Origin of the sequence: Nocardia asteroides (assembly GCF_900637185.1) — a bacterium.
GTDB classification, from domain to species: domain Bacteria; phylum Actinomycetota; class Actinomycetes; order Mycobacteriales; family Mycobacteriaceae; genus Nocardia; species Nocardia asteroides.
Genome location: NZ_LR134352.1, coordinates 111,622 through 1,031,865, shown reverse-complemented (window position 1 = coordinate 1,031,865; position 920,244 = coordinate 111,622). Strand labels below are relative to the sequence as shown.

Genomic DNA, 920,244 nt, shown 5'->3' with positions numbered 1-920,244 from the left:
GATCTCCCGTGACCGCGACGCCGCAGGTCGTGCCCGCAACGACCGCCCCAGGGACCGACTCGGCAGGCCGCTGCCGCCCGGCAGTGCCGGAGTCGCCCGAATTCCGGACGACCTCGAGCTGGGCCCCCAGCAAACTCTCACCTTCGCTCAGCAACTGCTGGACGATGGTTTGGCATTCAACGCCCACGAGGTTTTGGAGGCGGCGTGGAAGAACGGGCCGGTAGCCGAACGGATGCTCTGGCAGGGACTGGCGCAGTACGCGGTCGGCATCACCCACATCCAGCGGGGCAACGCCAAGGGCGCGGGTACTCTCCTGCGCCGCGCGAGCGAGCGGCTCGACACCTATCCGGCGAATGCCCAGCAGCACGGGGTGGACCGCGCCGGGCTCGTGGCGCACGCGCGCACCCTGCTGGCCGCGCTCGACGCGGGTGCCGACATCGCCGAGGACCAGCTGCGGCCCCGGCTGTGTGTCGCGCCCGCCTAGAATGGGCGCGGTGCCAACGAGCCCCTCCCCCGGCGCAGGCCGGTACGCCCCGAGCCCGTCGGGCGAACTGCACGTGGGCAATCTGCGGACCGCGATCCTGGCCTGGCTCTTCGCCCGTACCACCGGACGCCGCTTCGTCCTGCGCGTCGACGATCTCGACCGGGTCCGCCCCGGCGCCGCCGAACGCCAGCTCGACGACCTCGCCGCCATCGGCATCGACTGGGACGGCCCGGTAGTCTGTCAGTCCGAGCGGCTGCCGACCTACGCGGCGGCTGTCGCCGAACTCACCGCGGCCGGGCGCACCTATGAATGCTTCTGCACCAGACGCGAAATCCAGCAGGCCGCCACGGCACCGCACGGCCCGATGGGCGCCTACCCCGGCACCTGCCGCCACCTCACCGCGCGGCAGCGCGCCGCCAGACGGGCCGAAGGACGGCCCGCGGCAGTGCGATTGCGCGCCGACGTGGCCGACTACACCGTCACCGACCTGCTGCACGGCGAGTATCGCGGCGCCGTCGACGATCTGGTGCTGCGCCGCGGCGACGGCATCCCCGCCTACAACCTCACCGTCGTCGTGGACGACCACGCGCAGGGCGTCGACCAGGTGGTCCGCGGCGACGACCTGCTCCCGTCCACGCCCCGACAGGCCTACCTCGCCGATCTGCTCGGGCTGCCGGCGCCGATCTACGCCCATGTCCCGCTCGTCCTCAATCAGGAGGGCAAGCGCCTGGCCAAACGCGACGGGGCCGTGAGCCTTTCGGATCAGCGCGCGCTGGGCAACACGCCCGAGGACGTGGTGGCCGCGATCGCCGCCTCCCTCGGCTACACCGCGCGCACGACAGCCGAGCTCCGCGAAGTTTTCGACGCCACACATGTACCGGGAAAACCATGGATACTCGAGCCCATCGGGTTGTTCCGCACAGAGGGATGTCCGTAACGTACGCATTCGACCGATCTATCGATCACGACGAGGACGAATTATGACCAGCGGTGGTTACGACCCCAACCAGTACCCGCAGGGCGGTCAGCCCGGCGGCTACGGCCAGGACCCCTACGGCCAGCAGCAGCCGGGTTACGGGCAGCAGCAGCCGGGTTACGGCCAGCAGCCGGGATACGGGCAGCAGCAGCCGGGCTACGGCCAGCAGCCCGCCTACGGCCAGGACCCCTACGGCCAGCAGCAGCCGGCCTATGGCCAGGACCCGTACGGTCAGCAGCCGGGTGGGTACGGCCAGGACCCGTACGGTCAGCAGCAGCAGGGCTACGGCGGCGTGCAGCCGGCCGACCTGGGTGTCCGCATCGGTGCCCGCGTCATCGACAACCTGATCGTCAGCCTGCCGCTCGCGATCGTGCTGGCGCTGGTGTTCAGCGGCAACACCTACCAGATCATCAGCGGCGCCATCGTCTCGCTGGCGGTCTACGGCTACTTCATCGCCATGGAAGTCACCCAGGGCACCTCGCTCGGCAAGAAGATGCTGGGCCTGCGGGTCGTCGCCCCCGGCGGCGCGCCGAACCTGACCCCGGAGCAGTCGGCCAAGCGCAACGTGTTCCAGATCGTCGGCCTGATCCCGTGCGTGGGTGGCCTGATCAGCCTGGGTCTGGCGATCTACATCATGATCACCATCTCCCAGGACCCGAACAAGCAGGGCTGGCACGACAAGTTCGCCGGCGGCACGCAGGTCGTCAAGGGCTGACACCCGGCTGACCAAAACATCAGGGGCGCTTCCGGCTACGGAAGCGCCCCTGGTTCGTTTCGGCGGATGTCAGTACGACGAGGACGAATCCAATCCGCCCGCCACCCCGAGCACGATCACGAACACCACGTACAGCAGGCCGAGCACCAGGGTGATCGCACCGATCCAGATGCCTGCCAGCGCCATTCCGCGACCCTCACCACCGCGCTCCTTGAGCTGGTTGAGCGCCATCACGCCCAGCACGATGCCCACGATCGAGCCGACGCAGGTGCACAGGCCGACCAGCGACGCGACCAGCGAGCCGATCGCCAGGCCGTTGGTGCCCTGCGGCTGCGGGTACGCGCCGTACGGCTGATACCCACCGGCAGCCGGGTACGCGCCGTACGGCTGCGGCTGCGCGGGCGGCTGCTGGGGATACTGCGGCGCCGAGGGCTGCTGGTAGTTCGGGTACTGCGGCTGCGACGGCGGGGGCGCGGGCTGCTGCGGGTACTGCGGCGTCGACGGGTAGTTGGAGGGCTGCGACGGCTGCGCGGACGGGTACTGCGGCACCGAACCCGGCGCGCCGGACTCCGGCGACACGCCGGAGCCGCCGTACTGCTTCCACCATTCGTCGGAATCGCCGGGATTCGTCATTGGTACAGCGTATTCCACAACCGGCGCCCGTGAGGTACCCCGAGCTTGGTTGGATGGAACCCGTGACTGACGCAAACACTCTCGACCAACCTGCCGAATCTGGGCGCCCCGCGCCGGACCACGCGGCGTTCGCCCAGGTTGCGCGGGGGTTCTACCCGGTAATCGTCGCCATTTTCACGGCGACACTGATCATCTCCAACATCTGCGCCACCAAGGGCGTCGAGTTCTTCGCCGACAAATCGGTGATGCTGGGCCCGGTCCAGATCCTGCCGATCGCCACCGACGGCGCCTTCTTCCTCTTCCCCCTCGCCTACATCCTGGGTGACGTGCTCAGCGAGGTGTACGGCTTCCGCGCCACCCGCCACGCCATCTACACCGGTTTCGCCGCGCTGCTGCTGACCGTCGCCTGCTTCGCGATCGCGATCCGGCTGCCCGCCGCGGGCTTCTACGAGAACCAGGAAGCCTTCCGCACGGTCCTGGGCACCACGCCGCAGCTGGTGCTGGCCGGACTGGCCGGGTATTTCGTCGGTCAGCTGCTGAACTCGGCCACCCTGGTGCTGATCAAGGAGCGCACCAAGGAGAAGCACCTGTGGGCCCGCCTGCTCGGCTCCACCGTGGTCGGCGAGTTCGCCGACACCCTGATCTTCTGCTCGATCGCGGCCACCGCCATCGGCATCGACAGCTGGCAGTCGTTCGTGAACTACGTGATCGTCGGCTTCCTCTGGAAGACGCTGGTCGAGATCCTCGTCATGCCGATCACCTACCGCGTGATCGCGCTGCTCAAGAAGACCGAACCCTCCTACGCCCCGGCACAGCGCGACGCGCTGCACGACTGACGCCGCCGCGGCGGATCGCTCGGGCGGTCCGCCGCTAGGCGCCGGGCGCCTTCAGCCTGCCCTTCCAGTTGCCGAGGAACTCGGCCTTGAAATCGTCGAAGTAGCCGCCGTCGATGCTCGCGCGGATGCGGTCCACGAGCCGGACGGTGAACCGCTCGTTGTGGATCGTGCAGAGCGTGGCCGAGAGCATCTCCTTGGCCTTGAACAGGTGATGCAGGTACGCGCGGGTGTAGTGGGCGCAGGTGTAGCAGTCGCAGTTCTCGTCGATCGGGGTGAAATCGCGGCGGAAGCGGCTGGTGTTGATGTTGAACCGGCCCTCGTCGACGTAGATCGCCGCGTTGCGCGCCACCCGGGAGGGGTTCACGCAGTCGAAGGTGTCGGCGCCGTTCTCGATCGCGACGAACATGTCCTCGGGCTCGCTGATCCCCAGCATGTGCCGCGGCTTGTGCTCGGGCAGCTCGTCGCAGCACCAGCCGACGATGGTGCCCAGGTTGTGCTTCTCCAGCGCCCCGCCGATGCCGTAGCCGTCGAACTCGGTGCCGCCCGCGCCGCGCACCGCCTCGAGATCGCGGCAGGCCTTGCGGCGCAGGTCCTCGTACTGCGCGCCCTGGATCACCGCAAACAGCGCCTGATACGGCCGGTGGCCGCGTTCGCCGGTGAGCTTCTCGTGCTCGTCGATGCAGCGCTGCGCCCAGTCCTGCGTGCGCTGCAGCGATTTCTCCTGGTAGCCACGGGTGTTCAGCAGCGTGGTGAGCTCGTCGAAGGCGAACACGATGTCGGCGCCGAGCTGGTGCTGGATGCCCATCGACACCTCGGGCGTGAAGCGATGCTTGGAGCCGTCCAGATGGGAGCGGAAGGTGACGCCGTCGTCGTCGACGGTGGCCAGGCGCTCCTTGCCCTCGGCGATCACCTCGTCGGAGCGGATGTCGACGGCCTCCATCGCCAGCACCTTCTTGAACCCGACGCCCAGCGACATCACCTGGAAGCCGCCACTGTCGGTGAAGGTGGGACCGGACCAGTTCATGAACCTGCCGAGCCCGCCCGCCTCGTCGACGATGTCCGCGCCGGGCTGCAGGTAGAGGTGGTAGGCGTTGGCCAGCAGCGCCTGCGCGCCGAGTTCCTTCATGGTCTCCGGCAGCACCGCCTTCACCGAGGCCTTGGTGCCCACCGGGATGAAGGCGGGCGTGGCGATCTCGCCGTGCGGGGTACCGATCACGCCGGTACGGCCGTGCCGCCCGCCGTCGAGACGGGTGCCTACGGTGAAGGAGAACTCGCTGGGATCGGCCACCCGCCCATCGTGCCGCACCCCGCACCCGGCGGTTTCGCCGGGTGAGGGGCCGGTCCTACAGTTCCGCCGCCGCGAACTGGGCGTTGTAGAGGCGGAAGTACGCGCCGCGTTCCTCCAGCAGTCGCTCGTGCGTGCCGTGCTCGACGATGCGGCCCTTCTCCATCACCACGATCAGGTCGGCGTCGCGAATGGTCGAGAGCCGGTGCGCGATCACGAAGCTGGTGCGGTCGCGGCGCAGGGCCGCGGTGGCCTGCTGCACCAGCAGCTCGGTGCGGGTGTCGACCGAGCTGGTGGCCTCGTCCAGGATGAGGATCGACGGCTTGGCCAGGAACGCGCGCGCGATGGTGATGAGCTGTTTCTCGCCCGCGCTGACGCCGCCACCTTCCTCGTCGATCACGGTGTCGTAGCCGTTCGGCAGGGCGTGCACGAACCGGTCGACGTAGGCGGCCCTGGCCGCGGCGAGGATGTCGTGCTCGGAGGCGCTCGGGTTGCCGTAGGCGATGTTCTCCCGGATCGTGCCCTTGAACAGCCACGTGTCCTGCAGCACCATGCCGATCCGCGAGCGCAGATGGTCGCGGCTGATGGTGGTGATGTCGACGTCGTCGATGGCGATGGTGCCCGCGTCCAGCTCGTAGAACCGCATCAGCAGGTTGACCAGCGTGGTCTTGCCCGCGCCGGTGGGCCCGACGATCGCGACCACATGGCCCGGATCGGCGACCAGGGACAGCCGCTCGATGATCGGCACCTCCGGGTCGTACCCGAACGACACCGCCTCGAACTCGACCCGGCCGCGGTCGACCGGACGCGGGTTCTCCACCGCCGGATCCGGGCTCTGCTCCTCGGCGTCGAGGATCTCGAAGATCCGCTCGGCCGAGGCGACGCCGGACTGCAGCAGGTTGGCCATCGCACCGATCTGGGTGAGCGGCTGACTGAACTGGCGCGAGTACTGGATGAAGGCCTGCACGTCACCGAGCGAGAGATTGCCGGTGGCCACCCGCAGGCCGCCGACCAGCGCGATGAACACGAAGTTCACGTTCCCGAGGAACATGATCGCCGGCATGATCAGGCCGGAGATGAACTGCGCCTTGAAGCTGGCGTCGTAGAGCTTCTGATTGCGCTCGTCGAACTCCTTGCCGACCTCGCGGCTGCGGCCGAACGCGGTGATGATCTCGTGGCCGGTGTAGGCCTCCTCCACCGAGGCGTTCACCGCGCCGGTGTACTTCCACTGGTCCACGAAGTGCGGCTTGGACCGCTTGGCGATCTGCGCGGTGACCACGATCGCGGCCGGAACGGTGAGCAGCGCGATCAGCGCCAGCAGCGGCGAGATCCAGAACATCATGATCAGGATGCCGATCACGGTGAACAGCGAGGTCAGCAGCTGGCTCATGGTCTGCTGCAGGCTCTGCGAGACATTGTCGACGTCGTTGGTGACGCGGCTGAGCACGTCACCACGCGGGGCGGAGTCGAAGTAGCGCAGCGGCAGCTGGTGCAGTTTGGCCTCCACCTCGTCGCGCAGCCGCTTGACCGTCCGGTTGATGACGATGTTGAGCAGATAGCCCTGCAACCAGCCGAACAGCGCGGCCGCGACATAGAGCGCGAGCACGATCACCAACACCCGGGCGACGGCGTCGAAATCGATGCCGGTGCCCGGGATGACGTTCATCGCCGAGAGCATGTCCGCACGGGTGTTCTCGCCCCGGTCGCGCAGCAGCTGAATGGTCTCCTCTTTGGTGAACCGGGGATCGAGCTGCTTGCCGACGAAGCCGTCGAAGACCAGGTTGGTGGCCTGGCCGAGCAGGTAGGGACCCAGCGTGTTGAGCACCACCGAGGTGATCACCAGCGCCACGATCACGCCGACCGCGACCCGTTCCGGAACGAGCCTGCGCAGCAGCCGCTTCAGCGAGGGGCCGAACGATTTGGCCTTCGTCCCGGGCGCGCCGGGGACGGGAGCTCCTGGCCTCATCGAGCCTCCTCCACGCTCAGCTGGGACTCGACGATCTCGCGGTACTCGGGGCACCGCTGCATGAGCTGGTCGTGGGTGCCGATGCCTGCCATCGCGCCGTCCTCCAGGACGACGATCTGGTCGGCGTCGCGAATGGTCGCGATCCGCTGGGCGACGATGATCACCGCCGCGTCGGCGGTCTCCGGCTTCAGCGCCGCGCGCAGCCGGGCGTCGGTGGCGACGTCGAGCGCCGAGAAGGAGTCGTCGAACAGGTACACCCGCGGCTTGCGGACCAGCGCCCTGGCGATACACAGCCGCTGGCGCTGTCCGCCGGAGACCGTGGTGCCGCCCTGGGCCACCGGGGTCTCCAGTCCCTGCGGCATCTCGCGCACGAAGTCGGCCGCCTGGGCCACCTCGAGCGCCCGCCACAGCTCCTCGTCGGTGGCCTCGGGACGGCCGTAGCGCAGGTTGCTCGCGACGGTGCCGGAGAACAGGTACGCCTTCTGCGGCACCAGCCCGATCCCGCCGCGCAACTGTTCCAGGTCCAAGTGGCGCACGTCGGTGCCGCCGACGTAGACCGCGCCGTCGGTGACGTCGATCAGCCGCGGGATCAGGTTGATCAGGGTGGTCTTGCCCGAACCGGTGGAGCCGACGATCGCGGTGGTGGTGCCGGGCGCCACCTGGAAGCGGATGCCGCGCAGCACCGGCTTCTCCGCGCCGGGGAAGGCGAATTCGGCGAACCGCAGGTCGACCTCCGCCGGGTCGCCGGCGAAGGGCTGCGGCAGCTTCGGCGGGCGCACCGAGGACTCGGTGTCGAGCACCCCGCCGATCCGGTCGGCCGAGACGGCGGCGCGCGGCGCCATCATCGCCAGGAACGAGGCCATCATGACCGCCATCAGGATCTGCATGATGTAGGACAGCATCGCGGTGAGCGAGCCGATCTGCATGGTGCCGTTGTCCACGTGGTGACCGCCGAACCAGATCACCGCGACGGCGGTGAGGTTGCTGATCAGCATGACCGTCGGGAACATCAGCGCCATCAGCTTGCCCACGCGCAGCGAGGCGTCGGTGAGCGCGGTGTTCGCCATCCCGAAGCGCCAGATCTCCTGCCGCTCACGGACGAACGCGCGCACCACCCTGATGCCGGTGATCTGTTCGCGCAGCACCCGGTTGACGCTGTCGATACGCTCCTGCATCTGCCGGAAGCCGGGCACCATGCGGGCCACGATCGTGCCCATGGCCAGCGCCAGCGCCGGGACGGCGATGAGCAGCAGCCACGACAGGCCCAGATCTTCGCGCAGCGCCATGATGATGCCGCCGACGCACATGATGGGCGCCATCACCAGAATCGTCACCGACATGACGATGAGCAGCTGCACCTGCTGGATGTCGTTGGTCGAGCGGGTGATCAGCGACGGCGCGCCGAACATGCCGACCTCCCTGGCCGAGAACGTCTCGACCCGGTGCAGCACCCCGCCGCGCATGTCCCGGCCCGCGCCCATGGCCGCCTGCGCGCCCAGGTACACCGAGGCCGACGAGGCCACGATCTGCACACAGCTGACCGCGAGCATGAACAGGCCGGTGGACCAGATGTAGCCGATATCGCCCTTGGTCACGCCGTTGTCGATGAGGTCGGCGTTGAGGCTGGGCAGGTAGAGCATCGCGATGACCGAGATCAGCTGGAGTACGAGGACCCCCGCCAGCTGGGCGCGGTACGGGGCCAGGTAGGTCCGCAGCAGGGTGATCAACATGATGGTCGCAGGCTACCGCGTGCGGATGGCCCGCGCCCCGGACTTTTCCCACCCCTGTGGACAGCTTCCCAGCCTGTGGATGAATCAGGTTCCGGCCGGGGTCCGCGGCTCGCGGCGCGCCCAGGCGCCCGGGTCGGCGACGAGCTCGCCGATGAAGCCCGGCAGCTGGTCGGCGGCGATATCGGCGATCGAGACGTTCTCCAGCACCGCGCGGATATTGACCCGCAGCGCGATCCACACCTGCTGCAACGGCTCGGCCGCCCCCGGGTAGCGCACGTCCTCCGGCCGCTGCCCGCGCACGGAGGCCAGCGGCGACTCCACGGCCCGGATGACATCGGCGACGGAGATCTCCGGCGCGGGCCGGGCCAGCCGGTAGCCGCCGTCGGGCCCGCGTCTGCTGAGCACGAGCTCGGCCCGGCGTAGCTCGGACAGCACGGTCTCGAGCACCTTCGGTGGGATCTGCGCTGCGGCGGCGATGGCCTCGGCCTTGACGACTCCGTCGGCCGCGGCGAGCTCGAGCAACGTTCGCACCGCGTAATCGACCCTGGCGGTGATATGCACGATTCGAACTTACGCGGTCCCGCACGCGGTCAGAACGCAGGTGGCCGCGTCCAGCAGGGTCTTCTCGACCAGCGCGTCGGTCGCGCCCGGCGCGACTTCGGTGGACAGCAGCGCCACGCCGAGCACCTCGATGGCCGCCGACGCCCGCAACATCGCCTCCGGGTCCGGATCGGGGCCGGCCAGCCAGACCCGCAGGTCCATGGTCGGTTCCATCAGATCGGGGTAGCGATCGGTGATGGCGTTGACGACCGCGGCGGCGTCGCGCACGAACACCGCGCCCGCGTCGCGGTGCCGGATCATCCCGCGCAGGTAAGCCCGCAGGACCGCGCGGATGCCCTCGGCGTCGTACGGGACGGCGTCGATATCGGTGACGATCCCGCGCACGTGCCCGATGATCGGATCGACGATGGCGAGCAGCAGATCCAGCTTCGAGGCGTAGTGGTAGTACAGCGACGCCTTTGTGATCCCCACCATATCGGCGACCTCACGCAGGCTCGTCTGCTCGAAACCCTTGGTCGCGAAGAGCTGGACCGCGGCGTCACGAATGGCCTGCTTGGTGCCGCCACCTGCGATTACGGCGTCGACAGCGTCCCGGGGAGCCATGCGCTCAATCCTTCCATCCTTCGGTGCGATGTGATGTGCGCCCCCGAAATTGAGGTTGCCTCTCCACTTATCGAATCGGTAGTCTACCTACCGCACGGTAGGCAGAAAACGACGATGTGGAGGCGGGGTGCCGGGGAGACCCCGCGTGTGCTGTCTACGAGCCTGATCCCACCGAGTTCTTCGCGCTAGGAGCACCCTCGTGTCCGTATACCTGTACAGATGGGGAAAGTTCGCTTTCCGCCGCAAATGGATCGTGTTGCCGGTCTGGCTTCTGCTGTTCCTGCTGCTCGGCGGCGTCGGCGCCGCCCTCAGCAAGCCGATGACCAACGATTTCAGCATGCCCTCGCTGCCGTCGGCGCGGGCCAACGAGATTCTCGACAAGCACTTCCCCGGCATGTCCGAGCAGTTCAAGTTCGACGCCGTGTCGGGCACCTACGTGATCGGCGCGCCGGAGGGCCAGAAGCTCACCGACCCGGCCAATCGCGCCGCGATCGACGCGCTGATCACCAAGCTCGGTGAGCTGTCGATCGTCGATCACGAGAAGCCGCTGATGAGCCCGATCGAGCTCACCGACAAGATGGGCTGCCTCGCCAACCCGGACCCGTCGCAGTGCTCGGGCGCGCCGCTCAACGTCCTCAGCTCGACCGCGCCGCAGACCGTCGCCGTGCTGAACGTGCCGTTCAACATCGCCGGCGTCACCGACGTGACCGACAAGGAACGCGACGCCGCCTACGAGGTGGCCGCCGAAGCCCGCAACGCGGGTCTGACGGTCGAGCTCAGCGGTTCGATCGCGGTCAAGCAGGAGCAGCCGAGCGGCAAGTCCGAGCTGATCGGCATGGGCGTCGCGTTGATCGTGATGGTCGTGGCCTTCGGCGCGATCGTCGCCGCCGTCGTCCCGATCGTCACCGCGATCGTCGGCCTGGGCGCCGCGACCTCGCTGATCATGCTCGGTACCTCGGTGATCGAGGTGCCCAGCTTCACCACCTTCCTCGCCTCGATGATCGGCATCGCGCTGTCCATCGACTACGCGCTGTTCATCGTCTCGCGCTACAAGCACGAACTGGCCGTGCGTGATTCGGCCGAGGAAGCCGCGGGTACCGCGCTCGGCACCGCCGGTTCGGCCGTGGTGTTCGCGGGTCTGACCGTCATCATCGCGCTGGGCGCGCTGAGCATCGTCGGCGTGCAGTTCCTGACCTTCATGGGTCTGGGTGGCGCCATCGCCGCCGGCTTCGCGGTGCTCACCGCGATCACCCTGATGCCCGCGCTGATGGGCGCCTTCGGCAAGTACCTGTTCAAGCCGAAGCTGCCGCTGGTCGCCCAGAACGACCCCGAGGACGAGTCCACCGTCACCAACGGCCAGCGCTTCGCCCGCCTGATCGGCAAGGCCCCGTGGGTCGCGCTGATCCTGTCGGTGGTCGTGCTCGGCGCGCTCGCCGCCCCCGCCGCCGGCCTGAACCTGGGTCTGCCCGGCGAGGACTCGATGCCGAAGACCTCCACCGTCCGCAAGGCCTACGAGCTGCGCACCGAGGGCTTCGGTGAGGGCAGCAACGGCGTGCTGATGGTCGTCACCGACCTGAGCGCGGTCCCCGAGGACCAGCGGGAGGCCGCGGTCGGCGCACTGCGCGCCAAGCTCGACTCCTACGAGGGCATGGACTACGTCACCGAGCCGCAGTGGAGCGAGAACAAGCAGGGCGCCATGCTCAACGGCGTGCCGAAGTCTGGCCCGAACAACCAGGCCACCAAGGACCTGGTCGCCGAGGCGCGCGGCGCCGAAGCGGATCTGAAGGCCCAGTACGGCATGGAGTACGGCATCACCGGCACCACCGCCATCTACGCCGATGTCGACCACGTGCTGCTCAGCAAGATCGTGCCCTACCTGGCGATCGTCGCCGGTGCCGCGTTCATCCTGCTGATCCTGGTGTTCCGCTCGATCCTGGTTCCGCTGACCGCCGCGCTGGGCTTCCTGCTCTCGATGGCGGCCACCTTCGGCGCGACCGTGCTGATCTTCCAGGAGGGCAAGCTGGGCCTCATCGAGGACCCACAGCCGCTGGTCAGCTTCCTGCCGATCATGTTGATCGGCTTGGTGTTCGGCCTGGCGATGGACTACCAGGTGTTCCTGGTGACCCGCATGCGCGAGGAATTCGTGCACGGCAAGTCGCCCAAGGACGCGATGGTCTCCGGCTACCACCACGGCGCCCGCGTCGTCACCTCGGCGGCGATCATCATGATCTCGGTGTTCGGTTCGTTCATCCTCGAATCGGATGTCACCGCGAAGTCGTTCGGTTTCGCGCTGGCTGCCGGTGTGGCGATCGACGCCTTCATCGTCCGCATGATCGTCGTGCCCGCACTGCTGGTGATCATGGGCAAGTGGTCGTGGTGGATCCCGAAGTGGCTCGACCGCATCCTGCCCGACATCGACGTCGAGGGTTCGAAGCTCGAGCAGCTGCGTAACCAGAACGCCGAAACGGTGAAACAGCCGGTCACGGTCTCCTGACCGACCCCGCCACGCGGCCCCGCACTTCCTCCGGAGTGCGGGGCCGTCGGTGTTTCCGGCGGACCTTGCTTGATATCGCGGTGGCCTGGCAGCAGACTCAGGTCTGGTTAGACCCGGCGTTACCTCCCGATCCGCGCACCGCACCGATCACCGCGAGGAGAGAACCGTGTCCGTCTATCTGTACCGGTGGGGCAAGCTGGCCTTTCGCCGCAAATGGATCGTGCTGCCCGTCTGGTTGCTGTGTTTCATGGTGCTGGGCGGCCTCGGCGCCCAGCTGCAGAAACCGATGACCGACGACTTCAGCATGCCCAACCTGCCGTCGGAGCGGGCGACCGAGATCCTCGACAAACACTTCCCCGGCATGTCGGAGGCCTTCGCCTTCGACGCCGTCACCGGCACCTACGTCGTCGGCGCGCCGGCCGGGCAGAAGCTCACCGATCCGGCCAACCGGCAGGCGCTGGACGCGATGATCGGGCAGCTCGAACAGCTCGGCATCGTCGACCACAGCAAGCCGATCCCCGATCCGATCGCGCAGACCGAGGAGATGGGCTGCCTCGGCGACCGACGCGACCCCTCGACCTGTAGCGGCGCCCCGCTGAACGTCCTGAACAAGACCGACCCCGACACCGTCGCGTACTTCGCGGTGCCGTTCACCATCAAGGAATTCGCCGACATCACCGCCGAGGACCGCGACGCCGCGTACGCCGTGGGCGACGCCGCCCGCGCGGCCGGGCTGACCGTCGAGATCAGCGGCACCATCGCGATGGAACAGGAGATGCCGAGCGGCAAGTCCGAGATGATCGGTATGGCGGTGGCCCTGGTGGTCATGGTCGTCGCGTTCGGCGCGATCGTCGCCGCGTTCGTGCCGATCATCACCGCGATCGTGGGCCTCGGCGCGGCCACCTCGCTGATCTTCCTGTCCACCTCGGTGGTCTCGATCCCCAGCTTCACCACCTTCCTGGCCTCGATGATCGGCATCGCGCTCTCGATCGACTACGCGCTGTTCATCGTGTCCAGGTACAAACACGAACTGGCAGTGCAGGATTCGGCCGAGGAAGCGGCTGGCACAGCGCTGGGCACCGCGGGGTCGGCGGTGGTGTTCGCCGGTCTCACCGTCATCATCGCGCTGGTCGGGCTGAGCATCGTCGGCGTGCGGTTCCTGACCTTCATGGGTCTGGGTGGCGCGATCGCCGCGGCCTTCGCCGTGCTCACCGCGATCACCCTGATGCCCGCGCTGCTCGGCGCGTTCGGCAAGGCCCTGTTCAAACCGAAGCTGCCGCTGATCGCCCAGCACGATCCCGAGGACGACAGCATCGTCACCAACGGCACCCGGGTGGCCAGGGTCATCGCCAAGTGGCCCGCGATCACGATGGGCCTGGCCATCGTCGTGCTCGGCCTGCTGGCCGCGCCGGCGATCAACCTGAACCTGGGCCTGCCGGGCGAGGACAGCCTGCCCAAGTCGACCACCGTGCGCAAGGCCTACGACCTGCGCACCGAGGGCTTCGGCGAGGGCAGCAACGGTGTCCTGCAGATCGCGGTCGACCTCAGCGACACCCCGCCCGACCAGCGCGAAGCCGCGCTCCTGGCGCTGCGCGAGAAACTCCAGTCCTATCCCGACATGGAGCTGGTCACCGAGCCGCAGCTGAGCCAGGACGGCGCGGGCGCGCTGATCAACGGCATCCCCAACGCGGGGCCCAACGCCCAGTCGACCAAGGATCTGGTGCAGTCGGCCCGCGACGCCGAACCGGCGCTGCACGACCAGTACCAGATGTCCTACGGCATCACCGGTTCGACGGCCATCTACGCCGACATCGACCACGTGCTGCTCAGCAAGATCGTGCCGTACATGGCGATCGTGGCCGGCGCGGCGTTCATCCTGCTGATCCTGGTGTTCCGCTCGATCCTGGTCCCGCTGACCGCCGCGCTGGGCTTCCTGCTGTCCATGGCGGCCACCTTCGGCGCGACCGTGCTGATCTTCCAGGAGGGCGAGCTCGGCCTGATCAAGGATCCGCATCCGCTGGTCAGCTTCCTGCCGATCATGCTGATCGGCCTGGTCTTCGGCCTGGCCATGGACTACCAGGTGTTCCTGGTGACCCGCATGCGCGAGGAGTACGTGCACGGCGCCGATCCCACCGAGGCCGTGGTGAAGGGCTATCACCACGGCGCCCGCGTGGTCACCTCGGCGGCGATCATCATGATCTCGGTGTTCGGCTCGTTCCTGCTCGAATCCGACGTGACCGCCAAGTCCATGGGCTTCGCGCTCGCGGCCGGCGTCGCCCTCGACGCCTTCGTCGTCCGGATGATCCTCATCCCCGCGCTGCTGGTACTGCTCGGCAAGTGGGCGTGGTGGATGCCGGCCTGGCTGGACAAGATCGTCCCCGACATCGACGTCGAGGGCGCGCGCCTGCGCGAACTACAGGAACGGGAGAAGACCCCGGTGCCCGCTCGTACCTGAGCGGGCTACTGGCTCGGCTGTGGTACCTCGCACTCGCTGACCCGCGGGTTCAGGCCGACATAGTTGGCCGGACCCGCGGCAGCGGTGACCGCGATCGTCGCCCAGTCCGAACACTCCTTGGGCAGGTGGGCGAAGTAGTGTCGCTGGCCCGCGGCGAGCAGCCCGACGGCTACCCAGCCCAGCACGACCAGAACCATGAGCTTCCCCCCGAGCCCCATTCCGGACTTCGCGGGTGGCGGCTGTCGCCCGCGCATAAGACATCGTTCCTTCCCGGATTTCGGTACTACCAGTCTATTACGTCCAGCCCCCGCGAGCGGGGCGGTCTCGCATGAACAGCCGACGAAAAAGAGCCCCTCACCTGGCATATCAGGTGAGGGGCTCCGTGGCGGTGGCGGAGGGATTTGAACCCTCGGACGGGGGTTACCCGTCACACGCTTTCGAGGCGTGCTCCTTAGGCCGCTCGGACACGCCACCGCCGACTACGATACCGGAGGGGGTGCCGGATCGTTAAATCGGCTGGTCAGCGCTGAGTTCGGAAGAATTCGTCCAGCAGCGCGACGCACTCGGCCTCGAGCACTCCGCCGCGCACCTCGGGCCGATGGTTGAGCCTGCGGTCGCGCACCACGTCCCAGAGCGAGCCGACCGCGCCGGTCTTGGGCTCCCAGGCGCCGAACACCACCTTGCCCACCCGGGACAGCACCAGCGCGCCCGCGCACATCGTGCAGGGCTCCAGGGTGACGGCCAGCGTCGCGCCCTCGAGCCGCCACCCGTCGCCGTGCACGGCCGCGGCGGCGCGCAGCGCGATCACCTCCGCGTGCGCGGTGGGGTCGCCGAGCGCCTCCCTGGCATTCGCCGCGCGCGCGAGTTCACGCCCGTCGGCGTCGAAGACGACCGCGCCGACCGGCACATCGCGCGGGTCGGCAGCGGCGGCGGCCGCGATCGCGGCGCGCACCAGGTCCTCGTCGGAAGGGATCACCGAGGCAGTTTGTCCAGGACCGCCGCGAATTCGGAGGCGAAGCCGAGCCGCTGGGCGATCATGCCGAGCTGCTCGTCGGGGTAGAGGTCGGTCTCGGCGAGGATCACGCTGAACACCGGCTCGGGCAGGCCGAGGTCGGCGAGCACGCCGAGGTCGCCCTCTTCCCAGGGGTCCACGTCGTCGAGTTCGTCGGGGTCGATGTCGGGGATCTCGACGTTGAGCGCGTCGAGGACGTCGGCGGCGATGTCGTAGTCGATCGCGGCGGTCGCGTCCGAGAGGAGCAGCCGGGTGCCGCTCGGCGCCGGCCGCAATACGACGAAGAACTCGTCGTCGACGTCGAGCAGCCCGAACACCGCGCCGGAGCTGCGCAAAGCCTTCAATTCGGTCTCGGCGACGGACAGGTCCAGGAGTGCGTCGTGGCTGAGCGGGCTGCATCGCCACGTGCCTTCTTCACGGACCACCGCCACGGCGAACCCTTCGACGTCGTAGTCGTCGTCCGACGTCGCCCTGTTCGTGCCCGAGCGCTGTGCTGCCATGGACCAAACGGTAGTCTGTCCCGCCGGTAATGATGAACTCGTGTGCCAATCTGTTCCGATGACCCTCGACCAGCGTGCCGCTGTCTGCGTCCTCGGAACCGGTTTGATCGGCGGCTCACTGCTGCGCGCCGCGGTCGCGGCGGGGTACCCGGCGTTCGGATACAACCGTTCGGACTCGGGTGCCGAGGCGGCGCGTCGCGACGGGTTCGACGTGTCCACCGACCTGCCCGCGGTGCTGCGCCGGGCTGCCGCCGCGGACGCGCTGCTGGTGCTCGCGGTGCCCATGCCCGCGGTCGGGCGGATCCTGGCCGAGATCGCGGCGCTCGCGCCCACCTGCCCCATCACCGACGTGGTGAGCATCAAGCGCCCCGTCGCCGACGCGGTGCGCGAACACGGACTCGAGGCGAACTTCGTGGGCGGGCACCCGATGACCGGCACCGCCGAATCCGGCTGGACGGCAACCGATCCGGAGCTGTTCCGGGACGCCGTGTGGGCGGTCGGCGTCGACGAGGGCACGCGGGTCGAGCCGTGGACGCGGGTGACCCGGCTGGCCCTGGACTGCGGGTCGGTGGTGGTACCGGTGCGCGCCGACGAACACGACCGCGCGGTCGCGCGGATCTCGCACCTGCCGCATGTACTGGCCGAAGCGCTGGCCGCCGCGGGCGCCGAGGGCGGCGCGCTGGCGCTCGGTCTGGCCGCCGGTTCGTTCCGCGACGGCACCCGGGTAGCGGGGACGGCCCCCGACCTGGTCCGGGCCATCTGCGAGCCGAACGCGGCCGCGCTCGGCCAGGTGCTCGACGAGACCATCGCCGCGTTGCGCGCCGCGCGCGAGACCCTGCGCACCGACGGCAGCCTCGGCGAACTTGTCGAAGCGGGTTACCGCGGGCGCACCGCCTACGAGGAGCGCGTCCGCTGGGACATCACCGGCATCGAGCCCGGCGTCGGCGACTGGCTCGGCGAACTGCACCGGGCCGGGCAGCGCGGCGGGGTGCTGCGCGCGCTGTGAGCCACCGGGCGAATCGCGTTGCGCCCCCTGATCTCCGGCGTCAGACCCGTTCGGCCAGTCCCGGATAGTCGAGGACGAAACCCTCCGGATCGACCGTCAGCGTGGCACTGGAGACCGGCGACAGCACGTTGATGCCGTCGGCGGCGCTCGAGTAGGTGAGTTCGGCCTCCTGCACGAGCAGATCGGGCAGGCGCACGTACACCACGGGGACCTGCACGTCGCCGACCGCGTTCTGCAGCCCGAACCGGCGGATCGGCAGGGTGTTGAAGAACGGGCTCAGCACCACGTCCACATCCAGCGCGCCGGCGAACGTCGAGCGCACGTGACTGCCGCCCGCGTCGACCAGCCAGTAGTTCTCCTCGTCGCGCGAGATCGACGCGTGCCGCTCGCCCGCGGCGGTGGTGGTGCGCAGCGACAGCCGCCGGGTCGCGCCCGCCTCGTCGGTGACCAGGTCGTAGGACGCGCTGAAGGCCGGGTGTTCCCCGCAGGCGCCGCCGATCATCCGGCCCGCCGCCCTGATCCGATTGCCGTTGAGGGTCACCCGGACCGATTCCATCCGCGAGTTGTCGTGGGCCCGCCAGGTGAGTACCGCAGGCCACCGGGAAGCCGGTCTGTTCTCGATGGGTCCATCGGCCGGGCCCGGGGCTGGGGTCGTCACCTCTCTACGGTAAGCGACACCAGCCCCGCTGCTGTACAACACGGTGGCATCAGACCAGCGAATCCCGCCACGCGGCGTGCAGCCCCGCGAAGCGGCCCTGTCCGGCGATCAACTCGGCCGGTGCGCCGTCCTCGACGATCCGGCCCGCGTCGAGCACCAGCACCCGGTCGGCAATGGCCACGGTGGAGAGCCGGTGCGCGATGATCACCGCCGTGCGCTCGCGCAGCAGGGTCTCCAGCGCGTGCTGCACCAGCCGCTCGCCCGGGATGTCCAGGCTGGAGGTGGCCTCGTCCAGCACGATCACCGCCGGGTCGGCCAGGAACACCCTGGCGAACGCCACCAGCTGCCGCTGCCCCGCCGAGAGCCTGCCGCCGCGGGTGCGCACATCGGTCGCGTACCCGTCCGGCAGCGAGCGGACGAAGGCGTCCAGGCCCACCGCGCGCGCCGCCGCGGTGACCTCGTCGTCGGTCGCGTCGGGCCTGCCGAGCCGGATGTTGTCGGCGATGGTCCCGGAGAACAGGTACGCCTCCTGGGTGACCATCACGACGTGCCTGCGCAGTTCGGCGTCGGCCAGCTCGCGCAGGTCGACCCCGTCGAGGGTGATGGTGCCGCCGCTCGGGTCGTAGAACCGGGTGAGCAGCTTGGCCAGCGTCGACTTGCCCGCGCCGGTGGCGCCGACCAGCGCGACCACCTGACCGGCCGGGATGGTCAGGTCGAACTCCGGCAGCACCGCCGACTCGGCGTGGTAGCCGAACCACACCCCGTCCATCCGCACCGCGCCGCTCGCCCGGTCGAGGGCGACCGGATCCGCGGGTTCGGCGACCGCGGGCTCCTCCTCGAGCACGCCCGAGATCTTCTCCAGCGCCGCCGCGGCCGACTGGTAGGAGTTGAACACCTGGGCGAGTTCGTCGAGCGGGCCGTAGAACTGGTCGAGGTAGAGCAGGTACGCGGCGAGCACGCCGATCGCGAGGTTGCCCTCCATCACCTGCCACGCGCCGACCAGCAGCACGATCACCGTGGTGACCTTGCCGATGAAGTTCGACAGGCCCACGTAGTCGCCCATGCCGCGGATCGCCGTGGTGGTCGCCTGCTGGTACTCGCTGTCCTCGCCGCCGAGGACCTCCTGATTGCGGTCCTCGCGCCGGAACGCCTGCACCGCGCGCATGCCGCTCATCGACTCGACGAACTGCACCACCACCCGCGCGATCGCGCCGCGGGTGCGGCGGTACCCCGCGCGCTGCCGTCGCTGGGCCCAGCGGGTCACCAGCACCAGCGGCACGAATCCGAGCAGCACGATCGAAGCCAGCATCGGGTCCAGCCACACCAGCAGCACCGCGATGGTGACCACCGACAGGATCGCGCTGAACGCCTGGTTGAGCGCGCCTTCCAGCAGTTCCTGCAGGGTCTCGATATCGCTGGTGAGCCGGGTGACGACCTTGCCCGAGGTGTACTTCTCGTGGAACGACACGCTCAGCCGCTGGGTGTGCCGGAACGCGCGCACCCGCAGGTCGAACAGCACCCGCTGACTCAGCGAACCCGACATCCGCAGGAAGAAGTACGTGGTCAGGCCGGCCAGCAGGGTCACCGCGACGAACCCGGCGACCGTCGCGAGCAGCGGCGTCCAATTGCCCTGCCTACCTTGGCCGATGCCGTGGTCGAGGCCGTAGGCGATGAACAGCGGCAGCGAGATCTTGGCCGCGTTGTCGAGCAGGATCAGCGCGAAGGTGAGCGCCGCCTGCTTGCGGTAGGGCCGCACCAGGTCGAGCAGCAGGCGGCGGGATCGCCCGGCCAGCACCAGGTTTCCGGTGCCGGTGACGTCGTCGTCCTCCTTGGCGATGCCACGCCAGTCCCCCGCCCGGTCGGATTGTTCGGGTGGTGCCTGGATCTCGGTGTCGGTGCTCATGCCTCACCTCCCATCAGCTCGCGGTAGCGGCCGTTGGTCCGCAGCAGTTTCTCGTGGGTGCCCTCGGCGACGATGCGGCCCTCGGCCAGCAGCGCGACGCGGTCGGCCAGTGCCGCCGTGGACGGCCGGTGCGCGACCAGCAGCGTGGTGGCGCCGGCCAGCACGGTCCGCAGCCGATCCTGCACGCGCTCTTCGGTTTCCACGTCCAGCGCGGAGAGCGGATCGTCGAGCACCATGATCCGCCCGTGCTCGGCGGCGGTCTCGCCGATGAGCACGGCCCTGGCCAGGGCGAGCCGCTGCCGCTGTCCGCCCGACAGACTCATGCCCTGCTCACCGATCCTGGTGTCCAGACCCCACGGCAGCGCGTCGACGAACTCGCTCGCCTGCGCGATGTCGAGCGCCTGCCGCACATCGGCGTCGGTGGCGCGCGGATCGCCCAGCGCCACGTTCTCGCGCACGCTGGCCGAGAACAGCACCGGCTCCTCGAAGGCCACGGTCACCACCCGGCGCAGGTCGGCCAGGCGCAGGGTGGCGATGTCGACGCCGTCGATGGTGATGCTGCCGTCGTCCACGTCGTAGAGCCGCGGGATCAGTTCCAGCAGCGCCGTCTTGCCGCTCCCGGTGGCGCCGACCAGCGCGACCGTCTCCCCCGGCCGCACGCGCAGCGAGATGTCCTCCAGCACCGGCTTTTCCGTGCCGTCGTCACCGGTGGGGTAGGCGAAGCGGACATGGTCGACGACCAGTTCGCCGCGCAGTCCGGCGGGCAGCGACACCGGACGCTCCGGATCGGTGATGTCGAGCGGGGTGTCGATGATCTCCCAGAACCGGTCGGCGGCGGTGCGCGCCTCGAACAGTTCCGACAGCAGGAAACCCATCCAGATGATCGGCCACTGCAGGAAGGTCGCCAGCGCGATGCTCGCGACCAGGGTGCCCATCGTCATCGACCCCTGCACCACCGCGTAGCCGCCCACGCCGAGCGAGACCGCGATCGCCACCGTCGGCAGGGTCACCAGCGCGGCCCACAGGGTCGCGTCGAGACGGACCTTCTCCAGTTCGGTGCGCTGCAGTTCACGCGAGAGCGCGGTGAAGCGCGCACCGAAGAACCGGCCACGGCCGAGCGCCTTGAGTACCCGGACGCCCTGCGCGGATTCCTGCGCGATGGTCGCCAGGTCGCCGGACTGGTCCTGCGAGCGCCGCGAGGCCACCTCGAACCGGCGTACGAAACGCACGCACAGCAGCGTGAGCGGCAGCGACGTGATCGTGAAGATCAGTCCCACTTGCCAGTTCATCACGAACAGGGAGACCAGCCCGATCGGCAGGATCACCCCGTTGACGATCAGGAACGGCCCGGCGAACGCCACGAAGCGCCGCAGCACCGACAGGTCGTCGATGGCGCGCGAGAGCAGCTGGCCCGACTGCCAGCCGTCGTGTCGGCCGATCGACAGTGCCTGCAACTGCGCGAAGAGCTTGGCCCGCATCCGGATCTCGAACAGCGTCGACGGTTTGGACACCAGCCAGCGGCGACCCCACATGCCGACCGACTCGAGCGTGCCGAGGACGAAGATCACCGCCACCGGCAGCAACAACGCGGAGAAATCCCGGTGCGCGATCGGGCCGTCGATCACCCGCGCGATCACCAGGGGAATCACCACCGCGGAACTGGCCGAGAGGATCGCGAGCAGATTGGCCGCGATCAGCGGCACCCGGTAGGGCCGGAGGTAGGGCAGAAACCGCCGTAGCGAGCGCAATCTTCCGCTCGGCCGCGGCGTTGTCGACCCCGATCTGTCGGCCTCCGAATCGGTGGCCGCCAGCTCCAAAGTGACAGACAAGACTCCCCCTTGTGTCCGGTGGATGGATGGTTTCCGGAACGGACTCCCGGTGATGTTCGCACCGGGGTCCGACAAAGTCGGCCCATCAAGAGTGGCACCGTCGCACTGTGGTCGGCCACTGATTTTCCGGCGACGGACGTAGCCGGACCCAGCCGTACGGGTGCGCGGCTCCGAACCGAACCCGAAGCCGCACCCATACCGCCCGACCTGTTCGCGGCCGAACTCCCTGGACAGCGGACCGATAGAATGCCGCAGGCGGCGAACACGAGCGCGCCTGCGCTCCACGGACACAGGAGGGTCGTTGACACGGATGGTCGGGCTGTTCGCCGGAATCGGCGGACTCGAACTCGGCCTCGGCGCCAACGGCTGGTCGTCCGAACTGCTCTGCGAGATCGACCCGGGCGCCCAGGGCGTGCTCGCGGCCCGCTTCCCCGATGTTCCGCTGCACGGCGACATCACCCGGCTGCGGTCGCTGCCCGCGGGCACCGAACTCGTCGCCGCGGGCTTCCCCTGCCAGGACCTGTCCCAGGCCGGCCGCACCGCCGGGATCACCGGCCGCAGATCCGGGCTGGTCGACGAGGTGTTCCGGCTGGTCCGGCGCAGGCGCGGACCGCGCTGGCTGCTGATCGAGAACGTCCCGTTCATGCTGCAACTGGGTCGCGGGGCCGCTATGCGGCACATCACCGGCGCACTCGAGGAACTCGGGTACACCTGGGCCTATCGGGTCGTCGACGGCCGCGCCTTCGGGCTGCCGCAGCGGCGTCAGCGCGTGTTGATGCTGGCCTCACGCACCGAGGACCCGCGCGAAGTGCTGTTCGGCGACGACGCGGGCCCGCGCGAGTACGGCGATCCCGACCGCGATCCCTGCGGTTTCTACTGGACCGAAGGTGTGCGCGGACTGGGCTGGGCGGTGAACGCGGTGCCGACGCTCAAGGGTGGTTCCGGGCTCGGGATCGCCAGCCCACCCGCCGTCCGGCTGCCCGCGGGCGAGATCGTCACCCCCGGCATCGTCGACGGCGAGCGGCTGCAGGGCTTCGATGCCGAGTGGACGGCGCCCGCCCTCGACGTGCCCGGTGTCCGGCAGGGGCATCGCTGGAAGCTGGTCGGCAACGCGGTCAGTGTGCGGATGGCCAACTGGGTCGGCGAGCGGCTGGCCGCGCCGTCGGAGCCGCTGACCGTCGGTGAGCCGCTACGTCCGGGTTCCCCCTGGCCGACGGCGGCCTGGGGCCGGGCCGGTGTGGTGCATCGGGTGCCGCTGTCGACCTGGCCGGTGCACGAGCCGTACGAGGACCTGAAGAACTTCCTCACCGAGCCCCGGCTGCTCTCGCCCCGCGCCACCGCCGGGTTCCTGCGCCGCACCGAGATGGGCAATCTGCGATTCCCGCCCGGATTCCTCGACGACGTGCGCGACCACCTCGACCGCATGGGTGGCTGGGCGGCATGACCTCGCGGCGGGCGAAACCGGTCACCGATGCCGCGACCAGTGCCCGCATGTCCCGGCAGCGCCGCGTCGATACCACTCCTGAGCTGGCATTACGTCGCGAATTGCATCGGGCGGGACTGCGCTACTTCGTCGACCGGCCGCCGATCAAGGGCCTGCGGAGGCGGGCGGATGTGGTCTTTCCCCGGTTGCACATCGCCGTCTACGTGGACGGCTGCTTCTGGCATCGGTGCCCGGAGCACGCGACGGATCCGAAGAACAATGCCCAGTGGTGGGCGGAGAAGCTGGCAGGCAATGTCGCGCGGGACCGCGCTACCGATGCCGCCCTGGTCGAAGCGGGGTGGCAGGTGGTCCGGGTATGGGAACACGAGGACCCGCGGGTCGCGGCGGAACACATCCGCGCCCTGGTCCGTGGGCCACTACCCGAACAGCCGGGCTGACCCGGACGTCGTCAGCGGCGGTACGGCCGGTTGTGCACGCGCACCCGCACCAGCGATCGCGGTGCCGAAGCCGCGGCGAAGCCGGAGACCGCCATCGCCAGGACCATGGCAAAGCCTGCCAGCGCGATCACGTAGCTCATCCAAAACCTCCCGATCGGTTACATCCACCACCCTGCCCGGTGAACCTGACAACAACCTGTGGGTGCTGTGATGAAACCACGTTCCCGGGGTGCGACGCGCCACATCTCGCCGGTCGACCGTCCGATCTGCCCGGCCCAGCACAATGGTGAGGTGCCCGCACCAGGCCGGATACCCCGTGTCGTTCCGCTGCTGATCGCGCTGTCGATCGCCGTGGCGGCCCTCTGCTACTCGTCCTGGGTGCTGGAGTTCGTGCTGCCGATCGACTCCGATCCGGTCGACACCTTCCTCAGCGAACTCGACGCCGAGGGCAAGCCCTACCGTGCCGTGTTCGCCACCGCCGACAAACTGGTCGGCGTCCTGCTGATCCCGGCCGCACTGGGCGGACTGCTCGTCTTCCCCCGGCGCGCGCTGACCACTGTGGGCTGGGTAGCGCTGCTGTGCTTCGGCGCGGCCACGATCGCCGATGCGATGCTCCCGCTGCGCGACTGCGATCCGGCCCGCGAGGAATGCCCGGGCCGGGGCGCGCTGTTCCCGCAGCTCTATCAACCGCACGCGCTGACCAGCACCCTCGCGGTCACCTCGATCGCGGTGGCGGCGTTCGCGTTCAGCGTCGCCGCCTACCGCTATCACCACTGGCGGATCCTGCGCGAGTTCGGGGTCGCCGTGCTCGTGCTCGGGTCGGCGGCGACCGTCTGGATGCTGGTCGCCGACAACCTGTCCGGTTCCTATGCCCTCGGCATCGCCCAGCGCATCCAGGTCGGCTCGATGTCGGTGTGGCTGCTGGCGCTGGCGGCCGCGGTGGCGCTCGAGACCCGGGAGTGGACTACCCGACCGTGATCCGCACCGTGTAGCCGTCGAGCTTCGCCGGCAGCTTGGTGGTGTCGACCGCCAGCACCTCGCCGGTGTCCTGCAGGCCGTTGGGCAGGGTCTTCGGCTTCAGACCGAACGGCGGCTGCTCACCCTGGCTCGCGGCCAGACCGAAGTCGCTGTCGTTGGCGATATAGACCGTCTTGCCACCGTCGGTGGTGGCGATGCCCTCGATCTTGTCGTGCCCGAAGAACTGCCCTTTGTCGTCCAGCGCTACGACCAGCGCCGACAGATCGAGATTGCTCTTCTTGGCGACCGGGGTGACGCCCACCTTCGTCAGCGCGGCGACCGCGTCCGCGGTCGGGGTGACGCCGACGAACGTCTCCAGCGGCTTGCCGTCGACCAGCAAGCCGCCCTTCTCGGCGTCGTAGACCGCGCCCGGCACCGTGGACTGCGGGCCGACATCGGTGGCGCCCGCGATGTCGATGGTCCAGATCTTCTTGTCGGACTTGGGCGCCAGGTTCCCGTCGCGCTCGTCGACCAGGAAGGTGGTCGCGCTCAGCGCGGTGATCTCCGAGACCGCTACCTTGCTCTGCTTCGGGTTCTCCAGCGGGTACAGGAATTCCTTCTGCGCCTTGGTCTTCAGGTCGACGGTGACGATCCGCGCGAACGGCACCTCCTTGGCCGAACCGCTCAGACCCGGCGTGTTGAGCGCGCTCTGCACCACCCCGACCAGGGTGTTGCCGTCGGGCGTGACCGTCAGGCCTTCCATACCCTGGTTCGGCGTGCGCAGCGCGATCTCCTTCGGCAGGCCGTTGCCGGGCGAGAGCCGCTCGATCTCGGTGCCGTCGGCGGCGATATGCACCAGGAACGGGCCGTATTCGTCGGACACCCAGAAGGTGCCGTCGGCGAGCGCGACGAGGCCTTCCGGATCGAGACCGTGATCGGTGGGCGGCAGCACGGTGCCCTGCAGGTCCTTGATGGTCTCGCCGGTGCTCGCCGCGATGTCGACCTGGCCGTTGAACGGCACGCCCGACTTGGCGCGTAGCTCGATGCTCGACTGCAGCACCGCCCGGTTGCCGACCAGCTTGAACCGGCCGATTTTCGGCACGAATGCCGGGACGGGCGTGAGCTTTTCGTTCTTGGCCGGACCGTCGACATTGGGGCCGCGGTCGGTGAGGCCGTAGAACTCGTCGGCGCTGCCCGGCACCGGCGTCCACGCCGAACCGAAGCCGCTGCCCTGCACCGTGGTGCCGCCGTATTCACCGAGCACCGGGATATCGGTGGTGTAGAGGCGCACCGCGTCGGTGGTGGTGATCTTGAACTGATCGAGGCCGCGGTAGCCGGCCACCGGGGTGTACTCGTAGGAGCCGTCGCCGCGCCGGACGATATTGCCGTGTTCGGGTTCCAGGCTTACGCCGAGGACCGCGCTCTTGCCGGACTTGGCCACCAGCTCGTCGAGCGAGATCACCAGCGTCCGGTCCGTGCCGACGCTGAAGTCGGCGTTCGAGCCGGGCGTCGAGCAGCCCGCGGTGACGGCGGCGGCGCACAGCGCGGCGGTGAGCGGGAGGAGACGTAAACCTGGACGTGCGTTCATCTGCCATGCGTACCGCGCCGAGCCGACCGGCAGCCGACGGGCAAATGAATTGTCACGCACCACTCGATGCATCATTCTGGCTGCCATGACCACAACTCGGGTGAACATCTCTTCTGCCTCCGATTTCGAGGATGTCGTCGGATACTCGCGGGCGGTACGGGTGGGGAACCATGTCGTCGTCAGCGGGACCACCGCCGCGATTCCCGGCGGCGGCGCGGTGGGCGGTGACGACATCGGCGCGCAGACCACCGAGGTGCTCGCGCGCATCGCCGCCGCGTTGGAGCAGGCGGGGGCGAGCCTGCGGGATGTGGTGCGTACCCGCCTGTTCGTCACCGACATCACCCGGTGGCCCGAAGTCGCCGCCGCGCACTCCGCGGTGTTCGACGCCGTTCGGCCCGCCGCCTCGATGTACGAGGTGACGGGGTTGATCGCGCCCGAGCTGCTGATCGAGATCGAAGCCGACGCGATCGTCGTGGACTGAATCGTCACACATCGGCCCGAGCGGCGGACGCCGGAAATCCCCAGTTGTCCACAGGTTCAGGGTTATCCACAGACCCGGCGTGAACAGCGGTGCAGCGGGCTCGCGGCCACTAGGCTCGCTCCCGTGACCAGCGACACGGCTACCCCCACCGACCTGCTCGCCCAGGTCGCCGCCTCCACGGCACGCTTCGACGCGGCGATCGGCAAGCTCACCGACGCCGAGCTGGGCGAGCCTTCCCAGCTGCCCGGCTGGACGCGCGGACATGTCGTCGCGCACATGTCGCGCAATGCCGACAGCCTGCTGAACCTGCTGCTGTGGGCAAGCATCGGCATCGAGATCCCGCAGTACGCCAGCGTCGCGCTGCGCGATGCCGATATCGAGGCAGGCGCGCCCCGCCACCTCGACGTCCAGCACGCCGACTTCACCGGCTCCGCGCACCGCTGGCAGGCCGTGGCGTCGACGATGCCCGCCGACCGCTGGCAGGCCGTGGTCCGCAACCGCCAGGGCGGTGAGCTCACCGCGGACCAGATCCCGTGGATGCGGCTGCGCGAGACCGAGATCCATCACGTCGACCTCGGCGTCGGCTACACCCCCGCCGACTGGCCCGCCGCCTTCGTCACCCGCCTGCTCCCCGAGGCCGTCGCCGACCTGTCCGCCAAACTGGTCCCGGCAGCCACCCCCACCTTCGACATCCAGGCCTCCGACTCCGAGTTCATCGCCACCGTAGGCCCCGGCCGCCCCCACCACACCGTCCTCGGCCCCGCCGCCTCCCTCCTGGCCTGGCTCCTCGGCCGCTCCCCCGGCCAAGACCTCACCGGCCCCCTCCCACCCCTCCCCGCCTGGAAGTAGCCCAAGCGCGAAACACTTTGCCGCACTGAGGCTTCCGGCAAACGAAGAAAGACTCCCAGCGGATGCTGGGAGTCTTTCTGTTGTGCGCCCGAAGGGATTCGAACCCCTAACCTCTTGATCCGTAGTCAAGTGCTCTATCCGTTGAGCTACGGGCGCATGGTTCTTCAGTTGTCACCCAGCGAGCTGGGTGTGGCGGAGGCGAGAGGATTTGAACCTCCGGTCCCCGTGAAGGGACAACTCATTAGCAGTGAGTCCCATTCGGCCGCTCTGGCACGCCTCCTGGAGCCTTCTCTTTCGAGGGCACCGGTCCTTGTCGAACCGCCGGGAATGAAGATTACACGAGCAGTTCATGTAGTCCAAAACGCCTGGTCAACTACCGTAAATTGCTGTCGAACCAGTCGAAGATGCGGGTCTGGGAATCGATCCGGATGGCGTCGACCGCGTCGTCGTCGGAATCGGGGCGGTCGGCGCGGTGGCTGAGGCCGGGATAGGTGACCGTGAGACTGGCCACATTCGCTCGGGAGGTGGCGTCGCGCAGGCGGTCGACGTCCTCGGGCGGGGTGGCCGGGTCGTCGGCGCCGAAGAGTCCGAGCCAGGGCGCCTGCAGGCTGGGTCCCACCTCGACCAGGGCGACGCACTGATCCGCGAGCGGTTCGGCGATCCCGGGGGCCGCCACGCTCACCGCGGCGCCGATCGGGCGGTTGGTGGCGACGAGGAAGGCGGCGGTGCCCGCGGTGTCGAAGCCGAGGACGCCGATGGTGTCGGCGAAGACGCCGCGGCGGGTGAGCCAGTCGAAGCCGGCGTCGAAGTCGTCGAACAGATCGTCGCCGAACACCTCGTGCACCTGGTCGTCGGCGATCCGGTCGAACAGATGCGGGGCGACGACGATCCAGCCCTCGACGGCCAGCGACCGCATCAGGTCCAGCAGCTGAGGCGAGAACTCGCGGGATTCGTGCAGCACCACGATGCCGCCGCGGGCCACCCGCTCCGGCTCGACGACGGTGATGGGCACCGACGTGCGCGTCACCGTGGCGGCGCCACCGTTGTCGGCGGCAGGCTCGAGCTGCCGCAGGGGAGCGACATCGTCATAGATCCCCGACATAGACCAAGAGTAGGCCGAACGCGCCCGGTTGGGTAGGTTCCGGCCGGGGGCCGACGCGGGAAAATCCCCGGTCACCGTAGGGTGGAGGCGTGAGTGCGCACATCCGGCCCGACCTCTCCACCATCCCGGCCTACGTTCCCGGTCGTAACCACCCCGACGCGGTGAAGCTCGCGTCGAACGAGACGACCTTCGGCCCGCTGCCGAGCGCCGCCAAGGCGATCGCCGAGGCGGCCGAGCAGGCCAACCGGTACCCGGACAACCAGGTCACCGAGCTGCGCGCGGCACTCGCGAAGTTCCTCGACGTCACCGTCGCCAATGTCGCCGTTGGCTGCGGCAGCGTGGCGCTGTGCCAGGAGCTGGTGCAGATCACCTGCGACGCGCCCACCGACGAGGTGGTCTTCGCGTGGCGCTCGTTCGAGGCGTACCCGATCGTCACCCAGGTGGGCAACGCCACCGCGGTGCCGATCCCGCTCGCCGAGGGCCACCTGCACGATCTGGACGCGATGGCCGACGCGGTCACCGAGCGCACCAAGCTGATCTTCGTCTGCAACCCGAACAACCCCACCGGCACCGCGCACGGCCGCGCGGAGCTGGAACGGTTCCTGGACCGGGTGCCCGCGCACGTGCTGGTGGTGCTCGACGAGGCCTACTACGAGTACCTGCGACTCACCCCCGAATCCCGGCCCGACGGCGTCGAGATCGGCCGCACCCGGCCGAACGTGGTGGTGCTGCGCACCTTCTCGAAGGCCTACGGGCTGGCCGGGCTGCGCGTCGGCTACGCCGTCGGCGCCCCGGAGGTGATCACCGCGCTGCTGAAGGTGCACATCCCGTTCAGCGTGAACCGGGTGGCGCAGGCGGCGGCGATCGCGTCGCTGGAGGCGCGCGGCGAACTGCTCGACCGCACCGACGTGGTGGTCGAGCACCGTCGCCAGGTGAGCGCGGCGCTGGTGGCGGCCGGGTACGAGGTGCCGTCGAGCGAGGCCAACTTCGTCTGGCTGCCGCTGGGCGAGCGCAGCACCGAGTTCGCCGAGGCGAGCGCCGCCGCCGGCGTGCTGGTGCGGCCGTTCGCCGGGGACGGTGTCCGGGTGACGATCGGCGCGCCGCACGAGAACGAGCAATTTCTCGCCTTCGCCACGGACCCGGAGACCGCCGCCCGATTCCGTTAGGCCGACACACCGTCACCCTGTCTTGACGCCAGTCACGGTGGGATTACGGCGATTTCGAGCACACCGCCAGCACACCGGCCGTAGGCTGACGCACAGCGAATCTCGGCAACCGGCCAGTTTTCGAGGTCGGTGCGCGCCACCGGTCGAGCGCGGCGTTCTCGGCGGGCGAACTGCGAAGCATCCCGGGTACGCCTGCTCGGCCCTGCTCCCAGCCGCCCGACCGGAGATGTACCGTGAATCAACGCTCTCGCCCCGCTGTCCGCGAAAAGGCCTACACCACAGTCTCTTCGGCTACCGACCTGGACCGGCGGCTGCGGGAGTGCGACGAGTTCTTCCGCAGTCCGGAACTGGGGCACCTACCCGTCCAGCGGCGCCTCGGCGCACTCGCCGAACTGCGTGACACCGGCACCTACCGGCAGACCGCCGAGGAGATCCTGATCGGCGCCAAACTGGCCTGGCGCAATCACGCGCGCTGCGTCGGGCGCAAGCACTGGCGCTCACTCAAACTGCTCGACGCGCGCCGAGTTACTTCCGCGCGGGAGCTTTCCGAGGCGTGCTGGCAGCATCTGCGCCTGGCCACCAACGGCGGCGCGATCCAGTCGATGATCACCGTCGGCCCGCAGCGCGAGCCCGGCGGCGAGTACCGGATCGTGAGTTCCCAGCTGATCCGCTACGCCGGTTACCCCAACGGAGACGGCACCGTCACCGGCGATCCGGCCAATATCGCCGCCACCGAACAGGCCACCGCGCTGGGCTGGCGCGGCGCGCGCACCCCGTTCGACGTGCTGCCGGTGCTGATCAGCACGCCGCACGAGGGCCTGCGGTACTTCGACGTCCCGCGCGAACTGGTCCGCGAGGTGGACCTGATCCACCCTGACTACCCCTGGTTCGCCACACTCGGCCTGAAATGGCACGCGCTCCCCGCGGTGTCGAACATGGATCTGGAGATCGGCGGCATCGCGTACCCGTTCGCGCCGTTCAACGGCTGGTACGTCGGCACCGAGATCGGCGCCCGCAATCTCAGCGACACCGACCGCTACAACATGCTCCCGCTGATCGCCGACATGATGGGCCTGGACACCTCCTCGGTGCGCACACTCTGGCGCGACAAGGCCCTGATCGAACTGAATCACGCTGTGCTGCACAGCTTTCGAGCATCTGGTGTGCACCTGGTGGATCATCACACCGTCGCCAAACAGTTCTGCGATCACGTACAGCGCGAGGAAGCGGCGGGGCGGCGCTGCCCCACCGACTGGAGCTGGGTGAACCCGCCGATCTCGTCGGGCCTCACGCCCACCTTCCACCGGTACTACGACGCCCCCGACCTGGACATCCGCCCGAATTTCGTCAAACGCGCCGACACCTGACCGCCGGCGGCGGGCTGTGCCGCGACTTGGGCGCCCTGACCGGGCGGTGTTTGTCTCTCGCGGCCTCGGGTATTTGCTTCGAGGTAGCTGATTCGGGCTCGTCCCGGACACTGCGCACGACCGATCATCACAACCCCAGCGGAGCCGTCACCCGGACCCGATGCGGCCGGATCGGCGTCCTCCGCGCCAGGTAGGAGGATCATCATGAGCAGAGCGACACTGGACTCGTTGATCGGAGCCACCGCGTACGACGAGCGGGGCCAGAAGATCGGCAAGGTCAAGCAGATCTACCTCGAGAACAGCACCGGGTCACCGACGTGGGCCGCGGTCTCCACCGGCCTGTTCAGCAGCGACTCGCTGGTGCCGCTGGCCGGCGCCGAGCACCGCGCCGACGACGACACCCTGAGCCTGCACGTCGACAAGGAGCAGGTGAAGTCGGCGCCGCACCTCGACGACGGCGGCCGCATCAGCGCCGAGTCCGAGCAGGAGCTGTTCCGGCACTATCACGTCGACCCGCGCGCGGCGGGCTGGGACACCTACGGCCGTCAGCAGATTCGCCCCGGAGCGGACGAGCCGATGACCCACGGCAGCCCCACGGCCAGGGACGACTCGATGATCCGCTCGGAGGAACAGCTGCGGATCGACACCGAGAGCGAAGCGGTCGGCACGGCTCGGCTGCGCAAGTACGTCGTCACCGAGGAACAGAACGTCCGGGTGCCGGTCAGCCATGAGGAGGTGCGGGTCGAGCGCGAGCCGGTCACCGGCACCGACACCGGCCGCAGGCCCGAGATCGGCGAGGACGAACGCGAGGTGACCCTGCACGCCGATCGGGTGCATGTGGACAAGGAAGCCGTGCCGGTGGAACGGGTGCGCCTCGAGGTCGACGAGGTCGCCGACGAACAGACGGTCTCCGACACCGTGCGCAAGGAACGCGTGGACACGGAAGGAATCGACGAGGATCGGCGCCGCAACAGGCCCTGATCGCGTCCGCGGACAGCGCCCCAGCCGCCCGCTCCGGCGGGCGGCTGCCGGGCCGTTCCCCCGCACGTCCCGCGGGCGTAGTCTCCTGGATACGGGCCGAATCGCCCTGGTCCGGCTCGTTGGGCGACGAGCGAGGAGACTTCCGATGAGCACCGCTTCCAGTTCGGGATTCGATGCCGAAGCACTGCGCCGCGGTATCGAGGGCCGCGACGCGACAACACTGCTGGCACTGTACGGCGACGACGCCGAGATCCGCATGGTCGACCACAACGACCAGCCCAGCCATCCCCGTGTGCTGCACGGCCGCTCGGCGATCGGCGAGATGTTCGACGACGTCTGCGCGCGGGAGATGACCCACAAACTCGAGTCGATCCTGATGGACGGCGACCACATCGCCTTCGTCGAATCCTGCCGCTACCCGGACGGCACCCGGGTCCTGGTCCACTCGATGGCCGACGTCCGCGACGGCCGCATCGTCGACCAGTCCTCCATCCAAGCCTGGGACGAGGGGTAACCGACTGCCGAATCCTCAGACCACGGGCTGGGTGCGACGCCGGTGGGGGTCGGCGGCGTGCGCGGGATAGGTGACGATGCGCCGGGCGACCCGCGCGGCGCATGAGAGTCGAGACGCCTCACGCGTGCGAACGATCTGACCTGGCGCGTACGAGGCGAGGTCTTCCGGATCGTCGTACCGAACCTCCAGCGTCATTGCCACGAAGTGCCGAGAGCCTCCCGGTGCCTGGAACAAGGACATCGCCTGACACGGTGCGCAGTCTTCGGCACGATCCCAGGGGTGCATGCCGCCGTTAGTGCGTGTGCACAACCGGATCGCGCAGGCTTCAGCCCGCCCCGAGCGAGGTTGCCGGGCCGATGCTCAAACCGAGCACGCCGGCGGTTCGAACGCCGTTGAGACACAGCGTGACAGGACAGGGAACGGTCGGTCGGTTCCCTGCGAGCTGTCCGCAGTCCAACGTCGTCGCATGCCGATGTGCATGCAGTCGCAGCTGGTTGTGATCGAGTCTGTCGGGGTTCGGTAATACATTGCGACCGTGGCAGATATCTATGAGTTCGTGACCTCAATAGACCTTCGCTCCGACCTGTCCGGCGAGGACATCGCGGAGTTGCGATGGCAGGTGGGGCAGGGTGAAGCACCCACTGATGAGCGGCGGCTCTCGAGGGGGTACGTCGGTGTCGTAGAAAGTGAAGGTGAGGAACCTTTCGTCACCGACCCGCAACCGTCCCTGAGCCAGGTCGGGCCTGCGTGGAAGATCGGTGGAACTCTCAGCTCGAGTTTCCACAAGACCTCGACCGGCTGGCATCTCGAAGCCCGACAAGAGGTTCACCCCGAGGATTTCGAAACGTTGGAGCCACTGTTGATCTGGCTCTATCGGCACGTTGATTTCCGGGCGATCGCAGCAGATGGTTCGGTCGAACTCGGCCGACTACGCTGGCACGAAGACACAGATTCTCGACCTCTCGTCATCCGCGATAACCAAGTCGTCTGGCCGGTGGATGAACCCTGATGGACGGGCGCGGGCACTGTCCTCGTTGCGTGGTTTGGCGGTAGGGGATGCGTTCGGGGCATGTTTCGACGACGCGATCAATCATGGCGCGTTGCGGTCGCGAACCCTGTTGCCCGGGCCGTGGTTGTGGACCGACGATACGCAGATGGCGTGTTCGGTTTTCGCTGTACTCAGTGCCCACGGTCGAATCGATCAGGAGGTGCTGGCCCGTTCCTTCGCTGAGCATTACGACATCTATCGCCGGTACGGGCCAGGGACGAGCCGGATTCTGCGGCTCATGCGCCAAAAGGGCTATCACTGGCGTGAACTCGCTCAACAGGCACGTGAGGGACGGGGGTCCTGGGGTAATGGTGCCGCTATGCGGGTGGCGCCGCTGGGTGCGTGGTTCGCTGACGACCTGGACCGGGTCGTCGACGAGGCGACAGCTTCGGCGGTGGTCACCCATGCCCACCCCGATGCTGTAGCCGGCGCGGTCGCGGTGGCTGTCGCTGCTGCCTTGTTCTCGGCGCAACCGAAGCTTCGCAGTAGTCAGTTTCTCGGTACGGTGGCCGCCCGGACGCCGGCTGGCCCGGTCCGAGACAAGATCAGAGATGCCCAGGAAATCGGTGATCCTGTCACTGCAGCTGTGGAATTGGGAGTCGGACACGACACCTCCGCGCTCGATACCGTCCCGTTCTGCCTCTGGGTCGCGGCTCACCTGGGCCATGATTTCGCCGACTCGTGCTGGACAGCCGCCTCGGCAGGTGGTGATAGTGACACCACGTGCGCGATCATCGGCGGAATTATCGGTGCCAGCCACGTCCTCGAGGGCGTGCCGCCCGAATGGTTCGCGAGCTGCGAGCTGCTCCCTGAATGGGCAACTGCGGCTATACCTGGGTAGGGCGCCGCTACGTGCCGGTCGGGGCTGGGGTCGACGTCGTTGGCGGCTTGCCGCCCAGCGCCGTTGTTGGGTACCCGGAGAAGGGACCGAAGCCCGCCGGCTGGGTCAGAAGCCTCGGCGCTCAATGTCGTCGAGCTTGGCCAGGAACTCGGGCGCCGACGCTCCTGCAAATGTTCGATCGATCCGAACCAGGCCCCACCGCAAGTCGGCTGGCTGACCTGCGGTTTGTGGCGGAGACGGAGGGATTTGAACCCCCGGTCGCTCTCGCGACGCTCGCTTTCAAGGCGAGTGCATTCGGCCGCTCTGCCACGTCTCCCTGGGGTCAGATCGTAGCCGATCCGGCGGGGCGGGCCGTGCCCTGTGACTTTTCCAGGGGTGGAAGATGCAGGATTCGTCTATGCGAGCAATCGAGTTGAACGGGTTCGGCGGTCCCGAGGTGATGGAGTGGACCGTGACGGTCGATCCGGAGCCGGGGCCGGGTGAGGTGCTGGTCGAGGTGATCGCGGCGGGGGTGAACCGGGCCGATGTGATGCAGCGGCGCGGGTTCTATCCGCCACCCGCGGACGCGAGTTCGGTGCCGGGACTGGAGTGTTCGGGGACCGTCGTCGCGCTGGGCGACGGGGTGACCGAATGGGCGGTCGGGGACCGGGTGTGCGCGCTGCTCGCCGGCGGCGGGTACGCCGAGCTGGTGGCGGTGCCCGCGACCCAGTTGCTGCCGATCCCGGACGGGCTGGATCCGGTGGCTGCGGCCGGGCTGCCGGAGGTGGCGGCGACGGTGTGGTCGAACCTGGTGACCACCGCGGGGCTGCGGTCCGGGCAGCTGGTGCTGATCCACGGTGGCGGCGGCGGGATCGGTACCCACGCGATCCAGGTGGCGCGACAGCTGGGCGCGCGGGTGGCGGTGACCGCCGGTTCGGACGAGAAGCTGGCCAGGTGCGCCGAACTGGGCGCCGAACTGCTGATCAACTACAAGACGCAGGACTTCGTCGAAGTGCTCGCGGCCGAACCGTCGCAGGCGGGCGGCGCGGGCGCCGACGTGATCCTCGACAACATGGGCGCCAAGTACCTGGAACGCAATGTGGAAGCGCTGGCCTCGCACGGTCAGCTGGTGGTGATCGGCATGCAGGGCGGCGTCGCGGGCACCCTGAATCTGGGCACCCTGCTGGGCAAATGGGGCACGGTGCACGCCACCAACCTGCGCAGCAGGCCGCGCACCGGACCGGGCGGCAAGGCCGAGGTGATCGCCGCGGTGCGAGCGCAGCTGTGGCCGCTGGTCGCCGCGGGCGAGGTGGTGCCGGTGATCTCCGCCGAGCTGCCGATCACCGAGGCCGGGCGCGCGCACGAACTGCTCGACTCGCCGGAGACCTTCGGCAAGGTCGTGCTGCGCGTGCGCTGACTACTCGAGCGCGCTGAGGGCGCGGCCGAGCTGATCGATCTCGTAGCGGGTCGTGTACGGCGCCAGGCCGATGGTGACGGCGCCGCCCTCGTCGTTGACCCCGAGCGCGTCGAGCAGCCTGCTGCCGCCGTGCACCCCGCTGACCGTGCCGATCCGGTTGTCGGCCAGCTTGGCCGCCACCTTCTCCGCCTGCATGCCCGCCATCGTGAAGCTGACGGTGGGGATGCGGGTGGAGGCGCGGCCGATCACGGTGAGGTTGTCGACCTTCTCCAGCACCTGCATGAGGTGATCGAAGAGCTGGTCGTGGTAGTCCTGCAGCGAGGTGATCGACATCTCCAGCCGCTCGCGGCGCGTGCCCCTGGCCCGCTCGTCGAGCCCGGCCAGGAAGTCGATCGACTCGGTGAGCCCGGCCAGCAGCGCGTACTGGTGACCGCCGACTTCGAGGCGTTCAGCACCCTTGGCATAGGGGTTCAGCGACATCGACGGAATGCGGTCGAGGAACGCCGGATCGCGGAACACCAGGGCGCCGACCTGCGGGCCGCCCCACGACGGCGCGCTCAGCGCGACCACGTCGGCGTTGAGTTCGTCGATGTCGATCAGCGCGTACGGCGCGGCGCCGAAGGCGTCGGCGACCAGTAATCCGCCCACATCGTGGACCCGGTCGGCGGCGACCCGCACCGCGGGCGCGGAGCCGACGATCGGGGAGGCCGCGGTGAGCGCGACCAGGCGGGCGGTGGGGCCGATCAGCTCCTCGAACTGCCACGACGGCATCTCACAGGTCTCGATCTCGACCTCGGCCCAGCGCACGTGCGCGCCGTAGCGGTTGGCGATGCGCAGCCACGGGGCGACATTGGCTTCGTCGTCGAGCCGCGACAGCACGATGCCGGTCCCGAGACCGAGCCGGGAACTCAGCGATTCCGCCAGCCAGGCCAGCAGCACCGCGCGATCGGGTCCGAGCACGACGCCGGCCGGATCTCCACCGACCAGGTCGGCGACCGCCTCGCGCGCGGCGTCGAGGATCGCGCCACTGCGGGTCGCCGCACCGTGGCGGCCGATGTGGGAAAACGAGGAGGTGCGGAAACCCGTTGAGACGGCACGTGATACCGAATCGGGAACGAGCATCCCAGCCTGCGGGTCCAGATGAATCCAGCCGTCGCCCAGGGACGGTATCAGGCCCCGAACCCTCGCGACGTCATAAGTCATGCCCGCCACTTTAAGGGCAGCGGGCGTCCCGGTGTAACCGCGTCGGGGTTTTAGCGCGAACCCGGCGCACACGCAATGATGGGGATATGACGCACTCGGAGGATGTACCGGAATCCATCGTCGTGATCGGTCCCGACGGCCGTCCGCTCACCGTGCCCGCCGACCAGAACGGCGCTTCGGCGTTCACCGGACAGGTCGTCTCCGACGACGAGGACAAGCCCGGCGACGCCGACGCGGGCGAGTCGCTGGCCGACATGGTCGAGCAGCCCGCCAAGGTGATGCGCATCGGCACCATGATCAAGCAGCTGCTCGAGGAGGTGCGGGCGGCTCCGCTCGACGACGCCAGCCGGTCGCGGCTCAAGGAGATCCACAAGTCCTCGGTCCGTGAGCTCGAGCAGGGCCTGGCCCCGGAGCTGCGCGAGGAGCTGGAGCGGCTGACCCTGCCGTTCACCGACGAGTCGGTGCCGTCGGACGCCGAACTGCGCATCGCCCAGGCCCAGCTGGTCGGCTGGCTCGAGGGCCTGTTCCACGGCATCCAGACCGCGCTGTTCGCCCAGCAGATGGCCGCGCGCGCCCAGCTGGAACAGATGCGTCAGGGCGCCTTGCCGCCGGGCATGCACGCGGCCGAGCAGAAGCCGGGTGGCCACGTCGGCGGCGGGCAGTACCTGTAGCCGCGGTGGTCCGCACACGCCGTACCGGCCACCGATCCACCCTGTAAGGTCGGGGACCGTGCCCGCAGCTGCCGCTCGCCCCGAATCGGTCTCCGACCGCGGTGACGTGCGTACCGAAGAGAGCCCCGTGCATTCCGACGACACTCCCCCGGTGACCGAGGCCGAGACGACCCAGGTCGCCGAGCCGATGGTGTCGGATTCGCAGACGTTCAAGCGCGCGTTCAAGGACATGCGCGACGGCCTCGGCCAGCGCGAGCTATGGCTGTCGCTGGGCTGGCAGGACATCAAGCAGCGGTACCGCCGCTCGGTGCTCGGCCCGTTCTGGATCACCATCGCGACCGGTTTGCAGGCGCTGGCGATGGGTCTGCTGTATTCGACCCTGCTCGCTCAGCCGATCAGCGAGTACCTGCCGTACGTCACGATCGGCCTGATCGTCTGGAACGTCATCAGCGCCTCGATCCTCGAGGGCTCCGATGTGTTCATCGCCAACGAGGGCCTGATCAAACAGCTGCCCTCGGCGTTGAGCGTGCACGTCTATCGCCTGGTCTGGCGGCAGTTCCTGTTCTTCATCCACAACGCGGCGATCTACGCGGTGCTGCTGGTGGCGTTCGCGCTCTGGCGTGATCTGAACTGGTCGGTGCTGCTGGCCGTCCCGGCGATCGTGCTGCTGTTCCTGAACGCGATGTGGGTCTCGATCGTGTTCGGCATCTTCTCCACCCGCTACCGCGACATCGCCCCCATCCTGGGCTCGATGACGCTGATGCTGTTCGTGCTGACCCCCGTCATGTGGTCGACGAAGGCGCTGGAGAACTCGGTCGGCGGGATGAGCGACCGGGCCAAGCTGATCGAGATCGTGCCCACCTTCCACTACCTGGAGATCGTGCGCGCGCCGCTGCTCGGCGAGCCGTCGGAGTGGCATCACTGGGCGATCGTCGGTGCGATCACGGTGGTCGGCTGGATCGTCGCGATCCTGGCGCTCAAGCAGTACCGTGCCCGCGTCCCGTACTGGGTTTAGGAGCAGTCCCCGATGAGCCGTGTGAGTATCGAAACCCATCAGGCCTGGGTCGAGTTCCCCATCTTCGACGCCAAGTCGCGGTCGCTGAAGAAGGCCTTCCTCGGCAAGGCGGGCGGCGCGATCGGGCGCAACAGCTCCGACGTGGTCGTGGTCGAGGCGCTGCGCGACATCAATCTCTCGCTCAAGGAAGGCGACCGGGTGGGCCTGGTCGGCCACAACGGCGCGGGCAAGTCGACGCTGCTGCGGCTGCTGTCGGGCATCTACGAACCCTCGCGCGGCAGCGCGCGCATCCGAGGCCGGGTGGCCCCGGTGTTCGACCTCGGCGTGGGCATGGACCCGGAGATCTCCGGCTACGAGAACATCATCATCCGCGGCCTGTTCCTCGGGCAGACCCGCAAGCAGATGCTGGCCAAGATCGACGAGATCGCCGATTTCACCGAGCTCGGCGAATACCTGTCGATGCCGCTGCGCACCTACTCCACCGGTATGCGGGTGCGGTTGGCGATGGGTGTGGTCACCTCCATCGACCCCGAGATCCTGCTGCTGGACGAGGGCATCGGCGCCGTCGACGCCGAGTTCATGAAGAAGGCGCGCACCCGGCTGCAGTCACTGGTCGCGCGCTCGGGCATCCTCGTCTTCGCCAGCCACTCCAACGAGTTCCTCGCCCAGCTGTGCGACACCGCGATGTGGGTCGACCACGGCCAGATCCGCCTGCAGGGCGGTATCGAGGAGGTCGTCACGGCGTACGAGGGTCCCGACGCGGGTAATCACGTGGCACAGGTGCTGCGGGAGCTGGAAACCGAGAGCGTGGACGGCGACAAGGAACTGGAGCAGAACCAGGCATGAGCGGTCAACGGCCGGAGGCGGCAGCGAAGCATAACCACGGAGGCCGTCCGAGCATGCCAGGAGTAGCAGCATGAGTGCGGACGACGACGGTAAGCCGGCGGTGCCCGGCGGGTTCAGCATGACCGATCGGCTGGAGGCCGACGCCACCGTGCTGCCCGACGACGCCGAGCTGCCGCCGGGGGCCGAACCGGCCGACCTGCACACCGAGACCGGCCCGCAGGCGCGGATCATCGGTGTGGTCGTCACGCACAAGCGCCGCGAGCTGCTCGCCGAGTCGCTGAAGGTGCTGGCCTCGCAGTCGCGTCCGCTCGATCACCTGATCGTGGTCGACAACGCCAACGAGGACGAGGTGGCCGAGCTGGTCGCCCAGCAGCCGATCGAGGCGACCTACCTGGGCTCGCGCCACAACCTCGGCGGCGCGGGCGGTTTCGCGCTCGGCATGCTGCACGCGCTCACCATGGGCGCGGACTGGGTGTGGCTGGCCGACGACGACGGCCGCCCCGACGGTCCCGAGGTGCTGGCCACGCTGCTCGACTGCGCGCGCAGGCACAACCTCGTCGAGGTGTCGCCGGTGGTGTGCGACATCGACGAACCCGACCGGCTCGCCTTCCCGCTGCGCCGCGGCGTGGTGTGGCGGCGGCTGCGCTCCGAACTCGGCGACGAGGACTTCCTGCCGGGCATCGCGTCGCTGTTCAACGGCGCGCTGATCTCGGCCAAGGCCGTCGACCTGATCGGCGTGCCCGACCTGCGCCTGTTCGTGCGCGGCGACGAGGTGGAGGTGCACCGCCGCCTGGTCCGCTCCGGGCTGCCGTTCGGCACCTGTCTGCAGACCGCGTACCTGCACCCCAACGGCGCCGAGGAGTTCAAGCCGATCCTCGGCGGCCGGATGCACACCCAGTACCCCGACGACCCGGTCAAGCGGTACTTCACCTACCGCAACCGCGGTTATCTGATGGCGCAGCCGGGCATGCGCAAGCTGCTGCCGCAGGAGTGGATCCGGTTCTCCTGGTTCTTCCTCGTGACCCGGCGCGACCCCGCCGGCCTGCGCGAATGGTTCCGGCTGCGCTCGCTCGGGCGCAACGAGCAGTTCGGCAAGCCCGAGCCGAAATAAATCGGTTGCCGCGGGTCGCGGTGATGTGACAGGGTCGAGGGACCAGCGAGAAGCAAGGAGGAGGTGGATGTCCGTGGTGAGGATTGCCGTGCCCAGGCGCGCCGTGCGCGCCGACGTGGACTCCCCCTCGAACACTTCTCGCTGAGCCCTGCTGTCGGGCTCGGCCCCGACGAAGGACTTCCTCCAATGGTCGATTACGACCGTCTCGTCCCTTACGGCTGGACCGAAGCCGTAGCTTCCGAATATCTTCCCGTGCTCGCCGAAGGGCTCTCGCCCGCGCGCATCGTCCGGATGGACCGCAGCGAATGCGACGTGGTGACCGCGCACGGGCCGACCCGCGCCGCCTGCCCGCGCGACATCACCGGGCTGTGCACCGGTGACTGGGTCGGCATCGACGCCGAACGCACGGTGCGGCAACTGCTGCCGCGGCGCTCGGTGATCATGCGGTCGTCGGTGTCCGGGCGTTCGGTCGCCCAGGTGCTGGCGACCAATGTCGACACCGTGCTGATCTGCACGGCCGCCGACGGCGACGTCGACCTGGGGCGCATCGAGCGGATGCTGGCACTGGCCTGGGAGAGCAACGCCCAGCCGGTGGTGGTGCTCACCAAAGCCGATGCGGCGGTGGATATCCCGCTCGACGAGGTGCGCGCCATCGCACCGGGAGCGACGGTGCTCGCGGTGAGCGCCGCCGCCGATGTCGGCCTGGATGTGCTGCGGGCCGTGCTCACCGGCACGGTCGCGCTGCTCGGGCCTTCCGGCGCGGGCAAGTCGACCCTGGCCAACGCGCTGCTCGGCGCGGACGTGTTCGCCACCAACGCCGTTCGCGCGGTGGACGGCAAGGGCCGGCACACCACGGTGCACCGGGAACTGCGGCCACTGCCCGGCGGTGGAACGCTGATCGACACCCCGGGTCTGCGCGGCATCGGGCTGTACGACGCCGCCGAGGGTATCGGCAAGACCTTCAGCGACATCGAATCCCTCGCCGCCGATTGCCGATTCGACGACTGCGCGCACGAGACCGAACCCGGCTGCGCGGTCCTGGCCGCCCTCGCCGACGGCACCCTCCCCGACCGCCGCCTCGCGAGCTATCGCAAGCTGGCCAAGGAGAACGAGTGGATGGCCGCCCGCACCGACAAGCGCCTCGCCGCCGAGCGCGCCCAGGTGTGGAAGACCATCCGCAAGGAGCAGCGCCGGCAGTACCGCGAACGCGGACGTCGCTGAGCTGGTCGGATCGATCACCACGCTCCGGGATCGTCGTCGCTCAGCGGCGGCGGACCGGGCGTGGTGATCGCCGTTCGCTCGCCCGGACGTCACCGCCGCACCGGGGTAGGGTTCGGGCGCACGGTTCGCTATCCGGGAGGAATCAATGAGCAGCCCCGGCGATTTCCCGCCACCACACCCTGTCGCGCCCGGCAGCCCCGTACCCGGCTTCAGCCCGCCCGCCCCGGGCGGTCCCGCACCAGGTTTCGGGCAGCCCGGCCCTGGCATCCCTCCGCCTGGACCAGCCGGATCTGGCGCGCACGGCCTCGGCCAGGCGCAGGATGGTTCGAGCGCGTTCGAGCGGTTGCCGGTCGAGCGTCTACCGCAGGGCTTTCCGACTCGGCAGCCGCCTCCGGTGGGCGAGAACACCTTCGACGGGTTTGCGAGCCCGGCGGTCGAGGCTGATGCGAATCCACTCGCGCCGCATGGCGCACCGGGGCGGCTCGGCGGGCCGCCGCACCATGATCCGAACGCCCTGAGCGGACCCCACTCGACGCCTGGGCATCCCATCCCACCGGGACCTGGCATGCCGGGTCAGTTCGCTGGGACAGGCGGCGCGCCCGGACAGTTCGGCGGCCTGCCGAGCCGGCCCGGCCAGTTCGGCGGACCACCAAGCGCGGCTGCACCATTCGGCGGACCACCAAGCGCGCCCGGGCTGTTCAGCGAACCGGCAAGCGCGCCTGCACCATTCGATGGACCGTCTAGCGCGCCCGGGCAGTTCGGTGGACCCCAGAGTGCACCCGGCCAGTTCGGTGGACCGCAGGGCGCGCCTGGGCAGTTCGGTGGACCGCCGAACGTACCCGGCCAGTTCGGCGGACCGCAGGGCGCGCCTGGGCAGTTCGGTCATCCGCAGGGTGGGGCGGGGCAGTTCGGGGTGCCGCAGGGTGGGGCAGGGCCGCAGGGGGCGGCGCCGGGTGTGCCGAATCCGCCTGGGCTGGTGGTGGATGCGTCCTATTTGTGGACCGCGTTCATGTTGGCGCTGGTGAAGCCGAAGATCTTCGTCAACGGGCAGCGGGTGCCGGATACGCGGTGGGGGCGCAATCATGTGCCGGTGGGGCCGGGGCAGTATCACGTACGCGTGGTGACGCCATGGCTGTTCGATATGGGGCCTGCGCAGACGGTGGTGCCGGTCGGGGCCGGGCCGGGGAGCACGGTGTACTACCGGTCGCCCGCGGTGTTCTTCCTCAACGGTGCGATCGGTGACGGGCCGCAGAAGACGCCCGGACTGGTCCTGGCATTGCTGCCCGGCGCGGTGGCCTTGGTCCTGTTCCTGTTGACGTTCCTGGCGATCCTGTTCGGCTGACCGACGAGAAACGACCTCAGCTGGGGTCGATGCCGTACAGCCTGGCCCAGTTCTCCCGGCTGGTGAGCTCGGGGACCGCGGCGCGGTACTGCGCCTGCAGCGCGGGCAGTTCCTTGCGGAGCTTGCGCAGCGTGCGGTAGGTGCGGATGAGCAGCGCGCGGGCGCGGGCCTTGTCGCGGCGGCGCACGCGGACACCGGACTGCGAGGCGTCGGTGACGACCACGTGGTCGAACAGGCCGACGTGCCACCAGTGCGCGTCCTCACGGGTGACGCCGATCAGGCCGTGCTGGGTGCGCCCGGTCCACTGGGCGATGGCGCGCTTGATCAGCACCAGGGTGACCCGGCTCGGCTCACCGCCGGCCCGGCGCACCTGGATGTCGGCGGAGTTCACCGGCGGGGTGGCGGCGGGGTGCTTGATGGTCTCGGGGTAGTCGCCCCTGGTGCCGCGGGCCGCGGCCAGCGCGTCGATGCCGCCGTCGCGCAGCACCTGCGGGCCCTTCATGAAGTCCTCGATGCCCTGCAGGGTGGTGTGCACCAGGCCGTACTGCATGCCGACCAGGTGCTCGGCGATGTAGCGGAAGAAGTCCCTGGTGATGGCCTTGCCGTCGAGATCGGTGTGCAGGGCGCCGACGATGAGCGAGTTGCGCGTGGAGAAGTAGCGCGCCCAGTCGTCGTAGTCCTTCCAGTAGAAGTCGGCGTGCCAGACGGCGGCGTTGGGCAGCGTGACGGTGACGAACCCGTGCTCGCGCGCGCGGATGCCGTACTCGACGTCGTCCCACTGGAAGAAGATCGGCACCGGCAGGCCGATCTTGGCGACCACCTCGGCCGGGATCAGGCAGGTCCACCAGGCGTTGTAGCCCGCGTCGACGCGGCGCTCCTGGTTCTTCTTCAGCATGGAGGTGTTGCGCAGCGCCTTGGGCACCTTCTGCCCGTGCTTGAGCTCGTGCAGGTGCACCTCCTCCGCACCGACATTGAGGTAGTCGGGGTTGAGCAGGAACAGCATCTGCGCGCCGACCAGGGTCGGTTCGACGGTGAGGTTGGCGAAGGCCTGCAACCGCAGCACGGTCTCGGGCTCGCAGAGGATGTCGTCGTCCATCAGGATGACGTCGGCGTGCTCGTTGGCCGCCGACACCTCGTAGAGGCCGCGGGTGAAGCCGCCTGCGCCGCCGAGGTTGGGCTGACGGAGGTAGCGCAGCTTGTCGCCGAAGTCGGGGCGCACCTGCTGGAACAGCGGGCGGTTCTCGACCAGGTCGGTGCCCTGGTCGACGACGTAGACGGCGTCGATGGCCGCCAGCACGGTGGCGTCGGAGGCCAGCGCGGCCACGGTGTGGGCGCAGTCCTCGGCGCGATTGAAGGTGCAGATCGCGATCGCGACCGGGCGGACCTTCTCCGGCGCCTGCGCGGTCCAGGCGAGCTCGGTGATGTCGACGGCGCCGCCGATGGCGTCGAACTCGAGCCACAGCGCGCCACCGTCGACGTACTGGTCCAGCGGAGCGCTCAGGCTGACGTACCCGCTGCTGGTGGCCACGAGCGAGGCGATGATGCGGCGGTGGCCCGCGATGTCGGAGGCCACCAGGCGCACATTGGCCTTGTCCCCGACCTCGAGGGTCGCGCTCACGGTCACCTCGGTGACGGTGGTCCAGCGCTGCCAGTAGCTGGCGGCGAAGCGGCCGAAGTAGGTGTTGGTGTGCGCGGTGGCGCCCTTGGGCAGGTGCAGCGAGTGGCGCTCACGGACCGCGGCGCCACCCTTGACGACGGCGTAGAGCTCGTCGCTCACCCGGGCGGACGGACCGGTGAAGATGCCCCTGGCCAGCACCAGCCGCTCCGGCGCCGCGTGTTCACCGCGCAGCGAGTCCGGCGCGGCCTCGCGCCGATCGTTCGATTCGGTCACGGCTCCCGTAGCCGACTGTTCCATGAAGTCCTCGAAATTCTCGGTATCGACTGCGCCGACGCAAGCAGTCACGTAAAGAAGGGGCGGCGCGGCAGGCGGGGGTGAGGATATCAATCGCCCGGCGTCGTCGCGCCGTCAGTGAGGGGTCGCCGCACCCCGCGCGTGTTGCTCCACAGTTGCCGTGGAGCCGGTGAAGACGAATTTGTCGTAGGCCCAGTAGCGGAATACGACGGCGACGATCTGGCCGATCAGCGTGCCGGAAATGTTGTCCGACAGCGGCGAGGACAGATCGAGGACATAGCGGGAAAAGCCGAGGCAGCCGAGTTGCAGCCCGATCGCGACGACATTGAAGACCGCGTACAAAAGGTATTCGCGACCCGGGTTGTCGGTCTTCTTGTGGGAGAAGGTCCACCACTTGTTGCCGAAGTAGGTGACCACCGTCGCCACCGCGATCGCGATGATCTTGGCGAGCAGCGGCGAGTGATACAGCACACCCTCGGTGAAGCTGACTCCGCCGCCCCAGAAGACCAGCAGGTTGTAGGTGCCCGCGTCGACGAGGAACCCGATCGCGCCGACGACGAGGAAGGCCGCGCCCTGCCGCAGCGCCGTCACCACCTTCGACATCAGCGACGCGGGGACCGGCTCGGACAACTCGGGGTGGGACACGGGCCGACCGTACACCGATGGCCCGTTCGGTCCCGCGTTAAGCTCGCTGAACCGGGTGAGCGGATCGGACGTGCGCTGTGTACCCTCCCGGTGTCCCACTGCTGCCTACATCGAGGATTGACCCGGGTGGACTCCACCGAGCTTCGCATTGCCGCCGTGGTCCCCTGCCACAACGAAGAGGCCGCGGTCGCCAAGGTCGTCGCCGACCTGAAGGCCGCCGTGCCGGGGATCGTCGTCTACGTCTACGACAACCTGAGCACCGACCGCACCGCCGAATGCGCCCGCGAGGCCGGGGCGATCGTGCGCTACGAGAACACCAAGGGCAAGGGCAACGTGGTCCGCCGCGCCTTCGCCGACATCGAAGCCGACGTCTACGTGATGATCGACGGCGACGACACCTACGAGGCGTCGGCGGCGCCGCTGATGATCAAGACGCTGCTCGACGGCCCCTACGACCACGTACTCGGCGTGCGCAAGCAGGACGACAGCGACACCAGCGCGTACCGCTCCGGCCACGAGACCGGCAACAAGGTGCTCAACGGCGTGGTCGGCAAGGTCTTCGGCGAGAACGTCGAGGACATGCTGAGCGGTTTCCGGGTGTTCTCGCGCCGGTTCGTCAAGAGCTTCCCCGCCGTCTCGCGCGAGTTCGAGATCGAGACCGAGCTGACCGTTCATTCGCTGCACCTGCGGGTGCCGCAGACCGCGGTGCACGTCGGGTTCCGGGACCGGCCCGCGGGCAGTGAGTCCAAGCTGCGCACCTACCGCGACGGCACCAAGATCCTCGCCCTGATCTTGGGCCTGGCCAGGCACGAGCGCCCGGTGGCGTTCTACGGCCTGTTCGGCACGCTGGCGTGGCTGGTCTCGATCGTGCTGACCATCCCGATCGTGGTGGAGTTCTACAACAGCCACACGGTGCCGCGTTTCCCGACGCTGTTCCTCGCGTTCACGCTGCTGCTGCTCGGCAGCCTGGCCTGGACCGCCGGCCTGATCCTCGACGGCATCCGCCGGTCCCGCCACGAGGCGGCGCGGCTGATCTACCTGCGCTATTCGGCTGTCGGGGCGCACGACGACGTGGCCGCCGGAGACCGTCGGTGACGACTTCGACCGAGCCGGACACCGTCGTCGAGCTCAGCAAGACCGAGTCGCCCGCACCGAGCACCAAGGACCGGATCCTGGCCCCGGTGCGCGCGCTGACCCACCGGCTGGGCGCGGCGACGGTGGCGTTCGCGGTGCTGACCACCGTGTTCGGCGCGCTGTTCGCCGTGCTGACCCCGCCGTTCTGGGGTCATGACGAGCTGACCCAGTTCGGCCGCGCCTACCAGGTGGCGCACGGCGGGGTGTTCCCGCAGCGCATCGTCGACGACCGCGGCGTCGCCTACGGCGGCCAGATCCCGGTCAGCGTCGACGCGCTGATGGGCTACGCCTTCCGCGACTACAACGACAACCCCGACGAGCCCGACGCGATGGTGGCCGATCCCGGCGCCTACGACCGGCTCGGCGCCGCCGAGATCAGCGCGGCCACCAAGCAGATGTGGTTCACCAACACCGCCGCCTACTCGCCGGTGCCGTACGTGCCCGCCGCCGTCGGCATCCGGCTCGGTGAGGCGCTGGGCCTCAACGTCGGCGGGATGTACCTGCTGACCAGGCTGGCCGGGCTGGTGGCCTACCTCGCGGTGGTCGGTTTCGCGCTGTACGCGCTGCGCGAGCGACGCAGTCAGTGGCTGGTGTTCACCGTCGCGGTGCTGCCGATCGCGCTGTTCCAGGCGGGCACCGTCACCGCGGACACGCTCACCAACGCGCTCGCGATCATGGTCTCGGCGCTGTTGCTGAAGGCGCTGTTCCTGGGCGACCCGCTGCGCCGGGTGGAGACCGGGGCGCTGCTGGCCGCGACCATCGCGCTGCCGCTGAGCAAACCGACCTATGTGCTGCTGGCGATGCTGGTGGTGGTCGTGCCCGCCGACCGGCTCGGATTCTCCGGCAAGGGCAAGTTCGTGCCGTGGGCGTTCGCCGCCACCGGCGCCGCGCTTTTCCTGGCCTGGACCAAGGTGGCCGCGCCGACCGGTGAGGGAATGGGCCTGATGCGCCCGCAGCACCAGTGGTACGAGGTGCGTCCCGGCGACCAGCTGAAGGGAATCCTCACCGACCCGGTGCAATTCGTGCACACCTTCGGCGAGAGCATCGCATTGCGCGATCACCGGTGGTTCAACCAGTTCTTCGGTGAACTCGGTTTCGCCTATGTCGACGTGCCCGCCGTGTCGATGCTGGCGTGCCTGATCGCGTTCGCGGTGAGTTTCGGTATCGCCGAGCGGATGAGCACCGTCACGGCCACGTTCCGGCGCACCCTGATCCTGGCGCTCACCGTGCTCGCCAGCGTGGCGATGATCTACGTGACGCTGTACATGTCGTTCACGCCGGTGGATTTCTACATCATCGACGGTGTGCAGGGCCGCTATTTCGTGCCGCTGGCCATCCTCGGCCTCGCGGTGCTGGCGCGCTGGGTTCCGTTGCGGCTCAGCGATTCCGATGGTTCGATTCCCACCAGGGGCACCGCGATCACGATCACCTGCGCTTCGGCTTTCGCGCTGATCGGCGCCGCGGCGACGTATTACACCGTCGTCTGGGGATAACTCCCCGGACGACGGTGGGGCTCACAGCGTCTTTTCGCCCGCGGCCGCGTAGGCGTTTTCGGTGGCGGCCTTCTTGGGCCGCCACCAGTCCTCGTTGTCCCGATACCAGGTGATGGTGTCGGCCAGGCCGGCCGCGAAGTCCGCGTAGCGCGGTGACCAGCCCAGTTCCGCGCGCAGCAGGCTCGCGTCGATGGCGTAGCGCTGGTCGTGGCCGGGGCGGTCGGTGACGTGGTCGAAATCGGTGGGCTCGCGGTCGAAGGCACGCAGGATGAGCTGGACGACACTGAGATTGTCGAGCTCGCCCTCGGCGCCGATGAGATAGGTCTGCCCGATGCGGCCGCGGTCGAGAATGTCCCAGACCGCGCGATTGTGGTCGTCGACGTGGATCCAGTCACGCACCTGGTGCCCGGCGCCGTAGAGACGCGGGCGAACCCCGTCGATCAGATTGGTGATCTGGCGCGGGATGAATTTCTCGACGTGCTGATACGGACCGTAATTGTTGGAGCAGTTCGACAGGGTCGCGCGGACACCGAAGGAACGGGTCCAGGCGCGCACGAGGAGATCGCTGCCCGCTTTGGTCGCCGAATACGGGCTGGACGGGTTGTAGGCCGTGGTTTCGGTGAAGGCCGGGTCGTCGGGGGTGAGGTCGCCGTACACCTCGTCGGTGGAGACGTGGTGATAGCGCACGTCGTGGCGGCGCACGGCCTGGAGCAGCGAGTAGGTGCCGACGATATTGGTCTGCACGAACGGCCACGGCTCGGCCAGCGAGTTGTCGTTGTGCGATTCGGCCGCGAAATGCACCACCGCGTCGACGCCGCTGACCAGATTGTCGACCAGATCGAGGTCGGCGATGTCGCCGTGCACGAATTCGATCCGGTCGGCGACCGAATCCAGCGAGGCGCGGTTTCCGGCGTAGGTGAGCGCGTCGAGGACGGTCACGTGCACATCCGGGCGCGTGGCCACGGTCTGCTGGACGAAATTCGCACCGATGAACCCGGCCCCGCCGGTTACGAGCACTCGCACCCGGCCAACGATACGGGGTTCGCCGATATCGTTCGGGACCGGAGGGCGACGGTAATCGCGTGCCGCAGCGGTTGCGCAGTTCGGCACTCCAGAGATTTACTCTGTGACGTCCGTCACGCTACACGCCGGTAGGTTACGACTCGGGGTTTGGTTTCCTGAGAAAAACCCCGGTCAACGCTCAGGTTTCCGGGACCGCACTGGTACTGGGGTATCAGCGGTGAACGGAATTTGAATAGACGGTCACGGGGGGTTCACCGCTCGTTAGCTGCGAGGGATTTTGATCAGTCAGTCCCCTCCGAACGCTCCAACATCGAGGTTCTACGAAATGCTGATGAGGAAATTCGCCGCCACCTCGGCGCTGCTGATCGCCGCCCTGGGCGTCACCGCCGGTGCCGTCAACGCCGCCCCGGCCGAGGCCCAGGCCCCGATCAACTTCTCCGCGCAGGAAGTGAACGGCACGTCCGTCATCACCACCGACGCGGGCTCGCTGGTCACCGAGGACGGTGCCTTCAAGGTCAAGGCCGCCGACGGCACCACCGTCGCCGCCACCCCGCTGTCGTTCCGCCTGGACGACTTCGAGTTCCCGATCGCCGCCGAGATCTCCGGCAACAAGGCCGTCCTGACCCCGGAGCTCGACCCGGCCAAGGCTGTCTACAAGCCCGTCGCCCTGCCGTTCGAGAACCAGGCGCCGTGGAAGACCGAGTACGACCGTGAGCTCGCGGCGTTCAACCGCATGAAGGACACCATCTCGGTGGGTGCCGCTGTCGGCGCGCTCGTCGGTGGCATCGGCGGCGCGGCCGTCGGTTGTGTCCTCGGCGGCATCGTCGGCGCGACCGTCGCCTCGGCGACCATCGTCGGCCTGTTCGGCCCGTTCCTGCCCGCCGCCGCCATCGGCTGCATCGGTGGCATCCTGGCCGTCGGTTCGCTCGGCGCGCTGGCCGGTCAGATCTTCATCACCGCCCCCGTGGCGATCGGTGCGGCGATCCAGTACTTCGCCACCACCACCGCTCCGTTCACCCCGCCGGCCAAGTAATCCCGGTTCCGAACGCGCAGAAAGCCCCGTCCGGCTCGTGCCGGGCGGGGCTTCTGGCATGTGCCGGCGGCTCGTCCGGCCGATCGTGATCAGGCCGTCCGAGCCGGATCGGCGGCTTACGCGGTCCTGGCCCGCTGGGCGGGTTCCAGGGCGACGCGGACGAACTTGGCCACCCGGCCGAGGACCGAACGGCTCTCCGGCATGCCGGGCAGGATGCTCATGAAGGCGTGCACCTGACCGCGCCACAGCTCCAGCGTGACCGGGACACCCGCCGCGGTGAGCCGGTGCGCCATCAGTTCACAGTCGTAGCGCAGCAGTTCGTCCTCGGCGGCGATGAGCAGGACCGGCGGCAGACCGGCGAGCTCGGCGTTGACCGGGGACATGGCCGGGTCGAGCGGTCCGTCGACCTCGGCGCCGAGCCGCACCACGGCCTCCAGCCCGGCCAGCGGGATGTAGGCGTCGCGGGCGACGTTGACGTAGTCCTTCTTGGCCCCGTAGTCGAGGTCGAGCAGTGGGCTCAGCCCCACCAGCGCCGCGGGCAGCGGCAGGCCGATCTCCCGGGAGCGCAGCGCGGTGGCGAAGGTGAGGTAGCCGCCCGCCGAGTCGCCGGCGAAGACGATGCGGGCCGGGTCGGCGCCGTGGCGCAGCAGCCAGCGGTAGGCCAGCACGCAGTCGTCGATCGCCAGGGTGATCGAGCGGCCGGGCAGCTGCCGGTATTCGACATTGAGCACGGGCAGTCCGGTCCGCCGGGCGATCCCGGCGACGACGGCGCGGTGCGACTGCAGCCCGCCGACGGCGAACCCGCCGCCGTGCATATACAGCACGGCACCGTGGCGCACGGCGCGCGAACCGCCCGCGGGCCGCACCATCTCCATCTTGAACCCGTCCATCTGGATCTGCTCGCGCTCGACGCCGTGCGGTTCCGGCCGCAGCCGCGAGAGCAGGTCCACGGCGACGGCGCCGACGGGGATGGTGGCCCGGTTGATCGGCACGGTCCGCAGCAGCGGGCCGATGATGCCGACGCAGGCGCCCATCAGCACGCGCGAGGAGGTACTCGTTCGCCCGGAGTTGACGATGATGCCCGCCGCGGGAGCGGCTGCTACCTTCTTCCCACCCACCGCGGGGCCGATGGCACCCACCACACCGGGTCCAGGGATCTTCGTCGCACCCATCGCGCACCTACCTCACAGCTGGCGCGTCGACGCCGGACCGGCACCCACTCCGGCTCCGATGTCGTCGCTGACATCTAACACAGTGATGTTTCACACATCCACGGCTCACCCAACCAGATGAACGCCATGTCTGTACCGGTTATCGCCCGACACACCCGGACGCCAAACGTTCGTGACCAATTCGTCGACGTGTCGGAACCTCCCCGACTCCGCGGGAGCGGGAGCTGGCAGACTTCCCCCATGCGCGGAATCATTCTGGCGGGCGGCACCGGTTCGCGGCTGCACCCCATCACGCGCGGGGTGAGCAAGCAGCTCGTCCCGGTCTACGACAAGCCCATGGTCTACTACCCGTTGTCCACCCTCATGTTGGCAGGGATCGACGACATTCTGGTGATCACCACGCCGGAGGACGCCGACGCGTTCACCCGGCTGCTCGGTGACGGCAGCCAGTTCGGCGTCTCGATCAGCTACGTGGTGCAGCCCGAGCCCGACGGCCTGGCCCGCGCGTTCGTGCTGGGTGCCGACCACATCGGCACCGAGCCCGCCGCCCTGGTGCTGGGTGACAACATCTTCCACGGCCCCGGCCTCGGCGCCAGCCTGGAACGCTTCCACGACGTCGACGGCGGCGCGGTGTTCGCCTACTGGGTCAAGGACCCGACCGCCTACGGCGTGGTGGAGTTCGAGCAGGGCCGCGCGGTCTCCATCGAGGAGAAGCCGAAGCGGCCGCGCTCCAACTACGCCATCCCCGGCCTCTACTTCTACGACAACGACGTGGTGCAGATCGCCCGCGAGCTGAAGCCGTCGGCGCGCGGGGAGTACGAGATCACCGACATCAACCGCGCGTATCTGGAGCAGGGCAAGCTCAGCGTCGACGTGCTGGCACGCGGCACCGCCTGGCTCGACACCGGCACCTTCGACTCGCTGCTCGACGCCGCCAACTACGTGCGCACCGTCGAGGAGCGCCAGGGCCTCAAGATCGGCGTGCCCGAGGAGGTGGCCTGGCGACGCGGCCTGATCGACGACGAACAGCTGTGCGAGCTGGCCGAACCGATGGTGCGCTCGGGCTACGGCCGGTACCTGCTGGATCTGATCGACCGCGGAAGAGACTGGTAGCGCATGCAGATCCGTGAACTGGCCATCCCCGGCGCGTGGGAGGTGACCCCGCGCCTGCTCGGCGACGACCGCGGCATGTTCTGCGAGTCGTTCAAGGCCTCGGAGTTCGAGAAGGCCACCGGCCGCCCGTTCGAGCTGCACCAGGTGAACACCTCGGTCTCGGCGGCGGGCGTGCTGCGCGGCATCCACTACACCGAGGACCCGCCGGGGCAGGCCAAGTACGTCACCTGCGTACGCGGCGCGTTCCTGGACGTGGTGGTGGACCTGCGGCCCGGCTCGCCGACCTACGGCCGCTGGGACAGCGTGCTGCTCGACGACGTACACCGCCGCTCGGTGTTCCTGTCCGAGGGCCTCGGCCACGCCATCCTCTCGCTGGAGGACGGCTCGACGGTCACCTACCTGTGCTCGCTCGAGTACACCCCCGAGTTCGACCGCGACATGGACGCCTTCGATTCCCGCCTCGGCATCGACTGGCCCGCCGCGGGCCGCGACGGCAGCCCGCTCACCTACATCCGCTCCGCCAAAGACGAAGCGGCCCCGCCTTTTTCCTGATTCACGTGAAACGACGCCCCGGGAGCAGTGCTCCCGGGGCGCCGATTGCGAACCGCCACGGTTTCGGCCGCCGATTACACAGCTTCGAGCACCTTCGCCTCGGTGGCGGGCACCTCGACAGCCTGCGACCGGCCGCGGCGCGGCAGGAAGACCGTCAGGGCGACCAGCGCGCCGACGATGGTGACGGCGGCGGCGAACTCCAGGCCGGGCCGGTAGGTGTCGAGCATCTGCTGCGGCGTCGCACTGGCGACGTGGCTGCCGGAGGTGACGATCGCGGTGGTCACCGCGAGCACGATGGCCGCGCCGACCTGCATGGAGGTCTGCAGCACGCCGGCGGCCAGACCCTGCTCCTCGTCGTCGATACCGCTGGTGGCCTGCACGTTGATCGCCGGGAAGCCGACCCAGCCGATGCCGATCAGCAGGATGGCGGGCAGCAGCACGGTCAGGTAGTCCGGCGCGGTGTCGATCCGCAGGAACAGCAGGTAGCCGACGGCCATCACGGACATGGTGACGGCGATGACCGGCCCGGTGCCGAAGCGGTCGATGAGCTTCTCGGAGAAGAACGCCGACCCCACCACCAGGATGCCGACCGGCAGCAGCGCCATGGCGAGCTTCAGCGCCGACCACTGCAGCGAGTCCTGCAGGTACAGGGTGACGATGAACTGCCAGCTGAAGTACGAACCGGCGACCGCGATGATGGCCAGGCTGGCCCGCACCAGCGACACCTTGCGCAGGATGCCCAGCCGCACCAGCGGGTGCTTCACCCGCTGCTCGGTGATCACGAACGCGGCGAACAGGGCGATCACGGCGAGGAACGAGCCCAGGGTGCGGACGGTGGCCCAGCCCACCTCCGGCGCGGTGACGACGGTGTAGACCAGCAGCAACATGCCCGCGGTCGACAGCAGCGCGCCGAGCAGATCGTGCCCGCCCTCCTCGGCCTTACCGTCCTTGGGCACCAGCACGAAGGCGGCGACCAGGGCGGCCAGCGCGATCGGGACCGGCAGCAGGAAGGTCCAGCGCCAGCCGACGCCGGTCATCAGGCCACCGAACAGCAGGCCCATGGAGTAACCGCCCGCGCCGAACACGGTGTAGATGGACAGCGCCTTGTTGCGCGCCTTTCCTTCGGCGAAGGTCGTGGTGATGATCGACAGGCCGGTGGGCGCGGTGAACGCGGCGGCCAGGCCCTTGATGAAGCGGGTGACGATCAGCAGCGTGGGGTCACTGACCAGGCCGCCGACCAGGGAGGCGATCGCGAAGACCGCCAGGGCGATGAGGAAGACCTTGCGGCGCCCGAGCAGGTCGGCCGTGCGGCCGCCGAGCAGCAGCAGACCGCCGTAACCGAGGACGTAGCCGCTGACGAGCCACTGCAGGGTGGAGGTGGACAGATCGAGCTCGGCGCCGATGGACGGCAGCGCCACGCCGATCATCGAAACGTCGAGACCGTCGAGGAACAGAACGATGCACAGGGTGATCAGCATGCCCCAGAGCCGGGCAGACCATTTGGTCGGATCGGTCGCCTGATCGGCGGCCGAAAGCGTTGCTGGCGAAGTCATGCGGGGAACATTACATGCGCATGCATTAAATGCCAACACATTTAATGCGGTTGCATGGGTGTGCCCCGACCACTAAGATGGGGCCATGTCGAACCCGGCCAGCACGACAGCTCGGCGCAACGAGGCGCCCACCGAGCTCGTCGGCCAGTGGCGCGAACTGCTCGATCGGCACGCCGCCGTGAGCTGCGCACTGGAGAAGGCGCTCCAGCACGACCATCAGATCGGTCTCAGCGAATTCGAGACCCTGGATCGACTGGTCGACGCGGATTGTCAGAAGTACCGGATGACCGAACTGGCGGGCGATATCTACCTGAGCCAGAGCGCGCTCTCGCGCGCCGTGGCCCGGCTGGAACGCGACGGCCTGGTCGAGCGCACCATGTGCGTCGAGGACCGCCGCGCCATCTTCGTCCAGCTCACCGACAAGGGCAGGGCGGTCTACGACCAGGCCCTGCCCACACACCGCTCGGTGCTCGCCGGCTCCTGGGACCGGCCTACAGCGTGTCCATAGCGGCCGCGGCGATATCGGTGAACGCGCGCCGGTAGCGGTCGAAATCGGCCGGCTTGTCCAGGTAGGCCGAGCCGGCGAAGGTCTCGGCGAAGACCACCGGCGGTTCCGGCCGGTCCAGCGAGCCGTCGACGCCGAAGTCCAGGATCACGAACCGGCCCGACTCCAGCCCCGCGTGGTAGCCGGTGTCGCCGGCGACCACCTGGATCCGGACCGTGTCCAGTTCGGCCAGCTCGCGCAGCCGCGCGCGCTGCCCCTTCGCCACCCGGTCGTCGCCGATGCGCCGGTTCAGCACCGCCTCGGCCAGCACCACGTGCAGGCGCAGCGGCGAGTCCGCGCGGGTGAGCAGCGCCTGCCTGGCCGCGTGGACCCGCAGCCTGCGCTCCAGCTCGGCCTCGGTCAGCCCGGGAACGGTCTGCTCGAGCAATGCCGTGGTGTAGTCCTCGGTCCGCAGCAGGGCCGGGACCAGGCCGTCCTCGTAGATCGACAGTCCGGTCGCGGCCTCCTCCAGGCCGATGTAGACCTCGAATCCCTCCGGGATGACGTCGCCGTAGCTGGTCCACCACCCCCTGGCCTTGGTCTCGCGCGCGAGCGCGGCCAGCGGCTCGATCAGCTCGGCCGGTGCGCCGTAGACCTTGCACATGGCCTCGACATCGAGGCTGCGCAGTGATGTCTGCCCCGTCTCGATCCGCCAGATCTTCGCTTCCGACCACTCGAGTTGCGCCGCCGCGGTCCGTGTCGTCATCCGCGCCTGATTGCGCAGATCACGTAAGTGTCTGCCCAGTTGCCTGCGCGGCATCGTCGAACCCGTGACGCCCTGTGGTGAAGCCATCCTGCCCCCCTGTATCCAAATCCGGTCTCCCCCATCTCTTTCGGAGACCGCCCTACGCGACCGGCTGCTCGCCGGATCAGCGTACGGATTGTTTCACAATGAATCGGACAACGCGCACCACGTAGTTCCGGGGGCAAGCCGCGAGCTACTTCTTCTTGCGGAACCGCCAGAACTGCACAGCGCGAACGTCTTCGGAGAGCTGGTTCACCGGCTCGGCCACATCCGACAGCGCCTGGAACAAGCCGTCGGCCAGATCGCTGATGTGCTCGACGCGGCCCGCGAGGCGGGCGGCGTTGTCGGCGAACTCCAGCATCAGGCGCACCGAGGCGGCGATCGTGAGCCCCAGTGGCACCGCGACCAGCGCGGCCAGGATGCCGAGCAGCACCGAGGCCTTCCACATCAGGACCGTGAGCGCGACCGGAACGCCGATGCCGAAGGAGACGACGCCGAGTATGTAGGCCAGCGGCAGCAAAGTCCTGGTTGCGGGCCTGCGGAACTGCACATCGAGCAGGGTGCGCAGCACCTCGGCGGCCCACTGCTTGGCCGATCCGGTGCTGCGGAAGGGATCGTCGAACCCCGCATCGCGAGGAATGTCCGTTTCATCCGGATTCGCGTCGTCGCGGCGCTGCGCGCGGGCGGCGGAGCGCTTCGCATCGGTCTCTTTCCAAGAGAGCCAGCGCGATTCGGCTTCGTACTCCTCGGGGTCCTCGTCGGGCGACGAGGAGGTGCCCGGCACGTCGGTCATGACCCGAATCCTGCCCGGTTTCAGCCCCTACGCCAACCCACGCCCGCTACCGATCGGCGATAGCGAAGGTGATCGAACTGAGACGAACCGAACAGTCCTGAATATTTTTCCGGAACGGCGTAACGAGATCGCCACCTCCGGGCGATACGCCCCATGAACGCAGGAACGAAGCATTCGGGGAATGGAGAACACAGTGCGCACGACGTTTCCGACCACCACAACGGCCGCCGACAAGGGTGCCGCCGCGCAGGAGTACGCCGCGCGTGGATGGACGGTCGCCGAAACGGCCAACGGCCTGTGCCTGATCACCGACGAGGACGTCTCGGCCATCGAGATCACCGGTGACATGGCCGGCGAGGTCCGCCGCTTCCTGCGCGCCAACAACCTGTCCGGCCCCGTGATCGAGATCCCGGGCCAGGAGCGTCGCGAGATCCACCTGGTCACCGGTGTCCGCAAGGCCGCCATGGCGATCGAGGCCATGCGCGAGGCCGGCGTCGTCGTCTACACCGACGGTGCCAGCATCCCGCTGCCCCCGACCCAGCTCGCCGCGGGTTCCGCGTCCTGGGGCGTCGCCCCGTCCGAGGCCCGCTGGGTTCCCCCGGTCGTCGCCCTCGGTGCCGCGGTGCGCGCCGCCGTCCGCAAGCGTGCCGCCGGCCGCAAGCCCGCCGCGCTGACCCTGGCCAGCTAGGCACAACAGCTCCGAACCCGCGACCGCGACGCCTCCCCGACGTCGCGGTCGCGGGTTTCGGCGTTTCCGGATCAGGGCGGGCCGGACCGCGCAAGGATGGGGTCATGGCTCCGCGAACACTGCTGCGCACCTGTCCGCTGTGTGAGGCCGTCTGCGGCCTGACGATCACCCTCGACGACGCCGACCGGGTGCTCTCGGTGCGCGGCGACCGCGACGATCCGTTCAGCAAGGGCTTCCTGTGCCCGAAGGGCGCCAGCTTCGGCAAGCTCGACGAGGACCCCGACCTGGTCACCACCCCGCTCATCCGCGAGGGCACCGAGTTCCGCGCCGCCAGCTGGGACGAGGCCTTCGACCTCATCGCCACCAGATTCGCCGAGGTCACCGCGACGCACGGCAGCGGCGCCACCGGCATCTACCTCGGCAATCCCAACGCGCACACCGTGGCGGGGGCGCTGTATCTGCCCGCGCTCATCCGCGCGCTGAGCACCCGGCACATCTATACCGCCAGCACCGCCGACCAGATGCCCAAGCAGGTCGCGGCCGGGCTCATGTTCGGCGATCCGCTGACCGTCCCGGTCCCCGACCTCGACCGCACCGACTTCCTGCTGATGCTCGGCGCGAACCCGCTCGAATCCAACGGCTCGCTGTGCACCGCGCCGGACTTCCCCGGCCGGTTGAAGGCGCTGCGGGCGCGCGGCGGCACCCTGGTGGTGGTCGACCCGCGCGAGACCAGGACCGCCGCGGTGGCCGACCGGCACCTCTACATCCGGCCCGGCGCCGACGCCTACCTGCTGTTCGCGATCATCCACACCCTGTTCGCCGAGAACCTGACCGAGGTCCGGCTCGACGTCGACGGCATCGACACCCTGCGCGCCACCGCCGCGGAGTTCACCCCGGACGCGGTGGCCGAGCGCACCGGGATCCCCGCCGACACCATCCGCGGCCTGGCCCGCGACCTGGCCGCCGCTCCCACCGCCGCGGTCTACGCCAGGATCGGCACCTGCACCGCGGAATTCGGCACGATCACCCAGTGGCTGGTCGACGCGATCAACGCACTCACCGGCAACCTCGACGCACCCGGCGGCGCCATGTTCGCCACCGCGGCGGCCGGCGGCATCCCCCGGTCCCGGCCGTTCCGGCCGGGCCGCTGGACCAGCCGGGTCCGCGGCCTGCCCGAGGCGATGGGCGAACTGCCCGTCGCCACCCTCGCCGACGAGATCGAAACCCCGGGCGACGGCCAGATCCGGGCACTGGTGACGGTCGCGGGCAACCCGGTGCTGTCGGCGCCGAGCGGCGCCCGGCTCGACCGCGGCCTGGCCGAGCTGGACTTCATGGTCAGCGTGGACCGGTATGTCAACGAGACCACCCGGCACGCCTCGGTCATCCTGCCGCCGCCGCGCTCGGTGCAGTCGCCGCACTACGACTTCGCGCTGTTGCAGTTCGCCGTGCGCAACTACGCGCGCTACTCGCCGCCGCTGGTGCCGCTCGACGGGCGCCCGTCGGAGTCGGCGGTGCTCGCCCGCCTCGCCGCCGCCGTCAGCGGGCAGCCGCACGACGGCGAGGGCGCGGCGAGCCCGATCGCGGTGGTCGACGAGCTGGTCATCGCCGGCATGCTGCACAAGGCCGGGATGAGCGAGCGCCGCGACGAGCTGGAGGGCGCCGACACCACCGAACAGCGCATCGACCTGATGCTCAAGCTCGGCCCGTACGGCGCGTGGAACGGCGGCGAACTCAGCCTGCGCACCCTGCTCGACAATCCGCACGGCCTGGATCTGGGCCCGTTGCGGCCGCGTCTGCCCGGTGCCCTGCGCACCGCGTCCGGCAAGGTCGACCTGGCGCCCGCGCAGCTGGTCGACGATGTGGCCAGGCTGCGCGCCGGGCTCACCGCGAGCGCGCCGGAGATGGTGCTGATCGGGCGCAGGCAGTTGCGCTCCAACAACAGCTGGATGCACAACATCGCCGGACTGGTCGGCGGGTCCAACCGCTGCACCCTGCAGATCCATCCCGACGACGCGACCCGGCTCGGGCTCGGCGAGCAGGCGAAGATCAGTTCGGCGGCCGGATCGCTGACCGTGCAGGTGGAGCAGACGCCGACGATCATGCCGGGCGTGGTGAGCCTGCCGCACGGCTGGGGCCACAGCGCGAGTACCAGCCAGTCGGTTGCCAGCGCGACGCCCGGCGTGAATGCCAATGTGCTGACCGATGATTCGGTGGTCGACGCGATCTCGGGCACCGCGGTCTTCAACGGCGTGCCGGTGACGGTAGGTCCGGCCTGATCGGTCTACCTGGGAAACCCTTGCGCAAACCGCACTTTCGTACCGTTCGCAACAATGGACACGCCCCACGAGTTGTGATGCTCCCCTACACTGGATGAGATTGCGGTCACAAGCGGGGGTTTCAGCGCGAAACCCGCATCACCCGGTTCGGCTAGCAGAGGGGGCCCCGATGCCCGGAAAACACGTCGGCAGCGACGGAGAGCACGAGCTTCAGGACACGTTGGGCACCACCGACCGGGCCGAACGTTTCTACGACGACCAGGTCATCGACTATCTCAATCCATCGATGGTCGAATTCGTCGGCCGGATGGACATGGCCTTCATCTCCACCGCCGACGCGCACGGCGAATGTGACGCCAGCTTCCGCGCGGGGACACCGGGGTTCCTGCACGTCATCGACGAACGCACGATTGCGTACCCCGAGTACCGGGGTAACGGGGTGATGGCCAGCCTCGGCAACATCCTCGAGAACCCGCACGTCGGGATTCTGATGATCGATTTCGTGCGCGACCTGATCGGCCTGCACATCAACGGCAAGGCGCGCATGGTTGCCGACAGTGAGCTACGCGAGACCGTCGACGATCTGCCCGCCGCGGAGCGAGGACGTGCCTCGCAGGTGTGGGTCGTCGTCGACGTGGAAGAGGCCTACATCCACTGCCGCAAGCACATTCCGCAGATGGTGCCCGTCGCACGGGACCGGCGCGAATGGGGCACCGACAACGTCCGGGCCAAGGGCGGCGACTACTTCGGCGTCAAGGCGGGCAAACAGCCCGCGCCCGCCGCCGCCAAGGCCAGCTGACTACTTGATCTTGAAGATCACCGCACGCTGCACGACGAAGTTGATGACGGTGGCGGTGCCCTGCGCGACGACGAACGCCAGCGGCTGCCGCCACCACTCTCCGGGCAGCGCGAAGTACAGCGCCGCGTTGATGCCGATCTGCACGGCGAAGGTCACCGCGTAGAGCACGACGACGGCGATGAACCTGGCCCGGCTCGGCTCGGCCTTGAACGTCCAGCGCCGGTTGATCAGGTACGCGGTGGTGGTGCCGCAGACGAACCCGACCGCCTTGGCCAGGCTCACCGGCAGGCCGATCAGGTTCAGCAGCAGGCTGTAGATGCCGTAGTCGACGATCGCCGAGAGGCCGCCGGTGAGCGTGAACCGCACGATCTGCGTCTTCAGGTCTACGTCGGTTCCACCGGGCTCGTCGACCAGCGGAATTTCGGCGGGAAGCGGCAGATGCGGTTGGGCTTGCACGTGAGGAAGACTACGAGACCGGTCGCGTGTCCCGCCATGCATGTAGCCTCTTAGCCGATGTCCGAGAACATTACGACCCCCGCTGAGCAGGGCGCGTTCGCTACGCGGACCCGCACGCTCACCGGATGGGGTCGCACCGCACCCACCTCCGCCGAAGTGCTCTCGACCAGCGATCCCGAGTTGATCGTCCAGGCCGTGCGCATGGTCGCCGAGGACAACGACAGCAAGCCGGCGCACCTGCGACGCGGCGTGATCCCGCGTGGGCTCGGCCGCTCCTACGGCGACAACTCGCAGAACGCGGGTGGCCTGGTCATCGACATGCCCGCGCTGAACAAGATCCACCGGATCGACTCGGCCAGCCGGCTCGTCGACGTCGACGGTGGCGTGAATCTCGACCAGCTGATGAAGGCCGCCCTGCCGTTCGGCCTATGGGTGCCGGTGCTGCCCGGCACCCGGCAGGTCACCGTCGGTGGCGCCATCGGCTCCGACATCCACGGCAAGAACCACCACAGCGCGGGCAGCTTCGGCAACCACGTGCGCTCGATGGACCTGCTGACCGCCGACGGTGAGGTGCGTCACATCACCGCCGGGTCGGACCCCGAGCTGTTCTGGGCGACCATCGGCGGCTGCGGCCTCACCGGCATCATCCTGCGGGCCACCATCGAGATGACCCCCACCGAGACGGCGTACTTCATCGCCGACGGTGACGTCACCACGACGCTGGACGAGACCATCGCCTTCCACAGCGACGGCTCCGAGGGCAAGTACGAGTACAGCTCGGCCTGGTTCGACGCCATCGCCCCGCTGCCCAAGCTGGGCCGCGCCGCCATCTCGCGCGGCAACCTGGCCAAGCTCGACCAGCTGCCCAAGAAGCTGCAGAAGGACCCGCTGCGGTTCAACGGCAAGACCTTCTTCACGCTGCCGGACGTGTTCCCCAACGGCCTGGCCAACAAGTACACCTTCGGGCCGATCGGCGAGGTCTGGTACCGCAAGTCGGGCACCTACCGCGGCAAGGTCCAGAACCTGACGCAGTTCTATCACCCGCTCGACATGCTGGGTGAGTGGAACCGCGGCTACGGTTCCAACGGCTTCCTGCAGTACCAGTTCGTGGTGCCGCCGGAGTCGGTGGAGGAGTTCAAGCGGATCATCATCGACATCCAGAGCTCGGGCTTCTACTCGTTCCTGAATGTGTTCAAGCTGTTCGGACCGGGTAATCAGGCACCGTTGAGCTTCCCGATGGAGGGCTGGAACATCTGCGTCGACTTCCCGATCTCGCGCGGACTCAACGAGTTCGTCACCGATCTGGACCGGCGTGTGCTCGAATTCGGCGGACGGCTCTACACCGCGAAGGACTCGCGCACCACCGCCGAGACCTTCCACAAGATGTACCCGCGGATCGACGAGTGGATCAAGGTCCGCCGCAGCGTCGACCCGACCGGCGTTTTCATGTCCGATATGGCCAGGAGGCTGGAGCTCCAGTGATCAACGCAGTTGGCAACCCGCAGACCATCCTGCTGTTCGGCGGCACCTCCGAGATCGGTCTGGCGATCTGCGCCGAGTACCTGAGCAAGAGCCCGGCCCGGATCGTGCTGGCCAACCTGCCCGGCGACCCGCTGCTCGAGGGCGCGGTGACCACGCTGAAGGCTGCGGGCGCGACCGAGGTCGACGTCATCGACTTCGACGCGCTCGACACCGAGTCGCACGCGAAGGTCGTCGACCAGGCGTTCGCCGCGGGCGACGTCGACGTGGCGATCGTGGCGTTCGGTGTGCTCGGCGACGCCGAGGAGCTGTGGCAGAACCAGCGCAAGGCGGTCATGACCGTCGGCATCAACTACACCGCGGGTGTGTCGGTGGGCGTGCTGGTCGGCGAGAAGTTCAAGGCGCAGGGCCACGGCCGGTTCATCGTGATGTCCTCGGTGGCCGGTGAGCGCGTGCGCCGCTCCAACTTCGTCTACGGCTCCACCAAGGCCGGTCTCGACGGTTTCTACCTGGGCCTGGGCGAGGCGCTGCGGCCGCACGGTCCGCGGGTCACCGTCGTGCGCCCGATGCAGGTGCGCACCTCGGCGACGAAGGCGCACTGGGAGGCCACCGGCTCAAAGGAGGCCCCGCTCACCGTCGACCCCGAGGACGTGGCCCGGCTCGCCGTCGCCGCCTCGGAGAAGGGCACCGAGATCGTCTGGGCACCCGGCGAGGCTCGCTTCCTGATGTCGGCCCTGCGCCACGTCCCCCGCCCCATCTTCCGCAAACTCCCCATCTGATCCCACGCTTCCCGCGAACTGCCGCACCGTCCCCGGACGCTGCGGCAGTTCGCGTTTTGCCGCCCGGCGCCGGTCCGGGGTGGCTCCACTAGGCTGGCCCGGACCGTGAAGGCCGACACCGATCCGGAGGGCAGCGCACCGATGACGACGAACGACGAGGTGCGTCCGGTCCGCCGGATCGGGGCCGGGATCGCCGAGGCGGCCGCGGCCGCGGTGGTGGCGCTGATCGTGGCGGTGGTCGGGCTCTACGCCTTTTCGGCGGTGCAGTGGCCCGCGTTCAACTCCTCCAATGTGACTCGTGCGCTGACCACCGTCGGGCAGGTCGTCGCGGTGGCGCTGCTGGTGGCCGCGGTGCTGCTGATCCGGCTGCGCAAGTGGCCGGTGGTGGCGAAACTGGCTTCCTGGGTGGGTATTTCGGGGTTCGTCACCGTCACCCTGGGGATGCCGCTGGCCGCGACGAAGCTGTATCTGTTCGGTGTCTCGGTCGATCAGGAGTTCCGGACCGAGTACCTCACCCGGCTCACCGACAGCGCGGCACTGCGTGACATGACCTATGTCGACATCCCGCCGTTCTATCCGGCCGGCTGGTTCTGGATCGGCGGCCGGGTCGGCAATGTGCTCGGCATGGACGGCTGGGAAGTGTTCAAGCCGTACGCGATCGGGTTCCTCGCGGTGGCCGCGGTGGTCGCGCTGGTGCTGTGGACGCAGCTGGTGCGGGCCGATCTGGCGGTCGGCGCGGCCGCCGCGGTGACCGCCATGACGCTGGCCTACGCCTCCCCCGAGGCCTACGGCGCGGTGCTGGTCGTATTCATCCCGCCGGTGCTGATCCTGGCCTGGGGTGCGCTGCACCGGAGTTCGGGCGGGTGGGGCGCGGTGCTCGGCACCGGGCTGTTCCTCGGCGTCGCCGCGTGCTTCTACACGCTGTACCTGGCGATCGCGGCGTTCACCGTTGTCCTGATGGCGCTGGTGGCGGCGGGGATCGCGGTGTACGCGCGGCGCGGCGAACAGCGGCCGCGGGTCGGCGGCAAGCGCGCCGACGACGCGGGTCCGGCGCCTTGGCGGGCCGCGCTGCCGCCGCTGGTCAAGCTGGTGGTGATCGGTGCGATCGCCGGGGTGCTCGCGCTGGTGGTGTGGGCGCCGTATCTGCTGAAGATGCTGTCCGGGGCCACGCTGCCGTCCGGTAGCGCGTTCCACTATCTGCCCGAGTCGGGGGCCGAGCTGGCGTTCCCGATGCTGGAGTTCTCGCTGCGCGGCGCGCTGTGCCTGCTCGGGGTGCTGTGGCTGGTGCTGCGGGCGGGGTCGTCGCGGCGGGCGCAGGCGCTGGGGATCGGGGTCGTCGCGATCTATCTGTGGACGCTGCTGTCGATGACGGCGACCGCCGCCGGGACCACGCTGCTGTCGTTCCGGCTGGAGCCGGTGTTGCTCGCGGTGCTCGCCGCGGCGGGCGTCTTCGGATTCGTGGAGGGCGCGGGCGCGCTGTACCGGATCCTGAACGAGCCGGCGCCGCTGCGGATCGCCGCGGCGGTGGTGGCGGTGCTCGGCGCGCTGGCCTTCGCCCAGCACATCCCCACCGTGCTCACCCACGAGATCGACACCGCCTACACCGACACCGTCCCTACCGAGACACCCAATGCGGACGGCACCTTCGGCGAGCGGGCGGACAAGCGCAAGCCGTCGGCCGTGGCGTACTACCACGCGGTGGACGAAGCCCTGCTGGCCCAGACCGGCCGTCCCCGAGACGAATCCGTCGTCCTCACCGCCGACACCAGCTTCCTGGCCTTTTACCCGTACTTCGGATTCCAGGCGCTCACTTCGCATTACGCGAACCCGCTGGCCGACTTCAAGGGCCGCGCCGCCACCATCGCCGCCTGGAGCAAACTGGATTCCTCGCGCGCGCTCCTGGACGCGATGTCCACCGCCCCCTGGCGCGCCCCCGACGCCTTCCTCTTCCGCCGCGACGGCGACACCTACACCCTGCGCCTGGCCGAGGACGTCTACCCCAACGACCCGAATGTCAAGCGCTACACCGTCGCCTTCCCCGAATCCCTCTTCACCGACCCCGCCTTCACCGCCACCGACATCGGCCCCTTCACCCTCATCACCGTCCGCCGCTGAATCAGGAGGTCGGGCGGCCGAGGTGGTGGAGGAGGGCCTGGGTGGGGGTGGGGGCGGGGGCCTCGATGGCGGGGGCGTAGGCGCCCCACTGGCGGAGGGGCTCGAGGAGTTCGGCTTCGGTGCCGGAACCGGGGGCGGGGTGGATGTGGCGGGCCGCCGTGAGGAGGTGGGTGGCGAGGTCGTCGGTGAGGGGGGACGGCTGGCCGGTGGCGACGGCGATGTCCCAGGCGTGGACGGCGGCGTCGAGGGCGGCCATGGTGGCGGCGACCGCGGTGGGGAGCTCGCCGTGCGGCAGCGGGGTCGGGACGGTGGGGGTGGTGTCGGCGACGGTGGACCAGGCGGCGGCGGACTGTTCGACGGCGTCGCGGACCAGGGCCGACGGCTCGCCGTCGATGGCACCGGACGGGGCGAAGGGGTTCTCGGTGGGACCGGGACCGACGCCGAGCGCGGCGGCGTAGGCGAGCTGATCACCCGCGGCGTGCTGCACGACCTGGGTGACCGTCCACTCCGCGCACGGCGTCGGGAGATCCCACTGGTCGGCGCGCACGCCGGCGACCACGTCGGCCAGCGCCGCGTAGGAAGTGGCGACCACGTCGCGCCAGACGGTCTCGAGAGCTGCGGTGTTGTTCATGATGAAGCCTTCCTTCTCGGTGATGACTCCAGCCTAGAAACCCATTAGGCTCGTTTCGTTCCTAATTTCCGACCGAATTCCGGCGAGGTGGAATTGGCCGCGACCACACCCCGCGTCCTGCGGCTGCTGGCCCTGCTCCAGGACCGCGGCTACACCGGACGCGAGCTCGCCGAGCGCCTGGCGATCACCGAACGCACCGTCCGCAACGACATCGCGCGCCTGCGCGAACTCGGCTATCCGGTGCACGCCGACCGCGGCGCCGTGGGCGGCTACCGGCTCGGCCGCGGCGCCACCATGCCTCCACTGCTGCTCGACGACGACGAGGCGGTGGCCGTGGCGCTGTCGCTCGCGGTGGCCCACGACGGCTCCCTCGCCGTCTCCGACCTGGGCGAACAGCTGGTCAGGGCGCAACGCAAGATCGAGCAGATCCTCCCGAAACGCTTGCAGCGCAAGGTCTCCGCCCTGCGCGACGCCACCGAGATCGGCCCGGCGACCACGGGCTCGCGCGAGCCCGACGCCCCGGTCGCCGCGGGCATCCTCACCACCCTGGCCGACGCCGTGCGCCGCACCACCGCGGTGCTCGTGGACGACGACGTGGAGCTGGAACCGTACCGCCTGATCAACTGGCAGCGCCGCTGGTACCTGGTGGCCTACAACATGAATTCCCATGCCTGGGAAGCGATCCCGGCCGCCCGCCTTACCAGGGCCGCCACCACCCCGCGGGTGTTCGCGCCGCGCTCGCTGCCCGATGACGACCTGGTCGCCTTCGTCATGCGCCATATCGCGACCACCGGCTGGCGGGTGCAGGCCAGGGTCACGGTGCTGGCGCCCGCGGAGACCGTGATCGCCCGGATCAATCCCGCGGTCGGCGTTGTCGAACCCGTCGACGCGCGCACCTGCCTGCTGCACACCGGCGCCGACGCGATGGAGACGATCGCGATCTACCTGAGCATGCTGATGATGGATTTCCGGGTCGACGGCCCGCCGGAACTGGTCGCGCATCTGCGCACCCTGGCTCGCCGCTACACCGAGTCGGTCGCGCCGTGATCCCCGCGAAGACGGGTGTCCACACCGCTTGACGGCACTACACTGACTGGTGCGGCATGGTCGCCGCCGGCGGGCGAGGCCCCCGGCGGATGGCGTTGGAATCTTCGATCCTGCACGTCACGGGTCCCCGGCGGCCCGCTATCGGAGGAGGACTCATGTCCGATCCGTTGCACACGCGGGTGTGCCTCACCGGCATGAACCGCACCTGCCCCAGCATCAGCTTCTTCCTGGTGCCCGAGCCGCTGGTCCGCGGCGGGCAGGTACTGCACCTGCTCGAACAGGCACCGGTCGCGGGCCGGACACCGCGACCGAAACCCGATACCGACATGGTCGACCTGATCGAGGCCGCCCGTATGCCGCTGAACACCCGCGGCCTGGCCCGCGTCGAACGCGTGGCCTTCGCGGGCCGCAGGCACGATCCGCCCACCGCGCGCACGGTCCTGCACGATCACCTCATCGAGGAACCGATGCCATGGGGGCTGGACGTGGACGACCCGGCGGAGCTGATGCGCCTGGAGTTGCTGCCCGAGCATCCCATCGGCCCGCGTCGCATCGACGATTTCCAGTCGCATTCGGTCCGCCAGGCGATGGCGGCGGTCTATCGTTATTTCGCGATCGACCAGCGCATACCGCTGGTCTATCACGGCTTCGCCGACCCCGCCGACGGCTGGTTCGCGCTCCGCGCCTCGGCCGCCTGACCGGCCGCGCACCGAGTGTTGTGTCGATCGACACCCGGTAGCTACTGGTATGCGGAGACGCGATAGACCACAATATGTCCGGTCAGTGTCAACAAACCGCACGGTTCGTGTCGCGGGGCGGGTACGCTGCGAATTGTTGAATGTTCGGCCGACCGAAATCAGTTTTGGTAGTGCTGATCGGTACGGATGCAGAGGTATAGCTATGACGCTCAGCCGACCCGAGCGGATCGATCTCCTGCTGACCCGACCGCACCGGCAGGATCGTGAGCCGGCCCCGAGGCAGCAGCTGGAGTCGCTCGGCGCGATCGAACAGACCGTCGTCGACGCCGCGATCGCCATGCTCGCCCCGGGCCAGAAGTTCGCGCTGCTGTGGTCGCTGCAGGTCGGCTCGCACACCGTGGCCGGCGTGCAGGTCAAGGAGCGCGACGGATCGGTGACCAACATGGTGCCGCCGGACGAGGTCCTCGCCTACCTGACCGATCACAAGCGCATGTCCTACGACGCCGACACCGGCGCCTGGCTCAGCGCCGAGATCTTCATCGCCGGTCCCACCCGCTACAAGGCGACCTACTCCACCAGCGCGGTGGCGGAATGGATGCCCGAGGTGACGGTCGAGGATCTGCGCGCCGAATTCGACACCTTCCCCCGCCCCGAGGCCGAGATCCCCGACTGGGCCCGCACCCAGCTCGACTGGAGCAACCGCCGCACCGGCTAGACCCGGTTCTGCCGCGGCGCCGAGTCGCGCACAGGTTCGATGGCTAGCATCACCCCCGTGCTGCGATCCGAACGAGCGTTCACCCGATACCGATTGATCGCCTTGGTCTCCGGGCTCCTGGCTGTCGTCCTCGCGTTGCTGACGCCGCTGTTGCCGGTCCGCCAGGACCGCGCGAGCCTGGACTGGCCGCAGGCGGGCGCGACCAGTGTGGAAGCGCCGCTGGTGTCGTATGTGCCGCAGCAGTTGTCCGCGCAGCTGCCCTGCACCATGCTGCGGGATCTGCCCGAGACCGGCACGACCGTCCTGGCGGGCACCGTGCCCGCGGCCTCCGGGCAGACCTCGCGCGGCCTCACCGTCGCCGTGCGCGACGGCGTGCTCGGCGTGCAGGCGCGCGATGTGCCGATGCTGTCGGCTCCGGTCGCCGAGATCGCGAACTGCGACCGCATCACCATCGAGTCCACCATCGCGGCGACCACCGTCGAGTTCGCCGGCGCCAAGCGCCAGGACGGCAGCCCGTTCCGCAACACGGTCACCGTCGACAAGCGCCCGCAGATCGTGGGCGTCTACACCGACCTGGACGAAGCCGCGCTCGCCGGCGCCCGGCTGCACGCCGACATCGACTCGCGCTTCACCTCCACGCCGACGACGCTGAAGCTGGTGGCGATGATCGTCGCCGCGATCGCCACCCTCGTCGCGCTGATCGCGCTGCACCTGCTCGACACCTCCGACGGCCGCCGCGCGCGCCGCTTCCTGCCCCGGCACTGGTGGCGGATCACCCCCACCGACGTGGTCGTCGTGGCGACGCTGCTGGGCTGGCACCTCATCGGCGCCAACACCTCCGACGACGGTTACATTCTCAATATGGCCCGCGCGTCGGGGCCATCGGGCTACATGGCCAACTACTACCGCTGGTTCGGCGTCCCCGAGGCGCCCTTCGGCTGGTCCTACGAGCTGCTGGCCTGGATGACGAAGATCTCCGACGCCAGCCCGTGGATGCGCCTGCCCGCCCTCGCCGCGGGCCTGGTCTGCTGGGCGGTGATCAGCCGGGAGGTGCTGCCCCGCCTCGGTGCGCGCGTGCGCCGCGACAAGGTGGCGCTGTGGACCGCGGGCCTGGTGTTCCTGGCGTTCTGGCTGCCCTACGACAACGGTCTGCGCCCCGAACCGCTGATCGCCGCGGGCGCGCTGCTCACCTGGTGCCTGATCGAGCGCGCCATCGCCACCGCCCGGCTGCTGCCCGCGGCGCTGGCCATCCTGGTCGCCGCCTTCTCACTGGCCGCCGGACCGACCGGGCTGATCTGCATCGCCGCGCTGATCGCGGGCACCAGGCCGGTCATGCAGATCATCATCAAGCGGGCCCAAGGCGTGCTGCCGCGCCGGATCGCCGCCGATCGGCTTGCGACAGCGGACACGTCGGCCGACAACGCCCCCACGGAGCGACTGTCGCTGGGCGCCAAGATCTTCCGCTACGCCGCGCTGCTGGCCCCCGGCCTGGCCGCGGGCACGGTGGTGCTGATCGTCGTCTTCGCCGACCAGACCCTGGCCACCGTCATGGAGGCGACCCGGGTGCGCACCCTGGTGGGTCCGAATGTCGCGTGGTTCGACGAGCGCACCCGCTGGGATTCGCTGTTCATGCTCTCCCCCGACGGCTCGCTCGCGCGCCGCTTCGGCGTGCTGGTGATGCTGCTGTGCCTGCTCGTGTGCATCCTGCAGGTGCTGCGCAAGGGCCGCATTCCGGGCACCTCACGCGGACCGTCGGTGCGCATTCTGGGCATCGTCTTCGGCGCGCTGCTGCTGATGATGTGGACGCCGACCAAGTGGACCCATCACTTCGGCGTCTACGCGGGCCTGGCCGGGTCGCTGGCCGCGCTGGCGGCGGTCGCGGTGGGCACCAACGGCATCAAGGCCCCGCGTAATCGCGCGCTGTTCGCCGCGGCGGTGCTGTTCCTGCTGGCGTTGACCTTCACCGGGTCCAACGGGTGGTGGTATGTCTCCAGTTACGGCGTGCCGTTCTGGGACAAGGCGCCGCTGGTGGCGGGCAAGGGCATCTCCACCCTGTTCCTCGGCCTGGCCGTGCTGGCGCTGCTGGTGGCGCTCTACTTCCACCTGCGCGACCCGTACCGCGTCGCGCGGGAGTCGAACCGCTTCGACCGCTTCGCCACCATGCCGCTGACCATCGCGGCCGCGCTGCTTGTCCTGTTCGAGGTGGCGTCGATGGCCAAGGGCGCGATCACCCAGTACCCCGCGTACTCGATCGCCAAGTCGAACATCGAGTCCCTGCGCGGCAACACCTGCGGCATGGCCCAGGACGTGCTGGTGGAGACGAACACCGCCGATTCGCTGCTCACCCCCTACACCGGCGCACCGGCCGACGGGCTGAGCGCCGAATCCACCGGCTTCTCCCCCAACGGGGTGGCCGCCGACCTCACCGCCGACGCCGACGAGACCGTGGTGGGCGGCGCCAACTCGGTCGACAAGGACTCCGCCAACAAGACCACCAACACCACCGGCGCAGGCACCGGCGGCGGTACCAGCGCCGAGTCCGGCGTCAACGGCAGCACGGTGGCCCTGCCCTTCGGCCTCGACCCGGCCCGCACGCCGGTGCTCGGCTCCTACCAGGACGGCGTGCAGCAGCAGGCCAAGCTGACCTCGCAGTGGTACCGCCTCGACCTCGACAGCGTCCGCGACAACCCGGACTACCAGGCCCTGGTGGTCACCGCGGCCGGGCGCATCCGCTACGTCGACACCGACGGCGTCGTGCACTACGGCCAGGACCTGCGGCTCGAGTACGGCAGGCACACCGGCGACGGCGCCGTCGAGATGACCGGCTCGATCGCCCCGATGGACATCGGGCCCGCGCCGTCGTGGCGCAACCTGCGGGTGCCGCTGGATCAGCTGCCCGCCGATGTGAACGCGGTGCGCCTGGTCGCCGCCGACAACGACATCACCCAGAAGCAGTGGCTGGCGGTGACCCCGCCGCGCCTGCCCAAGCTGGCCACGCTGCAGTCGGTCGTCGGCGAGACCGATCCGGTGCTGCTGGACTGGCACGTCGGCCTGGCGTTCCCCTGCCAGCGCCCGTTCGACCACCACGACGGGGTCGCCGAGGCGCCCAAGTGGCGGATCCTGCCGGACCGGGTCGGCTCCGACGCCTCCAACGCCTGGCAGGACGACATCGGCGGCGGCCCGCTCGGGTGGACAGGACTGCTGCTGAAGGCCGAGACTGTGCCCACCTACCTCGATCACGATCTGGGCCGGGACTGGGGCGCGCTGGAGCGGTTCACGCCGTATCAGCCCGCGCCGCCCGCCGAGATCACGGTGACGGTGGTGGAGCAGTCGGGCCGGGCGAAGGAGCCCGCGATCCGGGCGCAGTAGGGACTCTGCCAGCGGAAGGGCAGTGACCGGGCGTATACGCACGCTCGGCGCGAAAATCCTAGCGGCCGTTAGCGTTTCGTGTACGTGAAACGACTGTAAATGCCTGCCGAATGCCCTTCACACGCGAGTTTGAGCACGTACGCTGTTGGGTATGACAGGAGCCTTCGATGACATGGATCTGGGAGATCTCGTCGAGCTGCTCAGCGACGACGAGAAAAAAGAACTACGACCGGCCGTGATGCGGGTGCTGGAAAGACTGCCTTCGCAAGAGGTGTTACGCCGCGACCTCAACCGTCGCATGCTCAACGTCTGACTCCTGCTACCCCCGTATACGACCGAAGGCGCGGACCACCGAAGTGGTCCGCGCCTTCTTACTGTCGCGGTGGGGTCAGAACACCCGCAGCGGGCCGGGGGTCCACAGCCCGGTCCTGGTCTCGGTGCCGGTGCTCAGCTGGGCGGGCTCGCCCTTGAGGTACTGGTTGTAGCGTTCCAGCGAACCCCAGTCCCTGGCCCAGTCGTCCTTCAGGTAGGTCGGGATGGTGACCCGGCTCGCCAGCATCTGCGAGAAGCCGAGCGGGCCGCCGAACTCCTCGGCCTGCCAGGTGTCGGTGGACGAGATGGCCAGCGGACGGTCCGGCAGGATGCGGTAGTTCGGCACCTCGGCGACGCCGTTCTTGTGCGCGAACGGCCGTTGGCAGGGGAACTGCAGGCCCACGGCCCAGTCCAGCAGCACCGGCTGGGTGCGGCCGATGTAGGCGTCCAGCGTCTGCAGCTTGGGCACCCGCGGCGGGGTGAACGCCAGCCACTGGTCACCGATCAGGATCGGGTCGTTGGCCATCAGCCGGACCGCGTTCGCCTCGGCGGGCAGGTCAGCCAGCGGGACGCGCAGGTTGCGCCAGGACGGGAACGGGCCGATGTCGCGGGGCAGGTAGGTGCCCAGCGGGGTGACGCTGCCGTCCGGGTTGCGGGTGCCGTACTCGACCAGCAGCGACTGGCCGTACTTGTCGGCGCCGGTGTCGTCCTTGGAGGCGATGCGCCCCGCCGCGGAGATCACCACCAGCGGCGCGTCCTCGGAGCGGGCGGGCAGCCCGTACCAGGCCGACTCCAGGTGCGCGGGCTGCTGCACGCCCTCCTGGTAGGAGCCCAGGATCGGGGTCTGCGCCGGATCCAGGCCGAACGGCAGCGCCACGGTCGACCCGTTGACGCCGCGCGCGCCCTCACCGCCGCCGGTGCCCGCGCTCTCGCCCTCGGCGAAGGCGGCGCCGACCGACTGGTTGCTGGTGTTGCCGGTACCCGGCTTCACCTCCACCGCGTCGGCGGACAGATCGCTGGGGACCCCGTTGGGCGTGAAGCCCACGGCGTCGGTGCCCGCGAGCGGGTCGTTCGGGTCGGTGAACGGGCGGGCCGGGTCGACGATCGGGTCGAGCCTGCCGCCGTTCGGGTCGGTCTCCACGAGCACGTCGTTGGCCAGGCCGCAGGCGTTGCCGCCGATCGCGTCGAAGTTGGAGCGCGCCAGCGAGTACGCCGGGTACTGCTGGGTGGCGCCCTTGACCAGCGACAACACCTCGAAGGCCACCATCAGCCCGACCACGACGGTGAGCGGGATGGCGGCGAACTTGCGAATCCGCCTGCCCCGCTTCGTCTTCGCCGACGGCTGCGGTTTCACGTAGTCCTCGCGCAGCGCGTACCAGCCCACCAGGGCCAGCGCCAGGCCGAACAGGATGAGCATCACCGTGTTGGAGTTGACCCCGCGCAGCGAGATGGTCTTGTCGAACCACGGCACGCCGTAGCTGGAGACGTACCAGTAGCCGTTGATGCCCGAGAACGACAGCGCGAGCACGAACAGCAGACCCGCCAGGAAGATGGCCCGGTTCTTGCGTGAGCGCAGCGCGCTCTGCGAGACGGCCACCGCCGTCACCGCGGCCAGCGAACCGGCGATGCCCGCGTACGCGCCGAAGTGGTGGGTCCACTTGGTCGGGTTGAACATCATGAAGAAGATCGTGCCGAAGACGATCCCCATCAGCCGCCAGGTCGGACCCGAGGCGATGCCGGGCACCTGGCGGCGGCGCAGCAGCACCAGCAGCGTGGTGAACAGGCACAGCAGCATCACCAGGAAGGCGAAGCGCCGGGCCAGCGAGCCGTCGACGGTCTCGACGAACATGTAGTAGTAGCGCAGGTAGTCCTCGTACCAGGCCAGGTTCGGGCCGGTGGCCTGGCGCACCCGGTTGGCCTCCTGGATACCGGCGAAGGTCTGGTCGCCGTAGACCACCACCAGCACCAGCAGCCCGGCCGAGGCGATCGGGGCCAGCAGCGCGGCGGTGCCGAACTGGCGGTGCCTGCGCACCACGATCCGCACCAGCGGCCGGATACCGGCCAGCAGCGCGGCCACGCACATCAGCCCGGTCGGGGCGGCGGCCAGGGTGAACGCGGCGATCAGCACCGCGATGCCTGCGGGCAGCAGCCGGCCGGTGGCGATGGCGCGCTCGATGGAGACCCAGGTGAGCAGCGCGCCGAGGGCGACGATCGGCTCGGACCGCAGGCCGTTGTCGAAGGGCAGCCAGAAGGCCAGGAACACCAGGCCGCCGGTCCACAGCGCCACCTGCGAACGCTTCACCGCGTTGCCGAGACGGGGCACCACCTCGCGGCTGATGACCATCCAGCACAGGATGCCGCACAGCAGCGCGGGCAGGCGCACCCACGGGCTGGCCGTGGAGATCTCGGCGAAGACCTGGATGACGTAGTAGTACCAGCCGAACGGCGCCTCGGGCACGCCGTACCAGCGGAAGTAGTTGGCCATGTAGCCCGCGTCGGGCGCCACCCGCACCATCGAGAGGATGTAGCCGTCGTCGGAGGTGTTGGCGCCGACGAAATGCCAGACCAGCAGCGTGCCGATGACGGCACCGTCGGCCCAGGTGGGCCGCAGCCAGTTGCGCGGCAGGAACCGGCGGTGCCCGCGCCCGTCGCTGCCGTCGAGCTGGGCCAGCGCGCCCAGCGCCAGCAGCGTGCACAGCACCGCGGCGACGATCGCGACCAGCTTGATCAGCGAGGGGCTGGAGGAGAACCGCGAGTCGATCGTGGAGGTCAGCGACAGCCCCTGCGGGACACCGCCCTTCAGATCGGAGAAGACACCGACGATCTGCGGGCGCAGGTCACCGGCGAGCTGACCCTGCACCGGCACCTGCACGGTCTCGACCGCGCCGGGCTGACCGGCGATCGGCCGCTCGATCTCCTTGGTCATGCCGCGGAACTCGGCCGTGGTGCGGTTCCGGTCCGAGCTGATGACGATGGCCGAGCACTGGTCCATCGCCGCGCGGTCGGCCGAGGCCACCACCGCGTTGCGATCGACCACGTCGACCGAGGTGTCGGAGACACGCACGAACAGCGCTTCCAGCGCGGCCCGGTCGCCCTGCGGCGGCGCGGTGGCCAGCAGCATGCCGCCCTGCTCGGGCAGGGTCGCGACGGCCGAGCAGGGGATGGTGGCGTTCAGGTCGATCGGCACCTGTGACATCAGCGGCGCCTGGATATTGCCGAGCTTGCCGTTCTGCGGCCAGTTCAGCTGCGCGGTCGTCTGGGTGACCGGCAGGAACGGCGTCGCCAGCGCGAACAGGGCGCCGAGGAGTCCGGCGACGAGTGCGATCCATTTGGCGGTCCGGAAATCCTTCGCGGACGCCACCGGCTCGGCGGGCGGCTTGGTGAGAACAGCTGTTGCGGCGTCTGGCACGGTTCGCCATGGTATCCGCACCCCGGTACTTGTGAGGGGTCGCACGCCACGCCGCCGGACATGCATCAGGCTATGGTGTGAAGTTCAAGCGTTTCATTAAGGGTGCCACGTGCGCCGACCGTGTCGCGCGGGGCGTCGGAGTGATCCGCTCCGCCGTTTCCGCTTCATGCTTCCCGGCTATCGATAGAGGTCCGGCCGGGAGTACGGGCGAATCGCCGGGCGCGGCACAGGAGTTTTTCGATGTTACCAGTGTGCACGGTGCATATAGATAAAAAGCGTAGTAACTGTTACGCGCGGTAACAGTCCGGCATTTTAATCAATTTCCGAGACCGCGTGGTCCGAACCGCGAAAGTTCCCGAATGAAATGGTAGGCGCGAATAACAGGGTGCGAAAACGAGCCTTTCGTACTCTTGAACACGACAACTTCACATTCGGTGAAGTTGTCGAATTCTCCAAAGGAGTACGCAATGTTCGACAGCAAACTCTTCGCACGAGCAGCAGTCGCGACCGCCGGGTGTGCCGTCGCCGCGGCGACGTTCGGGATCGGTCCCGCCGCGGCGCAGACCTCCACCACCGTCAGCCCGGCGGGCGCGGCGGTGCAGGCCACCAACCAGGGCGTGGTCAAGGCCGTGGCCGGCGGTGTCACCATCACCTGCAACACCTCGACCGCGACCGGCACCGTCCCGGCCGCGCCGAACAACACCAACCCCAGCGGGCCGGTCACCGTGCCGATCAGCGCGCCCACCTTCACCGGCTGCTCGACCAGCATGTGGGGCGTGAGCGCGACGGTGACCACCAGCGGCAGCTGGTCGATCACCGGCCAGAACGGCTCGCCGATCTCGGGTTCGATCAACGTCCCGACCGGCGGCATGGTCATCCAGACCAGCGGGCTGGCCTCCTGCAAGGTGGTGGTGGCACCCACCGCGCCCGCCTCGCTGGCAGGCACCTGGACCAACGGCAACCCCTCGACGGTCCAGGCGACCAACTCGCCCGCGCCCATCAAGGTGACCGGCGGCTTCGGCTGCCCGACCAGCGCCACCACCGGAACGGTGACCGGCGTGTACAAGGTCACCAACACCACCACCCCGTCGGTGCCGATCACGGTCGGCCCCTGACAATTACCGGGTGATCAATTCGGCTGACCACCTACCCGGCCGGTCGGTTCGAATTCGGTGAATTGCCTGCCCCGCGATAAAAGAACCCGCGTGCGTCTCGCACTCGCACGCGGGTTCCATCCACATAGTAGGCAATATTCGCGACGGGTGCCGCACACCCGATACCCGGCCGCGATTTCACCACCGGACCGGGGTCCGCGCGCGGCGCGCGCGGACCCCGGTCTCTTCCTGACCCCTCCCCTCCCTAGACTCGATCCCATGACCAAGGTGAATCTCGATACCAACCACGGACAGATCGTGCTCGAGTTGGACGACCAGGCCGCGCCGAACACGGTCGCCAACTTCGTCGATTACGTGAAGGCGGGCCACTACAACGGGACCGTGTTCCACCGCGTCATCCCCAACTTCATGATCCAGGGCGGCGGCTTCGAGCCCGGCCTGAAGCAGAAGCCCACCCAGGCCGCGATCCAGAACGAGGCCGCCAACGGCCTGAAGAACGACAAGTACACCGTCGCGATGGCCCGCACCAACGACCCGCACTCGGCCACCGCCCAGTTCTTCATCAACGTCTCCGACAACGCCTTCCTCAACCACACCGCCCCCCAGGGCCAGGGTTGGGGCTACGCCGTCTTCGGCAAGGTCGTCGAGGGCACCGAGGTCGTCGACAAGATCGCCGCCGTCCCCACCGGCAACGCGGGCCCCCACCAGGACGTCCCCAAAGCCGACGTCGTCATCGAATCCGCTTCGATCGCCTGATCTTTCGCCGCCACCGAGCCGCCACCGGCACCATCGGTGGCGGCTCGATGCGTCACCTGACCCATCACCACAGCCCCCGGCTCGGGCAAACTGACTTCGAGTGGGAACCGACCTGGACGTCGCCGCGTCCAAGTCTTGTAGAAGCGAGTGGTACCGGGCGAGAAACTGGGAGAGCTGTGCGAAGCGCTGGAATGATGAGGTTGGCGGTCGGCGCTGTTGCGGTATCGGCAGTGGTCGCCGGATGTGACGGGGGCGGGGAGACCGCGGCTCCACAGACGACTGTTCGCGATCCGGACAAGATCGTCGTTTTCAACGTGTGCAGTCAGTTGAGTGATGAGGTGCTGCGCGGAGCTGGGTTGGATCCGGCGACGAAGAATGTGGTGACCGATCCACCAAGCGGTCCGTCGACTTGGCGAGTCTGCAACTGGAAACCTCTCGACGACCGCTTCGGCAGTGGTAGCCGCCGTGTCGGCGTGTTTTCAACCAGCCACACACTGGCGGAAACCCGAGTCAAGGACAGTGTGAGCGATGTCCGCCCGACGACAGTTGGCGGCCGAGAGGGCATCACGTTCAAAGAGAGCGCCGATCCGGACAGCTGCTACGTTGCATTCGAGGCAGGTCAGGGCATGTTCGAAGTGCATGCAGGCTGGTTGAGCAGCACAGGCACGCGGACCGGGGATCTGTGCGACATGGCTGTTGGTTACGCGGCGAACCTCGAGCCGCATCTTCCGAAGTAGGGGGATTTCATGACGGATCAAGCCGCATACTGGCGCAATCTGAAGCAGCAAGCAGTCGCCGGAAGCTTCCGCATGGAGGAGGGGCTGGGTGAGGCCTTGCGCGCTGCCTGCGAGCAGTATGTGACCGCGTTGCAGGACCTGAAGTTCGGCACGAAAGAAGTCGCCCATCTCTCCGGTTGGGGCGGCCTCGAGACCGCGCTCATATTGAAGGCGAAGTACGAGGCGAAAGCCATCACCGGCAGCGGGGACGACCCGAACGACTCGGCCGACAAACGACTCGCAACGCACATCGAAATCGCTGAACTCATGCGCGACACCTTCGCCGCCGCGATCGGCAAACTCCAGTCCGTCGACGGACAGAACGCCGGCGACCTCACCGCGACCGGACAGGCGATCTGATGCCGCTTCCACTGATCGCGCTGGCCGTCGTCGCGGTCGCCGCTGTCGCCGCCGAGGGCGAGGCAATCTACGACAACTACAGCACCTCGCACGACGAAGCGAAGGCGCGCGGCGACCTCGGGACCGCCGCGAACGACGCGGTCAGCGGGGACCGCACGATCATCGAGTCCGAGCGGGCACGGCTCGAGTCGGGATTCGACGGCACCTACGCCAAAGCCGAGCTGACCGGCAAGCTCGAGAGCTTCTCGACGCTGTCGCATCAGGAGATCTGGGACGCGCTGAACGGCAGCGGCGACAAGCCGGGCGTCTCGGCGGGCGAGATCAACGCGGGCGCCGATGGCTGGCGGCGCCTGGTGACCGGGATGTCCACGGCGGTGACCGATTTCCGCACCAAGATCGACACCGCGATCAATCAGGGCTGGTCCGGCAACACCGCGAACGCGGCGATCGACGGTGTGCGCGCCTACGCGAGCGAAGCGGAGAAGCTGCCGACCACCTTCCAGATGGTCGCCAACGGCATCGACCTGATGGAAGGCGCGCTGCTGCAGGCGAAGATGGCGATCGACAAGCCCAAAGAGCTGTCCTGGGACGGGAAACTGACCGCCTGGATTCCGGACGGCGGACTCCTCAAGGACGAGCAGTACCGCATCGACGAGGCCGAACGCGCCGCGCAGGAGATCCTGGAGCGCGTGTACAAGCCGCAGGCGGTGGTCGCCGACGAGAAGACACCGGTGCTCGCGGTGCCCAAGAACACGATCGGCGAGATCGGGCAGCCCGCCGACGACGGCAACGGCGGCGCCACGAACAACAACAACGGCAACGGCGACAACGGGACGACGTCGAACGACGACCAGGCCGTGCCGCAGTCGACGCTTCCGCAGTCCACCGACGAGGAAACCACGTCGCCGTCGACCGAGGACACCGGCGACGACGCCGGTGACGACAGCTCCGGCGAGGACGACACCACCGCGTCGTCGACCACCCCCGGCACCGAGACCACTCCCACCGGAACCACACCGGGCACCACCACACCGGGGACCACGCCCGGCGGACCGGGCTCCGGCGGCGGACCCGGGGGCGGCGGCTCGCCCGGCCTCGGCACCACGTCGCAGAACCCGACCGCGGGCCGTCCCGTGGCCGGTACGCCCGCGGGGAACCAGGCCGCCGCGGCCGCGGCGGGCAGAGGTGGCGCCGCCGGTGGTCGCGGCATGTCCGGTATGCCGGGCATGATGGGCGGCGGCGGGCGTGGCGCCGGGAACAACAACGACGACGACGAGCACACCTCGCCCGACTACCTGATCCAGGATCGCGAATCCGAACTCATCGGCGAGCTGCCGCCCACGCTGCCCCCGGGCGGGGTGATCGGCGGGTGAGCGGCCCGCGCTGGCGCCTGGACGGGCTCGCCGTCACCATCGCGCTGGAGGCGAACGGGCGCGACCGCCTCCCCTACCCGCTGCGGTACAAGCCCGAAATCCGGGAGACCGCCCAGGAATTCGCCGCTCGCCGGGCGCGCAGTGCCCAGCGGCTCCAGCGGGTCTACGACGAATCGTTCCACCGCGCGCTGGAGATCCTGCTGGAACCGCGCACGCGGGTCGAGGTGCACGGTTTCCACGGGCCCGAGCAGAAGCAGAGCGTCGGCATCCACGCGGGCATCGTCGGGTCCGAAGCTGTTGTGGCGGTGCAGTTCTCGGAGCGCGACCGGCGCGACGGCGGCGACATCGAACTGAGTTGCCATCCCGCGCACCAGGTCGCGGCGGAGATCGTCGCCCTCCTGCCGCGGTGCGCGGGCGGCACCCACCCGCGGTTCGAGGGCAGGCGCGGCGATCTCGAAGCGCCGGTCTACTCCCGGCATCCGACGCAACTCTCCGACACCGAACGCCTGCAGAAGTTCCTGAAACGCCACCGCTGCGGCACCGGCGAGATCGCCGTATACCCCGGCTTCGAGATCGACGCCCGCCCCACCACCGACGGCAGCGCCTTCCTCTGGCTGGACTACCCCGGCGACGGCCGCTACCTCATGCAGCACCACGACGCCGAGAACTTCACCGTCATCCCGGGCCCACCCGACGAGATCACCCGCCGCCTCCAAACCCGCATCACCACGGTGAGCGGACGCCTTTCGCACCGGTGACCGGGCACGGGCCACGCAGGCCCGTGCCGGTCACAGCGGCAGGACGTGGTGCTTACGCGGGTTGCGCTGGATCTTCTTGTCCTGGAGGAGTTTCAGGGCGCGGCGGATCTCGAGGCGGGTGGTCGAGGGTTCGATCACCGCGTCGATGAAGCCGCGTTCGGCGGCGACCCACGGGGTGGCGATATTGGCGTTGTAGAAGTCGATCAGGTTCTGGCGGATGGCGGCGCGCTGGTCCTCCGGCGCCGCGGCGATCTGGGCGGCGCCCAGCAGACTGACCGCGCCCTCGGCACCCATCACCGCGAGGCGGGCGGTGGGCCAGGCCAGGTTGATGTCGGCGCCGAGCTGCTTGGAACCCATCACCGCGTAGCCGCCGCCGTAGGACTTGCGGACCACCAGGGTGATCTTGGGGACCGAGGCCTCCACGTAGGAGAACAGGAAGCGGCCACCGCGCTTGATCACGCCGACCTTCTCCTGCTCCACACCGGGCAGGAAGCCCGGGGTGTCGACGACGAAGATCAGCGGGATCTCGAACGCGTCGCACAGGCGCACGAAGTGCGAGGCCTTGTCCGAGGCACGGGCATCGAGCGCGCCGGCCGAGGCCAGCGGCTGATTGGCGACCACGCCGACGGTCTGCCCATCGACCCGGGAGAACCCGGTGATGATGTTCGGGCCGGTCTCGGCGCTGATCTCCTTGAACTCACCGTCGTCGAAGATGCGCAGCAGCACCTCGTGCATGTCGTAGCCCGCGTTGTCCGAGTCCGGCATGAGCGTGTTCAGCTCGCGGTCGGAATCGGTGATCTCGGGCTCCATGCCGGGGTTCACCACCGGTGGCAGTTCCTGGCAGCTGCTCGGCATGTACCCCAGGTACTCGCGCACCCACTGGAACGCGGCCGCCTCGTCCTTGGCGACGTGGTGGATGTTGCCGTACTCGGCCTGCGTGCGCGCGCCGCCGAGCTCCTCGAGGCTCACGTCCTCGCCGGTGACCTCTTTGATGATCTTCGGGCCGGTGACGAACATGTGCGCCGACTCGGTCGCCACCACCACATCGGTGCAGATGGGCTCGTACACCGCGCCGCCGGCGCAGTTGCCCAGGATCAGCGAGACCAGCGGGACCATGCCCGACAGCGGTTCCAGATTGGTCGCCATCCAGGCGTACCAGGCCAGCGAACTGATCGCCTCCTGCACGCGCGCGCCACCGGAATCGTTGATACCGACCAGCGGGATGCCGACCTTGGACGCGTACTGCATGATGCCGCACAGCTTGCGGCCGAACGCCTCACCGACCGAACCGCCGTAGACGGTCTGGTCGTGCGAGAACACCGCCACCGGCCTGCCCTCGACCAGCCCGTGCCCCACGACGACGCCGTCACCGTAGAGCGCGGTCGGGTCGCCGGGCTTGCGGACCAGGGCACCGATCTCGACGAAGGTGCCCGGGTCCATCAGCATGTCGATGCGATCCCGTGCGCTGGGAATGCCCTTCCGCGCCCGCTTTTCGATCCCCTTCGCACCTGCGGGCTCCTTGGCGAGCTCGAGACGCTGATTCAGATCGGCCAGCTTTTCAGCGGTAGTGCTCACTTCTCTCCCTCGGCGATCGCCGCGAGCTTGGCGGCGAGGTCGGCACCGATCTGGCCGATTCGCGGTTCGTCGACGATCTGCAGGTGGTCGCCCGGGATGTGGACGATCTCCAGGTTCTTCACGTACTCGTCCCAGCCGCCGTTGGGCTTGCGGTCGGCGAAGCGGGGCTCCAGCTCGATCGCGCCGTCGTGGTAGCGGTCGGCCAGGTAGAGCACCACGTCGCCGTCGTAGCGGCGGGGACGCACCTGCTGCAGCGCGCGGTTCTCGATCCAGGAGGTGCGCTGGTGTTCGAGCACACCGCCCGGGATCTTCGCGCCCGACAGCTTGATCAGGTCGCTGATCATCGAGAACTGCTCGGCGTCGGAGGCGGCGGCCAGCTCTTCGATCTGCTCGCGGTCGAGTTCGGCGGGGACGTTGTAGGTCTTCTTGGCGAAGGCCTGGTAGCGCTCGAGGCGGCGCACGCGCTCCTCGGGGCTGTTGTCCTCGTCCTCGACGGTCATCGCGAGGTCGATCAGACCGACGTAGCGGACGTCGGCGCCCTCCTCGCGCAGCAGCTGGCCGACCTGCATGGCCAGCACGGCGCCCAGCGACCAGCCGTACAGCACGTACGGGCCGTCGGCCTGGATCTTGCGCAGCTCGGGCAGGTACTGCTTGGCCCGTTCCTCGATGGAGCCGTCGACGCGCTCGATGCCGTACATCGGGGTGTCTTCCGGCAGCCGCTTGAGCAGCGGCTCGTAGACGAGGGTGTTGCCGCCGGCCGGGTGGAACACGAACACCGGTGTGGCGGTGGAACCTTCGGTCCTGGCGCGCAGCGGACGGACGAAGCCGTCCACGTCGGCACCGCTGTCCTGCAGGTTGCGCACGACCTCGGAGAGCTGCTCGATGGTCTCGCAGTCGAGCACGTCGTCGACGGTCACCTCGGCGCCCACCCGCTCGGTGAGGCGGGCCGCCATCTTCTCGGCAACCTCCTCTTCCAGGATCGGCAGGGTGTTGAAGATGCCGCCCGGCGAGGTGCCGGTGACGACAGCCCAGGTGGCGTACGCGAGCCGCTCGGCCGCATCACGCGGCGGCACGTTGTCCTCGTCCCCGGCGGGCGCCGAGTAATCCACATCGGGAACCACAGCCGCGGCGACCTCGGCGACAGCGGCGGTAGCGACCTCGACCGGCTCCGAAACCGGTTCGGCGGCAGCGGCTTCCGACGGCAGTTCGGCACCGGCGGCCTTCGCGGCGGCCAGCGGATCGTCGCCGGCGGCGATCGCCGCGCGCGCCGCTTCGACGAAGTTGGCGTCGACGCCGATCTCCACGTCTTCACCGGCGGCCTTGGCGGCGGCCTGCTTCTCGGCCATCGCGGCGACCTCGTCACGGTGCTCGATGGCGTAGCGCAGCACCTTGGCGACCTCGTTGAGGCTGGCGTCGCGCACGGCCGAGACCTGCAGCTGCGGGATGTCGAACTCGTACTCGACGCGGTTCTTGATGCGCATCGCCATCAGCGAGTCCAGGCCCAGCTCCATCAGCGGGATCTCCATCGGGAGGTCCTCGACGGCGTAGCCCATGGACTCGGCGACGATCACGCACAGCCGCTGCTCGACGGACTCGCCGCTGTCGGGGCTCCAGCGGTCGCTGGTGGCCACTGCCACCTCGGCGGCGGTGGGCTCGGCGACGGCGGCCGGAACCACCTCGGCGACAACGGGTTCGGGCAGCGGGGCGCCGGAGGTGACGACCGCGTCGAACAGCAGGGTGAAGCCCGTCGCGCCCTTGGCGTGCACCTGCACCGACGCGCCACCGAGGTGCGGGGTGAGGGTGGTGGTCAGCGTGCCCGAGGCGGGCAGCGCGGCGTGCGGATGCGACACCGTCACCGCGACATCGGAGAGCACCTGCGCGGCGGCGGCGCGCACCAGCGCGGTCAGATCGGTGACCGAGGCGGCCTGCACCTCCCAGGCGTGGCGGCCGTCGGGCATCGCGACGTGCGCGCCGGGCACCCGGGTGTTGCCGGTGCCCGAGGACATCGCGACCGCGGGCCAGTACTCCTTGCGCACGAACGCGGTACGCGGCACGTCGGCGTAATCGCCTTCGGGCAGCAGCGAACTCAGGTTCACCGCGTGCCCGTGCACGTACAGCTGGGCGAGCGCGCCGATGACACCGGCGGACTCGTCCTCCTTGCGCTTGAGCGTGGGGATGAGCTGCGCGTCGTGCACGCCCGCGGCGAAGGTGGTGCCCAGGACCTGCATCAGCGCCACCGAGTTGGGCGCCAGCTCCAGGAACGTGGTGTGCCCGGAGTCGACGGCGGCCTTGATCGCGTTGGTGAAGTACACCGAATGGCGCATGTTCTTCACCCAGTAGGGCTCGTCGTGGATCGGCTCGGAACCGGGCTTGAAGTACAGGCCCTCGTGCACGGTCGAGAACAGGCCGGTCTTCAGCGCGGTCGGCTCGATGCCGGCCAGTTCGGCGGCCAGCTCGCCAAGCAGCGGGTCCATCTGCGAGGTGTGGCCGGCGCCGCGGGTGGGCAGGATGCGGGCGAACTTGCCCATGCCCTCCACCTCGGCGACGATCTGCTCCACCTGCTCGCGCGGTCCGCCGATGACGGTGTTGGTGGGCGCGGCGTACACCGCGCACTCCACGTCGGGGAAGCGCGGCAGCAGCTCGGCCACGTCGTGGGCGCTGAGTTCGACCAGCGCCATGTTGCGCACGTCGTCCTCGGTGATCATCTGCTCGCCCTCGCCCATCAGGCGCGAACGGGCGCAGATCACGCGCACCGCGTCTTCCAGGCTCAGTCCGCCCGCGATGTAGGCGCCCGCGACCTCACCCATCGAATGACCCACCACGGCAGCGGGTTCGGCGCCGTGTGCGCGCAGCACCGCGGCCAGGCCCAGCTGGGTGGTGAAGATGCCGACCTGGCAGGTGCCGACGTCGTAGTCCTGCTCGTCGTCGAGGAACATCTCGCGGATCGAGTAACCCGCCTCGTCCTGGACCAGCTCGTCGACCTCGTCGACCGCCTTGCGGAAGATCGAGTTCTCGTTGTAGAGCTGCTTGGACATCTTGCGGTGCTGCGCGCCGAAGCCGCACATCACCCAGACCGGCGGGGCCGCGGCCGGGGAGTCGGCGGTGAACACACCGGCACCGGGCTTGCCCTCGGCGATGGCGCGCAGGCCGGCGACGGCCTCGTCGTGCGTCTTGGCCAGCACCACACCGCGCGAACGCTGGTGGCTGCGCTTGGCCAGCGCGCGGGCCACGTCGACCAGCGGCACGTCCTTGCCCGCGCCCTCCAGCCAGTCGGCCAGCTCGGCGGCGGCGCGCTTGCGGCGCGAGGGCAGGTAGGCCGACACGGCCAGGATCACCGGCAGCGGCTCGGCGCGCTCGCCGTCCCACTCCAGTTCCACCGGCTGCTCCGGCTCGGCGGCGGCCTCGGTGATGGCGGTGGCCTCGGCGAGCACGTCGGTGCTCTCCTCGCCCTCGATCTCCTCGGCGGCGACCTGCGCCGGCGTCACGTCCTCGACGACGGGCTTCGACGGCACGTATTCCTGCAGCACCACGTGCGCGTTGGTGCCACCGAAACCGAAGCCGGAGATGCCGACGGTCGCGACGCCGCTGTAGCGCGGGTACTCGGTGGGCTCGTCGACCACCTTGAGGTTGGCCTGCTCGAACGGGATGTACGGGCTCGGGCCCGCGTAGTTGATGTTCGGCGGAATCACGTTGTGCCGGAACGACATCAGCACCTTGGCGAGGCTGGCCGCGCCCGCGCCGGATTCCAGGTGGCCGAAGTTGGTCTTGGCCGAGCCCAGCAAGGCGGGCTTGTCGGCGTCGCGGCCGCGACCCACGATGCGGGCCAGCGCCTCGGCCTCGATCGGGTCACCGATCGGGGTGCCGGTGCCGTGCGCCTCGATGTAGTCGACCGAGGAGGGGGCGATGCCCGCGTCGCGGTAGGCGGCGCGCAGGACGTCGGCCTGGGCCTCCGGGTTCGGGGCGAACAGGCCGTTGGAGCGGCCGTCGGAGTTCACCGCGGAACCCTTGATCACGCCGAGGATGGAGTCGCCGTCACGCTCGGCGTCGACCAGGCGCTTGAGCACCACCAGGCCCGCGCCCTCGGAGCGGACCATGCCGTCGGCGTCGTTGGAGAAGGCCTTGATGTGGCCGTCCTTGGCGACGGCGCCGTTCTTCTCGAAGCCCAGGGTGATGACCGGGGCCAGGATCATGTTCACGCCACCGGCCAGCGCCACGTCGGCCTCGCCGTCGCGCAGCGCGCGCACGGCCTGGTGGACCGCGACGATGGTCGAGGAGCAGGCGGTGTCGACGGTGACCGACGGGCCACGGAAGTCGAAGAAGTAGGAGACGCGGTTGGCGATGATGCCGGTCGACGCGCCGAGCAGGGCGTACGCCTCCGCCGAGATCGGCAGGTTCGGGTCGCGATCACCCAGGCCGAGCGAGGCGATGAGCTGGAAATCGCTGCTGGACGAGCCGACGAACACGCCGACCTTGCCGCCCTTGAGCTCACTGGCCGGGATGCGCGCGTGCTCGAGCGCCTCCCAGGTGAGCTCCATCATCAGGCGCTGCTGCGGGTCGACCCGCTCGACCTCCACCGGCGACATGGCGAAGAACTCCGCGTCGAAGCCCTTGACCACGTCCTGGTCCAGGTAACCACCGAGGGTGTTGGACTCCGCGACGGTCTGCGCGACACCGGGATCGCCGAGGAACTCCGACCAGCGGCCCTCCGGCAGCTCCCGGATCGCGTCGCCGCGGCCGATGATGAAATCCCAGGTCGACTCCGGGGTGCTGCCCGCGCCGGGCAGGCGGGTCGACAGGCCGACCACCGCGATGTCGTGCGCCTCGCCGGGCCGGTAGGCCGCGGCGTAGTCCTCGAGCTCCTCGGCGGGCAGTTCCGGCTCGCCGTTGACGATGACCTCGGCCAGCGAGGCGATCGTCGGATGCTGGTAGACCACCGTGGGGGTGAGGGTGACACCGGTCAGGTCCTCGATGTCGCCACCGAGGGCGAGGGCATCACGTGATGCCAGCCCGAACTCCTCCATCGGCCGGTCGACGGTGATCGCGTCGATCGACTGCCCGGTCGCGTCGGCCACCCATTTGCGCAGCCATTCGCGCAGCTCGGCGACCGAGAGATCACCCTCGGGGGTGGTCGTCGCGGGAACATCGGGGTTCTGGGTGGGCGTGCCCTCGTTGTCAGCCATCAATTCCTCAAGCTACCTGTCTGCGTACAGGGCGCGCCGTGGAATGACGCCCGACGTGCGCTCACGCCGGGCGTCGATCCGATCCGGTCGGCCGATTACTCTTCCGGTGCATCGGGGAAAGCCTGCTGGGTGTAACCACCGCGCAGCGTTCCCTCGAGGTAGGCGGCCTTGCAGGCCCGCCGGGCGATCTTTCCGCTGGAGGTACGCGGGATGGAACCCGCGGGGACGAGCAGGATGTCCCGGGCGGTCACACCGTGGCGCAGCGAGACCGCCGCGCGCACCGCGTCGGCGATCGGAGCCGGGTCGGCCTTGCCCGCGCCGGGCCCACGCTCGGCCACGATGACCAGCTGCTCGGACGCGTCGTCGGCGTCGAACTTCAGGCCGGAGTGGCTGTCGGCCGTGAAGACCTCGGCGGGCAGCTGGTTGGCGGGCACCGCGAACGCGGCGACGAAACCGGGGCGCAGCGCCTTGGACGCCTCCTGCGCGGAGAACTCCAGGTCCTGCGGGTAGTGGTTGCGGCCGTCGACGATCACCAGGTCCTTGACGCGGCCGGTGATGTAGAGCTCGCCGTCGAAGTACACGCCGAAGTCGCCGGTCCGCATCCAGTCCGCGTCGGCGGCGGTGCCCTCGGTGTGCCCGCCCGGCTGACGGTCGGTGACCCGGTTGCGGAAGGTCTTGGTGGACTCGTCGGGGCGACCCCAGTAGCCGATGCCCATGTTGTTGCCGTGCAGCCAGATCTCGCCGACCTGGCCGTCGGGCAGCTCGCGGCCGCCGTCGGGGCCCTCCACCGACTCGGGGTCGATGATCGCGGCCCACTGCGACAGGCCCACGTAACCGCAGGAGACCTGCGCGATGGCGTTCTCGGCGGACTGCTCCACGCGGACCATCCGGCCCTTGTTGAGCTCGTCGCGGTCGACGTAGATGTACTTGGCCTCGTCCTCGGCCTTGGTCGCCGAGACGAACAGCGTCGCCTCCGCCATGCCGTAGCAGGGCTTGATCGCGGTCTTGGGCAGGCCGAACGGGGCGAACGCCTCGTTGAACTTCTTCATCGACGACACGGTCACCGGCTCGGAGCCGTTGATCAGGCCGATGACGTTGGACAGGTCGAGCGACTCGCCCGCCTTCGGCACACCACGCGCGGCGGCGTGCTCGAACGCGAAGTTCGGCGCCGCGGCGAAGGTGCCCGCGCCGTCGGACACCGCGGCCAGCTCGTTGATCCAGCGCGACGGACGGCGCACGAACGCGCTCGGCGACATGATGGTGATGAACTTGCCGCCGACCGCGGGCAGGATCACCGTCAGCAGGCCCATGTCGTGGAACAGCGGGAGCCAGGTGACACCGCGCGAGTTCTCGTTCATGTTCAGCGAGTTGATCATCTGCAGCAGGTTTGTGCCGACCGCGCGGTGCGTGATCTCCACACCGGCGGGCACCCGGGTCGAGCCCGAGGTGTACTGCAGGTAGGCGATGTCGTCGATCGCGGTGTCGGGGCGGACCCAGGAATCACCGAGGGTGTCCGGGATCGCGTCGACGGCGATGATGCGCGGGCGCTGCGCGGCGGGCAGCGAGCGGAAGAACTGACGGACACCGGCGGCCGAGGAGGTCGCGGTGAGGATCGCCGAGGGCTCACAGTCGCCGAGCACGGCGTGCAGCCGGTCGGTGTGGCCCGGCTCGTCCGGATCGAACAGCGGCACCGAGATGGTGCCTGCGTAGATCGCGGCGAAGAAGGAGATCACGTAGTCCAGGCCCTGCGGGGCGAGGATCGCGACCCGGTCGCCCGGGTTGGTCACCTGCTGCAGGCGAGCGGCCACCGCGCGCAGCCGAACTCCGAACTCCTGCCAGGTCAGCTCGTGCACCTCGCCATCGCGTTCCCGCGAGTAGTCGATGTAGCGGTACGCGAGCGTGTTCGCGTCGTTACGGGTGTGCTTCTCGACGTGATCGACCAGGGTCCGACCCTCGGGAATCACAATGTTCCCGGTCGCGTCCAGGTAGTCGTCGAAAGTCTCTTCCATTCCTTCTTCTCCTCCGAAGCCCGGACACCGGTGAATTCGTCCAGCGCATTACGGCGCTGGCACCTGTGAGGCCCCGACTCGCTATCGCCACCGGTCGCTCGGACGACGCAGTGCGTACGTCCTGTGCAACCTGCGGATTTTCGAGCGGTCTGCGCGGTGACCGCTATCGGCTAGATGTTCTCAAACCAGAGTCATGTTACAGAGAACCCCCGCTCAGTCCTCCCGCAGCAGCGGAATGACTGGCGCGAATGCGTCCATCTGGGTGGGGAAGATGCCGACATACGACATCGACGTGAGTTCGCGCACACGCTTGATCTGTTCGGCGATCTCCTCGAAGGTGCCGATCGCGACGTACGGCGAATTCAGGATGTCTTCCACCGACAGTTCCACGTCGACCTCGAGATCGGGGTGCAGGCCGCGTTCGATCGCGCGCAGCGCCATCTCCGCGGTCTTCTCCCGGTCGTCGGTGATGACGATGGCGGTGATGGCCCAGTTCAGCTCGATGTCGGCGAAACGGTCACCGGCAGCGGCCTTGACGATGTTGACCTTCTCGATGGTCTTCTCGAGCGTGATGCCCGACAGCAGACCCTTGCCGTTCTTGGTGGTCTGCGGCACCACCGAGACGATGTCGGCGTGCTTGGCGGCCAGCGCCAGCATCTTCGGGCCGCCGCCACCGGTGCACAGCGGCGGACGCGGACCCTGCCGCGGCCGCGGCGTGCCCTTGATGCCGCGCACCTGGTAGTGCTTGCCCTCGAAGTTGCACTCCTGGCCACGCAGCAGCGTGTCCAGGATGGTCAGCGACTCGTCGAGCTTCTCCAGCCGGACACCGGGGCGCTCGTACGGCAGACCCGCGTTCTCGAACTCTTCCTTGATCCAGCCCGCGCCGACGCCGACCTCGAGCCTGCCCTTGGACAGCACGTCGATCGTGGCCAGGTCCTTGGCCAGCACCACCGGGTGCCGGAAGCCGTTGGCCAGCACCGACGTGCCGAGCCGGATCTTCTCGGTGGCCTGGGTCAGGGCGCCCAGCGCGGCGATCGGCCCGATCTGGTCACCCAGGTGATCGGGCACGAAGAAGGTGTCGTACCCGTATTCCTCGGCCTGCTGCGCGGTCTGGACGAACTTGCGAGCCCCGCCCTCCTGCTTGTTGCCCTCGCCCGCCGCGCCGAAGCGGAACGGACGCGGCGGCGTACCCAGCGCGGTCAACTCACCGACGGGTGCGGCAGCTTCGGTCATGAACTCTTCGCTCCTGGCTGTTGCACGCCTGCGCGTGCTAGGCGGTGTACTCGGGCCCACCGGCTACCCCGCGGTAGCGAGGCAGACGGCGCGATCATCAGCGCACTTTACAGCGTGCGGGCGAATGGGAGTGCGGATGTCACAGCGAGGCATGATCCATGGCAATCACACACCCGCTGTGACTGTGACAACTCCGCCCGTATGACCTCAGGAATGCGGTGGATGCGGTGCGTTCTCGATGAGCCCGGCGGCCCAGTTCACCGTCCACTGGGTGGCGGTGGTGCCCTGCCCGTCCACGGTGTTCGTCGCGTAGAGCGCGTGTACCGGGTTGCCCGCGGAACGGATCAGCGCGCCCAGGCTGCCCAGCGCGTTGGCCGGGTTGAGCGCCTCGCGCGGCGCGTCGCAGATCATGTCGCCGGGGGCGCAGATGGAGTTCACCTTCGGCGCGAGCGAGCCGAAGCCGCCGGGACGCGGACCGGTCATGCTGATCCCCGGCACGTTGATCCCCTTGAGCGCCACCTCGGCGCCCTGCCCGGTCGGCGGCGGATCGCCGATCTCGGTGGGCTGACCCGGGCCGGTGTCGGCGGTGCGGCGGCCGTCGGCGATCACCGTGACGCCGAGGACCTTGTCGGCCGGGACCGGCCCGTTGCCCTTGCCGATCTGCGCGGCCACGTCACCGGCGATGACGGCGCCCTGCGAGAAGCCGGCGATGACGTAGGTGGTCAGCGGGCATTCCTTGTGCCGCTGGGCCAGGATGTCGGTGGCCCGCGCCGTGCCCTCGGTGCGGCTGTTGTTGTAGGAGGCCTGGCCGTCGGGCGGGAAGGCGATCGGGTTCGAGAACTGGGCCACGTAGGGCACCGTGTACACCTCGAGCCGGTCCTCCGGGAACTGCGCCCGCAGCGGCCCCGACACGCTCAGCATCAGCGAGATCGGGTTGGCGGTGGGGTTGTACGGATCGTCGTTGCTCGCCGACTCCCAGGTGCCGGGGATCGAGAGCAGCATCACATCGGGACACTCCGCCGACTGCGACGTCGGTGGCGGTTCGCCGGGCGGGGTGGGCCCCGGCTCACGCAACCGGCCTGCGAGCAGGTACCAGAGCAGCACGATGACGATGATCGCCAGGACGATCAGCGCCAGCACGGTCAGGCACCCCGCAGGCCAGAGCCTGCGGGTACGTCGCGTCGGTCGGGGGTTCACTAGCAGTAGGTGGTGGTCGCGGCGGCGATGTAGATCTGAGCTGCCTTGTTGACGTCCATCTTGGACTGGTCGAACGCGGTGTCGGTGCCCGCGATCGCCGCCACGTAGGGGGCGATGTCGGCATCGGAGGCACCGGTGGCGCGGCTGGAGCAGATGTAGCCCGCCGCGGTCAGCGCGATGTCAGGGCTGGCCGGGGTGATGCCGTTCTTGCTCAGCTCGGCCAGGAACGCCTTGTCCTTGTCGGAGGCGGGCGCGGACTGCGGAGTGGTCTCCGGCGCGGCCTGCGGCTGCTCGGGCGCCGTCGCGGAGGTCTCCGGCGCTTCGCTGGGCGTCGAGGTGTGGTCGCCGTGGCCCTCGGGCGCGGGCGCCTGGGTGGTGGCCGATGCGGCGGCGCTCGCGCTCGACGAGAGGGTGGGCGTCTGCGACGCGGTCGAGTCGTTGCCACCACAGGCGGACAACAGGGCGACGGCAGCCAGGGCCGCGACCGATCCGGCAACCTTGCCAGGGATCCGATGCATGAAGATGTCTTTCCTCGATCGTTCGTCAGGGAAGCGGTCGCAGACCAGGCTAGCCGGACATGGGCCGCCGCCGGGTACCGCGCGGCGATGTTCAGAGAGTTCTCAGCCCGGGCTCACACCCCGTGGACTTCGGATTTGCCGTCTCGCACCACGATGAACCCGGTCTGGAAGTTCTGCTGGGTCCCGCCGGGGACGGTGAACTCGTCGCTGACCGGATAGCCGAGCCTGCCGTTCTCGTACCCCTGCGCGCCCCAGGCCTCGGCGAGCGGGCCGTTGCGCACCGACCACGCGCCCGAGAGCGGACTCCAGTAGATGTTGCCGCCCTCGAACCGGCTGTACCGGCCGAGATCCTTCAGCGGCGCCTCCTCGGCCACCGGGAACCCCAGCGGGCTGTTCTCGAACCCGAGCGCGGCGTACTTGTCCAGGACGAAGCCCTGCACCCGGTGCGCGCCGGTGGCCGGGCTGTAGAACATCGGGCCGTGCTCGAAGGCCTGCACCGAGCCGTCGCGGCTGGGCGTGCGCGCCTCGGCCGCGATCGGATAGCCGGCCGGGCCGCGCTCGAAGCCCTGCCTGCCCCACTCCTCCAGGAACGCGCCGCGCATCACCTGCGCGCCGGTCTGCGGGGTCCAGTAGATCGAGCCGCCCTCGAAGGTCTGCATGCGGCCACGGCCGTCGGGCAGGCCCTGTTCCGCGCCGGTGGGCAGGCCCAGCGGCGAATTCGGCCCGCCGACACCGGCATACGTGCCACCGATCCGCCCGCCGACGGCGTGCGCGCCGGTCGCGGCGGAGTGGAAGACCTTCCCGTTCTGGAAGTCCTGCACCACGCCCGCGGCCACCGGATATTCGGCGGTGAGACAGTTGCCCAGCCACCCGGCGGCCTGCGCGGCCGGGCCGATCGCGCCGCCGAGCCCGCACGAGGTGCCACCCTGATCGGTGCCCAGCGCCGACGCGGCCTGCGACCACGACTGCCGCATCTCGAAATCCCAGTACGGCCACGTATGCGTGCCCGCCGGACGGTAGTTCGCCTGCACCGGGATGGCCAGCTTCTCCAGCTTGGTGACGAAGTTCTCGGTCGACAACCGCGACAGGATCTCCAGGCCGGTGCCCGCCCAGTTCTCGCTCAGCAGCGGCACCTCGCCGAGCTGATCGTGGTTGCCCGCCAGGCCGCTGCCGCTGGAGACGTACATGCTCACGCCTTTGAGCTTGTCGGCCAGCAGATACGGATCGTGGGCGGCCCACTCCGGCCCGCCGGGCGGCCCCCACATCGCGCCCGCGTCGAAGCCGCCCGCGTCCTTGTTGGCGAAGGTGATCGCCTGCGGCATACCGAGCGTCGTCGTGGTCAGCAGGCCCGAATACGAGGCCACGTACTTCATCAGGCCGGGATTGCGACCGGCCAGGTTCATCGCGGCCGTGCCGCCCATCGAAAGGCCCTGGACGCCACGCACATCCGTGGTGCGCCAGTCGCGTTCCAGGATCGGCGGGAGCTCCTTGGTCAGGAAGGTCTCCCACTTGTAGGTGTGGCCGTTGTCGGGGGCGAGCCAGTCGGAGTACCAGCTGGACTGGCCGCCCACCGGCAGCACCACGTTGACGTTCTTGTCCGCGTAGAAGCCCTCGGCGTCGGCGTCCTTGGTCCAGCCGTTCTCGTCGTCCTGGGCGCGCAGCCCGTCGAGCATCAGCAGCATCGGGAACTTCGCGTCGGGCTTGATGTTCCAGTCCCGCGCCAGCAGCATCTGCACCTGGATCGGGGTGTTCATCGCGGGCGAGTACACCCACAGCGCCACCCGGCGATCCGAGAGCCACTCCACCCGCTGCACGCCGGCCACGCCGGTCTGGGCCTGCGCCTGGGCGGGCACGGCCACCGCGGGCGCGAGCAGGGCGGCGGTCAGGACCGCCATTCCGAGGATCCGCCGCATCGGCGCTCGGACACGATGTTTCAACACACGCGACCCTCCTCATCCCCGCCCTGGGACTGCCTCATCGTTCGTTGTACCGCAGTACCGACCGATAACCGGGGAGGACACGCGAGAGCCGCGCACAGCAAAAAGACCGGCTCACCCTGCGGGTGAACCGGTCTTCTCAGCGTTGCTGGGCGGAAACTGTCAGGCGCCCAGCGCGCCCAGGATCTGCGGACGCGCCTTCCACAGCTGGTCCTCCCAGTACTTCCAGGAGTGGGTGCCGTTGGCCGGGAAGTCGAAGGTCGCGGCGATGCCGAGCGACTTCAGGCGGCTCTGGAACGCCAGGGTGCTGACGAACGAGATGGCCTCGATGCCCATCGCGTTGGCGGTGTTGTACATGCCGCCCAGGCCGGCCGGACGGTCGTGCTGACCGGGCAGGCCGTTGGCCGAGGAGATGAACATCGGCAGGCCGCGCAGCTCGGGCGCGAAGACCATCGGGTCCATCCGCAGCCACGCCGGGCTCCACGGAGCGGCCATGGAGTCGACGTTGAAGCGGCCCGCGTCGAGCATCATCACGCGGATGGCCTCACGCATGCCGGGGGCGCCCCAGTTCAGCGGGCCCGAGAGCGAGGAGGCGTGCTTGAACTGGTTGCGGTGCAGCGCGGCCAGACGCAGGGCGGCCGGGCCACTCATCGACAGGCCGAGCACCGCGTTGTTGGTGCGGGAGACGCCGTAGCCCTCGAGGAAGGCGGGCAGCTCCTCGGTCAGGAAGGACTCCCACTTGTAGGTGGTCTTCTGTCCGTTGGTGTTGGACGCCGAGGTCCAGTCCGCGTACCAGCTGGACTGACCGCCGACCGGCATCACCAGGGTGACGTTGTCGTTGGAGAACTGCTGCATCGCGTTGGTCTCGAAGGACCAGGCGTTGCGGTCGTCGCGGGCGCGCAGGCCGTCGAGCAGGTAGAGCGCGGCGTTGCCACCGTTGCGCGCCCACTGCACCTGCACCTTGACCGGGCCCATCTTCGACGGGACCATCAGCTCTTCGTAGCCGCCGGCCGGGGCGCGCAGCACCGGCGCCGGGGCGGGGGCGGCGAACGCCATCGGGGCCGCCCCTGCGGCGATCGGCAGCACCAGGGCCGCGGCGCCGACAGCTAGAATTCGATTACGCCAACCACGAGGTGCAACGCCCCGGGACGTGCCCGGCTGCTCACCCTTCGGCGCGGTGGCCTTGCCGAAACGCATGTGAATTCCGCTCTCTTTCTGCTGTTGTGGCATGCCAGAACCGTCTCCGACATCGACGCGGATCCCGACAGTCCGGCCGATCAGACAGGTGAAACAACGATCTGGTCACACTTTCGCTCGCTGGAGGATATTCGACCCGCGAATTACTTGCAAGGGCAACAGAACTCGAAACGCCCGGCGCACGAATGCACCGGGCGTTTCTTGTCATCGGGGCTAGCCGATGTTGTTCGACATATCCGGGATCATGCGCAGCGCCTCGTCGTTCCAGTTGTTCCAGGCGTGGATGCCGAAGGCCGGGTACGAATAGGTGACGTTGCGTGCGCCCAGGGTCGCCATCCTGACCTCGAAGGCGCGGGTGTTGGCCAGGGCGAGCGCCTCCAGCGCCATGCCGTTGACGGTGTTCATGTTCGGGCCGTCGGTGCCCGTCGGCAGGCCCGACGCGGCGGCCACCCACAGCCGGGTGTTGTTGCCGACCAGGTTGGGCGCGAACACGAACGGGTCCATCCGCAGCCACTGCGGGCCCCACGGCGGCGCCATCGAGTCGACGTTGTAGCCGCCCGCGTCCAGCATGGCCAGGCGGATCGCCTCGCGCATGCCCGGCGCGGAGATGTTGAGGTAGCCGGAGAACGCGCCCGCGAAGGAGAACTGGTCGGGGTGGTAGGCGGCCAGGGTCAGCGCGGCCGAGCCACCCATCGACAGGCCGAACACGCCGTTGCGGTAGCGGTTGAAGCCGAGGCGGTCGGCCAGCGCGTTGCGCAGGTCGTTGGTGAGGAAGGATTCCCACTGGTAGCGGTAGCTCTTGCCGGGGCCGCCGGAGAGCGCGTTGCCCGCGCCGGAGCCGGAGGCGGGCGCGCCGCTACCGGGAATGCCGAAGAATTCGCTGGGCGAGTTCCAGTCGGCATAGAAGCTCGACATACCGCCGACCGGCATCACCACGTTGATATTCGCGGCGGCGAGCGCGTTCGGGATATCCGTTTCGATCTCCCAGCCGTTGAGATGCTCCGGCGCGCGCATGCCGTCGAGGACATAGGCCACTCGATTGGTGTTGCCGTCGGCCGCGCGCAGCACCCTGGACTTGATGGGGCCCATACCGGAATCGACCCAGAAGTCGAATGCGGCGGCGTTGAATCCGGCGGATGCCGGGGCCGTACCGCCCACGATGACAGTGGAGATCGGGACGAGCAGGGCCATGGATACGCCGGCGGCCCAGCGCCGTGCCCACGATCCCGGGGCAGCGGTCTTCACGGGCCTACGCTTCCAGCGCAGTGTTCGCATTCGACTAGACCTTTCTCGGCTGACCCGACGGCGCAAACCCCGAGCTACACGGTCGGATCCCTCATCGGGCGACGAAAGCGATCAATCCAGGGCAAAACGGACGAATCAACCTCGACGCATGCTCACTGTGTATCAATCAATGACGAATGCTTACATGTTGCTGGAAAGTGACCCGGAGCACAACTCGCGGTGACCTGTCGCACGTGATTCGTCACCGGCTATCAGTCGGATCGTGACCGAAATGCGAAACCGCCCGGTGCGAATACGCACCGGGCGGCTTTCGTCTAGCGGGCTGACACTCAGCCGATATTGGCCGACAGATCCGGGATCATCCGATTGACCTCGGTCTCCCAGTTACGCCAGTTGTGCACACCGGTGATCGGGAAATCGAAGTGCGCGTTGCCGCCACCGAGCGTCGCCATCCGGACCTGGAAGGCCCGGCTGTTGACCATCGCGAGCAGCTCCAGCGGCACGCCCTGGACGATTTCCATCGGGTTGGACACATCGCCCGGGCCCGGGATACCGCTGGCCGCCGAGACCCACACGCGGGTGCCGTTGCCGACCAGGCGCGGCGCGAACACGAACGGGTCCATCCGCAGCCACTGCGGGCCCCACGGCGGCGCCATCGCGTCGATGTTGAAGCCACCGGCCGAGACCATCGCGACACGCATGGCCTCACGCATACCCGGCGCCGAGATGTTCAGGTAGCCGGAGAACGAACCGGCGAAGCTGAACTGGTCCGGGTGGTAGGCGGCCAGCGTCAGCGCGGCCGAGCCACCCATCGACAGACCGAAGACACCGTTGTTGTTCGGGTTGAAGCCCAGTCGGCTCGACAGCGCGTTGCGCAGGTTGCCGGTGAGGAAGCTCTCCCACTTGTAGGTGTTCTTCTTGCCCGCCACCTGGGCCGGGGCGATCGACGAACCGGTCATCGCGGAGCCGGTGGCGGCCGAACCGGTCGAGCTGCCGCCCGAGCCGGTGTCGAGGCCGAAGAAGTTGCTCGGCGCGTTCCAGTCGGCGTAGAAGCTGGACTGGCCACCGACCGGCATGACGACGTTGATGTTGGCCGCGGTCAGGGCACGGGCGACGTTGGTGTCGATCTCCCAGCCGCTCAGGTCGTCACGCGCGCGCATACCGTCGAGCGCGTACACCACGCGGCCGGTGTTGCCGTCGGCGGCACGGAAGATCCTGGACTTGATCGGGCCCATCTCGGAGTCGACCCAGAAGTCGAAGCCACTGGGGTCGAAGGCAGCCGTCGCCGTGCCGGCGGGACCGGCCACCGAGGCGCCGAGCGGCAGCACGACAGCCAACGAAACCAGCACCGACCGCTTGAGCCAGCCGGCTCCCCTGGTTCTCAGACGTCCGACACGCATTCTGTTTTGGGCCTTTCCTCATGCGGCTCGCGCGGAACCGCGGTTGCAAATGACCGCCGACTTGATACCGGCACACCAGTTGGCGCCGACGGGCCGTTCCTCTCGATGACCATATCGTGACATCGATAGCCTGGCGTTACCGAAAAGTGATTTAGCGGCGAATGCCACTGGATAGTGCCTGGCCAGGGTGTTACCACTGGGCCCACGGGTGGCCGTGGGCCCAGTGTGACGCAGGAGAGATCAGCGCGGCGGTTCGGGGTACGGGTCGACCAATCCGCACCGCTGGATCTCGTACTTCGGCACCCGATCGATCCGGTATTTCGCGAAGGTCAGCGCATTGCGCAGATTGTGCTTGAACCGGTCGAAGGTGAGCGGGTCACGCGTGGAGATGAGCAGCGCCTGCGTTTCCGGGCACGACATCGCGGTCCGCGCCTGGGTGACCCACTTCTCGTCCATGTACCAGGGCATCCACGGATGCAGATCGACCATGCCCGAGTCCACGACCACCCAGTCCGGGTACAGGCTCTTGTCGTGCCCGATGCGGCCGTCGGCGAGCCGGTCCGAATGCGCGGCCAGCGGGTAGGACAGGCCCATCGGGTCGATCACGCGCACGCTCAGCGGCACGTTCATGCTCGTCATGCCCAGGTTCAGGAAGTACACCGTGTGCCCGGCGCCGCCCTCGGGGATCGGCTGCGGCGGCGGGTCGAGGTACCAGAACGTGAACGACGGCGAGTTCAGCAGCAGGCCGCCGTTGGGGTTGGCTGCGATGTCGTTGACCATCGCCCGCATGCGCGGGTAGTCCAGGTAGTCCTCGGCCAGGATCGGATGGTCCTTGCCGGTGTTGAGCACGTAGTACACCCGCTCGTCGACGATGCCCGACGAGCTGATCTTGGTGCCGGTCTTGATCGCGGTGGTGCTCGCCGCGAACAGCGACCAGCCCGCGGTGCCGAGCAGCGCGGCCAGCACGACCGCGGTCGACCAGTCCCGCGGCGTGAACGCCCGCAGCCGGATCGGCACGACCGCCACCGGCAACAGCAGCAGGAACAGCTGGGTGAGCAGCATGCGACCGTGCATGAAGTCGCCGCCGACGCGGACCGCGTACACCGTGAGCAGCAGACCGCTGCCGAGCGCGAGCACGACGACCGCGCTGGGCGAGCGCAGCCAGGACCGGATCGCGGCGATCGACCACCGCGGCCGCACCGAGATCCCGCGCGTCACCGCGGTCACCACACCGGCGATCAGCAGCACGAGCAGCGGGATCCACAGGTAGTACGGGCCGACCAGGTCCCAGAGGTACTTCATGCCCTGGCCCCACTTGGCGCCGCCCGCGTCCTTGGCGACGGCGGTGTTCGGGTAGGGCAGGCCGTAGTAGCCCATCCGCCAGATCTGGTAGACCACCGGCACGATGCCGGCGACGAACACGATCAGCGCGCGCAGCGCGGTCGGGCCGAACCGGAACTCCGGCATCGGAGCCAGGAAGATCATGCCGAGGGCGAGCACCCCGATCAGCGTGGCCTCGGGCCGGATCAGCGGCGCCAGCCCGGCCAGGAACACCAGCCCGAGCAGGCTCGGCACCCGGACCACGGCCGCCTGGCTCCAGCGGATCAGCAGCCACCACAGCAGCCCGACCCAGCAGATGACCAGACCGCTCTCCAGCCCGGAGGTGGCGTAGTCACGCGCGGGCGGCAGCGCGACGTAGACGAGCACGCCCGCCGGGATCAGCAGCTGACCCGAGGTGCCGCCCCACAGCCGGGCGGTGCCGAGCATGGCGAACACGATCGCCAGCAGCGAGACCGTCAGCGAGACCCCGAGCACCACGTACTCGAGCCGCGCCTGGGTGAGCCAGCTGAAGAACCAGACCAGATAGGTCCACGCGGTACTGGTGTTGGCTTCGACCCGCTCGTCCATGTTGAACACCGGGCCGTTGCCCGCGAGCAGGTTGCGCACCGTCCGCAACACGATGAGGCCGTCGTCGGCGATCCAGCGCCGCTGCCAGGCGCCCACCGCGAACACGACGACGGTGAACACCACCCCACCGACGAAGGTGGCGCGGGACAGGTTCGCGAAACGGGCGGCCGGACGCGCCGACTGCTCGTCGTCGCGTAGCCGCTCGTATTCGGTTGTCTCCTGCTCCGCTACCACGATCTCGTCAGGTGAGATAGACAGCGACACCTACCGCTCCGATCCAGGCAATAGCGAGGAACTGCAGGATGCGGTCCCCCAGCGCGATCTCTTCGGGTTCACCGGCCTCGCCACCGTCGACGTCGACCGCGTAACGCAGGATTGCGATGGTAAACGGGATCATCGAGATCGAGTACCACTGGGTGTCCCGAGCCGAGTCCTGCTGGAACGCCCAGAGGCCGTAGAACACCACGACGGCGGTGGCCGCCAGCGTCCAGATGAAGCGCAGGTAGGTCGGCGTGTAGTACTGCAGCGACTTGCGGATCTTGGCGCCGGTCTCCAGCGCGATCTGCAGTTCCGCGTAGCGCTTGCCCGCCGCCATGAACAGCGAACCGAACGCCATGATCAGCAGGAACCACTGCGACAGCGCGATGCCCGCAGCCGCGCCACCGGCGACGGCACGCAGCAGGAAGCCCGAGGACACGATGCAGATGTCGAGCACGGCCTGGTGCTTGAGGCCGAGGCAGTAGGCGAGCTGGATGGCGATGTAGATCGCCATCACCACGGCCAGATGCCAGGACGCCAGGAACGAACCGGCGATCGAGCCCACCAGCAGCACCGCGGCCAGCGCGTAAGCCAGGTTGACCGGGACGACGCCCGCGGCGATCGGGCGGAACCGCTTGGTCGGGTGCGCCCGGTCGGCCTCGACGTCGAGCGAGTCGTTGACCAGGTAGATGCCCGAGGCCGCCATGCAGAACACCACGAAGGCGATCGCCACGTGCACGAGCACGCCCGCGTCGCTGATCGCCTCGGGCCCGACGGCCAGTGGCGCGGCGAGCACGAGCACGTTCTTCACCCACTGACGCGGGCGAACGGCCTTGACGACACCGCCGATCAGAGTCTTCGGCGGGCCCTTCACAACAGCCTCGTCCAGGACGGCGGCGGACGGTTCTTCGCTCATCTCAGCCAAGGTTCTTTCGGTTGCGGTCACTGTCGGAGTCTCTTTTCGGCGGCTAGCACTGCGGCTGCCGACGCGGCCCCCAATGCGGAACCGGCGAGCACGTCGGAAGGGTAATGCACGCCGAGCACGACCCGCGAAAGGAGCATCGGCGGCACGAGCACCGCAGGCAAGGGTAGCCCGGTCAACCTGCCGAGCAACACTGCCGCCGCCGTGGTGGACGTGGCGTGTGACGACGGGAAGCTCAATTTGCTCGGCGTCGACACGTTGACCTGCACCGCGGGGCTGTTCGGGCGCGGGCGCCGCACGATCCGCTTGATCACGATCGACGCGGCGTGCGCGCCGACCGCGCCGACCGCGACACCGGCCCACTGCCTGCGGCGCGGCTTGTCGACCAGCCAGCCCGCCGCGGCGATACCGACCCAGCCCAGCGCGTGCTCACCGAAGTGCGACATGCCGCGCGCGGCCGACACGACGGCCGGGTTGGTGCCGATGGTCGACTGCACGGTGTTGATGATGCCGACCTCGAGCGGCACCTCGATGTATTCGCCCTCGCCGCACGCGCAGGCGCACTCGCCGCCGCAGCCTTCCTCGGCCAGTTCCAGCTCGGGCAGTTCCGGGTTGATCGCGTTCACTTCTCGGTTCCTGTCTGGCTGAAGACCTTCTCCCACGCGGCCGGGCTGGTGAGCTCGGCGTGCGCGGCACGGTAGCGCTGCTGCATCTCCGGGAAGCGCGCGGTGAGCTCCTTGCGCAGGCGCATCGCCTCCTTGAGCAGCTCGGCCGCCTTGCGCGGGTCGCGCTTGCGGTAGACCACGCCGCGGCCGTCGGCGGTCGTCACGGTGACGCCGTCGACCTGGGACAGCAGGAACCACCGCGCGTCCAGCGTCGGCACGTTCAGCTGCGGTGTCTCGTGCGCGGCCGGATCGGCCTTGCGGAAGTTGTGCACCACGCCCTTGGCCAGGCGCGCGACCTTGGCGATCGGGTTGCCCGGCTCGCCGACCGCGCCGACGCCGTGCCGGTTGGCCAGCGGCAGCTCGGTCGAGGACGGCAGCACCACCGCGTCCGGGAACTGCTTGCGCATCCCGTGGATCTTGCCCAGCGCGCTCGGCAGCAGGTCGAACAGGCCCTCCGGCCCGGCCAGGAAGTCGCGGATCGCCTCGTTCTGGATGGCGACGGTCGAGTACTCCAGGCACAGCAGGTGCTTGAGGGTGGCCTTGACCGTGTTCACGATCATCGGCTTGCCGTCACCCGGCAGGTGCAGCGAGGCCACCACCAGGCGGTTGCGCAGGTGGAAGTAGGCCTGCCAGTCGATCGCGTCGTCCTTGTCCGACCACGCCATGTGCCACACCGCCGCACCCGGCAGGGTGACGGTCGGGTAGCCGGCGTCGCGGGCGCGCAGGCCGTACTCGACGTCGTCCCACTTCAGGAACAGCGGCAGCGGCTGACCGAGCTGCTCGGCCACCTGCCGCGGGATCACGCAGGTCCACCAGCCGTTGAAGTCGACGTCGATGCGCCGGTGCAGCAGCTTGGAGTTGTCGCGGTCCTTGAGCGGGTACTTCGAGAAGTCGTGGTCGTACTCGACGTTGGGCGCCGAGGACCACATGAAGATCCCGCGGTCGACGACCTCGCCCATGCTGTGCAGGTGCGAGCGCTCCTGCAGGTTCAGCATCTGCCCGCCCACCAGCAGCGGCGACTTGGCGAAGCGGGAGAACGCGAGCGCGCGCAGGATCGAGTCGGGCTCGATCTCGATGTCGTCGTCCATGTAGACGATGTACTCGGCGTCGGTCTTCAGCGCCTCGAACATGACCCGGCTGTAGCCGCCCGACCCGCCCAGGTTGGGCTGGTCGCAGATGGTGAGCCGCTCGCCCAGGGTGGCCGCGGCCTCGGTGAAGCCCGGCTCGTCGACGACCTTGCGGTTGCCCTGGTCGGCCACGATCACCGCGGCGACATTGCCGAGCACCAGCGGGTCCGAGCCGAGCGCGGCCAGCGTCTTGACCAGGTCGGTGGGCCGGTTGAAGGTGGGCATGCCGACCGCGATGCTGCCGGTGCCCGGCGCCTCCTGCGGGGCGTACCAGCCGCCGGCCAGCAGCGTCACCGCCGTGTCGGTGGTGATGTCGAACCAGAGCCAGCCGCCGTCTTCGAACGGGCCGAGGTCGGCCTCGAACTCCACGAACACCGAATCGGCACCGGTGTCCACGGCGAATTCCTTGCCCTGCACGTGGATTCGCGAACCGTCGGCCTTGGAGCGGTAGACGTCGACGCGGCCGTGCCCGGCCAGTTCCAGCCGCAGCACCACCGAGTTCAGCACGCTCCAGCGCCGCCAGTAGCTGGCCGGGAGCGCGTTGAAGTAGGTGCAGAACGACACCTCGGACTCGGCGCCGATGGAGAGCGCGGTCCGGCTGGTGGCGTGCGCACGGCGCGCGTTGGTGGTGGATTCCTCCAGGTAGAGGGTCCGCACATCGAGCGGTTCACCCGGTCGCGGCAGGATGATCCGCTGCAGCAGCGCCTTGGCTCGCGTCTCGGTCTTCACCTCGTCCAGCACCGGCTGCGCGCTCACGCTGCGTCCTTTCTGGCGTGCTCGGGCGCCCTGCGTGGTCCGCCCGCTTCCTCCGGCCGCCTTCACCGGGCGCTTCTCGGCCGGCTGAGCCGGTCCGGGAGCGGCCTCCTCCGGGCGCTGATCGGTCACGCCTGGTCCACCAGTGCCGCGCCGGACTCCAGGTGCGGGCGCAGCACGTTCTCGAACATGCTCAGCGCCGAACCGATCGCCATGTGCATGTCCAGGTACTGGTAGGTGCCGAGACGACCGCCGAAGAGCACCTTCTTCTCGGCGGTCTCCTTCTTGGCGAGCTCGCGGTAGGCCAGCAGCTTGGCCCGGTCCTCGGGGGTGTTGATCGGGTAGTACGGCTCGTCGCCGGTCTGCGCGAAGCGGGAGAACTCGCGCATGATGACCGTCTTGTCGGTCGGGTAGTCGCGCTCCGGGTGGAAGTGGCGCGGCTCGATGATGCGGGTGTACGGCGCGTCGGCGTCGTTGTAGTTCATCACCGAGGTGCCCTGGAAGTCGCCGATCTCGAGGACCTCGGTCTCGAAATCGATGGTGCGCCAGCCCAGCTCGCCCTCGGCGTAGTCGAAGTAGTGGTCCAGCGGGCCGGTGTAGACGACCGGCGCGTCCGGGCTGGCCGCGACGATCTCGTCACGCACGTCGAACCAGTCGGTGTTCAGGCGCACGTCGATGAGCTCGGAGGCGGCCATGTTCTCCAGCCACTTCGTGTACCCCTCCTTGGGCAGGCCCTCGTAGGTGTCGTTGAAGTAGCGGTTGTCGAAGGTGTAGCGCACCGGCAGGCGGGTGATGTTGCCCGCGGGCAGTTCCTTCGGGTCGGTCTGCCACTGCTTGGCGGTGTAGTCGCGCACGAACGCCTCGTAGAGCGGGCGGCCGATCAGCGAGATCGCCTTCTCCTCGAGGTTCTGCGCGTCGGCGGTGTCGACCTCGGCGGCCTGCTCGGCGATCAGCGCCTTGGCCTCCTCCGGGGTGAAGTAGCGGCCGAAGAACTGCGAGATCAGCCCCAGACCCATCGGGAACTGGTACGCCTGGCCCTTGTGCAGGGCGAAGACCCGGTGCTGGTAGCCGGTGAACTCGGTGAACTGGGTGACGTAGTCCCACACCTTCTTGTTCGAGGTGTGGAACAGATGCGCGCCGTACTTGTGGATCTCGATGCCGGTTTCCGGTTCCGGCTCGGAGTAGGCGTTGCCACCGAGGTGGTAGCGGCGATCGATCACCAGCACCCGCTTGCCCAGCAGGTTCGCGGCGCGTTCCGCGACGGTCAGGCCGAAGAAGCCGGAGCCGACCACGATCAGGTCGTAAGCAGAATTATCGGAGTTACCCGGGGACGATGCGACGGTCACGGGTGCCCAGCGTATCGGAAGACGCCGAATTGTCCCGGCGGAGTCACCAACCAGCCCCTGAGCAGGGCCGATACGTTCGACTCAGCGCTACTGCTATCCCGGCCCGTGTCCGAGCCCCGGCTGCCCACCGGATCGGGGCCCACTGTGACCGGCACCACCCGCACGCCGCGTCGCGACCGCGGACGCACAGAGCAACACGAGCATGAGGAACGCGAGCAAAGCTCCTGCCCCCACCAATCGCAGCCCTGCATCAGTCCCGTCGGGCGGGCAGATCGCCCAGCCCGTATCGGCGCAGACGTAATCCACCATCCCGGTGTATACCGACAACGTCCAATCCGAATCCCGCAACCTGCTGCCCACTGCGACCGTGTTCATCCCGAGATACCCGACCGTGAGGATGCCCACCAGCAGTCGGCCCCGCCGCACCCGCCGCCCCAGCATCACCACGGCGGCTATCCACAACACCGCCGCGACCGAATGCAGCGCTGTCGCGGTGAGAATCCGCTGGCTCATCCACTCGTTGCCGGGAAACCGAGTGTTCGCCTTCAAGCCGACCACCACGGCCATGACCGCATACCCGGCCAGCAGGATGGCGAATGCGACGGTAATCCGATCCAGCAGAATGCCCAGCTGAGTCGCCTGGCTCCCCGGAGGCCGGACATCCGTCTGGTCGCCATCCAGATCTGGTTGGCCGTGTCCACTCGCCGACGGTGCGTGCATACGGCCCGTACCCGGCGTGTTCCACCACTCCCCGTTCGCCTGGCCCTGCCCGCCGTGCGACGGCACGGGGGTGTAACCGAGGGGCTGGCCGGTCGGCGCACTGGTGTCGTAGTGGGCGGTCGCCGGAGCCGGGGCACCCGGGGCCCGCACGGAAGCGGGGTGGTGTGGATCGGGGCTGAGGGGTTGGCTCATCGACGTCGCCCATCCGGCAACGCGCGACCCGGGCGCATCCAGCTCGTCGCCACCGAAGTGAGCAGAAGGGCGAGCACGAGCAGCCCGAGCGCCAACCCGGTGCGGGCGAGCCATGCTCCCGCCAGGCTCGAACCGGCGGCCAGCGTGTCGATCGCCTCCATGTTCAGCGATGTGGATGCCACCGCCAAGACGGCGACGAGCGCGCGGCTGTATCCGACTTGCTGGGCAACCAGCAGTCCACCGGCTCCCCAGAACATCACGAACAGCACGTAGCTACCGGCGATTCCCGACATCTGTTCGTTCGTCTCCGACCCACTGTCGGCTTCCGAGAACACGAACCCGTTGATGGCGGCGATCGCCGAGACGCCGGCCAGAATCAGCGAGAGCAATCCGGCCGCCCGATGCAGAGGCACCACTGAACCGACGGTCGCCGGAGGACGACGTGGGCTCACCTTCCGCTGGTTCGACGGCCGGGGTGGCCGGTTACTCGGCGCCGCCCGCGGTGGCCGGGTGGCAGATGGTCGGCGGGTGGCCGACGGCGGCTCGGGCCGGGTGGCCGACGGCGGCTCGGGCGACTGGTAGTCGGCGCGGGGCGTGAGCCACCACTCCCCGTTTCCGGCGCCCGCCGGTTCCGGAGCTGGGTCGTAGCGCACGGTCGGTGGTGCCGGTGGCATGGAAACCGGTTGGCCCGCAGCGGCATCCGGAGTGTTGCTGCTCATGCGACGATCCCCCCTGCGAACTGTCAGTAGTACGGGTAGGGAGCGTACGCGGGCTGACGACCTGCGCGGATCCAGCGGCCGGTGGAGGGGGCGGCGGCGAGGGTCAGGATGAGGAGGGGGATGGCGGCGGCCACCAAGCCGGCGATCAGGGCAGGGCCACCACCGGAGTCCGCGGCGACGGCGACCGAGATCGCGCCGACCAGCAGGCCCAGCGAGGACAGGATGATCAGCAGGACGCGGCCCGCGGTCTTGCGGCGGAACAGCAGGATCGAGCCGAGCAACCACAGCAGGCACGGAACGCTCGCGATCGCGAAGCCGGCGATGGTGCCGGAGCGGGCGCTACCGTCCCGATAACCTGCGGTGTCCATCTCGCTCGCGATGGCGATTCCCATGCCGCCCAGCGCGATCAACGACAACAGCAGCGACAGCACGGCGGCCGTGATCGCGGTGCCGCCGCCGGCACGGGGCTGGGGGTAGCCGTATCCGGGGGCGTAAGCCGGTGCGGCGTAACCGTATTCGGGACCGTATGGCTGGGGCGCGTAGCCCTGCTGGGCGTACGGGTCGATGCCGTACGCGGGTTGCTGCGGGTAACCCTGTGCCGCGTACGGGTCGTGGCCCTGCTGTGGGCCATACGGATATCCCATTCCAGTCCCCCCTCGTGGAGCCGTGTCGATCGCCGACTATACGGTCGATCCGGCGCCGGGCTCGGTGGCGGCGAGCGTGTAGTCCGCCGTCGGGCGCACCGCGGCGGCGGCCAGGGCCAGCCCGCTGAGCAGCACGACGATCAGCGCCGCCTGCCAGTTGTGGATGACGATCGCCGTCACCGCACCGGGTACCCCGCCGAGCCCGATCGGAAGCCACTCGCTCACCGGCTTGTCGGCGAACCAGTGGATCCCGTACTCCGGGTCGTAGTTCACAGCGGTGGCGAGCAGCCCGAGCAGGCCGAGCGCGACCTGCGTGCCCGCGGCGACGATCACGATCCACCGGCCGGTCTCGTCGCGGCGCGCGAGGAGCACCCCGCCGTAGCCGAACGCGGCCGCGGCGAGCAGCGCGCCGAGTGTGGTGAACAGGGTGAGCGAATCGTCGAGCCGGTCGGGATCGTCGAAGAAGGCCCGCACCAGCAGCACCGCCCCCAGCAGATTCGTCACGGCGAGCACTCCGGCGACGCAGACGGCGGCGATCGCCGTCACGTCACCGATCTTCGTCTTCGTATCCTGCACGACCATTGGTCGAATTTATCCCGTGTCGGGTCGGCGTGTGGTGGTCCAGCGGCGCGTCGGTTCGATCACGCTGAGCGCCAAGATGACCGCGTTGAGCGCCAGCCACCAGTCCAGCGGTCCGAGCCGCCACCCGTGGCCTGCCCCGTTGAGCACTACCACCAGCAGCGTCGCCCCGGCCATCACCGCCGACATGGTGACCAGGATCCGCCTGCCTAGCAACCGCCGCCGCAACAGCAGCACCGCCCCGAGCAGGTACACGACGCCGAGCCCGCCGACGATCCCCGCCGCCGCGTAGTCCAGCTCGATCACCCGCCCGAACGCCCGCGCCACCGCCGTCCCGGTCGCCACCACGATCCCGGCCACCCCGACCAGTACGCCGAGCCACCCCGCCACCAGCGCGGTCACCCGAGATGGCCGTACCTCATCCACCGCATTCCCCGCTACCACTCGTCATCGCCGTCAGTTATACGGCGGAACGCGTCCGGCATCCATCCACCGCCTGGTACCCGGCAGCAACGCCGCCACGAGCACGCCGCCCGCGCCGAGCGCGAGCCCGACCTCCACGAGCACCAGACCCATGCTTCCCCCTCGCGACCGCGCGCTCGTGCGCCGGTGTCGGGCAGCCTACCTTCGCCGACAGCCGCGCCGGACGACGTTGTCCGGACGCGGCTGTTCTCTATTTCCCGGTCGCACGCGGGGTAAACCGGGGTCAGGCGGGGTGAGCGGCGACGTAGGCGCGGAAGGCTTCGAGGATGTACTCGGCGGTGCGGTCGCCGTGCACGTCGTAGTTCTTCCGGAAGCGCGGGTCGGCGACGTACATCTCGCCCAGGTTGAGCAGGTACTCGTTGGTCACCGGGCGTCCCTGGGTGCCGTCGCCGAGCCAGGCGCGGTGCCTGGCGACGATCGCCTGGACGGTCTCGCCCTCGACAGGCAGCCCGGCGGCATGCGCCTTGCCGAAGTCGGCGGCGATGTCGAGCTGGGTCTGCAGGAACTCCTGCTTGTCGGCGTCGGAGAGCGAACGCCACCAGCGGTCGCCGCTCTCGTAGGCCTGCTTGCCCCAGCGTTCGGTGACCTCGTCCTTGTACTGAGTGTGGTCGAAGCCGTCGAAAACCTCTGCGGCCATGAGTGGTTCACCTCTTTCGGTCTTGTGCAACGTGGTCGACACCGATTCGATCTGCCGTGCGATCCGGTCCTGTTGCTGCCGCAGCAGATCCAGGTGGGTGCGCAGGGCGTCGGCGGTGTCCTGTTCACCGGCGAGTACCTCGGCGATCACGGGGAGGCCGAGGCCGAGTTCGCGCAGCAGCAGGATGCGCTGCAGGCGAACGAGGGAGTGCTGGTCGTAGTAGCGGTAGCCGTTGGCGCCGATCCGGCTCGGCGCCAGCAGCCCCAGCTGCCCGTAGTGGCGCAGCGTGCGGCTGGTGGTGCCCGCGGCCTTCGCGAGCTCCTGGATGGCCCATTCACCCGCCATGACCAGCTCCTTTCGTCGGTGATACCAGTCTGCAAGTTGACGCTACGTCAAGGTCAACCCCGATATTCAGAACCCGATCTCGACCTCGACGATGTCGCGTTCGGTGTACATCCGCCAGTACTCGGCACCGAGTTCGGCATTGCCGATCCGGGGCAGCACCAGCCCGTCCGGAATCAGCTCCGGCTGGGCGTCGATCTGCGCCTGCACGGCGCTGTCCTGGATGAGCGCGCCGATCGCGAGCAGCCCCGCGTAGACCCCGGTGCCGTCGAGTTCGGCGGCCAGCTGCCGCACATAGGCGCGCTGGGCGCCGAGGGCGACACCCATATTCGCCAGGTAGGGCTGCAGATTCGTCTCCGAGGCGCCGGAGGAGAACAGCAGCGTGCCGTGTCCGCGCGCGAGCATGCCGGGCAGCAGCGCCCGGGTGAGCTCGATCGACGAGTACACCTTGAGGGCGAACGGGAGTTCCAGCGAGGCGGCGTCGACGGCGCGGGTCGACTCGGCCCGGATCGACATCCCCGCGGCGGCTGCGTGCACGGCCACCTCGATCGGCCCGAGCTTGCCCTCCACCCTGGTGACGACCTCGCTCAGCTGCGCCGGATCGGTGATGTCGGCCGCGAACGGCTCGGCCTCGATGCCGTCGGCCCGCAGGGCGGCCACTCGTTCGGCCGCCCGTTCGAGGTCGCGCCCGATCGCGGCGATCCGAAAACCGTTGCGGCCGAACTCCCGTGCCGTGCCGGCGCCGAGGCCGGGTCCGTATCCGAAGATCGCGAGCGTGCTCATTCGATGACCTCACTAAGTTGAGGGACGGTTCAAGTTTCCCGCAACCTAGCACTAAGTTGAACCATGGCTCAAGATATCCGCGCAGGCCGGATTTGTAGGATCGGCGAATGCCAGAGGACAAGCCGTTGCGCAGCGACGCCCAGCGCAACCGCGACGCGCTGGTCACCGCGGCCAGGGAACTGTTCACCGAACGCGGCCTCGACGCGCCGCTCAAGGACATCGCCGCCAGGGCGGGCGTCGCGATCGGCACCCTCTACAACCGCTTCCCCACCCGCGACGAACTCATCGCCGCCGCCGTCGCCGACCGCGTCGAGGCGGGCACCCGCATCGCCGAACAGGCGCTCGAGCTCACCGACCCGTGGGAATCATTCGTCCACCTGGTCGAAAAGATCTGCGAACTCCAAGCGAGCGACCGCATCCTCGGCGAACTCGCCCTGCGCAACGCCCCGAGCGCCGCACTCGAACGAGCCCGCGAGCACGGGCACGGCCTGATGCGCCGCATCATCACGCGCGCACAGGAATCCGGTGCGCTACGCGACGACTGGACGCTCGAGGACATCGCCTTCATCACCTGGTCCCACACCAGCGTCGTCACCGCCACCGCGTCCGTCGCCCCCGACCTCTGGCGCCGCAACCTCGCCCTCATCCTGGACGGCCTCCGCGCGAAAGCCGCCCACCCCCTCCCGGTCCCAGCCCTCACCGAGGACCAGCTGATGCGCGCGATGCGCGGCCGAGACGCATAACCGGCGCGTCCGTTCTCGGAGACGAGATCCACGGTCCTTCGCGTCAGGTGTTTTCAGACGCATCGGCGAGGGCGCGAGCAACGGCCGGCGTTTGCATCATCTCGCGAATCGCGTCGGCGAACTTCGGGGCCTGCGCGGCTTCGAGACGCGCGGCGAGGTTGAACGGCTTGCTCAGTCGACGGTAGTACGCGATCTGGGCGAGTAGCGCTTCGCGAACCGTGGCGATCGAGTCCCGGTGGACGAGCATCAGAAAGTCGTCCGAGGTGAACGCCTCATAGCCGAGGTGATCGTCGTTGGCGACGGCGAAGTCGTGAAATCCGCGATCATCGGTGACGACATACTCGACCCCGCCGCGCTCGGCGGCGGCGTGCAGGTGCGCGTCGCACTCGTCGGTGTATTCGAGGTCGGGGTCGATCTCATATCCACGAATCCGGCCGTGTTCGGCAACTGCGATGATGCGGTCCCGCACTCCTCCGATCTGAGGATCGGAGAAGTGCGGGTGCTTCTTGCGCAGGTGGTAGACGAGCTCCGCCAGGATGTCCTCGGTCCAGCGCAGATGGAACAGCGGTGGACCGGGCCTGGTGGCCAGCAGGCAGATCCAGTCTCTCAGCGTTCGCGAATACAGCACGTTCGCGTCCGGCAGCACGTGGGGAGCTCGTGAACTCACCTGAGCGACAATAGGTGCCGGTGCCGACCGCTGGTCTCGGACTGTCAGTAGTCGAGACCCTCCGCCTCTTCGAAGTCACGAAGTTCCTGCAATGCCGCGCGTTGACGCTGGCGCAACCGATCCCGGTAGGCGAGAACGTCAGCCGTGTCGAGTCGGGTGTGGGTTCCGACCTTGTGCGCGGCGATCCGACCTTCCCGGACCAGTTTCATCAGCGTCGGCCGGGAGATCCCGAGCAGACCCGCTGCCGAGGATGTGGTCAGCTCGTCGGGCATCGACCCGACCGTCACCGTCCCGCCCGCGGCGACGATTCGCACCACCTTGGCGAGAATCTCCGCCAGTTCATCTGGCACCACCGACCGCAGGGCCTTCGTGTCGAAAGCACCGGCCTGCGACACCTGGTCGGGTGTCACCGTCAGCGTCGTCCTCCCGACACCGCTATCGACCACCGCGTTCATCGTCTCGGACCTCCTGCTTGTATTGCACCAACCGTAACCCCCTTTCACTTACAAGTGCAACACCAATCGAAGTGCGGTTGATCAGGTCGACCCCACAGGCCGCTCACGGCCGGGAGGTGAACTCCCGGCCCTGACCTCTACTGTCGACGCGGACTCAGCGGGGTGCGGGTTCCGGAACCTGGTGGGGGGCGGGGAGGATCGCCATCTTGGTGAGGGCGGTGGGGGTTGGGTCGGGGGTGGTGGCGGTGGGTTCTTTCGGGGGGATCTGGCCGAGTACGGTGCCGGCGAGGGCGATGAGCAGGCCGAGGATCTGCCAGGTTGTGAGGGCCTGGTTCAGGGCGATCCAGCCGATGACGGCTGCCGAGACGGGGCTCAGCAGGCCGAGGAAGGCTACCGAGGTGGCGGGGACTCGGGAGATGCCGCGGAACCAGAGCCAGTAGGCCAGGGCCGTGCCGATGACGCCGAGGTAGAGGTAGCCGCCGACCGCCTGCGCGTCCATGGCGGGTGGGGCGCCCTCGATCAGCAGGGCCAGGGGCAGGATGAGCAGGCCGCCGGCGGTGAGCTGCCAGCCGGTCATCGCCAGCGGGCCGACGCCGTCGGGGCGGCCCCACTTCTTGGTCAGCACGGTGCCCGCCGCCATCGACGCGGCGCCGGCGAGTCCCGCGACCACGCCGATGAGGTCCAGCTCGGCGCTACCGCGCAGCACCACCAGGGATACGCCGAACACGCCGATCACGCCGGCCAGCACCTTGCGCCGGGTCGGCGCCTCCGACAGCAGGACCGCCGCGAAGCCGAGGGCGAACATGGGCGCGACCGCGCCGAGTACGCCCGCGACGCCGCCGGGCAGCCGGTAGGCGGCGAGGAACAGCAGGGGGAAGAACGCGCCGATGTTGAGCACGCCGAGCACCGCGGCCCGGCCGAGCCAGGCGCCGTGCGGGAGCACCCGGGTGAGCGCGAGCAGCGCCAGACCGGCGGGCAGGGCGCGCAGGAGGGCGGTGAACAGCGGGCGGTCCGGCGGGAGGAACTCGGTGGTGACGGCGTAGGTGGAGCCCCACACGATGGGGGTGAGTGCGGTGAGCGCGAGGGTGCCCGCGTAGCCGGACGGGCGGGTTGCGGTCGTCATGTTCACTCCTGATTGATAATCTCAACATTGAAATATCTACCCGCCGGGATGCCTCAGCGTCAAGTAGATGAATGTTGAGATTTTTAACCGAGAGGAATGCGCATGCGGGACGCCGTGGACCTGATCACCGAGCACTGGGGAATCCAGCGGCCCGATGTCGACGTCTCACCGATGGAGATCGTCGGCCGCATCACCCGGCTCTCGCGCATCCTGGAACAGGACCTCAAGCGCTTCTTCGCAGGTCACGGCATGGAATTCTGGGAGTTCGACGTCCTCGCCACGCTGCGCCGCTCCGGCGGCGACACCGGCCTCACGGCGGGCGCGCTGAACCGGGCGGCCATGGTCACCTCCGGCGCGATCACCAACCGGATCGACCGGCTCGAAGCCAAGAACCTGGTCCGCCGGGTGCCGTCGCCCGACGACCGCCGATCGGTCTTCGTCCAGCTCACCGCCGAGGGCAGAGAGCTGGTGGACCATGTCCTGCCGCTGCACGTGGAGAACGAACAGCGCCTGCTCGCCTCCCTCGGCGCGGACGACCGCGCACAGCTCGCGAACCTGCTGCGCACCCTCGCCGTCGGCTTGGACGACGTCACCCTCGACTGAGCGGGACGCCGGAGCCCGATGGCGCAGGCGAATCCACGACCCTCGACCACCGCAGCACGCTGCCACTTTCGGGCACTGCGCGTGATCGGCACCGGGTCGTCGCCGGCTGGCGTCGTCGAGCCCGACTCGGTCGCCCCGGCCTAGCACCATCGGCGCGCCCACAGCACGAGGGTGCCTGGCGCGGCAGTGGCCGCGAGACGCGTCGGGACAGCCCGGCCGCTACTCGCCGCCGTAGAAGCCGGGCGCGGCGGGATCCGCCTGACCCTGCGACGCGACAGCCGGATTCTGCGGCACTGCAACGGGATTCGCCGGTCCCTGCGGCACGGCCGGGCCGTGGACCGGGCCGGGCGCGAGGCCCACCGGCGCGTTGCCCACGGCGGCCTGCGACGGTGCGCCAGGCTGTGCGGGCGCGCCCGGAGCGACGCCGACGGGCGCCGAGCCCTCCGGCGCGGTCACCTTCGGCTGACCCGAGGCCGAGGGCGGCAGCTGGTCGCCCGCGTCCGGGACCAGCTGCAACAGGGTCGAGAAGTCGACCACCTGGGCGCCGAGCGTCTTCGTCGCGACGATGACGCCGTTGGTGTACAGCCGGTACGTGCCCGCCCGCTGCGGCAGCAGCATCTCCGGTCCGATCGGGGCGCCGATGGCGCTGTCGGGACCGCCGATCCGCCGGTACTCGGTGTCGATCGCGCTCTCCCCGGCCAGCGCCTCGATGGTGAGGTCGGGTTCGGCGGGCGCGGCGGGGGCGGGCGCGGTGACGATGACGTCGTCGGGCGCGGGCCCCACCTCGAAGGTCTGGATGTCGGCCGGGCGGCCGCCGTCGGGCGCCGCCGAGTACTCCGAGCGCAGGATCAGCCCGTCCCGCAGCAGCACGGTGCCCGCGGTGGCGGCGACGGCCTCGGTGGTGCGCGCGTCCTCCTTCACCGTGCCGGGATACACCTGGCAGTCGGTGGTGTCGCAGGTCTGCGCGTAGTCGTAGCGGTTCTCCGCGAGGGCGTAGGAGCGGGCGGCGATGGCCTGGGCGCGTAGCGCCTCGAACGCGCCCTGATCGGCCCAGTTCGCCTGCATCTCGGCGGGCAGCAGGCCGGCCAGGTAGTCGTCGAGGTCGACCTGGTTGACGGTCCGGTACCGGTCGCCCTCCAGCGCGACGCCGAGCGCGCCGCGATAGGCGGTGCCGCCGCAGAGCGTGAGGTGTTCGTCGGCAGGCCTGCCGGGCCCGGCGTCGACCGGGTAGACGAACGGATCGTCGGTGGCGGCCTGCCACAGGACCTCGCCGTCGCAGCCGGTGGTCACCACGACATTGGCGCCGCCGTCGGGCAGCGGGGTGAGGTGGGCGGCTTCGCCGGGACCGATCATCCGGCCCGCGACCAGCGCGCCCGCGGCGGCGAAGGTGTCGAGGGTGGCGTCGTCCTGGGCCTGCAGCCGGACCCCGATGGTGGTGGGCCCGACCTGGCCCAGCTCGGCCCCCGGGTAGTAGTGGCCGAGGATCTCCTCAGCGGTCCAGCCTTCGCGCGCGTTGTCGAACGCGCCGACCTGGCTCATCCCGCGTCCGTGACCCGCGCCCACGGTCGGGGTGATCTGGCCCGGCAGGATCTGCCAGAGGCCGAACGCGCCGGTCAGCGCCAGTGCGGTACCACCGACGAGCACCGGCAGCGGTGCGGTCCTGAGCAGCGGCACGACGCGGCGCCTGGTGCCCCTGCGGGTCCTGCGGTTGATCTTGGTGTCCGCTCTCATACTGCGCTCCCACGGTGTCGCGGTTCGACCGGCGGAGCTCGCGTCGGCATGTCGTCGCGGCCGAGCGGGTTCCGAAGGCTACATTCGAGCAATCACATAATCCTCAAGTTGAGGTTTAGATGTGTGACGTATGTTAACTAGTGTGGTGTGTGAGGCAAGAGGAAGCAAGCATCACTTGCCGGTGAAGCCACCAAGGTCTACGAGCTCGACCCTGATTGGAGAAGGCACGTGCGATATCGAAAGCCGAAACGTTCCTACGTGCTCCCGGTGGTCACCACGCTCGCCGTCGCGGCTCCCGTCGGCGCCTTCGCGCTGAGCGACTCGACCGATTACCGCAGCACCAACGAATCCCAGCTCGCGGCGGTGCCGACCCAGCTGGCCGAGGTCGCGCTGACCTCCGTCCCCGACATCACGGTCCCGCTGCGCGAGCTGACCGGTCTGGACCTGCCCGATCTACGGCTGTCGGACCTGCAGATGCTGCCGCTACCCGACTCGATCCCGGTGCCGCCGGGATTGCCCGTTCCGCCGGGCGTGGCGCTACCCACCGAGATCCCCCTGCCGCCGCTGCCGACCAAGGCGCAGCCGACGACGACCACGCCCGCACCCGCACCGCAGGGCAACGCGCCGGCCGCCCGGCCCCCGGTCCCGAGCACCTCGGTCCAGACCGCGCCGCCCGCCGCGCCGACCACGACGACTTCAGCCGCGCCGGCGCCCATCGCTCCGGCACCGGCAGCTCCCGCGGCTCCGGCACCGGACGCCCCGGCACCCGCCGCACCCACGACGACAGCGGCCCCCGCCGCACCGGCGACCACCCAGCCGCCCGGTGCCCCGGTCGCCCAGCACCGCCCGACCGGCATCAAGTTCGTCGCCGATCCGGCCAACCTGGAACCGGGCACCACCCCGGACACGCCCGCCCTCGCCCCCGGCGCGGTCGGCTCCGACCTGGTCGACCAGGTGGGCGCGCAGGTCAAGGAACTCACCCAGGACACCCCGTTCAGCATGGTCGCCGTCACCGCGCGCGACCTGGTGAACACCACGACCAAGCTGCGGGCCCGCCAGCAGGACGGCAACTGGGGCCCCTGGTACGACGCCGATCCGGTCGACACCAGGGCCACCGACCACACCCCCGCCGACGCGCCGACCGGCACCGAGCCGATCTACGTCGGCGAGACCACCGCGGTGCAGATGCTGGTGACCCGCAAACCCACCGCGGGCCCCGACCACAGCGACCCGGCGCACCTCACCGAGGCCGCCCTCAAGGCCGTGCTGATCAACCCCGGCCGCGCCGCCATCGACGCGGGCCTCGCCGATGTCGCGGCCGCGCTGCCCGGCGGCGGACCCAAGGTCATCACCCGCGCGCAGTGGGGTGCCGACGAGTCGATCCGCTGCGAGGAACCCACCTACGACGACGGCGTCGGCGGCATCACCGTGCACCACACCGCTGGCCGCAACGACTACAGCCGGGCCGAGTCGGCAGGCATCGTCCGCGCGATCTACGCCTACCACGCCGAAACTCTCGGCTGGTGCGACATCGGCTACAACGCCCTGGTCGACCAGTACGGCCAGATCTTCGAGGGCCGCTACGGCGGGCTGGATCGCGCCGTGCAGGGCGCGCACGCGGGTGGTTTCAACGAGAACACCGCCGGTGTCGCGCTGATGGGCAACTACGAGAACGAGGACCCGAGCGCCGAGTCGATCAACGCGATCGGCCGCTTCATCGGCTGGCGGTCCAAGATCGCGGGGATCGATCCCGAGGGGCACACCACGATGTACTCCGAGGGCACCGAGTTCACCCCGTACGCCCTGGACGAGGCGGTCGACCTGCCGGTGGTGTTCGCCCACCGCGACGTCGGCAACACCGACTGCCCCGGCGACGCCGCCTACGCGCTGATGGACCGCATCCGCAGCATCGCCGCGGGCAACGGCAACTACAGCTCCCCCGCGACGCCGAACAACCGGCCGCCGAGCCAGCAGCAGGCCCGCGCCCCGCAGGGCAACATGGCCGAACTGGGCGCCCTGGTCGACAAGCTGCTCGGCCTGTCCGGCTCCAACGACATCGCCCGGCACTGGGTGAGTCGCGGCGGCGTGGACGGTCCGCTCGGCGCGCCGCAGTCGGATCTGCTGGCCGGCGCGCAGGGCCGCCAGTACGCGAAGTTCGCCAACGGCTACGTGTTCTCGGGCGAGAACGGCGCGGTCTTCGAGGTGGTGGGGGCGATCCTGGATCGCTACCTGAGCCTGGGCGCCGACACCGGAGTCCTCGGCCTGCCGACCGGCAGCGCGTACCTGGTGCCCGACGGTCTGCGCACGGACTTCCAGCACGGATCGCTGGTGCTCAACGAGCTCACCGGCATCGTCACCACGTTCTGGAAGACCTACAACGAGACCTACAAGGCCGAGATGGAAGGCATGAACGGCACCAAGACCCCGCAGGCGCCGGCCACCACCGCCCCCACCTCGTCGGCGCCCGCCGCCCCGGCGGCCCCGGCACCGGCCGAGCCGGTGACCCCCGCGCAACCGCAGGAGGTTCCCGCCGAACCGGCACCGGCCCCGCCGGTCGCCGTCGAGCCCGCCCCGGCCGGCTGATCCCCGGTCACGGCGAAGAACAGCCGGTGCGCCTCCTCGCGAGGGCACCGGCTGTTCACGTTTCGGGTCAGCTCCACCAGCGCTCGAGCACCATGGCGACACCGTGGTCGATATTGCTGCCGGTGACCTCGTCGGCCGCGGCCCGCGCCTCCGGATGCGCGTTGCCCATGGCCACCCCGTGCCCGGCCATGCTCAGCATCGGCACGTCGTTGGGCATGTCGCCGAACGCGACGATCGAGCCCTCGTCGATGCCGACCCGCCGCGCGACCTCCACCAGCCCCGACGCCTTGGTCACCCGCGGCACCGCGATCTCGATCAGCCCGTGCTCGGTGGAGTAGGTGATCTCGGCGCGGTCCCCGACCAGCGGCGCCAGCGCGGCGCGCATCTCGGAACTGCGGGCCGAGCTGAGCCGGATCAGCATCTTGATCGCGGGTGAGTCGATCACCTCGGCGTGCGAGACGACGGTGTCGTCGGGGTTGAGCCAGGCGTGCTCGTAGGTCGGCGAGCTGACGAACTGCGGCGTCGCCGCGTCGTGCGCGCTCGCGCCGACCCGCTCGGTGGCCAGCCCGCAGCCGGGTAGCGCGTGTTCGGCGAGCTCGGCCAGCCAGGCGAGAGTGTCGACGTCGAGGGTGTGGCTCGACAGCACCCGATCGGTGGCGCTGTCATAGATGACCGCGCCGTTGCCGCACACCGCGAGCGGCGCGTAACCGAGTTCGGTGACCACCGGTTCGATCCAGCGCGGAGGACGCCCGGTGGCCAGCACGAAGTGGGCGCCGTCGGCGACGACCGCCGCGACGGCGTCCTTGGTACGGGCCGAGACCTTGTCCGCGTCGTCGATCAGGGTGCCGTCGACATCGGTGGCGACCAGCTTCGGTTTCGGGTGCACGGGCCTCATCCGTTCCATCCTGCCGCACGTCGCCACGCGGCGACGGCGCAGTGTCCTTATGATCAGGGCCTGAATACCCGATCCAGAGGGGACTGATGACCGGCTTCTTGTTGCGGCGCACGCTCAACTACATCGTGCTCCTGTTGCTGGCATCGTTCATGACGTTCAGCCTGGCCTCGCTCACGTTCAACCCGCTCGACAGTCTCGAGCAGCGCAATCCGCGCCCGCCGCAGTCGGTGATCGACGCCAAGGCGGAGCAACTGCACCTCGACGAACCGATCCCCCAGCGCTATCTCACCTGGCTCGGAGGTGCGGTGCAAGGGGATTTCGGGACCACGCTGTCCGGCCAGCCGGTAAGCGAGGAGCTGGGCAGGCGGGTCGCGGTGAGTCTGCGGCTGCTGATCCTGGGATCGGTCATCGGCACCGTGCTCGGTGTGCTGATCGGCGCGGCGGGGGCGATCCGGCAATACAAGTTCAGCGACTATTTCACGACGATCCTCTCGCTGCTGATCATCTCGACGCCGGTCTTCCTGCTCGCGACTCTGCTGAAATACGGTGCGCTGCAGATCAATACGGCAACCGGAACGCAGATCTTCCTCTACACCGGCGAGACCTCGGCCAATCAGGTCGTCGGCGTGTGGAACCAGATCGTCGACCGCGCACAGCATCTGGTGCTGCCGACGCTGGTGCTGGTGCTCGGCGCCGCCGCCGGTTACAGCCGCTACCAGCGCAACGCGATGCTCGACGTGCTGCAATCCGACTTCATCCGCACCGCCCGCTCGAAGGGCCTGAGCCACCGCCGCGCGCTGTACAAGCACGGCCTGCGCACCGCCCTGATCCCGATGGCGACGATGTTCGCCTACAGCCTCGGCGCGCTGATCACCGGCGCCACCTTCGTCGAGAAGATCTTCGGCTGGCACGGCGTCGGCGAGTGGTTCGTCGACGCGATCAACGCCCAGGACCTCTACATCGTGGTCACCGTCGCCACCTTCTCGGGCCTGGTGGTGCTGGTCTCCGGCCTGCTCTCCGACATCGTCCTGGCGTTTCTCGATCCGAGGGTGCGTGTGTCATGACCGAAACCGAACTCATCGCCGTCGGCGCGCCCGAGTCGGCCGCGGCGGGCCGCAGCAAGCTGGTCTGGCGCCGGTTCCTGCGCAACAAGCCCGCCGTCGTCGGCGCGGTGGTGTTGCTCCTGCTGCTGATCGCGAGTTTCGCGCTGCCGCCGCTGCTGCCGTGGGACTACCAGCAGATGGACTACAAGGCGCTGCTGAAACCGCCGAGCCTCGAGCATCCGTTCGGCACCACCCAGATCGGTCAGGACGTGCTCGCCCAGACCATGCGCGGCCTGCAGAAATCGCTGATCATCGGGTTCTGCGTCGCGTTGTTCTCCAGCGTCATCGCCTCCACGGCGGGCGCGCTGGCCGGCCTGCTCGGCGGCTGGACCGACCGGGCCATCATGTGGCTGGTCGACCTGCTGCTGGTGGTGCCCGCGTTCATCATCATCGCGCTGTTCGCGCCGCGCACCAAGGGCTCTGGCTCGATCGTCATCCTGATCGTCCTGCTCAGCGTGTTCGGCTGGATGATCGCCGCGCGCATCATCCGCGGTCTCACACTGAGCCTGCGTGATCGCGAATTCGTCCGCGCCGCACGGTATATGGGCGCGCCGACGCACAAGGTGATCATCAGTCACATCATCCCGAACATCGCCTCCATCCTGATCATCGACACCACGCTGGCCGTCGGCGCCGCGATCAGCGCCGAAACCGGGCTGAGCTTCCTCGGTTTCGGTGTGCAGCCGCCCGACGTGTCGCTGGGTTCGCTGATCGCGGCGGGCACCAAGTCGGCGCTGACCTACCCGTGGCTGTTCCTGTTCGCCGGTGGCCTGCTGATCACGATCGTGTTGTGCGCCAACCTCGTCGGCGACGGCCTGCGCGACGCCTTCGACCCGAGCGCGCGCGGTGCGCGGGTGGCGCGCAAGGAGATCGCCGAGCGCAAGGACCAGGCGCAGGTGAAGCTGAAGAAAGCCGAGAAGCGATGACCGCGACCACGTCCACCGCACCGCTGCTCGAAGTGAGCGACCTGCGGGTCTCGTTCCCCGGCGAGGAGGGCCGCGTCGACGCGGTGCGCGGGGTGAACTACACCGTCGCCGACGGCGAGGTGCTCGCCATCGTCGGCGAGTCGGGCTCCGGCAAGTCCGTGTCGTCGCTGGCGGTGATCGGTCTGCTGCCCGAGCAGGCGCGGGTGCAGGGTTCGATCCGGCTGCGCGGGCGCGAGCTGCTCGGCCTGGGCGACAAGCCGATGTCGCAACTGCGCGGCTCCTCGATCAGCATGGTCTTCCAGGACCCGCTCTCGGCGCTGACGCCGGTCTACCGGGTGGGTGACCAGGTGGCCGAGGCACTGCTCGCGCACGGCTCGATGGGCCGCAAGGAAGCGGGCGAGCGCGCGATCGAGCTGCTCGAACTGGTCGGCATCCCCGATGCCAGGACGCGCGCGAAGGCCTTCCCGCACGAGTTCTCCGGCGGCATGCGCCAGCGCGTGGTGATCGCGATGGCCATCGCCAACGATCCCGCCCTGATCATCTGCGACGAGCCGACCACCGCGCTCGACGTGACCGTGCAGAAACAGATCCTCGACCTGCTGCGCAAGGCCCGCGACATCACCGGCGCCGGCGTCATCATGATCACCCACGACATGGGCATCGCGGCGACGATCGCCGACCGGGTCGCGGTCATGTACGCGGGCAAGGTCGTGGAGACCGCGCCGGTCGCCGAGCTGTTCACCGCGCCGCGGATGCCGTACACGGTGGGCCTGCTCGGCTCCATCCCGCGCATGGACGGCCCGCCGCGCTCCCCGCTGATCCCCATCGTCGGCACGCCGCCCGCCATGCACGCGCTGCCGCAGGGGTGTTCGTTCGCGCCGCGCTGCCCGGTCGCGATCGACGACTGCACCGCCGCCGAACCGCCGCTGGAGAAGGTCGCGCCCCGGCATTCGGTGGCCTGCATCCGCACCGCGGAAATCGGTTCGGCCCAGCTGTTCGAGGCCTACCGCAAGGAGATCCCGGCGCCGCCGACGCCGGAGTCCGTCGACTCCGACGTGGTCCTGCGCGTCACCGACCTGGTGAAGACCTTCCCGCTCACCTCCGGTGTGGTGTTGCGCCGCAAGACCGGCGAGGTGCGCGCGGTCGACGGCATCAGCTTCGACGTGCGCGCGGGCCGGACGCTGGCGCTGGTCGGCGAGTCCGGGTCGGGCAAGTCGACGACCCTGTCGCAGATCATGGATCTGGTGCGGCCGCAGTCGGGCAGCATCGAGGTGCTCGGCAACGATGTCGCGACGCTCACCAAGGCCCGCACCCGCGAGATCCGCCGCAAGATGCAGATCGTGTTCCAGGATCCCAGCGCCTCGCTCGACCCGCGCCTGCCGATCTTCGACGCGCTGGCCGAGCCGCTGCGCATCGACGGCCGCTCGCGCGAGGAGGTCAACCGCCGGGTGCCCGAGCTGCTGCGCCAGGTGGGCCTGCGGCCCGAGCACGCCGAGCGCTACCCCGCCGACTTCTCCGGGGGCCAGAAGCAGCGCGTCAGCATCGCCCGCGCGCTGGCGCTGGATCCGCAGCTGCTGGTGCTGGACGAACCGGTGTCGTCGCTGGATGTGTCGATCCAGGCCGGCGTGCTGAATCTACTGCGTGACCTGCAGGCCGAGCGCGGGCTGTCGTACCTGTTCGTCTCGCACGACCTGTCGGTGGTGCGCAATCTCGCCCACGACATCGCGGTGATGCTGCGCGGCAAGATCGTCGAATCCGGCCCGGCGGAACAGATCTTCGCCGATCCTCGGCACGAGTACACCCGCGCGCTGATCGCGGCGGTCCCGGAACCCGTCGTCAGCGGCTGATCGCCAGGAGGCACGCCATGAGATCCCGAGCAATGCAGGCCCGCCGTGGCGCGCGGCTGCGGTGCGCCGCCGTGGTGGTGGCCGCGGGGATGATCGTGGCGGGCTGTGGGTCCGGCGACGAATCGGCCGCCGGGCTCACCGACGCGCTCGGCACCACCAGCGACATCAACCCGGTGGAGCGCTCGCAGCTGCGCGAAGGCGGGAATCTGCGACTCGCCACCACCAGCTATCCGGCGAACTGGAACACGCTGTCCAACGACGGCAACGACGGCGAGATCGCCGACATCCTGCGCCCGATGATGCCGCGCTCGTTCGAGATCGACGCCGCGGGCAAGCTCAGCGTCGACACCGACTACTTCACCGACGTGGCCCTCACCGGCACCGATCCCATGAAGGTGACGTACACGATCAACCCGAAAGCGGTGTGGTCGGACGGTTCCCCCATCACCTGGGAGGACATCGCCGCCCAGGCCAACGCGCTCAGCGGCCGCGACAAGCGCTACCTGATCGCCATCACCAACGGCTTCGAGTTCGTCGAGAAGGTCGAACGCGGCGTCGACGACCGCCAGGCCGTGCTCACCTTCCACACCCCGTTCGCCGACTGGCGCGGCCAGTTCGCCGGCAACAGCTCGCTGTACCCGAAGTCGGTGACCAGCACGCCCGAAGCGTTCAACACCAGCCTCGTCGACGCCATCGCGCTCACCGCGGGCCCGTTCCTGGTCACCGGCACCGACCGCGGCCAAGGCCGGATCACGTTGGGCCACAACCCGAAATGGTGGGGCGAGAAGCCGGTCCTCGACACCATCACCTACAGCGTCCTCGACCACTCCGCCTGGGTGCAGGCCCTGCAGAACAACGAGCTCGACCTGGTCCGCCTGACCACCATCGACGACGTGAAGACCGTGCGCGGCACCGAGGGCCTCGTGGTGCGCCGCGCCCCCGGCAACCGCTGGCGCCACATCACCTTCAACGGCGCCCCCGGTTCGATCCTGGCCGACCCGGCGGTGCGCGTCGCCATCTCGAAGGCCATCGACCGGCAGGGCATCGTCACCGCGATCCAGAACGGCCTGGTCGAGAACCCGGCGCCGCTGAACAACCACGTCTTCCTGCAGGGCCAGCAGGGCTACCAGGACAACAGCCTCGGCTTCGACCCCGAGGCCGCCGCCCGCGAACTCGACGCGCTGGGCTGGGTCCGCACCGGCGACGTGCGCGAGAAGGACGGCCGCAAGCTGGTGATCCGCGACGTCATGTACAACGACCCCACCTGGGTCCAGATCGCGCAGATCGTCCAGCAGAACCTGGCCGCCATCGGCGTGGGCCTGACCATCGACACGAAACCGTCGGCGGGCTATTTCACCGACGTCATCCAGCCCGGAGATTTCGACGCCGCCCAGTTCATCTTCCAGGGCGACCCGTTCCCGCTGTCCAGCATCCGCCAGATCTACTACTACGACCCCGCCGACCTACAGGGCAATTTCGGCCGCATCGGCTCCCCCGAACTCAACGCCCTCATCGAACGCACCCTCACCGAACTCGACCCCCAGAAGTCCGTCGACCTGGCCAACCAGGTGGACCGCATGGTGTTCGAGGAAGGCCATTCCCTGCCGCTCATGCAGTCCGACGGCAGTTTCGGCGCCCGCGCCACCCTCGCCAATATCGGTTCGCCGGGATTGGCGTCGTACGACTACACGAAGATCGGATTCACGAAATGACCACTGCTACCTATGTCTCCCGGCTACGCCGGGTCGGCTTCCGCGTCGCGGCGCCCGCCGTCGCGTTGAGTTTGGTGTTGGGTGGTTGTGGATCCAACTCCACGGTGGAGTCGCAATCGAGCGCGATCGGCGCGATCAACGACATCAATCCGCAGGAGCGGGACGCGCTGCGGGAGGGCGGGAATCTGCGCCTGTCGCTGACCAGCTTCCCCGAGACCTTCAACAGCCTGCACGTCGACTCCGACGGTGAGGTCAGTGATGTCACCGGCTGGACGCTGCCCGGCTCGATCAACTCCGACGCCGCGGGCAATCTCACGATCGACCACAACTACTACACCGACGTCCAGCTGACGAACACCAACCCGCAGCAGATCGTCTACACGATCAACCCGAAGGCCGTGTGGTCCGACGGCTCCCCCATCACCTGGGAGGACCTGCGCGCGCAGGCCGCCGTGATGAGCGGTCGCGACCCGGCGTTCAAGATCAGCCACGACCAGGGTTACAGCAGTGTCGAGAAGGTCGAGCGCGGCGTCGACGACCGGCAGGCGATCGTGACGTTCGCCGAGCACTACGCGGAGTGGAAGGGCCTGTTCAATCCGCTGTATCCGCGTCAGCTGTCCGCGTCGACCCAGTCGTTCGACGACCTGTACCGCAGCGAGATGCCGCTGTCGTCGGGCCCGTTCATCATCACCTCGATCGACCGCGCCCAGCAGCGCATCGTGCTCAGCCGCAACCCGAAGTGGTGGGGTGACGCCACGAAGCTGGACACGGTCACCTACAGCGTCCTGGCCGACGAGGCCCGCCTGACCGCCCTGCAGAACAACGAACTCGACGCGGCAGGACTCAGCGGAATCGACGAGGTCACGACCGCGACCGGGACGCCGGGAATCAAGGTTCGCCGCGCTCCGGCGAACAGGTTCTCGCACTTCACCTTCAACGGCGCACCCGGCTCGCTCCTGTCCGATCCGAAGCTGCGCATCGCCATCTCCAAGGGCATCGACCGCCAGGCCATCGCCACCGCGACCCAGCAGGGCATCGTCACCGATCCCAAACCGCTGAACAACCATCTGTTCCTCGTCGGCCAGAAGGGTTACCAGGACAACGCCGAGTCGGTGTCCTACGACCCGGCCGAGGCCGCCCGCATGCTCGACGAGCTCGGCTGGAAGCTCAACGGTGACGTCCGGGAGAAGGACGGCCGCAAGCTCGAGATCCGCGACGTGATGTACCAGGCCGACACCTGGACCCAGATGGCCCAGATCGCCCAGCAGAATCTGGCGGCCATCGGCGTGAAGCTGAAAATCGAGACCTACCCGGGCAGTGGCCTTTTCACCGACGTGATCGACCCGGGCAATTTCGATATCGCCCAATTCGTCTGGTCCAAGAGCATTTTCCCGCTCGGCGCGCTGCCCCAGATCTACGCCTACGATCCGGCGAATCCGCTGAGCAACAAGGGCCGGATCGGTTCGCCGGAATTGAACGCCCTGATCGAAGAGGTGATCGCCGAGCTCGATCCGGAGAAGGCGATCGAATTGGCGAACAAGGCCGACCGGATGATCTTCGAGGAAGGTTTCTCCCTGCCCATCGTCCAGTCCGCGGGTACGGTCGCGGTGCGGGACACCCTGGCCAACTACGGTGCGCCTGGTTTGGCGTCGTACGACTACACGAAGGTGGGTTTCGTCAAGTAGCCGAACCCTGCCGCACCCGTGTAGCGAACCTCCCGAAAGGAGCGGACATTGCGAATGCGTTCGATGACCACACGGCTGGCGATACCACTGGTAATCGTCGGACTGATCGCTACCGGGTGCGGCTCGGGCGGGGACACCTCGTCGACCGGTGAGGCGGCCTTGGGCACGACCAACGACATCAATCCGAAGGATGTCAGCGAGCTCAGGGACGGCGGAAACCTGCGCCTGGCCATCCCGTCACTGCCGGAGAACTGGAACGCCCTGCACACCGACGGGAACGACGCGCAGATCGCGGCGGTCCTGCGGCCCACCATGCCGCGCGCGTTCACCACCGACGCGGCGGCCGAGCTGACGGTCAATTCCGATTACTTCACGAGTATCGAGATGACCTCGACGGAGCCGCAGCAGATCACCTACACGATCAATCCGAAGGCGGTGTGGTCGGACGGTTCGCCCATCACCTGGGAGGACATCAGTTCGCAGGCCAACGCGCTCAGCGGCAAGGACAAGAACTACCTGATCGCCATTTCCAACGGTTTCGATCGGGTGGCGAAGGTCGAGCGCGGCGTGGACGACCGCCAGGCGATCATCACCTTCGACAAGCACTATGCCGATTGGCGCGGCCAGTTCGCCGGAAACAGTTTCCTGTACCCGAAGTCGATCACCAGCAGCCCCGAGGCGTTCAGCAGCTTGGCCGACGGGCCCGGTCTGTCGGCCGGACCCTTCAAGGTGCAGTCCATCGATCGCGGACAGGGCCGTATCGTCCTGGACCGTAATCCGCTGTGGTGGGGCGAGACGCCCAAGCTCGACACCATCACCTACAGCGTGCTCGACGACGCGGCGACGCTGCCCGCTCTGCAGAACAACGAGATCGACGCGGTCGGGCTCGCCGATATCAACGACATGCAGACCGCCCGCAGCACGCCGGGCATCGTCATCCGCCGCGCGCCCGGTAATCAATGGTCCCATCTGACTTTCAACGGGGCGCCGGGTTCCATTCTGGCGGAGCCGGGTGTGCGCGTCGCGATCTCGAAGGCGATCGACCGGCAGGGGATCGCCAACGCGATTCAGAACGGCCTGGTCCAGGATCCGAAACCGCTCAACAATCACATTTTCCTCGCCGGGCAGAAGGGCTACCAGGACAACAGTCTCGGTTTCGATCCCACCGCGGCGGCCGCCGAGCTCGACGCGCTGGGCTGGAAACTCAACGGCGAAGTGCGAGAGAAGGACGGGCGCAAACTCGAGATCCGCGACGTGATGTACAACGCCGACACCTGGGTCAGCATCGCGCAGATCATTCAGCAGAATCTCGCGCAGATCGGCGTCAAGCTGAACATCGAGACCAAACCGGGTGCGGGTTTCTTCACCGAGAACATCCATCCGGGCAATTTCGATGTGGGGCAGTGGAGTTGGGTCGGCGATCCGTTCCCGCTGGGCAGCCTTCCGCAGATCTACGGCCTCTACCCCGGCGACGTCCAGGGCAATTACGGCCGGATCGGTTCGCCCGAACTCAACGACCTCATCGAACAGACCATTTCCGAACTCGATCCGGCCAAGGCCGTCGAGCTGGCCAACCAGGTCGACCGGAAGGTCTTCGAAGAGGGGCATTCGCTGCCGCTGATGCAGTCGCCCGGCAACGTGGCGGTGCGCGACAACCTCGCCAATTACGGCGCCGCCGGACTGGCCTCCTACGACTACACCAAGATCGGTTTCGTGAAGTAGCACCGTGACGAATTCCCCGGCGCGCGCACTCACCTATCCGTTGGTCGTCACGTCCGGCGCTCTCGCGGTCATCGCCGTGTTGGTGCCGTTCGCCGATCTGGATCAGGTGAGCGCGCTCGCCGTGGTGACGGTGGCGATTCTGGGTGGGACGGCCTATCAGCTCGGGCTGGCGTTCGGGTTGCTGCCGAGTGGGCTGGTGGCTACCGGGGTGGTGGGTGGCAGGCGGGTCAGGCAGCAGCATCGGCTGGTGAGCCGGTCGTGGCTGGAGATCACGAGCGGGGACCGGATGGTGTGGCAGCCGGTGTTCTTCGATCCGAGCCTGTCGGGGCTGCCGCCCACCGAGCTGGAGCTGACCGGCCGCTCGATACGCGCGGGCGAGCTGCGATTCTTCCCGTCCGGCCGGGTCCGCACCACCGAGCCCGCGGGCAAACTGATCGACAACCCGTCCCGCCCCACCGAGCCGCGCGCGTTCGGCACGGCCCGCCGCCTGGTCCTGGACGCCCAGCCCGCCGTCGGCGCCCCACTGCTCGGCCTGCTCTGGGTCTACGTCATGAACGGCGGCATCCCCGCCTTCGCCGGCGCCACCCTCGTCGCCGCCACCACCTTCACCTGGCTCTCCGCCATCCGCGGCTCCGACCCCAGCTGATCCGACTCCGTTCGTCTCTGGAGCCTTTGCTGGAAACACAACTGGTCTGACCACTTGACCTCTTGACCTGTGGGGTGGAGGATCGAGGCATGGCATGGACTCCCGTGGTGAAGCGCTCGGTTTCCGGTGATGTGTTCGAACAGATCGCCAACGAGGTGCTGGGCGGGGAGCTGGCCGCCGGGAGCACGTTGCCGAGTGAGCGGCAGCTGGCGGAGGCACTGGGGGTTTCGCGGCCCGCGGTGCGCGAGGCTCTGCAGCGGCTGGCCGCGGCGGGGCTGGTGTCGGTGCGGCAGGGCGAGGCCACCACGGTCCTCGACTATCGCCGCAGCGCCGGGCTCGAGGTGCTGCCCCGGCTACTGCTGCGCGGGGACACCATCGATCCGGCTGTCGCCCGGAGCATCCTCGAGGCGCGGCTGCACAACGGGCCGAAGATCGCCGAACTGGCGGCGGCCCGGGTGCGCCGGAGCTCGACGGAGGTCGACGACGTACTGCACCTCCTGCACGAATCCGTGGATTCCCTTGTCGCCGAGTCCGACCCGCTCACCCAGCAGCGGATCGCGCTCGAATTCTGGGACCACGTGCTCGATCTCGCCGATTCCATCGCGTTCCGGCTGATGTTTTCCATGCTTCGCGCCGCCTACGAACCAGCGCTGGCGGCGCTCGCGCCGATCATGTCCGCCGAGGTGGGCAATGGTGACGCGTATCGAGACCTGGCCGCCGCGATCGCCGCGGGCGAGCCGGACCGGGCCGCCGAGTCCGCGCGAGCACTGCTCGGGCCGGCGACCACCGCTCTCATCCACGCCCTCGACGGGGCGTGATCCACCCGAGGAATCGCCATGCAGAAAGACCGTCCGACAACGACGTCGCACGACACCACCGCGGCCCGCCCGCAGTCTCGCGCCCTCCGCCGTGCCGCGACACTCCCCGACATGGCGCGCGAGTTCGTCCGGCATCCCTCGCCGTGGATGATCGCCACCGTGTTCGTCGCCGCCCTGGCGGGACGGATCGCGGTCGGCGACTGGCAGCTCACCGACGCCCTGATCCCGCTGATCGTGATCGCGACCTTCCCGCTGACCGAGTGGATCATCCACGTCACGGTGCTGCACTGGCGCCCACGCCACCTCGGCCCGCTCACCATCGACAGCGAACTGGCACGCAAACACCGTGCGCACCACACGGATCCGCGCGCCACCCCCCTCGTGTTCATCCCCCCGAAGTCGCTCACGCTCACCATCGTCGCCCTGGTCGCCATCGCCCTGCTGGCCTTCCCCCGCCTGAGCCTCGGCCTCACCTTCCTGCTGACGATCACCACCCTCGGCCTCCTGTACGAGTGGACCCACTACCTCATCCACACCGACTACAAGCCCAAGCACGCCCCGTACCGCGCGGTCTGGCGCAACCACCGCCACCACCACTACAAGAACGAGCACTACTGGTTCACCGTCACCACCTCCGGCACCGCCGACCGCCTCCTCGGCACCGCCCCCGACCCGGCAACCACCCCCACCTCCCCCACCGCCCGCCACCTCCACGCGGGGTGACACCGCGACAATGAGAATGGGACCCCGCAAGCGAGGTCCCATTCTCATTTCGTCTGTCCGCGGGGGGAGGCCGAAGCCCGCGAGTCCCGCGACTAATGCGTTCGAGTGTGCCATGGAGGAGGTCAGTGCGGTCTTGCCCCAGCGTCCCTGACCGGACGGAGCCCGGCTCAGGTCAATAGGCGGGTGGCGATGGTGGCGGCTCGGGTGGCTGCGGCTGGGGAGTTTTCGCGGACGGCGGTGACTATGGCGCCGTCGATGAGGAGGGCCAGGTCGGGGGCGAGGAGTTCGGGGGTGGGGTGGTTCGCGGCGGTGAGGAGTTCGGTGAGGTAGGTGATGACGCGGCGTTTGTGGCGGTCGGCCACCTGGTGGGCCGGTGAGGTGGGGTCGGCTACCTCGATCATGGTGTTGATGAAGGCGCAGCCGCGGAAGTCGTTGCGGGCGAAGCGTTCCGCCAGGGCGGTGAAGACGGCCAGGGGGCGATCGGCGGGGTCTTCGACGGATTCGACGCACGTGCGCAGCCAGTCGAGCCAGCGGCGGTCGCGGTCTTCGAGGACCGCGACGACGAGGTCGTCCTTGCTCGCGAAATGCCGGTAGAAGGAGGCGCGGCCGACGCCGGACTCCTGGAGTAACCGGTCTACGCCGACCGCGCGGACGCCCTCGGCGTAGAACAGCGCTTCCGCGGTGGTGAGCAACCGTTGCTTGGCCTGTGTCGCCATGCCGTCACCGTACCAGAACGGAAACGGTCGGTACCGAGTTGCTTGACCACAACGGAACCGATCAGTACCGTTCGGGTTCGGTACCGATCGGTGCCGTTGTCGAAAAACCCTGGAGCGCACGATGTCCCGACTCCCCCTCATCGCCGCCGACACCGCCGATGGTGAGCAGGCCGAGCTGCTCACCGAGGTCGAGCGCCAGCTCGGCCGGGTACCGAATCTGTACGCCGCCATGGCCAACAGTCCGGCCACCCTACGGGGGTATCTGCGCCTGCGGGACTCACTCTCGCGGGGCAAGCTCGGCGCGCGCACCCGCGAGCAACTGGCCCTGCTGATCGCCGCCGACAACGGCTGCGAATACTGCGTATCGGCGCACACGACGCGCGCCACGAAAATGGGCTTCACCCCCGAGGCGATCGCCGCGACCAAGGCGGCGCGGGCCGAGGATCCACACGCGGCGGCGGTGCTGCGCTTCGCCCGTGCCGTCCTGCGCACCGGCGGCCGGGTGGGCGACGAGCAGCTGGCCGAGGCGAGGGCGAGCGGTGTCGGCGACACCGAACTGACCGAGGCCGTCGGCCATGTGGCGCTGAACGTGCTGTCGAACTATTTCAACCATGTCGCCCGCCCTGAGCTGGACTTTCCGCTCGCTCCGAGCACACACCACGAGGCATCGATGACGCCGAGATGGCGGGCCGCCGACAGCGTCACCCTGGTCGAGGGGTACCTGCTCACCGGCGCCGACGGACAGCGGGTCTCGACCGTGCGCGACGTGCGCGTCGCCTTCGAGGGCGGGTTCGCGCACATCCGCGTCGACGGAACCGACCAGGTGCAGGTGGTGTCGGCGCCGGCGGTCGCGCTGATCACCTATCGCTCGGCGGCCTGATTCCGCGCAGCACCGAATGCCCGGCTCACCCTTCGCGTGAGCCGGGCTTTCGTGTGTGCGCCGCGGGAAATTCGATCCCGCCGAACGCTTGACACGTTTATACCGTAGGGGGGTATGGTACCGACCACGAGACGCACTCCGCTCGAAAGGACGAAAGTCGTGACTACGCAATCGCAATCCACCAGGAAGTGGTGGGCGCTGGCGGTGATCGCCGCCGCGCAATTCATGGTCATCATGGACACCTCGATCATCGGGATCGCCCTGCCCAAGATGCAGGCCGAGCTCGGCTTCACGCCCGGCAACCTGACCTGGGTGTTCAACGCCTACGTCGTCGCCTTCGGCGGCTTGCTGCTGCTCGGCGGCCGGCTCTCCGACCTGCTCGGCGCGCGCCGGGTGTTCGGCGCGGGCTGGCTGGTTCTGGCCGTGGGCTCGGTGTCCGCCGGCGCCGCGGGCACCGTCGGTATCGAACTGGCGGGCCGGGCGATCCAGGGCGCGGGCGCGGCGCTGATCGCACCCTCGGCACTGACCCTGCTGATGATGCTGTTCGGCGGCTCGCCCCAGGAACTCACCAAGGCGCTGGCCGTCTACGGCGCCGCGGCGCCCGCGGGCGGCACCGCGGGCGTGTTCCTCGGCGGTGTGATAACCGAATACATCAGCTGGCCTTGGGTTTTCTACATAAACATCCCGATCGCCGTCCTCGCGCTGATCGCCATCCCGCTGCTGATGCCCGCCGCCCCGGCACGCAAGGGTTCCATCGATATCGCCGGATCCGTCACGGTGACAGCCGGTTTGGCGGCGGCGGTCTACGCGATCGTGCAGGCGCCCGAAGTGGGCTGGGCCTCGGGTCAGACCTGGGGCGTGCTGGCGGTGGCCGCCGCGCTGCTGGCCGGTTTCGTCGCCATCCAGTCCCGGCGCAGCGAACCACTGATGCGGCTGAGCATCTTCCGCGCGCCGAACCTGGCCGCCGCCAACTTCGCCCAGTTCGCACTGGCCGCCGCCTGGGTGCCGATGTGGTTCTTCCTGAACCTCTACCTGCAGCAGGTGCTCGGCTACAGCGCGTTCCCGTCGGGCGCGGCGCTGCTGCCGATGACCACGCTGATCATGCTCGGCATGGTGGTGCTGGCCCCGAAGGCGATGGCCCGCTTCGGCGCCAAGCCGATGATCGTCACCGGCCTGATCGTGCTGGGCCTCGGCCTGGGCATCATGTCGCTGGTGCGGCCGACCGGCAATTTCTGGGTCGACGTGCTGCCGGCCTCGCTGGTGGCGGCGGGCGGTATGTCGCTGGCCTTCATCCCCTCACTCGGCACCGCCATCTCGGCGGCGCGACCGGAGGAGGGCGGACTGGCCTCGGGCATCGTCAACGTCAGCTACCAGGTGGGTTCCGCGCTGGGCCTGGCCGCGATGACCGCCGTGGCCGCCGCGTTCGGCGCGGGCGAGCTGGGCGACGCGCAGGCACTCACCGACGGCTACTCGGCCGCCTTCCTGGGCGCGGGCCTGCTGGCCCTGGCCGGTGCGGGCATCACCGCGGCGGTCATGCGCTCCCCGGCCCCGGCCACGGCCGACGCGACCGTTTGACAAAGTACCCTAGGGGGGTATGGTAATGATCACGATGTAGAACGAGGAGACCACCATGAGCACCACCACCGTCACCGTGACCGGTATGACCTGCGGCTGCTGCACCAACAAGGTGCGCGACAAGGTCGGCGCCCTGCCGGGCGTGACCGGCGTCGAGGTCGACCTGGCCACCGGCACGGTGGCGATCGACGGCACCACCCCCGACCGCACCGCTCTCGCCGACGCCGTCACCGCGGCCGGCTTCCAGCTCGCCGACTGACACCCGAAACGGAGCATCCCGATGAACGCAACAGGCAAGTTCGCCGGATTCACCCTCGGCCTCGCGGCGGTCTTCGGGATCGCTCTGGCCGCAGGCGCCCTGGTCGGTCCGGAGCCTTCCGAACCGGCCGGGCACGGCGAGCACGAGACCGCGGCGGCGCCGTCCGCCGACCTCCCCGGTGGCCTGCTGGTCACCGACCAGGGCTACACGCTGGCCCTGGACAAGCCGAACACCACGACCGCCGCGTCGGCGCCGGTGAGCTTCCGCATCCTCGGCGCCGACGGCGAGCCGGTCACGAAGTACACCACCAGCCACGACAAGGACCTGCACCTGATCGTGGTCCGCCGGGACATGGCCGGTTTCCAGCACGTCCATCCGGTGCTCGATCCGGCCGGGACCTGGTCGGTGCCGCTCGACCTGAGCAGGGCGGGCGACTACCGGGTCTTCGCCGACTTCACCCCGGCGGGCGGGTCGAACCTGACCCTCGGCGCCGATCTGCGGGTCGCGGGCAACTACGACGCGCAGGCGCTGCCCGCCCCGGCGGCGACCGCACGGGTCGGCGAGTACACGGTCGCGCTGAACGGCACGGTCGCCCCCGGCGTCGCGTCGAAGGTGACGCTGTCGGTGAGCCGCGACGGCACGCCGGTCACCGACCTGCAGCCCTACCTGGGCGCCTACGGCCACCTGGTGGCGCTGCGGGCCGCCGACCTCGCCTACCTGCACGTCCACCCCGAGGGCGCGCCGGGCGACGGGGTCACCCCCGCCGGACCCGGTATCGACTTCGTGGTGAACGCGCCGAGCGCCGGCGACTACCGGCTGTTCCTGGACTTCCAGCACCAGGGCGTCGTCCGGACCGCCGAGTTCACCGTGCACGTCGCCCAGTCCGCGGTCGCCCCGACCAGCGCCCCCGCCGAGGGTGCGCCGGGTCACGGGCACTGACCTACCCCCGCAGCAACCCCTCAGCAAGAATCGATCCAAGGAACGAAACGGAGCACCCCATGACCACCGTGACACAACCACCGGGCACCGGCCAGGTAGAACTGGTGATCGGTGGCATGACCTGCGCGTCCTGCGCGAACCGGATCGAGAAGAAGCTCAACAAGCTCGACGGGGTCACCGCCACGGTCAACTACGCGACCGAGAAGGCCAGGGTCGACTTCACCGGCGACGTCTCCCCCGAGGAACTGATCGCCACCGTCGAGCAGGCCGGCTACACCGCGGCACTGCCCGCCCCGAAGCAGACCGAGCCCACCGAGGACGCGGCCGAGCCGGACCCCACCGCCTCGCTGCGCACCCGGCTGCTGGTCTCGCTGGTGCTCACCGTCCCGGTCATCGCGATGGCGATGATCCCGGCGCTGCAGTTCACCAACTGGCAGTGGCTCTCGCTCACGCTGGCCGCGCCGGTCGTCGTGTGGGGCGCGCTGCCCTTCCACCAGGCGGCGTGGACCAACCTGAAGCACGGCACGGCCACCATGGACACGCTGGTGTCGATGGGCACGCTGGCCGCCTTCGGCTGGTCGCTGTACGCGCTGTTCTGGGGTACCGCGGGCACGCCCGGCATGACCCACCCGTTCGAGTTCACCATCGCGCGGATGGACGGCACCGGTTCCATCTACCTGGAGGCCGCGGCGGGCGTCACCACGTTCATCCTGGCCGGACGCTACTTCGAGGCCCGCTCCAAGCGGCGGGCGGGCGCGGCGCTCAAGGCGCTGCTGGAGCTGGGCGCCAAGGATGTCGCGGTGCTGCGCGACGGCGTGGAGACCCGCATTCCGGTGGAGCAGCTGGCCGTCGGTGACGTGTTCATCGTGCGGCCCGGCGAGAAGATCGCCACCGACGGCGTGGTGACCGAGGGCAGCTCGGCGGTCGACGCGTCCATGCTGACCGGCGAATCGGTCCCGGTGGAGGTCGGCGCGGGCGACACCGTCACCGGCGCGACCGTGAACGTGGGCGGCCGGCTCCTGGTGCGCGCCACCAGGATCGGCGCCGACACCCAGCTGGCCCAGATGGCACAGCTGGTGGAGGACGCGCAGACCGGCAAGGCCCAGGCCCAGCGCCTGGCCGACAAGATCTCCGGCATCTTCGTCCCGATCGTCATCGCGCTGGCCGTGGCCACGCTCGGCTTCTGGCTCGGCACCGGCGGCGCCGTCGCGGCGGCCTTCACCGCGGGCGTGGCGGTGCTGATCATCGCCTGCCCGTGCGCCCTCGGCCTGGCCACCCCGACCGCGCTGATGGTCGGTACCGGGCGCGGCGCCCAGCTGGGCATCCTGATCAAGGGCCCCGAAGTGCTGGAGTCGACCCGCAAGGTCGACACCATCGTGCTGGACAAGACCGGCACCGTCACCACCGGCAAGATGACCCTGCTCGACGTGCTGCCCGCCGAGGGTGAGATCGGCAGCCGGGTACTGGAACTGGCGGGCGCGCTGGAGGATTCGTCGGAGCACCCGATCGCGCAGGCGATCGCCAAGGGCGCCCGCGACGAGTTGGGCACACTGCTGCCGGTCGAAGGGTTCGCCAATGTCGAGGGCCTCGGCGTGCAGGGTGTCGTCGACGGGCACGCGGTGATCGTCGGCCGGGCCCGGCTGCTGGCCGACTGGTCGCAGCCGCTGCCCGAGGCGCTGGAAACCGCCATGGCGGAAGCGGAGTCGGCCGGGCAGACCGCGGTGGCGGTCGGCTGGGACGGCAAGGCGCGCGGCGTGCTCGTGGTCGCCGACGCGGTGAAGCCCACCTCGGCACAGGCCATCGCGCAGTTCCGCGAGCTGGGACTGACCCCGATCCTGCTCACCGGCGACAATGCCCGCGCGGCCCGCACCATCGGCGACGAGGTCGGCATCGATGAGGTGATCGCCGAAGTGCTGCCGCAGGACAAGGTCGACACGGTCAAGCGGTTGCAGGCCGAGGGCAAGGTCGTCGCCATGGTCGGTGACGGCGTCAACGACGCGGCCGCCCTGGCCCAGGCCGATCTGGGCCTGTCGATGGGCACCGGCACCGATGTCGCCATCGAGGCAAGCGACCTGACCCTGGTCCGCGGCGACCTGCGCGCCGCCGCCGACGCCATCCGCCTGTCGCGCCGCACCCTGGCCACGATCAAGGGCAACCTGTTCTGGGCCTTCGCCTACAACGTGGCCGCGATCCCGCTGGCCATGGCGGGCCTGCTCAACCCGATGCTGGCCGGCGCCGCGATGGCGTTCAGCTCGGTGTTCGTGGTGAGCAACAGCCTGCGGCTGCGCCGGTTCAAGTCCACGGCGCGGTAGCTCGACAGCAGCGGGCGGGGCGGCAGATTCCACTGCCGCCCCGCCCTTTTCGTTGTCAGAAGATCGTCTGGCTGTCGGCCGAGATGGTGAAGCCGCGGCCCGCCGCGTCGCAGCGGATGCCCTGTTCGGTGGAGGTGCAGGCGACGCCGCGCACGACCAGGGTGTCGCCATAGTTCAGGGTGGCGCCGCCGCCCTTGTTGGTGCCGTCGACCGGCGAACCGACGAAGATGCCCTGACTGGTGCACAGGAACTCCGACTTGCCGCCGACGGTGTGTACGGCGACCTTGCGGTTGGGGGCGTCGCTGCAGTTGGGCAGTTGCGGCGGAATGACATTCGCGTGCGCGAGCTGACAGCCCACGCCGAACGGGGCGTCGGCGAGGATGCCGCACATGATGTTGCCGGTGGGCGACTGGAAGTAGTAGTTGTCGCGCTGCTGGTAGTCGCGGGCGTCGACGGTGGCGTCGTCGCGCGAGGGCAGTGCGGAAGGCACCGGGACCGAATCGCCCGAGCCGGATGCCTTCGGCGGCACTGTCGGAGTTGTCCCGTTCGGCAAGATGACCGGAGGCTCACCCGGCTGGGTGCCAGTGGGCCGGGGAACGGACGTCTCCGACGCGCTCGGCCCGCTGACAGTGGTCTGCGCGGAATCCCCGTCACCGCAGGCGGCCAGACCCCCGGCCAGTACCACCAGCGCGGCCATCACGATGGCTGATCTCATGAATCTCTCCCCTCGATGTCCTCCCGACCCGTCGCAGGAAGAATCGACGGTAGGAACCGATTCGTTTCCTTCGCTCAGGGAACCGTGACCCACTCGAGGTGAGCCCGTGACGACCGACCGCCGCGTCTGGTACGCCGCCTACGGCTCCAACATGCTCGCCGCCCGCTTCGCCTACTACCGCCACGGCGGCACCCCGCCGGACACCACCCACACCTATCCGGGTTTCGGCGATCGGGCGGAGCCGGCGGCCGTCGCCCCGCTGACGTTGCCCGGCAGCCTGTATTTCGCCTGGCAGAGCCAGGTGTGGACCGGTGGGGTCGCGTTCTATGCCGAGCGTCCGGCGCCGGGCTGGGTGACCGGGGTGGCGGCGCGTGGCTACCTGCTGACCGTCGACCAGTTCGGTGACCTGCTCGCGCAGGAGATGTATCGCACGCCCGGCGGTGGCTTCGACCTGGACCGGGTGCTCGCCGAGGGCACGGTGCGGCTCGGGCCCGGTCGCTACGAGACCGTCCTGTGGGCGGGGACCGAGGCGGGCGTACCGGTCCTCACCTTCACCGCGCCCTGGCTGCCCGAGTCCGTGGAACTGCGACGGCCGGCGACCCGCTATCTGGCCATGATCGGCGCCGGGCTGCGCGAGGCGCACGGCTGGGACACCGAGCGGATCGTGCACTATCTGCGGGTGCGGCCGGGGATCGCGGGACACTGGGACCTGGCCGGGCTGCGGCGCGCTGTCACCGGCGAAACCGGTCTCGACCGGCATCGATAGCGCTCGGGTGTTCCGCGAGCGGATCGGCGGGTACACAATCGAGACGAGACGCCGAGTCCAGGAGCGGGTGCATGGAGTGGTTCCCGGCACCGGAGTACTGGCAGGGCAGGCTGGTCTTCCAGCGTGGCCTGGCGGTGATCTACGCGCTCGCGTTCCTGACCGCGGCGCTGCAGTTCCGCGCGCTGCTGGGCGAACGCGGCATGCTGCCGATCCCGCGGTTCCTGGACCGGGTTCCGTTCCGCCGGTCGCCGAGCCTGTTCTACCTGCGCTACTCGGATCGGGTGTACGCCGTCGTCGCCTGGTCGGGGGCGGCGCTGGCGGTGGCCGTCGCGCTCGGGGCGGCCGATCTGGTGCCGCTGTGGGGGTCGATGGCGCTGTGGTTCGCGCTGTGGGTGCTGTATCTGTCGATCGTCAACGTGGGGCAGACCTGGTACTCGTTCGGCTGGGAATCACTGCTGCTCGAGGCCGGTTTCCTGGCGATCTTCCTCGGCAACGACACGGTGGCGCCGCCGCTGCTCGTGCTGCTGGCCGCGCGCTGGCTGCTGTTCCGGGTGGAGTTCGGCGCCGGACTGATCAAGATGCGCGGCGACCGCTGCTGGCGCGACCTGACCTGCCTGTACTACCACCACGAGACCCAGCCGATGCCGGGCCCGCTGAGCTGGTTCTTCCACCATCTGCCTCGCCCACTGCACCGGGTGGAGGTGGCGGCCAATCATGTCGCGCAGCTGGTCGTGCCGTTCGCCCTGTTCACTCCGCAGCCGGTGGCGAGCGTGGCCGCGGGCATCGTGGTGGTCACCCAGTTGTGGCTGGTGATCTCCGGCAATTTCGCCTGGCTGAACTGGGTGACCCTGCTGCTGGCGACCACCGCCGTCGACGGCCGGTTCCTGCCGATGCTGCCCGACGCCGCACCGGTCGGGCCGACCCCGCTCTGGTTCGAGATCGCGGTATTCGCGTTCGTGGCGCTGGTAGCGGTGCTCAGCTTCTGGCCGGTCCGCAATCTGCTCTCCTCGGGCCAGGCCATGAACGCCTCGTTCGAGCCGTTGCACCTGGTCAACACCTACGGCGCGTTCGGCAGCATCACCCGGGTGCGTCAGGAGATCGTGTTGGAGGGGACCGACGCGACCGAGCTCACCGACGACACCGTGTGGCGGGAGTACGAGTTCAAGGGCAAACCGGGTGATCCGCGGCATCGCCCCGGACAGTGGGCGCCCTATCACCTGCGCCTGGACTGGCTGATGTGGTTCGCGGCGCTGTCACCGTCCTACGCCAGGGAATGGGCGCTACCGCTGGCCGCGCGCCTGCTGCGCAACGACCCCGACACCCTGCGGCTGCTGCGCCGCTGCCCGTTCCCGGACGCGCCGCCGCGCTACCTGCGCGCTCGGCTCTACGAGTACCACTTCAGCACGCCGCGCGAACTGTTCCGGGAGCGGATCTGGTGGCGCCGCACGTTGATCGGCGAGTTCCTGCCACCGCTGACCCACGAGCGCCTGAATCGGCGCTGACAACGCGAAAAGCCCGGCCGAAGCCGGGCTTTTCGCGGAGCGGATGACGAGATTCGAACTCGCGACCCTCACCTTGGCAAGGTGATGCGCTACCAGCTGCGCTACATCCGCACGCACGTCTCGGCCCGTTCCGGGATCGCCGGGGGCTTCGTCGTGCGAGAAGGAACATTAGCGCGTGTCGTCGGAAAAACGAAATCCGTGCGCACAGCCGGCGAACGCCCGCGGTGAGGACAGCCCGGACCTGGACGTCGTTAAGCGGGCGGCAAGGAAATGGAATCCCTTGCGCGGAAAGCTCTTTCCCAGCCCGGCGGCCACCGCCGGCACTACGGGAGGGATGAGATGAGGACTCTGGGGCTGATCGCGGCCTGCGTGGCCGTGACCACAGCGAGCCTGGTGGGCGCGGGCCCGGCACGCGCCGACTTCACCGACCCGGTGGAGTACACCGACAGCGGCGAGAACACCGAGGAGGGCGAGTTCGGCGAGTACGCCGTCGAACGCAATGCCCCCGGGTCCTGCCTGGTGGTGCAGAACCACACCGGCGGCCGGGTGACCCTGCGGTTGAACTACCCCACCAGCAAGGGCAAGTGGACCTTCGGCCACGACGAGGTGGGCGTGCTGGTGCGCGACGGCCGGGTGGTGACCTCGCCGTCGGGCCGCTGGAGCGTGCGGACCAACCCGCCGATCCGATTCCACTGGGTCTACGACAACGCCTTGAACAACCGAAAGGGGTGCAACGGGTCGTGGGTGCTGACCATGAACTGAGTGGTCAGGCGAACGCGGCGCGATGGTCGGCCGCCCAGTCGGCGTAGCCGCGCGGCGGACGGCCGAGCACCGCGGCCACATCGCCGGAGAGCTGGGCGTTGTGGCCGTCGCGGATGAAGCGCTGGCCGATCAGGGCGCCTTCGACGAAGGCGGGCGACAGTCCGGCGGCGGTCAGGAAGGCGCGGGCGTCGGGCTCGGCGATATCGATGACCTCGATCGGGCGATCGAGGACGACGGCGAGGTCGGCGGCCTGCTCACGGCCGGTCTGGAGGGTGGGGCCGGTGAGGGTGTAGGTCCGGCCGTGGTGGGCGGGGTCGCGCAGCGCGGCCACGGCCACCGCGGCGACGTCGCGCGGGTCGACCACGGCCTGCCTGCCGTCGCCGGTGAGGTTGGGCACCGGTGCGCCGTCGGCGAGCGGCTGGATCCAGCTGAACGTGTTGGAGGCGAAGGTGTTCGGGCGCAGGATGGTCCATTCCAGGCCGGACGCGCGCACGGCGTCCTCGCCAGGGACGTGCCAGGAACCGGGGATACCGAGTCGGGGGTCCCCGGTTCCGACGGCGGACAGCTTCACCACCCGGCGGGCACCGGCGGCACGGGCCGCCGCGACCAGGGCGGCGTCGGCGCCGGTGTCGCCGGGACCGGGCAGGCCGTTGAGGAAGGCCGCCTCGATGCCCGTCAGCGCGGCCGTGATGGTCCCGGGTTCGCGGTAGTCCACCCGGACGACCTCGACGCCCGCCGGGAACGCGGCGTTCTCCGGGTCGCGGGTGGCCGCCCGGACGGGAACGCCGTCGGCCACGAGCTGGGTGACGATACTGCTGCCGATGGTGCCCGTGGCACCGGTGATCAGGATCATGCGACGAGCATCGCAACCCGCCTGCCTGCGCCGATAGGAAAAATCGGCACGGACAACGGGGCCCGGGTCGCCTACTGTCGACCTGGTGCGCACGCAGTACCTGACCTCGGCACAGCTCGAGACCGCCCTGCCGACGCCGCAAGCGCTGCGGCCCTGGCTCACCGAACTCACCAGCACGGCGGCCCCCGCGGACCCGTCCCGGCCGTTCGCCCATCCGCCCGTGACCTCGACGACGGTGGTGCTGCGCACCGAACAATCCGGCAGGCGAACAGCTTTCGTGGTGGGCGCGCAGTCGCGGGCCGCCTATTCGCGCGCCGAGGCGCCCGCGGGTTGCGTGCGGCTGCGCCTGGCGCCGGGAGTGACGCGGCCGCTGCTCGGTGTCGCCGCGAGTGAGCTCACCGACCGGGTGGTGCGGCTCGACGAACTACCCGGACCGCTGAGCGCCTTCGCGCGCGAACTCACCGGCGTACCCGCCGAGGAGGCGTCACCCAGCTGGCCGACCTGCTGCCGGAACGGGTCGCCGAGAGCGCGACCGAGCGCGCGCACCGGATCGTGCTGCGCGAGGCCATCACGGCGCTCAGCGCCGACAGCGCGCCCGCCATTCCCGACCTGGCCGCTCGCCTCGCCGTCAGCGAACGGCAGCTGCGCAGCGTGTTCGCCGGTGGAATCGGGCTCTCGCCCAAGCATTTCGCCCGCATCGATCGGGTGCGGCGGGTGCTCGCCTACGCGGGCGACACCCCGTGGTCACATCTCGCCGCCGACACCGGCTATTACGACCAGTCCCACCTCACCGCGGACTTCCGCGCGCTCATGGGGGTGCCGCCCGCCGCGTATCTGCACGGGAGGTTGCCCGCGCCGACCTCGTGCCGCGTCCCGCGCTGAGCGCGTCACCGGCGACACGCGGCACGGCGGTCTCCCGAACCGCCGCGCCGCGTATCGCGGGAACGGGTCAGGCGTCGGGGTTGTCCTGCTTGGCGGCCTTGCGGGCGACGCGTTCGGCGGCCTCGGCGTCGTCGAGGGCCGTCGCCTCCTCGAGGGTGGGGGCGCTGCCGCCGAGGCGGCGCGGGACCCAGTAGGCGCCGGGTTCGTGCTCGTAGGACTCCTGGAGTCCGGCCAGCAGGCTCTGCATGGTGGAGCGCAGTTCGGCGGTCAGGTCGGCGGCGGGCTCGTACGGTTGGATCGGCTTGCCGACGGCGATCGAGATGGGGGTGTTGGTGCGGCCCAGGCGCTTGGGGAAGCCCTTGGTCCAGACCCGCTGGGCGCCCCAGATGACGATCGGGATGATCGGGACCTCGGCCTCGAGCGCCATCCGGGCGGCGCCGGACTTGAATTCCTTGATCTCGAAGCTGCGGCTGATGGTGGCCTCGGGGTAGACGCCGACCAGCTCGCCTGCCCGCAGGTATTTCACCGCCGACTTGTAGGAGTCGGCGCCCGCGGTGCGGTCCACCGGGATGTGCTTGAGGGCGCGCATGATCGGGCCGGAGATGTTGTTGTCGAACACCTCCTGCTTGGCCATGAACCTGATGTAGCGACCAGGGGTGCGCGCGGGCAGTCCTGCGTAGGTGAAGTCCATGTAGCCGGTGTGGTTGATCGCCACCACGGCACCGCCGGACGCGGGGATGTTCTCCGCGCCCGTGACGGTGAACTTCAGGCCTTCGAGGAAGAAGACGGTTCGGGCCAGGCCGATGATCGACCGGTAGACGGGTTCCACAAGTCAGCTAGCGTAGTCGCAGATCTCCGCTCGCGGCAGGGTCGGCGCCACCGCGCACCGCACCGCGGGCTCGCGGCGGGTATCTTCGCGGGCGAATTCGGTTCGCGCGCAGTGGTCTGTCCCGGCGAGTCCGCTCGGCGGGAACCGACACCGCCCGCGCCGAACCCGCGGGTGCCAGGCCGAGGAATGAGGAACGTCGTAGTGGAACGCGCGCAACCGACCCCGCTTGCCCTGCCCCGCCCCCGCCCGTCTCGCGCCGTCGCGCTGGCCGTGGGACTCACCGTCACCGCCGCGCTGATCACCGGCTGCGACTCCGTGGCAGGTATTCCCGGCGACGACCCGGTGGGCGCGGACACCACCGCCGCGACCACCTCGGCAGCGCCGCCGACCACCGCCACCCAGGCGATCGCGCCCGGCGAACCGGCGCCGACCGGGGCGACCACCCCGCTGCCCGCCGACGCGCCGCAGGTCGGTGCGGTGCCGGGCGCGGCCGACGCCGTCACCGCGGTCCGCCGCTGGGCCGCCGATCTGCAGACCGCCACCATCGCCGACCTGCAGGACCGGTGCTGGACCATCCCGCCGCGCACGGTGGCCGACATGTACGCCGATCCGCAGGCGATCCTCGCCGCGCTCGGCCAGCCGGGCACCGCCACCGCCGACACCATCACCTGGCGCAACCGCGCCACCACCGTCACGGTGGAGCGCGAGGCGGTGGCCGACGGCTACGCCTGCGGGCGGGTGTTCGCGGCCGGCGTCGAGCCCGGTTACGACGAGGCCGACGCCCGTCACACCGTGCGCCGCTACCTCGCGCGCGCCACCGGCAAACCGCTGGATCCGGCCGACGTCGAAGCCACCCACCCGCTGACCTGCAAGGCGACCCTCACCACCTGGGATCCACAGGGCACCGGCAATCCCACAGCACCCCCGCTCAGCGGCGACTCGGGCAAAGTAGGCAATGTCACCTCCTTCACCGAGGAGGAGCTACGATCCGACCAGGTTCGCGGCGACTACCTGGCAGTTCAGGTCCCGGTGACCACCTCGCCGGGGGGCACGCGAACCCGCACTTTCACGGTGGCCCCCACCGCCGAGGGCTATTGCATCGGTGATGTAACCGCCTAACCACTACCCTGGTTGGCTGGTACTGGTCAGGAGGACAAGCTCGTGCAGATCACCAGCGTCGGACACGCCGGCTTCCATATCCGAACCGAAGCCGGGACGATCCTGTGCGATCCCTGGGTCAACCCCGCCTATTTCGCGTCGTGGTTCCCGTTCCCGGACAACTCCCAGCTGGACTGGGAGTCGCTCGGCGATGTCGACTACCTGTACGTCTCGCACCTGCACCGCGACCACTTCGACGCCGCGCACCTGCGCAAGTACGTCAACAAGGACGCGACCATCCTGCTGCCCGACTACCCGGTGCCGGATCTGCGCCGCGAACTCGAGGCGCTGGGCTTCACCAAGTTCTTCGAGACCGAGGACTCGGTCAAGCACACCGTCACCGGGCCCAAGGGCTCGCTCGACATCATGATCGTGGCACTGCGCGCGCCCGCCGACGGTCCGATCGGTGACTCGGGCATTCTCATCTCCGACGGTGAGACCACCTGTTTCAACATGAACGACGCGCGCCCGGTGGACATGGACGTCATCCACGACGCGTTCGGCGACATCGACATCCACCTGCTCCAGTACTCCGGCGCCATCTGGTACCCGGCCGTCTACGACATCCCCGCCCGGACCAAGGCCAACTTCGGCAAGCAGAAGCGCCAGCGCGGCATGGACCGGGCGCGCTCCTACATCGAGCAGGTCGGCGCGACCTGGGTGGTGCCCTCGGCGGGCCCGCCGGTGTTCCTCGACGAGGAACTGCGCTACCTCAACGACGACCGCGGCGAGGAAGGCAACATCTTCCCCGACCAGATCGTCTTCCTCGAGCAGATGGAGATCCACGGCAACGCCGGCGGCATCCTGATGATCCCGGGTTCGGTCGCCGACGTGCGCGGCAAGGAACTCGACCTGGCGCACCCGTTCGATCCGGACCGGATCTACGGCGACAAGGCCGCCTATATCGAGGAGATGGCCCAGCGGTTCGCGCCGGTGCTGGCCGCCGAGAAGGCGTCCTGGGAGACCGGCGAGGGTTCGCTGCTGGAGCCGCTGCGCGAGCTGTTCGAGCCGATCATGAAGCAGTCGGCGCTGATCAGCGACGGTATCGGGTACCCGGTGGGCCTGGTCATCGGTGACGAGACCGTGGTGCTGGACTTCCCGCAGCGCACCGTGCGCGAGCCCATCGAGGGCGAGGGCCGCTACCGCTACGGCTTCCGCATCGCTCCCGAGCTGGTCCGCACCGTGCTGCGTGACGACGAGCCGGACTGGGTGAACACGATCTTCCTGTCGACCCGCTTCCAGGCGTGGCGGATCGGCGGCTACAACGAGTTCCTCTACACCTTCTTCAAGTGCCTGACCGACGAGCGCATCGCCTACGCCGACGGCTGGTTCTCCGAGGCGCACGACGACTCCGCCGTCACCGAGCTCGACGGCTGGGAAGTGCAGCGCCGCTGCCCCCACCTCAAGGCCGACCTCTCCAAATTCGGTGTGGTGGAGGGCAACAACCTCACCTGCAACCTCCATGGCTGGCAGTGGGACCTGGAGTCGGGCCGCTGCAAGACCTCCAAGGGCCACGAACTGCGCGCGCGCAAGCTCTGAGTTTCGGATTTTGAACGGGCGGGACGGCTTTCGTCCCGCCCGTTTCGTCTGTTCATGCGCGTGTCCACTGTTTGCATAACTTGCAAACTGCCAATCTTCGGACAATTCCGGGTCGATTCGGCCGACGGAACGGCGTCGAGCGCCTAGCGTCACCATCGACGATCAACCGATCCGATTCGGAAGGAAATCCCTTGGCGGACATGGACATCGCACTCAAGGAAATGATGCTGCTCGACGGCGCGCTCGGCGCCTGCATCGTCGACTACACCAGCGGCATGACCCTCGGCGCGATCGGCGGATCCAAGACCCTGGACCTACAGGTCGCCGCCGCGGGCAACACCGAGGTGCTGCGCGCCAAGGTCCGCACCATGGAGCAGCTCGGCATCGACGAGGGCATCGAGGACGTGCTCATCACCCTCAGCGGGCAGTACCACCTGATCCGGCCGTCCAAGGCGCGCCGGGCCAAGGGCCTGTTCCTCTACCTCGCCATGGACCGCACCCGCGGCAATCTCGCGCTCGCTCGCCGTCGCCTCGCCGACATCGACGCCGAGCTCGAGATCTAGCCGTTCGTGCCGGGGACACAGCGGCCGCTCTATCAGATGAAGGCCGACTTCTTCAAAACCCTCGGGCACCCCGTGCGGATCCGCGTGCTGGAGCTGCTGAGCATCCGGCCGCACGTCGTCGCGGAGCTCCTGCCCGAGGTCGGCGTCGAGGCGGCGACCCTGTCCCAGCAGCTGTCGGTGCTGCGGCGGGCCGGGTTGGTCACCGCGCGCCGGGACGGGCAGTCGGTCACCTACGCGCTCACCTCACCGGAGGTCGCCGAGCTGCTCGCGGTGGCCCGCGGCATTCTCACCGGGGTGGTCGCGGTGCAGGTGGAAGCGCTCGCCCCTGCCGTCCGGTGACCGCCGCGTCCTGAGCGGGCCCGGATCGCGCCCGCTCAGGGCTCGGCCGGGCCCGCCACGTGGCGGGCGTACTCCAGGATGCGCAGGGTCTCCACGGCGTCGCGAGGGTCGACGGGGACCGGGGCGTCGTCCAGGAGGGCGGCGGCCATGCCGGCGTAGAAGGCCGGGTAGTCGCCGGGGGCGGTGGGGACGGCGCGCAGGTCGTCGCCCGCGCCGAAGGTGCCCCAGTTGTCGGGTGGGACAGTGCCCCAGTGCGGTTCGCCGTCGCCGGGGCGGCGGCCCGCGCGCAGGGCGTCTTCCTGGGGGTCCAGGCCGTGCACGGTGTAGCCGTTGGTGGAGCCGAGCACGCGCAGCCGGGGGCCCAATTGTGGTGCGACGGCGCTCATCCAGAGCTGGGAGCGGGTGCCGGAGGCGTGGGTGAGGGCGATGAACGCGTCGTCGTCGGCCTGGACGCCGGGGCGGCGCCGGTCGAGTTCGGCGTAGACCTCGGTGACCGGGCCGAACAGGGTCAGCGCCTGGTCCACGAGGTGACTGCCCAGGTCGAACAGGATGCCCGCGCCGTCCTCGGCGGTCCCCAGCTCACGCCAGCCGCCCTTGGTGACCGGACGCCAGCGTTCGAACCGGGACTCGAAGCGCCGCACCTCGCCGAATTCCCCCGCGTCCAGCAGCGCGCGCACGGTCAGGAAGTCGTTGTCCCAGCGACGATTCTGGAACACGCTCAATGGCAGACCCGCCCGCTCGGCGGCCGCGACGACCTCCTCGGCCTCGGCCGACGTCACCGCGAACGGTTTGTCCACCACCACCGGCAGCCCGGCCGCCAGCGCCCGTAGCGCCAAGGGCGCGTGCGTGCGGTTCGGCGTGGCGATCACCGCCAGGTCGACGTCGTCGGCCGCGGCGAACACCTCGTCGGCGCTGTCCCACACGCGAACTCCGGGATGTTCTGCCCGCGCCCGCTCGGCCCGCTCCGCCGACGAGGTGACCACCGCGGCCACCCGCAAGCGCGGATCGGCGGCGATCAGCGGCGCGTGGAACACCGCCCCGGCCAGGCCGTACCCGATCACCGCTACCCCGAGCTGGTCCATCGCTGTCCCTTTCGTGGTGGGTCCCCGGGATCGAGTATGCCCCGGGGCCGACGGGGGACGGGGACCTCAGCGGTGCGGCAGCTTCGCCGCGACGGAGCGCAGGACCTCGGCGGCGATCGCGCAGTAGTCCTCGCGCATGCCCTCGGCGCCGTGCACCGAGACCTCGACCGTCTCCTTCTCGGACTGGGGGACGAGGTAGGCCCTGGTGCACTGCGCCTTCGAACTGGTGGCCTGGTCGACGTAGAGCCGGAACCCGTCGACGGAGACCGTCACCTGCTCGCTGCCCGAGGTGTACCTGCTGCTGCTGACGAGTTTCAGGCTGAGCTGCGTGCCGCCGTTCAGCTGGCAGGTGTGCGCGTCGGCGACCGTCGGCGCGGGCGGCAGCTCGCCGATCTTGGCGGCGACGAGGTCACGGTCGAGCAGGGCACACGGCTCGACCAGCGCCAAGGACGACTCCTGGTGCTCGGCGCGCGGCGCGGACGTCAGCGACCGGGCGATATTGGCCGCGACGTAGTCGATGCCGTCGCACCCTTTGACTCCACTCGGTTGATAGAGGGTGATGACGATGCCCGACGGACCCTCCGCGCCGGGACTGGCGATGGCCCTGGTGCAGCCGGCCGCACTGCCGTCGATGACCGGCACACCGTCGACCATGGTCTGGTTCGGTGTCAGGAACATGTCCTCGGTGCCCAGTTCCAGGCTCAGCGAGGTCTTGTTCGAGGTGGCATAGCAGCCCCAGGTCGTGGACAGGTCCAGCTTCCAGGTGTCGGCGGCGAGCGGGGCGGGCGCGACCGGGACGGCGTCGCCGATGGCCGTGCGGAGCCAGGCGCACGCGTCGGTCTGGCGCAGCTGGGCGAGGGTCAAGCCGGTCACCGGCGCCGGTTCGCTCGCCGGTCTGGTGGCCCAATAGGCGAGACCGCCGACTACGAGCAGCAGCGCCGCCAGCCCGCCTGCCAGCGCGCTCCGGATCCGCGGGGTGGCCGCGTGCCAGCGCCGCAGGCCGGATCGCATCGCCCGTTCGCCGGTGTCGAGGGCGCTCTGCCCGAAACCGGCGAGGACTTCGGGCAACGGCCGGGCCGGTGGCTCCACCGGCGCGACGACCGGCGGCAACGCGGCGAGCAGGGCGGACACCTGGTCCTGCTGACGGCCGATGTCGTCGAGCACCGGCGCAGGCCACGGCGGCGGCGCGGCGGGCGGGCCACCGAGGTACTCCAGCATCTGGCCCGGTGTCGGCCGGGCCGCCGGATCCTTGCGCAGGCACGCGGCGATCAGCTCGTGCAGCGGTTCGGGCACCCGGCTCAGATCGGGCTCGCGCTGGGCGATGTTGAACAGGATGTAGGGCACCGACGGCGCGGTGAACGGCGCGCTGCCGGAGGCCGCGAAGGCGAGCACCGAGCCGAGGGCGAACATGTCGGCGGCCGGGGTGATCGCCAGGCCGAGCGCCTGCTCGGGGGCGAGGAAGTCCGGGGTGCCGAGGGCGGTCATGCTGCCGGTCGTCGGCGGGCCCGAGATCGGCGTGATGCCGATCTCGCCGAGCCGTCCGCTGTCACGCGCCAGCAACACCGAGTCGGCCCGGAGCCGTTGATGCACCAGGCCGGCGGCGTGCACGGTCCGCAGTGCCGAGGCCAGCGCCGCGGCGAGCGCGCGGACGGCGGGCACCGGCAGCGGGCCGTGCTCGGCGACCGCGCGGTCGAGCCGCACGCCCGGCACGAATACCGAGGCGAGCCAGGGCTTGTCGGCGTCGGCGTCGACATCGATCACCGTGGTGTTGGTGGCGCCCGAGACCCGCATCGCCGCGACCGCGCTGTGCCGCATCCTGATCCGGAACTCGGGCTCGTCGAGCAGTTCGGCCTCGGCCTGCCGCACGACGACGAGGGAATCGTCGGGGCCCGCCGCGAGCAGCGAACGGAATCCCGCTTCGGAGTCGAGGGCGCCGATGACGCGATAGCGGCCGATGGTGTCCGGTTCGCCGGGACCGCGGGGATGAATCGTCATGAGGTGGGCAACTTCGTGAGAACGGGTGCGAACAGGGTGGCCGCGGCATCGCACGGGCTCAACGGTCCCGGCTTGTACGCCGAGTACATGATGCGCACTTGCTCCGCCTGGTCGTCCCGGCTGGGCCTGACCAGGTAGGCCAGCTCGCAGTAGTTGACGGTCTCCGTCTGGACGCTCACCGTGCGCCCCGCGATCGTCCTGGTGGGCTTGACCTTGCCGCCGACCACGTGGTCGGGCCGCAGGCGATCGTCGAGGTCGAGCGCGACATACCCGTCCCGCCCGTCCGCCACGCAGCCGTGCACCGTCCGGCTGCGGGCCGGGTCACCGGTCACCGAGCCGATGTCGGCGGAATCCAGCAGCACGCAGGGATCGAGCCGCAGCACCGAGTCCTCGGGAAGCTCACGCAGCGGCGGGTTGACCGTGAGCCGGCGCACCACCGCGACGAGTCCGCGTTCGACCGCCGGACAGGTGTCACCGCTCTCCAAGCTCGACGAGCTGAAGGTCAGCGCCATCGGCAGCCCACTCTGCGCCACGACCGAGCGGTCACAACTGCGGGCTTCCTTGTTCCGGCCCAGCACCGGCATCCAGCTGATGGTGCTGCCCATCGGGGTCCTGCCCTTGATCTGGTCGACCGGAGAGCCGTTCTCGAGGGTGAACTGAATCTTGCGCCCGGACTGATCGCGGTAGGTGAGGCTGCACGAGTGCACGCCGTTGGGCACGATTTCGCCTGTCGCCGTGCCGAGTTCACCGAGCACCGCGGGCTTCATCAGCTCGCAGAGATCGAGCCTGCGGCTCTCGTCGACGGTCAGCGCGAGCGGCGGGTCGTCCATCGCCACCGCGTTGCCCTCCACGCCGATGCCCCAGAGGGCGGTGGCGCCGAGCACCAGCGCCGAGACCACGGCGGCTGCCGCGGCGATGCGCGACCAGGCTCGCTTCGGCTGTTCGACGGGCGCCGGCTCGACCCTGGCCGTGCCGTCGGCCCAGCTCGCCGCCTCGGCCTGGTACTCCCCGATCCGTCTGCGGATCCGGACCGGCCAGACGGGCTCGGCCTCGATCCGGCTCGCCGCGTCGAGCAGCTGCTCCGGCGTGGGGCGCTGCGCCGGGTCCTTCGACAGACACGCGTCGACCAGCGCGCGCACCGGCTGCGGAATGGCGGCGGTGTCCGGCGAGGTGTAGAGCACGTTGTAGAGCACCTGCGGCGTCGACGCGGCGTCGAACGGGCTGGCGCCGGTGGCGGCCATCGCCAGCACGGCACCCACGGCGAACACATCGGAAGCCGCGGTGAGCGTGCGGCATTCGGCCTGCTCCGGCGACATGTAGGCGGGCGAGCCGAGCACCGCGCCGGTGGCGGTGAGGGTGACGTCGTCCTCGAGTGCCCTGGCGATGCCGAAGTCGATCACCCGGGGGCCGTCGTTGGTCAGCAGGATGTTGCTCGGCTTGAGGTCGCGGTGCACCAGGCCGGTGCGGTGGATCTCGAGCAGCGCCATCGCCAGCCCGGTCGCCAGCAGCTTCAGCCCGCTCACCGTCAGGCGGCCGTATTCGCCGACCATCTCCTGCAACGAGGGACCCGGGATGTATTCCGAGGCCAACCAGGGTGTTTCGGCCTCGGCGTCGTGGTCGACGACCCCGGCCGTGTAGGCGCCGGTGACCTGCTGGGAAGCGAGCACCTCCCGGCGGAACCTCGCCCGGAACTCGGGACTACCGGTGAACTGCCTGCCGATCTGCTTCACGGCGACCAGCCGGCCGTCGGGGCCCTGCCCCAGCAGCACCTGGCCCATGCCGCCGTTGCCGATCACCGCCAGCAGCCGGTTGCGGCCCAGTTGGCCGGGATCGTGTGGACCCAGCGGTTTCATCGCCTCGCCTCCCGTCTCACCGGGATCCGCTCAGCAACGCGTACTGCGCGACCGCGAGTTGCCGGACATCGGTTTCCTGATTGCTGTACACGCGCACCACGAACTGGTCGTGCCGCACCAGACACGCGAACCGGCGCGCCGCGCTCACCTCGGTATTCGGCCGCGACGCGCGATAACACGACACACCGGCGGGCTCCGACACCGCGGTCATCGGCGTGAAATCCTGCGACAGCAGCAGCCTTTCCTCGGCCTCGGCGTAGGTCCGCCCGGCCTGCTCGTCGCCCGCGCGGTGCAGGAACTTGTTGTACGACACCGCGACCGCGTCGACCTTGCTCTGTTCGAATTCCCGCAGCCGAGCCGACGGCTTGTCCAGCAGCAACGCGTAGGTGCGCGGACCGTAGACGAGGAAATCCCAGCGGTCCGGCCAGTATTCACCGGTCTTCACGACCCGGGTGAGCAGGTGCTCGCTGTCGAGTTTCAGCGACGCCAGCTCGGCGGCCGGGGTGGGGACGAAGGTGTCGAGCTCGGCCAGCTGGGCCCGGTAGGTGCGGGTGAGCAGATCGGCCAGCACTTCCGGACGCGGGTCGACAACCTTCGCGTACAGGCGGATCACCAGGTTCTTCCACACCAGCCAGCTACCAGCCGTCGGCACACCGGGACGCCAATGACTGAGCGCGGCGGGGTAGTCGGGCAGTGGCAGCGGCGCGTTCTCGGTGTTGGCGCCGAAGTCGGCGGCCGCCATCGCCTGCGCCGCCGCACCGGCCTGCTCGGCGTCGGGCAGCGACAGGATCGTGATCGAGAGCAGCTTGTGCTGCTGTTCGTCGTCGGGTCGGCCGTTGCTGCCGATCGCCCCGAAACCGGCCAGGACGTCGAAGGGCTGCAGTGCCGTCTTCTGCACGCCCGAGAGCAGCTCGTCGACGCCGCGGGCTCCGACGACCACACCGCCGCCGTCACCCTCCACCAGGTCCGGATCGATCTTGTCGGCGAACACCAGCCGCTCCCCGATGCGCACCGATTCCACCAGCGACCCGCGCACGCGGCTCGGCGCGTCGTCGAAGTCGCCGGGGACCGGTTCCAGGGCATAGCCACCGTGATCGAGCTCGGACGGTTCGTCACCGCACGCCGCGGTGAGCAGCGTGAGCGACAGCAACGCCGCGAGACAACGCGACCGGTAACGCACGAATATTCCCCTCCGACCGGCGAACTACCCGCCGGCCCCTCCCGAACTCTGCCGTGAAACTATCACCCGGGTAATCGCGCCGCTACAGCGCGGGCAACCGGCTGACCGCCTGCTTCACCAGCGGGTCGGCGATCTCACACAGTTGCGCGGTGCGCTGGCGCTGGTCACCGACCACTACCTCGACGACCTCGACGAAGGTCTGCCCCACCTTGCGGTAGCGGTAGGTGCGGCGGCATTCGGACGCGGTGGTGGAGAACTCGTCGGTCTTGTCGACCTGGACGCCGTCGCCGATGTCGACGGTCTCCTGCACGGCCGAGGTCTGGCGCTGCCGCTGCTGGGACAGGGTGATCCGCACGCTGGTCGCGCCGGGCCATTCGCAGGTGTGCGCCGATTTCGCGACACCGGTGCCGAGGCTCGCGAACGCCGAACTGTCCACCAGCGCACAGGGATCGACCGAGGTCAGCGAGGTCTGGGCGGCGGGGTCGGCGGGTCGTTCGGCCAGTGTGGTGGTCAGTCGGTCGACGACGTGGTCGGCGAGGCCGCAGTCGTCCCGGGTGAAGGCGTCGACCGTGATTCCCCAGCGCTGCCCCTGCGCGCCGCCTTCGACCGCGTACGCGCAGTCCTCGCCGCGGCGGGCCAGCGCGTAACCGTTCACCACGCGCGCGCCAGGCTCGAATCCGTCTGTCGCGGCGCCGATCTCCACCGCGACGCGGGCCGCTCCGGACGTACCGTCGCAGCCCCAGCTCGGCGTCGCCTGCCAGCGCCAGGACGACACCTCCGTCGACGCCTTGACGGCGGCCGCAGCCGGCAGAGTCGGACCGAGGGCTTGCCGCAGCCACGCGCAGGTGTCGACGCCGCGGAGCTGGTCGATGCTCGGCAGCGTCGCCGTCGGCGCGGCGGCCGGAGCGGGCGATCCGCCGTCGCGCAGCGCGACCGCGGTGAGCCCGGCGACGAGCACCGCCGCGCCCGCCGCGGCGAGGCCCAGTCGTAGCGCGGTCCGGCGCTTCCGTGGCGGCGGCGCGGGGGCGGGCGCCTGCGGGATCGCCAGGTGCGCCGGAAGCATCTGTGTCGCTTCGGGATCGGAAGTCAGGGCGACCAGATCGCGAGTCTGTTCGGCGATCTCGGTGTGGATCGGCGCGGGCCACGGTCGCGCCTGCACCGGCAGGGCCCCGAGGTAGTCCAGGATCTGCGCGGGGGTCGGCCTGGCGTGCGGGTCCTTGCGCAGGCAACCGGCGATCAGTTCGCGCAGCGGCGCGGGGACCTGGTCGAGCTGGGGCTCGCTGTGGACGATGTTGAACAGGGTGTACGGGGCGGAGGTCGCGGCGAAGGGGCTCTGGCCGGTGGCGGCCATGCACAGCAGCGAACCGAGCGAGAACACGTCGCTGGCCGAGGTGATCGGCTCGCTCATGGCCTGCTCCGGCGACATGTACGCGGGCGAGCCGACCACAGCGCCGACCTCGGTGAGCTGGCCGGCCCCCACCGCCTGGGCGATGCCGAAGTCGATCACCCGTGGCCCGTCGGCGGCGAGGATCACGTTGGCGGGCTTGAGATCACGGTGGACGAGGCCGGTGGCGTGGATGGAGTGCAGGGCCGAGGCCAGGCCGGAGGCGAGGGTGCGCAACGCCGGGACGGGCAGCGGGCCGTTGTCGCGGACCGCGCGGTCCAGCGGGACTCCGGCGATGAAGACCGAGGCCAGCCACGGGGATTCGGCGCTGATGTCGAAGTCGACGACCGCCGCGGTGAAGGCGCCGGAGACGCGAGCGGAGATGGCGACCTCGCGTTCGAAGCGAGCGCGGAACTCACGGTCGTCGAGCAGGTGGGCGTGAATCTGCTTGACCGCCAGGAATCGACCGTCCGGGCCCGTGGCCAGCAGTACCCGCCCCATGCCGCCCGCTCCGAGCACAGCGCGGATCCGGTACCGGCCGATCATCGACTGTTCGCTCGGCGCCAACGGCTCGATCACTTCGGCACTCCCCCACTTCGCTCCCGCCGCGGCGGGCGGGCCCCCACCTCGATCAGGCGGCCCGGTTCGTTCGCGAGCAACCTAACACCCGGGCCGCTCGGGACGGCGGGCCCGCGGGCGTCAGCGGTCGGCGGGGGCCGAGGCGCGGCCTGCCACGACTACGGCGACGAGGACGACGACGCAGCTGAGAACGGCCGCGGTGGAGAGTCTTCCGTCGATGGCGTCGAGGATCAGCGAGGCGACGAGCTGGCCCGCGACGGAGGTCAGGCCGAGCAGGAGGACGCCGATCAGGCCGACGGTGTAGGCGGCCAGGGCGATGAAGGCCACCCCGATCAGGCCGCCGAGATACAGCCAGGGCGCGGTGGGGAACCGCTCCGGCAGACCGGATGTGAGCAGGGTGACCAGATCGAACAGGCACAGCGCCGCCAGGCCGACGGCGAAGTTCACCAGGGTCGCCGAGAACGGGCCGCCCACCTCGCCGACCCGGCCGTTCACGGCCTGCTGCCAGGCCAGTCCGATGCCCGCGAGCGCGGGTATGGCGATGAGCAGCAACGGGATGTCGGGGACGCCGGTCACCGCGGTCGCTGGGGCGGAATGGCCGCCCGCCCCGAGCAGGACACCGCCGATGCCGAGGATCGCGCCGACCACCCGCCACGGGGTGATCGGGGTGCGCCCGGCGGGGGCGAGGCCGAGCCGGTCGACGACCAGACTGCTGAGCAGCTGGCCCGCGACCACCGCGACGGTGAACGCGGTGACACCGATGGCGGCGATCGTGAGTCCCTGACTCGCGACGAAGAACGCACCGCACAGGCCGCCGAGCAGCTGCCACGGCCGTAACTCCCCGGCGGACACGGCGGTCCGCACCTGCGCCAGACCCGCGCGCAGGCCGGGACTGAGCACCACGGCGATCAGCAGGGCGAGCAGACCGGTCCCGAAGCTGATGGTGGCGGCCGCGACGCCGTCGCCCAGCTCGGCGCCCAGTGCGCCGTTGATCCGGCCCTGCACGGCGACACCAGCGCCGATGCAGAATCCGAAGAACAATCCGAGTCCGTTGCGCCCGACCACCGTGCCCTTTCGTCAGCTCCGCCGTAGCCTTCGACAGTAGACCCGGCCCGGTGCCGTCGTCCGGAATCGTCAGGGGGTGGCAACGATGACAGCGGTCGCGGTGACGTCGCATCCGGTGATCGAAGTGGTGCTGAGCAGGCATCGTGCGGCGCTCGGCGCGGACGAGACGACCTATCGCCATCACGTCTACCGGTGCGCCAACTATCAATCCGCGTTGCTCGGTGCCGATCTGCCCGACGCGGCGGCCCTCGCCTGGGCGGTGCACGATCTCGGGATCTGGACGGCGGGCACGTTCGACTACCTCGCGCCGTCGGCCGCGCTCGTCGACGGTTTCGCGGCCGAGCTCGGGATCGCCGAGCCGGATCTGGCGCGCACCATGGTGTTCGACCATCACGGGGTGCGGCCGCGGGCCGACCGGCTGGTGGAGACGTTCCGGATCGCCGATCGGGTCGATGTCAGCCACGGGTTGCTCCGGAGCGGGCTCGACGCGGCCTTCGTCCGCGCGGTGGTCGAGCGGTTCCCCTATCGCGGGTTCCATCGGTTCCTGGTGCGCAGCGCGGTGCGGCACGGCGTGCGGCATCCGGTCCGGCCGCTGCCCATGCTGCGGTGGTGACTAGTCCTCGACGCGCGGCGGCAGCCAGCTCGGCGTGAGCAGGGCGGTCACCAGCAGCACCGTGCCGAGCAGCGCGATCGTCGCCGACATCGTCAGCCACTGGGTGGCCGCGGCGACGAAGCCGAACACCAGCAGCGCCACGATCTCGGAGAGCAGCCCGGAGAACGACAGCACCGTGGCGCGCGCCGGGCCCGCGATGGCCGCCTGCAACCGCGCCCCGGCCACCACCTCGATGGCGAAATCCACACCGTAGGCGATACCGATCCCGATGAACCCCGCCCACAGCAGCACCGGCCCCACCGTGAGCGCGGCGCCCACCGCCAGCGACCCCGTGATGAAGAGCAGCCCGGCGGCGAACAGCGCGACGGCCAGCCGGCGCGCGGACACCATCTCGGTGCGGCCGGCCAGCAATGAACCGGCGAGCGACCCCACCACCGTCACCCCGACCAGCAGCGCGGACATGCTGGTCGACGAGCCGCCGGAGACGGCGAGCAGACCGAAGTACTCGTCGAACGCGGTCACGCCGTACAGCAGAGCACCGAGCAGCACGCCGCGCCGCACCTGCCGGACGCGGAACGCCTCGGCGGTACCGGTACGCAGCATCGCGAGATAGCGCGCCGGACCGGTGGGCGCCGCCGACCGGACCCCGGTCTTCGGGACGGAGCTGACCGACGCGACCCCGTTGTCGACGAGTCCGCCCGCCTGGGCGCTATCCGCGCTGGTCACCACGCCATCCGGACGCGGATCCGCGCCATCGGGCCGGTCCGGCTCGGTGGGAACCGGCGGGCGGGGGTAACCGGGCGTAGCAGCGGGAACGCGGTGCGGGCCCGGCGGTGGGGGTTCGTCGTCGAGGTCGTCGACGGCGGTGGCGGAGATGGCGACCGGCGGGCTCGGGAGCGCCACCGCGGTCAGGGTGTGCAGCAGGGCGATGGCCACGCTGACCCAGCCGACGAGGGGATAGCCGCCGAGGGCGAAGAGGGGCGCGGCCACCAGAATCGCCACCAGCACCGTGGTTTCGGCGGCGCCGCGCGCCCAGCCCATGATCGAGGCATAGGCCGAGGGTTCGCCGCGGGCCACCAGGTCGTCGTAGATCAGCGCCTCGAAGGTGCCCGATTCCAGCGACGACGCGACACCCCAGATCACGAATCCCAGCGCGAACCCGAGAAACGAGGGGACCAGCATCCACAGCGCGAAGCAGGTCGCCTGCAGCAGGCAGCTCAGCACCAGCAGCGCGCGGCGCGACACCGTGTCGGCCCAGGCGCCCGACGGCACCTCGAGGACGAACGCGGTCACCGACCACAGGGCGAGCAGCAGCGAGATCTGCGCGGTGCTCAGGCCGTAGTCGGCGAAGAGCACGCCGTAGAGGGCGTAGATCGGCAGCAGGTCACGCGTGCCCCGGAACAGGACCGCGCGAATCGCGACACCGCGCACCCCGACCGGCTCACGGGTCAAGAAGGCCACCACCGTGGCGAGGAGTCGACGGAGCTCGGAAGATCAACAACCGTAGACGAGCAGGCGCATGCTCCTCATGGTTCGCCGGCGCCCGGCCTCACGTCAAGCGATTATCCGAGCGGAATCCAGCCGCTCTCGGACAGCGAATCGTCGTCGGACGTGCCGATCTTGGGCTGACCGTCGTTGAGGTCGTTGATCAGCTCCGAGACCGGGTGCGAGTCGCTGTAGTGGTAGCCCTGGGCCAGCGCGAAACCGAGCTCGGTGAGCACCGCGGCCTGGTATTCGGTCTCCACGCCCTCGGCGATGACCTGCAGATCCAGCGACTTGCTCAGCGCCGCGATCACGCCGAGCAGCGGCGGAGCGGGGGAATCGGAACGGATCGCGGCGACGAAGGACTGGTCGACCTTGAGGATGTCGCTGGGGATGGTGGCCAGGCGACTCAGCGAGGAGTAGCCGGTGCCGAAGTCGTCGATGGCGATGCGGACGCCACGGTCGCGCAGGGTGTGCAGGTTGGTGATCGCGGTCTGCGACTCGGCGGCCAGCTCGCTCTCGGTGACCTCGAGGACCAGCTGCTCGGCGGGCCAGCCGGTGTCGGACAGGATGGTCGCGACCCGCTCGGCGTAGTCGGGCTCGGCCAGTTCCAGACCGGAGACGTTCACGTTGAGAGTCAGGTCCAGCGAGGCGAAGCTCTCCTGGAGGCGGGCCGCGTCGGCACAGGCGCGCCGCAGCACCAGCTCGTCCAGGTCGGAGATGAGGTCGTATTCCTCGGCGACCCGGATCAGGCCCTCGGTGGTGACCTCGGGCTGGGCGTTCGACGACCAGCGCAGCAGCGCCTCCACCCCGACCGCCTGGCCGCCGTCCTCGGTGAGGCTGACGATCGGCTGGTAGTGCACGTCGAGGGCGCCGCGGTCGATCGCCTCGCGCAGTTCCACCGCCAGCGGCAGCTGCCGCGACGACTCGAGCACGGTGCGGTTGCGGCCCGCCTGCTTGGCCCGGTACAGCCCCACGTCGGCACGGCTGATCAGCAGCGAGCCGGATTCCCCCGGCTGCCACGAGGTGACACCGGCCGAGCAGCCCATGGTCACCGCCGCGCGCAGCTTCTCGGTGAGCAGGATCGCGGCCTGCTCGGTGGTGCCGGGCAGCAGCAGGGCGAAGACGTCGCCGCCGAAGCGGGCCAGCATCTGATCGGGGGCGAGCAGGTCGAGCCAGGTGTCGGCGACCCGCTGCAGCACCGCGTCGCCGGCCCGGTGGCCGAGATGGTCGTTGATCTTCTGGAAGCGGTCCAGGTCGACCAGCACCAGCGCCAGGCCCTGACCGCCGCGCCCGGCCGCGTCGATCGCCGGGTTGAGCTGCTTCTCGAAGCCGCGCCGGTTCAGCAGGCCGGTGAGCACGTCGATGTCGGCGTCGGAGGCCATCCGGGTGAGGATGCCGACGACCACGCCCGCGCCGAAGGTGACGCCGGCCGGGATCATGCCCGACCACCAGGGCAGGCCACGATCGGGCAGCACCCACAGACACAGCGCCATGGCGAAGCCGATATGGGCCGCGGCCTGCGGCCAGGCGAAGAACAGCGCCGCGTCGCAGGCGACGAAGACATAGAACGAGGCCAGCGTGATGCCGCCGACCAGGTTGGGGAAGTCGTGCACCGCGATCGTCACCAGGACGGTGGCGGTGGCCAGGTAGAGGTGGTGCAGGGCATGCGGCATGCGCGGGCCCCAGGCCAGCAGCGTGAGCCCGAGCACCAGCGCGACCGCCGCCGCGGTGCCCACCAGCAGCCGATTCCCGTCGTCGCCCGGTGCGATGGCAGTGATGGTCAGGCCGAGGACCCCGCCGAGGACGTAGAACGCCCCCGTTGTCCTGGCCATGACCTTTGCCGTCGCCAACGCCGATGCCGCCCGCACCCGGGTTCGGGTATCGCCGCGCGCCCCGATTCCTCGCACGAGCACCAGCCTAGATGTTGTTCGGTCAGGGCGTTTGCCACATCCACAATTCGGATTCCGGCAAACAGTGAAGAGCTCTACGGTTTGAGTACCTCGGTGCCGACGAACGGCACCAGAGCGGCCGGTACGCGCACCGAACCGTCGGCCTGCTGATGGTTCTCCAGAATCGCCACGATCCAGCGCGTGGTTGCCAGCGTCCCGTTCAGGGTCGCCGCGATCTGCGCCTTGCCGTTCTCGTCGCGGTAGCGGACCGCGAGCCTGCGCGCCTGGAAGGTGGTGCAGTTCGAGGTGGAGGTGAGCTCGCGGTAGGTCTGCTGGGTGGGCACCCAGGCCTCGCAGTCGAACTTGCGCGCCGCCGAGCTGCCGAGATCGCCCGCGGCCACGTCGATGACCCGGTAGGGCACCTCGATCGCGGCCAGCATCTCGCGCTCCCACGCCAGCAGCCGCTGATGCTCGGCATCGGCCTGCTCAGGGGTGGTGTAGACGAACATCTCCACCTTGTCGAACTGGTGCACCCGGATGATGCCGCGGGTGTCCTTGCCGTAGCTGCCCGCCTCGCGCCGGAAACACGACGACCAGCCCGCGTAGCGCTTGGCGCCCTCGCTCAGGTCGAGGATCTCCTCGGCGTGGTAGCCGGCCAGCGGCACCTCCGAGGTGCCGACGAGGTACAGATCGTCGTCGGCCAGGTGGTAGACCTCGGCCGAGTGCTGGCCGAGGAAGCCGGTGCCCGCCATGATCTCCGGGCGCACCAGCACCGGCGGGATCATCATGGTGAAGCCGTTGGCCACCGCCTTCTGCGCGGCCAGCTGCAGCAGGCCCAGCTGCAGCAGCGCGCCGTGGCCGGTGAGGAAGTAGAACCGCGAGCCCGACACCTTGGCGCCGCGCTCCATGTCGATCAGCCCGAGCGATTCGCCCAGCTCGAGGTGGTCCTTGGGCTCGAAGTCGAATTCCGGCGGGGTGCCGACGGTTTCGAGCACGATGTAGTCGTCCTCGCCGCCCGCGGGCGCGCCCTCCTGCACCACGTTCGAGATGGCGCGGTGGGCGGCGTCGAGATCGGCGTCGGCCGCGTTCTGGGCGACCTCGGCCTCCTTGACCTTGGCCGACATGTCGGTCGCCGCGGCCAGCAGGGCCGGGCGCTCCTCCTTGCTCGCCTTGCCGATGACCTTGCCCATCGCCTTGTGCTCGGCACGCAGGGTGTCGGCGGTGGCGACGGCGGCCCGGCGCGCGGCATCGGCTTCGAGCAGCGCGTCGACGAGTGCGGGGTCCTCACCGCGGGCCCGCTGCGAGGCTCGGACGGCTTCCGGGTTCTCGCGCAGGAATCGGAGGTCGATCATGAGAAAACAGCCTAGTAGTTTACGCAACTCTTAATTCGGCGGCCTATGCCTTCCGGGCCGAACAGGAGCATAGTTGCGGTGTGAGTACTACTTTCGACACCGCCGTCATCGACACCGCGCTCGCTGATCTCACACAGGGGGAAAAGACCTGGGCCGCGACCGACCTGCGCCGTCGCCGCGAACTGCTCGAGGAACTCCATACGCGCACCGCCGCGAACGCCGAGGCCTGGGTGGCCGCGGCCCGCACGATCAAGAAACTCGACGCCGACAGCCCGCTGCTCGGTGAGGAGTGGATGTCGGGCCCGATGACGATGCTGGCCGGCGCGCAGGCGCTGGCCGAGTCGCTGGGCGCGCTCGAACGCGGCGTCAGCCCGCTCGACGGCGTCGAACTGGGGACCGCGCCGGGTGGGCGGGTGTCGGTGCCCGCGCTGCCGCACGGTGTCTACGACAAGCTGCTGCTCAGCGGCTTCAGCGCCGACGTCTGGCTACGTCCGGGCGTCGACGCGGCGACCGCGCGTCGCAAGGCCGGGCTGGCCCAGCTCGAACCCGCCGCGACCGGCGGCGTCGGCGCGGTGCTCGGCGCGGGCAACATCATGTCGATCGCGCCGCTGGACACCCTCTACGAGCTCTACGCCAACAACCGGGTCGTCGCGCTCAAGCTCAACCCCATCACCGACCCGCTGCTGCCGGTGTTCCAGGCGATCTTCGCGCCGTTCATCGAGCTCGGCGTGGTGCGCATCCTCACCGGCGGCGCCGCCGAGGGCGGCTACCTGGTGAACCACGATCTGGTCGCGCACGTGCACATGACCGGCGGCGCGCCCACCCACGACGCCATCGTCTGGGGTTCCGGCGCGGAGGGCGCCGAGCGCAAGCAGACCGGCGAACCCAAGCTGGCCAAGCCGATCACCAGCGAACTGGGCGGCGTCGCACCGTGCATCGTGATCCCGGGTGACTGGTCGGCGGCCGACCTGAAGTTCCAGGCCGAGCACGTGGCCACCCAGCGCCTGCACAACGGCGGCTACAACTGCGTGGCCGCGCAGACCGTGGTGCTCAGCGCGGACTGGCCGCTCAAGGAGCAGTTCCTCACCGAGCTGCGCGCCGCGATCGACAACGCGCCCGCCCGCACCGCCTACTACCCCGGCAGCGACGGCCGGGTCGCGGGCGCGGTGGCGGCCTACCCCGGATCCGAGCGCGCCAACGGCCGGGTCCTGGTCGAGCACCTGCCCACCGCCGACACCCCGCTGCTGCGCACGGAGTACTTCTCCCCCGTGCTCGGCGTCGTCGAGCTGCCGGGCACCGGCGCGAGCTTCCTCAGCGGCGCCGTCGATTTCGCCAACGACGAGCTGATGGGCACGCTCGGCGCCAACATCATCGCCGACCCCGCGACCATCAAGGAGCTCGGTGGCGCGCTGGACACCGCGATCGAGAACCTGCGCTACGGCACCGTCGCGCTCAACGCCTGGACCGGCCTGGCCTTCCTGACCCCGCGGGCCAGCTGGGGCGCCTTCCCCGGCCACACCCTCGACGACATCCAGAGCGGCATCGGCGTCGTCCACAACGCCTTCCTGCTCGACGACGTGGAGCGCACCGTGGTCCGCGGCCCGTTCCGGCCCGCTCCGCGCGCGCTGCTGAAGGGTGAGTTCACGCTGAGCCCGAAGCCGCCGTGGTTCGTCTCCAACAAGACCGGCACCGCCACCGGCCGCAAGCTCACCGATTTCTACGGCGACGGCAAGCCGACCCGGCTGCCCGGCATCTTCGCCTCCGCCCTGCGCGGCTGACCCGACCCGGCCCCGGGCCGCCCGTCATGGGCGTTCCGGGGCGGAGTTCGTGGCACAGCCGCGACCACGCTGCCATGATGGACCGCGATGTCTGAACAGCAGAGCGAACCAGCCAAGGGATCCGCGCCGGGCGACGGCGGCGGCCCGCTGCACCTGTCGGCGAAGAAACTGCGGTGGGGGCTGCTGATCGGCGCCCTGGGCGCGGTGATCGCGGCCACGGTGACCATGACGATCACCGGCTTCGAGAACGAGAAGGGACTGGAGGCGCATCAGCCCGGTTCCGAGCCCGTGGTCCGCGACAAGGAGTTCAGCAGCGCGGGCGTCGGCGACTGCCTGAGCTGGACCAGGTCCGACCGTAGCGACCTGGTGAAGGTGAGCTGCGAGGACAAGCACCTGTTCGAGGTCGCCGGGGTGATCGACCTGTCGGCCTACCCGGGTCGCGAGTTCAGCGGCGGCACCAGGCATCCCGATTCGCTGCGGATGACCGAGCTCAGGGACGAGCACTGCGTCCCGGCCGTGCAGCAGTACCTGGGCGGCCGCTTCGATCCGCGCGGCCGGTACATGGTGAACGTGATGTCGCCGAGCCCGGCGGGCTGGCAGCACGGCGACCGGACGCTGCGCTGCGGCCTCCAGGTGGCGGCGACCGCGACCAGCCCGGCCGCGACCGGCAGCGTCACCAAGGTGGACCAGTCCAAGGTGCACGCCGTCGGCACCTGCCTCGGCATCAACCAGAACCTGCCCACCGATCCGGTCGACTGCGCCCAGCCGCACGCGGTGGAGATCGTCGGCACCGTGGACCTGGCCGCCAACTTCACCGGCGGACCGCCCTCGGAGGCCGACCAGGACAAGTACGTGGAGTCCGAATGCAACCGGCTCTCCTCCGACTATCTGGGCAGCCCCGACGCCATTCGGAACAAGACGCTGACGCTGTTCTTCGACTATCTGGAACCGACCAGTTGGCTCGCCGGCAGCAAGAAATTGGATTGCTGGCTCGGAAAGGGCGCCGACCGTGAGGGTTTCGCCGCGATCGTCGGCTCGGCGCGCGGTGACATCCTGATCGACGGCCAGGCCCCGGTGCCGCCGCCGAACACCGGCCGGTCCACCCCGGCACCGCTGCCCGGCGCGGCTCCGCTGCCCCCGCAGCCGCAACCGCGGTGACCGTGCCCGCGCGGATGTCCGAGGAGCGGTTCGAGGAGCTGGTCGGCGACGCGCTCGACCTGATCCCACCGGAGCTGACCGAAGCCATCGACAACGTGGTCGTGCTGGTAGAGGCCCGAAACGACGAGGAGCCCTCGCTGCTCGGGCTCTATCACGGGATCGCGCTGACCGAGCGCGACAGCTACTACGCGGGTTCGCTGCCCGATACCGTAACCATCTATCGAGAGGCTATTCTCGATATCTGCGACACGGACGACGAGGTGGTCGAGGAAGTAGCGATCACCGTGATCCATGAAATAGCACACTATTTCGGGATTGACGACGACCGGTTGCATGAGCTGGGATGGGGCTAGCGAAACTGGGTGGGGAATCGATGGAACCGAACGACCCGCTCTCGCGTCCTATCACTCGTAGGGGGAATTCTCGTGGTTCCCGATAGTCGCCACCAGAAGGAGTCGGGTCATGGTCGGACACGTTCTCATCACGCCTGAAATCGTCCTCGCCGCAGCCGCGGAGCTGGACCTGCTCGCCGAGCGGCTCGCCGTCGCCGCCGGTCTGGCCGGGCCGACAACCCACGTGCTCCCCTCGGGAGCCGAAGAGGTGTCGCTGCTCGCCGCAGGCCATTTCAACAAGGCCGCGTCCACGCACGACAGCTCGGTCGCCCAGGGCATCCTCGAGCTGCACCACGCGGCGGCCACACTGCGCACGCAGCTGGCGACCAACATCGTCGAAGACGTGGCTCAGGGGGCGGCCATCACCGCCATCCAGGTGTAGTCGTACCCGATCCGTCGACGATCATTCATTCAGGGGAGAAACAAGCATGACCGCAGGGATCACCGGGGTCTTCTGGCTGCCGCGCATGGCCGAAGTCAACTCGACCACACTGAACACGGGCGCGCACGCCGTCCCGATCTCCGCCGCCGCCACGTCGTGGGGCACGCTGGCCGCCGCGTGGGGTGACGCCGCGTTCACCGTCACGCGCGTGATCGCCGAGGTCGGCGTCGGCCTCCAGGGCGTCAACGGTATGGCCGTGCTCGCCAAGCTGGCGCCGTTCGGCGCCTGGGCGGGTCAGCAGGGCATCATGGCCGCGGCCATGAGCGCCAAGGCCACCGCCAACGCCACCGCCTACACCGTGGCCTCCATCGCGATGCCGAGCCTGCCCGAGATCGCCGCCACCAACACCGCGGTCGCCGCCTCGGCCAACCCGCCCGGCGTCGTGTCCGGCGCGTTCGAGGCGGCCGAGGTCGCCCGGCACGCCATGGACATCCGCGCCGCGCTGGTGATGGAGACCTACGAGGCCGCCACCACGGCCACCGTCACCACGCCCGGCGAGTTCTCGATGCCGCCGACGATCGCCAGCGGCGCGGGCACCGCGCAGCAGGGCGATTTCGGCAGCGACCCGCTGGCCACCGCGGCCGCCGCCGCGCAGGCCTTCGTCACCAACCCGGGTGTCGTCAGCGCCGCCACCCAGGCGGCGAACGTCGCCGGTGGCGTCCTGACCAGCGGTGTCAGCACGGTGGGCAACATCGGCGCCTCCGCGATCTCGGCCGCCACCGCGGCGACCGTGCCCGCGACCACCGCCGCCGCGCCCGCGATGGCGAGCCTCGGCGCGGCCGGTGCCGCCGCCGGTGGCATGGCCACCATGTCGGCCGGCCTCGGCAACGTCACCCTCAACGCCGGTCAGCTCAAGCTGCCCGAGGGTTGGGGCGCGCCCGCCGCCAACGCGGCCGCCGCCGCACCGGTGTCGGTCGTCTCGCGCGTCGACAACGCCCCGGTCCGCAACGCGAACACCGCGGGCAACCCGCTGCTCGGCAGCCGCGCCAACGACGAAGAAGACGACGAGCACAAGGCCAACGACTACGGCCGCTCCGACGAGGCCTTCACCGACGGCCGCTTCACCGCCGACGGCGTGATCGGCTCCGACCTCGCCGGCACGGCCAAGTGACGATTCTCGGCGGGGGCGGCGGGGGGTCGCTGCTCGAGGCCGTCGTGCTCTCGCTCGACGACATGCAGTTCCTCCTGGAGAAGCTGCAGTTCGACGAGATGCCCGTGGTGCTCGACGCCATGGGCCGCTATGACAACGTCACAGCGCACGACGCCGCCATGAAGGTGGCCGAGGCCGCGCTCACCGAACGCGAACTGCTGTTCGGTGACGTGGTGCAGCCGGAGCTGGCCGAGCGCCTGCGGGTGCTCTACCGGCCGCAATGGATCATCGCGCTGCGGTGGGTGGTCCAGGGCCACGTGAACCGATTCTGTCTGGCGCAGGGCGACGACCGCGCGGTCGTCGCCCTGCGCGGGCCGGAGTCGTTCGTCATCGACGACGCCGGGCTCGATCTGCCCGGCGCGGTACTGCACGCGCTCGGTCAGTCCGAGGCGCTCGAGCTGTACGGCATGAACGCGCCCACCGAGGCGCTCGCGCCGATCTTCGGCGACACGGGCGACGTCGCCACCACCGTGGAGCGGCTGAGCAAGATCGGCAAGCCCGCCACCGACGCCCAGGCGCTGGCCTCGGCACTGGTGGAGATCCACTCCTACGCCGAGATCGTCGGCGTCGCCTACGGTGACGGCACCCGCGAGATCCAGGACAACCACATCGCCGTGTTCAACACGCGCGCAGGCCGTTTCATCATCACGGCCAGCGTCGCCGACGACGGGGTGAAGTGGTCGTCCATCGCCACCGGCACCAACGCGCGCCTGCGCACGGCGGTGGCCGACCTCATCGAGTCGCTGCCGATCCGCACCGAGTTCCCGGCCGCGAAGGCCGAGAACCTGGGGTAGTCACCCCATCGGATCGTCGGCCGACGGCGCGGCCTTGACCGTGAACGGCGGCAGGAACCTGCCCCAGCGCAGGCACTCCCAGCCGCCGTTCTCGGTGGGCACCAGTTCGATCGTCTCGGTGTTGTCGAGGTGGTTGTTCGTCGTGAACGGCGGCGCCACCCCGGCCAGTGTCATCGCGACCAGGCGCATGGCGGCGCCGTGGTTGACGACCACCACGTCGCCGTCGGCGTCGCCGGTGAGGAATTCCTCGCGCAGTCCGTCGAGCACCGGCACGATCCGTTCGAGCACCTCATGGCCGGACTCGCCGCCGGGCGCCCTGGTGTCGAGCTCGCCGTGATGCCAACCCCGGTAGATCTTCTGGAAGAACTCGTGTGCTTCCCGGTCCGAGCGGCCGTGCAGTTCGCCGACCTGGACTTCGTACAGGCCGTCGAGGACGTGTGCCTGGGTGCCGGTGGCGGCTTCGATGTAGCTCGCGGTCTGCCTGGCGCGCAAGGCTTCCGACGAGACGAGGACCTGCGGGGCGCGTACGAGCGCGGCGCCGAACGCCTTCGCCTGTGCCACACCACGTTCGGTCAGCGGCAGGCCGGGAACCTGGGTGTCGAGGATCTTGGCGATGTTGCCCTCGGTCTCCCCGTGGCGGACCAGGACCAGCTTGGCGGGTGTTCTCATAGGTCGGCGACCCCCTTTCGCAACTGCGTCAACCATTCTGCGGCAGGCTCGTCCGACGGGGGCGGCGTGCCGACTGCCGCGGACGCGGGCCAGGATCCGAGGTAGCGGACCCGCGCCGTGCGGTGCAATGCCTTCAGTGTCTCCGCGACCGCCGGATCGTCGAGGTGGCCGACGCAGTCCAGGTAGAAGCGGTAGGTGCCCATCGCGGTCCGGGTGGGCCTGGACTCGATGCGGGTCAGATCCACACCGCGCGTGGCGAATTCGGCGAACGCGCGCATCAGCGAGCCCGGCTCGTTCGGCAGTTCGAGCACCACGGAGGTGCGGTCGGCGCCGGTGGCGGCGGGCGCGACGCCGGGCTTGGTGACCAGGACGAACCGGGTGATCGCCTGCTCGTGGTCGGCCACGCCGGAGGCCAGCGCCACCAGCCCGAGCCGCTCGCCGGCCAGCGCGGTCGACACCGCGGCGTCGGCGGTGCCCGCGGCCACGTCCTCGGCGGCCGCGGCGTTGGACGCCGAGGTGAACGGCTGCGCCTGCGGCATCGTGCGCGCGACCCACTGCCGGACCTGGGCAGCGGCCACCGGGTAGGCGGCCAGCGTGCGCACCTGGTCGAGGGCGGTGCCGGGCCGCGCGACGATCGTGAAAGTCACCTCGAGCTCGGTCTCGGCCATGATCTGCAAGCGGGGGCCGATGGCGAGGGAGTCCAGGGTCGCGGGGATGGATCCTTCGACGGAACTCTCGATCGGCACCACGGCGCCGTCGACGTCGCCGGAGCGGATCAGGTCCAGTGCCGCGCCCTGGCTCGGCGCGGCGACACGTTCGACCGGGGCGTCGAAGACTCCCGAGGTCTCGAACTTCGCCAGAGCCATCTCGGTGAACGTTCCGGACGGTCCGAAATACGCAATACGCGGCACACAGAAAGATTAGCTGGAACGTTGTCCGAAGTCGGCCCAGCTCATGAATCGAGCACTCGGAGAGCGGCGGTGACGGCCTGCTCATCGTCGGTTTCGACCGCCAGCAGCACAGTTCTGGTCGCCTCGATCGCAGGTGGCTTGAGCGCGCGCAGGAAATCGAGGTCGGGAGCGGTGAGGGCGGTCGGGATGTCCTCGCCGCACAGGGCGGCGACGGTAGCCGCGACGACGGCGACGGCACGCGGGCCGTGCGCGGTGCGGGCGACGAAGCCGTGGTCGGCGTGGGCGAGGCGGACCAGGTGCGCGGCGAGCTCGGCGTCGGGAATGTCGACGTCGACGACTTCCGCGCCGGCGGTGGCGCCGGGGGCGCGCACCAGCCCGGCCACCAGGCTGCGGCGGGCGGGGGCCGACAGGCTCACCAGCACCGGTTCGGCGGTGGGCGGGTGGTCGTCGCCGTGGTCGTCGTGCGTCATCAGACCACCGTAGATCCGCCGGATTCGCCGATTCACCGGGGCGTCCTCTTGCGCGAACCGGCGTCGTAACTTAGCTTAGGTTTACCTAATCATCAGTTCGCGGAGGTTGTCATGTCGAGCCCAACCACGATCCTCGCGCCGACGACCGCGGAGCGGGTTCGCAGCGCGTGCGCCCACGCGGAGACGGCGATGCTCGCGCTGCCCGGCATCGATCCGGTACCGACCACGCTGCATCACCTGCGCCGCTGCGGCGACGCGGTGATCGCGGTACCCGCCGACTCGATCGCGGCGGCGCTGGCCGCCACGGCGAACGAGACCTCGGCGGTGCTCGAGCTCACCGACCACGCCCCGCTGCCGCTGCGCGAGCCGGTCCGGGCCCTGGTGTGGCTGCGCGGCTGGGTGCGCCAGGTGCCGGTGCAGGCCCAGCGCGCGCTCGCGATCGAAATCGCCAAGGAGTTCCCGCATCCGGGGCTGCTGGACGTGGGCCACGGAGTCACCCTGATGCGCGTGATGGTGAACTCGGCGGTGCTGGCCGACGCTTCCGGCGCCGAATCGGTCGACCACAGCGACCTGCGCGCCGCCGCCCTCGACCCGTTCTGCGAGATGGAAAGCGCCTGGCTGCAGCACATGGCCGAGGACCACGCCGACATCGTGGCCCAGCTGTCGCGGCATCTGCCCGCTCGCCTGCGCGGCGGCCTGGTGCATCCGCTGGCCATCGACCGCTACGGCCTGACCCTGCGGGTCGAGAGCGCCGAGGGCGACCACGACGTGCGGCTGGCCTTCGGCGCGCCCGCCGACGACGTCGCCGCGCTGAGCAAGGCGGTGCGCATCCTGGCTGGGTGCCCCTTTCTGAACGGCCTGCGCCGCATCTGAATCCGGTGCCCGCCGGAGCGGGCCCCTACACTGCGCGACATGCGCGTCGAGCCCCCTGACACCCCGCTGAGCGAGCGCGAGCGCTTCGGTCTCCGCGTCGAGATCGTCATCGTCCTGCTCGTCACCTTCGGGTTGAGCGGGATCAGCGCCGCGCTGTCGCTGCTGGATTCGGCGTTGTCGCCGGGCGGCGTCGGCGGGCGCACGGTGGCGCTGAACGCCTCGCGCTCGGACAATTCGTTGCTCGACATGCTGTTCCAGCTGGTCGGCATCACCCGGCTGCTGGCCTGGGCCGCGCTGGGCCTGTACCTGCTGTGGCGCAGCGGGATCGGGCCGCGGCTGATCGGCCTGGCCCGGATCGGGCGCACCGACGTGCTGGCCGGGCTGGTGCTGGCCGCGGTGATCGGGCTGCCCGGCCTGGCGCTGTATCTGGCCGCGCACGCGTTCGGGGTGAGCGTCACCATCGTGCCCAGTTCGCTGACCGAGCACTGGTGGCGGCTGCCGGTGCTGATCCTGTCGGCGTGTGCCAACTCGGTGGCCGAGGAAGTGCTGGTGGTGGGCTATCTGATCACCCGGCTGCGCAGGCTCGGCTGGTCGGAGAACGGTTCGCTGGCCGCCTCGGCGCTGCTGCGCGGCAGCTACCACCTGTATCAGGGGCTCGGCGGTGGCCTGGGCAACATCGTGATGGGTGTGATCTTCGCCCGGTACTGGCAGCGCACGAATCGGCTGTGGCCGCTGATCCTGGCCCACGCCACCATCGACGCGGTCGCCTACCTGGGCTACACAGTGTTGCGCGGACGCGTCGGCTGGCTGCCGTGAGCGGGGTTTTCCCGGCGAGTCTCGCCACATCCGCGCGTTTCGCGCTAACGGAGACCGCCGCGCGGGGTATCCAGTAGAGACCGTGCGCGCAGACCCTGCCCGCGCACCCGACGATCAGTAGAGTTCGACAGTGATGAACGGCGACGATCCGCGCGACGACCCGCGCAGGCGCCGGGTGCCGCCGCACGCAGGCCGCCCCGGCGGTCCGGCCATGCCACCGCCCGGCCGGGGTGTCCCGCCACGCAGGCCGGTGCCGCCCGGCGAGGACCCGACGGTCCGCCACGGCAACCGCGGTCCGGCCCCCGACGAGGGCCCCACGGTGCGCTACAACCCGGCACCGCGCCGGGAACGACCCGCCTCGCATATCGAGCCCACCCAGGTCATGCACCGCGACGGGCGCGGTGATCAGCCGCTCGCGTACTCGCAGATGCCGCGCGAGCAGGAGAAGCCGCGCCAGCACGCGCCCACCCAGCGCCCGATGCCGCACCGCGAGCCGCCGCGGCACGCGCCGACCCAGCGCCCGGTCCCGCACCACGATCCGATCCCGCCCCGGCGCACCCCGCCGCCGCCCGACGCGGGCAGGCAGGCGCAGCCGCCGCGCCGGCGGCGCAAGCGTCATCCGTTCCGGTGGATGACGGTGCTCATCGTGCTGCTGATCGCCGGTCTGATCGCGGCGGTCGTCCACCTGGACAACTCGCTCACCCGCATCCCGGCCTTGACCTCCTACAGCGGCCGGGTGGCGGACACACCGGGGACGAACTGGTTGCTGGTCGGCTCCGACGGCCGCGGTGACCTCTCCACCGATCAGGAGCAGGAACTCTCGACCGGCGGCGACACCGGTCCCGAGCGCACCGACACGATCATGCTGGTGCACATCCCGGCGTCCGGGCCGACCACGATGGTCAGCCTGCCGCGCGACTCCTACGTCAGCATTCCCGGCTACGGCAAGGACAAGCTGAACGCGTCGTTCGCCTTCGGTGGCGCGCCGCTGCTGGTGCAGACGGTCGAGGAGGCCACCGGGGTGCGCATCGACCACTACGCGCAGATCGGTTTCGGCGGTTTCGCCGGCGTCGTCGACGCGCTCGGCGGCATCGATGTGTGCCTGGACGAGCCGATCGTCGACCCGCTGGCCGGGCTCGACCTGCCCGCGGGCTGCCAGCGGCTGACCGGTCCGGAGGCGCTCGGTTTCGTGCGCACCAGGGCCACGCCGCGCGCCGACGTGGACCGGATGAACCACCAGCGGATGTTCATGTCGGCGCTGCTGAAGAAGGCGACCAGCACCGGCACCCTGCTCAATCCGTTCTCGCTGTGGCCGATGGCCACCGGCGTCGCGGGTTCGCTGAAAGTCGACGACAGCGACCACATCTGGAACCTGGCCGCGCTCGGCTGGGCCATGCGCGGCGACACCGTCACCACCAGCGTGCCGATCGGCGGATTCGACGACACCGACGTGGGCAACGTGCTGCTCTGGGACAAGGCCAAGGCGAGCGGATTCTTCGAGGCGCTGGCCAACGATCAACAGATTCCCGAGGACCTGCTGACGCGGTAACGTCGATGGCATGTCCGAGGACCGATCGTTCATCGAGCTGCTGCGCGAGCAGATCCGGCACGGACTCACCGCGTCGCAGCAGTACCTGGCCGCCGCCGTGTATTTCGACGCGCAGCGCCTGCCACAGCTGGCCGGGCAGACCTATGCCCGCTCGGCGGAGAATCGGGGCCATGCCATGCGGATGGTCCAGTATCTGCTCGATCGCGATGTCGCGGTGACGATCGGCGGGCTCGACGAGGTGCGCGAGGAGTTCGACTCGCCGCGCGCCGCGATCGCGTATCTGCTCGATCGGGAGCGCGTCACCACCGGCCAGATCAGCGCGCTGGCCGCCGCGGCCAGATCCGCCGAGGATTACCTGGGCGAACAATTCATGCAGTGGTTCCTCCAGGAACAGGTGGCCGACGTCGCCGAGATCAGCACGCTGCTCACCGTGCTCGACCGGCAGGAGAATCTCTTCGACGTGGAGGAATTCATCCGGCGCGAGCTGGCGGGCGCGGTCGCGGTGGACAACACGGGACCGAAAATGGCTGGCACAGGGCACCTTCAGTAAGGGAATACTTGGTTAGGAAATACTTCCCTCAATAAGGTTGCACTTGGATGACAACCCCCTTTTACCAGGTCTAATGTGGCGGCCATGTCGATTCATCCGGAACCCCCGCGCAGCAAATTCCACAGCCTGCTTCAAGACCAGATCCGGCATGAGTTCAACGCCGAACATCAGTACATCGCCATTGCGGTGTGGTTCGACAACAACGACCTGCCGCAGCTGGCCAAGCGCTTCTACGCCCAGTCTGTCGAAGAGCGCAATCACGCGCTGATGATCGTGCAGTACTTCCTCGATCGCGACATCAGCATCGAGATCGCCGGCATCGATGCGGCGAAGTCGAACTTCGAGTCCGCCCGCGAGCCGATCGAGCTGGCCCTGGCCCAGGAGAAGACGGTCACCGACCAGATCATCCGGCTGGCGAGCACCGCCCGCGAAGAGGGCGACTACCTCGGCGAGCAGTTCATGCAGTGGTTCCTGAAGGAACAGGTCGAGGAAGTCGCGCACATGACCACACTGCTCAACATCGCCGATCGCGCCGGGTCGAACCTGTTCGATCTGGAGGCGTTCATGTGGCGCGAGCTCAGCACCCCGAAGGACGCGTCGGGCGCACCGTCCGTCGCCGGTGGCAGCGTCTGATATTTCGGCCCGATCGGATTCGGCTCGCGCGTACGCGAGCCGAATCCGTCTGTTTCACCGGCCGGAGCCTTTACCAGCCCGAGCCGGAACCACCCGAGCCGGTATTGGCGAGAATGGTGCCGATCACCATCTGGGCGATACCGGCGACAGAACCGAGAAATTCCATGATGCCTCTTTCCTCTTCGCCGATCGGTCGGCGTAGGCGTGAACCTAGCCGACCCGGCGTCTGAAAGAGGCTTATTTCATTTATTTCAGGACGGAAAGATTCAGCGCAGGGTGACCTGACGCGACCGCAGCCCGTCGCGCGAACGCCGCTCCTCGCCCGTCATCGGCGCGTCCGAAGAAAGCGCCTCGGCCAGCCGAGCCCCGAATTCCCGTGCGGGAGTTTCCCATTCGGTGGGGTGCCGCTCGGGATCGAGGTCGAACACCGGCACCAGCAGGCCGTGCGTGCGGAACGAACCGGCGAAGCGCGAGCCCTCGCCCATGTGCAGTCCGCCGCTCGCGTGCACGCGCGCCAGCGCGAGCATCAGCTTGTCCTCGTCCTCGGGACGCACCCAGCGCACGTGCGCCTTCTCGCCCGCGTCGACCCACCAGGCCGCACCGATGCCGTCGGCACCGAGATCGATCCGCGCCGACGGCATGATCGCCTGCTTGGCCTGCTCGATCGTGGCCGCCACCTGCGGATCTGGGGTCACGCCCGCGGGCACCCACCAGTCGAAGTCCTGATGCACGGTGAGCTCGAGGTCGGCGCCGGGATCGATCACGTCGGCCAGGCGCGGGCCGCCCTCGACCGCGTCGGCCGAGTTCAGCGACTCGCCCGGCTCGGCGGACTGGGTCCACAGGATCGCCGCCGCGATGTCGGCGTTCGGGTCGGTGCCCTGGTACTGCATCTGCGTGCCGACGAAGCCCACCGGCTCGTCGCCCGCGCGCACCAGCGCGGCCACCGCGCCGGGCAGCACGGTCGCCAGCGTCACCTCGCGCTGCGCCGCGACACCGGGCGCCAGCTTCAAGGTCGCGGTCGCCGACGGCACGAACTCCCGCAGCGCCACCAGATCACATTCGGCAGCAAGCCCCTCGAACGGCCGCGTCGGGGCCGCCGATGCCTGCTCCTGCGCCGCACGCCGCTCGGCGAGACGCTGAGCCCGATTACTGTCGGGCTTCGGACTGTTCCGCTTGCTTTTACCCACGCCAGGAGTTTATGGCCGGGCGGCCCGGTCGCCACACGCGACCCTGCGGAAGTTCAGACCCCGGCGAGCAGGGCTTTGGTGCGGCCGGGGTGGTTGGTGGCGACCCAGCTGACGCCCAGGTCGGCGCACAATTTCACGTCGTCGGGATCGTCGACGGTCCAGCAGTAGGTGGCCCGGCCCGCCGCGGCCGCCTTGTCGACCAGTTCGGGATGCTCGCGCAGCGTCTTCACCGACGGGCCGACCGCGGTGGCGCCCACCGTGGTCGCGGCCCCGCCGCCGAGGAATCGCGAGGACTCGCCGAGCAGCACGGTGGGCAGCAGCGGCGCCGCGCGGCGGATCCGCCACACCGCGGTGGCGGCGAACGACATCACCACGGCCCGCGAGTGGTCGGCGGACGCCGGGGTGGCGATGCCGAAGCGCTGGAGTTCGGCGAGCACCTTGTTCTCCACCAGGGCGCCGTAGCGCACCGGGTGCTTGGTCTCGATGAACAGCTTGGTCGGCCTGCTGCGCCAGTCCAGGACCAGGCCGATCAGGTCGCTGAGTGCCAGCACGCCCGACGGCGCGTCCTCGGTGCCGAAGTTCATGTCGCGCAGCTCGGCCAGGGTCAGCTCGCTGACCAGGCCGGTGGCGTCGGCGGTGCGGTCGACGGTGCGGTCGTGCACGCAGACCAGGTGCCCGTCGCGGGTCAGCCGGACGTCGCACTCGACGCCGTCGGCGCCTTCCTCGAGCGCCAGCTCGTAGGCGGCGAGGGTGTGCTCGGGACGCGCCGCGGACGCGCCGCGGTGCGCGACGACGAACGGCGCGCGATTGCCCTGGCTCACTTGGCGACAACCTCCTCCTGCTGCCGCGTATTCTCGCCGGTCTCGGCGGAATCCGCGCGTTCGGACTCATCGTGCCCGGTCACGGGCACACCGGGCTGGACCGGCGCGATGACGATCTGCGCCGGATCGGCGGCCATCACCCAGCGATGCGCCGTGCGCGGCAGACCACGCAGGTCGCGTCCCTCGAGCAGGCGCACCGTCCACAGGGTGAGCACCGCGAAACCGGCCGCGCACAGGTCGCTGAACGCGGTGAACGAGACACCGTCGGCCTCGGCCTGCAGCGTCGAGGCGTCGCGCCAGAGCGTGGCGCCGATCAGGATCAGGCCGCTGACCACCCAGGCGGCCCACCAGATCCGCACGGCCTTGAGCGCGCGCGGATCGGGCCGCGCGCCGAGCAGTTCGGTGAGGAAGACGCCGGGCCAGATCAGATTCACTCCCGGCACCAGGCAGCCGAGGATCAGCGTCCAGCGCCTGCGCGGATCGCGGCGGCCGACGGCGGCGAAGGCCGCCTTGCGCGCCTCGATCAGCCAGGCGACCAGCGCCAGCGCGGCGCCGAGCGCGCACAGCGGCGCCATGATGCCGAACACCCACACCGACAGATCCGAGATCGACAGCAGCCAGCCGGGAATGAGCGTGGTGCGGTTGCGCAGCAGGATCAGGTATCGGCCGTATTCGGCGCAGGCGGCGGCCAGGAAGGCCAGCGCGGTGAGCACCAGGGCGACGTCCCGGGAGGCGGCCATTCCGCGCAGCGGCCGCTCCGGCGTGCGCGCGGGGGCCTGCGGCGGGTCGAGCAGACCCCAGCGCGGGATCTCGGTGTAGCGCGGGGTGGGGCCGGGCGGCGCGATCGTGGTGGCGGCCGCGGCCTTGCGGGCGCGGTGATCGGGCCTGCGGGCGACCCAGCGGTAGTTGCGCTGCGACGCGGGCGCGTCGACCTTGCCGGGCGACAGCAGCACGCCCCGGCAGCGCGGGCACCAGTGCATCGGCGCGCCCTGCACGGCCCACCGCGCGCCACAGCGCGCACATGGTTGCACCACCGAACTCACCCGCGCACCCCGTTCCGGACTAGTAGATCTTCGCTTCGTGCTCGCCGTCGGCGACCACCGGGCGGCCCGTCTGCTGCCAGGCCACCATGCCGCCCGCGACGTTCACCGCCTCGTACCCGATGTGGGCCAGGTACCGCACGACCTCGATGGAACGCCCGCCCTGCCTGCACACGACGTACACCTCGGCGTCGATATCGATCTCGTCGATCCTGGCCGGTACGTCGACCATCGGAATGTGGATCGCGCCCGGCGCGTGGCCGAGCTCCCATTCGTCGGGTTCGCGCACGTCGAGCAGCTGGATGCCGGCCACCGGTTCGACGCCGTCGAACGCGGCCGGTACCGCACCCACCGGCACCGTGGGGACATCGGAGCTCGTCACGCCTCGATCCTGCCATGTCGACAGCGACGCCGGGCGAGCCTGGGCGCGGTCTGTGGATGGATCACGGTTATCCACAGAATCCACAACTTGATCCACAGGTCTCAGCTATCGGTCAGCACACAATCGTGAGGTGGTTGCTATCAACCGAGGTGGAACCCGGGAAGTCAGCGGGGAGGACGACCGATCCGGGACTCCCCTCCTTGTCATCCCGGAGCGGCCGTCCGCCGCTGACGTCGGGATTCGATGGCTGCACCGATCCCGACATCTACTTGGACGCGAGCCGGGCCGTTTCGGTTCCATAAAAACGACATAACTAGAGAAAATCCTAAATCCTGGGATCTGGGCGGGCTGATCGGTAGCCTGAGCGCATGAACGTGAGCAGGGGGCTACTCGACAGTTTCGACATCAACGGCCTGAATACCGCTTTGTCCGAATCCACCTGTCTCGGAGTGGAGGTGGACGCCGCGGCGGGGCGGCTGCAGCTCGCTCTCGAGGTGCTGACGCTACCGGCCGACGGACCCGCACCGACCGACACGAAAGTCCTGCTCACCTTCACCGGCGTCACCCGCGTCGCCGCGTCGCTGCGCATCCAGCGCTGGGACGACATCGACGCGAAGGTACTGCCGCTGTCGCTCGACCAGCTCGACGAGGCGATCGAGAGCTTCGGCGGCGGCGGCCTGCACGGGTGGGAATTCATCGACCTCGACGACAGCGGCTGGGCGCTGTGGAGCGAACTGCTCAGCTTCGACACCGTGCTCGACCAGCGGATCGCCGCGCACGTCATCGAGTTCTCCCAGGAGGAGGGCATCGACCCGCGGGAGCTCGACGTCCGCGTCTGGTTCGACCGGATCACCGTCACCGACCTGAGCGGCCGGGAGATCCCGATGGCCGAGTTCGTCGCCGGTGGGCGGCGCTGGTGGGCCGCGCACGACGCCGGTGACGCCAGGGCCAGCAAGGCCGACGTCGCCCCTCCGCTGTAGCCGGAACCGGAATTCGGCACCGCCCGCTCGCTCGCGGGAATGTGGGACCGCACGACTGAGGTTGCAGCGAGCGGGTGTACGAATGATGGTTGGTGTGCTCGACCGAATGGGCGCACACAGCCCGACACACGGAAAGGGACATCGTGGCCGTCTACACACTGCCTGAACTCGATTGGGACTTCAGCGCGCTGGAGCCGCACATCTCCGGACAGATCAACGAGATCCACTTCACCAAGCACCACGCCGCCTACGTGGCCGGCGCGAACGCCGCGCTGGAGAAGCTGGAAGCCGCCCGCGAGGCCGGTGACCACGCCGCCATCTTCCTGAACGAGAAGAACCTGGCGTTCCACCTCGGTGGCCACACCAACCACTCCATCTGGTGGAAGAACCTCTCCCCCAACGGTGGCGACAAGCCGGTCGGCGACCTCGCCGCCGCGATCGACGACCAGTTCGGTTCGTTCGACAAGTTCCGCGCGCAGTTCACCGCGGCCGCCAACGGCCTGCAGGGCTCCGGCTGGGCCGTCCTGGGTTACGACACCCTGGGCCAGAAGCTGCTGACCTTCCAGCTGTACGACCAGCAGGCCAACGTGCCGATCGGCATCATCCCGCTGCTGCAGGTCGACATGTGGGAGCACGCCTTCTACCTGCAGTACAAGAACGTCAAGGCCGACTACGTGACCGCGTTCTGGAACGTCGTCAACTGGGCCGACGTGCAGGACCGCTTCGCCCGCGCGGTGACGCAGGGCAAGGGCCTCATCTTCGGCTGATCCGCCTCTCCGCGTATTTTGCCGGTCGTGAGTAGGGCCGCGAGTCCCTGACCGGGCTCGCGGGCCGGCGGGTGTCGCCTTCTGGGCGTGCCCGGCGAGTTACCCATGTTCGCGCGAGATCACGTGTTTCGTGAAGGACCTCCCCGCTTTGCCGTGGGGAGGTCTTTGCGTGTTATGCCGCGTTCCTAGCACTCAGTGGTACTTGTGTGCCAGATGGGTTTCGGGCTATTCCTGAGGTATACGGGCACCAGCCCCCGGGCGCATCGGGAGGCCATCATGACGACGCAGGGTCCGATCGGGATCACGCCGTTCCAGGCGCGCGGTCATCTGCAGGGATTCGTGGTGTCGGGCCGGTGGCCGGATACCACCAAGGAGTGGGCGCAGGTGCTGGTGCTGGCCGTGCGGGTGGCTTCCATGCCCGGCCTGCTGACCACCTCGACCGTGTTCGGGGTGCGCGAGGAACTGCCCGACGACCCGGAACCGGGCACTGTCGGACTGGTGCTCGCCGAGGGGCCGGTGCTGGGTGCGGAAGCGATCGAGCCCGGCCGGTTCGCCGCGCACGTGCCGCCCGCGCTGCTGATGCTGCATCCGCCGTCGGAGACCCGGCCCTCGCTGCCGGAGTGTGTCGGCGCCGCGTCGGGCTGCGTGCTGCTGCCCGGCGTGCCGCATCTGGGGCTCGAGCATCGCGCGGCGTGGGCCGAGGCCGAGCTCGACGGCACGGTGACCTCGCTGGTGAGCCGGGTCGGCATGGATCTGATCAGCGATCCCGACACCGCCGTGCTGGCGATGTTGCTGGCGGCCTGAGACTTTCGGCGAACCCGGTCCGGCGAACGCGTGGCAACGGGCTTCCGTGACGCCGGAATCAGGTTCACCGAACTATCTCGGCCGCTCAGCCAAACTTATTGCGCCCTTTGCGATTTCGCTTACACAGAGTTGGCATCCCGGCAGCTATCGGGCTAGGGTGGACAGCAGCGAAGGGGAGTAGCCCGCAATCGCCCAGTCGACATACTGATCGGCGCCGCATTCGGCGCGGTCCGGCTGCGCGAACCGGTCACCACCGGTGGGCGAGACCTTCGGCCACGAACCGATCCGTCGACCGGTGTGGCTGAGGGCGCACCCGACTCTTCAGCCGCAGGCCGGAGTTACATCCTGGGAGCTGAATTCATGATCGCGACGATCTTGCTGAGCTTCGGCGTGCTCTTCCTCGCCGAACTGGGCGACAAATCGCAGCTGATGGCGCTGACGTTCTCGCTGCGCTACCGCTGGTGGGTGGTGCTGGCCGGGATCAGCGTCGCGAGTGTCGCCGTCAACCTGATCGCCGCAGGCGTCGGCCATTTCCTCGGTACCGCGCTGCCCGCGAACGCCATCGCCGTCGTCACCGCGCTGACACTGCTGGCCGTCGGCCTGTGGACGCTGCGCGACGCGCTCGGCTCGGCCGACGACGCCGCGGACACGCCACCGCCGAGCACCCGCAACGCCTTCTTCGTGGTGATCTCGGCCTTCATGCTCGCCGAACTCGGTGACCGCACCATGTTCGCCGCCGCCGCGCTGGCCTCGAAGAACGGCTGGCTGGCCGTCTGGATCGGCTCCACGGCGGGCATGGTCGCCGCGGGCGGCCTGGCGATCCTGGTCGGCAAGCTCGCGGGCAAGCACCTGCCCGAGCGCGGCATCGCGTTCGCCTCCGGCCTGCTGTTCCTGTTCTTCGCGACCAAGACGGTGCTGGACGCGTTCGTGCCCGGCCTCGGCGGCTGGGGCGCGACGGGCCTGGCGTTGCTCGTCCCGCTGGTCACCGGCCTCGGTATCGGCGCATGGCGGTTCACCCGCCGGGATACCGCGGACACGGCACCCGTTGACGATCAGCCGGCGAAGGCGTTGCCGTAGACGACTCCCGAGCGCCGCGCCAGATCGATCAGTGGTTCCTTGAGCGCGCGCAGGCCCTCCAGATCGTCACCGGCGATCTTGCCGGTCACCATGGCGCCGATCGCGGCGGCCAGGGTCGCGCAGGCGAACTGCTGCTCGTCGGTCTGGGCGCCGAGCATGGCGGCCACCACCGCCACGAAGCGGCTCTGCAGCTCCATCCGGGCCTGCACCGCCGACGGGCCGACGGCGTACACCTCCATCAGGAACAGCCGGGCGGAGGCGGGGTCGTCGATCATGTGGTCGAAGTAGGCGGTGAGGATGCGGTCCATCCTGGTGAACGCGTCGGCGTCGGCGGTCTCGGCGATCACGCCCTGTAGTCGGTCGGCCAGCAGCTCGGACACCCGGTCGAAGGCCGCGGCGAAGCAGTCCTCCTTGGAGCGGAACAGCTCGTAGAACGTCTCGCGCGAGACCCCGGCCCGTTTGAGCACGGCGGCGACCGGCGTACCCACGTAGCCGCCCTCGGTCATCGCCTCGCCCATCGCGACGAGGATCCGTTCCCGCTGCGAGGCGACCACTTCCTCCCGGGAGAGGTGATGCCGTCCGCGCGGGAGCTGGCGCAGGGTGGATGCCGAATCGCTCATCGTCGAACTCCGTGCTCGAGGTCAGGCTTGCCGTTCCATTCTCCGTGGTCGGGCAGGCTGGTCGGTGGTGAAGGGGGCCTCCTCGGTGCGCGCGATCTCGATCGCGCGGGCCACCTGGTTGCCGAGCAACCGCTGCACCAGTAGCTGTGCCAAGGGTCGCACCGGCAGTACGAGAGATACCCACCAGGGTGAGACCACACTCTTGCGCCTGCGCGCGATGGCCCGGACCAGCGCGTCGACGGCGGGACCGATCGGCGAGGTACCGGTCAGGCTGATCTCGCGCAGCCCGGTGTGCGCGGCGTCGGTGCCGAAGCCGCGCCTGGTCATGTCGGTGTCGATCTCGGCGAAGTAGCTCACGCCCACCTTGGCGCCGGTCTGGCGCAGTTCGCAGCGCAGGGTGCCCGCCAGCGATTCGACCGCCGCGGCCGAGGCGCTGTAAGCCCCCGCCAGCGGCAGCTGCACCGCGGTGGAGATCGACGACATCATCAGCACGTACCCGCCCGGCCTGGCCAGGTGCGGTCCGGCGGCCTGCACCGCGTAGGCCACGCCGAGCACGTTGACCGCGAGCGTCTCCTCCAGCACGCTCGGGTCGCCGCCGATCATCGGCATCTGCTTGGCGATGCCCGCGTTGGCGACTAGGACGTCGAGCCCGCCCAGCTCGGTGACCAGGGCCGCGACCACCCGGTCGACCTGGGCGCGGTCGGCGACGTCGCAGTAGCGCCATGGCGCGTCGCCGCATTCGGCGGCGACCTCGGCCAGCAGTTCGGGTTCCAGCCCGAGCAGCGCCACCTGGGCGCCGCGCGCGGCCAGTTTCCGGGCCAGCGCGGCCCCGATGCCACGCGCCGCGCCGGTGATCAGGACCTTCTGCCCGGCCACCGACGGCGCGGTGAACGTTCTCATGAAGGCACGCTACCACCGGAAAACAGGGCTGTTCGCTGGTATTTTCGCAGGGAATCGGGTGCCCGCGAGAGGGGTGATGCGCGCCTCACCGCCGAACCGCTAGGGTGCCAATTGACAGCGTGCCAACTGGCCGTCACGAACGAGAGGACCATCGTGGAGATTTCGGGTTCCGCCGCCATCGTCACCGGAGGCGCATCCGGCCTCGGTGCCGCCACCGCCAAGCGTCTGGCCGACGCGGGCGCCACCGTCTTCGGCCTTGACGTCCCGGCGTCCATCGAGCGCGCGGGCGACAACGTCCCCGCCGGCGTCACCCTGATCGCGGCCGACGTGACCAGCGGCGACGAGGTCGCCGCCGCGATCGCGCAGATCACCGAGGGCCCCGCCCCGATGCGCATCGTGGTCAACTGCGCCGGTGTCGGCTGGGCCGGGCGCATCCTGTCCAAGAACGGCCCGCACGACCTGGAGCTGTTCCGCACCGTCATCACCGTGAACCTGCTCGGCACGTTCAACGTGATGCGCCTGGCCGCCGACGCCATCGCCAAGACCGAGGCGGTCGACGAGTACGGCCAGCGCGGCGTGGTCATCAACACCGCGTCGGTGGCCGCGTTCGAGGGCCAGATCGGCCAGATCGCCTACTCCGCCTCCAAGGGCGGCGTGCACGGCATGACCGTTCCGGCCGCGCGTGACCTGGCCCAGTTCGGCATCCGCGTGAACACCATCGCCCCCGGCATCATCGACACCCCGATGCTCGCCGGCGTCACCGAGGAGTACCGCAAGGGCCTCGAGGCCGGCGTGCCGTTCCCGTCGCGTCTGGGCCGTCCGGACGAGTACGCCGAGCTGGTCGACTACATCGTGAGCCACGACTACCTCAACGGCGAGACCATCCGCATGGACGGCGCGCTGCGCATGGCCCCGCGCTAGCGAGAGCATCCTTCGACGGCGCCCGTGTCCACCAGGACCGGGCGCCGTCGTCGTCTCAGGGCGCCGTTCCCGTCCCGACGAGCGCCGTCGTGCGCAGCGGGGTGTCGGCCCGGTAGGTGGCGGTGAGCCGCTCGACGGCCGCGTCGGTGCGCCGCTGCCACTCCGCCTCCCCCACCTCGTGCCGGAGCACGGTCAGCGGGGCGCTGCTGCGGGTCATGGTGTCCCACAGGGCCGCGGCGCTGGGAAAGCAGATCTCGACGGTGTGCGGACGGATCGTCACCGCCTCGAACCCGGCCTCGCTCATCTCCGACCGGAACAGCGCCGGGTTCTCCAGGCTGCTCGCGTTCGGTTGCGGGAGCGAGGAATTCGGGTCGCCCGCGGTGAGCGCGCCGAACAGCGCGCGCATGAGCGAGGAGTCGACCGCGGGCGCCCACGAGGTGACCACCGCGGTGGCGCCGGGGCGCAGCACGCGCCGCAGCTCGGCGAAACCGCGTGGGCGGTCGGGGAAGAACATGAGGCCGAACAGCGAGAATCCGGCGTCGAACGCGTCGTCCGGGTAGGGCAGCCGCTGCCCGTCGCCCACCTGTGCGGTGATCGAGGTGTGGCCCGCGCGTTCGGCGGCGGCGGTGAGCTGGTCGATCATCGCCGGTGACAGGTCCAGCGCCTGCACCCGCGCGCCCCGCTCGGCGGCGGCGAGGCTGAGCAGCCCGCTGCCCGCGGCGACGTCGACGATCTCGGAATCCGCTGCCAGTTCCACGTATTCGAGGGCGTGCGCCGCGAACGGACCGAGCACCGCCGCCCCCGCTTCGGCGTAGCCCTCGGCCACCAGATCCCATGGCCCTACCGCGACCGACGTGTCCTCCGACATTCCCGACGTTCCTCTCGCAACCCGCTATCTCGTTGCCCAGACTACGTTTTCGGGTCGCGAGCCGTCACAGCGTTCGGGCGAAAGTGATGAGGGAACGGCCGGGGCCGTTGTAGTCGGGGACCGGTCCCTCGACCGTGAAGCCCAGGCTGCGATGGAAATCGATCGAGGTGAAATTGGCCGGTGAGGTGATGGCGGTGACCACCTTCCGGCCGTCGCACCTGGCGATCTCGAAGAACTGGTCGTACAGGGTGCGGCCCAGTCCCACCTTGCGGGCGTCGGGCCGCACCGCGACGAAGTGGATATAGGCCACGTCGGGATCCGAGGGCGAGCCGAAACCCACCAGGAAACCCGAGATTCCGTCCTCGTCGGTGGCGATCAGGCTGGTGCGATGGAAGTGATCGAGGAACAGCCGCGGCAGGTTGTGCACCACCGTGCGCCCCCACCAGTTGTCGACCACGCCGATCAGCTCGTCGTAGTCCCCGGGCCGTGCTCGCCGTATCTCGTGCCCCGCCATACCTCCATGGTGAACCGGATCGGCCCGGTCAGCACCACATTCGCGCGAGAAGTATCCGCGGCGGTGGCGCCCGGCGAACCAGGCGCCACCGCGCGGATCAGACCGTGCGGGTCAGTCGCTCGGTGAGCAGCTGGGCGAAGCGGGCGGGATCCTTCAGCTCGCCGCCCTCGGCGAGAACCGCGGTGCCGTAGAGCAGTTCGGCGGTCTCGGCGAGCTCGGGGACCTTGCCCTCGTCGGCATCGGACTTGCGCGCGTCGTAGGCGTCGCGCAGGCCGGTGACCAGCGGATGGGTGGGGTTGAGCTCGAGGATGCGCTTGGACTCCGGCAGCGCCTGGCCCGAGGCGCGGTACATGCGCTCGAGCATCGGGGTGAAGTCGTAGACGTCACCCACCAGGCAGGCCGGGGAGGTGGTGAGCCGGTTGGTGAGGCGCACCTCCTTGGCGACCTCGTCGAGGGTCTTGCCGAGCCAGCCGAGCAGGTCCGCGAAGTCCTTGTCCTGCTGCTCGCGCAGGGCCTCGGTCTCCTTCTTCTCGTCCTCGGTCTCCAGGTCCACCTCGCCCTTGGCGATGGACTGGAACGGCTTGCCGTCGAACTCCGGCACCGAACCGACCCACATCTCGTCGACCGGGTCGGTCAGCACCAGCACCTCGCGGCCCTTGGCCTTGAACGCCTCCAGGTGCGGCGAGTTCTCCACCTGCGCACGGCTTTCGCCGGTCATGTAGTAGATCGCGTCCTGGCCCTCGGGCATCCGCTCGACGTACTGCTTCAGCGTGGTCAGCTCCGACTCCGAGGCGGTGGAGGCGAAAGACGAGACGGTGAGCAGGGTTTCGCGGTTGTCGGTGTCGGAGAGCAGACCCTCCTTGAGCACCCGGCCGAACTGCGACCAGAAGGTCTGGTACCTGCTCTGGTCCTCGGCGCCCTGCATGTCCTTGACCGTCGAGAGCACCTTCTTCACCAGGCGCTTGCGGATCATCTGGATCTGGCGGTCCTGCTGCAGGATCTCGCGGGACACATTGAGCGAGAGGTCCTGCGCGTCCACCACACCCTTGACGAAGCGCAGGTACTCCGGCATCAGCTCTTCGCAGTTGTCCATGATGAACACCCGGCGCACGTAGAGCTGCACACCCCGCTTGTGCTCGCGGGTGAACAGGTCGAACGGCGCGGTCGAGGGCAGGAACAGCAGCGCCTGGTACTCGAAGGTGCCCTCGGCCTTCATCGGGATGATCTCGAGCGGCTCGTCCCAGGCGTGCGAGACGTGGTGGTAGAACTCCTTGTACTCCTCGTCGGAGACCTCGGAGCGCGGGCGCGTCCACAGCGCCTTCTGCGAATTGAGGGTCTGGTCCTCGACGATGGTCTTCTCGACCTTGTCCTCGCCCTCGCCCTCCATCACGGTCCGCTCGACCTGCATGCGGATCGGCCAGGCGATGAAGTCGGAGTACTTGCGGACGATCTCCCGCAGCTTCCATTCCTGCGTGTAGTCGAAGAGGTGGTCGTCCTCGTCGGCCGGCTTGAGCTCGAGGGTGACCGCGGTGCCCTGCGGTGCGTCGGCGACGGTGTCGATCTCGTAGGTCGAGCTGCCCGCGGCGGCGCTCCAGCGGGTGCCCTCGGTCTCGCCCGCCTTGCGGGTGGTGAGGGTGACCCGGTCGGCGACCATGAAGGTCGAGTAGAAGCCGATGCCGAACTGGCCGATCAGCTCCTCGGCGGCGGCGTCGGACTTGGCCTCGGTGAGCTTGCGGCGAAGTTCGGCGGTGCCGGATTTGGCCAGGGTGCCGATCAGGTCGACCACCTCGGCGCGGGACATGCCGATGCCGTTGTCGCGAACGGTCAGGACTCGCGCGTCCCCGTCGACCTCCAGCTCGATGTGCAGGTCGGAGGTGTCGGCGACGAGGTCCTTGTCCTGGAACGCGGCCAGCTTGAGCTTGTCCAGTGCGTCGGAAGCGTTCGAGATCAGCTCCCGCAGGAACGTGTCTTTGTTGGAGTAGACCGAGTGGATCATCAGCTCCAGGAGCTGGTGGGTCTCGGCCTGGAACTCGAGGGTTTCGACGTGCTCTGTCACGCCCCCGATGTTATTACCGGCCGAAGTCGGTGAGTGAGGGAACCTCGTCCACGGCCCGTTCGGTCATCCACTCGCGCAGCACCTGGGTGGCGCGCACGTCGTCCTCGTTGTAGACGAACAGCCGGGTGCGCTGGGACAGGTCCGGTTCGGCGTCGTAACCGACCGCCCTGCGGTACCAGCCCATCGACGCCTCGCCCCCGGCCTCCGGATCACGCCAGCCGAAGCCGGCCACCGGGGCGATCTTCTTCAGACCCTTGCCGTTGGGGCAGATGAACTGGTCGGTGACGGCCTGGAACATGTCGACCCACTCGGGCGAGTCGACGAAGGCGCGGACCTGCTCGTGCGTGGGGACGCCCGGCTTGCCGGCGAACCGGCGCGCCGACTCGTAGAGCCACTTGTCCTCGGCGGTGCGCGAGTAGCAGTAGGCGGCAAAGGTTTTTCCCGCCGCGTGCGCCTCGGCGCGCCGCTCCATCAGCCAGGTCCAGAATTCGCCGAACGAGCGGCCCTCGTCCTCGGTGGGCAGCGGATCCCAGGTGACGAACGGGCGGTAGACGCCGTCGAGCAGGGTGCCCCACAGGTAGGCGCCGTCCTCCTGGTAGCTCTCCAGGTCGACGTCGATCTCCACGTCGGCGCGGCGCACGCTCACCGTGTCGTAGCGGCGCACCAGCGGAGCGCCCGCGATCCAGGCGCGGGCGGTGACCACGGTCTCGGAGAACGGTCCGTGCTGCCAGTCGTCGGGGTCGTCGCCGGACCAGGCGGCCAGCTCGTCGACGGTCTGCACGCCGTGCGTGCGCAGCACGTCGGCGCGCGAGCCCGGGGCGACCAGGCTGACATCGCGCATGATCGCCAACTGCCCCTCACAGCTGGCCGAGCCGTCGGCCCCCCGCACCCACCACGGGCACTGCCTGCACTCGGGCACCTTGGACGGCTGGGTCGGCAGTTCGCCGCGGACCACCGCGATGCGGTCGGCGTAGCGCTGGTCGTAGTCGGCCAGGACATTGGTCAGGTCGTGGATGAGGATGCGGTCGAAGGCCAGGCCGATCGCGCCGCCGACCAGGGCCGGGCTGGCCATGCCGTGGCGTTGCAGCATCCGGTACAGGTGGGCAAGGCGCTGCTGGTCGCGCGGCTGCGGGCGCAGCTTCACGTGCTTGTCGCGGCGCGGCTGCCAGCGGAACAGGTCCGAGGTGAGCGGGTGGAAATCGGCCGGGTCGGGCCTGCGCGGATCGGTGACCTTGTGGTTGACGACGATGATCGGGATGTAGCCGCCGCGGTCGTCGTCGCGCAGCAGGAACTCGGCGCCGCCGCGGCGGCCGGTATCGGCCTCCTGCGGCAGCAGGCCACCCCAGATGCGGGACGCGCCCGCCTCGACGGCGGCCATCGTGGCGGCGGCCTTCTCGCCGGCGCGCAGCCGCGAGTCGATCACCACCCAGTCGGCGGGCGCGGCCGCGACCAGTTCGTCGCGCACCTTGGCGCGGTGCGCCGAGGCGGCCTCCCTGCGCTGCTGGACGCCCGGGTCCTCCCTGATCTCGGCGATGACACCGGGATGCTCGGCATCGAGCCGCAGGCGGTGCCTGCAGCCGATCAGCGAGCGCGCGTCCAGGAAGGCGATCCGTGACTCGGCGAGCCCGGCGTCGGTACCTCGATCGAGCGCAGCGGAAGCGGGGGCCGGGCGATGCACCGGCCCGCCGTCGAAGTCGTCCTCGGCTGCACGCACGCAAGCAGTATGGTCCCTCCCCCCGACACAATGCCCAATCGCTACCCTGATCCCACTACGCTACGAAGTACGGCAGGCCGCTATCGACGGCACTGCCTCATGACTTGGCGAGCACGACGGAGGGCCTGGATCTCATGGGGTTGTTCAAGCGTAAGCGTCGGCCCAGCCGACGCGCTGAGGCGAAGGCGCTCAAGCACAAAGCCGCGATGGAGGCCAAGCTGAGCGCCAAGAACGAGCGCAAGGCAGCCAAGGCGGGCGAGCGCACCACCCGGCGCGCGGCCAAGGCTCAGGCCAAGACCGAGGCGAAGGTGGCCAAGGCCCAGATCGCGACCCTGCACGCCGAGGAGAAGGCCGCCGAGAAGCTCGCGGCCAAGGCCGATCGCGAACTGTTCAGCGCGAGCCAGGTCCGCAAGTACATCGGCGTCGCCCGGGTCCTCGTCCCGGTCCTCACTCCCCTGGCCTACCGCGGCGCCACCTACGTGCGCGGCCAGCTCGACGCGCGCAAGGCGCAGCAGCTGGGCATCGGGCTCGATCAGCTCGGCGAGTTCAGCGGCCACGGCGCGCGGCTGCAGGCCCGCATCACCAACACCCAGACCGCGGTGGACAAGGTCGTCGCCGACGCCCCCGGCGACGCCGACACCAAGAAGTTCGCCGAGGCCGCCCGGTCCCGGCTGGCCGACCTGACCGTCGCCGTCAACACCGCCGAGCAGATGCCCGGCGCGCGCCGCAAGGCCGTGCACGCCTCCATCTCGGCCGAGCTGTCGGTCCTGGAGAACGACGTGCTCGCCCGCCTCGGCGTGCGCTGATCCCACCGTGACCACGCCGCAGCTCACCGCCCGCCTGCGCGGTGGTGGCTGCGGCGTCCTCGTCGGTGCGCTGGCCGTCGCCGCGCACGGACTCGGTGGTGGCGCGGTACCCAGGTCCGCGGAAGTCGCGCTGCTGCTGCTCGTTTCGCTGGTCGCCGGGCTGTTCGCCGGTGGTTCCACCCGGGCGCTGCCCACCCCGGCCCGATCGGCGGCCGCGCTGCTGGCCGGCCAGTGGGCCGGTCATTTCGCGCTGACCGGCACCCTCGATCACCACGGCGGTGGCCTCGCCGTCCTGCATCTGCCGAGCGCGCCGATGGTCACGGCCCATCTGCTCGCCGCCTTCGCCTGCGCCGCACTGATTCTCGGCGCCGAGCGGCTCTATCTCGTCGCCTCGGGCACGCTGCGTGCCCTGCTCCGTCGCGGCTCCGCCCAGGTCCGCCGCACGGTGCGTGCGCGCACCGAGGTCGCCGGCCACGGTGGCCGTCGTCCGAAGGGTGTGCGCCGTCCGCGCGCGCCGCCGCTGTTCGCCTGAGCCAGACGACAACAGAACTCTTCGGACAGAAGGCATTCCATGCACAACCTCATCACCCGTGGTGCGGGCACCGCCGCCGTCGCGGTCGGCCTGGTGCTCGCCACCTGCGGCACGGCCGCCGCGCACGTGACCGTCGACGCGCCCGGCGCCGCCCAAGGCAAGTACACCGTCGCCACCTTCAAGGTGCCGACCGAATCCGACACCGCCGCCACCACGGCGCTGCGGATCACCGTGCCGAACCTGAAAAGCGTTCGGACCGAGCCCATGCCAGGCTGGACCTCGAAGGTCGAGCGCAACGACAAGGGCGAGACCGTCGCGGTCAGCTGGACCGCCGACCCGGGCAACCCGGGGGTGGGCCCCGGCCAGTTCCAGCGCTTCGTGCTCTCGCTGGGCCCGCTGCCCGCGCAGGACACGGTGAACTTCCCCGCGCAGCAGACCTACAGCGACGGCAAGGTCGTCGCCTGGGACCAGCCGAGCACCGACGGGGCCGAGCCCGAACACCCGGCCCCCTCGATCTCGCTCGCCGCGAGCGGCGGCGCCGAGGGCGGTGACCACCAGGTCGCCGCCGGCGCGACCGCCGAGGCCGGACAGGACGACACGGCCCGCTGGCTGGGCGGAATCGGCCTGGCGCTGGGCCTGTTCGCCGCGGCGCTCGGGCTGGGGCTGGTCGTCCGATCGCGGCGGTCGTGATGCGCGCGCAGCGGCGCCGCGCGGCGTCGTCGGGCAAGCTGCTCGTCGGCCTGCTGGCCGTGCTGTTCGCCTGCGCGTTCGCCGCGGCGGGCAGCGCGGGCGCGCACTCCGGCGCGGTGAGCAGCGTGCCCGAGGACGGCTCGACCGTTGAGGTCGGACCGGCCAGGGCCAGCATCACCTTCAACGAGGAACTGCAGCAGAACTTCCCGTCGCTGACCGTGGTCGGCCCGGACGGGCGGCTGTGGTCCAAGGGCAAGGCCGTCGTCGACGGTCGCTCGGTGAGCGTGGAACTGGGCGAGCTGGGGCCGGTCGGCGAGTACACCCTGGCCTTCCGGGTCACCTCGGCCGACGGTCATCCCGTGAGCGGGACCAGGCACTTCACCCTGAGCAAGGCGGGCAACGGCACGCCGGGCGCCAAGCCGGGCGAGGACAAGGCCGACGCCGACGGCGAGTCCGGCGGCATGCCGGTGTGGGTGTTCATCGCCGGTGGTGTGGTGCTGTTCGGCGCCGGTCTGGCGGTCGCGCTGCTGGCCGGCCGGTCCGGTCGCAAGAAGTAGCCGTCGATGGTGACCGGTCGCCGGGCGCCCGGTACGACGCCACGGCAGTGGCGGGTCCTGGTGCCGGTCGTCGTCGCGGCGGTGGCGGGCGTGGCGCTGGCCTGGGCGCTGCGCGGCGACGGCGGATTTCCCGGCGCGGCGTGCGCCAGGGTGATCGCCGACGCGGCGGGCGCCACCGTGCTCGGGCTGGCCGCGCTGCCCCGGCTCAACGACCGGCTGACGGTCGCCTGGCGGCCGGTGACGGTGCTGGCCGGAGTCTGGTTCGCGGCCGAGTTCACCGTGCTGGTCTGCGACGCGGCGAGCATCGTCGGCGTGCCGGTGACCGAGCTCGGCGCCGGTGCGTTCGCCACCTTCCTCGGCAAGCTCAGCGGCGGGCAGATCGGCATCGCCATCCTGTTCTGCACCGGCGCCGTCGCCTGCTACGCGGCCTTCGCCTTCCGCCGGGGCGAGGCCGCCTCGGCCGATCTGGTGGTGGTGTTCGCGGCGGTGGCGCTGGCCCTGCGCCCGATCACCGGGCACATGTCCCAGCAGATGCTCGGTTCGGTGCTGGCTGCGGTGCACGCGCTGGCCGCGGCGGGCTGGTTCGGCCTGCTGCTCGCGATGGCCGTCGCGCTGCGGACCCGCGGCGAGTGGGCGGCGACGCTGCCGCGCTATTCGGCGTTCGCGGCGCCGCTGGTGCTCGCGGTCGCGCTCACCGGCCTGATCGACGGGCTGGTCCGGCTCGGCGGGCTCACGCCGCTGTGGTCCACCGGGTACGGGCGGATCCTGCTGGCCAAGTTCACGGTGCTGTGCGTGCTGGTCGGGCTGGGCTGGTGGTGGCGGCGGTCCTGGGTCGGGCGCGCCGCCGATCACCGGGTCACCGCCGAGGTGTCGCTGCGCAACGCAGTGGTCGACGTGTCGGTGATGGCGGTGGCGCTGGGCCTGGCGGCCACCCTCGCCGGCACCGCGTAGTGGCGTCGCTCACCGTCGCGTCCGTCCTCGTTGGACGATGTACGAACCCACTACAGTGACAGCCATGACCGAAGTGAGGATCGTCGAAGACTGCGCCGCGTCCGCCGAGACGGCGTTCGAGTACGTCAACGACTACCGCAACCTGCCGAATTTCCTGTACGGCATCGAATCCTTCGTCCCGGTCACCGAGCAGACCGACGGGCTCGGCGCGACCTTCGACGGCCACATGAAGCTCGGCCCCGCCTCGCTCAAGTCGCGGGTCGAGGTCGTGAAATGGGAGAAGGGCCGCGTGATCGGCATCAAGTCGATCAAGGGCTTCGAGATCATCTCGACGTTCCACTTCTATCCCAAGGGCGAGGCGCTGTGCACCGTCGACGCGACCATCGAGTACTTCGTGCCCGGCGGCATCGCGGGCAAGATGCTCGGTAAGACGATCGAACCGTTCGTCAAGATCGCCGTGAAGCACACCACCGACAGCCTGGTCGCCGAGATAGCCAAGGCGCATCAGGCCGGTGCCTGAAACCCCGATCCGGCCGTTCGCCTGACAGAATGCAGGCCATGACCGAATCAGCGAATGTTGTGGCCACCGCCGATCTGGCCGATGAGATCGGCCCCGAGATCCGCAGCTGCGACACCCAGTTCATCCAGTTCGGTGGCCGGGCCGCGTTCGCGGGGCGGATCACCACCATCCGGTGCTTCCAGGACAACCTGCTGGTCAAGCAGACCCTGGGCGAGCCGGGCGAGGGCAAGGTGCTCGTCGTCGACGGCGGCGCCAGCGTGCACACCGCGCTCGTCGGCGACATCATCGCCGGCCGCGGCGTCGACAACGGCTGGGCCGGCGTCATCGTCAACGGCGCCGTGCGCGACTCCGCGATCCTGCGCACCCTCGACATCGGGGTCAAGGCGCTGGGCACCAACCCGCGCAAGAGCACGCAGACCGGCAGCGGCGAGAAGGACGTCACCGTGGAGTTCGGTGGCATCACCTTCGTCCCCGGCGAGATGCTCTACAGCGACCACGACGGCGTCGTGGTCCGCGCCGAGGACTGAGTTTTCGGAGCGCTGGCGCGCTCGAGGTCACGGCCCCTCGAGTCCCGTCGGTCAGGCACCGTTGCTTGCTCCTACGTCGCCTACGCAACGGCACCTGACCGACGGGACGGCCGTGACGGCCGCTACGCGGCCTGCCCTCCTCGGGGTCGGGCGTGCGGGGCTGGGTTGGTCAGTTCCCCGACACCCGCACCTTGTGCCCGGCCAGCACGACGACGTCGCCCACCTGCAGTTGCCTGCCGCGGCGCAGCTCCACCTCGTCGTTGACGCGCACCAGACCCTGGGCGATCACCGTCTTGGCCTCGGAGCCCGAATCGATCAGGTTGGCCAGTTTCAGGAATTGCCCGAGTTTGATGACATCGTCATCGATCGGCACATCGACTGGTTCCGACATGCGCTAATACTTACTCCCCCACGAAAACCCGCGCGCACCCGCCCCCACCGGCCGCCGGGGTGACGAACACGCCGCGGCGAGCGCGATACCCAACCGGTCGGGATGCGCGCACACTGGATCGGTGACCCTCACGCAGGCCGAGCAGCAACCCACCGTCGTGGCCCCGCCGGACCGCGCTGCCGTTCCGCATCGCGGGCGGGGCAGGTTGGCCGAGGTACCGCACATCACCGGGTCGGTGCTCGGTGTCTTCGCGGTCCTGTGCGTCCTGTGGAGCCTCTCACCAGCGCTGCGGCATCTCACCCAGACCCCGCGCCACTATGTGGACACCTATTACTTCGACGCACCCGACACCAGCCTGGTGTGGGCGCTGGTCGTCGGGCTGCTGGCCGGGGCGATCGCCGCCCGCAAACGCGTGGCGTGGTGGCTGCTCCTCGTCTACCTGGTGCTCTGGACGGTGACCAACATCGTCGACTTCTTCACCGAGGACGATGTGGACGCGCTCGTCGCCTGCGTCGTGCACCTGGTCGTCATCGGGATCCTGATCGCGGCGCGGTCGGAGTTCTACACCAGGGTCAGGCCGGGCGCGCTGTGGAAGGCGCTGGGCGTGCTGATCGCGGGGCTCACGCTGGGCTGCCTGATCGGCTGGGGGCTGGTCGAGCTCGCGCCGGGCACGCTGCCCGCGGGCCCGCAACGCCCGCTGTGGGCGGTGTACCGGGTGACCGCGGCCGTGCTGGTCGACAACGAGCATTTCGACGGCCATCCGCGGCCGTGGGTGAATTTCCTGCTCGGTCTGTTCGGCGCGCTCGCGCTGCTGGCCGCGGTGGTGGTGCTGCTGCGTTCCCAGCGCGCCGCCAACGCGATGACCGGGCTGGACGAGTCGGCGCTGCGCGGCCTGCTCGCCGACAGCGACGTGGCCGACTCGCTCGGCTACTTCGCCACCCGCAGGGACAAGGCGGTGGTGTTCGCCCCCAACGGCAAGGCCGCGGTCACCTATCGGGTGGAGGTGGGCGTCTGCCTGGCCAGCGGTGACCCGATCGGGCCGAGACAGGGCTGGCCGCAAGCGATCCAGGCCTGGCTGGAGCTGGCCGACCGGTTCGGCTGGGCGCCGGCGGTGATGGGCGCCAGCGAGATCGGGGCGACCGCCTACCGCAACGCCGGGCTCTCGGCCCTGCGCCTCGGCGACGAGGCGATCCTCGACACCCGCACCTTCTCACTGGCCGGACCCGAGATGAAGCAGGTGCGCCAAGCCGCCAACCGGCTGCGCAAGAACGGCTTCAGCGTCCGGGTGCGCAGGCACCGCGACATCCCCGCCGCCGAATTCGCCGACATCGTCGCCCGCGCCGACGCCTGGCGCGACACCGAGACCGAACGCGGCTTCTCGATGGCGCTGGGCCGGCTCGGCGACCCGCTCGACGGCGACTGCCTGCTGGTCGAGGCCGTCGACCACGACGAGCGGGTGCACGCCATGCTGTCGCTCGTGCCGTGGGGCCGCACCGGCGTCTCGCTGGAACTCATGCGCCGCGACCCGCACAGCCCCAACGGCGTGATGGAACTGATGATCTCGCAGCTGGCGCTCAACTCCGACCAGTACGGCATCACCAAGGTGTCGCTGAACTTCGCGGTGTTCCGCTCGGTGTTCGAGGAGGGCGGCCGCATCGGCGCCGGCCCGATCCTGCGGGCCTGGCGCGGTGTGCTGCTGTTCTTCTCGCGCTGGTGGCAGCTCGAGGCGCTGTACCGGTCGAACGTGAAGTACCACCCGCGCTGGGTGCCGCGCTTCATCCTGTTCGAGGAGCGCAGGCAGTTGCCGCGGGTGGCGACCGCCAGCGGGCTGGCCGAGGGCTTCCTGCCGCGGCTCGGCCCGGAACCCGACGCCGCCGTGCACACCGGCACCACCCCGGCCGTCCCCGCGGGCCTGGCCGGGCTGCACGCCGACGGTTCCCCGCCCGACACCGCCGACGGCGACGAAGCCGAGCAGGGTCCGCGCAGGCCCGAGCAGGTCCGGGTGCGCATGACCAAACTCGACCGGCTCACCGCCACCGGCGTCGACGCCTACCCGGTGGCCTACCCGCCCACGCACACCATCGCCGCGGCCCGGAAGTGCCCGAAGGGCACCACCGTCCGGGTGGCGGGCAGGCTGCTGCGCATCCGCGACTACGGCGGGGTGATCTTCGCGGTGGTGCGCGACTGGACCGACGAGATCCAGCTGCTCATCGACGCCGAACGCGTCGGCGCCGACCGCAGCGCCGAATTCACCGAGCAGTTCGACCTGGGCGACCTGATCGAGGTCAGCGGCCAGCTCGGCACCAGTCGCAGCGGCGAACTGTCGCTGCTGGCCCAGGACTGGCGGATGAACGGCAAGTGCCTGCACCCGCTGCCCGACAAGTGGCGCGGCCTGGCCGATTCCGAGGCCAAGGTCCGGCAGCGCTACGTCGACATGGCGATCAACCCGGAGACCCGCGAGGTGATGGCCAAGCGCAGCGCGGTGCTGCATTCGCTGCGGAACTCCCTGTTCAGCTGGGGCTTCCTCGAGGTCGAGACGCCGATCCTGCAGCAGGTGCACGGCGGCGCCAACGCCACCCCGTTCCGCACCCACATCAACGCCTACGACCTCGATCTCTACCTGCGCATCGCCCCCGAGCTGTACCTCAAGCGGCTGTGCGTCGGCGGGATGGAGAAGGTGTTCGAACTCGGCCGGACCTTCCGCAACGAAGGCGTGGACTTCAGCCACAATCCCGAGTTCACGATCCTGGAAGCCTATGAGGCACACAGCGACTACCTGCGAATGATGCAGCTGTGCCGCCGGCTCATCCAGGACGCGGCCGTGGCGGCCAACGGGGCCGAGGTGGCGTTGCGCCCCAACGGGGAGGGCGGTTTCGACGAGATCGACATCTCCGGCGAATGGCGGGTCAAGACCGTGCACGGCGCCGTCTCCGAGGCGATCGGCACCGAGATCACCACCCGCACCGACCTGGACCGCCTGCGCGAACTGTGCGACGAGGCCGACATCGCCTACCAGCACGGCTGGGACGCGGGCCAGGTGGTGCTCGAGATGTACGAGCACCTGGTGGAGTCCCAGACCACCGAACCCACCTTCTACCTGGACTTCCCCACCTCGGTCTCGCCGCTGACCCGCTCGCACCGCAGCATCGACGGGGTGACCGAACGCTGGGACCTGGTGGCCTGGGGCGTCGAACTCGGCACCGCCTACAGCGAACTCACCGACCCGGTCGAGCAGCGGCGCAGGCTCACCGAACAGTCCATGCTGGCCGCGGGCGGCGACCCCGAGGCCATGGAGCTCGACGAGGATTTCCTGCAGGCGCTCGAGCACGCGATGCCGCCCACCGGCGGCCTCGGCATGGGGGTGGACCGGGTGGTCATGCTGATCACCGGCCGCAGCATCAGGGAGACTCTGCCGTTCCCGTTGGTTAAACCGCGCTGAATGGGTACCCGGACCCTGGTGTAAACGAAAAGCGGCTTCGCCGCGATCAACAACCACTGGCGCGCTCTCGCGAGGCTTTCTTCCCGAAAGTCACACCGGCACCGCTAGTCTCGAAGGTTCCGGCACCGGGAGGATGCCGGACCATACAACACACGGGATGGGATTACATGTATCTGGACCTGCTGACCACAGCCGCACTGGTCGACCCGCACATGCTGTCGAGCAGCTTCGACACCCTGGCAAGTTCGGACACGGTGAACACCGCGATGGAACTCGCGGCGAAGAAGAAAAAGAAGGGCGGCTCCGGCTTCCTGATCATCGGCGGCATCTGCTGCCTGGTGGTGGTCGTCCTCATCGTCGGCGGCATCCTGCTGATGAAGAAAAAGAAGAACGACGGCGGCGGCCAGCCCCCGGCCCAGCCGCCCTACGGCGGCCCGCAGGGTGGTCAGCCGCCTTACGGTCAGCAGCCGCCCTACGGCCAGCAGCCGCCGTACGGCCAGCCCTGACCTGATCGAGGGACTCGCGGCGATATCCTCGCGCGATGACGAGGCACCCCCGCGAGTCCTCGAACGACCACCTGGTCGCCAAGGGCCTGTCCGCGACCGGCCTGGCCGCGCTGTTCCTGCTCCTGCGGCTGTTCGCGATCACCGACTACGACTGGAACGCCGCGTTCTCCGTGGTCGGCACGATCGGCATCGACGACGTGGCGGCGATGGTCATCGGCACACTGATGGCCGCGCCGGACGTCGGCGGATTCGCCCTGGCCGTCCTGCTGCCGACCGCCCTGGTCCATCAGATCCGGCTGGGCAGGCCCAGCTGGGACAACGCGGGCAATCTGGCCTGGCTGATCACCCTCACCCTGTTCACCGCGGCCCTGCTGTGGACCTACCGGATGTGGTGGGTACCGGTGGTGGCCGGCGTGCTCGCCCTGGTCCTGGTGCTGCTCTACCGCAAAGGCCGGAAGGGTCGGGAAGGCTACCGGGTGGTGCACTGGGTGCTGCGCAGTTCCGTGCTGATCGTGACGCTGGCGGCCTTGATCCTGGCCGCCGTGGTGCAGAACCCGTGGGTCTCGCTCGAACGGATCACCACCAGGGACGGGGTGATCGAGGGCTATGTGATGGAGAATCCGCCCGGTTTCCTGAAGGTCCTGCTGGACGAGGGCCGCGAGATGATCATCGTCGACACCGCCGACGTCACCCATCGGGAGGAGATCGACCCGGCGCCGTGAGGTGCCCGGGCGGCACATACGGCAGAGTGGGCGGCGTGCAGTTGATTCTCGTGCGTCACGCCCAGCCCGAACGCGTCGTCGGGGACACCACCGCCGCCGACCCCGGTCTCACCGGGATCGGCGGGCAGCAGGCCGAGCGGGTACCCGCCGCCCTGGCCGCCCACGACATCGCCCGCATCGTCAGCAGCCCGCAGCGGCGGGCCAGGGAAACCGCCGCCCCCACCGCCGCCGCGCGGGGCCTGCCGGTCGAGGTGTTCGACGATCTCGCCGAATACGACCGCGACCTGCCCGCCTACATCCCCATCGAAGACGCCAAGACCGACTTCGCCGAGGCCTACGCCCGGATCAAGGCCGGTTTCCTGCCCGAGCAGATCGACGGCGCCGCCTTCACCGCGCGCGTGCTCACCGCGATCGACGGCCTGGTCGCCGCGGCCGCCCCGACCGACACGGTGGTGGCCTTCGCGCACGGCGGCGTCGTCAACGTGCTGCTGGCCGACATCCTCGGCCTGACCCGCCCGCTGACCTTCCCGATCGACTACTGCTCGGTGACCCGGATCCTGTACTCACGCACCGGCTCCCGCACGGCCGCCACCATCAACGAGAACGGCCACGTGTGGGACCTGCTGCCGCGCAACATGTCCCGCGCCACCCCGTGACGCGGCAGGGCCCGGTGCCGATCGACGACACCGGGCCCTGACCGAGGGGAACTCAGGCCTGCTGGGCGATCCAGTTGTGCATCCAGCTGATGGCGGTCTGGCCGCCGCCCACCGGGTAGCTGCCGTACAGCGTGTGCGCCTGCGAGCGGTAGAAGCGCTCCAGGTCCTTGGCGCGCTGCTGGTTGGCCGCCTCCGAGAGCTGGGCCTGCAGCGTGGGGACACCGCCGTGGGCCATCAGGTCGTTGACGATGGCGCCTGCCTCGATCTGGTAGCGCCACATGTTGGCCGGGTTGGCGTCCGAGCTCTGCGCCAGGAAGCCGGCGAAGCGGGTGACGAAGTCGTCGGTGGCCGTCGCGCAGTACAGGTCGTCGACCGCGCAGATGGTGCGCACCCGGTCGCTGATCCAGCCGAAGCCGCCGGGACGGGCACCGCCGGCGCCCGCGCCGGCGGCGATCGGGCCGACCTGAATGTCGGTGGGCGAGCGGCGCGGATCGGAGATGAGGCCGACGGCCTTGACCTTGGTGGGCGAGATCGGGCTCACGGCGGTGCCGATCTCGGCGGCGAGATCGCCCGCCGCGTCGGCACCCTGGCTGTAGCCGACCAGCGCGATGTCGGTGTCGCCGCAGGCGGCGAGCTTGGCGGTGATCAGTCCGCGCGCGGTGTCGACCGCCTGCTTCTTGGACTGGCCGTACACGTCGCCTTCCCACGGGAACGCGGTGGCGGCGTAGGTGACGTAGTCGACCTCGGTGTTGCGGGGTAGGCCGTTGGTGACCCCGGCCAGCATGCCGGGTCCAGGTGCCTTGTCGTGGCCGGTCTCCCAGGTGCCGGGGATCGCCACCACGTACAGACTCGGGCAGCCGGGCGCCGCGGTGGCGCTCGTGCTGCCGATCATGATTCCGGTAGTCATCGCCGCGGCAGCACCCAGCGCCGCGACAGCTTTCCTCAACTGCATGCCGCTCCAGTCCAACCTTGCTCGTGATCGCAGAGCAAACCCCGATAAGCCCGACGTGACCTGCAGCTCCGCCGCCAGACCTCGCCGCGAATCACAATAGAGGTACGAGCGTCGCACCGCCACATGACCACTCGTCCATGTCCGATTTCCGACAGTCGCGTGACGGTGGGATGTCGGCGGCCACGCGGAGTCGCCGACATTCTCATCCGAGGTGCCGTGCGGCGCTCACACCTCCAGGTCTTCCTCGATGCCCTTGAGGCGATGCCGGGCCAGTGCCAGGTTGGAGCGGCCACGATCGAGCGCGAGGTAGAGGAACAGGCCCTTGGACTTGCGGCCGGTCATCGGGCGGATCACGTGGTACTGCGTGCCGAGGGTGATGAGGATGTCCTCGATCTCCTCGTTGAGGCCCAGCTGCTCCATGGTGCGCAGCTTGGACCGCACCACCTCGGTGTTGCCCGCCGCGGCGACCTGCAGATCCAGGGCCTTGCTGCTGCTGAGCATGCCCAGCGCCATTCCGCTGCTGTAGTCGACGACCGCGGCGCCTATCGCACCGTCGATCACCATCATGTCCTTCAGTGCCAGATCCATGTTCGACATGTATTGCCTTTCAATCGGTTTCTTCCTTCGGGAGCGCCGCCGCGAGATGTTCGGCGATGGCGCGCGCCACCGGTCGCGACTCCAGATGGAGCCGGCCGACGTTCACTTCCGGGCCCGCGAGCACCGTGAGCGAGGTGTAGCCCGCGGCGTAGATCACCACCTGCCCCTCGGTCCCGAGCACGACGACCTCGTTGAACCCGCCGCCGTGCGCGGTGGTCGCCAGCCGGTACGACAGCGACAGCTGCGCGGCCGCCATCGCGGCCATGCCCGCGGGTTCGATGTGCGGGGGTAGGTCGTGTTCGATGAGCAGTCCGTCGCTGGAGGCCACCACCGAACCGGTGAGGCGGGGGACGCGCTCCCGCAACGACTTCAGTTCGGCCAGCACGGCCGTGTTCCGTTCGGGCACAGGCATCGCCACCTTCGTCAACCTTCCCCTCCAATCACCGAGCAGTTTCTTCCGCACGGTCACGCAAGCTCCTCCAACGCCGCCCTGAGCCGGATGAGTACTTCACGGTCGACCTGTCGCCAGCGCTCCGGTTCGTACGGTGCGGCGCCGGGCTGGTTGCCGCGTCGCCGGGCGGGTGCGGTCGCTTCCTCGTCGACCGCGTGCCGCCCGGCTCGCTCGCCCGTCCCCGACTGCGACGGACGAGCCGTCGTCGCGCCGCCGAGCGCGGACGGAATCCGCCTCGGTAACGCGGGCACGCCGGTGGCAGGCGCGATCGGCTGCCGGTGGCGACCGGTGTCCTCGGCCGGTGCCGGTGCGAGCGAGAGGTGGCGGCCGGGCGGGCGCACGTCGTCGGGGGCGGGTTGCGCTGCCGCCCGGTCGGGTTCGGTGATCAGGCCCGCGCTGGTGAGTTCGCGCACCGCGACCAGGCAGCCGTAGGTGGTGCGGCCCAGGTCGCGGGCGATGTCGGCGACGCTGCGGCGTTCGTCGGCGGCGGCGAGCACCTCGGCCTGTCCGCCGGTGAGCACCACGCGATTACGGCGCACCCGGCGGGCCGGGACCACCGGCACCGCCGCGACGAGGTCGGCGGGCCACGGCCCCCACTCCGGGTCGCCGCGCCGGGCGCATTCCTGGAGCAGCGTGTGCGGCGCCACCCGGCAGACCGGGGCGAGCCAATGTTCGGGCGCGGGCCGGAATTCGGTTTCCCCCGGCGAGGCCAGCAGGAAGTAGGCGGCGTCGAAGACCGACAGCAGCGCGAAGCTCTCCAGGCGCGGACGGTCGAGCAACGGGCCGGGATCGCCCGCGCCCGCGCGCCGCCAGTCCTCGGCGGTCGCGACACCGGCCTCGACGACGAGCCGGTCGAGCCCGATCGTGCGCCGGCAGCCCGCCGAGGCGATCGCGCCGCGCGCCAGATGGAATTCCCCGTCGCCGGCCCGCAGGATGCCGGTCGAGCCCTCTTCCTCGAGCCGGTGCAGTTCCTCGGCCAGCGCCAGGCTCATCGACCGCCGCCCGTCAGTTCGTCGAGGGCGCCGCGCAGCTGGTAGCGGGCCATGCCGAGATTGGCGGTGTCGCCGTCGAAGACGACGTGCACGAACAGCCTGCCGTCGAAATCACCGTCGACCAGGTGCAACAGGTGGAATCCCCCGGTCCGGCAGACGACCATCTCGGTGATGTCGTCGCCGTCGCGGCCGTTCGCCAGCGCCGAACAGCCGAGCACCGCGCGCACCACGTCGGTGGTCCCCGCCGCGTCCTCGTGTTCGTCGACGATCTCGTGCACCCCCGCGGCGGCGATCGCCAACCCACTGGCCCCGTCCACCAGTGTCACGCTGCACGCACCCGGGATATCCATGATCCGCTTGAGGCAACCGTCGAGAGAATTCACACGCCCCGGCCTGTCGTCGAGAGGTTTATCGAACCGAGACGTTATACCGCCCCGCAAATTCCCGCACCTCGAACGCCGGAAAATTGCTGCGCCCCAAAATATTTGCTGAGGTTTGCTGGAAAACCGCTCGGTATCAATACTTTTGAGTAACCAGAACCCGATTCGCTACAAGACGGCATAATCCGTGCTCAGCAACCATTTTCATGATCGGCGACCATCTCGCGAACATTACGAACCGGCAACCCGTCTTCGCGCCGCCGCCAGACCCATGGCATCGACCCCACCAACCCCTCTAGACTAATAGTATCGTCGGCGATACTATTGACCGATGGGGAAGGCCGAGAAGATTCTCGCCAAGATGCGCGAGGCACCAACCAACGTGCGGTACGCCGATCTCGAGTTGGTGTGCCGCGAGCACTTCGGCCGACCCCGGCGGCACGGGACAAGTCATGCGGTGTTCAAGACACCGTGGCCCGGCGATCCCCGTGTCAATATTCAGGAAGGCAGCAACGGAGCTGCCAAGATCTACCAGGTGAGACAAGTGCTCGATGCGATCGACAGACTGGTCGAGTGGCAAGGAAGGGAGGAGGACGTCTCGTGACCGAGCGCTACGATCCGCGGCACTACGCCTACCGCGTCCTCTGGTCGCCGGAAGACGACGAATTCGTTGGCCTGTGTGCGGAGTTTCCGTCCCTCTCGTGGCTCGCGACCGATCAGACGGAGGCCTTGGTCGGCATCCGGGCGCTGGTCACCGACACGATCGACGACCTGGCAGCCAACGAGGAACCGGTACCGCCACCGTTGGCGGAACGCAGCTACAGCGGTAAGTTCCTCGTCCGCACCTCGGCTGAACTGCACGCCAGGCTTGTTCGCGAGGCAGCAGAGATGAACGTCTCGCTCAATCAGCTCGCCAACCAGCGCCTGGCGGCGAGCTGACGTCACCGGTCAGCCGGCGGCGCGGCGGTACCAGGATTCGGCTTCGCGGTGGGCGCCCTGGGAGTCGAGGAGGGCGGCGAGGTTGGCCATGGCTCGGGGGTGGCCGTGGTCGGCGGCGCGGCGGAAGCAGCGGCGGGCCTCGGTGAGGGCGCCGCGGCGGCGCAGCAGCATGCCGAGGTTGTTGATGGCGTCGATGTCGCCGTTGTCGGCGGCGTCGCGGTACCAGGACTCGGCCTCGTCGAGCTGGTCGTGATCCTCGTAGAGGCGGGCCAGGTTGTACATCGCGTCGACATTGCCCGCGAAAGCGGCGTGGTGGTACCAGGTTTCGGCGTCGCGCCGGTCACCGCACTGGTAGAGCAGGGTGGCCAGGTTGTACATGGCGTTGGCGTTGCCCGCCGCGGCGGCGCGCCGGTACCAGGACTCGGCCTCGTCGAACTCACCAAGCTTGTCCAGCAGCACCGCGAGATTGTTCATCGCCCTGGTGTGACCCGCGGCGGCCGCCCGGCGGAACCAGTGCTCGGCGGCGTCGAAATCGCTGTGATCGAAGTAGATGTTGGCGAGGTTGTGCATGGCGGTGCCATCTCCGCGCTCGGCGGCGCGATGCAGACTCGCCATCGTTCCCGGCGGTAACGGCACTTCTCCCCCTCGGGTCATCACCGGTTACACATCGATAACGGAAAGTCTATGTGCTGCACCGGAGATCAGCCACGTCGTTTGCTTCGGCACCGAAAACACTGTGCGCGTGCCGTGTTCAGACCCCTACGCACGCCTCTCGACGGCCCCGCCCCGGGCCGGTGCAGAACCGGAAGACGCTACCAGAGCCACCTCGAAACCGAAACAGACTGTGACGCAACGACAAAGCGCCCGTGGACCGGTGAGTCCACGGGCGCTTCGAAGAGCGGATCAGCGCTGGGCGACAGCCGTCGGCGGGATCGGCGCGGGCAGCGCGGTCTCGCCTTCCAGGAACTTGTCGACCGAGGCGGCCGCGGCGCGGCCCTCGGCGATGGCCCACACGATCAGCGACTGACCACGGCCCATGTCGCCGGCGACGAAGACGCCGGGGATGTTGGTGGCCCAGTTCTTGTCGCGCTGCACGTTGCCGCGTCCGTCGTAACCGACACCCAGGTCGGTCAGCAGGCCGGGCTTCTGCGGGCCGACGAAGCCCATGGCCAGCAGCACCAGGTCGGCCTCGAGGGTGAAGTCGGTGCCTTCGACCTTCTCGAACCGGCCGTTGGCCATCTTGACCTCGTGCGCCTCGAGCCCGGTGACCTTGCCGTCCTTGCCGACGAAACGCTCGGTGTTCACGGAGAACACCCGCTCGCCACCCTCCTCGTGCGCCGAGGACACCCGGTACATCAGCGGGTAGGTCGGCCACGGGGTGGAACCGGCGCGCTCCTCCGGCGGACGCGGCATGATCTCGAACTGGTGGACGCTCTCGGCACCGTGGCGGTGCGAGGTGCCCAGGCAGTCGGCGCCGGTGTCGCCACCACCGATGATGACGACCTTCTTGCCCTTCGCGTGGATGGGCGGCAGGCCGTTCTCGTCGGTGATGTCGTCGCCGAGCTGCACGCGGTTGGCCAGCGGCAGGAACTCCATCGCCTGGTGGATGCCGTCGAGCTCGCGGCCCGGGATCGGCAGGTCACGGGCGATGGTGGCGCCACCGGCCAGCACGACCGCGTCGAAACGCTCGCGCAGTTGCTCGGCGGTGATGTCGACACCCACGTTGACGCCCGTCTTGAAGATGGTGCCCTCGGCCTCCATCTGCGCGAGGCGACGGTCGATGACCGACTTCTCCATCTTGAATTCCGGGATGCCGTAGCGCATCAGGCCGCCGATGCGGTCGTCGCGCTCGAACACGGTCACGGTGTGACCGGCCCGGGTCAGCTGCTGGGCGGCGGCCAGACCGGCCGGGCCGGAGCCCACGACGGCGACCTTCTTGCCGGTGAGGCGGGTCGGGTACACCGGGGTGACCCAGCCCTCGTCGAAGGCGTTCTCGATGAGCTCGACCTCGACCTGCTTGATGGTGACCGGCTGCTGGTTGATGCCGAGCACGCAGGACGCCTCACACGGAGCCGGGCACAGGCGGCCGGTGAACTCCGGGAAGTTGTTGGTGGCGTGCAGGCGGTCGATGCCCTCGCGCCAGGCACCCTTGTACACCAGGTCGTTCCACTCGGGGATCAGGTTCCCCAGCGGACAGCCGTTGTGACAGAAGGGGATACCGCAGTCCATGCAGCGGCTGGCCTGCTTCTGCAGGGTGTCGTGCGAGAACTTGTCCTCGTAGACCTCTTTCCAGTCGAGCAGTCGCAGCTCGACCGGTCGGCGGGTCGGGAGTTCCCGAGAGGTGTGCTTCAAAAATCCCTGAGGATCAGCCACGAGCGGCCTCCATGATCGCTTCGTCCACGTCCTTGCCGCTCTTCTCAGCTTCGGAGATGGCGAGCAAAACCTTCTTGTATTCGCGGGGCATGACCTTCACGAAGTGGTTCACCTGCTGGGACCAGTCGCTCAGGATGCGTTCGGCCACAGCCGAACCCGTTTCGTCGCGGTGGGTGGTGATGATGTCGCGCAGCCAGGTGAAGTCGTCACCCGAGAGCTGCTCGATCGCCTCCGCCTGATCCGGGCTCACGCGCGCGGGCAGCGTGCCCTCCGGGTCGTAGACGAACGCGACACCACCGGACATACCGGCGCCGAGGTTGCGGCCGGTGCCACCGAGGATGACCACGCGGCCACCGGTCATGTACTCGAGCGCGTGGTCGCCCACGCCCTCGACGACCGCGGTCGCACCGGAGTTACGGACGGCGAACCGCTCACCGGCGACACCGTTGATCAGGATCCGGCCGCTGGTGGCGCCGAACATGATCACGTTGCCCGCGATGATGTTGTCCTCGGCGACGAAGCCCTCCGGCGCGGTGAGCGACGGGCGGACCACGATGTGGCCACCGGACAGGCCCTTGCCGACGTAGTCGTTGGCGTCACCCTGCACGCGCAGCGTGATGCCAGCCGGGACGAACGCGCCGAAGCTGTTGCCTGCCGAACCGTTGAAGGTGATGTCGATGGTGTTGTCGGGCAGGCCCGCGCCACCGTAGAGCTTGGTCACCTCGTGGCCGAGCATGGTGCCGACCGTGCGGTTCACGTTGGTGATCTTGGTTTCGATCTTGACCGCCTGGCCCCGCTCGAGCGCGTCGGCGCTCTGCGCGATCAGCTCGTTGTCCAGCGCCTTGTCCAGACCGTGGTCCTGGGTGCCGGTGCAGCGGGTGTCCTGGTTCATGAACGCCGTCTCCGGCATGTCCAGGATCGGCGACAGGTCCAGCTTGGCGGCCTTGAAGTGCTGCTTGGCCTTGCTGGTGTCGAGCAGGTCGACCCGGCCGATGGCCTCGTCGAGCGTGCGGAAGCCCAGCTCGGCGAGCAGCTCACGCACCTCCTCGGCGATGAACAGCATGAAGTTCTCGACGAACTCCGGCTTGCCGGAGAAACGCTCGCGCAGCACCGGGTTCTGGGTGGCGATACCCACCGGGCAGGTGTCGAGGTGGCACACGCGCATCATGATGCAGCCCGAGACGACCAGCGGAGCGGTCGCGAAACCGAACTCCTCGGCGCCGAGCAGGGCGGCGATCATCACGTCGCGGCCGGTCTTCATCTGACCGTCGACCTGGACCACGATGCGGTCGCGCAGGCCGTTGAGCAGCAGGGTCTGCTGGGTCTCGGCCAGGCCGAGCTCCCAGGGGCCGCCCGCGTGCTTGAGCGAGGTCAGCGGCGAGGCGCCGGTGCCGCCGTCGTGGCCCGAGATGAGCACGACGTCGGCGTGCGCCTTGGACACACCGGTGGCGACGGTGCCGACACCCGGCTCCGCGACCAGTTTCACGTGAATCCGCGCCTGCGGGTTCGCGTTCTTGAGGTCGTGGATCAGCTGCGCCAGGTCCTCGATCGAGTAGATGTCGTGGTGCGGCGGCGGGGAGATCAGGCCGACGCCCGGCGTGGAGTGCCGCACCTCGGCGACCCACGGGTACACCTTGTGCGCGGGCAGCTGGCCGCCCTCGCCCGGCTTGGCGCCCTGGGCCATCTTGATCTGGATGTCGGTGGCGTTGGTCAGGTAGTGCGCGGTGACGCCGAAGCGACCCGACGCGACCTGCTTGATCGCCGAACGACGCCAGTCGCCGTTCTCCTCGACCTCGAAGCGGGCCGGGCTCTCGCCGCCCTCGCCGGAGTTCGAGCGCGCGCCCAGACGGTTCATCGCGATCGCCAGGGTCTCGTGCGACTCGGCCGAGATGGAGCCGTAGCTCATCGCGCCGGTCGAGAACCGCTTGACGATCTCGGCGGCCGACTCGACCTCGTCGATCGAGATGGACTCGCGCTGACCGGTCTTGAACTTGAACAGGCCACGCAGGGCGGCCAGCCGCTCGGACTGGTCGTCGACGGCCTTGGTGTACTCCTTGAAGATCGAGTACTGGCCGGTGCGGGTGGCGTGCTGGAGCTTGAACACCGTGTCCGGGTTGAACAGGTGGTACTCGCCCTCACGACGCCACTGGTACTCGCCGCCGACCTCGAGCTCGCGGTGCGCGCGCTCGTTGCGGTTCTCCAGGAACGCGGTGCGGTGGCGGATGGCCACCTCTTCGGCGATCTCGTCGAGGCCGATGCCGCCCAGCGGCGAGCGCAGGCCGGTGAAGTACTCGTCGACCAGGTCCTGCGCCAGGCCGATGACCTGGTACAGCTGGGCGCCGTTGTAGGAGGCGAGGGTGGAGATGCCCATCTTGGACATCACCTTGAGCACGCCGTTGCTGGCCGCGGTGCAGTAGTTCGCGACGGCCTTGCGGTAGTCGGCGGCCAGGTCACCGGTCGAGCCGGGGATCGCCAGCGAGCCGCGCTCGAGCATGTCCTCGATGGTCTCGAAGGCCATGTACGGGTTGATCGCGGCCGCGCCGAAGCCGACCAGCATCGCCATGTGGTGCACCTCGCGGGCGTCACCGGCCTCGACGACCAGGCCGACCATGGTGCGGGTGCGCTCGCGCACCAGGTGGTGGTGCACCGAGGAGGTGAGCAGCAGCGACGGGATCGGCGCCAGCTTCTCGTTGGACTCGCGGTCGGACAGCACGATGATCCGCGCGCCACCGTCGATGGCCGCCGACACCTGGGTGTTGATCGCGACCAGCGCCTTGCGCAGGCCTTCGCCGCCCTCGGCGACCGGGTACAGACCGCGCACGACCACCGAGCGCAGGCCGGGGTGGCTGCCGTCGTCGTTGATGTGGACGAGCTTGGACAGCTCGTCGTTGTCCAGGATCGGCTGCTCCAGCGCGATCTGCTTGCACGACTCCGGACCGGGGTGCAGCAGGTCGGCCTCGGGGCCGATGTTGCGCTTGAGGCTGGTGACGACCTTCTCCCGGATGGCGTCCAGCGGCGGGTTGGTGACCTGCGCGAACAGCTGGGAGAAGTAGTCGAACAGCAGGCGCGACCGGTTCGACAGCACCGCGATCGGGGTGTCGGTGCCCATCGAGCCCAGCGCCTCGCCGCCGGTCTTGGCCATCGGCGTGATCAGCAGGTTCAGGTCCTCGGTGGTGTATCCGAAGATCTGCTGACGGATCAGCACGCGGTCGTGCGACATGTGCACGTGCGGGCGGTCGGGCAGGTCGGCCAGGCGGCTCACGCCGGCGTCCAGCCACTCCTGGTACGGCTGCGCCGCGGCCAGTTCGCCCTTGATCTCGGCGTCGGTGAGGATGCGGCCCTGCTCGGTGTCGACCAGGAACATCTTGCCCGGCTGCAGGCGGATCTTCTGGATCACCGTCGACGGGTCGATGTCGAGCACGCCGACCTCGGAGGCGAGCACGACCAGGCCGTCCTCGGTCACCCAGATGCGACCGGGGCGCAGGCCGTTGCGGTCGAGCACGGCGCCGATCTTCTTGCCGTCGGAGAAGCAGACGGCGGCGGGGCCGTCCCACGGCTCCATCAGCATCGAGTGGTACTCGTAGAACGCCCGCAGCTGCGGGTCCATGTTCTCGTTGCGTTCCCAGGCCTCGGGAATCATCATCATCACGGCGTGGTGCAAGTCGCGGCCGCCGAGGTGCAGCAGTTCCAGCACCTCGTCGAAGCGCGCGGTGTCACTCGCACCCGGCGTACAGACGGGGAAGATCTTCTGTAGTCGGTTCTTGCCGGCCTCGTCCTTGCCGAACACGTCCGAACGCAGCAGCGCCTCACGCGCGCGCATCCAGTTCTCGTTACCGGTGACGGTGTTGATCTCACCGTTGTGGGCGACCCGGCGGAACGGGTGCGCCAGCGGCCACGAGGGGAAGGTGTTGGTGGAGAAGCGCGAGTGCACGATGCCGATGGCCGACTCGACACGCTCGTCCTGCAGGTCCAGGTAGAACGCGCGCAGTTGCGGCGTGGTGAACATGCCCTTGTAGATGAAGGTCTCGCCGGACAGGCTCGGGAAGTACACCGACTCCTTGCCGACCGAGCCCTCGCCCGAGCCGGACTTGCCCAGCTCGTGCTCGATCCGCTTGCGGATCACGTAGGCACGACGCTCCAGGTCCAGGCCGGAGAGCTGCTCGGCGGAGTTCTTGGGCGAGCCGATGAACAGCTGCCGGAAGGTGGGCATCGCGTCGCGGGCCAGCGCGCCCAGCGAGGACTCCTCGATCGGCACCTCACGCCAGCCGAGCACGGCCAGGCCCTCTTCGACGACGATCTTCTCGACACCGTAGGCGGCCCGCGAGGCCTCGCGGCGGGACTGCGGCAGGAAGGCGATACCGGAGGCGTAGGAGCCGACCGGGGGCAGCTCGAAGTCGACCACAGCGCGGAAGAACTTGTCCGGAAGCTGGATCAGGATGCCCGCGCCGTCGCCGGAGTTCGGCTCGGCACCCGCGGCACCACGGTGCTCCAGGTTCAGAAGGGCGGTGATGGCCTTGTCGACGATGTCTCGACTGCGTCGTCCGTGCATGTCTGCGACGAACGCGACGCCGCAGGCGTCGTGCTCGAATGCCGGATCGTAGAGCCCGGTGGCACCGGGTGACCTGTGGCCAGGAAGTTGCGTCATGCCTCTGCCTTCAAGAAAGTCGGCTGTCGATGAGATCGGCCGCCCAGCTAGCTGAGCGTGTGGCCCTTCGTCGTTTCGCCTCCGTCAAGACTGCGTCCGTACGATCCGAAACCAGCGGCGGTGATGGTTTGCGGCGTGCAGTCACGTCTCCAGTTGTCCACCCGCTTCGTTGACGTAGTGGGTGCTCAGAGGTAACGGAACGCTTACACATCCCTTACCTCCGCGCGGGGTTTCACCCGCTGGTCTTGGTCCGGTTTCACGGACCCCGAAACAGGTGGTTGTGCCGAACATGGGTGCGTTCGGCGTAAGAGCAAACGATAAGTCAGACCGCAGACCCAACCAACTAAGGTCGTGCTAAGAAACCTGTCTAGCTGGGGTTTGTAACGGCGGCATGCTTCGTCGCGCGCGTCGTCCAGTGTAAAGCAGACCGGGCACGGGATCGATCCCGGACAACCCGCGCCGACCTGCGGGAACACTGCTGTGCGGCAGGCCGGGAACAGCCGCCGGGACGGGCCCGAAAGCTGAACTCACCTGCACCGCAGCAGAATTCCCAGACAATGCGCAGGTCAAACCTGTGTGCTCCGCTAACCGGGACGGAACCGGTGAGATATTTCCGACAGCGGCTCCGACGTGGCCTCGCAGTGATCCGACCGTACGGTCTGTATCAACTTCCTGTGGCGCAGCACACTGCTGGCTAATTCTGGAACAGTGGCGTTCGCCACAACCGGGCCTCTACCAACCGGTAGGTACGGATCGCCGGGGTCGACACGCCGAGGTCCGCCGGTGCGCGAGGTTCGCCGGCCGATGTCCCGGTGATCGGACTGTGAGGCTGACCACATGGGGGTCACGGTGTCTCGGTGTGTCGGCGCAACGCCTGTCACGCTGACACAACGAATCCATGTCAGTTTCGCCATGCCCAGTGGAGCGCAGAACCCGGGGAGAACCTATGACCGGCACACTCACCTGGCTCGGCGGAGGCCTCGCCGGGCCTCGGCGCCGGGACCCCGAAACGGGCGCCGACCTGGCCTATCACCACGAGCAGGGCGGCTATGCCGTCACCGGCGCCGCCGTGCTGCTGTTCGCCGCGGTCGCCGGGATCGTCACCACCACCGCGCTCGCCGCCGCCGACGGGATCGGGCCGGTGGCCGTCGTCGGGCTCGGCCTGGTGGCCGCGGTGGCCGCGGGCGCGCTCGGCCGGGCGCTGGCCACCACCCGGCCCGGCGGCGCCGCGGACGACCGGTTCGGCATCGCCGCGCGCGTCGGCATCGGCGTGCTGGCCGGTGTCCTCGTCGCCGAGCTCGCCTCGACCGTGCTGCTCGGCGGCACCGTCGACCGGGAGCTGGACGTCCGGGCGCAGGCGAGCGCCGAGAACGCGCCCGCCGTGGTCGCCGCACGCGCCGAGTACGACCGGGCCGTCGCCGACCGGGCCGCCCTCGACGTGAGCATCGCCAAGGCGCAGGCCGACATCGACCGCGCGCTGGTCACCGCCCGTTGCGAGTACAACCCCACCCCCGAGTGCCCGCAGACCAGGATCACCGGCGTCCCCGGCCACGGTCCCGAATCGCGGACCGCCAACGACATGCTCGACGACGCGCGCAAGCAGCTCGCCGCCGCGCAGTCGCGCACCGACGGCCTCGATCAGCGGGTCGCCGCCGAGACCACCGAACTCACCGCCGCGCGCGACACCGCGTTCGCCGCGGCCGACCGCGGACTCGGCGCGCGCTGGCTGGCCATGAACGGCTACACCGCCGACCACGCGGGCGCCGCCGCGCTGCGCCTGCTCATCCTGCTGGCCGGCGTGCTGCTCGCGCTGCTGCCGCTGCTGCTGCGCTGGTGGCGCGGCGAGACCTCGCTCGACCGCAGGGTCGACGCCGCGGAGGTCGCCGACCGGGCCCACCGCGAGGCCGACGCGGCCATCGCGGTGAAGCGCGCCGAGGTGCGCACCGAGGCGGCCGCCCTGCGGGCCGAACACGAACTCGCCACCGCGCGCCTGGCGATCGAGGCCGACACCGTCATCGATCGAGAACGTCAGCGCACCAGGATCATCGCCGCGATCGGCGGTTTCGAGCTCGGGATCACCGAGCCGCATCGAAAGGACGACTCCGTGGCTCTGGAGCCGAACGTCTCCCAGCAGCAGCTGCCCGCCGGGTACTTCCCGAACGCGCTGCCCGCCGCGACGCCGCAGGGCGGCGCGCTGGTGCCCGCGCAGCCGGTGACCGCCGCCGCGCCCGCGCAGGCGCCCACCGGGGGCGGCGGGCTGGAACTGCCGATCATCGGCACGGTGCCGTTCACCGACACCGCCGCCCGCTGGATCCGGCCGCTGGTCCCCTCCTTCGTCGCCAACGCGATCGACTCGGCCACGCACCCGCTGCGGACCGCGCGCCAGGCCTTCGAGGAGGTGGAGGAGGTCACCTTCACGCTGCGCCGCAGCCGCAAGGTCACCGTCGACAGCCAGGATTCGCAGGCGCCGCAGCAGCAGATGATGGCGCAGGCCGGGTATCTGCCGGGGCAGCCGGTGCAGGGATATCTGCCCGCCGGGTACCCGCAGCAGCAGGGTGCGCCGCAGTATCACCAGCCCTACGCGCAGCAGATCGCCTCGACGGTCGTCGACGCGCCGGGCGCCAGGTACCACCCGGACCCGCGGCAGTACCCGGCCGCACCGAGCTACACCGCGCTGCCCGCGGGCCAGGGCACCGGGCTGCCCGCGGCGGACGGTTACGGCGAGCTGTCCGGCAACGATGTCACCGAGTTGCCCGGCGGATCGCAGCGTCAACTGCCACCGGGCCGCTAATTCAGTGAACAGTTGTGCACCGGAACCGGCCGGAGCTCAATTTTCGGGATCCGGCCGGTAGCGCGTCACAAATACGGCCGCTACCAGTTTCTATAGCGGAACAAACACCGCAGTGACCTGCGCAACACAGTGGTCGATGCGGCGGAACCGGGTTTACAGTGCGTGAGTGAACCACCGCGACGCACACCCGGGTGCGACCAGCTCGGCACCATGGGGCTCGCCGCTGCTCGGTCCGGTCGACGAGAAGTCGACCATCCGCCGGGTGCGCGTGCAGTTGCTGCTGACAGTGCCGCTGCTCATCGCCAATCTGATCGGCATCGCGATGGTCGTGGTGCTCGCCGGCTTCGTCCTGCCCGGCCCCACCGTGTTCACCCGCGACCTGCTGCTGATCAACGCCGTCTTCACGCCGCTGTGCGCGGTGATCGCGCTCGCGGTCGGCACGGTGTGGGGCACGGTCGCCGGACTGCGGACGATGCGCTGGGCCACCGACCCCGAGCATGTGCCGGACGCGGCCGAGCAGCGGGTCACCGTGTCGGCGCCGCGCTGGATGGTGCTGCAACAGGCCGCGCTGTGGACGTTGGCGCTGGTCGTGCTCACCATCGTCTACGGCGTGGTCGAGCCGGCGCTGATCCCCAAGGTCTTCCTGGCGATCGGCGCCGCCGCGATCGTGGTGTGCACCAACAGCTACCTGATCATCGAATTCGCGCTGCGGCCGGTGACCGCGCGCGTGCTGCAGGCGGCGCCACACCACCGGCGCGGCATCGGCGTGTTCGGGCGCACCATGCTGTCCTGGCTGGTCGGCGTCGGCGTCCCGGTGGCGCTGGCGATGACGGTGGCGGTGTGGGCGCTGGCCGATCCGGCGGTGAGCAAGGCCAGGCTGGCGGTCTGCATGCTCAGCCTCGGCGGCTCGGCGCTGCTGTTCGGGATGCTGTTGATGGCGCAGGTCAGCGCCGCGACGGTGGCGCCCATCAAGGGGGTGCGCCAAGCGCTGCGCCGGGTCGAGCAGGGCGACCTGTCCGCGGAGATCACCCTCTACGACGGCACCGAACTCGGCGAACTGCAGAGCGGGTTCAACGGGATGGTGCACGGGCTGCGTGAGCGCGCCATGATCGAGGACCTGTTCGGCAAGCACGTCGGCCACGATGTGGCGATGGCGGCCATCGCCTCCCAGCCGGTGCTCGGCGGCACCGAGACCGAGGCGGCGGCGCTGTTCATCGACATCATCGGTTCCACCACGATGGCCGCCACGCTGCCCGCTCCCGAGATCGTCGGCATTCTCAACCGCTTCTTCGACATCGTGGTCGACGAGGTGGAACGGCACGGCGGCCTGCTCAACAAGTTCGAGGGCGACGCCGCCCTCGCCGTCTTCGGCACCCCGGCCCCGCTGCCCGACCTGGCCGGCTCGGCCCTGTCCTGCGGGCGCGCCATCCAGCGGCGCCTGCGCGCGGCCTCCGACCTCGACGCGGGCATCGGCGTCGCCGCGGGCCGGGTCGTCGCGGGCAATGTCGGCACCCACAACCGCTATGAGTTCACCGTCATCGGCGACGCCGTCAACGAAGCCGCCCGCCTGTGCGAGCTGTCCAAGTCCTACGACGAACGCCTGCTCAGCTCCGCCACCACCCTCGCCGCCGCGGCCGACTCCGAAGCCGCCCACTGGAACCTCGCCGACACGGTCACCTTGCGCGGCCGCCTGAAGCCGACCCAGCTCGCCCTGCCGAAACTGTCGACCCCGAGTACCCCACTCACCCCGCAACCCGAAACCTCGGACGCCCACTGACAACCCGCCGTCACCCTGGAACTCCCGAACTCGCCCCGCACCGTCACCCAGCCACGAACTCCCGAGCTCGCCCACACCCGCGACCCCGAGGAGCGGCGGCCACGCAGTGGCCGGTTCGCGGCCGTCCCGCCGGTCAGGTGCCGGTGCGCACGCGACGCAGGAGCAAGCACCGGCGCCTGACCGGCGGGACACAAGGGGCCGCGAACAACGCGGCGCCCGCGCCGCCATAAGCACAGCTAAACTCGGCCGCGTGCGTCCCGTCGAAGCGGTCGGCGCCGTCGGGGCGGGAACCGAACCGGCACGAGCGCCTGCGCCGACGCCGCACCCGCCGCCGACGGTTCCGATCCGGCCCCTGCGTTTCCGCGAACTGCTCGATGAGCCGTTCGCCCTGATCCAGGCCCATATCCGGGCGCTCGCGGCGCTCGGCGGCGGCGCGCTCGCGCTGGCGCTGCTCGGGGTCCTCGGCGTGACGGGACTGGTGTCGCACCTGACCGACGGCTCCGACGCGGGCACCGCGTGGGCGGCCGTACTCGGGACCGCCGCGGGCATCTGGCTGCTGCGGCTGGCATTGCGCGGTCCCACGGTCGCCATCGCGCTGGCCGACTTCGGCGGGGTGCGGCACGGCGCGGCCGACGGGTTGCGAACCGCGGCGCGGCACGCGGGCCCCCTGGTGCTCGCGCAGGTCATGTTCTCGCTCATCGGAATCGGCGTGCTGACGATCGGCAGCCTCCTGATCGTCACCTATCCCCTCGCTCTGCTGTGGTTGTCGAATCTGCGGGCGCGCCGGTTCGCGATCGAGCCCGTGATCCTCGCCGAGCGCACGAAATTCGGTGTCGCCGTGGCCCGGTCGAAGGAGCTCGTGCAGGGGGCCGACTGGACGGTCGCGGGGTTGTGGCTCACCCAGCGGGTGATCTTCGCGGTACTCGCGGTGCCCGCCTTCGGTATTCCGTTCTTCCTGTCGGATTTCTCCGGCACCCACCGCTGGGCCTTCCTCGCGCTGCTGATCGGCGGTGTTCTCCTGGTGGTGACGATCGGCGAGATCGTCGAGGCCACCAGCCGGGTCCTGGTCTACGTCGACCGCCGCTGCCAACGCGAGGGCATGGACATCCGGATCCCGGGTGACACCCGATGAGCGACAACCGATTCCCGCCACCCCGCGACGGCGCGCCACCGGAACCCCGGCTCGGCGCCGCCGCCGACCATCGCGCCGCCGCCGAGCAGGCCGCGAACCGCCGCGAATACGACCTGGCCCTGCGCGAACGCTTCCGCGCCGTGCTGCGCGCGCTCGAACAGGGCGGCACCCTGCCGGTCCGCCGTTCGCGCACCGCGCAGGAGACCGCCGACGACGCCACCACCGCGCTGCCGCTGGAACAGTCCACCGAACTGCACCCGGCGGCACGCAGTTTCGACGAGGTCGTCTACGGCGGGCGCGCCGCGACCGAGGACGAGTACCGCAGACTCGAATACGCCGACCGGTATTCGCAGTCGGCCCCGCCGCCGGCGCTGGAGCCGGTCGAGCTGGAGATCGTCGAGCAGCAGCCCCGGCAGCGCCGGAAACTCCCGCCGCTGCCCGACCTGCTCCGCAATCCGCGATTCTGGGCCACCGTGGCCGCCGTACTCGCCATCGCCCTGCTGCTCTACGCCACCATGCAGTCGTGCGGTGCGCCCGACGCGCCGGATCCGCCGCCACCGCCGCCGGACTTTCCCGACCTGCCCGACCGGGACGACGACTTCGACCCCGATTTCGGCGCGGGCGAAGATTCGATCTTCACCCGGCTGCCCGGCTGGCTGGCCTTCGGCGGCCTGCAGTTCCTCATCGCCTTCGTGGTGCTGATGTGGTGGCGGGGGCGCAGGCGCGGCGCGCTGGTCGGTGAGCCGCGACCGGTGGAGGTCGCCGCGAACGAACTGCTCGCCGGGCAGGCGGGGCTGTACCGTCGCTCCGGCGACGTCGCCCATGTGGCGCGGACCCTGCGGGCGGCGACGCTGCGCCGGATCCGCCCGCGCCTGGGCGCGCGCGACCTCACCGACGACCAGCTCGTCGAGACGGCCGCGGCCAGGCTCGGCGTGCCCGTCCAGCAGATCGCCACCGTCCTGTTCGGCCCTGTCCCGGACGAGAACACCCTGTACTACGTTGCCGCACACCTCGAATGGATCGAGACGGAGCTCGGATGACCGACAACACTGTCCTGCAGAAGACGCCGAGCGCGGCGGAAGCCGGTGCGGCGCTGGCCGCCCTGCGCACCGAGATCGGCAAGGCCGTGGTCGGCAACGACCAGGCCGTGCTGTACCTGGTGCTGGCGCTGCTGTGCCGCGGCCATGTGCTGCTGGAAGGCGTGCCCGGCGTGGCGAAGACGCTGCTGGTGCGGGCCCTGGCCACCTCGCTGGCGCTCGATCACGCCAGGGTGCAGTTCACCCCCGATCTGATGCCGGGCGATGTCACCGGTTCCCAGATCTACGACCCGCATTCGGCCGAGTTCACCTTCCGGCAGGGTCCGGTGTTCACCAATCTGCTGCTGGCCGACGAGATCAACCGCACCCCGCCCAAGACCCAGTCCTCGCTGCTGGAGTCGATGGAGGAGCGGCAGGTCTCGGTCGACGGCAGGCCGCGGCCGCTGCCCGACCCGTTCGTGGTGGTGGCCACCCAGAACCCGATCGAGCAGGAGGGCACCTACCCGCTGCCCGAGGCCCAGCTCGACCGGTTCCTGTTCAAGGTCGACATCCGGCTGCCCGACCGCGACGACGAGTTCCGCATCCTGCAACGGCACGCGAGCGGATTCGATCCGCGCGATCTGGGCGCGGCCGGGCTGCGTCCGGTGGCCGGGCCCGCGCACATCGCCGCGGCCCGCACCGCGATCGCGCAGGTGACGGTGAGTCCGGAGGTGCTGGCCTACATCGTCGACCTGTGCCGCGCGACCCGCAGTTCACCCGCCGTCGCGCACGGCGCGTCCACCCGTGGCGCGACCGCGCTGCTGGCGGCGGCGCGGGCCTTCGCCTGGCTGAACGGGCGCGGCTACGTCACCCCCGACGACGTGAAGACCGTGGCCGTCGCCGTGCTGCGGCACCGGCTGATGCTGCGGCCCGAGGCCGAGCTGGACGGGGTGAGCACCGAGGGCGTGCTCTCGTCGTTGCTGGTCTCGGTGCCGGTTCCGGTGTAGCGGCGTGGTCGTCACAGGCCGGTTCGCGCTGCTCGCCACGATCGCGGGCGCGCTGGTGATGGTCCTCGTGCCGTCGTGGATCGGGGTGGTCGGCGCGAGCGCCGCGCTGCTCGCGCTCGGGGTGTTCGACGTGGCGCTCACCGCGCGCGCCGACACGCTCACCCTCACCCGTGATCCGCTGACCATCGTGCGGCTGGGCCGCTCGACCGTGGTGGAGCTGGCGGTGACCAATTCCGGCACGGCCACCGTGCGCGGCGTGCTGTGGGACGCCTGGCCCGACAGTGCCCGCGCCGACCGCCGCGCGCACCGGCTGGAGCTGGCGCCGCGCACCCGGATGCGGGTGCGTACCGAACTCACCCCGACCTATCGCGGTGACCGGGTGGCCGGCGCGGTGACGCTGCGGCTGCTCGGTCCGCTCGGCCTGGCCGGGCGCCAGTCCCGCGTCGAGGTGCCCGCCCGGGTGCGCGCGCTGCCCCCGTTCCGCAGCGAGCGGCTGCTGCGGTCGAAGGTGAAGCGGCTGCACCACCTCGAGGGCCGCAATGTCGCCGATATTCGCGGTCAGGGCACCGAATTCGACTCGTTCCGCGAGTACGTGGCCGGCGACGACGTCCGCAGCATCGACTGGCGCGCCACCGCCCGCGCGGCCGACGTGCTGGTGCGCACCTGGCGGCCCGAACGCAACCGGCACGTGCTGATGGTGCTCGACACGGGCCGGGCGAGCGCGGGCCGCGTGGGCGAGGGCACCCGGCTGGACACCTCGATCGAGGCGGCGCTGCTGCTCGGTGGGCTCGCGGCGGCCGCGGGCGACACCGTGGACCTGCTGGCCTACGACCGCGAAGTGCGGGCCGAGGTCACCGGCGTCGGCGGCAATCAGCTGCCGTTGAAACTCATGCACACCCTCGCCGGGGTGACGCCGCGGCTGGTGGACACCGACGCCGACGGCCTGGTGCGCACGGTGGTGTCCCGGGTGCGCAGGCGGGCGCTGGTCGTCTGGTTCACCAGTCTGGACGGACCCACCGTCTCCGAACATCTGCTGCCCGCCCTGCCGACGCTGCTGCGCAGGCACCGGGTGCTCATCGTGTCGGTGACCGATCCGGAGATCGCCGCGGCGGCGCGGGACCGGTCGTCCGCGGCGGCCGTCTACACCGCGGCCGCGGCCGAGACGGTGCTCGCCGAACGGGCGCTCGTGCGGGAGACCCTGCGCAGGCGCGGGGTCGACGTGGTGACCGCCGCGCCGGATCAGCTGCCCGAGGCGCTGGCCGACGAATATCTGGAGCTGAAGCAGTCCGGCTCGCTGTGAGTTGTGGACAACCGAGTTGTCCACCGGTACTCACAGCTCATCCACTGCCCGCCAACAGGTTTGTGCACAGGGCGGCGTATTCCACAGGAGTCAGCCGCGCGCCAGCTGCTGTCGCCGTGCCAGCACCGCGCCGAGGACGTGGTACGGCGGATATCCCGTCGGCGCCTGCCGCTGCACCGCGACGCAGACGGCCTCGACGAGCTGGGTGCCGAGGTGATGCTGCGCGGCCGGGGTGAGGGTGCGCAACCTGGTCAAATACTGGCGGATCGCGGCTGCCAGCTCGTCGGACACCGAGCCCGGATCGAGCTGGGCGGCCCAGCCGGTCAGCCACGGCGGCGCGACGGCCAGCGCGGGCCGCGGCAGGTTCTGCCGGGTGTGCACAACAACCGTGCCGGCGAGTACGTCGCCGACGCGGCGCCCGTCGCGCGAGCACACCGAGCTGATCACCGCGACCGCACCGAACGCGCCGAGCAGCCAGAAATCCACAATCGCGCCGGCCAGTCCGCGGGTGAGCGCGTGCCGGAAATCGATCGGGCCCGCGTCGGCCCGCACCACCCGCAGCCCGAAGGCCAGCTTGCCCAGTGAGCGCCCGCGCGAGAAGGTCTCGACGCACACCGGATAGCCGATCAGCACGGTGACCAGCGCGACCACGCCGACCACGTCGTACCAGGCCGAATCGGCGTCGGCCGCGAGCAGCAGCATCATCCCGACATAGAAGAACACGGCCGCGAGCGCGAGCTGGATGCACAGATCGAGCAGGAAGGCGCCGGCCCGGCTGGGGATACGCGCGATCGGGAGTTCGAGCGCCACCGCTTCGCCGGTGGTGAATTCGGCCATGTGGCTAGCATTCCCGATATGGACACCGATGCCTACAGCTGGGCGCGTCAACGGTCGTGGTATCGGCTGGATCAGCTGGTCCGCCAGCGGAAACTGTCGGGCGCCGAGGCCGACGAGCTCGTCGGCCTGTACCGGTCGGCGTCGCAGCAGCTGGCCCGGATCCAGGGTCATCAGGCCGATCCGGATGTCGTCGCCGGTCTCAGCGCGCTGCTCGCGCGGGCGCGCGGGCGGGTGCTGGCGGCCCGGACCCAGCCGTGGCGCGAGGTGGGCCGATTCTTCACCCGGCACTTTCCCGCAGCTGTGTATCGCGCGTGGCCGTGGTGGGTGGGGACAACCGCGTTGTTCCTCACCGTCGCCGCGGTGATCGCGGTGCTTGTGGATACTTCGGCCGCGGCCAGGAGGGCCCTGGGGATACCCGAGGGCGACACCTCGATCATCACCGGACCTGGGGGAAAGTTCGAGACCTACTACTCCGAGCACCCGAACGACGCCTTCGCCGCCCAGGTGTGGACACACAATTCGCTGGTCTCGGCGGTCGCGTTGTTCACCGGTGTGCTGATCCTGCCCGCTGTGTACGCACTGTTCATGAATGCGCTGAATCTGGGGATAACCGGTGGATTGATGGCCGACGCCGGGCGGCTGGAATCGTTCTTCGGTTTCATCCTGCCGCACGGCACCTTGGAGTTGACCGCGCTGTTCGTCGCGGGCGGGGTGGGACTGAAGCTGGGCTGGACGCTGGTCGACCCCGGCCACCGCAGCCGGGCCGCGGCGATGGCGCGGCAGGGCCGGATCACCGCGACGGTGGCGCTGGGCCTGGTGGTGGTGCTGCTGGTGTGTGGTCTGCTGGAGGGCTTCGTGACGCCGAGCCCGCTGCCCGCGCCGGTGCGGATCGCGTTCGGTTTCGCGGCCGAGGCGGCCTTCCTGTTCTACGTCTTCGGAATCGGCCGCCGGGTGGCCGAGGAACAGGACGCGGCGGCGGCCCTGCCCGCGGCGCTGCCCGATCCCGTGGACCGGTGGCTGACACCCGCGGCGAAACCGCTGGACCGGGTCTGAACTCGCAGATGCACGTGCATTTGAACAGCAGGCAACTCTGAGCACACCTCGCCGGAACGGCGCCGGACAATCGGCAGCTACGCGAGGTAACGAGAAGGTTTCGAACTCCCCCATTTGAGTTCCGCTGGCCGCAGCGAGTCGGGCTCGAGCTGCGGCCAGCGTTACCGTCAACTGTACACAATCGTTATGCCCACGCAACCCCCAACGCGCTGGTCCGGCGTACAAACTGCGAACCAGCAAACATCGGACGTCGCACCGATTTCGACCGCCGCAGCTAACTTCCGGCGGCGCGGGCAACCACCCCTCGGCGGCACCGAAAATTCACCTGCGGCAAACCTTCGAAATCCTGCGGGCAGCTTCCACGCGGTCGCGGGCGCGAATGTTCTCCCCGGTTGCCGACTCCCCCGCCGGACCCTTCGCATAGCCCATCACCTGCGGATTCGGCAACGGAATTTCGGTTTGCCGGACCCGAGACGCGATAAAAGAGACCTCAAGTTTGTTTACAGGGCTGCAAACAAGATCAGCACCTAGCAATCAGGTGACAGCACCTGACATGAGCCCTTGAATCTGTCATGCGACCGGTTGCGAACCGTCCGCCGAACCGGACGAAATCGGCAGCAGAACACCCCGAATACGCCCCAGCAGAGGCGATGTGATCTTCGCCTCACCAGGGTTTGATCGCGACCTTCGCGCGGCCGGTTCAGCCGATCCGGACGACCCCGGTGACCGTCCCCTGTAGCAGCGCGCCACCGTGCGTGATGAGCGCCGCCATCTGCAACGGATCCTGCGCGACGGTCCCCGGCAGCGGTCGCGCGGCGCGGACGGCGCCGGTCGCCGGGTCGATCACCACGTACTCGTAGCCGTCCAGCGGGGTGGTCGCGTCGGGACCCACCCGGCGCAGGGTGTGGATGCCGCCGTCGGCGAGCGAGAGCCGGGGTACCGCGGCGCTGCGCACCGGGCTGTCCCACACCACGGCACAGCCGTCGCCGGTGAGGTCGACCCTGGTCAGCCCGCCGGCGAAGGGCGCGCTCGCGGGCACGGCCGGACCGGCGCCCTCGGGCACCGCGGGATAGGGATAGCCGTAGGTGCTCGCCACGAAGATCGAACCGCCCACCGCGATCGGGGAATTCTCGCTGCCCGCTCCCGCCGTGGAGAGCACCGGCACCGAGCAGACCAGCTCGCCCGACCCGGATCGCAGCACCAGCAGGTTCACCCGGCCGTCGGCGTTGTCGACGATGGTCACGTATTCGTCGCCGGTCACCGGGCCGAAGTAGGTGGGCGTCGACCCCGTCCCCCAGCTGAGCTGGCCCGGCTTGCGCGCGGCGCCCCGATCGTAGGGCGCCCGCCAGCGCAGTTCGGCCTCGCCGTCCCGGGCCGCCAGCTCGTAGAGCGCGTGCGTACTCGCCACGGCCACACCGCCGTTCGGCGCCGAGGAGATGCTGTTGGCGACCTGCTCGCCCGCGGGCAGCGCGCGCGTCGACGGCACACCGGCCGCGTCGACGAACCCGACCGTGCCGTTGCCCGTCGCGAACCACACGTTGCCCGACCAGTCCGGGACGAGCCCGGTCACGTTGTCGCCCTGCGGAATCGACGCCGACAGATCGGCCTGCTCCGTGGCTGTCAGCGTCCACCGGCCGTCGGCGTCGCGGTGGTGCCCGACGCGCAGCAGGCGGCGATCGCCGTCGACGACCACCAGCTGGTCCGCGTTGTCGAGATAGGCGTACACGCCGCCGAGCAGGCTGCCCTTGGCCAGCGGCAGCGAGGCCAGCGCGCCGGTCAGCGGGCCCGGCGCGGCCGGATCGAGCAGGTAGACGGTCGGCGTCCGCCCGGCGATGGCGGTGCACAGCCCCACCACCAGCCCGTCGGAGCCCTCGAGCAGGGTCGGGCAGGCGGCGCCGAGCGGATAGACGGTCACCGCGGCGTTCGCGGCCGGTCCGGCGAGCGGGGTGACGTCGGAGGAGCCCGCGTCGCCGTGCATGGTCGCCGTCCCGAGCGGGCCCAGATGCGGATTGGCCGCGAGCGGTCCGGTCACCGGCGCCGCGGCCGCCGGACCTGTGCCGCAGGCGATCGCGAGGGCGACGGCGGCGAAGTGGGTGGCGGTGCGACGGTGGATAGGGCTCACGGGCTGTATCGAACCGCACCCGGCGCCGGTGCGGAAGATTTCGGCGCAGTGTCACCGCCGACCCCTACGATGACGACCATGCCCGGGGTCAAGGATCGACTGCTCACGACCATCGCCACTCAGCTCGGCAATCCGCACGGAACGCTCGGCAAGGGTGTGGCCTTCTTTCTCAATCGGGGCAACAGGCGCGCCATCGCCGCCGCGGTCGACGCCACCGGGGTCGCCGCAGGTGCCACGGTGGCCGATATCGGGTTCGGCGGCGGCGTCGGGCTCGGCCTGTTCCTCGACCGCGTCGGCGCCGACGGCGTGGTGCACGGCGTCGAACCGTCGCCGGACATGCTGGCGCGGGCGCGGTCCGGTTTCGCGGGCCAGGTGGCGGCGGGCAGGCTCGTCCTCGACGCGGGCTCGCTCACCGCGCTGCCGTCGGCCGACGCGAGCCTGGACGCGGCGATCACCGTCAACACCATCTACTTCCTGGACGATCTGCCCGCCGCCTGCGCCGAACTCGCGCGGGTACTGCGGCCGGGCGGCACCGCCGTGGTCGGGATCGGCGATCCCGACGCGATGGCCAAGATGCCCTTCACCCCTTATGGATTCACGCTGCGCCCGGTGGCCGAGGTGATCGCGGCGCTGGCCTCCGCCGGGTTCACGGTCGAGCAGCGGACGCTGCCGAATCCGCCGCTTCCGCATCACCTGCTGATCGCCCGCAAGTCCTGATCCCCGTCACCGGTTCCCTCCTTGACCGACCGGTCGGTCATGGCTACCGTCGATACATGGAGACACTGCGCGTTTCGACCAGGTACGGCGAGATCGCCGTCCATCTCGGCGGCCGCTCACCGCAGGACGCGCCGGGACTGCTCCTGCTGCACGCGAATCCGGGCGACCACCGCGACTACGACGAGATCGTGCCCGCGCTGGCGGGCGACTGGGCGATCGCCGCAGTCGACTGGCCCGGATACGGCGCGTCGACCGTCGCCGATCCGGAGCTCATCACGATCGACGCGCTCGCCGACGTGGCGGTACTGGTCGCGCAGGAGTTGTCGCACCGGGGTTTCGGCGCGCTGACCGTGCTCGGCAACAGCGCGGGCGGCTATGCCGCGGTGCGGCTGGCACAGCGGGCACCGGACCTGGTGCACGGTCTGGTGCTGGTGCAGCCGGCGGGCTTCGCGCCCCGAAACCCGTTCACCAGGGCTTACTTTCGCTTCGTCGCGAGTGCGGCGGTCGCACGGCGCTCTGTGGTGCCGAACGCGCGGCTGTATCTGGGACCACTGCACCGCGGCGGGGTGCGCGCCATCTTCGAGCGGACGCGGGCGGTGCCCGGCGATCCGGTGCGCCTCGCCGTCTACCGGAGCCTGTGGCGCAGCTTCGACAGTCCCCGCTTCGACCTCACCGCCGACGGGAAGCTGATTCCCGGTGTCCCGGTTCAGGTGGTGTGGGGGCGCCGCGATCCGACCAACCCGTGGTTCGCCAACCGCGCGGCCGTCGCCCGGTCGCTGCCGCAGGCCGAGGTGGCCGTGCTGTCCACCCGGCACGAACCGTTCGCCGAGGCACCCGAACTGTTCCTCGACGCGGTGCGCGAATTCCTCGGCGCCTGTGCTGGAATGCGACCATGAGATCCGCCGAGCCAGGTCGGCGTGCCCTGCTGGCGGCGGGCCGCGCGCTGCTGTCCACCGAGGACCTGACCAAACTGTCGGTCAACGCCATCGCCGCCGAGGCGAAGATGGCCAAAGGCAGTTTCTATCAGCACTGGCCGAGCCGCGAGGCCTACTTCGTCGCCCTGCATCGCGCCTTCCACGACGACCTCGACGCCAAGGTCACCGCCGCGATCGCCGGCCTCGACCCGGGCCCCGACCGCCTCGCCGCCGGCATCACCGCCTACCTCGACGGCTGCCTCGCCGACCCCGCCACCAAGGGCCTGCTCGTCCAGGCCCGCACCGACGCGGGCCTCGGCCCCGAGGTCGCCGCCCGCAACGCCACCGCCGCCGCCCTCATCACCGCCGACCTCACCGCCATCGGCTGGCAGGACCCCACCCCCATCGCCACCCTCCTGGTGGCCGCCATCGCCGAAACAGCCCTCCACGAACTCACCACCACGAGCCCCCACCCACCCCTCCGCGAAGCCCTCCTGCGCCTCGCCACCCGCTGACCAGCCCCATGCGTTCCCTGAGCGGAGGAAGGGGCGGACAACCCCGAAAACGACTAGAGGCCCGATCCCGGGGGATCGAGCCTCTAGTCTTGGTGGGCGAAGGGGGACTTGAACCCCCACGTCCTTACGGACACTGGCACCTGAAGCCAGCGCGTCTGCCATTCCGCCACTCGCCCGAGCGACGGGAAAAATCTAACATGCTCGGGCAGCGAAAATAAAATCGGCCCTCTGACCTGCGGCGATGGGAGGGGATTCGGCTCGGGAACCGAGGCGGTTCGCCGGGAGTTACAGGGTTGGAGGATCGTGGATATCATGCAAGGAACGTGGTCGGGTCCGGACACGCCGTGAGCAACGTGTCGGCCTACGAGGACACGCGCACCGAAGGGAGGGCTGTGATGGGCATCGTGTCGAGATTCGAGCGACGCTTACAGGGCGCTGTCGGTGACGTGTTCGCGCGAGTGTTCGGCGGCAGTGTCGTCCCCCAGGAGGTCGAGGCCGCTCTGCAGCGCGAAGCCGCTGATCAGGTGCAAGATCTGGGTAGTGGGCACAAGCTCGCGCCGAACAGTTACGTGATCACGATCAACGAATCCGATCACGGAAAACTCGACGCCGATCACGACCTCACGACCAAGGCGTTCGCCAAACATCTGCAGGATTACATCCGCGAGCAGGGCTGGCAGACCTACGGCGAAGTACACGTGGCGTTCGAGGCATCACCTACGCTGCACACCGGAATGTTCAGAGCGAGCGGCCGCGTCGACCCCGACGCCGGTCGCGGGACCGCCCCACCTCGCCCAGGACCGCCACAACGACCCGCACACCCGCAACCAGGAGCTGGCCCCATGACGCACAACTCAGGCTACGAGCCGAGCCGAGAGCCCGCGGAGTCCGATCCACGCAACCGCGGGTACGCTCCGCCGCCCGCCGGCCGTGGTGCGGCCCCCGGCGGTGCCTACCCGGACGAGTACGGCCAGCAGGGTGGCTACGGCCAGCAAGGCTATGGCGACCAGGCGTACGGCCAGCAGGGCGGCGAGTACCAGAACGGGTACGACCAGCAGGGCGGATACGGCCAGCAGGGTGGTTACGGCCAGCAGGGCTACGCCGATCAGGCCGGTTACGACCAGCAGGGTGGCTACGGTCAGCAGGCGTACAGCCAGCAGGGCGGCGGCTACGGCGGTCAGCAGGGCTACGCCGACCCCGGTTACGACCAGCAGGGCGGTTACGGCCAGCAGGGTGGCTACGGCGACCAGCAGGGCTACGGCCAGCAGGGTGGCTACGGCCAGCAGGGCTACGCCGAACCCGGCTATGACCAGCAGGGCGGTTACGGCCAGCAGGGTGGCTACGGCGACCAGCAGGGCTACGGCCAGCAGGGCGGTGGCTACGGCCAGCAGGGCTACGCCGATCCGGGCTACGGCCAGGAGGAGCAGGGCGGCTACGGCCAGCAGGGCGGCTACGGCGCTCAGCAGCCGGGTTACGGCCAGCCCGCGGGCGGCGGTTACGGCGCGGCGCAGCAGTCGAGCTACTCGGCCACGCTGCAGCTCGACGACGGCAGCGGCCGCACCTACCAGCTCCGCGAGGGCAGCAACATCATCGGCCGCGGCCAGGACGCGCACTTCCGGCTGCCCGACACCGGTGTGTCGCGCCGCCACATCGAGGTGCGCTGGGACGGCCAGACCGCGATGCTCTCCGACCTGGGCTCCACCAACGGAACCCTGGTCAACGGCTCGCCGGTGCAGGATTGGCAGCTCGCCGACGGCGACGTCATCCGGGCCGGACATTCCGAGATCCTGATCCGGATCGTCTGATCCCGTAAGCTGCGCGGTGCAGGTCACGAGTCGACGCTGTCGGCCCTATGATGCTGCCATCACACGCACGGCCCCGACCTCGGGGCCCGCAAGCCAGCACGCTGGTGGGGGTAGTTCGCCCCGCACCTGCCGTACCGACGTACCCGGGCGAACAGGAGGTGGAACGCCGTGCAGGGATTGATCCTGCAATTGACCCGCGCGGGGTTCCTGCTGCTGCTCTGGTTGTTCGTCTGGGCCGTTCTGCGGACCTTGCGCAGCGATATCTACGCGGCATCCGGCATCCGGATACAGCCGAGGGCCACCCGCGGATCGCGCGGCTCCCTCGGTCTGCCTTCCTTCAGCCGAGGCCAGAAGGGCGCCAAGTATCTAGTGGTGACTCATGGTTCACTCGCCGGCACTCGAATCACCCTCGGCACGCAGCCGGTCCTCATCGGCCGCGCCGACGATTCGACGCTGGTACTCACCGACGACTACGCCTCGACCAGGCACGCGCGACTGTCTCAGCGTGGTGACGACTGGTACGTGGAAGACCTCGGTTCCACCAACGGCACATATCTCGACCGCGCGAAAGTCACCACCGCTGTCCGTGTTCCGCTCGGCACTCCGGTCCGGGTCGGCAAAACTGTGATCGAGCTGCGATCGTGACACTTGTTCTGCGCTATACGGCGCGAAGCGACCGCGGACTCGTCCGGGGCAACAACGAGGATTCGGTCTACGCGGGCGCACGCCTGCTGGCCCTCGCCGACGGTATGGGCGGCCACGCCGCCGGAGAAGTCGCCTCCCAGTTGATGATCGCCGCGCTGGCGCATCTGGACGACGACGAGCCGGGCCAGGACATCCTCGGCAAGCTCGACCGGGCGACCCGCTCCGGCAACGCCGCGATCGCCGATCACGTCGAGGCCGAACCCGAACTCGACGGCATGGGCACCACTCTCACCGCCATCCTGTTCGCCGGCGGCAAGCTCGGCATGGTGCACATCGGCGACTCTCGCGCCTATCTGCTGCGCGACGGCGAGCTCGCCCAGATCACCCGCGACGACACGTTCGTGCAGTCGCTGGTCGACGAGGGCCGGATCACGCCGGAGCAGGCGCACACCCATCCGCAGCGTTCGCTGATCATGCGTGCCCTCACCGGCAACGAGATCGAGCCGACGCTGATCATGCGCGAGGCCCGCGCCGGTGACCGCTATCTGCTGTGCTCCGACGGTCTTTCGGACGTGGTGAGCGACGAGACCATCGGCAACACCATGCGCGAGGGCAACACCGACGAGTGCGCCGACCGGCTCATCGAGCTGGCGCTGCGCAGCGGTGGACCCGACAACGTCACCGTGGTCGTCGCCGACGTCATCGATCTCGACTACGGCCAGAGCCATCCCATCGTCGCCGGCGCCGCCTCCACCGAGGAGGAGGAAGACACCCCGCCGCCGAACACCGCGGCGGGCCGCGCCGCCGCGATGCGCCCGCCGCGCGCGCAGCCGCGTCGGGCCGCCGCCGCGCCGCCGCCGCCGGAACCCAAGTCGCACCGGCTGCGCTGGCTGCTGCTCTCGGTGGCGCTGATCGCGGCCGTCGCGGTGGGACTCGTGGTCGGCTACAAGATGATTCGCAGCAACTACTACGTGGGCGCCGACAACGATCAGGTGGTCGTGATGCGCGGCCTGCCCGGGTCGATCCTCGGCTACTCCATCCACGATGTGGAGCTCACCGGCTGCGTCAACAGCAAGGGCGAGCTGACCCTCGTCGAGGCGGGCAAGTCCGCGCCGAGCGGCTGCAAGAAGCTGATGGTCAGCGATCTCAAGCAGACCGGCCGTGATCAGGTCCAGAAGGGCCTGCCGCCGGACTCGCTGGACAAGGCGCGCGACAGCATGAAGGTGCTGGCGCAGAAGGAACTGCTGCCGCCCTGCCCGAAGAAGGAATCGGTGCCGCAGCCCGGCGTGCTGCCCACCGAGCAGCCGCCGGTCATCCCCGGTGGCGCGCCGACGCCCGGTCCGGATCAGCCCGCCACGCCGACCACCACCCCGACACCCGCTCCGCCGACCACGACCACGACGACAACTCCGCAGATCTCAGGGGAGAACTGCCGGGTGACGGACTGATGTCCGCACCGGCACCGCCGTCGGCTGGGGCTTTCCCCAGCCCCCCTGGCGGATTCGCGCCAGCACCACCCCCGTCGACACGGCGCAACCAGGAGTTGCTGCTGCTGGCGGGGGCGGCGGGAATCACGACGGTGTCGTTGTTCATCGTCGAGGCGAGCCAGGAACAGTCGATCACCTGGGACATCGCCAAGTACGGTCTGGCCTTTCTCGCGCTGTTCGGGATCGCGCATCTGGCGGTGCGCCGGTTCGCGCCGTTCGCCGATCCGCTGCTGCTGCCGATCATCGCGCTGCTCAACGGGCTCGGCCTGGTGTTGATCCACCGCCTCGACCTGGCCGACGCGCAGAAGGCGGCCTACGACTCGAGCCCGATCCCCTCCCCCGACGCCAACCAGCAGATCATGTGGACCGGCCTGGGGATCGTCGTGTTCATCACCCTGCTCATCGTGCTGCGCGACTACCGCACGCTCGCGCGCTACACCTACACCCTCGGCCTGGTCGGCCTGGTCGCGCTGGCGATCCCCGCGCTGCTGCCGAGCCGGTTCTCCGAGGTCAACGGCGCCAAGATCTGGATCAAGCTGCCCGGATTCAGTGTGCAGCCGGGCGAATTCGCGAAGATCCTGCTGATCGTCTTCTTCGCCGGAGTGCTGGTGGCCAAGCGTGATCTGTTCACCGCGGCGGGCAAGCACTTCCTCGGCATGGAGTTCCCGCGCCCGCGCGACATGGGCCCGGTGCTGATCGTCTGGATCGTCTGCATCGGCGTGCTGGTGCTGGAGAAGGACCTCGGCACCTCGCTGCTGATCTTCGGCACGGTGCTGGTGATGATCTATATCGCCACCGAGCGGGTGGGCTGGCTGATCATCGGCGGCGGCCTGCTCGCACTGGGCTTCGTGTTCGCCTACCAGCTGTTCGGGCACGTGCGGGTGCGCGTGGACACCTGGCTGCACCCGTTCGACGACTACCACAACACCGGCTACCAGATCTCGCAGTCGCTGTTCGGTTTCGCGACCGGCGGGCTGGCGGGCACCGGTCTCGGCAGCGGCCGCCCCAACCAGGTGCCCTTCGCCAAGACCGACTTCGTCGTCACCACCATCGGCGAGGAGCTCGGCCTGATCGGGCTCACCGCGGTGCTGATGCTGTTCCTGATCTTCATCGTGCGTGGGCTGCGGACCGCGCTGGCCGTGCGCGACAGCTTCGGCAAGCTGCTCGCGGCCGGGCTGTCGTTCACCATCGCCATCCAGGTGTTCGTGGTCGTCGGCGGCGTCACCAAGCTGATCCCGCTCACCGGTCTGACCACGCCGTTCATCTCCTACGGCGGTTCGTCGCTGCTGGCGAACTACGCGCTGCTCGGACTGCTGATCAAGATCTCCGATGCCGCCCGCGCGCCCGCTCCGGTGCGCAAGCGCGGCCCGGCGCCCATCGCCGAGGCGCCGACCGAGATGTTCCGCAGGTCGGAAGGCAGGGCGAGCGAATGAACACTCCACTACGTCGCGTCGCCGTCGCCGTCATGGTGATGGTGGTCGCGCTGCTGGTGAACGCGACCTACCTGCAGGTGGTCAAGGCCGACGATCTGCGCAGCGACCCGCGCAACTCCCGGGTGCTGCTCGACGAGTACTCGCGCCAGCGCGGCCAGATCTCCGCGGGCGGCACCGTGCTCGCGAGCTCGGTCGCCACCGACGACCGGTACAAGTACCTGCGCCAGTACCCGAGCACCCCGCCCGCGTTCGCGCCGGTCACCGGTTTCTACTCGATGCAGTACGGCAAGACCGGCCTCGAGCTGGCCGAGGACCCGCTGCTGTCGGGCAACGACTCGAGCCTGTTCGGCCGTCGGCTCATCGACATGTTCTCCGGCCGCGACCCGCGCGGTGCCAACGTGCTGACCACGCTGAACCCGATGATGCAGCAGGTCGCCTACGAGCAGATGACCTCCAAGGGCTACACCGGCGCCGTGGTCGCGATCGAGCCGAGCACCGGCAAGATCCTGACGATGGTCTCGACGCCCAGCTACGACCCGAACGAGCTGTCGGGCCACGACGGCGCGGCGGGCCGGGCGGCCTGGGAGCGGCTCAGCACCGATCCCGCCCAGCCGATGCTCAATCGCGCCGTCTCGCAGACCTATCCGCCCGGCTCCACGTTCAAGACGATCGTCACCGCCGCCGCGCTCTCCAACGGCGTCGCCGGTCCCGACGACCAGTTCACCGCCGCGCCCAACATCACCCTGCCCGGAACCAGCACCACGCTGGAGAACTACAACGGCAGCACCTGCGGCGACGGGCCGACGGCCAGCCTGTACGAGGCGTTCCGCCGCTCCTGCAACACCGCGTTCGTCGAGCTCGGGGTGAAGGTGGGCGCGAGCGCGCTCAAGGACGAGGCCGCCGCGTTCGGCATCGGTCCGCACCGCGGTGTGCCGATCCCGGTCGCCGAGTCGACCGTGGGTCCGATCTCCGACAACGCCGCGCTCGGCCAGTCGAGCATCGGTCAGCGCGATGTGGCGGTCACCCCGCTCGACATCGCGGTGGTCGCGGCGACCATCGCCAACGGCGGTACCCGGATGCAGCCGTACCTGGTGGACCAGACCCAGGCGCCCGACCTGTCCGAGTTGAGCAAGACCAAGCCGGTCTCGGTCGGACAAGCCGTGAGCCCCCAGGTAGCGTCGACCCTGACGAATCTGATGGTCGCCTCGGAGAGCAACACCGCGGGTGGCGGGCGGACGCCGTACCAGATCGCGTCCAAGACCGGCACGGCCGAACACGGCAGCAATCCCCGTAACACCCCGCCGCATGCGTGGTATATGGCGTTCGCGCCCGCGCAGAAGCCGGAGATCGCCATCGCGGTGATCGTGGAGAACGGTGGAGACCGGGCATTGGCGGCAACCGGTGGGTCGGTGGCCGCTCCGATCGCCAGGTCGGTATTGGACGCCGGCCTGGCAGGGGGCTGAACGAAATGAGTGTGCGAGTGACAACACGGGGGCCCCGATGCTGAACAACGGCGCCATGATCGCCGACCGCTATCGCCTACAGCGGCTCATCGCCACCGGCGGTATGGGTCAGGTGTGGGAAGCGATGGACACCCGGCTCGACCGCCGGGTCGCGGTCAAGGTCCTCAAGACCGAGTTCTCCGCCGACCCGACCTTCCGTCAGCGGTTCCGGACCGAGGCGCGCACCACCGCGCAGCTCAACCACTCCGGGATCGCGGGCATCTACGACTACGGCGAGACCACCGACCCGCAGGGCGGCGAGACCGCCTACCTGGTGATGGAGCTCGTCCAAGGCGAGCCGCTCAACGCCGTGCTGAACCGGATGGGCAGGCTCTCGGTCGTCCAGGGTCTGGACATGCTCGAGCAGACCGGCCGCGCACTCGAGGTCGCCCATGCCGCCGGCGTGGTGCACCGCGACGTGAAGCCGGGAAACATCCTGGTCACGCCTACCGGCCAGGTGAAGATCACCGACTTCGGCATCGCCAAGGCGGTCGACGCCTCGCCGGTGACCAAGACCGGCATGGTGATGGGCACCGCCCAGTACATCGCGCCCGAACAGGCCGTCGGCGAGGACGCCACCGCGGCCAGCGACGTGTACTCGCTCGGCATCGTCGGCTACGAGGCGCTGGCAGGCGTGCGCCCGTTCACCGGCGACGGCGCCATCACCGTCGCGATGAAGCACGTCCGCGACGCACCGCCGCCGATGCCCGCCGATCTGCCGCCGAACGTGCACGAGCTGATCGCGATCACGATGGCCAAGGACCCGTCGCAGCGCTACAGCAGCGGCGGCGAGTTCGCCGACGCGGTCGCCGCGGTGCGCGCCGGGCACATGCCGCCCCCGCCCGCGGGCGCGGCGCCCTCGCTCACCGGCGCGACCCGGGTGCTGCCGCCCGGCCCGACGATGGTCATCCCGGCCGCCGCCGGCGCCGACTACGACGGCGCGACCATGCGTTTCGGCAACCAGGCACCGCAGCCGATCACCCCCGGCGGCGGCTATTCCGGTCCGGCCACCCAGGCCGCCGCCCCCGCGGCCGTCGCGGCGGGCAGCAATGCCAGGAACAACCAGAAGTGGCTGATCGCCCTGGGTATCGGCGCGCTGCTGCTCGGCGGCGGCGTGCTGTGGCTGCTGTTCGGCGGTGAGCCCAATCGTGGTTCCACCACCACGACCACCACGGTGCAGACCACCAATCCGCTGCCCCCGCCGGTGACGAGCAAGACGTTCCCGCCGCCGATCGTGCCGCCCACCGAGGAACCGACGACGACCCCGCCGCCGCGTCCGACGACGACCACCGAGGCGCCGACGACCACGACGGAACCGCCGACCACGACGACCGTCCCGCCGACGACCACCACGAAGCCGCCGTCGACGACCAAGACCACCAAGCCGCCGGCCTCCACCACGGCGGGCGGCACCACCACGGTCAACGGACGTCCCCGGCTGCCCACGCTCGACCTGCCGTTCCCGGACGCCCCGAACGCGCTCGGCCCGAACATCACCGTCGACGACACCGCGCCACAAGGACAACCATGACGACCCCGAAGAATCTCTCCTCTCGGTACGAGCTGGGCGAGATCATCGGGTTCGGCGGCATGTCGGAGGTGCACAAGGCCCGCGACGTGCGCCTCTCACGCGACGTCGCGATCAAGGTGCTGCGGGCCGACCTGGCTCGCGATCCCACGTTCTACCTGCGGTTCAAGCGTGAGGCGCAGAACGCGGCCGCGCTGAACCACCCGGCCATCGTCGCCGTGTACGACACCGGCGAGGCCACCGTCGACGGCGGCCCGCTGCCCTACATCGTCATGGAGTACGTCGAGGGCGACACCCTGCGCGACATCGTGCGCGGCAAGGGCCCGCTGGCGCCGCGCAAGGCGATGGAAGTCGTGGCCGACGTGTGCGCCGCGCTCGATTTCAGCCACAAGGCCGGCATCGTGCACCGCGACATGAAGCCGGCCAACATCATGATCAACCGCGCCGGTGCGGTGAAGGTGATGGACTTCGGTATCGCCCGCGCGATCGCCGACAGCTCCAACCCGATGACCCAGACCGCCGCGGTGATCGGCACCGCCCAGTACCTCTCGCCGGAGCAGGCGCGCGGCGAGACCGTCGACGCCCGCTCCGATGTGTACTCGGTGGGCTGTGTGCTGTTCGAGATCCTCACCGGTCAGCCGCCGTTCACCGGCGACTCGCCGGTCGCGGTCGCGTACCAGCACGTCAAAGAGGATCCGCCGCTGCCGTCGTCGATCAATCCCGGCGTGCCGCGCGAACTCGACTCGGTGATCCTCAAGGCGATGGCCAAGAACCCGGCCAACCGGTACCAGACGGCCGCGGAGATGCGCGCCGACCTGATCCGGGTACTGGGCGGGCAGAAGCCGAGCGCGCCGATGGTGATGAGCGACGAAGACCGCACCACCATCATGGATTACGACGACGAGCCCGCCCCGCGCACGTTCCGTGACCGCCGCGACGACACCTCCGAGCAGGCCGCCATCGCGCCACCCGACGAGGGCCGCAACCGCACCGGACTCATCGCCCTCGGCGTGGCCGCCGCGCTGGCAGTCGCCTTCGGCCTGTTCTGGGTGCTGGTCGGCCCGGGCAGCCAGCCCGACCAGGTCGCCGTGCCGGACGTCTCCGGCCAGCCCTCCCAGCAGGCCCAGACCGCCTTGCAGCAGGCCGGTTTCAGCGTGGCCGTGCAGCAGAAACCCGACGGCAAGGTGACCCCCGGCAACGTCATCGCGACCCAGCCGCTCGGCGGTTCGCGCATCGACGAGGGCAGCACCGTCACGCTTCAGGTGTCGACCGGTCCGTCGCAGGTGCAGCTGCCACGCCTGGTCGGATTGACCCAGAGCGAGGCCGAGCAGAAGCTGAACTCGATGGGACTACGGCTCGACCCGAACGTCCAGCGCAAGGAGTCGAGTACCGCCGAGGTCGACAAAGTGATCGGGCAAGAGCCATCGGCCGGTTCGCGGGTCGATGTGGATCAGACCGTGGTCGTCACCATCGGCAAGGGCCCCGAGCAGGTTCCGGTGCCCTTCGTCGTCGGCCAGGACATCTCCGTCGCGCAGCCCAATCTCGCGGCGAGCGCGGGGTTCAACGTGGTCGTCCAGGAGGTCAAGTCCAGCAAGCCCAAGGGCGAAGTGCTGTCCACGAGCCCGGCCGGTGGCAGTACCGCGGACAAGGGGTCGATCGTCACTGTGCAGGTCTCCGCGGGTGACAAGATCAACGTCCCCGATCTGTCCGGACTCACCCCGGTGCAGGCTCAGGAACAGTTGCGCGCGGCAGGGTGGACCGGTCAGCTCAGCCAGACGACAGTCATCACCCTGGACGGCAGCGCCTCGGGCAAGATCCTCGGACAAAGTCCCAGCGCCGGCGCCAGCGTCACGATGAACTCCAACATCCTGGTCCAGGTCGGAGCGTCCCCCTTGCCACGCTGATGCAGTGCCCCCCGAAATCAGTCACGGAAAATCCTTGTTGCTCAACGCTATTGGAGACAGTAGGCTGGCACTGTTCGATTTTCCGAACTGAATTCTGGGGGGAATGAATGATCAAGAAATTTGTCGTGGGCACCGTACTCACAGCGGCCACCGTTCTCGGTGGCGCCGGGATGGCGCTCGCTGAAACGACGCCCTACGACAGCCTCGCGGGTCCCTGGCCGTCGTCGTCCGCATGTCAGCGCGCCGCCGAGCAGTTGAACTCCAATGGCAAGAACCCGACGACGAGCTGCTTCCAGATGGAAGGCCGCGACGGCTGGTGGTTCTATTACGCGGTTGTGATCGACTGAGTCGATATCTCTACGCGAACGGCGGCGGCGACCATCTCGAATGGTCGCCGCCGCTGTTCGCGTTGTCGGTATGCGGGGGTGCGGAGGTCTCGATCGGATGGAGAAAACTCGTATCGCGGCGCGGCGGGCGCAGAATGGGGCTGCTCCATCCCACCCAGCACCGCTGAACGAGGAGGTAGCCCCTATGACCACGGCCAGGGACATCATGAAGCCCGGCGCGCAGTGGATCACCCGCGGTGACACCGTGGCGACCGCCGCGACCGCGATGGCCGATCTCGGTGTCGGATCGCTGGTCGTCGCCGACGACGACGAGCGCATGTGCGGCATCATCACCGACCGCGACATCGTGGTGAAGTGCATCGCGCTCGGTCTGTCCCCGGAGACCACGACCGCGGCCGAACTGTGCGAAGCCACCCCGCGCTGGGTCGACGCCGACGCCGACGTGGAGGACGTGCTCGACCAGATGGAAGGTCACCGGGTCAAGCGGATGCCGGTGATCGAGAACAAGCGGCTGGTCGGCATGATCAGCGAGGCCGATCTGGCCCGGCACCTCGACGACAATCAGCTCGGCGAGTTCGTGACCGCCATCTACGGGCGGCCCTGACCCTCAGCTCAGATCGAGGTGGGTGTTCATCGACATGGCCTCGGCGGCCAGGTCGGTCAGCTCCACCACCCGCACGCCGTGCCTGCGCAGTTTGTCCACACCCTCGCAGGCGGCGACGAACAGGCTCGGCTCACGCCAGGCGATGACGACGGTCGGGATACCGGCGGCCAGGATGCGGTCGGTACACGGCAGCCGGCTCGCGGTGGCGCGGGTCGAGCACGGTTCGAGCGTGCTGTAGATCGTCGCCCTGGTCAGCCGCGGGTCGTCGGGGTCGAGCTTGTTCAGCGCCGACTCCTCGGCGTGCACCTTCTCGTCGGTCTCCCTGGACCAGCCCGTCGAGATCTCCACACCGTCGGCGACGATGACCGCCCCCACCGAATAGGCCGTCGCGCTGGGCGGGCAATTGCGCGCGAGCTCGATCGCCCTGTGCATGAATCGATGGTCGGTGTTCTCGGCATTGCCTGCGCTCATCGCGTTCCCCTGCTGGTCGGGAGTTATCCACAACTGTCGCACGATGTGGATTCGGTCATGTTCAGGTGTGCAGCGTTTCGCCGGACAAGCTGTGGACAGTGACATTTTCCCAGGTCGGCGCCATGATTTCGACCACAGGACCGGTTAGCGAACGGGGTCGTCACCTGCGCCGACCAGGTACTTCAGCACAGCGACATCCCCAAGTTGTTCCACACCCGCCAGCCGCATCCGGCGTTGCGCGCCGCCGGGGAACCGGGCCGGGCCGACGAAACGCGGCGCGCCCGGGTCGCCGACCAGGATCGGGGCGATCGCCAGCCGGATCTCGTCGACCAGATCGGCGGCGAGGAACCCGGTATGGATCCCCATGCCGCCTTCGACCATGAGCCGGTGGATTCCGCGCGCGCCGAGATCGTCGAGCAGGGCGGGCAGCGCGAGTTCGGCGCCCAGCGCCACCACGTCGGCCAGGCCGGCCAGGCGCTCACCCAGCCGGGTGGCGCCCGCGTGGGTCGTGTAGACCACCTTGTCCCCACCGGTGTGCCAGAACCGCAGCTCCGGATCGAGGTCGCCGGATCCGCTGACGGCGACCTTGAGCGGATACTCCGGTTTGCCCGCGGTCACCCGGTCGGCCCGACGCATCGCGCTGTTGACCAGCAACCGCGGATTGTCGGCCCGCAGGGTCCGCGCGCCGATCAGGATCGCGTCGGATTCGGCGCGGACCTGGTCGACCCGGTCGAAGTCGGCGCTGTTGGACAGCAGCAGGCGCTCGGCGCTCGCGTCGTCGATGTAGCCGTCCAGGCTCGTCGCCACCGACAGCAGGACATACGGCCTCACTGGGTCACCAGCGCGGCGACCTCCGCTTCGAGCGCGGACACCAGGGCCTCGGCCGGGCGTTGTCCACAGACCTCGAGCCAGTTGGCCAGCATCCGGTGCCCACCCTGGGTGAGGACCGACTCGGGATGGAACTGCACGCCGTGGATCGGCAGGGTGCGGTGGCGCATCGCCATCACGATGCCGCTCTCGGTGTGGCCGACGACCTCCAGCTCCGCGGGCATGGTCTCGGGGAGCACCGTGAGCGAGTGATACCGCGTCGCGGTGAAGGGGTCGGGCAGGCCGGCCAGCACGCCCGCGCCGATGTGGTAGACCTCGCTGGTCTTGCCGTGCAGCAGCTCCGGCGCGCGGTCGACGGTGCCGCCGAACGCCTCGCCGATGGCCTGGTGGCCGAGGCACACGCCGAGCAGCGGTGTCGCGTGCCGCGCGGCCGCGTGCACCAGCGGGATACTCGCGCCCGCGCGGTCGGGGCTGCCGGGGCCGGGACTCACCAGCACGCCGTCGAAGGTCCCGCCCGCGTCGCCGCGGGTGAGCAGGGTGTCCAGGTCGGTCAGGCGCTGGTCGTCGTTGCGCCACACCACGGCCTCGGCACCAAGCTGGCCGAGGTACTGCACCAGGTTGAACACGAAGCTGTCGTAGTTGTCGACGACCAATACACGCATGCGTCGAGAGTACGTGCCGACCCTGTAGGTCGTCGCATTCATTACCTGGTGGGATAGCCTAGGGACTACCAGTACTGTCGAATTCGAGGACGTCATGCCCAAGTCCAAGGTCCGTAAGAAGGCCGACTACACCCCGAGCCCTGCCAGCCGCACCCCGGTGAAGGTGAAGGCGGGCCCGTCGCCGGCTTGGTACGTCGCGATCATGCTGGGTTTCATGCTGGCAGGCCTGGTCTGGCTGCTGGTCTACTACCTGGCCGCCGAGCACATCGGCTGGATGAACGATCTCAACGCCTGGAACTTCCTGATCGGATTCGGCCTGATGGTCGTGGGTCTGATCATGACCATGCGATGGCGCTGAGCAGGCATCGCGCACCGGATTACACCGGTGTTATTCATGCACACCTGTGGATGAAGCTGTGGACAACTCGAGGAGCAATGGGGGACGACGCCGCGTGAACGCTGTGGAATCCGCCGACGGCACCTCGTGGACAACTCCCACGTCGGGACTGCTCGCCGTCTCGGGCGGCGGCCTGATCCTCGTCGTGGCCGCCATCCTGGCCCAGGACGGGCCGAGCAGGCTGCTCGTCGGCCTGGCCGCGCTCGCGGTCATCGGCATGGCCGTCCTCGGATTCCGCCAGCGCCCCCGGCTGACGATGGTCCCCGGCCCGGCGCCGCGTCTGGTGGTGGGCACACTGACCGGCCCGAAGACCTACCCGCTCGACCGCATCGACCGCATCCGGATGGTCGACTACCGCCGCCTCGGGCGGAAGTCGGCGATGCTCGAGATCGACGTCCGGCACGGCGACGCCGAGCGCCTGCTGATCTTCGGCCGCTGGGATCTGGGCACCAATCCCCACGACGTGTACGACGCGCTGGTCGTCAACGGCTTCGCCGCGGTGGCCGACTGAGGCGCACGGTTTCACGTGAAGCAGAGAACTCCCCGTCGCGCATCGGCGCGGCGGGGAGTTCTGCTGTGTACCGCTCGATCAGCCGATGCTCACCGACGTGATCACGACCGGCTCGTCCGGGCGATCGTTGCGATCGGTCTTCACCGAGGCGATCGCGTCGACCACCTTGCGCGAGTCCGGATCGACCACCTCACCGAAGATCGTGTGCTTGCGGTTCAGGTGCGGCTGCGGGCCGACGGTGATGAAGAACTGCGAGCCGTTGGTGCCCGGCCCGGCGTTGGCCATCGCGAGCAGGTAGCCGCGATCGAAGCGCAGTTCCGGGTGGAACTCGTCACCGAACTCGAAACCGGGCCCGCCGCGGCCGGTCCCGGTCGGGTCGCCGCCCTGGATCATGAAGCCAGGGATCACCCGGTGGAAGACGGCGCCGTCGTAGAACGGACCGGCTTCCGTGCCACCGGCGTTCACGGTGGTGTAGGGCGCGCTGCCGTCGGCGAGACCGACGAAGTTGCGCACCGTCTTCGGCGCGTGATTACCGAAAAGCGCGATCTTGATGTCGCCGTGATTGGTGTGCAGTGTCGCCACGGCGGTCTGGTGGGGTGAGGTCACGCGATCATGGTGCCACGGGGGCGGCGGGAACCCGGGCAGCTGTGCCACAGTGGTCGCATGAAGCTTCGTAACCCGCTCATCGCGTCCCTCGCGATCGCCGGGGCAGGCGCCCTGGCATTCCTGGCCCGCAGCAAGCGTCCGCAACTCCCCGAGCCCGCGGCCGAACCGCCGCGCCTGGGCTACTCGCGCAACGGTTCGGCGCCGACCTCCTGACCGGAGGCCGGCGCGAACCGAGCCGTCAGCGGCTCACCGACTTCTTGTATTGCACCTGAGCCAGCGGCACGAACACGACCAGGATCACCACGATCCAGATCAGTGTCGTGGCCACCGGGTACTGCATCGGCAGCGCGTCGGAGGGCGGAGCCAGCGGGTTCGTATTGCCGAACAGGTTGCGCACGGCCTGGGTGAGCGCCGAGACCGGATTCCACTCGGCGAACACTTGCAGCGGACCCGGCATACCCTCCAGCGGCACGAACGCGTTCGACAGGAACGTCAGCGGGAAGATCACCATGAAGCTGGCGTTGTTGAACACCTCCGGCGCGCGCACGAGCAGCCCCACCACCGCCATCATCCAGGACAGCGCGTAGGCGAACAGCAGCATCAGCGCGTAGGCCAGCACCGCGTCCAGGAACGACCCGCGAATCCGCCAGCCGACGACCAGACCGGTCAGCGACATGACGACCAGACTCACGACATTGATCACCACGTCGCTGATCGTGCGGCCGACCAGCACCGCCGACGGTGCCATCGGCAGCGAGCGGAACCGGTCGATGATGCCCTTCTGCATGTCCTCGGCCAGGCCCGCGCCGGTGAACGTGGCGCCGAAGACCACGGTCTGCGCGAAGATGCCGGCGATCAGGAATTCGCGATAGCCGCCCGTCACGCCCTCGACCGTGATCGCCGAACCGAACACGTAGGCGAACAGCAGCACGAACATGATCGGCGACAGCGTCGTGAAGATCAGCACGTCGGGGACGCGCTTGATCTTGATGACATTGCGCTTGGCGATGGTGATGCTGTCGGTGACCACCATCGACAGCCGTTCGCCGAGGCTGGGAGCCTGCACTTTGACCAGCGTGCTCATCGGTTCTGCCCTTCCTTGGCGACCTGGGCGTCGCCCGCGACCAGTTCCTCGGCCTCGTGCCCGGTGAGTGTCAGGAACACGTCGTCGAGCGAGGGCCTGCGTAGCGCGACGTCGTTGATCTGCACCTTGTGCTCGGTGAGCCGGCCGATCGCGGTGACCAGGTCCTGGGAGCCGTCTGCCACGGGGACGGTGATCCGGCGCAGCCCCGGCTCGAGGTGGATCTCGCCGTCGGCCAGTCCGGTCAGCACCTGCTGGGCGGGGGCGAGCTGATCGGGGGTGGCGACGGTGAGTTCGATGCGGTCGCCACCGACCATGGCCTTGAGTTCGTCGGCGGTGCCGCGGGCGATCACCTTGCCGTGGTCGATCACGGCGATCGCGTCGGCGAGCCGGTCGGCCTCGTCCATGTACTGGGTGGTGAGCAGCAGGGTGGTGCCACCCGCGACGAGTTCCTCGATGACGTCCCACAGGTCGAGCCGGGCGCGCGGGTCCAGGCCCGTGGTCGGCTCGTCGAGGAACAGCACCGGCGGATTGGCGACCAGCGCGCCTGCCAGGTCGAGGCGCCTGCGCATACCGCCGGAGTAGCCCTTCACCGGCCGGTCGGCGGCGTCGGTGAGCCGGAAGCGCTCGAGCAGCTCGCGCGCGCGTTCCTTACTGCGCTGCACGCCGAGGTGGTAGAGCCTGCCGACCATCTCCAGGTTCTCGAACCCGGTGAGGTACTCGTCGACGGCCGCGTACTGCCCGGACGTGCCGATCCGGGAACGCAGCGCCTGGGGATTGTTCAGTACGTCGATCCCGGCGACGGTGGCCCGCCCCTCGTCGGGGATCAACAGAGTGGTGAGAACGCGGACAGTCGTGGTCTTTCCCGCGCCATTGGGGCCGAGAAGTGCGGTGACGGTGCCTTCGGGCACGGACAGGTCGAGCCCGTCCAGAGCGGTGAGCTGCCCATACCGTTTGACCAGACCCTCGGCGACGATTGCGTCGGGCATGATGCTCCTGATGTCGAAGTTCGAACGCTTCCTTCGGCCCAGTATTGCGGGACCCACCGACAAGTCGCATCCCCTTTTGCCACGTTTCGCGTCCCGATGTACACGTTTGTTCGACATGCCGATTTCCTGCGACACGCGGCGAATCGGACCGATTTTCCGGTGACCGGTCCGGCCACAAGCCCGCAATCTCCGGGGCAACACCCGGCGACCGGTCACCACACGATCGTCACAACTTCTTCGTAAATCGTTGCGTACCAGTGATTTACGCTCGAATTTCCGCGTCGATCACGCGTGCGACCTGCGGATCTGCGATCTTCGGAACCCACGCTGACAACCGGTTCCGGGCAGGCTCGCCGAAAAATCTTGGAAACTGGGTCGTTGCGCGTACACGAATCCGGCTCGTATCGCGTAGGATCGTTCACGTCGGCCCCTCCCCCCCCGGGCCGACCCTACGCGGGCCTCGGCTAACTCCCCCCCTTCGCCGAGGCCCGCTCCCCATTTTCCGGCAAGGTCGCTGTTCGCGCCGCCGGGTGCGTATGCCCCGGCGGTCCGTCCGTCACAGTCCAGCCACGTTCCCGCGATCGGCCCGCAACCGGGACTATCGTCTGCCCATGGTGCATCGCAAAGGCGCGATCGCGGCGCTGGTCGTCTCCATGGCAGTTGTCGTCGGCTGTGGCGGATCCGCCGACGACGACGAGAATTCCGCCGCGACCAGCACCCCCGCGCTCCCCCCGAATCAGGTAGCCGCGATCCCCATCGCCGACGACGCCGTCGACAAGGCCGTGGGCAAGCTCGACGAGCTGGCGCAGTCGCTGATGGACAGCACACACATCCCCGGCATGGCCGTGGCCGTGGTGCACGGGGGAAAGACCGTCTACGCGAAGGGCTTCGGTGTCCGGCAGGCGGGCGGCCAGGACAAGATCGACGCCGATACCGTCTTCCAGCTGGCCTCGGTCTCGAAGTCGGTGGCGGCGACGGTGGTCGCGAGCCAGGTCGGCAAGGGCACCGTCGACTGGGAGACACCGGTCGTCTCGAAGCTCCCCTCGTTCGCCCTCGCGGATCCGGCCACCACGGCCCAGCTGACCGTCGGCGACCTGTTCGCGCACCGCAGCGGCCTGCCCGACCACGCGGGCGACCGGCTCGAAGACCTCGGCTACAACCGGGAGGAGATTCTCGGCAAACTCCGCCTCGAGCCCCTCGATCCGTTCCGGATCACCTACGCCTACACCAACTTCGGCCTGACCGCGGGCGCGGAGGCGGTGGCGGCCGCGGCGGGCACCCCGTGGGACCGGCTCAGCGCCGACAGCCTGTACGGCCCGCTGGGGATGACGTCGACCAGCTCGCGCTTCGCCGATTTCGAGGCCAGGCCGAACCGGGCGCTCGGGCACGTGAACGTCGACGGCAACTGGGTCGCGCGGTACGTTCGCGACCCCGATCCGCAGTCCCCCGCGGGCGGGGTGAGCTCGTCGGTGAACGACATGGCGCGCTGGCTGGCGATGGTGCTCGGCGGCGGTACCGCCTACGGAACGACCATCGCACCGCCCGAGGCGCTGCTGCCCGCGATCACCCCGCAGGTGATCTCCGGGCCCGCTTCCACCCCCGAGTCACGAGCGGGCTTCTACGGCTTCGGCTTCAACTCGTCGACCTCGTCCACCGGCCGCACCTCGTTCAGTCATTCGGGCGCGTTCGCACTCGGCGCCGCCACGAACTTCCTGGCCATCCCGTCGGCCGACGTCGCCATCGTCGCGCTCACCAACGCCTCCCCCATCGGCGCGCCGGAAGCGCTGACCGCCGAGTTCGCCGATCTGGTCCAGTACGGCGAGATCAAGGAGGACTGGCGCAGCCTGTACGAGGCCGTCATCGCCCCGATCATGGACCCGGAGGGCGATCTCGCGGGCAAGCAGCCGCCGGCGAATCCCGCACCCGCCAAGCCCCTGCGGGACTACACCGGCAGCTACGCCAACGAGTACTGGGGCGCCGCCGACATCTCCGAGGCGGAGGGCGGCCTGGTGCTCACCCTCGGACCCGCACAGCGCCGATACCCGCTGCGGCACTGGGACGGCGACACCTTCGCCTTCGACCTCAGCGGCGAGAACGCCCCGCCGGGCACCGTGTCCTCGGCGATCTTCGACAACGGGACGCTCACCCTCGACTATTTCAACGAGAACGGGCTGGGCAAGTTCACCCGGTGACGTCCTCGGCCACCGCGCGCCAGGCCGTCGCCAGCCGCAGTGCCCTGACCTTGCCCGCCACACCGAGCAGCGGTTCGTCGCGCTCCCACCGCTGTCTGGTCCCGGGTTCGACGCTCGCCCACAGCGGGGCGAGTTCGGCGCGCAGGCGGGTGAGCCGCTCGAAGACGCCGCCCAGCGCGATGTGCACGCCCGGCGAGCCCGGATCCTCCGCGCCGAGTCCACGCACGCCCGCAAACAGGGCCAGCAGCTGTTCTACGGCCTCCGCGGGCCAGGAAGCTTGGCGGGCCACCCGCAGGAGCTGTCCGAGCACAGCGGCGACCACGTGCAGATCCTCGACGGTGCGGAACGGCTTGAGGTAGTCGGCGTAGCCGTCGCCGGGCAGCAGGTCACCGGGCGCCGCGTCGAAGGTGACGGTGGCGTGCGGTACTTCGGGGGCGAACGGCAGCGACGGCAGCGGCGTCACCACGGTGCCCGCGCCGGCGGGCACCAGGACCGCGCGCAGGTCGGCGCGACCATCGGCCTGTTCGCCCGCGCGCGCGATCACCAGGAAACGGGTCGCGAATTCGCCGAGCGTCGCGAAAGACTTGGTGCCGCTGACGAAACCCTCGGCTGAGACGGTGGTGGTCATCGCCGAGGGGCGTGCGCCGTTCGCCTCGGTCGCGCACATGGAGGTGAGTTCGGTGTCGCCGAGCGTCGGCAGCAGCGCGCGCAATGCCTCTTGATATCCACCGAGAAACGCCGGACCTGTTCCGGCACTGTCGAATCCGGCGACGGCGGCGCGATCGACCGAATTCGGGAAAGTGGCGCTGCGGGCGCGCTGTACTGCCGCGAGCGCGGCGATATCGGTCGAGTCCGACTCGACGGGAGCTGCGGTGAGCAGAAAATCGAATACCGAGGAATTCACAGAAGTGGAGCCTAGGGGAATCGAACCCCTAACCCCTGCCTTGCAAAGGCAGTGCTCTGCCAATTGAGCTAAGGCCCCTTGCTGGCTCGCGGAACCAGTTGGCAACCCGAATCAGCGGGTGGTGACCTCACGCCAGAGGTCAGCGTCGTCGCGCTTGCGGAATTTGGTGATACCGATGAGAACCGCGATCACAACACCGACCGTGAGGACAATCTTCATGATTCCCACCCTACTGTGATGTTCGGGAGTGGGCCTAGGAGGACTTGAACCTCCGACCTCTTCGTTATCAGCGAAGCGCTCTAACCGCCTGAGCTATAGGCCCGTACTCGTTCCGATCGCCCCGCTTCAGCAGTGCACCGCAACGAAAAAAGAGGTTACCCTACCGGCCTGCCGATAACCAAAACGGCCGGTCAAGCCCCTTTTCCCGGGGCTGACCGGCCGTCGTGGCAGAACCGATTCCTAGTCCGGATCGGCCAGGGTCACCTGGATGCCACCGACCAGATCGCAGCACTGGTTGTAGATGAACACGCCGACCGTGGCCAGCGCGGTGAACAGCACCACATTGATGAGACCGATCACACCGGCATAGCCGAAGACCGTGCCCGCATCGATCAGGCTCGACGAGCTGCCCTCCTGGTTCAGCATCTCGCCCAGCGAGTTGTCCAGGTTGTCCCACACGCCCATACCGGCCAGCACGATGTAGAGCAGGCCGACCGCCAGCATCCACACGAAGAACAGCGCGACGCTGATCACCAGGGTGATCTTGAGGGTCGACCACGGATCGATCCGGCGGATCTGCACCGTCGCGCGTAGCGGCTCGCCCGACGCGGCGGCCGCGATGGCCACCGGCACCGCGGGCGAGACCGCCCCGGTGGACGCGGCGGCGGCCCGAGCGCTCGGCCCCGGCTGCGGCGGGATGTGCGCCATCGGCAGACCGGGCGGCGCCACCGGCGCGGCCTGGCCGTCCGGTGTCGGGTGCCGCACCTCGGACAGGTCCGGCATGTCCTTGACCAGCTCGGGGCGGGCGATGCTGCGGGTCGGGCCGTCGATACCGACGGACTTCACCATCGCCGCTTCCTTGCGGGCCGCCTTGGCCGCCAGGTCGGCGGTGGTGCGGGCGTTGGACGCGCCGCTGCCCTTCAGCCCGCCGGACGAGGCCGGCGCGGCGGGCGCGGCACCCGAGGACGGACGACCCTGGCTCGGCGACTCACCGGGCCGGTACAGGTTCGACTGCGGCTCGCGCTGCGGCAGCTGCGCCCAACCGTCCTGGTAGGGCGACTTGCCCTTCCCGTTGCCTGCGGGCGGGGTGGGCTCGTTGCTCATCCGCACGGTCGACTGGTCGAACGACTCGCCGCCGGCGGCACCGGATTCCGGCGCTGCCGCACCTTCGGCCGGACCGCCCTGACGTGGGATGGGCCGCGGCTGGATCGGAGACGAGGCAATCCGCTCGGTGACGCCGTTGGTCTGGTTCCGATCGTCGTTCGACTGATTCGGTGTGGTCAATGGAATCCTCAGATCCGTTCGTTGCCGCCGCTGTTTGGGTTATTGCTCCGAAGCCGCGTCGCCGGTGAGCTGATCGGGATCGGGCTCGTCGGCGTTGCGCGCGATCGCTAGCAAGGTATCGCCATCCGCGAGGTTCATCAATCGCACGCCCTTGGTCTGGCGTCCAGCTTTCCGAACTTGCTTTGCTGCGGTGCGGATGACGCCACCACTGGAAGTGATCGCGTACAACTCGTCCTCGTCGTCGACGATGAGCGCACCGACCAGGCTGCCACGTTTCGGGTCGTACTGAATTGTCAATACGCCTTTTCCGCCACGACCCTGCGCGGTGTACTCCTCGATCGCCGTACGTTTGGCGTACCCACCGGCGGTCGCCACCAAAAGGTAGGTCTCCTCGCGGACCACATTGAGCGAGAGCAATTCGTCGTCGGCGTTGAAACGCATGCCCTGCACACCGGAGGTGGCGCGGCCCATCGGACGCAGCGCCTCGTCGGTGGCGGAGAACCGGATCGACTGGCCGTGCGCCGAGACCAGCAGCAGATCGTCGTCGGCCGAGCAGAGCACCGCGCCGACCAGCTCGTCGTCGTCACGCAGATTCACCGCGACGATGCCGCCGGAGCGGTTGGAGTCGAAATCGGTGAGCTTGGACTTCTTCACCAGGCCCGCGCGGGTCGCCAGCACCAGGTACGGCGCGTCCTCGTAGGTCTTGAGCTGGATGATCTGGGCGATCTTCTCGTCCGGCTGGAACGCCAGCAGGTTCGCCACGTGCTGACCGCGCGCGGTCCGGTTGGCCTCGGGCAGCTCGTAGGCCTTGGCCCGGTAGACGCGGCCCTTGTTGGTGAAGAACAGCAGCCAGTCGTGGGTGGAGGACACGAAGAAGTGCTTGACGATGTCGTCCTGCTTGAGGCCCGCGCCCTGCACACCCTTGCCGCCGCGCTTCTGCGAGCGGTACAGGTCGGTCTTGGTGCGCTTGGCGTAGCCGGTCTCGGTGATCGTGACGACCACGTCCTCGCGGGCGATCAGATCCTCGTCGGCGACGTCACCGTCGTTGGCGATGATCCTGGTCCTGCGGTCGTCGCCGTACTTCTCGACGATCTCGGCCAGCTCGTCGCGCACGATCGCGCGCTGGCGCTCCGGCTTCTCCAGGATGTCCTTGTAGTCGGCGATCTCGAGCTCGATCTTGGCCAGATCGTCGATGATGCGCTGGCGCTCCAGGGCCGACAGGCGGCGCAGCTGCATGTCCAGGATCGCGGTGGCCTGGATGTCGTCGATCTCGAGCAGCTGCATCAGGCCGGTGCGCGCGGTGTCGGTGTTGGCCGAGCGGCGGATCAGCGCGATGACCTCGTCGAGCAGGTCGAGCGCCTTGACCAGGCCGCGCAGGATGTGGGCCCGTTCCTCGGCCTTGCGCAGCAGGTAGCGGGTGCGCCGGACGATGACTTCCAACTGGTGGTCGACGTAGAGCCGGATCATCTGATCCAGGCGCAGCGTGCGCGGCACACCGTCGACGATCGAGAGCATGTTCGCGCCGAAGCTGGTCTGCAGCTGGGTGTGCTTGTACAGGTTGTTCAGCACGACCTTGGCGACCGCGTCGCGCTTGACCGTCACCACGATGCGCATGCCGACACGGTCGGAGGACTCGTCGTGGATATCGGAGATACCCGCGATCTTGCCGTCCTTGACCTGCTCGGCGATCGAGTTGATGAAGTTGTCGGTGTTGACCTGGTAGGGCAGCTCGGTGATGACGATCTGCGTCTGACCGCGGTTGCCCTCTTCGATCTCCACCACACCGCGCATGCGGATCGAGCCGCGGCCGGTGGTGTAGGCGTCCTGGATGCCCTGGCCGCCGACGATCAGGCCGGAGGTCGGGAAGTCCGGGCCCTTGACCCGTTCCATGCACGCGGCGAGGGTGGTCTCCTCGTCGGCGTCGTAGTTCTCCAGCGCCCAGTAGATGGCCTCGGCCAGCTCGTTGAGGTTGTGCGGCGGGATGTTGGTCGCCATGCCGACCGCGATGCCGTTGCTGCCGTTCATCAGCAGCGCGGGCACGCGCGCGGGCAGCACGGTGGGCTCCTGCGAGCGGCCGTCGTAGTTCGGCACGAAATCGACGGTCTCGCTGTCGATGTCGCGCAGCATCTCCATCGCCAGCGGCGTGAGACGGCACTCGGTGTATCGCATGGCGGCCGCGCCGTCGTTGCCGCGGGAACCGAAGTTGCCCTGGCCGTCGACCAGCGGGTAGCGCAGCGACCAGGGCTGCGCCATGCGCACGAGGGTGTCGTAGATCGAGGCGTCGCCGTGCGGGTGGTAGTTACCCATGGTCTCGGCGACCGGGCGGGCAGACTTCACGTAACCGCGGTCGGGGCGGTAGCCGTTGTCGTACATCGCGTAGAGCACGCGGCGGTGCACCGGCTTGAGGCCGTCGCGCACATCGGGCAGCGCGCGGCCCACGATCACGCTCATCGCGTAATCGATGTAGCTGCTCTGCATCTCGTTCTGGATGTCGACCGGTTCGATCCGGTCGCCCGCACCACCGGAGGGCGGCAGCGTGGTCTCAGTCATCAAATCTCCTTCGAGGGCATGACATGGTGCGCGGGCGCGCTCGGCAGAGCGCAGCGCCGGCTACACGTCGAGGAAGCGGACGTCCTTGGCATTGCGGGTGATGAAGCTGCGACGTGCCTCCACGTCTTCGCCCATGAGCACGGAGAACAGCTCGTCCGCCGCGGCGGCGTCGTCGAGCGTCACCTGACGAAGCACCCGCACCGACGGATCCATGGTGGTTTCCCACAGCTCCTTGGCGTTCATCTCGCCCAGACCCTTGTAGCGCTGGACGCCGTCGTCCTTGTTGATCTTCTTGCCCGCGGCCAGACCGGCCTCGAGCAGCGCGTCGCGCTCCCGGTCGGAGTAGGCGAACTCCGGATCCGACCGCATCCACTTGAGCTTGTACAGCGGCGGCTGGGCCAGGAACACGTGACCGTGCTCGACCAGCGGTCGCATGAACCGGAACAGCAGCGTGAGCAGCAGCGTCGCGATGTGCTGGCCGTCGACGTCGGCGTCGGCCATCAGGATGATCTTGTTGTAGCGCAGCTTCGCGATGTCGAACTCGTCGTGGATGCCGGTGCCGAACGCGGTGATGATCGACTGGACCTCGTTGTTCTTGAGGACGCGGTCGATGCGGGCCTTCTCGACGTTGATGATCTTGCCGCGCAGCGGCAGGATCGCCTGGTACATCGAGTCGCGGCCGGACTTGGCCGAGCCGCCGGCGGAGTCACCCTCGACGATGTAGATCTCGCACTTGCTCGGATCCTTGGACCGGCAGTCGGCCAGCTTGCCGGGCAGGCCGCCCAGGTCGGTGGCGGACTTGCGGCGCACCAGCTCCCGCGCCTTGCGCGCGGCCACGCGGGCCTGCGCCGAGGACACCGCCTTCTGCACGATGGTCTTCGCGTCGGCCGGGTTGGCCTCGAACCAGTGCGTCAGGTGCTCGTTGCAGGCACGCTGCACGAACGACTTGACCTCGGTGTTGCCCAGCTTGGTCTTGGTCTGGCCCTCGAACTGCGGCTCGCCGACCTTGACGCTCACGATGGCGGCCAGGCCCTCGCGGATATCGTCACCGGTGAGGTTGCCGTCCTTCTCCTTGAGGAGCTTCTTCTCCTTGGCGTACTTGTTGACCACCGTGGTCAGCGCCGCGCGGAAGCCCTCTTCGTGGGTGCCGCCCTCGTGGGTGTTGATCGTGTTGGCGAAGGTGTGGACCGACTCGGAGTAGCCCGAGTTCCACTGCATCGCGACCTCGAGCTCGTGGCCGGTGCCCTTGCCGGTGAAGCCGACGACCGAGTTGTGGATCGCCTGCTTGGTGCGGTTGATGTGGCGGACGAAGTCCACCAGACCGCCCGGGTAGTGGTAGGTCCTGGTCTTGACCTTGTGCTCGACCGGCTTCTCGACGCCTTCCTCGGCGTGCTTGGGCGCCTCGGCGGTATCGCTGACCACCTCGTCGATGACGTCGGACTCGCTGACCCGCTGGTCGGTCAGGGTGATGGTCAGTCCCTTGTTCAGGAACGCCATCTCCTGCAGGCGGCGCGAGACCGTCTCGAAGTTGTAGGTGGTGGTCTCGAAGATCTCCGGGTCGGCCCAGAACCGGATCGTGGTGCCGGTGCGCTGGGTCGCCTCGCCCTGGACCAGCTTGCCCGGCTTCGCGTCCTTGTAGACCTGGGTCCAGTGGTAGCCGTCGTTGTCGATCTCGGCTTCCAGCTTGCTCGACAGCGCGTTGACCACCGAGATACCGACGCCGTGCAGACCACCGGAGACGGCGTACGCGTCGGAGTCGAACTTGCCACCCGCGTGCAGCTGCGTCATGACGACCTCGACGGTCGGGATGCCCTGCGCGTGCATGGCGGTGGGGATACCGCGGCCGTCGTCGACGACCTCGACGCCACCGTCGGCCAGCAGGGTCACGTCGACCCGGGTCGCGTGGCCGGCCATCGCCTCGTCGACCGAGTTGTCCACAACCTCCCAGATGAGGTGGTGGAGGCCGCGTTCACCGGTGGAACCGATGTACATGCCAGGGCGCTTGCGCACCGCTTCGAGGCCTTCGAGGACCGTGATGGAGGAGGCACCGTAGCCCTGCTTGTTGCCCGATGCGTTGGAGTCGTTGGCAGCCACTTCTCGGTAGCTCTCCTTACTTGCTGATCCCTGTCGCAGCGATCGGGCAGCACGCGGACTGCACAGCACGCGTCGAGGGTTCGCCGCTGGTTACGTCACCATCCTACTGGTAAGCCCAACTTACAGTGCACCTACGACACCCCTGACGCCGCCGTGAATGCGAGAAATCGATCCACTGCGATAAGCGTCGGCCTCCCGGAGATTTCCGCCCGGCAGAACTGGCGTGAGACTTGCGTTCGGCGGTTCCACGTGAAACGGGATCGAGCACCGCGGGCACCGCGACCGAGTTATCCACAGGTTTTGTCCACATGTACAAAACTCCGGGGCCGGGAGCGACGTCGCCCCAAGGCAACTCGGCCCGGTCACCGCCCGGCTATCCGTAGGTGTCGCGCGGCCCACGGCCCTTGATGTGCCGTTCGCCCTTGCGCCAGCTCGGCGCGGCCGGGCCGGTGATCCGCAGCGAGGTGACCACGCCCTGACCGACCGCGGCGTTGATCTTGGCCAGGATCTGCGGCTGCAGCATGCGCAGCTGGGTGGCCCACGCGGTGGACTCGGCGGCGATCTTGAGGACTCCGCCCTCCAGCGTCACCGGAGTGGCGTGCGCCGCGATGTCCTCGCCGACCACCCCGGACCAGCGGCCGAACACCATGCCCTCGGCCACCTTGCCCGACCAGCCACGACTCTTCGCGATCGAGCCGGTGAGCGCGGACAACAGCTGGGGATCGCGCGGATCGGGACCGGCGCCGGACCAGCCGGTGCGCCTGCGTCCGCCCGCGCGCAGCTTGCGCACCGGCGACGCCCGGCCCTGGCCGACCGACTTGCCGCTGGCCTTGGCCGCGGCCCTCGCCTCCTCCAGCGCGCGGCGGGCCAGGTCGATCCCGCGCAGCTCCGGTTCCGGCTGTTCGCTCACCTCGGTTCCGCCTTCCGGTGTCGATGCTGGCCGAGTGCGCAGTGAGTCTACGCCGGGTGCCCGACAACGCCGAGCGAGCCGATCCGGCATATGTCCAGCATGTTGCCGGTTTTCCACAGGTTGCTGTTGATAACTATCGCTATCTGTGCATATCTTCGGATTGTTCGGCGACGATCCGCGAGGTACGCCGGTCGGCCTCCCCGGTGGTCTGCACCCGCAGCGGCTCGGCGGCCAGCTCGGCGGGCACGTCCTCGGCAACCGCCGCCGTGATGAGCACCTGCTCCGCGCCCGCGGCGACCTCCGCCAGCGCGGTCCGCCTGCGCCGGTCCAGCTCGGCGAACACGTCGTCGAGCAACAGCACCGGCTCGGTGCCCGCACTGCGCAGCAGCTCGAACGAGGCCAGCCGCAGCGCCAGCGCGAACGACCAGGACTCACCGTGACTGGCGAACCCCTTCGCGGGCGCGCTGCCGAGCAGCAGCTCGAGATCGTCGCGGTGCGGGCCGACCAGGCACACGCCCCGTTCCAGTTCCCTCGGTCTGGCTGTGGACAACTCGCGCAGCACGATCTCGTGCAGCAGCGCCACATCGTCGGCGCCGGGCTCCCTGGCCGGGTCGAGCAACTCGGGCGGCAGATAGCTCGACCGGTAAGCGATTGCGGCGGGACGTGATTCGGGCGCGATCGATCGATACGCCTGCGCCAGATACGGATACAGGTCGTGGACCAGGCGCAATCGCTGCGCCAGCAGCACCGACGCGTGCTCGGCCAGATGCCCGTCCCACACGTCCAGGGTGCTCAGATCGGCACGGGAACGCACATGGCGCCCAGCGGTTTTCAACAGTGCCGAACGCTGCCGCAGTACCTTGTCGTAATCGGCGCGGACGCCGGCCAGCCTGGGCAGCCGGGCTGTGCACAACTCGTCGAGGAAGCGGCGCCGCTCCCCCGGATCGCCGCGCACCAGCGACAGATCCTCCGGCGCGAACAGCACCGTCTGCAGGATCCCGAGGATCTCCCTGGACCGGCGCACCGGCGACCGGTTGATCTGGGCCCGGTTGGCACTGCCCTGCTTGAGTTCCACGTCGACGCGCAGTTCGCGGCCCGTGTTGACCACGGTCGCCCCGATCCTGGCCTGCGTCGCGCCCATCCGGATCAGCGGAGCGTCGGCGGAGACGCGGTGTGAACCGAGCGTCGCCAGATACCCGATCGCCTCGAGCAGGTTGGTCTTGCCGTTGCCGTTCGCCCCCAACAGCACCGTGCGCCCTGGGGACAACTCCAGTTCGGCATGTTCCCACGACCGGAAATCACGGACCGACAGCGCACGAATGAACATGCCGGGTTACGCGGGCCGGCTCAGCCGGGCAGCCGGACCGGCATCAGCAGGTAGATGTACTGGCTCTCCAGCGCGGCGAACGCACCGGACTCCAGCACCTTGGGCTCCTCGTCGGAGGCGGGCAGCAGCACGGCCGGACGGCTGGGGGTGGTGAACCCGAAGGTCACCCGGTCCGCGTGCAGCGCCGACAGGCCCTCGGTGAGGTAGCCGGGGTTGAACGCGATGGTCAGCGGCTCACCGCGGAAATCGGCTTCCAGCCATTCCTCGGCGCGGCCCGCGTCGTCCCCACCCGCCGACAGCAGCACACCGTCTGTGGAGAACTCGAGCCGCACCTGTGCGCCGCGCTCGGCCACCAGGGCGACACGCTTGATCGCCTCGGACAGCGCCGCGACGGGCAGCGTGGCGATGGAGGTGTGCTCCTTGGGGAGCAACTGGCGGAACTTGGGGAATTCGGCGTCGAGCAGGCGCGTGGTGGTGCGGCGACCGGCGTTGACGATGCCGAGCAGGCCGTCGGCGCCGCCACCGGTGCCCAGCGACAGCTGCACGGGCGCGTCGGTGGCGCCGAGGGTCTTGGCGGCCTCGGACAGCGTGCGCGCCGGGATGAGCACGGCGGTCTCGATGTCGGGGCGGGTGGGCTGCCACTGCAGATGACGCACGGCGAGCCGGAAGCGGTCGGTGGCGGCCAGCACCACGTCGTTGCCCTCGATCTCCACCCGGATACCGGTGAGCATCGGGAGCGTGTCGTCGCGGCCCGCGGCGACGGCGACCTGGCCCACGGCCTCACCGAACACGTCGACACCGAGCTCGCCGGTCTGCTGCGGCACCTCGGGCAGCTGGGGATAGTCCTCGACCGGCATGGTCGGCAGGGAGAACTTGGCGCTGCCACAGGCGATGAGTACGCGGGTGCCGTCGACGGAGACATCGACCGGCTTGTTCGACAGCGCCTTGGTGATGTCGGCGAGCAGCCGGCCCGAGACCAGCACCTGGCCGGGACCGGCGACCTCGGCGGCCACCCGCATCTGCGCGGAGACCTCGTAGTCGAAGCCGGAGACCGTCAGGCCGTTCTCGTCGGCCACCAGCAGCACACCGCCCAGAACAGGCACAGGAGGACGGGAGGGCAGGCTGCGCGCCACCCAGGCCACCGACTCGGCGAAATCCTCTCGGGCGACCCGAAACTTCATGCTCGCAAGCTCCATCGCCCGATTGTCCTCTCCGAGTTTCGAATCCGTGTGCGGGGTGTTCAGCGGAGTCAGATGCTGCGTCGGCCGCGCACTGAGTCTCGCACAACCAGCCGACAACCAAACGGTACCCGGGCATCGCGGGAAGTCCGCATCGACCCTCCCGGCCGAGCGAAGGCTCTCTGCCCTGTCCCCTCTCCTCCTTGCCGCTTGTGAGTGGAGCACCGACCGAGCCGAGCCTGTCCGACCGACTTTCCACACACCCTGTTTTGAAGAGATCTCTCTAGAAGAAAGAACTGAAGTAGTAGTAGGCACTGTGGAATCTGTGGACTTCGCCCGAATCCGCAGGTCAGCGGGCACGTCGGCATGGGGATGGCCGTGGGGTGTCTCGAGGATGAACCGGGCGCGACTGTGGACGCGCGAAGTTGTCCCATTTTCATCCTCGAGTAGTCCTCGAGTTGTTCCACCGGATTCACCCGGTTGTTCACACGTCGGGGCAGGGTGGTGGCAACCAGGTGGATTCCTCGAGGACTCCACACGGATTCCTCGAGGAATCCACAGGACGGATCCAGCGTCGCCGCAGGTCCGCCCGGCCGTGGAGGTGTGCATGGATCGAGCTGTGGACGATGTGGACAACTCCCTGTGAGTGAACACTCCCAGATCGGTCCCCAGGCCCTGTGCGCCAACCGGTGCACAAGCGGTGGATTCCTCGAGGACTCCACAGGGATTCCTCGAGGAATCCACAGGGCAAAAAAGAACACCGCCCCAGGTCAGGGCGGTGTTCGGGGTTGGGGATGAAATCAGCGGGAGCGTTGTTTGATCCGGGCTGTGAGTTCTTGCACCTGGTCGTAGACGCGGCGCCGCTCGGTCATCTCCTTGCGCACTTTCTTCTCCGCGTACATCACCGTGGTGTGGTCGCGACCGAACGCCTGGCCGATCTTGGGCAGCGAGAGATCGGTGAGCTCCCGGCACAGATACATGGCGATCTGGCGGGCCTGGGCGAGCGGGCGCGCCTTGCCCGGCCCGGTCAGTTCCTCCAGCGTGGTGTTGAAGTACTCGGCGGTGACGGCCATGATCGTCGCCGCGTTGATCTCCAGCGCCGCGGTGTCGGGCATGAGATCGCGCAGCACCACCTCGGCCAGCGACAGGTCCAGCGGCTGGCCGTTGAGCGAAGCGAAGGCCGTCACCCGGATCAGCGCGCCCTCCAGCTCGCGGATATTGCGCTCCACCCGGCTGGCGATGAGCTCGAGCACGTCGTGCGGCACATCGAGCCGGTCCATCCGCGCCTTCTTGCGCAGGATCGCGATGCGGGTCTCCAGCTCGGGCGGCTGCACGTCGGTGATCAGGCCCCACTCGAAGCGGGTCCGCAGCCGCTCCTCCAGGGTGGCCAGCTGCTTGGGCGGGCGATCCGAGGAGACCACGATCTGCTTGTTCGCGTTGTGCAGGGTGTTGAAGGTGTGGAAGAACTCCTCCTGGATGCCTTCCTTGCCCTCGATGAACTGGATGTCGTCGACCAGCAGGATGTCGGTCTCGCGGTAGCGCCGCTTGAACGCGACCTTGCGGTCGTCGCGCAGGCTGTTGATGAAGTCGTTGGTGAACTCCTCGGTGGAGACGTACTTCACCCGCATGCCGGGGAACAGCCGCTGCGCGTAGTGGCCTGCCGCGTGCAGCAGGTGCGTCTTGCCCAAACCCGAAGCGCCCCAGACGAACAGCGGGTTGTAGGCCCGGGCGGGCGCTTCCGCGATGGCGACCGCGGCCGCGTGCGCGAACCGGTTCGACGCGCCGATGACGAACGTCTCGAAGGTGTACTTCGCGTTCAGGCTCGCCGAGGACGAAGCCTGCGGCGGCGCCTCCGGCGACTTGTTGAAGTAGGTCGGCCAGTTGTTGCGGGCGTCGACCACCGGCTCGTCCTCGGCCGGCTCGGCACCGGGCGTGCCCGGCCGCAGCGGCTCGGGCGCCGCCTCGACGACGGGTTCTTCGACGCGCGCGGCGAGCGGCTCCTCCGGCTGCGGAGCCCGGCCGCGGCTCGGCGCGCGCTGCGGCGGCGGGTCGGGAGTGAACAGCGATTCCTGGCCGGGCGGGATGTGCTCGCGGCGCGGCGAACCGCTCGGCTCGCGCCGGGCCTGCTGGGCGGGCTCGGCCGGGCGCGGCTCGGGGCGGCCGCCACGGAACTCGCCGCGGCCGCCGAACTCACCGCCGGCGTAGTCAGGCACCGGGTACACCGCGGTCGGTTCGAAATCGGTACCGGGGAACTCGGGGCGTTCGGCACCGAACTCCGGGTTCTGCGAATAGTCCGGAGTCTGCGCGTACTCGGCCTGCTGCGGGAAGTCTGGCTGCTGCTGATACTCGGGCTCGGGCTGGCGGTACTCCGGCTCGGGCTGACGGTAGTCGGTGTCGGGCTGGCGGTACTCGGTGTCGGCCGGGTACTCGCGGTGGCTCTGATAGTCGGGGCGCTCGCCGTACTCGCCCGGCTGCCCGGGGTAGTCGCGGCCGCCGTAACCCGAGCCGTAGTCGCCGGTGGCGGGGTACTCCGCGCCGGCCGGGTAGTCGTTGCCGTACTCGCCGGCACCGCCGGGGTACTCGCCCGCGCCGTAGCGCGGCCTGCCGTACTCACCGCGCGCGGCGTAGTCGGGGACGCCGAAATCGGGGCCGGGGTAGCCCGAGGGCGGACGCGCCTGCTCCCGCGGCCGCTCCGGCCTGCTGGTCATCCTGGCGTGCCGGGGCGAACTACCCGCCCGCTCCCCCGCGGCCGGGCTCGGCGCGGCGATGCGAACACCGAGTCCTTCCACCTGCGGCCCGAGCCTGCGGCCCAGCGAACGCAGGATGGGCTCACGCAGATCGCGCTCGATCGCCTCCTGTGCCAGCGACGAAGGAACCGACAGCAACGCGAAGCCCTGGGCGACGGTGAGCGGTTTGACCAGCTTCAGCCAGGCCTGCTGGGCGCGGCTGACCGCGGGAATGGCGCCGTCGGCGGAGCCGGTGGTGAGCTCGGCAACCACCTCCGGCCAAACAGTGGCCAGCACATTCTGCTCGTCGTCCATGCAGCGTCCTCCCCGGAACCGGTTCGTTGGGGCCCACGGCCGGGAGCACGCCGGCAACCACCTGTGAACAGGTGGAATCCAGTAATCCTGCGTACAACCGAAGCCGGTTCGAACGCCGTGCGGTCCCAGAATCTCCGAGTGCGGCGCGGGCACCGTCGGCCCTACGAATATGCCACTCGGGCCGTCTTTCCACACAATTATCCACAGATGTGGACAAACCTGGGGATAAGGGGAATCTGCCAGCGTGTGGCAGTGAATGGGGCTGGACCTGCGGTTCTTCAGCAATCCCCCGGCTACAGAGGTTAGCCGTCGCCGCCGCAGAAGGCCAGAGGTGTGGACGAACTCACGAAAACTCCCCCGCTGCGTCAGTGCGTCCCGGGCGTGTCGTCCCAGGTCGGCCCAGCTCGGGGCCGTCCGATGGCGTCCGGTAACCTGGAGATCGTGCCCGGCACCCGTGTCCGGGGGCCGAGTTTGACCCTGCCTGGCGGTATCAGTACCCTCGTACAGTCACCCCTTGGCGCGGTGGCGGCTCTGTGCTGCACGTCGATCGCCAAGGCTTTCTGCGTGTAGACCGCGGTCCGCTGCGCAGACATCCGAATCATTGAACAGACTTCGGGCGCCGTACGGTGCCCACCAACTCGAGGAGTGTTGACCGTGGCCAAGGGCAAGCGGACGTTCCAGCCGAACAACCGTCGTCGGGCGCGCGTGCACGGCTTCCGCCTCCGGATGCGCACCCGTGCGGGTCGCGCCATCGTTTCGGCGCGTCGCCGTAAGGGCCGTGCCGAACTGACTGCCTGATAGCGCCAGTCGGACGCTCGGGGTGTTGCCTGAGCCGTATCGGTTGCACCACCGTGCCGAATTCTCCCGCACGGTGCGCCGCGGTCAGCGAATCGGGAGGCGAGATCTCGTCGTACATGCGTTCACGCATACGTACGACGATGTCGCCGACGTCGATTCCCTGATCCGGATCGGTGGGCCGCGGTTCGGGTTGATTGTGAGCAAGGCGGTGGGTAACGCGGTGGTTCGCCACCGGGTGGCCCGCCGCCTGCGTCATATGTGCGCCCAGGTCGTCGACGAACTGCCCGCGGGTACCGATGTGGTGATCCGGGCGCTGCCCGGGGCGGCCACCGCCGACTCCGCCGAGTTGCTGCGCCAGCTGCGCACCGGACTACGCAAGCTCGGCTTGCGCAGTGCACCGGAGCCCGCGCTCGGTCGCACCCCGGTCGGTGAGCGGCGATGAGGACGCTGCTCCGGCTCCCCGCGAACACGCTGATCTTCCTGATCGAGCTGTACCGGACCTATGTCTCCCCCACCCGGATGCCGATCTGCCGGTTCACCCCCACCTGCAGTGAGTACGCGGTGACCGCCCTGCGCACCCGCGGCCTGCTCGTCGGGTCGGTGCTGACGGTCGTGCGCCTCGCGAAATGCGCGCCCTGGCACCCTGGAGGGTGGGATCCCGTGCCAGAGCGCGGGTCGAATGCCTGCACAAAGTCATCGCCCGCGCTGATCGGCGATACGAACGACGGGAGTACCTAGAGCCGTGCTCGACATCATCTATTGGCCGGTATCCGCGATTCTGTGGTTCTGGCACAAAGCCTTCGGCTTCGTGTTCGGCGCCGACAGCGGGCTCGCCTGGAGCCTTGCCATCGTCTTCCTGGTCTTCACGTTGCGGCTCGTGCTCTACAAGCCGTTCGTCAAGCAGGTACGTACCACCAAGCAGATGCAGGAGCTGCAGCCCCAGATCAAGGAGCTGCAGAAGAAGTACAAGAACGACCGCGAGACCATGGCGCGGGAGATGCAGAAGCTGCAGAAGGAACACGGCTTCAACCCGCTGATGGGCTGTCTGCCGGTCCTCGTGCAGGTGCCGGTGTTCCTCGGTCTCTTCCACGTGCTGCGCTCGTTCAACCGCACCGGCCACGGCTTCGGCCAGCTCGGTATGTCCGCGTACGACAACGCGCACACCCCGAACTACATCTTCTCCGCGACCGACGTCCAGTCGTTCCTGAGCGCCCGCATCTTCGGTGCGCCGATCGCGTCGTTCATCACGATGCCGCAGAGCGAACTGGAAGCCTTCGCCGAGTGGGGCGGCACCCCGACCAAGCTCACCATCGCGCTCGTCGCGATCCCGCTGATGGTGATCGCCGGTCTGGCGACGCACTTCAACGCTCGCGCCTCCGTCGACCGGCAGACGCCGGAAGCCGCCGCGAACCCGCAGGCCGCCATCATGAACAAGCTGTCGCTGTGGGTCTTCCCGCTCGGCGTGCTCGTCGGTGGCCCCTTCCTGATGATCGGCATCCTGATCTACTGGGTGGCCAACAACATCTGGACCTACGGTCAGCAGCACCTGGTGTTCGGCCGCATGGAGAAGGAAGAGGAAGAGAAGAAGGCGAAGAAGCTGGAGCAGCGGGCGCAGAACGCGCCGAAGCCCGGCGCCAAACCGGTCGACGTCCGCAAGCGTCCACAGGACGCCGCGACCGACGACTCGTCGACCAACGGCACCGCCGCGACCAACGGCACCGCCAAGCAGACCGCCAAGCAGGGTGGCGGTCAGCGCAGGCCGGGAGGCCAGAAGCGGCCGGGTAACCGCGGCCGTGCGAACCAGAAGCGTAAGCGCTGAGTGGCGATCGGATAGAGGAATCCAATGACTGTTGAGACCGAGACCGACGGAGGGGACGCCACTGTGGCGACGACTGTTGACGTCGTGAACGACGCTGAGGAAGCGCTGATCGAAGAGGGCGAGATCGCCGGCGACTACCTCGAGCAGCTGCTGGACGTGCTCGACTTCGACGGCGACATCGACCTCGATGTCGAGGGCGACCGTGCCGTCGTGAGCATCGACGGCGGTCGTGATCTGACCAAGCTCGTCGGACGCAACGGTGAAGTTCTCGACGCACTGCAGGAGCTCACCCGGCTCGCGGTGCAGCAGGCGACCGGCGTGCGCAGCCGCTTGATGCTGGATGTGGCCGGCTGGCGCGCGCAGCGGCGCAGCGATCTGAGCGAGCTCGGCGTCGCCGCGGCCAAGCGGGTGCTGGAGTCGGGCAAGCCCGAGGCGCTGTCCGCGATGACCCCGTTCGAGCGCAAGATCGTGCACGACGCCGTCGCCGACATCGATGGCGTGGCCAGCGAGAGCGAAGGTGTCGAGCCGAATCGTCATGTGGTGGTCGTGCCCGAGTAGGCTGACACCGCCCACGAAGAGTGTGAGTAGGGCCTCCGGTCTCGGACCGGGGGCCTTATTCATGCCCTGCTGAGAATCGATCACCACTCGGAAGGATGTTTCACGTGGAACGAGAACTGGGTGCGCAGACCGCCGACCTGGAACCCCCGGCCGTTGCCGCGCGGGTATTCGGCGACCGCCTGGACCTCGCCCGCCGCTACTGTGCGGCGCTGGCCACCGCCGGCGTGGAACGCGGACTCATCGGCCCCCGCGAGGTCCCCCGCCTCTGGGAGCGGCACATCCTCAACTGCGCGGTGGTCGGCGAACTGATCGAAGAGGGCGCGTCCGTCGTCGACGTCGGCAGCGGCGCGGGCCTCCCGGGAATCCCGCTGGCGATCGCGCGGCCGGACCTCCGCATCACCCTCGTGGAACCGCTGCTGCGCCGGACCATCTTCCTGAGCGAGTTCGTCGACGAGGTCGGGCTGAAGAACGTCACCGTGGTGCGCGGCCGGGCCGAGCAGTCCGGCGTCATCAAGGAAGCAGGCGGCGCCGACGTGGTCACCTCCCGCGCTGTCGCCCCCCTCGCCAAACTCGCCCACTGGTCCCTCCCCCTCCTCCGCGACCACGGACGGATGCTCGCCCTCAAGGGCACGAGCGCCGCCGAGGAACTCGAACGCGACGGCGCCGAACTGATCCGCGACGGAGCGACCGACCTCCGCGTCGTCGGTTGCGGCGCGGGCATCGTCGAGGTGCCGACACTCGTCATCAATGCCGAACTCCTCCCCCGCGCCGAGCGACCGACCCGTCGGGGTGCGCGAAAGATTGCGGGTGCGGAGAAGAAGGCGCGAAAGCGGTAATTCACGTTTCGTAACGTGACAAAACTGGTTGGGTGTAGCTGCCTACCGCCAGATCGGCTGAAATTTCGATGTTCCCGATGGGTCGCCGCAACCTTGCGCTGCAGACGTGTTTCACGTGGAACATGACCGTGTGCGGCCGACGCCACCACCGAAAGTTCGACAAGCGGAACGGCTCACTGTCACGCGAGCTGGGCGACCGGGCCAGCCGAGGGTGTCGCGGCGTGCCCACTGACCCGCCTCCTGGCCCGGTCGTCCAGCCTGTCCCGCCCCGGTCCTGCGCTATCCCGCTCGGCCCGGTCCAGCGGCCCGGCCCAGCTTGGCACTCCGCCAGCCTGATGCGGTCCCGCTTGGCCCCGCCCTGTCCCGCCTGGCCCGCCTAGCCTGGCCTGCCCAACTCAGCCTGACCCGGTATAACGCTACCCAGGCCGCCCAGCTCGGCTCGGCCTGGCGTAGCGCCACCAGGCCGCCCAGCTCGGTTCGACCTGGCATAGCGCCACCAGGCTGCCCAGCTCGGTTCGACCTGGCATAGCGCCACCAGGCCGCCCAGCTCGGTTCGACCTGGCGTAGCGCCACCAGGCCGCCCAGTTCGGCTCGACCTGGCACGGCGTCACCCAGCGCGGCCTCGGTTGGCTCAACCCGGCCCCTCCCGACTAGGTCCGGTATGACCCGGTCCGGTATGGCACAGCCCGGCCTTGCTTGGCTCAGCCCGGCCTCTCCTAGCCGGGTCCGGCGGTCCGGTCTGGCATGGCCCGGACGCCACCGATGCCGAGCTCGCCCGGTCCTGCATGGCCCGGCATGGCATGGCGCCGCCCAGTCCAATCCCGCTAGGCCCGGATCGGCATGTCCCGACCTGCATGTCCCGACCCGGCTGGGCGTGGACCGATCCGGCCTGACCCGGTTCAAACCTGCTGGGCCTGGCTGAGCATGGCCCGACCCAGGTATTTGCCCGGCGCTGCACCGCCGGTTCTGTGCGACCCGTCGAGGCCCGGTACTGCTCCCGCCCAGCCCTGCCAGTCCGGTCCGGCTCGGCTCGGCCTGGCCCTGCGTGCGGCCGAAGCTGCGCGCCCAGCCCAGCGGGACACAACCCCCGGCCGCCCGGTCCTGACCCGCCCAGCCTGTGCGGCCTAGCCGAGTGCGCACAGGCGGCATCCGGTCCGCGGCGTGGCGCCGTGCGGTGTGGTTCAGTCCGATGTGTCCATGTCCTGCCGACCCAGCCCGGCGCGGCTGGTCGGCCAAGCCCGGCGGTCCACCCCGGCACGGCTGGGTCCAGCGGACCTGCCCTGGTGGATCGGCCCGGCACGGCCTGATGCACTGCCGTGCGGCCAGAAGCGGTTCCGTCCGGGCGGCTTGGGCCAATGCGGCGCTCGGCCTGCCCGGTGCGGCCTGCCCGGCTCGGTACGCCCCTGCTCGGCTCGGCTCGGTACGCCCCCCTGCTCCGCTCGTCACGGCACGTGCGGTCGAGTGCGGTTCTGACTTGCTCGGCTCGGCGCGGTCGGGCGCGGTTCTGACCGGCTCGGCTCGGCGCGGTCGGGCGCGGTGGGGTTCTGACCGGCTCGGCGCAGCGCGGGCACAGCCAGCCCGACCCAGCGAAGCCCGGTCTCGATCCGGACCTGGTTCTGCCCGCCGGGCGCCACGCCACCCGGCGTCGCCCGGCTGCTTGGCGCGGTGGCTGGACCAGGCGGAGCAGGACCAGGCAGAGCCGGGGCAGGCAGAGCCGGGCCGGACCGGTGGGCAAAGCTGAATCGAGCCGGGCCGAACTGAGTCGGGCTGAACTGTGCAGCGCCGGACCGCGCCGTGCTGTCCGGCTTGGCGCGGTGCTGTTGGCGCGGTGGTGTCCGGCGCCGCCTGGCCTGGCGCGGTGCTGTCCGGCTTGGCGCGGTGCTGCCTGCCTTGACGCGGTGCTGCCCGGCGGAGCCTGGCTAAGCGCAGCCCGGACCTGCCTGCCTTCGTCAAACCAACCCGACCTGTCCGCCGCTGCTTGTCCAGACTTGCTGCGGCCCAGCCTGCCGCAGCGCGGCCCGGCGCCAACACCATTCGGTCCGGTCCGGCCCACTCCCCTGCCCTGTTCGGTCAGGCCCAGGAGTCCTGGGCCTGACCGTTCCGCTAAACCTGATCCAGCCACCTTTAGATCGGCACTACTCCGTTCTGCTCAGCTCGGCAGAACGTAACCCCGCCGGGCTGGCGCGACTCCGCCAAGCCCGGCCCAGGCCCAACAACCCAAGCCCGGCCCGTCCCGTCCAATTCGGCCAAACCGGCCCGGCGCTGATGTTCGGCTCACCCCGACCCGGTCTGGACGCGGTGCTACCCGACCTCGCGGGTGCTGCGCGGTGCGGTGCCGCACGCGTCCCGGATGAACGCAGTCCAGACCTGCCCTGGCATGCCGCCGCACCGCCCGGTGCTGCACCGGGCTGTTGGGTCCTTCTGACCGGCTCGGCCCAGGCCGGTTCGGTTCGGCTCAGCCCGGCTGACTCGGCCTGCTCGGCCCTCGGCCAGCTCGGCCTGGCTGGCCCGGATCTGTGCAGTGCGTAACGGGGACTGGTGGTCCGGACTTACCCCACCCCGGTCTGCCGCGGCGCGGTCCGGCGCTGCGCCGTTCGGCCCGGCTCAGCTCGGCCCCGCTCGATTCAGTTCTGCTCACCCGGTCCGGCTCTGCGGCGCTCAGCGCGGTGGGGTCGTTTCGACCCATCCCGGCGCGTGCAGTGCAGTCCAGTTGGTACGGCCCAGCACGGTTTGGTCCGCCGTGGCCTGGCCTGGCTCGGCTTGGCTCTGCTCGGTCCGGACCGGCGGCGTTCGGCCGAATGCATGTTGGTTCGGTGCGGCTCGGTCCGCTCTCGCCGGAGGTATAAGCGAGGCAGCCCCCGGTCGGCGGCAGACAGTCGACTCACCCGCGTCGGCCTCAGCATCGGCGCCGTGCTTGTACGGTCTAGCCCGGCTCTGCTCGCGGCCCGCCCGGCTCGGCGCTATTCGGCCTGGCGCGGTTCGGCGCGGCCCGGCGCGGTAGGTGTTGTCCTGTGATGTGGCCCGTCGCGGTGCGCGGCCCAGCACGGCCCGGTGCGCGCGGCCCGGTGCGCGCGGCCCCGTCCGGCCCGAGCCTGCTCCGAATACGTCCTGCCGGGCAGAGCGCGGCGCTGCCGGCGAGTCTTGTCCAGCTCGGTTCTGGCTCGGCCTCTGCGGTTGGGCGCTTCGATGTGATGCCGTGCCGTGGGGTGGGGCGCGGTGCGGGCCTCGCCCTGCCCTACATGGTGCGACTGCCCATCGGTGTGGTTCGACGCGGCCAGGCTCGGTGCGGCCCCAGCGGTCGGCCAGATGCGGCGTGGCTCAGGGCAGCTCGGTGTGGGTGCGGCATGACTCGCCCGGCCCAGCGCGTGCGCGTGTGAACCGGCCCGGGCACGGTGCGGTGCGTGACTCGGCCCCGGCGCGGTGCGGTGCGGCCCAGAGCGGTGCGGCGCGGACCAGAGCGGTGCGGCGCGGACCAGCTCGGCCCAGAGCGCTGTGGCGCCGCCCGCACCAGAGCGGCCCGGACCGGACTAGAGCGGCCCGGCCAAGCGGCTCGGCCCTGAGCGCCCCGGCTTCAGCCCAGGCGGCCCACCCGGTCCGGTGGCCCGGCCCAGCGTGGCGTGGCTCAGTGCGGTGAGGTGTGGAGTAGTGCGGCGCGGCCCAACCCATCGTGCTCCGTCCAGCACGGCGAACTCGTAGTGGGTCGGCTCCGGATACGGTTCAGCCGGTCGGCCGGTCGCGGCGTCGTTGACCCCCGCCCCGGCCCAGCTCAGCTCAGCCTGGCTCGATGCTGCTCAGCTCAGCTCAGCTCAGCCTGACCCGGCCCGGCCCAGCTTGGCTTGACGTGGTGCGGCCCGGCCCAGCTCGGCCTGACTCGATGCGACCTAGCCCAGCTCGGCCCAGCTCAGTCTGTCCCTAGTCTCGTCGAGTTCAGCTGTGCATGTGATCCCATGACGTCTCGTTGCTGAGTTGTCCTTGGGCGGTGATCGCGTGTGGGCTGCTCGGATGGGGCCGGGCCGGTTGAGTGGGGCGCGGAAAGGTCTATCGGCCGCTGGGATTTGGGGGTCGTTTTGTTCGTGTTTCCCGTGAAACATTGATCCGGCAAGTGCATTGGGTGAACTTGGGTGTGTCCTGCTCGGCGTGCCGCGATTCAGCTTTCTTATCCGTCGTAGTGCTGGCAAGCTATTCACAGTCGGGCGTGCGCGCCGGGAGCCACCGTCAGAATGGCCGGACGCCGCCGATCTTGTTTGTGACGACACGGCGCCGACGCTCGGTCGGGAGTACGTGATCTGAAGTTTCTCGGGTTAGGAGCTGTCTATGTCGAGCGGTCCGGCGAATGTTTCACGGGAAACAGCGTCGCGGGTCCCGGGGATGCTGGACTCCAGCAGCTTCGACCAGGAGACGTTCGGGAACACTCCTTTCGGGCACATCTCCCCGGCCGAGACCCCGATCGCGGCGGAAGCGCAACGCGCCAGCCAGATTCTGCATCCAGGAAAGGTCACTGTGCCGAAACCCCGCGAGCAACGGATCATCACCATCGCGAACCAGAAGGGCGGCGTCGGAAAGACGACGACCACGGTCAATCTCGCTGCGGCGCTAGCGCACCAGGGCATGACGGTTCTCGTTGTCGATCTCGACCCGCAGGGCAACGCGAGTACGGCGTTGGGCGTCGCGCATCACTCCGGGGTTCCGTCGAGCTACGAACTGCTCATCGGTGAGGTCGCCGTCAAGGACGCGATTCAGCAGAGTCCGCACGGCGAACGGCTGCTGTGCATTCCGGCCACCATCGACCTCGCCGGTGCCGAGATCGAACTGGTCTCGATGGTCGCGCGCGAAGGCCGGCTGAAGACGGCCATCCACGAGGCGGCGCTCGCCGGGTACGACATCGACTATGTCCTGATCGACTGCCCGCCCTCCCTCGGCCTGCTCACCGTCAACGCGCTCGTGGCGGCCAAGGAGGTGTTGATCCCGATCCAGTGTGAGTACTACGCGTTGGAGGGCGTGGGTCAGCTGCTCCGCAATATCGGGCTGGTGCAGGCGCACCTCAACCCCGAACTCCACGTCTCGACCGTGCTGCTGACGATGTACGACGGCCGCACCAAACTGGCCGACCAGGTCGCCGAGGAAGTGCGCAACCACTTCGGCGATGTCGTCCTCAAGTCGATGATCCCGCGCAGCGTGAAGGTCTCGGAGGCACCGGGCTACGGCATGACCGTGCTCGATTATGATCCAGGCTCCCGCGGTGCGATGAGCTACCTGGACGCGGGGCGCGAGCTCGCCGCCCGCGCTCAGCTGCGCCAGGACGCGTCGTAGTGGTGTGTTGGAACGAGGAAGGGATCGGTAGCCGATGAGTCAGGCGAAAAAGGGCGGTCTCGGGCGCGGCTTGGCCGCACTGATCCCGACGGGTCCGGCGGCGACGGCGCCGGGTCTCAGCAGTGCCGCGGCGAGCGTGATCGGGATCAACCCGATCGGCCCGCAGCCGGCCGAGGCATTCCTGCACCGCGTTCCGGACGCCGAGCCGGAGCCTGAGGAGGAACTCGTCTCCCCCGGCGACGCGGTCTACCGCGAGGTGCCCGCCGACCAGATCGTCCCGAACCCGAAGCAGCCACGACAGGTCTTCGAGGAAGAGGCGCTGTCGGAACTGGTGCACTCGATCCGCGAGTTCGGCCTCATGCAGCCGATCGTGGTGCGCCGGGTGGAGCCGGGGGTCGACAAGTTCCAGTTGGTCATGGGCGAGCGCCGGTGGCGCGCGTGCCAGGAGGCCGGGCTCGCGACGATCCCCGCGATCATTCGCGACACCGCCGACGGCTCGATGCTGCGCGACGCCCTGCTGGAGAACATCCACCGCGTGCAGCTGAACCCGCTCGAAGAGGCGGCCGCGTATCAGCAGCTGCTCGAGGAATTCGACGTCACCCACGAGGAATTGGCCACGCGAATCGGTCGATCCCGCCCGGTGGTGACGAACATGATCCGGTTGCTGAAGCTGCCGATCCCCGTGCAGCGTCGGGTGGCCGCCGGCGTGCTCTCGGCCGGGCACGCCAGGGCGCTGCTCGGACTGGATGCCGGAGCCGACGCGCAGGAAGTGCTGGCGGCGCGGATCGTCGCCGAAGGACTGTCGGTCCGGGCCACCGAGGAAGCGGTGACGCTGGCCAACCGCAATCCGACGGAGGTCGCTCCCCCGGCGCCGAAGCGCAAGCCGATCCACATGCCGGGTCTGCAGGAAGTGGCCGAGCGGCTGTCGGGTTCCTACGACACCCGGGTCACGGTGAGTCTCGGTAAGCGTAAGGGCAAGATCGTTGTCGAGTTCGGTTCCGTCGAAGACCTCGAGCGCATTGTGGCGCTGATGGAGCAATCCGGCCCCGAAACGTCACTGTGACGGGGCACTCCCATTCTTTCTACATAATTGAAAGAGGCGGCATTACTGTGGATAGTGATGTGGCGTGAGCGTGGATGAATCGGACAGCTGGAGGCTGAGCAGAGCAGTGTCGACCAGCGTCACGGCATTGACCCTCGACAGACTCGATCAGCTCCCGGCGCACACCCGGCGGTGTGTGTTCTGGGAGCTCGATCCAGCCGTCGCTGCCGACTCCCACGCCTTCAGCGATCCGGTCTTCGAGAAGGAAGCCTGGCTCTCGACCGTGATGCTCGAATGGGGCTCGTGCGGTCAGCTGGCCCAGGTCGACAACAACATCGCCGGCTGCGCGCTCTACTCGCCGCCTAGTGCGGTGCCGCGGTCGACCCTGTTCCCCACCTCCCCCGTGAGCCCGGATGCGGTCCTGCTGACCACGCTGCAGGCCGAATTCCCCTACGAGGAGGCCGATGTAGCCGATCGGCTGATCCAGGGCGTGGTGGCCGATCTGGTGCGTCGCGGTGTGCGGGCGATCGAGGCCTTCGGCATTCGCAACAACCCGGCGTCGAGCTCGGTGGCCGATCGTGGCCTCGGCTCGTCGATGCGGTTGATGGAACGGATCGCGGCGCCATTGCGCGACCCCGCCGCCGCGACCCAGTGCACACCCGAAACGTGCATGATCGACGCCGATTTCCTCAGCGACGTCGGGTTCGAAGTGGTGGCCCAGCATCACCGCTTCCCCCGGCTGCGGCTGGAACTGAACTCCGACCACGGCTGGAAGGAAGACGTGGAGCGCGCGCTCGACCAGCTGCTCGCGGCCGCGTCGATGGCACCGCCCGCGCGCGTCGGCGTGTTCTGAACCGGACAGACGGCAACGGCCCTGCGGAGAACCGCAGGGCCGTTGGTCGTTTCGGGGGCTAGACGCGCGGGGCCGGGACGTTGCCCGCGTCGGCGGCGGCCAGCTCTTCGGCGAGCAGCTCGGCGAAGGTGTAGGTGCCGGTGGGCTGGTCGTCCTGGCCGAGCAGGTACAGCCGCTTCACCGAGATGAGGATGGCTTCGGCGATCACATCGCGCATGCGCGGGTTGGTGAGCACCGAGGCGTCGTACTCGTTGGTGAGGTAGCCGAGGTCCACCTGCACGGTCGGCATCTTGGTGAGCCGCAGCAGGTCCCAGGTGCGCTGATGGGTCCGGCAGTCCTGCACCGAGGTGCGGGCGACGACCTCGCGCTGGATGAAGCCGGCCAGCACCTGGCCGATCATCGACACCGAGCCGTGCGAGTTGCCGAAGTAGAAACCGGCCACACCCTGCGCGGACGGGTTGTCGCTGGTGGCGCAGCGCAGCGAGATCATCAGGTCTGCGTCGAAGGCGTTGGAGGTCTCCGCGCGTTCGACATCGGTGGGGTTGGCGCCCCACGGCCGGGACAGGAAGGTCTCCATGCCGGTGGCGGCCATCCGGCCCTCGAGCCGCGAGGCCAGATCCCAGAGGATCTCCGACTCGTAGACGTCACCGAACTCGGTGGGCACGGCGAAACCCTTGTCGGCGCCGCCGAATCCGGGATCGATGACGATCCGCTTGCCGGTGAGCTGCGGGCCCGCGCGGTGCACCACCTCTTCCTCGGCGATGCGGTGCGGATTGCCACCGGTGACCCGCGCGCCGAGCAGATCCAGCGACCGCAACGTGTCCGGGCCGCAGATGCCGTCGGCGGACAGGCCGATCTCGCGCTGGAACGCGCTGAGCCCGTCGTGGGTGTGCGGGCCGAAGTGGCCGTCCACCCGGTGGACGTAGAAGCCCAGGTCCTGCAGCTTGCGCTGCAGGGTGGCCACGTCGTCACCGTAGAGCGGTGCGGACAGCTGGTAGATCAGCGTGCGGGCACCCAGGCGGTAGGAGGCTTCCTTCAGCGCGCGGTAGGTGGCCGGACCGACCACACCGTCGACGAGCAGTCCGCGCTGCTGCTGGAACGCGCGCACCGCCGAGTCCAGCGAGCGGTCGAATTCCGCGTCGGTGTCTTTCCAGTAGTCGCCGTGCTGGGGATGCAGGAAGCCGAGGCTTGCGAGGGTGCTCCGAACCTCTGCTACGGCTGGTCCTGAATCGCCGTGACGAAGTCGGTGCATGCGGGATAGCCCTTTCCTTCGGCCGGAGCGTCGCCTCGATTGTCTCAGACCCGGGCCGTATTGGCGGAATCCCGGGTCCAGGCATCCTACGGCGCGTCGGCCGGTAGGAGGTGCTTTATCAGACTGCGGTCAGATGAGACCGTCGAGTTCGCGGAGCAGCGCGGCCTTGCCCTTGGCGCCGACGATCTGCTTCACGGGCTTGCCGCCCTGGAACAGGATCATCGTCGGCAGGGACAGGATCTGGTAGTCCCGGGCGGCACCCGGGTTGGCCTCGGTGTCGAGCTTGGCGATCGTCAGCTTGTCGGCGTGGGTACCGGCGATCTCCTCCAGCACGGGCGCGACCATCTTGCACGGACCGCACCAGTCGGCCCAGAAGTCGACCAGCACCGGCTTTTCGCTGAGCAGGACGTCGTCGGCGAAGGACTGGTCGGTGACGGTGATGGTGTTGGCGCTCTCGGCCATGGGTCTCTCCTTGCTGGGGGTGGAACTCGACGAGCTCGAAATCAGTTGGCGGGCACCGCGGCCGAGCCGTCGGCGTTCTCGAGCGTGTTGGCGGTGATGTCGCCCTGCTCGGCGAGCCAGCGCTCGGCGTCGATCGCGGCGCGGCAGCCGGTGCCCGCGGCCGTGATCGCCTGCCGGTAGGTGTGGTCGACCAGGTCGCCCGCGGCGAACACGCCGGCCACATCGGTGGCGGTGCCCGGATCGGTCACCTGCACATAGCCTTCGCCGTCGAGCGCGACCTGGCCCTTGACCAGTTCGCTGCGCGGGTCGTGGCCGATGGCGACGAACAGGCCGGTCGCGGCGAGCTCGGACTCCTCGCCGGTGCGGGTGTCGCGCAGGGTGAGGCTGGTGACGCTCGTCTCGCCGTTGACCTTCACCACTTCGGCGTTGAGCCGGAACTTGATCTTCTCGTTGGCCTTGGCGCGCTCGAGCATGATGCGCGAGGCGCGGAACTCCTCGCGGCGGTGCACCACGGTGACGCTGGCCGCGAACTTGGTGAGGAAGGTCGCTTCCTCCATGGCCGAGTCGCCGCCGCCGACGACCACGATGTCCTGGCCCTTGAAGAAGAAGCCGTCGCAGGTGGCGCAGGCGCTCACGCCGCGGCCGAGCAGTTCCTGCTCGCCCGGCACGTTCAGGTAGCGGGCGGCCGAGCCCATGGCGAGGATCACGGCGTAGGCCTCGAAGGTCTCGTCGCCGACGGTGACCTTCTTGATGGTGCCGGACAGGTCGATCGCGTCGACGTCCTCGGTGCGCAGGTCGGCGCCGAAACGCTTGGCCTGCTCGCGCATCTGCTCCATGAGATCGGGGCCCATGATGCCCTCGCGGAAGCCGGGGAAGTTCTCCACCTCGGTGGTGGTCATCAGGGCGCCGCCGAACTGGGTGCCCTCGAAGACCAGCGGCTGCAGCTCGGCGCGGGCGGCGTAGACGGCTGCCGTGTAGCCGGCGGGTCCTGAGCCGACGATGATCAGGTCGCGAACTGGCGTGCTCATGGGGCCCTTCCGAAAAGACAAGCTGGGGACGTGTCGGTCAACAACAGCCTAAACGGTGTTGTTCCCGGGGTTACGGCGCTTCCCTGGAAGCGCGGGGTCAGCCGATGTCGCGTAGCGCGAGTTGCTCGGGCGCGCCGGTGGTGCAGCCCGCGCCCACGACCAGCGCGGTGATGGTGGGCGGCTTCGGTCCGATGACGAGCACGAGGACCGCGTCGGCGCCACGGTAGGTGATGTTCGACGCACCGAGGACGGCGCGGTCCACGCCGTTGGCCTGGACGCAGCGGGCGAGCGCTCCCTCGTCGCCCAGCGGGCCGCTCACTTCGCGTTTGCCCAGTGCGCTGAGCGCGGCGGCGGTGGTGAGTTCGTCGCCCCCGGGGTCGGGCTCGATGATCGGGGCGGCGGTGGGGGTGCCGTCGGTGGTGTCGAGGGTGGAGACCACGGCGCCCGCGCTGGCGAGGACGGCGACGGTGGCGGCCGCCGCGGCGAGCCAGCCCATCCGGCGGCGAGATCGGTACTGCGCCAGCGAGACCGGTGCGGCGACAGGTGGCTGCGCCGGGACGGACGACGCGGTGAGCCGCTCGGTGGGGCCGTCCTCCTGGGCCGGGAGCAGGGTGCCGAGGCGGTCTGTCGGGCCGTCCTCGGTAGCCGCGAGCGGCGTGCTCAGGCGTTCGGTAGGACCGTCCTCCTGGGCGGCGAGCAACGTGGACAGACGTTCGGTGGGGCCGTCCTCCGGGGAAGAAGGCACGTCGGTCGTTTCATCGCCGGTGTCGAGGTCGAGATCGGCGATGAAGCGGAACATCCGGTCGGCGACGTCGTCGGGCATGGGGTGCATGACCGGGTCGTCGGTGGCCAGGGCGCGTAGGTGCAGGTTCACCTCGTCGAGCTGGCTCAGGTAGTGCAGCGCGTCTGGGTCGGTGCTGACCTTCGGCCACAGTTGCTCGCGCAGTTCGGGCGCGAGGTTGTCGGCATGCAGATCGGCCAGCAGTTCCGACGGGAACGGAGGCTGCGGCACGGATCGAGCCACCTCGCACCTCCCCTGTTCTGTCGATATCGGATCGCAGGATTTACATCGCTGACTTGTTCGTCACTGTTATTGACGCATCCGGCCTAGGTCCGGTTCCCCGGATCCCGGAAAAATTCCAAACGTTCTTGCAAACGTACGCGCGCTCGGGAGCATCTGCTCTTGATAGTGCCCTCCGCCACGCCGAGCGCGGCGGCCGTTTCGGCCACGCTGCGCCCCTCCATCTCGACCATGACCAGCGCGAGCCGCTGATCCTCCGGCAGCGTGAACAGTGCCTCGCCGACGACGGTCGACAACTCGTACTCGGCGAACTCGTCGCGCGGCTCGACCGCCTCCGGCATGGTGTCCGGTGTGATCGATATCGCGCGGCGGGTCTTGTTGCGGCGGATCCGGTCCAGGCAGGCGTTCACCACGATCGCGTGCAGCCAGCTGCGGACTTCGGCCTCGGCCCGGAACGAGCCCGCGGTGCGATGGGCGGACAGCAGCGCGTCCTGCAGCGAGTCGGCGGCGTCCTCCCGGCTGTAAGAGGTGCGCAGCGCGGTCTGCCACAGATGATCCTTGTGCCTGCGCAACAGCTCGGCGAAGGCGTGCGGTTCGCCGCGGACGTGGGCGGCCAGCAACTCCTTGTCACTGCCGTTCTCCAGGACGAACGAGCGGTCGCGGTATGCGGCGACCTGCCGCGTTCTCCCCCCGCGGACTTGCTCGTTCACTTCCGGCGACAACACCTGACCCCTTGGACAGCGCTCATTACGGCGACTTCACGTCGGCGAGCGAGGCCGATCCATCACCTGACTACAACGCAGCGTCCAGGATCGACGTGGACAGACCCTGGGTAGCTCCCTGCCGGAAGCGCGGGTGCGATCATATCGTCGATAACAATTGCGCACCAACCGGACCGCAGTTCGGCGAATATCCGATTTCGGGGCGGAATCAGGCGGCGACCTGCGCAGATGGGCGCGTGGGAAAGGTCGGCGCGGGGGTTTACGGCGCGGCGTCGAAGCGGACGTCGGCGATCGCGGTCTGGAACTGACCGCCGGAATTCGCCAGTCCGGTGATCCAGACGAGCACGAAACGAGCGGCCTGATCGGTCTGCACGGCGATGTCGGTGACCCCGTCACCGAGCTTGGCCGAGCCGATCAGCTGGGTCTGGTCGAGCGTGGGCGCCTCGGTCGGCGAGGTGCGGATCTCCACCGTGCTGCCCGCACTGGGCGAGGTGATCGAGACATTGGTCAGCTTGGCCGGGGTCGGCAGCGTGGCCAGCAGCCCCACGCCCTTCTTGAGGGCGGGGAACTGCTGGAAGTACTGATCGGTGCGCCACAGCGTGGCCGGGTTCTGGTCGAGCACGGCGCCCGAGGTGGCCGCGCCGTCCGGGGTGCCCTCAGGGGAGAACACCGCGGCACCGGTGACCGGCACGGGCACGCTGGTCGGCGGTGCCGCAGGCGTCTGCCCGGCCGGGGTCTCCGCGGCCGCGCTCGGCGGCGCGACACTCGAGGTGAGCCCGATGTTGATCTGCTCGTCCAGCGGCTTGTCCGAGGCGCCGGGCGCGAAGATGCTGACCATCCACCAGATGAGAATGCCCACGACCAGCGCGGCGAGCACGCCCAGGCCGACCATGATCCACATCATCCGCTTGCCGCGTTCCCGCTCGGCGGCGAGCAGTTCCGGATCGGCGAGCGAGTCGGGACCGCTGGCGACGGCACGCTGACCGAGCCGCAGCACCGGGATGAAATCGGTCTTCTGGTCGACCACCGACGCCTGTTCCAGCACGTGCTGGACGGTGGCGGCGGTGCGTACGCCCTTGTTCGACTCCAGCGAACGGACCGCGACGGCCGAGATCTCGAACGGCACCTCGGGCCGGATCTGCCGCGGCTCCACCGGCGTGCCGTCCGGGCCGAAGTCGGCCAGGCGCAGGCCACCGATGGTGGCGGCGGTACCGGTGACGCCACCGACCCGGATCGGCCAGCGCGCGGTGATCAGGGCGTAGAGCATCGCGCCGAGGCCGCGCACGTCGGCCTGGGCGTCGGAGTCGCCGAGGGTGCCGGGGAACGCCAGCACGGCGTCGCCGGAGGCGCTGATGCGGATGCGGTCGGGATGATCGATCGACAGCGAACCGCCGCCGCGATGCGCGAGCTCGGCCGCCGAGGCCAGCGCGCGGATGGCCCTGGCCGCGCCGATCGGCGACGGCACGGTCTCGGCCATCTCCCGCAGCGATCGTCCGGGGGTCCATTCGGCGACGACGATGCCGCCGGAGCTACCGCGAACCACGTCCAGGACCCTTGCCAGGCCGGGCGAATTGATCCGGCCGAGGCGCAGTGTGCGCGACAGGATGGCCTGCGGGCCGTCGTGCCCTGAGTTCTCCCCCGACTTCTGATCGGCGTCGACGAAGGTGAGCGCGACCTCGCGGTCGAGCTTGATGTCGAGCGCCTGCCAGAACTTCAGCCCGCGCGCGCCACCGTGACTGGCCAGCAGGCGGTACCTGCCGCCCGCCACGGACGCGCCGGGGATCAGCTTCGGGCCACGCTGGGCGCGGCTCGCCGCCGCGGGCGGGACCTGCGGCGGGATCGGCAGCATGCCGGTGTCGTGGGTCGGATCGTGCGGCGGCATGGCCTGGCGCGCGTCGTCGTGCTGGTCCGCCGCCGAGCTGTTATGCGGCGATTCGGCCTCGTCGGGCGTGTCGGCCTGCTCTGATCCTGTCGCATCGGACGCGGCAGGATCGACATCGGTGGACATTCCTCCTGCTGCGCGCGCCGCCGAATCAGCGGCCGGGACGCCGCCCACCGCGTCATCGCTCACCCTCGGTCCTCCTTCGGCCTGATCTCGCGGATTCATCCGCGTGCTGGCGCCATCGCCACCCATGTCGGTCTGCCGAACAGCGTACGGGAACTGTGCCTGACCGGTGATGTCAACAGCACCGGGCCGGATGACCGGCAGCACCATGGTCTGGGTGTCCATCGACGGCCCATATGACGGGAAAGCGTAGGTGTCGGGCCGGCGCAGCACCGTGGTCGCGTAGATGTCGTCCGCGGGGGCGTCCTCGTCGAGACCGAGGTCCGGTGCGGGCGGGGTGATCCCCAGCTTGCGGGAGATCGCGACGGTGATCGCCACGACCTCGGGGATGCCCGCCAGGCGCATCAGGCCGAACGCCACCGAGAACATCACCAGCGCGCCGACGGTGACCCGCAGCAGCGACGCGGGACCGCCGGAGAGCTGGTCCATCCGGGTGACCGTGTCGACGATGAGCATCACCGCGCCACCGGCCACCGAGGCCAGCAGCACCCGGGTGACCGTGCGGCCCACATTGGCCATCCGCAGATCACCGAGACTGCGGTGCAGCAGCATGCCGCCGATCACCGCGCCCGCGGTGAAACCGAGGCCGGTCGCGACGCCGAGGATGATCACCACGTCGTCGCTGTCGCGCGCCAGCACCGGGGCCAGCGCCGAGAACACGATCTTGACCGCGGTGATGCCGAGGATGATCCAGGTGGGCGTCCAGGCCTGTTCCCTGGCGTAGAAGACGCGCAGATGGATCAGCACCAGCGAATACGGGATCAGCGAGAACGCCGACCAGCTCACCGCGTGGCCCAGGCGCTCGGCGTCGCCGGCGAACCGGGCGTAGCCGTAGAGCGCCTCGCCGACCTGCGGTCCGGCCAGGGTCAGGAAGATGACCACCGGGATCAGCGCGATCATGGTGAGCCGGGTCGCCACCGACAGGTCGTCGACCACGGCGGGGGTGTCGTCGGCGGCGGCGTTGCGGCTCAGGCGCGGCATGATCGCGGTCAGCAGGGTCACGCCGAGCACGCCGTAGGGCAGCTGCAGCAGCAGCCAGGCGTTCTGGAAGATGGCCGGGCCCGCCTCGTCGGCGGCGGAGGCGATGTGGTTGGCGACCACCAGGCCGACCTGGCTGATCAGCACGTACAGGATGATCGCCGCGCCCATCCGGCCGAACTGCTTGAGGCGCGTGTCCACACCCCACAGCGGCCGCAGGTCGATGCCGTGGCGGCGGATGGCGGGCAGCAGGCTCAGCGCCTGCGTCGCCACACCGGCCGTGATGCCGATGCCGAGGACCAGCAGTTTCGGGTCGCCCATGCGTACCGGGTCGAGACTGATCTCGCCCGGCGTGAGCGCGTACACGGCCAGCACCACCAGCACCACGATGTTGTTCAGCACCGGCGCCCAGGCACCCGGTTTGAACGCCTGCCTGGTGTTCAGGATGGCCGTGAACAGCGCGGACATGCCGTAGAACAGGATCGCGGGCACCAGCAGGTAGGTGAGCGCCGTGGTGAGCGCGGTGTTCACCTTGCCGTCGGCGGCGACGAAGACATGGGTGGCCAGGATCGGGGTCGCGGCCATGGTGAGGACGGTGGCGGCGAACAACACGGTGAACGCGGCCGTCACCAGTCTGCGCACGAACGCGGCGCCGTTGTCGGCGTCCTCCTGTTCGGCGCGGATCAGCGTGGGCACCACGATCGCGGTGAGCACGGCGCCCAGCACCAGCTCGGCGATCATGTTCGGGATCAGGTTCGCCGAGGTGAATGCACTGGCGATCGCCGGACCCAGCACGGTCAGCAGCAGCAGCTGCTTGGCGAAGCCGGTGATGCGGCTGATCAGCGTCGCGATGGCGATGGAGCCGGAGTCCTTCAGCAGTTTCGCGTTGGCGCTCTGCGGCGTGTCCTTCTCAGCGACCTTCGCTGGCCGCGCGATCTTCTGGGTCTTCGCGGCGGCATTGTCGTCGACGGCGACGGGGCGACGTCGCGCCTCGGCGTCGACCGGCGTCCCCGGCATCCCGGGATACCGCTGCGGCGCGCTGCGCCGCTCCGGCTGCCGTCCCGGCGCGTCGTAGCCGCCGGGCTGCGCACCGGTCCGCTGCCGAGGGATGGCACCGGACTGCGGTCCCTGCGGCGGCCTCGCGCGCCCCGACGCCGCGTCGTCCCGGCGAACACCGTCGGCCGGTGCCTGACGCGGAATCGCGCCCGACTGCGGCCCGCGCTGCTCCGAGCCCGGTGCTTGGCCGGGGCGTTGCGTGCGGAAGTCCGCGTCACCGGCGGGCGGATGGCTGGGCCGCGGCGTGCGGAAGTCCGCGTCACCGGCGGGCGGATGGCTGGGCCGCGGCGTGCGGAAGTCCGCGTCACCGGCGGGCGGTTGGCTGGGGCGCGGCGTGCGGAAGTCCGCGTCACCGGCGGGCGGTTGGCTGGGGCGCGGCGTGCGGAAGTCCGCGTCACCGGCGGGCGGTTGGCTGGGGCGCGGCGTGCGGAAGTCCGCGTCGCTGGCGGGCGGTTGGCCGGGGCGTTGCGTGCGGAAGTCCGCGTCGCCGGCTGGCGGTTGGCTGGGGCGCTGTGTGCGGAAGTCCGCGTCGCTGGCGGGCGGATGGCCGGGGCGCTGTGTACGGAAGTCCGCTTCGGCGCCTCGTGTCTGTGCCGAGTGCGGACGAAGGCCCGGGTCGGCGTCCGAGGGCAGCATTGGCCGTTGTGGTCTGGCGTCGGCGCCCGGTGCGTGGCTGGGCGGCCGGAATTCGCCCTGGCCGGGTGCGATCGGCTGACCGGGGCGCTGCTGCGGGAACTCACCGGAGCGCGCGTCGAAGCCGGAAGCGGGCCGCGGGGGCTGCCCGGGACGCTGCGGGAACTCGCCGCCGCGTGGGCCGGACCCCTGGGCGGGTGCGCCCGGGCGTTGCTGCCGGGGGAACTCACCCGACTGCGCGCCGGGTCCGGGCAGCGGCTGACCAGGACGTCGTTGCAGCGGGAACTCGCCGGACTGCGCGGCGGAACCCGGCTCATGCAGCGGCCGTTGCAGCGGGAACTCACCCGACCGCGCCGAACCGGGCTGATCCGAGCGCTGCTGCGGGAACTCACCTGAGCGTGGACCCGCGGATGCGGGACGAGGCTGTTGGCCGGGGCGATGCGGCGGCAACTCGCCCGGCAACGGGCGTGGGGCCTGGCCGGGATGCTGGTCCGGCGGGAATCCGCTGGGACGCGCACCGGCCTGGCCTGGATGCTGCGGTGGAGCACCGGGACCGCCCGGAGCGCTCGAACCATGGGGACCGCCGAGGCCACCGGCGACACCGGGTCCACCATGCGGGCCGGGTCCACCCTGCGGGCCGGGGCGACCGAGCCCACCGGGAGCATTCATCCCGCCGCGGCCATTCGGTCCGCCGAGACCACTGGCGACGCCAGGCCCGCCGGGACCACCGGCCGCGCCGGGCCCGCCGGAACCACTAGCTGCGCCGGGCCCGCCGGAGCCACTAGCTGCGCCGGGCCCGCCGGAACCACTAGCTGCGCCGGGCCCGCCGGGACCACCAGCTGCGCCCGGACCGCCCGGCCCAGGACGCGGAGCGAACTCGCCGGGCAGCTGGACGCGCGGCAGCTCTCCCGAGCGGCCGGGCGGTGGCTGCGGACGACCGTCGGGACGTTCGCCGTACGGAGGACGGGCCTGTTCGGGGAACCCCCCGGCACCGCGCGGATCCACACCCCGCTGACCCGCCGGTCCCCCGGCACGCGGATCGCCCCCCGGACGACGCGGCGGCAGCGGCCGCCCCTCGGGCAGGCCGGAGCCCGGTGCGGCGACGTGTCCTTCGTGTTCCCCGCCCGTCATCCCACGCTCCCACGGTGCGGCCGGCGCCGGACGCTGTGGCGGTCCGTCGCGACGGTCGTCGTGGTCGTGCCGATGAGCGGAATCATCGTCGCCCATCATGCCTCCTGTACCCGGCGCAACCCGCGAATCCCGCCGGTCCGATGAGCGTTTCGCTCACCGTGCCACTCTCGTCCTCGTCTGCCATGTTCCCCCGCCCGCGTCCGTGGCGCGGGTGTTCACTGCCGTTCGAATTCCTCGTCCGCCGGATCGGGTTGACCGCGGAACCGGCGCAGCAATCGGCGCCCGGCCAACAGGAACAGCAATATTCCGGCACATGCCGTAATTATGGCCAAGGCCTGTCCGTAGGCGTTCGAGCGCACCGAGACCGAGGTCGGCTCGCCTAGCGCCACGCCGTCCGGCGTGGTAAGGGAGATCGGAATCACCAGCTTACGGCTGTCGCTCACCTCGGTCGGAATCTGGAACGACCTGGTGCCCGACGGCGGAAGCAGCTGTTCGCCGATATCGGTGATGTTCGTCTCGGCGGGCGCCTCGATCCGGAACTGCACCCGAATGGCGACCGGCAGCTCGTTGCGCGCCACCAGCAGCAACGGGCTCTCCTCCGAGGCCAGCGTGTACACCCCGCCCGGCGGCAGCACCGACACCGAGTTGAACAGGGTGTCGAGCTCCCGGGTGACCTGATCGATGCGGCGCTGCGCGTGCAGATCGGCGAGCGTGTCGTCGTCGGCCCTGCGGTCGGACAGGCTCAGCGCGCGCAGCAGGTCCTCACGGGCGGGCGTGAGGAAGGCGAGCGGGGTGAGCTCGGATTCGGGCAGCTCCACCAGCGCGCGCATCAGTTCGGTGATCCGGGCGCCCTGCTCGCGCACCGGTGGCACGAACCGTTCCGGCGCCGCGTCCTGGGCGGCGCGCGGCAGGTATTCGAGGGCGAACGGGCGCGGATCGGGCCCCTGGGCGACCAGGTCGGTGAAGCTGCGCGGGCTGGCCAGGTTGTTGCGAGTCAGCAGTTCGACCTGCTTGAGCAGCGCGATCCCCTCTTCGCGGTTGGCGCCCCACTGCTGCGGCGGCATGAGCAGCTGTGAGCGCGGCCGGTCCGGCGCCGGGTTGAGCGCGGTCCAGGCGATCGCGCCGAGCGCGTCCTGCAGCCGGGCCGCGCGCGAGTCGTTGGTGACGTCGAACCGCACCTTCGACGGGGTGAACGACGGGGTCGGCGGGTTGGAGCCGACCGCGGCCAGCGCGGTCGCCGACCAGATGTCGAAGGTGGTGACATGCAGCGCCGGATCGGCCGACGGCGGCGCCCCGGCGGCCGGTTCGACGCTCACGTTCGGCACCCGCACGACGTCGGGCGCCGCCTGCTCGCCCCCGACGACGACGCCGGGTTCCAGCGTCACCGGCGCCGAGGTGAGCGCGTTCTCCGGCTCGGCGACCGCGCCGTCGGCCGTCACCGCCGTGCTGGCCAGCACCGCCGTCCCGTACCCGTGACCGCGCAGCAACTGCCCGGCCGGATCGTCGATGCTGCCGGAATCGGGCAGGCTCACTCCGCGCAGCGACCTGGTGCCCAGGATCGCGTCGACCACGTCGGCGGGTGCCAGCAGCGCCCGTGCCGACAGGCCCTGATCGTTCACCGCGGCCAGCGCCGACACGTCGACCTGCGCGAACGGCAGCGCCACCGTGCACATCGAGCTCGCCAGCGCGCGCAAGCGGTCGAGCCAGGCCTGCGCGCTCGCGGCCCCGGTCCCCTCCCTGGTGGCGCCCTCGGGGTCGGACGGGCTGGCCAGCACCCGGTAGCCCCTGGTCATGGTCTGCACGGTGGAGACCAGGTCGGGGTCGATGGCGATGCAGACCGAACTCGCCACGCTGCGCTCGCGCCCCGGCCCCGGGACCACCGACTCGAGCGCGGCGACCAGCTGTTCGAGCCGCCCGCCCTTGCCCACCGAGACGGCCAGCTCGTCGTCGATCAGTTCCGGCTGCGCGTTCACCGAGCCCGGGTTCCCCGCGACCATGCGCGGCCGGTCGGCCAGCGGCCAGACCAGCGTGGTCGCCACCGGCGAGGCCTCCGGCGGCGCGGGTACCGGCTGGGAGGCCGGGTCGCCGCCGACCGGCGGCAGGCCGAGGACCGGCAGCAGGAAGCGGGCGTCGTCGAGCCTGGCCTGGGTGCCGTAGGCCGGCTCCCCGTTGACATTGAGCAGCAGCGGATACACGCCGGGATCGGTGAGCCCGAGCGAGGCGCCGTCACCGCCGGCCCGCAGCGCGATGCGCACCGAGAACTGTTTGCGCTGACCGGGACTCAACCGCTCGGCGATGTCCTGGAACGGGCCGGTGACCTCGTAGTTCACCTGATCGAGCCGCAGCGAGCTGCGCAGTCCGCTCGGCGAGTCCACCGCGGCGGCGCGCTGGATCCGCACGCTCACGTCGTCGACCACCCGGTCGCCGATATTGGTGACGGTGCCCGAGACGGTCAGCATGGAATCGCTGCTCGTGGTCACCGTCCCCGGTGCGACGGCGTCCAGGGTCAGCTTGAGGAACTTGGGCGTCGTCGGTCCCGACCCGTTCGGCTGCGCGTGCGCGATCGCGGGAAGCAGCGACACCGAACCCAAGATGGTCAGGACCGCCGTGATCAGCCGGAACAGTCCACCCGTCATCGCTTGCCGGTCTCCATCCGGTCGATCATCCGATTCGCCACTTCGGCCAGCCGGCGTTCGTCGGCGTAGGCCAATCGGGAATCCAACTCGCTCAACGGAACCCACGCAACCTGGGTGACTTCCACGTCGGCGTCGGACAGTTCACCGCCGAGCGAGCGCAGCAGGAAATGGTGCACAGTCTTGTGTACCCGTCTGCCCTCGGTCACGAACCAGTAATCGATACTGCCCAGTTCGGCGACCACCTCGCCGTTGATTCCGGTCTCCTCGGCGACCTCCCGGATGGCGGTCTGCTCGGAGGTCTCACCAGCCTCGATGTGCCCTTTGGGCAGCGACCACAGCAGCCTGCCGCGGCGATCGGTGCGGCCGATGAGCGCAGCCGAACGCTGCTCGGCCGGGCCGTCGAGCCCGTCGACGACGAGTCCGCCCGCCGAGGTCTCGCGCACGGTCCGCATCCGCGGTTTGCCGGCAGTGCTCGCCGAACCGCGCCGCCGCGGCTGGCGGCGTCGACTGTTCGCGCGATCGGCCGGAGGAGACACCCAGCCAGCTTAGCTGGCCCGCCTCCCCGCGAATCCTGCGTCTCTTCCGGTAGCTCGGCTACTGGTAGTCGGTCTCGCGTTGGGGCGCCCGATGGCTTGGAGTTGGTTGGGGAGTTACCCATGTTCTTGCTTCGGTCCGGCGATACCTGCTGGATAGCGGCTGCTGTCGACCAGTAGGGTGGCTGGTCGTGGTGTCTCCGAACGTTGTCCCTGAAGCTGTGGCGGATCGTCGGGCTCGGCTGCTGGCCGGGGCGGCGGTGACGCTGGGGCAGCTGTCGGATGTGCTGACGCCGCTGGGTGAGATGTTCGCCGAGCGTGGGCATTCCCTCTATCTCGTCGGCGGCAGTGTGCGTGACGCCGTGCTCGGGCGGCTCGGCAACGATCTGGACTTCACCACCGACGCCCGGCCCGAGGTCGTGCAGGAGCTGATGCGTGGCTGGGCCGACAACCTGTGGGACACCGGCGGCCTGGCCTTCGGCACGGTGAGCGCGGCCAAGTCGGGCCAGCAGCTCGAGATCACCACCTTCCGCGCCGACACCTACGACCGGGTCTCGCGCAATCCCGAGGTCACCTTCGGCGACAGCCTCGACGGCGACCTGGTCCGCCGCGACTTCACGGTCAACGCGATGGCGGTGAAGATCGCCGCGGACGGTTCGCTCGAATTCGTCGATCCGCTCGGCGGTCTGGACGCCCTGCTGGACGGTGTCCTCGATACCCCTGCCGCGCCGCAGGATTCGTTCGACGACGACCCGCTGCGGATGCTGCGCGCCGTGCGCTTCGTGTCCCAGCTCGGTTTCGACGTGGCGCCGCGGGTGCGGACCGCGATCGTGGAGATGGCCGAGCAGATCGACCGGATCACCGCCGAGCGGGTGCGCACCGAGCTGGACAAGCTCATCGGCGCGGCGCATCCGATCGACGGCATCAATCTCATGTGCGACACCGGTCTGGCCCAGCGCGTGCTGCCCGAAGTGCCCGCGATGAAGCTCGAGATCGACGAGCACCACCAGCACAAGGACGTCTACCAGCACTCGCTGACCGTGCTGTCGCAGGCGATCGACCAGGAGGAGGGCGACCCCGACCTGGTGCTGCGCTGGGCCGCGCTGCTGCACGACATCGGCAAGCCCGACACCAAGCGCAACGAGCCGGGCGGCGGCGTGAGCTTCCACCACCACGAGGTGGTCGGCGCGAAGATGGTGCGCAAGCGCATGCGGGCGCTGAAGTATCCGAAGGCCTTCACCGAGGAGGTCGCGCGCCTGGTGTTCCTGCACCTGCGCTTCCACGGCTACGGCAAGGGCCAGTGGACCGATTCGGCGGTGCGCCGCTATGTCACCGACGCCGACGACCTGCTCGAGCGCCTGCACAAGCTGGTCCGCGCCGACTGCACCACCCGCAACAAGCGCCGCGCCGCCGCCCTGCGCTCCACCTACGACGAGCTCGAGCAGCGCATCGCCGCGTTGCGCGCGCAGGAGGACCTGGCGCGGGTGCGCCCGGACCTGGACGGCAACTCGATCATGGAGCTGCTCGACCTGCCGCCGGGCCCGCAGGTCGGCAAGGCCTGGAAGTACCTCAAGGACCTGCGCCTGGACCGCGGCCCGATGACGCGCGAGGAGGCCGAAGCCGCGCTGCTCGCCTGGTGGGCCGCCGAGAACGCCTGATCAGAACACGATCAGCGTGGTACCGGCCACGATGGCCGAGCGGATCTGGGCCAGGTCGAACGAGCCGGTGGTCTCGGGCAGCTCGATCCGGAAGCGGACCTTGTCGCCGCGCCGGTGCGCGTAGGTGATGCTCGCCCGGTTGGGCAGGTCGTCGAGCAGCAGCGCGGGCGCCTGCACCGCGCGCCGTGGCAGCCGGATGCCGTGCCAGCTGGCCTTGCGGATGTCGATGGTGAGCAGGTTGTCGTAGACCTGCGCGTCGACCAGGGCACGCATCCTGCGGGTGCGGTGGGTGGCGACGATGCGGTGGCGCTCGTCCAGGTGCACCCGCCAGTCCAGGTTCTGGGCGTCGACCCAGTCGACCAGCGCGCCGATGCCGATGGTGCCCTCGATGTCGAGCTGCTGGACCCGGATCTTGGTCGGCACGCCGGGGATCAGGCGCACGCCGTGCGCGATGACGGTCACCGTGTCGAACGGATGCGAGTCCCAGACCAGGTCCGACAGCACGGTCTTGCTCTGGAAGTGGGCGCCGCGCCTGCGCACCTTGAACACGTCGAGGGTGGCGGTGAGGTCGTGCCCGAGCAGGGTGGCGCTGACTTCCTGGCCGCCGAAGCGGCTGAGGATGCCCTCGCTGAGCACGGTCATCAGCACGTCGGGCATGAGCGCGGTGACGGTGCCGGAGCCCAGGTCGGCGACGGGGTCGGCCCAGGACGTGGTGAAGCCGAGCCACTGGTCGATCCATGACGGGTCGAGCAGGCGTCTGCCCAGATCGACAGCGCCCGACAGTGACCAGGACTTCGGATCGAAATACGTGGCCATGATGGACATGAGCGTACTTGGCCGCGACGTCGGCGGCCATGGTCCGCGGCGTGTTGGCACGGCATCACGGCCGGATCGTTCCGCATGTGCGGAGATGTTTTCTTGTTCTGCCCGAATCTGCGGAACTATCCTGAGTCGGTGGCGACACTGCGAATCAGGGAAGCGGCCGATCTGCTCGGCGTCAGCGACGACACCGTGCGGCGCTGGATCGACGCGGGCACCCTGGCCGCGGCCAAGGACTCGGCCGGACGGCTGGTGATCGAGGGCCGCGAGCTCGCGGCACTGGCCGTCGAGCAGGCGCGTCCGCCACACACCCAGGTGGGTAGTGCCAGTTCGGCACGGAATCGGTTTCCCGGTCTGGTCACCCGCGTGGTGGCCGACACGGTGATGGCACAGGTGGAGATGCAATGCGGTCCGTTCACGGTGGTCTCGCTGATGAGCAGCGAATCGGTGCGCGAGCTGGGGCTCGAGCCGGGCAGCGTGGCGCTGGCCAGTGTCAAGGCGACGACGGTCGTGGTCGAGAAGGCGGCCGAATGATCGGCCGGGTCGCGGTGGGCGCCGCGCTGGTACTGCTCGCGGTGAGCGGATGCGCCGGCGCGGACGAGTCGTCGGAGCAGACGCTGACGGTGTTCGCCGCCGCCTCGTTGAAGTCGGTCTTCACCGGGTTGGAGCAGGAGTTCGAGTCCGCCAATCCCGGTGTGGACGTGCAGTTCTCGTTCGCCGGCTCGTCCGACCTGGCCGCGCAGCTGCTGGCGGGCGCCCCGGCCGACGTGTTCGCCGCGGCCGATCAGCCGACCATGGACAAGGTGGTGCAGGGCGGCCGGATCACGGCGCGGCCCACCACCTTCGCCACCAATGTCCTCACCCTGGTGACCGCACCGGGAAACCCCAAGGGCATCACCGGGATCGACGATCTCGGCGACGCGTCGCTGGTGGTGTGCGCGCCGCAGGTGCCGTGCGGGCGGGCGACGAAGAAGGTCGCCGACGCGGCGGGTGCCGCGTTGCGGCCGGTGAGCGAGGAATCCTCGGTGGCCGACGTGCTCACCAAGGTCACCTCGGGTCAGGCCGACGCCGGGCTGGTCTACGTCACCGACGCGGCGAGCGCGGGCGCGAAGGTGACCGCGGTGCCGGTGCCGCAGGCCACGGCCGCGGTGAACACGTATCCGATTGCGGTGGTCGCTGATTCGAAGCAGGCCGCGGCGGCGGCGAAGTTCGCCGAACTGGTGACCGGGCCGACCGGCCGGGCGGCGCTGACGGCGGCGGGGTTCGGCGCACCGTGACCCTGCCGGGCGACAGCCGGACCGTCCCGGCCGGGGGCGTGCCGTGGTGAGCGCGGGGCTGCCACGGTGGCTGGCCGTGCCGGCGGCGATCGGCTTCGCGCTGGTCGTCCTGCCGTTGGCGGCACTGGCCCTCGGTGTGGAGTGGAGCCGGTTCGCCGAACTCATCGGCACCGAGGCCTCCCGCGACGCCCTGTGGTTGAGCCTGCGCACGGCCACGGCGAGCACGGTGCTGTGCCTGATCTTCGGTGTCCCGATGGCCGTGGTGCTGGCCAGGATGCGCTGGCGCGGGCTGCCGGTGCTGCGGGCACTGGTCCTGCTGCCCCTGGTCCTACCGCCGGTGGTCGGCGGTATCGCCCTGCTGTACACCTTCGGCAGGCGCGGCCTGCTCGGCGAGCAGCTGGCGGCGGCGGGCATCCACATCGCGTTCAGCACGACCGCGGTGGTGCTGGCACAAACCTTTGTGGCCCTGCCGTTTCTGGTCCTCACCCTGGAGGGGGCCTTGCGCACGGCGGGCAGCCGCTACGAGCAGATCGCGGCGACGCTCGGCGCGGGGCCGAGCACGGTCTGGTGGCGGATCACGCTGCCGCTGCTACGGCCCGCGCTGATCTCGGGCGCGGTGCTCGCCTTCGCCCGCGCGCTCGGCGAATTCGGCGCCACCCTCACCTTCGCGGGCAGCCTGCAGGGCCGCACCCGCACGCTGCCCCTGGAGATCTACCTGCAACGGGAGGCCGATCCGGATGCCGCCGTCGCACTCTCGGTGGTGCTGATCATCGTCGCGGTGCTGATCGTCCTGCTCGCCTACCGGCGCACGAGCCCGATCCCGGGCACCCAGCTCCGCGGTGTGAGCGGTCCGCCGCGAAACGGTGCCGAGCGTCCGGCGATCGGTGACCGACGGCGAAGGGCCGCGGTTGCCGGCGCACCGGGCGATTCGCGCGCGCGTGGCGCCGACGCGGTCGGCGGATCCGCCTCGGGCGGAACGAAACCCGACGGCGAGTGGCCGCGGTCCGACGGTACGCGGGAGCCACGATGAGCGCGTCGCGGACGTCGGGGGTATCCGTCGCCGCCCGGATCGCCGAGCGTGACCTGGACCTGCGAATCGAGGTCGCGCCGGGCGAGGTACTCGCGGTGCTGGGACCGAACGGTGCGGGAAAATCGAGTCTGCTGGACGTGATCGCGGGGCTGATCGAGCCGGACGAGGGCTGGGTGCGGCTCGGCGGCCGGACGCTGACCGACTCGGCGAAAGGCGTTGCCGTACCGCCGTATCGGCGAGGAATCTCGCTGCTCGCGCAGGACCCGCTGCTGTTCCCGCACCTCGATGTGCGAGACAACGTGGCCTTCGGCCCGCGCAGCCGGGGCGCGAGAAATCGTGCGGCCCAGCGGATCGCGATGGACTGGCTGGCCGCCGTCGACGCCACCGAACTCGCCGCCCGGCCCCCCGGCGCCCTCTCGGGCGGCCAGGCGCAGCGGGTCGCGCTGGCCAGGGCGCTGGCCGTCGACCCCGACCTGCTGCTGCTCGACGAACCGATGTCAGCCCTCGACGTGGACGCCGCCCCGGCCATGCGCACCCTGCTGCGCCGCGTCCTGCGCGACGAGCCCAGCCGAGCCCATCCGCGCTGCGCGGTCCTGGTGACGCACGACATCATCGACGCCATCACCCTCGCCGATCGCATCGTCGTCCTGGAAGCGGGCCGGATCGTCGAATCGGGCCCGGTCACCGATGTCATGTCGCACCCCCGGAGTACCTTCGCGGCCCGCATCGCCGGCCTGAACCTCGTGCACGGCCAGGCGATCGTTGCGGACCACCGGCCACCTTCGGAAGGCGGGGCGGTCGACACTCCGGCTCTGGGGGCCGTGCAAGTCGGCGAGTCGCGCATCGACGGGTGCGTCGTCGGTGACTTCGTCCCTGGCTCGGCCACGGCGGCGGTCTTCTCCCCCGCCGCGGTGGCAGTATTCGCCGAGCGACCCGGCGGGAGCCCGCGCAATGTATTCGCCGTCGAGGTCGTCGAGATCGCCGATCACGGCGGCATCGTCCGGATCAGGGGCGACGCGCCGCAGGTCAGAGGCCTGAGCGCCGACCTGACCCCGGCGGCCGTCGCCCAGCTCGGGCTCACCGTCGGCGCCCGGGTCCACTTCGCGGTCAAAGCCACCGAGGTGCGGGTCTACGCCTGTTGAAACCTGCCCCGGTGGCGCGCGGCGGAACTGGGTCGTTCATGCTCGAATCAACCGGGGTACCCACCTGGGAGTGTCGCGCGAAGACCGGAGGGCATCGCATGCCGCTGGACCTGAACAGTGATCTGGGCGAGGGCTTCGGGCCGTGGCGCATGGGTGACGACGCCGCGATGCTCGACATCGTGACCAGCGCCAACATCGCTTGCGGCTTCCACGCGGGCGACCCCTCGATCATGCGGCGGACCTGTGAACTCGCCGTCGCCAAGGGGGTGCGGATCGGCGCCCACGTGGGCTATCGCGATCTGGTCGGCTTCGGCAGGCGCGATATCGCCATCGCCCCGGCCGACCTGCGCGACGAGGTGCTGTACCAGATCGGCGCGCTGGCGGCCTTCGCCCGCGCGGCGGGTGACCGGGTGCGCTACGTCAAGCCGCATGGCGCGCTCTATCACGCGGCGGCCCGCGATCAGTTGCTCGCCGACGCCGTGCTGGCCGCGGTGGCCGAGTCCGACACCGGTCTGGCCCTGCTCGGTCCGGCGGGCACCGAACTCGAGCGGGCCGCGGGCCGGGTCGGCGTGCGGTTCGTCGGGGAGGGCTTCGCCGATCGCGCCTACACCGCGACGGGCTCGCTGGCGCCGCGCGGGGTTGCCGGCGCGGTGCTGCCGCCCGACGACGCCGTGGCGCAGGCGGTTTCTCTTGCGCTGTCGGGGACCGCGCGTACCGTAGACGGTCCCGGTACGGTCGCCGTGACCGTGGCGAGTGTGTGCGTGCACGGCGATTCCCCTGCTGCCGTGGAGATGGCCCGCCGGATTCGGCAGGCGCTCGACGACGCCGGAATACCGGTGGAGCCGTTCGGCTGAGGGTGGGAGGGCAGAATGGACGAGGTAACGAGGGACGCGGCGATCGACTGGAACTCCCGGATCCGTCCGGCGGGTGACCGCGCGATGCTGATCACCCTCGACGATCCGCGGCCGGTCCAGCGGCTGGCCTCGGCGCTGCGCGTGCACGCCATCGCGGGGGTACAGGATGTGCTGCCCGCCGCGGAAACCGTACTGGTGACCATGCATTCGGTGAGCTACGCCGTACAGGTCCGGCGCGAGCTGGTCGCCCTGCTGGACCGGCTGGATCACGAGCCGCCGCAACCCGATTCGCCCGATGTTTCCCGTGGAACAGTGCCCGACAGCGAGATTCCCGAGGACGTGGTGGAGATTCCGGTCCGCTACGACGGCGCCGATCTGCCCGAGGTGGCCCGGCTGCTGGAGCTGTCCGTCCCCGAGGTGATCGCGGCGCACACCGGCACCCTCTGGCGCTGCGCCTTCGTCGGCTTCGCACCCGGTTTCGGGTACCTGACCTCGCCCGACGGCCGGTTGTCCGTGCCGCGCCGGGCCCAGGCCCGCACCGCCATCCCACCGGGCGCGGTGGCGCTGGCGGGCGGATACTCGGCCGTGTATCCGCGGGGCACGCCGGGCGGCTGGCAGCTGATCGGGCGTACCGATCTGCGGATGTGGGTGGTCGACCGCGATCCCCCCGCGCTGGTCAGGGCGGGGACGGCGGTCCGGTTCGTCGACACGGCGACCGGTCCGGCACAGGTATAACACCAGGGCTGCTCAACGATGCGCCGCCTCGACAGCGAATCGGGGAGTGCACACATGCAGATCTTCATCGAGCGGGTGGGGCCGCTCGCGACGATCCAGGACCTGGGCCGGCCGGGGTGGTTCGATTCCGGGGTGGGCCAGGCGGGCGCGGCCGACCGCGCGTCGCTGCGGCTGGCCAACCGGCTGGTCGGCAATCCGGAGGAACTGGCCGCCGTCGAGGTGCTGCTCGGCGGGCTGACCCTGCGCGCCGACGCCCATCTCACGGTCGCGGTGACCGGTGCCGCCGCGCCGGCCACCGTCGACGGCACCCCCGTCGGCCACGCCAGCGTGCTCGAGCTCGCCGAGGGGCAGGTGCTGCGGCTGGGCTTCGCGCAATCGGGGCTACGCAGCTACGTGGCCGTGCGCGGCGGCATCGACGTGCCCAAGGTGCTCGGTTCGCGCAGTCGCGACACCATGTCCGGGATCGGTCCCGAGCCGCTGCGCGCGGGCACCCAGCTGCCGGTCGGGCCGCCGCCGCGCACCCTGCCCACCGTCGAGTTCGCCCCGCTGCCCGTACCGCCGGAGCTGCTGGCGGTACGCGCGGTGCCGGGTCCGCGCGCCGACTGGTTCACCGACCCCGACGAGCTGTTCCACGGTTCCTGGCTGGTCTCCACCGACACCGACCGCATCGGCGCCAGGCTGGACCGGGCCGAGGGCGCGCCGCTGGTGCGCTCGATTACCAGGGAGCTGCCCGCCGAGGGCGTCGCGCTGGGCTCGGTGCAGGTGCCGCCGAGCGGGCAGCCGGTGGTGTTCCTCGCCGATCACCCGATCACCGGCGGCTATCCGGTGATCGCGGTGGTGCTCGACGCCGATGTCGACCGGGTGGCGCAGGCCAGACCCGGTGAGCGATTACGGTTCGTGCCCGCGCGCTGAGTCAGCCGGGCGGCGTCAGCCGGGCGTGCATCAGGTACACGTTGTAGCTGTCCCACGCCGACATCGTGAAATACAGGTCACGCGCGGTCGACCAGGGATGGATGAAGCCGCCGTAGGCCTTCGGATAGTCCGTGGTCGACACCAGCGGCACCGACCCGGTCCAGCTCCCCTGCGGCTGCGAAGCGGTGCGCAGCACGATCTGGCCGGCCGCCGCGTCGAGGTAGACCATCTGCCACTGCTCGCTCTCCGCGTCGAAGCGCACCGACAGCTCGCTGGCCGTGCCGAGCACCAGCGGCGTCGCCGAATTCTCCGCCGCGGGCGCCCAATTGCCGTCCACCCAGTACTGGTACGCGGACTTGTTGAGGACGTCGTCCTTGCGCACCCGGGCCAGGCCGATCACGCCGACCCGTCCGTTGGGCGTACCGAACATGTAGACGTGGTCGCCCTGCGGCACCATCGCCGCCACCTGGAACCGGCCGAGGCCGAACATGTTCTCCCAGCGGGCGTGCTGATCCTTGGTCCAGGTCTGCCCGCCGTCGTCGGAGTAGGCCAGTCCGCCGTAGTTGGTCAGCCACATGCCCGGCACCCGGGACCAGTGGTTGACCGACATGTAGCTCAGGAACTGCCTGTTCCCCAGGGCGAATCCCGAGGTGGGGATGGTGGTGGTCTCCCAGTTCTTGATCTTGCGGCTGCCGAGCAGTTCGGCGGCGTGGCACGGGCTGTCCTGCACCATCGAGTCGATGACCAGGCCGTCGTCCAGATTCCGGTCGGTGCTGTAGGCGAGCACATTCGACCGCCAGTCGGCGGAATCGACGCCCGCGCCGCCGTAGGTCCACCCGTCGCCGAAGGTATCCCCGAAGACCATGGCGACCTTGCCCGGTTCGGTCTCCCAGAACAGGCCGAGGTCGGTGCCGTCGACCTGCCAGCGCATGTCGGTGCGATTGCTCGAGCCGCGCCCGGTCAGCTGTTCGACCAGGCGCACCGACTCCACCCGTGGCGTCGCGACGACCGGCCTGCGCGGCCCCGGTTCGGCCGGTCGCACAACGGGTTCGGGCGCGGGCTGCGCGGGTTCGGTCGCGACCCCGGGCACCGGGACGGGGATGGGTTCGATCTCGGGCTTGATCCGCACGCGGGGCAGCGCGACGGCCGAACCGGCTGACACATCGCCGGATTCGGCGGCGCCGTCGTCGGGTTCGGGAGTGTCGCGTACCTCGGGGCAGGGATTGCGGCAGGGGTCCGACGGCAGCGGTATCTGGGCCACCCGGGTGGTGTCCTGCGGCGGATCGGGCACCGGCACCGGGGTCAGTTGCGGTACCGGGACGGGGATGTCGATGGTCGACGGCAGCACCGGCGCCGCGGGGGCGGCCGGGTCGGGCTGCCGGTTGAGCGGGTCGAAACCCGTCTCCCCGCAGATGTTCACGGGCGGCGGCGCCCAGGGGAAGGGGGTGGCCGAGGCGGGCGCGGCCAGCGTCATCGCCAGCAGGGCGCCCAGTGCGGTCGATCCGTGCGGTACCAGCCGTGCGCGCATGAGCTCCCTCGAATGACCAACCGAACGAACAAACAAATACCACCCGGCCGCACCGAATTCACCGGAACCGAATGTGCTCGCCGCGCGTCCAACCAGGATGTGAACGAATTCGAGTACGTTCTCGGCACCGGTGACCCGCTCGCGCACCCCTGGTCCGGGGACGCCGAATCCGCGCTGGCCGACACCGGTTCCGCCGCGCTGTGGCTCGACGTCACCCTCGACGCGGGCATCGACGACGCCCTGTGGGACGCCGAACGCGCGGCCGCCGCCGATCTGGCCGCGCTGCCCGACATTCCGCTGGTCGCGGTCGATCACCGCGCGGTGCTCGCCCAGGACCCGCCGGGCGCGGTCAGCCGGCCACCCTGGCTCGACGGGCATTGAGCGCGATCGCCACGATGCCCAGCGCGTAGATCGCGGCGCCTGCCAGCACCACGCCGATCGAGCGTCCGTCGGCCGGGATCACCAGCGCGGTGGCCGCGATGGCCAGTACGAAGGTCATGTTGAAGACGGTGTCCTGCAGCGCGAAGACCTGTCCGCGCTGATCGTCGTCGATGTCGATCTGCATGCTCGCGTCGCCGGTGAGCTTGATCGTCTGGCCCGCCAGTCCGAGGCCGAAGGCGCCCGCCAGCAGCAGCCGGTGCGCGTTGTCGACGGCGGCGCCGGTCGCCAGTGCGATCGGGGTGACCAGCGTCAGCTGCACGACCACGGCGGTGCTCAGGCCGAGCAGCACGGTGCGCGGCCTGCCCAGCCGCGGGATCAGCACCGGCGCGAGGATGGCGGCCAGCAGCATGCCCGCCGCCGCGAAGCCGATGGCGACGCCGAAGCCCACCAGGCCGCCGCTGAGCTGGTCGGCATCGCTGGGCTGGCGCAGCACCAGCACCATGATCAGGGTGTTCATGCCGAACACGACGCGGTGCGCGCCGATGCCGATCATCGCCGTCGTCACCTGCGCGGAGCGCCACACCGCCGCCGCGCCGGTGCGCAGCCCGGTGGCGATGGCGTGCACCGTGCTCTCCGACGTGGCCGAACCGCTTTCGGGCCCGAGCACACCGTGCCGGAAGCCGGCGGCGAGGACCACGCCGACCAGTGAGCCGATGCCGCTGAGCCCCACCGCCACCGCCGACGCGGCGTCACCGGCGCCGATCAGCGCGATCACCGCCACCGACGCGGCCGCGCCGACGCCGGCGCACACCGAGGCGATGGTCGCCAGCACCGAGTTCATCGGCACCAGCCAGCGTTGTTCGAGCACCCGCGGCAGCGCCGCCGACACCCCGGCCAGCACGAACCTGCTGATCCCGACGGTGGCCAGCGCCAGCAGCAACAGCGGCGTCTCGCCGATCCCCGCGTACAACCCGAGCGCGGCCAGCGCGATCAACGCGGCCCGCGCCACGCTGGCGATCAGCAGGACATTGCGCCGATCCCACCGGTCCAGCAGGGCCCCGGCGTACGGGCCGAGGATCGAATAGGGCAGCAGCAGGACCGCGAAGCCCGCGGCGATGGCCAGCGGATCGGTCTCGCGTTCGGGGTTGAACAGGATGGCGCCCGACAGCGCCGCCTGGAACATGCCGTCACCGAACTGGGCGGCCAGCCGCAGCAGCGCCAGCCGCGGCATCTGCGGATTCCGCCGGATCACCCCGCGGCTCTCGCCGAGCAGACCGCGCATCGAGTTCGGCCGCTCATCGGCCGGATTCGAGCCGTCAGGGCGATGAGTCGACACCCGGTGAGAATAGTGGTGCCAGAATTGAGGCGGCGGTACGGGTGCGAGCAGGAGGAACGTCATGTCCACATCGACGACACCGCGGATCGAACTGCACCGCGGTGGTGACCGGATGAAGACCCGGATCTCCTGGCTGGATTCCAAACATTCGTTCTCCTTCGGCGAGCACTACGACCCCGACAACACCCACCACGGCCTGCTGCTGGTGAACAACGAGGACGTGGTGCTGCCCGGCGAGGGCTTCGACACCCACCCGCACCGGGACATGGAGATCGTCACCTGGGTGCTCGGCGGCAGCCTGGTGCACCAGGACTCACTGGGTCACAACGGGATCATCTACCCGGGTCTGGCGCAGCGGATGAGCGCGGGCACCGGCATCCTGCACTCGGAGAAGAACGACTCGTGGCGGCTCGACGGCACCGCGCCCGAGCACGACGAACCGGTGCACTTCGTGCAGATGTGGGTGGTGCCCGACGAGCCCGGCGTGGACCCCGGCTATCAGCAGCTCGAGATCGACGACGAGCTGGCCGGCGGCGGACTGGTGACGGTGGCGTCGGGCTTACCGCGCTATCGCGACCGCACGGCCATCGCGATCAACTCCTCGCACGCGGCGATGCATGTCGCCCGGATGCCCGCCGACAGTCCCGGCGTCACCCTGCCCGACGCGCCCTACCTGCATGTCTTCGTGGCGCGCGGCGAGGTCGACATCGAGGGCATCGGCACCCTGGCCCAGGGCGACGCGGTCCGGCTGACCCGTTCCGGCGGCCAGCTGGTCCGTCCACACGGCGATGCCGAGGTGCTCGTGTGGGAGATGCACGCGCGCCTCGGCGGTCAGTTGTAGCTGGTCAGGCGGTACCGGGTTCGCGCAGCAGCACCGCCGACCTGGCGTTGGTGCGGGTGGCGGCCACGATCTGGGCGAAGTCGGGCCGGTAGTCGCCGTCGGGCTCGTGCATCCAGGTGCGGTAGCCGCTGCGTTCGTCGGCGGGCGAGGGCAGCACGATCTCGCTGCCGGGTAAGGCCACCGAGGCGCACACCCGGAACAGGTCGGCGAACAGCACCGTATCCAGGTAGGAGTTGTCGGTGGGGCCGGTGAGGAAGGTCCAGCGGCCGGAGCGGGGGTGGGCGATGATCGGCCCGCAGCGCTGGCCGCGGCTGCCGAGCAGCCCGCGTACCCGCTCCCCCAGTGTCGACGGCATCACCACGGCGCCCACCGCGCCGATCTCGAGCATGATCCGGCCCAGCGCGGAGTCGACGACACCGTAGAGGCCGTTGTGCTTGCGGTAGTGACGGCAGCGCGCCAGCGCGTCCTGGGTGGCCGAGTATTCCTCGGCCGCGGTATACCCGCCTTTGTCATCAGTGCGCGACGTGCTCATCACGACCTCGTCTCTGTCGACGCTGACTCGATGTAGCTGTGCATTCGCTCGATCGGGAAGGAGCGTTTCATCACGAACGGGTGGAGCGGGAAACTTTTTGATAACGGCAGGACACAAGGGAAATTTGCCGTTCTACACAGCGTAATACCGCACAACCGAGCTGACAATAGTCAGTAGCTGGCGTGTCGATCGGCGTAATATCGGCACCTATGCCCCCCGTCTCGCCGACCGCAGCGCGCTGGGAACTGGTGCTGCGCCTGCGTGAACTGCGTGAGCAGCGCGGGTACGACTCGGCCGGTTTCGCCCGTCGCGTCGGCTTCACCCCGGCCAACTGGTCGCACGTGGAGAAGGGCAGGCGGGTGCTCACCCGCACCACCATCGAACCGGTGCTCGACGTGCTCGATGTCAACGCCGAGGAGCGCGCGGAACTGCTCGCCCTGCTCGAGGCCAGTAAACAGCGTGGCTGGTGGTCCACGGCGGCGGCGCTGATCGGCCCCGAACTGCAACGGCTGTACGGCATGGAGGCCGGCGCGCAGAGCATCCGCAGTTACGACAGCCTGATCGTGCCGGGCCTGCTCCAGACCGAGTCCTACGCGCGCGCCCTGATCAGCGCCGACGTGATGATCCGGCCGGTACAGGTCGACCAGCTCGTCGCGATCCGGCTGCGCCGCCAGCAGCGCCTGCGCGGACCGGAACCGCTCGAACTCACCGCGGTACTCGGCGAGGCCACCCTGCGCCAGCAGACCGGCGGCCCCGACGTCCTGCGCGAACAGTTACGGCACCTGGCCGAATTGATGCGCGAACTCGACACCGTCGATGTCCGGGTGATTCCGTTCAGTGCGCCCGAGGGTGCGGTGCTCGGCGGGTCCAGCTTCCACCTGCTCGACTTCGCAAGCTCCCAGCTACCTACTTTCGCGTGGGCCGAGAGCGCGGTCTTCGGTGGTCCCGTCGACGACGCCGAGCAGGTCCGCGATCTCGGCTTCGCCTACCTGCGCGCACGGGAGCAATCCCTTTCTCGCTCCGATTCTCTCGCCCTGATCAGGGACTATTCCAGCGTGTAAGATTCGTGGTATGTCCACCACCGCTCGTCGCCGCCCGGCCGATCACGGCTGGTTCACCTCGTCGCGCTCCAACAACGGCAACCAGTGTGTCGAGGTCCGGTTCGCCGGCGACGTGGTTCAGATACGCGACAGCAAATTTCGGCGCAACCCGCTCAACGCCGGACTCGACGAGCCCGTCATCACCGTCGGTGCCGACCTGTGGACCGCTTTCCTGCACTGCCTGCTGAGCGCGCGCCGCCATCCCGACCTGGTCGCCCACGTCGCCGTCGACGGCTCGGCCACCCTGCGCCACGACGACGTCGTGCTCCGTTTCACCGCGGGCGAGTGGGAGGCGTTCGTCGCCGGTGTTCGCGACGACGAGTTCGTCTGCGTCTAGTTCGGCATACTGGAACGCGTGACTTCCGATCTGAGCAGTCCCTCCGGTATCGACCTGTCCTTCCGTGATCAGGATGTGCGCGTGCAGGACGACCTGTTCGCCCACGTCAACGGTCAGTGGCTGGCGGAATACGAGATTCCGGCCGACCGCGCGGTGGACGGCGCCTTCCGCACCCTGTACGACCAGGCCGAACTCGATGTGCAGGCCATCATCCAGGACAGCGCGGCCGGCGCCTCCGACGACGCGGACGCGCGCAAGATCGGTGACCTGTACTCCAGTTTCATGAACACCGAGGCCGTCGCCGCGGCCGGCTTGAGCCCCGTCGCCGCCGAACTGCGTGAGATCGCCGAGGTCGCCGACCCGAGCGCGTTCGCCGCGCTGCTCGGCCGGTTGCAGCGCACCGGCGTGCGCGGCGCGCTCGGCTACTACGTCGACACCGACGACAAGGACTCCACCCGCTACCTGGTGCACGCCACCCAATCCGGCCTCGGCCTGCCCGACGAGTCGTACTACCGCAACGCGGAGTTCGCCGATATCCGTACCGCCTACCAGGCGCACATCGCGAAGATGTTCACCCTCGCCGCGTCCGATCCGGCGCTGGCGGGCCTGGCCCCCGCGGATCCGGCCGACGCCGCCCGCCGGGTCGTCGAGCTGGAACGCACCCTCGCCGCGGGACATTGGGACGTGGTGCGCAGGCGCGACGCCGAGAAGAGCTACAACCTCACCACTTTCACCGAGCTGACCGCCGCCAACCCCGAATTCGACTGGGCCGCCTGGGTGGACGCTATCGCCGGTGGTCTGGACCGCGCGGGCACCGATCTGTTCGCCGAGCTCGTGGTGCGTCAGCCGGAGTACGTGCGCGCCTTCGCGCAGGCGTGGGCCGCTGTGCCGCAGGCCGATTGGCGGGACTGGGCGGTCTGGCAGGTGTTGCACGCCAGGGCGCCGTACCTCACCGACGAGATCGTCGCCGCGAACTTCGACTTCTACGGCCGCACCCTCACCGGCGCCCAGGAGAACCGCGAACGCTGGAAGCGCGGTGTGTCCCTGGTGCAGGAACTGCTCGGCGAGGCCGTCGGCAAACTGTATGTGGCCCGGCACTTCCCGCCGCAGGCCAAGGCACGGATGGTCGAGCTGGTGGCGAACCTGCAGGAGGCCTACCGCCGCAATATCGCCGAGCTCGACTGGATGGGGCCCGACACCCGCGCGGCCGCGCTGGCCAAGCTGGAGAAGTTCACCCCCAAGATCGGCTACCCCGACACCTGGCGCGACTACTCCGCCGTCGAGGTCGACCCGGCCGACCTGGTGGGCAACTACCGCAGCGGGTACGCCGCCGACCATGACCGCGACCTGGGCAAACTCGGTGGCGAGGTGGACCGCGGCGAATGGTTCATGACCCCGCAGACGGTGAACGCCTACTACAACCCGGGCATGAACGAGATCGTCTTCCCCGCCGCGATCCTGCAGCCGCCGTTCTTCGACATGAACGCCGACGACGCCGCCAACTACGGCGGCATCGGCGCGGTGATCGGTCACGAGATCGGCCACGGCTTCGACGACCAGGGCGCCAAGTACGACGGCGACGGCAACATGAAGGACTGGTGGACCGACGCCGACCGCGCCGAATTCGGCAAGCGCACCAAGGCCCTGATCGACCAGTACGACGTGCTCTCCCCCGCCGATCTCGACGACGAGCACACCGTCAACGGCGAGTTCACCATCGGCGAGAACATCGGCGACCTGGGCGGCCTGTCGATCGCCCTGGCCGCCTACAAGATCTCCCTCGACGGTGCCGAGCCGCCGGTGATCGACGGCCTCACCGGCCTGCAGCGCGTCTTCTACGGCTGGGCCCAGGTGTGGCGCACCAAGGCCCGCCAGGAGGAGGCGATCCGCCGCCTCGCCGTCGACCCGCACTCCCCGCCGGAATTCCGCTGCAACGCGGTCGTCCGCAATATCGACAGCTTCTACGAAGCCTTCGACGTCACTCCCGACGACCGCCTGTTCCTCGCCCCCGAGGAGCGTGTCACCATCTGGTGAGCCGATCGGCCCTACCGGTCGCCGAGGCTGCCGGTAGGGTCGAAAGCCGCTGCTCCCGGGAGGATTTCACGCCATGCGTGCACAGCAAGTCGCCGACGACGTCTTCATGATCCGTGGTACCGACGTCAACATGTTTCTGCTCCGGGACGGGACCGATCTCACCCTGATCGACGCGGGCTGGCACGGCGACGCGCGCGTCATCGAACAGGCCCTGCGCGAACTCGGTCACCGCCCACCGGACATCGTCGCCATCCTGCTGACCCATGCGCACCTCGACCACGTCGGCGCGCTCAATCACCTGCACCGGCAGTACGAGATCCCCGTCTACACCAGCGCCGTAGAAGTGAGGCACGCGCGCGGGGAGTGCCACGAGTCGGCGACGCCGCTGGATGTGATCAAGCGGCTCACCGATCGCCGCACGATCGCGTGGGCCGCGCGGATCACCGCCGCCGGCGGCTTACGCAAGAACACCGTCGCCCACATCCAGCCCTTTCCCACCGAGGGCGCCCTGGACTTCCCCGGCCACCCCGTCCCGATCGCCTGCCCCGGCCACACTTCGGGCCACTCGGCCTTCCACCTCCCCGCAGCGGGCGCCGTCGCCACCGGCGACGCCCTCGTCACGGCCCACCCGACCTCGAAACTGGAAGGACCCCAGCTACTTCCGGGCTTCTTCCATCACTCCGTCCCCGCGGCGCTGGCCGCGCTCACCGCTCTCGAGACCGTCCCGGCCGACCTGGTCCTCCCGGGCCACGGCCTCCCCTACCGCGGCGACATCGCCGAAGCTGTGGCCCGCGCCCGCGCGACGCCGGTCCAACCCTGAGATGCCAACAGCGAGTAGCCGCCTCACTGGTGACGTTTGTTCCGAAAAACGCGAATAGTCGCAGACATACTCGCGTTTTCGATAGTGAAAGTACAGTAAGAGCTGATGAATTGGCCTGCTCATCAGGGCGAGCAGCGTTCCTGGACGGCGCGCGCCGGATCGCGCGCCGGGTCGGTGCCCGAGTGGGTGGCGGTGTCGATCCCGCCGCGGATCGCCGATCTCGACTTCGATTCCAGGCGAACGACATCGGCCAGCGAGGCCGCGCTGATCGCGGTGACTCACCTGGAAGCCGGACAGGGCCAATACTCGGCGTCACTGCGCGAGTTCCTGCTGCGTGGTGAGGCGGTCGCGTCGTCGCGCATCGAGCACGTCGACGCCGGCTGGCGAGCGTTCGGCAAAGCCTTCGGCGGCGCGACGACGCGGGCCGAGGCGGCGGCGCAGGTGAGCGCGGTACGCAGCCTGGCCGGCCTGGTCGACGCGGCGGCGACCGGACGGATCACCGAGGCGAACCTGCTCGACGCGCACCGGGTGCTGATCGCCCCGGAGTGGGAGAAGGCGGGCCGCTTCCGCACGGTGCAGACGTGGATCGGTGGCAGCGACTACTCCCCGCTCAACGCGCTGTATGTTCCGCCGCCACCGGAACTCGTTCCCGAACTGGTGGCCGACCTGCTGGCCTTCGTCGCGCGGGGCGACCTCCCGATCCTCGTGCAGGCCGCGATCGCGCACGCGCAGTTCGTCTCGATCCACCCGTTCGTCAGCGGCAACGGCCGGATCGGCCGCGCCTTGGTGAGCGCGATCCTGCGCAGACGGGGGCTCACCGACCGGGTCACGGTTCCCCTCTCCTCGGTCATGCTCGCCGACACGTCGCGCTACTTCGCGCAGTTGGACGCCTACCGGGGTGGTGCCGCCGACGAGTTCGTCGTCTACCTCGCGCTCGCGGCGGTCTACGCCAGCGAGGCCGCCATCGACTCCGCGCGCGCCCTGGCGGCGCTCCCCCAGCGCTGGCGCGACCACGCCCGCCCACGCGGCGGCTCCGCCGACGAGGCCCTGCTCGCGAACCTGCTCGAGCACCCGATCCTCACGATCGCGGTGGCGAACCGCCTCACGGCGACGACGGACTCGGCCACCTACCGTGCCATCGAAAGACTCGTCGACGCCGGCATTCTCGAGGTCGTCTCCGACTCCAAAAGAAACCGAATCTGGGCCGCCACCGACGTTTTCGCCGAACTCGGCGCGCTCGACGCGGCGATCGGCCGCCGCACGATGGCGGGTCTGTCCTAGCCCGGCCCGGTGGCGCGGCCGACCGGAGCGAGGTCAGCGGACGCGGGTTTCGGTGTCCGCGTCGAAGAAGAAGATCTCGTCGAGTTTCGGCCGCAGGTGCAGGGTTTCGCCGAGGGTGGTGTGGAAGCGGCGGTCCACGCGGACGACGATCTTGCCGGAGCGGGTGGACCAGTCGGTGCCCGCGCCGTGGGTGTAGACGAAGGATTCGGCCCCGAGTTCCTCCAGGAGTTCGGCGACCACGGTGATGCCGGCGGGGTCGGCGGTGACCTCCCAGGACTCGGGCCGGATGCCGAGGATCGCGCGGGTACCGGACACACCGCGCGGCACCGGGATTCGCAGACCGTCCACCACGGCTTCCCCGTCTACGATGGGCGCCTCGAGCAGGTTCATCCCGGGTGAGCCGATGAACCCGGCGACGAAGGTGTTCACCGGGTCGTCGTACAGCTCACGCGGCGAGGCGATCTGCTGGAGCGTGCCTTCGCGCAGCACCGCGACCCGATGGCCCATGGTCATGGCCTCCACCTGGTCGTGGGTGACGTAGACGGTGGTGGTGCCGAGTCGCTGTTGCAGCGCGGCGATCTGGGAGCGGGTGCTCACGCGGAGTTTGGCGTCGAGGTTGGACAGCGGCTCGTCCATGCAGAACACCTGTGGGCGCCGCACGATGGCCCGGCCCATGGCGACACGCTGGCGCTGGCCGCCCGACAGCTTGGCCGGCTTGCGGTCGAGCAGCGCTTCCAGTTCGAGCATGGCGGCGGCCTCCCGCACCCGAACCAGGGTGTCGGCCTTGCTCATTCCCGCGTTGCGCAGGGCGAAGCCCATGTTCTCGGCGACCGTCATGTTCGGGTACAGCGCGTAGCTCTGGAACACCATCGCCACGTCGCGGGCGCGCGGCGGCAGCCCGGTGACATCGCGCTCGCCGATCCGGATCGTGCCCGCCGCGACCGATTCCAGTCCGGCCAGCATCCGCAGGCTGGTCGACTTGCCGCAGCCCGACGGTCCGACCAGCACCAGGAACTCGCCGTCGGCGATATCGAGATCGAGCGCGTCGACAGCGGGGGTGTCGGCGCCGGGATAGCGGTGCGTGACACCGTCGAACTGCACTGTCGCCATGGCGAATTCTCCTGCGAACGGGGCGGGCCGGTGATCAGCTCGACCACCGGCCCACGGGGTGACTACTTCGGCAGCTTGGGCGTGATCTGCCGGTCGATGATCGCCTGCACATCGGCGGCGACCTTGGCGAGCACCGTGGCCGGATCGGCGTTCTGCAGCCCGATCTGCTCGTAGCCGGTGCCGATGATCTGGTCGGCGCCGGGCACGAACACCCGCGCGTAGTCCTGCGACTTCGTCACCGCCAGCTGGTCGATGGCCACCTTCGAGTTCGGGTTCTTCGCCAGGAAGTCCACCTCGGAGGGATCGGTGACCGCCGACTTGCGCACCGGCATGTACCCGGTGTTCTGCGAGAAGTACGCGGTGTTGGCCGCGTTGGTGACGAACTCGATGAACTTGAGCGCGTTGTCCTTGCGCGCGTCGGAGATCCGCGACGGCACCGCCAGACCCGCGCCGCCGGTGGTGACGCCGGGTCCGTTCGGGTGCGGCAGGAACGCGGTGCCCACCTCGAACTTGCCGTCGGCGTTCTTCTTGATGCCTTTGAGATCACCGGTGGAGGCGATCGTGGAGGCCGCGACGCCGGTGCCGAAGTCGACCGCGATCTGCGGCCGGATCGCCGCGTACTTCTTCACATTGATCGACTCACGCAGGTAGGTGGCGGCCGCGAGGGAACCGGGATCGGTGAACCGCAGCTTCCACTGGTCGGAGTACGCGCCACCGAAGGTCCAGTTCGGGCCCTGGAAGGTCCAGCCCAGGTAGTTCTTGGCATCGCCCCAGGCGTGCGCGAACTTGTCGCCGCCGAGCACCGACTGCAGTTTCGGGCCCCACTCGTCGAATTCCTGCCAGGAGTTCGGGCCGCGATCGGGCAGACCGGCTTTCGCCCACACGTCCTTGTTGTAGTAGAACAGCGGCGTCGAGCGGGCGTAGGGCAGCGCGTAGTGCTTGCCGTCGAACAGGTAGTCGGCGGCCAGCGAGTCGACGTAGTCGCTCAGTTGCACCCCCGCGGCGGCGAAGCGGTCGTCGAGCGGTTCGATCGCCTTGGTGAGCGCGTAGTTGAACCACCAGACATCCGACAGCACCACCACGTCGGGCAGGTCACCGCCGGTGAGCGCGGCGTTGAACTTCTGCGCCACCTCCTCGTAGTTCTTGCCCGCGTCGACCAGGTTCACCTTCAGTTCCGGGTATTTCGCCTGGAACCGGTTGATCAGTTCCAGCTCCAGGTCCTTGGAGGTGCCGGGGTGGTTGGACCAGAAGGTGATGGTGTTCGCGTCGCCGCCGTCACCGGATCCGCCGCCGGTGCCCGCGCAGGCGGTCAGCGCCAGGCCCGCGGCGGCGGCGCCGGTGAGGCCGAGGAATCCGCGCCGGCTCAGCTCGGGGAATCGTGGAGTGGACACGTGGATCTCCTGTTCGGGAATCAGCCCTTGACCGCACCGGAGGTGAGGCCCTTGATCATGTGGCGTTGCAGGGCGAGGAACACGACGAGGATCGGCAGCATCGTCAGCACGGTGCCCGCCATCACCGGCCCCCAGTTGGTGACCGAGGGATTCTCGGTGTTCTGCAGCAGGGTCAGGCCCACCGGCAGCGTGGCGACCTCGGCGGAGTCGGCCATCAGGAACGGCCACAGGTATTCGTTCCACTCGTTGACCAGCGTGACCACCGCGAACGCCACCATCGTCGGACCCGACATCGGCAGCACCACCCTGGTCAGCAGCCGCCACCAGTTGGCGCCGTCCATCCGGGCCGCCTCGATGACCTCACCGGGCAGCGACAGGAAGTGGTTGCGCATCAGGAAGGTGCCGAAGGCCACCCCGCACAGCGGGATGATGATGCCCTGGAAGGTGTTGCGCCAGCCCAGCTGCGCGACGAGCGCGTAGTTGGAGATGACGGTGATCTGGTTGGGCACCATCAGCGCGGCGATGATCACCAGGAACACGATGTTCTTGCCGGGGAACCGCAGGAACACCAGCCCGTAGGCGCTGAACACACCGAGCGCGAACTTCACCGCCGACACCACCCCGGTGACGATCAGCGAGTTGCGCAGGAAGGTCCAGAACGGCACCGTGGTGGTGGCCTGGCCGTAGTTCTCCGGATGCCAGCTGCGCGGCCAGTACACCGCGGGCTGGGTGTAGATGTCGGGGCGGTCCTTGACCGAGGTGATCAGGATCCAGAACAGCGGGACGCCGATCAGGATCAGCACGCACACCATCGCGGCGTAGCCGAGGGCGGTGACCGCGCGTTCCCGGCGCCGGTACGAGAGCGTGGCCGGGCCTATGTGTCTCATCGTTCGCCCCGATCCATCACGCGGACCTGGATCAGGGTCACCACCAGCAGCACCGCGAACATGATGGTGGCGACGGTGGCGCCGTAGCCCGCCCGGAAATTGCGGAACGACTCCTCGTACACCTGGAAGACCATGGTGGTCGTGCCGTTGCCGAGCGGCCCGCCGCGGGTCATCACATTGATGATGTCGAAGACTTGCAGCGAGTTGAGCAGTACCGTGATCGAGAGAAAGAATGTCGTCGGGCGCAATTGCGGCAGAAGCACTTTCGTGAAAGTGGTCCAGCGGCTCGCGCCGTCCATTTCGGCGGCTTCCATCAACTCGGCGTGTACGCCCTGCAGCGCGGCCAGATAGATGACGAAGGTATATCCGAGGTTCTTCCAGATGTAAGTGATCGTCACCATGAACAGCGCCCAGTGCGGGTCCTGGTAGAAATCCGGAACGCGCTCGACGCCGACGCGGTGCAGTACATCCTGGACCAAGCCGAAACTCGGATCGAAGATGAATTGGAACGCCACGCCGATCGCCGCGCCGGAGATCACGAACGGCGCGAATATGGCGGACCGAACCACATTGCGCCCGAAGAGTTTTCGGTCGAGCAGCAGGGCCAGCGCGAGGCCGAGCGCCATGCTCACCACCACGGCCGCGACGGTGAAGATCACCGTGTTGCCGACGACCTTCCAGGAATCGTCGCGCTGCCACCACTCGACGTAGTTGTCGAAACCGATTCCGGTGGCGACGGGATCGGCGATGTTCCAGTCGGTGAACGACAGCCGGATGTTGTCGGCCAGCGGCCGGTAGACGAACAGCGCCAGCAGCGCCAGATTCGGCACGACCAGGACGAGGAACAGCGCATAGTCCTGCCACGGGCGGTTTTTCAGCCCGCGGCCGCGTGGTGCGGGGAGGACCCGCTCTGGACTGCTTCGCACCGCGGCAGCTTTACGGCGCACGGCGAACTGTCGGTTAACCTCGGCCGCCGATCTTCTGAACATCGGGCGCACAAGGCCGAGTACAGCAAAAAGCCGAACAACACGACCGCGATTGATCGTATTGTTCGGCTTTTGTTCAGTGGATCAGTTCCAGTCGCCCAGTCCGTCACCGGCACTCAGGGTGCCGCCCTGGGTGTTGGAGATGATCACGGCGTCGCCGCGGCGCGAGTTCTCCAGGAACCACTTGGCGTTCTCGGTGCTCACGTTCAGGCAGCCGTGGCTGGCGTTGGAGTAGCCCTGCTGGCCCACCGACCACGGCGCGGCGTGCACGAAGATGCCGCTGTTGGAGATGCGGGTCGCGTACTCGACCTCGAGCTTGTAGCCCTCGGGGTCGGTGACCGGCACGCCGTAGGTGGAGGAGTCCATGGTCATCTTCTCGAACCGCTCGCCCACGATGTAGGTGCCGTTCGGGGTCTCGTGGCCCGGCTTGCCCAGCGAGGTGGGCATCTCCTTGACGACCTCACCGTTGACGGTGACGGTGATCATCTTGGTGTTGTCGTCGACGGTGGCGACGAAGGCGTCGCCGATGCGGAACGCGCTGGTGGTGCCGCCTGCCACGACGGTCACGTCGGTGTTGGCGGGCCAGAACTCGTTCGGCTTCCAGCGCACCTGCTTCTCGCCGGTCCAGTAGAAGTGGCCGGGCGCGGCCTGGCTCGAGGTGACCTTGATGGCCTTCTCGGCGGCGGCGCGGTCGGCGACCGGCTCCTTGAACGTGATGATGATCGGCTGCGCGACGCCGACGGTCTCGCCGTCGGCGATGTTGATGTTCGGCGGCGCGAAGGGAGCCTGCGGGGCGGGCTCGTTCACCGCGGGCTGGCTGGAACCGGAGCCCGGGAGGGCCGGCTGGGCCTGCGCGGGCACGACGACCAGTGCGCCTGCCGCCGCGAACGCTGCCGACAGCAGCAGGCCCCGGCGAAGCCAGCGCGATTGCTGCATATTTGCCTCGTAGTGCATAGGTTTCTCGTCCATTCCATCTCTCGTTCCGCGTGCGCGGCCCGAGATCTTCGTGATTGACGCGGAGTCCGCAACGGGTCTCCACGGGGTAACGACGCCCCGACCCTGACCGTCCATTCCTACCCGCCCGAGGTGACACCGTGCCAGCCGCGCCGAACGCTGATAACGGCCCGGCAACTCTGTGCGCTGGGTCACATAACGCGCTGTTATACACGGGCTTTCGTCAAACGCCGCGCTCACAGCGGCGAGTCGCCGACGGTGACATCGCACGCGGTCGAAACACCACGGTGTAAGCCTCAAACCTGGGGTGACCGAAATCACGCCGTCCGTGTGAAGTGGATCGCCCGATCCGGGGCCGTGGCCAGGTTGCTCGGGACGCTGCGAGGGCGGGCGCCCAGGGCGAGCGCGGGATCCAAAGACAGGCGGACCTCGGTCAATACGGTTGCCAGCACGATGCGGAGTTCGTACTCGGCCAGGGTCGCTCCGATGCAGCGGCGGTGCCCGCCGCCGAACGGGGCGTAGTCGAACGGGGAGACCTTGCGGTCCAGGAAGCGGTCGGGGTGGAACAGCTGGGGCGCGGGCCAGGTCTCGGGGCGGCTGTGCAGCACGCCGACGGCGAGGCCGATCGTCTGGCCCGCGGTCAGGTCGAGCCCGCGCCAGTGCCACGGGCCGGTGAGGGTGCGCAGCACGATCGGGACGGCGGGGTGCAGCCGCAGGGTCTCCTGGCAGACCGCGCCGAGCAGGGGCAGCGCGGCCTGGTCGGCGGGGTCGGCGCGCGCGGCCGACAGTTCGGTGGTGAGCCGGTCGAGCAGGCCGGGTTCGCGGTGCACGTGATACAGCGCCCAGGTGAGGGTGGTCGCGGTGGTCTCGTGGCCTGCCACGAGCAGGGTGCGCAGCTGTTCGCAGAGTTCGGTGTCGGTGAGGGCGGTGCCGTCGTCGTAGCGGAGGTCGAGCAGCAGATCGAGCAGGTCGGCGGACGCCGTGCGCGGCTCGGCGCGTCTGCGGGCGACCTCGGTCAGCAGCATCCGGTCCAGCCGGTTTCTGGCCGCGGCGAATCGTGCCCACGGACCGAAACCGCCCATGTTCCTGCGTAAGACGGGCGCAGCGAGAAGCGGGGTGGTGAAGGTGGCGAGGAAATCGGTGACGGCCCCGGCGTATTCGGGCGCGCGATCGGTGTCGGCGCCGAACATCGCGGCCAGGATGACGCGCAGGGTGATGGCGTGCGCCGCCGCGAGCGCATCGAACGGGCGCCCGAGCTGCCAGGAAGACGTTGGGCCGCTGCCGTTTTCGATCTCGCGCAGAGTGGCGTTGCGGATCACCGGTGCCAGTGCGCGCACCCGCTGCGCGTGCAGGGCGGGGGCGAGCACCGCGCGGTCGGTGCGATGGCGCGTACCAGCGGAGAGGATGAGCGAGGCCGCGCCGACCATCGGCTCGATCGGGTTCGGCCGCGGTGGCTCGACCAGGGGCACCGGCGCGCGGAACAGTTCCCGCGCGCCCTCGGGCGTCCCGGTGAACAGCACGGGCGGGAAGCCGGGGAAGCCCACCGCGAACGGATCACCACCACCGGCGCGTCGACGCAGGTAGCCGTCGAAATCGCGGGCCGCGGCCAGGCCGTGCAGCAGCGACAGGCGGGGCGGGTTGGGCGCTGTCATGTCCGTTGGTACGGCGCGCGCCGGTGGCCGGTTCGAATCGGCTAGCTCTGCTCGGCCGCCCGTAGCCGGCGCACCGTGCCCTGCGCGATGGCCGAGAGTTTGGCCAGTCGCGCGTCGCCGAGCGCGGTCACCGCGTTGCCGAGCCGGTTGGTGACGAACGCGATCGACATCCGCAGGCCCGGGTCGGCGTAGGCGCCGGAACCACCGATGCCGTAGTGGCCGAACGCGTGCCGGGGCTGCTGCTTGGTCATCAGCACCGGCCGGTGATAGCCGAGGGTGAAACGCAGGGGCAGGCCGAGGACGTAGTCGCGGCTGTCGCTCTGCTGGGTCCGGTTGGCGGCCTCGATCGTCTCCGGCCGCAGGAACCGCACGGTGGGATCACCCTGCGCGGGGCGATGTTCGGCATCGGCGGCGTAGACGACGCCGTCGTTGGCCAGCGCGCCGTACATCCTGGCCAGGGCGCGCGCGGAGAAGACGCCGTTCCAGCCGGGCATCACCGCGTCGTGCACGCGCGGGTCGCGGACGAGTTCGTCGAAGCTCTCCGGCATGCCCGCCTCGGCCAGCCCGCGCGCCGGCCGCACCCACGACAGCACCGAGGACGCGGTGTTCCACCGGATCCCCGGCGGCGCCAGATGCGGGAAGATCTTCGCGATCCGGTGTCGTTGCGCGGCGGGCACCTGGAACCAGAACTCGTCGGTGCCCAAGGGCTCGGCCACTTCTCGCCGCAACACCGTGGTGAACGGTTCGCCGGTGACCCGCTGCACGATCTCGGCGACCAGCCACCCGAAGGTGATCGCGTGATAGCCCGAGGACCGGATGCGGCGCGGGTCGGCGGGGCTCTCGGCCAGCGCGGTCACCACCGCGCCGTAGTCGAGGATGCCCTCGCGGCCCGGCACCAGCCCGCGGACCCGGTGCAACCCGGCCCGATGCGAGAGCACGTCGCGGACGGTGATGTCGTGCTTGCCGTGCGCGGCGAACTCCGGCCAGTACCGCGCCACCGGCGCCTCGTAATCGATCAGCCCGCGCTCGGCCAGCCGGTGCACGACCGTGGCCGCGACACCCTTGCCGGTGGAGAAGGTGAGGGCGACGTTCTCGCCGTTCCAGCGCTGATCCTTGGCGGCCCAGCCGGCCCAGATGTCGACGACCGGCCTGCCGTCCAGATAGATGGCCAGCGCGCCGCCGCCCCGGCTCGGCTGCGGGAACAGACCGAAGAAATGGTCGGCGAGCCGGATGAATCGGGGGTCGACCAGCATTTGGCGCGGCGCCGCGAGCGGCGTGCCGCCGGGACGGGTCAGGGGGCCGAAATCTCCCGCCGTTGCTGCCACCATCGGGTTCACCTCCTGATGCAGGTTCGGCCGGGGGGCCGGAATCCCAAGGGTAACCCAGCTACCCGGCTACCGGGATCGAGTCGACGCCGGTGGCTCCGGTGGTGTATTCACAGTAGGTGTTTGCAGACCTGTCCATCGGCCGGCTCGTCGGCGCGGCCGCCATCGCCGTGACGGCATTCGTCGCGTCCGGATGCGGTGGCACCATCGATGGCCACGCTCAGCCCGCGATCGAGGTCGTCCCGGCGACCGGTAACCCCGGGCCCACCACCAAGCCGGGCAAACCGACCTCGGGCAAGCCGACGCCGAGCAAACCGGCGCAGACCTCGACCCGCGGCGGCAACACCGACTTCCAGGCCAACGTCGGCGACTGCGTCGCGCTGGGCGGCACCGTCAACGACGCCACCATCGACAAGGCGTCCTGCGGCAGCCGCTCGTCGAACTACAAGGTCATCGGCAAGGCCAAGAACAGCTCCGGCTGCGTCAGCGACCGCGACAACTTCTACGCCGAGACCCTCAACGGCATCGAGACCGGCGCGCTCTGCCTGGACATCGACTGGGTGGTCGGCGGCTGCATGGACGTCGGCGGCGACGAGCCCAAACGCATCGAATGCGGTGAGGGCGGCTCGGAGCCGGTCAAGGTCGTCACGATCAAGAACGGCACCGACAGCGTCGACGACTGCCCCGACGCGGCCGACTCCGGGTTCAAGTATCCCGAGCGCAAGGTCGTCGTCTGCGTGCAGAGCCTGTAGTTCCGCGAACCGGCGCCGCGGGGCGCTAGTTTGGGGAGGTGCCCCCGAATCGGACGGTCCGGCTCCACTCGGCCACTGGCCGGTGGATTCTGCTGGCCACCATTCTCGGCTCGTCGATGGCGTCGCTGGACGCCACCGTCGTCTCGGTCGCGTTGCCGCGCATCGGCGAGTCGCTGCACACCGACGTCGCCGGGCTGCAGTGGACCGTCAACGGCTACACGCTGACCCTGGCCTCGTTCATCCTGCTCGGCGGCTCGCTCGGTGACCGGCTGGGCCGCAGGCGCGTGTTCGTCTGGGGGATCGTCGGATTCGCGATCACCTCGCTGCTGTGCGCGGTCGCGGTGAACATCGAGATGCTGGTCGTGGCGCGGCTGCTGCAGGGGGTGGCGGGCGCGCTGCTCACCCCGGGCAGCCTGGCGCTGATCTCGGCGTCCATCGACGAGCGCGACCAGGGCAGCGCGATCGGCCTGTGGTCGGGTCTGGGCGGGGTGGCGGGCGCGTTCGGGCCGCTGCTCGGCGGCGGCCTGATCGACCTGGTCGGCTGGCGGGCGATCTTCCTGCTCAACGTGCCGCTGGCGCTGCTCGTCGCGGTGGTGGCGACGAAGTGGGTGCCGGAGAGCCGCGATCCCGACGCGCCGTCGCGTATCGATGTGCCGGGTGCGGTGATCGTCGCCGTCGCGCTCGGCGCGCTCACGCTGGGGCTGATCGAGGGGCAGGTGGCCCTGATCGGCGTCGGTCTGGTGGCGCTGGCGGTGTTCGTCGTGGTGGAACTGCGCAGCGCGAATCCGCTGGTGCCGCCCACGCTGTTCGGCTCGCGCGTGTTCACCGCCGCGAACCTGGTGACCTTCTTCGTCTACGCCGCGCTGGGCGGCGTGTTCTTCCTGCTGGTGCTGCAGTTGCAGCTGGTCTCGGGGTATTCGCCGATGGCCTCGGGCGCGGCGAGTCTGCCGGTGACGCTGCTGATGCTGGTGCTGTCCGCGCCGGCCGGGCGCTGGGCGCAGCGGCACGGACCGCGGATCCCGATGACCGTGGGCCCGCTGCTCGCCGCGGGCGGCGTCTTCGCGCTGCACCGGATCGGGCCCGACGCGAACTACCTCACCGAGGTGCTGCCGGGCGTGCTGATCTTCGGGCTCGGATTGTCGGTGATGGTGGCTCCGCTGACCGGCGCGGTGCTGGCGGCGGTGCCGGTGGCCGACGCGGGCATCGCGTCCGGGGTGAACAACGCCGTCGCCAGGACGGCCCAGCTGCTGGCCGTCGCGGCACTGCCCGGACTGGCCGGCCTGTCCGGCGCCTTCGACGACCCGGTCGCCTTCGCCGCAGGCTTCGACACCGCGATGCGCTGGTGTGCGGGATTGCTGCTGGTCGGCGCGGTGATCGCGGGTGTGCTGCTGCGGGTGCCGCGCCGGAAGCCGGAACCCGAGCGGGTCGACTGCCTGCCGCATTGCGCCGGCTCCGACGGTCCCGCGCTCGCCCCGGTCGTATCGAAATGAACGGGCCGGGTGGCTGCCCACCCGGCCCGTTCGGTATCCGGTGTCCTACACCGGGTGGAAGCCCGCGCCCACGCCGCCGCGGCCGTTGACGTCGTTCATGATCGCGCTCATGTTGGTGCCGACCTCGGGGCCGAAGCAGGCGACGGCCAGGTAGGCGTTCACCATGCCGACCAGGGTCGAGCCGACGACGACCGGTGCGCCGGAATCGCCTTCGACCACGCACATCTGCGACCAGGTCTCGGTATTGGTCTGGAAGACGTCGCCCCAGGTGATGCCGCAGGTGTTGCCGGTGGTCCGGCCTTCCTTGCAGACGATCGTCGGGAACTGGGCGGGCCCGCCGACGCCGGTGATGGTGACGTTGCCGATCCGGTTGACCGGGGTGATCCGGCCCGGGGTGAATTCGATGACCGCGTAGTCGAGTTCGTTGTTGCTGTAGGCGAACCGGCCGATCTCGCCGTAGCCGCGGTCCACCTCGGCGGTGACCGAGGCGCCCGCGTCGCCGCAGTGGCCCGCGGTCAGGCCGACGAGTCTGCCCGCGCCGTCGTGGCCGACCGTGGTGACGGTGCACTCGAACATGTTGTCGATGACGATCCCGGAGCCGCCGCCGATCACCGGCGGCCCTGGCTGTGCCTGCGAAGCGCCGGCGCCGGTGCCGAGAAGAGCTGCACCGAACGCGACGGCGAAGGCAGCGTTGGCCACCTTGGCGAGTGTGGTGAACATGTCCCTCCAGACGGTCGGAAGTCCGCACGATATCAATTCGGTCTGCCTATCGTCCCTGTATTCCGTCCCGGGCGCGCCTCGCCCGCGCCGCCTGGACTCGTGATAGCGGTTATCTATCAATGGAGTGATCAATTGTCCAGTTACGAGTTCGGTCTGTGATCTGATCGGATATTCGGAAGGGGGGTTCGTTATGAATGACAGTTTTCCGCAATATTTATTCGCCGCGACCGCCGGTACTGGGAATCCCTGTCGAAAACGACATCCCGCGCAATCGTCGATGCCGCCACAATTACGGGCTGTATGGTCCGTCGTGGCAGGACTCATTGCAGTTTCCGACCGTGACCTCTGTCTATGACGCCGCTCACATGTCGGTGGTGTGTTCTGCGCTACTCCGTAGTAAGGTGCGTCAAGCAAACAAGTCGTCGGGGTGTTGATGACCTGGCGTCGAGAGGGGTATTAGCAGTGCAGTCGACCGAGAGTCCGCCCGCCCGTTCACGCGTCAGTGAAGCTGTCGACCGGACCAAGGGCCTTTGGGACGACCATCCGAAGAAGTCCCTCGAGACGTTCGGCCGACAGATCACGATGGGTGTCGAGGCGATCACGGAGCTGATCGTCGCGATCTTCCGCAGGCGCTTCCCCTTCGACGAGTTCGTCCGCCAGTGCGCGTTCATGGCCAATGTCGCCGCCGCGCCCACCCTGCTCGTCGCCATCCCGATCGCGGTGATCGTGTCCATCCAGGTCGGCGCCGTCGCCGGTCAGGTCGGCGCGACCTCGTTCATCGGCGCGGCCAACGGCCTGGGCATCATCCAGCAGGGCGCGCCCCTGGTCACCTCGATCATGATCGCCGGCGCGGTCGGTTCGGCCGTGTGCGCCGACCTCGGCTCCCGCACGATCCGCGAGGAGATCGACGCGATGAAGGTGATGGGCGTCGATCCGTTGCGCAGGCTGGTCGCCCCCCGGCTCGGCGCCGCGATGATCGTCAGCTTCCTGCTGTGCGGCTTCGTCGTCTTCGTCGGTTTCATCACCGGCTACATGTTCAACATCTTCGCCCAGGCGGGCACGCCCGGTTCGTACATGAGCACCTTCGCCTCGTTCGCGGTCACCCGCGACCTCGCGGTGGCGCTGCTCAAGTCGGTGATCTTCGGCATCATCGCGGCGGTCATCGCCTGCGACTCGGGCCTGAACGCCCGCGGCGGCCCCGGCGGCGTCGCGAACGCGGTGAACTCGGCGGTGGTGAGCTCCATGGTCATGTTGCTCGGCGTCAACGTCGCGATCACCCAGATCTACGCCGCGGTCTTCCCCCCACAGGTGGTCTGAGCCAATGTCATCAACGTACGTACCTCCGCTGCTGCGGCCGCTGCGCCAGCTCCAGGCGGTGGGCAGGGCGCCCATCGACATGCTCGCCCGGCTCGGCCACCAGGTCTTCTTCTTCCTGCGCTCCGTCGGCTCGATCCCGCTGGCGTTCAAGCAGTACCCCAAGGAGATCTGGCGCCTGCTCTCCGACGTCACGTGGGGTAACGGCAACATCGTCGTCGGTGGCGGCACCATCGGCGTCATCCTGATCATCAGCGCCTTCGGCGGCATGACGGTGGCCATCCAGGGCCACACCTCGCTGAACCTGCTCGGCCTCAGCCCGATCACCGGCGCCATCTCGGCCTTCGCCACCACCCGTGAGCTCGGCCCGCTGCTGGCGGCACTGGCCTTCGCGGCACAGGCGGGCTGTCGATTCACCGCCCAGCTCGGCGCCATGCGCATCTCCGAGGAGATCGACGCGCTCGACTCGATCGCCATCCGCCCGCTGCCGTACCTGGTCAGCACCCGGATGATGGCCGCGGTCATCGCGATCGTGCCGCTGTACTGCATCGGCCTGGTGATGGCCTACATCTCCTGCTCGGTCACGGTGCAATTGATCGGCGGTACCGCGGCGGGTACCTACTCGCACTACTTCTATCAATTCCTGGTGCCGACCGACGTGCTGTACTCGCTGCTCAAAGCGGTCGTGTTCGTCATGATCACCACGTTCATCCAGTGCTACTACGGCTTCTTCGCCTCGGGTGGTCCCGAAGGCGTCGGCGTCGCGGCCGGCCGGGCGATCAAGATGTGCATCATCCTGGTCGTATTCGCCGACCTGTTCATGACATTGGCGATCTGGGGCGTCGACCCCGGTATCCGGATCTCGGGGTAGACGCGATGATCATCGATCCCAGTGGGCGCGGACCCACGATGAAGCAGCTGTACGTCGCCGGCGCCTGTGGCCTGGTGGTGTTCGCGCTGATCCTCGGCTTCCTGATGGCCAGGTACCAGGGCTACTTCGTGCCCAAGGTCAATGTGGCCGCGAACCTGTCGACCACCGGTGACGGTCTGCCCTCGGACGCCGACGTGAAGTTCCGCGGCGTGCTCGTCGGCGTCGTCAAGGACGTCGAGATCGTCGACAAGGGCACCGTCCAGAAGGTGAACATCGAGCTCAAGCCCGAGTTCGCCGGCGACATCCCGGCCAATGTCACCGCCCGCGTCGTGCCGAGCAACCTGTTCGCCGTCACCTCGGTGGAGCTGGTCTTCAACGGCGCGTCCAACCAGTACCTGCACGAGGGTTCGCAGATCCCGGAGGACACCAGCCAGGGCACGGTCGCGCTGCAGGACACGCTCACCACGGTGCGCGACATCCTCAACGAGGTCGACCCGGTGCAGCTGGGCCGCGTGCTCGGCACCCTCACCCAGGCGCTCGACGGTTCCGGCCGGGTGCCCGGTTCCACCATCCAGCGCCTGGACCACTGGCTGACCACGGTCGCCGACGCCGGTCCCAACCTGGGCGGCATGCTCGACAACTTCTCGGCCTCGGCCCGCGCGCTCAACGAGTCCGCGCCGGAGCTGCTCGACGTGCTCGGCTCCTCGGTGCAGACCGCGAACACCATCGCCACCAAGCGCGATCAGCTGATCGCGCTGCTGGCCGGTGCGAGCGCCACCACCGACCGGGTCAACGACCTGTTCGCGGCCAACCCGGACGTCGGCAAGGAGGTCACCGTCGGGATGAACGCGACCCTGGGCGCGCTGGCCGCCGACCCGGGCTCGATCACCAAGACCTTCGACGTGTTCGGCCCGTCGCTGGCGGCGCTGAACAGCACCATGCACGGTGGTCCGGCCAAGCAGATGGTCTGGAACGCGGGTCTGACCTTCACCCCGTACAAGCCCAACACCGTCGCGGACTGCCCGCGCTACGGCGACCTGCTCGGCCCGAGCTGCTTCACCGCGCCGTCCGAGGTGAGCCTGCCGCCGATGCCGGAGAGCGTGCGCCCGAAGGCACTCGCCTCGGCCGCCGGTCTGCCGCCGCTGGTCGCCATCCCGGGCATGCCCGCCATCCCGGGCCTGACCACGCCGGGCATCGCGCCGATGCAGACCGCCAACGGCACCGAGGTGAAGCCGTTCGCCGGCACGCCGCTCGAGGGCCTGGTCCCGCCGATCCAGCTGCCGGGCCTGCCCGGTCTGCTCGGTGGCGGCGCGCCCGCGCCCGCCGCGGGCCCCGCCGCCGCTCCGGCCGACGCGCCGCAGCCCGCGGTGGCACCGGCCGCCAAGCCGATCTCCTACCAGGGCGAAGCGGCGATGACTCAACTGCTGGGGCGTAAGCCGACGGCATCCGAATTCCTGCTGCTCGGTCCGATCATGAAGGGCGGAACCCTGCAAGTGTCCGAAAACGGGGGTGGCGCATGAGCATCCGCAAGCCACTGATCGGGTTCAGTATCTTCGCACTCGTTTCATTGCTGGTCATCGTGGTCGTCTGGAACACGCTGGCTCGCACGGTCGACGGAGACACCCGCAAGTACACCGCGATCTTCACCGATGTCCTGGGCCTGCGGCCCGGTGACGACGTCCGCATGGCCGGCGTGCGCGTCGGCAAGGTCGAGAAGATCGAGCTCGACGGCAAGAACGACGCCAAGGTCTCGTTCATCGTGCAGAGCGACCAGACGGTCTTCGACGACACCAAAGCCCTTGTCCGGTACCAGAACCTGATCGGTCAGCGCTATGTCGCGCTGACCCCGGGCGACGCGGCGAGCCCGCAGGCGCTGAAGAGCGGTTCGGTCATCCCGATCGACCGCACCGAGCCCTCGTTCGACATCTCCGCGCTGCTCAACGGTTTCCAGCCGCTGTTCCAGGCGCTGGAGCCGGCCGAGGTCAACGCCATGTCGGAGACGCTGATCCAGGCGCTGCAGGGTGACGGAGTCTCCCTCTCGTCCTTCATCGTCCAGGCCGCGCAGCTGGCCTCGGACTTCCAGCGTCGCGACGCGATCCTGTCCGACGTGATCACCAACCTGTCCGGCGTGATGGCCGGGTTGGCCAAGCGAGGGGACGAATTGGAGACCCTGATTACCCAGACCAGGGCGCTGATCGGCGGGCTCTACGACCAGGGACAGTCGCTGCAGGCATCAACGGCCACCCTGGCCGACGCCACGACCTCGCTGGTCAGCATGGTCGGCAAGATCCAGCCGCAGCTCTCGGCGGCGCAGAATTCCACCACCGCCGCGCTGAACCTGTTGCTCGCCAACGGCGCCAAGCTCGACCAGGCCGCCATCGACATGCCGTCGATGCTCGCCGACCTGGGCCGGATGACCTCCGAGGGCACCCACGCCAACGCCTACCTGTGTGGCCTGGACATCTCGCTCTACGGTGTGCTCTTCCCGCGCGGCCTGTTCAGCCAGATCGGTGGCACTTCGCACTCGGAGGTCTGCCGATGAGCAAGCTCAAGCGGACCTTCCTCGGCAACCGCAACTTCTGGCTCGGTGTGATCGGCTCGCTGGTCATCGTGCTGCTGCTGGTCGGGTCGACGGTCTATCAGTTCATCGGGATCGGCAGGCAGTCGATCGACGCGGAGTTCGTGCAGGCCGCGGGCATCAAGACCGGCGACAAGGTCGCGGTCTCGGGCGTGCAGGTCGGCACGGTGACCGGCGCCAAGATCGAGGGCGATCACGTGGTGGTCACCCTGGACGTGGACAAGTCGCTGAAGTTCGGCCCCGACGCGCACGCCGCGATCAAGATGGCCACGCTGCTCGGCGCGCGCTACGTGGACCTGCAGCCCGGCGACGGTTCGGGTCTGAAGGACAAGACCATCCCGCGCAGCAACACCGACGTGCCCTACAACATCGCCGACGTGGTGCAGGTGGGTACGCCGAAGTTCGAGGAACTCGACACCAAGAAGCTGGCCGCCTCGCTCAACACGATCAACAGCCAGCTCGGCGATTCGCCGGAGCTCGTCGCGCAGGCGCTCGACAGCGTCGGCGCGCTGGCCAAGGTCGTCGACCGGCGCAAGACCGAGGTCGACACCCTGCTCAAGGACCTCAACCGGGTCACCCAGCTGCTGGCCGACAACCGCAACAGCATCCTGCTGGTCATCACCCAGGGCGAGGCCATCGCCAACCGGGTGATGGAACGGCAGAACCTGCTGCGGCAGCTGCTCGACAACATCGCCACGCTGACCCGTCAGCTGGAGGAGATCGGCGCCGAGAACGGCAACCAGTTCGGCGGCACCATCGGCCAGCTGAACACGATGGCCGAGGGTCTGCAGAAGAACAAGGAGAACCTCGACCGGCTGCTGCAGATCGGTCAGCCCACCGCGCGCTACTTCAACAACGCGCTGGGCAACGGCAACTACGGTGACGTCTCGCTGCCATGGCTGTTCCCCGACAACTGGCTGTGCTTCGTTCAGGTGATTCAGGGGTGCGCAGGATGAAACTGACCTTCCGCCACGGAAAGACGCTGGCCCGATCGCTGATGATCGGCGCCACCGCGCTGACGCTGGGCAGCTGCTCGCTGCTGCCCGGTCAGGTCAACGACGCGCTCGGCATGTCGACCAAGATCACCGCGGATTTCGAGAACATCGCGGGCATGTACGAGGGCAACGACGTCATGGTCCTGGGCCTGGCCGTCGGCAAGGTCGACAAGATCGTGCCCAAGGGCACCTACGTCGAGGTCCACATGAGCATCGACGGCGGGGTCAAGATCCCCAAAGAAGCCATCGCCGCGATCATCTCGCCCTCGATCGTGACCGACCGCCACATCGAGATCACCCCGCCGTTCACCGGTGGGGAGTCGATGAAGTCCGGTGAGCACCTGCCCAAGGCGCGCACCCGCACCCCGGTCGAGCTGGACACGATGATCAAGACCATCGACCAGTTCTCCGCCTCGCTCAAGCCCGAAGACGGCTCCGAAGGCCTCGGCCCGCTCTCGGGTCGGGTGCTCTACCCGGTGCTCAACGGCAACGGCCAGAAGATCCGCGAAACCCTCGACGCCCTGTCGAGCGCCTTGAAGGTCGGTATCGACAACAAGGACGCGATCTCCAACATCATCATCAAGCTCAACGAGCTGACGACGATGCTGGCCGACAACGACCAGTCGGTGCGTGATTTCAGCAACCGGGTCACCGCGATGTCGGGTCTGCTCGCCGAGCAGGCGCCGGGTCTGCAGGCCACGCTGGATCAGCTCAACGCGTTCCTGGCCAACACCTCCACGATGTTCGGTGAGCACGCCGACGAGCTGTCGACCTCGCTGACCGGTCTGACCAATGTCACCAACCAGCTGCGCGCCAACTCCGGCGCGATGGTCGAGATCGTCGACATCGTGCCGCTGCTGATGCAGAACATCGACGGCGCCATGGACAAGGAACGCCGCTTCGTCCGCCTGCACGCCCTGATCGGCACCGCCCTCTCGGGCGAGATCGTCAGCGTGTTCTGTGAGCGGATCCAGATGCAGTCCGACGGTTGCCGCTCCGGGAACATGCAGGACTTCGGCCCCGACTACGGGCTCACCGCCGCACTCCTCGGACTCACGAAATGACGCGACGAATGACCAAGAAAGCCCGCCGCGCGCTGGTCGCCGCGGCCGCGACAGCCACGGTGGTGATCACCTCCGGGTGTGGATTCACCGTGGAGGATCTGCCGCTGCCCAAGCCGGGCGCCGAAGGCGACACCTACACGATCCACGCGCAGTTCGACAACGCGCTGAACCTGCCCGACCAGGCGAAGGTGAAGATCGGTGGCTCGGATGTGGGAGTGGTCTCCGACATCTCCACCAAGAACTTCCAGGCCGAGGTCGAGATGCAGATCGGCACCGACATCGTGCTGCCGCAGGGCAGCACCGCCGAACTGCGTCAGGCCACCCCGCTCGGTGACGTGTTCATCGCGCTGTCGCCGCCCAAGCCGGGCAGCCCCTCCGGGCCGCCGCTGCAGGACGGCGCCACCCTGACCCAGGAGTTCACCTCGGCGGGCGCCACCGTCGAGGAGCTGCTGATCTCGGTGTCCATGCTGTTCAACGGTGGCGGTGTGGCCAGCCTCAGCCGGCTCGGCACCGAGCTCGGCTCGATCCTGAACGGGCAGGGCGGCAACCTGTCGCACCTGATCTACGAGATGACCGGCGTCATCGGCGAACTGAACAACAACAGCGCCAAGGTCGATACGGTGCTCACCGAGTTCAACACGCTGGCCAACACCATCGAGAACAACAAGAACGAGCTGGGTCAGGTGGCCGACACGCTGCCGCAGGCCATCGGCGCGATCGCCGAGAACAACCGGGCGATCGGTGACCTGCTCACCAAGGTGGCCACGGCCAGCGCCGCGCTCGGCGACTACTCCAACACCACCGGTGACCAGCTCTCCGAGCTGCTGACCAACCTGAACAACCTGATGAACGCGCTGGCCGCGACCGGCGACGATTTCGGCTACGTGCTCGATCAGCTGCACGCGATCCGGCCCGGCGCCAACGCCACTTTCCAGGGCAAGTCGCTGGCGCCGTACGCGACGCTGACCAACCTCGACATCGGGTTGCTCACCGATCCGGCGAACAGCAAGTTCCCCGATCTGAAGGACGTGAACGACTTCGTCGGCACGTTCATCCAGGTGCTGCAGATCGTGCAGGGCCGAGTGGGAGGTCACCGATGAGCAAGGCGAAGAAGTTCTTCGGTAACAAGATCCTGCTGGCGAACACCGCCCTGGTCCTGGTGCTGATCGTCGGCGCGACGTACCTGCTGGTCAACGTGATGCGGGTGAACCCGCTGCGGTCCGAGTACGAGGTGACGGTGAACCTGGACCGCTCGGGCGGTCTGCAGCCGGGCAACGACGTGACCCTGCGCGGCCACCGGATCGGCAAGGTCACCTCGGTCGAGCTGATCGACCAGGGTCAGGCGATCGCGGCCAAGGCCTCGATCGACAAGAGCTACAAGATCCCGGTGGACACCACCATCCAGGTCGCGGCGCTCTCGGCCGCGGGCGAGCAGTACATCGACTTCCGTCCGAAGAGCGATGTGGGCCCGTTCCTCGGCGACGGCGCGGTGATCGACTACAACCCGGAGCAGATCAAGACCCCCGTTCCGGTGTGGGCCGTCCTCGACGACACCAGCGCGCTGATCTCGCAGGTGAACCCGCAGCAGTTCAAGACCATCCTGAACGAGCTCGACATCGCGCTCGGCGGCGGTCCGGATCAGCTGCGTGGCCTGGTCAACGGTGTCAGCCTGGCCGTGGCCGGACTGGACAACCTGCTGCCGCAGACGGTCAACCTGATCGCGAACCTGCGGGTGATCGCCGAGACCACCTCGCACGCGCAGCCGGATCTGCAGACCCTGACCAACAACTCGGGCATGCTGCTGACCCAGTTCAACAACGCCAACGCCGAACTGGTCAGCGTGCTGGACGACGCCCCCGCGCAGTTCGAGGCGCTGGGCGCGGTGCTGGACAAGACGGCTGATCCGATCAGCAGCCTGGCGGCCAACTTCGTCGCCATCACCAGGGCGGCGCAGCTGCGCACGCCGGCGCTGCGGCTGCTGTTCCCGTCGCTGGCGCTGGGTCTGGAGTCCATCGCGATTCCCGCCCACGACGGCGAGTTCCACACCGTCATCGACATCTGGCCCCGGCCGACCTGCTACTACGCGACCGAGTACCGACGCAATGAGGAAGTCCAGGACGGGTCCATCCCGAAGTGGAACTACTGCGTCAACCCGCCCGCCGACCAGCAGATCCGTGGTTCGGCCAACGCGCCGCGCCCGAACGTGCCGAACAACGGCGCGCTGATGCCGCCGGGCGTCGATCCGAACGAGCGGACACCCATCCCGGTGAACTGAGTAGCTGCCCGGCCCGGTGCTCGCGCATCGGACCGGGCATACTCGCTGGAGTAGAGCGTGTGGTCCGGCTCACGGACCCACGGACGAAATCGGTGCGATATGTGCGCCGGGAAAGAGCAGGATTGATTCGATGACCAGCGACGACGCCGAGAGCAAGAAGGACGCCGCGGCGGAAAAGCCCGATCTGGCCAAGGCTGACGCGACCGTGCAGGGCGCGGCGGCCACCCCCGAGCTGGATGCGCCGACCGTGAAGGCCGAGACCGTGACCGAGGCCGCCCCCGCGGCGCCCGCCTCGACCGGCAAATCGAGCTCGACGGGCTGGATCGCTGCTGGTGTGGCCGGTGTGGTCGCCCTGGGCGCGGCCACCGCGGCCGTGGTGTTCTTCCTGCAGAACAGTGACAAGTCGGACAAGCTCGACGCCATCGCCGATTCGACGAAGGCGGCCTGCGAGTACGGCAACATCCTCGCCAACTACGACTACTCCAAGGACCTGGACGGCTACATCGCCTCGATGAAGGCGGGCGCCACCGGCGACTACCTGAAGGAATTCAGCGACGCCAGCGACGCCCTCAAGGGCGCGATGGTCCAGGCCCAGGTGAAGTCGCGGGGCGAGGACGTGCAGTGCGCCTACGTCTCGGGCAGCACCGAGGACGTCAAGGCCATGGTCACCATGACCCAGTACCGGACCAACTTCACCCAGACCGAACCGGACCGGATGATGTTCGCCATCGAGATGACCCTCGAGAAGTCCGACGACGGCAAGTGGCTGGTCAGCAAGCTGGATTCGCCGCTGCTCAAGAACAGCAGCCAGGTGCCCGGCGGCGCTGCCCCCGGTCAGACGGTGCCGACGCCGCAGGCTCCGGCCCCCGCGCCGACGCCCGGCAACTGATCGACCGCGCTATCCGAACGCCGCCGGCGGCAGAGTGACTCTGCCGCCGGCGGCGTTTTCGTGCGGACCAACTCCGGTCGTGTCGACGCCTCAGAACAGGGTGAGTGTTCCGGAGGGCGCGGCCGGCTCGACCGGCTTCCCCGTGGTCCGCGGTCTGGTGGGTTCGGCGACCTGCGCCGGACGGGCGGCGACTTCGCGGGCGGCCGCGCCCGCCAATGTGTCGGCCTGTTCGTTGAAATAGTTACCGACGTGTCCGCGGACCCAGCGGAATCGCACCGGGCCTTCCCTGGACGCGATGGCCCGATCGATCTGCTTGATGATCTCGACGTTCTTCACCGCACCCCCGGTGGAGGTGCGCCAGCCGTTGCGCCGCCAGCCGGTGATCCACTCGGAGGCGCATTTGATGGCGTAGAGCGAGTCGCTCTCGATGAGCATCGGCTCGGCGCCGGGGTGGGCGAGGATGGCTTCCAGTACTGCGCGGAGCTCGGCGATCTGGTTGGTTCCGGTGGCCGCTCCCCCGCTGGCCGCCGGGCCCTGGTGGTTCACCCAGGCCCAGCCGATGGCACCACCGGGATTACGCAGGCAGGACCCGTCGGTGCTCACGATGATCATGACCGCCACCCTAGGCGATGCGGCCGACAAGATCGGTACCGTGGAATGCCTCTATCTCCCTTCGCAACCGCGACTCCGTGCGGCGCAGTGCCGATCGCGCGGCCGCGTCTACGAGGCCGTGGCACAGGCGGCCGAACACACCGCGTGGTGGTGGATAGTCGGCTTCGGAGGTCAGGACCGACCGTTCGTAGCCGAGTGGGTCGAACCGCAGTGTCACGGTTCCGTATACCCGCCCACGCAGGGTATACCCGATCACCGCGTTGCGCCGGTATTCGGTGATCTCGCAGGTGGTGCGCAACGGAATCACCCCGAACAAACGGACTTTCAGCGCGAAGGCGGCGCCGAGACCCCGGTCTGGGTCGCCGGTGGCCTCGATGCCGGAGACGCCGGTCATCCAGTGCGGAACGAAGCGGAAGTTCTCCGCGTAGGCGAAGGCGGCGTCGACGGGGGCGCCGACGTCACACGCATACCTGATGTGGCCCATCGGCCCTCCCTGATCACGGATGGGCTCAAAATTACTACAAATGTCCTCTTTATTTGCCGGAATGACGCTCAGAGCTGGTCGACCAGGTACTCCGCGATCGGCATCGCCGACGTCGCCGCTGGTGAGGGCGCGTTGAGCACGTGGATCGAGCGCGGTGTGCGCTCGATCAGGAAGTCGTGCACCAGCGTCCCGTCGCGCAGCACCGCCTGCGCGCGGATGCCCGCGCGGTGCGGCAGCAGGTCGGCCGTGGTCAGTTCCGGGCAGTACCGGCGGCATTCGGCCAGATAGCCGCGCTTGAACAGGGAATTGCGCAGCTCGCGGGCCCCGGTCCGGACATGGTCGCGGGCGACGCGGTGGAAGCCGGGGAAACCCAGTACGTCCAGCGCGTCCCGCGCGGTGACGCTGCCCTTGCGATAGCCCTCGCGCGACAGCCCGAGCACCGCGTTCGGCCCGACGGTCAGCTCGCCGTCGATGGTCGGGCTCAGGTGCACGCCGAGGAACGGCAGTGCCGGATCCGGCACCGGGTAGATGAGCGTGCGCACCAGGTCGGCGCGGGTCGCGGGCAGCCGGTAGTACTCGCCGCGGAACGGCACGATGCGGAAGTCGGTGTGGATTCCGGCCATTCGGGCCATCCGGTCGGCCTGCAAACCGGCGCAGACCACCAGCGTGTTCGCCGTGAACGAGCCCGCCGGGCCGGAAACGGTGACCGCCGAATCGGATTCGGCGATGGCCTCGATCCGGGTGCCGAGCGCGATCCGCCCGCCCATGGCCCGCACCTGCTCGGCGAGCGCGGCGGTGACCTTCGCGTAGTCGATGATCCCGGTCGCGGGTACGAACAGTGCGCCGACGCCGGTGATCCGGGGCTCGCGCCGGACCAGTTCGGCCGCGTCGATCGCCTCCACCTCGACACCGTTGGCGATGGACCGCTCGTAGAGGTCCAGCATCCGCGCGTGCTCGGCGGAATCCGTGGCGACCAGCAGTTTTCCGCACACCTCGAACGGAATGTCGTTGGCGGCGGCGAACTCCTTGGTCCAGCGCGCGCCGGCCCGGCACAGCCGGGCCTTCAAACTGTCGGGCGGATAGTAGATCCCGGAGTGGATGACCCCGCTGTTGTGGCCGGTCTGGTGGGCGCCGAGGCCGGCCTCCTTGTCCACCAGCACCAGGCTCGCGCCGGGGAACTTCGTCAACAGCCGATGGGCCGTCGCCACGCCGACGATGCCGCCGCCGAGCACGCAGAAGTCGTACGCACCGCGCCCGGTGCCGCCAGAACTCACACGCCGACGGTAGTCGGCGCTTCTTCGGCGGGCTCGGCGACCTGCTCGCCGGGGAGTTCGGTGTCCGCGGGCGCGGTCTCGTCCGGTGCGGTGGTGCCCGGCTTCTGCACCCGTTCGACCCGCAGCGTGTGGCTGCCGAGGCCGGGATCGGAGAGCACGAAGACCAGTTCGCCGCGGCGGGTGTCGAGTTCGGTGCGCAGCGCGGTCACGCCGGCCGGATCCACGGTGATACCGAGGTATTTCGACGCCATGGTCACCAGATTGGTGTCCACGGTGAGCGCGATCGTGTCGGTGCGCGCGGGCGCGACCTGGGCGCCGACGTAGGTGGTGCCGATCCGCACCCGGCCCGCCAGTGTCGAATCGTCCGGCGTCGCACCGACCCCGGACTGCTGGGTGGCCGCGGCCTGGGCCGTGCGCGGCTGCTCGGTCGCGAACGCCACGGTGACGATATCGGTGGTGAGCCGGGGTGTGCCCGGGTCGGCGAGCGCGGGCCGACGGAATCCGGGGACGGGTTCGGCGCCGGGCGCGGAAGCGCCGGAGCCCGATGGCGCGGTGGGTTCGGGCATGTGGTTGACGATGTAGGCGCCCGCGGCGAAGGTGAGGCAGAGACTGGCGGCGCCGGCGACGACGGTCGTGGCCAGGCGAGCGGTCTGAGCGGGTCGGCGTGCGGTCACGATGCGGTCCTTCCTGTGCCTGTGGGTGTACCCGAGGAGACGGGGCCCGCATCGTTGAAAGCCACGCGCTGATTCCACGGTACGGGGTGCTAGCTGTAGTTAGCACCGTCCGACCGGCGTGATCAGGACCACACTTGGACAAATGACCTATCGAAACAGGTCAGTACGGGAAACCGGGCACCGGTTGTTTCTCACACCCGGTGAGCGGGTATTCCCGGAAGGCAGGCGAGCGTCGTTCACGACTGCCACGGAGGTCAGCCCCCGGCCAATGAAGTCCGGGGCAGTCGGCACGGATGGCGCTCAGAGACTGGCGCTCGCCTGTGTTCCAAGAATCAGGCGAACTGTCCTGCTTCCCGGCCCGCTCCCGGTGGGCCGGCGAAGGCCTGGGCGATGGTGAGCCAGTGCTCGGCGTCGGGGCCCTCGGTGACCAGCGCGGCGTCGTCGCGATGCCTGCGCTGGGTGGTGAGCAGGCAGAAGTCCACCGCCGGGCCGCTCACGCGCTGTTTCGCGTCTTCCGGGCCCCAGGTCCACAGGCTGCCGTCGGGTGCGGTCAACTCCACCCGGAATTCCTCGGTGGGCCCCGACTGCCCGTGCACGGTGTAGGCGAAGTTGCGGGTGCGCACGCTGATGTGGGCGACGGTGCGCAGCCGGGCGGTCGGCGTGCGCTCCACACCCAGCGCGTCGGCGACGTCCTGACCGTGCGCCCAGGTCTCCATGATCCGGGCCGAGATCATCGACGCGGGGCTCATCGGCGGGCCGAACCAGGGCAGCTTGGTGCCCGCGGGCACGGCCGCCAGCGCGGCGATCAGCTCGGCACGGCCGGCGCGCCAGCGTTCCAGCAGTTCGGCCGGTGGGGTCCGCGCCACTTCCTCGGCGGCCTCGTCGACGAAGGTGAACATCTTCGGCGCGGCCTCGGCGAGCAGTTTCGCGAAGGTGTCGCCGTCGGTGGCGGCGAGCACGGAGACCTCGTCGGTCCAGGTCAGGTGGGCGATCTGGGTGGTGATGTCCCACCCGGGCGACGGGGTCGCGGTCTGCCACTGCGCGGGGGTCAGCGGTGCGACCAGACTTTCCAGATCCGCGCATTCGGCGGCGAAGTCGTCGAGGAGTGCTGCGAGGTCAGCCATCTGTTCCCTTGCCGATCGTGGCGCGACCCGGTACGGGTGCGCCTCGTCACCAAGAATCTCAGCGGGCCGAGAAAAATGCAAGCATGCGTGCTTGTTATTGGGGAAGGGCTACCAGCCGAAGGTCAGCAGGTGCATCGCGCCCACCGCGACACCGAGTACGCCACCGTGCAGGTACAGCAGCCAGGCGTCCTGCTCCACCGCGGCATAGAACATCTCCATGAACTCGCCCGGCGTCAGTTTCTGCAGCTTGCGGTCGGCGAAGGCGTCGATCTTTTTGGCCTGTTCCAGCACGAACTTCTCGTCGTCGACCATGCCCGGCGCCAGGCTCAGACCAGCGCCCGCGCCCGCGGTGGCCAGGTTGTCGAAGCCCTTGCGGCCGATCGCCGCGCGCACCATGAACGCGGTCGGGCCGAGCTGCTGATGGATCTCCTCGGCCACCACCCGCTCGATCAGCTGCCTGGTCTTGTCCCCGTTCGGGCCCTCGAGCAGCTCGTTGGACAGGTTCTCCACCGTCAGCACCTGGTAGGCCAGGATGTGGGCGAGGTCGGTCGCCGCCTGCGGCTGCCGCTTGGCCAGCAGCGCCTGGCGCCACAGGTACTTGTAGCGCGGCTGCGGGTCGCCCGGCTCGAAGACCATCTTGATCGCGATGACGTTCACGATCACGCCGATCGCGGCCGAGGCCAGCAGCACGATCACCCACGACGGCACCGCACCCCAGTACGGGATCCGCGAGTGCACGTGCAGGTACAGGGCCAGTACCAGGCCGAACGGCGCGCCGAGCAGACCGATCCTGGCCATGAACTTCAGTTCCGGCGCCGCGATGGTGGTGGTGAGGTCCTTGAGGATGTAGGGGTTCTTCTCCAGGTACCTGATCACGAAGTTCTTCACGTCGAGCAGCTGGTCGATGTTGTCGCCCAGGCTCGCGAAGGCGCGTCGGCACAGCGCGGGCAGATTCTTGTCGACGCGCTGGTAGACCGCCTGCTTCACCGGCCGCGGCAGCGAGCGCCACAGGTCCGGGTTCTCCCGGTACATGATCTCGTCCACGATCGGCTGCACCTGGTCGCGGGCCCGTTCGGCGAGGTAGTCACCGATGCCGTCGAGGTCGAGCTCGTGGATGAAGTCGCGCGGGCTGCCGATGCGCATCAGCGCCTTGTCGACGCAGATACTGGCCATCTTCTCCGACCGGGCCGGGATGAAGCCCTGGAAGCCGAGCCTGCGCCCGTCGCCGGAGAAGGTCGGCAGCACCTGCACCCGCCGCGGCAGGTACGGGTACAGCACGTGCAGCATCGGGACCCGGAAGCCCTTGAACTGGACCGGCCAGAACAGCATGAGCACGCCGGTCCAGTTGGTGAGCCAGCCGGCCAGCGCGCTGAAGATCGGAAAACTCACCAGGTCGACCACGAACTTCGTCTGCCCCGTCAGCTCTTCCCAATCGATGAAGAGTCCGGAGGCCAGTGTGGTCATGGATGAGCCCCCTAGTGCTGACGTGCGAAGAACGTGAAGAAGGTGAAGAACGTGAGGATAAGACAATCACATTCTGACCGCTAGGCTCGAAGCGCTGAGCCACCGAGGTCCGCGCCACCCGAGTTCGTCCCGTCACCGGATGCAGAGGGAGTCGTCGTGAGCAGTGTTCCGCAGAATCATCTGGATCGCCCGGTCGCCGTCGTAGGGGCGGGGACGCTGGGCAGACGTATCGCGCTGATGTTCGCCACCCGGGGCGGACTCGTGCGTATCACCGATCCCGGCGCCGAGGCGGGCGCGGCCGCGGTCGCCTTCGTCGAGGAGCAGCTGCCCGACGTGGCCGCCCAGGTGCCCGGTGGTTCGCCGGGCACCGTCGAGTACGTGCCGGAGCAGGCCGACGCGGTCGCGGGCGCCTGGCTGGTGGTCGAGGCGGTGCCGGAGAATCTGGAGCTCAAGAAGAAGATCTTCGCCCAGCTCGAGGCCGACGCCGACGCCGACGCGATCCTGGCCTCGAACTCCTCGTCCTACGCCAGCAGGCTGTTCACCTCGGGCCTGGCGACGGCCGACCGCATGCTCAACACACATTTCTATATGCCGCCGCAGTCGACGGTGCTCGATGTCATGTCCGACGGCGAAACTTCCCAGGACGTCCTGGAATTCGTGCTGAAGACGTTCCCGGAATATGGCCTGCACCCATTCCAGGTGCACAAGGAGAGCACCGGCTTCATCTTCAATCGCATCTGGGCCGCCATCAAACGCGAGGCGCTGCTGCATCGCTATGTCGACGCGGGCAAGCTCGGCGTGAAGACCGGCGAGGGCTTCTACGACGACTACCCGAAGCCGAACCGATGACCGAGCTGCTCGCGCTGGACCTGAAAGCCAATGTCATGCACGCCGTCTCGCTCGACGGCCGCTCGGTGCGCACGGTGGTCGACGGACTCGACCGATTCCCCGACGGCGTGGTGGTGGATCAGCTGCGCGGCCATATCTATTGGACGAACATGGGCGAGCCCGATCCCGGCGCGGACCCGGACACCGAACCGGAGTTCTTCACGCCCAACGGTTCCATCGAGCGGGTCGACCTCGACGGCGGCAACCGCACCACCATCGTGGCGCCCGGCGCCTTCACCACCGGCAAGCAGCTCACCGCCGATTTCGAAGCGGGCAGGCTGTATTGGTGCGACCGCGAGGGCATGGCGGTGCTCACCTGCGACCTGCACGGCAACGACCTGCATCCGATCGTGGTGACCGGGCGCGACCCGCGCGAGGTCCGCGACTGGTGCGTCGGCATCTGCGTGGACATGGATCGTCGCCTCGTCTACTGGTCGCAGAAGGGCGCGGCCAAGGCGGGCGACGGCCGCATCTTCCGCGCCCCGATCGAGCTGCCGCCCGGGGCCGACCCGGCCGATCGCCCCGATATCGAGCTGCTGTGGCAGGACCTGCCCGAGCCGATCGACCTGGAACTGTCCGGCCCGAGCCACCTGGTGTGGACCGACCGTGGCCGCAAACCGGAGGGCAATGCCCTCTACGCGGCCACGGTGCAGCCCGAGGTCGGCGCGCCGAAGGTGCTGTCGACCGGCTATCGGGAGGCGATCGGCCTGGCCGGTCTCGGCTGCTCCTTCTATGTGAGCGATCTCGGCGGCGGCATCAGGCTGGTGGACGTGGCCTCGGGCACCGATACCGAGCTGGCCCGGCTCGGCAGCCCGCTGACCGGGCTGGCGCTGGCCGACCTGTAGGGCCGCAGCACCACCTGCACCGCGATCCGCACGCAGCGCCCGATCACGAACTCGGGCACCCGCAGTCCGAGCAGCCTGCGATCCAGCACGGCTTCGGCGCTCACCGTCACCGTCTCGTCCCCGAGGGTGAACCGGGTGACGGTGAAGACCAGCGGTACGTCGCGGCCGCGCACCGTGGCCACGCCGGAGACCCGCCACTCCCCGTCGGTGCCGGTGATGTCGTCGGCGGCGAAGTACATGCGCGGGTGCCGGTCGAGGTCCAGCAGGCGAGGTTTGCGCAGGTCACGGTCGCGCCTGGCGTTGCCGGTGGTGATGGCGGCGAGGTCGGCGACGCCGGTGACGGCGGTCGGCTGCCCGTCGGGACCGACCGTCAGCCTGCCCGCCAGCACCGGCACCGTGCCCGTGACGGCACCACCGAAGTGGCCGACGCGGAACTGCGCGGTGCAGTCGCGCGGGGTGGCGTCCCAGTCCACCGAGCGGCGCTCCCCCAGCATGATCCAGTTCATGACCGCGCCTCCTCGGCGTAGATGGCGGCCGTGTCGTTGTGCCGCAGTACGGGATAGATCTCCACCCGATCCGGGCCGGGCAGCAGGGCCGGGTCCTCACCGGGCAGCAGTTCGGTGGCGAGGATGGCCGCGCGGACCGCGTCCAGCGCCGCCTCGGACTCGCCGAAACCGATCACCACGCCGGAACCGTCGGGTCGGCGCAGTTCGTAGTAGTCGAGCAGGCCCGGCACCGTGGCCAGTGCGGGTGCGATGCGGTTCGCGCTGGCGAAGTCGGCGGCGGCCAGTTCCGCCGCCGTGCGCGGCCGGTCGAACCAGACGAGGTGTGCGTACATGATTTTCAGCTCCTGACCTGGGGAATTCGGTGATTTCAGCATCGCCGCCACCGCGCCGGCGCGGATCAGTGCTAGTACGTAATCGCGGTACTGAACTTCGCGGGCGCGCGATACTGGTGCGATGCGGACTCCGGCGGTCGGACGGCACGAGGAGGTCGCGCGGTTGCGCGCGGCGGTGCTGGCCGCTGCCTCGGGCGGCGGGCGGTTCGTGCTGGTCAGCGGGCCGGCCGGGATCGGCAAGTCGTGGCTGGCCGAACGCGCGGTCGAGCTGGCGGGCGCGGCGGGCCTGCGGGTGGCCCGCGGCAACGCGCTCGACGACGCCGGGATGCCGCCACTGTGGCCGTGGCGCCGCGCGGCCCGCGAGCTGCCCGAGCTGGCGGCCGCGCTGGATACCGTCACCGAGCCGGGTGGCGGCGCGGCGGCGCGGCGGTTCCGGATGTTCACCGAGGTCGCCGACGTCCTCACCGCCGCCTCGGCGGACACCGGGTTGCTGCTGGTCCTCGACGACCTGCACTGGGCCGACCCGACCTCGCTGGCGCTGCTCACCCACGTCGTCACCGAGACGGCCCGCGCCAAACTGCTCGTCGTTGGCACCGCCCGCGAACCCGCGGGCCCGACTCTGCTCACCCACCAACCGGACTGGCTGCGTCTGGCGAACGCGCAGGCCCTCCCGATATCCGGGCTCTCCGAGCCGGAAGTCCGCTACTGGCTCGACCAGCGCGGACTGTCCCCCGACCTCGCCACCCGTGTCCACGACCGCACGGACGGCAACCCCCTGCTCGTCCGGCTGATCCTGGAATCCGGTGTGAACGAACAGGATTGCGGAACCGACGCCGTCCTCTCCCAGCCCGGCGTACGCAGACTCGTGCTGGCCCAACTCGACCGGCTCGCGCCCGCGGACATAGCGGTACTTGGCGCCGCCAGCGTGCTCGGCGAACGCATCGACTTCACGCTGCTCGAACAGCTCTGCGCCACCGCTGAATCCGAACACCGCGCCACAGCTGCCGATCTCGCAGTGCATCGGCGAGCGATCGATGGGGCGGACGAACCGAGCCATCGCGCAGCCGCCATCGTCGATACGGCATCGGATCCTCGTATGGCCGAGGCCAACCGGGCGGCCGCGCAAGTGAACCACCGCGTGCTGGACGCCGTCGACGCCGCGACCGCGGCGGGCATCGTGCGCCGATTCGAGGACGGCACAACCGGGTTCACCCACGCGCTGGTGCGCGACGCCGTCTACGCCGATCTGCGCCCGTCCCGCCGGACGACCTGGCACCGCGCCGCCGCGACGGCGCTGGCCGCGCGGGACGCCCCCGATTCCGCCATCGCCGGGGCGATCGCCACGCACTGGCGCCATGCCGCCGACTCCGCCGAAACGCGGCACTGGTCGCGCCGGGCGGCGCGGTCGGCGCGCGCCGCGGCGGCCCACGAGGACGCGATTCGCTTCGGGGAGTGGGCCGTCGAGGCGGCGGCCGGCGCGGCCGAGGCCGAACGCGCCGAGCTGCTGGTCGAACTGGCCAGGGACGAGTTCGCGGCGGGCCGCATCGCCGACAGTCTCGCCCACTGTGTCGCGGCCGCTGACCTGGCCGAGCGGGCCGCCCGGCCAGACCTGCTGGCCGAGGCCGCGCTGGTGGTTCACGGCGTCACCACCCCCACCGTGATGACCCGCCTCGACCAGCTCTGCGCCACCGCGCTGCGACGGCTCGAACCCGGAACGCACGACGACCTGATCGCCCGCATCCTGGCCAGGCACGCGCTCTCGGCCGCCGATCGCGGCGCGGGAGCCGAGGCCAGAGCGCTGTCGGAGCGGGCGATGCGGGCCGCCGAGCGGTCCACCGATCCCGATGTCGCCCTGGACGTCATCCACGCCAGGCACCTGTCGCTGGCCGCACCCGAATACCTGGCAGAACGAACCACGCTGGCGGCCAAAGCGATCGAGATCGCCGTCTACGCCGAACAGCCGCTGGCCCAGCTCTGGGGACATGTGTGGACAGCCGACGCGAGCCTGCAACGCGGCGATCTCGCGGCCTTCGACACCGCACTGGATCGCATCGAACTCCTGGCCGAGCAGCGACGTCTGCCGATCGCTCGCTGGCACCTGCTGCGCCTGCGCGCCACCCGCGCCGTACTCGTCGGCGAACTCGCCGCCGCGCTCGAATTCGACACCGCCGCCTACGAGTTGGCCCTCGGCATCGGCGACTTCTCGCTGGCCGGACTGCACCACGCCTTCCGCGGCATGTACGCGGTGATCGTCGGCCAGGTCGACCGCGACGAGCTGAACGCGGCCGTCGAGGCGCTGTCGTTCGCGCCGAAAATCCCCATCGCCCAGCTCTTCGCGCCGATGATGCACGCGCTGGCCGGTGACATCGAGGAAGCCACCGCGCTTTTCGCGCCCTTCCGCACCCTGCCCGACACCCTCGAACGCGGCCCACGCTGGGCGGGCACGGTATACAGCGTCGGTATCATCGCCGAACTGCTCGACGACGCCGACACCGCCGACCGGGTCTTCCACGCGCTGGCGGGCCAGGAGCAGCACTATTCCGCCGACGGCACGGGCGCGCTGATCTGCGTCAGCTCACTGGCCCGGGTCCGCGCCGACAACGCGCGCGTCGCCGGGCATCTGGACGCCGCCGTGGAGCTGTACCGGCGCGGCCTGGCGATGGACACCGGAATCGGCGCGCGACCTTTCGTCGCGCTCGGTCACCTCGGCCTGGCCCGTACCCTGCTCGCCCGCGCCGAGTTCACCGCCGCGCGCACCGAGGCCGAGCGGGCGGCGGCCGGCTTCCGCAGGCTCGGCATGGCGGGCAGGCTGGCCGCCGCCGACGTCCTGCTCACCCGGATCGACGCCGCCACCCGCACCGCCGATCCGCTCACGCCCCGGGAGCGCGAGGTCCGGGATCTCGCGGCATCGGGCCTGACGAATCGCGAAATCGCGACCCGCCTCGTGCTTTCCGAACGCACCGTCGAAACCCACATTCGCAACATCCTCGCCAAGCTGGGCGTCACCAATCGCACCGAGCTCGCCCGCGACCCGCGCTGAGGCTGGTCAGCCCCCGGGCATCGGGGCCGGTACGCGGCGCGAACTGCGGTTACAGTGGCCGGGCAAGTAGTGCTCGTGCTCGGAGGGGACCGGTGGTGGAACAGGTATTCCAGGTCGATTTGCGTGGTGTGGTCGACCTGCTCAGTCACCACCTGTACGGCAGTCCGCGGGTGTATGTGCGCGAGCTGATGCAGAACGCCGTCGACGCGAGCACCGCGCGCCCCGTGCTCGACCCGTCGGCCCAGCTCAGCGTGCGGATCGAGACCGCCGACCGCACCGGTGACGGCAGCATCCGGATCCACGACACCGGCATCGGGCTCACCGAGGCCGAGGTGCACACCTTCCTGGCCACCATCGGCCGCAGCGGCAAGCGCGACGATCTCGGCTTCGCCAGGCACGAGTTCCTGGGCCAGTTCGGCATCGGCCTGCTCTCGTGCTTCCTGGTGGCCGACGAGGTCACCGTGCTCACCCGCTCGGCGCGCGGTGGGCCGACGGTCCGCTGGACCGGCTTCGCCGACGGCCGCTACCGCGTCGAGCCCGCCGCGCAGAGCCGCGAGGAACCGGGCACCACCGTGATCCTGACGCCACGGCGCGGTGCCGAACAGTGGCTCACCGGCGCCACCGTCACCGAACTGGCCGCCCTGTTCGGGAGTCTGCTGCCGTTCGAGGTCACCGTCGACGGGCGCTCGATCACCGAACCCGAGGTGCCGTGGCGGGCCAACCACCCCACCCCCGACGACCGTAAGGCCGCGCTGGCCGCCTACGCCGAGGACACCTTCGGCTTCACCCCGTTCGCCACCTTCGATCTCAGCTGCGCCGAATCCGGCGTCACGGGTGTGGCTTTCGTGCTTCCGCAGCCGGTGAACCCGGCGGCCAAGGCCGGGCACCGGGTGTATCTCAAGCGGATGCTGCTCGCGGAGAGCGTCGCCGGGCTGTTGCCCGACTGGGCGTTCTTCGTGCGCTGTGTCGTCGACACCACCGAGCTGCGGCCCACCGCCAGCCGGGAGGCACTCTACGAGGATGACCTGCTCGAGGCCACCAGGGAGGCGCTCGGCGGGCAGATCCGGGACTGGCTGGTGGAGCTGTCCACCGCCGACCCTGCCGCGCTGGCCCGTTTCCTGCGCGTGCACGACCTTGGGGTGAAGGCGCTCGCCCTGCACGACGACGACATGCTCCGGCTGGTCGACCGATGGTTGCCGGTGGAGACCAACGCCGGCCAGATCCCGCTCGCCGAATTCCGGCGCCGCTTCGGCGGGGTCGGCTACACGCCGTCGGTGGAGGAGTTCCGCCAGCTCGGCGCGGTGGCGGCCGCGCAGGGCCTGGGCCTGGTGAACGGCGGCTACACCTACATCACCGAGATCCTCGAGCGACTGCCCGCGCTCGACCCCGGCATCCAGGTGACGCGCCTGGACACCGCCGCCCTGGCGACCCACTTCGACCTGGTCGACCCGTCGACCGAACTGGCGCTGCGCCCGTTCCTGTCGACCGCGCAGCGGGTACTCGACCGGCTCGACTGCGAGATCGTGCTGCGCACCTTCGATCCGCCCTCGCTCTCGGCGCTGTACCTGCTCGACCGCGACACCCAGCACCGCGCCGAACTGCGCGCCACCAGGGAGATCGCCGACGAGCTGTGGGCCGACGTCCTCGGCGCCTTCGATTCCGGCCGCGACGGTGACCGGCCGCAACTGGTGCTCAACCACCGGAATCCGCTGGTGCGCCGCATCGCCGGGCTCACCGACGCCCGCCTGGTGACGATGGCGGTGGAGGCGCTCTACAGCCAGGCGCTGCTGCTCGGCCAGCATCCGATGCGGCCGGTCGATACCGCGCTGCTGAACAAGTCGTTCGTCGGCCTGCTCGACTGGGCCGTGCATGATCCGCAGGGAGAACTCTGATGTCCGAGACAGCCGACGACCTCTGGCGGCTGCTCGCCCAGGCGGGGCAGATGCCCTACGGCGACGCCAAAGACGCCCTGCTGGAACAGGTCCTGCGACACGCCGAAGCCGGCGGCCACACCGACATCGCGTTCGGCACCCGCATGCGGTTGATCGCCGCCTACGCGCAGGGCATGAGCCCGGCCAAGCTGTTCGTCCCGTTCGCCCGCTGCCTGGCCGACTACGACCGCGACCCGGGCGCCTACGAGGAGTGGGTGCCGTCCTCGCTGCGCTGGGACTTCAAATTCGCGGTGCGGGCGATGACGACCTTCCCCGAGGTACCCAAGGACCGGGCGCTGGCCGCGCTCGACCAGATGGAGCGGCGGTACCGGGTGGAGGGCCAGAGCCTGCAGGCCGTCTACGCCTACCGGCACTACGTCGCCGAACACCTGGGTGACCGGGCCGCGGCCGAACACTGGTACGAAAGATGGTGCACCACACCGCGCGACGAGAATTCCGACTGCGCGGGCTGCGACCCGACCGGCCAGGTCGCCTGGCTGGCGCGACGGGGCCGTGACGCCGAGGCCGTCGAGCTGGCCGAGCCGGTCCTGCGCGGCGAACTGCACTGCGCCGAACAACCGCAGATGATCTTGACCGGCTTGCTGCTGCCCTATCTGCGCACCGGCCAGCTCGACGCGGCCCGCGACGCGCACCGCCGGTCCTACCGGGTGCTGCGCGGCAAACCCCAGGACCTGTCCGCCATCGCCACGCATCTCGAATTCTGCGCGCTGTCGGGCAATCAGGCCCGCGGCCTGGAACTGCTCGACCGGCACCTCGGCTGGCTGGACCGGGCGCCGCACCCGGCCGCGGCCCAGGATTTCGCCGCCGCGGCCGCGCTGCTGCTGCGCACTGTCGTCGACGCCGGTCACGGCGACACCGTCGTCCGGCGGCCCGCCCATCTCGACCGCCCCGCCGCCGAATCGACCGCGCGGGCACTGGGGCAGGAGCTCGCCGCCGAGGCGCTGGCGATCGCGGCGCGGTTCGATCAGCGCAACGGGACCGCGCACCAGACCGAGCTGGTCGACACGCTGCTGGCGAGCACCCCGATCGTGGACCGGCTGCCGCTGTCGGCCGCCGCCCTGCACCGGGCGCCCATCGAGCCCGCCCCCGCCCCGCTCGACCTGCCCGAGCTGACCACGGCCGAGCTGATCGAGCGGGCCGAGCTGGGCCAGGAACGCGACGCCATGACCGAGGTGGCGGTGCTGACCCGGCGGCTCGCCGCCGACGCCGAGCCCGCCGATCCGCTGCTGGCGGGCAGACGTGCCGCCGTGCTGGCGCGGGAGTCCACGCGCGGTGGCGACTGCCACGAGACCGAATCCCTGCTGCGCCAGGCGATCGAGCACTTCACCGTCGCGGGTGACGAGGACCGCCGCCAGATCGCGCTCGGTCGGCTCGGCGTGCATCTGTGCAGGCACGGTGATCCCGCCGAGGCCACCGCACTGCTGCGCGCGTCGCGCGCGCAGTTGGGCGCGTCCACCGATCCGGCGGTCCGGGTCGGCGCCGACCTGCGGCTCTCGGGTGGCCTGCTCGATCTGTACGACCGCGGACTGCTGACCGACGACGACGCCGCCGAACTGCCCGAACTGCTCGACCACGCCACGGCCGAGGCCGCCGCGTCGGGTGACGACTCGCTGATCGGCGATGTCGCCAAGCAGCGGATGTATCTGTCCGAGAACAACTCCCGTATCGAGGACGCCGAGACCGCGGCGCGGGCGGCGTGTTCGGCGTACCGCCGGGCGAGGCTGCCTTTCCGGGCCGCGACCACGCTCTACTATCTGGCCGGAATCCGCCGGGCCGCTGCGGAATTCGACGCCGCGCTCACCCTGCTCGACGAGGTCGTACCGCTGCTGGACGCCGACACCGCCGAGGGTTTCCGGCTGGCGGTGTACCGCCGCCGTGGTGAACTGCTGCTGCGCCTGGATCGTCCCGCCGAGGCCGTCGGCGAGCTGCTCACCGCCCTCGCGATCGCGAAATCCGCCGACCCGCACGAGGTGCCCTACACACAGTGGGACCTGGCCGCCGCCTACCGGGCCACCGGGCAGCTGCTCGACGCCGCCGAACTGGCCGAAGCGGCGATCGCCGCGCTGGACGCCGCCGAGGCGGGCGCGCCGGCGCGCAACTGCCGCTACCTGCTGGCCGGTCTGCACCGCTCGCTGCACGAACACGACCAGGCACTCGCGGTGTACGAAGCGATCATCGAATTCGACCGGTCCGTCGAGGATCTCGGTGACGAGGCCTACGTCCTCGCCGAAACCGCCGACCTGCTCGACACGCTGGACCGCGACGCCGAGGCCGCCGAACGCTACCGCCTCGCCGCCGAGGTGGCCGCACGTGTGGACGACCCGATCCGGGTCGTCTACTGCCGCTACAGCGCCGCCATGTCCCTGCACTGGTCCGGTGATTCGGCAGGCGCCGTCGCGGCCATCGATCCCGCCGACACCGCACTGGCCGAGCTCGCCGCCACCGGCCCGGATGCCGAACTGCTCAGCTGGCACCGCGCCCGCCTGGACCAGAACGCGGCCCGAATCCTGCACGCGGCCGGTCGGTTACCGGACGCGTTGCCGCGCGCCGAGGCGGCCGCCGCCGGCTTCCGCGCGATCGACGCCCTCGACCGGGCCGTGCGCGCCGACTACGACCACGCCCGGATCCTGCTCGGCCTCGACCGTGCCGCCGAAGCCGAGAAGGTCCTCGCGGCCGCGATCACCGACGTCGACGACACCCACCCCGCCTACGGCGCGCTCACCGGCCTGCTGGCCGAAACCCGCTCCACCCTCAGCTGATTCGAAGGATCCACGCGATGCAACCGCTCGGCACGAACGATCCACGCCAGATCGGCGCCTATCGGCTGCTCGGTGTGCTCGGCGCGGGCGGGATGGGCAAGGTCTACCTGGGCCGCAACGCGGGCGGTCGCACGGTGGCGGTGAAGGTGATTCGGCCGGATCTGCTGGGCGACCCCGAGTTCCGGGTGCGGTTCCGGCGTGAGGTCGCGGCGGCGCGGCGGGTCGGCGGGGCGTGCACCGCGCCGGTGCTCGACGCCGATGTGGAGGCCGACCCGCCGTGGCTGGCGACCGGTTTCGTGGCCGGGCTCGCGCTGTCGGACGCGGTCGCCAGGTTCGGACCGTTCAGCGAGCCCGCGCTGATCGCGCTCGGCCGTGGCCTGGCCGAAGCGCTCGTCGCGATCCACGGCGCGGGCGTGGTGCACCGGGACCTGAAGCCGTCCAATGTGCTGCTGGCGGTGGACGGGCCCAAGGTGGTCGACTTCGGGATCGCCCGCGCCGTCGAGGACACCGCGCTCACCACCACCGGCAAGGTGATCGGGTCCCCGGGGTTCATGTGCCCGGAGCAGGTCACGGGCGAACCGCTCGGTCCGGCCTGCGATGTGTTCGCCCTCGGCGGTGTCCTCACCTTCGCCGCCTCGGGACACGGTCCGTTCGGCAGCGCCGAACTCGTGCAGCTGCTGTGGCGGATCGTCTACGAGGAGCCGCGCCTGGACGGGCTGCCGCCGAGCCTGCGCCCGCTGGTCGGCGCGTGCGTGCGCAAGGACCCCGCCGCCCGGCCGACACCGCAACAGGTGCTGACCGAGCTGTCCGCGCTGAGTGGACCGGACCGGTCGGGCTGGCTGCCGCCCGCGGTGCTCGAAGAGGTGAGCATGCGCGCGGTGCGGCTGCTGGATCTCGACACCGGCCCGGAACCGCACCCCATCGGCGGCGCTCCGTCGACCACCGGCACACCCGCCCCGCCCCACCCCACCGGCAGCACACCGACTTGGACCGGCGCCGGCATGTACAGGCCGCCGTCGACCGGCAGCGAGTCGTGGACCGGCACCGGTGCGCACGGGCCGTCGTATCCGGCCGCCGGCACCGGTGGGCACACGCCACCACCCGGCCACCTCGCCCACCCGACGGTCGTTCGTCCGGCCGACGGTCCGACTCCGGCGCCGTGGTACGGGCCGGTAACCCCCATAGACACCGGTTCCGGGCCGTATCCGGTCGGTCGGCCGCCGGGGAAGTCTCATCGGACCCGCAATCTCCTGGCAGCTGCGGCCATCACCGTCGCGGTGGCCGTGGCGGTGGGCGCCTATCTGGTCGGTACCCAGTTGCGCGCGCCCGCGGACAGTGGGATCGCGAGCTCTACGGTCGTCGCGGGCAGCACCGGCGTGCCCAGCGGCACCCCGTCCGCCACGGTTCCGGCCGCCTTCCTCGGTACGTGGCGTGGGTCCGCCTCGGACGGTCCGGTGCGCTTCGAGATCGAGCTGACGATCAAGGAGGGCAAGGTGGGCCAGAAGGTCGCGACCTCGTCGAACACCGGCGCGATCTCCGGTGAGCGGTGCGAGCGGTCGGAGACGCTGACCGAGGCGACCACCCAGCGCCTGGTCTTCCGCGCGAAGCTGGCCGGTAAGAGCGCGGCGACCTGCACCGACGACGGCGCCGCGTCGGTCGTCACGCTGCAGCCCGACGGTGGCCTCGCCTACAGCACGCCGGGGGTTTTCGGCGGCACCATCGGCGGCATCCTGCGCAAGTCCTGACCACGGGTCATATGGTTTGCCGAAAGGTTGCCAACCGATCGGTAACCGGACCGAAACGGCGAACCGGGCACCCCGCGGGCCGGGTGGTGGTTCACTACGGACACGAGTTCGTTTGGACCACCGACCAGCACATCCGCCCAGGTGATACCGGTCTCAGGGATTCAGCCATTGCGATCTGGGTCACTGCTATGCCAGACTCTCGTGCCACACTGTGAAGCCGTCCGGTCTCACAATGTCCGGAAAGGGAGTGGGTTGAGCAAGCGGCACATGCGCGAAGTTGCCACCCTCCCGGCGGTTGCGCGGAATTCAGCCCTGATCGACGAGCGCGAGCGCCGCGGCGGTCAACAGGTCGACCAGTTCGCCGACCGGCGGACGCGACTCGCGCAGCAGCCACTCGTGCGCCACGCCGTTCACCGCGCCGGTCAGCAGGCCGGTGGTGAGCTGCGCGTCGCCCCGCAGCCGCACGCCCTTCGCGGCCAGCGCCGACTCGATCAGCGCCGACCAGGAATGCCGCCGCTCCCGGCGATGGTCCTCCATCCGGTCGCTCACCCCGACGACCTCGATCAGCGCGACCTGCGCGCGGTACGGGTCCGAGCCGAGCGATTCCAGGTACGCCGCGAAGCCCCCACGCAGCGCGGATTCCCAGTCGGCGTGCAGCACCACCTCGGCGGCGACCGCCGCGGCGGCGTCGTCCTGGATGCGGTCGTAGGCCGCGATGAGCACGTCCTCGCGGGTCTCGAACTCCTCGTAGAACTGCCGCTTGGACAGTCCTGCCGCCGCGCACACCTCGGCGAGCGAGCACGTCGTGTACCCGCGTTCGGCGAAGATCCGCGTTGCCGCCTCCAGGAACCGCTGGCGCCGTTCGGCTTTACGCGCGACGACTGTACGACCCCCATACCGTCTGTCCGCTGTAGTCACCTCTCCAATGTATCTGAAACCCGGGATCACACTTATATTTCCGGGCTGCTCCAACCAATCCCCACAAAGAAGGACGGCTGACCAGTGCTGCGCACCCGAGGCTCGCGGACCGCATTGTCCGCTCTCGTACTAGCGGTGAGTGCCTCACTCGCCGCACCGGCATCGACCCTGGCTGCCCCGCGGCCCGCGGCTCAGCCGAGCGTTCCGTCGATCGCGGAGAACGTTCCCTCCGAGACGCTGGTCGCGCTGGCACCGTCGATCGTAAGCGCCGTGTCCGCCCCCGGCCCCATCGCCGACGGCGCGCAGGCCGCGATCCTGGCCCAGGCGCGCGTGCTGCTCGCCACCCCGGGCATCCCCGCCCAGGTCAAGACCACGCTGGAGAAGGTCATCACCTTCCTCGACGGCAGTGGCGGCGGCGGCCCCGAGCTCCCGCCCTCCGACGGCCCGCGCATCGCGCAGTTCGTCAACCCGACCATCGGCAAGGGCTGCATCGGCCCGACCTCCGATTCCGTCGGCACCGCGCTGGCCGTACCCGGCCCGGCCGAACTGCCGCCGCCCGGCCCGGCCGCGGGCCAGACCGGTTTCGTGTTCACCGCGCTGGGTACCAAAGCTCCCACCGCCGTGCAGAATCCGCCGATGACCGTGCAGTGGGTCAACCTCGACAACCGGCGCTCGGGTAACCAGCAGCTCACCGCCGAGGCCGGGATCAACCCGGGCGGGCCCGCCACCCTCTCGGCCATCGCCGACACGGGCAACGGCCGGATCGCGGCGGTCATCACCGGCGGGCTCACCACGACGACCGCCGACGGCGACGTCCGCACCTGCACCTTCGCCCCGACCATCGGGTTCTTCACCGTCGGTTGAGCCGACGAAACGTATTGGAGTTTCCAGTTATGAAGTTTGCCGTCCCCGGCCTGGTCAGCGGGCTGGCCGGCGCGATTCTCGGGGTGATCGCCGTACTCGGCATCACCGCGGGCGCGCAACAGAATTCGATCCCGGCACCCGAGACGACCGCTGATCCCGGTTCCTCGGTGCTCGGCAACGTGACCTACGGCAGCCGATGAGCAACGGGCGCAGGACTATCGCCTGCATCCTCGTCGGCCTCGGCGCGCTGCTGCTCGCCGCCGCGGTCATGATCCCCACCTACACCGTGGACAAGGTCGCCAAGACCCCGCTCGACCTGCGCATCACCACCGTGGCCAAGAGCGTGCCCGGTGAGGACAGCATGGTGCTCGACTCGAAGTCGCTGGTCTCGCCCGAGGGCTCGGCCAAGGTGGACAAGGTCGCGGTCTCCTCGCAGCGCTTCCTCACGGTCGAGGAGCCGTCCGACGCCGACCAGATGACGGTCCAGGCCGGCCAGACCCTGCGCCGCGACGACCGCGACGGTGACGCGGGCGTGCTCGACGCGAAGGTCGACCGGGTCACCATCGACCGGTTCACCGGCGCGCCGGTGCCGACCTCGCCCAACGGTTCCATCGCGGTCAACGTCGACAAGTCCGGTGCCTCGGTGGCCGATGCCACGAGCCGCGAGGGACTGCAGTACCGGTTCCCGATCGGCACCGAGAAGAAGTCGTACCCGTACTTCGACGTGAACGCCCGCGCGACCTTCCCGATCGACTTCGTCGAGGAGACGCAGATCGACGGGATGCCGGTGTACTACTTCAAGCAGAGCATCCCGGTCACCAACCTCAACGATGTCGCGCCCACCGCGACCAGCAAGCTGTCGCTGCCCGCGGCCAAGTGGGGCCTCGAGGGTGACGGCGAGGTGACCATGTACCGCTTCTACACCAACGTCCGTGAGGTGTGGGTGGAGCCGCGGACCGGCGCGGTCATCAAGGGTGGCGAGCACCTGCACCTGTTCTACGGCCGCAGCGCCAACCAGGTCGACCTCACGGCCCTCAAGTCGCACCTCGTGTTCGACCAGGAGACCATCGACGCCCAGATGGCCGTCACCCAGGACAGCCTGGACAAGCTCGACCTGTTCGGCAAGACCCTGCCGATCATCCTGGGCATCCTCGGCGCGATCCTGCTGCTGGCCGGCGCCGCCCTCGGCGTCCTGAGCAGCGGCGGCGGCTCCCCCACCCGCCGCACCTACGACCCGCCCACCGAGCAGATCCGCACCACCAATCTCTAGGTTCCCCTGCACGACGAAGCCTCTCCGGACCACCCCGGAGAGGCTTCGCTCGTTTCCGATGTGCTCGGCTCCACCGGCGGCACCTATGACGCCAACCGGCCCGACTCCCAGCTGTGGATCCATGTCACCGCCTGGCACTCCATCCTCTACTGCTACGAGAAGTTCGGTCCCGGGCGGCTGAGCGAGGCCGAGGAGAACCAGTTCTGGGCCGACTGCGCCACCGCCGCCGAGTTCCAGACCATCGACCCCGCCACCGTGCCGCGCTCGCGCGCCGAGGTGCTGGAGTTCTTCGAGCGGTGGCGTCCGCACCTGGCCGTCTCCGAGGACGCGCAGGGCATGGTCGACTTCATCCTCGGCCTCGACATCGCGCTCCCGCCGGAACTGCCCCAGCGCACCCGGGTGGCGCTGGCCCCGGCCATCTGGCTGCTGCGCAAGGGCGTCATCGCGACCTACCCGAAGTACATGCGCAAGATGTTCGGCCTGAACCAAGGGCCGCTCACCGACCTCGCGGTGCGAACCCCGCTGCGGATGCTGCACACCGTCCTGGATCGGGTCCCGGCGCTGAAGTTCTGGTTCGTCGGCCTGATGGCGCCGACCGCGACCGCGGTGCTCGCCCCCGTCGCCCTCGGGATCCCGGCCGTCGAACAGATCACCATGACCCCGCGCGAGGCCCAGGCCCGCTACGGCTACGACATTCCGTCCGAGGCGCACCCGGACCTGCGCGCCAAGCAGTTCGAGCGGGTCTTCGAGGCGGGCGACAAGCCGTCCGACGAGGGGCTGGTCGAGTCCGAGGAACACATCGGCGGCATGATCCCCGCCCAGCGGGGCTGATCTCGTTCGCCGTGAGTGAACCGCGGCACCGGCAGGAACAAACGATCACCGACCTGGGTTGAGTCAGCAAAGCTCAACTTTGGAAGGGTCGTCATGACTACAGCTCAGAACCTGCCGGTGCTGTTCCTCACCGATCCGATCGTGCTGCCGGGCATGGTCGTGCCCATCGAACTGGACGAGTCCGCGCAGGCCGCCATCGACGCCGCGCAGGCCGGGAAGACCGGCGCCGTGCTCATCGCCCCCCGGCTCGACGAGGGCTACGCCTCCTACGGCGTCGTCGCCTCGATCGAGCAGGTCGGGCGGATGCGCGGCGGTGCGCCGGCCGCCGTCCTGAAGGCCGAGCGCAGGGCCCGCATCGGGCACGGCGTCACCGGCCCCGGCGCCGCCCTGTGGGTGGAGGCCGAACCGGTCGACGAGGTCGCGCCCGACGAGCGCACCGTCGAACTGGCCGCCGAATACAAGAAACTGGTCGTCGCCGTGCTGCAGCGCCGCGAGGCCTGGCAGATCATCGACATCGTCAACCAGCTCGACAAGCCCGACGCCATCGCCGACACGGCCGGTTACGCGCCGTACCTGTCCGACGACCAGAAGCGCGAACTGCTGGAGACCCCGGACGTCGCCGCCCGGCTGACCAAGCAGATCGAGTGGATCAAGGACCACATCGCCGAGGTCGAGGTCACCGAGAAGATCTCCGAGGATGTCCGCGAGGGCATGGAGAAGAGTCAGCGCGAGTTCCTGCTGCGCCAGCAGCTCAACGCCATCCGCAAGGAACTCGGCGAGGACGAACCCGACGGCGCCGACGACTACCGCACCCGCGTGGAGACCGCCGACCTGCCCGAGAACGTGCGCGCCGAGGCGCTGCGCGAGGTGGGCAGGCTGGAGCGGGCCAGCGATCAGAGCCCGGAATCGGGCTGGATCCGCACCTGGCTCGACACCGTGCTCGACCTGCCGTGGACGGTGAAAACCGAGGACAACAGCGATGTCTCGGCCGCCCGCGCTGTGCTCGACGCCGACCACCACGGCCTGGACGAGGTCAAGGACCGCATGGTCGAGTACCTGGCGGTGCGCTCCCGGCGCGCCGCGCGGGGACTCGAGGTCGTCGGCGGGCGTGGCTCCGGCGCCGTGATGGTGCTGGTGGGTCCGCCCGGTGTCGGCAAGACCTCGCTGGGTGAGTCGGTCGCGAAGGCCCTGGGCCGCAAGTTCGTTCGCGTCGCCCTCGGCGGCGTGCGCGACGAGGCCGAGATCCGTGGCCACCGGCGCACCTATGTCGGCGCGCTGCCCGGCCGGATCGTGCGCGCGGTGAAGGAGGCCGGTTCGATGAACCCGGTCGTGCTGCTGGACGAGATCGACAAGGTGGGCTCCGACTTCCGCGGTGACCCCGCGGCGGCGCTGCTCGAGGTCCTCGATCCCGCGCAGAACCACACCTTCCGCGATCACTACCTGGACCTGGATCTCGACCTGTCGAACGTGCTGTTCATCGCGACCGCCAACGTCATGGACACCATCCCCGGCCCGCTGCTGGACCGGATGGAGCTCATCACCGTCGACGGTTACACCGAGGCCGACAAGGTGGCCATCGCCCGCGACTTCCTGGTGCCCCGGCAGCTGGAACGCAACGCGCTGACCGCCGAGGAGGTCACCGTCACCGACGCGGCCCTGCGCGAGATCGCGGCGAACTACACCCGGGAGGCGGGTGTGCGCCAGATGGAGCGGCTGGTGGCCAAGGCGCTGCGCAAGGCGGCGACGAAGCTGTCCGGCGCGGTCGACGGCGCGAAGGTCGTCGACATCGGCCTCGGCTACGACCCGGCGCTCGGCTACGACAACGGGGACGCGAACCTGACCGTCGACGTCGGCAACCTGACCGACTACCTCGGCCGTCCCCGCTTCACGCCGGACTCGGTGGAACGCACCTCGGTCCCCGGCGTGGCGACGGGCTTGGCGGTCACCGGTGCCGGTGGCGATGTCCTCTACATCGAGGCCAATGCCGCCGAGGGCGAGCGGTCGCTGACCCTGACCGGTCAGCTGGGTGACGTCATGAAGGAGTCGGCGCAGATCGCGCTCACCTACGTGCGCTCGCACCTGGAGGAGATCGGCATCGAGCCGAAGGTCCTGGACCGCAACATCCACATCCACTTCCCGGCGGGTGCGGTGCCCAAGGACGGACCGTCGGCGGGCGTCACCATGGTGACCGCTCTGGTGTCGCTGGCACTGGGCCGTCAGGTGCGCGGTGATGTCGGCATGACCGGCGAGGTCACGCTGAACGGCCGCGTCCTGCCGATCGGCGGCGTGAAGCAGAAGCTGCTCGCCGCCCAGCGCGCCGGCCTGAAGACCGTCTTCATCCCGGCCCGCAACGAACCGGACCTCGACGAGGTCCCCGCCGAGGTGCTGGCCGCCCTGGATGTCCGCCCCGTCGCCGACGTCGCCGACATCCTGGCCTACGCCATCGAACCCATCGCCGAACCAGCCGCCGACACCCCCTTCGCCGTCAGCGCCTGATCCACCGAGAACCAGGGCGGTGCACACGAGTTGTGCACCGCCCTTTCGGCGCTCAGAACAGGCCGAGTTTCAGCATCAGGGCCCGATCGAGGTCGGCGAGCTCGGTGCCGCCGAGCGAGCCTTTGAATTCGCCCAGTCGCTCCGGGGCGATGGTGAAGATCTGGTCGGTGAGGATTCTGGTTTTCGTCCCGTCGAATTCGATCTCCGGGCGATAGATCGCGGCGCCCGCGCCGGTCGAGGTCATCGCGACGATGACCGTGCTGGCCGGGAACCGGTCGGATTGGATGATGACGCAGTACCGATGTCCGCGCTGTTCGTGGCCGCGGCTACCTGGGATCGCTTTGATCTCGTATATCGCGCCACGGAAGATCACTCGGCGACGCCCATGAACCGCTGGATCGCCAGCATCTCCGCGCGATCGTCCGCGTCCTTCTCCAGCCGCTCCGCATCGGCGGTCGCCTGTTCGAGCAGCAGCTCCTTGTAGGCGCGCAGCAGTGCGTAGCGGACGGCCTCGGATCGGGAACGGCCGTCGCTGGTCAGGATGTTCAGCGCCTTTTCCATCGCCTCGTCGGTTCGAACATTGAGTGCACCCATACCTCCGAGTGTATCGCAATTTGTAATACACGAGGTATGGGGCACTTTTCCGCCGCTATCGGCTGACGGTTGGGGGCAGGGCGGCGGCTTTGAGGTGGTCGGGGGTGATGACGGTGAGTTCGTCGGTGGCGTAGTCGTCCTGGTCGTCGTCGTCGAATTCGTCGTCGGTGTCCTCGTCCGCGGCTTCGGCGACCTTCTCCAGGTCCTTCTCGACGCGGCGGGTGGTGCCCTGGGCGACGGCGCACAGGACGGGTTCCTCGCCCTCGATCTCGGCGTAGACGTCGCAGTGGGTGACGGCCTGGCGGCGGGTGGCGCCCAGGACGGTGGCGTGCACGCGCAGGCGCTCGCCCTGAGCGGGCCGCAGGTAGGTGATGGTGAAGCCGCCGGTGAGGACATTGGGGCCGAGCACGGTGCCCGCGGCGAAGGTGAGCGCGTTGTCGGCGGCGTAGGCCAGCACGCCACCGTGCACGAAGCCGAACTGCTGCCCGTGTTCGGGCTGGATCTCGATCACCAGGGTCGCCGCGCCGTCGCCGAACTCGGTGAGTTCGGTGCCGACGAGGCGCGCGAACGGTTGCGCGGCGAGTACCTGGCGGGCCAGGTCGAGGTCGAGGGTGGTGGCTTCGGTCGGCATCGGGTGTTCCGTTCTTCGAGCTCGGTCGTGACATCGGTTGGCGCGCTACGGATATTGCCATCCGGTCGAAGCGGACAGCACTCGGAGTGCCACGCGGCCGACGCTGGGTTGCGGCGGTTTGTCGGTACCTGCGGCGATACTGCAACCGTGCCCCAGTGGCTGCTGCACGTCGATCTCGACCAGTTTCAGGCGGCGGTGGAATTCCGGCGCCGCCCTGAGCTGCGCGGACAGCCGGTGATCGTCGGCGGGGAGGGCGATCCGGCGCAGCCGCGCAAGGTCGTCACCTGCGCGTCCTATCCGGCCAGGGCCTTCGGCGTGCGCGCCGGCATGCCGCTCAAGCAAGCCCAGCGCAAATGCCCCGACGGCGTCTTCCTGCCGGTCGACATGGCCGCCTACGAAGTCGCCTCCGACGAGATCATGGCGACGCTGGGCCGGGTCGCCGGCCCGGTCGAGGTGTGGGGGATGGACGAGGCGTTCGTCGCCACCGACGGCGATCCGTGGCGGCTCGCGGGCGAAATCCGCGCCGCTGTGCGCGAACTCGGGCTCACCTGCTCGGTCGGCATCGGCGACAACAAGCTCACCGCCAAGCTGGCCACCGGCTTCGCCAAGTCGACCGGCAAGACCTCCGCCGAACCCGAGCACGACCCGGGCGCCGCCGCGGGCGTCTTCGAGCTCACCGCCTCGAATTGGACCGAGCTCATGGGCCACCGCCCCACCGACGCGCTGTGGGGTGTCGGCGCCCGGATCGCCAAGCGCCTGGCCGAACTCGGCATCGGCACCGTCGCCGACCTGATGGCCGCCGACCCCCGCCGCCTGGCCGCGGAATTCGGGCCCAACACCGGTCCTTACCTGCGCGTCCTCGGTCACGGCAAAGGCGACACCGAGCTCTCCACCACTCCGCGGATCCCGGTGGGCCGCAGCAAGTCCGAGACCTTCCCGCACGATCTCACCGACCCCGCCGAGATCCGCCGCGAGGTCGCGCGGCTGGCCACCGAGGTCGCCGAGGAGATGCTCGCGCACCGGCGGATCAGCACCCGCGTAGCGGTCACCGTCCGCACCAAGACCTTTTACACCCGCAGCAAGCAGCAGAAACTCCCCCGCCCGACCACCGACATCGCCACCATCGTCGAGACCGCGCTGGCCATCGTCGACCGCTTCGAACTGGACCGGCCCATCCGCCTGCTCGGCGTCCGCCTGGAACTGCTCCCGCCCGATCAGGACGGTTGATCAGGAACGATTGGTCCACGCGCGGACACGGTTCGCCTCGTATGCTCGGGCGATGGATTACTCCGCGATGGTTGCCCGGGAAGACGACGGTGGGATCGTGCTCGCTCGCGAGCAGGTCGGGGAGGATTTCCTCGGCACCGGCGAGGTGACGATCAAAGTCCACTATTCGAGCGCCAACTACAAGGATCTGCTGGCGATCACCCCGCGTGGCGGCGTGGTGCGGAACTACCCGATCGTGCCCGGTATCGACCTCACCGGTGAGGTGGTCGCGTCCGAGGTCGACGATTTCGCCCCCGGCGACCAGGTGATCGCGCACGGCTACGAGCTGGGTGTGTCCCGCAACGGCGGCTTCGCCGAATACGCCAGGGTGCCCGCCGAATGGGTGGTGCGCCTGGACGGCCTCGACACTCGCGACGCCGCCACCATCGGCACCGCGGGCTTCACCGCCGCCATGAGCGTGCAGGCCCTGCTCGACCGCGGCCTCACCCCCGACGACGGCGCGGTGCTGGTCACCGGCGCGACCGGCGGCGTCGGCACCGTCGCCATCGACATCCTGTCCGGCCTGGGCTTCGAGGTGATCGCCTCGACCGGCAAGACCGGCTCGAACGACCTGCTCGCCGAACTCGGCGCCAACGAGGTCATCGGCAGGCTCCCGCTCGATCCCGACGCCAAACCGCGCCCGCTCAACAAGGCGATCTGGGCCGCGGCGGTCGACAGCGTCGGCGGCGCCTCGCTGGCCCACGTCCTGAGCTCCATCGGCTACGGCGGCGCCGTCGCGGCCAGCGGACTGACCGGCGGCGCGGAGCTGCCCGCCACCGTGCTGCCGTTCATCCTGCGCGGGGTGAGCCTGATCGGCATCGACTCGGTGTTCCTGCCGATCGAGAAGCGCCGCGCGCTGTGGACCGCGCTGGGCAAAGAGCTGCGTCCCCAGCATCTTTCGACGATCGAGTCGTTCACCCCGATCGCCGAGGTGGGCACGGTGCTGCAGTCGATCAAGGACGGCACCCACTCCGGTCGCACCGTGGTCGGGGTCGCGGGCGAGTTCTGAACACCGGTCCGCCGCAGCGGTATTCGTAGACTGGCCGGGTGGCCCGAGACCAACATCGGCAGGTCGACCTCGTCGACGACACCTCCCAGACCCGGCGGATCTACGACGAGCTGCGGCGCGCCATCATCACCGGCCGCTACCGCGAGGGGGAGAAGTTACCCGAGGCGCGGGTGGCCGCCGAGCTCGGCAGCTCGCGGCTGCCGGTGCGCGAGGCGCTGGCGCTGCTGGAATTCGACGGCATCGTCAGCGCGCTGCCCCGGCGCAGCGCGGTGGTGCGGTCGTGGGATCGCACGGCGGTCGACGAGTTGTTCGACGTGCGAATCGGCTTGGAGCCGCTGGCCGCCCGGCTGGCCGCCGCCCGCATCCGGCAGGGCCACGACAGCGCTCCCCTGCTCGCCGCCCTGCGCGACGCGCAGCGGGCCACCGACTCGCGGGACCCGCTGCACCTGGCCGAGACCAATGCCCGGCTGCACGGCGCGATCGTGGAACTGTCCGGCAACAGCCTGCTCACCCAGCTGATGCGGACCATCCTGGCGCGGATGGCCTGGCTGTTCTTCCTGACCACCGAGCGCGGCGCCGAACAGCAGCGCGACGAACACCGCCACCTCATCGACGCCATCTGCTCCGGCGACGAGCGGCTGGCCGAGTACGCGATGCTCGGCCACACCGAGGCGGGCCGCGCCCCGACCCTGGCCATCGTCACCGCGTTGCGGCCGGTGGGCTCGGCGCTGTAGCCCACCGGCCGTCCGCTCAGACCACGCTGGTGACCGGCACCGGTTCGTCGGCGAACTGGGTGCGGTACAGCTCGGCGTAGCGGCCGTCGGCGTTGAGCAGGTCGGCGTGGGTGCCACGCTCGACGATGCGGCCCTGCTCGAGCACCACGATCTGGTCGGCCGAGCGGATCGTGGAGAGCCGGTGCGCGATCACCAGCGCGGTCCGGCCCTGCAGTGCCTCGGTGAGGGCTTCCTGCACCGCGGCCTCGGAGGTGGAGTCCAGCGAGGCGGTGGCCTCGTCGAGGATCACCACGCGCGGCTGCTTGAGCAGCAGGCGGGCGATGGTGAGGCGTTGCCGTTCACCGCCGGAGAGCCGGTAGCCGCGTTCGCCGACGACGGTGTCCAGACCGTCGGACAGCGAGTCGACCAGTTCGCCGAGCCGGGCCCGGCGCAGCGCGTCCCACAGCTGCTCCTCGGTCGCTTCCGGCTGGGCCAGCAGCAGATTCGCGCGGATCGTGTCGTGGAACAGGTGCCCGTCCTGGGTGACCAGGCCCACCGTGCGCTGGATGGACTCGGTGGTGAGCTCGCGCACGTCGGCGCCGTTGAGCCGGACCGCGCCCGAGTCGACGTCGTAGAGCCGCGACACCAGCTGCGCGATGGTGGATTTACCGGCGCCCGAGGAGCCGACCAGCGCGATCAGCTGGCCCGGCTCGGCCCGCAGCGACACCTCGTGCAGCACCTCGACCCCGCCCCTGGTGTCCAGGGTGGCGACGTCCTCGAGCGAGGCCAGCGACACCTTGTCGGCCGAGGGGTACCCGAAGTTCACCGCGTCCAGCTCCACCGCGACCGGCCCGTCGGCGACCGGGACCGCGCCGGGCGCGTCCTCGATCAGCGGCTTCAGGTCCAGCACCTCGAACACGCGCTCGAAGCTCACCAGCGCGGACATGATCTCCAGCCGCGCACTGGCCAGGGCGGTGAGCGGGGTGTAGAGGCGGGTCAGCAACAGCGACAGCGCGACGACCGAGCCGGCGTCCAGGCTGCCCTGCAGGGCGTACCAGCCGCCCAGGCCGTAGACCAGGGCCAGGGCCAGCGCGGAGACCAGGGTGAGCGAGGTGACGAAGGTGGTCTGCAGCATCGCGGTGCGGACGCCGATGTCACGGACCCGGGTGGCGCGCACCGCGAACTCCGAGGACTCCTGCTGCGGCCTGCCGAACAGCTTCACCAGGGTGGCGCCGGGGGCGGAGAAGCGCTCGGTCATCTGGGTGCTCATGGCGGCGTTGAGCTGGGCGGCCTCGCGCTGCATGGCGGCCAGCCGGTTGCCGGCCCGGCGGGCCGGGATGACGAAGACGGGCAGCAGCACCAGCGCCAGCAGGGTGATCTGCCAGGAGATGCTGAGCATCACCGCGAGCGTCAGCACCAGCGTGACGATATTGGTGACCACGCCGGACAGGGTGTCGCTGAAGGCGCGCTGCGCGCCGATGACATCGCTGTTGAGCCTGCTCACCAGGGCGCCGGTCCTGGTCCTGGTGAAGAACGCCACCGGCATCTTCTGCACGTGGTCGAACACCGCGGTGCGCAGGTCCAGGATCAGGCCCTCGCCGATCCGGGCCGAGAGCCAGCGGATGACGATGCCGAGCCCCGCGTCCAGGATCGCCAGGCCGGCGATGGCGAGCGCGAGCAGGACCACCGTGCGCGGCGCGGAACCGCCGACGATGTCGTTGACGACCCGGCCCGCCAGCACCGGCGTGGCCACGCCCAGTACCGCCGCCAGCACGCTGAGCACGAGGAATCCCGAGATCCGCCGCCAGTGTGGTTCCGCGAAACGCAGGATGCGGCGCGCGGTGGCGAGGCGGAACGGCCGCTGTTCCTCCGGCGCGTTCATCCGCCGGTACATCTGGCTGTAGGCCACCGATTCGATACTCACTGGCTTGCTCCTCTTCGCTCCCCACCCATCGAACTCCTGCCCACCGACACTAAAACCTCAACAAAGGTTGATCGCAAATACTTTCCGCCCGCCCACGGTTCCGCCGACGGCGAACACGGGGAAATAAGCTGGTCGGGTGGATGCCGACCGGAATGCGGAGCTGCTCGCCGACGCCCTGCGGGCCCGGATCGCCTGTCCGGTGGACGCGTCGGTCCGCCGCCGCGCCGAGTACGCCTCCGACGCCTCCAACTACCGGGTGCGGCCCACCCTCGTGGTGTTCCCGCGCCGTGACGACGACGTGATCGCGACGGTCCTGTTCGCGCGCGAGCACGGCCTGGCGGTGACCGCGCGCGGTGCGGGCACCTCGGTGGCGGGCAATGCCGTCGGCCCCGGCATCGTGGTCGATTTCAGCAGGCACCTGCGCGGGGTGCAGGTCGATCCGGTGGCGCGCACGGCCCGGGTGCGGCCCGGTGTCGTGCTGTCCGAGCTGCAACGACGGCTGCGGCCCGACGGGTTGCGGTTCGGTCCCGACCCGTCCACCCAGGATCGCTGCACCCTCGGCGGGATGATCGGCAACAACGCCTGCGGGCCGCACGCGCTGGCCTGGGGCCGCACTTCCGACACGGTGCGGGAACTGCGCGTCGTCGACGGCACCGGCACGCTGCGGGTGCTCGGCGCCGACCCGGCCGCGGTGCCCGGCCTGGCCGCGTTCACCACCGCGAATCTCGCGGTGCTGCGCACCGAACTCGGCCGATTCGAGCGCCAGGCCTCCGGCTACGGGCTGGAACATCTGCTCCCGGAACGGGGTTCGTCGATCGCCAAGGCCTTCGTCGGCACCGAGGGCACCTGCGGGCTGCTGCTCGAGGCCGAAGTGGACCTCACGCCGCTGCCGGGCGCGACCGTGCTGACGGTGCTCGGCTATCGCGATATCGCGACGGCGGCAGACGATGTCGCGGCCGTGACGAGCTGCGCGCCGATCGCGGTGGAGGGCATCGACGCGGGCCTGGTCGACCGGGTACGGGCCCACCGTGGCACCGTGCCCGAACTGCCGCGCGGGCGAGGCTGGTTGTTCGTCGAGACCGCGGGGGCCACCCCGGCCGAGGCACTGGCCGCGGCCGAGCGGCTGTGCCGGGAAGCGCACGCCGACGATCACCGCATCGTCACCGATCCCGGTGCCACCGCGGCACTCTGGCGAATCCGGGCCGACGGCGCGGGACTGGCCGGCCGGACACCGGAGGGCGCACCGGCCTGGCCCGGCTGGGAGGACGCCGCCGTCCCGCCCGAGCGGCTGGGCGCCTACCTGCGCGAATTCGCCCAGCTCACCGGCCGATACGAGGTCGACGGCCTGCTGTACGGCCACATCGGAGACGGCTGCATCCACGTGCGGCTCGATCTTCCGATCACCGACGCGCCGCAGCGATTCCGGGAGTTCCTGTTCGACGCCGCCGAACTCGTCGTCCGGCACGGTGGCTCGCTGTCCGGCGAACACGGTGACGGCCGCGCCAGATCCGAACTGCTGGCGGTGATGTACTCCCCCGCCGCCCGTGCCGCCTTCGCGGACTTCAAGGCGCTGTTCGATCCCGACGGCCTGCTCAATCCGGGCGTGCTGATCGCGCCGAATCCGGTGGACGCCGATCTCCGCGTGGCCGGGTTGCGACCCCTGCCGTCGGCGGGCGGTTTCGCGCTGCCCCACGATGGGGGCGATCTGTCCACAGCTGTGCACAGATGTGTAGGAATCGGCAAGTGCCGGGCCGACACTCGCGCCGCGGGCGGATTCATGTGCCCGTCGTACCTGGCGACCGCCGACGAGAAGGACACCACCAGGGGCCGCGCCCGCGTGCTCCAGGAAGTCGTGCGCGGCGAACTCGACTGGCGCGCACCGGCCGTCGAGGAATCACTGGACCTGTGCCTGTCCTGCAAGGCGTGTGGATCCGACTGCCCGGCGGGCGTCGACATGGCCACCTACAAATCCGAGGCCCTGTACCGGCGCTACCTCGGCCGCCGCCGCCCCCTCGACCACTACGTCCTGGGGCAGCTCCCCCGCTGGCTCGCTGTCGCCCAGCGCTTTCCACGCCTGGCCAACACCCTCGCGGCCCAGCCTTTCCTGCGCCGCACCGGCATGCGCGCCGTCGGTATCGACCCGCGACGCGACGCCCCACCCCTCGCCGCCACGCCCTTCCGGCGGATCTGGGCAGAACTCGGCGGCAACCAGCGCACCGAACCGCTGACCCTCGCCCTGCGGCGAACCACCCACCGAAACCTGATCCCACCCCAGCACACCGAGCGGAACCCGACCGCCCTCGGCGACGGCCCGGCGCGGGTCGAAACTGTCGAGGTGATGCTCTGGGTCGACTCGTTCACCGACACCTTCGACCCGGGCAATGCCCTCGCGGCGACGGCGATCCTCGAACAACTCGGCTGCCGGGTCCTGATCCCGACCGCCCGCGTCTGCTGCGGCCTGACCTGGATCACCACCGGCCAGCTCGACGGGGCGCGCGCTCGCCTGCGTGCCACCCTCGACGCGGTCGCCGAGCACGTGACGCGGGGCGGGGTGATCATCGGCCTCGAGCCGTCCTGCACCGCCACGCTCCGGGCGGACCTGCCCGACCTGCTGCCCGACGACCCCCGCGCACGTCGGGTCGCGGCGTCGGTGCGGACCCTGGCCGAATTCCTGCTCGACCAGCCCGGCTGGCGGCCACCACGGCGCACCGGGGAGTCGGTCGTCGTGCAGCCGCACTGTCATCAGCACGCGGTCGGCGGCTTCGCGGCCGAGCGTGAACTGCTCGCCGCGATGGGCGTCACCGTCGCGGAACTCGCCGGCTGCTGCGGGCTGGCCGGGAACTTCGGCATGCAGAAAGGCCACTACGATGTCTCGGTCGCCGTCGCGGAGAACTCCCTGCTCCCGGCCCTGCGCGCGGCCGACCCCGGCACCGTCTTCCTGGCCGACGGGTTCTCCTGCCGTACCCAGGCCGCGCAGCTCGCCGCCGTCGAAGGCATCCCACTCGCGTCCTACCTGCTCGATCCAACCCCCGGACCACCGCGCGGTGCGGGAGCCGAGACCGCGAGCGGCCGAAGCGGGCCAGCGCCGAGGCGGGACACACCGTCCTGACCGGCCGAACCACGGCGCGCCGGGTGTCGACCTGGTTCAGATGTCGCGGAAGGACCCGCTCAGCTCCCGTGGGGCAGCGTTCCCGGCGGGATGTGGTAACCCGAGCTGCCCGCGGACCCGCTTCCCCAAGCCGCCAGCAGCCAGTTGAGCGCGTTCGTGATCATCGGTTACCTCCTGCGTCGACGGGATGCCGACTGTTTGCCGGTCGGGGAGATATCGCCCGTGACGTGGCGAATATTACGAATCGACGTCGTTGCCGGGGCGGGCGCGCACAATGGTCGGGTGCGCGATCAGATCCTCGACCCCGAGCCGACGACGGCCGGGCTGTCCAGGACGGTCCGGTCGAGCAGGCCGTTCGACGTGGGCCTCACGGTCGTCCCGCTGCGGCGCGGCGGCGGCGATCCCTGCCATCACGTCGACGCCACGGGCGCGCACTGGCACGCCTCCCGGATGCCGACCGGCGTCGTCACCTTCCGGCTCGCCCAGGACGGGCGCGACGGCGCGCGGGCCAGCGCCTGGGGTCCCGGCGCGGCGGAGTTCATCGACGGTCTCGAGCGCATGCTGTGCCTCGACGAGGACCTCGCCGATTTCGCCCCCGAGCATCCCAAGCTGGTCGAAGCCCATCGCGTGGTGCCGGGACTGCGGATGCTGCGGACCGGGCTGGTATTCGAATCGCTGGTGCCCGCGATCCTGGAACAGAAGGTGCACACCAAGTCCTCGTTCGCCGCCTGGCGCAGCCTGGTGCGCGAATTCGGCACCGCGGCGCCCGGTCCGGCGCCGGCCGGACTGATGGTCGCGCCCGACGCGCGCACCTGGCAGCACATCCCGTCCTGGAAGTACCACCGGGCCAATGTCGGACCGCAGCGCGCGCAGACCATCGTGCGCGCGGCCAGGGTCGCCGACTCGATCGAGCGCACGGCCACGCTGCCCCCAGAGGAGGCCGCGCGCCGGTTGCGCAGCCTGCCCGGCATCGGTGTCTGGACGGTTGCCGAGACCGCGCAACGCGCCTTCGGCGACGCGGACGCGCTTTCGGTCGGCGACTATCACCTGGCCGCGACGGTCGGCTGGAGCCTGCTCGGTCATCCGATCGACGACGACGCGATGGTGGAGTATCTGGAACCGCTACGGCCACACCGCTATCGCGCGGTGCGCCTGCTCGCCCTGAGCGGCCAGGCGATCAAACCGAAGTTCGGCCCGCGCACCCCGATCACCGACCATCGGCACCGCTAGCGGATCGCCCGCTGCTCGAGCACGCAGTGTCCGGCCTCGACCAGGGTGGTGCGGGCGCGCCTGCGCACCCGGCACTCGTCGACGGTGCAGTCGAGATGCAATTGCATTGCGGCATGCGCCTGTTCGGCGTCCATCGGGCCCGGATCGGTGCCGCAACCCAGCAGTGCAGCGGCAATATGCATGTTCACATCGCTCAATTGCATGGATCAAGGACAGCACGCAACCGCTCGGCTACCGGTGTGTACACGCCGATCCCGAGATTTCCCCGCGAATTCCCAGCACAGGATCCAAGCGGGAGTGCAGGATTCCCCATAGTGGACGAAATCCGCCGTCACGCCGGGGCTGTGGGTCGTGACGGGTTGCGAACACAGGAGGGAGCGGGGCTGTGGCAACGAGCGCATCGATCGGAACGGGTGGTGCCCCGGCGGGGGTGTCCTCGACGCTGCCGCGTCGCCAGCTCGGCCGCTATCTGCGCGACTGGCGCACGCAGGCCGGGCTCACCATCGCCGAGGCGGCCCGGTTGATGGAATGGGGCGCCAGCACCCTGCAGCGGCTGGAAAAGGGTCAGGCCGACCGAATCCGGACGATCGACATCAACGAGTTGTGCCGGATATACGGTATTCCCGACGATCTCGCCGAAGGGCTGGCCGGACTGGCGCAACAGGCGGCGGTGAAGAGCTGGTGGCACGCCTACGGTGACCTCATTCCCGAAAACTTCGATATCTATGTGGGTTTGGAGGCATCCGCACGTCGGTTACGTGCTTATCAGTCCGAATTGGTCCTGGGCCTGTTGCAGACCGCCGACTACGCGCGTGCGCTGAATCAACTGGGCTATCCCCAGGATTCGGTCGACGAACTGGATCGACGCGTCGCATTACGGTTGCAGCGACAAGCGCTGATCACCCGTAAGCATTCACCCGCCGAGATCGATGTGGTTTTGCACGAATCGGTATTGCATCGCATCGTCGGTGATGCAAAGGTGATGGCTGCGCAGTTGCGACACCTTGCCGACATCAGTACGCGAAGCAACGTGACACTGCGTATCCTGCCGTTTGCCGCCGGTGTTCCACTCGGAGTCTCCACCGGACCTTTCACGGTTCTCGAGTTCGGCACCGACAGCAAGGGGCAACCGGTCGAACCACCGGTGGTGTACGCCGAAGGCTTCACCGGCGATCTCTACCTGGAACGACGCGCGGATGTCAGAAGGTACGACCGGGCGCACGAGTGCCTCCAGCGTCATGCGCTGGACTGTCAACCCAGTAGACACCTGCTGCGGCAGGTCGCGAAGGAGTATGTGGCATGAGTTTCGATCTCGTCGACGCACACTGGTTCAAGAGCACGCGCAGCGGCGCGGGCAAGGACTGCGTCGAAGTGGCGTTCCTCTACGGCGGACGCGTCGGCGTACGCGACAGCAAGAACCCGGCCGGCCCCGCCCTGGTCTTCGACGGCCCGAGCTGGGACGCCTTCACCGACAGCATCGACAGCGGCGCCTTCGCCTGCGCGCTGGGCGCACGGTGAACAGCAAGCGCGATATCGACACCTCCGGCGCCACCTGGCTGCGCGCCGGTGCCGCGGGGGAGGGCAGCAGTGTCGAGGTGGCCATGCTGCCGGACGGTTACGTGGCGCTGCGGGACGGCAAGAATGCGGGCGGACCGGTGCTGATCTTCACGCCCAGCGAATGGTCCGCCTTCACCGCGGGCGTGCACGACGGCGAGTTCGATCGTCCTTGATCACGTTTGGATCAAGACACGGCCGGGTATCCCTGGGTTATGGACCGAGGGTTGAAGAAGATGCCACCCCGGTACCGGAGGCTGGCGCCTGAGGACGGGGTGGAGCGCCTGATCGTCGTATTGCTCTTCGGAGTATCCGCGATCGGAATCTACGTGCTCACCGGCTCTTTTCTCGGCGCGCTGTTCATCGGATTACTGGTCGGACTAGTCGCAGTAGGGACGGTTGCCGTGTTGTAAGTGGTGGTCGCTGTGTGGTCTCGCCCGCGGGACCACACAGCGCCGCACGTCACCGCCGGAACAGTTTGTTGCCCAGCCAGACGATCGGATCGTATTTACGGTCCACCACCCGCTCTTTCAGCGGGATCAGCGCGTTGTCGGTGATCTTGATATGTTCCGGGCAGACCTCGGTACAGCATTTGGTGATATTGCAGTAGCTCAGGCCCGCCTCCTCCTGAGCCAGCTCCCGCCGGTCACCGGTGTCGAGCGGATGCATCTCCAATTCGGTGATCCGCATCAGATAGCGCGGCCCGGCGAATGCCTGCTTGTTGTCCTCGTGGTCGCGGACCACGTGGCAGGTGTTCTGGCACAGGAAACACTCGATGCACTTGCGGAACTCCTGCGAGCGCTCCACGTCGACCTGTTTCATCCGGTACTCGCCCGGCGCCAGGTCCGGCGGCGGCGCGAACGACGGAATCTCCCTTGCCTTCTGGTAATTGAACGAGACGTCGGTGACGAGGTCCTTGATGATCGGGAAGGTGCGCATCGGCGTCACCGTGATCACCTCGTCCTGGGTGAACGTCGACATGCGCGTCATGCACAGCAACCGCGGTCTGCCGTTCACCTCCGCCGAGCACGAACCGCATTTGCCCGCTTTGCAATTCCAGCGCACCGCCAGATCGGGCGCCTGGGTGGCCTGCAGGCGGTGGATGATGTCGAGCACCACCTCGCCCTCGTTGACCAGCACGGTGAAGTCCTCCAGACCGCCACCGTCGAGATCACCGCGCCAGACCCGGAACCGGGCGTCGTACCCCATCGTTACGCCTTTCCCTCGGTCGAGCCCGCCGCCGGATGCGCGGCCAATTCCTGCTCGGTGTAGTACTTCTCGAGTTCGGTCAGCTCGAACAGGGCGAGCAGGTCGTCCCGCATCGGCAGCTGATCGGCCGGGGTGACGGTCACCGCGGGCACCTGCCGCCGCGCGGTGGCCGGGTCGATCGCGCACACCAGCAGCTTGTTGCGCCAGTCCGGGTTCATGCCCGGATGGTCGTCGCGGGTGTGGCCGCCGCGGCTCTCGGTGCGCAGCAGCGCGGCCTGCGCCACGCATTCGCTGACCAGCAGCATGTTGGCCAGGTCCAGGGCCAGGTGCCAGCCGGGATTGAACTGGCGCGCGCCGGTCACCGCGACCGCGGCGTACCTGGCGCGCAGCTGTTCCAGCTTCTCGATGGCCTCGCGGACCTCGTGCTCCTTGCGGATGATGCCGACCAGGTCGTTCATCGTCTGCTGGAGTTCGGCGTGCAGGGTGTAGGGGTTCTCCCCCTCGCCCGACGCGGGTGGATCGAACGGCGCCAGTGCGGTTTTCGTTGCTGCCGCGATATCGGCGTCGGCCGGGACCGGCCGGTCGGGGAGCTGTTTGACGTAGGCCGCGGCGCCGAGTCCGGCCCGCCTGCCGAACACCAGCAGATCCGACAGCGAGTTGCCGCCGAGCCGGTTCGAGCCGTGCATGCCGCCGGAACACTCACCGGCGGCGAACAATCCGGCCACCACCGCCGCGCCGGAATCGGGGTCGACCTCGATGCCGCCCATCACGTAGTGGCAGGTGGGACCGACTTCCATCGGCTCGGCCGTGATGTCGACGTCGGCCAGTTCCTTGAACTGGTGGTGCATCGACGGCAGCCTGCGCACGATCTCGTCGGCGGGCATGCGCGAGGCGATGTCGAGGTACACGCCGCCGTGCTCGGTGCCGCGCCCCGCCTTCACCTCCTCGTTGATCGCCCTGGCGACCTCGTCGCGGGGGAGCAGGTCGGGGGTGCGGCGCGCGGAGTCGTTGTCGCGCAACCACTGATCGGCCTCGGCCTCGGACTCGGCGTACTGGCCCTTGAACACCGGCGGGATGTAGTCGAACATGAACCGCTTGCCCTCGGAGTTCTTGAGCACGCCGCCGTCGCCGCGCACGCCCTCGGTGACGAGGATGCCCTTCACACTCGGCGGCCAGACCATCCCGGTGGGATGGAACTGCAGGAACTCCATGTTGATCAGCGTGGCGCCCGAACGCAGCGCCAGCGCGTGCCCGTCGCCGGTGTACTCCCAGGAATTGGAGGTCACCTTGTAGGACTTGCCGATTCCACCGGTGGCCAGCACCACGGCGGGCGTCTTGAACAGCACGAACCCGCCCGACTCGCGCCAGTAGCCGAAGGCGCCTGCGATGCGGCCGCCGTCGGTGAGCAGCTCGGTGATGGTGCACTCGGCGAAGACCTTGATCCTGGCCTCGTAGTCGCCGGTGGCGGCGTAGTCCTCCTGCTGCAGTGACACGATCTTCTGCTGCATGGTGCGGATGAGTTCCAGACCGGTGCGGTCGCCGACGTGCGCCAGCCGCGGATAGGTGTGGCCGCCGAAGTTGCGCTGGCTGATCCGGCCGTCCGGGGTCCGATCGAACAGCGCGCCATAGGTTTCCAGCTCCCACACCCGGTCGGGGGCTTCGCGGGCGTGCAGCTCGGCCATCCGCCAGTTGTTGAGGAACTTGCCACCGCGCATGGTGTCGCGGAAATGGGTCTGCCAGTTGTCCTTCTCGTTGGCATTGCCCATCGACGCCGCGCAGCCGCCCTCGGCCATCACGGTGTGCGCCTTGCCGAACAGCGACTTGCACACCACCGCCACCGACAGACCCTGCTCGCGGGCCTCGATCACCGCGCGCAGACCCGCGCCGCCCGCCCCGATCACCACGACGTCGTAGTCGTGCTGTTCCACTTCTGACATTCGAACTAGCTCCTGGAGTCGACGCGATTCAGTTGACGAACCGCAGGTCCGAAATGGTCTGGCTGGCAACCAACATCACGTAGAAGTCGGTGAGCACGAGGGTGCCCAGCGTGGTCCAGGCCAGCGCCATGTGGCGGGTGTTGAGCTTGGAGACCTGGGTCCAGTACCAGTAGCGCACCGGGTGGGCGGAGAAGTGCTTAAGCCTGCCGCCTGCGATGTGCCTGCACGAGTGGCACGACAGCGTGTAGGCCCACAGCAGGATCACGTTGACCGTGAGCACGATGTTGCCGAGGCCGAAGCCGAATCCGCCGGTCTCGCCGTGGAATGCGGTGATCGCGTCCCAGGTGTTGATCAGCGAGACCAGCAGCGCGACGTAGAAGAAGTAACGGTGCGAGTTCTGGATGATCAGCGGCAGCCGCGATTCCCCGGTGTAGCGCGCGTGCGGTTCGGCCACGGCGCAGGCGGGCGGGGAGAACCACACCGACCGGTAGTAGGCCTTGCGGTAGTAGTAGCAGGTCAGGCGGAAGCCCAGCAGGAACGGCAGGACCACGAAGCCCAGCGGGATCCACATCGGCAGCTCGCCGAACGGGGTGCCGAAGTGGCTCGAGCCCGGCACGCAGGAATCGCTCAGACAGGGGGAGTAGAACGGCGTCAGATAGTGGTACTGCGGCACCCAATAGGCCGTGCGCACAAAGGATCTGATCGTCGCGTACACGACGAAGGCGCCCAGCCCGAGCGCGGTGAGCAAGGGTGGCAGCCACCATCGATCGGTACGCAGGGTCCGTGCGGCGATACGGGCCCGCGTCTTGCTGAAGACGCCGGTCCCGGACGACGGGGTGGCGGTCGGTGCGGCACTCACGTGGATGCCTCGCTGATCTAGGCCGTGCGGCGGTTGATCATTCCCCACCGCGATGAATTGTGATGTGGAGCACCATACGCCTGTGTTCTCGCCGCTCGAGCCGGGTCTCACCCAACGCCCTCCGGAACACGGTGGTGATCTCGGTCACATGATCATTCCCGTGACAACCGGTCATCCCGGTGCAACAAAGCTGTGGTGCCCTGTCACCCATGAGAAGAGCCGCGATCGTGGCGCCCGTCCGAACGCCGAGCGGCGTGGAGGGCGGCGCGCTGTCCGGGATGCCCGCCGAGTGGCTGGCGACCACGGTGCTATCGGCCGTGCTCGAGCGTTCCGGGATCGACCCGCTGCGGATCGAGGACGTCGCGATGGCCTGTGTCGACGGCGGGCTCGCCGACGTTCCCGCCATCGGCGCGCTGGCCGCGCGCGGGGCCGGGCTGCCGTTCGCGGTGCCCGGATTCCTCACCGACCGGCACGGCGGCAGCGGGCTGCAGGCGGTGATCACGGCCGCGATGATGGTGCAGACCGGAGCCGCCGACGTGGTCGTCGCCGGCGGGGTCGAGTGCGCGGCCACCCCGTCGACCCTGCCGGGCGGGACGGCGGGCCTGCGCAATGCCGAACGGCTCGCGCACTACTACGGCATCGACCGCACGACGGCCGACGAGTTCGCGGTGGCCAGTCATCGCAAGGCGGCGCGGGCCTGGCGGCAGGGCGCCTTCGCGGCCGAGGTGGTGCCGGTGGGGGTGGCCGCGGGCGTGGCCGAGCACGGGATCACGCGCGACGAGGGCGTGCGCGACGACCTGTCGACGCACACGCTGGCCGGGTTGCGGCCGCTGCTCGCCGAGGGCGTGGTGACGGTGGGGAACATGAGCGCGCACCGGCTCGGCGCCTCGGCCTGCCTGGTCGTGGCGGAGGACCGGCTCGACGAACTCGGCCTGACCCCGATGGCCTTCCTCGCGGGCTGGGCGGCGGCCGGTTGCGACAGCGTCGGCCCCGCGCTCGGCGCCGCGCCCGCGGTGGCGAAACTGCTGGCCCGCACCGGCTGCTCGCTCGACGAGATCGACCTGCTCGAGATCAACGAGGGGTACGCGGTGGAGGTGCTGGCGCTGGCCACCGAGTGGGAGCTGGATCCGCTGGGCAGGCTCAATGTGAACGGCTCCGACATCGCCCTCGGTCATCCGGTCGGCGCCACCGGCCTGCGGATCATGACGACGATGCTGCACGAACTCGGCCGCACCGGCGGCCGCTACGGGCTGGAGGCCATCGCGCTGGGGCACGACCACGGCATCGCCGCGCTGTTCGAATCGGCGGACGCGCCGGAACCGGCCGAGACCCCGCGCGGAGCCAGGTTCCACGGCGTCCGGAGTGGGCGGCGGCCGGGCAGACACCGGGCCTGAACAGGGGTCGGCGCGACGACCCTGGGTGGCAGAGCCGTCGCGCCGGTGAACAGGTCTTCGGTTGTTACTTGGTCCGCGGGCGGGAGTGGAAGCCCAGGCCCTCGTCCTGCGCGCCCATCCAGGCGGCCTCGTCGGACTTGCTGTCCGGGACGTAGATCGGTTCCGCCCTGCGGGGGACGGCGAGCTCCGGCGGCGGTGCCTGCTCGAACTCCTCGGCGTCGATGACGAGCCGCTCGAGGTCGTTCTCCAGCCTGCGCACGGTGGCCGCGTCGCCGTAGTTGGAGCGCAGTGCGCCGATCGATTGCCGGAGTTGACCGACCGCGTAGCGCAGTTCCGCGATATCGCTGCGTGTCATCGTTACCTCCTGTGTATATGGCGGGCATACCGACTCGTCCGGATCACGGGTACGCCCGAAAACTCCCGGGCCGCACTGCACCGAGCCGTGTGACTCACCACACAACGTGATCTCCACCACAATAACCGAGCTTTTCCGTTTGCGCCCGTAGTTGGCCCGGATCGGCGGTTGCCGTCCGGTAACTCCGGGGTCAGCCCGCCACGGCGTAGTTCTTGCCGATGCCCGCCGCGGCGCGCTCGACCAGGCCGGCGATCGAGTGCGCGACCTCTTCGGCGCGCTCGAGGATGACGCCGTGTCCCGCCCCCTCCAGCCGGACCAGCTCGGCGCCCGCCAGTTGCGAGGCGAGTACCACCGAATGCGCGAACGGAACCATCAGATCGGCCGAGCCCGCCAGCACCAGGGCGGGCAGATCGCCCAGCCGGTGCAGGGTGCGCGCCTCGTCGAAGTCGCGCAGTGAGCTCAGGAAACCCGACATGGTCAGCAGCGGGGTGTCGTTGAGGATCGCGGTCGCGATCGCCCAGACCCGCGGGTTCACCCGCCGGGTCCCGGTGCTCGCCTCGCGGATCAGCGGCCCGAAGATCCAGCGCGAGAAGCGCTTCGAGGCCTGCAGCACGCCGGGCGCGTGCAGCACCACCCGCTGCAGCGACGCCACGGCGTGCCGGTTGAGCAGCCTGCCGAGGCCCACCTCGGTGAGCCCGGCGGCGGCGCCGGAGATGAGCCCGATCCCCGCGATGCGCTCGCCGATTGCCGCGGGGAACAGCCGGGCGTAGGCCAGCAGGACCATCGCGCCCATCGAATGGCCGACCAGGACGACCGGGCCGGTGGGCGCGACCGCGCGCAGGACCGCGTCGAGGTCGGCCGCCAACTGGTCGATCGTGTAGGTCTCGTGGCCGGCGTGACCGGATTCGCCGTGCCCGCGGTGGTCGTAGAAGACCATCCTGGTGTCGGCGTCCCAGTGCCGGAGCAGATGCTCGCGCAGGAAGGACCAGGATTCGGTGTGCAGGCAGTGTCCGTGCACGAAGACGACGGTGACCGCGGCGTCGGCGCTGCCGAAGAGGCGGACCGCGATCGGCACGCCGTCGTCGGCGACGACGGTGGCCCGACGGCCCGCCGGTGCGGCGATGGCGATGTTCTCCGACATGACGCCTCCTGTGCTGCTGGAGCGCTGTACCCCGTGTTTCGAAACAGATTTCCGGGGCGTTAGCGCGCCAATCCTGGCGTTATGCAGCCGATGCGCAACCGAATCCGGGCGGGGGCCCGCCGTTATGCAGGAGAATCTACGGAACTCTAGCGCCGAACCAAGAAATCGATAGATGGGGCTGGTCGGCGAGTTCGCCGGGAGAATCTTCTGCTGTCTAGCGCATTCGCTAGAGCTTTGAAGATGGTCATACGCTCCGGAGGTAGCGGCCGAAGTGCGGGACCGTGAAGCCGATCGTGCCGCGCTCGGCCGAATAGATGAGCCCCTTCTTGATCAGGCCGTCCCGCGCGGGGGAGACCGAGGCGGGCTTGCGGCCCAGCTCGGCGGCCACCGCGGCGGTGGCGACCGGGCCGTCGTCGCCCGCCAGGTCGGCCATGGCGCGCATGTACTCGCGTTCGGCCGGGGTGGCCCGCTCGTACCGGGAGCCGAAGAAGCCGACCGCCAGTTCCTCCTCGGCGGCGGGCGCCGCCACGTCGACGTCCTCGGCGGTGATCGGGCTGTCCGGCGCCTGATCCCAGGCGGCCTTGCCGTAGGCCTGCACGAAATACGGGTAGCCGTCGGCCTTCTGGTATAGCGAGTCGAGCGCGTCCTCGGTGAACTTCACCTCCTCGCGTTCGGCCGGAGCGATCAGCGCCAGGTCGGCCGACTGCCGGTCGAGCCGGTCGATGCGGTGATAGCTGAACAGCCGCTCCGAATAGCTCTTCGACGCCGAGAGCACCGCGGGCAGATGCGGCAGCCCAGCGCCGACGACGATCAGCGGCGCCCCGTCCTGGCTCAGCTCGTGGCACGCGCCGCAGATGGCCGACACGTCGGCCGGGCCCAGGTCCTGCATCTCGTCGATGAAGATGCCGATCCCCACGCCGATGTCGGCGGCCAGCGCCGCGGCCTCCTTGAACAGCTCGATCAGGTCGATCTCGATGTCGCCGGAATCGGCCCGGCCGGTCACCGCGGGCACGTCGATGCCGGGCTGCCAGCGTTCGCGCATGCCCTTGTCGGCGGTGGCGCGCAGGGCGAAGGCCTTGAGGATGCCGAGGAAGTCGTCGACGTGCTCGGGATTGCGGTGCGCCATCGCGATCGCGCGCACCGCCATGTGCAGCGCCGAGGACAGCGGACGGCGCAGGTCCTGGTCCGGTCGGGCCTCGATCTTGCCGGTGCCCCAGCCGCGCGAGATGGCGGCCGAGCGAAGCTGGTTGAGCAGCACGGTCTTTCCGACGCCGCGCAGTCCGGTGAGCATCACGCTGCGCTCGGGCCTGCCGCGGGCGACCCGCTCGAGCACGATGTCGAAGGCGGCCAGTTGCTTGTCCCGTCCGGCCAATTCGGGTGGACGCTGGCCGGCGCCGGGTGCGTAGGGATTGCGCACGGGGTCCATGCCGGACAACCGTAGCGCGGATCGCCAGGCGAATCTCGGTAACTCTGCGCTGTGTCCTAGATACTGCTATCGACAGGAAGACGAGTGCGTCGACGGAACGGAGTGGCATGTCCGAGGAACCGCAGTGGGACTCCAGCGGCGAGCGTCAGGCGACCTCGTCGCTGGAATTCCTCGACCTCGTCGAGCTGCCGCCGGACGCGCACCTGACCGAGTCGATCCGGGTCTTCCTGCGCGCCGCGGCCACCGAGCCCGGCGGCGACGACCCGCAGGTGCTGCCCGCGCTCGCGCTCGCGCCGCTGCTGATCGCCCTCGGCAGGCTGGAGATCGACCTGGCCGACGCGCGCGCCCGGATCGGCGAGCTCGAGCGAACGCTGGCGCGGCGCGCCGGACGCGGTTGATAACGCTTCCGCCGCGCGGCGCGATAGATTCGTGACGCGTGGCGACACGCCGGGGGCGAAGCCTGTGTTCTGGGCTTTCACGGCTGCGGGAAAACAACTTGCGTGCTTCGCTGGACAGGCCGCATCACAGGCCGTAATCTTCTCGTGACTTAGTGGAGTCTGTCGCTTCGTCAGAGAAGCGGCGCCATTGAGTCTCCGTCGAATAGTCGTCATCGCCAAGCGATTTCGGCGCAGCGGCGGGAGAGCAGCAAGATCGGAGACTCGTCTCGGTGGGTAAACACAGCTTGCAGCGGGATTCTCGACTGCCGAATTCCGTCAAGGGTGCGCTCGTCATGGGTGCAGTGGCCGCCACTACCGGTGCGATGCCCGCGATTTCGCAGGCCGCCACGATCAACATTCCCGGTCTCGGCAATTTCGACCTGCCGCCCGAGCTCGAGCAGCCCGCGCAGCAGCTGGAGAAGCAGCTGCAGTCGATGGTGGCGCCGCAGGGCCAGGCAGCTCCGCAACTGCCGTCGGTCAACTTCGACAACCCCTTCCAGCAGCAGCAGAGCGCGGGCAACGTCGCTCTCGACGCCGCCCGCACCAAGCTGGGCGCCGTGTACTCCTGGGGTGCCGCCGGCCCGTCGAGCTTCGACTGCTCCGGCCTCGTGCAGTGGGCGTACCGCCAGGCCGGTATCGAACTGCCGCGCACCAGCTTCGAGCAGTCGCACGTCGGCGCGCCGGTCTCGTTCGACAACCTGCAGGCCGGTGACATCGTCATCACCAACGGTGGCGGCCACGTCGGCATCTACGCGGGCAACGGCCAGCTGCTGAACGCGGTGCAGTCGGGCACCCCGGTGTCCTACACCCACCTCAGCGCCGACGACGTCGTGACGGCTCGCCGTATCGTCTAAGGGGTGAGCCCCGCAGAACAACGTTCCACCACCCAGGCCCGTGTGGACTCCTGGACCTGGGCGGTTCGATTGTTCAAGACCCGGTCGGCCGCGGCGGAAGCCTGCCGAGCCGGACACGTGCGGATCAACGGCGTCACCGTGAAGCCCGCTCAGCAGGTGAAGCTCGGTGACGAGGTGAAGATCCGGCACGGCGGGATAGAGCGGATCGTCATCGTCGAACGGATCATCCACAAGCGCGTCGGACCACCGATCGCCGCGCAGTGCATGATCGACCGCAGCCCGCCGCCCCCGTCGAAGGAACTGCTCGCCTCCATTCCGCAGCGTGAACGCGGAGCGGGCAGGCCGACCAAGCGGGAACGCCGCGAAACCGATCGACTGATGGGTCGCGCCGACTAGACCGGCGCCTTCGCCGCCAGCCGGCTCGCCGCCACGGTCGCGCCCGCGATCGTGCACAGGGTGGCCAGCATGATCGCCGACCCCTCGCCGGGCACGAGCACACCCAGCTGACTACCCACCGTCACCGCCGCGACCGGCACCCCGATCTGGGCCGCCGCCAGCGTGCCGTAGGCCAACGGCTGGCCGATCAGCCGCGTCGACCAGTGCACCACGACCGCGCCGAGTCCGAGCGTGACGCCGAGCAGGATGAACTGCGGGTGCTCCCCGAATTCGCGCAGATTCAGCTTCGCGCCGAGCCAGACGAAGAACAGCGGCGCCAGTAGTCCGTCGCTGATCGCGAACACCTGCTTGGCGACCCGGCGGGGTTCGCCGATGCCTGCCACCGCCAGTCCAGCCACGAAGCCGCCGAGCATGATCGAGACATGCATCGCGCTGGCCACGCCGCACAGCGCGAACACCAGCACCAGGCTCACCCGCAGCTCCAAGGTGAACTTCCGTTCCTCCGAGACTTCATGCACCTGCCGTTGCGCGCCGGTCTTCTGCACGTAGCGCAGGATCAGGAACATCACGCCGCCGCACGCCGCGATCACCACCGCACCGAGCGCGGCTCGCGCCGCGTTGCCCGGGTCGATCACCAGCGGCAGGGCGACGATGCACGCGGTGTCGGCGATGGCGACCTGGGCCGTCAGCGCCAGCACCGGCGGACCGCTCAACCGCAGCGAGTCGATGATCGGCAGGGCCATGGCCGCCGAGGACGACGCCATCAGCACCGCGTAGATCGCGGCATGCCCGATGTCGAAGACCGCCGCCACCGCCCACCCCGCGACCGCCGCCACCACGCCGACCAGCGCCGCCCGCACGATGCCGGCGCCGAGCGCGCCGCGTACGGCGGGATCGCGCACCGGCACGTGTGTGCCCGCCGCGAACATCACCAGCGCGAAACCCATGTCGGCCAGGAAGACGAAGATCGGATCGGTGGGGTCGAGGATCTGCAGGCCGGTCGTCCCGAAGACGATCCCGGCCAGCAGTTCGCCGAGCAGTACGGGCAGATGCAGTCGTTTCGGCAGGGCGAGCAGCGGTCCGATCACCCCGAGCGCGACGACCAGCGCCAGGGTCGCGAAGGTCACGGCATCGCGGCGATCTTGGCCGGGATCTCGGCGTTCTCGTCGGCGAAGTAGAGTGCGCACACCCGGTGGTAGCCGTCGGCGATCAGCATCGGCACATTCTTGCGGCAGTCGCCACGGACCAGCAGGATCGGCGAGAGCTTCCGGCCCTCGTTGATCTTGAGCAGGTCCTTGCGGACGTGCGGATTGTCGGGGGTGAGCGCGTCGAGCCGGGACGCGCGCAGAATGTCTTTCGCCTTCTTCACGACCACCGGTGCGCTGCGGAGATCGGCGATGATCGCCGCGACCACCGGCTTGTCGGCCACCAGGTCGAGGTAGTCGGCCGCGGCCGGATAGTCGTGATCTTCCGGGGCGTTCTTCCACTGCACCTGGACGAGTTGCTCTGCCATCGCCTCATCATCCGCCGATCTCGCCGGGGTTAGCGGAACGGTCGCTGGATGTTGTCGTTTGTTTGCGCGATCGGTATCGGGCTACCGGCCGGGGAAAGAGACCGGTGGTCGGGGTCTGGGGGATCGCCTACGGTGACAGTTATGGGTGAGCGCAGTCCGATGTTATCGACGCTTCTCGCCTGCTGCGTCGCCGCTGCCGCGACGGTGCCCCGGCTGGTGTGTCCGCGTGGGCGCGACGCGGCCTTCCTCGCCGACCTGGTGCCGGCGCCGATTCCCCCGGCGCGCACCACCGTCGGCCTCACCGCGCTGGTGCAGGCCGACCTGTCCGCCCCGACCACCATCGTGGCCGAAGGCGTGCGCACGGTGGCTTCGACGCCGCTGACCATGTCGACCTTCCTGGTGCGTCACCCCGCCGCCACCTTCCTGGTGGACCCGGCGATCTGCGCGGGCGTGCACCAGCGGGTACTGCCCGAGCTGCCGTTCCCCGTCCCGCTGCTGGTCGCCCCCGACCGGCCGGTGCGGGGCCTCAGCGAAGCGCTCGCCGCGCACGAATTGGACGGCGCCGACATCGATTTCGTCCTCCCGACGCACCTGCACTGGGACCACGTCGCGGGCCTGTACGAACTGCCCGGCTGGGTACCGATCCGGGTGCCTGCCGCCGAATACCACTGGGCCATGGGCGGATCGCACGCTCCGATCGGGGTCGCGCGCGGCCCGCTGCGCGGCCGGGTCTTCGACCTCTACGAACTCGACGGACCGCCCGTGCTCACCTTCGCGCGCAGCCATGACCTGTTCGGTGACGGCTCGGTGCTGCTGGTCGACCTGGCCGGGCACACGCCGGGCAGCGTCGGCGTGCTGCTCGCGGTGGACGACGGCACGCGGGTACTGCTGGCGGGCGACGCGGTGTGGAGCACCCTGCAGGTGCGGCTCATCCGGGAGAAGGCGCCGCTGCTCGGCGAACTGCTCGACGCCGACCGCGACGCCGCCTTCGAGACCGTGCACCGCCTGCACGCCCTGCCCGGCGACATCGAACTGATCCCCGCCCACGACCGCGCCGCCGTCGCCGCGCGGGCCCGGCACTGAGCGCTCAGCGCGCGGCCAGCCCCTGCGCCACACTCGCGTAGCGCGGCCGCCACCCCAGCTCCTCGTGCGCCAGCGCGCTCGAGATCCGCATCGAGGTGTCCACCATGAGCGCACCGATATAGGGCACCGCCAGCTTGATCATCCACGCGGGCAGCCGGATCGGGCGGGGCGTGCCCTGGCTGCGGGCGACCTCGGCGAAGAACTCGCGCCAGGTGATCGGAGTGTCGTCGGCGAGGTTGTAGGCGCGGCCCGCCACGCCGCGTTCGAGCGCGGCCACCGTCGCCGCGGCGGCGTCCTCGACGTGCAGCCAGCTGTTCACGCCGCCCGCGCCGAGCGGGCCGACCGGGCTGTGCTTGCGCATCATGTCGGCGAACAGGTCGCTGAACGCGCCGGGGCCGTAGAACAGGCCGTACCGCAGCGCGATCCCGTCGACCGGCGCGTCGAAGACCTGCTGCTCCCCGGCGACGGTCGCGCGCACCACCTCGTCGGCCACGCCGCCGGTGTAGACCCCGAACGGGTCGCGTTCGGTCAGCGGCCGGTCGCCGTGATCCCGGTAGCCGTAGCCCAGGATCAGCGACTGGGTGACGAAGCGGCCGGCGCCCACCAGCTCGGCGGCGGCCAGCAGATTGGCGGTGCCGACGGTGCGCAGCAGGCCGGTCGGGTCGTCGGCCGGAATCCGGCGCTGCACCTTGGCATCGCGCAGCGCGGTGGCCTCGTGGACGACGGCGTCGGCGGCGGTGCCGTCGAGGGCGCGCAGCAGCCCGTCACGGTCGAGTACGTCGCCGGTGACCGGCTCGGCGCCGAGCTCGCGCACCAGCGGGTGCGCGTCGGGATTGCGCACGATGGCGCGCACCTGGTGACCGCTGGCGGTGAGCGCGCGGATCAGCGGACGGCCGATGGCGCCGGTGGCGCCTGCGAGCAGAACCTGCATGGGAGTTCCTTCCGGCGGAGTGAGTGTTTCCCTGCTTCCTGGACGCGGTGGCGCCGCCCGATGTGACGGCCTGTGACGGTCTTCACCCAGCCGACGATGACCTGCGGATTGTGCGATGTCACGGCGGGTCGGCGGCGTGTCGGTGTGTATCGTGCGGCTCATGCGAGTCGACGGTCGGGAGATCCCGGTCACGGGAAGTCTCCTGCAGCCGCTGATCCGGCGGACCAGCGACATCATCCGGGTCGTGCTGGCGGCGATCGCGGTCGGTATGGTGGTTGCGGGCTCGTTGATCACCCGGCCGGAATGGCTCGCGCTGGAACGTTCGGTGTCCAAGATCGTCGATTTCCTCAGCCCCGATCAGTCGACGCTGGTCTATCTCGTCTACGGCATGCTCATCCTGGCCCTGCCGTTCGCGATCCTGATCGAACTGGTGCTGCGCAGGCAGTGGAAGCTGCTGGCCGGCTACGCCGCGGCGGGCCTGCTCGCGTTGCTGGCGCTGTCCACCACCGGCACCGGTATCTCGACGCCGAAATGGCATCTGCCGGTACCGGACCGCTTCGACACCTTCCTGGCCCAGTTCCTCGACGATCCGCGCTGGATCGCCATGCTCGCGGCCATGCTCACCGTGTCCAGCCCCTGGCTGCCGGTGCGCCCGCGGCGCTGGATGTGGTTCCTGCTGTTGATGTTCGCGCCGATCCACCTGGTGGTCAGCTCGGTGGTGCCGGCCAGGGCGATGTTCGGGCTGGTGGTCGGCTGGCTGGTGGGCGCGGTGATCGTCTGGCTGGTCGGCACGCCCGCGCTCGAGGTACCGCTGGAGGCGGCGGTGCGGGTACTGGCCCGGCGCGGCTATACCGTGCGCGCCTTCCGGGTCGACCGGCCCGCCGGGCGGGGGCCGCTGCTGCTCGGCACCACGGTCGACGGGCCCGAGCGCGAGATCGTCGTCGAGATGTACGGCAAGAACCAGCGCAGCTTCGGCGCGGTGAAACAGCTGTGGCGCTGGATCACCTTCCGCTCCGGCGAGACCGCGCCGCTGCACGGTTCGATGCACCGGGCGGTGGAGCACCGCGCGCTGATGGGCATCGCGATCGGCGATCTCGGAATGGCCGACTGCCATCAGGTCGCGGTGGCCGGACTGGACCGTGGCTGGATGCTGTACGCGCACACCGTTCCCCACGGAACGCCGATCCGGAAACTGTCGGCGCAGGTGCTGCCAGGGGTGTGGCGGTCGCTGGCGAAACTGCACGAGAACCAGATCAGCATGGGCGATCTGCCGCCCGACTACGTGCGGGTCAGCCAGGGCGACACCCTGTTCGGCGGTTTCGCCGCCGCCGAGTTCGGCGCCTCCGAGGCCCAGCGCCAGACCGACATCGCCCAGCTGCTGGTGAGCACGACCTCGCTGTACGGCAAGCACGAGGCGGTGTCGGCGGCGATCGACGTGCTCGGTGAGCGCGCCGTCGTCACCGCGGCCCGGCGGCTGACCAAATCGGCCATGCCGAACGGGATCCGCAAGTCGGTGCCGCAGTGGACCAAGGTGATGGCCACCGCCCGCGAGGAGGTGCGCGAGCGAACCGGGCACGACCGCATCCAGTCCGAACAGCTCACCCGGTTCAGCCGCAATCAGCTGATCCAGCTGGTGCTGCTGTTCGCGCTGGTCTACGTGGCCTATCCGTTCTTCAGCCAGGTGCCGACCTTCTTCAGCCAGCTGCGCACGCTGAACTGGTGGTGGGCGCTGCTCGGTCTGGTGATCTCGGCGATCACCTATGTCGCCGCGGCGGCCGCGCTCGGCGCCTGCGCGGGCTGGGTGGCGCGGTTCCGCGATCTGTTCCTGGAACAGCTGGCCAACACCTTCGTCGCCACCACGACGCCCGCCGGTGTCGGCGGTCTCGCGCTGAGCGTGCGCTTCCTGCAGAAGGCGGGCATGACGACGATGCGGGCCACCGCCGCGGTGGCGCTGCAACAGTCGGTGCAGGTGATCACCCACCTGGTGCTGCTGGTGGTCTTCAGCATCGTGGCGGGCACCTCCACCAATCTCGCGCACATCGTGCCCGACGCGACGGTGCTGTACCTGGCCGCCGGTGTGGGTGTCGGCCTGATCGGCGCGTTCATGTTCGTGCCGACACTGCGGCGCTGGGTGAATCATTCGGTGCGCCCGCAGCTCAAGGAAGTGCTCGGCGAACTGGCCGATCTGGCGCGCGACCCGATCCGGTTCTCGATGATCGTGGGCGGCTGCGGGGCGATCACGCTCGGGCAGGCGCTGGCGCTGTGGGTCAGTGTCGAGGCCTTCGGCGGCGGGACCGACTTCGTCGCCGTCACCATCGTCACCATGATCGGCGGCACGCTGGCCTCGGCCGCGCCCACACCCGGCGGCGTCGGCGCGGTGGAGGCGGCGCTGATCGGTGGTCTGGCCGCCTTCGGCGTCCCCGCCGAGATCGCGGTCCCCGCCGTCCTGCTCTACCGCGTGCTGACCTGCTGGATTCCCGTCCTGCTGGGCTGGCCGATCATGCGCTGGATGGGTGAGAAGGACATGATCTGAGGATCGGCCGTTTTGCCGTCAGGTTGCGGGGGTAACCGAACATGATGTCGCGCAACGCTGTCTGATCCACATAGTCGCGTTGTCTTGCGAGTTTCCACCGGTTGTCCGGTACTCCGCGTGCCGTTCGGGAACGTTGCCTGCTGCTTGCCGAACAGGCCGCTCGGTCGGTTCGGGTGGATGATCGGCGCGTCGGCGTGAACCGCCCCACAGCGGTCGCGGGTGCGTGCGGGCCGGAGTGCGAGCGCATAAACTGTCTGGGACGTAGCCGGATGATGACCGAGAGGTGTTGTTTCGATGGGAGCCCGGACGGTGGTCGCCGACGTCGCCGACGAACTGGCGCGCCGGGTGGCCACCGGCGAGTACCGGCCCGGTGACCTGATGCCCTCGGTCCGCCAGGTCGCCGACGAATTCGGGATGAACCGGGCCACCGCGCAACTCACCCTCGGCAGGCTCGAGTCCTACGGTTTCGTCGAGGCTCGCCGCGGCAAGGGCTTCACCATCCGCGATGTGCGCGAAGAGGGCGGCATGGATGTCTATCGGCATCTGTTCCGCTTCTCGGTGACCGCGCCGGTCGTGGCCGCGGAGATGTTCACCGACATCGTCGAGGTGGAGCGCGGCATCGTGCTCGAGGCGCTGCTCGGTTACACCGAGGCCGAGAAGGAACTCGATCCCGCCGAGCTCGCCGCCGCCGTCGACGAGCTGGAGGCGCTGGCCCGCCAGCCGGTGCCCGACCACGTGCGGATCATCACCGCCGAGATCGCCCTGGTGCGCAAGCTGCTCGGCGTGCTCGGGATGAGCATGCAACGCGCCGTGCTGAATTCGGTGGCCGACATGGTCGTCGAGGTGCCCGAGGCGATCGCCGCCTACTTCGCGGTGGCGCCCGATCTGCACGTGCTGGTCTGGCGGGCGCTGCTCGCGGTGTGGGACGCCGAGTCGGCGCCGACCGAGGCGCAGCTGGCCCTGTTCGAGGATCTGTTCGCGCTGTACCACGAGAAGGTGATCGCCCGCTTCGACGAACTCGTCGGCGCCACCCCGGTCGAGACCACCGCCGCCACCGCCTGACCAGGCGGTTCAGCTGTCTGGGTCGGACTTTTCCGGCGGCTCGGTCCGGTGCTGCCACGGCAGGTGGGTCTGCGGCAGCATCGTCTCGATGAACGGTCCCATGTGTGGGGTGCGCGTCGCCATCAGGCCGGAGCCGACCATCACGCCCAGCGCGATCGACATCACCGACAGCAGCGCCGACACCACCACCTCCAGCCCCGTGGCCGACGTCGAGCCGGTGGAGTGCAGCACCACCTCGGAGACGCCGGTGAGGCTGATGCCGCCGGGCACCAGCATCCAGAACGCGGGCAGGAACGCCACCTGCCGCGGCGGCGCGTGCGTGCGGCCCTGGATCAGATAGGCGGCGGGCACCGCGACGAGCCCGCCCAGGAAGGTGCCGGTGAGCGGCCCCGAGATGGTCTTGCCGAGGAACTGCGCCAGATAGGTCAGATACAGCACGAGCAGCAGCCAGCCCACCGAGTTCTGCGGCGCGCTCGACCGCCAGGAGTGCCCGTAGCCGATCAGCAGCACCCCCACCAGCGGCGCCCACCAGCCCAGCTGCGCCTGGCTCACCGGCGCGCTCGACAGTTCACCGAGCAGGCTGATGCCCACGTACAGGCCCAAGGCCAGCAGGAACAGCATGTTGATGCCGTAGACCACCCGGCTCGCGCCTGCCACCATCGACCCGGTCGCCAGCTCGATGGTGCCGTTGGTCAGCATGGCGCCGGGCAGCAGCGTGGCGATCGCGGGCACCACCAGCTGGGTCGGCTGCCCACCCGACAGCGTGCCGGGGAAACCGAAGGCCAGCATCGCCACCAGCGCCGCCGCGAGCACCGGCAGCGCCAGCGACAGCAGCCGCACCTTGTCGGCGAACTGGGTCAGCAGCCCGACGACCAGACCTAGCACCACGTAGCCGACCAGCGCCCTGGCCGCCGGATTGAGCATCATCCCGAGCCCCACGGTCAGCACCACCTGGCCGAGCAGGATCAGCCAGGGCGGGCTGCCCGGCTTCGCCGACAGGATCGCGTCGAGTTCCTTCGACGCCTCCAGCGGCGGCGGCGCGTCGGCTTCGATCTTGTCGATGAGCCGGTAGAGCCCGGCGATCTGGTCCAGCGGCAACGTGCCGACCGACGCGTCGAGCATGTCGACCGCGGAGCCTTCCGGAGTGCGGACCCGCACGAACACGGCGGTGGGCAGCACCATGAAGTGGATGTTGTCGGTGCCGTAGCGTCGCGACAGCCGGTCCAGGATCTCCTGCACCCGCGCCGAGGTCTCACTCGCCCCGACCAGCGCGACGCCGATGCGGCACAGCAGGTTCAGCAGATCGGCGGGTACCGGCGGGTCGACGGGTCGCGGTGTCTCGGCCGCGTAGTCGGCGCGAGCCAGGGCGATCGCGCGGGCGACGCGACGCCGGGTCGCCGCCCAGGCGCCGATCTTGCGATCCAAGCCAGCTCACCGCCGTCCGCAACCGTGGGGCAATGGTGCGTGACGACGCCCGTTCGCGCGCGCCGCCCCGCATCGCGGGGGAATACCGCGAGTCTAGGGGAGGCGGGCGGTGGTTCCGGGCTTCTGTCGCCCGGTGTCGGCCCGGCCGGTGGCTACCGGCCGGCACCCCGCGTGACTCAGCCGTTGAGCTTGGTGAGCCGGTCGTAGGCGGTGACGTACTCCTCGACCAGGCGGTTCACCACATCGGCGCTGCGCTCGATCTTGTTCATCATGCCGACGACCTGACCGACCGGGTTGAAGTTCACGTCCTTGGCGGCCTCGGGGTAGCGGTGGCCACGCTTGACGCCGTCGAGGGCGACCATCATCTGCAGCGGCATCGGCAGCGGATCCGGGTTGTCGGCCGACTCCCAGGCGTCGGTCCAGTCGTTGCGCAGCATGCGGCAGGGCTTGCCGGTCCACGACCGCGAGCGGATGGTGTCGTGGCTGGTGGCCTCGAGGTAGGTGTCCATCTGCGCGGGCGGCACGTTGGCCTCCTCGACGGTCAGCCACAGCGAACCGGTCCACGCGCCCGCCGCGCCCATCGCCAGCGCCGCCGCGACCTGCGCGCCGTTGCCGATACCGCCGGCGGCCAGCACCGGGGTGTCGCCGATCGCGTCGATCACCTGCGGCCACAGCACCAGCGAGGACACCTCGCCGCAGTGCCCGCCACCCTCGGTGCCCTGGCAGACCACGAAGTCCAGGCCGGCCGCCTTGTGGTTCATGGCGTGCTTGACCGAGCCGCAGAGCGCGCCGATCACGCGACCGGAGTCCTGGATGCGCTTGACGACGTCCTCGGGCGGGGTGCCGAGCGCGTTCGCGACCAGCTTGGCCTTCGGGTGGTTGAGGATCACGTCGACCTGCGGGCCCGCGGTGGTCGCGGTCCAGCCCAGCAGCTCGTTGTGGTGCTCACCGTCGGGCAGCGCGGGCACGTCGTGGTCGGCCAGGATCTTCTGGGCGAAGTCGCGATGGCCCTGCGGAACCATCTGCGCCAGCTGCTTTTCCAGCTGTTCGGGGGTCAGGCCTTCGACGCCCTTGCCCTCGTACTTCGACGGGATCACCAGGTCCACGCCGTAGATGCCGTTGACGTGCTCGTCGAGCCAGGCCAGCTCCACTTCGAGCTGTTCGGCGGTGAAGCCGACGGCGCCGAGCACGCCGAGTCCGCCCGCGTTGCTCACCGCTGCGACCACGTCGCGGCAATGAGTGAAGGCGAAGATGGGGAACTCGATGCCGAGTTGTTCGCAGAATTCGGTACGCATACCGAACTGTAACACGTTCTAGTTATCTCGGAAGGGGTCGATTTTCAGGCGGCGGCGTCCTCCAGCGCGGCCAGCGAGTCCTCCAGGTGATCGAGCAGTCGATGCAGGTCGGGCAGGGTGCGGCGGCAGCCGACCAGGCCGAAATCGAGGTTGTCGCCGTTGGAGGTGAGCGTGATGTTCACGGCCTGACCGTCCAGGGGGATCGACAACGGGTAGCTCGCGTCCAGCCGCGCGCCGTTCCAGTACAGCGGGTCCCGCGAACCCGGCACGTTCGAGATGACGATGTTGAACGGCGGCGTGCCCACCGAGGCGAACCCCGGCAGCAGCATCGCCGCCAGCGGGCTCAGCATCAGCCCGGCCACGGCGAGGGTCTGCGTCGGCGTGAGCGAGCGGTACACCTCCTTGTTGCGCCGGGTCGACTCGCTCACCACGCGCAGCCGCTCCAGCGGATCGGCGACGTCGGTGCCCAGATTGCACAGCAGCGCGGCGATCTTCACGCCCTGGGTGTCGGTGTCCTCGGCGTCGCGCAGCGACATCGGCACCAGCGCGATCATCGGCTTGTCCGGCAGCGCGTCGCGTTCGAGCAGGTAGGACCGCAGCGCACCGGCCGACATCGCCAGCACCACGTCGTTGACGGTGGTGCCGGTCGCCTTCTTCACCTGCTTTATCCGGTCCATCGACCAGGTGCGCACCACGCATTTGCGGGCGCCGCCGATCGGCACGTTGAACAGCGTGCGTGGCGCCTCGAACGGCAGGGTCAGCTGCTGTTCCACCAGTCCGGTGCGGGCCGCGCGGAGCAGCGCCGCGCCCGACGAACCGGCCGAGGAGAGATTGCCGAGCAGCCCGCCCAGCCGGGAGCGCTGCGGCCGCGGCCGGTCGGGGCGCTGGGCGCGCGGCAGGTTCCACGGCTTCTTGAGCTCGGGATCGAACTGGTCGGTGGTGAGGGTGCGGCGCAGCAGGCGCTGCGCGGACACGCCGTCGATCAGCGAGTGGTGCATCTTCGAGTAGAGCGCGAACCGGCCGTCGGCCAGGCCCTCCACGAAATGCAGCTCCCACATCGGGCGGTGCCGGTCGAGCAGGGCGCTGTGCAGCTTCGAGGCGTGGTCGAGCAGCTGACCCATCCGGCCCGGCGCGGGCAGCGCGCTGCGCTGGACGTGGTAATCCAGGTCGACCTCGCCGTCCTGGGTCCAGGCCAGCTGCGGTGCGCCGAGCAAGGTGGCGGGCCGCTTGCGGAAGGTTGGTCGCAGGGTCTGCTCGGCGAGCAGGGCATCGCGGAACTCGCGCAGATAGTCCGGGCCCGCGCCCTCCGGTGGTTCGAAAAGATGCAGTGATCCCACGTGCATCGGGTGCTCGCGTGACTCCGCGAGCAGGAACAGCGCATCCAACGGCGCGATGAACTCCATGACAGAACGCCCCCTGACGAGAGTGGTTCGGTACAAGTCTGCTGACGATCGACCACGCTGTCGGGCCGGCACGGTGACGCTGCACGTGCCGTATTCCAAGTTACCCGCCCGTCCGCCATCTCGTCATGCGAAACGGCGATCGCGCCGGTCTCCGGTTGTTCACCGGATGTTCAATCAGCAGAACCGAACTGGACGGTCGAGCTGATCTGTCGGGAGTTCCGCTCAGACCTGGGCGGGCTCGGCCTTGCGCATCTCGACCACGTCCGCCTCGACGACCTCGACCACGCGCAGTTCCGCGGTCTGCTCCTCGACCTGCGGTTCGGCGGCCGCCTCCGCGGCAACGGGTTCCTCGGCGATGGGTTCCTCGACTGCGGGCTCCTCGACGACGGGCTCGGGCACCGCCGCCGGAACCGGCGCCACCGCAGGGCCTTTCGTGGCGATGTCGATCCCCAGCTCGATCCGGGTCGTCTCCACCAGGGCGCGCTCCTGCTCGGCCGCGTGCCGCATCGCCTTCTGCCACAGCGAGGCCATCTCCTCGAGTTCCTCGACCGTGGCCTCCACATCGATGTGCAGCTTCAGCCGCTGCATCGTGATGTGCTGGGCGGCGGTGAGGGTGCGCAGCAGGTCCTCGCACTTGTTCGGGATCCGGCGATGCGCCACCACCCGCAGGCGGGTCAGCATGCTGCTCGGGCGATCCCAGATCACCTTGTGGATCTGCGCGCCCACATTGTCGATCTCCTCGGTGGTGACCAGATCCCAATCCCCGCAATTGGTCAGGTCGGCGCGCACCGAGGCCGAGGTCTCCAGGATGGAGGCCACGGCCGCGAGCACGGCCTCCCGGCGCCACGCCTCGTGATCGCGCTGGTCACCCACCATGTTCGACAGCTCGACATTGCGCTGGGCGGCGTCGAGCGCCTGCCTGCCGCGCTCGTCGGCGGCCGCGATGCCTTCGCGGTGGGTGCGGTTGTTGGCGATGACGCCGACCAGAACTGCGGCGGCGACGATGAGCGAGCCGAGGAGGGGGAGCCACTGAGTCACACCGCCGATCATTGCACCGAGGCACCGCACAGTCACCATGATCGGCGCGTTGCCTGGCGATGTCGTACGGAGTGTCGCGGTCAGCGAGGTGCGGGAACGTGGTGCAGGAAGCCGACGAGGGCGGCCAGTTCGGGGACCCGCTCGGCATCCGAAAGTGCTTGTTCCAGTACGCGATCATGCGTCGGCCGCGCCTGTTCGTAGGCGGCCCTTCCGGTTTCGGTGAGCTCGGTGTAGATGCCGCGCCGATCGTCGGCGCACAGCACCCGCACCAGGAAGCCGCGATCCTCGAGCCGGTTCACCAACCGGGTGGTGGCGCTGGCCGACAGCGCCGCTGCGCGGAGTTCGTCATCGCCGGACTGCTCTCCGCGGTGGCGGGCGACATGGGTGTCTCCGTGCCGACCGCCGGCTACCTCATCTCCGGCTACGCGCTGGCCGTTGTCGTCGGCGCGCTGGCTCTGACGCCGGTGGTCAACCGGTGGCAGCCCAAACGAGCATTGCAGCTGCTCATGGTGCTGTTCACGGTGGGCAACGCCGCCTCGGCGCTCGCGCCCGGCTACGCGGCGCTGCTGGGCTGGCGGGCCACCTTCGCGGTGATCACCGTCGTCGGCCTGGTCGCGCTCGCCGGCATCACCGCCCTCGTGCCCGACGCGCCCGCCGCGAGCGCGCGCCCGGATCTGCGCGCGGGCGCTGGGCCGACCGCGCCCTCACCCGCACCCTGCTCGCGCTCACCCTGGCCCTCGGCCTGTCGCTGGTGGCCTTCGCGCTACTGGCCGAGTACAAGCTCGCCGCGCTGCTGTTGCTGCCCGCCATGGGCTTCTTCGGCTTCGGCGCGACGCCGGGTCTGCAGATGCGCGTCCTCGACCACGCCGCCGACGCGCCGACCCTGGCGTCCTCGGCCAATATCGCGGCCTTCAATGTGGGCAATTTCCTCGGCGTCTGGCTCTCGGGCCTGGCGATCGGCGCGGGACTGGGCTGGGTCTCGCCGCTGTGGGTCGGCGCGGGCATCGCCGCGACGGGCCTGGTGGTGCTGCTGGCCGCGACTCGGGCCGGGCGGACCACGCCGGCTGCCGAGCCCGTCGCGGTCTGAGCTCCCACCCGAGAGCGGGTGGCCGGATATTGACGGAATATGTCACTCCGGCCACTCGCGCCGCTCGTGCCGAATCATAGGATGAAATTCGCGGGGCGGGCTCGCGCGACGTGATCGGAACGGTGGTGGCGGGTGAGTAGGCGCGGGTGGGTGCTGTTCCTGGCGCTCGGGGTGATCTGGGGCGTGCCCTACGCGATGATCCGCATCGCGGTCGAGAGTCTCGACCCGGTGGTCGTCGCCTTCGGGCGCACCGCCATCGGCGGGCTGCTGCTGTTGCCGATCGCTTTGTACACCAACGCCTTCCGCGGGGTGCTCGCCCGCTGGCGGGTGCTGCTGGCCTACACCGCGGTCGAGATCATCGGCCCGTGGGTGCTGCTCGGCTACGCGGAGCAGACGCTGCACAGTTCCACCGTGGGCCTGCTGGTGGCCGCCGTTCCGCTGATCGCTGTCGTCATCGTGACGTTGCTCGGCCACGACCGCTTCGACGGACGACGCACCGTCGGCCTGCTCATCGGATTCGCCGGTGTCGCGGCGCTTGTCGGCCTCGACCTCGACCTCACCGACCCGGCCGCGCTGGCCGCCGTCGCGGTGACGACCATCGGTTACGCCGTTGGCCCGATCATCTACGACCGCACCCTGGCCGACCTGCCCGCGCTCGGCGTGGTCACCGCGTCGCTGCTGCTGGCGGCCCTCGTCTACACGCCGTTCAGCGCGGCCTCCTGGCCCACGCACATCCCCGCCGACGCCGCCTGGTCGGTGCTCGGCCTGGCCGTGATCTGCACGGCCACCGCGTTTCTCGTGTTCTTCGCGCTCATCGCCGAGGTCGGTCCCGCGCGGGCCACCGTCATCACCTATGTCAACCCGGCGGTCGCGATCGTGCTCGGGGTCGCCGCGCTCGGCGAACCGCTGACCATCGGGATGGCTCTCGGTTTCCCACTGGTCGTCATCGGCTCGATCATCGGAACCCGGAGCGCCGTCCGGGTCCAGGACACACTGCCCGCGCCCGCCGACCGCTAGACGCGAAATCCCCGGCAGGCGTTGCCTGCCGGGGATTCTCGGGTTTCGTGCTAATTCGTCGGAGCCGTGGTGGTGGTGCTGGTCGGGGCGACGGTCGTGGTCGGCGCCACCGTGGTGGTGGTCGGCGCCGGCGCCTCGGTGGTGGTCGTCGGCGCGGGCGCCGCGGCCTGGTTGGTCGCCGGTTCCTGCACCGGCGCCTGGGTGGTCGACGGGGTCGTGGTCGACGGCGTGGTGGTGGACGGGGCGACCGTCGTCGTCGACTGGGTGGTCGAGGTCGTGGACTTGGCGGTGGTGCTCGCCTTGGCCGAGGTGGTGGTGCTCGGCGCGGCCGCGGTGGTGGTCGTGGCCGGCTGGGTCGGGGCGGCCAGGGCGGCCGTCACGTCGGCATCGGTCGGCGCCGACTTGGTGTTCACCGTCTCGCCCGCCTGCGCCTGCTTGGCCAGGTGGGTCAGCCACGCCGCCGCGTACTCGGCCGAGGTCAGCGGCTTGCCGTTGGCGGCGTCGGAGTCACGCCAGTAGTCGAAGTGGTGACCGGTCCCGTTCGGGCCCAGCGTGAGCTGGTACGGGTCGCTCATCGCCACCGGAATGGTGTTCTGGTTCGTCACGATGAGGCCGACGATCTCGTTGAACACCTTCTGCGGCAGGTACGCCAGCGGCGAGATCTGCTCGCCCGCGATGGTGTCGGCCTTGGCGGGCGCCTTGGTCTGGCCCGGCTTGTAGTCCGGATCCGACACCTTCAGCAACACGTCGAGGAAGGTCTCGTCACTGGCCATCCAGTTCGGGTTCGCGGCGATGTCGGAGAAGGCCGCCATCGCGATCCGGCCCAGCGTGAAGGCCATGTCCTGGCCGGTGGCCGGGGTGAGACCGTCGCGCTGCAGGTCGTCGACATTGATCTGCCGGCCGACATTGGCGGCCAGCTGCAGCAGCGAGATGTTCTCCGGCGCCGCGCAGGTGAGGTCGCCCTCGGAGCAGAAGGAGGCGATCTTGCCGTTCAGCGCGCCGAAGCCGCCGCCGGTGGTCACGCCCTGGCCGGAGATCGGCTTGGTGCCGTTCTGGTACTTCTGGTCGAAGCCGTCCGGGTTGGCGAAGGGGTCCTCCGCGCCGATGAACGGTCCGTCGCCCGCCTGGCGGCCGGCGTCGGCGAACATCACCACACCGAGCACGTCGTCCGGGTCGACGACCGCGTAACCGTCGGCGGGGTCGTCGTTGCCGATGCCCTCCGCGACGCGGCGCACCACGTCGGCGCCCTCGCTGTAGCCGACGATGGAGAACTTGGTGTCCGGGCAGGCCGCCGAGATCTCCCGCATCACCTGCTGGGTGTTGGCCACGCCCTGGTTGACCGCGTCCTCGTAGGTCCGCATGTCGGCCGGGTAGGCGATGTAGATGGCCGCGTACTCGCCCTCGGCGAGGTCGTCGCGCGGGGCGTTGACCACCGGGTCGACCCACACGCTGCTGTGATCACCCGACAGCGCCGCGGGCAGCGGGTTGCCGTTGGCGTCGAGCAGCATCGCCGTGGTGCCCTCGACCGGGGTGTCGTTGCGACCGGCCACCGAGATGGTCACCATCTCGCGGCACTCGGTCACCGAGGTGGTGAGCTGGTAGGAGGGGGATTCCGGCTGCGACGTCACCGCGAACGACGCGGCGACGATGGCCGCGACACCCAGCGCCGCCGGTGCGGCGACAGCCGAAGCGATGCGATGTTTCGCAACGAACTCGCGCAGATTCATATGCTGTTCCCGTTCGAATGACCTACAGGTGGGCAGGCCCCCCGACGGGCCGTTTGTCACAGCCTTTGTCGTGCCACCCGGAAAGATCGTTACTGGCGCGAACAGCACTCCGGTGCCCCCGATTCCGGGGGCACGCGGCCGAACAGCCGGAATCGGCGCTGGTAGCGAGGTCGCTCAGCGGGGTCCGTTGGTGTTCAAGAACACGACCGGACCGTCTCCCAACATGCCGTCCGCGTCGAGTGCGCGCACCGCCGCCATGGCCTTCGCGGTGTACACGGGCTCGAGCGTCAGCCCCGCCGACGCGGCCAGTTCGGCCGCCCGCGCGCCCTGCTCGGTCGGGTGCCCGTAGCCCGCGCCGAGCTGGTCGGTGACCAGCAGCAGCCGATCCGCGGCGAGCCCCACCCGCGGCAACGCCGCCCCGCGCGCACGCAACAGCGCTTCGGTGCGCCGCGCCGACCGCAGCAGGCTCGGCGCGTCCAGCCGCAGCTGATCGTTGACGACCACCCCCACCACCCTGGTGGACAAGCCGGCCAGCTCGAGCCCGAGCAGCAGCCCCGCGACGGTCCCGCCCGACCCGACCGCGGTCACGATATGCGTCGGTTCCGGAATCTCCCCCGCGGCGACCTGGTCGGCCAGTTCCAGCGCGGCCTCGACGTACCCGAGCACACCCACCGTCGACGAACCACCCGCGGGCAGCAGATACGGCGGCTTCCCGCCTGCGGAGTGACGCACCAGCAGATACGGCACCGCGGCGATGGTGCGCGCCTTCGTGTGCGTGAAATACAGGGTGGCCCCGCTGTGTTCGAGCCGCGTCAGCTGCGCGCGCACATGCTCGTCCACCGGCTGATCCACCAGCGTCAGCACCGTCGCCAGACCCGACTCTCGCGCGTACAGGGCGGTGGCCAGTCCCCAATTCGTGCCGAGGCCACCGACGCTCAGGATGGTTCGTCGTCCGCGCCGGATCGCGTCGGGGATCAGCCATTCGAGCTTCCTGACCTTGTTCCCGCCCCAGCCGCCGTCGCCGTAGGCGCCGTCGTCCTTGAGCCACAAGTGCGCGCTGCCCCCGGAAACCCCGGTGATCCGGCGGACCGGAGTCGGCCCCGAGCCCAGCCGGATATGCGGCAGCGTCTCCCGCAACGCCTCGAACCGTTCGTGCAGCAGCGCCGTCATTCCGCCAGCCTTTCCCGGCGCCCGCGACCGGCACCCGGATCGAGGATATCGATCGCGCCCGCCCGCTCGCCGGTTTTGCGGTGCGTCAGCTCTTTCCCGCAGGTATCGCGAGTCATAGAATTCGTTCGATCCCATTTTCCGAAAGACGCCAGGACGGTCGAATTTCCCGTATTTCGCACAGGTTGACCAGGAAGGTGACCGATGTCCGTTTCCCGGAATGTTCTGGCGATCGTCTGCACGCTGGGTCTGCTGGCGGCGGCGTGCTCCTCGAACGAGAACGCGAAGGATTCCCCGTCGACCTCGGGCGCACCACCGAGCTACTCGACCGAGGACCCCGCGCAGGCCGAGGCCATCCTCCGGATCGTCGACGACTACATGCGCGAAGCGCACCTGAAATCGGTGATCGTGCGGGTGACCGTCGACGGGAAGGAGCTGGTCACCGCGGCCAGGGGCGAGTCCATGACCGGCGTGCCCGCCACCACCGCCATGCATTTCCGCAACGGCGCCGTCGCCCTCTCCTATATATCGACGCTGCTGTTGATCCTGGCCGACGAGGGGAAACTGAGCCTCGACGACAAACTCTCGAAATACCTGCCCGACATTCCCGATGCCGACCGGGTGAATCTGCGTCAACTCGCCCAGATGACTTCGGGTTACCACGATTTCGTGCTCGGCAACGAGAAATTCGCGGAGATCGCCTACGCGGATCCGTACAAGGCCTGGACCACCGAGGACCAATTGTCCCTCGCCATCAACGATCCGCTGTGGTTCGAACCGGGCACCAACTGGGCCTACGCGCACACCAACTACGTGCTCCTCGGACTGGTCCTGGCGAAGGTCACCGGCACCACGCTCGCCGAGGCGCTCCAGGCGAAGGTGCTCGACCCGCTCGGGCTGAAGAACACCGTCCCGAACCTCACGCCCTACATCCCCGAACCGGTGCTGCACTCGTTCACCTCCGAACGCCGCGACTATTTCGACCTGGCGCCCGACGTGCCGTTCTACGAGGAATCCACCTACTGGAACCCGTCGTGGACCCTGAGCCACGGCGCCATCCAGACCAGCGACATCCGCGATCTCGAGCGCACCGCCGTGGCGATCGGCACCGGCGAGCTGCTGTCCGACGAGTCGTACCGGGCCATGACCACGACCGACCTGCGCGGCAAGACCACCGCGGTCCCCGGCTGCGTCAACTGCCGCCCGCTCGACGAATTCCAGACCTACGGCCTCGGCCTGTGGCTCACCGGCGACTGGTCCTACCAGAATCCGCTGTTCTACGGCGCCGCCGCCGTCAACGCCTACCTGCCGTCGAAGAAGATCGCCATCGCGGTGGCCGTCACCTACCTGCCCGAGGCGTTCAGTTCCTCCGGCGGCTACTCCAACGGCGGCGACGCGCTGTTCCGCAAGATCGGCGCTCACCTCGCCCCCGAGGACGCGCCGCCGGTCAAACAGGACACGCCGCCGCAGGGCGGTTCGTAGTGGCCGATTGGGACGGCGCCGGGTACGCCCACATCAGCGCGCTGCAGCGGGCGATGGCGACGGCCGCGATCGAGTCCGTCCAGGTCACCGGCGGCGAGAACGTGCTCGACGTGGGCTGCGGCGACGGCTACATCACCCGCCTGATCGCGGCCAGGGTGCCCGGCGGCTCGGTGCTCGGCCTCGACCCCTCGCCCCGGATGATCGCGACCGCCCGCGCCGCCGACGACCAGCTCACCAATGTCGATTTCCAGGTCGGCGATGTCACGACCATGACCTTCGCCGGTGACTTCGACCTGGTCGTCTCGTTCAACGCCTTGCACTGGGTCACCGACCAGGAGACCGCCTACCGCCGCATCGCCGCCGCGCTCACACCCGCCGGCCGCGTGCTCGTGCAGTACGTCTGCGACGGCGAGCGCCCCAGCATCGAGGACATCGCGATGACGGTCACCGGCGAACCCCGCTGGTCGGCGGCCTTCACCGGCTTCGCGCGCCCCTTCGTCCACATCGATCCCGAGGCGCTCCCCGCCATCGCGGCTGCCGCGGACCTCCGGGTCACCGAACGATCCGTCACCGACCGGGAATGGGACTTCGGCTCCCGCGAAGCCTTCACCCGCTGGTGCACAGTCGGTTTCGCCGACTGGACCGCCCACCTGCCCGCCGCCGACATCCCCGCCTTCGTCGACGAGGTCGTCGACCGCTACGAAGCCGTCACCGGCCACCCCGGCCTGTTCCGCTTCCTACAGCTGCGCGCCGAACTGACGCGCCGTTAGTCCTCGTCGAAGCGTTCTCGAGCCGACTCGACATCGGGCAGCGTCGCGGTGGCCCAGTGCAAGAGCGCGTCGATGAGGTCCTGCAGCGACCGGCCGATCCGCGTGATCCGGTACTCGACGGCGACCGGCCGTGTCCCCGTGACGACCCGCTCGACCATCCCGTTGCGCTCCAGCCGCCGCAGCGCGGTGGTGAGCGATTTCTGCGTCACGACCGGAATCGCCCGGCGAAGTTCGTTGAACCGCCCGTCCAGCTCCTGACCCCCGACAACATGTTCGCTCCCGTTCCCTACCACCATGTTTCGATCAGCACCGGCACGCGCCAGGTGCGGGTGGCCGGACAGATCGCTCGCGATGCCGACGGCAACCCGGTCGCCCCCGGTGACCTCACCGGCCAACTCGCCTGTGCCCTGCGCAACACCGCGCGCGGCCTGGCCGGTGTCGGCGCGACCTTCGCCGACGTGGTCCGGCTGCGGTTCTATGTCACCGACTGGCATCCCGACAAGTACCCGGCCTTCCTCGCCGGCATCGAACAGGTCGTCGCCGAACTCGGCATTCCCGACCCGCTGCCGCCGGTGTCCGCGATCGGCGTCGACTACCTCTTCGAACCCGATGTGCTGGTGGAAGTGGAGGCCGACGCCGTCCTCGACTGACCTCACCGGTCGAGCGTGGCGACCTCGCGCACCGAATCGGCGATGGCACGGAAGTCCTTGCGCAGCAGGGCACCGTGATTGCTCGGCACCTTGGCGCCGATGCGGATGTTCGGATTGCGGGTGGTCGCCGCGTCCAGGCCGCTGCGGATCTTCTCCTGCTCGTCGCGCTTGCTGCCGAACGAGGTACCCGAGGCCACCACGTACCGCACCGGCACCGTGATCGCGTCCAGCACCGGACCCAGTTCGTTCGTGCGGGACAGCTTGCCGAGCTCGATATTGCTCTCGGCCTGCTGCGCGGCGGTCATCCGCGGGGCCAGACCGGTCGGCCGCAGCAGCGGCATCACCCAGCTCAGCCGCTTGAACAGGGTGCGGATCCGCTGCTCCATGGCGTCGTCGAGCCAGTCGTACGGGAAGGCGCCGTCGACCAGCACCGCGCCGATGGTGCGCTCCGGATTCCGTTCGGCCCAGTGCGCGCCGACGACCGCGCCGTAGGACCAGCCCACCAGCAGCGCCCGCTCCACGCCGCGGGCCGCCAGCACCGCGTCCACGTCGCGCACGGCCGCCTCGAACGAGTAATCGGCCGACAGCTTGGACTTGCGGCCACGGGCCCGCTCGTCGAAGGTGATGTGCCGGAACCCCGGACCCAGCTCGGCGATGGTCTTGCGCCAGTACCCCTGGGTCGCGAACTGCCCGTTGAGGTAGAGCACCGGCATACCGTCGCCCCCGCTGTCGGTGACAGCCAGTTCGGTGTCGTCGACGGCGACCATCCCGGCCCACGCGGTGTCGTTCGAATGCTGCGCGGTCATGTGGACCACCCCTTTCGGCTCGTTTCTGATGCGACTACTGTCGCGAGCCGACCTGACACCGCCCTGACATCACCCTGACGCGCCCACTGACACCGTCACCACAGATCCACCCACTGCGGCCGCTGCGGCACATCGAAACCCCCGACCCGCCCCCGCACCAGCATCGGCAGCTGCGCCCCGGCCTCGAACCGCCGCACCATCGCCTTCGCGGTAGCCCGCCGAAACTCGTTCATCGCGAACTCCTTCCGCATCCGCCGCTCTTCCCCCGACTCCGGATGGACGAACGTCACCTCGATCCGCACCCGATGCGTGGCGAATGGATTGTTCGACGTCCGCGTCACCCGATGCCCGGACTCCACCACCGTCGCCTGCACCGGTGTAGCGCGGATTGGCCCACGTCTTCATCCCCACCCCTGACTCCAGCCTTTCGCCCCAACTATCTGGTCTAGTCGACGCCTAATGGTGGACTAGGCGTCCTCTCCATCAAGGTCGTCTAAGACAGGACATCTCGCGCCGGGACCGGTAGCCGCAGGTCAAGTAGCATAGTTGCGTGTCCCCAACCACAGGCCTTCGCACACCGGCTATAGTTCAGGGACACGACGGCAGTTGAAGATTGGTCACGTATGCTGAATAATCTGTCGACCTTGGACGCAGCAGCATGATGAGTGGTGTGCTGGACCGGATCGCTCTTGGAGCGACAAAACGTGAGTGGATCATCGCCACATCGATAGTCAACGTCCTTTCGGTAGTCCTTACCACAGTGTTAGTTGCGCTGGTAAAAAACGCAGACACAACTGCTGTGAAAATCTCATTTTCGCTAGTAGCGGTAGCTCTGATTGTTGGAATTGCAACCCTGAATGCGTCTGCTACGACTATTCGCGAAGCGCAGTTTCCCAAGCATAGCGCGGCGGTTTTGGAGATGATTAGGTCCGTGAACAAAGCCTTAGGCGATGAGAACGAAATTCGCTCACGGCTTGGTGTCACAGCCACCGATGCGGAGTGGCAAGAAAGCTATCTCCGTCGAGTCAAATTATATCTGACGTTCTTTCAGCACGTCCTGGCGGACCAGTGGTCGCAGCGACGATTCGGAGAGAATACTTCAGTCGAGGTGGTCCTGATGAAGAGGGCGGGTGACGGTAAACTAACGGTAGCGTGTTGGGCTACAAAACGACCTCTAAGTCTCCAACAGCGTGCATCGAACAGAACTTTCTATGAGAATACCGAGGCTGCTAAACTGTATCGAAACTATGTTGATCTGGGCAAACGAGCGCCGATACTTCTAATTCCCGATATCTCTAAGTATCCAGACTACGACCATTTCGGTCGTGATGCCACATATCGCACCAATTCGACGGCCTTGTTTCCGATCTATGACTTGAATTCAGAGTTCTATGGATTCGTTGCTGTGACGGCCCGTAATCGTATCAATATGTTTGCTGAAGTTGATAGAGATTTCTGGAACGAGGCCTGGAGCGTTTGGGAGCCGCATTTTGTTCGAACGATTGGTGATTATCAAATGAGAGGCAGCTTGATCGATGAGGCTGCAATCGGTATCCGGACCGAGCAGGAGTAGTCGTGATTTTTGTCGACAACAACCACAATTCGATCGAACGTCCAATCGGTTTACGCGATTCGGCCGCGCCTGGCTTCCCTGATTTATACACCAACCGACGAAGCGAGCGGAGCCGGCACGTGAGCGACATGGAACCTGCAGCTGTTGCCAGAGGCGAATGCTGCATTCGGGGAATTTCGTCGACGCTATTAGTATCTCTGCAGAAAGAGGTGGCAGAGCTCGAATCGGAACGCGGTACTGCTGGCGAATCCCTTGGTCAAAAGTGCCTCCTTCTGACCGAAGAAGTATTTGAAGTAATGAAATTCTTTAGAGTCCGTTCTGGAATCGCGACGGAGCCGAGTTGCAATGTCTCGATCGGCGATGAGCTCGCAGATGTTCTTTTTGTTTCGGCTGCCATCGCGAATCGACTTCCTGTTGACCTATCTGATGTGTGGACATCGAAGAATGTTAAGGTCGAGGGTATCGATTCGGATGACGAGTATTCAGCTAACCTTGCCCTGAACGCAGGTCTGACACTGGCAGAGCGTGTTCTGTCTGTGGTTGCTCATATCCCCCGCGGAACGCGGAGCTTGCACCAAAAAAATGCGAGCTCCTTTGCAGAGGATCTTGGCGCGGTCCTCGATTCGGTTGACGAAATAGCCAGAGTGATCGAGATAGATCTGAATATCGCTGTCAATGAAAAGTTGGAGAAAGATCAGCTACGACTCTGGCGATAATTGATCATCGTCCTTATTGGTTCTAAAGCTTCTCGAGGCCGCCTTTCGCAGGCTTGTATTGCAAACCGAGTATCTCTGTTCGCCTACTGCGTGCGTCATTTAGGGCGAATCCATTGGAATCAATGTTCCTTTCGATAAGCTCAAGAAATGTAGTTGAAATCCCGGTCGCCTCCCAATTTTGTGTGAGTGTGAATTGAATCAGCTCTCGCGGCGTCTGCGTTGACGGACTTAGTGAGTGTGCACAACCGGATGGTTCAGTTGGTACAGAGTTGGCGTTTTTGGATGCCATTATTTCTGATTCCCAAATCGCCGATAGTGGTCTGACTATAAGAGGTGATTCCATATTTGAAACCAGCCTCTGCACTGGAGGCTCGTCTGTAGTGGCAACTCCAGCGTCGGCCAATTGGCTAAGTCGATCTAGGATCGCCGCGGGATGCTCATGAAGCTGACCATGAACTACTTTGACAAGCCGATGGAATCTATCGCGATCGTATCTTTCGTTTCCTTGGTCCCATCGGTCCATGTACATAAGCGCGGATTTCAGAAATGATGAGACTGAATCTGTCGCGTGGTGGGCAAACACCACCCTCGAAATTCTGAGCTCATCTAGATACTGCTTCAGTGCCAGTATTTTGGAGTTGTAGCAGTTGGTGCACGGTGTCGCTGTCTGTACATCGTCCGGTCCAATAGAATCAAGGGCATCGAGATTCTGTCGAAGTGACAATAGTCCAATTGGGTCAAAAAAAGTCTTTGTACTGTGGGATCGAGGCTCAAGAATAGTTGCCGAAAAGTGGAGCGCTTGCAAACGATCGCGAATTTTACCTCCCCAATTCTTTGTGAAGTCCATATCAATTATAATCGGATGCACTTCGTATCCAAGCTGGCGGAGAACAAGGCACGCAAACATCGAATCTTTGCCGCCGGAGCAAGCAACCGCTATTTGTGTAGACGGCAGGAGACTGTACCGTTCGATTGTTCCCGCAACCCTATCCGCCAGTTCACTTCGTATCACTATGTCCACAGCGTGATTTTACACCGGGCCTGTGGTCAGGTTGCATTTTCCGATGAAACGCGGACTAGTGGCGAGATGTTGGTCGATGCCTTCAAGCCAGGTGATGTCCCGGACGTCCAGCATGTAGAACGACGGCGTCTAGCCGACCGGGATCACCCGCCGTGGGAGCGTTGGTTCGGGTGGCCATCGCGAGGGCTACCCAATCGCCACGTAGGTCGCGGTGCTTGAAGTATCCTTGCTACAGGTGACAGGCCTTCTGCACGTTGTCTTGGCGAAGGTATATGCCGCAGTCCGGCTGCCACGGGGAATGGGATTTGTTTGTGCCATCTGTATGGGTTTGTTCAAGTACCCCAAGTCACTTAGCCGTAGCGTTGCGTTGGTAGCATTGGCTACCTTTCACTTCGCGAGCATGCCGTGCCCGCAGAGCGTCAAATTCCAAATCTGGTCCGAGACCTCATGAGAGGCGGATTCTAGCTACGCCGGCATGACGGACCATGTGTACCGAGTCCCGTAGCTCTATCAGGCTGCGAGGCGGGAACGGGTGATTCTGGCGGCGGGGTGAATGGGAGTTTAAGCTTGATGGACTATTGGCCGATTAGCGGTTGCATAAATCGCCTGGAATCGCTTTTCTCGACACCGGTCCGCCGGGGAGTATTTTAGGCGACTCTATCAACGGGACTTCAATAATCGGTATCGATGGCGGTCTCGCAGTCCAACATGCTGGTGGATAACTATTCGAAGACGTGATTATAGGAGTAATGGGCCCGCTCAATTGTGATTATTGTAGAATTCGACCCGCTTTGGCTGTGATATCTATAGCTGCTAGTGTATCTCGGAGATGTGAAAGATTGCAACAGGAATAATTGACACAGGGGCGTCCCACATCGGCGATGGACGTGATCGCGGCGATGTCGGTTTGGTTGCCGGTGACACAGCAGCATGTCGGCTCGCAATCCCTGCGATCCGGCCACGGGTCGGTCAGGCCGAATCGGTCGGCGGGTCCACTGGTCCCGGACGTTAGGGCAGCGCCGTCGGCACGCCCGCTTCGATGCGCATCGCCAGTTCGCGATGAAACCCGCTACCGTGCCGCGGCGCATATGGATTAGCGTCGGTGCCGGCCAGGGGGCGGTGCGCCGGTGAGGTGCAGTGCGCGTGTCACCCGCAGGGCATCCTCGAACGAGCCTGTCTGGGCACAGTCGGTGGTGGTGGCGTCTTGGTTTATGACCGCTTCGAAGTAGGCGAGAGTCGTGATCACGAAGATGTCCGCTCTCGCGATCTGCTCGACCAGTTTGGCGGTCCGCTCGGTACGGCCCTCCGCACATGGGTGAGTCCCTCCATGCCCGCCGCAAGGGCGATCCCACCTCGGCTTCGGTGGCGGCATGGGCGATTACGGCCAGCTCGCCCGCGTGCGCGGCGTCGGCCACGGCGGTCGCGGTGGGCAGGGTGCGAGCGGGCAGTTCGGTGCCGCGCAGTGCGCCGTCGTCTATGACGGTCTTCAGATGGTCGGCCCCTCGGCAAGTCTGGCGGGATGTTCGATGGTGTCGAACGAGCTCAGCCCCAATTCCGCGAGCCCGGGTGCCGACAGCAGCTGGCGGGGATGGCCGTCAGGCGTGGTGGTCAGCGTGCCCGCACTGCGAAAGTCTACGACATCGTCGCGGGTCGCGCCGCGGCGCGGAATTCAGCCGGCTGCGCTGGCAGGCATAAGATGTTCGCTCACCGCGCACCGAGATGGTCGCCCGGTCGCCAACCCGTGGTCCGTCAGCCCCGCCCACTGTGCCCGCGCCCATGCGCCCGCACACCGTGCCCGCGTTCTCAGGCATGCGCCAAATCGACCCCTGAACGTGCTGCGCCGCCGCCGAACGATTCGTCGCCGCGATGGGCGATGATGGGATTGAACTGCTCGTCGTCGTGTCTCCGGAATCAGCCTGTGGACTGACGGTGGCGGCACCGGCATCGCCACCAGCCTCGACCCCGTGCACAGTCACCGCAGACTTCGCCGGCATCGCGCGGCGGTCCTCGCCGACTACCGGGTGAGTCGACGCATCGTCGGCGGGGGCCCGTGCGCGGTCATCTTCGACGGCACCGCGCCCCTGGCCGTCGTCCTCGATATCGCCATCGACGGCACCGTCACCGGCATCTACTCCGTGACCAACCCGACCAAACTCACGACTGCGCCCGCCTGAACCCGATTCACTGCCCCGGCCGGGCAGGAAATGCCGGTTATAGCCGGTCGACGGAACTTCTCGGCTCGGAAGCCCCGTAGAGATGTCCGAATCCGCCGTCGAGAGCGAGCTCGTGGCGATTCTTGGACAGCATCTGGCCGGATTGCGCGTGGCCAAGGGCCTCACCCAGGAGCAGGTTGCGCTTGCCGCGGGCGTCAGCAGGTAGTACTACCAGCTACTCGAAGCGGGCCTGCGCACCCGCGAGCCGAGGACACCGCCCAACCCCACCGTGTCCAACCTGATCTCGGTGAGCACGGTCCTCGGCACGCCACTGCCCGCTCTCCTCGACGAGGTGTTCGTCTGCACCACGAGCTGGGCCACACGATCCCCGCGCCTCGCGAGTAACCCCGTCGACTCGTCGGCATGCCTGCCGCACTGAGCGCCCGTCGTCTGCATCCAGCACCTGCAGCCAGAACCCGTCGGGCAACGAGCGGCAGCCGATCAGCCCCGGGCCATGTCCACGAAGCGGCTCAGGTGCAGCTGGTGGGCGACGGTGATGGTGGCGGTGGGGCCGTTACGGTGCTTGCCGACGATGAGGTCGGCCTCGCCACCGCGGGGGTCGTCGCGTTCGAAGGCGTCGGGGCGGTGCAGCAGGATGACCATGTCGGCGTCCTGCTCGAGTGAATTGTGAGCCGAAATGCCCTGCGCCACGAAGTTGTGGGTGCCTGGCACGGTTCCGTCGTAGACGTCTTGTTCGCCGAGACTGGTGATTTCGACGATCTTGTCCCAGAACACGTCGTTCGTGGCGAGCATATCGATGTCCGCGTCGTCGAGGACGGCGGCGACGCGTGCCAGCCTCGATCGGCTGGGAGACCGCTTCCACATGGTGGAGCCACAGAAGCGGGAGCCCATCGCAGCGGAGAATTCGCGGTGCGTCATCTCCTTGTCGGCCAACAGGGTTCGGACACGGTTCCAGACTTCGGCGGGAACGGTGTCGACATTCGGGTTGCGGGTCATCGGGGCCAGCTCGGTGAGGACGGCTTCGGCGGACTTGCCGCGGGCGCCGTGCACGCCGACATCACGCAGGAATGTCGACTGGTTCTCGCCACCGTCGATCACCAGGTGGTAGCAGGGACGGTAGTCGCCCTTACGGACGGTCTTGATCCGGCCGTGCACGCCGAGACGCAGCAGCAACTGGTTGACGTCGTCGATCAGGCGACGGCTGGTCGAGGCGTAGTAGACGCGCGCCTGGCGGGCCTTCGCGTCCCAGCGCACCGATCCATCCGTGGCCCACAGGTGGCGCAGGAACAATGCGACCTGATCATTGGGCAGCGCGAAAATCGGTTCGGGAACGAACTTTTCGTAGCTGCGCAGGCCGAACAAGCCGAGCGAATCGAGCCAGGCGGCGATCGGATTCCGCTTGCCGTGCGTGAGCTGATATGGCGCGGGTAGGCGCAGTGTGGTGACGCGGGCCGCGGCGTACTCGTCACGAACCGCACTGACACCGAAGTGCTGTGCGGCTGCGGTGACAGCGGTGAGGTTCTCCTCGTCGACGCTGGCGTAGCGGATGGGCTGGCGCTTCACACAGGAGCCGTCGCCGATCATGTGCGCGAGCAGAACGATCTCGTCCTCGGGCAGTCGGGTGGTGTGCACCGGCTCGGGGACGTTGCGCGGCGTGGCGAGTCGGTCGCCGACGGTGAGCTTGTCGAGCGCGATCCAGCCGTCGACTGTCAGGAACGGGTGGTTGCCGGTGGCTTCGACCTCGCGCCCGGAGGCCAGGCGCAGCCGGAACACCTCCTTGCGACCGCTCGGGAACACCTTCACCATCGGCCGAGCGACCATTCGCATGCGCTCGTCGAGCGACCATACGAGCGGCTGTTCGCCACTGGCGAGTAGCTCGCCCAGGGATACCTCGGCGCCGGTGTCGGCGCGCAGGATTCGCGTCGAGGCGGGCATGCAGCCCGATTCGCGAAGGTCGGAGACCATGGGCCGCTTGTCGGTTCGCTGTTCCGGACCACGGTTCAGCTGCGAGATCGCGATCACCGGAACTTCGAGTTCCTTGGCCAGCAGCTTGAGGTTTCGCGAGAAGTCCGAGACTTCCTGCTGACGCGATTCGACCTTCTTACCCGAGGTCATCAGCTGGAGGTAGTCGACCACGACGAGCTTCAGGTCGTGGCGTTGCTTGAGCCGTCGCGCCTTGGCCCGGATCTCCATCATCGTCAGGTTCGGTGAGTCGTCGACGAAGAGCGGCGCTTCGCTGATCTCGCTCATACGGCGTGCGAGCTTGGTCCAGTCGTCGTCGCTCATGCGGCCCGAACGCATGTCGCCGAGCTTGATCTTGGCTTCGGCGGAGAGCAGACGCATGACGATCTCGGTGCGGCTCATCTCGAGCGAGAAGATGACGCTGGCCAGGCCGTGCTTGATCGAGCAGCTGCGCATGAAGTCCATGCCGAGCGTCGAGTTGTGCGTGGGCACCAGGGAGCGGCCCGCGAGGTACATGTGGTCGGTGTTGTCGACCTGGACGCAGCGAACCGGCAGCGGATCGATCTTGCGGACGTCGACGATCTGGCGCGCCTCGGACCGGGCAGTGCGCGGCACCGCGTGCGCGAAGTGGTCGCGCGGGGTGCGCAGGCTGTGCGCGATGTCGCCGGTGGTGCGGACGACCGGGTGCGGCGCCAAGGTCGGCGCCAGGGTGGTCCACTGGTGTTCCTCGTCGGCGATGATCACCGTGCCGTCGGAGAACTCGACCTCGTAGCAGGGGCGATCAGACATGACCTCGGTGGTCGCGACAACGCGGGTCGGTCGGCCGTCGGGCCCGACCAGCTCGTCACCGACGCGGACCTCGCCCATGGTGGTCCACCCGTTCGGCGTCGGTAGCGGGGTGTCCAGCGCCAGTGCCTTACCGACACCGGGGCGGGCCGCGACGATGATCATCTGGCCCGGGTGGAGGCCGTTGGTGAGTTCGTCGAGTTCGGTGAAGCCGGTGGGGACGCCGAGGGAGATGCCGCCGCGGGAGGCGATGGAGTCGATTTCGTCCATGGTGGGCTGGAGGAGTTCTTCCAGCGGCATGAAGTCTTCGGTGGTGCGGCGTTCGGTGACCTCGTAGACCTCGGCCTGGGCGCGGTCGACGACCTCGGCGATGTCCTGGCCGTCGGCGCCGGCGTAGCCGAACTGGACGATGCGGGTGCCTGCTTCGACGAGGCGGCGCAGGATGGCCTTCTCGGCGACGATCTCGGCGTAGAAGCCGGCGTTGGCGGCGGTGGGGACGGTCTGGGTGAGCGTCACCAGGTAGGGGGGACCGCCGATGCGCTTGAGCTCGCCGCGCCGGTCGAGACCGGCGGCGACGGTGACGGGGTCGGCGGGCTCGCCGCGGCCGTACAGGTCGAGGATGGTGTCGTAGACGGCCTGGTGCGCGGGACGGTAGAAGTCGCCGGGGCGCAGCACCTCGACCACGTCGGCGATGGCGTCCTTGCTGAGCAGCATGCCGCCGAGGACGGACTGCTCGGCCGCCATGTCGTGCGGTGGCTGGCGGCCGAAATCCTCACCGGGGGGTTCGGGCGGAAAGTCTGTCTGTGCGCGGTCACCGGTGGTAGTCACCAGAATCGACCGTCCTCTCTGCCCGCAGAACCGGGGATTTCACATCGATGAACTCGTTGTACTCCCGGGCACCGACACGGATGTCAGCAATCGGTTGCCTGCGTGATTCCCGGGGCCGCGCGCAGGGCGATGCGACGAACCTAGGCGACGTTTTCGGGCGGCGCCAACCCGATATGTGCACACAACTGTGGATAACTTGGGGGTAGTTCACCCAGTGTTGTGCAGCTCCTGTGGAAAACGTGGGGAAAACCCAGGTCAGTGCGGTGGAACGCCCTGCTAGGCCCCGTTTTACCCAACTATCCGCCTGTGGATGAAAGAAGTTTCGGCGTGTCGGTTCAGGTGAACAGCCGGGCGTGTTGGGTAAACAGCGATGGTGCACGCTATGACCGGAGTCACAATTCTGCCGGTCGGTTTCCGCAATCATCCACAGGGTGAATAACGGGAGGTCAGCGAGTTGCCGACCGTCGGCCGCCATGGGCGACCTGGACCGGAGCAATCATCGGCTATCGACCAGTTATCGAATGGCCGGTCACAAAAGGCAACGAGAAACCACCCCCGTGTCGAACACGGGGGTGGTTCTCAGCGAACTCAGTTCGCGGCAACCTCGAGGTTGAACTTGGCAGCCACGTCGGGGTGCAGGTGCACCACGATGCCGTGCTTGCCGGTCGCCTTGATGTGCGACTTCGGCAGCTCGATGCTGCGCTTGTCCACCACGGGGCCACCGGCGGCCTTGATGGCGCCGGCCACATCGGCGGTGGTGACCGAGCCGAACAGCTTGCCGCTGTCGGCGGTCTTCACGGCCAGCGAGACCGACTCCAGGCCCTCGATGGCCTGCTTCAGCTCGTTGGCGTGATCGAGGTCGCGCACCTTGCGGGCGTCCTGCGCCCGGCGGATGCCCTCGACCTGCTTCTGAGCGCCACGGGTGGCCACGATGGCCAGGCCGCGGGGCAGCAGGTAGTTGCGGCCGTAGCCGTCCTTGACCTCGACGAGATCGCCCGGGGCACCGAGGTTGTCGACATCAGCGGTGAGGATGAGCTTCATCTGTCTGACTCCCTTTCTCAGCGAGCGGTCGACACGTAAGGCAGCAGGGCCACCTCACGCGAGTTCTTGACGGCGACGGCGATATCACGCTGGTGCTGGACGCAGTTGCCGGTGACGCGGCGAGCGCGGATCTTGCCGCGATCGCTGACGTACTTACGCAGCAGCGTGGTGTCCTTGTAATCGATATTGACGATTCCGGACTTGCTCTCCTTGCAGAAAGTGCAAGCCTTCTTCTTCAGCACCTTTTCGCGCGCGGGCGCTTTAGGCATGGTCTTCTCTCCGTACTATGAGTGCCGTTCCTCAGAACGGCGGTTCGTCATCCATGCGGCCGCCGCCCCCGAAGGAGCCGGCCGCGGGCGCGCTACCCCACGGATCGTCGTTGCCGGCGTTACCGCCGCCCGACTGTCCGCCGCCACTGTTGGCGTTGTAGCCGCCTGCGCTTGCACCACCGCCGGCATTGCCGGAACCACCACCGAAGCCACCGCCTCCGCCGCCGCGACCGGCCTTGGAGACCTTGGCCGTCGCGTACCGGAGGGAGGGGCCGACCTCGTCGACCTCGAGCTCGACGACCGTGCGCTTCTCACCCTCGCGGGTTTCGTAGGAGCGCTGCTTGAGCCGTCCGCTCACGATCACGCGAGCGCCTCGGGTCAGGCTCTCGGCGACGTTCTCCGCTGCTTCACGCCAGATGTTGCAGCGCAGGAACAGGGCCTCGCCGTCTTTCCATTCGTTCGAATTGCGGTCGAACACGCGGGGAGTCGAAGCGACGGTGAAATTCGCCACCGCTGCGCCCGCGGGCGTGAAACGAAGCTCCGGGTCTGCCGTCAAGTTTCCGATGACGGTGATGACCGTGTCGCCTGCCATGGGGGTTCCTCCTGCTCGGGGTGCAGTCCGCGTCTCGCTGTCGCGCTAGAGCCTAAAGACAGGCACCGACGAAAACGAGAGTTTGCTCTGCGGACTACTTGTCGTTGCGCAGAACCTTGGTGCGCAGCACCGTCTCGTTCAGGCCCAGCTGGCGGTCGAGCTCGCTCACGGTGGCCGGGGTCGCGGTCAGTTCGACGACCGCGTAGATGCCCTCGGCCTGCTTGGCGATCTCGTAGGCGAGACGACGACGGCCCCAGATGTCGACCTTGTCGACCTTGCCGCCCTCGGTCTTGACGACGTTGAGCAGGTTATCCAGGGACTGCCCGACGATGCGCTCGTCCAGGCTCGGGTCGAGGATGACCATCACTTCATAATGACGCACGGACCAATCACCTCCTGTGGACTAGGAAACGGCCATGGACTTTCCATGGCAGGAGGGTTCGTTGCGTCAGCAACCCGGTAAGGCTACATGAGCGGGTCGTGAGCAGCGAAATCGATCTCGGCCGCGGGTGCGCACGGGTGATCGCGGCGACGTTGCATAGTGTGGTCGCCATGACCACTTCCGTCGACTCGCGGCAGCGCGCGCATCGCGCCGCCGCCCGGGCGACGGCACTGACCTTCCTGATCGTGCTGCTGTGCGCGCTCACCCTCGCGCTGGCCTACGCGAACAAGGCGCGCTGCGCGGGCGGCGCGATCGACGAAAGCGGTCGCAGCCAGATATTCGATGTCCGCAAGGATTCGGATGCCTGCTATTCCGATATCCAGTTCCTGTGGCTCGGCCGCGACATCGACAATCACGTCTTCCCCTATGTGGACGGCGGGATCACCGAGGAGGGCGCGCTCACCGGCGGCGCGGTGGAGTATCCGGTGCTCAGCGGCGTGTTGATGTGGGCGGGCGCGATCGGGGTGGACAACGACGCCGACTACCTGTGGCACTCGGCCCTGCTGCTCACCCCGTTCGCGCTGCTCACGGCATGGATGCTGGCACGGCTGGCCGGTCCGGCGGCGCTGCTGTGGGCGATCGGCCCGCCGCTGGTGCTCTACGCGTTCCACAACTGGGAACTGCCGGTGGTGTGCGCCGCGGTGGCCGCGGTCTATGTGATGGCCGCGCTGACCGGGCTGTCCGTGCGCACCCGCGGCATCATCGCCGCGGTCCTGCTCGGGCTCGGCTTCTGCCTCAAGCTCTATCCGGGGATCTTCGTGCTGCCACTGGCGCTGTACGTGCTCACCGGGGGCGTCCCGCGTGACGGCAGGCCGCTGCGCGAGCTGGACATCGCGGGCGCCGCGCAGACCCTGCTGGCCGCGATGGGCACGGTGGCCGCGGTGAATCTGCCGTTCGTGGTGGCGGGCGTGGACGGCTGGCGCGCCTCGATCACCTTCCAGCAACTGCGCCAGGCCGACATCACCACCAATTCGATCTGGTACTGGGGACACCAGGCGATCTTCGGTCGCGACGCGGAGACCACGACCACCTGGCACGACATGGTCGCCATCGCCTCACCGGCGCTGATCGTGGCGTCGTTCGCGCTTGCGCTGTGGCTGGGGGTGCGGCGCTGGACCCGGACCTCGGCGTTCCCGTGGGTGGGCGTGAGCGGGGCGATGCTGTGCGGATTCCTGCTTTTCCACAAGGTGCATTCGCCCCAGTACACCCTGTGGATAATTCCGTTCCTGGTATTGCTCGAGGTGCCGTGGTCGCTGGTCGCGGCCTATCTGGTGGCCGACGTGGCGGTCGGCGTCGGCGTCTTCCGCTACTTCGCCGCGCTGGGTGCGGGCGAGGGAGTCGACCTGATGGAGGGCGTCGTCCAGTTCGGTGTCTGGCTGCGCACCGCGCTGCTCGTCGCGCTGTTCTTCCTGTTCCTGCGCGCGGCCGCGAGGGGCCGCCGGACTCCCGCGTCCTCGGAAACCCGCACCGCCGCACGCGAACTGCAACCGGTCGCCTGAGTACACGACAGCGGCGGCGGTTCCCGGTCCGGGATCCGCCGCCGCTGTGCGTCTTCGGTACTGCCGTCGCGCCGATCAGCTGACCGGTGCGGTTTCCTTCGACTCGTCGATCGCGTCGGGCTCGGCCTTGCGGTTGCGCAGGATGGACGAGATGAGCGCGGCGCCGATGAAGGCGACACCGATCAGGCCGGTGATGAGCTCGTCGACGTGCACGCCGATGGAGACGAGCAGGATCGCCGCCAGCGCGCCGATCGCCCAGTGCGCGCCGTGCTCGAGGTACACGTACTCCGACAGGGTGCCCTGGCGGACCAGGTACACCGTGATCGACCGGACGAACATGGCGCCGATGAAGCCCAGGCCCAGCGCGATGATGATCGGGTCGGAGGTGATCGCGAACGCGCCGATCACGCCGTCGAAGGAGAACGACGCGTCGAGGACCTCGAGGTAGAGGAACATGAAGAACGCGGCCTTGCCCGTGGCCTTGACCAGGGTGGACGGGCCGGAGCTCTCCAGGTCCTCGGTGTGGAACATCGAGCCGAGGCCGTCGACGGCGATGTAGACGATCATGCCGAGCAGGCCGGCGACCAGCACGGTGGAGCGGTCGTCGTCCTTGGCCAGGAACTCCGCGGTCAGGATCAGGCCGGTGCCCGCGACGACCACCGACAGCATGTCCAGCTTGCCCGCCTTGGCCAGCGGCTTCTCCAGCCAGCTCAGCCAGGTGATCTCACGCTCTTCGAAGATGAAGTTCAGGAACAGCAGCGCGAGGAACATGCCACCGAACGCCGCGATCTGCGGGTGCGCGTCGGTCAGCAGGGTCTCGTAGCTGGGACTGCCGTCGGGGAAGTACGCCGCGTCGTCCGGCGGCGGGTTGAGGGCGAGGTCGAACGCCTCGATCGGGCCGAGTCCGGCGGTGATCCACACGATGGCCAGCGGGAACACCAGTCGCATGCCGAACACGGCGATGACGACGCCGACGGTCAGGAAGATCCGCTGCCAGAACTCGCTCATCCGTTCCAGGACGGTGGCGTTGATGACGGCGTTGTCGAACGACAGCGAGACCTCGAGAATACCGAGGATCGCGCACAGTGCCAGCGCGGTGGCGCCACCGTAGAGGTAGGCGACGACCAGCGAGATCACCGTGATGACGACCGACATACCGAAGATGCGCGTAATCACGCGGAGGGACCTTTCTGTGTCACACGGACAGGGGGCCCATCAGACGAGCCCCCTGTTCGCGACGATGACTAGACGTTGACGCCGTAGTCGCGGGCGATACCGGCCAGGCCGGAGGCGTAGCCCTGTCCGATGGCGCGGAACTTCCACTCGGCGCCGTTGCGGTACAGCTCGCCGAAGACCATAGCGGTCTCGGTGGAGGCGTCCTCGGACAGGTCGTAGCGGGCCAGCTCGGTGCCGTTGGCACGGTCGACCACGCGGATGTAGGCGTTGCGGACCTGGCCGAACGACTGCGAGCGGGTCTCCGCGTCGTAGATCGAGACCGGGAAGAAGATGCTCTCGATGGTGGGCGGGGTGTTCGCCAGGTCGACGTTGATGACCTCGTCGTCGCCCTCGCCCTCACCGGTGGTGTTGTCACCGGCGTGCTCGATGGCGCCTTCGGGGGACTTCAGGTTGTTGAAGAACACGAAGTGCTTGTCGGAGACGACCTTCTTGTCGGCGCCGGTCGCGATCGCGCTGGCGTCGAGGTCGAAGTCGGTGCCGGTGGTGGTGCGCACGTCCCAGCCGAGGCCGACCGCGACCGCGGTCAGGTTCGGGGCCTCTTTGGTCAGCGAGACATTGCCGCCCTTGGACAGACTGACACCCATGCGGGAATCCCTTCGGTTAGTCCGGTGTGTCGTTTCCCAGCATGTCCGAATCGCCGGGTACGGCTACGACAGTAATAGGTTTCGCGGATCTTGCGTAGGAACGAGCTGGAGCCCAGGTGAACACGGGGAATCTCCTACCATCGGGGCAGTGCGTGGTCGGGTCGCCGCGCGGTTCGGAAAGGGGACGTGACGGTGACACCTCGCAGACGCGGTTGGTTCAGGTCGGGGCCCGATCATGAGTGGATCAGCGGGGCGCGGGCGGCGACGTCGTCGGCCTTCCTCGACATGGATCGCAGACAGACGGCGGCGGAGGCGGGTGTGGTGGCTAGCGAGCAGGTCTTCCCGGATCGCCGCGTCGGCGCGATCTGGGAGCCGGTGCGGGCGCGCTGCTACGCGGCGTCGGGCGAGTACCTGAGTTTCACCGACGAACTCGACGCCGCCGAGGCCGCGGGCACGCCGATCGCCGACGGGCCCGCCAAGGCCGATGCCCTGGTCCGCAGGCTCAACGAGGCCGCGCGCGGGGTCGACGAGTTCTATCACGCGCAGCGCGCCGGCCTGGAGGAGGCGGCGCGGGTGCGCGCCGCCGTGCCGCAGCTGCTGGCCCAGGTGCGGGCCGAGGCCGAGCGCGTGCTCGCGGCGGCCGCGTCGTCGGGCTACGCCGGATACCCCTCGATCGAGGCCGGTGTAAGGCGGCTGAATGAGGATCTGATCACAGCCTCGGCGACGGATCCGCACGGTGGGGTCGCGGCCGCGCGCACCGCGGCGGCGGCGGTCGAGCAGGCCACCGCGGAACTGTCGGAAGCGTTGGCGCAGGCCCCATCTCGCGCCGCGGCGGCGACCAACGCCATCGCCTCGGTGACGACCAGACTGGCCGCGGTCCGCAACCGCGCGGGCGCGCTCGGCCCCGCGTACTCGGCACTGCTGCGGGAGTTCAACGCTGCGAGTTCGGCAGACTTGACCAACAATGAGCGGGAAAGCCGACGCGGCATCGATGCCGCGGACGCCGCGCTGGTGGGCGCGCGTGTCGCGGCTGCCGATCACGACCCGGAGACAGCCCTTGATTTGACCGCCACCGCGCGCCAGCACCTCGCCGAGGCCGAGCAGTTGGTCGACGCCGTCACCCGGCGCCTCGAATTGTTGCGCGGGGTACGTGCCGACCCCGACGCGCACGCCCGCACCGTACGATTCCGGCTGCGGGACGCGCAGATGCTCGCGGTGGACCGGGGTCTGGTCGGCGAGTGGGGTTCGGTACTCGATGCGCAGGCCGAACGACTCGACCGCATCGCTTCCGGACTGACGGGTCGTCATCCAGACTATTGGGCGTATGTGTCCGAACTGGATACCGTCGCGGCGTTCATCGCCGGAGTAGTCGATCGCATGAGAAAACACACCAGAACCGACAGCACGTAGGACGACAGAAATATGGGATGGCCCGGAAAATGAGGTGGGGGGTATGACCGCGGGATACGCCGTAGCGCCGGAGATCTGCCTGCGTAAACAGGTCCCGCTTCGACATTTCCGCCAACTGTGCGGGCCGCGGTCGCGCGAACTGTTCCTGGTCGAACCGGAGCCGATCCTCGGCACCGGCGACCGCGAGCTGCTGGCGACCGCGCTCGGCGCCACGCTGTACGTGCCGGCCACCCGGCCCGATCTGGCCGCGACGATCCGCCGCCGCGCCGCCCGCGGCGTGTGCTCGATGGTGATCGACCTCGAGGACGCCGTGGCCGACCACCAGGTGGAGGCCGCCAAGGAACACGCGGTGGCCACCCTGGACCTGCTCGCCCGCAGCGAGGACTCCAACCCGATGCTGTTCGTGCGGGTGCGGGATCCGCAGACCGTCACCGAGCTGGTGGCCGGGCTCGGACCGGGCGCCGAGGTACTCACCGGCTTCGTCTTCCCCAAGTTCGACGCCGAGACCGGACCCGCCTACCTGGCCGCGCTCGACGCCGCGCGCCGCACGCTCGGGCGCCCGATCTACGGCATGCCCGTGCTCGAATCGGCCACCCTGGTGCACCGCCAGACCCGCGACGAGCAGCTCTCCCGCATCGCCGAACTGCTGCGCGACCACCGCGACCACCTGCTCGCGGTGCGGATCGGCGCCACCGACATGTGCTCCACGTTCGGCATCCGCCGCGACCGCGACCTGACCATCTACGACGTGCGCGTGGTGGCCGACGTGATCGCCGACATCGTCAACTACCTCGGCCGCGCCGACGGCACCGGCTTCATCATCACCGGTCCGGTGTGGGAGTACTTCGCCGATCACGAGCGGATGTTCCGGCCGCTGCTGCGCACCGCGCCGTTCGAGGAGTCCGACGCGGTCCCGTTCCGGCAGTACCTGGTGAGCCGCGACCTCGACGGCCTGCTGCGCGAGATCACCCTCGACCGCGCCAACGGCATCCAGGGCAAGACGGTGATCCACCCCTCGCACGTGGCCGCCGTACACGCCCTGTCGGTGGTGACGCACGAGGAGTACGCCGACGCGCTGCACATCATGGAGGCCGACGTCGGCGGCGTCGCGGCCTCGGAGTACCGCAACAAGATGAACGAGATGCGCCCGCACCGCAGTTGGGCCCGCCAGACGCTGGTCCGGGCTCGCGCGTTCGGTGTCGCGAACAAAGGAGTGTCCTTCGTGGATCTGCTGACAGCGATGATCGCCGAATGAGCGTGTTCGGACTCGATCTCGAAAGGCCTTGGGCCACCGCCCAGCTGGGGATCGAACTGCGCCACGGTGAATCGTTCGCCGCGTCGGCCGCCGAGGACGCGCTGCCGGGCGAACTCTCGATCGACACGCTGGTCCAGCCCGGTCTGCGGCGCAATCCGCGCCGGGCGCACCTGCTGGTGTCGACGGTGCTCGGCAAGCACCTGCCCACCGACCCGCGCGTGGTGATCGGCGCGGGCAACCGGCTGGGTGACCTGGTGCGCGAGGTCCTCGGCGCGCGCGAATGCGTGGTGCTCGGATTCGCCGAGACCGCGACGGGTCTCGGCCACTGCGTGGCCGCGCGGCTCGACGCGGGCTGCTACCTGCACTCCACCCGCCGGGAGGTCGCGCGGGCGGACACGCTGGCCGGGTTCGAGGAGGGGCATTCGCACGCCACCTCGCATCTGCTGCAGCCCATGCCGGCCGGCATCTTCGCCGACGACCTGCCGCTGGTGCTGGTCGACGACGAGATCTCCACCGGCGACACCGCCATCGACGCGGTCCGCGCCCTGCACGCCTTCGCGCCGCGCACGCACTATGTGCTCGCCTCGCTGGTCGATCTGCGCACCGCCGCCGACCGCGCCAAGTTCGAGGCGTTCGCCGCCGAACTCGGCGCCCGCATCGACACGGTGTGCCTGGCCACCGGTGGCGTCGAGCTGCCCGCCGGGCTGATCGACGCGGTCACCGCGCTGCCGGAACCCGAGCTGAATCCGGTTGCCGCGCAGCCCGGTTCGTTCCGCCGGATCTCCCTGCCCTGGCCCGTCGACGTGCCCGAAGGCGGTCGGCACGGTGTGCTGAACTCCGATGTCGCCGCGTTCGACGTGGCGCTGAAGGCGGCGACGGGCGAGGTCCAGGCCCGGCTGGCCACCGAGTTCGCGGGTCGCCCGGTGATCGTGCTCGGCCACGAGGAACTCATGTACCTGCCGCTGCGACTGGCCGCCGAGCTGGCCGAGTCGGGCACGCCCACCCGCTTCCAGACCACCACGCGCTCACCGGCGTACGTGCTCGACGAGCCCGGCTACCCGCTGCGTCGCGGCTTCCGTTTCACCGCCCCCGAGCCGGACCCGACCGCGCACCGCTACCTCTACAACGCGCAGTGGACCGACAGTGCTGCCGATCCGGTGCTGCTCGTCGTCCTCGACCCGCCCGCCGACACCCCGGAACTCGTCGCGCCCGGCGGCCTGGTGGACGTCCTGACCGCCGCCGGCGCCGACGTCGTCGTGGCCGTCCTCCCCAGCGCCGACCCCCAGGCCCTGCATGCCGCGCGAACCGCGCCTGCCGACGCGTCGGCCGGTGGTCCGCAGGCGGCGGAGCGAACTACGCCGAATGGTGTGTCGCCCGACAGTTCGCAGGCCGCGGGCTCGGGCACCGATCTGCCGCGGCCGCTACACGGCCCCGATTTCGGTTCCTATGCGGCCGACGAGGTTTCGTGGCTCTTGAAGGATCTCTCGCACGTGAACCTCGAGGCCGACGTCGCCGAGCGTGAACGCCGGATCCAGGCGGGCGTCGCGCACTACGCCGAGTCGCTGCCGGTGGAGTACCAGCCCGACGCCGAGTACCGGGAACTGTTCGAGCGGGTGCTCGCCGACAGCGCCGAACGGCTGGCGCTGGCGGTGGCGACGGTGGCCGAGCTGGTCGTCGCCGAGCGCGGCGAGAACGTGGTGCTGGTGTCGCTGGCCAGGGCCGGGACGCCGGTCGGCGTGCTGATGCGCCGGTGGCTGGACAGCGGGATCGGCAGGCCCCGCCTGACCGTGCCGCACTACGCGGTGTCGATCGTGCGTGATCGCGGCATCGACGCCGTGGCGCTGGACTATCTTGCCCGGCACCATGATCCGGCGTCGATCGTGTTCGTCGACGGCTGGACCGGCAAGGGCGCGATCACCCACGAGCTCACCGCGGCGCTGGACGCGTATCACGCGGCGGGTGGCGCGCGGTTCGACGACGAGCTGGTGGTGCTGGCCGATCCGGGCAACTGTGTGCGCACCTACGGCACCCGCGACGACTTCCTGATCGCCTCGGCCTGCCTGAATTCCACGGTCTCCGGCCTGGTTTCGCGCACGGTCCTCAACGACACACTGATCGGGCCGGGTGACTTCCACGGCGCCAAGTTCTATCGCGAACTCGCCGGGGCCGACGTCTCCAACCGGCTGCTCGACGCCGTCACCGCGGCCTTCCCGGCGATCCGGGACCAGGTGCCGGACGCGGTGGCCGCGATCCAGGCGTCGGACCGCACGCCGGACTGGTCCGGGTGGGCCTCGGTGGAGCGGGTACGCGCCGAATATGGCGTCGCCACAGTGAATTTCGTGAAGCCCGGCGTCGGTGAGACCACCCGCGTCCTGCTGCGCCGGGTACCGTGGCGGGTGCTGGTTCGCGAAGCGGATGCTCCCGAGCACGCCCACATCCGCCTGCTCGCGGCCGCGCGCAATGTCCCGGTGGAAGTGGTCCCCGACCTGGCCTACAGCTGTATGGGCCTGATCAAGGAGCTGGACCAGTGACCGCCGACGCGTTGTTCGCCACCGACCTCGACCGCACGATGATCTTCTCGCGCAACGGGTTCGGCGGCGCCGACGCGGTCGAGAAGCTGTGCGTGGAGTACTACGCGGGCGAGCCGCTGTCGTACATGATCACCACCGCCGTGGCCCGGCTCGCCGAGCTGGCCGCGGCGGCGCCGGTGATCCCCACGACCACCCGCACCATCGAGCAGTTCCAGCGCATCGACCTGCCCGGTGCGCCGTGGCCCTACGCCATCACCAGCAACGGCGGCAACATCCTCGTCGACGGTGTGCCGGACCGGATCTGGCGTACGGAGATCGACGAGAAGGTGCGCGCGTCCGGCGCCACCCTCATCGAGGTCGGCGCCGAATGGCGGTCCCGCATCGATGATTCCTGGGTCACCAAGTACCGCGAGGCCGACGGGCTGTTCTGCTACCTGGTCGTGCGCCCCGAGGCGGTGCCGGACGGTTTCCTCGCCGAATGGGACGCGTGGTGCCGGGCGCGTGGCTGGTCGGCCTCGCAGCAGGGTCGCAAGATCTACACGATGCCGGACGCGGTCTGCAAGAGCCTGGCCGTCGCCGAAGTCCGCCGCAGGCTGGTGGATTCCGGACAGCTGGCCGAGAGCGCCGGGCTGTTCACCGCGGGTGACGGTGCGCTGGACGCGCCGATGCTGGTGGCGGCCGACGAGGCGATCCGGCCCCGGCACGGCGAGCTCGAGGACCTGGCGTTCACGGCACCGAACCTGACCGTGACCGAGACGGCGGGGATTCTCGCCGGGGTGGAGATCCTGGAGTGGTTCCACGCCGCGCTCGAGCGGTCCGCGCTGGCGGTCGACCCGGTCTGATCCGCGAAATCCCGGGCGCCGCAGCGGTACCCGGGATCCTTCGGTGCTACGACTCCGGGAACAGCCCCTTCGCCAGCACCGGCCACGAGGTCTTGAGGTCGTCCTGCCAGTAGCCCCAGGAGTGGGTGCCGGTGTCGCGGAAGACGAAGGTGCCGGGGATGCCGAGCTGGTCGAGCCGGGCCCGCAGGTTGTGCGAGGACACGAAGATCGCGCCCTCGATCAGCGCTCCCAGGGCCACGGTCTTGGGGGTGTCGGCGGGCTTCTCCATCCGGAACGGCCCGCCGGGCTGATCGTGGATACCGGGGATGCCGGTGCCGGTGGACACGAAAAGATTTGTGCCGCGCAGTTTCTCGGCGTTCACCAGCGGGTCGTTGGCCGTCCACAGCGGTCCGCCGACCGGCCCCCACATGTTCTCGGCGTCGCCGCCGCCGTACATCTCCACGGTCGCCTTCACCGCCTGCTGACCCGCCGGATCGCTCACCTGGGTGAGTCCGCTGTACACCGCCGCGCTGCGGAACAGGCCGGGTTTGGCGATGGCCAGGTTCAGCACCGGAATGCCCGACATGGACAGGCCCGCGATGGCGTTCACGCCGTTGGTGCCCAACGCGGCGTCGATCAGGGGCGGCAGCTCCTCGGAAATGTAGGTCTGCCACTTGTTCACGCCGAGAACCGGATCGGGTTTGATCCAGTCGGTGTAGAAGGTCCAGGCGCCGCCGATGATCTGGACGACGTTGACGTCCTTGTCGGCCAGGAAGCTCAGCGCGTCGGTGCGCAGCTGCCAGGACGCGCGGTCGACCCCGCCGCCCGCGCCGTTGAGCAGGTACAGCGCGGGTTTCGGGCTGCTGGTGTCGGCGGGGCGCTGGATGTCGACGGGGAAGGTCTTGTCCATCGCGGCCGAGTGCACGTACAGGCGCAGGTGGCGGGAGTCGGTGACCTCCATCTTCTCGATGAAGGACCCGTCGGGCGAGGTCATCGGGCTCAGGGTGACGCCGGGGGCGGTGGCGGGCGCCGCGGAGGCGGGCATGCCGGTGATGATCGAGGCGGTGGCGGCGCACAGTGCTGCCGCCACGATCCGCCGGATGCTGCGACGCCGCACTGCGCCCACTCCTCTGGTCGAGCTCGCGCCGAATCGTTGTCTCGGCGTGCCCCACCGTAGCGGTCGGGCGGCACCCGCCGTCCGGTTTTGGCGCGTTCTCGTTTCAGATTTGCTGGGAGATGCTCAGTAGTGGTGCTGCTGGCCCTGCAACTGCTGGGCGATCACGCCCTGGATGCGCTGCAACCCGCCCACGGTGATGCCGCTCTGGAGCTGGCCCTCGATGGTCCGGACGAGCGCCTGGTCGCTCATCACCTTCTCCGAGGACTGGATCAGCACGGTGCCCGCCCCGGTGAAGTCGAACTGGCGCTCCTCGCCGGAGTTGGCGCCCATCCTGGCCGCGCCCGCCGCCAGGAAGCTGCCGATCCAGCCCTGGTCGAAGTGATGGCTGGGCGACGGGCAGTCGGCCCAGCCGACCAGCGCCTCGGGGTCCACCCGCAGCGGCGGCTCGGCGAACATCACGGGGCCGTTGGAGGAGGCCAGGAACTTGCCGGTGCCGATCAGGGTGAGGAACCCGGGCACGATCGACTGCTTGAGCGCCAGACCCGGCTCGAACGCCAGCAGGTTGGCGCCCCGGATGGTGAGGTTGCCGTCCTCGAGGTCGTAGGAGTTGATGTCGTAGCCGCGGTCGCCGATGATCAGCTTGCCGTGGCCCTCGGCCACCACGTAGTCGCCGGCGAACAGCGGCGCCGAGAACTGGCTGCTCACCATGTGCATGAGGTTGCCCTGCAAGCCGTGGGTGAGCATCTGGAACTGGATCTGCCCGTAGTAGGCGATCATCGCGCCCTTGCGCATGAACCAGGGCGCGGTCAGATCGATGCAGTAGGCGTAGCTGTTGCCCGGGATGTTGTCGCTGGCACCGAGATTCATCGGGGAGAAAATCTGGCTCATCGGTTCACAACTTCTCTTCGGAGGCCTGCACGTACACCACACCCTGTCCGTGGCAATGCAGCTGCATCGCCTCGCCCGCGCCGCGGCCGACCGCGTCGCGCCAGCTCATGGCGGCCTTCAGTTCGGTCTGCACGTTGCCGTACGCGGCGACGAAGGCCTGCGGATCCACGACCACCGGATTCGGGCCGCCCACCTGCAGTTCCAGGAAGCCGCCGTGGGCCAGCAGCACGGCCGAGCCCTGACCGCTGAGCTGGGTGGTGAACATGCCCTGACCGGTCGCGACACCGGCGGCCGCGCCGCGCAGCGCGCCCATCAGGCCACCGCCGCCACCACCGCCGCCGGAACTGGCCACCGAGACCACCGAGGCCTGCAGGCCTGCGGTGTTGGCCAGCAGCCGCGAGGCCTCCACGCGCAGCACCGCGCCCGGCTGCATCTGCACCACGTGCACCTCGAGGCCGGCGAATCCGTAATGGACCGAGCCGTTTCCGCGCGCCAGCATGGTGCGCTCGTGCTCGCCGGCCATCATGGCGCCCGCCATCCGCATCAGGCCGCCGCCGCCCATGCCGGGCCCGGCGCCCGGGATCTGGTGCGGCGCGAACGCGACCTGGCCCTGGTAGAACAGCATCGCGCCGGTCCGGGCGACGACGCCGCCCGCCTGCCCGACGTCGACCTTGACGACCTTGCCGTTGACCTTCTCGAACATCGCCGTTCCCTACCGTTCCGCCGGCTGGATCAGCACGACACCCTGGCCGTCCCACCGCAGCGAGAAGGCCTCACCCGCGTCCTGGCCGACCATCGTGCGCCAGGAGACATCGGTGACGAAGGACTGGTTGAGGTTGCCGCGGGCCGCGACGAACGCGTCCGGATCCACGATCAGCGGATACTGCGGCGAGACCTCCAGATGGATCAGCGGGCCACCCGCCGACAGCAGTGCCACCTGGCCCTGCCCGGTGACGGTGGTGGTGAACAGACCGCTGCCGCCGGACATGCCGCCGACCCCGGCGAACCGCACGTCGGTGCGCAGATTGCCCGCGAAGGCCAGCAGCTGCTGCGACTCGACCTGCAATGTCTCGTTGTTCAGGTCGACCACGGTGACGTTCTGGCCGTTCACCGCGAAGAAGACCCGGCCGTTGCCGGTGCATTCCATCAGCGACAGCTTCTCGCCGGTGGCGCGGCGCTTGAGCCCGGCCAGCACGCCCTCACCGCCGCCGAAGCCCGCCGACTTGAACTGCACATTGCCTTCGTAGGCGACCATCGAGCCGGCGATCGCGCGGATACTCGTCCCCGCGAGGTGGGCCTCGATCACCTTCTTCGATTGTTCGAACAGCTGCGCCATGATCCGGCCCTGGAGTCCCCTCTGAACTTCGCGGGCGGATGCCCGATACGTACTGCGTGGTCACCCTAACCGATCGATCGGGCGCGCGCGGAGGCTGCGGAGCGCGGACGCTCGCGCCCGCTTTCTCGTAGAGTGGCAGACGACCGCACCGACAAGCGAAGGGTCGAACTTGTCTGCAACACTCGCCAAGGGCCAGAACGGTCCACTGGCCGTCAGTGACGTGGTGATCTCGCTTCAGCTCACGGCACCCGCGGACCTGTCCGCATTGCTGGTGACCGAGCAGGGCAAGGTCCGCACCGATGCCGACTTCGTCTTCTACAACCAGCCGAGCGGGCCGGGTGTCGACCTGCGCCCCGGCCCCGCGGGACAGCCCGCCTCCCTTGCGGTTTCGCTGCCCGCGGTACCGGCCGACATCGACCAGATCCGGGCGGTCATCACCCTCGACGACGCGACCAGCAATTTCGGCCGCTTCGCCCCGCCCACCGCGATCGTCTCCGACGCCGCGGGCAACCAGCTGTTCGAGTACCGGATCGAGGGGCTGAACTCCGAGTCGATCGTGATCGCGCTCGAGCTCTACCGCCGCCAGGGCAGCTGGAAGGTCCGCGCGGTCGGCCAGGGTTACTCGGGTGGGTTCGCCGCGCTGGTCACCGATCACGGTGTGCAGGTGGACGATTCGCCCGCGCCCGCCGCGGCCGCGCCGCAGCAGGCCCCGCCGCCGCCTCCGCAGGCGCCGCCCGCCTACCCGCAGCAGGCCGCCCCCAGCTACCCGCAGCAGGCCGCGCCCGCGTACGCGCCGCCCGGTGGCGGCTACCCGCCGCCGCCCGGCCCGGCGCAGCAGCCGCCCGCCGCCGGTTACCCGCCGCCGCCCGCGCAGGGCTACCCGGCGCAGCCCGGACCCGGTGGCAGCTACCCGCCGCCCGCGCCGCCGCAGCCGACGGGCGAGGTGAGCCTGAGCAAGGATCGCCCGGTCAGCCTGCAGAAGGGCCAGCGGGTCACGCTGCGCAAGGACGGCGGCACCGCGCTGACCTTCGTGAAGATGGGCCTCGGCTGGGACCCGGTGCGCACCCGTGGCATGTTCGGCAACCGCACCGTCGACATCGACCTCGATGCCTCGGTCTGCATGTTCGCCGACGGCAACCTCGTGGATGTGGCCTACTATGGCCAGCTGTCGTCCAAGGACGGTTCGGTGCGCCACCAGGGCGACAACCTGACCGGCGAGGGCGAGGGCGACGACGAGATGATCCTGGTCGACCTCACCCGGATCCCCGCGCACATCTCCACGCTGCTGTTCATCGTCACCTCCTACAAGGGTCACACCTTCGAGCAGGTGCAGAACGCGTTCTGCCGCCTGATCGACGGCGGCAACAACGCCGAACTGGCCCGCTACACCCTCGCGGGCGGCATGCCGTTCACCGCCATGGCGATGGCCAAGGTGTACCGGGTCGGCGGCGACTGGAAGATGCAGGCGCTGGGCGAGGGCTTCCAGGCCAAGCACCCCGGCGAGGCAGTACCCCAGCTGGGTCGGTTCCTCGGCAAGGACTAGGCACTACATCGTGATTCACCTGAAGGCAGGCCAGAACACCGCGCTGACCGCCGACACCGTGCGCTTCACCGCGCAGACCGCCGGCACCGTCGAACTCGGTGCGCTGGTGGTGGGTACCGACCTGCGGGCCCGCGACGAGCACGATCACGTGTGCGCGTCGCGGCCCGCCACGGCGGGCGTATCCCACACAGGCGGCGCGGTGGACGTCGCGCTGTCCCAGGTGCGCGCCGACGCGCATGCCGTGCTGCTGTTCGTCACCGCCGGGCAGGTGCTCGGCACCGTCACCGCGACGCTGTCCCAGCACGGCACGCCGACAGCGGAATTCGTGATCACCCCGGCTGCCGGGGAGAGCGCGCTGATCTGCTTCGAGGTGTACCGGCGTGACGGCGGCTGGAAGCTGCGCGCGCTGGGCCAGGGCTACGCGGGCGGCGCCGCGCAGCTGCTGCTCGCGCACGGGGTGCCCGCTCCGGCGCCCGCGCAGTCGACCGCGCCGACCGAGACGCTGGAACGGCCGGCCTCGGCACCGGGTGTCCCGCTCGAGGTCGAACACGGGCTGCAGCGCATGTGGATGATCTTCGAGGACGCGGCCCGGTCGGCGGCCGCGTTGGTCTCCGCGCGGGAATACGCCACCACGCGGCTGGATCAGGAACTGTCCGAAGCGGTCTCGAACCCCGCGACCCGCAACACCCCCGCCGCCGACGCCGCCCGAGCCGCCGCCCAGCGCAGGCACGACGAGCTGGTGGCCCTGGCCGACGCCGATCACCGGCGCGACAGCGACCAGCTCGGTCGCGAGATCGCCGAGGCCGATTCGGTGATGCCCGCATCGCTGGCGTCGTGGCTGGCGCCGGCCTGGACGACGAAAGCCGTTCGCAGCGACGGCATCCGGCTCGGCGAGCTCTACGCCCTCGACCGCGGTGCGCTGCGGGTGCCGTATTGCGTTCCGGTGCCGCTGAATCGGCCGCTGTGGGTGGACACCGAGTCCAGCGCCGCGGCGGCCCTGGTGGTGGGCGCGCTGGTGGCCCGGCTCGTCGCGGCCCTGCCGGACAAGCCGACCCGGGTCGACCTGATCGACCTCACCGGTGGTCTGCGCGGGCTCGCCGCGCCGCTCGCGCCGCTGCTGGCGGGCCCGGTGATCGCCGACCACGCCGAGATCGGCGCACGGCTGGGAGAACTCGCGCACGCGGCCGAGCTGGCCGAAATCGCCTACAACAGTGGACAAGCCGTGCCGCCGTCCGAGCACCGGATCCTGGTGGCCGCCGACTTCCCGCACGGCTACCAGCCCGCCGACGTGGTGCGCCTGGGTCAGCTGATGGTGCGCGGCGACCTGATCGGGCTGTCGCTGGTGATCGTCGGCAGCGGGAGCACCGACGCCGGTGACGGGCCGGTCGCGCTGCTGTCGCAGTCGTGCAGGCACCTGCCCACGCTGCCCGGCACCCCGCTGTTCGATCCCTGGACCGGCAACGCCTGGGAGCTCGACCTCGACATGCTGCCCGCCGAACCCGAACTCCAGGCCCGCTACCTGCGGATCTAGCCGGTCACTCCACCATCGCGGCGGGCCGCGAACTGGTGCACGCCGGTCGCGGCCGCAGGAACTGCGGCAGCCACGGCAGCAGCGGGTCGGGGGCGCGGTCGAGGATGCCGCCCGCCGGGTCGTCGACGAAATCGCGGCGGACCAGGTCGTCCTGCGGGCGCACGATCTCGTGCACGATCAGCGCGCACAGCCCGAGGACGGCGAGGTCGCGCAGCACCACCGTGCCGGTGAACCACTGTTCGGGCAGGCCCTTGGCGTCCTCGCCGAGGTAGTAGTACATCCGCGGCACCCATACCAGCGCGTCGATCGTCATCCAGGCCAGCAGGATGCGCCGGTGCGGCAGCGCCAGCACCGCGAGCGGGACCAGCCACAGCGAATACTGCGGGCTCCACACCTTGTTGGTCAGCAGGAAGGCGGCGACGACGAGGAAGCACAGCTGGGCCAGCCGGGGCCGACGGGCGGCGGTGAGCGCGAGATAGGCGATGCCCGCGCAGGCGGCGAGGAACAGCAGCAGCGAGACCGTGTTGAGCACCGTCGGCGGCTGGCCGTGCGCGAGTTCGCCGTCGAATCCGCCCCAGCCGGTGAACGAGGTGATCACGTTGTAGATCGAGTCGGGGTCGGCGTGCCGGGTGGTGTTGAGCCGGAAGAACTCTCGCCAGCCCTCCGGGTACAGCACCGCGATCGGCAGGTTCACCGCGATCCAGGTGCCCGCGGCCGCGACGATGGCCAGGGTGGCGGCGCCGAGCGGGCGCAGCGCGAAAAGGTGTGTCCTGGCCGGGGTTTCCTTGATCCAGGTGCGCACGCCGTCGATGCCGTCGATATCGCGCAGCCGCAGACCGGCGCGCGCGGCGGGGGTGCGCCGCATCGGGTCCGCGCGCAGGCACAGCACCAGGATCGGGCCGAGCAGCAGCAGCGGATACAGTTTGGCCGCGCCGCCGAGGCCGAGCAGGATACCGGCCAGCACCGGCTTGCGACGGGCCCAGGCGAGCAGGCCGGTGGCGGCGAAAGCCGTTGCCAGCGCGTCGAAATTGGTGAACGCGTGCACGATGACCAGCGGGGAGATCGCGATCAGCGCGGCGTCCCAGACCCGCCGCCCGGCTAGTCGCGAGGACGCCCACACGGTGACCAGCCAGCCCATCGCCAGGCCGAGCGCCACGACGTTGAAATACACCACCACCGACAGCGCGCCCGGCACCGGCAGGTGATCCCAGACATTGCCGAGTTGCATCGCCACGTACTGGTACAGGCCCGAGAGCACCGGATACTCCATGTATCTGGTCTCGGTGCCGCCGTCGGGGGTGGACTCGGTCCAGGACTTCTTGTACGGGAACGCGCCCTCGTTGAGCCGCTCCGCGCCGTAGAGCGGGACCGTGTCCGAGTAACACATGGCCACGTACTGGCGGCCGTTGTTCCAGTCGAGCATCAGCCCGCCCGCGCCGTCGCTCGTCTGCTGGATACAGCCGGCCTTGGTCGCCCAGCCGAGCGCCAGGAACACCACGGTGAAGGCGAACAGCACCCGCAGCGGCGTCCAGAACCGGACCCGGCCGATCAGCGCGTGCTCGCCGACCGGACCGCCGATCACCGTCGACAGCTGCGCGGTGAGCGAATCGTTGCGGCTCGGCCGGTCTCGCGCGTCGATCGAACGCAGATCCGGGGCCAGCTGGGCGGGCGCGACGTACTGCATTTCGCGGCCCGGCCGGGTACCACTCGACGCCGGCTGGTCCGCGAGTTGCTGATCCGTCACGACATCCGAGGCTACCGGTGGCTACCGGGATCTGGTCGGTGTGGTTCCCCCACCGCTCTCGCCGTCGGTGTCACCACCGCCGCCACCGGGCCGGGTGGTCCCGCCGTTGCCGTTGCTGTTGCCGTTGCCGGGCGGGGTGCCGTCGGCGGGCGCGGTCGGCTGACCCGGCAGCGGCCCGGCGGGGGTCTCCTGCGTCTGCTGCGAGGGCTGCTGACCCTGCGGCTGCTGCACACCGGGCACCGGAATCCGGATGCCGGGCAGGATCTCGACCTGCGAGGGCACGATCACCGGCGGCGCGATCGTCGGCGCGGTGGTGGAGGGAGCCGTGTACGGCGCCGACCACTCCGGCACGCCCGCCTGGCCCTTGATCGGCGCGGGCTTGGGGAACGACTCGTTCGGCGTGCCCGACAGCGCGCCGTCCATCGTCGCCTTCCAGATGTCGGAGGGCAGCCCGGAACCGTAGATGCTGCCGCCGCCGTAGTTGCGCAGCGGGTCGCCCTGCTCGGTGCCGACCCAGACCGCGGTCGACAGCGACGGGGTGTAGCCGACCATCCAGGCGTCGCGGTTGTTGCCGGTGTCGCCGAGCTGGTGGGTACCGGTCTTGGCCGCCGACTCGCGTCCGCCGGCCAGGTTGTGGTTGCGCGAGTAGGCCGCGATCGGCTTCATGGCGGCGGTGACGTTGTCGGCCACGGCCGCGCTCACCCGCTGCTCACCGGCGGGCTCGCCGCGGTCGAGCAGGACCTGGCCGTCGGCGGTGACGACCCGCTGCACGAAGTGCGGCGCGTGGTACATGCCGGAGGCGGCCAGCGTGGCGTAGGCCGAGGCCATGTCCAGCGGACGCGACTGGTACTGGCCCAGGATCACGCCGTTGTTCGGGCCCGCGCCGTTGGGCTCGGTGAGGGTCTTGCCGATGCCGGGCAGTTCCTCGGGGATACCGAGCTTGTGGCCCATGTCGGCGACCTTCTGCGGGCCGTTCTGCATGTCCAGCTGCATGCGGTAGAAGCTGGTGTTCAGCGAGCGCTTGAGCGCCTCGGCGATGGTGCACATGCCGCAGGACTCGCCCTCGACGTTGCCGATCTTGATGCCGTTGACGGTGATCGGCGAGCTGTCGTACAGCTGCGAGAGCGGGATGCCCAGCTCGAGGTTGGCGGCCAGACCGATCACCTTGAACGAGGAGCCCGTGGGCAGCCCGGCGTTGGCGAAGTCGAAGCCCTGGCCGTCCTCGCCGCCGTAGTAGGCGCGCACCGCGCCGCTGCGCGGGTCGATCGAGACGACCGCGGTGCGCAGGTTCTCCGGCTCGCCCTGCAGCTTGGACTGGGCGGCGTTGACCGCGGCGTCCTGCGCCTTCGGGTCGATCGTGGTGGTGATCTGCAGACCGGCCGTGTTCAGCTGCTGCTCGCTGATGCCCGCGGTGGACAGCTCCTTGAGCACCTGGTTCTTGATCAGGCCCTCGGGGCCGGCGTCCAGGCTCTTGTCGCCCAGCGAGGCGACCGGGACGACCTGCGGGTACTGCATCGACTGACGTTCGGTGGCGGGCAGGTTGTTGCCGCTGACCATGCCGTCGAGCACGTAGTTCCAGCGGGTCTTGGCGCCCTCGGGGTTCTTCTCCGGGTCCAGCATCGAGGGCAGCTGGATCGTCGCGGCGAGGACGGCGCCCTCGGCGACGGTCAGCTCCTGTACCGGCTTGCCGAAGTACGCCTTGGCCGCGGCGTCGATGCCGTAGGCGCCACGACCGAAGTAGATCGTGTTCAGGTACGCGGCGAGGATGTCCTCCTTGCTCCACTGGCGGGCCATCTTGGCCGAGATCACCAGCTCGTGCATCTTGCGCTGCATCGAGCGCTCGTCACCGACCAGCGCGTTCTTCACGTACTGCTGGGTGATGGTGGAGCCACCACCGGCGCTTTCCTTGCCGAGCACGTTGTCGCGCGCGGCCCGGGCGAAGCCGGACACCGAGAAGCCGGGGTTGGTGTAGAAGTCACGGTCCTCGGCGGCGATCACGGCGTTGCGCACGTGCGGCGGGATCTGGTCGATCGAGACCTCGGTGCGGTTGCCCTCCGGCGGGACCACCTTGCTCAGCACGGTGGAACCGTCGTTGGCGTAGATCATCGCGACCTGGTTGGTCTGCAGATCGCCCGGCTTGGGCACCGAGACCGCCGTGTAGGCGACCAGGAACACCGCGCTGGGTACGACGATGGCCAATGCCATCAGCACGTACATGGTCCGGCGAATCGCCCGCCACGGCATCTTCCTCACCGAACCACCCTTACCGGAGCCGTCGTCACCGCCGCCACCGTCGCGGCGGTTGCGCGGCCCGGTGGGCGGGGGAGTACCGCCTGCGCCGGTGGCCCTGCGCTCGCCGGTGGTGGGGCCGCCGGGACGGCGGCCCGCGCCGGGGCGGGCGACCGCGGCCGCACCGCCGGTCCTGGGCCGGTTCGGGTCGTCCTGGCCGCCACGGACGGGCCGGGCGGCGTCGGGGTGCGCGGCCCGCACGGTCGAATCCTGACCGGGGCGCGGCAGTTTCTGGGTGGCGTTGGCGCCGGCGGGAGCGGGCGCGGGCCGGTTCGGCTGACCCGGCCTGCCCTGCGGCGGCCTGCCCTGGCCGGGCGCACCGGGTCCGCCCTGCGGGCCACCGGGGCGCTGCTGCGGCGGCGGGCCCTGCCTGCGCGGCGGCATGCCGCCGCCCGGCGGCGGACCCTGCCGGTTCGGCGGCGGGCCGCCCTGCGGACCACGGCCACCCGGCACCGGCCCACGTCCGCCCTGCGGGCCGGGACCGCCGGGCGGCATCGGCCGACGCGGGGGCTGACCCGGCCGGTCACCGGACTGCGGGGGGAGACCCGATTGTGCGCCCCGCGCGGGGCGGCCGCCGTTGCGATCATCACCGTAGGGGGAGGGCTCGTAGGGCGAACTCACTGACCAGATCTCCATAACTCGTAAGGTTCAACCGGCACACGACATCCGCGCCGGAGAACCGGCGCGGATTCCATGCACCCCGAACAGCGGGGCATCACGCGGGGGCCACCTCCGCCCGGCGGCCCGTCACCCGGCCGCCCCATCACTCGGCGGCAGAGCGCCGCCCCGCTCGCGAACTCGTCCGGCGCCGGGTCGGCGCGGGCGCCGAGCCGAGCACATACGACTGGACCAGGTGGTTCCAGCTGCACGAGCGGCAGACCTCGACGACATGCACCGAGAATTCCTCGCTCGACTCCGCCATCCGGATCAGCTCCTCGGGCGTCCGCGCCGACCCGGCCGCCTGGCCGAGTCCGTCGCCGTACACCCAAGACACCAAGGTCAGCTGCTCTTTCCGGCAGATCGGGCAGGTCACCTCGCTGCCCCGGCCATGGAACTTGGCGGCCCGGAGCAGGTACGGATTCGCGTCGCACACCTCGGCGACGCCGACCCGGCCCGCGTAGACGTCAGCCAGCAGCGACCTGCGCCGGAGCGCATAGTCGACCACCTGCCGCTGAATTCGCACGATCACCAGAGTAGCCGGGATTGATTTGCGGTGCCGGTGGCACCGCGTCTTCGGTGCTCTCGCCGTAAACTCCCGATACCGGGGTCGGCCCGGGTATTTCCGCAGGTGAGGCGTGCCAGAACGATGGCTGATTCCGGGCAGGCTCGCAGAGCCGCCGATTCCGTGACGAGGGCGCGTGATATCGATCGCGCACAGGTGTCGACCGTGCTTGACGCGGCCTACGCCGAGGGCCAGCTCGGGGCGGACGAGTACCACGACAGAGCCGCGGCGGCGGACACCGCGCGAACACTGGGTGAGCTGGAACGCCTGACCGCGGACCTGCAATCACCAGCGGTTTTCGGGGAACCGGCGCCTGCAGAGCGAAAGCGTCTCGGCCGCAGGCACGCCGGTGCGTACCCACCCCGGACCCGGGCTCGCGACGCCGATCGCGCCCGCACCGTGGCGGCCCTCGACGCCGCCCGCGCCGACGGCCAGCTCGACGCCGAGGAACACACGGCCTACGCCGAACTGGCCGAGCAGGCACGCACTCTCGGAGACTTGTCCACCCTGGTTGCCGAGTTGCAGCAGCGGCCGACGCCGCCGACGAAACCGAAGGCCCGCAACACCTTCCGCATCGCCACCGTCGCGGCGGCGGTCGTGGTGGCGATCGGTGGCTTCGTGTGGACGGTCCGCGACGACAAACCGTCGCCGGCGGCGCGCCGAGCCGCCGCGGTCAACTACAACGCGGCCGCGCCCCTGGTGATCCAGACACCGAAACTGACCACCCAGGTCGGCTTCGTCCAGTTCCGCGACGACTTCCGCACCAAGTTCGGCGACACCCGCGTCGACGAGGCGGTCCTGCACGACGAGCACGCCTCGGCGGTGCGCCGCGCGGCCCCCGATGCCGACTGGACCGCCGACTGGACCTACCGCGGCGGCTTCGACCGCTCCGCGCAGGTCAGCACCCGCAAACGCGAGACCGTCGAGATCGACCTCGCGCAGATAAACGCCGACGCGCTCGGCGCCGCCCTGACGACCGCGGCGGCCACGCTGCTGGTGCGCGACGGCGTGGTCACCCACTTCCGGATCGCGAACGACAGCTGGGTCGGCAGGCCCGCCATCACGATCTTCGTGCGCAACGAGGTCGCCCAGTCGGGGCACATGACCCTGGCGCTCACGGGCGAAGTGCTGCAGACCTACCCGTACAAAGGATGACCCGGCGATGAAGACCCCGTCCCCCGCGAAGAACCTGCGGGCTCGCGACGCCGACCGCGCCGACGTGTGCGCGCTGCTCGACGCGGCCCTGGCCGACGGCCAGCTCACCGAACGCGAGCACGGCAAACGAACCGCGACAGCCATGCGGGCCGAGACCTTCGGCGCGCTCGACCGCCTCGTCGACGACCTGCAGATCCCCGGCGATCTCGCCGCCACCCCGGTCGCCCGCGGCATCCCGCGGATGCCACGCCGCTGGTGGATCCCGGCCGGCGCGATCGTGCTCGCGGGTCTGCTCGGCGCGGGCGCGGGCCTGCTCGGCCGCACCGTCGGCGACGCGGTGCTCGGCGATCCGCTGCCCGACCTCACCACCGGCAACGGTTTCGCGTACTTCCTCGAGGACTACCGCGCGAAATACGGTTCGACCGAGGTCGACGAGGTGACCCTCTACCCGGACTACGTCGTCGTCGAACGCAAGTCCGACAAGCCCGGCAAGCAGGACGACCAGATCTATCGCGGATCGTTCAAGGCGTGGGGTTCGCAGGGCTCGCGCACCCCGGACACCAAGTCCTTCGACCTCGCCGCCGTCGACATCGCCCGCTACGCCCGCCTGATGTCCGGCGCCCCGGTGACCACGAAGGTGCCCGGCGGCTGGGTCTCGCACGTGATTATGCGCTTCCCGCCGGGCGGCAACAAGGACGCGCAGCCCGAGATCAGCATCTACGTGAAGAACGAGGCCGAACTCAGCGGATATCTGAAGATCCGGCTCGACGGAGAACCCGTCGCGGTCTACCCCGCCTGACCCCTGACCTGGCCGTCTCACCAGCCATGACGCAGTGATGTGCGTCATTCGGCTATGCCTTGTTATATCGCTCCGATATACTTTGAAGTCGCATCCATCGGTTAGGTCCGTTCGGCCTGTCGGGTCGACATAGTCAGGGAGTGAGGTCGGCAGTGCTCGAATTGGCGATCCTCGGCCTGCTCCTGGACACGCCCATGCACGGTTACGAGCTGCGTAAGCGGCTGACGGGCCTGCTCGGGGCGTTCCGGGCCTTCTCCTACGGTTCGCTCTACCCGACGCTGCGCCGGATGCAGACCGACGGGTTGATCGCCGAGGAGATTCCGGAGGGCGCGACCGCGCGCCGAGCGCGCCGCGTCTACCGGCTGACACCGGTCGGCCGGGAACGGTTCAACGAACTCCTCGCCGACACCGGTCCGCAGAACTACACCGATGACGGCTTCGGTGTTCACCTGGCCTTCTTCGGCCGCACCCCCGCCGAGGCGAGGATGCGCATCCTGGAGGGCAGGCGACGCCAGGTCGAGGAGCGCCGAGAGGGGCTGCGGGAAGCGATCAAGAAGGCCAGCGGCTCGCTGGATCGCTACACCCGCCAGCTCCACCAGCTCGGATTGGAATCAAGCGAGCGCGAAGTGCGCTGGCTCAACGAGTTGATTGCGGCGGAGCAATCGACGAAGGCGGCACCACAGAAAGAGGGAAAGAGCGGCCATGAGTGATGTCAACAAGGTTGGGTCCGGCGAAGTTCGCGTCGCGATCGTCGGTGTGGGCAACTGCGCATCGTCGCTGGTGCAGGGCGTGCAGTACTACAAGGATGCCGACGAGAACGCTTCGGTTCCCGGCCTCATGCACGTCAAGTTCGGTCCCTACCACGTCAAGGACGTGAAGTTCGTGGCCGCGTTCGACGTCGACGCCAAGAAGGTCGGCTTCGACCTGGCCGAGGCGATCTTCGCCAGCGAGAACAACACCATCAAGATCTCCGACGTGCCGCCCAGCGACGTGACGGTCCAGCGTGGCCCGACCCTCGACGGCATCGGCAAGTACTACGCGCTGACCATCGAGGAGTCCGAGGCTCCCGCGGTCGACGTCGTGAAGGCCCTGAAGGACGCGAAGGTCGACGTCCTGGTGTCCTACCTGCCCGTCGGCTCGGAAGAGGCCGACAAGTTCTACGCGCAGTGCGCCATCGACGCCGGCGTGGCCTTTGTCAACGCGCTGCCGGTCTTCATCGCCTCCGACCCGGTCTGGGCGCAGAAGTTCGTCGACGCGGGCGTCCCGATCGTCGGTGACGACATCAAGTCCCAGGTCGGCGCGACCATCACCCACCGCGTGATGGCCAAGCTGTTCGAGGACCGCGGCGTGGTGCTCGACCGCACCTACCAGCTCAACGTCGGCGGCAACATGGACTTCAAGAACATGCTCGAGCGCGAGCGCCTGGAGTCCAAGAAGGTCTCCAAGACCCAGGCCGTCACCTCCAACCTCAACGGTCCGCTCTCGGGCAAGGTGCACGACCGCAACGTGCACATCGGCCCCTCGGACTACGTCGAGTGGCTCGACGACCGCAAGTGGGCCTACGTCCGCCTCGAGGGTCGCGCCTTCGGTGACGTGCCGCTGAACCTGGAGTACAAGCTCGAGGTGTGGGACTCGCCGAACTCGGCGGGCATCATCATCGACGCCGTGCGCGCCGCCAAGATCGCCAAGGACCGCGGCATCGGCGGACCCGTCATCCCGGCATCTGCCTACCTGATGAAGTCCCCGCCGGAGCAGATCGCCGACGACGTCGCGCGTTCGCAGCTGGAAGCCTTCATCATCGGCGCGGAGTAGTTGGAGCGCTGGCGCGCTCGAGTCGCGGCCCCTCCTGTCCCGCCGATCAGGCACCGTGGCTTGCTCCTTCGTCGCCTGCGCCACGGCACCTGATCGGCGGGACGGCCGCGACGCCGCTGCGCGGCGGACCCTCCTCGAGGTCGGGTCGTGGCTGGTTGCGCTAGGAAGAAGGCCGGGCTGCACGGTGTTTCCGTGTGGCCCGGCCTTCGTCGTCAGATCTCAATCGAGCGAGACGTAGACCTCCACGCTGGTCGGGCCCGTGTAGCGCTCCAGTTCGGCGGTGTGCGAACGGGTGATGGTGCCCGCGTTCTCGGCCTTGATCACCTGGGCCCAGGCCGTGCGTAGCAGGTCGTAGGGTTTGTCCGAAACGACGAACTTGGCGTAGCGGCCGGCCGGGATGCGGGTGAGCACATCGCCGTCGTCCACGTCGTCGAGGCCGTCGACCTCGTAGCCGAGCACCGCGACGGCGTGGTCGTTCTGGCCGATGTAGGCGGCGGCGCGCGGCACCGTCTTCTCGCGGGACAGGTAGCGGTCCCAGGTGAAGTTCACCAGGTCCAGATCGCGCGCGGTCACCTCGCGACCGGCCAGCGGCACGGTGAGACCGGCGATCAGCCCGTCGTCGAGCGTGACGATCTCGAAATCGACAGCCATGGCTACTCGCCCCCCTGCTCGTCGGCCAGCGACACGAAGATCTCCACCGTGCGCTCGTCCGGATACTGCTCGTAGTCGCCCGCGTAGGCGCGCTCGAACTCGCCCGCGGCCTCGGCGTCCCAGATCCGGCGCCACGTCGCGACGATGGTGTCGCCGCGGTTCTCGCCGGTGGCGGTGAAGCGGGCGTAGCGGCCCGCCGGGATGCGGGCCAGCACGTCGCCCACCTGCAGATCGGCGACGGTCTTGCACTCGTAGCCGACGATATGGGTCAGGTAGGAGTTGATCTCGGTCGCGAAATCCACGTACCCCGTCGCGATCGGCCCCGGTAACTGCGGTCTCGCCAGCAGGTGCTGCCACGCCTCCACCACCTTGGCGCGGCGTGGCCCCTCCACGGCGAGCGCCGGACTGCGGAGCACCGTGCCCGCGATCAGCGTCTCGGGACGGTCAACGACATTGAAATCCACCTGCGTAGCCCCTATGTCTAGTCTCGTCGTCGCTCGAGCGCATATCTTCCCGCATCGATATGACAGGTTTGGCGCCGGGATCGTTCGACGCGCTGTGGCGTCGCGGCAAACCGGCGGTGCCGACTGGTCGGGCTGGTTCGCGCTCTGGTCCACGATGTTGCCATGTCCGCGGGGGTGTGTGGTCCGGGTGGCCAATCCGTGATCTACCGCCCACCGTCACCGCCGAGGCCGGGGAACAATTCCCCGGGCGTGGCCGGGCGCGGCGCGGGCGGGATGATGATCACCGGCGCTGGATTGCGCGGCGGTGTGGTCGGCGTCGGCGGGGTGATGAGCTCCGGCGCCGGACCGCGCGGCGCGTTCGTCGGCGGGTTGAGGATGTCGTAGGGGCTGTTGCCGCCCCCGCCCGGCGCCGCCGGTTTCGGCGCGGGCACCGGTGCGGGGCCGCCGAGCGCCGGCGTGGGGAACTGCTCGATCGGCGTGCCCGCCAGCGCGGTGTCCATCACCTGCTTCCAGATGTCCGACGGCAGGCCCGAGCCCCAGATCGCGCCGCCGCGGCCGCTGCGCAATGGCTGCGGCTGCTCGGTGCCCACCCACACCGCTGTCGACAGCGACGGGGTGTAGCCGATCATCCAGGCGTCCTTGTTGTCCTTGGTCTCGCCCAGCTGCGTGGTGCCGGTCTTGGCGGCCGATGGCCTGCCCTCGGCCAGGCCGTGCCCGTTGGAGTAGTTGGCGATCGGCGTCATCGCCTGCGTGGTGGCGTCGGCTATGCCGGCGGTGATCCGCTGCTCGGGTTCCGGAAGTTGTCTGCCCACCCGGGTTTCCGGTGGGCCGCGGTCGATCAGCACCCGGCCGTCGCCGGTGGTCACCCGCTGCACGAAGTAGGGCTGGTGATAGACGCCCGAGGCGGCCAGGGTGGCGTAGGCCGAAGCCATGTCCAGCGGACGTACCAGGTACTGCCCGAGCACGATCCCGTTGAGCGGGGGTTCGCCCGCCTCGGTGAGGGTTTCGGCGTCGAGACCCGGAATCCGTTCGGGGATACCGGCCAGGTGCGCGGCCTCGGCGATCGAGCGAGGACCGTCGGCCATGGTCATGGTCAGGCGGTAGAAGCTGGTGTTGAGCGAGCGTTTCAGCGCCTCGGTGAGCGCGCAGCGACCGCAGGAGTCGCCGTCGGCGTTGGTGATCGTGGTGCCGCGGTCGACGATGGGCGAACTGTCGATCGCCCGCGTCGTCGGAATGCCCTGCTGCTGTGCGGCGACGAGCGCGAACACCTTGAAGGCCGACCCGGTCTGCAACGGCGCCTGGGCGAAATCGAAACCGGTGCCGTCCTCGCCGCCGTAGTAGGCGCGCACCGCCCCGCTGCGCGGATCGATCGACACCACCGCCGCGCGGAGCTCGGGTGGCTGCCATTCCAGTCGCTTGCGCACGGTGTCGACCGCGCCCGCCTGGGCGACGGGGTCGATGGTCGTGGTGATCTGCAGTGCGCCGGTGTTGATGTCGGCGTCGGTCAGGCCCGCGGCGCGCAGTTCGCGCATCACCTGGGTGCGGATGTGGCCCTCCGGGCCGAGCGCGACCGGTTCGGTCGGGATGTCGGGCAGCGGGATGATCTCCGGGAACACCGTCGCGTCGCGGTCGCCGGGGGCGAGGACCCGCATCTCGATCATGCCGTCGAGCACGTACTGCCAGCGCGCTTTCAGCTGATCCAGATGGTCTTCCGGGGTGAGCACCGAGGGCGAGCGGATCACCGCGGCGAGCACGGCGCCCTCGGCCAGGGTCAGTTCCGGCACCGGCTTGTCGAAGTAGGCCTTGGCCGCCGCCGCGATGCCGTACGCCCCGCGCCCGTAGTAGATGGTGTTGAGGTAGGCGGCCAGGATCTCGTCCTTGCTCCACTGCCGCGCCATCTTCGCCGCGATGATCAGTTCGCGCATCTTGCGGGTGACGGTGCGCTCGGAGCTGAGGAAGGCGTTCTTCACGTACTGCTGGGTGATCGTCGAGCCGCCACCCGCGTTGTCGTTGCCGAGGACGTTGTCGCGGGCGGCCCGCAGAAACCCGCTCGTCGAGTACCCGGGGTTGGTGTAGAAGTTGCGGTCCTCGGCGGCGAGCACGGCGTCGCGCACCGGCAGCGGCACCTCCGAGAGCGGTATCGGGATCCGATTGCCCTGCGGCGGAATGAATTTCGTGAGCACCGTGGTGCCGTCGGCGGCCAGGACGGTCGCGGGCTGTTCCACCGCGACCTCGGCGGGTTCGGGAATCTCCGAACTCCAGTAGATGGCGAAGAACAGCAGTGCGGGCACACACACGAAGATCACGAACAGCGCCAGGATCAGCCTGCGGATCTTCTGCGCCCTGGTGCGCGGCCGCCGGGGTTCGTCACCGTCGCCTGCCAGCCGCGCGGCCTGCGCCCGCCGTGCGGCGCCCTTACGCGGTGGCTCATCGCGGCCGAGCGGATCCTTGAATCCGGCGATCGAGGAATACGGCGCCTTCGCATCGGAACGCCTGCGCCCGCCCTCGGAGGCCACGACCATCTCCTTCCGGAACGACGGAAGAACTCACCTGCACCGACGTGCACATCGATACGGTGACTCTACCCGGCGCGGCCCGCCGAACCCGGGAGGAGCGCGTGGGGGCGGCGAACGCGCCGCCCCGCGACGCGATCAGCTCTTCACGCCACCGGCGGTCAGACCGGAGATGATGCGGCGCTGGAACACCAGCACCATGATGACCAGCGGCACCGTCACGATCACACCGGCCGCCATGATCGCCGCGTACGGCTGCACCAGCGGGTCGTTGCCGGAGAACTGGGCGATGGCCACGGTCACCGGCCGGGTCTTCTCGCCCGACAGCAGCCGGGCCAGCAGGTACTCGTTGATCGAGGCGATGAACGCCAGGATCGCGGTGGTGAACACCGCGGGCGCCGCCAGCGGCAGCATGATCAGCCGGAACGCCTGGAACTTGGTCGCGCCGTCGATCCGCGCGGCTTCCTCCAGCTCCCAGGGCAGTTCGGCGAAGAACGACGCCAGGATGTACACCGTCATCGGCAGCACGAAGGAGATGTTCGGGATGATCATCGCCTGGTATTCGCCGATCCAGCCCAGGTCGGTGAACAGCTGGAACAGCGGGGTCACCAGCACGACCGCGGGGAACATCGAGGCCGACAGGATCAGCCCCGACACCAGGTACTTGCCCGCGAACGCCATCCGGGCCAGCGCGTACGCGGCCAGCACGCCGAGCGCTAGCGCGATCGCGGTGGTGGCCGAGCCGATGATGACGCTGTTGAGCAGCGCCTGGCCGAAGTTGTTGCCCCGGCTGGTGTCGAAGGCGTTGCGGAAGTTGTCCAGCGTCACGTGGGTGGGCCACGGGGTGCTGTCGAAGGTGTAGGCCTGGTCGCGGAACGCCACGACGGTCATCCAGTAGAACGGCCCGAGGCCCCACACCAGCACGATCAGCACGCCGAGGTACATCCGCGCGGTGCCGAGCCGCTTGCGCAGCGACACCGGCTGCACGGGCGCCTCCGGACGCTGCGCCGGTGCCTCTTTCGTCATCGAGATGCTCATCAGTTCGCCTTCCGCTGTTCTTCCTGCGTGCGAACGGCGTTGGCGCCCAGCACCTTCACCAGGACGAACGCGATCGCGAAGACGAGCAGGAAGGTGATCGTCGAGAGCGCGGCAGCACTGTTGGGGCCCTGGCGCACCTGCTCGACCACCAGGATCGACAGGGTGCTGGTGGCCGGGTTGGCGCCGGTCATGATGGCGGGCAGGTCGTACATGCGCAGCGCGTCCATGGTGCGGAACAGCACCGCGACCAGCAGCGCCGGCTTGAGCAGCGGCAGCGTGATGTGCACGAACCGCTGCCAGGCCGAGGCGCCGTCGACCTTGGCGGCCTCGTACACGTCGGCCGGGATCACCTGCAGGCCGGCCAGGATGAGCAACGCCATGAACGGCGTGGTCTTCCAGACGTCGGCGATGATCACCGCGAACCGCGAGGCCCACACCTCGGAGGTCCACAGGATGTGGGTGCCGAGCACCCGGTTCACCACGCCGTCGTACTGGAACATGAACTCCCACAGCCGCGCGGTGACCGCGGTGGGGATGGCCCACGGGATCAGCACGGCGGCGCGCAGCAGGGCGCGACCACGGAAGGTCTTGCCCATCACCATCGCCATGCCGAGGCCGAGGACCGCTTCCAGCGTCACCGTCACGACGGTGAAGAACAGCGTGACCCCGACCGCGGCCCAGAACTGGGAGCCGAGCGTGCCGGTGGGGCACGAGACCGTGCCCATCAGCGAATTGCACTGCTGCAGCAGCCAGTGCGTGTAGTTGCTCAGCCCGGCGCTGCCGCCCTCGACGAACATGCCGGTGGCCGGGTCGATCCCGGAGTCCTTCTGGAAGGACATGACGATCGCCTGGACCACCGGATATCCGATGACCACGGCCAGCGCGACGAGCACGGGCGTGACGAACAGCCACGCCTTGCCGGATCGTCGCAGTTCCAGCGCTAGCCCGCGCTGCTTGGCTCCCGAAGGATCCGACACCGTTACTACTCTCCTACGGTCTGGTCGGGTCCGCTGCGCGCTCCGCTACGAACCGGCGGTCTCGATGCCCTTTTGCATGCCGGCGACAGCGTCGTCGACGGACTTCGTGCCGTTCAGGGCAGCATAGGCGTTGTCCTGGATGGCCTTCGACACCGCGGGATAGAACGGGGTCACCGGACGCGGCACGGCGCTGGCGATGGACTCCTTCAGCGCGGGCAGGTACGGCATCTTCGCGATCAGGGCCGGGTCGTCGTAGAGCGACGCGCGCACCGGCGGCAGCGCGCCCGCGGCGATGATCTGCTGGGCCTCTTCGCTGATCAGGAAGCGCACGAAGTCGGCCGCGGTGGCCTTGTTCTTGGAGAACGCGCTGATGGCGGCGTTGTAGCCACCCAGGGTCGAGGCGCCGATGCCGGTGTTGCCGGGCAGCGGGGCCACGCCGAACTTGTCCTTCACCGTGGAGGCGTCGGCGTTGGCCTGGGCGTACAGGTACGGCCAGTTGCGCAGGAACAGCAGCTTGCCGGACTCGAACGCGCTGGCGCTCTCACCTTCCTTGAAGGTGATGGCTTCCTTGGGGATGTCGCCGTTCTTGTAGGCGTCGACGAGGACCTTCAGGCCCGCCTTGGACTCCGGGCTGTTCACGGTGGGGGTCTTGCCGTCGGCGCCGACGAAGCTGCCGCCGAAGGCGTTGATGACCTCGGAGGTGTTCACGGTCAGGCCCTCGTAGGGGAACAGCTGACCGGCGTAGCAGCCGATGTTGTTGTCGCGGGCCACCTGGCACTGGCCGGTCATCTCCGACCAGGTCCGCGGCGGGTTGGGCACCAGGTCCTTGCGGTAGTACAGCAGGCCGCCGTTGGTGTTGCGCGGGGCCGCGTACAGGGTGCCGTTGTAGGTGGCGCTGGCCACGGTCGGCGCGAGCAGCGGCGCGGTGTCGATGGCGAAGGTGTCGCGTAGCGGCTGGATCCAGCCCTTGGCGGCGAACTCCGCGGTGTAGGGCACGTCGAGGGCGACCACGTCGTAGCCGTCCTGCTTGGCGCGGAAGTGCTCGGCGAGGTCGTCGTGCTGCTGGTTGGCGTCGGCCGACTGCTCCTTGAACGTCACCTGCTCGTTCGGGTGCGCGGCGTTCCAGCGGTCGATGAGCTGCTTGACGACACCGGTCTCGGTGGTGTCCTTACCCTCGACGTAGGTGATGGGGCCGCGGCCGGTGAGGTTCTGGTCGAGCGCGTTGCCTCCGTTGTCACTCGAGCAGGCACTGGCGAACGATGCGGTCAGCAACGCAATCGAGGCAGCAGCCATCGTCGCTCTGGGGACAAACTTCAAGGCCATCGCAGACACTCCAGGGTCGAGACGTGAGCAGCAGCACACCCGTGCGGTGCACGGGTCAACATACATGGTGGTGGGTGATCACGTCCGATCGTCCTGGCCAATCACATACTTTCCGGTCAGTTCGCGAACCGGTCACAGTCGGCCGGGTGCCCTACCCTCGACGGGGTGACCAGTCCTTCGCCGCCGACGCCCGACCGGATGCTCTCGCGCATCGGGGGTTTGCTGCGCAAGGCCGAGGCCACCGACAACGAGCACGAGGCCGAGGCGTTCCTCGCCGCCGCCCAGCGACTGGCCACGAAATCCTCGATCGACCTCGCGGTCGCCCGCTCGCATGTCGCCGACCGTGAGCGCAGGTCCGCGCCGGTACAGCGGATCATCGCGATCGGCGAACCCGGCCGAAAGGGTTTGCGCACCTATGTCCAGCTCTTCGTCGCCATCGCCACGGCCAACGATGTGCGCTGCGATGTCGCCCGCAGTTCCGCCCAGGTCTACGCCTACGGCTTCGCCGCCGATATCGACACCTGCGAGGCGCTCTACGCGAGCCTGCTGATCCAGATGGTGCGCGCGTCGGATCACTACATCAAGTCCGGCGCGTACCGCGAGGCCACGGTGACCAAGATCGTCGCCGAGAAGCGCTTCGGGCGCACTGTCCGCCGCAAGGTCGAAGCGCCGGTCGCGGGTGTGACGGCGCGATTGAATTTCCAGATGGCCTTCGCGGCGCGGGTCGGCGCCCGGCTGGCCGAGGTGAAGGCGGAGGTCATCGCCGAGGCGAGCCCGGCGGAGTCGACGGGCACCGCGCTGGCCCTGCGCGACAAAGAGGTCGCCCTCACCGACTTCTACACCGCCACCTCCGAAGCCCGCGGCACCTGGCGCGGGCCGCAGGCCTCGACGGGACATTCGGCGGCCGCTCGTCGCGCGGGCGATCGCGCGGGTCGCGATGCCCGTCTCGGTACCGCGCCCGAATTACCCGCCGCGCGCCGGAAGCTCACCGGCGCGTGAGCGCGCGACGGGTCGTGCCGGAATCTGTCAGCGGGGGCAAAGGCGCTGCTGCGGTACAGGAGCGTGCTCACCAGCCCGGAGTGGAGTGATCTGTGGCGCAAGATGATTCGCGGCGCAGACGGGATTCCCAGCGGGCCAGGGTCTACGACGGCGAGCAGCTCGTGCGCGGTGTCTTCGATCGCGCGCAGGAGTTCGGGCACCGAACCGTCGAGGTCTACGGTTCGCACCTCACGCTGCCGGTCGAGCGGCGGTTCGCTTCAGTGGAATCAGTCCAGACGTATGTGGATCGGGTGCTGGCGCTGAACTGGGTGCGCGCGCAGTGGGGCCGGTCCGCTACTCCGGTCCGGGTCCGCGCGCGGGCCGGTGCCTCGGCCGCCCACTACGAACCAGTCGACGCGGTGCTGGCCGTGCCGCTGCACACCGGTGCCACGGCATGGGCGTTGCGCGAACTGGTGGTGCTGCACGAACTCGCCCACCATCTCGCCCCGAAACCGGACGAGGCCGCGCACGGCCCCGAATTCTGCTCGCGCTATGCCGAATTGGTGGACGGCGTGATCGGCCCGGAGGCGGCGCTGCTGATTCGCGCGACGTTCGCGGGCTGTGGTGTCCGCTTCGGCTGACCTCGATCGAGGCCGCGTTTTGCGCCGTGGGTCGTGGCGCATGATCGGTCGGCGACGGTGGCCGGGCATCTGGTCGAGCGTGCCGCCGGTCCGGTTCGGCATGGTGTTGTGAGACCACGAATCCCGCCGGTGCCCGTGGCACCGACGGGATTCGCCGAAAGCCGCTCAGTCGTCGGCGACCTGCACGTCGACGGCGATGTTGCCCCGCGTCGCGTTGGAGTACGGGCACACCTGGTGGGCCTGCTCGGCCAGCGCCTGCGCGTCCTCGCGCGACAGGTGCGGCAGCGTCACTTCGAGGGTGACGGCCAGCTCGAAACCACCATTGTCGTTCGGGCCGATCGAAACCTGCGCGCCGACAGCCGAATCCGCGATGTTCGCGCCTGCCTTCTTGCCGACCAGCCGCAGCGCGGAGTGGAAGCAGGCGGCGTAACCGGCCGCGAACAGCTGCTCGGGGTTGGTGCCAGCGCCGTCGCCGCCCATCTCCTTCGGCGGGGCGAGCACGACGTCGAGCTTGCCGTCGGTGGTGCGCGCGGTGCCGGTGCGGCCTTCGCCGCTGGCGAGGGCTTCGGCGGTGTAGAGGACCTGCATGGGGGCTCTCATTTCTCTGTGAGGGTGTCGGTGAGTTTGCGCAGCAGTCCGCGCAGGGCGATGGCTTCGGCCGCGGTCAGGCCGGCCACTTCGGCCATCTCGGCCGGGATCCGGCACGCCTCGGCGCGCACGGACCGGCCGTGTTCGGTGAGCACGATGTCGACGCGACGTTCGTCGTCGGCGGCCCGCCTGCGCTCGACGTATCCGGTCGCCTCCAGCCGCTTGAGCAGCGGCGACAGGGTTCCGGAGTCCAGATCGAGCGTCTTGCCGAGTTCGCCGACGCTGCGGCCGTCGCGCTCCCACAGCGCGAGCATCACCAGATATTGCGGATAGGTGAGCCCGAGGCGTTCCAGCTTCGGGCGGTAGACCGCCGTCATCGCCCGCGAAGCCGCGTACAGCGGGAAGCACAGCTGCTCGTCGAGGGTGAGTCCGTCGGTCATGACAACAATGTAGCCTACAATTAAGTTGTGCACAACCAATCAGTGGAACACGATCGCCAGGAACCCCGAGACATACGCGACACCGAACAGCACCGGCACCCACTGCTCGATGTGCGACAGCGGCCAGTACCGTGCCCGATCCCGTCCCTCCCCGAGCGCCCACCACTCCGCCCGCCAGAACGGCGAGGCGGGCAACCGCTCCTCCAGCGCCCCCACCACCTGATACTTCGCACAGTTCAGCAACCGGTAGCTGCGCACCAGGTAGAACCAGGCGAAACACTGGCCGAGCACCGCGATCAGCGGAATCACCAACCACCCCGCCGTCTCGGTCGGCGGCGACTTCCCGAACACGGTGACCAGCGTGAAGATGCCGGTGTTCAACGTCAGGAAGAACGAGTTCGCCAACCCTCGCCGCGCACTCACCCGATCCGCCATCTCGACACAGAGCCGGTACTGCTCGAGCACGGCGCTGTCATAGGCGGAGGTCCGGTCCACGTCGGGAGGGTCGCGCCACAGTCGGGTGCTGAGCTCGGAGCGTTGTTCGTCGGGGTGCACCGCCTGCCTCCTCACCGCGGGCGACCGCCGCCCCTCGTCGGCGGCGGCCTGCGCGGACCTGGCTCATCGCCACGAAAACGGGCTATGAACTGGACATTTTCAGCCTGCCCGGTCCGCGAGGGAAGGTCGCGGGTAGTCGACTACTCGGCTTCGTGTCAGCCCGCCGCGAGTAGTGCGCTGACTCGCTCGTACCGGCGCAGCCACCAGTCCGTGCGGTCGGGATCGGGGTGGCGATACTTCGCGAGCAGGTCGGGGTCGGGCTCCGGTGGGGAGGTGGGGACGGGCAGCCAGCCGTCGACGGGACGCAGCGAGTCGCCGACGAGGTCGCCTTCGAACAGGGACAGCGTCCCGAGGCCGCAGGCGAACTCGAGGTGTGGCAGGGCGCCGGCCAGGGCGAGCTGGGCGGCGAGGCCGACGCTGGTCTCCAGCGCCGACGACACCACGGTCGGCAGTCCGGCCGCGTCGGCGACGGCCAGGGCTCGCCGCACCCCGCCCAGCGGCGTGCACTTCAGCACCGCCACATCGGCCGCGCCCGCGACCGCCACCCGCAGCGGATCCTCCGCGCGCCGGATCGATTCGTCCGCCGCGATCGGCACCGCCACCCGCCGCCGCACCTCGGCCAGCTCCTCGACCGTCCGGCACGGTTGCTCGACGTATTCCAATCCCCCTGCGGCCCGGTCTATCTCGCCGATATGCCGCACGGCGGTCGCCACATCCCAGACCGCGTTGGCGTCCACCCGAACGGCCCCACCCGGCCCGAGCGCTTCCCGCACCGCCGCCACCCGCGCCATATCCTCCCGCAACGACCCGGGATGATCGGCCACCTTCACTTTCGCTGTCGCGCAACCGGACTCACGCACGATCCGCCCGGCGCGCTCGGCATCCACCGCGGGCACCGTGCAATTCACCGGCACCCGATCCCGCACCGGCGCGGGCCACCCCATCTCCGCCTGCTCGATCGCGGTCCCCAACCACCCCACCGCCTCCCGATCCCCATACTCCGGAAACGGACAGAACTCCCCCCACCCCAACGCCCCCCGAACCAACATCCCTTCCCGCACGGTGATCCCCCGAAACCGCGTACGCAACGGAATCGCATAAACGAACGTCTCGGCACCCACCCCCTGATCGTAGAACCCAGGTGATCCCACCCCGGGAGATGAGTAGTTTCACGGCGGCGGGGCGCCCTGGTGTCGCGGGAAGCTCGGACCATGACCGTTTCCGGCCGCCGCATACTCGACCAGCTGATCGCCCTGGCCCTGCTGGTGGCGCTCGTGCCATGCGCGGGAATCGCCGCGATGGGGGCGGCCTACTTCGAGGTGTCGAACCACACCTGCGGCTACTACGGCGGCTGCCACACCCCGTGGGTCACCCGAGGCGTCTACCTCGCCTGGGCCGGTGCTGTCATCGCGGTCCTCGGCTCCACGATCTGGATCGCGATCGGCATCGCCAAAGGCCGCCGCGTCGGCTACGTCCCCCTGGTCGGCGCCCTGCTCCTGGTCGTCACCTTCGTCCTCGGCGGCGTAATCTCCGGCTGGGCCTGAGAGGTATGGCCGGGTACCGGCGGTCGGGCCGGTACCCGGCGGGGGTTCACAACCTTTCGATGATGGTGGCGTTGGCGAGGCCGCCTGCTTCGCACATGGTTTGCAGGCCGTAGCGGGCGCCGCGCTGGTGGAGGGCGTGGACGAGGGTGGTGGTGAGGCGGGCGCCGGAGGCGCCGAGGGGGTGGCCGAGGGCGATGGCGCCGCCGTTGACGTTCACCTTGCTCAGGTCGGCGCCGGTTTCCTGGGCCCAGGACAGGACCACGGGGGAAAAGGCCTCGTTGATCTCGATCAGGTCGATGTCGGCGAGGGACAGGCCGGAGCGGCGCAGGACCTTCTCGGTGGCGGGGATGACGGCGGTGAGCATGAGCAGCGGGTCGTCACCGGCGACGGCGAAGCTGTGCAGCCGGGCCAGCGGGCGCAGCCCGAGTTCGGCGGCGCGTTCACCGGACATGATGAGCACCGCGGCGCTGCCGTCGCTGACCTGGCTGGCCGAGGCGGCGGTGATCTCCCAGCCGATCTGCGGGAAGCGGGCCGCCATGGCCGGGTCGTAGTAGGCGGGCTTCAGCTTGGCGAGGGTCTCCAGGGTGGAACCGGTCCGGATGCCCTCGTCGGTGGCCAGCCCGTGCAGCGGGGCGAGTTCGGCGGTGAACAGGCCGTCTTTGGTTGCGCGGGCGGCCTTTTCGTGGCTGGCCAACGCGAATTCGTCGAGCTGGGTGCGGGTGAGACCCCACTTGGCCGCGATGAGTTCGGCGCTGATGCCCTGCGGCACCAGTTCGTCGGGGTAGCGCTCGGCGAAGGCCACGCCGGAGAAGTCGGTGGCGCCGATCATGTTGGCGCCCATGGGAACCCGGCCCATCGACTCCACGCCTGCCGCGACGACGATGTCGTACGCGCCCGCGATCACGCCCTGCGCGGCGAAGTGGATGGCCTGCTGGCTGCTGCCGCACTGCCGGTCGACGGTGGTGGCGGGCACCGATTCGGGATATCCGGCCGCGAGCGCGGCCCGGCGGGTCATATTCGAACCCTGTTCGCCGACCTGGGTGACGATGCCGCCGATCACGTCGTCGATCAGGGCCGGATCGATGCCGCTGCGTTCGACGACGGCGCGCAGGCTGTGCGCGAGCAGGTCGACGGGGTGGACGTCGTGGAGTGCGCCGTTCGGTTTGCCCCGGCCGATGGGGGTGCGTACCGCTTCGACGATGACCGCGTCTCGCATGGGAGTCCTCTTTCGAACGCTGACTCTATCTGACAATAGCCAGCGTAAGCGCTAACTATCATCTCCTCAAGTCAGGGGTGGGTATGATGTCGGTCATGGCAGCCGTGATGGAAGGACCGTTGGCCGATCTGAGCAAGTGGAATACGGCCGGGTGTTCCATCGCGCGCGCCATGGACCTGATCGGCACCCGTTCGGCCATGCTCATCCTGCGCGAGGCGTACTACGGCACCACCCGCTTCGACGGCTTCGCCCGCCGGGTGAACATCACCGACGCGGCGGCGGCCGGTCAGCTCCGCAAGCTCACCGCGGCGGGGCTGCTCGAAAAGCGCCCGTACCAGGAGGAAGGCAAGCGCACCCGGCACGAGTACGTGCTCACCCAGATGGGTCGCGACCTGCTCCCCGCCGTCGTCGCACTGTGGCAGTGGGGCGACGCCTACCTCCAGCCGGGCCCCGCCCCCCTGCAACGCGTCGACGTCGAGACGGGCGAACCGGTGCGCGCCGAACTGCGCAGCGCCGACGGCACCGAGGTGCCCCTCGAACAGCTCGCCGTCCGGGTCAATCCGGACTACCTCCGCTACCGCGCCGCCGAGCGCGCCAAGGGGGCGGACGCCTGATCGCGGTCAGGCGGTGAAGACGCCGAGGGTCACGTCCTCGGTGCCGAGCGCCTGGTAGAGGCTCACCCAGAGCAGGACCGTGGGCTCGGTGCTGCGGGCGGTGTGCAGGGGACCCAGATCGATGAGTTGATCGGCGGCCCAGCCGAAACTGGTCAGCAGCTCGGTGACCTGCTTCTTGGCGTCGGCGTCGTCGCCGCTGAGGAAAATGCTGTGCTTGCCGGGAATCCGCGCCGGATCGACCATCACCTGGTTGTTGGTGGTGTTGAGGGTCTTCACCACGAACGTGTCGGGGAAAGCGGCCTGCAACGACTCCGCGACGCTGCCCTCTTCGGGCACAACGAGTTTCGGCGGGAACCCCTGGGAGAAGTCGAGCGGGTTGGACACGTCGACGATCACCTTGCCGCGCAGGTTGTCCGCGCCCGCCGCGGTGAGCGCGGCCAGCGAGATGGTGCCCGAGGTCGCGTTCACGATGAGCGCCGAGGCCGCCGCGGCCTCGGCGAAAGTGCCATGGGCGCCGCCGGTTTCGACGGCCCAGGCGGCGGCGTCGGCATTGTCGGCCGTGCGCGAGCCCATCGTCACCGTGTGGCCCACCTCGACCAGCTTGCTCGCCAGCCTGCGGCCGACCTGCCCCGTGCCGAGTACCGCTACACGCATCCTGCCACCCCGAATCCGAGAAGATCGCTCCGGCGATCACCGGACCGAGCACAGCATAAGCGCAGGTGACAGGCATGGCGCGCCACTATGCGGAGAGCTGAATCGCCGAATGTTCCCGGCGGGCGGCATCAGCACCCGCCGGGAGCGAGCTCAGCGCAGGCGGCGGCCGTCCTCGGCGCTGAAGAAGTACAGGTGCTCGGGATCGGCGGTCAGCGACAGCAGCTCGCCCTTGGCCGGCGGCTTGCGCCAATCCACCCGCGCCACAATCGATTCCCCGGACCGGCCGGAGGCGTCGTCGGACAGCGCGCGGCCGTAGACGTAGGCGTCGGAGCCCAGCTCCTCGACCACGTCGACCTCCATCCGCAGCCCGCCGTCGCCCACCTCGAGGTGTTCGGGACGGACGCCGAGCACCACCGTGCCCGCGCCCTCGTCGGCCACCGAGCGCGGCACCCGCACCGGCAGGCCGCCGATGGTGACGGTGCCGTCGGCCACGGGCAGGGTGAACAGGTTCATCGCGGGCGAGCCCATGAACCCGGCGACGAACATGTTCGCCGGATCGCGGTACAGATCGCGCGGCGAGGCGCACTGCTGCAGCAGCCCGTCCTTGAGCACGGCGACGCGGTCACCCATCGTCATCGCCTCGACCTGGTCGTGGGTGACGTAGACGGTGGTGGTGCCGAGCCTGCGCTGCAGCTGGGCGATCTGGGTGCGGGTCTGCACGCGCAGCTTGGCGTCGAGGTTCGACAGCGGCTCGTCCATCAGGAACACCTGCGGCTGGCGCACGATCGCGCGGCCCATCGCGACGCGCTGACGCTGACCACCGGACAGGGCCTTGGGCTTGCGGTCCAGGTACTGCTCGAGGTCGAGCAGCTTGGCGGCCTCGAGCACGCGCTTCTCCCGCTCGTCCTTGGCGACCTTGGCCAGCTTGAGCGCGAAGCCCATGTTCTCCGCCACGGACATGTGCGGGTACAGGGCGTAGTTCTGGAACACCATCGCGATGTCGCGATCCTTGGGCTCGGCGTTGGTGACGTCGTCGTCGCCGATCAGGATGCGGCCGCCGTTGACCTCCTCGAGGCCGGCCAGCATGCGCAGCGAGGTGGACTTGCCACAGCCGGAGGGGCCGACCAGGACCAGGAATTCGCCGTCGGCGATCTCCAGGTCGAGCGCGTCGACGGCGGGTTTGGTGGCACCGGCGTAGAGCCTGGTGGCACGGTCGAAGGTCACGGTAGCCATGCGTAGATCAGTCATCCCATCCCGGCAGGAACGTGCCGGACGATCCGAGAACAGGGTCGCAGGGATCGTAGCGGCCCGCCCGGACCGGATCACCTTTTCCGGGTAGCCTCGGGCGCGGAGCCCACCCGAGTGCCGAGGAGCGCGGTATGAGTCGTCCAGTTCGTATCGGAGTCCAGCTTCAGCCCCAGCACGCGCCGGACTACGCGCTGATCCGCGACGCGGTGTTGCGCGCGGAGGACGCGGGCGTCGACATCGTCTTCAACTGGGATCACTTCTTCCCGCTGACCGGCGACCCGGCCGGCGCCCATTTCGAATGCTGGACCATGCTCGGCGCCTGGGCCGAGCAGACCGAGCGGGTCGAGCTCGGCGCGCTGGTCACCGGCGGCGGCTACCGCAACCCCGACCTGCTGGCCGACATGGCGCGCACCGTCGACCACATCAGCGGGGGCAGGCTCATCCTCGGCATCGGCGCGGGCTGGTTCCAGCGTGACTACGACGAGTACGGATACGACTTCGGCACACCGGGCACCCGCCTGAACCTGTTGAAGGACAACCTCGCCCGCCTCACGGCCCGGCTGGGCAAGCTGAATCCGGCGCCGGTCCGCGACATCCCGATCCTGATCGGCGGTGGCGGCGAGCGCAAGACGCTGCGGCTGGTCGCCGAGTACGCCGACATCTGGCACTCGTTCGCCGATATCGACGTGCTGGCGCACAAGAACAAGGTGCTGGCCGAGCACGCCGCCGAGGTGGGCACCGATGCGACGCGGATCGAACGCTCGGTGCAGTGGCAGGGCCGGGCGCAGGCCGACGCGTTGCACGCGGCCGGTGTCACGCTGTTCACCGTGGGCGTCTCGGGCCCCGACTACGACCTCACCGCGGTGCGCAAGGCCGTCGAATGGCGTGACGAAGTGAACCCGGAACTGCTCGAAGGGCTGGCCTGAGCTGCTGATTCCCGCCGACGCGTGGCACGTGTGACCCTCGCGGTGCGAGGTTGCGGCTAGGGTTTATCGCCATGGCTGGTGTGCGTGCTGTGCGAACCCGGGCGCGGATAGCCGCGTTGTTGCTCCTGGTCGGCGTGGCCGTCACCGGGTGCGGCGGTGGCGACGACACGGCCACCCGCGACCTGTGTTCGCCGCCGGGCGAGAGCGCCGCCACCGCGGCGCCGACCAATCTCGCCTCCTCGGCGACCGCGGGCACCGACCGCTACACCACAGCGACCACGGCCCCGGTGGAGTCGATCGACACCGGCAAGCTCGGCCTGTTGCAGCCGGGCGTGCTCAGCGTGGGCACGCTCTCGGACGCGCCGCCGAGCATCTGCGTCGACAGCACGGGCACCTTCACCGGCTTCGACAACGAACTGCTCGAGGCGATCGCCGCGAAACTGGGCCTGCGGGTCGAGTTCTCGGGCACCGAGTTCGCGGGCCTGCTGGCCCAGGTGTCGGGTAAGCGCTTCGATGTCGGCTCGTCCAACATCACCACCACCGATGCCCGGCGTGAGCTGGTCGGCTTCACCAACGGCTACGACTTCGGCTACTTCTCGCTGGTGGTGCCGCAGGGCAGTCCCATCAAGGGCTTCGGCGACCTGACCGGCAGCACCAGGATCGCGGTCGTGCAGGGCACCGTGCAGGACGAGTTCGTGGTGAACCAGCTGCACCTGGATCCGGTGAAGTTTCCCGACTACAACACCGCCTACGCGAACCTGAAGTCCGGCCAGGTCGACGCCTGGGTCGCGCCGTCGGCGCAGGCCGAGGGCGCCATCAAGCCGGGCGACGGAATCGTGGTGTCGGAGAACACCTTCAGCCTGGACAACTTCGTCGGCTACGCCGTGGCCAAGAACAACCAGCCGCTCATCGACGCGCTGAACTCCGGCCTGGACGCGGTGATCGCCGACGGCACCTACGCGCGGCTCTACACCGACTGGGTCCCGCGCGAACTGCCGCCCGGCTGGAAGCCCGGCTCCAAGGCCGCGCCGGCGCCGCAACTTCCGGACTTCGCCGCGAGCCAGGAACCCGGACAGACCGAGCAGGCGGTGCAGAAGTCGACCCTGCAACAGCTGAAGGACACGTTCTTCGACTGGTCGCTGTACCGCAAGGCCTTTCCCGACCTGATCAAGACCGGTCTGCCGAATACGCTGATCCTGGCGGTGGTCTCGGGCGTGCTCGGCACCGTGCTCGGCATGATCCTGGCGGTGATGGGCATCTCCCGCACCCGCTGGCTGCGCTGGCCCGCCCGCGTCTACACCGACATCTTCCGCGGGCTGCCCGCCGTGGTGATCATCCTGCTGATCGGCCTGGGCATCGGCCCGGTGGTGCGCGGTATCACCGGCGGCAATCCGTACTGGCTCGGCGCGGTCGCGCTGGCGTTGCTCGCGGCCGCCTACATCGGCGAGATCTTCCGCTCCGGCATCCAGTCGGTGGAGGCGGGTCAGCTCGAGGCGGCCCGCGCCATCGGTTTCGGCTACCGGCAGGCGATGACGCTGGTGGTGATCCCGCAGGGCGTGCGGCGGGTGCTGCCCGCGCTGATGAACCAGTTCATCGCGCTGATCAAGGACTCCTCGCTGATCTACTTCCTCGGCCTGCTGGCCTCCCAGCGTGAGCTGTTCGCCGTCGGCCGCGACCTCAACGCCCAGACCGGCAACCTGTCGCCGCTGGTCGCGGCCGGCCTGATGTACCTGGTGCTGACCATCCCGCTCACCCACCTGGTGAACTACTTCGACCGGCGGATGCGCGAGGGCAAACCGACACCGGCCGACCCGGTCGAACAGGCCGTCATCACGGAAGGACGCGGAGCATGAGTGCCTCTTTGACCGGGTCCGGTCTGAACCTGACCTTGGGCAACAACCACATCCTGCGCGGGGTCGACATCCACGTCGAGGCCGGTCACGCGACCACCGTCATCGGCCCGTCGGGCTCGGGCAAGTCGACCCTGCTGCGGGTGCTCAACCGCCTGTACGAACCCGATTCCGGCGACGTGCTGCTCGACGGTGAATCGGTGCTGCGCGAGGACCCCGACAAGCTGCGTCAGCGCATCGGCATGGTGTTCCAGCACTTCAACCTGTTCCCGCACAAGACCGTCGCCGAGAACATCGCGCTCGGCCCGCGCAAGCTGCGCGGCCTGTCGGCGGAGCAGGCGCGGGCGCTGGCCGTCGAACAGCTCGAGATCGTCGGGCTCGCCGACAAGGCCGATGCGCGGCCGTCCGCGCTGTCGGGTGGTCAGCAGCAGCGGGTGGCGATCGCCCGCGCGCTGGCGATGAAACCGGAGCTGATGTTCTTCGACGAGGCGACCTCGGCGCTGGATCCGGAACTGGTCAAGGGCGTGCTGGCGCTGATGGCCGACCTCGCCTCCGGTGGCATGTCGATGATCGTGGTGACCCACGAGATGGGCTTCGCGCGCAGCGTCTCCGACAACGTCGTGTTCATGGATCAGGGCGTGGTGGTGGAGACCGGGACGCCCGATGCCGTGTTCGACGCCGCGCAGACGCCGCGCCTGCGCCGCTTCCTCGATCAGGTCCTCTGACCAGCTACGACGGGTTCGTAGCAATTCATGCGCAACTGTTAATGTCTAGGGTGCTCCATCTGCAATCGACCGGTACGAGTACTAGGGAGAGCCGATGACAACGGCACACGTAGAGCATCCGGAACACACCCACGTCCACGGCCCCAGCTGTGGGCATGTCTCGGTTCCGCACGGCGACCACGTGGACTACGTCCACGACGGGCACCTGCATCGCGAACACGACGGCCACTTCGACGAGTGCGAGCCCTCGGCGCACGTCGAGTGCTCCGCGCACGAGCACGCGCACGGCCCGGGCTGCGGCCATGTCGCGGTACCGCACGGCGACCACGTCGACTACATCCACGACGGCCATCGGCACGCGGCCCACGACGGTCACTACGACGACCACTGATCGCCTGATTCCACCCGGGCGCGCGCTCGGGTGGATCCGCACTCCCCGGCCCACAGTACTTCCGGCTCGACGATCGATCCGCCCGCCGGATACTGTTCGGTGTCGCGGCGGCGAGCCCGACGTCCGCCGATGCACGAAGCAGGGGAGTTCTACCGCCGATGGGCTCAATGATCAGGCGCGCCAAGGTGTTCGGTCTAGTCGGGAGTGTGCTGGCCGCCTGCGCGGTCGGCTTCGGCGCGGGAAACGGTCTGGCCGACGGCGGTGATCCGATCCTGGCGTCGAAGCAACTGCTCGCGATGCCGACCACGGCCGACGGATCGCACATCGTGGCCAGCCGGATCGGCGAGCACGACCTGAGCATGCTGGTCTTCTCGGCGGCGATGAACAAGGCCGTCACGGTCAAGGTGCAGCGTCCGCGCGACGCGTCCCAGCCCCGCCCGGTGCTCTACCTGCTCAACGGCGCCGGCGGCGGTGAGGACCGCGCGACCTGGTGGCAGAACACCGATATCGGCGACTTCCTGGCCACCAAGGACGTCAATGTGGTGATGCCGATCGGCGGCGCCTGGGCGTACTACACCGACTGGCAGCGCGACGACCCCACCCTCGGGCGCAACATGTGGCGCACCTTCCTGCTCGACGAGCTGCCCCCGCTGGTGGACCAGGCGCTGGGCACCAACGGCGTCAACGCCATCGCGGCCAACTCGATGACCGCCACCGCCGTGTTGCAACTCGCCGAGGCCAGGCCGGGCTTCTACCAGGCCGTGGCCGGGTACAGCGGGTGCGCGCAGATCGCCGACCCGATCGGCAAGCAGTTCACCAAGCTGGTGGTGGAAACCTACGGCGGCGGCGACGTGCGCAATATGTACGGCGCCGACGACGACCCGGCCTGGGCCGCGAACGACCCCGTGCTGCACGCCGAGAAACTGCGCGGGACGAAGCTGTTCGTCTCCGACGCGTCCGGCCTGCCCGGCCCGCACGACCGGATCGACGACCCGTACATGATGAACCCGTCGCAGGCCGGTCTGGCGAACCAGATCGTGCTCGGCGGGATCATCGAGGCCGCGGTCAGCTGGTGCACCAGCAACCTCGAGGCGAAGCTGAACGAGCTGCGGATCCCGGCGACCTTCGACCGGCAGGCCACCGGCACCCACTCGTGGGGCTACTGGCGCGACGCGTTCCACCGGTCCTGGCCCGTGCTGGCCGACGGGCTCGGGCTGCCCGAATAGCTCAGTCGGTCACGGTCGCGAACGCCGACCACAGCAGCGGGGCGTTCGCCGGTGACGGCGCCGCTCGCCAGGCGGCGAGTTGTTCGCGTTGCCAGGTCAGCAGGGTGGGGACGGGTGTGGACGAATCGTGCGCGGCGTCCACCGCGCAGACGGCCGCCTGCAACGGGTGTCCCGTGCTGCCGGTGAGGGTGTGGAAGGCGTGGTCGGTGGGCAGCGGCCAGCGCGTCGCCGTCACGAGTTCCGCGCCCGCCGACAGCGCGGCGGTGGTGAGCCCGAGCGCCTCGGTGAAGCGCAGGTCACCGCCGCTCTCGCAGGCGATGAGCGCGACCCGGCTCGGCATCGGCCACAGCTCCCGGCCCGCGGTGGGCGCCGGGTCGATGGTGTGCGTGCCCAGCAGCAGGTCCTTGGCCGAGAGCGGGCGATGGGCGCGAGTCGGCGCGGCCAATCCGCGCGCGTCCGCCGTGCAGCTCAGGTGGAGTTCGGCGTGCTCGCTCTCGCCGGATTCCGGCGGCGGCGCGGTGACGTGCCCGACGTAGACGAGCCGGCTCGCGCCCGCCCGCAGCACGGTCGAGAGCCAGTCGCGGTCGGTGTCGGTGCGCCGGAACAGGTCGACGGGGTCGTCCACGTGCGGGACGAGCCTGCCGTCGTACCGCCGGAAGTGCTGGGCGACCAGGGTTTCCGCGCTGGGCCTGCCGAGCACCGAGCCCAGTTCGGAGTCCGCGCGATAGCCGGGCACCCGGGGATCGAGCACCGCGACGACCGGCAGGTCGGCGGTGTCGGCCCAGCGCCGCACCGCCCGCTCCGGCGCGTTCACCACCGACGCGGGCGCCAGCAGGCTGACGTCGGCGATGTCGAGCAGCCGCAGGTCCGGATCGGGCGCGATGATCTCCCACGGCACCTGGGCCAGTCGCGGTGACGGCTGGATCCGCAGGTGCGGGCGGATGCCGCGCTGGGACAGCTCGTAGAGCTGCACGGCCAGTCCGTACGGCAGCAGAGCCCGCGACAGCGCCTGTGCCAGTTGCCGTTCCGCCTCCGGCGCGGCCAGCGCACCCTCGGTCATGACCCGCTTCAGTTCGGCGGGCCGGGTCGGGTCGGGCACCGCGTCGGCCAGCAGCCGCAGTACCTCGCGAACCTCGTCCCTCGGCAGAACCCCGACGCCGCGGGCGGCCGCGTCGTCGAGCCAGCGCCAGGACACGTACACATCGCCCGCGTCGGCCATCCGGATGACCGCGGTGGGTGTCATAGCGCGATCACCCGCTCGTCGCGGACCGGCCGGGCATAGCGCTGCTCGGCGTAGGAGATGAAGTCCGACAGCACGATTCGACCGTGGTCGGCGAGCCGGGGCGGGGGTGCCACGGGCAGGCCGACCGCCGCCACCACGTCGGCGAGCGCGGCACCGAGTTGCAATGTGGGCGTGGCGACGGGGTTGTCCTCGGGCGCCTCGAACGGCTGGAAGCCGAGGGCAGGCGGCGGCGCCTCCTCGAATGCGCCTGGATCGAGACTCGTTCCGGCGCACTGGGTATCGATCAGGTCGCTCACCAGCTGTCCGTCACCGGCGAGGACGGCGAAGCGGAAGGCCAGGCGCATGGCGGGCTCGGCGACGGCCCGATGCCAGTGCGCCCGCTGATTGCCGTTGGGCAGGGTGTGGCGCACCGCGTCGATGGCGAGGGCCGCCGGGACGGCAAGTCCGACACCGTGCGCGACCAGCTCCGGATCCGGTTGCCCGCCTTCCTCGATGGCGGCGTGCAGTAGTTCCGCGTGCCAGTAGTCCAGCTGGGCGCAGTGCAGGCCCAGCCCGTGCGCCGAGTACACGGCGAAGGCCTCGTCGAGCAGCCGCTCGCTCTCGGCCGCGTCACCGACCGCGAAAGCGACCGTGGCGAGCCGTAATCGGACGTCGGCGGCGTCGAGCACCACGCCGGTGCTGTCGAACCGTTCCAGTGCGCGCAGGTAGTGCTCCCGTGCCTCGGCATGCGCGCCGCGGCCCTCCGCGAGGAAACCCCGGGTCTTGTAGCCGACGCCGGACCAGTGGCCCAGTTCGGCGCCCTCGAAGAACTCCTGGCTCGACCGCAGCGGTTCCTCGGCGTCGTCGTAGCGGCCCGCCCGCACCAGCATGATCGCCAGATTCTGTTGCGCCTCCGCGACGGCGGCTCGATCGCCGGTGGCGGCGAAGGCGGTCATGGCCTGGCGGGCGAAGTCGAAGGCCACGTCGTGGCGGCCGGTCTCGAACGAACTGGCCGCCATGTTCATCAGCGGATGACCGGCCAGCTCCGGGGCGAAACGTTCGGTGACGCCGAAGGATTCGTGCGCGAGCTCGGCCGCGTGCGCCCACTGCTGGCGGTGCAGCGCCACCGCGGTCAGCGACAGCAGGCACGCCACGCGCACCATGCCCTGCTCGGTGGTGTCGACGAGCAGGTCACGGGCCTCCTCCAGGGCCTGCTGGGCGGCGTCGAGCTCACCCAGATGCTGGAGTGCCTGCGACAGGTTGACCAGCGCGGCGGGACGCTGATGGGCCGCGTCGTCGGGCATGACGGCGAGCGCGGTCCGGAACAGGTCCACCGAGCGCCGGTGCTCGCCGAGCTCGTCGGCCATGCTCGCGGCATTGATCAGCGCCGCGCTGCGCAGCCGGGGCGCGGCATCGGCCGCGGCCCGCTCGAAGATGGCCAGCGCGCCCGCGATGTCGCCGCGCTGGTAGGCGGCATATCCGGCGGTGAGCTGGGTGTCGTCCTGATCGGAGGTCTTACCTACCGCCGCCATTCCGGTCTCCTCTCCACAGGTGTCCGACACAGTGCGTTCCGGCGCGGGGCGTTCGCATCAGAAGTCCGAATCGTTCTCGGCGGCCGCTGCTTCGGCGCGCAGCAGTTCCGCGCCCGGAGCCAGCAGTCGGGCACGCGCGAAAGCTCGGATGCGGTGCCGGGATTCGGCCTCGTCGCGCGGATCGGCCGGGCCGACGCCGGGGACGAAGACGTCCACCGAGAGAGCGCCGTCGACGACCTCGGTGAGCTGTGCCGCACCGAGCCACGCGTCACCTCGGTGCCTGAGCGCTACTTCGGTGGCGCTGGATCCGGTGGTCAACCGGGCGTGGGGGCGTAGGTGCGCGTCGACGTCGCGCGGGCTGTCGGGCGCGGCGACCACGCTGATCCGAACTGTCGACACCCCATCCGCCCGCGTCACTTGCCAGGACACCGCCTGATCTCCGGCATCGAGCAGCCCCGGCGGGCACCGCCGCCAATCCCACCCGGTGCTCCCGCGCCCGAGAACGAGCCCACCGGCACCAGCGCCGCCCCCGGCAGCCAAGGCGTAATCGTCCGCACGCCCGCGATTTTCGCGAGTTCCCGACGCCACCGCATCGTCGTCCACAGCACCCGTGCCCGCCTCGACGTTCGTGCCCGAGTCGTCACCGCTGATCGCGCTCGTGCCGGAGCTCGCCTCTGGGTCTGCCCCGAAGTTCGCTGTGCCTGTGTGCGATGCCGCCGAGCGGAGGTCGTATTCCGTACTCGCCATGGAGTTCTCGGACGAGGCGAGGTCGTCGGATGGGTCGGCGATGGCGATCTCGCAGGTTTCGGCGAGCTCGGCGATATCGGTCGCCAGCAGCGCCGGGTCGAGAGCGGGGATGTCGTCGATGGTCGACGCGGGCCACCAGCGGGCGGCCCAGTGCGCGTAGGCGAGACGGCGCAGGGACTCGACGAGTTCCGCGCGCGCGGGCTCGGCGTCGAGTGCGCGCTGTTGCCCGTCGGCGACGGCGAGGGCGACCGACTCCCCGTAGACCGCCCACAGCCAGTCCTGCGCAGCATCGGGATCGTCGAGGACGGCGGCCGGAAGTGTCTGTCCGGCAAGCAGACTCCACGACAGATGCCCGCCGAGTACGTCCAGAACCAGGACGTCGAGGGCGGGGGCGGCGTCGAGCACCGTGGGGGCATCGGGCGGAACCAAGGTGACCAGCCCGGCCGCGCGTTCGAGGCGGATCGTCGTCATCAGCTCGCCCTCGCTTCCGTGTCCGGGTGCTCGGCCATGGCGGTGAGTGCCTGTTTCACCCTGGTCCGGTGGTCCAGGATCACCGAGCGGGCCACCCCGTCGAGGAGATCCCACAGCTCACCGGGCTCGTACACCGGCATCTCCCGCACGTCCCGCCCGTGCAGCCGCACCCACAACCTGCGCAAATACGGCCGCCACGGGGTGCGCAATTCGGCGGCGACGGCGGCCAGCGGACCGGTCGCGCTGTCGGCGACATGCACCGCGTAGCGCCGGGCCTGCAAGACGTACGCCTCGCGCCGCCAGCGGCTGTTCACCACTTCGTGCGCGCGGGAAACGCCGCCTTCCGCGCCGGGGTCACCGGCTCGCGTCTCCTGCCGCTCTGTCGGTGAGAGACCCAGTGCCAGTTCACAACCCGCGGCGGCGGTGACCCGCAGCGACTCGTCGAGCAGGCCCCACGGCGAGCAACTGCGCGAGATCTCCGTGGTGACCAGCTCGGGGATCTCCGGCAGGTCGGACCGGTCGATACTGCCCTGGAGCACGGTGAAGACCCGCTCGTGGACGGTCCGGTCGAACGGCAGCCCGAGGTTGGCGGTCGACGCGGTGGCGCCCAGGCCGGGGCGCTGGGGATGGTTGTGCACAGTCAACCCCAGGTCGTCCGCGCCGCAGGCCGGATGCGTCCGCCACAGCGCGACGCCGCGATGTGTCCCCGCCTTGTCCCCGATCAGCTCGTCGAGCAGCGGACCGGCGTCGGCCGGGTCGCCGTCGCGGGCCAGGGTGCTCGCCTCGAGCAGTTCGATCAGCGCCGCCGCGTGATCGCGCGCGCCGAAGCCGGCGACCGGGCGGCGGTTCCAGGCCAGGTCGAGCAGGGCGGTGAGCTCGGCCGACCGTCCCGGATCGGTTACATGCGCCTTGAGCGCCGAGGTGGTGCGGCCACCGGTGCTGTCGTGGACCTCCCGCAACACCGTCTCCGCGTGCGAGCGCGCGTCCGGGCCGGGCGCGCCGTGCAGCGTCGCCAGCTCGTAGCAGCGCTGGAAGTACAGGTCCTGGGCATTGCCCTCGGTGATGCGCAGTGCCCGGCGCACCTGCTTGAGCACGGTGAACCACTCCGCGCAGGCGCGCAGCACGTCGGAGCGGGCCAGCACCAGCGAGGTCAGCAGGGTGACGCCGTCGGGGGACAGCACGGTGCCCGCGCACAGCGGATGCTGCACCGGCCGGATGACGAGCGGATCCAGGATCAGCTTCACGGTGCGCCGCAACGGGCCGCCCTGTGGGCCGCTGAGGGCGTCGACACCGTCGAGCCCGCGCCACACCTCGTCGAGCACCATGGCGCGGGGTCTTCGCATTCGACCAGGTTAACGGCATATCCGGCGCACAGCGCAGCGAAAAGTTGGGATCGGTAGGGCGCGCGGAATTTCTACCTTTCTCTCAACGGGTCACCGAGAACCGGCCCGCTCAACCGAGAGAACGGAAACACCATGAACACCAAGCTGATCGCCGGCCTCGCCGCTTCCGCCGCCGCCACCGCGCTGTTCGTCACCGGGTGCAGCGACACCGGCAGCAGCTCGACCCCGAGCAGCACCGGCTCCGCCGCCCCGGCCCCGGCCGCGGGCAAGTCCACCGCCAGCGTGGACGGCAAGGAGCTGGCCGCCAAGTTCGACACCACCTGTGCCAAGCAGGGCGGCACCCTCGCCCTGGCACTGACCGACCTGGCCAACGCCACCTACGGCAACTTCTCGGTGAGCGCCTCGGTCGAGGGCGACACCGTCGCGGCGGTGGCCATCGGTGGCAGCCAGGGCGGCGCCAACGGCATGCCCTACGCGGTCGGCTACGGCAACGGCCAGCCCGGCGGCTCGGCCACGCTCGCCAAGGACGGCAACACCTACCGCATCACCGGCGAGGGCGTCGGCGCCCCGGACATGACCAACCCGCTGGCCGGCCCGACCGCGGTGAAGTTCGACATCACCTTCGCCTGCTCCACGATCGTCGGCGCCTGACCCATCGCGACCCGGTCGCATCCATTCGAGGAGGAATTATGAAATCCAAGCTGCGTGCGGCCGCGGTCGCCTTCGGAATCCTGGCCGTCGGTTACTACCTGTACTACGGCATCACCTACACCCCCGACGAGTTCACCGGCTCCATGCTGGGCTGGGTCGGGCCGCAGATGGCGCTGCCGATCATCGCCCTGACCATCGTCCCGATGGTGTTCGCCTTCACCGGCGACGGCATCTTCGAGGCCTTCACCGGCACCAACAGCGGCGCGTTCCGGCAGGGCGAGATCGGCATCGGCACCATCACCTCGTTCCGCCAGACCGGGGTGTCGGTCAACGATCAGCCGCAGGTGCGGATCGAATTCCGGGTCGAGGGCGCGGACGGGAAGGTCTTCGATTCGCACGCCAAGATGATCGTGCCGCTCACCGAGCTGGCACTGCTGCAGCCCGGCGTGGTGCTGCCGGTCCGGTACCTGCCGGGCCGCACCGACAAGGTGGAGGTGGACCGCTCCGGCGACGCCGGCGCCGCGCAGCGGGCGATGAACGAGTCGCTCATCCGCAAGGGCATCACCACCCGCGGCAAGCTCGACATCGCCGAGCGCGGCCTGGCCGCCCAGGCGGTGGTCCGCCGCCTCGACGTCCCCGGCCGCATCCGCGGTGGCTACACCGAGATCGTGCTCGGCCTGGTGGTGACCCGCCCGGACGGCACCACCTTCGAGACCAGCGTGGAGAAGTACCTGCCGCCGTCGGCGATCGGCGCGGTGCAGGTGGGGCGCATCTTGCAGGTGCACTACCTGCCCGGCAACGAGCAGGAGGTGGTGATCTCCCTCCCGGTCAACGCCTGATGACGAACACCGACACTTGAACTCGGCGAGTACACCACTCGCCGAGTTTTGGTCGTGTGTTCATCTTCGCGTTCCCGACGGCTCGTCTGCGCTGCCTACCGTGCGGCGAAGTCCGACCTACTCAGGAGTCACCGTGAGTCCGAAACCGCTCGCCCTGTTCGTCAAGCACGACGGTCAGTCGGCACGCGCCGCCCTGACCTGTGAATACAAGTGCGGCAACGCCTGTTTCCACGAGCCGCCGAACACGTCCGAGGGCGCCTACTTCGGTGACATCGTCAGCGGCCTCAACCGCCGCGGCCTGATCAAGGGCGGCGCCGCCGCCGTCCTCGCCCTCGGTGCGGCGGGCGCGCTGGCCGCCTGCGGCGACGACACCTCGGAGGTCACCTCCAGCCCCGCGCCCACTCCGGCCGGCACCCCCGGCACCGGCACGAACTTCGCCGCCGTCGCGCCGAACAAGGAAGACGCGCTGGTGATCCCGGAGGGTTACGAGCAGCAGGTGGTGCTGCGCTGGGGTGACCCGCTGTTCGCCGACGCGCCCGCCTTCGACTTCGACAAGCAGACCGCGGCCGCGCAGCTGAAGCAGTTCGGCTACAACAACGACTTCGCCGCCCTGCTGCCCATCGAGGGCCAGGCCAACAGCTACCTGCTCGTGGTCAACCACGAGTACACCACCGGCCCGATGATGTTCCGCGGGTACGACAAGGACAAGCCCACCGACGAGCAGATCGCCGTCACCAAGGCGGCGCACGGCATGACCGTGGTGGAGGTGAAGGGCGAGGCGGGCAGCGGCAAGCTCACCCCCGTGTTCGGCAAGTACAACCGCCGCATCACCGCCGACACCGAGTTCACCCTCACCGGCCCGGCCGCGGGCAGCGCGTTCACCGTGACCGGCGCCGACTCATCGGGCACCAAGGTGCTGGGCACCTTCGCCAACTGCGCGGGCGGCGTGACCCCGTGGGGCACAGTGCTGTCCGGCGAGGAGAACTTCAACGGCTATTTCGCCAACGGCGACAAGGCCTCCGACCCACAGGGCCGGGTCAAGCGCTACGGCTTCCCCAAGGGCGGCACCCCCAACCAGTGGGAACGCACCGACAAGCGGTTCGACCTGAGCCAGGAACCCAACGAGGCCAACCGTTTCGGGTATGTCGTCGAGGTGAACCCGTGGGACGCGTCGTCCACGCCGGTCAAGCACTCGGCGATGGGCCGGCTCAAGCACGAGGGCGCGAGCATCTACGTCACCGACAAGGGCGACGTCGTCTCCTACACCGGTGACGACGAGAAGTTCGACTACATGTACAAATTCGTCTCCGCGCGCAAGATGCAGTCGGGCACCGGCGCGTCCGCGATGCGGCACAACATGACCATCCTGGACGCGGGCACCCTCTACGTCGCCAAGCTCACCGGCGACCACGCCGACAAGATCGACGGCAGCGGCACCGTGCCCTCCGACAAGGGTTTCACCGGCAAGGGCCAGTGGATCCCGCTGCTGGAGACCGGCACCGACGGCAAGGGCAAGTCGCTGGTCGAGGGCATGTCGGCCGCCGAGGTCGCGGTGTTCACCCGGCTGGCCGCCGACAAGGTCGGCGCCACCAAGATGGACCGCCCGGAGGACTTCGAGGCCAACCCGTTCACCGGCAAGGTGTACGTGGCGCTGACCAACAACGACAACCGCGCCAAGGACGACAAGCCCGGCGTCGACGAGGCCAACCCGCGCAAGCTGAACAAGAACGGCCAGGTCCTCGAGCTCACCGACAACCACACCGGCACCGACTTCACCTGGTCGCTGCTGCTGGTCTGCGGTGACCCGGCCGCCGCCGACACCTACTTCGCTGGCTTCGACAAGACCAAGGTCAGCCCGATCTCCTGCCCGGACAATCTGGCCTTCGACCCGTATGGCAACCTGTGGATCTCCACCGACGGCAACGCCCTCAAGACCAACGACGGCCTGTTCTCGGTGATCCTCGACGGCGCGAATCGCGGTGAGACCAAGCAGTTCCTCACCGTCCCCAAGGGCGCCGAGACCTGCGGCCCGATCGTCACCGAGCAGCGCGTCATCGTCTCGGTCCAGCACCCCGGCGAGGCCGACGACGCCACCCCCGACAACCCGCAGTCCCACTGGCCCGACGGCGGCACCGCCCAGCCCCGCCCCGCCGTCGCGGTCGTGTGGAAGAAGAACGGCGGCCGCATCGGCGTCTAGCCGACACCCGACCCGCTGATGAAACCGCTACTCGACTGGGCGAGTAGCGGTTTCGTCATCTCCGGCCGTCGGTCAGGCCGGTTCGATCTTCGGCACCTGCCAGTGCGCCAGCTCGTCCAGGCGAGGTCGATACAGGCGGATCAACAGGTTCCAGCCGTCGGGCAGCGGAATGCCGTTGGTGACGCCAGGGCCGGTGGCGCCGAGTTCCACGGTGGTCGATCCGTCGTCGTCGCGCTCGGCGAAGACCGAGTTCACATTGGTGATCCCGCTCGGTCCCGGCTCGAAGTAGCCCGCGCGGTTGTAGACGCTCAACGACCAGAAGGCGTCGGCGGGGACATCGCGAAAGACCATGCGGTACTTGCCCACCGGCAGATCGGGCTGGACGTTGAGGTAGGCGGCCTCGGCGTCGGGCAGGCCGCCCCAGCCCGCGGCGGTGCCGATCAGATGGTGCACCGGGTCCACCTGATCGATGCTGCCGAAGGACCCGGTGAAATCGGCGCTGGTCCTGTTCAGCTCCAGCAGCGCGTTCCTGACCTGTTCGTGGGTGGTGGCGTCGTAGTCGGCGTACTCGAACGGCCGTTGGTTTCCGGCCGTCACGGTCAGCCCGTCCTGGATCCGGTGGACTTCGGCGAGATCGGCGGGGTCGCTCGGATCGAACAGGGTCCGCGCGGCGACGACCACGTAGTCGGTGCCGAACTCGTCGCGGTCGAGGCGGTAGCTGCCGGGCCGGTGGAACACCCGGTTGATGTAGTGGTCCTGGTTGATCACCATCACCGACAGGTAGCGCGCGCCGGCCTCCGGGATGGTCAGGGTGGCCGGTCCGTCGGCGATCGAGGTGACCGCCAGCGAATACAGAGTGTCGCGGTTCTGGCGGATCACCGGCTGCTGGTCCAGGGGCGCGAGTTCCCGGTCGTGGTGGAAGGCGCCGAGTCCGCCGATGATCGGCAACATCCGTTCGATCATCGTGTCGGTCTCGACCCTGGCGAAGTTGTCCACATTCACCGGGATGCTCATTGCCGCTCTCCTTCGGTCGCCGGTCCGTGCTCGCAGACTTCCAGGCCGGGGACCGGGCGGCTTCACCCGAAGCGAATGAAACCGGCTAGCCGCTGCCGGAGCTGGGCATGTTGGCGTAGCGGGCGAAGTCGCCCTGGGCGCCGCTGTAGATGTTGACGTCGGTGCCGCCGCGGATGCCGGGGACGGCGCCACGGTCGGTGGTCTGCCAGAAGGTCCAGGTGGCCCAGTTGCCGGGGACTTCCGGTTCGTCACCACCGCTGTAGTCGGCGATCCACAGGGGGTGGCGGGTGAAGATGCTGGTGTCGGCCATGGCCGTCTTCCAGAAGTGGGGATAGGTGTAGATGATCGGGGTGCGGCCGGTGAGGGTCTGCACCGTGTTCAGGTAGCGCTGGGTCCAGTCGATCAGCGCGTCGGGGGCCAGGCCGCCGGTGGTCTCCAGGTCGAGCACCGGGGGCAGGTCGAGCGGGCCGTTCTGGCCGAGCACCGTCGCCGCGTACAGGGCCGCCTGCGGTTCCGGCGGGATCTCCGGCCGCGCGAAATGGTAGGTGCCGCGCGCCACGCCCGCGGTGCGCATCAGGATGCTGTCGGGGATGAAGTACGGATTGACGTAGTGGATGCCCTCGGTGGCCTTCACCATCGCGAATTGATGCCCGGCCGCGCGGACCGCGTGCCAGTCGATCATCCGGCCGTCCACATGCTGCCAGGACGACACATCGGGCCCGGTCGGCCCGGCCTGCGCGGTGACGGGCACCAGCCCGGCCAACGCCACCAGCGACAGCGCGGTGCAACCTCGGCGAACGGCGGAACTCCAGCGCTCGGTGTCCATGACCCTCGACCGTAGACCCTTGTTACCGCTGTGACCAGTGTTGTTGCTGGGATGTCCGCCGAATGGGCTCCCGACCGGGACCGGTCGGTGGGTGACCGTATGTTGGTCCCGACGACGGCGGACGGGAGTGAGCGACGATGGCGCGCAAGAGTGCGGTGCGGTTCGAACCAGCGGTGGCGAAGGTGGCCCCGGCCCGGTCCGCCGGTCCGGACGACGACCCCGCCGACGACCGCACCGTCGCCGACATCGAATACCGCGGCGCCGACTTCGCCGAACTCCACGCCTACGGCTTCAGCGCCGAGGGCTGCCTGTTCGACAGCGTGCGTTTCCCGAGCACCCTGCGTCAGGCCACCGTCGCCGAATGCGCGCTGCGCGTCTGCGATCTCGCCAATGTCCAGGCCGACGACTCCTCGATGTTCGGGACCGAGATCGCGCACGGCAGGCTCACCGGCCTGTCCTGGACCGCGGGCGTCCTGCGCGACGTGCTCGTCGACTCGACCCGCGCGGACCTGGCCTCCTTCGCCGAATCCCGGCTGCGCACCGTCGTATTCCGCGACTGCGACCTGCGTCAGGCCGATTTCCAGCGCACCGAGTTCCGCAATGTCCGCTTCGAGCGCTGCAACCTCACCGGCGCCCGGTTCAGCGACGCCAGACCGCAGCAGAACCTGCGCTTCGAGGACTGCGACCTCACCGCCGCCGCCGGCCTGACCGCGCTGCGCGGCGCCACCATCCAGGGCGGCGACCTGGAATCGCTGGCCGCCACCCTGGCCCGCGAACTCGGCATCACCGTCGAACCGGCACTCGCCGGCGAGTACTGACTCAGCCCAGCCAGTCGAGAACCGAAGCGGCCGTCCAGGATTGCTGCATGCTGCCCAGCGGCGCGCCGGTGAACGGCTCGTAGTATTCGGCGAAGCTGCCGTCGGCGGCCTGACGCAACCCTTCCGCGCGCAGCATGTACGCGCGCTCGGCCCAGCCCCTGCGGGCGAAGGCCCAGGAGAACAGCCAGCTCATCACCGGCCAGACCGGGCCGCGCCAGTATTCGCGCGGCCGGAAGTCCTTGGACACCGGCGAGGTCGAGGGCGGCAGCGCGTAGCGCAGATCGGGGTGCCCGCAGAAACGCGGCCCCTCGAAGGTGTTCACCAGCGCTCGTTCGGCCGGGCGCGGCAGGCCGCCGGAGAGCAGCGGCGCGAACATGGCCAGCGTCTCGGTGCTGATCCAGCGTTGCAGCCGCACGTCGTAGTCGCGGGCGGCGCCGGTGCGTTCGTCGGCGGTGGCCACCACGCCCTTGCGGAAACGCTCGGCCCAGCCGTGCAGTTCGCGCACATCGGCGTGCGGCTGCTTGTACTCCTCGCCGATGTCGGCCAGCACCTCGCAGGCCAGCGCGAAGATCGCCGAGACGAACACGTCCTCCACGGCGAAACTCATCACCGAGGTGAGCTGGTAGTCGTCGTAGTTGGCGCGACGCATCTGCTCCACCAGCCACAGGTAGCGGTCGTATTCGCGGTCACTGGGCCGCTGCGTGGGATCGGAGATGATCGCGGTGTCGGCGCGCCGGTACGGCGGCAGGTCGGCGCCGGGAATCACATTGGCGTAGGCGCGATCCCAGCGCGGTGAGTTGTCCATCCCGGATTCCCAGCCGTGATACAGCGTGACCCGCCCGGTCTCCTTGGGGTCGCGGGCGTGCGCCAGCCAGCGATGCCAGCGCACCAGATCCGGCCAGCGCCGATTCAGGAATTCCTCGGCGACGGCGCGCGTGGAGCGACCGTGCCTGCGGGAATGGTCGAGGATGCGCTGTACGGCGATGGCGTGCACCGGCGGCTGGGTGATCCCGGAGGTGTCGGGTCCGTCGGGCGCGTTGGCGGCCAGCCTGCGACACTCCCACCGCGCGGGCCCGGGGAAGTATCCGTCGACGCCGTTGGCGAAGACGATGTGCGGGATCATCCCGTTCTTCCACTGCGCCGACAGCAGCGTGTCGAGTTCGACCACCGCGCGCTCCACACTCAGCGGCGCCAGCCCGACCGCGACGAACGCCGCGTCCCAGCTCCACATGTGCGGATAGAGCCGGGGCGCGGCGCTGGTCATGGTGCCCAGGTCGTTGCCGCGCAGAAGGTAGGCGGCGCGGGCCGCGAGCTGCGTGGGGGTGAACCCGGGGTCGGTCATCGTTCTATTCTGCGACCGACCAGGCCGAATGGCATCCCGGCACGGCTGTGACGATCAGTACCCGCCTTGACGCGCGTCGTTCTGTGCCGCCGAACCGACCGAGCTGAGCATGGTGGTGATGCACAGGCCGACGAGCAGGTTGATCACCGCGGTCGCGATCTTGGCGTCCATGTCGGCGACCAGGGTGAACGGCAGGATCACCGCGACGGCGGTGACGAGCAGGCAGATCCAGGTGAAGAAGGTCAGCGGGCTCGGCATGGCCAGCAGCAGCACCATGAGCAGCGCCGTGGCCAGCAGCGCGGCACCGGCGGCGGCCAGCGCGTACGAGGTGGTGGACACCGTGCCGTAGGTGCCTGCGCCCTCGGGCGCGAGGATCGCGATGCCGAGCACCCCGCGCACGAGCATGATCGCCACCACCACGAGCAGCGCCGCGACCACGGCGGTGCCGATCCCGCCTGCCCACAGCTTGCCGATATTGACCTTCGGTGGGGGTTGCTGCTCCTGCCCCTGCGGATACTGCGGGTTCGCTGGTCCGTAGTTGTACCGGGGATCGGTCATGACCCGACGGTACTAGCGTCGACCGCTGATCTGCGCCGAAACGGCGGTGGTGTCGGAATCGTGCCCGCCTGCGGGTGGATTGCCAGATTCGCTCGAGCAGCGCGCGCTCATCGTCGGCCGGTCGAGTTGCCCGCCGAACGCCAGGTGGAAGATCTGGTGAATGGGAGGATTAGCTTGTCTAACGACCGCGCACAGTGCAAGGTCGCCGCATCGCTCGGGGGGGTTGTGAGAGATTGGCAGCGTGGCGCCGGAGTGCCGATCCATGTTCTCGGATCAGGCCTCGGCCAGTCTCGGGAACTGGCCGCCCGCCTTCTGTGGCTGGGAATAGTGGTGCGGAATCGTGTTGAGTCCGAATAAGTCAGGGGCGATCGCGTCGCCGGAATCCGGGGGTCTCGCGAAGACCGGGTTCTTCCGGCTGTGGATCGGCGAGGCCTCGTCGCTGGCCGGTAGTCAGATATCGGCGCTCGCGCTACCGCTGATCGCACTCACGCTGCTGGATGCGAGCCGCAGCGAGATGACCTTGATCGCGCTTTCCGAGTCGATCGCGGTGGTTGCTTTCAGTCTCGGGGCCGGTGCGATCGCGGACAAGAGGGAAAGCATCGCGGTGATGCTGTGGTCGAACTGGGCCAGGCTCGGGTTGGTGGCCGCGGTACCGATCCTCTATGTCCTCGACCTCCTGAAACTGTGGATGTTGATCGTCGTCATGATCGCGGCAGCAGGATTCACCTTGCTGTTCGACAGCGCGATGTCGCGCTACATACCCGAGCTGGTGCCCAAGGAACTGCTTATTCGGGGGAACTCCTGGATGCAGTCCACGCAAGCGACCGGCGAGGTCGGCGGGCCCACCTTGTCCGGCGCCATTGTCGGGGTGATCGGTGCTCCGGCTGCGATGATCGCGGACGCGATCTCCTATCTGGTGAGCTGTGTAACGCTGCGGAGCCTGCCAAGGCACCGACCGGTGGCGAATGCCGACGAGACGGGAAATTCTGTCACCAGGGGTTTCGTCAACGTGTGGCGGTCGCGGCCCTTGCGCATGACGACTTTCGCAGCAGCGCACTTCAACTTCTTCTCGAGTCTGTTCTTCGCCCTCTATCTTCTTTTTCTGGTTCGCGATCTCGGCTACTCGCCGCTTGTAGTCGGACTGGTGTACACCACCGGCGGAGTCGGTGGGCTGGTGGGCGCCGCGATCTCGGAACACGCTGTGCGAGTGTTCGGCAAGGGGACCACCTTGGCCGCCACTTTCACTCTTCCCGGTGTGGTGGCCTTTATGTTGCCGATGTCGACGAACGCGTCGACATCGACGGTCGCATCGGTGGTGTTCGCCGGTGCTTTCGTGTGGTCCGCGTCGGTGGTCGTCAACGTGACGATCTGCGAGACGCTGAAGCAGACTCTGGTGCCATCCCATGAAATCGGCCGCACCACTTCGGCGGTCCGCTTCATGAGTTGGGGCATCGAGATCCTAGGTACCGGGCTTGCGGCGCTACTCGTCGCGGCCGACGCAGCGATCAGCACATTGATGAAGGTCGGGGCCTTCGGTGTGGCGCTCTCCGGAGCGTGGATCATCGTGACCAGATCCGCCTTCCTCGATGACATGGCGGCCCCGAGCGGGGAATCGGGTGCCGCAGTTCCTATAGCCGGATTGGATGACAACGATGAAAGAAGCACTCACAAACCCTGATCTGACCCGGGCCGACGCGCTCGATCTGCGCCGGCGGATCATCGACCAGGTTGTTTCACCGCCCGTACCGAGCGGGCCACTATCTGCGTCGGCACTCGGACACCTATGAGGATCGCGTATTCGGATTGGTCTTCTTCATCTCCGATTCCTGGCAACACCGCGACGGTGGCCAGTTGGTTGTCGAATACCCGGATGGGCGTGTGGATGTGCTCGATCCTGAGCCTGCAACGGTAGTGGCCCTGCCTATCGCGCCGGGCTATTGGCACATGGTGGCCGAAGTGAGCGACACCGACTGGGTGAGGCATTCGGTGGCAGCCCATTTCGGGGTGGAACCACGGTAGTACCTCCCCGCATGCGGGCATGCCTATGGTGGGACGTATGACGGTGACCAGTACTCCCGCCCCGACCGCCCTCGTCACCGGTGCGAGCCGTGGCCTCGGCGCGGCGATCGCCCGTGATCTCGCGCCGACGCATGAGCTGCTGCTCGGTGCCAGCTCGGGCGACTCGCTCGGTCCGATCCTGGCCGAACTGCCCACCGCCACCGGCTGGCCGGTGCCGCTCACCGACTATCCGGCTGTCGCCGCGGCGGCCGCGCGGATCGAGCGGCTCGACGTGCTGGTGCACAACGCGGGTGTCGCCGACCTCGGCACCGTCGCGGAGTCCTCGTTGCAGCAGTGGCGTTCCACGCTCGAGGTGAATCTGATCGCGGTCGCCGAGCTGACCCGCCTGCTGCTGCCCGCCCTGCGCGCGGCGAACGGGCATGTGGTGCTGATCAATTCGGGGGCGGGCCTGCGGGCCAATCCCGGCTGGGGTTCGTACGCGGCGAGCAAGTTCGGGCTGCGCGCCTTCGCCGACGCGTTGCGGCTGGAGGAGCCCGCGCTGCGGGTGACCTCGATCTTCCCGGGCCGGATCGACACCGATATGCAGCGCGCGATCGTCGCCGACGAGGGTCGCGAGTACCGGCCCGAGGAATTCCTCACCGCCGAGACGGTGGCGCGCGCGGTCCGCACCGCGATCGACACCCCGGTCGACGGGCATCCCACCGAGATCGTGCTGCGCCCACGCTGAACAGGACCGATGTCGGCGGTGCGTGATGTGGATCAGGGTGCGGCCGACCCCACGCGGAAGCGCTCTGTTCGGTAGCCTCCCTACTCGGTGAACAGCGCGGCCGGGGGTCGCCGCCGGAGTTCGCCCGACTGTGCCCGCCGGTTCAGCTCCGCGCCGGATGCGGTGGGTACGGTCTCGCTGATCGAGTCGTGCCCGGCCCTGGGTGCACCTGTTCCGAGTAGGGGTTGTCGCAAAGTGGATAGACGTCGAATGCTGGCGTTGCTGGCCGCGGGTACCGCCGTGGCGCTGACCGGCTGCGCGACCGCCGAGGGTGAGGCGGTCGGGTCCGGCTCCGGCGGGGAGATTCCCACGCCGCCCGCGCCCGCCCCGGTGACACCGCGGCTGCCGCCCCCGCCCGGCGGGCCGAAGACGCTCATCCCCACCAAGACCATCACCGCCCTGCCCGGCCCCGGCTCGAGCATGGCCCTCACGGTCGACGACGGCGCCAGCCCCGAGGTGGTCGGCGCCTACGTGAAGTGGGCCAAGGACACCGGCGCCCGCTTCACCTTCTTCGTCACCGGCTACTACGAGTCCTGGACGATCCACCGGGACGCGATGCGTCCGCTGGTGGAGTCCGGCCAGATCCAGCTCGGCAACCACACCTGGGACCACGCCGCGCTCACCAAGATCAGCGAGAGTGCCGTCGCCGACCAGCTCGGCCGCACGAAGACCTTCCTGCGCGACAACTTCGGCGTCGACGGCACCCCGTACTACCGTCCGCCGTTCGGTTATCACAACGCCACGGTCGACAAGATCGCCGCCGACCTCGGTTACACGGTGCCCACCATGTGGTACGGCTCGCTGTCGGACTCGGGCCTGATCACCGAGGACTACCTGCTCGAGTGCGCCCGCAAGTACTTCGCGGCCCAGACCATCGTCATCGGCCACGCGAACTTCCCGCCGGTCACTCACTGCTACGGACAGCTGGTCGACATCATCCGGGAACGCAACCTGTCCCTGGTCACGCTCGACGACGTGCTGCAGGTGGCGGTTTGACACCCATGTGCAGGCGAGAACTGGTCTCGCCTGCACATGGGTAACTCCTCGGCCACGTCCCGCCGGCCACGCACTCGACGCAGGACCTGTACGAGAACGTCGCGCTACCGGACTGGTATGGCCTGAGGCGCGGAGAGGCGGTCAAGGCACGATGTTCACCATCTTGCCCGGGACGACGATCACCTTGCGCGGAGCCGCACCCTCGAGCAGCGCGACGATCTTCTCGTCGGCCAGCGCCGCCGCCTCGATCGCGGCCGGATCGGCGTCGGCGGGCACCTGGATCCGGCTGCGCACCTTGCCCTTCACCTGGATCGGGTACTCCACCGAGTCGGCCACCAGCAGCGCCGGATCGGCGATCGGGAACGGCCCGTGCGCCAGGGAAGTGGTGTGCCCCAGGCGTTCCCACAGTTCCTCGGCGATGTGCGGTGCCAGCGGCGCCAGCATCAGCACCAGGGGCTCCACGGCGGCACGCGGGGCGCCGTCGGGGTAGTTCTTGGTGAGGTGATTGGTCAGCTCGATCAGCTTGGCGCCCGCGGTGTTGTCGCGCAGCGCGGCCAGATCCTCGTCGACGCCGGCGATGGTGCGGTGCACCAGGCGCAGCGTCTCGTCCGAGGGCGCCGCGTCGGACGCCTTCACCGCGCCGGTCTCCTCGTCGATCGCCAGGCGCCACACCCGCTGCAGGAAGCGGTGCGCGCCGACGACGTCCTTGGTCGCCCACGGACGCGAGGTGTCCAGCGGACCCATCGACATCTCGTAGAACCGGAAGGTGTCGGCGCCGTACAGATCGCACATCTCGTCGGGCGAGATGGCGTTCTTCAGCGACTTGCCGATCTTGCCGTACTCCTGGTTCACCGCGATCTCGACGCCGTCGGCGCCGGTCCAGAAGAACTGCCCGTCGCGCTCGACGACCTCGGCGGCGGGCACGTACGCGCCGCGCTCGTCGGTGTAGGCGTAACCCTGCACGTAGCCCTGGTTGTAGAGGCGGCGGTAGGGCTCGCTGCCGGACACGTCACCCAGGTCGAACAGCACCTTCTGCCAGAACCGCGCGTACAGCAGGTGCAGCACGGCGTGCTCGACACCGCCGACGTAGAGGTCCACGCCGCCCGGATCGTTCGGCCCGTGCTCGGCCGTGCGCGGGCCCAGCCAGTACTTCTCGTTCTCCTCGGCGCAGAACGTCTCGGTATTGGTCGGGTCGGCGTAGCGCAGCTGGTACCAGGAGCTGCCCGCCCAGTTGGGCATGACATTGGTGTCGCGGCGGTACTTCTTGGGCCCGTCGCCCAGGTCCAGTTCCACGTTCACCCAGTCGGTGGCCTTGGCCAGCGGCGGGGACGGCTCGGAGTTCGCGTCGTCGGGGTCGAAGGTGACCGGTGCGAAGTCTTCCATCTCCGGCAGCTCGACCGGCAGCATCGACTCCGGCAGCGCGTGCGCCACACCCTGCTCGTCGTAGACGATGGGGAACGGCTCGCCCCAGTAGCGCTGGCGGGCGAACAGCCAGTCGCGCAGCTTGTACTGGACGGTGCCGGTGCCGTGGCCCTCGGCCTCCAGGTGACCGATCATGGTGGCCTTGGCCTCGTCGACCGGCAGGCCGTTCAGGAAGCCGGAATTCACCAGCTCGCCGTCGCCGGAGTAGGCGGCCTCGGTGACGTCGCCACCGGAGATCACCTCGACGATCGGCAGGCCCAGCGCGGTCGCGAAGTCCCAGTCGCGCGCGTCGTGCCCGGGCACCGCCATGATCGCGCCGGTGCCGTAGCCGCTCAGCACGTAGTCGGCGATGAACACCGGCACCTGCGCGCCGTCGGCCGGGTTGGTGGCGTAGGAGCCGAGGAAGACGCCGGTCTTCTCCTTGTTCTCCTGGCGCTCCAGATCGGTCTTGGCGGCGATCGACTTGCGGTAGGCGGCGACGGCCTCGGCCGGGGTCGCCGCGCCGCCGTTGGTCCAGCCGTCCAACGTCTCGGCGGGCCAGGCCGCGGCGGTCAGCTTGTCGACCAGTTCGTGCTCGGGGGCCAGCACCACGTAGGTGGCGCCGAACAGGGTGTCGGGGCGGGTGGTGAAGACTTCCAGCGTCTCGCCGTCGGCCTGGAACCGCACCTGCGCGCCGCGCGAACGGCCGATCCAGTTGCGCTGCATGGATTTCACGTTGTCCGGCCAGTCCAGCGTGTCCAGGTCGTCGACCAGGCGGTCGGCGTAGGCGGTGATCCGCATCATCCACTGCCACATCCGCTTACGGAACACCGGGAAGTTCCCGCGCTCGCTGCGGCCGTCGGCGGTGACCTCTTCGTTGGACAGCACCGTGCCCAGGCCGGGGCACCAGTTCACGATCGAATCCGACTGGTACACCAGACGATACGAGTCGATCAGCGCGCCGCGCTCGGTCGCCGACAGCGCGTTCCAGTCGCCGCCGTCCGGCACGGGACGCGCGCCGGTGGCGAACTGCTCTTCCAGCTCGGCGATCGGGCGGGCCCGGCCCGCCTCCTGGTCGTACCAGGCGTTGTAGATGCGCAGGAAGATCCACTGCGTCCACCGGTAGTACTCCGGGTCGGTGGTGGCGAAGGAGCGCCGCGGGTCGTGGCCCAGACCCAGCCGGTCCAGCTGACGCTGCATCGTGGCGATGTTCGACTCGGTGGTCACCCGCGGGTGCGCGCCGGTCTGCACCGCGTACTGCTCGGCGGGCAGGCCGAAGGCGTCGTAGCCCAGCGCGTGCAGCACGTTGCGACCGTGCATGCGGTGGTAGCGGCCGAAGACGTCGGTCGCGATGTAGCCCAGCGGGTGGCCGACGTGCAGGCCCGCGCCCGAGGGGAACGGGAACATGTCCTGGATGAACAGCTTGTCGGCAGGTGTCTCACCCGCGAGCGGGCCGACCGGGTTGGGCGCGTGGAAGGTGCCGCGCTCGGTCCAGTTCTGCTGCCAGCGCCGCTCGATCCGCCCAGCCAGCTCGGCGTTGTACCGGTGCTGAGGTACGTCACTCTCGGTTGCACGAGTGTCCTGCACGGTCCTGCCTTCTTGTTCTCGCCGATCCCCGGTAAACATCGTCTAACAGGGTAGAACGTCGACGCCACGCGATTTCGGACGGGCACTGCGGTGTGTGGGCGGTCACCTCGGCGGGGAGCGCTCGACCTGGCCCGGACGGCGGTGCGCTAGCCTGCAGGAATGGTCGTCGTCGCTTCCCTGCTGTTCGCGCTGGCCGCGGTCGCCATCGTGACCGGTGTGCTCGGGCTGATCGGCAAACTGCCCCGCAACCGCTTCCTCGGTGTCACCACCGAGGCCGCCCTGCACAGCGACGACAACTTCCGCATCGCCAACCGCATCGCCGCCCCCACCTCGGTCGGCGCGGGCGCCCTGCTGTTCGCCGGTGGCCTCGTCGTCCTGGTCGCGGGCGGCCTGCCCGCCCTCGGCGTCGCCGTCGCGGTGGCCCTCATCGCCATCTTCACCCTCGGCGCCGGCGCCAACGCCGCGGCCCGCGCCGTCGAACCCCTCCTCCCGCCCGCCCCCGTCGGCGGCTGCGGTTCCTCCTGCGGCGGCTGCTCCCTCCGCGACACCTGCGCCCCCGCCAACTGACCTTCGCCCGTTCTCACCCCCGAGGTGGACATTTCAGGCATCACGCCTATCCGCGGACGCACACGCTCACCGGGCTGGTGCAGAAGCCTGGCGACATGACCTACTACGTCACCGGAAAGCCGGCGAAGTAACCATGATCGGTATAGCGCGGGTGGTGGGTGTGACGGTCCTGGTGGGTGTGGCGGTAGGCGGCTGCGGGAAAGATACAGCACCGCCGCCGGATACCACCTCTACGCAATATATGTTCGACAATGTCTTCAATCCCTGTCGGCAGATGCCGGAGAGTCTCCTGGCCGCACACGAGCTGGCCAAGGATCCGGAAGGGTTGACGTCTCCGGTCGAGAGCTACGCGGCAATCGGGTGCTCGTACTCAGGTCCGGCTGTCGATCTCACGGTGCAGGTGAGCAACGCGCCCTTGCCTGAGCTCGGGCGGGAGTCCCCGCATTCTTTCACTCCCACCCAGGTCGGCGAGCGTCGCGCGAGAATCCTCTCCCTCCCGCTGGAACGGCGTTTCTGTCGCCTCGACGTCGAGATCACCGGCGGCATACTGGCACTCGGTGCGAGCGGCGATCCCACCGGCGAGCCATGTAAACCGTTGCGGGCCTTGGCGGAGGAACTGGTGCCACTGCTGCCAACCGGGGTCTAGTGCGGCAGGACGGCGTGGTTCTTCGATGGTGGGGTGGGGATAGGTTCTGGGGGCAGGCTGATGTCGGTGGGGGCTGGTACAACAGTGCGAGAGGTTCGATTCTGGGGGACTCATGAAGAGTGTTGTCGCGGCGTTCTTTCTCGCGTTTGTCGGGCTTATCGCTACTGATTTCTCTGTGCCGGTGGGGCTTTCGCTGATTGGTGCGGCGGTGGTGGTGCTTGTCGTGATCGGGGTGCGGAATCGTCCTCGCAGGGTTGTGCGGCGGGGGCAGGCGGCTCGGTGGGAGTGGGGGGCGGCGGCCGGTGGGCTGGGCGGTGCGTCGGCGACGTTGCGGAAGCTTCGGCATGACAGTGGTGGGGACAGTGACGGGGATGGGGACGGTGGGGGTGGTTGCGGTGGGGGTGGCGGCTGCGGCGGAGGTGGTGGTGGGGAGTGACGGCCGCAGGGCGATGACAAGGTCTTCGTAAGGGGCTGTGGATAACGTCGGAATCGACACAGACGCTCGAAAAGGAGCATGCCATGGTCGATTTCATTGTGACGTTGCTGGCGATCGTCGTCGGACTCGTCGTGGTGGTGGGGTTCGTCTTGGTTCCGGTGTTGATCGTGTTGGCGATCGTCCGGGCCGTGTCCGGGAACGGGGGGAGCCGGTCCGGGCAGCGGCGTCGGCGGTCGGGGGCGTGGAGTTCGGCGGGGGCCTACGGTTCCACCGGCTACAGCGGGTCGAGCAGTTGCGATTCCGGGTGGAGCAGCGGTTGCGGTGGGGGAAGCAGCAGCAGTTGCGGCGGGGGTGGCAGCAGCGGTTGCGGTGGCGGGGGCTGCTGATTCGGATCGGGAACGTGGGGAGGAATCATCGTGGAAACGTTCGTATTGCTTATCGCTCCGGTGGCACTGCTCGGGGTCATCCTGATGTTGCTGGGCGGGGCGTCGCAGCCGAACCAACGGCAGCGGCGCGGGTCGGGAAGCGACAGCTCGTGGGACAGCGGCAGCGCCTGGTCGGGCGGAAGTGACTCCGGGTCGAGCAGTTGGAGCAGTTGCGGCAGCGGCAGCTCCAGTAGTTGTGGTGGGGGCAGTTCCAGCAGCTGCGGCGGGGGGAGCTCGAGCAGTTGTGGTGGGGGCGGCAGCTGAGTTCAGCTGGGGGTGACGTGGTGGGAGAGGGGACTGCCCGCCGGGTTGACGTACAGGACCAGGATGCGGACCTCGGTGGAACCGAGGTTGCGGGCGACGTGGGCGTTGCGGGGGCCGCTCGGTTCGCGGAACAGGTGCCAGCGGGGGTAGCGGGCGGGGCCGCGTTCCAGGTAGGGGTGGTCCAGGGTGCCGCGGGTGACCAGGACGAACAGGGTTCCGTCGTGGTAGTGCCAGCCGCTGGTTCCGCCGGGGGCGATGCGGGTCCGGCGGACCACGATGTCGTGGTCCGCCAGCCGCAGGCGCAGCAGGGTCCGGCTGGCGGTGCCGACCGCCGGCGCGGGGTTGGGCTGGAAGGGACGGGCTCGCCACCAGGTCATCCGGTCATCGAACCACCCCTCCCGCCGATGTCACCGCAGACCGGCCCGGACCGTCCATGCCAGCGCAGGCTGGCCCTGCCTCCCCGACCAGCGCTGATCGCCCGGGCTGCCGGATCAGCGCAAAGCCGCCCGGTCCGCCGGACCAGCGCAGACCGCCCTGGTCAGCGCAGATCGGCCAAGGCCGCGTGCACGGCGTGGCCCGCCAGCGGGTCTCCGACGGCGATCCTGGCGCTGCCGTCGGGATAGGCCTTGGCCTTGATCCCCGCCCGACGTAGCGCCGTAGCCACTCCCGGACCAGGTAGATACAGGAAGTTGGCCTGGCTGCGTGGCACGTCGATTCCGCAGGCGCGCAACAGCATCCGCAGGTTCTCGCGTTCGACTTTGATCTGGTCGACCCGGGCGCGCAGCTCGGCACCGGCGGCATAGGCCGCGCGCACGGCGGCGACCGCCGCACTCGCCACTCCGAAGGGCAGCTGCTGTCCGCGTACGCGCTCGATCAGCGGCCCGCGTCCCACGCAGTACCCGATCCGCAATCCGGCCAGCCCGTACGCTTTCGAGAAGGTGCGCAGGACGAGCAGATTCGAGTGCCTTTGCAGCATGGCGTGCAGGTCGAGCTGGTCGACGGGGTCGAGGAACTCCACGTAGGCCTCGTCGAGCAGCACCGGCACCCGATGCGGGACCGAGGCCAGGAACGACCGCACAGCCCCCGCGTCGAGCACCGTTCCGGTCGGATTGTGTGGCCTGCACAGCACGACCAACCCGGTGCGCCGGGTGACCGCGCGGCGCAGGGCGGCCAGGTCCTGGTTGCCCGCGGTGTCCAGCGGAACGGGGATCAGCGACAGGCCGGCCATGTCGGCCAGCAGCGGATAGCCGTCGAAAGTCGGTGTGCTGGTGACCAGTTCACCACCACCGAGGGCGCGCATCACCTGCATCGCGACGCCGGTGGCGCCCGCGCCGACCACCACCTCGGCGGTCGGCAGCCCGAGGTGTTCGGCGATGATCCGCGGTAGCTGTTCGGGCAGGAACTCCGGGTAGCGGTTCGCCTCGGCGAGGGTGTCGTTCACGGCGGTGATGATGGACGGCAGTGGGGGAAAGGGATTCTCGCTGAGCGAGAGGTCGAACAGGGTGGGGCGCGCCCCGGTGCGGAACCGACGGGAGGGGGTCGTCGGTTCCGCCAGCCAGGTGGTCATCGGGCCGCGCCCCACCGCACGGCGGCGGCGCCGGCGAAGTCGCCCGCGTGCGCGAACGCCGACATCAGCACCACCGAGCCGTTGCGCAACCGGCCCGCGCGGTTCTCGACGTCGAGGGTCACCGGAATGCCAGCGGCGAACAGGTTTCCGCAGCTGTCGAAGGTGTCGGGATGCCGTTCGGCGGGCAGTTCCAGCGCGTCGTGCCAGTTGCGCAGGAACAGCCGGTTGGGCTGATTGGTGACGAAGGTGTCGATGTCGCGGCCCTTCACGCCGATGTGATCGCACACCGCCAGCGCCACCTCGGGGACGAGCCGATTGCCGCGCGCGAACACCTTGGTGATCTTGGATTCGGTGAAGCTCACGCAGCCCTGGCCCTCGCCGGGTTCCCAGTACTTGCGCGGGCCGTTGGTGGAGAAGTCCATGTCACCGGCGAATTCGGGGTAGGTGCGGCATTCGATGTCGAGGATCGGCGCCGAATCGTCGCGACGCAGCAGGCCGATGCCGCAGCCGTCGCCCGGCACCGGCGCCTGCGCGAGCTTGCGGATCTCGGGCTGGGTGAACACCGGGCCCGCGCAGTTCTGGGCGGCGACGATCAGGGCGGTCCTGGCGTCGCTGGTGGCCATGATCATCCGGGCCAGCGCCATCATGTGCACGAAGGCCGCGCAGCCGCCGTTGTGCACATCGAGCACGTGCGCCGGTTTCGCGCCGAGCCGCCGCGCCAGCTCGGGGCCCGCGCCCAGCACCGGATTGTCGGGGAGCTGGGTGTGGGTGATGATGATGTCGATCTCGGCGGCCAGGCCGTCGCCGTGCCGTTCGCGCAGCGGCGCGAAGGCCCGTTCGGCCATGTCGACGGCGGTTTCGTCGCGGGTGACGTGATGGCGGCCCGCGGGGGACCGGAACATCACGTTCTTGGCCATCCGCTCGGACCGGGAGTACTGGGTGAAGTATTCGGTCGGGACCGGGTCGCCGGGCAGGTAGCTCGCGACGTCGATCAGACTCACCTGGGGCATGTTCACTGCATCCACTCCGGCTTGATCGGCAGCCCGTTGGCCGCGCGGTATTCACAGATGGCCTTGAGGTTGTCCAGCTCGAGCTGGTGGCCGGCGGAGAACATCTCCCAGAAGTCGCCGACCCACACCGGCCGCTTGGGCGGCGCCGTCTCGGGATAGCCGTTCTCGTCGTAGAAGGGATGGCGGCAGTTGACCCACAGCACCACCGAGCCGGGCTTGTCGAACACCACCTGCGCGTCCACGACCCGCATCAGGTAGATCATCCACAGGTGCGCGGACTGGTCCCAGGCGCAGTGGTAGTCGACGGTCATCGCGTCGGGATGCGCGACGGTCCTGGTGTAGCACTTGGTGGTGTCGCCGAGGCGGTCGTGCGAGAGCCACAGGCCCGGCTCGTCGGTCTCGGTGAAGCCGCGCAGGCTGTAGGTCCATTCCTCCAGCGAGCGGGTGTCGGCCAGGTACTCGTAGACCTCGCGCGGCGGTGCGGCGATGTAGGTCTGCACGGGGCAGTAGTCGCCGTAGATCTGATCGTGCGGATACACCGACCGGAGCATGTCCATGATGATCGGCGTCGTCGCCTCCTTGTCGGAGTTCTCGATGCGCAGTACGCCGGGGATCACCCCCTCGGGGATGTCGCTGAGTGCGGGCAGGGCGCTGGTTGTCACTGGTTACTCCTCGCGGCGTCGATGGTCGACAGGAAAGGCTGGAAGGGCGGGATCTCGTCGGGGTCGCACAGGATTTCGACGAAGGCGGGACCGGCGGCGGCGAAGCTGTCGCGCAGCGCGCCGGGCAGGTCGCCGGGGTCCTCGACGGTGCGGGCGGGCAGGCCGGGGAACATGGCGCCGATGCCTGCTCCCAGCTGTGCGGGCTGGAATCGGTTGAAGCTGTAGCGGTCTCGGTAGTAGAGCTGTTCACGGGTGACGCACATGGCGTGCGCGTTGTTGTTGAACACCACGAAGGTGACGGGCAGGTCGTGTTCGACGGCGGTGTGCAGTTCCATGCCGTGCATGTAGAACGAGCCGTCGCCGGCGATCACGATCGTGCGATGCGGACCGTCGGCGGCGTCGCGCCGGGCGAAGGCGGAACCGATGCCCGCGCCGAACGCGTAGCCCATTCCGCCCATCCCGAGGGCGACGACGAATCGTCCGTCTTCGGGCACCCGCAGGTAATGCACCACGGCGGCCCCGGTGTTACCCGCATCGGCGAAAATGTCGGAACCCGAGGGCAATTCGCGCTGAATCGCCTCGACGACGGTGCGGTAGCGCAGGCCGGGCCCGGTGGCGTCGGGCACCGTCATCGCGGTGAGGCCGGGGGTGGAGCCGCTGTGCGCGGCGCCGCCGATGCGGGTGCGCAGGGCGGTGAGGGACTGGGCGAGGTCGGCGCTGGTGACGTGTCGCGCGGCCGGATACGGCGGCAGCGCGCCGATGCTCAGCAGCGGGATGTCGGCCAGGGCCGCGTCGAGTCCGGCGCGCGCGGTGACCGGCAGCCGGGTGCCGATCAGCAGGCAGGCGCTCGCCGAGGTCAGCGCCGCGAGGAGTTCGGGATGACCCATGCTGCCCGCGACGCCGCAGTAGCCGGGACCGGTGTTGGGGTAGACGTCCTTGGCGTCGGGTGCGAGGCCGATCACGGCGTCGAGCGCGGCCACGAGGTCGCCGAGTTCGGCGCGGGCGTCGTCCCTGGCGATCTGATCGCCCGCGATGATCACGACCTTGCCGGTGCGCCGGGCGGCCACCAGCTCGGCGGCGATGGGATCGATCGACGTCGCGGGTTCCGCCGCGCGGTTCCGGCGTGATGATGGGGGCGCGGGCGGCATCGGTTGCTGCTGAACATCTTTGGGGATCAGCAGGACGGCGGGCCCGCCTTCATAGGCCGCCGCGACGGCTGCCGCGAGCTGGGCGGGGAGCTCGGCCGGATCGGTGACCCGGGCGCAGTATCTGCTGACAGCGCCGAACAGTGCTGTCGCGTCGAGGGATTCGGCGAGTCCGCTCGAATCCTGGAAGGCGCCGTTGCCCTCCAGTGCGGTCGGCGGCTGGCCGACCAGTGCCAGCACCGGCACGCGGGAGGCGTAGGACTCGGCGAGTCCGGCGACCAGATTCATCGCACCCCCGCCGGATGTCGCGGCGACGACGCCGAGACCGCCGGTGCTGCGCGCGTAACCGTCAGCCATGGTGGCCGCCGAGAACTCGTGCTTGGCGACGATGCCCGCCGGCAAACCGCCCGCGTCGAAGACGGCGTCGTACAGGTCCTCGATATTGGCGCCGTCGACGCCGAAGATATGGGTGACCCCCAGCCCGGATACCGTGTCCACCAGATAGTCGACCACTCTGTCCGGCATCGGCCCTCCTTCATCGCGTTCCGCGTGTACTGGTCGGGTACCCGTCCTGACCAGCGGGTATCGACGGACGGATCGTCGCGTACACGAGGAATACGGCGTGGCCGTGACGGCGGTTCAGAGGGTGGGCGGAATCCACCCCTTGTGTGTACGTATACATCTACGTATAGTGGGTTCATGCCCAACAAGACGATCTACGTGGCCGACGACGACCTGCCTCTGTTCCAGCGGGCGCAGGAGCTCGTCGGTGGCAACATCTCCGGCGCGGTCGTCGCCGCGCTCCGGCGGTTCATCGAACTGGAGGAGGGTCGCGAGGCCGGCTTCGAGGAGATCGTGCTCCAGGTGGGCCGCGACGGCGTGCGCCAGGTGCGCTTCCAGGGCTCGCTGCTGGGCGAATGGCGCGATGTCGGCGACGAGCGGGTGCTGCACCAGCAGGTCTACCGCAGTCGCAAGGGCAAGCTGGTGCTGCACACGCACACCGCGGCGTGGAAGGACTACCCCACCGGCGAGGCCGCCGGTGACATGAAGGACTGGAAGTACTGGCGCCGGATGTTCGGCATCGGTGACCGCGCCTGGGACTGGGGCGACTACGAGTACGAGATCCTCGACGACGTGGCAGCCCTGAAGGGGCGCGTGCCCGACAAGCTCTACCGCAAGGTCGAGGACATCCAGTCGCATCCGCAGATCGAGGAGCTCGACATCTAGCCCCCGGTCCACAACCGCACAGCACACCGACTACCGCAGCCCCTGGGGGCTGTGTCGATAACTCATGCATTTATTCGCAGTAATGAATGCGAATTCTGGAAAGGAACGACCATGGTCAACTCGGCCATCACGGCACGGGGCCTGCGCAAGGCCTACGGCGAGCACACGGTCCTCGACGGCATCGACCTCGCCGTCACCGAGGGCACGATCTTCTCCCTGCTCGGCCCCAACGGCGCGGGCAAGACCACCACGGTGCAGATCCTCACTACGCTCATCGCGGCCGACGGTGGCGAGATCACCGTCGGCGGCCGCGACGTGGTGTCGGACCGGGACGGGGTGCGCGAGCTGATCGGCGTCACCGGGCAGTTCGCCGCCGTCGACGAATTGCTGACCGGCCGCGAGAACCTGCAGATGATGGGCGATCTGCACCACCTGCCCCGCCGCGAGACCCGCGCGCTGGTTACCGCGCTGCTGGAACGCTTCGACCTGGTCGAGGCCGCCGACAAGCCGGCGAGCACCTACTCCGGCGGCATGACCCGCAGGCTCGACCTGGCCATGACCCTGGTCGGCGACCCGGCGGTGATCTTCCTCGACGAGCCGACCACCGGCCTCGACCCGCGCAGCCGCCGCGCCATCTGGGACATCATCCGCGGGCTGGTCGACGAACGCGGCGTCACCGTCTTCCTCACCACCCAGTATCTGGAGGAGGCCGACCAGCTGGCCGACCGCATCGCGGTGCTCGACCACGGCCGCATCGTCGCCGAAGGCACAGCGGCGGAACTGAAGCGGCTGATCCCGGGCGGGCACATCCGCATCGATTTCGCCGACCAGCACGCGCTGGCCGCCGCGCGGTACGCGCTCGGCGAGTCCGCTCGCGTGCTCGACGGCGGCGACGGTCTCACCCTGGCCGTGCCCAGCGACGGCGGCGTGCGTTCCCTGCGCGCCGTCCTCGACCGGCTCGACGCCGAGAACATCGAAGCGGGCGGCATTTCCGTGCACACCCCGAATCTGGACGACGTCTTCCTCACCCTCACCGGCCGCGCCACCATCACCGAGCAGGAGACCCTGGCATGAGCACCACCACCGTGGCGAACAGGTACGCCTTCGCCGACACCATGACCATGTTGCGGCGCAACATCATCCACGCCAAGCGCTACCCGAGCATGGTCTTCGGCATCCTGATCATGCCGACCGTGCTGCTGCTGGTGTTCAACTACGTCTTCGGCGGGGCGCTGGAGAAGTCCTCCGGCGGTGAGTACATCGACTACCTGGCACCGGGCATGCTGTTGCTGCTGCCCGCGTACATGACGGTGTCGGTGGCCGTCTCCATCGCCACCGACAAGAGCAAGGGCATCGTCAATCGCTTTCGGGTGATGGCGATCTCGCAGTCCTCGATGCTCACCGGGCATGTGCTCGGCGCGCTCGTCCAGGCGCTGGGCGGCATGGCCGTGATGACCGGTGTCGCGCTGCTGATCGGTTTCCGGCCGAACGCGAGCCCGGTCGAATGGGTGGCCGCCTTCGGGCTGCTCAGCCTGGTGACCTTCGCCTTCACCTGGCTGGCGATTGCCCTCGGCCTGCTCTCGCCCAACCCCGAGAGTGCCAGCAACGCACCGTTTCCCATCGTGATGATGCCGTTCCTGGGCAGCGGCCTGGTCGCCACCGACACGATGCCGGTCGGCCTGCGCCAGTTCGCCGAATACCAGCCCTTCACCCCCATCACCGAAACCCTGCGCGGGCTGCTGATGGGCACCGAGATCGGCGTGAACGGCTGGGTCTCGCTCGGCTGGTGCGCGGTGATCGCCGGTGGCGGCTACTTCTGGTCCAAGAGCATCTTCGCCAAGCAGAGCTGACCCGCCCGACCCGAACAGCCCCGGCTTCGTCCGGGGCTGTTCGGCGTGGTCAGAGCTGGGCCTCCAGGATGGTGCGGCCCGAGTCGATCGAGGTGATCTCGACCTTGTCGATCGAGTCCGGCGGGGCGTCGATGGTGCGGTCGACGGTGAGTTCGGTGCCGGGGCCCGCGGGCCACTGGTCCAGTTCCCAGCGCTGGTCGCCCGCCGTGACGACCAGGCCGTAGGTCCGGGTGTAGCTGGAGCCGTAGGCGCTGGGGGCGTAGCGGCAGGTCATCACCAGGCGGGTGCGGTCGCCGTCGCGGACCAGCTTGACCTCGGCGCTGACCGGGGTCTGCTCGACCGCGGTCAGCTGCTGGGCGGCCACGATCTGTGCGGTGGGGGTGTCCGAGCGGGCGACGGCGACGGTCACCGGAATGGCGATGGCCACCGCGGCCGCGGCCGCCGCCACCGCGCTGCCGATGCCGATCCAGCGACCGCGCCTGCGCCGCTTGGCGGCCGCCGCGGCCAGCGACGGGATCAGGTCGGGCGCCTGGGGCGCCACCGGCTCCGGCGCCTCGATCAGCGACAGCGCGGTGTCGCGGTCGACCAGCGCCAGCAGGCCGGGCATACCGGCCAGGTCGGCGACGGCCTCGGTGCAGTGCGGGCAGTCGAGCAGGTGCGTCTCGTATTCGTGGCGCTCGGCCGCGCCCAGCGAACCGAGGACGTAGGCGGCGTCCCAGGTGCTGTACTCGTCGGCGAGGTCGGTCATCGGTTCGTCACCCCCATCTCCTGTAGTGCCAGGCGCATGGCGCGCATGCCGTAGTGCAGGCGCGACTTCACCGTCCCCGGCGGGATGCCGAGCTCGTCGGCGATCTGCTGCATCCCGAGTCCGCGATAGTAGGCCCGCACGATCACCTCGCGGTGATCCGGGCTCAGGGTGGCCAGCGCGTCGGCCACCAGCCAGCCGTCCAGCGCCCGGTCGGACTGGTCGGGACTGACCTGCTCGGGCGGGGTGTCGGTGCCGAACTCGCGGCGGTGCCGGGCGCTGCGATGCTCGTCGACGGCGAGATTACGGGCCACGGTGAACAACCACGCGCGCGGTGAGGTCTCGGTCTGCTCCAGCACCGCGGGCCGCTGCCAGGCGCGTAACAACGTCTCCTGCACGATGTCCTCGGCGCGGCCCGGGTCGTGGACCAGGCCGAGGGTGAAGCGCCACAGCGCGGGCGCGTGCTCGGCGTAGAGCGCGCGCATCAGTTCGTCGCGACCGTCGTCCATCGGCGGTCCGGGTCACTGCTCGTCGATATTCATGGTGTCACTCCTGCTCTGTCGAAGGAGTAACGGGATCAGTTGCGTTCGAGTTCAATCGGATGGGTCGCCAGCAGGGCCAGCGGCAGCGGCTGGCGACGCAGCACCGTCGCCCACAGATCGTGCCGGTCGGTGGCGATCGGGTCCGACGGCAGCGCCGACACCACGATCCAGTCCTCGTTGTCGAGCTCTCCGTCGAGCTGGCCCATCGACCAGCCCGCGTAACCCGCGAACACGCGGATGCCCTCGACCAGCGGGCCGATCTCGGCGGGATCGGCGTCCAGGTCCACCAGCACCACCCGGCCGTCGACCCGGCGCAGGCCGCGCACGTCGGAGATGTCGGCGCCGGTGCGCAGCGTGCCCAGGCACAGCGCGGCGTCGCGTTTGACCGGGCCGCCGATGTAGAGGTCCGTCGGCAGGGCGGCCAGACCCGCCCAGTTGGGCAGCACGTCGCGGACCGGGGTCTCGCTCGGGCGGTTCAGCACGACGCCGAGACTGCCCGCGTCGTTGTGCTCGATGACGTACACCACGGTCCGGCGGAAGGTGGGTTCCACCAGGTCGATCGCCGACACCAGCAGGTTGCCGGCGCGCACGCCCACCGCGGGATACCCGCGCCGCCGGTCGTCACCGTGCTCGTCGCGAGTCCGGCGCTCGTCCGGGTCGTCTCCGCGTGCCACCGAGCCATCATCGCATTGGACCGCCGTCGCGCGCTCCCCGCGGATGGCTCCGGACCGGAAAATTTCTGGTCCGACCGGCTGTGGACCCGCCCGGTAGGGTCACGTCATGCACTCGCCCGAGGTCCTTCTCGAAAACAGCGACGCCGTGTACGACTACTACCTGGAACATCAGCAGAACAGGTGGAAGGCGCTGGCGTCCTATGCGGTCCTGGCCCGCCGGTTCCGGCCTCGGGTGGCCTTCGCCGAGGGTGCCAAGCGGCAGCTACAGGCGCTGGTCCGGGGCGGCAGGCCGGTGATCTTCGCGATCAATCACCTCTCGACCAGCGATCCGTACACCGTGGCCGCCGCCGCGTGGCGCTCGCCGCTGCGCCGCCGGATCGGCCGGATGCGGGTGCTGGCCAAGGACGAGCTGTTCGTGGATCCCGAGCAGCGCCGCAAGGTCGACATGATGGGCGGCATCCCGGTGTTCCGCGGCAAGGACCACGGCATCAGGGCGGTCAACGCCGCCGGTCAGCGCATGATGGACGTCTGCGCGCAGCGGCTGGCCGCCGGTGACCACCTGGCGATCTTCCCCGAGGGCACCTGCAACGACGTCGACCCGGCGAAGGTGCAGGCGGTCGGCAGCGGCATCGGCCACATCGCCTTCCGCGCGGCCAAGCTGAACGCGCCGCCCGCGCTGGTGGCGCTGGCGATGAGTTACGGCCCGCGCGCCGATCCCACGGTGGAACCGACCGCGGCGGAGGTCGTCTCGTCCCGGTTCTACTTCCGGGAGCCGGTGCTGGAACTGCCGCAGCGGCCCGCCGACATCGCCCGGCTCGTCAAGGACGAACTGCAGCTGGCCGTCGACGGGGCCGTCGCGGCCTACTGAGGCAGCCCGAACAGCGCGCGCGCCCGCTGCGGGACCAGCGAGATGTATTCGGGGTGGGTCTTGACGAAATGCAGGACCATCGGGCACAGCGGCAACACGCTGAACCCTTCGGCGCGGCTCGCGTCGAGCGCCGCCTGCGCGAGCGTGTTCGCCAGCCCGCGGCCCTCGAACCGGGGATAGACCTCGGTGTGCACGAGGGCGCGTTCGGCCCCGGTGTCCTGGTACTCGATGTAGCCGGCGGGGGTACCGTCGGCGGTGAGTTCGAACCGCTCGAGCGCGGCGTTGTTGCGGACCTCGGTCGCCATGCGTCGAAACTACCCGGCCGGGACGTCGGGGTCTGTACATGGCGGGTTCCGGCCGGAGCCCGGACAATGGCGGGATGATCGGTCAGCGCCCGCGCACGCCTGGAGGACACAGCATGACCGATGGACCACGAGTGGTGCTCGCCCCGGACAAGTTCAAGGGGTCCCTCACCGCGCCGGAGGTGGCCGCGGCGCTGGCCGCGGGCATCCATCGCGGCGATCCGGCGGCCGACGTGCGGTGCGTGCCGGTCGCCGACGGCGGCGACGGCATGGTCGACGCGTTCGTCGCGGCGGGCTGGGACCGGGTCGAGATCGCGGCGCCCGGCCCGACCGGGGAACCGTCGCGCGCGGTCTACGCCCTGCACGGCGACACCGCGGTGGTGGAACTCGCGGCCGCCGTCGGGGTGGCCAAGCTGCCCGCGGGCAGGCTCGATCCGCTCGGCGCCAACACCGTGGGCCTGGGGCGGGCGGTCGTCCACGCGCTCGACAACGGCGCGCGCGAGATCGTGCTCGGTCTCGGTGGCAGCGCGTCCAGCGACGGCGGCGTCGGTCTGCTGTCCGCGCTCGGGCTGCGCCTGCTCGACCAGGACGGGCGCGAATTGCCCGTCGACGCGGCCGGTTTCGATACCGTCGCGCTGCTGAGCCGGGTCGTCGCGGTGGATCGCGCCGGTCTGCATCCCGCGATCGCGCAGGCCCGCTTCACCCTCGCCTGCGATGTGGACAACCCGCTGCTCGGCCCGGCGGGCGCGGTCGCGGTGTACGCGCCGCAGAAGGGCGCCGACCCGCGTCAGATGGCGAATCTGGAAGCGGCCTTGACGAATTGGGCCGCCGTCCTCGGCACCGGGTACGCCGAGATCGGCGGCGCCGGCGCGGCGGGCGGGACCGGTTTCGGCGCGCTGGCCGTCCTCGGCGCCCAGGTCCGCAGCGGCATCGACGTGCTGCTCGAGCTGCTGGAATTCCGGGCGCTGCTAGCCGGTGCGCAGCTGGTGGTGACGGGCGAGGGGTCGCTGGATCACCAGAGCATGCGCGGGAAGGCGCCGGTGGGGGTGGCCGCGGCGGCCAAGGCGGCGGGCGTGCCGGTGGTGGCCGCGGTGGGTCGGACGATGTTGTCGCCCGGGGAGATTCGCGCGGCGGGCTTCACCGAGTGCTACACCCTCGCCGATCTCGAACCCGATCCCGCGCGGTCGATCGCGAACGCCGCCGCGCTGCTCGAACGCGTCGGTGAGCGCATCGCGGGCAAGCGCTGGTGAGTGCCTAGCCCGCCACCGAACTGACCGCCGCCGTCCTGGCGGGCGCGACGGTGCCCGCGTTCGCGGCCAGTTCGGCGCGGTGGTCGTCGCCCCAGGTCTCCAGCGGCTCCAGCGCCTGCCGGAGGGTCTCGCCGAGGGCGGTCAGCGAGTACTCCACCCGGGGCGGGATCTCGGGGAAGATCTCGCGGTGCACCACCCCCGCGCTCTCCAGCTGGCGCAGGTTCTCGGTGAGTACCTTCTCGCTGACGCCGGTCAGCAGCCGGCGGATGGTGCCGAACCGCTGCGGGCCCGCGCCGAGCGCCCACATCAGGTGCAACTTCCACTTGCCGCCGACGACGTCGATGGCCAAGCTCATGCCGCACACGTCGTGATCTGCGTCACTGCTCATCGTTGGTGCACCCCTTCCGACGGTATTTCGAACCTCGAGGTAAGCAACCGCACTCCGACGTTCGGTCTTCCCGACGATACCGGCCCGGACCACGATGGATTCCGGCGCCGAACCATCGACCATCGAGAACCGAAGGGGCATCTGATGTCCGAACAGTCCACCCGCTCCGTCTCCGTCCTCGGCCTCGGCCCGATGGGCCAGGCCATGGTCCGCGCCCTGCTGGCGGCGGGCGTCGAGGTCACCGTGTGGAATCGCAGTACCGAGAAGGTCGACGCCATGGTGGCGCTGGGCGCCAAGCGCGCCGACAGCGTCGCCGAGGCATTGGCCGCCAACACCGTCTCGGTGCTGAGCCTGACCCACTACGCCGCCATGTACGACGTACTCGGCCAGGCTCCGGAAGCCCTGGCGGGCAAGGTGATCGCCAACCTGTCCTCGGATTCGCCGGAGAAGGCGCGCGCCGGCGCGGCCTGGGTCCGCGAACGCGGGGCCGAGTTCCTCTCCGGCGGGGTGATGTCGGCCGGGGACAATATCGAGCACCCGGCCTCGTACATCTTCTACAGCGGCCCGAAGGAAGTGTTCGACGCGCACGCGGAGCTGCTGCGCCCGCTGAGCCCGCAGGAGTACCTGGGCACCGACGACGGCCTGGCCCAGGTGTTCTACCAGGCGCTGCTGACAACCTTCCATCCCTGGCTGCTCTCCTTCGACCAGGCCACCGCGATGATCGCGCAGTCCGGTCACGACATCGCCCAGTTCGTGCCGTTCGCCATCCGCTCCAGCCAGGCGTACCCGTACTTCATGGAGCAGTTCTCCGAGGCCAACCAGAACGGTGGCTGGGCCGATCTGGCCTCGCTGAAGATGATGGTGGCCGGCGCGCAGCACATCATCGACGCCAGTGAGGAGGTCGGCGTCGACGCGGCGTTCTCGCACCTGTCGCAGTCGTACTGGCGCAAGGCGGTCGCCGCGAGCGAGGCGGCGGGCAAGCCGGTGTCGACCTACGAATTGCTGCGCGGCACAGACTGATCCGCGCACGGCGAAGCCGCCCGGACCCCGAAGGTCGGGCGGCTCGCCGGGTCAGGCCGTCTCGGCGCCGAGCCGGGGGAACGGCTCGGTGGAGAACACCACCTCCACCGCGACCTCGAAGTAGGCCGCGATCCGCAAGGCCAGATGCAGGCTGGGGCTGTACTCGCCCCGTTCCAGGTAGCCGACGGTCTGGTAGTGCACACAGAGTGCCTCGGCCAGGTCCCGCCGCGAGATGCCGCGCTCGGCGCGCAGCATCGCGATGCGGTTGTAGATGACCTCAGAAGGCACGCTGCATCGCCTTGTCCCTGCGGGCTGCCATGGCGGCGCCGGATTCACGACCGGCCATGCGCCGCAACACGATCGGCGCGAGCAGCGAACCGGCGACGGCCCAGACGCCGAGCACCGCGGCGGTCTCCAGGTGCCGCCACGACTGGTCGATCTCGATCGCGGCGGCATCGCCGGGCAGCAGGGCCGAACGCATGCCGAGGCCGAGCCAGTACATCGGGAACAGCTGGCCCACCGCCTGCAGCCAGCCGGGCAGCGCGGTGATGGGGTAGAAGATGCCGGAGATGGCGATCAGGCCCATCAGCGGCATGGTGAGCAGGAACGCGGTGCGTGTGTCGAGGACGCTGCCGAGTATCGCGCCGAACGGCAGCACCGCCAGCAGCCCGAGCAGTACGACCCACGCGAAGGTCGCCGCCGCGCCGAGTCCGCTCAGCGAGGAGCCGCCGATGATCACCATGCCCACACCGAGCACGATAACGACCTGCGCGATCACCGAGCCCGTCGAGGACACGATCTTGCCGGTGAAGTAGCCGGTCATGCCCTTCGGGATCGCCTTGGCACGCAGCAGCGTGCCGTCCTCGCGGTCCAGGACCAGCACATTGAGCAGGGCGTACATGCCGTTGAAGGCGATGATGGCGCCGAGCAGACCCGGTAGGGCCAGCTCGGCGACCGACAGGCCCGAGTCGCCGTAGGTCTTGTTCCGCAGCAGGAACAGCACGCCCAGTGTGATCGCTGAGGTGAGGAACTGGCCGATCAGGTCGGGCGCGTTGGTGAAGGCCTGTCGCAGTTCGATCAGGCCGCGGGTGACGCCGATCCGGACGGTGCTCATCGGGTGACCTCCGCGAGAGTGTGGACGGCGGGGTGGTCGGCGCCGGATTCCGCGCGCCGGACCAGTGCCATGTAGGTGTCCTCGAGCGAGGCCCGCCGGACCTCGAGATCGGCGATCGCCTCGCCGTGCTGTTTGAACAGCTCGTGCACGTACTTGGTGGACTCGGTGGTGGTGTGGACGAATCGTTGCCCGTCGACGCTCCAGCTCACCTGCGCCTCACCGGCGATCGAGCGGGACAGCTCGTCCGGTGACCCGTCGGCGATCAGCCTGCCACCGGCCAGGATCAGCAGCCGGTCGGCCAGCTTCTCCGCCTCGTCCAGGTCGTGGGTGGTGAGCAGGACGGTGGTCTCCTCGAGATCCGCCAGCCGGTGCACCAGATCGTGGAAGTCGCGCCGCGCCGCCGGATCGAAACCCGCGGTGGGTTCGTCCATGAACAGCAGGTCGGGCTTGCCTACGATGCCGATGGCCACGTCGAGCCTGCGGCGCTGGCCGCCGGAGAGCGTGGCGATCTTGGCGTTCGCCTGTTCGGTGAGGCCGACCAGCTCGATCAGTTCGTCGGTGTCCCAGGGGCGGTGCGTCGTGCTCGTGGCGTAGGGGGCGTAGAACGAGCCGAGGTGCCCCAGCAGTTCGCGTACCCGCCATTTGGCGTGGTCGCGCCAGGATTGCAGGACCACGCCGACGCGGGCGCGCCACTGTTCGTCACCGTGTTCGGGATCGGCCCCCAGCACGTCGACCTGTCCGGCCGACCGTCTGCGGAACCCCTCGAGGATCTCGATGGTGGTGGTCTTGCCCGCGCCGTTGGGGCCGAGCATGACGAGCACTTCGCCCCGCCTGGCCTGGAACGTCACGTCGTGCAGCACGTCGGTGTCGTCATACCGCATGCGCAATTGCCGAACGTCGAGAACGACGCTGTTGCTCGAAGTCATGATTCCTCCCAGTCATCGACCTTCGATGAGATGTATCATACGTACTACATTCCATCGCGGCAATGCTTCGGCGGAAACGGACATTTCGAAAACAGAGAGCACTGCTCTTGACAGCCTGGACCGACGGGCGCATGCTTGTACTCAACAGAGAGCAGTGCTCACAGTTCAGGAGTGATCAGCATGGACAACGCCACCCGCTACCTCGGCCCCACCGGCATCGACCCGATCATGAACAAGATCGCCAACCTGCTGCCCAGGCTCGGGATCAGCATCATGGGTTCGCGGCTGCTGGCCGTGCGTGGCCGCAAGAGCGGGGAATGGCGCACCACCATGGTCAACGTGATGACCGCCGCCGACGGCGCGCGCTACCTGGTCGCCCCGCGCGGGCACACCCAGTGGGTGCGCAACCTGCGCGTCGCGGGCGACGGCGAACTGCGCCTCGGCCGCAAGACCGAGACCTTCACCGCCACCGAGATCGCCGACGCCGACAAGGTCCCGCTGCTGCGGCTCTACCTGGAGAAGTGGGGCTGGGAGGTCGGCAAGTTCTTCGAGGGCGTCGACAAGAACGCGACCGACGCCGAACTCGCCGCCATCGCACCAGGATTCCCGGTCTTCCGGATCGCCTGACCACGGACGTACATGGGTAACTCACCGGGCACGGGCAAGCTCGACGATCACCGAACCGTCGGCCGCCGACGCGTCGGTACTCCCGCCTGAGCCTGGCCTAAATACGCGGAGAGGCGGAACGGCTCAAAAACTCGATGGCCGCGGCGTAGCCCTGGATGCCGAGGCCGGCGATGACCGCGGTCGCGATCGGGGAGACGAACGAATGGTGCCGAAACTCCTCGCGCGCGTGCACATTGCTGATGTGCACCTCCACGATCGGCACCTCCGGGATCACCAGGGCGTCGCGCAACGCGACGGAGGTGTGGGTGAGACCGCCGGGATTGATCACGATCGCCGACACCACACCGCGCGCCTGCTGGATCAGATCGATCAGCGCGCCTTCGTGATTGGACTGGAAGGTCTGCACGGTGCGGCCGAACCGCGCGGCCGTCCGCTCGCACAGCGCCACCACGTCGTCGAGGGTGTCGGCGCCGTAGATCTCCGGCTGACGGGTGCCGAGCATGTTCAGATTCGGCCCGTTCACGACGAGGATCGGGCCGGTGGCCTGCACGGTGTCTGCCATGCAGGCCACCTTAATTCACTGGCCGGTCGGGCCTTCGGCGCGCAGGTCGTCGACCTTGCGCATGGCCTCGCGGAGTTCGGCGAGCCAGGACTCGGCGTGCTTGCCCGCCAGTTTCACCGTCCAGGCCAGCGCGTCGGCGCGGGAGCGGGCCACGCCCGCGTCGATCAGGGTGTCGAGGACCTTGCGTTCGGGCTGGCGTAGCCGGGTCATCACCGGGACGGCCAGGTGGGTGAACAGGATCCGCTGCCCGTCGACCTTGACGCCCCAGGCCACACTGCGGCCGTAGCGGCGCTGGGCCTCGTCGGCGATCTGCATCCGGGCCGGCCGGGTGGCCTCGCGGAAGCGGGCCAGCGCGCCCTCCCGCGTCGCCGCCGACACGGGGGTGTCGGCGTCACCGGAGGTGGGCTTGGGTTCGGGGAGCTCGCCGACGACGACGATCTCGTCGCGATCGATCTCGATCTCGGGTGGGCCGGTGAACCAGTCGGCGGGCAATCGTCCGGCGAACCAGTCGGGCGCGTCGGCCGGGTCGGGGAGATCGGCTTGCTGCCAGCCCCCGGGACGGCCGAATCCACGTTCGCGATGGGCGTTCCGCATGGAAATCACCTGCTATCTCTGTTGCGCTCGTTGCGATGATTACAAGATTACGCCCATATATGCGTAGTGGTTTATGCTCTGCGTGAACGGCGCTGTTCCCGATCGCGGGCGGGGGTTGGCGCCGACGGCACCTGGGTATCCCCGTCATTGAATCGCCGGACAATGCGAGATCCGCACAACTCGGCGCGCCTGTCGGTACGGTAAGCGCGCCAGATGTTGCCACTGGCTGGGCGAGGTTCGAAATCAGCCCCTCATCGAGGGGAGATTTCGGGCACAATCGAGGTGCTGAGGTCGGGTAGCGTCCCGTGTTACCGGGGCATCGGAGACGGGTCAACTTCCGGTACGGTGGATTTGTTACCGGAGTGGCAAGAGTGAAGAGTGGGCGATATGGATGTGTGGGGATCCCGCCGCTTTCGCGTCCGGGGCGCAATGGCGATCGCGGGGGTTGCGACCCTCGCCATCGCGCTGTGCTCGTGCGGAGTGGGTGGGAAGCCGAGTGAGGCGGAATCGGTTGTCCAGCGATTCACCGACCTGCTCGACACGCAGGACTACACCAAAGCCGCCGATCTCACCTCCTATCCCGCCGCCGCTTCGGCAACCATGAAGCAAATGTTCGAGGGCCTGGCGACCGGGAAGGTCGACTACGAGACCTCGCAGGTCATCGATCTCGATCCGCAGTCGGCGATCTTCAGCATGGACGTCGCCTGGAATTTCGGCGAGCACAAGGACTGGACCTACACGATCCAGGGCACCGTCCGGAAGCTCGCGATCGGCTGGCGGATCTCCTGGGATCCGGCCGTCGTGATGCCGCAGCTGGCCGACAAGCGCACCGTCAAGCTCGTGCGCACCACCGCCAAGCCGCCGCCGCGGGTGGTCGACCTGTCCGGCGACGCGCTGATGACCGAGCAGACGATCAACGTCATCAAGATCGACCCGAGCCGCACCGGCGACCTCGTCGGCTCCACCAACGCGCTGGCCGACGCCATCGAACCGGTCGCGCCGCTGATCACCGGCCCGTCGCTGATGCAGCAGCTGGCCGCGTCGCAGGGCCAGCCGGTGATCGCGGTGAACCTGCGCGAGGGCGACTTCGAGATCCTGGAACCGCGCATGGCCAGGGTGCCCGGCGTGGTGATGGAGAAGCAGCCCAAGCTGATCTCGGCCGACCGCCGCACCTGGTCGCCCATGCTCGACGCGCTGCGCGAGGTGTGGAAGGACAGCCAGGAGACCACCGCGGGCTGGGGTGTGCAGATCTTCGAAGCCGACGGCCGCTTCGTCAGCCAGGTCGCGGGGTACCAGGGTCCGGCCGGGCCCGACATCTCCGCCACCATGGACCAGCGCCTGCAGCGCGCCGCCGAGGACGCGGTGGTCAGCGTCGGCACGCCGGCCTCGGTGGTGGCCATCCAGCCCTCCACCGGCGCGGTCGTCGCCGTCGCGCAGAACAGCTACGCCACCGAGAAGGGGCCCATCGCGTTCACCGGGCTGTTCCCGGCGGGCGGCACCATGGAGCTGTTCCGCACCGTCGCCGCCGCCGCGAAGAACAAAGCGCCGCAGGATGTCTCGGTCCAGGAGGCCGCGGAGGCGGCCACCGCGCTCGGCGTCGGGGTGGACTTCAAGGTGCACGGGCTCGACGAGGTGACCGGGCGGATCAGCGCGCCGGGGCGCAGCACCGAGCAAGTCCGCCAAGGCGCGGGCGCCGACGCGGTGCTGGCCAGCCCGTTCGGGATGGCGATCGCCGCGGCCGCGATCTCGCGCGGCTCGGTGGTGCCGCCGATGATCGAGAACGGCAAGCCGAGCACCACCGACACTCCGGTGCCCGGCCTCACCCCGCCCGCGGTCGACCGGCTGCGCGGGCTCATGCACGAGGGCATCGGCAAGCCGGAAACGGCTGCGCTGCGCGGCTTCCGGGATGTCACCGCCTTCGCGGCGACCGGCGGCACCGACGGCTGGCTGCTGGCCACCATGGGCGACCTGGTCTTCGCGGTGCACATCGCCGATGTCGACAGTGGCGACGCCACCTCGCGCCTGGCCGCCGTACTGCTGAAATCACTCGCTTCTCCGGAGCCGTAAACAGGCTGCAAGTACAGAGTGTGCACTGGTCAGTGGCGGTCGGTCCGGACTTGAAGTTGATCATGAACGGTTAGGCTGCTCGCGTGAAGAAGTTCGCGCCGTTCGCCGCTGATGCCCTGTTGGTGATCGTCTTCTGCGCGATCGGGAGGCGCAGTCACGACGAAGCTGTCCTGGCCGGTCTGCTGAAGACCGTGTGGCCCTTCGGAATCGGCTTACTGATCGGCTGGGCGCTGGCGGTGCTCGTCGCGCGCAACGCCCGCTTCGACGCGACGGCGCTGTGGCCCAGCGGCATCCTGATCTGGCTGGGCACCCTCGTCGGCGGCATGGTGCTGCGGGCCGTCAGCGGTCAGGGCGTCGCCGTGAGCTTCGTCATCGTCGCCGCGAGCGTGCTCGCGCTGTTCCTGCTGGGCTGGCGCGCCGCCATCCGCGCGCTGCGCTAGATCCGGCGCTGCTGCTTGAACTCTTGCTCGTATTCCTCGTCGTCGGCCTGCGGGGTGCGGAACAGGAACGCGAAGACGATCCAGCCGACGATCGCCACCAGGATGAAACTCACCAGCCGGTACACGAACGCCGCCGCCACCGCCTGCGAGGCGGCCAGGCCCGCGGCCGCGGTGAGACCGTAGATCAGGGTGGCGTCCACGTAGACGATGCCGCCCGGCGCGAACGGGATCGAACCGACGGCCTTGCCCGCGGTGAACGCGATGAGCAGGCCGGACAGCTTCGGATCGGCGCCGATCGCGTAGCAGGCGGCGCCGAGACAGGCCACGTCGGCGAACCGGTGCACCAGCGCCCACACACCGACCAGCGCGCCGTCCTTCTTGCCCAGGTCCACCGATTCCAGCTGGTCCCTGATCTCGGCCAGCTTGGCGATGCCGTTGTTGGCCGGCTTCTTGCGGATCCGGTTCACCAGCGCCAGCACCCGCCGCAGCACCGCCTCCAGCGTGCCGGGATGACGGGCCAGATAGTTGCTCGCGAACAGCACCACGCCCAGCACCACCAGCGACGCGATGAGCTTGCCGCCGATCTGGTTGCCCACCAGCAGCGCGCCGCCGATCCCGAGCAGCGCCAGCCCGGCCGCCGCGACGACACCGGAGAACACCAGCTGCCAGGACGCCACGATCGGGCTGGCGCCCCAGCGCCGGGTCTGGCGGTAGGTGAAGGCGGTGGAGAAGACCTGACCCGCGGGCAACGTCAGCGACATCGCGGTCGCGCCGTACACCACCGACACCGACTTGCGCTGGCTGACATCCACGCCGCCCGCGTGCAGCAGCTGCTTCTGCACACGTCCGAAACCGCTCATCGACATGGCTTGCAGCACGATGCACAGCACCAGCCAGCCCCAGTGGATCTCGGTGAGCGTGCGCCAGGACTCGTGCAGCCGCGGCCACAGATACATGCCCTCGCCGACGAACAGGGCGAGCAGCACCACGCCGAGCACCCATTTCACCCACCAGAAGCGGCGGCGGCGCTCGGCCGGGGGCGAGGCGGAATCGCCTGCTAGGTCGCCGTCGGCCGTCACCGTCTCAGCCTAACGAACGCAGCTGTTCTCCCTCGGCCTCGCCGGGCGCGGCGGTCACCGGTTTCGGCCAGGCCAGGCGGGTTTTCCTGCGTCTGCCACGCAGTTGCACCTCGTCGCCGGTTTCCCAATGGTCTTGCTCGCTTTCGTCGGCGAAGTAGAGCGCGCTGCCCGAAGCGAGAACGCGGCCGGGTTGATCTTTGGCCAATTCGGTGAGCCGCGACGCCTCGTTGACGGGGTCGCCGATCACGGTGTATTCGAAACGATTCGCGGCGCCGATGTTGCCCGCGACCGCGAGCCCGGCGGAGACGCCGATGCCGACGTCGAGGCTGGTCACCTCGCGCAGTGCCTCGCGCAGATCACGCGCCGCGGCCAGCGCGGCGCTCGGCGCGTCGGGCCGGTCCAGTGGGGCGCCGAAGATCGCCAGCGCGGCATCGCCGACGAACTTGTTGACGAAACCGTGGTGGCGGTCGATCACGTCGACCACCACTCGGAAGAACTCGTTGAGCAGGCTGACGACCTCGGTCGGCGGACGCTCGGCCGCCGCCGCGGTGGAGCCGACCATGTCCACGAACAGCACCGCGACGAACCTGGTCTCGCCGCCGAGCTCGGTGCCGTAGTCCAGCGCGCGCTGCGCGACCTCCTCGCCGACGTGCTGACCGAACAGTTCCTGCAGCTTGCGCCGCTTGGCCGCCTCTTCCATCATCCGGTTGAAGCCCACCTGGAGCAGCCCGATCTCACTGCCGTCGTACACCTCCACCTGCACATCGCGCGCGCCGCCCTGCACCCTGTTGATGGCTTGGGACAGCTGGCGGACCGGGTCGGAGATGGAGGATCCGGTGAGCATCGACAGCGCCAGCGCCTGCAGGATCACCACGCCGCACAGCAGCAGGATCGAGATGGCCAGCGACTTCGCCGAGAACTTCACATCGGAGGAGATCTGGGTGACGCACAGCAGCACGATGGCGATGGTCGGGGCGAAGGTGCCCATGCCCCAGGTCATGGCCATCCGGGTGCCGACCCCGGGGGTGAGGGTGTGGTCGAAGGTGCCCTCGGTCAGCGCCTCGGCGGCGACCGGGCGCAGGATGCGTTCCCCCAGCATGTAGGTGAAGCCGAACACGATGGTGGCGGCCATACATTCGGTGACGATCACCGCGCCGGCCAGCTCGGGCGACTCGACGATGATCAGGGCCGCGAGAATGCCGCCGCCGATGATCCACAGCACCAGGTGCAGGATCGACTGACGCAGCGGCACGTGCAGGGCGGCCATCTGTTCCTGGCGGCTGGGCGGGCCGCCACGCATCTGCCAGCGCATCACCGGGCGCAACATCACCGCGGCGCCCAGGATGCTCAGTACAGCGGCGGCACCGAAGACCAGCACCGGCGCGAGGAAGCCGGTCTGGCGCACGCCACCCGGGTCGCCCTCGGGCACCGGCAGGCCGTACTGGATGAAGGCCCACACCAGGACAGCGCCGAAGGCGTTGGCCAGCAGTACCGAGGTCAGATACAGCGGCCAGCGCGTTCGCATGGTCTGTTTGACCGCTTCCAGGGGCGCCGACACGACCACCAATCTAGCGTTCGGACCGATAGGCTCTCTCGAGTGACCGACCAGAAGGTAGATTCCGGGCCCGCCACCGCGCTGTGGCAGGCGGATGCCGAGGCGGTGCATCCGCTGGTCCGCAAGGCGGCCGCCTGGAGCTGGCGGCTGCTGATCATCTTCGCCGCGCTGCTCGCGGTGGGCATGCTGGTGCAGAAGTTCGCCACGGTGGTCATTCCGCTGGCGATCGCGTTGCTCGCGGCGGCGCTGCTGGCCCCGCTGGTCGACTGGTTGCAGCGAGTGGGGATTCCGCGCTCGCTCGGTGTGTTCGTGGCGCTGGTCGGTTCGATCGGGCTGCTGGCCGGGATCCTGACCTTCGTCGTCGAGCAGTTCGTCGACGGTGTGCCCGCGCTGTCCAACGAGGTCACCAACAGCGTGCACAAGGTGCAGGACTGGCTGATCAACGGCCCGCCGCACCTGAGCGATCAGCAGATCCGCAGCGCGGGCGACACCATCGTGCGCACCGTCCAGGACAACCGGGAGAGCCTGACCAACGGCGCGCTCACCACCGCCACCACCATCGGGCACATCCTCACCGGCGCCTTCCTGATCCTGTTCATCCTCATCTTCTTCCTCTACGGCGGCGACCAGATCTGGCACTTCGTCACCCGGATCGTCCCGACCGCGCATCGGGAGAAGGTGCGCACCGCCGGTGAGCTGGGCTTCGGCACCCTGGTCGGGTTCGTGCGCGCCACCGTGGTGGTGGCTGCGGTCGACGCGATCGGCATCGGCGCCGGGCTGGCGATCCTGCACGTGCCGCTGGCGCTGCCGCTGGCCTCGCTGGTGTTCATCAGCGCGTTCATCCCGATCATCGGCGCGTTCTTCGCCGGGTTCGTCGCGGTGTTCATCGCGCTGGTCACCAAGGGGCCGGTGACCGCGCTGATCGTGCTCGGCATCATCGTCGCGGTGATGCAGCTGGAAGGCCATGTGCTGCAGCCGTTGCTGCTGGGCCGGGCCGTGAGCATCCACCCGCTGGCCGTGGTGCTGGCGATCACCGCGGGCCTGGTGGTCGGCGGGATCGCGGGCGCGCTGCTGGCGGTGCCGCTGATCGCGGTGGGCAATACCGCGATCCGCTATCTGCTGGCGGACAGCCCGGAGGAGGTCTACGGCGAACTCGCCGGCGGCGAGGACCGGCGCTTGTTCTCCGCCGAACCCGACAAACCCGAGCCAGGCCGCTTCGACATCACCCGCACCCTGCGCAAGGCCGAGGCGGAGTCCGGCGATGCGGACCCACACAGCTGAGCTGAGCTCGGCCGACGCGGCGACCGCGCCCCTGTGGCGGGCCGCCCAGGCGTTCCGGCTGGTCACCCTGCTCTACGCGATCGGCCAGCAGATCGCCTCGGTGCCCTACTACCAGCATCCGCGGCTGAGCTGGGTGCTGATCGCGCTGATGGCGATCTGGTCTGGCACGTCCGCGCTGCTGCTCTCGCAGTGGTACTTCCCGGCCGCCACCGGCCGGATCCGGGGCTGGGTGGTGCTGGGCGATCAGATCGTGACGGTGGCGCTGATCGCCTCGACCCGGCTGGTCGCCGACTACGACTGGTACCACGGTCACCAGACGCTGCCCACCACGCTGTGGATCGCGAATTCGGTGATCTCGATGGCGATCCTGCGCGGTCCGGTCGCCGGGGTGCTGGCCGGGCTCGGCATGTCGGCCGTCGTGGTCACGGTGCGTGAGCAGTGGGGACAGGACGTGTGGGGCGACGCCACCGCGCCGGTACTGGTCTCGGTCGGTCTCGCGCTCGGCTTGGCAGCCAACACCGCGCGCCGCGCCCAGGGGCAGCTCGAACGCGCGCTACGGCTCACCGCCGCCGCCCAGGAACGCGACCGGCTCGCCCGCGAGGTGCACGACGGCGTGCTCCAGGTGCTCGCCTACATCAAGCGGCGCGGCACCGAGATCGGTGGCCCGGCGGCCGATCTCGCCCGTCGGGCGGGGGAGCAGGAGGTGGCGCTGCGGGTGCTGCTGTCCGAACAGGCCGAACGGCCGGATTCCGGTGCGGCCGAAGTGGATCTGCGCCCGTTGCTCACCGCGCGGGCGACGCCGACGGTGTCGGTGGCCACGCCGGGCGACCCGGTGCTCGTCGCGCGGACCACCGCCCAGGAGATCGCCGCCGCGGTGACCACCGCGCTGTCGAACGTCGACCTGCACGCCGGGCCGGACGCGAAAGCCTATGTGCTGCTGGAGGACACCGGTGACATGCTGGTGGTGAGCGTGCGCGACGACGGCGTCGGAATCGCGGCCGGCCGCCTCGCCGCCGCCGAAGCCGAAGGGCGGATGGGGGTTTCCCGATCCATCGTCGGCCGCATCGCCGCGCTCGACGGCACCGCCGAACTGCTGAGCGAGGGCGACGACCTCGGCACCGAATGGGAATTCCGGATTCCGCGCCACCCGGCGCGCTGAGCGAAGGAGCAGGCGATGGCGGACGAGGTCATCACGGTGATGGTGGTCGACGACCACCCGATGTGGCGCGAAGGCGTCTCCCGCGACCTCACCGAGGCCGGTTTCGCCGTGCCCGCCACCGCCGACGGCGTCGGCACCGCCACCCGCCGCGCCGCCGCGGTCCAGCCGCACGTGGTGCTGATGGACATGCAGCTCACCGACGGCAACGGCGCCGCCGCCACCGCCGAGGTGCTGCGGGTGTCACCGCACAGCCGGGTGCTGGTCCTGTCGGCCTCGGCCGAACGCGACGACGTGCTCGACGCGATCAAGGCCGGGGCCAGCGGTTATCTGGTGAAGAGCGCGTCGGCCGCCGAACTCGTCGACGCCGTGCGCGCCACCGCCGCCGGTCAGCCGGTGTTCACCCCCGGCCTGGCCGGACTCGTCCTCGGCGAGTACCGGCGGATGGCGACCGCGCCCGTCGCCGCCGATCAACCGCACCGCCCTTCGCTGACCGAGCGGGAGACCGAGGTGCTGCGGATGGTGGCCAAGGGACTGTCGGCCAAGCAGATCGCGTCCCGGCTCAACCTCTCACACCGCACCGTCGAGAACCACGTGCAGGCCACGCTGCGAAAATTGCAGCTCGCCAACCGTGTGGAGCTCACCCGCTACGCCATCGAACAGGGACTCGAATAGGGGTTTGCCCTGATGCGCGGGGCCGGATTCCCTGGCACTCTCGATGACATGGGCGGTCCCGAATCCCTCTACGTACCCGGCGCACCGACGGCCGGTCCGGTCGGCGATCGTGACCTGCGGGTCTCCGACGCCGAACGCGAACACGTCGGCCAGTTGCTGCAGCGCGCGGTCGGGCTCGGCATGCTCTCGCTCGGCGAGTTCACCGAACGCATGGACACCGCGCTGGCCGCCAAGACCCGCGGCGAACTCAATGCCGTGCTCGTGGACCTGCCCGGCATGCGGGTGGCCGGCGCGCCCCAACCCGCCGCGATGCCGCGTCCGCGCCCGGTCCCGCCCGGCGGTTCGACGCCCGGCGTCGTCCGCAGCAGGCTGGCCAGCGTGCATCGGCGCGGCCCGTGGCAGGTGCCGCCGGTGCTGCACCTGAACAATTTGCTGTCCGGGGTCACCCTCGACTTCACCGAGGCCGTCATGCAGACCCAGATCGTGGAGATCAAGGTCGACGACTACTGCACCGGCATCACCCTGCTGGTCCCCGCCGCCGCCACCGTCGACCTCAACGGCCTGGACCTCATCGGTTCCAGCGTCAACAACAAGGTCCGCACCGGCCCGCCCATCGGCCCACTGCACCTCGTCGTCCACGGCCGCGTCCGCTTCGGCTCGGTCACCGCCAAGTACCCGCTGATGGTCCAATGGCGCCGCTTCCTCGGCTCCTGACCCTTTTCGGGTAGGAACCGGGACCCCCACAGGGGTTTCTACTCATGTCCCGCGCGCGTCGCGAGCCGACCATGAGGACATGACTACATCGATCGATCCCGCGCTCGTCGCGCGACTCTCGGGTGAGTTCACCACGCTGGGTGCCCGGATGGGGCGACTCGGCGGTGATCTGGATGTGCTGCGCGCGCAGTTGCAGGGGGAGGTCGAGAGGGGTGCGCAGGTCGGCCGGGGTGTGCCGCTGCCGGAGTCGGGCGGATCGGCTGTCACCCTGCGGCCTGCCGGGGAGCCGTCGGCGCCGGTCGAGCCGGGTGGGTCTTCGGTCGCGGCGGCCGCCGGTGTCGACAGCGAGGGCGCACGGGCGGCGTCGGAGCAGTCGACAGCTGGCCGTGGGGCTGCCGTGGAAGGGGCGCGGCCGCCTTCCGGTCAGCCGAGCATCGATCCGGGCGGGCTGAACGGGGCGGAGGGACTGCCGCGGGAGGGGTGGGCCGCCGGTGATCCGGGTGCACGGCCGGCGGGGGCGACCAGGGCGGACGGTCCGTTGGCGGAGGGACAGAACGTCGGGGATCCGGGTACGCGTCTGCCGGGGCCGGTCGAGGTGACTGCGGGGCCGCCGTCGGCGGGGCGCGGCGTGCCACCGGTGGGGACGGCTGCCAGTGTCGTGGGTCAGCCGACTGCGGGGTGGGCTGGTGTGCCCGGTCAGCCCGCAGCGGGGTGGGGCGGAGGGGCGCCGGGTCAGTCTTCTGCGGAGTGGGCTGGGAAAGCTTCGGGCCGGCAGTCTGCGGGGTGGGGCGGAGGAGCGCCGGGTCAGTCCTCTATGGGGTGGGCGGGAGGGGCTTCGGGTCAGCCGTGGGCCGGGATTGGTCCAGGTCAGCCGTCTTCTCGATGGGTTGGTGGTGTGCCGGGGCAGTCGCCCGCGCGGTGGGCGCCCGGTGGGCCGGGGCAGCCTCCTGCCGGGTGGGCCGGTGCGGCGCGGCCGGGTGGGTGGCAGGCCGGGGTGTCGCCGGAGCCCAAGACGCCGTGGTGGCAGCGGGAAGGGGTGATTTCGCGGGCGCTGGCGGTGGCCGGGGTCGGGGTGACGCTTATCGGGGTGCTTATGCTGTTGGTGTTGGCCGCGCAGGCGGGCTTCTTCGGGCCGGTGGCGAGAGTTGTTGCCGGTGGGGTGTTTTCGCTGGGACTGGTCGGCGCCGGGTGGCGGGTGTTCGGGCGGCCGGGTGGGCGCGTGGGCGGAATCGCCTTGGTGGCCACCGGTATTGCCGGGGTCTATCTGGATGTGGTCGCGGTGACCGGGTACTACCACTGGGTGGCGCCGGGGATCGGGCTGGCGGTGGCGCTGCTGGTCGCGCTGGCCGGGGTGGGGATCGCGATGCGGTGGCAGTCGCAGCCGCTGGCCGTGGGCGTGGTGCTCGGGGCTGCGGTGCTGTCGCCGGTGCTGACGACCGAACTGATGCTGCTCGGGTTCCTGGTGGTGTTGCAGGCGGCCGGTGTGCCGGTGCAGATGCGGCGCGAGTGGCCGGTACTGCACGTGGCGCGCACCCTGCCGGTGGTGCTGGCGACGCTGAGCATGATCGCGTTGAGCGCGCTGTCCTCCGCCCTCGAGGGTGACGAGGTCGCCACGCGCGGCGGACTGCTGGCCGCCGCGCTGGCGTGCGCGGTCGTCGGGCTGGTCGGCGCGTTGCTGGTGGTCCGGCAGCACCAGGGCGACATCACCGCGAGCGTGACCATCGCGCTCACCGCGCTGCCGGTCTTCGCCGCCGCCCTGCTGTTCGACCACGCGGTGACCGCCGCGATCACCGGCGCGCAGGCCGCGGTGCTGCTCGGCATCGCCGCGACGGCACTGCTGCCCGGTGCGACGGATCGCGCGTCCATGACCGCCGCGCGTCCGGTTCCCGCTCTCGCCGATCGGCTCCGCATCCCGCGGCACACCGCCTTGGTCGCCGCCCTCACCGGCGCCGTCGCCCTCCTGCTGACCTGCGCGAGCGCGACCGGTGGTGAACCGCACCTGCTGCCGAGCGCGCTCTTCGCGGTGGCGCTGGCCTTCCTCGCGGTCGCCGCCACCACCCGCACGACCGCCGCCGCCTTCTTCGGCGTCGCCTTCGCCCTGCTCGGCGGCCTGGTCACCTTGGCCATCGCCTCGCCGGAAACCCTCGCGCAGCACGAGCTCGCGGACCGCAGGCTGGATCTGGCGACGGCGCTGGCCGCCGTCCTGGGCCTCGGCGTCGCGGCAATGGTCGCGTGGACAGTGCCCTGGCTCCCGCGCCGGACCGATCAGGCCCTCGTCACCGGTGTGTGGATCGCGGTGAGCGTGGCCGGCCTGTACTACGTGCTCGTCCTGTCGGTGTCCCTGGGCGTAACCCTCGGCGGCGCGGACGGTTTCATCATCGGACACAGCGTCGCGACCATCGTGTGGATGGTCGCCGCCACCGCCACGCTGTTCTACGGCCTGCGCAGACTCTCCCAGGCACCCGCCGTCGCCAAGGTGTGCCTCGTGTCGGGCCTGCTGGTCGCGGCCGCCGCCCTCGCCAAACTGTTCCTGTTCGACCTGTCCACCCTCTCCGGCCTGATCCGCGTCGCCGCCTTCCTGGCCGTCGGCCTCCTCCTACTCCTCACCGGAACCCGCTACGCCCGCGCCTTCGCCGACGCGGCGCAACCGGCCGCCGATCGCGAAAACGCCTCGGGCGAGACAACTCTCCGGTGAGCGCGTCGCGAGTGCTGCCCGCCTGAGCTGCGCCAGGGTCCGCGGACGAGCGGAGACGGCAGGCCTGATCCGGTGCCGAGCGTTGCACGCGGCTGTTCGCCGGACCGAGAACGACGAAGCCCACGGCGGGATGACGCCGTGGGCTTCGTCTTGTCCGGGTTGAGGACTGTCAGTCGGTGTCGTCCTCGCGGCGGCGGAGCAGTTCGTTCACGCTGACCGTGCGGCCCTCGTTGCCGTGATGGCGGCCCTCGTCGTCGGCGGGCGTGGTGGTGCCGCGTCGGGATGAGCGCAGCTGTGCCATCCAGTTCTCGATCTCGTTGCGGCTCTCCGCCTGCGCGTCGTCGGATTCCGGTGCGGTGGAGGCACTGTCGTCCGGTGCGGGCGCGGGCGTGGGAACCGCGGTGAAGCCGTCGGGCGCTTGCCAGCCGTTGGCCGGGTCGGCCTGCGGCTGTTCGGCCGAGGGTGTCCGCCCGCGGCCCGTCGAGGTCGCCTGTGGGTCCGCGGAATCGGTTGCCTGCCAGCGGCTCGCCGAACCCGTCGAGGGCTCCTCGGTGGCGGGCGTGTGCCAGCGGTCCGCCGCCGCGGTTTGCGACTCTTCACCGGCGGGCGCCTGCCAGGGGTTCGACAGGGTCGCCTGCGGGTCCTCAGCTGCTGGCGCCTGCCAGCGGTCGGCTGGGTTTGCCTGCGGGCCCTCGGTGGTCGGGGCGGGGCTGGTGTCGCCGGTGGGGACGGCGGTGAAGCCGGGTGGGGCTACCTGGGGGCGGACCGTGTCGGAACGCGGAGAATCCTGTTCCGGGGTGACCGGGGAGAACCGGGGGCCGTCGTTCACGTCGGGCACACGGAAGCCGCTGGGTGCGGTGGGTGTGCCTACGTAGGACGAGGTCGGTTGCTGCGGTTCCACCGGGACCGGGGTGCCGAAGACATCGCGGGGCGACTGTTCGTCTGCCAGTGCGGTGGCGTCGGCGCGGTGTGCGCCGGGAGTCGCCGAGAAGTCGGTCGAGGCGCTTGCGCTCGATTCCGGTTCCGGAGCGTCGGTTTCGGCCGCATCAGTGTGTGCCGGTTCGTAATTCAGCGGTGTGAAACCGCTGAAGGTGCCGCCGGCGGGCGGATCGACCGGGCGGGGCGACGGCGTCACGATGCTCGGCGGCTGGGGGCTGACAGTGCCCGCAGGAGGAACCGCGCCGGGCGGCGGGGTGTTCACGATGCTCGGCGGCGGTGGCGGTACGAAGCCGGCCGGGGGAGTGCCCAGCGGACGCAACGGGGTGACGATGCTCGGCCGCTGTGCCGAATCGTCTACGGGCGCACCGAATCCGGACTGGTCCGCGGACGGTTCGCCGGTGGGCGGTTGCACCCGGCCGGTGCCCTCACCCGATGCGGGCGGCTGCACGCGCGGGGTGGGCCTGCTGTCGCCCAAAGTGGGCGGTGTGGACGGACCGCTGCCCGGCGTGCGCGGCTCCGACAGGTTGTCGGCCCAGGCGGGCGGGTGCACGCGCGGTGTCGGCTGGCTGTCACCGGCCGTGCGGGAAGCGTCCGAATGGTCACCGGTAGTGGATGATTCGGAACGTCGCGTCGGCAGGGGGGTGCTCGGCGAGAACGGCAGCACCCGGGCATCCGGGCCGTCGTCCGGAGCGGGAGATTCGCCGCGTCGCGTCGACGCGGTGTCACCCGGGATCCGTGACGTAGCCGGGTTCTCGCCGGGCGATACCGTGCCGCGGGTCGGCGGTGGATTGCCCGGGATCGACGGCTGCACTCGCGGCTCAGTGGCGCCACCGAGTGTCGGCCTTCCGGCGGACAGGTCACCGGCCGGCTGCGTGCGCGGAGTCGGCGGGGTGGAGCCGAATCCACGCGGGCCGGCTGCGTCGTCGCCGAAACCGCGCGGGTCAGCCGCGTTGTCGCCGAACGCGCGCGGGCCGGGTGCGCTATCGCCGAACCCTTGCGATCCGGGCGCGTTGTCGCCGGACCCGCGCGAGCCGGGCGCGTTGTCGCCGAATCCACGCGGGCCGGTTTCGTTGTCGCCGAATCCACGCGGGCCGGTTTCGTTGTCGCCCTGCGCCCTTGGCGACGAGTTGTCACCCGGCTGCCTGCGCGACGCGGACGGGCCATCGTCGTGCTGCGGACTCGAAACGGGGGTGTAGCCGGCGGGCGGCTGCACGCGCGCGGAACCACGCGGGGCGGAGCCGGTAGCGGGTCCACCCAGAATGCTGGGTGCGGGGCCGCCGATGACCCCATTCGCGTCGGGGGCGGCGCCGCCGATCACGCCGGAATCCGTGCTGTGGCCGAGGAAGCCGGAGCCGGGCGCACCCGGGGTGCGGAAGTCCGCGCCGGTGCCGGGGGTGTCCTGGGCGCCGGAGAGCGGCGAGAATCCTTGCGGGCCGGGGACGTTCGGGCTATGCGCGGCCGGGTCGGCCCCGAGCGCGTCGGTCGGCGCCGAGCCACGCCCATTGCGCGCTGCACCGGGGCCGGCCTGCGAACCGGATGTTCCGCGCGGATCGGCGGGTCGAGTGTCGGAACCGGAAGCTCCGCGCGGATCGGGGCCGGCGGTTCCGCGCGAGCCCGCGGAACCGACATCGGGACCGGCCGAATCACCGCCACCCTGAGCGGGTTTCGGCGGTTCCGCGCCCGGCTTCACGACCGGGAGGATCTGGGTCGGCTCGCCGGTGGTGAACATCGACGGGCCGGGGGTGGGCGGAGCGTCCGAGGGGCCCTGGTCCGGCTTGGGCTGCTCGGGAGCCGGCTTCGGGGCGGGCTGGACCCGCGGTTCGCCCGAGAGCATGGGTGCGCGGGGGCGGGTGGGGTCCGGCGACATCGGCGGGCGCGGGCGGGCCGGCTCGGCGGGGTCGGTGTGCTCGGTGATCTTGTCCAGGTGCGCGGTCGGCGCCTCGGCCTCGATCTCGGCGACCGTGCGCGGACGACGCGGGGTCTTGGCCAGCTTGCTGTCCGGGACCACCGTCATCTGCATGGTCGGCGGGTCGGTGATCGGCGTGGTCTTCACCAGGTCGACGACCGGGCCGTTCTGCGGACGCTCGTCGTCCAGGATGGGCTCGCCGAGGCCGATCCGCTCCTGGATCCGCTTCATCCACTTGGGCGCCCACCAGCAGTCGTCGCCGAGCAGCTTCATGATCGCGGGCACCAGCAGCATGCGCAGCACGGTGGCGTCGATGAACAGCGCGGCGATCATGCCGTAGGCGATGTACTGCATCATCACCATGTCGGAGAACGCGAACGCGCCGGTGACCACCAGCAGGATCAGCGCGGCCGCGGTGATGATGCGGCCGGTCTGGGCGGTGCCGATCCGGACGGCCTCGGTGGTCGACGCGCCCTGGGCGCGTGCCTCCACCATGCGGGAGAGCAGGAAGACCTCGTAGTCGGTCGACAGGCCGTAGATGATCGCGATGATCAGCATCAGCACCGGGGCGCTGATCGGCTGTGGGGTGAAGTTGAGGATCCCGGCACCGTTGCCGTCGATGAAGATCCAGGTCAGGATGCCCAGCGTCGAGCCGAGTCCGAGCGCGCTCATCAAGGCGGCCTTGATCGGCAGCACCAGCGAGCCGAAGGTCAAGAACATCAGCACGAAGGTGCTGAACAGGACGATCAAGATCATCCATGGCATCAGCGACAGCAAGGTGTCGATACTGTCGGCCATCAGTGTGGGCTGACCGGTGACATACATCGTCACGTTGTCGGGGACCTCGATCGCCCGCAGGTAGTCGATGGTCGGTTCGGCATTGCCGGTCGGATCGATGAGGGTGGCCGAGGTGCGGTAGACCGTCCGATTGTCCGGCGGGTTCGTCGGCGGTCCGAAGGGCTCGACCAAGCCGGGGGCCAGCTTGGCCTGCTTCAACACCTGGCCGATGGCGTTGGTGTCGGCCCTGTCGCCGTTCTCGACGACGAAGACCAGCTGGATCGGATCGGTCTTCTTCTGCGGGAAGACCTCGTAGAAGTGCTCGAGCGCGACGCGGGTCTCGTTGTCCGGCGGCAGGTACTTCTCGTTGATACCGCCGAAGGCCAGGTTCTTGACCGGGATGATCAGCAACAACAGGATGACCGTGACCGGGATCGCGATCTTGAGCGGGTGTTTCATCACCCAGCGGGTGAGGTTGCCCCAGAAGCCGTTCTCGATCTGCTCGGCGGTCTTGTTCTTGCGGAACCACTTGAGGCCCAGCATGTCGACGCGCGGACCGAGCACCGCCAGCATGGCGGGCAGGATCGTGACCGCGGTGAGCGCGGCGAGGGAGACGGTGGCGATGGTGCCGTACGCCACCGAACGCAGGAAGCCCTGCGGGAACAGCAGCACGCCGCCGAGGCTGGCGATGATCATCGTCGCGGAGAAGACGACCGTGCGCCCGGACGTCACCACGGATCGCCGGACCGCGGCCTTGGTGTCGTAGCCCTCGGCCAGCTCTTCGCGGAAGCGGCTGACTATGAACAGGCCGTAGTCGATCGCCAGGCCCAGGCCGATCATCGAGACGACACCGGTGACGAACGAGTTCACCTCGGTGAAGTTGGTGAGCACCATGACCAGGCCGGTGGCGCCGACGATCGTCAGACCACCGATGATCAGCGGCAAGCCGGCCGCGACGATGCCACCGAAGATGAAGAACAGCAGGATGGCCACCGCGGGCAGGGCCAGCACTTCCATCCGCTTGGTGTCGTGCGCGATGGTGTCGTTGAGCGTGACGCCGAGCGGCTGCAGGCCCGAGACCTCCACGTCGACGCCGGGGATGTAGAACGCGTCGGCCACGACCCGGTAGTTGGCCATGCTGGTCGAGTCGTTGTCACCGACGATGGCGATGGAGGCGAACGCGTGCTTCTTGTCCTTCGACCCGAACGCCGACGGCACGGCGGGCGACTCGCCCACCTTCCAATAGGTGCCGTTGATCTTGCTGATCTGGTCGGGATATTTGGCGGTGACAGCGGTCAGGCTGTCGACCACCTTGCGCTGGAACTCCGGGTCGTCGATCGTCTTGCCCTCGGGGGCGTTGTACATGACGATCACATCGGCCATGTGGTCGCGTCCGAAGGCGCCGTCGGCGATCTGCGCACCCTGCACAGACTCCGAGTTCGGATCGAACCAGCCGCTCTGCGTCAACCGGTCGCCGAGTCCTGTGCCGTAGGCGCCCAGCGCCAACAACGCAGCACCGACCACCGCGATGACGGCGAAGCGGAACCGATAGACCAGATCGCCCCAGCGGGTGAACACTTAAGCGACTCCTTGACCAGGGCGAGAAGTGAGTAGTGCCGACAGCGGCCGGAACGGCTGCAGCCAGGCACCCTCGTCGGGCAGCGAATCGAGGCTCACCCGCGGTAGCGGCTCCCGGAATACTCCCGGGATGTCCTCGAGGTCGACGAACTCGAGAGTATCGGAAGTCACCGCCCAACTCGCGTGCTCACGGAAACCGAGGACCTGAGCTGGGATTCCCTTGTCGGCGATGGCTTCCAGCGGTTCGCGGAAGGCTTGACCGTCGGCCGAGGCCACCATGATGCCCGCCAGACCGCCGTCGCGCCTGCGCATCTCGATGTGGGCCAGCATGTCGGCGTCGACGTCGGAGTCCTCGTCGATCTTCGGTTTGGCGAAGACCGCGAAGCCCACGTTGCGTAAGGCCTCGACCCAGGGGCGGACCACGTCGGCGGTGCCGGGGGCGATGTTGGTGAAGACGGTCGCCTCGGGCTCGACGCGGCCCTTCGCGCCGACCGACAGTTCGGCCGTGCGCGCCAGCAGCCAGCGGCCGAGCGCGTCGAAGCGGGGGCGATAGGCGGCGGTGGGACGTCCACCGAGGATGGCGCCCAGTCCCATGTCGAGGTTCGGCGCGTCCCAGACGAGCAGGACGCGCCGGACATCGGCGCCGGAACCGGTCAACGCCTCGCTGCCGGTGGCTCCCTGTGCGATATCCGGCATCTCGGTGGCGATCTCACTCACGCTCATCTGTCGATCTTCCCCCATATGAACTCGTTGATGGCGCTACCGGCGCGCAGGCCTTTGCCCTCGAACTTGGTGACGGGCCGTTCGAAACCGATCGGCGCGGTGACGCGGTTGGCCGCGCTGTCGCCGCCGGTGGTGTCGTTGAGGCCGATGAGCAGCGGTTCCGCCGAGCCTACTTCCAGAATGTGCTCGGCGTAATCGGCGTGGTCGGTGGCGACGTGCAACACACCGCCCGGCTTCAGCCTGCTGGCGATCAGCGCGAAGGTCGGCGCCTGCAGCAGCCTGCGCTTGTGGTGGCGGGCCTTGGGCCACGGATCCGGGAAGAACACCCGGACGCCGGTCAGCGACTCCGGGGCAACCATGTTCTCCAGCACATCGACGGCGTCGCCGCGCAGCAGCCGGATGTTACCGATCTCCTCGCGCTCGATCTGGCAGACCAGCTGGGCCAGGCCCGGCTGGTACACCTCGATGCCGATCAGGTTCAGGTGCGGCTCGGCCTGCGCCATGGCGGCCGTCGCGGTGCCGGTGCCGCAGCCGATCTCGATGACCAGCGGCGCGCTGCGACCGAACCAGGCGTCGGCGTTGATGGGCTCGTTGGCGACATCGCGGCCGATCACGGGCCAGGTACGCGCCCAGGAGACCTGCTGGTTCGGCGTCAGCGCGCCGCGCCGCGAGCGGAAGCTCGTGACGCGCGGGTACAGGCGGGAACCGGTGGTCGAGCGGCGGCCTGCCTCGTGCGGGATCTCGGAGAGCTTGGGGTGGGCCGAGGCGGTGGACGGCTGCCCCGGAACCGACTCGACAGGGTGGTTGGCGGCGTCGTTCACGACGTCCATTGTCCAGCATGCGCGGAGCAACGTCGCAGCCGAGTGCGCCCGGCCGGACACCGTGCGGTCGGCCGGTCTCGCGTTGCGGTGGTGTTGCCCCAGGTCGGCAGTCGGTTCTACCACGCCCGCCGTCGGATGGATCTGGAAGAATGCCCACGGAAAAGGGGGTGCAGTATGTCGACAGTCACCGAATCCGCACAGACCAGGGCGTCCGACCAGCTCGATCAGCTGATCGCCGCCCTCGCCCACGGCACCGGCGCCGATCCGGCGATCGCCGAGCAGCTGGCCGCGGCGGTGGCCCGGCGGCGGCGTCCACTGCACATCCAGGTGGCGGGGCGGGCGCTGAGCGGCCGGTCGACGGTGCTGCGCGCGCTGGCCCTGCTCTCGGCGCAGGAGACCGAGCCGGTCGACCAGCCCGAACTGCCCGATCCCGTGCTCGACGGCGACCTGGTCATCTACGTGCTGGCCGGCGCGCCGCAGGCCGCCGACCAGCGGGTGCTGGCCACGCTGCCGCCCGGTCGCGGTGTCGTCGTGCTCAACAAGGCCGACGCGGTGGGCGCGCGCTGGGGCGACGCGGTCGCGGCCGCCGACCGGCACGCGCGCGAGATCGGGCTGCCGATCGTGCCCGTCGTCGCGTCGCTGGCGGCCCGCACCAGGGCGGGCGCGGTCGACGCGGCCGACCTCGCCGATCTGCGCAGGCTCGCGGTGGGCCCGGATGTGCCGTCGGTGCTGTCGGCCGACCTGTTCATCGGCTCCGGCTCCGACCAGGACGCGCGCAGGCGCCTGCTGGAGAACTGGGACCTCTACGGCGTCGACTGCGCGCTCACCGCGCTGCGCGCCGACCCCGACCTGCCCGCGGGCGCGCTGATCCAGATCCTGCATTCGGCGAGCGGCATCGACCCGCTGCACCGGCTCGTGCATCGACGCTACGAGCAGGTCGAGGCCGTGCGCGGCGGCGAACTGCTCGACGAGCTGACCCGCCTCGCGGCCCGCGCCGTCCCCACCGACGGCAGCCGCGCCCGCGCGCTGATCGAGCAGTACCTGGCCGGGGACAACGCGCTGTGGATCGGGCTCTGCGCCGGACTCGCCTGCCCGCAGGTCGCGCACCTGGCCGCCGGCTACCGCTCGCCCGCCCCCGCCGACGCCGACGAGGCGCTGGCCAGGGCGACCCGCTGGCGGGCCGTCGTCTCCAGCGACATGCCGCCCGCCGCGCGCCGCGCCGCGCTGCGGGTCCACAACGGGTACGTGCGGGCCTGGGAACGGATGAGCAGTGCCGGACTCTGACAGACCCGAGGCGCCGCCGCCCGACGAGCTCGACGCCGTCATCGCGCGGTGGAACCCGCAGGGCGTCGCGCTGCTGCGCGCGATGGAACAGGCGGGCACCGGGTCCGGTGTGGTGCTGCACGCGATCGACGACGCCAACACCACGCTGCTGCGCACCGAACTGGCCCGCTTCGAACCGCGCATCGACCTCGCCGACCCGGCCGTGGCGGACGACACGGCCGTCGCCCTGGTGGTCTTCGACGCGGGCAGCGTGCTCGGCGCCGACATGCTCGCCCTGATCGAGCGCCTGCGCGCCGCCGACCGGCGGGTGGTGCTCGCGATGAACGGCTTCCACGCCTATCAGGACTGGCAGGCCACCAGGGAACGCAGCCTGGCCCTGCTCGCGGCCAGGGGCTGCGCCGAGGTGGACGTGCTCCCGGTCTCGGCCCGCCTGGCCACCGCCGCCCGCGCCGCCGACGACTCCGCCCTGCTCGACCGCTCCGGCCTGGCGGGTCTGCACGCCGCGCTCGCCGCCGCCACCGCGCAACGCCCGGCCGACGGCGCGCTGCGCCGCACCGCGGTGGTCACCCGGGTGCTCACCGACACCAGGGCGCGCATCACCGAGCAGGTCACCGCGCTGCGGGCCGACGCGGAGACCCGGCGGCTACGCGAGGAGCGGATCGCCCTGCTCGGCGAGCGCGACGGCGGCCGCCAGACCGGCCTGGCCGCGGTGCGCAGCCAGGTGCAGCTGGCCAGGGTCGACCTGACCACCGAGGTCGGCGCCCTGGTCCGGGCTCTGCACACCCGCTCGCGCGCCGAACTCGACCGCTGCGGCCGCGCCGAACTGCGCGCCTACCCGCAGCGCTTGCAGCAGGCCACGGTGGAACTGTCGACCGCGGTCGACGTCGCCATCGACGACCGCGTGATCGAGACGGCCCGCCGGATCGGCACCGCGCCGCCGACCCTCCGACGGCGTGATCCGGCGCCCGGTCTGGGTCCGGATCCCGAACCCAGACACCGTGGTGTCGAAGATCACCTCATGATCGCGCTCGGCGCGTCGGCCGGTGTCGGCCTCGGCAGGCTGGTCGTGGCGCCCCTGTCGCTGGTGCCCGCGCTGGACGCCGCGACCGTGCCGGTGACGCTGCTGCTCGGCGCGGGCGCGGCCTACTGGGTGGTGCGCGCGCGAGGTCAGCTGGCCGAGCGCAATCACCTCGCGCAGTGGGTCGCCGAGGCGTTGGTGAATGTGAAAGCCCTGCTAGAGCAGCGAGTGGCCGCGGTGCTCGTGGATGTGGAGGGCGAACTCGCCGAGCATGTGATCAGCGAATCGACCGCCCGGGCGGTCGCTGTGGACCGCAGGATCACCGAGCTCGACACTCTGGCGCGCAGGCTGGTCGCCGAGCGTCCGGCGCAGCTGGCGGCGTGTGAGCGCGACCTGGCCGCGCTGGATCGCCGTGAGGCCGCGATTGGGTGATCCACCTGTGGGTAGTTATTAGGGAGCCCGATTCCGTATAGATCGTCATACCGCGTTAACCTTTAACCAGGAACCTGGGCGTCCGCTCCGTGCCAGTCGATGCGCGGCCTCCGTCCATGGACGTCGCTGTACGCCGTCCATTTGGGGTTGTGCGGTGGTTGGTTCGCTGCGGACGCCTTCCCGCCCGGTGGCGATCGATGGACCTCGCATCGAAGAACCGCCCATCTCAGGAGAGTTTTCATGACCTCAGCGACCATTCCTGGTCTTCGTGGATCCGACGGCACGGCGCCGACCGAGCACAGTGAACTGCTCGCCTGGGTACAGGAAGTCGCAGAGCTCACTCAGCCGGATCGGGTGGTCTGGGCCGACGGCTCCGACGCGGAATGGGATCGCCTGACCACTCAGCTGGTCGAGGCGGGCACCTTCAAGAAGCTCGACGAGAAGAAGAAGCCGAACTCGTTCCTGGCGCTGTCGGACCCCTCCGACGTCGCCCGCGTCGAGTCGCGCACCTACATCTGCTCCAAGACCGAGGCCGACGCCGGTCCGACCAACAACTGGGTCGACCCCACCGAGATGCGCGCCACCATGACCGAGCTGTACCGCGGCTCGATGAAGGGCCGCACCATGTACGTGGTGCCGTTCTGCATGGGCCCGCTAGGCGCCGACGACCCGAAGCTGGGCGTGGAGATCACCGACTCCGAGTACGTGGTGGTCTCGATGCGCGTGATGACCCGCATGGGCCAGGCCGCGCTCGACAAGCTGGGCACCGACAAGCCGTTCGTGAAGGCGCTGCACTCGGTGGGCGCCCCGCTCGCCGAGGGCCAGGCCGACGTGCCGTGGCCGTGCAGCGACACCAAGTACATCACCCACTTCCCCGAGGACCGCGAGATCTGGTCCTTCGGTTCCGGCTACGGCGGCAACGCCCTGCTCGGCAAGAAGTGCTACTCGCTGCGCATCGCCTCGGCGATGGCCCACGACGAGGGCTGGCTGGCCGAGCACATGCTGATCCTCAAGCTGATCTCGCCGGAGAACAAGAACTACTACGTCGCCGCCGCGTTCCCGAGCGCCTGTGGCAAGACCAACCTCGCGATGATCCAGCCGACCATCCCGGGCTGGCGCGCGGAGACCCTGGGCGACGACATCGCCTGGATGCGGTTCGGCGAGGACGGCCGCCTCTACGCGGTGAACCCGGAGTTCGGCTTCTTCGGCGTGGCGCCGGGCACCAACCGCAGCTCCAACCCCAACGCGATGGCCACCATCGAGGCGGGCAACACCGTCTACACCAACGTCGCCCTGACCGACGACAACGATGTGTGGTGGGAGGGTCTCGAGGGCGAGCCCGATCACCTGATCGACTGGAAGGGCAACGACTGGAACCTCCGCGAGTCGGAGACCCTGGCCGCGCACCCGAACTCGCGCTACTGCACCCCGATGTCGCAGTGCCCGATCCTGGCTCCCGAGTGGGACGACCCGCAGGGTGTGCCGATCTCGGCGATCCTGTTCGGCGGCCGCCGCAAGACCACCGTGCCGCTGGTGTCCGAGTCGTTCGGCTGGGAGCACGGCGTGTTCATGGGCGCCACCATGGGCTCGGAGCAGACCGCCGCCGCCGAGGGCAAGGTCGGCACCGTCCGCCGCGACCCGATGGCGATGCTGCCGTTCCTCGGCTACCACGTGGGCGACTACCTCGACCACTGGATCAACCTCGGCAAGAACGCCGACGCGAACAAGCTGCCGAAGATCTTCTACGTCAACTGGTTCCGTCGTGGCGAGGACGGCCGCTTCCTGTGGCCCGGCTTCGGTGAGAACTCCCGCGTGCTGGAGTGGATCGTCGGCCGCATCGAGGGCCGCTCGGGCGCCCAGGCGACCGCGGTCGGCAACGTCCCCTCGGCCGCCGACCTCGACCTGGAAGGCCTCGACGTGGTCGTGGCCGACGTCGACGAGGCCCTCGCGGTGAACGTCGAGGAGTGGCGCAAGGAGATCCCGTCGATCGAGGAGTGGTTCGAGTTCGTCGGCGACAGGCTGCCTTCCGGCGTGCGCGACGAGTTCGAGGCCCTCAAGGAGCGCCTGGGCTGATCCGCCCCTGAACAGCGAACCGCCCGTACCGAATCCGGTACGGGCGGTTTCGTCTATTCGGCGAACGGCGCCAGCTTGATCAGCTGCCGGAAGCCGGTGCCGTTGAGCCAGTGGATGCGGCCCTCGGGGACCGCGGCGGCCTCGGCGGTGAAACAACCGACGATGTGCCGTTTGAAATCGTGGCGCGGATGCCGCGTCAGCAGCTCCTCGACCCAGCTCGGGTCGAGATCGTCGAGGCGCCTGCCGAGGACGTCCACCGAGGCGCCCGCGGAGACGAAACCGCCGGGGTCGCTCAGGTTCCCGGCCGCGTCGGGGTTGAGGTGGGCGGCGATGGCCGCGCCGATCGCGGTCGCGCGTTCGGCCGGTGCGCCGTGCCGCAGCGCGAACCCGTGCGCCGATTCGCCGCCGACCACCGCGAAACACCGTCCCGGCGTCGGTGATTCGAGCGCCATGTCGTGCAGCAGGCTGGCCACGTAGCCGACCTCGTCGTCGTAGTCGACCCGGTCGAGTTCGGCCAGCGCGCGGGCGAAGAAGTAGGTGCGGTAGGAGTGCGCCAGCATCGCGTCCGACAACGTGCCGCGCGCTTCGTCTTCGGCGGCCCTGGCCAGCGCGGTGTCGGGCAGCCGCAGGCCGGCCAGGTCGACCCGGCCCGCGCCGCGCCTGCCGAGCGCTTGCCGGATCCGGCCGGGCACGAGGGCAGGCGCGGTGCGCAGCACCAGCTCGGCGGTCAGCGCGCGGCGCTGGGCCGCGGTGAGATTGCCGCCGGTGCTGGTGGCCCACTCCCAGTCGAGGGTTGGCATGGTCGATCTCCTCCGTGTTTCGCCGGTAGAAGTCGAGTGTCGGCCACGCGCGGGGCGTGGTGAAGTGGCGGAAATGCCAGTGATGCGTGGTTACGTGCCAAACTGGGGTCATGATCGAGGTCGCGGCGCTGGCCCTGGACGGGGTGATGACCTTCGACCTGGCCTGCGCGGTGCAGGCGTTCCGGCACGGACCCGGCGTGACCGGTGAGCCCGCCGGCTTCCAGATGCGCACGTGCGGGGTCAGGCCGGGCCCGGTGTGGACGCCGAACGGCTTCGACCTGCGGGTCGACCACGGTCTCGAGCTGCTGGCGGAGGCCGATCTCATCGTGGTCCCCGGCATCGGCCTGCCGACCCTGCCCACCCCGGAACCCGTCCTCGACGCGCTGCGCGCCGCGGCTGACCGGGGCACGACCATCGCCAGCATCTGCATCGGTGCCTTCGTGCTGGCCCAGGCGGGCCTGCTCGACGACCGGCCGGCCACCACGCACTGGGGCTACTGCGACCAGTTCGCCGCGCTCTATCCCGCCGTGAAGCTCGACCCCACCGCCCTCTACATCGACGACGGCGACATCCTGACCTCGGCGGGCCTGTCGGCGGGACTCGATCTGTGCCTGCACATCGCCCGCCGCGAGCTGGGCGCGGCGGCGGCCGCCGACCTGGCCCGCTGGAATGTCGTGCCGCCGCACCGGGAGGGCGGTCAGGCGCAGTACATTCCGCAGCCGATGGGCGGCGGCGATCCACACGGTGGCCTGGCCGCCACCCTGTCCTGGGCGATCGCGAATCCCGCCGACGCCGTTGACGTCTCCGCGCTCGCGGCGCACGCGCTGATGAGCGAGCGCACCTTCATCCGCCGGTTCAAGGCGGAGGTCGGCGCCACGCCCGGCGCCTGGCTGGACGCGCAACGACTCGGCCGGGCGCGCGAATTGCTCGAACGCACCGACCTGCCGGTGGAGACGGTCGCGCAGCGCGCCGGCTTCGGCAGCGTGACAGCCCTGCGTGATCACCTACGCTCTGTGACGGGCCTCACACCGTCGGCGTATCGGCGCTCCCTGCGTCGCTGACCAGAGTTCCTGTGCGGTGCCGAATTTCGACGCCGGAATCGGGCCGCGGGGCGGTGGGTAGGCGGCCAAGCGAACTCGGGGTTTCCGCAGGCCGGAGACATCGGACGATTTCCCCGGCTCGCTTCGGGGTATATCTGTCGATGTCAGAGGGTCGCTGGCGATGGACGGGCGTTGTCACCTATATTCCTGCTCAGGCTCCTCTGTACGTCGCACCATCCGAGCTAACTCCCCTTCGAGACTCCACGCCGCCACAAGCGGTCCCGATGAGATCGACGCTGAGAGGTGGTTGACGCATGACAGATCTGGTGACCAGGTCCGAGTCGGACGCGTTCTCGAGCACGCCCTTGCAGCGGGTGGCAGGCCGCCTGCAGAGCGCACTGCCGCCGGGGTGGCGGGTCGACGTGGTCGACCTGCCACCCCGCGGTCAGGTGGCCGGACAGCCGGTCCTGCGGGTGCAGATGCCGGAGAACTAGGCGGCGTCCGCTTCGCATGATCGGGCGCCCTGCGTGGTTACGCGGGCTGCCTCCTCCGGGCGCTGACCGATCATGCCGGGGTCCAGCCCATCGGCATCAGCACCGACTTCTGCTCGCAGAACGCGTCGAGGCCTTCGGGCCCGTTCTCGCGGCCGATGCCCGAGTTCTTGTACCCACCGAAGGGCGCGGTGGGGTCGAAGGCGTACCAGTTGATCGCGTAGGTGCCGGTCCGCACCTTCGCGGCAACCTCGACGCCGTGCTCGATGTCGGTGGTCCACACCGACCCGGCCAGACCGTAGTCGGAGTCGTTCGCGATGGCGATCGCCTCCTCCTCGGTCTCGTACGGGATCACCGAGAGCACCGGGCCGAAGATCTCCTCCTGCGCGATGGTGCTGGAGTTGTCCACGTCGGCGAAGATCGTCGGCTCGACGAACCAGCCGCGCTCGACGCCCGCCGGCCTGCCGCCGCCGAGGACCAGGCGCGCGCCCTCTTCCTTGCCCTTGGCGATGTAGCTCTCCACCCGGTCGCGCTGCTTCTCGCTGATCAGCGGGCCGAGCTGGGTGGCGGGGTCGGTCGGATCGCCGGTCTGCATGGTCTGAACGTGGGCTACCAGCGCGTCGACGATCTCGTCGTAGCGGCTGCGCGGCGCCAGGATGCGGGTCTGCGCCACGCAGCCCTGGCCGCTGTTCATCAATCCGGAGAACGCAAGAACGGGAATGCTCGCGGCCAGGTCCACATCGGGCAGCACGATGGCGGCCGACTTGCCACCCAGCTCCAGCGACACGGTCTTGAGCTGCTCGCCCGCGATCGCGGCCAGCTTCCGGCCCACGGCGGTGCTGCCGGTGAAGGTCACCTTGTCGACGCCGGGATGACCGGCCAGGTACTCGCTCTCCGCCGCGTCGGCGGGCAGCACCGAGAGCACACCGTCGGGCAGGCCCGCCTCGGTGAAGATGTCGGCCAGCAGGTTGGCGGTGAGCGGGGTCAGCGGCGAGGGCTTGAGCACCACGGTGCAGCCCGCGAGCAGAGCGGGTCCGAGCTTGTTCGCGGCCAGGAACATCGGGACATTCCAGGCGGTGATGGCGGCGACGACGCCGCGCGGTTCCCGTGAGACGCGCGAGGTTCCGAACAGGCCGGTCCGAGTCTCGTTCCACGCGAAGGTCTTCGCCAGGGCGGCCCAGGCGTCCAGCGCCGCGACGGCCGGAATCTGGTTGAGTGTCAAGGCGGCTAACGAGGGCGCGCCCATCTCCGCGGTGAGCGCGGCGAGCAATTCGGGCGAACGCTGCTCGATGAGCCTGGCCGCCTTGGAGAGCACCTCGGCTCGTTCCAGTGGCGGCGTCGATGGCCACGGTCCGCTGTCGAAGGCGTCGCGGGCCGCGGCGACCGCCGCGTCCACATCGGCCTTGGTTACCGCGGGCACGCTGCCGACGGTCTCCTCCGTTGCGGGCGAGACCACGGAAATGCGGTCACTACCGGCAGGGGTGGTCCACTTCCCGCCGATGAACAGACTGTCGTAGTGCATAAGAACACGTTACAGTTTTGTCGCCGTGTTGTCTGCAACACGTTCTAATTCGCTGTCCCGCAACGACTGTGAACAGGGCGAATTCCAACCTGTCGGTTCGCTTTTCGGGTAAACGCACTATTGCGTTCTGTTGTTGAAAAGGGGATGCTTTAGCTACTGATCAGCTCGCTCGATTCATCAGACCTTTACAGCGAATTGGGGAGACCGACTCATGGCTGTGCAAGTGATCGGCCGATCGTTGATGACCAGCGACCAGACCGACCATCAAGCGAAGAGTGTGGGCAGCGGGGGATGGGTTGTGTCATTCCTGCCGGGCCGCACGCTCACCATCGAGCAGGCAACTGCCGCCATTCAGGCCGCTGAGGCGGTCGCGATGGTGGGGGCGCTCGCCGATCAGGTCGGCTTGACCACGCTGGAAACGGTGGGCCTGGCGATTCAGGAGTCGCCGTGGGCCAGCGCGCTGCCCGCACCGGTACGCAGGTCGCGCCGGCTGAGCTGGCTGGCCTGATCGTGCTTCGTCGCCACCACCACCAGGTTGCTCACCAGTAGCTCGCGGATCACCGGAATGCGAACCAGCCACCACGCCCAGCTCGGGTGATAGCGGGGGAAGATCGTCCGCACATCGGCTGAAGTCGTTGCCGCCCAGCGCAACCCGTCGGCGGCGGTGACGGCGAACAGGGACCTGCCGAACCTGTTCTTGGGTTCCCGTCCGTGCTTGCGCCGGTACCGGCGAGCAGCGTATTCGCCGCCGAGGTAGTGCCAGAGACCGGTCTCGTGACCACCGAACGGCCCGTGCCACACCGTGTAGGAGAACACGATGAGGCCGCCGGGCTTGGTGACCCGGACCATCTCCTCGGCCATCACCCACGGCTGCGGGACGTGCTCGGCGACATTGGACGAGAAGCAGACGTCGAAGGCGTCGTCGCGGAACGGCAGCGCCATCCCCGAGCCGCGCACCGAACCGGCGACCCGCAGGCCCGCGGCGTGCATCTCCGACGGGTCGGGCTCGACCGAGACGTAGCGTGCCCCGGCCGCCGCGAACTCGTCGGCGAAGTACCCCGGCCCGCCGCCGACGTCGAGCACGACGGTGCCGGTGAGGTCGCGACCCGCGATATCGGCGTAGAAGTCGCCGATCAGGTCGGCGCTGTCGGTGGCGATGCCGCCGTAGAACCGGCCGGGGTCGGACTGCTCGAACCGGAAGCTGGTGAGCAGCCGCAGCGAGCGGCGCAGCGTGGCACGGCGCGCGAACCTGGACTGGTCGCGGCGCTGGGCTGGCTGCTCGGTTCTCGGCAGGGATGCGGTCGGCACGGGCAGAGTTTATTGGCAGCCGTACCGGGGCCGATCGTGCGGTCCGGCACAACACGGCAGGGTGGGCACGGGCGATACCGATGTGTCGCGCAGACCACACCCGCTAGGGTGGGTGCCGACCTTTGTCCTGTACCGACCCGATTGCGAGCCCCGACCGTGCGTGAAGTCCTCCTGCTGTGCTGGCGTGACACGGGGCACCCGCAGGGTGGCGGCAGCGAGCGGTACCTCGAGCAGGTCGGCGCGCAGCTGGCGGCGCGCGGTATCAAGGTCACGCTGCGCACGGCCGGGTACCCGGGCGCGCCGCGTCGTGAGCATGTCGACGGCATCGACATCAGCCGCGCGGGCGGCCGCTTCACCGTGTACCCGCGGGCGCTGGCCGCCATTCTGGCCGGTCGGCTCGGTGTCGGCCCGCTGCGCGGCGTGCGGCCCGATGTCGTCATCGACACCCAGAACGGCATTCCCTTCTTCGCCGCGGCCACCGGTGTCCCGTCGGTGGTGCTGGTGCATCACGGCCATCGCGAGCAGTGGCCGGTGGCGGGCAAGCTGGTCGGGCGGATCGGGTGGTGGATCGAGTCGCGGCTCTCGCCCCGCGTGCACCGGGAAAACCAGTACCTGACCGTCTCGCTGCCCTCGGCCGAGGAATTGGCCGTACTCGGTGTCGACCGCGAACGCATCGCGGTCGTCCGCAACGGCGCCGAGCCGGTCCCGGCCGAGGTCGTTCCCGGCGCCGCGGAGACCCGCGCCGACCACCCGCGCATCGCGGTGCTGTCGCGCCTGGTCCCGCACAAGCAGATCGAGGACGCGCTGACCGCCGTCGCCGCGCTGCGCGACCGGTTCCCCGACGTGCACCTCGACGTCATCGGCGACGGCTGGTGGGCGCCCAACCTGCGCGCCTGCGCCGACGAACTCGGCATCGCCGACGCGGTCACCTTCCACGGCCACGTCGACGAACGCCGCAAGCACGAGATCCTGTCGACCGCGTGGGTGCACGTGATGCCCTCCCGCAAGGAAGGCTGGGGCCTGGCCGTCATCGAGGCCGCCCAGCACGGCGTCCCCACCATCGGCTACCGCAGCTCCCGCGGCCTCACCGACTCCATCGTCGACGGCGTCACCGGCCTGCTGGTCGACGACGCCCCCGCCCTCGCCGCAGCCGCCGCCGAACTCCTCGCGGACCCGGAGACCCGGCTGATGATGGGCGAGAAGGCCCGCTCACGCGCCCGCGAATTCTCCTGGGAACAGACCGGTTCCGGTGTGCACGAGGTGCTCGCAGCCGCGGCCCGAGGCGACTTCCTCAGCGGCCTCGTGGCCCCGCAGGCGGCCGACCGAGTCAGTCCGTGAACATCTCGTCGACGGAACGAACGGTGATCGACCGATCGAGCCAGTCGACGAGCTGCGCGCGATCGTGACACGAGGTGATCTTGGCTTCGGCCGAATCGGGAACCTCCACACCACGACGCCGCAGAATCCGCAGAATACTGTCCGCGACCCCCTGCTCGCGACCTTCTTCCCTGCCTTCCTCGCGGCCCTCTTCACGAAGCCGCTGAGAGGTCTCCGAGCGGAAGAACGACAGATCGATGGACATCAGATTCCTCCATATCGTGGCGCCCCGGGTTCGCCCGAGGCCCAGTTCGACCAGTTCGGTGTAGATCTGCGCGTCGTCCCGATCGCCGGCGAGGTGCAGCGCCGCGGAAAGCGCCTCCAGTATGGCACCGATCTCCGGGCGTGTGGCATGTGTAATCGCAGATAGAGCGGCCAGCGGCAGATCGGTCAAGGCGGTCTCGACATCGGTCACGGCAGGCACATTGTGCGGTCCGAGGACCAGCGGACGGAGCATCAGGCAGGGCCACGTCTCGTGGCCGAGGGGCAGCGGCCCCTGCGCCCATAGTGCGGTCGCATGGCTGCGGCAGACGACGACCAGGACGGCCGGGATCGAGTACTTGGCGTGCAGGTATGCCAGGTAATACGCCCAGGCGCTCGGACGGCTCGGCTCCCTCTTGCCCTGAGCTTCGACGACCAGCAGAAAGCTGGACTCCGCGGTCGTGATCCGCAGCACCGTGTCCGCACGTCGTTCGATCGGTTCGATCTCGGTCAGATCGACGGAGAGATGTTCCACCTCCAATGGGTCGGGGAAAGGCAGGTCGAGTGCGTGGAAGACACGGGCGAAGGTCCCTGGGTCGTGCCGGAAGATCCGGTGCATCGCCTCATGTTGTGAGCTGACCATAGCGAGTGAACATAGGTCTTCTATCGCACTGGTGTTCTATTCGGTGGGCGTGTTCGGTGACATGCTTGCGCCGCGCCGGGTGACACTCCGCTGGTGGGGGCGGAGGATGGCGGCGGTGGTGAGGCTTGTGAGGAGGAGAAGGGCCCAGAGGAGGTGGGCTGCGAAGGAGATCGCGCGTTGGGTGGGGGTTGCGACGTCGCGAGGGGTGGGGGCGGTGATTCGGTAGAGGGCGAGGTCGGTGTCCTGGTAGGTGAGTTCGGCTGTGGCGAGAGTTTTTTCGGATTCGCCGAGGGGGCCGGGGGTGGTGCGTTCGACGAGGATCCAGCCGACGCCGAGGGCGGCGAGTTCGGTCGAGGGCGCGCCTCGGAGTAGTGCGTCCTCGACGGTGCGGGCGCGGTTGCCCTCGCCGGTGACGGCATGGCCGCGGACGTGGAGTTCGCCGGTTTGCAGGACGTCGTTGGGGAGGATTCGGGGTGCGGGGTCGAGGACGGGAGCTGTTCCGCTGTAAGGGAATTTGCGGAACATGCCGGTCGGGAGTACCGCCACGTCGCCGGGGGCGTCCATGCGCTCGACGGCTTGTTTCCAGCCGGCCGGGTAGTGCACCGGGCGCAGCTCGCCGCCGACGCCCCATGCCAGGTCGGCGAGTGGGAGGATGAGTAGCGCGATGAAAAGGGCTGCGACAGTGGATGTTCCAGTTCGAGCAGGTGAGGAGCCGGCGGCGTCGTCTCGTCGGTCGGCACTACCATCGGCTGTCGAGTGGCGGCGCAGCCAGGTGCTCATCGCCTGACAGCCCGCTGCCGCGCACAACGCGTAGGCGGGCAGGGCGAGGGCCACGTATTTCTGGGTGTCGCGCAGGAGTCCGGCGCCGGGGACGTGGACGACCAGCCATTCACCGGTCGCGAGGCCGACGCTGGTCGCGCCCAGGGCGGGCAGCACGATCGCCGCAGCCGCGATCACCAGCAGGGTCCGGCCGGTACGTCCGAGCGCCCACACCGTCCGCACGCCGAGCGCGACGATCCCGAGCAGCAGTACCGTGCCGACCAGCGCCAACGGTGTCGTGCGGCTGGCGGGTACGGCTTCGCTGTTCCAGATGCCGCCCAGCCCGGCCAGACTGCCCAGCGTCCCGAGCCACGGTTCGGCCCGCGCCGCGAATGCCGCCACCCCCGCCGGGTCCGAGGGGTCGGCCCCCGCGCCCAGTGCCGTCGCGGTCAGCCACGGCGCGCAGGTCGCGAGCCACCATGCCGCGGCCGGTAGGAACGCTCGCCGCCCGACCAGCGCCAACCCGATGATCGCGACCAGCAGTGATCCGGTCGGCGTCAACCCCGCGGCGGCGAAACTCGCGACCAACGCCGCCCACGCCCCAACCGAACCCCGCTCAGCCGCGAATGGGGGCGAAGTCGGGAACCGGCCGCCACGGAAAAGGCCGATGCCGCTTCTACTCTCGCCAACGGCCGCACGTCCCCTGCGGCTTCCGGTGGCGTCGCCGGAAGTACTGCCTGTGCCCGCTTGCGAACGTCCGCTGCTCGACCCGGAAGGTCCTGCGGTCGGCCCGGAGGTTGCGCCCGCGTCCGGCCCGGAAGTTGCACCCGCGTCCGGACCCGAAGGGTTCGCATCCGAGGCAATGTTCCGGCGTTGACCCGCGGTGTGGGATCGAGGCTGGGTGTGGCGAACGCGGACGGCGGCCGCGGCGGCCCAGGGGAGGGCGGCGTAGCCGGCGAGGAGGCTCCAGTGGCCCTGGAGGAGGCGTTCGGCGACGTAGGGGTTCCAGAGGGCGAGGGTGGCGGCGACGAGCTGGGCGGGGGTCGAGGCGGCGAGGAAGTCGCGGGCGAGGACGGCGGCGCCGTAGCCGGCCGACCAGAGGGCGACGAGCAGGATCGCCTTCACCAGGAGGCCACCGTCGATCATCGGGGACAGGACCGCGAGGAGGGTGTCCTGGGGGACGGCGCGGGGAGCCGCGGCGCCGAGGCCGAGGGCGGAGTCGGTGAGGTAGGAGCGCGGCGTGCTGACGGCATCGCGCAGCAGGAGGTATCCGGAGCCGGCCAGCGGGCCGACGATCAGCAGGGCGAGCAGGGCGCAGTATCCGGCCACCACGGCTCTGGCGCGTCCACTTCCCGTCACGTCAGTGCACCTTACGTTCCGGGGCGCGCGGGCGGGGAGGTCCCTCCCGCGGCGAAGGTGAGTCCGCTCGGACTCACATTTTCGGGGTACCGGTGATGCGCGGGGCGCCGAGGTGCGACGATGAGGCGTGTCCACGGTCCGTCGCCCCCCTGTCGTTGCCGACCTGACCTGGGTGACGGCAGGCGCGATGACCGCCAACGTCGCCGGGTACCTGCTGCAACTGCTGGCAGGCCGCTGGCTCGGCGTCGCCGGGTACAGCGAGTTCGCCAGCCTGCTCGCGGTGCAGCTGCTGTGCGCGGTGCCCGCGCTGGCCATGCAGAACGTGGTCGCGCGCGAGGTGGTGCACGGCGCGGATCTGCGCGCGGTGCGGTCGATGCAGTGGCGGTGCGCCGCCCTGGTCGCCGCGGTCGCCGTGGTGCTGGTGCCCGTGGTCGCCGGGCTGTTGCACGTCGGCGTGTGGGCGGCCGCCGCTGCCCTCGGTGCCGCGCCCGCGCTGGTGGTGCTCTCGGGTGAGCAGGGAATTCTGCAGGGCGGCAATCACTTCCGCGCACTGGCCGCGGTACTGGCGATGGCGGGTACGGCCCGCGTCGCGCCCGCGCTGCTCGCGCTCGCCCTCGGCGGTGGTGCGGCGGGCGCGCTGTGGGCGGGCGCGGCGGGCATCGTCTGCGCGGCTGTCGTCGCGGGCCGGATCGCGTCGAAGACGGCCGCCCGCACCGGCCCCGGCGCGGCCGGACCGGACTCGCCGGACCGGGCCCGGACCATCGGCGTCCTGCCGGTATTGCGTGCGGTGCAGGTGCAGGCCGCGTTGATGGCCCTGTCCTCGGCCGACTTGATCGTGGTCCGCATGGTGCTCGACGACGTCGACGCCAGCCGCTACTCGCTCGGCACCATCGCGACGAAGATCGCCTTCTGGCTGCCGCAGGCGGTCGGCGTGGTGCTGTATCCGCGGATGGCCCAGCCCACGCATTCGGCGCGCGCGATCCGCGACGCGCTCTCGGTGCTGTCGATCATCGGCGTGGTCGCGGTGCTCGGCGCCGCCCTCGCCGCTCCGCTCGCCCCGCTGTTCGCGGGTCAGGACTACGCGCCCATCCAGGGCCTGCTGTGGCTGTTCGCCCTGCACGGCGCGATTCTCGCGGTGTTGCAGGGCGCCCTGCTGTCGGCCATCGCGGTGGAGCGCACCGCGCTCGCCGCGGTCACCTGGGTCGGCCTCGTCGTCGAGGTGACGCTGATGCTCGCCTTCGCCCGCTCGATCGGCTCCCTGATCACCACCGCCGTCTCGGTCGCCGCCGTGACCACCACGATCGTCGCGGTCGTCGTCCTGCGCACGGCCGCGCGGGGCGCGCCCCAGGGCCCGGCGCCGGCGATGGCGGGCGGCGTCGCCACCTAGCGCCCGGAAGCTCCGCCGACGACAGCGGCCCCGGTCGCATTGACCGGGGCCGCTGTCGGAGCTGGCGAGCGTCAGGGACGCTTCTCGATGTCGATCTGTTCGGTGGGCCCGTCGTAGTCACCACGCGGGAACTGCGTGGTCGGCGCGTCGTCGGCGTCCCAGCTGGTGGCGCCCGAGTTGTCGGGGGCCGCGGTGGGCGCCGGCGTCGGACGACCGCCGCCGCGCGGGGACGCGTGAGCCGGTGCGCTGCCGCCGCGCAGGCCGAGGAACAGGCCGGCCAGCAGGGCGATGACGCCGAGGACACCGAGCACGATCGGGACGACGCGACCGAACAGCGACAGCTTGTCGGTGTTCTCCTTGGCGATCGCGATCTGCGACTCCACGGTGGCCTCGTCGAAGACGATGTGCGACTTGAGCGCGGTCACCTCGGGCTTGTCCGCGGCGCGGCCGTAGAACAGGTGGATCGACTCGCCGCCCTTGATGACGGTGCCGGTCTCCGGCTCCACCCACAGGTCACGCACGTTGGTGTAGAAGCGGGTCATCGTGACGGGCTGGTCGGCGGGCACGTCGGTGACGCCCCACTTCGCCGCGGGCAGGGTCAGCCGGTTGGTCGGCGACTGCACGACGTCCCAGGTGCTGGTGACCGGCGCGGTCATCTGGAAGTGGTAGACCTTGGTGTTGTTGATCTCGGTCTCTTCGATGAAGTTCGCGTCGAAGGACTTGCGCACGTTGATGTCGAAGTAGGGGTACGTCTTCTTCTCGGTGCCGATCGGGAAGCGGTAGCCGAGGCCGGTGTGCTGCACCGGCTCCATGACGCTGCCGTCCTTGTTGACGGTGACCGCGATCGAGCCGTTGGGCTCGGTGTCCACCGGCATGCCGTCGACGCGGTCGATGGTGACCCGGTCGATGGTGGCGGTGAGCAGGCCGGTGTCGCCCTGCACGTCGGTGCGGCGCAGGGTCTGGCCCGCCTGCAGCGTCATCTCGTCGGCGTCGGAGGGCTCCTCGACGGTGACGAAGCGCTGCGAGATCAGCGGCACGTCCTTGTTGACGACGGCCGGGCCGTCGCCCTGGGTCAGGGACTTGGAGTCGAGGACGAGGCTGTCCTCCCCCTTCTGACTCTCGGCGATCGTCGTGATCTCGAGGTCGAGCGGAGTCTTGGCCACCTTGCTCACGGTGTAGGTGGGGATCATCAGCGCGGCGACGAGTAATGCCGCGCCCAGACCCACGAGCACGCAGGCGACCGTCCTTCTGGTACCGGCACTCAGTGCCATGCAAACTCTCCTCGTCGTTCGAACACGGATCCTCCGGTGGTCTGGTAAAGCACCCTAGGCCCTCGTGAGCCCCGACACTAACAGCCCGACCACTTCGAGTGCCGTGGTGCGCCCGGGAAATCGCCGACGGGGCACACTGGAACCCGATGACGACCGCCAGTGCCCCCGTTCCGACACCCCGCGCCTTCAATCCAGCCCTCGAGGGCATGCGTGGGATGGCGGCACTCGGCGTGCTGTTGACCCACGTCGCCTTCCAGACCGGAGCGGGCGGGATCACGGTGCTCGGCCCGATCCTGGAACGCTTCGACATGGCGGTCGCGGTGTTCTTCGCGCTGTCGGGTTATCTGCTGTGGCGTCCGCACGCGGCGGCCGCCCGCGGGCTCGGCAGCGTGCCGTCGACCACCCGCTACCTGCTGCATCGCCTGATGCGCATCATCCCCGCCTACTGGGTGGTGGTGGTGTTCGTGCTGCTGTTGCTGCCCGGCGCGGCGCAGTCGGCCAACCTGCGGGTGTGGGTGTCGAACCTGTTCCTGCTGCAGGTGTTCGTCCCGCTGACGCTCACCGAGGGCCTCACCCAGATGTGGAGCCTGTCGGTGGAGGTGGCGTTCTACCTGGTGCTGCCGCTGCTGGCCTGGGCGGTCGTGCGGCTGCGCGGTCCGGCGGCGCGGTGGCGGGTGCCGGCGATCTGCGCGCTGATCGCTGTGACCCTCACCTGGAATCTGTGGCCGGTGCCGACACCGGATGCCATCCACGCCGACAACTGGCTCCCCGGTTATCTGCCGTGGTTCGCGGCGGGCATGCTGCTCGCCGAGCTGATCTATCAGGTGCGCGACACCCGGTTCTACCGCGCGCTGGCCAGTCAGCCGCTGATGTGGGCGATCGCGCTGGCGGCGTTCCTGGTCTCGGCCACCGAGTTCGGCGGGCCCGCCGGGCTGGAGCGCGCCCAGCCGTGGCAGTACGCGATGAAGATGCTGCTCGGCATGGTCATCGGGTTCGGCCTGCTCGCGCCGCTGGTGTTCCGGCACGCCGACGCCCCACCGCATCGCTGGCTGGAGTCGGCGACCGCGGCCACCATCGGCCGCTGGTCCTACGGCATCTTCCTGTGGCATCTGGTGCTGCTCACCACGGTGTTCCCGGTGTTCGGCGTGTTGCCGTTCAGCGGGCACTTCCTCTACGTCCTCGTGCTCACCACCGCGCTGACGATGCCGCTGGCCGCCGCGAGCTTCGCCCTGGTGGAGGATCCCGCTCGGCGCCTGGCCCGGCGCTGGGACCAGGCCGCCGCCGCCCGCAAGGCCGAGCGGACCGAGTCAGTTTCCGCGCCGGCGCGGTAGCGCCGCGATCCCGACCGCGACCACCGCGATGACGGCGGGCGCCTGCGCCCACAGCGAGCCACCCATGTAGGTGGTGCCCGAGCGCCACGTCCCGGTCGACAGCACCGCCGCCGAGGTCACCGTCCCGAGCCCGGCCGCCCACGGCAGGATCCTGGCGGTCAGCGCGGGCCGCCACCAGCTGCCCGCCAGGCCGAGGACCGTGCACACCACACCGAACGGCCCGGACACGACGAAGATCGCACCGGTCAGCCCCGCCGCGGCGACCACGCGCCCGTTCCACGGCACCGGCGCGGGCCCGTGCTCGGGCGCCGGACGTCGACGCGGGAAAGCCAGCACGAGCAGCGGGATGAGCAGCAGCAGGCCGCCGAAGATGGCGAGCCGGTACCAGCGGTCGGCCGGGAACGAGACGGTGATCTGCCCGGTGGTGCCCGCCGGGACCACCCACGCCTGCTGCCAGCCGTCGACCACCACCGGGTCCAGTTCGGTGCCGTCGGCGGTGTGCGCCTGCCACCCGACGTTCGTGCTCAGCGGGAGCACGAGCAGCTGGGTGCCAGGGGCGGCCGGTCCCGGCGCGATCGGGTCGGTGCGCACCAGCCGCAGCCGGTCGACGGTGAACAGCTCGGTGGGCGCGACGGTGAGATCGGGGTGCCCGGGCAGCAGTTCCACGTCGGCCGCGTCCTCCGGACAGGCGGTGGCGGAAACCGGTGCGCCGGAGCGGAGTTCGTCGGCGGTGGCGGTGATCGTGGTGTGCACGGTGCGGCCACCGATCGCGATGACCGGTCCGTCCGCGCACCCGATGGTGACCGGCCGGTCGCCCGGGGCGTGCTCGGGATACTCGGGGCCGAGCACCTCCACCTCGGCCAGTCCGGTGGGCTGGGTGAGCACGAACCCGAGCGCGGTGCGGTCGAGCACCTCGTTCCAGCTCTGGATGCTGATCTCGACGCGATCGGTGACGGTGGGGTACAGCGAGATTCGCGCCGGTTCGCCGTGGTCGCGCTCGGGCAGCTCGCGCACCTGGGGGCCGTTGCCGAGATTCACCGCGACGGCGGTGGCGGTCGCGGGCAGGCCACCGAGCGCGGTGGTGAGGTCGAGGCCGGTCACCTCGACCGGTTCCGGGAGTTCCAGTACCAGCGTCGGTTTGCCGCCCGCCGGGCTGCGGACGGTGTCCTCCGGGGCGGTCCAGGTGGTCTTCGGGTCGCCGTCGGTGGCCGCGAAGGCGGCGCCGCGCAGGTCTCCGACGTCGGCCTTGCCGCGCGCCACCGGCCGGGTGTGGTCGGTGAGCAGGGCCTCCAGCGCCGGGCCGGGCCGGGTGCGCACGGTCAGGTCGGTGCCCACCGTGAGCGGCTCGGGGACGGCGAGGGTGCGGCCGAAGACGCCGGGTTCCTCGGCGGGCAGGCCGAGTCCCTTGCTGCAGTGCACCCGGTCGGGGCCGTCGAAACAGGCACTGCGCCCGGGGAATTCCTGGCCGAGGTCCCAGCCGGTGACGGTGGTGCCCGTGGGCACGTCGGGGAGGACCACGCGGTGCCTGATGTCGACCCGCACCGGCGCGTCACGCACGGTGTAGTCGTCGAGGGTGAGTTCGCTGATCCCGAACTGTCCACCGGCGGTTCCGGTTTCGGTGCGCGCGGCGGTGATCATCACCCAGTCGGTCTTGCCCGCGGGCAACGCGACCGTCGCGGGCGCACCGGGTTCGGTGATCCGGGTCGAGACCGTGCCGCGGGCGGTGCGGACCTCCACCCACTTCACCGGATCGCCCAGCGCGGCCGCCGTGGTGGTGAAGCGCAGCGAGCCGGTGGTGATCGACTGGTCGAGGTCGAGCCGGATCCACTGGCCGAGTGCGGATTCGGCACCGTTGCTGATCCACGCGGTGCTCGGGTCGCCGTCGACCGCGGCGGCGGTGGAACTGCCGGGCGCGGCGCCGCCGATCTGGGTGGCGTCGGCCGCCGAACTCGACGCGGTGACTTTCGCGCCGGACCATTCGCCCTGGACCAGTGGGGTGCCGTCGACCGGATAGTCGGGGACCAGGTTGTGCGTGCGCCGCGCGTCGTCGGCGGCGCGGATCGCGGAGTTGTGGTTGTCCACCCGGCCGAAATCGGACTCGCGATCCATCGGCGTGTCGGTGATCAGCGTCGGCTGCGGGGGCAGGCCTGCCCGGGCGGCATCGGCCGTGAGCAGCACCGGGGCCGTGGGGTTTCCGGTGCCGCGCCGGACCCGCTCCAGCACTTCGGGGCCGCCCTGGACCACCGGCACCGCGTCGAGCGGGACCGTGTACGCGCCGGGGAATCCGGGCGGGGCACCGGTGCCGCCGCGCACCTCGGTGGGGGTCCCGGGGCCGGGCACGTCCACCCGGTAGATCTCGATCGCGGGGTAGGCGGGTTGCAGATCGTTGTCGACGACCAGGCCGGCGTCGGCCGCGCGCGGCCCGATCAGCGCACCGAATTCGGCGACTTTGCGCAGGCCGGGCGAGCCCTCGATGGCGCGGTGCGCCAGCATCGGGCGGGTAGAGCGCGAGGTCTCCGGGTCGAGGTCGTTGCGCAGCACCAGGACGCCGATGCCCTGGTCGGCGAGGGTGGCGGCCAGGCCGGTCGACGGCCTGCCGTCGGCGATCAGCCGCTGCACCGAGTCCATCGCGCGGATGGTGCCCGGCGGGTTCAGGGGCACCGAGTCGCGCACAGCCCACGGCGTGCTCGCCAGCGCCTGGAGCGGTTCGTCGCGAGTGAGTCCCCAGATCTGGCTGCCGAAAGGCGCGCCAGGCACGACGAGCGCGCGGGTGTCGGCGGCGTTGTCGGCCAGCCATTCGGCGGTGTCGGTCCAGTACGCGGGCACCCGGTCGTAGGCGCCGCGCGGCGCGAGCCTGCCGGTCCAGGCCAGTGAGGTGGCCAGGGTGAGCGCGGCCAGGATCAGCGCGGCCACCGCGACGAGCCGGTCGCGCTCGGGGTGGGCGAAGCTGTCGCGCCACTCGCGCAGCGGCACCGAGGCGGGCAGGGCGACCCGGCCGAGCAGGTGGGCCAGCCCGATCACCAGCGGCAGCCGGATCAGCGGCTCCAGCTTGTGCACGTTGCGCAGCGGCGCGCCGCCCGAGTCGAGGAACACCCGCACCGACTCGGCGAACGGTCCACCCAGCTCACCGACATAGCCCGCGCAGATCCCGGCCAGCCCGACGCACAGGATCAGCGCGAACCGGCCGCGATACGGCATGGACGAGCGCGCCAGCCCGGCCATGCCCGCCGCGGCCAGCAGCCCGGTGGCGAGGACGGCGGCGGGCTGGGTCACCAGGACCGCGCCCGCGATGCGCTCGGGCGAGACGAACGGCGTCCAGCTGTCGGTGCCGCGCAGCACCTCGCTCAGCGAGGCCCACTGCGTGGTCACCCCGGACGACTCGATGTAGTCCAGGAACGGCGGGCTCACCTTGCCGAGCAGCAGCAGCGGCACGACCCACCAGAACGTCGCCAGCACCAGCAGCGGAATCCACGCGGCGGTGAACCGCCACCAGCGTCGATTGGGCCGGTAGGAGGCCCACCACAGGGCCGCGGGCAGGAACGCGGCCACCGTCGCGACGGCGTTCACCGAGCCCATCAGCGCCAGTGCCAGCGCACTGCCCGCCGGTGACAGCGGGCCGCCGCGCCTGCGCCGCACGGCCGTGCCGAGCGCGGCGGGCGCCAGCAGTACCCACGGCGCCAGCATCATCGGCAGCGTCTCCGAGGAGATCGAACCGAGGGTGGTGAGCACGCGCGGGGACAGCGCGAAGGCGATACCCGCGATGACTCGCGACCCGCGCGCGCCGATCCCCAGGGTCTCGCAGAGCTTGACCACGCCCCAGAACCCGGCCAGCAGCAGCAGCGCCCACCAGATCCGCTGGGTCACCCAGGCGGGCAGCTGCAGCAGATGACCGATCGAGAAGAACGTGCCGTGCGGGAAGAAGTAGCCGTAGGCCTGGTTCTGCACCTGGCCCATCGGAGCCTGACTGCTCCACAGATGCGATGCCCGCGCGAGGAATCCGAGCGGATTCTGCGCGAGGTCGTACTTGGTGTCCGCGACGGTGAGCCCTGGCGCCTGCGCGAACGTCAGGACGAAGGCGGCTACGACCGTGCCGACGAACCAGCGCCAACCCAGTGGAGCCGTGTCCGGGTGCCCCGCTCGGGGGCGTGACGCGCGGGCGTCGGACTCAGCGGCTGCCGTATTCAGGAGCGTTGAGCAGCGAGGAATCCTTGTCACCGCTGCGGTCGATCGAGGGCGCCGTGTTCTGCTGTACCGCGGCCGTGATCGCGAAGACGGCGATTGCGCTCAACAGGGCGCCGCCGACCGCGCTGGCAACAGCCGGAACAGCAAACTTCATCGCGCACTCCAATACGCTCGACGTCGGGGTGGTTCTCCGGTCAACCTAGCAGGTGCGCGGCCCCGGGTCAGTGTTCGGGCACTTCGCAACGCAGCGCGCCGAGCAGCGTGCGGAACTTCGCGGTGGTCTCGGCCAGCTCGGCGCGGGGATCGGAGGCCGCGACGATGCCGCCGCCCGCGCTCGCCCGCAGGGTGCGGCCGTCGGCCGAGAGTTCGGCGCCGCGGATGGCGACGACCCACTCGCCGTCGCCGTCGTCGGCGCACCAGCCGACCGCGCCGCCGTAGAAACCGCGCCGCGGTTCGGCCGCGGTGATCGCGGTGAGCGCGGCGTCGAACGGCGTCCCGTTGACGGCGGGTGTGGGGTGCAGCAGCAGCGCCAGTTCCAGCGCGGTGGTCGCCGGGTCGCGCAGGACGCCGTGGATCGGCGTGGCCAGATGCCAGACCTGTTCGGTACTCAGCAGTTCGGGCGCGTCGGGGATGCTCAGTTCGGCGCAGACGGGGCTCAGCCGTTCGCGGATCCAGTCCACCACGAAGCGGTGTTCGTCGTGGTTCTTCGTGCTGGACAACAGTTCCCCGGCCTGTGCGGCGTCGGCGTCGGGGTCGGTGAGCCGGGGCAGCGTGCCCGCCAGCGGGTGCAGGCTCACGTGTCGGCCGTGCCGCGCGACGAGGACCTCCGGCGTTGCCCCGAGCAGGGTTTCGCCCGGGCGGCCCGCGGCGGTGAGGTCGACGCCGTAGACATTGGCGCCGGGATGACGGGTCAGTAGCTGAGCGGCCACCACTTCCGGATCGAGCGGTTCGTCGGCCTCGACCACCAGCGTGCGCGCGGCCACCACCTTGCGCAGTTCGCCCGCCGGATCGCCGAGCTGCTCGACCAGCTTCGCCACCCGGGCGACATGCTCGGCCGCCGAGGGCTCCTCGGCCACCACGCGGACGGCGGGCAGCGGCGGCAGCGCGGCGGGTCGCCACGGACCGGCCGTGTGCAGCGCGGATTCGGGCTGCCACAGGGCGGCCGGTTCGCGCGGGTCGAACGGCAGCGCGCCGACGATCAGCCGCGGCCCGGCTCCGCCGCCCGACGCCTCGCGCCACCGGCGCAGCGCGTCGACCGCCTGGCGCGGGTCGGGGTAGCCGGCGCGCACGCCCGCCGCGCGCAGCACGCCGTCGGGGCGGGCCAGCAGGAATCGGTTCATGGTGTCTCGACCATAGCGGCGCGCCCGACGCGCCGGGAACACCGAGCGATCGAACTCTCAGTGCTCGGGTGGCACCAGCAGCACCGGCCGGTGCCCGTGCTTGAGCACGGCCTCGGCGACGCTGCTGTGCAGCAGGGCGCGCAGGCCGGTGGCGCCGCGCGTGCCCGCGACGATGATGTCGACGTCGAGTTCGTCGGCGCAGTCCACGATCGCGTTCCAGATCGTGGTGGTGCATTCGGTGGTGCGCGGTTCGGCGTCGATGCCGGCCAGTTTGGCCAGGTGCACGCCCTCGGCGTTGATCTTGCGGGCATCGGTGTAGGCGATGTCCTCGAGCTCCTCGTCGGGCACCCAGTCGGGCTGCATCACCCCGGCCAGCCCGGAGATGCGGGCGGCCTGGCGCACCATCGGCTCCCAGGCGGTGAGCAGGATCGCGCGTTCGGCGGTGAGGAAGCGGCCCGCGTACTGGATGGCCCGCTTGGCATGTTCGGAACCGTCGTAGGCGATGAGCATCCGATCGCAAGCCATGACGACCTCCTGCGCTGGTCGGGCGAGGTGTGAATTCAGGTTACCCCGCAGGTCGGGGGTTCAATCCGGATCCGGCGCGGTGGGTCGGCGCGCGACAGGGCTACCGTGGAGCCCATGCGGAAATCGCCTGTGGTCGTGTTCGCAGTCCTGGCCGCCGTCGCCACCGCCTGTTCGGGAGGTTCGTCGACCGAGACGACCCCCGCGGCGAGCGGCAGCGGCACCCCCACCTCGGCGCAGAGCGGCGACACCGGCACGCCGGCCACCGCCACCGCGCCCCAGACCCGGTGTGGCACCGACTATCTCGCGAAATTCACCCAGCGCGAGAAGCTCGCCCAGCTGCTCACCGTCGGCATCACCGGCGCGGCCGACGCCACCAACGTGGTGAGCGGCGAGCAGGTGGGCGGGATCTTCATCGGCAGCTGGACCGATCCCGGCCTGATGAACAAGGCCCAGCTCGACACGGTGCAGGCGGTGGCGAAGGTGCCGCTCATGGTCACCATCGACGAGGAGGGCGGGCGGGTCTCGCGCGCCAAGAACGTGATCGGGCCCGCGCCGTCGGCCCGGGTCGTGGCCCAGACGCAGACGCCGCAGCAGTACTTCGAGAACTCGGTCACCAGGTCGCAGGCGCTGAAGGATCTCGGCATCACCGTCGACTTCGCCCCGGACGTCGACGTGAGCAGCCAGCCCGACGACAGCGTCATCGGCGACCGGTCCTACAGCGACGACCCGCAGGTGGTGACCGAGTACGCGGGCGCCTACATCCGCGCCGCCAACCAGGTCGGCCTCGGTTCGGTCATCAAGCACTTCCCCGGCCACGGCTCGGGTTCGGGCGACTCGCACACCGGCGCGGTGCGCACCCCGCCGCTGGACCAGTTGCAGAACCACGACCTGGTGCCCTTCCGCAACCTGGTCACCTCCGGCGCGGCCGTGATGGTCGGCCATCTCGACGTGCCCGGCCTCACCGAACCCGACGTGCCCGCCAGCATCAGCCCGGCCGCCATGACGCTGCTGCGGGAGGGCACCGGCTACGGCGCCCCGCCGTTCGACGGCCCGATCTTCACCGACGATCTGGGTGGCATGGCCGCCATCACCGCCCGCATGTCGATCGCCGACGCGGTGGAGGCGGCCCTGGTCGCCGGCGCCGACAACGCCCTGTGGATCAGCACCGACGCGGTGCCCCAGGTGCTCGACCGTTTGGAACAGTCGGTGGCTAGTGGCAAACTGCCCGCCGACCGGGTCGATGCCTCCGTGTTGCGGATGGCGCGGTACAAGGGTGTGCCGCTGGGCTGCTGAGCCGGTCCCGGCGACTGTGCGGCAAATGGGCACGGGTGAACTTACCTTGGAGTAATATAGGGGTTCACCCTGCGGTAGGAGAGTGGATGGCAGGCGGAACGAAGCGACTTCCCCGTGCGGTTCGTGAGCAGCAGATGCTCGACGCCGCGGTCGAGGTATTCGCGCGCAAGGGCTTCCACGACACCTCGATGGACGCGATCGCGGCCGAGGCCAAGATCTCCAAGCCCATGCTCTACCTGTACTACGGCTCCAAGGACGAGTTGTTCCGGGCCTGCATCCAGCGCGAGGGGCTGCGGTTCATCGAGGCCGTCGCGCCCGCGGGCAACCCCCAACTCACTCCACACGAACAGGTGCGCACAGCGCTGGAGGGTTTCCTCGACTTCGTCGACCGCAACCGGCAGTCCTGGCAGGTGCTGTACCGGCAGGCAATCGGTCAGCAAGCCTTCGCGAGCGAGATCGACAACGCGCGCGAGCGGGTCATCGAACTCACCGCGAAACTGCTCGAATCCAGCGCCAAGCACGCCGATCCCGGCACCAATTTCGAAGTCGTCGCCGCCGCGGTGATCGGCGCGGGCGAGGCCATCGCCGACCGGGTGGCCGGCGGCCGGATCGAGGTGGCCGAGGCGGTCGACCTGCTCGACGATCTGGCCTGGCGCGGCCTGGCCGGTCGCAAGAAGCCGGAGTAGCGCCCAGCGGTTGCCCGCACCGCGCCGACCTGCGATCGTGCTCGGCGAGAGTTTTCACGGCAGACGGGGTGGCAGTGTTCGGTGTGTTGAAGCCGTGTGCGCACGGCGCGGCGAAGTACGGCATCGATCCGGGGCAGTGGCAGGCGCACATGTGCGGCCTGTGCCTGGGTCTGCGCGACGGCTCCGGCCAGCTGGCCAGGGCGGCGACCAATACCGACGCCATCGTGCTCAGCGTGCTCACCGAGGCCCAGGCCGCGGCGCCGGGCGAGCGCCGCACCGCCGGACCCTGCCCGCTGCGCGGCATGCGTCGCGCCTCGGTGGTCGCGGCGGACGCGCCGGGCGTGCGGCTGGCCGCCACCGCGTCACTGCTGCTGGGCGCGGCCAAGATTCGCGATCACGTCGACGACGGCGACGCGGGCCGTCTCGCGCGCCCGCCGATGCGCCGCGTCTCCGGCACCTGGTCCGCGGCCGCCCGCGCCCAAGCGGACCTCATCGGCCTCGACATCGGCCCGCTGATCACCGCCATCGACAGCCAGACCGCCTTGGAAGCGCGGGCCGATGGCACGTCGTGGGCGCATGCGGACGCCACACGCCGAGTCCTCTCGCCGATCACCCTCGACGAGCTCACCGCCCCCACCCAGCTCTGTGCCGCCACCCTGTTCGGCCACACCGCCACCCTCGCCGGCCGCCCGGAAAACGTTGCGGCACTGCGGGAGATCGGTCGCCACGTCGGCCGCATCGCCCACCTCGCCGACGCCGTCGAAGACCTCGAACGCGACCGTCTGCGCGGCCGCTTCAACCCGCTCGCGGCCACCGGCACCGACATGCCGCGCGCCTATGAACTGTTGCGCGAGAGCGAATCCCGCATCCGCGCGGCGGCCGCCGAGGCGCACCTCGACCAGCTGCCCACCGTCCGCTGGGCACTGCTCGACCCGCTGGCGACGATGCTGCGCCGGCTGGGGCAGGGCCTCGGACTCGCGGTGGGGCACGTGTGCCGCACTTCGCCTGTCGCGCAACAGCATGCGCCGTACCAGTTCCCGTCGCCGCCGGGCCGCCGCCCGCCGACCAGGCCCGGCCCGCTGAAGGCGGGCGGGCTGATCCTGGGCGTCTACTGCACCGGGGTGGCCTGCTGCGTCGACCACACCAGCCCGTGCACCGGCGAGCGCAAGGACGCCTGGGCCAAGAACTGCGACTGCGAGAGCTGTTGCGACTGCGGCGATTGCTGCGGCAACTGCTGTGGCGAGGACTGCGGCTGCGGCGACTGCTGCAGCTGCGATTGCAACTGCTAGGAAACCCTCACTCGCACTTCACGATCGGGATCGGGTCGTACTTCACGGTGCGGGTGTGCCGCGACACCTGGGCGCCGGTCTTGCGATCGGTGATCACCCTGGTGTCGGAGATGGTGAAGCCGGGCGCGCCTTCGGAGGCGATGCAGTCCTTGCCCTTGGGCAGGGTGATCTCCTGCGGCTCGGTCGGTTTCGACTTCTCGCCGGTGATCGACTCCACGTCCACGGTCTTGGTGCCCCACAGCCGCACGGTGATGTCGGAACCCGTCGCCACCGTCTGGATGTAGATGCCCGAGGTCGAGTTGTTGCGGAACGCCAGGTCGATCGCGCCGTCGAACACGGTGGCCTCGCGCGCCGCCGGGTACCGCGAGATGTAGTAGCTGTGCTCGGTGTGGCCCGCGTCCTCCATGCCGGCGAAGTAGGCCGCGTTGTAGAGCGTGGTGGCGAACTGGCTGATGCCGCCGCCGACCGCGGTGCTCGGCCTGCCCTTGTCGATGATGCCCGACTCCACATAGCCCTCGGCCGCGGTGCGCGGACCGGTGAACTCGTTGAGCGAGAAGGTATCTCCCGGCTTCACCACGGCGCCGTCGACCTTCGCGGCGACGGTGCGGATGTTCACTCCGGACGGGCCGCTGAAGCCACCGGTGGTGAACTGGCCGACCATCTCGGTGATGCCGAGCCCGTTGGCCGCCTCGGTGGTGAGCTTGGGCTCGACCTTCTGGTACACCACCGCGGTGTCGCGGCCGGTGGTACGGGTGAGCAGGGCGGGCAGCTGCTCCAGTGTCTTGGGCCAGTCGACCTTGTTGCCCACCACGGCGGGCACCACGGTCGGCTTGCCCGCGCCGACGGTGAAGGTGGCGTCCTTGGGCTCCACCTCCGAGGGCGCCAATTGCGGTGCCAGCGCGGCGATCGCGGCGTCGTTGTCGATCTTGGGGGCCAGCCCGCCGTTGCCGTCGGGCACGAAACTGAGCACACTCGCGATCTGCTCGGGGCTCAGGGTGGCGCGAACATCCTTGCCGCTCAGCGTGATCGGTGCCGACACCGCGGGCGTCGCGATATCGCGCAGCGCGGCCTGCACCGCCTCGGTGCGGACCGCGACGGGCGCGGCGACCACCGGCAGGTCCAGCTCGGAGCTCGCGGCCCAGCGCTCGACGATGGTGGTGCGGGCGGCCGTGGTGTCGAGCACCCGGCCCGGCACCGGCGCCACCGCGACCGGCTTGCCGCCGACGAAACGGACCGTGCCCTCGACGGTGGGGTTGTCGTGGGCCTGGAATCCGGTCAGCTGCTGGTCGAGGGCGGCCGCGTCGATGGTGCTGGCCACCTGCACGTCGCGGGTGCCGAACAGCGAGACCAGCCGGCTGACGGGGTTGAGGGGCTGGTCGCCGACGGCGTCCCAGGTGCCGTTCCAGTCCACCTGCAGACCGGCCGTCGCGGGCACCATGCTGGCCTGGACGTCGCCGATGCGGACCGGGAGCGGTCGTTCGGCCTTGGGGCCGAGTTCGGTGTGCAGGAGGGCGTCGGCCTCGGCCCTGTCCATGCCGCCGATGTCGACCCCGGCGACGACGGTGCCGCGCGGCACCTCACCGGAGCTGAGCGCCAGGTCTGCGAGGTAGGCGAGGGCTCCCACGGCGAACACGGCGCCGACGGCGATACCGATGCGCTTGACCAGCGCAGGTGTGCCGGGGCCGGTCGGGGGCTGCGGGGCCGCGGGCGCGGGTGACCAGCGATCGGGGGTCACGGTGCGCAGAGGCATGGTGGGCAGGGCGGTGGTGTCGGCATCGAAAGTGCGATTTGCTTCGAGCAGCTTGCGTAGTCCGACCTCGCCCTGTCGGCCGGGGGGTGTTCCGGCGTTCGACTCGCTGGGCACGGAGGTCCTTCCGTTGGGATCTATGGCGTGTCCTGAATCAGGTGCGCCCGGCCCCGGGATTGTTTGCGGGGCCCCGGCCAAGGGTAGTGGTCTTCGCCGCCCTTGGCAGCCTGGCAACAGTGGATGGACAGCAGGAAGGCTCCGCGTAGTTGCCGGGTCGGGGGTCTGGCAACTACACGGAGCCGATCTGTTTATCGCGGCCCGTAGCGGGGCGTTACAGCCGGTTTCCGAGGAATTTCGGCGGGGCCCGCGGCGCCGCTCCTGAGCTCGCGGTGCGCGCGCGGGACAATCTCACGTGAGACTCGACACCAGGGACCGGACAACGAGGGAGAACTGATGCAGCTGGGAATGATCGGCCTCGGCCGGATGGGTGCCAACATCGTGCGCCGGATCGTCCGCGACGGGAACACCGCTGTCGGTCACGAGCGCCACCAGGGCCACATCGACGAGCTGTCCGCCGAGCTGGGTGATAGTTTCCAGGGCAGCACCGACCTGAAGGAATTCGTCGCCATGCTCGACGCTCCGCGCGTCGTGTGGGTGATGATCCCGGCGGGCGCGACCGGCGGCGCGATCGACCAGCTGGCCGAGCTGCTCGAGCCCGGCGACATCATCATCGACGGTGGCAACAGCCGCTACCACGAGGACATCAAGCGCGCGAAGGCCTTGGCGCCCAAGGGCATCCACTATCTGGATGTCGGCACCTCGGGCGGGGTGTTCGGACTGAAACGCGGCTTCTGCCTGATGATCGGCGGGGAGGCCGAGCAGGTGAAGTACCTGGAGCCGCTGTTCCGGTCGATCGCGCCCGGCGTGGAGGCCGCGCCGCGCACCCCCGGCCGCACCGGCGAGCCGACCCCGGCCGAGCAGGGTTGGCTGCACTGCGGCCCGGCCGGCGCGGGTCACTTCGTGAAGATGGTGCACAACGGCATCGAGTACGGAGCGATGGCCGCCTACGCCGAGGGCCTGAACATCCTCCAGCACGCCAATGTGGGCGCCGACCACGGCGACGGTGAGCACTCGGCCGAGGAGACCCCGCTGGAGCACCCCGAGTACTACCAGTACGACCTGGACATCCCGGACATCACCGAGGTGTGGCGGCGCGGTTCGGTCGTGGCGTCCTGGCTGCTCGACCTCACCGCGAGCGCCCTCTACGCCGATCCGAACCTGGACGGCTTCAGCGGCCGGGTCTCGGACTCCGGCGAGGGTCGCTGGACGGTCGACGCCGCGATCGACACCGCCGTGCCGGTCCCGGTGCTGTCGGCGGCCCTGTTCCAGCGCTTCTCCTCGCGCGGGGAGGCCCTGTACGCCGACAAGATGCTCTCGGCCATGCGCAAGGCGTTCGGCGGCCACAACGAGCTGCCCGAGAGCTGACCGTCTAGGGGTATTTACGTCCGAAACCGGCCTCCCGTCGCTCCGGCGGGCGGCCGGTTTGCCGTTTTCGGGACTTTCCGGCGCTGCCGAAAAATCTCGGATGCTACCCCGGGCGACCCTCGCCAGAGAGTGAAACGGTAATCTTCCACAAAGATGAGAACACGTTCTTATTTTCCAGGACAACTGTCCAGTCCGGCCGATACCTTGTGGTCAGAGGGGGATAGACCACTCGATGAGGAATTCGTCCCGGCCGACTTCGCCGGGGCTTGGAGGAAACAATCATGTTCCGGACTTCGCGTATCGCCGCGGGCGTCGCCACCACCGCTCTGGTCGTCGCCGGTGTCGGCGTCGGTCTTGGTTCGGGCGTCGCCGCCGCCGAGGGTAGCTGTGCGGTCAGTAGCCACGCCGAGAAGCGTGATGCCAGCACCGTCGGCATCACGCACGTCTACGACAAGACCGCCAGCGCCGAGCAGGTCGGTGTCGGCACCTCGGTCACCTACAAGGTCGTGGTCGGCACCACCGGCATCGGCAACCCCTACGTCAACACCATCACCGACTTCCCGCCGGTGGGCTTCGGCGCGCCGACCAAGACCACCATCACCGCGTACCACGCGATCGGCGGCCAGGTCACCGAGGACGTCACCCCCGAGCCCAACGCGGGCGGCTGGAAGGTCACCAGCACCGGCTGGTTCGTCAACTCCGGCAACCCGGTCACCCTCACCATCACCTACCCGGTGCCGGACAGCGTCAAGGCGGGCCAGCAGGTCACCAGCGGCGGCGTGGGTGTCGCGGGCACCGTGGGCGTGAGCAACGAGATGCCCGGCCTCACCGCCTGCTTCACCGCGCGTGGCGCCAACGCGGGCGAGACCGTGATCGGCAGCCTCGGCGACAACGGCCTGGGTTCCTCCGACGGTCAGCTCAGCTCCACCGGTTCGCTGAGCGACATCATCTCCGACGTGCTGCGCAATCTGATCGGTAGCTGATCGCGTAGCACCTGGTCGCCGGGACGGTCTCGCGCTGCCGTCCCGGCGCTCTGGGTTTCGTCACCCGCCGCTTCATCCGTAGTGAGGACTGATGTTCGTGTTCCGCCGTACGCGATCGCTGGCGGTCGCCGCCATGGCGCTGGCCCTGCTGACCGCCGCGACCGGCACCGCGGGCGCCGAGGGTTCCCGGCTCGACCGGATCGACCGGCCCGGGCAGCGCCAGCAGACGTTGCACGTGTACTCGGCGGCGATGGATCGGGTGATCCCGCTGCAGGTCATCACCGCGGCCGACACCAGCGTGCCACGCCCGACGCTGTACCTGCTCAACGGCGCGGGCGGCGGCGAGGACCGCGCCAACTGGTACAACCAGACCGACATCGTGCAGTTCTTCGCCGACAAGAACGTCAATGTGATCACCCCGGCCGCGGGGAAGTTCTCGTACTACACCGACTGGCAGCGCGACGATCCCAAGCTCGGCCGCAACAAGTGGCAGACCTTCCTCACCGAGGAACTCCCGCCGATCGTCGACGAGACCCTCGGCGCCAGCGGCGTCAACGCCATCGCCGGGCTGTCGATGTCGGCCACCGCCGTGCTCAATCTGGCCATCGCCGCGCCCGACCGCTACCGCGCCGTCGGCGCCTACAGTGGCTGCGCCTCGGTCGCTGACCCGATGGGCCGCGCCTACGTCGACCTGGTCTTCGCCCGCGCCGGCGCCGACCCCGCCAACATGTGGGGCGCCCCCGACGACCCCGCCTGGCGCGCCAACGACCCCTACCTCAACGCGGAACGCCTGCGCGGCAAGACCATCTACCTCTCCAGCGCCACCGGCCTGCCCGGCGTCGCCGAGGCACTCCCCGCCGGCGCGAGCCTCGGCAAGGTCATCGGCCTGACCGACCAGATCATCCTCGGCGGCGCCATCGAAGCGGCCGCCAACGCCTGCACCCAGGCCCTGGCCACCCGCCTAGCCGACCTGAACATCCCCGCCCACACAGTCTTCCGCGCCGCGGGCACCCACACCTGGAAGTACTGGGAACAGGACCTGCACACCTCGTGGCCGCTGATCGCCGAAGCCATCGGCGCCACGTAATCGCCTATAGCGCAAGTTGATTCGAGCGGTCAAGCCCAGGAAAGTGCCGGGAAATGAGCTGGACGAGCGACCCGATGTGATTGTCAGTTCTGCTGTGTTCTTCGCGAAAGGCTTGTCATGCAACACCGTATGGTCCGGATCCTGGTCGCCACCGCCGCCGTCGCGGGCATCGCCGCGGGGGCGTCCCCGGCTGCGGCCGCCCCCGCTCCGGCGGTCGTCGCCGAATCCGGTTCGGCCGGGACCGGGTCCGCCCTCGTCGACATCCCCCTCGGCTTCCTGGAGCTCATCGCCTGCGGCCCCTGGGCCTCCACCGAGCCGCATCCCAACCCGATGTGCCGCTGAGCAACCGGGTCAGCCCCGGGCGAAGGTCTCCACCAGCCGGGAGTAGCTGTCGGCGCCGTGACCCGCCCGGCACCCACCCGGTTTCTCCACTCCTCGTGATCGGCAATCACTCCGGACCGTAAGAGCCCAACCCTTGTCGAGGTCAACCCCTGCCCGTGGAACGGCGAAGGGCGGCGCCCGAATCCGGGAGCCGCCCTTGGTGGGCCGAGAGGACTAGCGCTCGATGATGGCGACCACGCCCTGGCCGCCCGCGGCGCAGATGGAGATCAGCGCGCGGCCGGATCCCTTCTCCGCCAGCATCTTCGCGGTGGAGGCCACGATCCGGCCGCCGGTGGCGGCGAACGGGTGACCCGCGGCCAGCGAGGAGCCGTTGACGTTGAGCTTGCTGCGGTCGATCGAACCCAGCGCGCCGTCCAGGCCCAGACGCTCCTTGCAGTAGGCGTCGGACTCCCACGCGGCCAGCGTGCACAGCACCACGGAGGCGAAGGCCTCGTGGATCTCGTAGTAGTCGAAGTCCTGCAGGGTCAGGCCGTTGCGGGCCAGCAGGCGCGGCACCGCGTAGGTGGGCGCCATCAGCAGGCCGTCGGGGCCGTGGATGTAGTCGACCGAGGCGACCTCGGAGTCCACCAGGTGCGCCAGCACCGGCAGGTTGCGCTCGGCGGCCCACTCGTCGCTGGACAGCAGCACCGCCGACGCGCCGTCGGTGAGCGGGGTGGAGTTGCCCGCGGTCATGGTGGCGTCGCCCAGCTTGGTGCCGAACACCGGCTTGAGGGTGGCCAGCTTCTCCACGGTCGAGCCGGGACGCAGGTTGTCGTCGCGGGTCAGGCCGAGGAACGGGGTGATCAGGTCGTCGAAGAAGCCACGGTCGTAGGCGGCGGCCATGTTCTTGTGCGACAGGTAGGCCAGCTCGTCCTGCGCCTCGCGGGCGATGCCGAACTCCTTGGCGGTGATGGCGGCGTGCTCACCCATCGACAGCCCGGTGCGCGGCTCGGCGTTGCGCGGGATCTCGATGCCCAGCATCGAGGGGCGCAGCTGGCCGACCAGCTTGAGCCGGTCCTTGTTGGTCTTGGCCCGGTTGGCGGTGAGCATCCACTCGCGCATGTCCTCGCTGACGCCGATCGGCGCGTCGGAGGTGGTGTCGGCGCCGCCGCCGATGCCCGACTCGATGCGCCCCATGGCGATCGCGTCACCGACGGTGACCACCGACTGCAGGCCGGTGCCACAGGCGAGCTGCAGGTCGTGGGCCGGGGTGTAGGGCGAGAGCTTGGAGCCGAGCACGCTCTCGCGGATCAGGCTGTGCTCGCCGACGCGCTTGAGCACCGCGCCGCCGACGACCATGCCGAGCCGCTCGCCCTGCAGGCCGAAGCGGCTGACCAGCCCGTCCAGGGTGGCGGTGAACATGTCCTGGTTGGACGCGTGCGCGTAGGCCTTGTCGGAGCGAGCGAACGGAATACGGTTACCGCCAACGATCGCGACCGGGCGCTGGGTCTTCGCGGTCTTTGCCGGGGTCTTCGCCGAGCGGGCTTTGCTTGTCACTCGAGTTCTCCATGGTCTCGTCGGGTGATCGGTTGTCATCCAACTTACTCTGGAGTAAGTTCGTTGTCGACACCGTACCCGCAAATGTGAGCTCACACGGGGGACACTGGGCGAGCACGGTCATCCACACGTCGAGCACAGAGAAGGTAGGAACAGTGGCAGCCAAGAGCAAGGGTGCACCCAACCTCTACGGATCCTTCATCCACTCCGCCCCGGCGCGTTCCTGGCGAGCAAGCTGGGCCTGCCCCAGCCGGCGGAGCTGCGCCGCTACAAGGCAGGCGAGCCCGCGCTGCCCGGCCCGGTGCTGCTCGGTGGCAAGGGCCGCCTCGCCGAGCCGATCCGGGCCCTGCTCGGCACGGACTACGCCATCGCGGACTCGCTCGACTCGGGCACCAAGTACGGCGCCCTGGTGTTCGACGCCACCGGCATCGACTCCATCGACAAGCTCTCGCAGCTGTTCGAATTCTTCCAGCCCGCCATGCGCAACCTCGCACCTTCGGGGCGTGTCGTGGTCCTGGGCACCACTCCCGAGCTGGCCGCCTCGGTCGACGAGCAGATCGCCCAGCGCGCGCTCGAGGGCTTCAGCCGCTCGGTCGCCAAGGAACTGCTGCGCGGCGCCACCGGCCAGCTGGTCTACGTGCACCCCGAGGCGGGCGCCGCCGCGACCGGCCTCGAGTCCACCCTGCGCTTCCTGCTCTCGGGTAAGTCGGCCTTCGTCGACGGCCAGGTCATCCGGGTCGGCAAGGCCGACTCCGTGGCCCCGGCCAGCTGGGACAAGCCGCTCGCGGGCAAGGTCGCCGTGGTCACCGGCGCCGCCCGCGGCATCGGCGCCACCATCGCCGAGGTGTTCGCCCGTGACGGCGCCACCGTGATCGTCGCCGACATCCCCGCCGCCGGTGAGGCGCTGTCGGAGACCGCCAACAAGGTCGGCGCCACCGCCCTGGCCCTCGACGTCACCGCGCCCGACGCCGCCGAGCGCCTGGCCGACTTCGCCGTGGAGCGCTTCGGCGGCATCGACATCGTCGTGCACAACGCCGGCATCACCCGCGACAAGCTGCTCGCCAACATGGACGAGGGCCGCTGGAACTCGGTCATCAACGTCAACCTGGCCGCGCCGCACCGCATCACCTCCGGCCTGGTGGCCAAGGGCGTGCTCAAGGACGGCGGTCGCGTGATCGACGTGTCCTCCATCGCCGGCATCGCGGGTAACCGCGGCCAGACCAACTACGGCGCGTCCAAGGCGGGCGTCATCGGCATGGTCGACGCCGAGGCCCCGCTGCTGGCGGAGAAGGGCATCACCATCAACGCGGTGGCCCCCGGCTTCATCGAGACCGCGATGACCGCCGCCATCCCGCTGGGCACCCGCGAGGCCGGCCGCCTGATGAGCTCGCTGCTGCAGGGCGGCCAGACCGTCGACGTCGCCGAGACCATCGCCTTCTTCGCCAGCCCGGCGTCGAACGCGGTGAGCGGCAACGTGGTTCGCGTCTGCGGTCAGAGCCTGATCGGCGCCTGATGACCCAGACGATCACCCTCACCGAGGTTCCGAAGAACGGCGGGCTGTACGCGAAGGCGGCGCTGGGCGCCGTCCCGCTGCCCGCTCCGCTCTCGGGCCGCAAAGCCACACTGCCCGACCGCCGCGTAGTGCTGGACGGCTTCCAGGTCGACCCGGACCACCTGGCCGCGTACTGCCACGCGACCGGGCTGCGGTTCAGCGACACCCTGCCGCTGACCTACCCGTTCATCCTGGCGTTCCCGCTGGCGATGCAGCTCGTCGTGGCGCGGGACTTCCCGTTCAGCGCGGTCGGCGCGGTGCATTTCGAGAACGTCATCGAGCGCACCAGGGAGATCTCGGTCGCCGAGCCCCTCGACTTCGCCGCGCACATCGAGAACCTGCGTGAGCACCCGAAGGGCCTGCTGGTCGACGCGATCACCGAGATCCGCGTGGGCCGGGAGCTGGTCTGGCGGCAGGTGACCACCTTCCTGCACCAGCAGCGCACCTCCCTGTCGGGTGGCCCGAAGTCGGCGCCGCCCGCCGACGAGGTCCCCCCGCCGCCGCTGCGCGTGCAGCGCGTCGATCAGAAGATGATCAACCGCTACGCCGCGGCCTCGGGTGACCACAACCCGATTCACGTCTCGGGGATCGGTGCCAAGGCCATGGGCTTCCCGAAGACCATCGCCCACGGCATGTGGTCGGCCGCGAACATCCTCGCCACCATCGAGGGTCGCGTTCCCGAAAAGACCACCTACTCGGTCAAATTCGGTAAGCCGGTCTTCCTGCCCGCCGCGGTCAACATCTACGCCGACCAGGTGGGCACCGGCTGGGACCTGTCGATGCTGCACCCCAAGAAGGGTTTCCCTCACCTCACCGCGACTCTGCGCTGAGGCCTCCGGGATTTCGAACGGGCCGTACATCCGCACGGATGTACGGCCCGTTCGCGCACGCGGATCGGCATCGCCGAATCCGTCGTTACGCGCATTCGCTGTGAGATTACTCATCGCCACTGATTGCGTTCGCTGAATCATTGCCACGCAATAGGATTCGACGCATTCTGGTCTACCGACCGGTGCTTTCTTCCGCGAGCTAAGGAATTGCCCGATGCCGTCTAGGCGGGCGATCCGATGTTGCCCAATCGCCAATACTCCACGCTGGAAAACCCGGCTACCGACCGGCATCCGAACAGTCGCCTGCCCCGAATTCCGGCCGCTCCGCGCCTGCCCGGCCGCGTGCTAGAACTTGCGGTGCCCAATCGGGCCGGGGCGGCGAAACTGCGGCCGCCCAACGCGTTTCACCTGATGATCCGTTCGGCGAGAAGTGGTGTGGAGGTAGCGTTGTGAAAAAGACAATGGCGATCGTGATGACGGCGGCGGCTTGGTCGCTGGCCGTACCCGGTCTGGCCGGCGCCGACACCGGCAGCGGCACCACCGGAAGCGGTGTGATCGACACCGGCAGTGGCATTCTCGGCGACCTACTCGACACCGGCAGCGGCATCCTGGGTGGCAGCTCCGGCGGCTCCTCGGAGAGCGTGCAGCCGTGCAACACCTCCACCAAGTCCGGTGGCGAGGGCGTCACCACCACCTCCCACCAGCTCGGCGTCGCCGGCCCCACCTCTTTCGTGCTGTCCTACGAGACGCTGAACATCCCCGACCGCATCCAGGTCTTCTACGAGGGCGGTCAGGTCCTGGACACCGGCTACATCGGCGACAACATCAACCAGGGCACCGGCTCCGCCGTCGTCTCCCTCCCCGCGGGCACCGCGACAACAGTGACCGTCCGCGTCAGCGGCATGGACGACACTCAGTGGGAGTACACGGTCAACTGCCCGTCCTGACAACGCGATTACCGGCCTGAGGCATCGGCCCGCACTTCCCCCGTGCGGGCTGATGCCTCAATTGCCGTGCACCACAGCACGTCACTGTGACGCTCGTTCGCCAACCGCGGCCACGAACCTCGGCCCGAAGGCGGGATCTTGCCGGACGCATTCGCGGTGGTCGGCGACGAGGCCTACGAACTCCAGCAGCTCGGCCAGGATCTCATTCTGTATGGCCCGCCGACCGCCGCTCTCGATCTGGTGAACCCGGCCTATCGAGCCTGGGTGGAACGATCCGAAGCGGACGCCGACGAGTACCCCGAACCTTTCGACGAGTAGCCCCGCGGAATCGAACGGCAATCTTCCAGAAATCGATCGGAAAACTCCCAGATCCGAACAGGTATCGAGGCGGCAATCCACTGGCGTCCACCAATGATCCTGGGCTAGCATCGATTCGAGACCTCACAACGTTACGCACTTTGCCTGTGAGATCTATCATGGCATGAGCCGGTGATTAACTGGGTAATCGAAGCTGTTCAGCGCCGTGTCGGCGTCGCGTCCTCGAATTCACCACGCGTTGTCAGCACATTCATCGACCGCTCACCCGCTTGCCCTGCGAAAACCGCACACCGGCACCCGCGAACCGTGGCTCGACCGCAACACCTGTCGAGCGATCGGAATGAAGTCCTCGATCCGAGCGAAACATCCTGACAGGTGCTGGCAAACTTCTGGCATTGCCTCAGCGAATGCCGTGACAACTAGGGGCTGGGACCCGGAAAACTCTCATGTTAGAAACTTCCTGTCGGTACCAATGCCGACGGATATGTTGCATACCAAGGGGTTTCATTCAATGAACAAGCTTCGCACGCTCGGTATCGGTCTCGCGGTCGCCGCGGGCATCGCCCTGTTCGGCGCCGGTACGGCCACCGCTGAGGAGACCGGCTCGGCCGAGTCGGTCACCACGATCCTGGAGGCCCTGACCTCCGGTTCGGCCGGCGCGACCGATCCGACCGATCCGGGTACCGGCGGCGGCACCACCGACCCGGGCGCCGGCGGCGGCACCACGCCCACCTCCAAGAAGTCGGCCATCGCCGACGAGGCCGAGACCGGCTCGTCCGACACCCTCGCCGCCATCCTCGAGGCCCTGAGCTCCGGCTCCGGCGGCGGCGCGACCGACCCGACCGATCCCGGCACCGGTGGCGGCACCACCGATCCGGGCACCGGCACCGGCACCGGCGGCGGCGAGTAACTCGCACCCAGGGCCGTGCACCGTCGGTGTGCGGCCCGAACCGGTTTGCAGCCCCTCGCGAATCGGCGACATACGACGAAAGCCCCACCACCGGTGGGGCTTTCGCTGTTCAGGCCAGAGGTTCAGCTCCGGCGCGCCGCCCTGATCCCGTTGACGTAGGCGGCCACGATCCGCAGATCGCCCTCGGACAGCCCGGACAGATCGACGATGCCGCTGGGCGGCTGTGCCGCCACCGGCTCCGTCTCCACCGGGTCGAGCCCGGCCTGCTGCAGCAGCGGCTCGGCGTCGAGGCCGACGGCGGCGGCCATCGCCTGCAGGGTCTCGGCGGTGGTGCTGGCGGGCACCTTCTGGCCGCGTTTGTACTGTGTACCGTTCTCCACCTGCGTCCACAGGCTGGTACTGATTCGTGCTGCCTTCGCGGCGCGGTCCATCGACATCGCGCGCTCCTTGCGAGCAAGCCGCAGGGTGACGCTGACCTCGGGCGGGACCACCGCGCTCCGTTGTCTCACCATGACGCGATGATAGCAGATTGTTTGCACTGATGCATGAAGTGCATGTAGTGCTCTAGGGTGCGCCCGCACCGGCCGATACTCGCGCGGCATCGTACATCCTCCTTACCTCGCCGCCCCTAGGGTGTGATGAACACCAACCGATCCGTGCAGTTCGATCGCTCGGCTTGACATGTGCTTTGTAACAACGTTGCATACAACGAGTGTTGATTGGGGGGGCCTTCGCAGAGGGCATCCACTCGGCACCGTCCCGCCGCGCGGGCACCGCAGTACGGTGCCGCGGCCGCGGGGCACTGGGCCTGCTTATCGACTGAAGGAGCAAGTACATGGGTACGAGCGATGCCGTTCTGGCGTCGAACCGCATGCGTGAGGATTCCTGTGGTGTGACCCCGTTGGACAGGTGGCTCGATGACACGCACCTGTACCTGGATCGAAGTGCCGCGCGAGATCTGGCGCGCCTGCTGGGCGACATCCCCGATCTGGCCGAAGACCTGGAGGACGCGCGGACGCGCCAGACCAGGTTCGGCGCCGTCGACTACCGCACCCGCAACGGCGCGCGCGAACAGCGCCTGCCGTTCAACGCCGCCGCCGCCCGGGTCGAGGACGAGCTGCGCGCCGTCCTGGTGTCCTGGGTCCGGCTGATCTGCGAGCAGCGTGCCTTCGCCTACGACGGCGCGGCGAGCATCGCCGGCATGGCGGAATGGTTGCAGCGCAATATCGTCGCTTTCGCGATGACCGAAGGCGTGGAGACGGCGCCCGCCGAGATCGGTGCCGTGGTCGAGGCCGCGGTCGCGATCGTGTGCCCGCCGGTCGACGTGTCCGCCGCCGACACAGAACTCGTGCTGCGGGCGCGCGCCGTCCGGCTCAACGCCGCCGGCATCGGCAAGCTCGCCGAGCAGCTGGGCGAGGACTACCGCAATCTCACCGCCCGCCGGGTCCGCACCCTGCGCGAGGCGGGCCGGATCGGTCCGGTGCCCGGTCCGTGGCTGCCCGACTGGCCCGAACTGTTCGTGGTCGGCGAGGTACTCGACGCCCATCGCGCCTTCCCGGCGCGTCGGCGAACCAAAGATGCATAGCGAATTCAGTTGTCCCGGTGGGGCGTCGGCCGAACAAGGCCGGCGCCCCACCGGCGTTTTCGGCACCGAAAGGCTTACGCCGAGCCCCTTTTCGCGCCTCCGCGCCGTCGATTCAGGCGCCAGGCGGTGCTTCTACCTGCATGTTCGCCTGTTCTCGGCACAAGTGTTGACACAACGCGAACCATGTTGCAAGATAGTCCCAGCGGGATTTCGCATGCCCAAAATCGGGCGCACACTTCAGATTTCACTTCCATCGGGTATCGATGCCGAAGATCCTGACCGGGGCTCACGTTTAACTCCTCGGTAGAGTGGGTAGGTGCTCTCGACCGAGGGACTGTCCATTTCGGCTGCTGGGTGAGGTTTTCTGTGTCAGGTGCTTTCGATGCGTTCATCCCGGATGACTCAGGCAAGCCGACCGGCGAGTCGACTCGCGAAGGCGATCGCGCCTACCGGAACGCCGACGATCCGGTTCCGGTCAGAAGCAACCGCGCCGGTCACGTCGACATGTCCGACATCTGCCTGGAGGACCTGCAAGTCGTCGCGGGCGCCGTCGATCGCTGGCGCTCACTGCGCGCGCCGTTCGTGGTGAAACACCACGCTTCGCGGTGACCGGCGGTCTGCATCCGGCAACTGTCGGGGTGAGGATGCGGCAGCGGTTGTCAGTGGCGAATCGTGAGAGTTGTGTGTCCCCATGGGTGTTGACGAGTCGGATGCGGTGATGCCTGACCGACAGGGTATCGCCGTGCAGCGCAATGGTTTCAATGCGCAGGAAGTGGCGTTCAATCACGGTATCCGGATCGATTCCGTGGTCGTGTTCGACTTCGTGTCGTACTGGTCGGTGGTGGATCGGGCGGTGCTCATCCAGGCCGATCTGTCCGGTCATGTCCGCAACGAGGTGATCGCGCACTCGATCGCCCATATCGAGATGGCGGAGTCGCTGGAACTGGCGGCCGCGCTCGACGGCGAACTGTGGCGCGGCCGGGTGGAGATGAAGGTCCACCACATCGTCTCCCGGCGGCTCATCCCGCTGGCCGACCTGCGCGACGCGCTCGAGATCGGCAACAACATGCCCGATGTCGCCGCCATCCTGGGCGTCACCGAGTTCCTGCTCGGCTGGCGCCTGCAACACCTCGACGACGAGGAACTGGCCCTGATCCCCGTCCACCTGCTCAACCGGCTCGGCTGGCTACCCGGCATGACCGCCGACTACCCGTACCTGTGCCTCTGGCCGACCTCGAGCTCCGGTGAGATGCTCCGCCAGCTTGCGCCCGGCAGACACCACAAATAGCAAGCACAACAGCACTTTTCAGCCCTCGTTCCGCATCAACGGAACGGGGGCTGCGTCGTTGCGGCCCCCGAACTCATGCGGCAGGCCCCCGAAAACACTCGAACGCCCGCGGGTTCAGAGCCCGCCGCATGCCCGCCCCGGGCGCGCCCGTCTCCCACGGCACCGCCGCGGTCGCAGACGACGCCGCCGCGCCGGGGCGAATTGGTCCCGCTCCGGACGATCACGCGTCCGGAGCGGGACCCATCCACGTCCTTCCCGAAAGAGGTACTCCCATGTCGTTGTGGTCGCCGAAAGACCGGCCGCGCCCCAGCCGCGACCCGCGCCCCATCGACGTCCTGGTGGTCGGCGGCACCTGGAACCCTGGCGGCGACGGCGTCACCGGCGCGTTCGTCGACGCGCTGAACAAGTCGATCTTCACCGCCCGCATGGTCCCGTACCCCGCCGACTACGGCACCACCATGAGCTACGCCCGCAGCGTCGCCGAGGGCAAGCGAGCGCTGCTGGCCGCCGTCGATCGCTCGCCGAACCCGGTGGTGCTGGCAGGATATTCGCAGGGTGCTGCCGTCGCGGGCGACCTCGCCGCCGAGATCGGCCGCGGCGAACATCCCGGCCGGGAGGTCATCGCGTGCGCCCTGATCGCCGACCCTCGCCGACCCGCGGGCCACTACCTCGGCGACACCGATCCCGGCGGCTACGGCGTCGTCGGCGAACGCCCGATCGACGGCATCCCCGCCTACTGGGCCGCCGCCCCCGGCGACCCCATCACCGCCCTGCCCGCGGGCAACCCGCTGCGCACCATCGCCGACCTGAGCGCCTTCTTCAGCTTCGCGAACGCCAATGCCGCCGTCACCTGGGGCAAGGAAATGCTCAACGCCGCGGCCCGGAACCAATTGCAGCGCTGGTGGTCTCCCGCGAACTGGCGCAGCTGGGCGGGCGCTGTCGCCTATGCCCGCGGCTACCTGTTCGACGGCCGCCACACCGACGACTACGTCCGCTGCGGTCACGCCCGCGCACTGGCACAGGCCCTGAACCGCGATGTCGCCGAAGGGCGCATCTGACATCGGGTGTTGCACCCGGGGAAAGGAATTCGCATGCGCATCACCACGATGCCGGAGCCCGCGCTGGTCCGGTCGGTCCTGGTCGCCGCGACCGGCGTGCTCGCCTACCTGCTCGGCAGGCAAATCGACACCGCCTGGATCGAAACCCTGCTCACCCTCTACGGATTGGCGACGCCCCTGATCGCCGGGGCGGTGATCAGACCCGCGGTGACCCCGGTGTCGGGAACGGCGGGTGAAGCGCGTGGCCACGTGGTTGAGCCCTGAGTTCGTGCAGGCGACCGGCGTCGCCGTCGCCACCGTGATCGGCGCGGTCACCGCCTGGCAGGCCAGAGAGGTCGCCAAACTCCGCGAACGTGTCGTCGCCCTGGAGGAACAGGCCGCCGACGACAAACTGCGCTTCCGCGACGCCATCCGCCTGATCCGCGCCCTGCAGCGGCACATCGACGAACTGCTCGGCTTCCTGCGCCTGCACGTCCCGGGCCAGGAACCACCGGCCGCGCAGTACAAGGTCCCCGCCACCCTGCAGGAAGAAATCTGACGGCACCCCGCGTGCCCCACCGAACCGCATGCGGCAAGCCCCCGGAGAACACTCGACACGGTGCGGGATTCGAGCCCGCCGCATGCCGCGCCCCCGATGCGCCCGTCTCCCGTAGGTGGTCTGCGGTCGAGACGCCGCCGCCGCGTCCGGGGCGCCCGTCCCGCCCTCGCGCTTCCCCTCATCCGCGAGGGCGGGACACCGACTTCCCCCTATCGAAGGAGAACAGCCGATGAGCTGGACAGGAGATCCGGTCTGGCTGGCCGACGTGCTGCGCGCGGCCGGCCTGAACGTGATCGAACACGACGGCTGGCGCGACCGCGGCCACGGCGATTTCCGTGACCTGCGCGGCGTGCTCTGCCACCACACCGCCGGCGGCGGCGCCAACGACTGGCGCATCGTCCAGAACGGCCGCGCCGACCTCCCCGGCCCGCTAGCCCAGCTGGTCCTCGAGCGCGACGGCACCTACCGCGTCGTCGCCGCGGGCGTCTGCTGGCACGCCGGCCGCGGCTCCTGGCCGGGCTGGCCCACCGACAACGCCAACTACCACGTGATCGGCATCGAAGCCGTCTCCCGCGGCGACGGCACCGACTGGACCCCCGAACAGATCGACGCCTACCAACGCGGCTGCGCCGCCATCCTGGCCCGCATCGGCCGCTCCGCCGAGGACTGCGTGGCACACCGCGAGTACTCGCACGAAGGAAAAATCGACCCCGCCGGTATCGACATGGACGAATTCCGCCGTGCCGTACAGGCCTTCATCGACGGAGAGGACGCTCCGATGAGCGCATCCGAAGTAACCCAGATCCAGGACTTCATCACCGCCTTCTGCGGCCCGATCGGCAGTGACGTCAAAGACATCCGCGAGCAGCTGTGCGGTAGCCGGCAGCGCGACGCGGGCATGTACGGCGGCTGGGACCAGCTCGACGGCATGACCGTCGTAGACGCCTTGGCCGACATCCTGGACCGCCTGAAGGCTCTCGAAACACCCCCCGCCTGACGCGCCAGCCCATCACGTCGATGGGAGGAGGTGATTTCCATGCTTCCTGTCGTACTCGAACTGCTCGAGCTCGCACTGCTGCTCGCCCCGGTAGTCCTGCCGCTGCTCGGCCTCTAACTGAACACCATCTCATCCCCCAAGCCCGGCCCGTCGGCCTGGGCTTTTCTCATGCCCAAGCTCGGGAGGCACACCCTATGTCCGGCAAGGAAATCATCGGCTCGGTCGACTTCAGCACCACTGCTATGTCGTCCACCGAATACGTACAAACCGAATCCGGTCAGCTGGTCACTCCCGAGTTCTTGGCGCTGCTGCAGCAAACCCTGTCCGGCAAGCTCGCCGAGCCGGACCACACCGACGAACTCGACCCGCAGGTCCGCCTGCTGGCCGAAGAACTCTCGGTCATCCACCTCCCGGAATGGAAGAGCGCGGTCGGCCGCAAACTTGCCGAACCCACGGTCACCTCGATCAAACAAGCCACCCGTGTCGCCGAATACCTGGTCAAGCGCGGCGTGCGAGTCCACCCCGAATTCGAGGAGATCAGGTGGGTCCCCACTCCCGCCGGCGTCCCCGGCGCCTTCGACACCGGCACCCACATCACGCCCGATGCCGAAGGCAACTGGCCGACTCCTGACGTCGAGGAGTTCTACGACTTCGACCAGATCTCGGTGAAGCAGATCGAGGGAAGCGCTTGGCATGCAACGCATCCCCGGGGCATCGCGGTCGAGGGGAAGACCAAGTCGGAGGCGTATGCGGCGATGGTGGCCGAGCTACGTCGGCGAATCGACGATGCGTCGGCGGCTTCACGGTGAGCGTCGCCGCCGATTGGGTGAATGCTGGTGCGGCTTGGCGTGCATCACTGACACCGATCGGAGTCAAATCAACAAGCGTCCGGTCTGATCAACCCCGGGTGATCAACGTCGAGGGCCTGACCCCCGCCGCGGCCGCGCGAGCGTACAACCGGGTCCTCGCGCAACGGGACCTGAACAACCAAGCGGTCGACATCGCAGGGCCGGCGACGCGTTTCGTCAACGACCAAGGCCCATCCGTTGGCACTCCCGGTGCTCCGGTGCAGGTCGCGGATCCGATCGCCGACGAGCCCAAAATCGACTACGGCGGGCACAACTACGCCGGTGGTATGCCACCGCCGAAACCACAGCCGGAGGTTCCAGCCCAAACCACTCCGCCTCCTGCGGTCATGCAACCACAACAGCCGGCGACTCCCGCTCTGAACACCGATACGCCCGGACCGCAGGCCACGACTCGACCGCCTGTGCCGGGTTTGTTGGGGGCTCTGACAGGAACAGATCCGGAGACGGCTGCAGTGCTGGCTGGGGCTTCGAATCCTGGCGAATTGCCGGCGCCTTTGGTTCCCGTGCAGATGGCGCAATTGAAACCTGGTGAGTCGACCCAATTTGCTGGCGCGACGATTACTGCGACGCCGGATGGTGGTCACACGACGAGTACGGTCGACCCCACGACCGGCACGGTCAATACGACGGTGTGGAACATGCACAGTTCGGTGGTGCTGAGGAGTCGGTCGGCACCGGTACCGAACACGGATGGAAATTCGTGGGAAACGACCATTACCCACGCAGACGGCAAGGTGTCCGAAGTATTTTCCGTCGCGAGCCCCGACGGAACTACCACATGGACTGCGAACCCAGATGGTTCACATTCCGTGCAATACCCGGGCGGGATGATCGTCAATGAGCCCCCACCAGGATCTTCATTACCGGTGATCGTGACACAGCTGGGGCCGGATGGACGTAGCGGTTACACCGTGGCCTACTACCCGGACGGCCGGGTCGTGGAATCGGGATTCACGCCGAGTGAGGTGTTCGGCACTCCGGTGACAGATGTATTCGGGTCAGATGGTGAAAACGTGAATGTGTTGACTGTTCCCGGTCGGGACAGCGGTGCACCGTTCAGCATTATCACCGATGACGGCGGGAATCGGACCGTCGTGGGTCCCGACAATTCGGCGACTTCGATCGATCGCTACAACAACGTGATCGGGGCATCAAATAGCGGGACTCACTTCGATCCTTTCGCGGGAGCGTGGACCGAGGACAAGATTTCCCACCGCGGGCCGATGAGCTATGCCCCGGATGGTACCGCCACCCAGCCGTGGTACTACGTTGGACCAGGTGGCGAATTGCTAACAGCTATCGCGCACTTCGACAAAAACAACCAGCTGACGATGCTTACCGACTCCGACTACCAGGGAATGAAGTGGTCGTCGTTTGAAACTATCGACGGTATTTCGGTACCGATGCAGTCCGGGGCCCTGGATGCCGGAAATGTTGAAGACAATGCCATCCTGGTATTCGAACTGGCGACTCTGGTCGATCTACCATTCGCTGCCGCGGGGTGGGGGGCTCGTATCGGTGCGCGTTGGTACGGCAGCAAAATGGCCGGTTACGGATCGACTCTGGCGGCCAGGGGACTGGCCGTTTCACAACTCAGAACGCGGGCCCTGACGGGGGTCACGACCGGGGCGTCCGTCGCAGTGCTCGATCGGTTGCGCACAGCCATCGCACTCCGAAAAACGAAGCCTGAAGCTACTACACCAGGATCTCGCGCGGTACTTCCAGCCAAAGCTGAACCCACCCTCGCACAAACAATCACAATGCCATCGGCATCTTCCGCGTCCATCCTGGCAAGATCTGCTACCGACAAAGGATTTTCCGCGTCGCAAACTGGCATCCTTGGGGCGGCCCACCAGCGTCTCGGCGCGGGCCGACCCCTAAACGAAGTACTCACCAGCGAGACCGCCACCGCGCGCGCTGCACACAACCTCGTCGCCGAGATCGAGCACTTCGCCCACCTTCAAACTGAAACAGCGGCACTGACATCGGTTGGTGCCCGAACGTCAGCAGTGCGCCAGGCCCTGCAAAACAGCGCTACCAACGTTGGTACGAAAGTCGGTGGCAGCGCCAAGGGTCCCGCGCAAGCTGCCCCCAAAAACCTGCCTCGAGCTGGAGGTGGCAGAGGAGGTGCGAAGACTGGGTCGATTGGGACGGGAGGCTCCCTACCTCCGAACTTGGCCGATGTTCCTCCGTTCTGGTCTGATAACCAGACGTGGATACACATCTTCAAGGGCGAGCTCAAGAAGGGCATGCATGCGAAGGGTTACCACCACCGACCGGGTGGACGGGATCGGTACGGGGTCAAGGTCACCCACCGCACCGCACCGAACCGGGACGGTGTATACCAAGGTAATGTTCATTTGAGCCGATGGGTCGGAGGAGAATGGGTTACGAAGGTCGGCCGGTCTACGTTCTTCCCCGATACTTGGAGCTCCGCCCAAGTTCGCCGAGCAGTCGAATCGGCAATGAGGAACGGCACACATGAAGAGGGTAATCTCTGGATTGGTGTCTATCGAGGAATAAAGATCGGCGGATTCATCGATCTCGATACCGGTCGTATTATTACCGCATTTCCAATTCTAAAAAAGAGCACATAAACTAGCCTTTGGGGAAGGGAATACCTTGGTACATTTGCATATATTCAATAAATCGGACGGGTCTGTCCGCGCTGTCGAATCACTGCATCATGATGAGGCGATGATTGCGCTCTGGATGTATTTGGATATCCAGGCAGAAGGTACCCTCCTGGTGGAGATCGTCGACCAAGTGGCTAGATCGATGAGCGATCCTGGTTTGAGCTTTGAGTGGAGTGGTAACGCGTGGTTTGCCTCGATCGGCTCCGGCGGTGTCTCTGTTGAATGTCACTACAATGACAACTGGGTGGCCGGGCCAATATGCCATGAAGATGTCCTGAGTATCGCCGAGCAATACTGGACAGCAATCGGTGCTAGCCATGAAGGTGATATAGGACGGGCATCCGAGCGATTCGCTGCCATAGTGAATTCCTTCAAGGATTCTTACGGCAAGGTTCCAGAGATTCCCTGGCTGCGATGAGTCAGCCAATGTGATAGCGGCCCGATGGGGTTGAAACCGGAACGTGGAAGCCGTTAACATTCTAGATACGCCACAGCGAAAATCAGTCAACCAATCTCCAGGCGCATATTGCCGAATAGAGGAGAAGATCTCGCTATTACTGGCTTCTAGCCCACCCGGAACCGGCAGAGGTCTCTGTATATATCGAGTACGGCGCGCCACCGACGGGCATGCCACGCCTTGGATGGCGGCCGCAAGGTGACGAACGAGTTTCGTGGATCTATCATACGAGATATCGCCTCAGTGGTTCACCGACCTGGAGCGACAATCAACTCGATTATCAACAGGCAGTGACGGTGTAGCGGCATGGACGTTGTGAAGCAGCAGGAACTCATACGAATCATTTCCGAAGGTCTGGTCGAGGCCATAGGGGCAACTCGTGCCGAGGTTGTCGGAGTATTCACCTTGCTAGGCGATCTGGCCTTTCATACGATATCATATCAAGTCGACGGCCAATGGTGCTCCGGTAGCAAACTACCTGAAGCAATCTGTGAGGCAATTGCGGAACTCAAGCGGGAGATGTATACCGCGGATTCTGGAACGTGGCTGTCGATGCAGATATCAGTTTTGGATGGTGATGTTTCAACCATATTCGAGTATGACGAAATACCGCAGTTCGTTGAGTCGATCACGTCCCATCTAGGCATAGAGCTTCGTCGGTATCCGCGGGCGCGCGTTCCGCAATGGATGCTGGAGGAGTTGGATGAATCCTGGTCACCAGGTCGGAACGTGGACGTGCGTGACGAACCGGGGGATCCGCAGAGTTATTCATTTCTGTCACGCATCCAGGGGCCCAGTAGCGGCTACCTTCCAAAGATGCCACGTGAGGAAGCAGTAGCTTCTGCGCGAGGATACCGTCCGGAAGAGGACGGTTACATCTATTTGAGGATCAGTCACGAATACGTCTCAGAGAGAGATGGGTTGCAGTCCTTCTTGGAAATCGATGGCGAGGGTTATGAGGTCCGAAAAGTATGCTACTTTCCGAACGGTCGCGCAGATTGGGCTTCCCTCGCTTCAGATGGCGCATACGTGCAACTTTCGGAAGAGCCAGTTGTAAATGAATCGCAGTCTGTCGAATCCGGGCCTCAGTGCATTGAGATCCTTCCCGAAGAGTTTCAGGCCGAATGGCTCCACGTAACTGGTTTGCACTGACATGGGTCAACGGCTATTTGCGGCAATTGTTGGCTGATTCTATATGTGAGGATGATGCAGCGGCGGGGCCTGGAATGACGTAGTGAAGCCATGCCGGCAGATGAACTTCGCCAAGCGCTGAAGATGGCAGAGTTTGGTATGGTTTTGTCTACGGAAGGCCGGGCGTCGGTGTAGTGCACGTGGGATAGTAAGATGCGCCGGTTCAATATTTGGGAGGGTGGATCGTCTTCGTGTTGATCGAACGTCCATACACTGACCATGCATATGTCCACGATAGAATCATGGCTATAGATGCGCAGGTAAGTGCATTTGTGCAGGACGGCGCTGAAGACCCGAGGACGGCTAGTATCCTCCCTGACCTGTTACTGAATCGTCTCCTTCACCTTCTTGCTCTTGAGGAGCCTGATTGGTTTGCCGCCAAAAGTACGGCTGCTGCTGTCTTGGATGCCTATGAGGCTTTGGTGGATCTGGTTGACGCTACTCGGCGCGAGGGCTCGTCGGCAAACGGCTCCCTGTTTACCGATTATAATGGTCAACGGAAATCGGAACGCTCATCTTATCAGGTATCTCTTACGCCCGTAGACTTCTTTAACGCGTTCTGGATTGCTGTGATACTCGGCGACGCGAGGCGCCTAGATCTGCTAGCCGCAATGCCCATAGATGCTTTCTCCTCGCAGAATGTGCAAGCGGATAGATCGTGGACTTCCGAAAGTTGGGTCTCGCTACCTTTGACGGCTATCGCATGTATGGCGCTCAGTAAAGGGTACAGGGTCGAGTCTACATCTGCGTATCTTCCGTTGCCGCTGCGCCTGCGGATGGTATAGATACGCCCTGGGCTATGCCTGAAATCGGATGCACCCGAGTGGCAGATGATTTGGAGATGTTGTTTGCCGTCTACGGGCTATTTCGTCCTTTGTCGTATAGATTAAAGTTCCCGGCTGGCCGCTGGGTATTTCTGATGATTCAGTCACGGAGTATGATTTACTAAGGATTCAACAATGAATGAAAGAGTCTTGTTTGCTGATATCGAGCAAATTTTGGTCGAATATCTTGCAGGAGAAATCGACGCAGTCTCCGACACCGCAACGGTAGTCGTGAGGACACCCGATCCTCGGCCCGGCCGCATGGTCCGCGTAGCCAGAAATGACCGAAAGGCTCGAGTCGACGTCGAGGATCGGGAGGGCCGCAGAAGCGCCCACCTGATCCTGGATCGTCCTCGCGTCGTTCTCGAATGCACCGACGACGCGGGCGGAGCGGCAACCCTTGCCGCCCTTGTGCGTTCGATCCTGAGTGCGGCCGCTCCCGGCTATCTGGGCACCGTCTGGTGCGACCAGGTCGAGGACGCCGGCATGGAGAACGACACCGATCCGGCGACCGCCGCTCCGCGGTACACACTGGTCGCCGACCTGATTGTGCGAGGCACCGTCCTCGCCTGACTCCCTACGGAGTCGAACAACTGAAGTACCAATCCCGAGGGCCTGCGCAACAATCCCAAGGGAGTAAACACAATGGCTCTGCCTTCCAGCAACTACATCGGCGCCGGTACCCCGAACCTGGCCGTTTCCGGCGGTGTCCTGGTGGCGCCGCTCAACTCCACTCTGCCGACTACCGCGGCGGGCGTCATCGACCCCGCGTTCAAGGCCCTCGGCTACGTTTCCGAGGACGGCATCGAGTCGCTCGGTGAGCGCAAGGTGGAGACGGTCAAGGACTGGAACGCCGACATCATCGCCCAGCTGCAGACCGAGCACTCGGTGCGCTTCGGCCTCACCCTGTACGCGGTGTGGGACCAGGACGTGCTCAGCGAGATCTTCGGTGAGAACAACGTGACCGCGACCGCGGCCACCGCCACCTCCGGCAAGCTGATCAATGTCAAGGAAACCGGCCTGGTGCTGCCGCGTCGCTCGTGGGTCTTCGACATGAAGACCGAGGACAAGAAGCTGCGCATCGTGCTGCCGAACGCCAAGATCTCCTCGATCACCGAGAAGAAGTTCGTGTCCAACGAGCTGGCCGGTTTCACCATCAATGTCGAGGCCTTCAAGGACGACACCGGCGTCAAGGCCTACCGCTACCTCGACGACGGCATCAAGACTGCCTGATCCTCTCTAGTCCCCCAGTGGCGGCGGGTTACACACCTATGCGCAGGCCCGCCCGCCGCCGCTGGGCCCTCCTGTTCACCAATCGAATCTCTCTCGCAACGAAAGGGTCTGCTACCCATGACTTCTCCTGCTGCCGGCAAGTTCGCCCAGCCCGCACCGGTGAAGGACGACTTCACCTACACCGTCGACGGCACCGACATCGTGCTTCCCTCGCTGTCCTACCTCAAGCCCGGTCTGGTGCGCCGTATCCGGCGCCTCGGCGATGTCGATGCGATGTATACCCTGCTCGAACTGAGCCTCACGGTCGACGCGCTGGCCGCGCTCGACGAGATGGAACCCGACGCCTACCACGAGTTCCTCGAGGCATGGCGCGCGCACTCGGGGCTGAGCCTGGGGGAATCCTAAGCCTCGATGCTCTCCTCGAAGAGTATGGCGAGGCAATCGAATTCGATCTGATCGTCCTGGGTCTGCGCAGGCGGATGCTCGGCACCGCGGGGCTCGGCTGGGCTGAGCTGCGGGTGATCGTGAAGCACCTGCCGCCGGACTCGGCGCTACACCGGGCCATGTATCCCGAAGCCAGCCGATGGCAGGTGGCCGAGCATCTCCTGGCCGAAGTCGCCGACAGCCTCCGCTGGCTGATGTGGGCGCGGACCGACGACGGCCGGCGCGGGCGTAATCGCCCGGAGCCGATCGCACGACCCGGAATTCGATCGGATCGGGAGCGTGTCGGTACTGCAACGGAACTCGCTCAGATGAACGACTTCCTCGGTTGGTCCGGCTAGGGAGCTGCAGTCCCGGAGCGGTCGAACGCAGAAAGTGGATACCAATTGTGAAGAAGAAACGCCCAACGGCGATGACCTTGCCGGACGTTCTCGCGATGACCACGAGCGGTCAGCCTGCTCCGGGAAAGCGGGTCAGGTTGCCCAGTGGAGCTGTCTGGGAGGGCGGTTCCGGCACCGCGACAATCACCCTCCCCGACGAGGACCCGATCATGCTCGGCGCGGATGGCCGCATCCCGCCCAACAGACTGATCGGTTCCGGAATCTTCGGGCTGATGGACAGTGTGCTCGCCGATGTACTCGGTACACAGCCCGGCGCGATTGCCGAACGCGTGGCCGGGCAAGCTTTGGATCTGCTCCGTCCGGACGGCGATGCCGCCGACAGCAAGACCAGGCTGATCAAGTTCACCTCGAAGACAACTCTGTTCAACCCCGCGAAGCCCCCTTCCGACAATGCTGCGGTGGAGGCCGATGTGCCGGGCTATGCGCACGGCGGCACCGTCATTGGTCCCGGCACCGGGACCAGTGACTCGATCCTGGCACGGTTGTCCAAGGGCGAGTTCGTCGTGAACGCTGCCTCGACCGCCAACGCGCTGCCGCTGCTGGAAGCGATCAACGCGGGATGGGTGCCGTCGCCGGGCTATCTGGCCGGTATGTTGCCCGGGTTCGCCGCCGGTGGACTGGTGGGCGACTCCGCGGTGAACGACCCGGAGCGTTGGCGTTCACTGCTCGGCACGGGTTTGGCCGCCGACGTGATCGGTGGCGTGGCAGGCGCGGCGCTCGATGCGGCAGGCGCCGCAGGTGCCGCGCTGGGTGGCGCCCTCGCGCCGGTCTTCCGCGGCGGTGGTGCCTACAGCCGCCGAACGAACGATCCGATGAAAGTCGATCTCGGACAGCAGGGCGCGGCGTTCGCGGAGAACGGTCCCGCGCTCTCGGCGCAGCTACAGGTAGAGCCGCAGGGCGTGATGAATGTGGCGCCGGCCTTCGCCGATCCGTCCACCGCGTCCGCCGACGGGTCCGTCGCGCCGCTGATGGCGTTGTCGGAGGCGCTGACCGCGGGCATCATGTCCTCGGCGACCGAGGCCGGCGGCCGCGTCGGTTTGGCATTGGGGAACGCCATCGCCCCAGCTCTCGGCCCTGCCGGTGACATGGCACCGGTGATCGGTGAGTCGCTCGGCCAGGCGCTCGGGTCGCGCTTCGGCGGCGGTCTCACGGCCGCCATGTCGCTGAAGACCGAGATCGGTCCGACCGGAACCCCGACGTTCACCGAGGGCGGGGCCGGTGGTGCTGTAGCGCCCGGCGGCGCTTCACCCGCGGGAGCCACGACCTGGGACGGTGTGGGTGGCGGTACCACTATCACCGGCGGTGGCAGTACGACTACCACCGGTGGCGGCGGCAGCAGCGTCATCGTCAGCGGTGGTGACTCCGCCGGCGGCGGTGCGTGGGTGTGGTATCCCGAAGCGACCAAGACCGAGACCGGTCCCGCGACCACGCCGCGCACACCAGCCCTCAACGGCAAGTCACTCGTCGACGAGAAGTACTGGACCACCTACAGCGGTGCCGACAGTATCGATCGAGGTGCCGTGGTCGGCAGTTCGATGGCGAACAAGCTGGCCGAATCCTTCGGTCTCAGCGGCAATCCGGCTGTCAGTGACTTCGGTGCCGACCTCGGCGCGCTGGCGGGTGCGCTGAACATCCCGCAGATCACCTCGGCGCTGGGTGTCGACAGTCCGCTGCTGGCTCAGCTGGGTATCGATCCCGAGGGCTCGTATTTCGTTCCTGGTGAGCAGCAGAAGCAATTTAAGATGAACGAGGCTGACAACCTGACCGCGGGTATCCAGGGATTCCTCTCCGGCACTTCCTCCGGTGGGTTGGTCAAGGGCATCACCGGCGCGGCGAAGGGCGTGGCGGAAACCGCTGCCGGTCAGCTCGGCAGCTTCATCGGCGCGGGGATCGGCACCGCGATCGCCGGTCCCGCCGGCGCGGCTGTCGGCGGTGTGCTCGGTTCGCTGGTCGGTTCGATCGGCGCGGGCAAGGCGGTCGATCTGGTGGCCAAGCCCATCGAATGGGTGGCGAGCACGGCCAAGGAACTCGTCGGCACCGGCTTCGGCCTGACCGACCTTGCCGAAGGAGTCGGCGGGCACACCGCCCGCGGCGACATCTTCAACTTCAACGGTATGGATCCCAAGAGCGTTGCGATGTCGATCGCCCGCGTCCAGCGCCGTCAATCGTTTGCTCAGCAACGCGGAGGAGGGCTCGGGCGATGACCCACCAACTGCTCACTACCCAGGACACCAAGATCGTGGTCTGGGATATCAACGGCCGGGTCTGGCACCTGGCAGGCCCCAACGCAGGGCGCGAGGGCGTAAGGCTCTCGGCACAAACAGGTTTCATGTTCGCGCCGGTCCAGCTGCTGACAACCGAGGGTGCCCGGCAGGACGGTGCCACCTTCGCGCGGTCTGTCCGCTGGAAGAAGGAATGGGACTTCTTGGCCATCGTCTCCAGCGCGGACGGTGCAAGCGAATCCAACCCGGTGCGTGAGTTCCTCGCCGTGCACGACGCGTGGTTCCGTGGCTGGTCCACCGACAAGCCGGTCACGGTCGGCTACTTCACCCGGCATCAGGGCTGGCGGTTCCAGCAGTTCCAGCTCGACGGCGCACCCGAACCCGCGGGCGATATCGATCCGGCCCGCAACGGATTCGCTATGTACAAGATTTCGGCGACCGCCATGGATCCGCTCGCGCATCACTTCGACGAGACGCAGGTCTGGACCAACGCGGCCGGCGCCAGCGAAGGCGTCCTGCGCCTGCGCAACGCAGCCGACCAGCCGGCGTGGCCCCGCTACACCATGAACGGTCCAGGACGCTGGTCGATCCTCGACCCGATGCCCAGCGACACCGGCCAGCCGCGCATGGTGCAGACCCCGCGACTGACGGCGGGCCAGACCCTGCGTATCGATACGCATCCGCGTCATCGCACGGCCCGGCTCTACACCACGGACAGTTCGGCGGTGGTGAATGTGTGGGGTCAGCTGGCCGGCCGTCGCTGGTTGGCATCGCTTGACCCGTGGGCCAGCACCGACATCGTGGTTCGGGTCGACGAAGGTACGACCGACTCGAGCATCATCGGGGCCGTGACCCCGAGGTCGTCCCGGCCGTTCTGACCGGTTCCGCCAACTGAACAGCTAGCGCGAGAGAGCCCAATCCCTTGGCAGGGGTTGGGCTCTCGCATAGTCGAAGGAGGTATCGCGATGGCGGTACCAAGGGATCAGGCGGCGTATGACCCTTCTGGGTATCGGCGATGGACGAACTCGCTGACGCCGTCGGGCACTGACTCCGGAGCAGGCAGCCCCCCGGCGCCTCGGGTACACGACGTCAACGGTATGACCGCCGCGTCAGCGGCTCGGGCATACGAACGCCTTCTCGGCGTACGCAATATGACCGGGCGCGCGAACGACGATGTGCAATCCGCTCAGCCGATCAATGGTCTGGGCCCTATGAAGGTCGACTTCATAGACGGACCGCTGCCGAGCCAGCCGCCTCCCACGGGTGCCAACGATCACCAGTCCAAGCTGGCAGCCGAGCAGGAAAAACGGCAGCAGGCGCAGGAGCGCGAACAGCAAAAGCCGTCGGCGCCCGCGGTCGACCAGCCTCCTGCTGAAGTACCAGGTAACCAGACGCCACCTCCGGTTGCGACCCAACCGCAGGGTTCGCCCGCCCCCGCGGTCCCCGTCGAGGAGCATGATCCGCTGCTCGATGCGAAAGGCCCGAACCAGGACGCGCTACCGATGCCGTCGACCGACGGCCAGGAGGTGGGAAAGACCTGGACGGAAGTGCGCCCGAACGGGCAAGTCGTCGAGTACACGATCCCAGAGGGCAACGGCAAGAACACAGTAGACGCGGTGGTCAAGGACGCTGCCGGAAATGTGCTGTCGACGGCGCGGATCGTTTCGATCGAAGGCACGGCGAACTACATCCGGTGGCAGGACGACGTCGGTGGCGGATCGTCCTACTTCGAGTCGGGTGGGCCGAACGGCCTGGGCTACGGCCAGCACTTCGCGCCCGGCACCTCCACCTCGGGTATCCCCACCCACGCGTTCGAGACCTCACCCGATGCGTCGAAGTCGCGAACGCTGTCGCTCGACTCGGCCGGCCGCGTAGTCGGAGTCGACATCGGAGTCCGGAACTCGCAGGGCCTTTACGACAACATCCACGTAGACAATTTCGGCAATGCCACGATGTCGTCTACGAAGCTCGGTCCCGGTGGTGAACTCCAGTCCAAATTTACCGGGCAGATGTTCGCGAATCGTTCCGGGTGGATGATCGATGAATTCGATAACCATTGGGAGGGAGAGCCCGACAAGGACGGAAACCAGTCGTGGTTCCGGGTTCAGAACGGTCATACATACCGGATGAACCACCTCGGTGTGATCACCGATTTCTCGCTCGACAAAGACGGCCGGCCGCGTCTGGACACGATCTTTCCCGATGGTTCACAGACAGTGCAATCGGGCCGGACCACCGTTCACTTCGATGCAAGTGGGAAAGAAGCCTGGAGGAACGAAATTCCCGCTCCCGTGCAGCCTTGGGATGTACGTGCGTGGGAGGGGACGAAGCGCGGACTGACCGGTCTTGCGTCTGTTGTTTCCGATACCGTTGGCGCTCCATTTCACATGATGCAGGACGGCGTCCGAGGTATGTCGTCGATCCGTGTCGACCAGTACGGGACATTCCACGTCACCTACGACGCCCCGAACAGGTTCGCAAACGCGGGAACGGCAGTGGTCGGCCTGGCCAAGGGCGCTGCCATGTTCTACCTCGCGCTCCCCAAATACGCGGTGATGACGGGTTACGACGCGCTACGCGGCTCGGACTTCGTCCGCGGATCCACAACCTACCAACCGCCCGACCGCGAAGGCGAGCTGGTCAAGGACCTCACCGGAATTCCGCTCGAGCAGTGGAAGGACAACACGGTCGGTACGACTTTCGAATTCGGTGCAACGGCAGTCGGCGGGTTGATTCTATTCAGAAGTGTGGGAATCCGACCCCGTTCAGGGTTCGGCGCAACTGGACTGCTCGAAATTTCCTCCGGCTTCCGTAGGCGGTCGAACAGCTATATAAGCGGCAGCGCGAAGTCAGCACTGGAGATGGCGAGTGGGTTAGGGTCCAGGGCAGCCAAATACGCACGTGAGCAGGTAGATCGAATACGCGACTGGGGCGATCAACCGGTCAGAACTCTCGACGTATTGAGCGAGGTTATGAGCAGTTGGATCGATCGACTTTCACCCCAGGCTGTACCCGCAGAGGGGTTTCGCGGCGTCCCCGCCACCGAACCGAGGCGACCGGATATATTCGCATCAGAAAAACAATCGGCGGAAGGTTCGAGTTCCAAGGGAGATTCTGCCCCGAATGCCGGTGCGCGACGGGCTGCGGCTGAATCAGTTCTCGGCCGACATCTCGGGAAGGTTGTTGATCTGGACCGTTGGCTCCGTATGCACTCACAAAAGGCTGACCCGGAATTTGCGCAAGCACTGACCGAACTCAGGGAGGTTGTAAGGATCCTGGACAAGGATCCGAAGATGGGAATTAAAACGGCCCTTGAACTCGGACCGGATGGTGAACCTCCGAAAAGGTCCGTTCCCGAATTTGACCTGCTACTTCTCCCTGCGTCTGGTGCGCGACCTATTCGGGTCGAAGTCACTACGATTCAAAAAGAACTACGGGACGCTGCAGACCTGACAGATGGGATCCGGCACGGATCCGATAAGGTGGAAGCGCGCGACGGCCTTGCTAAACCGATGAGTCGCCCTCGTGAGGTGGTAATATATGCTCGCGTCGGTCAAGTCACCTGGAACAGAAAGGGGCAGATAACGGAGTTCAGCCCTGACGGGAACATTGTTTTCAAGCGTCCGACGGGCGAGGTGATCAGGACCAAGAACATATTCTCAGACCTGCTTGGCAATCTGAATGGTACGCCGCCGAAGCCTAAAAACGCCGGAAACCTTGATCGAATTACGGTTGTTGACTCCCATACGGGACTTGTGCTGACGGAGCTTGTCAACGTTAATTCTAGGTGGACCAGGGTGGCCGATGTCGATTAGTTCGAATGAGCGTATGTTCGATCTCGTGGAATATCCCGGACGTGAAATCATCATGTCCAGGGTGCTTGAAGAAGGGGTGGAGGAATCGAACTCGGCTGCTCGCGGGATCGCCCTCGACGCTCTCTACGACACTCTCGGAGAGTATAGTCGGCCTCTTTCATTTGAGATTCTTTATTCCTACTGGGATGAGTTGGAATACCCGCTATCCCTAGAAAATGCCCACCCGCCGGCGGGGATGTTCGCTACCTCCGATTCTCTGTCCGGACTAATCAGAAGCCCGTCGTACTCGCCGAAAATAGCCTTTGTAGATGGTGACTTGCGGCGCGAAGTAGTAGACGCGTGCATCGACTCGGTTGATTCAGCGTGTGTGGATGTCGATGGCTACTCGCTGGGCTGGTATTTGATGGAAGTTCGGTCATCTATGGCGGTTATCCCAGGTATGACCGCGGGACCTTCGGAGGTGACTGTGAGTCGGAATGCTGCGCAGGTTTCGTTGAATGTTACTTCTGTCGGAGAGGAGCTCTGGGGGTACGGTCCCCAGGATGTATTCCTGGAACCACCCATCGGTGTTCGAATCTCGCGTATGAACGGCACGCTTACTTTGCAGCTGGGGCTATACTGGTCGGTGTGGTTTGAAGGTGGATCTGGGGAGAGCTATATCCGGAAAGGAATCTCGAAGCTGGAGCGCAACGGTTGGGTTCGGTCGTTGTAGCAATCCGGATGGATCAGTCGCGCTAGAATTGGGATGGTATTCGCCGTCGATTCACGGAGGTTATTGTTATAGCCCGCGACGGATGGTCGGTGATGGAGTCGCTGACGCAGCCTGATCCCGATCGGGAGTGGCAGCAATGTTTCACGCCTGTCGATGATTCCGTTTTCGACGGTACGCTTGATGGTTCTGTGGACTGCGTGATCGTCTGATCACGGGTGGTGTGCTGATCAGGCCGGAGAAGTACGCCGAGTCTTCGGAGAGCGAGTCGGACTGACCCTCGCGAGCTGCTCCTGGCCTGGTGGCTGAAGGGTCTGTTCGGCATCTGGCGGAGCTTCGGATTCAAACCTCAACTCGAATGAGTTGAGGTTTTTTTTATGCCCAAATCAAGGAAAGGTGGTGGAGGATGGGTGTTTGGGACCCGCATGCGGAATCGCGGCGGATGGATGAGATGTTCCGGGTCGAGCAGGACAATGCTCGGGATCAAGAGGTTCTGGTCCGGTACTGGGACAAGGACATGCAGGAGGTGGGGGAGGAGCGGAGCTACCTGTCGTTGCAGGTGAGCTTTCCGCGGAACTCGGCCGGCGGGTTGAAGATGATCTGCCCGCGCGACATGGTGCACTTCGACCACCTGTTCGGCAATCACGCCGACGCGACCCTGCCGATCACCGTGAACACCAGGGGTTTTCGGTGGGACGGTTACATCACCAAGGCGTCGATCGTCCGGGACGACAACGGGGTCGAGACGGTGGACATCGAGGCGATCCACGCCTGGAACCACATCTCCACCATCTGCTGCTGGGCCAGCCCGTTCGCGCCGGTGCTGGCCCAGTTCCCGCGCCACCACATCCTGTTCGGTCCGGTCCGGACACTGGTGACGACCTATCTCACGATGAATCTGATGCGATTGCAGGGGAATACGACGTTCCCGATCGCGGTCGTCCCGGTCGACCCGCGAACCGATACGAGCCGGTGGAGCGCCGCCTCGGCCCGATTCGACATGGCCGACAAGCTGTTCCAGCCGATGCTGGAGGATTCCGGCGTCATGCTGACGGCACGGTTCTTCCTGCCCGGTGAAGACGAACAGCCTGCGCCCGAGTGGTACTACCTGGACAAACCGACCGTCGTCCTCGAGACCGTGGACAAATCGGGTGTCACCGGGCCGACCGGTACTTTGCTGGACGGAATCGTCTCGTGGTTCGAGGAATTCGCCGACGACGGCACTACGCCCATGCGGTATCCGAAGTTCGACTCCACCACGGAGTACGAAGCGGTCTACGGGACGCCGGGCAAGTTCGGCACCATGCGGAATCTGCCCTGGGTGTGGTACTTCGAAGGCGAGTACTCCGGGATCGGCGCCTCCGAGGTGGCGCTGCACAAGCCCACCGCGACCGACATCATCGTGGGTGGTCGGTCGCCGGGATGGGTCAACGCCGGCATCGAGATGGCGATCAAGGCGCTGCTGTCCTTGATCGGCATGGACTGGCTCTACCGCGGCCAGCTCGACGACGTGTTCCTGGCCTGGATGGTCTACCGGGATATGGAGCGCGTCCGCAAGGCCGGACCGTATGCCTTCCGCGAGTTGTACATCACCGGCAGTGACAAGGCCTTCACGCTCGACGGTTTCGTCGCCGCGCGCCAGGGCCTGCACCTGACCCGCGGCTATACCAGCCACAAGGTGACGATCCAGGACAACGCTCCCTATTTGATCGGCCGCGATTTCGGCCTCGGCGACCAGATCGGCTTCGCCATGGGGCAGACGGTCTTCACGGATTTCGTCACCGAACTGACCTTTACCGATGACCGCGAAACGCCGGCGACCTGGCAGATCACCGTCGGCGACGGCTCCGACGAAGAGGACTCGGTCGTGAAGGCGTGGCAGCGGCTGGGCCGCGTGGCTTCGGCGATCAAGGACCTGTCGACGGACGTGGGCGCGGACTTGGACCTGCTCATCTTCTGAGGCAGTCCGAAACCGAAAGGAGAATTCAATGGGAGACATCAGTTTTCCCGCGCGGCTGCGTGCCCGTCGCCAGCTGGATATCGACGGGCTGCCACTGCTGAACGCGGAAGTCGAGCTGGCCCCCGAGGTGGCGGATCTGCCACTGCCCGGCGGCCCGGCCGGGGTGGCCGGCGACCGAGGACGGCCACGGACGGCGTTCCGCAAGATGGGCGTGTTGGCGAACAGCGCAGCCCGACCTGCCGGCCTGGGCCCTGAAGACAGGGGCAACTGGTGGCACCGCCTCGACGACAACGGCATGGACGTGTGGGTCGGCGATGGCTGGGTGCACTCGGTGGACGCGGTGGGGCCGGTCGGCCCCGCGGCTCCGGCCAACGTTCTGACCGTAGTCGGAACCAGCAACGAGCCGACGTTGACCGAGCCCGCGCTGGAGTTCCTCGGCAGTTCGGCCGACCAGCAGATTCGGGCCACGGTCCCGGCAGGTCTGCGCGGGCTGGTCGGTCCACCCGGTGATTCGGGAACGATCACCCAAGCCGATGACTACGAGGAAACCAACGGCCCCAGTCACGGTGGCGTCTTCGCCTACGACCGCGCGTCCCGGCGGTTCCGTTCCATGCCGGCGCCATTGGGTGCGGGTCCGTGGGGTTGGTACCAGGAAGACTTCCCCGCGGAACAGATCGTCGCGGCCAGCCGCGTCGACGGCGGCACTTTCACCATCCCGGCGCAGCCGTTCCGGTGGCGCCCGCTGGTCTACGGCCATATTCCCGTGCATTCGAACACGACGAGTCAGGCCGCCGAACTCACGGTTCGCCTCGGCAGTTCACAGGGCCCGATCGTCGCGACCGGCACCGCGTTCGCGGTCGGATCGCCCGGTGCGTGGATGTACCTTCCGGTGTTCCCGTGCCTGCGGGACGGCACCACCGCCCGTGTTCTTTCGCCGTCCTCGGACTTCGCCACCGTTCCAGCCGGTCAGCCGGGCAGCCTGGTCGTGTCCGTCGAGCGGATCGGCACCGGGCCCAGCTCCGACAAGATCGGATTCACCCCGACTCGCGCCTCGCTCATCGCGTTTGCCGAGCCCACGGAATGAGATGAAATGACCTCGGTAGGAAACTATTTCGACGCCACCGTGATTCGGGGACTGGACGAGGGGATCGGTGCGGCCGGCCTCGTGCAGGCGCTCCATGGAACTCCGCGAGACGGCAGCCTCGAATTGACGACCGGCGCCGTCGGACCGCAGGGCCCGCAAGGCGAGGCCGCGCGTCCCTTCCGTTGGGAAGGCGATATCGCCGACCAGGCGGCGCTGACAGCCCTTGTCGAAAAGCTGGGCAGACCCCATGCCGGCAAGGCTTGGCGGGTCTTGTCGACCGGTGCTCTCGCGTACTGGAACGGGACGGGGCTGGATACGTTCCCCGATGCGTTCGGTGCCCTCGGGTCGGATGGTGCATCGTGTTCGGTGACCATCGGCAGCGTGACGACGGGTCCGGTGGGTTCGGACCTGCAGGTGACCGTGAGCGGCACGGCACCCGATCTGGTGCTGGAGATCGTCGTGCCGCGCGGCGTCGAAGGACTCAAAGGTCCCGACGGTGGGCCAGGGCCGATCCGCCAGGCCGCGGACTATGCCGACGGTGCGCATCCGGACAAGGCGGTGCCCGTCTGGAGCGCTGTGACGAACAAGTGGTCGGGGCAGCCCTACCCGGGCCTGCGGGGTCCGTGGACCATCGTCGAGGACCGGGCATGGGACGACGGCCCGGGATTCGCGCCCTCGCAGTCGGGGGTATCGGCCGCCTCGATCGTAGTGGCTCAGCTGCAGGTCCCCGCGCAGGACAGCGCGTGGCGTCCGATGATCACCGGCGGTGTGGTCGTTCGGCCGCACGAAAACTCCAATGAGTTCTCCACCCGGATCGACGCCGAAGTCCGGATCGGATCGGCCTCGGGGCAGATCGTCGCTCTCGGTACCGGATTCGTCACCGGTGCACACACCCGGGCACGGTTCCAGCCGCATCTGGCGACTCGCAATGTGACCCCGTCCAGCACGGTGGGCGTCATCCCGGCGGGCCAGGCAACCACCCTGTATGTGGTGGTGCGGCGCGGCGCCGGGTCGGCGAACTACGACTACCAGATGGCCGACGCGCAGATCGTGTGCACGGCCCGACCCGTGGGGGTGCTGTGAGCAACGAGGAAGTGACAACCGCGTTCGATCAGGACGTCATGATCACCATGCGTGGCGTGGCGGACTCGGTCGGCCTGCCCTACACGGTGAATCCGGTCGAAATCGTCGACCGTGAGGTTCTGATCGAACTGCGCGAAGGTCCCGCCGGCGCACCCGGTCCCGAGGGCGCCGCGGCATGGCCGTGGGCGTGGCAGGGTGATGTCGCCGATGCCGCGGCGCTGTCCGCGCTCGGGTTGACCACCGCCGATGCGCGCAAGGCTTGGCGCGTGGTGGAAGACAACGCGATCTACTACTGGACCGGTACGGAGTTCATCACCTTCGCCGACGCGTTCCGGCGCCCGGGACGCCGGGGTCCGGTGAATGTCCTGACCGGTGTCGGGATCGCGGGTCCGACCGGCTCCACGGCATCGGCTCGGATTCTGGGCACGGCGCCGAACCAGCAGCTGGAGATCACCTTTCCCCGTGGCGCCCAGGGCCAGCAGGGCGATCCCGGAGAAGCAGGCCGCATCGCGGATGCCTCCGACGTCTCGGTCACCGAGGAGAATCCGCTCGGCCAGGGATATGTGCTCGGTTTCGATGCCGCTACCGAGAAGTTCCGGCCGATCCCGTCGCCCCGCCTGCGGGGTCCCTGGACCATCGGCAACAACCAGTTCCTCACCGCGCAGAATCTCAAAGAGGATTCCAAGGTGCTGGCGGCCATCACGATTCCGGCGCAGCCGACCGAGTGGCGACCCTGGATCGAGGGCGCGGTCGGCGTCTCGTCGAATTCACCGACGCGCTGCGATGTGACCGTACGCATCGGCGCGCCGGACGGCGAGGTGGTCGCCCAGGGCTGGGGCCACTGGGAGTCGCGGATGGCACACGTCCTGATCTCGCCGGGTTTCGCCTATCCCGTCGAGCCCGGGGCCCAATTCGGAATCGTCCCGGCCAACCAAACCGTCACCCTGTACGTCGTGGTGTCCCGCGTGGCGGGTAGCGGCAGCTACACGGTGAACGGCAACTATTCCCATCTGCAGGTTCGTGCGCTGCCGGCGTGACACGGCCCGCCACAATCATCTCGAAAGGTATAGAGCCATGGCTGATCTGCCTCCGCTCGAGTACGGCAAGGTCGTCGGTCGATTCCTCGCCAACGTGATCGACGGGCCCGACCTCGGGGACTTGCCCGAGTTTCCGCCGCTCAGCGGCACCATCACCTTCATCGCCGACGCGCCCAAGATCCTGGTACGCGACGCACAGCCGGCACCGGCCACCTATGTTCAACTGCCCCAGCACTACGAATGCCAGCTCGACGAGTTCGGCTATCTGACGTGGCGTGGCAAGCGAGGTGTGCGCCTGGTCGCGCCTGGTCCCGCCACCAACCCGGCGGAGTGGACCTGGCGAGTGTCCTTCGACCTGTCGTACGACGGCGAACGAATCCCGCTGGACCCGTTCAGTTTCCAGGTCCCTAAGTACATGCCGGGTCCGGATCCGGAAAACCCCGACACCGGTTCCACCGGCCTGGTCGACCTGACACTCGCGGCACCGGTGCCGATGTCGGCGGGCAACGCCGTCGTCGTCGGGCCGGCCGGCCATGGGATTCAGATCGACGGACAGGCCGAGTCCTATGCGCAGCTGCCGTCGTCGCCGCCGGATGGCAGCCAGTACATCGTCAAATCCGATGGGCTGCTCTACATCTACCGGGCGGTCGGCGGCTGGACTCCGAACGGTCAGGGCATCGTCGTGCGCGGCCCCGCGGGCACCACGCTCTGGAGCGGCATTTCGGGCAAGCCCGCGACGTTCCCCCCGGCCATCGGCGATACGGCGACGACTGCCGTCGCCGGTGACGACCCACGGCTCACCAACGCGCGTACGCCGATCTCGCATACTCACCCGATCGGCCAGCTGACCGGTACCAGCGCGACCGTCGGTGCCCTGTTGGCCGCCGCGGACGAGGCCGCCGTTCGCGCCGTGGTCCATGCGGTGGCCGACACCGATTCTCGGTTGACGAATGCGCGCACACCGACCGCGGCGGGCCAGGCCTATGACATCGCGTTCAAGTCGCACATCGGTGTTCGGACCGCAGGAGCGGGGAACACTCTGCCCGAAGGCCTTCGGATCGAGCGCCCGCTGACGGTCTCGAAAATCACCTACCGTGGTGAGACGGCGGGCACCGGCAACCTCGTCGTCGAACTGCGGAAGAACGGCGTCGCCGTCCCCGGCACCGCGGCCACAATCGCCGCAGCCGGTCATGCGATCGACACCAGTATCACCGGGACCTGGAATTTCGTCGCCGGCGATCGGATCGTCGTGCAGATCACCACCGCGGACAGCCCGGCCGGTCGTGGTCTGCAGGCGAGTCTGGCGGGGGTGACCGCGTAATGCCCACGATGTTCCTCGGCGGCCCCATCCTGGTGTGGGAGCCGCTCGAAACTCAGCCGGAACCGGAGAGCCCCGACGGCACGCCCTACTGGAAGAGCGCGGCAGCCGGCTACCCCGGAGCGGCTGACGAACCTGCGCCTGATCCGGAGCCGGTTCCCGAGACGCCTGTCGAGCCGGAGGCTCCGGCCGAGCCGGAAACGGTGGACACCGCCGGCTCGGCCGGGGAGGGCTAGGTCATGCCCCATATCTTCGCGGGGGCCAATGCTGTACTGCCCTCAGGAATGACCAAGAACGGCAACAGCCCGATGGGTGCGGCCAATACCTGGGCGACCGTCGCGGCCTGGACGGCGGACACCACCGCCTACCCGGGATCGGTGGTCTCCGGCGACGGGTTGCGCCCGCAATCGAGCGACGGCGGTGCGCAGCTGTCCGCCGCGGTGGTGTTCGCAGGCGGGTCGATGTCGGGAAACTATCAAGCGAGGTTGGTCGTCACCGGCACCGTAGTGGCCATTGGTGCCGTGGTGACGGGGACCAGCGGCACGATGACCGTGACCGGAACCGCATCGGTGAGTCCTGCCGACACGGTGACGCTCGAGGTGTTCAGCACCGTTCAGAGCGCTTGGCAAGCAACGGTTTCCGGCGGCGCGAGCACCTATGTGCGGATCGCCTGACGCCATCTCCAGCAGTTGAAAGGTAGACGAAAATGTCGAAGTTGATTCGCCTCCGGGTGAACTCGAATACCGCGTGGACCACGATCCGTGTGCCGCGGCAGGCCAAGCCCGTGCTGTCCCGCCCGTTCCTGGGCGGAATCGTGGGTGTTCCGGGCGGGGGTTCTTCCGAGACCCCACTCGCGTGGGACACCTACTGGGAGGTTCCGAGCAACGCGGTAGCCGGCGAAGAGACGTACCTCATCAGGCGCGGCGTTCTTCCCGATCCGGGTGTTCCGGGCCCCGGCGAGCCCCCGCAGGACACGCTGAGCGAGTCGGGCCTGAATGGTGCGACAACCTTCATCGCCGAGGACGGCGCGGTGTTCTGGATCTACCGCGACCTGTTCGGCACCGGCGGTAGCTACCCGCCCAACTAGCCACCAAAGCTTGCGCTGAGCCGAAACGGCCCACACTCCACACCGGGGTGTGGGCCGTTTTCGCGTTGGTGGGCTACTGCGTGAGATCGGCTGCGGTGGGGACGACGACGGCGTAGAGGTCGGCGATGGTGGCGAGGGCGCTGTCGTGGAGTTGTGCCGCGGTGACATTGCCGAGGGCGCGCGTGGCGCAGGCGTCGGCGACGACGGTGGGGGTGTTGCCGCGGAGGAAGGCGCCTTCGGTGGTGAAGGTGACGCACATGTGGGTCATGAAGCCGGCGATGACTACGGATTTGTGGCCGGCGGCGTCGATCGCGGCGCCGAGGTCGGTGTCGACGAAGGCGTTGGGGACTGTTTTGACGATGACTTTCTCGTCGGGGGTGGGTGCTACGGCGGGGTGGATCCGGCCGATGTCGGCGGTGATGTCGTAGGGGGTGCCGACGCCGCCGTCGTTGATGACGTGGATGACCGTGGCTCCGGATTCTCTTGCCTTGGTGAGCAATTCGGTGGCCGCGTCGAGGGCGGGTTGCCAGCCGGGGAGTTCCATGATGCCCTGGGTGTAGGTGTTCTGGTAGTCGACCAGGATCAGGGTGGAGTCGGCCAGGCTGGCGGGTGTCTCGTCGAAGCCGTTGAGCTGGCGCAGGGTGGGCGAAGCCATCGGTGAAGCCTTTCCGTCGGGGAGTGATTTCCACGCTAGGGAGCGGGGTGGGATGTCGGCAATGTCATGTAACCTGCAGATTCAGACATGGAGGGCGGAGGTGCGGTGGCGGATCGGCTGGTGGTGATCGTGCTGTTCGATCGGGTCGACCTGCTCGATGTGACCGGGCCGCCCGAGGTGTTCTCGCTGTTGGCGCGGGAGATGGGGGAGCCGACCGGGTACCAGGTGGTGCTGGCGGCGGAGACGATGGCGCCGGTGGTGACCTCCGCGGGGGTGCGGGTGTTGCCGGACGTGACGTTCGCCGAGGTCGCGGCACGGCGGATCGATACCGTGGTGGTGCCGGGGGCGGTGGAGAGCGACGGCGGGCGGGTGCGCGCGCTGGTGGATCCGGCGGCGGTGGCCGCGGTGACACTGATGGCGAAGGATGCCCGGCGCGTGGCCTCGGTGTGCGTCGGGGCGCACATTCTGGCCGCGGCGGGGCTGCTCGACGGGCGGCGGGCGACCACGCACTGGTCCACCGCGCAGCAGCTCGCGGCCGAGCATCCGTCGATCGAAGTGGACGCGGATCCGATCTATATTCGCGACGGCGATATCTGGACGGGCGCGGGGCTCACCGCGTGCCTGGATCTGACGCTGGCGCTGGTGGCCGACGATTTCGGCGACGAGGCCGCGCTGCGGGTGGCGCGTCAGCTGGTGATGTATCTCAAAAGACCAAGCGGGCAAAGCCAATTCAGTGTTTCGCTGGAGCCGGTGTCGACCACGCGGCGCATCGACGATCTGCGGCATTTCATCACCGGGAATATCGCGAAGCACCTCACCGTCACCGAACTCGCGGCACAGGCGCATGTGAGCGAACGGCAACTCACGCGGATCTTCCGCACCGAACTCGGTATGACGCCCGCGGCGTATATCGAGTCGGCGCGGGTGGAGGTGGCCCGGCATCGGTTGGAGACGACCGACGACACGCTCCAACGGGTCGCCGCCACTTGTGGTTTCAATACCGTCGACACGCTGACGCGGGCCTTTCGGCGGCGGCTGGATACGACGCCGACCGAGTATCGGAACCGTTTCCGCATCGGCGCCTGACCACCCTGCTCGAGCGGCGGACCGGCGGTTCGTCGGGGGCGTCGCGGAGTGGTGGCTCACTGGAAGTGACACCGGACGGCGCGCAGAGTGTCACTCCGAGTTTCCGTCACGTTCACCGTGGTGGTGGTGGCTGTAATTCTCCTGTGATAGGAATTCGTTATACATCCGAAGGAGAGAATGTGAACAACGCCATCATCGCCGATTCCGGTTCCGCCGAGCTGCTCGGTTTCGCGGACTTGCTGAGCACGCTGATTTCCGCGGCCACCCAGCTGTTCTCGATCTGAGCCGCTGCGCGCCGATGCCCGCCGGAAATCCGGTGGGCATCGCGCGTTTCGGTACCGCGCTGGGATGGTCCCGGCCAGGGTTTCTTTCGCGGCGAATGTAATTCACTCGGGGTGTCGATGTGAGACAGGTCAAATCGACTGTCGGTATCTGCTGTTCAGCTGCCCTTGCCGGCATTCACTGGTAGCCGTTTGTTCAATATGTGTTCACGGACACGTATGTACCTGAACATCTGACCTGCTAAACATATTCGCGCCGACCTGTTCCGGTTCGGCGACAGAAAACTCAGGAGAGAATCATGCGCAAGATGCGTACCCTCGGCCTTGTCGCCATCGCGGCCGGCATCGTTCTCGGCGGCACCGGTGTCGCATCTGCCGACGAGCCGGTCACCGGTTCCTCGAACTTCGTGACCGGTCTGTCGAGGCTGATCGAGAGCGGTTCGGGCGATGTGAAGCCGCTGCCGACCGCCGTCGCCGACGAGCCGGTCACCGGTTCCTCGAACTTCGTCACCGGTCTGTCGAACCTGCTGAACTCCGGTTCGGGCGATGTGAAGCCGCTGCCGACCACCTAGTCCACACGCGTGCCGGACCGCCGCGGTGCTCGTCGCCGCGGCGGTCTTTCGGCGTTTCAGCGGGTGGGGATCAGGCGGTAGAGCCACCACGGTCGCGTGGGGAAGGCCGGGTCGTAGATCCGCAGCAGCATCCGGCGTTCGAGACCGGTGCTGCGTTCGCGCACCCGCAGGTGGCGGCGGGCGATGTCCTGTGGGCGGACCTCGCTGGTCCAGATCGGGTCCCAGTCCGGCGATTTGTCGCACGCCTCGATGATCGCGGTGACGCGCTGCTTGGGCGCCAGCGGCGCCAGCATGCGGAAGGCGTGCACCAGCAGCTGCGCTTCGGTGGTCCAGTCGATGAACACCTTCTTGGCCACCGGATCGAGGAACATCCACTCCAGTGCGTTGGCGCCGGCACCGAGACCGGGGAACAGGCGCTGATATTCGGCGTTCGCGGCGAGCAGATCCATCGTGGGGAAACGCTGGAAACAGGCCGGGTGGGTGAGGCTGGCCAGGTCGGCCAGGTCCTCGGCCGACGGGGTCAGCGGCGGCGCGCCGTTGTCGACGGCGGGCAGGCCGAGCACGAGGATGTGCTTGCGATACCAGATCGGTACATCGAGGGAGTCGAAGAGCCGTTGCAGCATGGTCGTATTCGGCACCAGAGCGCCCGACTCGATCTGGCTGATCAACAGCGGCGCCATCTGCGCACGCGCGGCGAGCTCGGTGCGGGCCAGGCCCGCGGCCATCCGGCGCTCCCGCAAATACACACTGAGCGCGGTACTTTCACCCATCGCAAACCCCCGAGCCTCACCCCGCACCGACGGTAAGCCCAGGATACGCCCGGTGATGTCGTGCGAACCCCTCGTTCGCGCGACATCACCGGCAGGTCTCAGCGTCCGCCGACCGCGTGCGCGGCGACCCAGACCCGCGCCGGGTCGTAGATGTCGCGAAGCTGTTGCAGGCGTTGCCATTCGGCGGGAGTGAAGGCGGTGGCCGTGTCGATCGGGCGGTCGGCGAAGTTGGGGAACGACGCACCGCCCGCCCACGGGCGCAGCGCCGCGACGATGCCCGAGGTGACGGTGTCGCCGAGGGCGAACAGCTCCGGTGTCGGCGCGGGCGACACCGCGAACAGGGCGTATTCGCCGGCGAGACGCGACAGCGCCGCGTCGTGGTGCCGGGCGAGCGCACCGCCGAGGTGGCGCAGTTCGGCGAACATGAGCGGGGTCTGCACGCCGGGCCCGGCCACCGCGAGCAGGGCGGCGACGGCCGCCTGCGGGAGTTCGGTGAGCAGCGCGTGGTCGCTGATCGCGGGGGTGGGGCCGGGCGGGTCCATGTGCACGTCGAGCAGCGCGGCGGCGGGGATACGGCCGAAGGTGTCGAGTTCGGGGGACAGGGCCCGCAGCGGGGCGAGGAGTTCGGCGGCGCGCTCGTCGGATTCGAGGACGGCGCTGTCGATCACCACCAGACTGCGGCCCGCCAGGAACGGCGGGAGTTCCGGCAGCGGCGGGAACCGCATGAGCCGCACCGCGGTGGTGACCGACTCCGGGACCGACCGCGTCCAATCCGCCCAGGTGGCAAGCACTTCGGGGGCGTGCTCGATATCCCACAGCAGCATGCCCGCGAACACGTCGGCCAGCTCGAGCAACGCGATCTCGATCGCGACGACGATGCCGAAATTGCCGCCGCCGCCACGCAGCGCCCAGAACAGGTCGGGGTTGTCCTCGGCGGTCGCCCGCACGAGGACGCCGTCGGCGGTCACCAGCTCGATCGCGCGCACGGCCGACGCGGCCAGCCCGTATTCGCGGCCGTAGAACGACAGACCGCCACCGAGCAGGTAGCCGACCGCCGCCACATCACCGGCACTGCCGTGCAGGGCGGTGAGTCCGTGCGGCGCGGTCGCCGCGATCACCTCGCGCCAGAGCGTGCCGCCGGTGACGCGCGCGACGCGGGCTGCGGGGTCGACGGTGACGCCGGTGAGTTCGTGCAGGCGCACCAGCACCACATCGTCGAAGGTCACGTCGGTGAGCGCGGCGGCCGCGTGCCCGGTGCTCTGCGGGGCGATGCGCAGGCCGAGGGCGGTCGCGGCGCGCACGAGCGCGACGACGTCGTCGGCCGAGCGCGGCACCGCGACGGCGGCGGGGCGCTGGGTGATCGCGACATTCCACGGCACGCAGCTCGCCGGGTAGCCGGGGTCGTCCGGGAACAGGACGGTGTCCAGGTCGCGCAGCGCGGACAGGTCGGTGGTGGTGGGGTTCATGGTCGGTCCTTCGGATCGGGATCGGAGTGGGTGAACGGCACCTGTGCGCTGAGTTCGACGAGCATGCCCGGCAGCGCGAGGTGCGCGACGCCGACCAGGTCGACGGGCACCGGGGCGCCGTCGAGCCATTCCTCGACGAGATCGGCGAGATCGGACGGGTCGGCGGGGGTGCAGGTGCGCACCAGCAGGCCGGTGATCGCCGACGCACCGAGCCCGCGCGCGGCGAGTGCCGACTCGAGCCGCGCGAAGGCCAGGCACAGCTGTGCGGTGGCGTCTTCGGCGTGCACGAGGCGGCCGGTCTCGTCGACGGGTGTCGTCTCGATGGTGATGGTCACGGCTTCAGCGTCGCCGGGTCACCGGGGCGGCGACCATCCCAACCGGTGGGGGAATCCGATATCCCAGGATTCTGGGATATCGGGCCCTACGGTGCGCGGCGCATACTGGATCGCATGCGCAGCCGGCTTCTTCCCGAGCGTGTGCGGAGCGACATCGACGTTCTCTCGCGCGCCGGGCTCGACCTCGACGAATTCCTGGTCGAGGCCACCGACGCGGTGCGCCGCGCGGTGCCCGCCGTCGCGGCCTGCGTCGGCACGCACGACCCGGCCACCATGATGCTCACCAGTGCCCGCAAGTACGGGTCGCTCATGTCGGACAACGAGCACGACATGCTGTTCGGCGTCATCGAGTACGGCACCGAGGACGCGACCTCGTTCCGGTCGCTGGCGCTGTCGGAGCGGAACGCGGTGGGCTTGTACGAGCTGTTGGGCGACGACATCGAGAGCTGCGAGCGGATGGCCCGGCTGATGCGCCCGCACTACGGTTTCGGCGACGAGTCGCGGCTGGTGTTCCGTGACGGTTCGGGAGCCTGGGGTTGCCTGGCGCTGTTCCGTGGCAGTGACGATCCGAAGTTCGGCGCGGACGAGGTCGACTACCTGGCCACCCTGTCCGGATCGTTCGCGCGTGGGGTGCGGGCCGGTGTGCTGACCCGGCTCGCCGATGTCGCCGACCTCGGCGCCGAGACCGCGGGCCCGGCGGTGGTGATCGTCGACGCGAACGACGAGGTGGTGCAGGTGAGCCTCGGCGCCGAGGAACGCTTCGCGCAGCTGCGGTCGACGGTGCACAGCGGTGACCCGCGCAGCCTGGTGATCTCGCTGGTCAGCGCCGCGCGGCGAATGCTCGGCACGCCCGGCGCGCAGATGCCGAGGGCACGGGTGCGTACCCCGTCAGGGGTGTGGCTGGTGCTGCACGCCTCGCCGCTGGCCGGGCCGGACGGCGCCCGCGGCGACGTGGTGGTGACCATCGAGGAGGCCCGCCCGCCGGAGATCGTCACCCTGGTCGTCGCCGCCTTCGGCCTCACCCCGCGCGAACACGACGTCACCCGCTTCGTCCTGCAGGGCGTCGAGACCAAGGAGATCGCCACCGCCCTGCACGTCTCGGCCTACACGGTCCAGGACCACCTGAAATCGATCTTCGAAAAAGCAGGCGTCCGCAGCCGCCGCGAACTCATCGCCCGCGTCTACTTCGACCAATACGTCCCCCGCATGGGCAAAGAAGTAGCCCCCACCGGCTGGTTCGCCCACTGACCGGCACCCGTCACCAAGACGCCAGGAACTGACGGACGTTGGGAGTCAAGTCACGCAGATGGGTCCATGGGAGGATTCGCTGGTATTGGAGTCTGCCCACGATCAATCCGGGATGCACCTCCAATGCTGTCGCGCGCTGTAGGACGGCACGCTTCGATATCGGAGCTGAAAGAGCGATCTTCTCCGGAAGCGCCCACCGCGTGGCCAGTCGATCCGCAGCACGCTCAGTTTCATCCTCGGTCGCCGAGCAGACATCGGAGTCCACCCGAATTCCATTGTCCAGGTGACCCAGTGCTACGTGCGCGAGCTCATGCAGGAGCGTGAACACCACGCTGTCAATTCGCTGGATCCGCCCCGACAGCCCGATCACCGGTAAACCCGCTTTGTCCAGGTAGGCGCCGCCGTCGATCTTCCCCGAATTGAAGGCTTTCACGTAGAGAAGGCGGATTCCATTCTGCGCGAACATATCCGGAAGGACCGCGATCTTCGATGGTTCTCGTGTCAGCCGAACGGTCGCGGCCGCGAGCGCCGAAAGGTCTCCCAGTGGGGGAAGATCGGGCTCGCTCCGGCCAGCTTCTCGCTGGACACAGGCGATCCAGGCGAGCTGTGCGGGTGAGATCGGTGCGCTTTCGTCGGATCGGCGTGCGGCGAATTCGAACGCCGGCGGCTCGGTGATGTCGGAGATCTGCAAGAGATCGCACACCGCTGCCTCTTCGTCGTCGAGACTGGCTCCCGCCGGGATGATTCCACGCTGCCGAAGTTCCGGCATCGGGACGAGTTGGGCGAGGCGTGCGCGCCGGGATACCGCAGTCGTTCGTGTCGGGTCGGCGGTTCGGGCGAGTTTCCAGAGCCGATAGGTGTTCTGGAGTCGCAGCCAGGTAGCGGCCTCGGTCCCCGTCGCGGCCGCAATCTCGAGCGCGGTCTCCGGAGTTATCTCCTTGTGGCCGTTCAGGATTTCGGAAACCGCCTGTGGTGGTCTGCCGAGAATCTGGGCGAATTCGGAGATCGTCCAGCCACGTGCTTCGATCTCATCCCGCAGGTACTCGCCTGCCGGGAATGCCTGCGCAGGCAGCCCAGTGCTCTCGATCATCATTCCAGGCCTCCCCTCACGGCGATCAGTGGTAGTCGCACAGTTCGAGGATCAGTACTGTGCGCCCTTCGTCATCGGTTTTGAACTGTAGGATCAGCCGCCATTTCCTGGTCAGTCTGATCGAGTATTGGCCTTGTCGGTCGCCCTTCAGCTTCTCCAGGTTCAACGACCGGAAGTTTCGAAGCTCTATCTCGCTGGAGGCTGCCTGGAGTAGTTGGACCTTTTTGCGAAAGGCGGCCACTGCTTCTGGGTCTAGTCCGTTCGGCTTGTACTTCTCGTCCTCCCACAGGGACCGAAGTGAGTCCTTCGCGAACACCAGCCGCACCTCGTCCCCCTTCCATCACCCTACAGGTGATGGGCAGTGTACAGAAGGGCTCGGCGGACACGAAACCGAATCTTGACCTGGGGTGCGGCGGCCGATCCGTAAACAGCGAACGACCCCGGAGCAAGTGCTCCGGGGTCGTTCGGGAATCGGTCAGACCGTCAACCTCAGAAGGCGGCCTCGTCCAGTTCCATGATGTCGTTGTCCAGGTTGGCCAGGATCGCGCGGGTGGCGGTCAGCTCCGGCAGGATGTTGCGGGCGAAGAACTGCGCCGAGGCGACCTTGCCGGTGTAGAAGGCGACGTCGGAGCCGGTGGCGCCGTTGTCCAGGGCCGCCAGCGCGATCTCGGCCTGCTGCAGCAGCTGCCAGCCGATGAACAGGTCGCCGACCGCCATCAGGAAGCGGACCGAACCCAGGCCGACCTTGTACAGCTCGGTCGGCTGCTCCTGGGCGCCCATCAGGTGGCCGGTCAGGGTGGCGGCCATGGTCTGCACGTCCTCGAGCGCGGTGGCGAGCAGCTTGCGCTCACCCTTGATGCGCTCGTTGGCCGAGTCGGCGTCGATGAACTTCTGGATCTGGCCGGCCACGTGGGCCAGGGCCACACCGCGATCGCGGGCGATCTTGCGGAAGAAGAAGTCCTGGGCCTGGATGGCGGTGGTGCCCTCGTACAGCGAGTCGATCTTCGCGTCGCGGATGTACTGCTCGATCGGGTAGTCCTGCAGGAAGCCGGAGCCACCGAAGGTCTGCAGCGAGTCGGTCAGGTACTGGTAGGCGCGCTCGGAGCCGACACCCTTGACGATCGGGAGCAGCAGGTCGTTCACGCGGAACGCGACGTCCTTGTCCGCTCCCGAGACAGCCTCGGCGATCTCCGGGTTCTGGTGCGCGGCGGTGTACAGGTAGATCGCGCGCAGGCCCTCGGCGTACGCCTTCTGGGTGGCCAGCGAACGACGCACGTCCGGGTGGTGGGTGATGGTCACGCGCGGCGCGGACTTGTCGGTCATCTGGGTGAGGTCGGCACCCTGGACGCGGGTCTTGGCGTACTCCAGCGCGTTCAGGTAACCGGTCGACAGGGTCGCGATGGCCTTGGTGCCGACCATCATGCGGGCGTTCTCGATGACGTCGAACATCTGCGCGATGCCGTTGTGCACCTCGCCGACCAGCCAGCCCTTGGCGGGCACGCCGTGGCCGCCGAAGGTGACCTCACAGGTGGCCGAGGCCTTGATGCCCATCTTGTGCTCGACGTTGGTGACGAACACGCCGTTGCGGTCACCGTAGGTCTCGGTCTCGAAGTCGAAGTGGATCTTCGGGACGTAGAACAGCGACAGGCCCTTGGTGCCCGGACCGGCGCCCTCGGGGCGGGCCAGCACCAGGTGCATGATGTTCTCGAACAGGTCGTCGGAGTCACCCGAGGTGATGAAGCGCTTGACGCCCTCGATGTGCCACGAGCCGTCTTCCTGCTTGATCGCCTTGGTGCGGCCGGCGCCGACGTCGGAGCCGGCGTCCGGCTCGGTCAGCACCATGGTGGCGCCCCAGTTGCGGTCGGCGATCTTGGCGGCCCACTGCTTCTGCTCGTCGGTGCCGTTGTTGAAGAACACCTGGGCGAAGCCGGCGCCCGCGGCGTACATCTGGATGGGCGGGTTGGCGCCGAGCACCATCTCCGACAGGGCCCAGGTGATGGCGGACGGGGCGTTCAGGCCGCCGAGCTCCTCGACGACGCCGACCTTGGCCCACTCGCCCTCTTCGAGCGCCTTGTAGGACTTCTTGAAGGACTCGGGCAGGGTGACGGTGTGGGTGTTCGGGTCGAACGTGGGCGGGTTGCGGTCGGCGTCGGCGAACGACTCGGCCAGCGGGCCCTCGGCCAGGCGGCGGACCTCGGACAGCATCTCCTTGACGGTGTCGGTGTCCAGGTCGCCGAAGGCGCCCGCGTCGAGGAGCTTGTCGATGCCGAGAACCTCGAAGAGGTTGAACTCGAGGTCGCGAACGTTTGCCTTGTAGTGGCCCATGTGAGTACTCACTCTCCGTTGAGTTCTGGTGCGGTCGGTTGTGCGCCGTTCCCGCCCGTGTGACGTCCACCGGGTAGCGTGCCGGTTTTCCGCATGCTACTCGCGGGTAACTTATGGACCATATTACCGGCGGGTAATGCCTTCGGCAAAGGGCCTGACCACAATGTGATGTGAAGAACACGCACGCGCGCGGAAACGTTGCTCGCCGCGACGGCGGGGCTACCGTGAGGTGTGCGCATCGAGACGAGTGCCGGGCCCGCCGAGATCGAGCTCGACGAGGTCGACGACCCGGCTTTTCTGCTGGTGATCACGCACGGCGCGGGCGGCGGCGTCGATGCGAAAGACATTCTGGCCGTGCGTGATTCGGCGATAGAGGCCGGTGGTGCGGTAGCCAGGGTGACTCAGCCGTACCGGGTGGCGGGTCGGCGCGCGCCGGGGGCCGCGGACAAGCAGGACGAGGCCTGGCGCGAGATCGTGGCGGCCCTGCGGACCAGGTTTGCCGGGCTGCCGCTTGTCCAGGGGGGTCGCAGCAACGGCGCGCGGGTGGCGTGTCGCACCGCCGTCGACGTGGGCGCGCGCGGGGTGATCGCGCTGTCGTTCCCGTTGCATCCGCCGGGCAAGCCGGACAAGAGCAGGCGGGCGGAACTGCTCGCGCCCGGCGACATCGAGGTGGTGGTGATCAACGGCGGCAGCGATCCCTTCGGCGTGCCCGATCCGGCCGACGCCGCCGAGGTGAAAGTCATTCCCAAGCAGGCGCATTCGTTCCGCACCGGGTTCGATGTCATCGCCGCGACGGTCGAGCCGTGGTTGCGCCGCTGGCGGTAGGCTGCGGCGGACAGTGTCGGTCGAGATGGGAGGGGTCATCGTGAAGGCGCTCATCGTGTGTACGTCCAAGTCGCACGGCAACACCAGGAAGGTCGCCGAGGAGATCGGCGCCGTACTCGACGCGAAGGTGGTGGAGCCGGCCGAGGTCGGCGCGGCCGACCTCGCGGACTACGACCTCGTCGGCTTCGGTTCCGGCGTGTATTGGATGTCGCTGGACGCGCGGCTGCGCGAGTTCGTCGAGGCGCTGCCCGCCGGCCAGGGGCGCGAGGCGTTCGTCTTCGCCACCAGTGGCCTGCCCGAGCCGGGATTCCGTCCCTACCTGCGCAATCTCGGTGACCAGCTCACCGCGAAGGGGTTCGAGGTGGTGGGTGGGTTCGCCTGCCGCGGACTCGACACCATGGGGCCGCTCGCGCTGGTCGGCGGGCTGAACAAGGGCCGCCCCAGCGCGGAGGATCTGGCTTCGGCGCGCGGGTTCGCCGAGCAGCTACGCGCTCGCTTCGCCTGATTCCGGTCGGTTCCGTTCCGCGACGACCAGCGCGTCGATCGCGTCGGGGCCCTCGGTGGGACGCAGGACGGCGTCGGCGACCCGGATCGTGAGGTCCGCGTCGCCCAGTTCGGCGCGCACGTCCTCGGGGGTGAACAGGATCGCCGGGTCCTGCGGGCCGCCGTAGCCGTCGGTCAGGTTCCTGGAGTCGTGGCCGAGCACCAGCAGCAGGCCGCCGGGGGAGAGCATGCCCGCCAGCTCGCGCAGCAGGGCGCCGCGCTGGGCGGCGGGCAGGTGTACGAAGACCATCAGGATCAGTTCGTACGGGCCGGTGAGCCCGGCGGTGGCGAGATCGGTGATGTCGGCGCACCGCCAGTCCACCCGGGAACGCACCGACCGGGACAGCCGGGCCGCGACCGTGCGGCCCTTGTCGATGCCCACCTGGGAGAAGTCGACCGCGTCGACGTGCCAGCCGTGGGTCGCCAGCCAGAGGGCGTGGCGACCCTCGCCGCAGGCCAGGTCGAGGGCGCGGGGCAGCTCGGGCGGAGCGCCGCCGGGCTCGTCGGGCAGCAGCGGCACGCGGCGGTCGAGGCCGTAGACGTACTCGACCACCGTGCTGTTCGGTGGTGCGCCCCAGACCAGTTCACTCTGGGCATACCGGGCGTCCCAATCGGCCGGTCCGCCTCCCCGCGACTCCTGGCCGGACCGAGGTGCGTGACCGGATGCCGATGCGGCCTGCGGTTGATCGGAGGTCATGTCAGCCCGTCCCCGGTGAGTTACCCATGTGCTTACCAGACCTATGGTGCCAGGCGGGCGAGCGATCAGAGCCGGGTACGCATCAGGACGACGTTGTACTGGGTGTGGATGGTCGTCATGAAGTAGAGGTCGCGGCCGGTCTGGTAGGGGAAGATCGACGGGGCGTAGGCGGTGGGGAGTTCGCGGGCGTCGATCAGGACCTCGGGGGCGCTCCACGGGCCCTGCGGGGACGGCGCCTTGCGGAGCACGACCGAGTTGAACGGGTCGGTGGTCAGCGAGACGAACTGGCCCAGGTACTCGTTGTACATCACCGACAGCTCGCCGACGCCGCCCATGATCGGGGCCGCCGCGTTGACGTCGTTGAGCTTCCACTCGCCGCCGTCCCAGTACTCGTAGGCGCCGAGATTCTCGATCTCGGCCTCCGGCACGCGCGCGATGAAGGCGTCGTTGTTGCGGCCGGACCTGGTGCCGTACTCGTAGACGAAGCCGCCGTCCTTGACGAACGAGTTCATCTGGAAGTTGCTGTTGCCACCCTCGTCGGGGCGACGGGTATGACCGAGATCGGCCCAGGTCTCGCCGTTGTCGGCCGAGGCGGCCAGGCCCGAGAAGCTGGTGGTCCACTCGCCGGGCGCGTCCCAGGTCTTCACCGACATCAGCGACAGGTACTGCACGCCGTTGGCGGAGATGCCCGCGGTGGGGATGCGGCTGATCTCCAGGAACGGGATCTTCGGGCTGGGGATCAGGTCGCGGGCCTGGCCCACCACGTCGCGCACGACGCTGTCGAAGAAGATCCCGTTCGACGGGTCCTTGGTCTGGCTGCGGACCAGGATGTTGGACCGCCACGCCCAGGTGCTGCCCGCGAGCAGGTTCGGGAAGCCGATGCCCGCGGTGTCGCCGAAGGCCGTCAGCATCTGGCCGCGGCCGTTGTCCCACATGATGCCCAGGTCGGTGCCCAGCACGTTGTAGTTCTGGGTGTTGTTCGGGCTGGCCATGCCGGTGACCTGGAAGACGGCTTGCGTGCGCCCGTGCAGGGCGGGCAGGCCGTGGGTTCCGTTGAGCACCGGGATGGGGTTGATCGCGTTCGGATTTGCCATGGCGGGGGTCGCGCCGCTCACCAGCAAGGCCGTGGCACCTGCCAGCGCTGCCAGCAGGAGGGGGCCGGTCTTGTTCACGGTCGTCGGAGCCTCCGGGTCGTGCCGAACTGTAAGCACGCTCCAGGTTCACCTGTGTCGCGTACCACATTTCGACTGATGGGCGAATCGCAGCGATGCTAACAGCAGATCGCCGTGATGTGTGGCTCATCGTCCCGTGAGTTGTTATGAACAGATGACGGATAGCTTGTCGCTAGCTACGATTCAGGGCTTTACGCAGCAGCAATGGCACCTGGGCCGCGCGCTCGGCGGCGAAGGTCGAGCGGGAATTCCGCTGCCAGGACCGGTCGAACAGCCGCTTGGCGGCGGCGACCGCGCGGGGATCGCGGGCGGCGACGCGGTCGGCGAGGGTTTCGGCGGCGGCCAGCGGGTCCTCGGCGAGGTCGGTGACGAGGCCGATCCGCCTGGCTTCGGCGGCGTCGACGGGGTCGGCGGTCATGGTCAGCAGCAGGGCCTGGTCGATGCCGATGAGCTGGGACAACGAGACGGCGCCCGACATGTCCGGAATCAGGCCGTGCGCGGCTTCCATGACCGAGAACTCCGCCGTCGGCGCGGCGATCCGGAAGTCGGCGGCGAGCGCCAGCTGCAGGCCGCCGCCGAAGCAGCGGCCGTGCACGGCGGCGATCACCGGGACGTCCAGGCGGCGCCACGCCCAGCACGCCTCCTGGAAGGTATTGGTACCGCGCCACGGTCGCGGCAGGAATTCGCGCACGATAGCCAGCGGGTCGCGGGTGGCCGCCGCGATATCGAGTCCGCTACTGAAACTGGGCCCGTTGCCGCTGACGATGACGACCCGGGTTTCTTTGCGCTCGGCCACTTTTCGGGCCGCGGCGACCAGATCGCGCAGCATTTCCAAGGTGAGTCCGTTGTGTTTGCCGGGCCGATTCAGGGTGATATATGCGCGGTCGCTGTCGAACCTGGTGGTGATGTGGTCTCCCATGGCGCTATCTTACTCGTGAGTCAGTTAGCGGGCGGGACGACGGTGTGGCCTCGCGGGCGCCGGTGCGGCATGATCCACACGGCTGGCGCATCGGCCGATGCGCGCCGATCGAGAGGACTCGAGAGTGCGGATCTGTCTCATCGCCGCGGCATTGCTCGCCGCGCCGGTACTTTCTGCGTGCGGCAGTGACGAGCCCGCGGCCGTCACCCAAGCGGAGCTGTCGAAGTCGTTGCAGGACAAGGGGTTGTCCAACCCGGCCCTGGCCGACTGCGCGGCGCAGGTCTTCCTCGATTCGGGGATGTCGCAGGACGGGTTGCGGGTGATGGTGTCGAACTCGCAGACCGGTGATCCGGCCGAACTGCTCGGCGAGCAGGACGCCGCCAAGGTGAGCGCCGCCCAGTCCAAGATCGCCCAGGACTGCGTGCGCCTGGGCGGCTGACGCGTATCGATCGCCGCGATTCAAACCCTCGTCGGGCTCCGGCGCCGGTGTTGCACTGGAACGTGCCGCCGACGACAGGAGCCTTCATGACCACGGAGAGAATCGCCGATCAGGTCTCGTTCGCGTACTGGGTCCCCAATGTCAGTGGTGGACTCGTCACGAGCGATATCGAGCAGCGGACCAGCTGGGATTTCGACTACAACCGCAAGCTGGCCCAGACCGCCGAGCGCAACGGTTTCGAATACGCGCTGTCCCAGGTCCGCTACACCGCGTCCTACGGCGCCGAGTTCCAGCACGAGTCGACCTCGTTCAGTCTCGCGCTGCTCGGCGCCACCGAACGCCTCAAGGTGATCGCGGCCGTGCATCCCGGGCTGTGGCATCCCGCCGTGCTCGCGAAATTCGGCGCGACCGCGGATCACCTGTCCGGCGGCCGGTTCGCCATCAACGTGGTGTCCGGGTGGTTCGCCGGGGAGTTCCAGGCGCTGGGTGAGCCGTGGCTCGAGCACGACGAGCGCTACCGGCGCAGCGCCGAATTCCTCGAGGTGATCCGCAAGATCTGGACCGAGGACGCGGTGAACTACGGCGGCGACTTCTACCGCATCCGCGACTTCACCCTCAAGCCCAAGCCGCTCAACACCCCCGAACGGCCGAATCCCGAACTTTTCCAAGGCGGTAACTCCACCGCCGCGCGCCGCAACGGCGGCCGCTACGCCGACTGGTACTTCTCCAACGGCAAGGACTTCGACGGCGTCACCGAACAGCTCGACGACCTGCGCGAGGTGGCCAGGGCCAACGATCGCGAGGTGAAGTTCGGGCTCAACGGGTTCATCATCGCCCGCGACACCGAGAAGGAAGCCCGCGACACCCTGCGCGAGATCGTCGAGAAGGCGAACAAGCCCGCGGTGCAAGGCTTCCGGGATGCCGTGCAGCAGGCGGGCGCGTCCACCGCCGATCGCAAGGGCATGTGGGCCGACTCGACCTTCGAGGACCTGGTCCAGTACAACGACGGCTTCCGCACCGGCCTGATCGGCACGCCCGAGCAGATCGCCGAGCGGATCGTGGCCTACCGGGCGCTGGGCGTGGACCTGATCCTGGCCGGGTTCCTGCACTTCCAGGAGGAGATCGAGTACTTCGGCGCGAAGGTGCTGCCGCTGGTGCGTGAGCTGGAGGCCGCCGCAACCCCGGTCGCGGCGGGACGCTGATGACGGTGGTGACCGCGCAGCGGGTCACCACCGCCGCCCAGGCGCTGGCTCTCGCCGCCGAGCTCGCCGCCGGATTCGCCGCGGGTGCGGCCGAACGCGACCACACGCGCAGGCTGCCGCACGAGGAACTCGACCAGCTCTCGGCGAGCGGACTGCTGGCGATCACGGTGCCCGCGGCGTTCGGCGGCGGTGACCTGCCGCCCAGCGTGGTCGCCGAGGTGGTGCGGATTCTCGCGACGGCGGACCCGAACATCGCGCAGATCCCGCACAGTCACTTCGTGTACCTGAACCTGGTGCGGCTGGCGGGCGCGCCCGCGCAGCAGGGGGAGATCTTCGGGCGGGTGCTCGCCGGGGCCCGGATCGCGAACGCGCAATCCGAACGCGGGGGCGCGACCGTCGCCGAGATCGGCACGGTGCTGCGGCCCGAGGGGGAGCGGTTCGTCGTCGAGGGGACCAAGTACTACTGCACCGGGTCGCTGTTCGCGGACCTGCTGGCCGTGCTCACGAGACTCGATGATCCCGAGGATGTTTCAGGGCTGGCGCCCGGTGAATACGTGGCGTTCGTACCCGCGTCGGCCGACGGTGTGCGCATCGTCGACGACTGGGATGCGCTGGGACAGCGCACGACCGGCAGTGGGACCGTCGAGTTCGACGCGGTTCCGGTCGAGATCGATCAGCTCGTCGCCCGTGCCGCGGCGGTGCACGCGCCCACCGGGTACGGCGCGTACGCGCAGTTGCTGCATGCCGCGATCGACGCGGGAATCGCTCGGGGAGCGCTGGAAGCGGCCGCCGAATTCGTGCGGACGCGCAGTAGACCGTGGTTCGAGGCCGAGGTGACGCGGGCCGCGGACGATCCGCTGCTGGTGCAGCGGTTCGGTGAGCTGGGGGTCGCTGTGGGGGCGGCGGAGGCGGCGCTGGTCGTGGCCGGTGCCGCGGTGGACGCGGCGGTCCGGGTCTCCGATGCGGTGGTTCGGGCAGACGCGCCTGCCCGCGGCGGCGGGGAGGGATCAGCCCCGGCCGAGACGGACGGGCGTGATCATGACGCCGCTCGCGCCTCGATCGCCGTCGCGACCGCGAAGATCCTCGCCGATCGTGCTGCGAACGAGGTGTCGGCGGCGATATTCGAGGTGGGTGGCACGCGCAGTGCCGCGGCCGCGCATCGGCTCGACCATTTCTGGCGCAACGCGCGCACCCACACCCTGCACGACCCGGTGCGGTGGAAGTACCAGCACATCGGGCGGGCCATCCTGCACGACCGGCCGCCGCCGCTGCACGGCGTCATCTGAGCACCGACGAACGAAGTGAGGACCATCCCGTGACCGTGACCGTCGTCGTCGGCAATCCGAAGCCGGCCTCCCGCACCCTCGACGCGGCGGTGCGCGTCGCCCGCGCGCTGCGGCCCGACGCCGAACCCGCCGTGATCGACCTGGTGACGCTCGGCCCCGGCCTACTCGGCTGGGGCGACCCCGCCGTCGCCGAGGCCGCGCGCACCGTGGCGGCCTCGGAACTGGTGGTGTTCGCCAGCCCCACCTTCAAAGCCACCTACACCGGCCTGCTGAAACTGTTCCTCGAACAGTTCGACGGCGGCACCGGGCTGGCCGGGGTGATCACCGTTCCGGTGATGCTCGGCGCGGGCCCGGCCCACGCGCTGGCGCCGGACCTGCTGCTCAAGCCGGTGCTGGTGGAGATCGGCGGGACCGCGGCGCTGCCCGGGCTCTACCTCGCCGACCGCAGTTTCGCCGAGGACGGCGTCATCGAGGCCTACGCGCAGCGCTGGGCACCGGTCGTCGCGGCGCTGACCGATCTACCCGTGGAAGCGACGAATCATGCGTGAGCTCTTGGACTTTCCCGCCGACGGCACCGGCCTGCGCCGCGCCTTCGCCAACTTCCCCAGCGGCGTCGTCGCGGTGTGCGCCGAAATAGACGGCACGCCACACGGTTTGGCGGTGAGCACCTTCGTTCCGGTCTCGCTGGACCCGCCGCTGGTGTCCTTCTGCGTGCAGAAATCGTCGTCGACCTGGCCGAAACTCGCGGGCGCCGGCCACCTCGGGCTGAGCCTGCTCGGCACCGACCAGCAAGCGGCCGCCAAGGCACTGGGCGCCCGCAACGGCGACCGTTTCCGCGAGACCGCCTTGCACCGCGGCACCGGCGAAGCCGTGTTCATCGACGGCGCCACCGCCTGGATCGAAGGTGTGCCGGAAACCCACGTCCCCGCGGGTGACCATCTCGTCGTCCTGCTGCGCGTCAACCGCATAGCCGCTCGCGAAGACCTCGACCCACTCGTGTTCCACGGCAGCAAATTCCGCACTCTGCATACCGGCTGAACCGGGGCCTGCCGGACGGGGTCTCCTTGAATAGCATGCCCTCATGTTGTTGTCATCGAGCGTCTGGACGCGCGTCCTGTCCGGGCTCGGCGCCTGTGTCGCTGCGGTTCTGGTGTTGGTCTACACGTTCGTGCTGCTCTTCGAGGGGATGCCGGACGAGGAGGTCTCGGCGGGCAGGCACGCCCTGGCCGTCGCCAAGCTGATCGTCGCGGGGGCGGCGGGCCTGGCGTTGATCGTGGGCACCGCCAGTGCGTGGAGGTGGGTCATCCTCGGTGGTTGCGCGCTGTTCTTCGCCGATCTCGCGCTCTGGCTCGTCTGGTACTCAGGGGTTTTCCATACCCCGACATACGAGCATCCCGAGCCCGGCCCCATCGCCCAACCACTGTTGTTCTGGCTGTTGATGCTCACCGTCTGGGGCGCGTTCCCCGGTCTGCTCGCGATACTGGCGTGGCGCCGTCGCCCCGAACGCCCACACCCGCCGACGAACGTCGCCGCGCCTTCAAGCTAGGAAGATCAGGGGCCCGAAGAGGTTGACTCCGACGCAAAGAAGCACCAGCAGCGCGACAGCGCCGAGCACCGAGCAGCCGAGAAGCATCAGGACGGGCCGAGCCGTCCGACGCAGCAATGCTCGACGCTCGAGCTTCACGCACGGTATAGCGCCCACTGTAATGCCACCACCACGCACTGCGGGTCCCTGGAAACGATGAAACTTCGCGGATGAACTGGGCGTTTCGGGTTTGAGCCTATGACGAAAATCGAACCCGCGCTGTCTGCTTGGGAAGTTGGCGGATGTGCAGGAGCGCAGGTCTAACCTGGCAGGCGGTTGCTCCTGGGGTACCTGGATTCACCCCTGATGCCCCGCGTTCATTGCACGTCTGTGGCACGACGGACGGGGACGACTCCGAGATACCCGAAGTGTGATGATGAAGACTGACGAGGCTGTAGCTTCGATCCATGACAGCTACCGGCGCGGGAGCGTTTTCTGCCACCGTCCAGGTCTGGCAGCCACTTGCGACACAGCATCTCTGGACTGCTTTGCATATGGCTCGACTTTGCGACGAGCGGGAAAACGAGCTACTGGGGCTCGGGTACACGGGCGCCGACGTCGAACACCAAGCGTTGGCGATGAGTGCCGTCATCTCGGCGGCTTGCTTCCTCGAGACGTACATCAACGAGATCTACGCCGTCGCAGCCGACGACAACAAGACGTTGCGAGCGCCAATCGCAGGCGTCGACGGCCGCGCGGTTGAACTTCTCGGTTTCGTCTGGAAAGGCGCAGACGTCGCTGCGGAGAAGTGGACGGTCATGGATAAGTACCAGTTCGGGCTGGCGGTGGCAGGAAAGCCGAAGATGGACGCCGGAAGAAACCCGACGCAGAACGCAAAGCACCTGATCAAACTCCGCAACACGCTGGTCCACTTCAAGCCTGAGTGGCAGGCACACGACGTCGCACACCGGGTAGAGAAGGACCTCAAGACCGTCTTCCCCGGCAATCGCCTCTACTCAGGCGCCCCCTGGTTTCCTGCGGTCTGTCTCGCGTCTGGCTGCGCCAACTGGGCGTGTGACACCAGCATGGACTTCGTAGATACCTGGTGCGAAGAGATGGGCATAGCAGCTAGGCCGAGAGATGCCGTTAAGGATATGGCGCAGCCATAGGGTGCTTTGTGTGGTCCTGGTCTGGGTTGGCATGTGCTTGAAGAGAACTGGCTACTCATCTGCCGTTCCACAAGGCTCCCGAACCCTGGGGAGGTTCCGGGCGTGCGGACCCCCGGTTTGGTCTGCTGTGCGACGTAGTCAGACCGCGTGTAGCTGGTGACGGCCGACCAACGAACTACGGTCTGTCTTGCTGGTCACCTCGGTTTCCTGGGCGGTCCGAAGTTCGGTGCCGAAAGTTAGTGCGTGGACGTCTCCCAGTGGGAGACTCAGGTCATCGGCAATGACGCGGGCGGTGACCACCCGCGTAGCGCTCGACCGCTTCAGCACCTGTGGGAAAACTCGTGACATCTCGTAATTCGACATCCCGCCGGGTTCGGCGGTGCGGAATCCGCGAGTTGACAGCTCGATGCATGTTTGGCGGTAGATCCAATCGCTGATGCGCCCAGACTTGTGAGCAGCGAAGACCAGCGCCATCGCCGAGACCTTGAACTGTTCACGGACAACCAGCACGTCATCGACTGTGGGCGTTGGTGATAGGTACTCGGTCAAGCTGGCCGATGGTATGAGGAATTCCGATGCGAATGCGTCGGCCTCCTTCTCGTCGGCGGCGGTGTGGCACGGCTCGTTGTCGTGGAGGACCAGATGCCCGATCTCATGGGCGAGGTCGAACCGTATGCGCTCGGGGGTCTTCCTCCGGGCGAGAAAGATGTACGGGGTGTTGGATCGCCACATCGAATACGCGTCAACCGAATCTGCGACAGGCGGCAAGGTGTACACCCGGATCCCACGAGACTCGCAGAGCTGTACCAGGTTCGGCAGCGGTTTCGTCCCGAGCCCCCAGTCGCCTCGCAACAACCGCGCAGCGGTTCTGGGGTCATCGCCGGCCATCGACGGTAAGGATGTCTTGGGGAGGGCGTAACGTGAGGAGATCCAGTGATCTATCTCGACACCCGATACGCCGGCTGCGACTGCAGCGTCACGCTCGCGGGCAGTCGCCCGCCTTGCCGCTCGGAAGCGAACCTCGGCGGGATCAAAAACCGGTGCGTCGACACGATCGAAGTAGTCGGGCGGAAAGTCCAGCACATCACCAAGAGCGTGAGAGAGGCCGCTGGGAGCCTCTCCTGCCTCGTACCTGGCGATAGTTCCAGGAGTGACTGCGAGCTTGCGCGCCAACTCGACCTTGGTCAATCCCCGACGCATCCGTGCGATCCGGATTCTGTCCGGGTCGAGATACGGCTCAGCTCGCTTCGACAACCTCGAAGTCGACGTCGCCGCCTCCGATGTCGTTCGGCCGTGCTGTGACATCTTCCGGCCTCCATTCATCGAGGATGACCCGCACCTTCCAACCCGTAAACTGTCCGTCATCGAACCCTAGCGGCAGAGAAACCTCCAACCTGATGGACTCGCTGTCGCGGTAGTACAGGAGGAACCACGCACCTTGCGGGGGCCGACTCCGCCAGTCTTCGACATGCTCGATCGCGCCGGCCCGGAGCGCTTCCACCGTGATGAGCGGCAGTGTGCTGTGCACCGCCTCTGCAGTCGCCTTCCCCTTTCGATTGGCAGCCATTGGGCCAGTTGGATGGTCGGCGATCCCGGTCGCTTCGTTCCCGCCAACGGTCGACAACGTGTACGAATGGTCCGGCCACACGGAAAACGGTCGATTGCGGTGATTCCGGCCTTCCCACCGATTGGTGTCGGCCAACAGGTATCGCAACCTGCCGACGACATGGATCCATCGTGTGAGTCCCGCCCCGGTAGGGGGATGGTGCTCAGTGAGGTTCGCTGCTTGGATTTCACCGGTCTGGATCGCCTCGACGATGTGCGCGACATCGATGTCCATCTGACGCAGATAGGCAGCGGCGTCTGCGGGATCGATGACTGTCGGCTGTTGAGAGGGCAGTGGCTGACTCATTGCGATACCTCCGGTGCCTCATTTTTTTGTTCAAAACCATTCAATCACCAGGTCAGTGGCAGGCTATCACATGCTCAGAGTATGGGCTGGTTCGTTGTTGGCCAACGGATGACGTGCGCAGGCGATGCGTTCACCGCATGAGCTGAGGTACCGATCCGCGAGCTACTGGATGGCGAGGTCCGGGTTGTGCGGGGCGACTGGTAGAGACAACGAAAGCCCCCAGATGATCTGGAGGCTTTGGGGTTTGAGCCGATGACGGGAATCGAACCCGCGCTGTCTGCTTGGGAAGCAGAAGTTCTACCATTGAACTACATCGGCGTGCGTTCATCGAACGCGTTCGCGACTCTATCAGACCGGCGGCTGTGCCGGTCAACTCTTCGATCGGCTCCCGTGCGTGGTCAGGCGTAGCGGTAGAGGACTGTGGCGGTGAGGGTGGCGGCGGCCAGGAGGAGGAAGACGGTGGGCTGGGTGAGGGCGTAGTCGCGGACGCGGAGGTGGGCGATGATCGCGAGGACGAAATAGAGGACCAGGCCCGCGGCGGCGGCGGTGCCGAGGGCGGGTAGGGCCAGGCCGGCGAGGAGGCCGAGGCACGCGGCGCCGAGGACGGTGGCGATCGGCGGCATCCAGGAACTCGGGACGCCGACCTTGGCCGCGGCGGCGACCGGGACGGGGTGGCGGGTGTAGCCCATCCAGGAGCCGACGCCCATCATCGCGGCGGTGAGCAGGGTCAGGGTGAGGTAGAGCGCGAACATGGGTGGTCCTTTCGAGGTGATCAGGCGCCGGTGGTCGCCACCAGGGCGGCCCAGACGACGTAGATCGCGTTGACGGCGACGGCCGCGGCGGCCCGGTTCGTGTGGGCCGAGAGCAGCCGGGCCAGCCACAGCACGAGGTACGCGCACAGCAGCGTCAGCGCGGCCCAGGCGCCGAACGCCCTGGTGACAGGCATCGCGAGGCACCCACCGACGACGATCTCCGCGCCGCCGCTCGCCGCGACCAGCAGGTCGGGCCGAGGGAGCGCCGCTGGTACCAGTGCGCGGTAGTAGGCGGGTGCCAGGAAGTGCGAGACCCCGACCGCGACGAGGAACCCGCCGAGGATCAGGGCTGCGATAGCGTGCATGGGGTGAGCATGGCGCCGGCGCACCTGTGGCGGCTTGAACGAAACGATCGCCGCGCGGTTTTCGCGTGCGGCGAGTCGACGGTGCTGTTCGCCGGGACCGGGCCCGGTTCGGCCGGAGCGCACGAACATCCGGCGTGGAAGCTGATCCTGCCGCTCGGCGCGAGTCCCGTGGTGGTTTCCGGGGAGTGGGGGTGGGTGGAGGCGCCCGCGGTGGTGGTGCCGCCGCAGTGGCCGCACGCGTGCACGGTGGCGGCGGGCTTCGTGCGGGTCTCGATCGACGCGCACCTGCTGGTCGGGCACCATGGACCGATCGCGCTGCCGGCGCGCAACGCGCGGCGGCTGCTCGACGCGCTCGGGATGGGGACCGACCTCGCGGGCGATCCCGACCTTGCGGCACTGCTGGCCGAGACCGTGGCGCTGTGCGGCGCCGGAACCGGTCTCGATCCCCGCGTCGCGCTCGCCCTCGATCGGGTGGACGACGTGGCGTCGCTGGCCGCGGTGGCCCACTCGGTCGGGCTCTCGGCACCGCGGCTGCGCAGCCTGGTGCGCGCGCAGCTCGGGGTACCGCTGGCCCGGTTGCGGCGGTGGCACCGGTTGCGGGACGCGGTCGTCGCGCTGCCCGGTGGGTCGGTGGCAGCGGCGGCCGCGGCCGCCGACTTCGCCGATCAGGCGCATCTGACCAGGACGGCGCGGGAGCTGGCGGGGCGGACGCCCTCGTCCATGCTGCTCTGATCGCGGTCTGTCCAGGGGTGCGAACATCGGGGCGATTACGGGTCGGAGCGCGGTTCGCGCGCTCTACAGTTCGATCGTCGGGTGCCGCGCAGTTGGTCAGCGTTGTCGTGTGGTGACCCGTCGAGGCCGTGACGTGCGGCGTAACTGGTTCTCCGGCTCGAACTCTCGGCTCGGTGTCCGCCGGGTCCTGGGCCGGGACGACGAAAGGCTGACTGAATGAAGCGGGTTCTGTTCGTTTCGGCGCTGGCGGCGCTGGCCGTTCTCGGCGCCGGGTGCTCCGACGATTCCGGGTCCGACACCGGAACCACCACCAGCAAGGCGACCACCACCACCGCGACGACCACCACGTCGGCGGAGCACGACCCCGGTCACGGCGACCCGGGTCATCAGCATTCGACCGGACCCAGCATGATGCCCAACCCGAACGGCGACGGCACCTGGGTGCCGTGCGAGGGCACCATCTGCACCAACCCGAACCACGGGGCCGGGCCGGAGGGCGACCAGACCACGCCGCCGGTCGACACGACCACCCCGGCGCCGCCGCCCACCGGCCCCGGCGACATCGTGAACCCGACCACCCAGGCGCCGCCGCCGAGCGGCCCCGGCGGCATCGTCAACCCGACGACCCAGGCGCCGCCCAACGGGCCCGGCGGGATCGTGCAGCCGACGCAGTAGTACCGCGACGGCGCGCCCCGGCGGTGTCGTCGCGCCGCCGGGGTGGCCGGGGTAGCTGGGCGGATGGCTGCCTACACTGGGCCGGTGCTGCTCTCCGATCGTGACATCCGGGCCGAGATCGCCGCTGGGCGTCTCGGTGTCGAACCGATGCTGGAATCGATGGTGCAGCCGTCGAGCATCGACGTCCGCCTCGACGGGTTGTTCCGGGTGTTCGATAACAGTCGCTACACCCACATCGACCCCGCGCTGCAGCAGGACGAGCTGACCAGCCTGGTCGAACCGAAGCCGGGCGAGCCGTTCGTGCTGCACCCGGGTGAGTTCGTGCTCGGGTCCACCCTCGAGGTGTGCTCGCTGCCGGACGACCTGGCCGGGCGGCTCGAAGGCAAGTCCAGCCTGGGCAGGCTCGGGCTGCTCACCCACTCGACGGCCGGGTTCATCGACCCCGGGTTCAGCGGGCACATCACCCTGGAGCTGTCGAACGTGGCGAACCTGCCCATCACGCTGTGGCCGGGGATGAAGATCGGGCAGCTGTGCCTGATCCGGCTGACCAGCCCCGCCGAGCACCCGTACGGCAGTGCCGCGGCGGGTTCGAAGTATCAGGGGCAGCGCGGCCCGACCCCGTCGCGGTCGTACCTCAACTTCCCCTTGCCGCCGGACTCGCTCAGCGCCGTCGAGACCCGCTGAGGAGTCACCGACAGCGCCAGGTGCAGCACCAGCGACAGCGGCGGCAGCACATCGTCGCGGGTCGGTGGCCGCACCCAGTGACAGCCCTCGCGGCTCCACCGGCCGAGGCTGGTCGGCAGCATCACCGCGCTGCCGATATTGGGGATGTCGATATCGATGCCCGCGAGCTCGGTCGCCACCTCGGCCGGCGGCCTGGCGTCCGGTTCGGCGAGCACACTCCAGCGGATCTGCCTGGCCAGCACGGGGCCGGCCCGGCGTTGCTCCCGTAAGGTCGCGAGGACCGACTCGGCCCGTGTGGTCGGCAGATGCACCACACAGATCCGATCGGTGATCGGCAGCATCACGAAGCCACCACGCTCGCGAACGGGTAGCCCGAATTCGCGCTGGTAGCAAGACACCCAGTCGTCGACAGTTCTGGCTTCCACCCTTCCAGGATCGCCCTCGCGTGTGTGCGATACCACTGCCCCGCACCGCCCTTTCACTGCCTCAGGCAACCGATTCCGCGAACATGTGGTGTGTCTCACTGTCTCGCTCGTACTCTGGAGACAACAGCTCGTCGCGAAAGGTGACGCCGTGGTCGGGGAGTGGACAGGCAGAGAGGCCAGAGCCCTTCGCGATGCCAAACGAATGAGCATCCGGGAGTTCGCGGCTCATCTCGGCGTGCACGAACGACTGGTGTCGAAATGGGAGGCCGGTGGGGCGCGGGTGCGCCCGCGGCCGGTGAACCAAGCCGCGCTGGACACGTCGCTGGCACGCTCGGACGACGTGGTCCGCGCACGTTTCTCTACTCTTTTGGCGCCCACCGGCGCCGACGCCGACCTGCTCGCCTTCGTCGACGCCGGTGCGAGCAAAGGCGCTGTACCCGAGGTGATGTCGGAGAGGGAGTTGATCATGGCGGCTGCGCACGAGGCGAGCGAACACGCTGCCGCGGCGGAGAGCACCAATGTCGGCGCGACCACGCTGGCCCAGCTCGACGCCGATGTCCGGCGCATCGCGAACGAATACGTGCACGCCGCACCGGCGCCCATGATGGTGGAGATGCTGCGCGTGCGGCGCCGGGTGTACCGGCTCCTGGACGGGCAGCAGAAACCGGGCGACACCAGCCACCTGTACCTGCTCGCGGGCACGCTGTCGGGTCTGATGGCCAACGCCAGCACCGACCTGGGCTACCTCGACGCCGCGGGTGAACAGATCAGGGCCGCTTGGGCTTACGCCGAACTCAGCGGGCACAACGGATTACGCGCGTGGACCCGCGGCATGCACGCGCTCATCGAGAACTGGTCCGACCGCCCGCGCAACGCGGTCCAATTGGCCCGCAGCGGACAGGAATTCACCGGGCCCGGGCTGGCACGGATCCGGCTGTTCAACATCGAGGCCAGAGTGTGGGCCCGACTAGGCAGCGACACCGAGACCGACCGATGCCTCCGCGCGGCCGAGACCGCGGGCGGCGACCGCCGCGACGAGCTGCACGACGAGATCGGCGGGGTGTTCGGATTCCCCGAGCCCAAGGCGGCCTACTACGCCGGCGCCACCTGCATTCAGCTCGGCCGGGCCGAGCAGGCGCTGGCCGCCACCGAACGGGCCATCGCGCTGTACTCGAACGGACCGGCATTGCAGCGGTCCTACGGCGCGGAGTCGCTGGCCCGGGTCGACAACGCCGCGGCCCACCTGATCAACGGCAGCATCGACGGCGCCGCCGACGCCCTGCGCCCCGTCCTCGGCATGCCGGAGGACCGCCGCATCGCCCAGCTCGGCGAACGCCTGGTCGGCCTGCGCCGCCGCATCGCCGCCCCCGCCTACCGCGACGCCTTCGAAGCGCGTCAGCTCGACGAGCGGATCGAGGAATTCTGCGGCGCCACGGCCGCCGCGGGCCTGCCACCAGGCCGATGAGGGCGGCCCGGGCAAACGGGTTCGCGCCGGATGGCACCATTGGTGAGGTGAGTCCGAATCAGTCGCCGCATGTGCCGCCGCGCGTTCTCGAGCAGTCGAAGAAGCTGCAGGACGTGGTCTACGAGATCCGTGGGCCGGTACACGCACAGGCGGCGCGGCTGGAGGCCGAGGGTCATCGCATCCTCAAGCTGAACATCGGCAACCCCGCGCCGTTCGGGTTCGAGGCGCCGGACGTGATCATGCGCGACATGATCGCGGCGCTGCCGTACGCGCAGGGGTACTCGGAGTCGAAGGGCATCCTGTCGGCGCGGCGCGCGATCGTCACCCGCTACGAGCTGGTGCCCGGATTCCCCGAGCTCGACGTGGACGACGTCTACCTGGGCAACGGGGTGTCCGAGCTCATCACCGTCACCATGCAGGCGCTGCTGGACAACGGCGACGAGGTGCTGATCCCGGCGCCGGACTACCCGCTGTGGACGGCCATGACCAGCCTCGCCGGCGGCACCCCGGTGCACTACCTGTGCGACGAGAACAACGGCTGGCAGCCCGACATCGCCGATATCGAAGCCAAGATCACCGACAAGACCAAGGCTCTGCTGGTGATCAACCCGAACAACCCGACGGGCGCGGTGTACTCGGCGGAGGTGCTGCAGCAGATCGTCGACCTGGCCCGCAAGCATCGCCTGCTGCTGCTGGCCGATGAGATCTACGACAAGATCCTCTACGACGACGCCAAGCACGTCTCGCTGGCCTCGCTCGCGCCCGACCTGCTGTGCCTGACCTTCAACGGCCTGTCCAAGGCGTACCGGGTGGCCGGATACCGGTCGGGCTGGCTGGCGATCACCGGGCCCAAGGAGCACGCCGCCGGTTTCCTCGAGGGCATCGACCTGCTGGCCTCGTCGCGGTTGTGCCCGAACGTGCCGGCCCAGCACGCCATCCAGGTGGCGCTCGGCGGGCACCAGAGCATCGAGGATCTGATCCTGCCCGGCGGGCGGCTGCTCGAGCAGCGGGACGTGGCGTGGGAGCGGCTGAACATGATCCCGGGTGTGTCGTGCGTGAAGCCGCGTGGCGCGCTGTACGCCTTCCCGCGCCTGGATCCGAATGTGCACGAGATCCACGACGACGGGAAGCTGGTCCTGGATCTGCTGTTGCAGGAGAAGATCCTGATGGTCCAGGGCACCGGGTTCAACTGGCCTGCGACCGACCATCTGCGCATCGTGACGCTGCCGTGGGCCCGGGATCTGGCGGTCGCGATCGAGCGATTCGGCAACTTCCTGGCCAGCTATCGACAGTGAGAAATGCTCACCTACCTGGGCTTTCGGCTGTGAGTTCGGGGGATTTCGGCAAGTTGGTCATCTGGATAGGGTGACTAAAACAGACTCGGGGTTCGGAATCTTTGAGTTTTTGAAGACTCACTAGTGCAAAAGTCCAACTTTTGTGTACAGTAGTCCTCGGCGCTTCGGCGCCCGGCCCGGTTGTCTACCCCCCCTGGACAACCGAGAGCCTCAGGTACGCGCGCCTACCCCCCTGGGCGCCTGCCTGCGGGCGGCGGAGACATCCCCCTGCTCTCCGCCGCCCCCACAGCACCAGCTCCCCGCGACTTCGGGTCAGACCTAGTCGCGGGGAGTTTTGCGTCGGCGTCGGGTCGTTCTTGAAAACGAAATCCTTTAAGGTTCTGGCGTGAGCGATCATCATCACCATCACCACCACGATCATTCGGGGCCCATCGCGATCGGGGCCACGGCGGCGCGGGTCGTCGTCGGGCTGCTCGGGGTTATCGGGGTGGTGGTGTTGCTGGCGACCGTGATCCTGTGGCCCAGCGCGCAGCACGTCGAGATTCCGTTGCCGATGCAGACGGCCACCGGCGGGGCCGTGCAGACCGAGGCCGGGACCGTGGTGCTGCAGGACATCGGGCCGTGCGGGAGCCCGTCGCAGGGGAAGGTGTTCAGCGACAAGCCCGAGCCGCCGCGCACGGGCGCCTACGAATGCCAGCGCAGCGTCATCGCGATCGAGTCGGGGCCCGACAAGGGCGACAAGACGCTGTTCGAGATCGCGCCGGGACCCGGACAGCCCGACCTGCGGGCCGGTGACAAGATCCGGATCGTGCGAGCCGCCGACCCCAGCGGCATCACCATGTACGCGTTCGAGGACTACTCGCGCGGGCTGCCGCTGCTGCTCATCGTGATCGCGTTCGTCGTCGTCATCTGCGTCGTCGCGCGGTGGCGCGGGTTCAGGGCGCTGCTCGGACTCGTGTTCGCCTTCGCCGTGGTGGTGATGTTCCTGCTGCCCGCGCTGCTCGACGGCAAACCGGCCATTCCGGTCGCCCTGGTCTCCGGCGCGCTGATCCTCTACGTGGTGCTCTATCTCGCGCACGGGGTGAATCTGCGGACCAGTTCCGCGCTGCTCGGCACGCTCGCCTCGATGCTGGTCGCGGCGTTCCTGTCCTGGGTGACGCTCGAGATCACCAACCTCACCGGGCTGTCCGAGGAACAGAACACCAACGTCGCCACCTATATCCAGCACGTCAGCATCACCGGTCTGCTGCTCGCCGGGTTCATCATCGGCTCGCTCGGTGTGCTCAACGACGTCACCATCACCCAGGCCTCGGCGGCCTTCGAACTCGCCGCGCTCGACGAAGGCGCGTCCAGGGGCGAGATCTTCACCGCGGCGATGCGGGTCGGGCGCGACCACATCGCCAGTACCGTCTACACCCTCGTGCTCGCCTACGCCGGTGGCGCGCTGCCGCTGCTGCTGCTGTTCAGTGTGGCCGGGCGGTCGATCACCGACGTGCTCACCGGTGACGCCGTCGCCATCGAGATCGCGCGCTCCGCGGTCGGCGGTATCGCCCTGGCCCTGTCGGTGCCGTTGACCACCCTCATCGCCGTGCTGCTCGCGCGGCCGTTCGGCGCCAAGCGGGTCGCCGCGCCGCCGCAGCGGGCCCGGCACGCCAGGAACTGAGCTCCTACCGGCCGCCGGGCGGCGGGAAGCCGGGCAACACCACCGGCGGCAGGGTGGGAACCACCACCGGCGGCAGGCCGGGGACCACGGTGAAGGTGTTGGGGCCCTGGGTCGGCGGCGCCTCGGTGGTCGGCTCGCTGTTCTGCTGACGCTGCGGCGGGGCGGCCACCGTCGCGTGCACCGCGTCGGTCGTCGGCGTCGCGGCCGAGGGCGGATCGGCCAGTGTGGGGCGCGGCGGTGTCGACGCGGGCACCGCGTGCGAACCGTCGCTGGAGTTGCCGCGTTCGAGCACCTCGGGTCCGTACCCGAGGCCGAGGCCGATGGCGGCGACCACCACCAGCGAGCTCACGGTCAGCACGGCGGCGTTCAGTTCACGTCGGTTGTTGCCGCCGCGACCGGTGAGCGCGGCCAGCGGACGGCGGCGCCGGGCCGGGGCGGTCAGCCAGGCGGGGGTGGTGTCGTCGAAGTCCTCGGGTTGCGGCATGGGCATGGCAGGGCTCGCGGGCGCCTGCTGCACCTGGGCGGGACGAGCGAGCAGCGCGGCACCGCGGGCCAGCGCCGTCTCCGGCTCGGCGGGCACGATCACCGGCACGCCGATGGTGCGCTCGAGCACCCGCGAGATCAGCGGAATCCGGGCGCCGCCGCCGATCACCAGCACCGCCTGCACCGGATGCTGCGCCCGGATGATCACATCGCGGGTCATCCGGGCCGACGACTCGATCGCCAGCATCATCAGTGCTTCGAAGTTCTCCCTGGTGAGCAGCACCAGACCCTGCTCGCTGGGCAGCGCCACCGCGTTGGTGTCGGACAGCTGCTCCTTGGCGGCCCGGCACAACCCGTCCAGCTCGGCCAGGCCCACCGGATCGGCCGGATGCGCGATCCGGCCCGAGGCGATCTGCTGTTCCCGGATCAGCGAATCCAGGTAGTCGCCGCTGATGTCGCTGATCCGCTCGCACTGATACACATCACTGGTACGCGCGTTCACCACGCTCACGGTGAGCCCGGAACTGCCCAGGTCGTAGACGGCCAGGGTGGACACCTCGCGCATGTCCGTGGTCGCGTGTGCGAAATGCACGGCGGCCACGGCCTCGGGCACCAGCTGATAGTTGGTGAGCTGGCGACGGGCCATCGCGGCCCTGATGGCCCTGGCCTGCGGTTCGCTGCGAAAGGTGACGGTGGTGGCCGCGACCTCGGGGGCCGCGGCCAGGGCCGCGGCGATCGCGTCGGCCGCCGACTCCTCGGCCTGGCGCTCCGGCATCGAAATAGCCTGGAGCTCGAACGAATACGGGGGAACGAAACCGTGCGGGCCGCCGTGCTGGGGACGCGCGAGGCGCACCGTGCCGGCGCCCACCGATACTCCCAATACCGCACTCATCAGCTGCCCATCTCGTTACCTACCGCACGACACGCGGAGCCTGCGTACTCGGATCATTGCCCGGCAGCCCCCGCTTGGATCGCCACTCTACGGGGTGCCGAGTCCCGCGTACACCCACCCGGCGTCCCGCCAGGTAGCGCGGTTCAGGCAATTGCGGCCGTCGATGATCGAACGGGACCGGACCACCGGATCCAGATCGGCCGGAGTCAACGCCGTGAATTCGTTCCATTCGGTGAGAACCAGAACCACGTCGGCGCGATCGCACGCCTCGGCGACGGAGGTGGCGTAGTTCAGGGTGGGGAACACCCGGCGCGAATTCTCCACGGCCTTGGGGTCGTACACGGTGACGACCGCGCCGTGCAGCTGGATCATGCCCGCCACGTTCAGCGCGGGCGAATCCCGCACGTCGTCGGACTCCGGCTTGAACGCGGCACCGAGCACCGCCACATTCGCGCCGAGCAGCGAACCGCCGCAGGCGCGGGCCGCCATGTCGACCACCTTGGTGCGGCGGCGCATGTTGATGTTGTCGACCTCACGCAGGAACGCCACCGCGTGGTCGGCACCGAGCTCGCCGGAGCGGGCCATGAACGCGCGGATGTCCTTGGGCAGGCAGCCGCCGCCGAAACCCAGTCCGGCATTGAGGAACCGGCGGCCGATGCGGGCGTCGTAGCCGAGCGCGTCGGCCAGCATGGTGACGTCGGCGCCGGTCGCCTCGCACACTTCCGAGACCGCGTTGATGAACGAGATCTTGGTCGCCAGGAAGGCGTTGGCCGAGACCTTGACCAGCTCGGCGGTGGCCAGATCGGTCAGCAGGAAGGGGATCTCGGCGGCGATCAGGTCGGCGTAGATCTCGCGGATCTGCTGTTCCACCCAGCCCGCGCGCTCGCGGGCGCCGTCGATGCCGAGAACCAGGCGGTCCGGGCGCAGGGTGTCCTGCACGGCGAAGCCCTCGCGCAGGAACTCCGGATTCCAGGCCACCTCCACGTCGACCTTCGCCGCCGCGCGGGCCCGCTCACCCAGCGCCGCCGCGGTGCCGACCGGCACGGTGGACTTGCCGACGATCATCGCCGGACGTTCCAGCAGCGGCGCGAGCGTATCGACCACGGCGTGCACGTATTTCAGGTCGGCGCCGTACTCGCCCTTCTTCTGCGGTGTGCCGACGCCGAGGAAATGCACGTCGGCGTGGTCGGCCGCGTCCTCGTAGTCGGTGGTGAACCGCAGCCTGCCCGCGGCGAGGTTGCGTTGCAGCACCTCGTCCAGGCCGGGTTCGTAGAACGGCACCACACCGTCGGCCAGCTTGGCCACCTTGCCGGGATCCACGTCCACCCCGACCACTTCGTGCCCCAGCTCGGCCATACACGCGGCATGCGTGGCCCCCAGGTACCCCGTTCCGAAGACTGTGCATCGCATAGTTCTGTTGGTAAGCCGCGCGCGTGGCTACGCCGCGTCAGCGAGGCAAGAGGGGGCGCAACATCAGGTGTACAGGGGGCGACACCGACTGGTCGTCCTGTTTTCCGATGCCTCTACCTGCGATGATGCGGCCGGTAGGGGTGCGAGGTTCGGATCGAGAGTGTGCGGAGTGTCCGTGGGTGTGGACGTGTCGGCGGGTCGGGCCGGCGGGGGATGGCTAGCATCGGGCGGATGCGCCGGTTGCTCGTCGTCTCGGGTGCGCTGCTGCTCGCGGTGCTCGTCGCGACGGTCGCGCTGTGGCCGGTGTACGTGTCGCCCCGCACCGACGAGCCCGTCCGCGCGGACGCGATCCTGATCCTCGGCGGCGCCCACGACGGCCGCGAAGAACTCGGCCTGCGCCTGGCCGCCGAGGGCTACGCGCCCCGCGTGCTCGTCTCCGATCCCTACGAACGCAGCCCGATGATCAACCGGATCTGCCACGGCGGCTACAGCTTCGAGGTGATCTGCTTCGACCCGAGCCCCCGCACCACCCTCGGTGAAGGCCGCGAACTCGCCCGCCTCGGCGCCGGCTGGACCCGCGTCATCGTGGTCACCTTCACCCCGCACATCTCCCGCGCCCGCTACATCCTCGGCGCCTGCTGGCCCGGCGAACTCCTGTTCGTCGACCCCGAACCCCATCTGTCGCCCGCCCGCTGGGCCTGGGACTACGTCTACCAATCGGCGGGTTACGTGAAGGCCTGGTTCGCCGACTGCTGAAGCACCCGGGGCCTGGTTCCGGATCGGGGACGGTGACGACTTCAGGCGCGGAGCCGGGAGTGCGGTACCGGGTTCACCGGTCGGGTTCCGTGCTCGGCGGACATGAACCGCTGGCCTGGCCGGCCGGCGAGGTTCACCCGCCACCTTCACGCGGGACGGGCGCGCGGGCAGGCGTAGGGGCGGCGCGACCGCGCACGCCGCCGACGCGGCTCCGGCGCGCGGCCGCGCAGCTGCACGGGTTACAGCCGATAGACAGCGAGAGAGGCGCGGATTACGGGAATCCGCGCCTCTCTCGCTTGTTCAGTTGTCAGTTCTTGCGGCCGGGGGCCTTCGCGCCGGACTTGAAGCCGAGGCCGCCGGGCTTGGCGGTCGGCGGGGCGACGGACGGTGCGGCTTCGCCGTTGCCGTTGCCGTTGGCGGGCTCGGCCGGAGTGGCCGGTTCCGCCGGGGCTTCGGGCTCGGCCGGGGCCGCGGGGGCCTCGGGCTCGGCCGGAGCTGCCGGGGCAGGGGCCGCGGCGCCGGGGGCCTTGGGGCCGGGACGCTTGAAGCCGGACTTCATGGCCAGGCCCTTGGCGGCGACCGTCGGCTTGGTCTCGGTGGGAGCCGAAGCCGGGGTCTCGGCGGCAGGTGCCTCGGCGGCGGGGGCCTCAGCAGCCGGAGCTGCTTCGGCGGCCGGAGCGGCGGGTGCCTTCGCGCCGGGTGCCTTCGCACCCGGAGCCTTGGCGCCGCCCTTCATGCCGAGGCCCTTGACCGGCGGGGCCGCCGGTGCGGGCGCGGCTTCGGCGGCAGGCGCCGCTTCCGCGGCGGGAGCGGCCGGAGCCTTGGCGCCGGGAGCCTTCGCCCCGCCCTTCATGCCGAGTCCGCCACCGGGCGCCTTGGCGGCACCCTTCATGCCCAGACCCTTGACCGGGGGAGCCGTGGTCTCGGCGGCCGGAGCGGCTTCGGCGGCGGGAGCCTTCGCGCCCGGAGCCTTGGCGGCGCCCTTCATGCCGAGTCCGCCACCGGGCGCCTTCGCGGCACCCTTCATGCCCAGGCCCTTGGCCGGAGCGGCGGCGGGAGCGGCTTCGGCGGCGGGAGCCTTCGCACCGGGCGCCTTGGCGGCGCCCTTCATGCCCAGACCGCCACCGGGCGCCTTGGCGGCACCCTTCATCCCCAGACCGCCGCCGGTCGGCGCGGCCTTCGGGGCGGCCTCGGCCACCTCGGCGACCGGCGCGGGTTCCGGCTCGGGCTCGGGTTCCGGCTCGGCCTTCGGCTCCTGGACGACGAGCAGGTTCGCCGACAGTTCGGCGGCCTCCACGCGGGTGATCGAGTCGAGCATCAGCTGCGCGACGTCGACGACCTCGACGCCCTCGCCCTGGCCCTGCTCCTGGCGCGCGGTGACACCGTCGGTGAGCATGACTCGGCAGAACGGGCAGCCGGTCGCGATCTTGGTCGGGTTGGTGGACAGTGCCTCGTCCACACGGTCGACGTTGATGCGCTTGCCGAGCTGCTCTTCCATCCACATCCGGGCGCCACCGGCACCACAGCACATGGACCGCTCGCCGTGCCGCGGCATCTCGACCAGGGTCGAACCCGAGGCCTCCATGAGCTCACGCGGCGCGTTGTAGATCTTGTTGTGCCGACCCAGGTAGCAGGGGTCGTGGTAGGTGATGTTCTGCGACACCGAGGCCACCGGCACCAGCTTCTTCTGCCGCACCAGGCGGTTCAGCAGCTGGGTGTGGTGCACGACCTCGTAGGTGCCACCGACCTGCGGGTACTCGTTGTTGAGCGCGTTGAAGCAGTGCGCGCAGGTGACCACGATCTTCTTCTTCGACTGCTCGACACCCTCGAACACCGAGTTGATGACCTCGATGTTCTGCATGGCCAGCTGCTGGAAGAGGAACTCGTTGCCCGCGCGGCGAGCCGAGTCGCCGGTGCAGGTCTCCTCGGCGCCGAGCACCATGAACTTGGTGCCCGCGGTGGCGAGCAGCTCGGCCACGGCCTTGGTGGTCTTCTTGGCGCGGTCCTCGTAGGCGCCGGCGCAGCCGACCCAGAACAGGTACTCGTAGCCGTCGAAGCTGTCGGCGTCCTTACCGAAGACCGGGATGTCGAAGTCGACTTCGTTGATCCAGTTGAGGCGGTCCTTGGAGTTCTGGCCCCACGGGTTGCCCTTGTTCTCCAGGTTCTTGAACAGGCCGGCCAGCTCGGTGGGGAATTCCGACTCGATCAGCACCTGGTAGCGGCGCATGTCGATGATGTGGTCGACGTGCTCGATGTCGACCGGGCACTGCTCGACGCAGGCACCACAGGTGGTGCAGCTCCACAGCACCTCGGGGTCGATGATGCCGTGCACGTCCTCGCCGCCGACCAGCGGTCGTTCGGCCTCGGCGCGCGCGGCCTCGGGGATCTTCGCCAGCGCGGCCTCGTCGACCTTGCCGTCGGCGTCCACCAGACCGATCTCGTCGCCACCGGGATCCTTGCGGCCACCGGCCAGCAGGTAGGGCGCCGCGGCGTAGCCGTGGTCACGCAGCGACATGATCAGCAGCTTGGGCGAGAGCGGCTTGCCGGTGTTCCAGGCGGGGCACTGCGACTGGCAGCGACCACACTCGGTGCAGGTGGTGAAGTCCAGCCAGCCCTTCCAGGAGAAGTCCTCCACGCGGCCGACACCGAGCTTGTCGACATCGGGGTCGACGTTCTCCATGTCCAGGACCTTGCCGTTGGAGATCATCGGCTTGACCGCGCCGAGGGCGACGCTGCCGTCGGCCTCACGCTTGAAGTAGATGTTGAAGAAGGCCGAGAACCGGTGCCACGCGACACCCCAGTTGATGTTGCGGCTGACCACGACGACCCAGACCAGCGCCGCCATCAGCTTGAAGAAGGCGAACACGGACACGAGCGTGGCGCTGGCGGGCAGCAGCTTGGCGACGTGCATGCTGACGAAGTCGCTGCTGGCGTGGGATTCGCCGGTGTAGGCGAGCACCAGGGCCTTCGCGCCGAGCATGCTGATGCCCTCGACGAGCACGATGGTCTCGACGAAGTAGGCGGCGCCGAAGTTGGAGCCGGAGAACCGGGACAGCCGCGCCGGGACGCGGGGGTGGTTCAGCTGGCGGATGGTGATCAGCACCAGCGCACCGATGATGGTGCCCAGGGCCAGGAACTCGTCCAGCAGGTGGTAGACGAACGTGTTACCGACCAGCGGCCAGGTGAAAGTGGGGCTGAAGATCTGCCCCTGCGCCTGGAAGACGGTGACGAAGCCGATCATGAAGCCGACCATCACGAGCCAGTGCGCCCAGCCGACGGTCCGGAACTTCACCATGCGGGTGTGCGCGGCGAATTCCTTGACCATGGTGGTGAATCGCGGCACGAACGGCGTGAAGCGGTCCGGGGCGGCCTGCCCGAGCATGATGGTTCGCACCATCCGCCGGATCGCCAGCCCGAACAGAATCCACGCGGGTACACCGATCAGTATGGAGATGATGCCCAATGTCATCGATACAGGGCTCATGCCAGGGCCTTTCGTTCACGTAGCGACGCGGTGCCGCTCGTCCCGGAACGCATCATAGTAGGTTCTAAGTTACTCGCCAGTAGTGGTGGGCTGTCCATGTTACTGGCGAGTAGCAATGCTGCGCTACCGGATTGTGTGAACATCCTAACGGTGCTGATCAGCGCCAGGATTCGGGGGCGTCCGGCGCGTCGGACCGGCGAAGTCGCGATCGGGGATCGTGTGTCGTTGACCAGGGCTGCCGTTCCTGGCGCGCTGTGCTCATCGACCCGCGCCGGCTGGGATTCGCGACCGCCGGGCGTAGTCGGCGGGGTCGACGCCGCGTAGCCGGCAGACCTCGGCCAGCCGGCCGGTCAGCAGGACATCCGTGTGCGCCAGGTCGGCCACGGTGGCGGCGCCGAGCAGCATCATCAGGTGCCGGATCCGTGCGATCCACGTGGTGATGGTCGCGATCAGCGCGTCCACACCGCCGGTTTCCAGAATGGCGAGGAAGTGGCCGGAAACCCCGGCCGCGCCCGCTCCGAGGGCGAGACTGCGGACCACGTCGAGGGGATTGCGAATTCCGCCCGAGGCCAGCAGAGTGACGCCGCGCAGGCGCGCTGGTTCGCTCGCCTCGACCAGGCAGGCCGGCGTCGACAGGCCCCATTCGCCCAGCAGATCGAAGTCGTCGCCGTGGCGCCGGGCGTTCTCGATCCGCGCGAAGTTGGTGCCGCCGGTCCCGGACACGTCGATGTGTCGAACGCCGAGATCGGCCAGCTGGGTCACGGTGTCGGCGCTGATGCCGAACCCCACCTCCTTGACGATCACCGGGATGCCGAGCGCCTCGGTCATCCGGGCGATGTTGCCGGGCCATGCCGTGAAGTCGCGGTCGCCCTCGGGCATGACGGTTTCCTGGACCGCGTTGACGTGCACCTGCAGCGCATCGGCCGCCAGTAGTTCCACCGCGCGCGCCGCCATGTCCGGCGTGGCGTTGGCGTTCACATTGGCGATGACGTACCCGTCGGGGTTCTCGCTGCGCAGCACGCGGTAGGTCTCGGCCACCGCCGGATCGGCCAGGTAGGCGCTCATCGAGCCCGACGCGATCGCCAGGCCGGTCTCCCCGGCGGCGATTGCCAGGGCGCGGTTGATCTCGCCGGTTCGCGCGCTGCCACCTGTCATAGCGTTGACATATAGTGGCGTGCGCCAAGTCATGCCCGCAATATTGGTGTTAAGCGACACAACGCGTTCCGCGGTGCCGCGCAGCGCATGGTGCACGAACTCGATGTCGTCGAACTGGCAGGCGTGCCGGGTGTCCGTGAATTCGCGCTGCTGGGCGACTGCCAGGCGGACGTGATCGTCCTTGCGGGCGGCATAGGCCATCGGTTGTTTCCATTCTTTTCAGCGGATGGACAAAATGAACAATTCGCGATACCCGGGCGTGTCTCGGAACCGGCCGAATCGGTAGCAGATGAATTGCTGTCGGCGGCCGCACGAGTTTCGGGAAGATGCCCCTCTTTTTCGGGGGTGTGGGGCCAATTATGCAACGCCGTCGGGGGGCTTGGAATTGGTCGTCTGTCCAATCGTGTGGCGACCGCTCGGTGTGCGGTTCCGGCGGGAGGCCGAGGTGGGGCGGCCAGAGTGGCAATCCTCACTCCAGTGCGGGTCCAGAAGTGAGCTTTTGGCGTCCGCTTCGCCCGAATCATCCTGTTCGACTGTGACTTTCGTCAGTTGCACACCCCGCGGTCTGTGACGGGAGAGCAGCTGTGGCCATACTCCAGTCGAGGGGATCGTCGGCCGGTGCCGACGTTCGTGGGTGGTCGCGGGTGGCAGATCGAACACTTGCTCGTGAGGGCTCGCTGCGATAGTTTTTTTACGCATCTCTTGATCTTGAATTTGCAGGCTTGGCTCGAAGGACCGGGGGACTGAGTACGTGAATAATTCATCGAAATCGGCGCGTGTGAAGAAATCGGTGGAAATCGCATCGCTGGTAATTGCTGGGTCGCCGCGGTCTGGGGGGGAAGACCAAGCGCATATCGAGCGGCTGATGGAGGCGGAATGGCCGTTGCCGCCGATTCTCGTGCATCGGCCGACCAATCGCGTCATCGACGGATTTCATCGGACGAATGCCGCGATGCGGAAGGGCCTCACCCATATCGACGCGTATCTGGTCGACGGGTCCGACGAACTGGCCTACATTCTCGGCGTCCAGGAGAACGTGACGCACGGCCTGCCCCTGTCCCTCGCGGACCGGCGTGCCGCCGCGGAGCGGATCATCGGCACGCATCCGCACTGGTCGAACCGGTCGATCGCCGCCGCGGCGGGCCTGTCCGCGAAGACGGTGGCCACGATTCGCAGCGGCACCGGGGACAGTTCGCAGTCCAGCCACCGCCTGGGCAGTGACGGCAGACTCCGTCCCGTCGACACCAACTCCGCCCGGCGCACCGCCGCGGAACTCATCCTCGCGCGCCCCGATGCCTCCCTGCGCAGCATCGCCAAGGAGGTCGGGCTGTCGCCGTCGACCGTGCGTGATGTGCGCGCCCGCCTGGACAGTGGGGTGGACCCGCTCGTCCATGCGGAGGACGACAAGAACTCCTGTACGAAGCCGGCATCGGGGGGCGCCGAGCCGGCGGCGACCACCTCGCTCGTCGAGTCCGCACCGCCCAAGAAGCAGGTGGATATCGACGCGCTGCTGGCTGTGCTCTCCCGGGATCCGGCGCTACGGATGAGTGTCGGCGGCCGCGAGCTACTTCGCTGGCTGCACCAGCACGCCGTCAGCGGCAGCGATGCCGCGAAGATCGCCGAAGTCGTGCGGCCGCATTCCTATTACCACGTGATCGAATTCGCCAATCAATGCGCAGCCAACTGGGCCACTATCGCCCAGGCGTTGAATGCCGCCTATATAGATGCGTTCGACAGCTCGCCGGATGCCCGCTCGGCTTGAGCCCGCGCACATTCTTCTTTTCCCCACATTCGATGCCCGGAGGATTTGTCATGTCCAAAACAGCGGTTCTGACCAGTGGCCTGCAATACGATATCGTCGGAAAGAATCCGGAGCGTGAAGCGGCCATCTCCGCCGCCACTCCGCGGGTGACGGAATTCCTGTCCGAGATGCGGAAGCGGGGCTGCCCGGTCTTCCACCTGCAGCTCATCAACCAGCCCGACGACCCGCTGGCCGAGCGCTACGACGGCCGGGTGCCTGCCCTGCGTGGCACCCCCGGCGCCGACGTTGTCCAGGAGTTTCTCGGCTCGGGTGACGTCATCCAGGAGCGGAGCAAGGACAGCGGGTTCTACGAGACCGATCTGCACGAGCGGCTCCAGGCCGCGGGCATCGAGACCCTCGTCCTGATCGGTCTGCAAACCCAGATCTGTATTCAGACCACGGCCGCCGACGCGTTCTTCCGTGGATATATCGTCGCGGTGCCGAGTGATTGTGTCTTCTCCGCTATGGAGGCCGACCGCCTGCGTGCGCTGGAATGGCTCGAGAGCTACTGCGCCACCGTCGCCGATTCCGCGGAAATCCTTCGCGAGATCGACGAGAACGGCAGCATCGCGCGCAAGGAGACCAAGACGCCATGACGCTGACAATTCAGCAGGTTCAGCTCGACCACGGCACCGGCGCGGCGCTCTCGAACGAACTCGTCGGCTTCATCGCGGAGACCCTCGGCGATGTCTACGTGGGTGAGATGGAGGACAGCGCGGTCCTCCCGGTCGAGGGTGGCCGCATCGCGATGACCACCGACAGCTTCGTGGTCGACCCGCCGTTCTTCGGCAACGGCGACATCGGCAAGATCGCGGTCTGCGGCACCGTCAACGATCTGGCCGTCTCCGGGGCCGTGCCCCGCTACCTCACGCTCGGGATGATTCTCGAAGCCGGGCTGCCGCTGGATCGGCTGGCCCGCGTCCTCACCTCCATCCGGGACACCGCGCGCGAAGCCGGTGTGCAGATCGTCTGCGGCGACACGAAAGTCGTCCGGGCCGGTGAGGCGGATCAGCTGTACCTCAATACGAGCGGTGTCGGGTTCTTCGTCCGGGATCCGCTGCGGATGGACTCGGTGCGCCCCGGCGACGCGGTCATCGTGTCCGGCCCCCTCGGCAATCACACGGTCCACCTGCTGTCGATCCGCGAGGGCCTCGGCTTCGAGAGCCGCGTCCTCAGCGATTGCGCGCCGCTCAACGGCGTGATCGACCATGTGTTCGCGGCGGTGCCGGCGGGATCGATCCGGTCGATGCGCGACGTCACCCGGGGTGGCCTCGCCGCCGTGCTGCACGAGTACGCGGGCCGCGTGGACAAGGCCATCACGCTCGACGAGTCCGCGCTGCCCATCCAGCACGAAACCGCGATGGCGGCGGACATGCTGGGAATCAACCCGCTGCACTGCGCCAACGAAGGCTGTTTGGCGATCTTCGCCGATCCCGCTGCGGTAGAAGACATTCTGGCCGCGCTGCACGGGCACGAATACGGCAGGCACGCGGCAGTGGTGGGTCAGGTCACCGGCCGCGAGGGCGCTGCGGTCCTGCTCAGGGACGCCGACGGCCGTGAGTCGACACTGCAACCGCTCCGGGGCGCAGAGCTGCCCCGGCTGTGCTGACGAGCTGACATGACCGGACACGCCACGTGGCAGATCAGGGTGACCGGGGTCGTGCAGGGGGTGGGGTATCGCCCGTTCGTCTACAAGCTCGCGCGTGAACGGCGATTGGCCGGCTGGGTCCGCAACGATCCCGCGGGTGTACTCATCGAGGCGAGCGGCGACAGTTCCGCGCTGGACCTGTTCACGGCGGAACTGTCGGACCGGGCGCCCGAGCTGGCCCGGGTCGATCGGGTAGCCGTCCTCGACAGATCGGCGGAGAGTTCGCCGGCGACGAGTTTCGAAATCGTGCACAGCGAGCACACCGGTGCGAAGGTGGCGCTGGTACCCGCCGACACGCACGTGTGCGCCGACTGTCTGGCCGAACTGCGCGACCCCGCCGACCGGCGATTCCGCTATCCCTTCATCAACTGCACGAACTGCGGCCCGCGTTACTCGATCATCGGCGCGCTGCCGTACGACCGGACGCACACCACCATGCGGTCCTTCGTCATGTGCGCGGAATGCGAAGCGGAATACCGCAATCCGATGAGCAGGCGGTTCCATGCCCAGCCCAATGCCTGCGCGGACTGTGGCCCCCGCCTGTTCCTCGCCGACCGGCAGGGAACGGTGCACGAGGACCTGGAAGCGCTGCGGCACTGCGTCCGGGAACTGGCGGCGGGGCGCATCGTGGCGATCAAGAGTGTGGGCGGCTTCCACCTCGCCGTCGACGCCACCGACGCCGAGGCGGTGGCCTTGCTCCGGCGGCGGAAGCGACGGGACTCCAAGCCCTTCGCCGTCATGGTCCGCGATCTGGACACGGCCCATCGCGTGGTGGAACTGTCGGCCGCGGAGGAAGCGGTGCTGCGGTCACCGGCGCGGCCGATCCTGTTGGCGCGCAAGCGGCCCGGGACGGTCGCCGACGGTGTGGCGCCGCGGAATCCGAATCTCGGCGTGATGCTGCCGTCGGCACCGCATCATCACCTGCTCCTCGACGAAGCGGGCTCCGGAATTCTGGTCATGACGAGCGGCAATGTGTCCGGGTATCCGATCGTGCACCGCAACGAGGACGCGTTGCGCGACCTGTTCGGCATCGCGGACGCGATTCTGTACCACGACCGTGACATCGAATCCAGGGTGGACGATTCCGTGGTCCGGCTCTCGGTACACCCGGATCTGGATGGTCCACTGCTCACCTTTCTGCGCAGGGCGCGCGGGTACGCGCCGTATCCGGTGGAGATCGGCAGCCCGTTGCGTCCGCTGGTCGCCTACGGCGCCGAACTCAAGACGACGGTGGCGCTGTCGGCCGGCTCCCGGGTGTATCTCAGCCAGCACATCGGCGATCTGAAGAACGACGAGACCTTCGCCGCGCACCGCCAGACCGCCGCGCACCTGGCGGCGCTCTACGACCTGCGGCCCGAATCCGGCGTGTACGACATGCATCCGGATTTCCGCAGCAGCCAGGCACAGCAGGGGATCGGGGAGGTGGGCGCTCCGATCTTCGTGCAGCATCATCACGCGCACATGGCGGCGTGCATGGCGGAGAACCAGCTGACCGGCCCCACGATCGGTGTGGTCTTCGACGGCGCCGGGTACGGCGCCGACGGCACCATCTGGGGCGGCGAGTTCCTGGTCGGGGACTTCGACGGCTTCGAACGCGCCGCGCATCTGCGCCGACTCGCGCTGATCGGTGGTGACCAGGCCGTCCGGGAGCCGATCCGGACCGGGGTCGCGATCGCGCTGGACTCCTTCGGCGACATCGACGCGGCGGTGCGGGCGTTCCCGGCACTCGGCTCGCTCGACCGCGAACGCAGGCAGGTCTACGCGACGATGCACGCGCGCGCCATCAACTCGCCCGAGGTGTCGAGCATGGGCCGCCTCTTCGACGGGGTGGCCGCGCTGCTCGGCGTCTGCGGTCGGGCCGAGTACGAGGCGCAGGGGCCGATCGAGTTGGAAGGCTTGCTCGACCGCGAGCTCGAGCTCGCCCCCGGCTACGAATTCGCCCGCGACGGTGCGGAAGTGGACTTCCGACCCGCCATCCGCGCGATGGCCGAGGATCTGGCTGCGGGGGTGACGCTCGCCGACATCAGCCGCCGGTTCCACTCCGGTGTGGTCGAGATGGTGCGGCGGCAATGCCGGGAACTCGCCCGCACCACCGGTATTCGGCAGGTCGTGCTGTCCGGCGGGGTGTTCCTCAATGAGTACCTGCTGGTCAACTGCCTCGTACTGCTCGAACGCGACGGGCTGGAGGTCTACAGCCACCGTCAGGTCCCACCCAACGACGGGGGTATCGCTCTCGGTCAGTTGCTGGTGGCGGACCGGACACAACGGGAGTGAATGATGGGTTCGTCGAATTTCGCGGTCGTGCTGCCGCTGGCGCTGGTCCTGGTGATGTTCGGGCTGGGCCTGACGCTCACCCCGCGGGACTTTCAGCGGGTGATCCGTCATCCCAAGGCGGCGGCGATCGCCCTGGTCTGCCAGCTGGTACTGCTGCCCGCTGTCTGCCTGCTGCTCGTCGTCCTGTTCGGGCTGACGGGGGTGCTGGCCGTGGGCATGATGCTGCTGGTCGCCTCGCCCGGCGGCACCTCGGCGAATCTGTTCAGTCATCTCGCCGGCGGTGATGTGGCGCTGAATATCGTGCTCACCGCGATCAATTCGGTGATCGCGGCCTTTACGATGCCGATCGTGATCGCGCTGTCGGTGACCGCGTTCCTGGACGACGACGCGAGTGTCGGCCTGCAGACGGCCAAGCTGGTGCAGGTCACCGTGGTCGTGCTGGTGCCGGTGGCGGTCGGGATGTGGACCAGGCACCGTTTTCCCGGCTTCGCCGAACGCATGGGCAAGCCGGTGAAGATCGGGTCCATGGCGGTACTGGTGATGGCGGTGGCCGTGGCGGTCGGCTCCGAATTCGACACGCTGCGAGCCAACTTCGGCCGCCTCGGGCTGATCACCCTGCTGCTCTCGGTGCTGAGCCTGGCGATCGGGTATTTCGTGCCGCGCTGGTTCGGCATCGACATCCGCCAGGCCATCGCCTCGGCCATGGAGATCGGCATCCACAACGCGACGCTCGCCATCGCGGTCGCCGTGTCCGCACTCGGCAGCGAGGCCATGGCCGTGCCCGCCGCCACCTACGGCATCGTCATGGGCATCCCCGCCGCGATCGCGGCCTACCTGCTCGCCCGCCGAGCGAAGCCGACCACCGAACCGACGGATACCCGCACCCGCACAGAGCTTCTCGGCTGAACGGCCGTCGGACCGCGCATGCCGCGGGCGCGAACACCACCGACGTGCTGCGGCTGGCGTTCGCGGTCACCTTCGCCGACGCCGAGACGGCCACCTACCAGCCGCTACCCGGTCATGACTGCCTTCCGATGCGGGTCGGTGAGCCGATCGATCCCGAACGCTATCCGCGCGTGGGGTCGTGAGCTAGTCCTGGTCGGCGTCGGTGAAGAACTCCGGGGGCGCCTGGAGGTCGTGGGCGCGGAAGAGGACGGCGTGGGCGACGCCCATGGCCTTACCGCTCATCGCGGTGAATTTGGGGATGAAGTCGGCGGGGGCGGGGTGGCCGGGCAGGGCGGCGAGGTATGCCGCGTGTGCTTCGAGGGAGGTGATGCCGCGGCGCAGCGATTCGCCCGTGATGTCGACGCCGTGGGTGACGGTGGCGCCGGCGAAACCCGGGACCAGGTACCAGCGTGGGGAATGCGGTTCCAGGCCTTCGTCGTCGATCTGTTCCGGGAAGACCCAGCGGTTGCCCGCGTCGCGCATCGCGTCGAGGGTGGCGAGCCCGGCCGCCCGGTGGTCGGCCTGGTCGAAGCCGAAGGGCGTCTCGATGTCGTAGCCCATGCCGAGCACGACGTCGGGCTGGAACCGGCGGATCTCGCGGCAGATGTCACGGCGCAGGTCGAGGCCGTAGACGAGCACGCCGTCCGGATGCTCGAGCACGGTCAGCTGGTTGACGCCGACGGCGGCGCAGGCGGCCCGCTGCTCGGCGAGGCGCAACCGCGCGGTCTCGGCGGGCGGGTTCGGCATGCCGGCCTCGCCGCGGGTGAGCAGCAGATAGCCGACGTCGATGCCACTCGCGGTCCAGCGCGCGACAGCCGCGGACGTGCCGTACTCCATGTCGTCCGGGTGCGCGACGACACAGAGCACCCGGCGGAAGGATTCCTCGGGAAGGGCGGGCAATGTCATGCCCGCCATCCTCGACGATTCCGGCCGGGCGGAACAGGCCGACGCGGCGCGATCACGGAAATCGTTTCGCGATCGCCTCCGCGATCTCGTCCGGTGCGTGCTCCTGGATGAACTGCTGCGCCCGCGGCAGCTCGACCACCTCGACATCGGTGAAGACCGAGCGCATCCGCGGGATGTGCGCCTTCGGGCGGTACACCATGTCCCGCATGCCCCACACCAGCAGCGCCGGCTTGTCGGCGAGGATGGCGGGCACGTCGCGGGACAGCTTGTCCAGCAGGGGACTGGCGTCGCGGATCTCGCGGGCGATCACACCGAGCCCACGGCGGGACTCCGTGGTCGGCTGCACCTTGCGGTAGTGGTCGATCTCGGCCGGGCTGAGCGTGCGACCGAGCTCGGAGAGCAGGACCCGCTCGACGAGGAAGTTCTTCTCCAGCACCCGGCGCTGCATCGGCGGGGTGCGCATCACCCGGCTGAAGATCCGGTTCGCGCGCGCTTCGAGGGGCCAGAACAGGGTGTTGCCCAATACGATTCCGCGCACCCGGTCGGCCCGGGTGGTGATCGCGCCGAGGCCGATGGGGCCGCCCCAGTCGTGTCCCATCATGACGAAGCCGTCGAGTTCGAGGTGATCGATGAGCTCGCCCAGGATCACGGTGTGTTCGGCGACCGTGTAGCCGTAATCCGCCGGCCGTTCCGACAATCCGAACCCGAGGTAGTCGATGGCGATGCACCGGTACCGGTGGCGCAGCTCCTTGATGACGTGACGGTAGAGGAAGCTCCACGTCGGGACGCCGTGGCAGAACAGGATGGTCGGCCCGGTCCCCTCGTCGATGTAGTGGACGCGGCCGGCAGACGAGTCGAACCAGCGGGACTCGAAGGGGTACAGATCCGGGTCGGGAACGAAGTCGATCAGCATGGGATGAAACCTCTCTGCGAGACAAGACCGCACCTGATATACCCCGCCCTCGGAGAATAGCGCGAATCGCCGCTGTTCGAGATCGGCGAAGTGTGTTCAACCGGCGAAAGGCGCAGTTGGACAGATATCCGCACACCGCAGATCTCGGGTATGGTCGCACCAGCCGCCACTTCCGCGGCGTGGCCGCAAACGGGGGATGCAAGCTCGGTGTTTGTGGGGTCCGGGCGTGCACTATTGGAACTGCGCATGACGAGTGGGCTGTGATCGTGACTGGAACAATTTCTAAACCGACGCTCGAAGAATTTCTGGACGAATCGGCAGACAAGAGAATTGATTGGGTGAACTCGTCCGACGGGTTCGCCACCAGCCTTTCCGAACGTATCGGGCTGTTTCTGTCGTTCGCCCGCCCGCGTACCTGCCTTCCTGGGATGCTGGCGTTCTATCTCGGCTGCACCCTGCTGGGTCTGCCGCTCGATCTCGACGTCCTCATCGGCCTCCTGATCACCTTTCTGTACAGTGCGGTCGCCAATCTGTTCAATGCCTACTCCGACATCGCCGAGGACAACCAGAACATCCCGGCCCGGCTGTACCTGCTCGGGCTGTACGGGCGCAAGCGCCTGCTGCGCAGCGCGTACGCGGTGTGCGTGCTCATGCTGGCGGCGGCGGCCCTCGTCGGGCCGGTATTCGTGCTGCTCACGGCGGTGTGTGTCGTCATCGCCCACCAGTACTCGCTGCCGCCGTTCCGGGTGAAGGCGCGGCCGATGCTGTCGCTCGGCCTCTTCGCCCTCGACGTCGCCTTTCCGTTCCTCATGGCGCCGGCGATCTCCGCCGACGGTCCGGCCGTCGCGGGCAACTGGCCGTTCCTGCTCATGGCTGGATATTTGTTCCTGTGGTTCGTGGCCAAGGGGCTGGTAAAGAACCTGCCCGATTTCGAGGGGGATCGGGAAGCGGGTCTGTCGACTTCCGCGACGATCAGTGGAACGCGGCAGCGGGCGGCGATCGCGGCGGCGGCCGGAACGGCGCTGGTATATCTGGCGCCGCTTTTCCTGGTGGCCTGCGGGCAGTATTCGGAGAGATACCTGATCACCCTGGTGTGGTTCCCGGTGGTCTGTTTCCAATGTGCGCGCATGATCATGCGGGACGACAATCAGTCGGCGAACAATATGCTGCGTTTCGACATGATCGTCTCGACCGGTTATCTCTCGACGTGGGTATTGCTCGCGGATACCTCGCTGGCATCGCTGTGCGTGGTCGCCGGGTCGCTGGCGGTCATCTTTCTCATGGATGCGCTGAAACTCGATACGCGGAAAAAAGAAGACATCGGGTGACGGGCCGATGGAAAGGGTGGCGGAAATGCGTGACGCAGTCTCGTTGAACGAATATCGCTCGGGCGAGGAAGCCGATACCTCGGCGGTCGCGATCGATCTGTCGAACAATGCGCTGCCGTTCGCGCCGTTGCCGAGTGTGCGCACGGCGATCGCGAACGAGGTCCAGCACGCGGCGGCCTATCCCGCCGCCGCGTACGGCACGCTGCGTTCCGCGATCGCGCGCTTCGCCTGCTGCGGAACCGATCAGGTGGTCGTGGGCCCCGGCAGTGTGGGTGTACTCGGTTACCTGCTGCGCTGGGTGGCCGGGCACGGAGGCCGCGTCGTCTTCGCGGTCCCGGCCTTCGATGCCTATGAGCGGGTCGTCATCGGTGCCGGCGGGGTGCCGGTGCCTGTGGCCGGAACGCCGAGCCGGTGGCAGCCGCTGGAGTCGATGGTGACCGCGGCGGGCGACGACGCGGCCGCGATCCTGATCTGCGCGCCGCACAATCCGACGGGGGAGCACGTCAGCCCCGACGAAGTCGAGATGGTGCTGGCCCGCGTTCCCCGGCACACAGTCGTCATCGTGGACGAGGCCTATATCGAATTCGATCGCAACAACGATCCGGCGGCCATTCTGCGGATGACCCAGCGATACGCGAATCTGGTTGTGCTGCGGACTTTCTCGAAGGCCTATGGCCTCGCGGGTCTGCGCGTCGGATACGCGGTGGGACACGCGGACCTGATCGGCGCCTGCCGGAGCCTGGCGATGCCATTCGGGGTCAATCGGCTGGCCGTGGCAGCCGCGGTCGCATCCCTGGATGTGGTCGACGAACTCGGCGGTCAGGTGGATTCGGTGGTTCGCGCGCGATCGGAATTCCTCACCGCGATTCGCGGCCGCGGCATCGACCTGGCCGATTCGTACGGAAATTTCGTGTGGGTGCCGATGGAATCCCCGGCGCCGCTCGTCGAGCATCTCCGCGCGTCGGGGATCGCGGTCCGGTCCTATCCGGACGCCGGAGTCCGGATCACCGTTCCCGCCGTCACGCATATCGCCGAGGTCGTCGACGTACTCGCGGATGGATACAGCCGAGTGGAGGCACTGTCATGCAGATGAACACCAACCTGGGCGCCGACCTGCTGGGGCGCCCACGGTTCGCGGACGCCCTCGTGGACCGCCTGATCGGCAACGATGTGCGCTACCTCTTCGGTATGCCGGCCGAATCGGTGAACTGCCTGGTCGACGCCGTCGGGCGCCGTTCGGAGATCGAGCTGATCGCGGTCCGCCACGAGAGCGCGGCGTCCTGGATGGCCGTGGGCTACGCGCAGGGCTCGGGCACGGTCGGCGTCTGTTTCGGAACGGCGGGACCGGGGGCGACACATCTGCTGCCCGGTGTCTACAGCGGGCTGTACGACCGGCTCCCGGTGCTGGCGATCTCCGGCCAGGTCGCGCGGGCCGAGATCGGGACGCGCTCGTTCCAGGAGATCGACTCGGCGCGGCTGTTCCGCGACGGGACCTGGCGTTCGTCCGACATCGTCTCGCCCGACCAGATCGCCGTCTTCGACCAGCTGGTGCTGTCGGTGCGGCTCGAGCAGACCTCCGCGCACGTCGCGGTGCCGTCGGATGTGCTGAACTCGCCGGTCGAGCGGATCGACCAGGTCAGCCCGTACCGGGTGGGTTCCACGACCGCGCCCGAGGTGGACAAGAAGCGCATCGAGGACCTCGCCGACTACCTCTGCGCGACACCGACGGCCATCGTGCTCGGCGCGGGCAGCCGCGAGGTCGCCGACTGCGCCCACCTGCTCGCCGACGCGCTGGGCACCTCGCTGACGGCACTGCCGGAGTCGGGCATCCCGGAGTGGTCCGTGGAGGGTGTGACGGCGCCGTCGGACGCGCACAGCATTGTGCTGATCGGCAGGCCGACCGCCGGTGTGGGACGGTTCTTTCCGTCGGCGGATCTCGTACTGGAGATCACCGATCTCGCCACCTCGGGATTCGACGAGGGCCGCAGGCGGATCGGTGTCGCGGGCGAGATTCCGCTGGTGGTGCAGGCGCTGGCCGCGGCCGTGTGGAGCCGACGGTCGGGTGCGCCCGCCGCGAACACCGCCGAGGCGCCGCGGGATTCGGTCGTGCCGGACGGCTGGGCGGTGCTGGCCCAGCAGATCGCGGGTGAGCCGGTCGCCGTCGACCCGGGGACGACCCGGCGGCTCGCGCGGAAGTACCTGGGCGAGCACACGGATATTCGCACCTCGTGGAATCTCGAGGCCGAGGGGTCGGCGCTGCCGATGGCGATCGGTCTCGCCCTGGCGACGGATCGACGCGGTTACGCCGTCACCGATCTCGCCGCGCTGGACCAGTACATCTCGGAGCTGTCCACCGCCGCGCGCTACGCGGTGCCGGTCACGGTGGTCTGCCGGGCCGAGTCGGAGGACACCGTGCGTGATCTGGCGCGCGCCTTCAACGTCGCCGGGTATTGGGCGGGCGACGCGGTCGAGCTGCGGGCGCGGCTGGCGGAGGCGGCAGGCGGGCACGGGCCGGCGCTGATCCTGACGTCGGCGCTGGCACCGGACGCCGACGACCGGACCGCCCCGTGCGCCGATGTCGTCGAGTACGTCCGCGACCTGTTCACGGCGGCCGCGACCAAGGGGATCGGCTCGGCGTACCTGTCCAGGAACAGCCATGCCGCGCTCGGTATGTCGGCCGGCTCGGATCACGGTGTCGACCTACACGTCGTCGCCGATATTCAGGCAGCCGCGATGCGGGCCACCGCGGCCTTCAAGGCCGACGGCACCACGGCCTGCGTGCTGGTCACCTCTCCGGCGGAGCTGCTCGCCCAGCTGAACGGGCTCTACGACGCGTCGTTCGACAGCGCCTCGGTCCTGTTGATCTCCGTGGAGACCGATCGCTGGCTAATGGACGCGGCCGACGTGCTGGCCGAAGTCGCCGCGATCTCGGTGGTCCTGGACGGCACCGGCAAGGATCCGGCGCGGGTACGCGACGCCTTGGCGACCGTCACGGGCGGCGGCAAGGGCGTGACGCACATTCACGTGTCCCAGGCCGCGCTGGCTGCGGGCGACAGTGCCGCTCTCGTGGAGATCGCCCGTATGCCCGGGGTGCCCGCGTCGCTGCTCGGTCTGCCCGGAGCGACGACGGCCGCGCCGGAAGAGATCGTGCGTGCGGCGAAGCTGATCGCGGGCGCCGGGGAGGTGTCGATCATCGTCGGGCGTGGGGCGGCGGGGGCGCGACGCGAACTCGTGGAGCTGGCGGCCCGCCTCGGCAGCCCGCTGTACTGCACGATGGGCGCGCTGGCGGCGAATGTCGTCGGGGAGCACTGCGCCGGCCTGGTGGGTACCTCCGGCAATGACGATGCGATGCAACGGATTCGCACCAGCGAGCTCGTCATCGTCGTCGGGGTGTCCTGGCGCGGTTCGGCATTCGAGATGGTCGGGCACAACCCGGTGATCTCGGTGAACAGTGATCCGCTGACCTTCCTGCGCCTGCCGCCGGACTCGGTCGGCCTGCTCGGTGATGCCCGCGAGACGCTGGAGGCGCTGGTCGGGCTCGTCAGCGAGGACCGCGCCGTCGAGGCCGCCGCCGCACCGCCCCGCGCGCGGCGCAGGGGGCCGCGCGAGAGTTCCCGGCGCCTGCGGGCGGCCACGGTCGCGCGGGTCATCGACAAGGAGCTGGCCCGGACCGAGCGGGCCGCCACCCTGAGCGTGGACGTCGGCATCAACACCCTGTGGGCGTACCGCCATGTGCGGTCGGCCCGGCGCTACCTGTGGACCGCGTCGTTCGCGACGATGGGCTTCGCGGTACCCGCCGCGGTCGATGTCGCACAGCGCAATCCGGCCGAGGTGTCGGTGGCCATCGTGGGTGACGGCGGGATCGGCATCACCCTGGCCGAACTCCGCAACGCCGCGGCGGTGGACTCGACGCTGGTGATCGTGGTCTTCAACAACAGCGCGCTCGCGGCCATCAAGTTCGAGAGCTGGATCATGGGCTGGCCGGACCGGTCCTCGGCCTTCGAAGAGGTCGACTTCGCGAGTTTCGCCCGGCATTGCGGTCTGCCCGCGGTGACGGCGAGGACCTCCAAGGAATTCGGCGCCGCCTTCCGCGCGGCGCTGGGCGCCGACGGCCCGATGCTCATCGACGCGCGAGTGCCCGCCGAGGAAGCGCCCGTACTGGCCGGGCGCGCGCACATCCGCCAGTTCGCCGGCCTGCTGGCCGGATGGATGCGCGACGGCAAGAGCGCCCGCGGCGGCGCCTGGTCCACCCTGCTGGCCTTCGGCGCCGAGAAGGCCGTCCGGCTCGTCCGCGGCCCGGAGCAGGGCCGATGAACAGCACTCAGACGCGAGGAGAGATCGCCATGGCCGGGACACGCCCCGCGACACCGCAGGCAATGTTCACCAAGATCGCGCCGCGCTACGACCTGGTGAATTCACTGCTCACCCTGGGCGGTGACAAGCGGCTGCGCCGCCGGGCGGTGCGGACACTGCGGCTCGGGTTCGGCGCCGAGGTGCTCGACATCGCCGCGGGCACCGCCGAAATCGGGTCCGCCATCGCGGCGGTGTACGAGGATCCGGTCTCCTACCGCGCCGTCGACCTCAACGAGCAGATGCTCGCGGTCGCCGAACGCAAGTTCGCGCGACTGCGGCGCAAGCGGCCACGCAACGACTACCGCTCATCCCTCGGCAGCGCGGAATCGCTGGACTTCGCGTCGTCGAGTTTCGACGCCGTGGTCATGTGTTTCGCGCTCGACGACATGGACGACCCGGCGGCCGCGCTCGCCGAGACGGCCCGGGTGCTGCGCGCGGACGGCAAGTTCCTGCTGATCGAACTCGCGATGCCGGACAGCCCGCTCCTGCGCGGCATCCTGAAGTTCCGGCTACGGGTGATCCGCGCGGTCGCGGCGGTGGCCCGCATGGATTCCGTCGCCCACATGACCCGGGAAGTGGAGCTGGATCGCGGTGCCGAGCACACGGTGGTCCGCTGCGAACACGCCGGCTTCGCGGTGGATTCGGCGCAGCGGCACCTCGGCGGCCTGGTCCGCGCCTATGTGTTCCGGAAGGCGGCCTAGTGCTGCCCGCGGCGACCACGACGAATCTCTGACAGTCCACCCGTAAGGGAAAGGTTTGTGATGTCCGAACAATGCCCGCACGCCACGGCGCAGAAGGTGAAGGCTCCCTCCGTCACCGGAATTACCAGCCGCAGGCTCTCGAATACCCATCTGCCCGGACCGCCCGGCCACCGGGTGATGGGGTCGTACCCCGAATACGCGAAGGACCGCAACAAGTTCCTGCGCGATGCCGTGCGCCAGTACGGCGACGTCGTCCGGATCAAGCTGCCGCTGCGCGACCTGGTCGTGCTGGGCAACCCCGACGACGCGCACCAGGCCATGGGCGACACCTCCGGCGAATACAGCAAATTCGGCAATTACCACCCGGCGCTGGCCAAGCGGCAGAACGGGCTGTCGTTCATCGAGGGCGACCTGTTCCGTGAGCGCCGCCGGATCCTCAGCCCGCTGGTCACCCGCGGCGGGCTGAAGAGCACCTTCCACGCCAACGCGGAGGCCTATCTCGAGAGCCTGGACGCGAACATCGCCGCGGCGACGAACGCCGACGGCATCACCGACCTGCAGGAGGCGATCTTCCAGACGCTGCTGCGCGGCGTGCTGAGGCAGACCTTCACCGAGCCGTTCACCGCCGAGGAGATCCACGATCTGCACGACGGGCTCTCGACCTTCACGAAGTTCCTCGGATCGACGCTGAAGATCGCCGATCCGCCGAACCTGGTGCGCCCGTGGGGCCGGTACAAGATCCGTCCGTGGGCCGTGTACTCGGCGGGCAAGATCGTCAAGGACCGCGTGGTCGAGCGGCAGAACTCGCCGTCGCTGGGCACCTACGGCGACGTCTTGGACGGCATGCTGGTGGGCTACAAGAAGCTCAAGAACCCGATCAGCTTCTGGGACTTGTGCTTCGACGTGGCGACGATGACCAGCGCGTCGTACGGCACGACCGCGGGCGCCATCACCCAGACCGTCGTACGCACCTGCCTCGCCGAGGAGGCGAAGGTGCGGCTGGTGGAGGAGAGCGACACCGTCGACCTGTCCCAGCCCACCGTCGATTCGATCCGCACCATGCGCTGGGTGAAGGCGTGCTTCGAGGAATCGATGCGCATGCAGGGACTCCCGCTGCTGCTGCGGTTCACCGCGGAGGGCGCCAGCTTCCAGGGCTACGACATCGCGCCGAACACCATGCTCGGCGTGCCCATTTCGACGATCCACCGGGACGAGCGCTGGTGGAACGATCCCGACACGTTCGACCCGGAGCGCTTCTACGACCACAGCAAGCGGGTGGACGCTCCCCGGCTGCTGCACTACCTGGCCTGGGGCGCGGGCCCGCACCGCTGCACCGGCGCCCAGCTGGGATATCTGATCGCGCCGTACCTGGTGGCCTTGATCTTCAACCGGTACAAGATCGAACTTCCGCCGAACTGGAAGCTGACCGAGGATCCCGGCCTCGCGCCGATGATCAAGGGCGGATTCAACGTCCGAATGACTCCCCGATAATTTGCCCGACCGACGAGAAACCTGAGAGATTCGAATGAAATTCGCAGAGCGGTACGATATTGCGGCCCCGATCTACGACCGGACGGCGTGGGTTCTTTCCCTGGGCGGCATCGACAAACTGCATCCGGGTCTGGTCGAGGGTCTGGACCTGACCGGTAAGAAGGTCGCCGACCTCGGATGTGGTACCGGCCTTGCCTTTCCGGCGCTGCTGTCGGCGGTCGGCCCGACCGGACATGTCATCGGTGTGGACAACAACGCCGCCATCCTCGCCAAAGCCCAGAAGCGGGTGGACGAGAACCACTGGCCCAATGTCACGCTGGTGACCGAGGATATCGCCGAACTGCCGGTGAACCGCGATGTCGATGTGGTGTTCAGCTGCATCGCCATGAGCTGTGTGCCGCATCCGTCGGAGAAATTGGCCGAACTGCTCGCCAATCTCGAATCCGGCACCCTGGTGCGGATCATCGACGCGCTGCCGCGCACCACCGGGCTCAGCAAGTACCCGATCAACGGATACAACTTCGTGAAATCCGGCATCGTCGGATCGCATTTCCGGGAACTGCACCCGTTCGCGCAGGTGTTCCGCGATCAGCTGAGCGATGTCGTCATCGACAGTCTGCACGGCGGGATCTACACCCGGCTGACCGGCGTCAAGGCCTAGACAGCGACAGGCACATCGCGCGCACCGACGCTCCGGGGTCGGTGCGCGCGGCCGTCGGTGCGGAACAAATGTGGTGGAGGTGCCGAAATGACCATCTGTGAATTGCGGGTCGAAGGCGGAAGTAAGACGTTCGGCGACAACACCGTGCTGGACGACGTGGACATCGCGGTCGACCGCGGCGAGTTCCTCACGGTGCTGGGGCCGAGCGGCAGCGGCAAGTCGACGCTGTTGCGGGTGCTGGCCGGCCTGGAGCAGCTGACGGCGGGCACGATCACCTGGAGCACGGACGGCGCCCGGCCGCGCACCGGTGTGGTGTTCCAGCAGGCGCTGCTGCTGCCGTGGCTCACCGTCATCGAGAACATCGCGCTGGCGAGCCGCTTCGCCGCGCACCGCCGGGAATTCGACCGGGAGTATCCGGAAACCCTGCTGGCGCGGTTCGGGATGGGCGAGCTGGCCCAGCGGTACCCGGGCGAACTGTCCGGCGGTCAGGCGCAGCGGGTCGCGGTCCTGCGCGCCGCCGCGACCCGGCCGCGACTGCTGCTGCTCGACGAGCCGTTCAGCGCGCTGGATCCCGCCACCCGCGTCGACCTGCAGCGATGGCTGGCCGAGCTGGTCGCCGAACTCGCGGCGACGGTCGTGCTCATCACCCACGATGTGGACGAGGCGATCGGGCTCTCGGACCGGATCGTGCTGCTCGACCGGGGCCGGATTCGTCGCGAGTGGCGCGAGGTGCGCGACGGCGGCGACGCGACGCTGCTGCGCGGGGAGATCCTCGGGCAGTATCACCCGGACGAGGTCGTGGTGCCGTGAGCGGTGTTTCGAGACGGCACCTGATGACCGGTGCGGCCGGTTTCACTGTCGCGGCCGGGCTCTACGGCTCGGCCGAGCTGGTCCGCAGCGCGGCGAGCGCCGGGCAGCGGCGCGAGAGCGCCCTGCGGGTCGGCTATCTGCCGATCACCGACGCGGCGCCGCTGCTGATCGCGCACTCGGCGCACCTGTATCCGCCGGGGTCGGTGAGCAGCGCCAAGCCCGTCATGTTCCGGAGCTGGTCGGGGCTGGCGGAGGCGTTCGTCTCGCGTCAGATCGACGTGGCGCACCTGCTGATGCCGATGGCGATGCAGCTCCAGCACGCGCTGGGCTCGGGCGTGCGGGTGCTGGGCTGGAACCACACCAACGGCTCGGCGCTCACCGTCGCGCCGGACATCACCGACCTGGACCAGCTGGTCGGTACCCAGGTCGCCATTCCGTTCTGGTGGTCGATCCACAACATCGTGCTTCAGCAGCTGTTGCGCGCCAGGAGGATCACGCCGGTGGTCCGCCGCACCGCGTCGCGGTCGCAGCGCACGGTCGAACTCGTGGTGATGAGTCCGTCGGACATGGTGCCCGCGCTGGCCAACCGGTCGATCTCGGGATATGTGGTGGCCGATCCGTTCAACGCCATCGCGCAGATCAAGAAGATCGGCCGGATCCACGTGTTCCTGGGCGATGTGTGGCGCGAGCACGCCTGCTGTGTGCTGGTCACCCGGGACGACGTGATCGCCGGGCGCCCGCAGGCGGTCCAGGAACTCACCGACGCGGTGGTGTCGGCGCAGGCGCGGATCAACAGTGATCGCGGCCGGGCCGCCGAAGCGCTCACCTCCGGCAGTTATCTGCCGCAGCCGCTGCCCGCCGTGCGTACCGCGCTCGCCTATCCGAATCCGCCCTATGCGTTGCAGCGTCCGGAATGGTCGCCCCAGCTGGTGGGATTCCAGCCGTATCCCTATCCGAGTTTCACCCGGCGCCTCGTCGAAGCGATGCACGACACCGTGGTCGACGGTGATCGCGGTTTCCTGGACAAGCTCGATCCGGACCGGGCGCACGCCGAGCTGGTGGACGACACCTTCGTGCTGAATTCCCTGGCCGCGCACGGCGGCGCGCGAGCTTTCGGGCTGCCCGCCGGCCTCGACCGAACTGAACAGGTGCACCTGCTGTGACTATTGCTTCCTCCGCCCGTTCGACAACGGATGTCCGGACCGCGTCCCGATCGCTGGTGGCCAGGCTCTGGCCGCCGGTGCTGGCCGTGGCGATCACCGTCGGCCTGTGGTGGACCGCCACGACCGTGCTCTCGCCCGAGCATTCGCTGCTGCGCAAGACCGCGCCACAATACGTCTTCCCCGCGATAGCCGAACTGTATGAGCGCGGTGTGCTCGTCTCCGACGCGGGAATCAGCCTGTGGCGGTTGCTGGTCGGGCTGGCCGTGGCGACGGTGATCGGCGTGCCGGTGGGGCTGCTGATCGGCCTGAGTACGCGGCTGGAACAGGCGAGCTCACCCGTGGTGCAGTTCCTGCGGATGATCTCGCCGCTGTCCTGGACCCCCATCGCCATCGCCGTCTTCGGGATCGGGAATCAGCCGGTGTACTTCCTGGTCGCCGCCGCCGCGGTATGGCCGATCATGCTGAACACGGTGGCCGGGGTCCACGCCATCGATCGCGGCTTCCTCGACGTCGCGCGGTCGTTCCACGCGACCCGCGCGGAGCAGCTGCGGGTGGTGATCGTGCCCGCGGTCCGCGACCACATCCGGACCGGGCTTCGGCTGGGCCTCGGTACCGCCTGGATCGTGCTGGTGCCCGCCGAGATGCTCGGTGTGCGCTCGGGGCTCGGGTATCAGATTCTCAATGCGCGCGACCAGCTCGCCTACGACCAGGTCGTCGCCGTGATTCTGGTGATCGGCGTGCTGGGTTTCGCGGTGGATCTCCTGGCGAGCAGGTTGCCCGGGCGGGCGCTCAACGGTCGTGCTGCTTCATAGCGGCCGTGCCCCGGGAAAACAACTGTGATGTATATCACCACAATGTTTGGACGCAGACCGCTGTTGTTCGCAGGTGGACACCGTAAATCGCAGGTGAAATGGGTTGAAGCCGAAAATTGGCCGACAAAGTCGACTGAGATTCCTTCTGGCCTCCCAGGTTTCGGTCCATTAAGCTCCAGCTGTTCTGTCTGCTGTGCCGGTCTTCACACTGCTCGGGGAGAAGTAAGGGACACCTCACGGTGTGTTCCTGCTTGACGAGTCTCGCGTGTCGCGGATCGCACGCCGCACCACACCTGATGGATTGGAACCCTGAATGAACTTCCGTAGGACCACTGCGGCTGCCGCGCTGGTTATCGGTGCAATGACCGTGTCCATGGGGACTTCGCACGCCGAGGAAGCCCCGCAGGACATCAAGTACTCCGTCAAGCTGGTCGACAAGACCGTCGTCGCGACCCTGCAGAACGGCACGTTCTCGCTGGTGGAGCAGGACGGCGAGACGCCGGAGGCGCCCAAGACCAAGGTCGCCGAGATCAAGGACAGTCGGGGGGCTGTCGTGATCTCGCTGCCCATCGACTACACCATCGGTGGCACCGACATCCCGATCAAGTCCGAGGTCGACAAGAACGCCTCGACCCTGTCGCTGACTCCGGAGAAGCCCGCCGGTGTCGAGATCAGCCGCGACCAGCTGGCGCCCTCGCCGGTGCTGAAGGCCGCCCCGATCGCGTCGGTTCAGGAGAACCAGCGCGCGATCAACGACTTCTCCGGCAAGTTCAGCATCGGTACCGCCATCGGCACCTTCGTCGGTACCGCGATCGGCGCGCTCGTCGGCTGCGTCATCGGCGGCATCATCATCCCGGCCATCGGCTGCATCCCGGGCTTCGGCACCGGTGCCGCGGTCGGTGGCATCCTCGGCATGGTCGCCATCGGTGGCCCGACGATGGCCGTGGCCGGCTTCGAGCTGCTGCAGGTCATCCAGGCGCCGGACGGCACCACCGCGTGGGCCGACAAGCCGCAGGCGGCCGCCGCCGCTCCGGCGAAGTAAACCCGCTTTCATTACCGCGAAGGCCCCGCTCCGATCCGGAGCGGGGCCTTCCGCGTGTCAGGGCACGGCGACCACACCAGACAGTGTTTCCGTGCCCTCGACGGCCCCGTGCCGCCCGAAGGTGTGCTCGGCCATGGTGAAGTGACCGTCCTCGCGGACGAGCAGGACTGTGCTCGCCCTGGTGCCGTGCAGGTCGTGGGCGACGAAGCGGGCCGAGACGGCGCGTTCGAACTCTAGCGGGATGCCGGTGCGCGGCAGCAGGTCGTCGGTGGCCTCGGTGCGGTCGGCGAGCAGGGCGAAATAGTCGTCGACCGAATCGGGTGCGGTGGCGACGATGTCGCGCAGGCCGGCCAGGCCGGTGTCGATCTTCGGCCAGGACGGTGGCGCGCCCGCACCGACGACGGTCGCGGCCTGGGGATCGCTGTGGATGGATCCGGGCAGCGACGCCAGGTGCGCGGCATTGGACAGCGCGTGCAGCCCGGGCGACAGTTCGAGCGGGCCCGCGCCGCTGCGGTTGGACTGCCACCACAGGCTTCGCAGATCGCTGACCAGCAGGTTGTAGCCCACGTACGCGTCGGGTGCCGCGGCGATCCCGGCGAGATAGGCGGCGGGGGTGGCGGCGCCGCGCAGGTAGTCCATCAGCAGTGCGCCCCGGGAACGCGGCCGGGCCGGGGTGTCCTGGGGATTACGGACATTGGTGACCGCGGCGAAGCGCGCCGCGTCGGTGCGCAGACCCAGCCAGGTGCCCGGCGTCGGCGCGCCGAGATCACGACCGGCCAGCAGCCCGGGCTCGCCGGGCCAGCGCCGCAGCGACTCGGTGGGGCGGGTGTAGAACTCGTCCCGATTGGCGGCCACGATCAGCCGGTACTCCGGGTGCGCCCGCCACGCGAGCAGAACCAAACACATGCCTCCAGCATGCGCGACAGCGCGGCGGGGCGGTACCGAACCACCCCCGGACGCGGAAAAGGCCGGTAGCGCAACGCTACCGGCCTTTTCCAGGCTGCTCAGTGCCGAGGGGAAACCGCGATCAGTTGGTACGGACCGCCAGACCCGGGTTGTCCGACAGGACCACGCTCAGCGGCTGCGCGAACAGCTGCGGGACGTCGCCGGTGATGGCACCGATGATGTTCGGGATCTCGCAGATCGGGTAGTCGGCGACCGACGACGCGCTGGAGATGCCGAGCGCCAGGCGACCGGTCACGATCGCGCCGCCCGAGTCACCGGGCAGGGCGCAGATGTTGGCCGAGAAGCTCTGGGTGAGCTGACGGTCGCCGACCTGCACGGTCTGGTCGACGCCGTTGATGATGCCGCAGCTGAAACCGGTGCGCGAGCCGGACTTGCAGACCGGAGCGCCGACCACCGGGGTGGCCACACCGTCGACCGCGATCGGGGCGTTGCCCGGGACGCGGACCAGGTTGTTCTCGAACCGGGCACGCGCGTTGTCGTTGACCCGGATGATCGAGTAGTCCTGCTCGCCGAGCACCGACTTCTGGAAGGTGCCCAGCTGGGCGCCCGCCTTGTCGCCGTTGAGCTCGTAGACGGCCGCGGCGCTGCCGGTGCCGGCCGAGCCGATGTCGGGGTTGCAGTGGCCCGCGGTGATGTTGATGACGTTGCCGCCGCGGTCGGTGCCGTTGAAGCCCAGCGAGCAGCGCAGCGAGCTGCGGCCGACCACCGAGGCGTAGCCGTCGCCGCCGGCCAGCGCGCCGTTGCCGTCACCGGCCACGGGGGTGGCGGTCAGGTCGACCCGCTCGCCCGCCACCGGCGGCGCGGTGACCACGACGCGGGACGGGTCGATGAAGCTGGGCAGCGGCAGACCGGCCTGGTCCACGCGCACCGCGATCGCGTTGTTCACCGGATCGATGACGACGCCACGCACCAGGGCGGCGACCTCCGGCGGCGCGGCGGCCAGCCAGTTCTCGAACGCGGTCTTCTCGCCGCGCAGCGCGGACTCGCTCTTGGCGACGTTGCGGACCTCGAAACCGGCCGAGGACGCGGCCTCGCGGGCCTGGTCGGCGCCGGGGCCCTGGGCCAGCGCGACGACGGCGTTGCCCGCGTCGTTGAGCCAGGCGCCGGCGAAGGCCTGCGGGAACTGGCGCTGGGCGGTGGTGGAGAACGCGGCGACCTGCTGCGCGACATCGGCGCGGCGCAGGTACTCCTCCGGCGAGATCTTCAGATCGCGGGTGACGGCCTGCACCAGCTGGGCGGGCAGATCGGCGGCGGGTTCGGGCTGCGCGTCGGCAACCGCCATCGTGGGGCCGAACAGCAGAATCGCCGCAGACGCGGCGATCACGGACTTCCGAGCTCTTCTCGAGCTTCGCGCGGACGGGGTGCGACCCATACGTGGCAGGAGCATGATCGAACTATATGGGCTCACGGGGGTTATGCCTACTCGGACCGGGCAAGAGATTTCGCTCACCCGGTCCGGTTCGGCTTCTCGGGGCTGATTCAGCCCGCGTTCGGCTTGGTGCGCACCGCGATTCCGCTGCCCAGACCCCCGCCGGAGGTGGCCTCGATGTCGGCCAGGATCGGCCGGATCGGCACGCCGAGCGAGGCGGTGCCGCCGTACGGGGCGAGTTGGGTGTTGGCCTCGGTGCAGTTGGGCGCCTCGGCGGCGTTGGAGCCGCTGGTGATGCCCAGCGCGAGGGTGCCGGTGACGATCGCGCCGCCGCTGTCGCCGCCCAGGGTGCAGGCGGTGCTGGCGAAGCCGCGGATGGTCTTGCTGACGCCCTCCGCCGTGAACAGCTGCGTCTCCACCCGGTCCGCCGAGACGAAACCACAGGTGAACGTGGACGATTGACCAGTTTTGCAGACCGGGGCGCCGGTGACCGGGTCGGCCGTGCCGGTGATGGCCAGCGTGGTGCCGTTGGCGCCACGCACGCGCGGCTGGTCCATGCCCGCGTTGACCGCGCGCTCGTTCAGCGAGATGACCGAGTAGTCCAGCGCCGCGGGCCCGCCGAGCACCGACTTGGCGAAGGCCCCGACCTCGGGGCTGTTCGGGATGTCGCGCACGTTCGGCACGTAGACCGGTGCGGTGCCGCCGTTGTCGATGTTCGGGTTGCAGTGGCCCGCCGAGATGTTGAGCGCGTTGCCCGCGGCGTCGGTGCTGTTGAAACCGAACGAGCACACGTCGACGCCGCGCAGGGTCGCGTCGTGCAGGTCCTTGGTGGCGGTGATGTAGGTGTCGCCGCCCATCGGCTTGCGCTCGACCGGACCGCCGCCGCCGGGGGAGAGCACCACCTTGATGGTGGCGATCAGGGTGGGCAGGTTCAGCAGATGGCCGGTGCCGGTGTTGGCGATGTTGAGCACCAGCTGGCTGTTGAGCGCGTCGATGGCGACCGAGCTGATCGGCTCGGAGATCTCGCGCGGCAGGCTCGCGATCCACTGACTCAGTTGCAGCAGCGCGCCTTCCAGGCCGCCGGCCGAGATCGGGGCGAGGTGGGTCTGGTACCCGTCGGCCGCGGCGATCTTGCCGGTGTCGGCGTCGGTGACCGCGACGACGGCCTTGCCCTCCGGCGTCATCCAGGCACCGGCGAAGGTGTCGGGGTGCTCGGAGCGGAAGGTGGTCGCGTAGTCGCGCAGCTGCTGGGCGCGGGCGGCACGGTCGAGATATTCGGTCGGGGTCATCCCCAGATCCCGCGAGATCGCCGTCACCAGTTCGGCGGGCAGCGCGTCGACGGAGAGCTGCGCCGGCGCGGCGGGCTCGGCCGAGGCGATACCGGAACCGAGTAGGGGTGCCAGGAGAACGGTCGCGGCGAAACCGGCGGAGGCTGCCTTGACCGCGGCGCGACGCGCCACCAACTTGCGCATGAAATCCCTTCGTCGCACGAGTGACCGAGGCCACCGCCGGCGGCAGTGATGTCGGTCAGCGCATCACTCTAGGGCACGGGCGCGCAGCGGGCGCGGTTACCGTACCCCCGCATCGGATCAGCCCCAGCCCGGAATCGTCGGGGGCGACGGGAGATAGCCCGGCGGGTAGGTCTGGAACGGCAGCAACGGGCGGGTCGTGCTGCGGCCGGGGGTGGTGGACGGCGCGGTGGTGGTCGGCTCCGGTGTCGTCGTCGGGGGTGCTTCGGTGCTGGTCGACGGCGTGGGTTCGGGGCTCGGCTCGTCGGTCGTGGTCGGTGCGGGCCGGGTGGTCGTCTCCGTCGCGGGCGGTGGCGGCGGGGCGACGGGCGTCGGGCTCGGTTGGCCGGTGGGCGATTCCGGGCGCGCGTCGGAGATCGACGGCGCCGGGGTCGTCTCGTTACCGCTCAGCACCACCGACACCGCGACACCGCCGAGCAGCAGTCCGATGAGCGCGGCGGCGGCGATCAGCAGCGGGGTCCTGCTGCGCTCCGGCGTCGGCTCGGCGGTCGCTTCGGCGACCGGCGGCACCGGGAGCGCCATCGCCTTCGTCGGCTGCGCCGTCGCCGGGATCGCGGCCGAATACGCCTGCGCGGTCGCGGCCGGCCGGGACAGCGCGGGCATCACATCGGTGGCGACCATGGCGTTCTCGGTGACGATCGGATCCGGCGGGGTCGCGCCCGCCGGTGTCGCCAGCACCGCGACCAGCGCGGCCTGGGCCGCCGCCGTCGCGTAGGAGAGGCCGGGGTCGGCGCCCGCGGCGGGCTGGGGCAGCTCGTCCTCGCCGAGCAGCGCCACCGACTTCAGGCCCAGATAGTCCAGGGCCTCGCGGACACCGCGCACGATCTCCGGCGTCCAGGCGGCCGGGTGGGTGGCGTAGAACTCGGCGGGGCCGCTGAGGTGTTCGGTGGTGAGGTCGATGAGGCAGAACATCGCCGTCGCGAGCAGGTCCTCGGCGCGGTAGGCCTCGCCGCCGTCGACGTCGATACCCGCGGGATCACCGATCGCGCGGACGAAACCGGAGATCGAGTGCACGTGTCCGCTCGGGGCCGGGCCGCCGAGCGCGGCGTCGCCGTCGTCGGACATGTGCAGCAGCGACTCGCGGGCGATGCTGCGCACCGCGCCGTCCTCGGTGACCACCGCGGCGATGCACTCGTCATCGGCCATGCGCAGGCCGACCCCAGTGGCCATCCGGTTTACCTCGCTTCGGGCGACGACGACGGTCCGCGCCCGAGCTTCACCAGCGGCGAACCATGTCCTCCGGCGCGGAGCACTGACAATAGTTCCGATCGTGCGCGCGCGCCGATCCGCGTCGGATCCGCGCGACGTGATGCTCTCCGTTTTCGGCCGAAATGTACAGCCCGTCGACTCATACCAGCAGCGAACCGTGGCCCATCGCACGCAACATCGACAGCAGCTCCGAGCGCGAACGTGCGCCGAGGCGACGTCGGATCCGGGCGACGTGATGCTCCACGGTCTTGGCCGAGATGTAGAGCCGGGCGCCGATCTCGCGGTAGGTCAGCCCGAGCAGCACCAGCTCGGCCACCTCCCGTTCGCGATCGCTGAGCGTGGCGGGCTCGGCCGCGTGCGGCGCCGGTGCGGCCGGTGTGTGCGCGGCGGGCGCGGGGACCGGACGCGGTTCGACGGGCTGGGCCTGGGCACGCACCGAGCGGGCGAGTTTGAGCAGCACCGTCGCGGTGGTGGAATCGCCCGCCGCGAGGGCGGCCTCGCTGGCCAGCCGGGCCGCGTCCCAGGTGAGGCCGAGTTCGGCCAGGGCCGACACCGCGGCCTGCACCTCGGCCGCGGCCACCTGCCCGCGCAGGACCAGCACCCAGGTGCGGCCCGCGTCGGCCAGGGCGGCGGCCTGCTGGTCGCCCGCCTCGGCGGCCACCTTCAGCGCGTTGGCGTGCGGCAGGAGATCGCGCGGCGATTCGTCGGCCAGCGCCGCCTGCACGCCGTACCAGTGGAACGAGTTGGCCCAGGCCGGCGCCCGGCCGAGCTTGCGCAGCAGCGCCCGCGCCGCGTCGACGAGCGGTTCGATCCGGCGCGCGTCGCGCAGGCGGAGCCCGGCCAGCCACAGCTCGCCGATCGGCAGCAGGCTCAGCAGGTCGGCTTCGAGCGCGTCGAACAGCGGGCAGGCGTCCTGCCAGGCGCGTGCCAGGGCCGCGTGATCGCCGCCGCGACGCGCCAGGCCCACCGCGAGGGCGTGCGCCAGGAGCTGATCGCGCGGTTCGAGCGCGGCGATGTCGAGCTCGTCGAGCAGGGCGGTGGCGCGACGCTCGTCGCCGCCGAGCAGCGCGGTCCAGGCCGTCAGCACGCGGAGCTGGCCGCTCTCGCCGGTGGTGTGGCGCAGCGCGTCGCCCGCGCGGCGCGGGTCGCCGGTGCCCAGGCACAGCAGGGTGGCGATCGAGACGGCCGAGCAGGGCAGGTAGCGGTCCTCGCCGGTGCCCGCGTTGCCCGCCTGGATCAGCGCGGAGATCGCCGCCGAGGTGCCCGTGCCGTGCGGATCGAGCGACTCGTACAGGGCGTTGGCGATGAGCCGCGCGCCCGCGTCGGCCTCGGTCGGCGGCCAGTGCTGCGCGGTCTCGGACATGCGGGCCGCGCCCGCGACATCGCCCGCCAGGGTCAGCACCGTCGCGGCGGGCGCCCAGTCGGCGCCGACACGGTCGGGTCCGAGCCACATGTACAGCCCGGCCGCGCGGCTCACCAGGCCACGCCGGGTGAGCACGCCCGCGCAGATCCGCACCGCCGAGACCAGCTCGGCATGCGCGGCGGTGTTCGCGGTCAGCAGGGGTTCGGCCAGCCGCAGGGCGGTGTCGGAGTCGCCCGCGACGGCGGCGGCCTCGGCCCACCGGACCGCGATCGAGTCGACGGGCGCGCCCGCGGCCGCCGCGGCGGCGTAATAGCGCGCGGCCTGCCCGGACTTGCCGGCGGACTGGCAGAGGAACTCGGCGAGCCGGTCGTCGACGACGCCCGACTCGGCCAGCAGCAGCGCGGTGCGGTCCCGCAGCAGACCCGCGTCCAGGCGGGTCGCGAGCAGCCGGCGCTGCACCGCGACGTAGCGCCGGTCGCCGAGCAGCCGCCGCAGCGGGCCGACGGCGGGCGCGAGGAGCAGGTCCGCGTCGGTGACCAGCGCGCCCGCCCTGACCCGATCGATCAGCTCCTGGGCGGTGCTGTTGTCGACGCCGAGGATCTCGGTGAGCTCGGTCGCGTCCAAGCCGGTGCCGGTGGCGGCGACGACGAGAGTTTCGAGCAGTTCGGGTTCGACGGTGTCGAGCAGTGCGCGCGTCCACGCCACGACCGCCTGTTCCACCGCGGTCGCGCCCAGGTCGAGGCTGGTCGAGCAGGCCGCGGTCAGCGCCGCGACGACGCCGCCGGGAACTCCGGCGGTGAGCTGGTGGATCTGCAGCGCGATCGGCGGGGCCACCGCCATCCCGAGCTCCCTGGCGAAGGTGGAGATGTCGCCGCTGCCCAGCGCGCGCAGTTCCACCGTGCGGCCGCGCCGGGCCAGCGCGTCGGTGAGGGCGCGTAGTCGGGCGTCGTGCGGGCGTGGCTGACCGGCCAGCACCACCGAGCGCCCGGATTCGACGGCCGTGGCCAGCGCGCGCAGTTCGGCGTCGCCCGCACCGTGGACGTTGTCGAGGACGAGCACGCCGTCGCCGTCGTCGGCCGACTCGGCGACCGCGATCCCGCGTCCACGCAGATGCGCGCGCACCGCGTTGAGCAGGACCGATTTGCCGGTCGCCGCTCGCCCGCGGATCAGGATCTGGACCGGCTGGTGGTCGACGGCGTCGAGCTCGCGGAAGACGGTCCGGGCGTTCGGGAAGGTATCGAGGGCGATGTCAGCCACCGATACCTCCCAGCACCTGGCCGGGCAGCTGCGTTCCCGACTCGAGCGTCTCGTCGACCGCGCCGCCGACGCCGTCGAGCAAGCCGCCGGGGTCGACGGTCACATTGGGGAGCTGCGGGCGCGGGGCGGGGGAAGGCGCGGGTGCGGGTGCCGGAGCGGGCGCGGGCGCCGGAGCCGGTGCGGGAGCAGGGGCGGGCGCGGGCTCTTGCGGAGCGGGTGACTGGCCACCCTGCGGAGCGGCCGGGGCGGGTTGTCCGCCTGCGGGTGCCTGGGTGCCGGCGGGTGCCTGCGTGCCCGGCGTGCCCGCCGGAGCCTGCCCGTTCTGCGTCGGCGCGCTGCCGGGGGTGCCGGGAGCCGGTGTGCCGGCGGGGGCGGCGCCCGAGGGCGCGACGGTACCGGGGGCGCCGGGCTGGGACGGATCGGCGACCGTCGAATCGGTGCCGCCCGGCGTTCCGGACGCACCGCCGGTCGAGGCGACGGCGCCGGGCACCACGCTCGTCGGGGTGGCCGGGTCCGGGGTGGAGGAGGGCTGGGTGATGCCGCCGATCGCGAGGGTGCCGGTGGTCACCGCGGCCATGGCCACGGCGGCCGCCGCGACGATCGCGGCACGCTTGGCGGTGAACATCCGGGTCCGCGCGGGCTCGGCCTGCGGCAGCGCCGGCTCGGTGACCAGCGGCGCGGGCGGCGGCGTCCGCGGGTCGGCGACCGGGGTACGCGGCGCCAGGACCGGAATGGCCTCGGTGGGTACCGAGACCGCGGCCACGTCCAGGGCGATCTCGGCCGCGCCGTGCGCCGCGCACGTCGACGGGTCGGCGCAGGCGGTGACCGGCAGCCCGAACTCGCTGGAGATCAGCTCGGCGACCAGGGGGATCGCGCCGCCGCCACCGGCCAGCAGCACCCGGCTGACGTCGGCGGTGGTGAGCCCCGCGCGCCGCACCGCGTCGCTGAGCAGGCTCATCGAGTCGAGCAGCAGCGGACGCAGCAGGTCTTCGAGTTCGCCGCGGGTGAGCCGCACCTGTTCGGTGCGGACGCCGGGCAGCGCGCCCACCGAAACGACGGTCGCGGTAATTCTGGAAAGTTCTTCTTTCGCAATTCCGCAGCGCGTGCGCAATGCCGCCAATTCCCGTTCCACAACCGGGTCGAAGGGATCCAGATCATTTCCGTCGAGCGCGTTTGCCAGGACGTAGCGCATCGTCAGCAGGTCGAATTCCGAGCCCGCCACGGCGGTGCTGTGCAGTGGGGTGCCGAGCAGTCCGGCCTGCTCGCCGGTGCGTAGCAGCGTCACGGTCAGCCCGCTCGCGCCGAGGTCGTAGACGGCCAGGGCGCCGTCGTCGAGCAGGCCGTTCTCCATCTCGTAGCGGCGCAGCGCGGCCAGCGGCTCCGGCACCAGCGTCACCTCGGGCAGGCCCGCGCGCGCGAGCGCGTCGCGCAGGGTCTCGACGGTCTGCTCCGGCCACCACGCCGGGCAGCAGGCGACGATGCCGGTCTGATCCGTGGACTCCGCTGCGGCACCGGCCAACTCGGTGGCCAGGGCGCGGGTCGCGGTGGCGACGAGGTCGGCCGCGTCGTGCTCGGAACCGTCCGCTGCCAGCAGTTCCACCGGGTCGCCCACGCGTGACAGATAGTCGTCGACCAGCACGCCGCGCGCGTGCCTGGTCGCGTCGGCGAAGCCCACCGAGCCGTCGGCGCCGAGTAGCAGGGCGCTGCGATGCGAGGCGAAGGTGGTCTCGACGCCGTCGGACGTCGTGGCCGCGGCTGTCGAATTCGCCGCGCCGACAGTGATGCCGAGCGCCAAACGCTCTGTCATGGGACAACCTCGTTCGCAGGACTCTGGGGGACGTATACGTGTGGTGGAGCGAGGCCGCCGGGGTGTACCCGACATCCCACCCGGTCTGTCGGTTGCCAGGGGGGCGCTGTTACCCGCGCCGGGGCAAGTACGGGGAAATTCCCCTAATCGGTGTGAAGCCCCTAATGGGGGCGCCCCGGATGAACTAGGTATTTGCCCCGTTTTCTGTAACGACCGGCGGACCTAGCGTGAAAGACATTCCGACGACAACGGATCGGGCATTCCCGCCCACGATCTGGATGGAGCTGATCTCGATGACACCCAACGCGATTCTGGAGTTCATCCTCAACCTGCTGCGCGACCGCGAGGCCGCCGCGACCTACTGCGCCAACCCGTGCGGCGCGCTGGCCGCGGCAGGGCTGGAGGTGACCCCGGAGGATATTTCCGCCGTCGCCCCCATGGTGGCGGAATCCGCGCTGGTCCAGGGCGGCTCCCAGCTCCAGGCGATCGTGGCGGCGGGCGCCGCGGCGGGCACGAGCGCCGCCCTCGCCTCCACGGCGACCGCGGCCGCCGCCGTCACCGCGGCGACCGCCGCCGACGCCCAGCTCGGCGTCGGCCTCGATGTCGGCCTGGGCGCCGCGGCCTCCGTCATCGCCGACGCCGCCGCCGACATCGGCGCGAGCATCGGCGGCGCAGTCTCCGCCGTCACCGGCGCGAACGTCGACCTGAACGCCGACATCACCGCAGGCATAGACGCCGCGGCTGACATCGCCGCCGGCCTCAACGGCACCATCGGCGCAGGCCTCGGCGGCGCTCTGACCGGCGCGGTAGGCGCCGGTGCCGACTTGGCCGCCGGCCTGGGCGGCGCCCTGAACGGTGCGGTCGGCGCGGGCGCTGATGTAGCTGCCGGTCTCGGTGGTGCTTTGAATGGTGCGGTTGGTGCGGGCGCTGATGTCGCCGCCGGCCTCGGTGGTGCTTTGAATGGTGCGGTTGGTGCGGGCGCCGATGTCGCCGCCGGCCTCGGTGGCGCCCTGAACGGCACGGTTGGCGCGGGCGCTGACCTCGCCGCTGGTCTGGGCGGTGCCCTGAACGGCGCAATCGACGCGGGTACCGACCTCACCGCCGGTCTCGGCGGCGCCTTGGACGGTGCCGCGAATATCGGAACTGGTCTGGAAGGTGCGCTGAACGGCGCGGTTGGTGCGGGTGCCGGCCTCGGTGCTGGTCTGGGTGGTGCCTTGGACGGTGCCGCGAATATCGGAACGGGTCTGGAAGGTGCGCTGAACGGCGCGGTTGGTGCGGGTGCCGGCCTCGGTGCTGGTCTGGGTGGTGCCTTGGACGGTGCCGCGAATATCGGAACGGGTCTGGAAGGTGCGCTGAACGGCGCGGTTGGTGCGGGTGCCGGCCTCGGTGCTGGTCTGGGTGGTGCCTTGGACGGTGCGGCCAATATCGGAACCGGCCTGGAAGGCGCGATCGGCGGAGCCGGCGACCTGACGGCAGGCGTGGGCGGCGCCCTCGATGGCGCCGCTGACCTGGGCGCAGGTCTCGACGGTGCGCTCTCCGGCGCGGTTGGCGCAGGCGGCGATCTCACAGCGGGCCTCGGCGGCGTCGTGGACGGTGCGGTAGGCGCAGGCACCGAGGTCGGCGCCGGTCTCGAGGGTGCCCTCTCGGGCGCCGTCGGCGGAGCGGGTGACCTGACGGCTGGCTTGGGCGGCGCCCTCGATGGCGCCGCTGACCTGGGCGCAGGTCTCGACGGTGCGCTCTCCGGCGCGGTTGGCGCAGGCACCGAGGTCGGCGCCGGTCTCGAGGGTGCCCTCTCGGGCGCCGTCGGCGGAGCCGGCGACCTGACGGCAGGCTTGGGCGGCGCACTCGACGGCGCCGCCGATCTCGGCGCCGGTCTCGACGGTGCCCTCTCGGGTGCGATCGGCGGAGCCGGCGACCTGACCGCGGGCGTGGGTGGCGCCCTCGACGGTGCGGCCGACCTCGGCGCCGGCCTCGATGGTGCGCTGTCGGGTGCCGTGGGCGCCGGTGGCGACCTCGCGACGGGCCTGGACGGCGCCCTGACCGGTGCCGTCGGAGCGGGTGGTGATCTCACCGCCGGTGTCGGTGGCGCGCTGGATGGTGCGGTTGGCGCTGGTACCGAGCTTGGCGCGGGTCTCGATGGCGCCTTGACGGGTGCGATCGGTGGAGCCGGCGACCTGGGCGGCGCGCTGGACGGCGCGGCCGGCATCGGCGCCGGGCTCGATGGCGCGCTGTCGGGTGCGCTCGATGGCGCCGCTGATATCGGAGCGGGCCTCGATGGTGCGCTGGGCGTCGGCGGCGACCTGGCAGCGGGTCTCGACGGTGCACTCACCGGCGCGGTGGGCGCCGACGGTGGCCTCGCGACCGGTCTGGACGGTGCGGTCGGTGCGGGCTTGGAAAGTGGCCTCAACGGTGCCGTCGGTGCCGGCGGTGGTCTCGCGACCGGCCTGGACGGCGCGATCGGTGGCGCGGGTGATCTGACCGCTGGTCTGGGTGGTGCGTTGGACGGTGCGGTCGGTGCCGGTGGCGACCTCGCGGCAGGCCTGGATGGCGCGATCGGTGGCGCCGGTGATCTGACCGCCGGACTGGGTGGTGCGTTGGACGGTGCGGCTGAGGCCGGTGCCGGTCTCGACGGTGCGCTCTCCGGCGCGGCAGGCGTCGGTGGTGATCTTTCGGCCGGGCTGGACGGTGCGCTGACCGGTGCGGTCGGTGCCGGTGCTGATCTGACGACCGGTTTGGAAGGTGCGGTGGGCGCGGGTCTCGAGACCGGGCTCGGTGAGGCTGCCGGTGTCGGCGGTGATCTGGCGGGTGGTCTGGACGCCGTTGCCGGCGCGGGCATCGGGCTCGGTGGCACCTTGGCCGGAGCCGCCGGAGCTTCCGGTGACCTCGCCGCTGGAGTTGACGGCGCGCTGACCGGCGCTGCCGAGGCAGGAGCCGGTCTGGGCGGCGCGGTGGCGGGTGCCGCTGACGCGACCGCCGGCCTCGGTGGAGCGCTGACCGGTGCTGCCGAGGCGGGTGCCGGTCTGGGCGGTGCTGTGAGTGGTACCGCTGACGCGACCGCAGGCCTTGGTGGCGCGCTGACCGGCGCGGCCGACGCAACTGCTGGCCTTGGTGGCGCGCTGACCGGCGCGGCCGACACTGCTGCCGGGCTTGGTGGCGCGCTGACCGGTGCCGCTGACGCGACCGCCGGACTGACAGGTGCCGTTGACGCGACCGCCGGTCTCGGCGGCGCACTCACCGGTGCGGCCGACACCGCCGCAGGCCTGGACGGCGCCGTATCGGCCGCGACTGGCGCGACCGCGCAGGTCGGCACCGGCCTCGACGCCGCGATCGGCGCGAGTTCCGACATCGCAGGCAGCGTCGACGGGGCCGCGGGGCTCGCCACGGATCTCACCACCGGTGTGGGTGGACAACTCGGTGGCGGACTGGCCGCGGGGGTGAGCGGCGCGACCACGGCGGCGGCCGGGCTCGGTGCGGCGGCCACCACGGGTGCGCAGCTCGCCGGTGGGCTCGGTGCGGCGGCGACGACCACGGCGATCACCGGGCTCGACGGTGTGGCGGGCGCGGGTGCCGAGCTCGGGACCGGTCTGGAGACCGGGTTCGGCGGTGCCGCATCGGCGGGTACCGGCCTGATCGGTGGGCTGACCGGCGGCGGCGATCTCGGCGGGACGCTCACCGGCGGCGGCAGCGCCGAGGTGTCGACCGGACTGGAGACGGCACTGTCGTCCACGACGGGCATCGGACTGGACGCCGCGGGCGCCCTCGGCACGGATCTGTCCGGCACGGTCACCTCGGGTGCCCAGGCCGGGTTGGGTGCGGCGGCCGAGGCGGGCGCGGGTCTGACCGGTGGCCTGCAGACCGGCCTGAACGGCTTCGCCGACGCGGACACCACTGCCTCCGGCGGCGCGCAAGCAGCGGTGAGCGGACTCGCGGAAACCGGTGCGGGCCTGGCCGGTTCGGCCGCGGGCAGCGCGCAGGCGGGCCTGTCCGGCGCCGTCGACGCGGGCACCGGCCTGGAGACCGGCCTCGGCGGCTTCGGCGACGCCGCCCTCACCGGCGCGGCCTCCGGCGGCACCGAGCTCGCGGGCACCCTCGGCACGACGGTCGACGGCGCCGCCTCGGGCGCCTTCGGCACGACGGTCGACGGCGCCACCTCGGGCACCTTCGGCTCGGCAGTCGACGGCTCCGGCACCCTCGGCACGACGGTCGACGGCACCACTTCGAGCACCATCGGCGCGGCAGGCACCACCTCCAGCACCCTCGGCACAACAGTCGACGCCACCACCTCGAGCACCATCGGCGGCGCCGCTTCGACAACCGCCACCGGCGACATCGCGGGCACCACCCAGGGCACCGTCTCCACCGCGGCCGACACCTGGTCCTCGGTCGACGTGTCGAGCGCGTTCGGCTCCGGCCTGCACGGCTCGAGCCTGGGCGGAGGCGAGGCGTCGCTGTTCGGCGAGTCGAGTACTGTCGCCGAGACCGGTGCGGACACGCACACCGACGGACTGTTCCACTAGCGAAACGGGCTCTGCGATGGGGACTCTCGCACCGAACGCGGTGCCGCTGACGACGGTGTTGTCCGACACCGTCGCGGCGGCCCGCGCCGCGGGCCGTGACGATCTGGTCGGCCGGCTGGAGACGGTCGCCGAACGGGTGCGCGATCCGCGGCATCGCATCGTCGTGACCGGCCAGCTCGGTCAGGGCAAGAGCCGGTTCGTGAACGCGCTGCTGGGCCTGGACGTGTGCCCGGTCGGCGACGACCTGACCACGGTGCTCCCGCTGCAACTGTCCTACGGCGCCCGGCAGCGGGCGTATCTGGTGCTCGCCGTCCCCGGCGCCGACGAGGCGCGGGTGGAGATCCCCTTCGACGAGCTCGGCGCGATCGAGCCGCGCAGCCCGCTGGCCCAGGGCAGGCAGATCGTGCGGATCGAGGCCGAACTGCCGAATCAGCTGCTGGCCGACGGTGTGGTCCTCATCGACAGTCCGGGCGTCGGTGGTCACGGAAGTGCCAGCGCCGCCGGGGTTCTCGGCCTGGCCGCGGCGGCCGACGCGGTGCTGGTGCTCACCGACGCCTCGACCGAACTCACCGATCCGGAGCTCACGTTCGTCCGCCAGATTCGCGAACTGTGCCCCACCGTGGCGGTGCTGCTCTCCAAGACGGATCTGTATCCGCACTGGCAGCGGGTGCTCGAGGCGGACCGGGAGCACCTGGCCCGCGCGGACATCGATGTCACGCTGATCCCGGTGTCGGCCCTGTTGCGCGCGCACGCCCTGCGCCTGCAGGACGCGCAGCTGGGCCTGGAATCGGGTTTCGGCGTGCTGTTCGGCTTCCTGCGTGACCGGGTCGTCGCCCGCGACCAGGTCGCGACCCGGCTGGCCGTGGGCCGCGAGTTGGCTTCGGCGGCCGAACATCTCGCGCTCGCGCTGGGCAGCGAGCTCGTCGCGCTGCGCGATCCGGCGGCGGGTTCGGCGGCGGTCACCGAACTCCAGGTGGCCCGCGCGGCCGCCGAGGACTTGCAGCGCCGCACCGCGAGCTGGCAGCAGACGCTGGCCGACGGCATCACCGACCTGGTCAGCGATGTCGACCACGACCTGCGTGACCGGCTGCGCGCCGTCGCCCGCACCGGTCAGGAATGGATCGACGAGCACGATCCGGGTCGGCACTGGGGCGCCATCGCCGAGTGGCTGTCCGGCTCGGTCGACACCGCCCTCGGCGACAACCTGCTGCTCACCCATCGCCGCGCCGAACTGCTCGCCGAACGCATCGCGACCCATTTCGCCGAGGTCGGCGCCGTCGAGCTGCCCGAGGTGCACGCCGGGATGGACGACGAGCGCACCCTCACCGGCTCGGGTTCCCTGGCCGACCTCGAACCGGACATCGGTTTCACCAGCAAGGTGCTGGTCGGCATGCGCGGTTCCTACGGTGGCGTGCTGATGATCGGCCTGGCCACCACCTTCGCCGGACTGGCGATGCTGAACCCGATCTCGCTCGGCGCCGGCCTCATCGTCGGCGGCAAGGCCTACCGCGACGACAAGACCGCCCGCCTGGCCCGACGCCGGATCGAGGCCAACGCCGAGGTCCGCCGCTTCCTCGACGACCTGGCCTTCCAGGCCGCCAAGGACACCAAGGACCGCCTGCACCGCATCCACCGCGCGCTGCGGGATCACTTCGCCGGGGTGGCCGAACGCAGCCTGCGCTCGATCGACGCGTCGCTGCGGGCGGCGCAGGAGGCGGCGACGATGGCCGCGACGCATCGGGCCGAGCGCACGGCGGTTCTCGAACGCCAGCTGAACGCGGTCGCCGAGCTGCGCCGCTACGCGGATTCCATGCAGGTCGAACCGGGACGGGCCGACGGTACGGTATCTGGGTGACCCACCGTTTCGACACCGCCGCGCCCGGCGGCCAGACCGCTCCCAGGATCCTGGCCGAGGCGCATGAACTGGTCGGCGCGGCGGCGCGGATGTCCGGCCGCGACGAGTACGTCCGGCACCTGCTGGCCGAATGTGAGTACCGCTTGCGGGAGCCGCTGCGCGTCGCGCTGGCGGGCTCGATCAAGGCGGGCAAGTCGACGTTGCTGAACGCCCTGGTCGGCCAGGCTGTCGCCCCGACCGACGCGACGGAATGCACCCGGGTGGTCACCTGGTATCGCGACGCCGCGACCCCCGCCGTCACCGCCTACGCGGCCGACGGCTCGCGCGCCAATGTCGTCGTGCGACGCGGCGGCGGAGCGCACGGCCTCACGTTCGACCTGAGCACCCTGGCCTGGGATTCCTACGGCCCGCGCGAGGTGGATCACCTGGAGGTGGGCTGGCCGTCGGAGGCGCTGGCCCAGACCACGATCATCGATACGCCCGGCACGTCGTCGCTGTCGCGCGAGGTGTCGCTGCGCACCGCGCGCCTGCTCACCCCGGCCGACGCCGAGGGCGACGCGCCGCCGTCGGGTGTCTCGGTGCCCGGCGCCGACGCGGTGGTCTACCTGCTGCGCCGCCTCGACGCCACCGACGTGCGTTTCCTGGAGCAGATCGGCGCCGCCGCCGGTGGCGCCGGGCCACTGGGGGTGATCGCCGTGGTGTCGCGCGCCGACGAGATCGGCGCGGGCCGGATCGACGCCCTGCACTCGGCGCGCGATGTCGCGACCAGGTTCACCACCGAGCTGGAGCGAACCGGCCTGTGCCAGGCGGTGATTCCGGTGGCGGGCCTGCTGGCCTTCGCGGCGTCGACGCTGCGGCAGCCGGAGTTCGCGGCGTTCGAGGCGCTGTCCACCGTGCCTGCGGAGGATCTCGGCGTCGCGCTGCTGTCGGCGGACCGGTTCGCCCGCGCTGACATCGCGCTCCCGGTCGACCCCGAACTGCGCGCGCAGCTCGCGGACCGGTTCGGCCTGTTCGGAATTCGCATGGCCACCATGCTGATCCGGCTCGGCGTCCGCGACTCCGCCTCGCTGGCCGCCGAACTCGCGGCGCGCAGCGGCATCGAGGAACTGCGCTCGGTGCTCGAGGTGCAATTCGGCCAGCGCGCCGAGGAATTGAAGGCGCATTCGGCGCTGAGCACCCTGGCCCGGATCCTCACCGCGTATCCGGGGACCGCGGCCGATCAGCTGCTGCCCCGGGTGCGGGCCCGGCTCGCCGACGTGCACGGGTTCACCGAGTTGCGCATTCTCGGCAAGCTGCGGACCGACGAATTGGCGCTGCCCGCACCGGTACTCGCCGATCTGCACCGCATCCTCGGCGGCGCGGGCGTCGCGGCGCATCTGCGGCTCGGCCTGCCCGCCGACGTCGACCTGGGCGCCGTGCGGGCGACGGCGGTCGCGGCCGTGCGCACCTGGCGCACGCGCGCCGCGCATCCGCTGGCCGACCAGGCCACCGCCACCGCCTGCCGCGCCGCCGCCCGCAGCGCCGAGGGCATCCTGGCCGAGCTGCCGCGCTGACCGGCTAGGTCCGCAGCACCGGCACGACCTCCTCGGCGAGGTACTGCTCGATATCGCGGCCGCGCCGTTCCGCCTGGATCACCGTGGTGCCCTGGGCGGTCGCCCAGGTGGTCAGCGCGGTCCGCGAATCGGGTTCGACGCCACCGCCGAGTACCAGCAGCCGGACCGTTTCCCGTTCGAGAATGGCCCGTGCCTGGTCGTCGGTGGTGGTGCCGAGCACCCGGTAGCCGAGGTGGTCGACGTAGTTCACGGCCGCGTCGACGACGTGCTGTCCCCGGCCGACGGCGAGCAGATCAACGGTGTACATGGCTTCCTCCTGACGAGAAGCGGATGGGCGCACGGTCTTCCGCGCGCCCACCCGGGGTTCATACTGTGACGATTTCCGGTTCGGCGATCGGCCGCGGTTCCAGCTTGGCCTCCTTCGGTAGCGCGAAGAATCCGAGGCACACCAGGAACAGGACTCCCATCCCGTAGAACAGCGTGTACCGGAAGGTTTCGGCGAAGTTCACGGCGTTCGCCTCGGCTCCCGCGTCCGCGAGCAGTCGCGAGACCTCCTCGCCGCCCGGCTGGTCTGCGGGCATCCGGCAGCTCGCGGGCAGCGCGGTCGGATCGTCCTGGGCCGACCGGTCCCGCACGCACGCCCCGAACCCGGCGATGATCTGGTCCTGCACCGAGACCGGAACTCCCGCGACGGCCAGTTCGGCGCGCAGCTGCGGCGTCACCGCCTCGACTCCCCGGCCCGAGCCGTGGTCGAGCGCGGCGAAGAACAGCACCCCGACCAGCGCGACGCCGAGCGCGGTGCCCAGCTGCTGGCCGGTGTTGAGCAGCCCGGACGCCGAACCGGCCTCGCGCAGCGGCACCTGTCCGAGCAGCAGGTCGATGGTCGGCGCCACCACCATGCCGAAGCCCGCCCCGGTGACCAGCAGCGGCAACACCATCTGCCAGGAGGTGAACTCGCTGCCGTAGCGCACCGCCATGGCGCCGTAGAGCGCGAACCCGGCGGCGTTGACCAGCGCGCCTGCGATCAGCACCCGGCGACCGAAGCGCGCCGCCAGCACGCCCACCGAAACACCGGCGCCCACACCGGCTCCCACCGCGAAGAACACCGCGGTGAGCCCGGCCCGCATCGGCGTCCAGCCGAGTCCGGCCTGCATGAACAGCGTCCACACCAGGAAGAACCCGCCCATGCCGAGCCAGAACAGCAGCCACGACCCGAGGCCGACGGCGAACGGCCGGGACCGGAACAGGTCCAGATCGACCAGCGGCGACTTCCCGGCCCGCGCCAGCCCGCGCTCGTAGACGAGGAACACGGCGAACACCGCGGCGGCGGCCGCCATCATCGCGAAGATCCAGGCGGGCCAGCCGAGCCGGCGGCCCTCGGCCAGCGGGAACACCAGCAGCAGCACCGCGGCGACGGCGAGCACCATGCCGACCGGGTCGAGTCTCGGCGCGGCCGGCGACTTCGAATCCGACATCACGAAGTACGCGGCGACGAAGGCGACGATGCCGACGGGGATGTTCACCAGGAAGATCGGCCGCCAACCCAGTCCGAACAGATCGGCCTGCACCAGGATCCCGCCGAGGGCGAGCCCGACCGCCGACGCCGAGCCGCCGACCCCGCTGTACACGGCGATCGCCTTGGCGCGCTCCTCCTTGGGGAAGGTGGTCTGGATGATGGCCAGGATCTGCGGCACCATCAGCCCGCCCATCGCGCCCTGCGCGAAGCGGGCCGCGATCAGCATGTTCGGGTCGGTGGCCAGGCCGCATGCCGCCGAGGCGAGGGTGAAGCCGGCCATGCCGACGAGGAAGACGCGTTTGCGTCCGTAGATGTCGCCGAGCCGTCCGCCGGTGATGAGGACGGCGGCGAAGGCGAGGACATAGGCGGCGATGATCCATTCGATCTGCGAGTACTCGGCCCGCAGGTCGTTCTGGATGCTCGGTACCGCCACGTTCACGATGGTCACGTCGAGCAGGTCCATGAACCCGGCGGCGAGGATCACCGCGAAGGCGATCCAGCGGCGCGGGTCCGCGGAGTTGGTGGTTGGAGTCACCTCTCAAACTATGCACCTCAAGTGATAATCACACAAGAGTGCAATCACCGGTCGTGCGTGAGTGGGTATCCTCGACCCGTGACCGATGACGCCGCCCCGCTGTCCGCCCACCCCGCCTTCCTCCTCGGCCAGCTGGGCTTCCACACCGCGTACCGGTTCGCCGACCTGCTCGCGCCGCTGGGCATCAAGCCCCGGCATTTCGGCATGCTCAAGCTGTTGAGCCAGCACGACGGCCGCACGCAGCAGGAGCTGGGCGAGGCCCTCGACATCCACCGCAACGTGATGGTCTCCCTGGTCGACGATCTCGAGTCCCGCGGCCTGGTGGAACGCCGCCGCCACCCCACCGACCGCCGCGCCCACGCCCTCTACCTGCTCCCCGCCGCCCACGCCCTGCTGACCCAGGCCGAATCCGCGGTCGAGACCCTCGACGCCGACCTCCTCGCGGCCCTCACCCCCGAGGACCGCGCCACCTTCCTCGACCTCCTCCAGCGCACCGCCGCCGCCAACGGCCTGCGCCCCGGCATCCACCCCGGCCTCACCCGCTGACCCGGCGCCGCCGCGCGGTCTCGGCGCGGTCACGAAGTGGCATCAGCCGGTGCGGTTGAGCGTGGGGGTGGCAAGAATGGCGGCCGGGTCGGGAAAGTTTTTTCCGCGGTGGGGAATGAATCGCCGCAGGTGCTGGTTGTGTGGATCAACGATGTTGAGCGTGTGTGACTCAAGTCTGGGTTGACTCCCGGGAGAGCTCGAGGGCAGGATTGAGCCCACCGCGCTCAGCGTTGCTGAGACTGTTGCCCCAAGTACTGTCAAACAGGAGGAACCACTATGGCTCGTGCGGTCGGAATCGACCTCGGGACCACGAACTCGGTCGTCAGCGTTCTCGAAGGTGGCGAGCCGGTCGTCGTCGCCAACTCGGAAGGCTCGCGCACCACCCCTTCGATCGTCGCGTTCGCGAAGAACGGTGAGGTCCTCGTCGGCCAGCCGGCGAAGAACCAGGCCGTCACCAACGTCGACCGCACCATCCGCTCGGTCAAGCGCCACATCGGCACCGACTGGAACGTCGAGATCGACGACAAGAAGTACACCCCGCAGGAAATCTCCGCGCGCACGCTGATGAAGCTGAAGCGCGACGCCGAGGCCTACCTCGGTGAGGAGATCACCGACGCGGTCATCACCGTCCCCGCCTACTTCGAGGACGCCCAGCGCCAGGCCACCAAGGAAGCCGGCCAGATCGCCGGCCTGAACGTGCTGCGCATCGTCAACGAGCCCACCGCCGCCGCGCTGGCGTACGGCTTGGACAAGGGCGACAAAGAGCAGACCATCCTGGTCTTCGACCTCGGTGGCGGTACCTTCGACGTCTCGCTGCTGGAGATCGGTGAGGGCGTCGTCGAGGTCCGCGCGACCTCCGGTGACAACCACCTCGGTGGCGACGACTGGGACGAGCGCGTCGTCGCGTGGCTGGTCGACAAGTTCAAGGCGTCCTCGGGCATCGACCTGACCAAGGACAAGATGGCCATGCAGCGTCTGCGCGAGGCCGCCGAGAAGGCGAAGATCGAGCTGTCGTCGAGCCAGTCGACCTCCATCAACCTGCCCTACATCACCGTCGACGCGGACAAGAACCCGCTGTTCCTCGACGAGCAGCTGACCCGCGCCGAGTTCCAGAAGATCACCTCCGATCTGCTGGACCGCACCCGCGCGCCGTTCCAGTCCGTCATCAAGGACGCCGGCATCAACGTGGCCGACATCGACCACGTCGTGCTCGTCGGTGGCTCCACCCGTATGCCCGCCGTCTCCGAGCTGGTCAAGGAGCTGACCGGCGGCCGTGAGCCGAACAAGGGCGTGAACCCGGACGAGGTCGTCGCCGTCGGCGCCGCCCTGCAGGCCGGTGTGCTCAAGGGTGAGGTCAAGGACGTCCTGCTGCTCGATGTCACCCCGCTGTCGCTGGGCATCGAGACCAAGGGTGGCGTGATGACCAAGCTCATCGAGCGCAACACCACCATCCCGACCAAGCGCTCGGAGACCTTCACCACGGCCGACGACAACCAGCCGTCGGTGCAGATCCAGGTGTTCCAGGGTGAGCGCGAGATCGCCTCGCACAACAAGCTGCTCGGCTCCTTCGAGCTGACCGGCCTGCCCCCGGCCCCGCGCGGCGTGCCGCAGATCGAGGTCACCTTCGACATCGACGCCAACGGCATCGTCCACGTCACCGCGAAGGACAAGGGCACCGGCAAGGAGAACAAGATCAAGATCCAGGACGGCTCCGGCCTGTCCAAGGAAGAGATCGACCGCATGGTCAAGGACGCCGAGGCGCACGCCGCCGAGGACAAGGCCCGCCGCGAGGAGGCCGAGACCCGCAACCAGGCCGAGTCGCTCGTGCACCAGACCGAGAAGTTCATCAAGGACAACGAGGACAAGGTGCCCGCGGACGTGAAGTCCAAGGTGGAGGAGGCCATCGCCGAGGCCAACACCGCGCTGGCAGGCACCGACATCGCGGCCGTGAAGACCGCGGTGGAGAAGCTGGCCACCGAGTCGCAGGCCCTGGGTCAGGCGCTCTACGAGTCGCAGGCCGCCGACGCCGCCGCGAGCGGCAACGGCACCGCGCCCGCGGACGACGACGGTGTCGTCGATGCCGAGGTCGTCGACGAGCCGGTCGACACGGAGAAGAAGTGACCGAGGCCAACTCCGAACAGGAGCTGATCGAAGACATCGTCGAGGACACCGATTCCGCCGCCGCGGCGGCGGAATCGCCCGACGGCGAGGCCGAGGCGCCGGTCAGCGACGAGCTGGCCGAGCGCACCGCCGACCTGCAGCGGTTGACCGCGGAATACGCGAACTACCGCCGCCGGGTGGAGCGGGATCGTCAGGCGAACATCGACGCGGCCAAGGCCGCGGTGGTGACCGAGCTGCTCGGTGTGCTCGACGATCTGGACCGGGCCAGGGCGCACGGCGACCTGGAGACCGGCCCGCTCAAGTCCGTCGCCGACAAGCTCGAGACCGCGCTCACCAAGCAGGGTCTCGTCGAGTTCGGCGCGGTCGGCGAGGCGTTCGACCCGACGCTGCACGAGGCCGTGCAGCACGAGGGCTCGGGTGCCGATCCGGTCATCGGTCTGGTGATGCGCAAGGGCTATCGGTTCGGCGACCGGGTGCTTCGGCACGCGCTGGTCGGGGTAACCGATGCCGAGGCCGTGGGGGCATCGGATTCGGATGCCGACGGCGACAACCAATAAGAACGCGAGAGGAGGAGATGCCCGGTGAGCCAACGGGAGTGGATCGAGAAGGACTTCTACAAGGAGCTGGGTGTCTCCTCCGGCGCCTCGCAGGACGAGATCAAGAAGGCCTACCGCAAGCTCGCTCGTGACCTGCACCCGGATTCCAATCCGGGTGACACCAAGGCCGAGGAGCGGTTCAAGGCGGTCAGCGAGGCCAACGCCGTGCTGTCGGATCCGGCCAAGCGCAAGGAGTACGACGAGACGCGCCGCCTGTTCGCGGGCGGTGGCGGGCGCGGCTACGGCGGTGGCGGGTTCAATCCCGGTGCCGCGGGCGGGTTCTCGCAGGACTTCAACATCGGTGACATCTTCGGCCAGGCCGGCGGCGCCGGCGCGGGTGACGGCGGGCTCGGCGATCTGCTGGGCGGGCTGTTCAACCGGGGCGGCGCGCGCGGCGCGAGCCGTCCGCGCCGGGGCGCCGATGTGGAGACCGAGACCACGCTGGGCTTCCGCGAGGCGGCCCAGGGTGTCACCGTTCCGCTGCGGATGACCAGTCCGTCGCCGTGTACGACCTGTCACGGCAGCGGCGCCAAGCCGGGCACCAGCCCGCGGGTGTGTCCGCACTGCAACGGTTCCGGCGTGGTCAGCCGCAATCAGGGCGCGTTCGGTTTCAGCGAGCCCTGTGACGACTGCCGCGGCACCGGGTCGATCATCGACGACCCGTGCACCGACTGCTCGGGCACCGGCATCCAGAACCGGACCCGCACCATCACGGTGCGGATCCCGCCGGGTGTCAGTGACGGACAGAAGATCCGGCTGGCCGGGCAGGGCGAAGCGGGCCTGCGCGGGGCGCCTTCGGGCGACCTGTACGTGACCGTGCACGTCAGCCAGGACAAGGTGTTCGGCCGTCAGGGCGACGACCTCACCCTGGTGCTCCCGGTGAGCTACAGCGAATTGGTGCTGGGGACAACTGTTTCCGTGCCGACGCTGGACGGCCGGGTCGGCGTGAAGGTGCCGCCGGGCACCGCCGACGGGCGTATCCTGCGGGTACGCGGTCGTGGTGTGCCCAAGCGCGGCGCGGCGGGCGGCGCCGGTGACCTGCTGGTCACGGTGAAGGTCGCGGTACCGCAGAACCTGGACTCCGATGCCACCGACGCGCTCAAGCGCTACCAGGAGGCGGAGAAGGCGGGTGGCTTCGATCCGCGTGCGGGATGGGCGGGTGCTTGACGATGTCCCGCGCATCGAGCTCAGCGCCCGGAGGAGGTAGCGCAGCGTGACCACGGAGGGCGTCGGGAGAGGCGCAAATCCGAATCCGGACCCGAAGTCCGCGTCGGGTGGGACCTCGCGTGCCGAGTTCTTCATGATCTCGGTGGCGGCTCAGCTGGCGGGTATGCACGCGCAGACGCTGCGCACGTACGACCGGCTGGGTTTGGTCACGCCCCAACGCACTTCGGGTGGCGGACGCCGATACTCGGCCCGCGACGTCGAACTGCTGCGCGAGGTGCAGCGGCTGTCGCAGGACGAGGGGGTCAACCTCGCCGGCATCAAACGCATCATCGAACTCACCAATCAGGTGGAGGCGCTGCAACAGCGCGTCGAGGAGATGAGCGCGGAGCTGGAGCGGTTGCGGGCGGGCTACCGGCCCGACCTGTCGCCGCCCCAGCGCAGTACCGCGCTGGTGGTGTGGCAGCCACGCCATCGGCGCTGAGTCCCACGATGCATCGGGCCCCCGGGTCCGTGTCCCGCTGCGGCGGACGCGGTCCGGGGGCCCGTTCGTCGGCCGGTCAACTGCCGGCGATCGGCTGGTGATTCTCCAGCAACCCATTTATTCGTGATCTTGTGTCCGGGTTGTCCGGCGGCAGGGCTGTGAGGTGGGGGTTTATCTCGGGACCATCACGGAAGTTTGCTGTCCGGACGCTGAATTCGGATCAAACGGAAGCTGTTTCCGCAGCGCGGACCCGGCGCTCCGACACACCCTCCCCGCGTGTCGCGGCACGGCGCGTCGGATTGTCGGGTGTCCGATCCGTAGCGGAAGGGTCGCTCTACCAGGCATGTTCGTGGATATTTGCCGTTTTTGCCGGGAAGAACAGTCAAGGGTCAGGTCATGTTTACCGGCCCTTAACGGTCTTAGGGTATGTTTCTAACTGATACTGATGAGTACCAGCTGGTTTTTCGAGAATTACATGCGTGATGTTTAAGAGTACGATTCCGAAGCTGGCAAACCTCGCCTAGACTTCTCGCATCGGCTGCTGACGAGTGTCCTCCCAGCCCGTCACTCGCCGGCGCGGCTAGCGTTCGATGGCGAAACGAGGTTGTGACACATATGGATTCGCGGACTGTCGCTTTGATCCGAACTACGTTCAAGGCGGTTGCTGCGGAAGACGGTGGGCCCGAGAAGCTAGCCAGGTCGTTCTACTCGATCCTGTTCACGGACTATCCCGGTATCCGTGACTACTTCCCGGCCGCCATGGACTCCCAGCGTGACCGGCTCGTCAAGGCGATCTCCTACGCGCTCGACCGGCTGGAAGAGCCCGACAAGCTGCTGCCCTTCCTGGCCCAGCTCGGCCGCGACCATCGCAAGTACGGCGTGCAGCCCGCGCACTATGTGGCCGTCGCCAACTCGCTGAAGTCGGCCATGCGCCAGTTCGCCGGCACCGAGATGTGGACCGACGAGGTCGCCAGCGCCTGGGACGAGGGCCTGGCCACCATCAGCGGTGCCATGATCAGCGCCGCCGACAAGGAGACCACCCCCGCGGCTTGGTCGGCCACCGTCGTCGAACGTCGTGAGGTACTGCGCAATCTCGCGGTCATCCGGGTCCAGCTGGAACAGCCCATGCAGTACGCGGCGGGCCAGTACCTCAGCGTGCAGGTGCCCGCGCGGCCCCGGATGTGGCGCTACCTGTCCCCGGCCAACCCGGCCAACGCCAACGGCGAGATCGAGTTCCACGTCCGCAGTGTGCTCGGCGGCTGGGTCAGCCCGGCGATGGTGTCGCACACCGCCGTCGGCGACCAGTGGCTGCTCGGCTCCCCGCTGGGCGGGCTCGGCGTGCCGCGCAACACCAAGCGCAAGATGCTGATGGTGGGCTGCGGCACCGGTATCGCGCCGCTGCGCGCGCAGATCATGTCGATGGCGCAGCGCCGGGTGAACCCGAAGGTCCACCTGTTCGTCGGCGGCCACCACCCGTGCGACCTCTACGACCTGCAGGTGCTGAGCCAGCTCGCCATGGCCAACAAGTGGCTCACCGTCACCCCGGTCAGCGAGAGCGACGAGAACCCCTGGTGGTACTACGATTCCGGCGAACCCCAGGCCGAGCTACCCGGTCTGGAACCGCGGATGACCGGCCAGATCGGCAAGGTCGTCGCCAGCTACGGCCCGTGGGCCGACCGTGACGTGCAGATCGTCGGCTCACCCTCGATGGTGCAGACCACCAAGTTCCGCCTGATGGCCGCCGGCACCCAGGCCAAGTCGATCCGGCACGACCCGCTGTTCTAAGCGCCCTCGGCGATGATGTTCGCCGGGGGAGTGCCGCCCGCGATCAGGCGATCCACCGTGGTGCGGACCATCGCCGGTGAACCGCAGACCAGCACCTGATGCTGATCGAACGGACCGTGCGCGGCCGCCACGTCGGCGAGGGTGCCGTGCAGCATCTCGGCCTCCGCGAAGCCGATGTCGACGCGGGAGTGCTCGTGCCACTCGTCGCGGATCGACGGGTCGTCGGGGCTCTCCACCACCGGAATCACCGTCAGCCACGGCAATTCGCCCGCCAGCAGGAACAGCATGTCCGAGGCGTAGAGGTCGCGCGGGGAGCGGCCGCCGTAGAACAGGTAGGTGCGGGGCGGGTTCTCCTGCCGGGCCAGGTCGAGGATCTGCGCGCGCATGGGCGCCAGGCCGGTGCCGCCCGCGATCATCACCACCTCGGCCGCTTCGGGATCGATGTGGAAGACGCCGTGCGGCGCGTTGATTCGCCACTGGTCGCCGGGCTTGGTGTCGGCGACGATCGAACTCGAGCACCAGCCGCCGGGCACCGTGCGCACGTGGAACTCCAGCTTGCCGTCCAGCGAGGGCGGCAGCGCCGGGGAGTACCTGCGCCGCACGCCGGGATGCTGCGGCACTTCCACCTCCACCGAACCGCCGGCGGCGAACGGCACGAAATCACCGATCAACCGGATCACGGCGAGGTCGTTGCGCAGGCGGTGGTGGCCGACGACGGTCGCCGTCCAGGCGGGATCGGGAATCTCGCTCATCAGTCTCTTTCGCGAAACGGGCGGTGCGGGAAGTGGTCTCAGCCGACCGGGTCGGCGGCGATGATCTGTGGTGGGGTGCCTGCCCGGATGAGGGCGCGGCGGGTGTCGGCGATCATCCGGGGCGAGCCGGCGATCTGGATCTGGCGGTCGGACCACGCGCCGAAGCTGGTGACCACCGCACCCAGGTTACCGACGAGCCGCCGGTGCATGCCGGTCGGTGAGTTGGCCGGTGCCTGCGGATACCACCACGGGTCGTCGCGTTCCTCGCACACCGGCACCACGGTCAGCCACGGGTTGGACTGAGACAGCTGCCACATGTTGTCGACGTCGTAGAGGTCGCCGGGGAAGCGGCCGCCGATGAAGAAGTGCACGCGCGGGTTGATCCCGCGCTGACTCATCTCGATGAGCTGGGCGCGCAGCGGCGCGATGCCGGTGCCCGAACCGATGAACAGCACGTCGCGGCCGGATTCCCGGTCCACGTGCAGGCCGCCGAGCGGGCCCGCGATCTTCCATCGATCGCCGACCTTGGTGTCGTTGACGATCGCCGGGCTCACCCAGCCGCCGCTGATCCGGCGCACGTGGAACTCGATCTCGCCGTACGGATTCGCGGGGATCGCGGGGGAGAAGTAGCGCCACATGTTCGGCCGCTGCGGCACCTGCACCGGCACGTACTGGCCGGCCTTGAACGGGATCGGCCCGTCGGCCTGCAGCCGCACGATGGCCAGATCGTCGAGCACCTTGCGGTGGCCCACCACGGTCGCGCCCCAGAACGGCTGCGACTTGTCCTCGTTCGCGCCGATCGCCATGGAGGCCGAGACCAGGATGGTGATGTCGCTCCAGCCCTCGTGCAGTTCCCTGGTCCACCGGTTGCCGTGGAAGGTGCGCAGCGCCGCGAGCAGCGCCCGGCCCGCCATGTCGTAGTGGTCCGCCTCGACCCCGTATTTGCGGTGGTCGCGGGCGAGTTGCTCGAGGAACTTCTGCGCGCGCTCGAAGTCCTCCAGGTTGTCCAGGACATACTGCAGCGCCGTGACCAGACGCTTGGGCATCATGTCCATGGCGGGCGGGAACAGCTCCCGTAACGCCGGGTTCTGCGCGAACAGGTGACCGTAGAAAGCGCTGATCAGCCGCTCAGGACCACCGGGCGTCTCGGACACCCCGCGGAAATCGGCGCGGACCAGCGCAAGCGAACGCGCATCCACGTCGTCAAGCTCCCTTTCCCTGGAATTGCTGCAATGTGGCCCCGCCTCGCGGCGGGCCCCGACTCCAGTATCCCTAAAAACGCCTCGTCGGGTGCAGGGATGCTCGTCACGGTCCCGGTCGCCGGACGGATCGTATGCCGCCGATCGCGGCTTGGCGCGCTGTCGCCGTCATCGATACCCGTCGGTGATCTTGTTCGCGTGCTCGTCGCCGCGGCCTACACTGCCACGACGAGGTGTGCGCAGTATCGATGCGGGAGCCTCGCGCTCGCCTGTAGCCACAGATTGTGCTTCGACAAGAGAACCGACCGCCCCTCCCTGGGGCGGGAGTGGACGATCGGCCATGTAGTTGCATATTAGCAGGGGGGGTTGAGTCATCAGTACGCGCTCGCTCGTCACCACCTACGGAAAACCGTTCAAGACACTTCCTGAGCAGGTTGGCCTGCTTCGGTCACGCGGCCTGGCAATCGCGGACGAGTCGGCCGCGAGGGCGCGGCTGTTGGCCATCGGGTACTACCGATTGAGTGGCTATTGGTACATCTTCCGCGAGCATGCCGCAGACTACGGCCCTATCCGGGAACATGACGCGCTGCGTGGCGACTTCTTTGTCGACGGAACCACCTTTGATCAGGTGGTCGATCTCTACGAGTTCGATCGGCGGTTGCGCCTGATCGTTCTCGACGGGATCGAACGAGTCGAGGTCGCTTTGCGGATGCGACTCGGTTACGTACTCGGCGAGACGGGAGCCTTCGCCCATCTCGATCCAGCGGCACTCGAACCGTCATTCACCGGATTCGACGAGCATCGGCCGATCGAGAGTCGATCACATTGGCTCGGTAGCGAGCACGTCAAGTGGTTGTCGAGGGTTCGCGCTGAAGAAGACCGGTCAAGGGAGGATTTCGTCGCTCATTTCAAGGCCAGATATGGTCTCCCGCTACCTATCTGGGTGGTAACCGAGCTGCTCACCTTCGGGAGCTTGGTGACGCTGGTCCGGGGGACGAAGCGGCTCCAGAAGAACTCGATCGCCGAGTTGTTCGGAGTGTTCGATGCGGACTGTGATGGTGACGGCGCCGCGCTGGTCAGCTGGATCGCAAATCTGGCGTATGTGCGCAACATCTGCGCACACCATGGTCGGCTGTGGAACAGGAACATGGTCGAGCAACTCGGCCGATTGGACGGTGTTCCCGACCTGGCTCATGCGGCAGGTCCGGCGCCGAAGTCGCGGATATATTCCTCGTTGGCAGTGCTGGCCTTCCTTACTGCTCAACTCGACCCCGCATCGACCTGGCGCAGGCAAGCCTTCGAGCTCGTCACAGTCGACTTCCGCAAACTCGGACTCCCCGATTCCCACCTGGGGTGCCCGAAGGGATGGGCGGCTGAAGCGCTCTGGTCACCGTCGTACGTTCCACCGGCTGACCCGCTCTCGAAGGAGCAGCGCGATACCTTACGTCACTTCGAGTGTATGTCCACTGCTGAGGTGGGTCTGGTGGTCGATACCAGCGACGTGCCGAAAAGAAGGGCTAGCGCGGTGCGGTACCTCCGATCTCGGGACGAGCTCATCGGCTTGCGGGTCGGTGGAACTTACCGATTCCCCAGCTTCCAGCTCGACGTCGACGGTGGGCAGGTGCACCCAGTTGTCCGACGCATCAATGTTGTGCTGAAAGCAAACGCGCGGCCATGGGAGGCGGCCGGGTGGTGGATCACGGCGAATCCGGGAATCGGCGGTGCGATGCCGGTAGCGCTGGTGCGATCGCCCGACGCGTCGCTGATAGCCGCCGCGGAGATTGTGGATTCGACTGGCATGCGCACAACAGCAGGAGCATTTCTGTCTTGAATCGCTGCGTTTGGCGGTTACTCGTACGGGTCGGTGATCGCACGTAACGACGTGAGGGCGGTGCGCAGGTCGGCGGCGGTGCGCGGGCCGAGATGCGCGATCCACTCCGATTCGACCAGTGCGGCAGCCTGGTTCGCGGTCTCGGCCGCGCCGGCGCCGCGCTCTGCGAGCCGGAGCAGGCGGGCGCGGCCGTCGGTCGGGTCGGGTTCGCGGCTGAGGTAGCCGGCGCGGACGAGTTGGTCGACGAGTACCTTCGCGGTCTGCTTGGTGACCTGGGCCTGGGTGGCGAGGTCGGTGAGGCGCGATCCTTCCGGCGCGATGCGGGCGACCAGCCGGGCCTGGGCCTGGGTGAGGTCGTCGAAGCCCGCCTCGGCCAGGGCGACGAGCACGCGGCGCTCCATCTCCCGGTACGGCACGAAGAGCAGGACTCCGAGGTTGAGCGCGTCGTCCGGCATGTCCACTCCTTGATCCGGTCAGCTTCACTGACTATATTAGTCAGAAAGGCTGACTAGTTGGAGGCCGGTCATGGACATCGATCAGCACTGGCGGATCATCGCCGAACAGCGGTACGCCATCGCGCGTCTGCTCGACACCCTCACCCCGGCCGAACTGGACCGCCCCTCGCTGTGCGACGGCTGGCGGGTCCGCGACGTCGCCGCCCATGTGGCGCTGGCCGCGCAGCCACCCGGCCCGGTCGGCATGCTCCGCGAAGCCGCCCGCGCCCGCGGCAGCTTCCACCGCCTCAACCACGACATCGCCGTCCGCCACGCCGACGCCGTCGCCGACCCGGTCGCCGACCTGACGGTCGTGGCCGAGTCGCGTCGCCTGCCCGCGGTCACCAACTACCGCAACATCCACTACGACGTGATCGTCCACGCCCAGGACATCGCCCGCCCCCTCGGCCACACCATCACCGTCGACCCCGCCGCCGCGGCCGTCGGCGCCGAGCGGGTGTGGACCATGGGCTGGCCGTTCTGGGCGAAACGGAAGCTGTCCGGTGTCCGCCTCGTCGCCGAGGACTCGTCCTGGACCGTCGGCTCCGGACCCGAGATCCGCGGCACCACACTCGATCTCCTGCTGCTGCTCACCGGACGCCGATCCGCCCTGCCCGCCCTCACCGGCCCCGGCGTCGCACAGTGCCGCGGGTGATTTCCCCGCGCCGTCGACGCGCGGGCTCGGGGTTGCCCAGACCGCCGATCCGATGAGTCAGGGGACCGCCGGCCGTTCCGGAAGTTCACCGGAGCATCCGAGCCCGTCGACCGAAGACGCCGGTGTGCACGCGGGACGCGCCCGAAACCGTCGGCGTGTGCGTCAGGGTGACGATTCCCCGCTCGTCGACAGCCCCCATTCACCACCGGTTTGCCATGATCCCCCGCCCCCATCCGCTCATGGTCGACCGACCTGCGCGCCCCCTTTCCGGGCCCCTCACCGTGATAACGTCCCTGGTCAAAGCAGTGACCGGCAGGAAGGGGCGGGGATGAATCGCGCGGTGACGGCGCTGGTGATCGCAGGTGTGGCGGTGGTGGGGGTGGCCGGGTGCGAGTCGGGGGAGACCTCGTCCCGGGGGGTGACCACTACGGCGAAGCCGGTGCTGTGGAATCCGTGCGCGGAGATTCCCGACGAGGTGTTGAAGGCGGCGGGGGTGGATCCGGGAACCGAGGAAGCGGGGTTGGGTGGCGTTCCGCAGCCAGGGTGGGAAATTTGTGGATGGTCGGGTCGCGAGTACTCGCTGACCGTGTACTCGACGAGCAAGTCGGTGCGGGACTTCGAGCAGAAGCCCGGAAACATCGACTTCACCGACGTCACGATCGCCGGTCGGCAAGGTAGGCAGTTCAAGGAGCAGGGTGATACCAGAAACCTCGACTGCGACGCCGTTTTCCCCGCTGCCCAAGGAGTCGTTCAGCTCCAGGTACTGAACTCGCCGCTGATCAAGGGCCTGGCCGACCCGTGCGACTACCTCCAGCGCACCGGTGCCGTTCTCGTGCCGACTTTTCCGAAGTAGCCGAGGGAGACGCGCGGTGGCGGAACCGAACCCGTACGGCCAGTTGCTCGGACAGGCGCAGGCCGGTGAGGTGTACCTCAATGACGATGCGGCGGCCTATCACATGTTCAAAGCCTGCGATCAGCGGCTGACCGATTTGCGCGACATCCTCGATCTCGCGCGCCGCACCCAGAACGTCAGCGGTTTCGGCGATTTCCAGATGGCGAAGGATCTGGAAACGAAGTTCCGGGCGCAGGCCCAGGGCGAGCCGAACTCGCTGTACGAGGTGGTGCTCGCCGATATCGAAGCGGTGCAACAACTTCAGGAGGTATTCAAGATCTCCTTCAAACACCTCACCGGCACCGATATCGAAAACGCCAACGCCCTCGACTACGCGGCGGGGCAGGTGTAGCGATGGTCAACCCCACCTCGCACCTGGCGAGCCTGGACTTCCTCTCGGTCTGGCGGCGCAATGTCAGCGACCTGGTCACCGGTAACGGCGAGGCCGAGGCGCCCGACGCGGCCGATGTCCAGAACAAGTACAACGACCAGCGCAGCACGATCCGCCGCGACGCCGACGGCATCGGGTTCGACGGCGAGTATCGCGGCAAGGCGGTCACCGGCGAAGACGAATTCGACAAGCCGAGCCTGTCGGAGCTGCGGACCAAGGTCGACGCGATCAATCTCGATACCGTCAACGGCCTGGTGGACGCCTGGAAGCAGGTGTCGACCCGCAACTCCACCTCGCTCGACGAATTCCGCAAGCAGATCGCGCGCGGTACGTCGCCGGATGTCTGGTCCGGTGCGGCCGCGGCCGCGGCGGCGGCGACCGTGGCGGGATACGACACCATCGGCAAGCGGGTGACGGCGGCGGCCGCGCTCACCAGCAGCAAGCTGGACGAACTGCGCACCGGTCTGGAGCCGACGAAGAACCTCGTGCCGTATCCGCCGGAGCATCGCAGTGGCGGCGCCAATCTGCACAGCTGGTTCGCCGGGCGTGGCTGGCGCAACGACGATGTCGCCGAACGGAACGCGAAGGCCGAGGCGGTCCGGGTACTGCGCACGGTCTACGCGCCGGTGATCCACGAATCCGATACGGGCGTGCCGGTGATCCCGGTGCCGAAGGCGGTGAACGCGACCGATCCCGGCACCGGCGGCGGCGCGACGCGACCCGACTCGGGTGGGCCCGCCTCGACCGTCGCGGGCGCCACCCAGCCCGAGACGACGGACCCGGCGACCACGAACCCGGCCGCTGTCGACGACGGCACGACCGACGACTCCGCCACCGACGACACGTCGACCGAGGACTCGACCACGGACGACTCGACGACCGACGACGCGACCACCCCCCAGTCGACCGTCCCGGCGTCGACCACCCCGTCGGGCACCACGCCCGGTTCGGGTGGCCCGGCCGGTTCCGGCGGCGGCGCTCCCGGCATGGGCGGCTCCGGCGGCGGTACACCGGGCGGCGGCACACCCGGTGGCGCGGTGCCCGGCTCGCCGTCGACCGGCGGCGCCGCGTCCGCCGCGGTCCGCGCGGGTGGTTCCGGCGCGGCGGGGCGGTCCGGGATGCCGGGCATGATGTCGCCCGGCGCCCGGGGCGGCGGCAAGGACGACGAGTCCACCAAGGGCATTCCCGACTACCTCGTCACCCAGGAGCACGGCGACGAACTCACCGGCCTGGGCGACCTGCCCCCGAATGTCCCGCCGGTCATCGGCTCGGATTAGGCGTTGATTGGCGATGCAGCAGAGTAGATCTCCCGTGTACACCTGGCACCTGACCGCCCTGGAGTTCCGCACCCTCTGGGAGGCGACGGGCCGCGACGTCCTGCCCTACCCCCTCCATCACTGCCATACCAGCGACTTCCGTGCCGATACCGATCGACTGGTCCGCAAGGCCGCCGAATCGCTGCAAGCCCAGTTCGACACCAACCTCGATTACGCGGTGGCCGCGCTGCTGGCCCCGCACGCCCGCGTCGAGGTGGCGGGGATGGCCCGCGGTACCAGGACGATCCGCGCGCACGGCGGCACCCGCGACGGGTACGCCGCCCTCGCCGTCCAGGCCCCGGGCGAGGAGGCCAACGCCGGCGACATCACCCTGCATCTGCTGACGCCGGACACGCTGGCCGCCGCCGTCCTGTCGACGTTACCCAAGGTCGCGCCCGGCAACGGCCGCGAAATCAAGGTCACCGCAGCCGAACTCGCGGCACCCCGCCCGCACGTCCGCGACGCCTGGAACCCCACCCCGCGCGAGCAACTCGAGACCTTCCTCGCCAAACCCACCGACACCCTCACCCACATCGGCGTCTACGCCCACGGCAGCGTCGACAACCGCCACACCGAGGGCCGCGACGATTTCCAGCTGCACGACCTCACCGGCGACGGCCGCTACGTCTTCTACGGCGAGGCCACCTTCATCGCCAAACCCACCACCCCCACCCGCCTCCACGCCACCCTCACCACCATGCTCACCACCACCGCCACCAAGGCCAGAGAAGGCACCTACCGCAACCACTGACCGGTCAGATGGCGAGGACGGTTTTGCCGCGGGCGCTGCCGGCGCCGAGGACGGCGGGGGCGGCTTCGAGGGGGACGGTGGCTTCGACGGGGACCACGACGTCGCCCGCGGCGACGCGGGACAGCAGGCGGGTGAGTTCGGGGCCGCGGCCCTTGGATTCGAAGTTGCCGCCGGTGATGTCGCGGGCGCGCAGGGCGGGTTCGTCGGCGGCCCAGGTGGTGGAGTAGGCGCGGCCGCCGTCGCGGACCAGGGTGGCGTGGCGGGCGAAATCGGCTGGGCCGCTGATCAGGTCGAAGAGGATGTCGATGCCGTCGGGGTGGGTGAAGTGGACCGCGTCGGTGATGCTGGAGTCGCGGTAGGCGGCGGGATCGGGGTCGACGACGTTCGGGTCGGCGGGCCGGGGCCGGGTGTAGTCGATGGTCTCGGCGGCGCCGAGGCGGGCCACCTGGTCGGTGGCGTCGCCGCGCGCGGTCGCGATCACGTGCCCGCCCGCGATATTGGCCAGCTGCACCAGGAACGAGCCGACGCCGCCGGTCGCGCCGACGATCAGCACGGTCTGGCCGGGCTGGATCTGCGCGGTCTCGACGAGGTCCTGCGCGGTCACCCCGGCGACTGGCAGCGCGGCGGCCGCCACCGAGGTGACGCCCTCGGGGATCGGTACCAGCGTGGCGTCCTCGGGCAGGGTCGCGTACTGCGCCCAGCTGCCGTGCCCGGCCGGCGCGGTGAGGAACTTGCCGACCACCCGGTCGCCCACGTTGAACGAGCGCACGCCCGGTCCGACGGCCGAGATCGTGCCGGCGCCGTCCACGCCGAGGATCATCGGGAAGTCGGTGGGCATCTTGCCCTCGAGGATGCCGTCGGCCATCTTGAGGTCGAAGGGGTTCACGCCCGCCGCGTCCAGGGCGACCTGCACTTCGCCCGCGCCCGGCTGGGGCACCGGCATATCGGCGAGTTCCGGAGTGGCACCGAACTTCTCAACCACGATCGCGCGCATCGGTCGGCTCCTCTTGTCGGGATGGTCCGGGCACGGCAATCCTAGGCGTCCACCCCTGCGACGTGCGGCGATTGATCGTCTTCGGTGGTGTCGCGGCGTAGCGTGAACAGCGATTCCGTGTCCGCGGGGAAAATTGTAGAGTTGAGCGGAACAGACTCAACTTTGTGAGCGTTGAACCAGTCGATACCGTCAGACACACCCGGAGGAGATCTGTGGACTCGTTCAATCCCACCACCAAGACCCAGGCGGCGCTGACCGCCGCCCTGCAGGCCGCGTCGGCGGCGGGCAATCCGGAGATCCGTCCGGCGCACTTGCTGGTGGCGTTGCTGGATCAGACCGATGGCATCGCCGCCCCGCTGCTGAAGGCCATCGGCGTCGACCCGGCGACGGTCGAGCGCGAAGCGGGCGACATCGTCGACCGGCTGCCGCGCGCGACCGGAGCGACCACCACCCCGCAGCTCGGCCGCGAATCGCTGGCCGCGATCAGCGCCGCCCAGCGGCTGGCCACCGAACTCGGCGACGAGTACGTCTCCACCGAGCATCTGCTGGTCGGTCTGGCCGACGGCGACTCCGAGATCGCCAAGCTGCTGCACCGGCACGGCGCCAGCCCCGAGGCGCTGCGCGAGGCCTTCACCAAGGTGCGCGGCAGCGCCCGCGTCACCAACCCCGACCCCGAGGCCAGCTACCAGGCGCTGGAGAAGTACTCCACCGACCTCACCGAGGCCGCCCGCGCGGGCAAGCTCGACCCGGTGATCGGGCGCGACACCGAGATCCGCCGCGTGGTGCAGGTGCTGTCGCGGCGTACCAAGAACAACCCGGTGCTGATCGGTGAGCCCGGCGTCGGCAAGACCGCCATCGTGGAGGGTCTGGCGCGCCGCATCATCGAGGGCGACGTGCCGGAATCGTTGCGGGACAAGAAGGTCGTCTCGCTCGACCTGGGCGCGATGGTCGCGGGCGCGAAGTACCGCGGTGAGTTCGAGGAGCGGCTCAAGGCCGTGCTCGACGACATCAAGAACAGCGCGGGCGAGATCATCACCTTCATCGACGAGCTGCACACCATCGTCGGCGCCGGTGGCACCGGCGACTCCGCGATGGACGCGGGCAACATGATCAAGCCGCTGCTGGCCCGCGGCGAGCTGCGCCTGGTCGGCGCGACCACCCTCGACGAGTACCGCAAGTACATCGAGAAGGACGCCGCGCTGGAACGGCGCTTCCAGCAGGTCATGGTGGGTGAGCCGTCGGTGGCCGACACCATCGGCATTCTGCGCGGCATCAAGGAACGCTACGAGGTGCACCACGGCGTGCGGATCACCGATTCCGCGCTGGTGGCGGCCGCGACGCTGTCGGACCGCTACATCACCTCGCGCTTCCTGCCCGACAAGGCGATCGACCTGATCGACGAGTCGGCCTCGCGGCTGCGCATGGAGATCGACTCGCGCCCGGTCGAGATCGACGAGGTCGAGCGCGCGGTGCGCCGGCTCGAGATCGAGGAGGTCGCGCTGGCGAAGGAGACCGACGAGGGCTCCAAGCAGCGGCTGGAGAAGCTGCGTTCCGAACTCGCCGACGACCGCGAGAAGCTCAACCAGCTCACCACCCGCTGGCAGAACGAGAAGAACGCCATCGATTCGGTGCGCGGGCTCAAGGAGCAGCTCGAGGCGCTGCGCGGGGAGTCCGAGCGGGCCGAACGCGACGGCGACCTCGGCAAGGCCGCCGAGCTGCGCTACGGCCGGATCCCGGCGCTGGAGAAGGAGCTGGCCCAGGCCGAGCAGACCAGCGGCGCGGCCGCCGACGGCGACGTGATGCTGAACGAGGAGGTCACCCCCGACGACATCGCCGACGTCGTCTCGTCGTGGACCGGCGTGCCGGTCGGCCGGATGATGGAGGGCGAGACCGCCAAGCTGCTGCGGATGGAGACCGAGGTCGCCGGACGTGTCGTCGGCCAGGAGGAAGCCGTGCAGGCGGTGTCGGACGCGGTGCGCCGGGCGCGCGCCGGGGTGGCCGACCCGAACCGGCCGACGGGCTCGTTCATGTTCGTCGGACCGACCGGCGTCGGCAAGACGGAGCTGGCGAAGTCGCTGGCGGACTTCCTGTTCGCCGACGAGCGCGCCATCGTCCGCATCGACATGAGCGAGTACAGCGAGAAGCACTCGGTGGCCCGGCTGGTGGGCGCGCCGCCCGGATATGTCGGCTACGACCAGGGCGGTCAGCTCACCGAGGCGGTGCGCAGGCGGCCGTACTCGGTGGTGCTGTTCGACGAGATCGAGAAGGCGCACCCCGACGTCTTCGACATCCTGTTGCAGGTGCTCGACGAGGGCAGGCTGACCGACAGCCAGGGCCGCACGGTCGACTTCCGCAACACCATCCTCATCCTGACCTCCAACCTGGGCGCCGGTGGCGACCGGGAGCAGGTGATGGAGGCGGTGCGGCGCGCGTTCAAGCCGGAGTTCCTGAACCGGCTCGACGACGTGGTGATGTTCCACGCGCTCGACGCGAAGCAGTTGGAGTCGATCGTCGACATCAACCTGCGGCAGCTGCAACAGCGGCTGGCCCAGCGGCGGCTGACCCTGGACGTCACCGAGGAGGCCAAGCAGTGGCTGGCGGTGCGCGGCTACGACCCGGCCTACGGCGCGCGGCCGTTGCGCAGGCTGATCCAGCAGGCCATCGGCGACAGCCTGGCCAAGGAACTGCTCGCGGGCGCGGTCACCGACGGCGACACGGTGCGGGTGGACGTAGACGACGCCACCGACAAACTGGTCGTCGGACGCGAGGCTGCGCACAGCTCGTGAAATATCCACAGCGCGGTGCGTAGGGACCTCCCAACGCACCGCGCTGTCCTACGCTGGAGCTCATGACGAACCCGAACGATCCGTGGGGGCAACGCCCGGAGGATTCGCCGACCGAACGGTTGGGTTCGCCGGGCATGGACTCGACCAAGCCGTACGGCGGTGGCGGGTTCGACGAATGGGGGCCACCGTCGAACCCGACCCAGGCGTTGCCGCCGCACGACGCGCAATGGGGTGCCTACGAAAGTGGTTATCCCGCAGCGCAACCACCTCCCCAGCAGCAGCCACCCGGCTACGGCCAGGGGTATCCGGCCGGGCCGCCGCCCGGCTACCCACCCCGCCCGCAGGACGGTGACCAGGGCGAACCGCCCAAACGACACACCGGCCTGTGGATCGCGCTCGGGCTCGGTGTCCTGGCGTTGATCGCCATCGGCGGCGTTTTCGTCGGGCTGGTGCTCAGCGGTGACAAGTCCGAGGACGACACCGCGTCGGCGCCGACGACCAGTCAGCTGGTGGTCCCGCCGACCAACCGGCAGACCACTCCGGTCGTGCCGCCGAGCGCCAGCGGCCTGCCCGGGCTGCCCGGCCTCGGCGGCGGCGACGATCTCGGCGCCACCATGGGCAGCATCACCGCCAACACCGGCACCGAGATCACGATGAGCACCCTCGGCGGGTCGACTGTCCGGGTGCTGATCGACGATGCCACCCAGGTGATCTCGCTGACCAGCACGAAGGCGGCCGAGCTGCCCGTCGGCGACATGGTTATGGTGCAGGGCGACAAGAACCCCGACGGGTCGATCCACGCCAAGATCATCATCAGTACGGCGTTGCCGGGCGGCCCCCGATGAGCGACCCGCGCGTCGATAGCCCGGCACTGCCGGGCAATCACGGCGACGGCTGGATAGGCTAGGCGACGATGACGGCTATGTGGTTCGGGTTAGCGGCGATCGCACTCGTGGGTGCGGTCGTACTGCTCTATTTCGATCGGGTCCAGCGACAGCGGACCGGGCACGCCCGCCAGGTCTGGGCGAAGTCCCAGGGCTACACCTACGTTTCGGTCGAGCCCGCGCTCGCCTCGACGTGGCGTCGTGGCGCGCTGGCCAAGCTCGGTTACCTCTCCGCGGTCGACGTGGTGTCCGGAATTCGCAAGGGCGAGAAGTTCGTCCTGTTCGATCTGGAGGACGCGGCGACCCTGGTGGCCGTGCGTCGCCAGATCGGGTCCGAGATCGATGTCGACATGCGGCTCAAGACCGCGTCGCCGCCGAAGGACCACGATCTGGAACTGCTCGGCGCCATCGGCGACCGGGTGGTGTTCGCGACCGATCCCGAGATCGCCAGGCACGCGGTCGATCAGCGCATGGTCGGCTTCATCGAGTCGCTCAGCGACACCGTGCAGATGCTGTGGAGCGAGGGCAACTGGACCCTCGGCATGCTGCCCGTCGGCAGCGGTGCCAAGGAGTGGGAGACCGCGATCGACGCGGTGCTGCGCCTGTCCGGTCTGCTGCACGTGCTGCCGCCGGTGGCCGAGCCGAGCGAGTACACCCGCACCCGCTCGAACGCCGATGTGCCCCTCGGGGAGGGCCTGCGCCCCGACTACGACGAGGACGACCTCGACGACGAGCGCGCCGCCGACTTCGAGGAGCGCGGCCGCGCCCGCTTCCCCGGCCCCGACGACGAGCCGGAGTTCGACTCCTACCGCGCCGAGCCCGGCGCCCCCGGTTCCGCGGGCGGCCGCATCGAGCCCGAGCACTTCGACAGTCGCGGGACCAGCGGCAGGCGCTCGGTGCCCGCCGACTACGACCCCGATCTCGACGACCCCGATTTCGAGGACCAGCCGGCTCCCGGCCGTCGCCCGCTCGGCGAACCGCCGAAGCGCCCGTCGCTGGCCGTCGTCCCGGAACCGCGTCCCCGGGTCGAGCCGCCGCGCTCGCCGGTGGAGTCCGACGAGGAATCGGAGTCGGGTCGGCCCGGCGGCCCGTTCCATCCCGGTTTCCGCCCGTACCAGGGGCCGGTGCCGAAGTAGTCCCGTGCCGCGGCGGTCGCCGCGGCATCACCCGCCGAGCGGAATAGACCTGCGATGACCGATAGTCCCCTGCGCCTGCCCGGCGTGCACCGTCCCGTCGCCATGATCACCGGACCCACGTCCGGCATCGGGCAGGGTTTCGCCCACCGCCTCGCCGCGCTCGGCTACGACCTGGTGCTCGTGGCCAGGAACGAGGAGCGGCTGCGCGCCCTCGCCGACGAACTCGGCCGCCGCTACGCCACCTCCGCCGAGGTGCTGGTGGCCGACCTGGCCGACGACGACGATCGCGCCCGCGTCGCCGAGCGTGCGGCGGCCGGCCTCGAATTCCTGGTCAACAATGCCGGTTTCGCGCATTCGGGGGAGTTCTGGACGCTCGAGCCCGCCGAACTGCAGGCGCAGCTCGACGTGAACGTCACCGCGGTGCTGCAGCTGACCAGGGCCGCGCTGCCCGCGATGATCGCGGCGGCGACGGGGTCGATCGTGAACGTGGCGAGCGTGGCCGGGCTGATTCCCGGACGGGGGTCGACCTACTCGGCCTCCAAGGCCTACGTCGTATCCTTCTCGGAGGGGTTGGCGGGTGGATTGGCGGGCACCGGTGTCCGCATCCAGGCGCTGTGCCCCGGGTTCGTGCGCACCGAGTTCCACGAGCGCGCGGGCATCGAGATGAGTTCGACTCCCCAGCGGATGTGGCTCGACGTCGACCAGGTGGTCGACGGCTGTCTGCACGATCTGGACGCAGGCCGGGTGATCAGCGTGCCCGGCGTGCAATACAAGGTGCTCACCGCGGTGGCGGGATTCGTCCCGCGGACCCTGGTGGCCCGCCTGAATCGCGGACTCTTCAACGCGCGTGGCCGGACCTAGGGCGTGAGCTGGGCCTCGGACGCGGCGCGTAGCGTTAGCACCGGCCCGCTCATGACCGAAAGGACACGCAAACGATGATCGACCAGGCACGTCAGGCGCTCACCGAGGCGGATCGCGACCAGCTGGCCGCGCTCGTGCGCGAGCTCGCGGTCGTGCACGGCAAGGTGACGCTGTCCTCGGGCAAGGAGGCCGACTACTACGTCGACCTGCGCCGCGCGACGCTGCACCACCAGGCCGCCCCGCTGATCGGTTCGCTGCTGCGCGAGCTGGTCGCCGACTGGGACTTCGACGCCGTCGGTGGACTCACCATGGGCGCCGATCCGGTCGCGATGGCGGTCATGCACGCGCCGGGCCGCCCGATCGACGCGTTCGTCGTCCGCAAGGCCGCCAAGGCGCACGGCATGCAGCGCCAGATCGAGGGCCCCGACATCGTGGGCAAGCGGGTGCTGGTCGTCGAGGACACCACCACCACGGGCAACTCCCCGCTCACCGCGGTGCGCGCGCTGCGCGACGCCGGCGCCATCGTGGTCGGCGTCGCGACGGTCGTCGACCGGGAAACCGGCGCTGACCAGGTCATCGCCGCCGAGGGGCTCGAGTATCGGTCCATCCTCGGTCTCGACGACCTTGCTCTGGGTTAGCCTGAACAACGCCAAACCTGGACGACGATGTGGTGGTCCGGTAAGTCTGAAGGACGTGTGAGTCACCTGTGGTGAGCATTGCAGTTAACAAGAGTCGTGACAACGTTGCGATGCTCGGGATCGGCGCGTACCGACCGCAGCGCATCGTCAGCAATGCCGAGGTGTGCGAAGTACTCGACTCGACGCCCGAATGGATCTTCGAGCGCACCGGTATCCACAACCGGCGCTGGATCAGCGGTGACGAGACCATCCGTTCCATCGCCGCCGCCGCCGGTGAGCGCGCGCTGAACAACACCCCGATCGACCGCGCGAAGATCGGCGCGGTCATCCTGTGCACCTCCAGCTGGCTCAAGCTCACCCCGCACGGCGCGCCGTCGGTGGCCTCCGATCTCGGCCTCAACGGCGTGGCCGCGTTCGACCTCACCTCCGGCTGCGGCGGTTTCGGCTACGGGCTCGGCGTCGCCGCCGACCTGATCCGCGCCGGTTCGGCCGACTACATCCTGGTGATCGGCGCCGAGACGATGACCGTGGGCCTCGACCCGACCGACCGCGGCACCGCGATGATCTTCGGTGACGGCGCGGGCGCCGTGGTGGTCGGTCCGGCCGAGGAGAACGGCATCTCGCCCACGGTGTGGGGCAGTGACGGCGAGAACGCCGAGGCCATCGCCCAGGACGTCGACTTCCTCGCGTACATGAACAAGGCCCAGGCCATGCAGGGCACCGACCCCGAGGTCGAGCCGATCGGCCGGATGTCGCTGCACATGGAGGGCCCGAAGGTCTTCCGCTGGGCCGCGGTCACCCTGCCGCGCGCGCTGTCGGCGGCGCTGGACGCCTCCGGCGTGGCCAAGGAGGACATCGAGGTGTTCATCCCGCACCAGGCCAACGCCAGGATCAACGAACTGATGAAGAAGAACCTCGGCCTGGCCGAGGGCATCCCGATGGCCAACGACATCGAGAACACCGGCAACACCTCGGCCGCCTCGATCCCGCTGGCGATGGAGGAGATGCTGGTGACCGGCAAGGCCAAGGGTGGCCAGCTGGCGCTGCTGCTCGGGTTCGGCGCCGGGCTGAGCTACGCGGGCCAGGTCGTGGTCCTGCCGCCCGCGCCCAAGGAAACGAGCTTCTGACGTGCGACCGCTGCGCGCGGGCTATCTCGCGGCGGCGGCGGTCACCGTCTTCGGTGCCGTCACCGGCCGCGAGCGGCTGCAATGGCTGAGCAAGCCGCTGCTGATGCCGCTGCTGGCGGCCGACACCGTCACCAGCGGGGTCGAGCTGGACCCGGTCGAGCGCCGGATCCTGCTCGGCTCGCTGGCCGCGGCCACCGTCGGTGACGTACTGCTGATCGACCCCGACGACGATCGCCGGCTGATCGCGGGCGCGTCCTCGTTCGCCGTCATGCAGACCGGCTACTCGCTGCTGTGGTGGCGGCGCGGCGCCCGGCCGAAAGCCGCGATCGCCGCGCCGCGCGTGCTGGCGTGGGCCGGTGCGGCGGGTTTGCTGCGGGCCAAGGCGCCGGTCCTGGCCGTCCCGCTGACGGCCTACGGCGCCACCCTCGGCACCGCGGCCACCCTGGCCTCGGACCCCGATCTCGCGCCGGGGACCAAGAACATCGCGGGCCTGAACATCCCCGGCGGCGACCCGCGCAGCCGGCTCGGTGTGGGTGCGCTGCTGTTCACGGTCTCCGACGGGCTGATCGTGCTGCGCAGGCTGTTCGCGACGAGCGAGCGGTCCCGCCGCGTCAGCGAGGGCGTCATCCTGGCGACCTACGCCGCAGCGCAGTACCTCCTCTCCGCGCCTTTTGGCCAGGCTCAGGCGCAGAAGCCGTAGCGCCGGCCGCGTCGCGGTGACATAGGGCTTACCTGGACGTAGTTCCGGCGCAACACCCGCCGCGCACGCTTCGAGGATGACCGGGCAGGTGCAGTTCATCGAGGTGCACGGCTATCGTCGTGCGTTCCGGATGGCCGGGTCGGGGCCGCCGTTGCTGCTCATCCACGGCATCTCCGACAGTTCGGGGACCTGGTCGGCGGTGTTCGACGGGCTCGCCGAGCATTTCACCGTGCTCGCGCCGGATCTGCTCGGGCACGGCGATTCGGCCAAGCCGCGCGCCGACTACGCGGTCGCCGCGTACGCCAACGGGATGCGTGATCTGCTGAGCGTGCTGGGGATCGAGCGGGTCACCGTGGTGGGGCATTCGCTGGGCGGCGGGATCGCGATGCAGTTCGCCTACCAGTTCCCGGAGAAGGTGCAGCGGCTCGCGCTGGTGTGCCCGGCGGGGATGGGCGCCGGGGTGCATCCGGCGTTCCGCCTGGCCACCCTGCCCGGCGCGGGCCCCGGTCTGCTGGCGCTGACCAGCTGGCCGGTGCGCACGGCGGTGCGCGCCGCGATCCCGGTGGTCGATGTGCTGGGCGGGCTCGGCCTCGGCCCGGACGCGGACTACGTGCTGCGCCTCTACGGGCACCTGTCCGACGACGGCGCCCGCAACGCCTTCCTGCGCACGATCCGTGCCGCCGCCGACCGGCGCGGCCAGTCCATCACCATGCTCGACCGCGGCTACCTGGCCGCTCACCTGCCGACCCTGATCATCGGTGGCACCCGCGACACCGTCATCCCCTCGGCCCACGCGGCCAGAGCGCACCGCGCCTTTCCCGGCTCGCTGCTCGAAATCTTCGACGGTGCTGGGCATTTCCCCCATCACCACGACCCCGACCGCTTCGTGAAAGTCATGCGCGCCTTCGTGGACTCCACCGACCCCGCCGTCTTCGACCCGATCCGGTGGCAACGCACCCTCCGCCGCGGCCGCCCGATAGTCGGCCTACCCTCATCCAACGCGGCCCCGGGCTGACCCCGCCTATGTCCGGCCTGGATCGCGGGGAGGCGCACCCTGCGGCAGGATCATGATGCGGTCGCGGTTCATCGGGTCGACGCGGATCGGGATGACCTGCCCGATGATCATCCGCGGCTTGTCGACCGGCATCACGTCCACCACGATCTTCCCGTGATAGGTGTCGGCCCCCGGCACCGTCAGCTCGACATCGAATTCGGTGAGCTCGCTGGAGTGATCGGTCCTCGACAGCGGGCGCACGCCGTCGATGCGGGCCCAGCCTTCCAGCCCGTGCCTGCGCAGCCGCCGTTCGGCCCTGGTCGGCATGGACGCGACGGCCATGGCGATACCCGCGGCCGAACCGAACAGCCCCACCATGATCAGCACCTGATACGGCATCGTCCCCGGCGGCGTGTGCGGAGCCAGCCAGCCGAGCCACACCGCGAGGGCGACCAGATACATCGCGACGACGCAGGCCAGCGCTTGCAGAATGCGCGTGTGCTCCATACCGACTACCACCCGTGAGCCCTACGCCTCCAGGATAGGTCGCGCCACCGCGCCGCCCCGGCCACTCGGGATTACGATTCGCGCATGAGTACACCGCCGCCCGGCTACCCCGGTTTCCGGCCGCCGCCGGATCATCCGCAGACGACCACCGTGCTGGTCCTCGGCATCCTCGGGCTCGCGTTCTGTGGCGTGCTCGCCCCGTTCGCGTGGCTGAAAGGCCGCACGGTGCTGGCCGAGATCGACGCCTCGCAGGGGCGCACCGGCGGCCGATCGCAGGTCTACGCCGGCTACATCATGGGGATCATCGGCACCGCGATGCTGGCGTTGTCGCTGCTCGTCGGGCTCGGCGGGCTGGTGGTGTTCCTGATCGTGGGGGCGGCCGAGTCGTCGGCCTGACCGGCGCCCACCTAGCATTCTCCGGGTGAACGAGTCTGTGCCATCGCCCGAGATCGAGGTCGCCGGTCCGACCGAATGGGGCGAGCATCCGCACGGGCTCGGACCGTGGGAACAGGAATACGGCACCCCGGCGCCTGCCGACGAACGCTACGACCCGGTGCTGCTGGCCGAGGGCGACCGGCGCAACGTCGTCGACGCCTACCGGTATTGGACCCGCGAGGCGATCGTCGCCGATATCGACGCGCGCCGTTTCCCCTTCCACGTCGCCATCGAGAACTTCGGCCACGACGCCAATATCGGCACCGTGGTGCGCACCGCCAACGCCTTCGCGGCCGCCGCGGTGCACATCGTCGGCCGTCGGCGCTGGAACCGGCGCGGCGCCATGGTCACCGACCGCTATCAGCACCTCGTGCACCACAGCGATCTGGCCGAACTGCGCGAGTTCGCGGCAACCGCGGGGCTGACCGTCGTCGCGGTCGACAATGTGCCCGGCGCGGTCCCGCTGGAGACCGCGCGGCTGCCCCGCGAGTGCCTGCTGCTGTTCGGCCAGGAAGGCCCCGGCGTCAGTGACGACGCGAAAGACGCGGCGGCGCTGACGGTTTCGATCGCGCAGTTCGGTTCGACGCGCAGTATCAACGCCGGCGTCGCCGCCGGGATCGCCATGCACGCCTGGATCCGTCAGCACGCCGACCTCTCGCTGGCCTGGTAGCGGTCCGTTTCCTCGCCGGTTGATGTGTGATCCGGCCCGGTTGTGATCGAATCAGCCTCGAATCGGTAACGGAACGGGCGCGGAAACCGGGCAGCAACTGGCACCATAGTGCTATGACCTCGCGCAGCGGCCGGCGCCCACAGCCCACTGATCGCGCCGGATCCGTGCCCACGCCGGCGCTGTGGTCCGAGCGTGCCGACATGGCCGAGTCCGCGATCGTCTCGCGCCACCTGCGCATGCTGTGGGGTTGTCCCGGAACGGAATTGGGTGTCGTCGGCTGGCCCGCCACCCGGCGCGAGCGCGCGTTCGTCGGCTGGCACTACTGGTGGCAGGCGCACCTGCTCGACATCGCGGTCGACGCCGCCAACCGCGTGCCGACGCCCGCCCGGCGCCGTCGGATCGGCGCGCTGGCCCGCGCCATCCGCGTCCGCAACATCACCGGGTGGACCAACCGCTACTACGACGACATGGCCTGGCTGGCGATCGCGCTCGAACGCGCCGAACGCACCCAGGAGCTCACCCAGGCCCGCCGCGGCCTGGTCGCCCTCGAACAGCAGCTCTACAACGCCTGGGAACCGGAGACCGGCGGCGGCATCCCGTGGCGGGTCCGCTCGGACTTCTTCAACGCGCCGGCCAACGGACCGGCAGGCATCGCGCTGCTGCGGCTGGGCCGGGTGGAACGGGCACAGCAGATGGCCGACTGGCTCGACGCCACCCTGCGCGATCCCGAATCCGGCCTGATCCTCGACGGCATCCACCTGCCCTCCGGCGAGATCGAACGCCCGATGTTCAGCTACTGCCAGGGCGTTGTGCTCGGGCTGGAGACCGAACTGGCCGTGCACACCGACGACGACCGCCACGTCGAGCGGGTCAGCCGCCTGCTCGCCGCGGTCGAGGAGAACATGACCACCCGGCTGGTCATCACCGGGGGCGGCGGTGGCGACGGCGGCCTGTTCAACGGCATCCTCGCCCGCTACCTGGCGGTGGTCGCGCTGATGCTGCCCGGCGAGGGCAAGCAGCAGGAGGCCGATCGGCGGGTCGCGGCCGCCATCGTGAAGGCTTCGGCCACCGCGGCCTGGGCCAACCGGCTCGAGGTCGAGGGCGAACCGCTGTTCGGCCACGACTGGAGCAAGCCGGCCCGACTACCCGGCGGCACCGCGGGCGCGGGCAAGTTCACCGCGGGCGGCTCGGTGACGGCCTCGGCGGTGCCGGAACGCGACCTGTCGGTGCAGCTGTCCGGCTGGATGCTGATGGAGGCCGCCTACCAGGTGACCGCCGCGGGGCTGTGAGTCAGCGTTCGGCGTCGGCGGCGACGCTCGGCGCCCGCTCCACGTCGAAGTCCTCGGCCGGCTTGGCCATCTCCTGCCGGTAGTGCCGCAGCCCCAGGATGGTGCCGATCACCAGGCAGACGATCATCACGACGATCACCGCGGGCATCAGCCACGGCACCTGCTCGAGGAACTCGCCGGCGTAATAGCCGATCAGCAGCAGCACCGGCGCCCAGATGATCGCGCCGATGGTGCTGGCGATGGTGTAGCGGCGGTGGTCCATCCCGGCTGCGCCCGCCACCATCGGGCACAGCGTGCGCACCCAGGGAATCCAGCGTGCCACCAGCACCGCGAGGAACCCGTGTTTCTCCAGCAGCGCGGTGACCTTGGCCAGATTCCTGGTGTTGAAATAGCGGCCGTTCTTGCGCGCGACCAGGCGATGCCCGGTGCGCGCGCCGATCACGTACCCCACCTGGTTGCCCACGATGGCGGCCACCATCGTGCCCACCGACAATGCCCAGATCTGGGCCTCGCCGTTGGCGTGCGAGGCCATCACGATGCCGGCGGTGATCAGCATGGAGTCACCGGGCAGGAACAGCCCGATGATGAACGCGCACTCGAGGAAGACGAAGACGAGCACCACCGACCAGACCACGGCGGGGCCTGCCGAGATCAGTGGATCGAAGCTGCCCACGGCCAGGGTCGACGGTACTGCGGTCACGTGCTCAGCGGATCTCGTTCGCCGAAGCGGCCAGCTCGGTGGTCGGCGCGTCGTCAGCGGGCACGGCGTCGCCGCGGCGCTTGTCCAGGATCTTCTTACCGACGGTGATGATCGCGGGCAGGATCGAGACGAACACGATCAGCAGGAAGATGCCCTCGATGTGGTCGCGGATGAAGGGCACGTTGCCGAGGAAGTAGCCGAGCACGGTCACGCCGCCACCCCACAGGATGGCGCCGACGATGTCGAAGGCCACGTACTTGCGGTAGCTCATCTTCGACACACCGGCCAGCACCGGCATGAACGTGCGCACGATCGGCACGAACCGGGCCAGGATGATGGTCTTGGGACCGTGCTTCTCGAAGAATTCGTGCGTCTCGGTGACGTACTGCTTCTTGAAGAAGCGGCTGTCCTCCTTGCGGAAGATCGCCGGGCCGATCCGGCGGCCGATCCAGTAGGCGCACTGGTCACCGGCGAAGGCGACGAGGATCACCAGCGGGACGAGCACCCAGATGGAGACCGGCGGGTTCGGCTGCGCGGCCAGCATGCCGCCGGTGAACAGCAGCGAGTCACCGGGCAGCAACGGGAACAGCAGGCCGGTCTCGATGAAGACGATCGCCAGGATGGCCGGTAGCACGGCGTTCTTCAGCCATGTCTCCTGGAGCAGATACATCGGGTCCAGCAACTGGGTCAACGCAAGGTTGCTCGTCACCGCATCGGATACCGCCAGCAAAGTCACGGGCCCCACAGTACCGGGCGAATCTGTGTGATGAGTGGCCCACAGTAGGCTGACGCCTGACAGAATTGGTTTTTCGCTCCCCCACACACGGAGGTCACTGCTGTGCCTATCGCGACTCCGGAGGTCTACGCCGAGATGCTCGGCCGGGCCAAGGCGCACTCGTTCGCATTCCCGGCTATCAACTGCACCTCGTCGGAGACGATCAACGCCGCCATCAAGGGCTTCGCGGACGCAGGCAGCGACGGCATCATCCAGTTCTCGACCGGTGGCGCCGAGTTCGGCTCCGGCCTGGGCGTGAAGGACATGGTCACCGGTGCGGTGGCGCTGGCCGAGTTCGCGCACGTGGTCGCCGCCCGCTACGACGTGACGATCGCGCTGCACACCGATCACTGCCCCAAGGACAAGCTGGACACCTACGTCCGCCCGCTGCTCGCCATCTCCCAGGAGCGCGTGAACAACGGTCAGAACCCGCTGTTCCAGTCGCACATGTGGGACGGCTCGGCCATCCCGATCGACGAGAACCTCGAGATCGCCAAGGAGCTGCTGAAGCTCTCGAAGTCCGCCAACATCATCCTCGAGGTCGAGATCGGCGTCGTCGGCGGTGAAGAGGACGGCGTCGAGGCCGAGATCAACGACAAGCTCTACACCTCGCCCGAGGACTTCGAGAAGACCATCGACGCGCTCGGCGCGGGCGAGAACGGCAAGTACCTGCTGGCCGCCACCTTCGGCAACGTGCACGGTGTGTACAAGCCGGGCAACGTGGTGCTCAAGCCCGAGGTGCTGGCCGAGGGCCAGCGCGTCGCGGCCGCCAAGCTGGCGCTGCCCGAGGGCTCGCAGCCGTTCGACTTCGTGTTCCACGGTGGTTCGGGCTCGCTGAAGTCCGAGATCGAAGACTCCCTGCGCTTCGGTGTGGTGAAGATGAACGTCGACACCGACACCCAGTACGCGTTCACCCGCCCGGTCGCCGGCCACATGTTCGCCAACTACGACGGCGTGCTGAAGATCGACGGCGAGGTCGGCAACAAGAAGGTCTACGACCCGCGCAGCTACCTGAAGAAGGCCGAGACCTCGATGGCCGCGCGTGTCGTCGAGGCGTGCAACGACCTGAAGTCCGCGGGTCGCTCGGTCTCGGGTTCCTGACCGGTCCCTTCGCGACAATCAAACGGGGCCCGAGCTCATGAGTCTTGATGTCCGTGTGCTCGGGCCCGTTCGACTGCTGGTCGGCGGCGAGCCGGTGGCGGTCGGCGGGCCCAAGCCGCGCGCTCTGCTTGCCGCGCTCACCGTCAACCGGCGGCGCGCGGTGTCCTCTGCCGTGCTGGCCGAGATGGTGTGGAACGAGGATCCGCCCGACTCCTATGCCGCCAGCCTGCAGGTGTTCGTCTCGAATATCCGCAAGGCCCTGCGCAACGCGGGCATCGACTCGGCCCAGGTGCTGCGCACCGAGGGCGCGGGGTACCGGCTGGAGATCCCGGACACCGCCTGCGATCTCGGCCGGTTCGAGAACGCGCGCGAGGCCGGTTCACGCTGCCTCGAGGTGGGCGACCATCCCGGCGCGGCCAACCTGTTCGGCGTCGCGCTGCGCGAATGGTCCGGGCGCGCGCTGTCCGACCTGGCCGGTCTGCAGTTCGCCGACGGTTTCGCGACCGCGATGGACGAGGAGCGGCTGCTCGCCGTCTCCGCCCGGGTCGACGCCGAGATCGCCTGCGGGCGCGCGTCGGCGGTGATCGGCGAGCTGGTCTCGATGACCAACGAGCATCCGCTGCGGGAACCGCTGTGGGGTCAGCTGATCACCGCGCTGTACCTGTCCGGCAGGCAGGCCGACGCGCTGGAGGCGTGCCGCCGGGTGCGCGCGGTGCTGGCCGAGGAGCTCGGCATCGACCCCGGTGTCGCGCTGATCGAACTGGAACAGCGGGTGCTGCGTCAGGAACCGCTGAACGTGGCGGAGGTCAAGCGCACCGAGCAGCTGGCCGCGGCCATGACCGAGACGGTCACCGAGGTGCCGCGCTCGATCCGCAACGGCAACCTGCGCTTCGCCGACGGCCGCACCATCCCGATTCCGCACGGCGGCTTGCGGATCGGCCGGATGACCGACAACGAGCTGGTCCTCGACGACCCGAAGGCCAGCCGCTACCACGCGCACATCATGCCGAGCCGCGCCGGTCTGCTGATCAAGGACCTGCATTCGGCCAACGGCGTCTACATCAACGAACAGCCCATCGACAGCGGCGCGCTGCTCGCCGACGGCGACATCATCCGGGTCGGCGCCACGGTGTTGACGTTCATCGCAGTGGGGTAGGCCGCGTGGTGATACCCATGTCTCGTCAGCACATGGGTAACTCACCGGGAACGGGCTGACCACGGCGGCCTTGGACCGCCGGTCGCCGACCCGAGGCGAGGCGCGCCTGAGTCAGGCCAGAATTCGCGGGGAGGCGGTTATGTGAGCCGGACCTCGGCGACCGCGCGGCCGAACAGCTTGCGGCCCTCGGAGATTCCGCTCAGCAGGATGGTGGCCGCGCGCCGCTCGGGGTCGACGGACTTGACCTTGCCGGAGAACTCGATGACGCCGGCCGAGGTCGGCGGCACCGGGACGAAACCGGAGAACCGCACGGCCAGCTTCTCGATCGCGGTGGGGTCGCCCAGCCAGTCGCTCAGGTACTCGGCGGCCAGGCCCATGGTGAGCAGGCCGTGCGCGACGACGGTCGGCAGGCCGGCCAGCTCGGCGGCGCGGTCGCTGAAGTGGATCGGGTTCGGGTCGCCGGAGACGCCGGCGTAGTTGGCCAGGTCGCCGCGGGTCACCCGGGCGGTGGCCGCGGGCAGTTCGTCGCCCTTGGCGACCGAGCCGAACTCGGGCCCGGTGTTGACCGCGGCGAGCTCGCGCGGCGGGGTGGCGGCGCCCGGGCCGGTGTGCCGGATCAGGATGTCGTCGGTGTCGCCGACGGACTCCGGCCGCATGTGCATGCTGATGTTCTCGACGGCCTCGACGATGTTCGGATCCACCTCGACGCCGCGGCGGGCCACGATGGTGGTGGTGCCCTGCACGGCGATGTCGTCGTTCTGGTTGATCAGCTTGAAGCCGACGTTGACGAAGTCGTTGTCGCCGAACTGGCGGATCGACTCGATCTCGATCTCGGTGCGGATCCGGTCGCCCGCCAGCATCGGCCGGTAGATCTCGAAGACCTGGTCGGTCTGCAGCACCTGGGACAGGTCGTACTCGGTGAGCACGCTGTCGAGCAGCGCCCTGGTGGCGCTCATGCCGATCACCGAGGCGAAGGTCGGCGGCGCGATGATGCCGTCGTAACCGAGCTTGCGCGCGTCGACTTCCTGGTGGTGGGCGGGGTGCGTGTTCTGCACCGCCCTGGCGAATTCCCTGATCTTCTCGCGGCCGACCTCGTAGTGGTCGCGGAATCCGAAGCGCTGGCCGACCAGCGCCGCATCCGGGACCACAGCTTCGATGTCCGGCTGCGACACTGTCTGTTCCCTGCTCATGATCCGGGAAATGCTACCGAGTGCCCAACCTGAGAGCCAGTTATGTGTGACCCGTCATAGCAGGCAGGAACTGCCGCTACGACGGGTCGACCGGGGTGTCACGGGGTGCCGGAGGGGTCGCAGACCTTCCAGGTTCCGTCGGTTTGCTGCAGGTCGAAGGTCCGCGCGGTGCGCTTGGACGGGTCGGCCGAGGTGTACACGGTCGCCTCGGCGAGCGCGGTGTCGCCTGTGATGCGGACCGCATCCACGCTCTCGACGATCGGGATGGAACCGCGCTCGGCCGAGAGCTGGTGCACGCCGGTGAACTGCTCCGGGGTGATGCCCTGATAGAAGTCGTGCAGCTGGCCGCACGTGCTCGACCGCAGGTCCGCCAGATCGCCGCTGCGCAGCGCGTCGGCGTAGGTGCCGATGGCGGTGCGGACCTGACCCTCCGGCGAATTGTCGCCACCGGTCATCAGGACGACCACGGCCGCGATCAGCGCCACCACCAGCACCGCGGCGCCCGCCGCGGCCAGCAGCCAGCGCTTCGGCTTTCCCTGCTGCTGCGCCGGCTCCTGTGGAGCCTCGATGCGCTGCGGCGGCGCGACCGGACGCGGCATGTCCGGCGGCGCGACCTGCCGCTTACCCTCGGCCAGCTGCTGCGCGGGCCGGGTCGGCTGGATGTCGGCGGGCGACGGCGCCGAAGCGGGTCGCGGCGGCGCGACGGGGCCGCGCGGCGGCGACGGCTGGGTCTCCTCCACCCCGGGCCCGTGCGGTCCCTGCTGTCCCGCCTGCCGCGGGCCCGCGGGTCCACGCGGCGTATTCGGTGGGGGCGTCATCGGCCTGCCACCCTGGGGCGGCACCACCCGATCCGTGCCCTGCGGCCGCTGCACCGGCATGGCGGTGGTCGGCGCGTCGGCCGGATTCACCACCCGCATGGCGATGGTCTGATCCTCGGACGCGGGAATCTCGCCCTTCCGCAGCGAGGCCGCCCCGGCAGCCGCGGCCGCCGCCCCGGCCGCACCGGGAACCGCGCCCTTTCCTGCCCCCGGCTCCTTACGCAGCCCGGGCCCGCCGTCGGCTGTCCCGAACTTCTCGGTCGCGTCGACATCGCGGGATCGCGAAACACCGCCACCGACAACAGCTCCGGAGACGGTCGGCGCGTTCGGATCGTCGTCGGCCGGACGATCGCCCGCAGCCGAACCGGTGTCGGCGTTTCGGCCGCCGGTCGTGCGGGTGTCGGTGTTTCGGCCGCCGAACTTCGTCGTGCTCGCGTTCGCATCCGAGCCCGCGTCGGCAGCTACGGCGTCGCCCGACGCACTGTCGGCAGCGGCGCCGGCGGCGGCTCCGGTGCGTGCGGCGGATCCTGAAACCGTCGCGTCGGAAACCGGGGCTTCCGTACCGATGACATGATCGGTCGCTTCGGCGCCTGCGCCCGCGACGTCGGCGCCAGGGGCGATCGCGCCTGCTCCGGCGCCGGAGGAAACGCCGCCGGTAGGCGCGGTGCCCCCAGCGGATCCGGTGCCCGCCTCGGCGGCTCCACCGTCGGCCGCGTCGCCGCGCGCCCCGGCCGCGTCTGCCCGCTGCGAATCAGCTGCCTGGCTCTGAGTATCCGCGGACTCGTCCGCAGCGTCGCCGGCAACTGCCGTCGCGGCATCCGCCCGGGCCGTGTCCGGCTGATTCGAATCGACGGCCTGGTCGCGAGCATCCGCAGCGGCAGCCGCGGACTCGGCGTCGCCGGTAGGTGTCGTCGCGGACTTCGCCGGACCACGGCCGGCGTCCGACACGGCATCGCGCGCGGCGCCGGCGACACCTGCTCCGGTGACAGCCGCACCAGCCGCCGCGCCGGCCGCGATCACCGTCGCGTTGCCCGACACGGCCGCGGACGGCGAGGGCCCGTCCGACTTCGCCGTGGTCGGCGTCGCCTGGTCGGCCTTCGCCGTGGTGGGAGCCTGCTGGTCGGCCTTCGCTGTGGTGGGAGCCTGCTGGTCGGACTTCGCTGTGGTCGGCGTCGGCTGGTTGGACTTCGCCGTGGTGGGAGCCTGCTGGTTGGACTTCGCCGTGGGCGGAGCCTGCTGGTCGGCCTTCGCCATGGACGGAGCCTGCTGGTTGGACTTCGCTGCGGACGGCGTCGGCCGGTCGGCCTGCGCCATCTCGGCAGTCGAGATGTCGGCTTGACGGGCCTTCGACTGCGCGCCGCCGATCTTCACGGTGCGGTCGGCCGCGGAATCACCTTGGGCGGCGGCCGGTTTCCCGCCGGGCGTCGACATCGAGGTCGTCGGCGCATCCGGCCCGGTGACATCGCCGACAGGCGAGTTTCCGCGCTCGGACGCGTCTCGTCCGGCGCGGTCGCCACCCGGGAGCCCCTGGGAAAGCCCGGCCAACGGCGAGGCTGCCGCGCCTGGGCCCCGCTGCGAAGCAGGCGTTCCTAGGCCGCCCGGCCGCCCTGATTCGGCGCCGGCATCGCCGGGCCGCCCACCGCCCTGCGGCGAACCGCCCTGCGGCGCAGGGCCCTGCTGCGAAGCAGGCGTTCCTAGGCCGCCCGGCCGCCCTGATTCGGCGCCGGCATCGCCGGGCCGCCCACCGCCCTGCGGCGAACCGCCCTGCGGCGCAGGGCCCTGCTGCGAAGCAGGCGTTCCTAGGCCGCCCGGCCGCCCTGATTCGGCGCCGACATCGCCGGGCCGCCCACCGCCCTGCGGCGTACCGCCCTGCGGCGAACCGCCCTGCGGCGCAGGACCCTGCTGCGGGCGCGGACCACCGACGAACGGCGCGCCGGGCCTGCCTCCGTGGGGTGCGCCGGGCCCACCCAGCGGACGCTGACCGCCGGGAGCACCCGAGTTCTGCGGGTTGCCGTGCGAGCCCGCGGGACCCTGGGAGTAGCCGCCGCCGGGCGCACCCGGGTTCCGCTGTGCGTCGCCGGGTCCACCCGGACGGCCGGGGGGAGGTGTGCCCGGGCCACCCGGGTCTCGCGGTCCTTCAGACCCCGAGACCGGTTGCCCACCAGGCGCATCGCCGGGCCGGTCGACGCCGGGAGTGCCGGGTCCGCCGTGAGGACGCGGATCGCGGGACGCGTCGCCCTGCGCCGAGGGGCGTCCGGGCGCGTGGCCTGGTCCGGAGGCCGGGGCGCCGGGGGCTTGGCCTGGTCCGGCATGGGGGAAGCCAGGTGCATTGCCCTGGCCGGGAGGCGGGAAGTTCATAGGGGCGTTGCCCGGTCCAGGGCGTCCGCCGGGGTGCGGTCCGTCGCCCGGGCGGCCCGAGAATCCGCCGGGTCCTTGCGGCCGCTGAGCGTCGGGGCCGGAACGGGACTGGCCCGCAGGCGAGTTCCCACCCCGGCCGACGGGCTGCGCCCGGCGAGGCGGTACCCCGCCGCCGGGGCCGAGGGGCTGGTCGCCGGCGTATCCACCGCCCTGCTGCGCACCGCCGGACTGCCCGCCCTGCCGACCCGGAGCCTGCTGCCCGGCCTGCCGACCGAAGGCCTGCTGCCCGCCGGGATGGCCCGGAGCCTGTCGTCTGGTCGCGTCGCCGGGGCGACCCGACGATGCCTGTCCGGCCGGTCGATCAGAGCCCCGCTGTCCGGCGTCCCCCGGCTGACCTGGAGCTTGCTGGCCGGGCTGGCGACCCTGCGATGCCTGTCCGGCCGGACTGTCGGAGTCCCGCTGCCCGGCGTCGCCCGGCTGACCCGCAGCCTGCTGCCCGGCAACATCCGGCCGACCGGCATCCTGCCGACCCGCCGCAGCATCCGCCCCCGGCAGATCCCCGCGCCGGATGACCACCGTCTCCGAAGTGCTGGGCGGGACGGTGGGCCGTCCGGGTTCGGTGACCGCGTTCGGGGTCGACTTGGGTGCGCCGGGTGTCGGCGCGGTGCTCGACGAATCGGCGCCGCCCTCGGCGGGCGCGCCGGGGTCGGCAGGCTGGGCTGCCGGATTGTTCTCGTCGGTCGGGTCGGACACCTAACACCCCTCGCTCAGGCTTGAACGTTCCACTCGGGCATCAGCCTAATGCGCGCCGGGCCGGGTGGTTCGCCGATCGCCCCCGCGGCGGGCCGGGCGACGCCGTCCCCGGCCGCGGTGCACAATGAAACGCATGACCTCCTTCGGTGACCTGCTCGGACCGCAGCCGGTCCTCCTTCCCGAATTGATCGACGCCGAGGACGCCATCGCGGCCGGCACCGACCCCGTCAAGGTCGCCGCGGACAATCCCGCCGCCTCGATTGCCTGGGCGCAGCTCGCCGAGGCCTCGCTGGAACGCTCGGGTGGCGAGGTGAACCACGAGACCGTCGCCGCCTACGCCTTCGCCCGCACCGGCTACCACCGCGGTCTCGACCTGTTGCGCCGCAACGGCTGGAAGGGTTTCGGCCCGGTCCCGTGGGATCACGAGCCGAACCAGGGTTTCCTGCGCAGCGTCGGTGCGCTGGCCAGGGCCGCGAAGACGATCGGCGAGACCGAGGAGTACGCCCGCTGCCTCGACCTGCTCGAGGACTGCGACCCGCGGGCGGCGACCGAACTCGGCCTGGACTGAACCGGCCGGGTCGTCGGTGAACGATCCCAACCCCGTCGTAGCCGCGGCGACCCCGGTCGTGACCGCGGCCAAGACGAGCACCGTCGATCGCTTCAAGGCGTCGTCGGTGCGGTTGCGGCTGTCGGCGATCCCGATCATCCAGTGTTCGCTCGGCGCGGCACTGGCCTGGTTCATCGCGCACAACGTGATCGGGCACCCCGATCCGTTCTTCGCGCCGACGGCCGCGGTCGTCTCGATCGGCATCTCGTTCGGCGCGCGCATCCGCCGCTCGGTGGAACTGGTGGTGGGTGTCGCGGTCGGGATCGGCATCGGTGACCTGTTCATCGCCCAGGTCGGGACCGGCGTGTGGCAGGTGGGGCTGGTCGTCGCCGCCGCCATGGCCTGCGCGGTGTTCCTCGACGGCGGCTCGATCATCACGATCCAGGCGGCGGGCTCGGCGGTGCTGGTCTCGACGCTGAGCCAGTCGGCGGGCGCGGGCCCGAGCCGGATGATCGACGCCCTGGTCGGCGGTCTGGTCGGGGTGCTCATGGTGGGGCTGATCCCGCTGCATCCGGTGCGCCGGGCGCGCGAGCACGCGGCCGACGTGCTGGCGGTGATGAGCAAATCCATGATCACCTGCGCCGACGGCCTGCTCGAGCAGAACTCGGACAAGGTGCACGAGGCGCTGACCGCGGTGCGCGCTACCCAGAAGCAGATCGACGCGCTGCGGGCCGCGCTCGAGGGCGGCCGCGAGGTCAGCCGGATCTCCCCGCTGTACTGGAACTCACGCCAGCGGCTGGCCCGCATCCACTCCGCGGCCGACCCGCTCGACAACGCGGTCCGCAACACCCGTGTGCTGCTGCGCCGTTCGCTCACCCTGGTCCGCGACGACGAGGTGCTCGACCCGCGGCTCATCGACCTGGTCGACCAGCTCGGCAACGCCTCCGACGTGGTCCGCCGGATGATGCTGGCCGATCCGGGCGAGCAACCCGATCAGGCCGAGGCCACCCGCGCCCTGCGCAGCGTCGCCAAGAAGGCCCGCCCCGAACTGGTGGTCGGCGCGGGCCTGTCGGCCCATGTGGTGTTCGCCCAGATCCGGTCGATCGTGGTGGACCTGATGGTGGTGTGCGGGATGCAGCGCATCTCGGCGATGGCGCTGCTCCCGCCCACCGTGCCCAATCCGTATGTGACGCCGGAGGAGTGAACGCTCAGTCGCCGACGGGGGAGACCCGGGGGCGGCCGGGGTTCAGCGAGAACCGCTTGCGGTCGAAGTCCCACAGCCGGTAGATCGGCCATTGCGCGGTGTGCATCACCCAGGCGCCGGAGATGACGGCACGGTGGAAGCCCACCACGTTGTAGCCCTGGTTGGCGATGGTCGCCAGCCCGCGCAGCTGGTACTTCCACCACACGCTGGGCGGGGTCTGGCGGCGGCGGGCCGAGATCTCGGCCCGCAGTTGCGGCAGCTGGTCGATGCGCAGCTTCGCCTTGGTCAGGCAGAGCGCGAGGTCGAGGTCTTCGTGCAGGTCGCGACGGTTGGTGGTGGCTTCGCGCACCTGTTCCCACGCGGAGCGGCGGATGGCCATGTTGGCGCCGTGGACATTGCCGACCGGCTGATGCTTGATCAGCCCGAGCCGCTGCTGCCCGCCGATCGCGGCCGCGAGGAAGAACCCGATGGGGGAGTCGTGATAGGTGCTGATCCCGGTCACCGCCACGGTGTCCGGGTGGGCGCCGAGGTGGGCGCGCACGGTGGCGCCCCAGTCGGGCGAGACCAGGGTGTCGGCGTCGATGCGGCCGATGTAGTCGCCACGGGACTTGTCGAAGCCGGTGTTGCGGGCGTGCGCGACGCCGGGCTCTGGTTCGTCCAGTAGCTCGATCTTCGGATGTCGGGCGGCCAGTTCGGCGACGATCTCGCGGGTGCCGTCGGTGCTGCCGTTGTCGACCACGACGACTTCGTCGATGGTGTCCTGCCCGACGAGCCGCTCCAGGCAGGCGGTGATGCCCGCGGCTTCGTCGAGTGCCGGGATGACGACAGAGAGGACTACGGGCGATTCGGTGTTGCCCATACGTAATTCCGTTCCAGAGTCGGTGATGACCCGGGCAAGGGTAGCTAACGCCAGAATCGGGTCAAGTGGCTACCGTAGGCGGCCCACCCGTCTGGTACCCCGGATAGTTCGAACAATGCGTAAACAGCGTCGAAGAACACTCGGCTGAGCGGGGTGAAAAAGATGACAGCGAAAAGAATCAGCATCCCGTACGGTTTGATCTGGTCGAGCGACCGGCGGGTGTCGTAACTCAGCGACGGCTCGATGATCCCGTATCCGTCCAGTCCCGGCACCGGCAGGATGTTCAGCAGGAACGCCGTGATCTGCAGGAACGCCAGGAAGCTGAGCCCGAACCAGAACGCGGCGTGCTCGGTGGTCGAGCCGAAGGCCCGCACCACGATCAACAGCACCACCGCGCACAGCGCATTCGACGCCGGACCCACCGCGCTGACCAAGCGCTGGATTCCTGATCTGAATCGAGTTGTGTCCACATAGACGGCGCCGCCGGGCAATCCGATTCCGCCCAGCGCGATGAAAACCAGCGGCAGCACGATCGACAACACCGGATGGCTGTATTTCAGCGGATTGAGCGTGAGATAACCGCGCACTTCCACTTCATGATCACCGGCGCGCCACGCCACATAGGCGTGCGCGAATTCGTGCAGACACAGGCTGATGATCCAGCCGAAGACCACCAGCACGAACACGCCGACCTTGGCGCGGATCGAGTCGATGTCGGCGTCCCAGGCCAGCGCACCGCCGAGCACGGTGATCAGCACGATGAGCAGGAACACCGGGCTGGGCCGGACGGCACTGTGACCGGCGCGCCTGCCGGTCGGGAAGGAGTGGGTCATCGCACCAGGAGCCAGGGTTGTTCGAAGCGGTAGAAGGTGGAGCGGGGCACCTTGCGTTCGGCGGTGATCCCGTCGCGGGTGACGATCGCGCCCGGCGTACCGAGCTGCGCGGCCCGCCCGTGCACCCAGGTGCGCTTGCGGAAGCCCTTGCGGACCCGGGCGCGCACGCCAGGCATGGTCATCGTCGGCGAGATCAGCATCGTCGTCACCAGCCCGCTGAACAGCAGGGTGTCGTCGACATAGGCCTCGCCCTCCAGCTTGGCGCCGTCGATGCCGGTGATCGCGGCCCGGCCGACCAGCACGGTGCCGGTGTCGTCGCGGATCAGCGGGGTCTCGATGGCCCTGCCCTCCAGCGCGATCTTCGCGGCGGCGTTGCCGGTCGCGGTCTGATACACCCGCGAGGCATAGGTGGTCTCGACCGGAACGTAGCCGACCTCGACGTGCAGCCGCTCGGTGCGCATCAGATGGGTGAGCACGGCGGCCAGGGCGGCGTCGGCGCCGAGCACGATCAGTCGCGGCAGGCTGTCGGCGGCCAGCACCGGCAGCAGCTCGTCGATCACGGTGAGATCCGGGATCTGCCCGGTCTGCGTGGTCGGCTGCGAGGCGAGCGCGATCGGGACCGGCATGTCACCACATCGGAGAACGTGGGTACTCAAACTGCGGTACACCCTCCTCGGTAGGGCCGACTGTTTGTCGCCCACAGACACACGGCAAACCCCCTGCCGACTGGTAACCGTAACCGATCGTGGCGTTCCCGGCGGGCCGGGGTGGGACTCCGGCAGGGCAGGTCGGGTGGCCCTGATCAGGCGTCGGCTAGACTGTGTCTCCGGCCACCGCCTCAATCACTGGACGCGCAACGTGTCCTACGGCAGGTAGCTGCAGTACACCGTGTGCTGCCGTCGATCTGTAGGAGACGCGAAATGCCGGCAATCGTCCTCATCGGCGCCCAGTGGGGCGACGAGGGCAAGGGCAAAGCGACCGACCTGCTCGGTGAGCGGTTGCAGTGGGTCGTTCGTTACCAGGGCGGCAACAACGCCGGTCATACGGTGGTGCTCCCCAACGGTGACAAGTTCGCGCTGCACCTGATCCCGTCCGGCATCCTCACCCCCGGTGTGAAGAACGTCATCGGCAACGGCGTCGTCGTCGACCCCGGTGTGCTGCTCGACGAGCTCGCCGGTCTGGAGGAGCGCGGTGTCGACACCTCGGGCCTGCTGCTCTCCGCCGACGCGCACCTGATCATGCCGTACCACGTGGCCATCGATAAGGTCGCCGAGCGCTTCCTCGGCAGCCGCAAGATCGGCACCACCGGCCGCGGCATCGGTCCCTGCTACCAGGACAAGGTCGCCCGCGTCGGCGTCCGCGTGGCCGACGTGCTGGACGAGAAGATCCTCACCCAGAAGGTCGAAGCCGCACTGGAGTTCAAGAACCAGGTGCTGGTGAAGATCTACAACCGCCGCGCGCTGGACCCGCAGCAGGTGGTGGACGAGGTGCTCGAGCAGGCCGAGTCGTTCAAGCACCGCATCTCCGACACCCGGCTCGAGCTGAACCTGGCGCTGGAGCGTGGCGACACGATCCTGCTGGAAGGCTCGCAGGGCACCCTGCTCGACGTCGACCACGGCACCTACCCGTTCGTGACCTCGTCGAACCCCACCTCCGGTGGCGCGGCGGTCGGCTCCGGCATCGGCCCGAACAAGATCGACACGGTGCTCGGCATCCTCAAGTGCTACACCACCCGCGTCGGCTCCGGCCCGTTCCCGACCGAGCTGTTCGACAACTTCGGTGAGTTCCTGGCCAAGCAGGGTGGCGAGGTGGGTGTCACCACCGGCCGCGCCCGTCGCTGCGGCTGGTTCGACGCGGTCATCAGCCGCTACGCCACCCGCGTCAACGGCATCACCGACTACTTCCTCACCAAGCTCGACGTGCTGTCCGGCCTGGACACCGTGCCGATCTGCGTCGCCTACGAGATCGACGGCGAGCGGGTCGAGCAGATGCCGACCACGCAGACCGAGTTCCACCACGCCAAGCCCATCTACGAGGAGATGCCCGGCTGGTGGGAGGACATCTCGCACGCCCGCACCTTCGAGGAGCTGCCCGCCAACGCGCAGGCGTACGTGCTGCGGCTGGAAGAGCTTTCGGGCGCGCGCATCTCGTGCATCGGCGTCGGACCCGGCCGCGATCAGACGATCGTGCGCCACGACGTGCTGGGTTGATTTGAGCGCTGGCGCGCTCGAGTCGGCGGCCCCTTGGGTCCCGCCGGTCAGGCACCGTTGCTTGCTCCTTCGTCGCCGACGCAACGGCACCTGACCGGCGGGACGGCCGCCGACCGGCCACTTTCGTGGCCGCCGCTCCTCGGGGTCGCGGGTGAGGTGGGTTGTGCTGTTTGCCCAGCTCAGGCGCGACACGCGCGAGTGATGTCGACTCGCTATCGATTTGACAGCATCCGCTCGGCAACCGCTATCGTCGCTGCGCGGTACGCGGGGACGTGCCGCACTGTGACGAGTGTGTGAGTGGGTGTTCGGCGTGTTCCGTCGGTCCGATGATGTGCAGTATTCGACGGTGCGCCAGGTGGCCCGCCCGCTCGTCGGCGTGCTGCCGATGGCGCTGGCGGTGGCCTGCGCCGGTGTCGCGGTCGCGGTGCCGCAGCCCGGGATCAACCCGGAGCAGCCGGGTGTCACCACCCCCGCCGACGAGGGCGGCCGCTCCGATCTGGCGAAGTTCGACAATCCCGACACGCTGGAGCGCCTGACGCCCGACCGTCCGGAATCGCGCCCGGTGCCCGAGTACACCGCGCCCGCACCGCCGATCGTCATCGAGGAGCTCCACCTCCCCGAACCGGTCGAGCCGGTGGCCCCCATCGCCCCGCCGCCGCGCACGCTGCGCGTCGGCGACTTCACCAGCCCCGTTCCCGACGAGGTCCCCGGTGAGGTCCTCGACGGCGTCAACGGCACCGCGGCCGATGTCGAAGCCGCCATCGCCACCCAGGGCCGCTCGATCGGCATCAACCCCAGCCGTTCCGACAAGATCGCGGCCGCGACCGTCGGTGGCGCGCTGGCCGGTGCCGCCCTCGCCGGTGTCCCGGCCGCCGCCGTCGGCGCGGTGGGTGGCGGCCTCATCGGCGCGGGCATCGGGGCCGGCGTCGGCTTCGCGGTCGGCGCCGCGGGCACGGCGGGCGCGACCGCGATCCTCGCCGGCGCGGCGGCCATCCCCACCGCGGGCGCCGGTGCGCTGCCGACCATCGCGGGGGGCTTCGTCGCCGCGTGGCCCATCGCCGCGGCGACCACGGGCGCGGGCGCCGCGATCGGTGCGGGGGTCGGCGCGGCCGTGGGAGCCGCTGCACTCGGCATCCCCGCGGCGGCTGCCGGTGCGGTCGCCGGTGGCGTCCTCGGCAGCGGGTACGGCGCGACGATCTGATCCGGTGTGCGGCCGCGGTGGTCGGTGGCGTTCTGGGCGGCACGGCCGGTGCCGCCCACGGCGCGACTCTCTGACCCGTCCCAACGGTCTGCGCCCCCGGTGATTGTCGGTGGCGTCCTCGGCAGCGGGTACGGCGCGACGATCTGATCCGCCGACCCCGCGCGCTGCCGGCACGGTCCGTGCCGCCTACGGCGCACTACCGACTCCCGCCCCGGGCGGACCACTCCTGTGGTCGCCCGGGCGGTTCGGGTTGGTAGTACCGTCGAGACGGGTGACGGACGGAGGTGGGTGATGGTGGTGCGCGCGGGTCTCGCCGTGTCGGCGCTGCTCACGCTGGCCGTGCTGCCGGGGTGTGCCGCGCGGGACGAGCCGACGCCGCCGCCCAGCGCGTCACCGGTGAGTTCGGTGCTGCCGCCCGCGCAGACGCTGATCCCGTCGCAGCAGCGCAACGAACGTATTCGCGGCATGCTCTACACCGCCGGGTGTACCAGCAATGCCTGCGTGCAGACCTACTTCGCCTGCATGGACGGCTACCTCACCGGGGAGCCGTGCCAGTTCTACCGCGACCATCCACCCCCGCCCTGACCGCTTCAGCGGGCGCGGGTGAGGAAATCTCCCACGGCCGGGGCCAGGATCGAGATCTTGGGGTTGTGGCTCACGCCGGGCAGTTCGGCGAACTCCGCGTCGGGCAGGACGCCGGCCGCGGCCTTGGCGCCCTTGGTGAGCATGGGCGCGGTGCGGTCGCCGGCGAGGACCAGGACCGGGACCGTCACGTCGCTCCAGTCGGCGGGCTTCAGCTTCTCGCCGCGCATGTACGGCTTCATCACCGCCCAGTCGTGCGCGGTCGAATTCGAGTTGGCGGCAAGGCTTTTCCAGAACGGGGTGAGTCGCATGGCGCCCACCATCAGCCACGGCATGCCCATCGCCTTGGTCATGTAGTAGCGAACGGTCTTGTTGCGCTTGCCCGCCGCGATCATCGGATGCAGCTTGACATCCAGATCCTTAGGCGGCACATGGTCTTTCGGGTCGACGACGAACGGCGGCTCGAACGCCACCACCGCGGTCACCCCGGGCACCTCACGCGCGGCCAGCAGGGCCAGCGCGGCGCCGGAGGACCACCCGAACAGCGCCGCCTTCCCGCCCGCGGCCTCGACCAGCGCGGCGATGTCGGCGATCTCGTTGGCCACGTCGTACACGCCGGGGGAGTCGGTGCTGTCGCCGCGCCCGCGCCGGTCGTAGTTGAGCACCGTCAGGTCGTAGTCGGCGGCCAGGGCCTGTGCGAGTTCGACCATCGACCCGAACTCGCGGTAGCTGAACGCGCCGCCGATCAGGATGACGGTCCCCGCCGCGCCCTCACCGACCCGGTCGTAGGCAATCATGGTGCCGTCGGCCGACGTCACAGTCTGCATCGTGGTTCCTCTCGCATTCGGGCCGTATGACCACCGGCCTCGACGGTACGCGATGCGGTTCGGCGCAGGTCGCCGCGGGTTTCCGGTGTCACAGGCAGAGACGGCGCAGGTCCGGCGAATTCATCGATCGAGGGTCAGAACAGCATCGGCTCACCGAAGCCGGGGGTGCGCTCGATCTCGAGCAGCCGCGCCTTGGTGCCGATGCCGCCGGGCGCGGAGAAGCCGTGCAGTGCGTGATCGGCCGCGAGGACCCGATGGCACGGGATGATCAGCGGGATCGGGTTGCGGCCCAGCGCCTGGCCGACAGCCTGGGCGGAGCCGGGGGCGCCGAGGCGAGTGGCGATGTCGCCGTAGCTGAGGGTGTGGCCGGGGTCGATGTCGCGGGTGACGGCGTACACCCCGCGATGGAATTCCGGCACCCCGGCCAGGTCGACCTCGATCCAGCGCAGCGCGTCGAGCGCGCCCGCCAGGTGGGCCCGGATCCCGGTGATCGCGGTGGTGATCGCCGGGCCGGGCTCGTCCTCGGCGACGGGCGTCCCGCGCAGTGGCCGGGTGATCCGGGCGAGCGTCTCCTCCTCGCTCGCCTCGGGCAGCTGGAACCGTACGACGGTGTCGCCGTGCCAGGCGATCGCGCACAGCCCGATCGCGGTGTCGAACAGTGCCGCGGCAACCGGTTCGGTCCTGGTTCCGGAACTCATGAGCACAGTGTGCGCCGACGGGCCGACAGGTTTCGCGGTGGCTACGCGGCGAGCGGTCCCCGAGAACTGGACTGGAGAGGTCCAGTTACGGGCAACTGGACTGGACTGGTCGCGCCTGCGGTAGCCTCCTCGGTCTCGGCGGCGTGCGCTCGGACCGCGTCCAGGTCGCGGTAGAGCCGTTGCTCGTCGTAGGTGCCGAAAGCCCGGTCGTGGGGCAGATATTGGAAGGGCCAGAACGGTAGTTCGCCGCGCTTGGGGGCGAAGTGGTAGACGGCGTAGCCGAAGGCGGCGGCGACGGCGAGGGCGAGGAAAGTGGTCATATCGCAAGAATCCTCCGACTGGCCTTGCCTAGAAATATCCACTTACGGAATACTGGACTTTATGGCGACAAGAGTGATCGGCGCGTCGGGCCTGGCCCGCGACCTCGGCCGGTGGCGCGACCCCGAGACCGACGGCGACGCTCCCGAGCGCCGCCCACACCGGCCCGCCTATCTGGCCCTGGCCGAAGCCATCCGGCTGCTGATCCACGACGGCCGCGCCCCGCTCGGCGTCGCCCTGCCCAGCGAACGTGATCTGGCGACCACGCTCGGCGTCAGCCGCACCACCATCACCTCCACGTACTCGCTGCTGCGCGAGCACGGCTACCTGATCAGCCGTCAGGGTTCCCGCAGCACCGTGGCCCTGCCGCCGGCCATCCAGCACGACGGCTCCAAGCCGACCCGCGGGATCATGGCCCTGATGGCGCAGCCGGAACTGCCGACCGTCGACATGACCTACGCGGCGATGTCGGCACCGCCGGAACTGCACGAGGCGTATTCGACCGCGCTGCAAGGCATCCCGCCCTACCTCGGCACGCACGGCATGGACCCGGTCGGCGTGCTGGCCCTGCGCGAGGCGCTGGCCCGCCGCTACACCGCCCGCGGCCTGCCCACCGAGCCCGACCAGATCCTGGTGACCCTCGGCGCCCAGCACGGCCTGCGCCTGCTGCTCAATGTGCTCACCTCACCGGCCGCGCGCGTGCTCATCGAGCACCCCAGCTACCCGAACGCCATCGAGGCCATCCGCGATGTCGGCGCCCGCCCGATCCCGGTCCCGCTGCGCCCCGAACTGCCGCACGCGGGCTGGGATCTGGAGGGCCTGCGCAGCACCGCCAGGCAGACCGCGGCGACGCTGGCCTACCTGGTCCCCGACTTCAACAACCCCACCGGCCTGCTGCTCGACGCCGAGGGTCGCGCCGAACTGGCCGCCATCGCCCGCGACACCAGGATGACCATCGTCGTCGACGAGTCGATGAGCGAGCTGAACCTGTCCGGCGCGACCATGCCGCCGCCGGTGGCCGCGTTCGCGAAGGGCTCGGAGATCATCACCATCGGGTCGGCGTCGAAGTCGTTCTGGGGTGGTCTGCGGGTCGGCTGGATCCGCACCAACCAGGCGCTGATCACCAAGCTGCTCGGCATCCGCGCCACCGTCGACCTCGGCACCCCGGTGATGGACCAGCTGGCCACCATCCACCTGCTCGAGCACGCAGAGCCGATCCTGGAACGCCGCCGCGAACAGCTGCTCGGCCAGCGCGCCGCGCTGCTCGACGCCGTGGCCGAGGATCTGCCCGGCTGGCACATCACGCCCGGCGCGGGCGGCATGTCGGTATGGGCGCAGCTGCCGAGCCCGGTCTCCACCGCGCTGGCCGCCACCGCGCCCAATCACGGCGTATTGCTGGCCGCCGGACCACGTTTCGGCGTCCAGGGCGCCTTCGAACGCTTCCTGCGCCTGCCGTTCACGCATCCGGAGGCGGACCTGCGGCTGGCTGTGAAGTCGATCGCCGCCGCCTACGAGGCGCTGACCCCGCGCGCCGCCGACCCGCTGCAGCCGCTCACCTGCTACTGACCGAATCCGCACGAGTGCGCGCCCGCCTGGGCCGGGCGCACGGTCTCGTAACCCGCGCCGAACATGAACAGCGTGGCGATCAGCACGGCCGCCGTGGTGACCGGCACCGCGACGGCGCTGCGCGCGGAGGGATGCCGGAACAGCAGCATCAGCAGACACAGCAGCGCGAGGATGCAGGCCAGCAGCAGCCCGGTGGCGAGCCCGTTCAGCACGCTCACCAGTACGGGCACCGGTGCGTCGGTGCGGCAACGGGATTCGCCGAGTCCGGCGGTGCGGTCGTCGAGCAGTGCCTCGGCCACGGCGAAGGCGAGCAGCGCGGCGCCGAAGGTGGTGACCGCGATGAGGGCGGCGAGCACCTTCGGTGGCCGGTGGCCGGTTCGGATCCGTGGCCTGTCGTCGATAGTCGCTGAGACTACCGACGACAGGCCCGGAAATCAGTCAGCCCAGACCGATTCGATCGGTGTCGTCTCCGACGGCGGCGGGGTGGGCACGCCGCCCGGGGTGCGGGAGAACCGCGGGGCCGGCGCGTGCTGCACCACGCCTTCGATATCGATCAGGCCGGTGCGGGCCACGATGTGCGGGTTCTGCTCGGCCTCGGTGAAGGTGAGCACCGGGGTGGTGCAGGCGTCGGTGCCGTCGAAGATCGCGGCCCACTCGTCGCGGGTCTTGGTCTTGAACTTGTCCGCGAACAGCTTGCGCAGCTGCTCCTGCCCGTTCGGATCGATCTGCATCGGCAGACCCTCCGGGTCGATCTCGAGCCCGGCCAGCAGCTGAGCGTAGAACTGCGGCTCGATCGCGCCGACGGCCATGTACTTGCCGTCGGAGGTCTCGTAGGTGTCGTAGAAGGCCATGCCGGTGTCGAGCAGGTTGGTGCCTCGCTCGTCGGACCACAGGCCCACGCCGCGCATGCCCCAGATCATGTGCGACAGGGCCAGCGCGCCGTCGATCATCGCGGCGTCGATCACCTGGCCCTTGCCCGAGTTCTGCCGCTCGACCAGCGCGGCGAGCACGCCGAACACCAGGAACATCGAGCCGCCGCCGAAGTCGCCCACCATGTTCAGCGGCGGCACCGGCCGCTCACCCTTGCGGCCGATGGCGTTGAGCACGCCGGTCAGCGAGATGTAGTTGATGTCGTGGCCCGCGCGATCGGCGAGCGGGCCGTGCTGGCCCCAGCCGGTCATCCGGCCGTAGACCAGGCGCGGGTTGCGGGCCAGCGCCTCGTCGGGGCCCAGGCCCATCCGCTCGGTGACGCCGGGGCGGAAGCCCTCGAGCAGCACGTCGGCCTTCTCGACCAGGTCGAGGATCTTGGCCACGTCGGCGGGGTCCTTCAGGTTCGCCTCGACGATGGTCCGGCCGCGCCACTGCGGGCGTTCCATGAAGCCGGGCATCATGCCCGCGCGCTGCACGCGTACCACGTCGGCGCCGAGGTCCGCCAGCAGTAGCGCGGCATGGGGGCCTGGCCCGATGCCGGCCAGCTCGATGACCTTGATGCCCGCGAGGGGACCCTGCTTGGCGGTGGACTCGCTCACACCTGACCTCTGTTCATCGTCGAACGGTATTGACACATCGACAATAGCGGCGGGATGGCGGGCCGGGTAGGGCATGGGTCAGAATTCCGGTGGCGCGACTCGGCGCCACAACGGGAGGACCGGTAGTGAGTGTGTGGGGTGAGGTCATCGTAGGCCTCGTCATTCTGGTCGGTCTCATCGGTGTGATCGTGCCGATTCTGCCCGGGGTCATCCTGATCTTCGCGGCGATCGCGGTGTGGGCCTTCATGACCGGCGGTTCCACGGCCTGGTCGGTGTTCGCCGTGGCGACCGTGGCCTTGGCGATCTCCGGGATCGTGAAATACACCTGGCCGGGCCGGCGGATGCGCGAAGCGGGGGTGTCGAACCGGGCGCTGCTCGTCGGCGCGATCCTGGGTGTGGCGGGCTTCTTCGTCATCCCGATCGTCGGCCTGTTCATCGGCTTCGTGCTCGGTGTGTACCTGGCCGAGCTCTACCGCCTGAAGACCAACGACCTGGCCTGGCCGGCGACGCTGCACGCGCTCAAGGGCGTCGGGCTGTCGATGCTGGTGGAGCTGTTCGGCGCGCTGATCGCCGCCGGTGTGTGGCTCACCGGCGCGATCCTGGCCTGAGTTATTCGATGACCGGCAGCGGGCGGGTGTAGGCGCCCGCGCCGGGCAGGTCGCCACGCGGAATCGGCACCGTCGGATTGTCGGTGCGCGGGATCGGCCGGGTCGGCATCGGGTCGGTCTCGGTGCGCTGCGCGGCGGGCAGGCGATAGAACTCGCGCGCGTTGTCCTCGAGCACCGCGTGCAGATCGGCCCCGACGACCTGGCAGATCAGGTCCACGTCGGTATCGGCGAACGGCCTGCCCGCGCGGGTGCCGGGCAGATCCGTGCCGAACATCAGCGCACCCGGATTGACCGCGTGGATGCGGCGCAGCGTCTCGGCCACGTCCATGTCCACCCGGCCGAAACCGGTGGCTTTCACCCGGGCGCCCCGGTCGACCAGGTCGAGCAGATACGGCAGGCCCTCCGCGGACATGCCGAGATGGTCGATCGAGAGCGCGGGCAGTTTCGAGATCACCGGCTGCAGCGAGGCCAGCATCTGGCCGTCGATGTAGAGCTCCACGTGCCAGCCGGCCAGCTCGTGCGCGCGCAGCGCCTGCAACGTCATCTCGGTGATGTCGGCGGCGGCGCGCTTGAGGTTGAACCGCAGCGCGCGCACTCCAGCCCGGTCGAGCTCGACGATCTCGGAGTCGGTGGCGTCCAGGTCCAGCCGGGTCACCCCGACCCAGCCCTCGCCGAGGGCGGCCAGCGCGGCCTTCAGGTAGCTCTGGTCCGAACCCTGGAACGACGCGCTGACCACCGCACCACCGCGAACATCGAAGTGCGCCATACGCTTTCGATAGTCCGCGATGGTGTAGGGGTCAGGGAGGTAGCCTTCGTTCTCGATCAGCGGGTACCGCGGATCGATGATGTGGACGTGCGCATCGAACACGTGTATCAGAATGCCTCACCAACCCCCGTACCGGCGAGTCCGAACGAGTCAGACCTTGTTCGGCTCGGAGGCGCGCAGCATGTCCTCGCGTTCGACGACCTTCACGCGCTCACGGCCTTCGGGCTCGCCGAGGGCGCGCTCGTGCGCGTCGAGGCGGTACCAGCCGGCCCAGGTGGTGAAGGGGATGCCCTTGCTCTCGAGGAACTCGGTGACGGCCTCCGGCTCCGGCTTGGCGGCCGGGGCGAAGTCCTTGGCGTCGTCGAGCAGGCAGGCGATGGTCTCGTTGGCGTCGCCCTTGGTGTGGCCGATGAGGCCGACCGGGCCGCGCTTGATCCAGCCGGTCACGTAGGTGGCGGGCATGAAGCGGGCCGCGCCCTCGGCGGTCTCGTCGGAGATCACGCGACCGGCCTCGTTCGGCACGGTGCCGGCCTGATCGTCGAACGGCAGCTGGGTGACGTTCTGCGACAGGTAACCGACGGCGCGGTAGATCGCCTGCACGTCCCACTGCTTGAACTCGCCGGTGCCCTTGACGTTGCCGGTGCCGTCGAGCTGGGTGCGCTCGGTCTTGAGACCGACGACCTTGCCGTCCTCGCCGATGACCTCGGCCGGGGACTCGAAGAAGTGCAGGAACAGCTTGTGCGGGCGGTCGCCCTGGTCGCGGATCGCCCACTGCTCGAGGGTGTTGGCGACCATGTCGACCTGCTTGGAGTTGCGGCGCGCGGCCTCGGAGCCCTCGTCGTAGTCGATGTCCTCGGGATCGACGATGACCTCGATGGTCGGCGAGTGGTCGAGTTCGCGCAGCTCGAGCGGGGTGAACTTGGCCTGCGCGGGACCGCGGCGGCCGAACACGTGCACCTCGACGGCCTTGTTGGCCTTGAGGCCCTTGTAGACGTTCGGCGGGATCTCGGTCGGCAGCAGCTCGTCACCGGTCTTGGCCAGCACGCGCGCCACGTCCAGCGCGACGTTGCCCACGCCGAGGACGGCGACCTTCTCCGCGTCCAGCGGCCACGAACGCGGCACGTCCGGGTGGCCGTCGTACCAGGACACGAAGTCGGCGGCACCGTAGGAGCCGTCGAGGTCGATGCCCGGGATCGGCAGCGCGCGGTCGGCGTTGGCGCCGGTCGAGAAGATCACCGCGTCGTAGAACTGACGCAGGTCGTCGAGGGTGATGTCGGTGCCGTAGTCGATGTTGCCCAGCAGCCGCACCTGGTCCTTGTCCAGGACCTTGTGCAGGGCGGTGATGATGCCCTTGATGCGCGGGTGGTCGGGCGCGACGCCGTAGCGGATGAGACCGAACGGGGCGGGCATCCGCTCGTAGAGGTCGATGCTCACGTCGGCATCGGACTTCATCAACGCGTCGGCGGCGTAGATACCGGCCGGTCCTGCGCCCACGATCGCAATGCGGAGCGGGCGGGTCGCTGCACTCTGTTCGGTCATTTTCTACGCGCACCCTTTGGTCGAGAACTGTTGACGGGGTCAATTTAGCTTAGGCTAAGTTGACGATCCGGCTGTCGGCAGCTGCCAGCGACATCGGCAGCAGGCCGCATTCGGACGCAATTCTATCTGCGGCGTCGTGGCCACCCGGCGCGCGGTGTGGTTGCCCGCACCCGGTCTGTCAGGATTACAGCATGAACGAGGAGCAAACAGGCTCGGAAGACCAGCCCATCGTGGTGGATCAGACCGACAAGCGTTCCATCGTCCCGTTCGTCGCGGCCGCGGTGATCGCGATCGTGGTGCTCATCGCCATCGTCGCCGGTGGGCTGCTCTCGCCCGCTGAGAAAAATGTCACAGAGGCCGACCGCCTCGCGGCCGCCGTCACCAACTATATCGACGCGCGCTCGCGCAGCGAGCAGCGTCCGCCCGCCGGTGTCGCCTGCCCCGGTTTCGACGAGGAGAAATCCGGTTTGTCCGAACGTCTCGGCGGCCCGAAATCGGCCGTGACGATCGACAAGAAGGGTTTCGACAAGGCGACCGTGAACGGCGACCGGGCCAAGATCGACGCCACCGTGCGGATCGGCGACACGCCGTCCACCAGCACCTGGAACCTGACCAGGGTCGACGGCACCTGGCTGGTCTGCACTCCCTAGGAACTGTTTGACACGGTGACCTGTGCCGGGGCAATCTCAGATCGCAAGGTCATGAGTGCCAGCGCCAAGCCCCGGCTCGCTGGTCGGCAACCCTCCTCCGCGGTGGGGTGCTCCGGGTGACGACCTGGCCGTGCGTCTGGACAACCGGCACGGCAAGAGCGGATTCACGCAGGAGGTTCGACATGACTTACGCCGGCGACATCACCCCTGAGAAGGCGTGGGAGATCCTGACCGAGCACCCCGGCGCGGTGCTCGTCGACGTGCGCACCCAAGGCGAGTGGGCGCAGATCGGCATCCCCGACACCAGCTCCATCGAGCGTCCGGCCCACTTCATCGAGTGGGTCGACAACACCGGGACCCGCAATCCGAACTTCGGCGCCGAGCTCGAGCAGGCGCTGGCCGGGCGGCCCGACGACGCGCCCGTGGTGTTCCTGTGTCGCTCCGGGCAGCGCTCCATCGGCGCGGCGACCGTGGCGACCGCGGCGGGCTTCACCCCGTCCTACAACGTGCTGGACGGTTTCGAGGGCGGTCCGGACGCGTTCGGGCAGCGCGGCAGCGTCGGCTGGCGCGCGGTCGGCCTGCCGTGGCGTCAGGCATAAGGAGAAACGCATGATCACCGGTGGTTCGTTCGACAAGCCACTGCCCGAGGGCGTCGGCCCCGCCACGCTCGGGGTCCGCGGCGGCCTGCGCCGCTCCGGCTTCGAGGAGACCTCCGAGGCGCTGTACCTGACCTCGGGTTTCGTCTACGAGAGCGCCGAGGCCGCCGAGGCGTCGTTCACCGGCGAGGTCGAGCACTTCGTCTACTCCCGCTACGGCAACCCCACGGTGGCCATGTTCGAGGAGCGCATCCGCCTGCTCGACGGCGCCGAGGCCGCGTTCGCGACCGCCTCGGGCATGTCGGCGGTGTTCACCGCGCTCGGCGCGCTGCTGAAGGCGGGCGACCGCCTGGTGGCCGCGCGCAGCCTGTTCGGTTCCTGCTTCGTGGTGTGCAACGAGATCCTGCCGCGCTGGGGCGTGGAGACCGTCTTCGTCGACGGTGACGACCTCGAGCAGTGGGAGCAGGCGCTCTCGGTGCCTACCCAGGCCGTGTTCTTCGAGACCCCGGCCAACCCGATGCAGACCCTGGTCGACGTCCGCAAGGTCACCGAGCTCGCGCACGCCGCGGGCGCGAAGGTGGTGCTGGACAACGTCTTCGCCACCCCGCTGCTCCAGCATGGCTTCGAACTCGGCGCCGACGTGGTGGTCTACTCCGGCACCAAGCACATCGACGGCCAGGGCCGCGTGCTCGGTGGCGCCATCCTCGGCGCCCAGGACTACATCGACGGCCCGGTCAAGAACCTGATGCGCCACACCGGCCCCGCGCTGAGCCCGTTCAACGCCTGGACCCTGCTCAAGGGTCTCGAGACAATGCCGCTGCGCGTGCGCCAGTCCACCGAATCCGCGCTGAAGGTCGCCCAGTTCCTGGAGACGAACAAGTCCGTGAACTGGGTGAAATACCCCTTCCTGGAATCACATCCGCAGCACGCCCTCGCCACCTCCCAGATGTCGGGCGGCGGCACCGTCGTCACCTTCGAACTGGCCGGCGACGACGGCAAGAAGCGCGCCTTCGAGGTCCTCAACCGCCTGCGCATCATCGACATCTCCAACAACCTCGGCGACGCGAAGACCCTGATCACCCACCCCGCCACCACCACCCACCGCGCCATGGGCCCGGAAGGCCGCGCCTCCATCGGCCTGTCCGACGGCGTGGTCCGCATCTCGGTCGGCCTCGAGGACATCGATGACCTCCTCGGCGACCTCGACCACGCCCTGAGCTGAGTCCGAGAAAGCCCCAGTTCAGCCTGTCGAAACGAAATTCGTTCGGCCGTCCTGGGGCTTTCGATCGGTAGTCACAGCGGGTGGGGACTGCAAAAGGAGCGGAATGTCTTCCCGTCCCGCGCGGCGACATCGGCGGGGTTCAGCCAGCCCACTCCCTGGAACCAGTACGTATCGGCGGGGTGCGCCGCGGAGTCCCGCACAATGGTCTCGATATCGGCGGCCACGCCCGAACCCGCGTCGATCTGCGTGAGATAGAGCTTTCTCTCGTTTCGCCACTCGAAGCCGGCGGGGAGCGGTTTCGCGATCTCCCAGCCGGGGTTCGGTCCGACTGTCAGATACTCGATATCGGTTCTCGCTCCGCTCGCGGGGACCAGAATGAACGCGGAGTGACTCGGCTCGAACGCGACCACGGCCCGTTCGGCCCCCATACACCGCGATCCGGTCCAGATCCGCAATTCACCATCGGTGATCCGCGCACCGAAGGCATCCGGTAGTCCTGGCTGCAAGTCCACTTGGTCTTTGCCGAATATGCCGCAGGACGTCAGAACCGCGGCGATGGCGACGAGTACGGCAGCACGGCGAATCATTTCTTGTATCCCCCGTCGTGCAGGCCGGCGTCTTCCTCGATCTCGTCGTCACTGTCGGTCCACCAGGCTTTGAGACCGGACCAGGCCACCGACCCGATCATGCCCGCGTAACCCTTCTCCGCCCACTGCTGGGAATGCCGTTCCTCGTGGTGCAACAGGCGATCCAGATCGGTCGTACTCTGCTGCGGACCGCTCCCGTTGTCGAACCACTTGCTTCCGGATTCGGCGATCTTGCGCAGCTGGTCGGCCGGGTCGTCGAGGTCATCGAGATTCATCACGAAGATGTCGCCGTAGGTGGTGCCGCCCTTCTGGCTGTACAAATCCTGCAGCTCGTTGCCACCGAGTCCCATGAGCATGCCGTTGGGCGTGGTCGCGAGCCGCCCACCGTTGCTGTCGACATACGCGACGTCCTGGTCGTAGCTCCAGTCGTTCTTGTCCTGCCGGTCGATGATCCGCTGTATCTCCGCACTGGAGTACGGCGTTTCCTTGAAGTCGTTGACGACACCCGGTACCAGGCCTGCCTTGTCGTAGTCGGTGCCCGCGTTGAGAACGTAGGTCATGAGCACCGCCTGCTGCGCATCGTCGCCGCTGGTGCCGGTAGGCATGATGAAGTAGGTCTTGCCGTCCTTGTCGGTGACCGGCTCCATTCCGTCGAGGACGGTGAAGTCCTCCGGGGTGATGCCGTGCGTGCTCGCGATTTCCACGATGGTCTCCGGTGACACGCCCCGGCGTTCCGCGTTCTCCATCCACTTCTTGTAATTGCCGGTGTTGCCGGGGTCGTTGTAGAAGGACGTGTTGAAATCCTTGTAGTACTGCTGCAGATCGGCGGGCACTCCAGCGACGTTCTTGCCCGCCGCGAGGTCCTGGATCTCCTGGGTGGTCAGTCCCTTGGGCCGGTGCGCCATGATGGCGGCGGCCTCGGTGTAATCACCGCGCCGCAGCGCGGCGGCGAGCGTGGCACCGTCCTCGGCGCCGAGTCGCGCGCCCGCGGCCGCCGTGCGATCGTCGGAAACGTCGAGGCCCGAGCCGAGGAGATCGCCCGCGGCTCGGATGTACCCGGCGTGCTCGGCCAGCGTGGTAGCGGCCAGCTTGGCTGCCGACTCGAGTTCGCGGTACGCGGTGTTGATCGAATCCTGGTGGGTACGAACCTGGTCCGCGTCGCTACCCGTAACCTTCCAGTTGTCGTCGACGGTCAAGGCGGCACCTGTCGCGTCGGAGACCTTGCCGAGTAGCACGGTTCGGTGCGAGTCGAGCGAGGACGCCGCCGCTCGCAACACGACCGGCGCGTCCTGCACCTCGAGAAAGAGCTTGTAGCCCTGCCCGTGGTCCTGCGCCACCCGGTCGTAGGCGGCGTCGCGTGCGTTCCCCGACCAGTAGTCCTGACTGTTGGTGAATACCTGCTTCGCCTTGTCCAACTGACCGAGGTAGAGCTGATTCTCCGCGTCGATCTTGGTGGCCAGGTCGTACAGCTTGCTGATCTTCCAGTTGTCCACCTGGGATTTGGTGATCGTCACGCGCCTTCCAGCCTGTGCACATCGAACTTCCGCATGGCCTGCGCGAAGTCCTCATCCGTGGCCTGGATGGTCGACGTGGTGGCGGACACCGCCTTCGAGATCTCCTGCAACCGATTGGTCACCCGCCAGTAGGCGCCTTCGATGAACTCACCCAGCTGTACACACGCCGCCGCCACGTCGGTTCCGGCTACCGCTGCACCGAGATGATCGGATTCGCAACGGACGTCCCGTTTGTCGACCTCTCGACCGACGTCATCGAGGACCGTCACCAGCTTGCCCAATTCGTCGATATCGGCCTGCAACATACGCCCGCCCCCGGACTCGATCACGTTCTCGTCCGGGAACCTAGCATGCTCCCCGAGATCTCGCCGTGGCACTCCTGCCGTGAGCTGAGCCCGCAGCGCGCGGCGCTGTCACCGAAAATCGACACCGGATGTGCTGGCGCGCTGTTAGTTTCGGGTGATGGACGCCGAAGAACGTCAGGCCTATTACGCCGAGAACGAGCGTCGTAGGCGGCGGGCCAAAGAGCTGTTCGACGAGCGCACCTGGACTTTTCCGATCGACGACGCGATCGTGGCGTGGGCGGGCCGGATCTTCACCGGTCCCGCCGCCGGGCTGCCACTGCGCGAGGAGCATCGGGGCCCGTGGTCGGCGGAGGTCGGTTACGCCACGCCCATCGGTCTCACCGGGGTCATGGGGAAGCTTCTCGATCGCGCGGTCGCCGACGGCATCGTGCGGCTGCCCGAACCCGGTCGGATCGATTCGGCCTACTCGACGCGGCACGAGTACTACGAGACCACCGACGGCATCGGTTACGGCTTCTATCCCACCCGCACCGACGAGCTCATCGTCTACGCCGGCTCGGCGGTGAAGTTCGAGGCGATCGAGCGGTGGCCCGAGGTCGGGCCCGGCGCCGCGGTGCGGGTCGTGCGCGAGGTGATCGCGACCTTCGACACTCCGCGGCCGGGGTTTCAGCAGGCCCCGTCGAACTGGCGGGGCTGATCCGGCGGCGCTACAGGGGGACCGCCGTTTCGAGGATCTCGATTACCTCGTCGAGCTGGCCGATGACGAAAAGCTCGGTGCCGGTGTCGGTCTCGATGAGCAGGCGGGTGCGCAGGCCGCCGCTGAACAGGCCGCCGTCCGGGCTCTGCCGTCCGACGGCGCGAACCTGGCCCAGTGACACCTCCCAGCGCTTGCCGCCGGTGAGCGCGTCCAGGTGGTTGGGCACGAAGAGCAGGCGGGCTCCGGTCAGGTAGAGGCGTCCGCCGACGGCCCTGCCACCCTGCGTTCGATTGGCGAGCTGCTGCCAGATCACCTTCTCGGAGGCGTCCAGCTCGGGGCTACCGATCCACAATCCCATCAGTCATTCCTTGCGTCGATCCCGGCGTTCGTGCCAGAGAATCGACATCCGGCCGGGCACCGTTAATGGCGCCCGGCCGGATGTCGGGATCAGGCGCTGTCGGTATCGCCGTTCGACAGCGCCTTCTGCAGGGAGTTGAAGACTGTCAGACCCTGGCCGACCATGCCGTTGACCAGTTCGCCGACGCCGTCGGGCCCGTTGAGGACGGTCAGGTTGGCGTTGGCGAGGCCGGTGGAGGCCTGCTTGACGATCTCGGGCAGTTGCTCGATGAGCAACTGGTCCAGGGCGATCCGGTTGTTGGAGGCGGCGGCCTCGGCCTGGATGCGGGTGCGGTCGGCCTCTGCCTCGGCGAGAATCCGGACGCGTTCCGCCTCGGCCAGTGCGGGTTTCACGACCTCGGCCTGGAGTTCCTGTTCCCGCAGTTCGGCGTTCTTGCGGGCCTGCTCGGCCTGGGCGGTGAGGACTTCCTGCCGCGCGATGGCGTCGGCGAGCGGACCGGCCTGTGCCGCTTCGGCATTGGCCTTGTCGATATCGCGCTGATACTGCGCCTTGAGGATCGAGGTCTCCCGCTCGTATTCGGCACGGCGGCGCAGGGATTCCTGCTCGGCCTCGGCGGCCCGCTGCGCGGCCTGGGCCTGGGCGATCTGGGCGTCGCGCTGCACGGCCGCGTTGTGCGGTGCGGCGAGGGCGTTGATGTAGCCGAGGTTGCCGTCGTCGATGGACTGGATCTGGAACGAGTCGACCCACAGGCCGATATTGCTCATCTCCACCTTGGACGCGATCAGCACCTCGTCGGCCAGCTTCTGGCGCTCGCGGATGATCTCCTCGACCGTCATCGAGCCGACGATCGAGCGCAGGTGGCCGGAGAAGATCCGCCCGGTGAGCACCGACATCTCCTGCTCCTGCTCGGAGAGGAAGCGCTGGGCGGCGTTGACGATGGACGGGGTGTCGTTGGCGACCTTGAACGCGATCACCGCGCGCACGTCGAGCTGGATCGCCTGCTTGGTGACACAGCGTTCCTTGATCTCGGATTCGAACATGGCCAGCGACAGGTAGCGGACCTTGCGGAACAGCGGGATCACCCAGGTGCCGCGACCGATGACGACCTTGAACGGCGCGTTGTCCTTGGTCTTGGCGCCACTGACCAGCATGGCCTCGTCGGGATCGGGGACGTGATAGCCCAGCATGTGAGCCCCTTCTCTCAGTTCTCTTGCGGCAGTTGCGGTGTGAGGGGGATCCAGACGACGACATCGACGATGCGTCCCGGATGGACCGCGACGATCAGCACGGTGGTCCCGGCCGCGATCGGCTCGTCGGCGCGGGCGAGGTAGAGCTCGGTGCCCCCGCGAATCGCCACCAGCACTTCGCCCAGCGCGCCCGCCCCCCGGATCGGTGACGTGATGGTGCCCGTCAGGCCGTGCACCGGGTCGGTCATCGCGGCTGAACCTCCCTGTGTCGCACCGGTCGACGTCAGCGTACGGCGCGCGGCCTTTCGGTGGGTTTCAATTTTCTTATTGACAGCATGCTGTCAAATATGACAGGATACTGTCATGACGATGCGAACAGTCCACATGGCCGTTTACGACACCCTCGCCGACTGGGAGGTGGGCGCCGCCACCGCGCAGCTCGCCAACAGCAGCTGGCATCGCGAGCCGGGCACCTTCCAGGTGAAGACGGTGGGGTTGACCACCGAGCCGATCACCACGATGGGCCGCCTGCGGGTCACGCCCGATCTCGCGCTGGCCGATCTCGATCCGGCCGACAGCGCGATGCTGATCCTGCCCGGCGCCGATCTGTGGGAGGGCGAGGAGCTGGTGCCGTTCGCGGACAAGGCGCGCGAGTTCGTCGCGGCGGGCGTGCCGGTCGCCGGTATCTGCGGCGCCACCTTCGGGCTGGCCAAGGCGGGGCTGCTCGACGATCGCGCGCACACCTCCAACGCCGCCGAATACCTGATGTACAGCGGGTATTCGGGCGCGGACAACTATGTGGACACGCCCGCGGTCACCGATCGCGATGTGATCACCGCCGACGGGATGTCGCCGTTCGAGTTCGCCAGGGAGGTCTTCACCCGGCTCGAGGTCTCGGAGCCGCACGTCATCGACGCCTGGTACGCGCTGTTCGCGCATCGTGATCCCGCGGCCTACGCGGTGCTCGCCGACTACGAGGCCAGCCGGGTCTGATGGACGACAGTCAGGAACTGTTCGCCACGGCCGCCATCACGTCCTTCCGTCTCAACGGCCAATTCCTCGCCATCGCCGAGGAATTGGCCGCCCCGGCGGGCCTCACCGCCGCCTGGTGGCAGGTCCTCGGCGCCGTCCTCGCCGAACCGCTCCCGGTGGCGGGTATCGCCCGGGCGATGGGCATCACCCGTCAGAGCGTGCAGCGCATCGCCGACCTGCTGGTCGACAAGGGCCTGTGCGAATACCGCCCCAACCCCGCCCACAAACGCGCCAAACTCGTCGCCGCAACCGACGCGGGCCTGGCCGCCGTCCAGCGCATCAACCCCCAGCACGCCGCGTTCGCCCACCGCCTCGCCGAAGAACTGGGCCCCACCGAATTCCGCACCGTCGTCGCCGCCCTCACCCGCCTGTCCGCCGCCGTCGACACCGTCACGGGGGCGGCCCCCTAGCGAATTTCGGCCGACAGCGCGACGCCCCCGGCACCGGAAGGTGTCGGGGGCGTCGGGGTGGTCGGGGTCAGCTCTGGAGGGCGACCTCGATTTCGAGGGTGAGGGTGATCTTGTCGCCGATGACGGCGCCGCCGTCGGGGAGCGGCATGTCGATGTCGAGGCCGAAGTCGCGGCGGGAGACCACGGTCTTGGCTTCGAAGCCGGCGACCGGGCCGTTGCCCATGCCCGGGTTGACGCCGAGGAACTCGACCTCGAGGGAGACCGGCTTGGTGTTGCCGCGGACGGTGAACTCGCCGTCGACGACGAAGTCGCTGCCCTCGCCGCGGAAGCCGGTGGACTTGAAGGTCATCACCGGGAACTGCTCGGCGTGGAAGAAGTCGGCGGTGCGCAGGTGGCCGTCGCGCTGGGCGTTGTCGGTGGTGAGGGAGTCGACGCGGATCTCGGCGGTGGCCGAGGCGGAGCCGTCCTCGCCGATGACGAGGGCGCCGTCGAAGTCGGTGAAGCGGCCGCGGACCTTGCTCACCATCAGGTGGCGAACGGAGAAGCCGACGGTGGAGTGGCTGGGGTCGATGGCCCAGGTGCCCGCGGTGAGGCCGTTGGCGAGTGCGGTGGTCATGGGAACTCCTTGTGGGGGTTGGGTTCTAGCGCGGAAGGTTGGCGGCGAGCAGGTCCGCGAACGGGGTCGGCTCGTCGTACGGGTCGGCGGGTCCGGCGCTGGGCCTGCCGAGGATCTGGGTGGCGAATTCGCCTGCGGCGCGGTCGATCCTGTTGTTGAGGGACTGGTCGGCGCCGCGTGCGCCCCAGTCCGGGGAAGCGGCGTACACGGCGGTGGGTACGACGACGGAACGCAGGTAGGCGAACAGCGGACGGACCGCGTGCTCGAGTGCCAGCGAGTGGCGTTCGGTGCCGCCGGTGGCACCGGCCAGAACCGGCTTGCCCGCGAGCGAATCCGGTTCCAGCACATCGAAGAAGGTCTTGAACAGACCGCTGTAGGAGGCACTGAAGATCGGGGTCACCGCGATCAGGCCGTCGGCGCCGACGACGTGATCGATCGCGGTCCGCAGCGACGGGGCCGGGAACCCGGTGAGCAGGTTGTCGGCGAGGTCGCGGGCGTGGTCGCGCAGGTCGACGAAGTCGAGTTCCACCTCGGCACCCGCGGCGCGCAGTTCGCGGGCGGTGGCGGTGGCCAGCCGGTCGGCCAGCAGCCGGGTCGACGAGGGCTGCGAGAGCCCGGCCGACACCACCGCGATGTGGGTGGTCATGCGGTCACCTCCGTGGCGTTCTTCGCCGCGAGCAGCGATGCGTGCGTCGGCGCGTCGGGTACGTGGGCGGGGCGCCCGGCCGCGAATTCCTTGCGCAGCACCGGGATCACTTCCTCGCCGAGCAGGTCGAGCTGTTCGAGCACCGTCTTCAGCGGCAGGCCCGCGTGGTCGACCAGGAACAGCTGGCGCTGGTAGTCGCCGAAGTGCTCGCGGAAGGTGAGCGTCTTCTCGATGACCTGCTCCGGGCTGCCCACGGTGAGCGGGGTCTGCTCGGTGAACTCCTCCAGCGACGGGCCGTGTCCGTAGACGGGCGCGTTGTCGAAGTAGGGCCGGAACTCCCGGACCGCGTCCTGCGAGTTCTTGCGCAGGAACACCTGACCGCCGAGGCCGACGATCGCCTGGTCGGCGCTGCCGTGACCGTAGTGCTCGTAGCGGCGGCGGTACAGCTCGATCAGCCGCTGGAAGTGGTCGGTGGGCCAGAAGATGTGGTTGGCGAAGAAGCCGTCGCCGTAGTAGGCGGCCTGTTCGGCGATCTCCGGGCTGCGGATGGAGCCGTGCCAGACGAACGGCGGGACGTCGTCGAGCGGGCGCGGGGTGGAGGTGAACGACTGCAGCGGGGTGCGGAACTTGCCCTCCCAGTCCACGACGTCCTCGCGCCAGAGCCGGTGCAGCAGGTGGTAGTTCTCGATGGCCAGCGGGATGCCGTCGCGGATGTCCTTGCCGAACCACGGGTAGACCGGGCCGGTGTTGCCGCGGCCCAGCATCAGGTCGACGCGGCCGTCGGCCAGGTGCTGCAGCATCGCGAAGTCCTCGGCAATCTTCACCGGGTCGTTCGTGGTGATCAGCGTGGTCGAGGTGGACAGCATGATCTTGTCGGTGCGGCCGGCGATGTAGCCGAGCATGGTCGTCGGCGAGGACGGCACGAAGGGCGGGTTGTGGTGCTCGCCCATCGCGAAGACGTCCAGACCCACCTCCTCGGCCTTCTGCGCGATCGCGACCATCGCCTTGATCCGCTCGGCCTCGGTGGGGGTGCGGCCGTTCGTGGGGTCGGTGGTCACATCGCCCACGGTGAAGATTCCGAACTGCACGGGCCCTCCTTTGGTTGCCATGGCAACTATAACCACGGCAGCCGGGAACCTATTCCAGTGAGACGCAGCTCACACCCGGCTCACTCCAGGAAGGGGGTCCGAGTGCGATTGAGCAGGTCGGCGACCGAGTCGACGACCAGGGTGGGGCGGAACGGGTATTTCTCGACCGAGGACTTGGTGGAGATGCCCGAGGTGACCAGGATCGTGCGCATGCCCGCTTCCAGGCCCGAGATGACGTCGGTGTCCATCCGGTCGCCGATCATCACCGTCGACTGCGAATGCGCGCCGATGCGGCGCAGCGCCGAACGCATCATCAGCGGATTGGGCTTGCCCACGTAGTACGGCTCCTTGCCGGTGGCCCGGGTGATGAGGGCCGCGACCGAGCCGGTGGCCGGGAGTACGCCGTCGCGGGACGGGCCGGTGGCGTCGGGATTGGTGGCGATGAACTTGGCGCCCCGCTCCACCAGGCGGATCGCGGTGGTGATCGCCTCGAAGGAGTAGGTGCGGGTCTCGCCGAGCACCACGTAGTCGGGGTCGCTGTCGGTGAGTACGTAGCCGATCTCGTGCAGGGCGGTGGTCAGGCCGGACTCGCCGACGACATAGGCGGTGCCGTTGGGGCGCTGGTCGTCGAGGAAGGTGGCGGTGGCCAGCGCCGAGGTCCAGATGGATTCCTCGGGGATGTCGAGGCCGGTGTGGCGCAGGCGGGCCTGCAGGTCGCGCGGGGTGCGGATCGAGTTGTTGGTCAGCACGAGGAACGGGATCTCGTTCTCGCGCAGTTCGGCCAGGAACTCGTCGGCGCCGGGGATCAGTTGATCCTCGTGCACCAGCACGCCGTCCATGTCGGTCAGGTACGACAAGATCTGCTCATCCTTGGCGGTCACCAGCTAATCATCCGCTAAATATGGGATCGGTGCGAGCCGCCGCTACCGGACAGTCGGGGCCGGTGTTGGTTAGTGTCGAAGCGGCAGGGGCCGCGACGAAGCGAACGACAGGAGTGGCTGAGATGGTTGATCTCAAGCTCGGATACAAGGCATCGGCAGAGCAGTTCGGGCCGCGCGAGCTCGTCGAGCTGGCGGTGGCCGCCGAGGAACACGGTCTCGACAGCGCGACCGTGAGCGATCACTTCCAGCCGTGGCGGCACAACGGCGGACACGCGCCGTTCTCGCTGGCCTGGCTGGCCGCCACCGGTGAGCGGACCGAGCGGATCATGCTCGGCACCTCGGTGCTCACCCCCACCTTCCGCTACAACCCGGCGGTGATCGCGCAGGCCTTCGCCACCTTCGGCTGCCTGTACCCGGGCCGGGTGATGCTCGGTGTGGGCACCGGCGAGGCGCTCAACGAGATCGCCACCGGCTACAAGGGCGAATGGCCCGACTTCAAGGAGCGGTTCGCCCGGCTGCGCGAATCGGTGCAGCTCATGCGGGCCCTGTGGACCGGCGAGCGCACCGATTTCGAGGGCGAGTACTACCACACCGTCGGCGCCTCCATCTATGACGTGCCCAAGGGCGGCATCCCCGTCTACATCGCGGCGGGTGGCCCGGTGGTGGCCCGTTACGCGGGTCGCGCGGGTGACGGTTTCATCTGCACCTCCGGCAAGGGCATGGACCTCTACACCGAGAAGCTGATGCCCGCGGTGGCCGAGGGCGCCGAGAAGGTGGGCCGCGACGCCGGCGAGATCGACAAGATGATCGAGATCAAGATCTCCTACGACACCGATCCCGAACTGGCGCTGCAGAACACGCGCTTCTGGGCACCGCTGTCGCTGAGCGCGGAGCAGAAGCACGACATCACCGACCCGATCGAGATGGAGGCCGCCGCCGACGCGCTGCCGATCGAACAGGTCGCCAAGCGCTGGATCGTGGCCAGCGATCCGGACGAGGCCGTCGCCCAGATCAAGCCGTACCTGGACGCGGGCCTGAACCACCTGGTCTTCCACGCGCCCGGCCACGACCAGCTGCGCTTCCTCGACCTGTTCCAGCGCGATCTGGCGCCGCGCCTGCGCGCGCTGGGCTGACCCGTCGACGGTGGGTCCGGTCGGTCGGCCGGGCCCACCCGTCAGCGCAGCGAGCAGGCCGGCTCGCCCGCCTCGGCGGCCAGCGCCTCGGCCAGCTGGGCGGCCAGTTGCCGCCGGATCGCGGCCAGTCGCGCGGCCGCCGCGTCGACCTCGTCGAGTTTGCGGCGCAGTTCGCCGACCGAGCCGGGGCAGCCGTCGCCCGAGTCGTCGCCGGCGCGCAGGCAGGCGACGAACGGATGCATGTCGGCCAGCTCGAAACCGACCGTGCGCAGCGCGTTGATCTTGCGCACCACGCGCAGTTCCACCTCGTCGTAGATCCGGTAGCCCTTGGCGTCGCGGCGCGGCTCGATCAGGCCCTGCTGCTCGTAGTAGCGCAGGGCGCGAGCGCTGGAACCGGTGCGCTCGGCCAGTTCACCGATCAACATGCGACCTCCTCGACAACCGTGGGCGCCAAGGTAGACCTTGCCGTCGGCGTCAAGGCAACAACGCCGGGAGCTCGCTCGCTATGCCCGGCGCAGCGCGAACATGCGCAGATCGCGGGTGGTGCGGTCGCGGTAGGCGGCGTACGCGCCGGTGATCTCGATGAACCGGGCGTAGAGGGCGTCCTTGTCCGCGTCGGGCACCGGGGTGGCCACGACCGGAATGCGCTGACCGGCGATGGCCACGGTGGCCGCCGGATCGGCGAGCAGATTGCCGGTCCAGGCCGGGTGATGCGCCTGGCCGAAGTTCGAGCCGACCACGTACAGGGTGTCGCCGTCGTGCACGTAGAGCAGCGGCTGGGTGCGCGCGACGCCGGACTTACGGCCGGTGGTGGTCAGCAGGATCACCGGGGCGCCGATCGGGCCCAGCACCGTGTACTTGGCGTCGGTGCGTTCCAGTAGGGCCCGGTCCAGCGGGGTGATCGTGCGGATCAGCCAGGATCCCGGCTTGGTGGCGGCGAAACGATTGGCCGCGCGCGACAGCGGATTCGTGCGAGAGCCCCACTGGCGGTCCGGGAACTGCGAAGTCATGGGCGGACTATAACGCGGTCGAACGCACCACACCGAACGCCCGAATCGCCATCGATTAACTAAGCTCGCGACCATGGTCGAACAATCGCCGTCCGCTGTGTACATCGCCTCGCCCGAGGGTGACACCGGAAAATCCACGGTGGCGCTCGGCGTGCTGCAGATGGTGTGCGCCACCGCGGCGCGGGTGGGCGTGTTCCGCCCGATCACCCGTTCGACCGACGAACCCGACTACATCCTCGAACTGCTGCTCGAGCACAGCACCGCCGACATCGGCTACGACCAGGCCGTCGGCGTCACCTACGAGGACGTGCACCGCGACCCGGACGCCGCGATCAGCGAGATCGTCATGCGGTTCCACGACGTGGCCAAGGCCTGCGACGCGGTGGTGATCGTGGGCAGCGACTACACCGACGTCGCCAGCCCCAGCGAACTGCGCTACAACGCGCGCATCGCGGTGAACCTGGGCGCGCCGGTGCTGCTGGTGGTGCGCGGCGCCGAGCGCACGCCCGCCGAGGTCAAGCACCTGGTCGAGCTGTGTTCCACCGAACTGGCCGCCGAGCACGCGCAGCTGGTGGCGGTGGTGGCCAACCGCTGCGAGCCGGCCGAGATCGACGAGATCGGGGCCGCCCTGGACGGTTTCGACGTGCCGTCGTGGACCCTGCCCGAGGTGCCGCTGCTGATGGCGCCCACGATGGGCGAGCTGTGCGGCGCCATCGACGGCGAGATCTACAGCGGCGACCCGGAACTCTTACAGCGCGAGGCCTTACGGATCATGGTCGGCGGCATGACCGCCGAGCACATCCTGGAGCGGCTGTCCGACGGTGTGGTCGTGATCGCGCCCGGCGACCGGTCCGACGTGCTGCTCAGCGTGGTCAACGCCCATGAGGCCGAAGGCTTTCCGTCGCTGGCCGGCGTCATCATGAACGGCGGCATCCGCCCGCACCCGGCGATCGCCCGGCTGATGGAGGGCCTGCACCCCAAGCTGCCCATCCTCACCACCGAGCTCGGCACCTACGACACGGCCAGCGCCGTGCACGGCACCCGCGGCCGGATGTGGGCGGGCAGCCCGCTCAAGGTCGACACCGCGCTGGCCCTGATGGAACAGCGCGTCGACGCCGCCGCCCTGCTGGAACGGATCCAGGTGCCGTCCTCGACCGTGGTGACGCCGCAGATGTTCGAATACCGGCTGATCGAGCGGGCCCGCGCCGACCGCAAGCGCATCGTGCTGCCCGAGGGCGACGACGACCGCATCCTGCGCGCGGCGGGCCGGGTGCTGCAGCGCAAGATCGCCGATCTGACCATCCTCGGCGACGAGAACTCGGTGCGGGCCAGGGCCGCCGAACTCGGCGTCGACATCGCCGCCGCGCAGGTGCTGGACCCGCGCACCTCCGGCTACCTCGACGAATTCGCCGCCGAGTACACCGAATTGCGCAAACACAAGGGCATGACGCTCGAGCGCGCCCGCGAAACCATGGCCGACATCTCGTATTTCGGCACCATGATGGTCTACAAGGGGATCGCCGACGGCATGGTCTCCGGCGCCGCGCACACCACCGCGCACACCATCCGGCCCTCCTTCGAGATCATCAAGACCGTGCCCGGTGTCTCCACCGTGTCCAGTGTGTTCCTGATGTGTCTGGCCGACCGGGTGCTGGCCTACGGCGACTGCGCGGTGGTGCCCGACCCCACCTCCGAGCAGCTGGCCGACATCGCGATCTCCTCGGCGGGCACCGCGGCCCGGTTCGGCATCGACCCGCGGGTGGCCATGCTGTCGTACTCCACCGGCGCCTCGGGCAGCGGCGCCGACGTCGACAAGGTGCGCACCGCCACCGAATTCGTGCGCGAGCGCGCGCCGCAGCTGCCGGTGGAGGGGCCGATCCAGTACGACGCCGCGATCGAGCCCGCCGTGGCCAGCACCAAGCTGCCGGACTCCGAGGTGGCCGGCCGGGCGACGGTGTTCGTCTTCCCCGACCTCAATACCGGCAACAACACCTACAAGGCCGTGCAGCGCAGCGCGGGCGCGGTGGCGATCGGGCCGGTGCTGCAGGGTCTGCGCAAGCCGGTCAACGACCTCTCGCGGGGCGCGCTCGTCGCCGACATCGTCAACACGGTGGCCATCACCGCCATCCAGGCTCAGGGAGACTCGGCATGATCGGTCAGCGCCCGGAGGCGGTAGCTCGCGTAACCACGCAGGGCGCCCGAGCAGGCCGGATGGAGGCAGCGTGAGCGATTTGGTCTTGGTATTGAACTGCGGGTCGTCGTCGATCAAATATCAGCTGCTGCACGCCGATTCGGCCGAAGTGCTGGCCTCGGGGCTGGTCGAGAAGATCGGGGAGTCACACGGTGGGCGGATCGTGCACGAATGCGGTGAGCGCAAGCTCGTGCACGAGGGCACCATCGCCGATCACCGTGCCGGGCTGCGGCAGGCCTTCGAGATGTTCCGGGAGACCGGAATCGACCTGACCACCGTCGGAATCGGCGCGGTCGGGCACCGCGTGGTGCACGGCGGCGAGGTGTTCTGGCAGCCGACGCTGATCACCGACGAGGTGCTGCGCACCATCGACGAACTGTCGGTCCTGGCGCCGCTGCACAACCCGGCCAATGTGATCGGCATCGAGTCGACCAGGGAGCTGCTGCCGGGCGTGCCCGAGGTGGCGGTGTTCGACACCGCCTTCTTCCACACCCTGCCCGAGGCGGCCCGCACCTACGCGATCGACGCGAAAACCGCCGCCGCGCACGGTGTCCGCAAGTACGGCTTCCACGGCACCTCGCACGAATACGTGTCGGGCAAGGCCGCCGAGTACCTGGGCAGGCCGGTCGAGGAGCTCAATCAGATCGTCTTCCATCTGGGCAACGGCGCCTCGGCCTCGGCCGTCGCCGGTGGCGTCGCGGTGGACACCACCATGGGCATGACTCCGCTCGAGGGCCTGGTGATGGGGACCCGGCCCGGCGATCTGGACCCGGGCATCATGCCGCACCTGATGAATGTCGCCGGACTGGATCAGGCCGGGGTGGAACAGCTGCTCAACCGCAACTCCGGGATCAAGGGCCTGTCGGGCGTCAACGACTTCCGCGAATTGCAGCAGCTCATCGACAACGGTGACGCGGCCGCGAAACTCGCCTACGACGTCTACATCCACCGGCTGCGCCGCTACCTCGGCGCCTACCTGGTGGAACTCGGCAGCGTGGACGCCATCGTCTTCACCGCGGGCGTCGGCGAGAACAGCGCGTCGGTGCGCGCCGACGCGCTCGCGGGGCTGGCGAACCTGGGCATCGAGGTCGACCCGGTGCGCAACGAGACCAGAACGCCCGGCGTGCGGCACATTTCGCCGGAGTTCGCGCCGGTGCACGTGCTGGTGGTGCCGACCAACGAGGAACTCGCGATCGCCCGTGCCGCGCACCGGCTGGTGGAATCGGCCTAGAACCAGGACTTGGCGCGGATCGCGTTGGCCAGGTCGACCAGGGCGTAGCGGTGGGCCCGGCCCGGCGCGTTGCGGGCCAGGGCGCGCAGGCCGGATTCGGTGCCGTCGCGCAGGTCGCGTTCGTCGAAGGGACGGCCGAACAGCTTGGCGTCCTTGCGTTTCGGGGTATTCCCGGCCTGGAGCCAGGCCAGGGCGGTGCCCTGGACCAGGGTGCGCATGAGGGTGGCGCGGTGCTCGCCCGGCGGGATGGCCTGGGCGCGCGAGGCCGCCAGGCGCAGGATTTGCTCGTCCAGGTCGGCGACCGGAGTGCTGGTGAGCAACAACAGGATGGCCGTGGTCTGGGCGGTGGTGAAGTGGCGGGAGGCCGCGGGGACGTCGTCGAGCGCGTGCACCGCCTCGCCGACCCGGCCCGCGATGGCCAGCTGCCTGGCCAGTCCGAAGGCCGCGCTCACCACGGCGCGATCGGTGCGCCACACGGTGTCGTAGTAGCGCTCGGCGAAGGAGCGCCACTGTTCGGGCGCGTCGGTATCCCAGTGCTGCAGAATCAGTTCCGCGGTGGCGGCCAGGGCCAGCTTGGGGGCGATCTCTCCGGGCAATACCCGCAGCACCGCCTCGAAGGAGGCGAACGCGGCCTCGAAGTCCAGCTCCAGCAGATGGGCCTGGCCGGTGAACCAGTCCGCGCGCCAATCGGTGTCGCCGAGTACGCGTTCGAGCAGGTGCAGCACGGCCGCCGACTCGCCGAGTTCGAGGCGGGCGCGCGCTTCGGCGAAGACCAGCTCGCCCGCCAGCGTCTCCGGCGCGTTGTCCGGATCGGCCTCGGCGCGTTCGCGGGCCTCGTGCAGAGCCTCCAGCACCCGTTCCGGCTCCAGGTTGGCGGTGGCGGCCAGCAGCGGCGCCGACGGATCTGCCGGGTCGATCAGCGGAATCGGCAGGGCGGCAACGACATCGCCGGAGTCGAGCAGCGGGGAGCGGCCGACGCCGTCGAGGTAGGCGTCGGTCTGGCTGATCAGTTCCTCGGTGCCGAAGCTGGTGCGCTGCGGACTGAACACGGTGGACAGCTGGGGATGCTCGGAGCCGGTGTCGTAGGCCAGGATCTCCCGCAGCACGCCCGCCAGCTGCGCCGACATGGCGCGCGCCGACGGAAACCGCAGCGCCGGGTCGGTGTCGGTGGCGGTGAGCAGGAAGCGATGGAAGAACTCGTAGCGGGCCAGCAGCGGTTCGGCGGCGGGATCGGGGATGCCGTCGAGGTAGCGGCCGTGTTCGGAGGGCAGGTGCAGGGTGAGCGCGGCCAGCGTGCGCCCGACCGTGTACACATCCGAGGCCGGGGTGGGGCCGGTCCGCGCGATCTCGGGCGCCTGGAAACCCTTGGTGCCGTACAGGTTCCCGTAGGCCTCGATGGTGGCGACCGCGCCGAGGTCGATGAGTTTCACCTGGTCCTCGGTGACCATCACATTGTCGGGCTTGAGGTCGTTGTAGGTCAGGCCGATGGAATGCAGGTGGTCGAGCGCGGGCAGGATCTCCAGCACGTAGGCGATGGCCTCGGCCAGCGGCATCCGCTCACCGGCGGGCCTGGCTTCGAGGATGTCGCGCAGCGAATGGCCGCCGACGTATTCCATGACGATGTAGCCGATGCTGGATCCGTCGGGCGCGGTGTGCTCGACGAAGTTGTGGATCTTGACGATGCTCGGGTGCGCCACCTCGGCCAGGAACTGCCGCTCGGCCACCGCGACGGCCTGGGCCTCGGCGTCACCGGCGTGCAGCAAGCCCTTGAGCACCACCCAGCGGTCGCTGACATTGCGGTCGATGGCCAGGTAGATCCAGCCGAGGCCGCCGTGCGCGATACAGCCCTGGATCTCGTACTGTCCGGCGACCATGTCGCCCTCGTGCAGCGACGGGCGGAAATCGTAGGCGGCGCCGCAGGTTTCGCAGACACCGGCCGAGGACGCCGCGTGCGCCGGGGTCGACCGGCCCACCGGATTCGCGCAGCGCCAGCAGAACCGCCTGCCCTCCGAGACGACCGGATCGGCCAGCACCGCGTCGCGCGGATCGGCGGGCGTGACGGTCGGGATCGGTACCAGGCCGGCGCCGAGCCTGCGCGTCGGCCGCGACCGCGCGGTGCGCACGCTGCGGCCCGACCGGGCGGTGCTCGGGCCGGTCTGCGGGCTGGAAGCCCAGGTCGCGCCACCGGATTCGACCGGGGTGGCCTGCGTCCCCGGCGGTTCGGTGACGCGGAACGCGGCCTCGGTGGCGGGCGCGACGGCGGCGCGCTGGGTGGCCTGGGTGGCGGGCGGACGGGCGGCGGCGATCTCGGTGGGCGCGTGCGCGGCCTGCTTCGGCGGCGGGACCGGCAGCGGCATGGTCTCGTCCTCGGCAGGTGCCGGCGGCAGCGTCCAGCCGCCGGGCAGCTGGCCCTCGGGCCGCTGCGTCAGCTGCGTGGGTTCCTGGCGCGCCGGATCTTCCTGCGCTGGTTCGCCGTTCGGCGGTGGCTCGGTACTCATCGCGCTCAGTCCTGATACGTCGGGGCCGGCGGGCTCGGCGTCTCCCCGAGCGTGGCGAGCCAGCGGCGGTGGATACGCAGCCAGGTGCCGTCGTTGCGGATGCGTTCCAGGGTGGCGTTGACGAAACGGACCAGGTCGTCGTCGCCCTTGGGAATGCCGATGCCGTACGGCTCGGCGCTGATGCTGTCCCCGACCACCTCGGTGTAGGGGTCCTGCGCGGCCAGGCCGGCCAGGATGGCGTCGTCGGTGCTCACCGCGTCGACCTGCCGCTGCTGCAACACCACCAGGCAGTCCGCCCAGGTCGGCACCGTGAGGATGGTGGCGGCGGGCTGGTCGCGGCGGATGTGGTCGAGCGAGGTGGTGCCACGCGCCACGCACACCCGCTTGCCCGCCAGATCGGCCAGGCCGTTGATGCCGGAGTTCTTCACCGCGAGCACCCGCTGATCGGCCCGCAGATACACGGTGGAGAACGCCACCCGCTGCCGCCGCTCGCAGGTGATCGTCATCGTCTTGGCGATCAGGTCCACGGTGTGGTCCTGCAACGCGCGCTCGCGCTCTTCCGAAGCGAGACTGCGGTATTCGATCAGGTCGGGGTTGCCGAGCAGGTCGCGGGCGATCTCGCGGGCGATGTCGGCGTCGAAGCCCACGATGCGCCCGGTGAGCGGATCGCGGAAGCTGAACAGGTTGCTGCCCGCGTCCAGGCCGACGACGAGCCTGCCGCGCGCGCGGATGGCATCGATCCGCGGGCCGCGCGCGGTGCTCGGGCGCAGACTGGCGGTGGGGTCCCCGCACTGCTCGCCCGCGCGGGCAGGTACCGGGGTGTCGGTGCCGATCGGGATCGCCTTGGCAGGCAGCGGCGGCTCGGAGTAGACGGTGTGGTCGTCGGGCGCCGGGGCACTGTCGGAACAGCCGCCGACCAGCGCGGCCGCCGCCAGCAGCAGCGCCGCGACCGCGCGCCCGCGTCTCACCGGTACTCCCGCAGTCGCGGCCACAGTCCCAGCGCCACGCACACCGCGGCCACGATGCCTAGGACGAACGCGCCGGGCGCGAGGAAGGCCAGCACGTCGACGGCCTGGGAGACCTTGTCGCGCAGGGTATCCCTGGTGGCCGCGGCGGCCTTGTCCAGCGCCCGGTCGATCGCGTCGACCTGGGCGGCCGCGTCGGCGGCGCTCGGGCCGGTGGCCACGGCCGCCGCGCCGGTGAAGTCACCGCGCGCGAGGGTGTCGTTCATCCGCTGATGGGCGGCCTGCCAGCGGGTGAGCGCGGCGCGCGCGTCGGCGACCTCGGCGCGGGCGGGCGCGTCCTCGGGGTAGCCGGCCAGCAGTTCGGTCAGGCGCGTGGTGTTGGTGTCGAAGGTGCGGTCGTAGTCGCCGGTGGCGTCGCGGCGCACCAGTTTCACCATCTCCGCCGACCTGGCCTGCTGCACCAGGATGCGGCTCTCGGCCAGCCGGGCCGCGGGGACAGCGCCCTGATCGCGGCAGCGGATCATCGACACCGCCGACACCGAGCCCGCCGCGACCGTCCACACCAGCGTCAGCGCCAGCGCGCCGGTGCCGATCAGCAGGCCCATGTTGAACACCCGGCGCGAGCGCCTGGCCAGTTCCACCTGCACCCAGATCAGCGCGCCCAGCGTCAGCATGAGCAGCACGATCGCGGGCCACGGCGGCAGCACGTGCCGGTGCTGGGCGCCGGTCACCGCGTCGAGCCGGTGGCTCTCCAGTTCCTCGGCCATCGGCAGCAGCGTGGTCTGCATCTGGTGCGAGGCCTCGCTGAGATAGGCCGCGCCGACCGGGTAGCCGTTGCGGTTGTTGGCGCGCGCGGTCTCGATCAGGCCGGTGTAGACCGGCAGGCCGGTGGCGATGCCGGTGCGCAGCCTGCGGTCGGTGCCGGACGGGTCGGCCGCCTCCTCCACCGAGATGTGCCCGGCCTGGGTCACCAGTTCGGCGGCGGCCTCGCCGATGGCCTGGGTGTAGCGGTCGCGCACGGCCTTGGGTTCGATGCCGCCCGCGATGAACGCGGTGCCCGCGGCCGCGTCGGCGATCGAGAGCGAGGTGTAGAGGTGATTGGCCGAGTGGGCGTCGGGTTCGGTGTCGTCGAGCAGGACGCCGAGCGCTTGCTGGCGATCGCTGACCGTGGTGGAAGTGACCGCCCCCGCGGTGACGCACAGCACCATCAGCACCAGTCCGGCGGCCACCAGCCGACCCGGCGAGGACTGCACGAAACCGCGTAAACGTGCCGGATGGAACTGTGCGCGCAGCGCCTTCACATCCGGCGCGGGCGGCCGGTCGGCGACGATGGCCGGGCGGCGCAGAGTGCCGCGCCTGCCCGTCAGCACCTCGGTCCGGGCCGGCTCGGACCCCGCCGTACCCGTCGTGGCCTGCGGCGACGGGCCCGAACGAACGGCCGCCACCTCCGTCGAGGCAGTGCGATTCCCCGGGTCGACCATCGTTCACCTCCCCGTGCTGTCCGCGCACCACTGATGGTGCGGAGTTTATTGTGGTCCTACCGGTGGCGCAGCCCCTCAGACACCCCCGAAGCGGTTGCTGCTCGGCTGCTACGGAGGAAAGAGTATTGGATGCGCGGTGACGGAGACGGCTGGTCGGACAGCCCGGGTGGGGTACGCCACTGGGGCAAGTACGGCGCGGCGGGGCTGCTGCTGCGCGCGCCACTGCCCCGGGGCGGCTCGGCGGTGCTGTTGCAGCACCGGGCGCCGTGGAGTCATCAGGGCGGGACCTGGGCCATCCCCGGTGGTGCCCGCGACTCGCACGAGACGCCCGAACACGCCGCGGTCCGGGAAGCCTGGGAGGAGGCGGGCATCACCGCCGACGCGCTGCGGGTGCGCGCCGAACTGCTCACGATGACCGCGCCCAGCGGCTGGACCTACACCACCGTGGTCGCCGACGCCGAGAGCCCGCTGGCCACCGTCGCCAACCGGGAGAGCTCCGAGCTGGTGTGGGTGCCCGAGGACGAGGTCACCGACCTGCCCCTGCACCCCGGCTTCGCGCTGGCCTGGCAGACGCTGCGGGCCGCGCCGGTGCGCCTGCGCTTCGCCGCCGAGCCCGTGGCGCCCGACCTGCCGCGCACGGTCGAACTCGACGACCGCGGCTTCTTCTGGCTGCACACCCAGGCCGACGGTCCCGGCACCGAGGTGACGGTGGGCGCCGAACCCGCCGACGACCTCACCGCCGCGCTGACCAAGCTGCTGTCCTGAGCTATCCGGCCGCGGCGAGCAGGGCCTGTTTGAGCTCGCGCGCCGCGGCTTCCGGATCGGAGGCCTCGGTGATCGCGCGGACCACGACCACCCGCGACGCGCCCGCGTCCAGCACCTCGGGCAGTCGCTCGGCATCGACACCGCCGATCGCGAACCACGGCATGGTCGGGTGCGCGTCGGCGGTCGAGCGCACGAGGTCGAGGCCCGCGGCCTGGCGGCCCGGCTTGGTGGGAGTGGTCCAGATGGGGCCGGTGCAGAAGTAGTCGAGGTGGCCGTCGATGGCGGCCAGCCCGGCCTGCGCGCGATTGTGCGAGGACCGGCCGATCACCACGTCGGGGCCGAGGATGCGGCGCGCGTAGGCGGGCGGCAGGTCACCCTGGCCCAGATGCAGGACGTCGGCGCCCGCGGCCAGCGCGATATCGGCGCGGTCGTTCACCGCGAGCAGGGCGCCGTGCCTGCGGGTGGCCGCCTTGATCTCGGCGAGCGCGCCCAGCTCGGCCTTCGCCTCGAGCGGGCCGAACTCGGCTTCGCCCGGCGACCCCTTGTCTCTGAGCTGGACGATGTCCACGCCACCGGCCAGCGCGGCATCCACGAAGCGGGCCAGATCGCCCTTCTCCCGGCGCGCGTCGGTGCACAGATACAGCAGCGCGCTCGACAGGCGCTCCCTGGGCGGGACGGATCGATTCGGATGGGAGGGCTGCACAGTGACGACGGTAGTCGCGCTACCGTTGAGACGCGAACGCCGAGGCGCTCGGCAGGCGGAAAAAGACAGGTGGAACGTGATGCGAACTCTGGCGGTCGTTGGCGGCGGCGCCGTCGGACTCGCCGTCGCATGGCAGGCCGCCGAGGCGGGCTGGACCGTCACCGTCTTCGATCCGGCGCCCGGCTCGGGCGCGTCGTTCGTCGCGGGCGGCATGCTCGCGCCGCTGTCGGAGGGCTGGCCGGGGGAGGACCGCGTGCTCGGCTTCGGCGCCGCGGCACTGGCCGCCTGGCCCGGATTCGCCGAGCGGCTGCGGGCGGTGACGGGGGAGTCGGTGTTCGTCGCCGACGAGACCCTGACCGTGGCCCTCGACGGCGCCGACGCCGCCGACCTGCGCACCGTCGCCGACTGGCTGGCCGGGTTCGGGCACGACCTGCGGGTCCTCGACCGCGCGGGCGTGCGGGCGCTGGAACCGGCGCTGGCCCGCACGGTCCGCGCCGGGTTGCTCGCGTCGGCCGAACCCGCCGTCGACAATCGCCGGGTGCTGCGTGGATTGCAGGCTGCCTGTGTCGCGGCCGGGGTGCGGGTGCGCGCGGAAACCGTTGTCTCGCTGGATGATCTGCCGCACGACCGGGTGGTACTCGCCGCGGGCGCGCACTCGGCCGAGCTGTGGCCCGGACTGCCCGTGCGACCGGTGAAGGGCGAGATCCTGCGACTGCGCCATCGGCCCGGCGTGCGCCCGGCGCCGACCAGGGTGATCCGGGCCCGGGTGCACGGCAGGCAGGTGTACCTGGTGCCGCGCGCCGACGGCATCGTCGTCGGCGCCACACAATACGAGGCCGGCTTCGACACCACGGTGACCGTCGGCGGGGTGCGCGACCTGATCGCCGACGCCGAGGCGGTGCTGCCCGGCATCGAGGAGTACGAACTGGCCGAGGCGAGCGCGGGCGCCCGGCCCGGCACGCCCGACAACCTGCCGCTGCTCGGCCCGCTCGACGACCGGGTGGTCGCGGCCACCGGCCACGGCCGCAACGGCATGCTGACCCTCGCGCTCACCGCGACCCTCGTTCCCGGACTGCTCGACGGTGAGTCGCCCGAGGAAGCGCGCGTCGCTTCACCGCAACGCTTTCCGGCGTTGCAGCTGTCCCCAGGAGGAGTTCGATGACCTCGACCATCCCGATCGGCGTCACCGTCAACGGTGTCGACCACGAGTTCGCCGAGCCGCTCAGCATCCGCGAACTGCTGACCCGGCTCGAACTGCCCTGCCAGGGCGTCGCCCTGGCGGTCGACGGCGCGGTGTTCCCGAAGTCGCGCTGGGACGAGCAGGTCGCCCGCGGCTGGACCATCGAGGTGCTCACGGCGGTGCAGGGTGGCTGAGCCCGCACCGCTGCGGATCGCCGGCAAGGAGTTCGGCTCCCGCCTGATCATGGGCACCGGCGGCGCCGAGAACCTGGCGGTGCTGGAGGAAGCCCTGGTCGCCTCGGGCACCGAGCTCACCACCGTCGCCATGCGCCGGGTCGACGCCGCGGGCGGCACCGGCGTGCTCGACCTGCTCAAACGCCTCGACATCACCCTGCTGCCCAACACGGCGGGCTGTCGCAACGCCGCCGAGGCCGTGCTCACCGCGCAGCTGGCGCGCGAGGCGCTGGAGACCAACTGGGTCAAACTCGAGGTGGTCGCCGACGAGCGCACCCTGCTGCCCGACCCGTTCGAACTGCTCGACGCCGCCGAACAGCTGGTCGACGCCGGTTTCGTGGTCCTGCCCTACACCAACGACGACCCGGTCCTGGCCAAGCGCCTCGAAGACGCGGGCTGCGCCGCGGTGATGCCGCTCGGTTCGCCCATCGGCACCGGCCTGGGCATCGGCAATCCGCACAACATCGAGATGATCGTCGCCGCCGCGGGCGTCCCCGTCATCCTCGACGCGGGCATCGGCACCGCCAGCGACGCCGCCCTGGCCATGGAACTCGGCTGCTCCGCCGTCCTCCTCGCCACCGCCGTCACCCGCGCCCGCGACCCCCAGCTCATGGCCACCGCCATGTCCGCCGCCGTCCGCGCAGGCCACCTCGCCCACCAAGCCGGCCGCATCCCCAAACGCTTCTGGGCCCAAGCCTCCTCCCCGGCGCGGTAGCCCGCCGCGCAAGGGCTACCAGGCTCTGGATGTGATGCGCAGCACGAGCTCGAATTGGCTCAGCGTCAATAGTTTTCGCATGCGACCGGGTTGACAAGATCTCCCGGATGGGGTGGACTGGCGACGCTGGGGGGCGCGGGCTCTCCAGAGGTATTCAAAGCCCTTTGGGGAGGGAGCTTCTGATGACTGCACGAGTCATTATGCTGGGAATTGTTGCTGGCACACTCATCGCGGGTTCCGCTGGCATTGCCGCCGCGGAACGCATCGAAGGGGGAGGCGGCGACGAAGGGTTCAAGATCTGCGTGGCCAAAGCCTATGTCGTCCAGCAGGAAACGGGGCGTCAGCAACCGCCGTGCCAGTGGGATGGGGTTGCAGGTACGTGGTATTTCGACGCAGTCCGCTGATCATCGTCGACTAGCGGCAGCAGAATCTATCGACTGCGGGCCTCTATAATTGTCAGGTCCGGCCCGCTCGGTTGAGCAGGCCGGACCTGGATCAGTTGTTCGCCGCGGTGGCGTTTTCGCCCGGCAGGACAATGCGGATCAGAGTGCCCTGCCGGTGGGAATTTTCGATGTCGATTGTTCCACCGTGCTTTATTACGACCCTTCGTACGATCGCCAGGCCTAACCCGGATCCGGGCATCGATCGAGCCGCGGTGGTGCGGTAGAAACGATCGAACACCAGCTCGCGCTCCGCTGGCGGTATTCCTGGGCCGGCATCGTCCACCGTCAATTCGAGTAGACCCGGCGCCGATTCGCGCATCTCGACGTGTACGGGCGCGTCCGGCGGGCTCCATTTCGCCGCGTTGTCCAGGATATTGACGATTGCCCGCTCCAAGCTCGCATCGTGGCCGTAGACGAGCCATGGACGCAGTTCGGCAGCGAATTCGATACCGGACCGACGTCGTCTCACCCGATCGAGCGCACGTTCGACCACTGCGGTGAGGTCGATGCGCTCGAAAACGGCCTCCGGTGCGTCTTCGCGTGCCAGGTCGACGAGATCACCCACCAATGTCGATAGTTCCTGCAACTGTGCGACGACGTCGTCCCGCAAGTCCGCCATATCCTGGTCGGGGACCGGCGGTGCACCTGGTCGGGACGAGGCGATCAGCAGCTCCATGTTGGTACGCAATGAGGTCAGCGGAGTCTTGAGCTCGTGCCCGGCATCGGCAACTAGTCGGCGCTGACGTTCGCGGGATTCCGCGATTGCGCGCAGCATCGTGTTGAAACTAGTCGCCAATCTGGCCAATTCATCATCGCCGGTAACTGGAATGGGCGCCAAGTCGTCCGTCCGGGCCACGCGTGCGGTTGCGGCGTTGAGTCGCGCGACCGGGCGTAGCCCGGTACGCCCCACCGCAGTTCCTGCCGCCGCGGCGAGGAGGACCCCACATCCACCGACGACGAGTAGCAGCCACGCCAGCCGGTCGAGTACCTCTTCTGTTGGACGCAGTCGCTGCCACAGCACCAATGTCGCCCCCGAGCTCATTCGCTGGGAGTACATCCGGTGGCCGCTGACCGTACGGAGCGACGAGTCCACTTCACCACGTGCGACAGCTAGCTCCGGCGCACCGATCGGCGGTGAACTCGCATGTCCCACTGCATGAATCCCAGTGCGACTGTCAGGGAAAATGAGCACGGCACCGATGGAATCCGAGTACAAGCTGCCCAATGTGAGCACCTCGAAGTAGTTCATGTTGTCGACGTTGTTGTCGATCATTACCGCCGCGCGGGTGCGGAGTTGGTTGTCGACATCCGAGTACAACGACCGCGCTACGAGCACGTACGCGGCAATAGAAGCGAGGGCGACGCCGATCGCGACTACAGTTGCGGCAAGTAGCGCGACTCGCCATCTCAGCGACAAGGAACTGCTCAAGCCACGGTTCTTCCTACGTTCGGAAGGATCTGCACTTCCCGCAGAACCGGGCACAGGGGCTCCATGCCAGGTATCGCTTATCACGTCTGCTGATCCTCTGCGGACACCAAGCATCTGCTGGCGTGGTCAAGCTCGACGATGGCACGGTACTCGCGCGACATGCTGCCGCCTGTGCTGGTACCCATTGCCCAAGTTTGCCCATACCGACTGAGAATCGACTGAGAGCGAATCCAGCCGAAGTCCGGCTTCCGGCTAGCGGCGGGTTGTCAGGCCGGTGCTGCATGCAAGTCATGATGGAAGGCATGGGGACTCTCGACCAGGCCGAAGCTCGGCGTATCCGGGCGGAAGTGCTCGACTCCGGACAGGAGCTGAGTGCCAGGTGGCTGTCGTCGTACGGGAATTGTGTGGTGCCCGCGGAAGACGTGTCTGATCTGACCGATGATCCGCTAGGTGCGCGGATCATCGATGCCTTCGCGGAGTGGCCACGGCGAGGTGTACTGCTTGACGACCACTGATCTGGGGTCCGTCGCCTTCGATCAGGCTTGCTTAATTGCGCTGCCCGAGGTGGATGGCTGGCGAGCGGCATACGCACCATTCGATGTGGTGCTGGTTTCGCCGGATCGTTCGGCAGCTGTGCTGCTGACTGTGGACGAGTTCGTACTGGTCGGTGGTTGTCGACGATTCGTGGAGTCGGTGTTGGACAGGACGGTAGAAGAAGGCAAGGCCGCGTTCAGCGCCTACGCCGCCGACATGGCCGCCGCGTCCCGGCACCTGCCCGGTATCGCGCAGCGGTGGTGCCGCGCCTGACGGCCGGCCTTCGGCAACGGGACGGCGGGTTTCTCCCCGGCGAGGTAGTACCTGGTTCAGGGTTGGGTCATCCTCGAGGATGACCCGACTCGCTACCTCACGGCGACGCGGTCGGGATGTTTGTCGGGCAAGCTGGGGCGCATGATCGAGCTGAAGGGCCTGACGAAGCAATTCGGGCAGACCGTCGCGGTGCAGGACCTCTCGTTCACCGTCCGACCCGGACAGGTGACGGGGTTCCTCGGACCCAACGGCGCCGGTAAATCGACGACCATGCGGATGATCCTCGGCCTGGACCGGCCGACCTCGGGCACCGCGCTGATCGACGGGAAGCGCTACGAGGAGCTGGAGCGGCCGCTGACGCAGGTCGGCGCGCTGCTCGACGCCAAGTGGGTGCATCCGAACCGGTCGGCGCGCGCGCACCTGGAGTGGCTGGCCGCCTCCAACGACCTGCCCAAGTCGCGGGTCGAGGAGGTACTGCGGCTGGTGGGTCTGTCCGAGGTGGCGAGCAAGAACGCGGGCGGGTTCTCGCTGGGCATGTCCCAGCGCCTCGGCCTGGCGGGCGCGCTGCTCGGCGACCCCAAGGTGCTGCTGTTCGACGAGCCGGTCAACGGCCTCGACCCCGAGGGCATCCTGTGGATCCGCCGCTTCATGCAGCGGCTGGCCGCCGAGGGCCGCACCGTGCTGGTGTCGAGCCACCTGCTGTCGGAGATGGCGCAGACCGCCGAGCACCTGATCGTCATCGGCCGCGGCCGCCTGATCGCCGACACCACCACCAAGGACTTCATCGACCGCGCCTCCGAGCAGTCGGTGCGCGTCCGCAGCCCCCAGCTGGACCAGCTGCGCAGCCTGCTCACCTCGCACGGCATGACCGTGCGCGAGGAGGGCGACGCCGCCCTGATCGTCGCCGGGGTCACCAGCGACGAGGTCGGCAAGGTGGCCGGCACCAACAACGTCACGCTCTACGAGCTCGCGCCGCAGCAGGCCTCGCTCGAGGAAGCGTTCATGCGGATGACCGGCGGCGCCGTGGAGTACCACGGCGCGGGCCTCGACCAGGTGATGGGAGGTGCGCTCTGATGGGCGTGCTCGCTGCGGAACGAATCAAGCTCACCTCGACCCGTTCACCCTGGTGGTGCTCGGCGATCGTGATCCTGCTCGGCCTGGGCCTGGCGGCGCTGATCGCCGTGGTCACCAAGGCCGAGAACACCCAGCCGGGGGAGATGCCGACCCTGCTCACGCCGAGCGTGGTGGTCTCGGGCGTCTCCGGCTTCGGCGTGATGGTGCTGATGATCATGGCCGCCCTGACGGTCACCAGCGAATACCGCTTCGGCGTCATCCGGGCCAGCTTCCTGGCGGTGCCGAACCGGTCGAAGGTGGTGGTGTCCAAGACGGTGCTGGTCGGCGTGTACGCCGCGGTGCTGACCGGGGTGCTCGCGCTGGCGGCCTTCGTCGTCGCCAAGCTGTTCGTCGGTAGCGACGCGCCGGAACTGGTGCTCGACGGCAACTGGCGGGCCATCTACGGCATCCCGATCTACGCCTTCCTGTGCGTGGTGCTCGCCATCGGCGTCGGTGTGCTGGTGCGTCAGTCCGCCGCCGCGATCTCGCTGATCGTGCTGTGGTCGCTGCTGCTGGAGGGCCTGCTCGGCGCGTTCGGCAGCTTCGGCCGCACCGTGAAGCCGTTCCTGCCGTTCCAGAACGCGAACCGCTTCCTGAGCGTCGAGGAGGTGTCGGGCAACTGGCACTGGGGCGTGTGGGGCAGCCTGATCTACTTCGCGGTCTTCGTGGCGATCGTGTTCGCCGGGGCGCTCGTGGTGGTCAACCGCCGCGACGCCTGACCCCAGAACCAGCCCGGGCTGCCCTCGCAAGTGCCCGGGCCGCGAGGGCCGCGACCTTGTCGGGAGGTCGCGCGACCCGGCCTTCGGCATCCGCTGCCCGGACGCCGAAGGTACGACCGCCGGTCCGCTGTACACAAGCAGCGGACCGGCGGTCGTCGTATACCCTCGAGGCGTGAGTGAAACGCCTTCCGGCGGGGTGGATCCGCGGCAGCGCGACGCTGCGGCGGATGTGGTTATCCCGTTGGAGCCCACCGGGAGTGGGAAATCCGCCGAGTCGCCGGTGACCGCGGCCGGCGACGACGCGAAGTCGGGCCGGAAGCGGACCCATTTCTCGTCGAAGTTGCAGGCCGCCAATCGCCGGGCCGACGTGATCGGCGCGGTGCGCAAGGCCCGCCAGCAGCTCCCCGGTGACCCGGCGTTCGGCGATCCCCTCTCGGTCTCCGGCCCCGGCGGCGCCCGCGCGGTGGCCAGAGCGGCGGACAAGCTGGTCGGCGGCACCCCCAGCGCGGCCAGGGAGATCGGTTTCGGCGCCCTGCAGGTGTGGCAGGCGGCGCTGGAGCGGATCGGCCGCGGACGTGGCACCGAGGAGGTGACCATCGTGTTCACCGACCTGGTGTCGTTCTCCAGCTGGTCGCTCTCGGCGGGCGACGAGCGCACGCTGGAACTGCTGCGCAAGGTCGCCAGGGCCATCGAGCCGCCGATCGCCGAGCGGGGCGGTCAGGTGGTCAAACGCATGGGTGACGGCCTGATGGCGGTGTTCTCCTCGCCCGATCGCGCGGTGCGCGCCGCGGTGGCGGCCCGGCGCAATCTGGCCGACGTCGAGGTCGACGGCTACAAACCCCGCATGCGGGTGGGCCTGCACACCGGTTCCCCGCGGGAGATCGGCGGCGACTGGCTCGGCGTCGACGTCAATATCGCCGCCCGCATGATGGAGGCTGGCGGCAACGGCAACATGATGCTGTCGAGCACCACCCTCGCCGCGCTGCGCCCGGACACCCTCGCGGAACTGGGCGCCACCGTCAAGCCCTACAAACGCAACTTCTGGGCCGCTCCGCTCAACGGCGTCCCCGAGGACGTGCGCATCTTCAAGCTGAGCACGAACGGCTGAGCGTCAGCCGCGCTGCTGTTCGCGCTGGTAGGCGCGCCAGGCCTGCTGGGTCGGGGTGGGGCGGGTGGTCAGCGCCGACCAGTTGGTCGACTTCACGAAGTTGACCGCCAGCAGCACCGGCAGGATGAACGCCTGGAAGAAGACCAGGTAGCTGCCGCCGTCGAAGACGAACGCCAGGTAACCGGCGTACCCGAGGTAGCCGATGCCGAACACGGCATTGAGGACCCGGGCGAACTCGCTCTGCCCGTTCCCGATGTTGGCCATGACGAGCATCGCGACACCGCTGGCGGCGAGCAGACCGACGTACCAATCGAACATGATGTTTCCCCCGACATGAGGCGGCCGCGTGGCCGGACGACGTGACTGCCGAAGTCAACCGCGGCGGTCTTGCCTCACCCTTGGGAAAATCTTGGCGCCGCTACTGCAGCCAGAGCACCGCGCCGACGGCGGCGAGCGCGGCGGCCGCGATCAGCGCGACCGACATCACGCGGTTGTTCTTCCAGGTCGTGTAGGCGCCGCCGAGCAGGAAGCCGGCCAGGGCGAAGAGGAGGACCGATGACATGGTTCCCATCTTGCCTGGTGCATTGCCCGAAATTAACAAGCACGCATGCTTGCTTTTTTTCTGAACCGATGTGATCCTGGGGTTCATGAGTGCACTCTCGGCGAATCCGGACCTGATCCGGATCGGCAACTGCTCCGGGTTCTACGGTGACCGGCTCAGCGCGATGCGCGAGATGCTGGAGGGCGGCGACCTCGACGTGCTGACCGGCGACTACCTCGCCGAGCTCACCATGCTCATCCTCGGTCGCGACCGGATGAAGGATCCCAGCCTCGGCTACGCCAAGACCTTCGTGAAGCAGATCGAGGACTGCCTGGCGCTGGCGCTGGAGAAGAACGTCCAGATCGTCACCAACGCGGGCGGCCTCAACCCGGCCGGGCTGGCCGAGCGGCTGCGCAAGGTCGCCGCCGACCTCGGGCTGGACGCCAAGGTCGCGCACGTCGAAGGCGACGACCTGGTCGGCCGGGCGGGCGAGCTCGGTCTGGGCCAGCCGCTCACCGCCAACGCCTACCTGGGCGCGTGGGGCATCGTCGAGTGCCTGAACTCCGGCGCCGACATCGTCGTCACCGGCCGGGTCACCGACGCCTCGGTGATCGTCGGCCCGGCCGCGGCCCACTTCGGCTGGGGCCGCACCGATTACGACGCGCTGGCGGGCGCCGTCGTCGCGGGTCACGTGATCGAGTGCAGCACCCAGGCCACCGGCGGCAACTTCGCCTTCTTCACCGAACTCGGCGACATCGGCCGCCCCGGCTTCCCGATCGCCGAGATCCGCCGCGACGGGTCCAGCGTGATCACCAAGCACGACGGCACCGGTGGCGCGGTCACCGTCGACACCGTCGAAGCCCAGCTCATGTACGAGATCCAGAGCGTGCGCTACGCCGGTCCCGACGTCACCACCCGGCTCGACAGCATCACCCTGAGCCAGGAGGGCAAGGATCGGGTGCTGATCAGCGGGGTGACCGGTGAGGCGCCGCCGCCGCAGCTCAAGGTCTCGCTCAACACTCTCGGCGGCTTCCGCAACGAAATGGAGTTCATCCTCACCGGCCTCGACATCGAGGCCAAGGCCGCGCTGGCCCAGCGGCAGCTGGAAGCCTGGCTGCCCGCCAAGCCCGCCGAACTGTCGTGGACGCTGGCCCGGCTCGACCGGCCCGACGCCGACACCGAGGAGCAGGCCAGCGCGCTGCTGCGCTGCGTGGTCCGCGACCCCGACCCGAACAAGGTCGGCCGTGGATTCTCCAGCGTCGCCGTGGAATTGGCGCTGGCCAGCTACCCGGGCGCGACCTTCACCACGCTGCCGGGCAACGGTTCGCCCTACGGCGTCTTCACGCCGGGCTTCGTCGACGCGCACGAGGTGCCGCACACCGCGGTGCTGGCCGACGGCAGCCGCGTCGCCATCGAGCCCGCCGCCGAAACCGCGGTGCTGGAACCGGTTTCGGAACCGGAACTGCCCGCCGCCCCGGCGCCTGCGGCGACCAGCCGGGTCCCGCTCGGCACCATCGCGCTGGCCCGCAGCGGTGACAAGGGCGGTGACGCCAATATCGGCGTGTGGGTGCGCACCGACGCGCAATGGCGCTGGCTGGTGCACACGCTCACCGTCGAGAAGCTGCAGGAACTGCTGCCCGAGACGGCGGAGCTGACCGTCACCCGGCACGTGCTGCCCAACCTGCGGGCCGTCAACTTCATCATTTCCGGCCTGCTCGGCAAGGGCGTCGCCTACCAGGCGCGTTTCGACCCGCAGGCCAAGGGGCTCGGCGAATGGCTGCGCTCCCGCCACATCGATATGCCGACGGAGCTGCTCGCATGACTTCTGTTTGGGACACACCGGAACGAAAAGAGCTGCGCGCCACGGTGCGTGGGTTCGTCGAGCGGGAGATCCTGCCCGACCTCGACACCTGGGAACGCGAAGGCGAACTGCCGCGCGAGCTGCACAAGAAGGCCGGTGAACTCGGCCTGCTCGGCATCGAGTACCCGGAGTCGGCCGGCGGTGAGGGCGGCAGCATCATCGACACGGTGATCGTCGGCGAGGAGATCCACCTCGCCGGCGGCTCCGGCGGACTGTGGGCCTCGCTGTTCACCTGCGGGATCGCGCTGCCGCACATCATCGCCTCCGGTAACGAGGAGCAGATCGAGAAGTGGGCCAAGCCCACGCTGCGCGGCGACCTGATCGGCTCGCTGGCCATCACCGAGCCCGGCGGCGGCTCCGATGTCGGTCACCTCACCACCACCGCGGTGCGCGACGGCGACGACTTCATCATCAACGGCGCCAAGACCTTCATCACCTCGGGCACCCGCGCCGACTTCGTCGTCACCGCGGTGCGCACCGGTGGCGCGGGCGCCGCGGGTGTCTCGCTGATCATCGTGCCGACCGATACGCCGGGCTTCACCGTCAGCCGCCGGCTGGAGAAGATGGGCTGGCTGGCCTCCGACACCGCCGAGCTGTCCTACGTGGACGTGCGCGTGCCCGCGTCGAACCTGGTGGGCGGCGAGAACACCGGCTTCGCCCAGATCGCCAACGCCTTCGTCAGCGAGCGGGTGGGGCTGGCCGTGCAGGCCTACGCCCTGGCCCAGCGCGCCCTCGACCTCACCGTGCGGTGGTGCCGCGACCGCGAGACCTTCGGCCGCCCGCTGATCAGCCGCCAGAAGGTGCAGATGACGCTGACCGAGATGGCCCAGCGGGTCGACGTGTCGCGCACCTACACCCGCGCGCTGGTCGAGCGGTTCGTCGCCGGCGACCAGAACCTGATCGCCCAGGTGTGCTTCGCCAAGAACAACGCCGTCGAGACCGCGGAATGGGTCGCCAACCAGGCGGTCCAGCTGCACGGCGGCATGGGCTACATGCGCGAGTCGGAGGTGGAGCGCATCTACCGCGATGTGCGCATCATCGGCATCGGCGGTGGCACCAACGAGATCCTGACCATGCTGGCGTCGAAAGTATTGGGGTACCAGTCGTGACGACCTTCCGTTCCGCCGTCGACACCGCGTCGCCGGAGTACACCGCGGCCGCCGAGGCGATGAGCGCCAAGCTCACCGAGGTCGAGGCCGAGTTCGCCAAGGCCATCGCCGGCGGCGGCCCCGACAAGGTGGCCCGGCACCACAAGCGCGGCAAGCTCACCGCCCGTGAGCGCATCGAGCTGCTGCTCGACGAGGATTCGCCGTTCCTCGAGCTGTGCCCGCTCGCGGCCTGGGGCAGCGACTTCCACGTCGGCGCGTCGACCATCGCCGGTATCGGCATCGTCGAGGGTGTCGAGTGCATGATCGTCGCGCCCGACCCCACCGTGCGCGGTGGTACCTCGAACCCGTGGACGCTGCGCAAGACCTTGCGCATCAACGACATCGTGCGGGAGAACCGGCTGCCGGTGATCTCGCTGGTCGAATCCGGTGGCGCCGATCTGCCCACGCAGAAGGAGGTGTTCATCCCGGGTGGCGCGATGTTCCGCGACCTCACCCAGGCCTCGGCCGCCGGGATCCCCACCATCTCCCTGGTCTTCGGCAACTCCACCGCCGGTGGCGCCTACATCCCGGGCATGTCCGACTACGTCGTGATGGTCAAGGAAGGCGCGAAGGTCTTCCTGGCCGGCCCTCCGCTGGTGAAGATGGCCACCGGTGAGGACTCCGACGACGAGACTCTCGGCGGCGCCGAGATGCACGCCCGCACTTCGGGTCTGGCCGACTACATGGCCGCCGACGAGCAGGACGCCATCCGCATCGGCCGCGGCATCGTGCGCAGGCTGAACTGGAAGAAGCAGGGCCCCGAGCCGCGCGCCGAGGTCATCTCGCCGCTCTACGATCCCGAGGAACTGCTCGGCATCGTGCCCTCGGACCTGAAGATCCCGTTCGACCCGCGCGAGGTGATCGCCCGCGTCGTCGACGGTTCCGACTTCGACGAGTTCAAGCCGCTCTACGGTTCCAGCCTGGTCACCGGGTGGGCCGAGATCAACGGCTACCCGATCGGCATCCTGGCCAACGCGCGCGGCGTGCTGTTCTCCGAGGAATCGCAGAAGGCCACCCAGTTCATCCAGCTGGCGAACAAGAAGAACACGCCACTGCTGTTCCTGCACAACACCACCGGCTACATGGTCGGCAAGGACTACGAGCACGGCGGCATCATCAAGCACGGCGCGATGATGATCAACGCGGTCGCCAACTCGAAGGTCCCGCACATCTCGCTGCTGGTCGGCGCGTCCTACGGCGCCGGGCACTACGGCATGTGCGGGCGCGCGTTCAACCCGCGCTTCCTGTTCGCCTGGCCGAGCGCCAAGTCGGCGGTCATGGGCGGCGCGCAGCTGGGCGGCGTACTCACCATCGTGCAGCGCGGCGCGGCCGAGGCCAAGGGCCTGCCGTTCGACGAGGAGGCCGCGGCTGGTCTCGCCGCCATGGTCGAGGCGCAGATCGAGGCCGAGGCCATGCCGATGTTCCTGTCGGGCAGGCTCTTCGACGACGGCATCATCGACCCCCGCGACACCCGCACCGTGCTGGGGATGGCCCTGTCGGCCATTCACACAGCCCCGATCCAGGGCGCCGAGGGCTTCGGCGTCTTCCGAATGTGAGGCGCGACAACATGCCAATCACGAACGTTCTCGTCGCCAATCGTGGTGAGATCGCGCGCCGCGTGTTCGCCACCTGCCGCCGGATGGGTATCGGCACCACCGCGGTGTACTCCGATGCCGACGCCGCGGCGCCGCACGTGTCGGAAGCCGACGCCGCGGTCCGGCTGCCCGGCAACACCCCCGCAGAGACCTACCTGCGCGGTGAGCTGATCATCGAGGCGGCGCTGTCGGCCGGTGCCGACGCCATCCACCCCGGCTACGGATTCCTCTCCGAGAACGCCGAATTCGCGCGTTCGGTGCTCGACGCGGGTCTGGTGTGGATCGGTCCGCCGGTCGCGGCGATCGAGCAGATGGGCTCGAAGGTCGAGTCGAAGAAGATGATGGACGCCGCCGGTGTCCCCGTCCTCGCCGAACTCGACCCGGCCGAGGTCACCGAGGCGCACCTGCCGGTGCTGATCAAGGCCTCCGCCGGTGGTGGCGGTCGCGGCATGCGCGTGGTGCGCGAGCTGGGTGAGCTGCGGGACCAGATCGCCGCCGCTCAGCGTGAGGCCGAGTCGGCCTTCGGCGATCCGACCGTGTTCTGCGAGCGTTACCTCGAGACCGGCCGCCACATCGAAGTGCAGGTCATGTCCGATACTTTCGGCAAGACCTGGGCGGTGGGCGAGCGGGAGTGCTCGATTCAGCGCAGGCATCAGAAGGTCGTCGAAGAGGCGCCGTCGCCGCTGGTGGAGAAGATCGATGGCATGCGCGATCGGCTGTTCGAGGCCGCGCGGCTGGCCGCCGAGGCGATCGGGTACGAGGGCGCGGGCACCGTCGAGTTCCTCGCCGACGAGAAGGGTGAGTTCTTCTTCCTGGAGATGAACACCCGTCTGCAGGTGGAACATCCGGTCACCGAGCAGACCACCGGACTGGACCTGGTGCGCCTGCAGTTGCAGGTCGCCGCCGGTCTGCCGCTGCCCGCCACCCAGCCCGCCCTGCGCGGTCACTCGATCGAGGTCCGGCTCTACGCCGAGGACCCGGCGCAGGACTGGCAGCCGCAGAGCGGTCCGGTGCACAAGATCGAGATCCCGTTCACCGCAGGCGAGTTCACCGTGCTGGAGCAGGCGGGTGTCCGGCTGGACACCGGCGTGGTCGACGGTTCGGTGGTCGGCGTGCACTACGACCCGATGCTGGCCAAGGTCATCTCCTACGCCGAGACCCGCGCCGAGGCAGCGCATCTGCTGGCCACCGCGCTGCAGCGGGCCAAGCTGCACGGCCTGGTCACCAACCGCGATCTGCTGGTGCGGGTGCTGCGCCACCCGGCCTTCCTGGCCGGTGACACCGACACCGCCTTCTTCGTCACCCACGACCTGGCCGCGCTGTCGGCGCCGCTGGTCACCGAGGCCGACGAGGCGCTCTCCATCGTGGCGGCCGCGCTCGCCGACGCGGCGCTGGCGCACAGCACCAACCGCTACGCCCGCCTCGCCCCGAGCGGGTGGCGCAACCTGAACTCGCAGCCGCAGCGCAAGTCCTACGAGAGCCGCACCAGCGGCACCCACGAGGTGCGGTACCGGTTCACCCGGGCCGGCGTGGAGGTCGAAGGTCACGACGGCCTCGAGCTGATCTCGGCGGCGCCCGAGCGGGTGGTGCTCGCGGTACCGGGCGAGCGCGGACCGGTGCGCCGCCAGTTCGAGATCGCCCGCTACGGCGACCTCGTCGCGGTCGACTCGCCGCTCGGCCCGGTGGCCGTGCGCCGCCTGCCGCGCTTCACCGACCCGTCCGAGCAGGTCGCGGCCGGTTCGCTGCTGGCGCCCATGCCGGGCAGCGTGATCCGGCTCGGCGCGGCCGAGGGCGACCAGGTCACCCAGGGCCAGCCCATCCTGTGGCTGGAGGCCATGAAGATGGAGCACACCATCGTCGCGCCGGCCACCGGCGTCCTCAGTGCACTCAACGTGACCGTCGGCCAGCAGGTCGAGGTCGGAACCGTCCTCGCCGTGGTCGAGGAAGACGAGCAGGAGCAGACAGCATGAGCTTCCACGAAACCGAAGAGCAGAAGGCACTGCGCGCGGCGGTCGCGTCGCTGGCGGCCAAGTACAACTACCGCGACTACGTGCTGCCACTCTCGCGCAAGAACGAGCCGCTCACCGAGCTGTGGGACGAGGCGGGCAAGCTCGGCTTCCTCGGCGTGAACCTGCCCGAGGAGTACGGCGGCGGTGGCGCCGGCATGTACGAGCTGGCGCTGGTGCAGGAAGAGCTGTCGGCGCAGGGCGCCGGTCTGCTGCTGATGGTGGTCTCCCCGGCCATCTGCGGCACCATCATCACCAAGTACGGCACCGACGCGCAGAAGCAGAACTGGCTGCCCAAGCTGTCGGACGGCTCGGCCAAGATGGTTTTCGCGATCACCGAGCCCGACGCGGGCTCCAACTCGCACCAGATCACCACCACCGCCCGCCGCGACGGTGGCGACTGGATCCTCAACGGCCGCAAGATCTTCATCTCCGGCGTCGATCAGGCCGAGGCCATCCTGGTGGTCTCGCGCACCGAGGACCACAAGACCGGCAAGCTCAAGCCCGCGCTGTTCATCGTCCCGGTGGACGCGCCCGGCCTGGTGAAGAACGTCCAGGAGATGGACGTCATCGAGCCGGATCACCAGTACACCCTGTTCTTCGACGACGTGCGCCTGCCCGCCGACGCGCTCGTCGGCTCCGAGGACGCGGCCATCGCGCAGCTGTTCGCGGGCCTGAACCCCGAGCGGATCATGGGCTCGGCCATGGCGATCGGCCTCGGCCGCTACGCGATCGACCGCGCGGTGGAATACGCCAAGGAGCGCACCGTCTGGAAGACGCCGATCGGCGCGCACCAGGGTGTCTCGCACCCGCTCGCGCAGATCAAGATCGAGCTGGAACTGGCCAAGCTGATGATGCAGAAGGCCGCCACCCTGTACGACGCGGGCGACGAGTTCGGCGCCGCCGAGGCCGCCAACATGGCCAAGTACGCGGCCGCCGAGGCCAGCATCAAGGCGCTGGACCAGGCGATCCAGACCCACGGCGGTTCGGGTCTGACCAAGGAGGTCGGGCTCTCGGCCATGCTGCAGGCGGCGCGCATCATGCGGATCGCGCCGGTCAGCCGCGAGATGATCCTGAACTTCGTGGCCCAGCACTCGCTCGGTCTGCCGCGCTCGTACTAGATCCCACGGCGGTCGCCCCGGTGGTGGGCGACCGCCGTCTTTTCCTCGGACGAACAGGAGTCCCGATGAGTGACGCGACGGAAGCACCGTTCGTCCGCTACGAGGTCGTCGACGGGTTCGCGACGCTGACCTTCGATTCCCCGCACAACCGCAATGCCCTCTCGTCCAAGCTCGTTCGCGAGCTGCTGGCCGGGCTGGACGCGGCGAACACCGATCCCGGCGTGCGCGGCATCGTGCTCGCGCACACCGGCGACACCTTCTGCGCGGGCGCCGACCTGAAGGAGGCGAGCACCGCCGACCCGGCGACCGCGGCCGATCAGCGCACCCGCGTGATGATCGACGTGCTGCGCGGCATCCTGGCCTCGCCCAAGCCGGTCGTCGCCCAGATCGACGGCAATGTCCGCGCGGGCGGCATGGGCATCATCGGTGCGTGCGACCTGGTCGTCGCCGGTCCCGGCAGTAGTTTCGCGCTCACCGAGGTCCGCATCGGGATGGCGCCGTTCATGATCTCGCTCACGCTGGTGCCGCGCATGGACCAGCGCTCGGCGAGCCGCTACTTCCTCACCGGCGAGAAGTTCGACGCCGCGACCGCGCGGGAGATCGGCCTGGTCACCGTGGCCGCCGGCGATGCCGCCGCCGAGGTGAAACGCCTGTGTGGCGAGCTGCGCAAGGGCTCGCCGCAGGGTCTGGCCGAGTCCAAGCGACTCGTCAACGCGGTGCTGCTGGCCCGCTTCGACGCCGAGGCCGAGGAGCTCGCGCAGCGCTCGGCCGGGTTCTTCGGCACCCCCGAGGTGATCGAGGGCATGACCGCCTTCTTCCAGAAGCGTCCGCCCAGCTGGGCACAATAGTCCGATGGCGACACCCCACGAACCCAAGCAGGACCGCAGCCGGGCCACCCGGCAGCGGCTGCTCGAGGCGACCATCGACTGCCTGGCCGAGACCGGCTGGTCGGCGGCCACGGTGGCAGTGGTCGCCGAACGGGCCGGGGTGTCGCGCGGTGCCGCCCAGCACCATTTCCCCACCAGGGAAGACCTGATCACCGGCGCCCTCGAGTACATGTTCGACACCAGGATGGACCAGTCGGCCGCCGAGGCCGCCGCCATCAGCGCGGTCGACGCGGGCGTCGGCCGCACCCGCGCCGTGGTCTCCGGCCTGGTCGAGTCCTACACCTCCCCGCTGTTCAAGGCGGCCCTGCAGGTGTGGACCCACGCCGCCGCCGACCCCGCCCTGCGCGAACGAATCGTCCCGCTGGAGGCGCGGTTCGGCCGGATCGCGCACCGCCGCGCGGTCGCCGCGCTGGGCGTGGACGACTCCGATCCGGTCGCCCACCACCTGGTGCAGGCCACCCTCGACCTGGCCCGCGGGCTGGGCCTGGCCGATGTGCTCACCGACGACTCGGCACGGCGCAAGCAGATCGTCGATCAGTGGGCGGTGACGTTGCACGCGGCGTTGAATCAGGGTGATCGACCCTTGTGACCTGCGCCTTCGCGGGTATATAGTCTCGGCATGGGGGAATATATATCGAGGGACTGCGGCATGACCAAACGACTGATCGAGATCGACGACGAGCTGCTCGAGTCGGCACAGGATGCGCTCGGGACCACCGGTGTCTCCGATACGGTTCGGGCCGCGCTGCGTTCGGCGACGGTCGCCGCTGCCCGTGCGCGGCACGTCGAATGGTTGATCAACGGCGGCATGGAAGAGATGGCCGACAAGGATCGGCGCGACGACGTATGGCGATAACCGCGCGGTACCTCGTCGATACGAGTGCGCTGGCGCGCATGCGCCATTCCGCGGTCGCCGCGCAACTCACGCCCTTGATCGAGGCGGGGGTGGTGGCGTCCTGCGCGCCCATCGACGCGGAAGCCCTCTACAGTGCACGCAATCCGGTCGAATACGAGCAGGTCAGGGCCGACCGGCGGGTGCTGTTCGAGCACCTGCCCACCAATGACGAGCACTGGCAGAGTGCTTTCGCGATCCAGCGTGAGCTCGCCCGCTCGGGCCGACACCGTGCCGTGGGCATCCACGATCTGCTCAGTTCGGTGCTGGCGGTGGAGCACCGCCTCGTCATCCTGCACTACGACGCCGACTTCGAAACCGTCTCCTCGGTGGTCGATCTGAATCATCGCTGGGTGGCGCCCCGGGGCAGTCTCGAAGCGTCCTGAGGCACCACGCCTCGAGTGGCTTGCGTCACACCGTGACCGGCTGTCAGAATTGCTCCGCAATTGCCGAGGTATCGCTCTTCCCTCCTGCCGAAGGGTCAGCCCATGCCCCAGTCGTCGAGTGTGCGAGTTGCCGGACCGTCGCCGGAGACGGCCGATGGTGGTGGGCGGAAGCGAAAGATGGTGCGGCGCGGTGCCGCGACCGTCGCGGCGATGGGGCTGGGCGTCGGCTGGTTGAAGGTGCAGAGTGTCGGTGCGGCGCTGGCCGCCACCACGGCGCTGATCGTGCCCGGCACCGGCACCAGCGATCCCGGAGTCGCGCACAATTTCGAGAGCAACGCCTACCAGCACTTCATCGATCCCGGCGCGCGAGGTTGTAGCGACAACTCCTGTCCCGGTGTGGTGTTCGTACCGGTGCCGTACGACGCGTCGCTGTGGCCGGTCATCTCGTCGAAGGGGCCGGAGGCGTCCTCGGCGAAGTGGGATCCGTCGGTGGCCGACGGGGTGGCGAGTCTGGGTGCGCTGGCCGCGCGGCAGCTGGGCGGCGACGGCCGAGTGGTCATCTTCGGCTATTCGCAGGGCTCGACCGTGGCCAGTGCGCAGAAGGCCGGGTCGGCCGGGCTGTCGCAGGCGGACAAGGATCGGCTGGCGTTCGTGCTCATCGCGAATCCGAATCGTCCCAACGGCGGCATCATCGAGCGGCCAGTGCGGTTCGGCGGAATTCCCGTCGCCGACATCACCTTCGGCCCGCCGACGCCCACCGACACCGGCATCGCGACAAGGGATATCGCGATGCAGTACGACGGCATCTCCGATTTCCCCGCCTATCCGCTCAATGTGCTCGCCGATGCCAACGCGCTGCTGGGTACCTTGCTGATCCATCCGTCGTACCTGCAGCCCAAGGGCAACGGCGCGGGGAGCGAGCCCAAGGCGGGCGCCGCCATCTACGGGTACCGGGACCCGGCCGAGTACATCGCGCAGCAGGACTGCGCGACCTACCCGGAGCACTGCCAAACCCATGGCGACACGACCTATGTCACGATCCCGAACCCGGACGGCACGCTGCCGCTGCTGTATCCACTACGCGCGATCGGGCAGCACACCGGCAACACCGCGGTGACCGAACCCGCCGCCGTCCTGGTGGAGCCCGCGCTGCGCGTGCTGATCGAAACCGGCTACAACCGCGCGGATTACAGCGCGCCGACCCCGCTCCAGTTCGCGGAACCGCTGAACCCGGCGAAGATGGCCACCCTCGGCACCGACCTGCCCGCCGCTATCGATCAGGGCATCGTCGCCGCGGTGGCCGAATGGGAGAACCCCGAGCGCACGCCGGAACGCACACTGCCGCCCGCCGACGTGCTGACCAATCTGGAAGACCTCCTGCCGCCGAACCCCGTCGTCTCCCTGGTCCGCGACTTCTTCGCCCCGCCCGGAACACCCTGAGCGGGAGGCGAACACGCGGGGCGGCCCGGTGGATCAGCCGATCCGCCGGGCCGCGCCGACGTCGGCCTACGACTTCGGCTGGGTGAGGTCGTAGAGGGTGACGCCGTCGACCGTGACGGCGGTGTAGTTCTCCGTGACCCAGGTGGTGATGGCGGCACTGGTCGAGGTGCTGTTGCCGCCGGGGCCACCGCGTCCGCCCGCCACGAAGTAGTGGATCTCGCCCTCGGCCACATAGCGCTGGAACTGTTCGAGGGTGGGGGAGGGGTCGCTGCCGTTGAAGCCGCCGATCGGCATGACCGGAAGCTCGGTCGCCAGCTGGTATCCGGCGGCGCTGTTCGAGCCGACCGTCGCGGCGACCCAGGTGTAGTCGCCCCCGTTCCGCTCGAACAGCGTGACGATCTGATCGCTCGGACGCGATCCACCGAGCAGCCCGCCGAAACCGCCCATCCGCTGGTCGGCGGCACCGTCCTGGGCGGTCGCCCCGCCGGCTGTCGAGCCGGTTCCGCCGGAGGAGGCCGCACCGCTCTGCGAGCTGGTTCCGCCGGGCAGGCCCATACCGTCCGGCCGCCCGCTAGCGCCCCCGCCCTGCGCGGTGCCGTCACCCGGCGAAGCCCCGCCGTCCGGACGACCCGGCATCGCACCGTCGGGCGCACCGCCATCGCCGGGCATGGCGCCCATCCGGTCGCCGGGCCGACCACCCATCCCGTGCATCCCACCGGCACTCGGCCCCGCCGACGGGATGGCGCCGGAGTGCGCCGAGCCGATGGTGTCGACCGTGTAGGCGACCGGCCCGGCCAGCCCGATGAACGCGGCGGCCGCGGCGGCCACGATCGACTGCTTGCGGGCGAGGGGGAAGGCGACGGCGATCGTCACCAGTACACCGACCACCAGGATCGCCCACCGCAACCATGGCTGGAAGGAAGCGCTGCGCGACAACAGCATCCACGCCGTGGCGGTGGTGAGGCCGAGGCCGAGCGCGCACGCCAGGCGCACCCACAGCCGCTGGCGCGCACCCCACAGCTGCACCGCCCCAATGCCGGTCAGCGCGGCCACCGCGGGCGCGAGCGCCACGGTGTAGTACTGGTGGAAGATGCCGGCCATGTAGCTGAACACCAGTCCGGTGATCAGCAGCCAGCCACCCCACAGGATCAGCGCGGCGCGGCGGCGATCGGTGCGCGGCGCCCGTCCGCGCAGCACCAGGCCCGCGACCAGCGCGGCCAATGCGGCCGGGACCAGCCAGGCGATCTGCCCGCCCTGCGCGGGTTCGAACAGCCGGGTGATGCCGGTGCTGCCCCACATCCCGTTGCCGCCCGCGGGCAGTTCGCCGCCCGGGCCCACGCTGCCGGTCTCGTTGCCGTTCAGCCTGCCGAGACCGTTGTAGCCGAGGGTGAGTTCGATGATCGAATTGTGCTGCGAGCCACCGATCCACGGCCGCTGGTCGGCGGGCCACAGCTCCACCGCCAGCAGCCACCAGCCCGCCGCGACCACCATGGCCGCACCGGCGGCGAACAGCTGGGCGATCCGCTTGCCCAGCCGCGGTGGCCCGGCGACCAGGTAGGTCAGTGCCAGCGCGGGCACCACCAGCAGCACCTGTAACTGCTTGGCGAGGAAGCCGAAGCCGATCAGGCCGCCGGTCAGCAGCAGCCAGCGCCACCGCCCGTCGGCCACCGCGCGCGTCATCGCCCAGGCGGCCGCGGTCATCAGCAGGACCAGCAGGGCATCGGGGTTGTTGAAGCGGAACATCAGGGCCGCGACGGGCGTCACGGCGAGTACGGTGCCCGCGATCAAACCCGCCGCCGGACCGAAGGACCTGCGCACCGCGGCCCACAGCGCCGCGACCGTCGCGACGCCGAGCAGGACCTGCGGCACCAGCATGCTCCAGCTGTTGAGCCCGAACAGCCGCACCGACAACTCCATCACCCACAGCGAGGCGGGCGGTTTGTCGACGGTGATCGAATTGGCCGCGTCGGAGGAGCCGAAGAAGAACGCCGTCCACGACTGCGAACCCGCCTGCACGGCAGCGGCGTAGAAGTCGTTGGCCCAGCCGTTGGCGCTGAGATTGATCAGATAGGCGATGAGGGTGCCGACCAGCAGCAGGCCCAATGCCGGGAATTCCCAGCGCTTTCGGGGCGAGGTGGTGGGCGCGGCCGGGCCGGCCGTCGGTGGTGCGATGGTGGCGGTCATCGGCGCACCTCCGTCGCGTTCGGGTCCGAGGTGACGGCGGCCAGGTGGCGACCGGCGAGCGAGGTGGACTCGCTCGGGACGGCGACCCGCGGCATCGGTTCCGTCACGGCAGAGGCCGGGCTACCCGCGCCCGCGTCCCGGAAGACCCAGCGCAGGCCGACGAATCGCGCCAGCGTCGCGAGCAGATTCGCGCCGATCAGCACGGCCAGCTCCAGCGCGACGGGCGCGTCGGGCGCCCACCGGTGCAGCGCGAACAGCGACCCACTGGTGATCGCCAGCCCGAACCCGAAGATCGCCAGCCCCTGGAACTGATGCGACACCGCGTCCCGCCGCCCGCGCACCCCGAAGGTGAAGGCCCGGTTGACGGCGGTATTGCCCACCGCCGTCACCAGCAGGGCCACCAGATTGGCGCCTTGGCCGCCGAACAGCGGCTGCAACAGCAGATACAGCACGATGTAGGCCAGCGTGGACAGCACGCCGACGATCGCGAACCGCACCAGCTGCCCGACCATCCCCAGCGGCACCCCGGCCACCAGCGGTTCGCGCCCGACCGCGGCACGCAGCTCGTCCAGCGGCAGCGCGCCGGTGGCCAGCGCCCTGGTGAGCCGCCAGATGCCGCGCAGGTCCTTGCGGGCGGTGTCGACGATGTCGACCCGGCTGTCGGGGTCGTCGATCCAGTCGACGGGCACCTCGTGGATGCGCAGGCCGGCGCGTTCGGCGAGCACCAGCAGTTCGGTGTCGAAGAACCATTCCCCGTCGCGCACCAGGGGCAGCAGTTCGCGGGCGACGTCACCGCGCACCGCCTTGAAGCCGCACTGCGCGTCGGAGAAGTGCGCGCGCAGGGTGGTCTTCAGCAGCAGGTTGTAGCAGCGGGAGATGATCTCGCGTTTGGGGCCGCGCACTACCCTGGCCGCCGCGTCCAGCCTGGTCCCGATCGCGAGATCGGAATGGCCGGAGACCAGCGGCGCGACCAGCGGCAGCAGCGCGTTCAGATCGGTCGACAGGTCGACGTCCATGTACGCGACGACTGTGGCGTCCGAGCCCGCCCAGGCCGCGCGCAGCGCCCGGCCGCGGCCCTTGGCGTCCAGGTGCAGGACCCGCACGCCGTCGAGTTCGTCGGCCAGCAGCCGGGCCACCGCGAGGGTGGCGTCGGTGCTGGCATTGTCGGCGATCGTGATCCTGGCGGTGAACGGGAAGCCGTCGCGCAGGTAGGTGTGCAGCCTGCGCACGCACAGGCCCAGGTCGGTTTCTTCGTTGTAGACGGGAATCACCACGTCGAGCACCGGCGCTGGGCTGCTCTGGATGGCCGGTGGCTCGGCCTCGGTCTGGGTCATGGCACCCACCCTCGGCGGCGGCGCTGCCACCGAGCTGGGACCGAGCTGGGAGGTTGCTGGGGATCCTCAGGCGCGGCGCACGCGCAGCACGCTGTCGGCGCGTTCGCCCTCGACGCCCTCGGGGCTGGTCGACGGGCTGGTGACCAGTTCGGCGGTCTCCACCTGCCACTCCGGCCCGAGTGCCAGCTGGCCGAGCATGTCCTCGATGGTCGGGAACGCGACGTGCTCCGGCGGGGTGGTCACCCAGGTGGGCCAGTGCGCGTGGCTGCCGATCACCAGCACGCCGCCCGGCGCGACGGCGGCCGCGGCCTTGCGCAGGATGGTCGCGCGCTCGTCGGTCCGCTCGACCGGGGAGTGCAGGAACTGCGCGGAGACCAGGTCGAAGGTGCCCGCCGGGAAGCTCTCCTGCAGGTCGTGGCGCTCCCAGGTGACCTGCACGCCGGCGTCGGCGGCGTGCCGGGCGCCGCGTTCCATGGCCGTGGCCGACACGTCGACGGCGGTGACCCGCCAGCCCTGGGCGGCCAGCCAGATCGCGTCGCCGCCCTCGCCGCAGCCGAGGTCGAGCGCGGTGCCGGGGCTCATCCCGGTGACCTCGCGGACGAGGGTCTTGTTGGCGTTGCCGGTCCAGATCTGGTCCCGTTCGGCGTAGAAGCCTTCCCAGAATTCTTCGGCGGTCTGCGCGGTCTCGGTCATCGGAGCTCCTGTTCGGTCGGTGTTGCTTCGATGGTGCGGGCGCCTGTCCAGAATCCGCAAGAATAATTGCCGGTTCGGCAAAGCGCGGGCCCCGCGAAACGCCCGGACCGACCGCGCCCATAAGCTTCTGCCCGTGACGCGGGGTTACCGAAAGGCCGACGAAGTGCCGGGCCGTCGTGTCGACGCGCGGACCGAACGCTGGCGCGAACACCGCATCCAGGTGCGGACCGAGTTCGTCGACGCCGCGTTCCGCGCCCTGGACCGGGTCGGCCCCGATGTGAGCATGGGCGATATCGCCAAGGAGGCCGGCGCGGCCAAGCCCAAGCTCTACCGCCATTTCGAGGACAAGACCGACCTGTACAACGCGATCGTCGACCGGGTGCGCGACATGCTCTGGGAGCGGCTGCTCGGCGGGGTGAACCTCACCGACGATTCCGTCGCCGAGCTGGTCCGCCGCGCCGCCGCCGAATACGTGGCCGTGGTCTCGGAACATCCGAACGTCTTCCGGTTCATGCTGCACAGCCATTTCAGTCAGCAGGCCAAGGAGACCGAACGGGCGCTGGTCGCCGCCAGGCAGTCCGCACGCCGGGCCGCCGAATTCTTCGCGGGCCTGCTGCCGACGGAATCGGTCGACGTGGCCGGGATCGAATTGGTGAACTATTCGATTTTCGGCGCGGTGGCCTCGGCCACGGACTGGTGGCTCGGCGCGAATCAGCGCGAGGTCTCGGCGATGCCGGTGGAACGCTTCGTCGACTATCTCGCCGAGAGCATCTCCGCGCTGGCCATGGCGCACGCGCGCTTCAACGGTGTCAAGATCGACCCGGCGCAGCCGCTGCGCGACGCGTTCGCACTCGGCTGACGGTTTCGCTGCCGCGCCCGGCACGAACCCCGTTGTTCTCGCCGGCTACGTCGTTGGAACCGGTGGTGGTGCGGCGAATTCAGTATGAACCCGCCCACCGACAACTTCGCGACGCCACGCTAGGCGTCGGCGCGCAACCGCCACAGCGGGGACACCGGGCCGTGGCCCGCGCCGAGATCGTAGGAGGCGGCCAGGCAGCGGTAGGTCCACTCCTTGGCGAAGGCGACCGCGTCCGGCACCGCGTATCCGTTGGCCAGCGCGCTCGCGATGGCCGCGGCCAGGGTGTCGCCGCCGCCGTGGTCGTTGCCGGTGGCGATGCGCGGCGCGGTGAACTCGCGGAAGGTGTCGCCGTCGTAGAGCAGGTCGGTGCTCACCTCCGAGGAGCGCAGGTGCCCGCCCTTCACGATCGCCCACTGCGCGCCCAGCGCGTGCAGCGCCTCGGCGGCCTTGCGCGCGGTGGCGTCGTCGACCACCTCGATACCGGTGATCAGCCGGACCTCGTCCAGATTCGGGGTCACCACGGTGGCCAGCGGGATCAGGGTGGTCCGCACCGCGTCGAGGGCCTCGGTGTGCAGCAGCGGATCGCCGTGCATGGACGCGGCCACCGGGTCGACGACCAGCGGAATCGTGCCGTCGCGGCCGATCCCCACCTCCCGGCACACCTCGGCGACGGCCTCGATGATCGCGGTGGAGGCGAGCATGCCGGTCTTGGCCGCCCCGATCCCGATGTCGCCGACCACCGTGCGCACCTGGTCGGCCACGATCTGCGGCGGGATCTCGTGAAATCCGCTGACGCCCACCGTGTTCTGCACGGTCACCGCGGCCACCGCCACGCAGGCGTGCACACCGCACAGCGCCATCGTGCGTGAGTCGGCCTGGATGCCCGCGCCGCCACCGGAATCGGTGCCCGCGATGGTGAGCGCGCGAACAGGGGTCTGGCCATCGGGGGTCAGCGGCAGCATTTTCACGCCCCAACCCTACGACCGGCGCGCGGACCAGGGGACCCCGACCGCCGAGAGCAAATGAAAACCATTATCATTAACTCGTGACCAACTCCGCACCCACCGCGCATCTGCCCGTCACCGTGCTGTCCGGCTTCCTCGGCGCGGGCAAGACCACCCTGCTCAACCACATCCTCGCCAACCGCGACGGCCGCCGGGTCGCGGTGATCGTCAACGACATGAGCGAGGTCAATATCGACGCCGCGCTCGTCGCGGGCCAGGGTCACCTGGACCGGACCGAGGAGAAGCTGGTCGAGCTCACCAACGGCTGCATCTGCTGCACGCTGCGCGAGGACCTGATCGAGGCGGTCGCCAAGCTGGCCCGCGACGGGCGCTTCGACCAGCTGGTGATCGAGTCCACCGGCATCTCCGAGCCGATGCCGGTGGCCGCCACCTTCGACTGGGAGTTCGAGGACGGGTTCCGCCTCGGCGAGCTGGCCCGGCTCGACACCATGGTGACCGTCGTCGACGCCTCGACCTTCCTGGCCGAACTGGTGAAGGGCCAGGCCCTGGCCGAGCGCGAACTCGAAGCGGGCGAGGGGGATTCGCGCACCATCGCCGACCTGCTCGTCGACCAGGTGGAATTCGCCGACGTGCTGCTGATCAACAAGACCGACCTGGTGAGCGCGAACGCCGCCGCCACCGTCGAGGCCACGGTGCGCAGGCTCAATCCGCGCGCGCACGTGCTGCGGATCGAGCGCGGCGTGGTCGAGCTGGGCGAGGTGCTCGGCACCGGCCGCTACAACCCGGTGGTCGCGGCCGAGGCCGACGGCTGGGCCGAGGAGTTGGCGGGCGGGCACACGCCCGAGACCGAGGAGTACGGCATCAGCAGCCTCACCTATCGCGCCGATCGGCCGTTCCATCCGGAGCGTCTGGGCGAGGTGCTCTCGGGACTGCGAGGGATGTTGCGCAGCAAGGGTTTCTGCTGGATCGCCAGCCGCCCCGAGCTGGCCGCCATCTGGTCGCAGGCCGGGCCGAACCTGACCTTCGAGCCGGGCGCCTGGTGGTCCACGCTCGAGGTGCCCGCCGGCCAGGAGATCGTGTTCATCGGGGTGCGCCTGGACGCGCCCGCGATCCGCCGCGAACTCGACGCCGCGCTGCTCACCGATGCCGAGCTCGCGGCCGGTCCGGCGGCCTGGACCGGCTTCGCCGATCCCTTCCCGGCCTGGGGTGAACTGCACGAGCATCACTGATTGGTGACTTCGGTGCGCGTATCACCCTGCGCTGGTGCATGATTCGAAAGGGCCGCGACCCACGCGCCGATGAGGGGAGCGTGGGCCGCGGCACCGAGGTCCGATCAGGCCAGTCCGGCGAAGAACCGGCGGATGTCGCCGACCAGCACCTCGGGCGCCTCGTGCGCGGCGTAGTGCCCGGCCGCGTCGTTCGCGCCGCCCGATTCCGCGGCGGTGTCGTAGGAATTCCAGCTGACGATATTGCCGTGGTCGCGCTCGGCGAAGCGGCGGATCGACTGGAAGTCACCGGCGAACATGGCCAGCGCGGTCGGCACCGTGGTCGGCTCGGTGGGGTGTTCGGTGGCGTGCGCGTCCTCGTAGTAGAACCGCAGCGACGAGCCCGCCGTGCCGGTGAGCCAGTACAGCGCCACATTCGCCACGACGAACCGCGCGTCGAGGGATTCGCCGAACAGCTGCGAGTTCCAGCCGAGCAGGCCGAGCGGGGAATCGGCCAGCGCGTAGGCCAGGGTCTGCGGCTGCTGGCTGTGCAGGGTGTTGAAGGCCATCTTGTTCTCGTGGAACCACTGCAGGTGCCCCAGCGCGGCCATGTCCGCCTCGGACAGGCCCTCGAACTCCGCCGGATCGCCGGAGGGGAACGAGAACAGCTGGGTGACATGCACGCCGAGCACGCGGTCCGGCGCGATGCGGCCGAGTTCGGGGGAGACCATCGAGCCGCCGTCGTTGCCGATGGCGCCGTAGCGCTCGTACCCGAGGCGGGCCATCAGCTCGGCCCAGGCGCGGGCGGTGCGGTAGCGGTTCCAGCCGGTGCTGCGGGTGGGGCCGGAGAAGCCGAAGCCGGGCAGCGAGGGGATCACCAGGTGGAAGGCCGGATCGTCGGCCGATTCGGGCTCGGTGAGCGGGGCGATCACGTCGACGTACTCGAGGATCGAGCCGGGCCAGCCGTGGGTGAGGATCACCGGGGTGGCGTCGGGTCGCGAGGACCGGATGTGCAGGAAGTGGATGTCCTCGCCCTCGATCTCGGTGGTGAACTGCGGGTACGCGTTCAGCTCGGATTCCAGTGCGCGCCAGTCGAACTCTTCCAGCCAGTACTGCGCGAGGGCGCGCACCCGGTCGGCCGGGACGCCGTAGGCGTCGCCGACGCCGGGCAGCTCGTCCGGGTACAGCGCGTTGCGCAGGCGGGCGGCGAGGTCGTCGAGCCGGGCCTGCGGGACCTCGATGCGGAAGGGGGTGATGGTGGCCGTGGCGGTCATGTCGACTCCTCTTTGTGAAACGGAATGCTTCGTTCTGTTCCAAACGTAGCAGAACGGATCATTCCGTTTCAAGTGGTAGGCTGACATTCATGCCGAACGAGACCGAAACCGCAGCTCAGCCCCGCCTGTCCGGCCGCAAGGCCCAGGCCGCGCGCAACAACGGCCTGATCCTCGACGCCGCGCGCGCCGTGTTCCTGAGCGATCCGGGCGCACCGATCGCGGCCGTCGCGGAGAAGGCGGGCGTCGGGATCAGCGCCCTCTATCGCCGATACCCCAGCAAGGAGGAGTTGCTGCGCACGCTGTGCCACGAGGGGCTGCGCCGGTACAACGCCGAAGCCGATGCGGCGCTGGCGGATCCGGACGGCTGGGCGGGCTTCGTCGGCTTCCTGGAACGGGTGGTCGAGGCCGACGTGCACTCGCTGACGGTGAAGCTGGCGGGCACCTTCACCCCCGACGAATCGATGCTGCCCGACGTGATCCACGCCGGCGAGGCCGCCACCGAACTCGTCCGCCGCGCCCATGCCAGCGGACGGCTGCGCCCCGACTTCGACGCCCAGGACCTGGGCCTGCTGCTGGAGGCGTGTGCCGCGGTCACCATGCCCGACCCGGCACGCACCGCCGAACTGCGACGGCGGGTGCTGGCCCTGCTGCTCGACGGGATGACGGTCGAGGGCACGCTGCCGGGCCCGCCACCGGCGGAGGGGGAGTACGCCTGGCGCTGGGAACGCCGGGTCTGAACGGTCGGTACGGCCGACGGCGCGTGCCCGGCGGTGGCAGACTCGGCTCGACCGTGAACCATCCGTCGGAAGGTATCTCGTGAACTGGACGCTCGAAGTCGTCATCGTCCCGGTGTCCGATATCGATCGCGCCAAGGACTTCTACGCGAACCGGCTCGGCTTCGTCGTCGACCACGACACGGTGATCTCCGACGAGGTCCGCATCGTGCAGCTCACCCCGCCCGGTTCGGGCTGCTCGATCGTCATCGGCAAGGGCGCGGTGCCGCACATGCCGCCCGGTTCGCTCAAGGGCCTGCAACTGGTGGTGCCCGATATCGAGCGGGCGCGGGCGGAGCTGATCGAACGCGGCGTCGAGGTCGGTGACGTGCAGGTGCTCGGCGAGAATCCGCGGCCGATGCCGCATCCGCTCGACAATGTCGGCTTCGTGTTCTTCGACGATCCCGACGGCAACAGCTGGTCGGTGCAGCAGATCTCGAGCCGCGGCGAGTAAGCCTCGAGCTGATCCGAACCCTGTCGGCGTGCGCGGGCGGGCGGGCACCATGCACGCATGCTGTTGGAGAAGGCCACCGACACCGCCGAGCGACGGGTCCCGCTGTACCGTCGCCCGGGCTTTCTGCGTGCCCTCTCGCCGGTCGCGCTGCTGCTGATCTGGCAGATCGGCAGCACCAGCGGCTGGATCTCGGCCAAGAAGCTGCCCGCGCCGTCGGTCGTGCTGGACGCCGGTCTCGAGACCTACCGTTCCGGTCAGCTCGGTGAGGCGCTGCTGGTCTCCGGCCAGCGCGCGCTGTACGGCTTCGTCCTCGGCGCGGTGCTCGCGCTGGTCCTCGGGGTGCTGGCCGGGCTGAGCAAGATCGGCGAATACGCGGTCGACCCGCCGTTGCAGATGATCCGCACCATCCCGCTGTTCGGCCTGATCCCGCTGTTCATCATCTGGTTCGGGATCGGCGAGGAACCGAAGGTCTATCTGATCGCGCTCGGGGTGTTCTTCCCGCTCTACCTCAACACCTTCGCCGGCATCCGGCAGCTCGACCCGAAACTGCTCGAGCTGGGCAGCGCGTTGCGGCTCGGGCTCGCGGAGCGGCTGCGGCTGCTGATCCTGCCCGGCGCGCTGCCGCAGATCCTGGTCGGCGCGCGGCAGAGTCTGGGCATCGCCTGGCTGTCGCTGATCGTGGCCGAACAGATCAATGCCAGTGCCGGTCTGGGCTTCGTGGTGAACAACGCCCGCGAATTCCTGCGCACCGACATCGTGGTGTTCGGCCTGCTGATCTACAGCCTGCTCGGCTTGGCCACCGACTCGATCGTGCGACTGCTCGAACGTCGCGCCCTGCGCTGGCGTCCGGCGGTGCACCGCTGATGTCCGCTTTTGACGCCGACCGGGGGACCCACCCTGTCCCGCCGGTCGGTCGGCTCGCCATCCGCCGCCGTTCGATCGTGAGGTACCCGCTATGACCGCCGCCGCCGCCGCCGTCACCCCCATCACCACCAAGTCGCGCTCGGCCGCGGCCCGGATCACCGGTCTGGGCAAGCGCTTCGGCGACCGGACCGTGCTCGACGGCATCGAGCTCGAGCTGGGCGCGGGCGAGATCGTCGCGCTGGTCGGGCGCAGCGGTTCGGGCAAGTCGACCCTGCTGCGCATTCTCGGCGGACTCGATTCGCCCAGTCGCGGTGAGGTTTCCGTCGACGGCAGGCCGACGATCGTCTTCCAGGAGCCGCGGCTCATCCCGTGGCAGCCGGTGGTCCGCAATGTCGCCCTGGGCAGGCCGACGCCGCGCAAGCGCCGCGCCGACGAGCAGGCCGCGCGCGACCTGCTCGCCGAGGTCGGCTTGGCCGGGCGGGCCGACGCCTGGCCGCTCACCCTCTCCGGCGGCGAGGCCCAGCGCGCCGCGCTGGCCAGGGCGCTCGTGGCCGAGCCCACGCTGCTGCTGCTCGACGAGCCCTTCGGCGCCCTCGACGCGCTGACCCGGCTCACCATGCACGAGCTGCTGCTCGGCCTGCACGCCCAGCGCGCATTCGGTGTGCTGCTGGTGACCCACGACGTGCTCGAAGCGATCACGCTGGCCGACCGGGTGCTGGTGCTCGACGAGGGCCGCATCGCCGCCGATGTCGCCATCGAGCTGCCCCGCCCGCGCACCGCCGCAGCCCCCGAGGTCGCCGAGTACGCGGCCCGGCTGTTGACGCTGCTCGGCGTCACCCCCTGATTTCCACCCCCGCACGAAAGTGGTTCCCGTGAAACGCACTCCGAAGTCCCGCCTCGCCGGGCTCGCCCTCGCCGTCGTCGCCGCGCTCTCGCTGAGCGCCTGCGGTGACGACGCGGCGACCGACGCCGCGCCGTCGGGGCCGGTCGACCTGAGCACCGTCACGCTGAAAGTCGGTGACCAGAAAGCGATCTCGATCGAGGTGCTGCTCAAGGCGTCGGGCCAGCTGGAGAACCTGCCCTACAAGATCGAGTTCTCCACCTTCACCGCGGGCCTGCCGTTGGTGGAGGCGGCCAGCGCGGGCGGTATCGACATCGCCCAGACCGGCAACACCCCGGTGATCTTCGGCGCGGCGTCGAATGCCGACATCAAGATCGTCGGCGCGCTCTCGGCCACCGGCAAGGGCGACGCCATCCTGGTCGGCAAGGACTCCGCGGTGAACTCGGTCGCCGGGCTGAAGGGTAAGAAGGTCGCGGTCTACAAGGGCAGCTCGGCCAACGCCAACCTGCTGCTCCAGCTGAAGAAGGCGGGCCTGTCGCTCAGCGACGTAGAGCCGGTCTACCTCTCGCCCGCCGACGGCTACACCGCGCTGACCCGCGGCGATGTCGAAGCCTGGGCCACCTGGGACCCCTACACCGCGATCGCGGAGAAGGAGATCGGCGCGAAGCCGATCGCCACCGCCGACCAGGCCGCCAACGGCTACAACTTCTGGGTCGCCGGCAAGAAGACCGTCGCCGACGCGGGCAAGTCCGCCGCCCTCGCCGACTTCTTCCAGCGCTACGCCGCCGCCACCAAGTGGTCCTCGGACAACCTCGACACCTGGTCCACCAAGTACGCCGAGCTCACCCAGATCAGCGTCGACGCCTCGCGGACCACCTGGACCCGTTCGATCAAGAACCCGATCCAGCTCACCGACCCGGTGGTGGCCTCCGAGCAGGAGATCGCCGACGCGTTCACCGCGGCCAAGGCGATTCCCGGCAAGGTGGACTTCAAGTCCTTCGTGGACACCAGGTTCGACAAGCCCTGAGTCAGGCCCGGCCGAAGGCGAGCGCCACATTGTGCCCGCCGAAGCCGAAGGAGTTGTTCAGCGCGTAGTCGATGCGCTGCCGACGCGCCGATCCGGCGACCACATCCAGGTCGATCGCCGGGTCGGCGTTGTCGTAGTTGAGGGTGGGCGGCACGATCTGCTCGCGCAGACTCAGCACGGTGAGCACCGATTCCAGCGCGCCGACCGCGCCGATCGAATGGCCGAGCGCCGATTTCGGCGCGTACACCGAGGCGTCGGGGGTCACCGCGGTGATCGCGGCGGCCTCGGACGCGTCGCCGATGGGGGTGGAGGTGGCGTGCGCGTTCACGTGGTCGATGTCGCCCTCGCGAAGTCCGGCCGCGCGCACCGCTTTTCGCATGGCGCGGGCGGCGCCGGTGCCCGCCGGATCGGAGGCGACGATGTGGAAGGCGTCGGAGGTGATCCCCGCGCCGAGCACTCTGGCGTGGATCCGGGCGCCCCTGGCCCTGGCGTGCCGCTCGGACTCCAGGACCAGCAGCGCGCCCGCCTCGCCGAAGACGAAGCCGTCCCGATCGCGCTCGAAAGGCCGTGAGGCGCGGTCGGGTTCCTCGTTGCGGGTGCTCATGGCGCGCATCATGGCGAAGCCGGCGATCGGCACCGCGTGGATGTGGCCCTCCACGCCGCCGGTCACCACCACGTCGGCCTCGCCGGTCGCGATGAGCCGCCACGCCTGCGCGATCGCCTCCGACCCCGACGAACACGCCGACACCGGCGCGAACACCCCACCCTGCGCGCCGATCTCGAGGCCGACGGTGGCGGCCGGACCGTTCGGCATCACCATCGGCACCGCCAGCGGGGAGACCTTGCGGTAGCCGCCGGCGCGCATCGCGTCGACCGCGTCGATCAGCGCGTCACCGCCGCCGAGTCCGGTGCCCACCGCCACGGCGAGCCGCTCGGGATCCACCTCCGGCGTGCCTGCGGCCTGCCACACCCGCCTGCCCAGGACCAGCGCCAGCCGCTCCACATACGAGTGCCTGCGCTGCTCGATCCGGGTGAGGTGCGTGTCCGGCGAGGTTGGCCCGTCCTCTCGACCACCGCAAACGCGCCGAGCTGCTGGCAGGCGTCGTGGCCTACATCGCCACGCACGGCCTGGCCGAGTTGTCCCTGCGTCCGCTGGCCGCCGCCCTCGGCACCAGCTCGCGCATGCTCATCTACTACTTCGGGACCAAGGAGGAACTGCTGGTCCAGGCCCTGGCGACGCAGCGGCCCGACCTGGCCGCGGTCTTCGGCGGTGTCACCGAGCCCGCGCAGCTGCGCGACCGGCTGACCGCCTTCTTCGACCTCAACACCGACGGCGCCGAAGCCGACAGCGTGCGCGTGCTGCTCCAGGTCCTCGGCGCCGCCTGCGCCCCCGGCTCGCCGTATCAGGACTACGCCGACGCGGCCATCGCCACCTTCGTCGGTGAACTCGCGGCCGCTCTGCGCCGCACGGGTCTGGCCGACGACCCCGAGGTGGTGGCGACCCTGCTGGTCTCCGGATTGCGCGGCATCATCCAGGACCGGGTGATCACCGGCGACCGGGAACGCACCGGCCGGGCCGCGCGCACACTCGTCGACGCGGTGCTGCCGACGCGCGTGCGCTGAGAGTTCACTGCGCGCTCCGGCCGCAACCGCGTCGCACTGGGTAGGTTGGGCAGCGGATCGCGTGCCCTGGATCCGGATTCCGGTCGTGAACGGCTAGGTGAGGCGGCATGGTGAGCGAATCGACGCAGACCTACGGCACCGTGCGCTGGGTGATGCTCGGCGTGCTGTGTGCCAGCCTGTTGCTGGTGGCCATGGACGCCACCATCCTCAATGTGGCGTTGCCGTCGCTCATCGACGACCTGCAGGTCGGTCCGCTCGAGCAGCTGTGGATCATCGACATCTACGGCCTGGTGCTCGGCGGTCTGCTCATCACCACCGGCGCGCTCGGTGACCGGGTGGGCCGGAAGTTGTTGTTCATCAGCGGTTTCGTGCTGTTCGGCGTGGCCTCGGTGATCGCCGCGACGGCGGGCAGCGCGGCCCAGCTGATCGGCGGGCGGGTCCTGCTCGGCGTCGGCGGCGCGATGGTGATGCCCTCGACGCTGTCGCTGATCCGCAATATCTTCGTCGACCCCAGGGAACGCACCATGGCCATCGGGGTGTGGGCGGCGGTGGCCGGCGTCGGTGCGACCGTCGGCCCCATCGTGGGCGGGTTCCTGGTCGAGCATTTCGGGTGGTCGTCGGCGTTCTGGCTGAACGTGCCGGTGGTGCTGGTGACGGTGGTCGTCGGGCTGTGGGTGCTGCCGGAGTACCGGGCGCCGCAGGCGGGGCGCCTGGACTGGTTCGCCGCGGCGCTGTCGATCGCGGGCATCGTGTGTCTGGCCTGGGGTGTCAAGCATCTCGCGAAGGGCGAGGCGACCGCGGTCGACTGGACGGTCCTGCTGATCGGCGTCGGTGCCATGTACTGGTTCGTGCGGCGTCAGCTCGCCGCGGACGACCCGCTGCTGGATGTGCGGCTGTTCCGCAACAGCGTCTTCACCGCGGCCGCCGTCGCGACCCTGCTGGCCATGATGGCCATCGGCGCGGCGATGTTCCTGGTCTCGCTGTGGCTGCAGTACGTGCACGGGTACAGCCCGTCGCAGGCGGGCATCCGGATGCTGCCCGCCGCGCTCACCCTGCTCACCGCCTCGCTGCTCACCCCGTTCCTGATGGAGAAGTTCGGCGTCCGGACGGTGCTCGGTGTCGGCCTCGGCGCGGTCGCGCTCGGATTCCTGCTGCTCGCGGTGAGTCCGGAACCGACCACCTATCCGGTGGTGGCGCTGGTGCTGGTGTCGTTCGGCCTCGGTGACGGCATGGCGGTGACCGCGGCCGCCGCCGTCCTCGTCGGCGCGGTGCCCGCCGATCGGGCCGGTCAGGCGGGCGCGGTGGAGGAGACCAACTACGAGGTGGGCGTCGGCTTCGGCGTCGCGCTGCTCGGCAGCCTGCACGCCAGGATCTTCAGCCAGCACATGGGCGATCTGCCGGTCCCCGCCGACAAGACCGAGCAGGCCACCGGCTCGGTCGGCGGCGCCTACGAGGTGGCCACCGAACTACCCGAACCCGCGCACACCCAGGTCGTCGACGCCGCCGGCTACGCCTTCGACACCGCCCTCACCACCACCTCCTACATCTCCGCTGCGGTGGTCGCCCTGGTCGCCGTCGGCACGGTCTGGCTGGTCCCCCGCGGCTTCCGCGTCACCGGCGGCCACTGACCCTTGACGCAACCAGGTGGTTGCCATACTCTGAGTTGCAACCAAATGGTTGCTACTGACTGAGGAGACATCATGGGATTTCCCGATCAGATCGTCCGGACCGTCGAGCTCGCCCATCCGCCCGCCAAGGTGTGGGCGGCCATCACCACCGCCGAGGGGCTGGCGAGCTGGTTCGGCAATACCGCCGAGATCGACCTGCGCCCGGGCGGGGACATGCGGATGACCTGGAACGAGGGCTTCGCCGCCGACATGCGGGTGGAGCGGGTCGAGGAGCCGACCGTGTTCGGCTACACCTGGCCGATCAACGGCCTGCCCGACGACGACCCGCGCCGCACCTACGTGGAGTTCACCCTCGAACCCAGCGGTGCGGGCACGCGGCTCACCGTGGTCGAATCCGGCTTCGCCCAGCTGTCCGAGGACGCGCACAAGGAGGCGTTCGAGGGCAATGTGGGCGGCTGGAAGAGTGAGCTGGGTGAGCTCACCGAGTACCTCGATGCGGCCTGAACTCGAGGCCACCGCCGAACGGGTCTTCGTCGCGCTGGCCGATCCGAGCAGGCGGTCGGTACTGGCCGCGCTCGCCGCGCACGGACCGTCCACCGCGACCGACCTCGCCGAGCGCCTGCCCATCACCCGGCAGGCGATCGCGAAACACCTCGCCCTGCTCGCCGACGCGGGCCTGGTGATCGCGGAACCGGGCGAACGGCGCCGCGTGCGCTATCGCCTCGATTCCGCGCCGATGCATGTGGCACAACAATTCCTGGCCGCCCTGGCACGCGATTGGGACGGCCCGCTGGACGCGCTCCGCCGCCATCTCGACGGCTGAGCCGGAAGGACACACCATGAACGACAACGATTTCACCGTCACCATCACCGTCGACAAGACACCCGCCGAGGTCTTCGCCGCCGTCAACGACGTGCGCGCCTGGTGGTCCGAGACCATGCAGGGCAGCACCGGAACCGTGGGCGACAGTTACCTTTTCGAGGTTCCGGGCATCCATCGCTGCACGATGACCACCACCGAATCGGTGCCGGGTCGCCGCTTGGTCTGGCACGTCACCGACTCGTGGCTCGGCTTCATCGCCGATACCGCGGAGTGGGAGGACACCGACATCGTCTTCGACATCACCGAGACCCGCGACGGCACCGAACTCCGGTTCACGCACGTGGGGCTGCGGCCTGCGGGCGAATGCTACGAGGTGTGCTCCAACGCCTGGGGCGCCTACATCACGACCAGCCTGCGCGGACTGCTCACCACCGGCGAGGGCGATCCGTTCCGGCGCACCGGCACCGCCGAGTCGGAGTTGCGCAAGCACGGCAACGCCGACCTGGTGGACCTGGACGCCATCGGCTGAGTCAGCCGCGCGGCGCGATCAGCAGGGTCTGGGTGCCGCGCCCGATCGGCCCGGTCTCGTCGAACAGCGCGGATTCGGCGAGGCCGATGCCGTGCGGCTGCGGGTGGGTCACCGCGTCCAGGCAGATCCACTCGCCCACCGGCTGCCGGTGCAGGGTGACGGTGAGATCGGTGTTGATGAACAAATACTTCGACCAGTCGAGCACCGAGCTCACCCCGTTGCCGGAATCGGCCGCGGCCAGCGTCCGTTCCAGCGGGCTCGGCGTGGTGCCCGCGACGATCGGGTACTTCAGCCGGATCCAGCACACCGCGGGCCCCGGCTGTCCGAAAGAGCCTGTCGTGAAGCGGTATTCGATACCGGTGTGGAAACCGATCTGCTGATCGGAGGGGAACACCTCGGGTTCGGTGGCCGCGGGCAGCGGGCGGGTGCCGCTGGGCAGGAACTCCACCGGCAGGTCGAGCGCGGGCTCGCTGAGCTTGAGCCGCCACGCGTTGGCCTGCATCACCGGTCCGCGCTCCGCGGACAGCGTCGCCTGGATCAGCTCCACGCTGCGCCCCGACCGCACCACTTCGGTCCGCACGGTCAGCGGCGCCAACGGCACCGGCCCGAGAATCTCCACCGCCACCCGCCCGACCTGGAACCCCTCGCGCGGCGAACACCGCTCGATGGCATGCCCCAGCAGCGCCGACGGCGGCCCCGCATGCTGCGCGTCCGGCGACCACGGTCCCCGCGTAAGCTCGGTCGAGAGGTACCGGTCCGGATCCCCGGCATCAGGAACATAGAAGGCTTCGGCCACCCCGCCGACGTTACTCCGCCCCTCACCCTGGATCTGCCCACCATGGGGTGATCAACCGACCACCCTCCGGACATCCGGTGCGCACAACCAGCGGCTCGAATACGGTCACTCGGTGTTGTGGTTCAGTCTGATCTTCCTGCCGCTGGTGCTCTGGCCGCTGCTCGCCGCGACCCGCCGGGGGCTGCTGATCGGATTCGCGATACTCGGCGCACTCGCGTTCGCGCAGTACGCGGTGATCAGCCGGTGGATCTTCTACGAGGGACAGGCCACGATGCTCGTCGCGCTGGTGTGCCTGACGATCGCCGTGCTGGTGGCGGGGCCGTCCGTCGAGGACGACTCGGAGGCCGAAGCATCGGCGCGCAGACGAATCGCCTACGTGATCAGCAACGTGTGCTGTGTCCTGATCGCAGTGCCGCTCCTGCTCCTCGGCCTGGCCCTCACCACCGTGGAACGGTGGTCGTGGATCCCCGCCGCCGACGCCATCGGGTCCCTGCCCGATCAACTCTCCGTGCGCTGGACCAAGCCGGGTTACTGCGCCTCCCTGTCGTCCAACAGCAGCTGCACCCGCGAATTCGCCGTCGGCGCCGAGAACGCCACTCCAGACCAGATCACCGACACCCTCCGCCGCCACTTCACCGATACGCGATCGTGCACCTTCGAACACAACCGTGGCTCCACCCCCAGCGGCTACTGGTGGGCCGACTGCGCCGTCGAAGGCTGGCCGCTGGACCGTCACGAAACCAGCCTCACCCTCACCCAACTCCCCGACAACACCATCTCGGTCGTCCTGTACTACCTCGACGATTGGTGAGCGGTGGTGTGGCGGAGAATTTCGGTATGGGGATTTCTGTCTTTGTGCAGGACCAAGTGCACGGTCGGGTGCGGATGTGCGACGGGCGAGTTGCGGACACGCTGTCGGGGATGGTGCTGGGTGCTGGTGCCGGGACGATGCTGGGTGAGATTCATGCCTACGCCGATACGATGTTCAACTGCTACCAATTGACGCTGTTTCTGGACGAGCTCGCGCGCACGCCTACCGGCGACGAGCGTGAAGCCGAGGTCGTCGCTGTCTTGCGGGAGGCGGCTGAGGAGGCGATCGAGCGCAATGGATATCTCTGGTTCAGTGGTGACTGACACGGGCTTCCTGGATCAGGCAGACGGTGTCACGTCTACGCACCAGGTTGCGGTGGTGTCGAGAACTGTCACGTCTTCCTGGTCGAAATCCAGGTCGGACAGGTCGACCGCGCACCAGACGGGGCTGTCGTAGTAGCGGACGAAATAGCGGCGGTGGTCGGCGGCGAGGCCGGCGATGGTGGACCATTCCGTGTATTCGATCGAGTCGGGGCCGTCCTCGCCGGAGCGGACGAATCCCTTGGGGATGTCGAAGCTGTCGAGGATGTGGGCGGCGACGATCGCGGAGGTGGCGGCGTCGGGGGCCGGTTCGGCGGCCTGGGTGAGGGCCACCGCACGGACGAAACGCGACGGTGGGGTGAAATCGCCTGGCAGGCCGAGCATTCCGCTGCCCTGGCCCAGTGCGCTCACGTCGTAACCGGACAGCGGCAAATCGGGGACGTTCACGGCGGAGAGGTTCACGTAGTTCCCCGTGTTGAGCAGGTGCCATTCGAACGGCGGTGAATTCGTGAGGACGGAGAGCGGATTGTCGTGCAGCTGGAGTTCGCCGTCGATGTATTCGGCGACCAGCGAACTGCCGCTCGCGTCGTGCAGCGTGTAGTGCAGTTCGATGGGTTTACCGGTGCCGGGGTCGGGCTGGCCCCACACCAGGACCCGTTCCAGGGCCGCCGCCGCCTCGCTCACCGACGCGCAGGTGGACAGCAGATAGTTGCCGACATCGTGGATCTGCGACATCGACTCGGATTCGCGGCCGACCGGCACGGTCTGGTACTCGGTGAAATTCGGCAGATACAGCGCCCCGAAATACAGTCCGGTTTCGTTCACGCCGTCGAGCAGGCATTCACGACCGAGCAGATTCATCCCGACACTGCCGTAGGTCCCGCGCCAGGAATAGCCGGGGACGGCGGGATCTGGGCTCTTGGCCTGATACGACATCCCGCGGGGAAAGACGAGCAACCGCGATTCGAGATCGAAGGCGAATTCCATGGTCCGTCCGGCGGTGACCGAGCCGTCCTCGGCCGTGACGGTGAACGAGGTGCACATGCAGGTGATCCCTTTCCGGTCGGTACAGAAAAGGCTGCGCAGAAGGTGTTCTGCCGCGACCATGCTAGCCCCGGAAACGGCGGGGACCGGTACGGCGGCGCCGTACCGGTCCCGGGAAACCTGAGGTCAGACGACCGGGAGGTAGACCTTGTTGCCGTGGTCGGCGAACTCGGAGGACTTCTCGGCCATGCCCGCCTCGATGGCGGCCACGTCGGTGAGGCCCTGCTTCTCGGCGTATTCGCGCACGTCGGCGGAGATGCGCATGGAGCAGAACTTCGGGCCGCACATGGAGCAGAAGTGGGCGGTCTTGGCGGGCTCGGCGGGCAGGGTCTCGTCGTGGTATTCGCGGGCGGTGTCCGGGTCGAGCGAGAGCGCGAACTGGTCGTGCCAGCGGAATTCGAAACGGGCCTTGGACAATTCGTTGTCACGGTCCTGGGCGTGCGGGTGGCCCTTGGCGAGGTCGGCGGCGTGGGCGGCGATCTTGTAGGTGATCACGCCGACCTTCACGTCGTCGCGGTTGGGCAGGCCCAGGTGCTCCTTGGGCGTCACGTAGCACAGCATCGCGGTGCCGGCCTGGGCGATGATCGCGGCGCCGATGGCCGAGGTGATGTGGTCGTAGGCGGGGGCGATATCGGTGGCGAGCGGGCCGAGGGTGTAGAACGGCGCTTCCTCGCAGAGCTCTTCCTCCAGGCGGACGTTCTCGACGATCTTGTGCATCGGCACGTGGCCGGGCCCTTCGATCATCACCTGCACGCCATAGGATTTCGCGATCTTGGTGAGCTCGCCCAGGGTGCGCAGCTCGGCGAACTGAGCCTCGTCGTTGGCGTCGGCGATGGAGCCCGGACGCAGGCCGTCACCGAGGGAGAAGGTGACGTCGTACTTCGCGAGGATCTCGCAGAGCTCACGGAAATGCGTGTACAGGAACGATTCCTGGTGATGGGCCAGACACCACGCGGCCATGATGGAACCGCCGCGCGAGACGATGCCGGTGACGCGCTTGGCGGTGAGCGGGATGTAGCGCAGCAGCACGCCCGCGTGCACGGTCATGTAGTCCACGCCCTGCTCGCACTGCTCGATCACGGTGTCGCGGTACATCTCCCAGGTGAGCTTGGTGGGATCACCGTTCACCTTCTCCAGCGCCTGGTAGATCGGCACGGTGCCGATCGGCACGGGGGAGTTGCGCAGGATCCACTCGCGGGTCTCGTGGATGTTCTTGCCGGTCGACAGGTCCATGATGGTGTCGGCGCCCCAGCGCGAGGCCCACACCATCTTCTCGACCTCCTCGGCGATCGAGGACGACACCGCCGAGTTGCCGATATTGGCGTTGATCTTCACCAGGAACTTCTTGCCGATGATGGTCGGCTCCAGCTCCGGATGCTTGTGGTTGGCGGGGATCACCGCGCGACCGGCGGCGACCTCGTCGCGCACCAGCTCCGGCGCGACGCCCTCGCGCGCGGCGATGAAGCGCATCTCCGAGGTGATGATGCCCTGGCGCGCCCAGGCGAGCTGGGTGGGCGGGCCGTCGACAGCGGGCTTGTCCCACTCGTCGCGCAGCTTGGGCAGACCGGCCTCGAGGTCGATCACCGCGTTGTCGTCGGTGTACGGGCCGGAGGTGTCGAACACGTCGAAGTGATCGCCGTTGGTGAGGTTGATCCGGCGCACCGGAATGCGCAGGCCGTCGACCTCCTGGTAGTGCTTGACGCTGCCCTGGATCGGCCCGGTGGTGACGGTGTCGACCGGAGCGGAGCTGCCGTTCGAAGACGTGGCTGTGCCCATGATGTTTCCTCCCTACGCCGGCATTACCCGGTCAGGTTCATACGGTCGACAGCCCTGATCGCCCGGAAAATGGGCTAGCTGTCCTCTCAGCCCGCTGGTGCGAGCCCCCGTTGGCGTGTGAAATTGTCCGGCCCGACCATACCCGCCGCCCCGGGCGACCCGCCCGGGAAGTCCGGGACGGGCCGCGCGAGGTTCAGACCGCGGCCGGGGCGCGCTCGGGCTCGTCGATCGGTCCGGGGGCGGTTTCGTCGGCTTCGTGCAGGCCGAACTTGTTGTGCAGCACCACCAGTGGCTTGGGCGCCCACCAGTTCCAGGTGCCCATCATCCGCATCAGCGCCGGGGCGAGCAGGCCGCGGATGACGGTGGCGTCGCTGATCACCGCCAGCGCGCAGCCGAGGCCGAACAGCTTCATCATCGACACACCCGAGGTGGCGACGCCGAGGAACACGATGCTCATCAGCAGCGCGGCGGCGGTGAAGATGCGGCCGGTGCGGGCCACGCCCATGGCGACGGCCTCGGTGTTGCCCTCGGTGGTCTTGGGTCCGGCCAGCCATTCCTCCCGGATCCGGGACAGCAGGAACACCTCGTAGTCCATCGAGGCGCCGAACGCCAGGCTGAACATGAGGATCGGCATGGCCAGGTTGAGCGTGCCGGTGGAGGTGAAGCCGAGCAGCCCCGACAGGTTGCCCTCCTGGAAGATCCACACCATCGCGCCGAAGGTCGCCGCCAGCGACAGGATGTTGAGCACCAGCGCCTTCACCGGCAGCACCACACTGCCGGTGAACAGGAACAGCAGCACCAGGGTGGTGATCGCGATCAGCGCGCCGGCCAGCGGCAGGCGGCCGGTGATGGCCTCCACGGAGTCCTGGTTCAGCGCGGCCGGGCCGGTGACCAGCGCGTTCGAGGGTGCGGGGACGGCGCGGACGGAGTCGAGCTGGGCCCGGCCCGCGTCCGAGTAGGGATCGAGCCTGGTGCCGACCGAGAGATAGGCGCCCTGGGCCGGGTCCGTCATCTCGGGCACGCCCGCGGCGACCCGCAGTCCGTTGCGATACACGGCCGCGCTGCTCAGCACCGCGGGCACATCGGGCACCTTGGACAGCTCGCGGGCGTAGGCGTCGAGGTCGGCGGCGGAGCCGTGGAAGTCCGGCAGCACCACGGTGGCGCTGGCCGCCATGTCGGCGTCGAACTCGGTGCGCAGCACGTCGCCCACCTCGCGGCTGGCCACGCCGGTGGGCAGCGAGCGGTCGTCCGGGTAGCCGAACTGCACGCCGAGGAACGGCGAACCGAGCAGCAGCAGGAACGCGGTGGTCGCCAGCGCGATCGGCAGCGGCCGCTTCATCACCCAGGTGACCAGGCGGTACCAGAAGGTCTGCCGCGGCTGCTTCTCCACGCGCGGGGCCAGCCGGAACCAGCGGCGCAGCGGGGTGCGCAGGTCACCCGCGTCGATGCGGGTGCCGACCAGGATGAGCAGCGCGGGCAGCACGATCACGGCGGCGGCGGTCGCGGCGGCGACGACCGCGATGCCCGCGTAGGCGAAGGACTTGAAGAAGTACTGCGGGAACACCAGCAGCGCCGACAGCGACAGGGCCACGACCAGCGCCGAGTACACCACCGTGCGGCCCGCGGTGCGGATCGACCGGATCACCGCGTCGACGGGGGCGGCGCCCGCGGTCAGCTCCTCGCGATAGCGGCTGACGATGAACAGGCTGTAGTCGATGGCCAGCGCCAGCCCGAGCGCGGTGGTCATGTTCAGCGCGAAGATCGACACATCGGTGACCGCGGTCAGCACCCGCAGGATGCCCAGCGCGGCCGCGATGGCGAACAGGCCGATGGCGATGGGCAGCGCGGCGGCCACGACACTGCCGAACACCAGTGCCAGCAGCAGACCGGTGATCGGGATGGCGACCGCCTCGGCGATGACCAGGTCCTTGGAGATCTGGGTGTTGATGTCGGAGAAGGAGGCCGCGAGACCGCCCGCCTCCACCGTCACCGGCTCGCCCTCGACCTGGATTTCCTTGCTGATCTTGCCCGCGCGTTCGGGGAGTTCGGCGTCGTCGCCCTCGATGCTGGCCAGAATGAGCGCCCGCTTGCCGTCCTTGCTGCGCAGGGCCTGCTTCAGGTCGGGCCGCGAGGTCCAGTACGACTGCACCCCGCTGACCTCGGGATAGGTGCGCAGCTGGGCGATCGCCCGGTCGGCCGCGGCCGCGGCGGCCGGGGAATCGGCCGAGTCGGGAGCCGTGACGAGCAGGACGTAGTTCGGCTCGGAGCCGGGGAAATGCTCGCTCAGGTACTGGCTGGCCCGCACCGAGTCGAGATCGTCGGTGACGAAACCGCCCGATTTCATATGCGAGTGCACGGTGGCGCCGATCGCGCCACACAGGATCATCAGCAACAGCGCGACCGCGACCACCAGCCGTGGTCGGCCCACGGCGGCGCGGGCGATTCTCGTCAACATCGTCGGGGGCTCTCTTTCGTGAACGTCGAACGTCACGGTAGCCCGCGCCGAAATATTTCCGATACCACCTCTAGGTGGAAGATGCGGTAGTACTATCTCCGCCCCTGGGTGGATGCCGCGCCGTCCCGGGTGCCCGCCTCAGGGGACGCGGGCAGGCAGTATCCGCCCGCTGACCTCGCCCAGCCCGATGCGCCGTCCCGCGGGGCCGGGCGCGGTCGCGGTGATGGTCACTTCGTCGCCGTCGGCCAGGAAGGTGCGTGAGTCATCGCCGATGCTGATCGGTTCTGTTCCGCCCCAAGACAATTCGATGAAGGACCCGCGCTGATCCGGTGCCGGGCCGGAGATGGTGCCGGAGGCGTAGAGATCGCCGGGGCGGATCGAGGCGCCGTTGGCGGTGAGGTGGGCCAGCATCTGCGCCGGTGACCAGTACATGTGCGCGTAGGGCGGGTGCGCGACGACCGCGCCGTTCCAGGCGACGCGCAGGTCGATGTCGTAGCCGTGCTCCGCGGTGCCGCGCAGGTAGGGGAGCGGCGGCGGCTCCTGGACGGGCAGCGGCACCCGCGCCTCGGTCAGCGCCGCGAGCGGCGTGATCCAGGCGGAGAGCGAGGTGCCGAACGACTTGCCCAGGAACGGGCCCAGCGGCTGGTACTCCCAGGCCTGGATGTCGCGGGCCGACCAGTCGTTCACCAGGGCCACGCCGAAGACGTGCTCGGCGAAGTCGTCGACCCCGACCGGGACCCCGAGCATCGATCCCGAGCCGACCACGAAGCCCAGCTCGGCTTCGATGTCCAGGCGCCGCGACGGGCCGAAATCCGGTGCGCCCGAATCGGTCCTGCGCTGGCCCAGCGGCCGGATCACCGGCGTGCCGGACACGACGACCGTGCCGGCGCGGCCGTGATATCCCACCGGCAGATGCCGCCAATTCGGCAGCAGCGGTTCGCTGTCGGGCCGGAACAGCCTGCCCAGATTGGTGGCGTGGTCGATACTGGCGTAGAAGTCGACATAGTCGCCGACGCGGATCGGCAGCGCCACCCGCACCGCGTTGAGCGGATGCACCGCGTCGATGGGGAGTTCGGTGTCGGCGAGGTCGCGCAATCGGGCACGCACCGTGCGCCAGCGGTCGGGGCCCGCCGCCAGGAAGGCGTTGAGGTCGGGCCGGGCGAAGATCGGGTCGCCCAGCAGCGCGACGAGATCCAGCACGGTGTCGCCGAGCCGCACCCCGGCCCGGAAGTCGCCGCCGGGCGGGGCGAAGATCCCGTACGGCATGTTCTCCGGCCCGAACAGCGAGTCCGGCGCCACCTCCACCCGCAACAGGCGCCCGGTCATCGCGGCGCAGGCCCTCGGCCCGACCAGGTCCACGCGTACCCGAGATCCTCGCAGGCCAGCGCGCCCTCGCCGAGTTGCAGCGGGCGGAAGGTATCGACCATCACGGCCAGTTCGTCGAAGAACTCGGCGCCGATGCTGCGCTCGTAGGCACCCGGCTGCGGCCCGTGCGCGTACCCGCCCGGATGGACCGACACCGAGCCCTGGGCGATGCCCGAACCCCGGCGCGCCTCGTAGTTCCCGCCGCAATAGAACATGATCTCGTCGGAGTCGACATTGGAGTGGTAGTACGGCACCGGGATCGACAGCGGGTGATAGTCCACCTTGCGCGGCACGAAATTGCAGACCACGAAGTTGACGGCCTCGAACGCCTGATGCGCGGGCGGCGGCTGATGCACGCGTCCGGTGATCGGTTCGAAGTCGGCGATATCGAAGGTGTACGGATACAGGCAGCCGTCCCAGCCGACCACGTCGAACGGATGCGTCGCGTAGGTCAGCCTGGTGCCGACCACTTCGGCTCCCGGCCGGTGTTTCACCAGCACCTCCACATCGGTGCCCTCGGCCAGCAGCGGTGCCGTGGGCCCGTGCAGGTCGCGCTCGCAGTAGGGCGAATTCTCCAGCAGCTGGCCGAATTTCGACAGGTACCGCTTGGGCGGGGTGAGGTGACTGGACGCCTCGATCACGTAGGCGCGCAACGGTTCCTCGCCGGTGGGCAGCCAGCGGTGGGTGGTCGCCCGGGGGATGATCACCTGGTCACCCTGGTCGGCGGTCAGCGTGCCGAAGACGCTTTCGACCACGGCCGCACCGGATTCCACGTAGACGAGTTCGTCGCCGATGGCATTGCGGTACAGCGGCGAGGCGCCCTTGGCGACCACGTACGAGATTCGCACGTCGGGATTGCCGAGCAGCAGGCGACGGCCGGTCACGGGGTCGGTCCGGGCGGGGGTGTCGCCGGGGAACAGGTCGGGCAGGCGTAGATGCCGGTGGCGCAGTGGATGATTCGGGGTGAGCTTCTGGTCGGGCAGCTCCCACACCGTGGCGTCGACGATCGCGGGCGGCAGGCCACGGTGATAGAGCAGCGAGGAGTCGCCGGAGAAACCCTCCTCGCCCATCAGCTCCTCGTAGTAGAGGTTGCCCCGCTCGTCGCGGTGCTGGGTGTGCCGCTTCGGCGGCACGGTCCCCACCTGCCGGTAGAAAGCCACAAGCACACCTCCCGCTTCGTCGCAGGCCGGATGGTCCTTGCCATCCACGGTACCGCCGTGGGCGTGCTCAGTCGGTGAACTCCGCGATGACCGGGGCGTGGTCGCTGGCGCCCTTGCCCTTGCGTTCCTCCCGGTCCACGTGGGCGTCCTTCACCCGGTCGGCCAGGGCGGGGGAGGCCAGCACGAAGTCGATGCGCATGCCTTCCTTACGGGGGAAACGCAGCTGGGTGTAGTCCCAGTAGGTGAAGACGCCGGGGCCGGGGGCGAACGGGCGCATCACGTCGCGGAAGCCGGTGTCGAGCACGGACTGGAAGGCGGCGCGCTCCGGAACCGAGGTGTGGGTCTTGCCCTCGAAGAACTCCGGCGACCACACGTCGTCGTCGGTGGGGGCGATGTTCCAGTCGCCGACCAGCGCGATCTGAGCTTCGGGGTCGTCGGCCAGCCACTCGCTCGCCCGTTCCCGCAGAGTCGACAGCCAGTTCAGCTTGTAGGTGTAGTGCGGGTCGCCGAGGGCGCGCCCGTTGGGGACGTAGAGGCTCCACACCCGCACCCCGCCGCAGGTCGCGCCGATGGCCCTGGCCTCGACCACCGGCGATTCCAGCAGCGCGTCGCCCGCGTTCTTGTCGAAACCGGGCTGGCCCGCGAAGGCCGTCTCGACATCGGTGAGGCCGACCCGGGACACGATGGCCACGCCGTTCCACTGGTTCAGCCCCACATGGGCGACCTCGTAGCCGGCCGCGTCGAACTGTTCGTAGGGAAACTGGTCATCGCGGCACTTGGTCTCCTGGATCGCCAGCACGTCGATGTCGTGGCGGTCGAGGAAGGCGATCACCCGGTCCACGCGGGAGCGGACCGAATTGACGTTCCAGGTGGCGAGACGCAAGGCGGATTCCTTTCTAGGCCGCGCTCGGCGGCGCGGCGTAGCGGTAACTGTGGTGTTCGAGGAAGCCCAGGTCGCGGTAGAGCGCGAGCCCGGCGGCATTGCCCATCTCCACCTGCACGTAGGCGTGGGTCGCGCCGTGCTCGGCACCCCAGCGGATCAGCTCGGCGCACAGCAGCGCGGCCAGGCCGTTGCGGCGGTGCGCGGTCGCCACGGCGACGCAGGTCAAGCCGACCCAGCGCCTGCCGTCGGGCGCGGTGGTCACCGCGCCGCGCCCGATCGCCAGCGGCTCGGGCACGCCGAGCGAGGCGAAGCCGACCGCGCCGTCGAGCACCGAGGTGAGTACCTCACGGTCCGGCACGCGCACGGCCGGATCGAGGCCGATCTCGCCGCGGTAGCGGTGCATCGCCAGCCAGCCGTCGTCGGGCGCCGCGGCGACCCGGACCATCGACGGACCTTGCGGCAGCACGAAATTCGAGATGTCGAGGCCGAGTACCACGGTCTCGCTCCAGGTGTTCCAGCCCGGCGGCACCGGGGCCAGCCGGTCCGGCAGTTGCAGCAGCAGCGGCAGGTCGTTGGCGGTGTACCAGTCCGCGATCCGGCGCATGGTGTCGATCGACAGCACCGCGGGCACGCCGGACTCACCCAGCGGCACCGCCGAATTCGCGCGTCCGGTGTAGCCGTTGCCCGCGCGCGCCAGCCAGCCGTCGATCCACAGGTGGTGGCGGCCGGGCCAGGCGGCGGCCGCTGCGGCCTCCAGCGAGCGGATCTCCTTGGTGCGAATCGGCCTCGGCCCCAAGGCTTTCAGCGCCACCACCCGATCGGGCGACACCGCGACCAGCTCGCCCTCGGCGGTGCGCACCGACGGCGGATCCAGCGACACCAGCTCGCCGATCACATCGGTGAGCGGCTGGGGATAACCCTCGGGCAGCTGGTACCGCATGACGACGCGGCGGCCGAGGGGGATTTCAGTCGTCATGGCCGAACGGGTCGGGCACGGTGCCGGGGATCCAGCTCAGACCCGGTGTGCCCCAGCCGTTGCGCTTGATCGCCTTCTTGGCGGCGCGGGCGTTGCGGCCGATCAGCACGTCGACGTAGAGGAAACCGTCGAGGTGGCCCACCTCGTGCTGGAGCATCCTGGCGAAGAAGCCGGTGCCCTCGAGCTCGACCGGTTCGCCCTGCTCGTCGGTACCGGTGACGCGGGCCCAGTCGGCGCGGCCGGTGGGGAACTGCTCGCCCGGCACCGACAGGCAGCCCTCCTCGTCCTCGTCCGGATCGGGCATGGTCTCCGGGATCGCGGAGGTCTCCAGCACCGGGTTCACCACCACGCCCTTGCGGCGGATCGGCTTGCCCGCGGCGTCGAAGTCGGGGCAGTCGTAGACGAACAGGCGCTTGCCGACGCCGACCTGGTTGGCCGCCAGGCCGACACCCTTGGATTCGGCGAGCGTGTCGTACATGTCCGCGATCAGCTCGGCCAGCTCCGCGGGCGTCTCCGTCACCGGTGCGGTGGGGTTGTGGAGGACGGGGTCGCCGACGATCACGATCGGGAGAATTGCCATGGCCGCCATTATCGCCGCTCTCGCGCGTGCGCGAGCGGCGACCCCTGTGGCTTGCGCCACCTACTGGCCCGTAGTCAACACGCCGGGACATCGGTCGGAGGATCCGGCCGGTACATGGTTGAATGATCCGCGACGTGCAAGCGTCATTTTCATCTCGTGATACTCGGCGAGGGAGCAAGATGGACGGCGCAGCGGCTCGCGACATCGAGGCTCGGACGACGGAAGACGCGGCCATCGACGGCGGCAGCGGTCTGAGTCGCCGGGAGCTCGACATCCTCGACTTCGAACGCAAATGGTGGAAATACGCGGGCGCCAAGGAAGACGCGATCCGCGAACTGTTCGCCATGTCGGCCACCAGGTACTACCAGGTACTCAACGCGGTCGTGGACAAGGAAGAAGCGCTGGCGGCGGACCCGATGCTGGTCAAGCGGCTGCGCAGGCTGCGGGCGAGCAGGCAGAAGGCCCGCGCGGCCCGCCGGCTCGGTTTCCAGGTCTGACATGACTGCCACATCACCCACCTTGCGACTAGGGTTGCGCGGGTGAGCAACCCGAATCCCGCCCCCGGCGGCCCGCCGCTGCGCGCGCTGGCGATGGTGTTGATCGCGCTGGCCATCGTCTTCGCCGGTCTGGGCGCGATGTCGTTGTCGAACTCCGATGCCGAGCCCACCGAGGCCGCCGAGTCGTCGGAGACGACGACCTCCAGCGTCGTCGCGCAGGCCCCGGCCACCACGGCCGCGCCGACGACGACCAGCGCGGCCGCGGCGCCGACCACGACGACCGTCGCCCCGACCACCACCACCGCGGCCCCGACCACCACCGCGCCCGCCGCGGCGGGCGTGGATCAGAGTGTGCCGGTGCGAGTGCTGAACAACAGCCTGGTCGCGGGCCTGGCCGCGCGGACCGCGAGCGATCTGACCGCCTCGGGCTGGAGCAATGTCAGCACCGGGAACTACAGCGGCAGCAACCTGACCACCACCACGGTGTTCTACGGCGGCGGCGCGGGCGACAAGGCCGCGGCCACCGAGATCGCCGCGGAGATCGGCGGAACGGTCGCGCCCAAGACCGGTGACAGCACGCCGGGCGTCGTCGTGGTGCTGACCGGTCGCTGAAACGAGGCACGGCACGCGGTGCCGGGTGGGGTGTCCGCGCTGTGGCATCATCTTGAGCGGTACAGCCCCTGTCCACCCAGCTTTACTCGTTAAACTCGGTACTCGTAAAGGAGTTCCCTGATGGCAACGTCGACAACTCGTCGCCCGTCTTGGCGCATTGTGACCCCGGTGCTGGCGATTGCCGCGCTCGGGCTCACCGCGTGCACCAACAGCCAGGAGTCGAGTGACGTCAAGGGAACCACGCCGCCGGTGTGGACCAGTTCGCCCGCGCCCGCCGGTTCCGGCAGCGAGCACGGCGGCCACGGCCCGGCCTCGGCCACGACCGAGAGCCACGGCGGCGGCGACCACGGCACCCCCGCGCCGGGCGGCCTGAAGGCCGAGCTCAAGAACGGTTCCGGCGGCAACGTCGGCACCGCGACCATCGTCAGCGAGGGCAACCACCTGGTGATCACGGTCGAGGCGCAGGGCCTGACCCCGGGCTTCCACGGCCTGCACTTCCACCAGAACGGCACCTGTGAGGGCGACTTCAGCTCCGCGGGCGGTCATCTGCAGGTCGGCGCGGCCAACGCGCACCCGGCCAGCGGCGACCTGACCTCGCTGCAGGTCGGCGCCGACGGCAGCGCCAAGCTGGTCACCCGCACCGACACCGTCACCCTGGACAACGTGAAGGGCAAGGCCCTGATCGTGCACTCGGGCGCCGACAACTTCGGCAACATCCCGCCGCGCTACACCCGCGAGGGTGGCACCGGACCCGACGAGACCACGCTGTCCACCGGTGACGCCGGTTCCCGGGTCGCCTGCGGCGTGGTCGGTTAGCGAGACGCAGATGGCCGGGGCAATCCAGACGGTTCCCTTTCGCGGTTCGCCCCGGCCGACCATCGGCATCGAGTGGGAGATCGCGCTCGTCGACAAGGTGACGCGAGATCTGTCCAACACCGCGGCCACGGTGTTCGACGCCGTCGGCGACCTGCGGGCCCATGACGGGACACCGCAGGTCACCAAGGAATTGCTGCGCAACACCGTCGAATTGGTGACCGGCGTGCACGACACCGTCGGCGGCGCGGTCGACGATCTGCGCGGCACCATGGACGCGGTGCGCCGCGCGGCCGATCCGCTGGGCGTCGACCTGTTCTGCGCGGGTACGCATCCGTTCGCGCAGTGGTCGGCCCAGCAGCTCACGCGCTCACCGCATTACGACGAGCTGATCGAGCGCACCCAGTGGTGGGGCCGCCAGATGCTGATCTGGGGCGTGCACGTGCACGTGGGAGTCTCACACCGGGACAAGGTCTTTCCGATCCTGAACTCACTGCTGCTGTCGTACCCGCATCTGCTCGCGCTCTCGGCGTCCTCGCCGATGTGGTCCGGTGACGACACCGGCTACGCCAGCAATCGCGCGCTCATGTTCCAGCAGCTGCCCACCGCCGGGCTGCCGTTCCAGTTCGGCGACTGGCCCCAGTTCGAGGGTTTCGTCCACGACCAGCTCAAAACCGGTGTGTTCGAACAGCTCGGCGGCATGCACTGGGACATCCGGCCCGCGCCCAAGTGGGGCACCATCGAGATCCGGGTCTGCGACGGGCTGTCCAGCCGTGCCGAGCTGGCCTCGGTGGCCGCGCTCATCCACTGCCTCGTCGTCGACCTGGAGCGCAGGCTGGACGCGGGCGAGGACCTGCCGACGCTGCCGCCCTGGCATGTGCAGGAGAACAAGTGGCGCGCCGCCAGGTACGGGCTGGACGCGATCGTGATCGTCGACGACGCGAGCAATGAGCGTTTGGTCACAGACGATCTGATGGATCTGCTGAACCGGCTCGAGCCGACGGCCAAGCGGCTCGGCTGTTCCGACGAATTGGCCGCCGTGGCCGACATTCCCCGCCACGGTGCGTCCTACCAGCGGCAACGCCGCGTCGCCGCGCAAAACCAAGGTGATCTTGTCGCGGTCGTGGATTCGCTGGTGCGCGAGCTGGATCAGTAGCGTTCAGCTGTCCGGCGGGACGGCGTTCACCCGCCGTTTACGATGGTCGGATGCTTGTCGAACATCCGCGCGCCGATGCGGGGGGTGGCGCCCTTCGCGAACGTCTGCGTGCGCCACGCAACCTCGCCGTCGCCGCGGTGTCGGCAGTGCTCCTCCTGCTGATCGGTCTGCAGATCGCGGCGTCGATCAGCGGCTTCGACGGCCCGCTGGCGAGTCTCGCGCGCGACTACGTCGGCACCCCGAAATCGATGTCGGTGCCGTGGGCCGGGCTGATCCTGGCGCTGGTCGGGGTGAACGCCCGCAGGCGGGTGATCGCCGTGGTGGCCGCGATCGGGATCGACGCGGTGTACGCGGCACTGCGGCTGCTCGACGGCAAGCCGTTCACCGTCGGCAACGGGCCGACGATCGTGCTGACCGCGCTGGCCGTCGTCGCGGCCGTGCGCTGGCAGGGCCGCGAACGCACCGACGCGCTGCGCGCGGCCGCCCTCGGCGCGCTGCTGGTGCTGGCCACCAAGGTCGGTGACGTGTGGCTGCACGTCACCTCGGCGGTGCGGCCCTCGGTGCTCGACGAATATCTGCTGCTGGCCGATCACGCCCTCGGCGATCCGTCGTGGGTCCTCGGCCGGGTGCTCGAAGTGCTCGGGCCCGAGGTGTACGGCGTGCTGCACTGGGTTTACATCGAGCTGCCGGTGGCGGCCATCGTGGTCGCGGTCTGGCAGCTGCGCCGGGTGGTGCCGACCGGCGTGTGGCCGACGCACTATCTGGTGCGGACGTTCCTGGTGCTCGGGCTGGTCGGGCCGCTGTTCTATGTGATCTTCCCGGTGGTCGGGCCGATGTTCGCCTTCGGCGCGGACGGGCACGGCTTCCAGGTGGGCGACTTCTGGCCCTCGATGCTGCCCGCGATCGACCCGAGTCCGGCGCCGTTGCCGTTCGACGAGTTCACCCCGCGCAACTGCATGCCCTCGATGCACACGGCGTGGGCGCTGTCGCTGTTCATCCACACCCGCCGCGATGTCGACGGGTCGCGCGCGCCCGCCTGGTTGCGCTGGGGTGGGGCGTTCTGGCTGACCGCCACGGTGGCCGCGACCCTCGGGTTCGGTTATCACTACGGCGTCGACCTGGTGGCGGGCGCGGTGCTGTGCCTGACCGTGGAGTCCGCGCTGCGGGCTCCCGAACGGGGCTGGGGCGCGTTCCGGGTGCGGATGGTCGGCTTCGGCGCGGTGGTGTTCGCCGGGCTGCTGCTGTCCTACCGCTATCTCGCGGTGCCGATGGCCGAGTACCCGGTGCTCGCCGGCGCGGTGGTGCTCGGTCTGCTGGCCGCGGTGGCCGCGCTGTTCCACAGCACCTGGTTCGCCGCGGCGCCGAGCCCGGTGGCCGAACCGGTGCGGGTGGCCGGTTAGTCGTCGGCGTCGCCGCCGAGTTCGTTGATCCGGAGCAGTCCGTCGCGATGACGTTGCTCGCGGTAGGCGGTGCGGCCGATGAGATGGGCGATGACCGGCGCGGTGAGAATCGTGAACAGGCCGGTGAGCACCAGCATCCACACGTTCACGTCGTTCCTGATGTCGATCCCCGCGCCGATCATCACCAGCACCAGGCCCACCACCTGCGGCTTGGTCGCCGCGTGCATGCGGGTGAGGGTGTCGGGGAAGCGGACGATGCCGATGGAGGCGGTGAACGCGAGCGTGCAGCCGGTCAGGATCAGCACGGCCGAGACCCACTCCCACCCGCTCATCGGTCGTCCCGAACGCGGAAGCGCGACACCGCGGCCGAGCCGAGGAAGCCGACCAGGGCCAGGGCGACGATCGCCGGGATCACCGTGGTGTCATTGCTGTAGGCGGCCCAGACCGCCAGCCCGGAGGCGGCGATGGCCATCAGCGAGTCGATGCCGACGACCCGGTCCAGAGTGCTCGGCCCGGCCAGCACCCGGTAGCTGGTGATCACGGCGGCGGCGACGAGCAGCACGCCCGCGATGACGGCGACGACGGTCACGGGCGCACCTCCGCTTCGGGGTCGATGCGGCGCCGCTCGCTCGGCCGTTCGAAGGCGTTGATCAGCAGATGCTCCAATCGCCGGGTGGTGCGATAGAACTTCACCACCGACTTCTCGCTGCCCACGTCGAGCACGTGGACGTAGACCACGCAGCGGGGGCGGTCCAGTTCCAGCACCATGGTGCCCGGGATGAGGTTGAGCAGGTCGGTGGCCATCACCAGCACCAGATCGGACTGGATGCCCAGGTGCACGCGCAGCACCCCCGACACCGGCGGGCCTGCGGGCCGGATCGCGAACCAGGCCACCTGGAGGCTCGACTCGAGCGCGTAATAGACACTGACGACGATCAACTCCAGGAACGACAGCGGATGGAACCGGCCGGTCACCGGGATCAGCGGCAGTGGCAGCGCGAAGACCACGATCAGCGCGACGACGAAACCGGCCAGCGCGTTGGCCGCGCTCAGGTCGCCCCACAGCGCCACCCAGACCGCGGTCAGCCAGAGCAGGACGCCGACGCGCACCAGATTGTCGCGGTTGGCCAGCCGGGTGACCGTCATCGCGCCTCCGTTCCGAGCACGGCGTCGATGTACACCGACGGGTCGTTCAGGTCGGCGGCGGCGCGTTCGGCGATGCCGAGGACCGGTCCCGCCGCCACCGTCAGCACCAGGCCCGCGACCACCAGGCCCGCGGTGGCCAGCACCATCAGCACGGGCATCCGGCCCGGATCGGCGCGATCCTCGTAGTACACGTCGGTCGAATCCTCCACCAGGGTCGGCGGTCTGGCCGCGGTGAGATGACCCTCCGGCGCCTCTTCACGCGGCCGCCAGAACGCCTTGCTCCACACCCGCGCCACCGCGTACAGCGTGAGCAGGCTGGTGACGACCGAACCGCCGACCAGCACCCAGGCCAGCACGCTGCCGTCGGCGGCGCCGGCCTCGAGCAGCGTCACCTTGCCGATGAACCCTGAGAACGGTGGAATGCCGCCGAGATTCAGCGCGGGCACGAGGAACAGCACGCCCAGCAGCGGACTCGCGGCGGCCAGCCCGCCGAGTCTGCGCAGCGAGACCGACCCGGCCTGGCGTTCGATCAGGCCGACGGCCAGGAACAGCGCGGTCTGCACCAGGATGTGGTGGGCGATGTAGTAGACCGCGCCGGTCAGGCCCGCCGTGGTGGCGAGGCCGATGCCGAAGATCATGTACCCGATATGGCTGACCAGGGTGAACGAGAGCAGTCGGCGGATATCGGTCTGGGCGATGGCGCCGAGGATGCCGACCAGCATGGTGGCCAGGCCGCAGATCAGCAGGATGTCGTCGAAGGCGCCGTCGGGGAACCACAGTGTGTTGGTGCGGATGATCGCGTACACACCGACTTTGGTGAGCAGGCCGGCGAACACCGCGGTCACCGGTGCGGGCGCGGTGGGATAGGAGTCGGGCAGCCAGCTCGACAGCGGGAACACCGCGGCCTTGATCCCGAACGCCACCAGCAGCACCGCGTAGCAGGCGGTGCGCACGCCGCTCGGCGTCGCCTCCAGCCGCACGGCCAGCTGCGCGAGGTTCAGGGTGCCCGTCGCCGCGTAGGTGATGCCGATACCGATCAGGAAGATCAGCGACGACACCATCGAGACCATCACGTAGGCGATGCCGGTGCGGATGCGTTCCTCGGTGGCGCCCACGGTGAGCAGCACGAAGGAGGCGGCGAGCAGGATCTCGAAACCGACGAACAGGTTGAACAGGTCACCGGCCAGGAAGGCGGTGGACACCCCGGCCGTCAGGACCAGGTACGTGGGGCGGTAGATCGAGGTGGGCTGCTGTTCGTCGCCGTCGGAGATGTTCTGTCCGGCACCGTAGATCGAGACCACCAGCAGCACGAACGCCGACACCAGCAGCATCGCCGCGGAGAGCCGGTCCACCACCAGGGTGATCCCGATCGGCGTCGGCCAGCCGCCCACCTGTACCGCGGTGGTGCCGTCGCGGTCGGCCAGGAACAGCAGCAGCCCACTGATGACCAGCACGCACGACAGCGCGGTCAGCGAGATCACCGCCTGCAGGCGGGGGCGGCGGCCGAACACCAGCGTGGCAGCGGCGCCGAGCAGCGGGATCAGCACCGGCAGCGGAGCGAGGGCGGGCAGCAGCCCGGGCGAGAGGGTCACTGTTCGGGATCCTCCTGTTCCCGCCTGCTGGCGACCTGGGCGTCCTCGGGGTCCTTGGCGACGTCCTCCTTGGTGGTCAGCGCGTAGGAGCGGTAGGCCAGGGCCAGCACGAACGCGGCCAGCCCCATGGTGATCACGATGGCGGTGAGCACCATCGCCTGGGCCAGTGGATCGGCCATGCCGTCGTGGGAGGTGTCGGAACTGCCGAGGATCGGCGGTTTGCCGTCGGGGCCGCCCATGGTGAGGATCAGCAGGTTCACGGCGTTGCCCAGCAGGATCATCCCGAGCAGCATCTTGGAGACCACGCGCTCGAGCAGCAGGTACACGCCGCACGCGGTGAGCGCGCCGATGGTGATCAAAAGAACCAGATTCGCGCTCATGCCTGCACCTCGCTGTCGCTCGGCTCCGGCATGACCGCGATGGCGGCTGTGTTGATCGGCACCTCGCTGTCGCTCGGTTCCGGCATGACCGCGATGGCGGCTGTGTTGATCGGCCGCTCGCTGCGCTCGCTCATTGGAGTTCCTTGTCCAGCCGGGCGCCGAGGCTGCGCAGGACGTCGAGGACCAGGCCGACCACGACCAGGTAGACGCCGAGATCGAAGAACATCGCGGTGACCAGCTTGATGTGGCCCAGCACCGGCAGCGTCACCTCGATGATCGCCGAGGACAGCGGCGGTGCGCCGAGCAGCAGCGAGGCGGTCGCGGTGCCCGCGGCCAGGGTGAGCCCGGCGCCGAGCAGGTGCCCGGCCTCCACGGGCAGCGCCTCGCCGAGTTCGTACCGGCCGCCGGCCAGGTAGCGCAGGGTCAGGGCGAGACCGGCGATGAGGCCGCCCGCGAAACCGCCGCCTGGGGCGTTGTGGCCGGAGAAGAAGAAGTACACCGACAGCACCATGATGGTCGGGAAGATCAGCCGGGTGGTGATCTGCAGGACCATCGAGCGTTCGCGCCGGTCGACCAGCCGGGCGGCGGGCAGCCAGCTCAGCGCGTCGGGATCGTAGTTGGGGGAGTCGGCGGCGCGCGGCGCGCTGCCGAACCGCCTGCTGCGGAACACCAGCGACGCCACGCCGGTCGCGGCGACGACGAGCACCGAGATCTCGCCCAGGGTGTCCCAGGCGCGGATGTCGACGAGCAGCACGTTGACCGCGTTCTTGCCGCCGCCGATCCGATAGGCCGCGTCCGGGATGGCCTCCCAGATCGGGGTCGCCCGCCGGGCCGCGGTGGCGAAGGCGGCCAGTACCGCCACGGTGATCCCGACGCCCACGGCCAGCAGCGCCCGCCGTACCTTGAACGCGGTCGCCTGGTCCTCGGCGATCTCGGCGGGGAACGCGCGCAGCACCAGCACGAAGATCACCAGGGTCAGTGTCTCGACCAGGAATTGGGTCAGGGCCAGGTCGGGCGCGCCGTGCAGCGCGAAGATCACGCCGCAGCCGTATCCGGTCACGCCGACCACGAGGACACTGGCCAGGCGATTGCGCAGCACGGTCGCCGCGAGCGCCATGGCGATCATGATCGCCCCGATCGCCGCCTGCAAGGGCGAATCCCACAGCCGCAGCTCCACTCCGGTGCGGGTGCCCAGCGCCAGCAGCACGGTGGGCAGCACGATCAAGGTGCCGAGGATGGCGGCCTGGCTGGCGGGCAGCGAACCGGACTGCACGGTGCCGGTGATCCGCAGCGAGAGCTTGTCCATCGCGCGCAGCGCCGCGTCGTAGTTGCGGTCGGCGTTGCCGAGGCGCGGATGGACGGGTTCGCCGATCCGGCCGCGGCTCAGGAACAGCGCGATACCGGCCGCGATGATCAGGATGGTGAGCAGCAGCGGCCAGGTGACGTCGTGCCAGAGCGCGAGGTGGGTGTCGAGATCGCCGGGCAGCGATGCCGCGTAGGGGCTGAGCCAGCTGTCGACGGTGGTGGTGCTCAGACCGCCGGCGACACCGGCCGCGGCGAGGATCGCGGGCGGCGCGAGCAGCAGCGGTCCCGGGGCGTGCCAGGTCGTCGGGTGCTCCGGATCCGCGGCGCGGCCGAAAGCGCCCCACACGAACCGGATGCTGTAGGCCACCGTGAACGCCGACCCGATCGCGATGCCCGCCAGCTCGAACAGCTTCACCGGGGTGCTCAGCACATCGGCCGACCACACCGAACTCAGCGCCGACTCCTTGCCGACGAAGCCCAGCAGCGGCGCGATCCCGGCCATGCTCAGCGCGGCGACCACCGCGGTCGCGCACAGCCACGGCGCCCGTCGGCCGAGCCCGGACAGCTGCCGCAGATCCCGGGTGCCGGCGCCATGATCGATGATGCCGACCACCATGAACAGGCACGCCTTGAACAGCGCGTGCGCGACCAGCAGGGTGAGGCCGGCCAGCGCCGCGTCCGGTGTACCGATCGCCATCATGGTGATCAGCAGCCCGAGCTGGCTCACCGTGCCGAAGGCCAGCACCAGTTTGAGGTCGAAGACCTGGATGGCTCGCCAGCCCGCCAGCAGCATGGTGATGATCCCCAGCGGCAGCAGCAGCACGTGCCAGGGCGGTGTCTCGGCGAAGGCGGGCGCGAGCCGGGCCACCAGGTACACACCGGCCTTCACCATGGCGGCGGCGTGCAGATACGCGCTGACCGGCGTCGGCGCCGCCATCGCGCCGGGCAACCAGAAGTGCAGCGGCACGATCGCCGATTTGCTGATCGCGCCGAGCAGCACCAGACCGAGACCCACCGACACCGCGATCCCTCCTGGCGGCGCGGTCGCGAGGATGTCGGAGAGCAGATACGTGCCGTAGCGGTTCCCGAGGACGACGATCCCGACCAGCATCGCGAGCCCGCCCGCACCCGTCACCAGCAGCGCCTGGATCGCGGCCCTGCGGCTGACCGCGCGCTCGGCGTAATGGCCGACGAGCAGGAACGACAGCACCGTCGTGATTTCCCAGAACACGTACAGCAGCAGCATGTTGTCGCTGACCACCAGGCCGAACATGGCGCCCGCGAAACCGGTCAGCTCGGCGGCGAACACCCCGAGCCGGGCTTCGTCACGATCGAAGTAGCGGCCGCAGTAGGCCAGGATCAGCGCGCCGATCCCGAGGACCAGCGTCGACATCACCGCCGCGAGCGAATCGAAGCGCAGGTCGATGTCCATCGAGATCTGCGGCGCCCAGGTCAGCTGGGTGCGGACGGTGCTGCCCCAGTGCGCGATCACCCAGCCGAGGCTGCCGAGCGGCACCAGCGCGAGCAGGTAGAACGCATTGCGGCCCAGAACTCGTACGCACAGCGGCGCCACCAGTGCGGCCAGCATGTGGACGAGTAGTACGGGGAGCAAACTCCTCCTCCGTCCGGTCGTAGCGGTCGAGTAGCGCGCCCCGATCCTACGGGCGACGACGGCGGGTTTCCGGGTAGCCGGGGTGTCGCGTCGGCCATGTCGCGGGGTGGGTGGCTATTGCTCGGTGACCGGTTTCGGGGTGCCGGAACGGATCCGGTACAGCAGGGTCAGCGCGCCGGCGGCGCCGACGGTGAGGCTGAGCGCGACCCAGCCCGGGGTGTCGGCGTCGACCGATGTCGAGCCGGTGGGCCAGTGTCGTCGTTCGGTCGGGATGGCCCACAGGATGGTGGGCAGGAACAGGGCGCCCAGCCCGAGTACCGCGCTGGGCAGGTAGCCGACCCGCGTCGACCCGGCCGCGAATCCGCTGACCACCGACAGCAGCAACACCCCGAGCGGCCAGGCGAACGCCCACGGGAATCGGTCGGCGACCATCGCGAACGCGCACAGCGCGGCGGCGCCGAGCAACGCGACCCACGGCGTGCCCCAGCGCAGCCCCGCGAGCACCGCGGCCGCCCCGAGCACGAGGACGAGCAGCAGATTCCAGCCCAGGCTCGGCGCGTCGGCGAGCGAGTCGGCCGCTGCGGCCACACTCACCGCTACGAGCACACCGGTGCCGTCGCGGTCGGGCAGCAGCAAGGCCGCCGCGAACGCCGCGACCACGGTGACCACCACTGCCAGCGCGATCTGCCAGGAGTTGCCCCGCCGCCCGTCGAACTCGCGGCCCAGCCATTCGGTGGCCAGCAGCAGCGACAGCGACAGCACGGTGGCGGCGATGATCGGGCTGATCGGCAGGTCGGCGGCCAGCCGCGGCACCGCGGGCAGCATGATGCCGTGGCGGTGGCGCACCGTGTTCACGGCCAGCAGCAGCACCGCGGCGCCGACCAGCCAGAACGGGGTGTGCACCGCCTTGTCGGCGGTGGCGGGCGCGTTCGAGGTGAACACCGCGACGATCTCGCCGTAGACGAACACCACCACCACACCCAGCGCGAACCCCACCGCCGACCAGCGCATCCGCCAGGCGCAGATGCCGAGCGCGCCGAACAGCACGCCACCGCACAGCGAGTCGATGTAGTTCTGGGTGGTGAGCACGTCGGCCGAGGTCATCGTCTGCCCGATGAGGTAGTTGATCGCCGAGGCCACCGCCCCCGCCGTCGCGGCCAGCCAGACCAGACCGGGCCGGGTGATCGGCCGGGCCAGCACCGCGACGACCACGGCGACGATGAGGCCGAGTGCGGCCGCGCGCGGCACGCTGTTGATCAGGCTGGTGACCCGGTAGGGCGACTCGATCGTGGAGTCGGCGCCGAAGGAGAAGGGCAGGAACAGCGACATCCCCGCCGCCGCGGCCCCGGCGAACGCCGTGACCGCGTCCAGACCATCCCCGATCTTGGGCACTGTTCGACGATACCGGGGCGCACCCGCCGCGACCGGGATGTCGATCGGTGGACGGCGCGTTCGGGCCTCAGGCGCGGCTCTCGGCGTAGCGGCGCAGCGATTCGACCTGTGCGGGGTCGAGCGAGGGCCGCACGGTCGTCCGCGCGGTGGCCACGTCGGCGGCGGTGACGTCGGCCGCGGCCATGTCGCGGCGCAGCGCCGACAGCGCCGCCTCGCGCAGCAGCGCGGCGCAGTCGGCGGCGGAGTAGCCGTCGAGATCCTCGGCCAGCGCGGCCAGGTCGACGTCGTCGGCCAGCGGTACCGAGCGGCCCGCGGTGCGCAGGATGTCGAGCCGGGCGGGGCCGTCGGGCGGCGGCACGAACACCAGCCGGTCCAGCCGGCCGGGACGCAGCAGCGCCGGATCGATCAGCTCGGGCCGGTTGGTGGCGCCGAGGACCACCACGTCACGCAGCGGCTCCACCCCGTCGAGTTCGGTGAGCAGCGCGGCGACCACCCGGTCGGACACCCCGGAGTCGCTGCTCTGGCCGCGGCGCGGGGCCAGCGCGTCGACCTCGTCGAGGAAGATCAGCGAGGGCGCGGAGTCTCGGGCGCGCTGGAACAGTTCGCGGACCGCGCGCTCGGACGAGCCGACCCACTTGTCCATCAGCTCGGCGCCTTTCACCGCGTGCACACTGAGCTGGCCGGTGCCGGCCAGCGCCCGCACGAGGAAGGTCTTGCCGCAGCCGGGCGGACCGTAGAGCAGCACGCCGCGCGGTGGATCGATGCCGAGCCGGGCGAAGGAGTCGGGGTGGCGCAGCGGCCACAGCACCGCCTCGGTGAGGGCCTGTTTGGTCTCCACCATGTCGCCGACGTCGTCCAGGTCGAGCGAGCCGATGGCCAATTCCTCGGTCCCCGACCGGGACAGCGGCCGGATGACCTCCAGCGCCCCGATCAGATCCTCCTGGGTCAGCTCGGGCTCGGTCTGGTCGCGGCTGGCCCGCCCCGCCGCCCGCACCGCGGCCTCCCGGCACAGCGCCGCCAGGTCGGCGACGACGAAACCCGGTGTGCGCGCGGCGACCGCGTCCAGGTCGAGCGGGCCCGCGGGCACCTTGCGCAGCAGCTGTTCCAGCAGCGCGCGCCGGACCAGCGCGGTCGGCAGCGGCAGCGCGAGTTCGCGATCGCACAGGTCGGGGGCGCGCAGCCGCGAATCCACCTGTGCCGGATGGGCGGTGGTGGCCAGCAGGGCGACGCAGGGTGAGCGCATGGCCGCGCGCAGCTGATCCAGGATCAGCGTGGCGACCGGTTCCGCGTCCACCGGCAGCAGGGCGTCGATGTCGGTGATCAGCAGGATGCCGCCGCGGCCCGCGGCCACGTCACCGACCGCCTCGGCCACCTCGCGCAGCCGCGAACCGCTCTCCATCGCACCGACACTGGGCCCGTCCAGCTCCACCACCGGCCGCGGCGCGGCCACCGCCTTGGCCAGCGTCGTCTTCCCGACGCCCGCGGGCCCGGTGACGAGTACGCCGAGATGAGCGGGCGCGCCGAGGGTCTTCAGCAGTTCGGGCTCGTCCAGGGCCAGGCTCAGCCATTCGGCCAGCTTGGCCGCCTGGCTCTGTACGCCGGCCAGGTCCTCGAGCTGGATGGGCGCGCTGCCCGAGCTCACCGACACCACGTTCGCCGGAATGCCGTTCTGGTCGTCGGCGTCGCGTTCCACCGCGTGCATGATCGCGGCGGGCCCGCGACCCCAGCCGACGGCCGAATTGGGTTGCACGCTCACCGGTCCCGGCATCGGCTCGATGGCGGTGACGGTGAGCAGCTCGGTGGTCCAGGCGATGCCGAAGGTCCGCGACAGCGCCTGCGTCGCCGCCGCCGAGCTGATGTCGGGGCCGAGATCGCGGGGCAGCAGTGAGACGGTGTCGCCGACCGTCACCACCTTGCCCAGCAGCGCCTGGCGCAGGGTGGCCGCCGGGATGCTCGCGGTGGCCTGCGCCGATCCGCTCAGCGAGATCTGCTTGGCCCCGTACACCGTCACCGGCGCGACGGTCACCGCCGCGTTCTCCCGCAGCCCCACGTTCGACAGCGTCACGTCGTCGAGCAGCGCCACCCCCGGCGGCGTGCCCGCGGGGGCCTTGGCCACCACCGCCGCGGTCCGGCGCGCGCCGGTCAGCGCGATGCCGTCCCATTCGCGCAGGCCCAGCGCGGTGAGCGTCTCGGGATGCAGGCGCACCACCCCGCGCCTGGCGTCGGCCGCCGAGGGATTGAGCCGAGCGGTCAGCGAGAGTTCAGCCACCGTGCCATTCTGCCGTGTCCGGGTGAATCCGCTCGGTGATCAAGGGAACGTTTGGCCGATCGCAAGGTCGCAGCCGGTACGCTGCACCGGACGCGCCGGAGGTGCCGGCGCCGCGATCCACCGGGGAAAGCTGCAGATGAATCGAATCTCCCTCGTCGTCCTGGCTGCCGGGGCGTTGTGCCTGACGGTGGCCGGATGCGGTTCCGACGACGCCGCCGACGCCAGCGGGCTGCGCAAGGGCACGCCGACCTCCAGCGTCAGCGCGAGCGCCACCACCACCAAGCCCGCCTCCGGGGCGCCGACCACGCCGAAGGCCGCCGCCTCCGCGTCCATGACCTGCGCGCAGTTCAAGGAACTCGACGGCGACGGCGAGAAGCAGGCCATCGACCAGATCCTGGCGGCCAACCCCGGCAGCCCCTTCGAGGGCAGCCCGAACGTCGCCCTCGGCACCGCGAAGCTGGTCTGCCTCGCGCCGGGCAACGCCGACAAGACCGTCGCCGAGGCCGCCGGGATCACGCCCTAGCTCAGTGCACCAGTGACTGCCAGTTCGCGGGCACCCGGTCGGCCGGTCCCGGCACGGACTGATCGATCGGGTGGCTGGTCGGCGCCGCGAGCTCGGGGCCGCCGCTGTACATCTCGCTGGTGGTGAAGTTGTAGAACCAGTCCTCGCCGGGTTCGTAGCTCTGCATGAACGGGTGCCCGGTCGAGGCGAAGTGCTTGGACGCGTGCTGGCTGGGTGAGCTGTCACAGCAGCCCACGTGCCCGCACTCGGCGCACCGCCGCAGATGCACCCACCAGCCGTGCGCGGCGTCGCATTCGGCGCACCCGGCACCGCTTGGCGGCACGCTCGGATCGATTCCTTCGAACTCTTCAGACATCACTGATCTCCTGTGTTCGACGGTGTGCTGTCGTCGCCGGACTGCGGGTGCAGCGGCAGCCGGACGATGAAACGGGTGTCGCCCGGCTCGGATTCGACCCGGATGTCGCCGTTGTGCTTGTTGACCACGATGCGGAACGAGATGTCGAGGCCCAGTCCCGTGCCCTCACCGACCGGCTTGGTGGTGAAGAACGGCTCGAAGATGCGGCCCTTGGCCTCGGGCGGGATCCCGCGGCCGGTGTCGCCGATCTCGACGACGGCGCAATCGTTCTCCTGATACGTGCGCACCGTCAAGGTGCCCGCGCCGTCCATGGCGTAGACGGCGTTGTCGATGAGATTGGTCCACACCTGGTTGAGCTCGGCCGCGAAGCAGGGGACCTGCGGCAGCGACCGGTCGTAGTCCTTGACCACCTGGACGCCGTCGCCCAGCTTGCGGTTGAGCATCACCAGGGTGGAATCGAGCAGCTCGTGCAGGTCCACCACCTGGTAGGGCGCGCGATCCATCTGCGAGTACTGCTTGGCCGCCCCCACCAGCGAGGAGATCCGGGTGGTCGAGTCGGCGACCTCGTTCATCAGCAGCTCGGTCTCGATGGTGTAGTTCAGCCAGCGGATCGCGCCCTCGAAGACCTGCGCCTGGCACGACTCCAGGGTGGCGTGCACGCCCTCGAGCCAGTCGATGTCGAGCCCGGCCTGCACGAAGGTGGGCGCCAGGTTCCAGCCGTCGGCGATGCCGTGCTCGTCGAACCAGTCGGCGAGCGTGTCCTCCCGGTCGGCGGCCTCCAGCGGGGACAGCTCCGGCGCCTTGGCGACCTGCTCGGCCGCCTGTTCCTGCAGGTCGATCAGATGCACCAGGGCCTCGGGCGGGAACTTGCCGGTGGCCATCATCTTGAGCTTGTGCCGCATCCCCGCGACCCGCTCGCGCAGGCCCGCGGTGGCCCGGACGGCGGCGGCCGCCGGATTGTTGAGCTCGTGGGTGAGCCCGGCCGACAGCGAGCCCAGCGCGAGCAGCCGTTCGCGTTCCGCGATCCGTTGACTCGACTTCTGCCCGCCGTAGAAGGCGCCCTCGAGCAGGTGCACCGCCATCGGGAACCATTCCTTGACCATCCGCGCGAAGTCGGCGGCCGCCAGCACCAGGAACCGCGAGCGGCGCTGCACGTACATCGAGCCCGGGTAGTCCTGGCTGACCTTGTCGCCGAGGTAGGCCATCCACGCGCCCGCGTACACGCCGCGATGGTCGGTGCGGTTGATCTCGATCTCGATGCCGCCGGACAGCTTGGTCAGCCGTACCTCGCCGTCGATCAGCACGTAGAAGCAGGTGGCCGGCTCGCCCTCGCGATACACCGGGCCCGGCTCGATGTACTCGATCCGGCCCGCCTCGCACAGCTGGGCCAGCTGGTCGTCGTCGAGTTTCTCGAACAGGAACAGCGTGCGCAGTTCGTTCGGGTCGCAGATCAGCATGCTCTCGGACATCGCCTTCTCCTACGCCAGATACCGGTGGACCAGCATGACGGCCATCGCGCCCTCGCCGACCGCCGAGGCGACCCGCTTGGCCGACTCCGCGTGCACGTCGCCCGCCACGAACACCCCGGGGACGCTGGTCTCGAGGTGGTGCGGCGGTCGCGGCAGCTCCCAGCCGGGCGGGCGGGCGCCGTCGATCATCAGGTCGGGACCGGCCACCACGTAGCCCGCCGCGTCCCTGGTGACGACCCCGTCGAGCCAGCCGGTCTGCGGCGCGGCGCCGATGAACAGGAACAGCCGCTGCGCGTCGACCTTGTCCTCGGTGCCGGTGCGGTTGTCGCGCAGCACGATCCGTTCCAGGTGATCGTCGCCGTCGACGCCGACCACCTCGGTCTCGGTGTGCACGACGATGTTCGGGATCTGCGCGATCTGCTGGATCAGGTAGTGCGACATCGACTTCTCCAGCGCGTCGCCGCGCACCACGATGTGCACGCGCCGGGCGTTGCGGGACAGGAACACCGCCGCCTGCCCGGCCGAGTTGGCGCCGCCGACGATGTAGACGTCCTGCTCGGCGCATTCGGCCGCCTCGGTCATCGCCGAGCCGTAGTACACGCCGCGGCCGGTGAACTCGTCGACGCCCGGCGCGGGATGACGCCGGTAGTCCACACCGGTCGCGATGAGCACGGTGTGCGCGCAGAGCGAGCCGCCGTCGGCGAAACGCACCGTGCGCGCCGAACCGTTGACCTCGAGCCCGACGACATCGCGGGTGGTGATGATCTCGGCGCCGAACTTGGCGGCCTGGCGCCGGGCCCGGTCGGCCAGCTGCGCGCCGGACAGGCCGTCCGGGAAGCCGAGGTAGTTCTCGATCCGGGAGCTCTGCCCGGCCTGCCCGCCGGTGGCGGTGCGCTCGACCAGCACGGTGCGCAGGCCCTCGGACGCGCCGTACACCGCGGCGCCGAGCCCGGCCGGGCCACCGCCGACCACGATCAGGTCGTAGAAGTCGCCGCTGGGCTGCACGGTGAGTCCCACGTTCTCGGCCAGTTCACTGTCGCTGGGCTGGATCAGCGCGGTGCCCGCGGCGGTGATCACCACCGGACAGGTCAGCGGATCGGCGCCCGCGGCCTCGAGCAGCCGGGCGCCCTCGGGTTCGTCGACGGGGTACCAGCGGTAGGGCAACTGGTTGCGCGCCAGGAACTCGCGCACCTGCGAGGAGCGCGGCGACCATCGATCGCCCACCACCTTGGTCTCGTGCACCGGCCGCTGTTCGGCGCTGCGCCAGGCGTCGAGCAGGCCGTCGAGGACCGGGTAGAGCTTCTCCTCCGGCGGATCCCACGGCTTGAGCAGGTAGTGGTCGAGGTCGATGACGTTGATCGCGTCGATCGCGGCGTTGGTGTCGGCGTAGGCGGTCAGCAGGACCCGGCGGGCGTAGGGGTGCAGGTCCATGGCCTGCTCCAGGAATTCGATGCCGTCCATGCCCGGCATGCGGTAGTCGGCGATCAGCACCGCGACCGGCTGGCCGCGCAGTTTCATCTCCCGCAGCGCCTCGAGCGCCTGCTGCCCCGATTCGGCCCGCAGAATCCGGTAGTCCGCGCCGTAGCGGCGGCGCAGGTCGCGCACCACCGCCCGGGAGACACCGGGGTCGTCGTCAACGCTCAGGATGGCCGGTTTGGTTACCGCTGGAGTGCTCACCTGAAGAAGTATCCCCTCTTCGGCGGTGCCGGTGGCGCGGTGCGTGGTCAGAGCTGGTTGTGCAGCACCAGGTCGAGTTCGCTGGGGGTCAGCAGGCGTTCGAGGCGTTCGTCGCGTTTGCGGCGGGTGAGCGCGGCGCGCAGCGCGGAGCTGTCGTCCGGCTCGATCGTCGGCAGCAGCGGGACGTCGTTGATGTGCCTGCGTGGCAGGAAGGAGCGCAGTTTCACGGCCGATCACCTCGGGTTGACGACGGGAACGCTGGTGGCTGAGCATCGTCGATCAGCTGCGGCGATAGCGAAGAGTTTGCCAGCATGTCCGAGTTGGTGCAACTGGGACACCGTGGACACGGCGAGCCCACCGCTCGACGGCCTGCGCGGAGCGGGTCGCCGAGGCGGTGGGCGGGGTTGCTGCCGGATCTACTGCCAGTTGGGCAGCGTGACAACCTGTGCGGCGTAGGACAGTCCGGCGCCGAAGGCGATCAGCAGGGCGGTGTCGCCCGGCTTCGACTCGCCCTTACGTAGGAGGGCCTCCATGGCCAGCGGGATCGATGCCGCCGAGGTGTTGCCGGCTTCCTCGATGTCGTTGGCCAGCGCGCAGTGCTCCGGCAGCTTGAGCACCCTGGCCATGATTTCGATGATCCGGCCGTTGGCCTGGTGCGGGATCATCGCGTCCAGCTCGTCGGTGGTCAGGCCGGCCCGGTCGATCGCGTCGCGGCAGACCTTCTCCAGCGAGTGCGCCGCCCAGCGGAACACCGCGGTGCCCTCCATCGCGAGGTAGGGGCGGACCGCGTCGGTGCCCTTCTCCTCGATCTCGGCGAAGAACTCCATCCAGTCCTTGTTCTGCCGGATGGCGTGGTGCTGGGTGCCGTCCGAGCCCCAGACGGTCGGGCCGATGCCCTGTTCGGGCGCCGGGCCCACGATCACCGCGCCCGCGCCGTCGGCGAACAGGAACGCCGTGGAGCGGTCGGTGAAGTCGACGGTGTCGGTGAGCTTCTCCACCCCGATCACCAGCACGTTCTTCGAGGTGCCCGCCCGCACCAGGTCCGAGGCCATCGCCAGCGCGTGACAGAACCCGGCGCAGCCCGCCGAGATGTCGAAGGCGGCGGCGCCGGTCATGTCGAGTTCGGTGGCGATCTGCGGCCCGATGGCCGGGGTGAGCAGCAGGTGCGTCGAGGTCGCGACGAGGACGCAGTCGACCTGGTCGGCGGCCACGCCCGCGGAGGCCAGCGCGCCCTTGGCGGCCGCCACGCTCATGCTCTGGATGGTTTCGTCGGCGGAGGCGAAGCGCCTGGTCTTGATGCCGGATCGGGTGCGGATCCACTCGTCGCTCGAGTCGATCGGCCCGGCGACCTCGTCGTTGGTGACGACCCGGGCGGGGCGATAGACGCCCAAGCCGAGAATCGCGGTGTGCTCAGCCCCAGTCGTCTGGGCGATTCGAGCAGCCATGTTGCGTCTCCTCTGTACCTGTCAACCTGCGGTTGCACCGCTGGGTGTACCCGAAGCATCGAAATCCGTCGCTCATCGCCCATGACCCCCGCGTGGACAACATGTGAACGGGCAGACATGAGGCCCCCTCATATTAACGGCTCGGACCGGTCTCGTCGTGTCTTATGTCACAACTGGTCCGGGGTATACCTTGGAGACAAGGCGATTGCTCGCCGACCCATCGAGGGAACGAGGACACCATGCTTGGACTCGGGATTATCAGTTGGATCATCATCGGCGGCCTCGCCGGTTGGATTGCGAGCAAGTTCATGAAGACCGACGCGCAGCAGGGCATCCTGCTCAATATCGTCGTCGGAATCGTCGGCGGCTTGCTCGGCGGATTCATCCTCAGCCTGTTCGGCGTGGACGTCGAGGGCGCGGGCTGGATCTTCAGTTTCTTCACCTGTCTGGCGGGCGCCTGTGTCCTGCTGTACCTGGTGAAGCTGTTCACAGGGCGTAAAGCAGCGCACTGAGCACCGGGTGGAGGGGGCGGGGTTCGGCGTAAGGTGTGAACGCTCGCGTTGTCGTCACACCACGAAAGAGGGAGCCAGTGGCACGCCGCCCCACTCCGCCCGGCACGCCCGACACCACCGCCGTCGGCCACATGGTCGATCTGGTGCGGGCCGCTGTTCCGCCGCTACACCCCGCAGGCCTGCCGTTCGTCGCGGCGCCGCTGGCGGTAGCGGTCATCGGCGGACGGAACAAATGGGTGCGCCGCGCCGGTCTCGGTGCCGCCGCCGCCTGCGCCGCCTTCTTCCGGCACCCGCACCGGGTGCCGCCGAACCGGCCCGGCATCGTCGTCGCGCCCGCCGACGGTGAGATCGCGCTCGTCGACACCGCGGTGCCGCCTGCCGAACTCGGCCTCGGTGATCAGCCGCTGCCGCGCGTCAGCATCTTCCTGTCCGTGCTCGACGTGCATGTGCAGCGCGTCCCGGTGTCCGGCACCGTGCGCGAGGTGCTGCACCAGCCCGGCCAGTTCCTCTCCGCCGACCTTCCCGAAGCCAGCGACGCCAACGAGCGCAACAGCATGGTCATCGACACCGCCGCGGGTCAGCAGGTCGTGGTCGTGCAGATCGCCGGTCTGCTGGCCCGCCGCATCGTCTGCGACGCCCGCGTCGGCGACTCGCTCACCATCGGTGACACCTACGGCCTGATCCGTTTCGGCTCCCGGGTCGACACGTACTTCCCGGTCGGCACCGAACTGCTGGTCGAGCCCGGCCAGCGCACGATCGGAGCCGAAACCGTCCTGGCTGTGCTGGGATGATCGAACAGGCCGCCCGCCGCAAGCGTCCCCGCTCGGTGCGGCTGCTGCCGAGCATCGTCACGATCCTCGCGCTGTGTGCAGGCCTGTCCGCGGTGAAGTTCGGTCTCGACGGGGAACTCGACGTGGCCCTGGCCATGGTCGGCGCCGCCGCCGTGCTCGACACCCTGGACGGTCGCCTGGCCAGGATGCTCGACGCGACCAGCAAGATGGGCGCCGAACTGGACTCGCTCTCGGACGCGATCTCCTTCGGCGTCGCGCCCGCGCTGGTCCTGTACGTGACCCTGCTCGACGGCTACAGCGCGGGCTGGATCGTGGCCCTGCTGTACGCGGTGAGCCTGGTGCTGCGCCTGGCCCGGTTCAACACCCTGCTCGACGACGACTCCCGCCCCAACTGGGCGCGCGAGTACTTCGTCGGCGTGCCCGCCCCGGCGGGCGCGCTGATCGCGCTGGTCCCGATCGCGCTCAAGGTGCAGTTCGGCGACGGCTGGTGGGACAGCTTCACCTTCGTCGCGGCCTGGACGGTCTTCGCGGCCCTGCTGTGCGTGAGCACCATCCCGACGCTGGCGATGAAGTCGGTCTCGGTGGCCCCGCAGGCGGCCGCCGGACTGCTCGTCCTCGTCGCGCTGGCCGCCGCGCTGCTGGTGACCTACCCGATCGTGCTGCTGCTGATCCTGGTCGGCCTGTACCTGGCGCACATCCCGTTCGCCTGGCGTTCGGCCCGCTGGGTCGCCGCCCGCCCGGAGACCTGGCAGCACAAGCCCGCCGAGCGTCGCGCGCAGCGGCGGGCCCAGCGCAGGATGCCCGCGATCCGCCGTCCCGCCATCCGCGGTTCGGCCCGGCTGCGCCTGCGTCGCCCGCGCGACGACAGCTGATCGAGTCTCGCCGGGGGCGGTGGTCCCCCGGCGAGACGCCCCGGCCACGGCGGTAGCGTTGCGGCACGACAGCAGCGTGCGAGGGGGCACTCAGTGGAATCCGACGGCGTCGCCGAGTTCCTGATCCACCGGCCGCGATTGTTCGCGCTGGCCTACCGGATGTTCGGCGCCGCGAGCGAGGCCGAGGACGCGGTACAGGACACCTACCTGCGCTGGGCCGACGCCGACCGCGCCCAGATCGGCAACCCCGAGGCCTGGCTCACCACCGTGACGGTGAACCTGTGCCGCTCGGCGCTGGTCTCGGCGCGCGCCCGCCGGGAGACCTACGTGGGGCCGTGGCTGCCCGAACCCGTCCCGACCGGCGCGGGCGCGCTGGGCCCGCTGGAGACGGTCGAGGCGCGCGAATCGGTCTCGCTGGCCCTGCTGACCGCGCTGGAACGGCTCAACCCCGTCGAGCGCGCGGTCTTCGTCCTGCGCGAGGCGTTCGGCTACCCGCACGCCGACATCGCGGCCATGCTCGACCTCACCGAGGCCAACTCCCAGCAGATCCTGCATCGCGCGAGCGCGCGGGTCCGCACCGGCAAGCAGCGCTTCACGGTGCCCGCCGCGCATGCCCGCGACCTCATCGACCGGTTCCTGCTCGCCGCCGCGACCGGTGACGTCACCGCCCTGCGCGCGCTGCTCGCCGACGACGTGGTGTCCACGGCCGACGGCGGCGGCAAGGTCACCGCGGCCCGCCGCCCGGTGCACGGCGGCGACCTGGTGGCGCGCTACCTGCTCGGCCTGACCAAGTTCCTCACCCCGGCGAGCTCGTTCTCCGTCGACGAGATCAACGGCGAACCCGCGCTGGTGGTGCGCGCCGACGGGGTGGTCGCGAGCTCGGTCATGCTTTTCGACCTCGACGCCGACGGTCTGGTCGACGCGATCCACATCGTCGTCAACCCCGACAAGCTGGGCTTTCTCGTCGCCACCGAGGCGTGACCCGGATCACTGCGGCGGACTGTCAGGAAATCGGGGGCTGCCGGGTCTGGATGGTGTCGGCATTGTCGAGAGGAGCCACACCATGACCGGGCAGCAGCAGCGAATCGTCGTCCTCGGCGCGGGATACGCGGGTCTCGCCGCGGCCCGCCACCTGGCGGGCAAGGCGCGCGACAGCGCGATCACGGTGATCGATACCCGCGCGGAGTTCGTCGAGCGGGTGCGTCTGCACCAGGTGGCGGCGGGTCAGCGGGTCGGCCGGTGGGACCTGCGGGAACTGCTGGAGCGCAAGGGCGTCGAATTCGTGCGCGCGCGGGTCACCGAGCTGGACCCGGAGATCAAGCGGGTGCGGCTCGACGACGGGCGGACGGTCGGCTACGACACCCTCGTCTACGCCCTCGGCAGCGCCGCCGATCGGACCAGCGTGCCCGGCGTCGCCGAGTACGCGCACTCGGTGGCCACCCCCGAGGACGTGCACGCCCTGCCCGCGGGTCCGGTGGTCGTGGTCGGCGCCGGCTCGACCGGCATCGAGCTGGCCGCGGAACTGGCCGAGTCGCAGCCGGATTCGACCGTGACGCTGCTCGGCTCGGAGGAGCCGGGCGGATGGCTGTCCGCCCGCGCCGCCGAGCACATCCGCGCCACGCTCACCGGGCTCGGCGTCGAGATCCGGTCCGGGGTGAAGGTGGCCGAGGTGCTGCCCGACGGGGTCCGCCTGGTCGACGGCACCGTGGTGCCCGCGGCGGCCGTCGTCTGGACCGCCGGCTTCACCGTGCCCGACCTGGCCCGCCGCGCCGGCCTCGCGGTCGACGAGCGGGGCCGCATCCGCACCGACGAGACCCTGCGCTCGATCTCGCACCCCGACATCTACGCCGCGGGCGATGCCGCGCTGATCGACGGTCCCGGTGACCGCCCGCTCCGGATGGCCTGCGCGACAGCCCTGCCCGCCGGTTCCTACGTCGCCCGGGTGATCGTGACGCGGGCGCGCGGCACCGAACCGAAGCCGATGACCTTCCGCTATCACCTCCAGTGCATCAGCCTGGGCCGCCGCGACGCGGTGATCCAGGTCCTCAATGCCGACGACACCCCGGGAAAGCGGGTCGTGCGTGGACGCACCGGCGCCTGGATCAAAGAGAACATCGTGCGCATCGCGGGCCGCACTGCCGGGCTGCGCTGAGCGGGGCCCGGGCCGGGCCAAGTCCCGCTACCGCTTCGTGAGTCGTTGTGGCCCAGCGTCTTCCGGCCGGTCGCCTGAGCCGGTCGGCGCCACACGGTCGCGCCGGAGCACGGCGGCGAGTCGCCCGATCCACGGGCCGACAGCGATCAGCCCGAGCACCAGCAACCACGGCAACCGCCACCACCAGCGCACGCCGCCGTCGGCGACGCCCGGCTCCCCGACCAGGAGCCGGGCCGTCGACGACCACACCACGAACGCGTCCCCGATCGGCACGGCCCCGAACGCGTACCGCTTGGATCCGGGCAGGTTCACCGGCATGCCGAGCAGTTCCCCTTCGGCGCCGAGCGCGGCGGCCAGTTCCCGGTCGCCGTGTACCCGGGCCGCGCCGAGCCCGACGACGGTGGCGGACAGGCTGATTCCGGCCACCAGCGGCCCCGAATCCACATCGCCCACCCCGTCCGTCCCGTGCGGGAACTCCCGCAGCGCCGGGCCGAATCCGCCGGGGTAGGCGAGGAATCGCTCGCGGTAGTGGCCGTACTGCTCCGCGGCGAAGGCGGTGTCGATCTCGGGCAGGAAGCGCTGGATCACCGCCTGCGAGGTGGCCCGGGCACCGTCGAGCTGGGTGCCGTCCGGGGTGACCTCGTGGGGCAGCAGCCCGGTGGCCGGATCGAGGTGCGCGCGCACCGCGGTGAGCCACCGGTCGGTGACCGCGCCGAAGCGGGCGCCGAGCACCCGGTCGTGCAGACGCAGCGAGGCCACCGCGACGGTGGAGTCCACCGGCCACGCCTGCCCGCGATAGGCCTGCAGGAACGGTGTCGGCGACGCCTCGAACGCCAGCGCGATCTCCGCGCTGAGTTCCGAGAACCGCCGCACCTCGGCGGAATCGGTCGCGTCCAGCGTCAGGATCGCCCCGCGCAGCCAGTTGCTCCAGCCCGCCCAGAAGATGCCGTAGGCGGGCCGCAGGGCCGGGCTGAACACGGCTCGCCCGGTCTCGGACTCCAATCGATCCAGCGCCCACCGGGATTCGCGCAGTGCGCTCGCGCGCAGCCGGGGGTCGCCGTGTGCCGCCTGTACCCACGCGATGCCGTACAGCGCGTTCAGGAAGAAGTGCCCCTCCGGAAACTGGCCCTGCGCCGCGATATCGGCGCCGTCGTCGAGCGCGGACCGGAGGAACGACAGCTGCCGCTCGGTGGACCCCGGCTGCGCGTCGACCCCCGGTTGCGGCCACAGGAACCGGCTCGTCGCCAGCACACAGGCCAATGTCACGGCTATCCCCACGATGCGCAGCGCCCAGCGGCCCCCGCCCCGAAATCTCCCCATGGGGAACATCCTGCCACCGATCGATCGTCAACCAGTGGTTGACGATCGGAAAACGTCAACCTACAGTTGACGCCATGAGCACTCCGAACGTCCGCCTCGACGATCTCATCGACGGCATCAAGAAGGCCCGCCCCGACAACCCCCTCGACCAGCTCTCCGACGCCGTGGTCGTCGCCGGTCACATGAGTGAGGTCGCCGATCACCTGATCGGCCACTTCGTCGACCAGGCCCGCCGCTCCGGCGCCTCCTGGACCGATATCGGCGCCAGCATGGGCGTCACCAAGCAGGCCGCGCAGAAGCGGTTCGTGCCCAAGCAGCCCGGCGACGCCGCGGCCATGGACCCGCAGGCCGGCTTCGCCAAGTTCACCGACCGCGCCCGGCAGGTGGTCGTCGGCTCCCAGGAGGCGGCCCGCACCGCCGGGAACGGCCAGATCTCGCTCGGGCACCTGATCCTCGGCCTGATCGGCCAGCCGGAGGGTCTGGCCGCCCGGGAGATCGTCGCCAGGGGAGTGTCGCTGGACGCGGTGCGCGCGGCCGCGACCGCCGCGCTGCCCGCCGCCGACGGTGACATCCCCGCCCTCATCCCGTTCGACGGCGACACGAAGAAGGTCCTGGAACTGACGTTTCGGGAGGCGCTGCGCCTCGGCCACAACTACATCGGCACCGAACACATCCTGCTGGCGCTGCTCGAGCAGGAGAACGGCACGGGCGTGCTCAGCGACCTCGGTCTGGACAAGGCTGTGGTAGAGGCCGAGCTCGTCGAGCTGCTGAACCAGTTCCTGGCCGCCGCCGAGGACGAGTCCTGAGCGCCGGGTCGCGCCCGGTGCGATCCGCTGTTGCCGGGTGCGACCTTGCACTCTCACTACCCGAGTGCTAAAAATGGCTTTGGCACTCACGTCTGTTGAGTGCCAGGTCGGGACGGTGAGATCGGGTTCCATCGACACCCTCGGTCGTCCGTCGCGGGCACCGCACCTGGCCAGCGTACTTTGGGGCGATCCAACCTGTGGTCGTCTCGTGTGTCAGCCATAGACATGTGGAGGATCTCAACGCAATGGCCAAGACAATTGCGTACGACGAAGAGGCCCGTCGCGGTCTCGAGCGGGGTCTGAACGCCCTCGCCGACGCTGTCAAGGTGACGCTGGGCCCGAAGGGTCGCAACGTCGTGCTCGAGAAGAAGTGGGGCGCCCCCACGATCACCAACGATGGTGTGTCCATCGCCAAGGAGATCGACCTCGAGGACCCGTACGAGAAGATCGGCGCCGAGCTGGTCAAGGAAGTCGCCAAGAAGACCGACGACGTCGCGGGCGACGGCACCACCACCGCCACCGTGCTCGCCCAGGCGCTCGTGCGTGAGGGCCTGCGCAACGTCGCGGCCGGCGCCAACCCGCTGGGCCTGAAGCGCGGCATCGAGAAGGCCGTCGAGGCCGTCACCGCCGCCCTGCTCGACACCGCCAAGGAGGTCGAGACCAAGGAGCAGATCGCCGCTACCGCCGGTATCTCGGCCGGCGACGCGTCCATCGGTGAGCTCATCGCCGAGGCCATGGACAAGGTCGGCAAGGAAGGCGTCATCACCGTCGAGGAGAGCAACACCTTCGGTCTCCAGCTGGAGCTCACCGAGGGCATGCGCTTCGACAAGGGCTACATCTCCGGTTACTTCGTGACCGACCCCGAGCGTCAGGAAGCGGTCCTCGAGGACCCGTACCTGCTGCTGGTGTCGTCGAAGATCTCGACCGTCAAGGACCTGCTGCCGCTGCTGGAGAAGGTCATCCAGGCCGGCAAGCCGCTGCTGATCATCGCCGAGGACGTCGAGGGCGAGGCCCTGTCGACCCTGGTCGTGAACAAGATCCGTGGCACCTTCAAGTCCGTCGCCGTCAAGGCGCCCGGCTTCGGTGACCGCCGCAAGGCGCAGCTCGCCGACATCGCCATCCTCACCGGTGGCGAGGTCATCAGCGAAGAGGTCGGCCTCTCCCTGGAGACCGCCGGTCTGGAGCTGCTGGGCCAGGCGCGCAAGGTCGTCGTCACCAAGGACGAGACCACCATCGTCGAGGGTGCCGGCGACGCCGACGCCATCGCGGGCCGCGTGGCGCAGATCCGCACCGAGATCGAGAACTCGGACTCGGACTACGACCGTGAGAAGCTGCAGGAGCGCCTGGCCAAGCTGGCCGGTGGTGTCGCGGTGATCAAGGCCGGTGCCGCCACCGAGGTCGAGCTCAAGGAGCGCAAGCACCGCATCGAGGACGCCGTCCGCAACGCGAAGGCTGCCGTCGAAGAGGGCATCGTCGCCGGTGGTGGCGTCGCCCTGCTGCAGGCCGCTCCCGCGCTGGACGCGCTGGCCCTGTCGGGTGACGAGGCCACCGGTGCCAACATCGTGCGCGTCGCGCTGTCGGCCCCGCTGAAGCAGATCGCCTTCAACGCCGGCCTCGAGCCCGGCGTCGTCGCGGAGAAGGTCTCGAACCTCCCCGCGGGCGAGGGCCTCAACGCCGACTCCGGCGTGTACGAGAACCTGCTGGCCGCCGGCGTTGCCGACCCGGTCAAGGTCACCCGTTCGGCCCTGCAGAACGCGGCCTCCATCGCGGCCCTGTTCCTCACCACCGAGGCCGTCGTCGCCGACAAGCCGGAGAAGGCCGCCCCCGCGGGCGACCCGACCGGTGGCATGGGCGGCATGGACTTCTGATCCCCTCGGATCAGTAGTACCCGCAAGTCACGAAGGCCGGTCCACCATTCGGTGGGCCGGCCTTCGGCATAGCTTGACCGGATCGGATGGCCGCACCACACTGGGCGTATGACATCTGTAAGACAAGCTGGGGATCCGGCCTCCGGGACCGGCCGTAAGCGGGCGGTCAGGAAGAAGAGCGGCTCCAGCCGCGAGCCTGTGCCCGCGCTCGGCCCCAGCCGTCTGGCGCAGGTGCGGCTACGAGCCGACGAAGTGCTCGCACTCCAGAAGGTGATGCGGACCCTTGATCTCGGCTCGACCTCGGATGCGCTGCGCGAGGGACTGCGGTTGCTCGCCAGGGAAGCCGCGGAGGTCGACGCCGCCGAAGAAATCCGCGCGTTCTACGACGACCGGCACGCTCCGCTGCCGGAGGGCGTCGCCGAACCGACCGACGACGAGCTAGCGGCCGTGGACGAGATGCAGTGGTGAGCGCCGGTACGGCTCTCCGGGGTGAGGTCTGGTCTTGTGCGCTGCCGCAGCCAGTGGGGCCACATCCCGTGGTCGTCCTCACGGTCAACCGGATCGCCGAACCCTTGGCCGCGGTAACGGTGGTACTGATCACCGGGACCTCCGGTCCCGAGGTGACTCATGTTCCGGTCGGTCCTGATTCCGGGTTGACCAAATACGAAGAGTCGTACGTGAATTGCGCAGACCTGCACACCGTGGCCAAGCCGCGCCTGCGGCGAAAGCTCGGGGTCCTTGCGCCAGTCGAACTACGCCGGGTGGAAAGTTCGGTTCGGCTGATCCTCGGCCTCCAACCCTGATCTTCCAGCGAGCTCACCCCACCGGGGTCAATCGCAGCCTCTCGGCGAGTTCGTTGAAGATGTAGAAGTTGGGGATGGTGCCGACGGGGGCGAGGGTGCGCCAGGTGCCCGCGAGTTTGATGCGGAGGTGGCCGCTGCGGGCGTCGATGAGCTGGATGTCTTCCCAGGGGAAGGATTCGGCGTGGAAGGTGAGGGCGTCGAGGGAGAGGCCGAGGTCGCCGAAGGTGACGGTGTCACCGTTGTCGATGGCGGTGACGGCGGCGGGGAGTTGGGTTGTGGTGACGGCGGATTGGATGGCGCGAGCCCATTCGCGGGCGCGGGCGAAGCCTTCCTCGTCGATGCTGGCCGCAGTGCCGGGGGCACTGAGGTCCAGGTAGTAGGACACCAGGTTGGTGTCATGGAACGGGATGGTGTGCTGGCGGACTTCGGTGTTGTCCCAGCGGAATCCGGCCACGCGCTGCCCGGACCGGTAGACGGTGACGCCGTGGTCGAACAGGTCGATGCGGGCGGCGCGGTTCTGCCGGTTGAGGATTCCGCGCCGGAACGCCAGGAGCACGGGAACGGCGGCCAGTGCCAGCAGCGCGACGCCGCCCGGCCAGGCGCCGACGGCCGCGCAGATCACGCCGATGGTGGCGAGGGTGCCCGCGATGATTCCGCAGCCGCGCACGAAGGTGTCGTCGGCGGGGGTGGCGAGGAAGGTGTCACGGTGCGCGCCGAGCTGCTGATACTCCGACATCAGGTGTATCAGCTGGGTCAACGGCACCTTGTGCCGGACCTCGGTCACGTCCTCCGGACTGCTCGGAGTGGTCACTCGTCCCTCCATGAGGCGTTTTCATCCGCGGCGAAGCGTATGCGACGAGGCCGATTACCGCCACTCAATGGTCTGGTAGACCCCGGAAACAGGCTGCTCGACGGTGTGAACCCCGCTGGACGTTCAGCGCGGCGGCTCTAGCAGCCGGGTGAGGACCGCTTCGACCAGTTCGTCGGTGGCGGGCAGGGTCCGCGGCGCGATCCGAGCCAGCTGGTTGAAGCCGTGATAGATGCTGACGGCCACGCTCGCCCGGGTGTGGGCCAGCGGGTCGGGGACGCCGAGCAGCCGCAATTGCGCCGCGACATAGGCGATCCGGCGTTCGGCGACGCGGCTCATGGCGGCGGCGACGGCGGGCTGCTCGATCGAGGCGAGCAGCGCCAGATCTTCCCTGCCGTGCGCGGCGTAGTCGATGACGTGGGTGAACAGCTGCTGCAAACGTTCGGCGGGGCCGGGTAGCTGGTCCAATTCGTCGATGACGTCCTGGGTTCCGTGCTGCTCCCATCGCGCGAGCACGGCGTCGACCAGCGCGGCGCGATCCTTGAAATGCCAGTAGAAGCTGCCCTTGGTGGCGCCGAGCCGTTTCGCCAGCGGTTCCACCGCCACCGCGGCCAGCCCGCCTTCGCCGAGCGCCTCGAGTGCGGCCCGCGCCCAGTCGTCGGCTGTGAGCCGCGGCTTCGCGTTCTCCTCTTGCCGCATTCCCATACGCTATCGTATGGTCGATTCCATACGGGACAGTATGGAGGTCTGACCATGCCGAACGCTTCCTCGGCGCCCCTCGCCGCCGCGGCCATCGCCGCCCCCGACTACACCGACGCCTACTCCGTGGCCGTCCCACCCGGCGCCACCACCGACCCGGCCGCCTGGACCCGGGCGATCTTCGGCCGCACCGCCTTCCCCGAACTGGCGGCCTCCGACACCGAGCACCTCACCGGCCAGACGATGCCGATGCTCGAATTCGTCGCCTCGGTCCGCGTCGTCGACGCCCGCGTCACCCTCACCACGGTGGTGCGCTACCGCAATGCCCTCGGCAGGCTGTACTTCTTCGTCGTCCGCCCGTTCCACCGCCGACTCGTCCCGCGCATGCTGACCCGCGCCGAGCGACGGATGCGCCATGCCGGGTGAGCTGCCGCCGGGACAGCGGCCAGGCCCGCACGAGCCGTTCGGTCTCCCGCAATTCGGTGGAGTGCGGGCGCTTTCCGGTCCGGGGCATCGGGTGTCGGTGGGCGGGATCGCCCGCCATCCGGCCCAGTTCGGCCTCGATGACCTGTTCGGCGCGGGCGAGCGGCGGACGCAAACCGCTGACCTGCATTGCGTCACCACCTGGTCCGCGCTCGGATTGACCTGGGAGGGTGTGCGGTTCGCTGATGTGTACCGCCTGCTGGCCGAGCGTGTCCGCCCGCACCCCGCCGCGCGCTGGGTCCGCTTCACCGGCCTCGACGGCTATGGCGCGACCATGCTGCTCGCCGACGCCCTCGCCGATGACGTGCTGCTGGCGGATCGGCTGTCCGGGCAGGCGCTCACGAACGGCTTCGGCGCGCCGCTGCGTCTCGTCGCGCCGGCGCATTACGGGTACAAGAACGTCAAGCAGGTCTGCGCGATTGATTTCCTGCGCTCCTACGACCCTGGCCAGGCCAGGATCATCTCGCATCCCCGTGGCCGGGTCGATCGCGAGGAGCGGGGCCGGATCCTGCCGGGCCGGTTCTGGCGCGCGGTGTGGCCGGGGCAGATCGCGCGGGTCCGGGCCGTGTTCCGGGCGGAGGTGCGCGGGTGAGCAGCGGACCGTCCGGTCTCGATAGTCTGGAGAGGTGCTGTTTCTGGACGAAGGGCCGCGGAACGGCCCGGTGATCGTGTTCGTGCACGGGATCCCGGGCTCGGTCGACTGGTTCGCCGGGGTCGCCGAACGGCTGACGGGGGAGTACCGGGTGATTCGCGTCGACGTGCACGAGCAGGCGGGGGATTTCACGGCGGCCGCGCGCACCGCGCCGGTGGCCGCGCTGCTCGACGAGCTGGAGCTGGCGCGGGTCACGGTGGTGGGGCATTCGTTCGGTGCGGAGATCGCCCTGGAACTCGGGGCGGTGTCGCCGCGGGTGGCGCGGGTGGTGGTCGTGGGCCAGGCGCCGGATTATCAGCCCGCCGCGATCCCGTCGGCGGCCAGGTGGGTGGTCCGCCCGTGGTCGGTGCGGCTGGTCCAGCGCGTCACGCCGGGCCTGGTGATCCGGCTGGCGAACCGGACGACGTTCGCGCCGCGGTTCCGCTACCAGTCCGCGCCCGGCCTGTCCGACGCGCTGGTCCGCGACTTCCGCGCCGCCATCCCGGCCGGTCTCGCCTACGCGGCCGGCGCGCGCGCCGACGACCTCGCCGCCCGGCCGCTCGACGAGCGGGTGGCCGAGCTGGACCTGCCGGTGCTGGCCGTGCACGGCCGCCACGACACGCTCTACGACAGCACCACCACCCTGGCGCGCTTCGCCGCCGCGGGCGCGCGCACCCATCTCGTCGAGCACGCCGGGCACGCGCCGCAGGTCGAGCAACCCGACGAATTCGTCGCCGTGCTCACCGAATTCATCGGTTCCTGACGGTTCAGAACCCGTCGACGGCGGTCACCACGAACGGTCCCGGCGTCCCGGCCGCGCCCAGCGGTCCACCCTTGTCGAACTGCGACGAAACGATGAGCGCCCGCTCCCCGGCGTGCACCATCGTGGTGGGGACGTTCAGCGCGGGGTCGTGGAAGTCGCGGTCCCTGGTGGCGCCGGTGCCGCCGTCGGTGACCGTCCAGCGGCTGATGGCGTTGTCGGTGTTGTGGACCACCCACAGCGTGTCGTCGCGTAGTTCCAGCCCGTCGCCGTGGCGGACGTCGCCGCCGGTCAGCGTCACCTTCCGGATCGGGTCGGCGCCGGACAGGTCGATCCGGTACAGCTCACCCGCCGACATGGCGACCACGAGCAGATAGCCGCCGGCCCGGTCGGCGACGATGCCGTTCAGCTCGAAGGTCTGCGGATCGCGCGGTCCGAGGACCGGGCCGAGGTCGTAGCCCACGGTCAATTCCCCACGGCCCGTGGCCAGCTGGTCCGGGGCGACCCGGTACACCACATTGCGGACGCTGTCGGTCAGGTAGGCGCTGCCGTCGGCGCCGAAGTCCAGGTCGTTGACGAAGCGCGCGGCCGTCCCCGGCACTTCGAACCGGGCGAGCAGGGCCCGGCTCCCGGTGTCGTACACGGCGACGCCGACCCCGGAATCGATCACCCACAGGCGTCCGGCCTGGTCGACCCGCAGCCCGTTGGCGGTCTTGCGCCCGTCGGCCCCGGCGGGCAGGAACACCTCGGCCTCGCCGGCGCCCACGGCGGCCCGGTACACCGAGCCGTCGGCGAAGGACCCGACGAAGGTGTCCCCGGTGCGCGCGTCGAGGGCGATGCCCTCCGGGTACACGGCGGCGCCGGGGAGCCCGTAGGCGGTGCTCAGCGTGGGCGCCTGCGCATCGGTGCCGCACGCCGTGACGCTCAGGCAGGCAACGGCCAGCGCGAGCAATCCACTGGTCCTGATCATGATGAAGCCTCTCAGTGAGGTAAAGCCAGACATCAAACGATGAGCAGAAATGTAAATTAGAGTTCTAATGATCGTCAAGGCTGTTACGTGATGACGGGCGGATACCATGCGTGCATGACGTCCATGCCCGCCGCCGAGAGGCTCGGCACGTATATCAAGCGCGCCGAACAGGCCCTGATCGCGACGAAGAACGCCGCGCTGAAGCCGGCCGGGCTGACGGTTCCGCAGTACAGCGCCCTGCTGCACCTCTCGGAGAACCCCGGGATCTCCGCGGCCGCGCTGGCCCGGCTGGCCGGGGTGACCCCACCGACCATGAACACCGTCCTGAGCAACCTCCAGGACCGCGGCCTGATCGAGCGCACGCCGCACGAGTGGCACCGCAACGTGCTCGAGACCCGGCTCACCGAGGCGGGCCGGGAGGTCACCGAGGCGGCCGACGTCCGCGCGATCGCGGTGGAACGTGAGCTCGCCGCCCGCTTCACCGCGGACGAACTCGCGGCGGTGACCGCGCTGCTCACCCGCGCCGCCGAGGCGCTCGACGAGATCCGGCAGGACCTGGCCTGACCGGCCCCGAAACGCCGAGAGCCCGCCGGATCATCCGGCGGGCTCTCTGGTCGACGCGGGTCAGCGCTCTGCGGCGGCCTTCACTTTGCTCAGGGTCTCCCGCATACCCGCGACCAGGTCGGCCTCGAACTTCTGCTCGCCGCCCATCGCGACCTTGATGGTCCCGCGCAGCCAGCCGGGCAGGCCCTTGGCGTCGACGGTGCGGGTCTCCACGACCCGGGTGCCGGTGGCGGTCGGCTGCAGGTCGTAGCGCCACACCGTGCGGTTCTCGTTCATCCGGAACGCGAAGCTCTTGTTCGGCTCGAAGCTGACGATGCGCGAGGTGGTCGGGTAGATCTTCCAGCCGACCTTGTTGACGTTGACGGTGAACGCGCCGTCGCGGACGCCGCCCAGGGCGATCATCTTCAGCGTCGTCGGGCTCAGCTCCGAGACGCGGCTCAGGTCGGACACGATCGACCACACCTTCTCCGGCGCTGCGGCGATGTCGATGCTGGCTTCGAGATTGTTCGGCAACGGTGCCTCCGGGATGCGTGTGACGTTCTGTCACGCACAGCATAGGCATCCGCGACCAGGGCATCCTCCACCTGTGGTCGGATTTTTCGCAACCTGGTCGCAATACTGTTCAAAAGATTTGCCGCCGAATAACTTTCGATGCACGGTCACGAGTTCCAGCTTTGAGCCCCGGCTTGCTGGGCGGCAACCCTCCATCGACGGCGGGGTGCTCCGGGTGACGACCGGATGGCGGGGGGAGTCTCCACCGCCATAAGCGTCCTTTCGGAGGGTTCACCATGTCTGTAGTTCAGCTCGACTCCATCACCCGTGCCCCGGAAACGGTGGCGACCACGTTCGTCGTGGTGGCCGACCGTTTCCTCGGTATCTCCGCGGACGACCGGGTGCACACCGTGTCGGGCCTCGTCGCCCTCCTGCGCAGCGGCCGCTTCGCGGGCCGGGAGCTGACCGTGCACCTCGGGCAGGGCATCACCCGCCACGACCTCGACTATGTCGAGCACGTCGCGCACACCGCGACGGTCCCGGTGCGGGTGATCGGCGAGATCGCCGAGCCCGCGCGCAGGCACCACGTGCACAAGTACCAGCACTCCAATGTGCTGCTGGCCGGGCTCACCAGGGAACAGGAGAACATCTTCCACGCCGACCTGCGCCTGGACAGCGACAACGAACTGCTGCTCGACCACCAGACCGGCGAGCACGTGCAGGGCATCGTGGTGATCGAGGCGGTGCGCCAGCTGTTCCTGGCGGCGTTCGAACTCGAGTACGGCGTGCGCAGCCCGCAGGAGCACTTCTACATCGTGTGGAACACCGTCGACCTGCGGTTCACCTCGTTCCTGTTCCCGCTGCCCGCGACCCTGCACGCCCGGCTGACACCGGTGTCGGTGGACGATCCGGGCAAGCTGCAGTTCGTCATCGAGACCGAGGTGCGCCAGTTCGACAAGCCCGTGGCCACCTCGCGGATCGAGTTCAGCGCGCTGCCCAACGAGCGCATCGCCGGGATCGAACGCGCCAAGGCGGCCAAGGCGGTCACCGCGTATCTGGCGGCACGGGCATGAGCGCGGCGTTCTTCGACGTCGACGAGACGCTGATCACCGTCAAGAGCATGTTCGCGTTCCTGCGGCACTGGCTCGCCGAGCACGGCGACGACGGCACCGAGTACGCGCGCGTCACCGACGAGATCAAGGAACGCGCGGCGGCGGGCGTGCCGCGCGAGGAGATCAATCGGCACTACTACCGCGTCTATCAGGGGGTGCGCCACACCGAACTGGTGGAGTCGGGGCAGCGCTGGTTCGACGCGTTCGCCGCCGGCGGGGCGGCCTTCTACCTCGACACGCTGGACGCGCTGCGGGCGCACCGGGCTTCGGGGGTGCGCACGGTCCTGCTGTCGGGGTCGTTCGCGCCCGCGATCGCGCCGGTGGCCGCGGCGGTCGGCGCGGATCATGTCATCGCCACCGAACCGGTGCTCGACGCGAACGGCGTGCTCACCGGCGAGGTGCGCAGGCCCATGATCGGCGACGCGAAAGGCGAAGCGGTGGTGGCCTTTCTGCGCGAGCACGGCATCAGCCCCGACAACACCTGGGGCTACGGCGACCACGGCACCGACCTGCCGTTCCTGTGGATCGTCGCGCATCCGTTCCATCGCGGGGACGACCCGCACCTGGTCGCCGCCGCCACCCCTGCCTGGCGCAGGCTCGGCGACCGGATCGGTTCCGCCGACGGCACCGAGCTGTCCGACGATCGAAAGGTGGTGTCCGCGTGGTGAAGCGGCGCTACGACCTCACCCCCACCACACAGGGTCCGCTGTATCCGCCCAGCGAGATCGTGGACGCCGACGGCAATTTCCTGGTCGTCGGTTTCCTCAACGAAACCGGGCCCGACGGTACGGTGACGCGACGCTGGGGACGTGCCGTCGTCGCGGCGGACACTCCGTTGCCACCGTTCGGCGAGAATCTGCCGTACACGGTGATTCGCGAACTACCCGAAGAGCTTTCGGACGAGGACGCGAACATCGTGCTGCACACGCTGCCGCTCCCGCTGCCCGCCCACAACTATCCGATGGTGTTCGCCCCGGATCAGCTGCCGAACGCCGCCGAGGTGGTCCGCCCGAGCTACGCCTTCCACGAGGTGCCGATCCCGGATCTGCGCCCCGAGGACGGCCGCAAACTCACCGCGCCGGTCACCCTCGGTCAGTGGCTCCAGGCCCGCGGCACGGTCGAGGTCTCGGTCACCGACGATGAACGCCACGGCGAATTCCACTTCGAATTCAGCGGATTGATTCCCGACTCCCTCTACACCGTCATGTCCCTGCGCTCGGGCGACCTGAACCCCACGTCCCCCACCCGCCCCGGCCCCCTCGGCGTCCCCAACGTCTTCATCACCGCCCCCGACGGCACCGCCACCTACCGGGCCACCCTCCCCAACCCCTTCCCCGACCCCACCCTCCCCGACGCCAACCGCATCATCAGCGTGGTCGTCCTCTGGCAGAGCTACCAGCAGAACTACGGCGGCGCCATCGGCCACTTCGGCCTCGGCGCCGACATCCACGCCCAACTCAAACTCCCCACCCCCACCTTCGACGATCTCCACACCCACGCATAGTCGTCGGCCGGGCTCGAGATGGTCAGTCTCCGTCGAGCCCGGCCGCCGGCTGCTGAATCAGGCTACGTTCCAGGTCCGATCGCCAAGCCGCACGACCACATCGACCGATCCGCCGAGTGCGGTCACATACGCCCGAATCGCGTCTATCCCCGAGATCTCGCCTCGCTCGATCTTCGACACCCGTGCCTGTGTGACTCCGAGGGCTTCGGCGAGCGCCACCTGGGTCATTCCCATGGCTTTGCGAATTTCCGCGAGCTGATGTCCGCGCAGGTACGACTCGTGGCGCTCGTCCGCGCGAAGCGCGCCTGCCGTCTGCTCCGCTTCCGACCTCGGATCCTGCTGCCGGGCCCTGGCTTTGACGTCGGTCCACTTGCTGAATTCGGTGCTCATGACTGCTCCTTCAACGCTTCCAGGTGCTCGGTGAAGCGTTTGTCGGCCAGCGGTATCGCCTCGCTGTACCAACCCTGCCAGAAATTGGATTTGTCCCCGGCCACCAGCATCGCAGCGGCACGGGCGGGGTCGAAGGCGAACAGTATCCGGACCTCGGTCGTGCCGGTCGAGGCCGGCCGTAACTCCTTCATATTGTGATATCGGCTGCCTTTGATGCGGTCGACCAGCGGTCGGCCCAGGCTCGGTCCTTCCGATGCGAGGTGATCGATTGCCCGCTCGATCAGGTCACCCGTCTCGGGGTCCGTGCCGCAGATTGCCAAGAACCATGACTCCACCTCCGGATGCAGGACAATCTCCCAGGTCACCTGGCTCAGTATAACCAAATTGTCATATTGCTGCACCTGCCCTGCGCTGTGTTCGGTTCCTGCTGCCGTCGATCGTGGATCAGGAGGAGCGAGTGGCGAGCCAGGTTCGGTAGTGGCGGAGGGCTCGGCGTTGGAGGAGGGTTTCCTGTAGGAGGGCGAGTTTGGGGTTGATGGTGGGGCGGGTGGGGCGGCCCGCGCCGAGGCGGCGCAGTTGCCTGCGGATGCGGGCCATGCTCGCCGCGGAGGCGACGGCTTTGTCGGCGATGGTGACCGGGGGGAGGGTGATCCGGGCGGTGGGGTCTCGGCGCCAGGTGTTGGGGAGGTCGGGGTCGACGGCCAAGGCGCTGCCCATGCCGACCAGTTCGACGCCGCCCGCCAGGACTTCCTCGGCGACCGGACGGCGGACCACGCCGCCGGTGAGCATCAGCGGCACGGGGCTGGTCGCGGCCAGTTCCTCGGCGAGGGTGAGGAAATAGGCCTCGCGGCTGCGGGACCGCTCGTCGCCGGCCTGGCCGGTCATGGCGGGCGCTTCGTAACTGCCGCCGGAGAGTTCGACGACGTCGACACCCAGCGGGGCCAGCAGTCCGATGACGGTCGCGGCGTCGTCGGCGTCGAACCCGCCGCGCTGGAAGTCGGCCGAATTCAGCTTCACCGCGACGGCGAAGCCGGGCGACACCGCCGCGCGCACCGCGGCCACGATGTCGAGCAGCAGCCGCGCCCGGTTCTCCAGGCTGCCGCCCCATCGGTCGGTACGCCGATTGGCCAGCGGTGACAGGAACTGTGAGAGCAGATAGCCGTGCGCGGCATGCACCTCGACACCGTCGAATCCGGCCTCCTCGGCCCGCCGCGCCGTCACCGCGAAGCGTTCCACCGTCGCCATGATCTGCTGGGCCGTCATCTCGTCCGGCTCGGCGAACATCTTGCTGTTCTTGCCGACATCGACGCGAATCGCCGACGGCCCCCACGCCACGCCCGGCATGTCGGCCCGCACCTGCCTGCCGGGATGGTTGATCTGCATCCACACCCGCGACCCACCGCTCTTGGCCGCGGCGGCCCACTCGCGGAACGGCTCCAGCGGCGACTCCGCGTCGAGGACGACACCACCCGGCCCGGTCAGTGCCTGCGCGTGCACCATGACGTTGCCGGTGATGATCAGGCCCACCCCGCCCTCGCTCCATCGCTGGTAGAGGCGGAAAAGCGAGGCATCGGGCAGCTGCCCCGGCGCGGCCATGTTCTCCTCCATGGCCGCCTTGGCGAGCCGATTCGGCAGGACGGCGCCGTTGGGAAGTGTGAACGGCGTGAAGACCGGTGACGAGAGAACTGTGGATGACATCGCTGCTCCTGAACACGGTATGTTGACGTTGCTTACATGAGCCTGGGAACGAGTGTTAGCGGTGTCAACTTGATTGAGGGGTGGCTGTCGTCACGCCGATCCGCAGGTGTTGACAGCGCTTACATGTGGGCCTACGCTCGCCGATGTAAGCAACGTAAACATTCAGGAGGTGCGCATGGCTCCGACCATGCAGGAGTCGGTCACAGTCGACCTGGGCGGCCGCGCGGTCGAGGTGCCGAAGGGCGGCCTGTACGACCGCTACCGGATGGACACCGACCTGGACGCGGTCGCTGCCGACCCACGGGTGCCCGGCGTCGACTTCTTCCGGCGGCTGCCCAAAGCGCGGGTCGACTCACCCATCGGCCCCACCTGGACGCCGAACTTCTACTACCGGATCTCGACCGCGCGCCTGACGATGCTCGCCCCGGCCAAGGCGATCCGCTCCCGGCTGCCGCGGGAGCTGGATCCGCTCGAGCCGGCGCCGGGCCTCGGCCTGGTCTCGGTGATGTTCTTCCGCTACGACGTGTGCGACATCGACTTCTACACCGAGGCCGCCGTGGGTATCGCGGTCAAGCCGGCCCGGCACGGCGGGCTCGGGCTCGTCGACCTGCTCGCCGGATTGAAGAACGAGCACCTGTACTCCTACGTGCTCTCGCTGCCCGTCACCAGCGACATCGCCCAGGTGCGCGGCCACGACGGCTACGGCTTCCCCAAGTGGGTCACCGGCATCGACGTCGACATCGACGCGCAGCGCACCAGCGCCCTGGTCCGCAATGCCGACGGCGGCACCGACGTGAGCTTCTCGGCCCGCACCCCGCGCCAGACCGAACACGCCTCGGGCGAACGGGTTTCGAGCCTGACCTCCTACACCACCATCGGCGGCGCCTGGCATTCGACACTGAGCCAGACCAACGCGCTGGCGACCGGCACCGCCCGGCTGCCCCGCGGCATCGAGCTCCAGCTCGGCACCGGCCGGGTCGCCGACGACATCCGCTCGCTGAAGCCGATGCGGACCATCCAGCTCGACGTCATGACCGAGGGCCAGAACGCCCTGCACATGCCCGTCCCCACCTCGGTGCGCAACCCCGGCGGAGGTCGGCGATGACCACCATCGAAGTCCGCGGCGCGGGCCTGCCCGCCACCATCACCGGCGCTGTCGTCGATCGGCTGACCTCGCTCGTCGCGGCCGCGCCGGACGCGGCCCGCGCCACGACGACGGCCCCGTACACCGGGCTCGCGCTCGCCGAGTTCCCGGTCTCCACACCCGCGGATGTCGCCGAGGCGTTCGCCCGCGCGCGGCGGGCACAGCTCCGCTGGGCCCAGGTCCCCGTCGAGGAGCGCGAGCGAATCCTGTTGCGGTTCCACGATCTGGTGCTCGACCGCAGGAACGAAGCGCTCGACCTGATGCAGGCCGAGAGCGGCAAGACCCGCCGCGACGCCTTCCTCGAGGTCACCGACATCGCCATCACCGCCCGCTACTACGCCCGCACCGCAGCGCGCCTGCTCGCGCCGAGGCGGCGGCGCGGCGCCATCCCGGTGCTGACCCACACCACCGAGCTGCGTCACCCGAAGGGTGTGGTCACGGTGATCTCGCCGTGGAACTATCCGCTCAGCATGGCCGCCGGCGACGCCATCCCGGCGCTGATGGCCGGTAATGCCGTGGTGCAGAAGCCGGACACGCAGACCGCGCTGACCGCGCTGTGGGCCCTGGACCTGATGCGCGAGGCGGGTCTGCCCGCCGACGTCTGGCAGATGGTGGTCGGCCGGGGCAGCTCGATCGGCGACGCCCTCATCGCCGGTGGCGACTACCTGATGTTCACCGGCTCCACCGCCAGCGGACGGCGGATCGCCCGCGACGCGGGGGAGCGGCTGATCGGCGCCTCGCTCGAGCTCGGCGGCAAGAACGCCATGGTGGTGCTCGCCGACGCCGATATCGCGCGCGCCGCCGACGGCGCCGTCGCCGCGTGCTTCCCGTCGGCGGGTCAGCTGTGCGTGTCGATCGAGCGGCTGTATGTGGCCGAGGAGATCCGCGACGAGTTCGTGGCGGCCTTCGTCGAGCGCACCGGGAAGCTGCGCCTCGGCGCGGCCTACGACTTCTCCGTCGACGTGGGCTCGCTGACCAATACCGCGCAGCTGGCGACCGTCACCGCGCACATCGCCGACGCCGTCGCCAAGGGCGCGACCGTCCTGGCGGGCGGCAAGGCGCGTCCGGATCTGGGCCCGCTGTTCCACGAGCCGACCATCCTGACCGACGTCACTCCGGAGATGACCCTGTTCGCCCAGGAGACCTTCGGCCCGGTGGTGTCGATCTACCCGTACCGCGATGTCGAGGAGGCCATCGCGCTGGCCAACGACACCACCTACGGGCTCAATGCCAGCGTCTGGTCCCGCGACGGTGCCAAGGGCCGGGCGGTCGCGGCGCGCTTGCACGCGGGCACGGTCAATGTGAACGAGGCCTTCGCCGCCGCGTGGGGCAGTGTCGACGCGCCGATGGGCGGCATGGGCGACTCCGGTCTCGGCCGTCGGCACGGCGCCGACGGGCTGCTGAAGTACACCGAGGCGCAGACCGTCGCCCAGCAGCGGCTGCGAGGGTTCAGCCCGCCGCGCGGCGTGAGCCACGAGCGCTGGTCGCGGATCATGACCCTCGCCCTGCGCACCCTGAAGCTGGTGGGCGCACACTGAGTAGCACGGCCGCCTGACCTGCACCAACGACGCACGAAGGAAGAGCACGCATGACCAAGCGCATCTTGAACGTCGTCACCAATGTCGGACACTACGATGATCCGTCGCACGAGACCGGGCTGTGGTTGTCCGAGCTCACCCACGCCTGGCACGTCTTCGCCGAGCACGGCTTCGAGCAGACCCTGGTCAGCCCGGCCGGCGGCGCCGTGCCGCTGGAACCGCGCTCGCTCGAGTTCCCCAGCTACGACAAGACGGCCAAGGCCTGGCGCGCCGATCCGGCCCGGATGGCGCTGCTGGCGAACACCGCCGCCCCGGCCGACATCGACTCCGCCGACTACGACGCCATCTACTTCACCGGCGGGCACGCGGTGATGTACGACTTCCCCGACAGCGAAGGCCTGCAACGCATCACCCGCGAGATCTTCGAACGCGGCGGCATCGTGTCCTCGGTCTGCCACGGGTACTGCGGCCTGCTCAACACCAAGCTGTCCGACGGTTCCTACCTGGTCGCCGGGCGCAAGCTCACCGGATTCGCCTGGCAGGAGGAGGTACTGGCGCGGGTGGACAAGCTCGTGCCCTACAACGCCGAGGAGGAGGTCAAGAAGCGTGGCGCCCACTACGAGAAGGCGTTGCTGCCCTTCGTCTCCTACGCGGTGGTCGACGGCAATTTGGTGACCGGACAGAACCCGGGCTCGGCCAAGAAGACCGCGAAGAAGGTCGCCGCGCTGCTGTGACCTACTCCTCGTCGGGATAGGCGAAGTCCTCGATGGTCCACGGGTCGGCGGGCTGGTCGCGCCAGGCGATCTTGCCCGGTGGCAGCGCGGCCAGTTCGGCGACGGCGGAGTCGTTGTCGAGCACGTGCTGGATGTGCAGCAGCGACGCGGTCGCCGGGTCGAGCGGCTCGTCGGAACCGTCGCCGATGATCCAGTCGCCGTCGGCGTCGTGGACCACGACCAGCGCGGGCCGTTCCCCGCTCGCCACGGTGTTGTAGACGCACGCGGCGAGGTCTTCGGGGAAGGCCAGCCCGTACGCCTCCGGCGGCGGATCACTCGGATTATCCTCGGCGAGAGCGGGTCCCGCGGCACGCCACTGTTCGGTGACCGCGCCGAGGTCGTAGCACCACAGGCCGTCGGCCCTGCCCTGGGCGAGGGTGGCCCTGACCTCTTCGAGATCGCTGCCCGCAGGCACGTTCAGCGCGACCAGTCCCATCCGGCTGCCCTCACCGTCGACGCCGAGCGGCTCGAACGCGTCGAGCACGGCTTGACGCACCTCGGCCCGCAGGCAGCCCTCGGCCGGGATGACCCGGATGGTGCAGGCCCCCGACGGCTCGACCACCTCACCCGCCCACAGCGTCCCCTCATCGTCCGCGGTGACCGCGACGACATCACCGCAGGCGACATCGCGCGCGTGAAAGGGGATGTTGTCCAACCGGACTCGCGACTCGCCGACCCGCACCGCCCACATCCGCTCGGTGCCGAACGCATGCCAGCCCGAGGGATCGTCCGGCAGCCGGAACACCACTCGCACGTAGTCGATGTCGTCGTCGTTCATGCCGGAGAGCATGCCAGGCGGGCGGCTACCGCTGGTACAGGTCCGCGCGCAGCGCCGCGTGCAGGGGCCGCAGCGCCTCGACCGCGTGCCTGCCCCAGTGCGCGAGAAACGACAGCCGCCATTCGAACACCACATCGTGCCAATCCGAACCGGTATCGATGGCATCGAGACCCTGGCGCAGGTCGCGCCAGATGTCGGTGAGGTCGTCGGCCAGCGAACCGGCACCGGCCTGGGCGGTGGCCGGGTCGGTCAGGTCCAGGTTGGACCAGTAGACGTCGGCGCGGCCGAACACCTGGCTCAGGCGGGTGAACTGCCGATACCACCGCTCGTGGTCGATGAAGTCCGGGACCGAGGTCGAGGTGGCCTCCACCCTGGGCAGCGCGCAGCCCGCGGCGACGAGATCCGCCAGCACCGGCACGATCGCGCGTGCCAGTGCCGCCGGTTCCCACTCGTCGTCGAGTCCTTCGACGACCGCGCAGTACGCGCGCGCCGATGCCACGAACGCCTCGATCTCCGCCGGCCTGCTGCTCATCCGGTAAGGATGGTCGCCGTGCCCGGCCCGGGCAACCCCTTACCGTGGCCCGTCGACGCGGGTCGACGCGAAGGCCAGCGCGGCCCCGGCGACACCCAGCGCGGCGATGGCCAGCGCCACGGCGGTGAAGCCGCGACCCGCGACCAGATTCGCCAGCTGCGGCCCCGCGCTCGCCCCGAGGAACAGCGCGAAGGTGTACAGCGCGGTGGCGGCGCCCCTGGCCGCACCCGCCTGCGCGGCGATGGCCTGCACCGCCGCGGGCGCGGCGACGGCCACGGCGGCGACGAACACGAAAAGCCAGGTACCGACCCACAATCCGCCGAGCGGGACGGCGGTGAGCGCGACCGACCCACCCGCCACCGACAACGCGCTGATCAGCCGCGCCTCCGGCGCGAGCACCGCCAGCCGGTTGGCCAGCACGGGGACGGCGATCATGGCCGGAATCGCACTGGCGCGCAGGACGAGCAGCGCGGTGCTGCCGGCGCCGATGCCGTGGGGTGGCGTCAGCTGGACGCCGGTGTAGATACCGACGAACGAGCCGAGCACCGCGAGGCAACTCAGGTAGAGCAGGACCAGCCGTGGGGTGCGCAGCAGCGCCGCGAAGGCGGTGAAGACCGAGCCCGCCGAGGCCGCGGCCGCGGGCCTGCCCGGTTCCAGCACGAACAGCAGCACCACCGCCGAGACCGCGAAACCCGCCGCGCCGAGGGCGAAGACCGCCCGCCAGCCGAACGCGCCGTCGACGAGCTGGGCCAGTACCTGCGCGACCACGCCCGCCGCGAGGAACGAACTGGTCAGGCAGGTCAGCGCGAAGACGCGGCGCGCGGGCGCGATCCGTTCGGCCAGGTAGGCGAAGGCCGCCGGGGCGAAGAACGACGCGGTGAGCCCCTGCGCCACCCGGGCGGCCAGACCGGCGCCGAGCGTCGGCGCGGCGATCACCACCAGTGTGGAGACCGTGGTCGCCGCGAGCCCGCCCACGATCACCGGCCTGCGTCCCCACCGATCCGACAGCGGCCCGGTGATCAGGAACCCGGCGCCGTAGGCCAGCCCGAACGCGGTGGTGGTCCAGGTGGCCGCGGTGCGGGAGGTACCCCACCCCGCGGCCAGCTCGCCCAGCACCGGCAGCACCACGTAGAGCTGGCCGACGACGAGAATCCCGACCGCGCAGATCGTGGCGACCGTGCGGCCGGTCGGCGCCCAGGTCTCAGTAGTCGCCGGCGAGCTCACGCGCACGTTCCTGCGCCGCGGCGAAACCCACCTGCGGGTCCTCGGTCAGCACGGTCGGCGCGAACCGGATCTCGGCCACGTCCTTCACCCCGACGAACCGCAGCCAGTCCTGCACGAACGGGGTGGCGAAGTCGTTGCCGAACTGGATCGGCACGCCCGGCTGGTGCACGCCGCTGGTGTACACGGTGACCGCCCGCTTGCCCTCGAGCAGTCCGCTGTAGCCCACCTCGGGATCGAAGGCGAAGGCCCAGCCGGGCTGGGTGACGATGTCGACGTACTGCTTGAGGATGTAGGGCACCCCGTGGTTCCAGATCGGGATGTTGACGACATAGAGATCGGCGGCGGCGAACCGGTCGAAGACGGTGCGCGCCTGCTCCCAGGCCGCGACCTGTTCCGGTGTCTGTTCCGATCCGGTGAACACGGCCAGTTTCGCCGCGGCCGCGTCGGTGCCGAATTCGGGCAGCCCGGCCTCGAACAAATCGAGGGTGTCGACCCGCAGCGCGGGATCGCGGGCGACGAGTGTGTCGATGAAAGTCTGTGCGATGGCGCGAGATTGGCTGAATTCCCCACGCGCGGAGGCATTGATGTGCAGCAGAGTGGTCATGGGAATAGCAGTACCGGGCGAGGTGCGCGCCCGACAATGATTTGTCGCACGGTGCGCCGATACCGGGCGGTGCCGCGCCGCGATTTGTCTCGAGCTGATCGCAACAACGTCGTCGTGCGAAAAGTCGCAGCTAGATCCGTATCCGGCTGTCCCGGAACGGCATCGGTGCGCTGTCGCTCCCCGGGATCCGGCGCTGACCTGCTGCTATATTTCCTGCACGGTCACGAGTATCAGCATGTTCGAGCCCCGGCTCGCTGATCGGCAACCCTCGCTCGGCGGTGGGGTGCCCCGGGTGACGACCAGGCGCTCTCGCCACGAGAGCGCAAGCGCCGAACGAACGGGGATGGACTATGCGTGTCGATGCATCCGCCTGCTGACGCGGGCAATTTCCGCCTGCCCTGATCGGGGTGGGCTGTTCGCGCCGGCACTGGCGCGCCAATTGTCTCGTACGTGAATCGTTTTCGCGTACCCGCAATTTCCTTATGTCCGCTGATGGTCGCGGGCATACGATTTCGAAGGAATCAGCAATGAGCAAGTTCTCGATCGGCTCGCGCCGGGTGAAGATCGTGGCCGGTGCTTTGGCCGCGGTGACGGTGGCGGCCGCCGTCGTCGGTTGCAGCGACTCCGGCGGTGGCGAGTCCGCCGGCGGCTCGGTGTATTTCGGCGTCTCCGGTCCGCGCACCGGGCCCTCTGCCGAGTACGGGCGGCTGTGGCAGCAGGGGTTCGACCTGGCACTCGACGAGATCAACGCCGCGGGCGGCATCGACGGGCGCAAGGTCGAACTGAAGTGGGAGGACTCGCAGTCCGATCCCAAGCAGACCGTGCCGATCGCCACCAAGTTCGTCGACGACAAGTCGGTCATCGCCGAACTCGGTGACTTCTCCTCGCCCGCCTCGATCGCGGCCTCGCCGATCTACAACCGCGGCAAGCTCGTCCAGTACGGCTTCACCAATTCCGCCGTCGACTTCACCAAGGCGGGCGACTACTCCTGGAGCCCGTCGATCACCCTCGACGTCTTCCAGGAACGCAATGCCGAGTGGGTGTCGAAGAAGGCCAAGAAGGTCTCGGTGGTCTACCTCGAAACCGACTGGGGCAAGCAGGCGTTCCAGTTCTTCGAGAAGTTCGCCGAGCAGAAGGGCGTGGAGATCGCCTACTCCTCGCCGATCCTGCCCGACTCCACCGATGTGAAGCCGATCCTGATCAAGGGCCGCGAGGCGAATCCGGACGCCTTCGTGCACCTGGGCTACGGCCCCGACGGCGCGCTGGTGGTCAAGCAGCTGCGCGATGTGGGCTTCACCGGCCAGTTCTTCGGCGGACAGAACACCCCGCAGTTCATCTCGCTGGCCGGTGCCGCCGCCGAGGGCGACATCGTCAACGGCATCTTCAGCCCCGCCGACCCCGATCCGAAGGTGCAGGACTTCGTCACCAAGTTCCGGGCGAAGTTCAACACCGACCCGGGCGACTTCAACGTCTACGCCTACGACGCGCTGCACGTGCTGGCGCAGGCGGCGAAGAAGGGCGGGGCCACCCGCGAGGGCATCCTCGACGGTCTGAAGACCGAAACCCGGTTCACCGGAATCGGTCTCGGGACCTTCGCCTTCGACCAGGAATCGCGTCGCCCCAAGGGCGTGACCCCGCGCGAACTGGTGCTGAAGGAAGGCAAGTTCGTGCCGACCGGCAACCGCTGATGTTCGACACCCTCATCGCCGGTGTGGTCCACGGCAACGCGTACGCGCTGCTCGCCGTGGGCATCACCCTCATCTTCGGCGTCACCAATGTCATCAATTTCGCGCACGGCGCGGTCTTCGCCCTCGGCTCGATCCTGGGCTGGTGGCTGATCGCCGAAGTGGGTTTCCCGCTCTGGCTGACCATCGTGCTGGTGGTCGCGGGCACCGCGCTGGTCGGCGTCCTCATCGACGTGCTGGCGGTGCACCCGCTGCGCAAGGCGCCAGCCATCGCTGCGCTGCTGGCCACGGTCGCGGCCGGGCTGATCATCGAGAACCTCACCCAGATCGTGTTCGGTCCGGAGACGCGGCCGTTCCCGCAGGTGCTGCCCACCAACAACTTCCAGCTCGGCGGTGTCCGCTTCGGCACCTCCGATCTGGTGATGTTCGCGATCACCCTGGTGGTCATGGCGGGGCTGGCCGGGTTCCTGCGGTTCAGCCGCTACGGCCTGGCCATCCGCGCGACCGCCCAGGACCCCGACGCCGCCGCGCAGATGGGAATCGGAGTCAGCCGGATCCAAGTGCTGGCCTTCGCCATCGCCTCCGGACTCGGCGGCCTGGCCGGGATCTTCGTCGGGCTGTACAACTCGAACATCTCGCCGACCAGCGGCACCCTGGCCGGGCTCACCGGCTTCGTCGCGGCCACCATCGGCGGGCTCGGGTCGATTCCCGGCGCGGTGATCGGCGGGTTCGCGCTCGGCATCGTCGAGGCCTTCGGCATCTATGTCTTCGGTGACGGCTATCGCGACCTGATCACCTTCGGCGTACTCGTGGCGTTCCTGATCCTGCGGCCCGGCGGGCTGCTGGCGAAGGTGCCCGCCATCAGCGCCGAACCACTCACCGGCACCTTCCTGGGCGCGGGCAGGCAATTGCGGGTGCGCTGGTGGCACGCGGTCGTGGTGTTCGCGGTGGCAGCGCTGATCGTGCCGCTGGTGGCGAACAACTACGCCATCGTGGTCGGCACGCAGATCCTGGCCTACGCCATCGTCGCGGTCTCGATGACGCTGGTGGCGGGCTCGGCGGGACAGCTGGTGATCGGGCAGGCCGGGCCGATCGCGATCGGCGCCTACACCTCGGCCATCCTCACCGTGAACCACGACTGGCCGTTCCTGGCCGCCGCACTCGCCGGTGGGGTGCTGGCCGCGGTGATCTCCTCGATCCTGGCCGCGCCGCTGTGGAACCTGAACGGGCACTACGTCGCGATCGCCACCCTCGGCATCGGCATCGTGATCGTCGCGGTGATCCGCAACTGGGAGTCGCTGACCCGGGGCAGCTACGGCATCTTCGGCATTCCGGTGCCGACCGTCCTCGGGCACGAGTTCACCGAGAACGTCGAGGTGTTCTGGCTGGATCTGGTGTTCCTGGCGATCACGCTGGCGGTGGTGGTGGGGGTGCAGCGCTCCCGCCTCGGCACTGCGTTGCGCGCGGTCGGCGCCGACGAGGTGGCGGCGCGGTCCTCGGGCATCCCGGTGCGCGACTACAAGGCGCTGGCCTTCGCGATCAGCGCGCTGTTCTCCGGGATCGCGGGCGCGTTGCTGGCGCATCAGTACAGCTATATCGACCCGACCGTGTTCAACCTGTCCATGTCCCTGCTGATCGTCACGGTGCTGGTGCTCGGCGGCACCGGCTCGCCCTATGGCGCCGTGCTCGGCGCCGCGGTGCTGATCGGCGTTCCCGAGGCGCTGCGGCTGGCGCCGGAGGCACGCATCCTGCTCTACGGCGTGGTGCTGCTGCTGATCATCCGGTTCCGTCCGCAGGGTGTTCTGGTGAGGAGAGATCGTGTCCCCGTCCACGCATGAGCCCGCGCTCGCGGTCACCGGGCTGCGCAAGTCCTTCGGCGGTGTCCGTGCCGTCGACGGCATCGAATTGACCGTCGCGCCGGGCGAATTCGTCTCCATCATCGGGCCCAACGGGTCCGGCAAGACCACCACGGTCAACCTCATCTCGGGCGTGCTGCGCCCGGACGAGGGACGGGTGGAGGTCGCCGGGGCCCGGCTGCGGCCCGGCTCGCAGGAGGCCGCGGCCAGGGCGGGCATCGCCAGGACCTTCCAGAACGGCCGGGTGTTCGGCAACCTGACGGTGCGCGAGAACGTCGAGATCGGCCTGCACACCACGATCAGCGCGGAACGGCCCTGGCAGCGCCTGGCCCGCTTCCCGGTGCTGCGGTGGCTGCCGCTGCTGGCCGAGACCGCGCTGGCGCTGGTGCCCACGCGGGCCGTGCGGGCCGAACGTGAGGCCACGGCCGACCTGGTCGACGCGCAGCTGGCCAGGTTCGCCGAGCGGCTCGGACCGCGTGCCGAGCACAACGCCTACACGCTGTCCTACGCCAACCGGCGCCGCACCGAGATCGCCAGGGCGCTGGCCCTGCGCCCTGCGGTGCTGCTGCTCGACGAGCCGGCGGCGGGCATGAACCAGACCGAGACCGCCGAGGTCGGCACGCAACTCGCCGAGCTGAAAGCCGCCGGTCAGACCATCGTGCTGGTGGAACACAAACTGGAACTGGTGAACGCGCTCTCGGACCGGGTGATCGTGCTCGACGAGGGCCGGATCATCGCGCAGGGCCGTCCGGAACAGATCCAGCAGGACGAGCGCGTGATCGAGGCGTATCTGGGGCGGCGCAGACTGCGCGCGCCCGCCGCGTCCGCGCAGACGGGAGCAGAGAAGGTGAGCGCCGGTGCCGAATGACGAGAACGCCCAGCCCATCCTGGAATTCGACGAGGTCACCGTGCACTACGGCCCCTCGCGCGCCCTGGACAAGGTGTCGCTGACCGTGCGGCCCGGCGAGATCGTCTCGCTGCTGGGCGGCAACGCCTCGGGCAAGTCCACCACGATGAAGACCGCGCTCGGCCTGCTGCGGCCCACCTCCGGCGCGGTCCGCATCGACGGCGTCGACGTGAGCGCCAGCCCGCCCGCCGCCCGGATCGCGGCCGGTCTGGCGTCGGTCCCCGAGGCCAGACGGGTGTTCCCGGCGATGACGGTGGAGGAGAATCTGCACGTCGGGGGCTACATCCGCAAGGAGCGGCGCGCGGTGCTGGCGGCCAGGGCCGCCGAACTGTACGAGCACTTCCCGCGTCTGCGGGAGCGGCGGACCCAGCAGGCGGGCACGCTGTCGGGCGGCGAGCAGCAGATGCTGGCCTTCGCCAGGGCGCTGATGAGCAAACCCCGGCTGATCTGCATGGACGAGCCGACCATGGGCCTGTCGCCGCTGTTCGTGGACCGGGTGCTCGACGAGATCGCCCGGCTCAACACCGAATTGGGGCTGGCGATCCTGATCGTGGAGCAGCAGGCCGAGCTGGCGCTGTCGATCGCGCACACCGGCAATGTGCTCAGCGGCGGCCGCATCGTGCTGCACGGCACCGCCGCCGACCTGCTCGACGATCCCGCCATCCGCGACGCCTACCTCGGAAAGGTGCCCGCATGAGCGAGGGAAAACGGCTCGGCCTGTTCACCCGGCTGGTCCGCTACGACGACACGCAGACCGCGGCCCAGGTCTACGCCGACGCGCTCGAACAGATCGGCCTGGCCGAACGGCTCGGCTACGACACCGCCTGGGTGGCCCAGCACCACGTCGACCCCGCCGAGGGCGGACTGCCGTCGCCGTTCGTCTTCCTGGCCGCCGCCGCGGCCCGGTACCCGCGGATCCGGCTCGGCACCGCCATCGTCACCCTCGGCCTCGAGGACCCCATCCGGGTGGCCGAGGACGCGGCGGTGCTCGACACCCTGTCCGGCGGCCGTCTCGAATTGGGTTACGGCAGTGGCGGTTCCAAGAGTTCGTTCACGCTGTTCGGCATCGATCCCGCCGACAGGCAGCGCGTCTACGGCGAGAAGCTGGCCGCGATCACCGCCGCCCTCGACGGCGCCGACCTGGTACCGGGCCGGCCGCTGCATCCGCCCGTACCGACCCTGCGCGAACGCGTCTGGCACGCCAGTTTCTCCGTCGACGGCGCCGCACGCGCCGGTGCCGCCGGCGCGGGGCTGCTGCTGTCACGCACCCAGCCCAGGGACGCAGGCATCGCGCTGGACGCGCTGCAAGCCGACCTGATCGCGGCCTACCGCGCGGCCCTGCCCGCGGGCGTCGAGCCCCGGATCGGCGCCTCCCGCAGCGTTTTCGTCGCCGACGATCGGCACGAGGCGGTGCGCCGGGCTCATCGCGGCGCACTGCGTTTCCTCGATCATCTGCGCGACGCGGGAATCCCGGAGCAGGCCGCCACCGTCGACGACGTGCTGCGCGACTCCTTCGTCGGCACGCCGGACGAGGTCGCGGCACGGTTGGCCGCCGACAGCGCGGTCGCCGCGGCCACCGATCTCATCGTCCAGGTCCATCCGATCGATCCGGACCAGCGCGCCGCGCTGCGATCGATCGAACTTCTCGCCACCGAGGTCGCGCCGCGGCTCGGTCGGCCGGTCAGCGAAAGGGGTCCGGCATGAGTGCCGAACCGGATGTCATCGATACGGTGCTCGGCGCCGAGCTCGCGGCGAAGGTCGCCGTCGTGCGCCGGTCCAGGCCGGTGGTCGTGGACAGCACCCAGGCCGTGCACGACGCCCTGTTCGACGGGCCGGGCGGCCGCGCCTTCGGGTCCGAGCGCCTGGCCGCCGTCGCGGCGCACGTCGCCACCCTCGGCGAGGCGGCCGACCTGGCCGCCTTCTACGCCGACCGGGCGGGCGCACAGGCGAATTCGGCCGGAGACGCGAAACTCACTGCGGCACTGCAACATGCGACCCGCCTCACCACCGCGCCTGCCACGAGCACCCGCGCCCACGTCGACGAGCTGCTGGCCGCCGGGCTGACCGAGACCGATATCGTCACCGTCGCCCAGCTCACCGGCTTCGTGAACTACCAGATCCGGCTGCTGGCCGGTCTCGCCCTGATCGGAGCTACCCGATGACCGAAGTCCGTGATGTCGAGACCGCCGCGCGCCCAACGGGTTTCACCCAGGAACAACTCGACTGGGTGCCGTGGGTGGAACCGATCGCGCTGGCCGACGCCGACGAACGGCAGCGTCCGCTGCTCGAAGGTCAGCGCGGCGAGAGTCCCTATTTCCGGCTGCTCGCCCGCAATCCCGAGGTGCTGGCCCACCGCAGCGCCAACGACAAGGACATCTTCTACAGCCGCGAGGGGCTCACCCGCGCCGAACGCGAGCTGGCCGCGACCGTGACTTCGCGGTTCAACGGTTGTGAGTACTGCGCTTCGGTACACTCTCGTTTCACATCTCAGTTGTCCAAGCGCGTCGACGATGTGCAGCGACTGCTGGACGACGGGGTGGCGGTCCGGATCGACGAACGATGGGACGCGATCATCGATTTCACCGCCGCGCTGGCCGCCCAGCCGCCGCGGCCCGCGCACGCGGAGCTGACCCGGCTGCGACTGCTCGGTTTCGACGACGCCGATATTCACGATCTGGTGCTGTCGACGGCGTCGTTCTCGTGGGCGAACCGGCTCATGTTGAGCCTGGGCGAGCCGGAAGTTCCTGGGGCTTGTGCCAAGTGACAAAAAAGTTCTAGGAAATTCCTCTAAAACACTCCCTGTTCAGATTCGGCTCGGTATCGTCCGAAGCGGCAAATAGCCAGTGACAACGTAGTCACACAGCACCACTTTGGAGTGACACATGCTTTACAACATCACCGACGACAGCTCTGACGGCAACATTCTGAGCCTGCTGCTCGGCCTGCTCTCCAGCTCGCTGAGCACCGGTTCGGCACAGGCCTCGGGCAACTGACCGGACTGTAGCCAACTTTCGGCTAACGCGCGGTAAGCCGGAAGGGCAGCCGAAGGGCCCGATCCATGACGAGGGGATCGGGCCCTTCGGTATTGTCAGCGACAATGTCACAGGATGCGAATACGGGACGAATGTATGCCGGGCAACCCGTAGAGGACCGGCAACGCCAGCGGCGTGCGCGTTTTCTGGAGTCAGGCCTGACGGTCTTCGCGCGCGACGGGTACGCCAACAGTTCGGTCGGTGCCATCTGTAAGGACGCCGGGCTCTCGTCTCGGCAGTTCTACGAGGAGTTCACCGGCCGCGAATCGCTGCTGCTGGAACTGTACGAGCAGATCGATCGGCAATCACGCGAAGCGGTCGCCACCGCCCTCGAGGCCAAGACCGACGCACCGGTGCTCGAACAGATCGATGCCGCGGTGCGCGCCTATGTCGAGACCATCGGCACCGATCCGCGCAAGGCGCGGGTGGCCCTGGTCGAGGTGGTGGGCGCAGGCCCCAAGGTGGAGAAGTTCCGGCTGGAACTGCGGCGTGTGTGGGGATCACTGCTGGCCAGTGCCGCCGAGGACGCGGCGATGCACGGTGAGATCCCACCCGGCGACTACGAGCTGCGGGTACTGGCCATCATCGGCGCGGTGAACTATGTCGTCGACGGCTGGAGCGGCGCGGAACCGCGGCCGCCGCTCGACGACGTGATCCAGGTACTGAGCCGGGTGATCCTTGGTGCGGTAGGGGCCTGATGCCCCGGGTCGAGATCGTTCCGATCCAGGTACCCGACGGCACCACGCTGCCCGTCCGGCTCATTCCGGCGCGCGGGCCACACCGGCACACGGTCACTCCCGACGCGCCACGGCCGGTGGTCGTCATCGTGCCCGGCCTTGCCGTACCCGGCGAGTTCTACGAGTACTTCGGCGACCGGCTGGCCCAGCGCGGCTTCGACGTGGCCATCGGCGAGCTGCGCGGCAACGGAGACAGCACGCACCGCACCGACGCCGACAGCGCCTTCGGCTACCACGAACTGGCCTCGATCGACTTCCCGGCGATGCTGCAGGCGGTGCGCACCCGCTTCCCCGACAGCACCCCGTATCTGCTCGGCCACAGCATGGGCGGGCAGCTGTCGGTGATGTACGCGGCCAGGGCGCGCGGGCGGATCGCCGGGCTGATCCTGGTCGCCTCCGGCACACCGTATTTCCGCGGCTACCGCGGCGTCTTCGGGCCCGGCATGCTGGTCGGCACCGCCGCCGTGGCCGTGGCGTCGAACCTGGCCGGTTTCTGGCCCGGCGACATGCTCGGCAAGCGCGCCTTCGGCAGGCAGTCCAAGGTGCTCATGTCGGACTGGGCGCGGCTGGCCAGGACCGGCCGCTTCGTCCCGGTCGGCGCCGACATCGACTACGAGGAACGCATCTCCCGGCTGAAGTTCCCGGTCCTGTCCATCACGGTGGCGGGCGACGACCTGGCCCCGCAGACCTCCGCCGACCACCTGCTGAGCAAGCTGCCCGCAGCGCCGGTCACCCGGTGGTTCCAGCCGGAGGCCCTGGGGCACAACGGCTGGATCACCAATCCGGACTCCACCGTCGACGTCGTCGAGAAGTGGTTGCGCGACCGCTGAGCGTCAGGCCGCGCGGCGGCCCTCCATCAGCATCTGCGTGAAGAACTCGTAGACCAGCGCGGACAGGTACGCCGACTGCTTGTTGTCGGCGGCTCCGCCGTGCCCGCCCTCGATGTTCTCGTAGTACCAGACGGTGCGGTCCTGGGCTTCCAGCAGCGCGGCCATCTTCCTGGCGTGGCCGGGGTGCACCCGGTCGTCGCGGGTGGAGGTGGCCAGCAGGATCGGCGGGTACTGCCGATCGGGATCGGTGTTCTGGTACGGCGAGTACTCGCTGATGTAGGCCCATTCCTCGGGCTTGTCCGGGTCGCCGTACTCGGCCACCCAGGACGCGCCCGCCAGCAGCAGGTGGTAGCGCCGCATGTCCAGCAGCGGCACCTGGCACACGATCGCGCCGAACAGCTCCGGGTAGCGGGTGAGCATCACGCCCATCAGCAGGCCGCCGTTGCTGCCGCCGATGGCGCCCAGACGGTCCGCGGTGGTGATGCCGCGCGTCACCAGGTCGCGGGCGACCGCGGCGAAGTCCTCGAACGCCCGGTGCCGGTGTTCTTTCAATGCCGCCGTGTGCCATTCGGGACCGTATTCGCCGCCGCCGCGAATATTGGTCATCACATAGGTGCCGCCACGTTCCAGCCACGCCATTCCGGCCGAGCCCAGATATTGCGGCGTCTTGGAGATCTCGAAACCGCCGTAGCCGTTCATGATGGTGGGGCTGGGCGTCCCGCGACGGTCACGGTGACGAATCACGAAGTAGGGCACCGCCGTTCCGTCGTCGGAGGTGGCGAAGAACTGCTCGGTCTCCACTCCGGTCGCGTCGAAATACGCGGGGGCCTGCTTCAATTGGGTCACCGCCTGGCCGACGGACCCGCTCAGCAGGGTGGTCGGCGTGGTGAAACCGGTGGTGGTGAGCATGAATTCGTCACCGGCCTCCAGCGGGTCGAGATTGCTGACCGAGGTCGACGACATCGCCGGGGAATCGGCGAGGCCGCTGGCCGCCCAGCCGTCGGGACCGGGCGTGAGTACCCGGAAACCGGACTGCACGTCCTGCAGGGTGGTCAGGATCAGGTGGTTCTCGGTCCAGCCCCACCCGTCCAGCGAGGTGTGCGCGTCGGGGGTGAACAGGACCTCGAAATCCCGGTCGCCCGCGAGGAATCCGGGCAGGTCGGTGACGATCAGGCTGCCGGGCTCGAAGGTCTCGCCGCCGACCGTCCACGCGGTCTTCAACCGCACCAGCAGCCAGTCGCGGTACCAGCTCACGTCCGCGTCGGTGGGGGTGTCGAGCAGCTGCCAGGTGCCGTCGGGGCCGAGCAGTGAGACCTCCTCGTTGAAGAAGTCCGTGGCTCGGCCGGCCCAGTGCCGTTCATAGCCGGGGTGGCGGTCGTAGCCGACGCTGATCGAGACATCGCTGGGCTTGCCCTCGAAGACCGTCACGGCCTCGGCCAGCGGGGTGCCACGATGCCAGCGCTTGGCGACGCGGGGATAGCCGGAGTCGGTGAGCGCGTCCGGGCCGAAGTCGGTACCCACGTAGACGGTGTCGATATCGATCCAGCGCAGCTGCGACTTGGCCTCGGGCAGGTAGAAGCCGCCGTCGGCGGGGTCGATGAATCGCCGTGTGGTCAGGTCGAACTCGCGCTGCACCTTGGCGTCGGCGCCGCCGCGGGAGAGCTGGATGAAGGCGCGCTCCTGGGACGGGCGCAGCACGGTGGCGCCCTGCCACACCCAGTTCTCGCCGTCGGCCTCGGCCAGCGCGTCGACATCGATCAGCACGTCCCACTCGGGATCGTCGGTGGCGTAGGACTCGATGGTGGTGCGCCGCCACAGCCCGCGCTGGTGCTCGGCGTCGCGCCAGAAGTTGTAGAGCCACGGGCCGCGCCGGCCCGGGTAGGCGATCTTGGTGTCGTCGTCGAGCATCGCGAGGATGCGACGCTCCAGGTCGGCGAACCGGTCGGTCGCGGCGAACCGGCGGCCGACCACCTCGTTGCGGGCGCGCGCCCAGTCCAGCGCGGCCTCGTCGGTCACGTCCTCGAGCCAGAGATAGGGATCGGTCACGTTCTGCTCAACGCCGCTCATCCCCACATTGTTGCCCATGTGGCCGATCGCATCGCGGGGTGTGGACATCCGGCGGTTTGCCAGGGCGCGGTGACGCCGCCGGAAAGTGGCCCGAACTCGTGCTCGCGCGATTTCTCGCCGAGTTGCCCGATCGTTGCGTGTTCAAGCATTACGGCCGGTGCCGATGTGGTCTCCTGGACGGGTGACCTCGCTACAGACAGCGGTACGCACCGGGTCGGCGACGCTCAACCTCGTCCTGGCCACCTGGGTTTCGGCCATCAACTTCTGGGCCTGGAACCTGATCGGCCCGCTCTCCCCGAACTACGCCGACAAGATGACGCTGAGCAGTATGGCAGCGTCGATCATGGTGGCGATGCCGATCCTGGTCGGCTCGCTGGGCCGGATCGTCTCGGGCGCGCTCACCGACCGGATCGGCGGCCGGATGATGTTCATCGGGGTCTCGCTGGCCTCGATCGTGCCGGTGGTCCTGGTCGGCATCGCGGGCAGCATCGAGTCGTATCCGCTGATGCTGGTCTCGGCCTTCCTGCTCGGCATCCCCGGCACCATCTTCGCCGTCGGGATCCCGTTCGCGAACTCCTGGTACGAGCCGTCCCGGCGCGGGTTCGCGACCGGTGTGTTCGGCGCGGGCATGGTGGGTACCGCGGTATCGGCGTTCTTCACCCCGCGTTTCGTCCGCTGGTTCGGGCTGCTGTCCACGCATCTGATCGTGGCCGCCGCGCTGGCGGTGACAGCGCTGCTGTGCGTGTTCCTCATGCGGAACTCGCCGCAGTTCACCCCCAACACCGATCCGGTGGTGCCCAAGCTGCGCGCCGCCATGAAACTCGGTGTCACCTGGGAGATGTCGTTCCTGTACGCGGTGGTGTTCGGCGGGTTCGTGGCGTTCAGTTCGTACCTGCCCACCTACATCAAGAACGTCTACGGCTTCTCCGCGGTCGACGCGGGCACCCGCACCGCCGCCTTCGCCCTGGCCGCGGTGATCGCCCGGCCCATCGGCGGTGCCCTGTCGGACCGGATCGCGCCCAAGTACATCGTGGTCACCTCGCTGGCGGGCACGGTGGTGATGGCGATCGTCGCCTCGTTCAAACCACCCGCCGACATCGCCTCGGCGGCCACCTTCATCACGATGGCGCTGTTCCTCGGGATCGGCACCGGCGGCGTGTTCGCCTGGGTGGCGCGGCGCTCGCCCGCCTCCAACGTCGGCAGTGTCACCGGAATCGTCTCGGCGGCAGGTGGTCTCGGTGGCTACTTCCCGCCGCTGATCATGGGTGTCACCTACAACGAGGCCACCCACAGCTACACCGTCGGCCTGCTGCTGCTCGCGGCCACCGCGCTCGCGGCCCTGCTCTACACCGCGTTCAAACTGCACGCCACCGAACCGGAACCGCACGCCTGATCCGACCGCGAAGGAGAGCGCACGTGGCATCCGAAGAGCGCATCGGCGGACCCATCGAGGACCTGCTCGTGCGCAGCGGGCGGTTCTTCACGCCCGGTACCGAATCCGCCGATCTGCGCACCGTCACCCGGCAGGGCGGGCGTGAGGGCGACATCTTCTACCGCAACCGCTGGAGCCACGACAAGGTGGTGCGCTCGACGCACGGGGTGAACTGCACCGGGTCGTGCTCGTGGAAGATCTACGTCAAGGACGACATCATCACCTGGGAGACCCAGGAGACCGACTACCCCTCGGCGGGACCCGACCGTCCCGAATACGAGCCGCGCGGCTGTCCGCGCGGCGCGGCGTTCTCCTGGTACACGTATTCGCCCACCCGCGTGCGGTATCCGTACGCGCGCGGCGTCCTCGTGGAGATGTACCGGGAGGCCAGAAGACGGCTCGGTGACCCGGTGCTGGCCTGGGCCGACATCCAGGCCGACCCCGAACGCCGCCGCACCTACCAGCGGGCCAGGGGCAAGGGCGGACTGGTCCGGGTGAGCTGGGACGAGGCGGTGGAGATGATCGCCGCCGCGCACGTGCACACCATCAAGACCCACGGCCCCGACCGGGTGGCCGGCTTCTCGCCGATCCCGGCCATGTCGATGATCTCCTTCGCGGCCGGTTCCCGTTTCATCGAGCTCATCGGCGGCGCGATGACCTCGTTCTACGACTGGTACGCCGACCTGCCGGTGGCCTCGCCGCAGGTGTTCGGCGACCAGACCGACGTGCCCGAGTCCGGCGACTGGTGGGACGCGTCGTACCTGCTCATGTGGGGTTCCAATGTGCCGGTCACCCGGACGCCGGACGCGCACTGGATGGCCGAGGTGCGGTATCGCGGCACCAAGATCGTCACCGTCAGCCCCGACTACGCCGACAACACCAAGTTCGCCGACGAGTGGATGCCGTGCGCGGCGGGCACCGACGGTGCGCTGGCCATGGCCATGGGACACGTGATCGCGAGCGAGTACTACGTGCGCAGGCGCGAACCGTTCTTCGTCGACTACGTCCGCCGGTTCACCGATCTGCCGTTCCTGATCACCCTCGAGGAGCGCGACGGGCGGCTGGTGCCCGGCAAGAACCTCACCGCGGCCGACCTGGGCAGCACCGAGGAGAACGCGGCGTTCAAGCCGGTGTTCGTCGACGGGGTCACCGGGGCGCCGGTGGTGCCGCACGGGTCGCTCGGGTTCCGCTACGGGCCCGACGGCGTCGGCAAATGGAACCTCGACCTGGGCGAGCTGGTACCCACGCTGACCGTCGCCGAGGCGGGGGAGGCGGCCGGGCAGGCGGCGGAGGTCACCCTGCCGCGCTTCGACACCGTCGACGGGCACGGCGAGACCATGGCGCGCGGCGTGCCCGTCCGGGTGGTCGCCGGCCGACGGGTGTGCACGGTCTTCGATCTGATGCTGGCCCAGTACGGGGTGGCGAGGCCCGGCCTGCCGGGGGACTGGCCGCGCGACTACGACGACGCCGAGACCCCATACACCCCGGCCTGGCAGGAGCCGATCACCGGTGTGTCCGCGGCCCAGGTGGTCCGGATCGCCAGGGAGTTCGCGAACAACGCGGTGGAGTCCGGCGGCCGGACCATGATCATCATGGGCGCGGGCATCTGCCAGTGGTTCCACGGCGACGCGACCTACCGCGCCATCCTGTCGCTGCTGCTGCTCACCGGGTCGATGGGCCGCAACGGCGGCGGCTGGGCCCATTACGTGGGGCAGGAGAAGTGCAGGCCGGTGACCGGCTGGGCGACCGTCGCCATGGGCACCGACTGGTCGCGGCCGCCGCGCCAGATGGCGGGCACCTCCTACTGGTACGTGCACACCGACCAGTGGCGCTACGACGGCTACCGTGCCGACGCGCTGTCCGCGCCGACCGGTCGCGGCCGGTTCAAGGACAAGCACACCATGGACGTGCTGAGCTCGGCCGTCGCGATGGGCTGGACCCCGTTCTTCCCGCAGTTCGACCGCTCCAGCCTCGACCTGGCTGACGCGGCGAAGGCGGCGGGCGTAGACCCCGTCCAGTACACCGTCGACCAATTGGCCGGTGGCGAGCTGCGATTCGCGCTCCAGGACCCCGACGCCGCGAAGAACTGGCCGCGCGTGCTCAGCGTGTGGCGGGCCAACCTGCTCGGCTCCTCGTCCAAGGGCAACGAGTACTTCCTGAAACACCTGCTCGGCACCACCTCGAATCTCCAGGCCACCCCCACCGAGCCCGGTACCCGCCCGGTGAGCGTGGACTGGCCTGACGAGGTGCCCGAGGGCAAGCTCGACCTGCTGATGTCGATCGACTTCCGGATGACCTCCACCACCCTGTTCTCCGACGTGGTGCTGCCCGCGGCGACCTGGTACGAGAAGGCCGACCTGTCCAGCACCGACATGCACCCCTACATCCACGCGTTCACCCCCGCCATCGATCCGCCGTGGGAAACCCGTTCGGACTTCGACGCTTTCGGCGCCATCGCCCGCAGCTTCTCGGCCATGGCGGCGAAGCATCTGGGCAAGCGCACCGACATCGTCATGGGCACACTGCAACACGACACCCCGGGCGCCATGGCCTATCCCGGTGGCGTGGAATCGGATTGGCGTACGACTGGTGAGAAGCCGGTCCCCGGCAGGACGATGGGCCCGCTGGTGGTGGTGGAACGTGACTACCCGGCGATCGCCGAGAAATGGGCGGCGCTGGGCCCGCTGGTGGAGAAGGCGGGCCTGACCACCAAGGGCGTCACCGTGATCCCCGATCAGGAAGTCCGCGAACTCGCGAAGCTGCACGGAGTGATGAACGCCGGTGTGGCCGAAGGACGCCCGGCCCTGGACACCGCCGAGAAGATGGCCGAGACGGTGCTGCGGCTGTCCGGCACCTCCAACGGCAGACTCTCCGTCGCGGGCTTCCAGGAGCTGGAGAAGCGCACCGGGCGGGCGCTGGTCCACCTCGCCGAAGGCAGCGAGGAGAAGCGGATCACCTTCGCCGACACCCAGGCCAGGCCGGTGCCGGTGATCACCAGTCCCGAATGGTCCGGTAGCGAGACCGGCGGCCGCCGGTACGCGCCGTTCACGGTGAACATCGAGCAGCTCAAGCCCTTTCACACGCTCACCGGCCGCATGCACTTCTACGTCGACCACGACTGGATCGAGGAACTGGGCGAGGCGCTGCCGATCTACCGGCCGCCGCTGGACATGGCCCGCCTCTTCGACGAACCCCGGATCGGCGACCAGCGCGATGGTGTCGGCATCACCGTGCGCTACCTGACCCCGCACTCCAAGTGGTCCATCCACTCCGAGTACCAGGACAACCTGCTGATGCTCTCGCTCTCGCGCGGCGGCCCGACCATGTGGATGAGCCCGGCCGACGCCGCGAAGATCGGTGTCGCCGACAACGACTGGGTGGAGGCCGACAACCGCAACGGTGTGCTGGTGTGCCGCGCGATCGTCTCGCACCGGATGCCCGAGGGCGTGGTCTACGTGCACCACGCCCAGGAACGCACCATCGATGTGCCGCGCACGGAGAAGACGGGAACCCGTGGCGGCATCCACAATTCGCTGACCCGCCTGCTGGTGAAGCCGTCGCATCTGGCGGGCGGTTACGCGCAGACGGCCTTCGCGTTCAACTATCTCGGCCCCACCGGAAACCAGCGTGACGAAGTGACCGTGGTCCGGCGCCGCGGCCAGGAGGTGACGTACTGATGAAGGTCATGGCGCAACTGGCGATGGTGATGAACCTCGACAAGTGCATCGGCTGCCACACCTGCTCGGTGACCTGCAAGCAGGCCTGGACCAACCGCTCGGGCACCGAGTACGTGTGGTTCAACAATGTGGAAACCCGCCCGGGACAGGGCTATCCGCGCACCTACGAGGATCAGGAGAAATGGCGCGGCGGCTGGGTGCGCGAACGCAACGGCAGGCTGAACCTGCGCGACGGCGGCCGCTACGCCAAGCTCGCCCGCATCTTCTCCAACCCGAAGATGCCCGCGATCCAGGACTATTACGAACCCTGGACCTACGACTACGAGAACCTCACCAACGCGCCGCTCGGCGACCAGATCCCGGTGGCTCCGCCGCGCAGCCTGATCAGCGGCAAGCCGATGAAGGTGGGCTGGTCGGCCAACTGGGACGACAACCTGGCGGGCTCGCCCGAGATCGTCCCCGGCGATCCGGTGCTGGCGAAGGTGAGCGAGAAGGTCAAACTCGACCTCGAACAGACCTTCATGTTCTATCTGCCGCGCATCTGCGAGCACTGCCTCAATCCCGCCTGCGTCGCGTCGTGCCCGTCCGGGGCGATGTACAAGCGCAGCGAGGACGGCATCGTGCTGGTCGACCAGGACCGGTGCCGGGGCTGGCGGATGTGCGTGTCCGGCTGTCCGTACAAGAAGGTGTACTTCAACCACAAGACCGGCAAGGCCGAGAAGTGCACGTTCTGCTATCCACGCGTGGAGGTCGGGTTGCCGACGGTCTGCGCGGAGACCTGCGTGGGCAGGCTGCGCTACATCGGGCTGATCTTCTACGACGTGGACCGGGTGCTCGACGCCGCGACCGTGGCCGACGACAAGGACCTGTACGAGGCGCATCTGGACGTGCTGCTCGACCCGAACGATCCCCAGGTGGTGGCGGGCGCCCGAGCCTCCGGCATTCCGGACGCGTGGATCGAGGCGGCGCGGCGCTCGCCGATTCACGCCCTGCTCAAGGACTTCCGTGTCGCGCTGCCGCTGCATCCGGAGTACCGGACCATGCCGATGGTCTGGTACATCCCGCCGTTGTCGCCGGTGGTCGACGCGGTCAGCCGCGACGGGCACGACGGCGAGGACGTCGGCAACCTCTTCGGCGCGCTCGAATCCTTGCGCATCCCACTGGAATACCTCGCCGGCCTGTTCACCGCGGGTGACACCGAGCCCGTGGCGGCGGTGCTGCGCAAGCTGGCCGCCATGCGCTCGTACATGCGTGACATCAACCTGGGCCGCGAACCGCAGGAACATATTCCGGCCGCCGTCGGCATGACCGAGGAACAGATCTATCGCATGTACCGCCTGCTCGCCCTCGCGAAATACGAGGACAGGTACGTGATTCCGTCGGCGTACGCCGAACTCGGCCATCAGCTGGAGGAGTCGGTGAGCGACTGCGCGCTCGACTTCGACGGCGGCCCCGGCATGTACGAGCAGGCTTCCGGCCCGTTCGGGGAGACCAGCGGCGCGCCGGTGCCGGTAGCCGTCGAGACTTTCCACGCGCTGAAGCAGCGCCAGACCAGCGAGTCCCTCGGCGCGGGCGAGGGCGCGCGGGTGAACCTGCTCAACTGGGACGGTAAGGGCAGGCCCGCCGGGATGTTCCCAGGTGGAGGTGGACGCTGATGGCGCTGTTCGGCCGGTCGGCCCGGCGCACCGCGCGGCATCGCGTCGTCTGGCAGGCGGCGTCGCTGCTGCTGAGCTATCCCGACGCGGGCCATCGGGCGCGGCTGGATCTGGTCGACGAACTGTGCGGTCACCTTCCCGCCGAGGACGCCGCGCCGCTGCGCACAGCCGCGGCGAGCCTGCGCGCGCTGCCGGACATCGTCGCGGCCCAGGGGTATGTCGACACCTTCGATCTGCGCAGGCGCTCTACGCTGTTGCTGACCTACTGGACCGACGGCGACACCCGCAACCGCGGCATGGCGATGCTCGCGTTCAACGACGCCTATCGCGCGGCGGGCGTCCACCCGCCCGCAGGCGAGGTGCCCGACCATCTCACCGTGCTGCTCGAGTTCGCCGCCACCGTCGATCCCATCGCGGGGGCCGCGCTGCTGACCGCGCACCGCGGGGCGATCGACGCGATCGGGCTGGCGCTGGCGGGGGAGGACTCGCCCTACGCCCCGGTGCTCGCCGCGGTCGCGGGCACGCTGCCCGCCGCGACCGAACAGGACCTCGGCCGTGCCCGGCGGCTCGTCGAGGCGGGACCGCCCGCCGAATCCGTCGGTCTCGCGCCGTTCACGCTCACTGTGCCGCCGCGTCGCGCCGAAGCGGATCGGGCACCCGCCGTAGCGAAAGGACGCCACTGACATGGATTCCGTCTCCGCGGGCGAGATCTACTGGGACATCGTCCCGTACGTGAGCCTGGCGATGATGATCGTGGGCACCTGGTGGCGCTACCGCTACGACAAGTTCGGCTGGACCACGCGGTCCTCCCAGCTCTACGAGAGCAGGCTGCTGCGGATCGGCAGCCCGATGTTCCACTTCGGCATGCTGGTGGTGATCGTCGGGCACATCATCGGACTGGTCATCCCCGAATCCTGGACCGACGCGGTGGGTATCAGCCAGCACGTCTATCACATCCAGGCCATCACGCTCGGGTCCATCGCGGGCGTCGCGACGCTGACCGGGATCGTGCTGCTGGTGTACCGGCGCCGCGTCAACGGCCCGGTGTTCACCGCGACCACCTGGAACGACAAGATCATGTACCTGGTCCTGATCGCGGCCCTGGTGACCGGCCTGGCGACCACCCTCATCGGCTCCGGCGCCGTCGGCCCCGAGCACAACTACCGCGAGACGGTGTCGCCGTGGTTCCGCTCGATCTGGATCCTGCAGCCGCGCGGTGACCTGATGGCCCAGGCGCCGCTGTCGTTCCACATCCATGTGACGATCGCGCTGGTCCTGTTCGCGATCTGGCCGTTCACCCGGCTCGTGCACGCGTTCAGCGCGCCGTTCGGCTACCTGTTCCGGCCCTACATCGTCTACCGCACCCGCGGGACCGCCGAGCCCGGCGAGCTGGTCGGCTCGCGGCCGCAGCGCCGAGGCTGGTGAGGCTCACCAGGCGTGGGCCACGTCGATCACCACGCGGGCCGGGTTGTCGAGGGTGAGCACCCGGAACGGCAGCCGGGCCCTGACCCCGAGACCGAGGGTGGTCTGTCCCTCGAACGAGCCCGCCCACGCGACCTGACGGAAGGCCGGGTAGTCGCCGACACCGACGAGTTCGGCGGGCTGTCCCGGTCGGTAGGTGCCCGCGCCCGCGTCGTCGTGGGCCGGAGCCTGGACCGCCACCTGGAGGAACGCGCCGCCGCGCAGGGGCACCGCCGCGCCGGAGCCGTCCATGGTGACGGTGTCGACATAGCCGACTCGGTAGCCGGCGACCGGACCGGCCAGGTCGACGACGAGGCGGTCGAAGCATTCGTGCCTGCCCGCGCGCACATCGACGACGGTGGCGGGGGAGTAGTTCGAGGAAGACTTGTCGAGCGAACCCCAGGTGATGTCGCAGGCGGGCGGGGCCGCCGCGGCGGGGATCGTCCACAGCCCGGCGCCGACCGCGAGCGTGGACAGGAATACGAGGACGCGACGCATGTCGCACCACCTTCGAGCAGTGGGAGGAAGTACCTGATTGATCGGGTTGATCGAACAGTGCGTTAGCGTCGCTACGGTTCCGGTCGTGTTGCGAAACGTAGGATCGCAGGTCACGGACGATGACCGGAGGTGAACGTGGCGCCCTTCCTGTGGGAACAGCATTGCTGTCTGCCGTTGCATCACACCGCGCGGATCGGCGATCTCGCGCGGTATCCGCTCGGCTCGTACCTGTCGGTGAATGTGGGCTATTCGGCGCAGTCCACACAGGATTCGCTCGCGCTGCTCGATCGGTTCCGTGAGCAGGCGACGGCCGACTCGCGGTTCCGGCTGGTCGAGCGGACGGCCGATATCGGTGCGCCCGATGCCATCGCGCTCGCCTTCGACCTCGAGGATTCCGGACCGCTCGGGGGCGATCTCGACAATGTCGAGCTGTTCCACGGTCTCGGCGTGCGCTCGCTGCTGCCCTCCTACAACCATGCCAACGCGGCGGGATGCGGCTGCCTCGACACCGTCGACACCGGCCTCACCGGGTACGGAAAAGACCTGGTGCGCAAGCTGAACGAGGTCGGTGTGTTCGCCGACGGCTCGCACTGCTCGCGGCGCACCGGGCTCGACATCGCCACCCATACCACCGTGCCGATGATCTACAGCCACTCCAATTTCGCTGCCCTGTGGGAGCATCCGCGCAATATCACCGACGATCAGGCGCTGGCCTGTGCCGAGACGGGCGGCGTGATCGGGATCAACGGCGTGGGAATCTTCCTCGGCCACAACGCTCCCGGTGAACACGGCGCCCGTCTGGCCGCGATGGCCGACCACATTCGCTACGGCGTGGACCTGGTCGGGCTCGACCACATCGGCGTCGGCTCGGACTATTCCTTCGACGGCGCCGAGTTCAACGAGGAGATCCGCGCCAACCCCGGCGCCTTCTCCGAGTCGTACACGAAATGGGGCCCACTCCAATGGGTTCCGCCCGAAGACCTGCTCGGCGAATCCGGCGCGCCCGGCCTCGACGTACTCCTGGCCGACCGGGGCTTCCACCCCGCCGAGCGGGCCGCCATCTTCTGCGGCAACTTCGCCAGGGTCGCCGCGCGGGTCTGGCGGGACTGAGCGCCGCTCAGCCCAGCCGGACCAGCATCTTGCCGGTGTTGGCTCCGGCGAGCACGCCGAGGAACGCGGCGGGGGCCTGGTCGAGGCCCTCGTACACGGTCTCGGTGGTGCGCAGGGTGCCGTCGGCCAGCCAGCCCGCCGCCTTCGCGATGTACTCGCCGAACTGCGGGAAGTAGCTGGTCACCAGCATGCCGCGCAGGGTGGCCTCCTTCGTCGCGGCGAGATAGAGATCGGGGGTCTGCGCGGCGGTGGCGCCGTTGTAGCCGCTGATCGCGCCGACCAGGGCGATGCGGCCGTGCTGGTTGAGCGCCTCGATGGCGACCTTGAGGTGCTCGCCGCCGACGCTGTCGAGGTAGACGTCGACGCCGTCGGGCGCGGCCGCCGCGAGCTGCCCGCCCAGATCGCCCGCGCGGTAGTCGATCGCCGCGTCGAAGCCGAACTCGTCGAGCAGCGTGCGCGCCTTCACCGCTCCGCCCGCCGAGCCGATCACCCGCTTCGCGCCGAGCGCCGTGGCGAGCTGACCCGCCACGCTGCCCACCGCGCCCGCCGCGGCCGAGACGAACACGGTGTCACCGGGCCGGACCGGGGCCACGTCGGTGAGGGCGGCGTAGGCGGTGAGACCGGTGGTGCCGAGCACGCCCAGGAAGTGCTGCGGTGCAGCGACTTCCGGATCGATCGGGGTGGCGGTGGCCGCGTCCACGACGGCGTGTTCGCGCCAGCCGGCGAAGTGCGAGACCGTGGCGCCCACCGCGATATCGGCCGAACGCGAGGCGATCACCTCGCCGATCGCCGAACCATCCAGTGCCGCACCGAGTTCGAACGCCGGGATGTAGGACTCCTTGTCGTCCATCCGGCCCCGCATGTACGGGTCCACCGACATCCAGGTGTTGCGCACCAGGATCTGGCCGTCGGCGAGCTCGGGCAGCGGGTGCTCGACGAGGGCGAAATCCGTCGCCACCGGCGCGCCGTCCGGCCGGGCGGCCAGGTGGATCTCGCGGGTGTGGGTGGGCAGGGTGACAGTGCTCATGATCGCGCCTTCCTTCGAGGTCAGCCGGTGTTTCTCCGGTGCGGACAACGGTAGGGGCGCCGGGTCGGCGGTCCCAGGTCCGCGCGCGTCACGGACCGGTCCGTTCACGACAGCGTCAGCCGGCCCGCGCTCCCGGCGTCGTCCCGGCCCACCGGTGGAAGGCCTTGCGCAGCGCCCGATCGTCGGAGAAGGCGAGCTGCTCGGCCACGGTGGCGGTGCTGTGCCCGGCGTCCAGCAGGGCCCTCGCGCGCTCGTAGCGGAGCAGGTCGAGTTCGTCGCGCCAGGAGGTGCCGTGCTCGGCGAGGTGTCGTTGCACCGTGCGCGGGCTCATCGCCAGGCTTTTCGCGACGCGGGCCAGCGCCGGGTCGCCCGCGTCGAGCGCGGCGGCCAGGGCGATGCGGAACGCGTCGAGCGGATCGGCGACCGGGCGGGCGGAGGCGAGGACCAGTTCGGCGTGGCTGCGCACGAGATTCGCCAGCATCGGATCGGCGCGGGGGAGCGGGGCCGTGGCGTCGTCGGCGTGGAAGGTGATCGCGTCGGACTCGGCGTCGAAGTCGATCCGGTCGGTGCCGAAGACGGCGATCAGGCCCGCGCGGTCGGCGGGCGCGCGGTGCCCGAAACTGACGCGGGTGGGGGTGAGCGGGCGGCCGGTGGCCTCGCGCGCGCGGCGCAGGTAGTAGGCGAGCACGTATTCGTTGACCACCGAGGCGACCAGCGGATCACCGGCGGAGGTCCGGTAGCCGACGGTGAGCTCGCCGTCGCCGGACAGGTCGAAACCCTCGGTGGCCGCGGTGACCAGGCGGTGGTACGGCTGGGCCGCGCGCAGCGAGTCGGCCAGGGTCGGCCCGGTGGTCACCAGGTAGTCCCAGGTGTTCAGCGAACCCAGCGGCGCGGCGGCGGCCACCGCGGCGCCGGAACCCGCACCGGGCCTGGCGTGCGCGATCAGCTCCCACAGCCGCAGCAGCGAGCTCATCGGGACGCGGTTCAGTTCGCCGCGCAGGATCACCTCGCCGGTACCGGGTACGCGGGCGAGCTGATCCTCGCTCGCGCCCGCCCGCCTGGCCTCGTCGACGAGTAGGCGGACCAGGTGCGTCGAGACGGTGCCGTCGAGCCGGCTGCCCGTCCCGGAACCCTCCGTTCCCGCCCCGCCGCTCACCGTCTGGACATTACCGTCCGGTCCGTTCCCGGCGGCCCTCACTTACCGGGGGGACGGGTGGGTGAACTCCCCGAAACAGAGTTAGGCTCGGGGTCGTGACTTCCCACTACGATGTCGTCGTTCTCGGCGCTGGTCCCGGCGGATATGTCGCCGCGATCCGTGCCGCTCAACTCGGCCTGCGAACAGCGATTGTCGAGCAGAAATACTGGGGTGGCGTGTGCCTGAATGTGGGCTGCATCCCGTCCAAGGCACTGCTGCGCAACGCCGAGCTGGCCCATATCTTCCACAAGGAGGCCAAGACCTTCGGCATCTCCGGTGAGGTCAGCTTCGACTTCGGCGCCGCCTTCGACCGCAGCCGCAAGGTGGCCGACGGGCGCGTCAAGGGCGTGCACTTCCTGATGAAGAAGAACAAGATCGACGAGTTCGACGGCCTCGGCACCTTCACCGGCCCGAACTCGCTGGATGTGGCCCTCACCAAGGGCGGCTCCGAGTCGATCACGTTCGACAACGTCATCATCGCCACCGGCACCACCACCAAGCTGCTGCCGGGCACCCAGCTCTCGGCCAACGTGGTGACCTACGAGGAGCAGATCCTCACCCGCGACCTGCCGGGCTCGATCCTGATCGTCGGCGCGGGCGCCATCGGCATGGAGTTCGCCTACGTCCTCAAGAACTACGGCGTGGACGTGCGGATCGTGGAGTTCCTCGACCGGGCGCTGCCCAACGAGGACGTCGACGTGTCCAAGGAGATCACCAAGCAGTACAAGAAGCTCGGCATCACCATCACCACCGGTGCGGCCGTGCAGACGATCGACGACGACGGCTCCAAGGTCACCGTCCAGATCAAGGACAACAAGTCCGGCGCGGTCGAGACCGTCACCGTCGACAAGGTGCTGCAGGCCGTCGGCTTCGCGCCCCGGGTGGACGGCTACGGCCTGGAGACCACCGGTGTCGCGCTCACCGACCGCGGCGCCATCGCGATCGACGACTACATGCGCACCAACGTGGGCCACATCTACGCGATCGGTGACGTCACCGCCAAGCTCCAGCTGGCCCACGTGGCCGAGGCGCAGGGCGTGGTCGCGGCCGAGACCATCGCGGGCGCCGAGACCATGGCGCTGGGCGACTACCGGATGATGCCGCGCGCCACCTTCTGTCAGCCGCAGGTCGCCAGCTTCGGTCTCACCGAGGAGCAGGCCCGCGCCGAGGGCTACGACGTGAAGGTCGCGACCTTCCCGTTCACCGCCAACGGCAAGGCGCACGGTCTGGCCGACCCCACCGGCTTCGTGAAGCTGATCGCCGACAAGACCCACGGCGAGCTCATCGGCGGCCACCTGATCGGCCCCGACGTCTCCGAGCTGCTGCCCGAGCTGACCCTGGCCCAGAAGTGGGACCTCACGGTCAACGAGCTCGCGCGCAACGTGCACACCCACCCGACGCTCAGCGAAGCGCTGCAGGAAGCGATCCACGGCCTCGCCGGCCACATGATCAACTTCTGATCGGGCGAAGACACCGAAGGGGCGGTCGCGTAGCGGCCGCCCCTTCGCCGTGCCACGACACGAATTCCGAGTATTTCTTTTCGGCAAAGTTGTGAGCGTTGATTTGGTGGATCCGCATGTCATACACGATGATCCGTGTAGTTCTCTGCTTCGCCTGTTGGTAGCTCCATCTGATTTCGTCAGTACATGGGTAACTCGCCGGGCACGCCCAATGGCTGACCACCTTGTCACCGCCGGCCCGGCAACCGCACTGTCGACGCTCCCCACGGTCGGCAAAAGGCGCGGGGAGGCGGACTAGAGAGGCAACTACTCGATGAGCAAGCGCATTCTCGGATTGGTGGCACGTGCGGCGGCACTGATCGCGGTGGCGGGATTCGGCACCATGGCGCCCGCGATGGCCGAACCGCTTTTCCCGGGTGGCCCCGACGTTCCCGGTGTTCCCTCGATCGTTCCGACCGCGTCCCCGTGCCCGGTGGTGGAGGCCAGGGCATGCATGCGGCTGTCGACGAACGAGGCCTGGCTGGTGGACAACGGCCGGGTGGTCTTCGGTCCGACGCCGATTTCGCACGGTATGGCCGGCTACGAGACCCCGCCCGCGGTGACCCGGATTTCCTTCAAGCGGGAATTCCACTGGAGCACCATGCACAATGCGCCGATGCGCTGGGCCACGTTCTTCAACGGCGATATGGCATTCCATGTGGGCCCGGTCAATTCCAAGTCGCACGGCTGTGTGCGGATGACCGAGGACGGCGCCCATCGTTTCTTCGACTACCTTCGCCCGGGCGACATCACCCAGGTCATCGAGTAACGGGTAGTTCCGGCCCGGCGTTCGCCGATCGGCCCGCTGTGCGCGCATGCGGTATACAGCTTGTGTGCGGAAGTGGTTGATCGGCGGCGCCGCGGCGTTCGTGGTGGTGCTGGCCGTTGTCGGCGGGCTGTACGTCCTGATGAATTCGCGGACCTATCAGCTCACCGGCGAACTCGTCGCCCGGGTCGAGACCGACCAGAAGTGGGTCGCGCTCACCTTCGACGACGGCCCCACCCACCGCACCCCCGAGGTGCTGCGGATGCTGGCCGAATTGCGCGTTCCGGCCACCTTCTACCTGGTCGGCGGTGATCTGGCCGCGCATCCCGAATACGGCGCCGCGATCGCCGCGGCGGGCCACGAGATCGGCAATCACTCCTACAGCCACCGGCGCATGGTGCTGATCTCCGGTGACACCGTGCGCTCGGAGATCGAGCGCACCGACACCGAGATCCGTCGCACCGGCTACCAGGGGCCGATCACCTTCCGCCCGCCCTACGGCAAGAAGCTCTGGTCCCTGCCGAACTATCTCGCCGAGCACGACCGCACCACCGTGACCTGGGATGTCGAACCCGACTCGGCCGGCGGCGCGAGCCGCGACGCCATCGTCGCCGACACTCTTGCCCGGACCCGCCCCGGCTCGATCATCCTGCTGCACGTGATGCACGGCGGCGAATCCGCGGCCGCGGTCCCGGAGATCGTGCGTGGGCTGCGTGCCCAGGGCTACGAATTCACCACCGTCTCGGACTTGTCGTCGCGGCGATAGGACGCCTGCGCCGCGTGCACGGTGTCGATGTTCGTCTCCAGCACCACGATCAGCGACTCCAGCCGCTCGGCCACCTGCGCCCCGAGTTCGGTGAGCGTGTACTCCACCCGCGGCGGAATGGCCTCGAGCACCTCGCGATGCACCATGCCGTCGCGTTCCAGCGACTGCAGGGTCTGCGAGAGCATCCGCTCGCTCACCCCGTCGACGCGCCTGCGCAGCGCGCTGAACCGGTAGGGCCCCTCCCGCAGAGCCACCAGCGCGAGCACGCCCCAGCGGCTCGCGACGTTCTGCAGTACCGGTCGTGAGCTGCAGTTACGCGCGAAGACGTCGGCCTCGATGGCCGGATCCTCGTCCGCCGGGGGCGGTTGCCGCGTGCTCATGGCCCGATAGTACCGCTCTTGACCAGAGTGCCTGCGGAATGCATAGTGCTTACTATTAGTTAGTGCATGACAAATCGTATGAACTCTGGAGGTAGAACATGACTGTCGCGGTGACCGGTGCGAGTGGACAGCTGGGCAGGCTCGTCGTCGAGGCCCTGCTGACGGCGGGCGAGCGGCCCGTCGCGATCGTGCGCGACCCGGCCAAGGTCGCCGACCTCGCCGAGCGCGGCGCGGTGGTCCGACAGGCCTCCTACGACGACCCCGCCGCGCTCGATGCCGCCCTGACCGGCGTCGACCGGGTGCTGCTCGTCTCGGGCAACGAGTTCGGCGCGCGGGTCGCCCAGCACACCAATGTCGTGCGCGCGGCCGAGCGCGCCGGTGTCCGGCTGCTGGCCTACACCAGCATTCCCGCCGCCACGGAGAACCCGATGATCCTCGCCCAGGAACATCGCGGCACCGAGGAGGTGCTCGCCTCCGCGAGTATCCCCACCGTCCTGCTGCGCAACAGCTGGTACTGGGAGAACTACGCGGCGGGCGCCGCGCACGCCGCGCAGACCGGCGTGCTGGCCGGCGCTTCCGGCGCGGGCAAGGTCTCCGGCGCCCCGCGTGCCGACTACGCCGCCGCGGCCGCGGCGGTACTCATCACCGACGGGCACGAGGGCCGGGTCTACGAACTCGGTGGCGACGAGGCGCTGACCGGTGACGAGCTCGCCGCGGTGATCGGCGAGGTCGCGGGCAAGCCGGTGCGCTACCAGGATCTGCCCGAAGCCGACTATGCGGCGATCCTGGGCCAGGCCGGGCTGCCCGAGCCGGTGGCCGCCGCGCTGGCCGACGCCGACACCGGGATCGGCCGTGGCCTGCTCGAGGTGCGGACCGGCGATCTGGCGAAGCTGATCGGCCGCCCGGTCACGCCGCCGGTCGAGGCGTTCCGGGCCCTGCTGGCCTGAAAGAGGGGGTGGGCCGCCGGGGAGCGGTGTGGCAGAGTTCGGGTGTGGCTACCGAATCTCCCCGTCGGCGCACGCACTCGTACCTGAGTGGCCTGCTGTTCGTGATGGGCGTCCTGCATTTCGTCGCGCCGAAGCCCTTCGACGGCATCGTGCCGCCGAAGCTGCCCGGCAACCCGCGCACCTACACCTACGCCTCCGGAGTCGCCGAGCTCGGCGTGGCGACGGCGCTCGCGGTGCCGCGCACCCGCCGCCTCGGTGGCTGGCTGGCCGCCCTGCTGTTCGTCGGCGTCTTCCCGGCGAACATCCAGATGACCGTCGACGTGGTCGGCAACCCGAAGGCGAACAACCTGTTCAAGGCCGGGGTGCTGGCCCGGCTGCCGCTGCAGATCCCGATGATCCTGGCGGCGCTGCGGGTCGCGCGCCGCTGATCACATCCACTGCACGAGCTGGATGACGATCCCGTTCGGATCGGTCATCTGGAAGTAGCGCTCGCCCCACTCCTCGGTCTCGATGGGCGTCTCGATCGAGACGCCCGCCCCGCGCAGCCGCTCGTACTCGGCGTCGATGTCGTCGACGACGAACACCACGAGCGTGCCCTCACCCGCGCTGCCCGCGATCCGGGCCGGCTTGAACGTGCCGAGCCCGGTGCGCAGGTAGATCACGTTCATCCCGGCGTCGGCGCGCTGCAGGGAGACGAATCCGTCGGCCGCCATCTGCTCGGTGAAGCCGAGGTGGTCGATCAGGAATCGGGCCGAGGCCTGCGGGTCGGCGACATTGAGCGAGATGGCCGAACTGGTGATCTGCATGCGTGCTCCTCGATGCGATGAACTCCGTACGTTGTACGAATTAAACGATGGCGAGCATTCGCGAGTTCCGCTCTATGAGCTGCGTCACATGTTCAGAAGGTGTCGCGATCGATCCGGAGCGTGGTGATGGTGGCGGCCAGGCCCTCGTACTGGTTGATCAGCAGCACGATCTCGATCAGCCGGCGCTCGTCGTAGTGCGCGGCCAGCTCGGTCCAGGCGGCATCGGCCACGTCCCGGTCGGTGACCAGCTGGTCGACGACGGTCAGCAGCGCGCGTTGCCGCGGCGTCCAGCCCTCGGCGTCCGGGCCGGCGGCCACCCGGTCGATCTCGACCAGGCTCAGTCCCGCTTTGCGTCCGAGCCTGCGATGGTGGTCGGTCTCGTAGTCGCAGGCGCGCAGGTGCGCGACCCGCAGGATCACCAGTTCGGCCTCGGCGCGCGGCAGCCGTCCCCCCGGCATGAGCTTGCCGGAGAAATGCAGCCACCCGCGGAACAGCCCGCCGGTGCGGCCGAGGGTGCTGAACAGATGCGCGTCGTCGGTGCCGGAGGCGCGGGAAAGTACCTGCCAGACAACCCAGTTGATGGGTCCCAGTTCGGCGAAACGTCCCGGAGAAACGCGTGGTAGTGGCGCTTTATCCATCTCGTCTCCACCTGTCTGTTCGGGTCGGCGCGGCCGGTTCGCAGCGTACTCGCCGGTAGCGGGTTGCGGTGCGGACTGTGCGCGGCGGGGTGTTTTTCTTTGCTTTCCAGTGGTTTTCGCAACAGTTGCGCGTCATGATCGGTGGGCACCGCAGCGCGCAGCGGCGGTGTGAGGTCGCTTCAGACTCGTAGGGGAACATCGCACATGCTGGTTCGGATCAGGCCGGAGGCGGAGCTCACCGGCGCCGAGCGGGAGTTCGTCGATTGCCTGCGCGCCTCGCCGGGTACGGGGCTCGCGCTGATCGATTGCCGGGTCGGGGATCGCAGGCTGGGGGCGGTGATCGTGACACCGCGGGGGATCACGGTCGTCGAGGTCAAGGGGTTCCGGCGCAGGCAGAGCGGGCTGCTCGCGGTGTCGGCGGCGGGCGCGTGGACGATCAGCGACAGCCCGCTCGACCTGGACACCGAGTCCGCGGCGGGGTTCACCGACCGGCTCGAACACGGCGTGCACGCGGTACGCGTGGCGCTGGAACAGGCGCTGCAGGACGGCGGCCAGGTGTGCGGGGCGGTAGTGCTGGTGCCGTACCGGGGTGTGGTGGTGCGGCCCGCCCGCACCGTATTGCGGCCGGGCCTGGACGTGGTCGTCGCCAACACCGTCGACGCGCACGAGCTGCGGGTCTACCTCGACGGCTTCGCCGCGGGCCCGCGCGCGTGGACCGTGGACCGGGTCCGCACCACCTGCACCGCGCTCGGCCTCGCCGAGCTCGCGCCCTCGCGCGCCGAACTGGCCGAGGACGGGTTCGACGGCAACCGCCCCGCGCCGGCGCCGCGGCCACCGCAGCCGCGCCGGTTCACCGAGCCGATCCAGGCGCCCCCGCCGGAGCCGGGCCGGCGCGGCCGCAAGACCGGACTCATCGTGTTCGCGGCGGCGCTGCTCGGTGTCTTCGTGGTGTTCCTGGTGATCGGGCAGGCCCTGCTCCACGACTCGCCACGGCCCCGGCCCAGTTCGGAGACCTCGCAGACCACGCGGCCGGCGCCGACTCCGGTGAGTCAGCGACCGACCGCCTGCTGGCCGTTCCAGAACGGCTGCTGAACCAGTCAATCCCGCACGGCGTGACCGGGTTCGGCGCGCGCCCGCAGGTGGGTGCGCGAGGCGGCGATATGGGCGACGAGGGCGCGCCGAGCCGGTTCCGGCTCGCCCGCGAGGAGGTGTTCGGCGATGGTGATGTGGTCGGCGGTCATCGCCGCGACCCGGGCCGGGGTCGGCGCGTCCATCGTGCGGACGGGGCGGACCCGGAGGTAGACGGCGGTGAGCGCGTCGGCCAGGGCGAGGTTGCCCGCGGCCCGCAGCAGTTCGGTGTGGAACCGCTCGTCGGCGGCGACCAGGTCGGGGCCGGGGTCCGGTGGCGTGTCCCGGAACGCGCGCCAGCGCTCGAGTTCGGCGCGCACCACGGGAAAGTCGTGGCCGGCCTGCCGGTGCGGATGCACCGAGTCGGTGGCCTCGATGCGCTGAAAACCACGGGCTTCCAGCACGATCCGTAGTTCGTAGAGTTCGTCCAGCTCGGCCGGGCTCGGCCGGTACAGGTAGAGCCCGTCCGGGTGACGCCGGACCAGTCCGTCGGCCTGGAGCCGGGCCAGCGCCTCGCGCACCGGAGTGCGCGAGACGCCGTAGCGGCGCGCCAGCCGTTCCGCGCGCAACCGCTCGGCCGGTGAGATGGACCCGACGGCCAGGTCGTCGCGCAGCGCGACGTAGACGCGCTCGGCCAGCGGCACCCGACCGCCCGCGGGCGGTTCGTCGCCGCCCGTGCCCCCGCGTGGCATCTCGCCGCTGCGTTCAGATCGCCATCGCCGCGCGCACCGCGGATTCCGCGCCCGCGCCGCCCGCCCCGGACGACCCGAGATGCCCCGAGTGCAGCACGTAGTACTGCTGCGCGGCCTGCAACGCGAAGCCGATGTGCTGTTCCACCAGCAGCACGCTGAGCCCGCCACGCTGGGTGAGCTCGATGATGGTGCGTTCGATCTCGGCCACCACCGACGGCTGGATGCCCTCGGTGGGCTCGTCCAGGATGAGCAGCTTGGGCTCGGTGATCAGCGCGCGGGCGATGGCCAGCTGCTGGCGCTGGCCGCCGGAGAGCAGGCCCGCCTTGCGGGTGAGCAGCTCACGCAGGGCCGGGAACAGCGTGAGCGATTCCTCGATCAGCGCCTTGCCCCGCTTGCGCCCGTCGGCCACGACCTGCAAGTTCTCGGCGGTGGTGAGCTGGGGGAAGCTCTGCTGCCCCTGCGGCACGTAGGCGATACCGCGTTTGACCCGCTGCGAGGGGGAGAGCTTGGTGATCTTCTCGCCGTCGAAGGTGATGGTGCCCGACTTGGTGGGCAACAGGCCGACAGCGGTGCGCAGCAGCGTGGTCTTGCCCGCGCCGTTGTGGCCCATGATGGCGACCACGCTGTCGTCGGGCACCGTCATGGTGACGCCGTGGATCACCTCGGTGCGCCCGTATCCCGAGTGGATCTCGTGTAGTTCAAGCATCGGCCGACTCCTTGTCCGTCGAGTCCGCGGCCATGGTCGCGGTGCCGAGGTAGACCTCCTGCACCTTCGGGTCGGCCTGCACTTCTTCCACGCTGCCCTCGCTGAGCACCCGGCCGCCGGCCAGCACGGTGACCGAGGTGGCGAAGGACCGCATGAAGTCCATGTCGTGTTCCACGACCACGACCACGCGGTCACCGCCGATGCGGCGCAACAGGTTTCCGGTCTCCTCGCGTTCCTCGGCGCTCATCCCGGCGACGGGTTCGTCGAGCAGCAGCACCGAGGCGTTCTGCACCAGCAGCATGCCGATCTCGAGCCACTGCTTCTGCCCGTGCGCGAGCACTCCGGCTGGCTTGTCCCGCAGCGCGGTGAGACCCGTTGTCTCCAAAGCCTCTTCGATGCTGGGCAGCACCGTCTTGCGCGCCCGCAGCAGCGACAGCGGCGAACGGCCCGCGCCCGCCGCGATGTCGAGATTCTGCAACACGGTGAGCTGCTCGAACACGCTCGCGGTCTGGAAGGTGCGACCCACGCCGAGGCGGGCGATCTGGTGCACCTTCTTGCCCAGCAGCTCGGTGCCCGACTTCTGTGCCGATCCCGTCGCCGGGACCAGTCCGGTGATGGCGTCGATGAGGGTGGTCTTGCCCGCGCCGTTGGGGCCGATCAGAAACCGCAGGTCGCCCTGCAGCACGGTGAGATCGACCTCGGAGACCGCCTTGAAACCGTCGAAACTCACCGAGAGCCCGCGGATTTCGAGGTAGTCGCTGTCCATGCCGGCGTTGCCGCCCGCTTTGGGTTCGTGCGTGGTCATCGGGCTTCCACCTTCTCCTCGGTGACGACGGCGGGCTCGGGCGCGATCGGCGCGGGGGCCGGTCGCGGCTCCCGGCTCGCCCACCAGCCTTTGAGCATCGGCCACAGGCCGGCCAGCCCGGCCGGGATGAAGCCGACGACCACGATGAACAGCACACCCTGCAGGTAGGTCCAGCCCGACGGGAACGACTCCGACAGCGAGGTCTGCGCCCAGGCCACGCCGATCGCGCCGAGCACCGGGCCGAGCAGCGTGGTCCGGCCACCGATCGCGACACCGATCAGGAACGCGATCGACGGGACGACGCCGATGTCGGCGGGCGAGATGATGCCGACGATCGGGGTGAACAGCGCGCCGGCGATGCCGGCCAGGAACGCCGCCACCACATAGGCGACGATCTTGATGTTGGCCGGGTCGTAGCCCAGGAAGCGCACCCGCTCCTCCGCGTCGCGCACCGCGACCAGCAGTTCGCCGTAGCGGCTGCGGTTGAGCTGCCGGATCAGCGCGACGACCAGCAGCAAAGTGCCCGCCGCGAGGAAGAACAGCATCTGCCGGTTGGCCGGGTCCGACAGCTTGAAGCCGAAGAACGCGCGGAAATCCGACAGGCCGGTGAAGCCACCGATGGCCTGCTGACCGGTGAGCAGGATGGCCAGCGCCGCCGCCAGCGCCTGGCTCAGGATGGCGAAGTAGGCGCCCCTGACCCGGCGTTTGAACACCCCGAAGCCGAGCACCGCGGCGACCAGCCCGGGCAGCACCAGGATGGCGAGGATGGCGACCGGCGCCGAGGCGAACGGCTGCCAGAAGGCGGGCAGTTCGCTGATGCCGGAGATCTCCATGAACTCGGGCACGTCGTTGCCGAGGCGAGCGGCGTCGGCGAGTTGCATGTGCATAGCCATGATGTAGGCGCCGATGCCGAAGAACACGCCCTGGCCCAGGGTGAGCATGCCACCACGGCCCCAGGCCAAGCCGATGCCCGCGGCCACGATGGCGAAGCAGAGGAACTTGGCCAGCAGGTTCAGCCGGAAGTCGCTGAGCACCGCCGGCGCCACCGCGAACAGGATGAACGCGGCGACGGCGAAGCCCGCGACGGGGGTCAGCCGGGGGTACTCGCGCAGGCGTGAGGTGAGTGCGGTCATGCCAAACTCCTTGTCCGCACGGTGAACAGGCCCTGCGGTCGGACCTGGAGGAAGATGACGATCAGCACGAACACGATGACCTTCGCGATGGACGCGGTGGTCGAGTATTCGATGAACGAATTGAGCAGGCCGAGTGCGAAGGCCGCGATCACGGTGCCCTTGATCTGGCCGAGGCCACCGATCACCACCACCAGGAACGCGTCGATCAGATAGCTCTGGCCGATGGTGGGACTGGTCGAACCGATCAGCGTGAGCGCCACACCGGCCACCCCGGCCAGGCCGGAACCGATGAAGAAGGTGCTGATATCGGTGAAACGCGAAGAGATGCCCGAGGTCTCGGCGAGTCCACGGTTCTGCACGACGGCCCGGATACGGCGGCCCATCGGCGTGGCCTTGAGCACGGCGGCCAGCGCGGTCACCGCGACGATCGCGAGCACCAGGATGAAGATGCGGGTCTTGGGCACCACCGCGCCCGCGATGGTGATTCCGCCACTGAGCCATTCGGGCACCAGCACGTTCTTGGCGGGCGCGCCGAAGATGTCACGCGCGGCCTGCTGCAGCACCAGCCCGACACCGAAGGTGACCAGCAAGGTGTCCAGCGGGCGGTCGTACATGTAGCGGATCAGGCCCATTTCCAGTGCGGCGCCGAGCAGCCCGCCGATCAGGAAACCCAGCAGCAGCGAGACGACCAGCGAGACGCCCGCCGACGAGAAGACCTGCTGCACGACGTAGGTGGTGTAGCAGCCGGCCATGATGAACTCGCCGTGCGCCATGTTGATGACGCCCATCTGACCGAAGGTCAGCGACAGGCCGAGCGCGGCGAGCAGAAGAATAGAGCCGAGGCTCAACCCGGTGAAGAGTTGGCCGATGAGTACATCCATATGAGTTCCCTGCGATCGGTGGGCCTCGGTGGCCGCGAACATGTCGCGGCCACGCGACATCTACTTCAAGCCCTTGGCCCAGTCGTAGGACTTCAGGTACGGGTCGGGGGTGATCGCCTTGCCGGAGTCCCACACGGTGTAGATCAGGCCGTCCGGGCGAATCTCGCCGATCCGGGCGGTCTTGGTGATGTGGTGGTTGGAGCCGTCGATGGTGACGGTGCCCTCGGGCGCCTCGAAGCTCACGCCGTCGGCGGCCGCCTGCACGTCGGCCACGGCGAAGGACTTGGCCTTCTCGACGGTGTTCTTCCACAGGAAGACCGAGGCGTAGGCGGCTTCCATCGGGTCGGAGGTGGGCTTGTCGGCGCCGAAGGCGGCCTTGTAGTCGGCGACGAACTTCTTGTTCACCGGGGTGTCGACGGTCTGGTAGTAGTTCCAGGCGGTCAGCTGGCCCGCGATGTTCTGCGCGCCGATACCGGCGACCTCTTCCTCGGCGATCGACACCGAGACCACCGGCATGTCAGCGGCTTTGAGGCCCGCGTTGGTGTACTCACGGAAGAACGCGACGTTGGAGTCGCCGTTGAGGGTGTTGAAGACCGCGCCCGCCTTGGCGTTTCGCACCTTGTTGACGATGGTGGAGAAATCGGTGGAGCCGAGCGGGGTGTAGTCCTCGCCCTTGATCTCGATGCCGTTGGCCGCGGCGTAGGCCTTGATCTCGCGGTTGGCGGTCTGCGGGAAGACGTAGTCCGAGCCGACCAGGTAGAGGGACTTGATGCCCTTCTGCTTCAGGTAGTCCAGCGCGGGGATGATCTGCTGGTTGGTGGTGGCGCCGGTGTAGAAGATGTTCTTGCTGTCCTCCAGGCCCTCGTACTGCACGGGGTAGTAGAGCAGCGAGTTCAGGCTCTCGAACTTGGGCTTCATGGCCTTGCGGCTCGACGAGGTCCAGCCGCCGAAGACCGCGGCGACACAGTCGGAGCTGATCAGCTTCTCCGCCTTTTCCGCGAAGGTCTTCGGGTCGGAGGCGCCGTCCTCGAGCACGATCTCGATCTTCTTGCCGAGCACCCCGCCCGCGGCGTTGATCTGGTCGATCGCCAGCTTGGTCGAATTGGCCACGGTCACTTCGGAAATGGCCATGGTGCCGGAGAGGGAGTGCAGCGAGCCGACCTTGATCGTGTCCTTGGTGGTGTCCACGCACGAGGCGGCGGTCGAACCCGACGACGCGTCGTCGCGGGCACCGCAACCGGTGAGCAACAGGCCGGCGACGGCCACCGCGGCAGGCACGGTGAGTGCCCGGACCAAACGGGATTGAGACATGGGGCGGTTCTCCTCATCAGGTGTAACGGCGGCGCCACACGCGCCACAACGAACACCACCGCGGCCTGCCCGGTGTCTGGATGTACACCGAGTTGTATACAGCGGCTGTATTCGTGAGCGGAACAGTAGATGGAACTTGTTGCACCGGAATATCTCTCGGTCACGTGTCCGTTTCGTCTGTTTCATCCGTGTGAACAAGTGCTCAGCGCCGGGCGCGGGGATCGGCGTGCCTACGGTTGCGTAGGGACGCCGCGGTGCGGCACGCTTCGGATTCGTACGACGTCGAACAGCCGAATCGCGCGGCGCTCGGGCCGCGTGTGGTCAGTCGAGGAGGTCCCCGGTGGGGCACTACAAGGCGAACGTGCGTGACCTCGAGTTCAACCTGTTCGAGGTGCTGCAGCTCGACAAACTGCTCGATACCGGCGCCTACGGCGACCTGGATTTCGACACCGTGCGACAGATCCTCGACGAGGTGAGACGGCTGGCCGAGGGGCCCATCGCCGACTCCTTCGCCGCCGCCGACCGCGACCCGGTGGTCTTCCGCCCCGGCACCTTCGACATCAGCGTCCCCGCGCCGCTGCGCAAGACGGTCGACGCGGTGCAGGAGGCGGGCTGGTACCGCCTGGGCATGCCGGAGGGGATGGACGGCACGCCGGCCCCGAACGTGCTGCTGTGGGCGATCAACGAACTGGTCATCAGCGCCAACCCCTCGGCCAGCTTCTTCAACATGGGCCCGCTGATGGGGTCGGTGCTGCACGAGATCGGCACCGACGAGCAGAAGCGCTGGGCGCGTAGCGGATTCGAACGCGGCTGGCAGGGCACCATGGTGCTCACCGAACCCGACGCCGGCTCGGATGTGGGCGCGGGCCGCACCAAGGCGGTGCCGCAGCCGGACGGGTCGTGGCACATCGAGGGGGTCAAGCGGTTCATCTCCGGTGGCGACGTGGGCGAGGTGGCGGAGAACGTCTTCCACCTGGTGCTCGCCCGGCCGGAGGGTGCCGGGCCCGGTACCAAGGGGCTGTCGCTGTTCTATGTGCCGAAATTCCTGTTCGACCCCGAGACGATGGCGCTCGGCGACCGCAACGGGGTGTACGTGACCGGGCTCGAGCACAAGATGGGCCTGAAGTCCTCGCCGACCTGCGAGCTCACCTTCGGCGGCACGGACGTGCCTGCCAAGGGCTGGCTGGTGGGCGACGTGCACAACGGGATCGCGCAGATGTTCAAGGTGATCGAGAACGCGCGGATGACGGTGGGTGTGAAGTCCTCGGGGACGCTGTCGACCGGGTACCTGAACGCGCTCGAATACGCCAAGACGCGGGTGCAGGGCGCGGATCTGACGCAGATGGCCGACAAGGCCGCGCCGCGCGTGACCATCACCCATCATCCCGATGTGCGGCGGTCGCTGGCCATGCAGAAGGCCTACGCGGAGGGGCTGCGGGCGGTGTATCTGTATACCGCCGCGCATCAGAACGCCGATGTGGCGCAACTGGTCTCCGGTGCCGACGCCGAGACCGCGCACCGGGTGGACGATCTGCTGCTGCCGATCGTCAAGGGGGTCGGGTCCGAGCGGGCGTATCAGCTGCTCACCGAGTCCCTGCAAACTTTCGGCGGTTCCGGCTATCTGCAGGACTATCCGATCGAGCAGTACATCCGCGACGCGAAGATCGACTCGCTGTACGAGGGCACCACCGCGATCCAGGCGCAGGACTTCTTCTTCCGCAAGATCATTCGCGATCGGGGCGCCGCGCTGGCGCACGTGAACGGTCAGATCAGCGCGTACCTGGACGCCGACACCGGCCGCTTCGCCACCGAGCGCGCGCTGCTGCGCACCGCCCAGGCCGATATCGGCGCCATGGCCGCCACCCTCACCGGTTACGCCATGGCGGGTCAGACCGACCCGACCGAGCTCTACAAGGTGGGCCTCGGCTCGGTCCGCTTCCTGATGGCGGTCGGCGACCTGCTCATCGCCTGGCGCCTGCTGGTCCAGGCCGACATCGCCGCCGCGGCGCTGTCCGGCGACGCCCCCACCAAGGACCGCCCCTTCTACCAGGGCAAAGTAGCCGCGGCCACCTTCTTCGCCAAGAACGTCCTGCCCGAACTCACCGCCACCAGATCCATCCTCGCCGCCCTCGACACCGACATCATGTCCATCCCCGAAGAAGCCTTCTGAGCGCTACTTGATCAGGTAGGGGGAGACGGAGCTGCGGTGTTCGCTGATGTCGAGGGACTTGCCGAGTGGGGGGAAGGCGCGTTGCGGGCAGTTGGCGCGGACGCAGACTCGGCAGCCCGCGCCGATGGGGGTGGCTGAGGCTTCGCCCAGGTCGATGCCGTCGGCGTAGACGACGCGGCCCGCGTGGCGGAGTTCGCAGCCGAGGCCGATGGCGAAGGTCTTGCTGGGCTGGCCGTAGCGGGTGGCGCGGCGTTCGACGGTGCGGGCCACCCAGAGGTATTTGCGGCCGTCGGGCATCTGCGCGATCTGGGTCATGATCTTGCCGGGATAGGCGAAGGTCTCGTAGACGTTCCAGAGCGGGCAGGTGCCGCCGCTGGCGGAGAAGTGGAAACCGGTGGCGGACTGGCGCTTCGACATGTTGCCCGCCCGGTCCACCCGCACGAAGGAGAACGGCACCCCGCGCAGGCTGGGCCGCTGCAAGGTGGAGAGCCGGTGGCAGATGGTCTCGTAGCTCTGCGAGAAGAACGCCGAGAGCCGCTCGATGTCGTAACGGAAATCCTCGGCCACCTCGTGGAAATGGGTATAGGGCAGCACCGTCGCCGCGGCGAAATAGTTGGCCAGCCCGAGCATGGCCAATTTGTGCGCGGCCTCGGAGGCGAAATTGCCCTCCTCCACCAATTTGTCCAGCAGTGGTCCGCATTCGAGATAGGCCAGTTCGGCGGCGAGCTTGAAGGTGCGCTGGCCGCCGGACAGGTGCGGGGAGATCTCGAGCTGGTTGGTCTCGGGGTCGAAATGGTGCAGCACGCCCTCGCCGAGGTCGATCCGCTCGACGATCCGCACGCCGTGCGCGCGCAACAGCCGGACGATCTCGGTGCTCACGTCGCCACCGTGGAAGCGGATGCGCGCGGTGAGGTCCTCGGCCGCGGTGTCGAGCTCGTCGATGTAGTTCTGGCGCTGATAGAAGTAGTCACGCACTTCCTCGTGCGGCTTGCTGATCGCGGCGCTGCCCGAACCGTCGGAGAAGCGGTCCTCGGTGGCGGCGGCCAGCTGGGCGCTGGTGTTGCGGTACCGGTTGTGCATGGCGACCAGCGCGCGGGCCATGCTCGGATGCGCCGAGACCATGTCGGCGATCTCCTGGGTGTCGGCCTCGATGCCGAGCTCGGCGTCCATCACGACTTCCTGGAGTTCGGCGATGAGCCGGGTGTCGTCGTGGGCGGAGAAGAACGCCGGATCGACGCCGAAGACCTCGTTGATCCGCTTGAGCACCGGCACCGTGAGCGGCCGCACGTCGTGCTCGATCTGGTTGAGATAGCTGGCCGAGATCTCCAGTTTCTGGGCCAGCGAGACCTGGCTCAGGCCGCGCTCGGTACGCAGCTGGCGCAGCCGCGCACCGACATAGGTCTTGGCCATATGTCCAGTTTATGGGCGGTTTCGCAGGCTTGCCAACGGATTCTTAACAACCGGGTGCGAGGGATGTGTCACACCGGCGCGCTACGGTCGACGGGTGCTGTTCAGCGATGTCGTCGCGGTGTCGGCGGCGGTACGGGCCACCAGGTCGCGCAAGGCGAAGATCGCCGCGCTGGCCGGACTCTTCGCGGCCGCGGGCCCGCGGGAGATCGGGACCGTGGTGGCCTGGCTGTCGGGTGAGCTGACGCAGGGCCGGATCGGCGCCGGCTGGCGCACGGTCGCCGGGCTGGAGACACCGCCCAGCGACGCGGCGCGATTGACCGTGGGCGAGGTCGACGACGTCTTCACCGCGCTGACCGGGCTCAGCGGAACCGGCTCGACCCTGCGCAGGCGCGAACTGCTGACGGAACTGTTCACCGCGGCCACCGCCGACGAGCAGTCCTTCCTCATCCGCCTGCTCACCGGGGAACTGCGTCAGGGCGCGCTCACCGCGGTGGTCGTCGAGGCGCTGGCGCAGGCCACCGGAATTCCGGTCGAGGTGGTGCGGCGCGCGCACATGCTCTCCGGTCAGCTGCCCGCCACGGCCGTCGCCGCGGTCACCGGAGGCGCGGCGGCGCTGAACGCGTTCCGGCTCGAGGTCGGCAGGCCGGTCGCGCCGATGCTGGCCTCGCCGGGCGGCTCGCTCGACGAGGCGCTGGCCGAACTGGGCCCGCAGGTGAGTGTCGAACACAAACTCGACGGCGCCCGCATCCAGGTGCACCGCGACGGCGAGCGGGTGTGGGTGTTCACCCGCACCCTGCGCGACATCACCGCGAGCGTGCCCGAGCTGGTCGCGCTGGTGGCCGGCCTCGACTGCGCCAGCGTGGTCCTGGACGGGGAAACCCTGGCGCTCACCGACGCGGGCAGGCCGCGCCCGTTCCAGGAGACGATGAGCCGCTTCGCCACCGTCGGCGACACCAGGGAACTGCTGCTGCACCCCTACTTCTTCGACTGCCTGCACCTGGACGGCGCCGACCTGATCGACGAGCCGCTGCGCACCCGCCGCACCGCGCTGGAACAGGTGGCGGGCGAACACAGCATTCCCGCGCTGATCGCCCCCGACGCCGAGGCCGCCGCCGAGTACTACGACGACGCGCTGGCCGTCGGCAACGAGGGCCTGATGGTCAAGGCCCTCGACGCCACCTACGCGGCGGGCAGGCGCGGCAAGTCCTGGCAGAAGATCAAACCGGCGCACACCCTCGACCTGCTGGTGATCGGCGCCGAATGGGGCTACGGCAGGCGCACCGGGTTCCTGTCGAACCTGCACCTGGCCGCCCTCGACCCGGAGACGGGTGAGCCGGTGATGGTCGGCAAGACCTTCAAGGGCCTCACCGACGAACTGCTGCGCTGGCAGACCGCGGAGTTCCCGCGCTACCAGACCCACAGCGACGGGCACGCGGTGTACCTGCGCCCCGAACTCGTCGTCGAGATCGCGCTCGACGGCGTACAGACCAGCACCAGGTATCCCGGCGGCGTCGCGCTGCGATTCGCGCGGGTGCTGCGCTACCGGCCGGACAAGGAGCCCGCGCAGGCCGACACGATAGATACCGTGCGCGCGCTCGGCGTGACCGGGTGAGGTGGCGAAGACTTTCCCGCAACGGTTTGGCAATTCGGTATCGGCATACGACACACTGTCCGGGTGAGCGCCGAACTAATGGTCTTGTTGATCGTCATCGTCACAGCTCTCGTTTTCGACTTCACCAACGGTTTCCACGACACGGCCAACGCCATGGCGACCTCCATCGCCACCGGCGCGCTCAAGCCGCGCGTGGCAGTGGCGCTCTCCGGCCTGCTGAATCTGATCGGCGCGTTCCTGTCGGTCTCGGTGGCGGCGACGGTGGCCAAGGGCATCGTCCAGTTGAACGACGTGGGCGGACAGGACCTGCTTGTCATCGTCTTCGCCGGCCTGGTCGGCGGCATTCTGTGGAACCTGCTGACCTGGTTGCTCGGGCTGCCGTCGAGTTCCTCGCACGCGCTGTTCGGCGGCCTGATCGGCTCGACCATCGCGGCGCTCGGCTGGAACGGCGTGATCTGGGCCTCGGGCTCCGAGGGCGTGCTGATCAAGATCGTGATTCCCGCCGTGCTGGCCCCGGTGATCGCCGCGCTGGTGGCGGCCATCGCGACCTTCCTGGTGTACCGGATCACCCGTGGCGTCGACGAGGACAAGTCGACCGAGGGCTTCCGCTGGGGCCAGATCGGCTCGGCCTCGCTGGTCTCGCTGGCTCACGGCACCAACGACGCGCAGAAGACGATGGGCATCATCTTCCTCGCGCTGGTGGCCTACGGCTCGCTGGACAAGGACGACCACATGCCGCTGTGGGTGATGGCCTCGTGTGCCGTCGCGATCGCGCTGGGCACCTATCTCGGCGGCTGGCGGATCATCCGGACCCTGGGTAAGGGCCTGGTCGAGATCGAGTCGCCGCAGGGGATGGCCGCCGAGTCCACCTCGGCCGCGATCATCCTCACCTCCGCGCACTTCGGTCTGCCGCTGTCGACCACCCAGACCGCGACCGGTGCCATCCTGGGCACCGGCATCGGCAAGGGCGCCGAGGTGCGCTGGCGGGTGATGGGCCGGATGGCGGTGGCCTGGCTGCTGACCCTGCCGATGGCGGGTATCGTCGGCGCGATCTGCTGGGCGATCGCGCACCTCATCGGCGGCCTGCCCGGTGTGCTGGTGGTGTTCGGCATCCTGATCGGCGGCGCGCTCGGGATCTACCTGTGGTCGCGTCGCGATCCGGTCGGCACGCACAACGTGAACGAGTGGCCCGGCGACGCGGCCTCGTCGTCGGTCGAACAGAACCACGCCGGATAGCGGGGAGCGCGGAATGCACACAGTGATGACCAACCTGAGTTCCCTGTGGGAAGTGGTGCTCGCCGCCCTGGTCTTCGGCGCGGGCGTGCCCGCCGTGTTCGCCTTCGCGGTGCGGTGGTGGGGCCGGGCCGAGACTGTCGACGCCGAGGGCAACGTCCAGCGCAACCACGTCGCGCTGGCGGGGGCGCTGCTGTGCGTGATCGTGATCGTGGTGGTGGTGATCTCGGCGATCCTGTTCACCGCCAAGGCGTTCATCGCCCACCAGTTCGGCATCCACCTGTTCGGTCAAGCATGAGCGAGGACGCGATGACAGATCCGATTCCCACCCCGCCCGTCCGGGGCAATCTGCTCTCCCGGGTCCTCGGCTGGCTGCGCGCGGGATATCCGCAGGGCATTCCGCAGTCGGACTATGTGGCGTTGTTCGCGGTACTGCACCGCCATCTCACCGACTACGAGGTGGTGGTGATCGGCGAGAAGCTGATCGAGGCCAACCCGAACCGCGAATCCATCAGCGAGGCCGAGATCGAGGCGGCCATCGCCGATTTCGCCAAGCAGCAGCCCGCGCCCGACGATGTCTCGCGGGTGGCCTCGCACCTGGCCGCCGGTGGCTGGCCGCTGGCCGAGCCGCTCGACGACGGTGAGCCGGCGGCCGAGCAGGACTGAGTTTCGCCGCGCGACAATAACGCTGTGCCAATGGAATCGACGGCAACGGCAGTTTCCGATTTGCCCGGATGCGTGACGGCCGCGCGCTAGCATGCACGGGTGGTTCGGCGTGTGGACAAAACCGATAGTGGTCGTAGTTACGGTGGATTGTCGCGCCAGCAGCGAGTAGCCATGCGGCGCAGCAGGTTGACCGACGCGGCATTGGAACTATTCGGTACCCAGGGATATTCGTCGACCTCGATCGAACGGTTGTGCGCGACGGCGAATGTGTCGACCCGCAGTTTCTACGAAGACATCGGCAGTCGCGAAGCGCTGTTGATCGCCCTGGTCGACCGGTTGAACTCGGCGGCGCTGGTGCGCGTGGACGAAGCGCTGGAACGCACCTGTGAGCAGCCGCTGGTGGTGCGGGTGGTGGAGAGTTTCCGCGCTTTTCTAGCGGTGACCTGCCGGGACCGGCGCGCGGCCAGAGTGTTCTATGTGGAAGTGGTGGGGGTGAGCCCGGCCGTGGAGGAATGGCGGCGCGCGCAGCGGCGTTCGGTGTCGGGACTGCTCGCCAGGGAAGCGCAGCGGGCCGCCGCGCGCGGTGAGGCGGAATCGCGCAGCGTGCACCTGTTCACGCTCGCCCTGATCGGCGCGGTGAATTCGCTGGCCCAGGAGATGGTGCACGCGACGGTGCCCGGCGACGCGATCTCGGTGGACGAGATCTGCGACGAGATCGCCTATTTCATCCGGTCCGGGCTCTCGGTGCGGCCCTCGGCATTGCCGACCTGACGGTCCGCGCGTACGAAAAAAGGGAGGCGTCCGATCGGACGCCTCCCTTTTCGGTTCTGCGGAGAATCAGATACCCATGCCCTGGGCCAGCATCGGCCACGACTCGTGCAGCGCCTGCTCCCAGTACGGCCAGTAGTGGGTGCCGACCGGGTTGAACATGTAGGTCGCCGGGATGCCCAGCGAGTCCAGCTTGGTCTTCAGGTTCTGCGTGCACGCGTTGGTCGCGGCCTCGATCGCGACGCCGAGGCCGAGGTTGACCACGCCCATCGGGCCGTTGCCCTCGGTGTAGTAGCGCACGTCCTCCATCACCGGCAGGCCGCTGCCGCTGGAGATGTAGAGGTTGGTGCCGCGCAGCTTCTCGGCGTTGAGGACCGGGTCGTTGGCGACCCAGGCCGGGTCGTTGTCAGCGCCGTACATGTTCTCGGTGTCGCCGCCCGCCCAGGTCTCCACGGAGAACTTGACGAACTGCCTGCCCATGGGGTCGGCGATCTGCGCGCAGCCGGAGTAGGCGGCGACGGACTTGAACAGGCCCGGCTTGGCCTCGGCCAGCTGCAGCACCGAGGTGCCGGAGGTGGACAGGCCGGCCAGCGAGTTGAGGCCGGTGGAGTTGAGCGTGCTGTCGAGCAGCGGGGGCAGCTCCTGGGTGAAGAAGGTGTTCCACTTGTTCAGGCCCAGGCGAGCGTCTTCCTTCTGCCAGTCGGCGTAGTAGCTGCCGCGGCCGCCGATCGGCTGGATGACATTGACCTGCTTGTCGGCCAGGAAGCCGAGCGCGTTGGTCTGCGCGGCCCAGCTGGCGGTGCCCTCACCGGCGTCGAGGCCGTTGAGCAGGTAGAGGTTGGGGGCGGGCTTGGACTCGTCGACCGGACGCTGCACGTCGACGGTGATGTCCTTCTTCATCGCCGCGGAGTACACCTTCAGGTGCCAGGTCCGGCCGTCCTTGACGATGGACGACACGGCCGAGGGCTTCTCGGGTTCGGCCGATGCGGCGCCGCCGGCGATCACGGCGACCGACAGCGCGGCGGTCAGGGCCAGCGCGGTGGTGCGCAGTGCGGCCACGGTACGGGTTGCAGAGAGCTTCATCGAACAGTCGGTTCCAGTCCACGGGCCACGGTCGGCCTCGTCATCGCAGTGCTTCCCCCCTTGGCCGAACATCGGGTGTTCGACGGCCGCGGGGCTGTCAGATCCTCCGACACTCTATGTCCTCCGCTGCGACAGAATCGTTACTGGTTCAGATTTATCGGTGAACGCGAGCGAGTGTTTTGTTGTAAATGTCCTAAATGGCCATGCCGACCGTCGCCGAACCGTAGTCGCGGCGGGCGGTCAGCCGCATGCCCGCGCGCGAGGCCAGGAAATCGGCGGTGACGAAGACGGCGGTCTCGGCCGGGGTGCGCGGGCCGGATTCGAGCCCGGCGGGCACGTGCAGGCGGGCCAGGGTCGGCTCGTCGAAGCCACCCGCCCGCAGGTCGTCGAGGCGGCGCGCCTGGTCGGCGGGCGAGCCGAGCGCGGCCAGGTAGCCCAGCTCCGGGAGCCGCAGCGCGACGGTGAGCAGCGGGATCTCGAAGCGCGGCTCGTTGGCCAGCACCACGATGCCGGTGGTGTCGTCGATCTCACCCGCGGCCGAGAGGGTGTTCAGGTAGCGGTGCGGCCAGTCCACGACGACCTCGGCGCCGGGGAAGGAGCCCGGATCGGCGAACTCGGGGCGGGAATCGCAGATGCTGACCTGATAACCGATCATCCGCGCCTGCGCGGCCAGCGTCGCGGCGTAGGCGTTGGCGCCGAAGATCAGCAGCCGCGGCGGCGGGCAGAAGGAAGCGACGAACAGATCCGACTCCGGCAGGGCGACGAGTTCGGTGGCGTGCTTGCGATCGGTGACCAGATGCTGGCCGATGACATCGGGATCCTGATTCCAGACCACGGTGAACACGGTGACCCGGCGATGGGCCTGGATATCGGCGGCGATAGCGGGGAATTCGGGGAAATCGCGGCAGGAGAACGGTTCGACGAAGATATCGACGAGCTGACCGTCGTCGGAGACCGATTCCATTCCGGTGATCAAGCTGTAGCGGCGCAGTTGCCGAATGCCGGTCTGCGCGGCTTCCAGCGCGGCGGCGTAGACGGTTTCCTCCAGCCGTCCGGACGCGATGGATCCGAAGACTCCGCCGTTGGGGGTGACGAGCATTGCCGACCCGATCTGCATGGCGTCGGTGCCGATGGTGCGGACCACGGTGGCCAGGCCACCGGTTCGGCCCGAATGCCACACTCGTAGAAGGTCATCGACGATATCGCGCATATCTCAAACTCCGATCACCGTGCGCCGACTTCCGGGAAATCGCGATCGGCCCCTGTCGCCAAGTCGTCGCACGTGACGCACACCATATCCTGTCTCCCGCCCAAATAGGAACCAGCTCCCGCATCCCCTTCGAGCTCGCGGAAAATGGCGTCCCAGTGCTTGTTCTCGATCACAGCGGGATGCCCAGGTGTGTCGGAGAACACACCACGTGCCAGTCCGCTCTCGCTCGCCCGGGCCGCCGCGAGAACCCGAGCGACGACCGGGGCGCCGATATCGGGGGTGTCGACGGGCAGGAACGCGACATAGCGCGTGCCCGCCGCGGCGGCCGCGCGCAGGCCGGCGCGCACCGTGGCCGACAGGCCGACGGCCCAGTCCGCGACCCAGTGCCACGCCGTCCCCGGCGGCAGTGCGACGGTCGCCGGATCGGGTCCGGTGGCGCCTAGTAGAACGATCACCGGATCGCAGCCGCCCTCGCGCAGCGCGGCGATCGCCGCGCGCAGCCAGGCGCCGTCGGCGGCGAGTGCCTTGGGTTTGCCGTAGCGGCTGCCCGCGCCCGCCGCGAGGACGATGCCCGTGCACGCCGTGGGCGCGGGCGGGTCGTTCGGGGGCATGCCGCAGAAAGTAATGAGGCAATGTTGCCGCTCGATTACGGCCGGGGAGCGCGAGGGCGACGACACGCCGACGTGACCGAGTGCACATCGGTGGCGGCCCGGCCGCGATGGGGCGATGCTGGATCGATGACGAGCGAAGCGATCGGCCTCGCGGAGTTCAACGCGCTGCCCGAGCGGGCCGCCGAGTCGGCGTTGCTCTCCTGTTGCGCGGTGCCGCGCTGGGCGCGGGCCGTCGCCGCCGCGCGCCCCTATCCCACCGTCGAGACGCTGCTCACCGCCGCCGACGCCATGCTCGCCCGGCTCGACGACACCGAACTCGACGACGCGCTGGCCGGTCACCCGCGGATCGGGGACCGGCCGACCTCGGCGGCCTCGGCCCGCGAGCAGGCCGGGGTGCGCGGCGCCGAGATCGCCGCCGCGCTGGCCGAGGGTAATCGCGCCTACGAGGCGAAGTTCGGCCATCTCTATCTGGTCTGCGCGGCGGGACGCGACGGCGCGGAGTTGCTCGCCGTCCTGCGGAGGCGCCTGGCCAACGATCCGTCGACCGAAAGGCAGATCATGCGAACCGAATTGGCGAAGATCAACCGGCTGCGCCTGGCGCGCCTGGTGGCGTCGTCGTGACCGGGCTGAGCACGCACGTGCTCGACGCCGTGCGCGGCGTGCCCGCCGCGGGCGTCGCCGTCTGGCTCACGCGTGGGGATCAACGGCTCACCGAGGCGCTGACCGATGCCGACGGCCGGGTGAAAGAGCTTGCCGCAGGCCTGAATCCGGGTGATTACCGGTTGTTCTTCGATACCGGCAGCTATTTCGCCGCCCAGGGTGTCGAGACCTTCTATCCCGAGGTGTGTGTCGCCTTCACGGTGGCCGGGCAGTCGCATCTGCATGTGCCGCTGCTGTTGTCGCCGTTCGCCTATTCCACCTATCGAGGGAGCTGAGCGCCGAGATGGCATTGCGTGGTCCGATCGTGTTGACCGACAACAGCTATGGCAAGTCCGAGAACCGGATCGTGCGTTTCCGCAAACAGAGCGCCCGGCACGAGATTCGCGATGTGAATGTCTCGACCACCCTGCGCGGTGATTTCGCGGCGGCCTATATCGAGGGCGAGCAGGGCAATGTCCTGCCGACCGACACCCAGAAGAACACCGCTTTCGCCTTCGCTCGGCAGCCGGGGCTGGATACGCTCGAGGATTACGCGATCGCCCTCGCGCGACATTTCACCGACACCGTGGAACCGGTGACCAGTGCGCGCGTCGATGTGGATTCCTTTGGCTGGCAGCGAGTTTCGGTCAACGGTTCCGAACACGACCACACCTGGGTGCGGCAGGGGCCGGAGGTGCGCACGGTGGCCGTCACGGTCGCGGAGCGGACCTGGGTGATCGGCGGGATCAAGGATCTGGTGGTGCTCAAGTCGACCGGCTCGGAGTTCGCCGGGTTCCGCACCGACGAGTTCACCACCCTGGAGCCCACCGACGATCGGGTGCTCGCCACCTCGCTGATCGTGCGGTGGCGGTTCGCCGAGATCGACGGGGTCGACTGGGACGCGGTCTACGCCGGTGTGCGCGCCACCCTGCTCGAACTCTTCGCGACCACCTACTCCAAGGCCTTGCAGCAGACGCTGTACGCCATGGGTTCGGCGGTGCTGGAACGGTTTCCGGTGCTCGCCGAGATCCGGCTGTCGGCGCCGAACAAGCACCATTTCGAATACGACCTGGCCCGGTTCGGGATCGCGAACGAGGGCGAGGTCTTCCTGGCCGCCGACCGTCCCTACGGTTCCATCCACGCGACGCTGCAACGCGCCGACGCGCCGGAGGCGGGGATCGCATGGCAGCCGTGAGCCCGGCGGACGAGCCGGATCTGCTGATCTCGGGCTGCGCGGTGGTGACCGTCGACGCGGCGGGCACCGAATACCGCGACGGCTGGGTCACGGTGCGCGGCAACCGGATCGAGGCGCTCGGCGCGGGCCGGCCGCCCGCGCTGGGGCCCGGGGTGCCGCGCGTCGACGGGCGCGGCTGCGTGCTCACCCCCGGTCTGGTGAACACCCACCACCACCTGTACCAGTGGATCACCCGTGGCCTGGCCGCCGACAACACGCTGTTCGAATGGCTCACCACGCTGTACCCCGTGTGGGCGCGGATCGACGAGAAGTCGGTGCGGGTGGCGGCGACCGGCGCGCTCGTCTCGCTGGCCCGCAGCGGCTGCACCACCACCTCCGACCATCACTACGTGTTCCCCAGCGGCGGCGGTGACCTGCTCGCGGCCGAGATCGGGGCAGCCACGACGGTAGGGCTGCGGTTCCATCCGGCGCGCGGGTCGATGGACCTCGGGCAGAGCCAGGGCGGGCTGCCGCCCGACGAGGTGGTCGAGTCGATCGACGACATCCTGACCGCGAGCAACGCGGCGATCGAGCAGTGGCACGATGCCGGGTTCGACGCGATGGTGCGGGTCGCGCTCGCGCCGTGCTCGCCGTTCTCGGTGACCGCCGACCTGATGCGGGAATCGGCGGCGCTGGCCAGGTCGGCCGGGGTGCGGCTGCACACCCACCTCGCCGAGACCGTCGACGAGCAGGACTTCTGCCTGGACAGCTTCGGCTGCACGCCCGCGCAGTACATGGAGCGGCTGGGCTGGCTGGGCGAGGACGTCTGGTACGCCCACGCCGTACACCTCGACGATCCCGCGATCGCCGCGATGGCGCGCACGGGCACGGGCGTGGCGCACTGTCCCACCTCCAACGGCAGGCTCGGGGCAGGGATCGCGCGCACGGCCGATCTGGTGGCCGCCGGGGTGCCCGTGGGCCTCGGCGTGGACGGCGCGGCCAGCAACGAGTCCAGCTCGATGCTCGAGGAACCCCGCAACGCCCTGCTGTACGCCAGGGCGGTCGGCGGACCGCGCGCCATGACCGTGCGGGCGGCGCTGGAACTGGCGACGATGGGCGGGGCCAGGGTGCTCGGCCGGGCCGACGAGATCGGCTCCATCGAGCCCGGCAAGCTGGCCGACCTGGCGCTGTGGCGGCTGGACACCCCCGCGCACGCGGGCATCGAGGACCCGGTCGTCGCGCTGGTGCTCGGGTCGGCGCCGCCACTGGCCGCGCTGTGGGTGAACGGGCGTGAGGTGGTGCGCGACGGCGTGGTCACCACGGTGGACGAGGCGGAGGCGGGCGCCGACGTCGCCGACGCCCAGGCCGCGCTGCTCGCGGGCGCCTGAGCGCCGGGTGCGCTGAGCTGCCGTTTCGGCGCACACTGGAGGACGTGCACCGGTTAACCGCCGCGCAATCTCGGGCGGGTGTCGCGCAACATCGTGGCAACTCCCGGCCCCTACTGTGGCTGGTGAGGTAAGCGAGGTGAACGTGGATCTTGACACTGTCCGGGAGGTGGTCCTCGCCCGCGAACGCGCCGACCTGGCCCAGGTCGGCGCGAGTACGGCGGTGCTGGCAGGCGGTACCTTCCTGTTCTCCGAGCCGCAGGACCGGCTGGACCGGCTGATCGACATCACCACCCTCGGCTGGCCCGCGCTGCGCGCGCATCCCGATGGCCTGGAAATCGCCGCCACCTGCACCCTGGCCGAATTCGCCGGGGCCGGTCCCGGCCGCGAGCTCGGGATGGCGACGATGCGGCCGGACTGGCCGGGCACCGCCCTGTTCGCCCTGTCCTGCCGGGCACTGCTGGCCTCGCACAAGATCTGGCGTACCGCCACCGTCGGCGGCAATGTGTGCCTGTCGCTGCCCGCGGGCGCGGTGCTCGGCGCGCTGGTCGCACTGGACGCGACGGTGGTGATCTGGCCGCGCGGCGGTGGTGAACGATCGATTCCGTTGCGCGACTTCGTGACCGGTCCGGGGGAGAACATCCTCGCCACCGGGGCGGTGGTCCGCTCGTTCCTGGTGCCGACCGCGAGCCTGTTGTCGCGCACGAGTTTCCGCAAGATCGCGCTGGCGCCGCTCGGGCGATCGGGCGCGGTCGTGATGGGCAGGCGGGAGCCGGGCGGCCGGTGCGCGATCACCGTCACCGCGTCGACCGTGCGACCCGTCGTCCTCGATTTCGACTGCGCACCGGCAGAGTTCGACCTCGCCGTCGCGCTGGCCGAACTCGAACCGGAACTGTGGTTCGACGACCCGCACGGCGCGCCCGACTGGCGCGCGCATGTCACCGGCCTGCTGGCCGCCGAGGTGGCCGCCGAACTCAGGGGGTTGTCGTGAACTCAGACCCGGGCGTCGTAGTCGGCGCGCTTGCTCAGCGCTCTCCCTCGCGTGCGGTACGCACTTCCGGGTGCGTACTTCCCGATAGAGAGTAGCTCTCCCTAGGTTCGATGTACCTACGGAAGAGAGAGAACTCAGCATGCGCGCAGTGGTCGTCCACACCTTCGGCGGACCGGAAGCACTCGAACTCGTCGACGTCGCGGTCCCCGTGCCGGGGCCGGGACAGGTCCGGATCCGGGTCGCGGCGGCGGCGGTGAATCCGGTCGACGCGGTCACCAGGGCCGGACTCCTGGTCGAGGCCGGGCTGATGGCGCCGCGCGCGGTGACCGGGATCGGCTGGGACGTGGCGGGTGAGGTCGACGCGGTCGGCGCCGGGGTGACCGGGTTCGCGGTGGGGCAGCGGGTGATCGGGCTGCGCGACCTGCTCGACCGCTCGCTGGGCAGCTACGCCGACTACCTGGTGCTCGACGCCGCGGCGGTGGCGGCGGCACCGGCCGGACGCTCGCCGGTCGAGGCGGCCACGCTGCCGCTGAACGGGCTCACCGCGTTCCAGGCGCTCGATCAGCTCGATCTCGACGCGGGCGACACGCTGCTGGTCACCGGCGCCGCCGGGGCGGTCGGCGGGTTCGCGGTGGAGATCGCGGCGCGGTGGCGCGGCGTGCGGGTCATCGCGCAGGTGGCGGACGCCGATGCCGGTTTCGTGCGCGGGCTCGGCGCCGACGCGGTGGTGTCGCGGACGATCCCCGATCTGGCCGAGGCGGTGCGCGCGCTGGTGCCCGGCGGAGTGGACGCCGTGCTCGACACCGCGGGCCTCGGCGCCGTCGCGCTGGCCGCCGTGCGCAATCGCGGCGCGTTCGTCACCGTCGTCAGTGGCGCCGACCCGATTCCCCTGCGCGGCATCCGCGTTCACCACACCTGGATCAGCGCCGACGGCGCCGCCCTGGCCACGCTCGCCGGCTACGACCTCACCCTGCGCGTGGCAGGCACCCTGCCCCTCGACCAGGCGGTCACCGCTCACCATCGTCTCGCCGAGGGCGGCCTGCGCGGCCGGCTCGTGCTGACCACGGCACCAGGAGGTGGTTCATGAGGATCGACGTCGACGGCGATGCCCGCGAGGTGACCCCGCGCCCCGGGCAATGCCTGCGCACCCTGCTGCGCGAACAGGGTGTGCTCGCGGTCAAGAAGGGTTGCGATTCCGGCGACTGCGGCGCCTGCTCGGTCCTGCTCGACGGCGCGCCCGTGCACTCCTGCCTGATCCCCGCCCACCGCGCGGCCGATCGCCAGGTCACCACCGCCGCCGGGCTCGGCACCCCCGACGAGCCGAACCCGGTGCAGCGCGGGTTCGTCGAGCACGCAGGGTTCCAATGTGGTTTCTGCACAGCGGGAATGGTGGTGACCGTATCGGGATTGGCCGCTGCCCGAGACGATGGGTCGGGCGCCGAGCTGATGAAGGGCAATCTCTGCCGCTGCACGGGATACCGCGCCATCGCCGACGCGCTCGCGTCCTGTGGACCACTGTGGACAAGTACCCAGAGCGAGGACGTCGCGACATCCGCCGCGCCGCCGAGCGACCGAACCGGAGGTTTACCGAGCGCTCCCCGCGAAGACGACGCGGCGCGGGAAGGCTCCGCGCCGGTCGCGGAAGGTCCCGGCGCGGAGTCGTACGTGGGGAGCGCTACGGAAGGGGAGCGGACCACCGCCGGGGCCACGGCCGGGCCGGAGGTGGGCGAGGCAGCGGTGCGGGAGGCCGCTGCGCGGGTGGGTGGGGTGATGCGGCGGAAGTACCGGGCCGGGCAGGTGGGGGACGGGGTGCGGGCGCCCGCGGGTGGGCGGATCGTGCGGGGCGCCGAGGCGTTCACGCTGGATGTGGTGCCGGGGGCCGGGGAGCGGATGCCGCCGGTGGCGCCGTGGCATCTGGCGGTGCTCGCCAGCCCGCATCCGCATGCCCGCGTCGTCGCGATCGATACCGCTGCGGCGCAGGCTGTTCCGGGGGTGCGGCTGGTGCTGACCGCCGAGGACTCCCCGGCCACCCCGTTCTCGACCGGTCGGCACGAGCTGCGGGAGGACGACCCTGACGACACCTTCGTCCTCGACCGGACAGTGCGCTTCGCCGGGCAGCGAGTGGCCGCCGTCGTGGGGGAGACCCTCGCCGCGGCGCGCGCCGGCATCAGGGCGCTGCGGGTCGAGTACGAGCTGCTCCCCGCGGTTTTCGAGCCCGAGACGGCACTGGCGCCCGAGGCGCCGAAGCTGCACGGCGACAAGCCCGATTCGGCGCGCATAGCCGACCGCGACCGCAATCTGGTCGCCGAGATCCACGGCGGTGTCGGCGATTTCGAGGCGGGTATGGCGGGAGCGGCGAAAGTCGTCAGTGGCGTGTGGCATTCGCCGCGCGTGCAGCACGTGCATCTGGAGACGCACGGCGGCGTCGGCTGGCTCGACGACGCGGGCAGGCTGGTGGTGCGGTCCAGCACCCAGGTGCCGTTCCTGGTGCGCGACGAACTGTGCCACGTCTTCGGGCTCGACCGGGATCGCGTGCGGGTGTTCGCCACCCGGGTGGGCGGCGGTTTCGGGGCCAAGCAGGAGATGCTGGCCGAGGACCTGATCGCGCTGGCCGTGCTGCGGACCGGGCATCCCGTGCAGTACGAGTTCACCCGCACCGACGAATTCACCTCCGCCACCTGCCGCCACCCGATGCGGGTCGCGGTCACCGCGGCCGCCGACGCGGCGGGCCTCCTGACCGCGCTCGCGGTGGACGTGCTGGTCGACGCGGGCGCCTACGGCAATCACAGTGGCGGGGTGATGTTCCACGCCGTCGGCGAATCTGTCGCGGTGTACCGGTGCCCGAACAAGCGGGTCGACGCGCAGGCGGTGTACACCAACAACGTGCCCTCCGGGGCCTTCCGCGGCTACGGCCTCGGCCAGGTGATCTTCGGGGTGGAATCGGCGATCGACGAGCTGGCGCGGGCCCTCGACCTGGATCCGTTCGAGTTCCGCCGCCGCAATGTGGTGGTCCCGGGCGACCGATTCACCGGCGCCGAGGTCGACGAGGGCGACCTGACCTTCGGCAGCTACGGCCTGGACCAGTGCCTCGACACCGCCCAGGACGCGCTGCGCCGGGGCAACGGCGTCACCGCGCCGGGCCCGGACTGGCGGGTCGGCGAGGGCATGGCCGTGGCGATGATCGCCACCGTGCCGCCGCGCGGTCACCACGCCGACGCCACCGCCCGGCTGCGCGCCGACGGGTCCTACGAAATCGGCGTCGGCACGGCGGAATTCGGCAATGGCACCACCACGGTCCACGCCCAGCTGACGGCCACCGCGCTCGCCACCACCGCCGACCGGATCCGGATCCGCCAGTCCGACACCGACGTCGTCGGCCACGACACCGGCGCCTTCGGCTCCACCGGCACGATGGTCGCGGGCAAGGCCGCCTACGCCGCGGCGCTGGAACTACACGCCATGCTGCTGGCGCGGGCGGCGAAGGTCAGCGGCCATCCCGAACGCGAGTGCGTACTGGAAGCCGACGGCGTGCGCTGCGGTGACGAGCTGCTCACCGCCGCCCAGCTGCTCGCCGACGGTGAGCTGATCGCGCACGGCACCCACGCGGGCACGCCACGCTCGGTGAGTTTCAATGTGCACGCCTTCCGGGTGGCGGTGCGGCCCGCCACCGGCGCGGTGCGGATCCTGCAATCGGTGCAGGTGGCCGACGCCGGGACCGTCCTCAATCCGGTGCAGCTGCGCGGCCAGGTGGAAGGCGGCGTCGCCCAGGCGCTCGGCACCGCGCTCTACGAGGAGATGCGCACCGAGCGGGGCGTGGTGACCACCAGGACCCTGCGGCACTATCACGTGCCGCAGTTCGCGGATCTGCCCCGCACCGAGGTGTATTTCGCCGAAACCAGTGACGAGCTGGGCCCGCTGGGTGCCAAATCGATGAGTGAGTCCCCCTACAACCCGGTGGCACCGGCGCTGGCGAACGCGATCCGCGACGCCGTCGGTATCCGGCCGGACCGACTGCCGATGACCGCCGACCGCGTGTGGCGGGCCATCGAGAAAGGAGCCGCCGGGTGAGCTCCCATCTGCCCGAACACATTCGCGCCCGTATCGAGGCCAACCTCGACACCGTCGACGCCGCCCTGCGCACCCGCTACCCGGGCGCGGGCGACCGCATCCAGCCGGTGCACACCGCCTACGTCGGCGCCGACCGCGCCACCGCCGACACCCCCGCCGACTGGGGCGCCGCCGCCCTCGACCTGCTGCACCGGCACGCCGACTTCCTCGTCGGGCTCGACGCAACCGGCGCGCTGCCCGCCGTCCGGCGCCGCCTCGCCGAGCGGCCGGTGCAGGACCTGCGCATCGACTTCGAGGACGGCTACGGCTTCCGCGCCGACGACGAGGAGGACGCCGCCGCGACCGCCGCGGGCAAGGCCCTCGGTAGCTGGGCCGGGCAGCCGGGCGCGCCCACCTCGTTCGGCGTGCGGATCAAGGGCCTGGCGGCCGGCGAACGCAGGCGCGCGCTGCGCACCCTCGACCTGGTCATCGAGGCGATGGGCGGCGTGCCGGACGGTTTCGTCTTCACGGTGCCGAAGATCCGCGCGGCCGAACAGGTTGCGGCACTGGTCGACATCTGCTCCGGGCTGGAGAGCGGTTACGGCCTGCCCGATCACACGCTGCGCTTCGAACTGCAGATCGAGAGCCCGCAGGCGATCATCGCCCCGGACGGCACCGCGCCGATCGCCCGGATGATCACCCTGGCCGGCGGACGCTGCGGCGCACTGCATTTCGGCACCTACGACTACACCGCCGCGTGCGGCGTCGCCGCCACCGACCAGGCGCTCGACCACCCGGCGGCCGACCACGCCAAGGCGGTCATGCAGGTCGCCGCCGCGCAGACCGGGGTGTGGATCTGCGACGGTTCCACCCAGATCGTCCCGGACACCGATCCCGAAGCGGCCCTGCGCAACCACCATCGCCTGGTCGAGCGGGCCCTGCGCCGCGGCTACTACCAGGGCTGGGACATGCACCCAGGCCACCTCGTCACCCGCTGGCTGGCGACCTACGACTTCTTCCGCGCCGCCACCGAGGTCGCCGTCCCGCGCCTGCGGGCCTACCTGGCGCGGCGGTCGGAGGGTGTGGTCGACGAGCCCGCCACGGCCGAGGCGCTGGCGACGACGGTCCTGCGCGGGTTGCGCTGCGGCGCGGTCGACGAGGACGAACTCGTCGCGCGCGCTCCGGAATTGGCGGTGCCGGTGCTCGCGGCCCTGGCGGCTCGCCGCGCCCTGCCTGCGGACGAGCCGTGACGGGCGGCCACACGAGACAGGTCGTCCCGGGTCCGCGGCGGCCGAGGACAACGACGTGGTGCCGGCCGGGCGATCCGCCCCGGCACCGGAGGTAGAGGAGACACGGTGAGCGAACAGCACGGCGGCGAGGACTTCACCCTGCTGCCCGATCTGGCGGTCCGACCCCTCGGCGGATCGGTGATCTGGGCGAACGACGAGTTCTTCGCGGAGAAGGAGAACCTGGTCAACCCGGGTCCGGCCGATTATCGGCCGGCCACGTTCGGGCACAAGGGACAGGTGTACGACGGCTGGGAGACCCGCAGGCATCGCGGCAGGCCGGGTGACGACAGCGCGATCGTGCGGCTCGGCGTCGCCGGGGTGATTCGTGGCGTGGTGGTCGACACGGCATGGTTCAAGGGCAACTATCCGCCGGAGGTGTCGCTGGCGGCGCTGGCGGTCGAGGGTTATCCGCCCGCGGACGAGATCGCGGCCCGCACCGACTGGGTGACGCTGCTCGACCGGGTGAAGGTCGGCGGGGACAGCCGCAATCCGTTCACCGTCGACAGCGAGCACCGCTGGACCCACGTCAAACTCACCATGCACCCCGACGGCGGCGTCGCCCGGCTGCGCGTACACGGCGAGGGCAGGCCCGATCCCGCGCTGCTCGGCCTGGGCCTGCTCGACCTGGCCGCGCTGGAGAACGGCGCCCTGGTCCTGGACTGCTCCAACCGCTTCTACTCCTCGCCCAACCAGCTGCTCTATCCCGGCCTGGCCCGGGTGATGGGCGACGGCTGGGAGACTGCCCGCCGTCGCGACGACGGAAACGACTGGGTGCGTATCAAACTCGCGGGTCCCGGCGCTATCCGGCTGGCCGAGATCGACACGTCCTGCTTCCTGGGTAACAGCCCCGGCGCGGCCGCGCTCACCGGATTCACCACCGACGGCACCGAAGTCGAGCTGCTGCCACGCACGGATCTGCTGCCCGACACCCGGCACCGCTTCCCGCTGACACCGGCGGCCGCCTCGGTGGAGGAGGTCCGGCTCGACATCTATCCCGACGGGGGGCTCGCCCGGCTGCGGCTGTTCGGGGAGCTGGGCGCATGACGCGCGACTTCGTCGGCTACGGGCCCAACCCGCCGGACCCGCGCTGGCCCGGCGAGGCCCGTATCGCCGTGCAGTTCGTCCTGAACTACGAAGAGGGCGGGGAGAACAACGTCCTGGACGGGTCGCCGCATTCGGAGACGTTCCTGTCCGAGATGACCCCGGCCGAGGCGTTCCCCAATCGGCACATGAGCATGGAATCGCTGTACGAGTACGGGTCCCGCGCCGGACTGTGGCGGGTGCTGCGGGCCTTCGAGCGGCGCGACCTGCCGCTCACCGTCTTCGCGGTGGCACGGGCCATGCGGCGCAATCCCGAAGCGGTGGCGGCCTTCCGGGAACTGGGCCACGAGATCGCGTGCCACGGGTTGCAGTGGAAGTCGTATCAGCTCGTCGAGCGCGCGGACGAGCGCGCCGACATGGCCGAGGCGGTCCGCGTGCTCACCGAGCTCACCGGGGCGCCGCCGCTGGGCTGGTACACCGGCCGGGATTCGCCCAGCACCAGGGAACTGGTGGTCGAGCACGGCGGGTTCGTCTACGACTCGGACTCCTACGCCGACGACCTGCCGTACTGGACCCGGGTACAGGGCCACGACCACCTCGTCGTCCCGTACACCCTCGACACCAACGACATGCGCTACGCGTCCCCGGCCGGTTTCGCCAACGGCGACGAGTTCTTCGCCCACCTGCGCGACGCCTTCGACGTGCTGTATCGCGAAGGGGCCGAGGGCAGCCCGAAGATGCTGTCGATCGGTCTGCACTGCCGCCTGGCCGGTCGACCGGCGCGTACCGCCGCACTGGAACGTTTTCTCGACCACGTACAGACGAACGACGGGGTCTGGATCGCCCGGCGCATCGAGATCGCCGAACACTGGCGCAAGGTGCATCCACCGCTGCTGTGAGCGGCCCGGCCCCACACCGAACGGGTGCGGGGCCGGATTCCCGCTGCTCAGGCGAAGAGGGCGCGGACGAACGGCAGGGAGTCGACCAGGGAGGCGTTGACGGCGCCGTCGTGGTCGGTCGGATAGGTGCGCACGGTGACCGGCTCGCCACCGGCCTCGAGGACCGAGGCGAACCGCAGCGTCGCCGGGGTGACGACATCGGTGTCGTAGAGGCCCTGGCCCAGGAACAGCGGACGGTCGTAGCCGGACTCGGGCAGCCCCATGTAGCGGGTGAGCAGCCCGTTCAGGTCGGGGATCGACGCGAGCGGGCGCGCGAACATGCTGCCGACGCTCGGCTTCGCGGCGGCGAGTTCGTCACCGAGCGGGCCGATGCACGCGGTCTTCGCGCGTTCCACCCAGGCACGGCCGGTGTCGGTGAGCAGGCCGTCGACGCCGAGTTCGGGGAAGGTGGTGCGCAGGCCGTTGAGGATGTAGAGCACATAGGCCGACAGGTGCGAGCTCAGCGCGACCGGCGGCATGCCGGGACCGATCAGCTGGGCCACGTCCTCGATGTAGGCGGGCACGCCGGTGCCGACCGCGCCCCGGTAGTCGAGCTCGGGACCGCCGAACTCGGTGGCGTAGCGCGCGGTGAACACCGCGGCGCCGCCGCCCTGGGACTGGCCGACCACGGCCCACTTCGGCGACAGCGACGGGTACCGCGCGGTGGCCGCCTTGACCGCGTCGACCACGTTGTGGGCCTCGACCACGCCGTTCAGGTACGGGTGCTCGCCCGGGCCGCCCAGGCCGGCGTAATCGGCGGCCACGACCGCGTAGCCCTGGCTCAGCCAGGTGCCGAGGTAGGCCTGGTCGCGCTCGACCGCGGCGGGCCCGGCCACGCTGTAGGCGCAGTCGTCGCCGAGGCCGACGGTGCCGTGCGCCCACGCGATCACCGGCCAGCCGCCCGCGGGCGCCGCGCCCGCCGGGAAGTACACCGCCGCGCTGGTGGTGGTCGGCTGGTCGCCCGCGGTGGTCGAGCGGTACAGCAGCCGCTCACCGTGGGCCGCCCCTGGCATCTGCGCCGCCGCAGGCAACGCCTCCACGCCGACGACGGTGCCCGCCTGCCCCGGCTGCGCGTTCGCCGCCGCGGGGACCAGCCCCAGTGCCGCCGCGGCGACGATCGCCGTCAGCGCGACCTTCGACCCGGTCGCCATCCTCGAAATCCTCATGCGCACACCCTCTCGTCTACACGGACGAGTGTCCAGGACGACGGGCGGTCCGGGGTGCGCGGGCACGACAGGTAGCCGATCGCCCGATCCAGTGACGACACGCACACCATTACCGCCCGGCGTGGTGTGTGAAACAGGTCACATGGTGGAAGAGTTGGGCGTGTCGGGCGGCACCCGGGCGGGCAGCGCTAACAGTACGGGCGTTATGCTAAAACTCCTGGTCAGCGCTACCGGTCGGTAGGGCGGGTGCTTGCAATTAGCCCGCAAATTTCGCAAAGTTAGCAAACGCGGCGGCAAACCTAGCTGAGATTCACATAAGCAACAGGTAGACGGCTATTTCCTGGTGTGCCATCGTGTGGAAGTACACCCCTCAGGCACTGGCTAGTCCTAGCAAGCCTGCAAATTGCACCAGTAGTACGAGTCGCGCAACCGAAAGCGTTCAGCCACCGGTTGATTCACGGCACGCACCGCTGGAGCACCGACCACACCGAGGAAGTGGAGTCAGAGATGTCGACTGTCGGCACCCCGAAGACCGCTGCGGAGATCCAGAACGACTGGGACACCAACCCCCGTTGGAAGGGCATCACCCGCAACTACACCGCCGAGCAGGTCGTCGCCCTGCAGGGCAACGTCGTCGAGGAGCACACCCTCGCCCGTCGTGGTGCCGAGATCCTGTGGGACCTCGTCAACAACGAGGACTACATCAACTCCCTCGGTGCCCTCACCGGTAACCAGGCCGTGCAGCAGGTCCGCGCCGGCCTGAAGGCCATCTACCTGTCGGGTTGGCAGGTCGCCGGTGACGCGAACCTGTCCGGCCACACCTACCCCGACCAGTCGCTGTACCCGGCGAACTCGGTCCCGTCGGTGGTCCGTCGCATCAACAACGCGCTGCTGCGCGCCGACGAGATCTCCAAGGTCGAGGGTGACACCTCGGTCGCCAACTGGCTGGCCCCGATCGTGGCCGACGCCGAGGCCGGCTTCGGTGGCGCGCTGAACGCCTACGAGCTGCAGAAGGCGATGATCGCCGCTGGTGCCGCCGGTGTCCACTGGGAGGACCAGCTGGCTTCGGAGAAGAAGTGCGGCCACCTCGGTGGCAAGGTGCTGATCCCCACCCAGCAGCACATCCGCACCCTGACCTCCGCGCGCCTGGCCGCCGACGTCGCCGGCGTGCCGTCGGTGATCATCGCCCGCACCGACGCCGAGGCCGCCACCCTGCTCACCACCGACGTGGACGAGCGCGACCGTGAGTTCCTGGACGGCACCCGTACCGCCGAGGGCTTCTTCGGCGTGAAGAACGGCATCGAGCCCTGCATCGCGCGTGCCAAGGCCTACGCCCCGTACTCCGACCTCATCTGGATGGAGACCGGTGTGCCGGACCTCGAGGTCGCGCGCAAGTTCGCCGAGGCCGTCCGCAGCGAGTTCCCGGACCAGCTGCTGGCCTACAACTGCTCGCCTTCGTTCAACTGGAAGGCGCACCTGGACGACGCGACCATCGCGAAGTTCCAGCGTGAGCTCGGCGCGATGGGCTTCAAGTTCCAGTTCATCACCCTGGCCGGCTTCCACTCGCTGAACTACGGCATGTTCGACCTGGCGCACGGCTACGCCCGCGAGGGCATGACCGCGTTCGTCGACCTGCAGGAGCGCGAGTTCAAGGCCGCCGCCGAGCGTGGCTTCACCGCCATCAAGCACCAGCGTGAGGTGGGTGCCGGTTACTTCGACACCATCGCCACCACCGTCGACCCCAACACCTCGACGGCCGCGCTGAAGGGCTCCACCGAAGAGGGTCAGTTCCACTGATCCCCGCGGGGTTGCTCTGAGTAGCAACACCAATCCTCTACTCCGGTAGGGGTGTACGCCCTCCTCGCCGAACAGCCCTCGGCGAGGAGGGCAACTCCATAACATGAGTCTCCATTCGCCTATCGTTGACGTTTCGGTAGGCGACAACTGATTTCGTGAGGGCCGGGTAACTCACCGGGAACGCCCAGAACTGGTTCGGCACCTCACGCAGGCACGGGTGCCTGACCCTATTGGCACTTAGCCGCCCGCAAGATTTGCGGGGAGGCGGAACGGAGCGGGACGTGAGCAGCGAGAAGATTCAGCGCGTCGGGATCATCGGCGCCGGACAGATGGGCGCGGGCATCGCGGAAGTGTGCGCACGCGCGCACGTCGACGTCCTCGTCTACGAGACCAGTCGCGAACTCGCCGCTGCGGGCCGCGCTCGGATCCTGCGCTCGCTGGACCGTGGCGTGAGCAGCGGCAAGATCACCGAGCGGGAGCGGGAGCAGGCGGCCTGGCGGCTGCGCTTCACCTCCGACCTCGGCGACTTCGCCGACCGGCAGCTGGTGGTCGAGGCCGTTGTCGAGAACGAAGAGGTCAAGACGGCCATCTTCGCCGAGCTGGACAAGGTCGTCACCGACCCGGACGCCGTGCTCGCCTCCAACACCTCCTCCATCCCGATCATGAAGATCGCGGTCGCCACGGCGAACCCCGAGCGCGTGGTCGGCCTGCACTTCTTCAACCCGGTTCCGGTGCTGCCGCTGGTCGAGCTGGTGACCACGCTCAAGACCAGCGAGCCGGTCGCCAAGCGCGCCGAGCAGTTCGCCGCCGACATCCTGGGCAAGCAGGTCGTCCGCTCGGCCGACCGCTCCGGCTTCGTCGTCAACGCGCTGCTGGTGCCGTACCTGCTCTCGGCCATCCGGATGGTCGAGTCGGGCTTCGCCACCAAGGAAGACGTCGACAAGGCGATGGTGCTCGGCTGTGCCCACCCGATGGGCCCGCTGGCGCTGACCGACCTCGTCGGCCTCGACACCGTGAAGTCGATCGCGGACTCGATGTACGCCGAGTTCAAGGAGCCGCTGTACTCGGCTCCGCCGCTGCTGATGCGGATGGTCGAGGCGGGCCTGCTGGGCAAGAAGACCGGCGCCGGTTTCTACCAGTACGGCAAGTAGGGGTTTGCTCCCCGGAGGCCACCGTCATCACCGACTACGCGATGACGGTGGCCTTCGGCCATTTCGGGGGTGTTTGCAGGGGGAACGGCGAAGGGTCGTGCTCGCGGCCTAAGCTGCTGTAGCCGGACGCGCGCACCGCGGCCCGGCGATATGTCGAGCGCAGCAATGCGCGGGGACCGGCGAGCGTCCGGGTGACCGCGCAGGTGATCGAAAGGGAGTATCCCGGTCATGGTCAACGTCACCGATGGATTCGGGTCGAGCGTTCTCGGATACCCGAGGATCGGTCCGCACCGCGAGCTCAAGCGTGCGCTCGAGGCGTACTGGCGCGGATCGCTCGAGCGCGAGGAACTCCTCGCCGTAGGCCGCGACATCCAGGAACGCCAGTTCAACGAGCTGGCCGCCACCGGGCTCACCCAGGTTCCCGGCAACACCTTCTCCTTCTACGACCATGTGCTCGACAACGCGTTGCTCTTCGGCGCCGTGCCGTCGCGGTTCAAGGAGCACCAGGAGGGTCTGCACCCCCTGGACTTCTACTTCCTGATGGCGCGCGGCAACCCGGACCTGCCGCCGCTGGAGCTGGTGCGATTCTTCGGCACCAACTACCACTACCGCCAGCCCGAACTCGACGCCGACACCACGTTCTCGCTGCACCCCGAGGCTCTGCTCGACGAGTGGGACCGGGCCATCGCGCGCGGCATCGAGCTGCGCCCGGTGGTGCTGGGCCCGGTCTCGCTGCTGCTGCTGTCCAAGGCCGGGCACGTGCCGGGCGAGGCCGAGTTCGACACGCTGAGCCTGCTCGACAAGCTGCTGCCGTTCTACGAGCAGCTGTTCGAGCTGCTCGCCAAGCGCGGCTCCACCTGCGTGCAGCTGGACGAACCCTGCTTCACCGGTGAGCGTTCGGCCACCGAGCTGGCCGCCTTCGACAAGGCCTACCAGCGGCTGGCCAAGGCGCCGCTGCGCCCGCGCATCCTGGTCACCGGCCAGTACGGCGACTTCGGTGAGGCGCTGCGCATCCTGGCCGCGAGCAATGTCGAGGCGATCGGGCTGGACCTGGCGTCCTACCGGATGACGCCCGAGGAGCTCGCCGCGATCCCCGGGATCAAGCGCAAGCGGATCTACGCCGGCGTCATCAGCGGTACCAATGTGTGGCGCGCGGATCGTTACGTGACGCTGAACTACCTGAACTCGATCGCCGAGGTCTGCCCGGATCTGGTGGTGTCCACCGGCACCACGCTGCTGCACGTGCCCTACGACGTGCTCGCCGAGTACGACATCGACGGCAACGTGGCCGACCGGCTCGCCTTCGCCAAGCAGAAGGTGGGCGAGGTGGTCTCGCTGGCCAAGGCGCTCACCGAGGGCCCGTCGGACAACTGGCGCAAGCGCCCCACCGAGGTGCACTTCAAGCAGAAGCACGCCGTGCGCCAGCGCGTCTACGCCATCACCCCGGACATGCGCGAGCGCGAACCCTACGTGCAGCGCCGTGCCGCCCAGCAGGAACGGCTGAACCTGCCGGTGGTCCCCGCGACCACGCTGGGCTCGTTCCCGCAGAGCGGCAAACTGCGCCAGGCCCGCCACGAGGTGGCCCAGGGCAGGCTGTCCGAGCAGGACTACCGCAAGCAGGTCGAGGCCGAGATCGAGGCGACGATCCGGCTCCAGGAGGACATCGGCCTCGATGTGTTCGTGCACGGTGAGCACGAGCGCAACGACATGATCCAGTTCTTCGCCGAGCAGCTCGACGGTTTCGCCACCACCCGCTTCGGCTGGGTGCAGGTGTACGGCTCGCGCTGCGTGCGCCCGCCGATCATCTACGGCGACGTGTCGCGGCCCGCGCCGATGTCGGTGGACTGGACCACCTACGCCCAGTCGCTGACCGACAAGCCGGTCAAGGGCATGGTCACCGGTCCGGTGACGATGCTGGCCCGCTCGTTCGTGCGCCAGGATCAGCCGCTCTACGAGACCGCCGACCAGGTGGCGCTGGCCATCCGCGACGAGGTCGTCGACCTGGAGCGGGCGGGCATCGCGATCATCCAGGTCGACGAGCCCGCCATCCGCGAGCTGCTGCCGCCGCGCCCGCAGGGCCGCGAGGAGTACCTGCGCTGGGCGGTCGGCGCCTTCAAGCTGGCCACCTCCGGTGTCCGCGCCGACACCCAGATCCACACCCACATCGGCTACTCCGGCCGCACCGAGGTGGTCGACGCGATCGAGCAGCTCGACGCCGACGTCACCGCGATCGTGGCGACCCGCTCGATCGAATGGGTGATGCAGGCGCTCACCGAGGACGCCGCCACCGGCCACGGTCTCAGCCACGGCGTCGGCCCCGGCGTCTACGAGAGCCGCTCGGCCCGCATCCCCGACATCGACGAACTCGACGAGCTGCTCACCAAGGCCGCCGAAGCGGTGACCCCGCAACGCCTCTGGGCCAACCCCGACGGCGGCCTCAAGACCCGCCACTACTGGCAGCTCGAACCGTCGCTGCGCAACATGGTCGCCGCGGCCCGCCGCATCCGCCGCCGCGCCCTGGCCGCCGAAGCGGCCACCGCGACAGCGGAGTAACCACCCGACTCGATGGGCGCACCGGAATCCGGTGCGCCCATCGTCATGTCCGGGGGAGCAGGGCGCGGACGCCCGCCGTGAGCTGGGTGGGGGTGGGGGCGTGGTCGGGGTCGATCAGCCATTGCAGGAGCAGGCCGCCGATCATCGTCTGCAGGACCGCGCCGACAGCGCTGTCGGCGCCGAAGGCTTGGGACAGGCCGCTGCGGGCCATTTCCTGGGCGGCGCCGAGTTCGGCGCGCAGTTCGGGGGAGTGCAGTGCCTGATTGAGGCATTCGGCGTTGGCCTGCCAGAGCGCGCGGTCCTCGGTGAACGAGGTGATCAGGCGCTGCCAGAAGTGCTCGAGGCGGGCGGATGGGTCGGCCGGGTCGTCGTCGGGCAATGAGTCCAGGATGTGCCGCACCGCCGCGGCGCTGGACTCCAGCATCGCCTGTTGCAGCAGCTTGTCGCGGGTGCCGAAGTGGTAGTTGATGGCCGCCAGGTTGGTGCCGGAGGCCGCGACGATGTCGCGCACGGTGGTGCGGGCGTAGCCGCGTTCGGCGAGGCAGCGCTTGGCCGCGTCGAGCAGATCTTCTCGGGTTCCCACCCGGGCACGATAGCAAGGTGGACATACGGCTGTTTGTTACATCCGTTTCAAACAAACGTCAGTGACAAGTGTTTAAAACGGTTGTATGTTGGCGTCATGACCGCTCAACGCCCGATTTCCGTCCTCGAGTCCACCTACTTCGGCACCGGCACCACGCTCGGCACCGTGCCCACCGCCGGCATGCCGCTGTTCCTCGCCACTACCGTCTACGGCGCGCTGGACCTCGGGGTCCTGCGCCGGGTGCTCGACGAGCTCGCCGCCGCGCACCCGCTGTTGCGCAGCCGGGTGGTGGACGGCCGTTTCGTCCGCGACGACGAGTTCCGCCCCCGCTTCGATGTCGTCGAGGGCGACGAGGCCGGATACCTCGCGCTGCTCAATACCCCGCAGGACTGGCGCGACGGACTGTTCCGCGCGTACCTGCTGCGGGCGGGGGTGCGGCAGCAGATCGTGCTCGTCGTCCACCACGGGATCTCCGACGGCAGATCGGGTTTCGCGCTGCTGGACCGGCTGTGGCGGCATTACACCGCGCACGTGACCGGCAGCGCTGTGCCGCAGGCGGATCCGGACCAGCGCCTGCCCGCGGCGATGGATACCCGATTGGCCGAGGTGGTGTCAGCCGCCGACGCGGACTCGTGGCTGGCCGAGCTGCGTGCGGGCGCGATGACGATGGAGCCCGGCGACGCCCCGCGCGTGCTCCCCCGCGACGGCGACGGCACGGGCGCCGACCCGCTCGGCCGATTCGCCATGCAGCGCATCGAGCTGACCGCCGAGGCGACCGCGCACCTGGTGGCAGTCGCTCGCGCGCAGCGGGTCTCGGTGAACAGCGTGCTCAGTGGTGCGGCCCTGGCCGCCGTCCGCAGCAGGTTCGCGGAGCCGGGTCCGCTGCCGCTGTTCTTCGGTTACGCGGCCGATGTGCGCGGTGCGGTCCGGCCGCCGGTGCCGGTGGAGACCATGGTCAACTACGCCTCGGGCTCCGGCCTCCTCGTGCGGGCGGCCGACGACGCCGGTCCGCTCGCACTGGCCCGGCTGGTAGAGGACGGCCTGCGCGCCGGACTCGACCGTCGCGAACCCGCCCGCTTCCCGCTCGCCGTCCAGCGGGTCGCCGACGAGTTCACCGCCGCCCTGCTGGCCGCCCCACCGACCCTGGCCATCTCCAATATCGGCCGCCTGCAAGCGCATTCGTTCCCCGACGACCTCGCCTTCCTGCGCGACGACATCTTCGCCATGGGCCCGGCCATGCCGCCGAAGCTCACCGCCTTCACCATCGCGGGCCGCCTCACCCTCCAGCTCGAATACGACACCGCCGTCTACAGCCGCTCCCGCATGGACAAGCTCCGCCTCACCCTCACCGACCTGCTGCACGACCTGCACTGAACAGCCCACGCGGCCCCGGTGGTCGGCAGTGCCGTGGCTGGTCAGTGGCTGAGGGCGGCGACGGCGAACATGGCGCCGACTCCGGTGACGGTGCACAGGAGGGTGAGGCGGGAGGGGTGGGTGGCGTGGGCTTCGGGGAGGATGTCGGCGGTGGCGAGGTAGAGCAGGAAGCCGGCGAAATAGCCGAGGTAGAGGCCGATCCACTGGTCGGGGACGTGGATGATGGTGCCGAGGACCGCGCCGACGACCGGGGCGACGGCGTCCAGGCCGAGCAGGATCAGGGCGCGTTTGCGGGCATTGCCGTAGAGCGTGGGGATGGTGAAGGTGTTGAAGCCGTCGGCGAAGTCGTGGCAGATCACCGCGATCGCCACCGACAGGCCCACCGTCGCGCCCGCCTGGTAGCCGATGCCGATGCCGAAACCGTCGAGAGTGCTGTGGAAGATCAGGCCCGCCGCGGCCAGCAGGCCGACCGACTCGAATCCGTGCTGGTGGGAACCGAATTCGCCCTCGTGGCCGGTATGGATGGCGACCGCGCGCTCGATGATGTGGATGCTGAGGAAGCCGATCACCGCGGCGATCAGCACCGTCGGCACCCCGAACACCTCGCCCGTCGACTGCTCGAGCGCCTCGGGGATCAGGTCGAAGGCGACCAGCCCCAGCATCACGCCGGCGGCGAGGCCGAGCACGAGGTGCTTGCGGTCGCCGATCCGCATGGCGACGAAACCGCCGAACAGGGTCGACAGCATCGACACCAGCGACAGGAGGATGGCCATCTACTCGTCCGCGGCTTCGGCAGGCGGCTCCTTGCGCTTCTTCTTCGACCCCGGTGGTTTCTTGCCGCCCGGCGGCATCTCCGCCTCCTCGGTGACCTCGTACCGGCGGACATACGCGCCGGCGAACCCCTGCGCCGTCGCGGTGACCGGAATCGCCAGCAGCGCACCGGTCGGCCCGAGTAGCGCCGCGCCCGCAATCACCGCGCCGAAGGCCACCGCCGGATGCATGTCCAGCGTGGTGGCGGTGATCCGTGGTTGCAGCACATAGTTCTCGAACTGCTGGTAGGCCACGATGAACAGCAGGATCCACAGCGCGCTGATCGGATCGTGCACCAGCGCGACCAGCACCGGCAGCGCACCGGCCAGATAGGTGCCGACCGTCGGGATGAACTGTGAGACCACACCCACCCACAGCGCCAGCGCGAACGCCGACGGCACGTCGAGCACCCGCAGCGCCACATAGTGCGCGACGGCCGAGCACAGCGCCAGCAGCGCGCGCGAATAGATGTAGCCGCCGGTCTTCTCGACCGCGATGTCCCAGGCCCGCAACACGTGCTTCTGCTTGCGTGGCGGCAGCAGCGAACACACCCAGGTGCGGAAGCGCGGACCGTCGGCGGCGAAGTAGAAGGTGAACAGCAGCACGCCGAGCAGCTGGAAGATCGCGCCGATCGCGACCGTGCCGATGCCCCAGACGTTTCCGGCCAAGCCCACCAGATAGCCCTCGATCGTGGAACTCCACTCCGAGGCGTACTTGGTGAGATCGTCGCCGGACAGGTCCTGGTCGAAGGTGGAATTGACCCAGTCGACCACGTCCTGGACATAGCCGGGCGCGTTCTGCACCAGCATCGTCACCTGGCTGACCAGCAGCGCGCCCAGCGTCCACACGAACGCGACGATCACGATCAGCAGCACCAGGAACACCGCGCCGGTGCCCGCGCCGCGTCGGACGCCGCGGGCGGCGAGCCAGTTCACCGCGGGCTCGATCGCGAACGCCAGGAACAGCGACACCAGCAGCACGGTCAGCAGGCCCTGCAACTTGCCGAGAATCCAGAACGCGGCGATCAGCCCGGCGACGGTCAGCGCCGCGTAGAGCAGCGAGCGCGGGAGCCAGCGCGGGGGAGTGCGCACGGCCCAGCCGACCGGCAGCGTGTGCGCCGCCGGTGCGGCGGGACCGGGAGTCGATTCGTCGTCGGCAGCCACCCGGTCACGGTACCGAGGACGGCCGGTTTCGCGCCCGCTGGCGCGCTGAGGTCAGATCGTGGCGGTGTCGATCACGAAGCGGTACTGCACGTCGCTGGCCATCACCCGGTCGTAGGCGGAATCGATCTCGTCGGCCGAGATCAGCTCGATCTCCGCGCCGATCCCGTGCGCCGCGCAGAAGTTCAGCATCTCCTGGGTCTGGGCGATGCCGCCGATCATCGAACCGGCCAGCGAGCGCCGGTAGCCGGCCAGGTTGCGGCCGGTGACGCTCATCGGCTGATCGGGCAGGCCCAGGATCACCAGGGTGCCGTCGAGGGCGAGCAGTCGCAGGTAGTTGTCGATCGGCAGGTTGGCCGAGACGGTGTTGATGATCAGGTCGAACTGTCCGCGCAGCGTGCGGAACGTGTCCTTCTCGCTGGTCGCGTAGTAGTGCTCGGCGCCCATGCGCAGGCCGTCGTCGCGCTTGCGCAGCGACTGGCTCAGCACGGTGACCTCCGCGCCCAGCGCGGCCGCGATCTTCACCCCGACGTGGCCCAGCCCGCCCATGCCGATGATCGCGACCTTCTTGCCCGGCCCGGCGTTCCAGTGCCGCAGCGGGGAGTACAGGGTGATGCCCGCGCACAGCAGCGGCGCGGCCACGTCGAGGCCGATGCCGTCGGGAATGGCGACGACGAAGGCCTCGGTGACCACGATCTGGGTGGCGTAGCCGCCCATGGTGTAGCCGCCGGGCTGGACCGCCTCGGGGACCGGGTTGTTGTAGGTCCAGGTGGCGCCGTTGGCGCAGTACTGTTCCTCACCGGCCAGGCACGGCACGCACTTGCCGCAGGAGTTCACCAGGCAGCCGACGCCCACCCGGTCGCCCACCTTGTACTTGCGGACCGCCGAACCGGTGGCCGCGACGATGCCCGCGATCTCGTGACCGGGCACGCACGGGTATTTCGCGCCGCCCCACTCGTCGCGGGCGGTGTGGATGTCGGAGTGGCAGATGCCCGCGTACTTGATGTCGATCAGGACGTCGTCGGGGCCGAGTTCACGGCGCTCGATCGTGACCTTCTCGAAGGACCCGTCGGCTGCGGGGATGGCGTAGGCGGCTGCGGTGCTCATGAAGACATGCCTACCGTCGCATGCCTCGTTTGCCAACAGGCGCGCCCGGATCGATACCGGCTGCGTGTGAATCCGGGTCACAATGGAAGGGCCACCTCGGGAGAGAGGACGCACGCGTGCACGCTGTCGGTCGGGTGTTCGTGACGCTGGTCGTCGCGCTGATCGGCGTGTGCGCCTTCCTCGGTTACCGCGGTGAGCTGGTCCTTCCCTGGCAGCCGCGGCCGGAGGACTCCGTCGCCGTCGCCGAGCGGCCACCGCCCGCGCCGCTGGATCCGGTGCTGGTCGCGGCGCAGGTGCAGCCCGCGCTGGTGAACGTCTCCGTCGACGCCGCGCTGTTCGGGACCAGCGCCGCCGGTTCGGGCATCGTGCTCACCGCCGACGGGCAGATCCTCACCAGCCATCACGTGATCAAAGGCGCCGACGCGGTGTCGGTGACCGATATCGGGAACGGGCTGGTCTACGAGGCGACCGTGCTCGGCTACGACTCCACCGCCGATATCGCGCTGCTCGCGCTGGCCGGGGCCGCGGATTTGCCGACCGCCCGGCTCGGGTCGTCGGCCGAGCTGCGGATCCGCCAGGACGTGCTGGCCATCGGTGACGCGGGCGGCGACGGCGGCGCGCCGACCTCGGTCACCGGGCCGATCACCGATCTGGATGCGAGCATCGTCGCGATGAACTCCGCCGATCTGACCCGCAAGTCGTTGCGCGGGATGGTGCAGATCGCGGCGCCGGTGGTGGGCGGGCAGTCCGGTGGGGCGCTGGCCGACAGCAGCGGCGCCGTCGTCGGCGTGATCACGGCGGCCTCCGGTGACCGTCCCGATGCCAGGCAGCGGCCGCCCACCGGCTACGCGGTGCCGATCGATACCGCGATGCGGATCGTCGGCCAGATCCGTTCCGGCGTGCCCACCGACACGGTCCACGTGGGCCCGACCGCCACGCTCGGTGTCCAGATCGTCGACGCGAAACCGTCCGGGGCCCAGGTCACCTGGGCTTTCTACGGTCAGCCCGCGCGCGCCGCGGGCATCACCACCGGCGACGTCGTCACCGCCGTGGACGGCAGTCCCATCAGCACCGCGCGGGCGCTCAGCGCCGCGGTGAACCGGCGTGCGCCCGCCGACACCCTCCGCCTCGATCTCACCGCTCCCGACGGCACCACCCGGACCGTCCTGGTCACCCTCGCCGAGGGCACCCCGAACTAGAACAGCGCGGCGACCCCGATCGCGGCGAGAAACCCGGCGACCGCGAGGACGAACCCGGCGAAGGCCACCAGCAGCCCGGCCCCGGCCCGCTTGATCGACACCCCGGTCGCCGAGGCGCGGTCACCGTAGGTGAACGCGACGATCCCGACCACCGGCGGCAGCAGGATCAGCCACCAGGCGTTCTGCCACCCCTTGACCAGGTACGGCAGCGAGATACATCCGAACCCCACCAGCGCTGCCACGAAACTCTCGGGCCCGAACGCGGTGAACCGCCGCTCGCTCATCCCAGCACCAGCCCGCCGACGCCGATCACTACCGCCGCGGCGACCACCCCCGCCGCCACACCGAGCATCCGCGGTGTCCGCCGCACCGCGACACACACCCCCGCGATCCCGCCCAGCACCGCCACGACGATCCACACCACCGCCGACGCACTCGGATCCCACCCGGACGGCTGTCGATCGGCCACCGCCGCCAGCCCGCCGAACACCGTCACCCCCAGCGCGACACCCCCGGCCACCGCCAGCGTCGCCGCCCGCCAGAACTCCAGCCGCCCGCGATCCGCCTCGGTGAATTCCACGCTGTCCATCATCGCCGAGCCCCGTTGACCGTCGGCGGATCGCTCGGATCACCGAGTTTCGTGGCCGGGTAGTCCGGCGTGGTGATATCCGCGTCGGCCTCGAACGGGTCGCGCATCGACGAACCGCCGCCCACTTCGTGGTGGAACGGCAGATTCGTCAGCGGTCCCCATTTGCTGCCGGAGTCCGCGGCGTCGATCAGGACGGGCCTGCCCGCGCCCGCGGAGTTGTCCTGGTAGATCTCCATCGAGGGATAGTCGCCGATCGTCCCGCCCGCGACCACCCGGGGGGAACCGGGATTTCCGCTGGTCGGCGCGACCACCAGATCGCCGTTGACCGTGTGCCCGGACAGCGACGAACCCGGCGGCGCGAAGGCGTTGGCCGCGTCGTACTGGATGCGGACCGACCCGTTGGGCAGCTGCTGCACGTGCACGTCCGGCGACCCGACGGCGACGTCGCCGGAGGTGGTCACGGACGGGTTCTGCCGAGTGACGACCAGCCCGTTCTCGTAGTCGATGTAGGTCGCCACCCGGGTCTGTTCGGGATCGAAGTTCGGATCCTCCGCGCGATTGTCGCCGAGGTCGTTGTCCGGGATGTTGAACACCTCCTCGGCCGGGATGTAGGCGCCGATCCGCACGACACCCTGTCCCGGCACCGGCTCGATCTTGGCCACCTTGATGACGGGAGCGACGCCCTGATACTTCGGATCCTGGCTGGTCGGGTTCAAGATCTCGGCGGTCGCCCAGTCCGTGGAGCTGGTCGGCAGTCGTCCGAACATCTGCTGGAAGGCCGCGGCCGAGGTCTGCACTCGTTCGGGATCGTTGCGGCCGCCGGTGGTCGGGATGGTGTGTTGCTGCTGCCCGAGCCCCTCCTCGCCGTTGGCCTTCTGCGTGAGGTCCTGGAGTTCCTGGCCGACCAGCTGGGACAGCTTCTGGTCCTCGGCGACGAACTGCGCGATCAGCTCCTTGACGCGGCTGGAGCTGTCGGTGGCGTAGGTGCTGAGCTGTTCCGTCGTCATCGGGATCGTCATGCCGGGCACCGGGCCGGGCACATCCTTCTTGCCCGCGGGCACGGTGACGGTGCCGTCGTCCGCGACCAGGAACCCCTGGTAGAGATAGTCGTCCGCGGCCTTGACCGCCGCGTTCCGGTAGCCGTCCATGGCGCTGCCGTGGGTGCGGAAGGCGGTCGCGATATCTTCGAGTTCGGCGGCGAGCTTGTTGCCCGCCAGGCGCTCGCCCAGCGCTCGTTCGTTGGCCGCTCTGGACGCGTCGCCTTTCCAATTGTCCTGGGTGGCGTCCACTTTGGTGTGCATGTCGGTCATGTGCTTCTTGAAGCCGACGACCAGAGCGTCGATGTCCCTGGCAATGGAACCGGTGGTGGTCTCGGGATGAAAGCCGCGCAGTGCGCTGATGCCGATGGTCACCACACTGAGATCGGTCATCGTTTCCCCTCCCTGAAATCCGGCTCACCCGTACCGGACGCTGCTCGCGCGACGAACGCGCGGCACCCCCCGGGTTGTACACGGTGCCGGTCGCGGATGTACCGCGAGGCACCGGTGCGTGCCGAGTATAGCGGCGGCGATCGGGGCCGGTTCGTTTGTCGGGGGCCGGAATTGGGCCAGGGGGTCAGACCAGGGAGAGCCAGTAGTCCTGGAACTTCAGGAAGACCAGGAGCAGGACGACGGCGTAGTAGACGACGACCAGGGTCCAGCGCCATTCGGCGAGAATGGACATGAATCCGCGGGAGCGCGACCAGGTTTCCTGGGTGGTGACCGCGAAGAGGACGGGGGTCGCGGCCCAGACGACCATGCAGTACGGGCAGAGGGCGTTGATGCGGTAGAGGCTCTGGAAGATGAGCCAGCAGATGGCGGCCATGCCGAGCACGGTGCCCAGCCACAGGCCGCCCCAGACCCAGCGGGGGAAGCCGACGCCGACCACCGCCAGGACGCCGAGGGTCACCACCACGGAGAAGCCGACGACACCGAACAGCGGGTTCGGGAACCCGAACACCGCGGCCTGGTCGGTCTTCATGATCGACCCGCACGACAGCACCGAGTTGATGCTGCACGAGGTGACGTAGTCCGGATCGACGAACAGCTTGAACCGTTCGACGGTGAGCGTGAACGACGCCAGCCACCCCGCCAGCCCGGCGATCAGCAGCAGCCACGCCGAGCGGGCGGGGGCGGTGATCACTTGGCCGCGTCGGCGATCACGGACGCCAGGCCGTTCTCGGTGAAGATCGCGTCGGTCTGGTTGAGCTGGCCGTTGACGAACACCGACGGGGTGGACTTCACGCCGCTGTTCAGCGTCTGCTGGGTGACCTGGGTGATGTAGTCGGCGTACGGCTTGTCGGTGATGCAGGTGGCCACGGCCGGATCGGTGTACCCGGCGTCGGTGGCGATCTGGATCAGTTCCTCGTTGCTCAGGCCCGCGCCGCCCTCGGCGGGCTGCTTCTCGAACATGGTCTGCAGCCAGTTCTGGTACTTGCTCGGGTCGGACTTCGCGACGCAGAACGAGGCGTTGGCCGCGCGCGAGGAGTACTGGTTCGTGGAGGCTTTGTCGAGGAACGAGATGATCTGGTACTCGACGACCGCGGTGCCGTCGGCGGTGGCCTGGGCCAGCGCCGCGCCGTTGGCGGCCTCGAACTGCTTGCAGGCCGGGCACTGCAGGTCGGCGACCACGCGGACCTTCACCTTGGCGTCCGGATTGCCGATCCGCACGGTGCCGGTCTCGGTCACCGAACCGCCGGTCGCGGGCAGTTGCGCCGCCGAGCCGGAGCCGGAGCCGGAGTCGTCGCGGTTGACCGCGATGCCGATGCCGATCGCCGCGACCAGGGCCACCAAGACCGCCGCGACGCCGATCTGGATCGCCATCTTGCGCTTCTTGTCGGCTGCCTCGGCCGCCGCCAGCGGGTTCTGCTTGCCCGTGCTCACCGTCGTCACACGCCTTTCGTTCGTGGTCTCCCCACCGGGGACATCATGCGGGCCGAACCTGAGAGTTTCTTCAACGATCGAGATCAGGACTCGTCGAGCCTGCGCAACTGCTCGGCGACGTCGAAATCGGCGGCAGGCCAGTCCAGTTTCAGCCCGGTCAGCGCGTCGATCAGCAGTTCGGTGACGGCCAGGCGCGCGTACCACTTGGCGTCGGCGGGCAGCACGTACCAGGGCGCGTAGTCGGTGTTCGTGCGGTCCAGCATGACCTGGTAGGCCTTTTGGTATTCGGGCCAGAAGGCGCGTTCGGTGATGTCGCCCGGATTGAACTTCCAGTACTTGTCCGGGCGTTCCAGCCGCTCGCGCAGTCTGCGCTTCTGTTCGTCGAGGGAGACGAACATGGCCACCTTCACGATGGTGGTGCCCGCGTCGGCGACCTCGCGTTCGAAGGCGTTGATCAGCTCGTAACGCTGCTCCCATTCGGCCTGCGGCACCAGTTCGTGCACGCGGACCACCAGCACGTCCTCGTAGTGCGAGCGGTCGAACACGCCCAGCTGGCCGTGCGCGGGCAGGCGCTTGCGGATGCGCCACAGGAAGTCGTGCTGCAATTCCTCCGGCGTCGGCACGCCGAAGGACGCGTGGTCGACACCCTGCGGGTCGACCGAACCGATCACGTGGCGCACGATGCCGCCCTTGCCCGCGGTGTCCATGCCCTGCAGGACCAGCAGCACACTGTGCTTGCCGCCGGTGCGACCGTGGGCGAACAGCTTCTCCTGCAGCTCGGACAGCACCAGGCCGCGTTCGATCAGCAGTTCCTTGCCGACCTTCTTGTCACCGGTGAAACCGGGGGTCGCCGAGGTGTCGAGATCGTTGATCCGCTGGCCGTCGGCCCGCAACGCGGTGGTGACGGGTTCGGCCCAGAGTTTCGCCATTTCCCATGCCTACCACTACATCGAGCGATCGATCGGCAAGCTCGACGCAATCGTTGCCTGCCAGCACGCGACACCGGCCGGGTCGGCGATCTCGGCACGGTGCACGTAGACCGGGTCGGCCCCGGCCGCGCGCTGGGCGCGGTAATCGGCGAGCAGCCGGAACGCGACGACGCCGAGCGGCAGGATCGCGGCGAGGTTCACCAGCGCCATCACGCCCATGAACACGTCGGCCAGATTCCAGATCAGCCCCACCGAGCCGAGCGCGCCGGCGAACACCGCCACCAGCACCAGCCAGCGGAACGCGGTCAGCGCCTGCGGCCGGTCGGTGATGAACTCGATATTGGCGCGTCCGTAGTAGAAGTTGCCGATCATCGAGCTGAACGCCAGCAGGAACACCACGGCGGTGAGCACGTGTCCGGCCCAGCTGCCGAGGCTGTCCTGCAGCGCGCTCTGGGTGAGGTCGGCGCTGCGCCGTTCCGACAGGTCGGGATCGCTGGTGAGGATGATGAACGCGGTGATCGAGCAGATCAGCAGGGTGTCGAAGTAGACGCCGAGCGACTGCACCAGCCCCTGCTTCACCGGATGCGTGACATCGGCGGCCGCGGCGGCGTTGGGCGAGGAACCGAGCCCGGCCTCGTTGGAGAACATGCCGCGCCGGATGCCCTGGGCGATGGCGGTGCCGATGCCGCCGCCGACCACCTCGCGCACCCCGAACGCGCCGCCGACTATATCGGCGACCACCCGCGGCAGATCGGTGAGGTTCAGCGCGACGACCGCGATACCGAGCACCAGGTAGACCATCGCCATGATCGGGACGAGCACCTCGGTGATGTGGCTGATCCGGCGCACGCCGCCGAAGATCACCAGCCCGAGCAGCACGATCAAGCCCAGCCCGACGGCGGGGGCGAACCAGTCGCCGTCCAGGCTCGCCAGCGACGCCCTGGTGGTGGCCACGATGGTGTTGGACTGCACCGCGTTGAACACGAAACCGAACGTCACCGTGATGATCACCGCGAAGATCAGGCCCTGCCACCGGCGCCGCAGCCCGTACTGCATGTAGTAGGCGGGACCGCCGCGGAAGGTGCCCGGCTCGCGCTCGGGCCGCTTGTAGAGCTGGGCCAGAGTGGACTCGACGAACGCCGAGGCGGCGCCCAGCGTGGCCATCGCCCACATCCAGAACACCGCGCCCGGCCCGCCGACGCTGATCGCGGTCGCGACGCCGGCGATATTGCCGGTACCCACCCGCGCCGCCGCCGAGATGCTGAACGCGCCGAACGCCGACACCGACTTCTTGCCGTCCTCGGCGACCTGCCCCTTCTCGGTGACCGCCCGCAGCATCTCCGGCAGCATCCGCAGCTGCACCACCCCGCTGCGCACGGTGAAGTACAGCCCGGTGCCGATCACCAGCGGGATGAGCAGCCAGCTCCAGAACACGTCGTTGACATCGACCACCACCGAGTTGAGCGTGTCCATGCGGCGAAGGCTACCGCCGGGCAATCGCCCGGCCGGTCAGGCGGGCCGGGTGGCGTCGACGTACTGCATGAAACGGTGCACGCGCTGGTCGATCTCGACCAGGCCCGCCTCGGCGAACAGCCGGGGGAAGGTGTCGCGGCCGAACAGGCGCAGCCCGCTCAGGCCCGCGGCCATGGTGCTGGCGCGGCCGAACAGGTTGTCCTCGCGGTAGCTGGTGGTGATCGCGATCCGCCCGCCCGGGGCGAGCACCCGGATCATCTCGCGGGTGGCCGCGATGGGGTCCGGGATCAGGTACAGCGCGCCGAAACAGCAGACGGCGTCGAAGGTTCCGTCGGCGAAGGGCAGGGTGCGCGCGTCACCGCGCACGTAACCCACGCGCGGACCGGCGTTGTCGGCGGCGGCCTTGGCCAGCATCGGCTCGGAGTAGTCCAGGCCGGTGACGAAGCCGTCGCCGGACAGGAATTCACTCAGGTACCGGGTGAAATTGCCGGGGCCGCAAGCCAGATCGAGCACCTTCTTCTCGCCGCCGAGCCGCAGCGTGTCGACCGCTTCGCGGCGGTCGCTGCCGGTGGTGCGCCCGCTGGCGAGGTAGAACAGCGCGGGTCGCCACGCGTGCTCGTACACCGCCGCCAGCGCGGGCGCGTTCATCGTCTTGCGGGCGAGATTCACTGCCGCGTGACCTCGATGGTCATGCCCGCGGCGCGCAGCCGCTCGGTGAGCGCTTCGCCCATGGCCGATGCGGGCGTGAGCACGCCCGCGCGGGCCGGCAGTTCGTCGAAGGCCAGGCACAGCCCCGCCTGACCGAGCAGCACGGCCGTGGCCTGGTAGCCGGGGTCGCCGGTGCCGGCGAAGGTGGCCTGGTACTTGGCGCCGGAACTGGTGCGCGCGAACGTCTTCATGGTGAACCAGCCGCTCAGCCTGGCCTTCTCGCTGGGGCCGGTGCCCGGCTTCGGCAGGATCCGGTCGAGCAGCTTGCGGCCGAACGACACCCGAGACAGCACCGCGCCCGAGGCCATCCCGGCCACGATGCCGCCCGCGATACCGGCGGCGACCAGCGGCGCGGCCGCCGAACGGCCCGCGTTCATCACCTCGCGGTAGCGGAACTGCTTGCCGTAGGCCCAGCCGAGCAGGCCGTTGGTGCGGCGCACGACCTTGGTGTTGTGCGAGGCCATGATGAAGGTGGTGACCCAGCCGTCCAGGCTCGGGTCGATGCTGTCGGCGCGGGCCAGTGCCTGATCGGACTGGCGGCCCACGTCGGGCTCCATCGAGCGGTCCGGGCTCAGCGAGTACGGGTGGGCCAGGATGCGCGAGCGCGAGGAGTCGGCGGCGATGTCCTCCATCATGGCGCGACCGGAATCGATGGTGCCGCCGCTCATTCCACCCTTGAGGTAGGCGACCAGGGTGGTGTCCTCGAGTTCGCCGGTGTCGTCGGCGACGGTGGCGCGGTAGAGCTCGTAGACGCTGAGGTCCGACGGGATCGAGTCGTAGCCACAGGAATTCACGATCTTGGCGCCGGAGTCGACCGCGGTCTGCTCGTACTGCTCGATGGCGTCGTGGATGAACAGCGGCTCACCGGTGAGGTCGGCGTAGTGGGTGCCCGCCGCCGCGCACGCGGCCAGCAGTGGCATGCCGTAGCGCAGGTACGGGCCGACCGTGGTGACCACGACCTTGGTGCGCTCGGCCAGCTCGGCCAGTGAGGCCGGATCGGTGGAGTCGGCGAGCACGAGCGCCCAGTCCGCGGCGGCCGGGCCCAGCTCGGCGCGCACCGCGGCCAGCTTGTCGGCCGAGCGGCCCGCGAGCGCGACGCGCGCGCCCTCGGGCACGGCGGTGAGCAGGTACTCCGCGGTGAGCTTGCCGACGAAACCGGTCGCGCCGAACAGGGTCAGATCGAATTCGCGGTGCTGCGGCATGAAACGCCTTTCATCGAGTGCTCGCCTTGCGAGCACGCGTCTTCTTCGCCGGCTTCGGCGGATGGGTGGTGAGCCAGTCCCGGTGGGCCAGCCCGAGTTCGGTGACCGGGGGCTCGTCGTAGAGCCATTCCCGGGCGATCACATGCCAGTTGGCGGTGCATTCGAGCTGGCCGAGCATGCCGAAGGTGAGGAAGTCGGCCCGGCGGGAGAACAAATGCTCCGGCGGCAGGTTCTGCTGCTTCATGCCGGTGAACTCGCTGGCCCTCGGGTCGACGGCCAGCAGGAACGCGCCGCTGGCGAGTTCGGGGGTGATCGTCAGCTCCTCGTCGACCAGGCACCATTCCGAGGCCGCGAGCACGTACTCGAGACACTCCTCGGCGCCGATCTCCTCCGGCGAATCGATCACGCCGCGCTCGATCATCAGCTGCCGCAGGTCTTCGGCGCGGTCCTCCGCGGCCGCCCGCAGGCACAGGATCTCGAAGTGCACGAGTTTCGGGTCCATCCGGTTGAACAGGCCGAAGTCGAGGAAGGCCACCCGGCCGTCGCGCGCCAGCAGCACATTGCCCGGGTGCGGGTCGCCGCAAAACTCGTTGAAGGTGAACAGCGAGCCCACGTAGAAGCGGTAGATGATCTCGCCGACCCGGTCGCGTTCGGCGTCGGGCAGCTTCCTGATCTCGTCGAAGCCGGTGCCCTCGATGAACTCGCTGACCAGCACGCGGGTGGTCGACAGCTCCGGCACCGCGTTGGGCACCACGATGAACGGGTGGTCGCGGTAGAGCGCGGCGATCTCGGACTGGGTGGTGGCCTCGGCGACGTAGTCGAGCTCGGCCTCCATGTTCAGTTTCAGCTCGTCGAGCACGGCCGGGGTGATCCACGGCATGGCCGAGGCCAGCACCCGGCGGAACATGGTGAGGTTCTTCAGGTCGGCGCGCACGGCGGCGTCGACGCCGGGGTACTGGACCTTCACCGCGACCGCGCGGCCGTCGTGCAGGGTAGCCCGGTACACCTGGCCGATCGAGGCGGCCGCGATCGGCTCGGGGTCGAACTCGGCGAACAGCTCGGTGAGCGGGCGGCCGAAATCCTCCTCGACCACCGCGCGCATGGCCTCGAACGACACCGTAGGGGCAGCGTTGCGCAGCACCGCCAGGCGCTGCTGGAACCGGTCGCGATGATCCGGCGGCACCAGGTCCAGATCGAGCACCGACATCATCTGGCCCAGCTTCATCGCCACGCCCTTCATGGTGCCCAGCACCATGACCACCTGCTCGGTGGTGCGGATCATCGACTCCTCGGCCATCCTGGCGCGCACGGCCTCGGACCGGCCACGCATGGACAGTCGGGTCTTCTTCGAGCGGATCATCGAACTCGCCGCTACCGCCCCCAGCTTCGTCCCGCGGGCAAGCCGGGATGTCGGCACGTTTTTCGCCATCGAGGTACCTCCGTTGGTGCCGACGCGCATGGCGGCATGCGACCGCCTGCGGTGATGCATGCCACAGCATCCCGCCGCGTTCAGCGTAACCAACCGAGCGGTAATGTCGAGCCCCGCTCCGGCCGAGGGCCGGAAAACGCAGGTCAGGACGCTGGCGGTGGGATCTCCGGCAGAACGTGCGGCTGCGAGGTGAACAGCTCCGGCGAGCCGCCGGCGCGCGCGACACCCTCGATCGCCGACCACGCCATCATCGTGAGGTAGTCGATGACGTCCTGGCGCGGCATGGCCTTCTCGGTGGTGGTCCACCAGTGCGTGGCCAGCTGGATGCCGCCGACCAGCACGTAGGACCACAGCATCGCGCCGTCGGTGCGCACGCCCTTGGCGCCTGCCCGGTCCACGAGCACGGCCGTGACCACCTCGGCGAAGAGCCGTTCGAACTCGGCGAGCGAGGACTTGTCGCCTGCGGAGTTGCTCATGATGAACCGGTAGACCTCGGGGTCGTCGTCGACGGTGCCGACGTACTCGGTCATCGCGGCGCGCACCAGCTGGTACTCGTCGGCGTCGAGGTTGATCGCGCCGTACACGCGGGGCAGCAGCGTGGTCTCGATGAACCGCTGCATGGTGGCGTGCACCAGGTCGTTCTTGTCGGCGAAGTAGCGGTACAGCACGGTCTTGGACACGCCGATCTCGGTGGCGATCTCGTCCATGCCCGCCTGGCTGCCGCGCGCGCGGATGGCGTTGAGCGTGCCGTCGACCAGCTCTTCGCGCCGGTCGATCTTGTGCTGCCGCCACCGCCGTTTGCGGCCGTCGACAGGACCGCCGCCGCGTACGGTGGCGCGACCGGTCTGCTCGCCGATCTCGACAAGGTCTTCGGTGGACAGAACAGCCCCCTTAATCGATGTGGCGTCTCCTGGTTCTACAGCTTAGGCGCGCCGGTGTGGGGTGGCGCTCGTTTGGTCGACGTTGCGGCATTTACCACACCGCTGGTCTACCCGCGCGTATGACAAACCGGGCGGTTCTGTGGTCGCCACGCGGGTTGGCGGCGGCGCGCTCGCGACGGGCACAGCAGAATGGGGGCATGGAGAAAGCTCCCGGCAACACGGCGGTTCTCGCGCCGCGCACCGAGCCCGCGCAACCGGCGGGGTTCGCGGTCATGACCGACGAGGCGGGCAAACGACGTGACCTCTTCAAGATGAAGGCGCTGGCCACCGGATTCCTGCTGGTGGCCAGCGTGGTGTACCTGTTCTGCCGCTGGCTGGAGTCACGCGGCGGCGGTGGCGAATGGGTCGGCTACGTGCGGGCCGCCTCCGAGGCCGGCATGGTCGGCGCCCTGGCCGACTGGTTCGCGGTGACCGCGCTGTTCAAGCATCCGCTCGGCCTGCCCATCCCGCACACCGCGATCATCCGCAAGAAGAAGGACCAGCTCGGGTCGAGCCTGGGCGCCTTCGTCGGCACCAACTTCCTCGCGCCCGACGTGGTGTCGGCGCGGCTGGAGTCGGCGCAGATCTCGCTGCGGGTCGGGCGCTGGATGGCCGACCCCGGCCACGCGGCGCGGGTCGCGCAGGAGAGCGCGACCATCCTCACCGCGGTGGTCGGTGTGCTGCGCGACGAGGACGTCGAGCAGATCATCGACAACACCATCGTCAAGCGGCTGGCCGAGCCGCTGTGGGGTCCGCCGATCGGGCGGGTGCTCTCGGAGCTCATCGCCGACAATCGCCAGCTGCCGCTGATCGATCTGCTCGCCGAGCGCGCGCATCAGTGGGCGCTGGGTTCGCAGGAGACGATCGACCGGATCGTCCTGCGCGACGCGCCGCAGTGGGCGCCGAAGTTCGTCAACACGCTGCTGTCGGAGCGGATCTACCGGGAGCTGGTCGAGTTCACCTGGAAGGTGCGCTCGAATCCCGATCACGAACTGCGCAAGGCCGCCGATCGCTTCCTGCAGGATTTCGCCGACGATCTGCAGCACGACGAGGCGATGATCGCCAAGGCGGAGAAGGTCAAGGCCGAGATCATGGGCCGCGAGCAGATCACCGGCATGGCCGAGGCGACCTGGCGCGCGGCCAAGCGGCTGATCCTGGAGTCGGCCGAAGACCCCGATTCCACGCTGCGCCGCAAGGTGGCCGAGAATGTGCAGCAGCTCGGTGAACGCTTGCGCGACGACCCGGCCATGCGCGGCAAGGTGGACGGCTGGATCGACCGCGGCGCCCGCTATCTGGTCGGTAACTACTCGGCCGAGATCACCACCCTGGTGACCGACACCGTCGCGCGCTGGGACGCCGACGAGGCGAGCCGGAAGATCGAACTGCAGGTCGGCCGGGATCTGCAGTTCATCAGGATCAACGGCACGGTCGTCGGCGCGCTGGCGGGTCTGGCGATCTACACCATCTCGCAGTTGTTGTTCCACTGAGCCCGGCCGTTTGCCGGACCTGTGCTAACAGAAGTGCTTGCAATAGCTAGCACTCTGACCTATTATTGACCGTACAACCGCCAGAAGGTGAGTGATGGCAGACCAGCCCGAGGGACGTGTAGCGCACGCGGCACAAGACATCGGAGGGTTCATCAGGTCCCAGCGCGAAGCCGCGCAGGTGTCCTTACGTCAGCTCGCCGCACTGGCGGGGGTGAGCAATCCGTACCTGAGCCAGATCGAACGCGGATTGCGCAACCCCTCCGCCGAAGTACTCGCGCAGATCGCCAAGGCGCTGCGAGTGTCCTCGGAGGTGTTGTATGTGCGGGCCGGATATCTCGAACAGCGTCCGCACAGCCCGGTCAGGGACGCCCTGCTCGCGGACACTTCGGTGACCGAGCGGCAGAAACAGGTGTTGCTGGAAATCTATGAGTCGTTTCGCCGGGAAAACGGGGAAGAAGCCGGCTCAGGGGGGATCGAACGGGACAGCGACGTTTCGTTCACGACAACTGACACTCCGCCACGCCAGGAGAACGAAGACTGATGACCGAGAAGACCGCTACCGTGACCAAGCCGCTGTTCGCCACCGTCGGTGCCGGTGACGCCATCTACACCGCCGTGAACGACGTCGTCGCCGACGTCCGCGGCCGGGTCGGCGCCACCGACGTGCAGGCCCGCGTCGACGAGGCCCGTGAGCGCATCGCCAACGTGCCCGCCGACGTGCAGGCCCAGTTCGACACCATCCGTGAGCGCCTCGCCGGCCTGCCCTCGGAGCTGCCGGAGGACCTCGCCGAGCTGCGCGAGAAGTTCACCCCCGAGGAGCTGCGCAAGCTGGCCGAGCAGTACTACCGCCAGGCCCTCGACATCTACGCCGACCTCGCCGTCCGCGGTGAGGAGACCGTCGACCGGCTGCGCGCCAACCAGGCCGTCGACGAGCAGATCGGCCGCGTCGAGACCCTCTACAAGGACGCCTCCGCGCGTGCCGAGGACGCCCTCGCCAAGGTGAACGACCTGCTGGGCCGCGGCAAGGCCGAGGCCGAGAACGTCGCCGCGAAGGCCGCCGCCGTCGTCGACGCCGAGGTTGTCGCCGTCACCACCGAGGAGCCCGCCCCGGCTCCGGCCGCCAAGGCGCCCGCCGCCAAGAAGGCGCCGGCCAAGAAGGCTCCCGCGAAGAAGGCCGCGCCGAAGAAGGCCTGATTCCACAGCGCGCACAGCGGCCCCGTTCACCAGTGGTGTGCGGGGCCGCTGTTCGTATGATGGGGGTGTGAACATGGTGCACGGTCTGACCTCGCTGATCATGCTGGTCCTGTGGGTGGCGGCCCTCGGCGCGACGGTGTTCGCGCTCATCCACGCGGTGCGTCAGCGCGCGGACGCCTTCACCGCCGTCGACAAGATGACCAAGCCGATCTGGCTCGCGATCCTCGCGGGCGCGCTGGTCTTCCTGCTGCTGGGTGTCGTCGGGTTCGGGATGCTTACCTCGCTGATCGCGATCATCGCGACCGGTGTGTACCTGGCCGATGTCCGTCCCAAGATCGATGAGGTGCAGCGCGGCCCACGCTGGTAGCCACGCCGCGGGAATTTCGCCCCGCCGAACGCTCGCATTGAGTGGTACGCGGTGTTACTGTATCCAGCAGTAACACAAAGGAGTGTGCCGATGCGTGCAAAGTTGCCGACGGCTCTGGCGAAATGGATCGACACCGCGTCCACCGTGGTCGAGACCACCCTGGCGGCCCACCGGGCCGACCTGCGGACGCGGACCCACGGGGTCGCCGCGTTCGATCCGCCGAGCATGCCCGCCGAGGTGATCCCGGTGGTCACCGCCGACGGCGCCCGCCTGCGGGTGCACGCCTACGGGCCCGTCGACGCACCGGTCATCGTGTTCGCGCACGGCTGGACCTGTTCCATCGAATACTGGAACGCCCAGATCAACGCCTTCGCCGGCGAGTACCGCGTGATCGCCTACGACCAGCGCGGCCACGGCGAGAGCACCAACGGCTACGCCCGCCCCAGCACCGACCTGCTCGCCGACGACCTGTGCGACGTGCTCGACGCGGTCCTGCTGCCCGGTCAGCGCGCGGTCCTGGTCGGCCACAGCATGGGCGGCATGACGCTCATCGCCTGGGCGGGTCGCTACCCCGAACGCGTCGCCGAACAGGCCGCCGCCGTGGTCCTCACCAACACCGGCGCGCACTCGCTGGTGGAGGTCTCCACCATGGTGCCCGGCCTGAACAAGCCGCTGCGGCTGCTGCGCGGCCGCCAGATGCCGACGCCGGACTGGCTGGGCAGGCTCATCCTCGGCACGCCGGTGGTCTTCCCGCCGATCAAGCCGGTGCGCTGGATCTTCGCCCGCCAGGTGATGACCCTGGACACCAGCCCGGAGAAGCTGAACTACGCGCTCTCGGTGGTCCGCGGCTGCCCGATGATGACCCGCGCGCGCTACGGCCTGCTGCTCGCCGAGCTGCACCTGGGCGACGTCGCGAGCAACTTCTGCGTGCCGACCACCGTCCTCGCCGGTGACCGCGACGACATGACGCCCGCGCTGCACGCCGAGCGCCTCGCCGAGCTGCTGGACAAGGCGGGCACCCTCGCCGGTTTCAAGGTGCTGCCCACCGGCCACCTCGGCAATGTCGAGCGCTACGACCTGTTCAACGCCGAGCTGCGCGGGGTGCTCGCCGCCGTACGTGAGCCTGCGCGCGCGCTGGCCTGAGGGTTTGCGAGGATGGGCGGATGATTTCTGCCCCTGTGACCTCGGATGACCGCCGGTTCGTGCTGACGCTGGGCTGCCCGGACCGGCCGGGCATCATCGCCCGGATCTCCTCGTTCATCGCCGAATTCGGCGGCTCGATCGTGGAGGCCGGCTACCACTCCGACGGTGACATCGGCTGGTTCTTCACCCGGCAGGCGGTCAAGGCCTCGACCGTGCCGTTCGGCATCGACGAGCTGCGCGCCCGCTTCGCCGAGGTCGCCGCCGAGTTCGGGCCGGAGACCGACTGGCAGCTGCACGACTCCGGCGCCCCGCGCCGGGCGGTGCTGCTGGTCAGCAAGGACGGGCACTGCCTGCACGACCTACTCGGCCGCGCTGCCGCGGGCGAGCTGCCCGCCACCATCGAGGCCGTCATCGGCAATCACCCCGACCTGGCCGGGATGACCGAGGCGCACGGCGTGAAGTTCCACTACGTGCCGTTCCCCAAGGACCCGGCCGAGCGCGGCCCCGCCTTCGAACAGGTCCGCGACCTGGTCGACGCGCACGACCCGCACGCCGTTGTCCTCGCCCGCTTCATGCAGGTGCTGCCCGCCGAGCTGTGCGAGCACTGGGCCGGGCGGGCGATCAACATCCACCACAGCTTCCTGCCCTCGTTCGTGGGCGCGCGCCCGTACCACCAGGCCTACGCGCGCGGCGTGAAGCTGATCGGCGCCACCTGCCACTACGTCACCGCCGAGCTGGACGCGGGACCGATCCTCGAACAGGACGTGATCCGGGTCGACCACGCCGACGACGTGCGCGACATGGTGCGGCAGGGCCGCGACATCGAGCGGGTCGTGCTCGCGCGCGGACTGCGCTGGCACCTGGAGGGCCGGGTGCTCGTGCACGGCAGGCGCACGGTCGTCTTCGAGTAGGCCCTAGAGGTCGTAGAACGGCGCCGGGTAGCGGAACTCGCCGGTGACGGCCGGGTCGTAGGCGGTGAGCGCGCGCACCTGGAAGTACTCGGCCCAGTCGGCCTCGTCGGGAACGATGCCGAGGCGCGCGCCGGGGACGAAGCCGAACCGGCTGTAGTACTCGGGGCTGCCGACCAGGCCCACCACCGATTCGTCGAGCGCGTCGGCGGCGCCCAGGGCCGCGTGCGTGAGTGCCGAGCCCACGCCGGTCTTCTGATGGTCGGGGTCGACGCCGAGCGGGCCGAGCGCCAGCACCGGGAACGGGCCGATACCCGCCCTGGTGAGACAGATGTGCCCGACCACGGTGTCGTATTCCAGGGCGACCAGCGACAGCGTCGGCATCCACGACTCGTCCGAACGCAAGGTCTCCACGAGGGCGACCTCGGGTGGTTCGGTGATCGCCGGATCGTCGGCGTAGTGCGGGGCGAAGGCGGCCCGGTGGATGGCGGCCACGGCCGCGGCATCGGCGGGGGTCTCGCGACGGATCAGCACATTCGTCTCCGTATCCTCGGCGGCCTGCGCCGCGGGTTCTCGGCCGGGGTGGCCGGGTCGAAAACCGCCGGGTTCAAGTCTCCCGGATTCGGGTACGCGCGCGCAACGCCGTTTCGGCGGTGACTGCGGCGCGCCGCGCCGATTCGCGGTGTGTCATGCTCGGGATCATGACCGTCTCGACGCCGCTGACCCGGGCCGATGTGGCCGCGATGATCGATCACACCCTGCTCGCCCCCGAGGCGACACCCGCCGAGGTCGACGCGCTCGTCGCCGAGGCCCGCCAGCTCGGCGTGTACGCGATCTGCGTGTCGCCCTCGATGCTGCCGGTGCGGGCGCCGGGGCTGGTCGTGGCGACCGTGGCCGGGTTCCCGTCCGGCAAGCACCACTCGCTGGTCAAGGGCGCCGAGGCGCGGCTGGCCGTCGAGCAGGGCGCCGACGAGGTCGACATGGTGATCGATGTCGGCGCGGCGCTGGCGGGCGACTTCAACTCGGTGCTCACCGAGATCATCACCGTGCGCGAGGCCACCACCGATCGCGGCGCGGTGCTCAAGGTGATCATCGAGTCGGCCGCGCTCACCGACGAGGCCATCGTCGGCGCGTGCCGGGCCGCCGAACAGGGCGGCGCCGACTTCGTGAAGACCTCCACCGGCTTCCATCCGGCGGGCGGGGCCAGTGTGCACGCGGTGCGGCTGATGGCCGAGACCGTCGGCGGCAGGCTCGGGGTCAAGGCCAGCGGCGGTATCCGCACCGCCGAGGACGCCGCGGCGATGATCGCGGCGGGCGCGACCCGGCTCGGACTGTCGAAGTCGGCCGCCGTGCTCGACGGCTTCGCCGAGTAGCGCCATCAGCAGGTGATCTCGGCCTGCTGGCCCTCGGGCGACTGCTCCAGCGTGGTCCTGCCGCCCGACAGGTGGACGTTCACACCGTCGTCGGTGACCTCGACGCGCTCCGCGCGCAGACCCAGCGGGTAGCTCTGCAGGCTCTGGCTGAAGGTCTCGACGATGCCCTGCACCAGGTCGGTGGGCAGGCCGAAGCCCAGCAGCTGGGCCGACTTGGTCTCCACCACCACATTGCCGTCGCGCACCGAGGGCTGGACCTCGAGCTGGGCCAGCCCGCCGAGCACGTCGAGGGTGATGGTGTCGGTGCTCGCCGAGGACTGCACACCGCTGACCATGCCGCCGAGGGTCTGGGCGATGCCGTCGTTGTTCCACCGCACGTCGGCCGAGGAGCCGCCGATGGTGCCGCCGCCGCGGCCGCGGTCGGTGAGCTCGATGTCGTCGAACTTCGCGTGCACGTCCATGCCGATCGCGGGACCGAACTTGTTGTCCTCGCTGTCGACGGTGACCGAGCCGACCTTGCCGTCCAGATAGGTCAGCAGCATCGGCTTCGGGCCGAAACTCACGTCGATGCTCGACCCCATCTGCTGCTCGAACGAGCTGCTGATGCAGCTCGAGATCCGGTGGCGGGCATAGGCTTCGGTGCCCACGATCGCGGCCACCAGCAGCGCGGCGACCACGGCCAGTGCGATCACCAGTGTGCGGCGGCCGACCCGGGGGCGTGGGGGAGTCTGCGTGGTCATGGCAACGGATTCTTCCCGATCATTCTGTGTCTGCTCTGAGGACGTGGTGAAAGCCTTCGTAGCAAAGTGTGACCTGGCGCACTGTCGGCGGCGTAGCCTGAAACGATGACTGGCGAGGGTGCGCGCCGGCTGCAGGGGACGGCGGATCATCGATGGCGGGTGCTACGGCGCCTCGCCGGTAGGCACGCGGGGTTCTTCACCACCCGTCAGGTGTTGCGGACGGGCTGTGAAGTGCAGGTCCGAGCGGCGCTCGGGGACGGGTCGGTGACCAGGGCCGGGGTCGGCATGATGCGGCTGGCGCAGTGGCGGGCCGGTCCGCTCGACGAGTACGCGATGTGGGCCGCCTGGTTCGACGGCGCGGCGGCGGTGTCGTATCAGAGCGCCGCGGAGCTGCACGGCATCGGGCGATTGCAGCCGCGGTTCCTGCACCTGTCGGTATCGGCGGGGCGTCCACCGGTGACGCCGCGGCTGGTGCTGACCCGGCGCAAACTCGGCGGCCCCGATGTGGAGTCGGCCGGACCGTTCCTGGTGACCACGCCGGTCCGCACGGTGCTCGACCTCGCCGAGACCGAGATCTCGCAGTCGGCGCTGGACGAGGTGGTCGCCGACGCGGTCGCCATCCACCGCTGCGACACCGACGAGATCTGGTGGGGCGGACAGCAACTCGCGCCCCGCGCGGCCGCCCGGGTGCGGCGGGCGTTAACCGGCGTCTGACCAGCCGTTGGGCGCCACGACCTGCCACGGCACCGACAGCACACAGTCCCGCATCCGGCGGCGATAGACCCGCAGCGGAAAGCCGCTGTCGCGCAACAGCTCCGCCGCGCCCCGCCAGCGCACCCGCGGGCCGTACGGCGCCAGCGCGGCCGAGCGGTCCCACGCGCGATCGGCGGCGGTGAGCAGCGCGTGCACCGGTTCGCCCGGAATATTGCGGTGGATCAGCACTTTCGGGAGCCGCTCGGCGATGTCGGACGGGCGGTCGACGGTGAACGGATCCCAGGCCAGGGTCAGCGAGAGCGGGCGGTGCCGGTCCAGCAGCACCCAGGCGCAGCGGCGGCCGAGCTCGTCGCAGGTGCCGTCGACCAGCAGGCCGCCGGGGGCGAGATTGCCCTGGATCCGCGCCCACGCGTCGGGGACCGCGTCCTCGGGGTACTGCCGCAGCACGTTGAACGCGCGGACCAGCACCGGGCGCAGGCCCGCCAGTTCGAAACCGCCGCGCGCGAAGCGCACGCCGTCGCGGCCCTCGACCACCCGGGCGGGGTCGATCTCGAGGCCGACCACGCGCAGGTCGGGGCGGACGGTGCGCAGCCGGGCGGCCAGTTCGAAGGTGGTCCACGGCGCGGCGCCGTAGCCGAGGTCGACGACGAGCGGGTCGGCGGCCGCGCGCAGGCGGGCCGTCACCAGCTCGTCGTGCGTCAGCCAGCGGTCGCTGCGGCGCAGGCGGTTGACCCCGGTGGTGCCGCGGGTGATCGTGCCGACCGGCGGCACCCGCTTGCGGCCGGCGTCCACGGCTGTCGTCTCCTCGGGTGGGTCAGACCGACTTCTTCGCGGCGGCCTCTTCCAGCCAGCGCGCGGTCTCCTCCTGCTCGGCGCGGAACAGGTCGACCAGGTTCACCAGCATCAGCTGTTCCAGTCGCGGGCCCACCATCGGGATGAACACCTTGGCGGTGGGGGAGAAGCGCATGGTGGTGCCGGTCTCGGTGGGGAACAGCCGGATGGTGCCGTTGAGGCTACCCGGACCGGCCGGGATGGAGGCCGAGAAGGTGCCCTCGGTCTCGTCGTGGGCGAACGGGCCCCAGCTCTCCTTGCGGGTGATGACCATGTCCTTGCGCATCACCGTCTGCGCGATCTCGGGGAGCATCTCGCGCGGGAGCGTGTGGGCCAGCACCACGTCGATGCCGGAATCGGTCACCTCGTGGCTGATCACCTCGTTGTGCGGGGCGTACTTCCGCATCTCGGCGACGCGCGCTTCCCAGTAGTCCCTGCTCTGCAGCGCCGCGTAGAGCTCTTCGGTGGTGTGCAGCGGGTACCGCGCGGAGTAGTCAAGTCGACGTGCCATGGGGGGACACGTTACCGGGGCGCCGAAATCGGGCGCCCCGGACCGGTGACAGCGGGCGTCAGCGGTTGGCGAGCCACTGCTCGGTGAAGCCGGCCTCGTTGTTCAGCAGCTCCAGCAGGTGCTCGGAGATCGCGGCCTCGATCTTGCCGCCGAACAGCGGGATCTTCACCTCGATGCTGCCGTTGACGGTGGCGGTGGAGCCGGTGCCGTCGGCGGTCAGGGCGATGGTGGCCGCCACCTTGGCAGGCGCGCCCTCGACGTGGGCCTCCACGGTGCCGGTGCTGCCGGTGTAGGTCTCGGTGCGCGGAATCACCAGGTCACCGGGGCGCACGGCGGTGATGGCGGGCGGGAGCTGGTCGGCGGGGATGGACTGCACCAGCTGCACGCGCACCTGATCACCGGTGGCGGCGAAGGAATCGATCCGGGCGCCGGGGCCGCCGACCTCTTCGATCCGAGCCTTCCAGTACTGCTCGTCGGCGAGCGCCGCGCGCACGGCCTCGACCGAATGGGTGTAGCGAGCGGTGAACGCCAGAGGTGTAGCCATGGGCGACACGCTACCGTCTGTAACCGTGCGAACAACACGGGTGGTGTCCTCCGATCAGGTGCGTGACCTCCTCGCCGATACCGGCGCGGTGGTGCGGGAATCGGTGCGTTTGGCCGAGCTGACGACCCTGCGGGTCGGCGGGCCGGCGCTGCTCGCCGTGTGCGGCAGCACCGAGGCGCTGATCGCCACGGTGACCGCGCTCGACGCCGCCGATATCCGGGTGCTGCTGATCGCGGGTGGCTCGAACCTGCTCATCGACGACGCCGGGTTCGACGGCGTGGCGGTGCAGGTGGGCAACACCGACGTGCGGCTCGGCGCCGACAGCGTGCTCGCCGAGGCGGGCGCGAACTGGGACGAGGTGGTCGCGGCGACCGTCGCGGCCGGGTTCGGCGGGCTGGAATGCCTGTCCGGTATCCCCGGCTCGGCCGGTGCGACGCCGGTGCAGAACGTGGGCGCCTACGGCGTCGAGGTGGCGAGCCTGCTGCGCCGCGTGCGGCTGCTCGACCGCAGGACCGGCGAGGTCCGCTGGGCCGAGCCGGCCGAACTCGGCTTCGGCTATCGGACCAGCGTGCTCAAGCACAGCGACGATGCCGTGGTGCTCGCGGTCGAATTCGCGCTCGACCCGTCGGGACAGAGCGCGCCGCTGCGCTACGGCGAACTGGCCAAGGCGCTCGGCGCCGCCGACGGCGAGACGCGCCCGGCCGCCGAGGTGCGGGCCGAGGTGCTGCGGCTGCGGGCGGGCAAGGGCATGGTCCTCGATCCGGCCGACAACGACACCTGGAGCGCCGGCTCGTTCTTCACCAACCCCGTCGTCGACGCCGACCGGCTGCCGCAGGTGCTGGCAGCCGTCACGGCCCACCTGGGCGAGGTGTCGGTGCCCACCTACCCGGCGCCCGACGGCACCAAGCTCTCGGCGGGCTGGCTGATCGAACGCGCCGGCTTCGCCAAGGGTTTCCCCGGCGAGCAGGCCGCGGCCCGGCTCTCGACCAAGCACACCCTCGCCCTGACCAACCGGGGCAGTGCCACCGCCGCCGACATCGCCGAGCTGGCCCGCACGGTCCGCGCGGGCGTGCTGGACCGCTTCGGCGTGACGCTGGAACCGGAACCGGTGACGGTCGGCCTGACCCTGTGAGCCCGGCGGTGGCGCGGCGCCGTCGGTAGCCCGGCGTACATTCGATGCCGTGAGCAAACCTTCGGTAACCGCCTCGTTGCGTGCGCGCGGGACGGCGGTTCGACGTGTGCGGCGCATGGCGGCCGCCGACCGGCGTGGCGTGGGCGTTCGTCGTGGACGGCCCGTGGTTGCGGTGATCTTGCTGGCCGTGCTGGCACTGCTGACCGCCTGCACCGTCGACCGGCCGGGCGCCGAGGACAAGCCCGCCGGGCCGATCGCCCAGGTGACCGTCACCCCGGGCGACGGCGCGACCGGCGTCGACCCGCTGGCGCCGGTGTCGGCGAGCGTCAGCGACGGCCGGATCGACCAGATCGCCCTCACCAACGCCAATGGCAGGCAGGTGCGGGGCGAGTTCGGTGCCGACCACGCCAGCTACCGGATCACCGAGCCGCTGGGCTACAACGCGAGCTACACCTGGACCGGCACCGCCATCGGCACCGACGGCAAGCCGGTCCCGATCGACGGCACCTTCACCACCCTGAGCCCCAAGTCGACCGTTCCGGCCACGCTCAACATCGGTGACGGCCAGGAGGTCGGCATCGCCGCGCCGATCATCCTGAAGTTCACCGGTCCGGTGACGAACAAGGCCGCCGTGGAGAAGGCGCTCACCGTCACCACCGATCCCGGCACCGAGGGTTCCTGGGCGTGGCTGCCCGACGACGGCGGTTCGCGGGTGCACTGGCGGCCGAAGAACTACTGGACCCCCGGCACCACCGTGCACGTGGCGGCCAAGCTGTACGGCGTGGACCTCGGTGGCGGCGCGTACGGCGACGCCGATCTCACCTCGGACTTCACCATCGGCCGCAGCCAGATCGTCATCGCGAACGCGCCGAGTCACCGGATGCAGGTGGTGCGCGACGGCGTCACCGTCTTCGACTTCGCGGTCTCCTACGGCGAGGGCAACGAGCCGCGCAATGTCACCCGCTCGGGCACCCATGTGGTCACCGAGAAGTACGAGGACTTCCTGATGTCGAATCCGCCGTACTACACCAACGTCCGGGAACGCTGGGCCGTGCGCATCTCCAACAACGGCGAATTCATCCACGCCAACCCCGAATCCCTGTCCGCCCAGGGCTCCTCCAACGTCACCAACGGCTGCATCAACCTCTCACCCGCCGACGCCCAGGCCTACTTCCCGACCGCCCGCTACGGCGACCCCGTCGAGGTCACCGGCACCTCCATCGCCCTGTCCCAAGCCGACGGCGACATCTACGACTGGGCCATCGACTGGCCCACCTGGCAATCCCTGTCCGCCCTCCCCACCAGCCCCGGCATCGCCGCCCCCCGCTAGCCCCCGATCGAACAGCGAACCCCGGCCCACATGGACCGGGGTTCGCGCTGTTCCGGGATCAGGCCAGGGCTGGGGTGCGGGTGGGCCAGTGGGGGTGGTTGGGGTCGATGACGTAGGGGTGGGTGTGTTGGTAGAGGCCGGGGCCGATCTGGATGGCGTCGGCCAGGATGGCCGGGTCGACGGTGCCGATCTCGTGGACGTGGGTGATCTCGGTGGGGTCGGTGCGGGGCCACAGCAGGAGCGCGGCGGCGGCGCCGAGGCCGGCGAGGGCGGCCAGGGTGATCCAGGTGGTGGTGAAGCCGGCGGTGGTGGCCAGCCAGCCGGTGATCGGGTAGGTGATCAGCCAGGCCAGGTGTGAGAGCGAGAACTGGGCGGCGAACAGGGCGGGCCGGTCCTGCGCGTGGGCCGAGCGGCGCAGCACGCGGCCGGTGGGGGTGAGGATCAGGCCGGTGCCCGCGCCGATGGTCGCCCAGATGGTGAGGGCGGCGGGCCAGCTGCCCGCGCCGGTGGTCGACAGGACGATCGCGGCGGCGAGACCAGTGACGAGGACGGCCGCGCCGGTGAGCATCACCGGACGTTCACCGCGCCGGTCCAGCAGCTTGGGCAGGGTCAGCGCGACGAGCATGGTGCCGAGGCCGTTGGCCGCCAGCAGCAGCGCGACCGCCGACTGGTCACCGCCGAGCACGTCCCTGGCGTAGTTCACGGTGTTGACCATGACCACCGAGCCCGCGGCCGCGACCACCAGGTTCAGCCCGAGCAGACCGCGCAGTCGCGGTGTCGCCGCGAACAGCCGCAGCCCGGCGGCCAGCCGCTGACCGATCGCGCCCGTGCCGGCCACGGCGTCCGGGATGCGCGCGCCCAGCACCAGGGCCACCGAGACCGCGAAGCCGATGCCTGTGCCGACGAACAGCCAGTGGAAGCTGATCAGCGTCAGTGCCAGCGCCGCCAGCATCGGGCTGAGCAGGGTTTCCATGGTCGCGGCCAGCTGCGACGCCGACAGCGCCTTCGTGTAGTCGCGTTCGTCGGGCAGGATGTCCGGCAGCACGGCCTGGAAGGTGGGGGTGTAGGCCGCCGAGGCGATCTGCAGCAGGGTGATCAGCACGTAGATCTGCCAGATCTGGTCGACGAACGGCAGGGCCAGCACGATCGCGCCGCGAATGCCGTTGAGCGCCATCAGGAACTGCCTGCGCGGTAGGTGCCCGGCGTAGGCGCCCGCGATCGGCGCGACGGTGACGTAGGCCACCATCTTGAGCGTCAGCGCGGTGCCGAGCACGATCGCCGCGTCGCCGCCCGCGAGTTCGTAGGCGAGCAGGCCGAGGGCGACGGTGGTGAGGCCGGTGCCGAACAGGGCGGCGACCTGCGCGGTGAAGAGCAACCGGAAGTCCCGGTGGGCGAACAATGCGGTGGACATGACGGCCGGCCCTCCAAGGGATGCATGGTCTTTTATCTGCGTACTGATGCAACTATATACCCATAGGGGGTATTCCGGTCAAGGGCTGGAAACCCGCCGCTTGACCTGAAGGATGGTTGAGGTAGCACCGTGGTGCGGAGCGGCGGCCGAGCGGCCGCCACCGAGCAAGAGGATGCAGCATGAGCGCCACGGCTGAGCACGTCAGCACCGCGAACGACCCGCTGCGGGTCACCGTCGTCATCGGCAGCACCAGGGCGGGGCGCTTCGGCCCGACGGTCGCCGACTGGTTCGTCCGCCAGGCGCGGCTGCGCGACACCCTCGCCGTCGACATCGTCGACACCGGCGCGGTCGAACTGCCCCTGGCCTTCGGCGCCGCGACCGACCACCCGTCCGTCGCCGCGGCGACCGACACCCTCGCCCGCGCCGACGCCTTCGTCGTGGTGACCCCCGAGTACAACCACAGCTACCCGGGCACGCTGAAGAACCTGATCGACACCCACCACACCGAATGGCAGGCCAAACCGGTCGGCTTCGTCTCCTACGGCGGCATCTCCGGCGGCCTGCGCGCCGTGGAGCACCTGCGGCCGGTCTTCGCCGAACTGCACGCGGTCACCGTCCGCGACTCGGTCGCGCTGCCGCACCCGTGGGGCCGCTTCGACGACGCGGGCGAGCTGCTCGACGCCGATGCCGCCGACACCGCCGCCGCGGTCCTGCTCGACCAGCTGACCTGGTGGGGCGAGGCGCTGCGCACCGCCCGCGCCGTCCGCCCGTACGGGAAGTGACGGCCATGCTCACCACGACCGCACCCACCACCCCGCCCGGCACCCGCGATCCGATGCGCATCGCGCTGGTGCTGGTGGTCGGGATGATCATGGCGACCCTCGATCAGACGATCGTCAACGTCGCCATCAACCGGCTCTCGATCGAATTCGACGCGGGCCTGAGCGCCATCCAGTGGGTGGCCACCGGCTACTCACTCGCCCTCGGCGCGGTGGTGCCGACCTCGGCCTGGTTGGTCGGCCGGTTCGGCGCCAAGCGGCTCTACCTCACCGCCATCGCCGCGTTCGCGCTCGGCTCGGTGCTGGCGGGGCTGGCCTGGAACCTCCAGTCGCTCATCGCCTTCCGGGTGATCCAGGGCGCGAGCGGGGGCCTGCTGATGCCGGTCGCCATGACCATCCTGCTGCGCGCGGCGGGCCCGGAGCGGCTGGGCAGGCTGATGAGCACGCTCGGGCTGGCCATCCTGGTCGGTCCGCTGCTGGGTCCGGTGATCGGCGGCTACCTCATCGACGAGGTGTCGTGGCGCTGGATGTTCCTGCTGAACCTGCCGCTGGGCGCGCTGGTGCTGGTGCTGGCCGCGCGGGTGGTGCCCGACGACGCGCCGGAGCCGCCGCGCCCGCTCGACGTGGTGGGGCTGGCGCTGATGTCGCCCGGACTCGCGCTGGTCATCTACGGCGTGACCGCGGCGGGGGAGAGCGCGGGCTTCGCGACGCCGTCGGTGCTGGTCCCGTTGCTGGCCGGGGCCGGTCTCATCGTCGCCTTCGTGCTGCGGTCGCTGCGCACCCCGGTGCCGCTGCTGGATCTGCGGGTGCTCGGCAACCGCACCACCGGCAGCTCCGCCGCGCTGCTGGCGCTGTTCGCCACCGGGTACTTCGGCTCGATGCTGTTGCTGCCGTTGTACTTCCAGGTGGTGCGTGGTGAATCCGCGCTGGTGGCGGGCGCTCTCGGCATTCCGTTCGCGCTGGCCTCGGGTGCCACCATGCAGGTGGCGGGCCGGTTGATCGATCGGATCCCGCCCGGGCGGTACCTGCCGGTGTCGATCACGGTGGCGCTCACCGGGTTCGTGCTGTTCGTCGTCCAGCTGGACGCGGACGCGCCGTACTGGGCGCTGGGCCTGACCATGCTGCTGATGGGCGCGGGCGGCGGCGGCACCATGATGCCGGTGATCACCACCGCGACCCGGCCGCTGAGCCGGGAACAGGCGCCGGCCGGCTCGACAGTGCTGAACATGATCAGCACCACGTCGATGGCGATCGGCACCGCGGTGAGTTCGGTGACGCTGGGCGCGCTGCTCCCGGTGACCGGCGGCCTCCAGGCCCTGCACGGCCTGGACCAGGCCGAACGCGCCGCACTGGCCCCGGCGCTGGCCGAGGCGTTCCAGCACACCTACGTGCTCGCCCCGATCATGATCGCGCTGGCGCTGATCCCGGCGCTGCTGTTGCCGCGCCGCGCGCCCGCGTGAGACCGGCCGCTACCCGGCCGGCCACACCACCGCCTGGGCGACGATCACGTTCGTACCGTCGAAAGTGACGGCGGGGCCCTCGTGCAGTGCGTAGCCGAGGGCCAGCGCCGCGCTCACCCGTCGGCAGAACGTCTCGTCGTCCGGGCCGGTCAGCACGCGGTAGCGCGGTAGCCCGTCTGGTGGTTCGGTCATAGGGCCAGTATCCGCTAGGCCGACTCGGTGGCGCGTTCCTTGCTCAGGGCCTCGGTCTGTTCGGTGCTGAGGCCCTGCTGCTTGGCCAGCAGGTCGCGGATCTCGATGAGCAGTTCGGTCTCGGTGGGCTCGGCGGCCTTGGTGGTGCCGAACTTGTTCTTCAGCGACTTCATCGGCAGCATCAGCACGAAGTACAGGACCGCGGCGACCATGAAGAAGTCGATGAACGCGGTGATGATCGGCCCGATCGCGATGAAGGTGGCCGGCTTGTCGCCGATCAGCTGGACGCCAAGGCCCAGCTCGTTGGTCGAGCCGAACACCGCGAGCAGCGGGTTGACGATCCCCTTGGTGAACGAGGTGACGACCGCGGTGAAGGCGGTACCCATCACCACCGCGACCGCGAGGTCGATGACATTGCCCCGCATGAGGAAGTCTTTGAACCCGTCGAACACGGACTTGACACTGCGCATCGGTGAAGTTCTCCTAGGACTGGCTATCGGCAAACGTGGAGATGTTAGCGACCGTTCCAGTCGGTAGCGAATTCACAGCTATGACTTCGGCGGTCCTGGGCAGTATCGGCGCCTGCGCGCCGGGCCGCCACTCGGACAGCGTGGGACCCCGGATCCGGTTGCCCGGGCCCGGGATTGAACACCGCAGGTCAGGAGCGTCGCGCGAAACTGCCGGGCCCGGCCTGGTCACGGGGCTTGACGACGATGGTGTCGAGGTTCACGTGCGCGGGCCTGCTCGCGACGAAGCCGACGATCTCGGCGATGTCCTGGGCGTAGAGCGGATCGATGCCCTGGTAGACCTTGGCGGCCCGCTCGGCGTCGCCGTCGAAACGGACCAGCGAGAACTCCGTCTCCACCGCGCCGGGCGCGATCTCGGTGAGCCGGACCGGCTGCCCGAGCAGCTCGTCGCGCAGGGTGCGGTGCAGCACGGCCTGGGCGTGCTTGGCCGAGGTGTAGCCGGAGCCGTTCGGGTAGGCGTGCAGGGCGGCGATGGAGGTGATGGTGACGATCAGGCCGTCCCCGGAGGCGATGAGCTTGGGCAGCAGCGCCTTGGTGAGCCGCAGCGTGCCCAGCACGTTGGTCTCCCACATCCAGCGCCAGTCGTCGAGGTCGGCCTCGGCCACCGAGGCCAGGCCCTTCGCGCCGCCCGCGTTGTTGACCAGCACGTCGGCCCGCTCGATCGCGTCGGTGAACGCGCGCACCGAATCCTCGGAGGTGACGTCGAGTTCCAGGGCGGTGCCGCCGATCTCCTCGGCGAGGCGCTGGACCCGGTCGAACCGCCGGGCGCCCACGTAGACGTGGTAGCCCTGCTTCGCGAGTTCCCGGGCGGTGGCCTCACCGATTCCCGAGCTGGCTCCGGTGACGACGGCGGTGCGAGTGCTCATGGGCACCGATCCTATTCGCCGCGGATTCGCCGTCGCCATGGCTGGGATCACCGTGATGTGAGTCGGCGTTAGCCTGTCGGCATGGCTATTCGCGATGCGGTCAGCGCTGACGGAACCAGGATCGTCTACCGGGTCACCGGTCCGGAGACCGGCAGGCCGCTGGTGCTGCTGCACGGCTGGGCGGGCAATCTGCGCTGCTGGGGCGCGGCGGCCGAGGAACTGGCCCAGCGCTACCGCGTCGTCGCCGTCGACCTGCGCGGCCACGGCTACTCCGACGATCCCGGCGCCGGTTACGACGATCCGATGGCCTGGGGCGCCGACGTCGCCGCGGTGCTGGCGGCCGAGGGCATCGAGTCCGGCGCGGTGTTGCTGGGCTGGTCCTACGGCGGCATCGTCGCCACCGACTACCTCGCCACCCACGGCAGCTCCGCGGTCGCCGGGGTGATCTACACGGGCGCTCCGGCCAATATCGGGCCGAACGTGCCCGGCGCCGCGCCCGGCCCGGCCATGGAGAAGGCCATCCCCGGCGTGTTCGACGAGGCGGCCGGTCGTGCGGTGCGCGGGTTCTCGGTGTTCGGCAATGCCAACACCGGCCCCGGTGCGGACAAGGGCGTCGACGCTCAGCGCCTGTTCGGCACGAGCCTGGCCACCAAGCCGTCGGTGCGCAAGGCGCTGTTCTACCGCACCGTCGACAACACCGAGACCCTGCGCGCCCTGGACGTTCCCGTGCTGGTCCTGCACGGCACCGAGGACCCCGTGGTGCCCGCGGCCAATGGCGTGTACATCGCCGACAATGCCCCTGACGCGCGCATCTCGCTGTGGGAGGGCGCGCAGCACGGCCTGTTCATCGAGGACGGCGCGCGCTTCTTCGCCGAGGTCAGCGCGTTCATCGACGAGCTGGACTGAGCCCCGCCGCCGCGCGCAGCGCCCCACCCTGTGAACTGTTGATGTTTCAGAAACTGCGGTGCGGCCCGGCGGCACTGCCTACCCTCACTCGCACGGACGCGATACTCGGGCCGGGCAGGGAGGTGACGCCATGGGCGTCGTTGCGCGATGTGGACTTCTGCTGGCGGCCGGGTTCGTCTGCGCGCAGGCGATCGCGGGCGCGGCGCCGCCCGATCCCCGCCTCGACCCGGCCCGGCTGATCTCGGCGACCCAGGGGCAGGGCCGGGTGGTGGACCTGGTCGTGCACTCGGGCGCGATGGGCAAACCGGTGCGCGTCGCGGTGCTGCCCGCCGCCGACCCGGACGCCGCCGCGCCGGTGCTGTACCTGCTCAACGGCGTCGACGGCGGCAGCGCCACCGGCGACTGGCGCGACGGCCACAACTGGCTCACCCGCACCGACGCCGAGCGCTTCTACGGCGACAAGCAGGTCACCGTGGTGATGCCGATCGGTGGCGCGGGCAGCTACTACGCCGACTGGCGCGCCGACGACCCCGTCCTGGGCCGCCAGCGCTGGACCACCTTCCTCACCCGCGAACTGCCCCGGGTGATCGACGCCGAATTCCACGGCACCGGCGCCAATGCCGTGGCGGGCGTCTCGATGGCGGGCACCGCGGCCTTCCAGCTCGCGCTGGCCGCGCCCGGCCTGTATCGCGCGGTCGCCAGCTACAGCGGGTGCGTGTCGACCAGCGGCCCCCAGGGGCGCGCCATCGTCAACACCGTGGTCAGCGGCCAGAACGGCGACCCGGTGAACATGTGGGGACTACCCGGCGACCCGCTCTGGGCGGCCAACGACCCCTTCCTGCACGCCGAGCGCCTGCGTGGCCTGGCCATCTACATCGCCTCGGGCACCGGCCTGCCCGGCGCGCTGGACACCCTCGCGGGGCCCGGCATCAACGGCGACTCGATGAAGCTGATCGACCAGCTCCTGGTCGGTGGCGCGCTCGACGCCGCCACCGGTCTGTGCACCCAGCAACTGGCCGCGCGCTTCGCCGAGCTCGGCATGCCGGCCTCGGTCGACCTGCGCTCCAACGGAACCCACTCCTGGGGCTACTGGAACGACGATATGCACCGCAGCTGGCCGTTGTTCGCCCAGGCCCTGCGGATCGGCTGAGCCGCGCGCATTTGCTA

General features: G+C 69.3%; 855 protein-coding genes, 9 tRNA genes, 10 pseudogenes and 3 riboswitches (1 of these 877 only partly in view). Of the genes and pseudogenes, 485 read left to right on the top strand and 389 right to left on the bottom strand.

Going from position 1 to position 920,244, the window contains the following annotated elements:
• The 3 genes in view from EL493_RS04940 to EL493_RS04930 are tightly spaced (at most 43 nt apart) and all read left to right on the top strand, a layout consistent with a single transcriptional unit that may run on beyond the window.
• Positions 1-484: the 3' portion of a DUF309 domain-containing protein gene (locus EL493_RS04940; RefSeq protein WP_019044490.1), read on the top strand. The gene continues 2 nt to the left of window position 1, outside the view; 484 of the gene's 486 nt are visible here — the last part of the coding sequence; its start codon straddles the left edge of the window (only 1 of its three bases is visible, at position 1); the stop codon is at positions 482-484.
• Position 485: 1 nt separating this feature from the next.
• Positions 486-1,421, top strand: a complete 936-nt coding sequence (gluQRS, locus tag EL493_RS04935) for a tRNA glutamyl-Q(34) synthetase GluQRS (RefSeq protein ID WP_022566503.1) — start codon at positions 486-488, stop codon at positions 1,419-1,421.
• Positions 1,422-1,464: 43 nt separating this feature from the next.
• On the top strand, positions 1,465-2,175 hold the full coding sequence (locus EL493_RS04930) for an RDD family protein (protein WP_019044488.1): 711 nt from the start codon (positions 1,465-1,467) through the stop codon (positions 2,173-2,175).
• Positions 2,176-2,244: 69 nt separating this feature from the next.
• Here EL493_RS04930 and EL493_RS04925 read toward each other — a convergent pair whose 3' ends face one another.
• Positions 2,245-2,808 carry a DUF4190 domain-containing protein gene (locus EL493_RS04925; RefSeq protein ID WP_019044487.1) on the bottom strand — a complete coding sequence of 188 codons (564 nt, stop codon included), beginning with the start codon at positions 2,806-2,808 and terminating at the stop codon, positions 2,245-2,247.
• A gap of 53 nt (positions 2,809-2,861) precedes the next feature.
• On the opposite strand from EL493_RS04925, the gene EL493_RS04920 reads away from it, so the two are divergent.
• Entirely contained in the window at positions 2,862-3,644 is a 783-nt protein-coding gene (locus EL493_RS04920) for a queuosine precursor transporter (protein ID WP_019044486.1), read from the top strand.
• A gap of 34 nt (positions 3,645-3,678) precedes the next feature.
• Here the strand turns inward: EL493_RS04920 and tgt are convergent, their stop codons facing one another.
• From tgt to EL493_RS04895, 5 genes are all read right to left on the bottom strand, one after another.
• Positions 3,679-4,932, bottom strand: a complete 1,254-nt coding sequence (tgt, locus tag EL493_RS04915) for a tRNA guanosine(34) transglycosylase Tgt (protein WP_019044485.1) — start codon at positions 4,930-4,932, stop codon at positions 3,679-3,681.
• A 55-nt stretch (positions 4,933-4,987) separates the two neighbouring features.
• Positions 4,988-6,895: an ABC transporter ATP-binding protein gene (locus tag EL493_RS04910; RefSeq protein WP_019044484.1), complete on the bottom strand. Its 1,908-nt coding sequence runs from the start codon at positions 6,893-6,895 to the stop codon at positions 4,988-4,990.
• A complete protein-coding gene (locus EL493_RS04905; RefSeq protein ID WP_019044483.1) occupies positions 6,892-8,625 on the bottom strand; it encodes an ABC transporter ATP-binding protein in 1,734 nt (577 codons plus the stop codon). The genes EL493_RS04910 and EL493_RS04905 overlap by 4 nt, the downstream gene beginning before the upstream one ends.
• Before the next feature lie 84 nt (positions 8,626-8,709).
• Positions 8,710-9,186, bottom strand: a complete 477-nt coding sequence (locus EL493_RS04900) for an RrF2 family transcriptional regulator (protein ID WP_019044482.1) — start codon at positions 9,184-9,186, stop codon at positions 8,710-8,712.
• Between the two features lie 9 nt (positions 9,187-9,195).
• Positions 9,196-9,789: a TetR/AcrR family transcriptional regulator gene (locus tag EL493_RS04895; RefSeq protein WP_019044481.1), complete on the bottom strand. Its 594-nt coding sequence runs from the start codon at positions 9,787-9,789 to the stop codon at positions 9,196-9,198.
• A gap of 199 nt (positions 9,790-9,988) precedes the next feature.
• Between EL493_RS04895 and EL493_RS04890 the strand changes: the two genes are divergently transcribed.
• Positions 9,989-12,283, top strand: a complete 2,295-nt coding sequence (locus tag EL493_RS04890; RefSeq protein ID WP_019044480.1) for an MMPL family transporter — start codon at positions 9,989-9,991, stop codon at positions 12,281-12,283.
• Between the two features lie 166 nt (positions 12,284-12,449).
• A complete protein-coding gene (locus tag EL493_RS04885) occupies positions 12,450-14,738 on the top strand; it encodes an MMPL family transporter (RefSeq protein ID WP_019044479.1) in 2,289 nt (762 codons plus the stop codon).
• A 5-nt stretch (positions 14,739-14,743) separates the two neighbouring features.
• On the opposite strand, the gene EL493_RS04880 is transcribed toward EL493_RS04885, so the two are convergent.
• The 4 genes from EL493_RS04880 to EL493_RS04865 form a co-directional block, all read right to left on the bottom strand.
• A complete protein-coding gene (locus EL493_RS04880; protein ID WP_019044478.1) occupies positions 14,744-14,935 on the bottom strand; it encodes a hypothetical protein in 192 nt (63 codons plus the stop codon).
• A 186-nt stretch (positions 14,936-15,121) separates the two neighbouring features.
• Positions 15,122-15,212 (bottom strand) — tRNA-Ser (locus EL493_RS04875).
• A 46-nt stretch (positions 15,213-15,258) separates the two neighbouring features.
• The gene (locus EL493_RS04870; RefSeq protein ID WP_030201814.1) at positions 15,259-15,711 is read right to left on the bottom strand and encodes a nucleoside deaminase; all 453 of its coding nucleotides are present in this window, start codon (positions 15,709-15,711) and stop codon (positions 15,259-15,261) included.
• The gene (locus EL493_RS04865; protein ID WP_019044476.1) at positions 15,711-16,250 is read right to left on the bottom strand and encodes a tRNA adenosine deaminase-associated protein; all 540 of its coding nucleotides are present in this window, start codon (positions 16,248-16,250) and stop codon (positions 15,711-15,713) included. The genes EL493_RS04870 and EL493_RS04865 overlap by 1 nt, the downstream gene beginning before the upstream one ends.
• A gap of 58 nt (positions 16,251-16,308) precedes the next feature.
• On the opposite strand from EL493_RS04865, the gene EL493_RS04860 reads away from it, so the two are divergent.
• Positions 16,309-17,256 carry a prephenate dehydrogenase gene (locus EL493_RS04860; protein ID WP_019044475.1) on the top strand — a complete coding sequence of 316 codons (948 nt, stop codon included), beginning with the start codon at positions 16,309-16,311 and terminating at the stop codon, positions 17,254-17,256.
• 40 nt (positions 17,257-17,296) lie between these two features.
• Here the strand turns inward: EL493_RS04860 and EL493_RS04855 are convergent, their stop codons facing one another.
• The 3 genes from EL493_RS04855 to EL493_RS04845 form a co-directional block, all read right to left on the bottom strand.
• Entirely contained in the window at positions 17,297-17,812 is a 516-nt protein-coding gene (locus tag EL493_RS04855) for a putative glycolipid-binding domain-containing protein (RefSeq protein ID WP_019044474.1), read from the bottom strand.
• A gap of 151 nt (positions 17,813-17,963) precedes the next feature.
• Positions 17,964-19,817 (bottom strand): ABC transporter ATP-binding protein, encoded by a 1,854-nt coding sequence (locus tag EL493_RS04850; RefSeq protein ID WP_019044473.1) that lies wholly within the window; start codon positions 19,815-19,817, stop codon positions 17,964-17,966.
• Positions 19,814-21,646: an ABC transporter ATP-binding protein gene (locus tag EL493_RS04845; RefSeq protein WP_022566506.1), complete on the bottom strand. Its 1,833-nt coding sequence runs from the start codon at positions 21,644-21,646 to the stop codon at positions 19,814-19,816. Before EL493_RS04845 ends, EL493_RS04850 begins: the two co-directional genes overlap by 4 nt.
• Before the next feature lie 310 nt (positions 21,647-21,956).
• Between EL493_RS04845 and EL493_RS04840 the strand changes: the two genes are divergently transcribed.
• Both EL493_RS04840 and EL493_RS04835 read left to right on the top strand, forming a co-directional pair.
• The gene (locus EL493_RS04840; protein ID WP_019044471.1) at positions 21,957-23,090 is read left to right on the top strand and encodes a DNA cytosine methyltransferase; all 1,134 of its coding nucleotides are present in this window, start codon (positions 21,957-21,959) and stop codon (positions 23,088-23,090) included.
• Complete coding sequence (locus EL493_RS04835; protein WP_019044470.1) at positions 23,087-23,527, top strand: very short patch repair endonuclease; 441 nt, start codon at positions 23,087-23,089, stop codon at positions 23,525-23,527. Before EL493_RS04840 ends, EL493_RS04835 begins: the two co-directional genes overlap by 4 nt.
• 11 nt (positions 23,528-23,538) lie before the next feature.
• Here EL493_RS04835 and EL493_RS33480 read toward each other — a convergent pair whose 3' ends face one another.
• Positions 23,539-23,667, bottom strand: a complete 129-nt coding sequence (locus EL493_RS33480; protein WP_019044469.1) for a hypothetical protein — start codon at positions 23,665-23,667, stop codon at positions 23,539-23,541.
• 151 nt (positions 23,668-23,818) lie between these two features.
• Between EL493_RS33480 and EL493_RS04830 the strand changes: the two genes are divergently transcribed.
• Entirely contained in the window at positions 23,819-24,505 is a 687-nt protein-coding gene (locus EL493_RS04830) for a DUF998 domain-containing protein (RefSeq protein ID WP_019044468.1), read from the top strand.
• On the opposite strand, the gene EL493_RS04825 is transcribed toward EL493_RS04830, so the two are convergent.
• Positions 24,492-26,072 carry an esterase-like activity of phytase family protein gene (locus tag EL493_RS04825; RefSeq protein WP_019044467.1) on the bottom strand — a complete coding sequence of 527 codons (1,581 nt, stop codon included), beginning with the start codon at positions 26,070-26,072 and terminating at the stop codon, positions 24,492-24,494. The two genes, EL493_RS04830 and EL493_RS04825, sit on opposite strands and share 14 nt — an antisense overlap.
• 85 nt (positions 26,073-26,157) lie before the next feature.
• Here EL493_RS04825 and EL493_RS04820 point away from each other — a divergent pair, with 85 nt between their 5' ends.
• Both EL493_RS04820 and EL493_RS04815 read left to right on the top strand, forming a co-directional pair.
• Positions 26,158-26,553: a RidA family protein gene (locus EL493_RS04820; protein ID WP_030201808.1), complete on the top strand. Its 396-nt coding sequence runs from the start codon at positions 26,158-26,160 to the stop codon at positions 26,551-26,553.
• Between the two features lie 123 nt (positions 26,554-26,676).
• On the top strand, positions 26,677-27,402 hold the full coding sequence (locus tag EL493_RS04815) for a maleylpyruvate isomerase family mycothiol-dependent enzyme (RefSeq protein ID WP_019044465.1): 726 nt from the start codon (positions 26,677-26,679) through the stop codon (positions 27,400-27,402).
• Between the two features lie 83 nt (positions 27,403-27,485).
• Here the strand turns inward: EL493_RS04815 and EL493_RS04810 are convergent.
• The 3 genes from EL493_RS04810 to EL493_RS04800 all read right to left on the bottom strand — a co-directional run bounded on the left by EL493_RS04810 (position 27,486) and on the right by EL493_RS04800 (position 28,504).
• Positions 27,486-27,558: transfer RNA gene (locus tag EL493_RS04810), tRNA-Arg, on the bottom strand.
• A gap of 34 nt (positions 27,559-27,592) precedes the next feature.
• Positions 27,593-27,682: transfer RNA gene (locus EL493_RS04805), tRNA-Ser, on the bottom strand.
• Between the two features lie 93 nt (positions 27,683-27,775).
• On the bottom strand, positions 27,776-28,504 hold the full coding sequence (locus EL493_RS04800) for a dienelactone hydrolase family protein (protein WP_019044464.1): 729 nt from the start codon (positions 28,502-28,504) through the stop codon (positions 27,776-27,778).
• A gap of 89 nt (positions 28,505-28,593) precedes the next feature.
• Between EL493_RS04800 and hisC the strand changes: the two genes are divergently transcribed.
• The 6 genes from hisC to EL493_RS04770 all read left to right on the top strand — a co-directional run bounded on the left by hisC (position 28,594) and on the right by EL493_RS04770 (position 34,421).
• Positions 28,594-29,670 (top strand): histidinol-phosphate transaminase, encoded by a 1,077-nt coding sequence (gene hisC / locus EL493_RS04795; RefSeq protein ID WP_019044463.1) that lies wholly within the window; start codon positions 28,594-28,596, stop codon positions 29,668-29,670.
• Between the two features lie 299 nt (positions 29,671-29,969).
• Positions 29,970-31,037 (top strand): nitric oxide synthase oxygenase, encoded by a 1,068-nt coding sequence (locus EL493_RS04790; protein ID WP_232017297.1) that lies wholly within the window; start codon positions 29,970-29,972, stop codon positions 31,035-31,037.
• 204 nt (positions 31,038-31,241) lie between these two features.
• Entirely contained in the window at positions 31,242-32,018 is a 777-nt protein-coding gene (locus EL493_RS04785; RefSeq protein ID WP_019044461.1) for a DUF2382 domain-containing protein, read from the top strand.
• 145 nt (positions 32,019-32,163) lie between these two features.
• The gene (locus EL493_RS04780; protein ID WP_019044460.1) at positions 32,164-32,532 is read left to right on the top strand and encodes a nuclear transport factor 2 family protein; all 369 of its coding nucleotides are present in this window, start codon (positions 32,164-32,166) and stop codon (positions 32,530-32,532) included.
• Between the two features lie 535 nt (positions 32,533-33,067).
• Positions 33,068-33,541: a hypothetical protein gene (locus EL493_RS04775; RefSeq protein ID WP_022566510.1), complete on the top strand. Its 474-nt coding sequence runs from the start codon at positions 33,068-33,070 to the stop codon at positions 33,539-33,541.
• Positions 33,531-34,421 carry an ADP-ribosylglycohydrolase family protein gene (locus tag EL493_RS04770; RefSeq protein ID WP_022566511.1) on the top strand — a complete coding sequence of 297 codons (891 nt, stop codon included), beginning with the start codon at positions 33,531-33,533 and terminating at the stop codon, positions 34,419-34,421. Before EL493_RS04775 ends, EL493_RS04770 begins: the two co-directional genes overlap by 11 nt.
• A gap of 228 nt (positions 34,422-34,649) precedes the next feature.
• Here EL493_RS04770 and EL493_RS04765 read toward each other — a convergent pair.
• A tRNA-Ser gene (locus tag EL493_RS04765) sits at positions 34,650-34,737 on the bottom strand.
• A gap of 81 nt (positions 34,738-34,818) precedes the next feature.
• Between EL493_RS04765 and EL493_RS04760 the strand changes: the two genes are divergently transcribed.
• Complete coding sequence (locus EL493_RS04760; protein WP_022566512.1) at positions 34,819-35,817, top strand: NAD(P)H-quinone oxidoreductase; 999 nt, start codon at positions 34,819-34,821, stop codon at positions 35,815-35,817.
• On the opposite strand, the gene EL493_RS04755 is transcribed toward EL493_RS04760, so the two are convergent.
• Positions 35,818-37,020, bottom strand: a complete 1,203-nt coding sequence (locus EL493_RS04755) for a cysteine desulfurase-like protein (protein WP_022566513.1) — start codon at positions 37,018-37,020, stop codon at positions 35,818-35,820. It abuts the gene before it with no gap.
• An 86-nt stretch (positions 37,021-37,106) separates the two neighbouring features.
• Between EL493_RS04755 and EL493_RS04750 the strand changes: the two genes are divergently transcribed.
• The 6 genes from EL493_RS04750 to EL493_RS04725 all read left to right on the top strand — a co-directional run bounded on the left by EL493_RS04750 (position 37,107) and on the right by EL493_RS04725 (position 43,226).
• Positions 37,107-37,691: a bacterial proteasome activator family protein gene (locus EL493_RS04750; RefSeq protein WP_019044456.1), complete on the top strand. Its 585-nt coding sequence runs from the start codon at positions 37,107-37,109 to the stop codon at positions 37,689-37,691.
• Between the two features lie 187 nt (positions 37,692-37,878).
• Positions 37,879-38,706: a galactan export ABC transporter permease subunit Wzm/RfbD gene (gene wzm, locus EL493_RS04745; protein ID WP_051719473.1), complete on the top strand. Its 828-nt coding sequence runs from the start codon at positions 37,879-37,881 to the stop codon at positions 38,704-38,706.
• A 12-nt stretch (positions 38,707-38,718) separates the two neighbouring features.
• The gene (gene wzt / locus EL493_RS04740; protein ID WP_022566515.1) at positions 38,719-39,552 is read left to right on the top strand and encodes a galactan export ABC transporter ATP-binding subunit Wzt/RfbE; all 834 of its coding nucleotides are present in this window, start codon (positions 38,719-38,721) and stop codon (positions 39,550-39,552) included.
• Positions 39,553-39,622: 70 nt separating this feature from the next.
• Positions 39,623-40,663, top strand: a complete 1,041-nt coding sequence (gene glfT1 / locus EL493_RS04735; protein WP_019044453.1) for a galactofuranosyltransferase GlfT1 — start codon at positions 39,623-39,625, stop codon at positions 40,661-40,663.
• Positions 40,664-40,849: 186 nt separating this feature from the next.
• Positions 40,850-41,884, top strand: coding sequence for a ribosome small subunit-dependent GTPase A (gene rsgA, locus EL493_RS04730; protein ID WP_022566516.1), 1,035 nt, complete (start codon positions 40,850-40,852; stop codon positions 41,882-41,884).
• A 955-nt stretch (positions 41,885-42,839) separates the two neighbouring features.
• Complete coding sequence (locus EL493_RS04725) at positions 42,840-43,226, top strand: hypothetical protein (protein ID WP_126405559.1); 387 nt, start codon at positions 42,840-42,842, stop codon at positions 43,224-43,226.
• A gap of 16 nt (positions 43,227-43,242) precedes the next feature.
• Here the strand turns inward: EL493_RS04725 and EL493_RS04720 are convergent, their stop codons facing one another.
• Both EL493_RS04720 and EL493_RS04715 read right to left on the bottom strand, forming a co-directional pair.
• The gene (locus EL493_RS04720) at positions 43,243-45,141 is read right to left on the bottom strand and encodes a glycosyltransferase (RefSeq protein WP_022566518.1); all 1,899 of its coding nucleotides are present in this window, start codon (positions 45,139-45,141) and stop codon (positions 43,243-43,245) included.
• 111 nt (positions 45,142-45,252) lie between these two features.
• Positions 45,253-45,783, bottom strand: coding sequence for a GtrA family protein (locus tag EL493_RS04715; protein ID WP_019044449.1), 531 nt, complete (start codon positions 45,781-45,783; stop codon positions 45,253-45,255).
• Positions 45,784-45,909: 126 nt separating this feature from the next.
• Between EL493_RS04715 and EL493_RS04710 the strand changes: the two genes are divergently transcribed.
• Together EL493_RS04710 and EL493_RS04705 are read left to right on the top strand one after the other, a co-directional pair.
• The gene (locus tag EL493_RS04710; protein ID WP_019044448.1) at positions 45,910-46,878 is read left to right on the top strand and encodes a glycosyltransferase; all 969 of its coding nucleotides are present in this window, start codon (positions 45,910-45,912) and stop codon (positions 46,876-46,878) included.
• On the top strand, positions 46,875-48,410 hold the full coding sequence (locus tag EL493_RS04705; RefSeq protein WP_019044447.1) for a DUF2142 domain-containing protein: 1,536 nt from the start codon (positions 46,875-46,877) through the stop codon (positions 48,408-48,410). Before EL493_RS04710 ends, EL493_RS04705 begins: the two co-directional genes overlap by 4 nt.
• A gap of 21 nt (positions 48,411-48,431) precedes the next feature.
• Here EL493_RS04705 and rfbB read toward each other — a convergent pair whose 3' ends face one another.
• Positions 48,432-49,433 carry a dTDP-glucose 4,6-dehydratase gene (gene rfbB, locus EL493_RS04700; RefSeq protein WP_022566520.1) on the bottom strand — a complete coding sequence of 334 codons (1,002 nt, stop codon included), beginning with the start codon at positions 49,431-49,433 and terminating at the stop codon, positions 48,432-48,434.
• 325 nt (positions 49,434-49,758) lie between these two features.
• Between rfbB and EL493_RS04695 the strand changes: the two genes are divergently transcribed.
• Positions 49,759-50,466, top strand: coding sequence for a membrane protein (locus tag EL493_RS04695; RefSeq protein ID WP_019044445.1), 708 nt, complete (start codon positions 49,759-49,761; stop codon positions 50,464-50,466).
• Between the two features lie 116 nt (positions 50,467-50,582).
• Here EL493_RS04695 and EL493_RS04690 read toward each other — a convergent pair whose 3' ends face one another.
• On the bottom strand, positions 50,583-51,638 hold the full coding sequence (locus EL493_RS04690) for an alpha/beta hydrolase (protein WP_019044444.1): 1,056 nt from the start codon (positions 51,636-51,638) through the stop codon (positions 50,583-50,585).
• Between the two features lie 240 nt (positions 51,639-51,878).
• Between EL493_RS04690 and rfbA the strand changes: the two genes are divergently transcribed.
• Both rfbA and EL493_RS04680 read left to right on the top strand, forming a co-directional pair.
• The gene (rfbA, locus tag EL493_RS04685) at positions 51,879-52,751 is read left to right on the top strand and encodes a glucose-1-phosphate thymidylyltransferase RfbA (RefSeq protein WP_019044443.1); all 873 of its coding nucleotides are present in this window, start codon (positions 51,879-51,881) and stop codon (positions 52,749-52,751) included.
• A gap of 3 nt (positions 52,752-52,754) precedes the next feature.
• Positions 52,755-53,303, top strand: a complete 549-nt coding sequence (locus tag EL493_RS04680) for a dTDP-4-dehydrorhamnose 3,5-epimerase family protein (RefSeq protein WP_019044442.1) — start codon at positions 52,755-52,757, stop codon at positions 53,301-53,303.
• Between the two features lie 74 nt (positions 53,304-53,377).
• On the opposite strand, the gene EL493_RS04675 is transcribed toward EL493_RS04680, so the two are convergent.
• Positions 53,378-54,856, bottom strand: a complete 1,479-nt coding sequence (locus tag EL493_RS04675; RefSeq protein WP_022566521.1) for an MFS transporter — start codon at positions 54,854-54,856, stop codon at positions 53,378-53,380.
• A gap of 85 nt (positions 54,857-54,941) precedes the next feature.
• On the opposite strand from EL493_RS04675, the gene EL493_RS04670 reads away from it, so the two are divergent.
• Positions 54,942-55,364: a MarR family winged helix-turn-helix transcriptional regulator gene (locus EL493_RS04670; protein ID WP_019044440.1), complete on the top strand. Its 423-nt coding sequence runs from the start codon at positions 54,942-54,944 to the stop codon at positions 55,362-55,364.
• On the opposite strand, the gene EL493_RS04665 is transcribed toward EL493_RS04670, so the two are convergent.
• The gene (locus EL493_RS04665) at positions 55,348-56,193 is read right to left on the bottom strand and encodes a helix-turn-helix domain-containing protein (protein ID WP_036835158.1); all 846 of its coding nucleotides are present in this window, start codon (positions 56,191-56,193) and stop codon (positions 55,348-55,350) included. The two genes, EL493_RS04670 and EL493_RS04665, sit on opposite strands and share 17 nt — an antisense overlap.
• A gap of 145 nt (positions 56,194-56,338) precedes the next feature.
• Positions 56,339-56,938 (bottom strand): DUF4282 domain-containing protein, encoded by a 600-nt coding sequence (locus EL493_RS04660; protein ID WP_019044438.1) that lies wholly within the window; start codon positions 56,936-56,938, stop codon positions 56,339-56,341.
• A 181-nt stretch (positions 56,939-57,119) separates the two neighbouring features.
• Between EL493_RS04660 and EL493_RS04655 the strand changes: the two genes are divergently transcribed.
• From EL493_RS04655 to EL493_RS04645, 3 genes are all read left to right on the top strand, one after another.
• Positions 57,120-57,626: a hypothetical protein gene (locus EL493_RS04655; RefSeq protein ID WP_019044437.1), complete on the top strand. Its 507-nt coding sequence runs from the start codon at positions 57,120-57,122 to the stop codon at positions 57,624-57,626.
• A 104-nt stretch (positions 57,627-57,730) separates the two neighbouring features.
• Positions 57,731-59,902: a molybdopterin-dependent oxidoreductase gene (locus tag EL493_RS04650; RefSeq protein ID WP_019044436.1), complete on the top strand. Its 2,172-nt coding sequence runs from the start codon at positions 57,731-57,733 to the stop codon at positions 59,900-59,902.
• 169 nt (positions 59,903-60,071) lie between these two features.
• Positions 60,072-60,701: a pyridoxamine 5'-phosphate oxidase family protein gene (locus EL493_RS04645; protein ID WP_019044435.1), complete on the top strand. Its 630-nt coding sequence runs from the start codon at positions 60,072-60,074 to the stop codon at positions 60,699-60,701.
• On the opposite strand, the gene EL493_RS04640 is transcribed toward EL493_RS04645, so the two are convergent.
• Complete coding sequence (locus EL493_RS04640; protein ID WP_022566522.1) at positions 60,702-61,199, bottom strand: GtrA family protein; 498 nt, start codon at positions 61,197-61,199, stop codon at positions 60,702-60,704.
• Positions 61,200-61,214: 15 nt separating this feature from the next.
• Here EL493_RS04640 and EL493_RS04635 point away from each other — a divergent pair, with 15 nt between their 5' ends.
• The 3 genes from EL493_RS04635 (at position 61,215) to EL493_RS04625 (ending at position 65,530) form a co-directional block, all read left to right on the top strand.
• Positions 61,215-62,639 (top strand): FAD-binding oxidoreductase, encoded by a 1,425-nt coding sequence (locus tag EL493_RS04635; RefSeq protein ID WP_019044433.1) that lies wholly within the window; start codon positions 61,215-61,217, stop codon positions 62,637-62,639.
• Positions 62,636-63,415 carry a decaprenylphospho-beta-D-erythro-pentofuranosid-2-ulose 2-reductase gene (locus tag EL493_RS04630; RefSeq protein WP_019044432.1) on the top strand — a complete coding sequence of 260 codons (780 nt, stop codon included), beginning with the start codon at positions 62,636-62,638 and terminating at the stop codon, positions 63,413-63,415. The genes EL493_RS04635 and EL493_RS04630 overlap by 4 nt, the downstream gene beginning before the upstream one ends.
• A 141-nt stretch (positions 63,416-63,556) precedes the next feature.
• Positions 63,557-65,530 (top strand): galactan 5-O-arabinofuranosyltransferase, encoded by a 1,974-nt coding sequence (locus EL493_RS04625; RefSeq protein ID WP_081723135.1) that lies wholly within the window; start codon positions 63,557-63,559, stop codon positions 65,528-65,530.
• Position 65,531: 1 nt separating this feature from the next.
• Here EL493_RS04625 and EL493_RS04620 read toward each other — a convergent pair whose 3' ends face one another.
• Positions 65,532-66,161 (bottom strand): TIGR03086 family metal-binding protein, encoded by a 630-nt coding sequence (locus tag EL493_RS04620; protein WP_019044430.1) that lies wholly within the window; start codon positions 66,159-66,161, stop codon positions 65,532-65,534.
• A 93-nt stretch (positions 66,162-66,254) separates the two neighbouring features.
• On the opposite strand from EL493_RS04620, the gene EL493_RS04615 reads away from it, so the two are divergent.
• The 5 genes from EL493_RS04615 (at position 66,255) to EL493_RS32180 (ending at position 72,303) form a co-directional block, all read left to right on the top strand.
• On the top strand, positions 66,255-67,208 hold the full coding sequence (locus EL493_RS04615) for a helix-turn-helix transcriptional regulator (RefSeq protein WP_030201781.1): 954 nt from the start codon (positions 66,255-66,257) through the stop codon (positions 67,206-67,208).
• Between the two features lie 155 nt (positions 67,209-67,363).
• Positions 67,364-67,906, top strand: a complete 543-nt coding sequence (locus EL493_RS04610) for a hypothetical protein (RefSeq protein WP_019044428.1) — start codon at positions 67,364-67,366, stop codon at positions 67,904-67,906.
• A 202-nt stretch (positions 67,907-68,108) separates the two neighbouring features.
• Positions 68,109-68,621 carry a hypothetical protein gene (locus EL493_RS04605; RefSeq protein WP_030201779.1) on the top strand — a complete coding sequence of 171 codons (513 nt, stop codon included), beginning with the start codon at positions 68,109-68,111 and terminating at the stop codon, positions 68,619-68,621.
• A 39-nt stretch (positions 68,622-68,660) separates the two neighbouring features.
• Positions 68,661-71,990, top strand: a complete 3,330-nt coding sequence (locus tag EL493_RS04600) for an arabinosyltransferase domain-containing protein (protein ID WP_030201776.1) — start codon at positions 68,661-68,663, stop codon at positions 71,988-71,990.
• A 151-nt stretch (positions 71,991-72,141) separates the two neighbouring features.
• Complete coding sequence (locus EL493_RS32180) at positions 72,142-72,303, top strand: hypothetical protein (RefSeq protein WP_167686195.1); 162 nt, start codon at positions 72,142-72,144, stop codon at positions 72,301-72,303.
• Between the two features lie 75 nt (positions 72,304-72,378).
• Here EL493_RS32180 and EL493_RS04595 read toward each other — a convergent pair whose 3' ends face one another.
• Positions 72,379-75,711, bottom strand: a complete 3,333-nt coding sequence (locus EL493_RS04595; RefSeq protein ID WP_030201775.1) for an arabinosyltransferase domain-containing protein — start codon at positions 75,709-75,711, stop codon at positions 72,379-72,381.
• A 467-nt stretch (positions 75,712-76,178) separates the two neighbouring features.
• On the opposite strand from EL493_RS04595, the gene EL493_RS04590 reads away from it, so the two are divergent.
• The 6 genes from EL493_RS04590 to EL493_RS04565 all read left to right on the top strand — a co-directional run bounded on the left by EL493_RS04590 (position 76,179) and on the right by EL493_RS04565 (position 80,849).
• Positions 76,179-76,826, top strand: coding sequence for a hypothetical protein (locus tag EL493_RS04590; RefSeq protein WP_019044423.1), 648 nt, complete (start codon positions 76,179-76,181; stop codon positions 76,824-76,826).
• A gap of 258 nt (positions 76,827-77,084) precedes the next feature.
• Entirely contained in the window at positions 77,085-77,582 is a 498-nt protein-coding gene (locus EL493_RS04585; RefSeq protein WP_019044422.1) for a peptidylprolyl isomerase, read from the top strand.
• 200 nt (positions 77,583-77,782) lie between these two features.
• Positions 77,783-78,319: a DUF3558 domain-containing protein gene (locus tag EL493_RS04580; RefSeq protein ID WP_162178119.1), complete on the top strand. Its 537-nt coding sequence runs from the start codon at positions 77,783-77,785 to the stop codon at positions 78,317-78,319.
• 9 nt (positions 78,320-78,328) lie between these two features.
• Entirely contained in the window at positions 78,329-78,718 is a 390-nt protein-coding gene (locus EL493_RS04575) for a hypothetical protein (RefSeq protein WP_019044421.1), read from the top strand.
• Positions 78,718-80,091 (top strand): PPE domain-containing protein, encoded by a 1,374-nt coding sequence (locus EL493_RS04570; RefSeq protein WP_019044420.1) that lies wholly within the window; start codon positions 78,718-78,720, stop codon positions 80,089-80,091. Before EL493_RS04575 ends, EL493_RS04570 begins: the two co-directional genes overlap by 1 nt.
• Entirely contained in the window at positions 80,088-80,849 is a 762-nt protein-coding gene (locus tag EL493_RS04565) for an ESX secretion-associated protein EspG (RefSeq protein ID WP_019044419.1), read from the top strand. The genes EL493_RS04570 and EL493_RS04565 overlap by 4 nt, the downstream gene beginning before the upstream one ends.
• 30 nt (positions 80,850-80,879) lie before the next feature.
• Here EL493_RS04565 and EL493_RS04560 read toward each other — a convergent pair whose 3' ends face one another.
• The 22 genes from EL493_RS04560 to EL493_RS04455 form a co-directional block, all read right to left on the bottom strand.
• On the bottom strand, positions 80,880-82,424 hold the full coding sequence (locus tag EL493_RS04560) for an acyl-CoA carboxylase subunit beta (protein WP_019044418.1): 1,545 nt from the start codon (positions 82,422-82,424) through the stop codon (positions 80,880-80,882).
• Entirely contained in the window at positions 82,421-87,604 is a 5,184-nt protein-coding gene (gene pks13 / locus EL493_RS04555) for a polyketide synthase Pks13 (protein ID WP_019044417.1), read from the bottom strand. The genes EL493_RS04560 and pks13 overlap by 4 nt, the downstream gene beginning before the upstream one ends.
• A gap of 95 nt (positions 87,605-87,699) precedes the next feature.
• Positions 87,700-89,613 carry a long-chain-fatty-acid--AMP ligase FadD32 gene (gene fadD32, locus EL493_RS04550; RefSeq protein ID WP_019044416.1) on the bottom strand — a complete coding sequence of 638 codons (1,914 nt, stop codon included), beginning with the start codon at positions 89,611-89,613 and terminating at the stop codon, positions 87,700-87,702.
• 213 nt (positions 89,614-89,826) lie between these two features.
• Complete coding sequence (locus EL493_RS04545) at positions 89,827-90,846, bottom strand: LLM class F420-dependent oxidoreductase (protein ID WP_022566528.1); 1,020 nt, start codon at positions 90,844-90,846, stop codon at positions 89,827-89,829.
• Positions 90,847-91,053: 207 nt separating this feature from the next.
• The gene (locus tag EL493_RS04540; RefSeq protein ID WP_198040951.1) at positions 91,054-92,049 is read right to left on the bottom strand and encodes a cutinase family protein; all 996 of its coding nucleotides are present in this window, start codon (positions 92,047-92,049) and stop codon (positions 91,054-91,056) included.
• The gene (locus tag EL493_RS04535; RefSeq protein WP_019044413.1) at positions 92,043-92,561 is read right to left on the bottom strand and encodes a DUF732 domain-containing protein; all 519 of its coding nucleotides are present in this window, start codon (positions 92,559-92,561) and stop codon (positions 92,043-92,045) included. Before EL493_RS04535 ends, EL493_RS04540 begins: the two co-directional genes overlap by 7 nt.
• A gap of 113 nt (positions 92,562-92,674) precedes the next feature.
• A complete protein-coding gene (locus EL493_RS04530) occupies positions 92,675-94,456 on the bottom strand; it encodes an alpha/beta hydrolase-fold protein (RefSeq protein WP_019044412.1) in 1,782 nt (593 codons plus the stop codon).
• 204 nt (positions 94,457-94,660) lie between these two features.
• Positions 94,661-95,695 (bottom strand): alpha/beta hydrolase, encoded by a 1,035-nt coding sequence (locus EL493_RS04525; RefSeq protein ID WP_022566530.1) that lies wholly within the window; start codon positions 95,693-95,695, stop codon positions 94,661-94,663.
• A gap of 213 nt (positions 95,696-95,908) precedes the next feature.
• Entirely contained in the window at positions 95,909-96,970 is a 1,062-nt protein-coding gene (locus tag EL493_RS04520; protein ID WP_126405557.1) for an alpha/beta hydrolase, read from the bottom strand.
• Positions 96,971-97,269: 299 nt separating this feature from the next.
• Positions 97,270-98,340 (bottom strand): alpha/beta hydrolase, encoded by a 1,071-nt coding sequence (locus tag EL493_RS04515; protein ID WP_022566531.1) that lies wholly within the window; start codon positions 98,338-98,340, stop codon positions 97,270-97,272.
• Positions 98,341-98,580: 240 nt separating this feature from the next.
• The gene (gene zomB, locus EL493_RS04510; protein WP_022566532.1) at positions 98,581-100,512 is read right to left on the bottom strand and encodes a flagellar motor control protein ZomB; all 1,932 of its coding nucleotides are present in this window, start codon (positions 100,510-100,512) and stop codon (positions 98,581-98,583) included.
• Complete coding sequence (locus tag EL493_RS04505) at positions 100,490-101,422, bottom strand: decaprenyl-phosphate phosphoribosyltransferase (protein ID WP_019044407.1); 933 nt, start codon at positions 101,420-101,422, stop codon at positions 100,490-100,492. The genes zomB and EL493_RS04505 overlap by 23 nt, the downstream gene beginning before the upstream one ends.
• A 26-nt stretch (positions 101,423-101,448) precedes the next feature.
• Positions 101,449-101,961, bottom strand: a complete 513-nt coding sequence (locus tag EL493_RS04500; protein WP_030201761.1) for a phosphatase PAP2 family protein — start codon at positions 101,959-101,961, stop codon at positions 101,449-101,451.
• A gap of 89 nt (positions 101,962-102,050) precedes the next feature.
• Positions 102,051-103,976 (bottom strand): glycosyltransferase, encoded by a 1,926-nt coding sequence (locus tag EL493_RS04495; RefSeq protein WP_019044405.1) that lies wholly within the window; start codon positions 103,974-103,976, stop codon positions 102,051-102,053.
• A gap of 125 nt (positions 103,977-104,101) precedes the next feature.
• Positions 104,102-105,319 (bottom strand): UDP-galactopyranose mutase, encoded by a 1,218-nt coding sequence (glf, locus tag EL493_RS04490; protein WP_022566533.1) that lies wholly within the window; start codon positions 105,317-105,319, stop codon positions 104,102-104,104.
• A gap of 93 nt (positions 105,320-105,412) precedes the next feature.
• Positions 105,413-106,105, bottom strand: a complete 693-nt coding sequence (locus EL493_RS04485; RefSeq protein ID WP_126405555.1) for a hypothetical protein — start codon at positions 106,103-106,105, stop codon at positions 105,413-105,415.
• A 122-nt stretch (positions 106,106-106,227) separates the two neighbouring features.
• Positions 106,228-106,647 (bottom strand): hypothetical protein, encoded by a 420-nt coding sequence (locus tag EL493_RS04480; protein ID WP_040872704.1) that lies wholly within the window; start codon positions 106,645-106,647, stop codon positions 106,228-106,230.
• Between the two features lie 326 nt (positions 106,648-106,973).
• Positions 106,974-107,594: a hypothetical protein gene (locus EL493_RS04475; protein WP_019044401.1), complete on the bottom strand. Its 621-nt coding sequence runs from the start codon at positions 107,592-107,594 to the stop codon at positions 106,974-106,976.
• Positions 107,595-107,630: 36 nt separating this feature from the next.
• The gene (locus EL493_RS04470) at positions 107,631-108,176 is read right to left on the bottom strand and encodes a hypothetical protein (RefSeq protein ID WP_019044400.1); all 546 of its coding nucleotides are present in this window, start codon (positions 108,174-108,176) and stop codon (positions 107,631-107,633) included.
• 9 nt (positions 108,177-108,185) lie between these two features.
• Positions 108,186-108,575, bottom strand: a complete 390-nt coding sequence (locus tag EL493_RS32175; protein WP_019044399.1) for a hypothetical protein — start codon at positions 108,573-108,575, stop codon at positions 108,186-108,188.
• Positions 108,576-108,879: 304 nt separating this feature from the next.
• Positions 108,880-109,638: a MerR family transcriptional regulator gene (locus EL493_RS04460; protein WP_019044397.1), complete on the bottom strand. Its 759-nt coding sequence runs from the start codon at positions 109,636-109,638 to the stop codon at positions 108,880-108,882.
• Positions 109,639-109,704: 66 nt separating this feature from the next.
• On the bottom strand, positions 109,705-110,418 hold the full coding sequence (locus tag EL493_RS04455; protein WP_019044396.1) for an SDR family NAD(P)-dependent oxidoreductase: 714 nt from the start codon (positions 110,416-110,418) through the stop codon (positions 109,705-109,707).
• A gap of 107 nt (positions 110,419-110,525) precedes the next feature.
• Between EL493_RS04455 and EL493_RS04450 the strand changes: the two genes are divergently transcribed.
• Entirely contained in the window at positions 110,526-111,161 is a 636-nt protein-coding gene (locus EL493_RS04450; RefSeq protein ID WP_019044395.1) for a TetR/AcrR family transcriptional regulator, read from the top strand.
• Between the two features lie 43 nt (positions 111,162-111,204).
• On the opposite strand, the gene EL493_RS04445 is transcribed toward EL493_RS04450, so the two are convergent.
• From EL493_RS04445 to EL493_RS04435, 3 genes are all read right to left on the bottom strand, one after another.
• A complete protein-coding gene (locus EL493_RS04445) occupies positions 111,205-111,807 on the bottom strand; it encodes a PIN domain-containing protein (protein WP_019044394.1) in 603 nt (200 codons plus the stop codon).
• Between the two features lie 65 nt (positions 111,808-111,872).
• Positions 111,873-112,283: a helix-turn-helix domain-containing protein gene (locus EL493_RS04440; RefSeq protein ID WP_022566536.1), complete on the bottom strand. Its 411-nt coding sequence runs from the start codon at positions 112,281-112,283 to the stop codon at positions 111,873-111,875.
• Between the two features lie 154 nt (positions 112,284-112,437).
• Complete coding sequence (locus EL493_RS04435; protein ID WP_051719468.1) at positions 112,438-113,406, bottom strand: EamA family transporter; 969 nt, start codon at positions 113,404-113,406, stop codon at positions 112,438-112,440.
• 102 nt (positions 113,407-113,508) lie between these two features.
• On the opposite strand from EL493_RS04435, the gene EL493_RS04430 reads away from it, so the two are divergent.
• A complete protein-coding gene (locus EL493_RS04430; protein ID WP_036835541.1) occupies positions 113,509-114,009 on the top strand; it encodes a MarR family winged helix-turn-helix transcriptional regulator in 501 nt (166 codons plus the stop codon).
• Positions 114,010-114,228: 219 nt separating this feature from the next.
• Here EL493_RS04430 and EL493_RS04425 read toward each other — a convergent pair whose 3' ends face one another.
• A complete protein-coding gene (locus EL493_RS04425) occupies positions 114,229-115,740 on the bottom strand; it encodes a SpoIID/LytB domain-containing protein (RefSeq protein ID WP_019044390.1) in 1,512 nt (503 codons plus the stop codon).
• Positions 115,741-115,968: 228 nt separating this feature from the next.
• On the opposite strand from EL493_RS04425, the gene EL493_RS04420 reads away from it, so the two are divergent.
• Positions 115,969-118,323, top strand: coding sequence for an N-acetylmuramoyl-L-alanine amidase (locus EL493_RS04420; RefSeq protein ID WP_022566538.1), 2,355 nt, complete (start codon positions 115,969-115,971; stop codon positions 118,321-118,323).
• A 67-nt stretch (positions 118,324-118,390) separates the two neighbouring features.
• On the opposite strand, the gene EL493_RS04415 is transcribed toward EL493_RS04420, so the two are convergent.
• Entirely contained in the window at positions 118,391-119,227 is an 837-nt protein-coding gene (locus tag EL493_RS04415) for an HAD family hydrolase (protein WP_019044388.1), read from the bottom strand.
• Positions 119,228-119,304: 77 nt separating this feature from the next.
• On the opposite strand from EL493_RS04415, the gene EL493_RS04410 reads away from it, so the two are divergent.
• The 9 genes from EL493_RS04410 to EL493_RS04370 all read left to right on the top strand — a co-directional run bounded on the left by EL493_RS04410 (position 119,305) and on the right by EL493_RS04370 (position 130,400).
• Positions 119,305-120,282 carry an ABC transporter permease gene (locus tag EL493_RS04410; RefSeq protein ID WP_019044387.1) on the top strand — a complete coding sequence of 326 codons (978 nt, stop codon included), beginning with the start codon at positions 119,305-119,307 and terminating at the stop codon, positions 120,280-120,282.
• Positions 120,279-121,247, top strand: coding sequence for an ABC transporter permease (locus EL493_RS04405; protein ID WP_019044386.1), 969 nt, complete (start codon positions 120,279-120,281; stop codon positions 121,245-121,247). The genes EL493_RS04410 and EL493_RS04405 overlap by 4 nt, the downstream gene beginning before the upstream one ends.
• On the top strand, positions 121,244-123,094 hold the full coding sequence (locus tag EL493_RS04400; RefSeq protein ID WP_019044385.1) for an ABC transporter ATP-binding protein: 1,851 nt from the start codon (positions 121,244-121,246) through the stop codon (positions 123,092-123,094). Before EL493_RS04405 ends, EL493_RS04400 begins: the two co-directional genes overlap by 4 nt.
• A 17-nt stretch (positions 123,095-123,111) precedes the next feature.
• Entirely contained in the window at positions 123,112-124,806 is a 1,695-nt protein-coding gene (locus EL493_RS04395) for an ABC transporter family substrate-binding protein (RefSeq protein ID WP_126405553.1), read from the top strand.
• Positions 124,803-126,491, top strand: coding sequence for an ABC transporter family substrate-binding protein (locus EL493_RS04390; RefSeq protein WP_022566540.1), 1,689 nt, complete (start codon positions 124,803-124,805; stop codon positions 126,489-126,491). The genes EL493_RS04395 and EL493_RS04390 overlap by 4 nt, the downstream gene beginning before the upstream one ends.
• Positions 126,492-126,539: 48 nt before the next feature.
• Positions 126,540-128,213, top strand: a complete 1,674-nt coding sequence (locus EL493_RS04385) for an ABC transporter family substrate-binding protein (RefSeq protein WP_030201740.1) — start codon at positions 126,540-126,542, stop codon at positions 128,211-128,213.
• Positions 128,214-128,217: 4 nt separating this feature from the next.
• Complete coding sequence (locus EL493_RS04380) at positions 128,218-128,859, top strand: hypothetical protein (RefSeq protein WP_019044381.1); 642 nt, start codon at positions 128,218-128,220, stop codon at positions 128,857-128,859.
• Positions 128,860-128,948: 89 nt separating this feature from the next.
• Positions 128,949-129,677 carry a FadR/GntR family transcriptional regulator gene (locus tag EL493_RS04375; protein ID WP_030201737.1) on the top strand — a complete coding sequence of 243 codons (729 nt, stop codon included), beginning with the start codon at positions 128,949-128,951 and terminating at the stop codon, positions 129,675-129,677.
• 111 nt (positions 129,678-129,788) lie between these two features.
• Positions 129,789-130,400 carry a sterol desaturase family protein gene (locus EL493_RS04370; RefSeq protein ID WP_019044379.1) on the top strand — a complete coding sequence of 204 codons (612 nt, stop codon included), beginning with the start codon at positions 129,789-129,791 and terminating at the stop codon, positions 130,398-130,400.
• A gap of 167 nt (positions 130,401-130,567) precedes the next feature.
• Here the strand turns inward: EL493_RS04370 and EL493_RS04365 are convergent, their stop codons facing one another.
• Entirely contained in the window at positions 130,568-131,116 is a 549-nt protein-coding gene (locus tag EL493_RS04365) for a TetR/AcrR family transcriptional regulator (RefSeq protein ID WP_019044378.1), read from the bottom strand.
• A gap of 121 nt (positions 131,117-131,237) precedes the next feature.
• Here EL493_RS04365 and EL493_RS04360 point away from each other — a divergent pair, with 121 nt between their 5' ends.
• From EL493_RS04360 to EL493_RS04340, 5 genes are all read left to right on the top strand, one after another.
• Positions 131,238-131,996, top strand: coding sequence for a carboxymuconolactone decarboxylase family protein (locus tag EL493_RS04360; protein WP_019044377.1), 759 nt, complete (start codon positions 131,238-131,240; stop codon positions 131,994-131,996).
• A 159-nt stretch (positions 131,997-132,155) separates the two neighbouring features.
• Entirely contained in the window at positions 132,156-133,571 is a 1,416-nt protein-coding gene (locus tag EL493_RS04355; protein ID WP_022566545.1) for an MFS transporter, read from the top strand.
• 55 nt (positions 133,572-133,626) lie between these two features.
• Entirely contained in the window at positions 133,627-133,830 is a 204-nt protein-coding gene (locus EL493_RS04350) for a heavy-metal-associated domain-containing protein (RefSeq protein WP_019044375.1), read from the top strand.
• A 21-nt stretch (positions 133,831-133,851) separates the two neighbouring features.
• Entirely contained in the window at positions 133,852-134,769 is a 918-nt protein-coding gene (locus tag EL493_RS04345; RefSeq protein ID WP_019044374.1) for a hypothetical protein, read from the top strand.
• A 59-nt stretch (positions 134,770-134,828) separates the two neighbouring features.
• A complete protein-coding gene (locus EL493_RS04340) occupies positions 134,829-137,081 on the top strand; it encodes a heavy metal translocating P-type ATPase (protein ID WP_019044373.1) in 2,253 nt (750 codons plus the stop codon).
• Between the two features lie 55 nt (positions 137,082-137,136).
• Here the strand turns inward: EL493_RS04340 and EL493_RS04335 are convergent, their stop codons facing one another.
• Positions 137,137-137,796, bottom strand: a complete 660-nt coding sequence (locus EL493_RS04335; protein WP_198040881.1) for a DUF6636 domain-containing protein — start codon at positions 137,794-137,796, stop codon at positions 137,137-137,139.
• A 106-nt stretch (positions 137,797-137,902) separates the two neighbouring features.
• On the opposite strand from EL493_RS04335, the gene EL493_RS04330 reads away from it, so the two are divergent.
• Together EL493_RS04330 and EL493_RS04325 are read left to right on the top strand one after the other, a co-directional pair.
• A complete protein-coding gene (locus EL493_RS04330) occupies positions 137,903-138,562 on the top strand; it encodes a hypothetical protein (protein ID WP_019044371.1) in 660 nt (219 codons plus the stop codon).
• 71 nt (positions 138,563-138,633) lie between these two features.
• Positions 138,634-140,064, top strand: a complete 1,431-nt coding sequence (locus EL493_RS04325; RefSeq protein ID WP_019044370.1) for a lipase maturation factor family protein — start codon at positions 138,634-138,636, stop codon at positions 140,062-140,064.
• Between the two features lie 38 nt (positions 140,065-140,102).
• Here EL493_RS04325 and EL493_RS04320 read toward each other — a convergent pair.
• Positions 140,103-140,175, bottom strand: a tRNA-Gly gene (locus EL493_RS04320).
• Positions 140,176-140,403: 228 nt separating this feature from the next.
• Here EL493_RS04320 and EL493_RS04315 point away from each other — a divergent pair.
• Positions 140,404-140,826 (top strand): hypothetical protein, encoded by a 423-nt coding sequence (locus EL493_RS04315; RefSeq protein ID WP_019044369.1) that lies wholly within the window; start codon positions 140,404-140,406, stop codon positions 140,824-140,826.
• Between the two features lie 4 nt (positions 140,827-140,830).
• On the opposite strand, the gene EL493_RS04310 is transcribed toward EL493_RS04315, so the two are convergent.
• Both EL493_RS04310 and EL493_RS32670 read right to left on the bottom strand, forming a co-directional pair.
• Positions 140,831-141,679 carry an NAD(P)H-binding protein gene (locus EL493_RS04310; RefSeq protein WP_019044368.1) on the bottom strand — a complete coding sequence of 283 codons (849 nt, stop codon included), beginning with the start codon at positions 141,677-141,679 and terminating at the stop codon, positions 140,831-140,833.
• 303 nt (positions 141,680-141,982) lie between these two features.
• Positions 141,983-142,225: a hypothetical protein gene (locus tag EL493_RS32670; RefSeq protein WP_197724365.1), complete on the bottom strand. Its 243-nt coding sequence runs from the start codon at positions 142,223-142,225 to the stop codon at positions 141,983-141,985.
• Positions 142,226-142,231: 6 nt separating this feature from the next.
• Here EL493_RS32670 and EL493_RS32665 point away from each other — a divergent pair, with 6 nt between their 5' ends.
• Positions 142,232-142,561, top strand: a complete 330-nt coding sequence (locus tag EL493_RS32665) for a helix-turn-helix domain-containing protein (protein ID WP_019044367.1) — start codon at positions 142,232-142,234, stop codon at positions 142,559-142,561.
• Between the two features lie 67 nt (positions 142,562-142,628).
• Here EL493_RS32665 and EL493_RS04300 read toward each other — a convergent pair whose 3' ends face one another.
• Positions 142,629-143,390, bottom strand: a complete 762-nt coding sequence (locus EL493_RS04300; protein ID WP_019044366.1) for a lysophospholipid acyltransferase family protein — start codon at positions 143,388-143,390, stop codon at positions 142,629-142,631.
• 186 nt (positions 143,391-143,576) lie between these two features.
• Between EL493_RS04300 and EL493_RS04295 the strand changes: the two genes are divergently transcribed.
• From EL493_RS04295 to EL493_RS04280, 4 genes are all read left to right on the top strand, one after another.
• Positions 143,577-144,509: a hypothetical protein gene (locus tag EL493_RS04295; protein WP_126405551.1), complete on the top strand. Its 933-nt coding sequence runs from the start codon at positions 143,577-143,579 to the stop codon at positions 144,507-144,509.
• A gap of 42 nt (positions 144,510-144,551) precedes the next feature.
• Entirely contained in the window at positions 144,552-146,087 is a 1,536-nt protein-coding gene (locus tag EL493_RS04290; protein ID WP_019044364.1) for a Rieske 2Fe-2S domain-containing protein, read from the top strand.
• A gap of 191 nt (positions 146,088-146,278) precedes the next feature.
• Positions 146,279-146,650 carry a hypothetical protein gene (locus tag EL493_RS04285; RefSeq protein WP_022566549.1) on the top strand — a complete coding sequence of 124 codons (372 nt, stop codon included), beginning with the start codon at positions 146,279-146,281 and terminating at the stop codon, positions 146,648-146,650.
• A 36-nt stretch (positions 146,651-146,686) separates the two neighbouring features.
• Positions 146,687-146,989: an ArsR/SmtB family transcription factor gene (locus EL493_RS04280; protein WP_030201730.1), complete on the top strand. Its 303-nt coding sequence runs from the start codon at positions 146,687-146,689 to the stop codon at positions 146,987-146,989.
• Positions 146,990-147,024: 35 nt separating this feature from the next.
• Here the strand turns inward: EL493_RS04280 and EL493_RS04275 are convergent, their stop codons facing one another.
• The 6 genes from EL493_RS04275 to EL493_RS04250 form a co-directional block, all read right to left on the bottom strand.
• A complete protein-coding gene (locus tag EL493_RS04275) occupies positions 147,025-148,071 on the bottom strand; it encodes a Gfo/Idh/MocA family protein (protein WP_019044361.1) in 1,047 nt (348 codons plus the stop codon).
• 66 nt (positions 148,072-148,137) lie between these two features.
• Positions 148,138-150,066 carry a protein kinase domain-containing protein gene (locus EL493_RS04270; protein WP_019044360.1) on the bottom strand — a complete coding sequence of 643 codons (1,929 nt, stop codon included), beginning with the start codon at positions 150,064-150,066 and terminating at the stop codon, positions 148,138-148,140.
• Positions 150,063-151,919 carry a serine/threonine-protein kinase gene (locus EL493_RS04265; protein ID WP_019044359.1) on the bottom strand — a complete coding sequence of 619 codons (1,857 nt, stop codon included), beginning with the start codon at positions 151,917-151,919 and terminating at the stop codon, positions 150,063-150,065. The genes EL493_RS04270 and EL493_RS04265 overlap by 4 nt, the downstream gene beginning before the upstream one ends.
• 16 nt (positions 151,920-151,935) lie before the next feature.
• Entirely contained in the window at positions 151,936-153,099 is a 1,164-nt protein-coding gene (locus EL493_RS04260; RefSeq protein WP_022566550.1) for a DUF7373 family lipoprotein, read from the bottom strand.
• Between the two features lie 82 nt (positions 153,100-153,181).
• The gene (locus EL493_RS04255; protein WP_019044357.1) at positions 153,182-155,062 is read right to left on the bottom strand and encodes a serine/threonine-protein kinase; all 1,881 of its coding nucleotides are present in this window, start codon (positions 155,060-155,062) and stop codon (positions 153,182-153,184) included.
• A gap of 120 nt (positions 155,063-155,182) precedes the next feature.
• Positions 155,183-156,127 carry a DMT family transporter gene (locus EL493_RS04250; RefSeq protein WP_019044356.1) on the bottom strand — a complete coding sequence of 315 codons (945 nt, stop codon included), beginning with the start codon at positions 156,125-156,127 and terminating at the stop codon, positions 155,183-155,185.
• 85 nt (positions 156,128-156,212) lie between these two features.
• Here EL493_RS04250 and EL493_RS04245 point away from each other — a divergent pair, with 85 nt between their 5' ends.
• Positions 156,213-156,740, top strand: a complete 528-nt coding sequence (locus EL493_RS04245) for a hypothetical protein (RefSeq protein ID WP_019044355.1) — start codon at positions 156,213-156,215, stop codon at positions 156,738-156,740.
• Here the strand turns inward: EL493_RS04245 and EL493_RS04240 are convergent, their stop codons facing one another.
• From EL493_RS04240 to serS, 3 genes are all read right to left on the bottom strand, one after another.
• A complete protein-coding gene (locus EL493_RS04240) occupies positions 156,741-158,201 on the bottom strand; it encodes an MFS transporter (protein ID WP_019044354.1) in 1,461 nt (486 codons plus the stop codon).
• A 101-nt stretch (positions 158,202-158,302) separates the two neighbouring features.
• Positions 158,303-160,057 (bottom strand): putative bifunctional diguanylate cyclase/phosphodiesterase, encoded by a 1,755-nt coding sequence (locus EL493_RS04235; RefSeq protein ID WP_019044353.1) that lies wholly within the window; start codon positions 160,055-160,057, stop codon positions 158,303-158,305.
• Between the two features lie 152 nt (positions 160,058-160,209).
• Positions 160,210-161,466 carry a serine--tRNA ligase gene (gene serS / locus EL493_RS04230; protein WP_019044352.1) on the bottom strand — a complete coding sequence of 419 codons (1,257 nt, stop codon included), beginning with the start codon at positions 161,464-161,466 and terminating at the stop codon, positions 160,210-160,212.
• Positions 161,467-161,546: 80 nt separating this feature from the next.
• Here serS and EL493_RS04225 point away from each other — a divergent pair, with 80 nt between their 5' ends.
• The 6 genes from EL493_RS04225 (at position 161,547) to EL493_RS04200 (ending at position 167,180) form a co-directional block, all read left to right on the top strand.
• Positions 161,547-163,244, top strand: coding sequence for an aldehyde dehydrogenase family protein (locus EL493_RS04225; RefSeq protein ID WP_019044351.1), 1,698 nt, complete (start codon positions 161,547-161,549; stop codon positions 163,242-163,244).
• Positions 163,245-163,331: 87 nt separating this feature from the next.
• Entirely contained in the window at positions 163,332-164,402 is a 1,071-nt protein-coding gene (locus EL493_RS04220) for a septum formation family protein (RefSeq protein ID WP_019044350.1), read from the top strand.
• Between the two features lie 14 nt (positions 164,403-164,416).
• Positions 164,417-164,755 carry a metallopeptidase family protein gene (locus tag EL493_RS04215; protein WP_030201715.1) on the top strand — a complete coding sequence of 113 codons (339 nt, stop codon included), beginning with the start codon at positions 164,417-164,419 and terminating at the stop codon, positions 164,753-164,755.
• A 109-nt stretch (positions 164,756-164,864) separates the two neighbouring features.
• Entirely contained in the window at positions 164,865-165,176 is a 312-nt protein-coding gene (locus EL493_RS04210) for a PE family protein (RefSeq protein ID WP_019044348.1), read from the top strand.
• A 46-nt stretch (positions 165,177-165,222) separates the two neighbouring features.
• A complete protein-coding gene (locus EL493_RS04205) occupies positions 165,223-166,347 on the top strand; it encodes a PPE family protein (protein ID WP_019044347.1) in 1,125 nt (374 codons plus the stop codon).
• Positions 166,344-167,180, top strand: coding sequence for an ESX secretion-associated protein EspG (locus tag EL493_RS04200; protein WP_019044346.1), 837 nt, complete (start codon positions 166,344-166,346; stop codon positions 167,178-167,180). Before EL493_RS04205 ends, EL493_RS04200 begins: the two co-directional genes overlap by 4 nt.
• Here EL493_RS04200 and EL493_RS04195 read toward each other — a convergent pair whose 3' ends face one another.
• From EL493_RS04195 to EL493_RS04185, 3 genes are read right to left on the bottom strand one after another with little or no spacing between them, the layout of a single operon-like run.
• On the bottom strand, positions 167,181-167,849 hold the full coding sequence (locus EL493_RS04195; RefSeq protein WP_019044345.1) for a histidine phosphatase family protein: 669 nt from the start codon (positions 167,847-167,849) through the stop codon (positions 167,181-167,183). It lies immediately after the preceding gene.
• Positions 167,846-168,760, bottom strand: coding sequence for a prephenate dehydratase (pheA, locus tag EL493_RS04190; RefSeq protein WP_030201712.1), 915 nt, complete (start codon positions 168,758-168,760; stop codon positions 167,846-167,848). Before pheA ends, EL493_RS04195 begins: the two co-directional genes overlap by 4 nt.
• Before the next feature lie 41 nt (positions 168,761-168,801).
• On the bottom strand, positions 168,802-169,230 hold the full coding sequence (locus EL493_RS04185; protein WP_019044343.1) for a hypothetical protein: 429 nt from the start codon (positions 169,228-169,230) through the stop codon (positions 168,802-168,804).
• Positions 169,231-169,341: 111 nt separating this feature from the next.
• Between EL493_RS04185 and EL493_RS04180 the strand changes: the two genes are divergently transcribed.
• From EL493_RS04180 to EL493_RS04160, 5 genes are all read left to right on the top strand, one after another.
• Positions 169,342-170,103, top strand: a complete 762-nt coding sequence (locus tag EL493_RS04180) for a DUF2470 domain-containing protein (protein WP_022566553.1) — start codon at positions 169,342-169,344, stop codon at positions 170,101-170,103.
• 39 nt (positions 170,104-170,142) lie between these two features.
• Positions 170,143-170,919 (top strand): CPBP family intramembrane glutamic endopeptidase, encoded by a 777-nt coding sequence (locus EL493_RS04175; protein WP_019044340.1) that lies wholly within the window; start codon positions 170,143-170,145, stop codon positions 170,917-170,919.
• Between the two features lie 133 nt (positions 170,920-171,052).
• Entirely contained in the window at positions 171,053-172,468 is a 1,416-nt protein-coding gene (locus EL493_RS04170; protein ID WP_019044339.1) for an LCP family protein, read from the top strand.
• A 10-nt stretch (positions 172,469-172,478) separates the two neighbouring features.
• Positions 172,479-173,018, top strand: a complete 540-nt coding sequence (locus tag EL493_RS04165; RefSeq protein WP_019044338.1) for a ferritin — start codon at positions 172,479-172,481, stop codon at positions 173,016-173,018.
• An 84-nt stretch (positions 173,019-173,102) separates the two neighbouring features.
• A complete protein-coding gene (locus EL493_RS04160) occupies positions 173,103-173,651 on the top strand; it encodes a ferritin (RefSeq protein WP_030201709.1) in 549 nt (182 codons plus the stop codon).
• 266 nt (positions 173,652-173,917) lie between these two features.
• Here the strand turns inward: EL493_RS04160 and EL493_RS04155 are convergent, their stop codons facing one another.
• From EL493_RS04155 to EL493_RS04140, 4 genes are read right to left on the bottom strand one after another with little or no spacing between them, the layout of a single operon-like run.
• Positions 173,918-174,838, bottom strand: a complete 921-nt coding sequence (locus EL493_RS04155; RefSeq protein ID WP_030201707.1) for a DUF5926 family protein — start codon at positions 174,836-174,838, stop codon at positions 173,918-173,920.
• A gap of 53 nt (positions 174,839-174,891) precedes the next feature.
• Positions 174,892-175,659, bottom strand: a complete 768-nt coding sequence (locus EL493_RS04150; RefSeq protein WP_019044334.1) for a glycerophosphodiester phosphodiesterase — start codon at positions 175,657-175,659, stop codon at positions 174,892-174,894.
• Positions 175,656-176,693, bottom strand: a complete 1,038-nt coding sequence (locus tag EL493_RS04145) for a DUF4328 domain-containing protein (RefSeq protein WP_198040878.1) — start codon at positions 176,691-176,693, stop codon at positions 175,656-175,658. The genes EL493_RS04150 and EL493_RS04145 overlap by 4 nt, the downstream gene beginning before the upstream one ends.
• Positions 176,694-176,721: 28 nt before the next feature.
• Entirely contained in the window at positions 176,722-177,081 is a 360-nt protein-coding gene (locus EL493_RS04140; protein ID WP_019044332.1) for a rhodanese-like domain-containing protein, read from the bottom strand.
• 368 nt (positions 177,082-177,449) lie between these two features.
• On the opposite strand from EL493_RS04140, the gene EL493_RS04135 reads away from it, so the two are divergent.
• From EL493_RS04135 to EL493_RS04120, 4 genes are all read left to right on the top strand, one after another.
• The gene (locus EL493_RS04135; RefSeq protein ID WP_019044331.1) at positions 177,450-178,061 is read left to right on the top strand and encodes a hypothetical protein; all 612 of its coding nucleotides are present in this window, start codon (positions 177,450-177,452) and stop codon (positions 178,059-178,061) included.
• A 143-nt stretch (positions 178,062-178,204) separates the two neighbouring features.
• The gene (locus EL493_RS04130; protein ID WP_019044330.1) at positions 178,205-178,828 is read left to right on the top strand and encodes a superoxide dismutase; all 624 of its coding nucleotides are present in this window, start codon (positions 178,205-178,207) and stop codon (positions 178,826-178,828) included.
• A gap of 276 nt (positions 178,829-179,104) precedes the next feature.
• The gene (locus tag EL493_RS04125) at positions 179,105-179,632 is read left to right on the top strand and encodes a hypothetical protein (RefSeq protein ID WP_019044329.1); all 528 of its coding nucleotides are present in this window, start codon (positions 179,105-179,107) and stop codon (positions 179,630-179,632) included.
• A gap of 360 nt (positions 179,633-179,992) precedes the next feature.
• On the top strand, positions 179,993-180,709 hold the full coding sequence (locus EL493_RS04120; RefSeq protein WP_019044328.1) for a TMEM165/GDT1 family protein: 717 nt from the start codon (positions 179,993-179,995) through the stop codon (positions 180,707-180,709).
• Here the strand turns inward: EL493_RS04120 and EL493_RS04115 are convergent.
• Both EL493_RS04115 and EL493_RS04110 read right to left on the bottom strand, forming a co-directional pair.
• Complete coding sequence (locus EL493_RS04115; protein ID WP_019044327.1) at positions 180,685-181,329, bottom strand: TetR/AcrR family transcriptional regulator; 645 nt, start codon at positions 181,327-181,329, stop codon at positions 180,685-180,687. The genes EL493_RS04120 and EL493_RS04115 overlap by 25 nt on opposite strands.
• A gap of 21 nt (positions 181,330-181,350) precedes the next feature.
• On the bottom strand, positions 181,351-182,229 hold the full coding sequence (locus tag EL493_RS04110) for an SDR family NAD(P)-dependent oxidoreductase (RefSeq protein WP_019044326.1): 879 nt from the start codon (positions 182,227-182,229) through the stop codon (positions 181,351-181,353).
• 153 nt (positions 182,230-182,382) lie between these two features.
• On the opposite strand from EL493_RS04110, the gene EL493_RS04105 reads away from it, so the two are divergent.
• Positions 182,383-183,150: an SDR family NAD(P)-dependent oxidoreductase gene (locus EL493_RS04105; RefSeq protein WP_019044325.1), complete on the top strand. Its 768-nt coding sequence runs from the start codon at positions 182,383-182,385 to the stop codon at positions 183,148-183,150.
• A 55-nt stretch (positions 183,151-183,205) separates the two neighbouring features.
• Here EL493_RS04105 and EL493_RS04100 read toward each other — a convergent pair whose 3' ends face one another.
• From EL493_RS04100 to EL493_RS04085, 4 genes are all read right to left on the bottom strand, one after another.
• Positions 183,206-184,018 (bottom strand): class I SAM-dependent methyltransferase, encoded by an 813-nt coding sequence (locus tag EL493_RS04100; RefSeq protein WP_022566557.1) that lies wholly within the window; start codon positions 184,016-184,018, stop codon positions 183,206-183,208.
• Between the two features lie 64 nt (positions 184,019-184,082).
• Positions 184,083-184,532, bottom strand: coding sequence for a GNAT family N-acetyltransferase (locus tag EL493_RS04095; RefSeq protein ID WP_019044323.1), 450 nt, complete (start codon positions 184,530-184,532; stop codon positions 184,083-184,085).
• A 97-nt stretch (positions 184,533-184,629) separates the two neighbouring features.
• On the bottom strand, positions 184,630-186,588 hold the full coding sequence (htpG, locus tag EL493_RS04090; protein ID WP_019044322.1) for a molecular chaperone HtpG: 1,959 nt from the start codon (positions 186,586-186,588) through the stop codon (positions 184,630-184,632).
• A gap of 13 nt (positions 186,589-186,601) precedes the next feature.
• Positions 186,602-188,197 (bottom strand): TM0106 family RecB-like putative nuclease, encoded by a 1,596-nt coding sequence (locus EL493_RS04085; protein ID WP_030201699.1) that lies wholly within the window; start codon positions 188,195-188,197, stop codon positions 186,602-186,604.
• A 239-nt stretch (positions 188,198-188,436) separates the two neighbouring features.
• Here EL493_RS04085 and EL493_RS04080 point away from each other — a divergent pair, with 239 nt between their 5' ends.
• The 7 genes from EL493_RS04080 (at position 188,437) to rraA (ending at position 192,885) form a co-directional block, all read left to right on the top strand.
• Entirely contained in the window at positions 188,437-189,108 is a 672-nt protein-coding gene (locus EL493_RS04080; protein ID WP_022566558.1) for a DUF6474 family protein, read from the top strand.
• 7 nt (positions 189,109-189,115) lie between these two features.
• Positions 189,116-189,640, top strand: a complete 525-nt coding sequence (locus EL493_RS04075; protein ID WP_022566559.1) for a hypothetical protein — start codon at positions 189,116-189,118, stop codon at positions 189,638-189,640.
• A gap of 39 nt (positions 189,641-189,679) precedes the next feature.
• Complete coding sequence (locus tag EL493_RS04070; RefSeq protein ID WP_019044319.1) at positions 189,680-190,330, top strand: YcnI family copper-binding membrane protein; 651 nt, start codon at positions 189,680-189,682, stop codon at positions 190,328-190,330.
• On the top strand, positions 190,330-190,887 hold the full coding sequence (locus EL493_RS04065) for a copper resistance CopC family protein (RefSeq protein ID WP_019044318.1): 558 nt from the start codon (positions 190,330-190,332) through the stop codon (positions 190,885-190,887). The genes EL493_RS04070 and EL493_RS04065 overlap by 1 nt, the downstream gene beginning before the upstream one ends.
• A 6-nt stretch (positions 190,888-190,893) precedes the next feature.
• Complete coding sequence (locus tag EL493_RS04060) at positions 190,894-191,838, top strand: CopD family protein (protein ID WP_019044317.1); 945 nt, start codon at positions 190,894-190,896, stop codon at positions 191,836-191,838.
• Between the two features lie 64 nt (positions 191,839-191,902).
• The gene (locus EL493_RS04055) at positions 191,903-192,358 is read left to right on the top strand and encodes an SRPBCC family protein (RefSeq protein WP_019044316.1); all 456 of its coding nucleotides are present in this window, start codon (positions 191,903-191,905) and stop codon (positions 192,356-192,358) included.
• Between the two features lie 38 nt (positions 192,359-192,396).
• Complete coding sequence (rraA, locus tag EL493_RS04050; protein WP_030201693.1) at positions 192,397-192,885, top strand: ribonuclease E activity regulator RraA; 489 nt, start codon at positions 192,397-192,399, stop codon at positions 192,883-192,885.
• 169 nt (positions 192,886-193,054) lie between these two features.
• Here rraA and EL493_RS04045 read toward each other — a convergent pair whose 3' ends face one another.
• On the bottom strand, positions 193,055-193,276 hold the full coding sequence (locus tag EL493_RS04045) for an RNA-binding S4 domain-containing protein (protein ID WP_022566561.1): 222 nt from the start codon (positions 193,274-193,276) through the stop codon (positions 193,055-193,057).
• 121 nt (positions 193,277-193,397) lie between these two features.
• Between EL493_RS04045 and lysX the strand changes: the two genes are divergently transcribed.
• The 4 genes from lysX to EL493_RS04025 all read left to right on the top strand — a co-directional run bounded on the left by lysX (position 193,398) and on the right by EL493_RS04025 (position 198,599).
• A complete protein-coding gene (lysX, locus tag EL493_RS04040; protein ID WP_019044313.1) occupies positions 193,398-196,715 on the top strand; it encodes a bifunctional lysylphosphatidylglycerol synthetase/lysine--tRNA ligase LysX in 3,318 nt (1,105 codons plus the stop codon).
• Positions 196,716-196,882: 167 nt separating this feature from the next.
• Positions 196,883-197,221 carry a hypothetical protein gene (locus EL493_RS04035; RefSeq protein ID WP_022566562.1) on the top strand — a complete coding sequence of 113 codons (339 nt, stop codon included), beginning with the start codon at positions 196,883-196,885 and terminating at the stop codon, positions 197,219-197,221.
• Between the two features lie 35 nt (positions 197,222-197,256).
• Positions 197,257-197,943 carry a hypothetical protein gene (locus EL493_RS04030; protein ID WP_019044312.1) on the top strand — a complete coding sequence of 229 codons (687 nt, stop codon included), beginning with the start codon at positions 197,257-197,259 and terminating at the stop codon, positions 197,941-197,943.
• Between the two features lie 35 nt (positions 197,944-197,978).
• Complete coding sequence (locus EL493_RS04025) at positions 197,979-198,599, top strand: histidine phosphatase family protein (RefSeq protein WP_030201690.1); 621 nt, start codon at positions 197,979-197,981, stop codon at positions 198,597-198,599.
• A gap of 52 nt (positions 198,600-198,651) precedes the next feature.
• On the opposite strand, the gene EL493_RS04020 is transcribed toward EL493_RS04025, so the two are convergent.
• The 5 genes from EL493_RS04020 to EL493_RS04000 all read right to left on the bottom strand — a co-directional run bounded on the left by EL493_RS04020 (position 198,652) and on the right by EL493_RS04000 (position 201,908).
• Positions 198,652-199,506: a cutinase family protein gene (locus tag EL493_RS04020; protein WP_378768589.1), complete on the bottom strand. Its 855-nt coding sequence runs from the start codon at positions 199,504-199,506 to the stop codon at positions 198,652-198,654.
• A 270-nt stretch (positions 199,507-199,776) separates the two neighbouring features.
• Positions 199,777-200,148 (bottom strand): hypothetical protein, encoded by a 372-nt coding sequence (locus tag EL493_RS04015; protein WP_019044309.1) that lies wholly within the window; start codon positions 200,146-200,148, stop codon positions 199,777-199,779.
• Between the two features lie 10 nt (positions 200,149-200,158).
• Positions 200,159-200,560: a roadblock/LC7 domain-containing protein gene (locus tag EL493_RS04010; RefSeq protein WP_030201689.1), complete on the bottom strand. Its 402-nt coding sequence runs from the start codon at positions 200,558-200,560 to the stop codon at positions 200,159-200,161.
• 53 nt (positions 200,561-200,613) lie between these two features.
• On the bottom strand, positions 200,614-201,591 hold the full coding sequence (locus tag EL493_RS04005; protein WP_019044307.1) for a hypothetical protein: 978 nt from the start codon (positions 201,589-201,591) through the stop codon (positions 200,614-200,616).
• Positions 201,588-201,908: a hypothetical protein gene (locus EL493_RS04000; protein ID WP_197724364.1), complete on the bottom strand. Its 321-nt coding sequence runs from the start codon at positions 201,906-201,908 to the stop codon at positions 201,588-201,590. Before EL493_RS04000 ends, EL493_RS04005 begins: the two co-directional genes overlap by 4 nt.
• A gap of 394 nt (positions 201,909-202,302) precedes the next feature.
• Here EL493_RS04000 and EL493_RS03995 point away from each other — a divergent pair, with 394 nt between their 5' ends.
• Positions 202,303-202,575, top strand: a complete 273-nt coding sequence (locus EL493_RS03995) for a hypothetical protein (protein ID WP_019044305.1) — start codon at positions 202,303-202,305, stop codon at positions 202,573-202,575.
• Entirely contained in the window at positions 202,572-202,910 is a 339-nt protein-coding gene (locus tag EL493_RS03990) for a type II toxin-antitoxin system HicB family antitoxin (RefSeq protein ID WP_019044304.1), read from the top strand. Before EL493_RS03995 ends, EL493_RS03990 begins: the two co-directional genes overlap by 4 nt.
• Before the next feature lie 9 nt (positions 202,911-202,919).
• On the opposite strand, the gene EL493_RS03985 is transcribed toward EL493_RS03990, so the two are convergent.
• The 3 genes from EL493_RS03985 to gltB form a co-directional block, all read right to left on the bottom strand.
• Entirely contained in the window at positions 202,920-203,525 is a 606-nt protein-coding gene (locus tag EL493_RS03985) for a tetratricopeptide repeat protein (RefSeq protein ID WP_019044303.1), read from the bottom strand.
• A gap of 288 nt (positions 203,526-203,813) precedes the next feature.
• Positions 203,814-205,283, bottom strand: a complete 1,470-nt coding sequence (locus EL493_RS03980) for a glutamate synthase subunit beta (RefSeq protein WP_022566565.1) — start codon at positions 205,281-205,283, stop codon at positions 203,814-203,816.
• Positions 205,276-209,928, bottom strand: coding sequence for a glutamate synthase large subunit (gene gltB / locus EL493_RS03975; protein WP_019044301.1), 4,653 nt, complete (start codon positions 209,926-209,928; stop codon positions 205,276-205,278). The genes EL493_RS03980 and gltB overlap by 8 nt, the downstream gene beginning before the upstream one ends.
• A 946-nt stretch (positions 209,929-210,874) precedes the next feature.
• Here gltB and EL493_RS03970 point away from each other — a divergent pair.
• The 6 genes from EL493_RS03970 (at position 210,875) to EL493_RS03945 (ending at position 218,951) form a co-directional block, all read left to right on the top strand.
• The gene (locus EL493_RS03970) at positions 210,875-212,719 is read left to right on the top strand and encodes a DUF4407 domain-containing protein (RefSeq protein WP_019044300.1); all 1,845 of its coding nucleotides are present in this window, start codon (positions 210,875-210,877) and stop codon (positions 212,717-212,719) included.
• 166 nt (positions 212,720-212,885) lie between these two features.
• Positions 212,886-214,496, top strand: a complete 1,611-nt coding sequence (locus EL493_RS03965; RefSeq protein WP_019044299.1) for an adenylate/guanylate cyclase domain-containing protein — start codon at positions 212,886-212,888, stop codon at positions 214,494-214,496.
• Between the two features lie 250 nt (positions 214,497-214,746).
• On the top strand, positions 214,747-215,628 hold the full coding sequence (locus EL493_RS03960) for a hypothetical protein (protein WP_019044298.1): 882 nt from the start codon (positions 214,747-214,749) through the stop codon (positions 215,626-215,628).
• Complete coding sequence (locus tag EL493_RS03955) at positions 215,625-216,668, top strand: DUF4129 domain-containing protein (RefSeq protein WP_019044297.1); 1,044 nt, start codon at positions 215,625-215,627, stop codon at positions 216,666-216,668. Before EL493_RS03960 ends, EL493_RS03955 begins: the two co-directional genes overlap by 4 nt.
• The gene (locus tag EL493_RS03950; protein ID WP_019044296.1) at positions 216,665-217,651 is read left to right on the top strand and encodes an AAA family ATPase; all 987 of its coding nucleotides are present in this window, start codon (positions 216,665-216,667) and stop codon (positions 217,649-217,651) included. Before EL493_RS03955 ends, EL493_RS03950 begins: the two co-directional genes overlap by 4 nt.
• A gap of 4 nt (positions 217,652-217,655) precedes the next feature.
• Positions 217,656-218,951, top strand: coding sequence for a DUF58 domain-containing protein (locus EL493_RS03945; RefSeq protein ID WP_019044295.1), 1,296 nt, complete (start codon positions 217,656-217,658; stop codon positions 218,949-218,951).
• Between the two features lie 90 nt (positions 218,952-219,041).
• On the opposite strand, the gene EL493_RS03940 is transcribed toward EL493_RS03945, so the two are convergent.
• Positions 219,042-219,788, bottom strand: coding sequence for an RDD family protein (locus tag EL493_RS03940; RefSeq protein WP_019044294.1), 747 nt, complete (start codon positions 219,786-219,788; stop codon positions 219,042-219,044).
• A gap of 18 nt (positions 219,789-219,806) precedes the next feature.
• Between EL493_RS03940 and EL493_RS03935 the strand changes: the two genes are divergently transcribed.
• Positions 219,807-220,841, top strand: coding sequence for a stage II sporulation protein M (locus tag EL493_RS03935; RefSeq protein ID WP_019044293.1), 1,035 nt, complete (start codon positions 219,807-219,809; stop codon positions 220,839-220,841).
• Positions 220,842-221,541: 700 nt separating this feature from the next.
• Here EL493_RS03935 and EL493_RS03930 read toward each other — a convergent pair.
• On the bottom strand, positions 221,542-222,963 hold the full coding sequence (locus EL493_RS03930) for an NHL repeat-containing protein (RefSeq protein WP_019044292.1): 1,422 nt from the start codon (positions 222,961-222,963) through the stop codon (positions 221,542-221,544).
• Between the two features lie 69 nt (positions 222,964-223,032).
• Between EL493_RS03930 and EL493_RS03925 the strand changes: the two genes are divergently transcribed.
• Genes EL493_RS03925 through EL493_RS33475 form a run of 3 tightly spaced genes read left to right on the top strand, consistent with a single transcriptional unit; the run spans position 223,033 to position 225,109 of the window.
• Positions 223,033-223,680 (top strand): methyltransferase domain-containing protein, encoded by a 648-nt coding sequence (locus EL493_RS03925; RefSeq protein ID WP_019044291.1) that lies wholly within the window; start codon positions 223,033-223,035, stop codon positions 223,678-223,680.
• A gap of 56 nt (positions 223,681-223,736) precedes the next feature.
• Positions 223,737-224,576, top strand: coding sequence for an alpha/beta hydrolase (locus EL493_RS03920; protein ID WP_019044290.1), 840 nt, complete (start codon positions 223,737-223,739; stop codon positions 224,574-224,576).
• The gene (locus EL493_RS33475) at positions 224,573-225,109 is read left to right on the top strand and encodes a TetR/AcrR family transcriptional regulator (RefSeq protein WP_019044289.1); all 537 of its coding nucleotides are present in this window, start codon (positions 224,573-224,575) and stop codon (positions 225,107-225,109) included. Before EL493_RS03920 ends, EL493_RS33475 begins: the two co-directional genes overlap by 4 nt.
• Positions 225,110-225,199: 90 nt before the next feature.
• Here the strand turns inward: EL493_RS33475 and EL493_RS03910 are convergent.
• Positions 225,200-225,285 (bottom strand) — tRNA-Leu (locus EL493_RS03910).
• Between the two features lie 219 nt (positions 225,286-225,504).
• On the opposite strand from EL493_RS03910, the gene EL493_RS03905 reads away from it, so the two are divergent.
• The 9 genes from EL493_RS03905 (at position 225,505) to EL493_RS03865 (ending at position 236,364) form a co-directional block, all read left to right on the top strand.
• Positions 225,505-226,914 (top strand): DUF3662 and FHA domain-containing protein, encoded by a 1,410-nt coding sequence (locus EL493_RS03905; protein WP_030201681.1) that lies wholly within the window; start codon positions 225,505-225,507, stop codon positions 226,912-226,914.
• 168 nt (positions 226,915-227,082) lie between these two features.
• Positions 227,083-227,559, top strand: a complete 477-nt coding sequence (locus tag EL493_RS03900) for an FHA domain-containing protein FhaB/FipA (RefSeq protein ID WP_019044286.1) — start codon at positions 227,083-227,085, stop codon at positions 227,557-227,559.
• A complete protein-coding gene (locus EL493_RS03895; RefSeq protein ID WP_030201679.1) occupies positions 227,556-229,007 on the top strand; it encodes a protein phosphatase 2C domain-containing protein in 1,452 nt (483 codons plus the stop codon). Before EL493_RS03900 ends, EL493_RS03895 begins: the two co-directional genes overlap by 4 nt.
• A complete protein-coding gene (locus EL493_RS03890; RefSeq protein ID WP_030201676.1) occupies positions 229,007-230,479 on the top strand; it encodes an FtsW/RodA/SpoVE family cell cycle protein in 1,473 nt (490 codons plus the stop codon). Before EL493_RS03895 ends, EL493_RS03890 begins: the two co-directional genes overlap by 1 nt.
• Entirely contained in the window at positions 230,476-231,942 is a 1,467-nt protein-coding gene (locus tag EL493_RS03885; RefSeq protein WP_019050148.1) for a peptidoglycan D,D-transpeptidase FtsI family protein, read from the top strand. The genes EL493_RS03890 and EL493_RS03885 overlap by 4 nt, the downstream gene beginning before the upstream one ends.
• Positions 231,943-231,979: 37 nt before the next feature.
• Positions 231,980-233,512, top strand: a complete 1,533-nt coding sequence (locus EL493_RS03880; RefSeq protein WP_019050147.1) for a serine/threonine-protein kinase — start codon at positions 231,980-231,982, stop codon at positions 233,510-233,512.
• A complete protein-coding gene (gene pknB, locus EL493_RS03875; protein ID WP_019050146.1) occupies positions 233,509-235,413 on the top strand; it encodes a Stk1 family PASTA domain-containing Ser/Thr kinase in 1,905 nt (634 codons plus the stop codon). The genes EL493_RS03880 and pknB overlap by 4 nt, the downstream gene beginning before the upstream one ends.
• 107 nt (positions 235,414-235,520) lie before the next feature.
• Complete coding sequence (locus EL493_RS03870; RefSeq protein ID WP_019050145.1) at positions 235,521-235,760, top strand: hypothetical protein; 240 nt, start codon at positions 235,521-235,523, stop codon at positions 235,758-235,760.
• 184 nt (positions 235,761-235,944) lie between these two features.
• Positions 235,945-236,364: a CBS domain-containing protein gene (locus EL493_RS03865; RefSeq protein ID WP_019050144.1), complete on the top strand. Its 420-nt coding sequence runs from the start codon at positions 235,945-235,947 to the stop codon at positions 236,362-236,364.
• A 3-nt stretch (positions 236,365-236,367) separates the two neighbouring features.
• Here EL493_RS03865 and EL493_RS03860 read toward each other — a convergent pair whose 3' ends face one another.
• The 3 genes from EL493_RS03860 to EL493_RS03850 all read right to left on the bottom strand — a co-directional run bounded on the left by EL493_RS03860 (position 236,368) and on the right by EL493_RS03850 (position 238,325).
• Positions 236,368-236,835 (bottom strand): deaminase, encoded by a 468-nt coding sequence (locus EL493_RS03860; protein WP_019050143.1) that lies wholly within the window; start codon positions 236,833-236,835, stop codon positions 236,368-236,370.
• Between the two features lie 144 nt (positions 236,836-236,979).
• Positions 236,980-237,666: a RibD family protein gene (locus tag EL493_RS03855; RefSeq protein WP_019050142.1), complete on the bottom strand. Its 687-nt coding sequence runs from the start codon at positions 237,664-237,666 to the stop codon at positions 236,980-236,982.
• On the bottom strand, positions 237,663-238,325 hold the full coding sequence (locus EL493_RS03850; protein ID WP_030201672.1) for an aminodeoxychorismate/anthranilate synthase component II: 663 nt from the start codon (positions 238,323-238,325) through the stop codon (positions 237,663-237,665). The genes EL493_RS03855 and EL493_RS03850 overlap by 4 nt, the downstream gene beginning before the upstream one ends.
• A 94-nt stretch (positions 238,326-238,419) precedes the next feature.
• On the opposite strand from EL493_RS03850, the gene crgA reads away from it, so the two are divergent.
• Positions 238,420-238,683, top strand: a complete 264-nt coding sequence (crgA, locus tag EL493_RS03845; RefSeq protein WP_019050140.1) for a cell division protein CrgA — start codon at positions 238,420-238,422, stop codon at positions 238,681-238,683.
• Between the two features lie 103 nt (positions 238,684-238,786).
• Positions 238,787-239,233 carry a PH domain-containing protein gene (locus EL493_RS03840; RefSeq protein WP_019050139.1) on the top strand — a complete coding sequence of 149 codons (447 nt, stop codon included), beginning with the start codon at positions 238,787-238,789 and terminating at the stop codon, positions 239,231-239,233.
• 78 nt (positions 239,234-239,311) lie between these two features.
• Here the strand turns inward: EL493_RS03840 and EL493_RS03835 are convergent, their stop codons facing one another.
• Complete coding sequence (locus tag EL493_RS03835) at positions 239,312-239,839, bottom strand: peptidylprolyl isomerase (protein ID WP_022566604.1); 528 nt, start codon at positions 239,837-239,839, stop codon at positions 239,312-239,314.
• Between the two features lie 57 nt (positions 239,840-239,896).
• On the opposite strand from EL493_RS03835, the gene EL493_RS03830 reads away from it, so the two are divergent.
• On the top strand, positions 239,897-240,052 hold the full coding sequence (locus EL493_RS03830; RefSeq protein ID WP_019050137.1) for a hypothetical protein: 156 nt from the start codon (positions 239,897-239,899) through the stop codon (positions 240,050-240,052).
• A 25-nt stretch (positions 240,053-240,077) separates the two neighbouring features.
• On the opposite strand, the gene EL493_RS03825 is transcribed toward EL493_RS03830, so the two are convergent.
• Together EL493_RS03825 and EL493_RS03820 are read right to left on the bottom strand one after the other, a co-directional pair.
• On the bottom strand, positions 240,078-240,923 hold the full coding sequence (locus EL493_RS03825) for an ABC transporter permease (protein WP_019050136.1): 846 nt from the start codon (positions 240,921-240,923) through the stop codon (positions 240,078-240,080).
• Complete coding sequence (locus EL493_RS03820; protein WP_019050135.1) at positions 240,920-241,909, bottom strand: daunorubicin resistance protein DrrA family ABC transporter ATP-binding protein; 990 nt, start codon at positions 241,907-241,909, stop codon at positions 240,920-240,922. The genes EL493_RS03825 and EL493_RS03820 overlap by 4 nt, the downstream gene beginning before the upstream one ends.
• Before the next feature lie 611 nt (positions 241,910-242,520).
• On the opposite strand from EL493_RS03820, the gene EL493_RS03815 reads away from it, so the two are divergent.
• A complete protein-coding gene (locus EL493_RS03815) occupies positions 242,521-244,101 on the top strand; it encodes a serine hydrolase (protein WP_019050134.1) in 1,581 nt (526 codons plus the stop codon).
• On the opposite strand, the gene EL493_RS03810 is transcribed toward EL493_RS03815, so the two are convergent.
• The 11 genes from EL493_RS03810 to dnaA form a co-directional block, all read right to left on the bottom strand.
• Complete coding sequence (locus EL493_RS03810; RefSeq protein WP_019050133.1) at positions 244,091-245,005, bottom strand: acyl-CoA dehydrogenase family protein; 915 nt, start codon at positions 245,003-245,005, stop codon at positions 244,091-244,093. The two genes, EL493_RS03815 and EL493_RS03810, sit on opposite strands and share 11 nt — an antisense overlap.
• Before the next feature lie 5 nt (positions 245,006-245,010).
• Positions 245,011-245,083 (bottom strand) — tRNA-Ala (locus EL493_RS03805).
• Positions 245,084-245,116: 33 nt separating this feature from the next.
• Entirely contained in the window at positions 245,117-245,224 is a 108-nt protein-coding gene (locus EL493_RS32890; RefSeq protein ID WP_211359241.1) for a DLW-39 family protein, read from the bottom strand.
• 29 nt (positions 245,225-245,253) lie between these two features.
• Positions 245,254-245,327, bottom strand: a tRNA-Ile gene (locus EL493_RS03800).
• A gap of 137 nt (positions 245,328-245,464) precedes the next feature.
• A complete protein-coding gene (locus EL493_RS03795; RefSeq protein ID WP_019050131.1) occupies positions 245,465-246,508 on the bottom strand; it encodes a DUF3566 domain-containing protein in 1,044 nt (347 codons plus the stop codon).
• 39 nt (positions 246,509-246,547) lie between these two features.
• Positions 246,548-249,058 carry a DNA gyrase subunit A gene (gyrA, locus tag EL493_RS03790; protein WP_019050130.1) on the bottom strand — a complete coding sequence of 837 codons (2,511 nt, stop codon included), beginning with the start codon at positions 249,056-249,058 and terminating at the stop codon, positions 246,548-246,550.
• A gap of 60 nt (positions 249,059-249,118) precedes the next feature.
• The gene (gene gyrB, locus EL493_RS03785) at positions 249,119-251,152 is read right to left on the bottom strand and encodes a DNA topoisomerase (ATP-hydrolyzing) subunit B (protein ID WP_019050129.1); all 2,034 of its coding nucleotides are present in this window, start codon (positions 251,150-251,152) and stop codon (positions 249,119-249,121) included.
• 373 nt (positions 251,153-251,525) lie between these two features.
• Entirely contained in the window at positions 251,526-252,062 is a 537-nt protein-coding gene (locus tag EL493_RS03780) for a DUF721 family protein (RefSeq protein ID WP_019050128.1), read from the bottom strand.
• A gap of 139 nt (positions 252,063-252,201) precedes the next feature.
• Positions 252,202-253,389: a DNA replication/repair protein RecF gene (gene recF, locus EL493_RS03775; RefSeq protein WP_019050127.1), complete on the bottom strand. Its 1,188-nt coding sequence runs from the start codon at positions 253,387-253,389 to the stop codon at positions 252,202-252,204.
• 20 nt (positions 253,390-253,409) lie between these two features.
• On the bottom strand, positions 253,410-254,585 hold the full coding sequence (gene dnaN, locus EL493_RS03770; RefSeq protein ID WP_019050126.1) for a DNA polymerase III subunit beta: 1,176 nt from the start codon (positions 254,583-254,585) through the stop codon (positions 253,410-253,412).
• 782 nt (positions 254,586-255,367) lie between these two features.
• Entirely contained in the window at positions 255,368-257,608 is a 2,241-nt protein-coding gene (gene dnaA / locus EL493_RS03765) for a chromosomal replication initiator protein DnaA (RefSeq protein ID WP_019050125.1), read from the bottom strand.
• A gap of 654 nt (positions 257,609-258,262) precedes the next feature.
• Between dnaA and rpmH the strand changes: the two genes are divergently transcribed.
• The 9 genes from rpmH (at position 258,263) to EL493_RS03720 (ending at position 268,824) form a co-directional block, all read left to right on the top strand.
• On the top strand, positions 258,263-258,406 hold the full coding sequence (gene rpmH / locus EL493_RS03760) for a 50S ribosomal protein L34 (protein ID WP_005516618.1): 144 nt from the start codon (positions 258,263-258,265) through the stop codon (positions 258,404-258,406).
• A gap of 22 nt (positions 258,407-258,428) precedes the next feature.
• A complete protein-coding gene (gene rnpA, locus EL493_RS03755) occupies positions 258,429-258,848 on the top strand; it encodes a ribonuclease P protein component (RefSeq protein WP_022566608.1) in 420 nt (139 codons plus the stop codon).
• Positions 258,845-259,144: a membrane protein insertion efficiency factor YidD gene (gene yidD / locus EL493_RS03750; RefSeq protein WP_019050123.1), complete on the top strand. Its 300-nt coding sequence runs from the start codon at positions 258,845-258,847 to the stop codon at positions 259,142-259,144. The genes rnpA and yidD overlap by 4 nt, the downstream gene beginning before the upstream one ends.
• 4 nt (positions 259,145-259,148) lie before the next feature.
• On the top strand, positions 259,149-260,225 hold the full coding sequence (yidC, locus tag EL493_RS03745; protein WP_019050122.1) for a membrane protein insertase YidC: 1,077 nt from the start codon (positions 259,149-259,151) through the stop codon (positions 260,223-260,225).
• A gap of 24 nt (positions 260,226-260,249) precedes the next feature.
• Entirely contained in the window at positions 260,250-260,783 is a 534-nt protein-coding gene (locus tag EL493_RS03740) for a Jag family protein (RefSeq protein WP_022566609.1), read from the top strand.
• 95 nt (positions 260,784-260,878) lie between these two features.
• Positions 260,879-261,619, top strand: a complete 741-nt coding sequence (rsmG, locus tag EL493_RS03735) for a 16S rRNA (guanine(527)-N(7))-methyltransferase RsmG (RefSeq protein WP_019050120.1) — start codon at positions 260,879-260,881, stop codon at positions 261,617-261,619.
• 4,368 nt (positions 261,620-265,987) lie between these two features.
• Positions 265,988-266,929, top strand: coding sequence for a ParA family protein (locus EL493_RS03730; protein ID WP_019050119.1), 942 nt, complete (start codon positions 265,988-265,990; stop codon positions 266,927-266,929).
• A gap of 34 nt (positions 266,930-266,963) precedes the next feature.
• A complete protein-coding gene (locus tag EL493_RS03725; protein ID WP_022566612.1) occupies positions 266,964-267,992 on the top strand; it encodes a ParB/RepB/Spo0J family partition protein in 1,029 nt (342 codons plus the stop codon).
• Between the two features lie 106 nt (positions 267,993-268,098).
• A complete protein-coding gene (locus tag EL493_RS03720; protein WP_030201658.1) occupies positions 268,099-268,824 on the top strand; it encodes a hypothetical protein in 726 nt (241 codons plus the stop codon).
• Positions 268,825-268,882: 58 nt separating this feature from the next.
• On the opposite strand, the gene EL493_RS03715 is transcribed toward EL493_RS03720, so the two are convergent.
• From EL493_RS03715 to EL493_RS03690, 6 genes are all read right to left on the bottom strand, one after another.
• Positions 268,883-270,076 carry an N-acetylmuramoyl-L-alanine amidase gene (locus tag EL493_RS03715; RefSeq protein WP_022566614.1) on the bottom strand — a complete coding sequence of 398 codons (1,194 nt, stop codon included), beginning with the start codon at positions 270,074-270,076 and terminating at the stop codon, positions 268,883-268,885.
• A gap of 129 nt (positions 270,077-270,205) precedes the next feature.
• Positions 270,206-270,538: a thioredoxin gene (gene trxA / locus EL493_RS03710; protein ID WP_019050115.1), complete on the bottom strand. Its 333-nt coding sequence runs from the start codon at positions 270,536-270,538 to the stop codon at positions 270,206-270,208.
• A 41-nt stretch (positions 270,539-270,579) separates the two neighbouring features.
• Entirely contained in the window at positions 270,580-271,566 is a 987-nt protein-coding gene (gene trxB, locus EL493_RS03705) for a thioredoxin-disulfide reductase (RefSeq protein ID WP_019050114.1), read from the bottom strand.
• Between the two features lie 97 nt (positions 271,567-271,663).
• On the bottom strand, positions 271,664-272,578 hold the full coding sequence (locus EL493_RS03700) for a hypothetical protein (protein WP_019050113.1): 915 nt from the start codon (positions 272,576-272,578) through the stop codon (positions 271,664-271,666).
• A gap of 95 nt (positions 272,579-272,673) precedes the next feature.
• The gene (gene sigM / locus EL493_RS03695) at positions 272,674-273,231 is read right to left on the bottom strand and encodes an RNA polymerase sigma factor SigM (RefSeq protein WP_030201653.1); all 558 of its coding nucleotides are present in this window, start codon (positions 273,229-273,231) and stop codon (positions 272,674-272,676) included.
• A 337-nt stretch (positions 273,232-273,568) separates the two neighbouring features.
• The gene (locus EL493_RS03690) at positions 273,569-277,369 is read right to left on the bottom strand and encodes a lipid II flippase MurJ (RefSeq protein WP_019050111.1); all 3,801 of its coding nucleotides are present in this window, start codon (positions 277,367-277,369) and stop codon (positions 273,569-273,571) included.
• A 708-nt stretch (positions 277,370-278,077) separates the two neighbouring features.
• Between EL493_RS03690 and EL493_RS03685 the strand changes: the two genes are divergently transcribed.
• Positions 278,078-278,437: a hypothetical protein gene (locus tag EL493_RS03685; protein ID WP_019050110.1), complete on the top strand. Its 360-nt coding sequence runs from the start codon at positions 278,078-278,080 to the stop codon at positions 278,435-278,437.
• A gap of 950 nt (positions 278,438-279,387) precedes the next feature.
• Here the strand turns inward: EL493_RS03685 and EL493_RS03680 are convergent.
• Positions 279,388-281,808 carry a DUF6049 family protein gene (locus EL493_RS03680; RefSeq protein WP_019050109.1) on the bottom strand — a complete coding sequence of 807 codons (2,421 nt, stop codon included), beginning with the start codon at positions 281,806-281,808 and terminating at the stop codon, positions 279,388-279,390.
• Positions 281,805-282,260: an NUDIX hydrolase gene (locus EL493_RS03675; protein WP_019050108.1), complete on the bottom strand. Its 456-nt coding sequence runs from the start codon at positions 282,258-282,260 to the stop codon at positions 281,805-281,807. The genes EL493_RS03680 and EL493_RS03675 overlap by 4 nt, the downstream gene beginning before the upstream one ends.
• Before the next feature lie 302 nt (positions 282,261-282,562).
• Here EL493_RS03675 and EL493_RS03670 point away from each other — a divergent pair, with 302 nt between their 5' ends.
• Positions 282,563-283,999 carry a CCA tRNA nucleotidyltransferase gene (locus tag EL493_RS03670; RefSeq protein ID WP_019050107.1) on the top strand — a complete coding sequence of 479 codons (1,437 nt, stop codon included), beginning with the start codon at positions 282,563-282,565 and terminating at the stop codon, positions 283,997-283,999.
• Here the strand turns inward: EL493_RS03670 and EL493_RS03665 are convergent, their stop codons facing one another.
• Complete coding sequence (locus tag EL493_RS03665) at positions 284,000-284,815, bottom strand: hypothetical protein (RefSeq protein WP_022565935.1); 816 nt, start codon at positions 284,813-284,815, stop codon at positions 284,000-284,002.
• Positions 284,816-284,953: 138 nt separating this feature from the next.
• Between EL493_RS03665 and EL493_RS03660 the strand changes: the two genes are divergently transcribed.
• The 7 genes and pseudogenes from EL493_RS03660 to EL493_RS03630 all read left to right on the top strand — a co-directional run bounded on the left by EL493_RS03660 (position 284,954) and on the right by EL493_RS03630 (position 290,768).
• Positions 284,954-285,352 carry a TOBE domain-containing protein gene (locus EL493_RS03660; protein ID WP_030201645.1) on the top strand — a complete coding sequence of 133 codons (399 nt, stop codon included), beginning with the start codon at positions 284,954-284,956 and terminating at the stop codon, positions 285,350-285,352.
• On the top strand, positions 285,349-286,095 hold the full coding sequence (gene modA, locus EL493_RS03655; RefSeq protein WP_019050104.1) for a molybdate ABC transporter substrate-binding protein: 747 nt from the start codon (positions 285,349-285,351) through the stop codon (positions 286,093-286,095). Before EL493_RS03660 ends, modA begins: the two co-directional genes overlap by 4 nt.
• 43 nt (positions 286,096-286,138) lie before the next feature.
• Positions 286,139-286,888, top strand: a pseudogene (locus tag EL493_RS03650) (ABC transporter permease); the annotation flags it as partial.
• Between the two features lie 233 nt (positions 286,889-287,121).
• Positions 287,122-288,267 (top strand): sulfate/molybdate ABC transporter ATP-binding protein, encoded by a 1,146-nt coding sequence (locus EL493_RS03645; protein ID WP_022565936.1) that lies wholly within the window; start codon positions 287,122-287,124, stop codon positions 288,265-288,267.
• A gap of 98 nt (positions 288,268-288,365) precedes the next feature.
• Positions 288,366-289,121 carry a LamB/YcsF family protein gene (locus tag EL493_RS03640; protein WP_019050101.1) on the top strand — a complete coding sequence of 252 codons (756 nt, stop codon included), beginning with the start codon at positions 288,366-288,368 and terminating at the stop codon, positions 289,119-289,121.
• Positions 289,122-289,136: 15 nt separating this feature from the next.
• Positions 289,137-289,856, top strand: a complete 720-nt coding sequence (locus tag EL493_RS03635; protein WP_019050100.1) for a 5-oxoprolinase subunit B family protein — start codon at positions 289,137-289,139, stop codon at positions 289,854-289,856.
• Positions 289,857-289,910: 54 nt separating this feature from the next.
• Positions 289,911-290,768: a 5-oxoprolinase subunit C family protein gene (locus tag EL493_RS03630; RefSeq protein WP_019050099.1), complete on the top strand. Its 858-nt coding sequence runs from the start codon at positions 289,911-289,913 to the stop codon at positions 290,766-290,768.
• A 1-nt stretch (position 290,769) separates the two neighbouring features.
• On the opposite strand, the gene EL493_RS03625 is transcribed toward EL493_RS03630, so the two are convergent.
• A complete protein-coding gene (locus EL493_RS03625; RefSeq protein ID WP_019050098.1) occupies positions 290,770-292,296 on the bottom strand; it encodes a DUF4185 domain-containing protein in 1,527 nt (508 codons plus the stop codon).
• A gap of 99 nt (positions 292,297-292,395) precedes the next feature.
• On the opposite strand from EL493_RS03625, the gene EL493_RS03620 reads away from it, so the two are divergent.
• The gene (locus EL493_RS03620; RefSeq protein ID WP_019050097.1) at positions 292,396-292,677 is read left to right on the top strand and encodes a hypothetical protein; all 282 of its coding nucleotides are present in this window, start codon (positions 292,396-292,398) and stop codon (positions 292,675-292,677) included.
• Here EL493_RS03620 and EL493_RS03615 read toward each other — a convergent pair.
• The gene (locus EL493_RS03615) at positions 292,646-293,959 is read right to left on the bottom strand and encodes an MFS transporter (protein ID WP_019050096.1); all 1,314 of its coding nucleotides are present in this window, start codon (positions 293,957-293,959) and stop codon (positions 292,646-292,648) included. The two genes, EL493_RS03620 and EL493_RS03615, sit on opposite strands and share 32 nt — an antisense overlap.
• 115 nt (positions 293,960-294,074) lie before the next feature.
• Between EL493_RS03615 and EL493_RS03610 the strand changes: the two genes are divergently transcribed.
• Positions 294,075-294,854 carry a pirin family protein gene (locus EL493_RS03610; protein WP_030201638.1) on the top strand — a complete coding sequence of 260 codons (780 nt, stop codon included), beginning with the start codon at positions 294,075-294,077 and terminating at the stop codon, positions 294,852-294,854.
• 4 nt (positions 294,855-294,858) lie between these two features.
• Here the strand turns inward: EL493_RS03610 and EL493_RS03605 are convergent, their stop codons facing one another.
• Complete coding sequence (locus EL493_RS03605) at positions 294,859-295,386, bottom strand: hypothetical protein (protein WP_019050094.1); 528 nt, start codon at positions 295,384-295,386, stop codon at positions 294,859-294,861.
• 209 nt (positions 295,387-295,595) lie between these two features.
• On the opposite strand from EL493_RS03605, the gene EL493_RS03600 reads away from it, so the two are divergent.
• From EL493_RS03600 to EL493_RS03580, 5 genes are all read left to right on the top strand, one after another.
• On the top strand, positions 295,596-296,447 hold the full coding sequence (locus EL493_RS03600; RefSeq protein ID WP_019050093.1) for a helix-turn-helix domain-containing protein: 852 nt from the start codon (positions 295,596-295,598) through the stop codon (positions 296,445-296,447).
• Between the two features lie 10 nt (positions 296,448-296,457).
• Positions 296,458-296,823: a DUF397 domain-containing protein gene (locus tag EL493_RS03595; protein ID WP_019050092.1), complete on the top strand. Its 366-nt coding sequence runs from the start codon at positions 296,458-296,460 to the stop codon at positions 296,821-296,823.
• A gap of 18 nt (positions 296,824-296,841) precedes the next feature.
• On the top strand, positions 296,842-298,857 hold the full coding sequence (locus EL493_RS03590; protein ID WP_019050091.1) for a M13 family metallopeptidase: 2,016 nt from the start codon (positions 296,842-296,844) through the stop codon (positions 298,855-298,857).
• Between the two features lie 73 nt (positions 298,858-298,930).
• Positions 298,931-299,677 (top strand): MBL fold metallo-hydrolase, encoded by a 747-nt coding sequence (locus EL493_RS03585; protein ID WP_019050090.1) that lies wholly within the window; start codon positions 298,931-298,933, stop codon positions 299,675-299,677.
• Positions 299,678-299,782: 105 nt separating this feature from the next.
• Complete coding sequence (locus EL493_RS03580; protein WP_019050089.1) at positions 299,783-300,958, top strand: Fic family protein; 1,176 nt, start codon at positions 299,783-299,785, stop codon at positions 300,956-300,958.
• A 33-nt stretch (positions 300,959-300,991) separates the two neighbouring features.
• Here EL493_RS03580 and EL493_RS03575 read toward each other — a convergent pair whose 3' ends face one another.
• The 7 genes from EL493_RS03575 to EL493_RS03545 form a co-directional block, all read right to left on the bottom strand.
• Positions 300,992-302,068 (bottom strand): ABC transporter ATP-binding protein, encoded by a 1,077-nt coding sequence (locus tag EL493_RS03575; RefSeq protein WP_019050088.1) that lies wholly within the window; start codon positions 302,066-302,068, stop codon positions 300,992-300,994.
• Between the two features lie 62 nt (positions 302,069-302,130).
• Positions 302,131-303,459 carry an ABC transporter substrate-binding protein gene (locus EL493_RS03570; RefSeq protein ID WP_019050087.1) on the bottom strand — a complete coding sequence of 443 codons (1,329 nt, stop codon included), beginning with the start codon at positions 303,457-303,459 and terminating at the stop codon, positions 302,131-302,133.
• A gap of 20 nt (positions 303,460-303,479) precedes the next feature.
• Positions 303,480-304,346 carry a carbohydrate ABC transporter permease gene (locus tag EL493_RS03565; protein ID WP_019050086.1) on the bottom strand — a complete coding sequence of 289 codons (867 nt, stop codon included), beginning with the start codon at positions 304,344-304,346 and terminating at the stop codon, positions 303,480-303,482.
• Positions 304,343-305,335 (bottom strand): carbohydrate ABC transporter permease, encoded by a 993-nt coding sequence (locus EL493_RS03560; RefSeq protein WP_081723042.1) that lies wholly within the window; start codon positions 305,333-305,335, stop codon positions 304,343-304,345. The genes EL493_RS03565 and EL493_RS03560 overlap by 4 nt, the downstream gene beginning before the upstream one ends.
• Before the next feature lie 81 nt (positions 305,336-305,416).
• Entirely contained in the window at positions 305,417-306,301 is an 885-nt protein-coding gene (locus EL493_RS03555; RefSeq protein ID WP_022565939.1) for a L,D-transpeptidase, read from the bottom strand.
• Between the two features lie 302 nt (positions 306,302-306,603).
• Entirely contained in the window at positions 306,604-307,938 is a 1,335-nt protein-coding gene (locus EL493_RS03550; protein WP_019050083.1) for a cytochrome P450, read from the bottom strand.
• A gap of 41 nt (positions 307,939-307,979) precedes the next feature.
• Positions 307,980-309,191: a serine hydrolase domain-containing protein gene (locus tag EL493_RS03545; RefSeq protein ID WP_019050082.1), complete on the bottom strand. Its 1,212-nt coding sequence runs from the start codon at positions 309,189-309,191 to the stop codon at positions 307,980-307,982.
• Positions 309,192-309,382: 191 nt separating this feature from the next.
• Here EL493_RS03545 and lppU point away from each other — a divergent pair, with 191 nt between their 5' ends.
• Complete coding sequence (gene lppU, locus EL493_RS03540) at positions 309,383-310,015, top strand: LppU family putative lipoprotein (RefSeq protein WP_019050081.1); 633 nt, start codon at positions 309,383-309,385, stop codon at positions 310,013-310,015.
• Between the two features lie 38 nt (positions 310,016-310,053).
• Positions 310,054-311,505 (top strand): MFS transporter, encoded by a 1,452-nt coding sequence (locus EL493_RS03535; RefSeq protein ID WP_019050080.1) that lies wholly within the window; start codon positions 310,054-310,056, stop codon positions 311,503-311,505.
• Positions 311,506-311,550: 45 nt separating this feature from the next.
• Here the strand turns inward: EL493_RS03535 and EL493_RS03530 are convergent, their stop codons facing one another.
• The gene (locus tag EL493_RS03530; RefSeq protein WP_019050079.1) at positions 311,551-312,225 is read right to left on the bottom strand and encodes a chymotrypsin family serine protease; all 675 of its coding nucleotides are present in this window, start codon (positions 312,223-312,225) and stop codon (positions 311,551-311,553) included.
• 462 nt (positions 312,226-312,687) lie between these two features.
• Here EL493_RS03530 and EL493_RS03525 point away from each other — a divergent pair, with 462 nt between their 5' ends.
• The 9 genes from EL493_RS03525 (at position 312,688) to EL493_RS03485 (ending at position 322,211) form a co-directional block, all read left to right on the top strand.
• Positions 312,688-313,542 carry an MlaE family ABC transporter permease gene (locus tag EL493_RS03525; RefSeq protein WP_019050078.1) on the top strand — a complete coding sequence of 285 codons (855 nt, stop codon included), beginning with the start codon at positions 312,688-312,690 and terminating at the stop codon, positions 313,540-313,542.
• Between the two features lie 4 nt (positions 313,543-313,546).
• A complete protein-coding gene (locus EL493_RS03520; RefSeq protein ID WP_022565941.1) occupies positions 313,547-314,410 on the top strand; it encodes an MlaE family ABC transporter permease in 864 nt (287 codons plus the stop codon).
• Positions 314,411-314,415: 5 nt separating this feature from the next.
• Complete coding sequence (locus EL493_RS03515; RefSeq protein WP_022565942.1) at positions 314,416-315,930, top strand: MlaD family protein; 1,515 nt, start codon at positions 314,416-314,418, stop codon at positions 315,928-315,930.
• Complete coding sequence (locus EL493_RS03510) at positions 315,927-316,952, top strand: MCE family protein (RefSeq protein WP_019050075.1); 1,026 nt, start codon at positions 315,927-315,929, stop codon at positions 316,950-316,952. Before EL493_RS03515 ends, EL493_RS03510 begins: the two co-directional genes overlap by 4 nt.
• The gene (locus EL493_RS03505; RefSeq protein ID WP_019050074.1) at positions 316,949-317,944 is read left to right on the top strand and encodes an MCE family protein; all 996 of its coding nucleotides are present in this window, start codon (positions 316,949-316,951) and stop codon (positions 317,942-317,944) included. Before EL493_RS03510 ends, EL493_RS03505 begins: the two co-directional genes overlap by 4 nt.
• Positions 317,941-319,047: an MCE family protein gene (locus EL493_RS03500; RefSeq protein ID WP_019050073.1), complete on the top strand. Its 1,107-nt coding sequence runs from the start codon at positions 317,941-317,943 to the stop codon at positions 319,045-319,047. Before EL493_RS03505 ends, EL493_RS03500 begins: the two co-directional genes overlap by 4 nt.
• Before the next feature lie 8 nt (positions 319,048-319,055).
• Positions 319,056-320,147 (top strand): MCE family protein, encoded by a 1,092-nt coding sequence (locus EL493_RS03495; protein WP_019050072.1) that lies wholly within the window; start codon positions 319,056-319,058, stop codon positions 320,145-320,147.
• Positions 320,144-321,322, top strand: coding sequence for an MlaD family protein (locus EL493_RS03490; RefSeq protein WP_019050071.1), 1,179 nt, complete (start codon positions 320,144-320,146; stop codon positions 321,320-321,322). Before EL493_RS03495 ends, EL493_RS03490 begins: the two co-directional genes overlap by 4 nt.
• A 130-nt stretch (positions 321,323-321,452) precedes the next feature.
• Positions 321,453-322,211, top strand: coding sequence for a hypothetical protein (locus tag EL493_RS03485; RefSeq protein WP_019050070.1), 759 nt, complete (start codon positions 321,453-321,455; stop codon positions 322,209-322,211).
• Between the two features lie 90 nt (positions 322,212-322,301).
• Here EL493_RS03485 and EL493_RS03480 read toward each other — a convergent pair whose 3' ends face one another.
• From EL493_RS03480 to EL493_RS03460, 6 genes are all read right to left on the bottom strand, one after another.
• On the bottom strand, positions 322,302-322,823 hold the full coding sequence (locus EL493_RS03480) for a ribonuclease H family protein (protein ID WP_022565943.1): 522 nt from the start codon (positions 322,821-322,823) through the stop codon (positions 322,302-322,304).
• Positions 322,824-322,833: 10 nt separating this feature from the next.
• Positions 322,834-323,307 carry an SRPBCC family protein gene (locus tag EL493_RS03475; protein ID WP_019050068.1) on the bottom strand — a complete coding sequence of 158 codons (474 nt, stop codon included), beginning with the start codon at positions 323,305-323,307 and terminating at the stop codon, positions 322,834-322,836.
• 68 nt (positions 323,308-323,375) lie between these two features.
• The gene (gene lhgO, locus EL493_RS32885; RefSeq protein WP_019050067.1) at positions 323,376-324,581 is read right to left on the bottom strand and encodes an L-2-hydroxyglutarate oxidase; all 1,206 of its coding nucleotides are present in this window, start codon (positions 324,579-324,581) and stop codon (positions 323,376-323,378) included.
• A complete protein-coding gene (locus EL493_RS32880) occupies positions 324,578-325,255 on the bottom strand; it encodes a hypothetical protein (protein ID WP_019050066.1) in 678 nt (225 codons plus the stop codon). The genes lhgO and EL493_RS32880 overlap by 4 nt, the downstream gene beginning before the upstream one ends.
• A 332-nt stretch (positions 325,256-325,587) precedes the next feature.
• Positions 325,588-326,379 (bottom strand): TIGR03084 family metal-binding protein, encoded by a 792-nt coding sequence (locus EL493_RS03465; RefSeq protein ID WP_019050065.1) that lies wholly within the window; start codon positions 326,377-326,379, stop codon positions 325,588-325,590.
• 108 nt (positions 326,380-326,487) lie between these two features.
• Positions 326,488-327,843 carry a hypothetical protein gene (locus EL493_RS03460; RefSeq protein ID WP_019050064.1) on the bottom strand — a complete coding sequence of 452 codons (1,356 nt, stop codon included), beginning with the start codon at positions 327,841-327,843 and terminating at the stop codon, positions 326,488-326,490.
• Positions 327,844-327,999: 156 nt separating this feature from the next.
• Here EL493_RS03460 and EL493_RS03455 point away from each other — a divergent pair, with 156 nt between their 5' ends.
• Positions 328,000-328,692 carry a 3-hydroxyacyl-CoA dehydrogenase family protein gene (locus EL493_RS03455; protein WP_022565944.1) on the top strand — a complete coding sequence of 231 codons (693 nt, stop codon included), beginning with the start codon at positions 328,000-328,002 and terminating at the stop codon, positions 328,690-328,692.
• Positions 328,689-329,576 (top strand): hypothetical protein, encoded by an 888-nt coding sequence (locus EL493_RS03450; RefSeq protein ID WP_019050062.1) that lies wholly within the window; start codon positions 328,689-328,691, stop codon positions 329,574-329,576. Before EL493_RS03455 ends, EL493_RS03450 begins: the two co-directional genes overlap by 4 nt.
• Here EL493_RS03450 and EL493_RS03445 read toward each other — a convergent pair.
• The gene (locus EL493_RS03445; protein WP_022565945.1) at positions 329,462-330,082 is read right to left on the bottom strand and encodes a YceI family protein; all 621 of its coding nucleotides are present in this window, start codon (positions 330,080-330,082) and stop codon (positions 329,462-329,464) included. The two genes, EL493_RS03450 and EL493_RS03445, sit on opposite strands and share 115 nt — an antisense overlap.
• Positions 330,079-330,414, bottom strand: coding sequence for a hypothetical protein (locus EL493_RS03440; protein WP_019050061.1), 336 nt, complete (start codon positions 330,412-330,414; stop codon positions 330,079-330,081). The genes EL493_RS03445 and EL493_RS03440 overlap by 4 nt, the downstream gene beginning before the upstream one ends.
• A 121-nt stretch (positions 330,415-330,535) precedes the next feature.
• Between EL493_RS03440 and EL493_RS03435 the strand changes: the two genes are divergently transcribed.
• The 4 genes from EL493_RS03435 (at position 330,536) to EL493_RS03420 (ending at position 339,910) form a co-directional block, all read left to right on the top strand.
• A complete protein-coding gene (locus EL493_RS03435) occupies positions 330,536-333,454 on the top strand; it encodes an ATP-binding protein (protein ID WP_019050060.1) in 2,919 nt (972 codons plus the stop codon).
• A gap of 92 nt (positions 333,455-333,546) precedes the next feature.
• Positions 333,547-335,346: an HSP90 family protein gene (locus tag EL493_RS03430; RefSeq protein ID WP_022565946.1), complete on the top strand. Its 1,800-nt coding sequence runs from the start codon at positions 333,547-333,549 to the stop codon at positions 335,344-335,346.
• Positions 335,346-338,165, top strand: a complete 2,820-nt coding sequence (locus EL493_RS03425; RefSeq protein WP_051719420.1) for a hypothetical protein — start codon at positions 335,346-335,348, stop codon at positions 338,163-338,165. Before EL493_RS03430 ends, EL493_RS03425 begins: the two co-directional genes overlap by 1 nt.
• Before the next feature lie 17 nt (positions 338,166-338,182).
• On the top strand, positions 338,183-339,910 hold the full coding sequence (locus tag EL493_RS03420) for a serine/threonine-protein kinase (protein WP_019050058.1): 1,728 nt from the start codon (positions 338,183-338,185) through the stop codon (positions 339,908-339,910).
• A 306-nt stretch (positions 339,911-340,216) separates the two neighbouring features.
• Here EL493_RS03420 and EL493_RS03415 read toward each other — a convergent pair whose 3' ends face one another.
• Complete coding sequence (locus tag EL493_RS03415; protein ID WP_030201607.1) at positions 340,217-340,828, bottom strand: TetR/AcrR family transcriptional regulator; 612 nt, start codon at positions 340,826-340,828, stop codon at positions 340,217-340,219.
• An 84-nt stretch (positions 340,829-340,912) separates the two neighbouring features.
• Here EL493_RS03415 and EL493_RS03410 point away from each other — a divergent pair, with 84 nt between their 5' ends.
• From EL493_RS03410 to lon, 5 genes are all read left to right on the top strand, one after another.
• Positions 340,913-341,692: an Rv1157c family protein gene (locus tag EL493_RS03410; RefSeq protein ID WP_022565949.1), complete on the top strand. Its 780-nt coding sequence runs from the start codon at positions 340,913-340,915 to the stop codon at positions 341,690-341,692.
• Positions 341,693-341,721: 29 nt separating this feature from the next.
• A complete protein-coding gene (locus tag EL493_RS03405) occupies positions 341,722-341,892 on the top strand; it encodes a DUF2613 domain-containing protein (RefSeq protein WP_019050054.1) in 171 nt (56 codons plus the stop codon).
• A complete protein-coding gene (locus tag EL493_RS03400) occupies positions 341,889-342,962 on the top strand; it encodes a DUF3068 domain-containing protein (protein WP_019050053.1) in 1,074 nt (357 codons plus the stop codon). The genes EL493_RS03405 and EL493_RS03400 overlap by 4 nt, the downstream gene beginning before the upstream one ends.
• A 60-nt stretch (positions 342,963-343,022) precedes the next feature.
• Positions 343,023-343,793 carry an oxygenase MpaB family protein gene (locus tag EL493_RS03395; protein ID WP_019050052.1) on the top strand — a complete coding sequence of 257 codons (771 nt, stop codon included), beginning with the start codon at positions 343,023-343,025 and terminating at the stop codon, positions 343,791-343,793.
• Between the two features lie 93 nt (positions 343,794-343,886).
• Positions 343,887-346,289: an endopeptidase La gene (lon, locus tag EL493_RS03390; RefSeq protein WP_022565950.1), complete on the top strand. Its 2,403-nt coding sequence runs from the start codon at positions 343,887-343,889 to the stop codon at positions 346,287-346,289.
• 52 nt (positions 346,290-346,341) lie between these two features.
• Here lon and EL493_RS03385 read toward each other — a convergent pair whose 3' ends face one another.
• The 3 genes and pseudogenes from EL493_RS03385 to EL493_RS03375 all read right to left on the bottom strand — a co-directional run.
• Positions 346,342-346,662, bottom strand: a complete 321-nt coding sequence (locus EL493_RS03385; protein WP_019050050.1) for a type II toxin-antitoxin system PemK/MazF family toxin — start codon at positions 346,660-346,662, stop codon at positions 346,342-346,344.
• Positions 346,659-346,883 carry a hypothetical protein gene (locus tag EL493_RS03380; RefSeq protein WP_022565951.1) on the bottom strand — a complete coding sequence of 75 codons (225 nt, stop codon included), beginning with the start codon at positions 346,881-346,883 and terminating at the stop codon, positions 346,659-346,661. The genes EL493_RS03385 and EL493_RS03380 overlap by 4 nt, the downstream gene beginning before the upstream one ends.
• Before the next feature lie 223 nt (positions 346,884-347,106).
• Positions 347,107-347,514 (bottom strand): annotated as a pseudogene (locus EL493_RS03375) (PaaI family thioesterase); the annotation flags it as partial.
• A gap of 147 nt (positions 347,515-347,661) precedes the next feature.
• Here EL493_RS03375 and EL493_RS03370 point away from each other — a divergent pair.
• Genes EL493_RS03370 through EL493_RS03360 form a run of 3 tightly spaced genes read left to right on the top strand, consistent with a single transcriptional unit; the run spans position 347,662 to position 350,523 of the window.
• The gene (locus EL493_RS03370; RefSeq protein ID WP_019050047.1) at positions 347,662-348,741 is read left to right on the top strand and encodes a DNA polymerase IV; all 1,080 of its coding nucleotides are present in this window, start codon (positions 347,662-347,664) and stop codon (positions 348,739-348,741) included.
• 52 nt (positions 348,742-348,793) lie between these two features.
• Positions 348,794-349,789, top strand: a complete 996-nt coding sequence (locus EL493_RS03365; protein ID WP_019050046.1) for an acrylyl-CoA reductase family protein — start codon at positions 348,794-348,796, stop codon at positions 349,787-349,789.
• Positions 349,790-349,827: 38 nt separating this feature from the next.
• Positions 349,828-350,523, top strand: a complete 696-nt coding sequence (locus EL493_RS03360; protein WP_019050045.1) for a GntR family transcriptional regulator — start codon at positions 349,828-349,830, stop codon at positions 350,521-350,523.
• Between the two features lie 16 nt (positions 350,524-350,539).
• Here the strand turns inward: EL493_RS03360 and EL493_RS03355 are convergent, their stop codons facing one another.
• Entirely contained in the window at positions 350,540-352,426 is a 1,887-nt protein-coding gene (locus EL493_RS03355; RefSeq protein WP_019050044.1) for an ABC transporter ATP-binding protein, read from the bottom strand.
• A gap of 136 nt (positions 352,427-352,562) precedes the next feature.
• On the opposite strand from EL493_RS03355, the gene EL493_RS03350 reads away from it, so the two are divergent.
• Positions 352,563-355,535 (top strand): FAD-binding and (Fe-S)-binding domain-containing protein, encoded by a 2,973-nt coding sequence (locus EL493_RS03350; protein WP_019050043.1) that lies wholly within the window; start codon positions 352,563-352,565, stop codon positions 355,533-355,535.
• A 282-nt stretch (positions 355,536-355,817) separates the two neighbouring features.
• Positions 355,818-356,765 (top strand): DNA-3-methyladenine glycosylase family protein, encoded by a 948-nt coding sequence (locus EL493_RS03345; protein WP_019050042.1) that lies wholly within the window; start codon positions 355,818-355,820, stop codon positions 356,763-356,765.
• On the opposite strand, the gene EL493_RS03340 is transcribed toward EL493_RS03345, so the two are convergent.
• Positions 356,762-356,968 carry a hypothetical protein gene (locus tag EL493_RS03340; RefSeq protein WP_022565953.1) on the bottom strand — a complete coding sequence of 69 codons (207 nt, stop codon included), beginning with the start codon at positions 356,966-356,968 and terminating at the stop codon, positions 356,762-356,764. The genes EL493_RS03345 and EL493_RS03340 overlap by 4 nt on opposite strands.
• 182 nt (positions 356,969-357,150) lie before the next feature.
• Here EL493_RS03340 and EL493_RS03335 point away from each other — a divergent pair, with 182 nt between their 5' ends.
• Genes EL493_RS03335 through EL493_RS03325 form a run of 3 tightly spaced genes read left to right on the top strand, consistent with a single transcriptional unit; the run spans position 357,151 to position 358,495 of the window.
• Entirely contained in the window at positions 357,151-358,068 is a 918-nt protein-coding gene (locus tag EL493_RS03335; protein WP_198040870.1) for a helix-turn-helix domain-containing protein, read from the top strand.
• Positions 358,065-358,283: a DUF397 domain-containing protein gene (locus tag EL493_RS03330; protein ID WP_019050039.1), complete on the top strand. Its 219-nt coding sequence runs from the start codon at positions 358,065-358,067 to the stop codon at positions 358,281-358,283. The genes EL493_RS03335 and EL493_RS03330 overlap by 4 nt, the downstream gene beginning before the upstream one ends.
• Positions 358,280-358,495 (top strand): DUF397 domain-containing protein, encoded by a 216-nt coding sequence (locus EL493_RS03325; RefSeq protein ID WP_019050038.1) that lies wholly within the window; start codon positions 358,280-358,282, stop codon positions 358,493-358,495. Before EL493_RS03330 ends, EL493_RS03325 begins: the two co-directional genes overlap by 4 nt.
• A gap of 286 nt (positions 358,496-358,781) precedes the next feature.
• On the opposite strand, the gene EL493_RS03315 is transcribed toward EL493_RS03325, so the two are convergent.
• The 3 genes from EL493_RS03315 to EL493_RS03305 are packed head-to-tail and all read right to left on the bottom strand — an operon-like array spanning position 358,782 to position 362,324.
• The gene (locus EL493_RS03315; protein ID WP_019050036.1) at positions 358,782-359,528 is read right to left on the bottom strand and encodes a succinate dehydrogenase/fumarate reductase iron-sulfur subunit; all 747 of its coding nucleotides are present in this window, start codon (positions 359,526-359,528) and stop codon (positions 358,782-358,784) included.
• Positions 359,529-359,530: 2 nt separating this feature from the next.
• Positions 359,531-361,465, bottom strand: a complete 1,935-nt coding sequence (locus EL493_RS03310) for a fumarate reductase/succinate dehydrogenase flavoprotein subunit (RefSeq protein WP_022565955.1) — start codon at positions 361,463-361,465, stop codon at positions 359,531-359,533.
• Between the two features lie 28 nt (positions 361,466-361,493).
• Positions 361,494-362,324, bottom strand: coding sequence for a hypothetical protein (locus EL493_RS03305; protein WP_022565956.1), 831 nt, complete (start codon positions 362,322-362,324; stop codon positions 361,494-361,496).
• Between the two features lie 209 nt (positions 362,325-362,533).
• Between EL493_RS03305 and EL493_RS03300 the strand changes: the two genes are divergently transcribed.
• Positions 362,534-363,718, top strand: coding sequence for a thiolase family protein (locus EL493_RS03300; RefSeq protein WP_074965364.1), 1,185 nt, complete (start codon positions 362,534-362,536; stop codon positions 363,716-363,718).
• A gap of 64 nt (positions 363,719-363,782) precedes the next feature.
• Here EL493_RS03300 and EL493_RS03295 read toward each other — a convergent pair whose 3' ends face one another.
• The 3 genes from EL493_RS03295 to EL493_RS03285 form a co-directional block, all read right to left on the bottom strand.
• On the bottom strand, positions 363,783-364,073 hold the full coding sequence (locus EL493_RS03295) for a hypothetical protein (protein ID WP_019050032.1): 291 nt from the start codon (positions 364,071-364,073) through the stop codon (positions 363,783-363,785).
• Positions 364,074-364,263: 190 nt separating this feature from the next.
• On the bottom strand, positions 364,264-365,214 hold the full coding sequence (locus EL493_RS03290; protein ID WP_019050031.1) for an alpha/beta fold hydrolase: 951 nt from the start codon (positions 365,212-365,214) through the stop codon (positions 364,264-364,266).
• Between the two features lie 244 nt (positions 365,215-365,458).
• Complete coding sequence (locus EL493_RS03285) at positions 365,459-366,640, bottom strand: AAA family ATPase (RefSeq protein WP_019050030.1); 1,182 nt, start codon at positions 366,638-366,640, stop codon at positions 365,459-365,461.
• A 107-nt stretch (positions 366,641-366,747) separates the two neighbouring features.
• On the opposite strand from EL493_RS03285, the gene EL493_RS03280 reads away from it, so the two are divergent.
• The 3 genes from EL493_RS03280 to EL493_RS03270 all read left to right on the top strand — a co-directional run bounded on the left by EL493_RS03280 (position 366,748) and on the right by EL493_RS03270 (position 368,327).
• The gene (locus EL493_RS03280; protein ID WP_019050029.1) at positions 366,748-367,038 is read left to right on the top strand and encodes a hypothetical protein; all 291 of its coding nucleotides are present in this window, start codon (positions 366,748-366,750) and stop codon (positions 367,036-367,038) included.
• 332 nt (positions 367,039-367,370) lie between these two features.
• Positions 367,371-367,931 carry a C40 family peptidase gene (locus EL493_RS03275; RefSeq protein WP_022565958.1) on the top strand — a complete coding sequence of 187 codons (561 nt, stop codon included), beginning with the start codon at positions 367,371-367,373 and terminating at the stop codon, positions 367,929-367,931.
• A gap of 3 nt (positions 367,932-367,934) precedes the next feature.
• Entirely contained in the window at positions 367,935-368,327 is a 393-nt protein-coding gene (locus tag EL493_RS03270) for an RNA-binding S4 domain-containing protein (RefSeq protein ID WP_022565959.1), read from the top strand.
• On the opposite strand, the gene EL493_RS03265 is transcribed toward EL493_RS03270, so the two are convergent.
• Together EL493_RS03265 and EL493_RS03260 are read right to left on the bottom strand one after the other, a co-directional pair.
• Positions 368,324-369,454 (bottom strand): cation:proton antiporter, encoded by a 1,131-nt coding sequence (locus EL493_RS03265; protein WP_019050026.1) that lies wholly within the window; start codon positions 369,452-369,454, stop codon positions 368,324-368,326. The two genes, EL493_RS03270 and EL493_RS03265, sit on opposite strands and share 4 nt — an antisense overlap.
• Positions 369,451-369,840, bottom strand: a complete 390-nt coding sequence (locus tag EL493_RS03260) for a hypothetical protein (protein WP_019050025.1) — start codon at positions 369,838-369,840, stop codon at positions 369,451-369,453. The genes EL493_RS03265 and EL493_RS03260 overlap by 4 nt, the downstream gene beginning before the upstream one ends.
• Positions 369,841-369,981: 141 nt before the next feature.
• Between EL493_RS03260 and EL493_RS03255 the strand changes: the two genes are divergently transcribed.
• Positions 369,982-370,923 carry an MBL fold metallo-hydrolase gene (locus EL493_RS03255; RefSeq protein ID WP_030201585.1) on the top strand — a complete coding sequence of 314 codons (942 nt, stop codon included), beginning with the start codon at positions 369,982-369,984 and terminating at the stop codon, positions 370,921-370,923.
• A 4-nt stretch (positions 370,924-370,927) separates the two neighbouring features.
• Here EL493_RS03255 and EL493_RS03250 read toward each other — a convergent pair whose 3' ends face one another.
• Positions 370,928-371,854, bottom strand: a complete 927-nt coding sequence (locus EL493_RS03250; protein ID WP_019050023.1) for an NAD-dependent epimerase/dehydratase family protein — start codon at positions 371,852-371,854, stop codon at positions 370,928-370,930.
• A 160-nt stretch (positions 371,855-372,014) separates the two neighbouring features.
• Here EL493_RS03250 and EL493_RS03245 point away from each other — a divergent pair, with 160 nt between their 5' ends.
• Together EL493_RS03245 and EL493_RS03240 are read left to right on the top strand one after the other, a co-directional pair.
• Positions 372,015-374,387 (top strand): lysylphosphatidylglycerol synthase domain-containing protein, encoded by a 2,373-nt coding sequence (locus EL493_RS03245; RefSeq protein ID WP_030201582.1) that lies wholly within the window; start codon positions 372,015-372,017, stop codon positions 374,385-374,387.
• Between the two features lie 294 nt (positions 374,388-374,681).
• Positions 374,682-375,449, top strand: a complete 768-nt coding sequence (locus EL493_RS03240) for a GntR family transcriptional regulator (RefSeq protein ID WP_022565963.1) — start codon at positions 374,682-374,684, stop codon at positions 375,447-375,449.
• Positions 375,450-375,458: 9 nt separating this feature from the next.
• On the opposite strand, the gene EL493_RS03235 is transcribed toward EL493_RS03240, so the two are convergent.
• The 5 genes and pseudogenes from EL493_RS03235 to EL493_RS03215 form a co-directional block, all read right to left on the bottom strand.
• On the bottom strand, positions 375,459-376,874 hold the full coding sequence (locus EL493_RS03235; protein WP_019050020.1) for a threonine/serine exporter family protein: 1,416 nt from the start codon (positions 376,872-376,874) through the stop codon (positions 375,459-375,461).
• 176 nt (positions 376,875-377,050) lie between these two features.
• The gene (locus EL493_RS03230) at positions 377,051-378,169 is read right to left on the bottom strand and encodes an NAD(P)H-dependent flavin oxidoreductase (RefSeq protein WP_019050019.1); all 1,119 of its coding nucleotides are present in this window, start codon (positions 378,167-378,169) and stop codon (positions 377,051-377,053) included.
• 44 nt (positions 378,170-378,213) lie between these two features.
• On the bottom strand, positions 378,214-379,572 hold the full coding sequence (locus EL493_RS03225; RefSeq protein ID WP_019050018.1) for a WS/DGAT/MGAT family O-acyltransferase: 1,359 nt from the start codon (positions 379,570-379,572) through the stop codon (positions 378,214-378,216).
• A 222-nt stretch (positions 379,573-379,794) separates the two neighbouring features.
• Positions 379,795-380,610 carry a hypothetical protein gene (locus EL493_RS03220; RefSeq protein ID WP_126405546.1) on the bottom strand — a complete coding sequence of 272 codons (816 nt, stop codon included), beginning with the start codon at positions 380,608-380,610 and terminating at the stop codon, positions 379,795-379,797.
• An 80-nt stretch (positions 380,611-380,690) separates the two neighbouring features.
• Positions 380,691-380,948 (bottom strand): annotated as a pseudogene (locus EL493_RS03215) (MarR family winged helix-turn-helix transcriptional regulator); the annotation flags it as partial.
• A gap of 413 nt (positions 380,949-381,361) precedes the next feature.
• Here EL493_RS03215 and EL493_RS32875 point away from each other — a divergent pair.
• Positions 381,362-381,697 carry an MFS transporter gene (locus EL493_RS32875; protein ID WP_019050016.1) on the top strand — a complete coding sequence of 112 codons (336 nt, stop codon included), beginning with the start codon at positions 381,362-381,364 and terminating at the stop codon, positions 381,695-381,697.
• Positions 381,698-381,829: 132 nt separating this feature from the next.
• Complete coding sequence (locus tag EL493_RS03205) at positions 381,830-382,714, top strand: DMT family transporter (RefSeq protein WP_051719419.1); 885 nt, start codon at positions 381,830-381,832, stop codon at positions 382,712-382,714.
• Positions 382,715-382,764: 50 nt separating this feature from the next.
• Here EL493_RS03205 and EL493_RS03200 read toward each other — a convergent pair whose 3' ends face one another.
• Positions 382,765-384,441: a cutinase family protein gene (locus EL493_RS03200; protein ID WP_019050014.1), complete on the bottom strand. Its 1,677-nt coding sequence runs from the start codon at positions 384,439-384,441 to the stop codon at positions 382,765-382,767.
• Positions 384,442-384,615: 174 nt separating this feature from the next.
• Positions 384,616-385,611 (bottom strand): 1-aminocyclopropane-1-carboxylate deaminase/D-cysteine desulfhydrase, encoded by a 996-nt coding sequence (locus EL493_RS03195; RefSeq protein ID WP_019050013.1) that lies wholly within the window; start codon positions 385,609-385,611, stop codon positions 384,616-384,618.
• Between the two features lie 201 nt (positions 385,612-385,812).
• Between EL493_RS03195 and EL493_RS03190 the strand changes: the two genes are divergently transcribed.
• Together EL493_RS03190 and EL493_RS03185 are read left to right on the top strand one after the other, a co-directional pair.
• On the top strand, positions 385,813-387,090 hold the full coding sequence (locus tag EL493_RS03190; protein WP_019050012.1) for a serine hydrolase domain-containing protein: 1,278 nt from the start codon (positions 385,813-385,815) through the stop codon (positions 387,088-387,090).
• The gene (locus EL493_RS03185) at positions 387,090-387,860 is read left to right on the top strand and encodes a class I SAM-dependent methyltransferase (protein WP_019050011.1); all 771 of its coding nucleotides are present in this window, start codon (positions 387,090-387,092) and stop codon (positions 387,858-387,860) included. Before EL493_RS03190 ends, EL493_RS03185 begins: the two co-directional genes overlap by 1 nt.
• Here the strand turns inward: EL493_RS03185 and EL493_RS03180 are convergent.
• Positions 387,857-388,114, bottom strand: a pseudogene (locus EL493_RS03180) (winged helix-turn-helix transcriptional regulator); the annotation flags it as partial. The gene EL493_RS03185 and the pseudogene EL493_RS03180 overlap by 4 nt on opposite strands.
• Positions 388,115-388,129: 15 nt before the next feature.
• On the opposite strand from EL493_RS03180, the gene EL493_RS03175 reads away from it, so the two are divergent.
• The gene (locus EL493_RS03175) at positions 388,130-388,510 is read left to right on the top strand and encodes a RidA family protein (protein ID WP_019050009.1); all 381 of its coding nucleotides are present in this window, start codon (positions 388,130-388,132) and stop codon (positions 388,508-388,510) included.
• A 2-nt stretch (positions 388,511-388,512) separates the two neighbouring features.
• On the opposite strand, the gene EL493_RS03170 is transcribed toward EL493_RS03175, so the two are convergent.
• Entirely contained in the window at positions 388,513-389,316 is an 804-nt protein-coding gene (locus EL493_RS03170) for an alpha/beta fold hydrolase (protein ID WP_019050008.1), read from the bottom strand.
• 95 nt (positions 389,317-389,411) lie between these two features.
• On the bottom strand, positions 389,412-389,690 hold the full coding sequence (locus EL493_RS03165; protein ID WP_022565968.1) for a hypothetical protein: 279 nt from the start codon (positions 389,688-389,690) through the stop codon (positions 389,412-389,414).
• Positions 389,691-389,986: 296 nt separating this feature from the next.
• Here EL493_RS03165 and EL493_RS03160 point away from each other — a divergent pair, with 296 nt between their 5' ends.
• The 5 genes from EL493_RS03160 to EL493_RS33470 all read left to right on the top strand — a co-directional run bounded on the left by EL493_RS03160 (position 389,987) and on the right by EL493_RS33470 (position 395,218).
• Positions 389,987-390,889 carry a hypothetical protein gene (locus EL493_RS03160; protein ID WP_022565969.1) on the top strand — a complete coding sequence of 301 codons (903 nt, stop codon included), beginning with the start codon at positions 389,987-389,989 and terminating at the stop codon, positions 390,887-390,889.
• A 2-nt stretch (positions 390,890-390,891) separates the two neighbouring features.
• Positions 390,892-391,605: a hypothetical protein gene (locus EL493_RS32660; protein ID WP_022565970.1), complete on the top strand. Its 714-nt coding sequence runs from the start codon at positions 390,892-390,894 to the stop codon at positions 391,603-391,605.
• A gap of 2,985 nt (positions 391,606-394,590) precedes the next feature.
• On the top strand, positions 394,591-394,800 hold the full coding sequence (locus EL493_RS03150; RefSeq protein ID WP_019050006.1) for a hypothetical protein: 210 nt from the start codon (positions 394,591-394,593) through the stop codon (positions 394,798-394,800).
• Positions 394,801-394,912: 112 nt separating this feature from the next.
• Complete coding sequence (locus tag EL493_RS32090; RefSeq protein WP_143104425.1) at positions 394,913-395,005, top strand: helix-turn-helix domain-containing protein; 93 nt, start codon at positions 394,913-394,915, stop codon at positions 395,003-395,005.
• Positions 395,006-395,086: 81 nt separating this feature from the next.
• The gene (locus tag EL493_RS33470) at positions 395,087-395,218 is read left to right on the top strand and encodes a hypothetical protein (protein WP_269079257.1); all 132 of its coding nucleotides are present in this window, start codon (positions 395,087-395,089) and stop codon (positions 395,216-395,218) included.
• 62 nt (positions 395,219-395,280) lie between these two features.
• On the opposite strand, the gene EL493_RS03145 is transcribed toward EL493_RS33470, so the two are convergent.
• The 5 genes from EL493_RS03145 to rpsF all read right to left on the bottom strand — a co-directional run bounded on the left by EL493_RS03145 (position 395,281) and on the right by rpsF (position 400,660).
• Positions 395,281-398,376 (bottom strand): replicative DNA helicase, encoded by a 3,096-nt coding sequence (locus EL493_RS03145; RefSeq protein ID WP_022565972.1) that lies wholly within the window; start codon positions 398,374-398,376, stop codon positions 395,281-395,283.
• A 588-nt stretch (positions 398,377-398,964) separates the two neighbouring features.
• A complete protein-coding gene (gene rplI / locus EL493_RS03140) occupies positions 398,965-399,417 on the bottom strand; it encodes a 50S ribosomal protein L9 (protein ID WP_019050002.1) in 453 nt (150 codons plus the stop codon).
• Between the two features lie 17 nt (positions 399,418-399,434).
• Positions 399,435-399,686, bottom strand: coding sequence for a 30S ribosomal protein S18 (gene rpsR / locus EL493_RS03135; RefSeq protein WP_019050001.1), 252 nt, complete (start codon positions 399,684-399,686; stop codon positions 399,435-399,437).
• A 31-nt stretch (positions 399,687-399,717) separates the two neighbouring features.
• Complete coding sequence (locus EL493_RS03130) at positions 399,718-400,278, bottom strand: single-stranded DNA-binding protein (RefSeq protein ID WP_019050000.1); 561 nt, start codon at positions 400,276-400,278, stop codon at positions 399,718-399,720.
• Between the two features lie 94 nt (positions 400,279-400,372).
• The gene (gene rpsF / locus EL493_RS03125; RefSeq protein ID WP_022565973.1) at positions 400,373-400,660 is read right to left on the bottom strand and encodes a 30S ribosomal protein S6; all 288 of its coding nucleotides are present in this window, start codon (positions 400,658-400,660) and stop codon (positions 400,373-400,375) included.
• Between the two features lie 170 nt (positions 400,661-400,830).
• On the opposite strand from rpsF, the gene EL493_RS03120 reads away from it, so the two are divergent.
• The gene (locus EL493_RS03120; RefSeq protein WP_051719464.1) at positions 400,831-402,219 is read left to right on the top strand and encodes a hypothetical protein; all 1,389 of its coding nucleotides are present in this window, start codon (positions 400,831-400,833) and stop codon (positions 402,217-402,219) included.
• A gap of 75 nt (positions 402,220-402,294) precedes the next feature.
• Here EL493_RS03120 and EL493_RS03115 read toward each other — a convergent pair whose 3' ends face one another.
• Together EL493_RS03115 and EL493_RS03110 are read right to left on the bottom strand one after the other, a co-directional pair.
• Positions 402,295-403,395 carry a DUF475 domain-containing protein gene (locus EL493_RS03115; protein WP_022565975.1) on the bottom strand — a complete coding sequence of 367 codons (1,101 nt, stop codon included), beginning with the start codon at positions 403,393-403,395 and terminating at the stop codon, positions 402,295-402,297.
• A gap of 68 nt (positions 403,396-403,463) precedes the next feature.
• Positions 403,464-404,039 (bottom strand): TerD family protein, encoded by a 576-nt coding sequence (locus tag EL493_RS03110; RefSeq protein ID WP_019049996.1) that lies wholly within the window; start codon positions 404,037-404,039, stop codon positions 403,464-403,466.
• A gap of 321 nt (positions 404,040-404,360) precedes the next feature.
• On the opposite strand from EL493_RS03110, the gene EL493_RS03105 reads away from it, so the two are divergent.
• The 4 genes from EL493_RS03105 to EL493_RS03090 are packed head-to-tail and all read left to right on the top strand — an operon-like array spanning position 404,361 to position 410,077.
• Positions 404,361-405,449: a hypothetical protein gene (locus EL493_RS03105; RefSeq protein WP_198040869.1), complete on the top strand. Its 1,089-nt coding sequence runs from the start codon at positions 404,361-404,363 to the stop codon at positions 405,447-405,449.
• Between the two features lie 43 nt (positions 405,450-405,492).
• Positions 405,493-406,704 carry an HpcH/HpaI aldolase/citrate lyase family protein gene (locus tag EL493_RS03100; protein ID WP_019049994.1) on the top strand — a complete coding sequence of 404 codons (1,212 nt, stop codon included), beginning with the start codon at positions 405,493-405,495 and terminating at the stop codon, positions 406,702-406,704.
• The gene (locus EL493_RS03095) at positions 406,701-409,235 is read left to right on the top strand and encodes a phosphoribosyltransferase (protein ID WP_019049993.1); all 2,535 of its coding nucleotides are present in this window, start codon (positions 406,701-406,703) and stop codon (positions 409,233-409,235) included. Before EL493_RS03100 ends, EL493_RS03095 begins: the two co-directional genes overlap by 4 nt.
• Positions 409,236-409,273: 38 nt before the next feature.
• Positions 409,274-410,077 (top strand): HAD family hydrolase, encoded by an 804-nt coding sequence (locus EL493_RS03090; RefSeq protein WP_051719462.1) that lies wholly within the window; start codon positions 409,274-409,276, stop codon positions 410,075-410,077.
• 46 nt (positions 410,078-410,123) lie between these two features.
• Here the strand turns inward: EL493_RS03090 and EL493_RS03085 are convergent, their stop codons facing one another.
• The 4 genes from EL493_RS03085 to EL493_RS03070 all read right to left on the bottom strand — a co-directional run bounded on the left by EL493_RS03085 (position 410,124) and on the right by EL493_RS03070 (position 413,397).
• Positions 410,124-411,173, bottom strand: a complete 1,050-nt coding sequence (locus EL493_RS03085) for an alpha/beta hydrolase (RefSeq protein WP_019049991.1) — start codon at positions 411,171-411,173, stop codon at positions 410,124-410,126.
• 123 nt (positions 411,174-411,296) lie between these two features.
• A complete protein-coding gene (locus EL493_RS03080; RefSeq protein WP_022565977.1) occupies positions 411,297-412,061 on the bottom strand; it encodes an AIM24 family protein in 765 nt (254 codons plus the stop codon).
• A 4-nt stretch (positions 412,062-412,065) separates the two neighbouring features.
• The gene (locus EL493_RS03075) at positions 412,066-412,764 is read right to left on the bottom strand and encodes an AIM24 family protein (protein ID WP_019049989.1); all 699 of its coding nucleotides are present in this window, start codon (positions 412,762-412,764) and stop codon (positions 412,066-412,068) included.
• 9 nt (positions 412,765-412,773) lie between these two features.
• Positions 412,774-413,397, bottom strand: coding sequence for an AIM24 family protein (locus EL493_RS03070; protein ID WP_019049988.1), 624 nt, complete (start codon positions 413,395-413,397; stop codon positions 412,774-412,776).
• Positions 413,398-413,566: 169 nt separating this feature from the next.
• Between EL493_RS03070 and EL493_RS03065 the strand changes: the two genes are divergently transcribed.
• Positions 413,567-414,940: a TerD family protein gene (locus EL493_RS03065; protein ID WP_030201559.1), complete on the top strand. Its 1,374-nt coding sequence runs from the start codon at positions 413,567-413,569 to the stop codon at positions 414,938-414,940.
• Between the two features lie 10 nt (positions 414,941-414,950).
• The gene (locus EL493_RS03060; RefSeq protein WP_019049985.1) at positions 414,951-416,471 is read left to right on the top strand and encodes a TerD family protein; all 1,521 of its coding nucleotides are present in this window, start codon (positions 414,951-414,953) and stop codon (positions 416,469-416,471) included.
• Positions 416,472-416,475: 4 nt separating this feature from the next.
• Here the strand turns inward: EL493_RS03060 and EL493_RS03055 are convergent, their stop codons facing one another.
• From EL493_RS03055 to EL493_RS03045, 3 genes are all read right to left on the bottom strand, one after another.
• On the bottom strand, positions 416,476-418,155 hold the full coding sequence (locus tag EL493_RS03055) for a glycosyltransferase family 87 protein (RefSeq protein ID WP_019049984.1): 1,680 nt from the start codon (positions 418,153-418,155) through the stop codon (positions 416,476-416,478).
• An 81-nt stretch (positions 418,156-418,236) separates the two neighbouring features.
• Entirely contained in the window at positions 418,237-420,459 is a 2,223-nt protein-coding gene (locus EL493_RS03050) for a transglycosylase domain-containing protein (RefSeq protein WP_081722996.1), read from the bottom strand.
• Between the two features lie 808 nt (positions 420,460-421,267).
• Positions 421,268-421,687, bottom strand: a complete 420-nt coding sequence (locus EL493_RS03045) for a DUF5318 domain-containing protein (protein WP_030201547.1) — start codon at positions 421,685-421,687, stop codon at positions 421,268-421,270.
• Between the two features lie 195 nt (positions 421,688-421,882).
• On the opposite strand from EL493_RS03045, the gene EL493_RS03040 reads away from it, so the two are divergent.
• The 4 genes from EL493_RS03040 (at position 421,883) to EL493_RS03025 (ending at position 425,492) form a co-directional block, all read left to right on the top strand.
• A complete protein-coding gene (locus tag EL493_RS03040; protein ID WP_019049981.1) occupies positions 421,883-422,881 on the top strand; it encodes a DUF1707 domain-containing protein in 999 nt (332 codons plus the stop codon).
• A gap of 7 nt (positions 422,882-422,888) precedes the next feature.
• On the top strand, positions 422,889-423,680 hold the full coding sequence (locus tag EL493_RS03035; RefSeq protein WP_019049980.1) for a DUF1707 SHOCT-like domain-containing protein: 792 nt from the start codon (positions 422,889-422,891) through the stop codon (positions 423,678-423,680).
• 152 nt (positions 423,681-423,832) lie between these two features.
• Positions 423,833-424,390, top strand: coding sequence for a PadR family transcriptional regulator (locus EL493_RS03030; protein WP_019049979.1), 558 nt, complete (start codon positions 423,833-423,835; stop codon positions 424,388-424,390).
• Positions 424,383-425,492 carry an inositol-3-phosphate synthase gene (locus EL493_RS03025; protein WP_019049978.1) on the top strand — a complete coding sequence of 370 codons (1,110 nt, stop codon included), beginning with the start codon at positions 424,383-424,385 and terminating at the stop codon, positions 425,490-425,492. Before EL493_RS03030 ends, EL493_RS03025 begins: the two co-directional genes overlap by 8 nt.
• A 219-nt stretch (positions 425,493-425,711) precedes the next feature.
• On the opposite strand, the gene EL493_RS03020 is transcribed toward EL493_RS03025, so the two are convergent.
• From EL493_RS03020 to EL493_RS02995, 6 genes are all read right to left on the bottom strand, one after another.
• The gene (locus EL493_RS03020; protein WP_019049977.1) at positions 425,712-426,143 is read right to left on the bottom strand and encodes a GyrI-like domain-containing protein; all 432 of its coding nucleotides are present in this window, start codon (positions 426,141-426,143) and stop codon (positions 425,712-425,714) included.
• Between the two features lie 2 nt (positions 426,144-426,145).
• A complete protein-coding gene (locus tag EL493_RS03015; protein WP_019049976.1) occupies positions 426,146-426,607 on the bottom strand; it encodes a GyrI-like domain-containing protein in 462 nt (153 codons plus the stop codon).
• 203 nt (positions 426,608-426,810) lie between these two features.
• Entirely contained in the window at positions 426,811-429,129 is a 2,319-nt protein-coding gene (locus EL493_RS03010; RefSeq protein WP_019049975.1) for a transglycosylase domain-containing protein, read from the bottom strand.
• Between the two features lie 129 nt (positions 429,130-429,258).
• Entirely contained in the window at positions 429,259-430,146 is an 888-nt protein-coding gene (locus EL493_RS03005; RefSeq protein WP_030201539.1) for a carbohydrate ABC transporter permease, read from the bottom strand.
• A gap of 11 nt (positions 430,147-430,157) precedes the next feature.
• Positions 430,158-431,135 (bottom strand): carbohydrate ABC transporter permease, encoded by a 978-nt coding sequence (locus EL493_RS03000; RefSeq protein WP_019049973.1) that lies wholly within the window; start codon positions 431,133-431,135, stop codon positions 430,158-430,160.
• Between the two features lie 45 nt (positions 431,136-431,180).
• A complete protein-coding gene (locus EL493_RS02995) occupies positions 431,181-432,458 on the bottom strand; it encodes an ABC transporter substrate-binding protein (RefSeq protein WP_030201535.1) in 1,278 nt (425 codons plus the stop codon).
• A 198-nt stretch (positions 432,459-432,656) separates the two neighbouring features.
• Here EL493_RS02995 and EL493_RS02990 point away from each other — a divergent pair, with 198 nt between their 5' ends.
• Both EL493_RS02990 and EL493_RS02985 read left to right on the top strand, forming a co-directional pair.
• Positions 432,657-433,457 (top strand): DUF2786 domain-containing protein, encoded by an 801-nt coding sequence (locus EL493_RS02990; protein ID WP_019049971.1) that lies wholly within the window; start codon positions 432,657-432,659, stop codon positions 433,455-433,457.
• A 92-nt stretch (positions 433,458-433,549) separates the two neighbouring features.
• Positions 433,550-434,077 (top strand): TIGR04338 family metallohydrolase, encoded by a 528-nt coding sequence (locus EL493_RS02985; RefSeq protein ID WP_022566720.1) that lies wholly within the window; start codon positions 433,550-433,552, stop codon positions 434,075-434,077.
• Positions 434,078-434,242: 165 nt separating this feature from the next.
• On the opposite strand, the gene EL493_RS02980 is transcribed toward EL493_RS02985, so the two are convergent.
• The 4 genes from EL493_RS02980 to EL493_RS02965 form a co-directional block, all read right to left on the bottom strand.
• Positions 434,243-434,665: an organic hydroperoxide resistance protein gene (locus tag EL493_RS02980; RefSeq protein ID WP_019049969.1), complete on the bottom strand. Its 423-nt coding sequence runs from the start codon at positions 434,663-434,665 to the stop codon at positions 434,243-434,245.
• 8 nt (positions 434,666-434,673) lie between these two features.
• Entirely contained in the window at positions 434,674-435,105 is a 432-nt protein-coding gene (locus EL493_RS02975) for a MarR family winged helix-turn-helix transcriptional regulator (RefSeq protein WP_019049968.1), read from the bottom strand.
• A gap of 39 nt (positions 435,106-435,144) precedes the next feature.
• A complete protein-coding gene (locus EL493_RS02970; protein WP_019049967.1) occupies positions 435,145-435,660 on the bottom strand; it encodes a RipA family octameric membrane protein in 516 nt (171 codons plus the stop codon).
• A 155-nt stretch (positions 435,661-435,815) separates the two neighbouring features.
• Positions 435,816-436,781, bottom strand: a complete 966-nt coding sequence (locus tag EL493_RS02965) for an o-succinylbenzoate synthase (protein ID WP_022566718.1) — start codon at positions 436,779-436,781, stop codon at positions 435,816-435,818.
• Between the two features lie 90 nt (positions 436,782-436,871).
• Between EL493_RS02965 and EL493_RS02960 the strand changes: the two genes are divergently transcribed.
• Entirely contained in the window at positions 436,872-437,204 is a 333-nt protein-coding gene (locus EL493_RS02960; RefSeq protein WP_019049965.1) for a hypothetical protein, read from the top strand.
• A gap of 46 nt (positions 437,205-437,250) precedes the next feature.
• Here EL493_RS02960 and EL493_RS02955 read toward each other — a convergent pair whose 3' ends face one another.
• Positions 437,251-438,420, bottom strand: coding sequence for a thiolase family protein (locus EL493_RS02955; RefSeq protein ID WP_019049964.1), 1,170 nt, complete (start codon positions 438,418-438,420; stop codon positions 437,251-437,253).
• A gap of 83 nt (positions 438,421-438,503) precedes the next feature.
• On the opposite strand from EL493_RS02955, the gene EL493_RS02950 reads away from it, so the two are divergent.
• Entirely contained in the window at positions 438,504-439,034 is a 531-nt protein-coding gene (locus EL493_RS02950; RefSeq protein WP_022566717.1) for a winged helix-turn-helix transcriptional regulator, read from the top strand.
• A 6-nt stretch (positions 439,035-439,040) separates the two neighbouring features.
• Here the strand turns inward: EL493_RS02950 and EL493_RS02945 are convergent, their stop codons facing one another.
• Together EL493_RS02945 and EL493_RS02940 are read right to left on the bottom strand one after the other, a co-directional pair.
• Positions 439,041-439,688 carry an NADPH-dependent F420 reductase gene (locus EL493_RS02945; protein WP_019049962.1) on the bottom strand — a complete coding sequence of 216 codons (648 nt, stop codon included), beginning with the start codon at positions 439,686-439,688 and terminating at the stop codon, positions 439,041-439,043.
• 150 nt (positions 439,689-439,838) lie between these two features.
• Complete coding sequence (locus EL493_RS02940; RefSeq protein WP_019049961.1) at positions 439,839-440,921, bottom strand: ABC transporter ATP-binding protein; 1,083 nt, start codon at positions 440,919-440,921, stop codon at positions 439,839-439,841.
• Between the two features lie 146 nt (positions 440,922-441,067).
• On the opposite strand from EL493_RS02940, the gene EL493_RS02935 reads away from it, so the two are divergent.
• The 5 genes from EL493_RS02935 to EL493_RS02915 all read left to right on the top strand — a co-directional run bounded on the left by EL493_RS02935 (position 441,068) and on the right by EL493_RS02915 (position 446,054).
• Entirely contained in the window at positions 441,068-441,862 is a 795-nt protein-coding gene (locus EL493_RS02935) for an LLM class F420-dependent oxidoreductase (protein WP_022566716.1), read from the top strand.
• Between the two features lie 71 nt (positions 441,863-441,933).
• Complete coding sequence (locus EL493_RS02930) at positions 441,934-443,715, top strand: ABC transporter substrate-binding protein/permease (RefSeq protein ID WP_030201529.1); 1,782 nt, start codon at positions 441,934-441,936, stop codon at positions 443,713-443,715.
• Entirely contained in the window at positions 443,712-444,437 is a 726-nt protein-coding gene (locus EL493_RS02925; protein ID WP_019049958.1) for an amino acid ABC transporter ATP-binding protein, read from the top strand. The genes EL493_RS02930 and EL493_RS02925 overlap by 4 nt, the downstream gene beginning before the upstream one ends.
• A gap of 94 nt (positions 444,438-444,531) precedes the next feature.
• Positions 444,532-444,828, top strand: a complete 297-nt coding sequence (locus EL493_RS02920) for a hypothetical protein (RefSeq protein ID WP_030201526.1) — start codon at positions 444,532-444,534, stop codon at positions 444,826-444,828.
• Positions 444,829-444,995: 167 nt separating this feature from the next.
• Positions 444,996-446,054 (top strand): alpha/beta hydrolase, encoded by a 1,059-nt coding sequence (locus EL493_RS02915; protein ID WP_019049956.1) that lies wholly within the window; start codon positions 444,996-444,998, stop codon positions 446,052-446,054.
• A 1-nt stretch (position 446,055) separates the two neighbouring features.
• Here EL493_RS02915 and EL493_RS02910 read toward each other — a convergent pair whose 3' ends face one another.
• From EL493_RS02910 to EL493_RS02890, 4 genes are read right to left on the bottom strand one after another with little or no spacing between them, the layout of a single operon-like run.
• Positions 446,056-447,297: a CHAT domain-containing protein gene (locus EL493_RS02910; RefSeq protein WP_019049955.1), complete on the bottom strand. Its 1,242-nt coding sequence runs from the start codon at positions 447,295-447,297 to the stop codon at positions 446,056-446,058.
• On the bottom strand, positions 447,294-448,808 hold the full coding sequence (locus EL493_RS02905; protein WP_019049954.1) for a tetratricopeptide repeat protein: 1,515 nt from the start codon (positions 448,806-448,808) through the stop codon (positions 447,294-447,296). The genes EL493_RS02910 and EL493_RS02905 overlap by 4 nt, the downstream gene beginning before the upstream one ends.
• Positions 448,809-448,865: 57 nt before the next feature.
• Positions 448,866-450,026, bottom strand: a complete 1,161-nt coding sequence (locus EL493_RS32170) for a hypothetical protein (protein WP_019049953.1) — start codon at positions 450,024-450,026, stop codon at positions 448,866-448,868.
• Entirely contained in the window at positions 450,026-451,351 is a 1,326-nt protein-coding gene (locus EL493_RS02890) for a hypothetical protein (protein ID WP_019049952.1), read from the bottom strand. The genes EL493_RS32170 and EL493_RS02890 overlap by 1 nt, the downstream gene beginning before the upstream one ends.
• Before the next feature lie 150 nt (positions 451,352-451,501).
• Between EL493_RS02890 and EL493_RS02885 the strand changes: the two genes are divergently transcribed.
• From EL493_RS02885 to EL493_RS02875, 3 genes are all read left to right on the top strand, one after another.
• The gene (locus EL493_RS02885) at positions 451,502-452,020 is read left to right on the top strand and encodes a lipoprotein LpqH (protein WP_019049951.1); all 519 of its coding nucleotides are present in this window, start codon (positions 451,502-451,504) and stop codon (positions 452,018-452,020) included.
• A gap of 38 nt (positions 452,021-452,058) precedes the next feature.
• Positions 452,059-452,859, top strand: a complete 801-nt coding sequence (locus EL493_RS02880; protein ID WP_019049950.1) for a hypothetical protein — start codon at positions 452,059-452,061, stop codon at positions 452,857-452,859.
• 133 nt (positions 452,860-452,992) lie between these two features.
• Complete coding sequence (locus tag EL493_RS02875) at positions 452,993-455,056, top strand: PhoX family protein (protein ID WP_019049949.1); 2,064 nt, start codon at positions 452,993-452,995, stop codon at positions 455,054-455,056.
• Between the two features lie 72 nt (positions 455,057-455,128).
• Here EL493_RS02875 and EL493_RS02870 read toward each other — a convergent pair whose 3' ends face one another.
• Together EL493_RS02870 and EL493_RS02865 are read right to left on the bottom strand one after the other, a co-directional pair.
• The gene (locus EL493_RS02870; protein ID WP_019049948.1) at positions 455,129-456,070 is read right to left on the bottom strand and encodes a DUF1254 domain-containing protein; all 942 of its coding nucleotides are present in this window, start codon (positions 456,068-456,070) and stop codon (positions 455,129-455,131) included.
• Positions 456,071-456,155: 85 nt separating this feature from the next.
• Positions 456,156-456,896 (bottom strand): glycoside hydrolase family 25 protein, encoded by a 741-nt coding sequence (locus EL493_RS02865; RefSeq protein ID WP_019049947.1) that lies wholly within the window; start codon positions 456,894-456,896, stop codon positions 456,156-456,158.
• 137 nt (positions 456,897-457,033) lie between these two features.
• On the opposite strand from EL493_RS02865, the gene EL493_RS33700 reads away from it, so the two are divergent.
• Positions 457,034-457,714: a pentapeptide repeat-containing protein gene (locus EL493_RS33700; protein ID WP_019049946.1), complete on the top strand. Its 681-nt coding sequence runs from the start codon at positions 457,034-457,036 to the stop codon at positions 457,712-457,714.
• A gap of 1 nt (position 457,715) precedes the next feature.
• Here the strand turns inward: EL493_RS33700 and ggh are convergent, their stop codons facing one another.
• Together ggh and EL493_RS02850 are read right to left on the bottom strand one after the other, a co-directional pair.
• Complete coding sequence (ggh, locus tag EL493_RS02855) at positions 457,716-459,056, bottom strand: glucosylglycerate hydrolase (RefSeq protein WP_019049945.1); 1,341 nt, start codon at positions 459,054-459,056, stop codon at positions 457,716-457,718.
• A 54-nt stretch (positions 459,057-459,110) separates the two neighbouring features.
• Positions 459,111-459,614 (bottom strand): DUF6069 family protein, encoded by a 504-nt coding sequence (locus tag EL493_RS02850; RefSeq protein WP_019049944.1) that lies wholly within the window; start codon positions 459,612-459,614, stop codon positions 459,111-459,113.
• A gap of 340 nt (positions 459,615-459,954) precedes the next feature.
• Here EL493_RS02850 and EL493_RS02845 point away from each other — a divergent pair, with 340 nt between their 5' ends.
• From EL493_RS02845 to EL493_RS02830, 4 genes are all read left to right on the top strand, one after another.
• Entirely contained in the window at positions 459,955-461,292 is a 1,338-nt protein-coding gene (locus EL493_RS02845; RefSeq protein ID WP_019049943.1) for an MFS transporter, read from the top strand.
• A gap of 50 nt (positions 461,293-461,342) precedes the next feature.
• Positions 461,343-461,633 carry a 2OG-Fe(II) oxygenase family protein gene (locus tag EL493_RS02840; protein WP_022566714.1) on the top strand — a complete coding sequence of 97 codons (291 nt, stop codon included), beginning with the start codon at positions 461,343-461,345 and terminating at the stop codon, positions 461,631-461,633.
• 37 nt (positions 461,634-461,670) lie between these two features.
• Positions 461,671-462,360, top strand: coding sequence for an SDR family oxidoreductase (locus EL493_RS02835; protein ID WP_019049942.1), 690 nt, complete (start codon positions 461,671-461,673; stop codon positions 462,358-462,360).
• Between the two features lie 249 nt (positions 462,361-462,609).
• Positions 462,610-463,395: a polysaccharide deacetylase family protein gene (locus EL493_RS02830; protein WP_019049941.1), complete on the top strand. Its 786-nt coding sequence runs from the start codon at positions 462,610-462,612 to the stop codon at positions 463,393-463,395.
• A 141-nt stretch (positions 463,396-463,536) separates the two neighbouring features.
• Here EL493_RS02830 and leuS read toward each other — a convergent pair whose 3' ends face one another.
• Positions 463,537-466,422, bottom strand: a complete 2,886-nt coding sequence (gene leuS / locus EL493_RS02825) for a leucine--tRNA ligase (protein ID WP_081723175.1) — start codon at positions 466,420-466,422, stop codon at positions 463,537-463,539.
• 120 nt (positions 466,423-466,542) lie between these two features.
• Here leuS and EL493_RS02820 point away from each other — a divergent pair, with 120 nt between their 5' ends.
• Both EL493_RS02820 and EL493_RS02815 read left to right on the top strand, forming a co-directional pair.
• Entirely contained in the window at positions 466,543-466,950 is a 408-nt protein-coding gene (locus tag EL493_RS02820) for an SdpI family protein (protein WP_019049939.1), read from the top strand.
• A 160-nt stretch (positions 466,951-467,110) separates the two neighbouring features.
• A complete protein-coding gene (locus tag EL493_RS02815; protein ID WP_074965368.1) occupies positions 467,111-467,596 on the top strand; it encodes a DUF3558 family protein in 486 nt (161 codons plus the stop codon).
• Between the two features lie 710 nt (positions 467,597-468,306).
• On the opposite strand, the gene EL493_RS32165 is transcribed toward EL493_RS02815, so the two are convergent.
• The 6 genes from EL493_RS32165 to EL493_RS02775 form a co-directional block, all read right to left on the bottom strand.
• A complete protein-coding gene (locus EL493_RS32165; protein WP_155982485.1) occupies positions 468,307-468,447 on the bottom strand; it encodes a hypothetical protein in 141 nt (46 codons plus the stop codon).
• A gap of 276 nt (positions 468,448-468,723) precedes the next feature.
• Complete coding sequence (locus EL493_RS02795) at positions 468,724-469,098, bottom strand: cupin domain-containing protein (RefSeq protein WP_019049935.1); 375 nt, start codon at positions 469,096-469,098, stop codon at positions 468,724-468,726.
• 161 nt (positions 469,099-469,259) lie between these two features.
• Positions 469,260-470,288 carry an aminotransferase class I/II-fold pyridoxal phosphate-dependent enzyme gene (locus tag EL493_RS02790; protein WP_022566711.1) on the bottom strand — a complete coding sequence of 343 codons (1,029 nt, stop codon included), beginning with the start codon at positions 470,286-470,288 and terminating at the stop codon, positions 469,260-469,262.
• Positions 470,285-471,298: a 3-oxoacyl-ACP synthase III family protein gene (locus EL493_RS02785; protein ID WP_022566710.1), complete on the bottom strand. Its 1,014-nt coding sequence runs from the start codon at positions 471,296-471,298 to the stop codon at positions 470,285-470,287. The genes EL493_RS02790 and EL493_RS02785 overlap by 4 nt, the downstream gene beginning before the upstream one ends.
• Before the next feature lie 2 nt (positions 471,299-471,300).
• Positions 471,301-471,960, bottom strand: coding sequence for a hypothetical protein (locus tag EL493_RS02780; protein WP_019049932.1), 660 nt, complete (start codon positions 471,958-471,960; stop codon positions 471,301-471,303).
• A complete protein-coding gene (locus EL493_RS02775) occupies positions 471,957-473,630 on the bottom strand; it encodes a thiamine pyrophosphate-binding protein (RefSeq protein ID WP_022566709.1) in 1,674 nt (557 codons plus the stop codon). The genes EL493_RS02780 and EL493_RS02775 overlap by 4 nt, the downstream gene beginning before the upstream one ends.
• A gap of 174 nt (positions 473,631-473,804) precedes the next feature.
• Between EL493_RS02775 and EL493_RS02770 the strand changes: the two genes are divergently transcribed.
• The 3 genes from EL493_RS02770 (at position 473,805) to EL493_RS02760 (ending at position 476,182) form a co-directional block, all read left to right on the top strand.
• Positions 473,805-474,332: an EXLDI protein gene (locus EL493_RS02770; protein WP_019049930.1), complete on the top strand. Its 528-nt coding sequence runs from the start codon at positions 473,805-473,807 to the stop codon at positions 474,330-474,332.
• 111 nt (positions 474,333-474,443) lie between these two features.
• Positions 474,444-475,406 carry a daunorubicin resistance protein DrrA family ABC transporter ATP-binding protein gene (locus EL493_RS02765; protein WP_019049929.1) on the top strand — a complete coding sequence of 321 codons (963 nt, stop codon included), beginning with the start codon at positions 474,444-474,446 and terminating at the stop codon, positions 475,404-475,406.
• A complete protein-coding gene (locus EL493_RS02760) occupies positions 475,403-476,182 on the top strand; it encodes an ABC transporter permease (RefSeq protein WP_019049928.1) in 780 nt (259 codons plus the stop codon). Before EL493_RS02765 ends, EL493_RS02760 begins: the two co-directional genes overlap by 4 nt.
• 49 nt (positions 476,183-476,231) lie before the next feature.
• On the opposite strand, the gene EL493_RS02755 is transcribed toward EL493_RS02760, so the two are convergent.
• The 3 genes from EL493_RS02755 to EL493_RS02745 all read right to left on the bottom strand — a co-directional run bounded on the left by EL493_RS02755 (position 476,232) and on the right by EL493_RS02745 (position 478,143).
• Positions 476,232-476,930: a zf-HC2 domain-containing protein gene (locus EL493_RS02755; protein ID WP_019049927.1), complete on the bottom strand. Its 699-nt coding sequence runs from the start codon at positions 476,928-476,930 to the stop codon at positions 476,232-476,234.
• Positions 476,927-477,436 carry a sigma-70 family RNA polymerase sigma factor gene (locus EL493_RS02750; protein ID WP_019049926.1) on the bottom strand — a complete coding sequence of 170 codons (510 nt, stop codon included), beginning with the start codon at positions 477,434-477,436 and terminating at the stop codon, positions 476,927-476,929. The genes EL493_RS02755 and EL493_RS02750 overlap by 4 nt, the downstream gene beginning before the upstream one ends.
• A 68-nt stretch (positions 477,437-477,504) precedes the next feature.
• Positions 477,505-478,143 carry a YqgE/AlgH family protein gene (locus EL493_RS02745; RefSeq protein ID WP_022566708.1) on the bottom strand — a complete coding sequence of 213 codons (639 nt, stop codon included), beginning with the start codon at positions 478,141-478,143 and terminating at the stop codon, positions 477,505-477,507.
• Positions 478,144-478,249: 106 nt separating this feature from the next.
• Between EL493_RS02745 and EL493_RS02740 the strand changes: the two genes are divergently transcribed.
• Positions 478,250-479,011 (top strand): lysophospholipid acyltransferase family protein, encoded by a 762-nt coding sequence (locus EL493_RS02740; RefSeq protein ID WP_019049924.1) that lies wholly within the window; start codon positions 478,250-478,252, stop codon positions 479,009-479,011.
• Here the strand turns inward: EL493_RS02740 and EL493_RS02735 are convergent.
• Complete coding sequence (locus tag EL493_RS02735) at positions 479,005-479,316, bottom strand: GNAT family N-acetyltransferase (protein WP_019049923.1); 312 nt, start codon at positions 479,314-479,316, stop codon at positions 479,005-479,007. The two genes, EL493_RS02740 and EL493_RS02735, sit on opposite strands and share 7 nt — an antisense overlap.
• 113 nt (positions 479,317-479,429) lie before the next feature.
• Between EL493_RS02735 and EL493_RS02730 the strand changes: the two genes are divergently transcribed.
• Positions 479,430-480,563: a glycerate kinase gene (locus EL493_RS02730; RefSeq protein WP_022566707.1), complete on the top strand. Its 1,134-nt coding sequence runs from the start codon at positions 479,430-479,432 to the stop codon at positions 480,561-480,563.
• Positions 480,564-480,567: 4 nt separating this feature from the next.
• Here EL493_RS02730 and EL493_RS02725 read toward each other — a convergent pair whose 3' ends face one another.
• Positions 480,568-480,951 carry a winged helix-turn-helix transcriptional regulator gene (locus EL493_RS02725; protein WP_022566706.1) on the bottom strand — a complete coding sequence of 128 codons (384 nt, stop codon included), beginning with the start codon at positions 480,949-480,951 and terminating at the stop codon, positions 480,568-480,570.
• A 144-nt stretch (positions 480,952-481,095) separates the two neighbouring features.
• On the opposite strand from EL493_RS02725, the gene EL493_RS02720 reads away from it, so the two are divergent.
• Positions 481,096-481,971, top strand: coding sequence for an NAD(P)-dependent oxidoreductase (locus tag EL493_RS02720; protein WP_019049920.1), 876 nt, complete (start codon positions 481,096-481,098; stop codon positions 481,969-481,971).
• A gap of 51 nt (positions 481,972-482,022) precedes the next feature.
• On the opposite strand, the gene EL493_RS02715 is transcribed toward EL493_RS02720, so the two are convergent.
• From EL493_RS02715 to EL493_RS02705, 3 genes are read right to left on the bottom strand one after another with little or no spacing between them, the layout of a single operon-like run.
• Positions 482,023-482,259: a helix-turn-helix transcriptional regulator gene (locus EL493_RS02715; protein WP_019049919.1), complete on the bottom strand. Its 237-nt coding sequence runs from the start codon at positions 482,257-482,259 to the stop codon at positions 482,023-482,025.
• On the bottom strand, positions 482,249-483,085 hold the full coding sequence (locus EL493_RS02710) for an ABC transporter permease (RefSeq protein ID WP_019049918.1): 837 nt from the start codon (positions 483,083-483,085) through the stop codon (positions 482,249-482,251). Before EL493_RS02710 ends, EL493_RS02715 begins: the two co-directional genes overlap by 11 nt.
• Positions 483,082-484,011 carry an ABC transporter ATP-binding protein gene (locus EL493_RS02705; protein WP_022566705.1) on the bottom strand — a complete coding sequence of 310 codons (930 nt, stop codon included), beginning with the start codon at positions 484,009-484,011 and terminating at the stop codon, positions 483,082-483,084. Before EL493_RS02705 ends, EL493_RS02710 begins: the two co-directional genes overlap by 4 nt.
• Before the next feature lie 180 nt (positions 484,012-484,191).
• Here EL493_RS02705 and EL493_RS02700 point away from each other — a divergent pair, with 180 nt between their 5' ends.
• The gene (locus EL493_RS02700) at positions 484,192-484,638 is read left to right on the top strand and encodes a nitroreductase family deazaflavin-dependent oxidoreductase (RefSeq protein WP_022566704.1); all 447 of its coding nucleotides are present in this window, start codon (positions 484,192-484,194) and stop codon (positions 484,636-484,638) included.
• Positions 484,639-484,735: 97 nt separating this feature from the next.
• Here the strand turns inward: EL493_RS02700 and aroQ are convergent, their stop codons facing one another.
• Positions 484,736-485,200: a type II 3-dehydroquinate dehydratase gene (gene aroQ, locus EL493_RS02695; RefSeq protein WP_019049915.1), complete on the bottom strand. Its 465-nt coding sequence runs from the start codon at positions 485,198-485,200 to the stop codon at positions 484,736-484,738.
• Positions 485,201-485,215: 15 nt separating this feature from the next.
• A complete protein-coding gene (locus EL493_RS02690) occupies positions 485,216-485,794 on the bottom strand; it encodes a hypothetical protein (protein ID WP_019049914.1) in 579 nt (192 codons plus the stop codon).
• A gap of 429 nt (positions 485,795-486,223) precedes the next feature.
• On the opposite strand from EL493_RS02690, the gene EL493_RS02685 reads away from it, so the two are divergent.
• Positions 486,224-487,861, top strand: coding sequence for an NTF2-like N-terminal transpeptidase domain-containing protein (locus EL493_RS02685; RefSeq protein ID WP_019049913.1), 1,638 nt, complete (start codon positions 486,224-486,226; stop codon positions 487,859-487,861).
• Positions 487,862-487,944: 83 nt separating this feature from the next.
• On the top strand, positions 487,945-488,301 hold the full coding sequence (locus EL493_RS02680) for a DUF3054 domain-containing protein (RefSeq protein WP_019049912.1): 357 nt from the start codon (positions 487,945-487,947) through the stop codon (positions 488,299-488,301).
• Here EL493_RS02680 and EL493_RS02675 read toward each other — a convergent pair.
• Positions 488,298-489,380 carry a lysylphosphatidylglycerol synthase transmembrane domain-containing protein gene (locus EL493_RS02675; RefSeq protein ID WP_019049911.1) on the bottom strand — a complete coding sequence of 361 codons (1,083 nt, stop codon included), beginning with the start codon at positions 489,378-489,380 and terminating at the stop codon, positions 488,298-488,300. The genes EL493_RS02680 and EL493_RS02675 overlap by 4 nt on opposite strands.
• Positions 489,381-489,384: 4 nt before the next feature.
• Complete coding sequence (locus EL493_RS02670) at positions 489,385-490,905, bottom strand: adenylate/guanylate cyclase domain-containing protein (protein WP_174435999.1); 1,521 nt, start codon at positions 490,903-490,905, stop codon at positions 489,385-489,387.
• A 72-nt stretch (positions 490,906-490,977) separates the two neighbouring features.
• Between EL493_RS02670 and EL493_RS02665 the strand changes: the two genes are divergently transcribed.
• The 5 genes from EL493_RS02665 (at position 490,978) to EL493_RS02645 (ending at position 497,456) form a co-directional block, all read left to right on the top strand.
• Positions 490,978-492,216 carry an AI-2E family transporter gene (locus tag EL493_RS02665; RefSeq protein WP_019049909.1) on the top strand — a complete coding sequence of 413 codons (1,239 nt, stop codon included), beginning with the start codon at positions 490,978-490,980 and terminating at the stop codon, positions 492,214-492,216.
• The gene (gene macS, locus EL493_RS02660) at positions 492,197-493,375 is read left to right on the top strand and encodes a MacS family sensor histidine kinase (protein WP_019049908.1); all 1,179 of its coding nucleotides are present in this window, start codon (positions 492,197-492,199) and stop codon (positions 493,373-493,375) included. The genes EL493_RS02665 and macS overlap by 20 nt, the downstream gene beginning before the upstream one ends.
• A gap of 15 nt (positions 493,376-493,390) precedes the next feature.
• Positions 493,391-494,047 carry a LuxR C-terminal-related transcriptional regulator gene (locus tag EL493_RS02655; protein WP_019049907.1) on the top strand — a complete coding sequence of 219 codons (657 nt, stop codon included), beginning with the start codon at positions 493,391-493,393 and terminating at the stop codon, positions 494,045-494,047.
• A gap of 48 nt (positions 494,048-494,095) precedes the next feature.
• Positions 494,096-494,761, top strand: coding sequence for a DUF1707 SHOCT-like domain-containing protein (locus EL493_RS02650; protein WP_019049906.1), 666 nt, complete (start codon positions 494,096-494,098; stop codon positions 494,759-494,761).
• Between the two features lie 1,093 nt (positions 494,762-495,854).
• On the top strand, positions 495,855-497,456 hold the full coding sequence (locus EL493_RS02645) for a DUF2339 domain-containing protein (RefSeq protein WP_269150384.1): 1,602 nt from the start codon (positions 495,855-495,857) through the stop codon (positions 497,454-497,456).
• 2,596 nt (positions 497,457-500,052) lie between these two features.
• On the opposite strand, the pseudogene EL493_RS33820 reads toward EL493_RS02645, so the two are convergent.
• From EL493_RS33820 to trmB, 3 genes and pseudogenes are all read right to left on the bottom strand, one after another.
• Positions 500,053-502,656 (bottom strand): annotated as a pseudogene (locus EL493_RS33820) (MMPL family transporter); the annotation flags it as partial.
• A complete protein-coding gene (locus tag EL493_RS02630) occupies positions 502,657-503,379 on the bottom strand; it encodes an NYN domain-containing protein (protein WP_019049903.1) in 723 nt (240 codons plus the stop codon).
• Complete coding sequence (trmB, locus tag EL493_RS02625; RefSeq protein ID WP_019049902.1) at positions 503,376-504,209, bottom strand: tRNA (guanosine(46)-N7)-methyltransferase TrmB; 834 nt, start codon at positions 504,207-504,209, stop codon at positions 503,376-503,378. Before trmB ends, EL493_RS02630 begins: the two co-directional genes overlap by 4 nt.
• 165 nt (positions 504,210-504,374) lie before the next feature.
• On the opposite strand from trmB, the gene EL493_RS02620 reads away from it, so the two are divergent.
• The 3 genes from EL493_RS02620 (at position 504,375) to EL493_RS02610 (ending at position 509,007) form a co-directional block, all read left to right on the top strand.
• Positions 504,375-505,484, top strand: coding sequence for a hypothetical protein (locus EL493_RS02620; protein WP_019049901.1), 1,110 nt, complete (start codon positions 504,375-504,377; stop codon positions 505,482-505,484).
• Entirely contained in the window at positions 505,471-506,934 is a 1,464-nt protein-coding gene (locus EL493_RS02615; RefSeq protein WP_019049900.1) for a hypothetical protein, read from the top strand. The genes EL493_RS02620 and EL493_RS02615 overlap by 14 nt, the downstream gene beginning before the upstream one ends.
• Positions 506,935-507,174: 240 nt before the next feature.
• Positions 507,175-509,007: a phosphoenolpyruvate carboxykinase (GTP) gene (locus EL493_RS02610; protein WP_019049899.1), complete on the top strand. Its 1,833-nt coding sequence runs from the start codon at positions 507,175-507,177 to the stop codon at positions 509,005-509,007.
• Between the two features lie 53 nt (positions 509,008-509,060).
• On the opposite strand, the gene EL493_RS02605 is transcribed toward EL493_RS02610, so the two are convergent.
• Positions 509,061-509,807, bottom strand: a complete 747-nt coding sequence (locus EL493_RS02605; RefSeq protein ID WP_019049898.1) for an HD domain-containing protein — start codon at positions 509,805-509,807, stop codon at positions 509,061-509,063.
• A gap of 110 nt (positions 509,808-509,917) precedes the next feature.
• On the opposite strand from EL493_RS02605, the gene EL493_RS02600 reads away from it, so the two are divergent.
• Positions 509,918-510,868, top strand: a complete 951-nt coding sequence (locus EL493_RS02600) for a GlxA family transcriptional regulator (RefSeq protein ID WP_019049897.1) — start codon at positions 509,918-509,920, stop codon at positions 510,866-510,868.
• Between the two features lie 293 nt (positions 510,869-511,161).
• Positions 511,162-511,341 (top strand): hypothetical protein, encoded by a 180-nt coding sequence (locus tag EL493_RS02595; RefSeq protein WP_019049896.1) that lies wholly within the window; start codon positions 511,162-511,164, stop codon positions 511,339-511,341.
• Positions 511,342-511,411: 70 nt separating this feature from the next.
• Here EL493_RS02595 and EL493_RS02590 read toward each other — a convergent pair whose 3' ends face one another.
• A complete protein-coding gene (locus EL493_RS02590) occupies positions 511,412-512,860 on the bottom strand; it encodes an aldehyde dehydrogenase (RefSeq protein WP_019049895.1) in 1,449 nt (482 codons plus the stop codon).
• A gap of 211 nt (positions 512,861-513,071) precedes the next feature.
• On the opposite strand from EL493_RS02590, the gene EL493_RS02585 reads away from it, so the two are divergent.
• Positions 513,072-513,368, top strand: a complete 297-nt coding sequence (locus tag EL493_RS02585) for a hypothetical protein (protein ID WP_022566699.1) — start codon at positions 513,072-513,074, stop codon at positions 513,366-513,368.
• Here EL493_RS02585 and EL493_RS02580 read toward each other — a convergent pair.
• Positions 513,296-514,168, bottom strand: coding sequence for a class I SAM-dependent methyltransferase (locus EL493_RS02580; RefSeq protein WP_019049894.1), 873 nt, complete (start codon positions 514,166-514,168; stop codon positions 513,296-513,298). The two genes, EL493_RS02585 and EL493_RS02580, sit on opposite strands and share 73 nt — an antisense overlap.
• Positions 514,169-514,324: 156 nt before the next feature.
• Between EL493_RS02580 and EL493_RS02575 the strand changes: the two genes are divergently transcribed.
• Entirely contained in the window at positions 514,325-515,506 is a 1,182-nt protein-coding gene (locus tag EL493_RS02575) for a glycosyltransferase family 4 protein (protein WP_019049893.1), read from the top strand.
• On the opposite strand, the gene EL493_RS02570 is transcribed toward EL493_RS02575, so the two are convergent.
• Together EL493_RS02570 and EL493_RS32860 are read right to left on the bottom strand one after the other, a co-directional pair.
• The gene (locus EL493_RS02570) at positions 515,496-516,365 is read right to left on the bottom strand and encodes a hypothetical protein (protein ID WP_019049892.1); all 870 of its coding nucleotides are present in this window, start codon (positions 516,363-516,365) and stop codon (positions 515,496-515,498) included. The genes EL493_RS02575 and EL493_RS02570 overlap by 11 nt on opposite strands.
• 60 nt (positions 516,366-516,425) lie before the next feature.
• Entirely contained in the window at positions 516,426-518,507 is a 2,082-nt protein-coding gene (locus EL493_RS32860; protein ID WP_022566698.1) for a hypothetical protein, read from the bottom strand.
• Positions 518,508-518,694: 187 nt separating this feature from the next.
• Here EL493_RS32860 and EL493_RS02560 point away from each other — a divergent pair, with 187 nt between their 5' ends.
• Positions 518,695-519,894, top strand: coding sequence for a hypothetical protein (locus EL493_RS02560; RefSeq protein ID WP_019049890.1), 1,200 nt, complete (start codon positions 518,695-518,697; stop codon positions 519,892-519,894).
• Positions 519,895-519,965: 71 nt separating this feature from the next.
• On the opposite strand, the gene EL493_RS02555 is transcribed toward EL493_RS02560, so the two are convergent.
• Positions 519,966-521,165 (bottom strand): DUF3068 domain-containing protein, encoded by a 1,200-nt coding sequence (locus tag EL493_RS02555; protein ID WP_019049889.1) that lies wholly within the window; start codon positions 521,163-521,165, stop codon positions 519,966-519,968.
• Between the two features lie 146 nt (positions 521,166-521,311).
• Between EL493_RS02555 and EL493_RS02550 the strand changes: the two genes are divergently transcribed.
• On the top strand, positions 521,312-522,496 hold the full coding sequence (locus tag EL493_RS02550; protein WP_022566697.1) for an acyltransferase family protein: 1,185 nt from the start codon (positions 521,312-521,314) through the stop codon (positions 522,494-522,496).
• On the opposite strand, the gene EL493_RS02545 is transcribed toward EL493_RS02550, so the two are convergent.
• From EL493_RS02545 to EL493_RS02530, 4 genes are all read right to left on the bottom strand, one after another.
• Positions 522,473-526,711, bottom strand: coding sequence for an alpha-(1->3)-arabinofuranosyltransferase (locus EL493_RS02545; RefSeq protein WP_198040865.1), 4,239 nt, complete (start codon positions 526,709-526,711; stop codon positions 522,473-522,475). The genes EL493_RS02550 and EL493_RS02545 overlap by 24 nt on opposite strands.
• Positions 526,662-526,832: a DUF2613 domain-containing protein gene (locus EL493_RS02540; RefSeq protein ID WP_022566695.1), complete on the bottom strand. Its 171-nt coding sequence runs from the start codon at positions 526,830-526,832 to the stop codon at positions 526,662-526,664. The genes EL493_RS02545 and EL493_RS02540 overlap by 50 nt, the downstream gene beginning before the upstream one ends.
• Positions 526,833-526,899: 67 nt before the next feature.
• Entirely contained in the window at positions 526,900-528,018 is a 1,119-nt protein-coding gene (locus EL493_RS02535; protein ID WP_019049885.1) for an isochorismate synthase, read from the bottom strand.
• Between the two features lie 57 nt (positions 528,019-528,075).
• Complete coding sequence (locus EL493_RS02530; RefSeq protein ID WP_022566694.1) at positions 528,076-528,543, bottom strand: universal stress protein; 468 nt, start codon at positions 528,541-528,543, stop codon at positions 528,076-528,078.
• 114 nt (positions 528,544-528,657) lie between these two features.
• Here EL493_RS02530 and EL493_RS02525 point away from each other — a divergent pair, with 114 nt between their 5' ends.
• The 3 genes from EL493_RS02525 (at position 528,658) to EL493_RS02515 (ending at position 531,811) form a co-directional block, all read left to right on the top strand.
• Positions 528,658-529,836, top strand: a complete 1,179-nt coding sequence (locus EL493_RS02525) for a glycoside hydrolase family 3 N-terminal domain-containing protein (RefSeq protein ID WP_022566693.1) — start codon at positions 528,658-528,660, stop codon at positions 529,834-529,836.
• Positions 529,837-529,922: 86 nt separating this feature from the next.
• Complete coding sequence (locus tag EL493_RS02520) at positions 529,923-530,522, top strand: TetR/AcrR family transcriptional regulator (protein WP_022566692.1); 600 nt, start codon at positions 529,923-529,925, stop codon at positions 530,520-530,522.
• A gap of 74 nt (positions 530,523-530,596) precedes the next feature.
• Positions 530,597-531,811, top strand: a complete 1,215-nt coding sequence (locus EL493_RS02515; protein WP_019049881.1) for a DUF5685 family protein — start codon at positions 530,597-530,599, stop codon at positions 531,809-531,811.
• A gap of 7 nt (positions 531,812-531,818) precedes the next feature.
• Here EL493_RS02515 and EL493_RS02510 read toward each other — a convergent pair whose 3' ends face one another.
• Positions 531,819-533,675: a VanW family protein gene (locus tag EL493_RS02510; protein WP_019049880.1), complete on the bottom strand. Its 1,857-nt coding sequence runs from the start codon at positions 533,673-533,675 to the stop codon at positions 531,819-531,821.
• A gap of 336 nt (positions 533,676-534,011) precedes the next feature.
• Between EL493_RS02510 and gnd the strand changes: the two genes are divergently transcribed.
• From gnd to EL493_RS02495, 3 genes and pseudogenes are all read left to right on the top strand, one after another.
• The gene (gene gnd / locus EL493_RS02505; RefSeq protein ID WP_019049879.1) at positions 534,012-535,043 is read left to right on the top strand and encodes a phosphogluconate dehydrogenase (NAD(+)-dependent, decarboxylating); all 1,032 of its coding nucleotides are present in this window, start codon (positions 534,012-534,014) and stop codon (positions 535,041-535,043) included.
• Positions 535,044-535,324: 281 nt separating this feature from the next.
• Positions 535,325-536,026 carry a hypothetical protein gene (locus EL493_RS02500; RefSeq protein WP_019049878.1) on the top strand — a complete coding sequence of 234 codons (702 nt, stop codon included), beginning with the start codon at positions 535,325-535,327 and terminating at the stop codon, positions 536,024-536,026.
• A 91-nt stretch (positions 536,027-536,117) separates the two neighbouring features.
• Positions 536,118-537,014, top strand: a pseudogene (locus tag EL493_RS02495) (alpha/beta hydrolase); the annotation flags it as partial.
• Here the strand turns inward: EL493_RS02495 and EL493_RS33815 are convergent.
• Positions 536,999-537,100 (bottom strand): annotated as a pseudogene (locus EL493_RS33815) (hypothetical protein); the annotation flags it as partial. The pseudogenes EL493_RS02495 and EL493_RS33815 sit on opposite strands and share 16 nt — an antisense overlap.
• Positions 537,101-537,230: 130 nt before the next feature.
• On the opposite strand from EL493_RS33815, the gene EL493_RS02490 reads away from it, so the two are divergent.
• The gene (locus EL493_RS02490) at positions 537,231-537,455 is read left to right on the top strand and encodes a hypothetical protein (RefSeq protein WP_022566690.1); all 225 of its coding nucleotides are present in this window, start codon (positions 537,231-537,233) and stop codon (positions 537,453-537,455) included.
• 213 nt (positions 537,456-537,668) lie between these two features.
• Here the strand turns inward: EL493_RS02490 and EL493_RS02485 are convergent, their stop codons facing one another.
• A complete protein-coding gene (locus tag EL493_RS02485; protein WP_019049875.1) occupies positions 537,669-538,991 on the bottom strand; it encodes an acetyl-CoA C-acetyltransferase in 1,323 nt (440 codons plus the stop codon).
• Positions 538,992-539,146: 155 nt separating this feature from the next.
• Between EL493_RS02485 and EL493_RS02480 the strand changes: the two are divergent.
• From EL493_RS02480 to EL493_RS02460, 5 genes and pseudogenes are all read left to right on the top strand, one after another.
• A pseudogene (locus EL493_RS02480) lies at positions 539,147-540,504 on the top strand (3-oxoacyl-ACP reductase).
• Entirely contained in the window at positions 540,504-541,373 is an 870-nt protein-coding gene (locus EL493_RS02475) for a MaoC/PaaZ C-terminal domain-containing protein (RefSeq protein WP_019049873.1), read from the top strand. The pseudogene EL493_RS02480 and the gene EL493_RS02475 overlap by 1 nt, the downstream one beginning before the upstream one ends.
• A 461-nt stretch (positions 541,374-541,834) precedes the next feature.
• Entirely contained in the window at positions 541,835-542,320 is a 486-nt protein-coding gene (locus tag EL493_RS02470; RefSeq protein WP_019049872.1) for a hypothetical protein, read from the top strand.
• Positions 542,321-542,458: 138 nt separating this feature from the next.
• Complete coding sequence (locus tag EL493_RS02465) at positions 542,459-542,638, top strand: hypothetical protein (protein WP_019049871.1); 180 nt, start codon at positions 542,459-542,461, stop codon at positions 542,636-542,638.
• 511 nt (positions 542,639-543,149) lie between these two features.
• On the top strand, positions 543,150-543,548 hold the full coding sequence (locus EL493_RS02460) for a hypothetical protein (protein ID WP_019049870.1): 399 nt from the start codon (positions 543,150-543,152) through the stop codon (positions 543,546-543,548).
• A 122-nt stretch (positions 543,549-543,670) separates the two neighbouring features.
• Here EL493_RS02460 and EL493_RS02455 read toward each other — a convergent pair whose 3' ends face one another.
• Positions 543,671-544,060 carry a helix-turn-helix domain-containing protein gene (locus tag EL493_RS02455; RefSeq protein WP_162178123.1) on the bottom strand — a complete coding sequence of 130 codons (390 nt, stop codon included), beginning with the start codon at positions 544,058-544,060 and terminating at the stop codon, positions 543,671-543,673.
• 323 nt (positions 544,061-544,383) lie between these two features.
• On the opposite strand from EL493_RS02455, the gene EL493_RS02450 reads away from it, so the two are divergent.
• The 27 genes from EL493_RS02450 to EL493_RS02320 all read left to right on the top strand — a co-directional run bounded on the left by EL493_RS02450 (position 544,384) and on the right by EL493_RS02320 (position 571,381).
• Positions 544,384-545,133, top strand: a complete 750-nt coding sequence (locus EL493_RS02450) for a hypothetical protein (RefSeq protein WP_019049868.1) — start codon at positions 544,384-544,386, stop codon at positions 545,131-545,133.
• A gap of 366 nt (positions 545,134-545,499) precedes the next feature.
• Positions 545,500-545,742 (top strand): hypothetical protein, encoded by a 243-nt coding sequence (locus EL493_RS02445; RefSeq protein WP_019049867.1) that lies wholly within the window; start codon positions 545,500-545,502, stop codon positions 545,740-545,742.
• Positions 545,743-545,851: 109 nt separating this feature from the next.
• A complete protein-coding gene (locus EL493_RS02440; RefSeq protein WP_126405537.1) occupies positions 545,852-546,421 on the top strand; it encodes a hypothetical protein in 570 nt (189 codons plus the stop codon).
• 272 nt (positions 546,422-546,693) lie between these two features.
• A complete protein-coding gene (locus tag EL493_RS02435) occupies positions 546,694-547,479 on the top strand; it encodes an alpha/beta fold hydrolase (RefSeq protein ID WP_019049865.1) in 786 nt (261 codons plus the stop codon).
• A gap of 33 nt (positions 547,480-547,512) precedes the next feature.
• The gene (locus EL493_RS02430; RefSeq protein ID WP_019049864.1) at positions 547,513-547,743 is read left to right on the top strand and encodes a hypothetical protein; all 231 of its coding nucleotides are present in this window, start codon (positions 547,513-547,515) and stop codon (positions 547,741-547,743) included.
• Complete coding sequence (locus tag EL493_RS02425) at positions 547,721-548,017, top strand: hypothetical protein (RefSeq protein WP_126405535.1); 297 nt, start codon at positions 547,721-547,723, stop codon at positions 548,015-548,017. The genes EL493_RS02430 and EL493_RS02425 overlap by 23 nt, the downstream gene beginning before the upstream one ends.
• Before the next feature lie 229 nt (positions 548,018-548,246).
• Positions 548,247-549,014, top strand: coding sequence for a peptidoglycan recognition protein family protein (locus EL493_RS02420; protein ID WP_019049862.1), 768 nt, complete (start codon positions 548,247-548,249; stop codon positions 549,012-549,014).
• A 299-nt stretch (positions 549,015-549,313) separates the two neighbouring features.
• Positions 549,314-549,823, top strand: coding sequence for a hypothetical protein (locus tag EL493_RS02415; RefSeq protein WP_126405533.1), 510 nt, complete (start codon positions 549,314-549,316; stop codon positions 549,821-549,823).
• Between the two features lie 98 nt (positions 549,824-549,921).
• Positions 549,922-552,480 carry an EndoU domain-containing protein gene (locus EL493_RS02410; protein WP_022566686.1) on the top strand — a complete coding sequence of 853 codons (2,559 nt, stop codon included), beginning with the start codon at positions 549,922-549,924 and terminating at the stop codon, positions 552,478-552,480.
• Between the two features lie 100 nt (positions 552,481-552,580).
• A complete protein-coding gene (locus EL493_RS02405; protein ID WP_022566685.1) occupies positions 552,581-552,937 on the top strand; it encodes a hypothetical protein in 357 nt (118 codons plus the stop codon).
• A 345-nt stretch (positions 552,938-553,282) separates the two neighbouring features.
• Entirely contained in the window at positions 553,283-554,128 is an 846-nt protein-coding gene (locus EL493_RS02400) for a DUF6881 domain-containing protein (RefSeq protein ID WP_022566684.1), read from the top strand.
• A 998-nt stretch (positions 554,129-555,126) separates the two neighbouring features.
• A complete protein-coding gene (locus EL493_RS02395; protein ID WP_022566682.1) occupies positions 555,127-555,564 on the top strand; it encodes a hypothetical protein in 438 nt (145 codons plus the stop codon).
• Positions 555,565-555,636: 72 nt separating this feature from the next.
• Positions 555,637-556,224, top strand: coding sequence for a phage tail tube protein (locus EL493_RS02390; RefSeq protein WP_019049857.1), 588 nt, complete (start codon positions 555,637-555,639; stop codon positions 556,222-556,224).
• Between the two features lie 117 nt (positions 556,225-556,341).
• The gene (locus EL493_RS02385; protein ID WP_019049856.1) at positions 556,342-556,629 is read left to right on the top strand and encodes a hypothetical protein; all 288 of its coding nucleotides are present in this window, start codon (positions 556,342-556,344) and stop codon (positions 556,627-556,629) included.
• Positions 556,590-557,006 (top strand): DUF5361 domain-containing protein, encoded by a 417-nt coding sequence (locus EL493_RS02380; RefSeq protein ID WP_022566681.1) that lies wholly within the window; start codon positions 556,590-556,592, stop codon positions 557,004-557,006. The genes EL493_RS02385 and EL493_RS02380 overlap by 40 nt, the downstream gene beginning before the upstream one ends.
• Complete coding sequence (locus EL493_RS02375) at positions 556,994-559,270, top strand: hypothetical protein (RefSeq protein WP_126405531.1); 2,277 nt, start codon at positions 556,994-556,996, stop codon at positions 559,268-559,270. Before EL493_RS02380 ends, EL493_RS02375 begins: the two co-directional genes overlap by 13 nt.
• Positions 559,267-560,166 (top strand): hypothetical protein, encoded by a 900-nt coding sequence (locus EL493_RS02370; RefSeq protein ID WP_022566679.1) that lies wholly within the window; start codon positions 559,267-559,269, stop codon positions 560,164-560,166. The genes EL493_RS02375 and EL493_RS02370 overlap by 4 nt, the downstream gene beginning before the upstream one ends.
• Positions 560,167-560,385: 219 nt before the next feature.
• The gene (locus EL493_RS02365; RefSeq protein ID WP_126405529.1) at positions 560,386-563,103 is read left to right on the top strand and encodes a hypothetical protein; all 2,718 of its coding nucleotides are present in this window, start codon (positions 560,386-560,388) and stop codon (positions 563,101-563,103) included.
• Positions 563,104-563,116: 13 nt separating this feature from the next.
• Entirely contained in the window at positions 563,117-563,815 is a 699-nt protein-coding gene (locus tag EL493_RS02360; RefSeq protein WP_022566677.1) for a hypothetical protein, read from the top strand.
• 439 nt (positions 563,816-564,254) lie between these two features.
• A complete protein-coding gene (locus EL493_RS02355; RefSeq protein WP_019049851.1) occupies positions 564,255-565,772 on the top strand; it encodes a Gp37-like protein in 1,518 nt (505 codons plus the stop codon).
• A gap of 28 nt (positions 565,773-565,800) precedes the next feature.
• Positions 565,801-566,856: a hypothetical protein gene (locus tag EL493_RS02350; protein WP_019049850.1), complete on the top strand. Its 1,056-nt coding sequence runs from the start codon at positions 565,801-565,803 to the stop codon at positions 566,854-566,856.
• Between the two features lie 123 nt (positions 566,857-566,979).
• Entirely contained in the window at positions 566,980-567,939 is a 960-nt protein-coding gene (locus EL493_RS02345) for a hypothetical protein (RefSeq protein WP_126405527.1), read from the top strand.
• The gene (locus tag EL493_RS02340) at positions 567,936-568,976 is read left to right on the top strand and encodes a hypothetical protein (protein WP_019049848.1); all 1,041 of its coding nucleotides are present in this window, start codon (positions 567,936-567,938) and stop codon (positions 568,974-568,976) included. The genes EL493_RS02345 and EL493_RS02340 overlap by 4 nt, the downstream gene beginning before the upstream one ends.
• Positions 568,960-570,297: a hypothetical protein gene (locus EL493_RS02335; protein WP_126405525.1), complete on the top strand. Its 1,338-nt coding sequence runs from the start codon at positions 568,960-568,962 to the stop codon at positions 570,295-570,297. The genes EL493_RS02340 and EL493_RS02335 overlap by 17 nt, the downstream gene beginning before the upstream one ends.
• Positions 570,297-570,530 (top strand): hypothetical protein, encoded by a 234-nt coding sequence (locus EL493_RS02330; protein WP_019049845.1) that lies wholly within the window; start codon positions 570,297-570,299, stop codon positions 570,528-570,530. Before EL493_RS02335 ends, EL493_RS02330 begins: the two co-directional genes overlap by 1 nt.
• A 48-nt stretch (positions 570,531-570,578) precedes the next feature.
• Positions 570,579-570,968: a hypothetical protein gene (locus EL493_RS02325; protein ID WP_019049844.1), complete on the top strand. Its 390-nt coding sequence runs from the start codon at positions 570,579-570,581 to the stop codon at positions 570,966-570,968.
• 32 nt (positions 570,969-571,000) lie between these two features.
• Entirely contained in the window at positions 571,001-571,381 is a 381-nt protein-coding gene (locus tag EL493_RS02320; RefSeq protein ID WP_022566672.1) for a hypothetical protein, read from the top strand.
• Positions 571,382-571,454: 73 nt separating this feature from the next.
• Here EL493_RS02320 and EL493_RS02315 read toward each other — a convergent pair whose 3' ends face one another.
• Positions 571,455-572,036: a cysteine hydrolase family protein gene (locus EL493_RS02315; protein ID WP_019049842.1), complete on the bottom strand. Its 582-nt coding sequence runs from the start codon at positions 572,034-572,036 to the stop codon at positions 571,455-571,457.
• Between the two features lie 105 nt (positions 572,037-572,141).
• Between EL493_RS02315 and EL493_RS02310 the strand changes: the two genes are divergently transcribed.
• Entirely contained in the window at positions 572,142-573,122 is a 981-nt protein-coding gene (locus EL493_RS02310; protein ID WP_232017271.1) for a GlxA family transcriptional regulator, read from the top strand.
• Positions 573,123-573,702: 580 nt separating this feature from the next.
• Positions 573,703-573,975, top strand: coding sequence for a hypothetical protein (locus tag EL493_RS02305; RefSeq protein WP_019049839.1), 273 nt, complete (start codon positions 573,703-573,705; stop codon positions 573,973-573,975).
• Between the two features lie 56 nt (positions 573,976-574,031).
• On the opposite strand, the gene EL493_RS02300 is transcribed toward EL493_RS02305, so the two are convergent.
• From EL493_RS02300 to EL493_RS02290, 3 genes are all read right to left on the bottom strand, one after another.
• Positions 574,032-574,745 (bottom strand): helix-turn-helix domain-containing protein, encoded by a 714-nt coding sequence (locus EL493_RS02300; protein ID WP_019049838.1) that lies wholly within the window; start codon positions 574,743-574,745, stop codon positions 574,032-574,034.
• A 98-nt stretch (positions 574,746-574,843) separates the two neighbouring features.
• Entirely contained in the window at positions 574,844-576,211 is a 1,368-nt protein-coding gene (locus EL493_RS02295; RefSeq protein ID WP_019049837.1) for an FAD-binding oxidoreductase, read from the bottom strand.
• On the bottom strand, positions 576,208-576,546 hold the full coding sequence (locus tag EL493_RS02290; protein ID WP_019049836.1) for a Rid family hydrolase: 339 nt from the start codon (positions 576,544-576,546) through the stop codon (positions 576,208-576,210). The genes EL493_RS02295 and EL493_RS02290 overlap by 4 nt, the downstream gene beginning before the upstream one ends.
• Before the next feature lie 114 nt (positions 576,547-576,660).
• Between EL493_RS02290 and EL493_RS02285 the strand changes: the two genes are divergently transcribed.
• Positions 576,661-577,794 carry a helix-turn-helix transcriptional regulator gene (locus tag EL493_RS02285; protein ID WP_022566670.1) on the top strand — a complete coding sequence of 378 codons (1,134 nt, stop codon included), beginning with the start codon at positions 576,661-576,663 and terminating at the stop codon, positions 577,792-577,794.
• A gap of 10 nt (positions 577,795-577,804) precedes the next feature.
• On the opposite strand, the gene EL493_RS02280 is transcribed toward EL493_RS02285, so the two are convergent.
• The 3 genes from EL493_RS02280 to EL493_RS02270 all read right to left on the bottom strand — a co-directional run bounded on the left by EL493_RS02280 (position 577,805) and on the right by EL493_RS02270 (position 581,209).
• On the bottom strand, positions 577,805-578,887 hold the full coding sequence (locus EL493_RS02280) for a HigA family addiction module antitoxin (protein WP_019049834.1): 1,083 nt from the start codon (positions 578,885-578,887) through the stop codon (positions 577,805-577,807).
• A gap of 22 nt (positions 578,888-578,909) precedes the next feature.
• Positions 578,910-579,209: a type II toxin-antitoxin system RelE/ParE family toxin gene (locus EL493_RS02275; RefSeq protein ID WP_022566669.1), complete on the bottom strand. Its 300-nt coding sequence runs from the start codon at positions 579,207-579,209 to the stop codon at positions 578,910-578,912.
• Between the two features lie 164 nt (positions 579,210-579,373).
• Positions 579,374-581,209, bottom strand: a complete 1,836-nt coding sequence (locus EL493_RS02270; RefSeq protein WP_019049832.1) for an acyl-CoA dehydrogenase — start codon at positions 581,207-581,209, stop codon at positions 579,374-579,376.
• Positions 581,210-581,440: 231 nt separating this feature from the next.
• On the opposite strand from EL493_RS02270, the gene EL493_RS02265 reads away from it, so the two are divergent.
• Entirely contained in the window at positions 581,441-582,034 is a 594-nt protein-coding gene (locus EL493_RS02265) for an alpha/beta hydrolase family protein (protein ID WP_019049831.1), read from the top strand.
• A gap of 25 nt (positions 582,035-582,059) precedes the next feature.
• Entirely contained in the window at positions 582,060-582,539 is a 480-nt protein-coding gene (locus tag EL493_RS02260) for a flavodoxin family protein (RefSeq protein WP_019049830.1), read from the top strand.
• Here EL493_RS02260 and EL493_RS02255 read toward each other — a convergent pair.
• From EL493_RS02255 to EL493_RS02245, 3 genes are all read right to left on the bottom strand, one after another.
• Positions 582,519-583,130: a class I SAM-dependent methyltransferase gene (locus tag EL493_RS02255; protein ID WP_019049829.1), complete on the bottom strand. Its 612-nt coding sequence runs from the start codon at positions 583,128-583,130 to the stop codon at positions 582,519-582,521. The genes EL493_RS02260 and EL493_RS02255 overlap by 21 nt on opposite strands.
• A 209-nt stretch (positions 583,131-583,339) precedes the next feature.
• On the bottom strand, positions 583,340-584,446 hold the full coding sequence (locus EL493_RS02250) for a DUF4185 domain-containing protein (protein WP_019049828.1): 1,107 nt from the start codon (positions 584,444-584,446) through the stop codon (positions 583,340-583,342).
• Positions 584,447-584,618: 172 nt separating this feature from the next.
• Positions 584,619-585,365: a crotonase/enoyl-CoA hydratase family protein gene (locus EL493_RS02245; protein WP_019049827.1), complete on the bottom strand. Its 747-nt coding sequence runs from the start codon at positions 585,363-585,365 to the stop codon at positions 584,619-584,621.
• Between the two features lie 124 nt (positions 585,366-585,489).
• Between EL493_RS02245 and EL493_RS02240 the strand changes: the two genes are divergently transcribed.
• The 7 genes from EL493_RS02240 (at position 585,490) to EL493_RS02210 (ending at position 590,986) form a co-directional block, all read left to right on the top strand.
• Positions 585,490-585,804: a hypothetical protein gene (locus EL493_RS02240; RefSeq protein WP_019049826.1), complete on the top strand. Its 315-nt coding sequence runs from the start codon at positions 585,490-585,492 to the stop codon at positions 585,802-585,804.
• Between the two features lie 86 nt (positions 585,805-585,890).
• The gene (sfnG, locus tag EL493_RS02235) at positions 585,891-587,006 is read left to right on the top strand and encodes a dimethylsulfone monooxygenase SfnG (protein ID WP_019049825.1); all 1,116 of its coding nucleotides are present in this window, start codon (positions 585,891-585,893) and stop codon (positions 587,004-587,006) included.
• Positions 587,006-588,292, top strand: a complete 1,287-nt coding sequence (locus EL493_RS02230; RefSeq protein WP_019049824.1) for an acyl-CoA dehydrogenase family protein — start codon at positions 587,006-587,008, stop codon at positions 588,290-588,292. The genes sfnG and EL493_RS02230 overlap by 1 nt, the downstream gene beginning before the upstream one ends.
• A 29-nt stretch (positions 588,293-588,321) precedes the next feature.
• A complete protein-coding gene (locus EL493_RS02225) occupies positions 588,322-588,840 on the top strand; it encodes an NADPH-dependent FMN reductase (RefSeq protein ID WP_019049823.1) in 519 nt (172 codons plus the stop codon).
• Positions 588,833-589,330 (top strand): flavin reductase family protein, encoded by a 498-nt coding sequence (locus EL493_RS02220; RefSeq protein ID WP_019049822.1) that lies wholly within the window; start codon positions 588,833-588,835, stop codon positions 589,328-589,330. Before EL493_RS02225 ends, EL493_RS02220 begins: the two co-directional genes overlap by 8 nt.
• Positions 589,331-589,373: 43 nt before the next feature.
• On the top strand, positions 589,374-589,838 hold the full coding sequence (locus EL493_RS02215) for a hypothetical protein (protein WP_019049821.1): 465 nt from the start codon (positions 589,374-589,376) through the stop codon (positions 589,836-589,838).
• A 446-nt stretch (positions 589,839-590,284) separates the two neighbouring features.
• Positions 590,285-590,986 carry a hypothetical protein gene (locus EL493_RS02210; protein ID WP_019049819.1) on the top strand — a complete coding sequence of 234 codons (702 nt, stop codon included), beginning with the start codon at positions 590,285-590,287 and terminating at the stop codon, positions 590,984-590,986.
• A gap of 138 nt (positions 590,987-591,124) precedes the next feature.
• Here the strand turns inward: EL493_RS02210 and EL493_RS02205 are convergent, their stop codons facing one another.
• The 5 genes from EL493_RS02205 to EL493_RS02190 all read right to left on the bottom strand — a co-directional run bounded on the left by EL493_RS02205 (position 591,125) and on the right by EL493_RS02190 (position 594,015).
• Positions 591,125-592,174 carry an ImmA/IrrE family metallo-endopeptidase gene (locus tag EL493_RS02205; protein WP_162178122.1) on the bottom strand — a complete coding sequence of 350 codons (1,050 nt, stop codon included), beginning with the start codon at positions 592,172-592,174 and terminating at the stop codon, positions 591,125-591,127.
• A gap of 49 nt (positions 592,175-592,223) precedes the next feature.
• Positions 592,224-592,898: a hypothetical protein gene (locus EL493_RS32160; protein ID WP_022566665.1), complete on the bottom strand. Its 675-nt coding sequence runs from the start codon at positions 592,896-592,898 to the stop codon at positions 592,224-592,226.
• A gap of 247 nt (positions 592,899-593,145) precedes the next feature.
• A tRNA-Gly gene (locus tag EL493_RS02200) sits at positions 593,146-593,216 on the bottom strand.
• Between the two features lie 80 nt (positions 593,217-593,296).
• A complete protein-coding gene (locus EL493_RS02195; protein WP_019049816.1) occupies positions 593,297-593,650 on the bottom strand; it encodes a DoxX family protein in 354 nt (117 codons plus the stop codon).
• A gap of 20 nt (positions 593,651-593,670) precedes the next feature.
• Complete coding sequence (locus EL493_RS02190; protein WP_019049815.1) at positions 593,671-594,015, bottom strand: DoxX family protein; 345 nt, start codon at positions 594,013-594,015, stop codon at positions 593,671-593,673.
• A 9-nt stretch (positions 594,016-594,024) separates the two neighbouring features.
• Here EL493_RS02190 and EL493_RS02185 point away from each other — a divergent pair, with 9 nt between their 5' ends.
• The 3 genes from EL493_RS02185 to dcd all read left to right on the top strand — a co-directional run bounded on the left by EL493_RS02185 (position 594,025) and on the right by dcd (position 596,106).
• Positions 594,025-594,747, top strand: coding sequence for a helix-turn-helix domain-containing protein (locus tag EL493_RS02185; RefSeq protein WP_019049814.1), 723 nt, complete (start codon positions 594,025-594,027; stop codon positions 594,745-594,747).
• A 216-nt stretch (positions 594,748-594,963) separates the two neighbouring features.
• Complete coding sequence (locus EL493_RS02180) at positions 594,964-595,422, top strand: hypothetical protein (protein ID WP_019049813.1); 459 nt, start codon at positions 594,964-594,966, stop codon at positions 595,420-595,422.
• A gap of 84 nt (positions 595,423-595,506) precedes the next feature.
• The gene (gene dcd / locus EL493_RS02175) at positions 595,507-596,106 is read left to right on the top strand and encodes a dCTP deaminase (protein WP_022566664.1); all 600 of its coding nucleotides are present in this window, start codon (positions 595,507-595,509) and stop codon (positions 596,104-596,106) included.
• Here dcd and EL493_RS02170 read toward each other — a convergent pair.
• Complete coding sequence (locus EL493_RS02170; protein WP_198040860.1) at positions 596,019-596,531, bottom strand: hypothetical protein; 513 nt, start codon at positions 596,529-596,531, stop codon at positions 596,019-596,021. The two genes, dcd and EL493_RS02170, sit on opposite strands and share 88 nt — an antisense overlap.
• 202 nt (positions 596,532-596,733) lie before the next feature.
• On the opposite strand from EL493_RS02170, the gene EL493_RS02165 reads away from it, so the two are divergent.
• The 3 genes from EL493_RS02165 (at position 596,734) to EL493_RS02155 (ending at position 600,954) form a co-directional block, all read left to right on the top strand.
• Complete coding sequence (locus EL493_RS02165) at positions 596,734-597,996, top strand: helix-turn-helix domain-containing protein (RefSeq protein ID WP_022566663.1); 1,263 nt, start codon at positions 596,734-596,736, stop codon at positions 597,994-597,996.
• Between the two features lie 38 nt (positions 597,997-598,034).
• Positions 598,035-599,291, top strand: coding sequence for a pyridoxal phosphate-dependent aminotransferase (locus EL493_RS02160; RefSeq protein WP_051719455.1), 1,257 nt, complete (start codon positions 598,035-598,037; stop codon positions 599,289-599,291).
• A 385-nt stretch (positions 599,292-599,676) separates the two neighbouring features.
• A complete protein-coding gene (locus tag EL493_RS02155) occupies positions 599,677-600,954 on the top strand; it encodes a YibE/F family protein (protein ID WP_019049807.1) in 1,278 nt (425 codons plus the stop codon).
• A 4-nt stretch (positions 600,955-600,958) separates the two neighbouring features.
• Here the strand turns inward: EL493_RS02155 and EL493_RS02150 are convergent, their stop codons facing one another.
• Both EL493_RS02150 and EL493_RS02145 read right to left on the bottom strand, forming a co-directional pair.
• Complete coding sequence (locus EL493_RS02150) at positions 600,959-602,329, bottom strand: Hsp70 family protein (RefSeq protein ID WP_036835117.1); 1,371 nt, start codon at positions 602,327-602,329, stop codon at positions 600,959-600,961.
• An 87-nt stretch (positions 602,330-602,416) separates the two neighbouring features.
• Positions 602,417-603,739: a UDP-glucose dehydrogenase family protein gene (locus tag EL493_RS02145; RefSeq protein ID WP_030201448.1), complete on the bottom strand. Its 1,323-nt coding sequence runs from the start codon at positions 603,737-603,739 to the stop codon at positions 602,417-602,419.
• A gap of 231 nt (positions 603,740-603,970) precedes the next feature.
• Here EL493_RS02145 and EL493_RS02140 point away from each other — a divergent pair, with 231 nt between their 5' ends.
• A complete protein-coding gene (locus tag EL493_RS02140; protein ID WP_019049804.1) occupies positions 603,971-604,495 on the top strand; it encodes a YdcF family protein in 525 nt (174 codons plus the stop codon).
• Between the two features lie 307 nt (positions 604,496-604,802).
• On the opposite strand, the gene EL493_RS02135 is transcribed toward EL493_RS02140, so the two are convergent.
• Together EL493_RS02135 and fni are read right to left on the bottom strand one after the other, a co-directional pair.
• The gene (locus EL493_RS02135) at positions 604,803-607,979 is read right to left on the bottom strand and encodes a (Fe-S)-binding protein (protein ID WP_022566660.1); all 3,177 of its coding nucleotides are present in this window, start codon (positions 607,977-607,979) and stop codon (positions 604,803-604,805) included.
• A gap of 258 nt (positions 607,980-608,237) precedes the next feature.
• Complete coding sequence (gene fni / locus EL493_RS02130; RefSeq protein ID WP_019049802.1) at positions 608,238-609,335, bottom strand: type 2 isopentenyl-diphosphate Delta-isomerase; 1,098 nt, start codon at positions 609,333-609,335, stop codon at positions 608,238-608,240.
• Between the two features lie 664 nt (positions 609,336-609,999).
• On the opposite strand from fni, the gene EL493_RS02125 reads away from it, so the two are divergent.
• Genes EL493_RS02125 through EL493_RS32155 form a run of 6 tightly spaced genes read left to right on the top strand, consistent with a single transcriptional unit; the run spans position 610,000 to position 615,945 of the window.
• A complete protein-coding gene (locus EL493_RS02125) occupies positions 610,000-610,896 on the top strand; it encodes a ParB/RepB/Spo0J family partition protein (RefSeq protein WP_019049801.1) in 897 nt (298 codons plus the stop codon).
• A gap of 50 nt (positions 610,897-610,946) precedes the next feature.
• A complete protein-coding gene (locus EL493_RS02120) occupies positions 610,947-611,531 on the top strand; it encodes a cysteine hydrolase (protein ID WP_019049800.1) in 585 nt (194 codons plus the stop codon).
• Entirely contained in the window at positions 611,528-612,544 is a 1,017-nt protein-coding gene (gene hypE, locus EL493_RS02115; RefSeq protein ID WP_019049799.1) for a hydrogenase expression/formation protein HypE, read from the top strand. Before EL493_RS02120 ends, hypE begins: the two co-directional genes overlap by 4 nt.
• A gap of 9 nt (positions 612,545-612,553) precedes the next feature.
• On the top strand, positions 612,554-614,857 hold the full coding sequence (hypF, locus tag EL493_RS02110; protein WP_019049798.1) for a carbamoyltransferase HypF: 2,304 nt from the start codon (positions 612,554-612,556) through the stop codon (positions 614,855-614,857).
• 3 nt (positions 614,858-614,860) lie between these two features.
• On the top strand, positions 614,861-615,763 hold the full coding sequence (locus EL493_RS02105; protein ID WP_036835427.1) for a bile acid:sodium symporter family protein: 903 nt from the start codon (positions 614,861-614,863) through the stop codon (positions 615,761-615,763).
• 44 nt (positions 615,764-615,807) lie between these two features.
• On the top strand, positions 615,808-615,945 hold the full coding sequence (locus EL493_RS32155) for a hypothetical protein (RefSeq protein WP_019049796.1): 138 nt from the start codon (positions 615,808-615,810) through the stop codon (positions 615,943-615,945).
• 1 nt (position 615,946) lies between these two features.
• Here EL493_RS32155 and EL493_RS02100 read toward each other — a convergent pair whose 3' ends face one another.
• Both EL493_RS02100 and EL493_RS02095 read right to left on the bottom strand, forming a co-directional pair.
• A complete protein-coding gene (locus EL493_RS02100) occupies positions 615,947-616,708 on the bottom strand; it encodes a PIG-L deacetylase family protein (protein WP_019049795.1) in 762 nt (253 codons plus the stop codon).
• Between the two features lie 52 nt (positions 616,709-616,760).
• Positions 616,761-617,621 (bottom strand): haloalkane dehalogenase, encoded by an 861-nt coding sequence (locus EL493_RS02095; RefSeq protein ID WP_019049794.1) that lies wholly within the window; start codon positions 617,619-617,621, stop codon positions 616,761-616,763.
• 260 nt (positions 617,622-617,881) lie between these two features.
• Here EL493_RS02095 and EL493_RS02090 point away from each other — a divergent pair, with 260 nt between their 5' ends.
• The 10 genes from EL493_RS02090 to EL493_RS02045 all read left to right on the top strand — a co-directional run bounded on the left by EL493_RS02090 (position 617,882) and on the right by EL493_RS02045 (position 629,982).
• On the top strand, positions 617,882-618,949 hold the full coding sequence (locus EL493_RS02090; RefSeq protein ID WP_126405523.1) for a UbiA family prenyltransferase: 1,068 nt from the start codon (positions 617,882-617,884) through the stop codon (positions 618,947-618,949).
• Positions 618,950-618,974: 25 nt separating this feature from the next.
• Positions 618,975-620,042, top strand: coding sequence for an aminotransferase class I/II-fold pyridoxal phosphate-dependent enzyme (locus EL493_RS02085; RefSeq protein WP_019049792.1), 1,068 nt, complete (start codon positions 618,975-618,977; stop codon positions 620,040-620,042).
• Positions 620,039-623,263, top strand: a complete 3,225-nt coding sequence (locus EL493_RS02080) for a thiamine pyrophosphate-binding protein (protein WP_162178121.1) — start codon at positions 620,039-620,041, stop codon at positions 623,261-623,263. The genes EL493_RS02085 and EL493_RS02080 overlap by 4 nt, the downstream gene beginning before the upstream one ends.
• 29 nt (positions 623,264-623,292) lie before the next feature.
• Complete coding sequence (locus EL493_RS02075) at positions 623,293-624,003, top strand: class I SAM-dependent methyltransferase (protein ID WP_074965376.1); 711 nt, start codon at positions 623,293-623,295, stop codon at positions 624,001-624,003.
• Positions 624,004-624,063: 60 nt separating this feature from the next.
• Positions 624,064-625,494, top strand: a complete 1,431-nt coding sequence (locus tag EL493_RS02070; protein ID WP_126405521.1) for a cytochrome P450 — start codon at positions 624,064-624,066, stop codon at positions 625,492-625,494.
• Between the two features lie 34 nt (positions 625,495-625,528).
• Positions 625,529-626,155, top strand: a complete 627-nt coding sequence (locus EL493_RS02065) for a class I SAM-dependent methyltransferase (RefSeq protein ID WP_019049788.1) — start codon at positions 625,529-625,531, stop codon at positions 626,153-626,155.
• A gap of 87 nt (positions 626,156-626,242) precedes the next feature.
• Complete coding sequence (locus tag EL493_RS02060; protein ID WP_019049787.1) at positions 626,243-626,965, top strand: ABC transporter ATP-binding protein; 723 nt, start codon at positions 626,243-626,245, stop codon at positions 626,963-626,965.
• A gap of 23 nt (positions 626,966-626,988) precedes the next feature.
• Positions 626,989-628,128 (top strand): ABC transporter substrate-binding protein, encoded by a 1,140-nt coding sequence (locus EL493_RS02055; protein ID WP_019049786.1) that lies wholly within the window; start codon positions 626,989-626,991, stop codon positions 628,126-628,128.
• A 2-nt stretch (positions 628,129-628,130) separates the two neighbouring features.
• The gene (locus EL493_RS02050; protein WP_232017291.1) at positions 628,131-628,940 is read left to right on the top strand and encodes an ABC transporter permease; all 810 of its coding nucleotides are present in this window, start codon (positions 628,131-628,133) and stop codon (positions 628,938-628,940) included.
• Positions 628,941-629,313: 373 nt separating this feature from the next.
• The gene (locus EL493_RS02045) at positions 629,314-629,982 is read left to right on the top strand and encodes a hypothetical protein (RefSeq protein ID WP_022566655.1); all 669 of its coding nucleotides are present in this window, start codon (positions 629,314-629,316) and stop codon (positions 629,980-629,982) included.
• Between the two features lie 57 nt (positions 629,983-630,039).
• Here the strand turns inward: EL493_RS02045 and EL493_RS02040 are convergent, their stop codons facing one another.
• From EL493_RS02040 to EL493_RS33465, 6 genes are all read right to left on the bottom strand, one after another.
• Positions 630,040-630,888, bottom strand: coding sequence for an NRDE family protein (locus tag EL493_RS02040; RefSeq protein WP_019049783.1), 849 nt, complete (start codon positions 630,886-630,888; stop codon positions 630,040-630,042).
• A gap of 121 nt (positions 630,889-631,009) precedes the next feature.
• Entirely contained in the window at positions 631,010-632,335 is a 1,326-nt protein-coding gene (locus EL493_RS02035; RefSeq protein ID WP_435826175.1) for a trypsin-like serine protease, read from the bottom strand.
• Between the two features lie 92 nt (positions 632,336-632,427).
• The gene (locus tag EL493_RS02030; RefSeq protein ID WP_019049781.1) at positions 632,428-633,789 is read right to left on the bottom strand and encodes a S1 family peptidase; all 1,362 of its coding nucleotides are present in this window, start codon (positions 633,787-633,789) and stop codon (positions 632,428-632,430) included.
• Positions 633,790-633,906: 117 nt separating this feature from the next.
• Complete coding sequence (locus EL493_RS32150; protein WP_019049780.1) at positions 633,907-635,016, bottom strand: hypothetical protein; 1,110 nt, start codon at positions 635,014-635,016, stop codon at positions 633,907-633,909.
• 178 nt (positions 635,017-635,194) lie between these two features.
• The gene (locus tag EL493_RS02020; protein ID WP_019049779.1) at positions 635,195-637,675 is read right to left on the bottom strand and encodes a LuxR C-terminal-related transcriptional regulator; all 2,481 of its coding nucleotides are present in this window, start codon (positions 637,673-637,675) and stop codon (positions 635,195-635,197) included.
• Positions 637,668-639,482, bottom strand: coding sequence for an Hsp70 family protein (locus EL493_RS33465; RefSeq protein ID WP_022566654.1), 1,815 nt, complete (start codon positions 639,480-639,482; stop codon positions 637,668-637,670). Before EL493_RS33465 ends, EL493_RS02020 begins: the two co-directional genes overlap by 8 nt.
• A gap of 278 nt (positions 639,483-639,760) precedes the next feature.
• On the opposite strand from EL493_RS33465, the pseudogene EL493_RS33810 reads away from it, so the two are divergent.
• From EL493_RS33810 to EL493_RS01995, 4 genes and pseudogenes are all read left to right on the top strand, one after another.
• A pseudogene (locus tag EL493_RS33810) lies at positions 639,761-639,871 on the top strand (hypothetical protein); the annotation flags it as partial.
• Between the two features lie 3,009 nt (positions 639,872-642,880).
• Positions 642,881-643,999 (top strand): hypothetical protein, encoded by a 1,119-nt coding sequence (locus tag EL493_RS32845; RefSeq protein ID WP_126405518.1) that lies wholly within the window; start codon positions 642,881-642,883, stop codon positions 643,997-643,999.
• A 16-nt stretch (positions 644,000-644,015) separates the two neighbouring features.
• Positions 644,016-645,854 (top strand): dynamin family protein, encoded by a 1,839-nt coding sequence (locus EL493_RS02000; RefSeq protein WP_019049774.1) that lies wholly within the window; start codon positions 644,016-644,018, stop codon positions 645,852-645,854.
• 89 nt (positions 645,855-645,943) lie between these two features.
• The gene (locus tag EL493_RS01995) at positions 645,944-647,407 is read left to right on the top strand and encodes a dynamin family protein (RefSeq protein ID WP_051719454.1); all 1,464 of its coding nucleotides are present in this window, start codon (positions 645,944-645,946) and stop codon (positions 647,405-647,407) included.
• A gap of 4 nt (positions 647,408-647,411) precedes the next feature.
• Here the strand turns inward: EL493_RS01995 and EL493_RS01990 are convergent, their stop codons facing one another.
• Positions 647,412-647,714 (bottom strand): hypothetical protein, encoded by a 303-nt coding sequence (locus EL493_RS01990; RefSeq protein WP_019049772.1) that lies wholly within the window; start codon positions 647,712-647,714, stop codon positions 647,412-647,414.
• A gap of 58 nt (positions 647,715-647,772) precedes the next feature.
• The gene (locus EL493_RS01985; protein ID WP_019049771.1) at positions 647,773-649,458 is read right to left on the bottom strand and encodes an MFS transporter; all 1,686 of its coding nucleotides are present in this window, start codon (positions 649,456-649,458) and stop codon (positions 647,773-647,775) included.
• Positions 649,459-649,536: 78 nt separating this feature from the next.
• Between EL493_RS01985 and EL493_RS01980 the strand changes: the two genes are divergently transcribed.
• The 6 genes from EL493_RS01980 to EL493_RS01955 all read left to right on the top strand — a co-directional run bounded on the left by EL493_RS01980 (position 649,537) and on the right by EL493_RS01955 (position 656,154).
• A complete protein-coding gene (locus EL493_RS01980) occupies positions 649,537-650,004 on the top strand; it encodes a MarR family winged helix-turn-helix transcriptional regulator (RefSeq protein ID WP_019049770.1) in 468 nt (155 codons plus the stop codon).
• Between the two features lie 276 nt (positions 650,005-650,280).
• Positions 650,281-652,125 carry a molecular chaperone DnaK gene (gene dnaK / locus EL493_RS01975; RefSeq protein ID WP_019049769.1) on the top strand — a complete coding sequence of 615 codons (1,845 nt, stop codon included), beginning with the start codon at positions 650,281-650,283 and terminating at the stop codon, positions 652,123-652,125.
• Positions 652,122-652,682: a nucleotide exchange factor GrpE gene (grpE, locus tag EL493_RS01970; RefSeq protein ID WP_019049768.1), complete on the top strand. Its 561-nt coding sequence runs from the start codon at positions 652,122-652,124 to the stop codon at positions 652,680-652,682. Before dnaK ends, grpE begins: the two co-directional genes overlap by 4 nt.
• Positions 652,683-652,706: 24 nt before the next feature.
• A complete protein-coding gene (gene dnaJ / locus EL493_RS01965) occupies positions 652,707-653,888 on the top strand; it encodes a molecular chaperone DnaJ (RefSeq protein WP_030201415.1) in 1,182 nt (393 codons plus the stop codon).
• Between the two features lie 133 nt (positions 653,889-654,021).
• Positions 654,022-654,369 (top strand): heat shock protein transcriptional repressor HspR, encoded by a 348-nt coding sequence (locus tag EL493_RS01960; protein WP_051719453.1) that lies wholly within the window; start codon positions 654,022-654,024, stop codon positions 654,367-654,369.
• Between the two features lie 615 nt (positions 654,370-654,984).
• On the top strand, positions 654,985-656,154 hold the full coding sequence (locus EL493_RS01955; RefSeq protein WP_019049765.1) for a globin domain-containing protein: 1,170 nt from the start codon (positions 654,985-654,987) through the stop codon (positions 656,152-656,154).
• Here the strand turns inward: EL493_RS01955 and EL493_RS01950 are convergent.
• Both EL493_RS01950 and EL493_RS01945 read right to left on the bottom strand, forming a co-directional pair.
• Positions 656,151-656,906 (bottom strand): FAD-binding oxidoreductase, encoded by a 756-nt coding sequence (locus EL493_RS01950; RefSeq protein WP_019049764.1) that lies wholly within the window; start codon positions 656,904-656,906, stop codon positions 656,151-656,153. The genes EL493_RS01955 and EL493_RS01950 overlap by 4 nt on opposite strands.
• Positions 656,907-656,944: 38 nt before the next feature.
• Complete coding sequence (locus EL493_RS01945) at positions 656,945-658,105, bottom strand: FAD-binding oxidoreductase (RefSeq protein WP_019049763.1); 1,161 nt, start codon at positions 658,103-658,105, stop codon at positions 656,945-656,947.
• Positions 658,106-658,601: 496 nt separating this feature from the next.
• Here EL493_RS01945 and EL493_RS01940 point away from each other — a divergent pair, with 496 nt between their 5' ends.
• Positions 658,602-659,936, top strand: a complete 1,335-nt coding sequence (locus tag EL493_RS01940; protein ID WP_019049762.1) for an Abi family protein — start codon at positions 658,602-658,604, stop codon at positions 659,934-659,936.
• A 17-nt stretch (positions 659,937-659,953) separates the two neighbouring features.
• Here the strand turns inward: EL493_RS01940 and EL493_RS01935 are convergent, their stop codons facing one another.
• Entirely contained in the window at positions 659,954-660,391 is a 438-nt protein-coding gene (locus tag EL493_RS01935; RefSeq protein WP_019049761.1) for a MarR family winged helix-turn-helix transcriptional regulator, read from the bottom strand.
• A 70-nt stretch (positions 660,392-660,461) separates the two neighbouring features.
• Here EL493_RS01935 and EL493_RS01930 point away from each other — a divergent pair, with 70 nt between their 5' ends.
• The 5 genes from EL493_RS01930 to EL493_RS01910 all read left to right on the top strand — a co-directional run bounded on the left by EL493_RS01930 (position 660,462) and on the right by EL493_RS01910 (position 664,435).
• Entirely contained in the window at positions 660,462-661,085 is a 624-nt protein-coding gene (locus EL493_RS01930) for a maleylpyruvate isomerase family mycothiol-dependent enzyme (protein ID WP_019049760.1), read from the top strand.
• A 340-nt stretch (positions 661,086-661,425) separates the two neighbouring features.
• Entirely contained in the window at positions 661,426-661,938 is a 513-nt protein-coding gene (locus EL493_RS32145) for a DUF3558 domain-containing protein (protein WP_170211470.1), read from the top strand.
• Positions 661,939-661,954: 16 nt separating this feature from the next.
• Complete coding sequence (locus tag EL493_RS01920; protein ID WP_019049758.1) at positions 661,955-662,329, top strand: hypothetical protein; 375 nt, start codon at positions 661,955-661,957, stop codon at positions 662,327-662,329.
• Positions 662,330-662,331: 2 nt separating this feature from the next.
• Complete coding sequence (locus tag EL493_RS01915) at positions 662,332-663,645, top strand: hypothetical protein (protein WP_019049757.1); 1,314 nt, start codon at positions 662,332-662,334, stop codon at positions 663,643-663,645.
• Between the two features lie 34 nt (positions 663,646-663,679).
• Positions 663,680-664,435 (top strand): ESX secretion-associated protein EspG, encoded by a 756-nt coding sequence (locus tag EL493_RS01910; protein WP_019049756.1) that lies wholly within the window; start codon positions 663,680-663,682, stop codon positions 664,433-664,435.
• 4 nt (positions 664,436-664,439) lie between these two features.
• Here EL493_RS01910 and EL493_RS01905 read toward each other — a convergent pair whose 3' ends face one another.
• Entirely contained in the window at positions 664,440-665,429 is a 990-nt protein-coding gene (locus EL493_RS01905) for an NADP-dependent oxidoreductase (protein ID WP_019049755.1), read from the bottom strand.
• Between the two features lie 212 nt (positions 665,430-665,641).
• On the opposite strand from EL493_RS01905, the gene clpB reads away from it, so the two are divergent.
• The 8 genes from clpB (at position 665,642) to EL493_RS01865 (ending at position 674,576) form a co-directional block, all read left to right on the top strand.
• Positions 665,642-668,215 carry an ATP-dependent chaperone ClpB gene (gene clpB / locus EL493_RS01900; protein ID WP_019049754.1) on the top strand — a complete coding sequence of 858 codons (2,574 nt, stop codon included), beginning with the start codon at positions 665,642-665,644 and terminating at the stop codon, positions 668,213-668,215.
• Between the two features lie 62 nt (positions 668,216-668,277).
• A complete protein-coding gene (locus EL493_RS01895) occupies positions 668,278-669,060 on the top strand; it encodes a DUF5666 domain-containing protein (protein ID WP_022565645.1) in 783 nt (260 codons plus the stop codon).
• A gap of 107 nt (positions 669,061-669,167) precedes the next feature.
• Positions 669,168-670,235: a type III secretion system chaperone family protein gene (locus EL493_RS01890; protein ID WP_232017270.1), complete on the top strand. Its 1,068-nt coding sequence runs from the start codon at positions 669,168-669,170 to the stop codon at positions 670,233-670,235.
• A gap of 54 nt (positions 670,236-670,289) precedes the next feature.
• Positions 670,290-671,096, top strand: coding sequence for an SDR family NAD(P)-dependent oxidoreductase (locus EL493_RS01885; protein WP_019049752.1), 807 nt, complete (start codon positions 670,290-670,292; stop codon positions 671,094-671,096).
• Positions 671,097-671,170: 74 nt separating this feature from the next.
• The gene (pyrE, locus tag EL493_RS01880) at positions 671,171-671,734 is read left to right on the top strand and encodes an orotate phosphoribosyltransferase (protein WP_019049751.1); all 564 of its coding nucleotides are present in this window, start codon (positions 671,171-671,173) and stop codon (positions 671,732-671,734) included.
• Positions 671,735-671,802: 68 nt separating this feature from the next.
• The gene (locus EL493_RS01875; RefSeq protein WP_022565643.1) at positions 671,803-672,861 is read left to right on the top strand and encodes a beta-ketoacyl-ACP synthase 3; all 1,059 of its coding nucleotides are present in this window, start codon (positions 671,803-671,805) and stop codon (positions 672,859-672,861) included.
• Between the two features lies 1 nt (position 672,862).
• Positions 672,863-673,561, top strand: coding sequence for a lysoplasmalogenase (locus EL493_RS01870; RefSeq protein WP_019049749.1), 699 nt, complete (start codon positions 672,863-672,865; stop codon positions 673,559-673,561).
• A gap of 76 nt (positions 673,562-673,637) precedes the next feature.
• Entirely contained in the window at positions 673,638-674,576 is a 939-nt protein-coding gene (locus EL493_RS01865) for an alpha/beta fold hydrolase (protein WP_019049748.1), read from the top strand.
• Between the two features lie 6 nt (positions 674,577-674,582).
• Here EL493_RS01865 and EL493_RS01860 read toward each other — a convergent pair whose 3' ends face one another.
• Positions 674,583-675,062, bottom strand: a complete 480-nt coding sequence (locus EL493_RS01860) for a hypothetical protein (protein ID WP_019049747.1) — start codon at positions 675,060-675,062, stop codon at positions 674,583-674,585.
• Positions 675,063-675,146: 84 nt separating this feature from the next.
• Here EL493_RS01860 and EL493_RS01855 point away from each other — a divergent pair, with 84 nt between their 5' ends.
• From EL493_RS01855 to EL493_RS01845, 3 genes are all read left to right on the top strand, one after another.
• Entirely contained in the window at positions 675,147-675,458 is a 312-nt protein-coding gene (locus EL493_RS01855) for a DUF4190 domain-containing protein (protein ID WP_019049746.1), read from the top strand.
• Positions 675,459-675,483: 25 nt separating this feature from the next.
• The gene (locus EL493_RS01850; protein ID WP_019049745.1) at positions 675,484-676,167 is read left to right on the top strand and encodes a TrmH family RNA methyltransferase; all 684 of its coding nucleotides are present in this window, start codon (positions 675,484-675,486) and stop codon (positions 676,165-676,167) included.
• Positions 676,168-676,367: 200 nt separating this feature from the next.
• Positions 676,368-677,456: a glycoside hydrolase family 76 protein gene (locus EL493_RS01845; protein WP_030201392.1), complete on the top strand. Its 1,089-nt coding sequence runs from the start codon at positions 676,368-676,370 to the stop codon at positions 677,454-677,456.
• Position 677,457: 1 nt separating this feature from the next.
• Here EL493_RS01845 and EL493_RS01840 read toward each other — a convergent pair whose 3' ends face one another.
• The gene (locus EL493_RS01840; RefSeq protein ID WP_019049743.1) at positions 677,458-678,156 is read right to left on the bottom strand and encodes a DedA family protein; all 699 of its coding nucleotides are present in this window, start codon (positions 678,154-678,156) and stop codon (positions 677,458-677,460) included.
• Between the two features lie 4 nt (positions 678,157-678,160).
• A complete protein-coding gene (locus EL493_RS01835; protein ID WP_081722995.1) occupies positions 678,161-678,826 on the bottom strand; it encodes a DedA family protein in 666 nt (221 codons plus the stop codon).
• A 168-nt stretch (positions 678,827-678,994) separates the two neighbouring features.
• On the opposite strand from EL493_RS01835, the gene fbaA reads away from it, so the two are divergent.
• A complete protein-coding gene (fbaA, locus tag EL493_RS01830; RefSeq protein WP_019049741.1) occupies positions 678,995-680,032 on the top strand; it encodes a class II fructose-bisphosphate aldolase in 1,038 nt (345 codons plus the stop codon).
• 37 nt (positions 680,033-680,069) lie between these two features.
• Positions 680,070-681,188, top strand: coding sequence for a BTAD domain-containing putative transcriptional regulator (locus tag EL493_RS01825; RefSeq protein WP_022565640.1), 1,119 nt, complete (start codon positions 680,070-680,072; stop codon positions 681,186-681,188).
• Between the two features lie 137 nt (positions 681,189-681,325).
• Here EL493_RS01825 and EL493_RS01820 read toward each other — a convergent pair whose 3' ends face one another.
• The gene (locus tag EL493_RS01820; protein ID WP_030201386.1) at positions 681,326-682,378 is read right to left on the bottom strand and encodes a fused (3R)-hydroxyacyl-ACP dehydratase subunits HadA/HadB; all 1,053 of its coding nucleotides are present in this window, start codon (positions 682,376-682,378) and stop codon (positions 681,326-681,328) included.
• A 98-nt stretch (positions 682,379-682,476) separates the two neighbouring features.
• Positions 682,477-684,627, bottom strand: coding sequence for an Rv0361 family membrane protein (locus EL493_RS32840; protein WP_019049738.1), 2,151 nt, complete (start codon positions 684,625-684,627; stop codon positions 682,477-682,479).
• A 1,495-nt stretch (positions 684,628-686,122) separates the two neighbouring features.
• Here EL493_RS32840 and EL493_RS01810 point away from each other — a divergent pair.
• The 3 genes from EL493_RS01810 (at position 686,123) to EL493_RS01800 (ending at position 688,058) form a co-directional block, all read left to right on the top strand.
• Positions 686,123-686,311: a hypothetical protein gene (locus tag EL493_RS01810; RefSeq protein WP_019049736.1), complete on the top strand. Its 189-nt coding sequence runs from the start codon at positions 686,123-686,125 to the stop codon at positions 686,309-686,311.
• Between the two features lie 129 nt (positions 686,312-686,440).
• Positions 686,441-686,875, top strand: a complete 435-nt coding sequence (locus tag EL493_RS01805) for a DUF3151 domain-containing protein (RefSeq protein ID WP_022565637.1) — start codon at positions 686,441-686,443, stop codon at positions 686,873-686,875.
• Between the two features lie 16 nt (positions 686,876-686,891).
• A complete protein-coding gene (locus tag EL493_RS01800; RefSeq protein WP_019049734.1) occupies positions 686,892-688,058 on the top strand; it encodes an FUSC family protein in 1,167 nt (388 codons plus the stop codon).
• Positions 688,059-688,062: 4 nt separating this feature from the next.
• Here the strand turns inward: EL493_RS01800 and EL493_RS01795 are convergent, their stop codons facing one another.
• The 3 genes from EL493_RS01795 to EL493_RS01785 are packed head-to-tail and all read right to left on the bottom strand — an operon-like array spanning position 688,063 to position 690,376.
• Positions 688,063-688,917 (bottom strand): glycosyltransferase, encoded by an 855-nt coding sequence (locus EL493_RS01795; protein WP_019049733.1) that lies wholly within the window; start codon positions 688,915-688,917, stop codon positions 688,063-688,065.
• A gap of 44 nt (positions 688,918-688,961) precedes the next feature.
• Positions 688,962-689,750 carry a site-2 protease family protein gene (locus EL493_RS01790; protein WP_019049732.1) on the bottom strand — a complete coding sequence of 263 codons (789 nt, stop codon included), beginning with the start codon at positions 689,748-689,750 and terminating at the stop codon, positions 688,962-688,964.
• Complete coding sequence (locus EL493_RS01785; protein WP_019049731.1) at positions 689,747-690,376, bottom strand: hypothetical protein; 630 nt, start codon at positions 690,374-690,376, stop codon at positions 689,747-689,749. Before EL493_RS01785 ends, EL493_RS01790 begins: the two co-directional genes overlap by 4 nt.
• A gap of 294 nt (positions 690,377-690,670) precedes the next feature.
• Here EL493_RS01785 and EL493_RS01780 point away from each other — a divergent pair, with 294 nt between their 5' ends.
• The 3 genes from EL493_RS01780 to EL493_RS01770 all read left to right on the top strand — a co-directional run bounded on the left by EL493_RS01780 (position 690,671) and on the right by EL493_RS01770 (position 693,746).
• Entirely contained in the window at positions 690,671-691,960 is a 1,290-nt protein-coding gene (locus tag EL493_RS01780) for an adenylosuccinate synthase (protein ID WP_019049730.1), read from the top strand.
• A gap of 310 nt (positions 691,961-692,270) precedes the next feature.
• Positions 692,271-693,161, top strand: coding sequence for a hypothetical protein (locus tag EL493_RS01775; protein ID WP_198040857.1), 891 nt, complete (start codon positions 692,271-692,273; stop codon positions 693,159-693,161).
• 291 nt (positions 693,162-693,452) lie between these two features.
• The gene (locus EL493_RS01770) at positions 693,453-693,746 is read left to right on the top strand and encodes a hypothetical protein (RefSeq protein WP_019049728.1); all 294 of its coding nucleotides are present in this window, start codon (positions 693,453-693,455) and stop codon (positions 693,744-693,746) included.
• A gap of 5 nt (positions 693,747-693,751) precedes the next feature.
• Here the strand turns inward: EL493_RS01770 and EL493_RS01765 are convergent, their stop codons facing one another.
• From EL493_RS01765 to EL493_RS01755, 3 genes are all read right to left on the bottom strand, one after another.
• A complete protein-coding gene (locus EL493_RS01765) occupies positions 693,752-694,570 on the bottom strand; it encodes an alpha/beta fold hydrolase (protein WP_019049727.1) in 819 nt (272 codons plus the stop codon).
• Between the two features lie 134 nt (positions 694,571-694,704).
• Positions 694,705-695,268: a methylated-DNA--[protein]-cysteine S-methyltransferase gene (locus tag EL493_RS01760; RefSeq protein WP_019049726.1), complete on the bottom strand. Its 564-nt coding sequence runs from the start codon at positions 695,266-695,268 to the stop codon at positions 694,705-694,707.
• A gap of 41 nt (positions 695,269-695,309) precedes the next feature.
• Positions 695,310-695,588, bottom strand: a complete 279-nt coding sequence (locus EL493_RS01755) for a hypothetical protein (RefSeq protein WP_019049725.1) — start codon at positions 695,586-695,588, stop codon at positions 695,310-695,312.
• A 61-nt stretch (positions 695,589-695,649) separates the two neighbouring features.
• Here EL493_RS01755 and yczR point away from each other — a divergent pair, with 61 nt between their 5' ends.
• A complete protein-coding gene (yczR, locus tag EL493_RS01750; RefSeq protein ID WP_022566102.1) occupies positions 695,650-697,152 on the top strand; it encodes a MocR-like transcription factor YczR in 1,503 nt (500 codons plus the stop codon).
• On the opposite strand, the gene EL493_RS01745 is transcribed toward yczR, so the two are convergent.
• Both EL493_RS01745 and EL493_RS01740 read right to left on the bottom strand, forming a co-directional pair.
• Entirely contained in the window at positions 697,146-697,508 is a 363-nt protein-coding gene (locus tag EL493_RS01745) for a hypothetical protein (protein ID WP_019049723.1), read from the bottom strand. The two genes, yczR and EL493_RS01745, sit on opposite strands and share 7 nt — an antisense overlap.
• 78 nt (positions 697,509-697,586) lie before the next feature.
• Positions 697,587-698,681 (bottom strand): CaiB/BaiF CoA transferase family protein, encoded by a 1,095-nt coding sequence (locus EL493_RS01740; protein ID WP_019049722.1) that lies wholly within the window; start codon positions 698,679-698,681, stop codon positions 697,587-697,589.
• A 125-nt stretch (positions 698,682-698,806) separates the two neighbouring features.
• On the opposite strand from EL493_RS01740, the gene EL493_RS01735 reads away from it, so the two are divergent.
• Positions 698,807-699,289, top strand: a complete 483-nt coding sequence (locus tag EL493_RS01735) for a DUF456 domain-containing protein (RefSeq protein ID WP_019049721.1) — start codon at positions 698,807-698,809, stop codon at positions 699,287-699,289.
• A 1-nt stretch (position 699,290) separates the two neighbouring features.
• On the opposite strand, the gene EL493_RS01730 is transcribed toward EL493_RS01735, so the two are convergent.
• Together EL493_RS01730 and EL493_RS01725 are read right to left on the bottom strand one after the other, a co-directional pair.
• Positions 699,291-700,157, bottom strand: coding sequence for an amidohydrolase family protein (locus EL493_RS01730; RefSeq protein ID WP_019049720.1), 867 nt, complete (start codon positions 700,155-700,157; stop codon positions 699,291-699,293).
• A gap of 48 nt (positions 700,158-700,205) precedes the next feature.
• Positions 700,206-701,594: an FAD-dependent oxidoreductase gene (locus tag EL493_RS01725; protein WP_019049719.1), complete on the bottom strand. Its 1,389-nt coding sequence runs from the start codon at positions 701,592-701,594 to the stop codon at positions 700,206-700,208.
• A gap of 191 nt (positions 701,595-701,785) precedes the next feature.
• On the opposite strand from EL493_RS01725, the gene EL493_RS01720 reads away from it, so the two are divergent.
• The 3 genes from EL493_RS01720 (at position 701,786) to EL493_RS01710 (ending at position 704,062) form a co-directional block, all read left to right on the top strand.
• On the top strand, positions 701,786-702,244 hold the full coding sequence (locus EL493_RS01720; protein ID WP_019049718.1) for an Rv0361 family membrane protein: 459 nt from the start codon (positions 701,786-701,788) through the stop codon (positions 702,242-702,244).
• Between the two features lie 47 nt (positions 702,245-702,291).
• A riboswitch (SAM riboswitch) is annotated at positions 702,292-702,409 on the top strand.
• Between the two features lie 17 nt (positions 702,410-702,426).
• Complete coding sequence (locus EL493_RS01715) at positions 702,427-702,843, top strand: rhodanese-like domain-containing protein (RefSeq protein WP_019049717.1); 417 nt, start codon at positions 702,427-702,429, stop codon at positions 702,841-702,843.
• 10 nt (positions 702,844-702,853) lie between these two features.
• Positions 702,854-704,062: an O-succinylhomoserine sulfhydrylase gene (locus EL493_RS01710; protein ID WP_019049716.1), complete on the top strand. Its 1,209-nt coding sequence runs from the start codon at positions 702,854-702,856 to the stop codon at positions 704,060-704,062.
• Positions 704,063-704,133: 71 nt separating this feature from the next.
• On the opposite strand, the gene EL493_RS01705 is transcribed toward EL493_RS01710, so the two are convergent.
• Genes EL493_RS01705 through EL493_RS01695 form a run of 3 tightly spaced genes read right to left on the bottom strand, consistent with a single transcriptional unit; the run spans position 704,134 to position 706,492 of the window.
• A complete protein-coding gene (locus EL493_RS01705; protein ID WP_126405516.1) occupies positions 704,134-704,649 on the bottom strand; it encodes a hypothetical protein in 516 nt (171 codons plus the stop codon).
• Complete coding sequence (locus EL493_RS32835; RefSeq protein WP_019049714.1) at positions 704,646-706,163, bottom strand: hypothetical protein; 1,518 nt, start codon at positions 706,161-706,163, stop codon at positions 704,646-704,648. The genes EL493_RS01705 and EL493_RS32835 overlap by 4 nt, the downstream gene beginning before the upstream one ends.
• On the bottom strand, positions 706,160-706,492 hold the full coding sequence (locus tag EL493_RS01695) for a hypothetical protein (protein WP_022566103.1): 333 nt from the start codon (positions 706,490-706,492) through the stop codon (positions 706,160-706,162). Before EL493_RS01695 ends, EL493_RS32835 begins: the two co-directional genes overlap by 4 nt.
• A 133-nt stretch (positions 706,493-706,625) precedes the next feature.
• Here EL493_RS01695 and EL493_RS01690 point away from each other — a divergent pair, with 133 nt between their 5' ends.
• Positions 706,626-707,165 (top strand): hypothetical protein, encoded by a 540-nt coding sequence (locus EL493_RS01690; protein ID WP_019049712.1) that lies wholly within the window; start codon positions 706,626-706,628, stop codon positions 707,163-707,165.
• 10 nt (positions 707,166-707,175) lie between these two features.
• On the opposite strand, the gene EL493_RS01685 is transcribed toward EL493_RS01690, so the two are convergent.
• The 3 genes from EL493_RS01685 to EL493_RS01675 form a co-directional block, all read right to left on the bottom strand.
• Complete coding sequence (locus EL493_RS01685) at positions 707,176-707,523, bottom strand: hypothetical protein (RefSeq protein WP_019049711.1); 348 nt, start codon at positions 707,521-707,523, stop codon at positions 707,176-707,178.
• An 89-nt stretch (positions 707,524-707,612) separates the two neighbouring features.
• Complete coding sequence (locus EL493_RS01680; RefSeq protein ID WP_019049710.1) at positions 707,613-708,710, bottom strand: SPFH domain-containing protein; 1,098 nt, start codon at positions 708,708-708,710, stop codon at positions 707,613-707,615.
• A gap of 14 nt (positions 708,711-708,724) precedes the next feature.
• The gene (locus tag EL493_RS01675; protein ID WP_019049709.1) at positions 708,725-708,958 is read right to left on the bottom strand and encodes a hypothetical protein; all 234 of its coding nucleotides are present in this window, start codon (positions 708,956-708,958) and stop codon (positions 708,725-708,727) included.
• Positions 708,959-709,079: 121 nt separating this feature from the next.
• Between EL493_RS01675 and EL493_RS01670 the strand changes: the two genes are divergently transcribed.
• Together EL493_RS01670 and EL493_RS01665 are read left to right on the top strand one after the other, a co-directional pair.
• Positions 709,080-709,703, top strand: coding sequence for a DJ-1/PfpI family protein (locus EL493_RS01670; protein ID WP_197724375.1), 624 nt, complete (start codon positions 709,080-709,082; stop codon positions 709,701-709,703).
• The gene (locus EL493_RS01665; protein ID WP_019049707.1) at positions 709,703-710,152 is read left to right on the top strand and encodes a MarR family winged helix-turn-helix transcriptional regulator; all 450 of its coding nucleotides are present in this window, start codon (positions 709,703-709,705) and stop codon (positions 710,150-710,152) included. The genes EL493_RS01670 and EL493_RS01665 overlap by 1 nt, the downstream gene beginning before the upstream one ends.
• 67 nt (positions 710,153-710,219) lie before the next feature.
• On the opposite strand, the gene EL493_RS01660 is transcribed toward EL493_RS01665, so the two are convergent.
• The 4 genes from EL493_RS01660 to EL493_RS01645 all read right to left on the bottom strand — a co-directional run bounded on the left by EL493_RS01660 (position 710,220) and on the right by EL493_RS01645 (position 713,341).
• Positions 710,220-710,768 (bottom strand): YceI family protein, encoded by a 549-nt coding sequence (locus EL493_RS01660; RefSeq protein WP_019049706.1) that lies wholly within the window; start codon positions 710,766-710,768, stop codon positions 710,220-710,222.
• A 25-nt stretch (positions 710,769-710,793) separates the two neighbouring features.
• Positions 710,794-711,414: an FMN reductase gene (locus EL493_RS01655; RefSeq protein ID WP_019049705.1), complete on the bottom strand. Its 621-nt coding sequence runs from the start codon at positions 711,412-711,414 to the stop codon at positions 710,794-710,796.
• Positions 711,411-712,502, bottom strand: a complete 1,092-nt coding sequence (locus EL493_RS01650; protein ID WP_019049704.1) for an LLM class flavin-dependent oxidoreductase — start codon at positions 712,500-712,502, stop codon at positions 711,411-711,413. The genes EL493_RS01655 and EL493_RS01650 overlap by 4 nt, the downstream gene beginning before the upstream one ends.
• An 80-nt stretch (positions 712,503-712,582) precedes the next feature.
• The gene (locus EL493_RS01645) at positions 712,583-713,341 is read right to left on the bottom strand and encodes an HAD-IIA family hydrolase (RefSeq protein ID WP_198040924.1); all 759 of its coding nucleotides are present in this window, start codon (positions 713,339-713,341) and stop codon (positions 712,583-712,585) included.
• A 164-nt stretch (positions 713,342-713,505) separates the two neighbouring features.
• On the opposite strand from EL493_RS01645, the gene fgd reads away from it, so the two are divergent.
• On the top strand, positions 713,506-714,516 hold the full coding sequence (gene fgd / locus EL493_RS01640; protein WP_019049702.1) for a glucose-6-phosphate dehydrogenase (coenzyme-F420): 1,011 nt from the start codon (positions 713,506-713,508) through the stop codon (positions 714,514-714,516).
• A 41-nt stretch (positions 714,517-714,557) separates the two neighbouring features.
• On the opposite strand, the gene EL493_RS01635 is transcribed toward fgd, so the two are convergent.
• Positions 714,558-714,941 carry a MerR family transcriptional regulator gene (locus tag EL493_RS01635; RefSeq protein ID WP_019049701.1) on the bottom strand — a complete coding sequence of 128 codons (384 nt, stop codon included), beginning with the start codon at positions 714,939-714,941 and terminating at the stop codon, positions 714,558-714,560.
• A gap of 78 nt (positions 714,942-715,019) precedes the next feature.
• The gene (locus tag EL493_RS01630) at positions 715,020-715,526 is read right to left on the bottom strand and encodes a nitroreductase/quinone reductase family protein (protein ID WP_019049700.1); all 507 of its coding nucleotides are present in this window, start codon (positions 715,524-715,526) and stop codon (positions 715,020-715,022) included.
• A gap of 73 nt (positions 715,527-715,599) precedes the next feature.
• Here EL493_RS01630 and pta point away from each other — a divergent pair, with 73 nt between their 5' ends.
• Both pta and EL493_RS01620 read left to right on the top strand, forming a co-directional pair.
• The gene (gene pta, locus EL493_RS01625) at positions 715,600-717,678 is read left to right on the top strand and encodes a phosphate acetyltransferase (RefSeq protein ID WP_019049699.1); all 2,079 of its coding nucleotides are present in this window, start codon (positions 715,600-715,602) and stop codon (positions 717,676-717,678) included.
• A 70-nt stretch (positions 717,679-717,748) separates the two neighbouring features.
• Positions 717,749-718,948, top strand: coding sequence for an acetate kinase (locus EL493_RS01620; protein ID WP_022566105.1), 1,200 nt, complete (start codon positions 717,749-717,751; stop codon positions 718,946-718,948).
• Here EL493_RS01620 and EL493_RS01615 read toward each other — a convergent pair.
• From EL493_RS01615 to EL493_RS01605, 3 genes are read right to left on the bottom strand one after another with little or no spacing between them, the layout of a single operon-like run.
• Positions 718,945-721,446 carry a tetratricopeptide repeat protein gene (locus EL493_RS01615; protein WP_019049697.1) on the bottom strand — a complete coding sequence of 834 codons (2,502 nt, stop codon included), beginning with the start codon at positions 721,444-721,446 and terminating at the stop codon, positions 718,945-718,947. The two genes, EL493_RS01620 and EL493_RS01615, sit on opposite strands and share 4 nt — an antisense overlap.
• Before the next feature lie 5 nt (positions 721,447-721,451).
• On the bottom strand, positions 721,452-722,414 hold the full coding sequence (locus EL493_RS01610) for a glutamate ABC transporter substrate-binding protein (protein ID WP_022566106.1): 963 nt from the start codon (positions 722,412-722,414) through the stop codon (positions 721,452-721,454).
• Complete coding sequence (locus tag EL493_RS01605) at positions 722,411-723,856, bottom strand: hypothetical protein (protein WP_138490465.1); 1,446 nt, start codon at positions 723,854-723,856, stop codon at positions 722,411-722,413. The genes EL493_RS01610 and EL493_RS01605 overlap by 4 nt, the downstream gene beginning before the upstream one ends.
• Positions 723,857-724,021: 165 nt before the next feature.
• Here EL493_RS01605 and EL493_RS01600 point away from each other — a divergent pair, with 165 nt between their 5' ends.
• Positions 724,022-724,657 carry an NUDIX hydrolase gene (locus EL493_RS01600; protein WP_019049693.1) on the top strand — a complete coding sequence of 212 codons (636 nt, stop codon included), beginning with the start codon at positions 724,022-724,024 and terminating at the stop codon, positions 724,655-724,657.
• Position 724,658: 1 nt separating this feature from the next.
• On the opposite strand, the gene thiE is transcribed toward EL493_RS01600, so the two are convergent.
• Positions 724,659-725,360, bottom strand: coding sequence for a thiamine phosphate synthase (thiE, locus tag EL493_RS01595; protein ID WP_019049692.1), 702 nt, complete (start codon positions 725,358-725,360; stop codon positions 724,659-724,661).
• A gap of 79 nt (positions 725,361-725,439) precedes the next feature.
• Between thiE and thiO the strand changes: the two genes are divergently transcribed.
• The 4 genes from thiO to EL493_RS01575 all read left to right on the top strand — a co-directional run bounded on the left by thiO (position 725,440) and on the right by EL493_RS01575 (position 727,892).
• Positions 725,440-726,522, top strand: coding sequence for a glycine oxidase ThiO (gene thiO, locus EL493_RS01590; protein WP_019049691.1), 1,083 nt, complete (start codon positions 725,440-725,442; stop codon positions 726,520-726,522).
• Positions 726,519-726,734 carry a sulfur carrier protein ThiS gene (gene thiS, locus EL493_RS01585; RefSeq protein WP_019049690.1) on the top strand — a complete coding sequence of 72 codons (216 nt, stop codon included), beginning with the start codon at positions 726,519-726,521 and terminating at the stop codon, positions 726,732-726,734. Before thiO ends, thiS begins: the two co-directional genes overlap by 4 nt.
• A 49-nt stretch (positions 726,735-726,783) precedes the next feature.
• Positions 726,784-727,488 (top strand): thiazole synthase, encoded by a 705-nt coding sequence (thiG, locus tag EL493_RS01580; protein ID WP_198040922.1) that lies wholly within the window; start codon positions 726,784-726,786, stop codon positions 727,486-727,488.
• A 182-nt stretch (positions 727,489-727,670) separates the two neighbouring features.
• Positions 727,671-727,892, top strand: coding sequence for a hypothetical protein (locus EL493_RS01575; protein ID WP_022566110.1), 222 nt, complete (start codon positions 727,671-727,673; stop codon positions 727,890-727,892).
• A gap of 91 nt (positions 727,893-727,983) precedes the next feature.
• On the opposite strand, the gene EL493_RS01570 is transcribed toward EL493_RS01575, so the two are convergent.
• The gene (locus EL493_RS01570; protein ID WP_081723060.1) at positions 727,984-729,474 is read right to left on the bottom strand and encodes a HAMP domain-containing sensor histidine kinase; all 1,491 of its coding nucleotides are present in this window, start codon (positions 729,472-729,474) and stop codon (positions 727,984-727,986) included.
• Between the two features lie 387 nt (positions 729,475-729,861).
• Here EL493_RS01570 and EL493_RS01565 point away from each other — a divergent pair, with 387 nt between their 5' ends.
• The 4 genes from EL493_RS01565 to EL493_RS01550 all read left to right on the top strand — a co-directional run bounded on the left by EL493_RS01565 (position 729,862) and on the right by EL493_RS01550 (position 733,107).
• On the top strand, positions 729,862-730,167 hold the full coding sequence (locus tag EL493_RS01565) for a hypothetical protein (protein WP_126405512.1): 306 nt from the start codon (positions 729,862-729,864) through the stop codon (positions 730,165-730,167).
• Positions 730,168-730,308: 141 nt separating this feature from the next.
• Positions 730,309-731,241, top strand: coding sequence for an ABC transporter ATP-binding protein (locus tag EL493_RS01560; RefSeq protein WP_019049685.1), 933 nt, complete (start codon positions 730,309-730,311; stop codon positions 731,239-731,241).
• Positions 731,241-731,999, top strand: a complete 759-nt coding sequence (locus tag EL493_RS01555; RefSeq protein WP_019049684.1) for an ABC transporter permease — start codon at positions 731,241-731,243, stop codon at positions 731,997-731,999. Before EL493_RS01560 ends, EL493_RS01555 begins: the two co-directional genes overlap by 1 nt.
• A gap of 340 nt (positions 732,000-732,339) precedes the next feature.
• Entirely contained in the window at positions 732,340-733,107 is a 768-nt protein-coding gene (locus EL493_RS01550) for an adenylate/guanylate cyclase domain-containing protein (RefSeq protein WP_036835399.1), read from the top strand.
• Between the two features lie 3 nt (positions 733,108-733,110).
• Here the strand turns inward: EL493_RS01550 and EL493_RS01545 are convergent, their stop codons facing one another.
• Together EL493_RS01545 and EL493_RS32140 are read right to left on the bottom strand one after the other, a co-directional pair.
• Positions 733,111-733,425 (bottom strand): hypothetical protein, encoded by a 315-nt coding sequence (locus tag EL493_RS01545; RefSeq protein ID WP_019049682.1) that lies wholly within the window; start codon positions 733,423-733,425, stop codon positions 733,111-733,113.
• 100 nt (positions 733,426-733,525) lie between these two features.
• Positions 733,526-733,669 (bottom strand): hypothetical protein, encoded by a 144-nt coding sequence (locus EL493_RS32140; protein WP_022566115.1) that lies wholly within the window; start codon positions 733,667-733,669, stop codon positions 733,526-733,528.
• Positions 733,670-733,754: 85 nt separating this feature from the next.
• Between EL493_RS32140 and EL493_RS01540 the strand changes: the two genes are divergently transcribed.
• From EL493_RS01540 to EL493_RS01495, 10 genes are all read left to right on the top strand, one after another.
• Positions 733,755-735,470 carry an acyclic terpene utilization AtuA family protein gene (locus EL493_RS01540; RefSeq protein ID WP_030201355.1) on the top strand — a complete coding sequence of 572 codons (1,716 nt, stop codon included), beginning with the start codon at positions 733,755-733,757 and terminating at the stop codon, positions 735,468-735,470.
• Positions 735,467-736,618 (top strand): acyl-CoA dehydrogenase family protein, encoded by a 1,152-nt coding sequence (locus tag EL493_RS01535; RefSeq protein WP_022566116.1) that lies wholly within the window; start codon positions 735,467-735,469, stop codon positions 736,616-736,618. Before EL493_RS01540 ends, EL493_RS01535 begins: the two co-directional genes overlap by 4 nt.
• Complete coding sequence (locus EL493_RS01530) at positions 736,615-738,213, top strand: acyl-CoA carboxylase subunit beta (protein ID WP_019049678.1); 1,599 nt, start codon at positions 736,615-736,617, stop codon at positions 738,211-738,213. The genes EL493_RS01535 and EL493_RS01530 overlap by 4 nt, the downstream gene beginning before the upstream one ends.
• 11 nt (positions 738,214-738,224) lie before the next feature.
• A complete protein-coding gene (locus EL493_RS01525; protein ID WP_019049677.1) occupies positions 738,225-740,222 on the top strand; it encodes an acetyl/propionyl/methylcrotonyl-CoA carboxylase subunit alpha in 1,998 nt (665 codons plus the stop codon).
• On the top strand, positions 740,219-741,379 hold the full coding sequence (locus tag EL493_RS01520) for an acyl-CoA dehydrogenase family protein (RefSeq protein WP_019049676.1): 1,161 nt from the start codon (positions 740,219-740,221) through the stop codon (positions 741,377-741,379). The genes EL493_RS01525 and EL493_RS01520 overlap by 4 nt, the downstream gene beginning before the upstream one ends.
• Before the next feature lie 65 nt (positions 741,380-741,444).
• Positions 741,445-742,227, top strand: a complete 783-nt coding sequence (locus EL493_RS01515; RefSeq protein WP_019049675.1) for an enoyl-CoA hydratase family protein — start codon at positions 741,445-741,447, stop codon at positions 742,225-742,227.
• 4 nt (positions 742,228-742,231) lie between these two features.
• Positions 742,232-742,855: a TetR/AcrR family transcriptional regulator gene (locus EL493_RS01510; protein WP_019049674.1), complete on the top strand. Its 624-nt coding sequence runs from the start codon at positions 742,232-742,234 to the stop codon at positions 742,853-742,855.
• 60 nt (positions 742,856-742,915) lie between these two features.
• On the top strand, positions 742,916-743,122 hold the full coding sequence (locus tag EL493_RS01505) for a hypothetical protein (RefSeq protein WP_019049673.1): 207 nt from the start codon (positions 742,916-742,918) through the stop codon (positions 743,120-743,122).
• 38 nt (positions 743,123-743,160) lie between these two features.
• Positions 743,161-743,544 (top strand): PIN domain-containing protein, encoded by a 384-nt coding sequence (locus EL493_RS01500; protein ID WP_019049672.1) that lies wholly within the window; start codon positions 743,161-743,163, stop codon positions 743,542-743,544.
• Positions 743,545-743,721: 177 nt separating this feature from the next.
• The gene (locus EL493_RS01495) at positions 743,722-744,984 is read left to right on the top strand and encodes a PE-PPE domain-containing protein (RefSeq protein ID WP_019049671.1); all 1,263 of its coding nucleotides are present in this window, start codon (positions 743,722-743,724) and stop codon (positions 744,982-744,984) included.
• A 66-nt stretch (positions 744,985-745,050) separates the two neighbouring features.
• On the opposite strand, the gene EL493_RS01490 is transcribed toward EL493_RS01495, so the two are convergent.
• The 3 genes from EL493_RS01490 to EL493_RS01480 all read right to left on the bottom strand — a co-directional run bounded on the left by EL493_RS01490 (position 745,051) and on the right by EL493_RS01480 (position 749,195).
• Complete coding sequence (locus EL493_RS01490; protein ID WP_019049670.1) at positions 745,051-747,168, bottom strand: glycosyltransferase family 39 protein; 2,118 nt, start codon at positions 747,166-747,168, stop codon at positions 745,051-745,053.
• Entirely contained in the window at positions 747,165-748,502 is a 1,338-nt protein-coding gene (locus tag EL493_RS01485; protein WP_019049669.1) for a bifunctional glycosyltransferase family 2/GtrA family protein, read from the bottom strand. The genes EL493_RS01490 and EL493_RS01485 overlap by 4 nt, the downstream gene beginning before the upstream one ends.
• A gap of 66 nt (positions 748,503-748,568) precedes the next feature.
• Positions 748,569-749,195, bottom strand: coding sequence for a class I SAM-dependent methyltransferase (locus EL493_RS01480; RefSeq protein ID WP_019049668.1), 627 nt, complete (start codon positions 749,193-749,195; stop codon positions 748,569-748,571).
• Between the two features lie 133 nt (positions 749,196-749,328).
• Between EL493_RS01480 and EL493_RS01475 the strand changes: the two genes are divergently transcribed.
• Complete coding sequence (locus EL493_RS01475; RefSeq protein ID WP_019049667.1) at positions 749,329-750,054, top strand: TetR/AcrR family transcriptional regulator; 726 nt, start codon at positions 749,329-749,331, stop codon at positions 750,052-750,054.
• 119 nt (positions 750,055-750,173) lie between these two features.
• Here the strand turns inward: EL493_RS01475 and thiD are convergent, their stop codons facing one another.
• Positions 750,174-751,022, bottom strand: a complete 849-nt coding sequence (thiD, locus tag EL493_RS01470) for a bifunctional hydroxymethylpyrimidine kinase/phosphomethylpyrimidine kinase (RefSeq protein ID WP_030201348.1) — start codon at positions 751,020-751,022, stop codon at positions 750,174-750,176.
• A gap of 77 nt (positions 751,023-751,099) precedes the next feature.
• Here thiD and EL493_RS01465 point away from each other — a divergent pair, with 77 nt between their 5' ends.
• On the top strand, positions 751,100-752,248 hold the full coding sequence (locus EL493_RS01465) for a GTP-binding protein (protein ID WP_019049665.1): 1,149 nt from the start codon (positions 751,100-751,102) through the stop codon (positions 752,246-752,248).
• A gap of 104 nt (positions 752,249-752,352) precedes the next feature.
• Here EL493_RS01465 and EL493_RS01460 read toward each other — a convergent pair whose 3' ends face one another.
• Positions 752,353-753,498, bottom strand: coding sequence for an epoxide hydrolase family protein (locus tag EL493_RS01460; RefSeq protein WP_019049664.1), 1,146 nt, complete (start codon positions 753,496-753,498; stop codon positions 752,353-752,355).
• Positions 753,499-753,587: 89 nt separating this feature from the next.
• Between EL493_RS01460 and EL493_RS01455 the strand changes: the two genes are divergently transcribed.
• From EL493_RS01455 to EL493_RS01435, 5 genes are all read left to right on the top strand, one after another.
• Positions 753,588-754,235, top strand: a complete 648-nt coding sequence (locus tag EL493_RS01455; protein WP_019049663.1) for a TetR/AcrR family transcriptional regulator — start codon at positions 753,588-753,590, stop codon at positions 754,233-754,235.
• 79 nt (positions 754,236-754,314) lie between these two features.
• Entirely contained in the window at positions 754,315-754,725 is a 411-nt protein-coding gene (locus EL493_RS01450) for a VOC family protein (RefSeq protein ID WP_019049662.1), read from the top strand.
• A 57-nt stretch (positions 754,726-754,782) separates the two neighbouring features.
• Positions 754,783-755,589, top strand: coding sequence for an ABC transporter permease (locus EL493_RS01445; RefSeq protein ID WP_019049661.1), 807 nt, complete (start codon positions 754,783-754,785; stop codon positions 755,587-755,589).
• A gap of 91 nt (positions 755,590-755,680) precedes the next feature.
• Positions 755,681-756,433, top strand: a complete 753-nt coding sequence (locus EL493_RS01440) for an ABC transporter ATP-binding protein (protein WP_019049660.1) — start codon at positions 755,681-755,683, stop codon at positions 756,431-756,433.
• 19 nt (positions 756,434-756,452) lie between these two features.
• On the top strand, positions 756,453-757,457 hold the full coding sequence (locus EL493_RS01435; protein WP_019049659.1) for an ABC transporter substrate-binding protein: 1,005 nt from the start codon (positions 756,453-756,455) through the stop codon (positions 757,455-757,457).
• Position 757,458: 1 nt separating this feature from the next.
• Here EL493_RS01435 and EL493_RS01430 read toward each other — a convergent pair.
• Positions 757,459-758,505, bottom strand: a pseudogene (locus EL493_RS01430) (KasA/KasB family beta-ketoacyl-ACP synthase); the annotation flags it as partial.
• 5 nt (positions 758,506-758,510) lie between these two features.
• On the opposite strand from EL493_RS01430, the gene EL493_RS01425 reads away from it, so the two are divergent.
• The 5 genes from EL493_RS01425 (at position 758,511) to EL493_RS01405 (ending at position 762,060) form a co-directional block, all read left to right on the top strand.
• A complete protein-coding gene (locus EL493_RS01425; protein WP_019049657.1) occupies positions 758,511-759,080 on the top strand; it encodes a TetR/AcrR family transcriptional regulator in 570 nt (189 codons plus the stop codon).
• Between the two features lie 107 nt (positions 759,081-759,187).
• Positions 759,188-760,708 carry an MFS transporter gene (locus tag EL493_RS01420; protein ID WP_019049656.1) on the top strand — a complete coding sequence of 507 codons (1,521 nt, stop codon included), beginning with the start codon at positions 759,188-759,190 and terminating at the stop codon, positions 760,706-760,708.
• A gap of 72 nt (positions 760,709-760,780) precedes the next feature.
• A complete protein-coding gene (locus EL493_RS01415) occupies positions 760,781-761,212 on the top strand; it encodes an SRPBCC domain-containing protein (RefSeq protein ID WP_019049655.1) in 432 nt (143 codons plus the stop codon).
• On the top strand, positions 761,202-761,531 hold the full coding sequence (locus tag EL493_RS01410; RefSeq protein WP_019049654.1) for an ArsR/SmtB family transcription factor: 330 nt from the start codon (positions 761,202-761,204) through the stop codon (positions 761,529-761,531). The genes EL493_RS01415 and EL493_RS01410 overlap by 11 nt, the downstream gene beginning before the upstream one ends.
• Before the next feature lie 16 nt (positions 761,532-761,547).
• Positions 761,548-762,060: an SRPBCC family protein gene (locus EL493_RS01405; protein WP_019049653.1), complete on the top strand. Its 513-nt coding sequence runs from the start codon at positions 761,548-761,550 to the stop codon at positions 762,058-762,060.
• Position 762,061: 1 nt separating this feature from the next.
• Here the strand turns inward: EL493_RS01405 and EL493_RS01400 are convergent, their stop codons facing one another.
• On the bottom strand, positions 762,062-762,856 hold the full coding sequence (locus EL493_RS01400) for a thioesterase family protein (protein WP_022566120.1): 795 nt from the start codon (positions 762,854-762,856) through the stop codon (positions 762,062-762,064).
• Between the two features lie 112 nt (positions 762,857-762,968).
• Between EL493_RS01400 and EL493_RS01395 the strand changes: the two genes are divergently transcribed.
• Positions 762,969-763,667, top strand: a complete 699-nt coding sequence (locus EL493_RS01395) for a hypothetical protein (protein WP_019049651.1) — start codon at positions 762,969-762,971, stop codon at positions 763,665-763,667.
• A 26-nt stretch (positions 763,668-763,693) separates the two neighbouring features.
• The gene (locus EL493_RS01390; protein ID WP_036835097.1) at positions 763,694-763,990 is read left to right on the top strand and encodes a hypothetical protein; all 297 of its coding nucleotides are present in this window, start codon (positions 763,694-763,696) and stop codon (positions 763,988-763,990) included.
• A 15-nt stretch (positions 763,991-764,005) separates the two neighbouring features.
• Here EL493_RS01390 and EL493_RS01385 read toward each other — a convergent pair whose 3' ends face one another.
• The 8 genes from EL493_RS01385 to EL493_RS01350 all read right to left on the bottom strand — a co-directional run bounded on the left by EL493_RS01385 (position 764,006) and on the right by EL493_RS01350 (position 774,226).
• Positions 764,006-765,031 (bottom strand): linear amide C-N hydrolase, encoded by a 1,026-nt coding sequence (locus EL493_RS01385; protein WP_019049649.1) that lies wholly within the window; start codon positions 765,029-765,031, stop codon positions 764,006-764,008.
• A gap of 126 nt (positions 765,032-765,157) precedes the next feature.
• On the bottom strand, positions 765,158-766,807 hold the full coding sequence (gene thiC / locus EL493_RS01380) for a phosphomethylpyrimidine synthase ThiC (RefSeq protein ID WP_019049648.1): 1,650 nt from the start codon (positions 766,805-766,807) through the stop codon (positions 765,158-765,160).
• A gap of 193 nt (positions 766,808-767,000) precedes the next feature.
• Complete coding sequence (locus tag EL493_RS01375; protein ID WP_019049647.1) at positions 767,001-769,262, bottom strand: MMPL family transporter; 2,262 nt, start codon at positions 769,260-769,262, stop codon at positions 767,001-767,003.
• A 138-nt stretch (positions 769,263-769,400) separates the two neighbouring features.
• Positions 769,401-770,588 carry a fumarylacetoacetase gene (fahA, locus tag EL493_RS01370; RefSeq protein ID WP_022566122.1) on the bottom strand — a complete coding sequence of 396 codons (1,188 nt, stop codon included), beginning with the start codon at positions 770,586-770,588 and terminating at the stop codon, positions 769,401-769,403.
• Entirely contained in the window at positions 770,585-771,787 is a 1,203-nt protein-coding gene (locus EL493_RS01365) for a homogentisate 1,2-dioxygenase (RefSeq protein WP_022566123.1), read from the bottom strand. Before EL493_RS01365 ends, fahA begins: the two co-directional genes overlap by 4 nt.
• A 67-nt stretch (positions 771,788-771,854) precedes the next feature.
• Positions 771,855-772,670, bottom strand: a complete 816-nt coding sequence (locus EL493_RS01360; RefSeq protein ID WP_022566124.1) for an exodeoxyribonuclease III — start codon at positions 772,668-772,670, stop codon at positions 771,855-771,857.
• Positions 772,671-772,683: 13 nt separating this feature from the next.
• Positions 772,684-773,646, bottom strand: coding sequence for an N-acetylglutamate synthase, CG3035 family (locus EL493_RS01355; RefSeq protein ID WP_030201336.1), 963 nt, complete (start codon positions 773,644-773,646; stop codon positions 772,684-772,686).
• Positions 773,636-774,226, bottom strand: coding sequence for a peptide deformylase (locus EL493_RS01350; RefSeq protein WP_030201334.1), 591 nt, complete (start codon positions 774,224-774,226; stop codon positions 773,636-773,638). The genes EL493_RS01355 and EL493_RS01350 overlap by 11 nt, the downstream gene beginning before the upstream one ends.
• A 179-nt stretch (positions 774,227-774,405) precedes the next feature.
• Between EL493_RS01350 and EL493_RS01345 the strand changes: the two genes are divergently transcribed.
• The 5 genes from EL493_RS01345 (at position 774,406) to EL493_RS01325 (ending at position 778,704) form a co-directional block, all read left to right on the top strand.
• Entirely contained in the window at positions 774,406-774,723 is a 318-nt protein-coding gene (locus tag EL493_RS01345; RefSeq protein WP_019049641.1) for a DUF3263 domain-containing protein, read from the top strand.
• A gap of 42 nt (positions 774,724-774,765) precedes the next feature.
• Positions 774,766-775,335, top strand: coding sequence for a LytR C-terminal domain-containing protein (locus tag EL493_RS01340; protein ID WP_019049640.1), 570 nt, complete (start codon positions 774,766-774,768; stop codon positions 775,333-775,335).
• Between the two features lie 120 nt (positions 775,336-775,455).
• On the top strand, positions 775,456-776,151 hold the full coding sequence (gene sodC / locus EL493_RS01335; RefSeq protein ID WP_022566125.1) for a superoxide dismutase[Cu-Zn]: 696 nt from the start codon (positions 775,456-775,458) through the stop codon (positions 776,149-776,151).
• 10 nt (positions 776,152-776,161) lie between these two features.
• Positions 776,162-777,304: a glutamate--cysteine ligase gene (locus tag EL493_RS01330; RefSeq protein WP_019049638.1), complete on the top strand. Its 1,143-nt coding sequence runs from the start codon at positions 776,162-776,164 to the stop codon at positions 777,302-777,304.
• A 50-nt stretch (positions 777,305-777,354) separates the two neighbouring features.
• The gene (locus EL493_RS01325; protein ID WP_019049637.1) at positions 777,355-778,704 is read left to right on the top strand and encodes a phosphatase PAP2 family protein; all 1,350 of its coding nucleotides are present in this window, start codon (positions 777,355-777,357) and stop codon (positions 778,702-778,704) included.
• Here the strand turns inward: EL493_RS01325 and mnhG are convergent.
• The 9 genes from mnhG to EL493_RS01285 all read right to left on the bottom strand — a co-directional run bounded on the left by mnhG (position 778,701) and on the right by EL493_RS01285 (position 788,400).
• Entirely contained in the window at positions 778,701-779,036 is a 336-nt protein-coding gene (gene mnhG, locus EL493_RS01320) for a monovalent cation/H(+) antiporter subunit G (RefSeq protein ID WP_022566126.1), read from the bottom strand. The two genes, EL493_RS01325 and mnhG, sit on opposite strands and share 4 nt — an antisense overlap.
• Positions 779,033-779,293, bottom strand: a complete 261-nt coding sequence (locus EL493_RS01315) for a monovalent cation/H+ antiporter complex subunit F (protein WP_019049635.1) — start codon at positions 779,291-779,293, stop codon at positions 779,033-779,035. The genes mnhG and EL493_RS01315 overlap by 4 nt, the downstream gene beginning before the upstream one ends.
• A complete protein-coding gene (locus EL493_RS01310) occupies positions 779,290-779,850 on the bottom strand; it encodes a Na+/H+ antiporter subunit E (RefSeq protein WP_019049634.1) in 561 nt (186 codons plus the stop codon). Before EL493_RS01310 ends, EL493_RS01315 begins: the two co-directional genes overlap by 4 nt.
• Positions 779,847-781,442 (bottom strand): Na+/H+ antiporter subunit D, encoded by a 1,596-nt coding sequence (locus EL493_RS01305; RefSeq protein ID WP_019049633.1) that lies wholly within the window; start codon positions 781,440-781,442, stop codon positions 779,847-779,849. Before EL493_RS01305 ends, EL493_RS01310 begins: the two co-directional genes overlap by 4 nt.
• Positions 781,439-781,822 carry a Na(+)/H(+) antiporter subunit C gene (locus tag EL493_RS01300; protein ID WP_019049632.1) on the bottom strand — a complete coding sequence of 128 codons (384 nt, stop codon included), beginning with the start codon at positions 781,820-781,822 and terminating at the stop codon, positions 781,439-781,441. The genes EL493_RS01305 and EL493_RS01300 overlap by 4 nt, the downstream gene beginning before the upstream one ends.
• A complete protein-coding gene (locus tag EL493_RS32135) occupies positions 781,819-781,956 on the bottom strand; it encodes a hypothetical protein (protein ID WP_019049631.1) in 138 nt (45 codons plus the stop codon). Before EL493_RS32135 ends, EL493_RS01300 begins: the two co-directional genes overlap by 4 nt.
• Positions 781,953-784,739 (bottom strand): Na+/H+ antiporter subunit A, encoded by a 2,787-nt coding sequence (locus EL493_RS01295; RefSeq protein ID WP_022566128.1) that lies wholly within the window; start codon positions 784,737-784,739, stop codon positions 781,953-781,955. Before EL493_RS01295 ends, EL493_RS32135 begins: the two co-directional genes overlap by 4 nt.
• A 114-nt stretch (positions 784,740-784,853) precedes the next feature.
• Positions 784,854-786,131, bottom strand: a complete 1,278-nt coding sequence (locus EL493_RS01290; RefSeq protein ID WP_019049629.1) for a hypothetical protein — start codon at positions 786,129-786,131, stop codon at positions 784,854-784,856.
• 67 nt (positions 786,132-786,198) lie between these two features.
• Complete coding sequence (locus EL493_RS01285; protein ID WP_019049628.1) at positions 786,199-788,400, bottom strand: AAA family ATPase; 2,202 nt, start codon at positions 788,398-788,400, stop codon at positions 786,199-786,201.
• Between the two features lie 136 nt (positions 788,401-788,536).
• Here EL493_RS01285 and EL493_RS01280 point away from each other — a divergent pair, with 136 nt between their 5' ends.
• Complete coding sequence (locus EL493_RS01280) at positions 788,537-788,923, top strand: hypothetical protein (protein ID WP_022566129.1); 387 nt, start codon at positions 788,537-788,539, stop codon at positions 788,921-788,923.
• Position 788,924: 1 nt separating this feature from the next.
• On the opposite strand, the gene EL493_RS01275 is transcribed toward EL493_RS01280, so the two are convergent.
• The 5 genes from EL493_RS01275 to EL493_RS01255 form a co-directional block, all read right to left on the bottom strand.
• Positions 788,925-789,278, bottom strand: a complete 354-nt coding sequence (locus EL493_RS01275; protein WP_019049626.1) for a UBP-type zinc finger domain-containing protein — start codon at positions 789,276-789,278, stop codon at positions 788,925-788,927.
• Positions 789,278-790,747: an ATP-binding protein gene (locus EL493_RS01270; protein ID WP_019049625.1), complete on the bottom strand. Its 1,470-nt coding sequence runs from the start codon at positions 790,745-790,747 to the stop codon at positions 789,278-789,280. Before EL493_RS01270 ends, EL493_RS01275 begins: the two co-directional genes overlap by 1 nt.
• 9 nt (positions 790,748-790,756) lie before the next feature.
• A complete protein-coding gene (locus tag EL493_RS01265) occupies positions 790,757-792,424 on the bottom strand; it encodes an FAD-dependent oxidoreductase (protein WP_022566130.1) in 1,668 nt (555 codons plus the stop codon).
• A gap of 47 nt (positions 792,425-792,471) precedes the next feature.
• Positions 792,472-792,651 carry a hypothetical protein gene (locus tag EL493_RS01260; protein WP_019049623.1) on the bottom strand — a complete coding sequence of 60 codons (180 nt, stop codon included), beginning with the start codon at positions 792,649-792,651 and terminating at the stop codon, positions 792,472-792,474.
• Positions 792,652-792,840: 189 nt separating this feature from the next.
• Positions 792,841-793,869 (bottom strand): beta-ketoacyl-ACP synthase III, encoded by a 1,029-nt coding sequence (locus EL493_RS01255; protein WP_022566131.1) that lies wholly within the window; start codon positions 793,867-793,869, stop codon positions 792,841-792,843.
• Positions 793,870-794,108: 239 nt separating this feature from the next.
• On the opposite strand from EL493_RS01255, the gene EL493_RS01250 reads away from it, so the two are divergent.
• The 5 genes from EL493_RS01250 to EL493_RS01230 all read left to right on the top strand — a co-directional run bounded on the left by EL493_RS01250 (position 794,109) and on the right by EL493_RS01230 (position 798,196).
• Positions 794,109-794,381: a GlsB/YeaQ/YmgE family stress response membrane protein gene (locus EL493_RS01250; protein WP_019049621.1), complete on the top strand. Its 273-nt coding sequence runs from the start codon at positions 794,109-794,111 to the stop codon at positions 794,379-794,381.
• Between the two features lie 77 nt (positions 794,382-794,458).
• The gene (locus tag EL493_RS01245) at positions 794,459-795,172 is read left to right on the top strand and encodes a phosphatidylserine decarboxylase (protein WP_019049620.1); all 714 of its coding nucleotides are present in this window, start codon (positions 794,459-794,461) and stop codon (positions 795,170-795,172) included.
• Entirely contained in the window at positions 795,169-796,044 is an 876-nt protein-coding gene (locus tag EL493_RS01240) for a CDP-alcohol phosphatidyltransferase family protein (RefSeq protein WP_019049619.1), read from the top strand. Before EL493_RS01245 ends, EL493_RS01240 begins: the two co-directional genes overlap by 4 nt.
• 93 nt (positions 796,045-796,137) lie before the next feature.
• A complete protein-coding gene (locus tag EL493_RS01235; protein WP_019049618.1) occupies positions 796,138-797,025 on the top strand; it encodes an RNA polymerase sigma-70 factor in 888 nt (295 codons plus the stop codon).
• Positions 797,026-797,107: 82 nt separating this feature from the next.
• A complete protein-coding gene (locus EL493_RS01230) occupies positions 797,108-798,196 on the top strand; it encodes an NAD(P)/FAD-dependent oxidoreductase (protein WP_019049617.1) in 1,089 nt (362 codons plus the stop codon).
• A 27-nt stretch (positions 798,197-798,223) separates the two neighbouring features.
• Here EL493_RS01230 and EL493_RS01225 read toward each other — a convergent pair whose 3' ends face one another.
• Complete coding sequence (locus EL493_RS01225) at positions 798,224-799,516, bottom strand: hypothetical protein (protein ID WP_022566132.1); 1,293 nt, start codon at positions 799,514-799,516, stop codon at positions 798,224-798,226.
• 74 nt (positions 799,517-799,590) lie between these two features.
• On the opposite strand from EL493_RS01225, the gene EL493_RS01220 reads away from it, so the two are divergent.
• The 4 genes from EL493_RS01220 to EL493_RS01200 all read left to right on the top strand — a co-directional run bounded on the left by EL493_RS01220 (position 799,591) and on the right by EL493_RS01200 (position 802,993).
• The gene (locus EL493_RS01220) at positions 799,591-800,322 is read left to right on the top strand and encodes a Clp protease N-terminal domain-containing protein (protein ID WP_019049615.1); all 732 of its coding nucleotides are present in this window, start codon (positions 799,591-799,593) and stop codon (positions 800,320-800,322) included.
• A gap of 245 nt (positions 800,323-800,567) precedes the next feature.
• Entirely contained in the window at positions 800,568-802,190 is a 1,623-nt protein-coding gene (gene groL, locus EL493_RS01210) for a chaperonin GroEL (RefSeq protein WP_022566133.1), read from the top strand.
• Between the two features lie 108 nt (positions 802,191-802,298).
• Positions 802,299-802,658 carry a hypothetical protein gene (locus EL493_RS32650; RefSeq protein ID WP_022566134.1) on the top strand — a complete coding sequence of 120 codons (360 nt, stop codon included), beginning with the start codon at positions 802,299-802,301 and terminating at the stop codon, positions 802,656-802,658.
• Positions 802,659-802,726: 68 nt separating this feature from the next.
• A complete protein-coding gene (locus EL493_RS01200) occupies positions 802,727-802,993 on the top strand; it encodes a type II toxin-antitoxin system PemK/MazF family toxin (RefSeq protein ID WP_232017268.1) in 267 nt (88 codons plus the stop codon).
• A gap of 13 nt (positions 802,994-803,006) precedes the next feature.
• Here the strand turns inward: EL493_RS01200 and EL493_RS01195 are convergent, their stop codons facing one another.
• The gene (locus EL493_RS01195; protein ID WP_126405508.1) at positions 803,007-803,804 is read right to left on the bottom strand and encodes a DUF6585 family protein; all 798 of its coding nucleotides are present in this window, start codon (positions 803,802-803,804) and stop codon (positions 803,007-803,009) included.
• A gap of 123 nt (positions 803,805-803,927) precedes the next feature.
• Positions 803,928-804,500: a TetR/AcrR family transcriptional regulator gene (locus EL493_RS01190; RefSeq protein ID WP_019049611.1), complete on the bottom strand. Its 573-nt coding sequence runs from the start codon at positions 804,498-804,500 to the stop codon at positions 803,928-803,930.
• A gap of 54 nt (positions 804,501-804,554) precedes the next feature.
• Between EL493_RS01190 and EL493_RS01185 the strand changes: the two genes are divergently transcribed.
• From EL493_RS01185 to EL493_RS01175, 3 genes are all read left to right on the top strand, one after another.
• Positions 804,555-804,926, top strand: coding sequence for a DUF2867 domain-containing protein (locus tag EL493_RS01185; protein ID WP_019049610.1), 372 nt, complete (start codon positions 804,555-804,557; stop codon positions 804,924-804,926).
• Positions 804,927-805,023: 97 nt separating this feature from the next.
• Positions 805,024-805,575, top strand: coding sequence for a molybdopterin-dependent oxidoreductase (locus EL493_RS01180; protein WP_197724361.1), 552 nt, complete (start codon positions 805,024-805,026; stop codon positions 805,573-805,575).
• Between the two features lie 34 nt (positions 805,576-805,609).
• Positions 805,610-806,377 (top strand): alpha/beta fold hydrolase, encoded by a 768-nt coding sequence (locus EL493_RS01175; RefSeq protein ID WP_019049608.1) that lies wholly within the window; start codon positions 805,610-805,612, stop codon positions 806,375-806,377.
• Between the two features lie 4 nt (positions 806,378-806,381).
• Here the strand turns inward: EL493_RS01175 and EL493_RS01170 are convergent, their stop codons facing one another.
• A complete protein-coding gene (locus tag EL493_RS01170) occupies positions 806,382-807,344 on the bottom strand; it encodes an SMP-30/gluconolactonase/LRE family protein (RefSeq protein ID WP_019049607.1) in 963 nt (320 codons plus the stop codon).
• 114 nt (positions 807,345-807,458) lie between these two features.
• Between EL493_RS01170 and EL493_RS01165 the strand changes: the two genes are divergently transcribed.
• A complete protein-coding gene (locus EL493_RS01165) occupies positions 807,459-807,908 on the top strand; it encodes a MarR family winged helix-turn-helix transcriptional regulator (protein ID WP_022566140.1) in 450 nt (149 codons plus the stop codon).
• Between the two features lie 60 nt (positions 807,909-807,968).
• Here the strand turns inward: EL493_RS01165 and EL493_RS01160 are convergent, their stop codons facing one another.
• Positions 807,969-808,421 (bottom strand): SRPBCC family protein, encoded by a 453-nt coding sequence (locus EL493_RS01160; RefSeq protein WP_019049605.1) that lies wholly within the window; start codon positions 808,419-808,421, stop codon positions 807,969-807,971.
• A gap of 144 nt (positions 808,422-808,565) precedes the next feature.
• A riboswitch (SAM riboswitch) is annotated at positions 808,566-808,683 on the top strand.
• Positions 808,684-808,696: 13 nt separating this feature from the next.
• Here EL493_RS01160 and EL493_RS01155 point away from each other — a divergent pair.
• The 3 genes from EL493_RS01155 to EL493_RS01145 are packed head-to-tail and all read left to right on the top strand — an operon-like array spanning position 808,697 to position 811,016.
• A complete protein-coding gene (locus tag EL493_RS01155) occupies positions 808,697-809,473 on the top strand; it encodes an AfsA-related hotdog domain-containing protein (protein WP_022566141.1) in 777 nt (258 codons plus the stop codon).
• A complete protein-coding gene (locus EL493_RS01150; RefSeq protein WP_019049603.1) occupies positions 809,470-810,180 on the top strand; it encodes an HAD family hydrolase in 711 nt (236 codons plus the stop codon). Before EL493_RS01155 ends, EL493_RS01150 begins: the two co-directional genes overlap by 4 nt.
• Positions 810,174-811,016 carry a hypothetical protein gene (locus EL493_RS01145; protein WP_019049602.1) on the top strand — a complete coding sequence of 281 codons (843 nt, stop codon included), beginning with the start codon at positions 810,174-810,176 and terminating at the stop codon, positions 811,014-811,016. Before EL493_RS01150 ends, EL493_RS01145 begins: the two co-directional genes overlap by 7 nt.
• Positions 811,017-811,073: 57 nt before the next feature.
• Here the strand turns inward: EL493_RS01145 and EL493_RS01140 are convergent, their stop codons facing one another.
• The 3 genes from EL493_RS01140 to EL493_RS01130 all read right to left on the bottom strand — a co-directional run bounded on the left by EL493_RS01140 (position 811,074) and on the right by EL493_RS01130 (position 813,104).
• The gene (locus tag EL493_RS01140; RefSeq protein ID WP_019049601.1) at positions 811,074-811,406 is read right to left on the bottom strand and encodes a helix-turn-helix domain-containing protein; all 333 of its coding nucleotides are present in this window, start codon (positions 811,404-811,406) and stop codon (positions 811,074-811,076) included.
• Positions 811,403-811,771 (bottom strand): type II toxin-antitoxin system RelE/ParE family toxin, encoded by a 369-nt coding sequence (locus EL493_RS01135; RefSeq protein WP_036835380.1) that lies wholly within the window; start codon positions 811,769-811,771, stop codon positions 811,403-811,405. The genes EL493_RS01140 and EL493_RS01135 overlap by 4 nt, the downstream gene beginning before the upstream one ends.
• A gap of 79 nt (positions 811,772-811,850) precedes the next feature.
• Positions 811,851-813,104: an NADH:flavin oxidoreductase/NADH oxidase family protein gene (locus EL493_RS01130; protein WP_022566143.1), complete on the bottom strand. Its 1,254-nt coding sequence runs from the start codon at positions 813,102-813,104 to the stop codon at positions 811,851-811,853.
• Positions 813,105-813,279: 175 nt separating this feature from the next.
• On the opposite strand from EL493_RS01130, the gene EL493_RS01125 reads away from it, so the two are divergent.
• From EL493_RS01125 to EL493_RS01115, 3 genes are read left to right on the top strand one after another with little or no spacing between them, the layout of a single operon-like run.
• The gene (locus EL493_RS01125; RefSeq protein ID WP_019049598.1) at positions 813,280-814,209 is read left to right on the top strand and encodes an acetoacetate decarboxylase family protein; all 930 of its coding nucleotides are present in this window, start codon (positions 813,280-813,282) and stop codon (positions 814,207-814,209) included.
• Positions 814,206-815,786, top strand: a complete 1,581-nt coding sequence (locus tag EL493_RS01120; protein ID WP_019049597.1) for a succinic semialdehyde dehydrogenase — start codon at positions 814,206-814,208, stop codon at positions 815,784-815,786. Before EL493_RS01125 ends, EL493_RS01120 begins: the two co-directional genes overlap by 4 nt.
• A 50-nt stretch (positions 815,787-815,836) precedes the next feature.
• On the top strand, positions 815,837-816,520 hold the full coding sequence (locus EL493_RS01115) for a type 1 glutamine amidotransferase domain-containing protein (protein WP_019049596.1): 684 nt from the start codon (positions 815,837-815,839) through the stop codon (positions 816,518-816,520).
• 1 nt (position 816,521) lies between these two features.
• Here the strand turns inward: EL493_RS01115 and EL493_RS01110 are convergent, their stop codons facing one another.
• Genes EL493_RS01110 through EL493_RS01095 form a run of 4 tightly spaced genes read right to left on the bottom strand, consistent with a single transcriptional unit; the run spans position 816,522 to position 819,697 of the window.
• The gene (locus tag EL493_RS01110; RefSeq protein ID WP_052023872.1) at positions 816,522-817,337 is read right to left on the bottom strand and encodes a DUF4265 domain-containing protein; all 816 of its coding nucleotides are present in this window, start codon (positions 817,335-817,337) and stop codon (positions 816,522-816,524) included.
• Between the two features lie 25 nt (positions 817,338-817,362).
• A complete protein-coding gene (locus EL493_RS01105; RefSeq protein WP_019049594.1) occupies positions 817,363-817,869 on the bottom strand; it encodes a DUF5063 domain-containing protein in 507 nt (168 codons plus the stop codon).
• A 39-nt stretch (positions 817,870-817,908) separates the two neighbouring features.
• The gene (locus EL493_RS01100) at positions 817,909-819,093 is read right to left on the bottom strand and encodes an MFS transporter (protein WP_019049593.1); all 1,185 of its coding nucleotides are present in this window, start codon (positions 819,091-819,093) and stop codon (positions 817,909-817,911) included.
• On the bottom strand, positions 819,071-819,697 hold the full coding sequence (locus EL493_RS01095) for an FMN-dependent NADH-azoreductase (RefSeq protein ID WP_019049592.1): 627 nt from the start codon (positions 819,695-819,697) through the stop codon (positions 819,071-819,073). Before EL493_RS01095 ends, EL493_RS01100 begins: the two co-directional genes overlap by 23 nt.
• Before the next feature lie 219 nt (positions 819,698-819,916).
• Positions 819,917-820,032, top strand: a riboswitch (SAM riboswitch).
• A gap of 192 nt (positions 820,033-820,224) precedes the next feature.
• Between EL493_RS01095 and EL493_RS01090 the strand changes: the two genes are divergently transcribed.
• The 9 genes from EL493_RS01090 to EL493_RS01050 all read left to right on the top strand — a co-directional run bounded on the left by EL493_RS01090 (position 820,225) and on the right by EL493_RS01050 (position 828,744).
• Positions 820,225-821,385, top strand: coding sequence for an ABC transporter substrate-binding protein (locus EL493_RS01090; protein ID WP_019049591.1), 1,161 nt, complete (start codon positions 820,225-820,227; stop codon positions 821,383-821,385).
• Positions 821,385-823,220: an ABC transporter permease gene (locus EL493_RS01085; protein ID WP_019049590.1), complete on the top strand. Its 1,836-nt coding sequence runs from the start codon at positions 821,385-821,387 to the stop codon at positions 823,218-823,220. The genes EL493_RS01090 and EL493_RS01085 overlap by 1 nt, the downstream gene beginning before the upstream one ends.
• Positions 823,201-824,106 (top strand): ABC transporter ATP-binding protein, encoded by a 906-nt coding sequence (locus tag EL493_RS01080; RefSeq protein ID WP_019049589.1) that lies wholly within the window; start codon positions 823,201-823,203, stop codon positions 824,104-824,106. The genes EL493_RS01085 and EL493_RS01080 overlap by 20 nt, the downstream gene beginning before the upstream one ends.
• Positions 824,096-824,842, top strand: a complete 747-nt coding sequence (locus tag EL493_RS01075) for an ABC transporter ATP-binding protein (RefSeq protein ID WP_019049588.1) — start codon at positions 824,096-824,098, stop codon at positions 824,840-824,842. Before EL493_RS01080 ends, EL493_RS01075 begins: the two co-directional genes overlap by 11 nt.
• Positions 824,839-825,849, top strand: coding sequence for an LLM class flavin-dependent oxidoreductase (locus EL493_RS01070; RefSeq protein WP_019049587.1), 1,011 nt, complete (start codon positions 824,839-824,841; stop codon positions 825,847-825,849). The genes EL493_RS01075 and EL493_RS01070 overlap by 4 nt, the downstream gene beginning before the upstream one ends.
• Positions 825,846-826,307 (top strand): hypothetical protein, encoded by a 462-nt coding sequence (locus EL493_RS01065; protein WP_019049586.1) that lies wholly within the window; start codon positions 825,846-825,848, stop codon positions 826,305-826,307. Before EL493_RS01070 ends, EL493_RS01065 begins: the two co-directional genes overlap by 4 nt.
• On the top strand, positions 826,304-826,909 hold the full coding sequence (locus EL493_RS01060) for an alkylhydroperoxidase domain protein (RefSeq protein ID WP_019049585.1): 606 nt from the start codon (positions 826,304-826,306) through the stop codon (positions 826,907-826,909). Before EL493_RS01065 ends, EL493_RS01060 begins: the two co-directional genes overlap by 4 nt.
• Positions 826,910-827,242: 333 nt before the next feature.
• Positions 827,243-827,875, top strand: a complete 633-nt coding sequence (locus EL493_RS01055; protein ID WP_232017267.1) for a TetR/AcrR family transcriptional regulator — start codon at positions 827,243-827,245, stop codon at positions 827,873-827,875.
• A complete protein-coding gene (locus EL493_RS01050) occupies positions 827,875-828,744 on the top strand; it encodes an alpha/beta hydrolase family protein (RefSeq protein ID WP_019049582.1) in 870 nt (289 codons plus the stop codon). The genes EL493_RS01055 and EL493_RS01050 overlap by 1 nt, the downstream gene beginning before the upstream one ends.
• A 3-nt stretch (positions 828,745-828,747) precedes the next feature.
• Here EL493_RS01050 and EL493_RS01045 read toward each other — a convergent pair whose 3' ends face one another.
• Positions 828,748-830,811 (bottom strand): prolyl oligopeptidase family serine peptidase, encoded by a 2,064-nt coding sequence (locus EL493_RS01045; protein WP_051719450.1) that lies wholly within the window; start codon positions 830,809-830,811, stop codon positions 828,748-828,750.
• Between the two features lie 181 nt (positions 830,812-830,992).
• Between EL493_RS01045 and EL493_RS01040 the strand changes: the two genes are divergently transcribed.
• From EL493_RS01040 to narI, 5 genes are read left to right on the top strand one after another with little or no spacing between them, the layout of a single operon-like run.
• Positions 830,993-832,204, top strand: coding sequence for an MFS transporter (locus EL493_RS01040; protein WP_019049580.1), 1,212 nt, complete (start codon positions 830,993-830,995; stop codon positions 832,202-832,204).
• Between the two features lie 23 nt (positions 832,205-832,227).
• Positions 832,228-835,920 (top strand): nitrate reductase subunit alpha, encoded by a 3,693-nt coding sequence (locus EL493_RS01035; RefSeq protein WP_019049579.1) that lies wholly within the window; start codon positions 832,228-832,230, stop codon positions 835,918-835,920.
• Positions 835,920-837,575 (top strand): nitrate reductase subunit beta, encoded by a 1,656-nt coding sequence (narH, locus tag EL493_RS01030; RefSeq protein ID WP_019049578.1) that lies wholly within the window; start codon positions 835,920-835,922, stop codon positions 837,573-837,575. Before EL493_RS01035 ends, narH begins: the two co-directional genes overlap by 1 nt.
• Positions 837,575-838,258 (top strand): nitrate reductase molybdenum cofactor assembly chaperone, encoded by a 684-nt coding sequence (gene narJ, locus EL493_RS01025; RefSeq protein WP_019049577.1) that lies wholly within the window; start codon positions 837,575-837,577, stop codon positions 838,256-838,258. Before narH ends, narJ begins: the two co-directional genes overlap by 1 nt.
• A 1-nt stretch (position 838,259) precedes the next feature.
• Positions 838,260-839,000 carry a respiratory nitrate reductase subunit gamma gene (gene narI, locus EL493_RS01020; RefSeq protein ID WP_019049576.1) on the top strand — a complete coding sequence of 247 codons (741 nt, stop codon included), beginning with the start codon at positions 838,260-838,262 and terminating at the stop codon, positions 838,998-839,000.
• Between the two features lie 3 nt (positions 839,001-839,003).
• Here narI and EL493_RS01015 read toward each other — a convergent pair whose 3' ends face one another.
• Entirely contained in the window at positions 839,004-839,534 is a 531-nt protein-coding gene (locus EL493_RS01015; protein WP_019049575.1) for an AMIN-like domain-containing (lipo)protein, read from the bottom strand.
• Positions 839,535-839,669: 135 nt separating this feature from the next.
• Here EL493_RS01015 and EL493_RS01010 point away from each other — a divergent pair, with 135 nt between their 5' ends.
• Positions 839,670-840,644 carry a dipeptidase gene (locus EL493_RS01010; protein ID WP_022566145.1) on the top strand — a complete coding sequence of 325 codons (975 nt, stop codon included), beginning with the start codon at positions 839,670-839,672 and terminating at the stop codon, positions 840,642-840,644.
• Positions 840,645-840,651: 7 nt separating this feature from the next.
• On the opposite strand, the gene EL493_RS01005 is transcribed toward EL493_RS01010, so the two are convergent.
• Together EL493_RS01005 and EL493_RS01000 are read right to left on the bottom strand one after the other, a co-directional pair.
• Positions 840,652-841,671: an NADP-dependent oxidoreductase gene (locus tag EL493_RS01005; protein WP_022566146.1), complete on the bottom strand. Its 1,020-nt coding sequence runs from the start codon at positions 841,669-841,671 to the stop codon at positions 840,652-840,654.
• A 115-nt stretch (positions 841,672-841,786) separates the two neighbouring features.
• A complete protein-coding gene (locus EL493_RS01000; protein WP_019049572.1) occupies positions 841,787-842,827 on the bottom strand; it encodes an AraC family transcriptional regulator in 1,041 nt (346 codons plus the stop codon).
• 95 nt (positions 842,828-842,922) lie between these two features.
• Here EL493_RS01000 and lpdA point away from each other — a divergent pair, with 95 nt between their 5' ends.
• The 3 genes from lpdA (at position 842,923) to EL493_RS00985 (ending at position 845,897) form a co-directional block, all read left to right on the top strand.
• Positions 842,923-844,326 carry a dihydrolipoyl dehydrogenase gene (gene lpdA, locus EL493_RS00995; protein ID WP_022566147.1) on the top strand — a complete coding sequence of 468 codons (1,404 nt, stop codon included), beginning with the start codon at positions 842,923-842,925 and terminating at the stop codon, positions 844,324-844,326.
• 313 nt (positions 844,327-844,639) lie between these two features.
• Entirely contained in the window at positions 844,640-845,134 is a 495-nt protein-coding gene (locus tag EL493_RS00990; RefSeq protein WP_022566148.1) for a L,D-transpeptidase, read from the top strand.
• Between the two features lie 64 nt (positions 845,135-845,198).
• On the top strand, positions 845,199-845,897 hold the full coding sequence (locus EL493_RS00985) for a polysaccharide deacetylase family protein (protein ID WP_019049569.1): 699 nt from the start codon (positions 845,199-845,201) through the stop codon (positions 845,895-845,897).
• Here EL493_RS00985 and EL493_RS00980 read toward each other — a convergent pair.
• Positions 845,855-846,277 carry a winged helix-turn-helix transcriptional regulator gene (locus tag EL493_RS00980; protein ID WP_019049568.1) on the bottom strand — a complete coding sequence of 141 codons (423 nt, stop codon included), beginning with the start codon at positions 846,275-846,277 and terminating at the stop codon, positions 845,855-845,857. The two genes, EL493_RS00985 and EL493_RS00980, sit on opposite strands and share 43 nt — an antisense overlap.
• A 98-nt stretch (positions 846,278-846,375) precedes the next feature.
• Here EL493_RS00980 and EL493_RS00975 point away from each other — a divergent pair, with 98 nt between their 5' ends.
• Positions 846,376-847,224 (top strand): SDR family oxidoreductase, encoded by an 849-nt coding sequence (locus EL493_RS00975; RefSeq protein ID WP_019049567.1) that lies wholly within the window; start codon positions 846,376-846,378, stop codon positions 847,222-847,224.
• Between the two features lie 104 nt (positions 847,225-847,328).
• Entirely contained in the window at positions 847,329-847,652 is a 324-nt protein-coding gene (locus EL493_RS00970) for a DoxX family protein (protein WP_019049566.1), read from the top strand.
• Here the strand turns inward: EL493_RS00970 and EL493_RS00965 are convergent, their stop codons facing one another.
• Together EL493_RS00965 and EL493_RS00960 are read right to left on the bottom strand one after the other, a co-directional pair.
• Positions 847,653-848,030, bottom strand: coding sequence for a VOC family protein (locus EL493_RS00965; RefSeq protein ID WP_019049565.1), 378 nt, complete (start codon positions 848,028-848,030; stop codon positions 847,653-847,655).
• A 92-nt stretch (positions 848,031-848,122) separates the two neighbouring features.
• Positions 848,123-848,668, bottom strand: coding sequence for a carboxymuconolactone decarboxylase family protein (locus tag EL493_RS00960; protein ID WP_019049564.1), 546 nt, complete (start codon positions 848,666-848,668; stop codon positions 848,123-848,125).
• Between the two features lie 204 nt (positions 848,669-848,872).
• Here EL493_RS00960 and EL493_RS00955 point away from each other — a divergent pair, with 204 nt between their 5' ends.
• Positions 848,873-849,760: a nuclease-related domain-containing protein gene (locus EL493_RS00955; protein ID WP_019049563.1), complete on the top strand. Its 888-nt coding sequence runs from the start codon at positions 848,873-848,875 to the stop codon at positions 849,758-849,760.
• A 5-nt stretch (positions 849,761-849,765) separates the two neighbouring features.
• On the opposite strand, the gene EL493_RS00950 is transcribed toward EL493_RS00955, so the two are convergent.
• Genes EL493_RS00950 through urtA form a run of 6 tightly spaced genes read right to left on the bottom strand, consistent with a single transcriptional unit; the run spans position 849,766 to position 855,324 of the window.
• Positions 849,766-850,488, bottom strand: a complete 723-nt coding sequence (locus EL493_RS00950) for a GntR family transcriptional regulator (protein ID WP_019049562.1) — start codon at positions 850,486-850,488, stop codon at positions 849,766-849,768.
• Between the two features lie 13 nt (positions 850,489-850,501).
• A complete protein-coding gene (urtE, locus tag EL493_RS00945; protein WP_019049561.1) occupies positions 850,502-851,194 on the bottom strand; it encodes an urea ABC transporter ATP-binding subunit UrtE in 693 nt (230 codons plus the stop codon).
• The gene (urtD, locus tag EL493_RS00940; protein ID WP_019049560.1) at positions 851,187-851,999 is read right to left on the bottom strand and encodes an urea ABC transporter ATP-binding protein UrtD; all 813 of its coding nucleotides are present in this window, start codon (positions 851,997-851,999) and stop codon (positions 851,187-851,189) included. Before urtD ends, urtE begins: the two co-directional genes overlap by 8 nt.
• Positions 851,996-853,132: an urea ABC transporter permease subunit UrtC gene (urtC, locus tag EL493_RS00935; RefSeq protein ID WP_019049559.1), complete on the bottom strand. Its 1,137-nt coding sequence runs from the start codon at positions 853,130-853,132 to the stop codon at positions 851,996-851,998. Before urtC ends, urtD begins: the two co-directional genes overlap by 4 nt.
• Positions 853,129-854,013 carry an urea ABC transporter permease subunit UrtB gene (gene urtB, locus EL493_RS00930; RefSeq protein ID WP_030201304.1) on the bottom strand — a complete coding sequence of 295 codons (885 nt, stop codon included), beginning with the start codon at positions 854,011-854,013 and terminating at the stop codon, positions 853,129-853,131. Before urtB ends, urtC begins: the two co-directional genes overlap by 4 nt.
• A 60-nt stretch (positions 854,014-854,073) precedes the next feature.
• On the bottom strand, positions 854,074-855,324 hold the full coding sequence (gene urtA / locus EL493_RS00925) for an urea ABC transporter substrate-binding protein (RefSeq protein ID WP_022566151.1): 1,251 nt from the start codon (positions 855,322-855,324) through the stop codon (positions 854,074-854,076).
• 340 nt (positions 855,325-855,664) lie between these two features.
• Between urtA and EL493_RS00920 the strand changes: the two genes are divergently transcribed.
• Positions 855,665-857,494: an acyl-CoA dehydrogenase gene (locus tag EL493_RS00920; RefSeq protein WP_019049556.1), complete on the top strand. Its 1,830-nt coding sequence runs from the start codon at positions 855,665-855,667 to the stop codon at positions 857,492-857,494.
• A 3-nt stretch (positions 857,495-857,497) separates the two neighbouring features.
• Here the strand turns inward: EL493_RS00920 and ramB are convergent, their stop codons facing one another.
• Complete coding sequence (gene ramB / locus EL493_RS00915; protein WP_019049555.1) at positions 857,498-858,904, bottom strand: acetate metabolism transcriptional regulator RamB; 1,407 nt, start codon at positions 858,902-858,904, stop codon at positions 857,498-857,500.
• Between the two features lie 94 nt (positions 858,905-858,998).
• Here ramB and EL493_RS00910 point away from each other — a divergent pair, with 94 nt between their 5' ends.
• The 5 genes from EL493_RS00910 (at position 858,999) to EL493_RS00890 (ending at position 863,186) form a co-directional block, all read left to right on the top strand.
• Positions 858,999-860,516, top strand: a complete 1,518-nt coding sequence (locus EL493_RS00910) for an ATP-dependent DNA ligase (RefSeq protein WP_019049554.1) — start codon at positions 858,999-859,001, stop codon at positions 860,514-860,516.
• A gap of 63 nt (positions 860,517-860,579) precedes the next feature.
• Positions 860,580-861,752 (top strand): inorganic phosphate transporter, encoded by a 1,173-nt coding sequence (locus EL493_RS00905; protein ID WP_022566152.1) that lies wholly within the window; start codon positions 860,580-860,582, stop codon positions 861,750-861,752.
• Between the two features lie 13 nt (positions 861,753-861,765).
• The gene (locus EL493_RS00900; RefSeq protein WP_019049552.1) at positions 861,766-862,047 is read left to right on the top strand and encodes a hypothetical protein; all 282 of its coding nucleotides are present in this window, start codon (positions 861,766-861,768) and stop codon (positions 862,045-862,047) included.
• Positions 862,048-862,058: 11 nt separating this feature from the next.
• Positions 862,059-862,415, top strand: a complete 357-nt coding sequence (locus EL493_RS00895) for a DUF3349 domain-containing protein (protein ID WP_051719449.1) — start codon at positions 862,059-862,061, stop codon at positions 862,413-862,415.
• A gap of 171 nt (positions 862,416-862,586) precedes the next feature.
• Positions 862,587-863,186, top strand: coding sequence for a TetR/AcrR family transcriptional regulator (locus EL493_RS00890; protein WP_074965382.1), 600 nt, complete (start codon positions 862,587-862,589; stop codon positions 863,184-863,186).
• Positions 863,187-863,252: 66 nt separating this feature from the next.
• Here EL493_RS00890 and EL493_RS00885 read toward each other — a convergent pair whose 3' ends face one another.
• From EL493_RS00885 to EL493_RS00875, 3 genes are all read right to left on the bottom strand, one after another.
• A complete protein-coding gene (locus EL493_RS00885) occupies positions 863,253-864,266 on the bottom strand; it encodes an alpha/beta hydrolase (RefSeq protein WP_022566154.1) in 1,014 nt (337 codons plus the stop codon).
• A 193-nt stretch (positions 864,267-864,459) separates the two neighbouring features.
• Positions 864,460-865,446, bottom strand: a complete 987-nt coding sequence (locus tag EL493_RS00880; RefSeq protein WP_019049548.1) for an XdhC family protein — start codon at positions 865,444-865,446, stop codon at positions 864,460-864,462.
• A 44-nt stretch (positions 865,447-865,490) separates the two neighbouring features.
• Positions 865,491-866,087, bottom strand: coding sequence for a nucleotidyltransferase family protein (locus tag EL493_RS00875; RefSeq protein ID WP_051719412.1), 597 nt, complete (start codon positions 866,085-866,087; stop codon positions 865,491-865,493).
• A gap of 126 nt (positions 866,088-866,213) precedes the next feature.
• Between EL493_RS00875 and uraD the strand changes: the two genes are divergently transcribed.
• The 10 genes from uraD to puuE all read left to right on the top strand — a co-directional run bounded on the left by uraD (position 866,214) and on the right by puuE (position 877,552).
• Complete coding sequence (uraD, locus tag EL493_RS00870) at positions 866,214-866,708, top strand: 2-oxo-4-hydroxy-4-carboxy-5-ureidoimidazoline decarboxylase (protein WP_019049546.1); 495 nt, start codon at positions 866,214-866,216, stop codon at positions 866,706-866,708.
• Positions 866,705-867,022, top strand: coding sequence for a hydroxyisourate hydrolase (gene uraH / locus EL493_RS00865; RefSeq protein ID WP_019049545.1), 318 nt, complete (start codon positions 866,705-866,707; stop codon positions 867,020-867,022). Before uraD ends, uraH begins: the two co-directional genes overlap by 4 nt.
• A gap of 8 nt (positions 867,023-867,030) precedes the next feature.
• Entirely contained in the window at positions 867,031-867,921 is an 891-nt protein-coding gene (pucL, locus tag EL493_RS00860) for a factor-independent urate hydroxylase (protein WP_019049544.1), read from the top strand.
• Positions 867,909-869,288, top strand: coding sequence for an 8-oxoguanine deaminase (locus EL493_RS00855; protein WP_019049543.1), 1,380 nt, complete (start codon positions 867,909-867,911; stop codon positions 869,286-869,288). The genes pucL and EL493_RS00855 overlap by 13 nt, the downstream gene beginning before the upstream one ends.
• Before the next feature lie 142 nt (positions 869,289-869,430).
• Positions 869,431-870,276 carry an FAD binding domain-containing protein gene (locus tag EL493_RS00850; protein ID WP_030201292.1) on the top strand — a complete coding sequence of 282 codons (846 nt, stop codon included), beginning with the start codon at positions 869,431-869,433 and terminating at the stop codon, positions 870,274-870,276.
• 139 nt (positions 870,277-870,415) lie between these two features.
• Complete coding sequence (locus tag EL493_RS00845; RefSeq protein WP_019049541.1) at positions 870,416-871,363, top strand: NADP-dependent oxidoreductase; 948 nt, start codon at positions 870,416-870,418, stop codon at positions 871,361-871,363.
• Entirely contained in the window at positions 871,360-874,344 is a 2,985-nt protein-coding gene (locus tag EL493_RS00840; RefSeq protein ID WP_019049540.1) for a molybdopterin-dependent oxidoreductase, read from the top strand. Before EL493_RS00845 ends, EL493_RS00840 begins: the two co-directional genes overlap by 4 nt.
• Complete coding sequence (locus EL493_RS00835) at positions 874,341-875,573, top strand: DUF6986 family protein (protein ID WP_019049539.1); 1,233 nt, start codon at positions 874,341-874,343, stop codon at positions 875,571-875,573. The genes EL493_RS00840 and EL493_RS00835 overlap by 4 nt, the downstream gene beginning before the upstream one ends.
• 105 nt (positions 875,574-875,678) lie before the next feature.
• A complete protein-coding gene (gene alc / locus EL493_RS00830) occupies positions 875,679-876,656 on the top strand; it encodes an allantoicase (RefSeq protein ID WP_019049538.1) in 978 nt (325 codons plus the stop codon).
• On the top strand, positions 876,653-877,552 hold the full coding sequence (gene puuE, locus EL493_RS00825; protein WP_019049537.1) for an allantoinase PuuE: 900 nt from the start codon (positions 876,653-876,655) through the stop codon (positions 877,550-877,552). Before alc ends, puuE begins: the two co-directional genes overlap by 4 nt.
• A 47-nt stretch (positions 877,553-877,599) precedes the next feature.
• Here puuE and EL493_RS00820 read toward each other — a convergent pair whose 3' ends face one another.
• Complete coding sequence (locus EL493_RS00820; RefSeq protein WP_019049536.1) at positions 877,600-878,742, bottom strand: lipase family protein; 1,143 nt, start codon at positions 878,740-878,742, stop codon at positions 877,600-877,602.
• Between the two features lie 522 nt (positions 878,743-879,264).
• Between EL493_RS00820 and aceA the strand changes: the two genes are divergently transcribed.
• The 3 genes from aceA to metE all read left to right on the top strand — a co-directional run bounded on the left by aceA (position 879,265) and on the right by metE (position 884,258).
• Complete coding sequence (gene aceA, locus EL493_RS00815) at positions 879,265-880,554, top strand: isocitrate lyase (RefSeq protein WP_030201288.1); 1,290 nt, start codon at positions 879,265-879,267, stop codon at positions 880,552-880,554.
• A 281-nt stretch (positions 880,555-880,835) separates the two neighbouring features.
• On the top strand, positions 880,836-881,705 hold the full coding sequence (locus EL493_RS00810) for a 3-hydroxybutyryl-CoA dehydrogenase (RefSeq protein WP_019049534.1): 870 nt from the start codon (positions 880,836-880,838) through the stop codon (positions 881,703-881,705).
• Between the two features lie 228 nt (positions 881,706-881,933).
• Positions 881,934-884,258: a 5-methyltetrahydropteroyltriglutamate--homocysteine S-methyltransferase gene (gene metE / locus EL493_RS00805; RefSeq protein WP_019049533.1), complete on the top strand. Its 2,325-nt coding sequence runs from the start codon at positions 881,934-881,936 to the stop codon at positions 884,256-884,258.
• A gap of 43 nt (positions 884,259-884,301) precedes the next feature.
• Here metE and EL493_RS00800 read toward each other — a convergent pair whose 3' ends face one another.
• Positions 884,302-884,841: a TetR/AcrR family transcriptional regulator gene (locus EL493_RS00800; protein WP_019049532.1), complete on the bottom strand. Its 540-nt coding sequence runs from the start codon at positions 884,839-884,841 to the stop codon at positions 884,302-884,304.
• Between the two features lie 96 nt (positions 884,842-884,937).
• Between EL493_RS00800 and EL493_RS00795 the strand changes: the two genes are divergently transcribed.
• Positions 884,938-886,215, top strand: a complete 1,278-nt coding sequence (locus EL493_RS00795) for a phthiocerol/phthiodiolone dimycocerosyl transferase family protein (RefSeq protein ID WP_019049531.1) — start codon at positions 884,938-884,940, stop codon at positions 886,213-886,215.
• A gap of 41 nt (positions 886,216-886,256) precedes the next feature.
• Here the strand turns inward: EL493_RS00795 and EL493_RS00790 are convergent, their stop codons facing one another.
• From EL493_RS00790 to EL493_RS00780, 3 genes are read right to left on the bottom strand one after another with little or no spacing between them, the layout of a single operon-like run.
• The gene (locus tag EL493_RS00790; protein ID WP_019049530.1) at positions 886,257-886,988 is read right to left on the bottom strand and encodes a ZIP family metal transporter; all 732 of its coding nucleotides are present in this window, start codon (positions 886,986-886,988) and stop codon (positions 886,257-886,259) included.
• Positions 886,989-888,188, bottom strand: coding sequence for an AI-2E family transporter (locus tag EL493_RS00785; RefSeq protein ID WP_019049529.1), 1,200 nt, complete (start codon positions 888,186-888,188; stop codon positions 886,989-886,991). It abuts the gene before it with no gap.
• 51 nt (positions 888,189-888,239) lie between these two features.
• On the bottom strand, positions 888,240-889,292 hold the full coding sequence (locus tag EL493_RS00780; protein WP_019049528.1) for an NAD(P)-dependent alcohol dehydrogenase: 1,053 nt from the start codon (positions 889,290-889,292) through the stop codon (positions 888,240-888,242).
• 116 nt (positions 889,293-889,408) lie between these two features.
• Between EL493_RS00780 and EL493_RS00775 the strand changes: the two genes are divergently transcribed.
• A complete protein-coding gene (locus EL493_RS00775) occupies positions 889,409-890,491 on the top strand; it encodes a S1C family serine protease (RefSeq protein ID WP_022566157.1) in 1,083 nt (360 codons plus the stop codon).
• Here EL493_RS00775 and EL493_RS00770 read toward each other — a convergent pair.
• From EL493_RS00770 to EL493_RS00720, 11 genes are all read right to left on the bottom strand, one after another.
• Positions 890,488-890,775, bottom strand: a complete 288-nt coding sequence (locus EL493_RS00770; protein ID WP_019049526.1) for a hypothetical protein — start codon at positions 890,773-890,775, stop codon at positions 890,488-890,490. The genes EL493_RS00775 and EL493_RS00770 overlap by 4 nt on opposite strands.
• A complete protein-coding gene (locus EL493_RS00765) occupies positions 890,772-891,071 on the bottom strand; it encodes a hypothetical protein (RefSeq protein ID WP_126405503.1) in 300 nt (99 codons plus the stop codon). The genes EL493_RS00770 and EL493_RS00765 overlap by 4 nt, the downstream gene beginning before the upstream one ends.
• 8 nt (positions 891,072-891,079) lie before the next feature.
• Entirely contained in the window at positions 891,080-892,510 is a 1,431-nt protein-coding gene (locus EL493_RS00760) for a hypothetical protein (RefSeq protein ID WP_019049524.1), read from the bottom strand.
• 184 nt (positions 892,511-892,694) lie between these two features.
• Positions 892,695-893,261, bottom strand: a complete 567-nt coding sequence (locus EL493_RS00755; RefSeq protein WP_019049523.1) for a vitamin K epoxide reductase family protein — start codon at positions 893,259-893,261, stop codon at positions 892,695-892,697.
• The gene (locus EL493_RS00750) at positions 893,258-894,010 is read right to left on the bottom strand and encodes a DsbA family protein (RefSeq protein ID WP_019049522.1); all 753 of its coding nucleotides are present in this window, start codon (positions 894,008-894,010) and stop codon (positions 893,258-893,260) included. The genes EL493_RS00755 and EL493_RS00750 overlap by 4 nt, the downstream gene beginning before the upstream one ends.
• Before the next feature lie 74 nt (positions 894,011-894,084).
• Positions 894,085-894,930, bottom strand: a complete 846-nt coding sequence (locus EL493_RS00745; RefSeq protein ID WP_019049521.1) for a PPK2 family polyphosphate kinase — start codon at positions 894,928-894,930, stop codon at positions 894,085-894,087.
• Between the two features lie 15 nt (positions 894,931-894,945).
• Entirely contained in the window at positions 894,946-896,403 is a 1,458-nt protein-coding gene (locus tag EL493_RS00740) for an alanine/glycine:cation symporter family protein (RefSeq protein ID WP_019049520.1), read from the bottom strand.
• 36 nt (positions 896,404-896,439) lie between these two features.
• On the bottom strand, positions 896,440-897,072 hold the full coding sequence (locus EL493_RS00735) for a class I SAM-dependent methyltransferase (protein ID WP_019049519.1): 633 nt from the start codon (positions 897,070-897,072) through the stop codon (positions 896,440-896,442).
• Complete coding sequence (locus EL493_RS00730) at positions 897,069-898,313, bottom strand: saccharopine dehydrogenase family protein (protein ID WP_019049518.1); 1,245 nt, start codon at positions 898,311-898,313, stop codon at positions 897,069-897,071. Before EL493_RS00730 ends, EL493_RS00735 begins: the two co-directional genes overlap by 4 nt.
• A 10-nt stretch (positions 898,314-898,323) precedes the next feature.
• Positions 898,324-899,742 (bottom strand): ABC1 kinase family protein, encoded by a 1,419-nt coding sequence (locus tag EL493_RS00725; RefSeq protein ID WP_022566160.1) that lies wholly within the window; start codon positions 899,740-899,742, stop codon positions 898,324-898,326.
• Positions 899,743-899,885: 143 nt separating this feature from the next.
• Complete coding sequence (locus EL493_RS00720; protein ID WP_051719411.1) at positions 899,886-900,599, bottom strand: TetR/AcrR family transcriptional regulator; 714 nt, start codon at positions 900,597-900,599, stop codon at positions 899,886-899,888.
• A 221-nt stretch (positions 900,600-900,820) separates the two neighbouring features.
• Here EL493_RS00720 and EL493_RS00715 point away from each other — a divergent pair, with 221 nt between their 5' ends.
• The 6 genes from EL493_RS00715 to purU all read left to right on the top strand — a co-directional run bounded on the left by EL493_RS00715 (position 900,821) and on the right by purU (position 905,764).
• Positions 900,821-902,149 carry a DUF445 domain-containing protein gene (locus tag EL493_RS00715; RefSeq protein WP_019049514.1) on the top strand — a complete coding sequence of 443 codons (1,329 nt, stop codon included), beginning with the start codon at positions 900,821-900,823 and terminating at the stop codon, positions 902,147-902,149.
• 94 nt (positions 902,150-902,243) lie between these two features.
• Positions 902,244-902,690: a helix-turn-helix domain-containing protein gene (locus tag EL493_RS00710; protein ID WP_019049513.1), complete on the top strand. Its 447-nt coding sequence runs from the start codon at positions 902,244-902,246 to the stop codon at positions 902,688-902,690.
• Positions 902,690-903,343, top strand: a complete 654-nt coding sequence (locus EL493_RS32130) for a hypothetical protein (RefSeq protein ID WP_019049512.1) — start codon at positions 902,690-902,692, stop codon at positions 903,341-903,343. The genes EL493_RS00710 and EL493_RS32130 overlap by 1 nt, the downstream gene beginning before the upstream one ends.
• A 73-nt stretch (positions 903,344-903,416) precedes the next feature.
• Entirely contained in the window at positions 903,417-903,710 is a 294-nt protein-coding gene (locus EL493_RS00700; protein ID WP_019049511.1) for a DUF2516 family protein, read from the top strand.
• A 90-nt stretch (positions 903,711-903,800) separates the two neighbouring features.
• Positions 903,801-904,853 (top strand): alpha/beta fold hydrolase, encoded by a 1,053-nt coding sequence (locus EL493_RS00695; RefSeq protein ID WP_022566162.1) that lies wholly within the window; start codon positions 903,801-903,803, stop codon positions 904,851-904,853.
• A gap of 20 nt (positions 904,854-904,873) precedes the next feature.
• Positions 904,874-905,764: a formyltetrahydrofolate deformylase gene (purU, locus tag EL493_RS00690; protein WP_022566163.1), complete on the top strand. Its 891-nt coding sequence runs from the start codon at positions 904,874-904,876 to the stop codon at positions 905,762-905,764.
• A 3-nt stretch (positions 905,765-905,767) separates the two neighbouring features.
• Here the strand turns inward: purU and EL493_RS00685 are convergent, their stop codons facing one another.
• Positions 905,768-906,295 (bottom strand): GNAT family N-acetyltransferase, encoded by a 528-nt coding sequence (locus EL493_RS00685; RefSeq protein ID WP_019049508.1) that lies wholly within the window; start codon positions 906,293-906,295, stop codon positions 905,768-905,770.
• A gap of 167 nt (positions 906,296-906,462) precedes the next feature.
• Here EL493_RS00685 and deoC point away from each other — a divergent pair, with 167 nt between their 5' ends.
• Positions 906,463-907,134 (top strand): deoxyribose-phosphate aldolase, encoded by a 672-nt coding sequence (deoC, locus tag EL493_RS00680; RefSeq protein WP_030201261.1) that lies wholly within the window; start codon positions 906,463-906,465, stop codon positions 907,132-907,134.
• Positions 907,135-907,139: 5 nt separating this feature from the next.
• Here deoC and EL493_RS00675 read toward each other — a convergent pair whose 3' ends face one another.
• On the bottom strand, positions 907,140-907,874 hold the full coding sequence (locus EL493_RS00675; protein ID WP_022566165.1) for an LmeA family phospholipid-binding protein: 735 nt from the start codon (positions 907,872-907,874) through the stop codon (positions 907,140-907,142).
• A 105-nt stretch (positions 907,875-907,979) separates the two neighbouring features.
• Between EL493_RS00675 and EL493_RS00670 the strand changes: the two genes are divergently transcribed.
• A complete protein-coding gene (locus EL493_RS00670; protein ID WP_030201256.1) occupies positions 907,980-908,588 on the top strand; it encodes a hypothetical protein in 609 nt (202 codons plus the stop codon).
• On the opposite strand, the gene EL493_RS00665 is transcribed toward EL493_RS00670, so the two are convergent.
• Genes EL493_RS00665 through EL493_RS00655 form a run of 3 tightly spaced genes read right to left on the bottom strand, consistent with a single transcriptional unit; the run spans position 908,574 to position 910,474 of the window.
• Positions 908,574-909,380 (bottom strand): class I SAM-dependent methyltransferase, encoded by an 807-nt coding sequence (locus EL493_RS00665; RefSeq protein WP_019049504.1) that lies wholly within the window; start codon positions 909,378-909,380, stop codon positions 908,574-908,576. The two genes, EL493_RS00670 and EL493_RS00665, sit on opposite strands and share 15 nt — an antisense overlap.
• 22 nt (positions 909,381-909,402) lie before the next feature.
• On the bottom strand, positions 909,403-909,930 hold the full coding sequence (locus tag EL493_RS00660; protein WP_019049503.1) for a DUF2505 domain-containing protein: 528 nt from the start codon (positions 909,928-909,930) through the stop codon (positions 909,403-909,405).
• A 58-nt stretch (positions 909,931-909,988) separates the two neighbouring features.
• Entirely contained in the window at positions 909,989-910,474 is a 486-nt protein-coding gene (locus tag EL493_RS00655; RefSeq protein WP_019049502.1) for a DUF2505 domain-containing protein, read from the bottom strand.
• Here EL493_RS00655 and EL493_RS00650 point away from each other — a divergent pair.
• Together EL493_RS00650 and EL493_RS00645 are read left to right on the top strand one after the other, a co-directional pair.
• The gene (locus EL493_RS00650; RefSeq protein WP_022566167.1) at positions 910,473-911,606 is read left to right on the top strand and encodes a UDP-N-acetylmuramate dehydrogenase; all 1,134 of its coding nucleotides are present in this window, start codon (positions 910,473-910,475) and stop codon (positions 911,604-911,606) included. The two genes, EL493_RS00655 and EL493_RS00650, sit on opposite strands and share 2 nt — an antisense overlap.
• 115 nt (positions 911,607-911,721) lie before the next feature.
• Positions 911,722-912,936, top strand: a complete 1,215-nt coding sequence (locus EL493_RS00645) for a L,D-transpeptidase (protein WP_030201250.1) — start codon at positions 911,722-911,724, stop codon at positions 912,934-912,936.
• 58 nt (positions 912,937-912,994) lie between these two features.
• On the opposite strand, the gene EL493_RS00640 is transcribed toward EL493_RS00645, so the two are convergent.
• Positions 912,995-914,347, bottom strand: coding sequence for an MFS transporter (locus EL493_RS00640; protein WP_019049499.1), 1,353 nt, complete (start codon positions 914,345-914,347; stop codon positions 912,995-912,997).
• 179 nt (positions 914,348-914,526) lie between these two features.
• Here EL493_RS00640 and EL493_RS00635 point away from each other — a divergent pair, with 179 nt between their 5' ends.
• Positions 914,527-915,129 carry an NADPH-dependent FMN reductase gene (locus EL493_RS00635; RefSeq protein ID WP_019049498.1) on the top strand — a complete coding sequence of 201 codons (603 nt, stop codon included), beginning with the start codon at positions 914,527-914,529 and terminating at the stop codon, positions 915,127-915,129.
• Between the two features lie 5 nt (positions 915,130-915,134).
• Positions 915,135-916,586, top strand: coding sequence for a DHA2 family efflux MFS transporter permease subunit (locus EL493_RS00630; protein WP_022566169.1), 1,452 nt, complete (start codon positions 915,135-915,137; stop codon positions 916,584-916,586).
• A 9-nt stretch (positions 916,587-916,595) separates the two neighbouring features.
• Here EL493_RS00630 and EL493_RS00625 read toward each other — a convergent pair whose 3' ends face one another.
• The 3 genes from EL493_RS00625 to EL493_RS00615 all read right to left on the bottom strand — a co-directional run bounded on the left by EL493_RS00625 (position 916,596) and on the right by EL493_RS00615 (position 918,171).
• Complete coding sequence (locus EL493_RS00625) at positions 916,596-916,778, bottom strand: DUF1737 domain-containing protein (RefSeq protein WP_022566170.1); 183 nt, start codon at positions 916,776-916,778, stop codon at positions 916,596-916,598.
• A 14-nt stretch (positions 916,779-916,792) separates the two neighbouring features.
• Complete coding sequence (gene mscL, locus EL493_RS00620; protein WP_126405980.1) at positions 916,793-917,230, bottom strand: large conductance mechanosensitive channel protein MscL; 438 nt, start codon at positions 917,228-917,230, stop codon at positions 916,793-916,795.
• A 206-nt stretch (positions 917,231-917,436) separates the two neighbouring features.
• Complete coding sequence (locus EL493_RS00615; RefSeq protein WP_019049494.1) at positions 917,437-918,171, bottom strand: SDR family NAD(P)-dependent oxidoreductase; 735 nt, start codon at positions 918,169-918,171, stop codon at positions 917,437-917,439.
• Positions 918,172-918,252: 81 nt separating this feature from the next.
• Here EL493_RS00615 and EL493_RS00610 point away from each other — a divergent pair, with 81 nt between their 5' ends.
• Both EL493_RS00610 and EL493_RS00605 read left to right on the top strand, forming a co-directional pair.
• Positions 918,253-919,077: an alpha/beta fold hydrolase gene (locus tag EL493_RS00610; RefSeq protein ID WP_019049493.1), complete on the top strand. Its 825-nt coding sequence runs from the start codon at positions 918,253-918,255 to the stop codon at positions 919,075-919,077.
• A 130-nt stretch (positions 919,078-919,207) separates the two neighbouring features.
• Complete coding sequence (locus EL493_RS00605; protein WP_019049492.1) at positions 919,208-920,227, top strand: alpha/beta hydrolase; 1,020 nt, start codon at positions 919,208-919,210, stop codon at positions 920,225-920,227.
• The last annotated feature ends 17 nt before the right edge of the window (positions 920,228-920,244 follow it).

Bases quoted from the DNA above. Each gene is read 5' to 3' on its own strand.
- gluQRS (WP_022566503.1), top strand. From the start codon at position 486: ATGGGCGCGGTGCCAACGAGCCCCTCCCCCGGCGCAGGCCGGTACGCC.
- EL493_RS04930 (WP_019044488.1), top strand. From the start codon at position 1,465: ATGACCAGCGGTGGTTACGACCCCAACCAGTACCCGCAGGGCGGTCAG.
- EL493_RS04925 (WP_019044487.1), bottom strand. From the start codon at position 2,808: ATGACGAATCCCGGCGATTCCGACGAATGGTGGAAGCAGTACGGCGGC.
- EL493_RS04920 (WP_019044486.1), top strand. From the start codon at position 2,862: ATGGAACCCGTGACTGACGCAAACACTCTCGACCAACCTGCCGAATCT.
- EL493_RS04910 (WP_019044484.1), bottom strand. From the start codon at position 6,895: ATGAGGCCAGGAGCTCCCGTCCCCGGCGCGCCCGGGACGAAGGCCAAA.
- EL493_RS04905 (WP_019044483.1), bottom strand. From the start codon at position 8,625: ATGTTGATCACCCTGCTGCGGACCTACCTGGCCCCGTACCGCGCCCAG.
- EL493_RS04895 (WP_019044481.1), bottom strand. From the start codon at position 9,789: ATGGCTCCCCGGGACGCTGTCGACGCCGTAATCGCAGGTGGCGGCACC.
- EL493_RS04880 (WP_019044478.1), bottom strand. From the start codon at position 14,935: ATGGTTCTGGTCGTGCTGGGCTGGGTAGCCGTCGGGCTGCTCGCCGCG.
- EL493_RS04865 (WP_019044476.1), bottom strand. From the start codon at position 16,250: ATGGCAGCACAGCGCTCGGGCACGAACAGGGCGACGTCGGACGACGAC.
- EL493_RS04860 (WP_019044475.1), top strand. From the start codon at position 16,309: ATGACCCTCGACCAGCGTGCCGCTGTCTGCGTCCTCGGAACCGGTTTG.
- EL493_RS04855 (WP_019044474.1), bottom strand. From the start codon at position 17,812: ATGGAATCGGTCCGGGTGACCCTCAACGGCAATCGGATCAGGGCGGCG.
- EL493_RS04850 (WP_019044473.1), bottom strand. From the start codon at position 19,817: ATGAGCACCGACACCGAGATCCAGGCACCACCCGAACAATCCGACCGG.
- EL493_RS04840 (WP_019044471.1), top strand. From the start codon at position 21,957: ATGGTCGGGCTGTTCGCCGGAATCGGCGGACTCGAACTCGGCCTCGGC.
- EL493_RS04835 (WP_019044470.1), top strand. From the start codon at position 23,087: ATGACCTCGCGGCGGGCGAAACCGGTCACCGATGCCGCGACCAGTGCC.
- EL493_RS33480 (WP_019044469.1), bottom strand. From the start codon at position 23,667: ATGAGCTACGTGATCGCGCTGGCAGGCTTTGCCATGGTCCTGGCGATG.
- EL493_RS04825 (WP_019044467.1), bottom strand. From the start codon at position 26,072: ATGAACGCACGTCCAGGTTTACGTCTCCTCCCGCTCACCGCCGCGCTG.
- EL493_RS04820 (WP_030201808.1), top strand. From the start codon at position 26,158: ATGACCACAACTCGGGTGAACATCTCTTCTGCCTCCGATTTCGAGGAT.
- EL493_RS04800 (WP_019044464.1), bottom strand. From the start codon at position 28,504: ATGTCGGGGATCTATGACGATGTCGCTCCCCTGCGGCAGCTCGAGCCT.
- EL493_RS04785 (WP_019044461.1), top strand. From the start codon at position 31,242: ATGAGCAGAGCGACACTGGACTCGTTGATCGGAGCCACCGCGTACGAC.
- EL493_RS04780 (WP_019044460.1), top strand. From the start codon at position 32,164: ATGAGCACCGCTTCCAGTTCGGGATTCGATGCCGAAGCACTGCGCCGC.
- EL493_RS04770 (WP_022566511.1), top strand. From the start codon at position 33,531: ATGAACCCTGATGGACGGGCGCGGGCACTGTCCTCGTTGCGTGGTTTG.
- EL493_RS04760 (WP_022566512.1), top strand. From the start codon at position 34,819: ATGCGAGCAATCGAGTTGAACGGGTTCGGCGGTCCCGAGGTGATGGAG.
- EL493_RS04755 (WP_022566513.1), bottom strand. From the start codon at position 37,020: ATGACTTATGACGTCGCGAGGGTTCGGGGCCTGATACCGTCCCTGGGC.
- EL493_RS04750 (WP_019044456.1), top strand. From the start codon at position 37,107: ATGACGCACTCGGAGGATGTACCGGAATCCATCGTCGTGATCGGTCCC.
- wzm (WP_051719473.1), top strand. From the start codon at position 37,879: ATGGTGTCGGATTCGCAGACGTTCAAGCGCGCGTTCAAGGACATGCGC.
- wzt (WP_022566515.1), top strand. From the start codon at position 38,719: ATGAGCCGTGTGAGTATCGAAACCCATCAGGCCTGGGTCGAGTTCCCC.
- glfT1 (WP_019044453.1), top strand. From the start codon at position 39,623: ATGAGTGCGGACGACGACGGTAAGCCGGCGGTGCCCGGCGGGTTCAGC.
- rsgA (WP_022566516.1), top strand. From the start codon at position 40,850: ATGGTCGATTACGACCGTCTCGTCCCTTACGGCTGGACCGAAGCCGTA.
- EL493_RS04720 (WP_022566518.1), bottom strand. From the start codon at position 45,141: ATGGAACAGTCGGCTACGGGAGCCGTGACCGAATCGAACGATCGGCGC.
- EL493_RS04695 (WP_019044445.1), top strand. From the start codon at position 49,759: ATGCTGATGAGGAAATTCGCCGCCACCTCGGCGCTGCTGATCGCCGCC.
- EL493_RS04690 (WP_019044444.1), bottom strand. From the start codon at position 51,638: ATGGGTGCGACGAAGATCCCTGGACCCGGTGTGGTGGGTGCCATCGGC.
- rfbA (WP_019044443.1), top strand. From the start codon at position 51,879: ATGCGCGGAATCATTCTGGCGGGCGGCACCGGTTCGCGGCTGCACCCC.
- EL493_RS04680 (WP_019044442.1), top strand. From the start codon at position 52,755: ATGCAGATCCGTGAACTGGCCATCCCCGGCGCGTGGGAGGTGACCCCG.
- EL493_RS04675 (WP_022566521.1), bottom strand. From the start codon at position 54,856: ATGACTTCGCCAGCAACGCTTTCGGCCGCCGATCAGGCGACCGATCCG.
- EL493_RS04670 (WP_019044440.1), top strand. From the start codon at position 54,942: ATGTCGAACCCGGCCAGCACGACAGCTCGGCGCAACGAGGCGCCCACC.
- EL493_RS04665 (WP_036835158.1), bottom strand. From the start codon at position 56,193: ATGGCTTCACCACAGGGCGTCACGGGTTCGACGATGCCGCGCAGGCAA.
- EL493_RS04660 (WP_019044438.1), bottom strand. From the start codon at position 56,938: ATGACCGACGTGCCGGGCACCTCCTCGTCGCCCGACGAGGACCCCGAG.
- EL493_RS04655 (WP_019044437.1), top strand. From the start codon at position 57,120: ATGGAGAACACAGTGCGCACGACGTTTCCGACCACCACAACGGCCGCC.
- EL493_RS04650 (WP_019044436.1), top strand. From the start codon at position 57,731: ATGGCTCCGCGAACACTGCTGCGCACCTGTCCGCTGTGTGAGGCCGTC.
- EL493_RS04645 (WP_019044435.1), top strand. From the start codon at position 60,072: ATGCCCGGAAAACACGTCGGCAGCGACGGAGAGCACGAGCTTCAGGAC.
- EL493_RS04640 (WP_022566522.1), bottom strand. From the start codon at position 61,199: ATGCATGGCGGGACACGCGACCGGTCTCGTAGTCTTCCTCACGTGCAA.
- EL493_RS04635 (WP_019044433.1), top strand. From the start codon at position 61,215: ATGTCCGAGAACATTACGACCCCCGCTGAGCAGGGCGCGTTCGCTACG.
- EL493_RS04625 (WP_081723135.1), top strand. From the start codon at position 63,557: ATGACGACGAACGACGAGGTGCGTCCGGTCCGCCGGATCGGGGCCGGG.
- EL493_RS04620 (WP_019044430.1), bottom strand. From the start codon at position 66,161: ATGAACAACACCGCAGCTCTCGAGACCGTCTGGCGCGACGTGGTCGCC.
- EL493_RS04610 (WP_019044428.1), top strand. From the start codon at position 67,364: ATGTCCGATCCGTTGCACACGCGGGTGTGCCTCACCGGCATGAACCGC.
- EL493_RS04605 (WP_030201779.1), top strand. From the start codon at position 68,109: ATGACGCTCAGCCGACCCGAGCGGATCGATCTCCTGCTGACCCGACCG.
- EL493_RS04600 (WP_030201776.1), top strand. From the start codon at position 68,661: ATGGCTAGCATCACCCCCGTGCTGCGATCCGAACGAGCGTTCACCCGA.
- EL493_RS32180 (WP_167686195.1), top strand. From the start codon at position 72,142: ATGACAGGAGCCTTCGATGACATGGATCTGGGAGATCTCGTCGAGCTG.
- EL493_RS04590 (WP_019044423.1), top strand. From the start codon at position 76,179: ATGTTCGACAGCAAACTCTTCGCACGAGCAGCAGTCGCGACCGCCGGG.
- EL493_RS04585 (WP_019044422.1), top strand. From the start codon at position 77,085: ATGACCAAGGTGAATCTCGATACCAACCACGGACAGATCGTGCTCGAG.
- EL493_RS04575 (WP_019044421.1), top strand. From the start codon at position 78,329: ATGACGGATCAAGCCGCATACTGGCGCAATCTGAAGCAGCAAGCAGTC.
- EL493_RS04570 (WP_019044420.1), top strand. From the start codon at position 78,718: ATGCCGCTTCCACTGATCGCGCTGGCCGTCGTCGCGGTCGCCGCTGTC.
- pks13 (WP_019044417.1), bottom strand. From the start codon at position 87,604: ATGGCTGACAACGAGGGCACGCCCACCCAGAACCCCGATGTTCCCGCG.
- fadD32 (WP_019044416.1), bottom strand. From the start codon at position 89,613: ATGGAAGAGACTTTCGACGACTACCTGGACGCGACCGGGAACATTGTG.
- EL493_RS04545 (WP_022566528.1), bottom strand. From the start codon at position 90,846: ATGACCGAAGCTGCCGCACCCGTCGGTGAGTTGACCGCGCTGGGTACG.
- EL493_RS04535 (WP_019044413.1), bottom strand. From the start codon at position 92,561: ATGCATCGGATCCCTGGCAAGGTTGCCGGATCGGTCGCGGCCCTGGCT.
- EL493_RS04530 (WP_019044412.1), bottom strand. From the start codon at position 94,456: ATGGCGGTCCTGACCGCCGCCCTGCTCGCGCCCGCGGTGGCCGTGCCC.
- EL493_RS04525 (WP_022566530.1), bottom strand. From the start codon at position 95,695: ATGCGTTTCGGCAAGGCCACCGCGCCGAAGGGTGAGCAGCCGGGCACG.
- EL493_RS04520 (WP_126405557.1), bottom strand. From the start codon at position 96,970: ATGCGAACACTGCGCTGGAAGCGTAGGCCCGTGAAGACCGCTGCCCCG.
- EL493_RS04515 (WP_022566531.1), bottom strand. From the start codon at position 98,340: ATGCGTGTCGGACGTCTGAGAACCAGGGGAGCCGGCTGGCTCAAGCGG.
- EL493_RS04505 (WP_019044407.1), bottom strand. From the start codon at position 101,422: ATGAGCGAAGAACCGTCCGCCGCCGTCCTGGACGAGGCTGTTGTGAAG.
- EL493_RS04475 (WP_019044401.1), bottom strand. From the start codon at position 107,594: ATGGGATATCCGTATGGCCCACAGCAGGGCCACGACCCGTACGCGGCA.
- EL493_RS04470 (WP_019044400.1), bottom strand. From the start codon at position 108,176: ATGGTCGTGCAGGATACGAAGACGAAGATCGGTGACGTGACGGCGATC.
- EL493_RS04460 (WP_019044397.1), bottom strand. From the start codon at position 109,638: ATGGCGGGTGAATGGGCCATCCAGGAGCTCGCGAAGGCCGCGGGCACC.
- EL493_RS04455 (WP_019044396.1), bottom strand. From the start codon at position 110,418: ATGAGCACGCTCGCGATCTTCGGATACGGACCCGGCCTCGGCGCCGGC.
- EL493_RS04450 (WP_019044395.1), top strand. From the start codon at position 110,526: ATGCCAGAGGACAAGCCGTTGCGCAGCGACGCCCAGCGCAACCGCGAC.
- EL493_RS04440 (WP_022566536.1), bottom strand. From the start codon at position 112,283: ATGAACGCGGTGGTCGATAGCGGTGTCGGGAGGACGACGCTGACGGTG.
- EL493_RS04435 (WP_051719468.1), bottom strand. From the start codon at position 113,406: ATGACGACCGCAACCCGCCCGTCCGGCTACGCGGGCACCCTCGCGCTC.
- EL493_RS04430 (WP_036835541.1), top strand. From the start codon at position 113,509: ATGCGGGACGCCGTGGACCTGATCACCGAGCACTGGGGAATCCAGCGG.
- EL493_RS04425 (WP_019044390.1), bottom strand. From the start codon at position 115,740: ATGAGAGCGGACACCAAGATCAACCGCAGGACCCGCAGGGGCACCAGG.
- EL493_RS04415 (WP_019044388.1), bottom strand. From the start codon at position 119,227: ATGGAACGGATGAGGCCCGTGCACCCGAAACCGAAGCTGGTCGCCACC.
- EL493_RS04410 (WP_019044387.1), top strand. From the start codon at position 119,305: ATGACCGGCTTCTTGTTGCGGCGCACGCTCAACTACATCGTGCTCCTG.
- EL493_RS04405 (WP_019044386.1), top strand. From the start codon at position 120,279: ATGACCGAAACCGAACTCATCGCCGTCGGCGCGCCCGAGTCGGCCGCG.
- EL493_RS04400 (WP_019044385.1), top strand. From the start codon at position 121,244: ATGACCGCGACCACGTCCACCGCACCGCTGCTCGAAGTGAGCGACCTG.
- EL493_RS04395 (WP_126405553.1), top strand. From the start codon at position 123,112: ATGAGATCCCGAGCAATGCAGGCCCGCCGTGGCGCGCGGCTGCGGTGC.
- EL493_RS04390 (WP_022566540.1), top strand. From the start codon at position 124,803: ATGACCACTGCTACCTATGTCTCCCGGCTACGCCGGGTCGGCTTCCGC.
- EL493_RS04375 (WP_030201737.1), top strand. From the start codon at position 128,949: ATGGCATGGACTCCCGTGGTGAAGCGCTCGGTTTCCGGTGATGTGTTC.
- EL493_RS04370 (WP_019044379.1), top strand. From the start codon at position 129,789: ATGGCGCGCGAGTTCGTCCGGCATCCCTCGCCGTGGATGATCGCCACC.
- EL493_RS04365 (WP_019044378.1), bottom strand. From the start codon at position 131,116: ATGGCGACACAGGCCAAGCAACGGTTGCTCACCACCGCGGAAGCGCTG.
- EL493_RS04360 (WP_019044377.1), top strand. From the start codon at position 131,238: ATGTCCCGACTCCCCCTCATCGCCGCCGACACCGCCGATGGTGAGCAG.
- EL493_RS04350 (WP_019044375.1), top strand. From the start codon at position 133,627: ATGAGCACCACCACCGTCACCGTGACCGGTATGACCTGCGGCTGCTGC.
- EL493_RS04345 (WP_019044374.1), top strand. From the start codon at position 133,852: ATGAACGCAACAGGCAAGTTCGCCGGATTCACCCTCGGCCTCGCGGCG.
- EL493_RS04340 (WP_019044373.1), top strand. From the start codon at position 134,829: ATGACCACCGTGACACAACCACCGGGCACCGGCCAGGTAGAACTGGTG.
- EL493_RS04335 (WP_198040881.1), bottom strand. From the start codon at position 137,796: ATGAGATCAGCCATCGTGATGGCCGCGCTGGTGGTACTGGCCGGGGGT.
- EL493_RS04325 (WP_019044370.1), top strand. From the start codon at position 138,634: ATGGAGTGGTTCCCGGCACCGGAGTACTGGCAGGGCAGGCTGGTCTTC.
- EL493_RS04315 (WP_019044369.1), top strand. From the start codon at position 140,404: ATGAGGACTCTGGGGCTGATCGCGGCCTGCGTGGCCGTGACCACAGCG.
- EL493_RS04310 (WP_019044368.1), bottom strand. From the start codon at position 141,679: ATGATCCTGATCACCGGTGCCACGGGCACCATCGGCAGCAGTATCGTC.
- EL493_RS04295 (WP_126405551.1), top strand. From the start codon at position 143,577: ATGAGGAACGTCGTAGTGGAACGCGCGCAACCGACCCCGCTTGCCCTG.
- EL493_RS04280 (WP_030201730.1), top strand. From the start codon at position 146,687: ATGAAGGCCGACTTCTTCAAAACCCTCGGGCACCCCGTGCGGATCCGC.
- EL493_RS04275 (WP_019044361.1), bottom strand. From the start codon at position 148,071: ATGGACCAGCTCGGGGTAGCGGTGATCGGGTACGGCCTGGCCGGGGCG.
- EL493_RS04270 (WP_019044360.1), bottom strand. From the start codon at position 150,066: ATGACGATTCATCCCCGCGGTCCCGGCGAACCGGACACCATCGGCCGC.
- EL493_RS04265 (WP_019044359.1), bottom strand. From the start codon at position 151,919: ATGAAACCGCTGGGTCCACACGATCCCGGCCAACTGGGCCGCAACCGG.
- EL493_RS04245 (WP_019044355.1), top strand. From the start codon at position 156,213: ATGACAGCGGTCGCGGTGACGTCGCATCCGGTGATCGAAGTGGTGCTG.
- EL493_RS04235 (WP_019044353.1), bottom strand. From the start codon at position 160,057: ATGGCCAGGACAACGGGGGCGTTCTACGTCCTCGGCGGGGTCCTCGGC.
- serS (WP_019044352.1), bottom strand. From the start codon at position 161,466: ATGATCGACCTCCGATTCCTGCGCGAGAACCCGGAAGCCGTCCGAGCC.
- EL493_RS04220 (WP_019044350.1), top strand. From the start codon at position 163,332: ATGTCTGAACAGCAGAGCGAACCAGCCAAGGGATCCGCGCCGGGCGAC.
- EL493_RS04215 (WP_030201715.1), top strand. From the start codon at position 164,417: ATGTCCGAGGAGCGGTTCGAGGAGCTGGTCGGCGACGCGCTCGACCTG.
- EL493_RS04210 (WP_019044348.1), top strand. From the start codon at position 164,865: ATGGTCGGACACGTTCTCATCACGCCTGAAATCGTCCTCGCCGCAGCC.
- EL493_RS04205 (WP_019044347.1), top strand. From the start codon at position 165,223: ATGACCGCAGGGATCACCGGGGTCTTCTGGCTGCCGCGCATGGCCGAA.
- EL493_RS04195 (WP_019044345.1), bottom strand. From the start codon at position 167,849: ATGAGAACACCCGCCAAGCTGGTCCTGGTCCGCCACGGGGAGACCGAG.
- EL493_RS04185 (WP_019044343.1), bottom strand. From the start codon at position 169,230: ATGACGCACGACGACCACGGCGACGACCACCCGCCCACCGCCGAACCG.
- EL493_RS04180 (WP_022566553.1), top strand. From the start codon at position 169,342: ATGTCGAGCCCAACCACGATCCTCGCGCCGACGACCGCGGAGCGGGTT.
- EL493_RS04175 (WP_019044340.1), top strand. From the start codon at position 170,143: ATGCGCGTCGAGCCCCCTGACACCCCGCTGAGCGAGCGCGAGCGCTTC.
- EL493_RS04170 (WP_019044339.1), top strand. From the start codon at position 171,053: ATGAACGGCGACGATCCGCGCGACGACCCGCGCAGGCGCCGGGTGCCG.
- EL493_RS04165 (WP_019044338.1), top strand. From the start codon at position 172,479: ATGTCCGAGGACCGATCGTTCATCGAGCTGCTGCGCGAGCAGATCCGG.
- EL493_RS04160 (WP_030201709.1), top strand. From the start codon at position 173,103: ATGTCGATTCATCCGGAACCCCCGCGCAGCAAATTCCACAGCCTGCTT.
- EL493_RS04135 (WP_019044331.1), top strand. From the start codon at position 177,450: ATGAACGTGAGCAGGGGGCTACTCGACAGTTTCGACATCAACGGCCTG.
- EL493_RS04125 (WP_019044329.1), top strand. From the start codon at position 179,105: ATGACGACGCAGGGTCCGATCGGGATCACGCCGTTCCAGGCGCGCGGT.
- EL493_RS04120 (WP_019044328.1), top strand. From the start codon at position 179,993: ATGATCGCGACGATCTTGCTGAGCTTCGGCGTGCTCTTCCTCGCCGAA.
- EL493_RS04115 (WP_019044327.1), bottom strand. From the start codon at position 181,329: ATGAGCGATTCGGCATCCACCCTGCGCCAGCTCCCGCGCGGACGGCAT.
- EL493_RS04110 (WP_019044326.1), bottom strand. From the start codon at position 182,229: ATGAGAACGTTCACCGCGCCGTCGGTGGCCGGGCAGAAGGTCCTGATC.
- EL493_RS04100 (WP_022566557.1), bottom strand. From the start codon at position 184,018: ATGTCGGAGGACACGTCGGTCGCGGTAGGGCCATGGGATCTGGTGGCC.
- EL493_RS04095 (WP_019044323.1), bottom strand. From the start codon at position 184,532: ATGGCGGGGCACGAGATACGGCGAGCACGGCCCGGGGACTACGACGAG.
- EL493_RS04080 (WP_022566558.1), top strand. From the start codon at position 188,437: ATGGGGTTGTTCAAGCGTAAGCGTCGGCCCAGCCGACGCGCTGAGGCG.
- EL493_RS04070 (WP_019044319.1), top strand. From the start codon at position 189,680: ATGCACAACCTCATCACCCGTGGTGCGGGCACCGCCGCCGTCGCGGTC.
- EL493_RS04065 (WP_019044318.1), top strand. From the start codon at position 190,330: ATGCGCGCGCAGCGGCGCCGCGCGGCGTCGTCGGGCAAGCTGCTCGTC.
- EL493_RS04060 (WP_019044317.1), top strand. From the start codon at position 190,894: ATGGTGACCGGTCGCCGGGCGCCCGGTACGACGCCACGGCAGTGGCGG.
- EL493_RS04055 (WP_019044316.1), top strand. From the start codon at position 191,903: ATGACCGAAGTGAGGATCGTCGAAGACTGCGCCGCGTCCGCCGAGACG.
- rraA (WP_030201693.1), top strand. From the start codon at position 192,397: ATGACCGAATCAGCGAATGTTGTGGCCACCGCCGATCTGGCCGATGAG.
- EL493_RS04045 (WP_022566561.1), bottom strand. From the start codon at position 193,276: ATGTCGGAACCAGTCGATGTGCCGATCGATGACGATGTCATCAAACTC.
- EL493_RS04035 (WP_022566562.1), top strand. From the start codon at position 196,883: ATGTATCTGGACCTGCTGACCACAGCCGCACTGGTCGACCCGCACATG.
- EL493_RS04030 (WP_019044312.1), top strand. From the start codon at position 197,257: ATGACGAGGCACCCCCGCGAGTCCTCGAACGACCACCTGGTCGCCAAG.
- EL493_RS04020 (WP_378768589.1), bottom strand. From the start codon at position 199,506: ATGACTACCGGAATCATGATCGGCAGCACGAGCGCCACCGCGGCGCCC.
- EL493_RS04015 (WP_019044309.1), bottom strand. From the start codon at position 200,148: ATGTCGAACATGGATCTGGCACTGAAGGACATGATGGTGATCGACGGT.
- EL493_RS04010 (WP_030201689.1), bottom strand. From the start codon at position 200,560: ATGCCTGTGCCCGAACGGAACACGGCCGTGCTGGCCGAACTGAAGTCG.
- EL493_RS04005 (WP_019044307.1), bottom strand. From the start codon at position 201,591: ATGAGCCTGGCGCTGGCCGAGGAACTGCACCGGCTCGAGGAAGAGGGC.
- EL493_RS03995 (WP_019044305.1), top strand. From the start codon at position 202,303: ATGGGGAAGGCCGAGAAGATTCTCGCCAAGATGCGCGAGGCACCAACC.
- EL493_RS03985 (WP_019044303.1), bottom strand. From the start codon at position 203,525: ATGGCGAGTCTGCATCGCGCCGCCGAGCGCGGAGATGGCACCGCCATG.
- gltB (WP_019044301.1), bottom strand. From the start codon at position 209,928: ATGACGCAACTTCCTGGCCACAGGTCACCCGGTGCCACCGGGCTCTAC.
- EL493_RS03970 (WP_019044300.1), top strand. From the start codon at position 210,875: ATGACCGGCACACTCACCTGGCTCGGCGGAGGCCTCGCCGGGCCTCGG.
- EL493_RS03955 (WP_019044297.1), top strand. From the start codon at position 215,625: ATGAGCGACAACCGATTCCCGCCACCCCGCGACGGCGCGCCACCGGAA.
- EL493_RS03950 (WP_019044296.1), top strand. From the start codon at position 216,665: ATGACCGACAACACTGTCCTGCAGAAGACGCCGAGCGCGGCGGAAGCC.
- EL493_RS03940 (WP_019044294.1), bottom strand. From the start codon at position 219,788: ATGGCCGAATTCACCACCGGCGAAGCGGTGGCGCTCGAACTCCCGATC.
- EL493_RS03935 (WP_019044293.1), top strand. From the start codon at position 219,807: ATGGACACCGATGCCTACAGCTGGGCGCGTCAACGGTCGTGGTATCGG.
- EL493_RS03925 (WP_019044291.1), top strand. From the start codon at position 223,033: ATGACGACCATGCCCGGGGTCAAGGATCGACTGCTCACGACCATCGCC.
- EL493_RS03920 (WP_019044290.1), top strand. From the start codon at position 223,737: ATGGAGACACTGCGCGTTTCGACCAGGTACGGCGAGATCGCCGTCCAT.
- EL493_RS33475 (WP_019044289.1), top strand. From the start codon at position 224,573: ATGAGATCCGCCGAGCCAGGTCGGCGTGCCCTGCTGGCGGCGGGCCGC.
- EL493_RS03905 (WP_030201681.1), top strand. From the start codon at position 225,505: ATGGGCATCGTGTCGAGATTCGAGCGACGCTTACAGGGCGCTGTCGGT.
- EL493_RS03890 (WP_030201676.1), top strand. From the start codon at position 229,007: ATGTCCGCACCGGCACCGCCGTCGGCTGGGGCTTTCCCCAGCCCCCCT.
- EL493_RS03885 (WP_019050148.1), top strand. From the start codon at position 230,476: ATGAACACTCCACTACGTCGCGTCGCCGTCGCCGTCATGGTGATGGTG.
- EL493_RS03880 (WP_019050147.1), top strand. From the start codon at position 231,980: ATGCTGAACAACGGCGCCATGATCGCCGACCGCTATCGCCTACAGCGG.
- pknB (WP_019050146.1), top strand. From the start codon at position 233,509: ATGACGACCCCGAAGAATCTCTCCTCTCGGTACGAGCTGGGCGAGATC.
- EL493_RS03870 (WP_019050145.1), top strand. From the start codon at position 235,521: ATGATCAAGAAATTTGTCGTGGGCACCGTACTCACAGCGGCCACCGTT.
- EL493_RS03865 (WP_019050144.1), top strand. From the start codon at position 235,945: ATGACCACGGCCAGGGACATCATGAAGCCCGGCGCGCAGTGGATCACC.
- EL493_RS03860 (WP_019050143.1), bottom strand. From the start codon at position 236,835: ATGAGCGCAGGCAATGCCGAGAACACCGACCATCGATTCATGCACAGG.
- EL493_RS03850 (WP_030201672.1), bottom strand. From the start codon at position 238,325: ATGCGTGTATTGGTCGTCGACAACTACGACAGCTTCGTGTTCAACCTG.
- crgA (WP_019050140.1), top strand. From the start codon at position 238,420: ATGCCCAAGTCCAAGGTCCGTAAGAAGGCCGACTACACCCCGAGCCCT.
- EL493_RS03830 (WP_019050137.1), top strand. From the start codon at position 239,897: ATGAAGCTTCGTAACCCGCTCATCGCGTCCCTCGCGATCGCCGGGGCA.
- EL493_RS03825 (WP_019050136.1), bottom strand. From the start codon at position 240,923: ATGAGCACGCTGGTCAAAGTGCAGGCTCCCAGCCTCGGCGAACGGCTG.
- EL493_RS03820 (WP_019050135.1), bottom strand. From the start codon at position 241,909: ATGCCCGACGCAATCGTCGCCGAGGGTCTGGTCAAACGGTATGGGCAG.
- EL493_RS03815 (WP_019050134.1), top strand. From the start codon at position 242,521: ATGGTGCATCGCAAAGGCGCGATCGCGGCGCTGGTCGTCTCCATGGCA.
- EL493_RS32890 (WP_211359241.1), bottom strand. From the start codon at position 245,224: ATGAAGATTGTCCTCACGGTCGGTGTTGTGATCGCGGTTCTCATCGGT.
- gyrA (WP_019050130.1), bottom strand. From the start codon at position 249,058: ATGACTGAGACCACGCTGCCGCCCTCCGGTGGTGCGGGCGACCGGATC.
- recF (WP_019050127.1), bottom strand. From the start codon at position 253,389: ATGTTCATTCGTGCGCTGTCGGTCCGTGATTTCCGGTCGTGGGAACAT.
- dnaN (WP_019050126.1), bottom strand. From the start codon at position 254,585: ATGGAGCTTGCGAGCATGAAGTTTCGGGTCGCCCGAGAGGATTTCGCC.
- dnaA (WP_019050125.1), bottom strand. From the start codon at position 257,608: ATGGACGACGAGCAGAATGTGCTGGCCACTGTTTGGCCGGAGGTGGTT.
- yidD (WP_019050123.1), top strand. From the start codon at position 258,845: ATGAGGACGCTGCTCCGGCTCCCCGCGAACACGCTGATCTTCCTGATC.
- EL493_RS03740 (WP_022566609.1), top strand. From the start codon at position 260,250: ATGACTGTTGAGACCGAGACCGACGGAGGGGACGCCACTGTGGCGACG.
- rsmG (WP_019050120.1), top strand. From the start codon at position 260,879: ATGTTTCACGTGGAACGAGAACTGGGTGCGCAGACCGCCGACCTGGAA.
- EL493_RS03730 (WP_019050119.1), top strand. From the start codon at position 265,988: ATGCTGGACTCCAGCAGCTTCGACCAGGAGACGTTCGGGAACACTCCT.
- EL493_RS03725 (WP_022566612.1), top strand. From the start codon at position 266,964: ATGAGTCAGGCGAAAAAGGGCGGTCTCGGGCGCGGCTTGGCCGCACTG.
- EL493_RS03715 (WP_022566614.1), bottom strand. From the start codon at position 270,076: ATGCACCGACTTCGTCACGGCGATTCAGGACCAGCCGTAGCAGAGGTT.
- trxA (WP_019050115.1), bottom strand. From the start codon at position 270,538: ATGGCCGAGAGCGCCAACACCATCACCGTCACCGACCAGTCCTTCGCC.
- trxB (WP_019050114.1), bottom strand. From the start codon at position 271,566: ATGAGCACGCCAGTTCGCGACCTGATCATCGTCGGCTCAGGACCCGCC.
- EL493_RS03690 (WP_019050111.1), bottom strand. From the start codon at position 277,369: ATGCCGGGGACGCCGGTCGACGCCGAGGCGCGACGTCGCCCCGTCGCC.
- EL493_RS03680 (WP_019050109.1), bottom strand. From the start codon at position 281,808: ATGACGGGTGGACTGTTCCGGCTGATCACGGCGGTCCTGACCATCTTG.
- EL493_RS03675 (WP_019050108.1), bottom strand. From the start codon at position 282,260: ATGCGGACCGTGCGCGAGACCTCGGCGGGCGGACTCGTCGTCGACGGG.
- EL493_RS03665 (WP_022565935.1), bottom strand. From the start codon at position 284,815: ATGGCCACGTATTTCGATCCGAAGTCCTGGTCACTGTCGGGCGCTGTC.
- modA (WP_019050104.1), top strand. From the start codon at position 285,349: ATGATCGGCCGGGTCGCGGTGGGCGCCGCGCTGGTACTGCTCGCGGTG.
- EL493_RS03645 (WP_022565936.1), top strand. From the start codon at position 287,122: ATGAGCGCGTCGCGGACGTCGGGGGTATCCGTCGCCGCCCGGATCGCC.
- EL493_RS03640 (WP_019050101.1), top strand. From the start codon at position 288,366: ATGCCGCTGGACCTGAACAGTGATCTGGGCGAGGGCTTCGGGCCGTGG.
- EL493_RS03635 (WP_019050100.1), top strand. From the start codon at position 289,137: ATGGACGAGGTAACGAGGGACGCGGCGATCGACTGGAACTCCCGGATC.
- EL493_RS03630 (WP_019050099.1), top strand. From the start codon at position 289,911: ATGCAGATCTTCATCGAGCGGGTGGGGCCGCTCGCGACGATCCAGGAC.
- EL493_RS03625 (WP_019050098.1), bottom strand. From the start codon at position 292,296: ATGCGCGCACGGCTGGTACCGCACGGATCGACCGCACTGGGCGCCCTG.
- EL493_RS03615 (WP_019050096.1), bottom strand. From the start codon at position 293,959: ATGCGCGGTCTGCTCGGCGAGAGCCGCGGGGTGATCCGGCGGAATCCG.
- EL493_RS03610 (WP_030201638.1), top strand. From the start codon at position 294,075: ATGTCCACATCGACGACACCGCGGATCGAACTGCACCGCGGTGGTGAC.
- EL493_RS03605 (WP_019050094.1), bottom strand. From the start codon at position 295,386: ATGAGCACGTCGCGCACTGATGACAAAGGCGGGTATACCGCGGCCGAG.
- EL493_RS03600 (WP_019050093.1), top strand. From the start codon at position 295,596: ATGCCCCCCGTCTCGCCGACCGCAGCGCGCTGGGAACTGGTGCTGCGC.
- EL493_RS03595 (WP_019050092.1), top strand. From the start codon at position 296,458: ATGTCCACCACCGCTCGTCGCCGCCCGGCCGATCACGGCTGGTTCACC.
- EL493_RS03585 (WP_019050090.1), top strand. From the start codon at position 298,931: ATGCGTGCACAGCAAGTCGCCGACGACGTCTTCATGATCCGTGGTACC.
- EL493_RS03580 (WP_019050089.1), top strand. From the start codon at position 299,783: ATGAATTGGCCTGCTCATCAGGGCGAGCAGCGTTCCTGGACGGCGCGC.
- EL493_RS03575 (WP_019050088.1), bottom strand. From the start codon at position 302,068: ATGGCGACAGTGCAGTTCGACGGTGTCACGCACCGCTATCCCGGCGCC.
- EL493_RS03565 (WP_019050086.1), bottom strand. From the start codon at position 304,346: ATGAGACACATAGGCCCGGCCACGCTCTCGTACCGGCGCCGGGAACGC.
- EL493_RS03560 (WP_081723042.1), bottom strand. From the start codon at position 305,335: ATGTTCAGAAGATCGGCGGCCGAGGTTAACCGACAGTTCGCCGTGCGC.
- EL493_RS03555 (WP_022565939.1), bottom strand. From the start codon at position 306,301: ATGGACGAGAAACCTATGCACTACGAGGCAAATATGCAGCAATCGCGC.
- EL493_RS03550 (WP_019050083.1), bottom strand. From the start codon at position 307,938: ATGACAGCGCCCAACCCGCCCCGCCTGTCGCTGCTGCACGGCCTGGCC.
- EL493_RS03545 (WP_019050082.1), bottom strand. From the start codon at position 309,191: ATGCTGGTCGACCCCCGATTCATCCGGCTCGCCGACCATTTCTTCGGT.
- EL493_RS03530 (WP_019050079.1), bottom strand. From the start codon at position 312,225: ATGTTCACCACACTCGCCAAGGTGGCCAACGCTGCCTTCGCCGTCGCG.
- EL493_RS03520 (WP_022565941.1), top strand. From the start codon at position 313,547: ATGTCATCAACGTACGTACCTCCGCTGCTGCGGCCGCTGCGCCAGCTC.
- EL493_RS03515 (WP_022565942.1), top strand. From the start codon at position 314,416: ATGATCATCGATCCCAGTGGGCGCGGACCCACGATGAAGCAGCTGTAC.
- EL493_RS03510 (WP_019050075.1), top strand. From the start codon at position 315,927: ATGAGCATCCGCAAGCCACTGATCGGGTTCAGTATCTTCGCACTCGTT.
- EL493_RS03505 (WP_019050074.1), top strand. From the start codon at position 316,949: ATGAGCAAGCTCAAGCGGACCTTCCTCGGCAACCGCAACTTCTGGCTC.
- EL493_RS03500 (WP_019050073.1), top strand. From the start codon at position 317,941: ATGAAACTGACCTTCCGCCACGGAAAGACGCTGGCCCGATCGCTGATG.
- EL493_RS03495 (WP_019050072.1), top strand. From the start codon at position 319,056: ATGACCAAGAAAGCCCGCCGCGCGCTGGTCGCCGCGGCCGCGACAGCC.
- EL493_RS03490 (WP_019050071.1), top strand. From the start codon at position 320,144: ATGAGCAAGGCGAAGAAGTTCTTCGGTAACAAGATCCTGCTGGCGAAC.
- EL493_RS03485 (WP_019050070.1), top strand. From the start codon at position 321,453: ATGACCAGCGACGACGCCGAGAGCAAGAAGGACGCCGCGGCGGAAAAG.
- EL493_RS03480 (WP_022565943.1), bottom strand. From the start codon at position 322,823: ATGATCATCGTGAGCACCGACGGGTCCTGCCTGCGTAATCCCGGTGGT.
- EL493_RS03475 (WP_019050068.1), bottom strand. From the start codon at position 323,307: ATGGGCCACATCAGGTATGCGTGTGACGTCGGCGCCCCCGTCGACGCC.
- EL493_RS03465 (WP_019050065.1), bottom strand. From the start codon at position 326,379: ATGGCTGACCTCGCAGCACTCCTCGACGACTTCGCCGCCGAATGCGCG.
- EL493_RS03460 (WP_019050064.1), bottom strand. From the start codon at position 327,843: ATGACCACACTGGCCTCCGGACTCTTCATCGATTGGGAAGAGCTGACG.
- EL493_RS03450 (WP_019050062.1), top strand. From the start codon at position 328,689: ATGACCGAGCTGCTCGCGCTGGACCTGAAAGCCAATGTCATGCACGCC.
- EL493_RS03445 (WP_022565945.1), bottom strand. From the start codon at position 330,082: ATGAACTGGATCATGCTGGGGGAGCGCCGCTCGGTGGACTGGGACGCC.
- EL493_RS03440 (WP_019050061.1), bottom strand. From the start codon at position 330,414: ATGTACGCACACCTCGTCTGGTTCGACCGGCCGCGCACGGCGGCGGAA.
- EL493_RS03435 (WP_019050060.1), top strand. From the start codon at position 330,536: ATGCGGACTCCGGCGGTCGGACGGCACGAGGAGGTCGCGCGGTTGCGC.
- EL493_RS03425 (WP_051719420.1), top strand. From the start codon at position 335,346: ATGTCCGAGACAGCCGACGACCTCTGGCGGCTGCTCGCCCAGGCGGGG.
- EL493_RS03420 (WP_019050058.1), top strand. From the start codon at position 338,183: ATGCAACCGCTCGGCACGAACGATCCACGCCAGATCGGCGCCTATCGG.
- EL493_RS03405 (WP_019050054.1), top strand. From the start codon at position 341,722: ATGAAGTTTGCCGTCCCCGGCCTGGTCAGCGGGCTGGCCGGCGCGATT.
- EL493_RS03400 (WP_019050053.1), top strand. From the start codon at position 341,889: ATGAGCAACGGGCGCAGGACTATCGCCTGCATCCTCGTCGGCCTCGGC.
- lon (WP_022565950.1), top strand. From the start codon at position 343,887: ATGACTACAGCTCAGAACCTGCCGGTGCTGTTCCTCACCGATCCGATC.
- EL493_RS03380 (WP_022565951.1), bottom strand. From the start codon at position 346,883: ATGGGTGCACTCAATGTTCGAACCGACGAGGCGATGGAAAAGGCGCTG.
- EL493_RS03365 (WP_019050046.1), top strand. From the start codon at position 348,794: ATGGATTACTCCGCGATGGTTGCCCGGGAAGACGACGGTGGGATCGTG.
- EL493_RS03340 (WP_022565953.1), bottom strand. From the start codon at position 356,968: ATGCAATTGAGCGATGTGAACATGCATATTGCCGCTGCACTGCTGGGT.
- EL493_RS03330 (WP_019050039.1), top strand. From the start codon at position 358,065: ATGAGTTTCGATCTCGTCGACGCACACTGGTTCAAGAGCACGCGCAGC.
- EL493_RS03315 (WP_019050036.1), bottom strand. From the start codon at position 359,528: ATGGGGTACGACGCCCGGTTCCGGGTCTGGCGCGGTGATCTCGACGGT.
- EL493_RS03310 (WP_022565955.1), bottom strand. From the start codon at position 361,465: ATGTCAGAAGTGGAACAGCACGACTACGACGTCGTGGTGATCGGGGCG.
- EL493_RS03300 (WP_074965364.1), top strand. From the start codon at position 362,534: ATGAGAAGAGCCGCGATCGTGGCGCCCGTCCGAACGCCGAGCGGCGTG.
- EL493_RS03295 (WP_019050032.1), bottom strand. From the start codon at position 364,073: ATGACACGCAGCGATATCGCGGAACTGCGCTACGCGGTCGGTCAACTC.
- EL493_RS03290 (WP_019050031.1), bottom strand. From the start codon at position 365,214: ATGTCGGAGAACATCGCCATCGCCGCACCGGCGGGCCGTCGGGCCACC.
- EL493_RS03285 (WP_019050030.1), bottom strand. From the start codon at position 366,640: ATGGACCCCGTGCGCAATCCCTACGCACCCGGCGCCGGCCAGCGTCCA.
- EL493_RS03280 (WP_019050029.1), top strand. From the start codon at position 366,748: ATGTCCGAGGAACCGCAGTGGGACTCCAGCGGCGAGCGTCAGGCGACC.
- EL493_RS03275 (WP_022565958.1), top strand. From the start codon at position 367,371: ATGGGTGCAGTGGCCGCCACTACCGGTGCGATGCCCGCGATTTCGCAG.
- EL493_RS03260 (WP_019050025.1), bottom strand. From the start codon at position 369,840: ATGGCAGAGCAACTCGTCCAGGTGCAGTGGAAGAACGCCCCGGAAGAT.
- EL493_RS03255 (WP_030201585.1), top strand. From the start codon at position 369,982: ATGGGTGAGCGCAGTCCGATGTTATCGACGCTTCTCGCCTGCTGCGTC.
- EL493_RS03250 (WP_019050023.1), bottom strand. From the start codon at position 371,854: ATGCAGGTTCTGCTCGCAGGCGCCACCGGCGCCATCGGCCGTCCGCTG.
- EL493_RS03245 (WP_030201582.1), top strand. From the start codon at position 372,015: ATGCGAGTCGACGGTCGGGAGATCCCGGTCACGGGAAGTCTCCTGCAG.
- EL493_RS03240 (WP_022565963.1), top strand. From the start codon at position 374,682: ATGGGAGCCCGGACGGTGGTCGCCGACGTCGCCGACGAACTGGCGCGC.
- EL493_RS03230 (WP_019050019.1), bottom strand. From the start codon at position 378,169: ATGCGTACCGAATTCTGCGAACAACTCGGCATCGAGTTCCCCATCTTC.
- EL493_RS03225 (WP_019050018.1), bottom strand. From the start codon at position 379,572: ATGGAGTTCATCGCGCCGTTGGATGCGCTGTTCCTGCTCGCGGAGTCA.
- EL493_RS03200 (WP_019050014.1), bottom strand. From the start codon at position 384,441: ATGAATCTGCGCGAGTTCGTTGCGAAACATCGCATCGCTTCGGCTGTC.
- EL493_RS03195 (WP_019050013.1), bottom strand. From the start codon at position 385,611: ATGACGGCGCTGCTGCACGAACGGTTCGAGGCGTTGCGGGAGACGCTG.
- EL493_RS03190 (WP_019050012.1), top strand. From the start codon at position 385,813: ATGTCCGTTTCCCGGAATGTTCTGGCGATCGTCTGCACGCTGGGTCTG.
- EL493_RS03175 (WP_019050009.1), top strand. From the start codon at position 388,130: ATGTTCGCTCCCGTTCCCTACCACCATGTTTCGATCAGCACCGGCACG.
- EL493_RS03170 (WP_019050008.1), bottom strand. From the start codon at position 389,316: ATGACCGCGCAGCATTCGAACGACACCGCGTGGGCCGGGATGGTCGCC.
- rplI (WP_019050002.1), bottom strand. From the start codon at position 399,417: ATGAAGCTCATCCTCACCGCTGATGTCGACAACCTCGGTGCCCCGGGC.
- rpsR (WP_019050001.1), bottom strand. From the start codon at position 399,686: ATGCCTAAAGCGCCCGCGCGCGAAAAGGTGCTGAAGAAGAAGGCTTGC.
- EL493_RS03130 (WP_019050000.1), bottom strand. From the start codon at position 400,278: ATGGCAGGCGACACGGTCATCACCGTCATCGGAAACTTGACGGCAGAC.
- EL493_RS03120 (WP_051719464.1), top strand. From the start codon at position 400,831: ATGACCACTTCCGTCGACTCGCGGCAGCGCGCGCATCGCGCCGCCGCC.
- EL493_RS03110 (WP_019049996.1), bottom strand. From the start codon at position 404,039: ATGGGTGTCAGTCTGTCCAAGGGCGGCAATGTCTCGCTGACCAAAGAG.
- EL493_RS03100 (WP_019049994.1), top strand. From the start codon at position 405,493: ATGACCGCGGGATACGCCGTAGCGCCGGAGATCTGCCTGCGTAAACAG.
- EL493_RS03095 (WP_019049993.1), top strand. From the start codon at position 406,701: ATGAGCGTGTTCGGACTCGATCTCGAAAGGCCTTGGGCCACCGCCCAG.
- EL493_RS03090 (WP_051719462.1), top strand. From the start codon at position 409,274: ATGATCTTCTCGCGCAACGGGTTCGGCGGCGCCGACGCGGTCGAGAAG.
- EL493_RS03080 (WP_022565977.1), bottom strand. From the start codon at position 412,061: ATGAGCCAGATTTTCTCCCCGATGAATCTCGGTGCCAGCGACAACATC.
- EL493_RS03075 (WP_019049989.1), bottom strand. From the start codon at position 412,764: ATGTTCGAGAAGGTCAACGGCAAGGTCGTCAAGGTCGACGTCGGGCAG.
- EL493_RS03070 (WP_019049988.1), bottom strand. From the start codon at position 413,397: ATGGCGCAGCTGTTCGAACAATCGAAGAAGGTGATCGAGGCCCACCTC.
- EL493_RS03055 (WP_019049984.1), bottom strand. From the start codon at position 418,155: ATGCAGTACGTCGCGCCCGCCCAGCTGGCCCCGGATCTGCGTTCGATC.
- EL493_RS03050 (WP_081722996.1), bottom strand. From the start codon at position 420,459: ATGCCGTGGCGGGCGATTCGCCGGACCATGTACGTGCTGATGGCATTG.
- EL493_RS03035 (WP_019049980.1), top strand. From the start codon at position 422,889: ATGAAGACCCCGTCCCCCGCGAAGAACCTGCGGGCTCGCGACGCCGAC.
- EL493_RS03025 (WP_019049978.1), top strand. From the start codon at position 424,383: ATGAGTGATGTCAACAAGGTTGGGTCCGGCGAAGTTCGCGTCGCGATC.
- EL493_RS03020 (WP_019049977.1), bottom strand. From the start codon at position 426,143: ATGGCTGTCGATTTCGAGATCGTCACGCTCGACGACGGGCTGATCGCC.
- EL493_RS03010 (WP_019049975.1), bottom strand. From the start codon at position 429,129: ATGGTCGTGGCCTCCGAGGGCGGGCGCAGGCGTTCCGATGCGAAGGCG.
- EL493_RS03005 (WP_030201539.1), bottom strand. From the start codon at position 430,146: ATGACGAAAGAGGCACCGGCGCAGCGTCCGGAGGCGCCCGTGCAGCCG.
- EL493_RS02995 (WP_030201535.1), bottom strand. From the start codon at position 432,458: ATGGCCTTGAAGTTTGTCCCCAGAGCGACGATGGCTGCTGCCTCGATT.
- EL493_RS02990 (WP_019049971.1), top strand. From the start codon at position 432,657: ATGCTCTCGCGCATCGGGGGTTTGCTGCGCAAGGCCGAGGCCACCGAC.
- EL493_RS02980 (WP_019049969.1), bottom strand. From the start codon at position 434,665: ATGCAGGTCCTCTACACCGCCGAAGCCCTCGCCAGCGGCGAAGGCCGC.
- EL493_RS02975 (WP_019049968.1), bottom strand. From the start codon at position 435,105: ATGACCGACGGACTCACCCTCGACGAGCAGCTGTGCTTCCCGCTGTAC.
- EL493_RS02960 (WP_019049965.1), top strand. From the start codon at position 436,872: ATGACCGTTTCCGGCCGCCGCATACTCGACCAGCTGATCGCCCTGGCC.
- EL493_RS02955 (WP_019049964.1), bottom strand. From the start codon at position 438,420: ATGCGAGACGCGGTCATCGTCGAAGCGGTACGCACCCCCATCGGCCGG.
- EL493_RS02950 (WP_022566717.1), top strand. From the start codon at position 438,504: ATGATGTCGGTCATGGCAGCCGTGATGGAAGGACCGTTGGCCGATCTG.
- EL493_RS02945 (WP_019049962.1), bottom strand. From the start codon at position 439,688: ATGCGTGTAGCGGTACTCGGCACGGGGCAGGTCGGCCGCAGGCTGGCG.
- EL493_RS02940 (WP_019049961.1), bottom strand. From the start codon at position 440,921: ATGGCTACCGTGACCTTCGACCGTGCCACCAGGCTCTACGCCGGTGCC.
- EL493_RS02935 (WP_022566716.1), top strand. From the start codon at position 441,068: ATGAGTCGTCCAGTTCGTATCGGAGTCCAGCTTCAGCCCCAGCACGCG.
- EL493_RS02930 (WP_030201529.1), top strand. From the start codon at position 441,934: ATGGCTGGTGTGCGTGCTGTGCGAACCCGGGCGCGGATAGCCGCGTTG.
- EL493_RS02925 (WP_019049958.1), top strand. From the start codon at position 443,712: ATGAGTGCCTCTTTGACCGGGTCCGGTCTGAACCTGACCTTGGGCAAC.
- EL493_RS02920 (WP_030201526.1), top strand. From the start codon at position 444,532: ATGACAACGGCACACGTAGAGCATCCGGAACACACCCACGTCCACGGC.
- EL493_RS02915 (WP_019049956.1), top strand. From the start codon at position 444,996: ATGATCAGGCGCGCCAAGGTGTTCGGTCTAGTCGGGAGTGTGCTGGCC.
- EL493_RS02910 (WP_019049955.1), bottom strand. From the start codon at position 447,297: ATGACACCCACCGCGGTCATCCGGATGGCCGACGCGGGCGATGTGTAC.
- EL493_RS02905 (WP_019049954.1), bottom strand. From the start codon at position 448,808: ATGGCGGCGGTAGGTAAGACCTCCGATCAGGACGACACCCAGCTCACC.
- EL493_RS32170 (WP_019049953.1), bottom strand. From the start codon at position 450,026: ATGACGACGATCCGCCTCGAACGCGCGGCCGGGCTGGTCACCTTGGTT.
- EL493_RS02890 (WP_019049952.1), bottom strand. From the start codon at position 451,351: ATGGTGCTCGACGAGGTGTGGCGCGGGCTCGACGGTGTCGACGCCCTC.
- EL493_RS02885 (WP_019049951.1), top strand. From the start codon at position 451,502: ATGAACACCAAGCTGATCGCCGGCCTCGCCGCTTCCGCCGCCGCCACC.
- EL493_RS02880 (WP_019049950.1), top strand. From the start codon at position 452,059: ATGAAATCCAAGCTGCGTGCGGCCGCGGTCGCCTTCGGAATCCTGGCC.
- EL493_RS02870 (WP_019049948.1), bottom strand. From the start codon at position 456,070: ATGAGCATCCCGGTGAATGTGGACAACTTCGCCAGGGTCGAGACCGAC.
- EL493_RS02865 (WP_019049947.1), bottom strand. From the start codon at position 456,896: ATGGACACCGAGCGCTGGAGTTCCGCCGTTCGCCGAGGTTGCACCGCG.
- EL493_RS33700 (WP_019049946.1), top strand. From the start codon at position 457,034: ATGGCGCGCAAGAGTGCGGTGCGGTTCGAACCAGCGGTGGCGAAGGTG.
- ggh (WP_019049945.1), bottom strand. From the start codon at position 459,056: ATGACCGACCCCGGGTTCACCCCCACGCAGCTCGCGGCCCGCGCCGCC.
- EL493_RS02850 (WP_019049944.1), bottom strand. From the start codon at position 459,614: ATGACCGATCCCCGGTACAACTACGGACCAGCGAACCCGCAGTATCCG.
- EL493_RS02835 (WP_019049942.1), top strand. From the start codon at position 461,671: ATGACGGTGACCAGTACTCCCGCCCCGACCGCCCTCGTCACCGGTGCG.
- EL493_RS02830 (WP_019049941.1), top strand. From the start codon at position 462,610: ATGCTGGCGTTGCTGGCCGCGGGTACCGCCGTGGCGCTGACCGGCTGC.
- leuS (WP_081723175.1), bottom strand. From the start codon at position 466,422: ATGTTTACCGGGGATCGGCGAGAACAAGAAGGCAGGACCGTGCAGGAC.
- EL493_RS02820 (WP_019049939.1), top strand. From the start codon at position 466,543: ATGGTCGTCGTCGCTTCCCTGCTGTTCGCGCTGGCCGCGGTCGCCATC.
- EL493_RS32165 (WP_155982485.1), bottom strand. From the start codon at position 468,447: ATGATTCCTCCCCACGTTCCCGATCCGAATCAGCAGCCCCCGCCACCG.
- EL493_RS02795 (WP_019049935.1), bottom strand. From the start codon at position 469,098: ATGACCTGGTGGCGAGCCCGTCCCTTCCAGCCCAACCCCGCGCCGGCG.
- EL493_RS02790 (WP_022566711.1), bottom strand. From the start codon at position 470,288: ATGACCACCTGGCTGGCGGAACCGACGACCCCCTCCCGTCGGTTCCGC.
- EL493_RS02785 (WP_022566710.1), bottom strand. From the start codon at position 471,298: ATGCCCCAGGTGAGTCTGATCGACGTCGCGAGCTACCTGCCCGGCGAC.
- EL493_RS02775 (WP_022566709.1), bottom strand. From the start codon at position 473,630: ATGCCGGACAGAGTGGTCGACTATCTGGTGGACACGGTATCCGGGCTG.
- EL493_RS02770 (WP_019049930.1), top strand. From the start codon at position 473,805: ATGCCCAACAAGACGATCTACGTGGCCGACGACGACCTGCCTCTGTTC.
- EL493_RS02765 (WP_019049929.1), top strand. From the start codon at position 474,444: ATGGTCAACTCGGCCATCACGGCACGGGGCCTGCGCAAGGCCTACGGC.
- EL493_RS02760 (WP_019049928.1), top strand. From the start codon at position 475,403: ATGAGCACCACCACCGTGGCGAACAGGTACGCCTTCGCCGACACCATG.
- EL493_RS02755 (WP_019049927.1), bottom strand. From the start codon at position 476,930: ATGACCGACCTCGCCGACGAGTACAGCACCTGGGACGCCGCCTACGTC.
- EL493_RS02750 (WP_019049926.1), bottom strand. From the start codon at position 477,436: ATGGACGACGGTCGCGACGAACTGATGCGCGCGCTCTACGCCGAGCAC.
- EL493_RS02740 (WP_019049924.1), top strand. From the start codon at position 478,250: ATGCACTCGCCCGAGGTCCTTCTCGAAAACAGCGACGCCGTGTACGAC.
- EL493_RS02735 (WP_019049923.1), bottom strand. From the start codon at position 479,316: ATGGCGACCGAGGTCCGCAACAACGCCGCGCTCGAGCGGTTCGAACTC.
- EL493_RS02730 (WP_022566707.1), top strand. From the start codon at position 479,430: ATGACCGATGGACCACGAGTGGTGCTCGCCCCGGACAAGTTCAAGGGG.
- EL493_RS02725 (WP_022566706.1), bottom strand. From the start codon at position 480,951: ATGAGCAGTGACGCAGATCACGACGTGTGCGGCATGAGCTTGGCCATC.
- EL493_RS02720 (WP_019049920.1), top strand. From the start codon at position 481,096: ATGTCCGAACAGTCCACCCGCTCCGTCTCCGTCCTCGGCCTCGGCCCG.
- EL493_RS02710 (WP_019049918.1), bottom strand. From the start codon at position 483,085: ATGAGCACCGTCCGGATCGGCGTCACCCGCGGCCTGATCGAACTGCGA.
- EL493_RS02705 (WP_022566705.1), bottom strand. From the start codon at position 484,011: ATGACTTCGAGCAACAGCGTCGTTCTCGACGTTCGGCAATTGCGCATG.
- EL493_RS02700 (WP_022566704.1), top strand. From the start codon at position 484,192: ATGGACAACGCCACCCGCTACCTCGGCCCCACCGGCATCGACCCGATC.
- aroQ (WP_019049915.1), bottom strand. From the start codon at position 485,200: ATGGCAGACACCGTGCAGGCCACCGGCCCGATCCTCGTCGTGAACGGG.
- EL493_RS02690 (WP_019049914.1), bottom strand. From the start codon at position 485,794: ATGCGGAACGCCCATCGCGAACGTGGATTCGGCCGTCCCGGGGGCTGG.
- EL493_RS02685 (WP_019049913.1), top strand. From the start codon at position 486,224: ATGGCGATCGCGGGGGTTGCGACCCTCGCCATCGCGCTGTGCTCGTGC.
- EL493_RS02670 (WP_174435999.1), bottom strand. From the start codon at position 490,905: ATGCGAACGCGCTGGCCGCTGTATCTGACCTCGGTACTGCTGGCCAAC.
- macS (WP_019049908.1), top strand. From the start codon at position 492,197: ATGCGGACCCACACAGCTGAGCTGAGCTCGGCCGACGCGGCGACCGCG.
- EL493_RS02655 (WP_019049907.1), top strand. From the start codon at position 493,391: ATGGCGGACGAGGTCATCACGGTGATGGTGGTCGACGACCACCCGATG.
- EL493_RS02650 (WP_019049906.1), top strand. From the start codon at position 494,096: ATGGGCGGTCCCGAATCCCTCTACGTACCCGGCGCACCGACGGCCGGT.
- EL493_RS02645 (WP_269150384.1), top strand. From the start codon at position 495,855: ATGCTGTTGGTGTTGGCCGCGCAGGCGGGCTTCTTCGGGCCGGTGGCG.
- EL493_RS02630 (WP_019049903.1), bottom strand. From the start codon at position 503,379: ATGAGCGTGAGTGAGATCGCCACCGAGATGCCGGATATCGCACAGGGA.
- trmB (WP_019049902.1), bottom strand. From the start codon at position 504,209: ATGGACGTCGTGAACGACGCCGCCAACCACCCTGTCGAGTCGGTTCCG.
- EL493_RS02620 (WP_019049901.1), top strand. From the start codon at position 504,375: ATGTCGACAGTCACCGAATCCGCACAGACCAGGGCGTCCGACCAGCTC.
- EL493_RS02610 (WP_019049899.1), top strand. From the start codon at position 507,175: ATGACCTCAGCGACCATTCCTGGTCTTCGTGGATCCGACGGCACGGCG.
- EL493_RS02605 (WP_019049898.1), bottom strand. From the start codon at position 509,807: ATGCCAACCCTCGACTGGGAGTGGGCCACCAGCACCGGCGGCAATCTC.
- EL493_RS02600 (WP_019049897.1), top strand. From the start codon at position 509,918: ATGATCGAGGTCGCGGCGCTGGCCCTGGACGGGGTGATGACCTTCGAC.
- EL493_RS02595 (WP_019049896.1), top strand. From the start codon at position 511,162: ATGACAGATCTGGTGACCAGGTCCGAGTCGGACGCGTTCTCGAGCACG.
- EL493_RS02590 (WP_019049895.1), bottom strand. From the start codon at position 512,860: ATGCACTACGACAGTCTGTTCATCGGCGGGAAGTGGACCACCCCTGCC.
- EL493_RS02585 (WP_022566699.1), top strand. From the start codon at position 513,072: ATGGCTGTGCAAGTGATCGGCCGATCGTTGATGACCAGCGACCAGACC.
- EL493_RS02570 (WP_019049892.1), bottom strand. From the start codon at position 516,365: ATGCACCGGATCTTCCGGCACGACCCAGGGACCTTCGCCCGTGTCTTC.
- EL493_RS02560 (WP_019049890.1), top strand. From the start codon at position 518,695: ATGACCGCCAACGTCGCCGGGTACCTGCTGCAACTGCTGGCAGGCCGC.
- EL493_RS02555 (WP_019049889.1), bottom strand. From the start codon at position 521,165: ATGGCACTGAGTGCCGGTACCAGAAGGACGGTCGCCTGCGTGCTCGTG.
- EL493_RS02550 (WP_022566697.1), top strand. From the start codon at position 521,312: ATGACGACCGCCAGTGCCCCCGTTCCGACACCCCGCGCCTTCAATCCA.
- EL493_RS02540 (WP_022566695.1), bottom strand. From the start codon at position 526,832: ATGAAGTTTGCTGTTCCGGCTGTTGCCAGCGCGGTCGGCGGCGCCCTG.
- EL493_RS02535 (WP_019049885.1), bottom strand. From the start codon at position 528,018: ATGAACCGATTCCTGCTGGCCCGCCCCGACGGCGTGCTGCGCGCGGCG.
- EL493_RS02530 (WP_022566694.1), bottom strand. From the start codon at position 528,543: ATGGCTTGCGATCGGATGCTCATCGCCTACGACGGTTCCGAACATGCC.
- EL493_RS02525 (WP_022566693.1), top strand. From the start codon at position 528,658: ATGCGGAAATCGCCTGTGGTCGTGTTCGCAGTCCTGGCCGCCGTCGCC.
- EL493_RS02520 (WP_022566692.1), top strand. From the start codon at position 529,923: ATGGCAGGCGGAACGAAGCGACTTCCCCGTGCGGTTCGTGAGCAGCAG.
- gnd (WP_019049879.1), top strand. From the start codon at position 534,012: ATGCAGCTGGGAATGATCGGCCTCGGCCGGATGGGTGCCAACATCGTG.
- EL493_RS02500 (WP_019049878.1), top strand. From the start codon at position 535,325: ATGTTCCGGACTTCGCGTATCGCCGCGGGCGTCGCCACCACCGCTCTG.
- EL493_RS02490 (WP_022566690.1), top strand. From the start codon at position 537,231: ATGCAACACCGTATGGTCCGGATCCTGGTCGCCACCGCCGCCGTCGCG.
- EL493_RS02475 (WP_019049873.1), top strand. From the start codon at position 540,504: ATGACCCAGACGATCACCCTCACCGAGGTTCCGAAGAACGGCGGGCTG.
- EL493_RS02470 (WP_019049872.1), top strand. From the start codon at position 541,835: ATGGCGATCGTGATGACGGCGGCGGCTTGGTCGCTGGCCGTACCCGGT.
- EL493_RS02460 (WP_019049870.1), top strand. From the start codon at position 543,150: ATGAACAAGCTTCGCACGCTCGGTATCGGTCTCGCGGTCGCCGCGGGC.
- EL493_RS02455 (WP_162178123.1), bottom strand. From the start codon at position 544,060: ATGGTGAGACAACGGAGCGCGGTGGTCCCGCCCGAGGTCAGCGTCACC.
- EL493_RS02450 (WP_019049868.1), top strand. From the start codon at position 544,384: ATGGGTACGAGCGATGCCGTTCTGGCGTCGAACCGCATGCGTGAGGAT.
- EL493_RS02440 (WP_126405537.1), top strand. From the start codon at position 545,852: ATGCCTGACCGACAGGGTATCGCCGTGCAGCGCAATGGTTTCAATGCG.
- EL493_RS02435 (WP_019049865.1), top strand. From the start codon at position 546,694: ATGTCGTTGTGGTCGCCGAAAGACCGGCCGCGCCCCAGCCGCGACCCG.
- EL493_RS02430 (WP_019049864.1), top strand. From the start codon at position 547,513: ATGCGCATCACCACGATGCCGGAGCCCGCGCTGGTCCGGTCGGTCCTG.
- EL493_RS02420 (WP_019049862.1), top strand. From the start codon at position 548,247: ATGAGCTGGACAGGAGATCCGGTCTGGCTGGCCGACGTGCTGCGCGCG.
- EL493_RS02405 (WP_022566685.1), top strand. From the start codon at position 552,581: ATGATTGCGCTCTGGATGTATTTGGATATCCAGGCAGAAGGTACCCTC.
- EL493_RS02400 (WP_022566684.1), top strand. From the start codon at position 553,283: ATGGACGTTGTGAAGCAGCAGGAACTCATACGAATCATTTCCGAAGGT.
- EL493_RS02395 (WP_022566682.1), top strand. From the start codon at position 555,127: ATGAATGAAAGAGTCTTGTTTGCTGATATCGAGCAAATTTTGGTCGAA.
- EL493_RS02390 (WP_019049857.1), top strand. From the start codon at position 555,637: ATGGCTCTGCCTTCCAGCAACTACATCGGCGCCGGTACCCCGAACCTG.
- EL493_RS02385 (WP_019049856.1), top strand. From the start codon at position 556,342: ATGACTTCTCCTGCTGCCGGCAAGTTCGCCCAGCCCGCACCGGTGAAG.
- EL493_RS02380 (WP_022566681.1), top strand. From the start codon at position 556,590: ATGGCGCGCGCACTCGGGGCTGAGCCTGGGGGAATCCTAAGCCTCGAT.
- EL493_RS02370 (WP_022566679.1), top strand. From the start codon at position 559,267: ATGACCCACCAACTGCTCACTACCCAGGACACCAAGATCGTGGTCTGG.
- EL493_RS02365 (WP_126405529.1), top strand. From the start codon at position 560,386: ATGACCGCCGCGTCAGCGGCTCGGGCATACGAACGCCTTCTCGGCGTA.
- EL493_RS02360 (WP_022566677.1), top strand. From the start codon at position 563,117: ATGTTCGATCTCGTGGAATATCCCGGACGTGAAATCATCATGTCCAGG.
- EL493_RS02355 (WP_019049851.1), top strand. From the start codon at position 564,255: ATGGATGAGATGTTCCGGGTCGAGCAGGACAATGCTCGGGATCAAGAG.
- EL493_RS02350 (WP_019049850.1), top strand. From the start codon at position 565,801: ATGGGAGACATCAGTTTTCCCGCGCGGCTGCGTGCCCGTCGCCAGCTG.
- EL493_RS02330 (WP_019049845.1), top strand. From the start codon at position 570,297: ATGCCCACGATGTTCCTCGGCGGCCCCATCCTGGTGTGGGAGCCGCTC.
- EL493_RS02325 (WP_019049844.1), top strand. From the start codon at position 570,579: ATGACCAAGAACGGCAACAGCCCGATGGGTGCGGCCAATACCTGGGCG.
- EL493_RS02320 (WP_022566672.1), top strand. From the start codon at position 571,001: ATGTCGAAGTTGATTCGCCTCCGGGTGAACTCGAATACCGCGTGGACC.
- EL493_RS02315 (WP_019049842.1), bottom strand. From the start codon at position 572,036: ATGGCTTCGCCCACCCTGCGCCAGCTCAACGGCTTCGACGAGACACCC.
- EL493_RS02305 (WP_019049839.1), top strand. From the start codon at position 573,703: ATGCGCAAGATGCGTACCCTCGGCCTTGTCGCCATCGCGGCCGGCATC.
- EL493_RS02300 (WP_019049838.1), bottom strand. From the start codon at position 574,745: ATGGGTGAAAGTACCGCGCTCAGTGTGTATTTGCGGGAGCGCCGGATG.
- EL493_RS02295 (WP_019049837.1), bottom strand. From the start codon at position 576,211: ATGAACCCCACCACCACCGACCTGTCCGCGCTGCGCGACCTGGACACC.
- EL493_RS02285 (WP_022566670.1), top strand. From the start codon at position 576,661: ATGCGCAGCCGGCTTCTTCCCGAGCGTGTGCGGAGCGACATCGACGTT.
- EL493_RS02280 (WP_019049834.1), bottom strand. From the start codon at position 578,887: ATGATGATCGAGAGCACTGGGCTGCCTGCGCAGGCATTCCCGGCAGGC.
- EL493_RS02270 (WP_019049832.1), bottom strand. From the start codon at position 581,209: ATGGGCCACTACAAGGCAAACGTTCGCGACCTCGAGTTCAACCTCTTC.
- EL493_RS02260 (WP_019049830.1), top strand. From the start codon at position 582,060: ATGGGAGGGGTCATCGTGAAGGCGCTCATCGTGTGTACGTCCAAGTCG.
- EL493_RS02245 (WP_019049827.1), bottom strand. From the start codon at position 585,365: ATGGGAGACCACATCACCACCAGGTTCGACAGCGACCGCGCATATATC.
- sfnG (WP_019049825.1), top strand. From the start codon at position 585,891: ATGACCACGGAGAGAATCGCCGATCAGGTCTCGTTCGCGTACTGGGTC.
- EL493_RS02230 (WP_019049824.1), top strand. From the start codon at position 587,006: ATGACGGTGGTGACCGCGCAGCGGGTCACCACCGCCGCCCAGGCGCTG.
- EL493_RS02220 (WP_019049822.1), top strand. From the start codon at position 588,833: ATGCGTGAGCTCTTGGACTTTCCCGCCGACGGCACCGGCCTGCGCCGC.
- EL493_RS02215 (WP_019049821.1), top strand. From the start codon at position 589,374: ATGTTGTTGTCATCGAGCGTCTGGACGCGCGTCCTGTCCGGGCTCGGC.
- EL493_RS02210 (WP_019049819.1), top strand. From the start codon at position 590,285: ATGACAGCTACCGGCGCGGGAGCGTTTTCTGCCACCGTCCAGGTCTGG.
- EL493_RS32160 (WP_022566665.1), bottom strand. From the start codon at position 592,898: ATGAGTCAGCCACTGCCCTCTCAACAGCCGACAGTCATCGATCCCGCA.
- EL493_RS02195 (WP_019049816.1), bottom strand. From the start codon at position 593,650: ATGTTCGCGCTCTACCTCACCCTGACCCTGCTCACCGCCGCGATGATG.
- EL493_RS02190 (WP_019049815.1), bottom strand. From the start codon at position 594,015: ATGCACGCTATCGCAGCCCTGATCCTCGGCGGGTTCCTCGTCGCGGTC.
- EL493_RS02185 (WP_019049814.1), top strand. From the start codon at position 594,025: ATGGCGCCGGCGCACCTGTGGCGGCTTGAACGAAACGATCGCCGCGCG.
- EL493_RS02180 (WP_019049813.1), top strand. From the start codon at position 594,964: ATGAAGCGGGTTCTGTTCGTTTCGGCGCTGGCGGCGCTGGCCGTTCTC.
- EL493_RS02165 (WP_022566663.1), top strand. From the start codon at position 596,734: ATGAGCATCCGGGAGTTCGCGGCTCATCTCGGCGTGCACGAACGACTG.
- EL493_RS02150 (WP_036835117.1), bottom strand. From the start codon at position 602,329: ATGAGTGCGGTATTGGGAGTATCGGTGGGCGCCGGCACGGTGCGCCTC.
- EL493_RS02145 (WP_030201448.1), bottom strand. From the start codon at position 603,739: ATGCGATGCACAGTCTTCGGAACGGGGTACCTGGGGGCCACGCATGCC.
- EL493_RS02140 (WP_019049804.1), top strand. From the start codon at position 603,971: ATGCGCCGGTTGCTCGTCGTCTCGGGTGCGCTGCTGCTCGCGGTGCTC.
- EL493_RS02135 (WP_022566660.1), bottom strand. From the start codon at position 607,979: ATGAGCCCTGTATCGATGACATTGGGCATCATCTCCATACTGATCGGT.
- fni (WP_019049802.1), bottom strand. From the start codon at position 609,335: ATGGCCTATGCCGCCCGCAAGGACGATCACGTCCGCCTGGCAGTCGCC.
- EL493_RS02125 (WP_019049801.1), top strand. From the start codon at position 610,000: ATGGAGGCGGAATGGCCGTTGCCGCCGATTCTCGTGCATCGGCCGACC.
- EL493_RS02120 (WP_019049800.1), top strand. From the start codon at position 610,947: ATGTCCAAAACAGCGGTTCTGACCAGTGGCCTGCAATACGATATCGTC.
- hypE (WP_019049799.1), top strand. From the start codon at position 611,528: ATGACGCTGACAATTCAGCAGGTTCAGCTCGACCACGGCACCGGCGCG.
- hypF (WP_019049798.1), top strand. From the start codon at position 612,554: ATGACCGGACACGCCACGTGGCAGATCAGGGTGACCGGGGTCGTGCAG.
- EL493_RS02105 (WP_036835427.1), top strand. From the start codon at position 614,861: ATGGGTTCGTCGAATTTCGCGGTCGTGCTGCCGCTGGCGCTGGTCCTG.
- EL493_RS02100 (WP_019049795.1), bottom strand. From the start codon at position 616,708: ATGACATTGCCCGCCCTTCCCGAGGAATCCTTCCGCCGGGTGCTCTGT.
- EL493_RS02095 (WP_019049794.1), bottom strand. From the start codon at position 617,621: ATGCTGATCGACTTCGTTCCCGACCCGGATCTGTACCCCTTCGAGTCC.
- EL493_RS02085 (WP_019049792.1), top strand. From the start codon at position 618,975: ATGCGTGACGCAGTCTCGTTGAACGAATATCGCTCGGGCGAGGAAGCC.
- EL493_RS02080 (WP_162178121.1), top strand. From the start codon at position 620,039: ATGAACACCAACCTGGGCGCCGACCTGCTGGGGCGCCCACGGTTCGCG.
- EL493_RS02075 (WP_074965376.1), top strand. From the start codon at position 623,293: ATGGCCGGGACACGCCCCGCGACACCGCAGGCAATGTTCACCAAGATC.
- EL493_RS02070 (WP_126405521.1), top strand. From the start codon at position 624,064: ATGTCCGAACAATGCCCGCACGCCACGGCGCAGAAGGTGAAGGCTCCC.
- EL493_RS02065 (WP_019049788.1), top strand. From the start codon at position 625,529: ATGAAATTCGCAGAGCGGTACGATATTGCGGCCCCGATCTACGACCGG.
- EL493_RS02060 (WP_019049787.1), top strand. From the start codon at position 626,243: ATGACCATCTGTGAATTGCGGGTCGAAGGCGGAAGTAAGACGTTCGGC.
- EL493_RS02055 (WP_019049786.1), top strand. From the start codon at position 626,989: ATGACCGGTGCGGCCGGTTTCACTGTCGCGGCCGGGCTCTACGGCTCG.
- EL493_RS02045 (WP_022566655.1), top strand. From the start codon at position 629,314: ATGGGGACTTCGCACGCCGAGGAAGCCCCGCAGGACATCAAGTACTCC.
- EL493_RS02040 (WP_019049783.1), bottom strand. From the start codon at position 630,888: ATGTGTTTGGTTCTGCTCGCGTGGCGGGCGCACCCGGAGTACCGGCTG.
- EL493_RS02035 (WP_435826175.1), bottom strand. From the start codon at position 632,335: ATGCTCCTGCCACGTATGGGTCGCACCCCGTCCGCGCGAAGCTCGAGA.
- EL493_RS02030 (WP_019049781.1), bottom strand. From the start codon at position 633,789: ATGCGCAAGTTGGTGGCGCGTCGCGCCGCGGTCAAGGCAGCCTCCGCC.
- EL493_RS32150 (WP_019049780.1), bottom strand. From the start codon at position 635,016: ATGGCCACTGGGGTCGGCCTGCGCATGGCCGATGACGAGTGCATCGCC.
- EL493_RS33465 (WP_022566654.1), bottom strand. From the start codon at position 639,482: ATGACAGAGCGTTTGGCGCTCGGCATCACTGTCGGCGCGGCGAATTCG.
- EL493_RS02000 (WP_019049774.1), top strand. From the start codon at position 644,016: ATGGGGACTCTCGCACCGAACGCGGTGCCGCTGACGACGGTGTTGTCC.
- EL493_RS01995 (WP_051719454.1), top strand. From the start codon at position 645,944: ATGTCCGGCCGCGACGAGTACGTCCGGCACCTGCTGGCCGAATGTGAG.
- EL493_RS01990 (WP_019049772.1), bottom strand. From the start codon at position 647,714: ATGTACACCGTTGATCTGCTCGCCGTCGGCCGGGGACAGCACGTCGTC.
- dnaK (WP_019049769.1), top strand. From the start codon at position 650,281: ATGGCTCGTGCGGTCGGAATCGACCTCGGGACCACGAACTCGGTCGTC.
- EL493_RS01960 (WP_051719453.1), top strand. From the start codon at position 654,022: ATGATCTCGGTGGCGGCTCAGCTGGCGGGTATGCACGCGCAGACGCTG.
- EL493_RS01955 (WP_019049765.1), top strand. From the start codon at position 654,985: ATGGATTCGCGGACTGTCGCTTTGATCCGAACTACGTTCAAGGCGGTT.
- EL493_RS01950 (WP_019049764.1), bottom strand. From the start codon at position 656,906: ATGAGCGAGATTCCCGATCCCGCCTGGACGGCGACCGTCGTCGGCCAC.
- EL493_RS01935 (WP_019049761.1), bottom strand. From the start codon at position 660,391: ATGCCGGACGACGCGCTCAACCTCGGAGTCCTGCTCTTCGTGCCGTAC.
- EL493_RS01930 (WP_019049760.1), top strand. From the start codon at position 660,462: ATGGACATCGATCAGCACTGGCGGATCATCGCCGAACAGCGGTACGCC.
- EL493_RS01915 (WP_019049757.1), top strand. From the start codon at position 662,332: ATGGTCAACCCCACCTCGCACCTGGCGAGCCTGGACTTCCTCTCGGTC.
- EL493_RS01905 (WP_019049755.1), bottom strand. From the start codon at position 665,429: ATGCGCGCGATCGTGGTTGAGAAGTTCGGTGCCACTCCGGAACTCGCC.
- EL493_RS01895 (WP_022565645.1), top strand. From the start codon at position 668,278: ATGACGAACCCGAACGATCCGTGGGGGCAACGCCCGGAGGATTCGCCG.
- EL493_RS01885 (WP_019049752.1), top strand. From the start codon at position 670,290: ATGACCGATAGTCCCCTGCGCCTGCCCGGCGTGCACCGTCCCGTCGCC.
- pyrE (WP_019049751.1), top strand. From the start codon at position 671,171: ATGATCGACCAGGCACGTCAGGCGCTCACCGAGGCGGATCGCGACCAG.
- EL493_RS01865 (WP_019049748.1), top strand. From the start codon at position 673,638: ATGACCGGGCAGGTGCAGTTCATCGAGGTGCACGGCTATCGTCGTGCG.
- EL493_RS01860 (WP_019049747.1), bottom strand. From the start codon at position 675,062: ATGGAGCACACGCGCATTCTGCAAGCGCTGGCCTGCGTCGTCGCGATG.
- EL493_RS01855 (WP_019049746.1), top strand. From the start codon at position 675,147: ATGAGTACACCGCCGCCCGGCTACCCCGGTTTCCGGCCGCCGCCGGAT.
- EL493_RS01845 (WP_030201392.1), top strand. From the start codon at position 676,368: ATGGCCGAGTCCGCGATCGTCTCGCGCCACCTGCGCATGCTGTGGGGT.
- EL493_RS01835 (WP_081722995.1), bottom strand. From the start codon at position 678,826: ATGTATCTGCTCCAGGAGACATGGCTGAAGAACGCCGTGCTACCGGCC.
- EL493_RS01825 (WP_022565640.1), top strand. From the start codon at position 680,070: ATGAGTCTTGATGTCCGTGTGCTCGGGCCCGTTCGACTGCTGGTCGGC.
- EL493_RS01820 (WP_030201386.1), bottom strand. From the start codon at position 682,378: ATGAGCAGGGAACAGACAGTGTCGCAGCCGGACATCGAAGCTGTGGTC.
- EL493_RS32840 (WP_019049738.1), bottom strand. From the start codon at position 684,627: ATGTCGACGCCCGGCGGGAAACCGGCCGCCGCCCAAGGTGATTCCGCG.
- EL493_RS01810 (WP_019049736.1), top strand. From the start codon at position 686,123: ATGACCACCGTCTCCGAAGTGCTGGGCGGGACGGTGGGCCGTCCGGGT.
- EL493_RS01805 (WP_022565637.1), top strand. From the start codon at position 686,441: ATGACCTCCTTCGGTGACCTGCTCGGACCGCAGCCGGTCCTCCTTCCC.
- EL493_RS01795 (WP_019049733.1), bottom strand. From the start codon at position 688,917: ATGGGCAACACCGAATCGCCCGTAGTCCTCTCTGTCGTCATCCCGGCA.
- EL493_RS01790 (WP_019049732.1), bottom strand. From the start codon at position 689,750: ATGACCCACTCCTTCCCGACCGGCAGGCGCGCCGGTCACAGTGCCGTC.
- EL493_RS01785 (WP_019049731.1), bottom strand. From the start codon at position 690,376: ATGCCGGTCCCGATCGCGCTCGCCTCGCAGCCGACCACGCAGACCGGG.
- EL493_RS01780 (WP_019049730.1), top strand. From the start codon at position 690,671: ATGCCGGCAATCGTCCTCATCGGCGCCCAGTGGGGCGACGAGGGCAAG.
- EL493_RS01770 (WP_019049728.1), top strand. From the start codon at position 693,453: ATGGTGGTGCGCGCGGGTCTCGCCGTGTCGGCGCTGCTCACGCTGGCC.
- EL493_RS01765 (WP_019049727.1), bottom strand. From the start codon at position 694,570: ATGCAGACTGTGACGTCGGCCGACGGCACCATGATTGCCTACGACCGG.
- EL493_RS01760 (WP_019049726.1), bottom strand. From the start codon at position 695,268: ATGAGTTCCGGAACCAGGACCGAACCGGTTGCCGCGGCACTGTTCGAC.
- EL493_RS01755 (WP_019049725.1), bottom strand. From the start codon at position 695,588: ATGACCACTTTCCTCGCCCTCGCCGTCGCCGCCGCCTTCGGCTACGCC.
- yczR (WP_022566102.1), top strand. From the start codon at position 695,650: ATGGCGACAAGAGTGATCGGCGCGTCGGGCCTGGCCCGCGACCTCGGC.
- EL493_RS01725 (WP_019049719.1), bottom strand. From the start codon at position 701,594: ATGACCGAACAGAGTGCAGCGACCCGCCCGCTCCGCATTGCGATCGTG.
- EL493_RS01720 (WP_019049718.1), top strand. From the start codon at position 701,786: ATGAACGAGGAGCAAACAGGCTCGGAAGACCAGCCCATCGTGGTGGAT.
- EL493_RS01715 (WP_019049717.1), top strand. From the start codon at position 702,427: ATGACTTACGCCGGCGACATCACCCCTGAGAAGGCGTGGGAGATCCTG.
- EL493_RS01710 (WP_019049716.1), top strand. From the start codon at position 702,854: ATGATCACCGGTGGTTCGTTCGACAAGCCACTGCCCGAGGGCGTCGGC.
- EL493_RS01705 (WP_126405516.1), bottom strand. From the start codon at position 704,649: ATGATTCGCCGTGCTGCCGTACTCGTCGCCATCGCCGCGGTTCTGACG.
- EL493_RS01690 (WP_019049712.1), top strand. From the start codon at position 706,626: ATGGACGCCGAAGAACGTCAGGCCTATTACGCCGAGAACGAGCGTCGT.
- EL493_RS01685 (WP_019049711.1), bottom strand. From the start codon at position 707,523: ATGGGATTGTGGATCGGTAGCCCCGAGCTGGACGCCTCCGAGAAGGTG.
- EL493_RS01680 (WP_019049710.1), bottom strand. From the start codon at position 708,710: ATGCTGGGCTATCACGTCCCCGATCCCGACGAGGCCATGCTGGTCAGT.
- EL493_RS01675 (WP_019049709.1), bottom strand. From the start codon at position 708,958: ATGACCGACCCGGTGCACGGCCTGACGGGCACCATCACGTCACCGATC.
- EL493_RS01670 (WP_197724375.1), top strand. From the start codon at position 709,080: ATGCGAACAGTCCACATGGCCGTTTACGACACCCTCGCCGACTGGGAG.
- EL493_RS01665 (WP_019049707.1), top strand. From the start codon at position 709,703: ATGGACGACAGTCAGGAACTGTTCGCCACGGCCGCCATCACGTCCTTC.
- EL493_RS01660 (WP_019049706.1), bottom strand. From the start codon at position 710,768: ATGACCACCGCACTCGCCAACGGCCTCACCGCGGGCACCTGGGCCATC.
- EL493_RS01655 (WP_019049705.1), bottom strand. From the start codon at position 711,414: ATGACCACCCACATCGCGGTGGTGTCGGCCGGGCTCTCGCAGCCCTCG.
- EL493_RS01645 (WP_198040924.1), bottom strand. From the start codon at position 713,341: ATGGACGGCGTGCTGGTGCACGAGGATCAACTGATCCCCGGCGCCGAC.
- fgd (WP_019049702.1), top strand. From the start codon at position 713,506: ATGGTTGATCTCAAGCTCGGATACAAGGCATCGGCAGAGCAGTTCGGG.
- EL493_RS01635 (WP_019049701.1), bottom strand. From the start codon at position 714,941: ATGTTGATCGGTGAACTGGCCGAGCGCACCGGTTCCAGCGCTCGCGCC.
- EL493_RS01630 (WP_019049700.1), bottom strand. From the start codon at position 715,526: ATGACTTCGCAGTTCCCGGACCGCCAGTGGGGCTCTCGCACGAATCCG.
- pta (WP_019049699.1), top strand. From the start codon at position 715,600: ATGGTCGAACAATCGCCGTCCGCTGTGTACATCGCCTCGCCCGAGGGT.
- EL493_RS01615 (WP_019049697.1), bottom strand. From the start codon at position 721,446: ATGAGTACCGAGCCACCGCCGAACGGCGAACCAGCGCAGGAAGATCCG.
- EL493_RS01600 (WP_019049693.1), top strand. From the start codon at position 724,022: ATGCGCGGTGACGGAGACGGCTGGTCGGACAGCCCGGGTGGGGTACGC.
- thiO (WP_019049691.1), top strand. From the start codon at position 725,440: ATGCGAACTCTGGCGGTCGTTGGCGGCGGCGCCGTCGGACTCGCCGTC.
- thiS (WP_019049690.1), top strand. From the start codon at position 726,519: ATGACCTCGACCATCCCGATCGGCGTCACCGTCAACGGTGTCGACCAC.
- thiG (WP_198040922.1), top strand. From the start codon at position 726,784: ATGGGCACCGGCGGCGCCGAGAACCTGGCGGTGCTGGAGGAAGCCCTG.
- EL493_RS01575 (WP_022566110.1), top strand. From the start codon at position 727,671: ATGACTGCACGAGTCATTATGCTGGGAATTGTTGCTGGCACACTCATC.
- EL493_RS01570 (WP_081723060.1), bottom strand. From the start codon at position 729,474: ATGCTTGGTGTCCGCAGAGGATCAGCAGACGTGATAAGCGATACCTGG.
- EL493_RS01560 (WP_019049685.1), top strand. From the start codon at position 730,309: ATGATCGAGCTGAAGGGCCTGACGAAGCAATTCGGGCAGACCGTCGCG.
- EL493_RS01555 (WP_019049684.1), top strand. From the start codon at position 731,241: ATGGGCGTGCTCGCTGCGGAACGAATCAAGCTCACCTCGACCCGTTCA.
- EL493_RS01545 (WP_019049682.1), bottom strand. From the start codon at position 733,425: ATGTTCGATTGGTACGTCGGTCTGCTCGCCGCCAGCGGTGTCGCGATG.
- EL493_RS32140 (WP_022566115.1), bottom strand. From the start codon at position 733,669: ATGTCATCGGTCCTCCTCTTCGCCCTGGCCGGCTTCCTGCTCGGCGGC.
- EL493_RS01540 (WP_030201355.1), top strand. From the start codon at position 733,755: ATGAGTGCACTCTCGGCGAATCCGGACCTGATCCGGATCGGCAACTGC.
- EL493_RS01535 (WP_022566116.1), top strand. From the start codon at position 735,467: ATGACTTCTGTTTGGGACACACCGGAACGAAAAGAGCTGCGCGCCACG.
- EL493_RS01525 (WP_019049677.1), top strand. From the start codon at position 738,225: ATGCCAATCACGAACGTTCTCGTCGCCAATCGTGGTGAGATCGCGCGC.
- EL493_RS01520 (WP_019049676.1), top strand. From the start codon at position 740,219: ATGAGCTTCCACGAAACCGAAGAGCAGAAGGCACTGCGCGCGGCGGTC.
- EL493_RS01515 (WP_019049675.1), top strand. From the start codon at position 741,445: ATGAGTGACGCGACGGAAGCACCGTTCGTCCGCTACGAGGTCGTCGAC.
- EL493_RS01510 (WP_019049674.1), top strand. From the start codon at position 742,232: ATGGCGACACCCCACGAACCCAAGCAGGACCGCAGCCGGGCCACCCGG.
- EL493_RS01505 (WP_019049673.1), top strand. From the start codon at position 742,916: ATGACCAAACGACTGATCGAGATCGACGACGAGCTGCTCGAGTCGGCA.
- EL493_RS01500 (WP_019049672.1), top strand. From the start codon at position 743,161: ATGCGCCATTCCGCGGTCGCCGCGCAACTCACGCCCTTGATCGAGGCG.
- EL493_RS01495 (WP_019049671.1), top strand. From the start codon at position 743,722: ATGGTGCGGCGCGGTGCCGCGACCGTCGCGGCGATGGGGCTGGGCGTC.
- EL493_RS01490 (WP_019049670.1), bottom strand. From the start codon at position 747,168: ATGACCGCCACCATCGCACCACCGACGGCCGGCCCGGCCGCGCCCACC.
- EL493_RS01485 (WP_019049669.1), bottom strand. From the start codon at position 748,502: ATGACCCAGACCGAGGCCGAGCCACCGGCCATCCAGAGCAGCCCAGCG.
- EL493_RS01480 (WP_019049668.1), bottom strand. From the start codon at position 749,195: ATGACCGAGACCGCGCAGACCGCCGAAGAATTCTGGGAAGGCTTCTAC.
- EL493_RS01460 (WP_019049664.1), bottom strand. From the start codon at position 753,498: ATGACCGCCACGGCCACCATCACCCCCTTCCGCATCGAGGTCCCGCAG.
- EL493_RS01455 (WP_019049663.1), top strand. From the start codon at position 753,588: ATGCCGAACGAGACCGAAACCGCAGCTCAGCCCCGCCTGTCCGGCCGC.
- EL493_RS01445 (WP_019049661.1), top strand. From the start codon at position 754,783: ATGCTGTTGGAGAAGGCCACCGACACCGCCGAGCGACGGGTCCCGCTG.
- EL493_RS01440 (WP_019049660.1), top strand. From the start codon at position 755,681: ATGACCGCCGCCGCCGCCGCCGTCACCCCCATCACCACCAAGTCGCGC.
- EL493_RS01420 (WP_019049656.1), top strand. From the start codon at position 759,188: ATGGTGAGCGAATCGACGCAGACCTACGGCACCGTGCGCTGGGTGATG.
- EL493_RS01415 (WP_019049655.1), top strand. From the start codon at position 760,781: ATGGGATTTCCCGATCAGATCGTCCGGACCGTCGAGCTCGCCCATCCG.
- EL493_RS01410 (WP_019049654.1), top strand. From the start codon at position 761,202: ATGCGGCCTGAACTCGAGGCCACCGCCGAACGGGTCTTCGTCGCGCTG.
- EL493_RS01405 (WP_019049653.1), top strand. From the start codon at position 761,548: ATGAACGACAACGATTTCACCGTCACCATCACCGTCGACAAGACACCC.
- EL493_RS01390 (WP_036835097.1), top strand. From the start codon at position 763,694: ATGGGGATTTCTGTCTTTGTGCAGGACCAAGTGCACGGTCGGGTGCGG.
- EL493_RS01385 (WP_019049649.1), bottom strand. From the start codon at position 765,031: ATGTGCACCTCGTTCACCGTCACGGCCGAGGACGGCTCGGTCACCGCC.
- thiC (WP_019049648.1), bottom strand. From the start codon at position 766,807: ATGGGCACAGCCACGTCTTCGAACGGCAGCTCCGCTCCGGTCGACACC.
- EL493_RS01375 (WP_019049647.1), bottom strand. From the start codon at position 769,262: ATGTTGACGAGAATCGCCCGCGCCGCCGTGGGCCGACCACGGCTGGTG.
- fahA (WP_022566122.1), bottom strand. From the start codon at position 770,588: ATGACCGGGCGCCTGTTGCGGGTGGAGGTGGCGCCGGACTCGCTGTTC.
- EL493_RS01355 (WP_030201336.1), bottom strand. From the start codon at position 773,646: ATGACGACTGAAATCCCCCTCGGCCGCCGCGTCGTCATGCGGTACCAG.
- EL493_RS01350 (WP_030201334.1), bottom strand. From the start codon at position 774,226: ATGGCAATTCTCCCGATCGTGATCGTCGGCGACCCCGTCCTCCACAAC.
- EL493_RS01345 (WP_019049641.1), top strand. From the start codon at position 774,406: ATGGACGGCGCAGCGGCTCGCGACATCGAGGCTCGGACGACGGAAGAC.
- sodC (WP_022566125.1), top strand. From the start codon at position 775,456: ATGGCAACGTCGACAACTCGTCGCCCGTCTTGGCGCATTGTGACCCCG.
- EL493_RS01330 (WP_019049638.1), top strand. From the start codon at position 776,162: ATGGCCGGGGCAATCCAGACGGTTCCCTTTCGCGGTTCGCCCCGGCCG.
- EL493_RS01325 (WP_019049637.1), top strand. From the start codon at position 777,355: ATGCTTGTCGAACATCCGCGCGCCGATGCGGGGGGTGGCGCCCTTCGC.
- mnhG (WP_022566126.1), bottom strand. From the start codon at position 779,036: ATGAGCGGGTGGGAGTGGGTCTCGGCCGTGCTGATCCTGACCGGCTGC.
- EL493_RS01310 (WP_019049634.1), bottom strand. From the start codon at position 779,850: ATGACGGTCACCCGGCTGGCCAACCGCGACAATCTGGTGCGCGTCGGC.
- EL493_RS01300 (WP_019049632.1), bottom strand. From the start codon at position 781,822: ATGAGCGCGAATCTGGTTCTTTTGATCACCATCGGCGCGCTCACCGCG.
- EL493_RS32135 (WP_019049631.1), bottom strand. From the start codon at position 781,956: ATGAGCGAGCGCAGCGAGCGGCCGATCAACACAGCCGCCATCGCGGTC.
- EL493_RS01280 (WP_022566129.1), top strand. From the start codon at position 788,537: ATGAATCGAATCTCCCTCGTCGTCCTGGCTGCCGGGGCGTTGTGCCTG.
- EL493_RS01275 (WP_019049626.1), bottom strand. From the start codon at position 789,278: ATGTCTGAAGAGTTCGAAGGAATCGATCCGAGCGTGCCGCCAAGCGGT.
- EL493_RS01270 (WP_019049625.1), bottom strand. From the start codon at position 790,747: ATGTCCGAGAGCATGCTGATCTGCGACCCGAACGAACTGCGCACGCTG.
- EL493_RS01255 (WP_022566131.1), bottom strand. From the start codon at position 793,869: ATGGCTGCTCGAATCGCCCAGACGACTGGGGCTGAGCACACCGCGATT.
- EL493_RS01250 (WP_019049621.1), top strand. From the start codon at position 794,109: ATGCTTGGACTCGGGATTATCAGTTGGATCATCATCGGCGGCCTCGCC.
- EL493_RS01240 (WP_019049619.1), top strand. From the start codon at position 795,169: ATGATCGAACAGGCCGCCCGCCGCAAGCGTCCCCGCTCGGTGCGGCTG.
- EL493_RS01230 (WP_019049617.1), top strand. From the start codon at position 797,108: ATGACCGGGCAGCAGCAGCGAATCGTCGTCCTCGGCGCGGGATACGCG.
- EL493_RS01225 (WP_022566132.1), bottom strand. From the start codon at position 799,516: ATGGGGAGATTTCGGGGCGGGGGCCGCTGGGCGCTGCGCATCGTGGGG.
- EL493_RS01220 (WP_019049615.1), top strand. From the start codon at position 799,591: ATGAGCACTCCGAACGTCCGCCTCGACGATCTCATCGACGGCATCAAG.
- groL (WP_022566133.1), top strand. From the start codon at position 800,568: ATGGCCAAGACAATTGCGTACGACGAAGAGGCCCGTCGCGGTCTCGAG.
- EL493_RS32650 (WP_022566134.1), top strand. From the start codon at position 802,299: ATGACATCTGTAAGACAAGCTGGGGATCCGGCCTCCGGGACCGGCCGT.
- EL493_RS01190 (WP_019049611.1), bottom strand. From the start codon at position 804,500: ATGCGGCAAGAGGAGAACGCGAAGCCGCGGCTCACAGCCGACGACTGG.
- EL493_RS01185 (WP_019049610.1), top strand. From the start codon at position 804,555: ATGCCGAACGCTTCCTCGGCGCCCCTCGCCGCCGCGGCCATCGCCGCC.
- EL493_RS01170 (WP_019049607.1), bottom strand. From the start codon at position 807,344: ATGATCAGGACCAGTGGATTGCTCGCGCTGGCCGTTGCCTGCCTGAGC.
- EL493_RS01165 (WP_022566140.1), top strand. From the start codon at position 807,459: ATGACGTCCATGCCCGCCGCCGAGAGGCTCGGCACGTATATCAAGCGC.
- EL493_RS01155 (WP_022566141.1), top strand. From the start codon at position 808,697: ATGTCTGTAGTTCAGCTCGACTCCATCACCCGTGCCCCGGAAACGGTG.
- EL493_RS01150 (WP_019049603.1), top strand. From the start codon at position 809,470: ATGAGCGCGGCGTTCTTCGACGTCGACGAGACGCTGATCACCGTCAAG.
- EL493_RS01140 (WP_019049601.1), bottom strand. From the start codon at position 811,406: ATGAGCACCGAATTCAGCAAGTGGACCGACGTCAAAGCCAGGGCCCGG.
- EL493_RS01130 (WP_022566143.1), bottom strand. From the start codon at position 813,104: ATGTCATCCACAGTTCTCTCGTCACCGGTCTTCACGCCGTTCACACTT.
- EL493_RS01125 (WP_019049598.1), top strand. From the start codon at position 813,280: ATGGCTCCGACCATGCAGGAGTCGGTCACAGTCGACCTGGGCGGCCGC.
- EL493_RS01120 (WP_019049597.1), top strand. From the start codon at position 814,206: ATGACCACCATCGAAGTCCGCGGCGCGGGCCTGCCCGCCACCATCACC.
- EL493_RS01115 (WP_019049596.1), top strand. From the start codon at position 815,837: ATGACCAAGCGCATCTTGAACGTCGTCACCAATGTCGGACACTACGAT.
- EL493_RS01110 (WP_052023872.1), bottom strand. From the start codon at position 817,337: ATGAACGACGACGACATCGACTACGTGCGAGTGGTGTTCCGGCTGCCG.
- EL493_RS01105 (WP_019049594.1), bottom strand. From the start codon at position 817,869: ATGAGCAGCAGGCCGGCGGAGATCGAGGCGTTCGTGGCATCGGCGCGC.
- EL493_RS01095 (WP_019049592.1), bottom strand. From the start codon at position 819,697: ATGACCACTCTGCTGCACATCAATGCCTCCGCGCGTGGGGAATTCAGC.
- EL493_RS01090 (WP_019049591.1), top strand. From the start codon at position 820,225: ATGAGCAAGTTCTCGATCGGCTCGCGCCGGGTGAAGATCGTGGCCGGT.
- EL493_RS01085 (WP_019049590.1), top strand. From the start codon at position 821,385: ATGTTCGACACCCTCATCGCCGGTGTGGTCCACGGCAACGCGTACGCG.
- EL493_RS01070 (WP_019049587.1), top strand. From the start codon at position 824,839: ATGAGCGAGGGAAAACGGCTCGGCCTGTTCACCCGGCTGGTCCGCTAC.
- EL493_RS01065 (WP_019049586.1), top strand. From the start codon at position 825,846: ATGAGTGCCGAACCGGATGTCATCGATACGGTGCTCGGCGCCGAGCTC.
- EL493_RS01060 (WP_019049585.1), top strand. From the start codon at position 826,304: ATGACCGAAGTCCGTGATGTCGAGACCGCCGCGCGCCCAACGGGTTTC.
- EL493_RS01055 (WP_232017267.1), top strand. From the start codon at position 827,243: ATGTCACAGGATGCGAATACGGGACGAATGTATGCCGGGCAACCCGTA.
- EL493_RS01050 (WP_019049582.1), top strand. From the start codon at position 827,875: ATGCCCCGGGTCGAGATCGTTCCGATCCAGGTACCCGACGGCACCACG.
- EL493_RS01045 (WP_051719450.1), bottom strand. From the start codon at position 830,811: ATGAGCGGCGTTGAGCAGAACGTGACCGATCCCTATCTCTGGCTCGAG.
- narH (WP_019049578.1), top strand. From the start codon at position 835,920: ATGAAGGTCATGGCGCAACTGGCGATGGTGATGAACCTCGACAAGTGC.
- narJ (WP_019049577.1), top strand. From the start codon at position 837,575: ATGGCGCTGTTCGGCCGGTCGGCCCGGCGCACCGCGCGGCATCGCGTC.
- narI (WP_019049576.1), top strand. From the start codon at position 838,260: ATGGATTCCGTCTCCGCGGGCGAGATCTACTGGGACATCGTCCCGTAC.
- EL493_RS01015 (WP_019049575.1), bottom strand. From the start codon at position 839,534: ATGCGTCGCGTCCTCGTATTCCTGTCCACGCTCGCGGTCGGCGCCGGG.
- EL493_RS01005 (WP_022566146.1), bottom strand. From the start codon at position 841,671: ATGAGCACTGTCACCCTGCCCACCCACACCCGCGAGATCCACCTGGCC.
- EL493_RS00990 (WP_022566148.1), top strand. From the start codon at position 844,640: ATGAGCAAGCGCATTCTCGGATTGGTGGCACGTGCGGCGGCACTGATC.
- EL493_RS00980 (WP_019049568.1), bottom strand. From the start codon at position 846,277: ATGAGCACGCGGCAACCGCCCCCGGCGGACGAGGATCCGGCCATCGAG.
- EL493_RS00975 (WP_019049567.1), top strand. From the start codon at position 846,376: ATGACTGTCGCGGTGACCGGTGCGAGTGGACAGCTGGGCAGGCTCGTC.
- EL493_RS00970 (WP_019049566.1), top strand. From the start codon at position 847,329: ATGGGCGTCCTGCATTTCGTCGCGCCGAAGCCCTTCGACGGCATCGTG.
- EL493_RS00965 (WP_019049565.1), bottom strand. From the start codon at position 848,030: ATGCAGATCACCAGTTCGGCCATCTCGCTCAATGTCGCCGACCCGCAG.
- EL493_RS00960 (WP_019049564.1), bottom strand. From the start codon at position 848,668: ATGGATAAAGCGCCACTACCACGCGTTTCTCCGGGACGTTTCGCCGAA.
- EL493_RS00955 (WP_019049563.1), top strand. From the start codon at position 848,873: ATGCTGGTTCGGATCAGGCCGGAGGCGGAGCTCACCGGCGCCGAGCGG.
- EL493_RS00950 (WP_019049562.1), bottom strand. From the start codon at position 850,488: ATGCCACGCGGGGGCACGGGCGGCGACGAACCGCCCGCGGGCGGTCGG.
- urtE (WP_019049561.1), bottom strand. From the start codon at position 851,194: ATGCTTGAACTACACGAGATCCACTCGGGATACGGGCGCACCGAGGTG.
- urtD (WP_019049560.1), bottom strand. From the start codon at position 851,999: ATGACCACGCACGAACCCAAAGCGGGCGGCAACGCCGGCATGGACAGC.
- urtC (WP_019049559.1), bottom strand. From the start codon at position 853,132: ATGACCGCACTCACCTCACGCCTGCGCGAGTACCCCCGGCTGACCCCC.
- urtB (WP_030201304.1), bottom strand. From the start codon at position 854,013: ATGGATGTACTCATCGGCCAACTCTTCACCGGGTTGAGCCTCGGCTCT.
- urtA (WP_022566151.1), bottom strand. From the start codon at position 855,324: ATGTCTCAATCCCGTTTGGTCCGGGCACTCACCGTGCCTGCCGCGGTG.
- ramB (WP_019049555.1), bottom strand. From the start codon at position 858,904: ATGGCCAAGACCTATGTCGGTGCGCGGCTGCGCCAGCTGCGTACCGAG.
- EL493_RS00900 (WP_019049552.1), top strand. From the start codon at position 861,766: ATGCACACAGTGATGACCAACCTGAGTTCCCTGTGGGAAGTGGTGCTC.
- EL493_RS00895 (WP_051719449.1), top strand. From the start codon at position 862,059: ATGACAGATCCGATTCCCACCCCGCCCGTCCGGGGCAATCTGCTCTCC.
- EL493_RS00890 (WP_074965382.1), top strand. From the start codon at position 862,587: ATGCGGCGCAGCAGGTTGACCGACGCGGCATTGGAACTATTCGGTACC.
- EL493_RS00885 (WP_022566154.1), bottom strand. From the start codon at position 864,266: ATGAAGCTCTCTGCAACCCGTACCGTGGCCGCACTGCGCACCACCGCG.
- EL493_RS00875 (WP_051719412.1), bottom strand. From the start codon at position 866,087: ATGCCCCCGAACGACCCGCCCGCGCCCACGGCGTGCACGGGCATCGTC.
- uraD (WP_019049546.1), top strand. From the start codon at position 866,214: ATGACGAGCGAAGCGATCGGCCTCGCGGAGTTCAACGCGCTGCCCGAG.
- pucL (WP_019049544.1), top strand. From the start codon at position 867,031: ATGGCATTGCGTGGTCCGATCGTGTTGACCGACAACAGCTATGGCAAG.
- EL493_RS00855 (WP_019049543.1), top strand. From the start codon at position 867,909: ATGGCAGCCGTGAGCCCGGCGGACGAGCCGGATCTGCTGATCTCGGGC.
- EL493_RS00845 (WP_019049541.1), top strand. From the start codon at position 870,416: ATGCGCGCAGTGGTCGTCCACACCTTCGGCGGACCGGAAGCACTCGAA.
- EL493_RS00840 (WP_019049540.1), top strand. From the start codon at position 871,360: ATGAGGATCGACGTCGACGGCGATGCCCGCGAGGTGACCCCGCGCCCC.
- puuE (WP_019049537.1), top strand. From the start codon at position 876,653: ATGACGCGCGACTTCGTCGGCTACGGGCCCAACCCGCCGGACCCGCGC.
- EL493_RS00820 (WP_019049536.1), bottom strand. From the start codon at position 878,742: ATGGCGACCGGGTCGAAGGTCGCGCTGACGGCGATCGTCGCCGCGGCG.
- aceA (WP_030201288.1), top strand. From the start codon at position 879,265: ATGTCGACTGTCGGCACCCCGAAGACCGCTGCGGAGATCCAGAACGAC.
- metE (WP_019049533.1), top strand. From the start codon at position 881,934: ATGGTCAACGTCACCGATGGATTCGGGTCGAGCGTTCTCGGATACCCG.
- EL493_RS00795 (WP_019049531.1), top strand. From the start codon at position 884,938: ATGACCGCTCAACGCCCGATTTCCGTCCTCGAGTCCACCTACTTCGGC.
- EL493_RS00790 (WP_019049530.1), bottom strand. From the start codon at position 886,988: ATGGCCATCCTCCTGTCGCTGGTGTCGATGCTGTCGACCCTGTTCGGC.
- EL493_RS00780 (WP_019049528.1), bottom strand. From the start codon at position 889,292: ATGAGCACCGCAGCCGCCTACGCCATCCCCGCAGCCGACGGGTCCTTC.
- EL493_RS00770 (WP_019049526.1), bottom strand. From the start codon at position 890,775: ATGAGCGAGCGGCGGTTCACCGCGTTCGGGCCCGAGAGTTTCGTGGCA.
- EL493_RS00760 (WP_019049524.1), bottom strand. From the start codon at position 892,510: ATGACCGATCTCAGTGTGGTGACCATCGGCATCAGCGCACTGCGCGGC.
- EL493_RS00745 (WP_019049521.1), bottom strand. From the start codon at position 894,930: ATGGCGAAACTCTGGGCCGAACCCGTCACCACCGCGTTGCGGGCCGAC.
- EL493_RS00740 (WP_019049520.1), bottom strand. From the start codon at position 896,403: ATGGACACGCTCAACTCGGTGGTGGTCGATGTCAACGACGTGTTCTGG.
- EL493_RS00730 (WP_019049518.1), bottom strand. From the start codon at position 898,313: ATGCCGCAGCACCGCGAATTCGATCTGACCCTGTTCGGCGCGACCGGT.
- EL493_RS00725 (WP_022566160.1), bottom strand. From the start codon at position 899,742: ATGGCGAAAAACGTGCCGACATCCCGGCTTGCCCGCGGGACGAAGCTG.
- EL493_RS00715 (WP_019049514.1), top strand. From the start codon at position 900,821: ATGGAGAAAGCTCCCGGCAACACGGCGGTTCTCGCGCCGCGCACCGAG.
- EL493_RS00710 (WP_019049513.1), top strand. From the start codon at position 902,244: ATGGCAGACCAGCCCGAGGGACGTGTAGCGCACGCGGCACAAGACATC.
- EL493_RS32130 (WP_019049512.1), top strand. From the start codon at position 902,690: ATGACCGAGAAGACCGCTACCGTGACCAAGCCGCTGTTCGCCACCGTC.
- EL493_RS00700 (WP_019049511.1), top strand. From the start codon at position 903,417: ATGGTGCACGGTCTGACCTCGCTGATCATGCTGGTCCTGTGGGTGGCG.
- EL493_RS00695 (WP_022566162.1), top strand. From the start codon at position 903,801: ATGCGTGCAAAGTTGCCGACGGCTCTGGCGAAATGGATCGACACCGCG.
- purU (WP_022566163.1), top strand. From the start codon at position 904,874: ATGATTTCTGCCCCTGTGACCTCGGATGACCGCCGGTTCGTGCTGACG.
- deoC (WP_030201261.1), top strand. From the start codon at position 906,463: ATGACCGTCTCGACGCCGCTGACCCGGGCCGATGTGGCCGCGATGATC.
- EL493_RS00675 (WP_022566165.1), bottom strand. From the start codon at position 907,874: ATGACCACGCAGACTCCCCCACGCCCCCGGGTCGGCCGCCGCACACTG.
- EL493_RS00670 (WP_030201256.1), top strand. From the start codon at position 907,980: ATGACTGGCGAGGGTGCGCGCCGGCTGCAGGGGACGGCGGATCATCGA.
- EL493_RS00660 (WP_019049503.1), bottom strand. From the start codon at position 909,930: ATGGCACGTCGACTTGACTACTCCGCGCGGTACCCGCTGCACACCACC.
- EL493_RS00650 (WP_022566167.1), top strand. From the start codon at position 910,473: ATGGGCGACACGCTACCGTCTGTAACCGTGCGAACAACACGGGTGGTG.
- EL493_RS00655 (WP_019049502.1), bottom strand. From the start codon at position 910,474: ATGGCTACACCTCTGGCGTTCACCGCTCGCTACACCCATTCGGTCGAG.
- EL493_RS00645 (WP_030201250.1), top strand. From the start codon at position 911,722: ATGGCGGCCGCCGACCGGCGTGGCGTGGGCGTTCGTCGTGGACGGCCC.
- EL493_RS00640 (WP_019049499.1), bottom strand. From the start codon at position 914,347: ATGTCCACCGCATTGTTCGCCCACCGGGACTTCCGGTTGCTCTTCACC.
- EL493_RS00635 (WP_019049498.1), top strand. From the start codon at position 914,527: ATGAGCGCCACGGCTGAGCACGTCAGCACCGCGAACGACCCGCTGCGG.
- EL493_RS00630 (WP_022566169.1), top strand. From the start codon at position 915,135: ATGCTCACCACGACCGCACCCACCACCCCGCCCGGCACCCGCGATCCG.
- EL493_RS00625 (WP_022566170.1), bottom strand. From the start codon at position 916,778: ATGACCGAACCACCAGACGGGCTACCGCGCTACCGCGTGCTGACCGGC.
- EL493_RS00615 (WP_019049494.1), bottom strand. From the start codon at position 918,171: ATGAGCACTCGCACCGCCGTCGTCACCGGAGCCAGCTCGGGAATCGGT.
- EL493_RS00610 (WP_019049493.1), top strand. From the start codon at position 918,253: ATGGCTATTCGCGATGCGGTCAGCGCTGACGGAACCAGGATCGTCTAC.
- EL493_RS00605 (WP_019049492.1), top strand. From the start codon at position 919,208: ATGGGCGTCGTTGCGCGATGTGGACTTCTGCTGGCGGCCGGGTTCGTC.